The following is a 776,680-nucleotide window of genomic DNA, read 5'->3' as shown; positions in this document are numbered from 1 at the left end:
ACAACAGAAGACCACATTTGAGCCTTAATTATAAAACACCTAATTTTATACATAACAAAAAACCTGTGAAGTTAACTTCACAGGTCTAATATATATTCTTTAAAAACCGTCAACCTATTTTAGGACGTCTCAAAAGCTTCTATAAAAGTCTTTCTGCTTAGATTAGCCAAAACCTCCAGATCGGTAATGGAGCAAGGCTCCAAATATAGTTTCATATCTAAGTTTTTGTTTCCTAAAAGTACAATTTTCAACTCGGGTGTACACCAAAAAAAAAGGGAGCAATACTTGGTAGTATTGCTCCCTTTAAAAATTTTGACTTATGCCTACAGCATAAATAATTTTTTCGTCAACCGTACAATGCCTCTGAAAAAGTCATTGCGATAAACTTGAATTTCTTCCTGCGCAGGGGCGTGGCTCATTTGGGCTTCCATAGTAAAAGAGGTTTAAAGGTTTAGTAGTTGTTAAATTTGGGGTTTAACTTCTGTTATTAATTGCAATATAATTCAGATTAACGCAGTATTTAAAAAATTGTTGTGAAATACGCCCTAATTGTTGTATGCGCATAAAAATAGTTATTTACATCGATATATGACCACTTCCAAAATGTTAAATTTCCATTTCGGGAATATCCCCCTCAACAATTAAATTGCCTTCTGTGGCCTTAATAATTTCTTCCACACTTACACCCGGGGCCCTTTCCAACAATTGAAATCCTTTTGGGGTTACATCCAGAACAGCAAGGTTCGTCACAATCTTTTTTACACATCCAACACCGGTCAATGGTAAGGAGCATTTCTTCAACAACTTGGACTCCCCTTGCCTATTGGTGTGCATCATAGCTACAATGATGTTCTCCGCTGAAGCCACAAGATCCATGGCCCCTCCCATACCTTTCACCATTTTTCCAGGGATTTTCCAGTTGGCAATATCGCCATTTTCAGAGACCTCCATTGCCCCCAAAATGGTAAGGTCTACATGTTGGCCCCGAATCATCCCAAAGCTCGTTACAGAGTCGAAAAACGAGGCTCCCGGCAGTGTTGTAATGGTTTGCTTACCTGCGTTGATGATATCGGCATCCTCTTCCCCCTCAAAAGGAAAAGGTCCCATTCCCAGCACCCCATTTTCACTCTGAAATTCCACGCTTATATCGTCCCTTACAAAATTGGCCACCAAAGTAGGTATCCCGATTCCCAGGTTAACGTAATATCCGTCCTTCACTTCCTTTGCAATGCGTTTTGCTATTCCGTTTTTATCCAACATTATTGTTGATTTGATAATTAGTTAATTTGATAATTTGGCACGTTTACTTGTACCTATAATTTTCGAGATAATTCGAATAAGAGATTTTAACTCTGAAAAAACTGCTTCTTGCGGGTTTGGATAATAGCTTGAAGCTTGGCAAAGTTCAATCCAGTATAAAGTTTCATCAGCCTCTTTAGCGGTAATTTTAAATTTATGTACAAAATCGGCAGAACTTTCTCCATTTTGAGCCACCCAAGTATTTGCTCCTATAGATGCTCCACTTTTAAACAATTGAGATGCCATTTCATACTTATTCAAAGCTCTCAATTCTTCACAATATTCAATAATTTGCAAGGAGAAATCGAAAGTTTTCTTTACTATTAAATTTTCCTTATCATTCCTCATATTATCAAATTTTCAAATCAGATAACTTTCAAATCATTTTACTTTCCGTACTGTTAACTGTTCAATTCTCTTCTCGTAACTTTTTCCTTGGAAAATACGCTGTATAAAAATTCCTGGAACGTGAATTTGGTTGGGGTCCAACTGTCCTGCAGGTACCAGTTCCTCCACCTCAGCCACCGTAATCTTGGCAGCGCCACACATGGCCGGATTAAAGTTTCGGGCAGTTCCCTTAAATATTAGATTCCCGGCCTCATCGCCCTTCCAAGCCTTGACAAAGGAAAAATCGGCCTTAAAAGCCTCTTCCAGTACATACATTTTTCCATTAAACTCCCTGGTCTCCTTTCCTTCAGCCACTTCGGTGCCATAACCGGCAGGCGTATAGAACGCCGGAAAACCAGCCTGGGCGGCCCTACATTTCTCCGCTAAAGTTCCTTGAGGTGTTAATTCCACCTCCAACTCCCCGCTTAACATTTGTCGCTCAAACTCATCATTTTCACCTACATAGGAAGAGATCATTTTATTAATCTGGCGTTTGTGCAACAATAAGCCAAGGCCAAAATCGTCTACCCCGGCATTATTGGAAATACAGGTTAAATCCTTAACGCCCATCTTCACCAAATGCGTAATTGCATTCTCCGGAATACCGCATAATCCAAATCCTCCCAGCATAAAAGTCATACCGTCCTTTACCCCTTGTAATGCCTCCTCAACGTTGGCAACTGTTTTACGTATCATATAAAATCGACTTAGTTAAACCTAATCCTTGATATCTCTAAAATACGGGTTTTTAACGAAAAATGCCCTTAACTTTTAAATAAAAGCAAGGGCATTTATGACTATAATATTTTAATGTTCTAAAAATCCAAATCGTCTTCTATATCTATTTTATTATCCTCCTCCATTGATGCCTTGGAACAATCCACGTTTATGGATAAATTCTCAGGCTTTTCAAATTCTCCATCGGAAACGCCCAATTCCTTGTTGGCATAGTTCTTTTTCATATACAATCCCCAAATGGGCAAAGCCATGGAAGCTCCCTGACCGTAGGTAATGGTCTTAAAATGAACCGCTTTGTCATCTCCACCTACCCACACTCCGGTTACCAAATTGGGTACCATCCCCATAAACCAACCATCACTTTGATTCTGGGTAGTACCTGTTTTACCGGCAATTGGGTTTTTAAATTCATAAGGATAACCCGTTATAATTTCTTCGTATTCCTTACGCCATTTGTCATAACCCGTAGTCCTTAATCTAGTTCCCGATCCGCCTTGGGTTACCCCGGACATAAGATTGACCATGGCGTAGGACACATCCTTGCTAAGAACATCTTTTGTCTCCGGCACATACTCGTAAAGTACCGTACCATTTTTGTCCTCGATCCTGGTTACCATAACGGGTTTAACATATACCCCTTGGTTGACAAAGGTACCATAGGCGCCCACCATCTCATAAACATTAAGATCTGCAGTTCCCAAGGCAATGGAAGGTACCTCTGGGATTTCTCCTGTAATTCCCAAATTTTTGGCTATGGACACCACCGCTTTGGGACCTACCTTGTCTATCAATTGGGCGGTAACGGTATTCACTGAATTTGCCAATGCATTTTTAAGGGTCAGCATTTCCCCCGAATATTTACCATCGGAATTCTTTGGGCACCAGGAATCTGGATTTCCGTGTTTATTGGCCTCAATACAATATTGATTGTCCGGTAGCATATCACAGGGCGAAAGTCGCAATTGATCTATGGCTGCAGCGTACACAAAAGGCTTAAAAGTGGACCCAACCTGCCTAGCTCCCTGAATAACATTATCATACTGAAAATGCTTGTAGTCTATACCCCCAACCCATGCCTTAACATGCCCTGATTGGGGTTCCATGGACATCATAGCGGTCTTAAGAAAGGATTTATAATATCTAATGGAATCCATCGGGGTCAATACCGTATCCTTTTCCTTAGTCTCACTATTCCAATCAAAAACCGTCATCTCCACTGGCTCGTTAAAGGAAGCCCTTATTTCCTTTTCATTTTTCCCTTGATCCTTTAGGTTGTGCCACCTATGAGAGGATTTTATCGCCCTCTCCATAATCCCATCTATTTCTCCGGGAACCTGTTCAATAAAGGGAGCAGTTTTATTACGGTCAGGGGTGTTTTGATGAAAAAACTCGGCTTGTAATCTTTTCATATGTTCCGCTACCGCATCCTCCGCATTTTTTTGCATGCGGGAATCTATGGTGGTGTAAATACGTAACCCGTCCAAATAAATATTCCATTTATCACTTTCCCCTTTCATGGCCGGCTTGGGATTATCCTTAATCCATCTGTTCATAAACCCTTGAAGGTACATCCTAAAATAGGTAGCCAAGCCTTCTCTGTGCGATTCAGGACTAAAATTGATATCCATTTTTAAGGCCTGTAGCGAATCCTTTTGTTTTTCGGTAATAAAATCGTACTTCGCCATCTGGGACAAGACCGTATTTCTACGATTTAAAACCAATTCTTCCCGCCTGATGGGATTGTAATATGAAGAATTTTTAAGCATACCCACCAAAACTGCAGATTCTTCTATTTTCAGATTTTTGGGCTCTTTTCCGAAATAAATACGGGAAGCCGACCTAATGCCATCCGCATTATAATTAAAATCGTAGATGTTAAGGTACATCTTAACGATTTCCTCCTTCGTATAGCTACGTTCCAATCTTATGGCAAGCACCCACTCTTTTATTTTTTGGGTAATAGTTTCAAAAATGTTTTTGGAACGCACCCCAACAAACAATTGTCTTGCCAATTGTTGGGATATGGTACTGGCTCCTCCCTTTTTGCCCAAATAGACAAAAGCCCTTAAAGTACCTCGGGCATCTATCCCCGAATGCTCGTAATACCGTGCATCTTCGGTAGCTACCAAAGCCTGCACCAAAGTTTTGGGAAGGTCTTCAAAAGCAACATCAGTTCTATTATCGTCGAGATAAAACTTACCAAGGGTTTCACCGTCCGAAGAAATAATTTCACTAGCCAAATTGGTCTGCGGATTCTCCAAACGCTCATATTCCGGCATGGCTCCGAAGGCTCCCCAAGAAGCCAAAAGGAAGATCAAAACTACGGATAGGGCACCTATAAAAAAGAGTAGCCAAAACCACTTAATGAATTTAAAAAAATTGTTGTTGCTTTTTTTCTTCTTCTTGGTAGCTGTTGCCATAAGACTACTAATTACTTTTTTCGATTAGATATCCCACATCGGTGATACCTTCCAATTCGACAATTCCATCTACTTGGCCATTTTTACGCATGGCATGGGAAATTTCTAATTTATATACGCCTGAAGTCGGGAAAACGACGTTTTCCTTATACCATAATTTGTTTTCCTTTAAACTGCCATAACCTGTTCCCAACCATTCTCCGTCCCGTTTGGACATTTCATATTCCAGAGTATCGCGTAGCATATCTCCGTTTGGAAACTGTAATTCTGCAATTAAAAAGAGGTTACTATATGGGTATGTTCCATCATTCCTAACGTTGATGAACATATTGTACTCTTGAATGGTATCCAATTCCTTAAAGGAAAACGCTACTACACTATCCTTATTCCAGATTCCGTTCTGTGTTGGACTGAATTCCGATTTTATGGTTTGACCATCGCAAGAAACCATAAAAACCACTAACAAAAATGCACCTAAACTCTTAAGCATTATTGGCAGGTCTTTTTTTATAATTTGTTCTCTTTTTTTTCTTGTTGTTCCTATTGGACCTTCTCTTCTTAGGCGTATCAAAACGGGTTAAACTATCCTGCCCCACCACATTCTCAAAAACCTTTTCAACCTCCTGCACGTTTTCTACCGCATATTCCTCCAAACTGGCCACTTTCTCCCTCTTCTTGTTCTTTTCCAAGACCTCAATTACCTGGTCTTTAGATAAGATATGCCAATTAGCTGGTTCGTCCTTATACGAAAACCACAGAGTAGCTTTAAAAATATCTACTTTCTGGCAAAAAGCCATTCCTTTTTCAGTGAAAAGCTTGGTGTCCTGACCTGGAAAATCCTTTAAGGCATCCAAATAAACATCCAATTCATAATTGAGACAACACTTAAGTTTTCCACATTGGCCTGCAAGTTTTTGTGGATTAAGGGAAAGTTGCTGATAACGGGCCGCCGAGGTACTTACAGACCTAAAATCTGTTAACCAAGTTGAGCAGCACAATTCCCTACCGCAAGAACCAATTCCTCCCAAACGTTGGGCTTCTTGCCGGTAGCCAATCTGTCTCATTTCTATTCGGATTCCAAAAGCTTTGGCCATGTCCTTGATCAACTGACGGAAATCTACACGTTCTTCTGCGGTGTAATAAAAAGTAGCCTTGGAACCATCACCTTGAAATTCCACATCGGAGATTTTCATCTGCAATTTGAGAACAATGGCTATTTCTCTGGCCCTCTTTTTAATTTCCTCTTCCCTATCCCTACATTTCTGCCAAATGTCGATGTCCTTTTGGGACGCCTTTCGATAAAGTTTGGGCAGTTCCGGATTATTGTAATCCTCCTTTTTCTTTTTCATTTGTACCCTTACCAATTCACCGGTAAGTGTAACCATACCCACATCATGGCCGGAAGTAGCCTGTGTAGCTACTATGTCACCAATAGAAAGTGAAAGATTTTCGGAATTTCTGAAGAATTCTTTTCTGCTATTTTTAAAACGGACTTCCACACAATCAAATGGTTTTTCCCCATTTGGTAGTGACATATTGGAAAGCCAATCAAATACCGTCAATTTATTACAGCCATCAGTGCCACAAGTACCATTGTTCTTGCATCCTTTTGGCTGTCCGTCCTTACCGGTTGAACAACTGCTACAACCCATATTTCGTATCTTGGTTTAGTAAAAATGTAACACTTTTACTAAAAAAGGTTCATAAAATTATTAAACGTAAAGATAGTGTTTTTTTAATGCGATGAAAAGAAAGAGTTCCGTTGTCAGCGTTAAGCTTTACTTAAACCGCAAAAAAACCATCCACAGCATAGGATATAATTCTTAATCCTTGTCCAAATTACATTAAAAAATTAGCTTCCCTTTTATTGTTAAAACAAAACCTTTAAGACTTAAACCTCAACAAAAGACCTACTTCTTGTACTTTAAAACTTCCGATCTGCCCTTTTTAAAAATCTTGTTGCTCACCACTTTCCCCTTTCTGAGCCTTTTTTGCTCCTCATAAGGCAATTCATGTATATCCTTACATTCAACGGAACAGCATTGGTTCATGGCCTCGGCACAAGCATCGCACTGTATAAAAAGTAGATGACAGGCCTCATTGGCACAATTTACGTGATTGTCGCACGGGTTTCCACATTGATGGCAGTGGGCAATGACATCATCGGTAATCCGTTCCCCCCTTCGGTGATCAAAAACAAAATTCTTCCCTAGAAACTTATTTTCCAGATTAAGGTTATTAACCTGACGGGTGTATTCTATAATACCGCCTTCCAGCTGATATACATTTTTAAAGCCCTTGTGTTTATAATAGGCACTGGCCTTTTCGCACCTAATGCCACCAGTACAGTACATGACCAATTTTTTATCCTCTTTATGGTCTGCAAGATCTTTTTCTATAATATCCAATGAATCCCTAAAGGTATCCACATCAGGGGTAATGGCATTTTTAAAATGGCCTATTTCACTTTCGTAATGATTCCGCATGTCCACCAAAATGGTGTCGGAATCTTCAATAAGTTCATTAAACTTTTTAGCATCTACATGAATTCCCTTATTGGTAACATCAAAGGAGGCGTCATTTAATCCGTCCGCCACGATTTTTTCACGAACCTTCACCTTTAGTTTTAAAAATGATTTGTTGTCCTGTTCTATGGCGATATTCAATCTAACATTTTCCAAAAAGGTGATGCTATCCAAATGGGCCTTAAACGACTTGAAATTTACGGCAGGAACGGACAGTTGGGCATTAATACCTTCATGGGCCACATAAATACGGCCTAGAACATCCAGTTCGTTCCAATGAATAAATAAATGATTTCGAAAAATTGACGGATTGCCAATACGTGCATATTGATAGAAAGAAATGGTAAGGCGTTCCAATCCCGCCTCCTCTATAAGGGCTTCTCTTTCCTTTGCACTTAAGGTATTGTACAGTTGCATGCTATACTAATATTTTAAGTTAAAGAATTATTTTACGACTACAAAAATAGGATTTAAAGGTCGGGATTAAAAGGATTAACATCTGTTTTTTGATTTCCTGGAAGGCAAGCTCGTTACTGAAAACTAAAAGAAAATACTTTGAGGGTGGGATTTATTTATGGCCAATAAAAAGCAAAAAAGGATCCTGAAGTTATCAAGACCCTTTTTAAGGTCAATATTGTTTTTTCTTTTTCATAGAATTACAATAAAATATTGACCCACAACCCTTATTGTTTTACCAGAACAATAAGCAACCTAATTTGAGTTAGTTATTTTTTAGATGCGCTAAGTAAAAAAAGGTTGCGTCCAAAGCAATTAATAATTTACCCCTATTGGAAAAAAGTAACGAAAACGGGCGAAACCTATTCGGTTAAGACCTTTAAATAAAGCGATATAGAAGAATTTAGTGCTATTCAAAATTTTTATTTCAAAATTTTTATTTCCCCAATTTCTTCTTATAAAATCCGTACGATAGGTGGTATTATGCAAAAAGAATTGGTATTTTAGCGTCCCTAATATGATATGAAAATGAGTTCCGAAAAAGAAGCAAAATTAAAAGCACTTAAACTTACCCTAGATAAATTGGATAAAACTTATGGCAAGGGTGCCGTAATGAAAATGGGCGACAGCATAGTACAGGACGTAGAAGTGATTTCCTCCGGTTCCTTAGGATTGGATGTAGCACTCGGTGTAGGAGGCTATCCACGTGGAAGGGTAATCGAGATTTACGGGCCTGAATCCTCAGGTAAAACTACACTTACGCTACACGCCATGGCAGAAGCGCAAAAAAATGGGGGTATTGCAGCTTTTATTGACGCGGAACATGCATTTGACCGTTTTTATGCACAAAAACTTGGGGTAGATATAGATAACTTGATCATTTCCCAACCCGATAACGGTGAACAAGCTTTGGAGATAGCAGATAACCTTATACGTTCTGGCGCTATTGATATCGTTGTTATCGACTCCGTTGCCGCATTGACTCCGAAAAGTGAAATCGAAGGTGAAATGGGTGACTCCAAAATGGGACTTCACGCTCGTTTAATGTCACAAGCCCTTAGAAAGCTTACAGGTTCTATTAGCAAAACAAATTGTACCGTAATCTTTATTAACCAATTAAGGGAGAAAATTGGAGTAATGTTCGGTAATCCGGAAACAACTACAGGTGGTAACGCCCTAAAATTTTACGCTTCAGTTCGTTTGGATATAAGAAGATCTACCCAAATTAAGGATACCGATGGTGGCGTACAAGGTAACAAAACACGTGTTAAGGTAGTAAAGAACAAGGTTGCACCGCCATTCAGGACCGCTGAATTCGATATAATGTACGGTGAAGGGATTTCCAAAGTAGGGGAAATAATCGATTTGGGAGTTGAATTTGAAATTATCAAAAAAAGTGGATCATGGTTCAGCTACGGTGACACCAAGCTTGGCCAGGGTAGGGATGCTGTTAAAAGTTTACTACTGGACAACCCCGAACTACTCGAAGAACTGGAAGGCAAAATTAAAGAAGCCATCAAAACAGTAAAAGCATAAACTTAAAAATCCCGATTCGATCGGGATTTTTTCTTTCTACACGCAACCTTTATTTCCTGTTTACATCTTATAGCAAAAACTAATTGCTATGAAATCGACTTGCCTTTAAATATTCCAGAATATCTCGAATTTTTTTTTCAAGGCAGGGGTTTCCAAAAACATTTAAAAAAAACTAAATATTAAGAACATGAAACGAGTATTCTTTTTGCTGCTTGTTGCCTCTTTTGCACTAATAACATCTTGCGACATAGATGATGATGTCAACTATCATTTTGAAGCCCTACAGGTAAAATCTGTAGAAATGCCAGAAGCATTTGATTACGGTCAGATCTATAAAATAAAAGTTACTTACTTTAGACCGAATAATTGTACCTTTTTCGAAGGTTTTGACGTAGTAAAAGAGGATGTAACTACCAGAAAAGTAGTTACTATTGGTACTGTAATCGAAGATGAGGACGAATGTACCGGGACTGGTGAGGACTTAGTTGCTACCTTTAACTTTGAGGTTTTGTACGACCAACCTTATTTATTTAGATATTGGACAGGTGAAGATGCAAGCGGAGAGCCAACTTATCTAGAAATTACAGTGCCGGTCAATGAAGACAGTTCGGCCATAGTTTTGCCGGCCAATGAAAACGGTTCGGCCATAATAAAGAATTAGTTATTAACCCAATCCATATTTTGAGTAATCCGGTAGAGCTCATTAATAATTGCAAAAAGGGGGATAGACAAGCACAAGAACAGTTATACCGTGATTATTCCCGGATACTGTTCGGTATTTGTCTCAAATACTCACGCAATAAAACGGAGGCGGAAGATAATCTACATGATAGTTTTATGACTATCTATAGTAAAATTGAACAGTTTAAAAATCAAGGCTCTTTTGAAGGCTGGATAAAGCGCATCACTGTAAATACAGTACTTCAAAAATATAGAAAAGAGGAGAACTTAACAGTGGTTTCCGATAATATAGAGGAGGAAGCGCCAGAGGATTCCGGGTATATAAATCTAGATCTGGCCACCTTGTTAAGTTATATACAGGAGCTACCAAACAAATACCGCTTAACCTTCAATCTATATGTGATGGATGGTTATAGCCATAAAGAGATAAGTGAATTATTAGGAACGTCCTTGGGGACCTCCAAATCCAATCTTGCGAGGGCAAGAATGATTTTAAAAGAAAAAATTGAGGCAAATAAGGCAAAGATCATTATGGAAGGTTAAACTTTCCCTATTATGATTTCTGCTGAACAATTGAAAACATGAGTGAAAATAATTTAGACAAATTATTTCAAGAGAACTTGGCCAACTACCAAGAAATTCCGGACGAAAGAGTCTGGAATTCCATAGCCGCTTCCTTGGATAAAAAGAAACGATCACAAAAGCTTATCCCCCTATGGTGGAAAGTTGGAGGTGTGGCAGCTATACTTGCCATCCTCTTTTTTGCAATCAATCCTTTTTCTACTTCCAAATTGGCAGAACCAATCATAACGGATGTAGAAAACAACTCTCCTAATTCAAAGGATAGCAACGCACTGAAAGAATCAACGCCAGAAGCATCCAGCATCACTGTTATTGATGAGGAATCCACTGAGGAAAATTCAATTAAAGCGACCAAACAAAGGCAACAGGAAAAAATCACTAATCCTTTAGGCAGTCAGGAAAGTATTGTTGCCACAGGCAAAACAAAAAACAATAACCCAGCAAAAAGCCAAAGGACCGTATCTGCAACCGACGCTGTAGCCAATAACACTGCCAAAAACAACATGGGTAATATTGGTTTTGATAAAAAGACAGGAAGCGACATTCCCAATACCAATGAAAAAGAGGCGTTGAATGATCCATTGGGCCAAAAAAATCTTCCCAATATTGTTGAGGAAAAATTGGCGCATCAAGAAGTTAATAACACAAACAAAAAAGAAGGGAATAACCCAGAGATCACTCCTGAGACTGTTCCAGCTAATAAAAAATCCATTTTGGAGGCTATTGAAGAAAATGAGGTTGTTGATGTGGACAATACCCGTAAAGGAAAATGGTCCGCTGGGCCCAGTGTAGCTCCTGTATACTTTAACGGTATGGGTGAGGGGTCCCCAATCAACTCTATCTTGGCCTCCAATACCAAGACTGGAAATGTTACGCTAAGCTATGGTATTACTGTAGCCTATGAGATTTCCAAAAAACTTAGTGTTCGTTCCGGTGTCCATAAGGTAGATTATGGCTATGATACCAATGACGTTTCCTTTACATCGTCATTCAACGCTTCTTCAGGGAATCAACTAAGGAATATTAACTATTCCAATGACTCCCAATCCATTATTTTGAATAATCCAAACAGCGAAAATGTAATTCCCAAACCGGGGTCCGTATTCGCTTTGGATGTTACCGGTAAAAACCCTACCCGTTTAGGAACCATGGGGCAACAATTTGGTTATTTGGAAGTACCTTTAGAATTAAATTACGCTCTCCTTGACCGTAAATTTGGGGTTAATATAATAGGAGGGGTTAGTTCCCTTTTCCTAACGGATAATTCCGTAGTGTTGGAATCCAATGGACAGACAACTGATGTTGGGGAGGCCAACAATATCAATTCCGTCAATTTCAGTACCAACTTTGGCCTTGGGCTTAACTATAAATTCACCCCGAAGCTTAAATTTAATGTGGAGCCTGTTTTTAAATATCAATTGAATACCTTTTCAAACACTTCAGGAAATTTTAATCCTTATTCATTGGGAGTTTACAGTGGGTTTAGTTTAAAGTTCTAATCCTAAAGGTGGGTTTGCACCCTGGAAAATCTCTTACCGGGTAGTTATTGTCCATCGCCTGAATCTTGGAGCTCCTTCAGAATTACGTTCCTAACCTTTTCCCGAAGCATTCCTTTGTCCGCCTCGTTTAAGTGAGCCGTAGCAAAAAATTTATGCACCTTAACCCTTAACCTTCCGGGACCTCCACTATAAAATGTAAAGGAAAACCGTTTTTTATTATCATAGAAGGTCATGGGCACAACAGGGATATTATGGGCTATGGCCATTTTAAAAGCCCCGTCCTTAAACTCATCCAAAAGTATATTTTCATCAGGCACCCCTCCTTCAGGGAAAATGCAGATACTTAGTCCCTGATGCAACCTTTTCTGTGCTCTTCTATAAACTGCGGTCCTACTTTTGGAGCTTTCCCTATCCACCATTATGCACACCCGTTTATAGAAAAACCCAAATATCGGAATATTCACTAATTCCTTTTTGCCGATAAAAACGAATGGATTTTTGCTTACTCTCAGCATCAACATAATATCCAACATACTGGTATGGTTGGCTACCAACATATAACTCTCCCCTTTTTTGAGTCTTTCTTCCCGCCTTATAACGGGGAAACAGCCCATCCCGAAAAGAATAAAGTTGGCCCATATATTACGAGCCATCCAAAAAAACTGCGGATAAGTTTTCTCGGAAATGGTAAAAATGACTAGAAAGGGAAACATTAACAGGATCGGGAATATCGCCAAAATATAGAACCAAATTCTGTATAATATATGGCCTATTTTCTTTGAGATCGATAGCATGAGATCAAAAGTAATAATTTTAGTCCTTTTTTAGGATTTCTTTTACCTTTGTCCTTCCTTATAAATAAAATAATGGCAAGAATCTTAACAGGTATACAAAGTACAGGGACCCCTCATCTTGGGAATATATTAGGAGCAATTATCCCGGCGATTGAAATGGCCAACAATCCAGAAAACGATTCCTTTCTCTTTATTGCGGATATGCACTCGTTAACCCAGATCAAGAATGGGAAGGTACTACGGAACAACACCTACGCCGTGGCCGCTACCTGGCTGGCATTTGGTTTGGACATAAATAAGACCGCCTTTTATAGACAAAGTGATATTCCACAGACCGCAGAACTTGCCTGGTACCTCAGCTGTTTTTTTCCATACCAAAGATTAACCCTTGCCCACTCTTTTAAAGATAAGGCGGATCGACTGGATGATGTGAATGCGGGCTTGTTTTTCTACCCCATGCTTATGGCTGCGGACATACTTTTATATGACGCCCAGATAGTTCCGGTTGGCAAGGACCAAATGCAGCATTTGGAAATGACCCGTGATGTTGCCTCTAGGTTTCACGCACAATTGGGGGAAACCTTTGTAATGCCAGATGGAAAGGTACAGGAAGAGACCATGTATATCCCCGGTACAGATGGCTCAAAAATGAGCAAAAGCAAAGGGAATTTAATTAGCCTTTTTCAAACCGACAAACAATTGCGCAAACAAATCATGGGCATCCAAACGGACAGCACTCCCATGGAAGACCCTAAAGACCCGGATACAGATAACGTATTTGCCCTGTATAAAATTCTAGCTTCGGAAGATCAGGTGGCAGAAATGAGAGCAAACTATATAAATGGCAACTATGGCTACGGACACGCCAAGCAAGCGCTATATGAAGTAGTACTGGAGCGATTTGGTGAGGCAAGGGAAAAGTTCGATTATTATATGAACAACTTAAATGAATTGGATGAAGCCTTGGCCGTTGGAGCTGAAAAAGCCAAAAATGTGGCCGATGGGGTTTTGGAAAGAGTAAGGACCAAGGTTGGGTATTGATTTTTGGGTGACTTCCAACAAATTAAATTTTTACTTCGTAACTTGATGCTTCTATCATTGAAGCGATGGCTCGAATTTCCAATTATATTCTAATTTCCGCAATTTGGTTATGTACTGTTGTCCTATTTGCCGTTCCAAAAAATCCTTCGGGTGTTTCCGTTAATTTATCGTCTTCAGACTTAACCCAACAACTGGAAATAAACGGAAGAGTTATTGACCAAGAAACAGGACAAGCCATCCCTTTTTGCCATATAGGAATTACTTCTTCGGCTTGGGGGACTGCAAGCAATGAATTGGGCGAGTTTGTAATAAAGGTAGATTCTCTACCCGCCAAACTCATATTTACCCATATAAACTATAACAAGTACATAATTGAAGTTTCCCAAACTTCCGACCTAATAGTTGAGCTAACGCCCTTTAACAATGTATTGGAAGAGGTTACTGTAACAGCGTCCAAAAAGGAAGCATATGGCGTGAACCTAGCTAAAAAAGCATTTCAAAAAGCCTATAACCAAACTACTAAACCCAACTACGGCCGAGCCTTTTATAGGCAAAAATCGAAAAATGGGAATGAATACTCCGAGTTTTCGGAAATTATCTATGATATACGCTATAATTCAAGAGGAATAGAGGATTGGGACATTATTGAAGGCCGATATGCATTAAAACCAGGAGGGCTTCACAATAGGAACTACACACTTTTAACTCGATTGATTTCTCCGTTCCAACCCGATACTGAAGAGGTTATTTTTCCAATGCACCCCGCTTTGGAAGTCTTTTATGACATCCATATCGTTGAATACATAGAATCCAGCAGCGATAAAATTGCGGTATTAAAGTTCAACCCAAAAAAAACGATCAACACCCCAACCTTCGAGGCGGAGGTGTACATCAACCTAAAAACCTACGACATCCTTAAAATTACTGGCAGGCTTTCCCATGACGATTTAAAATTTGTTCAACTCGTGAATAACAACAACAACTCATGGAAAAATTACAATATCTCGTTTGAAATGGCTTACAGCCCAGAAAATACAAGCAATTCCTTAATAGATTATATTAATATTGCCCAAGAATTTGACTACTATATAAACGACAATTTTGAGTTTCATACCACTTCCTCCTCAAACTTGACTTTTTTTGAAAACTACACCCCTACATCTAGAAAAAAATTGGGAGGGCAGTTCGGGAAAAATAAAACTGACTGGCAAAAACTCGACGAAATAGGTTACAACGAAAAATTCTGGGAGGACAATCCCATTGTAAAAAGGACACCGGTAGAGGTAGAAGTAATAACCTCCTTTGCAAAGGTTGGTGCTTTTGGTTCCATATTCCTAAACAGCAAAGATCAAGTGGCACTAATGCAATCCAATTTAACCAATGATCCATTTATTGGAGATTTGGGAGCATCGGTTAACCACTACAATAATAATAACCCAGTGGAAAAAGTTTTTCTGCATACGGACAAGGAATTATTTGCAACAGGTGAAAGCCTATGGTTCAGCGCTTATACTGTTTTGGGGAGCTATCATCAATTTTCTCTAGGTAGTAAGGTGCTTCATGTAGATCTGATTGGTCCGAAAAATGAAATTGTGCTTTCCCAAACCCAAGAAATTGTAAATGGTAAGGCCACTGGTAATATGGATTTACCCAACAACCTTCATTCGGGCAATTATCAATTGCGTGCCTACACCAATTGGATGCGAAATTTTGATCACGATTTCTTTTTCACCAAAACAATACAGGTATTCAATGACCTTAGTGCCCCGATAAACGCCATACAAAAAGAGGATAAAATTGATTTGCAGTTCTTTCCTGAAGGTGGGCACCTGGTTGCCAATTTAGTTGGACAAGTAGCATTTAAGGCAATAGGAAATGACGGTCTAGACAGGAATATAAAAGGTCAAATTGTAGATTCGCAAGGGAAATTCATTGCTGCCTTGGCCACGATAGATAGAGGGTCCGGTTTTTTCAATCTTAAACCACAGGCAGGAGAAAAATATTCGGTCATCCTTGAGGATGGCACCAAATTCCCACTACCTAAAGTAATGAGTGAGGGATATGCAATAACGGCATACAACGTAAATCCAAAAAGCATTCAAGTAAAAATTCAGGCCTCGGAACCTCTGAAAGAGCAATCATTTTATGTAGTTGGCCATATAAACAATAAAAAATACTATCAAGGTAAATTTAATTTTGAAGGTGAACCTACCGTAAATTTTGAAATTCCTAAAAGTAAAATGCCTAGCGGAATCATGACACTTACCCTTTTTGATTCACAAAAAAAACCGTGGAGTGAACGTATCGTATTTATAAATAATCAGGATGAATTGGTAATAAATGCCAATTTAAGTCCTAAAAAATTTAAGGATAGAAGTGAAATTACCATAGATGTGCATGTATCCGACACCGATGGCAGGCCTGTTATGGCAGAACTATCCATGGCCGCCACAGACGCAGATCAAGGTTTAAAGAGTCCAAATTCTGCGAACATTTTAACACATCTTTTATTGCAATCGGACATTAAGGGCCATATTTCCGCGCCCGGACTTCTTTTTCTCAACCAGAAAAAAGCAACCCTGCACGCCCTGGATTTGGTAATGCTGACCCATGGCTGGCGAAAAATCCCATGGCCTGACATTAAAGAAGTGTCAAATTCCAGCAAAGAGTTCAATTTTGTGAAAGGGCTTACCATATCTGGAATTGCAACAAGTCTAAACAACAAGCCTTTAGCCAACACCCATTTAACCATAATTGCTAAATCTGGGGAGCAATTGGGCATGCTTTCGGCAAAAACGACTTTGGATGGAAGTTTTACCATATCAGATTTTAACTTTAAGGATACTACCAATATTGCCTTCAATGCCTTTGACACCTCTGACAGCCCCTTTGACGTAAAAATTACCTTAGACGAACAAGAAACTACACTCCCACCACCCCGGTTTATGAATTTGCCTTTCCAAGCCGAAAGGTATAAGCAAATTCCCCATCCACAAAGAAAACCCGTTCCGGCGTTCGATATAAGTAAAACAACAAAACTTGACGAAGTCATTATTACTGAAAAAAAGATGGAAAAGTCTAGAAATGCCTCGCCATCCGTTTATGGACAAACGCCAGATGCCTCACTGTATATGGAGGATAATAAATCAGCCCAAAGTGTACTTGATCTGGTAAGAAGATTTGCAGGGGTAAGTGTAAATGGCAATACAGTGAGTATTAGAAATGGAGGCTCCCCTTTATGGGTTCTCAACGGTGTGCCCGTCAACAATGATAATCCTTCAGCATCATCCCAAGCTAGGACCATCCAAAGACAGAGTTCTTCCACTGACCAAGGCGCAGGAAGTGCTGTTCCCGTAAATCTTTCTTTATCCATGGAGCAATCAATGGCGGCAGGACCCGTTCCTACGTACATTGCTACCATGGATACTTACGCCGTTGAAAGAGTGGAGATTCTAAAAGGGCCCTCAGCAGCCATTTATGGATCCAGAGGGGCCAACGGGGTCATCCTTATATACACAAAAAGAGGAGGGGCTAAAACTATTGCTCCTGCAGTATCCCCAGAATTTGCCATTGTGGGCCATGCGCCTGAACGAGAGTTCTACTCCCCAAAATACAATGTTACTTTAGATGAAAATAGTGCTCCGGATAACCGTGCCACCCTCTATTGGATCCCTTCATTTACTACGGATAAAAATGGCAATGCAAGACTCCTATTTTACAATTCGGATAATGCCAAACAAATTCAGGTGCATATAGAAGGATTATCGCTATACGGAACTCCCGGAAATTACCTTCAATCCTTTGGTCTAAAGGATTAAATTACAATAGCCAATCTTTAGCCCTCTCTAATAAACGAAAAAACCACCTAGTCGGTTATGGTCTCCTTTTGACCAAGCATTTTTTAAAAAACCAAGTTCTTAAGCTGTCTTTTATCGACAAATAACCTCATTTTAAGAATTATAGCAACAATTAAAAGTTTTAGAAACCAATGAGTCGGTCAAATCTTAAATGGCCTCGAACAATTTACCTGGAAGTGGCCTCACTACTCCCTTCATTTCCATATTCAATAGTGTGGAGGACACCTTAAAAATGGGAAGCTTACAATCCAAGGCAATACTGTCTAGCAATTGTTTACCTCCCTGCTGTAAATAATCATATATTTCCTTCTCAGTATCATCCAGATCTACAAATAATTGTTTTTGTATGCTTGTAGGTTCTTTTTCCTTCAATTGCCATCCCAACATATATATCAGATCTGCTACAGAAGTAAGCATATGAGCCTTCTGCTGTTTAATTAGATTATTACAACCACTGCTGTATTTATCCTGGGTTCGCCCGGGAACTGCAAAAACATCCCGATTATAACTGTTGGCAATATCGGCCGTTACCAAACTGCCACCTTTTTCAGCGGATTCCACTACAATGGTAGCTTCGCTCATTCCCGCTATAATCCTATTTCGCTTTAGAAAATTTTCCCTGTCGGGCTGACTTGTACTCCAAAATTCAGTAAAAAACCCACCATTTTTATTGACGTCAGGAACATATTTTTCGTGAATTTTTGGATAAATCTGATTTAAGCCATGTGCCAAACATCCTATTGTTTGCAAGCCATGTTTTACCGCGGCCTTTTGTACACAAATATCCACTCCGTAGGCAAATCCACTAACAATAATGGGATCCAAAGGTGCCAATTCCTCAATGAGCTGCTCGCACAAAGCCGTACCATAACTAGTAATATTCCTGGTACCTACAACGCTTATTATTTTTTTGCGGTCAAGATTTATGTTCCCTTGGCTAAATAGTAAGATAGGACTATCTATACAATGTTTTAAATAGGATGGGTAACTATCATCCATAAAATAATGGAGATCTATTTCCTGTGTCCTTAAAAATTCATACTCCGCTTCTGCAGCCTCCAAATGTTCCAAGTCCATTAATCCCTTAAGGGTACCAGAACCAATTCTATCAATTTTTAATAAATGACGCATTTTATCCTCAAAGATTGCCGATGGATTACCACAGTTTGAAATTAATTTTTTTGCGGTTGTGTCACCAATATTTGGAACGTTCTGTAAGCGTAGAATAGCAATCATTTCATCTCTAGACATTTATGGAAAGAGCTTAGTTGTTCACAAAATACATAAATTATAATGTTAATAAAAAGTTATGCCAAGAGTTTTGAACTTGTGTTATTTTTCCAATCTTTGTTCCTATGGGAACCGAACATTACATAGCGGAGCTGCTTTATAGATACAATTGTGTAATGGTGCCAGAATTTGGCGCTTTCTTAACACAGATGAAATCTGCCGTTATCAATGATGGCACGAATTCCTTTTACCCTCCTTCGAAAGTACTTTCCTTCAACGAGCAACTTACTTCCAATGATGGATTGTTGGTTTCTTATATGGCCGACGCAGAAAAGATGTCTTATGAAGACATGCAAAAACAAGTAGCCGCAGTATCCTTGAAGTGGAAAAAACTTTTAAAGGAAGGAAATCGTTTAAGTCTACCCAACATTGGTGAACTCTGGTTGAACAAGGAAGGGAAAACCCAGTTTCAACCATCCTATCAAGTAAATTACCTAACATCGTCCTTTGGTCTATCCACCTTTGTTTCTACCCCAATTTCTAGGGAAGTTTTAAAAGAGGAAGTCATTGAATTGGAAGAAAAAATTCCTTTTATGATTACTCCCGAAACTCGTAAGGAATCTACCATTAGACCTTATTTAAAGTATGCAGCGGTTGTATTGCTGGCTATTGCTACGGGATTTACGGGGTATCGCTTGTATAATGAGAACGAGTCCAACCAAGAATTGGTAAGACAAGAGGCCCACCAACAAGTTTCAAAAAACATTCAGGAAGCTACTTTTTTCAATACAGCACCCTTAGAATTGCCCGCAGTTTCATTAAATGTCATTTCAACCAAAAAAACTGGTGTCCACCAAGTTATTGCCGGTGCGTTTAGAGTTCAGGAAAATGCTGAAAAAAAGGTACTTCAATTAAAAGAAAAAGGATATAATGCATCTTATTTAGGGGTCAACCAATATGGTTTGCATATGGTTGCCTACGGCAGTTTTGATGACGCCAACGAAGCCCTAAAATATTTGCGGGAAATTAAACTTTCTGAAGCGCCCGAAGCTTGGTTGCGTTCCGTAAAATAATTCCTTCCCTACTTTTTAGCTTAACAATACCAATGTATCTTTGCCCAAAATAAATTTATGGAGCCCAAGACGCCCAGTGAATCGCGTACATTAATGACCGATATGGTCCTACCAAGTGAAACAAATCCTTTGAACAACCTGTTTGGAGGGGAATTGTTGGCCAGAATGGACCGTGCCGCCAGTATTGCTGCAAGGCGACACAGCAGACGAATTACGGTCACCGCTTCCGTGAACCATGTAGCCTTTAATCAAGCCGTACCCGTGGGAAGTGTCGTGACGGTCGAGGCAGCCGTTTCTAGAGCTTTCAGGACCTCAATGGAAGTGTTTATAGACGTTTGGATGGAAGACCGATTTAATGGCGAGAAATCTAAAGTAAACGAGGCCATCTATACCTTTGTTGCTGTGGACGACAGTGGGAAGCCAACCGCTGTTCCTGAATTAAAACCCGAGTCTGCATTGGAAATACAGCGATTTGAAGCCGCCTTACGCAGAAAACAGCTTAGTTTGGTGCTTGCAGGTAAGATGAAGCCCAAAGATGCCACTGAACTCAAGGCCCTTTTTATGAACTAAAAGTCGAAATTATTGGGGTCGGGACCAAATCGTTTTCCGCGATCTAACTGATCCAATTTTTTGACATCCTCTTGGGCGAGTTCGAAATTAAAGATATCGGCATTCGCCTTTATGCGTTCCTTTTTCGAAGATTTTGGAATGGTAACAATCCCTTTTTGTAAATTCCAGCGTAACACGATCTGGGCAATGGTCTTATGGTATTTTGCGGCCATACTTTTCATTATGTCCAATTCAAAAATATGCCCTTGCATTAAAGGCGACCAAGCCTCATACTGAATGGTATTTTTATTGCAAAAATCAATTAACTTCTGTTGTACCAAATATGGATGAAATTCCATTTGGTTAACCATGGGAACATATTTGGCAGAAGAAAGCAAATCCTCTAGATGATCTTGCATAAAATTACTTACACCAATGGCCCTCACCCGCTTCTGTTCATACAAATATTCCAAAGCGCGCCATGTGTCTTTGTATTTGCCCTTTACCGGCCAATGCACCAAGTAAAGATTTAGATAATCCAAATTTAACCGTTTTAAGCTAGCCTCGAAGGCATTTATAGTGCTGCCATAGCCCTGATCGCTATTCCAAACCTTACTCACTACAAATATATCTTTACGATCAACACCGCTTTCCTTAATCCCTTTACCAACCCCTTCTTCATTTTCATATATAGAAGCAGTATCTATGTGCCGATATCCTTCTTCCAATGCCCATTTTACGGCATTGGTCACTTCTTTACCATCCTCGCTCAAATAAACGCCTAAACCAAGATATGGCATTTTAACACCATTGTTTAAAGTAAATGTTCCTTTTAAATCGGTTAAATTTTTCAATTGATTTAATTTATAATTGATAAATCCACTCTTCGGGATTAAGTCGAGTAGTATCCTTATAGAGATAAAACTTTAATTGGGTAGTGCCACTGGATTTGCTGGTGTATATATCCCCCAAATCCGACTTTATATTTACTTTATCACCTTTCTTTACATAAACTCTGGAGAGGTTGTAATAAGTGCTAATATAATTTCCATGTTTTATTTGCACCCCTTTATTGCCACCGGGAACGGAAAGTATGGCGATAACTTCCCCTTCAAAAATAGACCTCGCCTTGGAACCCTCATCAGTGGCAATAATAACTCCGTTACTTTCGTGCTTTATCCCAGGATATACGGCATCACTATAAACACCGAAACCCTGTCTTTTAATTCCCTTTTCTACGGGCCAAATGAGTTTTCCTTTGTTGGCTGAAAAATTATTGGCCACAATGGTCGCCTCTGGGGTCAAAACAAACTTGCTGCTACTTGCAGAGCTGGTATTGGTAGATTTTCCGGCAGCCTTATTGGATGCCGCAATAGCACTTCTAATCAAACTTTCTATCTGCTCATCGATCCTCTTGGCCTCCTTCTTTTTCTTATCGATAGCCGCTGCATATTTACTTTCATTCTGGCGTATACTTTTAAGTAATTCCTTTTGGGATAGAATCTCCTTGTACAATTGATTCTTGATCTGCGTATTTTCAGTTACTAATTTGTCTTTCTCCTTACGCTGGTCCGAAAGATCTTTGTTCAACTGGGTAAGCTCGTCTGTTTTGGCCACAATTTGCTCTCCCTGCTCCTTTCTATACTGGGTATATTGCTTCATATACTGAAAACGCTTGAACGCCTGAAGGAAATTCTCTGAGGATAAAAGAAACATTAATCTACTTTGTCCAGATTTGTTCTGATAGGATTTCTGAATCATATTACCGTATTCCTCCTTAAGAAAGGCAAGGTCATTTCGGAGTTTTCCAATGTTCCTGATATTGGTATTTATTTGTCTGTTAAGTAAGTTGGACTGCTGATTGGTAACCCTGATCAATTGTTGGCGGACGTTAATTTTTTGGTCCATAGCCTCCATTTGTTCCAAGACATTTCCCTTTTCCTTTTTCTCGGCAAACAATAATCGATTAATCTCAGATATTTCCTTTTGGAGTTGTTCCCGTTTGGATTCCAATGCCTTCTGTTCATTGGTCTGGGCCAATGCAACATTGCCCAATAGAATGAACATAACTAAAAGAAAATAAACTATATAAGAATTCTTACTTCCCATATTAATTTAATACTATTTCTTTAAAACCATTTGGTATGTTATAAGGAAAATTCAATGCTCTATTGAACTCCATATTTCTAAATTCGACCGTAATATTGTTAGTATGGTCGCCATCCAGTGCCGTAATATCTATCTCTCCAGGCAAAATCCATTTATTAACTTTTTGATAGTTCTTATAGCTAATTTCAAGCAAGCGTTTTTCCCAAGGTTGGGATAACTGTTGGGTGACCATTTTATAATTCACGGGTTCTATTTGAAACAACGTTTTAAATAAATCACCAGCCTTTTTAGGCTTTAATTGATAATTGTCATTGGAGATCGCCACCGTATATTTTTCCTCCCTTAAATCGAAAAGAGCCTCTCCCAAAAGAAGATTTTGTACTTTTTGAAAATCAAGATCCGTTCCCAACAATTGACTTAAATAAGAGAAATTTCCGTCAAAAAATTCGTTGTCCATTTTATTATAAAAAGACACGCGCTCAGGGGTAATGTACGCCTTTACGATACCCAATGGAGCACTTAGCCATATTGCTTTATCCTTTTCCATTCTTAGGCTTACACTAACACTCTGGGTAGTCTCGCCATCCGAATAGTCTATTCTCATCTTACCACTTAAAGTCTTAAAACTTAAATGGGAGTAATAATGGTTCCTAATGACGGCCTTTGCCGACAAATTCTCATCCACTGCACCGCTTTTGACTATGTTGGTGGACTTACACGAAACCACAACAACTACAAAAATGCAAAGCACGGCCCATTTTTGAAGTTTATTAATACTGTTTATCATAGTTTTATGACCCGGATTTAATTTTACTAAGATACATATTTGCCTTGGAAGAATTTCCCAAAGCATTGTTAGCATCCACTAATTCTTTATACATTTTATTCGCAAGTTCAAGGTCATCCAATAAATAATCCAATCCCGATTCCAAAATGGCAATGGCCTCCTTATATTTCCTTGCCTTGTTAAGAGCAAGTCCATGGGTGTAATAAAAGTAGGGTTGGGTAGGAAAGCTTTCCATAGCTTCCTCACTTACGGATGCAGCACTCTTAAAGTCGCTCTTTGCCAAAAAATCCTCGATAATGGATTCATGATTTTTTATAGGGTTTTCCTTTTCTATTTTTAACACCAAAGTATCCCCTTCATTTTCAACTACTTCCTTAGCTTTAATGGAATCATTAATTTTTGAAGTCAGTTGCTTTGAAAATGGCGACACTTTCATACCGTTAAGTATTTTTAAGGCATTATCATAGTTCTGTCGCCCATAATAAATCAGTGCTAGATTTTCCCTTAGCTTGGGATCATTATATGGAATTTCATCCTTCACCATATCTATGGTGGCTCCTTGACGTTGTACTATCTCCATCAAGGTATTCAAAACCCAAAAATTATCCGGCCTGGCGTTTAAAGCGGAAATACCATATTGCTGTGCTAGAACAAACTGTTTTGAAGCCAAATATGCCTTTGATAATTCGTGGTCGATCACTGAATTATTTGGATCCAACCGTTTACATTCCAACAGGAGGTTTGCTGCCCTGTCATAGTTCTCTATTCCCTTTTGCTTTAACGCTTCAAAGAATTTTTCTTGAAACTCATCGGTATATTCCTCTAAAAAAACTTCTGAGCTTTCCTCTGCCTTCAACTCATTTTCCTGGGCGCAAATAAGTTGTGGGATTAAAAATAATCCCATGGCAAAAAGTAATATGCAAAAGTTTCTGATCATATCGAAATATCGCTCTAAATGGAAAACAGACTTAAGCCTCAATGCAAATAGAAAGCCTCCAACCACAAATATCCAAACATCATTATTGTCCACAACAGCAAACAATTCTTAAAGATCGGATAGGCAAAGGTTCATTAAAATTAATGATAAAGCTAGATTCTTCCTTGTTTTGGTAAAGAGAATTTATTTTACCCCCGTACTGCCAAAGCCTCCTTCACCTCTTGAGGTTTCCGAAAGCTCCTCGACCTCGATCCACTCCGCTCTTTCGTGTTTGGCAATGACCAACTGGGCTATGCGCTCGCCGTTTTCAATAGTAAATGCTTCATTGGATAGGTTTATCAGGATTACCCCAACCTCTCCTCTATAGTCCGCATCAACCGTGCCAGGTGCATTTAGCACGGTAATGCCCTTTTTCGCTGCCAACCCACTACGTGGCCTTACCTGGGCCTCAAAACCTATAGGAAGCTCCAGGAAAAGCCCAGTTTTAACAATGGTTCTTTCCATGGGTTGTAATACTACGGACTCGGTAAGGTTGGCCCTTAAATCCATCCCAGCAGAAGCCAAGGTTTCATAACTAGGTAATACGTGAGCCGATTTATTGATAATTTTTATAGTCATTTTCTTAAAAATATTTGTTTGAGTTTATCACTTTCAAGCCGATACACAATGCCCAAAAATAAAATAAAGAATATACTGCCAATAATTAAATTACGATCGAAGACATAAAATGACAGCATGGAAAATAGGATTGAGACCCCTAGATAAAAGATAATTTTTCTATGGTTGTACGGAATAGGGTAATACATCCTTCCAAAAAAGAAGGAGAGGATTACCATGGATCCATATGCTACTAAAGTAGCGACAGCAGAAGCCACATATCCAAAATACGGAATAAATGCAAAATTAATAATAATCGTCAGTACGGCCCCGATCAGTGAGATAAAGGCCCCAAATTTAGTCCGGTCCGTAATCTTGTACCATACCGATAAGTTGTGATAGATCCCCAAACAAAAACTGGCCAAAATAATAATGGGCACCACAGACATAGCCTCCCAATAATCCGAATTGGGAACGATGATCAGTTTAAGCAAATCTGCAAAGACTACAACAGAAAGTAAAATGACACTTCCCAGGATTACAAAATAATTTGTGATCTGCGCATATGCTTTTTGCGGGTTATCGCTTTTGGAGTGACTAAAAAAGAAAGGCTCTATACCCATCCTAAAGGCCGTAGCAAATAGGGTCATAAACAATGTGAGTTTATAACAAGCCGAGTATTTTCCAATCTCGCTTTCGGCAATATCGTTTGGCAAAAGCCAATCCAACATAATTCGATCAAATACTTCATTGATGGTAAAGGCAATACCTGCAATTAAAACAGGTGCAGCATATTTCATCATGCTCGTCCATATTAGCCTGTCGAAAACATAGGGCCTTCTTAAATAGAGGCGCAACATTAATAAAAGAGTTATGCCACTAGCAATTAGCATAGAAATGAATATGTAGGAGATTTCAAAGTTAGGCTTGTAAAGGCTACTTAAAAGTGAATCTGGACTGCTTTCTGCCATTATTGGAAGAACTATTAGAAAAAAACAATTCAATCCTAAGTTGATTATCACATTGGCAATCTTGACCAATGCATATCGCATTGGTTTTTCATTGGCCCGTAACCACGAAAAGGGAATAATTACCAAAGCATCCAATACAAGAATTAATATCGCATAGGTGATAAATTGTGGATCTATGTCACTTACAGCTGAAATAGCCCCTTTAAATATAAAAGCTACAAGCATAAAAATAAAGGACGAGGCCCCAATAGATATTAAGGAGGTGGTTACAACCGTTTTCTTGTTCAGAGTGGCATCGTGGTAAAAACGGAAAAAAGCCGTTTCCATACCATATGCCAGTAGCACATTAAAAATAGCAAACCAGGCAAAAATAATGGAAACCTCCCCGTACCCATCGGTAGGTAGAACAGTGACATATAAAGGCGTTAAAAGAAACGATAGCATTCTGGGCAATACCGTAGCTAAGCCATAGATAAACGTCTGTTTAAATAATTTTTTAAGTGGATTCAAAGAAATCTATGAATTAGCTTTAAAATTAGGCATTTAATCAATGCGGGCAAAGTTAGTTAATTAGCTTATTCGGTAAATAGCGATTCCAAATTCTTTATAAATATAAAAGCCCCACATTCCTGTGAGGCCTTATATAATTTTCCTTCCCCAAAAAAAAAGGGAAAAATAGATACTACTTAGTTGTTCAACGCTTCCGCATTGTTGAAATTTGGCTTCGCTTCCGCTGCGCCCAATCGTTGCCCACTTCGCAGTTGACAAATTTCAAAACCTAACGGTTTTTTAATTGTTCAACGCTTCCGCATTGTTGAAATTTGGCTTCGCTTCCGCTGCGCCCAATCGTTGCCCACTTCGCAGTTGACAAATTTCAAAACCTAACGGTTTTTTAATTGTTCAACGCTTCCGCTCCACCAACAATTTCTAAAATTTCACCGGTTATAGCGGCTTGTCTTGCTTTGTTGTAAGTAAGTTTTAACTGATTTCTTAAGTCAGTTGCGTTGTCCGTTGCCTTGTGCATAGCGGTCATACGGGCGCCGTGCTCACTGGCAAAAGAATCGCGTATACCTTTATACAATTGTGTTTTCAATGATTTAGGAATCAATTGTTCCACAATCTCTGCTTTCGAAGGCTCAAAAATATAATCGGCCGAAGAATTGGCTCCGCCTTCTACAGGAACAATCGGTAAAAATTGCTCTGTCATCACTATTTGTGTAGCCGCATTCTTGAATTTGTTATAAACAATATCAATTTTGTCATAGGCTCCTGTGGTAAACAAATCCATTAATTCCTCGGCAATGACAGCAACATTATCGAACGTTAAATCATCGTAAACCGCACTATGGTTGGCAATAACCTTGTTCTTTTTCTTTAAAATATCATTTGCCTTTTTACCAATAGCAACAAAATCTACTTGTTTGCCCGCATAGGTGCTGTTGGCCAAAAGAACACTTTGTTTTAAGATGTTCGTATTAAAGGCACCACATAAACCACGGTTAGAGTTTATAGCAACGATCAAAACCTTTTTTACTTCACGATTATCAGCAAACTTACTTCCAGAATCTGAATCCAGACTAGCGCTTAGACTTTGCAATAGCTCCGATAATTTATCAGAATAAGGACGCATTGCGGTAATGGCATCCTGGGCCTTCTTCAACTTAGCGGCAGATACCATTTTCATGGCACTGGTAATCTGCATCGTTGAAGATACCGAAGCAATTCTATTTCGTATTTCTTTTAAATTGGCCATAGGCTCCACTTAAGCTCCCCAAGGAGAGGAATACTGTGTTATACAATCATTTATTCAATTCTTTTCAGTTTTCCATATCTGGAAAACTGAAAAGATTACTTTATTAATATTTTGCGGATAAATCTTTGGCCACAGAGGACAAAACATCTATTACTTCATCCGTTAACTTACCGGCTTTAAGTTGATCCAACACGTCCCTGTGCTTAGCGTTCAAGAACTCGATATAATCCCTTTCAAATTCCTTAATTTTCTCAACAGGAACCTTGTTCAATAGGTTTTTGGAACCAGCGTAAATAATAGCTACCTGATCTTCAACCGTAAATGGATCGTTCTGCGCCTGCTTTAGAATTTCAACATTTCTACGACCCTTTTCAATAACATTCAATGTAGCGGCATCCAAATCTGAACCGAACTTGGCAAAAGCTTCCAATTCACGGAATTGTGCCTGATCCAATTTTAATGTACCAGCTACCTTTTTCATTGATTTTATCTGGGCATTACCTCCAACACGCGATACGGAAATACCTACGTTGATCGCTGGACGAACACCTTGGTTGAAAAGATCTTGCGTCAAGAAAATCTGTCCATCCGTAATAGAAATTACGTTAGTAGGAATATAAGCGGAAACGTCACCAGCTTGAGTTTCAATAATCGGCAAAGCCGTTAAAGATCCACCACCTTTTACCAATGGCTTCAATACCTCTGGCAAATCGTTCATATTCTTGGCAATAGTATCATCTGCAATTACTTTTGCAGCACGCTCCAATAATCTGGAGTGAAGGTAAAATACATCCCCAGGATAAGCCTCACGTCCCGGTGGGCGTCTTAACAATAAAGATATCTCACGATAGGCAACTGCTTGTTTTGATAAATCATCATAGATAATCAAAGCTGGTCTACCAGTATCCCTGAAATATTCACCGATCGCAGCTCCTGCAAATGGTGCGTATACCTGCATGGAAGCAGGATCGGAAGCATTTGCGGCAACAATGGTAGTATATGCCAAAGCACCTGCATCTTCCAATGTTTTTGCAATGTTTGCTACCGTAGAGGCCTTTTGACCTATGGCAACATATATACAATATACAGGTTCCCCTGCATCGTAAAATTCTTTTTGATTCAAAATGGTATCCACACAAACGGTAGTCTTACCCGTCTGACGGTCACCAATAACCAACTCACGCTGACCCCTACCTACAGGAATCATGGCATCGATGGCTTTTATTCCGGTTTGCAATGGCTCTGTCACAGGCTGACGGAAAATAACCCCAGGTGCCTTACGCTCCAATGGCAATTCATATAATTCACCAGTTATTGGTCCTTTACCATCTATAGGAGCTCCCAATGTATCTACAACACGACCTACAATACCTTCACCAACTTTAATGGAGGCAATAGTCTGGGTACGTTTTACAACCGATCCTTCCTTTATATTTCTGGATGGGCTCAACAATACCACACCAACATTATCCTCTTCCAAGTTAAGAACGATCCCCTGAAGTCCACCTTCAAATTCTACCAATTCTCCGTATTGGACATTAGATAATCCATAAACCCTAGCGATACCATCACCTACTTGTAGAACGGTACCTACCTCGTTTAATGAAGCTGATGCTTCAAACCCCGATAACTGCTTCTTTAATATTGCTGATACTTCAGCGGCTTTTACTCCTGCCATTTGTTATAGATATAAGATTAGGACCACATTGAAACCCAACATCGTCCAAAAAAATTATTTATAGACTATTTGTAAACTCTCTTTTCAAATTACTTAATTTGTTGGCTATACTTGCATCATATTGCAAATCCCCAACCCGCAAAATAAAACCTCCAATAATACTCTCATCCACTTTGTTCTCTATGGTAGATTCATTACCGGTAAGTTGAACTACTTTGCTCAATATTTTTTTCTCAAGTTCACCGCTTAGGGGAACCGCGGTAGTAACCATCGCCACACCCTGACCCTTTCTTGCTTCATTTAAAATAATGAACTTTTCGGCTACATCGTTCAGAATTGAAATTCTCTTATTATCCACTAATGTGGAAATAAGTCCTTCTGTAACTGAATCGCTGCCCTTAAAGATTTCGGATAAGGCCTTCTTTTTAAGTTCGCCTTTTAAAACAGGGCTTCCCAACATTTCCTGAAGTTCAGTACTACCAGTTATAGTAGATAATATACTCCGAAAATCCTTTTCCACCTGTTCGGTAGCCTTATTCTCTACCGCCAAGTCCAATACTGCCTTTGCGTAACGTACGGCTGCTCTAGATTCGTTCATATTCCAATCCCTAATTTAGCTTGATCTCCCCGATCATTTCTTCGACCAACTTTAACTGCTTGGCCTTGTCGGAAAACTGACCTTTAATTACCTTTTCCGCAATTTCCAAGGATAGGGTAGCCACTTCATTCTTTATATCGGCTACGGCAGCTTTCTTTTCACTTTCAATGGCAAGTTGAGCTTGCTTGATCATTTTGTCAGCCTCAGCCTGGGCCAAATCTTTGGCATCGGAGACCATCTTCTCTTTCATTTCGCGGGCCTCTTTGATCATGGCCTCACGCTCTCCACGTGCCTCTTGCAAAAGACGCTCGCTATCGGCAGTAACATTTTGCATTTCCTTTTTAGCATTTTCCGCTGCGGCCAAAGCGTCCTTAATTCCCGATTCGCGATCCTCCACGGCATCTAGAATAGGTTTCCACGCAAATTTACGCAACAAAAGAAGCACTGCTATAAATAATAACAATTGCCAAAAAAACAACCCAAATGAAAACTGCTCTATTAATTTTTCCATGTCCTAATATATGAAATGTAAACGTTTAATTTTTAATTGTAAAAGAACAGCTATAACCAACCGTTATAGCTGTTCTTTATTTTGTTTGATTAAGATGCGAAAAGCGCAGCGAAACCAATACCTTCGATAAGTGCAGCAGCAATCAACATTGCTGTTTGAATCTTACCTGAAGCTTCTGGTTGACGAGCGATGGCGTCCATAGCAGAACCACCAATTTTACCAATACCTAAACCAGCACCGATAACAATCAAACCAGCTCCTACAATAGTTGGGATTTCCATAATATATATAATTAATTATTAAACATTCTACTTATTAGTGATCATGATGTTCCTCAACGGCCGATCCAAAATATAGCGCGGATAACATCGTAAAAATATAGGCCTGTAAAGCCGCTACCAACAACTCCAACAAAGAAAGTGCAAATGCCAAACCAAATGACAATGGACTTCCGATCCAGTTTTTGAAGATAAACATCATTCCCAAAATACTCATTAAGACCACGTGACCTGCCGTGATGTTCGCATACAAACGAATCATTAAGGAGAATGGCTTAATAAAAGTTCCCAAAAGTTCAATCGGAGCCAAGACAATCTTCATAAAGACAGGAACATCCGGCATCCAAAAAATATGTTTCCAGTAATTCTTGTTTGCGGTAAACGTAGTAATCAAATAGGTAAGGATTGCCAAAGCAAAAGTTACCGCTATATTGTTGGTAACGTTTACCCCTAGAGGAGTAAGCCCCAAAAGGTTAATGATCCAAATAAAGAAAAACACAGTTAACAAATAGCTCATGTATTTCTTATAATGCTTTTTCCCAATATTTGGAATAGCAATATCATCACGTATATAAAGTATAATAGGCTCTAACAAACGCCCTACACCCTTTGGCATAGCACTGGACTTATAAGACTTGGCCATTCTTGCGAACAAGAACAACATTAATGCAGCCACTAAAAATATAAAGACTACGTTTTTTGTAATGGAAAAATCCAATGGTTTTACATTGGTTGCATGGTGTTCATCATCGTAATTGATGGTCCCTTCGGCATCGGTCTTTACAATTTTACCATGGTAAAGGGCGTAATAATTTCCGTCCACTTCTGCCACGGATTCCCCATGGTGAAATTTTGAGGAAGAAAACACTTTTAGGCCGTTGTCCCATAAAATTACAGGCAACGGAAAACCAACGTGCTCATTATTTTCTTCATCTATGGTAAAAAGGGTAAAATCGTGGGAATCCAACAAGTGATGTCCAATAAATTCCTTGATTTCGGATTTTAGACTTCCTTTTTCTTCGCTGGATGAATGGTCCTTTTCCTGTGCGAAAGCATTGATACCCAGAAGAAGTGTAACAACTAAAAGAACTTTAACGTAAAATGGTTTTTGCATATCGCTTAAAATATCGGTCTCAAAAAATCCGTGCAAATGTACGCTTTTATCTCAAAAAGAAAAAAGCATTAATCGGTTTATTTTAGACCATAATTTAAAAGCTGTTCAGAAAACAAAATTGAAGCTAACTATTTAACATTCTGGCAGTAAACAATGTTTCCAAAAGTAGGCATACGAAATAGGGAACAAAAAAAGATGTAAACTCCAAGGATTCCATCTTTCCATCCGCATTATAGAACGGATAAAAAGCGATGAAGAAAAACAAAAACTTGAGCATACTTCCTCCGAGAAAAAGAAAACCAATTTGATCTCTGTATTTAACCCGAAACCAATAAAGTGCAGAAAATATGATCAAGGCCAGTACCATATTTAGCAAATAAGCCAAAACAATCATATGGTCGAACAAGGGAAAACCAAATAAATAAAGTACCAGGATGTGAAGGCAAAACACCAAGAAGCTCAAAAGCACCAAGGAAAGGTAAAAAGTAAAAAGAAATTTATGCTTGGACATTAATACTTTATGCGTTTCAACTGCTGTAAAACCAAATAAATTGCAATGGCGACCCCCAATAAAGTAAGTACAATAAGAAAGGTCTTGGACTCCATTTCAAAATAGTCGTCCAACCATTTTCCTCCCTTGGCCGATAAAAAAATAATTCCGCCCATTTCCAAGGCAATGCCAGAAAGCAAGGCGGCATTTTTTAAACCGTTGTTATTTTTAGGAGGCTTTTGCTGGCTCATTGGAAGTTACTGAATGTTTTGTTGGTGTATTTATAGAGCTCTTACCCTCTTTACCCTTCATTGTACAGGCAGCGTTAAAGGTGGCACCAGGTTCCACAGCTAATTTGGATACCGTTACAGTACCCTCGATAACAGCAGAAGACTTTAGGGACAAAAGATCGGAGACGATCAATTCTCCATTAAAATTACCCTCAATATCGGCATTGACGCACTCCACTTTGCCATGAATATAACCATCGATACCGATGACTACTTTTCCTGAAGTTTTTACATTGCCGTCCAATTTTCCATCGATCCTAAAATCCGCTTCAGAGACTATATCTCCTTTGATTCTAGTATTTTTTTCAATTCTGTTGGGTTGTCCGCCTAATTCTGTCATAACACGAGGTTTTTTGTTATCTGAAAACATTTTGTTAAGGTTTTGGGGTTTACTGTTGCGCTTTATAATCTGCTATATTCTTATGTACTTGTATTATTTTATAGTTGTTAGATAAAATTACGAAATTCTCATCACCGATTCGGTAATCCTTGTTGTTTTTTATCAATTCGGCGTAACCTAAGGCAAAGTCCTTGGATTTAAAACCATGAACCACTACAAACTGATCTTCAAGGTTGTATATATCTTTTGAAACCTTGTTCTTATATTTGAGGTCACTTATAGATTTTTCCAAAAGTTCCTTTAGTCTAAGTGCCTTTTTATCGTCCCTAATTTTAAGTGGAAAGACTACTTTCCAATTTCCCGAACCTGTAGATCCGGTTTCAACAGAAAACACCTTGGGCTCCAACTTTGGCAATTGTTCAGCCACCATAGTCTGTGCCTTTTTCCCCTCCGGATTATTGGGATAGTTAAGGGCTACATAATTTAATGCTTCCTTAAAATCATCGAACCCCTGTAGCCTACCAATGGCATTTGCCTTCAGCATTTCAAATTTAGGAACAATGGGATCACCGGTATAGGTACTTATATTTTCTTCGGCCCCGGTAATTACTTGTAAAAACTCCTGATCTTGGAATAGTTTGTACAATCTCTGGTACTTGGCATCCGGACTATCCGCGCTACCTGTTAAAACGGCCTGAGGGTTTAGGAGGATTTCCGCATATCTGGATTCAGGATGGTTCTTAATAATATCGTACTTCATATCAGTTGCCAAAGAACTGCCAGATTGCTCGTATATCTTGTAAAGGTTGTATTTGGATGGAATTACCAACCTTTCTTCAGGATTGGATGCTAATACGCTTTCCAATTTGCCGGCTGCCAGAAGATTCTCTTTAAATTTTTCCTTATAGATCAAGCCCAATTGATAATTGGCAAAATTACGTTCGGTTTTTAAACTGTCTATCACCTTGGGGTCTGTAGGTATTTGACCTAAATAGAATTCAACACTGTATTTTTGATCCTCACCCACGGCAGCTACATTTTTCACCCCTGAATTGGCCAAATTACCTTCACTAACTTCAAGATTCTGCGATTTAACCTTATTGGACCATCGCCAATCATCCTCTAAATTTCGCTTCCCCCATCTAGTTTTAAAATCGTTCTTTCCATATCCCAATGCGGTTATATTATAAAAATAAAACTTGCCCTTGTTCTCCTTGCCTCCCTTGCTTTTACTAAAGGCTGCAAAACCTGCATTGGCCATACTTTCTTCCTTCTTTTTATCTTTCTCGGCCACCTCCTTTAATTTGGCAATATGATCCTCAAAATAGGTTACCCTATCCTCAATGGAAGACTCATAAAGAGTAATTACGCTATCCGTATACTGAGCCACCTCTTCATACTTTATTACATCTTCCAAATTGTCCAGCTTTTTTTTAACCTCCCTAAACTTTTTGGTATTCTCATTTAAATTCTGCAACACACTATCATAATATGCTCCGGAAGCTTTATAACCATTCTGGTCAAAATTATAGATTGCCAGATTTTCGTAGTTCAAAGCGTTCAATTGCGGCATATTCTGAGTGGCACGTATGGATTTGTTATAATAGACCAAAGCCAGACTATCGGATTTAGTGGCCAAATGAAACTCTGCCACCTGACGGTATATTTTATTCAAGAAAGGTCTATTCTCCCTATTTTCCTCCAATTCCGTAAGATACTCATACATTTCCTCCCTATTTTCATCGGTAAGGTCTGTGTTCTGAATCTTTTGAAGATGGGCATTGATCATATAGACCCTAGGCGATTTCCTATTCAGGGCAATTACCTTGTCAAAGGCATAATTGGCACTGTCCTTATGTCCCAATTGATTGAACAGTTGACCAATGATATATAAATAACGGCCTTTTTCCGGATTCTTTTTGGTGTAGACCGAAGCAATCTTCAATTGCTGAATGGCCGTATCCTGTATCTTAAGGTTGATGTAAGCCTGACCCATCATGGCACGGGCATCAGCATATTCCTGATCGCTTAAACGCTCCTGTTTTATTAATCGCTTTAAATTTCTAAGTGCAAGTTCCTCATTTTCCAAACGAATATTTACCTTCTCCCTCCAAATAGTTGCTTCGTTCAGCTTATCGCTCTGCGTATATTTATTTAGGATATAATTGAAGGATTCCAAGGCGGGCATATAACGCTGGTCAAAGTACCTGGCCTTCCCCAACAGTAAAAAGGCTTCATCGGTCTGAGGGTTACGCTCCTCATCCTTAATATCCATACTGTGCTTCTGTATGGCTTTGGTTGCCTTTTCCTCGGCTATAAGAAAATTAGGGTTATTGTCTTCGGAATCCAATTTTATATCCTCGGTGACCTCCAGCCGCTCTACGGGCAATATCTCCCAGTAGTTGTCCTGATAAATGGCATTGAGTTCCTCGCGTCCTTCCTCAAAAGCAATATTACCGTTATACAGGGTATTATACTTGGTATTAAGGGCGTGCCAATTACGATTTAATAAGGCGTCTTTCTTGGTGGAACAGGCATTAAAAACCAATCCTCCAAAAACAACTGAAAATATAAGTCTATTGCGAAGCTTCAAAATTCTATGTATTCGTACGTATCCTTAACTTAAAAACGACCAGATTATTATGCAGTTGGTCGATAATAACCAGATTATTTTTAGTTGAAGGAGTATTCCGGACCAGCCCAAAGAAATGACCAGGGGGCAAAATACTTTGCAATAAAGACAACTTCCCGTTGCCAAACTAGAAACGGGCTCTAAATCGTATTAAGGCCGGATGGCGTGAAGAGCTGTGATTGATAAGGCCATTAGAGCCCCATGATAATTTATCCCCCAAAAAAAACTTCCAACTCTTTTAGGGTTTCCTTGGAGGTCTGGATATCCTTTACCTGCTCCCCTTTACTGAGCACCACAATTCGTTCACAAACCTCGGTAACATGTATTAGGTCGTGACTGGACACCAAAACGGTCACTTCTTTACTGGCGGCCAATTCCCTTATAATCCCTTTTAGCCTTATTTGGGTAGTAGGGTCCAGATTGGCGAAAGGTTCATCCAAAATAATTACTTCAGGATTACCTATGAAAGAAGCTACAATACCGGCCTTTTTTTGATTTCCTTTGGACAGGTCCCTAAGGTATTTTTTCTGCCCCAAGATTTCCCCATGAAAAAAATCTTCAAATCCGGACAACAGATTGTCCACATCCGCCTTGTTCTGACCTCGTAGTTCCCCGATGAAATAAAAATATTCCTCTGGTGTTAAATACCCAATCAAAAATGTCTCATCAATAAAGGCCGAAGTAAAGGGTTTCCATGCCTCGCTCGCATCTACCTGAACACCGTTATTACTGATGTGCCCCGTAGTCGGCTGAATTAAATCGAGCATTAGACTAAAAAAAGTCGTCTTTCCAGCCCCATTATTTCCTACTAAACCAAAGCTCTGTCCTTTTGGAATTTCCAAGTTCTCTATATTCAGTACAATGGATTCCCCGTACTTTTTTGTTAAGTTTTGGACTGTAATCATAGATATCTTTCTTTTTATGATTTTTGTTTGTAGGCCGCAAGGGTCTTATATTTTTCCTTCTTATAGATGGACTCTATCATGGCAAACACCTTGTTTCTAAATCCGAATCCTATTATGCCTGCCATTGCCACAAAAATATAGCCTGCGGTTGGACTAATTAAATAATGTCCAAGGGCATATACCCCCAAGGGCAAAATTAACTTGGGCAAGGTCAACAATAAGGTTTTTGAATTAAAAGCCTGCTTATCCCCAAATGCCTTTTTATTGGATGTTAAATCGATGGGTGTTTTAATATAGGCCCCGCCCCACAAAACCAAATAGGAATTAACCCCAATATTATAAATGGCCCCTACAATGACCGCCAAATAGGCGTCCCATCCAAAATAAATATAAAAGGAAGCCAAAATGGTACTTAGGATAGTGGCAATAATTATTAAATACCATTTTGAACTTAAATATTCCCTATACCTTATATTCTGGCTCATCATTAGGGGATAATAAGCGCTGTCCCAACTGGGAACAAACTGACCGAAACTAAACAAGAACCCCCCTGAAATAAAAATCCCGGCAAATATCTTCCATACCGGTCCGTCATAGGCTTCTATACCCCCCGTAAAGAAGAGTAATCCATAGAAAATGAAGAAAAAACTCATAATTACGGAGGTTTTGGACCGCTTGTTCCTTCTTATCAATTTTATATCGTTCTTTAAAAACGTACCCAAATTCCCAAAACGATTCAGCCAGGCATAGTCCTCTGTTTTTGCTAAAGATTTCTTTCCGGCCAGTCCGGCATCCAGATACACATGTCCTTTAAAATAAATATAGGCCGATGAAGCAAGTGATATCAGTAATCCCCATGTCAAAAACGCCATCCAAGGCATCTCGTAAAGTGCCTTAAAAAATGGGGATGTATACACGGTGATATTGAACAGTTCATAATACTGACATGCACCCAGTACTAGAACTACTCCAAGAAGGGTATAAAAAACATTGTCCATATTGTTGACCAATACATTTATGAAATTATTGCAATAAAACAGTGCCATAATTCCCAAATGCCAACCAATGACTCCTATGGGCGAGTAACCCTCTATCAAAAGCACTATGGAAAAGGGCACAAAGAAAAAAGCATGCGACCAATTAAAAAATGAAACTACCGTTTTCCCCAATGAATAAGCAACCACCTGACTCTTTTTTACTGGCAGATAAAGCAAGGGTTTAATATTGGTAATTGGCATTTTCTGCAACATGTACCTTATGTATAGATCTATTACCAAATAATAGATCATGAACTGGTTGACAATCAATAGTGGATCCCCCCAACCTTGCTTTTCAATGATATAAAATGCCCCTATTCCTAGGCCAAGGAACACGACCATAAAATAGAGTGCCCCAAAAATCATGAAAATCTTTATGGCAAGATTGGCTTTAAAAGAGGCGGATCTAAAAAAAGATTTCCATTCAAGCGTAAGAAAGTGCTTTAACATATTATACAGATAGTTATATCTAATGGATACAAATTAGGGTATTTGTTACAAACAACCTGCATTTTTTTGAAATCCCGTTTTAAATCCTGCTTGCTTTGTTTAATTTTGCACCAAAGATTTAATATGGCCCACTTTCATTCGCTTACGGTTCAAAAAATTAAACCGCTTACACCAAACTCAGTTGCAATTACTTTTGCCATTCCCAAAGAATTGATACAGACCTTTGCGTTTACCGCTGGTCAATACATTACCATTAAAAAGGAAATAAAGGGCAAGGAATTGCGCAGGGCCTATTCCATTAGTTCTTCTCCCAAATATGATGGCATCACGATTGGTGTTAAAAAAGTAGACAAGGGAGGATTTTCAGATTTTGCCCACAACAAACTTAAGGTCGGGGATGTATTGGAAGTAATGCCGCCGGAAGGCCGATTTGTTTTTAAACCCTCTACGAATCCTAAAAACATCGTGGCATTTGCCGCTGGTAGTGGTATTACCCCCATTATGAGTATTGCCAGAACCGTATTGGAATCCAATTCCAAGAACAACTTTGTACTGGTTTATGGGAATAAATCCTATAAAGAAACCATGTTCTATACCGATTTGGTTAAGCTACAATTGGAATACACCAATAGATTTCACATCTATTTTATTTTGAGTCAGACGCAGGAGGATGAATCTATTTTTGGGCGTATAGAGGCCTCCACTATAAATTACGTGCTTAAAAACAAACATAAAAATCTTGATTTTAACGATTACTATTTGTGTGGTCCCGAATCAATGATTCAGTTGGTAACCGAAAATTTAAAGGAGAAAGGCATTTCCGAAGATAAAATCCATTTTGAATTATTCACCTCAACGGAGATCAAAGATGAACTACCAGAAAAGCTGGAAGGGAAAACCCAACTCAAGGTTATTGTAGATGATGAGGAATTCTCTATATCTATGGACAAAGGCACCTTGGTACTTGATGCCGTTTTAAAAGAGAATATAGATGCTCCATATTCCTGTCAAGGTGGAGTTTGCAGTAGTTGTATTGCACGCATTAAGGAAGGAAAAGCAGATATGGTAAAAAACCAAATACTGACGGATGGCGAAATAGCCGAAGGCTTGATCTTAACTTGTCAGGCGCACCCGACAACGCCTACCCTTACGGTGGATTATGATGATGTGTAAATAGAGCACTTTAAAAATTGTCATCAGATCAGAACTGAGAATATCGCAGTAGGCAGTAGGCAGTAGGCAGTAGGCAGTAGGCAAAATTGAAAATTCTACTATCTCAACTTAAGAAATAAGAAAAGTTTCTAGGGATATCCGATTAAAAGCCTTTTTTACCTTAACCTACCCTGAACATTCACCTTCCTGAAATACCTCCAGCAGAAAATAATCCCATGGCAAACAAATTTAAGATACACTAAAAGTTTGCCGGATTACTCTCACCGCATGCTCATAGCCTATATTATATGCTTTTTCAATTCCCTTTTTGTCCAATATACCAATAAGTTCCAAGGCCCGGGGTTCAAATATTAAATCGCATTTGTTCACTTTGTTCCTATTAATAGCATAGATCATTAAGGAAGTAGTTCTATTGGCCAATTGTAAGGATGATTTTATTCCTTCCCTAGGGATTTCCTTTATTCCAGAGACATTACTGCCTATTATAAAATCTGAAGTAGTAGCCACTTCATCATAGGGGAAATTGTTCATAATACCTCCATCTGCATATAAGCGTCCTTTAATTTCTACAGGACTAAAAACGGGAGGTAGGGCGGCAGAGGCCAATAGCGGTTTAATTAATTCCCCTTGGGAAAATATTTTTTCATCACCTTTTTGTAAATCCGTGGCCACGACATAGAGCTTGCGTTGCAACGACTCAAAAGTACCTTCAGGTAAATATCTAGCCAATAGGTCAAAATACCTTTCCGTGTCCAATAGACCCGGCTTTAAAATCGTCATAAAATGATAACGGAAGAGAGGTGTTTCCTTAAAAAATTGTAGCATTTCCGTAACCGAGTTGCCATTGGCATACAGGGCTCCGATCAAGGCCCCTACACTGGTGCCAGAAACCGCATGGGAACTAATTCCAAATTCATTCAGCGCTTGAATCATACCTATATGCGCCATGCCTTTTACACCGCCTCCGGACAATACCAGTCCAACCGATTTTGATTCAAGTTCCGATAAATTCATTAATGTCGTAGTTTATCAGAAGTGTATAATAACATACAAACAACCGTTAAGTAATAAGTTCAAAATTACCCATAACCCTTCGATTTTAAAAAAATTAATCTTAATTAAACCTTATTTTACAAACTGCCTGGTCCGTAATCCCCATCCTATCTAGTTGAATTGTCCCTTTTATCGCATTTCATCGAATCCATAATCCCATATACCCGATTTCTACCACCCTTACCCTATGGATAATAGCCATAAAACCGACTAGGCCGTATGTTTGGCCTTATTGCCATGAATATTCTCCTAATTTGGATACAAGTAGTTTCCCAGGCCCAAATGACATAAATAGGGTGTGGTTTTGGAATGAAATTATCCAATGGATCTTCATTCGCCACAAAAGAAATACCTATAAAACCTTCCTTCGAAAATCGATTTTAAGATTGCAACAAAAAAACTAGAAAAATGGCCGGTACAAAATAAATAGCAATGGTTCGAGCACCATCATAATCCTTGGCTATTCGCTGGCCTAGCAGCAACATTAATAAAGCAAGGCAAGCCAAAATGGCTCCCACAAAGGCTATGGAACCCTCCCCAGCTGCGAGAAGCTGATAGAATCCTATAGAACAAAGTAGACCTGCGACAATTTCTGTCACCAGCACAGTCCCCAATAACATGGGCACCATATTCTTAAAAGGCGTTTTGGAAAAATGCTCTTTTAACCAAGCTAAATTGCCCTTCCAATCCATGATTTTATCGAGGGCACTCTGTAGAAAAGTTATGATTACAAAAAGAAGTAAAAGTAATTCAGTGGGATATGTCATTAAGTTGGTCATGGTAAAAGGTTTGAGGTTATACAGATTCTTTAAGCAGCTTTTTTGTGTAGTAATCGCGTTAATTTTATGGATAGATCCATCAGTATTAGTTTAGAATTACCATTTCTTTCAATGTGATAAATGGCATCCTCCAATTCCTTAACGATTAATAGAATATTGTTTTCATGAACGAAAGGCGCAAATTTTTCCAATTGAAATCCCTCTACGTGAATCCTCATAAAAGCCAATTCGCGGGTATTATAGTTGATCAAAAGGGCTTGCCTCATGACGGACATGCAATAATTCAAGAATTTTTTCTGGGTTTCCCTACCCGTTTTGGCCACAACTTCGCTCCAAGAAATAAGATCATGGATTGCGGCCTTGTTCCCCTTGGCCTTAAAAGCGCTTCGTACCCACTGCACAAACCACTTTTCAAACACCAAATCTTCAGAATCGTTGTTCATGAAATCCAAGGCCTTGTTATAATTGCCATTGGCTTCATGCGATATCCTGAGGGCATCCTCCTTTGCAATCCCTTTATTTATAAGGGCTTGTGAAATAGCTTCTTCGGCCAAAGGAGGAAAATGTAATATTTGGCACCTGGACCGTATCGTCTGTATAATTTGCTCTTCATCCTCCGCAATTAGAATCATTACAGTTTTATCCGGTGGTTCCTCTATCAACTTAAGGAGTTTGTTGGCCGTAGAGGTATTCATTTTCTCGGCCATCCAAATAATTAGGGCCTTATACCCTCCTTCATATGATTTTAAGGAAAGTTTTTTTACAACATCCTGCGCCTCGTCCACACCAATCTGTCCTTGTTTATTTTCAATCCCAATTAATTTATACCAATCAAAGAGATTACCGTAAGGTTGTTCCTTGATAAATTGACGCCATTCCTCCAAATAATGATCACTTACGGCGTGACTTTTTACTTTGTCCGAATTGGATACCGGAAAGGCAAAATGAACATCGGGATGGGACAAGGAGTTAAATTTTGTATTACAGGCGCTATTGCCATTATTATTTTCTCCATTACTGTTCCCACAAAGCAAGTACTGCACATAAGACAGGGCCATAGGCAAGGTACCACAGCCTTCAGGGCCAACAAATAACTGTGCATGTGGAATACGACCAGCATCTGCACTGGAAACCAAATGATTCTTTATATGGGAAAGCCCCAAAATATCCTTGAATAACATGGTTCAAATATAGCGGTTTTTATCTGAAAACTATTTGTTGAAAGGGCAAAGGAAAATATGGGAATCAACAACTTTTCTTTTCCAATTGGCACCTTTAAAATAAAACTGAGCTACAACCATTTAAGACATAAAAATGAAAATTGGGAAAAGAACCACGTAAATAATTGGAACAGTCTCTTTAATCGCTACCTATAAATCTTTACATTTGTCACTCTCTAAAACAAAATGGCTAATGAAAACCATCAAAGATTTTAATTTTAAAGGTAAAAAAGCATTAATAAGGGTAGATTTTAATGTTCCATTGGATGCGGATTTTAATGTAACCGACGACAATAGAATTGAAGCTGCAAAGCCTACCATCATTAAAATATTGGAAGATGGCGGAAGTGCCGTGTTAATGAGCCATTTAGGAAGGCCTGACGGAAAAGTAAATCCCGATCTATCTTTAAAACACATCTGCAACAAGGCATCGGAAGTACTTGGAATAACGGTGAAATTTGTTGAGGAAAGCACTGGACCTCTTGCAGAAAAGGCGGTTGCCGAACTAAAAACTGGTGAAGTTCTTTTGTTGGAAAACCTAAGATTTCATGCTGAAGAGGAAAAAGGAGATAAAAATTTCGCAGAACAATTGTCCAAATTAGGGGATATTTATGTAAACGATGCATTTGGTACTGCCCATAGGGCCCATGCCTCCACAACTATAGTTGCCCAATTTTTTCCAGAAAAGAAATGTTTTGGGTTCTTGTTGGCCAAAGAAATAGAAGCCATAGAAAAAGTAATGCGAACAGGTGAAAAACCTGTGACCGCAATCTTGGGAGGTGCAAAAGTCTCCTCGAAAATTACGATTATCGAAAATATTCTTGATAAGGTAGACCATCTTATTATTGGTGGTGGAATGACATATACTTTCGTTAAAGCCAAAGGCGGAAAGGTTGGGGATTCCATCTGTGAAGATGACAAAATGGAATTGGCCTTGGAAATTCTTGACCAAGCCAAGAAAAAAGGGGTAGAGGTACATATCCCTGCTGATGTTTTGGCTGCTGATGATTTTAACAATAATGCCAAAACCAAAGTGGTCAATTCCGACGAGATTCCAGAGGGTTGGCAAGGATTGGATGCAGGTCCTAAAACCTTGGAAATATTTAAGGAAGTAATCCTTAAATCCAAAACCATACTATGGAATGGTCCTATAGGCGTTTTTGAAATGGAAAACTTTGCAAAGGGTACCATTGCCATTGGCAATTATATTGATGAAGCAACCCAAAAGGGAGCGTTTTCATTAGTTGGTGGTGGTGATTCGGTCGCCGCCGTTAAGCAATTCGGTTTTGAAAATAAGGTAAGCTATGTTTCTACTGGTGGAGGTGCGATGTTAGAGAGCCTAGAGGGCAAAACACTACCGGGAATAGCAGCAATATTGGCCTAAAATTACCGTTAAATAGTATGGGTTAATTGATTTTTAACGAGCTAACGAAAATTAAATTTCATAGTTCAGAAAAAAATCACGATTTTAGTTTGCCCCGCTTAAAAAACAAACCTTATGAATATATCCAAAAATATATTATTGGGCGTTTTGTCTATGGGTTTCTTGGTTACAGGCGTAGCACAGGAAATAGATTCAATCCCCTCGAATAAACTTAGCCGTAGCATTTTAAAAGCAAAGGAAATTCCTGCTGATACCACTGCAATGGATATGGAGGGTGCGGAGCAGATGGAATCCATGGAAGCCAAGGATGATATTCAGGACAACCCATTGGTTTTAGTAAAAGGGCAAAAAAAATACGATTTGAAGGATCACCCAGAAGCTGCCAAGTTCGATAGCCTATGGATGAAGGAATTGTACGACAGTTCCTCTCTTTTCGATTCCATTTACCAAGACATTACCACTCTTGAGATAGATTCAGTATATCATTTTAATGTAGACACGGATACCTTAAAGGCGAGATTGGAAATCTTGAACCAAAAAACACCCTTTAATATTGTTTACAACCCTTCTTTGGAGAATGTAATACGATACTTTCTAACGCGGAAAAGGGATATGATGAGCAGGATGTTGACCATAAGTCAATTCTATTTTCCCTTGTTCGAACAGGAATTGGACAACCAAGATGTACCCTTGGAGCTCAAATATTTGGCAATTGTGGAGTCAGCCCTAAATCCGAGGGCACGTTCCAGGGTGGGTGCTACCGGGCTATGGCAATTTATGTACGGTACCGGAAAAATGTACGACTTGGATGTGAGCAGTTATGTGGATGAACGTAGCGATCCCATTAATTCAACCAAGGCCGCCAGTTTATATCTTAAAAAACTACACGGTATTTTTAACGATTGGGATTTAGCTTTGGCAGCATATAATTCCGGGCCTGGCAACGTAAACAAGGCTATCAGAAGATCAGGGGGTTATAAGAATTACTGGAATATTCGAAGAAATCTTCCAAGGGAAACTGCAGGATATGTACCTGCATTTCTAGCCACCATGTATATTTTTGAATATGCGGAAGAACATGGATTTACCACACAAGTTGCGGAACGTCCTTATTTTGAAACGGATACGGTACATGTTAAGAGTACTATTACTTTTAATCAAATTTCAGAATTGGTAGACGTAAGCGAAGAGGAATTACTATTATTGAATCCCGCCTATAAATTAAAGGTTATTCCCTATGTCAAGGGTAAGAATTATGCGCTTCGACTTCCTATAGATGCATTGGGGAAATTTGTTACCAATGAAGATGCAATCTATGCCCATGTGGAAAATCAAATAAAATCCAAGGAAGAATCCTTACCTCAAGTTGTTCAGTCCCAAGATCAGATAAGATACAAGGTTCGGAGTGGGGATTTTCTAGGAAAAATAGCCGAAAGATACGGAGTGGGTGTTAGTCAGATTAAAAGTTGGAACGGACTAAGAAGCAATAACCTAAGAATAGGACAACGGTTGACCATTTATCCAAGAAAAATTCCTTCCTCTTCAACCTCGACAAATACAAGCACTAGCTCAACAAATTCGGTGGCTGCAGCAGGTGCTAAGGTGCATACGGTTAAAAGCGGAGACTCTCTTTGGACCATTTCTAAAAAATATCCTGGAATTAGTATAGATAATTTACGAAAATGGAACGGTATTAGTGGTAACGACATTAAACCGGGCACAAGACTAAAATTGTGCGATTGTTCATCGTAAATAAACAACTGTATGAAAAAAATTGGGACACTAGTATTATTAATTTCTTTAATTCTTGGCTCATGTGGAGAAAAAGAGAAAAAGAAATACCTTCCAGAATCCATTGGTGCTATAAACTCTTTAGCCGTAGTAATGGACAATGAGCTATGGGAAGGAAAAGTTGGAGACCGCGTAAGACAGCATTTTGCGGCCCCAGTTTTGGGCCTTTCCTGGGAGGAACCTCTTTTTACCATTAACCAAATGCCACCAAAGGTCTTTTCTGGATCTATTCTACAAACACGATCTGTACTTTTTGTTGCTCAGGATACATTGAGCCTTGCCCACATTAAAACCGATGTTTATGCCACTCCACAAAAGGTGGGTGTTGTCAAGGGTAGCACGGATGAAGAAATTATTTCAAATTTGGATTCCAAGGCCGATGAGATCATTGAAGCCTTTAAGGAAGTTGAAATCCAAGAATCGCAAAAACGATTTTTAAAATCGCTTAGCAAGGAAACCGTATTGAACGACAAATTAGGGATTACCTTGTCCTTGCCCTCCATATACAAGGTAGGAAAACAGGAAAATAATTTTATTTGGATCGACAGACAGATACAAAAAGGTAGTATGAATATTATTGCCTACGATGTTCCAAATAACTATTTTAAAAACGATTCTACCTTTGTTAAGGATATAGTGGCTATGCGCGATTCTATAGGAAAACAATATATTCCAGGACCTGATGTTCCGGGAAAAACAACCTTTATGATGACCGAAAAAGCTTTTGCCCCTTATGTTTTTCCAGTGGAAATTTCAGGCAGAAAGGCCGCTGAAGTTAGAGGAATATGGGAAATAAGTGGTTATCCTATGGCGGGACCTTTTCTGACCTACATCATTAACGACGACAAAAATAACAGGAAAGTGGTCATTGAAGGGTTTGTATTTGCGCCTGCTACTGAAAAAAGAGACGATATGTTCCAGCTTGAAGCTATTTTAAAAACAGTGAAGTTCACGGATATTGAAAAATAACGTCTACAAAATAAATAACTACGAATAGGGCCCTTCACGGGCCCTATTTTTTTTTCAGTATATCAATCAGGCTATTTTGAAAAACACTCATTAAAACCAATAAAAATAGCCTCGGATATGGTTTTCATTTTCAGTCATAAAGCATTTATGAGGAATGTAACGACCAAAATATATACCTGGCTATTGATAGGCAATTAACATGAGTGCTGGGGAATATTAAAAGTTGGCGGAAAATAAAAAAACGCCCTTTAGGGCGTTTCTTAGTTTGGTTGGTTATTGGTTTAATCAAAGGCGAAGCCCGTAGTAATTCTGAATACAAAAGCATAGAGTACGATTATGAAGCTTACAAAACAAAACCAGCTCATTAACTTAAAATAGGACTTTACAAAGGCATGACCCATACTTCTAAATGCTTCTAAATAAATTTCTCGAATTAACTGAACGTTTTTCATGATTTTTGGTTTGGTTATTTGGTTGATTACTATTATATATAACTCAAAATCCGATAGTTAGGTATTTCATCGGACTTTTTTGTTGTAAATAGACCCCAGCTTGTTGTGAAAATGGGTTTCACCATTAATCATTGGCTTTAATTTGAACCCCGTGGCTTAATACACTTAACCCTGCGTACATAGAAATTGGAAGAAATCCCTTAATTAAATAATATGCTTGAATTGCAATAACATACATGCGATATAGACCTATGATCATTCAAAAATTTCTTTGAGATGATTTGGTGCAACTTCATTTTGCGGCCTGTCAACATATATTATTATACTTAACGGTATATTATTTAGGTTAATTGGGCCAATAGTAATTAAAAAACCGCCTATTCCATATAAGAAAGGCGGTTTTGATGTTAGTAATTTCGTGTGTGAACAAATATTACATCTTAACTATTATAAACTCTGAACGTCTATTTAGTTCGTGTTTTTCCCTACTACAGCGAATACCGTTTCCACATTCATTGATCAAACGTTCTTCTCCATATCCAATTGCACTTTCAATACGGTCTGCAGAAATACCCTTGGAAATAAGATAGGCTCTTGATGATTTGGCCCTCTTGTCCGACAAGTATTTGTTGTATACATCGGGACCCCTGGAATCGGTATGGGATTCAATCTTGATTACCATGTCTTTGTACTCTGTCATCACCTGTACCAATTTATCAAGCTCCAATGAAGCATCTTTCCTTATATACGATTTATCAAAATCGAAGAAAATCATATCAGTCTTAAGCTTTTTAATTCCGTCTTCAATTGCTATGAGCTCTTTTAACTTCTTCATCGTAACATCCACATTTACGACTTCATTTTCCTTGGTTTCTGCCGTCACTATATTTTCAAAGAATTCACTTTTAGTAGTCTTTACGGTATATTTGGTATTGGAATCCAAATCTTCAAATACAAAGGAACCGTCATCCTCCGTGACCATTTCCTTTAATTTAATATTATTCTCATCCAATAGTGTCACCAACGCCTTCGGCATAAGATCACCCGTAATTAGTTCTGTAACTACCCCTGAAATGGCGTTCTTCACCACCTCTTCAAGTACTAGTCTTTCAAAAGAATATATATCATCATCCCCTTTACCGCCACGTCTGTTGGAAGCAAAATATCCTTTTTGGTCTTCTTCATTAACGATATAGGAAAAATCATCCTTATTACTATTAATGGGCTGTCCCATATTAACCACTTCCTTGAATCCTTCCTCATCATAAGCCACCTCGTAAACATCCAATCCGCCAAGTCCTACATGGCCATTGGAAGCGAAGTACAATTTCTTATCGTTAATAAAAGGAAACATTTCCTTTTGTTCCGTATTTATTTCCGGCCCTAGGTTTTTAGGCTCGGAATAAATTCCGTCACCCAAAACATCAACCACAAAAATATCCGTTTCCCCTATGGTTCCTGGCATATCAGAAACAAAATATAACTTCTTTCCGTCCGGACTTAAAGCAGGATGGCCCGTGGAATACTCATCGCTGTTAAAAGGCACTTCCTCTGCCTCAGACCATTCCCCACCAACTTTCTTTGAGGTATAAATTTTTAGGTGATTCACACCGTTCATAGATCTTTTTAATTTTTTGCCATAATTGTTTCGTGTGAAATACATGGTTGCATTATCTGGAGTAAAAGCTACCGATGCCTCGTGATATTTAGAATTTATCTTCTTTGAAAACCTTATAGCCTCCTTCAGGTCTTGTGATTCCTTATTCACCTTGGATACGTAAAGGTCCAGGTAAGGTTGATTATTCCATTTATACCGTCTGGTATTAAAGATGGATGAGTCCTTAGCCGAGGCAAATACAATCTCATCCTCATTATAGAACATGGGCGAAAATTCAGAATATTTAGTATTTATAGCCAAGTTTTTAAGTCCAAATTTGAGCTCCATATTTAGAATATTATCCAAGACGGCCTCTTTTTTGTTTGCATTGAAGTCCAATTTAGAACCCGCATTGCCATTCTTGACCTCTTTGTCATAAAGACGCATCATCCTTTTGGACTTCCCGTACTTACCGGTGCCTTTCAAGGTATGGGCATACTTAAAAATTTGGTCCTGGGAAACTTCGTTCTCGTATCTTTCGAAAATCATATTATAATAGTAATATGCTTTTGCCATATTAGTATTATAATAATAGGCATCCCCTGCTTTTTGAAGAATTTCCAAGGAATAATTATTGGGATCCTTTTTTATGGCTTCTTCATATAATTCGGCAGCTTCCGCATACCACATCTTATCAAAATATTGATCTGCTTTTTGAATCAGCCTTGTAGCATTGGGATTTCCTTTATCCTTTGATTTATTTTCCTTTACCTTATTACTTACCATATCGCCTTCCTTAACAGGATTAAGCATATCATAGGTAACCTCGTCTATGGATAATTCTACCTTGGGCGAAGACTTCTTGTCTTTAGGGGAAGGTTTTTCATCTTGAACCGGCAATTGAGCCCCCTTAGGATAATCTTTCACATCTTGAACAGAAGAATTGTCAGTAGTAGCGATAGGAGATGAAACAGAACCATTCCCACTTATTTCTATTTTTTTGGTTTTTCCACCATTATCAACATTCATTAACCAGAATGAATCGGAATAAGTACCGTCCAATTTGGAGTTACAGGCGGCAATAGCCTTATCCAAATTATCGTACCTGCCCAAATAAACATAGTTGAGACCGTTATTGGTATTACTAATATACCCTGCATCAAAACCCTGTCCCTTTAATTTTTGGGCAAGTTTTTGAGCATTGCCCAAATCGGAAAATACACCGGAGACAATATAAAAACCTTCATCCGCCCCTTTAAGATTTTTAAAGGTCCTGCTTTTAATATGGTTTAAGGCAGCTCTCTTTTTAAAGCTTTCGGGAGTAACACTCCTGTTGTAATCCAATGTGGAACTGGACTTACCGTTACTGCTTAAATCTATATCCGAAAATCGTTCATCCAAATTGGACGCTACGTTGTTCCTAATTCCTTGGGCACTGCCAATTAAAGCAAGAAAGAGCAAGCAGGCTGTTAGAAGTTGTTTCATGGTTGTTTAATTAGAAAAATCTAGGGGATTTGAGCTTTTTGTCTTTTGAAATCAATTGATATCTAAAAAATATCTCATGGGTTCCCGAATTGTAATTATTTAGTTGGTTAATACTGTAATCATAGGCATACCCCATATTGATTTTTGTATTGATTTGAAAACCGATAAGAGCACTCAAAGAATCCTCTAGTCTATAGTTAACGCCCAAATTTAAAGTTTCGTATGTCAGGAAGTTGATCGAAGCATCAATGGACACAGTACCTCCTACAACATTCTTTACAAAAAAGGATGGCTTAAATTTTAAATCGGGTGTTAAATCAAAGACATAACCACCTATTAAATAAAGATGAACAAGGTCGGAAGCTTCAGATTCCGCTATGGCATCATAATGCTTACCAGTCAATATATTAGGGGTTGAAACACCAAAGTAATACCTGTTGGTATAATAAAAAAGTCCGGCTCCAATGGTGGGAAGAACCCTACTGTTGATATTCTCATTAAATGCTGCTTCGGGCTCCCTATACCGCCCCTTGGACCAATCCAGGCTCATAAATTTTATTCCAGCCTTTAACCCAAGTGAAAGTCTATCGCCATTTCGATTAAGTATTAAATTATGGGCGTAGTTCCCATCCATATAGGTTTCTTGGGACGGCCCCAATTCATCGTGTATAATGGAGAGTCCGAGCCCGTCAAATAATCCAATAGGAGATTCTATACCGAACGTTATGGTGCTTGGCGCGCCCTCTATACCCGCCCATTGACTTCTATAAAGCGACAAAATGGTCAAATGGCCGCGGGAACCTGTATAACCCGCATTTACGGTCATCGTATTGAAGTTGTAATGGGTATACTGTGGCTCTTGTTGTCCAAAGCTCACATAGAACATTGGCAAGAAAAGGAGTACTAAAAATCTTATGTTGGGGGAAACCATTAAAAACTATTTTTCGTATTACAATTAATCTTCAAATTATCGGCTAATGTATAGCCATCCACTTTTAACCGGTCTTACACCGTCCCCAAAATCCAAGAGATAAAAATAGGTGCCTACCGGTAAATTATTATCAGAACCAATATAATTGGTCTTGGATACTGTTCCATGCCAATCATTTTTATATCCTTTGGTTTCAAAAACTCTTTTGCCCCAACGGTTGAAAATCTGCAGGTAATTATTTGGATAACTTTCTATACACTCAATAAAGAAGACATCGTTCAATCCGTCGTTGTTCGGCGAAAATTCATTAAAAATTACCATACAATCCTCATCTATTTCCTTTACCTCCAAATCGATGAGGGTAATACTCGCCATAGAAGAGTCGTTGTTAGGTCTAAAATCCAACTGATCAACATAAGCTAGAGTTGCTACATTTACATAATCATCCAATTCGGTTATAGTAGCTTTGATTTCCAGTGTTGAACTTTCTTCAATTCCTAAAGTATCCATAGTCCAAATACCCATAGTTGGATCATAAGTACCATTATCCGTTTCTGAGGAAATATAATCATATCCCGCTGGCAGCTCCTCTGTTATTCCCAAATGGGAGGCTACATATGGTCCATGGTTTATAACCCTAACAGTAAATACAACCTCATCCCCTATATAACCTTCTTGCGGTACTACCGTTTTGAAAGTTTCCAAATCCACAATAGGCGTACCAACTGTGTGACTGTCCTCATCATCCTCGCTTTGATCATTATCGTCATTGTTGGGAGCGGAATCCATGTCCAATTGATCCACATTGGTTATTTGAGCTATATTCTTGTATTCTCCATTAACTCCTTGTGGGATATTAATGGTCCCCTCATAAGTGAGGGCTATGGATCCAATCTCCAAGTTTGGAACGTTCCAGATAATCGTATTTCCATTTAATACACCACCGTCGTTAATATTGCCAACGGTAATTCCAAAGGGAAGTATATCGGTTATTTGCAAATTGGTGGCAGTATCCGGTCCATCATTGGTGACTGTCAAAGTATAAACCACTTCTTCCCCAACATTGGGCATATTATTATTAACCGTTTTCTTTAAGCTAATATCTGCCATGGGGACAACCGAAACATAGGCCTCATCCTGATCATTAGCAGTTTCCGAATCCAATTGATCCACTTTAACCAGTTTGGCAATGTTCGTATAATCACCGGAATTTAATACGGTAACTAACATTTGCAAAGTAGCTGTTCCGGCAATATCAATGAAAGGAATTTCCCATAATGAACTTGAGGCATTGTAACTACCATTATTGCTATTGGCAGTTATTAGGTCATAGCCTGACGGAAGTATATCCTGAATAATAATATTGGACGCACTATAGTTGCCATTATTTACTACGTCTATAGTAAATGTCACTGTTTCGCCAACAAATGTTTCCAGTTTGTCTACCGTCTTACTAACATTTAAGTCTACGGTTGGTGTTGGAATCGTATGACTGTCCTCATCATCTTCACTCTGGTCATTATCATCATTATTGGGACTTGAATCGGGATCGATTTGATCCACTGATGTTATCTGAGCAATATTTTTATATTCATCCACCGCTCCTGTGGGCGCGTTTACTATAAGCTCGTAAGTAAGGACCTGAGTGCCCATAGCAATACTTGGAAGAGTCCAGCTAATACTATTACCATTTAGCACACCACCATCATTTATAGCATTTATGGTGTAACCAACAGGAATTTGATCCTCTACTATAACATTTGTTGCCTCCTCCGGACCGTTGTTGGTCAGCGTTAAAGAGAACATTATTTTCTCGCCAATATTGGGATTGGGAATGTCAGCAATTTTCGTCAGACTAAGGTCGGACATGCCATTGACGACAATAGTGATCGTGTCCCTACCCTCGCAACCATTGGCATCTGTGCCTACCACCGTGAAAACAGTGGTGGAGAATATAGGGATGGGAGCTCCATCAGAGGCTCCATTGTCCCAAATGTAACTATCCGCACCCGCACCTGTCAAAACAACAGTTTCCCCTGCATTTACCGCAGTGGCCGAGGCATTGGCAACTACACTTGGCGGAGATAATACGTTTAATTTTACTGGGGTTGAAGCGTCCACAGGACAGATATGGGTAGCGTTGCCAATAACTACTCTATACGAATTTCCGTTATCGCCCAATAAAGCATTGGTAATATCAAGAACATTGGTTTTTGTCCCACTGTATGTTCCACTCTCCAAAAGATCTTCCCATACAGAACCATTTAACCATTGCCATTGGTATGTATCCGTATTGGCAGCTACAACTGAAAACGAAGCATCATTCCCAGGACATATGGATTTATCAATAGGCTGGGTCACGATATACGGAGCGGTATTTTCTTGAAATTCAAATACTCCATTACCATCCACATCGGCTGGGACGGGATAGGTTGCAGCCATTACTATTCCATTGGAATTGATTTTGGGTGGGGTTCCTAATCCGTAAAATGGATTGTCCCCTTGATCTGAATTAGGATTATTATAGGCTTCATTGGCATCACTACAACCGTCATCATCACTGTCTGTATCCATATAATCCGGTCCGGTAGTACCATCAGTATTATTTACAACATAGTTGATGACGCCATTGTCTAAAGCTGATTCTACGCTGTCTGCCAAACCGTTAAGGCCATAGGGCCCATCAACAACCCCGTTGGTATGGGTTTGGTTGTGCCCAGCTTCTACAGCATCATATATACCGTCGTTATCAACATCAAGATCCAATTGGTTGGTTACTCCATCCCAATCGTTATCCAATCCATAAATTCTGGGATCAATATAGTTGGTAACGCAACCAAATTCTATATTATGTTGTCTTTGAGTAGAGAAAGCACCAGCAACCCTTGCCACAGCACCTACACGGATAGAAATTTCCGATCTTGAATTATAATCTACCCCAAAATTAACTTGAGGTACAATATTACTTCCAGTAGGATAGGTAGTAGTACCAGCGGTACCTATTACCCATTTTCCGTCGGTAGACATTGTCAATTCGGTTGGACTTGAAATTACATAACTCGTGGGGTTGTAGCTCCAAGTCTGTTCACCATATTGATGGGTGCCATCAATATCATTAAAATTCATAAAGATTTTATCGAGTACCACTGGATTTGAACCCCCTGAAGTCACAAAACGAATCTTATATTCTATAAGCCCTTGATCGTCTTTATTGGCAAAATTAAAAGCCGTATAAGGCCTAAAGGCTTCTTTTGCCATACTATTGTTGTCGATTTCGGTTACCGTGGCATTATAAATCTGTACAATAGTAATCAAGGCATCGGTTCCTGAGGTAACATTCGGAATTCTATATACCGCACCTTGTTGCAAGGGCGTCCCGGAAAGCAACACTGCGTTGGCACTGAAATCTAAAGTTGTTTCCCCTCCACATTGTGGTTGCGAATTAGCGATTACAGTATTTAGCTCCTCAATATCCGGAATACCATCATTGTCATCATCCAGATCCGAACGGTCGAGAATACCGTCATTATCCGAGTCAATAAATGGCGGTGGTATCTCCTCAAAAGTCTCAACGGTCACCAATCCAACATCACAAAGTCCGTCCGTATCACAAATTTTATATTCAAAGGTATCTGTACCTAAATATCCAGGATTTGGGGTGTACATTATCTCAGCGGTGGCGGTGGATATAGTTACCGTGCCATTGGCAGATTGTAAAAGTCCTGCATTGCTAATAGAATTTATATTGATATTGTTGTCGAGGTCTATATCATTATCCAATACTTGAATAACGACCGACTTATTTCGGGTTACCTGCTCTTGGTCATCATTGGCACAAGGACTGGCATAAACCGTGATGCTCGTTGCCTTTGAAGGATCTGGGGAACAACCAGAACATGATGCAATATTTAATCTATAGGTTCCAGGGCTTTCAATATCTATCAAATCTAGACCTACGCCTTCCTTTGAAGTACTTCCATCGGGAAAAGTAATACCAGGAGTTACCGATTCCCAGTAATAGAGCGCCGATGAAGATTTGAAATTGGCCTCCAATGCCATGGTTTGCTCAGCCATACAACTGTCAAAATTAATCGGTCTGAGAATACTAGTGTCCAATTGCCCTTCATATGCCGTTCCCAAGAAAGGATACGGTCCAGCAAAATCTACTAGTCCAGAACTGAATGAAGAAGAGCCCCTTGTTTTTATCAAAACCGCACTATAAGGAAAATAACTTGGAACATCCAATCCAAATATCACTGCTGGATCAAAACCCAAACCGGTAAAATTAAGTCCAACCTCGGCTAAAGCTTCTTTACCGTAGGTAGAGGAAGGAGTTAAATCATCGTTATAAGTACCCCATGGCGGAGCGGTTGTGGAAGCATTATTTATTTTACTGAAGGAATTTTGACCATAGTCTACATGTGCATATCCATATACAGAACTGCCGCTTTCCCCGTCAAAACTATTATAGGTAAATCCCGTATTGGCCAAATAATCCTCCCGGGATATCCAAATTCTAACATCCAAACTCATTAAGCTAGATCCCGAATAGTCGAATCCAACATCAAGGTCTCCAATTGTTGTAACCTTTCCATCATTATCAAATTGCCAGGCAGTATGACCTTCTTCCTGGCCAAAGTTGGAAAAGGAATTTCCAACCAATTGTATTTCTTCAATATAAAATTCTACATCCGTATAGTGGGCTCCCCCATTATCCGAAGTACTAACTGCCATGGTCACCCATAGGTCATCAGTTAAATTCCTTCCATCCCTTCGAACATGTACAAAGGAATCAACTATATCAGCCTTTTTTGAAATTTTGGACGGTTTTACTTGCCAATTGGCAGGGTTGTCACCATTTCGCCCCTGGGAAAAGGCAGTCTTATCATTTTCTTCAGCAATATAATCATGCCCAAAATTAGCCCCATACCAAAGTCTCCCGTTTTGGGTACTGTAATTGGGCTTCCCCATGGAAGCCTGAAAAACTGTATTCTGTCCGGAATTTATTATTCCCTGAAAAGAAACTAAATTACTTTCGTCAATGACACCCAATCCAGAATTCCCGGTAAACCAATCGTCATTTCCTGCGTTCGGCTCCCCCGAATATAGGTTTGCCTCAACACCAAAATTTCCTCCAACACCAGATTGTGCGGAAACATCAACGACACCAAATAGTAGGATAGAACAACAAAAACACGAGATGCGATTGCGTAAAGTATGCCTCATTAATATTTTTTTACATAGGAATAACCCTATGGGGGGATTTTTTTAAAATTTTATGCAATAGCCCATATAAAATGGGATACATGAACAAAACTAATACTTAACCCAAAAAGACAATTTATATTGTTGTGTGTATAGACTTTACCGTGGTGAAATGACGATATTGTGTTGTTTCACTTCTTAAATTGGGCAGAAGATGACAAAGGAGACGTCAATGAAAGATAGACCTCATCGATGAAGTGTAGTGTTGGATACATTCGCTTACAACGGCGATAATTGAACAAAAAAAAACACTCGTATTAGGAGTGCTTTTTATATTATGATATAAAGCTATTACTTCTCTTTTTTGTCTTCCAATTTATCGTCATCCTTGGAAGCATCTTTAAATTCTTTGATTCCGCTTCCCAATCCACGCATCAATTCTGGAATCTTCTTTCCTCCAAATAATAATAAGACAATCGCCACAACCAAGGCTATTTGCATTGGACCAATGACTAAAAATGTGTTTAAAGTTATCATAGTATAATGATTTAAGAGTAACAAATGTACTAAAAAAGATGTTAGAATGCTGTTAATTTTAACGACTAAAATATATTTTAATTATTCTAAATTAGAATATATTTTGCTAATAGATACTTTTGCAGCGAAATAAGTGCTGAATATCAAATTTAATAATAAAGGAATTAAATTTAAATACTAACCTTATCTTTGTTCATTATGGCCAAAAAGGTAAAGAAAAGAAAAGAAATTAAGCAGAAACTCTTACACAAGTATCGCCTAGTAATTTTGAATGAAAGTACCTTTGAGGAAAAACTTTCATTTAAATTAAGTAGAATGAATGTTTTTGTTACTGGATCACTTTTTATTATTGGATTGATAGGTTTCACTATACTACTTATCGCTTTTACACCCTTAAGAGAATATATTCCAGGATACTCTTCCACAAAATTAAAGCGACAAGCTACAGAATTGACCTATAGGACGGATTCCTTGGTAGCTACCCTAAATTATACCAACAGGTATTTAGATAATATCAGAAAAGTGTTACGTGGCGATATTGAGAATAATGAAATTAATAGGGATTCCCTATTTGAGCAGTACAAACTAGATCCTTCCACTATAGATTTAACTCCAATAAAAGAAGATTCCTTGTTAAGGGCACAGGTAGCTTTGGAGGATAAATATAATCTGTTTGAAAGAAACATTAATAATCCAGGGCAAGTCCTCTTTTCACCTTTAAGTGGATCCCTATCCCAAGGATTTGATGCCGAAAACAAGCATTTTGCAGTAGATGTTGTTGCCCCAAAAGACAGTCCCATCAAAGCTGTAGCCAATGGCACCGTTGTTTTTGCTGAATGGACGGCGGAAACAGGCTATGTTATTATTCTGGAGCACGTGGACGGACTATTAAGTGTTTACAAACATAACGGGGCATTAAATAAAGGCCAAGGCGATGTGGTCCGATCTGGGGAGGTAATTGCTTCGGTCGGAAATACGGGTGAGTTAACCACCGGACCGCATCTACACTTTGAGCTTTGGAGCAACGGCAGCCCTATCAATCCCTTGGATTTTATAGATTTTAAATAAAATTAGATGAGTTTAAAATCATTTGCAGCAAAAATATTTGCACGGAATATCGCAAGAAAAACTGCCCAATGGGTCAATAACCCAATTGAAACCCAAGAAAAAGTATTCAGGTCCCTCATAGCCAAGGCAGCACATACCAACTTTGGCCAAGATCACCATTTTTCGCAAATTCAAAACCATACCGACTTTGTAGAACATGTTCCTATAAGGGATTACGAAGAATTAAAGGGATATGTAGAAAAAGTGGTTGCTGGTGAAAATGATGTTTTATGGCCTGGCAAACCGGCCTATTTTGCCAAAACATCTGGTACTACTTCCGGAGTAAAATACATACCAATTACCCACGAATCCATAAAATACCAGATTGAAGCTTCACGAAATGCCATTTTAAACTACATCCATGAAACCGGAAATGCAAATTTTGTGGATGGAAAAATGATATTTTTACAAGGGAGTCCTGAAATGTCGGAAAAAAACGGAATCAAAATCGGCAGATTATCAGGAATATCCGCCCACTATGTCCCAAACTACCTCCAAAAAAATAGATTGCCAAGCTGGGAAACCAATTGCTTGGAAGATTGGGACACTAAGGTGAATATGATTGTAGAGGAAACCGTTAACGAGAACATGACCGTTATTGCCGGTATACCTTCTTGGGTACAAATGTACTTTGAAAAGCTCAACGCCAAGACGGATAAAAAAATAGGAGATCTTTTCAAAAATTTTCAACTCTTTATTTATGGTGGGGTCAATTATGAACCTTATCGAGCCAAGTTTGAAAACCTCATCGGGAGAAGAGTAGACAGCATAGAATTATTTCCGGCCAGTGAGGGGTTTTTCGCCTACCAAAATTCGCAAAAAGAAAAGGGAATGCTCCTGTTATTGAATTCCGGGATCTTTTATGAGTTTGTCAAAGCTGATGAATTCTTTGTAAAGAGCCCCAAACGGATTACCCTTAAGGAGGTGGAACTGGGAGTGAACTATGTTATGATTATTTCGACCAACGCTGGTTTGTGGGGTTACAATTTAGGAGATACCGTTCAGTTTATTTCTATAAAACCCTATAAAATCATAGTTTCCGGTAGAATAAAGCATTTTATTTCCGCCTTTGGTGAGCACGTTATAGGAAAAGAAGTGGAGGAAGCTATGAGACAGGCCATAGAGGGTACCGACGCACGGATAAACGAGTTTACCGTGGCACCACAGATTAATCCGGATGAAAAGGAACTTCCCTATCACGAATGGTTGATTGAATTTGAACATCCTCCAACGGATATAAATAAATTCATCGATTTGTTGGATAATTCCTTACAGCGGCAGAACAGTTATTATTTAGACCTTATAGAAGGAAAAATACTTCAAAAGCTTAAAATCACCCAAATAAAAAATGGAGGTTTTCAGGATTATATGCAATCCATTGGGAAATTAGGAGGTCAGAACAAGGTTCAAAGACTGTCCAATGACCGAAAAGTAGCTGATGCCTTGAGGAGTAAATTCATAAAATAATGCGATATCAACCTTAGATTAAGGTCCTGATATTTAAATCAACCTTTCTATTAGACAAAAAAGTCTAATTTTATTAAGTAAGTTCCCAGTAGGCGATAGAGAAAAAACCTTCAAGGAAAAAATAAACAATTTAAATTGTAGTTTTGCAGGAAATCCGCTTATGAGTAAAACCGTTAACACTACTAGGGCACAAGAATCCACCAATGCCATTGAGCGCTTGTATATTACAATGCGTCATCTTTTTAATCGTGGATTTTACAAGCCTTCAGGTGTTTCCGGAGCTGCATTAAGACAATCTCTTTTACAACTACGTCCAGAAATATATGGCTCCATTGCCGATGAAAAAGCCGAGCTGAACGGGCTTATGTATGTTTTGGAAAGATTACCGGAAGGCATAGAGCAATGCCGGTTTATAAACTTGACTTCGGATGAAGGATACGCCGGTTCCCAATTTAAACCCATTATACCGCCCAAAAGACGTAGAAACTGTTATAGGATTGATGATGAACAGATGAATATTGAAATCACAAGAGGTAGATCCGATATTTATGACATACTTACACATCTCACCTTTTTGTTTATAGAATCGGAAAAGCTCAGTAATAAAGTCTTAATAGAAGACACTGATAAAACAGTTAGGGACTGGGTGAAATTGGAAGAGGCGGCTCAAAAGGAGGAACTTACCCAACTGGAAAGAGAGGTAGCCTTGATTCATGTAGCCAATATTTTGGGAAGGCCATTCATAGAAATCATGGCAGTTCATAAACAGTTATCCACTGCAACAGAACCTGAACGCTTTATAAAAATTATATATTGGTTGGGCAAGCTGGCCATTGAGGAAGAAACGACTGGAAATAAAAGAGCAATTACTTTTAGTCCCATGTTAAGAGAGCGTCTGGGACATCATATTCATGGAGAACGATGGGCCAATAGGATCAAAGAAACCTTAATGGAGAATGGACTTATGAAACGTCCAATTCACATCATAAGTGCCAATATGCACAGTGTAATGAATTCCTTGTTTGCTCAAAAAGCTTTATCAAAATCGTTCAAGAGCAAATCAAAATTGGAAATATATGAAGCTTTAAGCATCCCCAAAAATTCCAACTTAAGGGAAAAAGTCATTGCCCATGCAAAAAAGAATGGGATGATCTCTATTGATGACGTTTCCGGAACAAATATAGATGTCCAAATTTTCGACATGGCCAAATTGGACAATAATGCTTGTTGCTACGATATGCCATTAAGCTGTCCAGAAAGTGAAAAACCTATTATCTTTGTAATGGATTACGCCTTTGGGGAACAGGCCTATGAAACCATAGATGAATTACTAAAACCTTACGGCATCAAAAAAAACCAAGAGGTATTTTTGAATGTAGCCTCCATTACAATTATGGGGAAAGCAGGTATTTTGGAGGGAGGAAAAGGAGATATCATGATTCCGGACGCCCATATTTTTGAAGGCACGGCAGATAATTACCCCTTTATAAATGAATTGAGCAAGGAAGATTTCGAAGGCAACGGACTTAAGGTACTTCAGGGAGCTATGGTAACCGTTTTGGGAACCTCTTTACAGAACAGGGACATCCTTAAATTTTTCCATGAGTCCACTTGGAATGTGATCGGTTTGGAAATGGAAGGTGTACATTATCAAAAGGCCATACAATCAGCTTCCAAAATTAGAAAAAGTATACGGGAAGACGTTAAAGTACGTTATGCCTATTACGCCTCAGATAACCCTCTGGAAACAGGAAGTACCTTGGCTTCAGGAGGTTTGGGCACCACAGGGGTGAAACCCACTTATTTAATCACTGACAAAATACTAACACAAATATTTAATTCTTAAATTCATATGGCCAATCAGCAACCAACTCCTAATAATTCTTCTTCTGAAGAAGTCGATTTAGGTCAATTATTCCAATTAATTGGAAACGGGTTCAGGAAATTTTTCCGTTTTATAGGAAATATATTCAAAGGAATTTTTCATTCAATTATCCTATTCCTCCTCTTTTTACAAAAGCATTTTATAAAATTTGTGATTGCTGCTGTAGTAGGTTTGGCCCTAGGCATCTATTTGGACATGGTTAAAGAACCAAAATATATCTCCACTATGGTGGTTGAGCCTAATTTTAACAGTGTCCAACAATTGTACAATAACGTAAATTTTTACAATGAGTTGGCTAGGGCCGATGACTCAACAGCATTGGCTGAAGCTATGGAAATAAGTGTTCCCGAAGCCTCAAAAATTAAAAAGTTTGAGGTTGAGTCCTATTCCGATGAAAATCAAAAGGTTCAATTGTTCGATAAATTTGTTCGTAGTTTGGATTCGACCACCAAAAAGGCCATTGATATGGAGAATTATTTGAAAAACTTTAATTCCATGGATGCCCGGTTCCATACTATTTCCGTTACTGCCTCAAATAACACGGTGGCCAAAAAGATACAGCCCTCTATTATTAAGTCGATTTCCAGAAACGAATATTTTCAGCTGCAACAGAGTATCAGTGACCAAAATATAAGTTTACAGGATAGTCTATATAAAAAGCAATTAATGGAGGTCGATTCTCTACAACATTTATATAAGCGCGTAATGGAAAAAGAGGCCGAAAGACCTCAACAGGGCACCAATATCAGTTTAGGTGAAAATGGTGGTCAGGAAAACAAGGAATTGGCACTGATCAACCAAGTCGATAAACTAAAACAAAGCCTAGTAATTTTAAATGAAGAAAGGGCCAATAAATCGAGCATTTTAAATGTCATATCCGCTTTTCCTAGAAGGGGCGTAGAGGTAAAAGGAATATTCAACAGTTATAAATTTTGGATTCCCCTTGGATTTATTGGGGTTACTTTGCTATTATTAAGTCTATTGGACTTGAACACCTATTTAAAAAATTATAAAAAAGAATAGTCCATGAACATCTTGGTTACCGGTGGAGCCGGTTTTATTGGTTCCCATGTGGTTAGGAGATTGATCAACACTTATCCAAATTATCATATCTTTAATTTGGATGCCCTGACCTATGCCGGCAATCTGGAGAATTTAAAAGATGTTGAGGGTGCCAAAAATTACACTTTTATTAAAGGAGATATTACCAATGCCGATTATATTGATTCCCTTTTTTTAAAGCATCAATTTGAAGGTGTAATCCATTTGGCTGCCGAATCACATGTGGATAGATCAATAACCGATCCCTTGGCGTTTGTAAGGACAAATATATTAGGCACTGTGAATCTGTTAAACTCCTTTATGTCTATTTGGAAAGATAATTTTGCTGGAAAGCGTTTTTACCATGTAAGTACTGATGAGGTCTATGGTTCCTTAGGAAAAACCGGTTTGTTTTCCGAAACCACGCCCTACGATCCTAATTCACCCTATTCGGCCTCAAAAGCAAGCTCGGATCATTTTGTTAGGGCCTATGGAAAAACCTATGGTCTGCCTTATGTAATAAGCAATTGCTCCAATAATTATGGCCCAAATCAATTTCCAGAGAAATTGATTCCATTGTTTTTATACAATATTATCAAAAAACAACCCTTACCGGTGTATGGCGATGGCAATTATACCAGAGATTGGTTATATGTGAAAGATCATGCCAGGGCGATTGATCTTGTATTCCACCAAGGAAAAAGTGCCGAAACGTATAATATTGGCGGTTTTAATGAATGGAAGAATATCGATTTGGTAAAATTGCTATGTAAGCAAATGGATGAAAAATTGGGAAGACAAACAGCAGAAAGCGAAAAACTGATTACATATGTGAAAGATAGACCAGGGCACGACCTACGTTATGCCATTGATGCATCCAAAATAAACATGGAATTAGGATGGGAACCATCAGTCATCTTTGAACAAGGACTGGAAAAAACAATTGATTGGTATTTGACCAATGGGCAGTGGTTAAATAATGTAACTTCGGGCCAGTATAAGGAATATTATGAGAGGCAGTATAAATAATTTGTTGAAACTAAGGAGTGATGGAGTTACATTGTCATGAAGAAGAAATCATTCAACTCGATAACCTTTTCGCAATATAATTCTACAACTATTTAACAGCATAACTAGATATCAAAAAAATGAAAGGCATCATATTGGCAGGAGGTTCCGGAACTAGATTATACCCCATTACCTTGGCGATGAGCAAACAATTGATGCCCATCTATGATAAGCCAATGATCTACTACCCGTTGGCAACCTTAATGTCGGCGGGAATTCAGGAAATTTTGATAATAACCACTCCCCAAGACCAGGACCAATTTAAAACCCTTTTAGGTGACGGTTCCCAATTGGGCTGTATTTTTAAATTTGCTTTCCAAGAGAATCCAAATGGACTGGCAGAGGCTTTTATTATTGGAGAAGATTTTATTGGAACCGATAAAGTTGCTTTGATTTTAGGTGATAATATTTTCTACGGTTCCGGCTTAGCAACATCATTACAGGCCAATAACAATCCAGATGGGGGTATTATTTACGGCTACCATGTTCAGGATCCAGAGCGTTATGGGGTGGTGGAATTTAATGAGGAAGGAAAAGCGATTAGTATAGAGGAAAAACCGACTTATCCAAAATCCAATTATGCTGTTCCTGGCATATATTTTTATGATAATAAGGTAGTCGCCATTGCCAAAAAAATAAAACCTAGCAAAAGAGGGGAATTGGAAATAACCGATATCAACAAGGCCTATTTAGAAAAAGGCCAGTTACAGGTGAGCATTTTAGATCGGGGAACGGCCTGGTTAGACACTGGTACCTTTGCCTCCCTAATGCAGGCCTCACAATTTGTTGAGGTCATAGAGGACAGGCAGGGACTTAAAATAGGGTCTATTGAAGAAGTAGCTTATAATATGGGGTATATTTCTAAAGAGCAACTTCGGGAGTTGGCAAAACCCTTATTGAAAAGTGGTTATGGCGAATATTTGATTGGTCTGATTAATGAATAACTGGATCGGGAGTTATCATTTTAAGAATTTACGCAGTTATTAAACCCAAAACATTGTAAATTTTAATTCCCTTCTTGAAGGACTAAACTGGTCGTGGAAGAAGCAGGGATTAAGGTGGGGGGTTGTAAAAGCAGATTAATGGAAAATAGAAATTAATTTGATAACAACATCACAAGATAACTTAATAACAACAGAAAAATTGAAAATTACAGAGACGAAGCTAAAAGGCTGTTTTATTTTGGAGCCTAAGATTCATGTGGATGATAGAGGGTTATTTTTTGAATCCTATCATAAAGCCATTCTGGAGCAAGCCATTGGCGAGTCAATAAATTTTGTTCAAGATAATATATCAGTTTCCAAAAAAGGAGTGTTACGGGGCTTACATTTTCAGACTGGGAAGCATGCCCAGAGTAAATTGGTGCAGGTATTAAAAGGTGAAGTATTGGATGTAGTGGTCGACCTGCGCGAACAAAGTAGTACTTTTGGCCAGCATTTAATACTAAACTTATCCTCGGAAAATAAGATATCCATTTTTATACCGAAAGGTATGGCACATGGCTTTTTAGCCCTGACCGAAGATGTGATTTTTACCTATAAATGTGATTCACATTACCATAAAGACGCTGAAAGAGGTATTAAATACAATGACCCTGATTTAAACATTGATTGGGAAAAAGACGACTTGAATCTAATAATATCGCCAAAAGATTTGGAATTACCTCTATGGAAAGAGCTACAGCTATAAGACGAATTTTGGTTACCGGGTCGACCGGGCAACTAGGTCATAGTCTTCAGGATACAGCTAAGGATTATCCACACATGGAATTTGTGTTTGCCAATTCCCAAACTCTGGACATAACAAACTCTGAAAAAGTGTTGAAAACCATTGGAATGGGCAATTTTGATTACTGTATTAATTGCGCAGCTTACACCCAGGTTGATGAAGCAGAAAAAAACCCGGAAACAGCTTTTAAAGTAAATGCTGAAGGAGTTAAAATTTTAGCTTCAGCCTGCAAACAATATAATGTTGCCTTGATTCACATATCAACGGATTACGTTTTCGATGGGGAAAAAGGTTCACCATATACGGTTAATGATCACCCAAATCCAATTAACGTTTATGGTAAGTCTAAATGGAAGGGGGAAAAGTACATCCAAGAAATATTGGATAAGTATTTCATTGTCCGTACCTCATGGTTGTACCATAAAATACATGGCCACAACTTTTATAAGACAATTTTGAAGAAGGTTAAAAAAGGTGAAGAATTACGAATAATAGATAGTCAAGTAGGCTGCCCCACTAATGCAGTAAACTTGGCAAAATATATATTGGAACACATAGTGAATAAAAATCAGCAATATGGCATTTATCACTTTACAGACGGCCAGGCCATGAGTTGGTTTGGTTTTGCCAAAAACGTATTGGAAGAAAACGGATTGAAAAATACTACAAATATTGTGAAGGACAATAATTATCGTAGTTTTGCGATGCGGCCAAAGTTCTCTGTATTGAAAATATAAATGTAGCAGCACTATAACCTCTTAATAGAATAAAAATGAACATATTGTCCTTGATTGGAAGACAAACTGAATTATTTACTTCAGATATTTGTAATCACGAAAAAGAACTGGTCCGGGTAGTTGAAAATTCTTCTTTTTTGGTCATTGGCGCCGCAGGATCAATAGGACAAGCTGTTACTAAAGAAATTTTTAAAAGAAAGCCAAAGAAACTTCATGCAATAGACATAAGCGAAAATAATTTGGTTGAATTAGTTAGAGATATAAGAAGTTCCTACGGACATATTGATGGTGATTTTCAAACATTTGCGTTGGATATAGGCTCAGTTGAATATGATACCTTTATTGCAGTAGATGGTAAATATGACTATGTGCTAAATTTATCAGCATTAAAACATGTTCGGAGTGAAAAGGATCCATTTACATTAATGCGAATGATAGACGTAAATATTTTTAATACTGATAAAACACTTCAACAATCAATCAATAAAGGTGTTAAAAAATATTTTTGCGTTTCTACCGATAAAGCAGCTAATCCCGTAAATATGATGGGTGCTTCCAAACGGATTATGGAAATGTTTATAATGCGTAGAAGTAAAGAAATTAAAATATCAACAGCGCGTTTTGCCAACGTGGCTTTTTCTGATGGATCATTGTTACATGGTTTTGATCAACGTATAAAAAAACAACAGCCCATAGTGGCACCAAACGATATAAAAAGGTATTTCGTCATTCCCAAAGAATCCGGTGAGTTATGTTTAATGTCCTGTATTTTTGGTGAGAATAGGGATATATTCTTCCCTAAACTTAGTGAGAATCTACATCTAATTTCTTTTGCTGACATCGCCGTTAAATATCTAAAAAACTTAGGTTATGAGCCCTATCTTTGCAAGACCGAAGATGAAGCCAGATCATTGATGAAAGAACTTCCAGAGCAAGGAAAATGGCCCTGTTTATTTACCTCAAGTGATACTACCGGAGAAAAAGATTTTGAGGAGTTTTATACTGAAAATGAGGTTTTAGATATGAATAGTTTTAAAAATCTCGGTGTTATTAAAAATGACTTGTCCTATGATTCCGAAAAACTTAATCTTTTTGAAGAAACAATTTACACTCTAAAGAACAATAGAAAATGGTCAAAGGAAGAAATCGTATCTCTTTTTTTTAAATTGATACCAGATTTTGGCCATAAAGAAACAGGAAAATATTTAGATAGTAAGATGTAATCCAATGTATAAAGACACAATTAACTTTATAAAAGAACTATATAATACAAATGATTTTATACCTCTTCACGAGCCCCGTTTTATAGGTAATGAAAAGAAATATTTAAATGAATGTATTGATTCAACTTTTGTCTCCAGCGTAGGCAAATTTGTGAATCAATTTGAAGAAGATGTTGCAAAATTTACTGGGGCAAAGTATGCTATTGCAACAGTAAATGGTACTGCCGCTCTACATACAGCTCTGTTGATGGCAGGGGTAGAACGAGATGATGAGGTTATTACACAACCTTTAACATTTATAGCTACTTGTAATGCTTTGAGTTATATTGGAGCTTATCCTGTTTTTGTAGATGTAGACAAGGAAACTTTAGGGTTGTCTCCTGAAAAACTAGAGCATTTTTTGGCTAATAATTCTGAATTAGTTAATGGTAAATGTATTAATAAAACCACCAAACGTAAAATAAAAGCTGTAGTGCCAATGCACACTTTTGGTTTCCCAATACATATAAAGGAATTAATTGCAGTTTGCGAAAAATATTACCTTGAAATTGTTGAAGATGCAGCTGAATCTTTAGGAAGTTATTACAAAGGTCAGCATACAGGAACTTTTGGTTTATTAGGAGCTTTTAGCTTTAATGGGAATAAAACCATTACAACAGGTGGGGGGGGAATGATTATTACGAATGACGAGGAATTAGCTAAAAAAGCTAAACATTTGACAACAACTGCCAAAATTCCACATCGTTGGGATTTTGATCATGATATGATTGCTTACAACTATCGTTTACCGAATTTAAATGCTGCTCTGGGTTGTGCCCAGTTAGAATCACTACCAAATTTTATTAATAAAAAAAGGGAATTAGCCGCTCTTTACAAATCCCATTTTTATAGTAAATCACTACAATTTATTGAAGAGCCAAAAGAAACGAAATCCAACTATTGGTTAAACGCTATTTTAGTTTCAAACTTAAAAGAAAGAAACGCTTTTTTGAAGGAAACCAATGATAACGGTATTATGACTAGACCTATTTGGAAACTTATGAATAAATTGTCTATTTATCGATTTGCACAAATCGGAAATATAGAAAACGCTCAATGGTTCGAAGATAGAATAATTAATATCCCTAGCAGTGTTAGAGTCTAAAAAAATACACATTTTAGGCTATTCAGGCCATGCATATGTTGTAATTGATATAGCGCTGTCAAATAATTTAATAGTGCAGAGTTACTTCGATAAATTACAGACAAAAATTAACCCCTATGATTTGGTATACAGTGGGTCTGAAACGGAGGTAGATATTAAGTCTTTAATTAAATCTGATCATATTTTTCCAGCTGTTGGTTCAAATAGCCTTAGAACTAAACTTATTACTTTTATTGAAGAACATGATCTAAATCAAACCACTTTAATAGCGCTTAGTGCCTACATATCACCATTGGCATCCGTCGGTTTATCCACCTTAATTGGACCAAAAGTTATTGTTAACAGTATGGCAAGTATTGGTACGGGCTGTATAATAAATTCTGGAGCAATAATAGAACACGAATGCAAGGTTGAAGATTTATCTCATATAGCACCAGGATGTGTATTAGCCGGTAACGTTACAATAGGCAATAATAGTTTTATTGGCGCAAATTCTGTTGTAAAAAATGGAGTAAAAATTGGAAAAAATGTGATTGTGGGAGCCGGCGCAGTGGTTATAAACAATATTCCTGATAATGAAACTTGGGTAGGGAATCCAGCAAAAAGAATACGATAAAAATGGAAAACAAGGTTTTAATAATTGCAGAAGCAGGGGTAAACCATAATGGAGATATGGCATTAGCAAAAAAACTGATAGATGCGGCTGCAGATGCTGGGGTAGATTATGTTAAATTTCAGACATTTAATTCTAAAAAACTAGTTAGTAAATCTGTTCAAAAAGCAGATTATCAAAAACTAAATACGAATGATGAAGTAGAATCTCAGCTGAAAATGCTTCAGAAACTAGAACTTAGTAAAGAAGACCATTTGGTATTAATTCAGCATTGTAAAACAAAAAACATTAAGTTTTTGTCGACCGCTTTTGATTTGGATAGTATAGATTTTTTAAATACACTGAGAATTGATCTATGGAAAGTACCCTCTGGTGAGATAACCAATTTACCATATTTAAGAAAATTAGGTAGTTTAGGTAAGCCAGTAATAATTTCTACGGGAATGGCTGAGATGTCTGAAATCGAAGATGCCGTACATGTTATCATTTCATCTGGTACAAAAAAAGAAGATATTACTGTGTTACATTGTAACACAGAATATCCTACACCTATGCACGATGTAAACTTAACAGCGATGAACACCATAAAGAACGTGTTTAATGTGCCAATTGGTTATTCTGACCATACTTTGGGTATTGAAATTCCCATAGCTGCTGTGGCACTTGGTGCTACCGTTATTGAAAAACATTTTACCCTAGACAAAACTATGGATGGTCCCGATCACAAAGCTTCGTTAGAACCAAATGAGCTTAAGGCAATGGTGACTGGAATAAGAAACATTGAACAGGCTATGGGTAATGGTGTAAAAGCACCTAGCCCAAGTGAAGCAAAAAACAAACCTATAGCTCGCAAAAGTATTGTTGCAAACATGGATATTTCAAAAGGAGAAATTTTTAATGAGAACAACATAACAGTAAAGCGGCCAGGTACAGGAATCTCGCCTATGAAATGGGATGAAATTATTGGCAAAGTTGCAACCAAAAATTACAAAGCAGACGAGTTAATATGAGAAAAATCGCCGTTATTACAGGTACTAGAGCTGAGTATGGTCTGTTAAAGCCGTTAATTAAGGCAATTGATGGTGCTAAAAATTTACAGCTTCAACTTCTGGTAACAGGCATGCATTTAATGCCAGAATTCGGAAATACATATTTGCAAATAGTAAAAGACGGATTTACTATTGATGCAAAAATAAAGGATGGTTTAAAGGGAGATAGTTCCTTAGATATTTCTATGGCTGTAGGTCAAGCTACAATAGGTTTTGCACAAACGTATAGTGAATTAAACCCTGACATGATTGTAGTTCTAGGTGATCGTAGCGAAATATTGGCCGCTGTAACAGCATCAGTAATCAGTAACATTCCGGTAGCTCATATCCATGGAGGCGAAACAACAGAAGGAGCTTACGATGAGTTAATGAGGCATGCAATAACGAAAATGAGTCATTTACACTTTGCAAGTTGCGAAGTGTATAGAAAAAGAATTATACAATTAGGGGAACAGCCTGATACTGTTTTTAATGTTGGTGCAATTGGCATAGATAGTATTAAAAATCTTCAATTAATGGATAAACATGCGTTTGAAGAATCTATTTTTAAAACACTTGATCAAAAGTCTGTATTAATTACATTTCATCCAGTTACGATGGAGAATTTTACTGCCGAAGGACAATTCAATGAATTATTGTCAGCCTTAGATAATATGAAAGATACAACCTTGATTTTCACAAAACCAAATTCAGATAAGGGCGGCAAAGCTATTATTGAAATGATAGACTCTTATGTAGAAAGTAATGCTGAGAAAGCAATAAGCTTTACATCATTAGGGCAACTTAGATACCTTTCGGCATTAAAACATGTAGACTTTGTAATCGGTAATTCTTCTAGTGGAATATTAGAAGTCCCATATTTTCATATCCCTACTATCAATATTGGAGATCGGCAAAAAGGACGAGTAGCACCAATGAGTGTAATACATTGTAAACCTACTGCACATGAAATTTCGTTGGCCATTTCAAAGACCACAAGTAAGAAATTCTTAGATGACATTCAAGATCAAGAATTGTTATTTGGAAATGGCGATGCAACAAAGAAAATAATAACCCAACTTATAACATTCGATAATCAAAATCTTAAAAAATCATTTTACGATTTAAAACCATCCTGTCTTGAGAAACTTTAGAGAACATTTACTGCCAACACAGAGTACTATTAGAGAAGCTCTTATTAAATTACAAGATTTGGCAAAAGATGCCATTCTATTTGTCGTAGATGAAGAGGATAAGCTAATGGGTTCACTTACCGATGGTGATATAAGAAGAGGGCTTATAGATGGTGTAGATGTAAGCGATAAAGTAAATAAAATTATTCAGCCTAATCCTAAGTTCATAAGAAAAGGAGAGAAGAATCTCGAAAAGATTATAGAATACCGAGAAGGTAATTATAGAATACTTCCCGTTCTAGATAGAGACGATAAGGTTGTAAACGTAATTAATTTTAGGCTTATACGCTCATATTTACCTGTAGATGCCGTTATTATGGCCGGAGGTAAAGGCACAAGGTTAAGACCTTTAACCGTGAATACACCCAAACCGTTATTAATGGTCGGTGACAAACCTATTATGGAGCATAATCTAGACAGGCTCGCGCTTTATGGTATTGATGATTTTTGGATTTCGGTAAAATACCTTGGAAAGCAAATTGAAGATTATTTTGGTAATGGTAATAACAAAAGTATTAATCTACGGTATGTTTGGGAAAACAAACCGCTAGGTACAATTGGAGCGGTATCAAAAATCAATGATTTTTCCCATGATTACATATTATTAACCAACTCCGATTTGTTAACGAACTTAGATTATGAACACTTTTTTTTAGATTTTAAAAAGACAGATGCAGATTTAGCTGTTGTAACCATACCTTATCAAGTAAACATACCATATGCAGTTTTAGAAACCAGTAATGGGCATGTGGTAAATTTTAAAGAAAAACCTACCTATACATACTATTCAAACGGGGGTATTTATCTAATAAAAAAATCCGCCCTTGAATATCTGCCAAAAGAAGATTTTTTCAATGCAACAGACTTGATGGAGAAATTAATAACAGAAGGCAAAAAAGTAGTATCCTATCCTTTATCTGGTTATTGGTTGGATATTGGAAAACATGAAGATTTTGAAAAAGCTCAACGCGATTTGCAACAAATAAAGTTTTAAATGAACATATTAATTACATTGTGTGGAAGAGGAGGCTCTAAGGGCATCCCCGGCAAAAACATTAAAGCACTAAACGGTACACCGTTATTGGCTTACTCAATTAAACATGCCAAAGAATTTGCAATTGTCCACAGTAATGTAGATATTTTACTTTCTACCGATAATAGAGCCATTAAAGAAGTTGCCTCCTCATTTGGTTTAGAAACAGATTATGTTAGGCCAGATTATTTGGCCAACGATACCATTGGTAAAATTGATGTTTTAATGGATGCAATAAAATTTCAAGAAAACAAGAATCAAAAAAAATACGATATTCTTCTTGATCTTGATATTACGTCTCCGTTAAGAACCCAGAAAGATCTAAACGAAGGCTATAGTAAGCTTTTGGCCGACGATAAAGCTATTAACCTATTTTCGGTTTCTAAACCTCATAAAAACCCTTATTTCAACGTTGTAGAGGCCTCTGATGATGGCTATTGTAAATTAGTATGCCCTAGTGATACAAAATCTAGGCAAACAGCCCCACAGGTTTTTGATATGAATGCTTCTTTTTATTTTTATCGTAGAACCTTTTTTGAAAATGGTTGTAAATCAGCGATTACAGAAAGAAGCTTATATTATGTAATGGATCATATTTGTTTTGACTTAGACGAGCCTTTAGATTTTGATATAATGGAATATCTTTTAGCAAACGATAAATTAGGAATGACCTTATGAAGGTATTGATTGTTGGTCTTGGTTCTATTGCCTCAAAACATATTGCGGCTTTAAGGATAATTGACCCTAACGTAGAATTTTACGCAATGCGGTCTTCTATAAATGCAGATTCTAAGAAAGGGATAATTAATTTATTCTCCTTTGACGATCTAAATGGATTAGAAATAGATTTCGCCATTATATCTAACCCTACATCAGTCCATAAAGAAACGGTAGATCGTTTAATTCCTAAAAAAATACCATTATTCATAGAAAAACCACTTTTTTCTAAATTAGGGTATGAAGAAGTACTACAAGAAATTCAGAACAATAAAATAACTACCTATGTGGCATGTAACCTTAGGTTCTTAGATTGTTTAAAGTTTACGAAAAATTATATCCAAGGCAAAAGGATCAATGAAGTAAATATATATTGTGGATCTTATTTGCCAGACTGGAGACCCGGTATCGATTATAAAACTACTTATAGTGCTAATAAAAAACTAGGCGGAGGGGTACATATCGATTTAATTCATGAAATAGATTATGCGTATTGGTTATTTGGAAAACCCCAAAAAGTCAATAAGGTTTTTTCAAATAAATCTTCTTTGAATATTGATGCTTATGATTATGCAAATTACATGTTAGGGTATGCTACATTTAACGCGAACATAATTCTAAACTATTTTCGTAGAGACCCTAAAAGAACTCTTGAGATTGTTTGTGATGATCAAACATTGACAATTAACATTTTAAAAAATACGGTTTATCATAACCAAGAAATAGTATGCATGTCTGAAAAAACAATAATAGATACTTACGAAGATCAATTAAGGTTTTTTATTAATGAAGTTCTTGCAAAAGACAACAAGTTTAATACAGCAAATGAAGCTTACAAAATATTAAAAATATGCTTGGAGAACGACTAAAGAATAAAGTAATTATAGTAACAGGTGGTAGCGGGTTAATAGGTAAGCCAATTTTAGAGCACCTAAAAAATAACCAGGCAATTGTTATTAATGCTGATATTAATGCTGACACAAATATTGAAAGTGGCAACTATAAATGCGATGTTACTTCAGAAGAGTCTATTTTAGAATTATTAAAAGAAGTATACAAAAAGCATGGCAGAATAGATGGTTTGGTAAACAATGCATATCCCCGAACGAAAGATTGGGGTAGTAAGTTTGAAGATGTACCTATGGAGTCTTGGCGAAAAAATGTAGACATGCAAATGAATAGTGTTTTTTTTATGTGTCAACAGGTTTTAAAAATAATGAAAGAACAAGGTTCTGGATCAATAGTGAACATCGCATCAATTTATGGTGTTGTGGGTAACGATTTTACTATCTATGAAGGGTATGGAGGCACTTCCCCAGCTGCATATTCTGCTATTAAAGGCGGGCTTATTAATTTTAGTAGATATTTAGCGTCCTTTTACGGCAAGTATAATGTACGTATTAACTGTGTGTCGCCAGGTGGCATTAAAGACTCACAACATCCTTCATTTATTGAGCGATATGAAGATAAATCACCATTAAAAAGATTAGGACAACCAGAAGAAATAGCGCCTGCAATTACATTTTTATTGTCAGAAGAAGCATCTTTTATTACAGGTCATAATCTTATGGTAGATGGTGGGTGGACCGCAATATAGTAGGATAAGGTATGTCAGGTAGAAATGGATAAACCTTCTATATGGGCTTTAAAAGCTTTCACTTTAGATATTTAACAAATTATTATCCTGATTACAATAACTGGGAGTTCTTGCCGTAGGTTGAATATAGTTTGAAAATGATTTTGAATATCTTTCTTCTCTTGTTGATTACTATAGTTTTAATGTTTGTATTATCTTGCCAACCAAAGTTAGTTTTTAAGGAAACAATATTTTTGGACTTTTATTCAATAGGAACTAATTCTTATAGAGATATAACAGCAAAAATTAAGACTTAATCTAAAAATATAATTTCTGGATTTTATGTTTAAAAAATCCATTAGTATTGTAATATTTGTTTCTCTCTAGTTAACCGAAAATTAATTTAAATGACCAATCTTAAGTTATTTACTATTTCATTTCTTACCATTTCAAATATATTCGCAATAGATGTTTTTAAATCAAAAAATAATCTAACAAGTAATTCTGAGATTAATAACGAGCATTTCGAAAAATTAATCCTAAATACCTCAAAAATAAATAAATGTGCAACCCAAAAATCAAATGATTCCATTTGGGATTTAAAATCTAAAAAAGATTTATGGACAGAATTAGGGCAGACGAAAGGCTATATTTTGAATTCATCAGGGAAACCAGTTTTATTCCCTACGGGGGCTATTAGTCCGTACTTTAATGTTGAAAATGTTTCCTTTATACAATTGAAAGGTTTCCCGGGATTTTTAAAAAATACAGACTATGGATACTTAGCCTTTTATGATGAAAACAAGGAAATAATACGCGTCATAGGAAGTGCACAAATAACCAATGGACTACACTATAATATAAGTAAAATAGTAGGATTAAAATATATTAGACTAACTTCTTTTGCATACAACGAATCTATTGAAAATGTATCATTTTATACTTTTGATAAATTAAAATATGTTTCTGATCCTCAAAACTTTTTTGCTAAAAACAATATAGACTTTGACAATCTTAATATAGGTAAGGTTTTTAATTCAAAAGGAAATTATCGTAGTTTATCAACAGGTATTATAACTAATAAGATAAAAATCCCAAGCTGGGCTACATATATAATGATAAATGGAAATGAACAAGTATCCCTTGAAAAGAAATCTGCATATATCGTATTTAAGGCTGACGATGATACAATCTTGTCTGTTAAATCATACGCAGACGGGATAAGAAATAAAAGAATATTTAAAATCCCCCGACCTAATCCGTCAAAGCCAACCACATTTGTTGAAATGACGATACGATTAAAAGATGAAAATATTAACGATTGTTCCTTACTTTTCTTGAAGAGTTCGAATCAAAAAATAGTTGACACAAAAGGACATATATTTGGTGAATCCTTTGACTATAAAGAAAATGAATTATTAATCCCTTCCGAGATTTTTACACTAAAAAACGAACCTTTTTCAATTTTTACCTCTGGGATGTTTAGGCAATACGGGAAAGAAAAGGATGTAGATATTTCTTTAAATTATACAGATGGAAATCATTTTTATACTAGAAAAGTATTAGAAGCTCTAGAAATAAGTAGTGATGTAACCGGTAGATTTCTGGTAAGACAGAATGACTTGTTTAATATGGTTCTTTACAAAGATGTAACTATCAAAACAGTAGATCCTTCTGAGGTAAATGATACTATTTCATGGATGGTTATAGGTGATAGCTTGACAGAAGGAAACAATGGTAATGATGTTAGCCCCTATTACCAAACAAAACAGTTATTGGCTAGTTATGGAGTTATTGTTAATGACTTTGGGACCTATCATAATAACAATAAAGGTATAGATTTAGAATATGAAGGTAGAGGAGGCTGGAGGTATAGGACCTTTGTAGGTCTTGAAAGTAAGTTCGCAGGGCTAGATTTAAACATACCTAATGATAAATATTCTAATAAAATACAAAAAAACGAAAATCCATTTTTGTATAAGGCGACTTCTAAAGATCTTAAGGAATTTCCGGAATGGTGTTTTAATTTTTCTAAGGGAGATACTTACAATGTTAGTTATGCTGAAAATCCATACCTTAATAGTTATTATATCTTTAATCCAGAAGCTTATTTCGAAAAACGATTTAACGGAAATAGACCAGACATAATTAGTATCGCCTTAGGAACAAATGAATGGTATGTTCAGCAATCAATTTATAATGGGTTTGATTTGCCAAAAATTAAAGACTGTATTGATTGGATGTTAACTAGATTAAGAGCAGCAGCTAAATCTGCAAAAATTATTGTAATTCCATACCATCAAATTGGTTTTGTAAGGAAATTGGATTGGGAAGATTACGCATTTTATTTAGCTGAATATACTACTAAAGTTGTAGAGGACATGAGAGCTAATGGTGATTCAAACATTCACACCTTACCACTTTACTGTTTAGATGACCCTTATTCCGTAATTCGTCAAATAAATGGTTCTACAAATGTATCTGACGTAAATGGCTTACAAATAGGCAATAGCTCAAACAATGTACATATAATGGATTATTCTGGAAATAATCTTGATGTATATACAAGATCTTTAACTACATGTATTTTGAATATTTTATAGAATAAAAACTTAGATGTCTATAATTACATGCTTTCTATATCGAAAATCTTGTACTATGAAATTTAAAAATTCTTGTTTTGTAATTTTTGTTTGTTCTTTTTTGAACTGTAAAACTGATGATACCATAGAAGAATCCGAAGAAATATGCCTAAGAAATGTTGAAATAGGTTTAGAGACCTTAACAGCAAACAGCGTCACCATTAAATGGCTAGAGACCCAAGGCTTTGCTTCAAATTATGAATATGGGGAAAAAGGCTTTACTCTTGGCACAGGCATTAAAGGGAATACATCAGATGAGAGTGTTACACTAGAAAACTTAAAACCAGATACTATTTATGATTTTTACTTAAAATCTATTTGTACTGCTGTGATAATGGGAGAATTCACCACAAATCCTTATACATTTACGACGCTAACCTGTTATGAGCTAAATACTGATAATTTAGGATTCATGGGTTATGTCGAAAATGGTTATTTTAATGCTTTTTGGATACCAGATAGAAATGCTGATGAATGGCAAGTTGCCATGTTGCTAAGTGGCACTGACAACCCCGTTGAAGCCCAGATATATACGATAGAGAGTAACGTTAATCGTTTTGATTTTCCAGATATTGAACCATTTGTTGAATATACTTTTTTTGTAAGAGGAAAATGTGGAGATACTTTTGGTGATTGGGAAACAAAAAACATAAACACTGATGATGAAAACTTAACCTCACCATGCATCATAGCCAATACAACAATCGTTAACAATGATGGTTATGATATTACTTTTTATTTAGCAAATCAAACCAATTATATTGTTGAAATTGTAGAGGAGCGTAAGGAAAAAGGTAGCGGTTTAGTATTTGAGAGAGATAGCAATAGTTCTTTCAACATTAAAAAACAGACATTTCATAATGAATATGCTGAGTATGTAAAGGCAGCCACCAATTATGATGTATTCGTTAGAGTTGAATGCGGTTCTTCATTTTCAGAATACACAAAGGTCTTAAGTTTTAAATCACCAGTAAACAATGCCGCTTTTTTAACTGAAGGAGTCGTTAATGGCGAAGAGCTACAGTTGTCATGGCTTAGGGATTATGGCTTTAACGATAGCTATTGTCAACCTTATGACGAAGTAGTTTATGAAATTGAATACGGTCCGCAAGGTTTTAAAGAAGGCGAAGGAATTTTAATTGACACTGAGGGTGTGCCTAAGGGCGGTGATTATGGGTATAACCTACCGTTAATTGCTTTAGCGCCTAGTGTTACCTATGAATTTTCGATACGGACCATTGTTAACGTCAAAAGTGTCGGCGAATGGAATTCTTCTCATTGTAATAATTCAGGTATTGGACGCTTGGTATTTACAGCACTTTAAAAATTAAGAAGATAATTTTAGTTTCAGTATTTTTATAGAACCATTATATAATCTTTATCCTTGAAGCTTTCTACAAAACAATTGATCCGAATTACACTTCCAATTCTCTTGGTATTGCTTCTTGTTTTTCAAATTAGAAAAAGAAATTCGCAAATAGAGCACCGTAATAATGAACAGCAGGCCATTCTAAATTCCAACAGCGCATACGCTAAACTATTAAATCAACGCAGCATTTATAGAGACAGTATCTATCGAATATATATTGCGTCTATTAATGATAGTAAGGAAATAATATTTCTAAAAAAAGATTCATTGAATAGTATGCAGCGCGAAAGTAAATTTTTTGTGCATTTGTACCCTAAAAATGTAAAAGATTTGGTAGGTAGTGTTAATCATAATACAATAGATTTTAAAAGCAATTTTACTTCATTCACAATTAATGGACAATTATACAATGTTGCACACACAAAATTACCCGATTACGAAATAGAAAAACTTAACTTAGGGCAGTATAGTTTTAGAGGCAATAATGATGTTAATTATAAAATCACCCATTTAATTGATAGTAGAAAAGTTGCCGATATTTTAAAGGAAAATAAAGAAACCATTGATAATTTTGAATACATAGATAAATCATTTTGACAATTTTATATGATAGGTTTGATAAAGAAAATAAAGTTTGATAATAAAGCAGACCGCCTAGGTCCAGATTGCCCTTTCTCGCATTGGCGATTATTTTTCAAGAAAACAATGCAAAAATTATGTGATAAAAAGTTTGAGCATTTTGGAAAAGACGCAGAATTTAGACCTTATGCCTTTGCAATTAATTGTTCAAAAATTAGTATTGGTGATAAAGTAGTTATAAGACCTGGAAGTATGTTGTTTGCAGATGTTAGAGATCCTAACAAGGGTAGAATCATCATTGAAGATCAAGTTTTAGTAGGATCTGGTGTACATATCTATGTTTCTAACCATAAATTCGGAGAATTTAATAACCCAATAATAGACCAAGGTCATTTTGATGCCATTGACACCAAAATTAAAACAGGGGCTTGGATTGGCGCAAATTGTATTTTGTTGCCAGGGGTTACAGTTGGTAAAAACAGTATTGTAGGAGCAGGAAGTATTGTAACTAAAGATGTACCAGATAATACAGTTGTAGCAGGCAACCCAGCTAGAATTTTAAAGTCATTATCTTGAAAAATAGCATAGAAAGTGTTCTAACACGAGGAATATCTATTTTATCTAAATTTCTGCTCTTAGGGTATTTGGCTAAAATTCTTTCATTGGAAGATTATGGAAGTTTTCAGCTTGTAAGTTATTTTATTTTTATCTCAACAATGATATTCGGACTCGAATATTATAATATAAGTAATCGTGAATTAGCGGAAAATCCGACCCAGAATTCAGTTTTTAATGAGCATTTAAAATTCTTCCTTACTCTTTCCCCGATAGTGCTCTTCATACAGATGGCAATCCTATTTACCATATTGCCTTCACAACTATTGACACTTAAAAATACCACATTTATACTGACAATAAGTTTGTTTGATTATTTCTCCCAAGAAGTTTATCGCTATTTAATGATAAGCAAGCAATACAGAAATGGAAATATTCAACTGATTTACAAAAGTGTAATTTTCCTAGTACTGATTATTGCTTACGTCTATATTTTCAATTCACTTAACTTTAATAATCTTTTATTATTAATGGTGATATCCTATTCCTTTCTGCTTTTGTTGGCAACCATTAGTTTTAACAATAAAATATATAAGTTTAGAAAACAAAATTTAAGTCTTTTAAGTTTTTCAAACCTTAAAAAAAAATTACAGATCTTATGGCCATTTATCATTTTGGCCCTCTTTATAAAGGGAATAGAATTTTCCGATAAATTTATTATAGGGAAAAAAATTAACCTTGAAGCTGCCGGAATTTACTCCTTCCTTTTTTCAATGGCCTCAATAATTAATGTGTTTATTATTAGTGGATTCTATATTATTTACCTGCCACAACTGATCAATAGTTTTCGCACTGATCAAAAGAAATTTAAAAAAGAGCTGATCAAATTTGGAATGTTGACCATAGGGTCAAGTATTATATTGGGAGTAGGGGTAATTTTAGGGAGCGGCTATGTTTTTAGGATCATTGGAAAAGCAGAATTCCTAGACCATTTGGAACTTCTAAACATCTTGGTGTTTGGATTCATACTTTATAATATTTCATTAATTCCACATCTTTTTTTATATGTTTGCCATGCTGAAAGGGCAATTACCCTAATTATGGGCTTAGCTTTTATGCTTAATCTGGTACTTAATTTCTTACTTGTTAAGGAATTTAATATTCTTGGATCTGCATATAGTTTTTTAATAACTTATAGTGTTATCTTAATTTTTAAATCAATCTGGGCATATATTAAATGGCAGAAATTAATTGTTTAATTGTCTTTGAAAGCACAATGAATAAAAGGTATATGGAAATGGCCTCTATTCATGGTCTTGACACTTATTTGGTAAATTTAAACAATAACCTAGATGCCAATCCCTTGGTCAATATATTTTATAGATTAAGGACCAAGAAGGAATTGAGGATAAAAGTACAGGACCTTATTTCATATATCGAATCGAAAAATATAACTAATATCTATTTATCCAATGCTGAAGGATATGTGAGCAACAACATCATATTTTTTTTAAGAAAGAAATTTCCGTCTATAAAATTTATTGCTTTACAACATGGTCTTTTTCCTTTAATACATTCTCGATACAAAGAAAGTTTAAGAAAAATCATTAACCAGTTTGGTTATTTAATCTCAGGAATCTTCGTCTTGGGGGAAGGATTTGGAGGCATAAAATTAAATAAATATTATGTTTACTCTGATCGAGAAAGAAATTTTTTGATAGATAAAAAAGGATGGGACATGGAAAACGTGGAAGTAAATATTAGATTTATTAAAGCAGAGCTTTATAACCGGTTCCTTAAGAACAAAAATATACAAAACGAGAAAACTGCTTTATTTCTTCTTCAAGGGTTATCCATTGTAGGACTGTGCTCAAAACAGAATGAATTATTTCTTATTGAATCAACGATTAAATATCTCTCTAAAACATACAAGGAACTGTTGATCAAGGAACACCCCTCATGCGAGGGAAGGTTGGAGACTATGAACCTCCCCCAAAACACAAAGATTGTAAGCTCAATCAACGAAGGGTTTGAGAAGTCTAAAACGGCTTATAGCTTTTTTTCCAGCAGCTTGATCGATGCAAAGGTTTATAACATCAAAACCGTTGGTATATATTCCGAAAGGATTAATGTAGATGAAGAAATCTATGAAAATTTTGATAAAAAAATAAATTTTGAAGATATTATTGACTCTTAAATTTATCCTCGCCTCCTTATTAATTACTATTTCCCTAAACTTTATCCTTATTGATGGGATAGGGAATGTATATTTATCGACTATTGTCATTTTTCTATCATTTATAGTCTTATTCTTCCTTTCCAAAGGAGTGCTGGTTACAAAAACATATTCCCTCCTGGCCTTATTTTTATTTTTATTTTTATCATTGACCACGGGCATCAATATTATCTTTGATAAATTCATTTTGGCACAAGAGCAAAGTGTTTTCACCATAATTTATCTACAAAACATATTAGCTTTTGTCATAGCCTATTATTTAATTGAGAAAGTAAGTTTAGATTTTTTTTACAAATTCTTTCTTTGGGTCGTATTTATCGCAACAATACGAATTTTCTTCGAAGAAATAGAACATGTGTTCTCCTTTAGTGAGGCTAGGGGACAACGAATTGAAGCACTGTTTGCAGGTGGAGTGAACAATTTTGCCTTAATTGTGGGGCTAGCTTTGATTATAAGTTTTTATACCATAAAAAACCGATACCTTAAAGTAGGCTTATGCCTTTATTGGTTTGTAATAATTATTCTAACTATGTCCAGGGGAGCATTGTTGGGAATTATTTTCACCTTATTTATATTGGGCCTGTACGATACTAATAAAAAAACCTTGTCTCTATTATTGAGAACTTCTTTTATAATAACGCTATTAGGTGTTTTCGCAATTTATTACTTCGACAAATCCGACTTGGTTAAAGCGCAGCTGGAAAATAGATTTTTAAGCGTCTTTACTGGAGATTCCAGTATAGAAAGTGCGTCATCTGGAAGAGGTATTATTTTATCTGATATATATAATAGCCATATTAAAGGTTCGTCACTATTTGAATATTTGTTTGGACATGGTATGGGAAGTATTGATTTTACGATAAACAAAGCTGACTACAAATCTTCCCATAATTTAATAGTAGACTTATTCTTTAGGAACGGATTATTATTCACACTGTTCTATATACAATTATTTCTTTATTTATTACTTAAATTTTTGTCCAATAGGGCAAAATCGAACTTAATCCTATTTGGCATTTTTGTATTTCTTCATTTTGAGTTACTTTTTAATCCATTTGTTTTTGCAGCGCAAACTGGTTGGATTTATACTTTTTTTCTTGCCCTATTTTTAATAACTTTTAAAAAGACCCGGACTGACCTTATTCAGCCAAGTGGGACCTCAAATTAATACAAGTGAAAAACTTAAAGTCTCAATATATACTTCCCTTTCTTGTCGGATTATTGCCGTTAGTCGCAATATTTATAAATGAAAGATTTGTCCCATTTATTATTATAGGTATTGTACTATCCACTATTTTAGAAAAGAACATAAAGAATAACTTTCTAGAGAATAAAAGGTTTTTGTTGCCCTATCTCATTTATGTTTTGACTTTTGTTCTATTTACAATTGTTTCCTCAGATATAAAAATATCCTCCAAGGTCTTGGAAAGGCAAACTTCCATGATCCTAATTCCATTAATACTTTTTTCCTGCAATTGGAATAAGGAAAGATTAGTCTATATATTAAGAATATATATATGCTGTTTAACCATTATATTCTTTTTATCCTTGGGTAAACTTTTTTGGTTTATCTATAACTTTAATGATTGGATTCAGACAATGAATTTAAACAGCAACAGTTATACTTACGTTCAATTTAAATTCCCCCACCTGATTGGGGCGCATCCAACATATTGGAGTTATTTGTTGATAGTCGCAAACTTATTTTTGTTATCCAATAACTATCTAAAAATATTTTCCAAAAAAGGAATAATAATATTAATGTTAATTATTTTCAATTTTAATTTACTTATTCTTTCAGCTAGAACTCCACTTTTAATAAATGTCCTTATCCATGTTTGGGCACTAGTTTTATATTTTAGGAAAAACACAATATCTTCCAGAAAATTAATAAGTATTATTTCTTTAGCTTTGGTGGGTGCTATACTTTCCTTTAATATCCCATTATTAAGAGCAAAAATACATTTCATTATAGATGATGAACGATTCTTTCTGTGGCCTTTGGCATATGAAAAAATTCAAGAAAATTATTTTATTTTGGGAGAAGGTTTGGGCTTGGGCAATCAAATATTTAAAAATTATATCTTAATACATGGAGACCCAAGGACAATTTATCATGGATTTGACTTACACAATCAATATCTCACACAATGGTTGGATATGGGCATATTGGGTCTTACATCTCTAGTATATTTAATATTATACCCCTGTACAAAAATTTCTAAACTTATAAGCCCAAAAAGTTTTATGCATTTAGGATTTACAATGTTATTTATAATTTCTCTGAATACAGAATCTTCTTTGTACAGACTTAACGGAGTTATAATCTACTCTGTTTTCTCTTCAATTCTATTATTATTAAGTAAATTTAAAAATTAATATCTCATTGATTTCCTAATAACCCTATGTTTCTAATGTATTTTAGAAATCATTATTATAGATTTGCAACAAAGTCTAGATAGTACTATGAATTCTATTGCTGTAATTTTCGGGGGGTCTGGCTATATAGGGACCAACCTCCTATCCCAATTATTAAAATCATCAGTTTTTGAAAAAATTTATATATGTGATATTAAACCATTACTGAGCTTCGATTTAGAGATAAATAAAGGCAGAGTCGTTTATATTGAAATAGATGTTAGGATGCCTATTAAATTCAATATTGTAGACGTTGATCTGGAAAAAAGCTGGATATTTAATTTTGCTGCCGTACATAGAGAACCAGGGCACGAATACTCTGAATATTTTGACACTAACCTTCCTGGGGCTAAAAATATTAATGAATTTTCAAGACAGACTGGTATAAAGAACATCTTCTTCACTAGTAGTATTGCTCCTTATGGCAAATCTTTATATGAAAGAACAGAGGCTTCTACACTTTACCCAGAAACTGCCTATGGCATATCAAAAGCATTGGCGGAAGAAATTCATAAAACATGGCTAGCTGAAGATAAAAGCAGAAGGCTTGTAATTGTTCGTCCGAGTGTAATTTTTGGACCCAAAGACCCAGGAAATGTATACAGAATGATCAAGGCTTTAAAAAAGGGTACTTTTATATTACCAAATGGTGGGAATATCATTAAGGGGTATGGATATGTCTATGGTCTGGTAGAGAGCATATTCTTTACTATTAATAAAAAGGATAGGCTAATCATTTACAACTATGCGGAAAATCCACTAGTTCCTTTGAAGGAAATGGTTGATATTGCCAAAGATGAATTAGGATATAAAAAACCAACTTTGAAAATGTCTGTAAAAATGTTAGCATTTATTGCCTTCTTTGTCCTAAAAGGATTTAAACTTTTTGGTAAAAAATCAGATATACATCCAGTTCGAGTAAGAAAAGCTGGGTTTCCCACCAATATTAGGCCACAATATCTCATAAATAATGATTTTGTATTTAAGTATGATTTTAAAAATGCACTAAAACACTGGAAATCTGTTTCACCAGAAGACTTTAAATAATGAAAATAGCGATAGTTCACGAATGGCTTACTGTAATTGCAGGTTCTGAAAGTTGTTTTAAAGAGTTTGCCCAAATTTATCCAGAAGCTGACATATTTGTTCTTGTTTCTGACGAAAAAAGTTTGGTTAAACTCAATATAGACCCTTCAAGGGTAACCAATTCCTTTATTCAGAAACTCCCTAAATCCAAAACGAAATGGAAAAATTATTTACCATTATTTCCTTTCGCAATAGAACAATTTGACCTTTCGGAATATGATGTTATAATTTCGTCATCCCATGCTGTTGCAAAAGGGGTAATTACCAATGCACTTCAAACTCATATTTGCTATATTTACTCTCCTATCAGATATGCTTGGGATCTTTATCATCAATATCTAGATGAATCCAACTTAAAAAAAGGCCTTAAAGGATTCTTAGCAAAGTCTGTTTTACATTATATTAGGAAATGGGACAGAACTACTTCAAATAATGTTGATGAATTTATCCCGATTTCAAAATACATAGAAAAAAGAGTATGGCGAACATATCGTAGAAAATCTTATAAAGTTATTTACCCGCCTGTTGCGGTCGAAGATTTTACCCTTAAAATTGAAAAGGAAGATTTTTATTTAGCGGCATCTAGACTTGTCCCCTATAAAAAAATAGACTTAATTGTAGAGGCCTTTGCCCAAACACCTGAAAAGAAATTAATTGTTATTGGTGATGGTCCGGACTTGGATAAAATAAAAGAAAAAGCAAAGGATAATATCTCAATTTTAGGTTATCAAAGTTTTGATGTGCTAAAGGACCATATGCAGAGAGCAAAGGCTTTTATCTTTGCGGCAGAAGAGGATTTTGGAATTATTCCAATTGAAGCTCAAGCTTGTGGAACACCTGTAATTGCTTACGGAAAGGGAGGCTCTCTCGAGACTGTAAAAGGAAAGTTTAAGGGTCAAAGTATTGATGAAGAAGATACTGGCGTTTATTTTGACAAACAATCTGTACCGGCGTTGATTGAAGCAATTTCACATTTTGAAGATAATTATGTGAAATTTAATCCTTTGAATATTCGGAAATTTGCCTTGACTTTTGACAAGAAAATATTTATACAAGACATAAAAAAAACTTTTGCAGAAATAATAGAAAAGCATAAAAAATGAAAAAGGCAATAATTACTGGTATTACGGGTCAAGATGCTGCATATTTAGCGGAACTTTTATTACAAAAGGGTTATAAGGTTTATGGAACATATAGACGAACCAGTTCTACCAACTTTTGGCGTATAGAAGAATTGGGAATCGAAAACCATCCAAATTTAATTCTTTTGGAATATGATTTGATAGACCTTTCAAGTGCCTATAGAATTATTTCCGAAGTAGAACCGGATGAAATATACAATTTGGCGGCCCAAAGTTTTGTTGGCGTATCTTTTACACAGCCCATTGCAACTGCGCAAATAACGGGAATCGGGGCCATGAATTTATTGGAGGCCATTAGGACCATTAATCCAAAAATTCGATTTTATCAGGCATCCACATCCGAGATGTTTGGAAAAGTTCATGCTATCCCGCAAAATGAGGAAACCCCTTTTCATCCAAGAAGTCCATATGGGGTTGCTAAAGTATTTGCTCATTGGGCTACCCTAAATTACCAAGAATCATACAATTTATTTGCTACAAGTGGTATCTTATTCAATCATGAGTCTCCACTTAGGGGTAAAGAATTTGTTACCCGAAAAATCACAGATGCCGTAGCCAAAATATATCTTGGCAAACAAGAAGTTCTGGAACTAGGAAACATGGATGCCAAAAGAGATTGGGGATATGCCAAGGAGTATGTAGACGGAATGTACAGAATGCTTCAAATAGATGAACCAGGGACCTTTGTTCTGGCCACCAACCAAACCCAAACCGTTCGCGACTTTGTTTCTTTGGCATTTAATGCCATAGATATAGATATTGTTTGGGAAGGAAAGGAGGATAAGGAAATTGGTAAGAACAGTAAATCCGGTAAAACTTTAATCAAGGTAAATCCTCAATTTTACCGTCCAGCTGAGGTAGATCTATTAATTGGTGATGCCTCCAAAGCCAATGAAAAATTAAATTGGAAACCGAAAACCACACTGAAGGAATTGTGTAATATGATGGTTAAAAAAGACTTGGAAAGAAATGAAAATGGAGGTACATTCTAGAAAGATTATTTTCATTACTGGCATAACAGGTTTTACTGGTAAACACCTAGAAGAGTACTATTCTAAACGTGGATTTGGTGTTTATGGAACTACCTTTACAGAACCATCTTCATCAAATCATTTTAAATGTGATATATTAGAAGAGGAGGAATTATTTAAAATACTTAATAAGGTAAAGCCCGAGTATATAATTCATTTGGCAGCAATTTCGTTTGTGGCCGCCAAAGACCAAAAGAATATTTATAACGTCAATATTTTTGGTACTTTAAGTCTTTTAAATGCCGTTACAAAGTTGGACTATTTGCCCACCAAGATTTTAATCGCTAGTAGTGCAGCTGTTTATGGAAATATTGAAGGCGAACTGGGCGAAGAACTGTGTCCTCAACCAGTTAATCATTACGGCAATAGTAAACTTGTAATGGAAAATATGGTAAAAGGATATTATGATCGGTTAAATATTATTATCGTAAGGCCATTTAACTATACAGGAACTGGACAGGAAAACCACTTTTTAATTCCAAAAATTGTTTCCCACTATAAAGAAAACAAAAAGGAAATAGAATTGGGAAATATTAACGTTTATAGGGAGTTTAATGATGTTCACTACGTCGTAAAATGCTACACCGAGTTACTATTTTCTAAATTTAAATCTGACATTTTTAATGTATGTTCCGGAAATGCCATAAATATCAACTATATACTTAGCGTGATGAATCAATTGGCAGGTTATGCCATTAAGGTCAACGTCAACCCTAAATTTGTAAGAAAAAATGAAATTGATATTTTAAAAGGAAACCCTCGAAAATTATTCGCTCATATAGGTGATTTTACCAATGAATTTACATTTAATAACACTTTAGAGCATATGTATAACGAAAATAGAATTTAGTGGCGAACTGGAAATTCTTCTAATTTGTTCAGCATGTCAAATTAGATAGGTAAAGCTGGATATAACCTCTGAAGTTAAAAATACTTTCATCCTAAAACTAATTTTTTAGAGTAAGCTGATTAAACTCTCAAAAAGGTGTTCTATTTAAAAATTGAGACTCGATTTTTCCTAATGCCAGTAAAACTTGGTTTACACTAAATAATATCTTAATCGTTAAAAATGTGTCTCTACGAAATTTATAGGTCATCTATTCTCATATTTAAATTTATCTTTGCCCAAGTTGATACCTAAAATAGTACGGACCAAAATTGATGTTTTCCAAAAAACACCGTTATTCCAGCCTCATTACCCCCATATCCTATGCGGTGGATTTATTGGTGATTAATCTTTTTGCCAACATTCTTCCCATCAACTTTGAATACCCCATACTTTTTCACTCCTATCTAAGCTTGGCGTGGATTATTCTTTCTTTTAAAAACAACTTCTATGAAATTTATAGGTATACCAAAGTATCCTATATTCTAAAATTACTTTTTAATCAATTCGTATTTTTATTTTTAATTTTGTACGCCTTCATTGGGTTTTTTAAGCAGCCCAATATGAGCCGATTGGCCCTTGGAGAATATTTTGTAAGTGTTGGGCTTGCCATATTTACAATTAAATTCTTGAATTATATCCTTTTAATGAAATACCGTGAGAGTGTAAAAGGGAACATGAGGAATGTGGTAGTCATCGGAAAGAACAAGAAAACCGATCAGTTGATCGACGTTTTCAATGTAAGAAGGGAGTTCGGCTATCATTTCATGAAGCAATTCAGTCCAAATGATCCTGCTTTTGACATATATAAGACTTTCGTGTATATAGTGGAGAATAATATCGACGAAATTTATTGCTCAGTTTCAGAACTAAAGAACAATCAAATAACAGAATTTATCAACTTTGCCGATAATAATTTAAAAACCCTGAAATTTATACCGGACAATAAGAACATTTTCTCCAAAAAACTAACCTTTGAATACTACGATTATATTCCAATCCTATCGCTAAGGGACATTCCCTTGCACAATCCCTTAAATTCTGCGCTAAAAAGAGGTTTCGATATTGTATTTTCATTAATTGTGGTGATTGGTATTCTATCCTGGTTGGCCCCAATCATTGCATTAATAATCAGATTGGAAACCAAAGGGCCTGTATATTTCAGACAAAAAAGAAATGGTATAGACAACAAGGAATTCTATTGCTATAAATTTCGGTCCATGGCACCCAATGATCACGCCGATAGTCTAATGGCCGTTAAAAATGATATGCGGACTACCAAAGTGGGTAAATTTATCCGTAGAACCAGTATTGATGAACTTCCACAATTCTACAATGTATTGTTTGGGAATATGTCGGTGGTTGGTCCTAGACCCCATATGGTAAAGCACACCAACGAGTTTGCCAATAAGGTGGATAAATACATGCTACGCCACTTCGTTAAGCCCGGGATTACAGGTTTGGCCCAGGTCCGAGGGTACAGAGGTGAAATTGAAACGGATAATGATATATTAAACCGAACTAAATTTGACATTTTTTATATTGAAAACTGGTCCTTGTTCATGGATCTTAAAATAATTGTGCAAACAGTCATGAATGCAATTTCGGGAGACAAAAAGGCGTATTGAGATATTATCTTAATTAAGTTAACAATAACTCATTAAACAAATATTACTATTTAAACTTTTTCTGAAATATTCTAATATAATAATCACACTTTACCCCAATATTTTGGCTATTAGACCATAATTATTTTTATCAATGCCTAAATCCACTAAATTTGGGTGCTGCCAATTTGACTATAAAATAACTAATTGATGAAAAAAGTACTTATCACCGGCGCTGCCGGCTTTTTGGGATCGCACCTTTGTGATAGAATGATCAAAGAAGGTCATTATGTAATTGCCATGGATAACCTAATCACTGGCGACCTTAAGAATATTGAACATCTTTTCACCTTGGAGCAATTCGAATTTCAGCATCATGATGTTACAAAATTTGTACATATTCCAGGGAAATTAGATTATATACTGCATTTTGCCTCCCCAGCAAGTCCAATCGACTATTTAAAGATTCCTATTCAAACCTTAAAGGTAGGAGCTATGGGGACACATAATTTATTGGGATTAGCCAAGGAAAAACAGGCTCGGATCCTTATTGCCTCTACTTCTGAAATATACGGTGATCCATTGGTACATCCCCAGACAGAAGAGTATTATGGCAATGTGAATACTATCGGACCTCGTGGAGTTTATGACGAAGCCAAACGGTTTCAAGAATCCATTACCATGGCATACCACCGATTTCATGGTGTAGATACAAGGATAGTTCGGATTTTTAATACCTATGGCCCTAGAATGAGATTAAATGATGGTAGAGTAATACCAGCATTTATGGGACAGGCTTTACGTGGAGAGGATTTGACGGTGTTTGGTGATGGTTCGCAAACACGCTCTTTTTGTTTTGTAGACGATGAAATTGAAGGGATTTATAGACTGTTGATGAGCGACTATACACTTCCCGTGAATATTGGCAATCCGCATGAAATAACTATTAAGGAATTTGCAGAAGAAATTATCAACTTAACTGGCACAGACCAAAAGATAATATACAAACCCTTACCACAAGATGACCCTATGCAACGTCAACCAGATATTACAAAAGCGAAGGATATATTAGGCTGGGAGCCTCAAGTTAGTAGAAAGGAAGGTATGAAAAGAACCTGGGATTTCTTCAAAACCCTTACGGCTGAAGAATTAAGAAAAACAGAACATCGGGATTTTTCCGATAGAAATAGAAAATAGAACATACCCACCCTTTGAGGTGGGTTTTTTTATTTAACATTATCCTTGAAATAGATATATATTTTGACTTAAGTATGTCCAATATCCATTTCAAACCGTATTTTTGGGGAAATTTTTTAAGAATGAATATCCTGATCCTTGGTGCCGGTGGGCGCGAACATACCTTAGCATGGAAATTAAAACAAAGTCCAAAACTTAAAAATCTTTATGTGGCTCCCGGAAATGCGGGGACGGCTACCATAGCGAAAAATGTACCCATAGGTGTAAACGATTTTGAAGCCATTAAAAAATGTGTGCTCTCTGAAAAAGTCGATATGGTTATTGTAGGCCCTGAAGACCCCTTGGTCAATGGGGTGCACGACTTTTTTCTTAACGATCCTGCCTTAAAAAATATCCCTGTAATTGGTCCTCAAAAGGCAGCTGCCACTTTGGAAGGAAGCAAGCAATTTGCCAAGGAATTTATGATGAGGCACAACATTCCAACAGCTGCTTATGAAAGTTTTACGGCGGAAACCCTGGAAAAGGGATATGGTTTTTTAGAAACCCTAAAACCACCTTACGTACTTAAGGCTGACGGATTGGCCGCTGGTAAAGGGGTTTTGATTCTGAACGACCTGCAAGAAGCCAAGTCCGAACTGAAAACCATGTTGATCGACTCCAAATTTGGGGCTGCCAGTACTACTGTGGTCATTGAGGAGTTTTTGGACGGAATTGAACTGAGCTGTTTTGTGCTTACCGATGGAAAAGGATTTAAGGTCTTACCTACGGCAAAAGACTATAAAAGAATCGGTGAAGGGGATACCGGATTGAATACTGGTGGTATGGGGGCCATTTCCCCTGTTCCTTTCGCAGATAAAACCTTTATGGCAAAAGTACTTGAGCGAATCGTAAAACCTACCGTAGAAGGCTTTAAATTGGATAATTTGCCATACAAGGGATTTGTATTTATTGGATTGATAAAAGTTGGGGAAGAACCAAAAGTAATTGAATACAACGTACGACTGGGAGATCCGGAGACCGAAGTGGTAATACCAAGAATAAAGAACGACTTGGTTACGGTTTTTGAAGCAGTGGCTAACCAAACCTTGGACAGTATAGACCTGGAAATAGATGAGCGGGCAGCTACAACGGTCATGTCAGTATCCGGGGGCTATCCAGAAACCTATAAAAAAGGAATGGAAATAACTGGTTTTGACAAAATTGAAGATGCCGTGGTATTCCATGCAGGCACAGAATTAAAAGACGGCAAGGTCTTGACCAATGGCGGAAGGGTATTGGCAGTTACCGCATACGGCTCCGACTTCAAAGAGGCGCTAAAAAAATCCTATAAAAACATTGAAAAACTACATTTCGATAAAATGTATTATCGTAAAGACCTAGGATTCGATCTTAAGTAAAAAGTTTTACAACAAATACTCGGTCTTAGGACAAAATAAAAAAAAAGGGATAGCGTTTGCTATCCCTTTTTTATATTTATTATTGCCCTCAAATAAAGCTTAGGTAAAACCACAGCTTCAAAAAAGAAGCCTTAAGCCAAGCAGAAATCCGAAAAAAGATTAAAGGTAAGAGTGTGCTGTTACGTCCTTGTCTTCCTCGCCGCTATCATTGTATTTTTTCAACTCCAACATCCAATATACGAAGGCAGCAGCGCCAATCAGCATTAAAATCCAATTCAATGTATTTGCTCCCCACCAATTCTCCATACTACGCAAAGCGTCGAAAGGTGCAAAAAGCACATTTACAAATAAATCCTCAATACCGTAAAAAAATGCATCCATCTTAATTATATTTACCATGCAAAAATATAAAAACCTAGGATGATTTCAAGCATTTTTGGAAGAACAAAACCAATAAATTACATAATACTTCTGGTATTTCTATTTTTCTTCTATTGGTTTGTCCACTTTTTCCTGTTCCAAAAATCGTATTCTCCAGAACAAATATTGGGTCAAACAGCAATTTTAGGATTTTTATCCTTTAGCATTTTTGTAGTTAATTTTATTACCTTAAGAAATAAAATAACCGGCGGAAATTCATTGGCCATCCTATTTTATACCTTGTTGATCGTACTGTTCCCGGAAGTGTTGACCGATTCCAATGCCATACTATGTAGCTTTTTTTTGTTGCTTGCCATTCGTCGTATTCTAAGTTTCCGGTCTCTAAAAAATATTAAACTAAAAATTTTTGATGCCACCTTTTGGATATTGATTGCCAGTTTGTTTTACGACTGGGCCATTTTATACCTTATAATGGTTGTCATTGCCATATACTTTTATGATCCAAAAAATATTAGAAATTGGCTTGTTCCTTTTGCTGCAATTATAGCGATGTTCCTAATTATGCTGGCAGTTCTGGTGCTGAGCAACAATATGGACTTTTTATGGAATCATTATTTTTTCGATTTTAAGTTCAATGCCGTTTATTTTTATGATTGGAGTAATAGCACCCTTTTGTTTCTTTATGTTTTTACCGTTTTACTCTGCGGCTTTTTGGCGTTTCTAAAATTAGGCAACGTTGGGGTAGGTAAATTGGTTACTATGCGTCTAATTCTGGTTCTTTTCCTTATTGGGTTGTTGGTAAAGATCCTTAAGTCTTCCCCGGATACACACCCCATTCTTATAACGTTCTTTCCTGCAGTAGTCTTTATTACCACCTATGTCCAATCCATCAAAAAAGATAGTATCAGGGAAATAGTACTCATGGCCTCCGTAATTATTCCTTTTATTGTACTTCTGACCAACATCATAATGAATTAGGAAGGCTATTTATAAATGAAACCGAAGTTTCTTATGATTTGCTTTCAAAACTTGCGATATTTCTGTGAAACATCATTAATTCCTTAAGTCTTCAACCCACAAAATAGCTTCTAAATAAATAAAATGCGTTTTTTAAATAAACGGTATCTTTGTTTTAAAATATTGTAGTTATGTTCAGTGATTTTGCCTATAAAATATTTGAAGAAAGCATAGAAAAATATCATTTAGTGGATGATGTGTCCCAATCGTTCAGCAATCCATATCCAAAAGAAGATATTGCCCACTTGTTATATCGTAAAAATTGGATCGACACCGTGCAATGGCATTATGAAGATATTATCAGGGACCCCAATATTGAACCGGTTGCAGCACTTAAGCTCAAAAGAAAAATCGACTCCAGTAACCAGGATAGAACAGATTTGGTTGAATTTATAGATAGTTACTTCCTAAATAAATACCAATCGGTTGAAAAAGATAAAAATGCTACAATAAATACGGAAAGTCCAGCTTGGGCCATAGACCGACTATCCATTTTGGCTTTAAAGATATATCATATGCAGGAAGAAGTAGACAGAAAGGACGCCACCCAAGATCATATTCAAAAATGCAGCACCAAGCTTAACATTTTATTGGAACAGAAGAAAGATCTATGTTATGCTATAGATCAACTATTATTGGATATTGAATCTGGCAAGAAATACATGAAAGTCTATAAGCAGATGAAAATGTATAATGACAATGAACTTAACCCTGTTCTTCGCAAAGCGCCCTGATTCCAAAATATGGATAGCTTATCTTAGCCCTGCAACAAAAGAATTGATGGTAAAGGAGAAAAGTACTTCAAAGGATGTTGAGGGGAAAGTAAAGGATGTAACTAATACAACTCCCCTTGAGGCTGATCAAAAAAAGCACATACTGGTCATTCGTTTATCAGCAATGGGCGATGTGGCCATGACGGTTCCTGTCCTATCCACCTTGGTTAAGGAATATTCAGGATTAAAAGTCACGGTACTGACCAGAAGTTTCTTCAAACCTATTTTTCAAAACCTTGACAATGTAAGCATTTACGAGGCGGATGTAAAGGGAAAGCACAAAGGCATATTTGGTCTTTGGAAGCTATATAAGGAACTTAAAAACTTAAACATAGATGCAGTTGCCGATTTGCACAATGTATTGCGCAGCAATATCCTAAAAAGGTATTTTAAGTTGGGGAATACACCCTTTGTTCAGATAGACAAGGGCCGGGCAGAAAAAAAAGCTTTGACTGCTTTGCATTCAAAGGAATTTCGACAACTTAAAACCACCCACCAGCGTTATGCGGATGTTTTTGGAAAACTAGGAATGCCCATAGATTTACAAACAGCCACCGTACTTCCTGTAAGATCCATTGCATCTGCTACAACTAACTTGGTGGATGGCAAAGGAAAAATATGGATCGGCATAGCTCCTTTTGCCGCTTTCGACGGCAAAATGTACCCTTTGGATTTGATGGAAAAAGTAGTGGATGCACTGAATAATACAGATCAAAACAAAATACTACTCTTCGGAGGCGGAAAAAACGAGCAGCAACAACTGGAAAAATGGGAAACCAAATTCAGTAATTGTATCAACCTGGTGGGCAAATTACCATTCCAGGATGAATTGGCCTTAATTTCCCAACTGGATTTAATGGTGGCTATGGATAGTGGAAATGCGCATTTAGCTGCCTTGTTTGGAATACCAACAATAACACTATGGGGAGTTACCCATCCTTATGCAGGATTTTATCCCTTTGGACAAAATTCCAATTATGCAATGTTGGCAGATAGGGAACAATTTCCTCTGATTCCAACCTCGGTTTATGGAAACAAATACCCTATTGGTTATGAAAACGCAATGCGCACCATTTCTCCAGAGGATGTTGTTTTAAAAATTGAGGAAATATTAAAAAAGTAGCAAAAAATAGAACTTCATGTGCTTTTAGTAGCGACTCCAAAATCGCACATAAAACTAAAGCAAGGTTCCATGGTTTATCTTATCTAAACCAAACTACTTTAGGTAAGATGCCTGGAAACAATGATAGGCACTTTAGAAAAACAATAAATTATGCAGGTTCCTTATGCTCTATTAATTTAAAGTAATGCCTAAGCTGTTGAATATACTTGTAGCGTAACATTTTACCATTTCCTTCAACCATCAAGGTACGAATACCAATATAGGATGATATTAAATAAGTGGCTACTGCTTCACTATCTATATGCCTGTTTACATATCCGTCCGTTTTTCCCTTCTGTAGGGCGGTTACCAAGTTAACTTCCCACACTTTTAAAATGTCCTGAAGATAATTCATGATATCAGGGTTCTTCCCGTTAAATTCGGTAATGAAATTACTCAGAACGAATCCGTAATCCAGAAAATTATGTTCTGCAGTTTCCAATGCATTATCAAAACAAGCTGCAATCTTGTTCAAGGGGTCTTCTTCGCCCTCAATGGGTTCTATTAGACTGCTGTAGACTTTTCTAAATAAAAGGTTTTGCACAATACTAATGAAAAACTCTTCCTTGGATTGAAAATGGTAGTAAAACGCACCTTTAGAAAGGCGGAGTTCCTTTAAAATATCGTCAATACTGGTATTATGATAGCCCTTTTGGTAAAAAATCTCTAAGCCGGTAGTTTGTATGCGCTGCATGGTTGCCATGCGCTTCAATTGTTTGTCCATAAGATTTGGTTTTCTATAAACAGACCTATAAGTCTGTTACCCTAACTCTAATTTTGGTCTTTTATTTAAAAAATAAAGCTAAAAATAACTTTAAATCGATAAAATACACAAAAAAAGCAATCTTAACGACATTCTTTATCCGCTACAAACCAAATGGTCCATTTATTTTCCAATTTATCATCTGACTTTTAATCAGAAAAATGCAAAAGATTCTAAGTAACGGAACCTTGGCAGCTGCTCCCCGCCCCTGCCGTACATCCATAACAATGTTGTGAAATTATAATGTTCCTGTCATTTAGGATATCTTCATTGTAATCCTTAATATGTCTAATTTTACTGGCCACTTTTAATCCCAACATCTGATTGAAGTCGCAATCGTAAAGCCATCCATCCCAACTCACTGAAATGGTATTGGTGCACATTACATTGGCAACGGCCGAAGGATTATAGGCCTCAACTAAGGAATACATATAATCTTCATAATTCCCCGATGCAATCAAATAATCCAAAAAACGGGCTATGGGTAGATTTGTAATGGAAAAAAGGTTGTGAAAATTAATCTCAAAATCCTCCTTGAGCGCCTTTTTAAAGTCGCGCTCCATTGCTACCTGATCTCCAGGCAAAAAGGCCCCTGAGGGATTATAAACCAAATCTAACCTTAAGGAACTTTCCGGCATACCATATCCAACCGCATTTAACTCCTGAAGTGCTTTTATGGATAGATCAAAAACTCCTTCTCCCCGCTGTCTATCCGTTTTTCCACGAGTGTAGTGTGGCATAGATGAAATAACATGGATATTGTGTTTCTTAAAAAATTGGGGAAGATCATAATATTTCTTGTTCGCCCTAATGATGGTAAGATTGGAGCGCACAATAAAATCTTTTATTCCAGCTTTGGCAGCCTCTTCCACAAACCACCTAAAATCCGGATTCATTTCTGGTGCACCCCCGGTTAAATCCAAAGTATGGGCAGAAGTATTACGGATGACCTCCAAGCACATTTCCATGGTTTCCCTGGTCATTATTTCCTTACGGTCCGGACCGGCATCCACATGGCAATGTTCGCAAACCTGGTTGCACATATAGCCTACATTAATCTGTAGAATTTCCAATTTTTTGGGACGCAGTGGAAACTGCCCAGTATGGGCAATTTTATCCTTGAAATAGGGCAGCTCCCCATCCTCAAAAATTCCACCATTAAGGATTTCCATTTGTTTGTTGTCCATCACAAGGTCTTCGTGCCTTGCCTTTAAAGATTTCGTTGCCATTATAATCGTATTCTGTTATTAGTACGCCATATCTCTGAAAGATTACAGAAAGTTGAGCTTTTCGGCCCGCACCTTTCTGTAAAACCATTTCTAAAAATTAGGCATATCCTTAATCAAGAAAGCTTCGTGTATTACATGGATAGCTTCTTGTATTTATTCATCATTTGAACCCCATGTACCAAGGTGGCACCGCTTTCAATGGCCGCGCCAGCATGTACCGCTTCCATCATTTCCTCTTTGGTTATCCCCTTTTGCAAACCGTCCTTTGTATATGCATCAATGCAATAAGGACACTTAACCACATGGGCTACAGCAAGTGCTATAAGGGATTTCTCCCTAGCACTCAGGGCACCTTCCTCAAATACTTTTCCGTAATAATCAAAGAACTTGGTTCCCAATTCCTCGCTCCATTCGGTTATATTTCCAAACTTGCGTAAATCCGCTGGGTCATAATAAGAATCTGCCATTATATATTTTTTATAGTTATATTTTTTGGAAGCCATTTGTTAAGTGGATTTCCATTATTATTGAATTAATGTGTTTTAGGACCACATCCGTTATAGCAATATTAATACCGGATAAAAAGTAACAATACTAATGTAGAGTCCCGTTATTAAAATTTTGAACGATAAGGGCGAAAGTGATTTGGAAATTGATTTCCTCAACTAAGAAAAGACGGTAGAACAGGAAGGGGAACCTTTATTAAAATAATTGCTTACAAAGCAAAAATTTATGAATATGCTCCGATGATGAATATATTTTTTCCCCGGTACTATTAAGGATTTAATTATATGAAAGATCTTTGCTGAATATGTCCTAAACCCATTTAGAATCCTTTTTAGATCGGTATAATTATCCAGATCCAACAGGGTTTGAAGTTGAATTATTTGAATATTCGAAACTTCAATAAGTTCAGTAATTTTTTTGATGAGTGAATTTGTTTTCCAAGGCAAATCCCTAAAAACCGTATCATCAAATTGGGATTTATTAAGTCCCATTAAATAAAAACCTCCATCCCTCGAGGGACCCAAAACAAACTTATTTGCTCTCAAATATCCCGAAGCTTTCAGTATATCGGAAACCTTTAGTTGGGGCGTATCGTTCCCAATGGTAATGACATTATCAAATCCCTTATCGAAAATGGATTTGATTGCATTTACAAACCTTTCCCCAAAAGATTTTCCATATTGCTCCTTTTCAGTAATAAGAAAAAAGGGAAGTCCTGTTTTTTTTGCAGTACTTATTGCATGTTCCGTTAAACCTTGAAATAATACACTACCCTTGGGGATGGCCTTATGTTTCAATTCTTCCTTGGAGGAATTGGCAAACACCAAAATTGCAGTTGTATATATTTTAAAGGTTTCGGGCATTGCTCTTGTTATTTCATAAACATACAATAAAATCCTAGAATTGTTTGGTCGATTGCCGAACCATTTCATTACAAGATCGAGCCATAACAATGTCTGCTTATTCCAAATTAAACTAATTCATGTATATGGCTTATAGTATGAAGGGACTCTTGCCTTTAGTAATGTAGAAGTACTAAAATCAAAAAAAATCAGCTTCAAGATTGAAGCTGATTTTATTATAATGACAAATCTAGACGTTTATTCCCTAATGATAGGTATAGTTTGTTTTGAATTGGATGAAGTAAGGGTAAGATAATAAACCCCTTTCATCTGTCTACCAATGTTGGATAATTGCAAATCCACATCCGTTTGGGATGGCTTAGCAATAAATTTACCCTGTTCAAGTTGAATGCCAACGGCATTGGTAACACTGTAATTATAATCACCTGAAGTGCCTTCTGGAAGTTTCAGGGAAATTTTACCATCACTCTTAACTGGATTGGGATAGGCGATAGTTTTTGCAGCTAAAGTAGATCCCACATTAAAACTAATCGTTTTGGTCGCAATTACACTACCAGAACCACTACTACCTGAATATGCAACAGCATTCAAAGTATATGATCCATTAAAAAGATTTGCAGGAACATAATTCCCATTCTCATCTCCAAATAGAGCATAAGGTGCGAAAGACTCTACCCAACTTCTGGATAATGCTCCTGTTAGTATAAATACTACACTCTTAGTATTTGTTGGGGCATTTGCTCTTATATTCACACCTTGAGCCGCAATAGAAGTCAGCGATGCTCCGTTGGAGATTGGACCAAGGTTTGCATTGGAGGAGGCATTGATTAAATCAAAACTTATCGTGGGAACAGTGGGTGACGTAGGCTGGCCAGAACCAGCTATAATGTTTATTGTCTTCGATGCTGTGGCTCCCAAATTGTCAGTTACAATCACTTTTATTTCATGATTCCCCGCTGTAATTCCTACAATTGGATGAGGTGTAAAGCTCGCTCCATCCGTATCCACCACTATTCCATCTACCAAAATTTGATATTTAATTACACTTCCATCACTGTCGCTGGCAGACACACCGACTGATACCGTGCTGCCTGGATTAACCTGTTGACCATCAATTAAGGTCGTAAAACTAACTGTAGGAGCTTTATTCCCGCCAGTTGGAGGAGTCGGGGAAGGAGGCGTTGGAGAAGTTCCCCCAACAGTAATATTCACAGTTGCCGATGTACTGGTTCCACTGTTATCAGTTACCGTTGCCTTAATACCATAATTTCCTGCACTCATTTGATTAAGTAGATGTGGCGTGTAAAAAGTTCCATCTGTGTCCACTAAAGAATTGTTAACAAAAATTTGATGTTGTACAATACTTCCGCCCGGATCACTAGCAGATAATCCAATTGATAAACTGCTGCCAACTGCAAAATTCTGCCCATTAGTAATGTTGGTAAAAATTACAGATGGTGGATTATTGCCGGAAGGTGGTGTTGTAGGTGGTGTTGGTGGTGTTGGTGGTGTTGGAGAACTACCGCCTACCGTGAAGTTAACCGTTGCCGAGGTACTTGCTCCACTGTTATCGGTAACCGTTGCTTTTAAAGCATAACTTCCTGCTGTTAACTGGTTAAGCAAATAGGGCGAATAGCTTGCCCCATCCGTGTCTACCAGAGTATTATTTACAAAAATTTGATACTTGGAAATATTTCCATCAGAATCGTTTGCAGATAACCCAACAGATAAACTACTACCTACTGAAAAGTTCTGTCCGTTGGTAATGTTAGAGAAACTTACAGTTGGTGGGATATTGTTAGCCGGTGGTATTGGAGGCGTAGGGGGGGGTGGAGTTGTTGGAGGGGTAGAACCTCCGCTACAATTTGTCTGAGCTGTGGATAAGTTTTGGGCACTGGATGCAGAATAGCTACCCTCCTTGTAGAGAACCATTCTATCTATAGAATGTCCGGAAGATCTTCCAGATACCTGAATGGAGTAAACACCAGCTTGATTAAAAGTGGCATATATAAAATGATCATCGTGGTCACTGGTCTGAGTAGACCAACTCCAATTTATAACATTGGTGAAAATTTTAAAATACCCGCCAGATGTAGCCCCATTTGCGACTGGAGATTTACCAGACCCCCCTGGGTAAACCCTATGTGAGCCTTTTAAACCATAAAAATCAGAGGCATTGATTTTCAGCCAGGAATCGTTATGTTCAGTAGAGGGGTTGGAGCTGGCGATTACCCCGATTTTATTCCTCCAAATAAACCTGTATGTTCCTGGAGAATTAATCCTCACACTATATGTTATAACAGAACTACCGGGTGCGCCAAATGAGTCGTTTCCTCTATAAACCAAAGCTGAATTTGCGGATGCATCCGGAACTGATTCCTTACGCCAGCTTCCAGCTAATTTAGCTTCCATTTCCAAAATTGCAATTCCATTTCGCTCTTCAAAATCAACACCCGTGCACTGGGAATAGACCTGTTGAAAAAAAATGATGTTAACGAGTAATAAGAGAGTAATTTTTGTTTTCATAATTCATAATGTTTAGTGGGGTTAATGTATAATTAATGTTATAGATTATGTAGAACACAAAAAAAGCATATATATCCTTTATGGCTTTACAAAACTTTTCCGAAAGTAAATCCACCGAAATGGATAACTCTTAAATAAATGTTAAGGGGGAATGGAGGCAAAAATACGATGAAACGGCTAAATTCATCTATCAAGAGACCATAATTTAACATTAATTTTATATTAATCCGGAAATAATCACAAATGTAATAGCCAAAACGTCCTATTTTTGACTTTAACGTGAATATTAATACCTCTTTCAGTTAAAATTGATCTAATTACTAATTGAATATCAACAAACTAAAACCATCCATTTCATATTTTACCTAGTGTGGAAATATATGAGTATCCTAATCCATTGATTAGAATTTTGATTCTACACTAGAATAATTTTTAATTTAAAAATCCATATCCCATTCTTTTGTTAAAGCCAATCATATAGTGAATGAACATTCATTTTCTTGTATCTTTGCACTGTAATTAAATAAATGTTCAACATTATACGCTATTAATATGAATAATTTTAAATATAAAAATCCGACCAAAATATTGTTCGGTAAGGGACAAATAGAAAATTTGACAGAAGAGATTCCCGCCAATGCCAAAATATTAATGTTATATGGGGGAGGAAGCATTAAAAAGAATGGTATTTACGACCAAGTAAAAAAAGCACTTAAAAATTATGAGGTAATTGAATTTGGAGGTATTCCCGCAAATCCGGAATATGACATTCTTTTGCGTGCCCTGCAGTTAATAAAATCAGAGAATATTACTTTTATGCTGGCCGTAGGTGGAGGTTCTGTAATAGATGGCACCAAATTTTTATCCGCAGCTGCACTTTATAAAGGTGACACTCCTTGGGATCTATTAACACAAAAAACACCAACATTGGAAGGTCTACCTTTTGGAACGGTATTGACCCTGCCCGCAACAGGTTCCGAAATGAATTCAGGAGCGGTGATTACCAGGGCAGAAACCAAGGAAAAGCTAGCCATGGGCGGACCTGGATTGTTCCCAGTATTTTCCATTCTAGATCCACAAGTAATTGCCTCCATTCCAGAGCGCCAATTAGCAAATGGAATAGCCGATGCCTTTACCCATGTACTGGAGCAATATATGACCTATCCCATAGGAGCCTCACTTCAAGATCGTATGGCAGAGAGTGTTTTACAGACCTTGATAGAGGTGGCACCGGTTATTATCAAAAATCCCAAGGATTATACAGCAGCATCCAATTTCATGTGGAGCTGCACCATGGCCCTTAACGGTCTATTGCCTTTGGGCGTACCTACCGACTGGGCAGTGCATGCCATTGGGCATGAATTAACGGCGCTATACGGTATAGATCATGCCAGAACTTTGGCCGTGATTGCTCCAAGTCATTATCGCTATAATTTTGACCGTAAAAAGGAAAAATTGGCACTATATGCAGAGCGAGTTTGGAATATCACCGAAGGAACTTTGGAGGAAAAAGCCAATTTGGGTATTGAAAAAACGGAGTCCTTTTTTCATGAATTGGGAATAAAAACCAAACTTTCAGATTATACCGAGGAATTTGACGGAACCGCAAATGTTATTTCCAATAGGTTTAAAGATAGAGGGTGGTTGGGCCTAGGTGAGCATAAAGCTCTCTCGCCCTCCGATGTAGCCAAAATTGTAGAAATGGCCTATTAAGCCTTTACAAACACAAATTATTAGTTACTGAGCACATTCTAGTTGCAACAAAAAAAACCTTCGAACTTAAGTTCGAAGGTTTTTTTATGATAGATTGTCCTTAAGGATAATTGAATGATATACTACTTCTTGTAATTATCGTTTAAAATTTTAACGATGGCATCGGTAACATTATGGGATTCGGTTCCATAAAGAACGCTACCCCCGTCACCTCCGGTTAAAATAAAAGAATATCCATTTGATTCCCCATAAGCTTTGATTTGCTTTTTTACTTTAGATACCAAGCTATCCATCTCTGTCTGACCTTGCAATTGCAACTGCTGCTCTTCCTGTTGCAACTGTTGACCTATAAACTGACTACGCTGTTGCAACTGACCATACTCCTCTTGTGCCTTAGCCTGTGCCATTTTTTGAGCCTTAGCTTGGAATGCTTGGGCCTCCACTTGAAAAGCTTGGGAAATACTATCCCTCCTTTTTCCAAAAGTTTCAGTTCTTGTCTTAAATTTAGCCTCAATATCAATTTTCTCTTGATAGGTATCCATCAACTTTACATTATCAACGAAAGCTATCTTTTCTTGTTGGCAAGATATTGTTCCGATAAATACCATCGCCAAAACTAATTTTTTCATTTTTCTCTTTAATTTAAATTTGGGCAAAAATAGAAAAGGTTTTTTAGAATAAGTCAAAAATTGTTGTCAAACATTAGAACACAAGTTTTTAGGTGAACATCTCCCATGGTCTTCCAGTACTGAACACCAAAACCCATTTTAGTAACTATAGATAAAATCTATATAATATTGTCTATTCATAATTTTTGATTATTAAAAATAAAGCGATTAATAAGACTACCAGCGTCTTTCCCAAAGGAGCCATATTAGGAGAAGGCAAAGGGCCACAAACCCGCTGAGAACGTCTTAAAACAAGTATTAGTGCCTTTGAATTATGTAGATTAAGGAAGAATACTCTTTGGACCTAAATGCAAACAAATTAGACTTAAATCCTGACCAAAGTGCTTTTACAAAATTCTGTCTACCTGTCTTATACTTTTCAGAAAGCAGGGAAACATAAAAAGCATCAAATATCATAGGTTTAACTTTTACCACTTTCATCCCATGCTTCTCAAAAATCCTGTGAACACTATTTCTAGAAAAATGCCAAAGGTGTCTCGGCACATCGAAAGCTGCCCAAAATTGTTTGTAGTAACCAGCATCGTACGATTTAAAATTAGGAACAGCCACAATAAGCGTTCCTGAATCAGATAGGAGTCCTACCAACTTGGATATCTGTTCATCCAAATTTGGCAAATGCTCCAACACATGCCAAAGGGTTATGACATCAAATTTCTTTTGCGGCAGAGCATCCAAATTTTCAAATAGCTCAATATCCTTTTTACTAGCTTTACGTTTAGCCAGCACACTAGGTTCAACCCCAAAAATTTCCCAGCCGTGCCTTCTCGCTACCGCTAAAAAATCGCCAGTACCTGCTCCCACATCCAACAGCGTTTTTTCTTTAGAAGAATAGGATTCAATAAGTGAAAGTTTACTTTTGAGATTATAACCCTTTACCGTTTGATAAATTTTATCCACTAAGGATTTCTTAGAATCCGTATGTGAAATATAATCTTCACTATCATAATATTTACCCAGATCTTCCGGTTGTGGTTTGGTCACCAACATATCCAATACAGGGTCGTGCAACAATTGAAACGACTCTCCAGTTAGGGTGTAATCTTTAGTCTCTAAATACTGATTCATGGTATAAAGCGCGGATAATTATAAATACACGAAGCAACGAAGATACTTTAAAACAGGAGTTCATGAAAGTGAATTTTAAATAACATTATTCTTTAAGCGCACCCATCCTCCAAATCAATAATAGTATTCCATAGGTCATTAATCCCTTTCTACATTATAAAAAGTAGTATCCACATTTTAGGTACGGAAGGATTAAAATTTGACCCATAAATCATTCATCCAGGAATCAGGCAAAACTATATTCATAAATAACAATTTAGGACATGCAGCAAAACTTCAGGCACACATTAAACTATCAAACCTATTTGAATAGAAATTTTTAAAGACTAAAATTTTCCGACCTTTCGAAAATTGATTTAACTGACTTATTTCGAATCTGAAAACAAACAGTTGTTTAGTTTTAAAGGAACGAAATTCTGCCCAAAAATTCCTTCGAGATTTGTCAAACTTCAGCCAATCGATTTAATATTTGGCCACAAAAACTAAGCCATAAAAAAGGGTGTCTGCCTCTCAAATAGTGCAAACACCCTCTACATAAAATTCAATTACAAGCTCTTAAAAAACCCTAAGATCACATTCAGTTGATTAATGTTCCACGTGGAACATTAAAGTGGGCCAAAAAATTATCGCCCCATATAAACCAGCAAAACGCTAATATCACTTGGAGATACACCGCTTATTCTAGATGCTTGGGAAATAGTAACTGGCTGTATTGCTTTAAGCTTTTCACGAGCCTCATAGGAAAGCGACTTCAATTTACTGTAATCAAATCCTTTTGGAATTTTTATGTTTTCAAGCCGCTGCAATTTATCAGCATTGTTCTTCTCTTTGGCAATATAACCAGAATATTTAACCTGAATTTCCGCCTGCTCCAATATCTCTCGATCCAAATTATTATCTGAAACAAACTCAGAAACACCTTCCAATTGCATCATATGTTCCATGGTTACTTTGGGTCTTGAAAACACTTTAAACATCTTATCCGGTTGCTTAACGGTAGACGAATCCAACTCTTCCAAAATAGGATTTATCTGCTCAGGTTTAAAACTGGTTTCTCTAAAGAATTCTACGAAAGCATTTGATTTACGCTCCTTCTCTTCCATCTTTTCGAGCCTATCTTTTGAAGCCAAGCCCATTTCAAAACTTCTAGGTGTAAGTCTTAAATCCGCATTATCCTGTCTTAATAAAGTCCTGTATTCTGCCCTCGAAGTAAACATTCGATATGGCTCCTCCGTACCCTTCGTAATAAGATCATCTACCAATACTCCAATATAAGCTTCGTCCCTATTGAGAATAAAAGCTTCCTTTTCATTGATTTTCAAATGTGCATTTATCCCGGCCATTAATCCCTGGGAAGCAGCCTCCTCATAACCAGTAGTTCCATTAATCTGACCAGCAAAATACAAGTTATCAATAAGCTTTGTTTCCAAGGTATGCTTTAATTGCGTAGGCGGAAAATAATCATATTCTATGGCGTAACCCGGTCTAAAAAATTTGACATTCTCAAAACCTTTAACGGATTTTAAAGCCTTATATTGAACATCCTCCGGCAAGGAAGTAGAAAATCCATTCACGTACACCTCTACCGTATTCCAACCCTCAGGTTCCACAAAAAGTTGATGACTATCCTTATCCGCAAATCGATTGATTTTATCCTCAATAGAAGGACAATATCTTGGCCCCAAACTCTTAATCCTCCCATTGAACATAGGAGAACGATCAAACCCCTCTCTAAGCAAATCGTGAACCAAAAGACTTGTATGGGACATATAGCAATCCCGTTGCTTAGTAAGTGCCTTTGTATCCGAATATGAAAACTTCTCTGGAATTTCATCACCTGGCTGGGGAATCATTAAAGAATAATCTAAGGAACGTCCGTCCACCCTGGGTGGTGTTCCTGTCTTCATTCTCCCACTTTCAAAACCTAGTCCCACCAATTGTTCGGTAATTCCGGTAGCCGCCTTTTCACCTGCTCTACCCCCACCAAATTGCTTGTCTCCAATATGAATTAAACCATTTAAGAAAGTACCGTTGGTAAGCACAACAGACCTAGATCTAATGTCAATTCCTAAGGATGTTTTAACACCTACAGCACGACCATTCTCTACCAAAAGTCCAGACACCATCTCCTGATAAAAATCAACATTAGAGGTGTTTTCCAAAGCCATTCTCCACTCCTCCGCAAAACGCATCCTATCGTTTTGTGTCCTAGGACTCCACATGGCAGGACCCTTGCTTTTATTAAGCATCTTAAACTGAATGGCACTCTTGTCACTAACTATGCCGCTATAGCCGCCAAGGGCATCAATCTCGCGGACAATCTGTCCCTTTGCAATTCCACCCATGGCGGGATTACAGGACATTTGCCCAATAGTCTGTAAGTTCATTGTAACCAAAAGGGTCTTAGACCCAAGATTAGCCGCAGCAGCAGCAGCCTCGGCACCGGCATGACCGGCACCAACCACTATAACATCATATTCCTTTTCAAACATAATTTCTAATGTTCCACGTGGAACAATTTAATTTTTTCATCTTCCTTTGCCCTCATCAACAAGGCTTCTTCCACACTCTTGTCACCAAACCCAATAAGGTGTAACACACCATGAGCCATTACTCGTTTCAATTCAGTGTTAAAATCTACCCCAAAATCAGAGGCATTATCCTTGACACGTTCAACAGAAATAAAAATATCTCCTGCGAGTCCATTTAAATCCTCATAAGGAAAAGTAATAATATCAGTATAGGTATCATGATTTAGATAGTCTTGATTTATCTTCAATAGATACTCATCATCACAAAAGATAAAATCCAACTGGCTATGATTTCGTCCCTCAGACACTACCAACCTACTAATCCAATCGGCAAACTTGGTTTCATCCCCTATTACAAAATCAGTCTCGTAGTGAAAATCAATCATCAATTCTAAAATATTCCTTAACCTTAATTTGAAAATTTTGCTGCAAAGGTAATGCTTGTCTGTTTAAAATCTCCACCTCATTACGATAATTATCTAATATTGAGGGTTTAGTAAGTATCGGGTTCTGAAACACATCAATGGCTCTATTGCTCTCCCTTTTCTCTGACTTCCCTTGCTTAAGAGCCGCATTTTCCAATTTCAGCATTTCACGGTTAATATTATTCATTTTATTAAGGCTTTGCTGGGTAACACCATTCCTTAATAATTCATTCTGAAAATCTTCCATCTGCTTAATCAATTTCTCTCCTATCCTACGATCATCATTATTAATAAGGTCCTTCAATTGATTCTCAAGTTGTTCCCGTAAAGCTTGTTGCTCCTTGTAAATTTCATAAATTTCATTCAACTCCTCCTCACTAGGTCCTCCTTGCTTACTACTAGAACCACCTTCACCTCCAACTCCACCTACTTCACCTTTGGAACCACCAGAACCCTTGCCCTTACCTTCTTTTCCCTTGCTACCATCTTCACCTCCCTGACCATCACCTTTTTCACCACTATTACCTTCCTTCCCCTGCTTATCTCCACTACCTTCACCTTCCTCACCTTCTCCAGGACTCTTTCCTTTTGATCCCGTCTTACCCATTTCTCCCAACTTCTCACCCAATTTCTCCTGACCCATAATAATATCAGGCAATTGAAATCCTTGCCCTTTTCCTTTACCAGAACCCATACTCATATTTTGCTGCATATTCTCCAAAACATTGGCTAAAAAGTCCGAAAGACTATTGGAAGCATTTAAAACATACTTCTGATATGAAGCCCCCTGATACATCTCACTCTCTGCCATACTTTCAAGGGCCTTATCCAAATTATAATAAACCTCACCTATCTGTTCATTTACGAACTCGGTCATCTCCGCCTGTCTTAAGGACAAAGCAAACAAACTATCATCCACGTGTTTGAACAATTCCCTTAATTCCCGCTGCTTCCGAATACTAGATGAATTTACAGTACTGGAAATCTCGGATTGACTTAAACTATTGTACAAACTCTCTTGCTTAAAGGAAAAAGTAATTAAATTATCCAACAACTGTCGCAACACCTCGGCATCTTCAGCTTCCGAAGATCCCCCTCCAGCCCCAGAAGCGGATTGCTTTAAATCTTCCGCAATTTCACTCATCTTTTTGGCAGCTGACTTCTGCTTGGATTTGCCCTTGTCTGAGAGCTTTTTATCGTCTTGAGATCCATCTTGAGATTTAAGCTGTTTACCAATCTCTTCCAAAGCCTGATTTTGATCTTCCTTTACATCTTCAAGTCTACCCATATCAACCTTAAAATTCATAGGCTTTCTTAAGCTAGCAATATCCTTCAATAATTCTTCAACCTCCCTACTAATTTCCTCAAATTTGGCTCTCAACTCTTCTTGTTCATCCTTCAAAAGATCCAAATCTCTTTCCTCCAAAGACTCCTGCCTATCTCCCAACTTTTCCAATTCATTGCCCAACTGTTCAGATTTCTGTTGAATATAATACCGTTTGGTAAGCTCCAAAATCTGCTCCAAATTACGGTCACCATTCTTCTGCCGCTTACCCAACTCCTCCAAACGCCTGGCCAAATCTTCCTTGTCCAACTTCTCGGCTATCCTATTTAACTCCTCCAATAATTTTTCATTCTTTTTAGCCTCCAGTTCCTGTCGTTCAATTCGCTCTTGGAGCAATTTATTCAACTTACTATCCTCATCATGGGTCTTTTTAAGATTATCCTTTAACTGACTACTGAACTTCTTCATTAACTCCTCCTGCTGCTCCTGTTGTTTCAAAAAATCCTTAATCCTATTCTGATCGGAAAAACTCAAACTACTATTCTCCCTTTGTTCCTTGGTTAGTTCTTTCAAGGTCTGCTGTTGATTTTTAGATTTCTCCAAAGACTTATCCAAATTACTCAAAACCGACCTTTGCAACTCTAACTCCCTATCCTTCAACATATTATCATCCAACAATGAAGAGCTAAACACCTGACTCTTAGTTACTTTACCCTTATGAATGGCATCATTATCAACAACCTCGAAATAAAAATCATAAGTAACACCTTCCAACAAATCCAAACCAGAAGGGAAAGTGTAATAAAACTTATCATAATTCAAATTTGGCCTGGACAACTCCAAAACCTTCCTATCTTCCTCCCCCTTTCTATAATACACCAATCTAACAGTGCTTATTTGGTAATCATCTGTAGCCTCCCCCAGGTAATAAGATACATTTGGATTTAAGGAATCCAATACTTGTTCAACGCGTAAACTAGGATAAGCGTCCCTAACCACCGTAAACCGATAACCCAATCTCTCGTAATCCTTAATATTACTATTGGCAGTAGCCAATTCGTAATCCAAATCCGAAAAAATTCTTTTCGAAAAAGTGAAACGGTCGTTAGACTTATTAAAAATTTCTGAACTATCATTGGTATGAAAAATTACCTCCTCAGTAGCCCTGGTATTAATTCTCCACAACACCTCTGTACCCTCCGGAAAAACACCGTTTCCAGTACTCCTAATAACTTCATCCTTTTTCTTGGTATAGTCAGGATAATCCAACACCATATCAAAATCCACTATAGTAGGAGTTTTAAGAACATTTAAAAAATATTCCTTTGATCTAACACCATTTGCCAAGAAATAAAAAGGTGTACTACGCAGAGGCGGTGTAAAAAGATATTGATAAAAGCCATCTTTAAACTGCAAAAGGAATTCCTTACCATTAACTACAATAGACATAGTTTCCGGCCTAATACGACCTTCGGTAGTCACCATTAGAGACGTTGGTTCATTGTCCAATACATTTAAATCAGCATTCACTAACAAAAATCTAAACGGTGCAGGAGGTTCATAGGCCAAATCATAATTAACCACCCTTTTATATGAACTAAAGTAGGAAACAATATCACCTGAAACCCATATTAAACCAAAAATACCAATCGGAATTAATAAATACTTTATATACTTAATATTTTCCTTAAAATTGATTGCCTTAACAAATGGAACTGTCCCAAGGCTTGTTGAACGCTGTTGGATACTAGCCAATAGTAGCTCAGATTTGGAATCACTATCGGCCAAATCCAACAAATTATACAGTTTATCATCAACCTCCGGGAAATACTTTCCAATAAGAAGGGAAGCCTCCTTATTGCTTAGTCCACGTTTCCATTTAAATAAAAAGGATAAGGGAATAAGAATGAATTTCCACGCCAAATATAATTCCGTGCATACAAACAAAAGAAAGAGGATAAACCTTCCGGTAGAATTCAACCACAAATAATACTCTACACCCAGTACGAAAAAAAAGAAAAGCACCCCAAAGGTCATAAAAAGAACCACCCCCTTAAGCAACATCTTGGTATAGAACTTTGCAATAAAGGCATTAAGCTTATCCAATATATTTTTATAATTCTCCAAAGTCCAACATATTTAGAACCAAGATACGAAAAACCCGAATAGGCCCCATGCCGCAAAAACCCCTTAACCAAATAGAACGCTTTACGTATCTTTGGGCAAAAATTAATACAATGACCAAGAAAGTACGCGTTCGTTTTGCTCCTAGCCCAACAGGTCCATTACATATTGGTGGTGTTCGTACCGCTCTCTTCAATTATTTATTTGCGAAAAAGAACAATGGGGACTTTTTATTGAGAATAGAGGACACAGACCAAAATCGCTATGTTGAAGGTGCCGAACAATATATAATAGATGCCCTAAACTGGTGTAATATACCTTACGATGAAGGTCCCGGAAAAGATGGCGGTTATGGTCCGTACCGACAAAGCAGTAGGAAAGATCTATATAAAAAATATGCCGATACCCTTATTGATAACGGACACGCCTATTATGCATTTGACACAAGTGAAAAGCTGGATTTTCATAGAAAGGACCACGAAGAAAAAGGGAAAACTTTTATTTACAATTACCACAACCGGTTAAAACTCTCCAACTCCCTGTCCTTAAGTCCATCCGAAACAAAGGCCAAATTGGAAGCAGGAGAGGACTTTGTTATACGCTTTAAAACTCCACAGGATTCCCAATTACAACTTCACGATATCATTAGAGGCGACATAAAAATAGATACCAATACCCTTGACGACAAGGTATTGTTTAAAAGTGATGGAATGCCAACCTATCATTTAGCCAACATAGTGGATGACCATTTAATGCAGATTAGCCACGTTATACGGGGTGAAGAATGGTTACCATCATTAGCCCTTCACCAGCAATTATACGACGCTTTTGGATGGGAAGCACCACAATTTGCACATCTACCTTTAATAATGAAACCGGTAGGAAAAGGCAAGCTAAGTAAAAGGGATGGAGCAAAAATGGGCTTTCCTGTATTTCCACTCACTTGGGAAGATTCCGTTGGATACCGCGAGGAAGGCTATTTTCCAGAAGCAGTTACCAACTTCCTGGCATTACTAGGATGGAATCCAGGGACAGAACAAGAAATCTTTTCACTTGATGAGCTAGTAGCTGCCTTTAGCTTGGAAAGAGTAAACAAATCAGGAGCACGATTTGATCCAGATAAAACCAAATGGTATAATCAACACTATATGCAGACGCAGGACAATGCCCAACTGGCCAATGCGTTTATGTTGAACTTGAAAAACAGAGGTATTCCTTTACCACAAGAAAAGGATAATGCAAACTATATAAAGGAAGTAATTACATTAATTAAGGAACGTGCAACCTTTGTAAACGATTTTTGGGACTTAGGCAGTTATTTCTTTGTTGCACCAACCAACTACGATGAAAAGGCGGTTAAAAAGCAATGGAAGGAAGACAGTGCTGTTATAATGACACAATTGTTAACCCTAATGGAGGGTATCGATGTTTTTTCCTCTGAAAATCTTGAAAATCAAGTGAAGGCATGGATTACAGACAACGAACTATCCTTTGGAAAGGTAATGCCCCCATTACGTTTAGTTATTGTTGGTGAGATGAAAGGACCACATATATTCGACATTATTGCATTAATTGGCAAGAAGGATAGCATGGACAGAATTAAAACAGCTATTTCCGTTTTGTAGACCATTTATTTCATACAATAAGGAAAGATTTGAATGCCCTTTAAGAAAAGGCCTCCGTGGCCATGAAATTGAAAATGTAACATCTTGGACTAAAAAGCGACATATCTGCAAAGTCTTTTGTAAATTCATTAACTAATTTTAAACACTTAATCATGGGTTCATTTTTACTAATACCGATACTGTTATTCGGTCTTATTATTCTTTTTTCTTCTTTCTTTACTGTTAAGCAACAAACCGCAGTTATTATTGAGCGTTTTGGAAAATTTAATAGTGTACGTACTTCCGGTTTAGGAATGAAAATTCCGCTTGTAGACCGCATTGTCGCCCGTGTTGGGCTAAAAATTCAACAATTGGATGTAATTGTTGAGACCAAGACCTTGGACGATGTCTTTGTAAAACTTAAAATCTCAGTACAATATGTTGTTTTAAAAAATAAAGTCTACGAAGCTTTTTATCAATTGGAATATCCACATGATCAAATTACCTCTTACGTATTTGATGTGGTACGTGCCGAAGTTCCGAAAATGAAATTGGATGATGTATTCGTAAAAAAGGACGATATCGCCATTGCAGTTAAAACCGAGCTTCAAGATGCGATGTTGGATTATGGATACGATATTATTAAAACCCTAGTAACGGATATAGATCCGGATGCACAGGTAAAAGAAGCCATGAACCGTATCAATGCCTCTGAAAGGGAAAAAATTGCTGCACAATTTGAAGGTGATGCAGCACGTATCCTAATCGTAGAAAAAGCAAAAGCAGAAGCAGAAAGCAAAAGGCTACAGGGTCAGGGTATTGCCGATCAGAGAAGGGAAATTGCCCGTGGACTGGAGGAATCTGTGGAAGTTTTGAACAAAGTCGGTATAAATTCACAGGAGGCCTCTGCCCTAATCGTTGTTACACAACATTATGACACCCTACAGTCCATAGGGGAAGCTACTAACACCAATTTAATACTGTTGCCTAATTCTCCCCAGGCCGGAAGTGACATGTTAAATAACATGGTAGCCTCTTTTACCGCCAGTAATATGATTGGAGAATCTATGAAAACGCAAAATAAAAAGAAAGATACCAAATAGTCTACAATTTTTCCTTTAAAGCAAAAACCTTTTACTGTTTGTGTTTAACAAGTAGTAAAAGGTTTTTCTTTACATAAAAGATGAAACTAACCAAGTTTCTTTAAAATCTTATTGGCCACAAAGGAAATAATCAATTTTTTTGTTATACCTGCAAATCCTCCCAATAACCTAGTGGGATACAAACTAGTTTTTGCATTGTTAAGGTGCCCTTTAAGCTGCTCCTTATCAATAGCTCTCTGTAATTTTAAAATTCTCAACTTTTGATCTATTTCCTCAAAAGAATTAAATGAAGGTATTGCCATAACTTGTTAATCAAAATAATATTTAGAAAAATTCTTCAACATGGGTTTGTCCAATTTATGTCTGTATAAAAAACATATTGCTCCAATAAGTACGTAAAATAGCCCCACAAACAAGAATCCCAGGAAAGTATTTTCCAACCAAATGCCAATCCCATAAGCTGCCGCGAAGGATAACATAAACAAAGCAAGTAACGCTATGCTTCCAACCATCAAGACCTTGGCAAAGGTAGTAATGCTACGCATTGTAATTTTGAACACCTGCAGTTTATAATACTCACCAGTATTTTCCAAATACGACCTAACATCACTATCAACTTCTGTAAAACTTTCCTTTATATCCTCTAAAGCCATCTAACTTTTCTTTACTTCTGTAGTTGTGCGTTCTTTACTTTTAGGTCGGCCAACTTCTTTTCCAGTGCGGATATAATATCGTCTGCCTTATAGCTCATATTGGAGATGGTCTCTTCCAATTTTTGATCAAAGTCAATCTTCTTGGCCTCGGCCGTTTTTGTAAGCTCTTCTTTTGCAAGGGATATTCTACTAGTTAGATCATCCGTTGTTTCCATAGCTTTTTTCTTAATCCTTTTTCTGGTTTTGGTTCCCTTATCAGGAGCATATAATATTCCTATTCCGGCACCAATTGCAGCACCTGTTAGCAAAGCCAACAAAGTATTTCCACTGTCGTTTGTCATAATAATTGTTTTTAATGTTATTACTTCCTATTTCGTTCAAATTAATTTACATCCAATAAAAACCATTTGCTGTTAATTTCCAGTTAAATAAAAAAAATCCTGGCAGCATATGGAAATTACCGGGGTTCTAAATCCCATATTGGAATAAATTCTTCTTGAAAATATGAAGCAGTTGTTAATAGTTCAAAATTAAGGGGAAGGAGAACTTAACATTGCCACTATCCAACAAACTTTTGACCTAAATAGCCGTGATGGACAATTTTTTACCCTAAAACCAATTTAAGGCATTTTAAAGAACATAAAAATCTACGAGATGGATTTACCTTGGCTCAAAAAAAAACCACAGCAAATAAGAGCTATGGCTTCCGTTTTTTATAGAAAATACCAATTGTTATATCAAAAGGTATCAACTAAATTTATGCTATTTTTTTTCCTGAATTTTCGCCCAGGTATCCCTTAATCCGACCGTTCTATTGAAAACCAAATTATTGGGTTTGCTGTCCTTATCGATATTGAAATATCCCATACGTTGAAATTGAAATATATCACCAATATTTCCTTCGGCCAAACTTGGCTCCACAAAAGCCGAGATAATTTTTAGAGAATCAGGATTAATGAAGTCCAAGAAATTTTTATCCTTATGTGAATCCGGTGTCTCATCGGTAAAAAGACGATCGTACAACCTAACCTCTGCTTTCAAAGCGTGCTTTACGGAAACCCAATGCAAGGTACCCTTTACTTTTCTTAAACTTTCTTCCGTTCCACTTCCACTCCTACTTTTTGGATCGTAGGTACATTGAACTTCAATAATATTCCCATCGGTATCTTTTGTGCAGGATTCCGCCATTATAATATATCCATTCTTAAGGCGAACCTCGCCTCCAAGTTTTAATCTGAAGAATTTTCTATTGGCCTCCTCCAAAAAATCTTCCTGTTCAATATACAATTCCCTTGAAAATGGTAATTTTCTATACCCAGCTCCCTCGTCTTCCTGGTTGTTTTCCGCCTCTAACCATTCTTCTTTCCCTTCGGGATAATTGGTCAAAACTACCTTTAACGGATTTAAAACGCCCATTACCCGTGGCGCAATTTTATTTAAATGTTCCCGTACATGAAATTCCAACAAGGAAACGTCTACCACATTATCTCTTTTTGCAATTCCAATTGTATCCGCAAAATTTCTAATGGACTCTGGTGTATACCCTCTTCTTCTCAATCCAGAGATGGTAGGCATTCTAGGGTCATCCCAACCACTTACAAAGCCTTGTTCCACCAATTGAAGTAACTTTCGTTTACTAACAACGGTGTGACTAAAGTTTCTCCTTGCAAACTCCCTTTGCTTGGGTCGCACTAATTCCTGGTCCACTACTTGATCTAAAAACCAATCATAAAGCTCCCTATGCATAGCAAATTCCAACGTACACAACGAATGCGAAACCTGTTCTATATAGTCGCTCTCCCCATGGGTCCAATCGTACATCGGATAAATACACCAATCGGTATTTGTTCTGTGATGAGCTCGGTATAAAATCCTGTACATAATTGGATCGCGCATCAACATATTGGAAGAGGACATATCCACTTTAGCCCTTAAAACATGTTCTCCTTCTTTAAACTTTCCATTCCGCATTCCCTCAAATAACTCCAAATTCTCTTCCACAGTGCGCTCTCTGTAAGGGCTAGGAGTACCTGCCTCAGTAGGTGTCCCTTTTTGGGCCGCAATTTCCTCAGAGGACTGACTATCTACATAGGCCTTTCCCTGTTTTATCAGCACTACGGCCCAATCGTATAACTGTTGAAAATAATCGGAAGCAAAACATTCTGTATCCCATTCGTAACCAAGCCATTTAACGTCCTCTTTAATGGCATCTACATATTCCTGTTCCTCCTTGGCTGGATTGGTGTCATCAAAACGCAAATTAACAGGTGCCTGATATGTTAATCCCAAACCGAAATTAAGACATATAGAACTCGCATGTCCTATATGAAGATAACCATTTGGCTCAGGTGGAAATCTAAATCGAAGCTTATCCTTAGGAAAACCCTTACCTAAATCTTCCTCCACAATATGCTCTATAAAATTTAGCGATTTTGATGCTTCACTCATATTCTCTTTTTTGATGCGCAAATGTACGGAAAATGCAGGGAAAGCAGACTATAATTTACGCATACCATACAATAAAGTGGGTTTCACAACAGATTTAAATGTCCTTACAACTTTAAATTTCCAGTATTATAATTATATGACATATTTGTGGTTGGATACTTTGTAACTCAAGGTATTGCCAAATTTTAAAAAAAGTTATCTGATAATTATCAACAATAAATGCTGGTAGTAACCCCTAACTACAACATCTTATGAACCCGAACAAGAAAAATAACCTACTGATTTTCGTTCTAACATTTATGATGTTGGGTATAAACTTTATTTCCGCCCAGACATTGAACAAACCTACTCCGGCCGACAACCCAAATATTGCGGGCAATAGTCCATGGACAGCCGTGTGTGCCTCGGCCGATTTTAATGAGTACTATGTAAAGTTTTCTTGGAGCCCACCATTAGTCAATAGCGACAATACCTTTATATTGGAATTATCAGACGCTAATGGAAGTTTTGCATCTCCTACCCAACTAGTATCTGATAATACCAAGAATACCACATTTAATTTCGATTTTAAATTTGAATTGCCAACAATTGCACGGGGCGACGGTTATAAAATGCGAGTTAGGAGTACCAGTCCCGCTAAAACAAGTCCTGTTTCAGACGCTTTTGAAATGTATTATATTGATTTTAAGTCTTCCCTATTAATCAGCCCAAACGGTAATGGCAATATTCCTCCAGGAGGAACCATTGAACTCTGTGATGGTAATAGCGCAACCCTGGCAGTTCACAATGTACCGAATCCAGAAACCTATCAGTATAATTGGTATAGAAGTGGGTCACCACTAGCAGAGAAAAGTCATTCCATTACTATTTCTCAAGCCGGTATCTATATGGTAGAAGTAGATTATGGGACCGTATGTTCAGGTTCCGCAAATACATTATCCAATTATATAGAAATAACTACAGGTGCCAGTCTGGGAATCGCATTAAACGCGCCTTCCAAAACCGCTCTTTGCAGTGGAGAAACCGAAGTATTGGAGGCAAATATAATGGGTCAGGGTCTAAGCTATACTTGGTTCAAAAATGGAACAGCAATTACTGCCCCTATTGTAGATGCATATACATATACCGTGGATGCCGCTATTGTAGGTTTTGAAGGTGATTATGCCGTTGAAATAGATGGGGACGGCACTTGCTTGGAGCGTTCGGCTTCCATTACTATGACCAATGCCGGGGATTTTACAGTGACTAGGGACAATGAACCTAACATTGTTATTTTACCCAACCAAACAAAAACTCTTACCGTAAGTACCTCTGCCCCTTCACCAGCTTACCAATGGTATAAGGATAACACTGCCATTGTAGGTGAAACAAACAGTACTTTAACGGCCAATACAATAGGTGTCTACTACGCAGAAGTTACATTAAGCGGAGGCGCCTGTACCTCAGCTACCAAGAATACAGAAACAACTACCCTAGTAAACCCAGATTCCTTTGAGATAATTACAGACTACACTACAGAATATACGGATTGTGTTAATACTAGTGTAGCTTTAGAGGTAAGTAAGATTAATGCAGTACTATCAGATGGTTCCAAAACAGATGTAACAGCAGACTTAAAAAGCAATTTTTCCTATCAGTGGACCAAAGATGGCGCCAACGTACCAAGTGCCAATGGTAGTAGTATAAGTTTAACGAATACCAATGAAAATGGCGAATATAAAGTTCTGGCAACTTTGGACAGTTTCAATTCAAGCTCCAATGCCCTAACAGTGCGCTTGTTGACAAACGAAACCTTAACTGTTTCAGCCAGCGGTAGTGTTATCTGTAATTCCAACGAAAGTATCGATATTTTTACCACAACCGTGTTGACTGGTGAAAGCTATGATTGGTTTAGAGATGGTGTAAATTTAAATACGGCCAGCGAATCCTTATCAGCTACGACCCCAGGTACCTATCAATTGATAATTCAGAAAAACGGATGCGACCTTAAATCAAATGAAATAATTATTTCACCCTTGGACGCTTCATTGATTGCCCTAAGCACAACCAACAATGAAGTAGTATTTCCAGAAGGTGGCAGCAAAATAATTTCAGCCAGTGGTGCTATAAGCTATAAGTGGTACGACCAAAATAATGTTCTAATTAGTGATACTGATACGGTTTCCATCACCCAGGAAGGAAGTTATTTGGTTACGGCGACCATTAACAACTGTGAGGTTTCAAAATCGTTCACCGCCTCTTTTCAGGATACATTCGGAATACCAAATGTAATCACTGCCAATGGTGATGGCTTCAACGATCAATGGGTAATTCCCAATACATATACTAAAGACCCCAATATTTCAGTTATTATTTATAACGATAAGGGAGAGGAAGTGATAAGTCAGAAACAATATCAGAATAACTGGCCAGAGGCTACCATGAAATTCCCAAAGCAAAATATGGTCTTTTATTATACCATAAAAAATGCCAAAGAAACCTTGAAAAAAGGAACTATTACAGTAATACGATAATATACCATGTTTAATAAAAACTACTTATATATTCTTTTCCTTCTACTCTGCCTTACCAAGGTTACAGGGCAGGAAGAAAGTCCGTTTGTGTCTTACGATGTTCCATCACAGAACCTCCTAAAATTTAATAGATTCCTAATAAACCCTACGTTTTCCACAGTACGGGAAGACAAATCCTATATAAACCTACTACACCGAAACCAATCGGTATCTTTTAATGATAATAACCAAGACTATTTCCTAAGTTACAGTGGTAGGGTTAATGACCGTAGTGGTCTGGGTCTAAGCCTATATACTCAGAGAGAAGGTTTAATTTCCAACTACGGGGTTATGGCCAACTATGCCTATGGTATAAAACTTAGTGATAAAAGTAATTTTACATTTGGAGCAAACCTTGCCTATTACAACAGTGGTTTTGACAGGAACAGGGCAAACGCGTTAGATCCCAACGATCCGGCGCTAAATGGCCTACAGGATTCCAATCTATTATCTTTTCAACCAGGATTTAATCTTTCTTATGGAAAATTTGATTTTGGTGTATTCGCTGAAAACCTATTTGATTATAACCTAAAGTCTAGTGAAACAATAACCCAATTCGGGGATAAAACATTCTCCGGTCATTTACAATATACCCATCAGTTTGAAAACGGTGACGGTATCTTTGAAAAAGGGCGACTAATGCCTTTGGCTCGAGTACGTAAAATTGGAACAGAAGAAGTAGTTCTGGGCGGAAGTTTAATCCTTGACCTGCCAAAATTAGGTTGGTTACAAGGCGGATACGATAGTTTTTATGGTGCTTCCGCAGGTATAGGTTTTAACATAAATCGAAGGCTTTCTTTAGGATATACTATGGAAAAGGGATTGTCCAACAATTTTGACAATTTCGGGCTTACCCATGAAATATCCTTTGCCTGTTCCATAACACCAACCCTAACAGAAGATAGGGTAATGTTGGAGGAAGGTTATGAGGAACTGGCGCAGAACGCAGAAGAACCAGAAGAGAAATTAACAGCGCAACAGCTGGAAATAGAAAAACTGAAAAAGGCTTTGGCAGAAAATGATGAAATTTTGGCCGAGCTAATGTTCCGTCAGGATTCATCGGAAGTCAACCGTCAAAAGGATTTGGAACGCAGGTTCGAAATGGTAATGAGAATGGTTAGGGCAGAAACCCAGGGCAAGCGTCCAGACATAGAGGAAAAAGCCAAGAAGATGTACTTGGTAAATAATGAAAACGGAGGCTTGGTTGCCAATTCAAAACCAACTAACAAGGAAAATAAACCGAACGCTATAAACTCGGTTACCAAATCCAAGGATGCCATAGTCACTAGGGAAGTGAAAACCAAAATAACTCCAAGGACCAAGACGGAGGACACCCAAGAGGATGAGTTTACAAAGGTTGCACAACAAAACAATATTAAGAGCAGAAAATTCAGGAACTTGGATGGCGTAGCAGACGGATACTATATTGTAGCCAATGTATATAAAGGCGAGAAGTATCTTAACAAGTTCGTAGAAGAACTTGCCAATTCCGGAGTACGAGCAGACCATTTCGAAAATTCAAACAATGGCCTTAAATATGTATATCTGGAAAGGTATGACACATGGCAAGAAGCCTTGGCTGCTCATAAATCCAACTTAAACGGTTCCTATAACAAGGACATGTGGATCATGAATGTTGACAACACCAATTATACGGATGCAGGTAAGGCCTATGTGGATAACGTAAACAAAATCAAGGAAAAATCATCTAAATATGCGGTGGACAAACTACAGAAGAATGTAGTTGTCAAAGATAATGTTACTTCCAACGACCCAACAGCCAAGGTATATAAGATAAATGGTTTGGGAACTGGATACTATATTATTGCCAATGTATTTGCCAATGCCAACAACGCCAATCGATTTGTAAAAATGTTAAATGCCCAAGGACTTAGTGCCAGTTACTTTATAAACCCAGAAAATAATTATCGGTATGTTTATTTAAAAAGGCACGAATCCTGGAATAATGCACTTGTTTCCTATTACTCAAAAATAAATGACACTTACAATGAAAAAATGTGGATTATGCGAGTTAACCCAAATAATATTACCTAGGAAGTGTAATATAGAATAAGGTAAAAAAAGAATATAATTCTCAATTTAAAATACGTCTTAGATAATAAGAAAGCAGTAAAAAAGCAGTAAAACCGATAGCAATAAATCCTCAATAACATATTTCTATTTACAATCAAATTTTAGAACCCTCCAAATTCAGTTGTTATAATTTTATTATTATCCCAACTATTTATCTTTTGGGGAATAAAAGGTATGCCTTATCCAGGCAGAATTGCCGTTTAATATCGTACACCTTGATGTATACACCTTTACCGATAAATCCCGTATTCTATCGAAATCTCATTTTTAGCCAGATTATCTGAAAAAGTGATCACACCATACGTAAAATGCGTTTCACAACATAAATATAAGCCCCTACAACAATAACTTCCTAGCCTCATTTATAAAGTGAATATTTGTTATTGAATACCAGGCTTTTGGAAGTTCCCCATGATTTTTCTACATGGAAATCAAAACCACATCCAACATCCTGCTATTTAAAAATAACAAAAGCGCTTTCCATCAAGAGATGGAATGTGCGGGTTTTACTAAACGAATTAGCCGAATGAAATTAACATTCTACTCAAAAATTATACTGACCCTAGTAGTCCTAATGGGGTATGCCGGTATTTCTCAGGAATTCAACAATTTTGAGGTGCGGTACCAGAACAATATTAAAGGAGATTTAACCTTTATCGCCAATAATATCGTTAACAGGGATGGCGGAACTGGTACAACAAGACCAGTGGATGCCTACAATAACCTTAGTACAAATGGGAGTAGCAATAATGAGACCGGTGGCGCCAATAATTATAACGACTACAAGAACATGCAATATATTGATGTGGACAGTGACGCATCAACATTTAGTTCCAGTAGTGCAACTCTAAGCTATCCTTCTCCGGACTGTAATCAGATTCGGTATGCGGGACTCTACTGGTCCGCAACTTACCCAAGTGCCCAAGGTGGACAAAGTCTTGGTACAGGACGCCAAAATGATTTTAACAAAGTTAAACTAAAAGTGCCGGGGGGTACCTATGTTGATATTACGGCCAATGAAATTCTTTATGATGGTTTTACCAGCACAGATGCCTCCATGAGGGCCAATAGTCCCTATGCTTGTTACGCCGATGTAACCACTTTATTATCCGGATTAGCCAACCCACAAGGTTTATATACTATTGCCAATGTTAGATCTGTCACAGGGACCGGTACTTCCGGCGGTGCATCAGCTGGCTGGACCTTAGTAATTGTTTATGAAAACCCAACGATATCCGGAAAGTTGATTACAACCTTTGACGGTTTTGCAAGGGTAAGAGGAGCAGATCCACAAGTGGATATAAACTATGCTGGTTTTAAGACTATACCTTCTGGTCCTGTTAAGGCGAACATAGGTGTAGCAGCCCTTGAAGGGGATTTTAGGATCAGTGGAGATCAATTGAGCATTAAAGCTGCAAGCAAGGCGACTTTTACACAGTTGAGCAATGCCACCAATCCTGTGGACAATTTCTTTAATAGCAATATAACCAAAAACGGCGCTGTAGTTACCACTAGAAACCCAAATAGCACAAATACATTAGGATACGACACAGATTTATTCTTTTTAGACAACCCTGCAAATGCTACTTTGCCCAACTCAGAAACTTCGGCAACGTTTCGTTTTACCTCAACAGGGGACCAATACTATCCTTTTTTCAATTCTTTCAATGTAGAGATCATTGAGCCAGAAATAGAGATAACCAAAAATGTCGAGGATGTTGCCGGTAACGATATTTCCAATGCCGATGTGACCTTGGGTCAGGAAATGTACTATATTTTAAAGTTCCAAAACATTGGTAATGATAATGCATTAAACTTTACCCTAAAAGATGCATTGCCTACTAATGTTGATTTTCTACCAGCTGGTTTGGTGCTACCAGCCCCTATAAATGGAAAATCCATTACCTACAATTACAATTCAAGTGACCACGAAGTGGTATTTACCATTCCCAAGGAATTCGTGGAAAAGGGGGACCCACGATATACCATCAAATTAAAAGTTCGAGTAGTTCCTGATTGCTACCGCTTAAGGGATGCCTGTTCCAATATAATTCAAAACACTGCATACGCCACGTATAGCGGTGAATTCAACAATAATGTAATCACAGACGATCCAAGTGTATCCAAATTTGACAATTGTGGGTATGCAGTACCAGGTGCAACCAACTTCCTGGTGAACCTGGAAGACTGTGATTTCACTAGAGAGCAATATTTATGTGGTAGTACAGCTACATTGACGGCAGGTACTGGGTTTGACACCTATGAATGGAAGGATCAAAATGGTGCCATAGTTGGTAACACACAAAGTATAGTGGTAACCAATTTAGGCACATACACGGTAACTAAAACAGCTCCTGCACCTTGTTTGAGCTTTGATGAGGTTATTGAGGTAGTACCTTTTACCAACAGCGTACCTAATCCGGTTATCCCTTATGCGGATGAAGTGGCCACCTGTTCCAATGATGGCTCTGCTTTACCTAAAATATTTCTTTGTGGTGCAAATGATGAGCGTTTAATAGAAACTACCTTCACCGATGCCATTTCTTATGCCTGGCAAAAATTGGATGAGGGTAGTTGTTCAGCACCTGCCTCTGATAATTGTGTTACTACGAACGCTTCTTGTGTTTGGAATACCGTAGCTACTACAGAGGACTACACAGCTACTGAAGCGGGAACATTTCGTTTTGTAGTAAGTTATGAAAACGGATGTTCCAACAGGTTCAATTTTAAGGTATATGAAAACATATTAACACCAAATGTCATTAAAAAAGACATTATGTGTAGTCAACCAGGAAATATTACCATTACTAATGTTCCCGGAAGTTATGAGTATAGTCTAGATCAAAATGATTGGAGCGCTTCCAATACTACGGGTGTTTTTGATATAGCTACCCCGGGGTCTTATAGCGTGTACATCAGACAACAAAATGTTCTTACAAACCCATGTATTTTCGAGGTTCAGAGTATTGATGTTTTTCAACGCAACTTTTCTGTTAATGTTACCAAGACAGATCCTTTCTGTGCCAATGGAAAAGGTACCATCAGTATGTCTGTCAATGATGTGGATCCCCAGTATTATTACGAACTAAGACAAGGTGGATCACTGGTCGATTCCTTTGGTCCTTCCGATGATAACAACTATACATTTACCTCTGTAAACGTTGGTGACTATATGGTAACAGCCACAACGGATGATGGATGTTCCTATACCCAAAATGTATCGATTATTTCCTCCTCCAAACTTTCGGCTACTGCGGTGGTGTCACAAAATGTAAGTTGTAAGGAAGGAAACATTCAGGTAAAGGGATCTGGCGGTTCTGGTAAATACTACTATGCTGTTTGGAGTTATATTGATGAAAGCGGTGTGGGAGGTCCTTTGTATAGCGATGTGAACGATATACCCGCTTCGGCATACCAAACCAGTGTTATCTTTGACGTTAAGATAGGGGAACAGGGATCTTACCAATATGTAGTCTTGGATGAAAACAACTGTGTTGCCATTTCCAATACTGCTGTCATTACTTTGGAAGAGGAAGCAGATTACAATATAACAAATACAGACGAGACTTGTTTTAATGCAAATGATGGAAGTATAAGAGTTGATCTAATCAATAGCAATGGCTTCAACGTGGAATACAGTTTGGATGGTATAACTTTCACAAGTCAAAAAAATTATTACAACTTGGCCCCTGGAGATTACACCCTCTATGTAAGGCTGAAAAAGGGGAAAAATGGTTGTGATTATGATTATCCAATCACTATTAATCCAGCCGCGGAAATTACAGCAACGGCTGCCTTAACACAGACTTATACGTGCTTACAAAATGGGGTGATTACTTTTTCCGGAGCAACAGGCGGCTCTGGTAGTTACCAATACAGTTTGGACGGGGTTACCTTTGGTGCCACAACTACGTATTCCAATTTAACCAATGGCACTTATTCTCCAGCTATTAGGGATACCAACAACCCTGGCTGTATTATTTCATTGCCTCAAATTGTCATTGCACCATTGACACCGCCAACAGATTTAAGTTTTAGTGCTTCCCAAATAACTTGTGCAGTGCCAACTTCAAATGTTTCATTGAGCACCACCGGAGGTAAAGGGGTGTTGACTTACAGAATGACAAGTCCAAGCGTAAAAAATCCGGATACTACCAATGGAGTAACGGCAACTTTCAATGCATTGGCAGTTGGTACTTATACATTTGAAGTTACTGACGAGAATAATTGTATCTACACTGAGAACTATACCATAAATGATATTACCTATATAACCGTTAATGGAGCATTAAATAGGAATGTAAGTTGTTTTGGTGGTAACGATGGCGCCATAGATTTCAGTGTTGCCGGATTTGGAACTTCCTATCAGTACACCATTAATGGGGGAGCGGCCGTTACTGGCCAGTCATCACCGACCATTAATCTTACTGGTCTAACTGCAGGAGACTATACCATTCAAGTTACGGATGAGGCTACGGCTTGTACCGCTACCAATACAATAACCGTAAATCAGCCTGCGGCAGCACTTGGCTTTACTTTTAATGTTACACCCCTTACTTGTGTGGCCAATGGATCTGTTTCCATTACTGCTTCCAATGGTTGGGGTGGGTATTCTTACCAGCTCACACAACCAGATGCTAGTGTGCTTGGTCCAAAACCAGGAAATGTGTTTTCTGGACTAACCCAAACAGGTACGTACACAATTAGTGTTACCGATGCAGGCGGTTGTAACATAACCAATACATTCAATATCAGCGCACCAGTTAATCCAACAGTTACCTTGGATCCGACTACAGATCTTTGTTATGTGCCCGGAACAGGCGTTAGCCTAACGGCCAATGCTTCTGGGGGGATAGCTCCTTATACCTATAGTCTGAATGGTGCCCCAGCTCAAAACGGAAACGTCTTCACCAGCCTTACTCCTGGATCATATTCAGTGGTAGTCCGGGATGCCTATGGTTGTACCACAACATCCAATACAGTTGTAATTAATGCACAACTAACGGTCTCCTCGGTTTTGACCAAGGAATTGGACTGTAGTATTTCGCCAGATGCAGTAATTGATATTACTATAAATAATGGCTACCCAGGATATACCTACCAAATTAATGGTGGTACAAGTAACCCCGTCATTGGAAATACCATTTCATATACGACCCCAACCGACGGTTCTTTTTCCTTTTCAATATCAGATAGCGAAGGTTGTACAGCCCAAACAACGGTGGTCATTGATGCAATATCAAACCCAGTGGCTACTCACAATGCTATTGATCCAGACTGTGATGGCGCTACCAATGGTAGTATTGAAATAGTTATAGATGGCAATTTTGGAACATCGGCATATCAAGTAGATTTTAATGGGATGGGTCTTTCTTCACAAACCTTATACACTGGCTTGGGAGCAGGAACCTATACTTATATTGTTGAGGATAGTAAAGGATGTACGTATAGCGATAGTGTTACCTTAACCACCCCTAACCCTATTGCGGCAGACGCCGTATTAACACAGTCATATACCTGTTTACAGAATGGTACCATACAAGCTCATAATGTAACTGGAGGAACGGCCCCTTACACCTTTAGTATTGATGGCGTTACTTTTGGATTATCGGATACTTTTGCCAACTTAACGGATGGTACTTATACCATTACCGTAAAAGATGCCAGTGGATGTACTTTTGTAACCAATTCGGTAGCTATACCTGCATTGGATCCACTTACGGACATTACCTTTAGCGCAACCCCTCCAAATTGTCCCACTCAGACGTCCGATGTAACCCTCGCGGTTACTGGCGGAACAGGAGCAATTACATACGAAATGACGGCACCAGCCGTACTAAATAATGGTAATAACAATGTCTTTTTGGGACTTGCACCGGATACCTATACCTTTTTAGTCACCGATTCCAATGGTTGTTCATATTCTGAAACATTCACCATTGCACCCGTTAATCCAATAACCGTTGTAGGGGCTTTGGTAAGCAATGTTACCTGCAAGGGAGCTGCTGACGGCGTGATATCTTTTGACACTTCTGGCTTTTCCACAACCTATCAGTATACGGTAAACGGGGCCGCTCCTATAACTAATCAATCAGCTGGAACTACCTCCATTAATGGATTAATTGCGGGAAATTACACTATTGTAGTAACGGATGAGACCACTGGCTGTACTGATACCACCACCATAACCGTAAATGAACCTGCAGCACCTTTGGTAATTGATGCAGTGGCAGTAACAGATCCAAGTTGTTCCCCAAGTGGAGCCGTTCCAGGATCAGTGAACATTAGTGTTTCCGGAGGATGGGGCGGTTATACTTACCAAATTACCGACCCAAGCGGGACAATTACATCCAATACTACGGGTGTCTTTGGTGGGCTTTTGGACACTTCTGCTCCTTACAATGTTGATATTACCGATGTGAATGGGTGTACCGTCTCCACATCCTTTACCTTAAACCCCGCCATAGCGCCTGACTTGGCCATAAGTGCCAACAACCTTTGTTATGATGCCGCAGTTGGTTTAACCATAACTGCTTCTGTAAGCTCAGGTGGACAAGCACCATTTCAATATAGAATCAACGGTGGTGCCTACCAGTCCAACAACGTTTTTAGCGGATTGGCACCTGGGACCTATACCGTAGACGTTATAGACAATAAGAACTGTACCGATACTGAATCTATTACGGTCAACCCTACCTTAACCGTTAATGCAAATTTGGTAAAGGATATGGATTGTAGTATAACTCCAGATGCTCAAATTAGTGTTTCCATTGCAAACGGCACAGCTGCATATTCTTACGAAGTGTTTTTGGATGGGGCTATTTTTCAGGCTAGCGCCGCTGTTCCAGGAACACCGTTTACCTATACAACATCAACTACCGGGTCTTATGAATTTAGGATTACCGATGGTTCGGGTTGTACCGTAACTTCCAATCAAATTATTGTAAGCAGCAATACACCACCTACAGCGACACCAGTAGTAACTGACCCAAATTGTGCAGGATCTGCAGATGGTTCAGTAAACTTGAACGTAACTGGAGGAACACCACCATATCAAGTGATATTTAACGGTAGTCCTGCAACCACACAAACTACCTATTCTGGTTTAACGGCTGGTAATTATAACTACACAATTACAGATGCCAAGGGATGTCAAATAACAGGTTCGGTGACCCTTACAGATCCTCCTGTATTGACAACTACAACAACCGTTTCCCAAGATTATACCTGTACTACCGGTTCTGCTACAATTACAGTAACCAGTACAAATGGAGGTACCGCTCCTTATCAATACAGTATTGACGGGGTAAATTTTGGAGCTTCCACTACGTTTTCGGGGTTAATGGCCGGCACCTATACTATTTCGGCAAGGGATGCAAAAGGTTGTATCGCAACGAGTACCCAAACCATTGCTCCATTAAACGCACCTTCAGACCTTTCATTTTCCCCATCGGCATTGACCTGTCCGGCCATTCTTAGTAATGTTACCGTGAATGTAACTGATGGTAATGGACCTTTTATCTATCAGATTGTGGCTCCTTTACTTAAGGCTACAAATAATGGCAATAATTCAACGTTCGTAGGGTTGACACCTGGAACATATACTTTTGAAGTTACGGATGCCAAGGGATGTACTATTCGAAAAAACTATACCATCAATACTATCCCCAAGGTAAGCGTATTGTACCAATTGGTGAAAAATGTGACCTGTAAAGGGGATACTGATGGAGAGTTTGCCTTTACCACAAGTGACTTTGTATCGACCTTCAGTTATACCGTTAAAAATAGCTCGGGAGTTACGGTACAATTTGAAAATAATATATCTACGACTACACCTATTTCGGTACCTAATCTCCCAGCGGGCATCTATAGCGTAAATGTTACGGATGATACCACTACTTGTACAGCTTCTGCTCCGGCACTGATAAGCGAACCAATTAGTCCCTTAGATTTCACCTATACAAATACCGATGTAACCTGCACAAACAATGCAGCGATTACGGTGAACGCTACAGGTGGATGGGGTTCGTATCAATATCAATTAATGGATGCCACAAGTACGGCTACCATAGTGCCTTACCAAGGGAACAGGGTTTTCAGTAATGTTTCGGCCGGCGATTATACCATTTATGTAATGGACGCCAATGGCTGTATTGTAAACAAGCCTATTTCCATTGCTCCTGCATCTATTCCCAGTTTAAGTTTGGATTCAAGCTCAGATCTATGTTTTGATGATAATGGAGCGCAGATTGTCTTGGATATAACAGGAGGACAAGCTCCTTATAGGTATAGAGTAAACGGAGGTCCTTATCAACTTAGTAATACCTTTTCCGGGATAATTCCTGGAACATATGATTTTGAGGCGACTGATGCCTATAGTTGTACAGCAGCTACATTACAAGTTGTGGTTCCAGCAAGATTGATTTTTGCCAGCGCCGTGGTTACCAAGGACCTTACTTGTTCTGCACCTACCGATGCCGTGATAGATGTTACCGTTAGTGGAGGATATCCACCATATGACCGTTATGAGGTTAGTACCGATGGTGGTGCCACCTTTAACCCTGGAGCTGCTTTAGCAGGTGCAACCTTTAGTTTTAACACCAATGTTGCGGGGGACTATATTTTTAAAGTATACGACGACTCCGGATGTGAGGCTCTTTCTAATCCAATAAAAGTAAATCCGACTGAACAACCAGAATTGACTGTAACGGCAACAGATCCATTATGTAATGGGGACTTCACAGGTACATTGAACGTTACTATTGATACCTCCAAAGGAATTGGACCGTTTACAACAGAAGTAATTGAAATAGGAACACCAACCAATTACGGGAATCAAACAGCTGGTTTACCTGCTGGGGATTATGAAGTTACAATAACCGACAGTAAAGGGTGTAAATCAAACCCCTTTCATATTACAATAGGACAACCAGATCCAATAGTCTATGATTATTCGGTAACTCCGATTCGATGTGACGTAGGAGGAGTTACTCCAGGGAGCATCACAGTTGAAAACCTTACAGGAGGCACTGCAGAATACACTTATTATCTAACAGGAAACAATGGATTTTCAGATTCCTATGCAACAACTTCTGGCGGAGAAGACTATACATTTACGATTTTGGAATTCGGTATTTACGAAATTGATGTAGTAGACGCCAATGGATGTTCATTGAGTAAAACAGATATTATTGCCTCCCCACCGGATGATTTGGATATAGATGTTTCTGCTATCACGGCTGACTGCTCTGTAGGTGGAACCGCGGTTGTTACCGTTTCTTCTGCAGCAGGCAGCGGTAATTATGAGTTTGGTATATTGGATACCTACACTTCCCCTTACGCCAGTGTTTACCAACCTGCAGACGGGGGAACTCCGGATACTACGACTTTCACTGGTTTAACACCAGGGGTAACCTATACCTTTGTTGTACACGACCTTACCAATAACTGTTATTATTTTGAATCCGCAGCTTCCCCTATAGATTCCCCTTCGGGTTTAACCTATACTTGGGATGCAACTACCAACGTTAGTTGCAAAGGTGCAGCGGATGGTGCCATATCTTTTACCTTCGATAACTACGATGGAGGTGCTACAAGTGTTTCATATGAAATATTCAATTCCCAATCCAACGCGTCCACAGGCATTACAGGAGCTTCCGGTCCACTTCCCCATCCAGGTCCAGTGAGCGTTACCGATTTAGGCCCATTGGCACCTGGAATTTACTATGTGCTTTTCAAAGAAGTAGGTGGCGCATATAATGATTGTTCAGTAGGAACTGAGAATTTCACCATTGATGAATCCTCTGTTTTATTGGAACTTACAGCTAATTCTGTAAAAGATGACAACTGCTTATCAAATGAAGGTATTATAACTGGAACAGCGAAATACGGTACTTCACCTTATTTATATCAATTCCTAACCCCTGCGGATGCACCGCCAACGGCGACCAGCCCAGGTTGGATTTCACAGAATTACGCCAATGTAGAATATGGTGATTATATTGTGTACGTAAAGGATGCCAATAACTGTATTCAATCAGCCGCTGTAACCAATAATTTGGAACCGGAATCTACTATTTCCATAGCCTTGACAACGGCTTGCGCCAATGAAGGAGCTTTCGAAATTATAGTAACCTTGGATAATGATGGGGTCGCGCCGTATTTCATGAGCGTGGATGGCGGAAGTTTGGAACCGGTAAACCTATCCGTTTCTGGAGATACTGTTTTAATCCCTAACCTTTCATCTGGAACCCATACCGTGAGGGTAGTGGATTCCAGTGGATGTGGGGAAGCGGCCGAATCCATTACCATTCATCCTCCACTATTCGCAAATGCAAGGATAACTGCTGAAGAGCAATGTGACCCTGCCAATAGTGCTGAGGTTACCATTCTTACGGATGGTGGATCCAATGATTTTACATTTACCCAAACCAGTCCAGCAGGACCTGCACAAGTAAATAACGCAGTATTTACTGGGTTGACGAGCGGCACCTATGATTTTGATATCGTCGATAACATAACTGGTTGTAGCAAGAGTGTTTCTATAACCATTGATGCCCCTACCAACCCAACATTTACATTATCTGCAACAGATGTAAGTTGTTTTGGCGGAAACGATGGAACCATAACTGTGACCCTAGATGCAGGAAATACAGACAATCCATATATATATAGTTTGGACGGGGGTACCACTACCCAAAACTCCAACGTATTTGCTGGGTTGACCCAAGGAAACTATACCGTTACCGTTATTTCTGATAAAGGGTGTACGTATGACGAGACCATCACAATTAATGAGCCATCACTATTGGCAATCGCGGCCTCTGCCACTGATTATACCTGTGATGACAATGCCAGTACAGTAACCGTAAGCATTACAAATGATGGCACAGGTAACCCTTCTGGAACTGCTCCTTATTTGTATAGTTATAACGGAGGATCGTTCCAATCCGATAATACTTATATGGTAGCTTATGGATCTCCAAATGTAAATATTATCGTTAAGGATGATAATGGCTGTACAGTTTCAACCTCTGTAGCCATTCCTGCAAAACAAAAAGTAACAGCGACTATTACACAACATCAAGCCATTAATTGTACCAATGGTCAGGAAATCATAGAAATTGTTCCTGCAGATGGATCTGGGAATTATACTTATACTGAACTGCCAAGTGGTAATGTAGTAGCGGACCCAACCAATATAATACTAACCGCTCCTGGCAATTATGTTTTTGAGGTACTGGATACAACCACAAATTGTTCCGTAATTGTAGAACACAATGTGGCGCCATATGACCTTATAACGATAACAGCTTCTTTGGTAAAAGATGCTACCTGTAGCGATAGCTCCGATGGGGAGATGCAAGTTAATATTTCCGGCTATATAGGCACATTTGATTATCGAGTCTTGGATAATTTAGGGAACCCAGTGGCTGGTGCATTTGGAAGTTCAGATGCTATTTCAGATCCTTTTAATTATGTAATACCACAGACATTACCAGCGGGTATGTACACCGTTGAGGTAACAGAAACACAAACTCCTTTCTGTGACGATGTGTCCAATTCGGTGACCATAGATGCTCCGGAAGAAGTGGTTGTGGTTGAGGTAAGCAATACCCCTGACAACTGTAATGAAGATGCTATTGTTGTGGTGCAGGCCAGTGGAGGATCCGGACCTTATACCTATGCGTATGTATTGGATGGTGCAGCTATCCCAGGAGCTTTTCCAGAGGATGAAACGCTAAACTTGGACTTTAGTCTAGGTGCAAATTGGGATGTATATGCCCAGGATTCCAATGGATGTATTTCCCAAGTCTTGGATATTACCATCACCGAAGATACAAGACCAGATATTTCCTTGGCGATTGTTGATGAATGTGAGGATGAGGGTAGTTTCTCGGTAGAAGTGAGTTTGGATGCTGTCAATACTGGCGTAGCTCCATATAGAATTAGAATTGTTGGTAATGCTTTCCAAAATATAGCATCATTCCCATATATATTCAGCAATCTTTCTTCTGGATCATACAATATAGAAGTGCTGGATGCCAATGGTTGTGGTGAAACTGAATCGATTACCATTAACCCTGAATTGGAATTTAGTGCTACGGTAAATTCCCAACCTACTTGTACTGCCAACGACGGGGTTATCGACTTTGCCGTAACAGGAGGATCTGGAGTTAATACGGTAGAATTGTTCGAAGCGGATGGAATTACTACAACAGGGATTGCTCCTGCTGGAAACCAATTTACAGGAGTGGCATTTGGAACCTATGTGGTTCGTGTTACAGACAATTCCTTAGGAAATCCTACCAATTGTACCAAAGAAATACAGCTTACTTTAGAAGAACCATCACCAGTAACCTTACAGGTGACCCAAAAATCCGATATTAGTTGTTTTGGTGCAGCCGATGGTACCATAAAGGTTAGCTTGGTTACTCCAAGTGCTGGAGTCAATGATAATCCACCATATACCTTTACTATAGACAATGGCGTGGATCCTGCAATTACCCAAAGTAATGGGTTCTTCTCAGGCTTGAACCCAGGGAATTATGTAATTACCGTAACTTCCAACAGAAACTGCGTGGCTACGGACAACATATCAATTGTTGAACCAGCACAACTTGTTGCCTCCATTAACAATGTGGTAGATTTTGCTTGTGATGCAAACAATACTGCACAAACAGCTTCTTTTGATATTACGGCCGATGCAACAACAGGTACTGGACCATACTTTTTCAGTATAGACGGAGGTGCCTATTTTGAAGGAACCGGAGTCTCTAAAAATGTATATACCTATGTGACCAATACCGCAGGCAATTTTACGGTAAATGTAAAGGACAATAATGGTTGTTCCATTATAACACCTTTGTCACAAACTATAGACCCTTTACCTGTGATAACATTGAGTACCACCCTGTTAACGGCAATTACGTGCGATAATACGGGAGAAATTATTAGGGTAAATGTTAGTGGTGAATCCACTCCGTCTAACCTTACCTTTGAGATATTGGGCTATGGAATTATTCAAAATAATGTAGCGGATATAAGCCTTCCCAATCCAGGAACGTACACTATTAAGGTGACCGATAATGGTACAGCTTGTTTTAAAACCATTGAGTATACAGTGGCCCCTTATGACACAATAGATGTAGTTGCTACAGCATTGAAGTCCGTAACTTGTTTTGGGGACAGTGATGGGGAAATGGGTATCGAAATCACAGGATACCTAGGGACTTTCAATTATGAAGTCTTTGACACTGCAGGAACGACTACTGGAATTATAGGGTCGGGTGACACATCTGTTTCTACTACCCTTACCATTACTGGATTATCTGCAGGAAACTTCTATATAGTGGTTGAGGCCTTGGGCACACCATTTTGCGATGAACAATCAAATGCTGTAACCATTGGATCTCCAAATGCCGCTATAAGCATTATAGAAACCAACAATGTTAACGCCAATTGTAACATTGGGGCACAGGTGAGCGTAAAAGCCGCCGGTGGAACTCCAGAGTATACTTATGCATTTATGACATCAGGAAATGTCCCTGCACCAGGCAATTACACGGCTAGTGCAAGCGCAACCTTAAACCCAGCGGCTTACCCTACAAACTACGATGTTTACGTACAGGATTCCAAGGGATGTTTCACCTTCATTACCGTAACGGTCAATGAAGATCCATTGCCAACGGTCTCTGTACCAGCCTACGCTGACGATCAGTGTACTTCCAATGGAACATCATATATCTTTACAGCAACCGGTACTGGAATAGCACCATTGCAATACAGTGTAGGTAACGGATTCCAATCCAGTGCAATCCTTACCGTTTCTGCCCCAGGTACATATACCGTATCCGTAAGGGACGCCAATGGCTGTATTGCAACAACACCAATGGTAATATTACCACCTTTGGGAGCAACGCCTATGGCTACTTCACAACCTTCTTGTGGAGCCAGTGATGGAGAAGTTACTGTTATAGCAGCAGGAGGTTCAGGAAATTATCTTTATGAACTACAAGATGAATTCGGAGCCCAAATGGTTGCACCACAAGCCTCTAATCTTTTTGCTGGTTTGGCACCTGGTAATTATATTACCGTACTTCATGATAATGGAGGTTCTGGATGTAATACCCAAGCACCGGTTTCTTTGGAAATACCAACGCCAGTAGTATTTACATATACTCAGGAAAATGTGTCTTGTAATGGAGGAGCAGACGGATCCTTTGAGGTTATCCTTGATACTTCCAATAATAATCCTCCTTACACCTATACCATTTTTGATGGTACTACCACGACCACCCAAAACAGTAATTTATTTACAGGGTTGGACGCTGGATCATATGATATTACAGTTACTTCAGATAGGAACTGTTTGGATACCCAAACCGTAACCATAACGGAACCAGCAATTGTTACCGTAACAACAACAAATACCGAGTTCGCCTGTAACCCAAATAATACAGTCGCACAGGCTATCATTACGGCAACGGGAGCCAATGGTACAGCTCCGTATACGTACAGTATCAATGGGGTAAATTTTGTAAACTCCAATACCTTTGCCATAACGGACACTGGAGCTGTACAAAATATCACAGTAACCGTTAAGGATGATAATGGATGTACCAATGATACAGTTGTTACAATTAATCCACTACCAAAAATTTCGACTGTTAATTTTACACAACAAACAGCCATTACCTGTATCAATGATGAAACAGTTCGCTTAACAGTTAACGGAGGATCTGGAGATTTCACATTTGATCTCTTGCCCATGGGAACCGCTATGGTTTCACCAGGAGCTGGAGTGCAAACCGCGGACTTCAATCTTACAGCTGTTGGGGACTATGTGTTCAGGGTGACAGATAACGCGACTGGTTGTTATTTTACAACCACACCTTATACCATTGCGCCTTTTGATATTATCGAAGCTGTAGCAACACCTACAAAACCGGTTACCTGTTTTGGAGACACTGATGGAGCCTTGTCCTTACAGATAAATAATTATGGAGGATCATATACATATCAAGTATTTAGGTCCAATGGTACGGCAGTCACCGGTGTGGTTGCTTCAAACACCTCAACGAACCCAATAAATATTACTGGGTTACCTGCAGGCAACTATTATGTAAACGTAATCGCTACCGGCACACCGTTCTGTGACGCGCTTACAAATACCATAAAAATTGCATCACCAAATACCGCACTTAATTTAGTTACGGATATTTCGACAGAAATTACATGTTCGGATCCTGGACAAATTACTGCCAATGCATTTGGTGGATGGGGTACCTACACTTATGCCATAAAACAAGGCACACCACCTCTTGCGGGAGATTTTACTGCCAATAATGTTTTTGGAGGGCTTACAGCAGGAACTTATGAGATATATGTTAGGGATTTGAATGGATGTGAGGTTTTCTCAACAGAAACATTGGTACAACCAGTACAGATCAGTGCTACTGCCTCTGCCACGGCTACTATTATGTGTGAAGGGGATTTTGGTGGTTCCATTACAACTACCGTTACTGGAGGAGGAAGACCTGCTATTGACCCAACAGCTAGGTACAATTATATTCTAAACCATATAGATCTGGGAATTTCATCAGGACCACAAACGTCCAACATATTTGCTAATTTGGCAGCTGGAAATTATTCGGTGACGGTTACTGATGGCTGGAACTGTGATTTTATTACGGCAACTGTAGTTATCAACGAACCTTCAAAAGTGCTTGCTTCCTTAGCCATTACTAAATTAAATACATGTACCGTAGGTGCCGATCTTAGATTAACGGGCAACGGAGGCACCTCTCCATACAGTTATAGCACCACTTCTTCAGGAGTGTTTACTTCTATGGTTGGGAATACAGCAACATTGACCAATATAGCCGTCGGTACTTACCAATACTTTATCAAAGACGCCAATGGATGTATTTCAGCAGTATCCAACACTGTAACCGTTGATGCTATTCCTGAATTAAAAATAACTGCAGATGCCACTGTAAATGTTGGCTGCTATGGCGAGTCTACAGGTCTCATCAAAGTTAAGGCTGTAGGCGGACTTGGAGGTTATTCCTATACCTTATTGGCACAAGATCAAACAACAATAGTGAGAGGACCACAGAAATCAACCACCTTCAATAACTTAGTGGCAGGAACCTATTATATCCAAGTTAACAGTCAAGATTGTATGGATAGGGAACAAGTGGTCATTACAGAAGGAAATATATTGACGGCTAATACGCCCATCGTCAACAATCCACTTTGTTCCGATGATTTTGGTAGTATAGAAGTTGGTTTGGTAGGCGGTACTGGTACATATCAGTATGCCATTTCTCCCAACCTGAACCAGTTCAGCTCCAAAAATATATTTACGGAATTGTTACCTGGAACCTATACTATTATTGCACAGGATTCCAATGGTTGTGAGCCATTCATATTCGACTTGGAGATTGTAGCGCCTCTTCCATTGGAAGTTACCACTACCATGGTACAATCTGAAATATGTACTGGTAGCCAGGATGGTTCTATAGTAATAGATATAACAGGGGGAACAGCACCATACAGCGCTGCTTTCAACTCTAATGGTCCATCCGATTTTGTGCCTGGCCAAACATCGTTCAGCAATTTGGCAGCAGGGACCTACGTAATATTTGTAAAAGACAGTCAAGGGTGTGAGACCAACATCATTGTTGAGATAGAGGAGGGTGTTAATCTAAACGCGGAAATAGAGCCTGTATATGAATGTACAGGAGCTACCCCCGAGGCCTCAATTATCCTTACTTTACATGATGCTTCAGTTTCAGAAGATGTGTTGTACGCTTTGGATTCAACAGATCCAGCAGACATGGTTTTGAATCCCAACTTTACCAATATCGCTCCTGGGAACCACTACATTGCCATAGCCCATGCCAATGGTTGTGTATTGACCATAGATTTTGAAATAGATAACTTTGAACCCCTGGTTCTTACCTTGGAACAAAATAACATCAACGAAATAGCGGCTGTAGCCACTGGAGGTCAAAAAGAGTACACTTTCTATTTTAATGATAAGGACAACGGATCTGACAATACCCATTACATTAAAGAAACAAAAACCCATACGGTAAGGGTTGTAGATGAGAATGGATGTGAGGCCACGGCAGAAATATTCATGGAGTTCATTGACATAGAAATTCCCAATTTCTTTACTCCGGACGGTGATGGTAAAAATGATTTCTGGAGACCTGCAAACCAAGAAGGGTTCCCAAAAATACTAACTATAGTATTTGACCGTTATGGTAGGGAGGTTTACAGAATGGGTATGAATGACCAAGGATGGGACGGACTTTACCACAGTACAGAGCTTCCGACCGGGGATTATTGGTACGTCATAAAACTTAAAGGAGAGGAAGATGACAGGGAATTTGTTGGACATTTCACCCTTTATAGATGAAGAACTTAACCAAATATACAATGCGCAGTAAACTATTAATCTATTTGTTGCTTTTAAGTACCCTGGTTACTAGTGCCCAAGAACTTAATTCGCCTCAACTTTCACAATATTTGGCTGATAATCCTTTTGTGCTATCCCCAACTTATGCCGGTATTGGCGATCATGTGAAAATTAGGTTGAACGGACTTGCACAATGGGTTGGCATTAAGGACGCACCTAGAACCCAATCCCTGGCCGCGGATATGAGGTTAGGGGAAAAATCTGGTGTAGGCCTCTTCCTTTACAACGACTCCAACGGGTATACAAAACAACAAGGAGCACGGATTTCCTTTGCCCACCATTTAACCTTGAATCGCTATGAGGATGAGTTTTTATCCTTTGGGATTTCCTATAATTTTAATCAATTTAGATTGGATGTAAATGAATTTATTGACGCAGGTTTTGATCCCGGGGTTACCAATGACCGGTCCACATCCAACCATAATTTTGATGTAGGTCTTTTGTACAGAAAAAATGCATTTTATTTCAGTGTAAATGCTTCTAACATTATCAACAAGGATGTTTACATATTCGATCCCATCTATGAGCCCAGCAAGCTTAGAAACTTCTATGTTTATTCAGGATATAGATACAAAAAGTCCAGAAACAGTAATATGGAAATAGAACCTTCCATTTTATACAAAATATTTGAAAGTGATGGTAGGTCGGAAGCCGATTTAAACCTGAAATTCAGATGGTATGATTTTGAGGATTACTATTATGCAGGTATTACTTACCGTTTCTTAAATGACCAAATTGGTAGGCCATTATATATAGCTCCCTTGGCCGGACTTAAGAAAAGCAATTTCTATTTCGGATATTCCTATCAGATTATATTAAACGAAATTTTGGGATATAGTACAGGAACCCATGTGGTAACCATCGGGGTAGACCTCTTCCAAGGAATTAGTAATTGCAGATGTACTTATTAATTTACTGCCTTAGTTATATCATAAATACATAAAATACTTCCGCTACTTAAGGTCAAGTTCGGCATTACTCCTTAAAATTTATATAATTTCCGTTCTTTTGCACTTAGATTGATTTAATTTTGAAGAAATTATTGATATGGTGGGGAAAGTTAGGGTTAGCAATATAAAAGTTTATGCAAATCATGGTTGTCTTAAAGAAGAGACCATTATTGGGAGCGATTATCAGGTAAATGTTGAGGTAAGTGCCGATTTAAGACAGGCATCCCAATCAGATAATCTTAGTGAAACTGTAGATTATGTTCACATAAACCATATTGTAAAAGAAGAAATGGCCATTCCTTCAAAACTATTGGAACATGTAGCTCAACGGATACTTCACAGAATCTTTGCTGAAATATCCATAGCAAAAAAAGTAGAAGTTGCCGTCTCCAAAATCAATCCTCCCATTGGTGGGGATGTTAAAGAAGTAACCATAATACTTAAATCCAAAAGATCGGGGTTTTAGTTTTTGAAACATAAAAAAAGTATTACCTTTGCACTGCAAAAAGGCATTGTGGCCGAGTGGCTAGGCAGAGCTCTGCAAAAGCTTGTACAGCGGTTCGAATCCGCTCGATGCCTCTAAACCTTCATCTTAATTGATGAAGGTTTTTTGTTTTATACAATGTCCAGGTAGCTAAAAAAACAACCGCCTACTCCCTAATAAGCTCTATCCCCTTTTCTATATTTAATTGATCTTTAGGAAGAAAGCCTTTTACTATTAAAACCAAACCACAAATAACAAGGATAATTCCAAGTCCTTTTTTAACCAATAGAATTCGCCTTTTGGTCAGTTTTTTTCGCAATTGTTTAGCTAATAATATTTTAAATATATCGGTAACAAAATAAGCACCGATCATAGCTGAAAAGAAAAGTATTATTCTATTTGAATCATTATCCAAACTAGGCCCCACTACAATAATAATACCTAGCCAAAATACAAGTACTCCAATATTAATAAAATTCAATAGGAAACCTTTGACGCACAAACTAAGGTAGTCCCCTTTGGAAATCCTAATTTTTGTTTCCTGTTTATGGGATTCTTTTTTAAAAACATTGGTAAGTCCATAAACCAATAGGATAGTACCACCAAAAACATATAGTCCAGGATGATTACTAAGATTTTCCAACAGTTGAAAACTACTAAAATAGGCTAAGGAAATAAAAATAATATCGGCAACAATAACACCAATATCAAAACATAATGCCGCTCTAAACCCTTTAATTGCACTGGTTTCCAGAAGAACAAAAAAAACAGGCCCAATCATAAAGCTTAATAAAAAGCCCAATGGAATTGCCGCCTGTATATCCTCGATCATAAAGTTCTTTTACTTACATTCTGGTAATTTTACCACCAAAAACCGTTTTCTCTTCCATTTTAGTAGGATTACCATATACCATAACCTCTCCACCAGCCTTCACGGCCGCCTTCACATAATCCGTTGCATACACCTCTGCCCTAGAGCCGGCGTTTACATTAATGGTACTGAATTTGGTCTTAAAATCCTTTCCTTTATATATACCTCCGGTATTAATCTGTACATCTTGAATGTTAGATGCACCAGATGCAGAAATAATACCACCTGTGACACTTTTTATTAGCATTTGATCTACTTGGGCACTAATAATCAATTCTCCACCTTCTTGTGCCTTAAGCTCCAATATATCCTGTTTTATAGGCTCTTTGGATGAAATTCTGGCATCTTCATTGGTATCAATAATAACAAGTTTATCTGTATAGTGCAGATCAACAAAAGTTCTATAGCCGCTAAATAGCTTATTAACTTCCATACGAATCTTTAATACACCCTCATTATTTACAATAGCCACATTACCAGTATTGGCACCAGTAATTACAGCCTTGTTAACGTCTGATTTTATAAGGTTCACAGACAGACCATCAAAAGCCTTAACTTCTTTAAATGGCTGTAAATTCTGAGTTACCTTTTCGTTTTGCGAGCTCAATGAATGGGTCGCAATCACAAACAAAAGCATCACTATTAATTTTTGATCCATTATCATAGAGCTATAGTTTTTAGGTCAATATTCATTAACCCAAAAACATTCTTTTCGGACAAATTCCGTAACACGTATTTATGTATTGGCAATAATTCTTTCAACTTTATCGAGCTAACTCAAATAGTTAAACAAATTCCATTCCAAAACAAAAACTTAATCGTTTTTTCCCAATAAGGAAAAATCCAAATGGCGTTTTATTAAATCTGTACTCTTTACCATCACTACAACCTCGTCTCCCAATTGATAGGATTTCTTGGTTTTTTCACCAACAATGGCATATTCCTTTTCATCAAAGGTATAATAATCATCCTTTATATCCCTAATTCTGACCATTCCTTCACACTTATTCTCAATAATCTCAACATATAAACCCCATTCGGTAACCCCGGAAATTACACCTACAAACTCCTGGTCCTGATGATCTTCCATAAATTTTATCTGCATATATTTAATGGAATCGCGTTCCGCATTTGCGGCCAGACTTTCCATATCAGAGGAATGCTTGCATTTTTCTTCGTAAGATTCCGCTTTTGGACTCTCCCCACCGTCCAGATAATGCTGTAACAATCGGTGTACCATAACATCCGGATACCTTCTAATAGGAGAGGTAAAATGTGTATAATAGTCAAAAGCCAGCCCATAATGGCCAATATTGTCCACCGTATAAATTGCCTTGCTCATACTACGAATGGCCAAGGTATCCACTAAATTCTGTTCCTTTTTACCTTTTACATCCTCCAAAAGCTGATTTAAGGAATTACTTATAGATTTTTTATCCTTAAAATTTAACTGGTGTCCAAAACGTGAAATAATACCATTAAGAGCCATTAATTTATCCTCATTAGGTTCATCATGGACCCTATAAACAAATGTTTTTACTGGTTTTTGCTTGCCTATAAAACGGGCTACTTTTCTATTGGCCAACAACATAAACTCTTCAATTAGTTTATTGGCATCCTTGGATTCCTTAAAATAAACACCTTCCGGCTCCATTTTTTCATTAAGATTAAAACGAACTTCTATTTTATCAAAGGAAATAGCTCCTTCTTGCATACGCTGATTACGCATTATTTTAGCAAGTCGGTCCATGTTCAAGGTAGCATTAACTACTTCATCACTAACGGTATAAGCTTCTTCCCTAATAGAAATTTCCTGTGGAATTTTACCATTACCTGTCTCAATAATATGCTGAGCTTCTTCATAGGCAAATCGTTCATCCGAATTTATTACGGTACGTCCAAACCACTCGTTTTTAATAACGGCTTTATCATCAATTTCAAAAATGGCTGAAAATGTATATTTTTCCTCATTCGGTCGCAGGGAACAGGCATTATTGGATAATACCTCCGGTAACATGGGAACTACCCTATCTACTAAATAAACAGATGTTGCCCTGTCATAGGCTTCATCATCCAGGATAGTACCAGTTTCCAAATAATGTGAAACATCGGCAATATGAACGCCAATCTCATAATTGCCATTCTCCAATATCTTAAAGGAAAGGGCATCATCAAAATCCTTGGCGTCCTTGGGATCAATAGTAAAGGTCAAAGTATCTCTAAGATCTCTTCTCTTAGCTATTTCTTCCTCTTTTATACTGGTATCCAGTGTGTCGGCAAACATTTCTACCTCTGTAGGAAACTCGTATGGCAGACCATATTGAGCTAAAATGGAATGTATTTCCGTATTGTGCTCCCCTGGTTTTCCCAATACTTGGGTTATAGTCCCGAATGGGGAATCCGCATTATCTGGCCATTCATTTATTTCTGCAATAACTTTATCACCATCTTCGGCCGTTGAAATTTTATTTTTTGGTATAAAAATATCGGTATACATTCTATAATCCGTAGGACGGACAAAGGCAAAATCCTTTTGCATATCCACAATACCAACAAAAGCGGTCTTATTTCTGGATACTAACTTGGTAATTTCACCTTCCAATTTTTTTCCTTTTCTTCTAGGAAAAATATATACCTCTACCACATCTTTGTGGAAAGCCTTTTTTAATTTATTGAACGGAACAAAAACATCATCGTCCAAACCTTCAATTACAATGTAAGCATTGCCCCTACCTGTTATATCGACCGTTCCAGTATGGTATGTCTTATTTGAAGCTATGGCCTTATAAGCACCTCTTCCTTCTTCCAAAATTCGCTTCTTTTCCTTTAATTCTACCAATCTTTTAATAAGGGTGTTCCTATCATTGGCTTCTACTACTCCAATTTTAGCAGCAATTTGCTTATAGTTAAAAGATTTCTCTGGCTCCTTTTCTAGAACAGTGAATATACCTCTGGTTATTTCGTTTTTTCTTTGATTTTTGTTTCTTTTATTATTCTTTGACATTAACACTTTTATTTTTGGAAAATTACGAATTATAATCCATTGTCTTTAATTTCCATTTTTAAGTTTCCATCTTCTTTAATAAATGTTGTTATCAACATCTATTATATATATATGTTTTCTTTTTTCTAAAATTTAAAATAAAATGGTGATTATAATGGTGTGTTTATAGTGGATATAAAAAAGCACTTATAAATTTGCTTTGAACCATTAAATAAGTTTATTGACAATTTATACAGCAACTAAATATTATAAATCAATGACTTAAATGGGTTATTAATATTTGTTGACAACCAATATCAACATAAAATTATTGAAAAGTTAATGCAATGGGAATGTTAATTACTTCGTTTAATTATTTAATATCTTTCTATTAGATTCTAAGAAGTAAATTATTCTTTTAGGATAACATTTTGTAAAGCAATATTAAAGCGGATAAACAAAATTTAATATTTACTTTTTATAAGTAGTTTGTTAACAATTAGTCATTGTCATTAAACCACTAAATAACAACGGTTTTCTTTTTTTCTATAATTTATGTTGTTAATAACGTCATTTCTGTGGTGAAACCATGGGTATTTGTACATTTGTGTGTATATGAGTATTTATTTCATATATATATTATATTACTTTATTCATTAATAACTAACCTTAAACAATGAAAATAGCTATAGGTAATGATCATGCGGGAACCGAGTATAAACTTGCAATAATTGGGTTACTGAAATCTATGGGTGTAGATGTAGTAAATCATGGTACAGATGGCAATGATAGTGTTGATTATGCTGATTTTGTACATCCTGTGGCCAGGGAAGTGGAGGAAGGAAATGTAGATTTGGGAATTATAATTTGTGGAAGTGGCAATGGAGTTTCCATGACGGCGAACAAGTATCAGAAAATTAGGGCGGCTTTATGTTGGACAACCGAGATTGTACAATTGGCCAAGGAACACAATGATGCCAATATTTTAAGCTTACCTGCCCGGTTTATTTCTTTACCCCAGGCGTTGGAGATGGTGAAAACGTTTTTGAATACTTCATTTGAAGGTGGTCGTCATGAAAGAAGAATAGAGAAGATTCCCTGTAAATAAAATAATTGCTTTAATTAATTGTCCTTATTTATGAAGGTGGAAATAAAAAAGTTTCATGAACTTGGGGTGCAGGAACTATATGATATTTTACAATTACGAAGTGAAGTATTTGTTATTGAACAGGACTGTGTATACCAGGATTTGGACGGAAAAGATGAACTTGCCCTTCATGTAATAGGATATAAAAATAAAAAAGTTGTAGCATACACCCGGGTTTTTAGGGCGGGGGACTATTTTAAAGAAGCAAGTATAGGTAGGGTAGTGGTAAGAAAATCTGAACGTCAGTTTGGATTTGGATTACAAATTATGCAAGCTTCAATTGCTGTTATAGAACAAAATTTTGGTTCTATCCGAATTCATATTTCTGCTCAGAAATACTTAACTAAATTTTATTCTTCCCTTGGTTTTAAGAAAGTTGGTGAGGAATATTTGGAGGACGGTATTCCCCATCTTGCAATGATCAAGGAGTAGTTCCAATTAAGCTTGGTTTTTCGGTTCAGTCCGTAAAAAAGAGCTGTAATTACAGCTCTTATGGAATATAGTCTAGCTATGTAAATTTAAATTTTTATAGGTGTTTTGTCACTTAAATTAATGTCCTCCAACATACTATCCGTAAATTTATAATGCCCCTTTGTGGTTATAATTTTAAAGCGATTGGAATTCATTCTGCTTAGGGTATCCAAAAACAACCATTTGGATTTTAACAATAGAGGTCTATCGGATTTTAAACTGATTTCAAAATAATATTTTTTACCATTTTTTAAAGCCACAATATCCGGGGTAATTTTGGTGTCACTACCCTTCTTTAAATAGGATTTTGGACAATCATAACCTTCTAAATCCGCCTTGATTTTTTCAAAACCGTGCGCTTCCAAATGGGTAATGGACTTCTTTATGAACTCCTCGTTAGCTGACTTTTCAATTTTTATCATAGTCGTAATTTACGAAAAAAATCGACAAAGAGCAAATAAATACGCTGATTAACAGTTATTTAAGTAGAGTTTAACAAAAAAATAGGCTTTGGAAAAATTATAGGAAAAAGGACAGGTTTATAATGTATTTAAAAGTGTAAACTGTTGTTGTTCAGAACATTTAATTAATCACTGTGGGTTACATATTAACTTTAGCAAAGAGGGTTTTACCTATTTGTTCAACAACGCCTACGACAAGCGCATTACCCATAAAAAAAGCGCGTTTGGTATCACTTATTCCTTGTAGTTTGGTATGATTGTCCGGAAACATATTTAAGCGTTCCAGTTCCAAAGGGGTCAACCTTCTTAATCCTTTCTGGGTTTTTACTACATGTTTAAATCGTGAGGGACTTTTTCCTCCTTCACCTGTAATTATGGTTCTGGACGCATTGTCAAGATTATCTGGAAAGACCATCTTCCCCTCCCCATACTCATATTGAAATCCGTTTTTGGCCTTGCGTAATTCTTTTTTTGCACCTTTTAGATACTCCCATTTGTATATATCTGCGGGAGCAATTAAAAAGTCATCGGTTATTTTTCCATTATGTAGAATATCACCAAGAGTTGTTCTTGGTCCTTCATAATCAGCAGTTGTCTTTGTAGTGGTAATAGTACCATCAACACAGATTCCTGTATTTTGAAATGGTGACAGCTTTGCTTCCAAATTGAAATTATTGGAAATAGTAATCAAATCCCCATCCAAGTTTAAATTGGTTATTTGAGACGTTAATCCATTAACTGGGAAGGATTGGGCAATAGTACCATTTTTAATTAGCCATGTTAAGGGATCTAATGATTTAATGGATTTATAGATTGCTGTAGACATATGGTAAGCCAAAATAAATACGCGTCGCCTGCGCTGTGGCATTCCATAATCTGCAGCATTAATAACGCGCCATTCTACGGCATAGCCCAACTCGTCCAAACTTTTCAACATTACTGCGAAGTCCCTCCCTCTTTGGTTAGAGGGTGATTTTAACAATCGATCCACATTTTCTAAAAAGAGGTATTTTGGCTTGTTTTTTTTCTCCTTCAATATGTTGTGTATACTCCACCATAGCACTCCTTTTTTTCCAATAAGACCTTTGGAATTCTTCAGGGAGGTGGCTACGGAATAGTCCTGGCAGGGAAACCCGCCCACCAAAATGTCGTGATCAGGAATCTCGGTAACAGGAACTTCCGATATATCCATATTGCAATGGTTCTCCTTACCAAAGTTATGTTCATATACCAAAGAAGCGTGTTGGATTTTGGTAGATGGCTCCCATTGGTTGGACCAAATTATCTCGTAGTTTTTCGTTCTTTCCAAGCCTAATCGAAAGCCTCCAACTCCGGCAAATAATTCTATGGTTTTTAATTTTTTCGTCATTGCAGTGTCTAAAATTAGACAAAAAATAAGTCATAAATTTAATTTTAGGAATTGTAGTACCCCACAATCCTTAAATTTTTATAATTTTCCGGATTCCAAAATAATTTTCGTTTCACAACCCTAAAATAATTTACATGAATCGCTGCCAAAAGGGAATATTTTTTCTAATGATTTCAGGAGTTTTATTATTCCTTTCCTGTGAGCCCAAAGTTGACCAAGGAGAGCTTGTCATTAATACCTTGTTGGAAGATATTAAACAGGAATTTGCTCCGGACAAAAGGGTGGCTCTTTTTAATGTTGAATTTGTTAAAAGCGGGAACGAAAATATCTTGAAAGGGGAGTCCGATCTGCCTGAGGCTGTTGATACATTCAAAGAAAAGCTGGTAGAAAATAAAATCGACTTTATAGATAGTATTCAATTATTGCCAGCATCCAATTTGGAGGGGTCTACACAAGGATTAATCACCATATCCGTAGCAAATTTAAGGGGTAAACCTGCACATTCGTCGGAATTGGTGACCCAGGCCACTTTGGGAACCCCTGTAAAGATATTGAAGGAAGAGGATGACTGGTATTTGATTCAAACTCCGGATAAATATTTATCATGGGTAGACAGAGGAGGTATAGAAGTACTTTCCAGTGAGAAGTATACAACTTGGAAATCCACACCAAAAGTTATTTACACTAATACCATAGGACATTCCTATTCAGAACCGGTTAAGAATACACAAGTGGTTTCCGATATGGTGGCTGGAGGCGTATTGGAGCGTATTGGGGAAGAAGGGGAGTTTTATTTTGTAGCTTATCCAGACGGAAGAAAAGCTTATATTCTCAAAAGTGAAGCTATGGATTATGATACTTGGTTGGCTGCTTTGGATCCCAATCAGGAATCTTTGGTGGAAACTTCTAAAACCTTAATGGGAGTCCCATATCTTTGGGGTGGTACTTCTACCAAAGGGGTAGATTGTAGTGGATTCACAAAAACAATATATTTTTTAAACGGTATTGTTATACCTAGAGACGCCTCGCAACAAATACATACCGGTAAACAGGTAGATACTGAGAAGGACTTTGAAAAGTTGGTTCCTGGCGATTTATTATTTTTTGGAAAACCGGCAACAGCTACGACCAAGGAACGTGTAATCCATGTGGGTATGTGGATAGGGAACAATGAATTTATCCACTCTGCCGGAAGGGTGCATATTAGTAGTATGGACAAAAATGCTCCTAATTATGACGAGTATAATTTAAATAGGTATTTGCGTTCCAATCGTTATCTCGATGAATCCAAAGACGGATTAATTGAGCTCGCCAAAACCCCTGTCTTTAAGGACTAGGCCCAGATTATTTTAAATTAACCGCCAAAATATAGTCATCGGCTGTTATGTAGAGTCTTTTTTCCTCCGTATCAAAAGCGCAATTTGCGGTGGCTTGTCCCGTATGGATTCTTGCCAAAGCTTTCCCCATGGGATTAAAGATCCAAACACCGCCCGGTCCTGTAGCAAATAGAATTCCCTTGCTATTAATTTTTAGTCCGTCCGGCAATCCCTGTTGCCCTTTTTTTCCTATAAGATGGGTTACCTCATAGAAAAGCTTTTTATCGCTTACTTTTCCTGGTTCCTCAATGTTATATTGGTACCAAGCTGCATGCTCCTCGTCAGAATTTGCAACATAAAGAGTGTTGCCATCGGCTGCTATTTCAATTCCGTTAGGGCGGGAAAGGGAGTCCAATAATATTAATTCCCCTGAAGACAACAGACAATAAATTCCTTGAAAATCTAGCTCTTTGGCCGGATCATCCATTCTTTTTGGAAGGCCATAAGGAGGATCGGTAAAATATAAGTTCCCATTATTATCGAATGTTCCGTCATTGGGGCTATTCAATTTCTTGCCCATATATGAAGAAACCAAGGAGGAGAAGTCTGGTTTAGGGGAATTTATGGGTGTATTCATTTTGGCTACCTGACGATTACCGTGTTGCATAAGCACTAGGTCACCTTGCTTATTAAGCATTAGACCGTTGGAGCCCGGTTCTTCTCCTGTAAAGTCAGTTCCCGAAAACCCTGAGTGATGTAGGTAGGTAACCGTATCATTATTTTTTGGATCTAGTTTGTAGACCTTATTATTTGGTATGTCCGAAAACAATAAATAGTTGCCTTCTTTTATCCAAAGCGGTCCTTCGGTCCAGGCAAATCCGCTTGCAAGTACCTCAATTTTCGATTTTGGATCAATAATCTGCCGCGCTTCGTCATCAAGTATTTCTATAGAAAATGATGAAGAAATATCTTCAGCAGGTATAGATTTTTTGCTTACTTCTTTGCAAGACCCCAAGAAAAGTACGGAGCTTATGATAGCATATGTTATTTTATTCATTTTAGGTCATTATTTTAACGATTATAGTGATAACGGTCATGGAAGTGACACCTAAAACAAAAGTTCCGGCAGATTGAATCTGATAGCCTTGTTTTACATTCATTCCGGTAAGTTGGGTAAGTACCCAAAAGAAACTGTCGTTTACGTGAGATACTACTGATGCTCCTGCGCCTATCGCCAAAACGGTCATTGTAGCCATAAAAGGCTCGCTAAGGCCTAATGCAGGCATTAAAGGGGCTATTATGGAGGCAGTGGTCACCAATGCCACTGTAGATGATCCCTGAGTGGTCTTAAGGCAGGCAGCCAATAGAAAAGGTAGGAACAAACCTAACTCCATACCAGTAAACTCTGAGGTAATGGTATCGGCAATTCCTGAATTTTGTAACATCTTGCCAAAAATGCCACCGGCACCGGTAATAAAAATAATTGGAGCGGCCTCCCTTAACGATTCTCCAAACCAACCTGTGGAGGAGAAAATCTTTTCGTCCAACTTTTTTGGTAAAACCAAGGACAATAAGACCCCTACCAAAAGGGCGATTACTGGAGTGCCTAAAAATGCTATAATTGTTTTAAATATTGAAGGTTGAAAAGTGAATTCCGGATAATCCATGACCGATTTAAAAATAATCAGCAAAATGGGAATCACAATGGCCAATAAGGATTTCCACAGGGCCAGTTGTTCCTGTTTGGTAGTCACAGCCTCTAGAATTATAGGAACATGAATTCGGGATGCTAATTTGGTTGCAAAGAAATAACAGGCAATCAAGGAAATACTACTGATCAGCAAACCCCAAATCATAACACTTCCCAAATCTGCTCCCAAGATACCGGCTGCAGCTATAGGTCCAGGGGTAGGGGGCACCATAGTATGTGAAGCTGTTAAACCTAAGGCCAGGGCCGCGGTGGTACCTGCAAAGGAAACACCTGCCTTGGAGGAGAGCACCTTGTTTAAGGGGTTCATTATTAAAAGTGCACTATCTGCAAATACAGGAATAGAAAGTATATATCCTGTAAGGAGCATGGCCAAGTGGATAGATTTTGCACCTATCAGTTGTAAAATTTTGGAGGCGATAACAAAAGCTCCGCCCGATTTTTCCAAGACCTTGCCAATGGTAACTCCAAACAAGATTATAAGTCCTATTTTACCCATTATATCCCCAAATCCGTTGTTGATGGAATTGATAATGGCTTCAATACCCATTCCAGTCATAAACCCGTAAGCTACAGCTGAAAAAAGGAGCACAAAAAAAGGATGTATTTTAAATTTAATGATACCTATAATCAATAAGGCAAGGGAAAGTACTAAGGCGATAAGGTAAGTCATGGTTTTTTTGGTTGGTTATTGGTATTATTCGGTTATTCTTTTACCATTCTGTAAAGTTTCCATCGGGTCCTCGCCATATAGGGTTGGACCAATTATGGCCAATTTTCTGACCTTCCCTTAATTTTTCTTCATTCATTTCAACACCCAATCCTGGTTTCTGAAACAATTCAATATACCCATCCTTGATATCGAAAATTTCTGGATTCAGTACGTAGTCCAACAGATCAAAGCCTTGATTGTAATGGATTCCTATACTGTTTTCCTGGATAAAGGCATTGGCAGAAACAAAATCGACATGTAATGCAGAAGCCAAGGATATAGGGCCTAAGGGACAATGCGGAGCCAAAGCTACATCATAGGCTTCGGCCATGGTCGCTATTCTCCTTACCTCCGAAATACCTCCTGCGTGACTAAGATCTGGCTGGATAATATCTACTACACCCTCTTCCAGAATTTTCTTAAAATCCCAACGAGAAAACATACGCTCCCCTGTGGCAATAGGTATACTGGTGTAAGGGTAAATATGTTTTAAGGCATCGTTATTTTCGCTAAGTACAGGTTCTTCAATAAACATGGGTTCATATGGCGCCAGCTCATCTATAAGTCGCTTTACCATGCCTTTATGTACGCGGCCATGAAAATCCAATCCTATGTCCAAATCGGTTCCAAATTCTTCCCTTAATAATCTAATGTTGTTGGCTACCTGTTTAACATCCTTCAAGGTGGAAATCCAGTCCATACCTCCAGTAGCGTTCATTTTTACAGCCTGGAACCCGGCCTTTACCTTTTCATGCGCCTGTTCCAATAATACTTCCGGATGATCGCCTCCTATCCAGCAGTACATTTTCATTTTATGTCGCACCGCTCCTCCCAATAAATCGTAAACAGGAACACCAAGGAATTTTCCCTTTATATCCCAAAGCGCCTGGTCTATACCTGATAGGGCACTCATGAGAATGGGCCCACCGCGGTAAAACCCTCCACGATAGAGTATTTGCCATATGTCTTCAATATTGGTGGCCGACTTCCCGATGAGGTATTGTTGTAATTCCATTACGCAGGCGGCTACAGTATCTGCCTTTCCTTCCACTACTGGTTCGCCCCAGCCAATAATCCCCTCTCTGGTGGTTATTTTAACAAAAAGCCACCTTGGCGGAACTTTAAAAAGTTCAATTTTTTCAATAATAAGTTGTTCCTTCATAATGCTTTTACAAAAACTTCGGCCCTTAGTAGGGTATTCTAAAAATTGTTTTAATTTTTGGTTGGTTTATATAGATTAAGCCTTTTCTCTGGCCCGTGATTCCATAAGGTATTTAGGAATTAAATATAACTAATTGTTATGAATATATAGAACATCGTAATTTTTTAACCGATTGACCTAAAGTGTAACAGTTTGTCCAGTTCTAACCGACTCGTCGGCTGCCAAAACAATTTTCAGGCTATTGATAGCATCCAACAAATGGGATGACAGATCGTGGTCGTTAACAATGGCATTCAATAAAAATTCTTGTTCCAGTAAACAAAGTCCATCATGATCGGGTTCTTCTTCCGTGGTAATATGGTCATCTTTTTTAATAAAATGTCCTTCCTTATCCAATTGGCTATAGTGAATCTTTAAGCTACCGGTTTTTGTATGTCCTTCTATATCCTGGGAATCATCATTTGGTTTGTCAGCAATGGAAACAGCACCTTTTGGGCCAATCACATCTTTGATAAAAACGGCTGTTTCACTCATCATGGGTCCCCAACCAGCCTCGTACCATCCAACGGACCCATCTTTAAAACGCACTTGCAGTTGACCGTAATTATACATTTTGGCATCAATTTCTTCGGTTAAATTAACTCCAATGGCACTGACACTGATGGGTGTGGATTGGGTCATTAAACACATAATATCCACATAGTGAACACCACAATCCACTATGGGCGACATGGAATTCATTAACTGTTTATGGGTATACCACTTATCTCCGGAACTTTGTTGGTTTAAATTCATTCGCATTACCAAGGGTTTGCCAAGTGTACGTGCAATCTCCACAAACTTGGTCCATGAAGGATGTACCCTAAGTATATAACCGACCACCATTTTCCTATTTTTTTCCTTTGCCAAAGCCACCAAATCTTCAGCCTCCTCAACCGTGAGGGCAAGTGGTTTTTCAACAAAAACATGGGCACCTGCGTTTAGACTTTTTCTAACATAGTCGGCATGGGTGTCCGGATAGGTGTTAATGGATACCACATCTGGTTTGGATTCCCTCAATGCATTATCAAAATTATCATAGGTGGGCAAGCCTCCCAATTCCTGGGATAACTTTTCCCTACTTTGGGGCTTACGGCTTACAAGTCCCACAATTTCAAATTCAGGAAGTTGGTGATAGGCCCTGGCGTGGGAAATTCCCATATTTCCACAACCTACGACAAGGGTTTTTAGTTTGTTCATAATCCTTATTTATATAGTTTCTAAATTTTCTATTCCAAGGCAAAAGCAATAATTTGGTTTCCTTTTTCGGTTCCTAATTTTTCGCCACCACATGCAATGGCTATATATTGCTTGCCGGCTACTTCATACATGGCGGGAGTGGCAAATGCTGCCGCTGGGAGTTTGTATTCCCAAAGTAACTTACCGCTATTTTTATTGAAAGCTCTAAAATATCCATCTTTTGTGGCCCCGATAAACAAAAGTCCGTTTTTGGTCACTATTGCGCCGCCGTAGTTTTCCGATCCTGTCTGAGGGAATCCTTTTTCTTTTAGACTTATAGTCTCTCCAAAGGGAATGGACCAAAGGTAATCCCCGGTATTGAGGTCAATGGCATGCAATGTGCCCCATGGCGGGGAAATGGCAGGCAGTCCATTACTATCCAAGAATTTTTTATACCCGGTATGTTTATAAGTAGTTTCTATAGGTTTTGCCTCATTTTTAGCTACCTTTTTTAATTTCTCCTCTCCATACAAGAATTGAAGCAATGCGTCCATTTCCTCTTTCGTAATCTGTGGAAATCCGGTCATCATTCCTTTTCCCTTTTGAATAGTCAAGGCAACAGCGTCTTTTTTATGAGATGATTTTAGGTTTAGGAGGGATGGATATCCACTTGCAACATTACCATTACGGTTCTTTTGATGGCATACAACGCAATATTTGTTATAGGTACTTTCCCCTAATGGCAGGTTTGTATCCAAGGTATCTCTTTTCATTTGAAGGAACCAGGCCATTTCATTGGAGTTTACGTAAATAATACCCTCCTCGGGGTCGGCCGCAGCCCCACCCCATTCAGCAGCTCCGTCATATCCAGGCAATAGGAGAACTGGATTCAAACCCGGTGGAGCGTAGATTCTTTTATCCGCTTCATTGAACTGAGTCAGTAATTCCTCCTTGTTTTCGGCATATGGACTAAGGTCGTTTTCGGTCAAAAGATTGGATTGCCTTGCAAAAGGCTTGGGTTTTGTTGGAAATGGTTGGGTTTCCCAAGTTTTTTCACCTTCTAAAGTAGAGGCAGGTACGGGGATTTCCTCAATATCGAACAAAGGGGCCCCCATTCCCCTATCGAAAAGAAATACATATCCCTGCTTTGTTACTTGGGCCACGGCTGGAATCTTTTTTCCCGCTCTGGTAATTGTTAATAGATTGGGGGGTGCCGGAGGATCTCTATCCCATAGATCGTGGTGGGTAAATTGGTAATGCCAAAGGAGTTTTCCGGTATTGGCATTCAATGCCAATAAAGAATTGGCATAAAGATTACTTCCCTTTCTATTGCCGCCGTAAAAATCGGGAGCTGCAGATCCTGTTGGCACGTAAAGTGTTCCAGTTTCTTCATCCAAGGCCATACCGGCCCAGTTGTTGGCCGCACCTACGGTGTCACTTTTATAGGTATTGGGATCTTCCCAGGTTTCATTACCAGGTTCACCAGGATGGGGTATGGTATGGAATGCCCATTCCAGGGTCCCCGTTATTACATTAAAAGCCATAGTGTCTCCCGGGGCTGCACCACTCCCCTCAGACAGTCGAATAGGCATTACTATTAGATCCTTGAAAACCGTTCCCGGAGTGTTGGATACTACAAATTTATCTTTTGCATTAGATGGCAATCCGGAGTGCAGGTCAATTTTTCCATTTTCACCAAATGAAGAAATAAGTTCGCCTGTCTTTGCATTTAAGGCAAAAAGATTGGCACCTTGGGTAAACAGAATGCGTTCGTCATCATCTTTTTTCCAGTATGCTACGCCTCGGCTGGTGGAATTCTCCTGGTTTAATGAATCGCCAAATCTCCATATTTCCAATCCAGTTCGGGCGTCGAGCGCCACAGCCCGCAATGCAGCCGTAACTCCGTACAAGATAGTATCCACTACAATGGGATTCATTTGCATCTGACCGCTATCCGGTGCGGAGTAAGACCAGGCCACCTTAAGTTGGGTAACATTTTCCTGGGTTATTTGTGAAAGGGTGGAATAGTGGTTGCGGTCCGGCCCGCCCAAATAGGAGGACCAATTGGTATACTTACTGGAATCGGTATTGGTAGAAGTTACATCCTGGCAACCTGTTAAACAAAGCGCCGCTGCGGTAAAGAGCGATAAATATTTGGCAATTTGAAGCGACATTGGTAGTGGTTTTATCGCTTAAATTAATTAATTTTTAAAGAACATAAGTGTTATTTCTTGGTTGGATATAAGATGGTTCAATTTCATGCTGTTTAAAATACCCCGAAAGTGGATAGGCTTTAAAATGCAAAAAATTGTTTGCACTATAATTTCTTCATCGTTTTTTGAAGCACAGGAACAATTAGTTTTCCCAGATCGTTATATCCCTCCTTATTATAGTGGACATCCTTATCTCCCAAACCATTTTTACGGTGTATGGTTATGGATTTTTTATAAATATCGTTGATAATAACACCATTTTTTTTCATTACGGATTTTGCTACTGCATTGTATTTTGCTACATCTGTAGAATGTCTTCCTGCTTCATTAACAGGTACATAAGTTGTTGTTACAAAGATCAATTTTGCTGAGGTATTGGCTTTAAGGAAACTAACCAACTCTTCCAGATTTTTTTCATAGGTTTCCAGGTCATAGGTTATGGTACCCTTAATTTTGTCCCTATTGCCATAGACTTTGGAATCTGGGTGTCGGTAACAAAGATCCCATAATCCCCAATTAAATTGGATAATATCCCAATCCTCTTCACCTACCCAGTCCTCAATTTTTTCCAATCCCGTTCCAGTGTGTTGTGCATTTCCAGGATTGTGCAAAACTAATGCCTTTGAGGCTAGGGCTTCTTTAACTTTAGGAAAATAACCTAAAGAAATGGAGTCTCCAATAATCAGTATTTTAGGTTCCTTTGGTTTGTAACCTAGACAAAGAAAAATACTTAAGACAATTAGAAGGAAAAACTTGTTTTTCATAGGTTTGATCTTTAAAAAAGGGAAAATTAATTAAAATATTCAGAAGGTGCATGGGTCCTCTACTTTAATGCCGAAACTTTTTGGTTAGTGGAAAAAATCGTTGCTTATGTCCTTTGGGTAAGGATGGGACAATTTGCAAACATGCACATTATTTTATGAATGTCTATAGAAAATCACTACATTGTTATTGCCAAATAATCAACCACATAAAAAATGACCAACGAAGCTACCAACCTTTCCAAAAGGTTATTTTCCCTAGACGTATTTCGCGGATTAACCATGTTTTTACTCATTGCAGAGGCCGCAGGGTTTCACGGGAGCTTTGGGGACTATACCGAAAACAACACCGTTTTGCACCCATTGGCGGAACAGTTGCACCATCATCCTTGGAACGGATTGCGGTTTTGGGATCTTATACAGCCTTTCTTTATGTTTATTGTGGGGGTGGCTATGCCATTTTCACTTAGAAAACGCTTGGCTACTGGAAGTAGAAAGGCCGCTACCAAACATATTTTAAGAAGATGTTTTTTGCTTTTTAGTTTTGGGGTATTGTTGCACTGCGTGTATAGCCATGCTTTGGTGTGGGAACTATGGAATGTATTGGTACAATTGGCCTTTACAATTCTTATCGCCTACGCTATCATGAATCTTCCCCACCGTACCCAAATTATAATTTGTCTTGGGATTTTAATACTTACCGAAATTCTTTATCGGGTTTATAACCCACAGGACCCATATAATCAAGGACAAAGTTTTGGGTCTTGGATAGATATGTTGGTGATGGGAAAAATTAACGGTGGAGGCTGGGTTTTCATAAACTTTCTGCCTACTGCGGTCCATACGGTAATGGGTGTGATCTGTGGCCAATTATTGCTTTCCAATAAATCGGCCAAGGAAAAGTTAAGTCCCATTTTAATGTGGGGAGCTGCCTTACTTGCAGTGGGCTACGGGATGGATCTTATAGGAATTACACCAATTATTAAAAGAATAGCAACTACCTCTTTTACCCTGGCTTCAGGAGGATGGGCATTGCTGGCATTGGCATTATTTTACTGGTGGATAGACATTAAGGGCCATAAGAGTAATTGGTTGAAGATCTTTTCTGTCGTGGGGACCAATTCCATTTTCATTTATTTATTTGCCGAAACTGTAGGGGCTCAATGGTTTAGAGGTTTTGGGTTAATTTTTACCGAAAATATACTGGCTCCTTTAGGTGTACAGGAAGGATTAATATTGGTAATAAATTCCCTATTTGTCCTATTTATGTTTTGGTATATAACCTACTTTTTGGATCAAAAGAAGGTATATTTTAAGATATAAGGAATAAGGAACATTAGTCTTTTCGACTAGAGATTATTTTAGGATATCCCTATACTTACTGTTATCATTTAATAGGACGGAAGCAGTCATTATGGCTTCGTCATTTTGTAGATGATAATCATAAAGTCCTTCCCTATAGAAATAACGCTTCAGAATCTCATCTTCCAAGTTCTTTTGTATTTCCGCTTTATATTTATCCAAAGCCATAATCTTGCTTTTGTCCATCTCCAACAAAAGCGATTTATAGTTGGCGGTAACCGAATTATTATAAAGGGCGCTGTCCTCTCCCGCCATGGCTTCCTTAAGTGCTTTTTCAGCTTTGGTTTCAAAGTCAAAATTACTTTTGGACACATAATTCTTAAATGATGTGAAATCAACATCATTAAAGCTGAAATCCAATACATTTTCCAAAGTATTGTTGTAATAATAGTCGGTGGCGTAATCAAAAATAACGTTACCCGATAGCAAGGCTTGGGTAAGGGTATTTGTTTTGGCGGCAGCAATTTCTATATCGGGCAAAACACCGCCCCCATCTTGTACTTTACGTCCATTTTTGGTTTTGAAATCCCTAAATTGGGTATTTTTAACTGCATTTCCATTCTCATCCCTATTCCAATAATCCAAAGATTGAATACATCTTCCGGATGCCGTATAATATCTGGAAATGGTTACTTTTAATTGGGTGCCATAGGTAAGTTTTAAAGGACGCTGTACCAGTCCCTTGCCAAAGCTTCTTGCTCCTACTATAACGGCACGGTCCAAATCCTGTAGACTGCCCGAGACAATTTCACTGGCTGAGGCACTTCTACCATTAACCAATACAACCAATGGTATTTCGGTATCCACAGGTTGGTTGGTAGTTTTGTATTCCCTATTGAATTTTTTTACCTTGGATTTGGTGGTTACCACAAGTTCCCCTTTGGGGATGAAAAGATTGGTAACATTTATGGCTTCACTCAACAGACCTCCAGGATTATCCCTTAGGTCCAGAATAATTTTCTTGGCTCCATCGTTTTTAAGATCAAGGAGTGCTTTTTTTGTTTGTTCCGTAGCTTTCTTATTAAATTTTAATAGAACAATATAACCTGTATTATCGTTGATCATTTTATAATAAGGAACAGCGTCTACTTCTATGGATTCCCTATTAACTGTGGTAGATTTGGTTTCTCCCTGTCTAACATAGGTAATGCCCACACTTGTGTTGCTGGCTCCCTTTAAAAGTTCGTCCGCATCATCCTTAACATCGGCTATGGCAATATCACCGATCTTAATAATTTCGTCCCCTGCCTTTAATCCCGCTTTATCAGCCGGATAGCCCTTGTAAGGCTCAACAATAACTATTTTATCCTTGTAGCTTCTCACTATTGCTCCAATACCGGAATATTCCCCAGCGTTGTTTATTTTGAAGGATTCTACGTCTTGTTCGTTAAGGAATTTGGTATAGGGATCAAGCTCTTCCAACATGTTTTTAATGGCCGTATCCATTAGTTCTGCAGGATTGGTCTCATCCACATAGTTCATGTTAAGCTCTTTGAACAGAGTAGTAAAAATTTCGATCTGTTTGGCTATCTCAAAAAAATCGCCCTTAAAACTACTTCCTGCAATTAATAGGGTAACGGCAATAATAGGGATGAGCACCCTTTTCTTTAATATCTCTTTCATTAGTTCATAATTTATTTGCTACCCTTTGCTAATTGACCAACAAATTTCTGCATAAGGGTAAACATAGCATCTGTTATTCTGGATTGCGATGGTATCTCCTTACCAAGGTATAAAAACATAAACGCAAAGTCGCCCTCTATGTTGTTAAAAATTAGGTGTTTGTTTAGCCTGTAGCTTTCACGCATCAATCTTTTAATACGGTTTCTTTTTACGGCGCTTTTAAAATTTCTTTTGGAAACGGTTACCCCTACTTTGCATTTGGAATCATCTTCATATCTGGTTTTAAGGTATACAAGTTTAATTGGGTAATTGGTAATACCAACCCCTTCGGCAAACAACTGCTCAATTAGTTTTTTGCTCTTTAGCTTTTCTGTTTTTGGGAATCTAAACGACATTCCCCGCAAAAGTAAAAATAAAAACCACAGTTATGGGATATGACAATCATCATAGTTCAAAATCTCCTTAGCCCTTAACTTAGGTTACATTTTTAACAAAACGCTAAACATGGATATATGGGAGAATTGCAAGTTGAAAAATTAAGGAACAATCCTCTAAAGGCTAGGTACATTAAACAGTTGTTGGCAGATATCACGGCCTTGGAACAAATACTGGAAAATAAGTTGTTTGAACGAAGTCCCATTAGAATTGGTGCCGAACAGGAATTTTGTTTGGTAGATTCATCATGGCAGCCGTCCAATAAGGCATTGGAAATTCTTGGAAATATAGATGACCCCCATTTTACTACCGAATTGGCCCTGTACAATCTGGAAATAAATTTAGATCCCATTCCGTTGACGGGGAATTGCTTTTCGGAAATGCACTTACAGCTGGATCATTTATTGGCAAAGGCCGACAAGGCAGCTGAGGAATATGCTAATAAGATAATACTCTGCGGAATTCTGCCGACCATTTCAAAAAGGCATTTGGAAATTGGATTTATGACTCCAATTGCCCGTTATCAGGTACTGAACGAGGTAATAAAGGAAATAAGAAACAATGATATAGAACTTCATATTAAAGGGGTGGACGAATTAAATATCCACCACGACTCCGTTTTATATGAAGGATGCAATACCAGTTTTCAATCGCACCTACAGATAGATCCATATGATTTTGAAGACACCTATAATTGGTCCCAAGCCATAGCAGGACCAATCCTGTCCATTTGTACCAATTCCCCCATGCTCTTTGGTAGGGAGTTGTGGGAAGAAACTAGAATTGCCCTATTTACACAAAGTGTGGATACTAGGGCCAGTACCTTTTTATTGAATGAACGGGAACCAAGGGTCAATTTTGGAAATAACTGGGCAAGGGGCACAGTTGTGGACTATTTTAAAGAATCCATTACCGGATTTAGAAGCCTTCTTACTTCAAATGCCGAAGTGGACAGTTTAAGCGAATTGAAACAGGGAAAAATACCGAAGTTAAAGGCGTTGGCACTCCATAACGGTACAGTGTATACATGGAACCGCATTTGTTATGGCATTACAAATGGCAAGCCTCACATTAGAATTGAGAACAGGTATATTCCATCCGGACCCACGACCGAAGATGAAATTGCGAATATGATGTTATGGGTAGGCGTTATGACGGGTAGGCCTAAAAAGTATGATGCCATTCATACCAAGATGGATTTCAACGATGTAAAAAGTAATTTTTTCAGTGCTGCCAGATATGGTATGGCAGCCCAATTTTATTGGGAAGGACAACTACTATCCAGTCAACAATTATTGTTGGATCACTTATTACCAATGGCTTTTAAGGGTTTGTATAGTTTGGGGGTGGCACCAAAAGATGCTGAGCATTATCTAAAAATTATTGAAAAAAGGATCGGATCGGCCAATGGCTCCAGATGGATGGTTAAAAGTTATAGAAAACTCAGAAAGGAATATAAGCTACCTGAGGCGTTGACAATCTTAACGGCCAAAATGTATGGGAGTCAACAAAAAGGATATCCCATAGATGCATGGCAATTGCCAAGAGGAGATGAATTTGTTCTAAATAAGAAAGATAAAAAAGTTTACCAAAACATGAATACAAGGACCATAACGGCGCAAGATAGTGATAGTTCGGAATTGGTATTGAAAATGATGCAGTGGAAAAATATTCACCATATACCCATACTCAATGATGATTTGGATCTGGTTGGATTGTTAACTTGGACCGATCTAAAGGAGTATTTAAAGAATCCGAATAAGGTTGAAGACCGTATAAGGGACATGATGAAAACAGAACTCATTACCATTACCGAAGATGAAAGCATGAACAGGGCAAGGACCTTAATGGAAGCGAATGGTATAAATTGTTTACCTGTTGTCCAGGGTAAAAAATTAGTGGGAATTATTACTACAAAGGATTTATGACCAACTTGGCAAACCAAACTGGCGATAATCGGATCATTGGTCATTTAAACGGTAGCAACAATGGTCCTACCGTGGTATTCTTTGGGGGTATTCATGGTAATGAGCCTTCCGGGGAAAAGGCTATACAAGATGTTTTACTTAGAATTGAAGAAGAAAAAATACCTGTAAATGGTAACATTTATGGTATTCGTGGAAATATCGAGGCTCTTTTGGCAGGAAAAAGATTTCTGGATCATGACCTTAATCGATCATGGACCGTTGAAAATATCGAAAAAATTAAAAACACATCTGAAAAGGAACTTTTAAACGAGGACAAGGAGTTATTTTCCCTATACCAAGTTTTATGGGATATACTTGAGACGGAACCAGGACCTTTTTATTTTATTGATTTCCATACTACTTCCAGTAAAACATTGCCTTTTATTACCATCAACGACGCCTTGATCAATAGGAAATTTTCCAAGCTTTTTCCGGTCCCAATAATTTTGGGGATAGAGGAGTATCTAGAGGGACCCCTACTTAGTTATATCAATGATCAAGGTTATCTGTCTGTAGGTTTTGAATCTGGCCAGCACACCGCAAAGGAAGCGGTGGAGAATAGTATAGCTTTTATGTGGTTGGCCCTGGTTTATAGTGACGCACTTAAAAGGGCAGATGTTAAAGGGTATGAAGGATATTACCTTCAACTTCAAAATTCTGCCATGAAAAATGCCAGTTTTTTTGAAATAATTTATAGACATCCTATTGATTCCAAGGACCAATTTTCTATGTTGTCCGGATTTAAGAGTTTTGATGTCGTAAACAAAGGAAAATTATTGGCCGAACATAATAAAAGAGCAGTATTGGCCCTGCAAAAATCGAGCATTTTTATGCCTTTGTACCAAAGTCAGGGAGAGGATGGATTTTTTCTGATACGGAGGATACCCAAATTGGCCCTATGGTTATCAAGGGTATTGCGAAAAATAAGAATGCCGGCCTTGCTCCCAATTTTACCCGGGGTTTCTTGGGCAGATAAGAAAAAGGGAACCTTGTTGGTAAATAAAAGAACTGCCAGATTTTTAGCAAAACCATTATTTCACCTACTGGGTTATCGGAATAGGCAGATTAATAAAAATGAAATCTTAATGAGCAGTAGGGAAGCTACCGCCAAGAACAAAATGTATAGTGGAACATGGTGGTATCAAAAATAAAAAATCCGTTTAAGATGTCTATTAAAGTCATTTTAAACGGATTTAGCACTTTATTGCTTTTTACTCCTGTACTTGCCAAACATTGTTTTCGGGATCTATATCGGCCATTAGTTGGGATGGATCCAATACTATGGCCTTTATATTGTTAAGCGATTTATCCAAGATAAAATCATAGTTGGGATATGCCCAAGGCCAATCTGGCAATGTGGTCCTTTTTAAATTGGCATACGGATTCTCTTTTTCTCCGCGCATCATACGTAAGGGAGCGTAAAACGTTTCCTGTGTACCGTCATTGTATAGCACCAACACATCTATGGGCATGGGCATAAGACCAATGCGCTCCAAGCTAACCTTTGTTTTTTGCCCTTCTGCCTCAACGGCCTTAATGCCATAATCTATGGTATTTGTCGTTTGCGTCCAATCGGTAAGGTACCAGTCCAACTCCATGCCGGATACTTTTTCAGCGGTTCTTTTAATATCGTTTGGCGTTGGGTGTTTAAATTTAAAGTCTTGATAATACTTTCTAAGGGTTTCCATCAGCTTATCCTGCCCAATGATATAGCCCAATTGTGATAGGAATATTGCACCCTTGCTATAGGCGGCAACCCCATAGGCAAAATTTAGTTCATATCTATCGGAATGGGTAGTTTGGGGCTGTTCTTTACCTGAAGCTACCAAATTGTAGTATCCTTGATAGGAACTTTCAAAAGGGTTATCCTTATCCTGGTTCATGATTTGGTCCATACATAAGGTCGAGATAAAGCTGGTAAAGCCTTCGTCCATCCATTCGTGTTTGGATTCGTTGCTAGCCAGAACATGTTGAAACCAGGAATGGGCCATTTCGTGGACCATAACGCCTACCAGACTTCCAAAATTTCTACCGCCAGTAATCAGGGTACTCATAGCATATTCCATGCCACCATCGCCTCCTTGTATTATCGAGTATTGTTCATAAGGATAATCGCCAATATTTTTATTGAAAAACTGCATGGCTTCGGCCGTTTTAGGCTGTAGTTTTTTCCAATTTTCTATGATTTCCTTGTCGTTCTTGTAGAAAAAATGGAGCATCGGGCCATTTTCTACTTGTAGGGTATCGTGAATGTAATCGGGATCGGCGGCCCACATAAAGTCATGAACCATTGGGGCTTTAAAATGCCAAGTAAGTGTTTTTCCCTTGGTCTTTTTTACTTTTGATCCAGGAGATTCATAACCATGACCTATTTCTTGGGCATTTTGTAAATATCCAGTTCCACCAACTACATATTTTTTGTCCAAGGTCAGTTTCACATCAAAATCGCCCCATACCCCATGGAATTCACGGGCTATATATGGATCGGCATGCCAACCTTCAAAGTCGTATTCGGCCATTTTTGGATACCACTGACTCATGGACAGCGCCACACCCTCACTGCTGTTTCTACCAGCTCGTCTTATTTGCAATGGGATTTGTCCATTAAATGTCATTTCTAAGGTAGTCTTTCCGCCTGCAGGAATAGGTTTATTTAATTCTACAACCAAAACCGTACCCTCTTCCACATAGGAAACCGCTTTGTTGTCCTGAGTAAGGGAAGTAACCCGGAGATATCCTATTTCATCAGGGGAGAGGCTTGCTATTCGGCTTTTCCCTTCTTCCATCATTCTACCGTCTGGGTCAGCGATGCTTTGTAAACGCATATCCATTTCACTACCTGGCTGAAAGGCATTGAAAAATAGATGATAATAAACTCGGCTTAGTTCATCTGGTGAGTTATTGGTATAAACCAATTTTTGGGTACCGCCGTATTGGTAATTCTTAACGTCCACGTCTACTTCCATAGCATAATCTACATGTTGCTGCCAATAAGAAGTATTATTTTGTGCTTCTAATGTAGATGTTAAGCTTAGAATCGCTACAACTAAACCTATAAAAAGTCCTTTGTTATATTTCATACGTTTAAAACTATATAATTATAAAAAGGGGAACGTTGATAACCACGGCGCTCCCCATTAAGAATTTTATTTATTCACTTTGGATGACTAAAACTATCGTACTCCTAAGTACATGTTGATTGTTTTGGCCTTGTCCTTTATATTAAAGGTTTATTTTACCTCTGGATACTGCATCTGCCATTATTAAGGCGTTATAAGCATTGACCATTTTACCGGATTTCGATATTTTTTGAAAATCCATTGCCTTGGAAGAATCGCCGGCAACTACTACTTTGGATTTGGTAGTAAGTCCAGAATTCATCAATATGGCCTTTACCTGTGAGGCGGTTAATTTTGGATAATAAGATCTAACCAGTGCAGCTACTCCTGCAACAGCTGGTGCAGCCATGGAAGTACCTCCCTGAAAATCGTATTCATTGTTCGGCATGGTAGAATAGATATCATCACCAGGAGCAAAGATATCTACATTTATTAAGCCATAATTAGAAAAGGTGGCCACCATTTCTGAACCATATTGGCTAGCTAAAGCACCTACCGTTATAACATTATCGGTCATTTCGGGACCGTTATTAATTTGGTCGTTGGGGAAATTTGGGTTGTTTGGGTCGTCAAGATCTTCACCGGAGTTTCCTGCCGCATGGACAAAGATAACATCATTGTCTGCTGCATATTTAATGGCATCATATACCCATTGGGCATTTGGAGAGAAGGCTTTTCCAAAACTTCCATTGATAATTTTGGCACCGTTATCTACGGCATAACGGATTCCCAAGGCAATATCCTTGTCGTACTCATCCCCATTGGGAACTGCCCTGATACTCATTATTTCTACATTGTTTGCAACCCCATTGGCACCAAGGCCATTATTTCTTTTTGCTGCGATAATACCGGCCACGTGGGTTCCATGACTTTCATCCTCAACCCTATTACTAGGGTTGCCATTACCATAACCCCTATCGTCAAAATTATATGGATCGTCGCCAACAATTTTTCTACCATCAAAATCTACATTTAGATTATAATTAAGTTGGTCTGTAAAATGTTTAATGCCATCCTTAAGCTCTGAAAGAACTTCTGGGATCGTGTCCTTAATACTCAACATTTGCATCAAAATACTGACATTTCTTTGCATAGCTTCGTCTTCGGTTTTAATTTCGGTAAGGTCTTTTTTAGTATAGTTATCCTTCCCCAAAAGAGCCTTTACTTCATTATCCGCATTCTGTACTGCCTGAAGTATTTGTTCGTACTGTCCCTTATTTTGAATTGCTTTCTGATAATCTTTTTCTAGGTTACTTTTCGCCTTGGCCTGTAAGGACGCATCTCCTAATTTCTTGCTTACTATACGGGCCATTTCCAATTGTTCATTATAGGATTCCCCTAAGAAGTTGTAGCCATGTATGTCGTCTATATAGCCATTATTATCATCATCTTTATTATTCCCTGGAATTTCTCCTTTGTTGGTCCAAAGCACATCTACCAAATCCTCATGGGTCAGGTCCATCCCGGAATCCAACACCGCTACTATTACCTTTTCACCTTTTTTATTCCCAATGATCTCTGCATAAGCCTTATCTATGCTCATTCCAGGAATGGTATCCGTAATTAAATCCGCATGACCCCAATTCTTTTTTTGCGTTTCGGTTAATTCCGATATTTTAAGGGGAAGGGTGTCAATATTACCAATTGGCGTAGAAACTAGGGCAGTACTACCACAACCATAAAGTAAAATAGAGGCCGATACGGCCAAAATAGTTCTGTTTAATGTTAGTGTCATTTATTTATAAAGTTAAAATTAGAATGTCTGCTTAAATGTATTTCAGGGTTATTTGGCTTTAAAGCTTGCTAGGCGATAATGGTTTGCCGTTTATAGGAGTCTATAATTGATCATATTATTCAAAAAGCTGGGCAAAGGTATGTATTTCTTTTAAACGTATACCTTTTTCGGTGGTTTGTAGGGTACAGATTTGGTTGTGGGCATCATGCTCCAAAAACAGGTAATGATTGTTTTTCTCCGCCTTTTCCAGGAACATGGCTTTTTCTGTAAGAGTCAATAAGGGTCGTGTATCATAACCCATTATATAGGGCAGTGGAATATGTCCTGCTGTAGGCAATAGGTCCGCAGCAAAGACCAAAGTCTTATCCTTATATTGAATGTGGGGAATCATTTGTTTTTCCGTATGTCCGTCCACGAATAGAATTCCAAAGTCCATTTCCGAACGGTCTTTGAAAGTATTGTTGTCCCTAGCAATAAATCGCAGCTGACCACTTTCTTGCATGGGGAGTAAATTTTCTTTTAGAAAGGAAGCCTTTTCCCGTTCATTAGGTTCTGTGGCCCATTTCCAATGGTCCTCATTGGTCCAAAAGACAGCGTTTTTAAAGGCTGGTTCATATCCGGTTTTATCTTTGTTCCATTGAATGCTACCCCCACAATGGTCAAAATGCAGATGTGTCAGGAACACATCTGTAATATCATCTCTGTGAAAGCCGTATTGGTTTAATGATTTATCCAAGGAATGCTCTCCCCATCTGTAATAATATCCAAAGAATTTATCGGACTGTTTATTGCCCATCCCGGTATCTATTAAAGTAAGTCGATCACCATTCTCTATTAAAAGACACCTGGCGGCCATATCTATCAAATTGTTGGAATCTGCGGGATTGGTTCTGTTCCATATCGATTTTGGTACCACGCCAAACATAGCTCCTCCATCCAATTTAAAATTTCCTGATTCTATAGGGTATAATTTCATAAATAACCTAGCCTAAGTAGGTGCAAATTAAGAAAAGCACTAAGGATATTTCTTGAAACGTGGGTTTATTAGAGGTTTTTTAACACTTTATGAATATTTTTTCTGCCAAACCTACCTATTGGAGATATATGACACTTTCCTTGGGCCTAATAATTTCCTTGTAATGAAATGGACGTTTATGCCCGGTTTCATCAAGAATTAGTATCGGGAGGATATCCTTGCTATTGGAATTTTTCTTGACCCAATTGCGAGTGGTAATTTCCTTATTTACCTTTTCTATACTTTCCTTAAAATCATGGGTAGAAATTTTATAGGACCAGGGAACCAGATCGGTCTTATTGGCAAACATGGAAGAGGCATCCATGTGATCCAGTAGATTTACACCGGCCCCGTCTTCAACAGGTGAAACAAGGACTATTCTGTTGGGGATATAAAAGGAGTTGTAGGCCAATTGAGCGGATAGGAGATTTATTTCACTATTACCGGTCAGTGCTATAAATGTATTTTTGGATAGGGCATCGGCTTCTTCGAAGGCGTCTTCCCTTAGTCCGTTTCCATAGATTGCTTTTAATCCCTGTGCATAGGCCTCGTTCACTAGATCCTTATTGTAGTCGATAAGGATTACTTCGCTCTGTTCGGCAAGTTGCTTGGCGATGTATAGTCCCAACGGATTTGCTCCAAGTATCAAATATCCATTTCGTGCAGCCTGTTTTACAAGTTCCCCCCGTTTTTTAAGCCAATTTGTGGTCCAAGTAAGAAATATGGGTACGGTTAGGGTCGTGGAAATGGCCATAAACACCAATATTGAAAAAATTTCCTGGGAAATTATGCCCATCTGAAGGCCGATACCGGCAATAATAATCTCTACAGCTCCCCTTCCGTTCATACCAGTCCCTATGGTGAATCCTTCACGCCATCCGTAACCACTTGGCAGGTAAAACAAGGTGGTTCCCAAAATTTTACCAACAACGGCCCCAACAATTATCAATATCAATAGGGCCAGATCCGTCTGAAAAATTTCCAGTGTAACGTGAAACCCGGCGGTAACAAAAAATATGGGTGCTAGAAATCCGATGGAGACATCGTGGAAGACCCCGGTAACATCTTTAAGAACCTGTCTGGAAAATATGCCTTCCCTTATGAACAGTCCGGCCATAAACGATCCCAATATACCGTGTAATCCAGCAAGTTCGGCCAATTCGGAAAAACCCAACACAATAATGACCAAAATGCCAAAAAGCAAGGTCCGCCCCGTTAACTTGGCCTTCGTTAGTAATTTTCCCAACAGGGGAAATATGTAAATACCTATGGATACCGCCAAGCAGAAATATAGAATGGCCTTGCCAGCGACCCAGGCAAGACCAATGGAATCAACGCTGCCAGCATCGACAAAACCAATAATTCCTGCAAAAATGATAAGCGCCAAGGTATCTGAAATCAGGGCACCGGCCATAAGAACATAGGCTATTCGTGTATCCAAAAGCTTTAGGTCTACTAAAATCCGACTTTTTGTGGCCAAGGAAGTAACCCCTACGGCAATACCAACAAATAGACCGGCAAGCTGTGTACCATCAAAAAATAGGATGGTGTAATAGCCAAGTGCGAAAGGAACCACGAATCCCCCAATGGCTGCAAGAAAACCGGCCCATGAAGCTTTTCCCAGATCTTTAAAATTGATTTCCATACCAATATAGGCCATGAGAAAAAGGATTCCGACTTCCGCCAAAATGTTCAGGGCATCGGAAGTTTCCAAAATTCCGAACAATGCCGGGCCCAACATGATTCCTATCAGAAGTTCACCTAAAATAGACGGGAAACCTATTCGATTGGCAAATATTCCTCCAAGCCAAGCGGCCAACAGTACCATTAGCAGGTTTACTATATTTAGTTCTACCATAGGTTTAATTTTGTTTGCGGGGGGAACCAGATGAAAAAATAACTAAATATTAGTAATTAGGCAAGCAGGAACCCTATTATATTCACAGGTTTATAAGAGGGTTCTTTTCCTAAATTTTATGAAACAAATAAGTTTCCTTTTGTACGGATTGTACGGAAGAGTGTGTAATTTTAAAGCCGGCTCCAAGGTTTTTTTATCATAGATGGATTTTTTCTAGATTAAAACCTATATTGCTTCAAATTTTTTTATGGTAGAACTTGCGGGAATAATCGTTCTTGGTATCATTGCACAATGGGTTGCATGGCGGTTTAAATTACCGGCCATTTTGCCCCTTATACTTATAGGTCTATTGGTAGGTCCAATATCTACTTTGTTTACAGAGGACGGTACCAAATTGATCAGACCTATCTGGAATAAGACAGAGGGTTTGTTTTTAGGGGAGAGCCTTTATCATTTTGTATCACTGGCTATTGGTGTTATCCTATTTGAGGGTGGACTTACCTTGAAACGCTCCGAGGTAGCAAGAGTAGGGCCTGTGATTACAAAGTTGATTACCGTGGGTAGTGCGGTAACTTTCTTTTTAGCGGGAACTGCCGCTCATTTTATTTTTGAGCTACCCTGGCAAATTTCTTTTTTGTTTTCTGCACTTATAATTGTAACCGGACCAACTGTTATTACACCCATTCTTAGGAATATTCCATTAAAGAAAGATTTATCTGCGGTATTAAAATGGGAGGGTATATTAATTGATCCCATTGGTGCGCTTGTGGCGGTATTGGTCTTTGAGTTCATAAGTATTGGGGAAGGGCAAGGCTATACACAAACAGGACTTTTAGAGTTTGTAAAGGTGCTGCTATTAGGGTTTACCTTTGGTTTCAGCTTTGCACATGCCTTGACCTTGGCCATTAAAAAAAATTATGTGCCTCATTATTTGTTAAATGTGGTATCGTTATCCGTAGTACTTTCGGTTTTTGTTATCTCTGAACTTTTTGCACATGAATCCGGGCTGTTGGCCGTGGTAGTTATGGGCATGGTCATGGGGAATACCCAGCTGCCAAATATCAAGGAACTGCTATATTTTAAGGAGTCCCTTAGCATACTTTTAATTTCAATGCTTTTCATACTTCTTTCGGCCAGTATGAATTTACCCGAACTGGAATTGTTATATAGTCCCAAAACCTTAGTGCTTTTTGCTATTGTGGTTTTTGTGGTAAGACCATTGGGGGTATTTATGAGCACTATAGGCTCCAAACTTAATTTTAGGGAAAAGCTGTTTATTAGTTGGGTTGGCCCTAGGGGTATTGTTGCTGCCGGTATTGCCTCTCTTTTTGGTTCTAAATTGATTTTAAGAGGAGAACCTGGAGCGGAATATATTACACCCTTGGTCTTTATGATCGTTTTGGGCACCGTACTACTCAATGCATCTACCGCGCGGATTATGGCAAAATTGCTGGGGGTGTTTTTAGAAAAATCAGAAGGGATCCTTATTGTGGGAGCTTCCAAGGTACCTAGATTAATAGCAAGCTATCTTAAGAAGAACAACAGGCATGTTGTTTTGATAGATAACAACCAAAATAATATTGAAAAAGCCAAAAACCTTGGCCTGGAAGCCTTTGTTGCCAACATTTATTCCGATAATTTAACGGACAATATAGAACTGAACGACGTTGGTTACCTTATGGCATTGACAGGTAACTCGGATATTAACGAATACGCGATCGACACCTTCAAAAAAGAATTTGGGGAACACGGTTCATTTAGACTTGTTAATACCGATGAGATGAACGACCCTGACAATAATCCCCAAGAAGGTCTTTTTTCACATACCGATGACTTTATTACTTTGACCGAAGCCGCCAGGAGTAATCCTGTAATTCATGAAATAGAACTAAAGGGCAAGGAACACTATGAAGCCCTCATTGAAATTACGAAGGCAGATAAGGATATTATTCCCATTTTTGTTAAGACCATGGATGGGGACCTGAAAATTATTTCATCGTTTAGCAAGAATTTTGAAGATATTCAAGAAGGATGTAAGTTAGTGTATCTTGGGAAATTGCTGGATGCTGATAACAAGGAAAAAAAGCCCAAAAATAAACTTTCAATTTAATATTTAAGATTGCATTTCTAATATGTCCTTACATGGATAGTCGTAAAATTGTAGCAATAGGGACCGTACATTAAGTTAAAATAAAATCCATCTGCATTGAATACACTTTTAGTTTTAGCCATCATTATCATCTATTTTGTCTTATTGATGACCATTTCATATTTCACCTCAAGAAATAGAAGTGATGAGTCTTATTTTACCGGAGACCGACAATCGCCTTGGTTTTTAGTTGCTTTTGGTATGGTGGGTGCTGGACTTTCAGGGGTGACCTTTGTTTCCCTGCCCGGGATGGTGGGCAACAACAATTTCTATTTCTATCAATTTATTCTAGGGAATGTTGTCGGCTATTTGTTCATTACCTTCGTCCTGATTCCGCTTTACTATAAATTAAAATTGGTCTCCATTTATGGTTATTTAGATCAGCGGTATGGTGTAAAAACATATAAGACGGGGTCTTTGTTCTTTTTGGTATCCCAATCCTTTGGAGCTGCACTACGGTTATTACTGGCCTCAAAAATTCTTCAGTTCGCACTTTTCGATAAGCTTAACATACCCTTTCCCATTACGGTAATAATTATCCTGCTTTTGGTTTGGTTATATACCAATAAGTCTGGTATAAAGACCATTGTTTGGACCGATACTTTGCAGACAACCTTTTTGGTATTGGGCGCAATAATTACTATATATACGATTACTACTTCCTTAAATTTATCCTTTTCAGAAGCTGTACAACATGTTACGGAGCATAAGTATTTTAAAGTGTTCAACTGGGAAAGTAAATCGAGCAATAACTTTTTTAAACAGTTTATTGCGGGTATTCTGGTAGCAATTGCCATGATCGGATTAGATCAAAATATGATGCAAAAAACGTTGACCTGTAAAAATCAATGGGATGCTCAAAAAAATACCCTGACCTATAGTTTAATTCTGGCCTTGACCCAATTTTTGTTTTTAGGATTGGGAATTCTGTTGTACAGTTATGCGGAGAGCAATGGAATTAGTTTGGCCGTAGGTGAAAATGGTGCACTTTTGGATACGGATAACCTGTTTCCCGATTTGGCATTGAACCATCTGGGAGTCTTTGCCGGAATCAGTTTTTTGTTGGGTATCATTGCAGCATCATTTTCCAGTGTGGATTCCTCCCTGACAGCCCTAACTACCTCCTTTACCTATGATTTTCTGGATATTTCACACAAGTCCAGTGCTGACAAAAAAAGGCTTAAAAATTGGGTTTTACTTGGTTTTTCAGCAGTACTATTTTTAATAATTATGTTATTCTCCAACAGTAGGGGCGATGTTGTTTCGCTTATTTTCAAAGTTGCAGGGTATACCTATGGTCCTCTTTTGGGCCTTTATATGTTGGGAATGTTCACCAAGATTGCGGTTAAGGATAAATGGGTGCCGATTATCTGCCTTTTGGCACCGGTACTTACTTATCTACTGAGTGTCTACTTTGCCCAAGCCTTCAATTTCGATTTTGGGTTTATTAATATAGCCGTCAATGCCGGACTTACCATATTGGGGTTGTTATTGGTAAAACGCAAGGGGGAAACCAACACATCCTTATGATTCTATCAGGGGATGATCTAATAATAATCGATTTGGAATGGTTCAATAGGAGATGTTACCTCTTTTTAGGTAAGGTTACAGGTCCTCAAATTTAGTTTAGTCGTTCAGTTTAAGCACCGCCATAAATGCCTGCTGGGGTATTTCTACATTACCAACCTGACGCATACGTTTTTTACCCTTCTTTTGTTTTTCCAACAATTTCCTCTTACGTGAGATATCACCACCATAACATTTGGCAGTTACATCCTTTCTCAACGCTTTTATGGTTTCCCTGGAAATTATCTTGGCCCCGATAGCAGCTTGGATAGGAATATCAAATTGTTGTCTTGGAATTAGTTCCCGGAGCTTCTCGCACATTTTTTTACCAATATTGGCGGCATTATCTGCATGTATTAATGCGGACAGAGCATCCACTGGCTGGGAATTAAGTAATATATCTACCCTCACCAATTTTGAGGTTCGAAGACCTATAGGGGTATAATCAAATGAGGCATAGCCTTTGGATACTGTTTTTAACCTATCGTAAAAGTCGAATACAATTTCTGCCAGAGGCATATCAAAATTTAATTCAACCCTTTCTGTGGTTAAATAAGTTTGGTTCGTAATCAGCCCCCTTTTATCTATACATAAGGACATAACGTTGCCCACAAAATCGGCCTTGGTTATAATTGTGGCCTTGATATACGGTTCCTCAACGTGATCTAAAGTAGAGGGATCCGGTAAATCTGATGGATTGTTAACAATAATGGGAACATCTGGATTCTTGCGGGTAAAGGCATGGTAACTTACGTTGGGTACGGTCGTAATTACCGTCATATCAAACTCGCGTTCCAAACGTTCTTGGATGATCTCCATGTGTAGCATCCCAAGGAAACCACAACGAAATCCAAATCCAAGTGCAGCACTGCTCTCTGGTGTAAAGACCAAGGAAGCATCATTTAGCTGTAATTTTTCCATAGAAGAACGGAGTTCTTCATAATCTTCAGTATCAACGGGGTATATACCAGCAAATACCATGGGCTTTACATCTTCAAATCCTCCAATAGGATTTTTGGTAGGGCTAGCGGCATCCGTAATGGTGTCGCCCACTTTTACTTCCCGTGCATCCTTGATTCCGGTTATAAGATAGCCAACGTCTCCGGCTTTTATACTTTGTTTTGGGTGTTGTATCAATTTTAGGGTACCCACCTCATCTGCGAAATAGTTTTTGTCTGTGGCGACAAATTTTATTTTTTGACCTTTCTTTATTTCACCATTTATAACCCTGAAATAGGTTTCTACCCCTCTGAACGGATTGTATACAGAATCGAATACCAAAGCTTGTAGTGATTCATCCAGATTGCCTTTCGGCGCCGGAATTCGTTCTATAATGGCGGTCAAAATTTCCTCAATGCCCAAGCCAGTTTTAGCACTTGCAGGGATAACGTCCTCTCGCTTGCAACCTAATAGATCAACTATATCATCTGTAACCTCTTCCGGGTTGGCACTTGGCAGGTCTACTTTATTTAAAACAGGAATAATCTCCAAATCATTTTCCAAAGCCAAATAAAGATTGGAAATGGTCTGTGCCTGGATGCTCTGTGCCGCATCAATTATCAATAAAGCTCCCTCGCAGGCCGCTATGGATCGCGATACTTCATAGGAAAAATCCACGTGCCCAGGAGTATCTATAAGATTAAGCACATATTTTTCGCCATTATATTCATAATCCATTTGGATGGCATGGCTCTTAATGGTAATTCCACGCTCGCGTTCAAGATCCATACTATCCAATAGCTGGTCTTGCTTTTCGCGTTCCGTTACCGAACCTGTAAAGTCCAACAACCTATCGGCCAAAGTACTTTTGCCGTGATCAATATGTGCAATAATGCAGAAATTACGTATGTTTTTCATTTATGCTGTATTTACTTGGTCTGAATTTACCTTGACAAAATTAATAGCTGCAGAAGTCAATTCAGTTTCCTCTTTTCCTTGATTTGCGCTCCAATGAATCATCATGCAAACCAAAGCAACTGCAAAGATAGGCTTTATCCATGATTTTTAAAGCAAAAATCTCCTATGTCGATTATATGCAACGGCAGGGATTTAATTTGGTAGACAACTATGGGGAATTTCTAGTGGCTAATTCCTGGTTGGTAGATTTTTACTACAAAGTTTAGAGAAAACATTGTGGGTAGTTAATAAAAAGTTAACTTTAAAAATTTTTATAACGAATATGCCACCGTTTGTGACAATGTCAAAGGTCTTTACCCTATTCCTTCTTCTATTATGCGTCCCTGTCATGGGCCAAGAATACAAGGTTTCAGGACATGTTAAGCAAACTGACGGCGCAGAGGTTGCCTTTGCAAATATACTGCTTTATAAAGTATCGGATACCAGTTTTGTCAAGGGTGCAGCTTCTGACGAAAATGGTGTTTTTTATTTCGATAATGTAATCCACAACCAATACCTTATACGCGCTAGTTATATAGGGAACTATTCTGGCTACAAATTGGTGGATGTTAATTCTGATTTAATTGTAGATACCCTCTTTATAGATTCCACAGGGCAGGAATTAAATGAAGTGGTTGTGGTTTCTAAAAAGCCAACACTGGAACAAAAGGTGGATCGTTTGGTATTTAATATAGAAAATACGGCCCTTTCCGATTCCGACATATGGGATGTTCTTAAAAGTACCCCAACTGTATTTGTAAAGAATGATGGGATTACGGTAAAGGGTGAAGGCGGGGTCCAAATAATGATCAACGATAAAAAGGTAAATCTTCCGCCGGAAGATATACTAAATCTTCTAAGCGGTACCTCCGCCAAGGGAGTGCAATCTATTGAGGTCATAACTACACCACCAGCAAAATATGATGCCGAGGGAGGGACCTTGATCAATATTAAAATGAAAAAAAATTTAATTGCCGGGTATAATGGTGCTGTATATAACAGATATAGTCAAGGTGTTTTTCCGCGTCAAATGCTTGGCACCAGTCACTATTTTAAGGGTAGGCAGTTGGAGGCCTCTTTTAATTATAGTTATACCCAGAACAAGATATTAACGAATTATACGGATATCACCAATTTTATTGAGGATGCCCAAATAACGGATACTTGGACTTCTGATTTGGAGGTTATCTATAGAAGCAAGAAACACAATACCAGTGCTTTTTTTGATTATGCCCTAGACGACAATAATACCTTAAGTTTTTCTTCCATAGGCACCTTTACTCCATCTTATTTGACCAGAGATTTTTCCGATACAAAAATACAGAATGCCAATAATGGCGATACCTCGGGCTTTCTAACCTTGAACTATGCCAAGTTTGAAGCGATCAACGCCGCCTTTTATTTGGATTATGTACACAAGTTCAATGATTTAGGGTCTAAGTTGGGGGTTAATTCACATTTCACATACTACGACTATGATAAAAACCAGGCTTTGGAAACCGATTTTTATGATGGGGACGGGGCCACGGTAGGAGAGAACGACTTTAGCACCTTTAATCAGCAGCAGACCAAATTATTTAGTGTTCAAGTAGATTATTCTTCGCCTATAGGAGAAAATGCCAATTTTGAATCAGGTATAAAATATGCACTTATTGACTCCGAAAGTTATATTGCCCAAGAAGGTTTTGACCGGGACCAAGAGGGTATAGAACCTACAGAGGATGGTACATTTTTTTACGATGAAGAAATTTTAGCCGGTTACGCCAGCTTTGATGCCAATTGGAACAATTGGACCATGAAATCTGGATTAAGGGCCGAGTATACGGAAACCCAAGGGGACTTCAGCAATAGTACGGACAAGATTCAGAATCATTATTTGGAACTGTTTCCAACCTTATTTCTTCAGTTTAACCCGAACAGAAAACATAGATTCGGGGCTAGCTATAAAAGAAGTATCATTAGGCCCAGTTATAATAAGATCAATCCATTTCAGGTTTTTCAGAGTAATAATTCTGTAGTGGAGGGCAATGTAAACCTGCAGCCTTCCTTTAAGAATTCGGTGATAATGTCCTATACCTATAACAGGGATTACACCTTTGAGCTATTTTATAGATATCATAGGAATGTTATGAGATTGTTGACCTTTCAGGACAATGAAAGCAAACTTCTGAGATTTATAACGGATAATACGGATAGGGAATTGGCCTATGGCCTGGATTTTATTTATAGGAAAGAGATATCCAATTCTTGGGATACCTATTTCCTTTCTTCGTACTATTACGGGACAGAGCGCTTTACCGATATTCTATCACTACAAACCTTGGATCAAGGACTGTGGACGCTCTTGTTGCAATTCAACAATAATTTCACCCTTCTGGAAGACCGATCTTTAACGGCCAGCCTTAACTATTCCTATGTTTCCCCGATTGTAATTGGGAATTCCAGACAGGAATACTACAATGAATGGGGGATTTCCCTAAAAAAGAATATTTGGGGCAAAAAAGGAACCATTACTATGGGATTGACCGATATTTTTAAGCAGTTTAAACTAAAAAATACCCGTAAATATGGTAACCAGGATAATATATCCATTTACAGGCCGAATGGTAGAATATTTTCCCTTGGATTTAGATATAATTTTGGCAATATGAAGATAAGGGACAATTATAAGTCCAAGGAAACGGATGAACGGGACAGGCTCTAAAATCCGCCCAACAAAGCTCCACAACCCTAATGACTTTCTTGGGATGGAATTATAAAATTGGAAATGAAAAGGTAAGGACAATAATCAGAATAGCAATCAGCATCGTCTTAAAATATTGGATTGAACAAAACAGTTTTATGGTATTTATCTGTCTGTGACATTTCTTACCCCCTGAAATATAGGATTATATAATTTTTCAGTAATTTTGCAGTCCCAAAATTTAAAGGATCTATACTGTGCCTAAAATAGGAGACATTCAATTACCGGATTTCCCATTGTTGCTTGCACCAATGGAAGATGTTAGTGACCCACCCTTCCGCGCCTTGTGCAAGGAGCAGGGGGCAGATGTGGTGTATACCGAATTTATCTCTTCGGAAGGTCTTATACGTGATGCTGCCAAAAGCGTCATGAAGTTGGATATTTATGAAAAGGAACGTCCGGTGGGGATACAAATTTTTGGGGCCAACCTAGACTCCATGCTACAATCTGTAGAGATAGTGGAAAAGTCTGGTCCTGATATTATCGATATCAATTTTGGATGTCCTGTAAAAAAAGTGGTGAGCAAAGGAGCTGGAGCCGGCATCCTGAAGGATATCGACCTAATGGTGTCCTTGACCAAGGCCATGGTAGAACATACCAAGCTACCAATTACGGTAAAAACCCGTTTGGGATGGGACTCCGATTCCATTAAAATTGTGGAAGTGGCGGAACGCTTACAGGATGTGGGCTGCAAGGCCATATCCATTCACGGGAGAACCAGGGTACAAATGTATAAGGGGGAAGCCGATTGGAGGCCTATTGCTGAGGTAAAGAACAACCAACGCATGCATATTCCGGTTTTTGGAAATGGAGACGTGGATACTCCTGAAATGGCCATGAAAATGAGGGATGAATACGGATTGGATGGTGCCATGATAGGTCGTGCCAGCATTGGATATCCTTGGTTCTTTAAAGAGGTGAAGCATTATTTTAAAACAGGGACCCATGCAGCTCCTCCAACCATGGAGGAACGAGTGCAGGCAGCCCGTAGGCATTTACAAATGGCCATAGATTGGAAAGGGGAGCAATTGGGCGTTTTTGAAACCCGTAGGCATTATACCAACTATTTCAAGGGAATTCCCAATTTTAAGGAGTACCGCATGAAAATGGTCACCAGTGACCATTCAGTAGACGTGTTTGAAGCTTTTGATGAGGTTATGGAAAAATTCGGGGATTTCGAATTTGTAAGTTAATGCGCTATTAATTTTTTATTGATCCTACTACTGGCAATCAGGGAAGCAATTATCCCCAAGACAATAATAGTGGCCAATACAATAAACACATTGATCAGTCCGTATTCTACAGGATAGGACAAGCTTGGAGTTATTTTAAGCCACCCAAAGGCCAATTGCGACCATATTAACAAAGAACCCAAAAACACACCGATAAGGCCTCCCAGTCCGGTTACCAATATACCTTGTACAAAATAAATTCTTCTAAGTGACTTTATGGTCGTACCTAAATTATACAATGTCTTGGAGTTTTGCTGTTTGTCCAAAATCATCATAATAATGGCACCTACCACATTAAATAGGGCAATGATAAGTACTAGTGTAAAGATGAGGTAGGTGGCCAGATTCTCCGTATTTAACATCCGGTGTAGGGTACTATTTAATTCCCTGCGGTCCTTGAGAACTATTTGACCAGAAAAAATAGCTTCGATTTGTCGCCTTAGATCAGGAATATTGGAGTCCTTGGTCAATTTAAAATTTATCCCGGATATCTGGGTACTATCTTTCTCCAGTAAAGCCTGGACCAATGGCAGATCCGCAAAAATATATTTTCGATCTAACTCCTCTTCAATTTGATATATGCCACTGATGATAAGGGAAGTTTCATTATAGCTGTCCTTTAATAAACGCTGTCCTAGGAGTCCCTTACCTGGTTTGGGTACTCTAGTAATTAAGGGACTTCTAAAATTGTTGATGCTCAATCCCAAAAGATTAACGATTCCTTGTCCGGCAACACCTTGTAATCCGTTTATGGCCCAATCTCCATAAAAATACAGGCTACTATCAATAGGTGTGGTTTTTATAAAAGTTGAATCTATTCCTTTTATATAGGCAATATGCGCTTTTTGGTCGTGGGTTAGGTATACCTTTTCCTCAATTTCCTTGGAATAGGCAACAACGCCGTGTAGTTGCTGAAGTTCTTTGTCCTGGGATTCCGAAACGCTAAAGAATTTACCTGTTAGCGGTAAAGCCTTTAGATCAGGATCTACCATGTTGGTATAGGAAAGGCTAAAGGTTTTTAGTCCCGCAAAACCGGAGAGCACAATAAAGAGGGCTGCCGATCCAATAACGATGACCAGAAAAGTAATAAAATTGATAATGTTTACGGCATTTTGGCTACTCTTGGAACGTAAGTACCGCTTTGCTATGTATAAAGGGAAGTTCAATCTTATGATTTTTTCCTTTTCTCCAATAGATCAGGATTCTTAACAGGATTTTCTTCGCCCTTGAGCGACTTTTCAATGCCGTCTATATATTCCAAGGAATCATCCAAAAAGAATAAAAGTTCTGGAACCCTTCTTAACTGATGCCTGGTACGTTGAGCAAGTTCGTGTTTGATCATGGGCTGGTTGGACTTAATTCCTTCCATTAATTCCTTGCCTTTGGTAGCAGGAAAAATGCTCACATATATTTTGGCAATGGAAAGGTCAGAGGTGACCGACACCTTGGATACCGAAATAAGTGTACCTTTTAGTCCACCATCGGTTGCCGCACGTTGTAAAATATCCGCGATATCTTTTTGTATTACCCCGCCTATTTTCTTCTGTCGTTGTGTTTCCATAGGGCAAAAATACGATATATTTATATAGATTCTATGATTGGGAGCGGATTAGCTTTAGATTATGTGGAATGTAGTATTTTTGGAAGAAAGGGTAGACAAGCCCTTTAGACAATCCGATTAATTCATGTGGAGGCGCCAAAAATAAACTAAATCTGACGAATTCAGCATCGGCTAAATATTGTGAAAATGAACAAAATTGAACATCTGGGAATAGCGGTACATGATCTGGAGGCCTCCAATGCTTTGTTTGAAAAATTATTGGGAGTGCCACACTATAAAATTGAAGAGGTGGCTTCCGAGGGTGTTAAAACGTCCTTTTTTAGAGCTGGTCCCAACAAGATAGAATTGTTACAAGCGACTGATGACAATAGCCCTATAGCAAAATTTTTGCAGAAAAGGGGAGAAGGGGTGCACCATATTGCTTTTGCTGTAGACGATATAGAAGCTGAAATAAAGCGTTTGGCCAAGGAAGGATTTACCGTTTTAAACACAATTCCCAAAAAGGGTGCCGATAACAAACTGGTGGCCTTTTTACATCCCAAGGGTACCAATGGGGTGCTGATAGAGCTTTGCCAGGAAGATCTTTCGGCAACTGCCCAAAGCGGAGAGGAATGATATTTGTGGAGGTAGTGTATACCTAAGCCCAATTAAGCTTGTAATTTTGTTTGCAGTGTTGAAAAATAAGTAGTAATATTGCATCCGCAATTTGCGGTTCCCGATTGCTTTTTCAAATAAGCGTATTTGAAGGTAGAAGCAAAAAAGGAAATGGTCCTATAGCTCAGTTGGTTAGAGCACCTGACTCATAATCAGGTGGTCCCTGGTTCGAGCCCAGGTGGGACCACGGAAAATGATTAATAAGCCCTGTAAACACTACGTTTACGGGGCTTTTTCTTTTTTAGGGGACGAATCGGGGGACGAATATATTTTAAATAATATTGTGTTTTACAGAGTCTCGATACGAGTATAATCCCTATCCTAAAAGTTCAATTTAAGATACTTTAATTTTCATAATAGAATTTCTTATTAGTATTCATTATCTTAGTTTTTATAAGTGGGATATAGTTAATAATTATGTCCTATTGTTAGTCAACATTATGAACCTACAACCAACAGTATTTATAAGTTCTATAATTTCGGAATTTTATGATTTGCGAGGTGCTTTAAAGTATTTTTTAGGCAAGAGTGGTTTTCGTGTTTTAATGTCCGAAGAACCTGATTTTGGTGCTGATTGTGACAAAGATTCCTTAGAAAACTGTAAATCAAGAATAGAAGTTTCAGATTATTACCTTCTCATAATCGGGGTAAAGCCAGGATATGAATTTGAATTATCTAACGGTACCAAAACCACAGTAACATTAGAGGAGTTTAAATACTTTTTAGAGCTCAAAAAAAAAGGAGAAAACCTTAATTTAATAGCATTTGTCAGAAAACAAGCTTGGGACTACTATGTAAATAATGACGTAGATAAAATGGCTTTAATACAACATCAATTTATAAATGAATTAGTTAATAATTCTTTGCTAGATAAGCAAATTGGAAGATGGAGATATACTTTTGACAAATTCGATGATATAATTCAAGTTTTAGAAACCAATCAAAATGGACTTTTTACTGAGGCTAATAGGAAAAAAAGTGTTTACAGGGTATATTTAAAACAAGAACTTACTCAAATTCTGAAAACTTTATTGATAAGAGATAAAGGGGACGGAAAAGGAATTAAAACAATAAAAGAGGCTATCAATATTCCGGATTTAAAGTTTCGAGATTATTTCAAAGAAGAAAGAATTGATAAGGATGTTGCAATACACATTATAGCTTTTATTCAATTCTTTACTTATAAAGAGGAACTTCTTTTAAAAATAAATCGCACTTTCAATTATATTTCTCAAGGTGAGTTCTCCTATTTTAACGCGGAAACAGAAACATATGAAATGCCTGAGTACATCAAAATGACAATCCAAACATTGGAAATAATTGAAAAATCTTTGATTAATTTCAAAAGAGGCGAGCATTATCAAAAGTTGGCAAGAATGGATAGGGATAATTTTTTCATAAAAGAATATGAATACGGTTATGTAAAAGGTCAGCTGGATGATTTAAATCTTGCAACTCTAAAGCTTATTAATTTAATGCGATGTTTTCATAATAATTGGAATGATTTTGCTAAAAAAGATGATACCTTCTATGATTACAGAGGAGCGTTTACGGACGAATTAAAAACAACTGACATTATTGATTTCGCAAATAGTTACTTTGATAAATAATGTTGGCTAAGACCGTGTATAAAACATGGCTAACAAGTACTTAGCCCGAAGACTTGTGCTTATTTTCTAATCCGCCAAATTTAATAATTTGGCTTTTAATATTGATAAGTTAAAAACAAAATATAGAAATTCGGCTCTGCTTTTATCCGAATAATTAGCGTCCTTTTACACACTACGTTTCATACACAAGACCGTTGCTGTATATTAGAAAAAAACTAAATTTATAGAATGAAAAATTTCGATACAAGAACATATAATATATCTGATTTCATTGAGTGGAATGAAAATGGACATTTAGAACTATCACCTGATTTTCAAAGAAGGTCTGTTTGGACAGAAAAGGCAAAATCCTATTTAATAGATACCATAATCAGAGGTAAACCGATTCCTAAAATTTTAATTTCCCAAAGACTTCAAGGAACAAAAAATGTGAGAATAGTTGTAGATGGACAACAGCGTTTAAGAACTATGTTAGGTTTCTATAATGGTGATTTTAAAATAAGCAGAGTTCACAACGAAGAGTATGCAGGTAAAACTTTTGATTCCTTACCAAAAGAGGTGCAAAATGAATTTTTAAAATATGAATTAGGAGTAGACTTGTTATTTGATATGCCCTATGAAGACATTCTTGATATATTCGCTCGTATAAATTCCTATACTGTAAAACTAACCACCCAAGAGATATATAATGCTAGGTATGTTGGTTATTTCAAACAAACTATCTTCAATTATGGATTAAAATATGTCAGTTATTGGATAGACGCAGGTATTCTTACAAAAGCAAATGTCTCAAGAATGGCCGAGGCAGAAATGTCTGCAGACCTATTCGTTAGTTTAATAGATTCCGTAAGGACTAATAAAGGTGTAGAAACTTACTACAAAAGATACGAAGAAGATGAAGGCGAACTTCCAAAGGCCAAAGAGAAATTTGATAAAATAATGTCTTACATAGGTGCAATTTATCCATCTGCTGAATTGAGAAATACTAATTGGAAAAGAACACCTTTATTTTATACATTTTTTACTTCAATTGGACATTCCTTATATGGATTAAAGGGATTAGAGAATACACCAAGACCTAAATTGTCAGAAAAACTTGTTGGCAAAATACGAGTAGCACTTGATGAAATTTCATTAAAATATGACGAATATACAGAGGAAAAAGATGCAGAAATTCCATCAGAATATAAAGATTTCATATACTATACCAGACGAGGAACAACTGATACTGCAGCTAGGATTGCAAGAGCAGATTTCGTTTGCAAAAAAATAAATAGCTTTTTGGCAAATTAATGGCTAAAAAGAGAATAAAAATATCGGCGGCGTATAATGATTTTACTAGACAAGTTGCAAACCTACGCAGTTTTGACAGGAATAATCAGACAAATTTTTCTAGCGGTGTATTGTCTAAGAAACAAATACATCTATTGACAGAATCTCTTTTTTTTAACGCTTTTAGAGAATATGAAAATTACATTCGAGATGTATTTGTTCTTTATACTCAAGAAAAAAAAAGAACTAATGGACAAAAAGTAAATTCATTTTTAAAACCAAAAGACTTTTTTCACGCAGAACAGATGCTTCAATCTTCTATGCCCTTTTTAGATTGGAATTCACCAGATATAATAATAGAAAGGTCAGAACTATATTTAAAGGATGGTTTCCCAATAAAAATCCCTTATGCGGCTAATAGAACGAGACTTACTGATTATAAAAAGGTTAGAAATCATATTGCTCATAACTCGATTCAATCGCTAAATGGTTTTAAGAAAGTGTTGAGAATTTATTATGGTACTAATCCTCTAACGACACCAACAATTGGTGAATATTTACTTTTGACTTCTCGTGTTGACCCAACAAAATATCATTTACTTGAATTTTTTGATTTGATTGAGGATATGGCCAATCGAATAAAATAACGTATCACAACATTTTGTATAAAAATAGAGGAAAAAGTGCTCAAACGAAAGTATAAACATAAAATAAAGGTCATATACAAGCCGAAAAGTTAGTGCATAAAGCCCGCTACTTTTCATATAAAAGACCTTAGGCAGCAATCAGAAAGACTCATAACCAATTAAAAATTTGATTAGAAATATAATATGGCAAATAGCAACCTAACCAAAGCAAAAAGGGCGAAAAATGATGAATTTTATACGCAGTACCATGATATCGAAAAGGAAATCAATGCGTATTTAGATTTCAACAAAGATGTGTTTCGAGGTAAGGTTGTGCTATTACCTTGCGATGACCCAGAGTGGAGCAATTTCACTAAGTTCTTTGCGCAAAATTTTGAGCGCTTTGGATTAAAAAAACTCATCAGCACAAGTTATGCGGTTGATAGTAAGCATTATAAAGGTGGTTACCAAGTGACGATGTTCGAGGAAAGTGCACCACAGTACGACAGTGGTAAGACCACCAAAAACGGCAAGATTTTCACCTTGACGCATGACAAGAGCGGTGACGGAAAAATAGATGTGGACGATCTAGAATGGAATTATTTGGATGGCGATGGAGACTTTAATAGCAAGGAGGTAAAGAAGCTTCGAAATGAAGCCGACATCATTATTACGAATCCACCTTTCTCGTTATTTCGTGATTTTTTAGCTTGGATCGTTGAGGCTGATAAACAGTTTGTAATCATCGGGAATATGAATGCTATTACTTATAAGGAGGTATTTCCATTGATAAAGGAGAATAAGATGTGGCTTGGTGCCACGGGTAATGGCAGCGATATGGTTTTTGCTGTACCGGAAGGAACTGAAGTTGATGAAAAAGATAGACAAAAAGCTGCGCGGTTGGGATATGTTGGGGACTATACAAGACTTGGCAATTCATGTTGGTTTACTACTATTGATCATGGTAGACGTCACCGGCCGTTGCAATTGATGACCATGGCAGATAACCTGAGATTTAACAAGAAAATGAAGGGCAGGGAAACGTATGAAGAATATGATAATTATGATGCGATAGAGGTTTCCTTTACAGATGCGATTCCAAGTGATTTCGATGGAATGATGGGTGTACCTATCAGTTTCCTTGATAAGCGTAACCCTGAGCAATTTGAAATTTTAGGAATGTGCGAAAATGAAGACCTGTACGATTTAAAGACAAAAGTATACACCACTGCAGAATGCAAGCAAGCCTATTTAGCCAAATTTGGTAAAAAAGGCACATACGATTTGAATGCAAGTGGAGTCGTTTTTCGAGATGGTCTATTTGAGAAAGTCTACCAAAGGGTACTTATTAAACATAAAAGCGTGAGCAAATGATTACAACACTAAGAACTGACATTACGGTCAAAGATATCTGCGAAGGTTTTGTCTATAATGAATTGGAAGGCAAAGGCCTCTTCGGACTTGCTGGCAAGCTAACCATACAGCCAGAGTACCAACGTAACTACATTTATGCTGATGGTAGAAGGGATGTTGCGGTTATTGAATCAATTCTCAAAGGCTATCCATTGGGGCTCATCTATTTCAACAAGGTAAGTTCCGAGAACATGGAAGTGTTGGATGGACAGCAGCGTATTACAAGTATAGGTAGGTATGTGACAGGCAGATTTGCCGTAAAGGACGAGAACGGGATGGAACAATACTTTGGAAGTATTGCAGTTGAAAAACGGAATAAGATATTAGAAACTAAATTGCTCGTTTACGAATGTGAAGGACAAGAATTCGAGATTAAGGAATGGTTCAAGACCATCAATATTGCTGGAGTTCCGCTCACTGATCAGGAATTGAATAATGCTGTTTTTTCAGGACCCTTCGTCACACTTGGCAAAGAAGAGTTCAGCAACACACAGAATGCCAACAACCAAAAAAGAGGAGCCTACATTAAGGGCAGCCCAAATAGACAAGATTATCTAGAACGCGCGCTGGATTGGGTGAGTAAAGGGAGCATAGTGGAATATATGAGCCGTCACCGCTCTGACGACAATATTAATGAGCTAAAGACCTACTTCAACTCCGTTATAGATTGGGCATCCTCGGTTTTCATAGATGTAGAGAAAGAAATGTGTGGTTTGGAGTGGGGTCGCCTGTATGAATCATACCACAAGAAGGCCTATGATCCTAAAAAAGTTAGTGCCGAAGTACAGAAGCTTTATGGTGATTTGTTTGTAAAAAATAGAAAGGGAATTTTTGAATACGTCCTAGGAGGATCAGTAGAAACCAAATTGCTCGAAGTGCGAGTATTTGAAGAATCGACTAAAAGGTCAGTCTATGCAAAACAGAAAGCTGAATCAGAAAAAAAAGGTGTATCAAACTGTCCGCACTGCGCCATGGGCCATGATGCTAACAAGACTAAGATTTGGAGTCTTGCAGATATGGATGCAGACCATGTATCCGCATGGAGCAAAGGAGGTGCAACCGATATTAAAAACTGTGAGATGCTATGCAAGACGCATAATCGCGCAAAAGGAAATCGATAAGAGAAAAAGCCAGCTGCCAACAATGTGTCATTTGAAAAGCACTAGTCCAGTTCCTTAAAGTTAATATTTTATTTTTTATCAATCCATAATGTTGATTTTGGGGTGTTGAATTGTTGGCAACACTTTTTAGCCTTTTGCCTGGTTGTCAATACTTCAATACCATATGTAACTTGCTCCGCATCCTATGTGATCCATCCTAGATTAAAATTAATAAATTCGAATTTTATACTGTCCTATTTTAAGGAAGGCTACAAAAAGGTCGAGGCTACAACGGTCCGTTATATAAAATATCCGCGATTCATTATTTTGATTTTTCCCCCAAGGCAACGGACGCTAAAAATGGATAAAAAAGCATTTTGGGGATAGTTATCAACAATTTGAACAGGTGCTGATTATTAGGCAGTTATGATTTGATTTTAGTAATTATTTGTAAATCAAATGTTTACAGTCAAAAATAGCCTTTAAGGTCAATAAAATAAACGTAAGTTTCTGATTTTCTATTAGTTAAGTTAAAAACGCTGGGAGCACCAGTAAAATAAGGCGGTCCGGGAGATTAGTGTGCCCAAAAAAACAAATGTTAAGTTTTTGTTAAAGCTTTTTGGCTCAAGCCCCGTGTTTATTGGGCTAAGGTCGAATTTCGCTTTGCACAACGGCAATACGGGTGCGGGTGTTACTAGCGCGCACCAGTGTTATTTTTTTAAGAAGGGACGTCAACGGATTTTTGCCTTGGGAGAGGTGTCGGGCACCGGAGAAGGTAATGCCTTCGCTGCGTTAAATGCGCCCTAATTAAGAAACTAAGGCCCTACCCCCTCCATATATACCCTTCATGGAAAAAAGAGCGTTAGGACGCACTATTTGCGTTTTTAAGGTTCCAAGGCAAAAAGACCCTGCAAAAGTTATCAACAGCCGTTTTTTGAACAATTTAAAGCGGATAGCAATTTTATGGCCAAGGCGCAAGTGTCGTCCCTCTCCCCAATCTTTTTTACGCTCATTCTTAGAGCAACGCTAAAAAGATAGTGCAGAAACTAAGGGACGATAGATTGTTTCATTGGGCACGGGCGAAAATGCCCGTATTAGTAAGTATTTGGGGCCAATGTGGAAATTTCCTTATTTATGCCCCTCCCAAGGACATGAAAAAGGGTTTGTGGCCACGGCATATATCCAACAAGGCCCGGGCAAGTAATAATTTAAAATGATATGGACAGGGAATATTTAAGAGAGGTAAAATGTAAACTTCTTAAAGGAAAGGACGATGTGACAGCAAGGGTCAGCGGAGTTTACGGGAATGCTGGATATAAGGATAAGGGGGTTGAAGATTTTATTGGGTTTTTTCATTAAAACCATTAACAGGTGAATTATTAAAGGTGGTACTCTTTAAAGGTTAAAAAAAAAGAAAACTATTCGGTGATGAACTGGGGAATGAAACTGTCCCTTTGGAGTCTGCGCATGAAGGCACCAGACCGCCTATTGTAAACGTTCATGTATTGCCAATCGGGGTGCTTCTTTTTAAGGAACATGGAAAAGCTGTTCAGTTTGTGGACATAATTCCATTTTTTGGGTGTACTTCCTTTTTCAAAGAATACAATAACGGAGTAATCATTTTTCTTCTTTAACATTTAGGCCCCCTTCCATTTTTGGATGTTTGAATCATGTTCAAAGCACCGTTGACCTCTTCCAGTTTATAGAGAACTCTGTTCCCTATTCTGTGGGCCTTGACTATCCCAGTTTTTGTCCAATCGTGGAGCGTGGGCAGGGAGATACATAGAAGTTTGGCCGTTTCTTTCCTTGATAAGAGTTTTAGTTCTTCCTTTTCCGGTTGTGGGTTAAAGTTCTTTAACTTGTTTTCAATAACTTCCTCGACTATTTTTTTGATGTCGGAAAGTTCCAAGGTACTCAGCATTAATTTTGCCATTATTTTGTTCTATTTAATTAAACAATGGCACAAATATGAATTATCGGGGATTCAATTATTCGGTTGTGGTAACCTCAATCAGGTACCCCAAATTTTTCGAGGTCGTTGTTTATTTTCAATTTTATGTTTGTATAGGCCTTGTTATCAAATACTTCCAGCATTTTAAGAAGATTTTCATTTGATTTTATTTTGTTCTCGTTTTTAGCGGATAGCAGTTCATTTATAGCAGTTCTTGTGTTGGAATCGTTTTTATCAATGACCAAACTCAAGACGTCTCCCAATGCAGTTTGATTGTATTTGTTGAAATCCAATCCCAAATAATGAAGGGCAAGGATTCTTTGTTTTAGTGATAGATTCGATTTACTAATTGGTGCTTTTACGGAAGGATTGATCTTCAATTCTTTTAACCAAATAGTATACTTGGCGAGTTCAATTGCTTGTAATCTTACAGGTTTCACACCTTCTAAATAACTGGCCATTTCATTTTGGGTAAATTTGTCAGTTGCTTTGCTTTCTGGTAATTGATGTTCGATTTCTTCATATACATATCCTTCATAATAGTATTTGAAATAAGGAAAATATCCAGTGGGCGGGTAAATCCAATGTGTATTGAATACAGAATTGGGGACAATATCATTATTACTTAAAAAATCAATGATATCAGGTCTATAAATATTTTTACCTTCTGTTTTAAAAAATTCATCAATTTGTTTTAATTCATCTTCAATTAGGAGTGTCTTATTCTTGATTTTCTCATATCTAATATTGAATATGTCCTGAAGTTCTTGGAGGTTTCTAACTTTCATTAATTGAAAAATGGATGGTTTAATAATTTATCTGCGTTTTGTTCCTGTGTTACCCTGATGTACTGCATAAAGGAACGTTCCGTTTTATGTCCTGTTATCTTCATGATGGAAATTGCGGGAATATCTGCCAAGAATAAATTGGTAGCAAAACTTCTTCGCGCTGTGTGGGTTGTAACTAAGTTGAACTTTTTCACTGCCTCTTTTTTCATTACTCCTCCCTTTGTTATGGTGGTTTCTACCTCACTTTTTAATTGTGCCAAACTTGCCACATCTTTGAGATATCTGTTCATTACCTGATTAGTATACGCAGTAGGAAGAATATTATTGTATTTTTTCAGGACGTTTTTTACCGTTTGGTGAAGTGGGATAGAAACCCGTTCCCCCGTTTTTTGTGTTCTTATTTGGAGCATGGATTTATCAGCAACTATATTTTCAGGTTTAATCTGTGTAAAGTCAGAAAAACGCAATCCAGTATAACAACCTACCAAGAATAAATCCCTCACTTTTTCCAATCTCGGGCTAGACGATAAATCTATATTTTCCATTGCCTTTAGTTCGTCTACATTTAAGTAAATAGTGTCCGCTTCTTCCCTAAGGGTTTTGAATTTTCGCTTCTTGAATTCTAGGTTATCATTATAACCTCTTTCAGTAGCTTCGTTCATAAAAGATTTAATTGTCTTGATATGCTTGCCAACGGTATTCGCGGAGAGATTGGAATCAACAGCTAAATATGCCGTATACTGATTATAAAATTCTAAGGTGATTGATTCAAAATCTACGCTCTTATTTATTTTTTTAGCATATTCTTTTAGATAACTGAAAGTAGTGTTGTAGACTTTAATTGTTCCTGATTTCTTGTTTAGTTTACTCTCTTCAATATAACCCTCAATGAAATCAAAGAAGGTCTTTTTGTTGGCTTGTAAAATGTTGCCCGATAATTCAGCTTCAAGGGCTTTTTTTAAGATTTCATTATTAGGTTGTATTCCATCATTCAGTAATCTTCGAAAGGCATTGTTCATGCCGTTTTCTAATTTGTCCAAACGGGAATTAAATTCTGGATATTCCCTAAATTGTTTCGATTCTTTTGCTCTTTGCGCTTTAGGATTCCAAAACTTTGGATTTATCTTTTCCCCTGTCGAATATTTAAACCTCTTGTATTGATAATTGTAAAACATATAGACCAATGTTTCTATTTTTGAGGTAGGTTCTTTGAGTATAAATTTTGCTTTTGCCATCCTATAATCTGGTTATACTTTCGTGTTATTTTTGCTAAGTTGTTTATTAACCTCTCGTTTAGTTGCCCTGATAATTGTATAATTCACCAGAACTAAAAATGGTAGGTAGCCAATAAAGAATGGAGCAAAACTGTTTAATTTATTAAAACTTTCGTTTTTTATATATAATGTTATAATGCAGAGTACAACAAATACAAGAGTGTTTAAGATTATGGACTTAGTATAGTTTATAATTTTACAACTTATTATTTCTCCATTATCCTCAAGTTTGTAGGATGCTTTTGGGAAGAATAAAATTCTGGAAGGAGTAGCCCAAGTTATATACTCGTTATTACCTATTTGCTGTACTCTTAATCTGTCTGTATTGACCAATTTCATCCTTACTATTTGGTATCAAATATATATAAAAAACTAGAATAGGGGACGAATAAGGGGACGAATAATTTTAATTTGGCTTGTTTTTGGCTTGTTACGGGTTGTGAAATAATGTACTGTTTATAGGGGTTAAAAGGCTAGTATACAGTAAAATGTAATAAAATAGCATCAAACCATAGGGGGTCCAGGTGGGACCACAACCTGGTAACAAAAAGTCCTAGCTTTCGCTAGGACTTTTTTTGTGGAACAAAACCTCGGCGAGAAGTCTATGCCGCAGAAGGCGGTAAGCTAAGTGGGACCACAGAAAACGCTTGATAAGCCCTGTAAACAGTATGAGGAGGACAAAGGCTATAACGCAAAAGATATATAGCACATTTCTGATATAAAACTATCTTATCTATAAGTATAGAATTTAATTCGAAAAAAATTAATTAAGGCTTTTTTTATTTGGGTTGTTTACTAGAATACGGATCGGAAGTTTCAAAGCTATCTAGGAGCGATAAATATCTTAAAATGAACGAATTAACAAAGGTTTGGCTGTATTAATTAGATATTAGAAGGCCTAGCCATTACATTGACGATGAACTTTAAAAACCATAATCATGGGCGTTACACAGGATAAAAGAAAATTTAATAGAAAAGTAGAACAATCAAACCCCACTAATCCAACTGGCGGCACCAGTGTCAAGAATAAGACTTTTGACATTGACAAAAAAACTATAGATGAAAATCAAAGTAAAAAATAATATTAAAAAAATGATATTGTCAAAACAATAGAATTGACATTAATCTGTCATAGGTGCGGGAAAAGAAAGGTGTAGGCATACTGCCTTAGTTTTAAAACCGTTTTCTTAATCAAGGATAATACTGGAAAGGGGGCGAAAGCCCTTTTTTTATTCTAATCGGGTAAATATCCGAAACTTGTCTTGTTAGTATATGACTAAAGTTTGAAAACGTATATAATTAAAATGCTCCGTGGCCTTGCCTCGGATAAATTTACTTCTAGGGAATCAATATTGATTTATGCGTCAATCTCTAAAAATGAATAAATTTTATGTTTTGCGTTAGGCCTGCCTGCGGAAGGCAGGTACCGCGGCGGCATCCCCGTAGCATCACCAGGGATATAGCCAAGTGCCCAACGGACCAAAAGGAGGGAACCCCAAATCATTGGAATAGGTTTTATAGAAATATGAAAAGGCCCAACTCAAATCCCAAAATCTAGATTTGGAAAGGTACTTTTGAGAACATTTTAAATTAGAGTTAATTTTTAAACATTGAATGAGTTAATATTGTTGCCGGAGTATTAGTACTTTGGCCACATGGGAACAACTGCAAAAAAAGAAAAATACACCTACAGGGACAGGGAATTGGATTGGCTCCGTTTCAACGAAAGGGTTTTGCAGGAGGCAGCGGATAAAGAAAATCCCGTATTGGAACGATTGCGGTTCCTGGCCATTTTTTCGTCTAACTTGGACGAATTTTTTAAAGTGAGAATTTCTAAACTCCGCCAATTAAAAAAGGTGAAAAGAAACATTCGAAAGCCGTTGGGTCTGAGACCCAATAAGTTATTGAATACTTTATTGACCGAAATAGACCAACAACAACAACGATTTGGAAATATCTTTAGAGGGGAGATACTTCCTGAATTGAATGAAAACAACATTCAACTACTGAGCCTTGAGCACTATACCGAGAAACAGAAATTTGATCTTAAGGAATTCTTTAAGCAAAGTGTAGCCTCCAAACTAACGATTATTGATAGTAAAGATGTTTCCTCCGATTCACTGGAAGAGGGGGCCCTATATATAATGGCTCGGACCAAGAGTAGTAATAAATTGTTGTTCGTTCTTGTGCCCACTACTGAAATTGGCAGGTTTGTTGAGGTTCCTGCCGAAGAGGGTAAACAGGTATATACCTATTTGGAGGATGTTCTAAAATTAAATGCCGACCTCATATTCCCAGAAATGGAAATAGCAGCCCTTTTCAATATTAAAATTTCTAAGGATGCGGAATTATATCTCGATGATGAATGGAATGGTGATTGGATAGAACTGATTTATAACTCCCTTTCCAAACGGCAGAAAGGTCAGCCAACAAGACTGCTTTACGAACAGGGAATGCCTAAAGAATTACAAAGAAAATTGAGAAAACGGTTGGAATTGGGCAAAATTGATATGTTAGAAGGTGGTAGGCGCCACAATTTTAGTGATTTCATGTCCCTAGTGGATGGGATAAACAATGCAGCATTGAAGTTTAAACCTTTTCCTCCCTTAAAGTCTTTGAAATTTGAAAGTGCCAAAAGCATCTTTGATCTAATTGCCAAAAAGGACAGATTGTTACATTTTCCGTATCAAGATTTCCGGTATATTGAAGACTGGTTATCCGAGGCCGCCACGGATGCCAAGGTTACCACTATTCATATTTCCCTTTATCGCATTGCCAAGAAATCAAGACTGACATCGGCCTTGCTCGAGGCGTTGGATAATGGCAAGCAAGTGACCATATTTGTTGAAGCCAAGGCCAGATTCGACGAAGCCAACAATATTAGATGGGGCAGGAGATTTGAAGAGAAGGGGGCCAAGGTTTTTTATAGTTTTCCAAACGTAAAAGTCCATTCCAAAATACTACATATAGAACGATTGGAACATGGGAAACCGGTTGGTTACGCCTACATTGGAACGGGAAACTTTAATTCTAAAACCGCCAAAGTATATTGTGATCACGGACTTTTTACCGCCGATGAAAAAATTACCGGGGATTTGGCAAAAGTTTTTAGGGTACTTAAAAGGGAAATGTTGAAACCCAAACTAAAGCGTTTGTTGATATCGCCATTTAATACGAGAAGTAGTTTCGAAAATTTAATCCAAAGGGAGATTCTCAATGCGGAAAATAATAAACCTGCAAGTATCACCGCCAAAATGAACAGTCTGGAAGATAAGCAGATGATCAATTGCCTATACAAAGCGAGCAATGCCGGAGTTAAAATTAAGCTATTGATCCGTGGTTTTTGTTGCCTTGTACCTGGAATAAAGGGCCAAAGCGAGAACATCCAAGTCTTTAGTATCGTTGATCGTTTTTTGGAGCATGCCAGAGTTTTTCATTTTCACAATAATGGGGAAGAAGAACTCTATATGGGAAGTGCGGATTGGATGACCCGTAATCTGGACAAGCGCATAGAGGTGATTACCCCAATTTTGGACGAAGACATTTTTGCCCAATTAAAGGATATTCTTAATATTCAATTAAACGATAATGTAAAAGCCCGCATCATTGGGAGTGAATCTTCCAATGATTATGTAAAAGCTTCGCCTGAGGGAGAAAAGGTGCGTTCCCAGTATGAAATTTATGAATATTTGAAACGTTTCTGAATTACCTGCCCGCAAATTCTCCTAATTCAATAAAGTACACACTCCCCTTTTTAAGATGGGTCCAGAGGTCAAAAACAACCATTGCTGTTCAAAATCTACTTAGGATTTTTAAGCATACAAGTGCGTATCAACTCCATTTTTTCCCAATATCACCAGCTATAACGGTATGCATTAAATTTTGACGGTATGCAGTTAAAGGCTGCCCTACTTTTTTTATAATATCGTAAAGGACAATTATAGTTTACAGAATTCGAGGTTTTTAACATTGTCCCTACGCTAAAAAAATGACAAATGGGAAATATATCAAACAATATAATGGATGCTATAGGCAATACGCCTTTGGTACGGCTAAATAGGATTTTAGATGGTCAAAGGAGGGTGTTTGCCAAATTGGAAGGCTCAAATCCCGCCGGAAGTATGAAGGACAGAACTTCTCACTTAATTATTTCAGAACTTATAAGAAAAGGTATTATTTCTCGGGGAGGCACTATAATCGAGTCGAGCTCTGGCAATATGGCCGCTGGCTTAGCTCAAGCTTGCCTTTTTTATGGTTTAAATTTAATGGTGGTAGTGGATCCTAATTTAAACCCACACACCCATAAATTATTGAAGGCCTATGGGGCCGAAATTGTGATGGTTCATGAGCCGCATCCCACAGGTGGGTTCTTGGCGGCCAGGTTGGAAAAGGTAAAAGAATTACTGGCAACAGTACCCAATAGTCTATGGTCCAATCAATACGAAAATCCCAATAACCCCAGGGCACATCATACTACAATGAGCGAAATCATGGCGGCCTTGGATAATAATTTGGATTATCTGTTCATTGCCACTAGTACCTGTGGTACCCTAATGGGATGTGCCGATTATATAGAAAAGAATGGTTTCCAGACAAAATTGATCGCAGTGGATGCCGTTGGTAGTGTCTTGTTCGGGAATAAGCCTGGGAAGCGTAAAATTCCCGGGCATGGTGCGGGAATACCTTCAAAATTTCTCGATACATCCAAATTATATGATGTATTGCACGTATCGGATTTGGAATGTATAAAAGGCTGCTGGAAACTGCTAAATGAGGAGGCCATCTTGGCTGGAGGTTCGTCAGGAGGCATTGTTTCGGCCTATTTAAAATATTCCAGATACATATCTAAAGATTCCACGGCAGTGCTCCTGTTTCCCGACAGCGGTGAGCGCTATTTGGATACGGTTTACAATATGGAATGGGTAAGGGAAAATATTGAATTGGAAAATATTCCCTCTACTATAGGCTACCTTAAAAACAGGGCGAATTTGAAAACTTTTGAAGATGCAGCGGTATAGTGTAGCCATAGTTGGTGTGGGACCTAAAGGCCTATATGCCTTTGAGCGTTTGTTGGCAAGATGGCAGCAAGTGGAGGGCGCTTTAAAATTGGAAATCCACCTGTTCGAGAAAACCGGTGTTTTCGGGGCAGGGGAAATATATAACCCAGACCAGCCAGAGTATTTGTTAATGAATTATCCCAATAGAAACATAAATGTATGGCCAAAGGAAAATCCTGAGCCTGTGGTTTCGGAAAGGTTGGATTTTGTAACATGGTTGCGAAATAAGGAATATACTTCCCGTAAGGATATCAAGAATGGATTCTCTCCCAGACGAACGGTCGGAAAATACCTTGTTGACTGTTTTAAGGCGTTGGAGAAATATAAACCTGGATCCGTTCAAATTATTAAACACTCCGCTGAGGTATTGGATGTTCAACAGGATGGGGATGGGTTGATTTTAAAATATATTGATCGCGAAAATGGGCCTAAGACTACGTTAAAGGTCAATGAAATATTGCTTACTACAGGGCATTCTAGTAGCAAAGGGAAACTAAAAGAGGATCAGTATAAAGGCATATTGGATGGAGAGGACCAAAATTTAATCCCATTTGTTTATCCTGTTGAAGAAAAGTTGGCTGCGATAGGAGAAAATACTACTGTTGGGATAAAGGGACTTGGCCTGACTTTCATAGATACGGTTTTGGCAATAACGGAAGGTAGGGGCGGACGGTTTGAAAAATTTATGAACGGCAATTTAATTTATTTGCCTTCGGGTCAGGAACCTAAAAAGATTTTTCCCTTTTCCAGAAGTGGTCTGCCCATGATTCCACGTAACCCTTATGAAGGCTTACAGCCTTACACCCCAGTATATTTTACAGTGGAAAACATTATGGCAAACGTAGTTTGGGGGCAAAAGATTGGTTTTGTTGAGCATATGCTTCCCCTAATGATTGCAGAAATGCAGTACAGGTATTATTCCATTGTATTTGAGAAATTTAACTTAAGCTTTTATCCAGATAAAGATCTAAGAAGTCTTAGTAAACAGATTAATATATTTCATGAGCAGTTCCCTCAGGTTTATCGGTTTAATTTTGAGGATTTGTTCAAGGCCAGACCTTTCCATGGTCCTTCTCCTGAACTTGATACACTAACCTATTGGCGCTATCTTATAAGCGAAGCGGAAATGGGTTCGGAATCTAGTGCCTTTATGGCTGCAGCAATGACTTGGGGTAGATTGAGTGAAACCTTCAATACCATATATAGTTTTGGAGGAATGACTGCAGATGCACATTATATCTTCGATTCACAATTTCGCACTATGTTGAATAGGATTTCTTATGGTCCTCCTTTGCAGAATATGAAAAAGATTCTGGCACTTGTAGAAATGGGCTTGGTCGATTTGGATTTTGGGGATAATCCACAGCTCGTAAAACAAGAAAAAGGTTGGGGCCTTTATAATAGGTACTTGAATTTTCAAAAAATTGATGTGTTGATAGATGCGAGAATTCCAACTTTGAAAAGCAGTGAAAATTGGTCTTCCTTATTTTCCAATATGCATCAAAGTGGTCTCTTGCGACCATTCAGAAATTACAGTGGTACAACCTACGAGCCGGGCTGCCCGGATATTGACAGGCAAGGGAGGGCTATAGATTGTAACGGTAGACCACGTACTAATATTTCATTTTATGGCACCCCTACCGAAGGTGTTACCTACGATAATGACACCCTTTCCCGAACTAGAAATAATTTTGCATCCCAATGGGCCCTGAGCGTTTTGGAAAATTATATAGCCAAAAAACTTAAACCAAGGAAATCAAAAATTAAGAATGGATAAGAGCACCTTTACAAAACCAATTGGAAAGAACCAGTTAACACCTATAACAAGTCCGTGGATGCACCAATTTATGGAAAATTCGGGATTGATCAATGAACTTGTAGAAAAATATGGTTCGCCCATCAATCTGCATTATATACCCTCTTTTCGTAAAAATTTTATCAAATATCAAGAAGTATTTAAAGACTTCGGTATTGAAGGACAAATTTACTTTGCCAGGAAAGCGAATAAAAGCAAAATCCTTGTTAAGTCGGCCATCGAAAGTGGCATAGGTGTAGATACTGCCAGTTATAAGGAATTGGAACAGGCCCTTGCCCTTAATGGCAGCGGAGAAAATCTGGTGTTGACGGCTGCCATTAAAAATGAGGATTTGATGCAATTGGCTATAGATAATCAGATTCCGATCGTTATTGATAATTTGGATGAGTTGCAGTTGGCAAATAAAGTGGCCGGGGATTTGAACCAGACCGCAATTATTGGTCTGCGCATGAGTGGATTTCAGGTTGGCGGTCAAAAATTATACAGTAGGTTCGGTTTTGATATCGAGAAGGACCTATACAACCTAAAAGTTTGGTTTTCCGACAGGACAACCTTTGCAAATTTAAATTTGATCGGCTTTCATTTTCATTTGGATGGGTATTCCATCGAGGAACGGGCAGAGGCTACAATGCAATGTTTAGAGGTCATTCAGCAATTTCGACAAATAGGTCATAGCATTCAGTTTTTGGACATTGGAGGAGGAATATTAATGAACTATCTGGAATCTAGAAGTGAATGGTTATCCTTTCAAAACAACCTTAAGGATGCTGTGCTGGGAAATGGGAAACCAATTACTTTTGGAAACAATGGTTTGGGATTTTCATTGAACAACAGGTCTGAAATACAAGGCAAATTAAATACCTATCCCTACTATAATGAGGTTAATGGCGCTGATTTTTTAAGTAGGGTGCTGAGCTATAAAAATACGGAGGGTACAACCGTAGCAGAACTGGTAACCACGGCCAATATTCAACTACGTATAGAACCAGGGCGTTCTTTACTAAAGCAAGTGGGCTTAACCGTTGCCAAAGTGGCACATAGGAAGCGCGATGCCAGTGGTAATTGGTTGGTAGGACTGGAGATGAATATGAGCCAGTTAAAGAGTTCAAGTGCCGATTACTTGTTGGACCCCTTCCTAGTTTATAGGTCCCATAAGGAAGAACCGGAACTGGCGGAAGTCTATTTTACAGGGGCCTACTGCTTGGAGCAGGACGTATTGCTCAAAAGAAAATTGGCCTTTCCAAGATTGCCATCCCGTGGCGACTATGTTATTTTCGTAAACACAGCAGGCTATATGATGCATTTTTATGAAACGGAGGCCCACCTTTTTGAGCTGTCGCAAAATCTTTATATGGACCAAGATGCAGAAATCTTGGAAATGGAACACGTGTTCAATGACTCGGACCTCGCTATGGATTAGGGTAATTTTTGCTTAGCGAAAACCGACTTTTGTAAAAAAGTCCCAGTACGGGAATTACCCAGCCCATGTAATTCACGTGGGCTGGGCATAATTCTGAATAGCCACCTCAGTGTCCAAAATAGACTCTATTGTGTTACTGACTATGGATATTATTTTTAGATTTATTGCTGTTCTCTTTTTTGGAATTTGGGAGTATTATATCAAGATTGATGCAATTTATAAAAGTCCAATACCATTTTTTCAACTCGTTTTACCCAAATTATAATTCTATTGTGGCTATGTTACTTTAATATGTATATTTAAAAGTGAATTTTCTCTTGTCCATCATTGACCTATCAATCATGTAATTGGTTGGCCAGTGCTTGCGTCTTCTTAATCACTATATCCTCTACAAAGGGATCTAAGGTGAGGGGGAATAATTAATTAGTAACAGTCATTCTTTATCCAGATGAAAATGAATTGCAAGTCGAACTCTTTTATTAAATACCAACTAACCGCCTTATGTTTAATACTATTTATAATAGGATGTAAGGAAAAACGGGAAAATACCGTGAAAAAAGGATCTGACGATATTGATGTAGTGCAAAAAAAGGGGTTGTACCAAAGCCGGGAATTTACCGAACCTGCCCTCTTTCCGTCTGGAATTGAAGGTCCAGCTGTAGATCCCAATGGAATCTTATATGCCGTTAATTTTGAAAGGACGGGAACCATTGGCAGGGTTGATTCCAATGGCAAAGCTTCCTTATTTGTTAATCTCCCCGAGGGTAGTGTTGGCAATGGGATTCGTTTTAATAGCAAGGGCGAAATGTTCATTGCAGATTATACCAAGCACAACATTTTAAAGGTGGACATGGATACCAAAGAGATCAGTGTTTTTGCCCATAATGATGCCATGAACCAGCCAAATGATGTTGCAATAATGGATAACGATATACTTTTTGCCAGTGATCCAGACTGGAAAAATTCAAAGGGGCAAATATGGAGAATAGATTCCGATGGTACTGTTACCCTGCTGGAAGGGGATATGGGAACTACCAATGGTATCGAGGTTAGTCCGGACAACAAAACACTTTATGTCAACGAATCGGTACAGCGCAATGTTTGGGCATATGACCTTTCCCCAAATGGTGAAATAAGCAATAAACGGCTGCTTATTAAATTTGAAGATTTTGGAATGGACGGTATGCGTACAGACATCAAGGGAAACCTATATATCACCCGTCATGGAAAGGGCACTGTGGTTAAAGTTTCGCCTGATGGTAAAATTCTAAAGGAAATTGAATTAAAGGGCAAAACTCCATCGAACATAGCATTTGGTGGAAGTGAAGGTACTAAGGCCTTTATAACGCTACAGGACAACGGTAATTTTGAAACCTTTGAGACAGAACATCCCGGAAGGGAATTTCTAATGGATAAATAGCTTTAAATATCTAAAACCAAGAGTACTACATTTATGTACAACTATGTTGTGGAGGTAGTACTTAAAGCTAGGCAATTTTGGCTTCCAGTAATGCCTAAAACAATAATATGGGCGAATATATTAAGATGGCGAAAATTTCATATATTCATGATGTGGACAATAGATGGTTAGAGGATAAGTATTTATAAGTTTTGGATTGTCAATAATTAATCAATTTAGATAAGAACATAGCCTTTTTAGTAGGGTAACTATTGGCCACTTAAAAACTTATAAATGGACTATAAATAAATTTTTTTACATAAAACAAATAATCATAATTTCAATAGGCATGGAAAACAAAACAACAAGAAGAGCATCTTTTAAGAAACTAGGAATGGGATTGGCGGCCATGTTTGGCCTGGGTGCCGCAGCCAAGGCAATGGACGGAGGTTCAAAACCAAAAAAAGAAGTCGTAGGTGACATCGTCATGGATCAGGATATTCCATTATTTTCAGGAGGCGTAAAACACGGGAATACTCTTTATATTGCAGGGAAGGGCGCGCATGTGGAACCTTATGAGATCAAGGCACATACCGAAATAGTATTGCAAGAGCTGGAAAAGGAGCTGAAAAAACATGGTTCTTCCATGGAAAAGGTACTCAAGGTAAATGTTTATTTGGCAGATTTGGCGGACTACAAAGGCATGAACGAAGTGTTCAGGGGCCGTTTTGGACCTAACCCACCTGTAAGGACTACTGTTGCTACTTATGGTGGCGTTCCCGGGAATTCCTTGGTGGAAATGGACTGTATAGCCGCGTTGGACTAGTAAACCGATCAACATCTTATAAACCTTTTTGCACAATGAAGTTCAATATAATTGTACTAATCCTTTTCTCATTTTTACTCACTTTTAATGTATTTGGACAGACCATTCCCAAGGAGGAATTGATTTTCCTGACTTCTGAATGGAAAGGGGAACGGTTTAACGATGGGCGTCCAAAAATTCCAGACGATCTTTTGGAACGGGCAAAAAAAATTGGTATCGATGATGCATGGACGGTCCTTGAAAACGAAGGATATAAAAATCAGTTCGAGGGCAATTGGAAAATGGTACACGATGAAGTTCCTGTTGTGGGTAGGGCACTTACGGCATTGTTCATGCCGAGCCGCCCCGATGTGGAGAAGAGCGTTAAGGAAAGGGGAATAAATTCGCAGGGTAGGAAGGGAAATACCAATTCATGGCCCATTGAGGTACTCACTAAAGGCGACGTTTATGTGGCCGATAGCTTTGGCAAGATCGATGCAGGTACACTTATGGGTGCTACCCTGGCAACTTCCATTTACAGCAAGTCGGGCAACGGAGTGGTTTTTAATGGCAGTGCAAGGGATCTGGAGAGTATAAGCCAGATAGAAGGATTCAATGCCTTTGTAAGGGATTTTCACCCATCCTTTTTGGAGGAAGAAGTACTTATGGGACTCAATACCCCAATACGGATAGGCCAGGTAATGGTATTGCCCGGAGATCTTGTGCTTGCCAAAAGGGAAGGTGTACTTTTTATTCCTGCGCATTTGGCCGAACAGGTAGTAAGCACTGCGGAGTTTGTAGCTCTTAAGGACCAGTTTGGTTTTGAGATGGTAAAGACCAAAAAATATTCTACAGGAGAGATAGATAGTGATTGGAACGAAAAGCTAAAAGCGGAATTCTTTGAATGGCTGGACAAACATCCGGAATTGGTAAAAATGTCCAAGGAGACTTTGAATAAAATTTTAAGTAAAAGGACATGGTAATCGGACTACAGGAATTAATGAAAGTCAAGGATCAAAAAGAAGATCACAAAATAAAAAGCAGCTGGATCATTGTTTTTTTCGCCCTGTTCATATTGATGGGGTGTAAGCAAAATACAGATCACACGAAGTCTGAAACTTCTACTAGTACTACCATGGAAGGGCAAGATCTGCCCACCATTGATGAAGTTCAAAAGGCTGTGACAGCTTTTAATAAAGTCATGGTAAATCCGACCGCGGAACTCATGGAAACGCTGTGCTCTGAGGAACTTACCTATGGTCATTCGAGCGGACTTATTCAGAACAAAGACGCGTTTATAGATGATTTAGTGAACGGCCCGTTCGATTTTTTGTCTTTGGAAGCTGCTGACCAGACCATCCATATTTCTGGGAATACAGCAATTGTTAGACATATTTTTTTGGCCAAAGGCACCAATGCCGGGGAACCTGTGGAGGTTCGTATCGGCAATATGCAGGTCTATCAAAAAGGGAAGGACGGCAAACTTCGGCTTTTGGCTAGACAGGCTTATAAATTGCCCAGCTAGAACCACAATAACCTAAACCAAACTATTTTGAAAAAATTGAATATTTATTCCATTTGTCTTGGCATGGCCGCCATATTTCTGTTGGCAATTTTGGGCATGATCTTTACCCATAATATTGAACATGCCGGGCTATTGATAATGGCCTTTTTTGCACTTCTGGCCTTTGGCTTCAGTGGATATAAGTCCCTGAGCAGTTATGTATTTACAGCCTCCATATTTGCCGGAGTAGCCCTGGCGTTATATTACCCCCAATACTTTTTGCAGATAGGCGATTTTAAGCTTACCGCACTGATCATACCCTTGATCCAACTCATTATGTTCGGTATGGGAACCTCAATGAAACTTGGCGATTTTGCAGAAGTTATCAAGTCGCCCAAAGGGGTAATGGTCGGGGTCACGGCACAGTTGGGTATTATGCCCATCATGGGTTTTGTCCTGGCAAAATATAGCAACTTTCCACCGGAAATCGCGGCAGGGATCGTTCTGATCGGCTGTTCCCCTAGTGGGGTGGCATCCAATGTAATGGCATATTTGGCGAAGGCCAACCTAGCGCTCTCGATCACAATTACCTCCATCTCCACAATTCTTGCTCCTTTTGTAACACCACTTCTTATGAAGTTCTTGGCTGGCGAATTTATAGAGATTGATGTGTTGGATATGATGTGGAGTATTGTAAAGATGATTATTTTGCCCCTCGGTGTTGGTCTGTTGTTTAACCGTTTGAGGGGAGATAAGGCTAAATGGATGGACAAGGCACTGCCGGTAATCTCCATGTTGGGTATTGGCCTTATAATTGTAGTGATAACGGCAGCTGGCAGAGACAGCCTTTTGGATATAGGCGGAATCTTAATGTTATTGGTACTTATCCACAACTTATTTGGGTACATGCTAGGGTACTGGTATGCTCGACTATTGAAGTTGAATGAGCAGGATTCACGTACGATTGCACTGGAAGTTGGGATGCAAAATGGGGGCCTTGCCTCAGGGATAGCCAATTCTTTGGGTAAGATAGCGACCATGGGTCTGGCACCGGCCGTTTTTGGACCTTTGATGAACATAACGGGTTCTATTCTCGCTTCATATTGGCATAAAAGACCTCCAAAAGACGGCAATTAATACGTATTAAAAGTTAAATTTGATCCAACCAAAAGCACAGATATAGTAATATGTTGAATATGAATAGATTAAAAGTGACCCTGCTTCTTCTGGTCATTGTAAGTTGTGGAAAAAAGGAATACAAGGATAAAATTTATGAAAAACCGGAAATTGTAAGGGAAGCGCCATCGGATTTTCTTTCTCCTGAAGAAAGTCTGAAAAAGTTTTATCTACCCGAAGGATACAGGATAGAATTGGTTGCAAGTGAACCCATGGTCAACGAGCCGGTTGCTATAGCGTGGGATGGCAATGGCAAGATGTATGTGGCTGAAATGAGCACCTATATGCAAAATGTGGATGCAGTCGGGGAAGACGAACCTACTAGTCAGATAAAACTGTTGGTAGATTTGGATGGGGATGGAAAAATGGATAAGAGCACAGTGTTCATCGATAGTCTTCTTCTACCAAGGATGATTTTACCCTTGGATGACCGACTTATAGTGAATGAAACTTATTCCTATGATTTATGGAGCTATAGGGATACCGATAATGACGGTGTGGCCGACGAAAAAATTAGGGTTTATGAAAACCCAAAAAGGAGGGGTGGTAACCTGGAGCACCAACAGAGTGGTTTGGTATGGAACTTGGATAATTGGGTGTATACCACCTACAATCCATTGCGGTTCAGGTTTAATAAGGACGGAATACAAGTAGATTCCCTCGTAGATGGTTCCAGTGGACAATGGGGGCTAACCCAGGACGATTTAGGAAATATGTATTATTCATCTGCAGGTGGAGAAACTGCGGCCTATGGTTTTCAGGTACCACCAATATACGGAGAAGTGGACCTAGAAGGACAGATCTCGGAAGGATTTATGGAACCATGGCCAGTGGTGGGTACACCTGATGTTCAGGGTGGTGCAGAATTAAGATTGAAGGAAGATGGCACCCTGAATAAATTTACCGGGGTAGCCGGACAAGAAATATTTAGGGGTGATAAATTACCTCCGTCCACTTATGGAGACTTATTTATTCCAGAACCCGTGGGCAGGTTGATACGCAGGGCAAAAATAAAAAATGAGAACGGTAAAAAAGTACTATATAATGCCTATGATGAGGCCGAGTTTTTAGCTTCCACGGATTTGAACTTTAGACCTGTGCAGGCACAAACAGGACCTGATGGGAGCCTTTACATTGTTGATATGTACCGAGGAATTATTCAAGAGGGAAACTGGACAAGGGAAGGAAGTCATTTAAGACCGGTTATTCTCCGCAAAGGGTTGGACAAGAACATTGGAAGAGGAAGGATATATCGTATTGTCCACGAGGAGATTGAGCCAGATGGAAAACCCAACCTTTTGGATAAATCCGCCGAGAAACTAGTGGATTATTTAGGACACCCCAACGGATGGTATAGAAATACGGCCCAAAAGCTGATCATATTAAAAGGAGATATGAGTGTTGTGCCGAAGCTGAAGGAATTAGCAAGGGATAATGAGTCTTTTTGGACAAAAAACTTTGGAGATAAGGACTATCCTCGCGAAAGGGTTCATGCGCTTTGGACATTGGAAGGATTAGGTGTTTTGGATAAGCCTCTTATTCTTGAAAAGCTAAATGATGTGGATCCCAGGGTACGTATTACGGCTATAAGATTGAGTGAGGAATTCTTGAAGAAAGAAGATCAAGACATTATGCAAGCCTTGGCCAAATTGCAAACAGATGCCGACATTAACGTAGTAAACCAATTGGTGTTGAGTTTACGTTATTCCAAAAGTACTGAAGGCGCAGATCTCTTGAGTTCAATCGCAGAAGAATATGGTGACAATGAGTTGGTTGCTGCTTCCGTGGCACTAGGTTTAAAAGCAAAAGACTCAGATTTGCTAAAATTGAAACATAGGCTGGCCAATAGAAGCAATGGTCATAAATGGAGGGCTTTGGACGGATATGATATTTATAAACAGACCTGTGTTACCTGCCATGGCCCAGACCTAAAAGGGGTTCCCAATGGCGAAAATTCCCTGATCGCACCCTCCTTAATTGGTTCACCAAGAGTTATGGGCGATAAGGAAGTGCTCGTAAAAATTCTTCTAAACGGACTTACCGGACCAATAGATGGAAAGGAATATGGCATTATGCTACCAATGGGCTCCAATGATGATGATTGGATCGGCCATGTGGCTACCTACATCCGTTCCATGAACGATACTACCATGATCCATGAAAATGATGTTAGGGATATCCGTGCCAAAAATCCGGATAAGAAAAGCTATTGGACTTTAAAGGAATTGATAAAATAGCGAAATTGTAGATTTATGATGCATAAATTTTAATATTTCGTAATTAAAGCATACTTTTTTTATGGATTTTATATAGATTTGCCGGCGTTGGAAATGTCACAGATGTTGTTCATCGAAAATTTGGGGGCTAAAATGGAATAATCCCCTATCTTAAAATCAAATCAAACTATGCACCTGGGACAAAATATATATAACTATTATCCAAGGTGTTAGTTCATTAAAATCCCCCATTATGAAAAAACAACTACTCAATTTAATCTTTTTCGTACTTCTTAGTTTATTTGTAGTTCCTATTGCCAAGGCACAAATTGAAGGTGGTTCTCCACCCTATGTGCTTAATGTGGACCAATTGAAAATTTGGAGTCCTACGGGTCCTACAGCAAATGCAAATAACGTAGCTACAGTTCCTCTTGCCCAACGGTTCACTGCCACCGATTCTCAATTGAATCCCAATCTTAGTACTGATATCAAAGTACTATCGGCCCCTGATGGGATAAATAATTTAGGTAATTATATGACCGAACAAAACCAATTTAATCTGTTCAATTTCATGCATTGGCAGTACATAGACGTGCTGAACTGGTTTGGTGGTACGGCCTCCCAGAATATTGTAATGCCCTCGGCCCCTTGGGTAAATGCAGCACATAAGAATGGTGTAAAAGTAATTGGTTCGGTATTCTTTGCCCCTACCGCCTGGGGAGGAAATTCTGCGGTTATAGATAATTTTATGGAACAGGATGCCAATGGCAATTTTATTGCAGCGGACAAACTGATCGAAATTGCAACTTATTATGGTTTTGATGGATGGCTGTTTAATCAGGAAACCTCCACCTCGTTGGCCGTCGCAACCGCCATGAGAACGTTTATGGCCTACCTTCAGGAAAATAAACCGGCAGGAATGGAAATCCATTGGTACGATGCCATGATAGAAACAGGACCGGTTATTTGGCAAAATCAATTAAATTCTTTGAACGATGCCTATCTACAAGACTTGGAAAACCTAAAGCGTACTTCAGATGCAATGTTCACAAATTACAATTGGAATTCAGCCTATGTCCAAAATTCTTCCAATTATACCACTATACTGGGAAGAAGTAAATTTGATGTTTATATGGGGGCAGATCTTTGGCCAGATAGAAATGCCCAACCCGCTTTTGATGATGTAACCTGGATAGATCAAATATTTAATGGCGGAAATATTTCCGACCCCCTTACCTCAATTGCCTTATTCGCCACAAATTTCACTTATGCCAAATTCAATAATTATAGGAACGACCCCAATGAGGTTCAAAATTTCTATGACACGGAAAGAAGATTGTTTTCGGGGGATGATCGAGATATAGATCAAGCTGATGCTTCCGGAAAATGGAAGGGAATGGGCCACTATATTCCTGCGAAGTCGGTCATTACAAGTCTACCCTTTAAAACCAGTTTTAATACGGGACACGGTAGGTTATTTGCTTCTGGTGGCAATGAAACGGTTAGGGATTGGCACGATATGGCTAAGCAAGATATCCTACCAACCTGGCAATTTTCCTTGACTGGCAACAGTGCTTTGACACCTAATTTCGACTTTTCGCAAGCCTTCGAAGGGGGAACTTCCCTAAATATATCAGGTAGTCTAAATGCAGGTGATGTCAATCGTTTAAAGCTCTACAAAACAAAACTTGGTATTTCTCCCATTACGAAAATAGACCTTACTTTTAAAATGGGTGCGGCCATCCCGAGTAATACAAAACTTATGTTATCCTTTTCCGATGACCCCGATAATTTTATAACAATGGATTTAGGCGATAGTCCGGATAATGGATGGCATACCAAAAGAATAGATTTGGGTCAATATAATGGTAAGGAAATAGCTATACTTGGCTTCGAGATGTTGTCTACCAGTGCAGTGAATAATTTCAATATTAATATTGGACAGATAAAGATTCATAATGACAACACACCTGTTCCGATTGCTGAATTTTCCGCCAATCGTACCACAGTGGTGGAAGGGGAGAGTGTAACTTTCACCGATCAATCCTTGGATGGCCCAACATCCTGGTCTTGGACCTTTGAAGGAGGAACCCCAGCAACCAGCAATCTTCAAAATCCAGTTGTAAATTATGCAGCCCCAGGCGTTTACGATGTTGGTTTGAAAGTGGCTAATATTGCAGGGGAAGATGAACTGGTTAAAACAGGTTATATAACGGTCCTATCCCAGGATACCGAGGTAGACCACACCGATTTTGGAGGAATTATTACGGCTAGGTCCGAAAAGAATGATGGAGAGAGTCGGTATAAGGCGTTCGACGATCGTTATAGGTCAAACGATTTTTCCAAATGGGTGGATGCTTCTGGAATCCCCAAGAATAACAATCCCACTTGGATACAAATAGAGTTCCCTACGACCAAGATTGTTAACAAGTTGGCCTTGGTAAGTTCCGATGATAACTTAGGTACAGATCCCGAAAAATTCAAGCTTTATGCCTCGAATGATGGAGAGAACTACAATTTATTGACAGAGCAGACGGGTATCAGGTTTTTAGAGCGATATGAAAAAAAGGAATGGACATTCTCGAATACCAATGCATTTTCACACTACAAATTGGTTATTACCAAGAATGATGATAATCAACCTGAGACACAATTGGCAGAAATACAATTACTGGGGCCCGCAGGCAACAATAGTGCCTCTTCGGGAGCTGTTGCATTAAAGATGTCGACTTTCAATTTTGGCCCACCAATGGAGGAAGTAGGTTCCGTGGTATTATTTCCAAATCCTTCCACCTCTAAAATCCGAATAACAGGAGAAGGGGTAAGTCCTAATTCCAATTGGGACGTATATACCCATACTGGTATTTTCGTTAGAACCATGACAGGTAGCGACGATAATGAAATGAATGTTGAGGATATGGCCAATGGCATGTATTATATTATGGGGCGAAATGATCTAGGGGAGGCTTTGGTGAAGCGTTTTATCAAGAATTAAATTTACCCGTAATAAGAATCCAAATTTTATAAAGTAAGCCCAATCCCTTCTTGGAAAGGATTGGGCTTTATTTTGTCCAATAATTGAGAGGAATAAACAGAGGTCGATTCAATTATGAACCTGGTAAGGCTATAGATTTATTCGTTCTTTTTTTAAATTGCTTTCCTTCAACTTTTCAATAACGACCATATTCTTAACAGCATCTTCTAGGGGAGTAGGCACTGGAGTATTGTTTTTTATGGCCTGCGCAAAAAGATCTGCCTGGATTGTGTATTGATTACAGATATCAAATTCTATGGTTCGGCATTCATCGTCTATAGTAACCCATATTTTTGCAGGCCTATCTGTAGGGGGATTAAAAGGCAGTTCAAATTTTATGTTCCCTTTGGTTCCAAAAATTTGTGCCTGTTGATTGTCCGCCAATTGTGTTGAGCTGAAGAATACCGAAGTCCCGGTTTCAAACTCCAATATTCCTGAGGCTAAAATATCTACCTTGAAATCTGGATGATAGTCAATGACCGCGGATATACTCTTAGGTTCCGAATTGAACAAAAAACGTGAAAGGGATATGGGGTAGCAGCCAATATCCATTAAACTACCACCCCCGAACTCTTTGCTGTTTACAATGCTATTGGGATCATCCTCAAAAAATGAGAAGGAAGATTGAATGGTTTTAAGTTCACCAATTACCTTTTGGTCCACTAATTCCTTGCTCTTTATCCATTGAGGATGATGCCTGTACATAAAGGCTTCCATAACCTTTAGATGAGGATATGTTTGAGAGGCCTTCAACAACTTTTCGGCTTCCTTACTGGATAGTCCTACAGGTTTTTCAACCAAGACATGCTTGTTCGCTTCCAAGGCTTTTATGGCCCATGCTACATGAAGATGATTGGGTAGCGGAATATAGACAGCTTCTACCTCCTTATCGGTAAGTAATTCTTCGTAAGAACCGTAAAAGTTTGGAATTTTAAATCGCTCGGATATATCCTTTGCCTTGTCCAAATTCCTAGAGGCAATAGCATGAACATCACCAAGTAGGCAGTTGAGCATTGCCGGAATTACGTATTCCGTAGCAATATGGGCAGTGCCCAAAATACCCCATTTTAGTTTTTTGTCCATTACTATTTTTATATGACTTTTGAACCTTCGAACTGGTCTAAAAACTGTTTTACCTTCTGACGTTCCTTATTTTCAAATTTTCGTAACGGTAGTGCCATATGGTCCTCACAAATGTCCATTACGGATAGGGCACATTTTATACCTTTTGTAATTCTGGAGGAATTCTTGCCTACACAATAAATGGTGCTGTTTACAAAGGCTACCTTGCTACGCAGTATTTTTATATCTTCTAAATTATTTGCTACCGAGGCGTTGTAAAGATCAACAAATAATTCCGGCAAGAAATTTGCCCCACCGGCAACGGCCCCATGACCACCATACAGTATGGTTTCCGGTAGAAACATTTCCGTCCCCACAATAATGGAGAATTCCGGTGTTTCTTTAAACGCTTCTATAAGGGAGTAAAAATAAGACATATCCCCAGAGCTGTCCTTAATGCCGATAGCTCCTAATTCCTTGGCCTTTTTAACGGTCTCCAAGGAAAGGTGAAGTTTAGTACAGCTAGGCATATTGTACATCATAACCGGTAATGACAATTGTGGAATTAATCGCTCCAAATAGTCGATCATTTCTTCCTGGGAAATGGGAAGATAATAAGGAGGGGCTACCACAACTGCAGTGGCACCAGCGTCTTTGGAGTGGGCAGCAATATCCAAGGAACCATTAAAAGAGGTGTCGGTTATTCCCACTAGTACGGGAACCCGTCCGCTGATATATTTACAAGCTTTTGTAATAAGCTCTTTGCGCAAAGCATAGCTAAGACTGGGAGCTTCCCCATTGGTGCCTAAGAGGAAAATACCGTGTACGCCACCGGTAATTAGGTGCTCTATTAATTTTTCCAATCCTTTTTCATCCAAACCACCTTCAGCGGTAAGTGGGGTAACCATCGGGGGTATAATCCCTTTTAATTCTAATGCCATATATTTTCTTTTGTTAAGAACAAAGTAAATTTAAAAGATAGGGGTGCACCACAACTATATTATTTAAAACAGATAATATATTGCCTATTGTGCCTTTTATCCCACAGTCTTGTAAGAACCTAGGATGTGATTGCCTGTGGGGCTCTCTGCAATGTCAGGATTTATCTGCTTTGCGTAGCCAGTTCGTTTTCAAGCTGCAGTATTTTGTCTATATGTCTGTCTGCTAATTTTTGATGCAAGGCATCAAAGGGCATAATGGGATTACGTACGTTGGGGGTGTTATAAATTCCTTGGCGGTACAATAAGCGTTTAAAAAAATGTATGGAGATATCCAGATGTTGATTGGAAAACGCCAATACGGGAATTATTTTCTCGAACAAGGCTTCTGCCTCCATAATCTTCCCTTCTTCAAATAGGCGATATATTGTGGTGTAAATTAAATGCATGCCTGTTGGCATAAAGGCGTGTACTCCTCTTTGAAGCCCTTCCATCATTTGAGTAACCGCCCAGCCTCCACTAAGGTTTAATTTGCCTTGGGTCAGTTCCAAAATACGGGAATATTTTGGGCCTGCCGGAACGGTTTCGATTTTTAAACATTTGAATGCAGGCACTTTTTCGAACAAATCACATATAAGTTCGTCCGATAGGCCGTATCCCGTAGCATCCCAATCCTGTAACATGATCATCTCTGGATCAAGGGCTGCCAATTGCATAAAATGATTTCGAAATTGGCTATCATCAACATATGGAATTTGAAACAATACGTTTTTACAACCTAAGTCCATATAGGCTTTTAAGAGTTCTTTGCTTTTGTATACATCCTGTTCCCCTGCACCAGCTATAACAGGAATCTTATCACCTACGGTTTCCAAGACCAAGCTCAGCATTTTTATCCGTTCCGTTTTGGACAATTTATATACTTCCGCCGCCATAGCAGGTACTAAGATTCCGGCAACACCTGCCTCTAGAGCCTCTATTACATTATTTTTTAATGCTACAAGGTCAATACTGTCCTCTGTAGTAAAAGGAGTGTTAAGCACGGTAACAATTCCTTTGAGGGGATAAAGCTCCTTTTTGTCAAACATATTATTGTTGTTTAATAAGCCAAACGTCGGTTACCCGGGATTGTTTTCTCCAATTCAAATGTTCCTCATCGGGCTTGTCAAAGCTGATATTTAATTTGCCATCCTTGATCAGATTTTTAGGTAGGGGAAATTCCTTAAACTCCTCAAAACCTTTTTCATATTTGGTAGGTTTTAGGCGTTCTCCATTGGCTCTTAATAGGGCCTCTCCATAACCTGAAACACGGATTAAATAATTGGAATCGGGATCCAGATCATTGTATTCCAAGGTAGGGGTAAATTGGAACAATTGGGTAGAGAGCCGCTTTCTGCTTAAACCATCATTTTCCCATAGGAAGTCTATGGCATCATCGGTTTTGGAGGTTACATGCTTGGCATCCGCACTGGAAATATTGTCGTAAAAACTGCCTTCTCCGGGAGACTCATAGTTTTTAATAAATTCCAATCGCGCTAGCTTTTCTGCTTCCGATTTTAATTTGCCAATTTTATTAAATTCGTCCTCCAACCACCATCTATTGTTCAAGGGATAATCTATAAAATCCAAAATAGCCCCTCTTTCTGCACTACGTGCCTGGTATTTCTCCACGCTGGTCTGTGCTCCAATGGATTGAAATAGTTTCTCGCCATATTCAAAAACCTTTTCCTTTAGGTCTTGGGAAACCAATTCGGTATCTGCTTTATTAATGTGTTGAAGGGCATCGTTCATAGCCTTATCTGCCCCAATGGTATTGGCCATGGCCAGTATTTCATACGCTTCGTCTTCCAATCTTTTTTCGTAGGCAAGTCGGTCTTGAATATAGGCGTCATAATAGGCGCGCATTATTAATTGTTGCCATCTCCAATTATTTGCCAGACCGGGGTTGTTTTCTTCCAAGCCTTTCCACAATGCTAGGGTTTCTTTAATGGAATTGTTTTCCAAAATGGGCCCGTGCCAATTTTTTTCCAAGTCAAATATGCCTTGGGCGGCTTCCTCGGCTACCTCTGGGCCAAAGAAGAATTGAGTGTATTCATAGATGATATCTTTGGGGTTTTTCTTGGAATCCCAACCCAATTGGCTCCATAAAACTTTATTAACGTCGTCATGGGAACCATCGGAATAGGTAATAAAGCCATCGGTATATTTGGTGTCTCTCCTAAAAAGTTGGGTGTACATGAGTGGTTGTGGGTTAATAGGCTCCCTTCCCAAGGTCAATCCATAAGCCTGATCCCAATTATCAACTGGATACTGACACCTAACGGTATGGGTAATATCTGGATAAAAGCGGTGCAGATATTTTTTTGGCAACATTTCCCGTTCCAAATCTATGGGCGGACTACTTGGTCCATAAACAACCCCTTTAAGCCAATCAGGACTATCAGATTTTAGGTAATTAAAAAAATATTCCACTTTTTCTTTATTAAAACCCTGTAAGGAAACCCAAATACCGGCATTTGGATGGTATTTGTGCAATATTTCGGACAGGTCATTTAAATAGGGTATTAGCTGGGCAGGATGGTTTTCACCCGGGTCACCTCCAGGAACAAATACACCGTCCAATCTTGGACATTTTGCATAAAAGGCCTCTTGCTCTGCAAGTCCGTCCTCATGGGCATTTTTTATGGTGAGGTCATGCGGTGCAGGTGTCCAGACCCAATAATCGGCATCGTATTTTTCGCATATTTTGCTTAATTCCACCTCCATGACCTGCGGGTCTACTTTAAAGTGGGGACTTGAATCGGCTTCTTGAAAGGGAATATTTTCAAAACTATTGGCTCCAAAAAGAACCTGTTCCCTAAAATGTTGATCAAATTGTTCTACGGTCCAGGAGTCCCAGGAATTGGCGGTATTCCGATACCCAAATTGATGTCCGCGAAGGGCGTATTCCGGAGATTCGGAAAAATCAATGCTAAGAATAAGTGATATTTGGTTCTTACTTATTTTAGCGGTTCTCAATAGTTTGCCAATCCCATAAAGAATTCCTCTTTCATCTGCGCCAATGACCCATATGGTGTTCTTATTGCCTTTGGTCTCATGAAAAATACGATAGCCTTCTTTCTTGAGTTCATGCCTATCGTCACCATCCCTGGTAGGAACTTTTTCCCCAAATAGTTCCTTTTCATTGGCCAAGGTAAGGGCAATGGTGGTCTCGGAATCCCAATTATTTTGTAATCCTAGTTGCAGATCTGTTCGTTTTGCAATTTCTTCCAAAAGAATGTTACCGGCTGTTTCCTGTACGGGTGATTCAACCTGAGCCGATATCACAATGTTTGCTTGGGAAAGGTCCAAGGTTTTAGGCTGTTCCTTTTCGCAAGACAGCATACTGCCAATACCAATCAATAGCAGCCAAATTCTTAATAGTCTTTTCATCTTGTGCGACATTTTTATATTATAATATTTTTTATAGGGGCGTTGTTCTAATTTATGTCCTTTACACATCGTATGCCAACAGGGTAAACGTGTATTTTTTCCGGTAACACATAATAGCGTTGTGAGGTGCGAATAAAGGAGTGGTTGTTAAAATTGGATCCGCCCCGCATTACTTTGTAGGTTTCGCCATATTGTTCCATGGGCACCTTATTGCCGGGGTAGGGTTTATACCAATCCGACGTCCACTCCCAAACACTGCCCGCCATGTCATAGCAGCCATAGGGACTTGCAGGTTTGGCTATGGAAGCCCCCCTGGTTTCTTTTTGGTCCCACACAACATAGGTGTTGTCATAGGTATCTCCCCATGGAAACACACGGCCATCAATACCCCTTGCCGCTTTTTCCCATTCTTTTTCTGTGGGCAATCTTTTGCCAGCCCATTTGGCGTAGGCGTTGGCTTTTGACCAGGTGACAATTACGGCATTGTTCTTTTTTTCCGGTGGGAATTTAAAAGTTGGATCGAATTCTGCAAATTCTGCATTGCTTACTTCGTATTTGTCTATACAAAATGCCTTTGTGCTAGCAATTTGTTGAGGTCGCTCATCTGGGTCGCCATAGGTGCTGCCCATGATGAATTCTCCTGCAGGAACATAAACCATTCCTTCGGGAGGAGTTGGTTTTTCTTGTCCAACCGCATGGTGCAGGCTTATGATCAAAATTAGAAATGATAAAGCAATTTTCATAGGGTTCATATTATTTGTGATTACCATTTTTCATCAATTATACCGTAATACCTACCAAACCAATAATTACGGATCATGGCAGCTGCGGTGCGTTCTTCCTCCGAACGTACCATTTTAAAACTACCATCTTTTTGGGGAATTTTAAATTCCCTGGTGTTGCGCTCAAATCCCCACATGTCCTTGATACCTTGTTTTTTTTCTTCAGTAAAGATGTCCTCGCCTGTGAGTACCTTATAGACCATTAAAAACCAAATATTACTTTCCCATGTAAAGTCTATATCCTTCCAATCGTACCAATGTCTGTTTAAATTCATTCGGTATTTATTTAGAAGGTTGGGATCCGTCTCTAAGCGCATTATCATATAAAGGGAACGTGCAGCATGATAGTCGTCTCCAACATTGCGCCATTCTTTTGGAAATAGGATTTTGGAATTAATTTGGTGGTCGTCGTAATGATAACGGTCTATTAGCATATGGTAGGCGGCATTGTAGCGTTCCTTACCTGTAATATGGTGCGTTACCTTAAGTGCGGCCAACATTTCCAAAGAGTTGAGTTCTTGGTGTGGAAGGTTAGGGCAAAAGTTGCCCCACAAGGTCATTTTTCCGTCGAGATCCGTAAGTTTGAAATTATTGTCCACTACCCGCCCTATAAATCGATCTAGGAGGGCTGCTGCTTTATCTTTGTATTCAGTATCGGCACATAGCTCCCAGAAAGTTCCCACACCGTAGAAAATGGAAGTGAATTTATCGGCACTTAAATCGCCTAGCCACCTGTAACCGGGCATGGATGTCGATTGATGCCATTCGTGGTACCACATTACTTCTTCGTGCCAAAGCGGTTCGTTGGTCTTGTTAAAACTGCGAGCAACCAATCCTGCAACACCCGTTACTTTTTCCAATTTTAAAATGGCTTCGAATATTTCATTGGCTATTTTCCTATCCTTAGTATCTTTGGTAATGGCGTACTTATGTGAATAGGCAGCCAACATTTCGGAAGTGGGATCTAGGCAATCGGCCTGAGAACCTACTATGGGTTGCTCCAGTCCGGCAGGTGGAAAAATTACATGCTGCATAATGGCCCCCTCGTTCCAATGGTTGCCTAGCATCAACCTATCAAACATTTCCACTTTTTTATATAAGGGGTCGGTTTTTTTGGGGAACTCATTCACTTTTTGGGCAAATATGTTAGGGATTGCAAAAAAGATGCAAACCGTAACCAAGGGCAATAAACGATATTTATGCATGGCTATTTCCTGTTTGTGATCAATTAAAAGAAGGGTTTTAGGTATGTTGGTTTGGTTGAATTTATTTTTTTTACTTAATATTTCATCTACCTCGATTAATTCATTCAAATCTTGTGGATAAAAGGGGTTATTATGATTTCTAGTTTTACCTACATTTTATATAGTGCAATAATATTAACTTATTTTAATCAATTAAACCAATTAAATATTAGTTTGGGTTAATATATAATGTGTATTAAGTAATATATATTATATCGCCATTGCAATAATCGATTCTTTCCTCAATGCAACAGCTGTATTATATTGGTTGCTAACCATTTCCGAGTTTAAAATTTGTTTTTTAAGGGGTCTTAAGAAGGTTGTGCGGCCATAGATTGTTTTATTAGTTTATTGGGCCATATATGTATTCAAGAGGGAGGGAATTCTTTATCCACTTTTTTATTGGAATATATTATGTGTAACAAAAGTTGCTGTGGACAATATATGCCTAGCTTACCTTTACGGTATAAATGTTTTGGTTGGTTGTATTAGGAAACGGTCATTGTAAAAGGTGGCGGTTTCCTTTTTAAAATACACCTATCAAAAATTCTAAATAAAGTAATATGTCCATTTTTAGTACACTTTTCGGAACAAGTAAAGAGAAATCCGACAAAATAGAAATATTGGATCCGTCGGCATTTTCAGAGGCGATAACTGGGAAAAAGGTTCTCCTGGTGGATGTTCGCACACCAAATGAATACGGATCTGGCCACATAAAAAACGCCATAAACATTGATTTTTTTAATTCGGGAAACTTTGAAAGATCCTTTGAAAAAATGTCCAAGGAAAAGCCCGTTTACCTTTATTGCCGTTCAGGTGCTAGGAGTCAGAGGGCAGCTCATAAATTGGTAGGTATGGGTTTTGAAAAGGTATATGACCTGAGGGGTGGATATATGCGTTGGAGATAATACACCCATTCCATAAAAAAGTTTAATCTGGTTAAAAAACCTCAGAAACCCAGTTGGTGGTTTGGGGAAGAATAAGAGGATTTCCTATTTCTATTTTACCTTCACTGCAATACCGTTTTGTTGGGAATACAATTGCGCCGGACTTTAAGGTTACTGTCGCTGGCCAAACTGGCACCCCAAGGAAATAGTTTGTCAAAAATAAATATCATCTAACAGATCTAAAAAGGTACTTCTCGCCAAGAAGTACCTTTTTTCATCAGTAACATTAGTTACTGTGCAATCCTTTTACTCCCCCTAATTTTGTCTTAAATAAATTGAAACATGAAGAATATCATATACATACTATCATTTTTGGGAACTATGTTCTTTGTTCAGTCACAGGAAAGGGTGTTGATCAGCAAGGAAGAAGTGCTGACCAAAGTGAGGGAAAACAATAATACCATAAAAATGTCCCAACAGGATGTTTTGTCTGCCAAGGGAGATTTTACTCAATCCAATGCGGTAATATTGCCCAATATAAGTGTATCCCATACTGCGATTGCGACCACCAATCCCCTGATGGCATTTGGTTCTAAATTGAACCAGGAAATTTTGACCCAGGCCGATTTTAATCCCCTTTTATTGAACAATCCCAGTCAGATCGAGGATTATGCTACCCGTATCCAAGTGCAGCAGCCTTTGGTGAACCTGGACGGTATTTATCAACGTAAGGCGGCTAAAGCCAAATTAAACGCTATAGAGTTGAAAGCGGATAGGACCAATGATTATATGGACTTGGAGGTAGAAAAGACCTATATGCAATTGCAATTGGCGTATAAGTCGGTCACGGTTTTGGAACAGGCAAAAAAGGCCGCCATGGAAAATAAGCGTTTGGCGGATAATAGTTTTAAACAGGGGTATCTTAAAAAATCGGATGTCCTGGCCGTTGAGGTGAGGCTTACCGAAATAGAGAATCAGTTGCAGTACGCCAAGAGCAATGTCCACAATGTCTCCAATTACCTGTCGGTTTTGATGAACGATGACAACTATGTCCTTTTACAACCAACGGACTCCTTGACCCTCATGGTCAGTGATATTATTACGGAAGGATTACCCGAAAATAGAAAGGACTTACAGGCTATGACCTTGTCCAGTGAGGCTTACCAACAAATGTACAGGGCGGACAAAATGAGTTTCCTTCCCAGCCTAAATGCGTTTGGAACCTATGAATTGCACGATGATAAAGTTTTTCAGGGCGATGCGAATGGATATTTGATCGGTGCAGAATTAAAGTGGAACATTTTTGAAGGCAGCAAACGTTTTGGGAAAACTCAAAAAAGTAGGGCCGAATACGAAAAATCCAAATTGGAACTGCATCAATATAAGGCGGAGAGCCAGGTAGAATTGAATAGGGCCATGCGGTTGCTTCAAGATGCCAAAAATAATCTTGAGCTTACCTCCCTGGCCTTACAACAGTCGGAAGAATCCCTTCGCATAAGAACCAAAAGGTTTGAACAAGGCTTGGAAAAAACGACCGACCTATTAAATACCGAAACCCAATTCTCACAAAAGAGATTGGAATATTACACTACTATTTTTAACTATAACTATGCCTTGGCCTATGTTAAGTTCTTAACCAAGGAATAATGCGTCTAAGACAATCAATATAAGAAACCATAAAAAGAAATATTTACACCCAGCACTAAAAATTAAAAGAAAAATGCAAACAAAATTATACATAGCAGCACTCATTACCCTAGTCATAACTATTTCCAGTTGTGGGAACGAGGACAAAAAAGCGGTGCCGGATAATTCTCCCGCTGTTGCCGTTAAAGTGAATACGGTTTCTGAACATAGCGGTGGTAATTTCCTATCCGCTAGTGGAAAGATAGAGGCAGTAAACAGTGCCAACCTTAGTACCCGAATGATGGGGTATGTAGATAATATCTATGTTCAAGTTGGGGATAAAGTTAATAGTGGTCAGCTATTGATAAGCATAAACAATGCAGATATATCCGCCAAACTGGCCCAAGTAAATGCAGGTATTACAGAAGCAACCGCTGCTTTTAACAACGCCGAAAAAGATTACAATAGATTTACGGCTTTGTTTAATGAGAACAGTGCTTCCCAAAAGGAACTGGACGATATTACAGCCAATTATAACATGGCAAAGGCACGGCTGGAAGCGGCCAAACAAATGAAAAACGAGGTAAACGCACAATTTTCATATAGCAATATACGGGCCCCTTTTAATGGGGTTGTAACCAATAAGTTTATTAAGGTTGGGGATATGGCAAATCCAGGAATGCCCTTATTGGAAATGGAAAGTCCTGGGGATTTTCAAGTATTGGCCATGATACCCGAATCCGAAATCCTTCAGATCAAGGCCGATTCGGAAGTTCTTGTCCTGATAAAGACCCTTAACCAATCTGTTAAGGGGAAAGTGGTGGAAGTAAGTACATCGGCAAAAAATACAGGAGGTCAATATATGGTTAAGGTGATGCTGGACAAATCCGAGTATAATTTGCTTTCCGGAATGTATGCTACTGTGCAATTTCCAACGGTAAAAAAGAAAAACACCAATATAGTACTTATTCCCTTGGATGCTGTGGTTCACAACGGTCAGTTATCCGGGGTATATACGGTTAGTGAAAGCAATACGGCACTTTTGCGCTGGTTGCGGTTGGGTAGGACTTTTGGAGACAGTGTTGAAGTATTGTCCGGACTTTCCGCCGAGGAAGATTACATAATATCGGCAGATGGGAAGTTGTTCAATGGGGCCAAAATAAGTATCCAATAACTGAAGATTAAAAAAACGGATTTGCGTTAGGCCTGCCTGCCGGTAGGCGGGGATTGCAGTAGTTACCCCAGGTCTTTTTAGCGTATTTAGGCTAAAAAGGAGCTGGAGTAAAAGCGGAAAGCCCGACCTGAGCATTCCTGCATGATCTTCCTGCAAGGTCCGCACTCCTGCAAGGTTTTCAAAACCTTGTAGGTATAAGAAAAGACCTTGCCGATATGATTGTCATGCGAAGGAAACGCCCAAATACAAAAACAATAAGAAAAGATGAAAGAAGGATTAGCAGGCAAAATTGCCAAAGCGTTTATAGGTTCCAAGTTAACGGTCCTTTTAATGATCGTATTCATGGTCATTGGGGTGTACAGTTCGTTCCTGATTCCACGGGAGGAAGAGCCTCAGATAGATGTGCCCATGGCCGATATCTTTGTGGGTTACCCAGGGGCTAGTCCTACCGAAGTGGAAAGTAGGGTGACCAAACCGTTGGAAAAATTAATTTCCAATATTAAGGGTGTGGAATACGTCTACTCTACCTCCATGGAAGAGCAGGGGATGGTTATAGTGCAGTTCTATGTGGGCGAGGATATTGAACGTTCGTTTGTTAAACTCCAGAACGAGATCAATAAGCATATGGATGAAATGCCACAAGGGGTAACTTTTCCATTGATAAAAACCAGGGCAATAGATGATGTTCCCATGCTTGGCCTCACCTTATGGAGCGAGTATTACGACGATTACCAATTAAAGCAAATTGCGCAGGAACTTACGGATGAAATTGAAAAGATAAACGATGTGTCCGCCACCCAAAAAATTGGTGGCCGAAATCGTCAATTAAGGGTGGTATTGGACAAGGATAAATTGGCCGAAAGCGGATTGGATTTTCTGTCTGTAGCCCAAATGATAAAGGCTAATAACCAACAATTAAGCGGAGGTACGTTTGATAAAAATGATACCGAATTTATAGTGACCACCGGTAAATTTCTGGAAACTGCAACCGATGTGGAAAATTTGGTAGTAGGGGTACAACAGAACCGCCCCATTTATTTAAAGCAAATTGCCAGTATACAGGACGGACCCGAAATTCCCAAGGAATATGTATCCCTAGGCTTTGGGCAGGGTAGTGAAAATGGGGAAATCTATAAAAGCGAGTATCCTGCCGTGACTATTTCCGTAGCCAAGCGCAAAGGCGCTGACGCTATGAAGATTTCCGATATTATTTTGGATAAAGTTGATCATTTAAAAAAGAATCTAATTCCGGATGATGTGCATGTGGAGGTGACCCGAAATTACGGGGAAACGGCCTCCCATAAGGTGTCGGAATTGTTAATGCACCTAATTGGGGCGATTATTGCGGTAACCTTTGTAGTGATGTTGGCCATGGGATGGCGTGGAGGATTGGTAGTGTTTCTTTCGGTACCTATAACCTTTGCCCTTACCTTACTTAGCTATTATATGTTGGATTATACGCTGAATCGTATAACCTTATTTGCCTTGGTTTTCGTTACGGGTATAGTGGTGGACGACTCCATTATTATCGCGGAAAACATGCACCGGCATTTTAAAATGAAACGCTTACCGTTTAAATAGGCTGCCTTGTATGCCATTAATGAAGTTGGGAATCCGACTATTTTGGCCACGTTCACGGTAATTGCCTCTGTATTGCCTATGGCATTTGTATCGGGCCTTATGGGACCATATATGTCCCCAATGCCTATTGGAGCTTCCATTGCCATGTTGTTGTCCCTTTTTGTTGCCTTGACCATTACCCCTTATCTAGGATATATATTCCTAAGGGAGAAGGATAAAAAAGGAGAGGAAAAGAAAGAAAAGCCCTTGGAGGAAACTTTTATATATAGAATGTACAACAAGTTTGAAAGTCCTTTGATCGAGAACAAGAAGAAACGTTGGTTGTTTTTAGGAATTACATTTTTGTTGTTATTGGGGTCTATTGGGATGTTCTTTACCAAATCGGTAGCGGTTAAAATGTTGCCATTTGACAATAAGAATGAATTTCAGGTCGTCATAGACATGCCCGAAGGTACCACTTTGGAACGTACGGGAGTAGTGGCCAGGGAGATTGCCCAATACCTGAATACCCGTCCAGAAGTTGTAAACTACCAAAGTTATGTAGGGACTTCGGCTCCGATAACCTTCAACGGTCTTGTCCGACATTACGACATGAGGGGAGGTAGTAATATGGCCGATATTCAGGTGAATTTAGTGGATAAGGGCGATAGAAGTGCCCAAAGTCATGATATAGCCAGTTTGTTGCGTCCAGAAATTCAGCGTATTGGGGAAAAATTCAATGCCAATATTAAGATTGTAGAGGTGCCACCAGGACCTCCGGTGTTATCTACTATTGTTGGGGAAATTTACGGCCCTGACTACAACACACAGATAGACATTGCGGATCAGGTGCAGCAGATTTTGAAAAACACCTCTGATGTTGTGGATGTAGATTGGATGGTGGAGGCGGACCAGATAAAATATGAGTTTATCATAGACAAGGAAAAGGCAATGCTTTATGGTGTGGCTCCAGAGCAAATTGCACATACCATGAATATGGCCCTGTCCGAAAGGGCGGTGACCAATCTGTACGATGAAAATGCTTCCAATCAAATTGGGTTGATATTAGCCTTGGAGGAAAAGGAAAAATCCACTATCCAGGATATTGCCCAATTGAAGGTGAAATCGCAACAAGGCAATGGCAATATGGTTCCTATAGCGGATTTGGTAAGCATTGAGCAAACCACTAGGGCCAAGACCATCTATAGAAAAAACCAGAAAAGAGTGGTTTATGTACTGGCCGATTTGGCCGGGGAATTGGAAAGTCCGGTGTACGCCATATTGGGAATGACCGATAAGTTAAAGGCCATGAATTTGCCAACAGGGTATTCCATAGATGAACTGTATATAAAGCAGCCCGATTTTGAGGATAATTATACCGTAAAATGGGATGGGGAATGGCAGATTACCTTGGAGGTATTCCGTGATTTGGGATTGGCCTTCCTAGGGGTCATCATCATAATTTATATACTTATTGTGGGTTGGTTCCAGAATTTTAAAGCTCCTATTGTGATGATGGTGGCCATACCGCTTTCCCTGATCGGGATAGTATTGGGCCATTGGATGCTGGGTGCATTTTTTACGGCCACTTCCTTTATTGGGATGATTGCCTTGGCCGGAATCATGGTAAGGAACTCGGTGTTATTGATCGATTTTATCAATATACGGCTGGCCGATGGGGTACCATTGAAATTGGCGGTAATTGAAGCTGGAGCAGTGAGGACAACCCCTATTTTGTTAACTGCAGGTACTGTGGTAATAGGAGCATTTGTAATCCTGTTCGACCCTATTTTTCAAGGGCTGGCCATATCCTTAATGGGAGGTACCATTGTATCCACGGTGCTTACCTTGTTAGTAGTGCCCTTGGTGTATTATATGATAGAAAGGAAGAACTATAAGTAACTGAGAGGTTAAATGAGATTCTTATTCAGGTCCCTGAGCGGAGTCGAAGGGAGCGTCCTAGGAAATTAATTTAGTCCATGTTATAAATGGGTATTAAAGTACAATTCATAAAAATGAAACTAAAAAACTAAAGTAATGAAACTTCTAATAGTAACTGTTGTGGAGGAGTACGGGAAGGAAATCCTACAACTTTTTAAAAAGGCCAATATTGAGAGCTTTAGTGGTTCCGATATTGATGGGTATAAGAATCAGGCTACGGTGCTAATGGCATCAAACTGGTTTCCAAGTGAAAAAGGCGGTGTAGAATCCAACATGTTTTTCTCCTTTACCACTGATGAAAATATTGAAATTCTATTCGGACTTATTACATTGTTCAATACTAATTTGGAAACTAACAATCCCATAAGGGCGGCGGTGGTTCCCATAGAAAAATTCATTTAATAACCTTAAAAAATTATATTATGATCAACAGATATATCAGGGCAATTGCCGGGGCTTTTATCATTATAAGTGTTGTATTGGCAATATACGTAAACATAAACTGGTTGTGGTTTACCTTATTTGTAGGTGCCAACCTTTTTCAATCCGCCTTTACCCAATGGTGTCTAATGGAGAAGATCTTATTTAAGCTTGGAGTTAGAAAAGATGGGGACAGCTGTACCGTATAAATGTCTTAAAGCGTAGTGGGCTTGGCCATAAATAATAGACAAAAAAAAATACCCTGGTCTCCCAGGGTATTTTAAAACTAACTCAAACTCAATAAAAAAACTCAATCTTTATTACCAAGGCTTGGTAACTCCTTGTAGTACCCATGGTTTGGACCAAGGTGTGTCGTTTTCTATATATCCAGGAACATCATTGGTGTGCGATGTAGATTCCAAGCTATTTAGAGCAGAATAGTAATTATCCCTATTCAATGTACTGTTCGAAGTTGGATATACAAAACGCACAGGTATAACTGTAGATTTTGCGAAAGGTCCTGTTTGAAGATCAGGTAATCCTGTACGTCTCCAATCCAAATATGCTTCTGAAGCGGAACTAAAATTAGCGATCCACTTTTGCTCCATGATTTGGGCTAGCGTACCGTTATAGGCAACACCAGTATTGTCTATATAATCTGCATATTGATCTTCTATTCCCCAAGTTTCAAAAGAAGCTTCCACTCCTTTATTGTAGTTGCCCTGAGCATCGGAACCCCAACCTTTTAAGGCGGCTTCCGCCTTTAGAAAACAAATTTCAGCGTAAGAGAAGATACGGGCTTTTAGGTAATCTCCCTTTACTTCGTTAAACTGTGGGTTCATTAAGGAAACATGTGGGTTTCCACCTCCCTGAACTGGGTTGGGATTTAAGTTGTAGGTGTAAGGTTCCGATCCTTGATAAGATACCGGAATACCTACATAGGTACTGCTGGTATCGATCAAACTTAAACCAGCTTGACGATCGCCGTACCAAGTGGCCGGATCAAATATCTTTAAACCATTATCAGCAAGGGTTTCTTCATTAATGTATCTAACACCATCTACAACTACATCGTCTTCACCACCAGGAACATCGGCAGCAGGAACCACTTTAATTGGAATTGCAACTGCATCGAACCAGATCGCTCTTCTTGGATCGTCCAATTCTGCCAATTTATAGGTAAATGTAGTAGCAGGTTTAACACGTGAAAAGTTAGATGGAGTGCCCTGTTTACCATTACTAGGTTGGGAATCTGATGGGCCTACTCCTAAATATGGAACTGCAGCTTCCTCATCAACACTGGCGATCAAGGGTTTGGCCAAAGTAGCCTGTACACCGGCACCGGCATATCCTGGATCTTTTTCCGATAATCTCATATAGTATCTTAGAGCCAAGGAATTGGCATATTTCATCCATTTTTCAGCATCGCCTTCGAAAAAGATATCCTGACTTGCACCAAAAACTTCCAAGCTCCCCATATTGGAAGAAAGCATAGACGCAGCGGCTTCGAAATCGGAAATAACGCTTTTGTATACAGATTCCTGGGAATCATATTTAGGTAAAAGAATTTCTCCATCTCCTTCCAAAGCTTCTGTGTAAGGTACATCCCCGTAAAAATCGGTAAGCAGGGCAAAATTGTGCGCTATTAGGATGGTTGCTACAGCTTCATGGAATTTAAAACCCAATTCCTGGGATCTTTGCAAGGCTAATTTAGCTGTACGCAAATTATTGTAGTAGCTTTCCCAACCGCTTCCTGCCCAGTCGTAATTGTTATTACCCCAAGAATCCTTCTGAGTATACTGCACAAAAGCCGATAATGGTTCGCTGTATCCTTTATTTCCAATATCCATTGCCGTATTTACCATGACATCGGTTAATAAAAAGCTTGGGTTGGCCTCGTTGAGGTTTACCCCGTTGGGGTTGGTATTTATTTCCGTGATGTCGTTGTCGCACGAAGTTGCGGACAATATGCCCACCGCCAACATCAGTTTAAATAGTTTATTTATAGTAGTCATAATTTTTTCTTGTTTATTGTTAATAGCCTTTACTTAGAAACTTACATTAAGTTTAAAACCTATAGGAATGGCCCATGGACTAACATTAAAGCGCTCTATACCTTGTTTAAACTGAATACCGCTACGCCCTTGGGTAGAGGACTCTTGTTGGAAAGCCATTTCAGGATCGATACCAATATCTGCTTTGGTCCATAAGATAATATTACGGCTAAATAAAGAGATATTTAAATTTTGTAATCCTATTTGACGAATGGCCTTACTTGGCACACTATAGGTTAGGGAAATTTCTCTAAGTTTTACAAAATCGGCATCAAAAGTGGCTGTTCTGGTAAAATCCCAACCGTAATGATCTTGGTATCTAGTATATACTGTACCAGGACCTCCTATGTTTTCTACTGTGGCTACGAAGTTGCCATTATCATCATAATCTCCTTGTACACCAGGCATAAACACCCCATCATTTAAAGTAATGCCTCCTTCGGTTACAGGATAACCACCAGCATCTGCCGTGGGCCCACCAACTAGTACATAAAACTCACCATCTTCTGAAAGGTACTGTCCTGCATTATTTTTTATGTAAGTTGGTACATCGCCTACATCACTAAAATCGTGCAAACCATCCAACCAACGTTGGGTGTGCATATCAGATTCTCCGTATCGGTAGGTTTGGGAAACAAACTGTCCGCCTTTTCTCCAGTCGAAATTCATTGAAATGGACCAATTTTTATAGGAAGCAGAAGTTGTCATTCCCAGGTTAAAATCTGGGTTAAAGTTACCAATAATTGGGGCAACTCTCTTTCCGTTCTCATCTTCCAAGGTTCTATCGCTATCCTCGAAACCGGAATCATCAATAATTGGCCAACCATTGTAAGGTGAGTTTGGATCATCTACACGTACTAGGGCACGGTCAACAATGTTACCAATTTCTTCACCCAACCAAGTAATAGCTCCACCTTTGGCATCTGTCCATAAAGTTATAGAGTTCATACCATCGGCCAATTCCATTACTTTGGTACGGTTACGTCCAAATACAAATCCCATATCCCAGCGCCAGTCGTTATTATCGATAATGGTACCACTTAATCCTGCCTCAACCCCAGAACTGGTCAATAAACCGGCATTGATAAATCTAGAACCATAACCAGAGGATATCGGAGTATCAACGGGGAAAATTTGATCGCGGTTTTCACTTTCGTAATAAGTGAAATCCATACGAAGTCGATTGTTAAAGAAAGCCAAATCGGTACCTACCTCCCATGAATTTTGGGATTCTGATTTTAAATCCGGATTTAAGAGGGTTCCAGGTACAGAAAGTAGTGATCCATTGCCCCAAGAGCTTCCACTATTCAATACAGGTTGTAAGTTATAAGCAAAGGTATCATTACCTACCTCTGCATAACCAGCCCTAAGTTTTATTAAAGAAACACCACCATTTAAATTTAAGGCCCTGTTCAACAACAAACTGGAAGATATGGAAGGATAGAAATAGGAATTATTGTTTTCCGGTAGGGTACTGGACCAGTCATTTCTACCAGTAGCATCAATATAAAACATATCCTTGAACCCTATACTTACCAAGCCATACAAACTATTCACTTGTCGTTCACTCTTATACGAACTGTAGTTTAGATTGTCTGGAGCTATATTGGACAATGAAAAAAGTCCAGGTGCTAATATACCAGACCCCCTGCTTTTAGTTGAATTGCTTACAGAAGAGGATTTTGCAGTTCTTTTATTTCCACCTGCAGAGGCTGATAAATCCCAATCGTTAAATTTCTTGGCATAGGTAAGCAAGAAATCAATATTTATTTCATTGCTTAGTATATCTTGGATACCATAAGCTCCGTTAATGTCGCCGGTATAACCTTTGGACATTTTGGTTTCCCTAACTTCGTTGATCTCATCAAAGTTATAACGCAACATGGCCGCGAAGTCATCCGTAATTTGCCAATCTCCTTTTACGTTTCCGTAGAACCTATTTCTTTCAAAGCCGTTGTTTACTTCGTAAGCCAAGAAATAAGGGTTGTTCCATTCTGTCTCTGTTGGGTCGTCTCCAAAGGCAAAAGGTGAGTTTTGACGAAGGCCTTCATATCCTGGCAACCAGTAATCTTTCATATCAAGCACATTAATATGAGGTGCAATTTCATACAAGGCTTGCATAGGGTTTGCTCCACGGTTGGTGGCTGGTCTGTTGTCTGCACCTGCTTTGGTATAATTAATGCTTGAACTAACGGTTATTTTTTCGTTTAATTTCAGAGCAGAATTTAGATTGATACTGTGCCTGTTCAAATCAGAATTCGGGACAAATCCCTCGTGTTTCATATCCGAATAGGACAACCTATAATTTACTCTGTCGTTATTATCCTGAATACTAATATTATTGGTAGAGGTAATGGCCGTATTAAAGAAGTTGGGCGCATTATCATAAGATTTTAATTCCCTAGCTACTGGGATACCACTAGAAATTTCTTCTTGGGTGTAAGGCCAGTGAATTGCCTTAATTCCTTGGTCTAAGGCTGGTCCTGCCCACGCAGAGGCAGTTTCACCTATTAGTATGGCACCATAGGAATTGGAAGGAAAATTGTCTTCAGTATAAGGTCTGGAACCAGCTGCAAATTGTCTATGCGTATCCAAATAACGATAAGGAACGTCGAAAACGGTACTTGAATTAATGGTTACCCCTAATCCTTTTTTTGCTTTCCCGGACTTGGTAGTAATCAAAACAACTCCATTTGCTGCCCTAGAACCGTAAAGTGCTGCTGCACTGGCACCTTTAAGGACCGTCATGCTTTCAATGTCATCGGCATTGATATCGGAAATGGCATTCCCATAATCCGCCTTGTTGTCCCTTCCAACTTCACCAATGTTATTTACAGAACTAATTACTGGCGTTCCATCTATTACAAATAGTGGCTGGTTGTCACTGGAGAGGGAAGATGCTCCCCTAATATTAATGTTAACTGTTGATCCAGGTCCACCAGTAGAGTTGATGGCCACACCTGATACCTTTCCGGAAAGTGCATTCATCGCGTTCTCCTGTGGAACGTTGTCTATGGCATCGCCACTTACTTCACTTACCGCATATCCTAAGGATTTCTTTTCCCTGGAGATACCAAGGGCAGTTACGACCACCTCGTCCAACTGTTCGGATGAAGTTGCCAAAGTAACATTGAGGGTAGATTGGTTACCTACAGTTACTTCTTTTGTTTCCATTCCCAAGTAGGAAAATACTAGAACAGCACTACTGTTAGGAACAGTAATACTGTAAATTCCATCAAAATCCGAGGTTACACCAGTAGTAGTTCCCTTAACCACCACGGATACTCCTGGGAGCAATTCGCCATCATCACTGCTGACGACTCCCGTTACTCCTTGTTGTGCCAACATGATTCCTGAAACCATACTGAACAAAAGGAAAGTCAAAAATTTCAAGCTTCTTTTTTTCATATTCATTTTTATTAATTGGTTGAGTAATTAGCATTTCGTTAACAAATCTATTGTAAAATTATCGGCAAAAAGCATGGTATTTTATTAGATACTTGTTAAATCTTAACCCTAATGTATTAAATATTAAGATATTGAAAATTTTAGGTTAAGATATGATTGCTTTTAAGCAAGAATATTTCTTAAACCTAAACAGCGCCATTTTGGAACCTGACGAAATCAGACGGTTTTTATGGTTTTTATAGGTAAGGAAATTACCTATAATAGTATATGTAGGTAATACCTATATTAATGGAGTAGTTCTTCATGATTTATACAAACTGCTATAATTTTAACTAAATAATCCATAAATAAGTTAAAAAACTAGTACTTATGGTAATATACCATGTAAAGACAATAAGATTTACTTAATTAATCATCTCTATTTGAATTTAATTTGTAGGTAATTAATCAAAATACCAAACAATGCTAGCAGGGATAGATTATTTTATAGTAATAGCCTATATAATAGGAATGTTATTACTTGGGCTATATTTTAAAAAATTTGTCAATAGCTCCGAAGATTATTTTCTTGGAGGTAAAAGCCTACCTTTTTGGGCTATTGGGATGTCTATTGTGGTATCGGATATTGGGGCTCTGGATTTTGTAGGTGTTTCCGGACAGGCATATAGATATGGTATTTCTGTCGGTAACTTTGATTGGGTCGGTTCTGTTCCGGCCATGTTATTGGCGGCATTTATTTTTATTCCCTATTTCTGGCGTGGTGGTATGTATACGATACCTGAATATTTAGGTAGAAGATATAATCAAAAGGTAAGGACCATAGCCTCGGTAACCTGGATTTTGTTTTTTGCATTGGATTTGGGAGTACTTTTTTGGGCCAGTGCGGTTCTATTAAATGTACTTATGGGTTGGCCCATTTGGATATCTATTATTTCCACTGCCGGAGTAGTTGGGTTATACACGTATTTTGGAGGGATTACCGCAGTAATAATGACCGATGTTGTACAATTCGTAATAATGTTCATAGGTGGATTTGCCCTAGTTTTTTTAAGTCTCTACGAAGTTGGAGGTTGGGATAATATGGTAGATAAAATCGCAACAATGGGACCTGAGTATAGAAACCATTTCGATATCATTCAACCACAGGATACGAAATCGCCCTTTCCGTGGACAGGAATTTTATTTGGTCTAACCTTCGTTATGGCCAATGCTTATATGATAGGCAACCAATCTATAGTACAGCGCTGCCTTACCGCCAAAAACGAATGGCATGCAAAAGCCAGTATGATCTTTGGTTCTGCCTTAAAAATGTTTATTCCTATTTTGGTTTTGTTCCCTGGGCTTATGGCTGTTGTTGTTCATCCTGGATTGGCAGATGGTGATCAAGCGCTACCAATGATGATCAAATCGATTTTGCCTCCTGGATTGGTCGGACTTATGTTCGCAGCATTTTTCGCGGGGCTTATGTCCAGTGTGGATTCGTTGTTAAATTCCACGGCTACCTTATTTACTAAAGATATCTACGAGCCTTTTATTAAAAAAGGTGCTGATGATAAACATTATTTAAAGGTAGGGCAAATTACAACCTTGGTTTTATTGGTTATTGGTGTGGCTACCTCGCCTATAAGTAGTGATTTTCCTGGTATTTATGTGGCCATACAAACCTTTATGTCCTATTTCCAAGGGCCGATATTTGCAATACTTCTATTAGGTATATTCTGGAAAAGAACTACAGAATGGGGTGGACTTTCCGCATTGGTCATAGGAATTGGATTTGCCATTTACTTAAATGTATTTAAAGAGCAATTCTTCACAATTGAGGATCCGTTTCTTTATATTTCCTGGTGGTCTTTCCTATTAGGAGCTATTATTAATGTAACGGTTAGTTTGCTAACTAAGAAACATACAGACGAGCAATTGCAAGGCCTGGTGTTTAGTTCTAAAATATTGGTAAAAAATAAAAAAGTGTAATATGTTCAATTTTGACTGGCTTTCCGGTGTTTCGCAAGAAACTGCAAAAATGATATTTCTTTCTTTGTATGGAGTAATAGGTCTTTTAGTGCTATTGCTGCCCACTGACTATGTTTACGAGGGTATAGCAAAGGAAGATCGCCATTGGTGGAACAATTTAAAACTATGGTCTATTGCCGTTCTATCTATTTTGGCATCGATCTATTATCATTTTTAACCCCTTAATCCAAAAAATATGGAAACAGATGAAATAAATGCGGGAATAAAGGCCGCCCAAATTAACAACGCCCTTGGGTTTTTCATTATAACTTTTGGGGTTATTGTACTATTTGCAATGATCTTTACCGAAACCTTTGTGGAACATATGACAGATATGGTTGCTGGCTTGATACTAATATCTATTGGAGGAGGTATGATGTGGAAAGCTAAAAGCAACATAAAGAAATTGAAAGCCAAGCAGGAAAAATAAAATATATAGAATGCATAGATCCGTCAAAATAGACTTATCTGATAATTGGAGAATCCAGAGTTCAAATAAAGTTTCGGAAAAAGGGGAAGAAATTTCTACCAAGTCCTCAATTTCCAATAATTGGTTGACCGCTAAAGTTCCATCTACCGTTTTGAGCACTTTGGTGGCCAATAAGGTTTATGAAGACCCCTATTTTGGGGAAAATCTAAAATCGATACCAACCGAACTGTTTAAAGTGCCATGGTGGTATGCCACTAATTTTGAACTTACACAGAATCAAGCCGATAATTTTGGCAGTTTGAATTTTGACGGTATTAATTATAAGGCCAATGTATGGTTAAATGGCAAGCTAGTAGCCGATTCCACGGCGATAGACGGGGCTTTTCGTATAACTGCTTTTGATGTAAGTGAAAACCTTAAGAGTGGAACCAACGTATTGGCCATTGAGGTAATTCCTCCCAAACCAGGCGATTTTAGTATTGGTTTTGTAGACTGGAATCCTGCCCCTCCGGATGGGGATATGGGTGTTTTTAGACCAGTAACCCTATATCTTCATGGTGGGGTACATATTGAAAAACCTTTCGTACAGACCAAAGTAAATCTAGAAACCTTGAAAGAAGCGGATCTAACCGTTTCAACGGAACTGGCTAACTATACCGATACTGCTATTACAGGAGATCTTATCGGGACCATAGGGGCTGTAGAATTTAAGAAAAAGATAAGCCTTGCCCCTAAGGATAAGGAGCTGGTAATTTTTACAAGCAAAGAGTTTTCGGAACTTAGTTTTAAGGATCCAAAACTTTGGTGGCCTATTCATTTGGGTAATCCAGACCTATATGATTTGAATTTAAAATTTGTAGCCAGTGATGAGGTTTTGGATAAGTCCCAGGTGAGATTTGGAATTCGCCAAATAGAGGACTATTGGTTAAATGATATTCACCGTGGCTATAAAGTAAACGGACAAAAGGTATTGATCAAAGGTGGCGGCTGGACAGATGATATGCTTTTGATGGATACGGACGAAAGTATTGAAGCACAGGTGAAGTATGTAAAACAAATGAATCTCAATTGTATTCGTTTGGAGGGTTTTTGGGGAAAAGACCATAAGTTGTACGACCTATGTGATGAACATGGAATTTTATTAATGGTAGGATGGAGCTGTCATTGGGAACATGAGATCCATATGGGCGTCCCTGTAAATGAACGTTTTGGGGGGGTATATAAGCCCAAGGATATAGCACATGTTGCCCAAGCCTGGGAGGATCAGGTGATATGGTTGCGAAATCACCCCAGCATATTTGTATGGACTGTTGCCAGCGATAAAGTCCCCATCACAGAATTGGAACAAAAATATATAGACTCTTTCGCCAAATATGACCCCACAAGGCCATATTTAAATTCTACAGGAGGTGTGGGCAGTGACCAACATGTTATTGGGAGTGAAGATGTCATAAGTGAGATCAGTGGCTCATCTGGGGTAAAAATGTTGGGCCCTTATGCCTATACCGCACCGGTATACTGGTTTACGGATACCAAGTTTGGTGGAGCCTACGGTTTTAATACAGAAACCGGCCCGGGGGCCCAAGTTCCCCAATTGGAAAGTTTAAAAAAGATGTTTCCCGAGGAACAATTATGGCCTATTGGGGAAGCCTGGAACTATCATTGTGGCCGGTATGAATTTGCCGATATAAGTAGATTTACCAAGGCCATTGAGGAAAAATATGGAACACCAAGTACTTTGGAAGAGTTCGATAAAAAAGCACAGGCCATGAACTATGAGCTTATGCGCCCTATGTTCGAAGCTTTTCAGGTTTATAAAGAGAGATCAACTGGTATTGTCCAGTGGATGTTGAACGCGGCTTGGCCTAAGATGTACTGGCAATTGTACGATTATTACTTAAATCCTACAGCGGCATTATATGCTACACAAAAGGCATGTTTGCCCTTAAGCCTGATATACAATTATGGGGATAAACATATTTATGCCGTTAATGACCTTATAAGTCCAGTAGAAAATTTGACGGCCCATATTCGAGTCTATTCCATAAAATCGGAAATACTCTTTGAAGAAAAGGTCGCCTTTAATATGGCATCGGATTCATCCAAATCTATTATCGCCTTGAATGAATTGAAAGGTCTAACAACTACCTATTTTGTAGATCTTCGATTGTTGGATAAGAAAGGGGTCGAAATCAGCAATAATTTTTATTGGCTCTCCACAAAAGAAGAGGTTTTGGACTATGAGGCCGATTTGGGATCATTTGCATTTCACACCCCCAGTAAGGTTTATGCAGACTTTAAGCAGTTGAATGAGCTGCCCAAGACCCAGTTGGAGGAGTCTCATTATTTTGAACAGGATGGAGAACATCAAAATATTAAGGTGGAACTTAAGAACAACAGCGACCATATTGCGTTTTTAATCAACCTAAAAGTTGTGGATAAAAAGAGCGGGGAACTTATACTTCCTATTTTCTGGGAGGACAATTTTATCAATTTACTCCCTGGGGAAGAACGGATGGTGTGTGCTAATTTTAAAGGGACTTCTCCCGCCGATTTGAAGGTGGAAGGCTGGAATTTATAATAGCCCTTATTATTTGCCCATTTCCTAGTTTGGATTACTTAATTTTTAATCATTGTTATTATGCTAATTTGGACAAAATATGTGCTTGCCTGTACCCTTCTAATATCAGGTGGGTCCTGTAAGGAAAAGGCCAAGGAAAGTAAATTGGAAACAACAGCTAAGCACCCTGCTATTGTTGTTGAAGAGTACATATATGAAATAGGCCATGGGCTAACACCCCAATGCCATGCGCCAACCATTGAATTCAGTAATGGAACACTGGTTGCTTCCTGGTTTGGGGGAACAGAGGAAAAAAACAATGATGTAGGCATTTGGGTTTCTAGAAAAAAGAATGGCATTTGGACGACCCCCGTTGAAGTGGCCGATGGCGTAGAGGAAGACGGAGTTAGATATCCATCATGGAATCCAGTACTATTTAAGCCTAAAAATAAACAATTGATTCTCTTTTATAAGGTAGGGCCCGATCCATTATATTGGTGGGGAATGTATAAAACCTCCGAGGATGACGGACTTAGTTGGTCTGCCCCTAACAGATTGGACAAAGGAATTTTAGGTCCTATAAAGAATAGGCCCGTTACCTTGTCCAATGGGGATATTTTATCCCCTTCAAGTACCGAGAGTGAAACGGAGGGTCATAAGATTTACCTGGAAAGGAGTGTGGATTTTGGCAAAACATGGACTAAAACAGCTCCCTTGAACGATGGAAAAACATTTAAGGCCATACAACCGGCAATCCTGGACCATGGTAACGATACCATTCAATTATTAAGTAGAACCTATCAGGGTGTAATTGGCCAAAATTGGTCCTATGACGGTGGACTTTCCTGGACTGAAATGACAGCTACAGCGCTTCCCAATCCTGACTCAGGGATAGATGCCATTACCATGAAAGATGGAAGGAATATATTGATCTACAATCCAACCCGTATAGAATCTGAGGATAGGGTTCCCTTGAGCGTTGGTATTTCCAAAGACGGAAAAACCTGGAAAAGGGTGTTGGATTTAGAGCCACTAACGGAAACAACCGATAAAAAGGGGGAGGAATATTCGTATCCTACCCTGATTCAAACCCCTGACGGATTAATACATATTGTGTATACATGGAACAGAAAGACCGTGAAACATGTAGTATTGGACCCTGAAAAATTATAAACGAATTCATTCTAAACAACCATTAAAAATGAAAAAATTAGCAATAAATGGAGGCGCACCTAGTCGTGATACCACTATAAATCCGTGGCCGAAATGGCCGGTTTGGGGGAAAGAGGAGGAAATTGCCCTAATTGAGGTTCTTAACAGTGGAGTATGGTCCTATAATGGACCAAAGGAAATAGAGTTCAATAAACTATTTGCAAAATATACAGGAGTAAAACATGCCATTTGTGCTGTAAATGGTACCATAACCATACAAATTGCGTTGGAAGCCTTGGGTATTGGAGTTGGTGACGAGGTTATTGTCCCGGGTCTAACATGGCAAGCTACTGCTGCCACCGTAATCGACGTAAATGCTACTCCCATATTGGTAGATATTTGTGAGGATACCTGGTGTATTGATCCAAAAGAAATAGAGAAAGCCATAACTCCAAGAACAAAAGCTATTATTCCAGTACATCTCTATGGCGCTTTTGCGGATATGGATGCGATAATGGCCATTGCCAAAAAACATAATCTTTATGTTATTGAGGATTGCGCCCATAAGCATGGAGGTGAATGGAAAGGTAAAAAGGCAGGTAGTATTGGTAATGTAGGTAGTTTTAGTTTTCAATTATCAAAACATTTAACAGCTGGTGAAGGTGGATCTGTTACCACGGATGATACTGATTTAGCTGAAAAATTGGATGCCCTAAGAAATGTTGGTCGCAGACCGGAGGGAGACTCGCTTATTGGTGCTGACAAAGGGATAGGAGATTATGGTGATGACGGTAATTTTATTCAATCCGGGAACTATCGGATTACCGAATTTCAGGCAGCTATACTGGTAGAGGGTTTAAAAAGATTGCCGGAACAAAATGCAAATAGAGATGCCAATGGGGCATATTTAAATACGCTTCTAAAGGAAATTGAGGGGGTGACACCTTTAAGAAGAGATGATAGAGAGACCAAAAAGGCTTATTTTAATTTTGCCTTTCGATACGATACAAGCAAGTTCAAGAATTTGCCTGTGGAGAAGTTTAGATCTGCCCTCGAGGCAGAATTGGGTATAATGGTAGATGCTAGTTATGAGCCACTGAACAATTGTTCTTTATATGTGCCGCACACCAAACCTTCCAGGCATAAATTAAACGATGCTTATTGGAAGGCCATTGATCCCAAAAGATTTTCATTACCCGTCTGCGAGCGGATTTTTAAGGAAGAATCGGTTTGTGTACACCACAAGGTGCTGATGGGAACAAAAGCAGATATGGACTTAGTGGCCGTGGCCATAAAGAAGATTTATACCCATGCCGAGGAATTGATGGATTAAGGAAATAGGGGCTGCCCTCCCAAAGACAATATCTTATAATAAGCAATATATTACACGGATGAAATTAGTGATAAGTCTTTTTATTCTTTGCTCTTGGAATACCCTTGTTTATTCTCAAGATTCCATGGTGGTGTCGGACAACTACGGTTTACCACAAAAGGGTATTTGTGCCCATAGGGGTGCTACTGAAACCCAACCTGAGAATACTTTGGCGGCATTTGCGGAGGCTATTCGGTTAGGTGCGCAGATGATCGAATTCGATGTCCAAATGACAAAGGATAATCAATTGGTGATTATGCACGATGATAAGGTAAATAGGACCACCAATGGTCGTGGACTGGTGAAGAATCTTACATTGAGAAAAATAAAAAGGCTGGATGCGGGGAAATGGAAATCCAAAGAGTTTAAGAAAGAAAGGGTTCCCACCTTAAAGGAGGCCTTGGATATTATGCCGAAAAACATCTGGCTTAATATCCATTTAAAAGGGGATGAAAAATTGGGTGCGGCAACAGCGGAAGCTGTGATTTCTGCGGACAGAATCCACCAGGCTGTTATTGCTTGTAATAATGAGGCTGCCAAAGGGGTAAGGCAGGTAAATCCCAATATTATGATGTGCAACATGGAGCGATTATCCACTCGCGCTGAATATATTGATGAAACCATTGAAAAAGGCTTCAAATTTCTTCAAATAAAAAGTAGTAGGGACGATGAAAATATGTTGGCAGATTTGAAGAAGCTGAAGGAAAATAGGATTCGCATTAATTATTTTCATTCCGAAGAAGCAGGTCGTGTGAAGGAATTATTGGATGCAGGGGTCGATTTTATTTTGACAGATCGTTTGTCCAAAATGCTGGACGCTTTTTCAAGAGCGAATTAATCACCTTGGTAAAGCACCCCAACAGTAATCACAGAATATGGTAAAATCCAAAGAATAAATACATTCTAATTAAATGAGAAAATACTTAATAGTTTCCATCTTGTTTTTAATTTTTTCCTGTTCCGAAACCAAAAAGGAAGAACAACAGAACAATGCCTCTGTAAAAGGTGTAATGGATACTGTGATCACAAGATTGTATGAAAAAGTAGATCCCAAGGACTATGATTCCATTGACGATACTTTTATGCTCCAATTTCTGACCGATAGCGAGAAAACAACACTGGCAACCCGTTACCAATATTTTAAGGTTAATGTACCGGTAACGGTTTCTTTGATGAGACATCTTGATCATGAAATACCGTTTTGGCTTAAGGAAAGTGGTTTTATAAAGACCGATGAACTCGTAAAAAATGAAGTGTATGATTATGAAGTTTGGCAAAAGGATTTTGGCGCGGGTTGGGTAAATATCGGAATCCCGGGGTTCGACATGGATAGAGTCGTCTATTTTATTTCGGTAGGTCCAAAGAATAGCAATGAAGAACCTATAATTAGCGAACGCTATCCTAAGGATTATTCTTTGGAAGTGTTTAAAAAAGGGGCTTTTACATACCATGACTGGTCCGACCTTAAAATTACGGAACTGCCCAAAGAACTTGAGGGTCAGGTATTGTTCACTACGGTTAGGGGAAGGGCCAGGGAAGCACATGTAGAAGGAGCTTTTCGCAAAACAATATTCCCATCTTCCAGTCAACCCGATCAGATAATGCTTACCTGGAGTGCGGATCCTACAAATTCTATGGATGTACAATGGAGAACCAATACTACCGTAAAAGATGGAACTGTTCAGTATTGGAAGAAAAATACATCCGACACTATTTCCTTAAATGCCTCGGTATCGGGCATGGAAGATAGAATGTTGTTCAATGATAGGTATATAAACCGATTTACAGCCAATCTGAACAATTTGGAGGCCGGAGGCAACTATGAGTATCGCGTAGGTTCAGCAGAAGCGCAGTCATGGTCTTCCGTTAGAAGCTTTAAGACCGAAGCCAAGGATGCCGATGAGTTCTCGTTTATTTGGTTTGGAGATACGCATAGGGATCCCAAATGGGCAGAAATGCTCAACGATGCTAACCTCCGACATCCTGAAACTGCATTTTATTCAATTGCAGGCGATATTGTAACCACAGGACTTTACCGTACCGAATGGGACATGTTTTTTGGATATTCGAAAGATGTGTTCTCCCATAAGCCCTTAATGCCCGTCCCTGGAAATCATGATCGCCAGGATGGTTTGGGCGCTTGGATGTATTATCAACTTTTTAGTTTGCCCAAAAATGGACCTGAAAGCGTGGATCCGGAAAGCACTTACGCTTTTGAATATGGCAACGCTTTATTTTTGATGATCGATTCAACCCAACCCAATGAAGCACAAACCCAATGGATAGAGAATCAATTGAAAAATTCCAATGCCACTTGGAAATTCGTCATGTTACATTTCCCACCGTATAATTTTGAAGAACCTTATTTGGATATTCAGCAAGAATGGGGCGGTCTTTTTGACACCTACCATGTTGATATGGTCATGGCTGGTCATATTCATTATTATATGCGTTCAAAGCCCATTAATAATGGCAAAGTTGTGGACTCGTTTAAAGACGGAACTATATATGCAGTTTCTATCGGGACCAATGGAAATCATGACGATATAGGCGAAGAACCCTATGCTGAAAAGAGGTTTAAGGAAGGTCAATTTTATCAATATATGACATTAACAGATAAAACTTTGAAATACACTACCTACAACAAAGTAGGAGAAATTGTGGATGAGTTTATAATAAATAAGTAACTATGAAATGAGCATAAACTTTTTTAAGCATACCATACCGATACGATTAAAATAAGTTTATGTGAAACCGAAAGGTTCACGAACACAAAAAATAATAAGGACGTGAGTAAAACGAAGTGGTTACATCTGTTTGTAAATTTTGTAATTACTTCTTTTTTAATCAATTATAAAATTTTAAACATATGACAACCAGAATAGCCCTAATAGGTGCAGGATTTATATCGGATTATCATGCGCGTGGACTTCAAACCTTAGCCAATGTTGAAATTGTGGCGGTGGTGTCCAAAAAAATTGACAATGCCAAAAAGTTTGCTCTTAAATACAATATTAAAGAAGCGCTGGACGATATTTCATCCCTTGTAAAAAGAGATGATCTGGATGCCGTAATTATAAGTACTCCCAATCAATTTCATGCTCCCTATGCCATAGAGTTTTTGCAAAATGGCAAGGATGTTTTTCTTGAAAAACCCATGGGAATCAGTGGCGATGAAGGCAGGCAAATTGCGGAGGTGGCCAAAAAGCATAACCAATTGGTTATGGTAGGGCATATGTGGCGTTTTGATACCGACACCCGTTATATCAGGGATACCGTAGATTCTGGAACGATAGGCAAAGTATTTAAGACCAAAGGCTATGGTATACATGAAAATTGGGGTCCCTCCGGATGGTTTACCAAAAAGGAATTGGCAGGCGGAGGAGCCTTGGCAGACATGGGTGTCCATGCCATTGATGCCGTAAGGTATATTTTGGGTAATCCCAAACCAGCTAAGGTATATGCTAGAATTTCTACGGAATTTGGAGACTATGATGTGGACGATACAGGTATTTTGGTAATTACTTGGGACAATGGCACGGAAAGCATTATAGAAAGTGGATGGTGGCACCCCCATATGGACGGACCGGAAGCTAGTACCAGCTTGTTCGGCACCAAGGGTTATGCCAATCTGTTTCCAACATTTTTAAAAATGAAAGACGGGGAAGGCACGGTAACAACAGTGCCCGAGCTTCCAAAAAGGGAAGATCACTGCGACCAAATAATCTATACCCGTCAAATGGAGTATTTTGTAGACTGTATCAAAACTAGACAACAACCCGTTCCAGGACTTGTGGAAGGACAAATGGTGCTGGACATTGTGGATGCGGCCTATAAATCGGCCAAAACGGGAGAGGTAGTCAATTTAATTTAGACACCAGTTTAATCTAAACCTCAAAAAAATGGCTCTGAGTGGATTAAAGGACAACATTGAAAACATCATTTTTGACCTGGATGGTACTCTTTGGGATCCTATGCCCATGAGTATCAAGGCTTGGCATACGGCCCTGAATGGTTTCGATTGTATTACAAATCCTATTTCCAAGGAGGATATACAGGGTATTCTGGGAATGCAGCACGATCTGGTAGGACAGCATTTGTTTCCATATCTTTCCAAAGAACAGCAAGACGAGGTCATGAGCAGTTGTTATTTACAAGAGGTAAATTATATTAAGGAGTCTGGATGTGTTTTATATCATGGATTGGAAGAAACCTTGAAGATTTTGGGGAGTAAGTACGATTTGTATATCGTCAGTAATTGTCAGGCTGGTTATATCGAGGCCTTTTATGAATACCATGGTTTGGGCGCCTATTTTAAAGATTTTGAATGTTCGGGAAATACGGGCAAGTCCAAGACCGAAAATGTAAAAATGGTCATTGCAAGAAATACACTTTCCAAACCCATCTATATTGGGGATACCATGGGGGATTATACCGCTGCCGAGGGGAACCGAATACCATTTGTTTACGCCCAATACGGTTTTGGGGAGGTCCCCAAAGCGGAATACACCATTGATACGATAGAAGATTTAAGGGATTTACTTTAATCCACACATATCTGGATGGGCTTGTTTGGAACAATTAGTGTTTCCATTTCAATCCTCGACCGTGTAAGGCTTGGTCACTTCGATGGAATCCCCTATTGGCAGGAATCCCGCAGGCAACGGTTTTATAAAAGTTTCATCTGTCTTATTACTAGCTAGGAAATTATATATCCAATTAATGTTTTGGCTTAGTTAGTTGTGTGATTTCTCCCTATTGGTCGAAATGACTGTGGTGGTCACTTCGACAGAGTCCCTTTTCTGGGACTCCCGATAGCTATCGGGAGAGTAGTCGCACAAGCTAGGTTTTCATTTTTGGAATCTCAATACTTTTTTTGAATAAAGAGATTGCTTCATGGTAAGTTTTCAAAACGTCGTTGAGCTACTAGTGTGATTTGTTTCTATTTGGTACCGATGATGAAGTAGCTCAAAGGCACAAGGGGAAAGAGATAATCCAGTAGCCATAATGGGCACACAATGACGACAGCAGTGGCTCCTTCCCTTGGATAAGGGAAGGTGGGTCTTCCGCTGGGTGCTGAGGAGACGGAAGGGATTGATAGCCCAGGTCTTTGGGAGGGGACGATAGATAAGGTATGGGTTTACGGCTCGAGATTTCAAACTCCCCTTTCTTTCCCCGCCAAGGGGCGGGGCAATTCATTCTCCTCTTCGTTCCAAGAGGGGAGCCATTAGCTGTTGTGCCTAAAAGAAGTTTTCGACTGCCCAAGGTACGGGTGTAGTCACTCCGACATGGGGCTTTATTGGGCGATTGAGAAGTCGCACAAGCTAGGTTTTCATTTTTGGAATCGCAATACTTTTTTTGAATAAAGAGATTGCTTCATGGTAAGTTTTCAAAACGTCGTTGGCTACTAGTGTGATTTCTCCCTTATGGTGCGGATGACGAAAACAAAAAAAGCTCCTCCCTTTAGCCAAAGGGAGGGGTCTTCGCCTAAGCGAAGACGGAAGGCTCTGAAATCCTAAAGCATGTGGATATAGAGAGAAGACTGAGAATAGGTGAATATTAAGGCTTCAATCTCCCCTTTCTTTCCCCGCAGATAGGCGGGACAATTCATTCCCCTCTTCGTTACAAGAGGGAATTTATAAGCCTTTTTAGGGTACAATTAATATCTGCCGATGCAATTTAAATAGTTGATTCTAATGCTTTGGATCCGTATATTTGAATTTCCCTCTAAAATTTTGACAATGTTTTTTAGCAGAATAAAGGTTCTGATTTTAATTTGTGTGCTGGGCGGTTTAGGTATTTCCTGTGACAGATCACCACAGTTCTCTGAACCTCTGCCTAAAGTGGTGGATTTTAATTTTCATGTAAAACCCATATTGGTACAGAATTGTTATTTGTGCCATGGCCCAGACCCAAGTAGCAGAAAAGCGGAATTGCGATTGGATACCTACGAAGGCGCTACCGCTGCGCTAAAAGAAGGAGGCCATGCCATTGTGCCGGGGAAGACTTCCAAAAGCCATATGGTACAGAGGATCTATAATGAGGATCCAGGTATGGTAATGCCTCCACCGGAGACCAATCTGAAACTTACCGAGAGGGAGAAGGCTTTATTGAACAAGTGGATAGATCAGGGAGCCGAATGGAAAGATCATTGGTCCTTCATTAAGCCGGAGACGAAAATTGCGTTATCGGACCCCAAGGCCATCGATTTTATTATAGAAAAGAAATTGGATGAAAAAGGGTTGGAAAAAGTCCCCCTTGCCAATAAAAACTCGCTTATCCGAAGAGTATCCTATTTACTTACCGGCTTACCCCCCAATCCTAAAGAGGTTCAAGAATTCCTATCGGATACCAGTAGTGTAGCTTACGAAAAGCTGGTAGATCGTTATCTAAATTCACCGGCTTATGGAGAAAGATGGGCAAGGCATTGGATGGATTTGGTGCGGTACGCGGAAACAAAGGGGCACGAGTTTGATTATGCCATAACAGGTGCATGGAAATATAGGGACTACTTGATCAGGGCGTTTAATGAAGATGTGCCCTATGATCAATTCCTAAAGGAGCACATTGCAGGGGATTTATTGCCAACTACTAGGGAAAATAAGGAAACTGGAGTTTCGGAATCTAGGCTGGGCACTACTTTCTATGTTATGGGTGAAGGCACCCATAGCCCAGTGGATGTGCGCCAGGACGAGGCAGATCGCATTGATAATATGATCGACGTTACCACCAAGACTTTTCAGGGGTTAACGGTTTCCTGTGCAAAATGTCACGACCACAAATTTGACCCCATAACTGCGGCAGATTATTATGCCCTATATGGGGTAATGGAAAGCACAAGATTTTCTCCGGTTCCTGCCGATGTAGGCAAGGATAAGAAATTGGCGGCCAAGGAAATAGAAAATCTTAATTCCTATATGCGGAAGTTGGTGGCGGGAAAATGGGACACAGCCAAAAGCAACTATGAAAATACTGATTACGCCCAAAACACAGCAGTAAACACAAATGAAAAGGCCTATACCGTCATCGGCGATTTTAGAGGCCGTGATTTTGATGGATGGACAAGTGATGGCTTTGCTTTCGGGCAGAGATCAACCCTTGGTAATCCCATAGTGGATATGGCCACAGGAAAATTGCTTGGTTTGGATGAAGGAAAAGCCTCTAGTAGGGCAATAGGGATGGGTATCTTTGGTGCTTTACGATCCCCAAACATCATTCTGGACAAAGATTTTGTTGGTGTAAGGGCACTTGGAAATAACAGTAGCATCAGAATAATAATAGACAATTTCCAATTGATTCAAAACCCAATTTATGGTGGAATAGACAAAAAAGTGAATACTGGGGAATGGAATAATTTTGTTTTCAACGTATCGGCCTGGAAGGGTAGAAAGGCATATATAGAAATTTTACCGGGAGTTTATGAACGCCATAAGTATAATCTACAGGAGGATGCTTTTATTGAGGCACAATATGCAGTGACTTACGATGGGGAATGGCCTTCGGATTTGGAAAAGAATTTTACCACGCAACAACCACAGGATAATTGGGCGTCCCTGGAGATATCTCCCTCCAAGGTAACAAGGATTAATAATGATTTGAAGAAAGGAAAATTACCACCACATTTCCCTGAATTGAAATCGGTTTTGGATAGTAGCCAACAGCTGGCCAAAAGTTTAAAAACCGAATCCTTCGTTAATGGGATATACGATGGTTACGGAATTGATAGCCCCGTTTTCAATAGAGGTAATTATAAGGAGCCCTCGGAAGAACATATTCCTAGGAGATTTTTATCGGTATTGTCACTGGGCGATTCGGTATTTAAATCTGAAGGAAGTGGACGTATGGAGCTGGCAGAGGTAATGTTGAATGAAGATAATCCCCTGACTTCCCGCGTAATGGTAAACCGGATTTGGCACCATTTGTTCGGCAGGGGAATTGTAGAGACGGTTGATAATTTTGGTCTACAAGGAAAATTACCATCCCACCCGGAGCTGTTGGATTACCTGGCTGTTAAGTTTCAGAAGGAAGGATGGTCCGTTAAAAAATTGATCAGGGCAATTGTTACCTCAGAGACTTTTAAAAGAAGTACTTTGAAAAGTGATGCCTTGGCAAATGCGGATCCCAACAATATCTATTTGGCTTATTTTCCCGTAAGAAGGTTGGAGGCAGAAGCCATTCGGGATGGAATATTGGCTGTTTCCGAAAGTTTGGATTCCACCATGTACGGAACACCTGTGGCCACCCATTTAACGGCGTTTATGCAGGGACGTGGTAGGCCTGGGAAATCGGGACCTCTAAATGGGGAAGGGCGAAGGAGTATTTATATGGAGGTAAGGAGAAATTTCTTGGAGCCTATGATGACGACCTTTGATCGTCCTATTCCCTTTAGTACTTTTGGTAGTAGGAACGTTACCAATGTACCTTCGCAATCCTTGATTTTAATGAACGACCCATTGGTTGCACAACAGGCCGAAATTATGGCGGGGAAATTAATGGAAAAGGGACTGGTCGGTTTTGAGGAAAAAGTACAGTGGATCTATATGCAGGCTTTTTCGCGTTTGGCAAGTTCGAAAGAACTAAAAAAAGCTTCTGATTTTTTCGAGATGTTGAGGACTATGGAAGAGAAAGAGGCAGGTAACGAGAACCAAGAAATGGAACTCTGGAAAGAGTATTGTCATAGCATTTTTAATTTAAAAGAATTTATATACCTTATCTAATGGGCCATCATCACAATACTGAACCAAGAGTTATTTCCCGTCGGGAAATGTTGGGATTATCGGCTGGGGGCTTCGGTTCATTGGCGTTAATGAGTCTATTTGGCACTATGCCATTGGGCTGCAAGAGGCCAGGAGCTCTTGAGTCAGCTTCCAATCTTTATTTGGGACCACATTATTTGCCCAAGGCGAAAAATGTCATCTTTCTCTATATGGATGGGGGTGTATCACAAGTAGACTCCTTTGACCCCAAACCCCGATTAGCCAAGGAGAATGGTGAGGATCCCAGAAAGAAATTTAAGGTAGATGCCACCCAGTTCGACAATGTGGGTAAGATATTAAAAAGCCCTTGGGATTTTAAACAATACGGGGAATGTGGTATGCCGGTGAGCGATCTGTTTCCCCATATTGCCACTTGCGTAGACGACATTGCTTTAATACGATCCATGGTTTCCAATTTTCCGGAACATACCAATGCCAATTATTTTTTACATACCGGCAGTGGTTTGCAGGGGCGCCCAAGTATGGGTGCATGGATGAACTATGGCTTGGGGAGCGAGAATAAAAATATACCTGGCTATGTTGTTTTGGACGGAGGGCTGGTTCCTCCTGGTGGACTGGATAATTTTAAGAATGGGTTTTTACCGGCATCCTACCAAGCTTCTGTTTTTAAAGCTGGTCCAGAACCTGTAGCCAATATCAATCCAAGGGAAGGCGTTAAAAATCTTCAGGAGGAAAAACTCCAATTTATTAAACAATTGGATCATAGTTTAATTGGGAAAATTGGAGAGGCCGATGCCGTGGAATCTGCTATTTCCAATTATGAACTTGCCTATAAAATGCAATCCTCCATCCCGGAACTTACTGAGTTTAAGGAGGAAACCGAGGCCACCAAAAAATTGTACGGTATGGATTCGGATGACCCTAATTTGAGGGGATATGCCTCTCAATGTATCTTGGCCAGAAGGCTGATAGAGCGTGGCGTTAGATTTGTAGAACTTACTTGTCCCAACGTTGGTCCAGGTGTTGACAGGTGGGACCAGCACAGTAATTTAAAAAAAGGTCATGAAAAAAATGCCCATGCAGTAGATCAACCCATAGCTGGACTCCTTAAGGATCTTAAATCAAGAGGTTTGTTGGAGGAAACATTGGTGGTCTGGACTGGAGAGTTTGGCCGTACCCCTTTTGCACAGGGATCTGACGGGCGCGACCATAATCCGTCCGCCTTTAGTATGTGGATGGCTGGAGCAGGAGTAAAGGGAGGAACTATTTTTGGCAAGACCGATGAATATGGCTATCGGGTAATAGAAAACGAAGTAACCGTGCATGACCTACATGCCACGATTATGCATTTGCTGGGAATAGATCACAAGCAACTGACCTTCCGTTTTGGAGGTCGAGATATGAGGTTGACAGATGTTCATGGTAACGTAGTAAAGGATATTTTAACCTAAATAAAATTTTAATTGGAATACTCGCATATGAATATTTTTAGCAAAGGACTACTGTTTTTAATGATGTCGCCCCTGTTTTTGGTAGGTCAGGCTACTGTCTTATCACCCCAAAATCAGTCGATAAATAAAAATGAAATTAAACATTCGTTCTTTATAGCAGGACCTAATTTTACTGGTATTATTGGGGAAAATGGAGAGGAACTCTGGGATTCCGGGAAAAAAAGTGCCAGGGATGGCTATGTCTTAAAGAATGGCAATATCCTTATTTGTTGGGGAGATGAAGTGCGCGAGTATAACAAGAAAAAAAAGGTAATTTTCACCTATACCAGAGCGGAGAAATCCATTGAATTGGGAACCGCAGTGCGTTTATCCAATGGCAACACCATGATTACCGAATCCGGATCGGATCCAAGAATAGTTGAGGTTAATAAAAAGGGAAAAGTGGTAAGCAGCATACCACTTAAACCTGATACGGACAATGTACATATGCAGACTAGGATGGCCAGGAAATTATCGAATGGCAATTATTTAGTACCACATTTATTGGCCTTTGCCGTTAAGGAATACCAACCGGACGGGAAAGTGGTAAATGTTTTTCATACGGATTTGGAAGATTTGGGAGGAAGGGAAGCTGAAAATTGGCCTTTTACCGCTATTCGATTGGATAATGGAAATACCGTGGTTACTTTAACTCATGGGAACAAGGTGGTGGAATTTGATTCCAATGGCGAGGTAGTCTGGAAAGCATCCAATTCTGATTTGCAAGAAGCACCTTTTGTTGATCCCTGCGGGGCACAAAGATTACCCAATGGCAATACAGTGATCGCCAGTTACGGGGCTCAAAAAGGAATTAAATTGTTTGAGTTGACACCTGATAAATCTATGGTATGGAATTATGAAGGGCATAGGGTGCACCACTTTCAAATATTGACCACCAATGGAAAACCCATAAAAGGCACTCCACTTAAATAGTATAAATGGGATTTATCTTCTTGATGAATGGTGGTATTTTGGATAACCCGCCAGATGTTGTTTTGTTTTTTGGGCGGTTTCACCCAGTAGTTGTGCATCTTCCCATTGGCTTCCTTATTATGGCCATTTTGGCACAGCTGGCTACGCGCTGGCCCAAATTCAAGCCGTTGGTGATGTATCTCCCGCTGATATGGCTTTTGGGTGCATTTAGTGCGCTATTGGCTGTGATTTTTGGCTATTTTCTGTCCCTAAGTGGTGGTTATGATGAGGATACCCTCTTTTGGCATCAGTGGGGCGGGATTACCGTAATGTTATTGTCTTTTGGGTGTTACTTTATCAATAAGAAATGGAGTAATTCACTCTCCACTCCAAAATGGATATTGGTGTTTATAGTCGGACTTTTACTTATGTTTACTGGGCACATGGGTGGTAACCTGACCCATGGTTCCACTTATTTACTGGAATACGCACCAAATCCCGTTAGGAATATGGCAGGATTGCCTTCCAAGGTGGAGCCGCGTGAAAAAGTCACGGTATTGGATTCCGCAGATGTGTTTCTGGATTTAGTATTGCCAATGATGCAAACCAAATGTGTTAGCTGCCATAACGAGGGGAAAAATAAAGGTGGGCTTTTGCTTACCTCCTATGGCAATATGATGCTCGGAGGAGAAAGTGAAAATACCATTATCCCGGGTGATGCCTTGAAGAGCGAATTGGTTCGAAGGATTACCCTACCCGAAGAACATGACGATTTTATGCCATCTGAAGGAAAGTTGCCGCTTACAGATCAAGAAGTGTTGCTGATTAAATGGTGGATAAAAATTGGAGCTCCACCGAATGGTTTTGTAACCGAATTGGATACGGAAAAGGCAGTAAGTTCTTTGGTCAGTAATTATTTAGGATTGGATAAGAACAATCTTTTTAATAAAAAGGTTCCACCTCCCAATCGGTCCATCGTTGATTCCTTGATTCGACATGGATTTGTAATCAATCCTTTAATGAAGGACAATTATTTTTTGGAGGCCAATTTTAGTTTAAGTGAATATGACCTTAAAGCTGCAGATATAGATGCCTTATTGGAATTAAAGGAGCAATTGGTTTGGCTTAACCTAGGAAATTCACACCTTAAGGACGCATATCTTGAAAAAATTGGATTATTACTAAATCTGGTAAAGTTGGATCTTAGAGGAAATGAAATTACCGATGACGGGATAAAACACTTATCTAAATTGGAGAATTTGGAATCGCTTAACCTTTATGGAACAAAAGTTTCAAAAGGTGTTTTGGACCTAGTGCCTAAATTAACAAGGTTAAAGAAAATTTATCTCTGGCAGTCCGAAGTATCTAAAGAAACCATAACGCTATTAAAAGAACAAAATCCGGGTCTCACCGTAATTTTTGAGCGGGATTAAGTTTTTGTCTTACATCAAATAAGAAGGGTTTAGTTATAATGACATACATTCATTTAAAGTATGTTTCATTTACTGATTCGAGACTTCCTAAATTTGTTTTAAGTATAGATATCATTTTTCGACTAAGCCTTACTATCACATCAAGAAAACACCGAAAAAATGGAGGTTAACATCAACAATAATTTAAGGAATACAAAATTCTCAGTTTTGGATTTGGTCCCTGTAGCTCAGGGCTCAACGCCATTACAGTCTATTCAAAAGAGCATGGAACTGGCACAACATGTTGAAACTTTGGGCTTTGAAAGATTTTGGATTTCCGAACACCACAATATGGAAAGTTTGGTTAGTTCGGCCACGCCAATTTTAATTGGACATATTGCCCAAGGAACCAGAACCATAAGGGTAGGCTCCGGAGGAATTATGTTGCCCAATCACGCTCCCTTAATTGTAGCGGAACAATTTGGTACCTTAGAGACACTTTTCCCAGGGAGAATTGATCTGGGCTTGGGAAGAGCGCCAGGAACAGATCAACTAACAGCTAAGGCTTTAAGAAGAAATCGAACGGAAACCGTACACGATTTTCCCAACGATATAACGGAATTACAGACGTATTTTTCCAAGGAGAATAGAAATGCTGCCGTTAGGGCCATTCCTGGGGAGGGATTAAACCTTCCCTTGTATTTATTGGGTTCCAGTACTTTTAGCGCCCAATTGGCGGGATCAAAAGGATTGCCATATGCTTTTGCCAGTCATTTTGCCCCTACCCACTTGCATGAAGCCCTTAGATTATACCATCAGAATTTTGAGCCTTCAGAACAATGCAATACTCCCTATACTATTGCCTGTGTTAACGTCATTGCCGCAGAAACCGATGAAAAGGCCAGGCATTTGGAGACAAGCCTTCAGCAATTAGCTTTGGGAATTATTAGAAACACCAGAAAACCATTGCCGCCTCCTGTGAAGAGTATGGATGGTATATGGCATGAGATGGAAAAAGCTCAAATACAAAATATGATGCACTATAGTTTTGTTGGGTCTAAAGAAACAATAAAAGCACAACTATCGGATTTTGTGACAAATACCCGGGTCAACGAAATAATGGCGGTATCCCATATCTATGACCATAATGACCGATTAAAATCTTATGAAATATTGAGTAGTCTTTAATCTGGAGCATTGTATGGCCCACTAATGAATATGTTTTTGCCTTAACGAGGCTATATTTTTAATATCTTATAGTTGGGATGACAAATTTTAGCTAATTTGTAGTTCTATTAGATATGTTATAAATGTGGAGGAGGATACATTTAATATTATGGTTCATCGGGCTAATGTTGGCCTGCAAATCTGAAATACATAGTCAGGACAAAGTGCTTAAGGTCAAGGAAATTAAATATAACGGACAAGTTGGTTTGGAGCAGGTCTCCCAACTTTTGGAACAGCATGTAGAATTAGAGCATGTGGATTTAATTAACTGGGATAAGTTTTCTTACCGTCCCGATGTTGCCTTTAGGATTGCACACAGCAATAATGCTATTTGGCTAAAATATTATGTCAAGGAAAAAAACATTCTGGCCAGTGTTGGGGACACCAATGGACCTGTGGCACGCGACAGTTGTGTGGAATTTTTTTTAGACCCCTTAGGGAACGGGAATTATTATAATTTTGAATTCAATTGTATTGGCACCGTTCATTTGGCTTATGGACCTGGAAGAGGGCAGCGTCAATTTGTTGATCCAAATACCATAAGGAATTTGATTGAGGTACAAAGTACTTTGGGATCACAAACTTTCACAGAAAGAACGGGCGACTTCACTTGGGAAATGACCATAATAATACCAGCTGAAATCCTGACCCATAATCCCGAAATTAAATTAAAAGGCTTAAAAAGCACTGCAAATTTTTATAAATGTGGAGACGCTACTTCCCAACGCCATTATTTAACCTGGAATCCGGTAGGAACCGAAAAGCCGGATTATCACAGGCCGGAGTTTTTTGGCAAACTTATTTTTCAATAAATATTAACTAGGTGATTCTATGTCACCTTGGGAACAAGATATTTAAGAGGATAATTTTTGTAATCTTTCAATAGAAATGACACTTTTCCTTCAATTGGGCAATATAATTGTTAAATATTGGAAATAAAAGGGGTACTTTCTCTAAAGTATTATTAAATTTAAGATGTGTTCGAACACATCTTAAAGAGTTAACGGCAGGATCTACATGCAGACTGAGGAAATTATTATAGGGTAAAGCAACAATTCCAATCCATATAATATTTGGGGATTAAAAGGAATTGTTAAAGATTGCCCACTATAGAGAGTATATCACAAGTTTATTAAATATATATAATGCCCATTTCCCCTCGTTTCAAAAAATTGTTTTTTTGGGTTGTACCAATTTGGACTCTGGTGCAATGCGAGGTACAACCATCCAATGGGGGCCTTTTTCTACCTGAAGGTTTTAAAGCTGTTGTGGTCGTAGACAGTATAGAGGAAAGGGTGAGGCATATGGCGGTGACAGATGAAGGGATACTATATGGTAAACTTAGAAATTCCAATGACAAAGGAGGTATAGTTGTACTTCAAGATAAAAATAATGATGGCAGGGCAGATGTGATAGAAAAATTTGGGGCATACCGTTCGCTTCAAAAATGGAGTTATTCCACTGCCATGAGGATATATAATGGCTATCTATATTTTAGTTCTGAATTGGTCATTTATCGCTATAAATTAAAACCAGGAACATTAATACCTGAAGGGGAAATGGAAATTGTTTTGACCGATGATCATGAGCATGGCAAACACGAGCATATAGGTAAGCCCATTGCTTTTGATAACAAGGGTCATATGTATGTTCCTTTTGGCGCCCCTTCCAACGCCTGTCAAAACCCAAAAAGAACCCCTGGGGCTCCAGGCATGGACCCATGTCCACAATTGGAGGACCATGGAGGTGTTTGGCGTTTTGATGCCAACAAGCTGGGTCAGACCCAAAAGGATGGGTACAAATATGCTTCGGGGATACGCAGTGTTGTTGCTATGGATTGGAATTCGGAGGACGATAATCTGTATATCGTTATGCACGGTCGGGACGATTTGCTGAGACTATTTCCAAATATCTATTCCGGTTGGGAAAGTGCCTTGCTCCCTTCCGAGGAATTTATAAAGGTAACTCAAGGTTCAAATTTTGGTTGGCCTTATTGTTATTATGATCAAATGCAGGAAAAAAAAGTGTTGGCGCCCGAATATGGTGGGGATGGTAAAATTGTTGGGAGATGTAAGGATTTCGATGATCCTATAATGGGATTTCCCGGGCACTGGGCACCAAATGATTTGGTTTTTTATGATGGGGATAAGTTGCCAAAAAGATATAAAAACGGGGCTTTTATAGCCTTCCATGGGTCTACGAATAGGGCGCCTTATCCGCAATCCGGGTATTTTGTTGGATTTGTTCCCTTCAAAGATGGTAAGCCTTCAGGCGATTGGGAAGTTTTTGCAGATGGTTTTGCAGGGGTGGATCCTATCGTTAGTGTTAAAGACGCTGAATACAGGCCTATGGGTATTGCCTTCGGTGCAGACGATAGTATGTACATTTCAGATTCGGTAAAGGGAAGGATATGGAAGATAGTTTTTGAGGGTGATAAAGATAATTTTGGCCGGGAACAATTAGCGGAAATGGAAAAAAGAAAACTACTGTCCCACCTTAGAACACCAGATGAAATCAAGGATAATCTTATAGCGGGGAAATATACAGGAGGTGAAAAGATTTATTACACCTATTGCAGTACCTGTCATCAACAGGATGGTAGAGGTGCAACGGGTAGATTTCCACCTTTGACAGGAACGGAATGGGTAACCGGGGATAAGGAAAGGCTAATAAATATTGTTTTAAAAGGAATGGAAGGTTCCATGGAGGTGAACGGGGAGGTGTACAATGGGGTAATGCCGCAGCACAGTTTTTTAAGTGATGAGGAAGTGGCCCATGTCCTGACCTATATCAGGACCAATTTTGGGAACGATGCGGGGGAGGTAAAAGCAGAAGAAGTAAAGAGGCTAAGAAGCAGTTTATAGAATTTACATACTATACATACTAGGTGTTTAGATCAACTAATACTTTTTAAAAATGAAAAACATACTTAAAAACCAGATTTGGCCCATTGTTTTATTGTTAATGACAACTGTCTCCATAACGGGACAGGACTACGACATCCTGATCAAGGGAGGGCATTTGATCGACAAAAAAAATAATTTGGACCAAGTAATGGATGTAGCCATAAAAGATGGAAAAATTGCAAAAGTCGATTCCAAAATTCCAGAAAATGAGGCTAAAACGGTCATTGATGCAAAGGGTTTATTAGTTACGCCTGGACTGCTTGATATACATGGACATAATTTTTTTGGGACCGAAGAAGATGCCTATTTAAGTAACAGCTTTAGTAGTTTGCCTCCCGATGGGTTTACCCTTAGAAATGGGGTTACCACAATAGTTGATGTTGGGGGGGCTGGATGGAAAAATTTTAGAACTTTTAAGGAACAGACGATCGATCGATCAAAAACAAGGGTTTTATCATTCCTCAATATCATTGGATCGGGAATGAAGGGTGGTGCCATTGAGCAAAATATAGAGGATATGAACCCTAAAATGACCGCTTATGTTGCCATGCAGAACAAAGGAACCATAGTGGGGGTAAAATTGGCCCACTACAGTGGTTTTGATTGGGAACCCGTGAATAGGGTGGTTGAAGCGGGTACCTTGGCTGACATCCCGGTTATGATCGATTTTGGTGGCAGTGAACCCGAGTTGTCTTTGGAAACCCTGCTCATGGAAAAATTGCGTCCAGGTGATATTTTCACCCATGCATATGCCCATGTAAAAGGGAGAACTCCTGTGGTGGACGAAAATGGTAAGGTAAGGAGGTATGTTTTTGACGCACAAAAAAGAGGAGTTGTTTTTGATGTAGGCCATGGTGGGGGCAGTTTTGTTTTTGAGCAGGCTATTCCGGCCATAAAGCAAGGTTTTTTACCTAATTCAATAAGCACAGATCTGCATACGGGAAGTATGAACGGGGGAATGAAGGATATCCTCAATATAATGTCAAAATTCATCAATATGGGGATGCCAGTAGAGCAGGTAATTGAATGTACCACCTGGAATCCGGCACAATATATTAAACGTACAGATTTGGGCCACCTAACTGTTGGAGCTGTCGCGGACTTGACTATTCTCAACCTTAGAAAAGGGAACTTTGGGTATATTGATACACAGGGAAAAAGAATGCTGGGCGATCAAAAATTGGAATGTGAACTTACCCTAAGGGAGGGTGATGTGGTATGGGACCTTAACGGAATTTCCAGACCTATGTGGAATGCTAAGTAAAGGGCTTTTATGAATTGCCGTTGTTTTCTAGCACCGGCATGCTGGGAATTTCCTAGAGGAAAACCATTGTATTGTTAATTTGGATTAATCTATAAAAAATGAATTATGCTAAGTAGGAGAAAATTATTAAAGACCTTATCCAGTGTGCCGGTGGTGGGCGGATTGGTAGGTACGGGACTATTAGCGCCACAATTGCTGAGTGCCGCAGTAACCAAACCGGCAACTCGGAATTTTTTCAAGGAGTTGGGGCTCCGTACATTTATAAATGCTGCGGGAACATATACCTCTATGACCGGGTCATTAATGTCCGAAGAGGTTACCTCGGCTATTGTATTCGGAGCTACGGAATATGTGGATTTGGATGAGCTTCAGGACAAGGTTGGGGAAAGGATAGCGGAATTGTTGGAATGTGAATATGCCACGGTTTCCTCTGGTGCTTTCGGGGCCATGTCCATAGGGCTTGCTGGGGTCATATCTGGAATGGATTCCGATATAGCTGCCCAACTTCCAGATACTACTGGATTAAAGAATGAGGTAATAATACAGGAAGGCCATAATATTGGTTATACCCATGCCCTTTTAAACGTAGGCGCCAAATTGGTCGTAGTAAAAACAAAGAAGGAAATGGAAAAGGCCATTAATAAAAATACGGCCATGCTTTGGTTTTTAAATGCCAATACGGATAATGGTGAAGTCAAGTATGACGAGTTTATTGCCTTGGGTAAAAAGCATAAAATCCCAACTTTTATAGATTGTGCCGCGGATGTGCCACCTGTTGAGAATCTCTTTAAGTTTACCAAGATGGGGTTCGATTTAGTAGCGTTTTCCGGAGGAAAAGGTATTAGGGGCCCTCAGAGTGCCGGTTTGCTACTGGGCAGAAAAGATCTTATCAAAGCGGCACGAATCCATACCCCGCCACGTGGATCTACTATTGGCAGAGGGATGAAAGTAAATAAAGAGGAAGTTTTGGGAATGTTGGTGGCCTTGGAAATGTATTTGGCAAAAGACCATGGGAAGGAATGGAAGCTATGGGAGAATCAAATAAAACTTATCAGCGATAGTGCTTTATCCGTAAAAGGGGTGGAAACAGAAATTCATGTCCCACCATATGCCAATCATGTTCCATCCTTACGAATTTCATGGGACAACAAAATAGTCAAGATTACCCCAGAGGAAGCCAGAAAAAGGTTAATGGAAGGGCATCCTGCAATAGCTACGGTTGGCGATAAGGAAACTATTGGCATTACTACTTGGATGATGGATCCGGGACAGGAAAGGATTGTGGCCAAACGAGTAAAAGAAGTATTGGAGAATGTATAATGAATTTAATCAGTTTTAAAAGTAACCTTATGAATATTAAATTTTTCTTAGTGCCAATTATAATAATAATGTCCATTTCGTGTAATACTAAAAAAGAACAAGCAGAGATGGAATTGATTAAAGAAACTCCAGTAATTCCTGCCAATTACGATCCCGAGGAAAAACTTAAGCAATTGGACATTACATTAATGGAAGCTAGTGCTCCTGTAGCCAATTATGTCAACGCTGTACGCTCAGGAAACCTAATTTTTCTCTCTGGAAAAGGACCCCTGCAAAGTAATGGGGAAAATATTGAGGGGAAGGTAGGAGTGGATTTAAGTATTGAGCAAGGGTATGAGGCTGCCCGTGTTACAGGGATTAATCAGTTGTCCGTTTTAAAATCGGAACTCGGGAATTTAAATAAAGTAGTCAGGGTGGTCAAAGTTTTGGGAATGGTAAACGCTGCTCCAGAATTCACAGACCATCCAAAAGTGATCAATGGTTATTCGGACTTAATGGTTTCCGTATTTGGAGAAAGGGGGAAACATGCCCGTGCTGCGGTAGGAATGGGGTCCCTTCCTGGTAATATTGCGGTGGAAATTGAAATGATCGTAGAGGTAATGCCGGAATAAATTTATCGAAAAAATGCCTTTTTTAGTTTGTTTTTTTGCGATGCAAAAAAGAACAATACACCAAAGGCAAGTGGTATTATTCTAGCTTATTAGGTGAGCCTACAATTGCAGGGATTGATCTCTTCTTAGAGAGGGTGATACCTAGCTAAAATGTGTCGGAGAATATTAAGCTTAGATAATTCCCTAGTTTAGATAATTGATAAAATATACAGTACTTAAATTATTTAATCTTCCCATAACAATCATATAACTGTAAAAAATTCATTTAAACTTAAAAAGGCGGCAATATTGCCTTTTAATATTTATCTTTTGTAAAAATTTACAACCAAACTACCAATATTTTTGAAGCTAGTAAAAAAAGATATTTCGTTTTTGCTATATGGGGCTTTTGCCTCTTTTGGCACTTATTTCTGCATGTATGCTTTTCGCAAGCCTTTTACGGTAGCAACATTTGAAGACCTGTCATTCGCCGGGGTGGATTACAAGATAATTTTGATTATAGCACAAGTACTTGGGTACATGCTTTCCAAATTTATAGGCATCAAGGTAATTTCGGAACTACAGCCCAACAAACGAATATTTTATCTCCTGGGACTTATTCTTGCTGCTGAGGCAAGTCTTATTTTGTTCGCCATTACCCCGTCACCTTATAATATCGTGTTTATGTTTTTAAACGGACTTCCCTTGGGGATGGTTTGGGGAATAGTGTTTTCGTATTTGGAGGGTAGAAAATTTACGGAGTTTTTGGGAGTAGCTTTATGTTCCAGTTTTATTGTTTCCAGTGGCGCGGTAAAATCGGTCGGACTTTTGGTTATGGAAAATTGGCAGGTGTCCCAATTTTGGATGCCATCGGTTACTGGAGCCATTTTTTTTGTTCCTTTCGTATTTTTTGCTTGGTTGTTGAATAAAATGCCGCAACCTACAGCGGAGGATAAGGAACTGAGAACAGAAAGGAAACCTATGACCGGAAAGGATAGAAAAAAGGTTTTTTTAGCTTTCCTATTCCCCATAATAATCCTGGTGTTTTTCTACACTTTTTTAACGGCATTGCGAGATTTTAGGGATAATTTTTCAAGAGAGATCTGGGATTCCTTAGGTTTTGAAGGAGATGCAGCCATATATACCATATCCGAACTGCCAATTGCCATATTGGTACTGATAATCATAGGTTTTTTAGGGGTGATAAAAAACAATTATAAAGCTTTTGTTTCCTATCATTATTTTTTGCTTATTGGTACAGTGGCCATTGGTCTGTCTACCTTGTTGTTTCAAATGGCTGTGATTTCACCTATACTTTGGATGATCAGTGTAGGCTTCGGACTCTATATTTGTTACGTACCCTTTAACTGCATCTTTTTCGACCGCATGATTGCCACTTTCCGTATAAAGGGTAATGCAGGTTACCTTATTTATATCGCGGATGCCTTTGGTTATTTAGGTAGTATGGGTGTACTTCTTTACAAGAATTTTGGTCATAGTAAGCTTTCATGGCTCAATTTCTTCATGGCGAGCACTTACTTAATTGCTGTTTTGGGGACTCTAATTACTATTATTTCACTTATTTACTTTAAAAGGAAATATAAGAGGAATTTAATATTGGAAAAGCAGGAAGTACATTTAGCGAAAGCATAATTTGGGAACTGCATTTTAATGTGTTGCAATTTTCAAGAAATAAGTCAAGGTCATAGGTGGTATTACGCCAAGAATAAACAGTATCAACTATCCATAGTACATTTTTAATATGTAAAAGGCCATAGTGGATGTACACTATGGCTTTGTCTTTTATAATCTAATCAAGGACAGGGGATCACTAAAGTTGGGAGGATTTAATATTGTATTATGATTGGTATTTTATATCAAAAAATTATAGTTATAGTTACAAAAATTTAATATTATTAACTATTTAACTTAACTTAGTCACATGATATTTACACTTCTTCAGTAATCCTAAACGTCAAACCAAGAAAATGAGCAAAACCAATTTTGTACTGAAACCCCATTTTATTTCTACCATGGAGGATACTTTGCGTAGAAAAATCCTTAAAATGACCCTGTCAAAGACTTTTGTATTGTTAGCGCTGTCGTGTTCAGTATGGTCCTGCGCCACTTCTGAACATGAACAAACTCCTTCGGCAAAACACGTGGTTGTTATAGGTTTTGATGGATTAAGTCCCGATGGATTGGAAAATGCCAATACGCCAAACTTTGATAAGGTAATAAGTGAAGGGGCCTCCTCAATGCATGCAAGGGCGGTTTTGCCTACAAGTTCCAGTACCAATTGGGCCTCTATGATTATGGGTGCCGGGCCTGAGCAGCATGGGATTACGTCCAATAGCTGGGAGAAGAATAATTTTGTTTTGCCGGCAATCACTCAAAGTGAAGATTTCCTTTTCCCAACTATCTTTCAATTGATCTATGACAATAAGGAAGATGCGGAAATTGGCGCCATTTATCACTGGACCGGATTTGGCAGGTTGTTTGAGAAAGATGCTGTGGATTATGACATAAACCCTGATTCCGAAGATAAAACGGCGGCCTTGGCCAGTGCTTATATAAAAGATAAAAAACCAACCTTCACTTTTATCCATTTTGATCATGTGGATCACGGTGGACATGAATATGGCCATGGTAGTGCTGAATATTACAGATCCGTGGAAAAAGCGGATGAATTGCTTGCTGAGGTAATGGAAGCCATAAAGGCATCTGGAATGGCAGATGAAACCTTGGTCATCATAAGTGCCGATCATGGGGGGCTCGGCAAAGGTCACGGAGGGGAATCATTACAGGAAATAGAAATACCTTTTATTCTATGGGGGAAATCGGTCAAAAAGAACCATGTGCTTAAATACCCGGTATACCAATACGACAATGCGGCCACGGTCGCCTTTGCTTTGGGAATAAAAACGCCTTTGGCCTGGATCGGAAAACCTGTAAAAAATGCATTTGTAGGTTTTGATCTTAGTGATGATTATCCAATTTCGGAAAGGGTAAAGGAACCTATTATATTGCCTGCCGCCGAACTCAATAAAAAGGCTGGGGGATTGTTTGATGAATCTGCAACCATTAAAATAGAGAATCCGAATAACCTAGGCGAGATAAGGTATACCTTAGATGGTTCCATGCCTAGTGCCAATTCCACATTATATTCCGAAGCGGTCAAGACTTCGGAAAATGTTGTTGTTAAAAGTGCTATTTTTAACAATGGGAAAATTGCCAGTACGGTTTCTGAAGCTTTTTTTAGAATAAAAAAGAAGACGGTGGCTCCGCCTATAAAGTATGAACTGTTTTATTTGGATAACTTAACGAGCATTCCTAGTCTGGAAAATAGAAAACCTGATGCCAAAGGGACTTGTTTTGAAATAACTTCGGATGAGGTTAAGGAAGAAATTCGAAGCAACACCGTTGTAAGATTCAGCACCAACATTCAGATTGAAAAGGAAGATAGGTTTACCTTTTATACCAATTCTGACGATGGTAGCAAATTATGGGTAGATAATAAATTGATCGTGGACAATGATGGGGACCACGGCGTAGTGGAAAAGAATGGTAGTATTGTTTTAAAGCAGGGGAGCCATCCATTGCAAGTGGTATGGTTTAACGGTGGGGGTAGTGGTTGGTTAAATGTGGATTATCAAACTAAGGCCATACCTAAACAAGTGTTACCTACATCAATATTAAAGTAACTGGTAATAGCAGCAAAAAGATTGTCAATGAAGCTGATATTCTTTCTTTTGTCGATTATGGTGGTAACGGCCCAAGACAAAGGTGGGCAATTGCCCCAATGGGAAGAGGGGATGCTGGATATTCATCATATTAATACAGGTCGCGGAGATGCCGCTTTTTTTATTTTTCCGGATGCCACCACACTCTTGGTGGATGCAGGCGACATGTCCGAAACCCATCCCAGAACTTTGTCTGCCAGAAATGCGGTACAAAAACCAGATAACTCCAAATCTGCGCCCCAATGGATCGTGGATTATATACTTCAATTTTTCCCAAAAAATCAACCTATACAACTGGATTATGGATTAATCACCCATTTCCACGATGATCATTTTGGGGAGATGGATGTTAACAGGAACAGGCATTCAAAAGGGAATTATGCCTTAACTGGAATGATGGAAGTGGGAAGTATATTGCCCATCAAAACCCATTTGGACCGGGGAAGTAGTTACCCCATCGATTTAAAAAATCCTCTGGTACAAAAGGAGATAAAAGCCGACGACCTTTATAGCATTATAGAAACATTGCAGGAATATTGGAAGTACATGGATTATCACTCCAAAAAGGATGGCTTAATATATGAGGTCCTAAAACCAGGGGCAATAAATCAAATTGAGCTAAAAAAAGCGCCAAGTAATTTTTCCAATTTTACTGTTCGTAATATTGCAGTTAATGGTAATGTCTGGACCGGTGAAAATGAGGATTATTATTCTTTATTTTCCAAAGGGGAGTATTCCGGCGAAAACCCTTTAAGTACATGCCTAAAAATTACCTATGGTGAGTTCGATTATTTTACCGGAGGAGATATAAGCGGTATTGATGCCTTTGGACAAACGGATTTAAATTCCCTGGAATCGCACGTGGCACCTGTGATTGGCCCGGTGGATGTAGCCACCTTAAACCATCACGGTAACAGGGATTCCCAAAATGTATTCTTTGTAAGAACGCTTAGACCCAGGATATGGATCCAGCAAAATTGGTCATCGGACCACCCAGGGGAAGAGGTGCTAAGAAGAATCACCTCAAAAGAGCTCTATCCCGGGGAGCGGGATATGTTTTCTACGGTTATGTTGCAACCCCTTAAAGATGTGATAGGCGATAGGTTGAATCAATATAAAAGTCAGAATGGGCATATAGTAGTCCGCGTGTATGACAAAGGGAGCAGATATGATATTTATATTCTAAACGATGACTCAAAAGAACGAGAAATAATAGCAAAATATGGACCTTATGAAGCAAGATAATTCAGGTATTGGTGCCCAGAACAAAAAGACCGAAGGGGATATTAATTTTACTCCGGCACGTGCTGCCTGGATGGACTCCGAGATTAGCCAGGAAACCAAACAAATTTTGGAACGGGATGCCCGATATTTTCTTCATCAATCCATGTCCACTCCATGTCTGGATGTTCTACAAAGTTGTGAGGGACCGTATATTGAGAACATATCAGGAAAAAAATATCTGGATTTCCATGGCAATAATGTGCATCAGGTGGGCTACGCCAATCCACAACTGATAGAGAAAATTATTGAGCAATTGAGGGTTTTGCCTTTTTCCCCAAGACGGTATACGAACATTCCTGCCATTGATTTTGCCGAAAAATTGGCCTCTTTGATGCCATCCGACCTTAACAGGGTCCTTCTAACGCCCAACGGTAGTTCTTCCATAGGCATTGCTTTAAAATTGGCGAGGGCCGTAACGGGCAGGTTTAAGGTGGTTTCTTTTTGGGATTCTTTTCATGGGGCTTCCTTGGATGCCATCAGCGTTGGTGGGGAAGCAGTCTTCAGGGAGTCTATGGGGCCTTTAATGCCAGGAGTGGAGCGTATTCCACCACCTGTTACCTACCGTGGAATTTTTGAGGACAATGAAGATAAATGTTTGGAATATTTGGAATATGTGTTTTCCAAGGAAGGCGATATTGGAGCTTTTATTGCTGAAACAATCAGGAATACGGATGTTCAATTGCCCTCCAAGGCATTTTGGAAGAAGGCTAGGGAGCTATGCACCAAATATGGGGTATTACTTATTTTGGATGAAATTCCAATAGCTCTTGGTAGAACAGGTAAGATGTTCGTTTTTGAACATTATGGAATAGAACCGGATATATTGTGTATTGGGAAGGGATTGGGGGGCGGTATTTTTCCTCAGGCCGCTATCATTACTAGGGACGAATACAACAAGTTTGGAGACATTTCCCTAGGACATTATACCCATGAAAAAAGTCCGTTGGGTGCCGTAGCAGGGCTTGGTACCATTGCTTTTTTGGAGAATGAAAAAATATTGGACAAGGTAAAGGCAGATGAAAAATACCTTAAAATATCACTGGCAGCATTACAGTTAAAATATCCCCTTATTGGTGATGTCCGGGGAATGGGACTGTTGTGGGGTGTAGAATTGGTAAAGGACAAGAAAACCAAGGAGAAGGCCATTGATGAAGCTGAGGTGGTCATGTACGAATGTTTAAAACGAGGCCTCAGCTTTAAGGTTTCTGCGGGCAACGTTCTGCAATTGTCACCTGCACTTACCATAAGTAGAAAAGAACTGGATTCGGCCTTAAATATTCTGGATGAAAGCTTGGCAATGGTGAATTCTTAAATAAAATAACCATTGGACTGCGCTCCAGATGACATAAGTGGACAATATCTGTTTGAGCCAGCCTGTCTGCCGACAGGCGGAGTCAAGACCTTAATAATCCCTATAAATTAAAATATATCATTCTGTACAAACCTATCATTAATAAGGCCAGGGTCTAAAGTGTAAACCACTTTGATTGTTACACCTCCGATAAAGAAAGCGTTTCTATCTCCATTTTAAAACCTTCCAATGTTTTTAAACCTTGTGTCAATTCAGTTAGAACAGAGTCCTTTACGTTTTCAAATTGTCCTTTAAGGCTCCCAAATAATTCTTGGTAATAGGTGATGCCCTCATTTAAATTATGGGTAAAGGTCAACAGGTATTTCTCTTGTTTCTTATTCATGGAATCCTTGGATTCCTCAATTTTATTTTTGAGGTAATCAAGGTAAATCCCCAATTCCTTAATAAACATATGGGGTCTATCGGTTCTGGAAATAACATTACCACGCCCGTAAATATGGTCAACCATATCTTTTAAGGTCATTATTTTGGAATAATAGGCCATATTGGGTCCGGGGCAGATAGAAACACCCGGGCCTTCTGTTTTAGTATCCAGGTCATAGGCCAGCAGGGCAGAAGTGCCGAGGCCAACACAAGTACATGATTTCTCTGTTATTTTATTTAATCTTCCTGCGTATTCCTTTTCTGTTAAATCTTGGACATCCAGTTCCTTAATTTTTAAATGTTGGTATTGCCTTGAGGCAGTACAGAGACCTTTGTCAGAGTAATCCTTGTTCAAGGCTACGTATCTCTTTGGACAGGAGCTTCCTGGTCGATCCTTATCTATATTTTTTAGTTTTTCCATATCCTTAGTGTTTCCACGAAGGTTATGGAAAGGTACTCCCAATGGGGAAATATCACTTAAGTACAAATCTTCTTCTTTCGCGGCCACCAATTTTTCCAATGTTGCCTTATCCACGGTAGTGGCCTCTGGGACCAATAGAAATGGCGTTCCCCAACCAACAGAATCTACCTTGTAATGATCCAGGAGAAACTCGTGTTCGTCAACGGTGCCAACACCACCTTGGGCGGTAATTTTAAGGGATAAATTTTGTTTTGGTACTGTGCGATCCTTGTATACAAGCGCAGGAAGTAAAATACCATGGATTTCTTCAATATACGCTTGTTTGTTGTCCCTAAATTCGGCCATAATGGGCCCCATTAAATACCCGTCGGTAGCAAAGGCATGTCCACCACAATTTAGACCGGATTCTATCCTATACTCCGATACCCAAATTCCCTTTTTGGCCAAGAACTTTCCTTGGATAAAGGCAGACCTATAATCACTTACCTTTAATACTATCTTCTTTTTAATATTTCCATTTTCATCGGGAAAAAAATCATCGAAATTTTCCAGATAACTATAAAGTCGGGGGTTCATTCCCGCAGAAAGAATAACGGAAGAATTTAGTTCGCTATTGGCGTATCCACGCAACGCGGCATGGGCATCATTAAATTCGGTAGGCAGCTTAACCTTTTTAATAAAATTTTCCTTGTCCACCTTGGTCATAATATTTACGTCAATACTGCCCATGGATAAATTCTCTTTCAGCCATTTTTTAATTTCCGAGGCACTGTAATCGCCGGAAGTCAGTTTTTCAAATTCTAGCCGGAGATGGAATGCATTGGGTAAAAGACCTAAGTATTCCTTTATTTCTTTTCCTGTTTCATGTGCAGAATTTTTTAGGTCCTCAAATTTTTTGTGTGCCGCATCATTTATCAAGTTAAGGTAACTTGTAATTCTCTTCGCTCTAAAATCTTCCAGCTTGTCTGAAATCTCTTGATAAGGGAGCTCCAATTTATCACAGTACATTTTCCTTAATTTTTCGATCAAGATGTCATCGACCAAAGAAATTACCGAATCTATACCTAGGTGTGAAACTTTAAGGGGAGTATCTATGGTAAAACCAATTCCCATAACTGGTATATGAAAGCTATGTTTTTTCATACGTTTAAATATTTTTAATTTGTTGGACCCTTAGAGTGTTACTTCTATAACCTACACCTGAGCTATCTATTTATGGGATAACTACTTATCATGGTAAAGTCCAAATATGAATCGACAAATTTTAGGCGAAATGCGTTCTTAGAATATGATAATTATCAGGAAATGGATAAAATATTTAGCTGACAATTAGGATGTTGGGAAATACACTTATCCTTAGGAGCTGGAGGCTTTTATTTATAGTAATGTTAGCTTGAAGTTTAGTTAACTTTTAGCCGGTTTTTTAATGCGATTTTTGTTTCGAAAGTTTGAGTTAGTATTAGTTTGAGTTAGTCAAGTTGAAGAGCTGGTGCATTGCACCAGTTTTTTTTGCTTATTACCTGAAAAGAATTAGAAAGGCCCCAATAGCGGTAAGAATCAAAATCATCTTTCGATAGAATTGTTCTTTAATGATTTTAACCAAGCGTACGCCAACAATAATCCCCAAAACAATTCCGGGAACTAATTTTAGATTAATCATTAGGGTCTCTGGAGTAATAGTCTTCCATATAAAAATATGAAAGGGCAGTTTAAAAATATTTACTATAAAAAAGAGCCAGGCCGCTGTTCCAATAAATTCGTTTTTAGGCAGCCTCATGGCCAAAAAATAAATGTTGGAAAAAGCCCCGGCCAAGTTGCCAATCATGGTAGTAATACCTGCCATTGTCCCGATAAAACCCGCAAAGGCCCAATGGGTAGGAACGTTTTTGGATTTTTTTCTATCCCACCAGTACATCATTATGACCGTTCCCAATATAATGACCGACATGCTGATCTTAAAGGTGGTTTCCGGTAAATCTTTTCCAATGGCAGTGCCAATAAATATGCCCAATATCATCCATGGCAAAAAAGCAACTATATACTTCCACTGGGCATGTCTATTGTAGTAAATAACGGCAAAGGCATCTCCCACAACAAGCAGGGGAACAATGAGTCCCGTTGATTCTTTGGCTCCAAAGGCTAATGCCATTAATGTAACATTGATGATGGCTATTCCTTTTATTCCGGCTTTGGAAATTCCAATTACAAATGCGGCAGTTAAAGCAAGTGCCCAGGCGGTTGTGGTTATATCCAGTGTTGTTGAGAGAATCATATGTGACATTTGGCGAACAAAGGGCAAAAGTATCCCAAAAAAATTTATCTTTAGATCTTAATTCTCAAACCAAAGCCAAACTGATGGAATTAAGTACCCTAGATTATAGTTTTATTGTTGTTTTTTTCTCGATCGTTTTATTTATTGGGATTTATGTCTCCAAAAAATCTGGGGCAAGTTCTTCGGAATATTTTCTGTCTGGTCGGACAATGCCATGGTGGCTGCTGGGCCTTTCAATGGTAGCTACTACCTTTTCTACAGATACACCCAATTTGGTTACCGATATTGTTCGTACCAACGGGGTTTCAGGAAACTGGGTATGGTGGGCTTTTCTTCTGACAGGTCTACTTACCGTCTTTGTATATGCAAAACTTTGGAGGAAATCCAATGTAAATACGGATCTTGAATTTTATGAACTGCGTTATGGTGGCAAACCGGCAAGCTTTTTAAGAAAATTCAGGGCTGTTTATTTAGGAGTGATATTTAATGTAATCACCATGTCTGCAGTTACATTGGCGGCCATTAAAATAGGGGGTATTATGTTGGGCTTGGAACCATGGGTAACCGTGGTGAGCGCAGGATTAATAACCGTGACATTTAGTGCCTTGGGTGGTTTTAAAGGAGTGGTGTATACTGATTTTCTACTGTTCTTTGTGGCCATGGGTGGTGCCATTGGAGCAGCTTATTATTTGGTCAATATCCCGGAAGTAGGTGGAATTGAAGCCTTAATGGCCAATGAACATGTAGCGGACAAACTCTCCATACTGCCCGATTTCAGTAATAAAAAAGCTTTAATTACCTTATTTATAATACCCTTGGCAGTACAGTGGTGGAGTTCTTGGTATCCTGGAGCAGAACCAGGCGGTGGCGGTTATATAGCCCAGCGTATGCTAGCGGCCAAAAATGAAAACCATGCCATTGGAGCCACTTTCTTCTTCAACATTATGCATTACGCTTTACGCCCTTGGCCATGGATTTTGGTGGCATTGGCATCTTTGGTAGTATATCCGGACATAGCCAGTATTCATGAGGCCTTCCCTAATGTTGCTGTAGATAAATTGGGTCATGATTTGGCATATTCCGCCATGTTGACCAAATTGCCGAGCGGATTATTGGGCTTGGTTTTGGCCTCTTTGATAGCAGCTTATATGAGTACCATTTCTACACAATTGAATTGGGGATCTTCTTATATTGTTTATGACTTCTATAAACAGCAGATAAATCCCAATGCCTCTGAGAAAAGATTGGTTGCCGTTGGCAGAATATCCACAGTTATATTAATGGTCTTCAGTGCTGCATTGGCCCTACTTTTGCAAAATGCCTTACAGTTGTTTGAAGTTCTCTTGGTATTTGGTGCGGGTACCGGACTTATCTTTATTTTGAGATGGTTCTGGTGGAGAATCAATGCCTGGAGTGAAATTACCGCTATGTTTGCTTCGGGAATCATCTCTATAATATTAAAACTAACAGCTGTTGGGCCTTTCTTATTTGCTGCTGAAACCGGGGTTTTCCCAGATTGGGCAGAGTATCCTTTCGTGGTTTTGGCCACGAGTATAATTTGGTTGGGAGCAACATTTATGACTCAACCGGAATCTAAGCAGGTATTGCAGGATTTTTATAAAAAAATTCAGCCAGGTGGACCAGGTTGGTCCAAGGTAATCAAGGATGCAAAAGATGAAAATGTTGAGATTGTGAACACCAAGGAAAAATGGAGTGTTCCCGCTGGTATCACAGCCATGTTGTTGGGTTGTGTATTAATATATTCCTGTATGTTCGCTACAGGCTACTGGATATATGGTAAAACTACCAACGCAATTATTTTGACCCTTGTGGCCATGGTGTCCGGGTTCTTGTTGGCGCGTGCTTGGAATAAAATGAAGGACCATATTCTGTAGGAATAGGCGATTTAAGATATAAAGCTGGTCAGCAACCGGGAGAGAATGAATATACAGAATAGAATAATTTCCGTTGATATCTTTAGGGGGCTTACCATTGTCCTTATGATTTTGGTAAATAATCCCGGTACTTGGTCCCATGTATACGCTCCTTTCCTGCATGCTCCATGGCACGGATATACTCCTACCGATCTTGTTTTTCCATTCTTTCTGTTTATTGTTGGATGTTCCATTGTTTTCTCTTATCAAAATAAGGCCGTAGATTCAGGTACATATAAAAAAATTACGATTAGAGCCCTGAAACTTTGTGGGCTGGGGCTGTTCTTAGGAGCTTTTACCATTCACTTTCCTTTCTTTAAGGATTTCGAAAACATTCGATTTCCAGGGGTGCTACAGCGAATTGGTATTGTGTTTTTCTTTGCGTCAATTTTATTCATCAATTTTAATTGGAAAACACTTGTTGGTATTTGTGCTTTCCTTTTGATAGGGTATTGGTTGCTTATGGGTTTTGTACCGGTCAACGGAATGGCACCTACCTTTGAACGTGCTCCTAACAATTTGGCCAATTATTTGGATGTACTTGTTTTTGGATCTCATAGCTATAAGGCTGATTATGATCCCGAGGGATTGTTAAGTACTTTGCCATCAATAGCAACAGCATTAATGGGGATTTTTACAGGTCTTATTTTACGCTCCAAAAGAGCTAAAAAGGAAATGGTGCTTTTCGGTATTGGAATTGTAATGTTGCTTGTAGGTTATATGTGGGATTTGTTTTTCCCCATAAACAAGGCGCTGTGGAGCAGTAGTTTTGTATTGGTAACAGCAGGTTGGGCCAATATAATTTTGGCAATAATATATTATATCTCCGATGTAAAGGGAATTAAGTTTGGCAGTATATTTAAGTATGCCGGAGCAAATGCCATTGTCCTTTATTTTCTTTCCAGTTTCATAAGTAAAATTATGGGTTTGGTAAAGGTAGATGGAGACACCTCCCTAAAAGGCTGGCTTTTCAATACCGTTTATGTTCAGGATTTTTTGGCAATGGAAACCTCTTCATTGTTATATGGGCTCTCTCTGGTCTCTTTGTATGTGTTACTGGGATATATTCTCTACAGAAAAAAGATATTTATAAAGGTATAATTCAACCTTTTCGGAAAGCCCATTTTAAGAATTGTGGCAGGACCGCGCTCCATGTGCTAAGATCATGCTTTCCTCCTTCAATTTCTTTATAGTAAATATCCCCAGGATAGGAATAACCTTTTAACTGCAATTCGTTTATCACGTCCATGGTATCGTCTATGACATCTATAATACCATTATTGTTTCGGTCATCTGTTTCTTCCTCCGTACCACATTGAAAAAAGTATTGTATAGGGGCTAATTGACCTGCGTTCTTGATCATGTCCAAAGTTATTCGACTTCTATCCTTCATATCGTGCTTCTGGTAGGGTTTCTTACGCCACCAAAAGGAACCGCTAAAAACACCTATTTTACCAAAAAACTGTGAATTGTTGAACGCAATGTCGAAAGCGGAAAGACCTCCTAGGGAAAAACCGCAATAGACCCAGTTTTGAACAGGAGGGGAGACTTTAAATTCTTGGCATAGGAAGGGCACGAATTCCTCTATAATAAATTTGGAGTATTGTAATGCCCTGCTCCCCCTACCTTTAAAATCGGCGGAAATTGAAGTTCCGTACTCGTAAAGTCTATTTTTATCGGCTTCAATTCCAACAAAAATAAATGGAATGGTTTTCATGTCCCTATAGGCTTCGGACAGTGTTTTTTCTAAATTTAAACCCACATAATCCTGGCCATCGTTCATTAATAATACAGGAAATGCAGTTGGTGATTCCTTGTAGTTCGGCGGTGCAACTAATCTAAAGGCTACGTTTCTATCTAAATTGAAAGAAAAAACGTTTCCTTTCAAACTAATATAATCACTTTTAAACTGCATATTAAAACATCAAATCTTGCAAGTATAACGATTCTTGAAAATAATATTGTATTTAAGACAGTATTTAACCTCTCCAATAGCGACTGTGACAATCTAGAGAGAAAGTCATCTTAATATTACCTTAAGATCTGAGCTCCAATAATCTGGATACGTACTTGCCTATTACGTCAAATTCAAGATTTACCCTTGTTCCTACCTTATAATTTCCAAATCGGGTATGTTCGTAGGTATAAGGTATTATGGCAACGCTAAAGCTGTCTTTCTGGGATCCAACTACGGTTAGGCTGGTCCCATCTATGGTTATAGATCCCTTTTCTATGGTAACATTATTTTGTTTGGAATCATAGCTGAAGGTAAAGAACCAGCTACCATCCTTTTCTTCAAGATTAATGCATTCACCTGTTTGGTCTACATGTCCCTGTACTATATGTCCGTCCAGTCTGGCCCCTAGTACCATGGCGCGTTCCAGATTTACGAACTCCCCCTCCACAAGGTCGTTCAAGTTTGTTTTGTTCAAGGTCTCCTCAATAGCGGTTACAGTATATTGATCGGATGCTATTTTCACGACCGTTAGGCATACTCCGTTATGGGCAACACTTTGGTCTATTTTTAGTTCTTGGGTAATCTCGGATCTTAGGGTAATATGAAGATTGCTTCCCTCTTTTTCCAATTTTATTACTTCTCCCAAAGTTTCAATAATCCCAGTAAACATGTGTCGTTTTAATTAAGTAGTTTTGTGTTGTAAATTTAGGGGTTTATTTCATATTAAACGAAAACACGAAATGCAGGAAACTGGAAAGATCAAATTGGGGATATCCATTGGGGATTTAAATGGGATTGGGTGCGAGGTGGTGCTTAAGACGTTTGAGGATTCCCGGATGTTGGATTTCTGCACACCGGTTATTTTTGCATCCAATAAAACCATCTCCCACCAAAAAACGGATTTGGGATTTGAGATCAATTATAACGGTATCCATGAGGCCTCCAAGGCTATCGATGGTAAGATCAATGTGGTAAATGTCTGGAAAGAAACACCGGTTATAAATTTTGGGGAGCCAACACCGGAGAGTGGAAAATACGCCATTCAGTCCCTTAAAGCTGCGGTAGCGGCCTTGAAAAATGATGAGATTGATGTTTTGGTTACGGCTCCAATAAACAAGAACAACATACAGGCAGATGATTTTAAATTTCCGGGGCATACAGACTATTTGGCTCAGGAATTGGAAGGTGAAAGCCTGATGTTCATGGTAGCGGATGGTTTAAGGGTAGGTTTGCTAACCGATCATGTTGCGGTTAAGGATGTTGCCGCAAGCATTACACCACAACTTATTCGCTCTAAAATCACCACTATTTCCAACTCCCTAAAAATGGATTTTGGAATTAGAAAACCTAAAATTGCCCTTTTGGGAATAAACCCTCATAGTGGGGATAATGGGGTAATCGGTAAAGAAGATGATGAGGTATTAAAGCCTGTTATCAAGGAAATGTCCGAAAAGGGACATTTGGTATTTGGGCCATATTCTGCTGATAGTTTTTTCGGATCGGACAATTATAAGAATTTTGATGCTATTTTGGCGGCTTACCATGATCAAGGACTTATACCGTTCAAAACCTTATCTTTTGGTAAAGGGGTAAACTTTACAGCCGGTCTTAATAAGGTACGTACTTCCCCGGACCATGGCACGGCTTACGAAATTGCTGGAAAAGGAAAGGCAGACCATAGCTCTTTTAAGGAGGCGGTTTTTATGGCCATACAGATATTTAAGAATAGACAGGAATATAAGGAGTTAGTAGCTAATCCCTTAAAAAAACATAAATTAAAAAGGCAGTCGTAGACTTGCTTGAATAAGAGGGTGTACTGTGCATTAGGTCAATGATTTATGAGAATTTGATAGGAATATATTTATTTCGATCTATTTGTTGGCTTTTTACAAAATAATAGTATCTTTGCACCCGCCTTTATTACGGCGAGTACGTTAAAACCAGTGTGATCATGATGCAGCATAAGGAGTTTATTATTCCTTTTTCGGGACTGAAACAGGGAAAACACGAGTTTGAGTACACTTTTGATAATACGTTCTTTGAGTCTTTTGAGTATGATGAGTTTAACGGTGCGGATATTAAATTAAACGTTACCTTGAACAAAATGAGTACGATGATGGAGTTGGAGATGAATGCACGGGGAACGGTAAACGTTAATTGTGATCTCACCAGCGAACCTTATGATCAGAAAGTTAAGGCCGATTTGGAATTGGTTATTAAGTTTGGTGATGAGTACAACAATGACAATGATGAAATATTGATTATTCCGCACAGTGAATATCAGATCAATATTGCACAATATGTTTATGAAATGTTGGTGTTGTCGGTACCACTTAAAAAAGTTCATCCAGGAGTTTTGGACGGCACACTGAAATCAGAGGTGTTGAAAAAGCTGGAAGAACTGCAACCAAAAGAAACAAAGGAAAACAAAGAAGATATTGATCCCCGTTGGGACGCACTAAAAAAATTATTAACGGATAAATAAGTTTCATAATGGCACATCCTAAAAGAAAAATTTCCAAAACCAGAAGAGACAAGAGAAGAACGCATTATAAGGCGGTAGCTCCTACTGTAGCTAAAGACCCAACCACTGGTGAAATGCATTTGTTTCACAGAGCTCATTGGCATGAGGGTAAATTATACTACCGTGGAGAGGTTTTGATTGACAAAACTGAAGAAGCAGTAGCATAATTTACGCTAGCACAATATAATTTGGACTCCCACTTCTTAAGAGTGGGAGTTTTTTTATGAGGCTGATGTAAAATTCAAAAACAAGGTATTTTTGGACTTAAAGTCGCAGAAAATCACTAATTTTCACAAATTTTCAATTGTTTTTGAAGATTTATTGATAAAAATCAAATTTAGATGAGCAAAATAACAGCTGCAATTACTGCTGTAGGGTCTTATGTACCAGACTTTGTAATGACTAATAAGATTTTGGAAACTTTGGTGGATACCAATGATGAATGGATTACGACCAGGACTGGTATTAAAGAAAGGAGAATCCTAAAGGGTGAAGGTCTGGGAACATCATATCTTGCCATAAAAGCTGCAGAGCAACTTTTGGAGAAAAGTAAATTGGACCCCAAGGAGATTGATCTTATTATTGTTGCTACTGCAACCCCGGATATGATGGTTGCCGCAACAGCTGCTTATGTGGCTTCTGAAATTGGAGCAACTAATGCCTTTGCCTATGATTTGCAAGCTGCTTGTTCCAGTTTTTTATACGGAATGTCCACGGCCGCCAGTTATATTGAATCCGGGCGATATAAAAAAGTATTGCTTATTGGGGCAGATAAGATGTCTTCAATAATAGATTACACTGATAGAACAACCTGTATAATTTTTGGGGATGGAGCAGGAGCGGCACTTTTTGAACCTAACAGCGAAGGTCTAGGGCTACAGGACGAATACTTAAGATCGGATGGCGTGGGAAGAAATTTCCTTAAAATGGATGCCGGTGGATCATTGCTCCCTGCTTCGGAAGAAACCGTTAAAAACCGTCAGCATTTCATTTATCAGGACGGAAAATCGGTTTTCAAATTTGCGGTGACCAATATGGCAGATTCCGCAGCCAAAATTATGGAGCGTAATAATTTGTCGCATGATGATGTTGATTGGTTAATACCTCATCAGGCCAACAAAAGAATTATTGACGCCACATCCAATAGAATGGGATTGGAAGATTCCAAAGTAATGATGAATATACAGAGGTACGGTAATACCACATCCGCAACTCTGCCACTTTTATTGAGCGACTATGAAACCCAGCTTAAGAAAGGTGATAATTTGGTTTTTGCAGCCTTCGGTGGTGGTTTCACCTGGGGCTCCATTTATTTAAAATGGGCATACAATTCATAAATCTGAGGCAACCTATAAACTAAAACGAACTCTATGGATATTAAAGAAATTCAAAGCTTAATTAAATTTGTAGCCAAATCTGGGGCTAGTGAAGTAAAATTGGAGATGGAAGATATAAAAATCACCATCCGTACCGGGGCAGCTGGTCATACCCAAGAACCAACTTATGTTCAGCACATCCCTATGGGGAACCCTATGCAACAGCATATGGCTGCATCGCCTACTGGCTCTCCTTCGGTAGAAGTAGAGGTAAAAAAGGAAGCTGATGAAAATTCAAAATATATTACCATAAAATCCCCGATTATTGGAACATTTTATAGGAAACCCTCACCGGACAAACCTAATTTTGTTGAAGTTGGAGACACAATAAATAAAGGTGACGTGCTATGTGTCATAGAGGCGATGAAATTATTTAACGATATTGAGTCTGAAGTTTCCGGAACAATCGTGAAAGTTCTTGTAGATGATAGTTCACCTGTAGAATTTGATCAACCATTATTTATGGTAGATCCATCATAGGAAGTTTTAAATGTTAAATGTCGGATGACGATTTTCTATGGTTATTCCGAACCATTTAAAATTTAGATTACAAAATTTAAAATTTCAAAAGATGTTTAAAAAGATACTTATTGCAAATAGGGGAGAAATAGCGCTTCGTATTATCAGGACCTGTAAGGAAATGGGTATTAAAACGGTAGCGGTATATTCGAAAGCGGATGAGGAAAGCTTGCATGTTCGTTTTGCGGACGAAGCGGTTTGTATAGGTCCACCTCCAAGTAGTGAATCATATCTGAAGATTCCAAATATTATTGCTGCGGCCGAAATTACCAATGCCGATGCTATTCACCCTGGGTATGGTTTTCTTTCCGAAAACTCCAAATTTTCCAGAATTTGTGCGGAGCACGATATAAAATTTATTGGGGCCACAGGGGACCACATAGACAAGATGGGAGATAAGGCCACGGCCAAGGAGACCATGAAAAAGGCTGGCGTACCTTGTGTGCCTGGTTCTGAAGGCTTGCTAAAAGATGTAGCCGATGCCAAAAAAGTGGCTAAAAAGATGGGTTACCCCGTTATGATCAAAGCTACCGCTGGTGGTGGAGGTAAGGGAATGCGTGCGGTAATGTCCGAGGACAAGATGGAGGATCTTTTTAACAGTGCGGTTAAAGAGGCTACAGCAGCTTTTGGAAATGGCGGTATGTATATGGAAAAGTTGATAGAAGAACCGCGCCATATAGAAATCCAGATCGTAGGAGATCAATACGGCAAGGCATGTCACCTTTCAGAAAGGGACTGCTCTATTCAACGACGCCATCAAAAATTAACGGAAGAGACGCCTTCGCCCTTTATGACAGATAAGTTAAGGGACGATATGGGGAAAGCAGCAGTAAAAGCTGCTGAATATATTAAATACGAAGGAGCTGGTACAATAGAATTTCTAGTGGATAAACACCGGAACTTTTATTTTATGGAAATGAATACCAGGATTCAGGTAGAGCATCCCATAACAGAACAGGTAATAGATTACGATCTTATACGCGAGCAAATATTGGTTGCTGGTGGGGTACCTATTTCAGGGAAAAATTATCTTCCAAAGCTACACTCTATAGAATGCAGGATAAATGCCGAGGATCCCTACAACGGATTTAGGCCCTCTCCTGGAAAAATCACTACTTTGCATACCCCAGGGGGGCATGGGATTAGATTGGATACACATGTCTATAGTGGCTATACCATTCCTCCCAATTATGACTCCATGATTGCAAAGCTGATTACCACGGCGCAAACTAGGGAGGAAGCCATTAATAAAATGAAGCGTGCCTTGGATGAGTTTGTTATTGAAGGAATTAAGACAACCATACCTTTCCATAGACAGCTTATGGATCACCCAGATTACTTGGCGGGCAATTACACTACCAAGTTTATGGAAGACTTTGTAATGGCACCACAGCCAGTGGAATAACGGATAAGTGTAAAGAAAATTTATTTAACTAAGAAGGCGAAGTAATCTGTTGGTATACTACAGATTACTTCGCCTTCTTAGTTAAAGCGATTATTGCAACAAGCTTTTGCCATTGATTCCATTTATCGCCAAAGAAATAATACCTTTATTCCACTATTGTTATATTGATTATAAATACACCTACCCTCTATGAACCTAAGTTATTGGGAATATAAAACGTGGTTGTCCAACATAGATTTCACTGTTGTAGGTAGTGGGATAGTAGGGCTTAATTGTGCGCTATATTTAAAGAAACAATTTCCTGAAGCTAAGATTTTAGTATTGGAAAGAGGCCTTCTGCCTCAAGGGGCAAGTACAAAAAATGCTGGATTTGCATGTTTCGGTAGTGTATCGGAGATTTTATCGGACTTGCGGAAGCATACCGAGAAAGAGGTGCTGCAATTGGTAAAAAAGCGTTGGGAGGGTGTGCAATTACTTCGGGAAAATCTTGGTGATGAACAAATAGATTATCAAAACCACGGTGGGAATGAGGTTTTTTTGAAGGATCAAGAGGGTCTTTATGAAGATTGTCTGAATAATTTGGATAGGGTTAATTCCCTTTTAAAACCTGTATTCAAGGCGGACGCTTTCCAAACGCTCCCAAATAGCTTTGGTTTTAAAGGTATTCAGGAGAACTATATTTCCAGTCCGTTCGAAGGGCAGATCAACACCGGTAAAATGATGAAAACCTTATTGGATAAGGTGCAAAATAGTGGTGTAACGATCCTAAATTCCATTGGGGTGGAGAACTTTGTGGAAAATATAGACCATGTCATGATTAAAACCGATCATTTCGAATTTAGAACCAACAAGCTATTCATTGCAACCAATGGTTTTGCATCCCAATTAATTCGGGAAAAGGTAAAACCCGCCAGAGCACAGGTGCTGATTACCAAACCTATACATAACCTGAATATCAAAGGTACTTTTCATTTGGATGAAGGATATTATTATTTTAGGAACATTGAAGACCGAATTCTATTTGGAGGGGGAAGAAATCTGGATTTTAAAGGTGAAGAAACCAGCACTTTTGGAGAGACCACTTTGGTTCAGAATAGTCTTGAGAATATATTGCGGACCGTAATTTTACCCAATACGCCCTTTGAAATAGACCTAAGATGGAGTGGTATTATGGGTATGGGCAAACAAAAGAAACCCATTGTAAAACAATTGGGCAATAATGTATATTGCGGGGTTAGAATGGGGGGAATGGGTATTGCCATCGGTAGTTTAATAGGAAAGGAATTGGCCAATTTGGCGAAGTAGCCAGAAGGTAAAAAATGGTGAATATCTTAAAAGTTTAAATTAATGTATTTCTAAATGGACCAACCACCGAAACAACAACTATATGGGTTTTGTCAATTGTTTATTGAGAGTCGGTTAGCGCGGATTCAAAAAAATATTGATTCCTTACAGGAGGCCTTGAGCTCGGAGACGAAAAGTAGTGCCGGGGACAAGCATGAAACTGGTCGGGCTATGATTCAGTTGGAGCGTGAAAAATTGGGCAATCAGCTTTCCGAGGTAAATTTACTTAAGGAGTTGTTTAAGAAAATACCCCTAAAGACCAATTTGACCCACATAGGATTGGGAAGTGTGGTATATACCGATCAACAAAATTATTATTTGGGAATAAGTGCGGGGGAAATAAAAGTAGACGGAGTTTCCTATTATGCCATTGCACCCAATACGCCGGTTGGGAAATTGTTAATGGGGAAAGAAGTAGGTGATGTTGTTATTTTTAATACAAAAGAGATTGAAATACGGCAAATTGAGTAGTCTTGTTTTGCTTCTGTGACCGAAGTTTATATTAATAAACCTGTTATTTAGCTTAGATTATGTCCGAAATCATAGACCTTAGCCAAGAGATATTTTCCGGGATGCCCGTTTATAAAAGCCTTCCCGAGGTAAAGATAGAGATGTATGCCTCCCATGAACAATGGGAAGGTATTACCGATAGCAATTTGGTTTCACCAAGTGTATACAAATTGGAGATGAGTGAACATACCGGAACCCATGTGGATGCCTTGAACCATATGGCTGGTGAATTTAGGGGGCAATCTATAGACACCATGCCACTCTCCATGTTTTATACGGAGGGGATTTGTTTGGATTTGTCGCATAAGGGGCTAAAGGAGGTAATTGAGCCCAAAGATTTAATATCGGCCTGTACCAAGTCCAATATGACCGTTAAGAAGGGAGATACGGTCTTATTGTACACTGATCACTATAGAAGAGCTTATGGAAGCTTGGATTGGTCCAGTGGACCTGGATTAAGCGTCTCCGCGGCTAGATGGTTGGGAGAACAGGGAATTTCCGCATTTGGCGTAGAAATGATGTCGCCCGGAATTCCCGGTATTTCCAATAGGGAAGTGCATCAAATTTGTGGTGAGTTGGGCTTTACCCACTATGAAAATATGATCAATTTACATCTCTTGATTGGCCGTGGCCGATTTCGGTTTATTGGATTACCTTTAAAAATACGGGGAGGTACCGGGTCGCCCGTAAGGGCAGTAGCAGTTTTTGAGTAAAAGAAGATTCAACGGATTAATCCAATTTAGGCTTGCTGCGGTTCACCTTTTTAAGGGCAGCCCGTTTTTTGCTCTTTAATCGTTTTTCAATAGCCGATCTAGTGGGTTTGGTCTTTCTTCTTCTTTTTGGGACGACTAAATTTACTTGGATCGTTTCAAGGAATTTTTGAATGACCAGTTCCTTGTTTTTGTGTTGACTACGAGTTTCCTCACATTGCATTAAAAGAAGGTTTTCTTTACTTAGCTTGGAGGATAATTTTTTGCGAAGTCTATTTTTTTCCAATTCGGTCAGTGCATTGGAATTTTCCAGATCAAAGGTCAGTTCCACTTTGGAGGAAACTTTGTTTACATTTTGCCCCCCGGCACCGCTGCTCCGCACTGCTTTAAATTTTAGCTCCTGAATGATGCCTTCCTTGTTCAATTGGCTATTATGGTTTTAGACGTTGGTTAATGGTTTCTAAAGCAATGTTTAGAAAGACCTGTTTGCCTTCGGGTATGGATTCATCGGAATTAAAACGTATTCTATTCTCCCCGGACAACCCTTCTATCAAAAAATGACTGCCCATAAAATAGCATTTTTCTACAGTGGTGGGAATTCCGGATTTATTAGAGATTCTAAATTCATGGGCGTAAACAATAATTTTCCGCTCTACATCGCCATAAGATTTTATAATGTTTATAGGAATATGGTTGGCTTCCCCGAATAAGGTGGCGGTATAAATATTTTTTGGGTTGTTATAAAGATCTTTGGTATTGGCGTCTACCATTATTTCCTGATCTTTAAGAACAATAATTCTATTGGCATATGGTAGAATATCTTGGTAGTCATGTGTAGCCGTGATACAACTGATCTTTTCCTTTTTTAAGTATCCGAAGAGATTTCTTCTCAGTTGATTTTTTCTAAAATTGTCTATATGGCCAAATGGCTCGTCCAGAAGCAGTAGTTCCGGTTTTTGTGCCAGGACTCTGGCCAATGCTACTCGCTGTTGTTGGCCTCCGCTAAGGTTTTTAACCTTTACTTTGGCAAAGGGAACCATATCTATCATTTCCAACAATTCGGCAGTTCTCGCTTTTAATTCCTCTGGATAGAAAACAGATAGAAATTGACTTACATTTTCAGCCACAGTGGTGAAAGGCATAAGATCAAAATCCTGCGAAAGGTATTTCATGTAGGATTCGCCGGGAACGAGATTAAAATCAGGGCCCAACACCTGTTTCTCCCCCCAGAATATATCACCTTGATTGGGTTGAAGTAGACCGTAAATAATTTTGAGCAAGGTGCTTTTTCCACAGCCACTTTCCCCTACTATGGAGATGTGTTCACCTTTGGCTACCTTAAAATTAATATCGGTCAATACCGGTATTTTATCATAAGCGAACGAAAGTGAATTGACTTGTAACATGGGCTATAACTATAAATGTAACTATAGGGGATAAAAAAAGTCCATTTCTAAAAGAAACGGACTTAGAACAAAATTATTGATTTTTTTTATACTAATCCTTAAAATCTTTTAAAACTCCCTTGTTGGGGAGTTCCTTAAAACCCATATTGAACAAGGTGAATCCATAAATATCCACATTTTGTTCAATGGTCTTGCTCACTGGAGTTCCTGCTCCATGGCCGGCATTAACTTCAATACGTATCAAAGTAGGGTTGTTCCCTGACTGCTTTTCCTGCAGTTCTGCAGCAAACTTAAAGCTATGTGCAGGTACAACCCTATCGTCATGATCTCCGGTGGTAATAAGGGTTGCAGGGTATTGCACACCTGCCCTAACATTATGAATAGGGGAATATCCCTTTAGGTAATTAAACATTTCCTTGTTGTCTTCAGAAGTTCCATAGTCATAGGCCCAGCCCGCACCTGCAGTAAAGGTGTGGTATCTAAGCATATCCAAAACACCTACAGCTGGCAAGGCTACCTTCATTAAGTCTGGTCTTTGGGTCATGACAGCGCCAACCAAAAGTCCACCGTTGGAACCTCCCTTAATGGCCAAATGGTCGCTGGAGGTATATTTTTGATTTATCAAATATTCAGCGGCAGCTATAAAATCGTCAAAGACATTTTGTTTTTTGGTTTTGATACCGGCATCGTGCCATTTTTTTCCATATTCGCCACCACCTCTTAGGTTCGGTACGGCAAAGATTCCTCCTTGTTCCATCCAAACCGCATTGGTAACGCTAAAGGCAGGCGTTAGGCTAATATTGAATCCACCATAACCGTAGAGTATGGTCGGATTTGTGCCGTTTAATTCCACTCCTTTTTTATGGGTAATGATCATGGGTATCTCAGTGCCATCCTTTGAGGAGTAGAAGACCTGCTTGGATTCATATTCTTCAGGATTGAAATCTAATTCAGGTTTCCAGTATAACGTATATTCGCCAGTAGTGATATTGTATTTATAGGAGGATCCCGGGGTATTGTAGTTGGTAAAAGAGAAGTAGAGTTCGGTTTCCTTCTTTTTTCCGCTAAAACCACCGGCACTTCCAAGTCCTGGAAGTACAAGTGCGCGAATCATATTTCCTTCATGGTCATATTGGTACACTTTGGAAATGGCATCTACCATATATTCTGTAAAGAAATATCCCCCGGCAGTGCCTACAGAAAGAACATTTTGCGTTTCTGGAATTAAATCTGTCCAATGTTCTGGAGTTGGATTTTGTGCATCTACAGAAACGACTTTCTTATTGGGCGCATTTCTATTGGTCAATATAAACAGCTTTGACCCCACATTGTGTATAACTTGGCTATCGGTGTCAGGGGTATCCAAAATGGTAATTAGGTCGCCTCCAGGCAGGTTTAAGTCCTTTATAAATAACTTATTGCCAGAGGTGGATACTGCGGCCGAAATAATTAGATATTGATCATCTTCTGTAACATAGCCACCAACATACCTGTGTTTTTCTGATGGAATACCACCAAATACCACTTCATCCTTTTTCTGAGAGGTTCCCAATTTGTGATAGTAAAGTTTGTGTTGGTCCGTCTTGGCAGATAATTCACTGCCTTTGGGTTTGTCATAACTAGAGTAATAGAAACCCTCGTTTCCTTTCCAGGAAACCCCACTAAATTTTATATCTACCAAAGTATCTTCTACAATGGATTTGTCCTCGGCATTTATTACGAGTACTTTTCGCCAATCACTTCCGCCTTCCGATATGGAATACGCTGCTATGGAGCCATCCTTGGAAAAATTTATTCCTGCTAATGAGGTTGTGGCATCGTCGGAAAAGGAATTGGGATCCAGGAATACCTCTGCTTCCTTATCATCTCCCTTCTTACGGTACAACACATTCTGATTTTGCAAGCCATCGTTCTTAAAGAAATAAGTATAATGGCCTTCCTTGAACGGAGATCCCAGCTTCTCGTAGTTCCATAATTGTTCCAAACGTTTTTTCAAATCCTTGCGAAATGGGATTTTGTCCAGATAATTATATGTAGTCTCATTTTGTTGCTTTACCCAATTTTCTGTCTCAGTGCTTCTGTCGTCTTCCAACCAACGGAATGGGTCATTGACCTTTGTTCCAAAATATGTATCTACGGTATCAACTCTTTTTGTTGTGGGATAATTCAAAACGATGGTTTTTTTTTGAGTGGGCTCGCAGCCAGAATTAATTATAGTTGCAAGTGGGATTATTAAAGATTTCTTCATGAAATGGGGGTACGCTTATGCCAAAAATAGCATAAAAAAAACCTTTGTAAAAAGTAGTTACAAAGGTTTTAACATCTTATCCTCCACTCTCGGAAGAGTTAGATTTTCACCAAGGGTATTAGGTAAGTTAATTACACTAATTGGTTCTGAACCAAATATTCTGCAATTTGTACTGCGTTCGTAGCTGCTCCTTTTCTAAGGTTATCAGCAACGATCCACATGTTCAAAGTATTGGGTTGTGTTTCATCCCTTCTAATTCTTCCTACAAAAACATCATCCTTGCCATGGGCATAAATTGGCATTGGGTAAGTATTGGTATCGGTATTGTCCTGAACAACGATTCCCGGGGTTTCATTTAATAGTCTCCTTACTTCCGTAAGTTCAAAATCGTTTTCAAATTCTACATTGACCGATTCTGAATGACCTCCGGCTGTTGGGATACGTACGGCTGTAGCGGTAACGGAAAATGTCCTGTCATTGAATATCTTTTGTGGCTCATTGGCCAACTTCATCTCTTCTTTGGTGTAGCCATTGTCCAGGAACACGTCACAATGTGGCAATGCATTTTTCCCGATGGGATAAGGATATGCCATTTCACCCTGTATTCCTGCTATTTCATTTTCCAATTGCTGAACGGCTTTTACACCTGTTCCTGAAACCGACTGGTAGGTAGAAACAACCACCCTTTTCATATTGTATGTCTTATGTAAGGAAGACAGTGCCAATACCATCTGAATAGTGGAACAGTTTGGATTTGCTATTATTTTATCATCCTTGGTCAATTCGCCTGCGTTTATTTCAGGAACCACCAACTTTTTGGAGGGATCCATACGCCATGCTGAAGAATTATCTATTACTGTGGTACCGACCGCTGCAAATTTTGGGGCCCACTCCAAAGAAATGTCTCCACCTGCAGAAAAAATGGCAATGTCCGGTTTGGCAGCTACCGCAGTTTCTAAGCCAATTAGAGTATGTTCCTTACCTTGGAAGGTTAATTTTTTGCCTACAGATCTTTCAGAGGCTACTACCAATAATTCAGTTACAGGAAAATTACGTTCTGCCAATACTTTTAGCATTACTTCCCCTACCATCCCTGTTGCACCAACTACAGCTACTTTCATTACGATTAAATTAAAATTTCAGTTGGCAAATGTACAGATAATAGGGTATTAAACAATACATAGATCAGAATGTATTAAAAATATAACAAATTGTTATAAATAACACATTGTTATAAAAAAGAACCGTCAACTTGGATAGCGAATCTTAGTTGACGGTTTTTGTTGGTTAGTTGGTAGTGAAGCGGTTAGACCTTGAATTGACATCAAAGTCCAATATGTAAAATAGTGATATTATTTTTTTAATAAATCCCTGATTTGAGTCAATAGTTCTTCCTGACTTGGACCTTTTGGCGCTTCAGGAGCTGCCTCTTTAGGTTTTTTGGTTTTGTTATAAGCTTTTACAATTATAAAAAGAACAAAACCAACAATAATTAAGTTGATTATAGAATTTACCCAAGCTCCATAACGGATGGCACTTGCTGGTTTTTCAACCGTTCCGTCTGCGGCCACCACCGCCTCTGAAAGAACAATTTGCATATCGGAGAAATCCACGCCTCCAGTAAAATACCCTACTATGGGCATCATAATATCATTGACAAATCCACTGACAACCAAGCCTGCGGCACTTGCCAATAAAACTGCAACAGCCAAATCAATGACATTGCCAGTCATAATAAAATCCTTAAATTCTTTGAACATAATTAGTGTTTTAATTAATTAATAGTATCTGCAATGTAGCTTAAAAAGATGTCTTAACAAAACGTTAAAATAATTTTTTATCCATCGGACTTATTTTTTAATTGACAGTATTCATTGAGGGTACACGGCAAGTTAGGTACAGGAATTCCTAATCAATATAAATTCTTTTAACGCGCTGCGAAATTCCAGTAAGAAGCTCGTAAGTTATCGTTTTGGCGGAAGAGGCTAAAAATTCTGCACTGGGTTTTTTGCCAAAAACAATGACCTCGTCACCTTCCTTACAATCAATCCCTGTGACATCTACCATAATCATATCCATACATACGTTCCCAATAATGGGCGCCAATTTTCCATTTACGGAAACCTGTCCAACGCGATTGCCGTATTGTCGGCCAATTCCATCTGCGTGTCCTAAAGGAAGTGTTGCAGTTACTATGGACGTATTGGAAACAAATGCCCTATTATAACCGACACTTTCATTTGGTTCAATTTTGTGAATTTGCGATATGATCGTTTTTAGGGTAGCCACAGGAATTAATTTTTCATCTTCGGAGGCTTCGTTGCCAAAACCGTAGATGCCAATTCCACTTCTCACCATATCATATTGAGCTTCCGGATAATTTATTATACCGGAAGTGTTCAGCATATGCCTCCAGGGTTGGCTATTCAATTTGGTAATAAGTTGCGAACTAATTTTTTCGAAAAGTTGTATCTGTGCCAAGGTAAACTCCTTTTCATTCATATCTTCGGAGGCCGCTAAATGTGAAAACAAAGAGCTGATTTTTATCTGTTCTGCTCCTTCAAGCGAACTAGCAATAAATTCCATATCCTTTTCTCCAAAGCCCAACCTGTTTAGACCGGTGTTGAATTTTAAATGTACAGGGTAATTCTTTTGTCCAAGTTGCTTTGCCAATTTTAAAAAAGAGCTTAAAATAGCAGGGGAATAAAGACTTGGTTCCAGACATTTTTCTATCATTGTGGCAAAACTTACCTGTTGGGGATGAAGTACCAAAATGGGCAATTTTATACCTGCGTTCCTTAAGGCCACTCCTTCCAAAGTATAGGCTACCGCTAGGTAATCTGCTCCAAGTGATTCCAGTTTTTTTGCAATGGCAATGGAATCGCTTCCATAGGCAAATGCCTTCACCACCCCTAGAAATTTAGTACTGGGATTAATTTTCGACCTTAAATAATGATAATTGTGTTCCAGTGCCCTTAGGTCGATTTCCAGAACGGTTTCACCAACCTTAGTCATTCGATTTTTTTTGAGGGGGGAGTATTTGCTCTGAAGTAACTTCAATGGCATTCACTTTTTCCTTTAGCATGGCCTTGTAGTAGGCCGCACGACTAAGGGGCTCATATTCTTCGGTTTCTCCCAGAAATACCAATTTATTATTGTTGGCTTTTCTAAAACTATAGTTGGCCAGATTGCCTGTTCGTGTACAAACGGCATGTACTTTGGTAACGTATTCCGCAGTAGCCATAAGCGCGGGCATAGGTCCAAACGGATTGCCTTTGAAATCCATATCCAAGCCGGCTACCACCACTCGGATACCCTTGTTGGCCAGATCGTTGCAAACCGTTACGATTTCATCATCGAAAAATTGTGCCTCATCAATCCCTACTACGTCACAACCATCCGCCAAAAGACGAATATTTGCAGCTGCAGGTACCGGCGTAGATCTTATTTCGTTGGCATCGTGGGAAACTACCATTTCCTCGTGATATCTTTTGTCTACCATGGGCTTAAAAATCTCCACTTTTTGTTTTGCAAATGTGGCTCTTTTCAACCTCCGGATCAGTTCCTCGGTCTTACCAGAGAACATAGAACCGCAGATTACTTCGATCCAACCGAATTGTTCTTTAGGGTTAACAGTATTTTCGAGAAACATTTTGTAATTTTAGACTAAAGTAATTTGTTTTCCGTTTGTTTTTAGGAGGGATAAAATTATTAAAAAAATAATCCTTCTAGTATTAATATTGGTAAAAGTTGATAATCTTGATTACTTCATTTTGTAACCAAGTATTATTACCTATAAGGAATTGTTATTTTTGGCACTCAAATTGAGCTCCAACTAATTAAAAATATATTCAGATGAAAAAGAGACTTAAAGAGGAATTGAGAAAATTATCAACAGAAATAATAACCTCGAGAAACTTAAACGATTTCTCGGCCTTATATGAAACTGCCAGGGAGTTATATGAAAAGTTGGCAGTTCTTAAATATATTGAAGAGAAATTAAACGAGGTAGAGATCGATGTTTCCAAGAATGCCATCGCTGCCAAATTTGAAACAATGGCCAATTCGGTTTTAAATGCGAATTCATCTGTACCGGAAAGTAACCCACATAAGGAGGATATTATTATTCCAGGTATCGATACCATTAAGGACATGATATCGGAAATGCCCGGTGCCACGACCATAGACGAGGTTTTGTCCCAGTTTACCAACAAACCGGATTTGATAAAGAACGATAAAGATTTATTTATGCCCAAAGAAGTGAAAACCGTAAAAGCTGGTGGTACGGCCCAATCGGTGGAACACGGCTCTCAAAAAGTCCTGAAAGTGGATTTAAACGATCGCTTGGCATTTGTAAAGCATCTCTTCAACAATAATATGGAGGATTATAACAGGGTGTTGTCCCAGTTAAGTACCATTGACAGTGAAGAACGTTCTATTTCTTTTATTACCAACATGGTAAAACCTGACTACAACCATTGGGAGGGCAAAGAAGAGTACGAACAACGATTTATGAATGTAATCGCCCGAAAATTTTCGTAAATCGGCATAAATGGTGGCTTACGAAATTTTTGAACACTGATTTTCATTATTTTTGCCACTTCTTGCCTGCAATTTCAAGCAAAGTGGGTGTTTAATACAATTGATGGGGAAATTATATATAGTACCTACTCCTATAGGTAATTTAGAAGATATTACGTTACGCGCTATCAGGGTGCTCAAGGAAGTAGACCTTATTTTGGCAGAGGATACCCGAACCAGTGGCAAATTATTGCACCATTACAGTATTGAAACCCCAATGCAAAGTCACCATATGCACAATGAGCATAAGACCGTAGATGGTATTGTAAGACGCTTGCAAGCTGGGGAGGTCATTGCATTGATATCGGATGCCGGGACCCCGGCCATATCCGACCCTGGTTTTTTGCTTACCCGTGCCTGTGTAGAAAATAGGATTGAGGTAGATTGCCTGCCCGGTGCAACTGCATTTGTCCCTGCATTGGTAAATAGTGGTCTTCCCAACGATAAATTTGTCTTTGAAGGGTTCTTGCCCGTAAAAAAAGGAAGGCAAACTAGACTGACTTTGTTGGCCGAGGAACCTAGGACGATCATAATTTACGAATCCCCACATAAGCTGGTTAAGACATTGTCCCATTTTGAGACCTTTTTTGGACCTGATAGGTTGGTTTCGGTTTCACGTGAGTTGTCAAAAATGTATGAGGAAACAATAAGGGGTACGGTAAAAGAGGTCTTACAGCATTATACGGATAATCCGCCCAAAGGCGAGATCGTTATTGTAGTGTCAGGTAAAAAGTAATGGAACGATTATTATCGGAAATAAGAAGTTGCCAAGTATGTAAGTCACATTTGCCCTTGGGCCCCAGACCCATAGTAGCCGCACATCCCAACGCCAGGATTATCATTATTGGCCAGGCTCCCGGAACCAAGGTCCACGAAACCGGAATTCCGTGGGATGATCCCAGCGGTAGGCAGTTGAGAAAATGGCTCAATATTTCGGATTCCGTTTTTTATGATGAAAGTAAAGTAGCACTGATGCCTATGGGCTTTTGCTACCCAGGTAGGGGTAAGGGGGGAGACTTGCCTCCTAGACCGGAATGCGCCCCTTTATGGCACAGTGCATTGCTGGAAAATATGCCTCACTTGGAATTGATTATTCTCATTGGTACTTATGCCCAGAATTATTACTTAGGAAAGAGCTCAAAAAGAACCTTGACCGAAACGGTGAAGAACTATCGTGAATTTTTGCCTAAATATTTTCCACTGCCCCATCCCTCTCCCAGAAATAGGTTTTGGCAGACAAAAAATCCTTGGTTTCAAACGGAGGTGGTACCTGTATTACAGGAAAGGGTTGCCCATATACTTCGAATTTTGTGACCCCTAATATTCTATTGATTTTAATTACATCCCAACAATACGTCCAGAACCCTGTAACAAAAGTATTTCAACCTATAATTGGGAAGTTTGTCTAAAACCTTTTTTACGCCACTGCCTATGAGTTACTTTTGGAGGACCATAGCATAAGTAGGTTAAGTTCATGGTAAGATTTGGGGAAAAAAGGCGGAGCTAAGCTTCGCCTTTTTTATTGCTGAATATCAGTATTTTAACCTTAATCGGACAACTTTTTCCTGTTAACGACCTCTATCAGCAAAAAAAATATATAGATAATATTTCATAAATATTTTTGTTATTTCTCACAATACCAGTATTTTAGTATCGCCATAGCATAAGTAGGTTAAGTTTATGGTAAGATTTGGGACGAAAAGGGTGGAGGCTTCTCCACCCTTTTCTATGTATTGAAATCAAAAAAAGTCCGCCCATTAAAATTTTAATGGGCGGACTTTTAATTTTAGCGTGAATCGCGTTAAGAATGTAACCGAAAATTATCCTTAGGCAGCATAAAAATTGTTGCCTATAGTTCAAGATAATTTTTGGTTACTTCCAAGGGATCTTCTATTTATTAGCCTTATAGGAAGCGGCTACTTTATCCCAATTAACTACATTAAAAAATGCATTGATGTAGTCTGGTCTTCTATTCTGATAATTTAGGTAATAGGCATGTTCCCAGACATCCAATCCTAAAATTGGAAACCCTCCGCAGCCGGTTCCCGGCATAAGTGGATTGTCCTGGTTTGGAGTAGAGCATATTTCCAGTTTTCCTCCTTTATGAACACATAACCAAGCCCATCCAGAGCCAAATCTTGTTGCCGCGGCTTTGGCAAAAGCATCCTTAAAAGATTCGAAAGAACCAAATGCGGATTTTATAGCATCTGCAAGATCTCCGGAAGGTTGTCCGCCACCATTTGGGGACATGATTTCCCAAAATAAGGAGTGGTTAAAGAATCCTCCGCCATTGTTTCTAACTGCGGCATTGGACATATCCAAGCTGCCCAAAATATCCAAGATAGATTTTTTTGCCAGATCAGTTCCGTCAAGTGCGTTGTTTAAATTGGTAGTATACCCGTTGTGATGCTTGGTATGGTGTATTTCCATGGTCCTGGCATCAATATGTGGTTCCAAAGCGTCGTACGCATAAGGTAATTTAGGTAATTCAAAAGCCATAATGTTCTAGTTTTTATGTTAAAAAATGTTGTTTCCCAAAATTACGGTTTTATGATATAAATTCACCTAATAATTTGTTAAGAACTGTTTAATATTGCTTATTTTGCGACTAAAATAACGTGCAGGACGCTCCTTACAAAATTTATAACGCCTCTGCTGGCTCTGGCAAGACCTACACTCTAGCAAAAGAGTATTTAAAAATAATCCTTTCCTCAGATTTTAATAAGAACTATCGCAGTATTCTGGCCATTACGTTTACAAACAAAGCTGTAAACGAAATGAAACAACGGATTTTGGGCAGTCTTTTTAATTTTGGAAAACTGTCGGATAATCTTGAAATTCCTCCCATGCTCGCCGATATATCACAGGAATTAGGGGTCGATACAGGTACATTGCGCAATAGATCCAGGAAGGTGCTAAAGGAGATTCTTCATAATTATGCCTTTTTTGATGTTTCTACAATTGATAAATTCACCCATAGGCTAATTAGAACTTTTGCAAAAGATTTAAAACTTCCCCAAAATTTTGAAGTGGTCCTGGATACCAAATTATTGTTGGATGAAGCTATTGCCAAGCTTATCAATAAGGCTGGCGCCAATGCCCAATTGACCAAGGTGTTGATTGATTTTGCCTTGGAAAAAATAGATGGTGATAAAAGTTGGGATATTGCTTTTGACCTACAAAAAATAGGTGCTTTATTGTTCAATGAGAATCAGGCTCCTCATTTAAAGAAACTGGAAGGTAAGAGTATAGAGGATTTTGTGGATTTAAAAAAGGAATTGGTACTGCAAATTCAGGCCCATGAAATGAAGATAATAGACTGGGCGAAGGAAACCCTAACTATTATTGAGGATAATAATCTGGAATTCAATAATTTTAAAGCAGGCTACTTTCCAAAATTTATGGCAAAAATAGCAGGTGGGGATTTAAATATAGATTTCAATTCGGGGTGGAAACAAAATTTTGAAACAGACCCCTTATACGCCAAGGCCTGCCGCCAGGATATTAAAGATATACTGGACGGACTACATCCAAGATTTATAAGTCTGTTTAATGAAATAAGGGAAAACTCCATTGTTTTGTCGCTGCTCAAGAACGGCTATAACAACATTGTTCCCTTAACGGTTCTGAGTGCTATTCAACATGAAATTAAGAACCTGGAACTGGAGCGGGATCTTTTGCCCATATCTTCCTTCAATAGTATTATTTCCAAGGAGATTAAAGATCAGCCGGCCCCTTTTATTTATGAACGTATTGGGGAAAAGTACCGTCATTATTTTGTGGACGAGTTTCAGGATACTTCCGAGATGCAATGGAACAACCTAATTCCTTTGATCGGTAACGCATTGGAAAGTGTGGACGACCAAGGAAGAATAGGTTCATTGCTTTTGGTAGGCGATGCCAAACAGGCCATATACCGTTGGAGAGGCGGAAAGGCCGAACAGTTTTTAAATCTGATCAATCTTAAGGATAATCCATTTGTAATTCCGCCAACCACATCAAATCTCCCTGCCAATTACCGTAGTCATGAGGAAGTAATAAAATTCAATAACGATTTTTTCACGGTTACCAGTCCTTTTTTGGAGAACAGTGTTTATAATAAATTGTTCGTGGAGGGAAATAGTCAACACTATAATAGTAAAAAAGGGGGTTTGGTACAGCTTTCCTTTATTGATGTTGAGGAATCCAGTGATGAAGACGAGGAGTACTGTAATTCGGTATTGAACACTTTAGAGGAAGCCTTAAAAAAGAACTATTCCCTTAGGGATATTTGTATCCTTACCCGCAAGAAAAAACACGGTATTTTATTGGCAGATTTCCTAATGCAAAATAAAGTTCCTATCATTTCGTCTGAAACACTGCTGTTAAACAGTAATCCCAAGGTAAGGTTCTTGATTAATTTATTACATTTTAGTCTTCAGCCCAACGAGAAGGAAAGGTGTTATGAAATCCTGAGCTTTCTTTCCGAGGCCCAGGAAAAGAGACATCAATTTATAAACTCCAATATTAATAGGGTTGCCCAATTGCTCCAGGAGAACTACGGGTTTAATGTAAAAATGCTGGGACAGTCCTCCGTTTATGACGGTTTGGAATATGCTATTAAAAAATTTGGATTGGCAGACATTTCTGACGCCTATATAACGTATTTTTTGGATGTTGTTTTGGAAGTGGAACAAAAGGAAGGTGCCAATACCCAAGTTTTTTTGGCTCATTGGGAAAAGAAAAAGGAAAGGTTAAGTATAACTGCACCGGAAAATGTTGATGCCGTTCAGATAATGACCGTACATAAATCCAAGGGTTTGGAATTTCCAATTGTAATCTTTCCTTTTGCCAATACCAATATATATGAAGAAAGGGATGCCAAATTATGGCTGCCTGTTAATCCTATTGCCTTTAATGGTTTTGAAGAGATTCTTATCAATAAAAAGCAGGAGGTGATTAGCTATGGTGCAGAAGCGGAAGCACTTTATAATGAGGAACAGCATAAATTGGAATTGGATGCCTTTAATTTATTATATGTCGCCTTGACAAGGGCGATTAAAGGCCTTTATGTGATCTCTAAAAAAGACCTAACACCAAAAGGCGAGCACAAACCAAATTTATACTCAGGATTATTCATACACTATTTAAAGGAAAAGGGTTTTTGGGAGGAGGCCAAGACTTGCTATCAATTCGGAAATCTTGAAATTCAGGATGAACCGTCCAAGGGGGAACATCAGGAAAAGATATCCCATTTATACAGTTTTAAGGAGCGACCAGAGTTTAGGATCTTAACCAAGTCGGGCGCTCTATGGGATACCGAAAGGGGAACTGCCATTAGTAAAGGAAATTTATTGCATTTTATAATGGGGCTAATAGAGACCAATGAGGATATAGACCGTGCTATAGATGGTCTAATAAGAAATGGTGATCTTTCCCAAGAGGATAGCATGGGGATGGGTCAAAGGATAAAGGCCATTGTGGAACATCCAAAACTGAATAGCTACTATGATAAAGGGAACCTTATTAAGAACGAACAGGATATCCTTACCCAAAACGGGAAGATACTTCGCCCAGATAGGATAGTAATAAAGGATAACAGGGCGTCAATAATAGATTATAAGACGGGTAAAAAGAATCCCGCCTACCACGAACAAATCTATTCCTATGCCGACGCCTTGGAAGCAATGGGATATGAAATTGAAAACAAAATCCTTATATATATCAATGAGGAAATTACGCTGGAATTTATCTAGTTGGTATTAAAGCTTTTATCTGGTAAAGTAGATAAAATATAGACTTAGAAATGGGCTGGCGGCGATTTAATTGATTGTTATACCCCCGTTTTTAGTCCAGAATCATGTTATATGAAGCCTAAATAAGGTAGAAATAGACCAAAATACTGCCCGAAAAAGCTATTTAGTCGAGTGTATTATTCCATTCTATGGAACTTAATGGAAAACCTACAACTGGCCTTAAACCATAGTTATTGAACACGTGATTGGTGAATTAACCGTTTTACCAAGGTAGGCACAGCATTAAATATCGATTAAATGCGTCTTTTTTCGTGTGAAATACGTTAAAAAAATTAAGAAAATGATTTTGTTAATAATTTTTAACAACTTACATTTGCAGCTAATAAACACTTAAACTTAAAAAATTGAACATGAAACATCTTAGCAAATTATTGGTTGTTGCCTTACTTATTGTAGGTTTTAACAACGTACAAGCGCAAGACGAGAATAACCCATGGCAAGTAAGTTTCGGAGCTAACGCAATTGACGTTTACCCTACCGGAGACATGAGCACTTTTGGGAATGAATTCTTTAATGCAACAGACCATTGGAACATCCTTCCATCCATTTCTTATGTAGGAGTATCTAAGTATGTAGGTAGTGGCTTCTCAATTGGAGCAAGAGGTTCTTTGAACCGTATTGACAAATTGGGAGATGTTAGTGTAGACGATTTGTCTCACTACGGTCTTGATGGTACAATAAAATATAATTTCTTAAAAAGTACAGTAATCGATCCATTTATTGAAATTGGTGGTGGTTATACTTGGATAGACGAAGTTGGTGCTGGTACCGTAAATGGTGGTGTTGGACTTAACCTTTGGTTTACTGAAAACATTGGTTTAACCTTACAGACGTCTTACAAGCATGCTTTTGAAGATTATTTAGCTAAGCATTTCCAACATATGGCCGGTATTGCTATCAAATTTGGTGGTACTGATACAGATGGTGACGGAATCTACGACAAAGATGATGCTTGTCCAGAAGTTGCTGGTTTAGAGATTTTCAACGGATGTCCAGATGCAGACGGTGATGGTATCGAGGATAGCAAAGATGCTTGTCCTAATGAGGCAGGTTCTAAAGAAATGAACGGATGTCCAGATGCTGACGGTGACGGTGTTGCTGATAAAGATGATGCTTGTCCTAACGAAGCTGGTCTTGCTGCTTTAGCTGGTTGTCCAGATGCTGATGGTGACGGTGTTGCCGATAAAGATGATGCTTGTCCTAACGAAGCTGGTCCTGCTGCTAACAAAGGATGTCCTTACCAAGATAAAGATGGTGACGGTGTATTGGATAAAGATGATAAATGTCCAGATGTTGCCGGAACTGTAGCTAACCAAGGTTGTCCTGAAGTTACTGAAGAAGTTCAGAAGCAATTGAACGAATACGCTAGAACAATCTTGTTCGATACTGGTAAATCTTCTATCAAAGCAGAATCTACTTCTGTAATGGTTGATATTATTACCATCCTTAAGGAGTATCCTACTGCTAAATTTACTGTAGAAGGTCATACTGACAGTGTAGGTAGTAATTCTTTGAACCAAAAATTATCTGAGTCAAGAGCGCTTTCAGTTAAAACGTTCTTAGTAGATAAAGGTATTGAAGAGTTTAGATTATCTGCCGTAGGTTACGGTGAGGATAAGCCAATAGCTACTAACAATACTAATGCTGGTAGAAAGCAAAACAGAAGAGTTGAAATTAACTTGGTAAAGTAATTTCCAAGTAGTTTTAAAACTATAAAGAAGAGCCCCGCTATTTAGCGGGGCTTTTTTTGTTTTTGTTTGTAAATAAACAAGGATAAATTACCAAAAATATATTCCCTAACCAGAAATTATTATATTTTTCATGTTAGAACGAAGTGCATGCCTTCGTTCTATTTTTTATAATTAAATTACCCCATATTTACAGAAATTTAAAATTCTTAAAAGAATCTTGGGATTAAAATTGAAGTGGATGTTTTGAAGAAATTTTTAGTAAAGCAACCAGTAGGTATGGTGGAGGTAACTTCAGATGATTATTGGGACCAAAACTTGATCGGCGATTTGCACATGGCTATTGGCAGGCAGGTTCCGACTTTAAAAAATATGATGATCTAACCGATGAAAAGTTTTCTCCAACAGGTAGTTGATGATTTATTAAAGACCTATGATTCCTTCGACAACATAATCTTAATATTGCCTAGCAAACGGGCAGGGACTATTTTACGGACAACCTTGGCCAATACAGCCAATAAAACTATATTTTCTCCTAAAATATACAGTATAGAAGGCTTTGTGGAACATATTTCCAAACTGGAGGCCGCTTCAAATATGGAGCAACTTTTTACACTTTACAAGGCTTATTCGGCAATGGAATATGGCGAAAAAGATAATTTCTCCACTTTTTCTAAATGGGGGCAGACCTTATTACAGGATTTTAATGAGATCGATAGATATTTAATAGATGCCAAAGATATTTTTTCCTATTTGGCCAATATCCAGGAAATAAACCATTGGTCGTTACGGAAGGAAAAATCCGAAATAATTACGAATTATATTAAATTCTGGAATAATCTTGAACCGCTATATAAGGCTTTTAATGATTTGCTGAAAGCCAAAAAATTGGGGCATCAGGGTCTAATTTATCGCACGGCCTGTGAACAATTAAAAGATTATTTGGCCAATAATGAAAACAAGACACATATATTCCTTGGCTTTAATGCCTTAAATACGGCGGAGTCCCATATTATTCAGGAAATATTGACTAAAACCAAAGGGGATATTTTTTGGGATAGCGATACTTATTTTGTGGAAGACGCTATACACGATGCCAGTTATTTTATTAGACAGCATCAAAATACTTGGCCCTATCTTAAAGGGAAAGCACTAAAGGGAATTGAAAGCAATTATACGGCCCAAAAGAATATTAAAATAATAGGTGTACCCAAAAACGTTTCCCAAACAAAGTATGTAGGGGGTCTTTTGTTGAAACTTAAAGAAGAGGACAACAACATTCTCAAGAACACGGCTATAGTTTTGGGTGATGAAACCCTGTTGAATCCGCTTTTGAACGCTATACCCTCGGAGCTGGATACCGTAAATATTACTATGGGATATCCGTTAAAAAGTACTCCCTTGGCCAGTTTGTTCTCCCAATATCTTTCACTACACTTAAAAAAGGATTCCCAAGGGTGGTATTTTCAACAGCTGTTGGATTTTTTGTCACATCCTTACATACAAATTCTATGTACCGAAAAGGAGCAAAATATTGCGGGCATTATAAGTGAGGCCATTAGATTGAAAAATTGGGCATTTATAAGCTCAGATAATTTACGTTCCGCAATAGAAGGAAATGACCACTTGCTTAGTCTACTGTTTTTTCAGGAGAAGGTTTCGGGAACCAATTTTATACATAAATGTCATCAAATTATCCAAATACTTAGGGAGAAATTTGTACTATCCAAAGAGTCCCTTGGTTTGGAGTATTTGTATAGGTTTTACACCTTATTCAATCAACTTCAGGACATGGTGGAGCAATATTCTTTTGCTAACGACCTACAATCATTGGAAAGCCTTTATTTGGAAATTGTAAGGCACGAAACCCTGGATTTTCAAGGAGAACCTTTGGAAGGACTGCAAATAATGGGAATGTTGGAAAGTAGGGTGTTGGATTTTGAAACCGTTATTCTAACTTCGGTGAACGAAGGTATACTTCCTTCCGGCAAGTCTAATAATTCCTTTATCCCCTTCGATCTAAAAAAGTATTACAAACTTCCTACTTATAAGGAAAAGGATGCAGTGTATACGTATCATTTTTATCGCTTATTACAACGGGCAAAAAACATCTATTTGGTGTACAATACCGAGGCAGATGTTTTGGAAGGAGGAGAGAGAAGTAGGTTTCTGACCCAACTCCTTACCGATGAAAATAAATTGGTGGATATTACCGAAATTATTGCCGCGCCAGAAATAAATCCAACAGTTAAGGTTTTACAGACCATTACAAAGGATGCGGACCTTATGGATTTGATCAAGGAGCATGCTTCCAAAGGTTTTTCACCCACCTCTTTGAGTAATTATATCAGAAATCCCATAGATTTTTATAAAAGAAATCTGTTGGGAATAGACGACGTTATGGAAGTGGAAGAAACCGTTGCCAACAATACTTTTGGAACTATTGTACACGATACCCTGGAGGACCTTTACAAACCTTATTTGAATACCTATCTGGAAGTGTCCATGCTTCAAGAAATGAAAAAGAAGATAAAGACTACTGTAATAGGTCATTTTGCGAAGAGCTTTGCAGAAGGGGATATTTCCAGAGGAAAAAACCTGATTGCCTTTAATGTGGTGGTGAGGTACATAGAAAATTTCCTAAAGATGGAATTGGCAGAAGTTAAACAACATCGAATTAAAATATTAGGGGTAGAAGAAAAACTTCGAATGAATATAGCTGTTCCCGGACTTGATTTTCCTGTGGTCCTAAAAGGAAAATTGGACCGGATAGATGAAAAAGACGGACTTATAAGAATAATCGACTATAAAACAGGTAATGTGACAAGTCCCCAGGTCGAAATTGTGGAATGGGAGGATGCCATACAGGACTACAACTACAGCAAAGCCTTTCAATTGTTATGCTATGCCATTATGTACAACAACGATCAAGCCATTGGTAAAATAGAAGCAGGAATAATTTCATTTAAAAATTTAAGTTCGGGTCTGCTAAAATTTGCAGTAAAAGAAAAGAAGGGCAGTAGAAACAAGGATAATTCCATTACCCAAGAAACTATTGCCCATTTTATGGAATCTATTAGAATTTTAATTTCTGAAATTGGTAATCCTCTTGTACCATTTACAGAAAAGGAGGTATAGCGTTATTTTTTATCAGGTCGTGTAGGCCTTACCTCTATTTTACTGGGCAACGTCCTTGGATTCATATTCAAAAGATCTAAAACCAACTCGCCAATGTCTTCCGGCTGTATCTTCCAAGCATCCTCTTTGGAGGGTTCATTACCATTAAAGTTGGTGGCTACAGAACCAGGCATAATGGTAGATACTTTAATATCATAAGGCCTTAAATCTAACATTGCAGCTTGGGTAAAACCTACCACTCCAAATTTTGTGGCATTGTATCCTGCCCCATTTGCAAAAAAATTGGTACCAGCCAAACTAGCCAGAGTTATATAATACCCCTTGGATTTCTTTAGAGCTTCCACCGAAGCCTTCAGGGAGTGATAAACTCCGTTCAGGTTAGTGTTTACCATCTCATGCCAAAGATTGTCGGAAATTTGATCTACGGGAGCAAAATGTCCAACCCCTGCATTGGCGATAACCACATCCAATTTCCCCCATTTATCCAAAATCTTTTTTACAGCCGACTTTTCATCCCCAATTTTTGAAACATCCGAGGCAATGGCCAGTACATTGTCGGCCGATCCAAGGCTTTTTGCAGCTTTTTCGGCACTTTCCAATAGCCTGCTACTAATGGCTACTTTCATTCCTGCCTCCAGTAGTTTGGAAGCAATGCCATATCCTATTCCCTTGGAACCTCCTGTAATATAGACAACTTTATTTTTTAAATCATTCATGTTGTTTAGTTTTAAGTGAAATTATAATTATACGGGCAGATATTAAAAAACTGAGCGTTATTATTTTCTTAAACTCCGCCTAAATAAATTCCTTAAAAACGTGGAGGCAATTAGCGGTAAGCGTTATCAACCCTGGATCACCTAAGTGCTTGTGGTTGTCTTAAAGGGAAAACTATAAATTAACCTCATTATAACTCAGCAGGGGGATAGCAATATGTTCTTCAATTTTTGCTACCAGGCTTTTGTGGAATATTTTTTGAAAAAATCCAGTTTCTTCCCTTTCCAATAATACCAATAGGTTGGCGCCTATGGTACGGGCGTAGGCCTTAAGTTTTTCTTCGATCATATCCGAGTATAGTACGGTAAAGTCTATGGAGGCATCGTTTACCTCTTGCTGGACCAAGTCTTTAAACCATGTCATCTGCTCTTTTACGGCATCTTCCTTCCCTTTTGAGATATGCACCATTTGTATTTTGGCTCCAAGCGCTTTTGCCATTGGGACCAATTTTTTAAGTGCCAGCACATCTGCCTCTTCAAAATCCGTTGCATATAAAATACTCTTAATGGACTTTTCCGCGATCGTGTTGGGTATAATAAGCAAGGGACAAGGCGCTTTTTCTTGAAGTCCCTTTCCTATATTACCAACAAAGAGGCCACGGTCCGTATGTCTATCCTTCCTGCCAATGATAATAAGATCGGTAGACATGTCCTTGGTCTTCTCAAGAATGGCACTGGAAACCGAGTCGTTGTGAACCGCTTCCACCTGCAATTTGTTTCCATCTACGGATACGCCCAAATGCTTTTCACAATAAGATTCCAAAATTTCTGTCTGTTCCTTAATTACATGATATTCAATTTGGGACGTTGGGCGCGAAACGGAAACTCTTATTGGATCAATTTCGTGAACATAGAGAACCAGCAGTTTAGCTTTAAGTGTTCTGCTTAAGTGAAATGCATATTTTAATGCCGGTACAGAGTGTTCCGTGCGATCGGAGGCGTAAAGTATCGTCTTCATAGTTACTTTGTTTAAAAATTAAAACTATAAGCTATTGTTGATAATAACAATGATATTGGTCATACCCATTATATCCTTTCATTCTTTACATGGTAAAAAATCGCTTTTCAAAAATCCTAACTTATGTGAGGAATACCTATGGGAATCCTTGGCCCTAAATTTATGTTAACTGATCTTGGTCATTTCAGATACCAATTTGCCAGCGTATATTGTTGATCGTTGTAAACAAATAATTGAATTGATAAGTGTTGTTAACAAAGACCTGATGAAAGCCATAGCAAAAATAGGAAACCTAATCTCTGAAAGTGATAAAAGAGTAATTCTTCGCAACCTGAGTCGCATTATGGATATTAGAATAATAAATCTGGAGGTTGATACCGGAAGACTTATTTTCTTTTACTACAGTCCAATTGCACTGGAACAGGTAAAACAAGAACTTTGGAGAATTGGTTACCCCATCAGACATTTCAAATTTCTTTCCACGTTAAGTCCAAATATGCAGAATGAAGGCAGAGGTGAAACAACCCTTGCATAATTATTCCTAAAAAATGTTTTTTTGTAACACTAACGTGGCAACTTTCCCGTAGCCATACCCAAAGGCGTTTACAAAAAATTTCGAGTGAGTCATTGTTGACAACGGCAATCATTGCCAAATTTTACATTTCTAGAAGAATTGGTGATAATTGGAAGTTATTACAGGCTTTCCTTTTGATGATTCTTGTCATAAAATAACATGGAAAAGAAGTTTACTTTTGGTAAAATAGGGTCGTTATCCATTCACAGAATTACCAAAATGATATACTTTTCCATATGCAATTTGAAAATTTTATAGACCATACACTATTAAAACCTACGGCAACAGAGCAAGATATTAGGCTTCTTTGCGCCGAAGCTTTAAATTATAAGTTTTATGCCGTATGTATCAACGGTTGTTACCTCTACCTTGCAAAAGAATTGTTAAGAGGCACTAAGGTAAAGCTGGTTGCAGTAGTAGGGTTTCCCTTAGGGGCTATGTCCACTAGGGCGAAAGTACAGGAAGCAGAGGATTATATGGAACAAGGAGCCGATGAGCTGGATATGGTCCTAAATATTGGATGGCTTAAATCTGGTAAATTTTCAGTTGTAGAAGATGAAATAACCCAAGTGAAAAAGGTGCTGGGTAGCGATGTATTGAAAGTTATTTTGGAAACCTGTTATTTAACCGAGGAGGAAAAAAGGACGGCCTGTACATTGGCAGTTAATGCCAAGGCTGATTTTGTAAAGACTTCAACCGGTTTTGGTCCCGGAGGGGCAACTCTTGAAGATGTGGTTCTGATGAAGTCAGTGATAAAGAACAAAATCAAAATAAAGGCATCTGGGGGAATTAAAGATGCTGCCACAGCCAAACGATATATAGATTTAGGAGTTTCCCGAATAGGGACATCTTCTGGAGTTGCCATAGTAATAGACCAGTAAAATTGGCTTTCCTCTGGAATTGGATTGGATATAAAAATTGAAGTAAATATGAGCGTACATATTGAAGCGAAAAAGGGTGAAATCGCAGAAACTGTATTATTGCCGGGGGATCCATTAAGGGCCAAATGGATAGCGAATAGCTTTCTTGAAAATCCTGTCTGTTATAATCAGGTTCGTGGTATGTTGGGATATACAGGAACCTATAAGGGCAAACGTATTTCGGTTCAGGGAAGCGGTATGGGCATACCTTCTGCTCTGATCTATTATCAGGAGTTAATTAATGATTATGGGGTGAAAAATCTAATTCGCGTAGGTACTGCCGGTTCTTATCAAAAAGAGGTTAAAATACGTGATATCGTATTAGCGATGGCAGCTTCCACCACCTCGGGAATTAATAATTCAAGATTTATTAACGCCGACTATGCCCCAACCGCTGATTTTGACTTGCTCCTTAAGGCTGCACTTTACGCAAAGGAAAAGGGTATTGCCATTAAGGCAGGTAATGTTCTTTCTTCGGATGAATTTTATGAGGATGATCCAAATTCCTATAAATTGTGGGCAAAATTCGGGGTCCTTTGTGTAGAAATGGAGGCGGCCGGATTATATACCATTGCCGCCAAGTTTAATATTAAGGCCCTAACGATATTGACTATTTCGGATTCTTTGGTGACGGGTCAAAAATCAAATTCCATAGAAAGGGAAACCACTTTTCAGGACATGATAGATATTGCCCTTAATATTGCCTAAGGCAGGGATTCGACTATCTTTTTTTGATTCTCCGTACATTAATTGTGCCTCTTATTTTAAGGAAAGGGAAAATTTTTGGTCGCCCGATGGGACATTTCCAGTAAAAACTTAATTTAACTTAGGTTATCAATATTACCAATATGACCAAGATCATTTTACAAACCAAAAGATAAAGCCATTTTTGTATATATCCCAAAATTAAGCAATCATGGCACTCAATTTTAATCAGTATGCAACAGAGGGACATACCTTCTTAAAAGATTACACTAAACAAATGGATATGGGCAAGGATACCGACAAAGCCGGACGGGTTCTCACTTCCATACTCCATGCCTTAAGGGAAATTATTCCGGTTGCGGAATCACTACAATTTATTGCGCAGTTACCTATGTTTTTAAAAGGGGTCTATGTAACTGGTTGGTCCTTAAAACAAGAAAAACCCAAAATTAAAAATATGCCCGAATTCTTGGACCTGGTTAGACAATTTGACGGACCAGCTGCAGTAAACGATTTTGAATACAGTGATGAAGTGGCGGAAGAATATGTAAACACTACCTTTATTTATTTACGAAAATATGTTTCCCAAGGAGAAATGGCCGACATCCGGGATAGCCTTCCAAAAAATCTTAAAGGAATGATTTTTAATAATTTAATATTCTAATAACCAATATTATGACCTTATACCTAGCTCTTTTTATTTATGCCAGTATTTATTCAATAACCTATTTGTTAAAAAAGTATTCCAGAAGAGTTTGAAAAAGTATGGTGCATATGGCCTAAATTATTTCCACAACCTACCCTTATCCCTTAAGATAAATATTTTAATTTAATATTTCATGAAATCAAAAACACAGTTGTTTATCGAGTTGTGGGAAGAAGCCAGAACCCGGTTTTCAAATCAATTGTCCAATTTAAAGGAAGACGATTTAAGCAAAAAATTAATACCGGCTCCCAATAGTATCGGCTTTCTTATTCGACATATAGGCGATGTTGAACTACTTTTTGCCAAAAATGTATTTGGAGCGCAGGATATAAAGGTAATTGCAAAAACGGTTATTGCTCAAAAGGATACGGGCGAGTGGACCAATTTGGAGGAATTATTGGAATACGTACAACATTCATTTTTAATGATAAAGGATATAATAGAAAAGCAGGAAGATAAGGATTGGGAAACAACTATTACAACCAAAGAATTTGGAACAAAGACAAAGGCGGAGGCATTTGGAAGAATAGTTTCCCACACCACCTATCATTCTGGTCAAATGGCCATTATTAAGAAATATGGATCTTAGAATTTAGTGTATCTTTTCTACCACCTTCTTTAATTTCTCGCCCACTTCGTCCGCTATATTCATTAAATCCAAATTTATAACCGCCTGCATGGATGCCATGGGGTTTACCGCTGCTATTTCCACAAGTCCTGGTTCCTTTTCCATAACAATTACATTACAGGGCAACATGGTACCAATTTTATCTTCGGCCTGTAGTGCTTTGTGGGCAAAGGGAGCGTTACATGCGCCCAGGACCATATAATTATAGAAATCTACGTCCAATTTCTTCTTTAGGGTAGCTTTCATATCTATTTCCGTTAGCACGCCAAAGCCCTCTTCCTGTAGGGCCAATTTTGTTTTTTCCACTGCCTTGTCGAAAGGTATATTTCCAATTGTTTTATTAAAATAATACTCCATAATAATATTTTTATCGGGTTTTTAAAAAACAAGAATAGGAAGCAAAAGCCTCCGGTTTCAAACTTGGTAAATAATATTCAATTTTTTTAATCCATTTAATTCGGTCTATGCCATAAATAAGGTAAAGTGGACCTTTTATATAACAGGGACTCTATATAATAAAAAGGATTGGGATATCTAAATATCCCAATCCTTTATGTCCGGGGCAAGTAGCTCTTTTACACTAATCCAAGTCTTGGACGGCGAGTTGCAATTGCAACATCCGAACAGGGTGTTTGGGCGATTAGGCTCAAGAAGTTACATGGGCTCCGGAGTATAGTCGCTAAGGCATTACTGCTTAGAAACTTTATTTTTATATCTATCAAAGAACTATTGCTTTATAATAATACCAATATATAATTATCATATTGGATTCGGAATGATATATATCAGTTGGGTGTGTTTTTTTCTCGATTTTTAAAAAAGAAAATAGGATTGCTTAATTTCCTGTTTCCTTTTATGTCTCCTATCCTTTTCCCTGGCCCTCGATATTTGTGGTTGGCGGTTCTAGTAATTCAAAGAATTGATCTAGTTTGGGTAAAATAATTATCTCGGTCCTGCGGTTTATGGCTCTACCTTCCGTTGTTGCATTGGTAGTTTTTGGAAGGTATTCAGAACGGCCTCCAGCAGTCATTCTTAGGGGTTGAACAGCAAATTTAGTTTGCATTAATCGTACAATGGACGTTGCCCTTTTTACACTTAAATCCCAGTTATCGACCATGCATTCGGTAGAAATGGGAACATTGTCTGTATGCCCCTCCACCAAAATATCCAGTTCCTTATGGTCATTGATGATCTTGGCAATTTTACCAATAACTTCCTCCGCCCTGTTACTTATGTTGTAACTACCAGAACGGAAAAGCATCTTGTCTGAAATAGATACATACACCACTCCCTTCTTCACTTCAATGTTAATATCCTCATCTTCAAAATTGTCCAAGGATCTTTTTAAGTTCATCACCAATACTAAATTAATGGAGTCTTTTCGCTGTATGGAACTTGTAAGATCTTTTATGTATTTATTCTGTTCGTTTAGGGCTTCCAATGATTTTTTAATGCTTTCTGCTCCAGATTTGCTCACAACTGAAAGATCGGAAAGTCTGGCCAACAGGTCCGTATTGGTACTTTTGAAGTATTCCATTTGTTGCTCCAAGGATTTAGATCGGTTTTTCTCATTGGCCAATCCGGCTTCAAGCAAATTATTTTGATTCTTAGTTGTATTTAATTCATTTTCGCAATTTACGGCCCGATCTTGCATAGCAGTATATTTTTTTTGGCTTACACAAGAAGTAAAAAGGGTAAGTGCTAGGACGTAAAGATGTAGCGGTTTCATTTTTATACGTTATTTGGATGATTCCTATCCAATAAAGAAAGTCACTATTCCAATAATATCAAATGATATTAATCATATCCTATATGGCTGATATTCAATTTTTTGATAAGAGGTGCCTGACCATTGCTATGCTCCTTTATTACTGATAATTATTTGGAAATTTCCGATTATTACAAGGTCTAATGTCTTTTATTTTTCTAAAATATATCCTTGTGTTATACAGCTCCTATTACTACATGGGCAACTATAACTGACAAAGGTCATAGGGTGGTGTACAGTTAAGGAATAGCTTTACGATTTAAAGTTTTAGGAAAGCATCTTAACCAAGTTCACGAATTAATTGAGTGTGCAGCGGATTATGATACGATATATATCACAACTAATATTAGGGGTAGAATTTGAATTAAAGAATTATTATGAATAAGGTAAAAAAGTTTTCGCTCATATTTTTATCCATAGTAGTGGTGTTCTTGCTGTTTATGCTTTGGTATCAAAATGAATATGCCATGGACATTGCCGAGGAGTATGAGGTAAATTCTCCCATGGAGAATTCCAAATTACTTATCGCAACACAGGGCAGTACATTTAAAAATACAATTACTACCGCTATTGTGGAGTATTATAAATCGGAGTCTATTTATATTAAAATAATAGATGTTTCGGCATTGGCAGATGTGAATCCTACCAATTACAATGCCCTGTTAATAATCCATACCTGGGAGATGTGGAAACCACCGGCATCGATAAAATCGTTCATGGACAGAACCGTAGACGATAGGGGTAAAATGGTTGTCCTGACAACCTCGGGTGAAGGGACTTACAAAATGGAAGGAATAGACGCAATTACGGGGGAATCCATTTTGGATGAAACTCCCTTGTATGTGGGTAAAATCATTAATGAATTAAATCCGTTAATAAAATTGTATACATCGCAGTAGTTATTTTAAAGTCGGATTCCGGAATGCTAATTAATAAATATGTATAATTTTAAATATTTCAATATCGCCGATTGGTTTTCTTTCTATCGGATTATGGCCGTTCCCATATTACTTGGCCTAATTTGGGTTGGGGAACGTGAATGGTTTAGTTGGATGTTACTTATAAGTTATAGTACGGATGCAATTGATGGTTTTTTGGCAAGGAGGTTAAAAATTACAAGTGCCAGGGGCTCACAACTCGATTCTCTTGGAGATCAAATAACCTTGATTATTGGGTTGATCGGTCTAGTCTTTTTTGAAAATACTTTTATCAAAGCAAATTATCTTCTAATACTTTTAGCATTTGTCCCATATCTGGTTCAAATGTTTATTGCCTTTGTTAAATATGGAAAGGCAACTGCATTTCATACCTATTTGGCCAAAATTTCGGCTATTACCCAGGGGATTTTTATTTTATGGTTGTTGTTTTTTGGACCAGTTTATTGGTTGTTCTATGTAATGATTGTTTTAGGCGTTTTGGAAACTATTGAGGAAATTACACTTATCTTTATGTATGATCAGTGGGTAGAAGATGTAAAAGGCTATTTCTGGGCCCTCAGTGATAAAAGAAGGCCAAAGAATACGAATTCCCAATAGCAAAACCTTTATTAATGCGATCTTACACTTTTTTTGCCATAGTCCTATTATGTTTGGCCATTTTACTAATAGATACCTTAGCTTTCTTCTGGCTTAAATCTATAATGGAACCTATTACTTCTTCCGTTATAAGGAGTAGTATATTCATCGCATTTTGGTTTTTTACCATAGGACTTATTATTTCTATTTTGGTGTTAAAAATCAGATTGGAAAGTATAGCCCCAAAAAGAAAGCAACTGCTTATTTCATCCTTATATGGTTTAACAGTTTCCTCCTTTATTCCCAAATTAATATTTGTTGTGGTTATCTCAATACTCTATTTCTCCAACTTTTTAATTTCGGGCGAGAAATCCTTACTTATCATTCCTGTGGTCGGTGTTTTTTTTGGGTTTTTGCCTTTCTTCGTTATCGTTTATGCCGTTTTTAGAGCGGTATATAGATTTAAGGTTCACCATGTTAAGATAAAATCCGAATTGCTCCCAAAAAATTTTAGCGGCTTGCGAATAGTTCAAATATCCGATCTTCATTTGGGCAGTTTTAACTATCGCTACCATATACTGGACCGTGCCATTAAAACTATAAACCAATTAAATCCCGATTTTATTTTTTTTACGGGCGATTTGGTGAACAACTATGCATGGGAATTGAATGGTTGGGAGAATGTTTTAAAGCAGCTTAGCGCCAAACAGGGCAAATATTCTGTGCTTGGGAATCATGATTACGGGGATTATAGCAAATGGGAATCTGAGGAAGAAAGGAAAAGCAATTTTGATGATATCAAAGATTTTCAGGCCAAAATAGGTTTTAAGCTTTTGCTCAATGAAGCCGAAAGTATTGTAAACAATGGTGAGGAAATTGCAATCGTAGGTGTAGAGAATTGGGGCAATCCACCCTTTAAACAATATGGGGACCTTAAAAAATCCCTGCTGAATGTAAACGGAATAGCGTTTAAAATTTTATTGTCCCACGATCCTTCGCATTGGCGTGGGGAAGTAGTGGAGCAAACCAATATAGCCCTTACGCTTTCTGGTCATACACATGGTATGCAGGCCGGGATCAATATCAGAAATAAAAAATGGAGTCCAATAAAATACAAATACGAACACTGGGCGGGATTATACCGGTTGGGCCAGCAGTATCTTTATGTAAGCCGAGGATTGGGGTGGATGGGATTTCCTGGCCGCTTGGGCATGCGCCCCGAAATTACCTTTATAGAATTGGAGAAGGTGCAATAATGGCATTAAATTCTGTACGTAGAACTAATAAATAGTTGGGTATAAGAATTTATTCATTGATTTTCTCCTGCTCCTTTTTTTGCTCTTTTTCTTTCTTTTTGAAATATCGCCGAGTTAAGAAATTATGTTTTAAAGCTTCCGTAATTTCATTGAAATTTTTAATCCCTTCCGTAACATTTTCCATGGTAGTTTCCAGTTGCTTTACCAGTAAGGTGTCCGATGACAAATAGTTAATGGCTCCCTTCCCTTTTTTTATATCCCCGATTACAGAATTTAAATCCGTGGACATTTTTTCGATTTCGATACTGGAATTTTCCAAATGGGAAATTACATTTCTCATTTTATCCCCGGAAATAGAGTCCTTTAAGAGAACTCCTGCAATACTATTGTCTAAATCGAACTGTTTTACTATTTTGTTCATTTCCCCAATCATTATATTGGCTTCTCTACTGCTAAGTTTCAGGTTGGTAATGGTTTGGTGAAGTTCCGAGGCCATTTGGGAATCGTTCAGCAACATGCCAAAGGTTCCTTCGCCCTGTGTCAAGGATCGTGTTACTTTTAACAGGTCTTGTGTCAACAAGGCTGCATTTTCATTGGTTAGGTTTAGGGTGTTTAGCATATCTTGGGTAGCAACCCTGCTATAGGATTGCAATTCATCCCCTGGGCCAATATGGTTTGTTTTCCCTTCCCCAGGTACTATATTGATAAGCATACTGCCCACAAGACCATCGGAACCAATGGTGGCTACAGCATCTTTCTTAATGTGGTTTTGCATTTTTTCCTCAATAATCATACGCACGCGAATGGTGGTATCGTTTATCATTTCTATTTTATTTACCGTGCCTACATTTATACCTGAAAAGCGCACATTATTCCCATTTTGAAGTCCGTTCGCATTCTTGAATATGGCGCTTATAGGAATGGTTTTACTAAACATATTCTGTCTGTTCCCTATTAAATAGGCCGCTACCACAAGCAAGGCTGTGCCGAGGACAACAAATATCCCTAATTTCAAATTTTCTAGTTTTGTCTTTGCCATATTCTTATTTTTTAAAAAATGCTTCTACTTTAGAATCGGTAGATTGCGACAATTGTGAATAGGTGCCTTCTGCGTAATTAATACCATCTACCAATAAGATCATCCGCTCCGATATTACTCTGGCGCAATCCACGTCATGGGTAATTATTAGGGAGGAAGTACCGTATTTCTTTTGTATGGAACGCATTAATTCTATAATCTCCTTGGAGGTAATGGGGTCTAAACCGCTTGTTGGCTCATCATATAGGATTACCTTTGGTTTTAGGATCAGTGTGCGCGCCAAGGCTACTCTTCTTTTCATTCCTCCTGATAGTTCTACGGGCATTAAATCCATAGTATGTGCCAAGCCAACATTTTCCAGCGCTTCACGAACCAAGGGTTCGGTATCCGAAACCACTCCCAGTTTTTCTTTGTGCCTCCGCATAGGAAATTCTAAATTTTCCCGGACCGTCATTGAATCGTATAGTGCACTTCCCTGGAAAAGAAATCCAATATCCGAACGCAATTCGTCCAAAGTTTGCTGCTCCAAAGAGTTTATTTCCTTGCCCAATACTTTAACCGTTCCACTATCCGGTTTTACCAACCCTACGAGGCATTTGATCATTACTGATTTACCAGAGCCCGACTTCCCCATGACCACAAGATTTTCACCTTCCAATAGGGTCATATTAAATCCGTTTAATACGTGATTGTCGCCAAAACTTTTATAAAGATCTTTGATCTCTATAACCGCTTTTCCAAGGCTTGTAGCTGCTACTGAAGGTGTTATTTTGTCTGGGTGTGTCATATTAAAGTTCATAAAATATATCGGAAATAAATACCGCTATAAAATCTACCACAAATAAAAGTAAGGATGCCATGACCACAGCTGTATTTGCAGCGATACCAACCCCTGCAGTGCCTTTTTTACAATAATACCCTTTATAGCACCCTACCAAACCTATTGTAAATCCAAAAAAGACCGATTTTATGGTGGCCGGTACCAGGTCGGCATAGGACAAAGCATCAAAAACCGTATTAAAGTAGAGTTGAAAGGAAACATCTCCCTTTAAATTCTCTACTAGAGCCGATCCGTATAGCGCAACCAAATCTCCGTAAACAACTAAAATTGGCAGCATTAGAGTGGTGGCCATTATCCGTGTAACTACCAAATATTTAAAAGGGTTGGTCCCCGAGACTTCCATGGCATCAATTTGCTCGGTTACCCTCATGGAACCTAATTCGGCTCCTATCCCCGATGCAATTCGCCCCGCGCATATGAGGGCAGTAATTACGGGTCCTATTTCCCTTACAATAGAGATACCGACCATATTCGGCATCCAGGAAACGGCACCGAATTGAATCAGAGTGGGTCGGGATTGCAGGGTGAGTACCAGTCCAATGATAAATCCCGTTACAGTTACCAAAACTAGGGACCTGTTCCCCATTTGATAGCATTGGCGTAGTAGCTCCTTAAATTCGAAAGGAGGTTTTAATACCTCCTTAAAAAATCGGGCAGTAAAATATGAGAGATCACCGATCTCTACAAAAAATTCCTTTACCCCTTTAAATAGCGTTGATCTATTATCCATACCCAAATCCTTTTGTAAGGACCTATTTCATCAAAGATAGCATGAAAGCTAGGGGCTTAAAATGAGGAATGTCATGTGGTGGAGTGACCATTGTCATTTTATAATCCATATAGCAGCGCTAGTTTTGTTTTAATCAAAACCAAACTCTACCCATATGATTAAAGCCTATACGATTATACTTTGCTTTTTAGCCCAGTTAGTAGTTTCATGTAATGTTAATCGAACTATTTCACCAAAGAATACTTCCATTGAAAAGTCCAATTCCGTAACGCAAAAAAAGACGGAGCAAAATATTGTCTTTAAGAAAACCAATCCCCTACAGGCATATGTCACCAGGGATATTACAGTGGGTCATTATTTTAAGTTTATGGATTCTTTGGCGAACAAGAATGATTCCTTGGTGCCATATACTTTATCCGAGCATACCTTGGTACGAGCCAATCCGTGGATAATGGATACCTTGGCCAACACGGACTATTATAGGCAAATGGCACGGGGTTCCTTTGTTTATGATCAGCGAAAAATGATTGTTCTCAAGGCTAATGATTCTTTATTGATACCGGATGCGGACGCAGGGCAGAATCTTATAAGGAATATTGAAAATACTTGGATAGATGTAAATATTCCAGAGTACAAGCTTCGTATTTATCAAGATTCCTTGCTGTTATATACCTTCCCTATACGGGTAGGACAACATAGAAAAAGATATTTGGCCATGGGGGATCGCGTTACAGATTTAAGGACCAAAACCGGAAAGGGTAAAATAGTAAGGTTGGAAAGGAACCCTAATTTTTATAATCCCGTGACCGGCAAACGATTTTATGTAACCAAACGGGATGATAAAAAAACAACCATAATGCCTATTATTCCTTGGATAGAAACGGAAATAAATGGTATTCGAAATGGGCAAATGATACATCCTACCACCAATCCAGTGAGCTTGGGCAAGGCCTATTCCAACGGTTGTATAGGTGTTACGGAAGCCGATGCTTGGATTATTTATTACCACGCCCCTCTAAATACCCCTATCCAAATACGATATGATCTAACTATTTTGGATGATAATGGTGAAAAACAGGAACTAGAGGATATCTATGGTTATCAGTAGCCTTCCCAAATTATTGGTAAATTACTATTTCTAGTTGTAGGCTGTTCATACTTTTTATTAGTTTGCACTTCAAACAATATATTATGGGTGAATTACAAGATTTCCAAAAGTTGGTTATAGCCAATGCCTCTCAAGCAAAAGGAATTTCTAAAGGGGATATAGCTCCTGATTTTACATTACTTAATGCCTTAGGTAAAAAAGTATCACTATCTGAAGCGTTAAAATCAGGTATTGTAATCATAAAATTCTATCGTGGTGAATGGTGTCCTATCTGTAATTTAGATCTTAGGGAAATACAGAGTCACTTGCCTCAAATTAAGTCCTTTGGGGCCACCTTATTGGCTATTAGCCCTCAAAGGCCGGATGATGCACTTACGGCCACGCAAAAAAACGAACTGGAATTTGAAGTGCTTAGTGATGCAGATCAGGAAGTGATAAAAGCCTATAATCTTCAGTTTGATCCAGGGGAGGATTATCACAGGCGTCGAGATTTGACGGTATTGAATGGCGATGGATTAAAAACCTTACCGGTCCCCGCAACTTTCATAGTCAATACCAACCAGATCATTGAAGCAGCACATGTTGAGGCAAATTATACCGAAAGGATGGGCCCATTGGAAATAATCAATGTGCTTAAAGAGCTGACGAACAAGGCAAAATAGTTTTGCCTAGGTACCAATGGTCCATTTGATCAGAAAGGTAAAGGAGTCTACTGTCTGTAGTGTTTTGCGCCGCTTATATTGTTCGGTTCCCTTTAATTTACTTGAAGTCCCCATTTATCGACCAAGTTCATGGCGGCCCTATAATTGTATTGATTGCGATCTAAGGTCTTCATGCGCTTTAGTGTATTCACTACCTCTTCTTTTAATAATTGGCTGTTGTCATCGATTAAGTAAATAGAATTCATCGCCTGTGTTTGTACAAATTCCCTGTCGGTTTTTAACGCCCTTAAAAAACCTTTGTAAGCCTCTTGTTTTGCGCCAAGTTTATAAAGTGATTCAGCAGCTACCACTGCTACATTTACCGAAGGGTCGTTAATGACCTTTTTTAAAGCGGGAATTTCAGATTTCCCTTTTTCCCCAAGCAGGAGTAAACCCGTTGCACCCCAATAACGAATTGCCGATTCTTTGGATTTAAGGAATTCTACCATCTTTAGTTTATTTTCAACTTTCCCAAATGAGGCAAGCTCTGCTGCTTCAATGATTTCCTCAATAGGAACCTTACCACTTTGAAAGTAATCAAATATCGCCTGATCTTTTGCCCTTATTGTACGCTCATCCTCGGGCATAAACCCAGTATCCTTAATATTAGTCAACCACTTGCGGTTGGCTGCACGCATTTCATCTAAAATATGGGTGTATTCAGGGTCTTTGGCGAGGTTGTTTATTTCCCAGGGATCGTTTTCGGTATCGTACAATTCCTCTACTGGTTTTGTATTCCAATAGGCACTCTGAATTTCGTTGCATTCGCCGTTCTCATAGGCGTTTTGCCATGATTGCAATGACTTGGCACGGAACAAATACTCTATTGGTAAGGCATAAATTCTGTGTGGCATGTAATTGTGGATGTAACGGTATTTTTTACTTCTAACGGCCCTGCTCATATCGTACCATTCATCCATACGGTCACGGAACATATAGGCATATTTTGGATCTGGGCTTATATTTTCACCTAAAAATGCCTCACCTTGTAATTGCTCGGGCACTTCAGCACCGACCAAACTTAGTAGGGTGGGATATAGATCAACAAAGCTGATCAAACGGTCTATTTTTGAGTTTGGCTCCTTGGCAGGCCAGAATTTTTTATATTTTTCGGGAATCCGCACAATGAAGGGTACATGTGTTCCAGTTTCGTATACATATCGTTTGCTGCGGGCCAATACCCCACCATGGTCGGCGTAATAAATTACTATTGTATTATCGGCCATTCCAGATTCTTCCAATTCTTTTAATCGTTCGCCCACAAAAGCATCCATTTGCTGAATACGATCATAATACTGTGCCCAATCGCGTTCCATATCGGGGGTACGCGGATGGTAAGGAGCAATAGGGACTTTTTTGGGATCGTGGCTCAACTCACTTATGGGCAACTGTTCGTGTATTTTGCTTTCATGGGTAATGGTAGTATTAAAAATAGCGAACCAGGGTTTTCCCTTTGGCGCATTTTTATAATGGGCATCCGAACTACATTCATCCCACACTTCTTTATTTACATTGGTGTTATAGTCGGTTTTGACAGAATTGGTGGAATAATAGCCCAATTCCCGCATGGCTTCTACATGGAATTTTACTTGGCTACCTCTGGGGTAGTTACTTCGCATATTGGAGTGGCCTCCCGAATTGGCATAGATTCCCGAGATAATAGTGTTTCGTGCAGGAGCACAAACAGGGGCATTGGCATAGGCATGAGTGTATAAAAAACCTTCCCTCGCCAATTTGTCAAGATTGGGGGTATTGGCAAATTCATCTCCGTAACAACCCAGAAATGCGCTGTTGTCTTCGCTGGTTATCCAAAGGATATTTGGGAGATCCTGGGAATTTAGTTGGTTGATGCAAGCCATTGTACAAATACAGGCTATTAAAAGGTAAACGGGATGTTTTTTCATTGGTAAATGGGATGAGGATGTTGGATATTATGGCATTAAATTAAGAAATAAAGTTTACAGTAGCGTGGGAAGTAAGGGCTGTCCCAAATATGGTGGGCAAATTGCTTATAAATGAAAAAGGCTTTAAAAGTTAAAAACCCTTGTAGACCTGTGTTTATCTAGTGGAGAATAACGGAGTAACTGTGTTGTACGGCTTTTAGGCAACTCTTAAATGACCAATTAATTTTCATGCGATTTTTATATTTTGAAATGAGACATGTGGAAAATATACATCACCTTTGTTTCCTTGATTTGGCCAGACATTTTTTTCCTATAATTCAAGACCTTATGCCTACCGGAGTATAAGTTAAAATTTGTAATCCCGTTATTCAATATCAATATTAAATCTATGAAAGTCTTCGAATGTGGTCATTGTAATTATCCCTTGTTTTTTGAAAACCATCAATGCGAAAATTGTGGACATTTATGTGGTTATTGGGACAGTGACCGTATAATGCTCACTTTTGACCCCCTGAGCACTTCTTTCATTTCTGACCGCGAAAAAATCGAGTTCAAGTATTGTAAAAACAAGGAATATGAAGTTTGCAATTGGCTACTCGAAAAGAACGATAAACATGATTATTGTCCTGCATGCCAGCTTAATCGAACGATACCGAATCTGTCGGATAAAGAGAACTTTCCAAAATGGAAAAACTTGGAAGTTGCTAAACACCGACTTATTTATCAGCTTCAAAAAATGGGTCTGGAATTGCGAAGCAAGATGGTTAACAATGAAGGTTTTTGTTTTGACTTTATCGTTAAAATGAACAATCCTAACATCATGACCGGTCATGCCAGCGGTGTAATCACCATTTTGCTCCAAGAGGCAGATTCCGTTCTCAGGGAACAAATAAGAAAGCAATTGCAAGAGCCATATCGTAGCTTAATTGGCCACTTGAGGCATGAAGTAGGTCATTACTTCTGGGAACGTTTAATTTCAAATAACAAAGAGGTGCTACGAGCTTTCAGGACAATATTCGGAAATGAGAAAATGGATTATAGCAATGCGCTTCAACTCTACTACAAGGTAGGTGCACCGGATAATTGGCAGGACTCTTTCATAAGCAAATATGCAACATCACACCCTTGGGAAGATTGGGCCGAGACTTGGGCTCATTATCTGCACATTATGGATATGGTGGAGACGGCGCATTTTTTTGGTCTGAAAGTAAATTCCAATGAAATCTCAAAAAACATGCGTATAGAGGCAACATTCGATCCTTACCATGTAAAAGACTTTGATACTATAATCAACAACTGCATACCATTATCTTTTGCCGTCAATAGCATCAATCGGGCCATGGGAGTTCCCGATGTCTATCCGTTTGTAATTACACCAGGAGTAGTAAAAAAAATAACTTTTATTCACGAATTGCTATGGCCAAAAAGATAGTTGCTAAACTTTATATTTTTTCATTTGATTACTAATTCTAAAAAGCAGGGAATTCTGAATGCGAAGTTTACTGTTTCAGAAATTTTTTCTAAGAAATAAGTTTCCTTTCGCACTTCAATACGGATTCTAATTCGCAATAGTATAGTGCTTAACTTTACAATGATGGCTTTATAGCCTATCGCCATTTTTTGATTTTAGGACTTTCCGTACCATCTTGCTAAGATACTGATGACTTTAAAGCGCTATATATAGTTTAAATAAATTATTTAGCACTATCTTTAAGAACCAACGCTTTTCAAACAGGTTTAATTGAATTCCACCTTAAAACCTGTACTCAGCTTTCAACTACACTTCAAAAATATGTCTAAAATAAATTTTAACGACTATACCATAAAGGGTTTTTATGATGAGATGTTCAACGATACCCATGATGTGCGCCCAAGTTATGAACTATTTAAAAAACGTTTGGAGAAAGTAAGTTGGAACAAGCTAAATTTTCTTCAGCATTCAACAGACCGGGCACAGCTATCTCTAGGTATGACATTTAATGTATATAATGATAATCAAGGAGTTGAACGTATTCTCCATTTAGACATCATTCCAAGAATAGTGAGCGGTGCGGATTGGGACTATCTGTCCAAGGGTCTAAAACAAAGAATAGTGGCTCTGAACTTGTTTATCAATGATATTTATAATGACCAAAAAGTCTTAAAGGATAAAATTATTCCTAAAGAATTGGTGCTTTCGAGTGCCAGTTATCTTAAGGAATGTATTGGACTGAAACCGCCTGAAAATGTTTGGAGCCATATTTCAGGAACAGATCTAATACGCGGTGGAGATGGAAAGTTTTACGTGTTGGAAGATAATCTAAGATGTCCGTCCGGAGTATCTTATATGTTGGAAAACAGGGAAATCTTGAAACGTACGTTCCCAGAAATGTTTGAACAACTAAATGTGAGACCTGTTCATGATTATTCGCACTATTTAAGAGATATGCTGGAGTCGCTTACAAAAGTCAGTAAGCCCTCTATTGTGGTATTAACACCTGGAATCTATAATTCAGCCTATTTTGAACATGCTTATTTGGCACAACAAATGGGAGCCGAATTGGTAGAAGGAGGGGATTTGGTGGTCAAGGATGACTTTGTATATATGATGACCACCTATGGTCTACAAAAAGTTGATGTAATCTACCGCAGGGTTGATGATGAGTTTATTGACCCTTTGGTATTCAACAAAGATTCCCTTTTAGGAACTCCAGGGTTGTTCGGAGCTTATTTAAAGGGAAATGTAGTATTGGTAAATGCACCGGGAGCTGGCGTTGCAGACGACAAGGCAGTGTATGCCTATATTCCAAGGTTGATAAAATATTATTTGGGCGAGGAGGCGTTAATACCAAACATTAAAACATATATATGCGCTGAAGAACAGGATTGTAAATATGTTATTGATAACATTGCCGAATTAGTGGTCAAACAGACAGATGGTTCTGGAGGGTATGGAATGTTGATAGGTCCACATGCTACAAAAACAGAACAAGACGAGTTTGTTAAGAAGATCAAAAATAATCCGAGGAATTATATTGCACAGCCCATGATCAACCTTTCCCGAGTACCAACACTCTGTGATAATAGTATAGAGGGCCGACATGTAGATCTAAGACCGTATATTCTCTATGGAAAAGATATCAAGGTAATACCAGGCGCGCTGACCAGGGTAGCATTGAAAAAAGGGTCGTTGGTTGTAAATTCTTCACAAGGCGGAGGCAGCAAGGATACTTGGGTCTTGGATAATAAATAAAACAGAACTATGCTAAGTAGAATCGCAAATACCATGTATTGGATGAATAGGTACGTTGAAAGGGCCGAAAATTATGCCAGATTCATGGATGTAAATTTCAATCTTTCTTTGGAATCAACCCCTGATGCCATTCAGCAATGGAAGCCTTTGGTGGTTATTACTGGGGATTGGGATCTGTATGAGTCGCTCTATGAGACCGTGGAAAAGGAAAAAGTCATATATTTCTTGGGATTCGACCCTCAAAACCCGAATTCGGTCTACAACTCTATTCGGCATGCAAGGGAAAATGCAAGGGCCATTAGACCAGAATTGACCAAGGAAGTATGGGAACAAATCAATTACCTTTATTATTTCGTGATGGAAGAATTGGAAAAAAAGAGTTGGAAAGAGAATGACCCACGTCTATTTTTTAAAAAAGTGAAGGAAGGTTGTCAACTCTTATACGGAATTTTGGCCATCTCCATATCGCGTAACGACGGTTGGCATTTTGGTAAAATAGGGCAACTGATAGAACGTGCGGACAAAACTTCCCGTGTTTTGGATGTAAAATATCACATCTTACTAACAACACCACAAGCCGTAGGCACTCCTTTCGACTTGGCTCAATGGGCGGCTTTGCTTAAATCAGTATCCGCATATGATATGTATCGAAAAAAATATGGGAAACTTACCGCTTTGAATATTTCTGAATTTTTGATTTTAGATAAGGTTTTTCCCCGCTCCATCAACTTCTGTTTGATTGAAGCTGAAAAGTCCTTAAACGCAATAACTGGTAATGAAGGAGGGTTTACCAATACCGCTGAAAAACAGTTGGGTAAACTTAGGTCACAATTGGAATTCACAGATGTAAATGACATTTTTGATAGTGGTTTACATGAGTATATCGATACTTTCCAGAAAAGACTCAACGAGGTGTCTACAGCAATTTACGACTCCTTTTTTGCAAACTCACACCAACAAACAAGTCTTAATATAGAAAACCAATGAACCTCTACATTTGTACTGTATTAAAATTGGGTTTTGGGAGTATAATGCGCACAGGGCCTATCACTGGTCAAAAAAACATACAGGCTAAAAAGCAAGTAAAATTAAAGCGCTTAAAAGAGGCTATGCGGAATGTCAAATCTACACCTGAAAGATAAGGTTTTATGGAAGTTGAAATTATACACGAAACCGAATATGAGTATCAATCGGAAGTCTATTTAGAACCGCATTACTTTAGGTTCAAACCTAGAGAAACACCATATGCAGAATTAAAAAGTTTTGGCTTAGAAGTGTCTCCTAAGGTAGCCGGTATTTCTCAACAGAAGGACGCCGAAAACAATACAGTACATTTTAGTTGGTATGAAGGTATGCATACCAAACTAAGCATCAGGTCGACATCCATATTGACCGTTACCCCTTATAACCCATTTAATTTTCTACTGTATCCACCAAGCTTTAATCAAATGCCATTTGAGTATGACGACGCCTTAAAAAAACTTTTAATTCCATTTGTTGAGAAAATTTCTATTGGGGCATCTTTGAAAGAGTACGGCGACGTTATATTATCGGATGTAAATGGCAATACACTTGGCTTTCTAAGTGAACTCACCAGGCATATTCATGAGGATTTTGTCTTGGAAATACGAGAAATAGGAGAACCCTACCAGCCTGATCAAACATTTGAATTGAAAAAAGGGTCATGCCGGGATTTTGCATGGATGCAAATTCAACTATTGCGTCACCTAGGTATCGCAGCGCGTTTTGTAAGCGGGTATTTTTACGTTGAGGTAGATAATCCTAAATACGAGCTTCATGGTTGGACAGAAGTGTTCCTGCCCGGTGCAGGGTGGATAGGCTATGATCCCAGCAACGGTATTAGAACATCGAATATGTATTTTCCAGTATCCTCAAGTGCCAATTATTTGAATACCATGCCCGTTTCAGGGTCGGTAAGGGGAAATGCGATTTCAATTCTTACAACAAGTCTAAAAATTAAACTGCATCATTAATTCGTCGGAGACTTTTTGAGTGTAGAACGAAACAAGTTTTGGAAACGGACGTATAACATAACCAATAGGTTGCCTTATTTTACTAATACAATTTAAATCTATAGCAAGTACGGGATTCGAGAGTTCTTTATTAGGCTGTGCTCTTGAGCAAATTATTCTTCAGCGCTTACCCTCCAAATCGTATTGGTGACATCATCGGTCACCAGTAGGGAGCCATCGGGCAACATCGCCAGTCCCACGGGGCGCCCATAAACTTTGTCCTTTTCGGAATCAACTATGAAACTGGTTAGGAAATCCTCGGGATCGCCCGAAGGTTTCCCCTTTTTGAACGGAATGAATACGACTTTATAGCCGGACAATTTGTCCCTGTTCCAAGATCCGTGCTGGGCTACAAAAGCCCCGTGACGATATTTTTCAGGAAATGTTTCCCCTCTGTAGAAAAGCAAGCCCAAAGAAGCGGTATGAGGGCCTAGGTTGACATCGGGTAGCAGGGTTTCCTTTATTTTTGCAGGTTTGATGTAGCTGACCCTGGGATCTTCATTTTGGCCATAGTAGACATAGGGCCATCCATAGAATCCATTTTCTTTGACCTGGGTAAGATAATCGGGCACCAAATTATTGCCCAAACCGTCCCTCTCGTTGACCGCCGTCCACAAGGTTTCGGTTTCAGGTTGCCAATCCATGCCTACAGGGTTACGTAGTCCAGAGGCAAAGACCCGAAGACCTGTTCCATCCGGGTTTATCTCTAAGATATTAGCTTTCAACACCTCCTTTTCCAAACCTTTTTCAGCTATGTTACTACCACTTCCCACTGCAATGTAGATTTTCGAGTTGTCGTCGTTAGAAACAATATTTCGGGTCCAGTGACGGTTGGCTTTTCCAGCAGGCAAATCGATGATCCGTTCTGCCGGTCCGCTAATTTTCAATTGTCCTGTGTCGTAAGGAAAGCGTAATACCGCATCTGTATTGGCGACATAGAACCACTTGCCCATTATAAGCATTCCAAAAGGCTGATTGAGTTCGTGTTTAAGAAAGGTTTGCCGTATATCAGGACTGCCATCATGGTCTGTATCGCGTAATAGTGTGATGACATCCGCGCTGTTTTTAAAGCTTTTGGACCTTGAGGCACCTATGAGCCAGGCCCCAATTTTCTTCCATAGCGGATAATTGGAATTGCTCTGGGCTACCAGCACATCGCCGTTGGGGGCTGTGTACATCCACCGGGGATTTTTAAATCCATCCGCATATTTTGTTACATTAAAGCCATTAGGGGCATTCGGTACACGGCCGTTCTTCCAACCGATTACTTTGGAATAGTTGGACACCGATTTGGATGCTGTCAATGGGGGAAGCGAATCTACCGTTTGTGACCTACAGAAGAAGGCTACCACAATGAATAGTATACTTGTTAGGATTTTCATTTTTCTAAACTATTATCCACATCTAATTTTAAATACCTTCTAAAATATATATAGATTCCAATAAGGCATTGCTCAAATACATTATATATTGATGTAATCCCACAACATCGAATTGATTTCAAGGGCCAAGGCGAATAACTTTTTGGCATCCCATTTATTGGATACGGAAAAGGAGGTAAGTCCAGGTTTGATGTACTAATGGTGTTTTAGGTACCATTGCAGAGGTCATTTGATGTCCAAATAATTTTTAACTTAATTAGCGTGAAAATTGCGCACAAAAAAAAAGGGCTTCAAAAGTTAAAAACTCTTGAAGCCTTGTGTTTACTTGGTGGAGAATACCGGAGTAACTGTGTTGCTCCGCAAAATATCCAATCCTGCAAATGCAATTGGTTAGGCCTATTGGCATAGGCCTTTTAAAACACGAAAGCCACTCAAATAAACTTGAGTGGCTTTCCTTAGTTTTAAAACGCAAAACCAATTGCGTTTGATCGTGGAGAATACCGGAGTCGAACCGGTGACCTCTTGCCTGCCAGGCAAGCGCTCTAGCCAGCTGAGCTAATCCCCCAAATTTGGCTGCCGCAAAGAAAATACTTTTTCTGACACTATCAAAGTACAATTTAAGCTTATTCCAAAATTATTAATCTTTTTTCACACTTAACACCAAAACTGGCACTGGAGCGTAAAATTCCGATTTGGGAATTGTGTTTTTTTCCCATAGTTTTTTAAAGAAACCTCTTTTTCTTCTGAAAACACAAAGTAAGTCTGGGTGTTTTGCTTCAAAATGCTGTAATACCCCTAAATATGTAGAAGGATTTTCAGATTGGATAAGTTCTGCACTCAATCCCATTAATGACATATTTATCTTTAGATCTTCCTTGGTGTAGCCTGGCGTTTTTACAAATAAGAGACTAACCTTGGACTCAAACTTTTTCTTAATTTCAATCAAAGGGTATAAAATACTCTTCTGCTTCAATACTCCAGATTTAAAGGCTGTCAATACTGTTTTAAACGGTTTAAAAACAGTCCCCTTTGGAACAATAAGAGTAGGTATATCCGTTTGTTTTACAATTTTTCCAGAAGTATTTCCTAAATACAATTCCTCTTGTATGTCGTTACTTCTTGGAGCCAAAATAATTAGGTCAATCCCTAAATCTTTGTCTATGTCCTTTAGTCCGTCCACGATATCTCCATTATAAGTGGCCATTTTAATAGTTACATTTTTGGAATCCACCTTTTCAATGACCGCCTTTATATGCTCTTTACTGCTTTCTGCAAGTTTTTCCCTGATGTTCGCCAAAGTACTGGCACTGGCACTAACACTAAATACTTCCATTACAAAAATATTGGAACCAAATTCGGTTGCGAAGTCCACCGCGTATTGTAATGTTTCGTGTGCATTTTCAGAGGTTCCAATCGGAACTAGGATATTTTTCATCTGTTTATATTTATTTTATGGTTGGTCATCCCGATACCTATCGGGAGTAATTCGCCATATTAATCATTTCGGTTAGCTTCCAAAATCGTTATGGCTCATTTCATAAGTTCAGTCTTAATTGTTTTTAACGCCTTTACTAGTTCGTTGGTCAGACATGGCGTAATTAATATTTTGGTTAATGTTTATAAAATGGCTGTGCCTTTACTTGATACGATTGTTCATGAATAGCATAAATTTACAAATTAAATTTAACCGTGCATGATTCGATTGGCAAAGATATTGGAAATTCCCGACATTCTTAATATTACTAAGGCTTGCGCCAATAATATGATAGAACAGGGCATTTATCAATGGAACGAATATTATCCTTCACTAGAGGCCTTTAAGTTAGATGTTGCCCGAAAGGAACTTTATGTTTTGGAAGAAAAAGGAAAATTAATTGGATCAGTAGTGGTCTCCACCCTAATGGATTCTGAATATGATCCAATTAACTGGTTAACCCCAAATGGAAGGAATATTTATATTCATCGGTTGGCCGTTCATCCAGAGCAACAAAGAAAAGGGTATGCCGTGAAATTAATGGATTTTGCAGAGGAATATGCCAGGAAAGCGGGTTATATATCCGTAAGACTTGATACTTTTAGCAAAAATAGCCGTAACAATAAATTCTATTCGGTTAGAGGTTACAAAACTGTTGGAGATATTTATTTCCCCAAACAGAGTCAATTTCCCTTTCATTGTTTCGAACTAGTATTGTAAAACATTTCTTTTTGAAGACAGTAATAAATTTTAAAACCATTAATAATCTTGCCATTCCTGCAACCATAGCGGGCATTGCGGAGCCAATACTATCTATTACGGACACTGCGATAGTGGGCAACATACCCCAAGATGGGATGGAGTCCTTGGCAGCGGCGGGAATAGTGGGTTCCTTTTTATCAATGTTAATATGGATATTGGGCCAGACACGTAGCGCAATTTCCGCGATATTGTCACAATACTTGGGTGCGGGGAAGTTGGATAGGGTTAAAACACTCCCGGCACAGGCCATTTTCCTAAACATTCTGTTAAGTATTGTTATTCTCCTTTCTACCATTTTTATAGTGGAGGAAATATTTGTTTTGCTCAATGCCAAAGGCAGAATCCTGGAGCTCTGTATTTCTTACTACTCCATTCGGGTTTGGGGCTTTCCATTGACCTTATTTGTATTCGCGGTAATGGGTATTTTTCGAGGTTTGCAGAATACATTTTACCCTATGTTGATTGCCATCACGGGGGCGGTTTTAAATATAGTCCTTGATTTTGTATTCGTATACGGTGTGGAAGGGATTATTTCTCCGATGTATTTGGAAGGTGCGGCTTGGGCTAGTTTAATTGCCCAAGGCATAATGGCTTTAATGGCATTTGTATTGCTGGTTACAAAAACAAGTATAAGCCTTACCCTTAAATTCCCATTACATCCTGAACTGGGTAGATTAGTGGTAATGAGCCTAAACCTGTTTGTTAGGGCATTGGCTTTAAATACTGCCTTAATTTTGGCGGTAAGGGAGGCAACTGCATTAGGTGACAAGTATATAGGTGCCCATACTATAGCAATAAACCTTTGGCTTTTTTCAGCTTTCTTTATTGATGGCTATGGAGCTGCCGGGAATATAATGGGCGGTAAGTTGTTGGGTGCCAAGAATTACGACGGACTTTGGGAATTGGCCAAAAAAATCATGCTGTACGGGTTAATTATAAGTTTAATTCTTGTTGCGGCAGGTTTTGTATTTTACAGGCCTATAGGGCGTATATTTTCCAATGACATTACAGTATTGCAAACCTTCTATTCCATATTCTTTATCTTGATTCTTGGTATACCTATGAATATGGTTGCCTTTGTTTTCGACGGACTTTTTAAAGGTTTGGGAGAAATGAAATATCTCAGGAATGTCTTGCTGGTAGCAACCTTCCTAGGTTTTGTTCCTTTGCTCTTTCTAGGTAAATATCTTGGTTGGGGGCTATATGGTATTTGGCTTTCATTTACCCTTTGGATGTTTATTAGGGGAGGTGCATTGGTATGGAAATTTAGACGAAAGTTTCGTCCGCTTCTTCAAAACGTTTAATTTTGAAATACCCCTTTTAACTTTGACCCATAATTTTAGGTATGGGAGTAAATTTAGGAAGGATAACAACTAACAAGAATAATATGGGCACTACCCGATCAAACGGAAGTTTATATACCAACATTGTAAATAGGGTTGCTACTGTAGAATTTGGGCATCCTGCCAGTAATTCATTCGTTGCGGAACTTTTGGAAAGACTTACCGCAACTTTGGGGGAATTATCAGTAAATGATGAGGTATCGGTAATAGTATTAAAATCTGAAGGGGATAGGGCGTTCTGTGCTGGCGCATCCTTTGATGAATTGGTGGAAGTGAGTAATTTATCTGAAGGAAAAATTTTCTTTGGCGGATTTGCCCATCTAATCAATGCCATGAGAAGCTGCAAAAAGCTAATTGTAGGAAGGGTGCAAGGTAAGGCAGTAGGAGGTGGAGTAGGAATTATATCTGCATGTGATTATGTGTTTGCCGCCGAGGCAGCGGCCATACGGTTGTCCGAACTCACCATAGGTATAGCTCCCATGGTAATTGCCCCAGCAGTACAGCGAAAAATTGGGATTGCTGGCTTATCGGAACTCTCACTCTCACCCAATGAATGGAAAAATGCCTATTGGGCGCAGGAAAAAGGATTGTTCTCCAAGGTTTTTAATAAGCTGGAAGAGTTGGACAAGGAATTGGAAATTTTCACTGAAAAATTAGCTAAGTACAATCCAGAAGCCTTGCAAGAATGGAAGAAAGTGCTGTGGGAAGGGACTGGCCATTGGGACACGCTATTAACCAATAGGGCTGAAATTACAGGACGTTTGGCGATTTCTGAAGAAACCAAAAACGCACTCTCAAAATTTAAGAAATAGAAGTATTATGAGCAAGTTCCGCATCGAAATTAAATGGGCCATTATTTTTTCACTGGCGACCCTACTTTGGATGGCCTTTGAGAAATCTATGGGTTGGCATGACGTACTTATAGAAAAGCACGCGATATATACCAACTTTTTTGCAATCATAGCCATCACCGTTTATGTCTTGGCATTATTGGACAAAAGAAAAGTAGATTATAAAGGGAAAATGAACTGGAAACAGGGATTTATCAGTGGTATCATTTTAAGTGTAATTATATCTTTATTAAGTCCGGTGACCCAATATATAACCAGCACCTTTATTACTCCTGAATATTTCACAAATATTATTAAGTTTGCCGTGGATTCTGGTAAAATGACCCAGGAAGCTGCCGAAAATTATTTTAGTCTGAAAAGTTACGTGATTCAGAGTGTTTTTGGCGCATTGACCATGGGAATCGTTACCTCGGCCATTGTAGCTTTTTTTGTGAAGAAACAATAACCGACCTTGTTGATCGTTTTATTTTTTTTAAACTTTTGTAATGGATATTTTATCGTTCTTAAACGGGAACTTTGTTTTCCCTCTATTAGCCCTAGTTTTACTTGTGGTTTATTTCCTTAATCGAATTAAAAACAATAGAAAATATAAAAGGTAATTAGGTTATCTGGTTTTTAACCACCCAGTGATACTCAGGCGTTCACGATGGGCAGGTTTTACTTCATGCTCCAATTCCTGACTTTCAAAAATAACTACCTTCCCAGGAAAGGGGGTGATATGTTTTGCCTCTTCGCCATTTTCTGTGGGTAGGTAAAGTACCAACTCACCACCATCTTTTTCAGGTACCCAGTCTGGTTCATTCAAATAACAGACCATGGATAGTTTGCGGCGGTCGTCGTTTTGAAAGGTATCCAAATGTCTCTTGTAAAAAGTACCATCCGGATAAATGGCATAGTGGAATTCTTTGAACATAATTCCCATAAAACAGGTTTTGTTTAGATAATGGGCCAATTCGTTGATTTTTAAGAAAAATTGTTGTTCCAAAACATCATTGCTTTTCTCATCCATCCAAAGAATGAAATCGCCACGGATCGCCTTCACGATCAATTCGTTCACCCGATTTCCAATAGCAGCTTTCTTAAACTCGTCCTCTTCATATTTTGCAAGTAGGGATTCCCGTAATTGGGCTACTTCTTCCACAGAGAAAAAATCGTCGACAATACTGTATTTCTGAATTAGGATATCCTCGATCACTTTTTCGAAAAGTGGATTCTCCTTAAATGCCAATTGCTCAAAAAGTTCTACCAAGGTTTTGACGTTTTAAAAATCGGGCAAAAATAGATGAAAATAAGATTGGTTTTACATAATGTATTAAGTCTATATGAACTTCCCAAACAATCTATTGTAGTAAGATAATGTTTATGATCGATTTTTGGCTTAATCCTAGGTTTTTAATACTTTTTCATTAACTTTTGAGGTTCAAATACGAAATAACACTAAAAATGAAATATATTTTACCTTCAATTTTGTTCTCTGTGGCTATAATACTGGGAAGCTGTAGAGATAATAATAAAAGCACGTACAAAACCGAGAATAAAAGGTGGTACAAGGGAAATTTGCATACCCATTCGTTTTGGAGTGATGGGGACGAGTTTCCTGAGATTATTTTAGACTGGTATAAGTCGCACGACTATCAATTTATAGCCTTATCGGATCATAATACCATTTCTATGGAGGAGAAGTGGATACCGGTTCGGGAAGATTCCATTTATCAAAATAGCTTTAAGAAATATTTGGAAACCTATGGTGAGGATTGGGTAGATTATAAAATGGACTCTGGAAAAGTAGAGGTGAAATTAAAGACCTATGCCGAATATAGCGATCTGTTTGAAAAGGCCGGAGAATTTTTGGTGATTCATTCGGAGGAAATTACGGACAGATATGAGGACAAACATGTTCATATGAATGCTACAAATATTCAGAAAAAGATAGATCCTCAGGGAGGCAACAGTATACCGGAAGTCATGCAAAACAATCTAAATGCTGTGCTTAAACAACGAAAGGAAACAGGAGTGCCTATTATGCCCCATATTAATCATCCCAACTTTTTTTACAGCATAAGCTTGGAAGATATGATATCTTTAAAGGGAGAGCGTTTTTTTGAGGTGTATAACGGTCATCCCATGGTTCACAATATGGGAGATTCGACCCATATTTCCATGGAAGAAATGTGGGACCAGATCAATATTTCCTATATCAATAGTAAAAAGCCCATTATGTATGGTTTGGCAACCGATGATTCGCACAATTACCATAAAATAGGACATAAATGGAGTAATTCCGGAAGGGGTTGGGTGATGGTGCAAGCCGACACCTTGTCCGCACCTGCATTAATCGAGGCCATGGAAAAGGGGAATTTTTATTCTACGACAGGGGTTACGCTAAAAGCCTTGGAATCTGGAAAGAAAAATTTGAAGGTGGAAGTAGAGCCAGAAACCGGAGTTAAATATACCATAAGCTTTCTTGGCTGCCTTAAAGGGGAAACCGAAGTCAAGGAGTTTAAATCTGTTGAAGGTAATACGGCCAATTTTGATATAACGGACGATATTCTCTTTGTTAGAAGCAAAATTACTTCTTCAAAACTTCAGGAAAACCCTATTGAAGATATAAAATACGAATCCGCTTGGACACAACCCGTGCTCAACGATTAGTTTCCAAGAATAAATTACCTTTGCAGTCCAAATAAATATTATGGGCAACATTCGTATTACCAAACAGTTTAATTTTGAAACTGGACATGCATTGTATGGTTATGACGGGAAATGTAGAAATGTACATGGCCACAGTTATAAACTTTCCGTAACCGTAATTGGACGGCCTATTACGGATACGGCCCATGTTAAATTGGGAATGGTTATAGATTTTGGGGATTTAAAGAAAATTGTCAAGGAAGAAATTGTGGACCAATTTGATCATGCCACAGTTTTTAACAAAAATACACCCCATGTGGAATTGGCTCAAGAATTAACGGATAGGGGGCACAATGTGATATTGGCCGATTACCAACCTACAAGTGAAAATATGGTTTTGGATTTTGCAGATAAAATAATGGCCAGATTGCCGAAAAATATCAGCTTACATTCTCTAAAACTACAAGAAACAGATACCTCCTTTGCAGAATGGTATGCTTCTGATAATTAAAAAGGCCCTGAATGAAAACTATTGACGTTCCCAAGGGCAAAAAGATTTACTTCTCAAGTGATAATCATTTAGGAGCTCCTACCAAAGACCTTAGTTTTCCTCGCGAAAAAAGGTTTGTGGCTTGGTTGGATACCATAAAACAGGATGCTGCGGCAATTTTTCTCCTTGGGGATCTGTTCGATTTTTGGTTTGAATATAAAACGGTGGTGCCTAAGGGCTTTACCCGTACTTTGGGTAAACTTGCAGAAATTACAGATTCGGGTATTCCGGTTTATTATTTTGTGGGCAACCATGATTTATGGATGAACGGATATTTTGAAGATGAGTTGAATATTCCCGTATTTCATAGACCAGAATCTTTTCTTTTAAACGGGACTTCTTTTTTAATTGGGCATGGAGATGGTCTGGGACCTGGGGACAAGGGATATAAGCGAATGAAAAAAGTATTCACCAATCCGGTTTCCAAATGGCTTTACAATTGGTTACATCCAGATTTTGGGGTAAAATTAGCGCAATATCTTTCCGTAAAGAACAAAATGATTTCCGGAGATGAGGATATTAAATTTCTAGGGGAGGAGAACGAATGGTTGGTGCAATATTGCAAGCGGAAATTGGAGCAGCAGCACTATGATTATTTTGTTTTTGGACATAGGCACCTACCTTTGGAAATTACCTTGAACGATCAATCTACCTATGTAAATTTAGGGGATTGGATTTCTTATTTTACCTATGGCGAATTTGATGGTTCTACCTTATCCTTGAAAAAATTTAAGTCCACAGTGAGCTGAAATTAGAAGGGTATTTTCAAAAAAACTTAAACGAAATTCGAAAAAAGGGTAAAGGTGGGTGAAACAAAATTTAAATGTAGTCTATTCCATACTATATTTTGAAATCAAGACCTGTTAATATTTAGTTTTATTGATAATTATTAGTTATTAATATATTAATATTGATAACCAACTTGCTCTTTTAGGTCCCTTAACTTCATTTGAAGCGATATATTTCCCTGCCATTCATTTTCATCCAAAGAAAAAACGGCACTTACTGATGCATTGGTAATTGTAGGTAGATTCTGACCTAAATTAAATCCAATTGCATCAATGGCAGCCCTTTTAGAGCCACTATTTTTATCGAAAAGCTTACATTTTAGGTGTTTACCTTCTTGCCCAACTACTTTTGCGTAACCAGTATCCTTAAGATTTTCTGCCATAAAAACGGGGGTCAAATTTCCTGGTCCAAAAGGGGCAAATTGCTTAATGATCCGCATTAATTTAGGGGTAATTTGATCTAAGCTAATTATGGCGTCCACCATAATTTCGGGAGATAGTAGAGTGGGGTCCATGGTACTGGAAACCACTTCCTCAAATTTAGCTTTAAAAGCTTCGTAATTTTCTTCCAGAAGGGTAAGTCCCGCCGCATACATATGTCCTCCAAATTGTTCAATGGTATTCGAGCAACCTTCCAAGGCTTCATACACATCGAAACCTTTAATAGATCGTGCAGATGCCGCCAATTTGTTGCCACTCTTTGTAAAAACCAAAGTGGGTCTATAATACGTTTCAATTAGTCGGGATGCAACAATTCCGATCACTCCCTTATGCCAAGTTTCCTTGTAGACCACTGATGTAAAACCTTTTTCTTCCTTGTTTTCCTGAATCTGTAGCAGAGCTTCCTTTGCAATTTCTTGATCCAGATTCCTTCGGTCCGTGTTGTATTTCTCTATTTCGGCGGCAAAAAATTCCGCCCGTTCCAAATCGGTTTCTTTAAGGAGGTTAACCGCGTGCTGCCCATGCTCCATACGTCCGGCGGCATTAATTCGTGGTGCAATTATAAACACTACATCGGTGATGGTAAGGACTTGTTTTTTTATCTGATTGATAATGGCCTTAAATCCAACCCTAGGTTCTTGGTTTATTACCTGAAGCCCCCAGTAGGCCATAACCCTATTTTCCCCTGTAATTGGGACGATATCTGCCCCGATAGCGGTAGCTACCAAATCTAGATATGGAATTAAATCCTCCGTAGTCTCCCCTTTTTTGCTACCTAGCGCCTGTATCAATTTAAATCCCACCCCACAGCCGCACAGTTCATCATAAGGATAGGAGCAATCTGCTCTTTTTGGATCCAATACGGCTACAGCATCGGGCAAAGTTTTACCCGGCCTGTGGTGGTCACATATAATAAAATCGATTCCTTTTTCTTTTGCATAGGCAACCTTGTCGATCGCTTTTACCCCGCAATCCAATGCAATTATTAAGGAAAATCCATTATCCTCGGCAAAATCTATTCCTTGGTAAGAAACTCCATAACCCTCATTGTACCGGTCTGGGATATAGGTGGCCACGTTTGGATAAGAGCTTTCCAAATAAGATGAAACCAAGGCCACTGCAGTGGTGCCGTCAACGTCGTAGTCCCCAAATACCAATATATTTTCCTCCTGAGTTATAGCCTTTTCTATCCTTTCTACGGCCTTGTCCATATCCTTCATTAAAAAGGGATCGTGCAGGTGCGAAAGCTGTGGTCTAAAAAACCTCTTGGCATCCTCATAGTTGGTAATGCCACGCTGCAATAATAATTGGGCAACCAATTCGTCTACCTTTAGCGAAGTCGCCAATGCATCTATTTGTGGTTGTTCAGGTTTTGGTTTAATGGTCCAGCGCATGGCAATTATTCCTTAAGCTAAATTTTATTTTTAAACACTTACTTGCCGTCATAGATCTTATTATATAATGCCAGCGGCTCAGCAATAGCTTTGGCATAAGTTATTTCGAATCTACTGTAACCTTCCATCCTGGTGCTTTGTTGTCCTCATAACCAGTGTGAAAGTAACCTGCATCCATGTTATCCCTTAAAATTTGACCTTTATACTTCGAAGGGTCCATAGGAAACCAATTAATAGAAATAAAACTTTTTTGATCATGGGAAAGTGGAAAGCGTAATTACTCTTTATTGAAATATGTTTTAATCTCCATTTTCGAGAATTGTCGGAACATTTCCATCACCCCACAATATTTTTCAACTGAAAGATCAACTGCCCGTTGCAATTTTTTTTCGTTTAGGTTACTGCCCTTAAAATGATATTCTATTAATACATTATCGTAAAATTTGGGGTCCTCTTCCGTTAGGTTGGCAATAGTTTCTATTCTAAACTCTTCAACCTCCAATTTCATTTTTTTAATAAGTGAAGCTACATCCAGTCCAGAACAACCCGCCAAAGCAGTTAGCATAAGTGCTTTGGGTCTATATCCCATGCCTTCTCCCCCATTTTCAGGAGCTACATCTATAACAAGGTTGTTCCCTGAAGGATTGTTGCTTTCAAAGGCCATATTACCAAGCCATTTGGTAGTGATTTGATTTGTCATGTAGGTGTTTTTTTCGTTACTTGTATAGGTCAAAAATACACATAATTCACGAACCATGTCCCTTGTAGATCCTTTAGATGCCGATCATGATTCAGAGACCAAAAAGTTGGCTGAATTTTTCAATGAAACTTTGGGATTCTGTCCCAATTCTGTATTAACAATGCAACATCGACCAGCTATTTCCAAGGCCTTTATTAGTCTCAACAAGGCGGTTATGGCAAATGAAGGTAAGGTTAGCTCCGCTTTAAAACGAATGATGGCCTGGGTAAGTAGTAATGCCACCGGTTGTCGCTATTGTCAGGCACATGCTATTCGGGCAGCCGAGCGTTATGGAGCAGATCAGGAGCAATTAGATAATATTTGGGAGTATAGAACGCATGCGGCATTTTCTGAGGCCGAGCGTGCCGCCCTAGATTTTGCATTGGCGGCTTCCCAAGTGCCCAATACTATGAATCTTAAAATAAAGAAAGAGTTATACAAGCACTGGGATGAAGGCGAAATTGTGGAAATGTTGGGGGTTATATCTCTCTTCGGATTTCTAAATAGGTGGAATGATACCATGGCCACCCACTTGGAGGAAGGGGCGATTGAGAGTGGAAAACATTATTTGGAAAAATATGGTTGGGAAAAAGGAAAGCATGTTTAGAGGAAAGATTTTAGGTTTGGAAATTCTTACCCGTTAAATGTAACTCATTTTGCTTTGTATAAAGCCCCTGCTTGGTCCAATTGGCTTGGGGAATAATTTCTAGAATTTGGTATATCGTGGGCTATTAAAATTCCGGAATAAGTTTTCAGATTCTTATCTCATTCCCATTACAGACTTTATTTAAAATAAAAAGGCAGAGCATAGCTCTACCTTTTTCCCCAAATCTTACCATGAACTTAACCTACTTATGCTATGGTCCTCCAAAAGTATAGTAATCCAAGCCGTGGTGAAAAGGTTTTAGATGAATGTCTCTTTAATAAGTTGAAATACAGCTTGTTCGATAAACAGTAGGAAATGCAGGATATAATACATGTGCAATAAAGGGATCTTAATTTGATCCAATAAAAAAGGTGGAGAAGTCTCCACCTTTTTTGCCCCAAATCTTACCATGAACTTAACCTACTTATGCTATGGCACTACTAATGTACATGTGCACGGCAGGTTTTTGATCAAAATTACGTTAAAGAGTGTATTTCATCGATGAAGTGCATAAAAACCTGCACTTCATCGATGAAATTATTAATATGCTCGTTCGTTCTTGCCTTCAAAAAAGTTGATAAACGCCCTGTTTACTACCCTATTGCCCCCTGGAGTAGGGTAATTTCCTGTAAAATACCAATCTCCCAAGTTTTTTGGGCAGGCTTCATGAAGGTTTTCAATGTTTTGATATATAATCTGAACCTCTGCTTTAATATCGGGTGGACTTAATAATTGACCAATTTTATCGGAGATTTCATCCGCTGTAAAAGGCTTGTAGAATTCCTTCACATAATTAACAACTTCTGAATCATGCGTATCGGTTTGCTTTAAACATTTTTTATAGATTTCCTCTACAAGGTGCATTGTATTTCTTTCTTCGTGTAGGGCCAAAGCGGCCTTAAATGCAACAAAATCTTCCAGTTTGGCCATGTCTATTCCATAGCAATCCGGATAACGGATTTGAGGGGCGGAAGAGACCACTATTATTTTTTTTGGCAATAGTCGGTCAAGAATTCTAAGTATACTTTTTTGGAGGGTTGTTCCACGAACTATACTGTCATCTATGATAACTAAATTATCGTTTTCCTTCACAGATCCATAGGAAATGTCGTAAACATGGGCAACCAAGTCGTCCCTACTACTGTCTTGTGTTATAAAGGTCCGGAGTTTGGCATCCTTTATGGCCACTTTCTCTATCCTGGGCCTTACCTCTAAGATTTCATGAAGTTCTTCCCTTGTTATTTTCCTGCCAATAGAAAGTATCTGTTCTTCTTTCTTCTTGTTCATGTAATTCTGTGCCGCGATTACCATTCCGAAAAAGGAGGTTTCTGCAGTATTGGGAATATATGAAAATACAGTGTTTTTTATATCGTCATCTATGGACTTCAGGATCAAGGGAAAAAGCAATTTCCCCAACATCTTTCTTTCCTGGTAGATTTCCTTATCACTTCCTCTAGAGAAATAAATACGTTCAAAGGAACAGGCCTTTCTTTCGGTAGGTTCTAAAATTTTCTTGAATTTAACCTTACCATTTTTTTTGATGATAATGGCATGTCCTGGATCAAGTTCTTTAACATCTTCGAAACTAACATTGAAAACCGTCTGTATAGCTGGTCTTTCTGAGGCTACCACGGCAATTTCGTCATCTTGATAGTAATAGACTGGTCTTATTCCTGCTGGGTCTCGGAGTACAAATGAATCACCATGCCCCAACATACCTGCCATAGCATAGCCACCATCAAAGTTTTTTGCCGCTCTTCTCAAAATTTTGGCAACATTTAATCTTTCAGCAATTATTGGCGAGGCTTCTCTTTTATTAAAACCTTCTTTTTTTATATCCTTGTAGAGCTGGGCTACTGCATCATCCAAGAAATGTCCAATTTTCTCCATTACCGTTACGGTATCTGCTTTTTCCTTGGGGTGCTGCCCTATTTGAATCAAATTGTCGAAAAGTTCATTAACATTGGTCATGTTAAAATTACCGGCAACTATCAGGTTACGGTGCATCCAGTTGTTCTGTCTTAAAAAGGGATGTACACTTTCTATACTGTTTTTGCCAAAAGTTCCGTAACGTACGTGTCCCAAAAGTACTTCCCCAATATAAGGTATGTGCTTTTTTTGTTTGGCTACGTCGTTTATGTATTCTGGATTTTCTTTAAATGAAGTGTTTATACGTTCATTTATTTGGGCAAAAATGTCCTGTATAGGCTGTTGGTCTATGGATCGTACCCGACTCATATACCTCTCCCCGGCCTCCATATCCAATTTAATACTTGCAAAACCGGCACCATCCTGGCCGCGGTTATGCTGCTTTTCCATCATCAAGTACATCTTGTTTACCCCGTAAAAGGCAGACCCGTACTTCTCTTGATAATATTCCAACGGTTTTAATAACCGGATTAAGGAAATTCCACATTCATGCTTAATAGCGTCGCTCATGGTAACTTTAAATTAAAAATGCCCTGTTAGACTAGGGCACATATTTATTGTAATTCAATATCAAACTGGGTCAGCTCCTTAAACTGGAGCAACCTGTTGTTTACCTCTTTCTTTTCTAATTTTTCCATTCTTTGTGTGCCAAAACGTTCAACACAAAATGAAGCCAAGTTGGAACCGTGGATAACTGCACTTTTTAAATTGTTAAAGCTTATGTTTTCCGATTCTGCCAAATATCCAGCAAATCCTCCAGCGAAGGTATCACCAGCTCCGGTTGGATCAAAAACTTCTTCCAGGGGCAAAGCGGGCGCAAAAAACACTTTCGATTTGTGAAATAACAAGGCTCCGTGTTCTCCTTTTTTAATTACTACAAATTTAGGGCCCATTATATGGATCTTCTCAGCAGCTTTTACCAAGGAATGCTCACTGGTAAGCTGTCTGGCTTCTTCATCGTTAATGGTGATAACATCTATATGTTTTATAACTTCTTTCAATTCATCAAGGGCATGGTCCATCCAAAAGTTCATGGTATCCAAGATTATAAGTTTTGGTCGTTCTTCCATCTGATTAATTACACTCAATTGAGTGTCTGGGTGTAAATTTCCCAACATTAATACGTCTGCATCTTTAAAATTGTTTGGAACTACCGGGTTGAAGTCGGCAAGAACGTTTAATTCAGTGGATAAGGTATCCCTGGAATTAAGATCGTTGTGATATTTGCCACTCCAAAAGAAAGTTTTGCCCCCTTTTATAACCTGTAAGGCAGAAATATCAATATTTTTATCGGTCAATAGATTTAAATATTCCTGTGGAAAATCTTCGCCTACAATAGAAACAATGGCAGATTCTACTTTAAACTGGGAAGCTGCCAAACCTATAAAAGTGGCGGCCCCTCCCAAGATTTTATCGGTTTTGCCAAAAGGGGTTTCTATAGCGTCAAAGGCAACGGTGCCTACAATTAAAAGTTTGCCCATTAAATTATGAAATTTGCTGCAAAGATAGGTTTTTGAACTGCCATTTCCATAGCATTGGAAATCAAATTTCAAAAAATGCTTATATGGCTATTTCCTACCGAAATCTGCTGGAATTTCACCCCAGGCCTTAGTTTCCCATTTAACTATGCTAGTACTGTATGAGTTTTTTTCCAGCCACGTAATGGCGCGCCGTACCAGATCGAAAACCACTTTATTTTCAGGAGTCTCGGGCAATTTGGAATTACATGTTTTTTTTCGGACCCAACTCATTGCTGTTTTGGAATCCGTATATATTATTCGATCACTATTCTGTTGTTTTAAAAACGCCAGTCCGTGAACCAAGGCCAGAAATTCACCTATATTGTTGGTGCCTTGCCTAAACGGGCCTTGTTTAAAAAGTTCTTTTTTGGTTTTTGTGTCCACCCCTCGGTATTCCATTATACCTGGATTTCCACTGGAGGCGGCATCTACAGAAATTGAATTGTAATTGGGTTCACCAATTTTCTGTAATTGTTCTTGGCTTAGTGTGGAGGCATCGATTTTCTTGCCCTTGTAATCTTCATATTTGCCGTTGAAGGCTTTTTTTGCAGCCTCAAAGGTGGGGAAAGATTTATATTGTGCGCCCTTATAATTGGTGATTGCTGCCTTACAGTCTTTCCAGCTGGTGTAAATACCGGGACGGCTCCCTTTCCAAACCGTATAAAATTTATCCTTTTTGGCCATTATTCCCCCATTAATACCTGTTCTATTACTTTGGGAAAATGCTCATATTCCAAATGATGAACCTTTTCTGCTATCATTTCAGGGGTGTCGTTCGGGTTCAAAGCAACTTTTGCCTGCTTAATAATGGCACCTTCGTCGTAATTTTCGTTTACATAATGGATGGTTATGCCTGTTTCAGACTCGTTATTGGCCTTTACCGATTCATGCACATGCATGCCGTACATTCCTTTACCACCGTATTTGGGAAGTAAGGCGGGATGAATATTAATAATTTTATTGGGGTAGCTATTGATGAGGTTATCTGGAATTTTCCATAGAAATCCTGCCAACACTATAAGGTCTGGACTTAGGGATTTAAGGACATTTAAAACACAGTCCGAATTATAAAAGGAGTGTTTATTAAAATATAATGCATTAATATTTAACCTATTACACCTTTCAAAAACTTTGGCGTCCCTTTTGTTGGATAGTACGCAGCTAATTGATACTTCAGTATTTGTTTGAAAATAATGAAATATGTTTTCAACGTTGGAACCAGAGCCAGAAGCGAATAGGACAATACTTTTCATGTAATTTTTTGGGGTTAGGACAGAAAATTATTTTGGGCTAAAATAGCACTCTTGTATTTAATTTTATTAAATTACATCACATTTTAACGACAAATAGTGTTATTAAACCAAAGTTTTTTATTTTTGCCATCAATTTAAATTTTTAAAACCGATATTATTATGTCAGACATTGCATCAAGAGTAAAAGCTATCATCGTAGATAAATTAGGTGTTGACGAGAATGAAGTTGTTACAGAGGCTAGCTTTACCAACGACTTAGGGGCAGATTCATTGGATACTGTTGAGTTGATTATGGAGTTCGAAAAGGAATTCGATATTCAAATTCCAGACGATCAAGCGGAAAACATTGCTACAGTTGGTCAAGCTATAAGTTATATAGAAGAAGCCAAGTAATTTTATGATTTCTTGAACAAGTTTCAAAATTATCCATGTGGTAAAGACGCTGCATGGATAATTTTTTTTAATTTACACCTAACTTATTAAGTTAAACAAAAATTTAGTTCAATGCAATTAAAACGAGTTGTAGTTACTGGTCTAGGTGCTTTGACACCTATTGGCAATAATATTGAAGAGTATTGGGAAGGTTTAAAGAGCGGAAAAAGTGGTTCTGCACCCATTACTTATTATGATACGGAGAAGTTTAAAGTAAAATTTGCATGCGAATTAAAAAACTATAATGCAGAAGATTATTTTGATAGAAAAGAAGCCAGAAAATTGGACAGGTTTGCCCAATATGCTTTAATTTCTTCTGATGAGGCCATTAAAGATTCAGGATTGGATCTTGATAAGATAGACAAATTTAGAGTTGGAGTAATTTGGGGAGCTGGTATTGGCGGATTGGAAACTTTTCAGAACGAAGTTTTAAATTTTGCCGCAGGCGATGGTACCCCAAGGTTTAATCCATTCTTTATTCCCAAAATGATAGCAGATATTGCACCTGGGAATATTTCCATAAAGCACGGTTTTATGGGACCCAATTATACAACGGTTTCAGCTTGTGCATCTTCCGCCAATGCTATTATTGATGCCTTGAACACTATTCGGTTAGGGTATTGTGATGTTGTTGTTACAGGAGGTAGTGAGGCAGCCGTCACCATAGCCGGGATGGGAGGTTTTGGAGCCATGCACGCCCTTTCTACACGTAATGAAAGTCCAGAGACGGCTTCTAGGCCATTTGATGCCACCAGGGATGGATTTGTTCTTGGAGAAGGAGCTGGTTCTTTGATACTTGAAGAATATGAGCATGCCGTGGCAAGAGGAGCTAAAATATATGCAGAAGTTGCAGGCGGTGGCTTGTCCAGTGATGCTTACCATATGACTGCACCACATCCTGACGGAATTGGGGTAGTACGCGTTATGGAGAATTGTTTAAAGGATGCAGGATTAAAACCCGAGGATGTGGATACCATTAATACTCATGGTACTTCTACTCCTTTAGGCGATGTAGCCGAATTAAAAGCTATCAGTAAGGTTTTTGGCGAACATGCCAAGGATATAAATATAAATTCCACTAAATCAATGACAGGGCATCTTTTGGGTGCAGCTGGTGCCATTGAGGCAATAGCCTCAATTTTGGCAATGGAACATAGTTTGGTGCCTCCGACCATAAACCATACAACGGTAGATGAAAATATTGATCCCAAATTAAACCTGACCCTTAACAAGGCGCAAAAAAGAGAGGTAAATGTTGCTCTGAGCAATACTTTTGGATTTGGGGGACATAATGCATGTGTGATATTTAAAAAAATCAGCTAATTCGAAATATGAACGCTTTTTCCAATTTATTTAATTCCCATTCAAAACAGGATGGGGATTTTTTTTTGGGAATGAAAAAAATTCTAGGCTTTAAGCCTAAAAACCTGGAAATTTATCAAAAAGCGTTCGTTCATCGTTCTGCTAACAGAAAAGATAAAGATGGCTTCCCTATGAACTATGAGCGCTTGGAATTTCTGGGCGATGCCATGCTGGGGACAATAATCTCCAAACATTTGTACAGCAAGGTTCCGGATGGCGACGAAGGATATTTGACCAAAATGAGGTCTAAAATTGTAAGTAGGGAACATCTCAATGAATTGGGGAAAGATCTTAAACTTATAGATTTCGTTGAGAGCAGAATTCCCAAATCCCGCTTTGGGGACAATATCCACGGCAATGTTTTTGAGGCCCTGGTAGGAGCCATCTATTTGGACAGAGGGTATAAATATTGTGAAAAGTTTATAAGTAAAAGAATTATAGATCCCTATGTGGATATAGAACAACTTGAAGGTAAGGTTATAAGTTACAAGAGCCTGGTCATTGAATGGTGCCAAAAACAAAAAAAATCCTTTAATTACGATATATACGAGGACACAGGTAATGATGTAATTAAGCATTTTGCAGTGAAATTATCCATTGGGGGTAAAATTGTGGCCAAGGCTAGGGCAACCTCAAAAAAGAAGGCTGAAGAAAGAGCGTCCAAGAGAGCCTACTTCGCCTTACAGGACAAAATGGATAAATCCAAAGAGTAAAGAATCTGAAATTTACGGATTGATGTTAAAATTTGTTAAGCAAACTTTGCAATGGAGCAGTAGACATCAAAATTTGTTTAACTCCAACGTTTTCGTAGGTTTCACAACGTTTTATAGCTAAAATGGATAGGCTGGTTTCGTTATTAATCCTATATTTACGCCTTTCACGGAAAGTATGGCAGCGATACACAAAATTTCGGAAGATTTTTATGAAGAAACTTTCACTTTAATCGCTTTGCACAGCAGTATCGAAGATTTTATGCTGGTATATGCACTTAATTCTTGTCTAAAAACGAAGTTGAAGAGGTCCGTGAACGATTTGGAGATATCACAAAGTGGATCGTTCCCAATATTTGATTGGAGAGACGAGGTAAATGATCGCTATTTTACACTTGTTAGCAATAATGATGTAAAGGAAGAGGAATTAAGTATAGGAAATCTTTTTCAAGACCAACCCTCATTTACGAAATATCATTTGGTTCCGGAATACAGGGATGTGGACTATTTTTTAAAGATAGAACACGATGAAATTGACGTGGAGGAAGAAATTTTGAAGTCGGTACTGGCAATCCCAAAGATTATAACGGCTTATATAGTGGATGCCAGTAAATTAAAATCTAAAAATAATTTAATATTTTAAAATAATGTCAACAAACAAAAAGACAAAAATAGTAGCAACCTTAGGACCAGCTACTAGTACGAAGAGTGTTCTAAAGAGCATGATTGAGGCTGGGGTGGATGTCTTTAGGGTAAACTTTTCCCATGCCGATTATAAAGATGTTGCAGAGCGTATTAAGATGATTCGCGAATTAAATGACGAATTAGGTACTAATACCTCGATTCTTGCGGATCTGCAAGGACCAAAATTAAGGGTAGGTGTAATGGCCGGAGAAGTGGTCGTTGCTCCTGGAGACGAAATAACTTTTGTAACCGGTAAGCCTTTTGAGGGGAATGCGGAGAAGGTGTATATGAACTATGCCAATTTCCCTAAAGATGTAAAAGCTGGTGAGCGTATTCTATTGGATGACGGAAAGTTGATGTTCGAGGTGATTTCCACCAATTCCAAGGATGAGGTAAAGGCAAAAGTAATCCAAGGGGGACCTTTAAAGTCCAAAAAGGGCGTAAACTTGCCTAACACCAATATTTCATTACCCGCTCTAACGGAAAAGGATATTAAGGATGCTATTTTTGCAATTTCACAAGACGTGGATTGGATAGCACTTTCCTTTGTAAGATTTAGCCAAGATCTAATAGACCTGCAAAATATTATTAAGGAACATTCTGCTCATAAAATCCCGATTATAGCAAAAATTGAAAAGCCGGAAGCCGTAGAAAACATCGATAAGATTGTGGCCTATTGTGACGGATTGATGGTTGCCAGGGGAGATTTGGGAGTTGAAGTTCCAGCACAGGAAGTGCCTCTTATTCAAAAACAATTGGTGTTAAGGGCCAAAAAAGCAAGAATACCTGTAATTATTGCCACCCAGATGATGGAAACAATGATTACAAGCCTTACTCCTACCCGTGCAGAGGTGAACGACGTGGCCAATTCCGTAATGGATGGAGCAGATGCCGTAATGCTTTCTGGAGAGACTTCCGTTGGAAATTATCCTGTTCAGGTTATAGAGAAAATGGCCAGTATCCTGGTAAGTGTAGAGAATTCAGAATTAATTAAGGTACCGCATGAACCACCACAGGTTAGGACCAATAGATATATTACCAAATCTATTTGTTACCATGCTGCCAATATGGCGAATGAAATTAAGGCCAAGGCAATATCTACCTTGACCAATAGTGGTTATACTGCCTTTCAAATATCCGCTTGGAGACCAAAGGCCCATATCCTGGTATTTACCTCCAATAAAAGAATTCTTACACAACTTAACTTGCTATGGGGAGTAAAGGCATTTTATTATGATAAATATGTGTCCACAGACGAGACTATCGAGGATGTAAATAAAATGGCCTGTCAGAAGGGGTTTTTAGAGGTTGGCGATATGTTGATCAGTTTGGCTGCTATGCCCATAAAAGATAAGGGGATGGTGAATACTTTACGCGTTTCACAAATAGAAAGCAGTAATTTTTAGAAATACCTTTTAGTAATATATTAGAGTGGACCTGTAGGATTTTAAAACCTTACAGGTCCTTTTTATTGGTTAGAACCGTATTTTTTAAGATTTAGGATTATTGATATTGGATGGCTGAACTAACCATGCCTTTTAAGTGGGGTCTGGAGTTCAATACGACTATGCTGGCCCGGATAATTAAATGGGTCAAAAGTCGAACCTTAACTGGACGGTAAGTATTTTTTGTTCCAAGGGCTCGTTTTTTTCCGTATTTAAATTGGACAGGGATATGCCTAATAGTCGAACAGAATTTTCCATTTTTTCCTGGTATAGCAATTCTTTGGTGGTTTCCAATATCAAAGATTTTTCAGCAATAAAATAGGGGAGTGTCTTGCTTCGTGTTTGCAGGGAGAAATCGCTATATTTTATTTTTAAGGTCACCGTTTTCCCAGAAATCTTTGCTTTTCTTAGCCGCTTCTCCAGTTCCTTGGCAATATTTTCCAAACGCTGTAGCATAAAGATTTCACTGCTCAGGTTTTCGTCAAAAGTACGTTCTGCGCCAACCGACTTAGGGATTCTGTTGGGCTTTACCTCACTGTTGTGAATTCCCCTTACCACATGATAATAGTATTCGCCACTTTTTCCAAAATTTTCCTTTAGAAATTCAATGGATTTTCCCTTAAGATCTTTACCGGTAAAAATTCCAAGTTGATACATTTTATCGGCCGTAACTTTACCGACTCCGTAGAATTTTCGGATTTCCAATTCTTCCAAAAAGGAAATTACTTCCTCTGGATTAACGGTCTTTTGGCCATTGGGCTTATTGTAATCACTGGCTACCTTGGCAATAAATTTATTAATGGAGATACCTGCGGAGGCTGTTAGGCCCACTTCTGCAAGTATACGTCGTCTTATTTCCTCTGCTATGAGGGAAGCAGAGGGATTGCCTTTTTTGTTGGTGGTAACGTCCAAATAGGCCTCGTCCAAAGAAAGAGGTTCCACTAGGTCCGTATAATCGTAAAAAATGTTTCTAATTTTAAGGGAAATCTCTTTGTATCGTTCAAAACGGGGAGGTACAAAAATTAAATCAGGGCAGTTTTTTTTGGCCATATATCCGCTCATGGCACTACGGACCCCAAATTTTCTTGCTTCATAACTGGCAGCCGCAACAACACCTCTTTTTTCAGCCCCGCCAACGGCCAAAGGCTTACCTTTTAAAGTAGGGTCGTCCATTTGTTCCACGGAGGCGTAAAACGCGTCCATATCTACATGGATTATTTTTCGGTGCGGGAAATCCAAATTCATACCGTAAATTTATAACAAGTTAGCACTAGTGGGTTCCAATAATAATGTTAAAGATGTTAAATGGAGAATGGACATTTTAAAGTAGACAAAAAGTCGGCCATAATATTGGGAGCTACCGGGCTTACAGGAGGATTTTTATTACAGAGGTTGCTGGACGATGACCGCTATGAAAAAATAAAGATTATTTCTAGGACCGAAATCGGATTTTCCCATCCTAAATTGGAGGAACATATCGGAGACCTTTTAAAATTGGAAAGTTATAAGAGCCACTTTCTAGCTGATGAGGTCTATTGTTGTATTGGTACTACCAAAGCAAAAACGCCCGATAACTCAAAGTATAAAAGTATTGATTTTGGGATACCGGTTTCGGCGGCCAAAATTTGCCGGTTTAATGGCATTAAAACGTTCTTGGTTATTTCGGCTATGGGAGCCAATGCCCACAGTGGCGTTATCTATAATAGGTTAAAAGGGGAAATGGAAGAGGCAGTCTTGAATTGTAAAATTCCAAAGACCCATATTTTGCAACCCTCCTTAATAGGGGGAAAGAGGGAAGAGAAACGTATGGGGGAATGGATTGCCAAGCAATTCATGAAGTTGTTCAATTTTCTCTTGGTTGGGCCTTTGGAGAAGTTCAGATCCATTCACCCAGAGGTTATTGCAGGCGCTATGGTTTGGTTGGCCAACAATAACTACGAAAAAGCTAGAATTCAGTCCTATGAAATTAAGAATATTTACCATAAGCTTTCAAATAAAGCTAGATAACCAACTTTTATAAATGATAGAAATAGAGCGTAAATTTTTGGTGAAATCGGAAGATTTCAAATCGGACGCTATTAAAAAGGAAAGAATTGTTCAAGGTTTTTTGAATACGGACCCATTGAGAACGGTTAGGGTAAGGGTCAAGGGAGATAAAGGATATATTACCGTTAAGGGAAAGGGGAGCCGTAGTGGTACCACCCGGTTTGAATGGGAGAAGGAAATAGCTGCCAAGGACGCGGATGCTTTGCTCAAATTATCGGAACCTGGGGTTATAGACAAGGTGAGATATTATATTGAGGTAGGGAAACATATTTTTGAGGTGGATGAATTCTTTGGGGAAAATTCGGGATTGATAGTGGCGGAAATTGAATTGGAGCACGAAGAAGAGGACTTTTTAAAACCAAATTGGTTGGGGGACGAAGTAACCTCGGATATAAAATATTACAATTCGCAGTTGAGTAAAAACCCTTTTAAAACATGGAAAAAATAAGAATATATTATGTAGTACTAATATGTGGTTTGTTATTGTCCTGTAAGGATTCCGGGGAAATTCCCAATGAAATTGTAGGGCAGCAAGTGGCTGAAAAGATAATTTCTACGGCCGAATTAAAAAGGAGTTTGGAAGAAAAGGGATTTCAAACCTTCGATTATATTGATGAAAAGACCAAAGATACTTTGTTGATGCAACAATATTTCATGGCATTTTTAAAGAGTGGTCCCAATCGCTCTAAATCCAAGGCAGAGGCAGATAGTCTACAGGCGTTGCATTTGGCACATTTGGGTAGAATGTACAAGGAGGGATTTGCAGATATTTCGGGTCCTTTTGGTGACAATGGCGAAATACGGGGTATTACAATCTATAACGTGCCTACCCAAAAAATGGCAGATAGTTTGGCTAATATGGATCCTCTGGTAAAAGCTGGAATGCTAGTTATAGAAATCCATCCATGGTGGGCGGCAAAAGGGTTTATGTTAAGATAGCTTGTATTTCAATTCTATCCCTTGCTATTCCACTGAAATTGTCTAACCAATTTCATGAACGGAAATAATTTCATTTTTTTAAAAGCTGATAAAAACTTTGGATTTATTGCCACCCGCCACCTAAGGAACGATACAATTCTACTACGGATTGAAGTTGTTGCAATTTATTGTCTATAACATTTAATTCGGCATTCAAAGCATTCTGCCTTGCAGTCAACAAATCCAAAAAGGTACCAAAGCCATTGTTTAAAAGTATCTCGGAATTAAGTTCGGCCGTACGTAAGGATTCTACCTCATTTTGTCTGAATTCGTATTTTTTGGTTTCAGCTTCATATTCGTAAAGGGCATTGGATACTTCCTGCCCTGCGGTCAAAAGTGTTTTCTTAAAGTTTAAAAGGCTTTCTTCTTGTTGGGCTTTGGCCACTTCGTATTGGGTTTTTATCCTTCTTTTGTTGAAAATAGGTTGTGTTAAACCACTAACCAAGGTAGCAAACAGAGATCCGGAATTGAACCATTCCTGAAATTCTAAACTTTGGAATCCCCCAGCCCCCGTTAAGGTCAATGAAGGATAAAAATTGCTTTTGGCGACATTCGAAAGTTCAAAGGCATTGGTCAAATCATATTCCGCGGCAAGTACATCCGGTCTGTTGGCCAATAGTAATGCAGGTACACCTAAATCTAAATTCTTGGATAATTTTTGTTGTTCCAAAGAACCTCGGGCAATGGAAGTGACCGGTTTTCCTAAAAGGATAGATAGAACGTTTTCCGTTCTAAATATGTTTTTTTCTATATCGATGAGCAAGGCTTGTGTATTAAATAGCTGTGCGGCTGTTTGATCTACTGCTACTTGTGTTACATTGCCCGCTTCTTTTAAAGCATTTATAGTTTCTAAGCTTCTTTTTCTGTTTTCAATGGTTTCCTCCGTAACCCTATGTTGATCATCCAAAGCCATTAATAGATAATAGTTGGAAGCAATTTGGGCTATAAGTTGTGTCTTAACTGCCTGATGAGCTGCCTTTGTTTGTAGGTAGGTCGCTTTTGTGGCTCTTAGGTTACTGCGTATTTTTCCCCAAATATCGGCTTCCCAGGATAAACTACCGGAAAGTTCAAATTGCTCTAAGGATCCACTAAAAACAGAGCCAAACTGACTGTTTTTGGATAATTCTTGGTGTGTCATCGAGGCTTTAAGGTCAAAGGAGGGCAGATACCCATTTCTTCCCTGTTTCATATAGGCTTCGGCCATGTTTACCTGCTGAAGGGCAATTCTTATATCTAGATTATTTTGAAGTCCTTCTTCAATCATCTGTACTAATTGTGGGTCGGAAAATAGTTCTTTCCAGGATATGGAAGCCAATGATGTACTGTCCAGGGAATGCTGTTGTTGCGTACGGTACAAATCATCAATTTCCTCCATGTTGGGCCGTTCATAATTCTTGGCTACAAAGCAGGATTGCAAAGTGAATGCAAGAAGCAACAGAACTGAAAGTTTAAAGGGAAATATTTTTTTCATCAACTGATTTTTATTGTTTTTAAGATCAATTTCCTTTGATATTGGATAAACCTAAAATGATACTGACTTCCTGTTTTACTTGTTTAATGACTCCTTTGGCAACTGCTCAGTATGCCCCGTTTCTTTAACGGCAACTGGTATACCGGTAATTTTCTCTTGTAACCACTGAAAGACAATAAACAGTACAGGGATAATAAAGACACCAAATACGGTTCCTATTAACATACCTCCCGCGGCCCCTGTTCCAATGGCATTATTACCGGCAGCTCCTACACCTTTGGCCAATACCAAAGGCATTAGACCAAGTATAAAGGCAAAAGAGGTCATTAAAATTGGCCTTAACCTGGCTTTGGCTCCCTGAATGGCCGATTCGGATAATGAGAGTCCTTGTCGCCTTCTTTGCAGTGCGAACTCTACAATAAGGATGGCATTTTTTGCCAGTAGCCCAATCAACATTATTAAGGCAATCTGGAAGTAAATATTGTTTTCCAATCCAGCAAATTTGGTCGATAAAAAGGCGCCCATTACCCCTATAGGCAATGATAATAGGACCGATAGTGGCAATAAATAACTTTCATACTGTGCTGCTAAAAAGAAATACACAAATACGATACTCAGTAGAAATATTACACCAGATTGGCCTGCTGAGGCAATTTCCTCACGGGTTATACCTGAAAAGGCAACTTCATAATTGTTGGGAAGGTGTTCTTTAGCCACTTGGTTTACCGCGTTAATGGCGTCACCAGAACTGAATCCTTTTGCCGTTGAACCGTTGATGGTGACGGAATTGAACAGGTTGAAACGGCTTACTGTCTGTGGTCCGTAGACCCTATTTAATGTAACAAATTCTGAAACAGGGGCCATTTCCCCTTTATCGTTCTTTACGAACATACTATTTAGGCTGGCAATGTCCTTTCTGTCTTCGGGGTCAGCTTGCACAAATACTCGAAATTGCTTCCCAAACCTACTAAAGTCAGCGGCGTAAAATCCACCGATATATCCTTGTAGGGTTGTAAGTATATTGCTTACGCTAACTCCGGCTTCCTTGGCTTTTGGGATATTGATATCCATTTGAAGTTGGGGAAAATTGGTGCTAAATGAGTTGGACGCAAAACTTACTTCCGGGCGTTGTGTTAAGGAAGAAATAAATTCATTGGCTGCATTGTCCAAATCCTTTAAACTACCGGAAGATCGATCTAACAATCGCATTTCAAACCCTTCAACAGCTCCAAATCCAGGAATACTTGGTGGGGTGAAGAATATAATTTTGGCATCTGGAATGGAGGCTGCTTTTGCATAAAGTTGGCCTAATATGGCATCAATTGAAGTATCCTCTGTATCCCTACTGTCCCAGTCCTCGAGAATAATAAAGCCCATTCCATATGAACTTCCGGAGCCTGAGAAAAAGTTCCTTCCGTTAATGAGTGAAGCTGTTCGGATTCCCTTAATACCACTTATTTGGGTGTATAATTCCTGTGTAGCACTGTAAGTCCTGTCCAATGATGCTGCCTGGGGAAGTTCCATGTTCATAAATACCACGCCTCTGTCCTCTGTGGGTACAAAACCGGTTCTTGTAGTTTCATTGGCCCACCAAATAGCGGCACTGGCCACTACGAGTATTACCGCAGTAATCCACTTGTGTTTTACCAAGAAGCCTAGTGATTTTATATATTTATCGGAGGTGGCTTTAAATGCTATGTTAAATGCCGTATAGAATCGCTGTAAGAACCCTTTCTTTTTATCCTTTTCTGTGTGCGGTTTTAATAATATTGCACATAAAGCTGGACTTAAGGTCAAGGCGTTTACCGCCGATATAAGAATGGCGATGATTAGGGTTACACCAAATTGTTCATAAAAAACTCCGGATGGACCCTTAATAAAGGTAATCGGAATAAATACCGCGGCCATTACCAGGGTAATGGAGATAATAGCCCCACTAATTTCACTCATTGCAGAAACTGTTGCTTTTTTGGCATCATCATATCCTTCTTCCAATTTGGCGTGAACAGCCTCTACTACAACAATGGCATCGTCCACTACAATACCAATGGCCAGAATAAGTGCGAATAGTGTAAGTAGATTTATGGAATAACCCAACAACCCTAGAAAGAAAAATGTTCCAATAATGGAAACCGGAACGGAGATGGCCGGAATAAGTGTGGATTTAAAATCCTGTAAGAATATAAATACCACCAAAAATACTAGGATAAAGGCCTCTATCAGAGTTGACTTCACCTTGTTGATCGAAGCAGTAAGAAATTTGTTGGTATCATAATTAATAAGATATTCCACACCTTCAGGGAAATTCTCCTGTAAACGATCTAGTTCAACATAAAGGTTTTCTATGATCTCCTGGGCATTGGAACCCGGGGTTTGGAAAACTCCAAAATTGATTCCAGGATAACCCTTTGATCGCGATGTAGAGCTATAGGAAAAAGCTTCAAGTTCAACTTTTGCCACATCTTTTAAACGTAAAAATTGGCCGTTATCAAGCGCTTTAATAATGATGTCCTGATATTCTTCCGCGGACTTGTATCGACCTTTGTATTTAATTACATATTCAAAGGATTGCCCTACATTTTGGCCTAGAGATCCCGCGGCAGCTTCCAAACTCTGTTCATTGATGGCTTGGACCACCTCGGTGGTAGTAAGGCCGTAGGAAGCTAATTTTACTGGGTCTATCCACACCCTCATGGAGTAATCTTTTGCACCGAAAACATTCACGGCACCTACCCCATTAATTCGTTGAATTTCAGGTTTAACATTAATGTTGAGGTAGTTCTGTACAAAAGTATCATCGTAATCCGGATTGGTAGAATAAAGGGCTACGTACATAAGTGCCGAACTCTGCTGTTTTTGGGTAATTACGCCTGATCTTATTACTTCTGACGGTAAAAGCGCATTTGCCCTAGAAACTCTATTTTGAACGTTTACTGCCGCTATGTCTGGGTCAATACCCTGTTCAAAAAATACAGTTATATTTGCACTCCCGTCATTACTGGCAGAAGACGTCAAGTAGGTCATTCCTTCCACCCCGTTGATCTGTTCCTCGATAGGGACTATTACACTTTCCAAAATAGTCTCGGCGTTGGCACCAGGGTAGTTGGCGGAAACCTGAACAGTAGGTGGCGCTATATCCGGATATTGTGTAACGGGTAAGCTGGATAGGCCTAAAATACCCAACAGCATTATAATAATTGATATGACTGTTGAAAGGACTGGCCTTTCAATAAATGTTTTAAGCATATTACGTTATTTAAAAACTTTATCGAACGAATTTAAGATGCTATCCAAGCTTGTTAATTGGGGAACAATTTTTGTTCCTGGACGGGCGGAGCCTACACCTTTAGCCAAGATTTGATCACCTTCGTTCAATCCCTCCAAAATTGTTAATCCCTTTACCGTGGCAAGTGGGGTTATAGCTTTGGTGACCAATGAATCTCCCTGTACCAGATATACAAAATTTTTGTTTTGCTGCTCAAAGGTGGAGAGAGCCGGTACAGCTAATACATTTTCCAATTTTTCAGATAATAGTAGGGTGGCACTGCTGCCATTCCTCAGAAGTCCATGCGGATTTGGAAAGGTAGCTCGAAATTGTACGGTACCAGTATTTGGATTTATTTGACCTCCAATGGTCTCTATTTCGCCCATCTCATCATAAATAGACCCATCGGCCAATTTTAATTGTACTTTGGGGAGCTTTTTAGCTTTTTCTTCCAAGGATTTCCCATCTATCCTTTTGATAAAACCAAGGAGGTCCTTTTCATTCATGGAAAAAAATGCATAAACCTGATCAATGCTGGAAACAGTGGTCAAAGGTTGGGAATCCTGTCCGCTTACCAAATTTCCCTTTCTAAAAGGAATAGAACCCACTACGCCGTTTACGGGGCTTTTTATGTTGGAATAATCTATATTCGCAGAAATGCTCTGGTAATTGCTTTTGGCCTGCTCTAAATTGGCCATAGCGGTTTGTAGTTGTACCTTGCTTATAATGTTCTTCTCCACCAGGGGTTTTAATTTGTCCACTTCAACCTGGGCTAAATTAATACGGGCCTTGGCAGCTCCGGCATCCTGGGATAGGGACTGGGTTTCCAACCTGAACAAGGGCTGTCCCTTTTTAACTATTTCTCCCTCATCAACAAATACTTCCTGTACATAACCGGCTACTTTAGCCCTTATTTGACTATTCACAATTCCTTCTATACTTGCAGGATAACTAACAAAATTATCGATAGATGTTCTAACTACTTTAATGGTTGGATATGGCATTGCCGCTGGCGGTTGTTGCGTGGCTTTGTTTTCACCGCAATTGACGAATAAAAGCAGGTATAAAGGCGCAATTAGAAAAAATACTTTTTTCATATGGTATCGGAATTAAATGTTTTTTGAAGGTTTTCTTTAAGTTGAATGAGATTTTTAATAAAATCGTCAATAAATAGAGCGTAATTTTTAGTGTATTGGAGACCGCGATTATTTTCAGCGGTTATATTCGTTTTTTGATAAAGCTTCTTTTTAAAATCATAAACCTTTAAGTGAATGTTCTTTTCCTTTTCCCATTGCTCAATCTTTTTGTCCAACTGTACAAAAATATCATTGGGAGCAATTTTAAAATAACGTTTTCTGTTACCCGGTTTTGTAAAGTAAACAACTCTTCCTTGGGTTTGTAATAATTGTAGATTGGTAGATACCGAGCTTTTACAGGAATCCAATCCTTCGATGATTTCATCGAAGCTAAGACCGTCCTTGTCTGTCAAGATCAACATAGAAAATATTCTTGCCGATAAGGGGGATAATATCTTGTTTTGTTCAAAATAAACCCCTAATTCTTCAGTAAGTTTTTTTATTTCGGTATTGGGTTCCACAAAAATTACATTTAAATGAGAGGGCAAAAGTACAATTGGTTCGGTAAAAACCGAACCAACCTGAGGTTAATATTTTGTTAATATGATTATTGAAGGACCTCCTGGGCTATTTAGCCAGTACACCCTCCAATTCCATAACAGGGATTGGGCTTAGATTGGATTCGCTAATAGTGTATTTTTCGAAGAGGAAGCGTTTTTCGTATAGTTTGTCATCTGCAAAAAAAGTAACGAAAAATTCATTGTTAAAAGCTAAAATATCTTCCTGCAATACTTCTATCTTACGGTACTCTTTGGAGGGGATGTCTCCAAGTCCGTGACGCATAGTTGAGGTTTTTCTATCTCCTTCGTAGCCGTTGGAGACCGCTATTACAGCTTCAATTACAGTATCCCTGTCGTTAATGATATAGGCATTCCAATTTTTTTCTAAGAACTCATCGTTCCATTCAGGGATAATGGCCACATGTACATTTTTAGCAATCGGAATTTCTATATCTTTTTTCACTTGGGCGATAAATGTTTCGTCCTCCTTCCAATTGCCATGGTTGGAGAAATTTTGTTGTTCTATTTTTTAAGGCCGACTCACACTTTCAATAAACGAATTTATTGTTAACACTTCTTAGTGCTATGAAAAACTAAAAGGCGCTCTTAAATTGCTCTAAAAACCGCACATCATTTTCACTCAATAATCTAATATCTGAAATTTGATGGAGTAATAGAGCAATGCGATCTATACCCATACCAAAGGCGAAGCCGGAATATTCATTGGCGTCGATCCCACAATTTGTAAGTACATTGGGGTCTACCATACCACAACCCATGATTTCCAACCAACCAGTTCCCTTGGTCATTTTGTAATCCGTTTCTGTTTCCAACCCCCAATATACATCTACTTCGGCACTGGGCTCAGTAAATGGGAAGTAGGATGGCCTCAGCCTTATTTTGGATTTGCCGAATAGTTCAGTGGTAAAAAATTGTAGCGTTTGCTTTAAATCTGCAAAAGAAACATCCTTATCTATATAGAGACCTTCCACTTGGTGGAAAAAGCAATGCGAACGTGCGGATATAGCTTCATTTCTGTAAACCCTACCAGGTGAAATGGTCCTGATCGGAGGTTTGTTATTTTCCATATATCGCACCTGCACCGATGAGGTGTGGGTACGCAATAAAATGTCCGGGTCGGTCTGTATAAAAAAGGTATCCTGCATATCCCTTGCCGGATGGTATTCGGGAAGGTTTAGGGCAGTAAAGTTGTGCCAGTCATCTTCTATTTCCGGTCCTTCGGAAACATTGAACCCAATTCGGGAAAAGATGTCGATGATCTGATTTTTAACTATGGAGATAGGATGGCGCGTTCCAAGTCCCAAGGGCTCTCCCGGTCTGGTTAAGTCCCCATAAATTCCTTTTTCTTCCCTCTTGTTCTCAAGGGCTTCCTTTAGCGCGTTTACCTTTTCGGTGGCAACGGTTTTTAGAAGGTTTACGGTTTGGCCAAACTCCTTCTTTTGCTCGTTGGGCACGTTTTTAAAATCTGAAAAAAAATGATTGAACAATCCTTTTTTTCCTAAGTATTTAATTCGGAATGCCTCTATGGCCTCTTTATCGGTAGAATTAAATTTTTCTACCTCAGTTATATGCTTTTTTATGGTATCGATCATGTTGTTCGGCTAATGCCGCAAATTTAAGATATTTACGGCATTACCGACTACATAATTCATCATAAATTGGCTTGCAACCTAAGCTGAAGCTTCAGCCTTTTGTTCAACGGTCTTTTTATTTAAGTAAGTAATGCATTCATCAAAAGTGTTAAAAATGCGTTCCTTGGGTATTAGATCAGGTATTAGATCTACCCGTTCCATCATGTAACGTGGTTGATCCAGTACATCTACCAACAATACTTCAATGTTCGAATTAAGTAAATCTATAAGCACATCTTCCAAAGTGTAGAGACCGGATTGGTCCATATACTGCATTCGGTCCATACGAATAATAACTGTGGATGCCGTTCTTGGTATTTGGTTTGCCAATGCTTGAAATTCACTGGTAGAACCAAAGAACAAGGGACCTTTAATATGTTTTATAAAAACTTTTTCTTTTAAATGTTTCGGAAAATTGGCCTCATCTGCCCATCCTTTTTCGTGTACCAAGGTTTTTACATCTGACCTTTCAGCTGTAAGATCTCCCATTTTTTTCATGAACATTAAGGAGGCAATTATCAAACCAACACCCACCGCATAGACTAAATTCCATACCGAAGAAAGAACAAGTACAACAAGCATAATGATAACTTCAGAACTTAATTTAATTGGACCAAGGCTCATATCTTTCGGTAAACTAGGTATGGCTTTTAAACCTTTATAATCCATAACACCTATACCTACGGTAACCAATATCCCAGCAAGTACAGCTGCGGGTATTTGTGAAGCTACTGGGCCCAAAGCTAAAAGAATGATTAAAAGCAATACACCAGCAATCATACCGGATAGCTTGGTCTTACCACCTGCGTTTATGTTTACTACGGTACGAATGGTAGCTCCAGCTCCCGGTATTCCCCCAAATATAGCAGCTACACTGTTTCCTATACCCTGTCCCACAAGTTCTTTATTGGGTTGATGCTTTGTTTTGGTCATGTTATCCGCTACTACAGAGGTCAACAGCGAATCTATGGCTCCCAATAAGGCCAAAGTCAAAGCAGTAAAGATATAGGGAGTTACCGAACCGAGTTTAAAAGCGGTGAATATTTCAAGATTGGGCACGGGGAAACCACTTGGAATTTCTTCAATAGGACGGTAATTGAGACCAAATCCATATGCCACTCCCGAAACAACAATTAGGGCAACCAATGCACTTGGGATGGCAGTTGTAATTTTTTTGAAACCGTAAATGATAGCTATGGTGGATAAGGCCAAAATAAGTTCTAGCCAATTGATGTTTTGCAAGGCTCTGGGAAGTACTTTTATTGTCCCGAAAACCCCTGATGCCTCAGTTTTTGCCAAGGTTCTGGCTTCTTTGTTCACATCATCTTGGGTAATTCCTTCTGAACGTTTGATGGTTTCTTCAAAATTTTCCAAAACTAGAATGCCTTCGCCAGCTTCTTCTTTAAGAATATTTTCTAATATGATTTCCTCTGCCAGTGGTTTGTATTGTGATACAAACTCATCATCTTCTTTTGGGTAATACCCTACAGATGGTAAAATTTGAGTAACCAATATGATGACCCCAATTGCGGTCATAAAACCGGAAACCACTGGATATGGGATGTAGCGAATGTACTTGCCTATACCCAATAGGCCAAGACCTATTTGCATAAGGCCGGCCAAAAGAAATACAATAAGAATGGCGGGAAGTGCCTTTTCTATACTTCCGTCATTAAGGGCCACAATACCGGCAATAACTACCATACTTACAGCGGTCATAGGAGCTGTTGGACCAGAAATTTGAGTGTTGGTTCCCCCAAAAAGTGCGGCAAAAAAACTGATGAATATAGCTCCATACAGTCCGGCGCTTGGTCCAAGTCCAGAACTTACGCCAAAGGCTAAGGCCAGTGGAAGAGCAACAATTCCTGCTGTAATTCCACCAAAAAGGTCTCCTTTAAAATTTGAAAAAAGATTTTTCATAATATTGAATTTTATGCTGGGTTAGTTTATGCAATCATTACTTAAGATTGAAACCAACGTTTGGTTTCAATAGGAAGAAGGCCAATATGTCAACATTGGCCTTCTATGTCATTGGGAGTATTATTCGTAGAAAACAACTTCACCATTGGAGACATCATACATGGCGCCAACAACTTTTATTTCCCCATTATCCTCCATTTCAGTTAGTACAGGGCTATTCTTGCGTATATTCCCCATAGTTAAATGTACATTCTTTTCAGCAACTTTATCTACAAACTCAAGGTTTTTGGAATTTCTTAAACTCTCCTCTGCTGGTTCTGTAACTGCCTCCACTGCGGGTTCTATCTTGTTGATCAAGGCAGTAAGATTACCTAATCTTGCATGATCACAAGCTCCTTTTATGGCACCACAGCTTGTGTGTCCAAGAACAACTATCAGTTTGGTCCCTGCAAGTTTGCAGGCAAACTCCATACTACCTAAAATATCTTCGTTCACAAAGTTGCCAGCTATTCTAATGCTGAAAATATCTCCTAGGCCTTGGTCAAATACCAATTCGGCTGAAACTCTGGAGTCGATACAACTCAAAATGGTTGCAAATGGAAATTGACCCTCACTCGTATCGTTAACTTGTTCAAGTAGGTTTCTATTGGCTTTTAGGTTGCCCTGAAATCTTTGGTTACCTTCTTTCAAATATTGCAAGGCCTTATTCGGGGTCATTGTTGCTTGGGTTTCTCTTGTATGTGCTTTCATATTTATCTAGTTTAATTATGCGATTTTTAGTGTTGTGTTAAAGTTATAATGGGTGTGTTTTTCCCCGGTTACCAAAAGATTAATATCTGATTTCCTTACCATATCATATATATTTAATAGTCTGGAGAGATTTTCTTTATCCTTATTTCCTCCATCCAAAAACAATAGATCGATATTATTTATGGATAAATAGACGGGAAGATTATTCACCGTATTTTCATTGATGATACCTATTCTGGTGAGCATTCCTTTTTTTACTGAAGAAGGAAAATAATACCCAATGATTTCGGCTTTTAAAATACCAAATATCAACTGAATAATTCCACCAAGCCCCACGGCAACCAAGAAGTTTTCAAATCCTCCCAATGCGCCATTCGACGTTAAGACTATAGCGGCCAGTCCTGCTGCTGGACCACTAACTCCAATTTTAGAGCCACTAAGGGGTCCAAGAACAATACGTCCGATTATCCCGGCAATTATACCTGAAAATAAAGGGGCGCCATTTGCCAAAGCAATACCCAAAGATAGGGGTAGCGCAGCAAAAAATACCACGACACTAGCAGGAAGGTCGTTCTTAATATTTTTGAACATAAAAAAATAATAATTTGGTCCTTGATAGGAATCAAGGACAAGAATTTAATTAATCGAAATAGTTTGACTCAACTTAAAAGATTAACCTCTATGTTCTGGTGGTGGTAATAGAATTTTTTGAGTGAAGTTTATATGGCCCAAAGGGTGGTATATACCCATTGTAGATTTTTGGGACAGGGCTATTAAAGAAAAATCTGAATAACTATCGTTTACGAACTTCTCCTGCAAGGGAGATTTCTTACCGGTTTCTTGCTGTTCTTCTTCGTTAAGGTTGGTTACAATAACGGGATTGTCAATATCTAGTAAAGTGATGGCGCTCGGAGCCACAATGGCAAATAGCCAAAGGGAAAGTAAAAGTATACGAGCAAAAACTTTCATAGAATTATAAATTATGACAAATATAACACCAACGGTTTTATTAGACGTTAAAGATATACTAAAAATCTTTAAGGATTTTTAAATCCTCAGATAGAATCCAACCAGTGGTGCCATCGGCAATTTCAATTTTTTTCCAGTCATTTAATTCCTCAAGTACATGTACCTTGGCACCGGCATGTAGATTGAAAATGGCTTGACTCCTGTTATTGGGTTCAGATTTAATGCCAACTTCTTCCGCGAAAACAATGGCTGGTTGATCGGATTGAAATTCGGAATACTGAAAATAGGCTAATATTACGGATAGGAGGCTTAACAAGAGAAATATTAAGCTGCTAATGAATGCTATTCGTTTTTGAGTAGAAAATGTGAAATAATAAAATGCAATGTAACAGCACACAAAGAGCATCATAAAGCCAACTGCAACGTAGGCCCATTGGTCGAAGGAGAGATATGCCGTTAGCTTATTGTATAATTTTGAAATGGTGGTCTGTGGCAGCGGTTCAATGGCATCCAAAGTCATATTTTGCGCATACGCCAAGTTGTTTCTAACATCTTGGTCATTGGGTTTTAACAATAACGCCTTTTCGTAATAATAAATGCTCGGAGCAATATTATTTAGTTTGTAATACGTATTCCCCAAATTAAAATAAAGTTCTGCGGAATGCTCCCCGCTCTCTAGTATCTTTAAATAGTTGTTAGCAGCTTTGGTATACTCCCCTTCGTTATAAAATGCCGTAGCTTGTTCAAAAAGGGATTCGTTTTGGGAATATCCCAAGGTACTTACCAAAAAGGCTAAAATAGTTAATACACGTACCATTGCTTAAATTTGTTTGTCCAATTGTGAGATAACCTCACTGGCTTTGTTGTAATCCTGTTGCATTTGTACATCGGAGAAAGGGCTATATCTGGCCATTTCGCAATTTTTAAGTAGTCCAACAAATCCTTCTTGGGTTGTTTCGTCTACATTTTTTTCACTCAGTAAGGTGGCGATCTTATCCTTGCTAAATTCAGATGTCTCTATTTTTAGCTTTGCCTTTAAATAATTGTGCAACGCTTTCTCCAGAGCTACATAAAATGATTCCTTGGAACCTAAGGCTTTTTTGGCTGCAGAGAGATATTTTCTAGCCAGTTTATTGGCGCGTTTAATTTTGTTTCCTTCAACGTCACTGGCAATCGCTTCTCTCTTTTTGCCAAACAGTATGGCAAGGGGAATAAGCAGGATAGGAAGGAGCCACCAAAGAAAAAAGCTGTTTGAACCAAAAAAGTAATTGCCGCCAATTGCTTTAAGGTTTGGCTGTAATTTGTTGAATATAAATTGATCTCCTGTAGCCACAACCCTTTGTTTGTTGCTGGAGATGGGTCCAGTGGTGCCCGAGTTGGCACTGGTTGGTCCTTCCAATACATTTATCAGAATTTCCTCGGAATTCAGAGTTTGATATTTTTCTGTTTTGGGATTAAAAAAGCTAAACGCTATACTTGGAATAGGATACTTTCCCCTAAAGGTTGGTACTACAGTATAGCTATTGCTGACGTTGCCTTCCATTCCGGATAGGGTGGTACGAACACTTTCGTTGAACTCTGGCTCATAAACTTCCAGGGAACTGGGTAGATTTAATCCTGGGATTTCGAATAGCTTTAGATTTCCTTTTCCATTAATGGCTACTTTAGCCTGAAGGGATTCGGAGGCGTTCAAATGTGTTTTACTGGTGGTTACCAAAAATTGAAATTCTCCAACTGCACCACTAAAATTCGCTGGTTTCCCTTCGGTTGGCAATGGCTTAACATTGATCGTCCTATTGCCTGCAGATACGGTCTTGTTGGTTTGGGCAAATATTCTTCCTCCAAAAAAATCACGTTTGTTGGTCGGAATCTGTAGGCTTACATCCAACGAAAGGGGTTCTATCTCCAATTCCCCTGTTTTTTGTGGATAAAGGACTACTCTTTTTAGGATGACGGATCTATAAGACTTGCCGTTATAGGTAGTATTCTGAATATCGTATTTAGTAACTGGAATATCCTGGCTCCAGAAATTGTTGTATTTCGGGTTGTCCAAGGCCCGGAAATTGGTAACGTCTATAGTGGGACTGGCGTATAGTTTATATACTACGGTAACAGCTTCATTGAGGTATGGACTGGTTTTGGATATTTCTGCTACCAAATGTAGGCTTTCATCGGCCACATCATCTACCGTTTTTTCCCCGTCCGGTCTTTCAACTGCAGCGGTAACCTCCACTTCTTTAGGAAGTGATTTATAGGTTTCGCCTTTGATGACAATAGTAGACTGTTTAATAGTAAATTTTCCCCTGGCCGTTGGAGCCAAAGTATAGGTATAGGTTTTGGAAAAGCTCCTTACTCCGTTTACCCAAGAGGAGCTTATGGACTGTGATGGACCCATAAGTACCCTGAACCCCTCAAAATCAGGGGGAACAAAATTATCACCATCCCTGTTCATGGTAAAGTCGACCCGTAAACGTTCGTTAATGCCCAACACATCTTTGCTGAGATTCATTTCGAAGGTTACAGACTCATCATCCTGGGCGTTTAATACTAGTCCAAGGAACAACAAGGAAAATAACGATATGTATTTTTTAATATTCACGTGTATTACCAGTCTTTTTCATTTTTGATTTTGGTACCCTTGACTTTTTGTGCATCAATTTTTTCCTGTACTTTTTTCTCTTCGTTTTGCATCGCCTCCAACAAGTTTTTTACTTGTTGTGGAGATAATTGGTTGGGCCTTGGTTGTTGTTGCTTCTCCTCCTCTGCCTTATAGGGCTCGTCGTTTTGCTCTTCGTTATCTCCCTCTCCTTCTTTATTGTCTTCTTTCTTTTCCTCTCCCTTATCCCCATCTTCCTTCTGGTCTCCTTGGTCCTCTTTTTGGTCGCCTTTATTGTCTTCGTCCTTATCCCCTTCGTTTTTATCTTTATTTTGGTCTTTTTGATCCTTTTGGTCGTCCTTGCTCTGGTCGTCCTTATTTTGATCATTTTTTTGCTCTTCCTCCTGTTGCTTTTTCAGCATTTCTTTGGCCAAAGCTAAATTATATCGGGTCTCCTCATCAGTAGGGTCATTTCTAAGGGCCTCTTTATAGGCGTCTACCGCTTTTTGGTATTCTTTGTTTTTCATAAAGACATTACCCATATTATGGTAGGCCTTATGCTTGTCTTTTTTATTGGTAGCATTTTCCCCCGCCTGCTTAAACCGTCCAAAGGCCTCGCTATAAGTTTCGTTTTCATAATAGGCATTTCCCAAATTATAGGGGGCAATACTGTTTTCGGCACTCTTGGAGATTGCTCTCCTATAATTTGCCTCGGCATTAACGAAATTGCTTTCAGAGAGTTCTTTATTTCCCTCCCAAGTGTAATTGGTGGCAATTTTAATATCCTTTTCTTTTTCCTTGTCTACCTCCTGGGCATGGACAAAGCTTCCGAATAATATGATGATAAAAACAATCTTTCTCATGATCCTTCTTCGTTTATCGCTCGTTAAACAGATTCAGTTTTTTCAACCATTTGGTTTTTCTATCCAAGACAAAAATGTCTAAAAATAAGAATAAAAGGCCTGCTCCCAAAAACCATTGAAATTGATCTTTGTATTCGGCAAATTGTTTTGCCTCAAATTCCTTCTTGTCCATCTGGTTCAATTGCTCTTTAATAATTGCAACAGCATCTTCAGTATTTTCCCCATTTATATACAGTCCGTTTCCTTCTTCGGCAATTTCTTGCAATACCTCTTCATTTAATTTGGTAATGACGACCTCTCCTTGGTTATCTTTTTTTAGGCTTTCAACAATCCCGTTTCTTTTTAGGGGTATAGGCGCTCCCTTGGTTTTTCCAACCCCAATGGTAAATACCCTTATCCCTTCATTGGTTGCTTCCTCAACAGCATTGGCCACTTTACCTTCAGAATGGTCCTCACCGTCCGAGATTATAAATAGGACCCGATTGGTTTGTTCTTCATCATCATAATAAGTAGATGCCAATTCTATAGCTTGATCTATTGCTGTTCCTTGGGAAGAGAGCATATCGGTATTCATATTTTGCAAGAACATTTTGGCAGCACCATAATCGGTGGTTATGGGTAATTGGGGAAATGCCTGACCTGCATAGGCAATGATCCCAATTCTATCACTTGCCAATTGATTGATAATTTCTGAGACCAAGCGTTTTGCCTTTTCCAGCCTATTTGGGGCAATATCCTCGGCCAACATACTTTTGGAAACGTCTACGGCAAACACAATATCTACACCTTCCCTTTTTACCGTTTCCAATTTGGTGCCGATTTTTGGATTGACCAAGGCCATGGTCAGAGATGCAATTCCCAATAGAATAAAAATTAATTTTAAACTGGATTTAAAATTTGATCTGTCAGGGGTTAATCGCTTTAAAAGAGTAAGGTCGGCAAATTTTCTTTGTGTTCTCTTTTTCCAAAATTGAAGTAGCACAAAAAGGACAACCATCACCGGAATGATGGATAATAAATATAAATATGATTTTTCGTCTAATTGAATCATTTTGTATTCTTCATTTGTAAATCAAACCCCATGGAGCCAGCTTGTTTTTATTTAGATAAAACTCCTAAATAGAGTAATCCTAGCCAGCCACTCGAACAAGAGCAAAACTCCTGCCAAATAGACCCAAGGTCTAAATTTTTCTTCGTATTTATAATACTTAAATTCTTCTACTTCGGTTTTTTCCAATTTATTTATTTCTTTGTAGATAGCTTCCAATTTTTTGTTGTCAGTGGCCCTAAAATATTGCCCTCCCGTTGTTTCCGCTATCGATTTCAACAGACTTTCATCTATTTCAACCTCACGCATTCCGTACCTGAAGGATCCGTCGGCATTATAGGCAATGGGAGACATGGCATTTCCATTGGTTCCCAGCCCTATAGTGTATGTCTTAATACCAAATTCAACCGCTAGATCTGCCGCTGTTTGGGGTTCTATAAATCCTGAATTATTTACACCATCCGTAAGCAAAATAATGACTTTACTAAGCGCCTTACTTTCCTTAAGTCTATTAACAGCTGTAGCCAATCCCATGCCAATAGCGGTTCCATCATTTAATTGCCCATATGTTATTTCGTCCAAAGCCCTTAGAACTATGGATTTATCACTTGTAATGGGTGTCTTGGTGTAACTTTCACCTGCATAGGCCACCAAACCTATTCTATCGTTAGGCCTTTCGTTAATAAAATCGGCCGCTACCTTTTTAAGCGCCGCCAATCTATACGGCTTTAAATCTTTTGCCAACATACTGGAGGAAACATCAATGGCCATTACAATATCAATACCTTTAGTGGTCTTGGTCTTGGTGGAGATGTCCTCCGTTTGAGGTCTCGCCAAGGCAACAATGATTGCGGCCAAAGCCAATAAGCGCATGAGGAAGAGAGCCGGTTTTAATTTAGGTAGAATGCTGCCTTTGGGAAATCCCTTAATACTGGATATTTTTAAGGAAGCCGTTTGTTCCCTTCTTTTAAAAAAATACCAAAGCATTGCCACTGGGAGTAATAACAACAACCAGAAAAACTGTGGGTTCGCAAAGGAAATATTCTCAAACATCTATAAGGTCGTTTTTACTTCTACTGAGTTCAAAATTCGGTCTACTATTTGGTCTGCATAGTTGTCGTCTGCCAACCATGTCAAGATTACATTTTGTTGAAAACCTTTGCCACCAAAAAATAGGACAACATAATTCCCGGAAATCAATTCTTTGGATTCAGGAACGGCAAATTTTCCACTTCCATAAAGTTTAATTCCTTTGACTCCCGTCAAGGTAGTAAACTCCTCTTGTTTGGTAGTGATGTTCTTGGCGCCTTGGGCCTCAAAATTCTTCAAGATCTGCTCCGAAGCCTTATCAAGATCCGGATCCTCTGGTTGTGCCAAGGTAATAGAGGTGGTGGCTATAGTGAACAGTCCAATGGAACTTCTATAAGCAAAAGCCTGCATTTCTTTTATGGAAGCCTGTGCTTCCGGGGGTAATTTTACTGCTTGTCGCAATAAGACTTTTGGGGTCTGTAAGCTTACTGGGGGGAAGCCGTAATCGCTCTGTACCCATTCCCCTTCCAATAAATCTTTGGTCGGATGGCCCAATACCGTGTCCTTGACATATCCAAATCCGTAATAGCCTATGGCAGCGGCGGTAGAAAACAACAGTACAAGAACGGCAGTTACTGCCACAATAATTATTTTTTTCTTCTGTTTCTTTCTTTCCACTTCCTCCAAATACTCTTCACGTTGTAATAATTCCTCTTCTGTAGGTTCTGGAATGGCTTCCTTTGTTTTTATAACAATTTGTTCCACGGATTTTCTATCCTGTTCGGCTACCGAGTTTTCGGGTTTTGATTTCGCAAATTTCACCAAATCCGAGGTTTGCAGAACTTTTTTGAACTGTTGAATGGTTTCATGATCCAGTTTTAATTGGCCCGCATCCTTCATCATTTCCAATTTATCTATTAGTTGGTCTGTGGTGCTTTCAAGGGCGGTTACATGAACATCTTCTTCCAAGTAGGAGCGTACAATGTCGGTTAGCTCGGAATAGTAGGATTTATAATCATCCTGTATTAAATATTTTGACTTTTCCAATTGTTTCAAGCCCAAAATTGCTCGGTCAAAAGGGGGTAATAAAGCTACTTTTTCTTCATCACTCAATGGTTTCTTTTTGAAAACAAACCAATACAACGCCAAACCAGCAACCAATAAAACAACTAATATCCATAGGAGGATTTTCCAAAGATCCCCGTTGGATTTTTCTACATTGATCAAAGGTTTTATATCATACATTTTCTGGGCTAGGGTATCAACTGGTACCGTGGCCACATTTATTTTTAAGGAATCCGTAAAAAACGGTTTCCCATTTACCATGATCTGTTGCCTTGGAAGGGTGTAGGATCCCGAATCAAATTGGGTGAGGGCGTAGATTTTCTGAAGGGTAATCCTATCTAATTTTTTAACCGTATCTGTCATTAGGGCCTCAACGGTTTCTAAAGGGGAAAAGGTTTGTCCTTCCGGGAAAATTACCTGGGAAGTAGAATCTGTTTCTACGGTGACTTTAAAATTTATCTGCTCGCCAATTTTTATATACGTGGTATCCACCTCCGACCTAATTATGGGAGAATTTTGCGAAAAACCTTGTACCGTGGTAAATAGTAGGCACAATGCAATATATCGTAGAAAATACGAACAACTATTTTTAATGCTCAAATCTAAGTTCCTCATTTAAATCAACCTCTTCTCTTAAAATAGCCCAATAATTTTTTTACATAACTTTCATCAACCCTACAACTTAATACCCCACAGCCCGATTTGGTAAAAGTATCCTGAAAATAGGCAACACGCTCGCTATAATGCTTGCCATAGGCCATTCTCACTTTTTTGGATTGGGTATTAACCAACTGAATTGCCCCTGTTTCGGCATCCTGCATTTGTACCATCCCTAAATTGGGGATATTTTCCTCTCTTTCATCAAATACCCTAATTCCCGTAAGGTCATGTTTTTTACCTGTTATGCGCAATGTTTGAAGGTAATCATCAGTAATAAAATCTGAGAGTACAAAAACAATGGCCTTTTTCTTCATTACGTTGGTAAGGAATTTTAAAGCAGCACCAACATTGGTCTTCGTACTTTTTGGGGAAAACTCCAACAATTCCCTTATTATTCTAAGAGCGTGACTTTTACCTTTTTTTGGTGGAATATAGAGTTCCACTTCATCGGTAAATAAAAGAAGTCCAACTTTATCATTGTTCTGAAGTGCAGAAAAGGCCAGGGTAGCGGATATTTCAGTAATAACATCCTTTTTAAACTGATTGCTGGTTCCAAAAAGCTCTGAACCACTCACGTCTACCATGAGCATCATGGTAAGTTCCCTTTCCTCCTCAAAAACCTTTACATAGGGCTCGTTATAGCGAGCCGTAACATTCCAGTCTATGGATCTTACATCATCGCCAAATTGATATTGGCGCACCTCACTAAAAGTCATACCCCTTCCTTTAAAAGTCGAGTGGTACTCCCCTCCAAAAATATGGTCGGAAAGACGCCTCGTCTTTATCTCAATCTTGCGAACTTTTTTTAATAATTCCTTGGTATCCATTTTCAGTTTGCAGTTTGCAGTAAAAGTATTCGGGCACAGTGCTTATGGCCTAAAGACCAATAACTGTGGGCCGATAACTGTAGACTGATTAAGGTACTTCAATTTCGTTTACGATTTTATTTATGATTTCTTCCGAGGTAATATTCTCTGCTTCCGCCTCATACGTAATGCCAATTCTGTGGCGTAAAACGTCATGAATAACGGCCCGTACGTCTTCCGGAACTACATAGCCCCGCCTTTTAATAAAGGCATAGCATTTGGCAGCTACCGCTAAATTAATACTACCCCTTGGAGAAGCTCCGAAACTTATTAAAGGTTTTAGGTTTTCTAAATTGTATTTTTCGGGGTAACGAGTGGCAAAAACGATGTCGAGAATATATTTTTCGATTTTCTCGTCCATATACACATCCCGCACTGCCTTTTGGGCACTTAAGATCTGCTTAATACTTACCACAGGTTTTACCTCTTCATAGGCACCCTTAAGATTTTGTCGGATAATTAGTTGCTCTTCGCTAAGTTTGGGATAATCTATAACGGTCTTTAACATGAAACGATCCACCTGGGCTTCGGGTAATGGATAAGTCCCTTCTTGCTCCACTGGGTTTTGGGTGGCCATAACCAAGAAAGGTTTGTCCAATATAAAGGTTTCATCCCCAATAGTCACCTGTTTTTCCTGCATGGCTTCAAGAAGAGCCGATTGCACTTTTGCGGGTGCACGGTTAATCTCATCCGCCAAAACAAAATTGGCAAATATGGGGCCTTTTTTGATGGAGAAATCATTAACCTTCATGTTGTAGATCATGGTACCTACCACATCAGCCGGCAAAAGATCCGGTGTAAATTGTATTCTACTAAAACTTCCCTGAACAGCTTTTGCCAAGGTATTTATAGCTAAAGTTTTGGCTAGACCGGGAACACCTTCCAGTAAAATATGGCCCTGGCCCAATAGTCCAATAAGTAATCGTTCTACCATATGTTTTTGACCGACGATTACTTTATTCATTTCTAAAATAAGTAGGTCTATAAAAGCACTTTCTTGGGCAATTTTCTCGTTCACGGCGCTGATATCTACCGAAGTATTTTCTTCCATATAATCCTTTGTTTTGTTATGTTTAAAGTGGTTAACTTCAAAAGTGGGTGCAAATTGAAAATTTATTTAGTTATTGGCTGTTAATGTATGGTTAAAAGTTAAGCAATGGGTCTAGTTTTGTGAACTATTTAAGGGAATTATTCATAATTTCACAAACATATGAAAAATAATACATCTTATTCCAAAATCATTGCTGGGACAATGACTTGGGGTAATTGGGGTAAAAAGCTATCTGTTGGGGAGGGAGCAAAATTAATTGGTCATTGTTTGGATCAAGGAATTACCACTTTTGACCATGCAGATATATATGGTTCCTATAACAACGAATTGTTTTTTGGAAATGCCTTTATATCTTCCAATATTAGCCGTGATAAAATTCAGCTGATCAGTAAATGTGGCATTCAAATGGTTTGTGAGGAGCGTAAGAACAGAGTTAAGCATTACAACTATTCCAAGGATTATATTATTTGGTCTGTTGAGCAGTCCCTTAAAAATTTAAAAACAGATTACTTGGATATGTTGCTATTGCATAGACCTAGTCCGTTGATGCGTCCAGAGGAAATCGGGGAGGCTGTACAACAATTGAAAAAAGAGGGTAAAATTCTGGATTTTGGGGTGTCCAATTTTACACCTTCCCAGATTAGCTTATTGGAGACTACAGTGGAGGTACAATCCAATCAGTTGGAATTTTCCTTAACTGCCACTGAAGCCATGAACAATGGGGGGTGGGACGATTGTATTGTTCATAAAAGAATGGCAATGGCCTGGAGCCCCTTGGGGAGTTATTATCGAGATAAAAATAAGCGGACCAAGAGAATAAAAAAAGTATTAAAACAATTAAAGAAGAAATACCAGGTAAACGCAAGTCAGCTACTATTGGCATGGATTTTTACACATCCAGCTGGAATATACCCAGTGGTAGGAACCACTAATCCCAAACGGTTGACCGACGCAATGAACGCAATGAATATTGATCTTGAGAAGGAAGATTGGTTTTTATTGTTGGCTGCGAGTATGGGGGAAGACGTGCCTTAGAATTGGGCTACCGGTATAAATAGAAACAATATTTAGAACTAATTTTTATGAGTATTTCCAACAATGAGAAACCAATTGCATTTATAACGGGGGCAACCAGTGGAATAGGCCTTGCAACGGCCAAACTTTTTGCCACCAATAAAATAAATATAGTCATTTGCGGGAGGCGAAAAAAGCGATTGGCCGAACTGAAAAAAGAACTGTCCAGACATACCAAGGTTTTTACGTTGGCTTTTGATGTGCAGGACAAAAAGGCAGTTTTTAAGGCAATTGACTCCCTTCCAGAGGAGTTTTCCGATATAGACATTCTAATCAATAATGCAGGGAACGCCCATGGTTTGGATTCTATTGAGGATGGTAATTTGGACGATTGGGAAGCAATGCTGGATATTAATGTAAAGGGGCTGTTGTACGTTTCCAAGGCTATAATGCCACAAATGATAAAAAACAAAGCCGGACATATTATAAATATTGGCTCCATTGCCGGAAAGGAAGTGTATCCTATGGGGAATGTATACTGCGCCAGTAAATATGCTGTTGATGCCTTAAACCAAGGGATGAGAATAGATTTAAACAAATACGGTATTCGGGTTGGCGCCATAAATCCGGGATTGGTGGAAACAGAATTTAGTAAGGTGCGCTTTAAAGGGGATAACGGCAGGGCTTCTGATACTTATACAGGATATCAGCCCTTACAGGCGGAAGACATTGCTGATATTATCCATTTTATGGTGACTAGGCCTTCACATGTCAACATTGCAGATTTATTAGTTATGCCAACGGCACAAGCGAGTGCTACTATTGTCAATAAGAAATTATGATCAATAAACGCTTACTCGTAAAAAATCTTCTTGCCCATAATGACGAGAATAGCTTTTATGATAAAAAGCGGTTTATAGATATTGGACAAAGGGAGGGGAAGGCGAAATTTTTAAAGCATGTTTGTGCACTGGCCAATAGTAATCCGCAAAACAATTCATTTATTGTCATTGGAGTAGAGGATGAAGATAACGAAATTGTAGGGGTCGATTTTTTCGATGACAGCAAAATTCAAAATTTGGTAAATGCCTATTTGGACAATCCGCCGCGCATTACCTATGAAAATATTCCCTTTCCCCATTTGCCCATAGGCAAGGTAGTTGGTTTGGTAACTATAAGATCCAATGGCAAGGTCTGTTCTTTACGAAAGAATATATGGAAGTATTACGGGGGTGCGGTATTCTTTAGGGATGGAAGCATTAGTATGCCAAAAGTTTATGGAATTGAGTTGACCGATGTAAATGCCGAAGCTGTGGCTACCATAGAACAGCATGCCAAAAATAACATTGAACTTACCTTGGATGGGGTGGTCGACTTTCTAAATGAGCGGCATAAGGATCTTACAAGTCATTACAAGGTGTTTAAGGAACAATTTGTGGTTTGCTGGGCAGGACATCAAAAAAAAGTAAATAATGAAACTTATTACTCGCGTGTCGATATTGAATTGATCAATGAACAGGTGAAGTTGTTTTTTTCTGAATTTGATGAAATCACCATATCGTATGATGAAAATTCCTTTACTACTATTGAATATGTACAGTTGGGATTAAGTAGTCAACAACAATATTATCCTTTGGAAAAGGTGGTCATTACTTTTTCCGATAATGGTACTTATACCATTAACAGCGATTTGATATTTGACCCTCCCCTATATGACAAAAAAACACTTCATCATATTTATAATACCAATATCGCCCTACTTAAAAAAATTGAAAAGGAAATACCTTTAACCCCAAACGAAAAAAGGGATTTATCACTGTTGTCCGACACCTTGTTAATTTGCTATGTCAATGGCTTTGAAGAGGCCAAGGATATTATGGAAAACGCGAAGCCCGTAATAAAGAATTACGATATTCCGATATACCAATCTATTAAGGAATCCCTGAGGATTATTAGAAAGATGAAATATAATTAGGGTTGGAATGCCATTAGGTTTATAGCTGATTTAACTGCTCCTGTGTTGGCAAGGATTCTATGGCCCCATAATTTGTGGTGGTAATTGCACCCGCCTTATTGGCTTGTTGAACCATATTTTCCAAAGGTCCGGGATGGGCCATTAGGGTGTCCAGGTTAGTGGTCAGGGCAATCTGTTTCAGCAAACATCCGATAAAAGCATCTCCTGCACCTGTGGTATCAATTGGGCTAACCTTTATGCTCGGTATTATTTTTTTAACTGTTGGAGTGCTTAGATAGGTACCCTCTCCACCCAAAGTAACAGTAATTATTTTGGAACCTAAATTGTGTAAAAAAGTACAGGCTTCCTCCAAATTTTCTTTTCCCGAAAGTAACTGGGCTTCCTCCATACTAAATTTGCACAAATGTGATTTTTCTATAAAAGGAATACATTTTTGAACAAAGATGGCTTCGGTTCCCTTCCAAAGATCGGCCCTAAAATTAGGATCGAAGGAAATGAAGCTATTGTGGGCTATTGCTTCTTGGAGATAAAGTGTATAAGCCTCTTCCAGGCTTCCCCCCAAGAATGAAGTGGCGGCCCCAAAATGTACAATTTGATTTTTAAATAAATTCTTTAAACGGTGGTCGTGTGTTAATTCTTTGTCCGCACCACGGCTAAAGACAAAATCACGCTCACCATCCGCGGTTAGCGAAACAAAGGCCAAAGTGGTGAATGTGTCGGACCTCTGTGCCAAGGTTACATCCACTTGCCCTTCTGTTAGGGTGTTGATCAGAAATGTACCAAAGGGATCTTTGCCTACACAGCCAATAAAAAAACTTTTGCCACCCAATTTTGCAATTGCCGAGGCTACATTTGCCGGTGCACCTCCTGCCTTTTTTGTAAAATCGGTGGCTTTTGAAAGATTGCTCCCCTGTTTTTCCGCCACAAAATCTATTAATAATTCCCCTATACAGAAAACATTTTTCATCCCTTCGTTTTATTTGACTTGTCTAAAATAAACAGAAATATGTAGTAATACTAAAAATGCCCCTAAATGCTCGCAATTAGGGGCGTAGTTTTCTGTAAAAATAAATGAAATCAGCGAGGATTTATCCACATTTGGAAGAACCACAATCCTTGCAGGTAAGGCATCCTTCCTGGTAGATCAGATTCTTGGAATTGCAGGAATCACATTTTTGACCCTTGACCTCTGTGCCGTCTTCTACATATCTTTTTAATGCTCGTGCAACTCCATTTTTCCAGGTATTGATAGATTCGCTGTCCAGTTGTAGGCTATTGATCAGGTCTACCACCTTTACAATGGGCATGCCGTGGCGCAGGGTGCTGGAAATTAACTTGGCATAGTTCCAATATTCTGGGTTAAATTTATGCGATAGCCCTTCAATGGTGGTTTTGTAACCTCTTTTGTTCTTGTACTGAAAATCATATCTAGAAGAACCGTCCTCATTCCTGCTTTTTATGATTACGCCTTCGTTGACCCATCTCGGAATCAATATACCGTCCTCATCATCGGCCATACCGGTAAAAATTTCATAGGGCTGGTCGTTGATTAATCCAATAAAGGCAATCCATTTTTCCTTATTGTTTTGAAGCCTTACTACGTCTGCTTCCAAAATTTGGGGACGTTTGGTTGGGAAATTTGTAAGGGACTCATCATTTTCGGAATTCTTTGCTTCATTGGAGATCAGTACACCGGATCTGGAACCATCACGATAAACAGTAACACCCTTACAGCCTGCTTTCCAAGCTTCCAAATAAAGTTTTCCCACCAATTCTTCAGAAACATCGTTCGGAAGATTTATTGTGACACTTATGGAGTGGTCTACCCATTTTTGAACCGCACCTTGTAAACGAACTTTGCTCAACCAATCTACATCATTGGAAGTGGCTTTGTAATAGGGTGATTGTTCTACAATTTTCTGGAGTTCCTCTTGAGTATAATTCTTTTCTGTATCAATACCCTTTACGGTCATCCATTGTTTAAACTTGTGATGGAAGACTACATATTCTTCCCAAGAATCGCCAACTTCATCTACAAAATCAATTCGGGCATCCTTATCATTTGGATTCACCTTTCTACGACGCTTATATACAGGTAGAAAAACAGGCTCAATACCAGAGGTTGTTTGGGTCATTAGGCTAGTAGTGCCGGTTGGAGCAATGGTAAGTAAAGCTATATTTCTACGCCCATATTCCAGCATTTCATAGTAAAGTTTGTCATCTGCCTCTTTCAAGCGTAAGATGAAAGGGTTGTTTTTTTCACGTTCGGCATCAAAAATTTGAAATGCTCCGCGATCTTTTGCGGTATGTACTGAGGCCCTGTAGGCTTCCAAGGCTATAGTTTTATGTACCTCAATTGAAAATTTGTTGGCCTTGTCGCTTCCATACCGAAGACCTAAAGCTGCCAGCATATCTCCCTCGGCAGTAATGCCTATTCCCGTCCGGCGGCCATTTTCCGCCTTGTCCTTTATGTTCTTCCATAAATTGTATTCCACAGCTTTGGTTTCTTCCAGTTCGGGATCTGCCTTTATTTTTTCTAGAATAACATCGACCTTTTCCAATTCAAGGTCAATAATGTCGTCCATAATCCGTTGAGCTGCAGCAATATGTTCTTTGAAAAGCTTAAAATTAAAGCTGGCCTTGTCTGTAAATGGCTGCTCTACATAGGAGAATAGATTAATGGCCAGTAAGCGACAAGAATCGTATGGACAAAGTGGAATTTCCCCACAGGGATTGGTGGATACAGTTTTGTAACCTAGATCTGCATAACAATCCGGTACTGATTCCCTGATGATGGTATCCCAGAAAAGTATACCAGGTTCTGCGGATTGCCAAGCGTTATGGACAATTTTACCCCATAGTTTTTTGGCATCAATAGTTTTGGACAGTTTGGGTTCGGGACTATGAACGGGAAATTTTTGGGTATAAGGTAGACCGCTTTCAATAGCCTTCATAAAATCATCGTCCATTCTAACGGAAACATTGGCTCCGGTTACTTTTCCCTGCTCCATTTTGGCATCTATAAAATCTTCTGCATCTGGATGGTTTATGGAAACCGATAACATTAAAGCCCCTCTTCTACCATCTTGGGCTACTTCCCTGGTTGTATTGGAATATCTTTCCATAAAGGGAACAAGTCCGGTCGAAGTCAAAGCTGAGTTTTTTACCGGTGATTTTTTTGGTCGTATATGGGAAAGGTCGTGACCAACTCCACCACGGCGTTTCATTAGTTGTACCTGTTCCTGGTCTATTTTTAGTATACCCCCATACGAATCGGACTTACCGTCGGTACCGATTACAAAGCAATTGGAAAGGGAAGCTATCTGAAAAGGATTGCCAATACCGGCCATAGGGCTCCCTTGAGGGACTATATATTTAAAATTCTTGATCAGGTCAAAAACTTGCCCTTCATTTAGGGGGTTTGGATATTTTTGTTCTATTCTGGCAATCTCCTTGGCTATCCTGCGGTGCATATCGTCCGGAGTTAGTTCATAAATGTTCCCTTCGGAGTCTTTTAGGGCATATTTGTTTACCCATACCTTGGCCGCAAGGTCATCACCTTTAAAATATTTTAACGAAGCATCAATGGCTTCCTCTTGACTGTAGGTTTTTTTGGGTCCTTGCGCAATTTTTGTGGGCATAGAATAGATTTTATTAGTTAGTGTGTTTAAAAGAAAGAACAAAAGTATTAAAATAATTAGGAAACGAAATATGATATTTATCATAAAAGTTTACAAGAAAAGTTAGCTAAATAGATGATATTCAACATAATAGAATTTTATCAACAATAAAAAGTTAACAAATAAGTTTTATTTTTTATTATGTCGATTTTTTATTGAGTCCATTTTAACAATTTTTATCCAGTGAAATTATTACTGGTTTTTTATTTTTCGTGTATTATTATCACCTCCTATTATGTTCCTTAAAAGGCCAATTGTTTATACGGGAAAATGAATAGAATAAGAATACTGCCCTATTATTCAATTTTAATAGAATTTTAGTTCTATTTGGCATGGATATTAAGACAGTATTTGCGATTTTTGCCAAATGAGAACTTTGGTAATTGGAGATCTACATTCGGGCTTAAAAGCCTTGCAGCAAGTTTTGACAAGGGCAAATGTGGCCCCTGGAGATCATCTTGTTTTTTTGGGGGACTATGTGGATGGTTGGAGTGAGGCCGTTAATACAGTAAATTTCTTACTGGAGCTTAGGTCAACCCATAAGTGCACTTTTATTAGGGGAAATCACGATGAACTTTGCAATGATTGGTTGAAAAGTGGAGATCATAATCCCCTTTGGTTACAGCATGGGGGAAGTGCAACTCAAAATTCTTATAGGCAAGTTGGCGATGAGGTGAAAAAAGCCCACATCCAATTTTATGATAATTTGGAGAATTATCTTATAGACACTGAAAATCGCTTGTATATCCATGCAGGATTTACTAACTTAAGGGGAGTTTCCCATGAGTATTTTACCAAGACCTATTATTGGGACAGAACTCTTTGGGAATTGGCGCTGTCCATAGATCCATCTCTGACCGAAGAGGATGAATTTTATCCTCAAAGGTTAACGCATTACCGGGAGATTTTTATTGGCCATACACCTGTAACTAGGATTGGGAGGACAACCCCAAAAAATGCGGCCAATATTTGGAATGTTGACACTGGAGCGGCCTTTAGAGGTCCGTTGACAATTATGGATGTGGATTCAAAACAATATTGGCAGAGTGATCCAGTATATTTGTTTTATCCGTCCGAAATGGGAAGGAACTAAAATTTACTGCCTATTGGAGGCAGATTATCAAGATTATTAAGGATATTTACATAAAATTTGAAGAATGTCTAATAAGAACGTTAGAATAGAAGTGATGAAATCCATTGAGGGAAAGGTGGATGGTTTTATAGACCAATACCTTATTCCTATACAGGATATTTGGCAACCCACAGATTTTTTACCCGATACACAAAGTGAAGGGTTTATGGATCATGTAAATCAGATACGGGAAGAAGCTAAGGAATTGGGGTATGACCTTTGGGTTACCTTGGTTGCGGATACCATAACCGAGGAGGCACTACCTACCTACGAATCCTGGCTAATGGATGTTGAAGGAATAGACCAACACGGGGAAAATAAAAATGGCTGGTCCAAATGGGTGCGTCATTGGACGGCTGAGGAAAATAGGCACGGTGATGTGTTAAACAAATATCTTTATTTGGCCGGTAGGGTAAATATGAGGGAAATGGAAATAACCACACAACATTTAATAGCCGACGGTTTCGACATTGGAACCGATAGGGATCCCTATAAGAATTTTGTATATACCTCTTTTCAAGAATTGGCCACTAATATTTCCCATAAAAGGGTAGGTCAAATGTGTAAAAAAGGAGGAAACGCCCTTCTAGGTAAAATGTGTACCATTATTGCTGGAGACGAAATGCGTCACCATTTGGCATATAGGGAGTTTGTTAAGGTTATTTTTGAAAACGACCCGAGCCAGATGATGTTGGCCTTTGCCGATATGATGAAGAAAAAAATTGTTATGCCGGCACATTTCTTAAGGGAATCTGGTGGAAGCATAGGAACGGCTTTTGAAAACTTTTCCAATTGTGCCCAGAGACTTGGAGTGTACACCGCTCAGGATTACATAGAAATTTTGAAAAAATTGAATAGCTATTGGGAATTGGATAGCATTAGAACTCTTAACGATGATGCAGAAAGGGCAAGGGATTATTTAATGAAATTGCCAGATAGGTTGGAGCGAATCGCTACCAGGATGAAATTTCCAGAAGACAATTATAGGTTTAAGTGGGTGGAAGCCAACGGTAGAATGGTGTAATACTATTGAATTCTATAAATATTGAAACTTATTATTAAAGAAAAAGTGAAGCATTTAACGCTTCACTTTTTTTATACGTTTTATCCGCTTGACAGATACCTTCATTTGGAAAATAGGCGGGTATGGAGTTGAAAGTGCTATAGCTTGCCCCTTTTGTGTTCTTCTTGCCATTTGTGCAATTCTTTCCATTTTCCCTCATGGGCCATTTTCGCCTGCATAGGCCAAGAAGCAGGGTCGTGAATCTTGTATCGGGCACCGCCGGTATCCAATATTTCTTGACATCTCGCGACTGCGGTTTCCGACAAATCTTTCCAAGTCTTAACATCAAAGGAATTAAAAAGTTGCTGTATTTTTGGACCAATTCCTTCCACAATCTTTAAATCGTCCTGTTTTATTGCTTTGCCAAAGACCGATTTGGCAGCTTGTGCATTAAAAGGCATCAGTGCTTCAGCGGCGGCTACTGGAGTAACCGGTTTCGAAGGAACGGCCAACTCTACTTTTTGGGATAATTGTTTGTTGCAGGAGGCTAAATCTGCCTGTAGTTGAATGTTTTTGTCCCTAAGGATTCTTAATTCTGAAGACTGGTCTATGTCTGGGCTTTTTCCTTTTCCGATCAAATAGCCAAATAAAGCGCAGACTATACCCACAACGGCCGGAATTAACCAGCACCAGGTATTCATGTTTTCCATATAGTTTATAGATTAGGGTTAGTTATATTAATTAGGGTTTTTTTTTGCTTTTTCTCCACAACCGTATTGCTGTTATCTATAACTTCAGAGTTTTCTACAGAAGAAATATCGTCTATTTCACTTGAGCAGTTATTGCACATCATGATGTTAAAATAAGTTCCGGCAATAACGGCGATTACTATACCCAAGATATTGGTTGTTCTTTTAGACATTTTAAATAACTGTTTGGGTTTAGCTTAAATATATTAAAAATTTCCCTTAAATGTTAAAAAAACCACTTTAAATATTACATATCAAATAGTTAGCGGTACTTAAGGGTGCATTTTCCCTTTTTTTAATTTTTTTAAAAGATTTAAAGGTTTGTTTGGAGTAGAGCATTTTCTTTAACCTTTATGATTACCTATAATTAATGGTTTTGGGGCGCGTTTCTACCCAAAAAATTAGTGTAATTCCTTGAAAACTTACCAATTATACAAATTTTAATACCATCTATATAGTTTTGCTTTTATACGTGGTATGGAATGTAGACTTTAGCGGAAATATTACAATTACAAAGACCTTATTTCTCCCGACTAAGTTCCGGCATTGAAATAGGTCTTTACCACAATAATTATTTGAGTTAGTTTGGTTAAACCCGCAGCTATTTCTAATGGACCTATTCGGGGGGAGGGGAAATTTTCAAGTGGCTACGGGTTTATAACTTTCTAAACATTCAAATAGCAAGTTCTTGTCTTGGAGCACTTCAAAAACAAATCTTCAGGATAATTTTGGTTGGTTAGTTTAAAACCCGCTATGTACTGGAGATAAACCAGTACATAGCGGGTTTTTTATTGGTCTTATATCTAAAGATCAAACTTTATACCCTGCGCCAGAGGCAATTCGGTGGTATAGTTTATAGTATTGGTCTGCCTTCTCATATAGATTTTCCAAGCATCCGAGCCAGATTCACGGCCTCCACCTGTTTCTTTTTCTCCACCAAAGGCACCTCCAATTTCGGCACCGGAAGTTCCAATATTTACATTGGCTATGCCACAATCACTACCTTGGGTGGATAAAAAATGCTCTGCTTCCCTTAGGTTATTGGTCATAATTGCAGAAGATAGGCCTTGAACCACTCCATTCTGAATGTTGATGGCATTTTCTACATCTCCGGAATACTTTAGAAGATATAACACTGGGGCAAAAGTTTCGTGTTGTACAATTTCATAGGTATTGTTGGCTTCTGCAATGGCCGGCTTTACATAACAGCCACTTTCATATCCTGCACCTTGCAGCACTCCCCCTTCAACAATAAGCTTGCCTCCTTCTTCCACAACCTTATGTAGCGCTTGCTGGTACATCTTTACGGCGTCCGTATCGATCAACGGACCCACATGGTTTTTTTGGTCTAGCGGATTTCCTATACGCAATTGCTTATAAGCGGTAACCACAGCGTCTTTTACCTTGTCGTAAATGGATTCGTGTATAATTAATCTACGCGTTGAGGTACAGCGTTGCCCTGCAGTACCTACCGCCCCAAAAACCGCTCCGATAACAGTCATTTTTATATCCGCGTCCGGGGTTACTATAATTGCGTTGTTGCCTCCAAGCTCCAAAAGGGATTTTCCTAAACGAGCGGCTACTGCCTGTGCTACAATTTTTCCCATGCGTATAGAGCCTGTTGCAGACACTAATGGCACTCTTTTGTCATGGGTCATGAATTCGCCTACCTTATAATCCCCATTGATCAAACAGGAAATTCCTTCCGGAAGATCATTTTCCTTGAAAACCGCAGCAGCGATATTTTGACAAGCTACTCCGCAGAGCGGTGTTTTTTCACTAGGCTTCCAAACACAGACATCTCCGGAGATCCAAGCCAGTGCAGTGTTCCATGCCCATACGGCAACAGGGAAATTAAAAGCTGAAATTATACCGACCACCCCTAGCGGATGATATTGTTCGTACATTCTATGACCAGGCCTTTCGGAGTGCATTGTAAGACCGTGTAATTGCCTGGACAGGCCTACGGCGAAATCACAGATATCTATCATTTCCTGAACTTCTCCCAAACCTTCTTGGTAAGATTTCCCCATTTCATAGGAGACCAACTTTCCCAATGGTTCCTTAAGCTCACGTAGTTTATCCCCAAATTGGCGTACTATTTCTCCCCTTTGAGGTGCGGGTTTCGTTCTCCATATTTTAAAGGCGCTGGTGGCGGCGTCCATTACTTTTTCATAATCCGCTTTGGAGGTTGTCCTTACTTTGCCAATTAAAGCTCCGTCTACAGGAGAATACGATGATAATTCCTCTCCAGAAGCAAAATTATTGGAACCAGTTGAAGTTCCATTATTTAAAGCTTTTATACCTAATTTTTCCAAGGCTTCTTGGATTTCAAAATCCTGTGCAATTTTTGACATTTATAACTTTTTTAGCGATTATTGTTATATTTTTTCAAATTTACAAATTATTGTGTTGACTAAGGTATTAGGGGGCACAAATGTTGTTAAAAACGTATTTAACGTTTTTGTGGTTCTAAATGGTTTTGAGCTTAGTTTTAGAACTTTAGGGGAATTACCAAATTAATAAGTTATCTATTTGTCTTCCTTTGCAATAAACCTTTCATCAACTGGCATTTTTGTACCACAATTATTACAGGTCCGCAGCTCCTCAGAAGCGTAGAATGTCTTAAAGTGACCCAAAAAGTCTTTTTCAATATCATTTAAAGTGAAGTAAACCTCATATAGTTTGTTGTTGCAGTTATCACAAAACCAAAGCAGGCCATCTTTAGCATCCATCTCGGCCCTTTTACGTTCAATGACCAAGCCTATGGATCCTGCTTGCCTAACTGGGGAATGAGGTACTTTGGCCGGGTGCAGGTACATGTCCCCTGGACCTAATTGCATGGTCTTTTTTTGGCCGTTTTCTTGAATATGCACCTCAATATTTCCTTCCAACTGATAAAAAAGCTCTTCCGTTTCGTTGTAATGATAATCTTTTCGGGCATTGGGGCCGGCAACCACCATTACAATATAGTCCCCTGATTCCGTATAAAGGTTTTTGTTTCCCACTGGAGGTTTTAAAGTCGCTCTGTTTTCAGAAATCCATTTATTTAAATTGAAAGGTTGTTTTATGGACATAGCTCTATCTTATTAAAATTAGATTTATAAAGTCCTGCTTATTTTTGAAAGGGCATAACAATGCGCTACAAATTACCACAAGGATTAATATCAAAAATAAGAAAAGTAAACTGCTTTAAGGAAGACTATCGGTAGAAGAGTTGTGTAAAATATAGTTTACCATCGGAGTTTCTCTTAACACTTACCGCTGTGTGGGTGAATTCGCCTTCTATGGTTTTTCTATGGTCGGAACTAGCCAACCATTTTTGAAAAGCTTCAACAGCTGAATCATAGTCTTTAGCTACATTTTCGGAAACAAAAGAAGCATTTACGGCTTGGGAGATATCCGAGGCCCGCGCACTAAAATTATCATGATTAATAGAACCTTTGGCTATCATATAGTCCGTATGCTTATTAGCATATTCATAGGCTATAGCGCTATAATCCAAATCCGCATATCCCAAGGAAATACGGTGATCGTTGACGATACCAAGTAATTCCTGCTCCACCTCGACCGCGTTTTCTGCTTCGGGACTATTTGCCGACTCTATAGGCTCCGTACTACAAGAGACTACTACAAATGCGAACAATAGCATTATAAAATAATGCAATTTCATTTTCATACAATGTTCTATTTGTAAGTAGGAAGAAAAGGAAGAATGGGGAATTCTTGTATTCTCGTAATTGGCTTCTCGTGACCAACATTGTAATATTAAAAAAAATATTTTGTAGAGAGTCCAATTAATTGATTTATTCGACGAAATGCATACCTAAATATAATCTTGTAATACAAGGATGACCACCAGTATACGATTTTCTGGGTGTCCTAAACACAAAATAGGCAAGCCGTATTTGAAGAGTTAGTCTGCAATTGAAATGAGGAAGTCAATTGCCTTTTGACAAGCTTAATTTGTTCAAAAAATATTCCTCAAAAGGAAAACCTTCTATCTTTACAGTACAAAATTGGTTCCTTTCATGAAATTAATTGTCCGCGCCCTAATATTTCTTTTCATCTTTGGTTGTAACCCCAAAAAAGACACTGGCAAAACTCCAATAGATAACTTAAATCTTTATCAGGAGTATATAACAGAAGTTTCCCATGGAATTATTTCTGTAAAAGCGGATGTTCGGGTAGTGTTGAATCGGCCTATTGATTCATGGGAAAGCGGACAGGAACTAAATAACGATTTGTTACAGGTAGTTCCCAAGACAAAAGGTAAGGTAGTTGCTTTGGATAGTAGAACTATTGCTTTTATACCTGAAGTCAGTTTTCAACAAGATAGCACCTACGGCTTTACTTTGGATCTGGGGGCTATTATAAATGACGTCCCAAAGGATTTACGCCATTTCAATTTCAGTGTAAAAACATTGAAACAACAGTTTAATATATATACTCAGGCGGTACAGTCCTACTCCAAGGATTACCAATATATAGAAGGACAATTGAAAAGTGCCGATCAATTAAGTTTAAAAAATGCCAAACAGTTGTTGGAGGTAAAACAGAAGGGGAAAAGTGTTTCTGTTAAATTCGATTCATCCATAGCTGAAGGTACCCAATTTCATTTTAAAATTGATAGTATTCAACGATTTACGGAGGATACGGAATTGGAGGTTGTTTGGGATGGTAAGGTTTTAAATATAGATAGTTCTGGAAAGAATACAATAAAGATCCCGGGTAAGAATAATTTTAGTATACTGGAAGTCAAGGTGGAAACCGGGGAAAATCAAATTATAAACATCAATTTTTCAGATCCCTTAAAAAAAGGACAGAACTTTAAGGGTCTTGTGGTACTGGAAGGGGATAACAACCCTAAGTACAATGTTGTTGGAAATTCCTTAAAAGTGTATCCTTCCAAGGAGGTGACCGGCACAATTCAGCTCGAGGTTTTTGATGGTATAGAAAGTACTAATGGCTACAAGTTAAAAACAAGGCTTACGGAGAGGGTAGCTTTCGAACAAATAAAACCGGAAGTCCGACTGTTATCCAACGGTACAATTTTACCATCCTCCAATAACCTAAAAATAAATTTTGAAGCGGTGAATCTGAAGTCGGTCAACGTAACTGTTCTTAAAATCTATGAAAGTAATGTTTTGCAGTTTTTACAAGGAAATAATCTTAACGGGAACTATAATTTAAAAACGGTAGCTAGGCCCATTGCCACTAAGAAATTGGATCTGGAAAGCAATCTTAGTGGCAATAGTGGAAAATGGTCGGCACATGCCCTAGATTTAAAATCGCTCATTAGTCCTGAAGTAGGAGCCATGTACAGGGTAGAATTAAGTTTTAAACCATCGTATAGCCTTTTTAAATGTGAAGACACCAATTTTGACCATGAAACAACATCGGACGATGATTTTGATCAAGAAACAGAAAACAGCTCATGGGACGGAGTGGAATCATATTACGAAGATTACTATTTTAACTACGACTGGAACCAACGTGATAATCCTTGCCATACAACCTATTATTATGATAAAACAGTAGGGACCAATGTTTTGGCTTCGGACCTAGGAGTAACCATAAAACAAGGGGTTAACAAAAGTTATTTTGTAGCCGTCAATGATATTGTGAGTACCAATCCCATAGCGGGAGCCAAGATAATTTTCTATAATTACCAGCAACAGCCTATCGGTCATGTAATAACAGAGGTGGATGGCACCTCTAACTTTGACTCGGATAATTTGGCATACTTTGCCATTGCGGAGAGCAATGGTCAAAAAACCTACGTCAAATTAAATGACGGCAATGCCTTGTCCGTAAGCAAGTTTAACGTTGACGGTGTTGCCTTGCAAAAGGGAATCAAAGGTTTTATTTTCGGTGAAAGAGGAGTGTGGCGTCCCGGGGATAAGCTTTTTGTTTCTTTTCTATTGAACGATAATGCCAATAGACTTCCTGCAGGGCATCCAGTAAAGTTGGAATTGATAGATCCCTATAACAAGGTGGTGCACCGCGAGGTAAAGAACAATTCACTGGATAATTTTTACAATTTTGTTTTTAGGACCGATGAAAATGCACCGACCGGCAATTGGCTGGCCAAAGTTTCAGTAGGCGGGGCAACCTTTACTAAAATCGTTAAGATTGAAACGATCAAACCTAATAGGCTAAAGATTAAAACAGAGTTTGAAGATGAGGTGTTGTCCGGGAGTAAGCCTATCAAAGGTTCGCTGCAGGTAGCTTGGCTCCACGGAGCGCCAGCAAAAAACCTAAAAGCGGATATTACGGCGAAGTTTAATGTACAGACAACAACCTTTAAAAATTTTTCAGGGTATGTCTTTGACGACCCCACCAGGGCCTTTGCCACTGAAGATCAAGTGGTTTTCAATAGTACTATAAATGCCGAAGGTAATGCGTCCTTTTCGTTAAGTCCACTAATTAACAATCAGGCTCCGGGAATGCTTAGAGCGGCATTTATGACCAAGGTGTATGAAAATGGAGGTGATTTCAGTACAGATGTCTTCACAAAACAATTTTCGCCATTCAATACTTATGTGGGCCTAAATGTGCCCAAAGGCGATAAGTTAAGGGGTATGTTGCTTACAGATCAGCCCCATAAATTTGAAGTTGTAACAGTGGATGAAATGGGCAATGCCAAAGCGGCCAATAATCTAAAGGTTACCATTTATAAAGTTAATTGGAGATGGTGGTGGGAGACTTCTGCGGACAATCTGTCCAATTTTAGCAGCAGTGAGTATCAGGAAAAGGTATTTGAGCAAAGCATTAGCACAAATACAAGTGGTAAGGCATCATTTAATTTTGAACTAAAATACCCTGAATGGGGCCGATATTTGGTTAGGGTGGAGGATCCAAGGGGCGGACATGCAACGGGTAAGACAATTTATGTGGATTGGCCGGGATGGGCAGGGAAATCAATGAAAAATGATCCTTCGGCCGCTACAATGTTAATGTTCTCCACGGACAAGGAGGTTTACAAAGTTGGGGAAATAGTCACCGTTACCTTTCCGGGTTCCCAAGGCGGTAGGGCATTGGTTACCATTGAAAATGGTAGTGAGGTACTCCATTCACTATGGGTGGAATCGGAAAAAGGGGAAACAAAATTTGAAATACCGATAACTGAATTGTACACCCCAAATGTTTATATAAATATTAGTTTGTTGCAGCCTCATGCCTCAACCTTAAACGATTCCCCTATTCGTATGTATGGGGTGGTTCCCATATCGGTGGAAGATCCTTCGACCAAACTGCAGCCAGAAATATCCATGCCGGATGTTTTAAGGCCGGAAGAAAACATAACGGTCAAGGTAAATGAGAAAAAAGGTAGGGCCATGACCTATAGCATAGCCATAGTGGATGAAGGATTGCTAGATCTAACACGCTATAAAACTCCTAATCCTTGGGATTCTTTTTATGCACGTGAGGCTTTAGGGGTAAAGAGTTGGGATGTATACGATGATGTAATAGGAGCATATGGGGGCCGAATAAATCAGGTCTTCGCGATAGGTGGGGACGGGGAATTGGCCGGAGCAAAAAATAAAAAGGCAAATCGTTTTGAACCTATGGTGGTTTATCTAGGTCCATTTACCCTAAAGGAAGGGGAAACTAAATCACATAAAATAGACATACCCAAATATGTTGGATCTGTACGCACTATGGTCATAGCAGGAAATTCTGGAAAAGCTGCTTACGGTGTCGCAGAAAAAACAGCGCCTGTGCGCAAACCATTGATGGTATTGGCGTCCTTGCCAAGGAAAATTACCCCAGGGGAGACCGTAACTTTGCCCGTTACTGTTTTTGCCATGGAAAACAAGGTAAAAGAAGTGACTTTGAAAATTAAACAAGATCCCTCTTTTAGTATAGAAGGCAATGCCATACAAAACGTTTCCTTTTCCCAACCAGATGAAAAAATGGCTTATTTTCAATTGAAAGTGGCCGACTATAACGGTGTTGGTAAGGTAGTAGTTGAAGCTTCGGGGAATGGTGAAAAAGCCTCTTTTGAAATACCTATAGATGTGGTAAACCCCAATCCTTTAACCACAGTGACCGAGGATGTTGTTTTGGAGGCCAATAGTAACAGGACACTAGATCTTAAAACTTTTGGGATTACGGGCAGTAACCGGGCAGAGGTTGAATTTTCTACCCTTCCACCAATGAATTTTAATGGAAGGATGCAATATTTAATCCAATATCCGCATGGATGTTTGGAACAGACCACTTCCAGTGCCTTTCCCCAATTATTTATGGCAGATATCTTTGATATTAATTCATCAAAGAAAAAAGAGATTCAGCAAAACGTAGAAAGTGCCATAAAAAGAATTGGCAGTTATCAAATGCCAAGTGGAGGTTTCTCCTATTGGCCAGGACAAAATTATGCAGATGATTGGAGTTCGTCCTATGCGGGTCACTTTTTATTGGAAGCTGAGAAAAAGGGATACGTTCTGCCCTTAGGGTTCAAGTCTACCTGGATAACTTATCAGCAAAATATAGCACGGCAATGGCGAGCAGGGTCTTCCTTATCGGATTTGGCGCAGGCATATCGTTTATATACACTGGCCCTTTCCGGAAATGCGGATATTGCTTCAATGAACAGACTAAGGGAAACCCCCAATTTGTCCAATGAGGGAAAATTCCGCTTGGTGGCAACTTATGCACTTGTTGGTCAAGAGAGTGTGGCCCAACAGATCATTAAGTCCTCAAATATTGATTTTGTGGCCAATAAAAATGATTATTATACCTACGGGTCTTCTGAACGTAATAGGGCCATGGCCCTGGAAACTTATGTGCTTTTAAAGGATAAGATAAAAGCTCAGGAAATGGCCAAGACTTTGGCGCAGCGTTTAAGTAATGATGAATGGATGAGTACCCAAAGTACTTCATATTGCCTTTTGGCACTGGCAAAATTTGCCGATATGATTGGGGGTAATGGGATTAAGGCCAGTATAACGGTAAATGGGAGTGATAGTGGTATAGACACACAAAAAACTTTGGCCAATATGGGATTGGGAATTAAAACGGGTACCAATTCCATCAGTATAAAAAATACGGGCACCAATTTGTTATACGTGAGCATCATTCAAAGTGGTATACTGCCTGTAGGGGAGGAGAAGGAGATGCAGCGAAATCTAATTGCCAAAGTGGTCTTTAAAGGACGTAATGACACTAAATTGGACCCTGCCTCTATAATGCAGGGTTCGGATTTTGTTGCTGAGGTATCACTTACAAATACCAAAGCAGAATTGATCAAAAATGTGGCATTGTCCGAGATATTCCCCAGTGGCTGGGAAATTGTAAATACACGCTTCACAGATTTTGGAGATTTTGCTGAAAATGAGGTAACCTATACGGATTTGCGGGATGATAGGGCGAATTTTTATTTTGATATGAAAAAGAACGAAACAAAAATATTTAGGGTATTGTTGAATGCATCTTATTTGGGCAGGTATTATTTACCAGGGATTCAGGCTGAAGCCATGTACAACAATGATTACGCAGTACGCACTAAGGGCCAATGGGTAGAGGTTGTGCAGTAATTGTATTCATGGGTGGTAAAAAAAAATATCCATTCTGCGCAACCATTTTGTCTTTTCTGCATTCTTATAAAAAAATAAGAAAAGATGAAAAAAGGATTTTGTTTTATGCTCATTGGAACCATTGCACTGAGCAGTTTATTTGTGGGTTGTAGTACGGATAACACTATTGAATGTCCTGCTGATTATGAAGGAGCACTCGGCGAGGAAGAAAACAGTTTAATCGGAACTTGGCAGCTAACGGCAATACTTGCGGACAAAGAAGTGGATATAACCAAAGATGAGGAGGACAACCCCAAAAAGGATATTTTTGTTCAATATTCGGCCTGCGAAAAGGATTCCGACTATACCTTCGGACCAGGTAGGGCCTATGAATTTTCACAAGGGGAAAATGCGTCCAGTTGCAGTAATAAGGTTAAAATTGGAGGGACTTGGAAACTTTCCAGTGGTACCTTGGGTTTAATTGGCAATTGTTCAGCCCAGAATTTGAATATTGTTTTCAATACAGACAAATCGGCTTTTTCCGTTACTTCCAACTATAATATTACAGATGTAAAAGGATTAACCATACAAACGGATGTAAAATTCACTTATACTAAAGTGGGTGCAACCCAATAATTGGTTTTAAGGTTGAGAACTATATCATCCTATGGTCACCACATTTTTTTGGTGTCATAGGATGATATAATTATACGCCAACCTTTATATAGGTGTTTTGTTCCTTGTTCTTGGGTGGTTCTACTTCCAATGCTTTGTTTTCCTTAAGTACCTTACTAAAAACAAAGGCCCCTAATTCCTTTACAGGGCTATAAAGTTTGGACTCGTCAATAGATTCTTGCTTAACAAACCCCAATTGGTTATTGGTCCTGTCGAAAAATATTAATAGGGCACCGAGTATGACCGCTACTTTTAGAGCACCGAATATTCCTCCAGCTATTTTGTTTAATAGGCCCAGCATGGCAAAATCAGCAATCTTAGTCAACAATTTCCCAGCCATATTTACTACCAGAACAATAATTATAAAGGTGATCAAAAACGAAGCAGTGTTCATATATCGTTCGTTCCATTCCATATTTTTGGAAAGATATTCCCCTACAATATAGGAAAAATGAAAGGCGCCATATAAACCGGCGACAAGGGCCACTAGTGATGCCAATTCAACTAATAGACCATTTCTAATTCCTTTGTATAGACCGTAAAGTAATAATAGTCCTAAAATAATATCCAATACACCCATTCCGAAAAGTCTTTTGACAAATATAAAACTTTGATTTGTACCTTTGGATAATTCTACACAGCTTGGATAACTTAGTCCAACCTTAGAACTAAATTGGAATAAATTACTATGTCGAGAGATACACAATTAAAAGATAGATGGGAGATTTTGGTTAAGAAACTATCGGCGCAATTTGCTGATAGCGATCCCTTGGAATTGGATTCAATTATATATTTGGTGGGTGTTCAGGAATTGGGACAGATTCATAAAACCTACAAGAAAGATGAAAAATTAAATCTAATGCATATTGCTATATGTAGGTTGTTGGAACCCTATGGTTATTATGAGTTCGATTTTTTTGATGAAGATGGCTGGCCGCATTATACCATAAAGGAAGAATTGCCCCCTCTAAAGGCAGGGGAACAATCTGTATTGATGAAAGAAGCCTTGGTAAGCTACTTTTTGGAAAAGGATTACATTTCATAAATAAGGAACTTAAAAAAAACTATTATACCGGAATTTTTACTTCTACCAGAATGGAAGGTAATCACGGGTACAATGAAATAGCCCAACAGAAGGAGTCATTGGCTTAAATGCAGCTGGGGTTTCTAAGCTTTGAAAGTGCCAGAGAGCAAATTTGTATTAATATAAACTGTTGGAATAATTTGGGTACTATTCCAGATTGGACTGGATATGCGGATCAATTGTTCACCCAAAAAAAGGAAGAAGGGGTTTTACAAATGGTATAAAATCGGAATTAGTTTGGTAGAAAGGGAATATGAATTTGGGAACGGATAGGAATCCAGTTAAACGAGTAACAACTTTTCAAAAGTTGGAGAGGCTAATAATAAAGCATCCTAAAAAGTTACTGATTCTTGTACTACTGTTGACTGCCTATTATTTCTGTTTGCCCAAACAACTATTCAACGCCCCACATGCCACTGTTGTTGAGAGTAGATCCGGGAAGCTTTTGGGAGCGCTTATTGCCGAGGATGGGCAATGGAGGTTTCCTGTTGTGGATAGCATACCCCACAGATTTGAGACTTGTATTCTAAATTTTGAGGACGCCCATTTTTATCTTCACCCTGGTTTTAATCCTGTTTCCATAAGTAAGGCGTTCATAGCAAATATTCTTGCAGGCAAAACGGTGAGAGGTGGGAGTACGCTTACCCAGCAAGTGATACGATTGTCCCGTAACCATCAAAAAAGGTCTTATTGGGAAAAAGTCAAGGAATTGGTTTTGGCCACTAGACTGGAACTCCGTTATTCCAAAAAAGACATTTTAAAATTATATGCCAGTCATGCTCCTTTTGGAGGAAATGTGGTAGGACTGGAGGTGGCGGCTTGGCGTTATTTTGGCATGCATCCCAGTCAGTTATCCTGGGCGGAAGCTGCTACTTTGGCTGTACTGCCCAATGCTCCTAGTTTGATTTATCCTGGAAAAAATCAAATCAAATTACGGAATAAAAGAAATAAACTTCTTCAAAAACTATTGGAAAACCATCATATAGATAGCACCACTTACCAATTAGCGCTACTTGAAGAATTGCCTAAAAAGCCATTTCCATTACCCGATACTGCACCTCATTTAGTACAGTATTTGGCAAAAAAAAGCAAGGGGAAAAGAATTTTGACCCCATTGGATGAAAAGCTTCAGATTAATATCAACGCCATAGTTAATAGGCATTATAATTCCTTGAAACAGAATCAGGTTTATAATGCTGCCGTTCTGGTAATGGACGTAAAGTCACGGAAGGTTCTTTCCTATGTTGGTAACACACCAACGGATAAGGAACATGAAAAGGATGTAGATATGGTTCAGGCGAACCGCAGTACCGGGAGTGTTTTAAAACCATTATTATATACGGCCATGATGGATGCGGGAGAATTGTTGCCCAATATGCTGATACCTGATGTTCCTACTCAAATAGCGGGTTATACCCCTGAGAATTTCAACGAGAGTTATAGTGGTGCCATAGAGGCAGATAAGGCATTGGCAAAATCGCTCAATATTCCGGCAGTACGTTTGTTGCAATCTTATGGTCTGGAAAAATTTAGGGATCAGTTGGATCTATTTAACTTAAGGGGGCTTAACAGGCCTGCCGATCATTACGGACTTACTTTAATTCTTGGTGGGGCAGAAACTAATCTATGGGATTTGTGCAAGACATATGCCTCCTTGGCATCAACAGTAAATCATTTTAATGAAACCTCCAGTGAGTATTTTAACAAGGAATTTTCGGAGCCTGTTTTAACATTGGATTCCGTGGTGGATTTTGGTGCCAAATCCACCGTGAAAACTATTTTTGATGCGGCAAGTATCTTCCTCACTTTGGAGACCATGAAAAAAGTTAACCGACCAGAGGGAAGCGAATCTTGGGAATTTTTTGATTCCTCCAAACAGATAGCATGGAAGACAGGCACCAGTTTTGGAAACAAGGATGCTTGGGCCATTGGAGTTACCAAAGACCATGTGGTAGGGGTATGGACTGGCAATGCGGATGGGGAGGGAAGACCAAACGCCACTGGACTCACCAGCGCAGCCCCAATTTTATTCGATGTTTTTGATGTATTGCCCCGATCTACCTGGTTTCAAAAACCTGAGGATGAGTTTGTAGATATCAAAGTATGTTCGGAAAGCGGTTATTTGGCTACCCAAATATGCCCTATTACTGTGGTCTCTATCCCTAAGAAACAAAATTATGTAAAGGCCTGTACTTATCATCAATTGGTACATTTAAATCCGCAAAGACAATTCAGGGTTAATTCTTCCTGCGCGGACTTGTCCGAAACAATGAGCGAGTCCTGGTTCGTTCTGCCTCCATTAATGGAATTCTACTATAAAAAGGGTCATCCAACCTATAAAGCCCTGCCTCCTTTTTTAGATAATTGCAAGGAAACCAATACTTCGGTTATGGAATTTATTTATCCAAGGAACGGAAGTAGAATAACGCTGCCCAAAAATTTTGAAGGGAAAAAGAACGAATTAATAGTGAAGTTGGCCCATTCGAAACCGGAAACTCCGGTTTATTGGTATTTGGATGAAAAATTTATTGGGGAAACTATAAACTTTCATGAAAAAGGATTGATTCCCCAACCAGGGAATCATAGGATCACTGTGGTAGATGCTTTGGGTAATGAAGTTGTTGTAACGATAACGCTGGAGTAACAATTGTCCTTTGATTTCGGAGTATAATCATTTACCTTTAAGGACATTAGTTGAAGTAAGATAAATACACCTCATAACTAACCGATATAGTATTAAGATGACAAAAAATATTCGATTTTCTAATTTGGACAGAAAAAAAACCGTTGCCAAACTAACGGAAGAGGCATTTGATCTGGTTGTGATCGGCGGAGGAATTACGGGTGGAGGGATTGCCTTGGATGCCGCATCCAGAGGTTTGAAGGTAGCCTTGGTTGAAAAAAATGATTTTGCATCTGGAACCAGTAGCAAGTCAACAAAACTGATACACGGAGGCTTACGATACCTAAAACAATTTGATTTCTGGCTGGTTAAGGAAGTTGGGTCTGAAAGGGCTATTGTACATAAATTGGCGCCCCATCTGGTGTTGCCGGAGAAAATGTTGTTGCCATTGATAGAAAATGGGTCTTATGGCAAATGGCTTACTTCTATTGGTTTAAAGGTCTATGATATTTTGGCCCAGGTGACGGGCGATGACAAACGTAAAATGTTGGAGAAAAAAGAGGCCCTTAAATTGGAGCCCTTGTTGCCTAAAAAGATATTGAAAGGAGCAGGTTATTATGCGGAATATAGGACAGATGATGCCCGACTTACCATGGAGACCATTAAGACGAGTTTGCACCATGGCGCCATGGCACTAAACTATGCGGAGGTAAAGGATTTTATATATGAAGAGGGCATAGTTGCAGGGGTTAAGGTGAAAGATACGGTAATGGATACTGAATTTTCAATAAAATCGAAATATGTAATTAGTGCCGCAGGACCATGGGTGGACGACCTTAGGGGAATTAATAATTCCAAAAAGGGAAAGCGTCTACATCTTACAAAAGGGGTGCATTTGGTTTTTCCTTATGAAAAATTACCTATAAAGCAATCGGTGTATTTTGATATTCCGGATGGACGAATGATGTTTGCGATCCCAAGGGGTAAGATTACCTATATAGGAACTACAGACACAAATTTCAATGAGAATAAGGACGATGTAAAAACGGATGTGGCCGATGCCATTTATTTAATATCTGCCGTAAATAATATGTTTCCGAAGATCAATTTGGAAATGGAAGATATCATATCTTCATGGGCAGGATTACGTCCGCTAATACACGAAGAAGGCAAATCCGCCTCTGAATTATCCCGAAAGGATGAGATTTTTACTTCAGATTCTGGGCTTATCAGTATTGCTGGGGGCAAGCTTACGGGCTATCGGAAAATGGCAGAGAGAGTGGTGAACAGGGTCGGAAAAAAAATGGAGGAAGATTATGAGATTGTAGTAAAACCTTCAGATACCGAGCATATTCCATTATGTGGCAACGAATTTAAAAAGTATAAATACGTTAAGAAATATATTGCAGAAATTCATGAAAGATTAACCCCTGAGGGATTTTCACAATATGACGCTTGGTATTTGGTAACCAATTATGGGAAACAAACCGAAACTATATTGCAATACTATGCCACACAAAAGGATGATAATCATGAGTTGGGTATGGCCAAAGCTGAATTGAAGTTTGGCATTGAAAATGAAATGGTGCAAACTCCCATGGATTTCTTTATTCGAAGGACAGGGCGGTTATACTTTGATATTGATAGTATTAGAAAATTGATGGAACCCATATTGGCCGAATTCAAAATCATTTTTAAACTGGATGATGAGGTAATTAACTCTTATAGGGAAACCTTGGAGGGAGCATTGGAGGAGCACTCCAATTTTTCACTGGACAGAATTTAGGGATTGCTATTACAGGAATATTCTTTGTAGCCTATAGAAGTAACATTTAAATATTAATCGAGCTTTTCGGTCAGTTCCTTAAATACTTTTTTTGGACTTTTATTTTCATAAAGGACCTCGTAAACAGCGTTTAAAATAGGAGTTTTCGATTTTTTCTTGTGTTTTGAAACTATTAGGTGTGCACTGTTGGTAGCATAATATCCTTCGGCCACCATTTTCATTTCCATCATTGCACTTTTTACGGTGTAACCTTTGCCAATCATATTGCCAAACATACGGTTACGGCTAAAAACGGAGTAGCCGGTTACCAAAAGATCTCCTAAATAGGCCGAGTCGTTTATATTGCGCTTCATTTTATGTACCCGTTTAATAAATCGTTTCATTTCCCTTATGGAGTTACTCATAAGCACACTTTGAAAATTATCACCGTAACCCAATCCGTGGGCGATACCGGCAGCAATGGCATAAATATTCTTGAGCATGGCCGCGTATTCAGTTCCAATAATATCGTCCGATATTTTGGTTTTTATATAGTCACTGCTCAAGTGTTTGGCCACCAATTCTGCTTTTTCGGTATCTGCGCAGGCTATGGTTAAATAGGACAATCGCTCTAAAGCAACTTCCTCGGCATGGCAAGGGCCTGTAATGACCCCAATGTTTTCGAAGGGAATATTATAATTGACATGAAAATGTTCTCCAACAATTAAACTGGATTCCGGCACAATGCCTTTAATGGCCGAAAAAATGATTTTGTCCTTAATGTCAACCGTAAGTTGCTTCAATTCGTTTTCCAAAAAAGCAGAGGGGATGGCAAATATAAGTACATCGGCATCGGCAACGGCCTCGTTAATATTGTCCGTGAGGTTTAGTTGTTCCGTATGAAACTCTACCGAACTTAGGTAATTGGGATTATGTCTTTGTGTTCTAATGTGTTCAATGGCATCTGTATTGCGCATATACCAATTTACTACATCGGCATTTTCAGTCAACATCTTTACAATGGCAGTTGCCCAGCTACCCCCGCCCAACATTGCAAATTTCATATTGTTTTTCATCTATTTAAAATTTTGCATAAACTTATAAATGAACTTAAGAAAAACTTTCTGCATAGAACAACCACTGCGTTATCGCATAAAAAATCCAATTATTTCGGTTGGTAAGCAAAAAATTAACTTTGATTGTGCTCATTTCATTCTTTAAATTTTTCTTCTTGTCTACCAATTGCCCTTTTATTTGGGCTTCGGATTATTAAAAAAGGATCAATGGTCTATAAATTAACCAGTGCCAATTTGGAAGTGCGCATTGTTTATTAAAATCCATGGCAATGTAGGACTGTTTTTTGGAGATTCAAAACAAGAATTCAACACCCTTTGTATTAATCTTTGAACCTTGTTAGTTGGACAGATTTTGTACTCCATGAGTATTGTTTTATTTGTGAAATGCAATGCGCTGATAATCAATATATAATATTGTTGGCATAAAGATTGATTTTAATGGAGGTAGAACATCAATCTTTAAAAAATGAGAACCATAAAGCTATTGCTCACAACTTTGACCCTTGGTATTTTAACAAGCAGTTGTTATACCGAAGTTATTATCGAGGAGGAATATATAGAGGACCCTATTATAAATAACAATGCGGTATTGCAATCCTATGATCTTTGGTACGTAGATATTAATGAGACCACGGGCAATGGGGAAGTTCCATTTTTACAGCGTGCGTTTACCGTCTCTTTTATTGGTAAAACTATCTATGCCAATAACAATTTAGTGGGAATTGGTAAAACAGGGAACGGGTTTGGAATGGATGTTGGCGATTTCAATACACTCAATGAAAGTTTGCAAATAAACCATGATGTTGATGGTTATTGGAAATTGGAGATATTTGTAGTTGATAATAATACTATTGAATTATATGATGCCAATAGCCGAACCTCTTATTTTTTGGAGGGTTTCCAAAGGAATAACTTTGATTACGACATGATATTTTATGACAATTTACATTACCTGCTTCAAGAATATGAGGTCTGGGAAAAGATAGCCACTAGTGAAGAGGGGGCAGTAAATGATTTTGATTCGGAAAATTACCTACAGTTCTATAATGACGCAAACAAATCTATCTTCAATTCCTCCGTAGACCCCAGCGGGATGCATTTCAACGACATTTTATGGGATTATCGAGGTGAGTATTCCTTATTTGATGTTTATAACGATGAAACGCTCAAAACTTTAACACTGGATTATGAATTCATGGACAATGATTACTTTGAGTTGTACGTTATTAATGATAGTACAATTGAGCTCTATCATTCCTCTAGTGGAACGGTTTATAAGTTTAGAGGGAAGGGATTTATTACCTATTTGAAATCTGGAAAATCCCAAGTGGATAAGAAAAGGACGAAAACCGAGTTGGGGACTATGAAAGTGGCCAGAAAAAGAAAGATATAATTATTGCCGTAAGGTTTTACGGTACCGATATAAAGAAGTTTTTGGTTGGTTATTTAGTTAAAGACCGCCTTGGAGTAATTACCCAGGGCGGTTTTTTATTTGCCATAATTCTACAGCATTGTGGAAGAGTTTTTCCACCAACAATTGGCAGTCCAACAAAAGGGATATTTTCAATTAAATTCCTTAAATTATGGTATTGTTCGTGACGATAAAAAATCAAGGAGATGCGGTCCAAGTATACCAAGGCAAACAACAAGAACCCACATGCGGAGATTCCGGGGAATCCTTCCACATCTACTACCAGTAAAATTGTTTTGAACGACAGAAGTAATGGAAAACCTTTACGGATCTTGAGTGAGGAGGATTGGAAATTTTGGTTGCACAATGGGTATATTGTTATCAAAAATGCTATCACAAAGGACCAAGCAAAGGAAACCGCGGAATTTATATGGGAATTTGAAGAGAAAGACCCTAAGAATCCCAACAGTTGGTATACGCCACCCAGAGCAGAAATGCAAATGAAGGAATTAACGGGTACGGGGATGGTAGAGGTTTATAACCATCAGTCTCTATGGAACAATAGGCAACAAGAAAAAATTTACGATGCTTTTGTGGATATTTGGGGAACGGAAAAACTTTGGGTAACCATTGATAGGGCTAATCTAAACTTTCCAATTCGGCCAGGATTTGAGCAAAAAGGGTTTATACATTGGGACTACGACCCGGAAACCAGACCTCAGAATGTACAGGGAGTATTGGCCCTAGCGGACCAGACCGATGAAAATATGGGAGGATTTCAATGTATTCCCTGGTTATACCGCAATTATGATTCTTGGAAACTTGACCAGCCGGAGGATAGGGACCGTTTTAAGCCAGATGTTACCGACCTGCAGGATAAGATTGTAAAGGTGAAGATGGAGACCGGCGATCTTTTAATTTTTAATAGCTTGCAACCCCACGGCATAAGACCCAATAATTCAAAAGACAAGGTCCGCATTGCCCAATATATCTCTATGATGCCGGCTGAAGAGGGCAATGTGTCCCTTAGAACCTGGCGCATCAATTCTTGGAAAAATAGATTGGCACCGGAAGGATATGCTTTTCCCGGTGACCCTAGAAATTGGGAACAGACCAAATATAAAAAGGCCGATTTAAGTAATTTGGGCATGAAATTATTAGGACTTCAAGCTTGGTAATTTGTTGTAAATGTCACATTTAGGCATATCGTAGCCTTTAAAACAAGAAAATCCATTACTTTTGCGCCCTTAAAACAAAGATGTGAAGAAGTATTTAAATCTATTCGATTTTAAACAGAAAGTAGATTATAAGACAGAGATATTATCGGGTTTAACCGTAGCCCTAGCCTTGGTTCCCGAAGCAATAGCTTTTGCCTTGATTCCTGGATTTTCGCCACTAACAGGATTATATGCAGCCTTCGTATTGGCCTTGGTAACTTCTATTTTAGGAGGTAGACCAGGAATGATTTCCGGTGCCACAGGGGCCGTGGCAGTTATATTTATTGGGTTGATCTTAGAATTAAAGAATACGTTTCCAGGGATTACTCCGGAAACTATTTTGAATTATGTATTTGCCACCGTGATCATTGCCGGGCTTCTACAAATAATGGCAGGAGTTTTAAGATTGGGTAAATTCATACGCTTGGTACCACATCCTGTAATGTTTGGATTTGTAAATGGACTGGCCATTATTATTTTTATGGCCCAGTTCCCTAATTTCTATGTGAAGGGCACTACGGATCTGTTATCCGGACCGGCATTATGGACTATGCTGGGGTTAACGCTTTTAACCATGTTGATCATTTGGGGCTTGCCGAAATTAACCAAGGCCGTACCTTCATCATTATTGGCCATTGTTGTGGTATCGGCTATAGTTCTTGGTTTTGGTATTGATACACTTACAGTGGCGGATACCATGGCTGAAGGGCAGAGTATTAGTGGAGGATTTCCACCTATATCCATTCCGAATATTCCTTTAACTCTGGAAACATTTAAAATAATCTTTCCTTTTGCGGCCATTGTAGCAGGAGTTGGTTTAATTGAAAGTCTATTGACATTAAACATAATAGATGAAATTACCGATACTCGCGGAAGTGGCAACAAAGAGTGTATAGCTCAAGGAACAGCAAATATTTTCTCAGGATTTCTATCCGGTATGGGTGGTTGTGCTATGATCGGACAAAGTTTGATAAACACTTCTGCTGGCGCCAGAGCCCGCTTATCTGGGATTACAGCGGCAGTAATGTTGTTGGTCTTTATAATGTTCGGATCTAATTTAATTGAACAATTGCCGATGGCAGCTTTGGTTGGACTTATGTTCATGGTGGCAATCGGGACATTTGAATGGGCCAGTTTTAAGACGTTTAGAAAAATGCCATCTTCTGATGTGGTTGTAATGGTTTTAGTTACTTTAATAACGGCCGTTACCCATAATTTGGCCGTTGCCGTTTTGTTTGGGGTAATTATTTCTGCCTTAGCTTATTCTTGGGAAAATGCCAAGCGTATTAGGGCCAGAAAGACCATAGATGAAAACGGGGTAAAACATTACGAAATATACGGACCATTGTTTTTTGGGTCTACTACCGCTTTCGCTGAAAAGTTTGATATACAGAACGATCCCAAAGAAGTAATTATCGATTTTAAGGAAAGCAGGGTGGCGGATATGTCGGGAATTGAGGCTCTAAATAAACTAACCGAACGTTATGCCAAAGTGGGTAAAAAAGTGCATCTAAAACATTTAAGTCGTGACTGTATAAGGTTGTTGGAAAATGCTGACGAAATAATAGATGTAAATGTAATCGAGGACCCAACCTATAAAGTTGTTGTGGACAAAGTTTAAGATAAATTATACAAAAAAAGAAAAGTGTTTGCTGCAACCTTAGGGTTGGTACAAACACTTTTCTTTTTTTGTATTTGGTAATGGGATACTATAAAGTCCTTAAATACTCGGCTACCGCACGGGCATCATCTTCAGAAAGATTCTGATTTAGCATAACCGCATTGTTATACTCTTTTAACAAGGCTTTCGCTATAGGATCTTCTTTGAGCATTCCATCAGGGTTCAATATCATATTCATTACCCACTCTGGGCTTCTTCTCTCAAAAACACCTTTTAGAGCCGGGCCAATTAAACGCTGCTCCGCCATATGGCATGCTACACAGATGGTGCTAAATGTTTTTTGTCCTTTTGCAGCCAGTTCAGTATCTATGGCATCTGCAAATTTTACGGATTTAATGGGGCCAACACCTTTATTATTCATGTCTACGGGTACTCCCTCACTTACAGGCTCCGCTTTAACTTCCTTTTTGGTACGGTTCATTTCAAAACCTTCCTTCTTTTCTTCTTTTTTTTCGCCACAGCTAACAATCATAGCAACTAAGGCCAAAGGGATAAATAATTTTCTCATCGTTTTTTTAAATTATTGCACTAAGATAGCAAATAGATTATTTTATTAAAGTTCTTCGATGAATTTTAATGCTCTTTTTTCGGTATAAGTGATATTCTTTTGGTCATAAAACCCAACATGCCCCCCGTACAATGGCTGTTCAAACTGTACGGATTTATTTAGCTCAGCTTCCCTGGAGGGGTAACATTGTTCACCTAAAAAGGAATCATTTTTGGCGTTGATAATTAATGTAGGTGTCTTTATTGCAGGGATATATTGTAGCGAACTGGACTTTTGGTAATAATCAATGGCATTTTTAAATCCATGCGCCTTGCTGGTATATATGTCATCAAAATCTTTTAAGGTGTTTATTTTTGCAATATCCGTATCGCTTATCATTGTTGGAAACAGCAATTGTTTTGCCCGCAGTTTTTCTATAAGATGCTTTTTAAACCGTTGGGCATACATTATATTTTTTGGTTTTAAAAGTTCTATTAAGGAACTATGCAAGTTAACTGGGGCAGATATTGCGATAGCTCCTTTTATCTCTTTGGGAAGCAACCTGCCTTCTCCCAAGTACTTTAAGGTCATATTACCACCTAAGCTAAATCCTTTTAAATAGATACGGGTATATTTGTTTAGTTTTAGAATGTGGTTTATTACTGCTTCTAAATCTTCTGTTGCCCCGGAATGATAAGATCGGAAAAGTCGATTGGTTTCACCACTGCATCCTCTATAATTAACAGCGCAGGCATCAATGCCGTTAACATTTAACTGCTTGGCGCTGCCGGTAATATAAGGGCGTTGCGCATTGCCTTCCAGACCATGTAAAAGTATGACCAATTCAGACGTTGGTGTATCTGCATAGCTCCAATCCAGGTCCATAAAATCCCCATCGCCGAGCTCTAACCGTTCCCGCTCTTGGGTAAGGCCAATTACCTTGCGTATCATTCCTGAATAAATAGTGGAGAAATGTCCACTTTTAAAAAGGAATGGTGGGTTGTAAAGGGAGGGAATTATAGGCATAGAGGTTGTTCTATAGAATTGTTTATTTGTTAAAAGGAAATTGCAATGTAAGGTAATCCGCCAAGTTTTAAAAATGATAATAGCTGGTCTCTATAAGGAAGGTATAATGTTATTCTAAATTATAGAATTTGTCATTAATTATTGTTAAATTCTATTCAATTCATTATTAATGTAAGCAATTTATACGAATTAGTCAATTAACCAGTTGGAGTTTCAGCCTATTTTCATACTTTCGTTAACGTTAACGAAAATTAATTATCTAAAATTATGGCTAATAGAAAATCAACCAACTTGTGCTTGGTATTGCTACTTCATTTTACATTCTTCCTTACCTCTGCCCAGGATGGTTGGGAAACCTTGTTCAATGGAAAGGACTTTTCCAATTTTGAACAATTGAATGGGGATGCAAAATATAAGATCGAAAAAGGGGAAATGATCGGTACTTCAAGATTGAATACCCCCAATAGTTTTATGGCCACAAAAAAGGCTTATGGCGATTTTATTCTGGAGTTTGATGTATTTGTAGAGAATGGGCTTAATTCAGGAGTACAATTTAGAAGTTTGAGCCTTCCTGAATACATGGACGGAAGGGTACATGGATACCAATGTGAAATTGAAACCAGTGATAGAAAATGGGCTGGTGGGGTCTATGATGAAGCCAGAAGAGGTTGGCTTTATCCCCTTTCCATAAACGACAAAGGGCAAAATGCTTTTAAGCCTGGAGAATGGAACCATTACAGAATAGAGGCTATAGGACAAAACATACGGACTTGGATCAATGGAATCCAATGTGCCAACTTGGTAGATGATGCTACCGCGAAAGGATTTATTGCCTTTCAGGTACATTCCATCCATGACGAAAGTTTGGAAGGGAAAACAGTAAAATGGAAGAATATTAGGATCAAAACCACAGATTTGGAAAAGGAGCGTAAGCAGGTAGCTGTATATGCCCCGGAAATAAGCTATTTGCAAAATCAGCTTACCTCTGATGAAATTAGGAAAGGCTGGCGATTATTATGGGACGGAAAAACTTCGGAAGGATGGAGAGGTGCCAAACTGGATGCGTTTCCAGAGAAAGGCTGGAATATGGAAAATGGCACGTTAAGTGTTCTGTCATCTGATGGAGCAGAATCCAGGAATGGTGGGGACATTGTAACTACATCGGCTTTTAGCAATTTTGAGTTAAGTATTGATTTTAAGTTGACCAAAGGGGCTAATAGTGGCATTAAATATTTTGTTGATCCAGGTCTTAATATGGGCGAAGGTTCGGCCATTGGTCTGGAGTTTCAGGTGTTGGATGATAAGGAACATCCAGACGCAAAAAAGGGGAAAAATGGCAATAGGACCGTAGGGTCTTTGTACGATCTTATTCGGGCCGAGAATTTTGAAAATTCCAGGGGCAAGAACTTTAATGGTGTGGATAAGTGGAACAATGCCCGTATCGTTGTTAGGGGAGGCCATGTTGAACATTGGCTGAATAACGTGAAGGTGGTAGAATATGACCGGTTTAGCCAGGCTTTTAAAGCATTGGTGGAAAAAAGTAAGTACGAGAAATGGGAAAATTTTGGGACCATTCCGGCCGGTAGAATCCTATTGCAGGATCACGGTGACCACGTTTCCTTTAGAAGTATAAAAGTGCGGGAGTTTTAAATTAGGTTTAATTTTAAAATACAGATCATGAGTGAAGGACGTAGAAATTTTATTAAGAAAACGGCATTGGCCTCGGGGGGTATAGCCTTGGGGGTTAATGCCATGGGTGCCAAAAGTTATAGTAAGATCATTGGTGCCAACGATCGGGTAAGGGTAGGAATTGCTGGGTTTTCAAATAGGGCCAAAGGTGCCTTGATTCCAGCTTTTTTGGGCCATCATAAAAAACAGAACTTTGAAATTGTGGGGGTTTCGGATATTTGGAACCGAAGAAGGGACGAAGGAGCCGCTTACCTTAAGGAGAAAACAGGGGAAAAGGTTAGGGTTTGGAGAAACCATGATGAAATGTATGATGAAAATAAAATTGATGCCGTTATAATCTCCACTCCGGATTTTCAACATGCCCTGCATACGGTTCAAGCGGCCAATGCCAAAAAGGATATCTATGTGGAAAAACCGTTTGCTGAAACCATGGATGATGCAAGGGTAGGTAAAAAGGCAGTCCTGGACTCGGGAATCGTTTTCCAGATTGGTTCCCAAAGACGTAGTGGAAAGAACTACCACGCGGCCAACGATTATATTAAATCTGGTAAATTTGGTGATATTGTAATGGTTGAAATGAGTTGGAACGTTAACCAACCCGATAGATGGCGCTTGCCTCAACTGACCAGTGAAATTAAGGAATCGGATACCGACTGGAAACGTTATTTAATGAATAGACCTTATGAGGCCTGGGATCCAAGAAAGTATTTGGAATATAGGTTATTTTGGCCTTTTTCTTCTGGAATTCCGGGGCAATGGATGTCCCATCAGATAGATACGGTACACTGGTTTACAGGATTGAACCATCCAAGAAGTGTGGCTGCCAATGGCGGAATTTATCTTTGGAAAGATGGAAGAAAAAATTACGATACCATGACAGCAGTATTTGATTATGGCCCATTGGATGATATGTCAAAAGGATTCCAAGTTGTATATTCCTCTAGGTTTACCAATTCTGCCGGAGGTACCAAGGAGATTTATTATTCCAATGGCGGAGAATTAAACTTGGACACCAATAAAGTTAGTCCTAACGGTGGATTGAATGCTTCCCATGCCAATAAAATGGGTATGGAGGCGAATCGTTTACCGGAATTCGATTTGTCAGAAAGTGCAACACAGGTGGTTACCTCTGCCGATACGGGCGCTGATAATATGACTTCTTTACATATGTTGAATTGGATGGAATGTGTAAGGAGTAGAAAGGAAACTAACGGACCAATTGATGCGGCCTATAATCATTCTATTGCCAACATTATGACCACGGCAGCCCTTAGGACAGGATTGAAATCCACTTTTGATGACAAGGCTCAAGATGTTTTGGCAGGAGACAAGGTGTTCAAATATTGATAATTAGATTTATAGTGGTATAAAAGAGTAGATATGGGCCTTTGTGATTATTATATTGTGGTTTTCATCCAAAGGAAAAATCAAAAAGGCCCAAATTATGAAGCCATCCTTTTAGTTGGGCCAGGTCATCTTGTAAATGGATAACTAAGGAAGAAGTCATGTGGTATTGGATGTTAGTGATTTGTGTACCAGTCAAATGTATTACGGGGCAAGACCAAAACCGTTATTCTCCCTATAACAAGGTACATGCAAGGATAGAAATGAAAATACATTTTAGGAATATACTTTTGGGTAGGTTTTAGATAGTTACAAATCGTAATTTTGCCGTTGTTTTTGCCCTTTTATTATTAATCTCAGATATCCCCTGTATATGGACAACCTTATTGGAATTAAGCAAATTGCCAAGTTGGCCAATGTTTCCATTGGAACCGTGGATAGGGTGTTGCATAATAGACCCGGTGTATCCAAGGCAACTAGGGATAAGATTGAGACTATTATTAAGGAAACGGGATATAAAAAGAACACAGTTGCCAGCCGTCTAAATTTAGCCGGACGTAAGAAATTAAAGATTGCCGTACTTATACCCGAGGTTTCCAGCAATTGGAGTTATTGGAATCTTCCCAAAAAGGGTATTGAAAAGGCTGTGGAGGAATTGAGTGAAATGGGTATTTTAGTTTCCTACTACTACTTTACGGATCCCTTTTCCTTTATAAAAATGGGTGATGCCATTTTGAATAAAAAATATGACGCTGTGGTTACTGTGCCATTTTTTATGGTGGAAAGCAATAATCTATTAAGTAAGGCCAAGAGAGATAATATTCCCATAGTTTTTTTGGACACTGAAGTCAAGCTGGACTATCCATCCTTTTTTATTCGCCAAGACTCAAATTTAGCTGGTAGAGTGGCCGGAAGGCTCCTGCATGGCCTTGTAGGTAACGACGGACTTTATTTTGTTGTTAATATAGTTACCGAAAGGGGGTTACATGCCAATAATCAACAAAGGGAAAATGGTTTCAGGGAATTTTTTAGAACAAATTTTAAGGATAGTAAAATCTCCATTATGACCATTAACCATCCTGTAGATAGACCTTTTGAAATTAATTCTGAAATTGAAAGTTGGTTTAAGGATGAAAGGCCAAAGGGCATTTTTGTCACAAATGCACGATCCTACCTAATTCCTGATATTCTCAAGGCCCATAGTGTTTCCAATGTATCAGTCGTTGGTTTCGATTTACATGAAGACAACATTAAATGTCTTAGGAACAAGGAAATTGATTTTTTGATAAATCAAAAGCCAGAGTTCCAAGGCTATACGGCCATTAAGGGGATGTTCAAATTTCTTACGGAACAGGATTCCTCCGATTTAAACATGGATGTTCCTGTAGAAATCATTGTTCAGGAAAATTGTAATTTAATTTAGACCAAATCACTTAGTATTATTTAGATTGAGACCCTTAGAGTTGTTTTAGGACCATTCATTGAAAATAAAAACAATGGTTTTAACAATACCTATTTAGGATAGATTTCCAAAACTTTTATTTGGGCTTGTATGGCCGATTTAAATTCTGATTTGAGGTTCGCTACCAACCCTGATACGGATTCAACGTTATCTATGGTTGTGACACCCTGACCAGCGGACCAAATTGTTTTCCAAGCCTTGGCTTCCGTGTTCAACTCCTTTCCAAAATCTATCTTCCTGTCTTTTTTTAAATCTTCTTCCGTAATTCCTGCGGCCTTTAAACTATCTCCCAAAAAGTTGGCATGCACTCCTGATATTGCGGCAGTATAGACCACATCGCTTGCTCCGGAGTCGATAATCATTTTACGATATTCCTCTGGTGCCTGGCTTTCTTTGGTATTTATGAAACGCGTTCCCATATAGGCCAAATCGGCACCCATTTGCAATGCAGAGGCTATATCCCGCCCAGTGCTGATACAACCGGAAAGCAGTATGGTTTTGTTGTAGAATTTCTTAACCTCGGCAATTAAGGACATTGGGTTTATAGTGCCGGCGTGTCCTCCTGCGCCAGCAGCAACCAGAATTAATCCGTCCACTCCGGCTTCGGCAGCTTTTTCCGCATGTCTTTTTATAATGATATCGTGAAAGACAAGACCTCCATAACCATGGATGGCGTTCACCACCTGGGCCACAGCGCCCAAGGAGGTAATAATTAAAGGAACTTTATGTTTTATGCAAACTTTTAAATCAGCTTCCAATCGTGGATTGGTTGGGTGGACTATTAGATTTACGCCAAAAGGAGCTGCCTTTTTTTCAGTTTCCTCCTCATATCTCTTTAATTCGGTTTTAATCTCAATCAACCAGTCCTCAAAACCTTCCGTAGTACGTTGATTTAGAGCGGGAAAAGTACCAACTATTCCGTTCTTGCAGCATTCAATCACCAGTTGTGGGCCGGATATTAGAAACATAGGTGCTGCTACTGCAGGTAGTGAAAGGTCTTTTATAAAGGCTGCTTTGTTGCTCATTTCGGTAAAGGATTTAAAGAATTAAAAATAATCGGATACGCCAAAAATGGAAATAAAAATATCTATTGTTTGTAAAAAATAGTACTTTTGAAATTATTATGCATGCATAATAATTTCAAAAGTACAAAAATAAAAGAATGTATATAAAAGAATTTGAAATACGCTGGAGCGATGTGGATGCCAATCGCCATATGGCCAATTCGGCTTATTTAAATTTCATGAGCCATACAAGAATGTCCTTCTTATTGGAACTGGGATTTAACCAAAAGACGATGTCACAGAACAATATTGGGCCAGTGGTATTCCATGAACATGTTTATTATTTTAAGGAAGCGTTTTTAGGGAAGCCTGTAAAGGTTTCCTTGGAGCTGGTGGGTTTGAGTGCAGATGGAATGTTCTTCGAGTTCCATCATAATTTTTATGACGGAAATGGAAAAAATTTTGCCCACTGTCAGATCATGGGAGCATGGATAGATTTAAAGACAAGAAGGTTAACCGGTTTAGGGACGGAGTTCCTAGTAGCTTTTAATAAGGTTCCGAAGGGAGACGGATTTACAGTACTTACCAAAGAGGATACCCGTAAGTTTTCGGTGCGCCCTAAGGACTTGGTCTAACTTGTTTGCTTACCAGATATACCCCAATTAATACAAGGACTATTGCAAGTAACTTGATTATAGTAAGGTGGTCTTTTCCAGTAACTATTGCAAAGATGATTCCTATCAATGGTTGTAAGTACATAAAAACGCCTACTGTAGAAGCCTTTAATTGGGTCAGGGCAAAAACATTGAACAAATAGGTTAAAAAGGTTGTCCCAATGATTACAAAAGCGATGGCTCCAATTGCTTCCACAGGAAGCTGGCCCCATTGTATTTCTGAAAATTCGGAATAAGTTATTGGAAGGGTTATAATAAGCCCAATTCCGAACATCCATTTCATGAGGGTAAAGGGATGATATTTTTCCAATAATTTCTTTACTAGGATAAGATACAGTCCGTATGAAGTGGCATTAACAATAAAAAGTAAGTTGCCCAAAGGTATATTGGTGGCATCCTGTCTAATTTCAGCCCCGAATAAAATCAAGGCCAAAGCCCCTATTAGGCCCAAGAAAACACCAATGCCCCTCTGAACGGTAATTTTTTCCTTGATAAACAGGGCAGATAATATTACAACAAGAATGGGAGTAATGGTGATGAGTACTGCACTATTGATCGGGGTGGAAAGGTCCAAACCTTTAAAGAACGATAGCATATTGATGCCCATGCCGAAGAAGGCACACACAAATAATCTGCCCCAATCCCGTCGTTCCAATTTTTCTTTAGGGCCAAAAAAGGAAATGCCCCAAAACAACAAGGTTGCCCCAAAAAGCCTAAGGAAAATAAATCCAAAAGGTTTAACATAGGTAGGCATCACACCTTTGGCTATTGTGTGGTTTATGCCATAGATGGTGGTAGCCCCCAAAGCGGCCAAGATGGCAAGGGTACGTCTACTCACGAATTTATTTTTTCTTTTGCTTCGGCGACAACAGCTTTACTGTTCCCAACAAAAATAAGGTCGTCAATGAGTATAACAGGTCGTTTCAAAAAGGTATAGTGCTCTAAAATTAGGGTTTTAAAGTCGTCTTCGGTTAGATTCCGTTCCTTCAGATTTCGCTCTTTATAGAGTCGCGCACGCTTACTGAACAAACTTTCATAGCTCCCGGACAAATTCGCCATATTTTCCAGTTGTTCTGGCGTAATGGTTTCGGTTTTTATGTCCTGAAGTTTAAAATCGCTGGGTGGTTCCAGTTCTTTCAATATCCTTTGGCAGGTATCACAAGTGCTCAGGTAAAATATCTTTTTCATTTTTGTAAATCTGTTCCGATGTATATTATTTAGACTGCAAAGAAACCCAATTACATTGAATTGTACTATTTTTAGCGGCAATTGTAAAAAATAATAACAGAAAACCCTTACGCTTTGGAAAACGCATTCAACATTACGCTTCAGAATAGAAAAACACTACACAAATTTTTAAAGGGGACACCAAAGGAGCTTCTTCTACAAATTCCAGATGGATACCGAAACAACATATGGTGGAATATTGCACATGTTGTTGTTACCCAACAGCTTTTGGTCTATAAACTTAGCGGACAACCCATGCGCCTGGACGATGCCTTAGTAGAGAAATTTAAAAAAGGTACTGTTCCGGACGGTATGGCAACGGATAAAGAATTGCAACTGGTGGAGGACTTATTATTGCCTACTGTAACATGGATGCAGGAAGACTATGAAAAAGGAATATTTAAAGGATACAATGAATACACTACCAGTGCCAATGTTACCTTAAGTAATGTAGAAGATGCCATTATGTTCAATGTGTATCATGAAGGACTGCATCTTGGAGCGATATTGTCCTTGCTAAAAGTCGTATCCAAGAAGTAGTTTTTAAGATTCTATCTTCAGTTTTAAATAAGGCTTTATTTCCTTGTAGGATAGCGTTAATATTATTGGGCCATCAGCATAGGAGGCCACTTCGTACTGCTCATAGAACAGCTGTAAGCCTTCTTGGGTAAAACCAATATTTTGGGGAAGGTGAAATTCATCATCCTCAAACATAAAGCCAGTGGCATTGACCGATCCTGTAGCCGGAATCTTTTCTTGCGCCCTAAATTTGCCTTCAACAAAATTTTGAAATTCCAAGGAATCCTTAAACAGTTCCATATTTTCCAGTTCCAAGCCCTTAGCCTTATCAAAATTTAAAAATCGAGTTGAGGAAAAACCATGGGCCCCACCTGTAAAGGAGTAAGAATTGACTTGAATCGTCAATATATTTTTATCTTCATAGGTCACTTTTCCCTCGATATCCGCTTCCCATCCCACCGGTTCATCGGGATAGATTTTTTTTAACTCCAAATATCCGTTTTTAAAAGATTGAATTGCCTCTTCAATATTGGTAGCTTCAATTTCATCATCATAAATAAGCATGGAAATCACCTCTTCTTGAAGCGAGTTGTTTATGGTGGCGCTTATAGGACTTTCATCTAGTGCCTTAGGAATATGGATAGTTACCTTCGGACAATTGGTGCAATTTTCTGAAGTGAATTCAATGGGTTCAAAAGTAATCCGTTCGTCATTTTTACAATTCCATAAAAACAAAACTATAAATAGATAGGCAAATTTAATCTTCATAAAGGCATTGGTGTTAGAAAGGTGTAAAGCTACAAGATCATTGTAATCTCAGAAAGATAAAGGTACATTTGTGTAGAGATATTTTGATCATGGGTAAAAAAGAATTAAAGTTCAATAGCAAAACTATTCATGGAGGGCAGTTTCCGGACAAGGCATATGGTGCCGTAATGCCCCCCATCTATCAAACTTCCACTTACGCACAGAGCACACCTGGAGGGCATAAGGGATATGAGTATTCCAGAAGTGCCAATCCAACAAGATCGGCATTGGAGAATTCCTTGGCCAGTATTGAAAATGGAAAATACGGTTTGGCTTTTGGCAGTGGATTGGCGGCCATTGATGCTGTAATTAAATTGTTGAATCCAGGGGACGAGGTTATTTCCACTAGTGACCTTTATGGGGGCAGCTATCGTATTTTTAAAAGGATATTTGAAAAATACGGTATCGTTTTCCATTTTGTTGGCATGCAGAATACCGATGAAATAAGTAAACACATTACTCTAAAGACCAAACTAATTTGGGTAGAAACCCCTACTAACCCAATGATGAATATTATTGATATTAAAAGTGTTTCCCAACTGGCAAAAAAGCATAAAATACTGCTTGCGGTGGATAATACCTTTGCAACGCCTTACTTACAGCTTCCTTTGGATTTGGGAGCCGACATAGTAATGCATTCGGCCACTAAATACCTCGGTGGCCATAGCGATGTGGTCCTTGGTGCCTTGGCGGTAAAAGATAAGGCCCTTGCTGACGAATTGTATTTTATACAAAATGCAAGCGGTGCCATATGTGGGCCAATGGATAGTTTTTTGGTACTGAGAGGGATAAAAACCTTGCACGTTAGGATGCAGCGTCACTGTGAAAATGGAAAAGCAGTAGCGGAATTCTTGGCAAATCACCCAAAAATTGAAAAAGTTTATTGGCCAGGATTCCCAAGTCACCCTAATCATGATGTGGCAAAAATGCAAATGAAAGATTTTGGGGGAATGATATCCTTTGTCCCAAAGGGTGGCAATTACGATAATGCCATAAAAATTGTTGAAAAACTACAAATTTTTACACTTGCCGAATCCTTAGGCGGGGTAGAGAGTTTGGCGGGCCATCCGGCTAGCATGACCCATGCAAGTATTCCTAAGAAAGAACGGGAAAAAAGTGGTGTAGTAGATGCACTGATTCGACTCAGTGTAGGTATTGAGGATAAGGATGATTTAATTGATGACTTAAGGCAGGCCATCGAATAAGTATTTTTGTCAAATTTTGAAAAAAATAGGGTTTAAATTATAGAAATACTATAATTTTGCCTTCAAACTCAATATTTATCAACAATTATCAATAACTCAGATTTTATGGAAGACAAAATAAACGCCTTTATGGAGGAGGTAAAAGGTCGTAATAGCCACGAGCCTGAATTCATACAAGCTGTACAAGAAGTAGCAGAAACAGTTATACCCTACATTAGCAATAATGAGATTTACAATGGAAAGAATATTCTGTTGAGGATGGTGGAGCCGGAAAGATTAATATCCTTTAGGGTTTCTTGGGTAGATGATGACGGTGAAATACATGTAAATAGAGGTTATAGAATTCAAATGAATTCGGCTATCGGTCCTTATAAGGGCGGGCTTAGGTTCCATCCAACCGTAAACGCAAGTGTTTTAAAATTCCTAGCCTTTGAGCAGGTTTTTAAGAATAGCTTAACCACCCTGCCGATGGGTGGAGGTAAAGGAGGGTCCGACTTTGATCCGAAAGGGAAATCCAATGATGAGGTAATGCGTTTTTGCCATGCCTTTATGACGGAACTATGTAGGCATATTGGACCCAACACGGATGTTCCCGCTGGGGATATAGGCGTTGGTGCCAGGGAAATAGGTTTTTTGTTCGGGATGTATAAAAAGATTAGAAATGAGTTTACCGGGGTTTTAACTGGTAAAGGTCTTTCTTGGGGAGGGTCTAAAATACGCCCCGAAGCTACAGGATATGGCACCGTATATTTTGCCCAAAGCATGTTGCAGTCCAAAAAGGACGATGTTAAGGGTAAGACCGTGGTAATTTCAGGTTCCGGTAACGTAGCACAATATGCAGCCGAAAAAGTAATCCAATTGGGCGGAAAAGTAGTTACACTTTCCGATTCCAGTGGTTATATCTACGATAAGGAAGGTATAGACGCGGAAAAACTGGCCTTCGTAATGGATATTAAAAATAATAAACGCGGTAGAATATCCGATTATATTAACAAGTATAAATCGGCAGAATTCCATGAAGGAAAAACTCCTTGGGGTGTTCCATGTGAAATGGCCCTGCCATGTGCAACCCAAAATGAGTTGGACGGTGAAGATGCCAAGTTGTTGTTGAAAAATGGATGTATCTGTGTTGCCGAAGGAGCCAATATGCCTTCGACCCCTGAAGCAATACATGCTTTTCACGAGGCAAAAATACTATTTGCCCCAGGTAAGGCATCCAATGCAGGAGGAGTGGCCACTTCTGGTTTGGAAATGTCCCAGAATTCACTGCGTATTAGTTGGACTAGGGAAGAGGTAGATGAGCGATTGCAAAAAATAATGAAGGACATTCATGATTCTTGTATAGAATATGGAATGGACGAAGATGGATATTGTAATTATGTGAAAGGAGCAAATATTGCCGGTTTCGTAAAAGTTGCGGACGCAATGTTGGCACAGGGAGTAATATAACGTTTTACAAGGCGGTATTAGGTCCCGGTAGCTTATCGGGAATAAAGAATACTTTTTTAAACAATTCAGGACCCGTAAGGTTTTATATAACCTTACGGGTCTCTTTGTACTATCTTTGCTCCAAGACATAGATCATAATGCAGGTTAACACTAAAGCCATTGTTTTAACGTCTATTAAATATGGGGATACCAGTTTAATAGTTAGAATATTTACCTTATCGGATGGAATAAAATCTTATCTGTTGAGGGGTATTCTTACCTCAAAAAAAGGGAAGTTAAAAACCGCCTATTTTCAGCCTTTGCTGCAATTGGATTTGGTGGCCTCCCATAAGAACAAGGGAACCCTGGAAAGGATTATTGAAGCTAGGGTAAGTTATCACTACCAAACGCTCCACACCGATATTGCCAAAAATGCCATTACGTTTTTTTTGGCAGAAATGTTGGGTAATAGTATACATGAGGAGGAGCGCAATGAGGGGCTGTTTAATTTTATTGAAGCTTCTCTGCAGTGGTTGGATTCCCATGACGAATTTGCTAATTTTCATCTTTACTTTTTATTGTCCTTGACCAGATATTTTGGTTTTTATCCAGACACCAATAATATGGATTTTCTATACTTTGACCTTTTGGAGGGGGAGTTTATTAAATCGCCATCCTTAAATCCAATCCTAGGCGGGGAGAATTTAAAATACTTTAAGGAATTTTTGGGCATAAATTTTGATGCAATACATACTATTAAACTTAACAAAAAGAACCGTCAGGAGCTCTTAAAAACCCTTATCCTATATTTTGAATTACATTTGCAGGGATTTAGAAAACCGAAGTCATTGGCCGTTTTAAATGAAGTTTTTAGCTAATATGCAAAAGATAGTTTTCATAATTGTTCTCTTTTTATTTCAGGGGATAACGGGACAGGAAATTGTTATTTTGGACGAGGAGGACCATCAGCCGATTCCCAATGTAATGGTTTATAATTGGGATAAATCCAGAACAACCCTTTCCGACTTTGATGGTAAGTGTGACCTATCCAGATTTGATCAGGGCGAGCGCATTACTTTCTCGCACATAGGTTACCAAAATTTTAGAAGTACAAAGGCCCATATGCTAAGAAAAGGAAAGCTCTATTTGGCATTGAATGCCGAGCAGCTGGATGAGGTGGTGATGTCTATCTCAAAATGGGAGCAACAGAAAAAGGATATTCCGCAGAAAATAGCCTTAATAAACGCCAAGACAATTGATTTTACGGCCCCCCAAACTTCGGCAGACCTCCTTCAAAATAGTGGTAAAGTATTTGTGCAGAAAAGTCAACTTGGAGGAGGAAGCCCAATGATTAGGGGTTTTGCAACAAATAGATTATTGCTTACAGTAGATGGGGTTCGCATGAACAACGCTATATTTAGGGGGGGTAACATACAAAATGTAATTTCCATTGACCCTTTTTCAATTAAAAGTACAGAAGTAATTTTTGGGCCTGGATCTGTAATCTATGGTTCCGATGCCATTGGTGGAGTTATGAATTTTTATACCAATAATCCACAATTTTCCAAGACGGATAGTTTAAATTTTTCAGGAAAAGGAAATTATAGGTATTCCTCGGCAAATAACGAGAATACCTTTCATTTGGATTTCAATTTGGGCAAAAAGGAATGGGCTTTTTTGAGCAGTGTAACATATAACGAATTTGCCGATCTAAAGATGGGGTCTCATGGTCCATCATCCTATTTAAGGAATAGTTATGTAGTAACGGAAAACGGACAGGATGAGCTTCGGGAAAACCAAAATTCCCAAAAGCAGTTGCCCTCGGGTTATGATCAAATTAATTTAATGCAAAAAGTGGTCTTTAAACCCAATAATAATTGGAATGTCAATTTAAGTGCCTATTATTCAGAAACCTCGGATTACTCCAGATATGACAGACTTATTAGGCCATCCAAGGACGGGCTTGGCCTACGTTCCGCAGAATGGTTTTATGGCCCTCAGAAATGGTTTATGGGGAACCTTCAATTTTATAAAAATGGTAAAGGAAAGTTTTATGATGGGCTAAAAATATCTACCGCCTATCAAAAGTTTGAGGAAAGTAGGAACGATAGGGGTTTTCAGGACCCAATAAGGTATATGACCAAGGAGAATGTTGATGCTATTTCCACGAACATAGATTTTGAAAACAAACGGATAGGTAATCTTAGGCTTTACTATGGAGGGGAGTACGTATTTAATAAAATCGGCTCCATTGGAAATGAGTATAACGTAGAGATCCTTGCTTTGTCACCTTCGGCATCAAGATATCCTGATAATTCTACTTGGCAAACCCTTGCAGGCTATATTAGCGGTGAGTTAAGTGCGAAGCCAAACTTTACTTTCTTATCGGGACTGCGCTATAGTCATGTTTGGATTGATGCCGTTTTTGATCAGACTTTTTATACCTTCCCTTTTAATGATGCCGACCTTAGCACAGGAGCCTTAACCGGGAGTATTGGCTTTAGTTGGTTTCCGAAAGCGGATTTACAGTTAACAGTCAATGGGTCTACGGGATTTAGGGCCCCAAATATAGATGATGTGGGTAAAATATTTGATTCCGAGCCGGGGTCAGTGGTGGTTCCAAATCCGGAATTGGAACCCGAATATGCCTATAATTTGGAGGTGGGTATCCAGAAAAATTTCAATGATAAATTAATGCTAAAAGGAGCTGCATTTTATACTTATTTGGTAGATGCCATGGTCCGAAGGGATTTTCAATTTAATGGTAGCAACGAAATAGATTATAACGGGGAGTTGAGTAATGTCCAGGCCATACAGAACGCGGCTAAAGCATATGTCTACGGGTTCGAGTTTGGATTGGATGCCTTTTTAACGGAAAGTCTGTCCGTAAATTCCAATCTTACCCTTACCAATGGCATAGAGGAAGAACAGGATGGTACGGATACTCCAGGAAGACATGTGGCACCCACCTTTGGGGATTTTCATTTAATATGGAAGAAGCAAAAATTGAAAACCGATCTTTTTGTCAACTTTAATGGGGAAATTAGCTATGACGATATGGCAATGTCCGAAAAAACCAAAGAATATATTTATGCAGTGGATGCCGATGGCAATCCGTACTCGCCATCCTGGTATACTTTAAACCTCCGTTCGCAATATCAATTTTCGCATGCATTAAAGGTTACCGCAAATCTGGAGAATATTACAGATCAAAGGTATCGTTCTTATTCCTCGGGAATTGTTGCCCCTGGAATCAATTTAATATTGGGGGTGGGATATACATTTTAAAAATAAAAGCCCGGTGTTTCAATACCGGGCTTGAGTTTTAATGCATATAAGGAAATCTATTCCTCGATTTCCTCTTTTACTTCCTTGACGGCGGCCTTAGTTTTATCAGCTGCCTTATTAGCGGCATCTTTTACGTTTTCACCAACTTTCTTAGCGGCGTCACCGGTCTTATCCAAGGCTTCGGAACCTGCTTCCTTTATATCGTCTCCCATTTCTTTGGCAGCATCTTTAACATCTTCTCCCACTTTTTTCATATCCTCACCAACATCTTTTAACGCCTCATTTGTTTCTTCCATAGCATCTTTGGCTTTTTCCTTGGTCTCCCTACAGGATATAAACGAAATGCTCAGGGCAATCATCAAAATAGAACTTAAAATTACTTTTTTCATGTTTTTGGTTTTTAGAGTTTAGAAATAACCTCTGATACCTATATACGTAAGAATTAATGTTTCAGCCTTTTTGGGCGCAATAGGAGAAATAGGGAAAAAGATTAATTGTAATAGTTGAATATTGGGGTAATCATATTTCTGAGGTCTAAACCGTAAAAAAAATGTAAGAAAATTAATCATTTAGGCTTCTGAAAATCAGGAATCTACATGAAAATCGATTTTTAATGTAATTTTTTTAGGTAGGGTAAGAATAGCCTTGATTGTTATATAGGCAAATGTTTAAAACTAAATTATTATGAAGAATTATTTAAAGATTTCAGGATTAGCTTTAATAGCGTTAGTTGGGATGATGTCATGTAATAAAGATGATGATTCCGCCATGGAGGGGGAATCGTATAATACATCTTTTGAAGTTACGGATGCACCTATAGATAATGCCGAAGTAGAGGCAGTTTTTGTTACAATAACCAATGTTTCCGTAGACGGAAAGTCATTGGAAGGTTTTAGCGCAACAACTATAAACCTAGCAGCTTTGGTCAATGGTAAAACAGAGGCTTTGGGCAATTTGGATTTACAGGCTAAATCGTATTCAAGTATTGTTTTTGAATTGGATTTTGATAAAGATGTGAATGGTGATGCTCCTGGTTGTTATGTGGAAAAGGCCAACGGCGAAAAAGATGCTTTGGTTGCCTCATCCAACAAAATCACCATAAATGATAAGTTTGAGGTTCTTGCCAATGCCACCAATGTTATTGTAGTGGATTTCGACCTTAGGAAAACTATTAAGGAAGAGAAGGACGGATTATCCAGTGACTTTAATTTTGTGACCATGAGCGAGCTTTCAGCTGGGATTAGAACTGTAAATGCAGAAATGACTGGAAAAATTTCTGGAAGTGTGAACGACGTAAACAACACATCTGACAAGATTATTGTCTACGCCTATGAAAAAGGGACATTCAACGCTGATGTTGAAACCAAGGGAAAAGGGGACAGTGGAGTCACTTTTGCCAATGCGGTAACCAGTGCGGAAGCAAAAGGTCTAAACGGTTCCTATAGTCTGGATTTCTTGGAAGAAGGGGAGTACGAATTAATTTTTGCTTCTTATAAGGAGGATGAAGGTAGTGGGTTCTCTTTCAGCTCTTTGTTGAATGTGGAGTCGACCACAGGGATTAATTTGGGTGCTATCACGGTAAGCTCGGCCATCCAAATAAGTGCAAATGTTACCGTAACCGGGTCAAAATAATTTAATCTACTAATATAAATAATAAAAAGCTCCTTTTCGAAGGGGCTTTTTGCTTGTAACAGAATCATTTTACACTAAAAATCATTAGTTTTGCAAACTTAAAATGTAGCATTAGAAGCTGTTATTATGAAGTTTGCAGAATACAAGGGTTTAGATTTACCGAAAGTTGCGGAGGAGGTATTACACTATTGGAAAGAGAACAATGTTTTTGAGAAAAGTGTAAGCAGTAGGGAAGGCAAAGATAGTTTTGTTTTCTACGAAGGACCACCTTCAGCAAATGGATTGCCTGGTATTCACCATGTGATGGCCCGGACCATAAAGGATATTTTTCCGCGCTATAAGACCATGAAAGGTTTTCAAGTAAAGCGTAAGGCCGGATGGGATACCCATGGACTTCCAATAGAGTTGGGAGTCGAAAAGGAATTGGGTATCACCAAAGAGGACATTGGCACCAAAATATCGGTTGAGGAATACAACGCGGCCTGTAAGAAGGCGGTTATGCGGTATACCGATGTTTGGAACGCCATGACCGAAAGAGTAGGATATTGGGTAGACATGGAAGACCCCTATATTACCTACAAATCCAAGTATATGGAATCTGTTTGGTGGTTACTAAAACAGATTTATGAAAAGGGGCATATTTATAAGGGGTATACCATCCAACCCTATTCCCCAAAGGCAGGTACTGGATTAAGTTCTCACGAGCTGAATCAGCCGGGCACCTATCAAGATGTTACGGATACCACTGTAGTGGCCCAGTTTAAGACCAATAAAGAAACACTGCCACAGAATTTTAAAGACGCCAAGGGCGATGTTTTCTTTCTGGCATGGACAACAACTCCTTGGACATTGCCGTCGAATACAGCTCTAACTGTAGGTTCCAAGATAGAATATGTTCTTGTGAAAACCTTCAACCAATATACCTTTGAACCTATGCATGTTGTTCTGGCCAAATCCTTGGTAGGAAAACAATTTAGCGGTAAGTTTTTTGAGGTGGAAAGTGATGCGGATTTTGAAAATTATACGTCTACGGACAAGAAAATACCGTATCAAATTATTACCAGCGCAAAAGGTCAGGAACTAGTAGGAGTTACATATGAACAACTACTGGATTATGTACTGCCTTATCAAAATCCAGAAAATGCCTTTAGGGTCATAACAGGTGATTTTGTTACCACAGAAGATGGAACTGGTATAGTGCACACGGCACCCACTTTTGGGGCAGATGATGCCTTGGTAGCAAAACTTGCCGAACCGGAGGTGCCGCCTATGTTGGTCTTGGATGAAAATAACAATGCAGTTCCCTTGGTGGATCTTCAGGGGAGATTTAGACCTGAAATGGGAGAGTTTGCCGGTAAATATGTAAAGAACGAGTACTACGACGATGGTGAGGCCCCGGAACGGTCGGTAGATGTAGAGATCGCCATCAAGTTAAAAGAAGAAAACAGGGCCTTTAAGGTGGAAAAATACGTTCACAGTTATCCCAACTGCTGGCGCACAGATAAGCCTATCCTATATTACCCCTTGGATTCATGGTTTATAAAGGTCACGGATGTAAAAGATAGGATGTTCCAATTAAATCAATCCATTAATTGGAAACCTAAAGCCACAGGGGAAGGAAGATTTGGCAATTGGTTGGCGAATGCCAATGATTGGAATCTTTCCCGCTCACGGTATTGGGGAATTCCGTTGCCAATATGGCGGACGGAAGATGGTAAGGAAGAAGTGATGATAGGTTCTGTTGCCGAGCTTAAGGATGAAATGAAAAAGGCGGTGGCTGCAGGAGTATTGGGGGAAGATATCTTTGCTGAATTTGTTGTTGGCGATATGACGGAGGCCAATTACGACAAAATAGACCTACACAAAAATATTGTAGATCAGATAATCTTGGTGTCTGCCTCCGGAAAACCGATGAAGCGGGAAAGTGACTTGATAGATGTTTGGTTCGATAGTGGTTCTATGCCCTACGCGCAATGGCACTACCCTTTTGAGAATAAGGATTTAATAGATGAAGGAAAGACTTTTCCGGCCGATTTTATAGCGGAAGGGGTGGATCAAACCCGTGGTTGGTTTTATACGCTACACGCCATAGCTACTATGGTTTTCGATTCTGTGGCCTACAAAAATGTTGTTTCCAATGGCCTGGTATTGGATAAGGAAGGTAAGAAAATGTCCAAACGTCTTGGCAATGCGGTAGACCCTTTTGAAACCATGGATGAATTTGGGGCCGATGCCACTCGATGGTATATGATATCCAATGCAAATCCATGGGACAATCTAAAGTTTGATGTGGAGGGAATTGCCGAAGTAAAACGTAAGTTTTTTGGAACTTTGTACAACACCTACTCATTTTTTGCGCTGTATACCAACATAGATGGATTTAATTATAGTGAAGAGGAAATTCCACTAAACGAAAGACCGGAAATAGATCAATGGATCTTATCCGAACTTCATTCCTTGATCAAAGTTGTGGATGAAGCATATGGGGATTACGAACCCACCAGGGCCACCAGGGCCATATCGGATTATGTGCAGGAAAACCTTAGCAATTGGTATGTGCGCTTGAGCAGAAGGCGTTTTTGGAAAGGTGATTATCAAAAAGATAAAATATCGGCTTACCAAACACTGTATACATGTTTGACCACTGTGGCAAAACTTTCGGCACCGGTTGCTCCGTTTTATATGGATAGACTGTACAAAGATTTAACAATTACGACGCAGAAAGAGCCTTTTGAAAGTGTACATTTGGCCGATTTTCCTCAATATGATGCCTCGTTGGTAAATAAGGAACTGGAAAGTAAAATGGCTAAGGCACAGACCATATCATCCTTGGTTTTGTCCATTCGTCAGAAAGAGAAGATCAAAGTGCGCCAACCATTGCAAAAGATTATGATTCCGGTATTGGACAATAAGCAAAGGTTGGAAATTGAAGCTGTTGCCGATTTGATAAAGTCCGAAGTGAACGTGAAAGAGATAGAATTGCTGGATGACGCTTCTGGAATCTTGGTAAAACAAATTAAGCCAAATTTTAAAACCTTGGGGCCAAAATTTGGGAAGGATATGAAGTTGATTGCCAGTGCCGTAGCGCAGTTGGATCAGGATGATATCCAAAAAATTGAACAGGAAGGCGAAATTTTGCTGCATATTGATAATAAAAGTATTACTTTACAGTTACAGGATGTAGAAGTTTCCTCTCAAGACATAGAAGGTTGGTTGGTGGCAAGTTCAGGACATCTCACAGTGGCCTTGGATATTTCTATCAATGAGGACCTAAGAAAGGAAGGTATTGCTAGGGAACTAGTCAATAGAATTCAAAACCTAAGAAAGGAATCTGGTTTTGAAGTGACAGATAAAATAGATATTAAATTATTGAAAAATGGATTTGTCCAGGAAGCGGTAGAAAGTAATATTGCATATATTAAGACCGAGACCTTGGCAGCAGAACTTAACTTTGAAGAGAGCTTGGACATGGGAATCGAAATAGCTTTCGATGAAGTTAATACCAGATTGTTTATAGTAAAACATTAAGATTATGGCCGAAGAATTAAAAGTAAGGTACGCGGATAAGGATTTAAACGAGTTTAAAGTCCTGATCGAGGAGAAAATTGTAAAAGCAAAAAGTCACTTGGAACTTTTAAAGAGTTCTTATATGAATGATGGTAATAACGGTACGGATGATACTTCACCAACGTTCAAGGCTTTTGAGGAAGGCTCGGAAACAATGAGCAAGGAAGCTAATACCCAATTGGCCATTAGACAGGAGAAATTTATTAGAGATCTAAAAAACGCTTTATTACGCATAGAAAACAAAACCTATGGTATTTGCCGTGTTACTGGAAAGCTGATCAGTAAAGAGCGACTAAAGTTAGTACCGCACGCTACGCTGAGTATAGAAGCAAAAAACATGCAATCCTAAAATTTAAAAACGCCTAAAAAGGCGTTTTTTTATTATGAGAACAATTGTAGTTTTTGTTTTCCTAATGGGTACTTGTTTTTTAGCTGCCCAAAAAATGGTTGTTAAAACCATAGAAGACACCAATATTTCGTTTATTCAGATCGATGCCAAGAATTGTTATACCGTTGCCTTGGAAACTGTGGATATTCCTAATATAACCGTGGTGGGAGCTATGGATGGCGAGTATTTACAAAATTTATTGGTAAATGTAAAACAGGAGGGAACCTCACTATTGGTCAATACGGGATTTCAACCCAATTTTATTCTTCCCAACGATAAATTAAGTACGCACAAGGTGGTCTCCATCTCCTTGAAAATCTCAATTCCAAAATACCTCAATGTCCTATTGTACGGAACCAGCACCAATGTTGACGTTACCGGGGAATATGGCGACCTAAAAATTAGCTTATCAGATGGCAGATGTGTCTTTGAGGGAGCGGGAGAAAATGTTTCTGTGAGCACCCTAAGTGGAAATATTGACCTAATTACAAAAAATGCCGATATTTTGGCAATTACCAAATATGGCCAAATTAATCGTGAAGCTATATCTTCTGGAGATAATCATTTTAGTCTTAATTCTGTAAGCGGACATATCAACATAAGGAAAACCGAATAATATGTTTATTTTTGCCGAACCTATTTTTTAAGTAATGAGTTTAAAGAAATCCCTGATTATCATAATTGTAATACTGGCCATCGACCAGATAAGTAAAGTTTATATTAAAACAAACTTTGTTTTAGGCGAATCGGTAGATGTATTTAGTTGGTTTAAGATTTTGTTTATCGAAAATGAAGGTGCTGCTTGGGGAACTAAATTAAGCGATTTACTGCCGATATCCGATGTGGTGGGAAAGTTGATACTGACTATATTTCGGTTATTCGCCATTATTGGAATAGGCTACTGGTTGTATGATACCATAAAAAAGAATTCTTCCAAAACCCTAATACTGGCGGTATCCCTCATATTCGCCGGAGCTTTGGGAAATATTTTGGATTCTGTATTTTACGGAATGATTTTTAACGATAGCTATTCGCAAGTAGCAACTGCCTTTTCTTCGGACCCTTATGGTAGTATATTTCATGGAAAGGTGGTAGATATGCTTTACTTCCCCATGATAGACTCAGTTTGGCCGGAGTGGGTGCCCATGGTAGGTGGAAATAATTTTCGTTTTTTCGAACCTGTCTTTAATATTGCGGATACGGCAATTAGCACAGGCGTGGGTATTTTAATTGTTTTTAATAAAAAAGCTTTTGCGGAAAGTTCGGAAGTTAAAACGAATATATCCGATTAGGAGTAACGCAATAGTTTAAAGGTATATCGTGCGGATTTATATCCATTATTTTTTCCTCCGCGTCAAAAAGGGAGAGTCCCACCTTAATAACATCCGGTTTGCACTTTTGTAATAGCACATCATAAAAACCCTTCCCGTAACCAACTCTGTGGCCCTTCAGGTCAAAAGCCATTAACGGAAGAAATACCACGTCTATTTTCTCTGGAGGCACTTCAATTCCGTCTACTGGTTCAGGGATGTTCCAGTGATTTTTTTTGATAGGGGTGCTATCGGTAAGTAAAAAGTTGATCAAATTTTGGTCGTCCAACATTTTAGGAAGAAGAATATTTTTGTCCTTGCCTTGTAAAATGGACATTATAAAGCTGGTATCGACTTCTTTTTTTTCAGTAATGGAAAGGAATAAATGATAGTAGGAATAATTCCAAATGGGTAATTTAAGCAGCAGGTTGGCTAGTGATAAACTTAAATCTGATATTTTTTGTGGAGTAAGATTTTTACGGCGTTCTGAGTAGATTAAACGCAAATCTTTTTTCAACATATATAGTTGGTTATAATCGGGGCTTTCGGGGGCAGGGATACATCAAGAAAACTATTCCTTGGAAGCCACTGCATAATAAATTTTGAAAAAAAGCATAAGAATTAAATATGTTCCCAAAGTTATTATATAGTTGTCCATGCGTTAAATGATTTTAATTTTTCTAAATATAGGTAAAATATATATAAATCATCCGCCAAGGGTATCATTTTATCGATGAAATACACGTTTTTTAACAATTATTTTTGATTTTGGATTATTTCTCATGTAAAAATTTCTAACGAATTAGGTTAATATGCTGTATTACAATTAGTTATAAAATAGTGTACGATAACGGTAATTTGGACTCAAAGTACATTTAATCGATAATTTTTTTTGACTTAACGAATTTTATTGGATTATAGATGGAAATTGGAGAGGGATAATTTCCAAATTGAGTATACAAATGTCAACCAAATGATTATCTAATTTATTTTTTTTCAAATCTGAAGAGGGGAGTTAAAAAACTATAAATTTTGTGTCCTTTGGGAAAAAGACAGTAATTTTCCTAAGTCAAGCAAAACAGAAAATCTCCTTAGAATAAATGTCCCATATAGCTATAGAAGTTCAATTGAGTTCGCTACCTGCCAATCCAGGGGTATATCAATTTTATGATGTAGAAGATAGGATTCTATATGTAGGCAAGGCCAAGAACTTAAAAAAAAGGGTTAGTTCATATTTTAATAAGCAACATGAGATTGGAAAAACCCGTGTTCTTGTAAAGAAAATAAGGTCTATTAGACATATTGTTGTGCCTACCGAGTCCGATGCGCTTCTACTGGAAAATAATCTAATTAAGAAATACCGCCCTAGGTATAATGTATTGCTCAAGGACGATAAAACGTTTCCGTGGATTTGTATCAAAAAGGAAAAGTTTCCCAGGATCTTTCCTACTAGGAAATTTATCAAGGATGGGTCGGAATATTTTGGGCCGTACACTAGTATGAAAACCGTTCATACCTTATTGGACCTAATTAAAAGTGTATATCCGTTGCGCACTTGTAATTATGATCTTTCTTCAGAGAAAGTAGCGGCAGGTAAATATAAGGTTTGTTTGGAGTATCATTTGGGAAATTGTAAGGGCCCCTGTGAAGGTTACCAGTTGGAGGAAGACTACAATAGGCAGATACAGGAGATACGGGAAATTATTAAAGGTAATTTTAAATCATCCCTTCACTATTTCAAAACGCAGATGATTGCCTTGGCGCAGGATATGAAGTTTGAGGAAGCACAACTAATAAAGGATAAGATAGATGTTTTGGAAAATTATCAGGTAAAGACCACTATTGTAAACCCAAAGATTAATAATGTTGATGTGTTTACCATAATTTCCGATGAAGTTTTTGCTTATGTTAATTTTCTGCAACTTTCCCACGGCTCCATCATACGTTCCCATACCATGGAAATAAAAAAGAAATTGGATGAAACGGATAGTGATTTGCTGCAATTGGCAATAGTTGAGATAAGACAAAGGTTCAATTCGAATTCAACCGAGATATATGTCCCTTTTGCTGTTACCTTGGAAGCGCACCTAAAAGTGGTCGTGCCCAAGTTGGGAGATAAAAAAAAGATACTGGATCTTTCAGAGCGCAATGCTAAATTTTTTAGACAGGACAGGTTTAAACAAATAATGATCATAGATCCGGATAGGCACACAAATAGAATAATGGGGCAAATGAAAAAGGATTTGAGACTTTCTACGGAACCAAGATATATTGAGTGTTTTGATAATTCCAACATTCAAGGAAGCAATCCGGTAGCAGCCTGTGTTGTTTTCAGGGATGGTAAACCTTCAAAAAAGGAGTATAGGCATTATAATATCAAAACTGTAGATGGCCCTGATGACTTTGCTTCTATGGAGGAGGTTGTTTTTAGGCGATATAAGCGTCTTTTGGAGGAGCAACAGCCTTTGCCACAACTGATTGTGATAGACGGGGGCAAGGGTCAGCTGTCATCCGCTTTAAAAAGTTTGGATATATTGGGAATAAGAGGAAAAATAGCCATTATTGGCATTGCTAAAAGATTGGAGGAAATTTACTTCCCAGAAGATCCTATTCCTTTATATTTGGATAAAAAGTCCGAATCATTAAAGATAATTCAACAACTGCGAAATGAAGCCCATAGATTTGGGATTACATTTCACAGAAACAAACGAAGCAAGGCCGCCATTAATTCCGAATTGGAAAGTATAGAGGGCATAGGGGAAAAAACCGTTGAGGAATTGTTGAAAAATTATAAATCGGTTAAAAGGATAAAGGAAGCCAGTTTAGAGAATTTGGCTCAAACCATTGGAATGTCAAAAGCCAAGAAAATTTACGAAAACTTTCATTAAAGAGTTATCTTAACTACATGCTAAAGTCACTGTATATATTTTGTTTACTAATTTTTCCGCAACTATTCCATGCACAGGAAAAGACCGAAAATAAGGATGTGAAAGTGGGGCTGGTCTTGAGCGGTGGTGGGGCAAAAGGATTGGCGCATATAGGGGCCTTAAAAGTCATTGAAGAGGCAGGGGTTAAAATCGACTATATAGCGGGTACCAGTATGGGAGCCATTGTTGGGGCACTATACGCTTCAGGGTATACCGCCAAGGAGTTGGACTCTATTTTTAAAAGCACGGATTTCCAAACATTAATACAGGACAACGTGCCAAGAAGCGCCAAAACATTTTACGAGAAAGAAGATTCGGAAAGATATGCGTTGACACTTCCGTTCAACAAGTTTAAAATCTCCATTCCTCAGGCCATATCAGGAGGGCAAAGTATCTACAATGAGTTTGTAAGATTATTGTACCATGTTAAGGACATTGATGACTTTAGCAAACTTCAAATTCCATTTGTGTGCATGGCCACAGATGTAGAAACTGGGGACGAGGTTCTGTTGAATAAAGGATATTTACCTGAGGCAATTTTGGCCAGCGGAACATTTCCATCACTTTTCAGACCGGTGGAGATAAACGGGAGGGTGTTGATAGATGGTGGTGTGGTAAATAATTATCCTATCGGGGAGTTAAAGAAGATGGGTGCCGATATTGTAATAGGTGTAGATGTGCAACATGGACTGTCGGACAGGGAATCCTTGTTGAGCGCTACGGAAATTCTGCTACAGATAAATAATTATAGAACGGTGCGCGATATGGAAAAAAAATCGGCCCTAACAGATATTTATATTACCCCTGATATCAAAGACTACTCCGTTATAGATTTTGACATGGGAAAATCTATAATTGACAAAGGTGAGGAAGCAGCTAGATTACATATTCCGGAGTTGCTGAAAGTTGCTGCACAGCCCTATTTACAAAGACCAAAGGTATCTGCTGCAAGGATAAAAGATACCTTGTATATCAACGAATTGACGATCCAAGGAAATTACAATTATTCCAGGGCCTATATAAAAGGTAAGTTGAGATTTAATGTCGATGATAAAATAACTTTTAACAAACTTCAGCAGGGAATCAACAATTTGTCCGCTACAGGCAATTTTAGGGCAATTAAGTACGAGTTGCTCAATAATGGAGAAGGGGTGGGTTTGTTGTTGAATGTGAAAGAGAATCCAGATAAAATGTTCATTCGCTTAGGGGTTCATTTTGATGATCTTTATAAAAGTGCTGGAATTGTTAACCTAACTAGGAAGAACGTTTTAATGGATGATGATGTGGCCTCAATCGATATGATTATTGGTGACAATCTTAGGTACAATCTGGAATATTATGTGGACAAAGGTTTTTATTGGAGTTTTGGGATAAATTCCAGATTCGATGATTTTAATAAGGAAATAGATTTTGATTTGATAAAATCCAATTTTGATGTCGACAATAATTCCAATATTAGAAAAATTAACTTAAGCGCTACGGATTTAACCAACCAGGTTTATGTGCAAACCGTTATAGAGGAAGAATTTTCCTTTACTCTTGGATTGGAACATAAATTATTGAAATATAGCACCAAAACCTTGGGGCAGCTAGATACCATTGCCAACCCCTCTGGAACGGGAAATAAGAGGACCTATTTTGAAAAAAGTAATTATTACAGTACCTACGGGCAGCTTACCTTTGATACTTATGATGATATTTACTTCCCTACCAAAGGTCTGTTTTTTGATGGGGATTTTCATTTTTATGTACTATCATCGGACTTTAACAATAATTTTAAGGAATTCTCCATTGGCAAGGCCCGAATGGGCGGGGCGTTTTCCCTGGCAAGAAATATATATTTAAACCTTGAAACTGAAGGTGGATTTAAATGGGGCATATCCCCTATTACCTCCCTCGATTTTGTGTTGGGGGGGTATGGGACCCATTTAATAAACAATTTTATCCCGTTTTACGGATATGATTTTTTAAGTTTGGTGGGGAACAGTTATGTGAAGGCATATGCTAGATTGGATTATGAGTTTGTTCCCAAAAATCATATTTTGTTGGCTGCAAATCTTGCCAATGTGGGCGATGATCTCTTTAGAACCGCAGATTGGTTTAAAGCCCCTGCTTATTCCGGCTATGGCCTGGGTTATGGGTTTGAGTCCTTTATTGGGCCTATTCAGGTGTTCTATTCCTATTCCCCTGAAATCAAGGAGAACCACTTTTATTTTAGTATTGGTTATTGGTTTTAGGCGTTGCTTAGTCAGGGGATCTGTGAAATTAAAAAGGACTGGCCTTAACAGTTATTGCCAAGATTTATTACGATATTTGTTAAACAGGATTTTGATCATGCTTCAATTTAGAATTGATATTACTGCCCATCTTAGGGCAATGTGGTAATTTACCGCAACATATTGGTTATCTGAGCTCTGGCTTATAAGATAACGGAACTTTCATTTTTTTTTAGCTAAGGATTTGGCTATTTATGTTACAATTCAATTCAAAAGTCTTTTACTATGGCAACAACGGATAAATCATCTTTAAAATTAACAAAGGAAAACTTGGAAGCCGAGGATTTTCTTCCGCTTCTGGGTACCGATTTTGTGGAACTGTATGTGGGAAATGCTAAGCAGGCCGCTTATTATTATATGGCGGCATGGGGTTTTCAACCCTTGGCTTATGCCGGTTTGGAAACAGGGCTTAAAGATAGGGTTTCCTATGTATTACAACAGGATAAAATTAGATTGGTATTAACTTCTCCCTTAAAATCTGGAGGGGATATCAATAGACATATAGACGCGCATGGCGATGGGGTAAAGGTGATCGCATTATGGGTAGACGATGCTAGGGAGAGTTATGTTGAAACAATGAAACGTGGGGCGGAAAGTTATTTTGAGCCTAGGGCCAAAAGAGATGCCGATGGCGAGGTGGTCCTCTCCGGTATCCATACTTATGGAGAAACGGTGCATGTCTTTGTGGAACGCAAGAACTATAAAGGGGCTTTCATGCCCGGATATCGGCCTTGGAAGCCCTTTTATAAACCTACGGATGTGGGACTTAAGTATATAGACCATATGGTTGGCAATGTGGGTTGGAACGAAATGAACAAATGGTGCCAGTTCTACGCAAAGGTCATGGGATTTGCCCAGCTTGTCTCTTTTGATGATAAGGATATATCAACAGAATATACAGCTTTAATGAGCAAGGTAATGAGCAATGGGAACGGCAGAATTAAATTTCCAATAAATGAACCCGCAGATGGAAGAAAAAAATCACAAATAGAAGAGTATATAGAATTTTATAATGGTGCAGGGGTACAGCATATGGCATTGGCCACCGACAATATTATTGAAACGGTTACCTCGCTGAAGAATAGAGGGGTCGAGTTCCTTACCGTACCTTCCAGTTATTATGAAGATGTGCTGGATAGGGTGGGTACTATAGATGAGGATTTGGCGCCCTTGAGTGAGCTTGGGATACTTATAGATAGGGATGATGAAGGGTATTTACTGCAGATCTTTACCAAGCCTATTTTGGATAGACCTACCATGTTTATCGAAATAATTCAGAGGAAGGGTGCAAAATCTTTTGGTAAGGGAAATTTTAAGGCATTGTTTGAAGCAATAGAGCGGGAACAAGAGTCGCGAGGAACGTTATAAAAGGGGCTTTTTCTTAACTTTTTGCTAATTTTGAGCAGCTAATTATTAAATAGTGTTAATAGAATCGTTAAAGTAAGTTAAATCTTATTTTTAAAGCGAATCTTGTATTAAATTTGTACTCGTAAGGGGTGGTTCCCTTACAACTTTAAGTATTGGTTTTTCATAATTTAAAGTTTGGTTGGTTATTTAGGAAAAGCCCAGTTTTACGACTGGGCTTTTTTTGTGGGCTTTTTTTTGGAACAAATTTTGTTTAAGTAATATCAAATAAAAGAATAGTAAAATCGTTTTTATTAATTTTACAACACTAAAGAGGTGTTATTTAGACTTTTGCAGATTATTAACCTTGCCAATTGCGTTTAATAGAACCTCTTATGTTGACGGACGGAAAGTATTTCTGGACCTTAAACAATAGATCAATTTAAACAGATGAAGAAGATTTGCATAATACTGGTTTTAATTTTTGGATTTAGTATCAATTCCCAAGTTAAGCATTTGGAGAATGATGGTGGAATTCATATGCCTGAAGATTCGGAAAATACATCAGCTTTTCAAATAGGGGAATGGTTAAAATTCAGGATACATTATGGATTCCTGAATGCCAGTTACGCTACACTTCAGGTAAAATCCCATAATTTGGATGGAGTTCCGGTCTATCATGTGGTAGGAAACGGTAAAACAACTGGTTTCGCCAGTATATTTTTTAAGGTAGACGACACCTATGAAAGTTATTTTGACAAAAAAGATGGCCGGCCTTATAAATTTATTAGAAAAATTGATGAAGGAGGATATACCAAGGATATTGAAGTGAATTTTGATCACAACAAGGATATTGCGGTACTAAACGATAAAAAAAAGGATAAAAAGTTTAATTTTACCATTCAAGAGGGTATTCAGGATTTAGTTTCGGCTTTTTATTTTCTCCGTAACAACTACAAAGTTGAAGAATTGGTAGAAGGGGAGTCCATTGAATTAAACCTGCTTTATGATGATGACGGAGTATTTAAGTTTAAACTTAAATATTTGGGAACGGAGGTTTTAAGGACAAAATATGGTAAGGTTGAATGTTTAAGGTTTAGGCCTTATGTACAATCTGGTAGAGTATTTAAGGAGCAGGAAAGTTTGTCACTTTGGGTATCCAATGACAATAATAGAATACCCATTAGAATACAGGCCGATTTGAGTGTTGGGTCTATAAAGGCCGATTTGGATGGCTACAACGGACTCAAGCATCAATTTAAAATAATAATGGATTAAAATGAATAAAGAGCATATTGATTCCCAGATTTCCAAACTAGAAGAAAAATACAAGGATTCTGGGCAAGACCTAAGCTCTTATTTGGATGGTCTTCTTTATCAGCGCTATCTTACCTATTGGGATTACATTCATTTGGATACCTTACTAAGTATCCAAGTGCCCAGGACACATTTCCCGGACGAGGAGATATTTATAATGTACCACCAGATTACAGAATTGTATTTTAAACTTATCCTCCACGAACAAAAGCAAATTGTGGATGATAAAACACAGGATGTGGATTTTTTTATAGAAAAAGCCAATCGCATCAACAGTTACTACCAAGTTTTGATCTCTTCGTTCAGTGTAATGATCAAGGGGATGCAGCGCGAGCAGTTTATGCAGTACAGAATGGCATTGCTCCCGGCAAGTGGATTTCAATCTGCCCAATATAGGATGATAGAGCTATATGCCACACCATTGGAGAACTTGGTGCACTTCTCCGAAAGGCATAATTTTTCCTCGGCAAATAGTATTGAGGATTTATATGAGCACATATATTGGAAAAAAGGAGCTACCGATGTTGTCACCGGTGAGAAAACCCTTACCCTAAAGCAATTCGAATACCGTTATACGCCTAGATTGATACGAATTGCCAACCAGGTGAAGAACAGCACTATATATCACAAATACCAACAATTGCCACAGAACAGCAAGGATAATAAAACCTTGATTGAAGCGTTAAAAGCTTTGGATATCAATGCCAACGTAAATTGGCCATTGATGCACATGGGGTCGGCATATCGTTACCTGACCAAGGACAATGCACAGATCGATGCAACGGGGGGGACAAATTGGAAGGAATATTTGCCTCCAAATTTCCAGAAAGTTGTATTCTTTCCGGAACTGTATACAAAACAAGAGTTAAATAATTGGGGAAAACAGTGGGTAGACCATATCTTTAACCCAGAAAAAGTATAGAATAACAATGCGAAAATATTGGGGCCTAGTTTTAAGTTTAGCTTTTGTAATTTCCTGTAAGGAAGATAAACCTGTAACTGACGAAATAGCGGAGGTGGTAACTATAGAAAAACCTGTCGTAGTTAAGGAGTTCGGGTTTAATTTGGATGATTTTGAGGTTCTGCGCGATACCGTAAAAAACGGGGATAGCTTTGGGGAGTTAATGCTAAAGAACAGGGTGGATTATCCTAAAATTGCTAGAGTTTCAGAACACTTCAGAGACACTTTCGATGTGCGAAAAATAGTTGTAGGAAAACCTTATCTAATTTTAAAATCGAAGGATACGATCAATAATGCACAGGTTTTTATTTATCAGAACGATCCCATTAACTATACAGTAGTAGATTTTAGAGACAGTGTTTTAGCCTATAAGAAAAAGCAAAAGGTTAAATATGTGGAGCGTGAAGCGTCCGGAATTATAGAATCGTCCTTGTCCGAAGCGATCTTGCAACAGGGCATAGATTATAACGTTACCAATAATTTATCTGAAATTTATGCATGGACCATAGATTTCTTCAGGCTTCAGAAGGGAGATAGGTTCAAGGTAATCTACAAGGAAAAGTATATCAACGATACCATTTATGCTGGTGCCAGCGGAATTGAAGCTGCTTATTTTGAACACAATGGAGAACCTTTTTACGCCTTTAACTTTGTGTCGGATTCTACCAAAAACATCAATGATTATTATGACGATCAAGCCAAAAATCTAAGACGTACGTTTTTACAATCCCCCGTGCAGTTTAGTAGAATATCCTCTAGGTACAATTTAAATAGAAGAATTGCGTATTATGGTTATAAGGTGAGGCCACATAAGGGAACAGATTATGCAGCTCCAATTGGGACACCTATCTTAGCTACCGCCAACGGCACGGTAACAGAATCTACTAGAAGAGGTGGCAACGGTAAATATGTCAAGATTCAACACAATGGAACCTATAGTACACAATATCTTCATATGAAGAACCAGAAGGTAAAGAAAGGTGATTTTGTGAAACAGGGCGATGTTATAGGTTGGATAGGAATGACGGGCAATACGGGTGGTCCGCATGTTTGTTATAGATTTTGGAAAAACGGGCAACAAGTAGATCCTTTAAGGGAAAAATTACCTGCCGCAGAGCCTATAGCGGATAGCTTAAAAACAGATTACTTGGAATTTGTAGGGCCTAAGAAAAGTCAATTGGATTGTATTGAATATATAGAATTACCTGAAGAAGATTTGCTAACACTCAATTAATAAAATGGCATTACAGAACACCGACCCGACCAAAACAGAAGCCTGGAAAAAACTTGCAGAACACTTTATAAAGAATAACAATAAAACCTTAAAGGACTTATTTGCCCAAGATTCCGATCGGGCAAAAAAACACAGTATTCGTTGGAACGACTTTTTAGTCGACTTTTCTAAGAATAGGATTACCCAGGAAACTTTAGATCTTCTTTTGCAGTTGGCCAATGAAGTTGGATTAAAAGACGCAATTCAAAAACAATTTGAAGGAGAAATAATAAATAATACAGAGGGTAGGGAAGTTCTTCACACGGCCCTAAGAGCAAATAAATCAGATGTAATCAAAGTTGACGGGGTTAATATAGTCCCGGAGATCTATGAGGTTAAACAAAAAATAAAGTCATTCACGGATTCAGTTATTTCTGGATCCAAAAAGGGTTATACGGGGAAGACCTTTACCGATGTGGTGAATATTGGTATTGGGGGGTCAGATCTTGGACCTGCAATGGTAGTGGAAGCCTTAAAATTTTATGGTAACCATTTAAAAATGCATTTTGTCAGCAATGTGGATGGGGATCATGTTTACGAAACCCTTAAAGGGTTGGATCCCGAAACAACGTTGTTCGTAGTAGTATCCAAGACCTTTACTACCCAGGAGACTTTGAGCAATGCTACTACCATAAAAAAGTGGTTTTTAAAGCACGCTACCCAAAAGGATGTGGCCAAGCATTTTGCTGCGGTATCTACCAATACAGAGAAAATATCCGAATTTGGAATCGCGCCGGAGAATGTATTCCCCATGTGGGACTGGGTAGGCGGTAGGTTTTCATTGTGGAGCGCTGTTGGACTTGCTATTGCATTGGCAGTAGGCTACAAGAATTTTGATAATATGTTGGTCGGAGCCAATGAGATGGATGACCATTTTAAGACCGCCAAATTTTCGGAGAATATTCCAGTAATTTTAGCACTTATTAGTGTTTGGTACAATAACTTTTACGGTGCAGAGACCGAGGCTATTATTCCTTATACCCAGTATTTAAGTAGGTTTTCCGCCTATTTACAACAGGGTATCATGGAGAGCAATGGAAAGAGCGTGGATAGGAACGGAAATAAGGTTACCTATGAAACAGGTACCATAATCTGGGGTGAGCCAGGAACAAATTCACAGCATGCCTTTTTTCAATTGATACATCAAGGTACCAAATTGATCCCTACCGATTTTATTGGTTTTAAGGAATCCTTGCACGGAGATAAAGACCACCATAATAAATTAATGGCCAACTTCTTTGCTCAAACGGAGGCCCTTATGAATGGCAAGACTTCTGAAGAGGTTAGGAAAGAGTTGGAGGATAAAAAGGTAGCGGAAAAAGAAATTGCCGAAATTTTGCCTTTCAAGGTCTTTGAGGGGAACAAACCTACCAATACCCTTTTTATTGATAAACTGACACCTAAGAGCCTGGGGTCGCTTATAGCTCTGTATGAACATAAAATATACGTACAAGGGATTGTATGGAATATTTATAGTTATGATCAATGGGGTGTGGAATTGGGAAAGCAATTGGCTACTGCCATTTTAAACGACATTGAGGGACCGAAAATTGCGAATCATGATGCTTCTACGTTAAATCTTTTAGATTTATTTAAGAAATAAAAGACAATTTTGCCAATACCCAACAAATGGCAATAACGTCCTGTTTTTCAGAGTTTTTTTATGTTTTTAATGTTAAATTTGCACCGACTAATTTAACATTATGGTAATATATTGTTGTAAAAATTAATACACTTTTGCAGCGATTATTTAAAACTAATTAACTCTTAGAAAAATGAAAAAAATGTACTTTGTTATTGCCGTATTTTTATTAACGGCAGTTGGGTTTGCCCAAGGAACTATTACCGGTTCTGTAGTGGATGGTGATTTTGGAGATCCCCTACCGGGAGCTAATATTTTGGTTCAAGGGACCACAAATGGGGTTGCCGCAGACTTTGATGGTAACTTTACGATAGATGTATCACAAGGTTCGGGAACTTTGGTAATCTCTTATCTTGGATTTATTAGTAAAAAAGTAAATTTCACCTCAGTTGGCAATATTGGGACCATATCCCTAAAACCTGATGCTCAGGAATTGGAAGGAGTGGTAATAGTTGGTTCGGGTATTATAGATTTGGCTGACGATAGACAAACACCAATTGCTGTATCTACCATCAAGGCTAACGAAATAAGGGAAAAAACAGGAAATTGGGACCTTCCAGAGGTTTTAAAGTCGACCCCCTCAGTGCAAAATGTAAAAGGTGGTGGATTTGGAGATGGCCAAATGTTCTTAAGAGGATTTGATCAGACCAATACGGCATTCTTGTTAAACGGGCAGCCTATTAATGGAATGGAAGATGGTAAAATGTACTGGTCCAACTGGTCCGGTGTTTTGGATATTGCCAATACAATTCAGGTACAAAGAGGATTGGGGTCTTCCAAATTGGCCATTTCTTCTGTTGGAGGTACGGTGAATATAGTTACAAAAACATTGGATAAGCGTGAAGGTGGTTTTTTCCAAACTATGATCGGGAATGATAATTATATCAAGACCACTGGATATTATTCAACCGGTTTAATGGAAAATGGCTTGTCTGTAGCTGCAATGTTGGGACACTGGCAAGGTGATGGATATGTAGATAATACGGGAGGTCAGGGACAAACCTATTTCCTGTCCTTTGGATATGTACCCAACGAGAATAATGTTTTCAACTTTATTTTAACGGGAGCTCCACAATGGCATGCTGCTGCCGGTTCCGATGACCTAAGGACCTTCTTGGATAATGGGAGAAAATATAATTCCTGGAATACTGACAATGTAAATAGCCCTAACACTTTGAATGGCGGAGCTTACCCTGGGGGTAGAAATATCTACCACAAGCCAGTGGCCAATTTAAGTTGGGATTTAACTTTTAATGAAACGTCCTCTTTATCTACCGTTTTGTACGGGTCTATCGGTAGGGGTAGTTTTGCACAATTAATTACGGATAGAAATACTGGAGAGGCCCTTTACGCAAGAGGTTCAAATAACAATCATAACTGGTCAGGTCTAGTTTCCAACTTCAACAAGAAAATTAACGAAAATCTGGATTTTAACTTTGGTGCAGATGTACGTCTATATAAAGGAATACACTTTAGGGATGTAAGGGAGTTTATCGGGGTAAATTCCGTATCTGCTTCCAGTAATTATAACGGAGGTGCCTATGAACTCACCAATGCCTATGGAGGCATCAATCCTTGGAATATTACTTTTAATCCAAATGATGATCATTCACAAAGATTTGGTTATGACTATGAGGAAGTAATTAATTATGCAGGCGTATTTGGTCAGCTGGAATATTCCAAAGATGCTTTTTCAGCTTTCTTTCAAGGTTCGGCTTCTACCCAAAGCCATGTGAGGACGGAATTTTTAAATGCAGCCAACGAAGGACAGGCGGACGAATCTGAAAAAGTCAACAATCCAGGTTTTAACGTTAAGGCAGGTACGGCATATAGTCTTTCCGATCAAAATGTTTTATTTGTCAATGCTGGTTATTACTCACGTCAGCCTTATCACAGCGATTTATATGTTGATGACAGAAATTCCAACCAACTAAATCCTTTGAGCAAGGAAAATCAGAAAATTACAGGTCTAGAGGGAGGATATAAATTTTTGGGTGATGTTATTTCTGCCAATTTAAATGTTTACTACACCATTTGGGACAATAGAATAGTGTACAGCTCAAATGATACGGATGATGATAATATTGTGGATGAATTTACACAATCCAGCCCTTTAAAGCAGGTTCACTCAGGGGTGGAATTGGAAGTATTCGCTCGTCCTGCAGACGGATTGAATTTTCAAGGCTTTGTGTCCGTGGGTGATTGGAAGTACGACGGAGACGTTACAACAACCACTTCGGATGAAAATGGAAATATATTATCCACAGGTGATGCAAGTTATATTGATGGAGTAAAGATTGGTCAGGCAGCACAATTTACTGCTGGAATCAGTGGCAATTATGAAATTTTCCCAAGATTCAAAGTAGACGCCAACTGGAATTTATACGATAATCTTTATGGGACAACTAATTTTGGCGACTCGGAATTTAGAAACCAGGATAATAGGGGTGCTATTAAATTACCATCGTACAACACAATTGATACTGGACTATCCTATAGATTATTGGTAGGAAAAGAGGAGAATAGATCCATACAGTTCCGTTTAAATATAAATAACCTTCTTGACGAAGAGTATTTGGAGAGTTCTCAGGATAACAGACATGTTGAAGCTGGAGATGACGTTTGGAACGGAGTAAATACCGACAACCGTGTTAGGTTTGGTTATGGAAGAACATGGAACGTTAGCATGCGCTATAACTTCTAATAAAAGTAACATTCAAAAATTAAGGACCCCGCTCAACAGCGGGGTTTTTTTATTCCCAAAATTCCTTACATTTATAAATTAAAATATAAACTATGGAAGATTACGGATTAGCACATCAATGGATACTCTCCTTACACTCTTTATTTGCCTATGTGGTATTGGCTGTATTATTTTTAGCGGTGGCCAATGGTATTTTGGGGTGGACGGGAAAAAAGGATTTCACCTTGAAGAAGGATTTTAGAATTAGCCTGTTTGCGCTCATTTTATCACATTTACAACTCTTGGTGGGACTAGTACTATACTTTGTGTCTTCCAATGGGTTAAATGCCATTAAAACATTGGGTATGGGGGGATTAAACTCTGCATCCCGATTATTGGCCGTAGAGCATCCTTTTATTAATATCATTGCAGTTGTATTTATTACCGTAGGTTGGTCCAAGCATAAAAAAGTAATGGAAGGTAAGAGAAAGTTTAAGACCATTACCATTTTTTATGGTTTGGGTTTAATACTTATCCTAAGTAGAATTCCTTGGGGTCAATGGCTCAATTAAATTTATTACAAGCACTCTTTGCAGCATTCTGAACTGTAGTAAGTGATGCCAGAATTGACAAGTAAAAAACATTATTCCAGTATAAATCTTATCAACTTTAAAAATGAAAAATCTATTAGTTGTTATTTTGGCTTTTATGGCCTTACCCGTAGTGTCTCAGGAATTATCCTTATTTAATGGAAAGGATCTTACGGGATGGACGGTCTACGGAACCGAAAAATGGTATGTGGAAGACGGACTACTGATATCTGAAAGTGGCCCGGACAAACAATACGGATATTTGGCCACGGATAAGTATTATGATGATTTTGAACTTACCTTGGAATTCAAACAGGAAGCCAATGGTAACAGTGGGGTATTTATCCGATCAACCATCGATGGCACCAAGGTTAGTGGTTGGCAGGTAGAAGTTGCACCGCCAGGACACGATACGGGAGGGGTTTACGAGTCTTATGGCCGGGGTTGGCTAATAAAACCAGACTCTGAAAAAGATAAGGTACTCAAGGAAGGTGAATGGAATACCATGAAAATAAAGCTTTCTGGAAGTAAATTAACTTCATGGCTCAATGGTACGGAAATGGTGAGTATTACCGATGATAAAATTGGGGAAGGTAAAGGGTCAATTGCACTTCAAATCCATGATGGTGGAGGTATAAAGGTGAAATGGAGAAATATCAAAATTGCCTTACCGCAATAAATTACTGGTCAATTTCTTTAATTAGGTGGATATAAACCGGAAAATGGTCGCTATAACCACCAATATAGTTCCCTCCGGCGTACGTTCGCAAGGGATAGCCTTTGTATTGGCCTTTGTTATCAATTAGGTAGGCCGGTTTATACACTCCGGCCTTCCAGAAGTAGTACTGTTCGGGGGCTTTATCAACTATATTGGCTGTGAAATAGATTTGATCAAATAGATTCCATCGGTCCCTATAGGCCAATGATCCCACACCTTTTTTATAGAGCATTTCCATAGGGTTGAAAAGGTCCTTAGGTTCCAGCTCGGCTATTTTTCCTTTGGTTTTTAATATATTCTTAAAACTATCGTTTATTGGGTCATCGTTAAAATCGCCCATACTGATGATTTTGGCTTCTGGATTCAAGTTGGAAATGGAATCTATTATCTTCCTGTTTAATCTGGCTGCTGCAATTCTATTGGGTTTACTCCGGGCTTCACCTCCACTTCTGGAAGGCCAATGGTTAACAATTAAGTGTATTTCCTCCCCATCCATCAGTCCACCAACGACCAATTGATCCCTAGTGTAATCACGGAAATCTTCCTCCTTGGTGAGCATTAATCGCAGACTTCTAAATGACGAGGGAATAAAGACTGACTTTTTATATAAAAGGGCAACATCAATTCCTCGTTCATCAGGGGACTCAAAATGTATTATTCCGTAGTTTTTCTCCCGTAAATTGGAATGATTGATGAGGTCCAAGATTACTTGCATGTTTTCAAGTTCGCAAAGGCCAATAATATCTGGGGAGGTCTGGGTATCGGGACTACCTATTTCTGATAGCACCTTGGACATATTGTCTATTTTTTGATTATAACGTTCAATGGTCCAATTGTCCTTTCCTGTGGGGGTGCGGTCGTCATCAAAAGTCAGGGAGTCGTTGACCGTATCAAATAAGTTCTCCAAATTGTAAAAAGCCACAGTCCTTATTTTATAGGTCTTACTTTCCTGTGCTATGGAGCTGCTTATTATAAATAGGGACACAAAAAATGTGAAGAAAATGCCCTTAGACCACATAATTGATTGAGTATGAAAAGAATAAATATTTATTTTCTTGGAATAAATTAAGAATAAACTGTCAATTATTAATATCTTAATAACCATTTTGTTAAAATATTTCATCTTTATCAATGAAAAGTGGTTTAGCAATATCCTTTTTTATACTGAATGGCATCTGGGGGTATGCACAGGAACACTACCGTGTTATGGGCATTGTAAAAGATATGGTAACCCAGGAAAATATTGTGTTTTCTGAAATCGAAATTTCCGGATTTACGCCTGCAAGACCAAGCCCCATCGATGGTATATTTAACCTTTCACCAATACGATCTGGCGATTATATAATAACTATCAATGCACAAGATTATCTAAGTAAAAGAATGCCCATTTCCATAGGGAGTCAAGATTTGGATTTGGGAATTATTTATTTGGAACGGGATATCGCCCAAGAGAAAACCGATAATTTGATAACATTGACGGATTCCGATTTGTTGGAGGATGAAAGTATTTCAATGACATCGGGAATGTTACAGGCCACTAAGGATATTTTCCTTAATAGGGCAGCCTTCGATTTTGGTCAGGCATTTTTTCGTGTTCGTGGTTATGGATCGGAAAATGGCAGAATCCTTCTAAACGGTATACCAATGAACAAATTGGTGGACGGACGACCACAATGGAACAACTGGGGTGGTCTTAATGATGTAACGCGTAATCAGGTATTTACCCATGGATTACAGGCATCGGACTTTTCCTTTGGAGGTATTTTGGGGACAACCAACATTAGTACCAGGCCTTCCACTTTTAGGAAGGGTATGCGGTTATCTGCTTCGGCTTCCAACAGAACGTATGCTGGGCGACTTATGGCTACATATACTTCTGTTGTCCCACAAAATGGAATTCATTACAGTGTTTCGGCCTCCAGAAGATGGGCAAAGGAAGGTTATATTGATGGTACTATATACGATGCGTATTCCTTTTTTGGTGCTTTGGAATATCAATTAAACGTTAAACACAGTATTGGCTTAACAAGCATTTTGGCTTCCAACCGCCGGGGAAGGTCTTCTGCCGTTACGGGGGAAGTTTTTCAATTGGCCGGAAAACGATATAATCCCTATTGGGGAAATCAAAATGGTAAAATTAGGAACTCTAGGGAAAGAAAAATTGTAGAGCCTATAGTCATGTTGAATCATTATTACAACTCTAAAAGTTTTATTCTAAATACTGGAATTTCTTATCAGTTTGGATCTAACTCCAAAAGCAGATTAGGATATTTCAATGCTCCCAACCCAGACCCAACCTACTACAGATATTTACCAAGTTTTTATATAAATAGTCCCATTGGTGCCAATTTTATAGGCGCCAATATGGCCAAGGACGGTTTTTTGGAAAATCCGCAGTTGAACTGGAACAACCTTTATAAGGCAAACACCAGTTTATCTACCCAAGGAAAAGCGGTCTATATTGCCTATGAAGATACAGCAGAGGACCAACAGTTTAATATTGCCACCATTGGTAATTACACCATAAATAATCACATAAAATTCGATTTTGGCGGAAATTATACCACTTTGGACTCGGATAATTATGCGGAAATAAACGATCTGTTGGGCTCGGATTACCATGTAGATATTGACCCCTTCTCCAATACAAAAAACGATTTGGATGGAAACCTAAATAAAACAAACGGTAACCTGTTCAACTATTTATATAATATTAAGGTCAGGGTATTTGATGTTTTTTCCCAGTGGAGCGTAACCTATCCCAGATGGGGCGCATTCTTGGGCGTAAATTATACCTCCACCGATTACCAAAGGGATGGTAAATTTAAGAACGAACGTTATTTGAACTCCTCTTTTGGAAAGGGTGAAAAAGTGGCTTTCTCAAATTTTGGCACCAAAGGAGGGATTACCTATAAATTTAACGGACGGCATTGGGTGGTTCTAAATGGGGCATATTTAACGAAACCGCCAGTTTATCAGAATGTTTTTATTAACCCAAGAGAAAATAACCAGCTTGTAAATAATATTCAAAGTGAAAAAATTACGACCACAGATCTTAGCTATTTTATAAGACTGCCCAATTTAACGGGACGGGTAACCGGCTATTATACGCGAATTCAGAATACCACCGATATTAATTTTTTCTTTGTGGATGCAGGGGTAGGCAGCGAATTTGTCCAAGAGGTTCTTACAGATTTGGACAAACTCCATCTAGGTACCGAATTGGGTTTGGAGTATCAACTTTCGTCTGCCGTAAAACTGTCCCTGGTGGCAGCGGTAGGGAAGTTTCTTTATGCGAGCGATCCTTTGGTATCCATAAATTTTGATACCGCAGGAGCGGAAGAGGATATACTTAACCCTATAGGCAGTATAGATTTGGGCATAGCCAAAATTAAGGACTACAAATTGGCACAGGGTCCGCAAAAGGCATTGGCATTTGGCGTGGAATACAGAGATCCCAAATATTGGTGGGTTGGCACCACTGCCAATTTTCTGGGGAACAATTATGCGGGTATTTCTACTATTACGAGGACACAAAGTTTTTATCTAAATCCAGAAACCGGCGTTCCCTTTCCCAATGCCACCGATGAAAATGTAAAGAAGCTATTGTCCCAGAATAAATTGGATGATTTTTATATATTGAATTTGGTAGGGGGCAAATCTTGGTTAAAAGCTGGCAAGTATATCAGTGTTTTTGCCAGCGTTAATAATGTTTTTGATGCTGTTTTTAGAACTGGAGGCTATGAACAAAGCAGGAATGGCAATTTTGGACAGTTACAACAGGATAATTTAAGTGGTAGCCCATCATTTGCACCCAAATATTGGTACGGCTATGGACGTACCTATTTTATAAATTTTGCAATTAGTTTTTGATTTTTACCATTTAAATAAAAATGGTTGAATAGCACCAAATTGGTTAGATGGTAAGGTTATATAATTTGTTCCCCGCACACGGAAAAGGATAAATAATACAACAATGAACTTTAGGATCAACAATATCATATGCATTGTGGCTCTGTTGGCTTTATTTCTTGTAATGGCCTGTGTTAAGGATAAAGACTTCGAGCCCCCCAAAGCTAATTGCCCATCGGATTTTTCGGCCAATATTACTATATCTGAGCTAAAATCGCTTTACGTTGACGAGTTGATACAAATCCAAGAAGATTTGGTTATAGAGGGTTATGTGGTATCATCCGATCTAGCTGGGAATTTTTTTGGGACCCTTCACATACAGGACAGTCCAACGAACCCCACTCAAGGCTTGCAATTGGAAGTTGACCTGAGGGATTCGCACTTATTTTATGAAGTTGGGTCAAAAATCCTTTTAAAAACTAAGGGACTTTATTTGGGTATGAGTAAGGGGGCAATTAAATTGGGAGGTGTATTTAGCGCTTTTGGAAACCCTTCGGTAGGGCGTTTGCCAGCTGCAATTGTAGGGCAGCATATACTTAATTCATGCGATCCACTGCTACCGCTGGAACCAACCAGGACATCTATAAATGAGCTGGACGATTCAATGATCAGCACTTTGGTTCAGCTGAACAATATTGAGATTATATTGGAAGAAGTAGGGCAAACCTTTGCTTTAAAAGAGGAAGAAACCATACGAACATTAACCAATTGTGAAGATTTGGAACTTGAACTACTCAATAGCGGGTATTCAGATTTTCAGGCCAATATCTTGCCTGAAGGTAATGGAACCATAACTGGGGTACTAATAAAGGATAATAAGGATTATCAATTGGTAATTAGGGATTCCTCGGATATGGACTTTACCGCCATGCGTTGCGAAGATTTGGTTGATGAATTTACTTCAACAAAAATTTTTATTTCCGAATTGGCCGATCCTGATAACAACGCTGGAGCGCGGTTCGTGGAACTTTATAACTCAGATTCTGAATTGCTGGATTTAAAGGGCTGGACTATTAGGAGATACACTAACGCCAATACAGAGGTAAGTTCGTCCATCGATTTGTCTGGATTTGTGGTCGAGGGGAATAGTACCTTTGTTGTTTCGCCCAATGCTTTGGAATTTGAGTTGATTTATGGCTTCCCGCCCGATCATGGTGTTTCCACAAATAGTCCGGCCGATTCCAATGGAGATGATAATTTGCAATTGGTAGACCCTTTTGGGAATGTAATAGACAGTTTTGGTGTGGTGGGTGAGGATGGCTCAGGTACCAACCATGAGTTTGAGGATGGCAGGGCCTTCAGGAATGAAAATGTCACAGAAGCCAACCCGGTATTTTCATTTATTGAATGGACAATATTTAATGATTCCGGTGAGGCCGGGACCATTAATCGGCCACAAAATGCTCCGGAAGATTTTAATCCGGGAATCCGCTGATCTTATTGCGTTCCAATATCCGATAATAATTTAAGCAAATCGTTTGACTTGATAGGTTTTAGGATGTAGTTGCTTACTAAGCTATAATTTTTGGCTTTAATGATATCCCGTGGGTCTATAGAGGAACTTATAATATAAATGGTGACCTTTTCAGTATTGCAATTGGGAATTTTTATAAAATCGTCCAAGAATTCCCATCCATCCATTATGGGCATATTAAGGTCTAATAAAATAATTGAAGGTAGCTCCATGCCATCTTCAACCATAGAATTTAATCCGTCTATGGCATCCTGTCCATTGTTGTAAATAACTATTTTATTACAAAAGTCGATTTCTTTCATCGATTTTTTAATCCCGTAAATGGCTATTGGATCATCATCTATAATACAACTGCTTTCAATTTTACCCATTATGTTTTTGTATTGGATTAGTGTTCAGTTCTTATGCGGCAACAAATGTGATTTTGAAAAGGGTACCTTGGTCAACTGCACTTTCCACCTCAATTTTACCATTCATAGCTTCTATTTGATTTTTTGTAATGAACAATCCAATGCCCTTCGCATCTTCGTGTTGATGAAAGGTTTTGTACATCCCAAAAAGTTTTTCCCCATGCCTTTCTAGATTTATTCCCAATCCATTATCCTTAAAATTCAAAATTATAGTTTTCCCTACTTTATTGGCTTCTATTGAAATCCTTGGAATTCTATTTGGGCTACTATATTTGATACTATTTGTAAAAAGGTTTAAAAGAATACTATCCAAATAGGCATGGATTCCTTTTACCTGAATGGATGGATCTATGGAGATATCGCATTCCACATTTTTTTGTTGTAAGTGGGCACTAATGTTCTTTTCTACGTTTTTAACTATAGTTTTTAAATTCACATCTTGTAATTGCTCTTTTGCCTCAGTGGTTATTTGTACTACTTCGTTTAAGTGCATAACGGTTTCATCCAAGCTTTCCGAAGCATCGATTATCATTGCTTCGATTTCCTTTCTTTCACTTTCTCCTTCCTCATCTACCAAATAGTTGGATAACATTGAAAGATTGGATGAGTGTGAACGTAGATTGTGTGAAACAATATGGGCAAAGTTTAATAAACTGTTATTTTGATTCTTGGTCAATTCCAAAAATTCCTCAGATTTCTTTTGGGCTTCTATTTTAGCTGAAATATCCATCACTTGGGAAATAAAATGGGAGAGATTCCCTTCTATATCCTTAACCGCGGTAACTGTAAGGACCACGTATATTATATGTCCTTTTTTATGGAAATATCTTTTCTCCAAATGGTAGCTATTACCCCTTCCCTCAAGAAGCACTTGTAAATGTTCTAAATCATCATTAAGGTCTTCTGGATGCGTGATATCCTGAAAAGTAAGTTTTAATAGTTCATTTCGGGAGTATCCTAAACTAGTACAGAGACTGTCATTCACATCGATCCAAGAACCATCCTTTGCAACCAAGGCCATTCCCACGGCCGAAGATTTAAAAGATCCCTTGAAAGATTCCTCACTTTTGTCCAATTTTAATTGAGTATTGACCAGTTGCGTAATATCCCAATTTGTCCCTACCATTTTAATGATTTTTCCATCATTATCCTTAAAGAGTCCGGCATTGGCTTTAATGTGTTTAACGGAGCCATCAGGATGAATAATTCTAAATTGGGTTTTAAAATCTTGGATACCTGACAATGCCAGGTCAAACTCTTTTAAGCACCTTTCTAGGTCCTCTGGATGAACGGTTGCTTTCCAGGATTCAAAATTATATTTGAATTCCTCTCGCTTTACTCCGAATAGAGGAAACATTTGTTCGTTCCACTCCAACTTATCATTAAGTACATTGTATTCCCAAATGCCAATATTGGCAACCTCAGTGGCCAAATCCAGCCTTTCCTTAATTTGGGCATTCTTGATCTCGGCCTTTTTTTCTTTATCTATATCTTGAAAAATTCCATAAAGACGCACACATTTTCCATCAATAAACTCTGGCATTCCTTTAGCTCGTACCCATAGTTCTTTACCTTTTGCCGTTACGATCTGCAATTCGGTGTCCCAGGTTTTTCCATGGGTTACGGCATTGTGGATCAACTTGGTAATATTTTCCCTGTGTTCCCCTTCCTTATAAAAATTTATTCCTGTCTCCAGTGAAGGGACGTAGTCCAGGGGAACTTCATGAATTTCTTTAGTAATATGGGACCAATGAATGGTATTGGTAATCATATCCAAATCCCAACCACCCATTTTCGCTACATTTTCGGCCGCTATCAAAAGCTCTTTAACATGCTTCTCTTTGGTAATGTTGGTATGAATGATTATTAATCCGCCAATCTCATCCTCTGACTGTTTCCAGGGTTTAATATTCCATTTATACCATTGGCTACTGCCATCGGGCAGTATATGCCTTTGTTCTTCAATAATATTATCCTTTAATGAAAAACTATTTTCAAGTACTTTTCTAAATTTTTGTGGGGAATTGGGAATTATATCAAAAAAGGATTTTCCTACAATATCTTTGTTCGAGGCCGTAAATGCTTCTTCCCAAACACGGGAACAATTAATAAAACACAGGTTGGTGTCTAATGTGGCAATGGCTATAGGTGCTTCTTCTATTGATATCGTTCGTGATAACGTCTCCAGCATCATGTATTATTTTAGGGGAATTAACTGAGTATTTTATATAAACGTAGGAATATACGTATAAATTGCGAGGTGGATAAAAATTCACAGAGGGTGGTGTTTTTATTTGAATTATACAACTGGACTATGCAGGCCCTCGGATTGAAATTAGTTAGTGATTCGCATGAAAGATTTATTTATTCTGGAAGACAATTATGTGTAGTATGGGTGTTGCTATAATAATTAAATATACAATTTGGAAAAGATAACCTCCTTATGGCTAAATAACTATTTGGAATGGTATATTATAATGCAGTGGCAATAGGATGTATTATGCTTAATACTATAAATTCAATGAATAAAATTGATGGTTTTTTTATACATTTAACTAATGGTAATTAACTATGAACGAATTCTTCTTTAACGAAATTAGAAATGGGAACTTTGATGAGGTAAGTGCCATATTGAAGAAGAATCCCATTCTACTGGATAGCAAGGACCAAAGGGGGTCTACGCCACTAATTTTATCTACATATTACGACCAAGAGGAAATTACCGATCTTTTGTTGGAAAGTGGTGCCAAAATTGATGCTAAAGATGCCACTGGCAATACGGCTTTAATGGGCGTCTGCTTTAAAGGCTATACGGACGTGGCCAAAAAATTAATAGATAAGGGGGCCAACGTAAACGAACGCAATACTATGGGAGCTACTTGTCTTATTTATGCCGCAACATTCAATAGGGAAGAAATTGCAAAAATGCTTTTGGACAAAGGTGCAGATACCACCATCAAAGATGTACGAGGCCTTTCTGCCTTGGATCATGCAAAAGAACAAGGAGCGCCATCACTAATTGCCATGCTTGAAAAGGCCTAAATAGGATTCATGTATGATCAGGTGCAGTTCTCGCTTGTTCAAAGGAATAGGGCATTTGTACAAACTGGCCATCTAAAATCATCCTTTAGTATATTTTGATTAGAGTAATAGGAAATTCAAATGGAACTGCAAGTAGCAATAATTCAATCTTCCCTGGTTTGGGAAGATCCAGAAAGGAATAGGGAAAATTTTTCGAATAAATTGGATTCGATTTCCTCCGATGTCGATTTGATCGTGCTCCCAGAAATGTTCACCACAGCCTTTACAATGAACCCTCAAAATATAGCAAAGGAGGAAGGGGATAAAACGGTTAAGTGGATGCTAAAGGAAGCAGAGAAAAAAAATGTTGCCTTGACCGGTAGCATGGTCTTTTTTGCTGATGGTCATTATTATAACAGACTTTGGTTTGTGGAGCCCAATGGAAAATTGAGTTATTATGACAAGAGACATACTTTTACCCTAGCTGGTGAGGATAAAATATATAATAGAGGAGAAGAAAGGATAATCATTGAATATAAAGGGTTTAGGATCTGTCCCCTTATTTGTTACGATCTTCGCTTTCCTGTATGGGCCAGGAATACGGAGAACTATGATATTCTGATTTATGTGGCAAATTGGCCAACGCCAAGAATAAATGCTTGGGATGCACTTTTAAAGGCTAGGGCAATAGAAAATATGGCGTACGTAATCGGGGTAAATAGAACTGGAGCGGATACTACCGGACATAATTATCCCGGTCATTCCACTGTAATTGATGTTTTGGGCAGCCCAGTGGTTTTTTCGGAGGAGGAAACGGTACTTTATGCCACCTTAAGTAAAAAACATATTTCCGAAGCCAGGGAAAAATTAAAGTTTCTGGACGATCGCGACCATTTTAGTTTGAAAGGGTAAAGGTTTGTTCCAATTCCCAGTTGGCCCTTACTTCCAATACATTAGGGTAATAGATCACTCTTTCTGGCTGTATTTGTTGAAGATAGTTTCCTGTGTCCCATTTTTGGTTACCATTGCTGTCGAATATTACTCGAATCAGATACTTAGCTGGGTCAATATTGCTGAATTCGAAGGTTTGGGGCTTGGTAGCGAACATTTCTTTTTTTGTTTTTCCTTTCTCATCCGTTAATTGAACTATTAAAGGATAAGTAACAGTGCCATCCAAGGTAAGTCTCAAATTTCCAAAATCTGCATAGCTTTTGGTAGACAGTTTGTAGGATAGCGTATCGTTTTCAGTGCCAAAAAAATCCATTATCGCCCCTGGGAGTAGGTCTAGAGTGTAATTTTCGTTAGGCTCAACTTCAAAATCAAAATCAATTTTATTACCTAAGGAATCCAGTGCCAAAGCAAATTTAACTAGGGAGGAATCCTTTCGTATCATACTTATCTTAGAACTGTCCATAATTGAGATGGGTGTGTTGGCCCCAATATAAAAAGGTCTTCCGAATTCTAGTGCCCCCCTTTGGTTGGCTTGTAGTATTAGGGTGTCCACGGGTACCTTTTTTGTTTTTACGGTAAAGGTATCTATTAGCCTTTCCTTCTCATTGGAGACTGTAAAAACCAGTGAATCCACTTTAAAGGGGGTAAACCAAAAGTTAAGGGTATCTTTTTCCCGCTCCTTTGTAATTTTAGTTTTAACCGTATCCGGTATTATGCTTAAAGGGGTGATTGAGATATCCTTGGCATTTCCCTGATATCCAAAAATAATTTTGTTTTTAGCTGCAAAATTTGGGACAGAAACACTGTAATCCGGTATTTCCTTGAACATTGTAAGTAGATAAACAGAATCTGTAGGTAGATTAATAGTGTCCTTTATGAAGGCAATTTTATCGACCTTTTGATTAAAGATGTTGTTTTTGGCCTCGTCCTTGACCCCGAACATGGCATATTTTCCCTCCTTAAGATTTTTTAGGTGAAAAATAGGAGTACTGTCCAAGGTATTGGTAATGTAATTTGGCGGTTGCCTGTAGATAGTGGAATCGGTATAAGTGCTATCTATCTCATAGAGCATAATGCTTATAAAGGTATCGGGGTTCTTGTTAAAGGCATCTTTTACTACCCCAGAGACGGTAAGGGAATCTATATAATCCCCAGTAGAAAACACATAAGTCAAATTTCGATTAGGATTGCCTTCATTATTGTCAATAATACTTTGGCCGAAATTGAAAGTGTAAGTTGTATTTTCTTTAAGCGTATCATTTAGGATGATTTCCACATATTTATTGGCCGATCCCTGGGGGGTAATAATAGGGGTGTTTTTCAATGGTGGCGACACTATGAGCTGCTTTTCAATATCCTTAAGTTTAACATACTCGTCAAAATATAATCTAATTTTATTGGTCTTAAAGTTTATGGACATATTCTTTGGCTCTGCCTTTATCAACTTTGGCGAGGTAACATCCTTATCACCTCCTGTTGGCGTACCTCTACGGGCACATTGGACGAGGGCCGAGACCGTTAAAAGCAAAAATAAAAACCCTAAAATGCGTTGGATCATAGCAGTCATGAAAATGTTCAACAAAGTAACAACTAATTTGTAGAATTGTAAAATTAAGGTACCACGGCCATAGAGGCAATATAAATATTTATTCCCTTCGTTCTCGATAATGCAGTGGCACAGGCTTCCATGGTTGCCCCTGTGGTAATAACATCGTCCAATAATAGTACGTTCTTATTCCTGAATATATCTTGATCGCTTAAAACGTAGAGTGCTTGTTTGTTTTGCCATCTTAGTATTCTTGACTTTTTGGTCTGCGTCCTGGTATTGGCAGTTTTAATTAATACGTGGTCTATGTATTGGGCATTGATATGCGTTGCGATCTGTTTGGCAAATAGTGCCACTTGGTTGTAACCTCTTTTTCTTAATTTTTTTCGATGCAGGGGAACGGGGACTACGAAATTAATTTGATTCAGGAAGTTATTTTCCTTCAAGATGTGTCCATACCAATCCCCTAAAAAGGATCCTATTTGTTCTTGATTTTTGTATTTTAAATAGTGGATAATACTCTTTACGATTCCTTTTTCGGTAAAAAACAGGAATGCACTGGCCTTGATTATGTTAATTCTTCCGTAAAAAATACGGTCAACAGGGTTTTCCGCGTTAAATGTATACTCGGTGAGTGGTAATTGATTCCGACAAACGGTACAGACATGTTCTTCTCCTCTATATAATGGGGCATTACATCCAAAACATAGCCTTGGCACGAGGATTGTGTTGATATCGTTTAGTATATTTGAAATCTTGGAATACACAAATCTTGATTACTATTAACCTACTTAATACGCATGCTTTTAGATGGATACTGAAGATAACAAATTTAATTATAAGATAATACTTGCCGCTTTGGCAGCTATTATATTGGGTATTCTCATTGCCTTCTATTATAGTTATGCCCAATCCAAAAGTCGTATTAGTTTTTTGGAGCAAGAGAAAGAATTGTTGGTCAAGGATCTTACCTTAATGAAATCTGATGTGGATAGACTTTCAGCTCTTAATGAGGTCAATGAAATTGAATTACAAGATTCCAAATATAGGGTGCAACAATTGTTGGATTCCGTTGGCCGTTTGAATTTTACAGTTGAAAAATTAAAGGAATACAAAACCGAACTTAGAAAACTCGAGGCCAAAAATGATAGCCTTAAGCTTAAGAACAATTTCCTAAAATATAACAACATGCTCCTTGGCAACAAATATGAGGAAACCAGGAAGATGATTGAGGAACTTAGAGGAAAGAGCAGTTCATTGGCAGAAGCCGAGGCTTTACTAAGACGTAAAAACAAAGAACTTAGTCAAGAGCTTAAGACCAAAAGCTATCTTAAATTGGAAAATTCCGAGGGTAGTGGATTTAGGTTTCGATCAGGAAAACATATTAAGACCAATAAGGCCAATATCATATCCAAGCTAAGAGGATGTGTAACCATTATGGGGAATCCCAATTCCAAAAATGAGGAACGGGTAATTTATTTTCAGTTCTTGGGGCCTAATATGGGGGTAATCGAGGATAACGCCAACACTATTTCCGTAAATGGCAATGTTTATAGCAAACGTGTAGAACTAGTTTTTATGGGTCAGGAATTTAGTGTTTGCGATGCCATTTCAGTACCAGAGGGATCTTTGGCTGAAGGAACTTATACCCTTAATGTTTTCGAGAATGAAAAATTATTGGCGACTTCGGAATTTCAATTAAAATAAATCACCACCTTTTCTACTATTATTATATTTTTGCCAAATGGTGAAACAAGAAGACGATTTTAAAAAAGTAATCTCGCATGCAAAGGAATATGGATATGTTTTCCAATCCAGCGAAATTTACGACGGACTTAGTGCCGTGTACGATTATGCCCAAAACGGTGCGGAGTTAAAAAAGAACATCCGTGAATATTGGTGGAAGGCCATGGTTCAGATGAACGATAATATTGTGGGTCTTGATTCTGCAATATTTATGCATCCTACGGTATGGAAGGCCTCTGGGCATGTGGATGCCTTTAATGATCCATTGATCGATAACAAAGATTCCAAAAAAAGATATCGTGCAGATGTTTTGGTGGAGGATTATGCCGCTAAAATTGAAGCTAAAATAGACAAGGAAGTTGCCAAGGCAGAAAAGCGATTTGGTGATTCTTTTGATAAAAAGCAATTTTTGGAAACCAATCCAAGAGTGGTAGGTTACCAAGAACAGATAACGACCATTTTAAAGCGATTGGGAAAATCCTTGGAGAATGAGGATTTGGCCGATGTGAAAAATTTGATCGAAGAATTGGAAATTGCCTGTCCTTTATCGGGATCAAGGAATTGGACCGATGTAAAGCAGTTTAATCTAATGTTCGGTACCAAATTGGGTGCCTCTGCCGATAGTGCAATGGATCTTTATCTTAGACCCGAAACTGCCCAGGGTATTTTCGTGAACTTCCTGAATGTCCAAAAGACTGGAAGGATGAAAATTCCATTTGGTATTGCCCAGGTTGGTAAGGCCTTTAGGAACGAGATTGTTGCAAGACAATTTATCTTTCGTCAAAGGGAGTTTGAACAAATGGAAATGCAATTTTTTATTCGTCCCGGCTCGCAGAAGGAATGGTATGAAACCTGGAAGGAAAAAAGGATGGCCTGGCATTTGTCTTTGGGGTTGGGTGCAGAAAACTACAGATTCCACGACCATGAGAAATTGGCACATTATGCCGATGCCGCTGCCGATATAGAATTTAAGTTTCCATTTGGATTTAAAGAGTTGGAAGGAATACATTCCAGGACAGATTTCGACCTAGGTAGCCACGAAAAATTCTCTGGTAAAAAATTACAGTATTTTGATCCGGAACTTAATGAAAGTTATGTGCCTTATGTGGTTGAAACTTCTATAGGTTTGGATCGTATGTTCTTGGCCGTTTTTTCAAACTCCTTGGTAGAAGAGGAATTGGAGAACAATACTACCAGAACGGTACTTAAATTACCTGCGGTTCTAGCGCCCAATAAGGCAGCAGTATTTCCATTGGTGAAGAAGGACGGTTTACCGGAATTGGCCCAAGAAATCATAGATGATCTTAAATGGGATTTTAATGTTGTATATGATGAAAAGGATGCCGTGGGACGACGTTACAGGAGACAGGATGCCAATGGAACCCCATTTTGCATTACAGTGGACCACCAATCCCTAGAGGATAATACGGTTACCATACGTCATAGGGATACTATGGAACAACAGCGTGTGGCAATCGCTGATGTAAAGTCAATTATCCATAAAGAGGTTGATATGAAAAGCTGGTTGAAAAGAATGGAGTAGTTCCGTAATCCCTAATTAATTAAAGGTCCAATATATTAACATATTGGACCTTTTTAATTTGGTTTAGAGGGTATATCCCAATCGTAAACTGCCATAGAAATTTCTGTCGTTCCCAGGGTAGTAATACCTAGGCTCGGCCCCTCCAAATCCTGTTGTATTTATAAGTACGGATTGGGCATAGTTGACATCAAAGATATTGTTGATGCCAAAAGCGATGTCCATAGACAGATTTTTCCCCAATTGGTTTTTATACCCCACCTTGCTATTAATTACATTAAATGGCGAACTGTAGAGGCTATTGGCATCCGTTAAGGGAATTTCTCCCACATACTGATGCGTGGAATACCAATAAAAGGTATTGTTAAGTTGAGCCTGTATACCAGAATTCAATCTGTGTTTGGGAACCCCGGTCAATGGATTGCCGGAATAATTGTTGTCCTCGTCCACAAAGGTCATAAAACTGTGGTCATTAAGAGTATAGCTAATAAAGGGTGTTAGCCTAAGTTTGGAAGTAATATCCAAATTATATTCGGCTTCCAATTCCAGACCCTGATGTTGGGTCTTACCTGCATTTTTGCCAACATATTGATCCTCGCCTACCCGTTGTGCCACCAAAAGATTTTTGATATCCATTCTGTAAATGGCTATATTCATATTTAATTTTCTATTCAGCAGAAGTAATCTTGTGCCAATTTCATAATTCGTACCTGTTTCTTGGGCTATATCAGGGTTTATAACCCCATCCGGAGTAAGTGTTTCCTCCAGAGTTGGGTTGGAAAATCCTCTGCTAATATTGGCGTAAAGTGAATTTAATTCCGAAAAGCTATAGTTGAGATTTAGGCTTGGCAAAATAATGGCGTCAAAATCCCTTTCTGCGCTTTTATTATCGGCCCCTTGATTAAATACATCCCTGAAATCATAATAGGTTTTGTTCACGTTTAACCCAATTTGGGTAGAAAAAGCATTCCCTAAGGGAATAAGTAGATTGCCGAAAGCATTGAACTGTCTCCTAAACTCCTTGTTTTTCGCAAATTGCTCGCCTTGTAAACTTCCTTGCCCATTATTTTCTTGATATAGATTTTCAAATTCACTCCAATTGTACTCGTCTTTGTATAATTCAGCTCCAAAATTGTAGTCGATTTTGGTTTTATTGGCAATCCATTCACCCGCAAATTTTGTCCTGAATCCGTATCCATGGGTGTATTCATCCAAAATCCCAAAAGGTCGGGGTTCATAATGATCTAGGTAAGAATAGAAAATACTGCTAGTGTTTTTTAATTTATCTGTAATGGTGCGATTTATGGTCAACCCTGCCAGGCTATATTTGTTATCCTCGTATCCTTTGGCAGATTTCCATGTAAATGCCGCCTTTGTTGGATTTTCCTTAAAATCGGTTTCTCCCAAAGAACTAGGGATCTGGGCGTTATAATCAACATGGTTAAAGAGAAGGCCAATATTGGTTTTGGAATTTATTTGATAGTTAACATCCACTAGAACACCCTCGCGTTTAAATTTATTGTTTTCCCTATAGCCATCTGTCTCTAAATAACCATAATGTACGTTTAAGGAAATCTTATTCTCCTTAAGACTAAACTGCAAGTTGTTTTTTAAAAGGCTGTAGGAGCCCATGGTGAAATTATTTCTAAAATAGGTAGCCCCATCATTGGGCTGCTTGGAGTTCAACAGAATAGCCCCTCCCAAATTAGCCCCAAAATTTGTGGCTTTTGGTCCTTTGATCACCTCCACCGAGCTTAGATTTTCCAGATCGAAGGATTCTATAGTGGAGAAGCCGGACCCATTTGTAATGGGGACATCATTGTAGTAAAGACGCAGTTTATCCGTCCCAAATAAGGTTCTTGCCCCTACACCTCGAATGGTAATCCTATTGGTGTTCAAAGCTCCGGACAATATATAAACTCCGGATACCTGATTGATGGCAGAAACCATATCTACTGGACTATAGTTCTGAAAAATCTTGGTGCCTATAATTTTGGTTGCTATAATACCATTATCGGTAGAGGATTGTAAGGAGTCCAAAAGGATAATTTCATCCAGTTCAGTGATGCTGTCCTTTGGTACAGGTTCTTGAGCATGGGATACCAAGATAAAAAGAAGGATAAATGGAAAAATAAGGGAGAATTTCATCATGTAATTATAAGCCTCAAACTTAAGTATTATTATCTAATTTTTTTTGTGATTTTCCTGGAATCTATTGAAAGGGCATAATAAATAGGGATATAATCCTCAACATTATCGTTAGACCTTTTTGGTTACAAAAAACATTGGCTATTTTTAACCCGATTTTTGGTTGATTTCTGGCTAAATTAAATTTTAGTGCCTTCCAGTACTTATTAAAAGGGGTTGGTTCTAGATAAAAATATATAAATGAAGATTGTTTCTTATAATGTAAATGGAATTAGGGCTGCAGTGAGCAAAGGGTTTTTGGATTGGTTGAAAAATGTAGATCCGGATGTGGTCTGTTTGCAGGAGATCAAGGCTAATCGCGATCAATTGGACCTTGCAATTTTTGAAGCTTTAGGTTATCACTATCACTACTGGTACAGTGCTCAGAAGAAGGGCTATAGTGGTGTGGCCATACTAGCTAAAACCGAACCCGATCATGTGGAATTTGGTACCGGAATAGAATATATGGATTTTGAGGGGCGAAATATTAGGGCCGATTTTAATGGTGTCTCAGTTATGAGCCTTTACTTGCCTTCAGGCACCAATATTGCCCGCTTAAATCATAAATTACAGTATATGACGGATTTTCAGGATTATGTTGATGAGTTGAAAAAGGAAAAACCGAACCTGGTAATATGCGGGGATTACAATATATGTCATGAAGCAATAGATATTCACGACCCTGTTAGAAACAAAAATGTTTCCGGGTTTTTACCTGTGGAAAGGGAGTGGATCGGTAATTTTATGGATAGCGGATTTATTGATAGTTTCAGACATTTTAACAAGGAACCGGATAATTACACATGGTGGAGTTATAGGGCCAATTCACGGGCCAACAATAAGGGCTGGCGACTAGATTATGGTTTGGTCAGTAGGCCGTTAGTGAGTAGGTTAAAACGTTCCGTTATTCTATCCAAGGCCGTTCATAGTGATCATTGTCCCATTCTTGTGGAGTTGGAATAAACCGATGGTCTTTCCTAAAATTGAATTGATAATATCAAAGTAATAGTAAAGTATGAAGTATACCAATCTCCCCCACACCGATATTGAAGTTAGTAAAATATGCCTTGGCACCATGACCTGGGGTCGGCAAAATACAGAAGCGGAAGGTCACCAGCAAATGGATTACGCCCTTGAACAGGGGATTAATTTTTTTGATACAGCAGAATTATATCCCATTCCTGCGACAAAGGAACGTTATGCGGACACCGAAAGAATTATTGGCAGTTGGTTTAAAAAGAATAGAAACCGCGATAAGGTAATTTTGGCCTCCAAAATTGCTGGAAAGTCGGAAATGACGAAGTTTATAAGGACAACGGGGATTAATCGCGAATCTATAAAATCAGCCGTTGAAGGAAGTCTCAGCCGCTTGCAGACAGATTACTTAGATCTGTATCAGTTGCACTGGCCAGACCGTACAACCAATTATTTTGGTAAAAGAGGTTATAGGCACAGTATCACTGATCATTGGGAGGACAATATCCATCAGATATTGGAAACATTAAGGGACCTTGTCCGAGAGGGGAAAATTAGACATGTGGGTATATCCAATGAAACTCCTTGGGGAGCAATGAGGTATTTGGAGGAAAGCAAGGTGCATGCCAGTTTGCCAAGAATGATTACCATACAGAATCCGTATAGCCTTTTAAACCGTCTTTTTGAGGTTGGTTTGGCAGAAATTTCACATAGAGAAAATTTAGGCTTATTGGCATATTCGCCTTTGGGCTTTGGTACCTTGAGCGGCAAGTATTTGGGAGATAAAAAACCTGAGAATTCCAGGATTGCCCTTTTCCCAAATTACAATAGGTACAGTAGTGAAACGGCCGTTAAGGCAACCCAAAAATATTTTGAATTGGCACAGGCTAACGATTTATCATTGGCGCAAATGGCACTTGCCTATGTAAATACGAGGCCATTTCTAACCTCCAATATAATTGGAGCTACCAATATGAATCAGTTAAAGGAAAATATCGGGAGTATAGATGTGGAATTGAACGAGGAGGTACTAAAGGGTATTGAATCTATACATAATGAAATTCCAAATCCAGCCCCATAGCAGTATGATAGCAATGAACTTTTTAAAAGTAGGTTTCTGGCAACTTGGCTTAATAGTTATCGTTGTTGTATTAATGCTAGTTCTGGCGAGGATTTTTAATTCAAAGAATTAAAGCCTTGTCTAGGAAAAGAGGCTATTGGCAACATCTTCGATCCTGGCGGCCAATTGAATTTGGATTTGGGTGTTTTTTAATGTTATCTTGTTGTTTTTGGAAACATAGATCGTGCTGAAACCCAATTTTTCCGCTTCCAGGATGCGCTGATCTATTCTTTGTACCGGCCTTATTTCACCTGCGAGACCTACTTCGGCTGCAAAACATACCCCTTTTTCTATGGGAATGTCCTCGTTGCTGGAAAGTATCGCCGCAATTACTGCCAGATCAATCGCCGGGTCATCCACCGATATACCACCGGTGATATTAAGAAATACATCCTTTGCGGCCAATTTAAATCCAGCTCTTTTTTCCAGGACTGCCAGAAGCATATTTAATCGCTTTGCATTATAACCCGTTGTGGAACGTTGAGGTGTACCATATACAGCCGTGCTTACCAAGGCCTGGATTTCAATCATCAATGGTCGCATACCTTCCACAGTTGAAGCAATGGACGTTCCGCTTAATCCTTCATCGTTCTTGGAAATCAAAATTTCGGACGGGTTGTTTACTTCTCGCAAACCACTGCCCTGCATTTCATATATTCCCAATTCGGAAGTAGATCCAAATCTGTTTTTAAGGGACCTTAGGATGCGGTATACATAATTTCTATCGCCTTCAAATTGCAATACGGTATCTACCATATGCTCCAATATTTTTGGTCCAGCAATGGTGCCATCTTTTGTGATGTGCCCAATTAGGATAACCGGAGTGTTGGTTTCCTTCGCAAACTTTATGAGCTCTGCAGTGCATTCCTTAATTTGGGAAATACTACCTGCAGAAGATTCAATATAATCTGTATGAAGGGTTTGTATGGAATCTATAACTACTATATCGGGTTCCGTGGCCTCGATTTGGCGAAATATATTTTGTGTTTTGGTCTCGGTAAGGATAAAACAAGTTTCACTATTGGGATGGATGCGATCCGCCCGCATTTTAATTTGTTTTTGACTTTCCTCTCCTGAAACGTATAAGGTCTTATAGGGAAGTTTAAGTGCTATTTGTAACATTAAGGTACTTTTTCCCACTCCTGGCTCCCCACCTAAAAGAGTTAAAGATCCAGGGACCAGCCCACCACCAAGAACTCTATTAAATTCCAAATCGAAGGTGTTGAGCCTAAATTCCTTATCGGTACTTATTTCGTTGACCCTTAATGGCTTTGCAACCTTAGTGGAGGGTTGGGAAGAGCTTTTCCATGATACTTTTTCCTCTTTCTGAATAACTTCTTCCACTATGGTATTCCATTCCTTACAGGAACCACATTGTCCTACCCACTTGGCATATTGGGTTCCACAGTTCTGACAAAAAAATGCCGTTTTCGTTTTGGCCATTATCTACTTTAAGCTTTGTGCTAAGGTAGTAAGAAGTTTGAAAAATAATATGGGATTTGCAGACTTAGATAAAAATGATACCAACAACATTTTGCAATATTCGATGGGTACATCGATTATTGGCTTTCGAGGATTTTCAAATTTGTTATGTTCTCAGTAAATCATGATTCAGGCTTTCCTTTTAATGAAATTGCCCTTTCTTAATATCCAAAATCAGCCTTAAGGGCATCAATTTTTTCCAAAGCCATTTCTTTGGTAAGGAAATCTATTTCTTCCATGCCAAAGGCTTTTTCAAAGGTCCTGAGCGCTTTTTTGGGTTCACCCAATTGTTCGTAATATTCACCTTCAAAATAAAAGCCCAACATGGTATTTGGATACTCTTTTTTACACAGATCGGACAATGGCTTAAGGGATTCAAAGTCCTCTTTTTTTCTGGAAGCTGCGTAAATGGCCATAATATCGTTGAGACTTGTTGTTTTTCTGAAGCCAAATAGTTTTTCGATGGATGATTGCTTGTCCGCCAGATAATCATATACTGGTCCCACTTGGGTTAAGATTTTTTCTTTGTATTCTTTTGGGCTTATGGGTTTAAACATGCCAAAGATATTATCAAAGGCTTTCCCTATTCCGTATGTAGCTACTGAAATATGGTCAGCATTTTCGTATTTATCAAAGAAATAGTGCAAATTATCACTGTCCAACCCTTTTAAATTTTGGTCCAGTGTCAATACTCTATTACTATTTTCACTTCTTTCGCCCTCCAAAATCAATTGATAGAATATTTTCTTGTTCATAACGGATAGTCTTGAGGGTACCCTTGTTTCCATTTCAGGCGCCAAATAGGGTGAAATGCTTATATAGGCATTGAAGAGGGATTCGTCCTTAAATAGATAAAAATTTCCAAAATTTGCGGTAATATCATACCCCACGAACATTTTAAAAGGAGCTGTGCTAAATTTGGTTTCTAAATAGGGGATAAGTTCCATTCCCAAAAATTCGAAAAACAATTTCCCCTTTTCTGTAGGTAGACCATTATCTGGCTCAAAGGCACAATCTTCATTCCTTAAGTTATTTTTGGATTGTTGCACGCCAACAATAATTGCTTCGGGCATGCCATGAAAATTACTGTAAAATTTAGCATTGGCCACCACTTGGTCAAATAGGTATTCTCCATCCAGCACCACAATTAACGGATATTTTTTATCTGCGGTATAGCTTTCAGGGAAGTAGTATTGTACATCCCGGCGCTCCTGTAATTTAAAGGATTCGAAAATTTCTTTTTTTACCTGTGCGGTGCTGCCAAGGCAAATAAACAATGCCAATAAAGTAATAAAACGTTGCATAGAATGGTATTTGGGCAATAGAAGACTATTTGTTTCTGTTCCATAACGGTAAAATCAGAAAAGATATTGCGCCAAAAACCACTACCATTAAAGTTTGTGAAATCCACATAATCCATCCAAAAGCATCACCTGACACTTTACTGATGCCAAAAATTGCCAATGCACTGCTAACGGCGATGGGATAAATTCCTATTCCCCCATTGGTGGCGGACATGGCAAAGGCTCCGGCCACAAAGGCGACCAATAACTGGCTCACACTTAGGTCCATAGTTTCCGAAACCGTATATTTTATTACCCAGAACATCGCAATATAGGCAAGCCATATAAAGAGGGTGTGAAAAACAAAACTCCATTTATTTTTCATTTTAAAGATACTTAGGATACCATCCAAAAGACCTTTTAAAAATGATTTCAGTTTTGTGGCCAATTTCGATTTCGATTTTTTCACCACATACATCATTAAGGCCATGCCTAAAATTGCAGAACCCAGAAGTATGGATAGCAGTGCAAGATTAAACCCTTTTTGCTCCAGGAAACCCCAAATAATTTCAGTTTGTAAAAACAGGGCAATGCCAACTATCAGGAATAGCATTACCAGATCAATGACCCTCTCCGTGACTATGGTTCCAAATCCTTTTTCGAAAGGTACATGCTCGTAAGTGGCCAATGCCGTAGCCCTTAGTATTTCACCAGATCTTGGTATTCCCAAGTTTGTGAAATAGGCCGTCAGTATGATCAATATATTGTTAAACAATTTTGGCTTATAGCCTAGCGGTTCCAATAAATAGTTCCATCTTATAGCCCTGGAAAGGTGGGTAAGGATACCTAAAAAAACGGATATGGCGACCCAAAATAGATCGGCATTTTTTATGTAATGTATTATTTCCAATCTATCCTCTTCGGAGGTAACGTAATAAGAATACCAAACTAAAAAAACACCCAGTAAAATAGGCAGAAATGTTTTTAAGGTTTTCTTTATGGAAGACTTCAAAACTAGGTCAAAAGATTGGTTTCCTCATTGGGGAAAACCAAGGAAGGGTTGAATTTCTTGGCCAATTCAATATCCATTGTGGCATATGTTATTAAAATCAAAACATCGCCAACGGCTACTTTTCTTGCGGCGGCACCATTCAGGGTTACCTCGCCACTACCTCTGGTTCCCGGAATAGCATAGGTTTCCAGTCTTTCGCCATTATCGTTATTTACAATTTGAACCTTTTCACCCCTAATAATATTTGCCGCATCCATCAAATCTTCATCGATGGTAATACTGCCTATATAGTTGAGGTCAGCACCCGTCACCTTTACGCGGTGTATTTTAGATTTTACAACTTCTATTTGCATGGGACAAAGTTAATCATTTATGCCAATTATATTTCCAATTTAATTTTGGCGGTATTAAGGAATAAGATTTGAAAATTAAAGGGCAATGTTATCTATTAGCCTCACATCTCCCGCATAAACGGCAATAAAGGCCCTGTATTTTAAATTTCTATTTTTTCTTATTACAGGTTTCAATTGATTCACATCTGCAATTTTAACATATTCCAGTTTAAAATTTGGATGGGTCTCAAATTGCTCTTTAACCCATTCCACTACAAAATTAGCACTTTTCGTGCCAAATTTTTGTTTGGCAGCTTTGAGAATGTCGTAGATATAGGCGGCCTCTTTTCTTAGTTCTTTGGATAGTCTTTCGTTTCTAGAACTCATGGCGAGCCCGTTGGCTTCACGGACTATGGGGCAACCTATGATTTCTATAGGTAAATTAGTGATCTTTACCAGTTTTCTGATAATCTGGAGTTGTTGAAAATCCTTTTCCCCAAAGTACGCTCTGGTGGGTGTTACCAGGCTTAGTAATTTTTCGACAATGGTACCCACACCGTCAAAATGTCCTTCCCTGAATTCACCTTCCATAACATTGTCCAACCCTTCAAAATCATATGTTTTGGAGGTGATCCCACCAGAATACATTTCTGAGGAAGAAGGCGCAAAAACGACGATTTTATTAGAAGCGGTTTTTAAAAGGGATATATCTGCTTCCAAGGTGCTAGGGTACTTCTCCAGATCTTCCTTGTTATTAAATTGGGTGGGGTTTACAAAAATGCTCACAACGGTGATGTCATTTTCCCCAATCGACCTTTTAACCAAGGACATATGTCCCAAATGCAAAGCTCCCATGGTTGGGACCAAACCTATAGTTTTGGTTTTCGCCTGGGACGACAGATAGGATTTAAGCTCCTTTTTAGTGTTAATTAACTGCATGCGTTTTACTTAAAAGAGAGCAAACTTACTATAATTACTGCTAATCTGTATAATTTTTGTAATTTTGCACTTTCTCTTACACTATAAATAAAATATTGCTTTTATGAATGGCAAAAAGATATTGTTTGTATCTTCAGAATTAGTACCCTATCTACCAGAGAACGAAGTTTCCTTAATGTCTTACGAAACCCCAAGAATGGTCAACAGCAATGGCGGCCAGATAAGGATTTTTATGCCAAGGTTTGGGAATATTAATGAGCGTAGACATCAATTGCACGAGGTAATTAGATTGTCTGGGATGAATTTGGTGATCAACGATATGGATATGCCGCTGATAATAAAAGTGGCCTCCATTCCCAGAGAACGTATTCAGGTTTATTTCATTGATAATGATGAATATTTTAAAAGGAAGGCAACTTTTACCGATGAGGAAGGAAACGCTTTTCCTGACAATGACGAAAGGGCTATTTTTTTTGCCAAGGGTGTGGTAGAGACTGTAAAGAAATTAAATTGGTCCCCTGATATTATCCATGTACATGGTTGGATGGCATCTTTACTTCCCCTTTACCTTAAAAAATTGTACGTCGATGAGCCTTTGTTCGCCGATAGCCAGATCGTTATGTCCGTTTATGGACAGGGTTTCGATGGTACATTGGACAAAGACCTAATTAAAAAGATTGCTTTCGACGGGGTGCCTGAAGAAAGTATAGGAGCGCTTGCTGAGCCCAATTATAATAATTTGTTAAAAGTTGCTGTGGATTATGCCGATGCTGTTATTTTAGCGGCCGAAGATATTCCAGCTGATTTGGAAGACTACATATCCAAGCTCGAAAAACCTGTTTTGCCATTTGTTCCTTTACAGGAGTTCGAGGAGGCTTACATGAATTTTTATAACACCAAAGTATTAAAATAATCTAAATGAACTTACTGAACAGATTAAAATTACCTGCTATAGCAGGTATATTGCTTGTTGTAGTTTTAGGGTCCTGTGAGGAGGATTTGACTACTATAGGCAGTGGTGTAGTTGGTGGCGAACCATTTACTGCCAGCAAGGCAGTTTATGATGTTTTTGCCTACAACAAGAAAATAGAGGCTGTTAGGACCAATAAACTACCAGTTTATCAAATTGGTAATTATGATGACCCCGTATATGGGAAAACGGAAGCTAGTATAACCACTCAGGTTCAATTGTCATCCGGGAATCCTGTTTTTGGGAATTATTCTGCACTAGTGGAGGAAACGGCCGATACAGATTCCAGTACCTTGACTATAAAAGAGAACGAAACGGTTAATGAAGTTTTTCTATTTATTCCGTTTTTGACAAACCCTAAGGGTGACCGTGACCTAGATGGAGTTGCGGATGAGTTTGATGCTGATCCCGAGGATGCCAACAGTGATAGTGATGGGGATACCTTGACCGATATTCAGGAAAAAGCCCTGGGAACCGATCCGCTAAATAAGGATACGGATGGAGATGGTACCAATGATAACTTGGACGATGATACTGCAGCAAATAGATTTCCTGTAAAATATGACCTGGATAGCATTTTTGATGCCAATGGAAATATTCCCGAATCCTTTAATATTAAGGTAGAGCGATCTACTTATTTCTTAAGGGATTTAGATCCCAGTACAAATTTTCAGGAGGCACAGCAGTACTATTCATCCCAACAATTCTCTCCAGGCTATGTGTCGGACGTTTTGTTTGAAGGAGCTGTTGAAATCAGTAATGTAGAAGAATTAATTTTTAAGGAAGATGATCCGGCTACAGAAGATGTGGACGAATCGGAAGAAGCTCCTACCCGTATTGCCCCTGGAATAAGGGTTCAATTGAATTCGGCATTTTTTCAGCAGAACATTTTAAATAAGGAGGGTTCTTCCGAGTTATTGAGTCAAGCTAACTTTGCTGAATTTTTTAGAGGTGTTCATTTATCGGTTCCTGACGATGTTTTGGTGTTATTGGATCTGACACGAGGAAATATTACCATAAATTATACTTATGATGCTGTAACCAGTTCAACGGATGCTACCGTTGTTGAAAAGGAAAAGGAATTTGTGCTAAATTTCATTAGGAGAGATACTAGTACCGGTGCAGTCATTGGCAATGCGGTAAATACTTTTATTAATGAGGACTATCCCGCTGAAATAACAAATGGGTTGGACAATGGGGAAAATGCCTCAAAAATTTACTTAAAAGGTGGTGCAGGGAGTTATGCCCAGATTAAACTTTTTGACGAGGTAAACGGCTATGAAATTATTAATCAGATCAAAAACCAGAATTGGATAATAAATGAAGCCAATTTGGTATTTTATGTAGATAGAAATACTTTGGATGCCGCTGGAACTATTATTGAACCGTCAAAATTGTATTTGAATAAAGACAATACAAATGGACCCGTTTATAATCAATTTCTGGAATCCGAAGAAGATTTTAATGCAGGTAACATTACCAACTATGATGGAGGCCTGAATAGAGTGAACAATAAAGGGCAGAGTTATAAAATTAAGATTACCAACTATATTAATGATCTTATAGTAAGGGATTCTACCAATGCTACCCTGAACTTGTCCTTGACTTCAGATATAAGGGTTACCGCTACTGGAAAAGCAATGCTGGCCAATGGCAATGAGGGCGAAATACCGGTAATGTCTACTGTGAATCCATTTGGGACAGTACTTTATGGCAGTAATAATGTGCCAAGTGACCAGTCTGCTAAAAAATTAAAATTGGAAATTTTCTACACCAAGGCCAACTAAGGGCAAAAAAAATACCATTCACAGTTTTTTTACGTTAATTAACTAAAAGATAAAGGGTTTTATAGAATCAGGTTCTAAATTTGTTTTATAAAACCTTTTTTAATTGCTAATCATTAAACTGTAAATTATGTGTGGAATTGTTGGATATATTGGGCATAGGGATGCTTACCCCATTATTATAAAAGGACTTCAACGTTTAGAGTACAGAGGCTATGACAGTGCCGGTATAGCATTATACGATGGCAAAGACATAAATTTATCAAAGACCAAAGGAAAAGTTGAGGATTTAAAAAATAAGTCCAAAAGTACAATTTCCCTGGAAGGTAAACTGGGAATTGGCCATACCAGATGGGCTACCCATGGTGTGCCCAATGACGTTAATTCCCATCCACATTATTCCAATTCAGGGGATTTGGTAATTATCCACAATGGAATTATTGAAAATTATGATTCCATAAGGAAGGAATTAACCAAAAGGGGCTATACTTTTTCCTCGGAAACCGATACTGAGGTATTGGTAAATCTTATAGAGGAAGTGAAGCGTAAGGAAGGAGTTAAGCTTGGTAAAGCAGTGCAAATTGCTTTGAATGAAGTGGTCGGGGCATATGCCATTGCGGTTTTCGACAGGCAAAAACCAGATGAAATTGTGGTAGCCAAGTTAGGTAGTCCGTTGGCTATTGGAGTTGGGGAGAACGAATTTTTTATAGCTTCGGATGCATCACCTTTTATAGAATACACCAACAATGCCATTTATTTGGAGGATGAGGAAATGGCAGTCATTAGGCTGGGCAAGGAAATTAAATTGAGAAAAATAAAGGACGATGCCATTGCCTACCCATCCATTAAGGAATTAAAACTTAACCTGGAGGAGATTGAGAAAGGTGGCTTTGATCACTTTATGCTTAAGGAGATCTACGAACAGCCAAGAGCAATTTTGGATACGTATCGGGGACGGTTAAGGGCTAAGGAAGGGATTATAAAAATGGCAGGAGTAGATGATAACCTGGAAAAGTTTCTAAATGCCAATCGGATAATAATAGTGGCTTGTGGTACTTCCTGGCATGCTGGATTGGTTGCCGAGTATATTTTTGAAGATTTGGCCAGGATACCAGTTGAAGTGGAATACGCTTCCGAGTTTAGATATAGAAACCCGGTTATAACGGATAAGGATGTGCTTATTGCCATTTCACAGTCCGGAGAAACCGCAGATACCCTAGCGGCCATTAAATTGGCCAAAGAAAAGGGAGCTTTTGTATTTGGGGTTTGTAATGTGGTGGGTTCATCCATAGCCAGGGAAACGGATGCAGGGGCATATACCCATGCGGGTCCTGAAATCGGAGTGGCTTCAACCAAGGCGTTTACAACCCAAATAACCGTACTGACTCTATTGGCATTAAAATTGGCCAAGGAAAAAGGAGTTTTCAATAATACCCGATTCCATGAGCATTTGTCGGAATTGGAGAATATTCCCGCGAAGGTGGAAAAGGCGCTGCTTTCAAATCCATTGGTGGAAATAATAGCTGATGTTTATAAAAATTCTACTAATTGCTTGTATTTGGGAAGAGGCTATAACTTTCCGGTAGCTTTGGAAGGTGCTTTAAAATTAAAGGAAATAAGTTACATACATGCAGAGGGTTATCCAGCAGCAGAAATGAAACATGGCCCAATTGCCCTTATAGATGAACACATGCCTGTTGTGGTCATAGCCACCAATAAAGGTCATTATGAAAAAGTAGTGAGTAATATACAGGAAATTAAATCGCGCAAAGGTAAAATAATAGCGGTGGTTACCGAAGGGGATGAGCAGGTTAGGGATTTGGCAGACCATGTCATTGAAATTCCTGAAACTTTGGAAAGTCTAACACCATTATTAACTACTATTCCGCTACAATTATTATCGTATCACATTGCGGTTATGAGAGGTTGTAATGTTGATCAGCCCCGTAATTTGGCAAAATCGGTTACAGTGGAGTAGGTTTTTTTTATAACTTAAAACATATACGGCATCCATAAATGATGGTCCAAAAAGGGACATTATTTATGGATTTCGTTTTTTTACAACCTATTTTTTGTCAAATTTTTATTAAAAAATGTTAAATTTTGAACAAAAAATACTATGCATGCATAATTTATTTGGTTTTCGTATTGTTAATTTGAAAATTGGTGTATATTGGCTATTAGATGCTTTCTTACCATTAACTAATACTAATTTAACTCAAAACTTTATGAGATCAATTCTTCTGTTATCCTTTTTTATGTTTGGAATGTTGGCGCATTCACAAACTATTATTAAAGGGAATGTGGTGGACCAAAACAGCGATCCCGTGCCAGGAGCCAACATTGTAATTGTAGGCAAAGCCATTGGAACGGTAACTGATTTTGACGGAAATTTTTTGCTGAACACTTCTGAGACCCCCCCATTTACATTGAATATTACTAGTATTGGATTTGAGGGTACTACTACCAATATTACACAAAATAATCAAACTATTTCCGTTACCTTAAACGAGGCACAGACAAGTTTGGACGAGGTGGTAATTTCTGCTTCAAGGACTCCTGAGCGTGTTTTTGAATCCCCGGTTACAGTGGAACGTTTTGGATTGGAAGATATTCAAAACACTACAGCTGCAGATTTTTACGGTGGATTGGAAAATTTAAAAGGTGTAGATGTAAACACTAACAGTTTAACTTTTAAATCCGTAAACACTAGGGGTTTTGCGTCTTTTGCCAATACGCGATTTATGCAATTGGTTGATGGTATGGATAATTCTACTCCTGCTTTAAACTTTCCTATTGGAAACTTGGTAGGTATGGTAGAGACAGATGTTCTAAGTGTTGAATTACTTCCTGGGGCATCCTCCGCATTATATGGTGCCAATGCATTTAACGGGATACTTTTTATGCGCAGTAAAAGCCCTTTTGATTATGAAGGAATTAGTGTTTCCATAAAAAGAGGTGTCACCTCTCAAGAGTCAGCAGGAACTAATCCGTATACTGATTTTGGTATTCGCGCGGCACATAAATTCTCCGATAAATTTGCCGGAAAAGTAAACTTCGGATATTTAAAAGGGACAGATTGGGCCGCAACCAGTGAGGTTGATAAATTTGATCCAACTAGAACAAGGGCTAATTATAACTATGATGGAATTAATATATACGGGGATGAAGTTTCCACGAACATTAGATCTGCATCTGGTTTGGGTATTATTCCAGATGTAGAGGTAAGCAGAACAGGTTACAATGAGCGTGACTTAACCAATTATAATGCTGAAAGTATAAAAGCGGATTGGGGATTATACTATCGTCCAATTGAGGACAACAGCCTTGAGTTCTCTTACGTGGGGAAGGTGGGTACTGGTACTACTATTTATCAAGGAACAAACCGTTACAATATCAATGGTTTTTTTCAAGAGCAACATAAACTAGAAATTAAAAATGACAATTTCTTTTTAAGAGGATATGTTGTAGGAGATAAAGCAGGAGACTCTTATGATATGGTGTTTACAGGGATTAACATTAACAGATCTTGGAAATCTGATGAAGACTGGTTTGGAGATTATATAGCAACTTATGCTGGAATAGAATTGTCTGGTAACCCTTCTGGGTTAACAGATGATCAAAAGCATGCACAGGCGAGAGCCGTTGCAGATACGGGTCGTTACCTGCCAGGAACACCGGAATTTGAAAGTGCATTTAATAAAAGTATAAATGATCCTGATTTATCAACAGGTTCTAAGTTTCAAGATGCCTCTAAATATTACCATGCTGATGGTAATTATAATTTTAGCCATTTGATTGATATTGCTGAAATTCAAATTGGAGGATCCTATAGAAAATACAGCTTAAATTCTGGCGGTACAATATATACTGATATTGATGGTCCAATTGATTATTCTGAATATGGTATTTATACCCAAATTCAAAAAAAGATTGAACTTTCTGATGTGAAAAGCATAAAATTAACAGGATCAGCACGTTATGATAAATCAGAATTTTTTGATGGCTTCTTATCGCCACGTATTTCTGCTGGTTTCACACTTAATAGAAATCACAACATTAGAGCTTCTGTACAAACTGGATTTAGAAACCCGACCACACAAGATTTATTTATTGGGTTGGATGCAGGTAGAGCAATTTTAGTTGGTTCCGCACCTGATAATTTGAATCGTTATTCTGATACCTATGATGTAAGTTCAACTGGTCAATTGTCAGGCCAGCCAGCATCAGTAGTACAAACAGGAAGAGCAGCTTATGAAAATGCCTATTCAGCGCAATCAGTGGAGACCTTTAAGATTACTGATAATGTGGCTGATTTAAAGGTTTCAAATCCGGATGTGGTAAAACCCGAACAGGTTACGTCAATTGAGGTTGGGTATAGAGGAAAGATTGATAAACTAGTAGTTGATTTTAGTGCCTATTACAATAGTTATAAAGACTTCATTTCTCAAGAAGTTGTTGATGCACCTTATTATGGTATTGCCGGTGATGGTAACCTCTCTGTAGATGCCATTAGAAACGATGATGTACAGCGCTATAGTGCCTACACCAATACTGATGCCGATGTTAACTCTTACGGAGCTTCTATTGGTTTAGATATGAAAGTACTTGGTAATTTTGATTTAGGCGGTAGTTATACTTTTACAAAGTTGGATTTTGATCGAGAAGCAAATCCAGATGTTATGTTGAATTTTAATACCCCGGAACATAAGTTTAAAGCCTCTTTTGGGAATGAAGAATTATTCAAAAACTTTGGCTTTAATCTAGCATACAGATTTAGTGATGATTATTTTTGGGAAGCCACTTTTGGCGAAGGTGTTGTGCCTGAATTCCATACACTTGATGCTCAAATTAGCTACACTGTTCCAAGCATCAAATCTTCCTTTAAGTTAGGTGGAACCAATATTACGGGCAAAGAGTACTTTACTGCCTTCGGTACAGGTTTTATTGGCTCTATGTACTACCTATCTTGGACAATTAATAACTAACCTACAATCAAATCATAATTTGACATGAAAAATTTAAAATATATATTCTTAGTTTCTTCACTGTTTTTGTTTACGAATTGTAACGATCCTGAAGATGTAGATTTGAACGCTATTGTGGAAGAGGAGGCAAAACCCGCATTGACTGCAGGTTCTGCTGATTTTTCCAAATATGTTGCTATAGGAAATTCATTTACTGCTGGTTTTACTGATAATGCATTATTTATTGCAGCACAGCAAAATTCTTTTCCTAATCTATTGTCGCAAAAATTTTCATTGGTTGGTGGCGGTAATTTTTCTCAACCATTAATGAATGATAATGTTGGAGGCCTATTATTAGGAGGAAATCCTGTTTTAAATCCACTAACTGGAAAAAATCTATTCGCTCCAAGACTCTATTTTTATAATGATTCCAATTCAGCATGCCCTGACTTTACTGGCCCTGTTGTTCTTGGAATTGACCCTAACGATACCAATACACAGGTAACTAATTCCACTACAGATTTTTTATTAAATAATCCAACAGGACCATTTAATAATATGGGTGTTCCTGGTGCAAAAAGTTTTCATTTATTAGCTCCAGGTTATGGAGCCTTGGCCAACTTTTCCTTAGGCCTAGCCAATCCTTATTTTATAAGAATGGCTTCAGAACCTAGCGCTAGCGTTTTAGGCGATGTTCTTGCACAATCACCAACCTTTTTTACACTTTGGGTTGGAATTAATGATGTTTTAGGGTATGCCCTTTCTGGCGGAGACGGATCTAGTGCTATCACTCCAATAGATGGAGCACCTGGAGTTGGTTTCAACCAAACTTATGCAACCTTGGTCGGAGCAGTAACGGCAGGTGGTGCAAAAGGTGTTGTGGCAAATATTCCAGATGTAACAAGTATTCCTCATTTTACAACGGTACCCTATAATCCCTTGGACCCTAATGATGAATGTTTACAAGCATATGTTGATCAAATACCAACTTTAAATGGGGTGTTTGGCCAGTTGAATCAGGTGTTTGCTTTTTTAGAGAGTCAAGGAGTTCCAAACGCAACAGAACGTCAAATTGTTTTTTCAACGATTGAGGCAAGTGCGGTTGTGGTTAACGATGAATCCTTAATTAATTTATCAGCTCAAATTGCTGGAGTATTGAAACAAAGTCCTGCGTTTCCTGCGTTTGTACAATCATTTGGTTTGCCAGTTGAGGCCGCGCCAACAGTAGCCGATCTTTTTGGTTTAGCTTATGGACAAGCAAGGCAGGCCACAGCTGACGATTTGTTTGTATTGCCTAGTTCATCTATTATTGGTACAGTAAACACCAGTTCAGTAGAATTTTTAATGTCCCGAGGACTATCCCAAGCATTGGCTGGGCAATTTTCAGTAGAAGGGGTGTCTTTACCATTAGCTGATAAATGGGTTTTATTGCCAAGTGAACAAGCAGAGATTGCAGCAGCAACGACTGCATTTAATGCAACTATAGCAGCAAGTGCTACTCAAGCAGGTTTGGGTTTGGTTGACGCCAATGGTTTAATGAACAAATTGGCAGATGGAGGTGTTACTAGTGGTAATTTTATCTTAACGGATGTATTGGTTAGGGGTGGTGCATTTTCTTTAGATGGTGTTCATCCAACAGCTAGAGGTTATGCTTTGATAGCCAATGAATTTATGAAAGCGATAGATGTTACTTATGGTTCAAATTTTGAGGCATCGGGTTCTTTATTGGATATAGGCGCCTATCCAACCAATTATTCTTCAAAGCTTCAATAAAATTAAGTTAATTTCAACAGATATATAGCACCTTATTTAAGGTGCTTTTTTATGGAACTGATTTTAGTTTTTTATGTTTAAGTGAAAATTAGTCATTATTTGAAAACTTTTTCATGTTTCAAAGCAAAAGCTATGAAAGGAGGAAAAGGCAATAAAGGGGCGGAAAAGAAAGATTTTTTAGCAAATGGAAAAAGTATACAACAGTTCTTCCATAAAAATTAAAAAAAACAATTTCTTTTTAAGAATGGAAAACATATCTTTGCAGCCTTAAAAACAAAGCGGTTAGTCGCGCTGTTTTTATTTTAAAGATAACAGTAAAACGTAAATACTCAAGTAATGTCTAAAGTTACAGGTAAAGTTGCCCAAATCATCGGCCCGGTAGTTGATGTTGAATTTCAGTCCGGAGCGGACCTTCCCAGAATTTATGATTCTTTGGAAATCATTAATAAGGATGGTTCCAAGTTGATTTTGGAAGTACAGTCCCACGTAGGTGAAAATACGGTAAGGACTATTTCCATGGATTCAACGGATGGTTTAAGTAGGGGAGTTGGCGTAGAAGCAACAGGAAGCGCAATCCAGATGCCAATAGGTGATGCTGTTTATGGTCGTCTATTTAATGTAATTGGAGACGCTATTGATGGTCTTGGAAATTTGCCTAAAGCTGGTAAAGACGGACTTCCGATACACAGGGATGCACCTAAATTTGAGGATTTATCCACTTCTACGGAAGTTTTGTTCACTGGAATTAAAGTAATCGATTTGATCGAGCCTTATGCAAAGGGTGGTAAGATTGGTTTATTTGGAGGAGCTGGTGTTGGTAAAACAGTACTTATCCAGGAATTGATCAACAACATCGCAAAAGGACATGGTGGACTTTCAGTATTTGCGGGAGTAGGAGAGCGTACTCGTGAGGGTAACGATTTACTTCGTGAGATGTTGGAGTCAGGAATTATAAAATACGGAGATGATTTCTTGCATTCTATGGAAGAAGGCGGATGGGATCTATCCAAAGTTGATAAAAAAGTAATGAAGGATTCCAAAGCGACCTTCGTTTTTGGACAAATGAACGAACCTCCTGGAGCACGTGCACGTGTGGCTTTGTCAGGATTGACCATTGCAGAATACTTCCGTGATGGTGCAGGTGAGGGGCAAGGGAAAGATGTTCTTTTCTTCGTAGATAACATTTTCCGTTTTACTCAGGCTGGTTCTGAGGTATCGGCCCTATTGGGACGTATGCCATCAGCGGTAGGTTACCAACCAACTTTGGCAACAGAGATGGGTGCCATGCAAGAGCGTATTACATCAACCAAAAGAGGTTCCATTACTTCCGTACAGGCGGTTTACGTTCCTGCGGATGATTTAACGGATCCGGCACCAGCGACTACCTTCGCGCATTTGGATGCTCAAACAGTACTTTCAAGAAAAATTGCTGAATTAGGTATTTATCCGGCGGTTGATCCTTTGGATTCTACTTCAAGAATTTTGACTGCCGAGATATTAGGAAAAGATCATTACGACTGTGCCCAAAGAGTAAAAGAGTTATTGCAACGTTATAAAGAACTTCAGGATATTATTGCCATCTTGGGTATGGAGGAATTATCTGAAGAGGATAAATTGGCCGTAGGTAGGGCAAGACGTGTACAACGTTTCCTTTCCCAGCCATTCCACGTAGCAGAGCAATTTACCGGTATGCCAGGAGTTTTGGTGGATATCAAGGAATGTATCAAAGGATTTAATATGATTATGGATGGTGAGTTGGATCATCTTCCAGAATCTGCCTTTAACCTTAAAGGTACTATAGAAGAGGCTATTGAAGCTGGAGAGAAAATGCTTGCTGAAGCGTAAATGAGTAGGCGGTAATCAGTTGGCAACTGACAAGATGCGACTGAATACTGAATGCTGAATACTGAAAAAATATGTATCTAGAAATTGTATCACCAGAGGCTACTTTATTTGCGGGCGAAGTTACTGCGGTAACCGTACCCGGAGTTGATGGTGAATTTCAAATGTTGGACAATCACGCCCCTATCATTTCCCTATTACAGGAAGGAAAGGTAAGGTTTAAGGGAAATGTTGTTTTGGATGAGGCTAATGGAGACAAGTTTTCCAAAGCTTCGAATGGCGACACTATCCTTGAAATTAGCAGTGGTACTGTTGAAATGAAGAACAATAAAGTTATTGTATTGGCAGATTAACAAAGTTTAAGGCCATTAACACATAGGCAAAAGCCATACGTTTCGTATGGCTTTTGTTGTTTTATAGCAGATGGATAAGAGTAAAATTATCATTTCGGAAGGTGTTAGACCCATGTGGCAAACCTTAGTGGCTGCTGCCTTTTATACTATGACCTTTATTTTACTGGCCATGTTCTTTTTTGGTTATGAGATATTTCCTGAGGAAGGAATGGACAACAGGTATAATTTTGGGGTATTCTACATTGCTATTGCCTGTGCGGCTCAGGGAATTTTATTTTCGAGTGTAAAAAGTATTTTCTTCGATTTGGAGAATCAAAAATATAAGGAAGAATATCGTGTGGGTCCGCTTTGTGTTGGCAATTGGAAAGCTCTTCCCGCCATAGAATACGTATCCGTTTTTAGACAATTAAAAGCCAATGGGTCCTATACATATGAGGTAAATCTGTGGATGAAGGGGAATAGAAGTTTTACCATTTATGAAACTGGGGAAATGGTAACGACTTTTGCTATGGGTGAAAGCACTGCTAAGGCTTTAAAAGTGGATTTATTGGATGCAACGGTGCCCAATGATTTTAAGTGGGTAGATCTTTAGTCTTTCTGTATTCCCACGTCTTTTTTAGCTGTAGTTAGCCTTGGGTCTTTATATTGATGTGGAAGAGCAGATTGGGTTAAGGCCAAATGTGGGTTTTATTTCGAATATATTTTCCAACAAATTAACAACTTCACAATTGATACCTCTGAATCTTTTGAAACGCGTTAGGGACCACGGCGGCATCCCCGCAGCAACGCCAGGGATATAGCCAAGGGCCCGACCGACGAAGGAGGGAACGCCCAAAACGAAGAAAACATTTGTCAATGTACAGTTTGGTTTATAAAGGCAAGGCCCTTGAGGTTAATTCTTTTTTTTTCCATGATGTATTGCAATTTCCTCATCACTAAGTCGTAGAAACCTTGCCGCATTGTTATATAGGATGTCCCTTTTTTGTTGGGTATCCAGAAAATCGGCGGTGTGTATAGATTCCAAGCCCACCTCTATAGTTTCTGGCCAATTCATTTGATCGGAGCCAAACATGACCCGTTTTCCAAATCCTGCATCAAAAATGCGCCTTAGATATTCGTGAAAAGCTTTCCTGGGAATGGCATAACAAATAACACCAACATCCACATATACCTGCGGATGTGTCCAAAGTACGGCAAGGAGATCGTCGATCATGGGGTATCCGGCATGCATTAAGTATATTCTAAGATTAGGGTGGCGCATTAGAAGTTCCTCAACAACCATGGGGCTATGTAGTTTAGCCCTATAGTTTCCAACACCGGGCAGATAAGCCGCGCCAGGGGGACCTGTGCCCACATGTATGCCCATGGGGATATCCAATTCTTCGGCAATTTGGGCGTAAGGATCAAATTTTGGATCGCTGGGAGAAATGCCATTGTATTGGATGGCCACTTCTCCAAATACTTTATATTTTCCGCTAGAAAGAACTTCCCGTACTTTTTCGGGAGTTTTATCGGCCATAAAAAAATTGAAATGTAGCCCAGGAATTATGCGATTTCCTCCTTGGACCATATACTCATCGATTAAAGCTCCGCTGGTTATTCCATAAATATTGTGTTTTTTGAGAATCGCAAAGGTTTTTTCCATAACCTCTTTGTCGGTAACCGGGCCCCAAACGGCATTATCGCAATCGGGATTTTTTAGATAATCATTGAAGCCCTCGGCCCATGATTTTACGGGATCATGTACGGGCATTTCCTCTGGTGGAGCACAAATGGCAGTGGGCGGTGGCCCGTTTAGGGAAGCAGGGAGGGCATGTAAATGCATATCCAATATAGGGAGTTTCTCTTGGGAAAAACCTGTAATTGCCAAAAGTACCACAGGCAAAAGAATCGTAATCCTCATTTCTATGTGCTTTAGAATTTAACAAAACTAAGGGTGCATAAAGGTAATTTATGCTGGCCGGGAAGAGAGTGTAATGTATACGGACCTAATATACAGTAAGATACAAAATTTTTTATTTTTCCGATATCCTTTTAGGGGGATAACTAGTTTTTTAGCTGGATGGTACGCTGCGATTTTGAACTTTGAACGGCAGCCTCCAGGATTTCCATGGTAATCATATTGTTCTCCAAGGAGTATGGATCGTAAGAACCAAGGGTAGTTTCCCCTCTAATAACGGATGCAAACAAGGAAAAGGGCTCATCATAGGGAGCATCCCTTTCCCCTAGTTTAAAAGCTTCCTCTTTAAAGCCACTATAGCCTTCAGAAATTCGAACTCTCATGTCATGGCGGTTATCGGCATAAATAGCACCTTTTAATCCATAGATTTCCATATCCTTGCGGCCAATGGGCCAGTTCCAAGAAGGTTCCAAAATGGCCATGGCACTGTCATAGGTAAGTATTATGGTAGCATCATCGTCTACCTTGGGGTTGTTTTCGGGCTGTAACTGTTGGGTCACTGCAGTAACCGAATTAGGCCTTTTGCCTTGTTGCAACCAGGTCATTAGGTTGGCCCCGTAGCATCCGAAGTCCATTATGGCCCCACCGCCATTGAGTATGGGGTCGGTTAGGAAATTTAAAAATTCTGCACTTACGCCTATTTTTTTAGGGCCTTTATGTCCATCTCGAACAATTACCTTTCTAAGATCGCCTATAGTGCCTTCTTGTAGCAGTTCATAGGCCTTTAGATTGGTAGGATACCAGGAAGTCTCATAATTGGTGAGCAAATGGATTTTGTGTTTTTTGGCCAGTGCCTCCATTTTTTGGGCATGTTCCAAGCTTACCGCCAAGGGTTTTTCTACCATAACGTGGATACCTTTTGGGGCACAGATCTCTACAATGGCCAAATGATCGTAAATATTTCCAAAGCCTGCAACTGCTTCGGGCTTTACAGCGGCAATCATTTCCTCCATGGAATTGAATACCATTTCCATAGGAAAACCGTGCTTGTTGGATAGGCGCTGCGCCAGATCGCGATTGGTCTCCACAATGCCCACCATGATAATATCGTCTTTTGCCTCCCTGCTTAAAATCCAACCAACATGGCCATGGGTGAGGCCAACGACTCCCAATTTTATTGGTTTTTTCTGTGCAAAAGTGCTCGTAAGCGTCAACAAAATAACACAAAAGGATAGTGAAAAGGCGTTTTTCATGATTATATAGTTACTAAGAGACTACGGTAAATAGGCTTACCGTGGTCTTTGAAAGATACTACATTTTTAAATATAAAATATTTAACCAACAGGGGATAATTGACCTATAACTACCTCTACTACGGCCCCTTCGGTAGCCTTTTTGTGGGCCGCTATATGCGCACTGTTGTTATGTTTTTGCCAATGATCGTAACTCGTCCAGTTTTCATAAAAGAAAAAACGATTAGGATTTTCATTGTCCTGGTGCAGGTCGTAATTTAGGCAGCCCTCTTCCTTTAGGGTAGGGGGTATAAGTTTTAATAAGGCTTGTTTTACAAATTCCCTTTTATCCGGTTTGGCCAAAATACTGGCGGTGATGGTCAATTGCTTGTTGCTCATTTTTATTTTAATTTTTATATGATAGTTTGTATCAGCTAATTTATATCGAATTATACCAAGGTCAAAATATGCCTTTTACGTTATTCTTTGTGGCGTTTAACTTTTCACCTGGCATTTCCCCCCTAATGTTGTGAAACTCGGTCTTAATTAATCCGGCTTCCTTAAGATACCAATCTTTCGTGAGATTTTCTGGGATGTTGTCACCTGTCTCGATCATCCATTCCTTTAATACTTTTCTCAAGTCTTTGAGCGGTTCCCCATATTCTGGTACTGATGCCACATTAAGCAACTGTAAGGGGTCTCTCTTGTAATCAAAAAGCTCTTCATGTGGCCTGGGTACCAAAAACACATCGGCTTGTATTGCCGAAAGTTCTCCTTTGTCCTTTAGTGTTTCCAATTCCTTAAATGAAGGACTGCCAACGGCATCAGCTGGCCCGTTTTGTGGCTTCATGGGTCTAGAATTTAATATGTACATATAATCTTTATTCCTGACCATGCGTTCGTGTGCTTCATAATCATGCCAATTGTGTTCGGCAAATATGTAGTTGCGAAATGTTTGGTCCGGATTTGCTATAAGTTTATGGAAGCTATGTCCCTGAAATTGATCTGGATAATTTATTCCCGCCAAGGTCAATAGCGTTGGAGCAATATCCACGGCACTTACCAGACTCTTGCTAGTAAGGCCTTTATTTTTAATTCCTTTTCGCCAATACATAACAAATGGAGTTTTCATGCCTCGGTCATTAACCCTTGTTTTACTGTGGGGGAAGGGCCTTCCATTATCCGACATAATAATTATTAGGGTATTGTCCAGCTCTTTTTGCGCCTTCAATTCCTTGACAACCTCTCCTATATAGAAGTCGAATCTTTTAATTTCGTCATAGTATTTGGCCAAATCGGATTTGGTGCCAGGCCCATTGGATAAATAAAATGGAGGTTCCATTTCATCGGGCCGGTGTGCGCCAGAAAATTTATTGGGTCCCCATTCCCTGTGGGCGTCATAAGAGGCATACCACATAAAAAAGGGTTTGTTTTTTGGTCGATCCTGTAGGGAGGCCACCCAGCTTTCTTCGCCCCCATCACCATTATTTTTATGCCCCTCGTACAGCTTATCAAATCCACGTTTTGCATAAGGACCCATATGGAATTTTCCTGCCAAAACGGAATAATAGTTCTTCTTCCTTAATAACTCAGGGAAGGATATCATGTCCAATGGGGGTGTGGTATGTAATTCGGCAGCTCCGGTATTATGTGGGTATCTGCCCGTTATTATGGAATTTCTGCTGGGGCTACATGAGCTTGCCGTTAAATAGAAATTATCAAATTTTAATCCGTCTTTCGCTAGTTGGTCTATATTCGGAGTTTTAACCTGTGTATTCCCATAGCATCCTAAATCGTCCGAGCTAACATCATCGGCTATAAAAACAAGGATATTCAATTTTTCTTTTTGGGCATGGACAGCACTGTAGAAGAACAGATATAATGAAATAAGGATAAATAATTGTTTCATATTTTGAAGGATGACTTAATCACAGGTTAAAGAAAGCTATTCAGCAAATCTAATTTGGTGAATAGGGTTTCTAAAAATATATAAAAACTAATAAATGGGATAAAAGTTATGATGTTTTAGGGTTAGGGAATTAAGCACTACTGTTGGGCAATGGATTCCAATTTTTTAAGTGTTCCCATTAAACGTTCGCCAAGGTTGTCTATATTCATATTTTTTTTGTGAAAGGCAGATAGATTGGAGAGAATAATTACCCCATTTTTGTTTGCGATATCAAGTACAATATTGGATCTATAGCCCCCAGTTCCACCGCTGTGCATAAACCTTGTCCCGTGCTGGTTTCTAATAATGGCCCAGCCCAAGCCCATGTCGGCTTTATTGGCCTGGAAGTTAAAGGTAGGTTTTCTGGTCAATGCCAATTCTTGCTTGGAGTCATTGAATTGCGCTTCCGCAAATCTTGACAGGTCGCCTACAGAGGACAAAATTCCACCGGCCCCCACCAAAACATTCAAATCCCAGTTGGGAGTTTCCTTACCATCAACATCCAGACCCTTGATCAGTTGGGCCTTAATAAGGTTTCTATTTGTTGTAGTATGTCCCATATTGTACTTACTACATATTTTGGTTTGGAGTAGGTTTTCATAGGAAGTGCTATCTATTTCACTTAAAACAAAACCCAACAATCCTACGCCCAGGTTTGAATATTCCGATTTCTCACCTGGATTTTGGTTGAGTTGTAGCTCTTTGGTCAAATATTGTTTCAACTTATTCTCATCATAATCTTTATACGGGTTCTGTAGGTCCACGGAATCCGGGAGTAGGTTGGTGGGCAGTCTTGGAAGTCCTGAGGTATGATTGGACAGCTGTTTAAAGCTTATTTCTACACCATCTTTTAAAGGCCATTCCAAATAATCGTTGATATTCTCATCCAGATCAAGTTGATTGTTCACCACCAAATCGGCCAATAAAGTAGCCGTAAATACTTTGGAAATGGAACCAATTTCAAAAACACCGTCATGATTATCAACTGTGAAAATGGTATCGTTCTCACGCTTTACACCATAGAATTTAGTAATCCCGTCCTTTATGATGGCAAAGGCCAGCTGGGTATTGTTTGGAAAATCTTTGGTCTCTGCATAAATATTTTTGGATTGAATTTCTGTAATGCTTTGGGCATAATCTTTTTGACCATTAAAAGCGACTTTTTCGTGGCTACATCCATAGGTTATAATACATAGCAAAATGAGCGTAAGATACTTTTTCATTATTATCATTATATGGATTAGCATTGTGGACCAATGGTCTGAGCGGTCGTGGTCTATAATTTTTGGTTTTTATTGCTGATTGCACTTCCGTCAGCAGCTGTTTTAGGTGTTCTTATAGCCGTAAAATAAACCCAAATTATAAAGAACATTTGAAGGGGAATTCGGAACCACAGATAGTTGGGGCCATTACCGTTAAGTTCCCCGGTCTGGTAGTTGATGTTTTCCATGGCTGCTTTTATATTGGCAGGAAGAATGAGGATAAAAAATAGGAGGAGCAACCATGCCGTGCCGACCTTTAGTTTTGGAATAAGTAATCCGATCGCAAATAGTATTTCCAGGACTCCAGTGGCAAATACCATTTCTTTTTTCATGGGTATAAATTCTGGCATCATGGCGGTCATACCTTCGGTAAACATAAAATGCCCCAAGGAGGTAAACAACAACATAACGGCCATGGCAATTCGTCCCGCCAATGGCCACTGTATTTTTTTCGATCTAAGATTAAGAACAAGCAAGGCCATTAAAAACGAAACAAGTAGTACGATAAGAGGTTTCATTTTTTGGAATTATGTTATAGGAAAGGTTGAACCTGAAAATTGCAGGTTAAAATGTGCCAACCGCCCAATTTTCAAATTAAACATGTTGGTCTATTAGAATTTGGTTGCCATCGGGATCGGTCAACATAATACTTGCAGGTCCGGTTGTTTTTTCATCAGTTTCTTGTTCCAACTTTAGGTTATTGCTTTTTAAATGCGTTTGAATTTTTCTTACATCATCAAAAGATGATAGCGCGTTGGCATTCTCGTCCCAACCCGGATTAAAGGTAAGGATGTTATTAGGGAACATACCTTGGAACAACCCAACGAGTGCGTTGCCATTTTTCATGATGAGATAATTCATTTTTAGGTCGCCCGCAAACACGGTAAATCCCAGTTTCTCATAAAATTCTTTGGATATGTTTAGATCCTTTACGGCCAAACTAATTGAAAAAGCCCCTAGTTTCATAATTGTTTTTTTAGGTGTTAGTACAATACAACAATTCGCTTAAAATGTGTCCGGGGGAATGTGGCAGGAAAGTACCGACTATACTAAGATAGGAATTTTTAGGGGATTGGGGTTTGATCCGTTTATTGGGCATTGGCAGTTAATGGAAGGGCTGTATAAACAATCAGCAGACTTTATCGCATCAAGAATAGGTGATTCCAGAATATTTGAAACTGGTTATTATGCAAACCTTTGCACAATTAATACAAGCCTATCTTTATATTTGACTTATATTTAATTATTTATATTTATAAATAATTTACTGCCCTTTGATTAAGGATCCATTTCAATTTTAGATTTTAAATAACCTAAAGATAAAATTGCCAATCTGGATCTCTTAAATACAAAAATCCCCAAACGCAATGAGTATTAAAAAAATAAACCATGAATAACTTAACCAAGACCGCATTTCTGCTGACCGCATTTCTCTTGTTTAATCATTTAAGCGCAAATGTAACCCAAAAGGATTCGGTGGATTCTTATTTAAATGATATACGCAGTTTAATCAGAAATAAGGACAGTTTTAAAGAAGAATTTTTGGACATCGAATTTTTACTTGCCAAAGAAGGGCATACACAGGGTAAAGAAAAGGTCCGTACCTTATTAAAACTATACTCAGCATACATATACAAATCGGACGAGTCGGCGAACAACTATAATGACCAGGCTTTAAAATTATCCCGGAACATTGCATTTCAGGAAGGTAACCTCAAAGCAAAATACAACAGAGCCTATCTTCAATTCGTAAAGGGCAATTTTGATAGTTCTATGAGCTTATTAGGGGAATTACAGCCTATAGTAGGCCCCAAAAGCTATCCCGAGGTCTATGCGGATATAACTACCTTAAAATCATATATTTACTCTGAACGAGGAGAATATGACAAAGCTCTTGAAACAGGTCTAAAGTTATTGGACAACGCCGAAAAGACTGAAAGTGATTACATTCTCATGAAGGCCAATTCCGCTTTATCACACTATTATCTTAGAATAGAGAATTATTCCAAATCTTTAAGCTATTGTCTCAAAGGGCTCCATTACATCCTTAAGCTTAAGAAAACGGAATACATCTATCCTAAAATAGATGAAATTGCTAGAATGACGGCCAAATTGAACGACCCCAAAGGAGCCCTAAAAGTATATGCGTTTTTTCTTGAGATTGAAAAAAAGCTTCCTCCAGCCGGTAGCTATATCTCTGCCTCTGTACATAGCAACATGGCAAATATTTATATGTCTATTGGAGAGACTGAAAAGGCTTTGACTCATATTTCCAGGGCTTTGGAAATTAATTTCGAAAATAATTATCGTTTCAGAATCCCACGAGCTCTAACGGTACAAGCTGAATTGTATTTGCAGACCAAGGACACTTCCGAGGCAATTATTAATTATGAAAAGAGTATTGAAGCTGCAGAAAACATAGATGCTTTCGATGTTATAAAACGCAACAGCTTGGTTTTAAGTGAACTCTATGCAAAAACAGACAAGTTTCCTAAGTCCATCGATTATAAAATCTTATACCAAGCCATAAGCGATTCCCTCTTTACCAATGAAAAGGAGCAAAAAATTGTTATTCTGGAGACCAAAAGGAAAATAAAGGAGGTTTTGCAAAAGAAAAAAATCCTGGAATTGGAAAATATAGCCCAGAGAGCACAATTTAAAGGTTTTATCATTATACTTATTTTACTACTGCTTATAAGCAGTATTTCCATTTTTTCCTACCTCAAGGTAAAAAAGAAAAATAAATTACTTCTTCAAAGAACCATCGATCTTGCAGAAATACAGCTACGAATGAGCGAGAAACTCAGCGGAATTCAACACATGGAGACCCAATGGTCCATTGAAAGAAAAAGTGCAGATATCCCTAAGACTCAGCCCAGAATTGATAAGGACATTAAGAATATTATTATGGCCAAACTGGAGAAACTGGAAAAGGAAAACTTTTACCTGGACCCACAATGTAATTTGCATCAGCTTTCAGAGCAATTAAAAACCAATCCCAAATACCTTTCCCAAGTTATAAATCAGGAAAAAAAATCCAATTTCAACAATTATATCAACGAATTAAGAATCAACTATCTGCTACCCAGATTACTTAAGGATATTGAATTTAGGAACAGCAAATTAAGTTATATTGCCTTTTCACTGGGATATAACAACTTAAATACATTTAACGCTGCTTTTAAAAAGAGATTGGGCATTCTTCCTTCGAACTTTATCAACGAGCTTAACAACTCCTTTGAAATTAAGAACAAATCCAAGGCAACCGCTTATGCCTTAAAAAAGATAGTTTAAGTATTTATATTTCCGATTCAAATGTGATAAGCATTTCTAATTTTTTAATGCGCTTACTCCATGGCCTTTGCCCGAACCCCATTCTTTTTTACCGCTCGGCACCCCTATAATTGAACTAGGAAACTGCCGGGCCTTTACAAAATTATCCTAAGAGCTTTATCTTCATACTTCAATAGAGGTGTATAATAACAAAAAGGCAGTACCCCGAACTGGATACTGCCTTTTCAAATTACTAAAAACCAATTAACTCAAACTAAACTCAAAATCTTCAATATCAAGTGAATTTAATTTTAAAGGTCTTTTATTAATTATACCCCGGGTTTTGAGGTGTTAAATTTGGGTTGTTGATCATTTCTTGCTCAGGAAGTGGAAACAACAAATGTTTCTCCTGAAGCGCCTGATCAGAGCTTAGGTTTACATGCCCTACAAAATTATCAAAAGTACCAGTTTCACTATTAAGTACTCTTCTAAGGCGTACCATGTCGAACCAAGTTATTTGTTCGTAGCTAAGTTCATGCCATCTCTCTTTCCAAATAGCCTCTCTTAAGGATGCTTGAGTAAATGCACCAAGAGCAGGAGTTGTCAACTGTGCACGATCTCTTATCCTTGTTAAGGCATCAACTGCCGCTTGGTTGGGACCTGTTGCCTCGTTGGATGCCTCGGCGTATATTAACAACACTTCGGCAAATCGTATAATAGGCATATTGAGGTTGTCCTTAGCTGTTCCGGGAACACCAAACGTACCGTTGGCGGTAACATTAAAATGCTTAAAGATATAAGGTGCACCTAAATCGAAAAGCTCTCCACTACCATTGAGGTAGTAACTACTATAAAACCAACCCTCACGGTCTACCGCTCTTAGATCTCCGGCTTCATAGGAGTTATAGAACTCAATTTCTGGTACTGAACTTCCTGTTCCGGATGGTCCGCGATAGGTTACCGGTTGGAAATTAGGAAACATGTTGCCCATAGGATTTCCTGCAACCTCATCATTGTACTGTAGACTAAAGATGTGCTCTACCGTATTGCCCAAGCTTTCATCATGAATCTCAGCATAGGTATCAAAAAGATCTATTGGTCCGGCATTGTCTATAACCTCCTTGGCCTTACTAGCTGCATCGGCGTAACGAGCTGTTTCATTTAGTGGATTTCCGGCCATGGTAAGATATACCTTTGCCAATAAGGATTTAACCGCAGCTTGGGATACTCTACCACTGGTATCTGTCCATGGCAATCCTGCGCCTTCAGCCTCTACCAAATCGGCTACAATTTGATCGTAAACCGCTTTCTGAGGGCTACGGGTAGGGTTAAAATCTTCCGAATTAGCACTCTGTGGCAACGTAATCAAGGGAACATCTCCCCAGAGTCGTACTGCATAAAAATAGGCCCAAGCCCTGAAAAAACGAGCTTCCCCTAAAACTTTGTTCTTTTGTGCAGCATCCATTTCTATGCCCGGTACGTTTTCAAGCACTAGGTTCGTGTTGGCTATGACCTTGTAAATACCACGCCACCAATTACGAATATGTAGTGTATTGGCGTCATAGGATAAGGAATATAAGTTGTTTAAATCCGAATTCTGTGCCGTCTGGGTAGTAGAAGTTCCTGTAACTGCTTCCAATAATTGCCAGTTGGACGAGAAGATACCCGCACCGTTACCCACAAACCTAGCATCCGCATAAACGGCTGCTATAGCCGATTCGGCATGTTTGGCAGTGGTATAAAAGCTGTCCGGTGTTAGATTTGATGGATCGGACTCATCCAAAAAATCGGAACAACCAACTGTTGTAAGCAACATTAGCGAACAGAGGTAAAACTTTCCAATGTGTTTTGTTATATCAAATTTCATAATATCTTATTTTAAATTTTATTAATTACAGACCGACTTGTAAACCAATTACAAATGTTGTCGATTTTGGATATTCATGCCATTTCATTCCTTGTGAGAAGACATTGTTACCCTCACCACCACGAATAGGAGTTACCTCGGGATCACCAAGTAGTTCATCATCCACCAACAAAAAGAAATTTTGTGCCGAAGCGTACAATCTCAATTTATTCAAGTGCATACGTTCAACCAAGTTTTGATCAAAAGTATATCCTAGCATAATATTTCTACCACGTACAAAGGAACCATCCTTTACCCAGTGTGAATCCACGTTGGTTACATAACCAGCACGTGTATCCCTAACCTGCGCAATCATTGTATCTTGATTATCAGGAGTCCAAGCATTTAATACCGTAGTATAACTATTGGCAAGGGCTTGTCTGTCCTCGCTGGAGTGAAGGTTCATATCCATTACGTCATTACCCCAAGAATATTGAAGTTCCAAGGTAAAATCAATATTTTTATAGGAAACATAATTCGTCAAGGTTCCCCAAGCAGTTGGGTAGCCGTTTCCGATAATAGACCTATCCTCATCATTAATAATATAATCACCGTTGAAATCCTTATACTTGATATCTCCAGGTAAAATGGTAAGTCCATTTCTATAACTTACAAATTTAGCAGCCTCAGCAGCTTCATCTGTATTCCAAGTTCCCAAACGGGTAAGACCCCAGAAGGCACCTACGGGTTCACCTACCCTAATAATACTGGTTTCGTTGGTTATTCCAGGTCCACCAACACCAAAGATATCGGAAGGCGTGGCCAAGGAAAGTACTTTGTTCCTGTTCATTGATATATTGAATGAAGTATTCCAGGTTAGATCAGCGGTTGCTATATTCTTGGTAGATAATCCAAGTTCAAGACCCTTGTTCTGCATGGAACCAACATTTCTTCTTATGGTAGCATACCCACTTGATTGTGGTACAGGGGCATCCAAGAGCATATCGGTAGTTTTTCTGTAGTAATAATCAACTTCCAAACTAATTCTATTATCCAATAGGCCTAATTCCAAACCAACATCGTACTGTGCGGTCTTTTCCCATTTCAAATCCGGATTCGCCAAACGATTCAATCCAGTTCCGCCGATACGACTTTCGTTCCATATTGCAGCATAATTGGAGCTTAATAGGGATAAGGAAGAATAAGGTGGTATTTCGGAGTTACCTGTAACCCCATAACTTGTTCTAAGTTTTAAGTTGGAAATTAGAGTGTTGTCTACAAGAAAATCTTCGTCCGAAATCCTCCAGGCAACCGCCGCTGAGGGGAAAAAGGAAAACTTATTGTTGTCACCAAATTTCGACGAACCATCGGCCCTACCCGTAACCGTGAACAAATATTTGCCCATTAGGTTATAATTCAATCGACCAAAATAGGAGTTCAGTGCTTCCCTGTCCGCAAAAGATTGTACCGCTATATTATCAGATCCTGCACCTAGGTTGTTGAATTTAAAATAATCAGTAGGAAAGTTTCTGGAATCTGCATTGACAAAGAATTGATTGGACTGTTGCCAAGATAAACCCAATAAGGCGGTCAATGAGTTGTTTTCATTGATTTTCTTATTGTAGGTCAAGTAGTTTTCAATAGACCAAAATGTCTGCTTTTCGTTGCTGGATTGTGCTCTGGCAACTGCATTATTATCCAAAACACTATTTCGGAATTCATTGTTCTCCTGGGTGAGTACATTTGTCCCCAAAACAGTCCTCATTTCCAATTCCTTGGTAAAGTTAAGATTGGTATAAAAGCTTCCGGCAGTTGTTTGGGTATTTAAAATATACTCATTATTATCAAGCCAGTTCACCGAATTTCGGGTACCTTCAGCAAAGGGATAATCCCTGTTATTGGCATATAGACCTTCCAAAGGACCTCCTGTATGGAATGGAGCAGGATAAAAAGGATAATCTTCAACCATTCTACGTGGCACTTGGTCATTGGTATCGGCCAAATTCTCAGTTTGGTTATTGTAACTCAAAGAGCCACCAATCTTTAACCATGTTTTGATTTGATCATCAATTGAAAACCTTCCTGAATAACGTTTGAGGTAAGTATTTTTGAAAAGACCTTGATCATCCCTAATTCCAAGTGAGATGGCATAGGTTGTTCTTTCATTACCCCCAGAGAACCCCAACTGATGGTTCTGTGATAATTTATGTTGTACCACCTCTTTGGACCAATCCGTATCATAGATTGCCTTACCATCACTATCGAACAAATAAGCAACATTAGGATTAGCTCTTTTAAGCCTAGGCTCGTACTGGGCATATTTCCCAGCGGCCCAACCATCCGGATCAAATTTTTGCGTGTTTTCCCAAGAAAGTTGCTCTATCATAGCATACTGTTCGGAATTTAAAGCCTTAGCCCTATTAGGACCATATTGGTTTACGCTATAGTCAACATCGTAAGTAACCCTACCCTGTCCAGCGCGACCTCTTTTGGTAGTTACCAGAATAACTCCGTTAGCACCACGTGCACCATAAATCGCCGTTGAGGAAGCATCTTTCAATACTTCAATAGATACAACATCGTTAGGGTTTAAGTAATCTATAGCAGAACTAAAGTTAGCTTGATTACCTTGAGGTAACTGCACCCCATCTATAACATATAGTGGGTTGTTGGAAGAGTTTATGGAACTAAAACCCCTTACCCTGATATTCGACTTACCACCTGGGCGACCCGAGTTGGTGTTTACCTGAACACCCGCAATCTTACCGGACAAAGCCTGGTTAAGGGATGTTGCAGGGCGCTCTTGCAGCTGATCGGCATCAACTTGTCCTACTGCACCAGTAAGATCCGATTTTCTCTGACTACCGTACCCAATCAGTACTACCTCTTCCAATTCGCTGGCATCTTCTTCCAAGACAGCATTAATTGTGGTTTTTCCGCCTACAGGTATTTCCAAAGTTTTGAAACCTATATAGCTGAAAACTAAAGTGGCATTACTATTCACATTATCCAATGTGAAATTACCGTCAAAATCTGTTTGCGTTCCGTTGGTAGTACCTTTAACCAATACGTTCGCCCCAGGCAAGGGTCCGGATTGATCCGAAACGCTTCCCGTCACCGTTTGTGCCTCTGCCAGCCCGAAACATAAAAATGTTCCCACAAGCAATAAGCATTTACATAGTGTAATCTTCATAAATAAATGATTTTTAGTTAGTTAATTGTTTTTTAAGTGCATGCCATGCCGAGTTAAAAGCAAAGGCATTCAATTGTTAAATGTATCTTAAGAAAAATGGAAAGTTGCGGATATAGGAAAAAAGAACTCTAAAATTCATGAATTTTAGAGTTCTTTGGTACTAATTTTCAGGTATTCCTAAACTCAACCGTTATTTGCAGGGCAAGTTGTTTAAAAAAGAACGGCTTGTTACGGTTGTAAGGAACGTATATGTTCTAATTTCCTTTACCTCTTCTCTATTATATTTTGACCGATCTTTCCCATTATCAATATTCTATTTCAGGATTATTTTCCGTAGCGAATTTCCATACGGGGTTTCGAGCAATACGGCATATACCCCAGATGGTAAACCGGAGATATTGAAAGGAATGGTATAAGATGATGCTCCCCTATCTTTTTTAGAAGCCATAAGGGCGTTGTTGGCGAAGTTAAAGATTTTGATGCTGATATTTCCCCGTTCGGAAAGAACTATATCAGCCGTAAATTTCCCATCGGTAGGATTGGGATAGATAATAAAATCTTCAATAAGCTTTCTGGGATCAGCCTGTCCATCTCCTGAGGTTAATACTTCATTTTCTGTAACCAACACTTTTTTGGTCTGTTTTGCAAAACATTCACCAATTTGGGTTATGATTCCTATTTCGTATTCACCAGGTGCATTGAAAACCATTTCGGCCTCGTCCGAATCTTGTTTTAGAATAGTTGCACCTTCAGGCAATATCCATTCCTGCGTTTCGGGAAGTGGATAGCTAATATCAACTGCAATAAGTGACTCCCCAACAAAAACTTGACTGGAAACTGCGAATTCGGCATTTATTTCATCATCTGTAACAACAACAAAAACAGTGCCTGTTGCCATACAGCCATTTTGGTTGGTAACTACAACAGAATAATTGCCACTTTCATTAATTGTAACGCTTGGTTCGGAACTGGAAAATCCATTGTCTGAGGTCCAATCGTAAGTGGCATTCGCATTGTCTGCGGTTGCATTCAGGACTAATTCCTGTCCTGCACAAAGGGTCCTGTCCTCGCCCAAATTGACTTCTAATGGAATTGGTTCTTCTATTACATACGTTCTGGTTAAAGTGCCATTGCCAAAACCCTTGATGTTTACGGTATAGTTTCCTGGAGCCAAATTTGTAATATTTTTCGTAGAGGCTCCAGTATCCCAACTGAACGTAAATGTTCCGTTACCTTGATTTACAATTACTTCTATGCTGCCATCATTTTCGCCAGAACAGCTAGGCTGTGTGATTATTTCCTCCACAATGTCAGGTTGGGATATATCATATATTGTTGTTAGGCTACAGCCGTTGTTATCAGAAATGGAAACTTGGTAGGAGTCTGCGGTTAGATTTGTGATTTCCTGTGTATTTCCTATTTCCATATTATCCGAAAGTCTAATCCAATTTATAGCGTATGGTGCGGCTCCACCTTCTATTTGAAGTGAGATATTACCGTCATTAGCCATGTATTGCGATACATTGCTTGTTGTAGCGTCGACAATGCGAACTGGGTCGGGAGCTGGATTAATGGTTACAGAGGTTTCTTCAAAACAACCATTATCATCAATTACCTCCAAAGTATATTCACCTGGTTCCATATCGATTAAATTTTGGGTATTGGATCCATTGCTCCAGAGAAAGCTATATGGGCTGGTACCTCCAGATACGGAGACTTCAATAGCACCTGTTGCCTCACCATTACATAGCACACCGGTTAATTCGACGACCCTTATTTCCAATACCTCGGGCTGAGTTATGCTTATTGGTACGGTTTCTGCCGAAATTGTATTTGCATCCGTGACCCTAACAAAATATTGTCCCGCGGAGAGATTGCCAATAATTTCTGTATCCTCGGCAAGCTGTATATCATTTCCATTTTCTGTTCTAAACCATTCAAAGGTATAAGGCGCTACACCGCCCTGCACGTTGGCGGTAATTTCAGCAAAGTCATCACCGTTACATTCCAAGAATACGGTTTGGTTTAGCGACACAATAAGTTGCCTTGGTTCAGCTATAGTAATAGGCTGTTGTGAGACCAAGATACAACCAGCGCCATTGTTGAGGGCATAGTTTTCATCTGTAATGGTCACGAGATAATCGCCACCAGGAAGGTTTTCCAATACATTACTGTTTATTGGCGTAAAGCCTGTAGGCCCTGTCCAACTATAGGATAAATTTCCAGTTCCCCCAGATGCCGTTATAGTTATGGCACCATCCGCTGCATTTGCAGCAGAAAGAGGTTGCTGTAGGTCGATAACGAAACTCAGTTCTAGGGGTTCATTTATAACAACTGGAATGGGATATATAAAATCACAATTATTGTCATCCCTAACATAGGCTGTAATGCTACCTTGGGCCAAGCCATTAAAGATAGGGGAGTTCTGATAAGTTACGCCATCCAAGGAATAGGTATAGGCGCCTGTTCCCCCTTGGGCCTCAATTTGAACACTGCCATTAACACCTTCAAAACAATTTACATCCGTAGTGATTACATTGGTTATACTGAGTGCTTCCGTGGGTTGGTTGATTATAATTGGAGCCGATGAGGTCGTTTTATTGTCATCGGTGACGGTCAACATATAACTCCCAGCGTCAATTCCGGTAATGTCAGGGCCATCTGTACCGTTGCTTATTAGAATAGGGCTTCCATCAGCAAAAGTCCATTCATAAAAAATAGTCCCCTCTCCAGTTACCATTGTGGTAATGCTGCCGGTGGCTTCACCAAAGCAGTTTATATCTGTTGTAGTAATGTTGTTAATGGACAAGGGGCCAGGTTCTGGTACTAAAAAGGTTTGGGCGAAATAACAACCGTCTATACCACCTTGATTCCCTGGAGAGGTGATTTCCACTGTATAATTACCTGTTACTAATACATCAATATCCTTAGTGGTTCTTGGGATGTTAATTCCAGGTCCGGTCCAACTGTAGGCATAAGGTCCTGTTCCTCCTGACACTTCAAGGGTAATACTGCCATCTGAACCTCCTGTAGATGTAACGTTTGAAATGCTTTCAGTTACTGAAATTTGTAATGGTTCAATAATTTCTACTGTGGTGGTGAATTTACATAAGTTATTATCACGAACAGTAACTACAAAAGTTTTTGGGGCTAAATCATTAAAAGTATTACTTACTTGAAATCCGAAGCCGTCATCTATTGCATATTCATAAGGAGCTGTGCCTCCCAGAGCGGTAATCTGTATACTCCCGTCATTACCACTGTAACAAGAAGCGGCCGTAGGTACTACTGTTGCATACAAGGTCTCCAGAGGCTCTGTTATGGTAACGGTATCGGTAACTTCCGGGTCCCCAGAGGCATCTGTTAGCCTAAGGATGTAGATGCCCTTGGCCAAATTAGCAATAGTCGGGGTACTTGGTGATGTTATCGGTTGGCCATCCTGTCGTTCCCATATGTAATTGAAAGGAGCTACACCAGTCACCGCTGCGGTTATACCGCCTGTTGCTTCTCCCCTACAAAGAACGGATGTTGCGGTAAGACTTGTAATCCCTAATGGCCCCGGCTGGTCTATTACAATTGGAGGGTTACTAAGAGGTGAACAGCCATTGACATCGGTAATTTGGGCTATGTATTCCCCTGCTTCCAAATTAACAAGATTGGTACTCGTAGATCCGGTTGAAGGTGTAAAAGGCTGACCGTCCCTGGTCCAGGTAATTGTATATGGATCGGCGGGTTCGGAAAATGGTGTTCCTCCAACTATGGTAAGCGTTATGCTGCCCTGGTTACCTCCATTTGTAGTTGCGTTTTGGGAAGTGGTTGAGACTGTAAGTTCGTCCGGTTCCGATATCAATATGCCCAGGACTGGGTCTGACTCGCAATTATTCTGGTTTCTTATATAAACATCATAGAAGCCCCCTCTAGTTATTGGAATTGTGCCGTTATTAAGTGGGGTCCAAGTGCCAAAAAAATCCAATTTGTATTCATAGCTTGAGCCTCCGGAGGCAGTCACCGATATGCTTCCATCTTGAGCCCCTAAACAGCTAATATTATTTGGGGTGGCAGAAGCAATAATAACTTCTTCAGGTGGGTTCATGGTAATGGCGGAGCTAACATATCCTGCGGGGTCATCAAATTCGGTAAAGCCAGTTGAAGCAACTTTTAAAATATATTCTCCAGGTTCGGATAGGTTGCTTAGAGAGATTGTTTGATTTCCTGTAGTTTGAATGGGGGACATTACCCCGTTAATTGTCCATTGGTAGTTATAATTAAGCACCCCTCCAGAAATAGTTAGGGTTATACTCCCATTATTTCCATTTGGACATAATATTTGATTCACTTGCTGATCAACTATCTGCGGGGGAGGAATCGTGGTAACTAAAATATTTTCAGAAGTGAGATTGCAACCGTTACTGTCTGTTATAGTTATTCTATAGGTGCCAATTCCTAATTCTTGAAATTCAACTGATTGGTTTAGACTGTTGTGGAATAAATTTGGGTTTGTAATAGTTTCAAATTCGAGAGTAGTTTCATTTTCCTTTGCCAATTCAAATGTATAATTGGGAGTTCCCCCGTCATAGTTTATGCCTATTGCACCATTCATAGTGGAACTTGATGATGTAATTCCTGGTGAGGGTTTGGAGAAGGTTAGTTCGGGAGGTGCAGAAATAAGGATTTCTTCAGATGGTAAACTTGTACAATTAGTAGGACTGCGCGCTAGAAAGATGTATTTGCCGGGTTCTAGATTAGAGAATGTGGGATTCGAATTCCAGCTCTCATCATCCCCTTGAATACCATATTCTAATGAACTATTTTCATTGGGAGCTAAACCACCGCCCTGCCCGATTAATGTTACTGATCCTTTTTCTCCAGCACAACTGGGCTGGATGATATTATCTATAGATACTTTTACCTCGGAGGGGCTTTCAATTGTAAATTTGGGTGTAATCTCCCCACTTTTAACATCTACATCCCCTTCATTTGGAAAATCATAGCGAACTTCCTGATATATAATATAATAATTTTGTATGTTTTCTTCCCCTAGTGGAGGGTTGAGACTCCTATTTATCCCTTCCAAGAGAGTGTATGTTCCTCGAAAGGTGCCATCTCCGTTAGGAACAAGATTCCCCAAACCATTTGGATTGTTTGGTCCAGGGGGGCTATATCGTACTTCGTCAAAAACTTCATTCGGAAATTCATTTTTTGATTCTGATTCTACATTTCCATTGAAATCGGTAGGTTCTCCTTGAAAAATGAAATATCTCATTTCGAAACCGTTCCCTACATTATTCTTAAAGTTAAGTGTGACAGTGCCATCTTTATTATTATTGCAGGTTGCATTGGTATATTGAATTGGGTCGTTGTCCCTTAACTGAATTGAGCAATCAAGAATATTGAACCTAACTTCAGGTGATCTTTCAGGGCCATTAGGAGGTGCGTCTTCAGTAAATCTAATTTGTAATCTTAATAAGTCATCCGGTTTTAGTTCGGGAATATTTGAAGGAATAAATGAAAAATATTCAGACCTGGATTGATACTTCAATAATTCCTTCGGTGTTGTAGAGGATCCAATAAAATAATCCACGGCATAATTTACTCGAGTGCAAGAATTTTTCAAGTTTGATATTAAAAACTCCTGTGAATCACAAATATCTCTGGAATTAAGGTCATTATTGTTATCGGCAATTAATTCAGGTTTAATCACCTCAAAAAAACCAAAATATATAATATCAATTTCATCCGCACAATTGGAGATATATTCCTCGGAAAGATTACAACGAGGCGTTGAAATTGGAATAGAAATTCTCTTACTACCACAATTATCAGTTCTTAAGGTGACGAAGACCTCTGTTATTTGAGTATTTGAAGTAAATACAATTTGACCACTGGATGAAAGGCCGTTATCATCACCAATTTCAGTCAAAAGACCACGCCCACTAGCTGATATATCGTATAACGCATTACTTCCATAAAATTCAATACTATGTTTGATGACATAAGAGTATTGGCCTTTAGCGTAAAATGAAATTAAACAAAAAAATAAGAATAAAGGAAGTCTTTTCCATTTTCTCATAACCTAATACTTTAAATTAATCTTTGATATAAAAGATGTGAGACCTCCCTTAAGGACTAATTGCAGTCCGTAAGTGTAATTGGTGTTCACTTCAAGGTCAACATCATTAAAACCCTTGCTTGTCTCTACCATAGTCTTGTATAGCTTCAAAGGGTGATTATCGGTGCTGCGATACAGTCGGTATTCCAAAACATGAAAATCCTTGACTTTCCATGTTAGGTTAATAAATCGCAATTCTCGATTTACGGTTCCAGAAAACTTTATATCTTCATCTTTAACTGCCTTTCCGGTCCATGTAACCGAAACTGGTTTGGCAGGGATACTTTCTAATCCAACCGAATCTCTGGCTACCACGGTATAACTGAAAACATTCGGATCTTGCAATGTAGAATCATGAAAAGTGGAATCTTTTAATGACTTGGATTCAAATAATTTCTCCCATTGGATATTCTGTTCCCCTCCAGTTTTTCGATATACAATATGTGAGCTAACATCCGGACTGCCACTGGGAATCCAATAAATCCTAATCCCGTCCGTAGTTACTTCATAATTGTCCAGAATAGGGGAAGATGGCGGAATAATATCCGGTTTGTCTATGACCAATACTTCGGAAAATTTTGAACGATTAAAACGTTGGTCCTCCGCCAATATCTTATAGTATATTTTTTTATTTAAATTGGCTATTGATACTTTATCCGTATAGTTTCCGTGTTTAAAAGTAGTCTGTGTAACTTCACTGAATTCCGTCTGTGGATTATATGACCGGTAGATTCGATATCCCCCCAAATCTTCTTCCAGATTTTTTGACCAAGATAATTTAACAACTCCAGTAGTATCTATAGTTCCTTTAAGTCCAATTGGGGTGGTGGGGGGCAGGGAATCAACTGGTTGGACAAGGGAGGAATAGGATTCACTTTCCACCTTATTTTTGCCCATGGCAACGATGGTAAAATAATTTACCTTGTCCAAACCTTCATAGGTTATTTCCCTTGCCGTTATTGGAATATTATCAACTACTGTTGAAAAGGGACCTTTGTTGTTGTGTGCCTTGCGCAGTTGAAACTTATCAATTAATCTGTTCCCTTCCTCCTTAAATTCCCATCGGAGAATTACCTTATTATCCGTTGGCAGTTCTTTTTGATATATTCGGGGAACAAAACCCAATGTTTCTTCCGCCTTTCCCTGTACTATTTCAGAACTTGGTCCTGTTTCCCCGAAGGCAGTTTTACCTTTAATGCGATAATAGAAATTAGCGTTATTGGGTATCGAATCCATATAGAACATGGATATTTCGGAGCCTTCCTTGGGTTGTTGGGCATTGAATATAGGGACCCCGTTCAAGGGTTCAAAAAAAATATTGTCTCGAGATCTTTCAATTTGGTAATTGGAATATACATGTTGAAGCAATTTGAAGTTCCAACTCAATGTAACTTTTTTATCAGTAAAGACACTAGCTAAGCCTATAGGTTTCGGAAGGGCTTCGTGCATATCTGGGCTAGCATATACCGTTCCATTGTTAATGGTAATATTACTTTGTTGTGGAAATGCTACCGATACAGAATAAACATATTTTTCGCCAGCAATAACCGAAGGGTCTTCTATGGCCCAGCCCGCCAATTTGGAAGACTCATAGTTTTGTTCTGCAGCTACCATGGCAATAGTAAAACGCTGTTCCAATTCATCGTTTATAGCATAGACAGCACCCATCTGATTTCCAGGAGGACTAACTTCAAAGGTGTCTCCATATAAAGCCTGGGCCAATATAGCTACATTCTGATCTTGTAAGGCCAGTGCTTCCCATTCTTCCAAAGGTTTTGGTCTTAGTGGTTGTGTAACTAATTGTTTCCTTTCTATGGGTACCACAGCCTCGCCGTTCCTTGAAATGGTTGCTCTCTCTATCCAAAAACCTAATTCATTGGCATTCTTCCATGCCAAGGGCTGGTCCACTGCCCATCGCAATATTACTTTGTTGGGCAAGGAGCGAGCTATAACCTTGACCGAAGCGGTGTCTTGAGCCCAGAGGCTTGAGGTTAATAAGAGTAATATAACGAGTCCTTTCACTGTATAATAGTTTTTTTTCAATGAGTTGTGAGCTAGTCGTTCACATATTTTATTTCATATCCTTTTTGATAAATATCGCCTGGTGTTCGGTAAATCAGCTGTGCCTTAAAACTACCTAGGGGCAAGGGAGGAAAGGAGCTTTCAATTAAATATTTGTACCTTTCATGCTGAGAAATATTGCCATCACTTCCATAATATCTATTTAGGATTTTATCTCTTAAATAGACCATATCCACTTTGTACTGATACGGTAAATTATATACAAAGGGAATTCTGTTTTTTACCCATGATGAATTAGGATTGTTCTCCAGATTAGCCAAATATTCATTGCCTATATAAAAGGAACGGACAGGTGGTAATCCAAGTAGAGCTTCGTCCCGGTTAACTCGAATGTTTCCGTCAAGGGGGTAATTTTCGTATAGAAGAGGGTATATTTTCTTTTTATAATAGGAATCGTCCAATATTGCTTGGGGGTATACCAAGGGTTTGGAATTGGTATATTTTCCTCCCAAGACTTCTAATTTTTCCAGATATTCATAGTCGGCCACTTTAACGGATAAGGAATGGACATCTGCAAAGATGTAGTTTAAGAGGTTGTTGGTAACCGTTAATTCCTTCACTTTGTCCTTAAAGCTAGGATGCTTGCTAGTTTTGAAGCCATAATCCAAAATGGATTTGGGTGTTCCGTTGGAAATGGTAATATTGGCAGCTTTTTTGTTGGAAACTACGGCACTACCGGAGACGTTTCTCGTATCCTGGTTTCCAGTGGAAGGGTCAAACCAATTTGTATCCCCGCTTTCTTGATCGGCAAGGGTTTCTGTGTTTTCTACAATTATTTTAGTCTTAATATCCGATCCTGGAGGGAAAGCCAGTAAATTTAATTTGTAATTGGAATTTAGGGACATGCCTTCAGGTACTTCATAAATAACAGTGGCTTTTGATCTGTCGTAAGTCAAATTTGTTCGGGTGCCTTGATTACTAGTCGTAGAAAAAAACTCTGCTCTTGTTTCAAATCCGCTATCGAAGAGATAATTCTGGGGAGTTTTCATTTTAACATATCCCTTGTCATATTCTTCCGGATAAAAACTTTGTTGATCTATGACGGGATACATATAGGCTATATTTTCCAATGGAATATAATCTGGGGCGCGATCTGTCTTAAAAGTGATTTCTTTTTTTTCTATTACTGGTTTGCCATTTTCAACCATTGTTTGATAACTACCCCCTATTTTTTCATCAAAACTAACTTCGACCACCACCTTGACTTCCTTTTCGGAGGGTAGGGTCTCATTTGGTTTAAAAGTAACTGCATCATTTGTATCGTTCCATTTTAACTCTCCTTTTAATTGTTCACCTTCCGAAGTAACGGCAAAGTTCTTCAATTGTAATTTGAAAGTACGGACCCCATCATCCAACTCAACCTTAAAATCTGAATTGGCGGCATAATTGAAAACGGCTTGAGGGGCGGTAAAAACCGAAATATCGTCACTATTATCCTTGGGTGTCACATCCGATATCATGGGAACACCAACTGCATTATTAATATTTTCCAACTCACATTCCTCACCCACTTCAACTTTTAATCGCATTCGACCTGAAACGAGTCCCCCTAAAATTTTGTAATACATACCTACATAGCCTTGAAAATAAGCCGGATTGGGGAATTGACCCCGTAACATTGCGGCAACACCTGCCTCGGCGATAGGGAATTTACCATTAATAAAGGCTAGGTCTACCTTTACTCCAAATTCTCCATATAGATAGGCATAAACTTGTCCCCTAGAGTACCAGCCATTGTTTCCTATGGGGCCTGGGCGACCTACACATTTTGCATTCGGGTAGTAAGCGTGCATCACGTCAAAGCCAGCTCCCAGCTCTACAAAGGCGTAGAAAATTAAATAATCTAAATTATAGCCATATCCAAAATTTAGTCCAAAGGCAAAACCTTTGCCCGATTGTAGCTGGTTTTCTTGACGGTTGCTGTTGAGCATATCATCCCCTAAAATTTTAACGACCATTGGGTGGGGATCCAATTGAGAAGGTAGTTGTGTGCCGGTCATAAAATAGCCCCCTATCCGAAGTTGTACTCCTACCTGAAACAAAAGTTCTATTCTTTTTTGGGGAGTACCAATATAAATGTACCAATCCTCAGGACCTGTGTGCATTTTTGCATATCCTGCAAGGTTGTTTTCCCCACCGCCTTTAACACCTTCCAAATCCAGATATAGTTCAAACTCACCGTCAAAGGTCTGGTTTACAAAATCCTTTTCTATACCCACATAAACCCCGACTTTCCCTGAAGCGGCAACATCGTGGACGGGAATCGATTCTTTGGCAAGCCCCATAAAGTTGCCATATTTGGACAGTTGATCTGCGATTCCTTTATTTTCCTCTACAAAATCGTTTACCTTTTCAAATGTTTTGTTTAAGGCACCAAAATCTGAGCTGTCAAGGCCGCCACTTGTCTTGTCCCCCATGAAGGCACCTTCTCCAGTAAAGCCTATTCTATTTAATCCACCGTGACTGTTGAATGCCATATCCAAATAAGCCTTTCCACTAAAGGTATCAGAATTTTGAGTGCTTATATCCACTCCGGCACGGACGCTTAAACCATAATCCAAATTGGGACGGTATACGGCTGAGGAGGGCGAAAAACCATCCTCATTACCTCGAATCTTTTTCATACGATAGGATATACCTCCTACCATAGAATTTATCATAAATTTTGTACTACTTTTTTCGTCGTTTTTGGCCCAAACATCTACGTTCCAATATCTAAAATCTTTCACGCCAAAAATGGCTTTACCCTCGACTTTTAAGTTGACACTTTTGATGGTTGCCGTAACATTACCTCGAAATCCATCACCATACCAACTATGGTCTTCCATTATTTCCAAGCCTCCATTTAAGGTGATTCCGCTTTTTTCATAATCAATGTCAATTCCATTTACCTTCACCCTTTCAAATTGCCATTTCTGTATTTTAGCGCCGTCCTCTAATTTTCCCATTACCTGCATACTAGTAGTGGCATGGGATCCTTCACCGTCCAAATTTATTTTTAGGTCGAAAGATAGTCCAACTTGGTTGCTGGATGTAACCAATTCCAACTTTTCCACGGAAGCTGGGAAATTCATCAGCTTCATTTCACCTTCAAATCCAAAGCTTTTGGCACTGATAGGTTTTTTGCCCAGTTCTGTTTCCAACTTTAATCCCTCGAAAACAATACCCGGAAAATTAAATCCGTTACCACTATTTGTGGCCGTTTCTGCGGAGGGCGACTCCTCCCCCTCTTTCTGGCCAATTTTGCCAACTATGGACAGTTGTCCAGAGAGATTGGCAGAAGGATATACATTGCCGTCTTTTATATCTATGGCTACACTGGAATTTTTCTCCAATTGCATTTCACCTAGAAAAACGGGAGTTTTATAATGGCTGTTCAACCCAACTGCCAGACCGTAGCCGTCTTGTTGTATATATCCCGTATAGTCCATGGGTTTCTCAAAAATAGGCACTGCAATATCTCCGGCTATGGATCCCCCGGTTAGGGAATTTCTCGAGAGTGAAAGACTTACATCTGCAATAGTAAAGGCCCATTTACCGGCAGAGCCTTCACCTACCTTTAATATATTTTCAGCAAAAAAGGAACCTGATACGCCTTGGCTATCCAGAATGAGATTTTCTGCCCCAAATTGTACCCTTTTGTTGGATGTTTTGGTATTTTCAATTCCCTTGGGTAACATAATACTTAGTTCCTTGGCATAAAACCCGCGCCAAAGGTTTCGTTCCCCATGTACTAACACCTCGCTGTAATTTTTTGGGAATTTTATTCCAGACGCATTGCGACTATCGCTTAAGTCCAATACCACCTGTTTTATATTGAATCCCCAACCTTTTAGTCCTCGAACTTCAAATTGGGGGAGTGACACATCTACCAATAGGTCGTTCCACCCATTGGCTTTAATGCTAAAGGAGGCGCCTACATAGCACTTGTTGTTTACAACATCAGAATCCTTAAGGTATTTATTGTCCGTGCTCTCGCCACAAACATAATTTCCACCACTGGTAATGGGGAGGAGAATATTTCTGGAAATCCGTAGGTCGGCTTCCAAACCAATTGACTTTAACCCCACACAGTCAAATTCTATGAACGATTGGTCTCCAAAGGCACCATTTTTAAGGTCAATGCCACCTTTAAGGGTTAGTAACCAGTTGTCACCGTTTAAAGGAATGGCCTGATCGCCCAACATGACCAATTTCATATCCCCCAAAAGTGCGCCGTCATGGGAAAGTTTTATGCCTTCGCCGCCAAAATAGATCTCTCTACTTGGTTCCCCATTGGGTCCTTTAACGGGAATGATCATTTTTGCCCAGGCCTTGAATTCTGCATATTGTGGTGTAAATTTCACTTGGGTTATCGCTAGTTCTACGCGGTTGCCGGATGTTGAGTCTTTTTTGGTTAGTCCAACCGGGAGCTCCAATAATTCCTTTCCTGTGATAATGTCGACAAAATTGCCCAGTTCCTGAACCGTTTCAAAGGCTCTTATGGCCTGGGCCACAAGGGTGTCCGCTTTGGGATTTCTGGAAAAATTAGTGGAAATATATTCTGGAGTAAACTCAGGTTTCAGGTTGGCAAAGGAAACATTGAAATCTTCTTTTTGTGCTAGTTTTTGGTCAAGTGAGGGAAAGGAACGGAAGGTTTTTTCTTCTTCTGTAATTGCTATTGAGCTATTGTGCCTTCGGCTACGCTCAGGCCACGTTGGTATAGGGAAAACTGATTTTTCATCAGCATTACCCATTCTTGCCATGGCTATCTGCTGTAAATGCGCCAAATAATTTGGGTCTGCTTTCTTAAGTTTGGTGGTGTCTTTTGCTTTTGGAAGTAGGGAGTCTTTTGAACGTAATAGCACCTCAATATTTGAATCACCCAGATTTTCAAAAGAAGCCAGAGCCGGACTTGCCCAAAGCAGGCTGCAACATAGGAATAGGATGATATGTATGTAGTTTTTAGTCATAATCTTTGGTTATGATTAGTTGCTTTATCTTGGCTGATTTTAGTTTTCCTTCCTTATAATTTATTCTTTTATAACCTTCGGAAAGTCTCCAGACTTTGAAGGCTGTTACCGTTTATTTCTATTAAATAATGTTGGTCGTAAAACATCTATAACCGGTGGCGCGAGCGTCACGCTCGTGCCCATATGCCTGATTATTTATAACATCGTCCTTCATAATTCCATCATCCCTAAATGCATACCTTCATTATCTATTTTTAAAATGGTATCATCATCCGTATAGTTCCGTGCACTACTATATTTCCAATCCACGGGGTCCGTAACAAATCCTTGTTCCACGGGATTGTTGTGGATATAATCTATTTTTTGCTTAATTACTTTTCCGTTCCATATTTCAATTGGTTTATTATGCTGTTGCCAAAATTGTCTTTTGTTCACATTGCTGTTTTTCTTGCCTGCCCGCTCCATCATCCAAAGTAGCCACTCTTTTCTGCTTTCCTGTGGGTTTTCTTCGATCTCTTTAATTATTTTTCTCGCTGTAAAACCTTTAAAATCCCTTAAAAGTCCCGAAGGATTATCATTCGCAGATCTAAAAACTAAATGAACATGACTCGGCATAAAACAATAGGCAAAGACTTCCATCTCTTTTTTTGTCCTACAATGATCGATTGCCTCTTGCAATATTGAAAAATATACCTGTCTTGTAAACACATCTATCCAATACACGGTCGCGAAGCTTACGAAGTAGGCCGCAGAGGGGTTTTGGAATTTGTATTTTCTGCTCACACTTTTTTATTGACTACTATTTTTTTTAACCTTGAACCCTTCCTCTCACTGTTGATAGCACGAGCGTGACGCTCGCGCTAGCAAGGAATTATCTTAATCGGCTAGTTCCAAAAACATCTGATAGAGTTCTTCAATTTTTTGATTTACTTCTGGTTGTTTATAAACTTTTAAACTGGGTATTTTGTTAGGTTGTATCATTTCTTTGTAACTCCTAAATGCCTCATTAATTTCTGACTTAGTAGGAAATATAATTTTCTTCTTATATGGAGATGCATCAATTATCTCCATTTGATTTTCGCAAAATAGGAGTAAATCTTCTGTGAGGTGTTTTTGCTCATCGTTGATTTTATAACTCGCAGCTTGTATATAAGGGATTACTTCTCTTATTTTTGAGTATAATTTAATTTCGTGTAATGGCTGGGAGACGTCAAAACTTTCTTCACGATATTTAGCTATTTGAAGAATTCGATTTGATTGTTTGTTATCTTCCTCGGCCAATCCCCAATCGAAAGCTCTCCTGATTTCCTGCACAATTTCAAGTCTCATATTCATTTTTTCCTTCTCCCTGGCATTTGCAATTTCCATTTCTTTTCTTAAATGTTTTTTTAAATTGATGATAACAGAATCGATATACTTTAATATTTGTTTATCTTTCATTAGTCTATTAGTTTTAGAGTTATTTTTGTAAAGGGATTTTTTTGGGAGAATGACGGATCATTAATAAGAAAATCGTCAACAATATTGATTACCTTAAAGTTTTGACCACTCAACAATAATACTTCCATTTCGCCTGGAAGACAGGATATTTTGCATATGTTAGAACCATTTGCATTTATTATTTCCAAAACAACATCATACCCATAGCGATAGCTGAACCTATATGCTGCAATTTCAACGCTTGTTGAAGTAGATTTAAAATCTTTAAAAATTATATTATCCCCTATTTTCCAGTTGTTAATGTTTTTAACTTCTACTCCTCTAATGCCCCTAAACAATTGATTATGAAAACTGTTGGAAAGTTTAGATAATCCTGAACTTAATAGTTCATTTAATGCCTTGTAATAATCGTCCAACTTTCCATCTCTTAATTGAGAATTTAGTTCGTAATGAATCTTAACTCCCTTTCTCGACATATCACTTGTATATACTTTAATAGCAGTCAATTCGTCGATTGACAGGTTTGGGAACTTAGAGGTTAGTTGACTGGATATAACCTCTGTTCTTTGTGTAATAACAAAAGTGTCATTTAGAAATATTGATAAGTTGGAACTGGGATTATCCAATATTTCAGCCCATTTGGAATACCCTCCAGAATGCATAATTTCTTGGACTATATTATCTACACTCTTTCCCAGGTTATAATCAAGATATTTGCTCAGCAGTTTGAGTTCTCCGTTTTTTCCAATTCTAATGGCGTCATCCACATTGACCCTTCTCAATACTTCCCAAGCCTCTAGTAATTTGGGATTATTGGCAACAGCCTTTGCAAAGTCAATATTGGCTAAGTCCGTATCTAGAACTTTAAATACTGTTTCATCAAATTCCAATTTTTTTATGATTTCTCCTATTTGTTTGGTCGCGCTGTCGGAGAATTTCAATAACGAATAGTTTCCAGTATCAATTTTTATTATTTTACCAATGTTTTTAACACTTGTGACATATACAAAAGGTATGGTGGATGCAAAAGAGATAGCAGCATTTTGCCCGTCCCCTTCCCACGTGTACCATGCTCCGTTTATGGCATCAAAGAGTTCACCTGCTACTGGTGTCATGCCTGCTGTATCCAATAATAAATGTCCAGCTTCGGAAGAATAAAGCATACCGAAGAGATATTTAAGATCTTCGGTGGTATTCACATCATAAAAGGGTTCTTTTGTCAATTGCCATAATCCATTGCCCTTGTTATACTGGTAAGTTTGAACTTGACCATTTTCACCATCAACAATGGTGTATATATATGCCAAATCCCCATTTGTAGAATGTGACAATCTTAAAAACCCACCACTACCGTAGTAATTATAATAACCAAAAATGTACTCTGTAAATGAGGAATAATCAATTTTGCGAAGGCATGTTTCGTAGTTTTGATCTTGTATTTTTAAAAGATCTGCAGGCCCATCAAAATCCCATTTGGTAACAAGAGGCCCAGTCCCCGTTTTATTAATATCAATGGGAATAAATTTACCTTCGAACAATAAGTGGGAGCAGCCCAAGCCACTATCTATGGATCTTACTATTATATTATTATTGTCCGGAAGTTCCGGAAACTGATATGGCTCATCTTCCTTTGCCCTTTTATATCCTGTAAAATCAGATTCTCGATTGTATCCAAGATAAATTCCTTTAGCAGACCCATCTGGAATTGAGAAACTAGCTAAAACTCCATAAGCCGTTATAGGTTTGCTTTTAACTTTATAAAATGCAGGAATTGCCTCCTTAGGCAATGCAACAGGTATGCCAGCGGGGGAAACATATACTAAAGAGTTATTCTTATTTGAAACATTATCGATTTGTATTAAATCGGTGTGTTCGAAAGCTATATCTGAGGAGGTAATATCCCCATCCTCATCATCTTGGAAAACATAAAACTTCAACTCAGGATTGTGTAATTGTTTCCAGTCCATATGACTGAGCCGCGAACCGTTGGCATAGTCCATCAACCAGTCGGTTTGGCCTTCGATCTCCTTTCCATATTGATCAAAAGGATGCTGTAGTGCAAAGACCCCGTGACCAATTTCATGAGCTATAGTTTTAGCCAGCTCCCTTTTACCTTCTTCATCGGCATTTTGATTGTCGTTACCGGTAAATACAAAACCAAACTGTCGTTGTAAGGGCATAAATCCGCCTATAGGTTCGGAAGGTTTGACTCCGCTACCAAAAACAAATACATAGTATTTATTAATATTGTAATCGATTTTATTTTTGAGGTCTGCAATGACTGCTTGTTGTTCGGCATTGTAATTGGTAAGCCAACCACTATCGCCAATATCCAAACGGGCATTATCTCCCAATACTGCTAGGTCTAGTTCGGCACTCGCGGTCTGCGTTTCTATGTTAATCGTTGCAACTCCCTTTTTAAAGATTTTAGCTACCTCGGTTGCCAATCCGTTCACGTTCCCTCCGCTCACGGAAACTAAAACAACATCTACGGGTCTGTCCGTCATATGCCAAAGGGTAAAGGTCCCGGCGGTCAGCTGTTTGGTCCTGTCCGTTTTGGAGGGCACTACGGCATAGATGATTTCATTCTCGAAAGTGTAACGACCTTTGAGGGTTAGCCGGATAGTATTATTGCCTCTAATTTCAACAGGGATTTTTTCACCCTGTTTTGTTTTAAATACAATACTATCCAATACATATTGGTTGCTGCCTGTTGGTTCTATTATGGCATCAACATAAGCTGTCTGGCCTTTTTCAACGGCCTGATGTGCCAAAATGTAATCATTACCATCGGCATCTAGAATGGTGGTGTATTCCTTTTTTATACTGGCATTTGCGGTACTAGGTATCTCGTCAAAACCATATTCCCCCAGTACTTCTTTGAATTTTATCTGGATATCCTTTGCTGTCAAGCGTTCCAGTTGCCCGTTTGTGGTTATGCCTTCCACATTATTGGAGGTTACAGCACCTCCCGAATCGATCTGACCTCCATCTCTAATCTCGCCGCTGGCATCAATATGATAGACTTGGCCTTCACCATCAACGACTACCTTGTCATCACCCATAAGTTCCGAGATAGAGGCCCCATTTTCCGGATTGGTTATGGTCACCATTCCGTCTTTTATTTTAATGTAATTTCCAACACTGTCTCCTGGAATCATGAAGTTGACCCGCATTTCATCAAGGTCATTATCTCCTTCGAAAGGTTCGGCAACTAAATCACTTATGGTATCCACTGTTTCCACTACATTATCCACATCTAAAATACTCGCTAAGTTGGGGTCATAGACCGTAACCACGGTGCCCTCGGACATTTGCTTATCGTTATTGATGAGCACATTGGTGAATTCAACACCTACCTTAATGCTGTTGAGATAGGGAATAGTCACATAACCCTTGCCAGTAAACCTGCCGTTGCTACCACTTATCTCCAAAACATGTATTGGAAAATCACCGGCGACAAAACTTTCTCCTGTACTTAATTTAGGAAGAGGGTCTTTATTAGTCAGGCTAAAATTGGGGGTTATGCCACATTGGTAAACACTGGCTTCATTATCGGCTAAAAAGGTGGTGAACTGCTTGGTCACACTCCATTCGCTACCTGTAACCACACATTTTTTTTGCAATTGGTATTCGTAGGTAGTACCGGCCTTTAAATCCCACAGTGTGGTTTGGTTGGTAGTGGTTTTATTCAAGAACCACTCGTTCGTATTGCCTTTCTGTCTATAACGTATAGTATATTCTGGAACCTCCGTAGAAAAATCATCCCAAAAAATATTGGCATTGGTGCTGCCTTTTACTTCATGGCCTATTCCTAGGGGCAAATCGCATGTCCCTGCATAGCTAAAGGAGAATATTTCGCTATAACCCTGATTTTTAAATAGTCCAATTTCTTCAGCACCCTGTTTGGCTTTTGCTTGTATCCGCCAAGCATAGTTTTTTCCAGATAGTAAAAGAGGGTCGGACGGCCCATATACATAAGTGGTGGAGGTAGTGGTGGTCTGAAATACGGGTGGGGAACTTAAAAAAGCGGCTTGTGGGTCTATTTGGGTGTCCCAAATCTTTACCAAGCTTAGCTCATATTCCACATTGCTAACGTTAATACTTCTGGGTGTCCATTGAAATACAATGTTTTGCGGATTGTTCTCGGCAACGAGGGTCTTGTTCCTTGGGGATATTAAAAAAGGAGGTTCGTTCTGGAAGACTACACTTATGGCACAGCTTTTTTGGGAAAGTCGGTTGCCGGTAAGAACATCATACACCTCATAACAAAACTGATACGCTCCTTCGGGAATAGCTTGTCCATAGACATTGGGTGAAATCCCCGTGATATTTTCAAAGCGAAAATATTGAGCCAATTCTGCGTTGGTCAATACCAAGGGAACACCGCCTTCTAAAAACAAGGGACTTGAGCCAACTACTACATCATTGCTCTGGAACGAAATTCCATTTCCTTGAAAATAGGCCTTTAGCCGTATTTCACGATTGTTGATTTCTAAATCGTTCAGTATAATTTGAAGCCGTAATGGGCTGTTTGTTGTACTGGCATCGGCATATTGCGAAAAGTGTATGGGTGGAGGCGGGGTAACCTGGGGAATTAATTGTACAGGAAAGGATTGGGCACTAGCAAGTAAACAGTTAGCCGTTAGCAGAAGCCACAAGAAAACCCTCCCAAATCCACTACATCTTATAGTTGAAACTTTAAAAGAGTTAAAGGAATTATTATTGGCAAAAGAAATATGTAATGGATGCCATATGTCCGCACACCACCTTTTAAAGGAAAAGTTCCCTTTAAAAACGGAAAAAATAAAAACATACAGCCGTAATAGTTTTGCCATACAATATTAATATCCGGTTGGATAATAAATTTCTGGCCTTTAGGGGGGTAGGGGCCTCAGTTTTTGTTAATATAATTCAATTCAAAATCATCAGGATTTACAAGGCCCAAGGATTTTTTGTAATAAAAATCAATAATCTCATTTTCTAAATAATCTTCCAATTCATCCACATCTTGGCTATTATCAAATATCTCGAATGATTTTACCGATGCCATTTGTTTAAAATCTTTTAGATATCCAGCTGGTTCTAGAACAACATCAATAGAATTGAATTCCATGAAAATTCCCTGCATCCAGCGGTGGCCAACTAATTTTTGTAAGCGCTCTTCCCGTTCTGCCAAAAGGGCCTTAAGAGTCGATTTTTCTTCCTCGGTGGCCTCTATTTCTCTATCTTTTTTGTTCAACGGGTGTTCGTCCACTTTCAATTTGGTCTCTACAAAGCTATTTTCCAAGGTGAGGTCTATTTTGCGCATATCAAACTTAATTTTTTGTATAACGGCAAATAAGGCATCATTATACGTGGCCAAGAAATCTTCAAAAGAGTAAAGTTCTTTTAAAAAGGTAATAGCATTTTCTTTATAAGGCTGCTCTTGTTTTTGATCTTTCACCAAAGCCAATAAAAGCGTTAGTTCATTTTTTTTGAATTGTGGGATATCCTCAAATTGAGAACTTTGGAAAACTGTAGTCAGTTGTCGGTTCAACTCTGGAATTGTACCACTATAGGTGACATTTCTGTAGCGGAAACTTAAGATGTTTTCGCTGATACCAAGTGGGTTAGCCCGAGGGGTGCGCTCTCCAGGCTCCAAATTCAGTTTGAAGTTATCAAAGGCATAACTATAACCAAAGGTTACGGTTAGGTCGCGTCCCGTATTTAAAGTGGAATTGCGAAAAAGTGCCAAGAAATTTAGGCTGAGGTTATGTTTTTTCAAAAGGGCATAATTACTGCCCAATCTAAAATTGTATATATTATTTTGCTGCAGGCCATTGGCATAGGAAGTATTGTAGGAGGTAGTAAGATGGGTGCGGAGTTGTTTGTCAAAGAATTGTTTCCCTATCGCCAATGTTGGGCCCAAGGTAAGGCTATTGTCTGTTTCACCAATTGTATTGTAGGAGGTGTTAGCGGCTAAGGTAACGGTCAGGTTTTGTTTGGGGTAACCAAGAGTATACCCTGCCACACCGTTATAAAAGGCATTACTGCCTCCTTCTATGTTTTCACCCTCTTGTTGGTTATTGGAATTTTGGTACACCAAATTCAGGTTGGTACTATGCTGTTTGTTCTCCGTCTTTTTTAGTATATAATTTAAGCCGAGATTGGCATTTTGCGAGATCTGTCTATAATTTAGGGTGTCTATATTATCGAATTCCCCAACTTGGTTGATATAATCGAATTGGTCCCGAATGTTGGTGTAGGATTGAAAGTTGGAGTATCCCGCATTGATGCCCAAACGTTCCGATGCCGTATAATTAAGATTTATGGCACTTACAATACGCTGTTGGTCCGATGTCTTGGCATTATCCAGATTGTCTTGTTGTATTCCTGCATTTACACTGAGGTTTACCTTGTTACTAAAGAGGGCCTGAATTGCATTAAGGGTAATGTTCTCCAAATCATTATTAAAGTAGTAAGCGCCCAGCGTCTTATATTCCGGGTCTATACGTTCGTAACCAGCGCCCACAGTACCGTGGCCGGCAGGATAGGAAAAAGAAGCATTTAAGGCGTTGTAATAATTTGTACTTATATTTTCATTGAGCATAAAAGAAAGCAGACCGTTGGAGGCAGGAGCATCAGTTAGCCTAGCATCTTCGGTAACTCCGGAAATGGCATATTCAATTTTTATTTGGGCCTTGTCCAACAATCGAAATTCCGATTCAAACGAAAGAACTGCATTGTCCTTAGGGGAAAGTCCCAGTTCTACAGGGAAAGGATTTTCCAAGGAATTTTCATCATCGGTGGCCTTAAAAAGGATAATTCCCAATTTCATAAAATCGAAATCATAGGCCGTTTTTATTCCGTAACCTATGCGCTTATAAGCTGTAAGCGCTCTCGGTTCTTCAGGATTGTACTCCGTTGCTTTCAGGAAGCGACCGTACATGGCGCTGATCTGGAATTTCCCCTCAGGATTCAACTCGAACCCACCCCCGCTAAACTGGTGTCCGCTAAGGGTGTAAGGGGAGAAGGTCATACTAACATCTCCAATATGTGCGGTAGCCCATTTGTAGGAAGGATGAAGACTTAATCGATTGAATTTAAAAGGGTTTGGAAAATTGAAATTTTGATTGGAGTAGGTGAACAAAAGCGGAATATTATAAAGTCCGGCTATATTGAAATTAAGATTACCCGATAAATAATAGGTAAAATCCTGTCGGTTGGCCGTACCGTCATAGTAGACCGTATTTGCGGCAATCCCTCCATTGTACCGCACCCATTTTTCATTGCCCACTTGGTCAAAATTGATACTCTGGGAAAAACCAAACGTACAGCACATAACAAAGGGGCATATAAGTTTGAACAATGGCGTGTTCTTAGAGCTTTTAAGATAAAATAAATTTTTAATTTTAACATAATTTTTTCGATAAACTACCAGATGTTATTTGTAGGACTCTAATTTTTTAACTATAAGATTATTCTTGTTAGGGGCGGTAGTGTAGTAAAGCCCAGTTAAACTGTAATGTAGAAATTGGAATTATATAGTAGAACACCCTGTACTTTCTTTTCCAAGATGGCCATTTTATTTTTTTGCCCGTTTTTGTCCAATAAAATTAAGGGATATCCGTTAGCCTAATAAAATATGTCCCCATGAAGAAGTTTTTATTGATTTTTGCCCTTGTAGGTGTTTTTGTTTCTTGCGAGAAATTGTTGGATGAGCTGACGAAATTTGAGATGGATTTTAATCAAACAGTAGTAATTCCCTCCTCGTCAGGAGTGGATCTGCCATTTGACGTTTTTACCCCAGAGACCGAGACCAACTCAACTGCCGAGTTTGAAGTAAACGATACCAGAAAGGATTTGATAGAGGAAATTGTCCTAAGGAAATTGGTGATGACCGTTAATTCTCCGGAAGGGGAAGACTTTAGTTTCTTGGAATCTATTATTATTTACATGTCGGCTGAAGATTTACCTGAGATCAAAATAGCTTGGAACGAGGAAGTGTCCGCTAATCCTGGAGAACAGTTGGAATTGGTGACCACTACAGAGGATCTGAAGGAATATATAAAAAAGGATACCTACACTCTAAGGCTTAAAACAGTTACCGATGAGTTTTTATCTACGGATTATGAAATTGATATAGCTACTACCTTTTTTGTGGACGCTAAGATTTTGGGATTATAATACCATTAAATTACAGCCTCTAATATCGGAATGGTCAAACCTACCGAGTATTTCGAAACTACCGTCGTTATATACCTTGCCCAAATCCTGGGTGGCAATAAAGGAGCAGGAGTGTATATTGGCCAGATCAATGACATTTACACCACCCGTTTTCCCCACTTCCTGTAAAGTTAAAGGGTCTTCGGTTTCGCGCGTCATGACTTTCATCCACTTAGGGGCAAAGAAACGACCATTCCCCTGTGAATAGGCTTGGGACAACAGCTCTGTCATCCCGTATTCGGAATGGATATTAGGTACTCCAAAACCGGTTTTTAGAAGGTGGTGCAATTCCTCGCGAATCAATTCCTTTTTTCGTCCTTTCATACCTCCAGTTTCCATAATTACGGTATTCTTGAGGATTAATTGGTACGCTTCCGCCATGTCCAAAAGGGCAAAAGAAACTCCTAGAAGAAGTATTTTTGTGCTGCTGCCATCCAATCTTGTTAACGTCTTCTGCAAACGATCAATATCATCCAAATAAAAGCCACTGTCCGGATGGGTGCTTTTAATGATCAGATCATTGGCCATATATATTAAGGAAGAACCCTCTCTTTCCAGATAGGAAGGTAATAAGGCCAGTATACAATAGTCCTCTATGTTGCCGTAAAACTGCTTAAAGGCAGTTAGGTAGCTATTTTCATATAGTCCCGTATTGCGGACATAATGCTTGCTTACTTCGCTACCTGTGGTGCCACTACTGGTAAATATAATTTGGGGATTAAAGGAGCCCGTAATTACTTTTTTGGTTTTAAAAAATTCTATCGGGAGAAAAGGGATATCTGCAATGCTTTTCACATTGGATTCATCTTTTCCCAAGTGCCTGCAAAACTCCTGATAGACTAAATTCCCATGATACTGGATCCCAAAAGTTTTCAAGGCCATGGCCTTGAACTCTTCTTCGGTGGAAATATTAAAAATAGTGTCTACAGGCATATTCTAATTTACAATCACAAAAGTAATGATAACAGCAGAGTGGAAAACCTATTTTATGGTTTTATTGAGAATTGATAATGGGTAAATAAGTACTTTGGAATGTAACAAGGCATACCTGCCATTGGCCGCGTAAGAAAAATAGGGAAAAATTTGTTACAGTGCTATGTTCGGAAAAGTATATGTGCAACCAAGATGGCTTATTTCACCACCAACTTTCTGGTCATCGTTATTCGGTTTTCGGTGATTTGCAGAACGTATACCCCGGGTGCTAGTTTGGATATATTTAAAAGACTGGTCTTAATACGGTCCTGTAAGGCTATGGTACCAAAAACATCATAGATTACGACATCCTTTACTCCGTTAAGTTTGGTGGTAATATAAACTACCTCCTGATAGGCCGGATTGGGATATAACTTAAATGTATTGGGCTGGGCGGTTCTGTCCACAGGTTCTTCAATAAATTCCTGTGCAGAAACAGCAATAGAAAATACCATGAACAGTAGGGTGTAAAATATTTTCATAGGTTAGTATTGATTTGGGATCAATACAGTAAATGTAGCAAAATAGGGCAGCTGGAGATATTAAATGTTGTGAACGCCTAGTTTTTGTATGTGAATCCTAATTTTAAGTATTGCACAACAATACTAAAGCCTAAAAATGAGATAATTATAAGAGTCGGAAATGTAGAAAAAGTTGGGAAGTACTATTTTATAATCAGTTTACGCGTGGCTACTTTGTTTTTTTCGTTAACCCTTAGCATATAGACCCCAGCAACCAAATCATTGACATTTAATTCAGAACCAATAATTGTGGTCTCCAAAACTTGAGAGCCAAAAATATCGAAAATTAGTATTTGTTTTGGGGCGTTTTGGGAAGTGCTAATATATACCCTTCCATTGGTAACTGGATTGGGGTATATCTTAAAACCGGGTATATCGCCACCTCCACTATTTCCTTTGGGATCCTGTCCATAGGAAATTGAGATAAAAAGTAAGGCTATAACTAGGTAGAGTTGCTTCATAGACACTTAACAACAAATAATATACCGTAAATGTAATAATTTTAAGCGCAGCACGTTAGTGGCATCTAATTTTATACGAGAATATTCGATGAAATGCAAAAAGAGGCCAAGTTCTATGTTAAGAAACAAAGAATTCGGCCTCTTTTTTATTAAGATAAAAAAAGTTTCTAGAATTTTATATTATATCCTAAGGAGAATGACCTACCAGGACTTCTTTTTGAGAAGGTCTGATTTTGAGCCCTGTAGGATTCATACTCGCTTTCAACATCATCGTCCAAAAGATTGCTTATTTTAAAACTTACGGTCTGATTTTGGTTTTCGCCAAAACTCTTGGAGAAGTTAAAGTTTAAATTGTGAAAAGGCATGGTATATACATCCGGTACAAAACCGTTACCAACCACCTGCAATGTTTTTCCCTGTACATTGTAGTTCATGCCCATTTGGATGCCGTTTTCGGCTCCCTCATAATTTAAACCGGAATTGATAAGGAAAGGAGACTGTCCCTGCAACTCCCTATCATTGCCCAAGGTTTCACCATCCCTAAGTCCAAGCGTTCTTAGGTTACGCTCACTTTCGCTATAGATTTGGGTCGATTTTATGATTGAGGTATTTACATTAAAGCTAAAATTCTGAAGGGGTGGCGCTATGAAACCTAAATTTTTCCTTAATTCGAACTCCAATCCAACTACGTCGGCATCACCCAAGTTTTGAGGGGTGAAGTTGTCCGAAGAAGACTCAAAGTACGTAAGTTCAATGGGGTCGGTGAATTTTTTATAAAAGCTGCTCAATGCGATCATCTCTGCACTTTCACCAAACCATTCCACCCTAAAATCGAAATTGTTAATGTAGGTTGGGTCCAAATCAATATTACCAATGAAGGTATTGTTGGATAAAGGATCAAAAATCTTGGCAATGGAAGCTTCCTTAAAGGAAGGTCTTGCCGTTGTCCTGGAAAAAGACCCCCTTAAATTCACATCTTCTGTTAGTTCATAGATTAAATTGGCTGTGGGGAAAAGGTCTAACTTATCTATAATGGTTTCGTTGTCATAAGTAACCTTTTGAGGGTCATTAATATCCTTATTGTCTTCCCCGGTATATCGGGATTCGAACTTTTCAATCCTCAAACCAAGTATGGTGCGTAATTTTTCACCCAATTTAAATTCATTGGATACGTAACCTGCAATATTTTGTTGTACTGCTTCAAAGGTATTGGCTGGTTCTGCTATAGAGATGTCCGGATCAATATAGGAGCCAGAGTTGTTGTTAACTGTCCACAGGTTTTCATCCAAGAGGATGTTGTCTGCAACACCATTGAATTTAGTGGTTTGGGCATTGTTCTCTATTTCAAAGTTTAAAATGCTAAAATCTCTGGTCTTGTAAGAGCTATAGGCACCAAATTTTAATTTGGCATCTTTTTCCAAGAAGTCATATTTTTTGGTAAGATCTAGTTTTGCAACGGCATTGATCTCTTCCAAATCTCTCCAGATCCTTTTTGGCTGGTTGTTCTGTGGAATTGAATATACTCCGTCCTCTACCCTGAAAGAAGTTGTTCTAATGTCTTTGTCCTGAATTTTGGATAGGGTAGGAGAAAGTGCCCATTCCGTTGTCCATGAGGCATCTTCGCTGGAATGTATTCCACTAAGCAATGCGTTGGTGATGGCCCGTTGGGTATATTCCAGGTTGTCTTTGGAGAAATTTACAAAATCCGAAAAGTTAAGGGTTTGGCTAAAATAACCTGCCGTAGATTCCCCGTTCTGTAGGTGAAGGATATTTAGTTTGTATTTGGATTTTTCGGTCTTGAAAGAAGTACCCAATAACCCACTTACCAAAACATTATTTCTACCCAAATCCCCAGTTTGGGTCCTGTCGGTTTCCAATTCAAAAACGGAAGTGTCAGAATTTCTTCTGTAGAAGTTGTTCTCCGCACCTTCGTAGAAAGTGGTGCTGTTTTTATATGAAACAGAGGCTAAAAACCCCAATCTGTTTTCACCTTCACCCACATTGTATTGGTTGCCCGTTGTGAATCCAAAGCTGTAGTCCATGGCACTATTTGCCTTCATGGCCGATAACACAGGATTAAACTTTTTGGTAATGGCCGTTAATAAAGGATTGTACTCAAAAGTGTTGGGGATATCCTGATTGCGGTTAATGGGAACAGCGCGGTTACCATTGTCAAAACCTAGGAAATCTGTGGAACTGCCTTTGTAGTCCAAATAGTTTTCATTAAAGTGCATGTCCGGATTATAATTACCACTTAAGGAAATACTGTGTTCTTTTTTAGTGGGGTAATCCTTGGTTACAATGTTTACAATACCACCTGTAAAATCGGCGGGTAGATCTGCAGACGCAGATTTAAGGACCAAGATATTGTCTATGATATTGGTGGGAAAAATATCCAACTGAATAGTATTCCTATCTGGATCCAGACCTGGTATATCCACTCCGTTCAAAATAGATTTGGTATAGCGATCCCCTAGTCCCCTAACATAGACATATTTACCGCCTTGGACAGATACTCCAGGTACAGATTTTATGGCACTGGCCACATCACTTGAGCCCGTTTTTTTGAAGGCTTCGGCAGATAGTCCGTCCAAAAGGTTAACGGCTTTTTTTTGTATACCCAATACAGCTGTTTCCGTATTCTTTTTAACGCTTACGGTTATCACTACTTCGTCTAGGCCTTCGGCCAGGGTTTCCATAGTAACGTTTACATTGGTTACCTCGTTGGCCTTAATGACCACATTGGTAATTTCCACGGTTTTGTAACCTAGGAAAGAAAAAGAAAGGGTGTGGGTGCCTTCTTCAAGGCTTAGTTTGTAATTACCATCAAAATCAGAGGTGGTACCTATGGTGGTGCCTTTGACTAAAATATTGGCAAAGGGTACAGGGTCTTGAAAATCGGCATCGATTAGTGATCCCGTTACCTCGCCAGTTTGTGAAAAAATGAGTTGAAAAATAAAAAAAGTGAAAGTTGAAAGTCTAAGTGAATATTTCATAAGTAATTGATAGTTAAATCGTAATAAACCAAATGCCCGCCATTAAATTTGGGCGAGCACGGTTGTTATTTTAAAGGGGTGTATTGTTTCTCTTAGAAACCTAAACCCGATTTAGCACTTGCATATGTCCAGGAAAATACGGTAAGGTCTGCACCTACCGTTTGGGCACCAGCGGTAACTTGGGTGGTCCAGTCAGCAGCTCTTTCGGTAAATGTAGGAGTTAAGATTATTTTTGATTCCACATCGTTTCCAGCGTCATCCTTTTTAACTTTTTCAGCGAAAATACTGTTGTTAAAGCCTACAACTTGCCAAGCTTCGAATGTCAATTTGCCATCCAAGAAGTTTTGGGCTACATCATTGGCGTCCAATTCCACATCTTTTCCATCTTGGAATCCAAGGGCGTAGATGTTTTTGGTAGTTCCCATGGCATTACTTCTATAATCTGCATATTCACCATCAGCGGCTGTTGCGCTCCCAAAAATAGTTGCGTTCTGAAGGGTGAAAGAACCTGTTATGGAACCTTCTGGACCATCTATTTCAAAAGCATGATCAGAAGCTTCACCTGAAATTACTACAGCATTGTCTATAGTTCCAGAATAGGCTTGATCAATATCCAAAGCATCGTCACCTTGAGCCCATACCAATAGATTCTTTGTGTTTACAGTTCCTCCAAAAAATTCTATACCATCATCAACATTGGCAACAACTTCAATGTTTTCTATCTTAGTGCCACTTCCCACAGAACCTAAAGTAAGGCCGTTGATCTCGTTACCTTCACCGATCAAGGCACCTCCATGACGTATGGAGATATACTCCAATTCTCCTGAGCTATCAGCATCGTTCAAAGCATCTCCAGGACCGTAAAGTCCAAAAGTATCATCGGCAGGAATTCCTTCGATCTGTACTTGGGTAACATCACCTTTAAAAGACCCGGTAGCTCTTCCCAAAACAATTAGTCCGCCCCAAAGTCCTCTTTGATTATGGTCCAAATTGGTTCCAGCTGTCTGTCCAACACCTATGTTATCGGCCTCGGCAGTAAATATAATTGGCTTAGCAGCAGTACCGTTGGCCATAATGGTGGACCCTCTTTGTACAATTAGTGCAGATGCCAAAGATCCTGAACCTGGCTTACCTTTTATAATGGTACCTGGCTCAATGGTCAATGTTTTTCCAACGCCAACAACAACTTTTCCTGCCAATACATATATATTGTCTGCAGACCATGTTGTGTCGGCGCTTATTTCTCCGGAAATCGTAATGATTTCGGCACAGGAACCACCTACGTCCACTCCTGTCTCATCTCCATTTTGAATACCATCTTCACATGTTGCAGTGGCTACAGTACATGGCTGACAGTTAGGTCCTCCACAGTCGACACCAGATTCTCCTTGGTTTTGAATTCCGTCATTACAGGTAGCAACAACATCGGCTATTGGCGGTTCGTCATCGTTAGTACAAGATGTAAAAGCCAATGCGCTTATGGCCAATGCGGATAATAAAAGTTTTTTCATTTCAACTGAATTTTTTGGTTTCATTTTTGAGTTCACTTGTTATATTTAAACATGGCAAATTAATTACCTAACTGTAAAAGTCCTGTTACCCTCAGATTAATAGTTTGTTGGCTTAATGTTATTTAAAGGTTACTATATTAAATCCATGTTAAGAGGTTTCATGTAATAGTATTATCTTTACTTTTGGCTCGGAAAACCAATAAATATTAAGGTTTGGCGGGCATGTTGTAAATGATCATAAATTGTATTGGAATTGCGTATTTTTAATTGTAGCATCACTTCCAATTCAGACACTGGTTACAGCTGACCACTTAAAGACCATAAAAATTAAGGCATGAAAAAAAAGGACATTAAGATACTTTTGGTTGATGATGAACCGGATATTCTGGAAATTGTAGGTTATAATTTATCTGCTGAGGGGTATGAAGTAATTACCGCCAAAAATGGTATGGAAGGTGTTGCCAAGGCAAAAAAGAAAAAGCCCCACTTGATTATTTTAGACGTAATGATGCCCGAAATGGACGGTATTGAAGCCTGCGAGATCATTCGCAGAACCGAAGGCTTGGAGGATACTTTAATTACCTTTCTAACTGCAAGGGGCGAGGACTATTCGCAAATGGCAGGATTTGATGCGGGTGCTGATGATTACATTACAAAGCCTATTAAGCCAAAGGTTTTGGTCAGCAAAGTAAAGGCTCTGCTAAGAAGACTAAAGAACGAGGAACAGGAGGTAGAGGATATCTTTAAGGTAGGTGAAATAGTTATAAATAGGGAGGAGTACAAAATCATTAATAAAGGTGAGGAAATTGTTCTTCCTAGAAAAGAGTTTGAGCTATTGGCACTATTGACCTCCAAGCCAAATAAAGTATTTAAAAGAGAGGTAATCTTGGATAAAGTTTGGGGCAATGAGGTAGTTGTGGGGGGTAGAACCATCGATGTCCATATTAGAAAGCTTCGCGAAAAAATTGGGGATGATCACTTTAAAACTGTAAAAGGGGTAGGGTATAAGTTTGTATTATAATGACCACGAGGATAAAAAAATCATATCGATTTGCCCTTCGTTCCGCAATTCTAATTTCGTTTCTACTAAGCTTAGTTTTAGGGGTATTTTTGTGGAATAGAGGTGCTATGGATTGGTCACTTTTGGTTGTTGTTGCCTTAACTTCCTCCCTTTTATCATTTTTCGTAGTACAGTTGAGGGTAGAAAAATTTATCTACCGTAAAATTGAGCGTATATACAACGATGTTGCTCTACTGGAGTCCACCTCTTTGGCATCCAAGACCATTACTACAGATATGCGAACCTTGACAGATGAAATAGAAAAGTTTGCCAAGGATAAAAAGATTGAAATAGACACCTTAAAGATCCGTGAGGAATACAGAAAAGACTTTTTGGGTAACGTTTCCCATGAATTAAAAACACCATTGTTTACGGTACAAGGTTACATTCTAACTTTGTTGGATGGTGCCATGGATGATAAAAGTCTAAGAAAAAAGTATCTTCAACGGGCCGGTAAGGGTGTGGAGCGACTTATTTATATTGTTAAGGATCTGGATCTAATTACCAAATTGGAAGTAGGGGACCTGAATTTGGAGATAGAGGATTTTAATATTCTGGAACTTTTCCAGAATGTTTTTGATCTTTTGGAAATGAAGGCTGCAAAGAAGAACATTACCTTAACCTTTGATATGGATTATAAAAATCCAATCTATGTTAAGGGGGATAAGGAAAAAATACAACAGGTAATCACCAATTTGCTGGTTAATTCCATTAAATATGGACAGCAGAACGGTACCACTGAGGTAAGTGTGGAGAACTTGATTAAAAATAAGGTCATAATTCGGGTGACCGACAATGGGGAGGGTATTTCCAAACAAAACCTCGCCCGTATTTTCGAAAGGTTTTATAGGGTCGATAAAAGTGGAAGTAGGGCAGAAGGCGGGTCTGGCTTGGGCTTGGCAATTGTAAAACATATTATAGAGGCACATAACGAAAAAATTTATGTGGAAAGCGTCCTCGATATAGGATCTGAATTTTCCTTTACACTGGAAAAAGCAAACAAGTAATTTATTCTTCAAGACTATAATTAATTTGCAGTATCCGGGCTGCAGATAAATTTGTAAATCCCATATAGCCAATTTCTGGGTGTATCTTTCATTTTCTGCCTGTGGCCATGGAGCCTTAATTGTGTTAAATAAATCTAAATTAGAGTCAAACCATTAAGTTATTATCTTTAGGTGCGACAGATTACGCAACAACCAAAGACCTATGGAACACATTGTTATTATTGGTAATGGAATTTCGGGTATTACGGCAGCACGCCATATTCGAAAGCTTTCCGGCAAAAAAATCACCATTATTTCCCCAGAGAGCAAGTATTTTTTCTCGAGAACAGCATTAATGTATGTTTATATGGGGCATATGAAGTTTGAGCATACACAGCCGTACGAGAATTGGTTCTGGAAGAAAAACAGATTGGATTTGGTCAACGGTTATGTTACTAAGGTGGATACGGCCAATAAAAGATTGCTGTTAAAGGGTTCCGAGGAAATTGGATACGATAAACTGATAATAGCTACTGGTTCCAAATCCAATAAATTTGGATGGCCCGGCCAGGATTTGAAAGGAGTCCAAGGCTTGTATTCCAAACAGGATTTGGAACTGCTGGAAGCCAATGCGCCCAATAAGGAAGTTTGTAAAAGAGCGGTAATCGTTGGTGGAGGGTTAATAGGAATAGAGTTGGCGGAAATGCTCAGAAGCAGGGATATTCCAGTGACTTTTTTGGTGCGTGAAAAGAGTTTTTGGGATGGTGTCCTGCCCTCAGGTGAATCGCAAATGATCAATGAGCACATTTTGGAGCATCACATTGACCTAAAATTGGATACTAATCTCAAGGAAATTGTTGCGGATGAAGATGGATGGGCAAAGGCCGTAGTTACTGATAAAGGTGAAACTATCCCATGTAATGTGGTAGGGTTAACAGCTGGCGTTACCCCAAATATCGATTTTTTGGAGGGCTCTGGAATCGAACTGGGCAAAGGGGTTAAGGTCAATAACTTTTTGGAAACCAATATAGCTGATATATATGCTATTGGGGATTGCGCGGAGCAACATGAGGCTATTGGCAATCGTAGGCCGGTAGAGGCCGTATGGTATACGGGTAGAATGATGGGCGAGGCTTTGGCACAGACCATATGTGGCAGGAAAAGGGCTTATAAACCAGGCCATTGGTTTAATTCCGCAAAGTTTTTGGATATAGAATATCAAACCTATGGATGGGTGTTTAGTGATAGGTCCAAAAAGGACCATGAACAGCATTTTCATTGGCGTCATCCAAAGGAAAAAATATGTGTTACCATTGCCTTTCATAAGGACACCAAACAGCTCTTGGGTATCAATACCTTCGGAATTAGGATGCGCCATGAAATTTTAGATCGATGGCTTACAGAGGAAAGAACAATGGACTACGTAATGGAATATCTGAGGGATGCCAATTTTGATCCGGAATTTTACGCCCAATACGAGAAAGCCATTATATCCCATTATAACGTCGAGTTTGGTACGAACATTACCCCCAAAAAGAAAAGTTGGAAACGAATTTTTAGCAACGTATAAGATTTTAAGATGCAAATAATAAAAAAAATCGGGCTCTTCATTTTTCTAATCGGTCTAATCATATTTACAATTCTTCCATTCGTTGGTCAGTTTGAATTAAGCTCCGCAACATTCGATAAAGTACTACAGGAAAAGGGCATTTCCAGTGAAATTTTCATTCAGGAAATGGAGAAAAATGTGGTGGGCAAGGAGTTCAGCGGTATGCATTCCCTATCACCTAAAATCACCAGTGCACTTGAGACTGCCAATACCCAACATAGAAAGAATATGGAGTACAAAAAGGTCATCTATACTGGTCCGCATGACATGGCTGCAGCAGTGGGCAAAGTCTCTGGCAGAGGTTTTATAGTGGAAAACAAGGGGCTAATGTGGTTCCTGACCTTTGGCTTGGGAATATTGGGAGCACTACTTTTTATTATTCCCGATGTAGTTTTGTTGGGCCAAAAAGGAATTAAAAATAATGGCATCTACCATGAGAATGCCACCAATAGGGGATGGATTGCCTGGATGGTCTTCGTTTTTTTGGTTTCCTTTTATTTGGTGCTGTACTTTCGTTCCGAATATGCGGTAAATTGGACGTATCTCGTAGACCCGATCAGTGAATTTTTAAGTGGAAATGCTGCTGGACATTGGTTTGTTTACGGATTTATGTATTGTACCGTAATGACTGTTATGGCTGTTAGAATGTATATTAAATACAGGCATAATATGTACCAAATGGTGCGGACTACATCTGTATTGTTCTTTCAAATTGTCTTTGCCTTTCTGATTCCGGAAATAATGGTGCGCCTTCAGATGCCGTATTACGATTTTAAGAATGCCTTTCCTTTAGATTACGATTTCTTTTTCCAATGGAATCTAAAGTCCTTGTTGAACAGTGGTGGAATAGGTCTCTTTATTCTGGTTTGGGGCATTGTACTTACTTTGGTGATCGTGCCCGTTATGGTCTACTTTTTTGGGAAACGATGGTATTGTTCCTGGGTCTGTGGCTGTGGCGGATTGGCAGAGACCTTGGGTGATCCCTATAGACAGCATTCCAGCAAATCCTTATTTTCATGGAAAGTGGAAAGGTGGTTGGTGCACAGTGTATTGGTCTTTGCGGTGGGAATGACCTTGATGACGCTCTACAGTTTCTTTACGGAGTCCAGTACGGTCTTGGGTTTAAAAACGCAGAGTGTACAAAGTGCCTATAGTCTGTTGATTGGTGCCTTTTTCGCCGGAGTAATCGGTACCGGGTTCTATCCAATTTTTGGAAATAGGGTATGGTGTAGATTTGGCTGCCCCTTAGCGGCTTATTTGGGGTTTGTTCAGCGGTTTAAGTCGCGCTTTAGGATTACCACCAATGGAGGTCAATGCATTTCCTGCGGTAATTGCTCTACTTATTGCGAACAGGGTATAGATGTTAGGGCCTACGCCCAAAAAGGAGAAAATATAATTAGATCTAGCTGCGTAGGTTGCGGTATTTGTTCCGCAGTTTGCCCAAGAGGGGTTTTAAAGTTGGAAAACGGACCGCTAAAAGGAAGGATAAACCCCACAGAGGTTCTTTTGGGCAATGATGTTGATCTAATGGACTTGGTAAACAAGAAATAAGTCGGTGATTAGGGCTAAAATTATTATGCCCTACAACACTTGAAGATATATAAATTGATAAAAGTATTGATACCTTTGCCCTTTAAATGGGGCTATGGGTATTTATGATGCCTCAGGTAAATATCAATGGACAAATAAGAATCATTCTTCATATATACTAATGACCAATATTAAAGTAATAATTCCTGCCTATAATGAAGCTGATTCCATTGCAAATGTAATAAAAGAAATCCCCGAAATAGTTTCTGAAATAATTGTCGTAAACAACAATTCTACGGACGATACAGCCCTTAATGCAAGGGGTGCCGGAGCGACGGTTCTCACAGAAAATAGAATGGGTTATGGTTATGCCTGTCTTCTTGGAATTAATTATATATCCAAACAATCCAAAACACCCGATATTATCGTATTTATGGACGGAGACTATTCGGATTATCCCGAAGAACTTTCCAAAGTGGTAAAACCTATAGTTGAAAACAACATAGATTTCGTTATTGGGGCCAGAACAAAGGAGTTGCGGGAAGATGGGTCTATGACGCCACAGCAGGTTTTTGGAAATGCCTTGGCCACCACTTTAATGAAATGGTTCTTTGGAGCTTCTTTTACTGATCTGGGTCCATTTAGAGCCATAAAGTACGACAAGCTTTTGGCACTGGAAATGGAGGATAAGACCTACGGATGGACCGTAGAAATGCAGTTGAAGGTTCTAAAAAAGGGATTTACATATACCGAAGTACCAGTGCGTTACAAAAAAAGAATTGGCGTATCAAAAGTATCAGGTACGGTAAAAGGTACTATATTTGCAGGCGCAAAAATCCTAGGTTGGATATTTAAATACAGTTTAAAATAAAATGGGACTAACAATTACTTACTTTATCATTGCCATTTACAGTATTTCTTTACTATTAATATTCTTTTATAGCTTGGCCCAGCTTAATTTACTGGTCAACTATTTGGGCTATAAAAGGAGAAATCAGGTAGCTCCGAAATACAATTTACTAGATCCAAAAGAAATACCTTTTGTTACCATACAACTTCCTATTTATAATGAAGAGTATGTAGTGGAACGTTTGTTGGACAATATCTCTAAAATAGAATATCCTAAAAGTAAGTTGGAGATTCAGGTTTTGGATGATTCCACTGACGAGTCCGTATTGGATACGGCAAAGCGTATCCAAGCGCTTCAAGAGACCGGTCTGGATATTACACATATAAGAAGGACCAATAGACAAGGGTATAAGGCAGGAGCTTTAAAAGAAGGCCTGGTTTTGGCCAAAGGAGAGTTTATAGCCATATTTGATGCAGATTTCTTGCCATCCAGTGATTGGTTGAAGAAAACTGTTATATATTTTAAAGATAAGGAAATTGGTGTCGTTCAAACAAGATGGGGGCATATCAATAGAGAGTATTCTACTTTGACCCGTATTCAGGCTTTTGCCTTGGATGCCCACTTTACTTTGGAACAAGTAGGACGTAATGCCAAAGGACATTTTATTAATTTCAATGGTACCGCTGGTATTTGGAGAAAGGAATGTATTCTGGATGCGGGAAACTGGGAAGGGGATACCTTGACGGAGGACTTAGATCTTAGTTACCGGGCACAATTAAAAAACTGGAAATTCAAGTATTTGGAGGATGTAGAGACACCCGCAGAACTTCCCGTAGTAATTAGTGCTGCCCGTTCACAACAGTTTCGTTGGAACAAGGGCGGAGCGGAAAACTTTAGAAAAACCGTTTGGAGTGTGGTTACCGCAAAGAATATTTCGTTCAAGACAAAGTTTCATGGCGTTATGCACTTGTTAAATAGCTCAATGTTCCTTTGTGTGTTTTTGGTTGCCCTGTTGAGTATACCAATGATGTATATAAAAAATACTTTTGACCATTTGGGATGGATTTTTGAAGCTACCAAGTTCTTTATTCTAAGTACCATTATACTTTTCGTCTGCTATTGGTTTACCTATAAGAGTATACAGGGAAGTAGTTTTGATAATTTTGTGGACTATATAAAAATCTTCTTCACCTTTTTCTCAGTGGCACTTGGGTTTTCTTTGCACAATTCCATTGCGGTTTTGGAAGGCCATATGGGTAAGAGAAGTGAGTTTGTTAGGACACCAAAATTTAATTTGAACAGTATAAAGGATAGCTGGAAAGGAAATAAATACTTGGCTACAAAACTTTCTCCCAACATGATCTTGGAGGCGGCCTTAATGCTCTACTTCCTATTTGGAATGTACAGCGCAATTCCTTTAAACGATTTTGGACTTTTTCCATTTCATTTTATGTTGTTTTTAGGATTCGGTTATGTCTTTTTTAAATCCCTTATGGCAAGGGCCTAAATAAAATTAAAATATTGATATCAAAAGCCCCGTTCCATAAAAGGAATGGGGCTTTTTCAATTCCAATAATATCAAACAATTTTACTCCTAAAGACCTGAGGTTAAAAATGAGTTGCACTCCCTTTGGTGCAAGACAACTTAGGGTTCTACAGAGGTGCTTATACGGAAATTTTTAAAAGGGCTATATTTTCATTGCCAAAATCAAAATTAGACCAGCTGTTATTTGATAATTTCATTTAAATTTGGAGATTGCTGAACTAATTAAGTGACCAAAAACTACCAGACCACTATGATCCAAAGGACCGTTTCTTATTGGAAACTTCACAAAATTCCAATGTTAATGGTGCTTTTTAGCATTCTATTCTATATGGCTTTTGGGTACGATTTGGATCGTGCCGATTTTATAAAATTGTTAAGCCTATATTCGGTCCTGTTTTTTTTGTGCTACAAGCTAATCCAGTTTGAAAAATGGAATTTTAAGTTTTTGGCCATTTCCGGAACCCTTTTTCGATTGACACTACTTTTTGCCGAACCCAACCTCTCCCAGGATTTTTATAGATTCATATGGGATGGTCAGTTGATCAACAATGGCATAAACCCCTACCTACACATTCCTAAAGATATGATCATAGGTGGTGGCCAAATAATGAACAATGCAGGGGAGTTGATAAGTGGAATGGGAGGTCTGAGTGCTTCAAATTATAGCAATTACCCACCATTGAACCAGTTTATTTTTGCTCTCTCCACTTTGTTGTCCGGGAAGAGCATAGTAGGTAGCGTATTGATGATGCGGACCATTATAATTCTGTCCGATCTGGGGATTCTGTATTTTGGTCGTAAGTTGTTGCAAAAGCTCAATAAATCTACGCATTTGATTTTCTGGTATTTTTTAAATCCCATGGTGATTTTGGAACTGACAGGGAACCTTCATTTTGAAGGGGTGATGTTGTTCTTTTTTATATGGTCCATTTATTTGTTGTTTAATAAAAAATGGCTGTTGGGAGCTATTGTATATGCACTTTCGATTTCCATAAAATTGGTACCCTTATTATTTCTGCCCTTGTTCCTAAAATATTTCGGAATAAAGAAAAGTATACTCTTCTATGGGGTTGTGGGAATAACTTCGGTCCTTTTGGTACTCCCTTTTTATTCCCCTGAATTTGCAGATAATTATATACAGACGGTAGGACTATGGTTCTCCAATTTTGAATTTAATGCAGGACTGTACAATGTAATTAAAAAAGTGGCGGTAAATTTTGATGCCAAGCCGTGGGAGCTTATTAAGGACTATGGAAAAATAACGCCCATCATCGTCATTGCCTTGGTTGCCCTGTTTACGTTTGTTCGTGACAATAAAAAAATATCAAGCTTGATGACCTCTATGCTATGGGTCTTAACGTTTTATTATTTTTTGTCGGCCACCGTGCACCCTTGGTATATTATTTTTTTAGTTGTTTTATGCTTATTTACCGAGTTTAGATTTCCAATAATATGGTCCTTTAGTATTATATTGAGTTATTGGGCCTATTCCAATGAGGGGTTTAAAGAGAATTATTGGTTGTTGTCCATTGAATATATTGCAGTGTATGGTTTTATGATCTATGAAATATTGAGATTATATAACAAAAAACTACTTTTTCATAAAAATTAATGTATTAATTACGCCAATTCATTTTTATTTGTACTTTTGATGGTATAATGAGTAACATCGCGTACATATTTGATTTTAACAGGGCATCTAGCCTTGCTTATTCATTTACGCCTACACGTCGTCGCCCGTAAGGGTGCACTTCTTTTATGGAAATAGGTGAGTCCATTTCCCTCTCAAAAAAAATAAATCATAATTTTAATTTAAAAGCAACATTCAATGAAGATTGTTATTGCTAACGATTCCCATTTTAAATATGCCGAAATTATCTGCGAAACCATTGCAGAGTCGGCCAAAGTGCGCGGCACCGGGATTGCTAAGCGTACTCCTGAATACATTCAAAAGAGATTGCATAATGGCAATGCCATTATCGCCCTGGATGGTGATAAATTTGCAGGTTTCTGTTATATTGAGGTTTGGGGACACGAGAAGTTTGTCGCCAATTCCGGGCTTATAGTACATCCTGATTACAGAAATCAAGGTTTGGCCAAGCAAATAAAAAAGGAAATTTTTGCCCTTTCCAGGAGTAAGTTTCCCAATGCCAAAATATTCGGGATTACGACTGGATTGGCAGTAATGAAAATGAACTATGAACTGGGCTATAAACCGGTTACATTTTCAGAGCTGACTACGGATCCGGAGTTTTGGAAAGGTTGTCAGACTTGTAAAAATTTCGATATCCTTACCAGGACAGAACAAAAAATGTGTCTTTGTACCGGAATGTTGTACGATCCCGAAACCAAAGCAAAGGAAACCAAATCGGAGCCCAAGGAAAAATTGAATTCCAAGGCCTTTCAAAGATTAAAAAGTATAAAGGAGAGTCTGTTCCTTAACAAGAAAACGAAGTAGTGGCTCAAAACTACTATGAATATAATTATAAGATAAGTTTAGCATGAAGAAATTAGTTTTAGCATATAGTGGTGGATTGGACACTTCCTATTGTGCCAAGTATTTGTCAAAGGACCAAGGTTTTGAAGTACATGCCGTAAGTGTAAACACTGGTGGGTTTTCAAAGGAAGAAATAGATAGCATTCATAAAAAGGCCTTAGAGTTGGGGGCCACTTCCTACACTTCTATAGATGCCGTACAAACCTTTTATGAAAAGGTGGTAAAGTATTTAATTTTCGGGAACGTACTAAAGAACAATACCTATCCTTTATCGGTAAGTGCGGAACGAATTGTTCAGGCTATTGAAATTGTAAACTACGCCAAAAAGGTCGGCGCCAAATATATTGCCCACGGTAGTACAGGGGCTGGGAACGATCAGGTTAGGTTTGATATGATTTTTCAGATCATAGCTCCCGAAATTGAAATTATTACCCCCATACGCGATAATAAATTGGCTAGGGAGGTAGAAATTGAATATTTAAAGAACAACGGGGTAGACTACCCTTGGGAGAAAGCAAAATACTCTATTAACAGAGGCCTATGGGGCACCTCGGTGGGAGGTGAGGAAACACTTACCTCACATAAGTCCTTGCCGGATTCTGCCTATCCAAGCCAACTTCAAGAAACAGAACCCAAACAATTGAAACTTACATTTCATAAGGGTGAATTAATTGGATTGGACGGCGAAAACGATACTCCTGTGAACAATATCGTAAAGTTGGAGGCTATTGCTTCCAAATATGCTATAGGTAGGGATATCCACGTTGGAGATACCATTATTGGGATAAAAGGAAGGGTAGGGTTTGAAGCTCCTGCTTCCTTGATTATTATCAAGGCCCATCATTTATTGGAAAAACACACCCTTACCAAATGGCAACAGTACCAGAAGGAACAACAAGGTAATTTCTATGGCATGTTGTTACACGAAGGAAATTATTTGGATGAGGTAATGCGCAATATCGAGGCCTTCTTGACCGATACCCAAAAGAACGTTAGTGGTGATGTCTTTGTAAGTCTGCACCCGTATCGATTTGAATTGGACGGGATATCCTCTTCGCACGATTTAATGAACGCCTCTTTTGGTAGTTATGGCGAGATGAACAAAGGATGGACTGCAGATGATGCCAAAGGATTTATTAAAATACTTTCCAATTCGGGAAAAATATATAACCACGTAAATCAGAATAATGATTAAAGTAGGTATCATTGGTGGTTCAGGGTATACTGGTGGGGAACTCATCAGAATTCTCCTGAACCACCCCAATGCAACTATAGATTTTGTTTTTAGTACCACCAGGGCGGGTAAAAAGGTTACCACGGCCCATCCGGACCTGTTAGGGGTTACCGATCTGGCATTTACAGGAGAGGTTAACAAGGATGTAGATGTGGTATTTCTTTGTCTTGGGCATGGAAACTCCACTAGTTTTTTAAAGGAAAACGAGTTTTCCAAAGACACCAGGATCATAGATTTGAGTAATGACTTTAGGCTGGAGGCCGATGCCGTACTGGACGGAAAATCTTTTGTCTACGGCTTGCCCGAACTAAAAAAGGAAGAAATTAAAAAGGCGAAATATATTGCTAACCCTGGTTGTTTTGCTACCGCTATCCAGTTGGGATTATTGCCATTGGCAAAGGCCCATAAATTGGATAAACCGGTACATATCAATGCTGTTACCGGAAGTACCGGAGCTGGAGTAAGCCTTTCATCAACTTCGCATTTTAGTTGGAGGAATAACAATGTATCCTGGTACAAGCCTTTTACGCACCAGCACCTTGGGGAGATAAATGAAAGTTTGCACAGTCTTCAAGAAAATACAGGAGATCTATTTTTCCTTCCCAATAGGGGTAATTTTACCCGAGGGATATTGGCCACGGCATATACCGATTTTGATGGTAGTTTGGAAGAAGCCTATGAACTTTACAACGATTTTTATAAGGATGCTGTCTTTACCCAGGTAACGGAGGAAGACATCAACCTAAAGCAGGTGGTGAATACCAACCAATGCCATATTCATTTGCACAAGCACAACAATACCCTACTGATTACCTCTGCCATAGATAATTTATTGAAAGGGGCTTCAGGGCAGGCAGTTCAAAATATGAACTTGGCCTTCGGATTTAAGGAAACGGAAGGCTTGCAATTAAAAGCAGGTGTATTTTAGTATTGTTGGCCCTTGAGGGTTAATGGCAATATTAAGCCGACTAAAAAACAATTAAACCAATCAACAGGTTCCCACGGTTTTGGGAAGGAAACTAATAACTATTAAGGAATGAAAATAGCCATAATTGGAGCAGGTAATTTAGGGTTGTCCATAGCAAAAGGCATTTTGAACACTAACGGGGCCACATCAATGGTCCTTACCAAGAGAAATCTTAGTGGTCTTAAGGAAATAGAGAAATTTGGAATTGTGACCACTACCACGGATAATAGGGAAGCAGTGTCCAAATCGGACATTCTAATATTTGCAGTTCAGCCCAGCCAATTTGTAAAGATATTGGGAGAGGTTAAGGACATCCTTACGGACAAGCATGTTATTATTTCCACCATCACCGGTTTTAGTATAGCCCGAATGGAAGAAGTTATTGGTCCTGATCACTATATTATTCGTGCCATGCCCAATACCGCTATTTCTGTAGGGAAATCCATGACCTGTATCTGTAGCAATGAGAAGGGTGCCAAAAGGGTAGATTTGGCCAAGGCCATCTTTAACCGTATGGGGCATTCCATGCAAATTCCGGAAGACCAAATGCAGGCCGCTACCGTTATTTGTGCCAGTGGAATTGCGTTTTGGATGCGATTGATACGAGCCACCACACAAGGAGCCATTCAATTGGGATTCGATGCCAAGGAAGCACAGGAATTGGCCATGCATACCTGCAATGGGGCTGCCAGTCTTCTTATAGAATCTGACAGTCACCCAGAAAATGAAATAGATAAGGTTACCACCCCCAGGGGATGTACCATTTCCGGATTGAACGAAATGGAACACCAAGGACTAAGCTCCTCCCTGATCAGAGGTATAGTGGCCTCATTCGATAAGATAAACGAGATTAAAAAAGGATAACCTCGCTATTAGACCTACCGGGTATTAACGCAAAAGAGGTTCAAAATATAAGATAGAAGATGGAATTATTTGATGTATACCCATTATACGACGTGACTCCCGTTTCGGCTAAAGGAATTGTGGTTACCGATGAAAAAGGACAGGATTATATGGATTTCTACGGTGGACATGCCGTAATTTCGATTGGGCATTCGCATCCACATTATGTAGACCGATTAAAAAACCAGCTGGATAAGATCGGATTTTATAGCAATGCCGTCCAGAACCCGATTCAAGAAGCCTTGGCGCATAAATTGGGGAAACTTTCGGGCTGCGAAGATTACAATCTGTTCCTATGCAATTCAGGGGCAGAGGCCAACGAAAATGCCTTAAAACTGACATCGTTCCAAACAGGTAAATCTAGGGTAATCGCCTTTAAACACGGATTTCACGGTAGAACTTCTGCCGCTGTGGCCGCTACCGATAATGAGAAGATAAACGCACCCATAAACAAGCAACAAAAGGTAACCATACTTCCTTTCGAGGATTTGGCAGCTTTTAAAAGCGAAATTTCCAAAGGTGATGTTTGTAGTGTAATCATAGAGACCATTCAAGGGGTAGGTGGTCTGGACCAGCCTTCCCAAGAATTTTATCAAAATATAGCGGCACTATGTAAGGAAAATGGCGCACTGCTTATTGCAGATGAGGTGCAATGTGGTTATGGAAGAAGCGGCAAGTTTTTTGCCTTCCAACACTATGGCATTCAACCGGACATAATTACAGTAGCCAAGGGAATGGGTAACGGATTTCCTATTGGTGGAGTCCTTATCCATGAAAGTATTAAGGCTTCCTACGGAATGTTGGGAACCACGTTTGGAGGCAATCATTTGGCCTGTGCCGCTGGATTGGCAGTGTTGGAAGTAATCGAGAAAGAAAATTTAATAGATAATGCCGCCGAGCTTTTTGAATATTTTAAGGAAAAGGCATCTGCCATCCCACAGGTAAAAAGAGTAAAGGGAATGGGACTAATGTTGGGGTTGGAATTTGATTTTGAAGTGGCTGAATTGAGAAAAAAACTCATCCACAACCAACATATGTTCACAGGTGGTGCCAGTGACAAATATGTATTGCGGATATTACCGGCATTGAATATTACCAAAGAAAATTTGGATCAATTTTTTGATGCCCTAAAAAAGGAATTGTCATGAGTTTGTATTTAGACATATCCCAAAGGAATGCGGTACTCAGTACCATGGCACAGTTGATCGATGGGGAACGCAGCACCATTCTGGAAATCAATAAGAAGGACCTGGAGGCTTATAAGGGAAATGATTTGGCCATGTACGACCGACTAAAGGTTGATGATGCCAAGATTGAAGGTATGATCCTATCATTACAGCAGTTGGCGAGCCAGGAGGACCCCTTGGGTTTGGAGCGATTTAATTTTGTCCATGAAAATGGGATGCATGTCAGTAATAAAACGGCACCTTTTGGTACAGTCTTGATCATATATGAATCTAGACCCGATGTTACCATAGAAGCTGCAGCAATTGCCTTTAAATCGGGGAATAAAATTTTGTTGAAAGGCGGAAAGGAATCACTTCAAAGCAATTTGGTCCTAGTTAATTTTTGGCATAAATCCTTGGAGGAACATGGCATTTCCAAAGATTGGGTCACTTATTTGGAATTCAATAGGGAACAGACCCAGGCCTTTTTGGAAAAACCCACTCAAAAGCTGGATCTAATTGTGCCAAGGGGAGGGGAAAAATTGATTGCTTTTACCAAAAAGCATGCTACTTGCCCAGTGATCGTCAGTGGAAGGGGAAATAACTTCTTATATGTTCATCCCAAGGCAGACCTAAAAAAAGCATTGAGTATTATCCTGAATGCCAAAACCACAAAAATATCGGCCTGTAATGCCTTGGACAAGGTGTTAATAGATAGTGAATTGCCCAACAAAGCGGCCTTTATAAAGGATTTGATCGCGGAATTAAAAGCGAAAAAAGTAGAGATTTTGGTCGACAACAGTCTGGTCGGAACGGCAGATACTTCAGTAATAACGGAAGAAAACACCTGGTTTGAAGAATTTTTGGATTATAAAATCCTTATCGGGGAAGTGGGAAACACGGAGGAAGCTGTTGAAAAGATAAATACCTATGGCGGTGGCCATTCCGCGGTAATCGTTACTGAAGAAGAGCAAGAGGCCACCCTATTTATGAATTCTGTGGATTCTGCGGCAGTGTACCATAATGTATCCACGCGATTTACGGATGGAGGGCAATTTGGACTTGGCGGGGAACTGGCCATAAGTACGGATAAATTACACCAAAGGGGCCCCATAGGACTTCAACATTTGGTGACCAACAAATGGTATGTTAAAGGTGATGGTCAAATAAGGTAGTACCCAGACCTAACAATAGGTCTAAAAAAAAGAACATGCAGAAGAAAAGAATATTATTAAAAATAGGATCCAACACCCTCACCAAGGAAACGGACCATATATCCAGAGGAAAAATTGAGGATATTGGTAGGCAGATTGCTAAACTTAAGGATCAATACGAATTCATCATTGTAAGTTCAGGAGCCATAGCCGCCGCCAAGCAGTTTGTAAAATTGGAACATAACGGGCAGGAGATTACCGTTAAGCAGGCCTTGGCCTCCATAGGTCAGCCCCATTTAATGCGTATTTTCCAAGAAAATTTTAGGGAATTGGGATTGTTTACCTCCCAATGTCTTTTGTCCTATTCCGATTTTGAGAGGGAAGTTTCCAAGGAAAATATCTGCAATACCATCAATGTCTTGGTAGCTAATAACTTTATCCCGATCATCAACGAGAACGATACTGTAGCCACCGATGAGATCCAGTTTGGAGATAACGATAAGTTGGCGGCATTGACAGCTGCTTTGATGAAGGTGGATCTCTTGATTATTGCTACCAACACCGATGGCATTTACACCAAGGAATCGTTTGCCAACAAGGTTCCAGAAACCATTCGTTTGGCGAGCGATCTGGCCGATTTGCAAAATGAGGTCAGTAGTTCAAAATCCTCCCATGGTACAGGAGGAATGGAATCCAAAATTGAGGCAGCCAACATCGCCAGACAGGCCAATATAGAAACTTGGATCGTAAATGGCCTAAAGGACAATTTTATCATCGATGCGATAGAGAACAAAACCGCTTTTACAACCATAAAATAAAGAAATGCAACACTATTTATCCTTAAAAGATATCGATTCCCTACCGCAGTGGGTGGAAGAAGCTAGATCATTAAAGGCGAATCCGCTTCAATTCAAAGCCTTGGGACAGGCAAAGACCATATGTTTATTATTCTTCAATAACAGCCTTAGAACCCGTTTAAGCACGCAAAAAGCGGCCATGAATCTGGGCATGGAAGTTATTGTGATGAACTTTGGAAGCGAAGGATGGGCGTTGGAGTACGGAGACGGTACCGTAATGGACCAAGGTACCTCTGAACACATTAAGGAAGCAGCTCAGGTAGTAGCCCAATATTGCGATATAGTGGCCATTAGAGCCTTTGCCTCCTTGACCGATAAGGAACAGGACGAGGCGGAAGTAGTCATGAACGGCTTTAAAAAATATGCCGGTATTCCGGTAGTAAACATGGAAAGTTCCGTGGGCCATCCTTTGCAGGCTTTGGCAGATGCCATTACCCTAGCCGAGAACAATACCAAGAAAAGACCAAAAGTAGTATTGTCCTGGGCACCACATCCAAAAGCATTGCCGCATGCTGTAGCCAATTCCTTCGTGGAAATGATGCATTTGCAGGATGCCGATTTTGTTATTACCCATCCCAAAGGATACGATTTAAATCCTGAGGTGACCAAGGGTGCCAAAATAGAATACGATCAGGATAAGGCTCTGGAAGATGCCGATTTTGTATATGTAAAGAACTGGAGTAGTTACCAGGATTATGGTAAGGTGGTAAGTCAGGACAAGAACTGGACCATTACCAATAAAAAGTTGGGCAATGCTAAATTTATGCACTGTTTGCCCGTAAGGCGAAATGTGGTAGTAGCCGATGAGGTTTTGGATGGAAATAATTCCTTGGCCATAAAACAGGCTCATAATAGAACCTATTCCGCACAAATCGTGTTGAAGAAGTTGTTGGAGAGCTTGAAGGGGTAGGCAGTTTGCAGTGAACAGTTTGCAGTGAACAGTAATCAGTAAACAGTTGTCAGTGAACAATGACGAAAATAGGGTGCTCCTTCCCTTAGCAAGCCTGTCCCGCGTTTTCCGCGGGAGGACAAGGTAGCTTCTCCGACCATAGGAGGAGAAGACGGAAGGGATTGAAACCAAAGGTTGGTTGTTGTGCTCGAATGGTTTTATATAGTGCCAAGCTAGGAGACTTTGCACAGTGGAGAACGATTTAATTTGAACAAAAATATAATTTTGAAATACAATCATGGCACCTCCCTTCAGACGAAGGGAGGTGGTTTCGCCCCAAGCGAAGAAGAAGGGTTTTGAAAGCGCGGATATTGGAACAAAAGAGAAAGTTAGGGTTTAGACCAAATGTTAGGGATTTCAAACTCCCCTTTCTTCCCCCGCTGGAGGCGGGGAAATTCATTCCCCTCTTCGTTCCAAGAGGGGAGCTGTTTGATTTGAGTAATAAATATAATTTTGAAATGTTAACACGGCACCTCCCTTCAGACGAAGGGAGGTGGCTTCGCCACAAGCGAAGACGGAGGGTTTTGAAAGCGCGGATTTTGGAATAAGGACGAAAGTTAGGCGAGCTGTAAAAAAGGAATGACAAAGGATAAGCTACATACCAAAAAAGAACTTTCGGGATTCAGAAATGAGCTCCGGTCTAACCTGACGCCAGCCGAAGCCTTTCTTTGGAAGCAATTAAGTTCCCGTAAACTTGAGGGCAGACGATTTACTAGGCAACATAGTATTTCAAAATACGTGGTGGATTTTTATTGTGCAGCAGAGCGGTTGATAGTGGAGTTGGATGGAGAAATCCACAATAATCCCCAGGCCATTGACTATGATGACGAAAGAACTGGATATTTCATGATTATGGGTTACAAGGTGATACGGTTTGAAAACAAAATGGTATTTGACCATTTAGAATCGGTATTAAATGAAATAAAAGATAATTTTAAGACTTAAAAAAGCACTTCCCCTCAGTGAAGGGAAGGTGGCTTCTCCGACCATAGGAGGAGAAGACGGAGGGTTCTGATAGCCAGTATGTATGAATAAAGAGGTGTCGGGATAAAATCAGAAGAGTTGGGATTTCGAACTCCCCTTTCTTTTCTGCCAAAGAGCAGAAAATTCATTCCCCTCTTCGTTCCAAGAGGGGAGCTGTTTGGTTTAAGTTAAAAATATAATTTTGAAATTCAATCAAGCCGGGGGGGTTGCTTCTGGATTTGTAGGTTTGCAAGTCCTAGCCTAGAAAAATGATTAAGGTCACCCCAAGCGGGAAGTAAAAAAAGAGATGAAACAAAAACTATCTATAATAAAAATAGGAGGGAACGTAATAGAGAATGAAGGGGAGCTCAACAAATTCCTGGATTCCTTTTCTGCTATGGCAGGCCCTAAGATTTTGGTACACGGAGGTGGGAAACTAGCTACCCAAATCGCTGAAAAATTAGGAATAGAATCCAAATTGGTAGGCGGAAGACGTATTACTGATGAAGAGGGACTAAAAGTAATTACCATGGTCTATGGCGGATTGGCAAACAAGAATATTGTGGCACAATTGCAGGCCAGAGGTACCAACGCTATAGGATTGAGCGGTGCCGATGGCAATACCATCCGTGCCGTGAAAAGACCGGTACGGGAAATTGATTACGGGTTTGCAGGGGATGTAGAGGAAGTAAATGCAGAGGCCATAGACAAGTTGTTGCAGGCGGAATTTGTTCCGGTGTTTTGTGCGATCACCCATAACAAGGAAGGGCAGTTGTTGAACACCAATGCCGATACCATTGCCTCGGAAGTGGCAATTGGGATGAGCGGGAACTACGAGACCACCCTCTACTATTGCTTTGAAAAGAAAGGGGTGTTGTTGGATGTTTCGGACGAGACCACTGTAGTAAAACACCTGGAACCTAAGAACTACCAGGAATTATTGGAAAAGAAAATTATAGCGGATGGCATGCTTCCAAAATTGGAGAATTGCTTCCATGCGCTTCATAAAAATGTGGGCAAGGTTTGTATTGGGGACTTGGATATGTTAAACCCAAAATCTACCTTATTTACCACGATTACCTTATAAACATGGATCAACAAAAACTTACGGAAAAGGCTATTGCATTGTTACAGGAATTGATTTCAATTCAGTCGTTTTCCTCCGAAGAAGATAAAACGGCAGATGCAATTGAAGCATGGTTTCAATCCTTCGACATCCCTTTTAAACGGGAGAAGAACAATGTGTACGCCTTTAATAAACACTTTGATGAGAGCAAGCCATTATTACTGCTAAACTCGCATCACGATACGGTAAAGCCCAATTCGGCTTATACCAAAAATCCTTTTTATCCACATATTGAGGATGGAAAATTATTTGGTTTAGGAAGTAACGATGCTGGCGGATGCTTGGTATCCCTGATCGCTACCTTTACCCATTTTTATGCCCAGGAAAACCTGAGCCATAATATGGTGATCGTGGCCTCTGCGGAGGAGGAAAGTTCTGGCCCCAACGGCTTGAATAGTATGTTATTAATCCTTCCAAGAATAGATGTGGCTATAGTAGGGGAACCTACTTTGATGAATTTGGCCATAGCTGAAAAAGGGCTGGTGGTTTTTGAAGGTAAGGTTAGTGGAACACCATCCCATGCCGCGCATCCCAATAACAATAATGCCATTTACAATACCATAGAGGTACTGCAGTGGTTCAAGGATTATAAGTTTCCCAAAGTATCGGAAGTGTTGGGGGAAGTAAAGCTTACGGTAACCCAAATAAGTGCTGGAAATCAGCACAATGTTGTACCCGGTCATGTAGATCTGGTAATAGATGTGCGGGTAAACGACTGTTATTCCAACAAGGAAATAGCGGACATACTTACTGCCGAAGCCCCTTGTGAGGTAAAGCCACGTTCGTTACGTTTAAATTCCTCCTCGATCAATAAGGACCATCCCTTGGTTAAATCGGGCTTGGCATTGGGTAGAAGTAGCTACGGTTCACCCACTTTATCCGATCAGGCGGCCCTATATTGTCAGTCCTTAAAACTGGGACCTGGCGATAGTACGCGCAGTCATTCTGCAGACGAATTTATTTATGTGGCAGAAATAGAAGAGGGAATAGATTTGTATATTCAAATTTTACAAGGCTTCCTGAAACAATAAACAATGATAAGTAATCAATAATCAATTAACAATAAACAATGTTGATTTGTTCATTGTAAATGACCTATAAAAAACTATAAAAGACATCAAATGAACCGAGCCAGAACGAACCTGTTTATTTATTAGAGAGGTTTAAAGGCGAACAACATTTGACCTTTAAAAAAAACAAATAAAAACGACAAATGAAACTTTGGGACAAAGGATTTAGCACGGACAAAAAAATAGACCATTTCACGGTGGGCAATGATAGGGAACTGGATTTGCTTTTGGCAAAATACGATGTAATTGCCTCCAAAGCACATGCCAAAATGCTGGGCAAAATCGGGCTGTTGACCCTTAAAGAAACCGATTCCTTGGTAAATGAGCTGGACAATATAGCCAAGACCATAGAAAATGGCACTTTTACTATTGAGGACAGTTTTGAGGACATGCATTCCAAAATTGAGTTCCTGCTGACACTAAGGTTGGGCGATGCTGGAAAAAAGATTCATACCGCACGTTCAAGGAACGATCAAGTTTTGGTGGCCATGCATCTGTACCTAAAGAATGAGTTAACGGAAATCAAAGATCTGACCAAGGATTTGTTCCACCTGCTACTGAATTTGGCGGACAAGCACAAGAACGTTATGTTGCCGGGTTATACCCATTTACAGGTGGCCATGCCCTCTTCCTTTGGACTATGGTTCTCTGCCTATGCCGAAAGTTTGGTAGACGACCTTTATTTTGTGGATGCTGCCTATAAGGTAGCCGACCAAAACCCCTTGGGTAGTGCTGCGGGTTATGGCAGCTCTTTCCCTATAGACCGTAGTTTTACCACGGAGGAAATGGGCTTTGAGACCATGAAATACAATGTGGTAGCCGCCCAAATGGGCCGTGGCAAGGTAGAAAAGGCAGCAGCATTTGGCATGAGCAGTATTGCAGCCACCCTGTCTAAAATGGCTATGGATATCTGTCTGTATATGAGCCAGAACTTTAATTTTGTCTCCTTCCCGGATGAGCTAACTACTGGTTCCAGTATTATGCCCCACAAGAAAAACCCGGATGTCTTTGAACTGGTGCGCGGTAAGTGTAACCGACTTCAAACCGTACCCAACCAATTGATATTAATAACCAATAATCTGCCGAGTGGCTATCATAGGGACCTGCAATTGGTAAAAGAGGTAATCGTACCGGCCATTCAGGACCTAAAGGCCTGTTTGGAAATCATGACCTTTAGCCTAAAGGAAATAAGGGTAAATGAAAACATCTTGGACGACCCCAAATACGATTATCTGTTTAGTGTGGATACCTTGAACGAACTGGTATTGAGTGGCACTCCTTTCCGTGATGCCTATAAGAAAATGGGTAAGGAGATCAACGAAGGCACCTTTACCCCTAAGAGGGACATAAGGCATACCCATGAAGGTAGTTTTGGCAATCTTTGCCTAGCAGAGATCAGAAAGAAAATGGACAAGATTTCTTAATTAGTAAACAGTGGTCAGTGAGCGGTAAACAGTAAAACCGCAATGTCAACAATAAGGGGTTCCTTCCCTTAGTTAAGCCTGTCCCGCGTTTTCCGCGGGAGGATAAGGTGGATTCTCCGACCAAAGTAGGAGAAGACGGAAGGGATTGAAAACCCAAGCCTAGGAGCTTTGTGCACCTAGATTCTTAAGCACGAGCATGATGCTCGCGCTAGCGGGGGGTAAACAGTGGTCAGTGAGCGGTAAACAGTGGGAAGTAAATAGTAAAAAGTGAACAGTAGGCGAAGTGTCTCAGGTCTAAATTTTTTAATGTGATTATTTGCTATTAAAACCAATTCGTCATTGCGAGCCTGCCTTGGCGGTAGAAAGGCCTGCCTCGTCGGAAGACAGGGAGCTGTGGCGACGAAGTAATCTCTCCATAGCTGGGACCAAGCTTACTGTCTACCAGCCTCCTTCAAGACCCTTTCCGCCTGGACCATGTGTCTATGATTGTGATAGATGACCACTCTAAACGTATCTCCCAATCTAAGCTTGATCCATTTGGAAATGGAGATGCCCGTTTTGGTTTTGGTGAGGTCTGCCCGAGAGGCCAGCTTCAATATATTGATCAAGGCCAGTTGTTGGGCAATAAATTTGGAGAGTACCCCCTTATCCAGGCTGCTGCCTACTGGATCCATGGATTTAAAGGTTTTCATCCTGTTTAGCTTTTCCTTGGGAAGCATGGTATTGGCAAAATAGTTGCCCAACCATCCGCTTTTGAATTTTTTGGAAGGTAGGTGTCGGGACGCTATTAGCCGCTTTTCAATTTCAGGAATATAAAAATCCCCATATCGGTTTAAATGTTCAAGGCATTCCAATATACTCCAGCTTTCTGGGGAGGCTTTCCAATTTAAGGTTTCCAAAGGCAGTTTTTGAAATTGTTCTGCCTTGGCCTTATAATCCTGGCTGCGCTCCAACAAATCCTGCAATAAATCTTTAGATGCTATTTCCATTGCTTTTTTATGGCAAAATTCGCTGCTTTTAGCTACTAAAACATTGATTGAAATTAAGATTTTTTGATCCTAGAAAGTGTTTCAGGGGTCATCCTTAGATAGGAGGCAATGTATTTGTTGGGTATTTCCTGAAAGAGTTGAGGGCTGCGCTTTAGGACTCTTTTATACCTTTCCAAGGGAGACATGGTTAAGATATCCCGCTCCCTTTCCATTTGCTGTAATACCAGCTGCTCCAAAATAAGTTGCCATGTTTCCATATTCTCAGGAGTGGACTTTATATACTTGGTAAAGACCGACTTGCCAATGACTTTTAGTTTTGTTTTTTTTAGGGCCTGTATATATAAATCGGAAGGCATTTCGTTTAGAAAAGAATCCAGCGCAACTATAAAATTATCTTTATAGCCAAATCTAATGGTGTGTTCCTCATTTTCCTCTACCACAAAAATCCTTAAACTCCCTTCTGCCACCCAATAGAGGTTGGTATCCATACTTCCCTGAACTTTTAAATATTGGTTCCTATCCAGTTGCAGTTCCGTGCTCCATAAACCTTCCCGGTCTATTTGTTCTTTTAGGTGGGCAATGGGATTCATTCTTTATGTGTTTGGGCTTTGATACTAATCACAATTTTCCCCTTATGTTTTCCCTCACCAAAATACTGGATCAATCGCCCTGCATCTTCCATGGGATATGGACCGTCTATCTGGCATTGGATTTTCCGCTGCGCGAGGAGGTCACAGATAAACTCCAAACCACTATTTGATTTTAGTGCTAGTATCTTTAACCTTTTAGAGCTGAACAGGGGCATAAGTTTACCCCACAGCAACAATCCAATTAGATTGAAAGGCTTGCCGCCTATACTTACATACCGCCCATTGGGGTTCAAGGCTTTGAGATAGGTAAGTGAAGCTTTGTTGGACTTACAATCCAAGATGAGGTCGTACCGTTTCCCTGCCTTGGTGAAATTTACCTTTTTATAGTCGATCACCTGGTCATAACCAATGGCCGTCATTATGGCTAATTTTTCTTGTGAATCCACTCCAGTAACTGCACAATTATGGAGTTTGGCCAACTGTAGTCCAATGGTTCCTACGCCGCCACCGCCACCGTTGATCAGTATTTTTTGCCCCTCTTTTATTTCTCCTATGTCCCGCAAAGCCTGTAATGCCAGACAGGAGGCATGCGGTATGGCAGCCGCTTCCTCAAAACTTAGGGTTCGGGGTTTTTGGATAACCGCATTTTCGTTAATACTTATATATTCGGCAAAGGTGCCAAAGCCATATTCCGAGGTATCGCCCATAACTGCATCCCCAATTTTAAATTTCTTGGCCTTTGCCCCAATGGCTGCAACGGTACCGGACAATTCCATTCCCAAAAGGCCATTTTTGGGTTTAAAAAGCCCGAGCATTAATCGGTACAAATAGGGTTTGCCCAAAGCCAGAATCCAGTCGTAGTCGTTTACGGTAGTGGCATGGATCTTTATTAAAACCTCATTGTCTTTAGGTGAGGGTATGGCGACTTCGGTTATCCTAACCACCTTTTCGGGAGGACCATAGGATTCACATTTAATAGCTTTCATGTGGTTCTATTGAAGTCCTAATTTAATCATTTGATCTTAATTGGCATTTCATAATCTTTGGACATGTTATAGGGCATTTTCCAAATGTCGCCCTTGAAATTTCCAAAATATAGTTCGGATTTACTTAGCTGGTGCGAATCACCATCGGCCCAGAAAAATGAAAACGGGGCCTTGTAATTTACAGGTCTTCTCACATAGGAATGACTTAAAGAACTATGCTCCGTTATAGTGTTTATCTTTTTCCAAGTTTCTCCCTTATCGGTGGATTGCCAGATGGCCAATTCACCGCCAACACCCCAATCCTGGGCACCTTTTTCCGTAGGTCCAACAATTTTCCAGTTATCTTCGCTTATAAAGAGACTCCCCATATCATAATTGTGGTCGGAGGTGGTTACCACATTAGTTTGCCATTCCGCACCGTTCCATTTGGTAATGCACCATTCGTATGGGGCACTTTTGGGTCCGGGTTCGTGACCATTGCTTCTAATGTATAGGCAGGCAGGATAGCCATCAGCTGTAAAGCCCATATCCTTTAGATACAGGTTTTTATTTTGGGAGGCATAATCCACAGCTCTGGCGGGACTGGCCAGGTCCGTTACTGGTACTGGGGTGTTAATACCATTCACAGTGGTCCATGTGGATCCAAAGTCGGCCGATTGGATGTAGTACAGGTCGGTCCTTTTGTCGACATTGCCATTGGGATGTCTATTAAAAAACGTTCCTAACACCTTGCCATTAAATAGATCAGAGGTCTGATAATGCCCTGATTTTTCACCTTCCTTTTCGGGGATGGCGGCGAGTAATTTATCATTGGTCCAAGAAATGCCGTCCTTACTGGTTTCAAAGTAGAGTTGGCGTACCCCTGTATATTTTGTAAAAAATTGAAAGAAGCCAAAATCGGTGTACCTGGGTTGTGGGTAGGTCATTTCCTCTTCCGTTATCTGTACAAATTCCTTAATGGAATACGGCGCTTTGCTTTTGTATTTATAACCTGGTCTTTTGGCACCGCGCCCACTGATAAACACCCAAATATACCCTGAGCCATCGATTAGAATGGAGGGATTGTCATGAGGGTCGTCTACTCCATTTTTGTCAAAGACAACGGTGGGTTGTGAGACCATTTCCGTTTTATGGTCGAACTCCCCGATCATACACAGAAGGTAACGTTGGTCCTCGGACGGCGTTCCCCCATATACAAAAAAGGTTTTTTCAACTTCGGGGGAATAAATGGCCAGGGGAACATGCTTTGCAGTGTAGGTTCCCAGCGCCCCTGAGTATTTGTCCCCATACTCGTACTTCTGATTTAATTCGAACCAAATGCCCCTGTAGCCGTTGATCTTGGTATTGGTCAGGCTTTGGCCGAAGGTATTTCCAACACAAAAAACAGTAAAAACAAGTACTAATAATTTGAGATTTCTTCCAATAATGTTGCTTTTCATTCTTCTTATTTCAATTTGCTAAAACATTTTTTTTTGATCCCTCCCGGACCAATATATTCCCGTGTTTCCTGAAACCCAAACTTCTCATATAAGGCCATTGCCGGGGCATTGGCCCAACCGGTTTCTACAACAAGGGTCTCGGAATCGTCATAATCTTCAACGAACAATAACAGCTTACGGGCAATTCCCTGCCTAAAATAGTTGGGATGTACTACCAAGCTACAGATTTTAAGAGTGTTTTTTAGTTGGTCTATTTCAACTGCAGCGGCCAAAACATCATCTTTCCAAAATCCATAAAATTGGGTGTTGCTGTTTTGAAAATCAATAATGCTTCTGTTTAAAGGCGGAAAATCTGTAGCACCCAATAATGCAGCCTCAATGCGATAGGAGACTTGAAAAAGATCGTGAAGTTTTTCTGCATTGGAAATTTCGGAATGGAATATTGCTTTGATCATTGATGTTTTAGGACTGCCTAAATTATGGAATAATGATTCTAATGAAATCTCTAATATAGCAATTCTTTGTTTCTCCTTCGTGGGTCAAGGTACAGGGTTCAATGTTCAATGTTTAAAGTCCAATGTCCGTCCTTTCGAGGGTGCCTGGTGGCTAGGCAGGCGCAGTCGAGACCTGGATTCTTTTCTTTATCTCAAAAGTTAAGATGGCCAGACCCCTCCTATGCTCGCAATTACGTGAAAAGGTATTACTACCTGCATTTTTCACACAAAAGAAGTTGGTTTGTTATAGCTGAATTTTAGCTCCCATAACTTTAAGAAATTCCCTTATAAAACTTGGATGTGCTGGCCAAGCTGGGGAGGTTATTAGGTTGCCATCTACATAGGCTCCGTCTACGGGGATAGATTGAAATTCTCCTCCAGCCAAATTTACTTCAGGGCCTACGGCAGGGTAAGCCGTCAGCTTTCTTCCCTTTACCACACCTGCAGCGGTCAAAATTTGAATACCATGGCAGATTGCGGCTACGGGTTTATTGGTAGTGAAAAAATGTTGTACCATTTCAAGTACTTTTTTGTTCAATCTCAAATATTCTGGAGCCCTTCCTCCGGCAATTACCAATCCATCATAGTCGTTCACATTTACATCCGCAAAGCTGTAGTTCAACGCAAAATTATGACCCGGCTTTTCCGTGTAGGTCTGGTCGCCTTCAAAATCGTGTATGGCTGTTTTAACGATATCTCCCTTTTTCTTGTCCGGGCATACGGTATGTACAGTGTACCCAACCATTTCCAACATCTGGAAAGGGACCATGGTTTCATAATCTTCGGTGAAATCGCCAGTTAAAAACAATACTTTTTTCATTGTTATCATTTAGGGTTAAAAAATTATTTTTTGTGTTTTATTAAAGCCAAGATGTTCCTTTACAGTAAATTTCGAATTTTCTGTATACAATTCAGCAAGTAAAGGGAATCCAGTACCTAAGTTAACAAATATTGGGTGTTAAATAAGTGAAGTAAGTAGGGGTTGGGTTAATAATTGTTGGTAAAATACTGAATATCAGCAGGTGGTGAATTAAGACGCCTAAAAAATTAACCTTCTTTTAATACACTTATGTTTTTTGCTATACAATATAACAGAGAACAGTGGGTCAGATCCAAAGTTAGAAAGAGGATTGCCGCGCTACGCCTGCCTAGCCGTCAGGCGGGCTCGCAATGACGATAAAATGTCTGGTCGGGCGCAGTCGAGTCCAATAAGGAGGGGCCAATGGTGTGCGACTTCTCTCCCGAAAGATATCAGGAGTTCAGAAAAAGGGGACTCTGTCGAAGTAATTACTTCAGGGCTTTACAGATTAAAGATGGTCTAGTTAAGGGGTATTTTTTATTTGAATATTTTCAAGGCAGGTTTATAACTATGTCTTTTATTTTTAAAGACTTTGATAGTGCTTAATATTATTACTGTAATATTATAAATATATAGGAGTATGACTGGAATGTATAATTTTAAGATACTTGCCGGTCCTACGATGTTATCTAAGTATCCCATTATTACCCCCAACAATCCTGAGAATATTATAATAAAATAAGAGAAAAGAAGGAGGCACCATGTGATTTCAAAATTTAAAATCGACTTGCCGAGTTCATTTGCATTTTTCAATTTATCCTTTTTCAGTATCCAAAAAATTAGGGGAAGAATAATCCCTAAAATTGGGAAGAACAAAAACCCCAGTGCCGATAAACTCATAAGTGTTAAATATCCTTTGTCCTCAAGAATTTTCCAGTCCAAAATTTCATCGGGAGAAGTATCCAGTGCAATTGCCAATCTTTTTAAAGTATCCCCCCGAGGTTCTGATTCGTTATTTTCTATTCTTTGAATGGTTCTTAGACTCAATCTGGACTCTTCGGCCAGTAATTCTTGAGACAACCCTTTTCTACATCTCAATTCCTTAACTCGCTGTGATAAATTCATATTATTGACTTTATATTGTTTTAATCTGATGTAAATGTAATCCTGGTTTATAGTTTTAATAGCGTCTCTTGTACGACATATTTACGTCATTAATGTCAGGCCCTTATTTGAGAGGCATTAAGCGGGAATGGTAAATAGTATTTCTCTATAATCCAAAAATAGTTAATTACATTTTTTTGGACTACTTATTATATATCCAAGTGTTGTCGAAAAAGTAATGAAAGGGATTGTCTGGTCGGGCGCAGTCGAGACCTATAAGGAAAGACCAATGGTGTGCGACTTCTCCTCGTTCCAGAAAAATGGGACACTGTCGAAGTGACTACAACAGACAGTGTGAGGTGTAGTCGTAACGAAGCATCTTCTACTGCAAAAAAAAATAGATTCTTGCGCTGGACCTATTTAGATGTTAGGCAGGCTTGTAATGACGGTAAAATGTCAGCTGGATTGCAGTTGCTAAAAAGATAGATTTTTCCCAAGGTGTACCATGTTTTCTCGCCATGTTCTCTTGGCGGATTAGGTGCGGCAAATATTGTGGTTATTTTTCTGGAAAGACTATTCCGAAATCAAATTCAATTCCCTTTTGGAAATAGTAAATGTATGTGATTCAATTAGCGTCCTAGATTTTGTATGGCCCTGTGAACTATAATTATCCGAACTATTATGATTTCAAAGTGTTATTTCTTATTCACAGTATAGACACCTCCAGCAACCAAAAGTATACCTAATCCTAAATAGATATATCCCTGTTGCTTGCTCCCTTTATCTGAAACATCCAGTTCTATATCCAACACCTTTACAGAGGCCCCGCTATTTTCTATTTTATTCAAACCTACATAACCTAGGGCCAGGCCGCCAATTATTAGAAGGATTCCGATTACTTTTTTAGTATTCATAGTTGGTTGTTTAATCTTAAATATCAACAAAATTTCACGAACCTTATAATAATGTTAACAACAAAATGTACTTTCTAACTGGGTGATAGGGAATTTGCTGCCAATAATAGAGGACGAATAAAGGTAGTAATGATAATAGGCATTAGGTCCTATTTTATCATGCCTAAATTAATAACTTCCTGTTCGGTAAGATGTCTCCAGTGTCCTCTTGGAAGGTCTTTTTTGGTAAGTCCGGCATAGACCACTCGATCCAATTTTACGACCTCGTATTCCAATTCTTCAAAAATACGGCGTACAATTTTGTTACGGGTGCTCTTTAGTTCTATTCCTACTTCCCTCTTGGGAGCATTTTCAATAAAACTAATATCATCTACCCTTACAACACTATCTTCTATAGAGATGCCTTCCTTGATCTTTAGGAGGTCTTCGCCCCTAAGGTTCTTGTTAAGCTCTACGTGATATATTTTGCGAAGTCCGTTTTTAGGCTTTGTAAGTCGCTTCGTCATCTCACCATCATTGGTAAACAATAAAAGACCAGTGGTACTCTTGTCCATTTTACCCACTACGGTAAGTTTGGATTTGGAAGCACTTGAAACCAGGGAGGCCACGGTTCTTCTTCCGTGCTCATCTTTGGGAGTGGTAACAAAATCCTTAGGCTTATTTAAAAGGACGTATTCCTTTTTCTCTGGATTTAGTAAACGACCGTCAAATTTTACTTCATCGGTCAGTTTTACTTTGTAGCCCATTTCGGTGATCGGCTTCCCGTTTACGGTGATGTTTCCTGCAGAGATATAAATATCGGCATCCCTACGTGAACAGACTCCTGAGTTGGCTACATAACGATTTAGTCGCATTACATTGGGGTCCGAAGGTGGCTTTGCTTCCGTTTTCTTTTTTACCGGTGCGTTGCCCCTTGCATAACTTTTTTTTCTAAAAGTGCCGCCTTGCCTACCTGATGCCTTTTTGTCGTTATTGGAATCTGACCTACTCATAAGTACTATAATTTTTTGCAAAGGTAGCAAAGGAAATCATATGTTTAGGCTATTGGAGTGGTTATTACTGATTCTTAGAGAATTCTGTTCAATACCAGATCAACATTGATCAATAAAATACTGAATACTCCCAGTATAATGATCAGTTTTAGAATGTTGTGGAGCCAAACATAGTGTTTTTTGCTGTTGGATTTTACCAAAAGAACTAAAAACCCCAAAAGCAATAAAATACAGAATATAAAATAGAGGTACATATAGCCCACATCAAAATATTCGATCAAGAGAAAGGAGGGTAGTAGCGTTAGTCCAATCAAAATGGAGATACAGGTCTTGGAAAATTTTGCTCCGTACAATATAGGAATGGTCTTATAATTTTGGGCCATATCCCCTGCAATGTTTTCCAGATCTTTGATCATTTCCCTGGCCAATATCAATAGGAAAAGAAAAAGGGCATGGACAAAAATCACGGCATCAAAATTCTTATAATACACAAAAACGGCGAAAAAGGGGGCAATGGCCAAGGTTGCGGAAACAAAATTGCCCAAAAACGGCACTCGTTTTAACTTGTGGGAATAGAACCAAATGCCAAAAATATAGGCAGAAAAGAACACAACGGCCTTAAAGGAGACATAACTGGCAAAGAATACCGAAAGAAAATTTAATACAAAATAGGTGGTGAGTTTGGTACGCTGACTTACCAAGCGATCTAACATGCTCTTTCGAGGCTTATTGATAAGGTCTTTTTCCGCGTCGTAAAAATTATTGATGATATAGCCAGCAGCAATTACCAAAGCCGAGCTGAGTACGATAACGAACAGGTTGCCATCAAAAACAACTTTCCGGAGTGGTAAATGGGGAGCTAAAATATAAATGGACGCCAGGTACTGCGCCAAGGTGATCATAAGAATGTTGTAGCCTCTGACCACAGAAAACAAGCTCAGGAACTTTAATAGCAAGAGCTTGTTTTTTCTACTAAGCATAGGGGTTGCGTTTAGAAGTTATAAACCACTTCTAAATTATAGCCTTTCAGGGCTTTTTTTGCCTTATTGATGTCTTCGGTAAATCCTAAAATATAGCCTCCACCGCCAGAGCCGCAGAGTTTTAAATAATAGTCGTTGGTATCTATTCCCTGCTTCCAAAGTTTATGGAATTCCACAGGAATCATAGGTTTAAAATTATCCAAGACCACATGGGACAACTGCTTTAAATTCCCAAACAGGGATTTTACGTTCCCATTTATGAAATCTTCCACACAGGCGTCTGTATGTTTAATAAACTGATCTTTTAGCATGGCCCGGAATCCTTCGTGTTTCATTTGCTCCATAAACAAATGTACCATCGGAGCAGTTTCTCCAGTGCTACCACTGTCCAAAAGGAATACAGCTCCCTTGCCATCCAAATTTTGGGACGGAATGCTGGTAGATTCTATATTGTCTTGGGAATTTATGAGTATTGGTAGGCTTAAATAGCTGTTTAAAGGATCAAGGCCTGAGGATTTACCGTGGAAAAACGATTCCATTTTTCCAAAAATAGTCTTCAGTTTTAGTAGTTTCTCCCTAGTAAGGTTCTCTAGAACAGTGATTTTTTCAATAGCATATTTGTCGTAGATAGCGGCTACCAAAGCGCCACTGCTCCCCACTCCATATCCTTGTGGAATGGAACTGTCAAAATACATGCCGTTGGCTACATCTTTATTCAAGGCCTCCAGGTCAAAGGTCACCAATTCGTGATCTTTTTGCTGTAAGTTTTTTAAATATTCCGCAAAGGCTTTAAGGCTGGCGTTGGATTTCTTTGCCTCTTCAGAATCCTTATTCTTGGATTTTAATGCCCCCTTAAAAAAATTATAGGGTATAGAAAGTCCCTTGGAATCTTTAATGATTCCATATTCCCCGAAAAGCAGAATTTTAGAGTAAAATAATGGTCCTTTCATTTCTTTAAGTTAAGCATAAATAATTAAACCGTAATATTTAATAATCTGTAATTAGAGTTCCGATGATTTCACGATACTCACCAATTACCTTAATAATTAACGCAATCTCCCGCTATTAATTATTTAATTTTCAAATTGAATTTACAGCTTTTTCGCTCCTTTTCCAATTTGATCGCAAATATACTGCCCGTTTTCGCAATATGCAACCAACTCATTACTAATAAATTGGTAAACTTTTTCTTTTTCTTTTTCAGGATACAGTACATGCACATTGGCTCCTGCGTCCAATGTAAAACAGACATGGGTTTTGGAAGAGGCCCTAAAGGCCCATATTTTACTGATAATCTCCAGAGTATTGGGTTTCATCAGCATAAAATAAGGCATGCTGGTCATCATCATGGCATGCAATGTAAGTGCTTCGCTTTCCACGATTTTAATAAATTCCAATAAATTTCCTTCCTCAAAAATCGATTTTAATTTAGACAGATTTTTATGCGCTTGGTCGAACCGTTGTTCTGCAAAAGGATGATCGTGCATTAAATTATGGCCAAGGCTACTGCTCACCTCTTTAGATCCTTTGTCCACCAGAAGAATGGTATCCTGATAGTTCTTAAAAATCGGGTGTACCTTATATGGATATTTTATGGCATAAAGATCGGAGCTGTTCAATGTGTCCTTATGATCACCCCACTGCATTAAATCACCTTCTATACTCCTGCAGGCGCTACCGGATCCCAATCGTGCCAAAAAAGAGGCTTTCTTTTTAAAAAAGTTGGAGTCCATCCCCGGGTTCAACTCCCTTTCCAGTTCCATTAGACACAGCGCTAGGGCAGACATCCCACTGGCCGATGATGCAATGCCACTGCTGTGGGGAAAGGAATTGGAAGTTTCTATGCTGAAATGATAATTTTTTAAGAAAGGCAGATATGGCTCTGTCCTTTTGAAGAACGTACTTATTTTGGGTTTAAAATCCTCCTTTGGTTTGCCCTCGAAAAGGAGGTCGAAGGAAAAGTCGGTACTTCGGTTGTCCAATTTTTTATAAGTAAGAGTTGTTGTAGTAGTACAGGTATCCAAAGTAAAACTGATCGATGGGTTGGCGGGAATCTGATGCTGCCTCTTGCCCCAGTACTTTACCAAGGCAATATTGCTGGGCGATTTATAGGTAACTTTTCCTTCGGTTTTGTCTATGGTATACCCGGAAGGGCTAAAGTCTTTATCGGTCATAATGGAATCAATTTGTGCAAAGATAGTTTTTAAGGAGTTTTGCTGTAGATCCTGTTAAAATAAATTGTTAATTTAGGGGATTAACAACCAACCTTTGAAAAAGCAACTTACCTATATCGCAATTTCTGTAGCAGTGTGCTTAACGATTGGATTTTTATCCAGTTTTGCAACGCAATCCTCGGTAAATGATTGGTATTTGGAATTGAATAAGCCTAGCTTTAATCCTCCAAACTGGATTTTTGCCCCGGTGTGGACCATACTCTATATTATGATGGGCGTTGCCGCGGGGATTGTCTGGGCAAAAGGGTTTTATCATATTTGGGTGAAAACGGCCTTGTACCATTTCGGCATTCAGTTGTTGTTCAATGCACTTTGGAGTATAATTTTCTTTGGATTCAAAAATACGTTTGGGGCCTTGCTTGTTATTCTTACTTTATTGGTGTTATTGATCTTTACCATAAAATGGTTTAAGGTTGTAAGCAAAACTGCCGCTTATCTATTAATTCCTTATCTGCTCTGGGTTTGTTTTGCCACGGCCCTGAACTATAAAATTTGGGAATTGAATTAAATTTTTTCTGCCATTTCCAACAATTTCATGATAGTCCTGTGATTTCTGGTAGTGGCCGGCACCTCAAGTCTTTTTTCAAAGAAATTATTGTTACATTTTGTATTGCCATATCCCTGGTCGCAACTTAGGTAGACGCAGTTATTCGTAATTACAAACCGTTCATTCGGAAATTGTTCTTGTTGTAAACCATGGACGAGTTCCTTCTTAGGAGCTTCCTGTAACAGCACATAATACCACTTTTTGGTCTCCAAGTCGTTGTGTTTTTCAAAAGGGGATTCTTCTATAATTTCTTTCAATTCATTAAATGTCTTTGCCAATACGGGAACATCAAAGCCGAAAGTGGTGTAAATACCGTCTTTGATTATTTGTGATACTGCTGTAGGCGAGGTTACATCGCTTTTTAAAACAATATTGCCGCTTTGTATATAGGTACGTACCATGGCAAAATTCAAATCTTGGAGCATGGTCCTTAAATTGGACATTATAATTTTTTTCTGGCCACCAACATTGATTCCTCTCAGTAAAATAATATACGTTGTCATGATGGTCCAGTTTTAAGAGAAGCCAATAAAAATAACAATTTAACCGCTAAGCGGGAACAAGCATATTTTTTATCTACAAATTTCTTCATGGGCAGTTATAATTTAAGGCTGTTTATAAATTAGCTTAATGTATTAAGTGGGATAGGGATTATTGTTGAAATCTTGGGAACCTGATTATTAATTTTTCAAAATTAGTGCCTATATTTTGTTATCTTGATACCCATTTTAAAAATATACCACCCATATGGAAAAATATATACTAGCGTTAGATCAAGGTACAACCAGTTCCCGTTCCGTTGTTTTTGACAGAAAAGGCAATATTGTTTCGGTCTCCCAAAAAGAATTTACGCAGTATTTTCCAAAGCCGGGTTGGGTAGAGCATGATCCCTTGGAAATATGGTCCTCACAAGTCAGTACGGCCGCAGAAGCGACCACCAAAAAGGGGATTTACGGGGCTGATATAGCAGCTATAGGAATTACCAACCAACGGGAAACAGTAGTTGTTTGGGATAAAAAAACAGGAAAACCAGTTTATAATGCCATTGTTTGGCAGGATAAGCGGACATCCAATTATTGTGATGAATTAAAGAAGCAAGGGAGATCCCGGCTTATTAGGGAAAAAACGGGTTTGGTGATCGACTCCTACTTTTCGGGTACCAAGGTGAAATGGATTTTGGATAATGTGGAAGGGGCTAGGAAAAAGGCGGAGGCAGGAGACTTGATCCTGGGAACCATAGATTCGTGGTTAATTTGGAATATGACCAAAGGCGAACTACATATTACCGATGTTACCAATGCCTCTAGAACATTGCTCTTTAATATAAATACCTTGGAATGGGATGATGAGTTATTGGAGCTTTTTACTATTCCCAAGAGCATGTTGCCCAAAGTAAAACAGTCCAGTGAAGTATACGGTAATACCAATCCCAATTTTTTTGCCAGTAAAATTCCTATTGCCGGAATTGCGGGTGATCAACAGGCGGCACTTTTCGGCCAAATGTGTACCAAACCAGGAATGGTCAAAAACACCTATGGTACCGGTTGCTTTATGCTAATGAACATTGGGGAAAAGCCCATTGTTTCTGAAAATAATCTTTTAACCACCGTAGCGTGGACCATTAATGGGAAAACCCAATATGCCTTGGAGGGAAGTATTTTTATTGCTGGAGCTGTAGTTCAATGGTTGAGGGATAGCTTAAAGATCATTAAAAGGTCTGAGGATGTAGAAAAGTTGGCGGAATCTGTAAGCAGTACCGATGGAGTTTATTTTGTACCTGCCTTTGCAGGTCTGGGTGCGCCCTACTGGAACCAACATGCGCAGGGAACCATTTTTGGGCTCACAAGGGGTAGTACGGATGCCCACATTGCCAGAGCGGCTATAGAATCTATTGCCTTTCAGACCATGGATGTTTTAAAGGCTATGGAAGCAGATTCAAAAATTTCCATCAAGGAATTACGGGTAGATGGAGGAGCAACCGTAAATAATATGCTGATGCAATTCCAGGCCGATGTTCTTAACACGGCAACTGTACGCCCAAAGGTAATTGAGACCACGGTTATGGGAGCGGCTTATTTAGCTGGTTTGGCAGTAGGATTCTGGGAAAATTTGGAAGAAATTCAGGAAATATGGAAAACCGACGTTAATTTTAATCCTAGTTCCGAGAGGGAAGAAATTGACAAAAATATTAAAGGCTGGTACAGGGCCATCGATGCTGTAGATTATTGGTCCAAACAAAACGCTTAAATAATAAACCAACTAAATATGACTCCATTTATTGCTGAAATCATCGGCACTTTTTTTCTGATCCTTTTGGGGGGCGGAGTAGTAGCCAACGTAATACTTAACAAAACAAAATCTAACGACATGGGCTGGATGGTGATTACCACTGCCTGGGGATTGGCCGTGTACGTGGGGGTGGCGGTTGCCGCACCCTATAGCGGGGCACATCTGAATCCGGCCGTTAGCATTGGACTGGCGGTTGCCGAGAAGTTTGAATGGGCCTTGGTCCCCACCTATGTATTGGGGCAATTCATAGGGGCCATGTTGGGTGCCTTGATCGTTTGGCTCTTTTACAAAGATCATTTTGATGCAACTGAGGACCAGGACACCAAAAAAGCGGTATTTTGTACTGCTCCGGCTATAAGGAATCCCATTAATAATTTATTTAGTGAAGTAGTGGGTACTTTTACCTTGGTATTTGTGGTACTCTATTTTACGGATGCCTCAATAACCGAAACGGAAACGGTAATAGGATTAGGGTCTCTGGGGGCACTTCCAGTTGCTTTTCTAGTTTGGGCGATAGGTCTTTCCTTGGGTGGTACCACAGGCTATGCCATAAATCCTGCCAGAGATCTTGGACCTCGTATAATGCACGCTATCATGCCCATAAAGGGTAAGGGAGGAAGCGATTGGGGTTATGCTTGGATACCCGTAGTTGGTCCTATCATTGGAGCTACAATGGCTGCCTTGTTGATGTTACTATTGAGTTGATCCGTTTTTATAGACCTTTTGCAATTGCTTGAGCCGCAATATATGCCCCGGTCCAAGCATTCTGAAAGTTAAATCCACCAGTAATGGCATCTATATTGATTACTTCCCCGGCAAAAAAGAGGTTGGGAAGTATTTTACTTTCGTAAGTTTTAAAATTGATTTCTTTTAGGTCTACCCCTCCGGCAGTGACAAATTCCTCCTTGAAGGTGCTTTTCCCATCTACATTAAACTTGGAATTCGTTAATTGCTTCGCTAAGTTTTGTATTTGATTTTTGGAAATATCCGCCCATTTATCGGTATCTGAAATGCCCGACGCTTTTACCAGACTGATCCATAATCGCTTTGGAAGTTGAAACGCTTTGGTGCGAAGGACTGTTTTCTTGCCTTCGATTTCCTTTATTTGTTGAAGTTGACTTAGCACTCCTTCCTCATGATAGGCTGGAAGCCAATTTATTTTTATTGAAAACTTATAATTTAACTCATTCAGCAACTGAGCCCCCCAAGCCGATAGCCTCAATATTCCAGGACCGCTCATTCCCCAATGTGTTATTAAGAGGGGGCCTTCGGACTCTAGGTCCGATGGGTGTATGGTATAGTTTTTTAAGGCCGCCTTGTATTTACCATTATTTACCTTGGTGGGAACTATCTTGATGCTGGCGTTGGTACTCACCCCTTGTATGCCGGTAATTCTTTCATCCTTAATATTAAAGGTGAACAGTGAAGGTACCGGTGGGACTATGGTATGCCCCATTTGTCTTAATAGCTCCCATATTTTAGGATTGCTACCTGTGGCAACCAATATTTTTTTGGCTTTGTAGGAGTTTCTAATCGATTTAATTTCCCAGGAGTAATCGTCCTTCCCTTTATTTTTGTCCAATGGTGTTATCCCGACAACGGAACTGTTCTTGAGTACTTTAATTCCAAGTCGCTCTGTTTCCCCAACAAAACAGTCTATGATAGTTTGGGAAGAATTAGTAGAGGGGAACATTCTGCCATCAGCTTCAATGTTCAATGGCACTCCTCGTTTTTCAAAGAAAGCCATTGTATCACCAGTACAATAGTTGTGGAACGGACCTAATAGTTCCCTTTCTCCCCTAGGGTAATTTTTGGTAAGTTCTTTGGGGTCAAATTCGGCATGGGTAACGTTACAGCGTCCACCCCCGGATACTTTAACTTTGCCCAATACATCTTTGCCGCGTTCCAAGATTGCCACTTGCAACTTGGGATTGGACTCCGCAATGTGTATGGCGCCATAAAAACCGGCGGCACCTCCTCCTAGTACAATGACATCGAACATTAATTAATGCGTTCTGGAAAATTGGTGATGATGCCGTCTACTCCCAATCGCTCTACCGCTTCAATTTCTTCTGGTTCATTTACGGTCCATGGATAGATTTTAAATCCGGCTTTTTTCATCTCGTGAACATTCTCCAAGGTCAAATCTTCAAAGTATGGGTTGATGGCGACAGCTCCTAATTCGTTGGCAATGTCCAACGCTTCCAATGGATCGCCACTTATTAGGATGGCAATCGGTACTTTATTGTTGAGCTTTCGCATGGCCTGAAGTTCATCCCATCTAAAACTGGAAATAAGGAATTTATCAATAGGCCAACCTTTTTCCTTTATGTAGTAATTTATAATAAAGTTTACCCTATCAGCCGTATTGGAGCCCTTAAGCTCAATGTTTAATTGTACTTTTTTATCAATTACATTCAGCACCTCCTGCAGGGTAGGAATTTTGTGGTTGCCGACCAAGGTTAATTTCTGCAGGTCTTCAAAATTATAGTCCTCTATTTTTCCAACACTATCGGTAAGTCTTTCCACATCTTTATCGTGGAATACTACGGTTTCACCACTTTTTATTTTAAAAACGTCGATTTCTATCATATCCGCACCAAGATCTATTGCTTTTTGTATGGATGCCAAGGTGTTTTCCGTTTCATGCCCCATGGCACCTCTATGGCCAATAACCAAGGGTTTGTTCATATTGTCACAACTTAAAATTAATAGTAATAGGAATAATGTTCCAACTAGTGATGATGTTTTCATAATGTAATGCGCTAATCTATTTTAAACTTAAAATTAATGATTCCAATGGTTGTATATCTATTCTGATATGGCCAATTTCATCTTCGATGATCAAGGGAAACTCCTTATCTTTGAACAATTCGTCCTTTACATAGTATGTCTTATTCTGCAGACCCCATGCCTGAACAATGTCCCTCGGTAGTTTTAAATCGAATCCAAATGTTTCATCGGCATCAAAATTAGAAATAATAATGAGTTTTTCGTTTTTGGACCATCTTACAAAGGACAGGACATGGTGATTGTAATATTCTGTGGTGTCCTTGTTGAAAAAATGAATATCCCTATAGTTGCCCATTAAAGCACTGCTGTTAATGGTGAAATTGAGCAAGTTTTTGTAAAATGTCCTAAGTTCTTTCTCTTTTGTAGATAATTGTCCTCCGTCAAATTTTTTATTGTTGACCCAGCGTTGAAAGTGGGGTACCCCAACATAATCGAAGATGGAGGTTCTACTTGGTGACCCAAACCCAGGACTTTCGGCGGCCGGTTCTCCCACCTCTTGCCCAAAGTAGATCATAGTAGGTGAGGTACTTATGGTTGCGGAAACCACCATGCCCGGTTTGGCCTTGTCCGCATTTCCTAAAAATTCCGGGGAGGCAATACGCTGCTCGTCATGATTCTCTAGAAAATGAAGCATTTGGTGCTCAATATCCATGAGTCCGCTTTGAACTACCGGTATGTGGTCTGTCCACCCATGGCCCTGCATAATATGTTTTAAGGAATCATAAAATTCCACTTTGTCATATAAATAGTCCATTTTCCCTTTAAAGATATAATCCCGGTATAGCTGTGGGTTATATACTTCGGCCATTAAAAATGCATCTGGATTATTCATTTTTATGGACGAATTCATAAAGCTCCAGAATTCCACGGGAACCATTTCAGCCATATCATAACGAAATCCGTCCACTCCCTGGCCCAACCAGTAGAGGGCAATATCCCTAAATTTTATCCAGGAATCGGGTACCTCCTTGTTTCTCCAAAACTCAAAATGTTCAGAAAAGTCTTTATGGCCAAAATCTTCCGGGAGGGATTCAAAATCCCTATGTCCGTCCGGACTAATTCCGTAGTTAATTTTTACGGTCTCATACCAATCATTAAAATCGGGTTTGGGTGACCGGGACCCATTTCCAGTCCATTTTGCGGGAGTTTCGGTAAATTTGTTATCGGCCAACTTATTTTGTTCTCCACCTAACGGCAGGTAGCCATCTCTCCAATCCGGGACGGTAAAGGACTCTCCTGGAGTGTAATAGAAATTGTTGTCCTTGTCATAGACTACATTTGTATTGTCTTTGGCCCCAAAATCTACCACGCCCTTGGGATTATTTTTTCCTTCGTATTTTCTGGCGATATGATTTGGAACTATATCAATAATAACTTTTAAATCCGCTTTATGGCTCCTAGTAATTAAGGCTTTAAACTCCGTTAATCTATTTTTGGGATTATGCGCCAAATCTGGATTAACGCTGTAATAATCCTTGACGGCATAAGGCGAGCCCGCTCGGCCCTTTACAATGTCCGGGTCGTCGTTAGAAATGTCGTATGCGGTATAATCCCTAACCAGGGCGTGATGTGGAATACCCGTATACCATATATGGGTTACTCCCAAATTCTTAATTTCCTTTAAAGCTTTCTGGGTGAAGTCACGGAATTTGCCAACCCCATTTTCCTCTATGGTCCCCCAAGGTTTATTGGTGGTATTGGTATTGCCGAACAATCTGGTAAATACTTGGTAAACTACTGCTTTTCGAATTTCAGTGGTCTGTTTCATTTTATGCTTCTTTTCGGAAAGAAAAGCCAACTAGGTGTTATTGTGCTTTTCTATGCAATAATGATACATGTTTTTGGAATTAGTGTTAATTTTTTAATAATTTTTTTTTCAGCGACACCTTTTGCCTCAATTTATTTAACTTTTTTTAAAAAACAATCCCAATCGTGTATTTTCTGAAACATTTTTGGGATTGTATAATTTTATGCTAAAATACTAAGGTGCTGGTGAATAGTTTTTTTTGCCAGCGGTTAAAACCACACGTCTTCCATTTACCCGAATAGACATTTCATCCGTTCCTTCCAAGTCGAAGGTAGTTTCGTTTTCTGTAACCATGACCTTTAGAATTCTATTTCTAAAATTTACCTTGAAGGAGTAGGATGTCCATTCCTTTGGTATTCTTGGGGTAAAGGATAATTTATCATCCAAAATCCTCATCCCCCCAAAACCTTCCACTATGCTCATCCATGTGCCTGCCATTGAAGTAATATGGAGTCCTTCTTTCACTTCCTTATTGTAATCATCCAAATCCAATCTGGAGGTACGTAGATAGAAGGCGTACGCCTGATCCATTCTGTTCAATTTTGCAGCTTGAATACTATGTACACATGGGGATAGTGACGATTCGTGCACTGTAAAAGGTTCGTAAAAATCGAAATGCTTTTCCAGTTCTTCGGTGGTAAAATGGTCTTCAAAGAAATAAAACCCTTGAAGGGTATCTGCCTGTTTTATATAAGGCGATCTTAGAATGCGGTCCCAACTCCATTTCTGGTTAATGGGTCGATCCTTTTTGTTCAATTCTTTCACAGGGATTAGTTCTTTGTCCAAGAAGCCATCTTGTTGCAAATAAACACCTAATTTTTCATCATAGGGGAAGTACATTTTTTTGGCCACCTTGCTCCAGGATTTGGTCTCCTTTTCTGAAAGTTTGGTGACTCCTATAATTCTATGATAATCCTCCGGATAGCCCTCTTTTACCTTTTGTAGTTCCTGAAGGGCATAATTAATGCACCATTTGGCAATATAATTCGTGTACCAGTTGTTGTTTACGTTGTTTTCGTATTCATTGGGACCCGTGACCCCTAGAATTACATATTTGTCTTTTTGGGAAGAAAAAGTAGCTCTTTGATGCCAAAAACGCGCTATTCCTATCAAAACCTCCAGTCCCATTTCCGGGATGTAGGTGTAATCTCCAGTAAACCGGTAGTAATTATATATGGCAAAGGCTATGGCGCCATTGCGATGTATTTCTTCAAAGGTTATTTCCCACTCGTTATGGCATTCTTCACCATTCATGGTAACCATTGGGTATAGGGCCGCCCCATCTACAAACCCTAGTTTTCGGGCATTTTCAATGGCCTTTTCTAAATGATTGTACCTATAGGTCAGTAGATTTCTTGCTACTTTTTTGTTTTTGGTAGCCATATAAAATGGAATACAATAGGCTTCTGTATCCCAGTAAGTACTACCGCCGTATTTTTCACCGGTGAATCCTTTGGGCCCAATATTAAGTCTGGAATCTTTCCCTAAATAAGTTTGGTTTAAATGAAAAATATTAAATCGAATTCCCTGTTGCGCCCTTACATCGCCATCGATCATGATATCGCTCATTTCCCATATTTTGGCCCAGGATTTTTTTTGTAGCTCCAGTAGGGCATCAAAACCTAATTCGGTTACCTTGTGCAAGGCCTTTTTTGCAGCCGAGATCAATTCATTGGCCTTATGGTTTGTAGAGACCGTATAACCACCAAATTTAATCAATGATAGAGTATCCCCTTTTTTGATGTCCTTTTTAAAGTGATGAACTATTGTAGTCTCGGAAATTGCCTCCAAGGGCTTTTCTTTTTCCAGATTATTGTTATGGTACAACCTGGACTCCATAAATGTGCAGGTAGAGAAATTGGTCTTCATGGTATGGGCCTCAATAAACGCCTGAAAACCATCCGATGAAACCCCGGTAGTGTTCCAAAATTGGTCGTCCCAATTGGTGTCCTCATTGGTTATGCCGCTATCTATATAAGGGTGAAAAGCTATAGAAGTATCTTGGTTTATTGGAGTGATTTCATATTTAATGGCACCCACTTCATCATGGTCCAAACTTAGGAATCGCGTAATCTTTACCTCTATAACGGCATCATTGGGCAGGGTTGCCCTAAAACTCCGGGTATACCATCCTTCCTGCATGTTTAATTCCCTCCGAAAGTCTGCTACATTTTTACAGGTATTTAGATCTAAGGTTTCCCCATTGATAAGTACATTTATTCCAATCCAATTAGGAGCGTTCAATACTTTTGCAAAATACTCGGGATAGCCATTTTTCCACCAGCCGACCCGTGTTTTATCTGGGTAGTACACCCCACCTATATAGCTTCCTTGAAAAGTTGGACCTGTATATTTTTCTTCAAAATTGGCACGTTGACCCATGGCTCCGTTCCCAAGACTGAATAAACTTTCGGAGGATTTTACACTGTCCTTTTCAAATCCTTCCTCAATGATAGACCAGTTGTTGGGCTTTATGTAATCTTGATTCATTATGCTAGTGTTTGTGCGTTATCGTAATAGGCGTATGGGGTTTCTGTTGTTTTCAAACCAGAAATTACCAAATTAACCAAATATTGTCAATGTTCACCCTAAACTTTATTTCATAAGGCGATTTATGAATTTAACATCAATTTCCGTAAAATTCGCAAATACAAATTTTGCCTTGGAAAGCACTTTTGCTTCGCCTATGCCTATGCTCAGCATTCCCGCATTGTTGGCGGCTTCTATTCCTGCAACTGCATCTTCAAAGACTACACAATCTTCGGGACGCACCCCAAGTTGTTCAGCGGCTATCAAAAAAACTTCTGGATCGGGCTTGGCTTTGGTAACGTGGGTGCCGTCTACAATGACATCAAAATAATCCATTAATTTTACCTTTTCCAAAATAGGACGGGCATTTTTACTTGCTGACCCTAGTGCAATTGGCATATTATGTTTTTTAAGAAGAGTAAGTACTTTTTGGACATCCGGCAGGATTTCAGATTCATCCATCTTCTCAATAAGGGACAAATAATCCTCATTCTTCTCTATCAGCCAATTGTTAAATTGTTCTTGTGAGGCGTGGATGCCGCCAATATCCAAAAGGATTTCCAAGCATCTTTTGCGACTAACCCCTTTAAATTGTTCATTTTGTTCTTGGGTGAATTCAAAGCCTAGAGCATTGGCTAATTTTCTCCATGCCAAATAATGGTATTTGGCGGTGTCTACAATAACACCATCCAAATCAAATATAAATCCTGTTTTCTTCATTCTTTAATGATATCAATTAAAATCTGGCAGGGTTACAAAAATTAGATTTATCATAGCGGAGAGTGTCAGGACGCTCGCATCCCACTTTTAAATTTCCTAGAATAACGGGTATACTAGGCTAGCTCCTTTTTCAACGACCAGCTTTCTAAATGTAATATTGTTAAACCTAATTCACGGTTGATCCCCGTTCTATTATAGTGGGCTCCAAAACCCTTGTGGTGTAAGTTTCCTCCTCCAACTCACTTTCTACTTTTTCAATAAGCATTTCTGCAGCTATTTCTCCCATATGCTCGCCATGTTGTGCCACTGCCGTTAGCCCTGGAGAGGCGTATTTGGACAAAAGACCATCCGTAAAACCAATAAAGGAAATATCCTCTGGAATTTTTAAGCCCTTGCTTTGTACCAACCTCATGCTGTGGATGGCAAAAATTTCATTCACACTCAGTACGGCGTCTACTTTTTCACGATTAAAAAAATCTTCAATCACCTTTTCATCAATGGTCATGGAAGGAAATTTTAGGATCAAATCCTCGTTAAAGGCAATTCCATTATCGGACAATGCGTCGCGATAACCAGCAGCTCTTTCCCTACTAACACTAAAATAGTCCTCAGTAGTGATCATGGCAATTCTTTTCCGGCCGTCTTTTATGAATTTGGTCACGGCGTTGTAGGCACCTTTTTTGTCATTGATAATGACTTTATCACATTTTATATCCTCAGTTACACGATCAAACAACACTAAGGGAATTCCTTGTTCGGTAACTTCCTTCAAATGGTTATAGTCGTTCTTTAATTGTGTACCGGCAGAAAGGGCCATTATAAATCCGTCTATACTTCCATTGGCCAATAATTCCATATTGATGACCTCCCTGTCGAAAGATTCGTCGGATACACATACAATGACATTATAACCTTTGGCGTTGGCGTATTTTTCAATGCCCCTAAACACAGTAGTAAAAAAATGGTGGACAATGTCAGGAATAATTACCCCAATATTCTTGGTGCGCTTGTTCTTTAAGCTGATGGCAATATTATTGGGCTTGTAGTTATATAGTTTGGCAAAAGCCTGGACCTTCTCCTTAGTGTCCGCCCCAATTTCCTCACTATTTTTCAATGCTTTGGAAACTGTGGAAATGGAAACCCCTAATTCCCTTGCAATATGTTTGAGGGTGATTTTCTTTTTCAAAGGTGATTTTTTTTCAAGGTGAATATACTGCTAAAAATACAAAAGCATTTGGACCTTTTTGGCTCAAATATGAATATATAAAATCAGAGGTGTAAAAATAATACAATGATTTAAGTAGTAAGACTAAATTTAGATAAATGTTAAAATAGTATTGAAGTTGGTCAAAATATCATTATATCTAAAAAAGATGTATATTCGTACAAAGTTTAATAATTGCGTTTTTGAAAATATTGAAGGCTACTAAAACGTTTTCGGTAATATTTCAGTGTTAAAATTAAAAATATAACAAAATATCGTAATTATATGATTTATCTTCGGAATAGGAACTTTAAACTCAATTTATTATCTAACTCAATTAAATCTATTAATTTATGAAGCTTAAATTACTCAAAAGCTTTTTGCTATTTGGAACATTTTTATGTTTCGGAATGGCATCGGCGCAAGAGGTGTCAGGTACTGTATCTGATGCAACTGGCCCCTTACCGGGAGCCAGCGTCGTGGTAAAGGGAACTACCAATGGCGCACAAACAGATTTTGATGGCAATTTCACTCTTAGTGATGTGGATGCAAGTTCCATCCTTGTTATCAGCTATATCGGCTACAAAACACAGGAGGTGGCGGTAGGTAACCAGACCACTATCAATATAATGATGGAGGAAGATGCCCAGGCTTTGGCAGAGGTAGTTATCATTGGTTATGGTACTACAACTATTAAGGATGCAACAGGTGCTGTTTCGGCAGTAACCTCGGAAGACTTTAATGGAGGTGTTATTTCCTCACCTGAACAATTAATTCAAGGAAAAACGGCCGGTGTTCAAATTTCCCAAGGTAGTGGGGAACCTGGTTCCGGTGTTTCAATTAGGATTCGTGGTACTTCCTCGGTTAGATCCAACAACGATCCATTATTTGTGGTCGATGGTGTTCCACTTCCTTCTGGAGGTAGTTCTTCTGAAGGAACGGATATTGGTGTAGGGTCTAGTTCTGCTAGAAACCCACTTAGCTTTTTGAACCCAAATGATATAGAAAGCATGAGTATCCTAAAGGATGCTTCTTCGACCGCTATTTATGGTTCTAGGGGTGCCAATGGAGTAGTTATCATTACTACTAAGAGTGGTAAAGGTGGTGCTCAAGGAGGTACCTGGGAGTTTTCTTCAGACCTAAGTTTTTCATCACCGTCCAGTGAATTTGATTTATTGAATAGAAGCGAATTCTTATCAGCTGTTTCTGCCTTTGGTGGAACTGCAACAGATTTAGGGAATGATACGGATTGGCAATCATTGGTCACTAGAAATTCATCTTCGACCAATAATAACCTTGCTTATTCCCAAAATTATGGTTCAGGTAACGTACGGGCAACTTTTAACTACGGTAAGCAGTTTGGTATAGTTCCAAAATCGTCCCAAGAGCGGGTTACCGGAAGGGTTAATCTTACCCAAAGAGTATTTGATGATAAATTAAGGTTGGATTTGCAAAGTACCATTTCCCGTGTAAATGACGAGGCACCACCGTTAAGTGGTAGTGCAGGGTCCACTGGGGATATGTTGGGCTCTGCCTACTCCGCCAACCCTACCTGGCCAGCTAATAGTATATTCAACCCGGGAGATAGAATCAACCCGTTGAATTTGTTGCAGAACTGGCAAAGTTTAACTTACACCGATCGTTTTCTGATCAATTTTTCAGCCTCCTATGATATCGTGGAAGACTTAACGGCAAAGGTTACTGTGGGGTATGATAAATCCGAATCTACGCGAGAAGCTGAATTGGGAAGTAAATCCTTTAATGTAGGTCGTGGTGCAGGTGGTAATGGTAGAGGTACCCTTAACGATCTTAATCTAGAAAATAGGCTGTTGGAATTAACCTTGAACTACAAAAAAGACTTTGGTAATTCTGTATTGGAGGCACTAGGTGGATTCTCGTACCAGGATTTTAATACCCAAGGTAGAAATGTTGAAGGTTGGGGTTATGGAACTTCAAATTTAAATAATATGGCCAGGGACCTTACAAACGCGGCCAATAAGTTGGAGTCTATGATCACAGGCTCCTACCAACAATATGGGTATGCTTCTGGAGGTGATGCCGATGTTTTTGTAAACCGACTATTCCCTGATCCGAAAACGGACTTTTTGGGAGAGGTAAGTATTCCTGTAAAATCTGTTTTTACCAATACTTTTGATAACACAGATGAGCTGCAATCATTTTTTGCCCGTGCCAATTACAGCATAGCAAGTAAGTATTTGTTTACTGCAACGGTTAGGGCCGATGGTTCGTCCCGTTTTGGTGAGAATAACCGTTATGGTATTTTCCCGTCTGCAGCCTTTGCTTGGAAAATCAATGAGGAGGATTTCATGGGCGATGCCATGTCTACCTTAAAACTTAGGTTAAGCTACGGTATTACTGGTAACCAGGATGGTTTGGGTTATGGTAGGTTCGCGAGAAGGGAGCGATATTCCACAACTACAAATGGAGATCCAAACATTGGCGATGGTGGGGCAGTAAGTGTGCCTGGAATTTCTACAGTTGAGTTTGCTAATCCCGATTTAAAATGGGAGGAAACTACACAGTACAACGCAGGTCTGGATTTTGGGTTTGGCAATGATCGCTTTAGTGGGTCAATTGATGTATACCGAAAGGAAACCAGGGATTTACTGCTTAATATAGAAGCAGCACAGCCTTCACCTCAACCTACGTTTTTCCAAAATTTGGATGCAGTAGTGTTGAATCAAGGAGCTGAATTTTCCCTTAATTATGATATTTTACAGGGAGAGGATTTTGGTTGGAACGCTGGTTTTAATGTCTCCTACAACAAAAACGAAATTACCGATTTTGATGGAGAGATTGCCGCAGGAACAATTCGAGGTGCGGGATTGTCCAATGCCTTTGCACAACGCTTGGCTTCGGGACAACCTTTGTATTCCTTTTATTTAAGGAAGTTTACAGGCTTCGATGCTAACGGAAACCCTGTTCATGAAGGTGGTGTGGATAATCAACAGTTTTTGGGTAAGAGTGCCCTTCCAGATATCACAGGAGGTTTCTCTACTAGTGCCAATTATAAAAATTGGTCTGCATCCATGTATTTCAATGGTCAGTTTGGAAACTATATATACAACAATACTGCCAACGCCTTTTTTACCGGAGGTGCTATTGGTAGTGGTAATAACGTAACACAGAATGTAGTGGAATTGGCCGGACAGGAAGGTAGATTTGCTGAAGCATCGGTTTCGTCAAGATTCTTGGAAAAAGGAGATTTTGTAAGATTGCAGACAGCATCAATTTCGTATGATGTTCCATTAAAGGAAGGCTTGTTCAAGTCAATGAGACTAAGTCTTACAGGTCAGAACCTTTTTGTGATTACGGATTATAGTGGTCTTGATCCTGAAGTTAGTGTAGCACCAGCCAGTGCTGCCCTACTAAATGGTTTACCTATAGCGGGGATAGATTACAGTGCTTTCCCACGACCAAGAACATATACATTAGGATTTAACGTAACTTTTTAATCATAGCATTATGAACATACAAAAATATATGAAACCCGTTTTCGGCTCCATATTTGTATTGGTAGGCCTTGTAGCCTGTACCAATCTGGAGATAGAAGAAACGGATTCGATCATAACTAAGGCAACCGGCGGTGGTTTTCAGCCAGTGGCTAATCCGGCATCTTCACTTAGTGACCTTTATAACAAAGTAGGAGGGGATTTTGCAACCCAAGAAACCATGTATGCCATGTCTGAAGTAACAACGGACGAACTGTTGATTCCAACACGGGGAACCGACTGGGGAGATAACGGAATTTGGCGACAGTTACACACACATACCTGGACTCCTGCGCATTTATTTATAAAGAATGCATGGAACAATTTAAATCAGAATGTATTTCGTGCCTCCGAGATTATTGAAAGTAACCCAGACGCAGCGGTTTTGGCGGAAGCTAAATTCCTTAGGGCTTTCAACATGTTTTTTCTAGTGGACTTTTTTGGTTCCGTACCTTTTAGGGAAGTAGATGAAGGACCTGAGGTCAACCCAAGAGTGTTGACCCGTAGTGAGGCTTTTAGTTTGGTAGAGAGCGATTTGTTGGCTGCATTGCCGGGATTGCCCGATGGTAGTCCAGGAACAGCTAATACAGGCACCGCAACCAAGGCGGCTGCAAATTTCTTATTGGCGAAAATGTACCTAAATGCCCATATCTATAATGGAGGTACCGTTGATAACGCAAATATGCAAAAAGTTATTGATGCGGTAGACGCTATTGCGGCTCAAGGTTTTGGCATAGAAACGGGATATTTTCAAATATTTGAATCCTCGGATGATAACGAGACCATATTTTACTTGAAGAGTGATATTGGAGCCAGAATTTGGAATAGTATGCATTACAATATGAACTCTCCGGATAATACTGGTGGAGGCTGGAACGGATTTTCCACATTGGCCGAATTCTATGACTCTTTTGAAGGTGCTCCCAACTCCAATTATGTGGGTGATGGCCAGGAAGAACGAAGAGGCTGGGTGCCTGATGCTTCCAATGCAAACAATATTAATTTAGGACTTGGGTATGGTTTTTTAATTAACCAACAATACAACGAAGATGGTACTAAACTGAAAAACAGACAGGGTGGCGACCTAATTTTGACCAAGGAATTGACCTCTTTGGTTGGTAATGGTGAAGCTGCAGGAATGCGAATTCTTAAATACCATCCAAATGACGGGGGAGAAATTAACTCCTTTAGAAAGCACCAGATTCTTTTTAGATATTCGGATGCCCATCTAATGAAAGCAGAGGCAATGATGCGTTTGGGTGGAGACGCTACGGCAATGGTAAATGAATTGCGCCAAGCAAGGACCAATACTCCAGATTTGCCCAGTGTAACCGAGGATGTATTACTGGCAGAAAGAGGTAGGGAGTTGTATATAGAATTTTGGAGAAGGAACGATTTGGTAAGATTTGATAAATTCACCGCACCATGGAACTTAAAGGAGGTAAGTGGAGATCCGAATTTGAATCTTTTCCCAATTCCAGAAACTGCATTGCTTTCCAATCCTAATTTGGTTCAGAACCCGGGATACTAAGAATTTAGTTTAAGTATATTATATATTGTAAAAGAGGGCTGTTCATTTGAACAGCCCTCTTTTTATTTTCTATGGCTCATAAACCTTCGGTTTATTCTATGGTCAAAAGGTCGATTATCTCCTAATCCCACACCCATCATCGTCAAGGAAGGTATCTGCTTTGTTGTAAAACAACACCTTTTGGCTTGTGAATCTTATTATTTCGCAAAATAGATATAAATTCCAATTACTATAACGCAAATGGCGATCCCAACTTGATTTACATATTTATAGGGTTCAATGGAAACTTGCTTGGTATATTCCAATTCAAAGGCTTCTTTTCTTGGGTAAAACTTACCTATAAGAAGCATGATCGCCGCATTGGTCACAAATAAAATAGCCATGATGTGTAAATAGTGCGGATAAGCATCTGCTTCCACCAATTTCAATGCTGCAGGATCGGTAATCCCAGAGGCTTTGGCCGATTCCAATGCCTTATCCACGAACTGACCTTTAAGGATGAACTGACTTATTATATATAATAGTGATCCTGAAAAGATGCCTATTTTGGCAGCGATGGCTGGGACTCTTTTGGTTAAATATCCCACTACGATGATAGTAAAAATTGGGATACTATATATACCGTTTATTTCCTGTAGGTAATTAAAAAGACTTCCCGCATTGGCAATCAAGGGAGCAATGAACATGGCAGCCAATGCCAAACAAATCCCGAAAATCTTACCGTATTTAACTACCGTTTTTTCAGGGGCCTCTTTATTTATATGCTGCTTGTAGATGTCTATTCCGAATAAGGTCACCGAGCTGTTTAGAACACTGTTAAAGGAACTTAAAATGGCCCCAAAAAGTACAGCGGCAAAAAATCCGACCAAGGGTTTGGGTAATACGGCCCGCACCAGTTCTGGATAGGCAAGGTCGCTGGATGCTAGTCCACCATCAAAATAATGATAGGCTATCATTCCTGGCAACACCAAGATTAAGGGTCCCAGAATCTTTAAAAAAGAGGCCAATAACAATCCCTTTTGCCCCTCTGCCAAATTTTTGGCTCCCAAAGCCCTTTGAATGATCTGTTGGTTGGTACCCCAATAAAAAAGTTGTACAAGCATCATTCCCGTAAAAATTGTGGAAAATGGTACTTCCTGTCCCGTTTCACCTGTTGAGTCGAATCTTGCGGCATCCGAGGTAATTAGATTGTCAAGACCAGTAAACATATTTCCGTCCCCAATAGCCATCAAACCAAAAATTGGGATAAGTATACCTCCAACGATAAGACCAACAGCATTGATACTATCCGAAACAGCTACGGCCTTTAATCCTCCAAAAACCGCATATATAGAACCTATTATTCCAATTCCCCAAATACATAGTACTAAGGCCGTAGTTTCGGAAACACCCAAAAGTTCAGGAACATTGAACATTCCGCTTATTGCCACCGATCCGGAATACAGGATAACCGGCAATAATACTACCACATATCCTGTAAGAAACAGCCCTGAGGTAATGGTTTTTGTAGTAACATCAAATCTCTTCGCTAGAAATTGGGGAATTGTGGTAAGTCCTCCTTTTAAATATCTGGGTAATAAAAAAACGGCAGTGACCACCATGGCAATAGCCGCCAATGTTTCCCATGCCATAACAGATAAACCGTCCGTATAGGCACTTCCATTAAGACCAACTATTTGTTCTGTGGAAAGGTTGGTAAGTAGTAATGAACCCGCAATTACTCCGGCGGTGAGGCTTCTGCCTCCCAAGAAGTAACCGTCAGAGGAACTTTCATCGGTTTTTCGGGTAGCTAGATAGGCAATAAGGGCAACCAAAAGGGTAAAGCCCACAAAAGAAAGAATTCCTAACATTATGAATAAAGTTTAATTGATTGGCTAAATATATTGGATTATTTATAATATACTGCAAGCATAATTAATATATCACAAAATCATCCTCAAAGAAATATCAAATTACTATCATAGAAACGCAAAAAAATATCAATTATTAACAGTGCCGGCAATGTAATTTATTGAACTTTAGTTATCTTGGTCTTAAATTTTAAAACTTGATTTTTCTCTCTTTAGATACCAGTCTGTTTAACCATTTTAAATCTTATGAATTGTAATGAATGATATAGTTTTTTTGCAGAAACTACTATTCCTTAATGCACGTAGATAAAAATTGGTGGGAAATGGATTAAATCTTAAAAATGGTGAAAAGGCATAGAATACTATTAAGGTGTTTTAAGGCTTTCTTAAATATAATCACGAATATATATGGGTAAACTAAATATAAGGGTAAGCCTTATTTTATTGGTATTGCTATCGTTGGGTTCTTGTTCCCAAAAAAAAGAAGTTGATAAAACAACTGACCTGAAGGAGGAGACTTTATTCTCCTTGTTGGCTTCCGAAAAAACGGGAATCGACTTTGTAAACAAAGTGGTAAACCAGAAAAATTTTAACATTTTTAAATACAGAAATTTCTACAATGGAGGAGGCGTTGCCATTGGCGACATTAATAACGATGGCCTTCCTGATATATATCTTACCGGAAATATGGTCCCCAATAAGTTGTATTTGAACAAAGGGGGCTTAAAATTTGAAGACATTTCTGCCGCGGCAGGGGTAGAAGGCAACAAGCCGTGGTCTACAGGGGTAACCATGGTAGATATTAATAATGACGGATTTCTGGACCTATATGTTAGTAATGCCGGAAATATGGAGGGCAATAACCATGATAATGATCTATATATTAATAATGGAGACCATACTTTCACTGAAAAGGCAGCTGAGTACAATTTGGCTAAGACCGGTTTTTCTACTCATGCCTCATTCTTTGATTATGATAAGGATGGCGATCTGGACGCCTATATCTTAAATAACAGTAATGTGCCCGTTAGTAGTTTGGGCTATGCTGAACAGCGAGAGGTAAGGGCCCAGGATTGGGCAGGAGTTCCTGATATATTTAAAGGTGTAGGGGATATGCTCCTTAGAAATGATAACGGAAAATTTGTGGATGTTAGCGAAGAAGCTGGTATTTACGGTAGTTTAATTGGTTTTGGATTAGGGGTCATGGTCAGTGATATCAATGGAGATCTCTATCCGGACATCTACGTTTCCAACGATTTTTATGAAAGGGATTACCTCTATATTAATCAAAAAGATGGGACCTTCAAGGAAGAAATAGAACAATGGACCTCCCATTTAAGTTTATCGGCCATGGGTATAGATATGGCTGATATAAACAATGACGGCTTTGCCGATATCTTTATTACGGACATGCTTCCAGAGGGGGATCAAAGGGTAAAATCGGTTATGGAGTTTGAGGGTTACAATGTGTTTAAATTAAAGCAGAGTAAGGATTTTTACCAACAGTACATTCAAAATACCTTGCAGTTGAACAATGGGAACAATTCGTTTTCCGAAGTAGCCTATTACAGTGGGGTTGCCAAAACCGATTGGAGCTGGGCCGGTCTATTATTTGATATGGATAACGATGGATTAAAGGATATTTACATTACCAACGGTATAAATCACGATTTGACAGATCTGGATTTTGTGGACTTTTTTGCCAATGAAATTATCCAGAAAATGGCGCTTACCGGTGAGAAACAATCCATTGACTCCATCATTGCGAAAATGCCCATAGCTCCACAACCCAATTACGCTTATAGGAACAAAGGTGATATTACATTTTCCAATGAAACCAAAAAGTGGGGACTGGATTTGCCCAGTATGTCCAACGGTGCCGCTTACGGAGATTTGGACAATGACGGGGATTTGGATATTGTGGTCAATAATGTAAATATTGAAGCTTTTATATATGAGAATCACAGCGATAAAAAGTCGGAAAACAATTATCTCAAATTAAAATTTGAAGGTAGCGGTGGCAATAAATTTGCCATTGGAACCACGGTGAAACTTTTTTTTGACAATCAGGTCATAGTACAGGAATTGATGCCTTCCAGAGGGTTTCAATCCTCTGTAGATTATGTTATGACCATTGGTTTGGGCAAGAATGCCACCATAGATTCCATGCAGGTAATATGGCCGGATGATCGTACCCAAAAATTTAATAATATTAAGGCAAATCAATTCCTGACCCTTAAAAATTCTGAAGCCCAGGATATATTTGTTCCCAATAAAAAAACAATTGCGAATCCACTTCTCAGAGAATTGGGCAATTCCAAACTCTTGGTGCACAAAGAGAATAATTACAACGACTTTGATTACGAGGGTCTAATATCTAAAATGCTTTCCCAGGAAGGGCCGGCACTAACGGTAGCCGACGTAAATGGTGACGGTAATGAAGATGTTTTTATTGGAGGCGGAGCCAACCAGGCCGGAGTACTCTATCTTCATGATGGTAAGGGTGCATTAACGCCTACCAGACAAAAAGCTTTTGAAAAGGATGAGGCTCTGGAGGATACCGCTGCAGCATTTTTGGACGTAGATGTTGATGGGGATATGGATCTTATGGTAGGAAATGGAGGAAATCAGGTAGGAGATGAAAAACAGTATAGGGCAAGGCTCTATATTAATAATGGAAAGGGAATTTTTGAAGTTTCAAATGCAGTTTTGCCAAGTACCTTTAAAAATATTGCAGTAATCGCTCCCCAAGATTTTGATAATGACGGTGATATGGATGTATTTATCGGGTCCAGAAGTGTTGTTGGAAATTATGGCTTGGATCCTGACCATTTATTCCTGGAAAATAACGGCGACGGAACTTTTGGTGATGCCACGGAACGTTTGGCATACGATACCAAACAAGCAGGGATGATAACGGATGCTATTTGGGTTGATATCGATGGCGATGAAAAGAAAGATTTAATAACCGTTGCCGATTGGGGAAAGCCTATAATTTATAAAAACTCCGGTAAGCGATTATCAAAAATAAACACAGCATTGGATAGCCTAAGCGGATGGTGGAATGCTATAAGTGCCGAGGATTTGGACAATGATGGGGATTATGATCTAATTCTGGGAAATCAGGGGAGTAATGTACCCTATTCTTGTTCCAAAGCCAACCCCATGAAATTGTGGGTGAATGATTTTGATAACAATGGGACCATAGAACAGATTACCACTCGTAATTTTGAAGGAAAAGACTATCCCATTCATCAAAAGAAGGAACTGACTACGCAAATGGTAGCCTTAAAAAAGCAGAACCTTAAATCCTCCGAATATGCCAAAAGGACAATTGACGAATTATTTTCAAATGACAACTTTAACAATACTATTGTCAAGGAAGGTACCGTACAGGAATCCGTAATCGCAATAAATGAAGGAGGTGGGAAATTTACCATTAAGAAATTGCCCGGGCGAGTACAATTGTCGTGTGTTTGCGGTATTACATGTGCCGATGTCAACAATGATGGTTATTTAGATCTAATAATGGGCGGTAATAATTTTGAATTCAAACCTCAGTATTCACGCCTTGACGCCAATTTTGGAAGTATACTTTTAGGAAATGATAAGCTCGACTTTGAATGGCAAAATTACGATGAAAGTGGATTTTTTATTAAAGAGGAAGTGAAAAATATAGAACAGTTCAAGGATAAAAATGGAAAACGATACGTCATTGTTGCCATTAATGATAACAAACCAAAAGTATTTGCGCTGGATGAGTAAAGTTACATTATATATTTTATGTGCAGTGCTTCTATATGGTTGTGGCTCTAAGGAAGGTGAAATTTTTAGGAACCCATCACCAAGTGAAACGGGGATAGACTTTCGGAATACCATTACAGAAACCGATGATCTGAACATTCTGGATTACCTATATTTCTATAATGGCGGAGGAGTGGCCACTGGTGATATTAATGGGGATGGGCTGCCCGATATTTTCCTGTCCGGTAATCAGGTAAAAAATAGATTATACCTTAATGAGGGGAACTTGAAATTTAGGGACATATCCGAAACTGCGGGTATCTCTGGGAATAGTACTTGGAACACCGGGGCCATAATGGGCGACATAAATGGGGACGGACTATTGGATATCTACGTTTGCTCGGTAGTTGGTATAAATGGATTTAATGGGCAGAATGAACTTTATATAAATAACGGAGATAATACTTTCACAGAAAGTGCAGCTGAATTTGGTCTCGATTTTGATACTTACAGCAGTTCTGCCGCTTTGCTTGATTTCGATTTGGATGGGGATTTGGATATGTATCTACTGAACCATGCCGTACATACACAGCAATCCTATGGGAAGGCCGAACTAAGGGAAAAGAGAAATGCACAGTCGGGGGACAGGCTTTTGCGCAATGACGGGAGAATATTTGTAGATGTTAGTGAAGAGGCCGGAATTTACGGTGGCGCCAACGGATATGGATTGGGTATTGCCGTGGCGGATTTTAATCAGGATGGATATCCTGATATCTATGTTGGGAACGATTTTCACGAGGATGACTATTACTATATCAATAATGGAAATGGCACATTTTCTGAACAATTACGCAAATATTTTGGGCACACTACCAAGTTTTCCATGGGGAACGATGTTGCCGATATAAACCATGACGGATGGCCAGATCTAATTTCTTTGGACATGCTTCCCGAAGACGAAAAGGTTCTAAAATCTTCCGAAGGGGATGACCTTACCCAAACTCAAATATTAAGGGTAGACCGATTTGGATACCACTACCAATATTCGAGGAACATGTTGTTTGTAAACCAACAAAATACTCCATATGCTGAAACGGCGATCCAAAGTGGCATTGCAGCTACCGACTGGAGTTGGAGTGCATTATTTGGGGATTACGACCAGGACGGGGAACAGGATATTTTTATTTCCAATGGTATTCCAAAAAGGCCTAACGATCTGGACTTTATAAAATTCGCCTCTGATGAACAAATTAAAAATAAGCTTAGCAATACTAAACTGGTGGATCAGCAGGCCTTGAATATGATGCCTTCAGGGGTGACCCATAATTATATTTTTAAGGGAGGGGAAGATGTGAAATATAAGGATATGTCCGGGATTTGGACGGTAAAGGATACTCTTATTTCAGGAGCTACGGCCATGGCCGATCTGGACAATGACGGCGATCTGGACTTGATAATCAATACACTAAACAGTCCAACAGCTTTGTACATCAACAAAACGGACGCCAAGGCCAACTATATAAAATTGAGGTTTAATTATACCGCCAAGAATAAGTTCGGTATTGGCACCAAAGTCTTTGCCTATCTAAATGGAAATTTACAGTATAAGGAATTGTATACCGTTCGGGGATTCCAAGCCTCATCGGAACCTATGGTTCATTTTGGTTTTGGAAAGCAGGACAAGATTGACTCATTAAAAATAGTTTGGCCAAATAGGACCTATCAGGTTTTAAAAGAGGTTGCGGTAAATCAATCCTTGATTATTTCCCCGGAAAACACCAAACCCTTCAATTATAATTTGCTACGGCCTTTATCCCAGAAGATATTTAATAAGGTGGAAGGTAACTTGGGCATCAATTTTACCCATGAGGAAGATAATTATTTGGATATCAATAGACAAAAATTAATCCCATATCAAATATCCGATCGTGGTCCAGCCTTGGCTACGGGTGATTTAAATGGCGATGGAAAAAAGGATTTATTTTTTGGAGGTTCCAAATACATTCCGTCAAGAATATTTCTGCAGGGCGATACCACTTATGTGGAAAAAAGGATTGCAAATATTGCCACCGACTCCATAAAGGAAGATGTTACCGCCATTATAGCAGACCTAAATAATGACAGTAAAAAGGATCTTTTTATAGGAAGTGGAGGAGCCGACTTTTACAATGAGATGGCTCCCTTAACAGATAGCTATTATCTTCAAGATGAAACGGGTTTTGAGGCAAGTGAATTCCCGGAGTTTTTTGAAAATGCGGCAGTAGTACGGGAATGTGATTTTGACAATGATGGAGATCTGGATTTATTTGTTGGCAATAATGCTATAACGAACGATTTTGGCAATATCCCAAATTCCTATTTGCTAAGGAACGATCGGGGTAAATTCTCCATCGTGGAAAATAAGGAACTGCAAAAAGCCGGAATGGTAACGGATGCGGTCTGGAGCGATTTTGATAATGATGGAACATTGGATTTAATTGTTGTAGGAGAGTGGATGTCGCCAAAATTTTATAAGAACAACAAAGGTCAGCTTACGGAGCAGGTGCTATTGGATAATAGTTACAATGGACTTTGGGAATGCATAATACCCTTTGATATTGATAAGGACGGAGATCTGGATTATCTACTGGGAAATTGGGGGAACAACACTAAGTTCAAGGCTTCACATGATTATCCCATGAAAATGATTTATTCGGACTTCGACCAGAACGGCAGTACCGAGACCATTGTGGCCACAGAAAAAAATGGTGACTATTATCCATTGGAAGGTTTGGATGAACTTTCTGCCCAAATGGTAGGCCTAAGAAAGAAGTTTACCACTTATAAGGCCTTTGCAGGAAAACCCATAACCGAGATTTTGGATCAAAAGGCCCTAAAGAGTAGTACTGTTTTAGAGGTAAATACCCTGCAATCCGGTTATTTGGAGAATAATGGTGGTAAATATTCCTTTGTCCCCTTTAAGGAGGAACTTCAGGTTGCTCCCATAAGGGCATTTTTAGAATATGATTTTGATAAGGACGGAAGTACAGAGATTTTGGCAGCAGGGAACTATTTTGGAATCAAGCCCTATCACGGGAGGTTGGATTCTTTTTCAGGAGCCCTGATAAAAAATGAAAATGATGTAATTTTGGGCAACAAAATAGGTCTGGAGTTGCAATTTAAATCGGTAAGACATTTAAATATGATAGATTTGAACGGTAGGCCCTATTTGTTGGTCACCTACAACAACGATCAGGCTCAGGTATATGATTTGGGAGAATAAGAATCATAGAAGGACTACACTATTCCTAAAGGGATATTTTGGAGTTAGAATGAGGTGAAAGATTATTGGGACACAAAATTAAAATGAAATAGGTCATAACAATTCTTGATGCCCACTAAGGTGTTTAATAGTGAAATACAAAATTCATGTACACCGTATAAAAACAACGGTAAAGGTCATGACTAATTACATCTGACCTTTTAAAAACAAATAAGTATAAACTGATGAAACAATATTTAAGATTAATCCTATTATTTGCAATTATAGTCTCCTGTGATAAAAAAGAGGAGCCAATTGTTATTACTCCCCAGGATCTGCATTATTCCATACACAAGGTGACGGAAGTTATGATCCATGATATTTTCTCGCCTCCAGTGGCAAGTAGAATTTTTGCATATCCCAATATTGCGGCTTATGAAATTATAGCGCTCAACAATGAGGAATATAAGTCTTTGGTAGGTCAGGTAACCGATTTAATGCCCATACCGAAACCTGGCCAGGACAAATCTATCAATTACCAAATGGCAGCCCTTATTGCACATATGGAAATAAGTAAGCGATTAATTTTTTCCGAGGATAAAATTGAAGCGCATCGGGATAGTTTGTACGCAAATTGGCAGGATAAAAACTTGACTATGTTCAATAATTCCATGGAATATGGCCTTGAGGTAGCAAAGCACATAGGAGATTGGTTGGATAAGGATAATTATAAACAGACGAGAACGATGCCCAAATTTACCATCAATACGGACGACACCTCACGTTGGCAGCCAACGCCTCCTGCGTATATGGATGGTATAGAACCACATTGGAGCAAAATTCGACCTTTCGTTATAGACTCGGCCAATCAATTTGTACCTGCACCACCGCCAGTATTTTCCATGGAATTGGGTTCTGATTTCTATAAAGAGGTAAAAGAGGTCTATGATATAAGCAATGAGATTACCTCAAAAGGGGATAATTCCGAAGAAATAGCCATTGCAAAGTTTTGGGATTGTAATCCCTATGTCTCCGTAACTAGGGGCCATTTAATGTTTGCCACTAAAAAAATAACACCAGGGGCACATTGGATCGGGATTACCAAAATAGCTTGTGAAAAAACAAATTCCGATTTCGATCAAACCGTATTTGCCTATACCAAGACCTCAATGGCCATAGCGGATGCCTTTATAAGTTGTTGGGACGAAAAATACCGCTCCAATCTTATACGCCCCGAAACGGTAATAAACCAGTATATTGATGAGAACTGGCAGCCAGTATTGCAAACCCCTCCCTTTCCGGAATACACAAGTGGACATTCTGTGGTTTCCGGTGCGGCGGCTACGGCATTGACAAGTATTTTTGGGGATAATTTTTCTTTTGATGACGATACGGAAATACCTTATGGCTTGCCAATAAGAAGTTTTACATCATTCAATCAGGCTGCAGATGAAGCGGCTATTAGCCGAATGTACGGCGGCATCCATTATAGGGCTGCTGTTGAAATTGGAGTAGGACAGGGTAGAAATTTGGGTAAATTTATTGTGGATAAACTGGATATGAAGGGGGAAAAGGCGTTGACATCCAAATAATGTCAATTGTCAATTACATAACAACCCTTCAATAATTTACAAGAGTCACATACCTGGAGTAAAATTAAAATTCGTGAGAAACAAAATTATTTTCTTTGTAGCTTTCCTTCTAATGACATCCTTGGTTTGGTATCTTTTTTTACGACCCTATGATTATTCGGTTTCCATTAAATCCAAGACATTCCCAGGTACCATAAATCAGAGTATTAAATTATGGGGCAATGCCAATAAAAATACGGTATTGCTGAAACAAAAAGATTTTTTGACCATTGATCAGCAGTTATTGTTCAATGATTCCATATTTCAATATCAGTGGAGAATCACTCCTATTAATGATTCTACCTCCAAGATAGGGGTATACATCAAGGATGTTGACCATAGTTTAATGAACAAATTAAGTATTCCTTTTTCCGACACCAACTTCGAAAAACGGACCAAAAGGACCATTCTTGAATTTAACGATATGTTGAATGAGCATATTGAAAAGTTTAGGGTTACCGTAGTGGATACCCTTCAACAGCTTCCTGAAACCTATTGTGCCTATATACCATTAAAAGCTTCCCAACTTTCCAAAGCAAAAGGAATGATGCAAAATTACCCCATTCTTAGTACGGTTCTTGTTGATAATAATGTTGAACTAAATGGAAGGCCATTCTTGGAAATAACCAATTGGGATAGGGAGGTGGACAGTATTTCCTATAATTTTTGTTATCCAATTATAAAAAGTGATAGCCTACCACAAAATGGAATCATTAAGTATAAGAAGTTTAATGGATTTAAAGCTTTAAAAGCGGTGTACAACGGTAATTATATTACCTCTGATCGTGCTTGGTACGCTTTGTTGAACTATGCCGAAAAGAACGGGATAAAAGTCTCTGAAACCCCTGTTGAGGTGTTTTTTAATAACCCAAATATTGGCGGAAATGAAATTGAATGGATAGCAGAAATATACATGCCTTTAAAAGAATAAGATGAAAAAATACTTTTTTTTATTGCTCTGGATCATTGTTGTGGGGTGTGCCCACAACTATGGACAATTGACATACGTTACCAAACTTCCCCATAAATTAACGGAGAATTCAGGAATAGTCCCTGCTAAGGATTCTACGCTTTGGTTCGTTATGGATAGAGGTAATCCCGATAAGATTTATCAGGTAAATTATGAGGGTGACCTTTTAAAGGAATTAAAGGTAAAAAATGCCAAAAATCACGATTGGGAGGATTTGGCCAGCGATGGGGATAATGTATATATAGGGGATTTTGGAAATAATAGTAATGACCGGAAGAATTTGGCCATCTACAAGATCCCAAATCCCAATGCTGCAACGGGAGATGATATTGAAGCGATAAAGATTGAATTTAATTATCCGGAACAGAAGGATTTTCCTCCAAAAAAGAAAAAATTGCTTTTTGATGCCGAGGCCTTTTTTTATTACCAGAACAACTTTTATATCGTAACAAAGAATAGGACACATCCTTTTAACGGTGAAGCATTGTTATATAAGGTTCCGGCCATAGAGGGGAAACATCAGGCACAATATTTAGGTTCCTTTGTACCTCCGAAAGGAAAGATAAATGGACAAGTAACTTCTGCCGATATTTCCCCTGATGGCAGAACCATAGTGCTATTGGGAAATGGCACCTTATGGGTGTTTACAGATTTTGCAATGGATAATTTCCTTTCCACTGGAACCTTAAAGACTATAGACCTAGGGGTATATACGCAATTGGAATCCGTTTGTTTTACCAATAACAATACCTTATTACTTTCGGACGAGGAGTCCAGTAAAATTGGAAGAAACCTTTATTCCTATATTCTTAAGGATTAACTGTTGCTATACTTGGCTCGTTTAAGATATTTAAAATCCAAAGCCAAGACCAAAGGAAAATAACGGTCCTTCATTGGATGCAAACAATGCAATTCTTGCGGTAAGAATATCTGCCCCATTTAAGAAGAATCCACCCCCATATGAGGTGTGCCATTTGTCCGATTCAAGGCTGGAAGACCATACCCTACCATAATCGTAACCACCATACATGCCTAAGGATATTGGTAAAATACCTGTTCTCATCTTTTTAAGTTGAAGTCTTAGGTCTGTGTTTTGGTAGTAGGAGGTTTTTCCTATGAAACGCTGGTTTCTATACCCTCTTGGGCCATCATTGGCTCCAATACTTGCTCCTTGATAAAATTCAAATCCATTACCAATATTAAAATGGGCTTTCCATTTCGTGGCCAAAACTAATTTGCCACTTGGAATTATTTTGTGTGTCAGGGATAAACTGGGTACTACATAGCCAAAACTGTTGCCATCTGATGCCAGGTTTCTTTTGGCTCCAATTTGAAGGGAGGAGGACATTCCCAAGGTAGGAAACGCATTACTGTCCGTATTGCTATAATGGTATTTGGCATCCACTCCTAAAAAGCTATTAATGCTATCTTCATTATTCTGAACGTAGAATAAGTTTACAAACCTATTTTCGGTTTCCTCAACAGTAATATGTTCATATGAAATCCCGGCCTTTAGGCTTGCACCTAATTGACCCCTCCATATTAGCGATGGTGAAAAGCTTATATTTCGAATTCTCACCCTGTTGTAATCCATACCAAGGTCATCATCCAAATTTTGGGTGCTGTTACCTAAACCAAAAAAATTGGTACTGAAATTGGGGCTGGTAAATCTTGCATCGATACCAAAATTCCAGTTTTCAAATAAATGGGCAAATTCGCCGGAGTAATTAAGGTCGATCCCACTTGTCGCAAAAAAGATTGAAGCGCTTATTTGATGTTGACTGGTAAAAGGATTCTGCCTAAAACCATAGTTGGTAAGAGTGTTGGCAACACCTATTTTAAAACCATCGTCAGGATTGTAACCTATGGTCGGCACAAGCTGGTTTTGGGTTTTAATTAATTTTAATGGTTGATATGTATTTAGTTCATAATCGTCCGTTAACCTAACTTTTGAACCTGAGGTATTCTTAAATTTATTGTCCTTCGTTTTATAATCGTAAATGGAAATATTCCTACTATCAACAATATCGTAGGTGTCTGTTCCATTTCCTCCAACAAGACGTATGTTTATCATGTTTTTCGAAGCTCCTTTGGCTTCAAAATAATCGCCATCATCCAATCCGTAAATCCAAATTTCGTTGGTGGTCTTGGAATCGAATACTTTGTCATAAAAAAGTTTTTTCTTTTCTCCTCCAATAATTCTATATGCACTTATCTGGGTCCTGTTGTCGGGGAGTACAGTAATCTGGAACCAATCGTCCTTATCAGTACCTTTTATTACCACAAATTTGTTCAAAGCTTTATAGTACTCATCCGCTATTTTTGGCAATTTTTCCAAACGGGACAATAGTATCTTTTTGATCTTGTCCAGGGTTTTATCTTGGACCTCCTCAGGGAATAGAACAAATGATTCATCAATGACTTTTTCTGTTAGGTTGTCCTGCAAAAAGGCGACCTGTTCCTCCCATTGCATTTTCACCGAACTATTAAGTAAGGTCATATCCAATGAAAATGGGCTGGCATTAAAGGTTTTCACATTTCTTATATTTTCGGCATAACCTTCCATAAGCTTTAGTGGAGGGATAATGCGGGTAGCTATGTTCATTAATAATCCATCGCCCATTATGGAAAAAACTTGGTCTCTGTCCCGTGGTATTGGCTGGAATATAACATCACCGGTTTTCTTAACCTTATTTTCGGCCCAACGCCATTGATCTACATGTCGGTCCCAGTCGCCTATGACCATGTCAAATAATCGGGCCCTAATGTACATGTCCACATCTACCTTATATTTTTCATCCGATCTTAATTTATTTAAAAAATCATAGGTGCTTTCAATTTTCTCTGGAAAACCAAAACTCTCCAAATCGCTATGTTCGTCCGATACATGTTCTTCCAGAAGGTATAGCTCGTCCCCAAAATCGGAATTGAAATCCTCTAGGGCGGGTTGCTTGGGAATATAGAATAATCTTGGATTTGTATGGTATATTTTGGCGGCATCCGAGAGTGCCCCAATGGTCAAGGAAGCGTAAGGATGGGCACCGGTATAAAAGTCTTCCAAAAGGCTTTCGGTATAGGTGTCTTCAAATTCCCCTATGATATATTGGTCCTTAAAGGCCATGGCCTGTAAATAACGTTCTGCCTCCTTTCGTAGCGCTCTCATAACGTATTGTTTGCCGTTGGCATCTTCCAGTCTTAGTGATTTGGATTGATGGCCGCCTCCTTTTCGCACAGGGCTTAGACCACCATGCAACGTGTCCAAATTAACAGTTGTTGCCAGTACTTTGGTGCCGTAGTATTTGCGATAGCGTTCACCCCAAATCAACTTGAACAAAGGACTCTTTTTAACCTCTTCTTCGGTGTAAACCGATGCCTTTATAGCTTTAGGGAAGTCATCGGAATACTTGTTTTCATTAACCGTGGTATCTCGCACGTATATCCCACTTTTAAAAAGGAATTTTTCCTTGCCGTCATCACCAATACCATAATAGCGTACATGTGAGGAGCCGTCCTTATAAATTTCCAAAACAGCATAACCCATTTCACCAGTAGAAAATTTACTCCCGTTCAATAAATTGGTTGCACCGGTTTTGGCTCCTGAACCACTTACAATTTGGGGAATATTTTTTTCCACAATATATTGTAGGGAATGTTCGTGACCTGAGGTAACTATTGTCTTTTCGGCGAATTGTGCCAAGGTGGTGACGCGATTAATCAATTCCCGATATCTTATATTCTGCATGTCTTCCGAGGAGGCTCCTGCCGTTTTTCTAAATAGATTCACCAACGTACCCAATACTGGGGCAGGCCCAAATTTATCTTTTGGGTAAAACTGTTGGTGAAGGGTAAATTGGCCCCCATGGGGACCGTAGCTAAACAGCGGGTGGTGCATTGCCAAAATAATGGTTTTCCCTGCATTCTTTTTTATCTGGCTTTCCAGCTCCTCGAAAAAATGTTCCCGACTTTTTATTTCGCAATCCTCATTAATTGAAGGGCGTTTGTCCCAATTGGTCAAGTACCATTCCGTGTCCATGGCAATGACCATGACTTCATCATTGATGTCTATAGTCTCCAGCGGACAACCATCTTCCGGGATAAAGGAATCCTTTCTATCCAACGTTCGTTCTACATATTTTTCCTGTCTTTTTAAGCCTACAAGACCTTGGGTATACCAATCGTGATTTCCTGGTATAAAAACCACACGACCCTTATAATTTTTTACGGTATTCAGCTGCGCGTCCAAATGACTTCTTGCCGTCCTATAGGCAATGGTAGAATCTTGGGGGTCGGGAAGGCCAGACGGATAAATGTTGTCCCCTAAAAAAATGGCAGTACTGTTCTCGGTAGCCTTTTCCAGTTTTGCCTTGAAAATTTTCAAAGCCGGATTCATACCTTTAATTGGAGACAGGCCGGCATCGCCTATTAAATAAAAAGTATGCGAAATTTCTTTTGTATTTGGTGTGTCCTGACCCGTATTCTTATCAGCATATTTGGTGTCGTAGGTAGCACAGTTCCAAAACAACAACAGTAAAGCAAAAAGTGTAAAATGTTTATTCATAGTGCTAATAATAGAAAATATAATTTCGTAATTTGGGAGTTATAAAAATGATAGATGGCACACATTGTTAAAGATACTGAAGATTTTGTTACTGATTTGTTGACACACCAACTGGATAGCAATTATTTGTACCATAATCTTAGGCATACACAACGTGTAGTCAAAAATACTAAAGAATTACTGGATGCCTATGACTTAAATGACAAAGAAAGTGAAGCAATTGAATTGGCTGCATGGCTTCACGATACTGGATATACCCAAGGTTTCAATGACCATGAGAAAAATAGTAGCATAATTGCCACTAAGTTTTTAAAAGAACAGGGATATGATGAAGAGGGTATAAAAAAAGTGAGTGAATTAATTCTAGCCACACAGCGGTACTACGAACCTAAAAATCTTTCAGAAGAAATCATAAAGGATGCGGACTCGTCCCACCTGCGCAGCAAATCCTATTTGGAAACCTCTGAACTTTTGCGGGAAGAACTTTCCAAATTAGAGATTGCGGAATTTTCGCCCAAGAAATGGCGTAATGAAAACATTAAAATGTTCAGAACCGAACATAGGTTTTATACGGACCACGCCCGAAAAAACTGGCAGGATGGCAAGGATAAGAATTTAAAAAAATTAGTAAAAAGTAAAAAGAAGTTAAAGAAGCTTACAAGAAAGGAAGAGCTAAAGGTTAAACTGAAAAATGAAAGTCCGGAACGTGGAATTCAGACCATGTTTCGAGTGACCATGAGGAACCATTTAAAATTGAGTGATATTGCGGATACCAAAGCTAATATTCTCCTGTCTGTTAATGCCATTATTATTTCCTTAATGCTATCGAACCTTATTCCAAAATTAGATGATCCACAAAATGATTATTTGATTTACCCCGCAGCCATATTTGTTCTTTTTAGCGTTGCTTCCATGATTATGTCGGTACTGGCCACACGACCCAATGTTACCGGTGGAGAGTTTACCAAGGAAGATGTACAACAAAAAAAGGTTAATCTCCTGTTTTTTGGAAATTTCCACAAAATGAAGTTGCAAGATTACGAATGGGCCATTCAGGAATTGATCAAAGATCAAACCTATGTCTATACATCACTGACCAAAGATCTTTATTTTTTAGGGTTGGTATTGAACAGAAAATACAAACTTCTAAGGTGGACCTATACAATCTTTATGGTTGGAATGATTTTATCCGTAATCGCCTTTTTTGTGGCTTTAAAGTTTTACGGTCCGGAAAAGATTATTGAATTGCCAACTTAGGCCTTCAATTCATCTAGGAGATCGTTATAGGAATAGGTCTTGCCCTTTTCATTGTTAGGATTGTAGCATACGGATGCCCTTATGGCTTTTAGACCGGACACTCCTTGGAGGCCTTCCAATTCAACTATTTCGACCTTGCCATCAAAATAACCCTTGGATTTGAGGAATTTTATGTACCTAAGGTACTCCAATTCATCTTTCTTTTGTGAATAGACTATGGCAATTTTTCCAGGCTGGGTAAGACGTTGGTTGGTGCCCTTAATATATGATTTGTCTATGCGTTTTTTTATGATTTCGTATCTGGCGTTGTAGGTGCCGTCCACATCAAAACGTTTCTCATCCATCCTAAACCGGATAGATAACGAGCCATTATAGACAAGGATAAGCGAGGCTACATCAAGTTGAACCTGCAGCTTTGATTTCAGGGCGTAGTGCTTATTTTCCATTTCGCACATCACCTGTAATTGCCACAACCTTAGATTGCTTAGGTAAAGAAGATCAAATTCCCTTGCCCCAGTAATGGAGTCCCCAATGTACATATTGTGCTCTACGCCGTCTGTCTTATAGCGCTCAAAATAATGCGGGTACATTTTTTGCGCTTCTTCCTGTTTTTTGTCGATGACAGCTGCCAGTTTCTTATTGATCAGTGTTACGCTTTCGTCATAATTTTTTCTATGATCATAGTAGGATCCTGTTCCCATATCAATTTTGGACTCGTATGACAACAATAAGTCCTGATAGTATTTGGAAGATTTTTTCAGATGTGCGAATACGGGATTAATTTCATCATTTACAAAATCGAAAACCGCCTGCTCACTGTTGGTGTGCAACACCTCCTTTATATCGTCTATATGGTTGTTTACCCTAAAAATAAGTTCTTCATATATGGGCAATTTATTTTTCTCCCAAGCCTCGGAAAGAACACTATTTATCTCCGATAACTGGATCATGAGGTCTCGTTGAATGGCCGTATTTCTTGCTTGGGATGAATCTTTAATATCTGTTTGTCCGTATAGGGGATAAACTTCATCAAAAACAATTTCCCTAAATGACGGCTGCAACCCTTCCTGGTCTTCCAATATAAATCGTTTGGCCTCCTCTTTAAATTTCCAGTACACGGATGAATGTACAGAGGTACATTCGTTCTGGATTACGGCATCGATTAAATTTTCTTCCTCCTCCAAAGAACGCAAAACAGCGGAGACGATATAGGGTATTACATCTTCCAGTTTCTTGGCATTAACACTGTTGAGGTCATTTGCCTTGTCCGACACCAGTTCCAATACCCCTAATAATCGCCCATCTTTGGCAATGGGGGCCAAAAGCGCACTTTTAATTTTTTGGTCGTGTAAGCCCTTATACGGCGGCATACCACCCGAGAGTTTATAATATTTTTCTACATCACTGATTACAAAGAACCTGTTTTGATCAATTAGTTTACTGTAAGATGCCTTGCAAAGGGATTCATTGCAGGTCTCAACTTTCTTTTTTTGCAAAATAAAACTATCAATGCCATTTACAGAAACCCTCTCAAATTGCTCATCCTTGGAATTGTATACCGCAAATCCAATGCGCATATTTGGCAATCCAAATAGCGATTTAAAGGTGTTTTCCACACCTTTAATGAAATTACCCCCACTTTTATCATTGACGATCAAGTTGGATTTTATTTCAGATATGGAATGTTCAGCCGTAACATCGAACATGTTCGATATTACAAAGCCTTTACTGATAAAACTATTGGGGGGAATCTTCTCTTTCCAGAGTTCCACATTGTCTATATTTTCCAATAGCTCGTCCACATCCTTTTGGGTAATTTTCAATGGGGTGCTTTTCGGCAAGATTTCTATGAAATCCGCATTGTACAAAATGCGGTAATGTCTCATTACTCCATTGGCATCAGGGATATCGTAGAAAAAGGGCCTCTTAAAATCAAGATTAAATCCGTAGTAAAAGTTAAGGATTACCACACAGGCCATAATATAGCTTACCTCTTCTTCCTGGTTTCTTATTTCCGGCTCATAATTTTGCCCTGCCGCTTCCAATATTCGCTCAAAGCGCTTACTGGAGTTAAATGTTATGTTTGTATATGGCGTGGATGCCGTTTTTATTTCATTGGTGGTAAGTACTGAGGAAAACAAATCCTGCAAGATAATTTGTATAACTTCTTTGTGTTTTTCCAGTAAGGATATATCGGTGAAACCTTCACGGAGTTCGGGGTAGGGGGCTTGGGCATTTACAATATAATTTGCCTTGGAAGCCAAATACGAATCCTCGCTCTGTGCCATTTCATCATATTGCTTTAATAATTTATTAAAGCTTATATGATGCTCCAAAGGTGATATTTTATCCGTGAATCCCTTCATTGCCTATATTAGTCCAAGTTTGCACCGTAAAATTACAAAAGAAAATGCTTTCTTGTATTTTTGGATCGATAAGGGGATAACCTACTTTTTTCTGATATTTATTCCGTTAAGGTCTTTTGGTGGTATACCACGAGTATTTCCCCTATACAAAATAGGACATATTATGTCCTTAACCAAAAAAAGCACTAACTTTTAACCTAAAACAAATGTCCTCATTTACCAGATTGACAAGGGCTTATAACAATGCCAAAACCCTGTCCTTTGATGATACTTCCAAAATTATCCTGTTCAGTGATTGCCATAGGGGGGATAGTAGTTTTGCGGACGAATTTGCTAACAATCGCAATATTTATTTCCATGCCTTAAGGCATTATCTTAATGAGGGATTTACTTATTGTGAATTGGGAGATGGTGATGAGCTTTGGGAAAATCATTCCTTTGATTCCATTTTTACGGCCCATAAAAACGTTTACAAACTTTTGAAGCAGTTCCATTTGGAAAAAAGACTTCATATGATCTGGGGAAACCATGATATGGTTTACAAAGACCCGGAATATGTAAAGAGTAATTTGTCGCACTATTTTGAACCTATCGATGATTGCAATAAAGAATTGTTTGAGGATATTAACTATCACGAGGCCATAATTTTAAAACATAAATTAAGTGGACAGGAATTATTCTTGACCCATGGGCATCAGGCGGATTGGTGGAACTATACTTTTTGGAGTTGGGGCCGATTCCTGGTACGTGTCTTATGGAAACCATTACAGGTCTGGGGTATTGCGGATCCCACAAGTCCTGCCAAAAATTACAAGGAACTTATTAAAATTGAAAGGCGCATAAAAAAATGGATTATGGCCAATAATGAATTGTTGACCATTGTAGGCCATACGCACAGGCCACGCTTTCCGGTACCTGGGGAAATTCCGTTTTTTAATGATGGTAGTTGCGTGCATCCACGCAGTATTACTGGAATTGAAATTCAAAAAGGTACCATAGCTCTAATCAAATGGGAAATAGCCACAAAAGATGACGGAACTTTGCAAATTGTAAGGATTCTGTTGGAAGGCCCACAGCAGCTTAAAGATTATCAAAAAGCCGATTTGCCAATTAATTGATGATATTTCCTTGAGTATTGAATTCTACATCTTTTTTTTCTCCATCTTTTTTAAATTCAACATCATAAAACCTTCCTTTTGAATTGTGGTCCACCTCTTCGATTTCTACAAGCTCATAATCCTTAAAATCCTTGTCAATTTTTTCTTTGATGGCATCTGGCAAATCTTTTTTTGATATGCGGCGTTCCGTTTCCAACCACTTTCCCTCGGGACTGAAATCGGCTTTGTAATGTTCTCCGTCCTTTTTGAAATTGGATTCAAAATTCCCGTTTTTATCCGTGTGCCAATCCGGGTCGTTTTCCTTTGGATACATATTCTTAAAGGTGGTCTTAACTTCTTTGGGAACTTGACCTTCAGCAGCTGTGTTACAACCAATACATAAAATCATTGTCATTAAGGAATAATAAAATATTGAAAGTTTCATAGAGAATTGATTTTCTAATTTTTTCTTGTATTTGTAGGTGTTTGTCCTACGTCAAAACATTTACAATTAGGTTGGTTTTTGGCCTAGTTGTCATCGGTACTCCCATCTACTTCCTCTTTAACCTCTTTATAGGCTCCCTTTACTTCTTCTCCTGCACGCTTTACGCCATCTTCGGCCTCATCTACAGCACGTTCTATATCTCCTTTAGGCTCATCCTTAACTGTTTTCGTCTCTCGGCAACCCGATAAAGAAATAGCGGCTGCAAAAAGCAGTGGCAAAATAAATATGGATTTTTTCATGATATTTAATTTATGTCAAGACCAAGTTTTAAATGTTCTTTTAATAATGGTAAAATTATAGATCTAGGTACAAAATTTTAGCTCGAAACCATATTGAATTTGATTCAAATGGGAAAATCATTGTCCCTAACGCTTCAGGCAGGGAAAAGGCAAAAAATATTTCGTTTTTTAGCGCTATATTCAATAACAAAAAGATTGATCATGCGAATAATAACCTCCTTGAAAGGGATATAAAAGTGGATTGATCGGAGTTTACCGAGAAAATTGGCAGCCAATTTATAACCAAAATTTTTGGATGATTATGTCAAACTACAAAATACTATTGTTGAAACACAATAAGCTATAATTCATACAATTGCCTGCGATTTTATAGGTTAAATTAATTTTCAATTTTTTATAATATGAAAGCCTTACCTACTTTATTATGTATACCGGACATTAGTGGATTCACTCAATTTATGAGTAAAACCGATTTTGAGTTGAGCTCAAAGGTAATTCCTTCACTTTTGAACAAGATTGTCTATTCCAATGAAATAGGACTTAAAATCTCGGAAATAGAAGGGGATGCCGTATTGTTCTATAAAACAGGTGAGCTTCCATCCATTAAGGAACTGCTAGATCAATGTCGGTTTTTTTATACCGAGTTTTACAAACAACTTCATGCCCTCAAGGCCCGTTATAATGGTGATAAGGCGGCGGAAATGATTCCGGAGGTATTAGGGTTGAAAATTATTTTGCACTATGGGGAAGAAGTTGGTTTGGTTCCTGTAGGCAAACGAATAAAACTCATCGGGGAGGATGTAATTACAGCCCATAGACTTCTTAAAAACGACATTCCCAACGATGAATATATATTAATATCGGAGGGGTTGCTTTCCCAGTTTGGGACAAATGAGAAAGAATATCCAATTGATTGGGGTACCTATAAACAAGGATTTATCCATGAAGAACATTTGGGGGAAATAAAGTTTCAATATATTCAGCTGAAACCTTTTGTTTGATTTAAGAATTCTGTCCTGTCAATGTCTTCATTATCTATTTTTTCACTAGCTCAAGAATCCTTTTTGTGTACTTATAACTTTGTCCTAATATCTGTCTTGTATCCATTTTCTGTTCAATCTCATTCTCTTACTTTTACTCGGCACTAGCGTGACGCTCGCTCTAGCGGGGGCATATTTCATTTCTGGATTATTTATCATAGTCTTTAAGCTTAACTCCACTTCAGAATTCATCCGTAAAATATTCTATTAACAAATCACTCATTTTTTTAATTCTACAAATATCTTTATGATAGCGTTGAGTTTTATCTGTATTTTGTCTTTTGAGAATCATACTTTTAACGCATTCTTCTCCAGCCTCAAAGGGATATAAGCACTCAATATTTTTGTTTTTAAATAATTCTAAAAATGGCGTTTTTATATCTGTTTTTACGTCCACATATACCATATTTAAAATGTATATATCTTCATGATAAAACCAAAAGCCCCCCATTTTATTACTTGCATAAATTTGATATTCATCAATCAGATTAATTGTTAGACCATATTTGTTGATTGCCCCATGAGTAATTTCAGTAACATCTTCCTTAAAGTCTTTAAAACTCAATGGTCCCATAATTATTATGTTATCAAACTCCCCAGATTGGCCAAACCTTAATGTCGAACATATTGCCACCAGCTATTCAAATATATTCACTAAAACGCCCTACCTCAACACAATCAATTTCCAATCCTGTCCACCAGCACTATAGGTCTTTAGATCTTTAAACCCCACCGCATAATGGGCTTCCAACGAACGCAGGTTGGTGGCATCCACCTCAGTGATGATACTGTTAAACTGGGGTTGAATGGTATTCTTCATAGTCTCATACAGCTTTCTAAAAATGCCCCGCCGCCGATACTCCTTATCTATGCATATTTGCCCCATGACCATATAGGGTTCTGTTTTGGGCACTGTAGAAGCTATTTCCTTGAACATGGGTTTTAAAACCTCAATATCGTTCCCAAAACTAGGGTGCATGCAAAGTGCATAGCCCACCACTTTATCTTGGACCTTGGCTATGATATGTGGACAGGCGGTATTCATCTTTGTCAGGAGTTCCAAAGTATGGGATACGGTCACAAAGCCTTCTTTTTCCTTTTCGCCAGAATCTAGGTTGCTAATCAGGTTCTTTTGTTGCAAGCTCAGTATTTGTCGTAATTCGCTGTCATTGGTACAGCTCTTAAAGATTACCTCCATCCTATTCCACTTTTAGCCAATCCTTTCTATTTTTTAATAACTGTTTGCTGACTTTACCGCCATTTTCCTCCATTAATTCTATGGTATAGGTGGGATCCGCACTTAAAACAACAGTGGTGGATTTTGGAATTCCAAATCGGGTGTAGGCTACCTGCACACTTTCCCCTACCTTGAATTGTGCTATTAGTTCCCCAAAACTCTGGTTAGTGGTCAAGGGGATATTGTTTATCGCCGTAATCACATCCCCATTGTCCAACCCTGCGGTATAGGCTGGACTCCCAATAGTGGTATTACGTTGTACAATGCCCACCCCAAATTGGTTGATGTTGACACTTGCCCCAAAATAAGGTTTGTCAGTGGCACGTTTCAGCACTACGCCAACTGAATTGAACAGCTCCTCATAATTGGGCATTTCACTGTTATGGATATATTGATCAAAAAAACGATTTCCGAATTCCTTTCCGGCGTATTGTACCAAAGTTTTACGTAGATCGGACAGGGTATAGGGAATTTCCTTTTTCCCATAGGTCTGCCAGACCAATTTCATGTAATCGTCCAAATTCAACTTGTTTTGTCGCAACGATAGGTCCAGGGCCAATCCCAAAACACTGCCATATGAATAATATGAGATAAAAGTATTGTCCCTATTTACCGGATCTACGGAGGTAGAGGCATCTACAAAGGGAGCTTGATAGCTCATTTCTATTGGGTTAAAGAATTGTCTGGCTGGAGAGTTCCAAACATAGTTAAAAGTGCCCGTAAGCCCCTCTACGTATTCCTTAGGGGTAATGATTCCTGCGCGACAAAGAATGAAATTGGTGTAATAACTGGTAAAACCTTCAGCAAACCAAAGCTCTCCGCTCATATTGGCTTCGGCAAAATTGAAGGGTTCCAAAGCCTGGGGCCGAATACGTTCCACATTCCATCCGTGAAAAAATTCATGGGCAACCGTGCCTATATTGTTTTTCATGCCGCCTTCTGCCAATCCTTCCCTGTCCGTAAGAATGGTAGAATTCCTATGTTCCATACCGTCTCCGGAAGCATTGGGGATATAGCATGCCAAGAAGGTGTAGGTTCCATAATCGTAATTCGGAAGTTCCCCAAAAACTTCCTTTTCGGCCAAAACCACTTTTTTCACCTGTTCAAAATAGGTGTCCAGTTCGGCTTCCGTGCCATTGTGGTGCAATACAAATTGTATGTTTTGTTGCTGGCCATTATTGTCCACAGTAAATTGGCGTAACCCATAATTGCTTATTTCCGTAGGGCTGTCCATAAAATACTGTAAGTTGGGCGCAGTATAGGTATTGCCCATAAGCTTGGGCATTTGAGTGGCCACCTTCCAGTTGAGGTCTTCCCGAACCCTAAAGTCCACTTCTATTTTCCGATCTTCCAAATGGGTCACATACATAAACGTAGCCGGGATATTTAGGTGGGCATGGGTTTCATCAATTTGCGCATAGGTGCCATCCCCACGATTGGCAAAAAGGGTATAACTTATCTTCACTTCCCCATCGTGGCCGCTAATATCCCATTGGTAGGGATTGGGCCTATGAATTCCCAAGGGCTTTCCCTGGCTGTCGGTAGCCTTAAAATTGTATACGTTTTTGGCAAACTCGTGAAGGGCATAGCGCCCTGGGGAGGAACGACCCATGCGTACCGATAGAACACCTTGATCCAGCTGTGGAAAGGATGCTGTGATTTCCGCTTCGTGGTGTACGGCATTTTCAAAGGATATGGTGTAGCGGTTGGTCTGGCTTTGCAAGCTTATGGAAATGGCAATAAAAAGGAGGCTTAAAATGTTGATTTTCATACAATTTGATTTCGATAGGTTTTTAAGGATGGGAACCTGCCTAAGGACAAAGTTCCGTATATTATTTTTGCATGGCTTTGTATAAACGAATATACTATTTAAATACAGGATATGCTACATTTGTAATATGATGGAATTCCCAAAAAAATTGACGGCAAAACTCACCGAAAGGCAGGCTAACAATGCCCTTCGGAAGTTGCCCGTACCCAATGGATTGATCGATTTATCCTCTAATGATTATTTGGGGTTTGCCAAAAACGATACCATTTTTAAAAATGCCGCCAGCATCCTGGACAAGAAAGGTATTACAGCCAATGGTGCTACGGGATCTAGGCTGTTGACGGGCAATAACGGGTTATATGGGGAGTTGGAAGATTTGTTGTCGGATTTTTTTGGTTCAGGGTCAGCGCTGGTCTTCAATTCGGGTTACGATGCCAATATCGGATTTTTTAGTGCCGTGCCCCAACGGACAGATGTTGTTTTTTATGATGAACTGGTGCACGCCAGTATACGCGATGGCATTGGATTGGGGCGTGCACAAAGCTATAAGTTTAAGCACAACGCTGTGAAGGATTTAAGCCGGCAGATAGACCGCGTGCGGGAAAGTAAAATGGATAGCGATATTTACGTGGTTACGGAGTCCGTTTTTTCCATGGATGGGGATTCCCCGGATTTGGAGGCCTTGGTAGCAACATGCGAAACCAAAGGAGCCTATTTGGTTATTGATGAAGCCCATGCTGTTGGAGTGTTCGGTAAGAAGGGAGAAGGTCTAATGAATGAACTGCAATTGCAGAAGAAGGTATTTGCCAGGATCGTCACCTTTGGTAAAGCTATGGGCTGTCATGGTGCGGCCATCTTGGGGAGCGATTCCCTTAAAAGTTATTTGGTAAATTTTGCACGCAGTTTTATTTATACTACGGGTATGCCGCCGCATTCCTTGGCGACGATACTGTCGGCCTGCGAACATGTATCGGCAACAAACAAAGAGCAAAATCAGCTTAGGACCAATATTGATTTTTTTAAAAGTGAACTGAAGGCCCACAACCTAGAGTCCCATTTTATTCCAAGTAATTCCGCCGTACATTGTTGTTTGGTGGAAGGCAATGAAAAGGTAAAAAAATGGTCGCAGCAATTACAGGAGAATGGGTTTGATATAAAACCTATAATGTCGCCCACCGTTCCAAAAGGAAAGGAGCGTTTGCGATTTTGTTTGCACAGTTTTAATACGGAAAAGGAAATTAGCGCGGTGCTTTTACAATTGTCAAACTTATTTTAACACATGGAGAAACAAGAATTTTATACCCTGGCCGCTTTTGAATATGTAGCCGACGTACAAATATTGAAGGGCCGATTGATGTCCGACGGTATTCCTGTTTTCCTAAGGGATGAGAACACCCTTAACTCCGATCCCCTGATCAGCAATGCCATTGGAGGAGTAAAGCTTCAGGTGCATTACTCCGATAAGGACAGAGCAACCGAAATTTACAATGAAATAAGGTCTTATGCCATGGATGATCATGGAAATTTAAGAAGCTGTCCCAATTGTAAGGCCCAAAGAATGGAAATATATTTTAACAGGAGAGGGCTATTTTATAAACTTTTTCCATTTTTTGAAAAAAGAAAGTATAAATGTCTAAATTGTGAGTTTATAACAGAACCAAACTAGAATGAAGCAATTTTTTGTAACAGGAATTTCCACAGATGTAGGAAAAACAATCACCTCTGCCGTTATGGTCGAGGCCTTGGAGGCAGATTATTGGAAACCCGTCCAAACAGGGGACGAATCCGATAGCGAAACGATTTCCGAATTAATTTCCAATAACAAAACGGTAATACATAAAAGTAGCTACTCTCTTAAGGCGCCAATTAGTCCACATGCAGCCGCGGCTTTGGAAGGGGTTTATATAGACCACAATAAAATACATGAGCCCAAAACAGAGAACCACTTGGTGATCGAAGGGGCGGGAGGTGTATTGGTGCCCCTGAACGATTCCGATACCATTCTGGATATTATTATGCCCACCTATTACGTAATTGTAGTGGTGAAGCACTATTTGGGCAGTATTAATCATTCCCTTTTGACCATTAAATGGCTTTTGTTAAAAGGCTATGATGTGGCCGTTGTATTTAATGGCGAGCCTAATTCCGCCTCTGAGGATATAATTTCCAAGATTACGGGAGTCTCTGTGCTTGGAAGAATAGGACAAGAAGCATCCATGACAAAGGAAGTTATCAAGAAATATGCGGAAGAATTACGTCCTGCGATTATGGCATTGTAATTTCTTTGGGCGGTTAAATAATTCCTAGGAATAATTAAGGATTATTGTTTCGTTTTTCCTCTTAAATGAATTGGGATCGGGATAGTGTTTTTACTCATTATTCCCCATCTTTGCACTTCTATTTAAAAAGGATATTCAATTGAAAAGTCTTTCGGAAAGGGATCAAAAGCACCTTTGGCACCCACTTACGCAACATAAACTGCATCCCAAAATGCTTGGTATTGTCAAGGCTAAAGGGGCTGTATTGTACGACGAGCAGGGCAAGGAATATATAGATGGCATTTCCTCTTGGTATACCTGTATGTACGGGCATTGTAATGATGCCATAATAGCTAAGGTCTACGCTCAAATGCAACAGTTAGATCAGGTGGTCTTTAGTGGATTTACACACGAACCTGCCATTGCGCTTTCTGAGGCGTTGATTTCTTTGTTGCCATCCAATCAAAAAAAATTGTTTTTTTCGGACAACGGGTCCACTTCAACCGAAATAGGAATAAAGATGGCCTTGCAGTATCATCATAATAAAGGAAAAAAGCGTTCTGTTTTATTGGCTTTTGAAGATGGTTTTCATGGGGATACTTTTGGGGCGATGTCCGTCTCCAGCCTATCCGTATATAACGGCCCTTTTGAAGATTATTTTATTGATGTAAAAAGGATTGCTGTTCCTACGGATGACAATATTGGGAATCTATTGCATGAATTGGAAAATACCATAGATCTTGATGCTATTGCCGGATTTATCTATGAGCCTTTGGTGCAGGGTGCGGCAGCCATGAAAATGCACAAGGCCGAACATTTGGAGAAAATTCTAAAAGTGATAAAATCCCATGGGGTATTGGCCATAGCCGATGAGGTAATGACGGGATTTGGAAAAACAGGAAGGCACTTTGCCTCCGATTATATGGAGGTGAAGCCAGATATCATATGCATGTCCAAGGCCCTTACGGCAGGAATGCTTCCAATGGCGGTGACCAGTTGTACCCAGAAAGTTTACGATGCCTTTTACAGTGATGATATTGCGAAGGGACTTTTTCATGGGCATACCTATACTGCTAATCCGTTGGCATGTGCTGCGGCCATGGCGGGAATTGAATTGCTGACATCAGATGAAATTCATAAAAATATAGGTCAAATAATACAGTGGCACCAGGAGTTTGATGCCGAAATAAAGGATCACCCCAAAGTAGCGTCTACTAGGCAAATTGGAATTATCTATGCTCTGGACCTTAATGTTGTTATGGAGCGCTATGGAAATGTTAGGGACAAACTGTTTAAGCATTTTATGGATTCGGGTATTTTTCTTAGACCTCTAGGCAATACCATTTACATTTTGGCGCCCTATATTACGACCAAGGAGCAAATGCAAAAAATCTACAACAGTATAAAGGAAGTTCTTAATTCATTTTAAACTATGCAGAACGAACCTATTTTTATAACGGCATTATCTTCCATCTCCCCTTTGGGAACTTCCTTGAAGGAGACCTGGGAAAATTATAAGCGTCCAGACCATTTTTTGCGGCAAAAGAACTATGGCGATCTAACAGCTTGGTGTTCTGCCTTAACTGAGGATGCGCAACAAAGGACAACCGTTTTAAAAAATTCAGATTCCAAGTATAAAAACTTGGACCCATCTGTACTGTATGCCATTTATGCCTCTAGGGAAGCTATAGGTCAAGCCGGTTGGAAAGATGGTAATTTTGGAGTAAATATAGGCTCTTCAAGAGGTGCTACCGGACTTTTTGAAAAATACCATAGCGAATTTATTCAAAATGGGGAGGCCTCTACCTTATCTTCCCCTACTACCACCTTGGGGAATATTTCTTCTTGGGTGGCCCATGATCTGCGGACACAAGGCCCGGAGATATCACATTCCATTACCTGTTCCACTGCCTTGCATTCTCTCTTGAACGGGGTGGCGTGGCTGAAAAGTGGCATGGCAAATAAATTTTTGGTAGGGGGTAGCGAGGCGCCCTTGACTCCCTTTACTATTGCACAGATGAAGGCCTTAAAAGTCTATTCACGGTTTGTAGCAAACGACTCCAAGGGTTATCCTTGTCGCGCTTTGGACTTGGACAAGAAACAGAACAGTATGGTTTTGGGTGAGGCTGCTTCCATGGCATGTTTGGAGAAAGGTAAAATACAAAATGCCCTTGCCCGTATTGAAGGCTTGGGATACGCAACCGAGATATTGGAACATAATATTTCTATTTCCTCTGATGCAGTTTGTTTTCAGCGTTCCATGAAGATGGCTTTGGGCGGAATAGATCCAAAGGAAATAGATGTGGTAGTACTACATGCTCCTGGAACCATTAAAGGTGATTTGTCCGAAGTAAGGGCTATTGAAAAAGTATTTGGATCTCATGAGCCGGCAATGACCACTAATAAATGGAAGCTAGGACATTCTTTTGGTGCCTCGGGAATGTTGAGTTTGGAATTGGCGGTATTAATGTTGCAGCACCAAGAGTTTATAGGAGTGCCATATGTGAATTATGATGCTATGCCAAAACAGATCAATAAGGTGATGGTGAATGCGGTTGGTTTTGGTGGGAATGCGGTGAGTATTCTTTTGGGTAAGATTTAATTGTGGAAGCAAACAGAAGGAATAAAAATCTATTGTGCCAAACCCTTAGGAGAAGTATTCATTATAAATTCTACGGATGAGTATGAATTGGCACGGAACTAGAATTATTTTTTCTTTTTCTTGGGATTTTGCCAAGTATTGAATACGGAATAAACAATTACTTTATTTTTAGTGATTTCATATATAATTAAGAATGGAAAGCGTTTTAAAAATGCTTCTCTATAAGGTTTACGTTTTTGGGGAAAGTATTTAGGATTGGCTATAATTCGTTCAAAATAGATATCCAAATGTTCCAAAAATTCTTCACCCAATCCAATCCGTTTTTCTTCGTAATAGAGATAAGCTTCAATAATTTCTAGATTGGCATCGTTTTTAACCTCTAAATTATATGCCATTATTGTGCAGCATTTCTGGCGTTTAGTTTGACTTGGTCCCAAGTTAATGACTTACTTTCTCCCTTTAAATGGGCTTCCTTACGCATATCCATCATTTGATATTGTTCTTCGCTTAAAGTAAGCTCCTGCTCGTCATTTTGATAACTTTCCGCTAATGCTTTCATCATCTTTAGAAGCCTTATATCTGCCTTATCTATGTACTCCCTGACCGTATTTCTTAAATCAATGCTTGCCATAATAATTTTTTATTTCTTAAAGTAAAGATACAATATAAGTTCCAAAAGTTTCTTTCCATTGAGATAAACAAAGTAATGGAGAATGCGGTTGGTTTTGGTGGGAATGCGGTGAGTATTATTATAGGAAGACCTTAATTCCTTTTATAAAGGGATTTAATAGTTTGTCAACTACCGGGATAGTCCATTTATAACTAATCAAAGATTTTTTAGCCCTTATTAAATAGCATTATCTAAGAATTTAGGAATCGATTTTTGCAATTTCTGCAGATTATAGGTTATTTTTGACGCTTAAATCGATGTTGGCTTAGGGATTGCAGCGACATCCTTTTTATGTTTACCGCGCCTAGCGAAGGTAAACTGAAAAAGATATAGCGGAAAGCCCGACCCCGACTTCCTTGTCCTGCAAGGAGGACCTGCAAGGTCTTGACGACCTTGTAGGTCTACACCTTACAGATGTCAAAGGAAGTTGGGGAAAGCCCCAAGAACTAAATTGTATGAGCGAAGTAAGACATAACTGGACCAAACAGGAAATACTGGATATTTACAACAAACCCTTTATGGAGCTGCTCTACGAGGCGGCTACAGTACATAGGGAAAACCATGACCCCAATACGGTTCAGGTATCTACCTTGCTATCCATTAAAACAGGGGGATGTCCAGAGGATTGTGGATACTGTCCACAGGCTGCACGCTACCATACCAATCTTGAAGGCAATGATCTTATGAGCGTTTCCCAAGTTAAGGCTCAGGCCCTACGCGCTAAAACAGCAGGGAGCTCCAGGGTGTGTATGGGAGCTGCATGGAGAAATGTAAAAGACGGACCCGAGTTTGATCAGGTGTTGGAGATGGTGCGTACTATTAACAAGCTGGACATGGAAGTTTGCTGTACTTTGGGAATGATTACCGAGAACCAGGCACATCGTTTGGCGGAAGCCGGACTATATGCTTACAACCATAATTTGGATACTTCCGAGGACTACTATAAAGATGTAATCTCTACCCGTGCGTTTAAGGATCGTTTAGATACTATAGACAACGTACGCAAGAGTAATGTTACCGTTTGTAGCGGTGGTATTATTGGTATGGGCGAAGCTTTGGAAGATAGGGCGGGAATGTTGGTAGCCCTTTCCACTTTGGACCCACAACCGGAATCCGTGCCGATCAATGCCTTAGTGGCTGTTGAAGGTACCCCTATGGCAGACCTACCTCCAATCCCAATTTGGGATATGGTTCGTATGGTGGCCACTACCAGAATTATTATGCCCGAAACCCAAGTGCGCTTATCTGCCGGTCGGACTCAAATGAGTAGGGAAGGGCAGGCCATGTGTTTCTTTGCCGGTGCCAATTCTATATTTGCCGGGGATAAGTTGCTTACTACCCCCAACCCGGATGTAAATGAGGATATGGCTATGTTTAAGTTGTTGGGATTAAACCCACAAAAAGCTTTTACCAAGGTTTCCCAGCCACAAACTGTGGAAGCTAAGGATTCCCAGTATGCAGCCAAGGGCGAAAAGCCAAAATGGACTAGGCCCGGACATACCATTGACCGCAATGAAGCCGCAAAAAAGAAGGCCAATCTAACGGAGTAATCCTGCGTTGGAATAAATTGCCAAGAAAATTATTTTTGGTTTTTTTAATTTTGCTAGAATAATCAATCAAGTTATTTTGAACTTAAAGGAGATTCCAAGGGTAGCGAATATTACCAAAGAAGAGTTTCTCAACAACTATTTTAGGCCGCAAAAACCTGTGGTTATAGAAAAGTGTATTGAGGAATGGCCTGCCTATACCAAATGGAATTTTGATTATATGGGGCAAGTGGCCGGCAATAAGACGGTACCACTATATGATGATCGTCCGGTGCATTACAAAGATGGCTTTAATGAGCCGCATGCAACAATGAAAATGTCCGATTATCTGGACCTTTTGCAAAAGGAGCCTACAAAATATCGCATCTTTTTATGGAATATTCTTAAAGAGGTTCCAGAGCTACAGAAGGATTATTCTTTTCCTGATTTTGGCCTGAACTTAATGAAGGGGCTGCCCATGCTTTTTTTTGGAGGGACCAATTCCCACACTTTTATGCACTATGATATTGATCTGGCCAATATCTTTCATTTTCATTTCGCAGGAAAGAAAGAGATTATCCTTTTTTCCCAGTCACAGAATAAATACTTGTATAAAGTACCACATTCCTTGATTACTCATGAAAGCATAGATTTTTCCAATCCCGATTATGAAAAGTGGCCCGCCTTAAAAAATGCCTCCGGATTTAAAACCCGGTTGGAACATGGCGAGGTGTTGTATATGCCTGAAGGGTATTGGCATTATATGAAATATCTCAGTCCCGGTTTTTCCATGAGTTTACGTGCCATTGCCCGAAACCCTGTTAATTTGGGAAGGGCCTTCTACAATGTATTGGTAATGCGTTATTATGATAACATAATGCGCAGGCTAAAAGGGCAGGAGTGGATCGATTGGAAGAATGAACAGGCTATTGAGAGAACAAATAAGCAGTTGTCTTAGGGCTTTTGTTTGCAGAAAGGAATATCTTTGTCGCCTTTAATTAAAAAATATAATTGTAAGATAACTATGAGAAAATTATTAATTGCATTGGTGTTTATTTTAGCTGTGGCATCTGTTAATGCACAGGCTTTTGAGGGTAGGGAAGATATGAAATTTCAGATAGGGACCAACTTTCAGGATAATGGAACTGGAATTGTCGTGACCTATGATTACGGTTTGGGTGAAAACTTCTCTCTGGGTCTTTCTTCTTCCTATGTATTAGGGGTTGCGGAGCTGATCAATGCCGATTTTGGTGATAGAATAGACTTAAAGGCAAGATTTAATGCCAATTTGGGTAGCGTTTTTCAGTTAGGTGACAATGTGGATATTTATCCCGGATTGGACCTTGGTCTTAAGAATTTTGGCGGTCATTTAGGTATTAGGTACTTTTTCAGCGATGGCTTCGGTGTATTTACCGAATTAAACGCGCCTCTGGCAAAATATAAAACTGAGACTTTGACAGCGGCAGAAAAATTGCACAACCAGTTTGTCTTCAGTATAGGGGCGTCCTTTAACTTAAATTAATATAAATATACGACTCTTCGCCCCCTTCATGTTGGAGGGGCCGGAAGGGTTATTGTTATTTGTTGGGAACTAGTTCGTAGACTTTCTCATACACCATTCCACTTTCCCACCCTCTGTATAAGAGGTAATCCGCTAATTTTTTACGTCGTTTTTGTAGGTCTTTCTCCCTTATTTCCGCCAAGCGTTTTTTGGCTAAGGAATTAAAGGATTTTAAGTATTCCTTGGAATCTATTTCCTCCATGGCCAACTTTATATTGTATTTGGAGATTTCCCTATACTTCAGCTCATTTTCAATTCTAATTCTTCCCCATTTTTTTATGTTGAATTTGCCCCGGGCAAAACTTCTGGCAAAGCGTTCTTCGTTTAGGAAATTTTCTTTAATAAGATGTCCCACAATAAGGTCTATGGCCTCGGGAATCATATTCATTGCCCTTAACTTGGAAATCACCTCTTTATGGCAACGGTCCTGATAGGCACAATACCCTTCCAATTTCTTGGTGGCTTCATCTACGGTATATGAATTTTTAATTTGGATCATTCGGTCAATAAGGCTCTTGTTTGTCTATTGCACCAGTTGATTTTGTGGGAGCAATGCTGTAAATATACGGTGCTTTACGGTATTGATAAAGCTACCCTCTTATTTTTTCAATGTCTTAAAGTTACTAGGCCATAAGTGTGGTTATTTTGAGGGGTTATATTGGTGAACTAGGTATAATGTAATTATATTTACGATTCATAAAAACAATCTCCAAAATGATTAATAAATTTAAGACGTGTGTAGTAGCACTGAGCCTTTTACTGGCATTTACTACTTTGACTTTTGCCCAGCAAATAAACCCGATAGAGGGACGCTGGGATATGGTTATTTCCCAAGATGGGGAAGAACTTCCTTCCTGGTTGGAAATCCGTCACTCCGGTAGTCGTACTTTGGTAGGAAGGTTCGTATATGCCATGGGTAGTGCCCGTCCTATTGCTGAAGTAAAAATGAATGATGGGAAATTTAGTTTCGCCATTCCTCCGCAATGGGAAAGTGGTGATCGTAATATGGAATTTGAAGGCACTATGAGCGGTGATGAATTAAAGGGGACCATGTTGTATACCAATGGCCAAACTTACAATTGGGTGGCTACGCGTGCCCCTAAATTGGAGCATAGCAAAAATCCGAAGTGGGGCAAGCCTATTAAATTATTCAACGGAAAGGATTTAAGTGGATGGCAGGCCATGGGTGAAAACCAGTGGATTGTAGATGCGGGAGAGTTAAAAAGTCCTAAATCCGGGTCCAATTTGGTATCTGAGCAAAAATTCGATGATTTTAAATTGCATTTGGAATTTAAATATCCCAAGGGTAGTAATAGTGGGGTTTATCTACGGGGACGCTACGAGGTGCAGATAACCGATAGTCAAGGAGCAGAACCTTCAGATGTGGAATATAGTGGCGTATATGGCTTTCTTACACCTAATGAGGTGGTAGCCAAGGCTGCCGGCGAATGGCAGGAATATGATATTACCTTGATAGGGAGAAGGGTTACAGTTGTGGCTAACGGAACTACGGTAATTAGCGACCAAATAATCCCCGGAATTACTGGAGGAGCTTTGGATAGTAAGGAGGGTGAGCCAGGGCCATTGTACTTTCAGGGCGATCATGGTCCAATAGAATTTAGAAATATTGTGGTTACACCTAGGGTGAAGTAATTTGAGGTTGTAATTATAGGAAATTTAAAAGTTTGCAAACAAAAAAAGCGACTCCGTTTTGGAAGTCGCTTTTTCATTAGTATATGGTTTTACCGTCTTTGTTCTTAAAACGATTTTCAAGATAAGTATAGGCATCCCTGGGTTGAATTTTAAGATTTGGAAAACAACAAAGCCTTTTTATCTACTGAAAACTTTTGCCTTAGAAGTAAATAGCGTCTTGTGGGCCGATCTCCTTCTGTAGTGTAGGAGGCGTGGCCGTGAAGAATTATTGAAGCCTGGGAAATAATTTAGGCCGGGCCACCGGTCACAAAAATCCCAAGATTTTTGGGGACACATAATGAAGGAGTGTCTTTTCTTTTGTTTCGTTTTCTTTGGACAAGCAAAGAAAATGAAAGAATAATTTTATAGTGGTAAATGGTTCTTGGGATAATTTTACTCCTAATAGTCTGGCATTAGCCAAGCTGTAAACAATCCTGTTCCAATGTTTTTATTGACACCTAAACGTACAACCATAATCAATACATATTAAAACAAAAAAAGCGACTCCGTTTTGGAAGTCGCTTATTCATTAGTATATGGTTTTACCGTCTTTGTTCTTAAAACGATATTCAAGATAAGTATAGGCATCCCTGGGTTGTATTTTAACCCATCTTTTATGTTCCAAAAACCATTTGGAACGTATGGATGGAAACCCTTTGGTTAAATAAGCGGCAATAAATGGATGTATGTTTAAAATGATTCCATCATCTTTTGCCGGACCTTTTAAGAGCTTTTCCAGATCTGAATTTATCTTGTCGATCAAAACAATTGGAGCTTCAACCTCCTGGCCAGAGCCATTTGGATTTTCCTCACTTGTTTTAATGTTCATTTCGGGTCTAACCCGTTGTCTTGTAATTTGTATGAGTCCAAACTTACTTGGGGGCAGTATTTTGTGTTTGGCCCTGTCGTCTTTCATCTCATCCCTAAGGTGATCAAAAAGGCGTCTTCTGTGTTCGCCTTTGCCCATGTCGATAAAGTCTACGACGATGATTCCTCCCATATCGCGAAGTCGCAATTGTCTTGCGATTTCTGAGGCGGCCAATAAATTTACTTCAAGGGCTGTGTCTTCCTGATTTTTGGCTTTATTGGAACGGTTACCACTGTTAACGTCTATAACGTGAAGTGCTTCCGTATGTTCAATAATTAAATAAGCACCTTTGCTCATGGAAGCCGTACGGCCAAATGAAGTTTTTATTTGTCTTTCTATCCCAAATTTTTCAAAAATGGGCACAGAAGAATTATACAACTTTACAATAGATTCTTTTTCGGGTGCAATTTCATGCACATAATCTTTTACTTGTTCAAAAAGCGTTTCATCATCAACATGAATTCCAGTAAAGGAATCATTAAAAACATCTCTAAGAATGGAGGAAGCTCTAGTGAGCTCAACCAAAACTTTGGATGGATGTGGTGCTTTTTGAATTTTGTCGCACATTACTGACCACTTGTTCAGTAAATTTTGTAAGTCTTTGTCTAGTTCTGCAACTTTTTTACCTTCTGCTACTGTTCGGATAATAACGCCAAACCCTTTAGGCTTAATACTCCTGACGAGTCTTTTTAGCCTATCTTTTTCTTCTTTGCTTTCGATTTTTTGAGAAACCGATACGCGATCGGAAAAAGGGACCATGACCAAGTAACGGCCAGCTATGGAAAGTTCAGAGCTTATTCGAGGTCCTTTTGTGGAAATGGGTTCCTTTACTATTTGTACCAGTAAAGATTGATTGGCTTTAATAACATCAGTGATGCTACCATTTTTGTCAATATCTTCTTCAAACTGAAAATTGTTTAAGGAATAGTCCTTAAGTTTTCCAGTGCTAACTTTTTTAATGAATTTCAACATAGAAGCTAGTTGTGGCCCTAAATCGTGGTAATGTAGAAAGGCATCTTTCTCGTACCCTACATTTACGAAGGCTGCATTTAGTCCAGTTACCGGCTTTCTAACCTTGGCAATTAAAATATCGCCTACGGCAAAGTCGTTACTGTCTTCTTCTTTGTGCAATTCAGTGAGTTTTCCATCCTTTAGCAAGGCAAAATCAATGGCATTGGAACTAGATCTTACGATTAATTCTCTATTCACCTGAATTAATTTATATTCATCCTGCCACTCAATAATTCTCGAGCGGGGACAAATGATTAAACAATAATTTGTACAGGTTGTGTAAACCCGTCGAAATTCTTTTACGAATTTCTATGTCAAGGAACGTATAAAAGGAAAAAGTAGTTGATACAACTACTTTTTCTTGTGTCGGTTAGCTCTCCTGCGCTTCTTGCGCTTGTGGGTAGCTACCTTATGTCTTTTTCTTTTTTTACCACTAGGCATAGAGGTCTATTTTTTTAGATTAATATTATTTTATTTGACTTGTACATTACTCTTTACTCCTTCAACAAAAACCTTTGCCGGTTTAAAGGCAGGGATGTTGTGTGCGGGGATTTTTATGGTAGTATTCTTGGAAATATTCCTACCTGTTTTTTCAGCTCTTGTTTTAATGATAAAACTGCCGAAACCTCTTAAGTATACGTTGTCTCCGCTTTCTAAAGATGTTTTAACTTCATCCATGAAAGATTCCACAGTTGCTTGCACATCTCCTTTTTCAATTCCCAGTTTTTCTGAGATTTTCGTTACAATTTCCGCTTTCGTCATTTTAACTAAATAAATTTCTAAAGAATTTTTTTTTCGGGATGCAAATATATGAATTAAATTGAATCTTTCATTGCTAAGGAACTTAATTTTAAGTTAGTAAACCGTTACTTTTGTAAATTATTCCCTGTTAAATGAATTTTTCCAGAATAATTTTAGAGTGGTACCATGTTAATAAGAGACTTCTTCCATGGAGAAAAACCCATGACCCCTATCTTATTTGGCTGTCTGAAATAATGCTACAACAGACCCGTGTGGCGCAAGGTATACCTTATTATTTAAAGTTTGTGGAGGCCTTTCCGAAAGTGCAGGATTTGGCAGGAGCACCAGAGGAACAGGTTCTTAAATTATGGCAAGGATTGGGGTATTATTCGAGGGCAAGAAATTTACATGCCACTGCAAAAATAATTTCTGAAAAATATAATGGCAGGTTTCCAAATACCTATAAAGAGCTTTTGAAACTTAAAGGAATTGGCGATTATACAGCCAGTGCAATTGCTTCTATCTGTTTCAATCTACCAGAGGCCGTGGTGGATGGAAATGTATATAGGGTTTTGGCCCGTTATTATGGAGTGGACCTGCCTATTAATAGTTCCGAGGGGATTCTTTATTTTAAGGAATTGGCCAAAAAAGTCATGGATGTCACTAACATTAGGGATTATAATCAGGGGATAATGGAATTTGGTGCCCTACAATGTACTCCCAAAAGTCCAGAGTGTGGAATTTGTCCTTTACGGGAAAGCTGTGTGGCTTTTGCGACCAACAACATTGATGGTCTACCTGTGAAAATTAAAAAGAATAAGGTTCGTAATCGTTATTTTAATTATTTGGTCCTGGTAGACGAAAATAAGCAAACCTTATTGCAGCAAAGAAAGGGGAGTGGAATTTGGCAAAATTTGTACCAATTCCCGTTGTTGGAAACGGAAAAGTACATAGAGCAAGCAGAAGTGGCCCAAAATCTTGGAGAATATATTACCTTGGAAGAACCTTCGGAAATATACTTGTACAATGAAAATAAAATAGTTCATAAACTTTCCCATCAACATTTGCACACTAGGTTTTGGATCATCACCTTTGACTCCAATCTGGAAAATGGAATACAAATAGCTGAACTTCATAAATATCCTGTTCCAGTTTTAATTGCAGATTTTATAAAAACGTTTAAAATTTAGTACCTTTGAAGTATAATTTGAGTTATGAGCGGAACACTAAATAAGGTAATGCTGATCGGGCATTTGGGAGATGAGGTTAAGATGCACTATTTTGAAGGTGGCAACTGTATTGGAAGATTTCCATTGGCTACCAATGAAACCTATACCAACAAGCAGACTGGAGAAAAGGTGACCAATACGGATTGGCATAATATTGTAATAAGGAACAAAGCCGCGGAAATCTGTGAAAAGTACCTTAGCAAAGGGGATAAAATATATGTGGAAGGGCGACTTAAAAACCGTCAATGGCAAGGGGAAGATGGTAATACCAGGTATACCACCGAGGTGCATGTTCAGGATTTTACTTTTTTGACTACCAAAAAAGAGAGTACGGCCAACTCCCAAGCAAGCAACCAGAATCAACCGCAGCAGGGGTCATCTGCAACAACAAATACAACAAACAAGGTTAATGAGCCCCTAGGTGCAAACGGACCCGAAGAGGAAGATGATCTACCATTTTAGACTAATTAAATTTAAAGACTGACTATTGGACCCAGACCCCCTTAGTTTATTATTGAATTTTATTGCAATCGATAGCGGTTTTGCCCTAAAAATCGCGATACTTTTAATTTTGTTATTTTGTTCTGCCCTTATTTCGGGGGCTGAGGTCGCTTTTTTTGGCCTATCCCAAACCGATGTTAATGAAATAGAGGAAAAAAAGACGGCCAAAGGGAAAATTGTAGTTCAACTTTTGGACCGTCCAAAAAAACTGTTGGCCACTATTTTAATTGCAAATAATGCCATAAATATTGGGGTCGTATTATTGTTCAATAACATTGGCGACACTATTTTCGCCGATATTACCTATACTATATTTGGAATTTTACCTGTACGCTTCCTTTTGGAGGTGGTAGTGGTCACCTTTTTAATATTGATGTTTGGGGAGATTTTGCCAAAAGTATACGCCAATCGCAATAGATTTACCTTTGCCTTTTTTATGACCTACCCACTAAAGGTGTTGGATTTTTTATTTTCCCCTTTAAGTCTCCCCATGAGGTCTGCCACGATATACCTGTACAATAAATTGGGCAAGCAGAAATCCAACCTGAACGTTGGACATTTGTCCCAGGCCTTGGAGCTCACGTCAGAGGGAGATACGACCGTGGAGGAACAGAAAATTCTAGAGGGGATCGTCTCTTTTGGAAATACGGATACCAAACAGGTGATGCGACCGAGGATTGATATTTTTGCCCTTAACGAGGAAATGAAATTTTTGGAAGTGTTAGGTGAAATTAAAACCCATGGTTATTCCAGGATACCGGTTTTTTCCCAAAATATGGACAATGTTTTGGGGGTCCTTTATGTTAAGGATCTTTTGCCTTACATAGACCGAAAAACCTTCAATTGGATGTCCCTGATCCGAGAGCCCTATTTTGTTCCGGAGAACAAAAAATTGGATAATTTATTGTTGGATTTCCAGACCAAGAAAAATCATTTGGCCATTGTGGTGGATGAATATGGGGGTACCTCCGGGATAGTTACGCTTGAAGATATTATAGAAGAAATTGTTGGGGATATTAGTGATGAATTTGATGATGAGGATTTAATTTTCTCAAAACTGGACGATTTTAACTACGTCTTTGATGGTAAAACGGCTTTGAAGGATTTTTATAGAGTTGCTAAAATTGAGGATGAAGATGATTTTGAGGAGAAAAAAGGGGAATCGGAAACTGTAGCGGGTTTTGTCTTGGAGATTGCCGGAAGCTTTCCTAAAAGGGGAGAGGTGGTAATATTCAAGGATTATCAATTTGTTGTGGAGAGCCTTGATAAAAAACGATTGAAACAGATAAAAATTACATTGCCACATGAAGCTTAATATTGGACTTTTAATTTTTATGGTTTGTTTTATAACTGCATGTAAAGATGATGTTCTGCCCAAGCCCAAGGCAATGCTTAGGTTGGAATATCCATCTGGAAAGGAAGAAGTTTTACAAACCGAGCACTTTTCTATCAAGTACAATGAAATGGCCAGATTAAAATCCGAAACAAATACTTCCTTTGTTTTGGACTATCCATTAATGAAGGGGTCCATTTTTGTTAATTACAAGGAGGTAAACGGGAATTTGGATAAGCTTCTTACCGATGCCCAGAAGTTAAGCTATGAGCATGTGTTAAAGGCCGAGGGTATTTATGAGGACCCAGTAGTGAATGAACCCCATAAGGTATATGGAATGTATTATGAGATAAAGGGTGATGCCGCCTCCCAGTCCCAGTTTTATGTAACGGACAGCACCAAGCACTTTGTAACCGGATCCTTGTATTTTTATGCCAAACCCAATTATGATTCTATTTTGCCTGCAGCGGTGTACTTACAGAAAGATATGCGGAACATTATTGAATCCTTGCGTTGGAAGAAATAATAGGCTGATTAATTGCTTTTAAGCAAATCCTCTGCCTTTTTAATACTCGAATTTATTTGATCTCTGAGGGCTTTGACTTTGGTCTCCTCTTCATCCAACCATTTTTGTTTTTCATCTGTCAAGGCCTTTGCTTTTAATATCTCATCACCATCAAAACGCTCGCCAAAGCCTTTCATCCAATCCATCATGGCCTTATGCGCTGCCTTTAAGTCTTCCCTTGCTGCTGCGTAGTCATTGGAAGAAGCATCATTGGTTATGTCTTCATCCAATTGCGAGACCAATTTACCTATAGTCCCCATTTTGGGCATTAGTTCATCATGAATGGCCATTACCTCTTTCATTTGGGAAACTTCATTATTCTTTTCCTTACAGGAGTAGGTAACTGCGATTAAAATGGATATAATAAGAATTAGATTTTTTTTTGTCATAGGGTAGATTTAATAATAATTCACAGGGCCAAAAGGACTTTTTAAGTTAAGTTTTAAGTGGGGTCGACCCTCATGGAAATGCTCAGCACCACACTTTTTATTCTAAATCAAAGATACTGAATTGGGGCTTTTGTACGCTGTATTTCGATTCCATTTTTACAGAAATTGGTGGATGTTGTGTTATCACTATGATACATTACTGTGATACTCGAACAAAAACAATGGTTTTAAGCCAAGAAAAATAAATTTAATTAACAGTGTGTAGAGATTGGGAGATTTTGTATGCCTTTAAAATACATAGTCTACGAATGGATAATGGAGGGAGTGTCAAGAAAACGGACTTCAAAATCAATTCCTTGTTAATTAGCGTGCATAAATCATTAAAATTCTGTAAATTAAATGCATAACCTGAAAATTTAAAACAATGAAACAATACGCGCTCCCGATTAGGTTTGGAATAGCTGTTAGTGGCTCATTAATTGCCTATTTCTTATTGTTGTCGCTTTTTAACTTACATACAAATATATTTTACAGCCTTTTTAATGGTGTAATAACTGGATTTGGAATATATGAGGCTATAAAATACTTTAGGCTTAAGGAAGGACCTGCCTTCAATTATGGTAAAGGTTTTTCGGCGGGAATTATTACCGGCTTTGTGGGGACATTGATTTTCACAATTTTTTTCGCCTTTTACGCTACTGAAATAAATCTTGGGTTTTTGGATAAACTTTCCAAAGTCTGGTTTAGGGATTATAATACTTCTGAAGGTATAGTGTTCTTTACTGTGGCCATTATGGGATTTGCTACTTCCTTGGTGTTGACCCTTTCATTTATGCAATTGTTCAAGACTTCCAACAACCTCAAAAGAAAATCGGTTTAAAAATCTTAAAAATCACTTGTGGATTAAGGATTTAGGAGTATATTTGCACCCGCCTAAGTAAATATTAGGCTTGTTCTTAAATATATAAATAACACAAGCTATGTACGCAATTGTAGAGATAGCAGGGCAGCAATTTAAAGTTGCGAAAGACCAAAAAGTGTATGTTCACCGTTTACAAGACGAAGAAGGTAGCAAAGTAACCTTTGATAACGTTCTTTTGTTGGAAGATGGTAGTAACATCACAATTGGCGCCCCCGCTATAGACGGAGCCGCTGTTGAGGCTAAAGTCATTAAGCACCTAAAAGGTGACAAGGTAATTGTCTTTAAAAAGAAAAGACGTAAAGGTTACAAAAAGAAAAACGGTCATCGTCAATATTTGACAGAATTGGTAATAGAGGGTATCATTGCTTCTGGAGCTAAAAAATCTGAGAAAAAGGCGGAACCAAAAAAAGAAGCTAAGCCTGCCGCTAAAAAAGCAGAGGTAAAAGCTGAAGCACCTAAGAAGGTGGAAGCAAAGGCTACTGAAGATTTGAGTAAAAATACAGTTGCTGAGCTAAGAGAATTGGCAAAAGCTAAGGGAGTTGAAGGTTATTCTTCAATGAAAAAGGCTGAATTAATTGCCGCTTTAAGTTAATAACAAGAATTAAAACATTATATCATGGCACATAAGAAAGGTGTAGGTAGTTCTAAAAACGGTAGGGAATCAGAATCGAAACGTTTAGGCGTTAAGATTTATGGTGGACAAGCTGCCATTGCAGGAAACATCATTGTAAGACAACGTGGTACTAAGCATAACCCAGGTGAGAATGTTTACGCTGGAAAAGATCATACTTTGCATGCAAGGATTGATGGTCTTGTTAAGTTCCAAAAGAAAGCTGGAGGTAAATCTTATGTTTCTATTGAACCATTTGAAGCCTAAAAAGCAAGTCTTTTAAAATTTAGAAACCCTCTTTGGAAACAAAGAGGGTTTTTTGTTTTGGTTATTTAAAGATATTTTTTTGCCGATTTACCGTCTTCAATTGTGATTTAACATGGGATCAATCACAAAAGTTGTGTGTGAATTAGAAAAAGATAGAATAGACTATCCCAGAGTTCGTGTTCCGTACTCCTTTTGAGTTGAATAATTATTTTTCCTTATCGAATTCGATCTAGTGAAGAAGGGTCTTTTCTCCTGCCTGCCGGAAGGCAGGTTTATTTCGTTTTATTCATTGCCTTTCTATTTTATAATAAGGTATTCATGAACCTCCTGCGTCGGTTTCATTGGAAAGCAAAGAAATCGAAGATTCACGAAATCCGATAAAAAACAATAACAACCAATTGAGTAAAATGAAAGAATAATTTCAACAAAAGTTTCATTCGATTATGCCTAATAAATAGAGCTGAAATTAAAGAACAGTATAAATCATGTTCATCCCAATTTTTGCAGAAATACAACAATTAAGCATGACTCATAGCCTTTTCATCCTTACCACGGCTGACTCCTGAAATTGTTCAACTTGGCAAATGCAACTGTTTCAGACAAATAATCCACAAGGTTATAGCTTGGTATTGGTAAAATACTTTCTAAAAGTTGGGTGTCCCATTCATTGGGCTTGGAAGTCATATACGGGTGTAAATGTATCCCTATAGATTTATAATAAAACTCTTCCAATTTTGAAGAAAACCCTGTTGAGGTATTTATTTGGTCTTCGGTAAAACTAAAATTCGAGAACCCTACTACCTTTAATATTTTGGATATGCCCTTTATCATATTGGTTTCTTTGGAATGAACAATGTTCAATTGTTGAATATCCGTAGAAATCACCCTCGCAATTACTTGAGCTGCATAATCGGTTGGAATTATATTTAAGCCGGTGCCTGCCTTGGTAGTAATTCTTATGGCATCTTTGGAGTTGTTGTTATGAAAAAACTTCGCAAAAAGGTAAAAAACCATATATTTTGATATGAAGTAGTTTGGGCTTTCATTAATATTTCCCCCAAGAACGCTAGGTCGTAAAATTTGAATGGGAATATTAATGTCTTTACCAGCTTTTAATAGAAACTTTTCGGAAGCGTGTTTGGAAGCTTCGTAATAATTGCGATAATTGTCGTGTTTTATGTTGGAATAATCATTATCCAAAAGTCCGCCAATATTACCGGCGGCAAATGCCGTACTTATATATATGAATTTTTCAATATGCTTTTGATAGGCATTGAAAATGTCCTTGGTAAACTGTAGATTCCGGTTAAAAATTTCCTCTTTGGCTGCTGGGTCGGTGGATAGGTTTACAAAACCAGCTGAATGTATAAAATAATCAATTCTGTTGTTCCCTATAAATGACGTAGGATTTAATAGGTCTTGGGCGTCGACTGTTACAATTTTTTTTAAAATTTCAGGGAGGTTGTTTTTTACAAAATCAGTGGTAAAGTCACTTGATAATACTTTTGCAATACGTTCTTTTGCGCTAACCGAAGTTTTTTTCCGAACAGGAAGGTATATGGTTTCTACACTTTGAAAGTGGAATTCTAAAAGTGAAAATAACACTCGGGAACCTAAGGTTCCAGTAGCTCCTGTTAAGAGTATGTTCATTAAGTTTGTGTGGGAATTAAAAAAAAATCAAAATCCTTATCTGCTTAGGTAAGATAAGGATTTTGATATAACATTATAAAGGTGTCCAGATTCTTTCTATATAAGTATAAAATCTAGTACCTGTAGTAATCAGGTTTAAACGGGCCTTTTACGGATACCCCGATGTACTCTGCTTGCTCTGGTCTTAAAGTCTCCAATTCCACTCCCAATCTGGACAAGTGCAAGGCGGCTACCTTTTCGTCCAAATGTTTCGGAAGCATATAAACTTCATTGTTGTATTTGTCAGTGTTGTTCCAAAGTTCCATTTGAGCCAAGGTCTGGTTGGTGAACGAGTTGCTCATTACAAAACTTGGATGACCTGTAGCGCAGCCTAAGTTTACCAATCTACCTTCGGCCAAAACAATAATATCTTTACCATCAATAGTGTATTTGTCTACTTGAGGTTTTATCTCATCCTTGGTGTGACCGTAGTTTTTGTTCAACCATGCCATGTCTATTTCATTGTCGAAATGACCAATATTACAAACGATGATTTTATCTTTCATCGCTTTAAAATGTTGGGACTGAATAATATCCTTGTTTCCTGTAGTGGTTATTACGATGTCGGCATTGCCAATAACGGTATCCAGCCTTTTCACTTCAAAACCGTCCATTGCGGCCTGTAGGGCGCAAATTGGATCAATTTCGGTAACGGTAACAATAGAGCCTGCTCCTTTAAAAGATGCAGCAGTTCCTTTTCCTACATCGCCATATCCGGCAACTACGACCCTTTTACCTGCGAGCATGGTATCTGTAGCCCTGCGAATGGCATCTACAGCACTTTCCCTACATCCGTATTTGTTGTCGAATTTGGATTTGGTAACAGAATCGTTAACATTGATAGCCGGCATTGGCAAAGTTCCATTTTTTACACGCTCGTAAAGCCTATGGACACCAGTGGTGGTCTCTTCCGAAAGTCCTTTTATACCTGAGGCCAATTCTGGATATTTGTCGAGCACCATATTGGTAAGGTCACCACCATCATCCAATATCATGTTTAAAGGTTGGCGATCTTCACCAAAAAACAACGTCTGTTCAATGGCCCAGTTAAATTCTTCCTCGCTCATTCCCTTCCAAGCATATACTGGCACCCCAGAGGCCGCAATAGCTGCAGCAGCTTGATCTTGGGTAGAGAAAATATTGCAGGAACTCCAAGTAACATCTGCTCCCAAGGCTACCAAAGTTTCAATAAGAACGGCAGTTTGTATGGTCATGTGCAAGCATCCTGCAATACGGGCGCCTTTTAAAGGCTGTTCTTTTCCGTACTCTTCCCTTAAGGACATTAGGCCGGGCATTTCGGCTTCTGCTAGTTCAATTTCTTTTCTTCCCCAATCGGCTAAGCCAATATCTTTTACTTTATAGGGTACGTAAGGAATGGTTTTAGTACTCATATATTTATCTTTGTTATAGTTAATTGGTCATAATCGCCAAAATAGAATAAGGAGAAATTAATTAAAAATAATTTAAATGAAGAATATCTTCGATTAGCTTATTTCTTCTCCGTTTTTATTTTTACTTTAGTAATAGAACAATTATCTTATTTTTTGCATTTGCAAAGGTAGTAATAACTTAAATAACCTAATGCCTCTTTACAAAACAATAACAGTAGACGAAAACGCTAAAGTCTTGATTTGGAAAGTTCAGGAAACGGAATCCCAACTTTCCGAAGGGATTGTGCTAACCCCACATTGCCAAAAACGAATGATGGGCATGAAATCGGAATTGCACAGAAGGGGGTTTTTGAGTATCAGGCATTTGTTGGCGGAAGAAGGCTATGTTGATCATGATCTGTATTACGATGATGCGGGCAAACCGCATTTAAAGGATGGCAAGTTCATCTCCATTACCCATTCACACGAATTTACCGGTATAATTATTTCCGATTCCAAAGAGGTTGGAATTGATATAGAAATGCAGCGCGATAAAATTCTTAGCATCGCCAATAAATACACTCCTTTGGAGGAATATAAAACCGTGGCAAATGCAGATGCATTGGTAAGAAAACTTACGATTGTTTGGGGAGCCAAAGAATCGCTGTATAAGATATATGCACAACACGGTCTTAGTTTTTTGCACCATATAGATATTACCGACTTTTCCTTGTCGGACACGGAGACCACGGGAACCATTCTGTATAAGGGTAAATCGTCGCATTACAATATTATATTTTTGGAGTTTGAGGGATACACCTGCGTATACGCTATTAAAGTTTAGCGGATGGTCCAAATTTAGGTGTGCTCTGTCCTTGGTTACGATTCCTGTGTTGCGATTAATATCCCTAAATAAATTCTAAAACTTTGAACGTGAAGGGTTATTTTTGGCCAATATTTAATACCACTATTCTTAGTTGATTACCCGTCATAAGACAAGTTAAATCATGAATATATCAGTAGAGCTTACCCTTTCTCCCTTGCAAGACGACTTCGAGGAACACATAATCAATTTCATTAAAAAACTTAGGGTCTCCGGCCTTACAGTATTGGAAAACCCTTTAAGTACGCAGATTTACGGAGAATATGACCAGGTGATGAAGGTTCTCAATGCTGAGATTAAGGCTTCCTTTGAGTTAATGGATAAGGGATTACTATTTATGAAAATTGTAAAATCTGACCGGAGCGATTATGAACCCCATTTTTGATTGGATTTTTGCCCAGTACCAAGATACGCCCACACATTTAATAATATTGGAAATGATAGGGGTGGTTTTTGGATTTTTAAGTGTTTGGTATTCCATGCGTGAGAATATCTTGGTATTTCCTACAGGAATTCTAAGTACCGGAGTGTTTGTATATATACTTTTGATATTTGGTCTATTGGGAGATATGCTGATCAATGCCTACTATTTTGCAATGAGTATCTATGGTTGGTATGTATGGACTAGAAAGGTAGACGAGGTCCACTTTATTCCCATAACCCTTACAACCGCAAAGGAAAAGAACTTGTCGCTTATTCTATTTGGTGCTACCGTCATTTTTGTTGCTTTGGTGTACTTGGTTTTTGACAAGTTTGATAGCTGGACCGCATATGTAGATACTTTAACAACAGCAATTTTCTTTGTAGGAATGTGGCTTATGGCAAAGAAGAAACTTGAAAATTGGGTATATTGGATTATTGGTGATGTAATATCGGTGCCCCTATATTTATATAAAGGACTTATCTTTACATCTCTGCAATATTTATTGTTCACCATTATTGCCATTTTCGGATACCTTGCATGGAAGAAAAGTTTAAACAAGAGCCCTCAAGTATTATTAAAGTAGTCTTATTTGGTCCTGAATCTACGGGAAAAACAACCTTGGCCCGTGAATTGGCGATACATTACAATACTGTTTGGGTGCCGGAATACGCCCGTGATTATCTTCAGGATAAATGGGACAAGGAAAAGAAGACTTGTGAACCCAAAGATTTATTGCCTATAGCTGAGGGGCAGATAAAATTAGAAAACTCCCTGACCAAAAAAGCCAATGAAGTTTTAATATGCGATACGGACCTCCTGGAGACCAAAGTGTATTCCGAGGCCTATTATTTAGGGTATTGCGATCCAGTATTGGAAGCTTACGCACTACAGAATACTTACGATGTTTATTTTTTGACCTATATAGACATTCCGTGGGAAAAGGACGACTTAAGGGATAAGCCAAATGACCGTGAACGAATGTTTCTTTATTTCAAGGATACTTTGGAAAAATATAACAGGAATTTTATTATATTAAAGGGTGATAAAAAAGCAAGGCTCACAACGGCCAAGAACTACATTAACCAACTACTGAGAAAATAATGGAATTAACGGAAGACGACAAAAAGCAATTAGAAAAGAAAGGAATTTCCAAGGAAAAAGTTCTAGGTCAAATAGAGACGTTTAAGGAGGGTATTCCCTTTGTACGTTTGGAAAAGGCAGCAATAGTATCTGATGGAATTTCTAAATTTTCTGATACCCAGGAAGAAGCCTTAATTAAAAAATTTGAGGAATCAAAAAAGAAAATTTCACTTTTGAAATTTGTGCCGGCTTCCGGTGCTGCATCCCGAATGTTTAAGGCGATGTTTAATTTTTTGGATACCTACGACCCAAAAACCGAAAAATTCGAGGCCTATTTGGACAGGACCAAGGATAAGGACGTTAAAACTTTTTTTGAAGGCTATGAGAAATTTGCCTTTTACGATATTATACAAAAACGGATAGCTGGCAAAACAAAGTCGAAAGACGAGGAAAAGTACCTTTTTGTAAAGGAAATGTTGATGCCCGAAGGTTTAAATTTCGGATTTTATCCTAAGGGCCTTTTGAATTTTCATAATTATGGTAAGTACAGTGCAACCCCGTTTGAAGAACATTTAAAGGAGGCAGTTGCCTATGCCCAGGTAAATAACCAGGCTAATCTACATTTTACCATTTCGGAACAACACGGTGAAATGTTCAATAAGGAATTTAAGATTGCAGGGGAAAGGGTGGCAAAGGAGTCCTCTACCTCATTTACCGTAAATTATTCCTTTCAAAAACCTTCTACGGATACCATTGCGGTGACCTTGGACAATAAACCGTTTAGAAATTCTGATGGTAGCCTACTGTTTAGGCCAGCAGGACATGGGTCATTAATAGAGAATTTAAATGAGCAGGATGCGGACATTATTTTTATTAAAAATATTGATAATGTAGTGGCCCCAAGATTGTCTGGGGAGGTTGCAAGAAGTAAAAAAATACTGGCCGGATTACTCTTGGAATTGCAAGCCAAAGCTTTTGAATATGCAGAAGCATTGGACGGGGATAATCTTTCCTCCGAAAAACTAGAGACTATAAAATTGTTTTTGGAAAAAGAACTCAACGTACGTTTCTTGGATAAGTACAATGGGTTTAGTATTGGACAGCAAATAGAAATTTTAAAGGATAAAATCAACCGCCCCATCCGTATTTGTGGTATGGTCAAGAACGAAGGCGAACCAGGAGGTGGCCCATTTTGGATTAGGGATGCCCACGATCATATTTCCCTTCAAATAATTGAATCCGCACAAGTTGACATGTCCAATCCGGAACAGGTAAATATATTAAAGAACTCAACCCATTTTAATCCGGTAGATTTGGTATGTGGTGTAAGAAATTACAAAGGAGAAAAATTTAATTTATTGAATTTTGTGGACGCTAAACAGGGCTTTATCACCCAAAAAACTAAAGAAGGTAAGGATTTGAAAGCCTTGGAGTTGCCAGGTCTCTGGAATGGAGCGATGGCCTTTTGGAATACCATTTTTGTGGAAGTTCCCTTGGCGACCTTTAATCCTGTAAAAACGGTAAACGACTTGTTAAAACCCGCGCACCAGGTAAAATAGGATTACGGCGGGTATATGTAATCGGTCCCTACCTGCATTGTACGGGACAATAAGCTTATTCAAAGAATTAGTAGAGTAATTAGTCCCCAAAAAAGTGTGTATTTTTTATACACTTTTTTGGGGACTATACATTTTTATACATGCTGTATTATGGACTTTAATACTTTAAGTATATGAAAATCAATTAGTTAAATTTATAAAATCTTGTATTTCATTGTTGGCACAATTTTCCTTCTATCATTTGAAAAAAATAGGTATTCACACAAAATATTAGAGATATGAAAAATGATATGAAAAATGATATGAAAAATTTAGTTTTTGCAACTGCTTTGGCAATGGGAAGTTTAACTCCTGTATTGGCAACTCCTCCAATTTTTCACGATGGAATTATGGAAGTAATTATGGCTCAAGATTTTACTGAAATCGACTTGGATAATTTACCAGATACGATTACCAAAGCATTGGAGAAAGATCATGCTGGGGCCGTTATAAATAAAGCTTATGTGAACGACGAAGATGAATACAAATTAGAGGTTACTTTTTCTGATGGAACCAATTCTGAGTTGTATGTTGACGCTGAAGGCAACTGGATCGATATGTAATCCATTATAATATTGAGTTATTTTAGTTATTTGAATTAGTAGGGCTGCTGTTTGGCAGCCCTTTTTTTTTAAATTTTCTAGCTGTTGCTTATTATGTACCTTAATTATAAGAATATATAATGCATTTCTGGTTTATATAACACGCATAACAAGCACATTAATTAGACCAATTATAAATCTATTGGCTATTATCCAAGAGTTTTTTAGTGGATGTAATAATCTCCCCTTATTGTAAAAGGTGTGTAATTTTAACACGGTCCAAGTCCAAAATACCCAGTATTACCCATATTCACATAAACGTTGATGCTGACGCAATCTACTGTTAATCAGGTTTTTGAGGGTTATTATTGATTTCGGTATCGTTTTTCCATTGGTAATGGTAATAATTGTTAAAATTAGAATCATGAGAAAGTTATTTTTTGGAATTGCAATATCACTAACAAGTCTAACCGCCTGTGCGCAGGAGAATAAAATAGTAAAGGGGGACAGTACTGAAATAAGCGTTGCCCAAGATAAATTCTCCGAAATAGGGACTACGGAATTGCCGGTAGCAGTAACTAAGGCAATCGACACCTATTATCCTACGGCGGTAATTAATAAAGCTTTTGTGAACAATTCCCAACAGTTTAAACTGGAGATAGTTATGGATAAGGGAAAAAGGGGTACTGTCTATGCCGATAAGGATGGAGATTGGATTGAAAGATAGAAGGTATCATTTATATTATTATTGTAGGCATAGCCTACCAAGATGGGATCGTTTTTAAATGATCCCATTTTTTTTATGGTTATTTAAGAAAGCAGTACAATATTCTATTTATAAAAACAGAATAACATGAATCTATACTTCGGAAAATTGGAATACAATCAATAGGATAACCTTTCAAGTGTAATTTAGAAAGAAAATTCACACGAAAAGTGTTTATTTTTTACCCACTAAAGCTAGTGGATACCCAAAAATACACAGTTCATAAATCAATGTGTATTTTGTAATTAACACAATAACAGTGTGTTATGTTTAAATTGAGTCGAAGATTATTTCTGGTATCATATTTTCAATAGATAAAGCAAGTTTAACTATTAAAATGAAAATCATGAAAAAGATATTTTTTGTAGCAGTATTATCACTAGGAAGTCTAACAGCATTTGCCCAAGATGGCGAAGAGAAAGCTGGAGAAGCAACTCAAGTTGCCGTAACTCAGGACGACTTCTCTGAAATAGAAACTAGTAATTTACCTGAAGCGGTTGCAACAGCCGTTTCTACTGACTATCCTTCAGGGACCATCAGTAAGGCTTATGTAAATAAGCAGGAGCAATATAAGTTGGAAGTAACATTGGAAGATGGTACAACCGGAACTTTGTATGCCGACAAAGATGGTAATTGGATAGAACTATAATATAACTTGAATTATTTGTTTTGTATCAAGTTGGTTTGGTAAAAAGGGGATTGCTCAATGCAATCCCCTTTTTTTTACACTAAGGATCGATGTCATTCTTTTGAATATAACATAGGATTAAATAAAAAGTAAACTTTTGTTATTTAGATTTCTGGGCTTCTTGAGGATTAAATAGTGCTTTTTTTAATAACATTATGATGATATAAGTAATAAAATCATGTATCATGAGAACTCTTAATATAAAGATGTTCTATAAAATTTTATATAGCGTGTATTAAATTTGTAGGGTCAAGGGTACGGCAACTTAAAAAGAGTGTTTATTTTTTACTCATTAAAGCTGGGGGTTACCCAAAAATACACAATTCACAAATCACCGCATATTTTGTAACTAATACATTCACAGTGTGTTGTGTTTAAATTGAGTCAAAGATTATTTCTGGTATCATATTTTCAATAGATAAAGCAAGTTTAACTATTAAAATGAAAATCATGAAAAAGATATTTTTTGTAGCAGTATTATCACTAGGCAGTCTAACAGCATTTGCCCAAGATGGCGAAGAGAAAGCTGGAGAGGCAACTCAAGTTGCCGTAACTCAGGATGACTTCTCTGAAATAGAAACTAGTAATTTACCTGAAGCGGTTGCAACAGCCGTTGCTACTGACTATCCTTCAGGGACCATCAGTAAGGCTTATGTAAATAAGCAGGAGCAATATAAGTTGGAAGTAACATTGGAAGATGGTACAACCGGAACTTTGTATGCCGACAAAGATGGTAATTGGATAGAACTATAATATAACTTGAATTATTTGTTTTGTATCAAGTTGGTTTGGTAAGAAGGGGATTGCATTGAGCAATCCCCTTCTTTTTTTATGATAATTTATGGGCGTGAATAACTTTCTTATGGTATTTTTACTATTCATTGTAAATAGTAATATAATTGTATGCCCAAACTGCTTATCATTGAAGATGACGCCGCTTTTTGTCAAATGCTTCAGAAGTTTTTGATCAGAAATGACTATGATGTAGATGTTAGTTTTACGGCCCAGGATGCCAAGATCAAAATTAAGGAAACCACTTATAACCTGGTATTGACGGATATGCGTCTTCCCAATTACGACGGGCTACAACTATTGTCGGATATTAAGGAGGTAAATCCCAAAACACAGGTAATTGTGATGACCGGATATGCTGAGGTTGGTTCTGCAGTGGAGGCCATGAAAAAAGGTGCCTATGATTATATTTCCAAACCTTTTACACCAGAGGAGATTTTAATGCAAATTAAGAGCGCATTAAGTCAAGAAGTAAAGGAACAAACCATTAATCCTTCAAAGGAAAACAGTAAGGTAGAAAGTACTGAAGTTGAATCTCCTGAAAACAAAGTGGTAGCAGGAATAAGCGATGCCTCTAAAAAATTAACCGAGTATATTAAGCTGGTAGCCCCAACAGACATGTCTGTATTAATTACCGGTGAAAGTGGTACAGGAAAGGAAGTCACCGCACGGGCCATACACGATAATAGCAAGCGAAAGGACCACAGTTTTGTGGCCGTAGATTGTGGAGCTATTCCCAAAGAAATTGCAACGAGTGAATTTTTTGGACATATCAAAGGTAGTTTTACAGGAGCAGTGGAGGATAAAATAGGCCATTTTGAGGCTGCAAATGGGGGTACGCTGTTTTTGGACGAAATAGGGAACCTTTCCTATGAAAACCAAATACAGTTATTAAGGGCGCTACAGGAAAGAAAGATTAAAAGAGTAGGCAGTACCAAGGAAATAGATGTAGATGTCCGCATTGTTACTGCAACCAACGAAGACCTTACAGAGGCCGTTGAAAAAGGAAACTTTAGGGAAGATTTATTTCATAGGATAAACGAATTTTCGGTGGAAATTCCGTCCCTTGAGGAACGTTTTGAAGATCTGCCTCTATTTGCCGATTTCTTTTTAAGGAAGGCCAATCGATCTTTAGGTAAGAAAGTCGAAGGTTTTTCAGAAGAGGTTGAGGAAATATTTAAGCAATACCATTGGCCCGGAAATCTACGTGAATTACAGAACGTAATAAAAAGAGCGGTTTTGTTGACCAATGGTGATTATGTGGAGAAGGAGGCCCTGCCTAAGGAGGTTCACAAAAGCAAGGTGAGCAGTGTAAAAAACGACAACTTTTCCAAGGCCGATTATGAGAAGGAACAAATAGTCAGAGCCTTAAAACAATCTAATTTTAATAAATCCAAAGCTGCCAAATTGCTTCAGATTACTAGGAAAACCCTTTATAATAAAATCAATCACTATAATTTGGACTTGTAGCCAAATACGATTTAATGGCCAAGATTAAAACGGTAGATTTATTGTGGAGGTTCCTATAGGTCTGCTTTAAAATCTTAGGTTCCATTTGGCCAACTTCCAAGATTTCCAATTCTTCTAAAATTGGTACTATCTCAGTACTATTTAATTGTCTGAACATAGGTAGCATCCTATGCGATACTAGGTTGATTTTCTTAATGTCCAAATTATCTACAGCCACTTTCAATTTTTGCATGTTTGTGGTGGTATCGGATAGAAAGGTCCGTAAAACTTCGGCTATACCTTCCTCATCATCGCCTAAAAAGGAGGAGATGACTCCCAAATTGAATAAGTTGGACCCAGAGGAGATATTTGCTCTGATTTTACTTTCGGGTTTTTCGCTAACTGCATGGGGGAACAGGTTGGACAATACCTGCAGGAACATGTCTTTGGTAAAAGGCTTCTGAAGTATATCCGAAAAACCTGCTTCAAAATAATACTCCTTTTTTAAGTCCTTTCTACCGGTCATGGCCACTATAGGTTGGCCACTATAATGAGAATACTTGCCGTTTTGTAATTGACTCAATACTTCAAAACCTGTAATATCCGGCATTTGGATATCGGTCAAAACCATGTCATAGTGAAGCTCCCCGTTTTTTAAAATATCATTAAAATTATTGTAAGTATGGGCCGTTAGATCCAAATATTGACAGACTTCCTTCAATAATTTTAGCATTGCCTGGTCGTCATCTATGATAAGGAGTGTTAGTTCCAGTTTTGGACGAATTTCAATTTTTTTGGGAGACTTCAAAGGTTTTTTTGAAATTTCGAAAGGAATTTCTATCGTGAATGAGCTTCCTTTATTTTCTTCACTCTTGAGACTAATCTTTCCTCCTAAAAGTTCTGTGAGTTTCTTGGAAATGGTAAGCCCTAACCCATAACCGCCATATTTTTTATCGGTATGGTCCTCTGCTTGGGTGAACTCCGTAAATATGTGCTCCTGCTTTTCTTTTTTAATACCAATACCTGAATCTGTGACCTTGATTGCCGTATGGTAGTTTCCATTGACCTCATTGACGACCGCGGCTTCCACTTCTATAAAGCCTTCTTTTGTAAATTTATAGGCATTCCCAATAAGGTTGGTCAATATTTGTCTTATTCTAAAGGGATCTCCTAAAACAGGATTTTCCAATTGGTCATCAATTTTTATAATTAGTTCTATTGGTTTCTTTGAATTTATTTCCTTAAGGTTTTCTGCGGTTTCCTTAATTAGGTCAGAGAGAATAAAAGCTGTCTTGTCCACTTTTATTTTCCCGGCTTCGAGTTTGGAAAAATCCAATAGATCGTTGACCAGGCTATCCACGTATTTGGATGCGGATTTTACATTTTTTAAATAGGAAACCTGCTTACCCGTAAGTCCAGTATTTTCCATAAGTTCGGAATAACCGGTAATCGTATTAAGAGGGGTGCGCAGGTCATGGCTTACCGTGGAGATCAATTGTTCCCGACTCTTTAATAGCGATTCGGAAAACTTTTTTTCCTTTTCCAGCTGTTGTCTGTACAATTGAACCTTCCAATAATCTTTTGTAATCAGAAAAGTAAATAACCCCACAATGGCAAAGCCCAATAAACTGGCAAAACCGGCAAGTCGAATACTCCTCTTTAGCGCTGTTTGTTTTTTTAGGTTGTCATTGTACGATTTTGCTATAATCTCCTGTTCGAAGGCCGAAATAATACTGCGCAACTGCTGTGAAATTTCCAAATCGGCCCTGCTTAATTGTAGTTCTTTCTGCGCTACTGAACGCAGGGTTTTTGTGTTACTTTGTTTGGCCTCGGCCAAAAGGGATCTGGATACCGTTAACACCGAATCTACCCTTTGCGAAACTGGAATGGCACTGGTGTCCTTGGGAACATTTTCACTTAAATATTCCGCCCATTTTTTTATTGTATTCTGGGTATCGGCCGGTAGGGTGGCATAATTGGGATTAAGGCTTTCCGGAGTTATTTTGCCGAGTGATTCCTCTATTTTACTAAACTCTTTCAATGCATTGTCAATAGAGCTGTTGGATTCGTTTTTTCTTTTTAATCGGAGGAGCTCGTTGCTGTTGAACACCTTTTTTTTAAGAAGCCCTTGTACACTATCCAACATTTTTTTGTGATAGTCATTGTCTGTTAACAACTTAAGGGAATCAATGGTAACGAAAATGGAATCAATTTTTTGGGCATAGGTCGTAAAACTTTTTGGAGTCTTTTTTTGCAGGGCCAATTTGGAAAGGCTTTCTGCCTCATACAACTCTGTAAGTAAGGAACCTGTTTTGAGCAATTTAATGTCGTTTTCAGAAGCCGTATCGGTAGACACCAATACCTTTATTTCGGAAAAAATAAAATAGGCCACGACTAGGGTCAGTACCCCCAGCATTAAGTAGCTGAATATTATTTTAAAGGTGAATTTGTTTTTGGTCTTGTTCATTAATATACCCAGTATTTGCAGGTGCTATTCTAAATTACGTATTTCAGGTACTATTGGCCTATAAATTAAAGTTAATTATTTATCTCTTTTTATTATGAAATTAGATTGGTCGTATGTAAATTTGCGCCCGTCTCAAAGGGGTGCTTGTTAGGTCAGGCTGAGATTATACCCAAGGAACCTGGGCAGGTAATGCTGCCAAGGGATGCGAAATCGCGTTTTGGAATTTCCAAGGTTTTATTTTCGATGCAATTATGTAATCGGGAAAAAACAAAAATCAATTTTTAACAAGAATAATAGCCCCTTTTATTCGTAACAAATGTATTACGGATGAAAACTATGTTCACAACGATCGCTGTATTTGCGACTGCACTCGGGGCCTTTGGCCAAGAGAAACCCAAAGATTCTTTGGAAGGAAAAGAAATTGCCTTAGATGAAGTATTGGTATCCGCCATTAGGGTAACCAAGCAATCTCCGGTAACGTTCTCAAACTTGACCAAGGAACAGATCAAACCTAGAAATTTAGGACAGGATATTCCTATTCTATTAAACTTTTTACCTGCCGTGGTAACCACTTCCGATGCCGGTACGGGCGTTGGCTACACAGGTATTCGCGTTCGTGGTAGCGATGGTACTAGAGTAAACGTAACCATTAATGGCATTCCCTATAACGATGCGGAATCGCATGGTTCCTTTTGGGTAAACATGCCAGATTTTGCCTCTTCTACAGAAAGCTTGCAGCTACAACGTGGAGTGGGAACATCAACAAATGGGTCAGGAGCCTTTGGTGCTAGTTTAAATGTGTTGACAGATGCTGTTGCCAATGAGACCTTTGGGCAGATCTCGTCTTCTTTTGGCAGTTTTGGTACCCTTAGGAATAATTTAAAATTTAGTACCGGCTTGCTCAACGATTATGTAGAAATAGCGGGACGTTTATCCAGAATAACTTCGGATGGTTATATTGACAGGGCTTCTTCCGCCTTGAATTCCTATTTCTTGCAAGGGTCATATGTTGATGACAATACCTTGGTGAAAGCGTTGTTGTTCGGCGGCCATGAGATTACTTACCAAGCATGGAACGGAATAGATGCCGCAACACTGGAATCTGACAGAACCTTTAATTCTGCAGGAATCTATACCGATGAAAATGGAAATACCCAATTCTACGATAATGAAGTGGATAATTATAAGCAAAATCATTTTCAATTACATTGGAACGAACAAATTGCCGATAATTGGAATTCAAATTTGGCACTTCATTATACCAAAGGAAGAGGGTTCTTTGAACAGTTTAAGGAAGACGATGACTTTAGCACCTATGGAATTGACCCTATAATGGTTGATGGCGAAGAAGTAGATAAGACAGACCTCATAAGGAGACGTTGGTTGGTGAATGATTTCTATGGGACCACATTCTCGCTAAACTATGACCAGGAAAATTTAAATATAATTCTTGGCGGAGGTTGGAACAAATATGAAGGAAGCCATTTTGGTGAAATTATATGGGCCCGTTTTTCCAACAATAGGGATTATGAAGATAGATATTATGACAATAGTTCCACAAAAACTGACTTGAATCTTTTTGCCAAGGCAAACTACAAGTTCAGTGACCAATGGAGCGCCTATGGTGACTTACAATACAGGACCATAGGTTATAAGGCGAACGGGGAAGATACTGGATTGGTAGATGACACCTTTAATTTTTTTAATCCAAAGGTTGGGGTTACCTACGATTTAAATATGAACAATAATTTATATCTCTCATATGCCAGGGCCAATCGCGAACCCAACAGAAACGATTACGAAAGTGGAAGCCCCAAGCCTGAAAAGTTGAACGACTATGAGTTGGGGTGGAGGTATTTTTCTCCAGATGTACAGTTGAACACCAACGTGTATTATATGAGATATAAAGATCAGTTGGTTCTAACTGGTGAACTAAATGATGTGGGAGCCCCTTTACGCGCCAATGTAGGGGATAGTTACCGTTTGGGTCTTGAAGTGGATGCCACCATAGCTTTGGGAAATCAATTTAAAATTCGCCCCAATATTGCATTGAGCAATAATAGGAATAAGGATTTTGTGTTCCAGCGCGATGGTGAACTCGAAGAGCTAGGAGATACCCATATTTCCTTTTCGCCAGATATTATTGTGGGAAATGTTTTGACTTATCAGCCTAAAGAAAATTTACAATTTAGTCTATTGACCAAGTTTGTTGGAGAGCAATACATGGGTAATATAGATTCCGAAGGATCTAAATTGAATTCGTATTCCCAAACCGATTTCAACGTGCAATATGAAATAAATACCAATAGTTTTATTAAAAGTATTGTGCTTTCTGGATTGGTTAATAATATTTTCGATTCCCTTTATGAGTCCAATGGGTACTTCTATACTTTTGATGACGATTATTCCGTGCCAGGAACCATTACTACCATTGAAGGAGCCGGATACTATCCACAATCCGGTATTAATTTCCTCCTAGGGGCAACAATTAGTTTTTAGGAATAGATTGTAATTTTATAAAGTGTACAAAAACTAAAACCCCGATGTTGGCCAATTCAGCTAACATCGGGGTTAATTATTTTTTAATGTTCCTCTCTTTAATTGAATTTAGTAATTATAGAGAACCTATTTCTGGGTCAGAGGATTATACATTTTCCGGAACTATATACGGATATCTATATTTTCTCGTGAGCATTAAATCTGCTTCTTCATTACCTATAAACTTTTCGAACTCCCCATTAAATTTTAGGGTGTCTCCAAGCTTGTAGGCAATATTTGCTATTAGTGGCAGCACAGTGGACATGTGTCCTTTCTCAACATCGCAATTTAAATCATGACGATTTCCAGAACGGACTCCGTCAATAAAATTGCCATAATGTCCCTTGCTATCCGGTGCGGTCAAAAATGAGGTGTCTCCTCCAACAGCAGCGCTTCCAGCCATTTCAGAACCTGCAAAGGGTTCGGTTTCCTTGCCTTTGTATGCCTTCCAGGTAGAGCCATTTACTTCCATCCATCCTTCTGTACCGTAAAACATATTGCCAATCTTGATGCCTAAATTGGCCTCATGGTTGGTATATCTACCACGGGTTTCAAACTCCAATATTTTTCCATCCTCATATTCAAAAACGGAAGTTTGTGTGTTAGGTGTTTCTTGTGAACATTCTTGTGGCGAAAATCCAAAAATCCCTCCCATGGACTGTACTTTTACCGGATGTACTTTTTTGTTTAGTCCCCATCGTGCAATATCAAATTGGTGCGGACCTTGATTCCCAGTATCACCGTTGCCGGTATCCCAATGCCAATGCCAATTATAGTGTCCCTTTTTTTCATTATAAGGTCTATAAGAGGCTGGACCTAGCCAAAGATCATAGTTCAAATTTGGCGGTGAAACGCTATCTGGGGAAATTCCGAAGGAATCCCTAGGTTTAAAACAAGTACCTCTAGAAAGGAACACTTCGCCAATACCGCCACGGTGTAAGAAATCCATAGCCTGCATTACATTACTTATAGATCGGTTTTGAAATCCAACTTGGACCACTCTATTGTATTTTCTTGCCGCCTCTACCATTTTCCTACCTTCCCATACATTATGTGAACTAGGTTTTTCTACATATACATGTTTCCCGGCCTGGCAGGCCCAGATAGTGGCCAATGCATGCCAATGATTGGGAACTGCTACAACAACTGCATCTATTTCCTTGTCCTCGAAAACACGGCGCATATCTTCTTCGGTGCCTGGCTTGTTGCCCTTTTGGTTTTTGGTGGCAGTTTTTACATTGTCGCTCAAGACGGAAGAGTCCACGTCACAAACGGTTTTAATTCTCACTCCATCATTGTACATGCTGGAAAAATTGTCCAATAAATTACTACCGCGACCTCTTACTCCAATAGATCCCAATATTACACGGTCATTTGCACCTATAATATTTCCGTAAGATTTGGCGGAAAATGCAGATGCCCCAACAACAACGCCTGTACTGGCAAGGGTGGTTTTTTTAATAAAATTTCTTCGGTTGCCCATAATTATTTTTTAATAAATTCTGTATTAATAAGTTATTTGGAATAATGTTTACTGCTTTGAAAAATTGGCGAACTCCGAATCCAGCTCTGCCTTTCCCAGGTTCTTGCTTGCTACTACAATCCGATGTTTAAAGGTTACATCCTCTCCTTTGTTGAGGGTAAGGTTCAAAGATTCCTTGCCGTCACTAAAAACTTCTTGGCCTAGAGGATTGGCAGCAAAAAGACCGTAGCCGCGAGTATGCCAGTAGGTAGGATACCCCGCATTTGAAGTGTGGTCTAAAATGGCCAGGGAAATTTTTTCATCTCCTATGTTGGATCGAAGATTTACCCAGTTTGATCTTTTTCCCCAGCAGTCATCTCCTTCAATATTTTCACTGTTTATATAGTTTCCATTTACACCGTCATTGTTAAGAACAGGAACACCGGTAGGGATTCCATTTGAATCGGTAAAAATATCCGGCTTATTGGAGGGGTGCTCCAATTCCCGTGTTACTCTTATGCCCAATACCCCTTCTTTATTGTCCTTAAAAACTACTTTTTCGTTGGGTGCGGAAAGATTGGTGATGCGGTCAATGGAGTATTCATCGTGATCGCCTCTAAAAACAAAAGTTGTATTTTCTTTTAATAAAACCTTTCCTTCTGCAGAAATCCAATCCATAGCTACTTTAAGACGGGCTTCCTCGTTGCCGTCTTCCATGGCCATAATTTCTTTGTGCACTATAGTCCCATAGCTTCCTCTCTTTTCTACTTTTATGGAATCTGAATTGTTCCAAAAATCCAATCCGTTAACATCCCCATAATTAAACCAAACTCCTACGTGATGTGGATGGTCAACTCTTTCCCCCACAGACGGTTCCAGAGGATATTTTCTGGTAATCTTTGTTCCCTTGGGGGTGATTAAAGGATAAAGTACGGGTTTTTTAATATTGGTCGGGTAGATATAGGAGGTAAATAGGCTTCCATCAATAAAGACATCCACTTTTTTTTCTTGGTCGTTACTTACCAATTTTATTCTTTTTTCAGTCTTGGTTTCATTGTTGCTATCTGCCGTTTTATCGGTTTTTGCCTGTTTGCAGGATACCATAAAGACTAGGACTAAAGCGCCGCATAAGCCTGATTTAAGACGTAATGATTGTGTATTCATATTTGTTAATAGATATTGAATTAGATTTATTTATTCCCTAAAATTATTTTTGAAATTGTTTTTACCACTACATTTTTCCAATTTTGATATTTCGGAAGCTTGCGGTCATCTCAGTGTTGGGATGCAGTTGCAAGCCTATGGGCCCTGTTTTGACATAATTGTCCGAGGTGTAGCTCATTACGTGTTTTCCGTTGAGCCAAACTTCGTAATACCCGGCAATGGCTATAACTTTAATGGTATTCCAGTCGTTGGGCTTTAGAATTTCTTTTACGTTAAGTGCTTCCACCGGATACCCTTTACCTGGAATATAGGGAGAGCCGGTCATGTCCCGCTTTAAAGAACCCGAAATACCCATTTGTATCTGTTGCGATTCGTTTCTAATGAAGATTCCGGTATCTACCGTTCCCTCATCATATCTAAAGTCGGTTTCTATTACAAAATCGGTATACTCCTTGTCGGTCCATAATATGGATCCCTTTTTCTCAGGACCACTTTTGGCAGTTAATATTCCATTGTTCACGGTCCACCAAGTATTGTTTTCAGGAGCAACCCATCCCTTGAGATTTTTCCCGTTAAATGCACTTTTAAGTACCGGGTCCTGAGCAAATACGGTTAGTGTAGAAAAACTCAGTATAAAGAACGTAATTACAATTTTTGTTTTCATATTAACTATGTTATTAAGTGGTGATATTAGAAAGAGTTAGAGCAACGACTGCCGAGAAAAAAGTTTTTGAAAGGATTAAGCAGTACATAAAATAATGGTTAAAATACAACCGTTTTTTATAAAACTATCCAAAAATTATATCATTTTCCAATTTTATTGGCAAAAATCAGAGGTATTTGTATTGATTGGTAAAATACTATTAATTTGAGTTAAGAAATATGCACTGAGGAACTATTGATTCTTCGAAATGCCTGCGCTCTTTATTGATTTTTTGTGGTGAAGTCATCCTGCTTTGAAAGGGGATTGGATTCCTCTGAAATTCTGCATGAAGAATTTTTTATAATCTCTTTTAAAATATATGTGTGCCTATTGGACCATGTACGCTTCAATTGACCCCAACTATAGCTAGAACTCTGGATTGGGCAATTTCCTAAACGGTGAAAAATCGGGTTATTTATGCCCCTTTTTAATCAATTACGACTAAAATAGGCGCTTTTTAACTTTATTTGTTAAAAGGTTGATATATTCTCGAAATATTTTGAGGAATGCTGGGAAACGGAAAACAGGTTTTGTTTGGTAACCACTATTTTTGTATTCAACCGGATTGCTAAATTTAAATACTTCAGAAAATGAATAATATGAATTACCCTAAACCCATTCGTTGGGGAATAATTGGTTGCGGGGCGGTTACCGAAGTAAAAAGCGGACCACCTTATCAACAGACACCAGATTTTCAGCTAATAGCCGTTATGCGGAGGGATCTAAAAAAAGCGGAAGACTATGCCAAAAGACATGGGGTACCTAAATTTTACGGCAAAGCAAAGGATTTAATTATGGATCCAGAGGTGGATGCGGTTTATATTGCTACCCCTCCGGATACTCATAAACACTACGCCCTAATGGTGGCGGAAGCTGGAAAGCCATGTTGTGTGGAAAAACCCATGGCACCGACCTATAAGGAAAGCTTAGAAATATATAATGTTTTCAGCGAAAAAAAATTACCGCTTTTTGTTGCTTATTATAGACGGTCCTTGCCTAGATTTCTAAAAATTAAGGAATGGCTGGACAATAATGAAATTGGGGAAATAAGACATATTAAATGGCATCTCTCAAAACCGCCAAGTGCCGAAGATTTGCAAAAAACATACAATTGGAGGACTGACAGCGAAATTGCTCCGGGTGGTTATTTTGATGATTTGGCCAGCCATGGGCTGGACTTATTTTCATTTTATTTAGGTGACATTGAATATGCTTATGGGGTTAGTACCAACCAACAGAAATTATATACCGCAAAAGATGCCATTGCTGCTTGCTGGATATACGAAAATGGGGTGACTGGAGAGGGTAGTTGGAATTTTGGTACCGCCGAAAGGGAAGATGAGGTAGAAATTATTGGTAGTAAGGGCAAAATAACATTTTCTGTGTTTAATGAAGAGGATATCACCTTATCCAATGAAAATGGCACTGAAAATCTTTTTATTGATCATCCTAAGCACGTGCAACAGTTACATGTAGAAAATTTACGGGCCCATTTGCTTGAAAATAAGGAGCATCCTTCTACCGGGAAATCGGGATTACATACCAGTTGGATAATGGATAAAATTTTAGGGCAGATATAATAGGCTTTAATTGGAGATGATTACAGTATTGCCGCTGAAGGTAGAACGATAAAATAGTAGATCGTGATAGCGCTTGCCGTCTTCGGGCCGGTTCATTAGTTGCCCAGTAAACAAATTGTATTCATAACCTTCACAGGAACAGGTCACCAATTGGCCCTTAAGTGTCATCGTGGAACAATTATTGGGCGCATGGTTGGGGCAGCTTGCTTCCCATGCCATAAACGAATTAAATCCGGTATTGATGACAAATGCACCTCGGGTGCCTACTGTGGCGTTGCTTACATATACGGCACTGCCCGTATTGGTCAAGGGGCTGTATAGTGGGAGGTTCAAGTTGAGGTCGAACCTAAAGCTAACTTCCTGTAAATAAGGGTTTCTATTGGTTGAGTTGTTGTCGCAAGCCAATAAAAGAAAGAAAAGTAATATCCCTAATATGCGTTTCATATGGCTTTGCCTATTTAAAAAACTTAGACAAAATTGAACAAAATTTATGTATATTTGTCTTAAATCCTCTTTAAAAAAAGAGGATTTTCCTATTTATTTAACGTAGAACTTATGAGCAAAGTATCTTATTATACAGCAGAAGGGCTAAAAAAATTGAGAGAGGAACTAAATTACCTCAAGGATGTTGAACGTCCAAAAGCTTCCCAAGCTATAGGCGAAGCCAGGGATAAGGGGGATTTGTCTGAAAATGCGGAGTATGATGCTGCCAAGGAGGCACAAGGGCTGTTGGAGATGAAAATCTCCAAGATGGAAGAGACTCTTGCCAATGCTAGATTGATAGATGAATCGCAATTGGATAATTCCAAAGTGTTGGTATTGTCTACCGTTAAATTGAAGAATATGAACAACGGAATGGAAATGAAATATACGCTTGTCGCTGAAAGTGAAGCCGACCTAAAAACGGCAAAAATTTCTGTGAGCTCACCTATTGGTAAGGGGCTTTTGGGCAAGAAAGTAGGGGAAACCGCCGAAATCACTGTGCCCAACGGAACTTTGAAATTTGAAATATTGGAAATTTCTAGATAATCCAATCTACAATATAGTATAGAACCTCAATTGATGTATTCGATTGGGGTTTTAACTTTTAGGGAGATTCCGTATTGATAGGAAATACGGCTGATCTTAAGCCCACAAAGATTATGTTTGGGAGATTGTTTAAAATATTTGCACTATCTTTTAATTAGATTTAAAGTTCTCAATTATGTCATCAATATTTACAAAAATCATTAACCGTGAGATTCCCTCTTATAAAATTGCAGAGGACGATAATTATTATGCCTTCTTGGATATTAATCCCAACGCTGTGGGACACACTTTGTGCGTTCCAAAAAAAGAGGTGGACAAACTCTTGGACCTGGACGAGGAAACCTATTTGGGACTTATGGCCTTTTCCAGAAAAATAGGCTTGGCCATTGAAGCCAGTGTGCCTTGCAATAGGGTGGGATTAACAGTTATAGGTCTCGAAGTTCCCCATGTACACGTACATTTAATTCCATTGAACGGAATGCGGGATGCCACTTTTCAGCATAAAGCCTCACTTAGTCCCAAGGATTTTACGGATATAGCTGAAAAAATTAGGGCGAATATTAAATAATACCTTCTAAATAAATATAGGCTCCAGCGGCTACCAAGATTATCAACAATAGCGTTAAAATATAAAATAAGGAAGTAAAGCGTATGGACGCACGATCCGGGGCTATCATTTTTTGGTAGTATTCATAAACACGCTCTATGTCTTCCGTCCAAGTTACTGGATAGATCGTAGAATTGCATTTCTTGCATTTAATTTCATGGTTCACATCCTTCGTGGTTCTATCGTACAATCGCCCATAGGTATGTCTTTGATAAAAAGTCAACTTTAAATCCTGATTAAAACATTCGGGACAATTGTTTGTTAAATCGGCCTCTTTTATTACAACTAATTTCTCCTTTGCCATCGCCTTAATTTTTAACTTTAAACATAATTTGCATTATAGTACCCTCCTTCGTGGATGTCAGTACTTTAATTTTGCCTTTGTGGTACTCCTCAACAATTCTTTTTACCAAAGATAGCCCTAGGCCCCAACCTCTTTTCTTAGTGGTAACCCCAGGATTAAATATTGTCTGAAAATTCTTTTTGGGTATTCCGGCACCTGTATCTGTGATTAAAACTCTGACCCAATTCCCGTTGGGAACTATTTCAATGGCAATACTGCCTTTGCCCCTCATTGCATCTATACCATTCTTTACCAAGTTTTCAATGGTCCAATTGTATAAGGCCTTGTTTAAAAGCACTGGTACATGTTCCACTTGGGAATTAAATGAAAAGTGGATGAGTTTGGAACTCCTTAATTTTAAATAATCAAAAGCACTTCTCGTCTCCTCAACAATGTCGTGCTCATTAAGGATGGGTAGGGATCCAATCTTGGAAAAACGTTCCGTTATGGTTTCCAATCTACTTATATCCTTTTCTATTTCCTTGGTAATTTCCGGATTAATTTTTTCTGTCTTTAATAGCTCGTTCCATCCCAGAAGTGAAGAAAGTGGGGTGCCTATCTGGTGGGCGGTCTCTTTGGCCATACCCGCCCAAAGTTTATTTTGTTCCGACGTTTTATTGGTCTTGAATAAGAAATAGATAACCGTTCCAAATAGGAAGATTATCAATAAAAGGGCTATCGGGTAATATTTTAACTTGTTGAGTACCTCAGAATTCCCATAATATAATGTGGCCAAGTTCTCTCCTTTATATTCAATGGAAATTGGATTGTTCTCTCCTTTAAACTTATTTATTTTACCATGGATAAAAGAAGTATCCGTTTTCTGGATACCGGGCATATTATTCACTTTTATGGTACTGTCCTTGTTTACCAGTATCATGGGTGTGGAGGTGTTGTTCTGAAAGATTTTGATGTGCAGATTTCCAGGATCGGCGTCTACGGGAAGGGATAAAAATTCGGACTGTGCCGTGGCCCAAATTTCCATTTTATGGCGCTCTTCCTCCTTAAACTTCTTAAAAAAACTGTTAGTGTTCCACAGTATTAAACTCACAATAGCAAAAGAAGCTATTAATAACAGAAGGTTCGAAGTTTTCTTTTTAGGACTAAAATCCATCAAACTATAAAATTATACTTAAAGATAACGCAATTTGGACAAAGATATTCTATTTTCATATCTACCTCTTTATTTCATTTTGCCTACAATTTGTGTACCTTTACCCGCTATGAAAAAAATGGTTTCCATCACCGTCTCAGAAGTGCCCACTGCCAAATTACATGGGTATTTGTTAGGCGCTGTTGGTCCAAGACCCATTGCTTTTGCCAGTACCATGGATGACAAAGGGAGACCTAACTTATCGCCCTTTAGTTTTTTTAATGTCTTCAGTTCCAATCCGCCTATTTTAATATTTTCGCCATCCCGAAGGGTCCGTGACAATAGCACTAAACATACCTTGGAAAATGTGCTTAAAAATATGGAAGTGGTCATCAACGTGGTCAATTATAGTATGGTTCAACAAATGTCCTTGGCGAGCTCGGAGTACAAGGAGGGTGAAAATGAATTTATAAAGTCCGGATTAACGATGTTACCTTCGGAGATGGTAAAACCTTTTAGGGTAGCCGAATCGCCAGTGCAATTTGAGTGCAAAGTGGTTAAGGTAGAACCACTAGGGGAAGGAGGCGGTGCCGGGAACCTTATCTTTTCCGAGGTGCTTAAAATACATGTGGATACAGATATTTTGGATGAAAATGGAAGTATTGATCAATATAAAATAGATCAAGTGGCCCGGATGGGAGGTAATTGGTATAGTAGAGCCAATTTGGGTTTGTTTGAAGTGCCCAAGCCAGTTACCAGCTTAGGGATTGGTGTAGATCAAATACCTGAGCATATTAAGTTAAGTAATGTTCTAACAGGAAACGATTTGGGAATGTTGGGTAATGTAGAAAAATTGCCCACCAAGGAAGAGGTGAAGTTGTATGTTAAAAATAATATGGAGTTAAGGGCTATTTTAAGTTCAGGTGATGTGGCTTTACAGCATGCAAAGGCCCAAGAGCTATTAAAAGTTAAGGATGTTCCCTCGGCATGGAAAATTTTATTGGCCGATATGCCCTTATAATGGGATAATGAAAATGGAAAAAGACATAGCCTATTTTTAAATTGAAGTTTTAATAGGTTGCAAAATGGATTGATGCCTAGGACTATTTTGAGGGCTGACTCCCAAAAAATTGAGATGGGATAATTTGTTTTAGGTGTTCCTGATCAAATTGCTTAATATTGACAAAAAAAGAATACAAAGTAGAATTATATAAATAGTAAAATGGAAATACAAGGGAAAATTAAAATGGTAGGTGAGACCCAAACATTTGGGAGTAACGGATTTAGAAAGCGAGAAGTGGTAGTAACTACTGAGGAACAATATCCACAACATATTATGGTTGAGTTTGTACAGGATAAATGCGACCTTTTAAACAGCTTTGGTGCTGGCCAAGCTGTAAAAATTAGTATAAACCTTAGAGGAAGGGAATGGGTTAACCCACAAGGGGAGACCAAATATTTTAATTCTATCCAGGGTTGGAGGATCGAGAGTTTACAGGAGGAAGCAAGTGCTCCGGGAATGCCACCGGTACCACCGATGGATGCTTTTGAACCAGCGGATGATGTAAATGACGAGGACCACGACGACTTGCCATTCTAACAAGTCCAAACTATATTGCTGGGAACGGAATTATTAAAGTTCCTAAAGCTTAAGTAAAGTGAAATAAGAGAAAACCTATTCTGTTCATTACCGAATAGGTTTTCTTAATTTTAGGGACTATTAATTAACTTCAAAATGTTTCTCCTGGACCATCGTTTACAGTTTCCAAATGTAGCTAATGCCGATGATGACGGATTATTGGCCGTGGGCGGAGATTTGTCCCCAGAGCGACTGCTGTTGGCATATAGGAATGGGATATTTCCTTGGTTTAATGAAGATTCCATTATTCTTTGGTGGAGTCCCGATCCTCGAATGGTTTTGTTCCCCGAGAAAATAAAGATCTCCAAAAGCATGCACCAAGTTATAAAGTCCAACAGATTTAGGATATCTTGGAATACCCAATTTGAAAAAGTTATTGATGCCTGTTCAAGCATAAAACGAAAAAGCCAGAATGGAACCTGGATTACACCTGAAATGAAAAGCGCGTATCTGCGTTTGCATCAAATGGGAATTGCAAAATCTATTGAAGTATGGGAAAACGATCTTTTGGTGGGAGGACTATATGGGATAGATCTTGGAGACGTATTCTGTGGAGAAAGCATGTTCAGTAAAACCAGTAATGCTTCCAAATATGCTTTTATAAGCCTAGCAAAAGAGTTGCAGCAGAAGGAGTATAAACTAATTGACTGCCAGGTGTATACTGCCCATTTGGAAAGTCTTGGTGCTGAGGAAATCCCTAGAAAACAATTTATCGAAATTCTAAAAGGGTAGCGGGTTAAATCCCAGTCCTCACTTTTAATAAAGTACTCGGTCATAATTGGCTGGTAAGGCCATTGCAATTTTTATCAAATTTCCCTCGGCATCAAATATCGCAATAAAGTCCTCCCTTTCATCGGATTTTTTTCCGCGAAACATTAGTTTGTATGTGTTGTGGGGTAATATCAGATTTTGAAAAGTATTTTTCAGTACATCATCCGAGGTGCCGGGATAGCATTGTTGGATGTATTTAATTTTTGTTTGCTTAAAATTCTCCCTTAAAAAAGAATTTATATTGGCATAGGTATCCGTGGGGATGTCAACTTCGCTTACACTAAAACCAGTTTTTTGAATCGTTCCTTTTTCATTAAAATCTATATGATAATGCATTTTCCTTTTCCTAAATTTTAGGGTATAGGTAGTTTTGGAGGAATCAACTTCTTTGTAGTACCTTAATTTTTTGGCGTCTTCCAAGGGAAGAGCCTCAAATTCCAATGAAGGAAATTGCGATTTTTTAATTCGATGTTCCCGTTCCGGTTTTGTTTGGGAAAAACAATTTAGGCTAAGGGTCAATAATAGCAATGAGATTAGGTGGTTATACTTCATTATATCTAAAACAATTTATCTCATGATCGTTTACCATACCCGTAGCTTGCATATGTGCATATATTACCGTGCTCCCTACAAATTTAAAACCTCGTTTTTTTAAATCTTTACTTATGGCATCGGACAAAGGGGTGTTGGCTGGTGCGCTTTTATGATCTTTAAGTTTGTTTTTTACGGGCTGGCCGTTGACAAATCCCCATATATACTTGCTAAAACTCCCAAACTCCTTTTGTAGTTTTATAAACTCTTGTGCATTGGATACAGTGGCCCTTATTTTAAGCTTGTTCCTGATAATTCCCTCATCCTGTAGTAAGGATTCAATTTTAGGTTCCCCGTATTTGGCTATTTTTTTGTAATCAAAATGATCTAATGCCTTTCTGAAATTCTCCCTTTTTCGCAATATGGTAATCCAGCTCAATCCGGCCTGGAAGGTTTCCAAAATTAAAAATTCAAAAAGAAGCTTATCGTCCTTAACGGGGACACCCCATTCTTCGTCGTGGTACTTCTCGTATAGTGCATCTCCCTTGCACCAACCACATCTATGTTTTTCCATTGTTTAAATTCAAACTTTCTTTAAAGATAAAGAAACGCTGATTTTTATAAAGAAGTGTTACTATTTTTTGTTTTTATTCTTTTTTATTGGGTTTCTGGGCAAAACCTCTTCCGGGAAGGGAAATAGGATGGTGGAGTTCTTTTCAGCTGCTATATTGGAAAGGGTCTGGTAAAGCCTTAATTTTATTGCAGAGGGCGATTGATCGATCAATTTACCGGCTTCCAACAACTTCCCTGCGGCTTGCTCCTCGGCAAGTGCCAATATAATACGTGCTCTTCTGGACCGTTCGGCTTCAGCCTGGTTGGCCATCATACGCTTCATGTTTTCCGGTAATTGAATGTCCTTAATTTTCACGTCAATAATTTCGATGCCCCATTCCTTGGTTTCCAATTCAACAATGGCCTTGATATTCTTGCCCATTTCCTCGCGTTTGGAAAGAATGGTGTCCAGTTCCACCTTTCCACAGACATCCCGTAATGCCGCCTGGGATAATTGTGTAATGGCAAACCTGTATTCTTCCACTTCAAGTACAGCTTTTTCGGGATTGTTTATTTTAAAGAAAACTACGCCATCTATACTACAGGGAACATTGTCCTCGGTCATTACTTCCTGGGATATGATATTTATGGTGATAACCCGTATATCCACGGTTTGTATCGTCTCCACTAGAGGAATAATCCACCTAAAACCTGGTTGCAGCGTTTTTACATACTTTCCAAACCTAAATTTAAGCGCTCTTTTGTACTCAAAAATAATGCGTATACCAGCTAATAAAAACAATAGGATAATAATGCTGAGAATGAAAGGTGGTGCCATGATATTTGCGTAGTTAAATTAAGGGAAACTTTGAAAATTTATTTGGACCCAATTGAAAATAAGCTTCATATTATTTGGTCCAATAGTGGGCATCAGATAGGAATTTTACAACTCCAATACTGTAAATGGCGATTCTCTTAAAAATACAAAAATTAAGCAGGGGGTAAAAATATAATCGACCTTAAATTGAACCGTATAAATTGGTATTGTATATTTTTTTATCTTCAAGCTTATAAACGGGCCTATTGGCTACAAGGTTATTAGATTGGGGTGAGGTACGCGAGATAATTAGGGGCCTCTACGGATTCCCATTTTAAGCTTTGTTTTTTGTTTAAACCAAGACAATGGGCAATAATGGTGAACAGAGTTGGATTATAATTAAATAAGGTATTTCTATAAGAATTTTACATGGGAAAGTGGTCTTTAAGGCTCATTTGTGTCTTTGTTATTTTAAGTATTAAGTGCTATTCGCAGGACACGGAGGGTGGTCATGAGAAGTGGGAGTATGTATTGGAAGACACTGGGGGCGTTTTGCAACTGGCCCTTCCCATTACCGCTGGCATCATGACCTTGATCCACAAAGATTACAGGGGGACCAAAAAATTGGCTTATTCCTATGCTACTACTTTGGCGCTTACCTATTCCTTAAAACATATAACCAAGAAGAAAAGACCTGAAGGTAGAAATCTTTATGATTCCTTTCCCTCTGGCCATACCTCATCGGCCTTTTCGGGTGCATCATTTATTCAGCGAAGGTATGGTTGGGATTACGGAATTCCCGCCTATATTCTAGCCAGTTTAGTTGCCGTAAGTAGGACCGAAGCCCCGGATGGATTTCATGATTTCTGGGACGTTTTTGCTGGTGCGGCCATTGGAATTGGCAGTACTTATATTTTTACCAAACCCTATAAAAAGGAGCAGATGGCACTAGGCTTTGCTAATTACCGAGATACCTATTCATTGACGTTCACATACCAATTCTAAATTTTTCCAAATGGGATGTCAATTTTATGGAGTGATATAGTATATTTAAGAATTGTATATAATTAACCACCAAACCATATTATGCCTTTACTTATTGTTGTACTAGGATTAATTCTCCTCTTTTTACTCATTGCCAGATTTAAACTTAACGCCTTTATTGCATTTATCATCGTGTCCCTTGCCGTAGGTATTGCCGAGGGAATGGAATTGCAGGGGGTAATACAATCCATCCAAAATGGAATTGGGAATACGCTAGGTTTCCTGGTGATCATTCTAGGTTTGGGGGCAATGTTAGGCAAATTGGTTGCAGATAGCGGTGCGGCACAGCAAATAACGACCAAATTGGTGGCCAAATTTGGAATCAAGAATATTCAATGGGCTTTGGTGTTGACTGGATTTATTGTGGGCATCCCCATGTTCTACTCCGTAGGGTTTGTAATATTGATTCCCTTGATCTTTACCATTGCGGCTTCAACTGGGTTGCCATTATTATATGTGGGCCTACCTATGATTGCATCACTTTCCGTAACGCATGGTTTTCTTCCTCCGCATCCTGCGCCTACGGCAATAGCCTCAATGTTTAATGCCGATATAGGTAAAACCCTTCTCTATGGTACTATTATTGCGATTCCGGCCATTACCTTGGCAGGTCCTGTATTTTCTCGTACCATTAAGAATATAACGGCCACTCCTATTAAGGAATTCGTAAACCCGACTATATTGAAGGAGGAAGAAATGCCAGGCATAAATATTAGTATTTTTACCGCACTTCTCCCTGTTATTTTAATTATGTTGGCAACTGGGGCAGATCTTTTATTGCCCAAGGATGCTGCTATTTTACCTATTGTCAATTTCATAGGTAATCCGGTAATTGCCATGTTGATCGCTGTTTTAGTAGCCATTTATACCTTAGGTCTGGCCAGGGGGAAGGAAATGACCGAAATAATGGCGTCTGTGGCAAGTTCCATTTCCGGAATAACCATGGTACTCTTAATTATTGCTGGCGCAGGAGCACTAAAGGAGGTGTTGGTGGATAGTGGGGTAAGTGATTATATTGCCAATATCCTTAAGGATTCCAGCTTTTCCCCTTTACTTTTGGCGTGGCTTGTGGCTACTGTTATTAGAGTGTGCGTGGGCTCTGCCACTGTTGCTGGTCTCACCACGGCCGGCATAGTCTTACCCTTGGTAAATGCAACTGGGGTAAGTGCGGAATTAATGGTGTTGGCAATAGGGTCGGGAAGTTTAATGCTTTCCCATGTAAACGATGGCGGATTCTGGTTGTTTAAGGAATATTTCAACCTATCTATAAAGGACACCTTAAAAACATGGACGGTTATGGAAACCACTGTGGGAGTCATGGGCTTGATAGGAGTAATGATTTTAAGTTTGTTTGTTTAATCAAAGAATTAATTATGAGCAGTTCAACCACTGAAAGAATTAAGGAATTAGGTTTGGTTTTTCCTCCAGCCCCAAAACCGGCCGGAGTATATAGACCTATTTTGGTAGTAGATAAATTTTTATATGTTTCTGGTCAAGGTCCAATTCAGAACGATGGTTCTTTAATGATCGGCATTGCAGGGTATGACATGAATGCGGATGAAGCCAAACTAGCTGCTCGACAAGTAGGCCTAACTATGCTTTCCACAATTCAGACACATTTTGGTAGTTTGGACAAAATTAAAAGGGTGGTGAAAGTTTTGGGAATGGTTAATTCAACTTCGGATTTTGGAAAGCAACCCTATGTTATTAATGGCTTTAGTGAATTGATGGCTGATGTTTTCGGAAAAGAGGATGGAATAGGGGTACGCAGTGCTGTGGGGATGATGCTCCCAGATAACATACCAGTAGAGGTAGAGGCCATGTTTGAGCTTCATTGATGCTAAACACAATGCTATGATGAACAATGATTGGTATAAAGTTACCGACCCAAAAGATATTATTACCCCTGCGCTTTTGGTTTATCCGGATCGGATAGAAAAAAACATTGGTACAATGATAGCTATGGCCGGAGGCACCTCTAACCTTAGGCCCCATATTAAAACACATAAAACTGCCGAGATTATAAAGCTGCAATTGAAGCATGGCATTCAAAAATTCAAGTGCGCTACCATTGCAGAAGCTGAACTCTTGGGAAAATGCGGTGCGGAAAATATTCTTCTCGCAATGCAGCCAGTAGGGCCCAATATAGATCGATTTTTCAGTCTGATTGCGGAATATCCAAACAGTACATTTTCCACCATTGTCGACGACCGGCAAATTATTGAACAAATTGCTGAAACTGCTCAAGGCAAAGGGATTCAAGTGTCACTGTGGTTGGATATAAACAATGGGATGAACAGAACGGGTATTCAACCCAATGCGCAAGCAGTGGAATTATACAAAAACTTATATAAGAATCCCAACTTACTTGCTGCAGGATTACATGTTTATGACGGACATATTCACAATAAAGATCTGTCTGAAAGAGAGGAAAAATGCAATAAGGATTTTGAAGCGGTGCTGGATTTGAAAAAATCCTTGGAGGAACTTGACATTCCTGTTCCTTGTATAGTGGTAGGCGGCTCCCCAACATTTCCCATTCATCTAAAGCGAGAGGGGGTGGAAACCAGTCCCGGAACAACACTACTATGGGATGCTGGCTATGCTGCTTCCTATAAGGACATGGATTTTATTCCAGCTGCAGTATTGTTGACTAGGGTAATAAGTAAGCCTAAATCCAATTTAGTCTGCTTCGACCTTGGGCATAAACACCTGGCCTCGGAAATGACTTTCCCCAGGGTATTGCTGTTGGAAGGAGAAGAGTGTACCCAAATAGGGCAGAGTGAGGAACATTTGGTGGTACAATGCCCTAATGATGACAAGTTTAAAGTGGGGGATGTGGCATATGCGTTCCCGGTACATATTTGCCCCACAGTTGCCAAATATAAAGAGGTCCTAACGATAGTTGATGGGAACCAAACCGGCTCTTGGAAAGTAGCCGCAAGAAATTTAATAATAAATATATAAATCCTCCTATAAAGGGTCGCCTAATCAAAGGATGGACTACAAACAGGATAAAATTAAAAATATGTTCGTATTTGATGCCCATTTAGACCTTGCTATGAATGCCATGGAATGGAATAGGGATTTAACTTGGACCGTAGCCGATATTAGGGAAAGTGAAGAGGGCATGGCAGATAAACCGGATAGGGCAAGGAATACGGTCTCTTTAGATGCTATGCGAAAGGGAAATATTGGGTTATGTGTGGCTACACAAATAGCGAGATACGTAAAGAGGGAAAACCTCTTACCAGGTTGGAACTCTCCCCACCAGGCCTGGGCACAGACTCAGGGACAGTTGGCTTGGTACAGGGCTATGGAGGAAATAGGGGAAATGGTCCAAATTAGAAATTGGGCCGAATTGGATGCACATTTGGAGTTATGGAAAAATGGGAAGGACAAAACACCCATTGGCTATATACTTAGTTTGGAAGGAGCCGATTCCATAATTACTTTGGAACATTTGGAACGGGCGTATGAACAAGGTCTCAGGGCAATTGGTCCTGCACATTATGGTCCGGGAACCTATGCGCATGGTACGGATTCAGTCGGAGGGATTGGCCAAAAGGGTAAAGCACTATTAAAAGAGATAGAACGATTAAACCTAATTCTGGATGCCACTCATTTATGCGATGTTAGTTTTTGGGAAACCATGAAGGTTTACAATGGTCCAGTATGGGCAAGCCACAACAATTGTCGGAAATTAGTGGACCATAACAGACAATTCTCGGATGAACAAATTAGGGAACTTATTGGTAGGAATGCTGTGATTGGCATGGCACTGGACGCTTGGATGATGGTCCCTAATTGGGTTCGAGGGGTTTCAACACCTGAGGGAATGGATGTAACCCTTGCCCAAATGATAAACAACATAGACCATATCTGCCAGTTATCTGGAAATTCCCTGCATGTTGGGATAGGGACCGATCTTGATGGCGGCTTTGGAAAGGAGCAATGTCCGTCCGATCTAGATACGATTGCAGACCTTCAAAAAGTTCCTAAGCTACTTTCAGAAAGAGGCTATTCGGAGGCGGATATTGAAAACATAATGAGCAAAAATTTTATTGGGTTTCTAAAAAAAGTGTGGAATTGATGGGTATTTTTATAATTGCCTATTTTTAACAGCATTTTAGATACACATGGCAAGGTATTTGATATTTTTGTATCTGATTCGTACCTTAATCGGCCATATGAGAATTGTGTTTTTATTTTGCGTTCTGTTTTTAATTTCCCAGCTAGGTATGGCGCAAACAGACCTTCCTACGACCAATCCTTTAAAAATTGAAGGGGACAAAGGAGTTAGGGAAAACCCCAACCAAGGAACCCCACTTAATTTTCCTTCCATTATTACCTTAAAACCTACTACCAATCTTAAGGATTCACTTACAGCCAGAAATATTAAAATGCTTCCGGATAGGGAGTTGGTACATGCAGGATACGGTTTAAAGATAGACCCTAAAGTAGGTGTAAAGGAAAAGGAAGGCTCTTCCACCTTTTTTGGAAATATGTATTTGGGAGATATTAAAAGCAATGGAAAATTTGTGGGCATTGTTTGCCGTGATCACGAATATGTAGATGGTGACAGGGTTAGGATTTTGCTAAATGATAAAGTGGTAGAACCTAATATTTTCCTAACGGGTTCCTTTAAGGGAATCAACCTGGATTTACAAAAGGGTTTTAATAGAATTGATTTTGAGGCATTGAATCAAGGAACCTCCGGCCCTAATACGGCTCAAGTAAATGTATATGACGATGAAGGTAAAATGATACATTCCAACATGTGGAATTTATCCACAGGTTCCAAAGCCACCATTATAATTATAAAGGAATAGCCTAAGAAAAACATAAACACTGACCAATATGAAAGGATATTACTATTTGTTGATTATTAATCTATTGCTTATTCTTATCCCGTATTCCTTAAGGATCTTTAGGAATTTTAAACGTAACAAGAACTGATCGTTAGGCTTCAAATATGTTTTTTATTGATTTGTCAACCTTAATAGTTAGCTGAATTTACTGCATCCACGCTTTTAAATCAATTCCATTCTGATTGGGATGGAGGCTACTAAATTATAACTGATTTCGTTTGTTCGAAGATCAGAAAACCTCAGGACCATATTTTTCGTAAATAATGTAAAACATTTCTAATGCGGTTGACTTTATTGTTTGTATTTACTGTTATTTTCTCCAGTTGTTCCCAAGAAAAGGACATGCTTGTTTATGAACCCGTCATGGAAATGATATTGGAACCTGGATCTACTACTCCCATCCCTAACGAAATACCAGGCCCTCATTTAAATGAGTCAGGGACCTATCATTATTTGGCCTTGGGCGATAGTTATACCATTGGCGCAAGTGTTGAAAGAGCTGCAAGCTTTCCAATTCAGTTAAAAGCTAGATTGGAGAAGGGACTTAAGGTAGAAGTGAACACCGAGATTATTGCCGTCACCGGATGGACAACAGATAATTTACTGAATGCTGTAAATAGAGGAACCCAACTGCCGTCCTATGATTTAGTAACGCTTTTAATTGGAGTAAACAATCAATACCAAGGTAAGCCATTTAGGGTATATACCAAGGAGTTTCCCCTACTTTTGGAACTGGCCATTGAACTGGCTTATGGCAATCCAAAAAATGTAGTTGTTATTTCCATTCCAGATTATGCCTTTACTCCTTTTGCGCAGGGTAGAAATACCGATAAAATTTCCAAGGAAATTGATGAATACAATGCCTTTGCGGAATCTACAGCCCTTCAAAACGGCGTGCCATTTGTAAATATTACGGATATAACGCGTAACGGCCTGTCCAATCCAGAATTGGTGGCCAGTGATGGGTTGCATCCATCAGGAGTGGCATATAAGAGATTCGTAGATGTATTGTATCCGATAGTACTTCCTATTTTTGATTAGTACCCATTACTTTTTTAAAAGAATTGAGCTCAGACCTTAAGAAACTTTCTCATTTATAAAGTAACTTGCCAAGCTTATTGGGGGAAACAGCAGATATTGTTTTCCTAATTCAACAAGGGATAACTTTAAGTACATTTACACCTTGGAAATAGCTTCAATCAAAATATAATTCAAAATGTCCGATAAAAAAGTCAGTATTCTAACCGCCTTTAAAACCATAATATGGCCACGACGCAATATGGTTTTTATTGGTCTGTTCTTGATCGTAATAAGTAATGCCGCCAATTTCGTAGGCCCAATCTCCTTAAAATATTTTATGGACGATGTTATACCCAATAAAAATATGGATATGCTCAAAATTTTGGTAGGCGTGGTAATCCTGTCTATTTTGGTACGGGCCGTAACCTCTTTTATGTTGACAAAAATTTTAAGTGTCCAGGCCCAATACCTTATCTCGGAGCTAAGGGCACAAGTACAGAAAAAGGTGCTTTCACTCCCGATTCGCTTTTTTGACAATGCCAAATCTGGTGCCTTGGTTTCCCGTATAATGTCCGATGTAGAGGGGGTTCGTAATCTTATTGGTACAGGTTTGGTTCAATTGGTAGGTGGAAGTATTACTGCAATTGGCGCCCTGGTGTACATGTTGTATATAAGTCCATCCATGACCTTATTTACGTTTATTCCATTGGCTATTTTTGCCTTTATTGCGTTAAAGGCATTTAAGATTATTAGACCTATTTTTAGAAATCGAGGTAAAATAAATGCTGAGGTTACGGGTAGGCTCACCGAAACACTTGGTGGTATAAGGGTGATTAAGGGCTTTAATGCTGAGGAGCAGGAGACCAAGGTTTTTGAGAACGGGGTGGAGCTGTTGTTTCAAAATGTTAAAAAGAGCCTTACGGCAACTGCTTTTATGACCAGTTCGGCAACTTTTTTAATCGGTATTGCCACCACTGGAATTATGGGGATTGGTGGTTATAAAATTATGTATGAAGGATTGAGTATTGGAGATTTTTTGTCTTTCACTTTTGTTTTGGCAATTATGATTGCACCAATTGTGCAAATGAGCAATATTGGGAGTCAACTTACAGAGGCATTGGCGGGTCTTGATAGGACGGAAGAACTAATGAATATGATGCCTGAAGCCAATGAAGAGGAAAGAACAATTGTTCTGGATAAAATAAAAGGGGATATAGCCTTTAAGGATGTGTCCTTTGCCTATGAAGAGGATAAGGATGTATTGCACAATGTTAGTTTTGAAGTGAAGTCGGGTAGTGTGGTGGCCCTTGTAGGAAGCTCGGGTTCGGGTAAATCCACTATTGCCGGTTTGGCGGCAACATTTCTAAATCCTTTATCAGGGACTATTACTGTGGATGAACAAGATCTTTCCAAAGTCGACCTTAGTAGCTATAGACGAAATTTAGGGGTTGTGCTACAGGACGAATTTTTGTTTGAGGGTACTATTAGGGAGAATATAATGTTCCCTAGGCCCAATGCCACTGAGGAGGAAGTATTAAAGGCAGTTAAGGCAGCCTATGTGGATGAATTTACAGATAGGTTCGAAAAAGGCTTGGATACATTGATCGGGGAACGGGGAGTGAAGCTATCCGGCGGACAAAGGCAACGTATTGCTATAGCTAGGGCGGTCTTGGCCGATCCAAAAATTTTAATTTTGGACGAGGCTACTTCCAATTTGGATACTGAAAGTGAGGCTTTGATACAGAAAAGTTTGGCCACCCTGACCGAAGGACGAACTACCTTTGTTATCGCCCACAGATTGAGTACCATTAGGAAAGCCAATCAGATTCTTGTAATAGAAGATGGTCGGATTGCGGAAAAAGGCACTCATGATGAACTTATAGCAAAAGAAGGACGATACTATAACCTATTTACCTATCAGGCGAGGATATAATAAGTCATTGTTGTTTATCGTGAATCCATGTGTGATTTTAGGATACAGATCATTTGTTCCTAATTATATTTATTGGTAACAAAGAATATCGATTTAGTAAGGCTATTGGTTTTCCCTTGGATAGGGAGGTGGTAGAAAATTTAGCTTTCCGGGGCCAATTCAACTTCCAAGCCTTCCAAATCCTCTGTGATATGTATTTGGCAACCCAAGCGGCTGTTGTCCTTTACATTGAATGCCTCGGCAAGCATGGCGTCCTCATCATCGGATATTTCGGGTAATTGGTGGTCAGACTCTACATAGCACTGACAAGAAGCGCACATGGCCATACCGCCGCATATACCAATGGTACCTTCTGGGGCAAGTTCGTAGGAACGAACTATTTCCATAAGGTTCATATTCATGTCTGTGGGTGCATCTACCTCGTGTACAACCCCATCCCTATCCTTAATCTTTATTTTAACATCGCTCATGCCAGAAATATTCTTATTTGGTAATTGGCAGCAAATTTAAGGGATTTACTTTAGGAATTAGTTGTTTTTTTTAATCAATGGACTTTACAACAGCTTTAGGAGCTTCCTTTTTACTTCCATCGAAACCGGAAACACCTCCTACGGTAGTATATTTCATTACATACTTTTTGTCCGGGAAAATGCGTTGATAAGCACTTTGGCACATTAATGTTGCTTCATGAAAACCACAAAGAATCAATTTTAATTTTCCAGGATAAGTGTTTACATCGCCTATTGCATAGATGCCCGGTATATTGGTCTGATAATCGAAAGTATTTACTTTAATGGCGTTCTTTTCAATTTCCAATCCCCAATTCCCAATGGGCCCAAGCTTTGGAGAAAGCCCGAACAAGGGAACAAAATCGTCTATTTCCTTGATAATTTCCTCGTCCTGATCACCGGACTTATTAATTACCACTGCTTCGAGTTTTCCACTACCCCTTAGATCCACTACTTCTGCGGGAGTGATAAGATTTATTTTACCTATATTTTTTAGGGCCTGTACTTTTTCCACAGAATCCAAAGCACCTCTAAATTCATTTCTTCTATGTACCAAAGTCACCTCTGAAGCCACATCGGCCAAAAAGATACTCCAGTCCAAGGCAGAATCCCCACCTCCCGCTATAAGCACTTTTCTATTGCGATATACTTCTGGATCTTTAATAAAATAAGCAACGCCTTTATCCTCAAAAGCACTAAGGTTATTTATTAAGGGTTTTCTAGGTTCAAAACTGCCAAGACCACCGGCAATGGCAATAATTGGTGCATTGTGCTTAGTGCCTTTGTTGGTGGTTACCAAAAAAGTGCCGTCATCCAATTTTTCTATTGTATTGGCCCGTTCTCCCAAGGTAAAACCTGGTTGAAATGCTTTGATCTGTTCCATAAGATTATTTACCAGGTCACCCGCCAAAACCTCTGGAAAGCCTGGAATATCGTATATGGGTTTCTTGGGATATATTTCGGAACACTGTCCTCCGGCTTGTGGCAATGCGTCTATTAGATGGCACTTAAGTTGTAAAAGACCTGCTTCAAAAACTGCAAAAAGACCTGTTGGGCCGGCACCAATAATTAGAATGTCTGTTTTAATCATGGAGAAAAGAACTTAAAATAGCTACAAAGCTAGAAAAGGTATGGATATATATTTATGATATAAGTCAGGTTGCTAGGCCACATTTATGACCTCTAGTATTTGTGGTGCATATTTTTTTATGGTCATTTCAACGCCGCTTTTAAGGGTCATCTGATTAACGGTACAGCCTACACAGGCCCCTTCCAATTTTACTTTAACGGAATTGTCATTGTCTATGGAAATTAGGGAGATATCCCCTCCATCACTTTGTAAAAAAGGCCGGATTTCCTCCAAAGCTTTTTCTACATTATTTTTAAGTTCAATCGATGTCATAATTACTTCTTTTTAACAGCCGAACAACCCGCCATTGTAGTTATTTTAATAGCCTCTGTTGGAGGTAAACTTTTATTTCTTCCCACTACTTCACGAACTACATTTTTTGTAATTTCCTCAAAAGCAGATTCAATTGCCGTTGCCGTTTGTAGTGCCGCCGGCCTTCCTACATCACCTGCTTCCCTAATACTTTGAACAAGAGGTATCTCCCCTAAAAACGGTACATTCAAATCCTCCGCCAAATGTTTGGCACCTTCTTTTCCAAAAATGTAATATTTATTGTTGGGCAATTCTTCAGGTGTAAAGTACGCCATATTTTCCACGATTCCCAGTACTGGAACATTTATGGAATCTTGTTGAAACATGGCTACTCCCTTGCGGGCATCTGCCAAGGCCACTTCCTGTGGGGTACTTACTACCACGGCACCTGTAATTGGTAAGGATTGCATAATGCTTAAATGTATATCCCCAGTTCCCGGAGGTAGATCTAACAACATAAAATCCAATTCTCCCCAATGGGCATCGAATATCATTTGATTTAACGCTTTGGCAGCCATGGGCCCACGCCAAATTACGGCCTGATTGGGTTGGGTGAAAAAGCCAATGGATAATATCTTGACACCATAATTTTCCACTGGCTTCATTTTTGATTTTCCTTCAACTTTGACAGACAGAGGCTTTTCTTGGGTTACATCGAACATGATAGGCATTGAAGGGCCATAGATGTCAGAATCCAAGAGGCCTACTTTAAATCCCATTTTAGCTAAGGTTACCGCCAAATTGGCCGTTACCGTAGATTTTCCAACTCCTCCTTTTCCGGATGCTACTGCAATTATATTTTTGATACCTGGGATCGGTTTGCCTTTGATCTCATTTACCTTTGGCTTGGCAGCCGGGGCATCAACCTTTACATTTACGGTAATTTTAGCCTTGTTATAGACTTTGTCGTGAATAATCTTCAAAATTTCAACCTCTGTTTTCTTTCTTGCCTGCAAACTGGGGTTGGAAATGGTGAGATCCACAACAACCTCGTCCCCAAAAACCATAATATTTTTTACGGCGCCACTTTCCACCATATTTTGTCCTTCTCCAGGGACAGTAATATTTTCGAGCGCTTTCAATATGTCTTTCTTGTCTAATTTCATCCTAAACCATTCTTATTCAGTTATTATTAAAACTGATTCTAAATTACAAAGATAGGGCTTAGGAGCGAGATTATGAAGGAAGGGAAATGAAAAGTAAAATAAGGCAATAAGTATCTTCTATATGGAAGTATCAATCCATTATTATTGGAAATTAAAATTTGGTAAATTACCTTAATTCCAGCCATGGGTCCCAAAAGTGATCCTCAAAATTCACGATTTGATTATCCACTACTTTTATTCCCTCATTTTCCAATAACTGCTGCATTAGATTTGTGCCGTCAAAATGATGTTTCCCTGTTAATAGGCCCTTTCTATTTACTACCCTATGGGCGGGAATGTCGCCTATTTTATGTGCTCCGTTCATAGCCCAGCCAACCATTCTAGCACTTCTTGCGGTTCCTAAATATTTGGCAATGGCACCATAAGAAGTTACCCGTCCATATGGTATTTGCCTGGACACCGCATAAACTTTTTCAAAGAAGTTCTGATTTTCGGGTTTCATCAGGTGTAAAATATTCTAATTAAAGTAATCACTAATAGGACCAACATTAATGCACTCAAAATATAATTGGAGTTTTTTGAAAATCCATTGTTCTTGGTTTCCAATTTGGTGAAATAGACCGTATAAAGATAGAGCACGGTAAAAGTGCCGCATCCTGCGGCAAGAATAAAGGTGGCTATATCACGGAATTGAAATTTTATCCAGCCAGAGGCATTCCACATGGCATTTAAGCCACTGTAATAGGGAATGGTCAGTAAATTTACTGCGGCCAACAATACCCCTTTAAAGAAACTATTTCTCTTGCTTACCTTAACTATTTTAGGTCTATCCAGCTTATTTTTCTTACCCTTTACAAAGAAATAGATAGCAAAAAAAGCAAAGACTATAAGAGCTATTTTTAAAAGAAGGTCTATAATCTCTGGGTGTTTGAATAGAAATTTGGAAATCAACACGGAAATATAGGCCTGGATTATAATCATGGTAGAAACCCCAAGACTAAAAATAATACCATTGGTCTTACCCTTTTCCACACTTATTTTTGCGGCATTCATGTTCAATAACCCTGGTGGAACAGTGGCCATGAAGGCTGCTGAGAATGTGGCAAAAAAAAGGATTAGCAAGTGCTCCATGGTTTAACTAATTCTGAACTTGATATAAGTGATCGGTTTTCCTTTTTCAAGATACTGTTTTTCGTAGAAAGTCTGTATTTCCAAAACCTCTTTTGGGCTACCTTCGTTTTTGTATACATCGTGATTGGCATAAAGAACTTCCAATCCTTTTCCGTGTAAAAGGCCTAAGGTATAGCCGTGCATAAATTCGCTATCGGTTTTCAGATTAACTACACCATCTTCCTTTAGAATCAATTTGTATTTTTCCAAAAAAGCTTCGTTGGTAAGTCGGTGTTTGGTGCGCTTATATTTAATTTGGGGGTCTGGAAAGGTAATCCAAATCTCGGAAACTTCATTGGCGGCAAAAAGCCCGTCTATCAATTCTATCTGGGTACGCAGGAAGGCGACATTGCTAATATTTTCGTCTATTGCCGTTTTTGCGCCACGCCAAAACCTGGCTCCCTTTATATCAATACCAATATAATTTTTATTTTTATTTTGCTGGGCCATCCCAATGGTATACTCCCCTTTACCACAGCCAAGTTCCAAAACTATAGGATTGTCATTGCCAAAAAAATCATTCCATTTGCCTTTTAAGGAGAAAGTGCCATTAGTAATTTCCTCCCTGTTGGGTTGAACTACATTCTTAAAAGTTTCATTCTCCTTGAATCGCTTCAGCTTATTTTTACTTCCCACGGGTACTATTTATTTAAATATTTGGCAAAGCTAATGAAATCTAAGTTTGTTCCTAATATAGAGTGCCTAGCATTGGGAATTGTTGGTACTGCGTTTTCGGATTTTTTTAAATCAAAACGGGATCTACGCCAAGATGCCCTAGATAAGTGCTAACTTAAAAAAATTATTTTGTAATAAATATGTGATACTTTTTAAAGACATTTATATCCATTAGGCAAATTGTAACAGTTAGACCCTGTTTTTAGAGCTAGAGTGGAAAGTTTTTGAAATTTAATAGGTCTTATTGGCAATTTTCCAATAGACTATTGAACATACCAGGCATTTTTTAACCCAATGTGCGGATTGGGAAATTCGGCGGCCAATTATTATAAAGAACCAAAACATAGTAAATAAATGAAAAACGTTCAAAATAAATGGACCTTAATGGTTGCTTTCTTTGTTTTTACAATGGGTATATCCCAAGATTTTGACCAGGATGCGGATAGTAATATTCAACAGTACACTCCTTCTAAATTAATGGGGAAGGGGCAATGGGACTTAAAGTGGTTTAATAATCTTTATACAGAAACGAAAAGCACTTTTTCCAGTGGTAAGGAGGCGCGAAAGACATTTTTTACTTCGACTATTGAAGTTTATACGGGCACGGGTGAAAATAATAGATGGAATCTTGGCGCTATTGTAGAGCTACGGTCCAATGTTGTTGGAGGGAGGCAGGCATTGGATGTTTTTAAGTTTGATGGTGAAAATACTACGGCCAGGTCTGGGATAACTTCTATAGCTCCTTCGGTGAAATTTGTTCCTATTGAATCACTGAGTAATTTTTCGGTCCAGAGCTCCTTTTTTATTCCGCTCGTGGATAATGAAACCGAAAACGGGGTGTTTTTAGATCAGAAGGGATATATATGGCAAAACCGATTTTTTTATGATCTTACTTTTTCCAATAGGAAATGGCAATTGTTTACAGAACTTAATTCCGAATTAAGTTTCGGAAAGGCCGGCGAAAGCTTTGCCAATAACAGCTTAAACTTGTCTCCGGGAGTATTTTTGAGTTATTTTCCAAGTTCCAATTTTACCATTTTGGCTTTGGCGCAACACTCACAAAGGTTGGATTTAGGTAACAATTTTGCTCAAAATTATACGGCCTTAGGAGGTGGGGTAAAATATCAATTAACAAATTCTTTAAATCTTGAAGCGTTATATACCAATTTTGTTAGAGGTGAAAATACAGGTTTGGGACAGACATTTAACCTTGGACTGCGGGCTATTTTTTAAAATGATCAATAAATAGCCTAATTTAGGGTTCAAAATCTTTTTGGATGCGAAACCTCGGCCTACTTTTCTTATTTTTTTTACAGCTTGGTTGTAGCGGTCAAGTAGTTGAAAAATTCAATGGGGTGAGTTTTGTGGCCTCTAGGGACAAAGTTTCCCAAGAACACGTAGATGCCGTAAGAAACGTCAATGCCAAGTGTGCCGCCGTAATGCCTTTTGGATTTATCAGGGATAAGGACTTCCCTGAAATAATTTTTGACACTTCAAGACAGTGGTTCGGAGAAACAAGAACGGGTGCTAGGCAATATATAGATATACTACACGAGAATGGTTTAAAGGTAATGCTGAAGCCTCAAATATGGATTTCCAGGGGTGAATTTACAGGTAATTTAACCATGAATTCTGAGGAAAATTGGAAGGCTTTGGAGATTTCTTATGCCAACTTTATACTGACTTATGCTACTTTGGCGCAGGAAACCCAAGCCGACGCATTTTGTATAGGAACCGAGTTGGAGCAATTTGTAAATCACCGGCCGGAATATTGGACCGGACTGATCAAAGAAATTAAAACTATATACAAGGGAAAACTTACCTATGCGGCCAATTGGGACGAATACGGAAGGACCCCTTTTTGGGATGATCTGGATTTTATAGGTATAGACGCTTATTTTCCTTTGAGTGATGAGAAAACCCCCACTGTGGAACAATTAAGAAGGGGATGGCAGCCGCATAAAGAAAAAATAAGATCATTGGCCATGACGAAAAACAAGCCTATTATATTTACGGAATACGGTTATAGAAGTAATAATTATACGGCAAAGAAACCTTGGTTGGTGGATCACAGTAAGGACGATGTAAACCTTGAGGCCCAGGCCAATGCTACCAAAGCTATTTTTGAAGAATTTTGGAAAGAAGAGTGGTTTGCCGGGGGGTTTGTCTGGAAATGGTTTATTGATCATGAAAAAGCGGGTGGGATAAACGACAATAGGTTTACCCCACAAAATAAACCGGCCCAAGAAGTAATTAAGAGTTTCTATAAGATATATTAGGGTTTTCTCCCAGGTCACTGATCCAATATGTTTATTGGACTTTTCCCATATAATTGCGCATTGATAATGAAAATCGGTTTAAGGGTATTATTGTTTTTTTCATTTTTAGCAGGATACACCCAGCAACCTACGGTGACCGATGTGAACATTGATGGCGCCAAAAGGACTAAAGTTTCTTTTTTAGAAAATCTTATCAAGGTAAAGTCGGGCAGTTTATTGGATTCCGTGACATTGAAAGAGGATGTTCAACGCTTAAAACAATTGCCGTCCATTGCCAATGCCAATTTTCGTGTTGAAGCTAATAATAAAAATCAATATTCTGTTATCTATACCGTTGAGGAACATTTTACCTTGATTCCGTTCGCCAATCTTTATACTTCAACAAATGATGAATTTGCATTTAAAATAGGGTTACAGGAGTACAATATTTTTGGTAGAAACATGATATTGGGCGGATTTTATCAAAAGGATATCTTTAATTCTTATGGAATAAACTTTAGGCTGCCTTACATTATAAGGGGCAACTTTGGATTTACACTTAGCTATAATAATATTACTACCCAAGAACCTGTTTTTATTAACGACAATACTGCAGATTATAGATATAACAACAAGGCTTTTGAAGTTTTGGGTTTGTATAACATCAACAACAAAAACAGGATAGACTTTGGAATTAATTTGTTTACGGAAGATTATAGTTATATAACTGGTGCTACAAGTCCAAATGTCCCCCAAGAATTGCAAGTGGACAAGTATTTATATAAGTTGATCTACTGTTATGAGAATATAAAATATGATTATTATTTCCGTTCAGGTTTTGGCAGCACATTAAATTTTCAATATGTCAAGAGTCCCGATGAAAATTTACCGGAATTTTTAATTGGAATCAATGACTTTGTCTATTTTAAAAGGATTGGATATCGAGGTAATTGGGCCAATCGTTTGCGTTTGGGTATTGCCAGCAACATAGATACTCCTTTTGCCCCCTTTTCTGTAGATAATAATGTTAACATACGGGGTGTAGGAAATAAAATAGATAGGGGAACTGCTACCATAGTGTTTAATACCGAATATAGGTATAGTTTTATAGATAAGGATTGGTTTGCATTGCAGGGTAATTTTTTTATAGATTCAGGGACTTGGCGAAACCCTGGGGGAGATTTTAGTGATTTTACGGAGAAGGAAAGTATAAGGGTTTATCCGGGGATTGGTTTTAGGTTCATTCATAAGCGAATATTTAACGCAATTTTCCGAATAGATTATGGCTATGGCATCACAAAAAATGCATCTCATGGGATTGTTTTTGGAATTGGGCAGTATTTTTGATAATCTTTGTGTAAAATTAGTGTCGTGTTGGTTATGAAACCTTTTGTAATATTTTGCATAATTGCCTTAATGTCGTTTCCCGTTATTTCCCAAACCTCGGTTAAAACCGTAATTGCTGAAAAAGGGGACGGAATTTATTCCATACTCAGGAAGCAAGGGATTAACCCGGTTAGGCACTACGGACACTTTGTTGATCTTAATCAAGATAATTTAAGGGATAGCATGCACCTTTATGAGGGAAGGGAGTATATTATACCTCCAGTGCCCGTGGATACCGTAGCTATAACGGAAGCCGTTGAGAAAAAAGCAACGGAAATCAAGTCTGTTTCCAATATCATATCAGATGACATTTTTGGAAAAAAATATGCTCATACAGAGATAAAGAGTAATAAGTTACAAGGAAACGTTTATTATTTAATATCCGGTCATGGCGGACCCGATCCCGGTGCCATTGAAAAATATGAGGGCAAAATAATTGCGGAGGACGAGTATGCCTATGATATTACGCTGCGTTTGGCAAAAGAACTTATTTCCCATGGTGCCAAGACCTATATTATAATTAGGGATTTGAACGATGGAATAAGGGATCAGCGGGTGCTGGAAATAGATAGGGATGAGGTGGCCTATCCTAATGAAGAAATTCCATTGAACCAATTAATGCGATTAAAGCAGCGTGTTGATGCTGTGAACAAACTGTATTTGGAAAATTCGGGCAAATATCAGCGGCTGATCGTTACCCATGTGGATAGCCGAAGTAGGGGACAAAATATTGATGTGTTCTTCTATCACCATGAGAACAGCAAAAATGGAAAGCGTTTGGCGGAAAGTATCCATGAAACTTTTTTGAAAAAATACAAGCAATATCAGCCAAATAGGAACTATGAGGGGACCTTTGCAGATCGTAGTGGGTTGTATTTAGTAAAAAATACCTTACCGGCCATGGCCTATATTGAAGTTGGGAATATAAAAAACAAAAAGGACCAAAAGCGAATCTTGGATCCAGATAATAGACAGGCCCTTGCCAAGTGGATTTCTGAAGGAGTTTTGCTGGATTATGAAACTAGTAAATAAGGAGGCTTAAGAGACAATTTTTTTCTTGTAATATTTATACAATTGATCTGGGCCAAAACCCAATAAATTCTTCAAGTGAATTATTCCGAAGTGATATTGAAGTCTAATGGAACCATGCTCTTCATATTTTCTTGCGGAGGTTATAACGTTATGCGGCAGTACTTTAAAATTTGATATTTTGTAAAGACGCCCAATAAATTCTGTGTCCTCGTATATGATATAATTCTCGTTAAAGCCACCCAATTTTTGGAATAGGTCCTTGAGAATAAACAACGATTGATCGCCACCCCTACATAACTTGTGGTTAATTCTGCTAAACCATGCAAAGAATTGCAAGAACTTTTTGGAGGTATTAAATTTCATTCTAAAGCAACCTGAAGATATTTTGTTGCTATATGCATTTAGAATAAAAAGATCAAAGTTTTTGGGTGGAAAGGTATCGGCATGTAAAAAGTAAAGTAGCGAGCCAGTTGCGACCTTAGCCCCAGAATTCATTTGTTTGGCACGTCCTTTTTCGGAGGATATAACTATTGCACCCTTAGCTTGAGCCATGGCAATAGTATTGTCCGTACTGCCCCCATCAACCACAATAATTTCCTTAATATTCCCTGAACTGCCATTCTCTGCCAAGTGATCCAATAAAGTGCTAATGTGCTCAGATTCATTGAGGACCGGTATTATAATACTTATGTCCATGGAATTACTCAATTTCATTTAAAGCCCAATTATAGTTTAGGTAACTTATTTTGGTGTTTGATGTCAGCTTTTGGGCAGCGTATTTATTTATATAATCTACCAACGATCCTTTTTCGGTGAAGTCTTTTTTGTACCAGTTAAAAATTTCGGACAAAGAGACTTTTTCCTTGGTAAGAACATTTCTCTTTGGGTCATTGATAAAATCTACAGCCGTCTGTTCCAATAGTTTTTCAAGATTGGCAGCAGTAAATGCAGTGTTCAATAATTTGGGACAGGAATAAGAGGCACAGTTAATGGCAAAATGGATTCGGGGCTCATCCATTTTTCGTAATATTTTGTGTTCCAGATTGCCCAGAGATATTTTTTCATTTCCTACCTGTACAATATCCTTTCCCCAAGGATTTTTTATGTCCTTGATACTTTTGGTAGGATAATTATCCAAGATAAGTTTAACGGTTGCGGCATTATAAAGGTTAATGTAATAAGCAAGTCTTTCAGACTTGGGAGCTATATCGCTTGGACGGTTCTTCGCCAAATAATCCAAGTAATTTTGCAGTGCCGTTATATCCTTAGCAAAGCCTTTGTAGTTGACATTTCCAATATCGTCTACATACTTTTTTAGTAATTTATCCCAATTGGAATGATCTAATTTCAAATCAATTTCCGGAGCACAATTTTCCGTGTACCCTGCGGTAGGGGCAGCACTATGAACATTGTGCGTTAAAAATAGAATCAGCAGTAGTGATAATGTTAGGCGCATGGAATTTTATTTACTTTTAATTAGTGTGCCCAAGCACTTAAACCTTACATCAAATTGATAATTAACAGCAACCCCCGCCATTATAATGCCAAGTACTATCGCTTATATGGATTTTGGAATTACTTTTTTGCAGTGCCGATGCTGTTTTGTCACAAACTGCCAATGGCTGGTTCTGCATTAGAACATGGCCGTTTTTATCGTCAAAATATTCTTCATTACCGTAATAAATAGCTGTTTTTCCAGTAAAAATGCAAGGGCCGTCCTTGGGCATAGGGTCTTTGATGGCTGCAATTTCAATAGATTCAATAAAGATCAATTCATCTGTGGGATAATGATTAGGAGAGAGAACGCGGTAGGATTTTCGTGCTCTAATTTCTATGGTGCCAAAACCTGCATCCGTCAAAACCTTCACATAATCCTTTATTGGGATACTGCCACTTAAACAAAGGGCTCTAAGTCGATCATCGTTACGCAACGTTTCGTTCATAGGCTGTTCGCAAGTAGGGTCGCTCATAACCAATCGGCCATGGGGTTTCAATACACGGTACATCTCGGCCACTGCTTTTTTTAAATCTTCGGCCTTAAATATGTTAAACAGGCAGTTTTGAGCGGCCACATCTATACTATTGTCTGCTATGGGTAGGTTTAGTGCATCCCCTTTTACAAGGTTTATATACTCAGTTTTAAACCAAGAGTTTTCCTTTTCCGCTATCTTGAAATTTTCTCTTGAAGCTTCCAACATTTCATCAACAACATCAACTCCGGTAACCCCTCCCTTTTGCCTGGAGAAATATGAAAATTGCAACAGTTCCATTCCGCCCCCAACTCCTACATAGAGGACTTTTGGGTTGTTTACTAAGTCCTGGGCAGAAACTGTGCTTCCGCAACCATAGTTCATCTCCTGCATGATTTTAGGAATGGATAAGCCGGGAAACTGCCAGATGGGATTTGTGGTGCAGCACAGTCCAACATCAGGGGTTAATGCTGCATTCTTATATAATTCATTTGTTGCCTCTAAATAACTCATGTTTGTATGTTTAAATTTTTTTGTCGGGGTTATAATTTCCTTTTATCACTACTCACTAGTGAAACTACATTTCCCTAATTAATTCCCTAAATAACTTTATCATTTTTGGTTCGGTTTTCCCGGCGATTTCAATTATTTCGGCAATATTCACAGGCTTTAGGTTGTCCGGATTGCATTCGTCTGTTAGGACCGATACGGCCACTATTGGTAATCGTAAATGATTGGCAACAATTACTTCAGGAACTGTGCTCATTCCTACGGCATCGGCCCCAATGATTTTTAGCATTCGGTATTCCGCCTTTGTTTCCAGTTGTGGTCCTACCACTGAGGCGTAAACCCCTTTCTGGAGGGTTATATTTTCTTTTTTTGCTATTTTCTCCAAGCTTTTGCGCATAGGAACATCATATGGCTCACTCATATCCGTAAAACGATCACCGAATTGACTCACGTTTTTAAACGCTAAGGGAGACCCGCCTTGTAGGTTAATATGATCCTCTATAAGCATGATGTCACCCTTTTTGAAATTGGGATTTATGGCCCCTGCCGCGTTGGATATAAAAAGTTTTTTTATACCCAATAAGTGCATTACCCGAATAGGGTAAGTAACGTCCACTAGGTCGTAGCCTTCATAAAAATGAAACCTGCCTTGCATCACAACTACTTTTTTGCCTTCCAAAATACCGTATATCAATTTACCGGAATGGAACTCTACGGTAGCCAGAGGAAAATAGGGTATATGGTTGTAATGGGCCTCTATTGGATTTTCAATATCGTCTGCCAATTTGCCTAAACCAGTTCCCAATACTATTCCAATTTCAGGGGCTTCAAAGCCCTTTCCTATTAAATAGTCCGTAGATTCCTTTAGTAATTTACTAGTCATATAATTTCAATTTTTTAGAAAGGTGCGAAAGATTTCAATATCCTTAATGTCTTCAAAATAGTCAATGTCATTTTTAGGTGCCAACATAATGTAGTTTTCATCTTTTAAATCGTGTAAAGTGGCCTCCAACACTGTGTCCATGCCCCAATTTTTATTTTCAAAAAGAGTAGGGTTAAAGACCTTCATCCCTAGCAAATAATAACCGCCATCAATGGCAGGCCCTATTACATAATCATGATGATGTAGGGAGTTAAAAGCTTCCTTTAAATCGTTCTCAGTCAGATCGTACATGTCACTTCCAATGATAATAATTTTTTTATGGCCTGCCTCAAATCCGTCCATAAAAGCATTGGCCATGCGCTGCCCTAATTCATCGCCATATTGCACTTTTTTATCGTAAATGAAGTTGTCCCAAATATCATTTTCCCAAATATTATCGGAATAACACACCCATTTGCTAATATTTAAACCCTTCGTAAAGTTTTTGGTATGATTGAGTAAAAATTTATATATGTCCAAGGCAATTTCATCACCTACTGTTGCTGCCAATCTAGTTTTACACTTGCCAAGTTCAGGGTTACGGGTAAAAATTAATAGTAAGTCTGTGGGGTGGGTCATAGTATCTTTGAAATGTTTTGCCAATTTAAAGGGCTAGGTTTTAATGGTCGTTGTAGGTTAGTATTCATTACTATGTGTGGTGTAGAAATGGAGAATTTACGGGACTGCATTATCACGAGCATTCAACGTATGGCAAAATCCTGGCTAAAAGGAGGTATCGGCATTTAATTCTTGTGTTTGCCAGAATCGTATACCTTAGTGGCATTGGTCAACATTTTGCCCCAATGTTTGTTAAAGGCGTGTACTCTATCCGTTTCTTGTCCAATTGAATCATATACTTTATAACCCTTATTTTTCCATTCAAAAATACCTCCGTATAAATTGTAAACCTGTTTAAAACCTTTTTTTAAAAGCTTCTCTCCCACATCTTCAGATCGCACCCCAATGGAACAATAGACAATAATGGGTGTGTTTTCATCTGGAATGCTGTCGGAAACCATGTCCACATCAAATTGTTTGTCACCGACCCATACGGCATTTTTAAGATGACTTACCTCAAATTCCTCCTTTTTCCTAGTATCAAGGAGTATAAACTGGTTATTTTGCGTTAATTCCTCCACCTTTATATAAGGCACAGTGTTATTGTTGAACTTTCCAATTGCCTTATCAATAGCATTTTGGCCATAAAGACCATAAAGGCATAAGAGGCTTGTGATAAAATGGAGCAAAAATTTCATTATAAGGTGTATATCGTACAGCAAAGATAGTATATTGGCATCATAAGCATAGACGTCAATTAAGAGGCTGTAAATTAATTACAATAATCAGGGTAGTGATCCCCATTTTTAAAAATTGATTTTTTAATTTCACAACCTTGGAACTTCGCAATTCAATTTTTTATAACGTTTTTAAAATGTATAATAGGAAGTAAGATAATAATAGGTCCTAGCTTTTAATTAAACCTATTTAATAATATTGTATGCCGGAAAGAAAGAAAAAGAGTCATGACTTTAAATCCAATATGTATTCCTATTGGAAAAAATCCAGAAGATTTAGGGTTGGAATATTTGCTGATATTCATGATGCTTTATTTATTATAGCGGGGATTTTTTCTGCCGCTTTTGGTTTGGAAAGTTTTTTATTGCCCAATAGTTTTATTGATGGTGGAGCTACAGGAATTTCACTTTTGATTTCCGAAATCACATCTACGCCCTTATATATACTGATCATACTTGTTAATATTCCCTTCATATATCTTGGTTTTAAGGTGATAGGTAAGCAATTTGCCATTAAAGCCTCCCTGGCAATTCTTGGCTTGGCGATAGTATTGGCAACCGTCCACTTTCCGGAAGTGACCGAGGACAAACTTTTGGTCGCAGTTTTTGGCGGGTTCTTTCTTGGTGCCGGTATTGGTCTTTCAATTAGAGGAGGTGGCGTGTTGGATGGCACAGAGGTGCTGGCCATTTATCTGAGTAGAAAATTAAGGACCAAAATCGGGGATAATATAATAGTCATAAATGTTATAATATTCTTGGCAGCTGCCTATTTCCTTTCTTTGGAAACAGCGCTTTATTCCATGTTGACCTATTTGTCGGCTTCAAAAACTTTGGATTTTGTGGTCGATGGGATTGAAGAGTATACCGGGGTTACCATTATATCTTCACGTAGCGAAGAGATTAGACTTATGATCACGGAAAAACTGGGCAGGGGGCTTACCATTTATAAGGGTCATGGTGGTTACGGAAAAAGTGGTGTCCATAATGAGTATGACATTATTTATACTGTAATTACAAGGTTAGAAATCAGTAAATTAAACACGGAACTGGAAAAGATAGACCCCAATGCCTTTGTTGTAATGAACAGTATTAACGATACTAAAGGGGGAATGATCAAAAAAAGAGCCCTAAACCACTAAAATTTCCACTTAATTAAGAGATATGTAAGTATTGAGGTAGCAATGCTACCAATGTAACTTATGTTACCAATTATTAATCTTGGTAGGGTTAATTTTGGTTCAAATATTCTAGAAATTTCATGGAACAAACAGTAAAGAGAACTAAACGGGAGGTTGTCCAAGAGAGTTTAAATGGGGCTATAGCTTATGAAGATTATAGGCTTATGGTTGCTAATTTAGCTATAGAGGGAAAATCTACGGGATTAGTACAAAGCCAGGAACTTGGTAATTATACGGTTCTGAATGATCAACGAATGAAACGTTTGGACAAGACCATTAAGATCGACGCTGATTCAGAATTAAAAATTAAAGAGGTCGATCAAAAAATTACTTGGTTGGTACTTACGGAAAGTTGGTGTGGCGATGCCGCCCAAACCATACCAGTTATGAATAAAATAGCAAGTCTAAATAAGAATATTTCCTTAAGACTTGTATTGCGCGATGAAAATTTGGAATTGATGGAGCAGTTTTTGTCCAATGGTGCTATGGCCATCCCAAAATTGATTTCTATTGATAAAGTTACTGGTAGAATTATTGGTGAATGGGGTTCCCGGCCAAGTATAGTTTCCAAAATGGTTCAGGACTACAAAAAAAAGCATGGAACTTTGTCTCCAGAATTCAAACAAAATCTACAGATTTGGTATAATAAGGACAAGGGTCAAAATACGGTGAGCGACTTATTATCGTTGCTTTTCCTGGAATAAATAGGTAATAGTACCCATTTGTTCTACTTTTTCGCCAGCATTAAATTTCGATTTTAGGGCATATTCTATGGCGTTGTCTACCAAGCAACCATTGAGGGTACTGGAGCTCTTTTTGTTTACATCGGCCTCTATAACCTTTCCTAGGGGGTCAACTTTAATATTAATGACCACCTTACCGCCTTCAATACAAGTGTAAATGGGTATAGGAAGGCTGGTATGCCTTCTATCCACCAAAGAATAGGAAATTGAGGTCCTTCTTTTGGCCAAATTGTTGGTCATAACTTCTTTGCTCGCTTCTTTTTCCCCTAAAAGCTCTTGCTTTTCCCTTCTTCTTTTGGCCAGGTCCTTTACTCTAGTTGCGTATTCGGAGTCGGAACTTAGATAGAGCGTTGGGTCATCACTATCTGAGGACAACTCTTGTTCCTCCATTATTTCCTCGAGAGTTTTAAGTGGCTCTGGGTTGCCAAAACTAGGTTTGTTGGCTTCGTTATAGGCCATATGACTTTTAACAGGTTCGGACTTGGCCATTTCCTCCATGTCCTTTATTTCTTCCTCTAATTCCTTAACAAGGTCTTCCTCTTCCTCCAGCAAACTTAATTCAATAACATACTCCTCTTTTTCCTTTTGTCCCAAGTGGATGTTGTACAAACTCAGTACAACCAAGGACATGGAAAAGAAAGTTATTAAAAAAGAAAGTTGTTTCCGACTCAAATTCATAGTGATATAACCACGTTTTATCAAAAATATTTCAAATTATCGACGAACGGTTAGGTTACCACCTTAATTTTCGAAGTTTATTTAACTGTCGATTTGCAGTAATTTACCAAATTCCTCGGGGGTCATGGCTTTATTTACGTTGTAATCACCTATTTTGGTTCTTTTCAGGGAGGATAAATGGGCACCAGATCGGAGGGCTTTCCCAAAATCATTCGCCAAAGACCTAATATAAGTACCCTTACTACACACCACTCTAAAATGAACCTTTGGCAATTCTATCTGCGTTATTTCAAATTCGGTAATAGTTACCGCTCTTTTTTTAATTTCCACCTCTTTACCCTCCCGTGCGTATTCATACAGTCTTTTCCCGTCTTTTTTTAGCGCCGAGAACACTGGTGGAACTTGTTCAATATCTCCGATAAATTGTGCGGTGGTGGTGTAGATCATCTCGTCCGTAATGTGATCTATAGGGAAGTTTTCGTTTATTTCCGTTTCCAGATCAAAGGATGGGGTTGTTCCACCCAAAGTAATGGTTCCGGTATATTCTTTTTCCTGACCTTGGAGTTCGTTTATAGTTTTGGTAAATTTTCCAGTGCAGATAAGCAATAAGCCGGTGGCTAACGGATCAAGAGTTCCGGCGTGGCCTATCTTAATTTTTTTTAACTCAAATTTCTTTCTAATATTCCATTTTAAGGAATTCACTGCCTGAAAAGACGTCCAACCCAAAGGTTTGTTTATCAGTAACACCTGTCCTTCCAAAAAGTCTTCCTTAGTCATTATATTACGGTTAGTGGCCAAATAAAATAATGAATTACAATGATGGCAATTCCGACTACGATCCTGTAGTAACCAAAAATTTTAAAACCATGTTTGCTTAAATATCCAATAAAGGTTTTTATGGCGAATAAGGCCACTACAAATCCAACAATATTGCCTATAATCAATAAATTTATTTGGTCCGAAGTAAGGGTGAAACCTGAGTTGTAATAGTCGTAGCTCTTTTTCAGGGTAGCTCCCAACATGGTGGGCACGGCCAAGAAAAATGAAAATTCGGCTGCCGCGGTCCTAGATAGCTTTTGGGTCATACCTCCAACAATACTGGCACCACTTCTAGATACCCCTGGAATCATCGCCAGACACTGGAAAAGTCCAATTTTAAAGGCGGTACCGTATGAAATATCCGTATTGTCCGAATTTCCAAATAAATCGTCAACCCTTAATAGGATTATTCCACCTATCACCAAAGAAAAAGCTACTACAAGTGGGCTTTCTAACAGCGAATCTATAACATCACTTAAAAGCAGGCCAAAAACAACGGCTGGAATAAATGCAATCAGGAGTTTAAAATAAAAATCAATTGTTTGGAAAAATCGTTTGAAATACAGCACCACGACCGAAAGTATAGTTCCCAATTGTATTACGATGGTGAATAACTTGGTAAAATCTTCCTGGGCAATTCCAAAAAAGGAAGATACAATAATCATGTGTCCTGTTGAAGAAACCGGTAAATATTCGGTTATGCCTTCAATAATGGCAAGAATAATAGCCTCTAATATGTCCAAATTTATTTCTTCTTATGCGGATTCAACAGAATGGCGTAGACTTCTATCCCAAGACCTAACAATACCAATGTAGGTGCTAAGCGTATTCTTCTGAAATTATAAATCTCGGGGTTAAATACGTTGGGGTCTTCACTTCCTCCACCGCTCATAAGGATAAAACCTAAGGATATGAGGGCCAGTCCAATAAACATAAACAGGTAGTTCCTTTTCTGAAAGATAAATTCCTGTCTAGGCTTTTGCTGTTGATTGTTATTTTGTTTTTTACTCATGCCGCAAATTTAATAATATAAATCGTCTGTCCTAAGATTTAAGAAACGTTGTGTTGCAAAAAAAGTACTTATGTATGAAATCAGGACCCCTAATCCAAAAACACTTGCAAAAAGAAATACCAAAATTGTAGGGTCTTGAAAAAGGTTTAGCTCGGGGAAATTAATGTTTACATAGTATACAACAAAGCCCAAGGCAATTAAGGCTAATAGAGCCCCTAGAACGCCCAACTTTATATTGGTCCAAATAAATGGCCTCCGGATAAATGTTTTGGTAGCTCCTACCATCTGCATGGTCTTTATGATAAAACGTTTAGAGTAAATAGAAAGACGGATGGAGCTATTTATCAATAATACAGCGATAAATGTAAAAATTCCACTAGCCACTAAAATCCAAAAACTTAGTTTCTTTACATTATCGTTTAACAGCGTAATCAAAGGTTTGTCGTAGCTTACTTCTTCTATATAGTCCTTGGTGGCAATTTCTTCTGCGATTTCAGCAATTTTCTCTGTGGAAACATAATCTGCCTTTAGTTGTACATCAATGGAATTTTTAAGGGGGTTGTACCCTAAGAAATCCAAAAAATTCTCACCTATCTCTACACTGTGCTGTTCAGCAGCCTGTTCTTTGGAAACATAGGTGGCCTTTTTGGTATATTTGGCCATGGCCAGACTTTTTTGCAATTGATCTACTTCTACCTCTTTGGCATTGTCCTTAAGAAAAACGGATATGGTAATCTGCTCCTTAAAATGATCGGCCAACTTTTTTGTGTTCAATACCAAAAGCCCCAAAATCCCCAATAAAAAAAGTACTAGTCCAATACTTAGGACTACGGAAAAATAGGAGGAAATCAGTTTTCTTTTTTGAAAACGTTCAAATGATGTGCTCATAATACAAAATCAATATGTAAAAATAGGAAAGTAAATTGAATTAAAAGTAATAGAGACATTATTCGGTCTTAATTTAAGGTTATCAAAAAGTTATGCAGTGTTATTAGTAGAACTTTAGGTTTGTTTTCCAGAAAAAATCGTCTTTTGAGTGCCAAAACACCATTTGGGATTATAGTGTAAAGTATATTTTATAAAAGTACGAGTATTAAACACAGGTATAGGAAGATTGAAGTACACTGGGAGAGTATGATACATTGGATTATGGATTTAAATTATGGCTATATGGTCCCTTGAATGTTGTTTTTATCCTTGGGCAGGTAAGTAGATAATATCTTTTCGCTTTCACAGATTAAACTTATTTTTGCCCTGCATTGGAAAATAAGGGGTGTGCTGTAGGTGCACTGGATTTAAATACAACAGATTAGGATGACTTACGATTTCAGGAAGATAGAAGAAAAGTGGCAGAAATTTTGGGCGGAAAACCAAACTTTTAAGGCGGAAAATGATTCCCAAAAGGAAAAATTTTATGTTTTGGATATGTTTCCCTATCCTTCCGGTGCCGGTTTGCACGTGGGGCATCCGTTAGGGTATATTGCAAGTGATATTTATGCACGTTATAAAAGACACAAAGGATTTAACGTACTGCATCCAATGGGGTACGACTCTTTTGGACTTCCTGCTGAACAGTACGCAATTCAAACAGGACAACATCCTGCGATAACAACCGAGACTAACATCAGTAGATATCGGGAGCAATTGGATAAAATTGGATTTTCTTTCGATTGGAGTAGAGAGGTGCGTACCTCTGATCCCAACTATTATAAATGGACCCAATGGATTTTTATCCAACTCTTTAATTCCTGGTACAATAAGGAGGCCGATAAGGCAGAAGATATTTCAAATCTGATTGCCACTTTTGAAAAAGAAGGCAATCTAAATATCAATGCGGTATGTGATGAGGAAGTGGTGGAATTCTCTGCAACCGAATGGAAAGCTTTTTCCCCAAAAGAACAGCAAGAGATTTTATTACAATATAGATTGACATATTTGGCGGAAACTGAAGTCAATTGGTGTCCAGCCTTAGGGACCGTTTTAGCCAACGACGAGATAGTTAACGGGGTTTCGGAGCGTGGTGGATACCCTGTGATCCGTAAGAAAATGACCCAATGGAGTATGCGCATTTCTGCCTATGCGCAGCGATTGCTGGATGATTTGACAACGGTAGATTGGCCGCAACCATTAAAGGATTCCCAGACCAACTGGATTGGAAGGTCCGAGGGTGCTGAGGTAACATTTAAGGTGAACGGGCATGAAGAGGTCATTGATGTTTTTACCACCCGTCCAGATACCATTTTTGGAGTGAGTTTTATGACTTTGGCCCCAGAGCATGAATTAGTTGCCAAAATAACCTCCCCTGAACAGAAGGCGGGGGTAGCCGCATATATTGAGGCCACGGCTAAACGCAGTGAGCGCGACCGTATGGCAGACGTAAAGACCATTACTGGGGCATTTACTGGTGCGTATGCAGAACATCCATTTAGTAAGGAGCCTATTCCTATTTGGATAGGGGACTATGTTTTGGCAGGCTACGGTACCGGGGCGGTAATGTCCGTTCCCTGTGGCGATCAACGCGATTATGACTATGCAAATCATTTTAATATTCCTATTCCCAATATTTTTGAGGGTGTGGATATTTCTGAAGAGGCCTTTGCCGATAAGGAAAAGACGGTTATTGCCAATTCAGATTTTTTAAATGGACTTCCATATAAAAAAGCAGTGAAACGTGTCATTTTTGAATTGGAACAATTAGGTCAAGGGGAAGGAAAAATAAACTATAGGTTACGCGATGCAGTTTTTAGTCGCCAACGCTATTGGGGAGAACCTTTTCCAGTCTACTATGTAGACGGAATGCCACAAATGATCGATCAGGAACATCTACCCATTGTACTTCCAGAGGTGGAGAAATACCTGCCTACGGAAACTGGTGAACCGCCTTTGGGCAATGCCACGGTTTGGGCTTGGGACGTAAAGAAGTCGAAAGTTGTCAGTAATCAGTTAATAGATCATAAAACCATATTTCCATTGGAGTTGAATACCATGCCAGGTTGGGCAGGGAGTTCGTACTACTTCAACCGTTATATGGACCCTAATAATACAGAGGAAGTGTATTCACAGAAAGCCATCAGTTATTGGCAGGACGTGGACCTTTATATTGGTGGTAGCGAGCATGCCACTGGACACTTGCTGTACTCCCGTTTTTGGCAAAAGTTTTTGTTCGACAAAGGTTTGGTTCCCAAGCCCGAGTTTGCCAAAAAATTGATCAACCAAGGGATGATTACGGGAACCAGTGCGTTCATTTATAGAATTGAAGGCGAAAACACCTTGGTTTCAAAAAATTTAATAGGGGATAGATCTGTACAACCTCTTCATGTAGATGTGGCCTTGGTAAACCCATCTGATGAATTGGATTTGAATAAATTCAAGGAAAATCCTCTTTATTCAGATTTTAAGGATTCCGATTTTCTTTTGGAGGATGGAAAGTATATTGTAGGTCGCGAGGTAGAAAAAATGTCCAAATCCAAGTACAATGTGGTAAGTCCGGATAGTATTTGCGAGGAGTATGGCGCGGATTCCCTTCGTTTGTACGAGATGTTTCTGGGTCCATTGGAGCAGTCCAAGCCTTGGAATACGGCAGGAATCAGTGGGGTCTATAGTTTCTTAAAAAAAATGTGGCGTTTATACCACAGAGGGGCGGAAGGTGCTTTTATGGTTACAGATACCGAACCAACAGCAGATAATTTAAAGACCCTGCATAAGACAATCAAGAAAGTGGAGGAGGACATAGAGAATTTCTCCTTTAATACCTCGGTTGCTACCTTTATGATCTGTGTTAACGAGTTGGCGACACAAAAATGTAGTAGCAAGGAAATATTGGAACCTTTGGTTGTATTGGTTTCGTCCTATGCCCCCCATATTGCGGAGGAGCTTTGGTCTAAAATGGGACATAACACCTCTATTGCAACTGCCCCCTTTCCTAAATTTGAAGGCAAGTATTTGGTGGAGAGCAGCAAGGAATATCCAATTTCGTTCAACGGAAAAATGCGTTTTAAAATAGAGTTGCCGGTAGATCTTTCCAAAGAGGAAATTGAAGCTGCCGTCATGGCCCATGTTAAGACCCATGAGCAATTGCAGGGACGTACCCCTAAAAAGGTAATTATAGTTCCGGGGAAGATCGTTAACATTGTAGGTTAAAAATAGCAATGGGCAAGTCTGACTTTTTTACCTAATTGTAATTGTATTTGGGGCTGCTAAATTGACTGGGTCAATCTAAATAGTTGTTGGAACAAAGAATTAAAATTTAGTATACGGTGTTATGGAAAACATAGAGATCATGGGCTTGGTGGCAGCCGTACTTACTACCTCTTCATTGGTTCCACAGGTACATAAAACCTGGAGCAATAGGTCTACCAAGGATATTTCATTGACCATGTATTTGGCTATGTTTTTAGGAGTGGTTCTGTGGTTGGTCTACGGAATTTATCATGAAAGTGTGCCCATGATTTTGGCCAATTTTATAACGGCAGTGTTAATTTTCATTATGATCGTACTTAAGTTAAAGTATAAGTAGGAAGGGACAAATTGTCAGATAAATATCCTTTTATACTGTCCTAGTTAAGTATGGATAATTTGGCGAGCTTTTTGCTGTATTTAGTGAGGATTGAATAAAGGATCTTTAGTATATTCGATAAATTTTAAAAATGAAATAGTTATGATGATGTATTATATATTACTGGGTGCAATTGCTTTGGTAAGTTGGTTGGTAAGTAATAAGCTTAAAAGTAAATTTAAGTTCTATTCCAAAGTGTATTTGCGCAATGGCATGAGTGGTGCGGAGATTGCAGAGAAAATGTTGGCCGATCATGGAATTAGGGATGTAAAGGTTATTTCCACTCCAGGAATGCTAACCGATCATTACAATCCGGTAAACAAAACTGTAAATTTAAGTGAAGGTGTCTATAGCCAAAGAAATGCTTCGGCGGCTGCGGTTGCGGCCCACGAATGTGGACATGCCGTGCAGCATGCTACGGCTTATGAATGGTTGACCTTGCGTTCCAAATTGGTACCTGTAGTAAGTGTTACTTCTGGAATGTCCATGTGGGTAGTTTTTGGCGGAATTATGCTAGGAGCGGCAGCAGGAGTAGGCCTAGGATATTGGGTAGCTGTAGCAGGTCTAATAATGATGGGTCTTGCTACCTTGTTTAGCTTTATCACTTTACCTGTGGAATATGATGCCAGTAATAGAGCCTTGGCTTGGTTAAAGAATAAGAATATGGTAACCCCGGAAGAATATAAAGGTTCTGAGGATGCTTTAAAATGGGCGGCTAGAACGTATTTGGTAGCAGCAATTGGTTCATTGGCAACCTTAGTCTACTGGGCTATGCAAGTCTTGGGAGGTAGAGATTAAAATTAAAAGTATTTAGCCAAAAAGGACATCTTTGGATGTCCTTTTTTTATATAGTGATTTGACGGTCTATCTGTTGGTCCAAGGAAATAAAGGTTTCGGTTCTGGATACCCCTTCTATCTGTTGTATGTCCCTATTAAGTACGTGCATAAGATGTTCGTTGTCCCTACAAAGTACTTTTATAAGAATGGACCAGTTTCCTGTAGTATAGTGGCATTCCAATACTTCTGGAATTTTTTCAAGTTCCTTCACGGCCAAAGGATTGCTCATGGCCTTATCCAAATAGATGCCAATATAGGCCATGGTGGTATATCCCAATACTTTGGGATTAATAATAAATTTAGACCCAGCAATTAAACCAGAAGCTTCCAATTTGCGTAACCGCTGATGAATGGCAGCACCTGAAATCCCAATTTTCCGGGCAATTTCCAGAACAGGCTTTCTGGCATCCGACATTAAAAATCTTAGGATCTTTTTGTCGATACCGTCAATTTTAACGTTTTCGTTATTGGATTTCATGATTAATACTTCAATTATAATATAAAGATACCAAAATGGTTTTAAACCTTAACTAGCAACGGAATCCGGATTATAGCCTAAGTAGGGTACTTTATATTCTTTAAAGTGTATACCAAAGCTTTTCAATTCCTTTAAAATGGGTTCATATACCTCGCGTCTAATAGGTAGCTGTACCCCAGGGTTGGTTATTTGTTTGTTTAGGATGAGTAAGGTGGCCATAGCCACCGGTAATCCAACAGTCTTGGCCATCGCAGTGTATGTCCTGTCTTCCCCAGTGACCACCATGTTGGAATCTATCTGTTCTTTTTTGCCATTAAGTTCGTATCCAAATTTATGGTACATGACGATCATATCCTTGTCCGTCTCGGCCAAGGTCCAGCTATCTTCCAAGATTCTTTGCAAAATTTGTGCAGGGGTAGCATTTTTTAATTCAATTTTTCTTTTGGAATCAAAGAGGTGGAGTTCCATTAATTTTTCCCACATAATATCATCCTGATCAATTTTTAGGTAATGCCGCATTTTTAGTTCTACCGTGTTGGTCGGGGAATATGGTAGAAAAAGGTTTACAAATTGACGGTAAGACATCCCTTCGGAATTCTCGATGGTATAACTATCATCGGTCATGCCCAATTGTACAAACATATTCCAAGCCTTGGAAAAACCTACCCTTCGCATTGTTCCACGGTATAAAGTAAGCACATTTTGTAGTCCATAGACTTCCCTGTATTTTAAGGAATCCCTATTGGCGTATACTTCAAATTTCCCGTAGCCTTCAACATCCAAAAATTCGGTTCTTCTAAAAAGTTTGTGGTAGGGGATGTATTTGTAAGTTCCTTCTTGTATAAATTTGGCTACACCACCTTGTCCGGCCACAACAACATTTCTTGGGTTCCAGGTAAATTTATAGTTCCATAGGTTATTGTCGCTTTCAGGGGCTACCAAACCGCCGGTGAAAGATTCGAATAGAATCATTTTGCCGCCTTGGTTCCTGATGTTGTCTATTACCTGCATGGCACTCATATGATCTATCCCTGGATCCAATCCAATTTCGTTCATGAAAACAAGGCCTTTTTCTTTTGCCTGTTGGTCCAATGCCATTATTTCATCACTAATATAGGAGGCAGTAACAAAATGTTTCCCATGTTGTATACAGTCCACGGCAACCTTGATGTGAAAATGGGCGGGGAGCATGGAGATGACTATATCGGATTCTTTGATCACCTTACTTCTGGCCACATCATTAAAAATGTCTAATTTTAAGGCAGTACATGCCGGATGTAATTTTATTTTGTCAGGTAGGATATCGGTATTTAAGTCACAAATAGTAAGTTGTATATTTTCCTCTTCTGCTTTTTGCAGTAAATAATCCAATAAATAAGATGTAGATTTCCCTGTGCCTACAACAAGTATTTTTCGCCGCATTGCTTTTTTACTTTTCTATTTAACGGATACTAAGGTATCAAATTGTTATATTTGTAAGGAATAAGCGCTAATAAGTTATGAACAAAACAATTTTTGGAACTGGAATATTTTTCGGTTTAACGGCAGTCCTTTTAGATGCTTTTGGGGCGCACGGCCTGGAAAAAATATTGGATGCCAAGGCTATCGGTACATTTGAAACAGGAGTAAAATATCAGATGTACCATGCTTTGTTCCTAATGATCTTGGGAGGTTTTAACTTATTGGCCGAGGAGCGAAAAAAGCTCGTTTATTATTTTATTGTTGCCGGTGTGATATGTTTTTCCTTTTCAATTTATCTTTTGGCAACCAATGAACTATCAAGTTTTGATTTTAGGAAAATAGCCTTAATCACGCCCATTGGCGGTGTTCTTCTGGTTACGGGCTGGTTACTTTTAGGTATTAGGATCTTTAATCAAAATCAATCAAATTAAAACTAACAAGCTCTTAGAGCCTTTATATATTTCTAATAAAACTCAACTATTATGAATTCATCAACCCCATCAACGCAATCGATTTCGTTAAAAGCGTATGGTATTTCGACAAAAAAAATCCACTATCAATTATCACCTTCCAAACTACATGAAATTACTGTAGAAAAGGGTATGGGTGTAACCTCTTCCACCGGGGCGTTGGCCATAAATACAGGTGAATTTACGGGTAGGTCACCTATGGATAGGTTTATAGTTAAGGATGACATCACGGCCGATAAAATATGGTGGGGAAATGTGAATATACCTTTTGAAAGCGAAAAGTTCGATGCCCTTTATAAAAAGGTGATAGAATATCTTAATGAAAAGGAGCTTTATGTAAGGGATTGTTTTGCATGTGCCGATGACGAGTATAAAATGAATATCAGGGTTATTAATGAATACCCCTGGTCCAATATGTTTGCCTATAACATGTTTTTAAGGCCTACTGAAGAGGAGTTGGTTGGTTTTGATCCAGAATGGACGGTGATCAATGCGCCAGGTTTTATGGCCAAGGCGGAAGAGGATGGAACCAGGCAGCACAATTTTGCCATATTAAATTTCACCCGAAAGATAGCCCTGATTGGGGGTACCGGATATACTGGGGAAATTAAAAAAGGCATATTTTCAGCATTGAATTTTATTCTTCCGGTATATGAAAAATGTCTTCCCATGCATTGTTCTGCCAATGTGGGCGATGATGGGGACACTGCCATCTTTTTTGGTCTTTCCGGAACTGGGAAGACCACTTTGTCAGCGGACCCACATAGAAAACTGATTGGGGACGATGAACATGGTTGGACAAAGGAAAATACGGTGTTTAATTTTGAAGGAGGATGCTACGCCAAGGTCATTAATCTCTCGGAAGAAAATGAGCCCGAAATTTATGGGGCCATAAAGAAAGGTGCACTTTTGGAAAATGTGGTCCTGGATACCAATGGTGTGGTCGACTTTGAAAATACTTCCATTACCCAAAATACTAGAGTGAGTTATCCGATTTATAATATAGACAATATTCAGGAGCCATCTATTGGAAAGAACCCAAAGAATATTTTCTTTCTTACAGCCGATGCCTTTGGAGTATTACCCCCAATTTCCAAATTGACCCCTAGTCAGGCTGCCTATCATTTTATTTCGGGTTATACGGCCAAGGTGGCTGGTACAGAGGCAGGGGTAGTTGAGCCCGTACCTAGTTTCTCGGCCTGTTTTGGAGCGCCCTTTATGCCATTGCATCCCACAAAATACGCTGAAATGCTCAGTAAAAAAATGTTGGATGCGGGGGTAAACGTCTGGTTGGTAAACACAGGATGGACAGGTGGTCCTTATGGGGTGGGTACCAGAATGAAATTAAAATATACCCGTGCCATGATCCATGCGGCCCTTAGTGGAGAATTGGGATTGTACAGTTATGACAAATACCATATCCATTCTGTTTTTGGGGTGGCACAACCCAGGGAGTGCCCAGGAGTCCCTACAAGCGTGCTTAGTCCACGGGCCACTTGGAACAATGACGAGGCTTACTATAAGACCGCGTTTAAATTAACCAATGCCTTCCGTGAAAATTTTAAGAAATTTGAAGCCTATGCCAATGAGGAAATTAGGCGGGGCGGACCACAACGATACGCTTTTTAAAAGAAAAACCCCGAGGCTTGCCTCGGGGTTTTTTATGTTAATCTATCCACTTAATTAATTTTAAGAGACATAGTGGAAAATCTACTTATTTCTTATTTACCGTGGTTATGTATCTCTGAAGTGCCATGGTCATGGAAGGAGTTTCGGGGGTAGGAGCCTGAATATCTATTCTAAGTCCCGCTTGCGTAGCTGCATTCACTGTAGAATTCCCGAAAACCGCTATTCTAGTATCGTTTTGTTTAAAATCAGGAAAGTTCTTTAAAAGTGATTCTATCCCAGACGGACTAAAAAATACCAAAACGTCATAGTATACGTCCCTTAAATCTGAAAGATCACTTATAACCGTTTTGTAGAATATTCCCCTGGTCCAATTTATTCCAAGACTATTCAATGTTTCCGGAACAATGGGTTTAAGAACATCTGACGACGGCAATAAAAACTTTTCGTCCTTGTATTTTTTGAACAAAGCATTTAAATCCGGAAAATTCATTTTCCCGACGTAAATTTTACGCTTCCTGTAGACCACATATTTTTGTAGGTAGTAAGCTACCGCTTCTGACTGACAAAAATATTTCATTGAATCAGGTACTTTAAACCTCATTTCTTCCGCTATCCTGAAAAAATGATCAACTGCATTTCTACTGGTTAAAATAATTGCAGTAAAATTGTTAAGATCAATTTTTTGCTGTCGGACCATTTTGGCATCAACACCTTCCACGTGGATAAAAGGCCTAAAATCTACCTTTATTTTCTCCTTATCAATAAGCTTGGAATAGGGGGAGTTTTCCATCTTTGGTTCTGGCTGTGAAACCAAAATAGTTTTAACTTTCATAGGCTTCGGTCTATTAGATAGTTACCAACTATAATAATTGGTGCTATTTCAAGAGCGCAAAGGTACAAAATAAAATACACAAAATTACTGGCAAGGAAATTTTGATGATTTCTCAATGTTGTTATCCAACCAATGGCGTTTATAATAAATACTAACAAAATACTTATGAAAATTACTGTTTTGGATTCTTGTAAAACATAATTTAATATAAGGTTGGCAAATAACATTACAATACCACTGTAGTTAAGGTAGGCAAGTTTTTTAAAAACAATTTCAGAAATGATCTTGTTGGCATTAAAGATAAAACCATTGCCAAATTGTAAAAGCATTTTTATGACCAAAAATAAAAATAGCGATGTGAAAATAATTAAATAGACTCCAAATTGGTGTTCTTCAGGAAATTGGAAAAATATTTTATTTATAAAATAGATGAAAAGTGAAAAATTAAGTAATTGGAAAATACTGAAAAAAATACTGAACCAATTAAAGAGCTTGTCCTTCTTTTGGTAAAGGAAAATATACTTATTGTTGAATGGCAGGATTATATAATTTAGAAATCGAGTATAATATGTGGTTTTGGCGAGTACCATAAAAAAGATACTGGAGAATAGGATAATTGTTATCCAATCTTCAACGTACTGATTTCTTAAAATAGCTTCCATTTGTCCTGCCTATTGTTTATTTCCCGAGATATTCTCAATATTATTCGCGGCTCAAGTTATCCATTAAACCAACAATTTTTTATTCAACTATGGAAAGTTGTAATAACGTTTTCTCCATTCCATTTAGTGTTAACCAGCGCTAATTTTATCTTGTATGTTTAATGCGGGTTACTTTGTTGTTTATAAGGATGATTCGGAAATCTAGTCCAAACCTAAGCTTTTTTAGGACTAAATCCATGGAAAAAATACAAGAAGCCAAATAGGGCGGTATTTATCCTTCCTTAGAGTACATGCAGTAAATAAGATTTATTTTTCTTTTCCTTTTAAAAGAAGGTATAGCACTCCCTAAAGTTCTTTTTTGTCAAGTAACTTTAGGTTTTTTTTGAAGTATGGTCAGTAGGATATATCTACTTATTTAAAATCGATATCAATGAAAATATCTCGTTGTCGAGCAGAAAAGATAACTTTCCAAGAATATTAAATCTTTAAAAAAATCATAAAACCTCCATGTTTTTTCGCTACAGTTTTTAAAATACTATTTTTGCTAAAATTGCAATACCTAGATGGCGGATAGCTTAGTCATTATTCCTACCTTCAATGAAATTGAAAACATTGAACTCATTATTCATTCCGTCTTTGCTTTGGAGCAGGATTTTCATGTACTGGTGGTAGATGATAATTCTCCGGACGGCACTTCCAATGCCGTAAGAAATTTGCAGGGACAATATTTAGATCGCTTGTTTTTAGAAGTAAGACAGGATAAATTTGGATTGGGAACAGCCTATATTCATGGGTTTAAATGGGCAATAGAAAGAAAATATGAATATATTTTTGAGATGGATGCCGATTTTTCGCACGCCCCTTCAGACCTTATAAAACTGCGCCAAGCTTGTGTTGATGGGGCAGATGTGGCTGTGGGGTCCCGATACAAGAAGGGTATTAATGTTGTAAATTGGCCCTTACACCGGATATTGTTGTCTTATGCGGCTTCGTTCTATGTTAAATTAATAACAGGAATGAAGGTTCATGACCCTACTGCAGGGTTTGTTTGTTATAAGAGAAAGGTTTTGGAAACGATCAATTTGGATTCCATTAAATTTATTGGATATGCATTTCAAATAGAAATGAAGTTTAGGGCCCATTTAAAAAAGTATAATATTGAAGAGGTGCCTATTATTTTTACCGATAGAATAAGGGGTAAGTCAAAGATGAGTGCTTCCATTATAAATGAGGCCATTTTTGGGGTGATTCAGATGAAAGTGAGCAGTTTATTTCATAAAAATAAGTTTTAGAATGGGAAGGATATTATTGAAAAACGCTACAATTGTTAATGACAATAAAGTGTTCCCTAGTGATATATTGCTGGAAGATGATATTATTGTTAAAATAGAGGCAAATGTTTCTGCGGATACAGCCACAAAGGTTATCGATGTGGACGGGAAATACGTAATTCCCGGGGTCATAGATGATCAAGTACATTTTAGGGAACCAGGTCTAACCCACAAGGGTACCATTGGTACGGAGAGCCGGGCAGCGGTTGCTGGCGGAATAACTTCCTTTATGGAACAGCCTAATACCAATCCCCAAACCACTACGATTGAAGCCTTGGAGTCCAAGTTTGAAATGGCAAGAAACTCTGCCTTTGCCAATTATTCCTTTTTATTTGGGGGTACCAATGATAATTTGGAAGAGATAAAAAAATTGGATAAGAATGCCTGCTCCGGAGTTAAACTCTTTTTAGGATCCTCCACAGGAAACATGTTGGTAGATAATGAGGAGGTAATCGAAAAGATATTTAGGAATACCGAGATGGTAATTTCTGCACATTGTGAGGACGAGGCTACTATAAAGGCGAATTTTGCTACATACAAGGCTCAATTTGGTGATGATATTCCCATTAAATACCATCCTTTGATCAGGAGTGCCGAAGCCTGTTATCTTTCTTCTTCGAGAGCCATAGCCTTGGCAAAAAAAACAGGGGCCAGATTTCATGTTTTTCATGTTTCTACAGGAAAGGAAACAGAGCTTTTTAGAAATGATATCCCTCTTGAGGATAAAAAGATTACTGCCGAAGTCTGTATACATCATCTTTGGTTTTCGGATGAGGATTACGACACCAAGGGAACTTTAATAAAATGGAATCCTGCGGTAAAAACTGCAGTGGATAGGGATCAGCTCTGGGAAGCCCTATTGGATGACCGTATAGATGTGATTGCTACTGACCATGCTCCACATACTTTGGAGGAAAAGAACAATGTCTACACTTCAGCGCCATCGGGAGGTCCTTTGGTTCAACATGCCTTGCCTGCAATGCTGGAATACTATCATTCAGGAAGGATAGGCTTGGAGAAAATTGTTCAGAAAATGTGCCACAACCCAGCCAAATTGTTCCAAGTAAAAAATCGTGGATTTATAAAGGAAGGTTATTATGCGGATTTAGTGGTGTTGGATCTTAAGGATTCCTGGACGGTGACCAAGGAAAATATCGCGTATAAATGCGGGTGGTCTCCATTCGAAGGAAACTCGTTTAAGTCTAAGATTACCCATACTTTTGTAAATGGTCATTTGGCTTATGAGAATGGCAATTTTTCGGAAGAGAGAAAGGCCATGAGGTTAACTTTTAATAGATAGCAATGGTAAAATATATAGTTCCCATTTTTCTAGGTTTGTTGTTTTCCTGTAATGAAAAGGTGGTAGAAAAACCGGAAAATCTTATTCCGGAGGATAAAATGGCCACCATATTATACGACATATCCCTATTAAATGCAGGTAAGATAATTAACGAAAGCATTTTAAATGAATATGAGATTGAACCTATGGAGTATATTTATTCCAAATATGGGATCGATAGCGTGCAATTTGTAGGGAGTGATACCTATTATGCCTCTATACCCACTGTATATGAGTCTATTTATACCAAAGTAAAGGATAAATTGGAGGAGGATGAGAAGTTTTTTGAGGAGGAAAGGCAGCAGAAACAGGATTCCCTAATGGAGGCCAAAGAGAAATTGAATCCAAATCTGAAAAAAAAGCAGGTTAATTCTAAGGATTCCGTTCAATAAACTTTTGGCAGGACATTTCAATGGTTCCATCCAGTTCTTCAAAGGAATACCCCAATTGTTTTTGGATTTTGCTGTTATCGAATTTTTGGTTTTTTCTTAAAGAAGAAACTGAAATCTGGGTAAGTTTTCTTCCGCTATTCCAAAAGATATTTCTAAGCCAATCCAGTCGCCATAGGATTTCCAATTCCCAAAATTTAAGCTCCCTGTTGGGACTAGGTTTACCAAAAGCCTGTGTAACTTTATAAAGAATTTCTTTATATGAAAGTTGATCTGCCACCACGATAAATTTTTCATTGGTTATGGAAGACTCCATTAATTGGGTCATTATTTTTACCACATCACTTACGGTAACAAAACCTGTTCCTCCCGGCGGATAGTATTTACGTGCTTTAAAAGCCGTTTTAAACAAAATTCCGGTCCCAGTATTCCAAAAACCAGGGCCCAAAATTACGCCAGGATTTATTATTACAACCGGAAGGCCTTCTTGCGCTCCTCTCCAAACTTCCAGCTCGGCATCCATCTTTGTTAAGGCATAGACATTGCTCTGTTGGGAATTCCATTCGGTTTCCTCCGTAGCCTCTTGGTTGCCCACAGTTCTCCCAATAGCGCCTATGGAACTTATGTGACACAATTTTTTTACACCATTGGCAATACAAAGATTCACAATATTTTTTGTGCCTTCAATATTTACGGTACGCAAAAGTTCATAATCATTGGGGTCAAAAGAAATTAAGGCCGCACAATGATAAACTTGGGTAACGTTTTCAAAAGCGATTTCCAGCGCTGGAAGGTCGTTAAGGTCTGCCTCTATCCATGAGATTTTTTGAAAAAGTTCTTGGGATTTGTCGGTGTAATAACCGAAAACTTCTTCCACTTCCTTTAGGTTGCTCTTTTTCCTATGAATGGCTTTGACCGGGACATCTTTTTGCAATAAGTGCAAAAGAAGGTGTGCTCCTACCAAACCAGTACCGCCTGTGACTAAAATCATGGCGCAAATTTACTCATTTGACTTCAATTTATTCCGTTTTCATCAGGACTTAAGCAACCTATTTATTTTATATTTGCAGCTATTATTGAATTAGAATATTTAAGGCATGACTATAAACTTTGTAGAAGAATTAACTTGGAGAGGAATGTTGCACGATGCAATGCCCGGTACTGAAGAACATTTGTTAAGTGGAATGCAATCCTCCTATGTGGGAATAGATCCAACAGCAGATTCGCTTCATATAGGTCATTTGGTAGGTGTTATGATGCTACGCCATTTTCAATTGGCTGGGCATAAACCTTATGCATTGATAGGCGGGGCAACGGGGATGATCGGTGATCCTTCAGGAAAATCTACGGAGCGCAATTTATTGGATGAGGCCACTTTGGCTCATAATCAGGCTGCTATAAAAGCACAACTTTCCCGTTTTTTGGATTTTAACAGTGGAAAGGACAATAGTGCCATCTTAGTGAATAACTATGATTGGATGAAGGATTTCTCCTTTCTGGAATTCATACGTGATGTTGGGAAACACATTACGGTAAATTATATGATGGCCAAGGATTCCGTTAAAAAACGTTTGTCGGCCGAAGCCAAAGAAGGTATGTCCTTTACGGAATTCACCTATCAATTGGTGCAGGGATATGATTTTTTGCACCTTTTTAGAGAGTATAACTGTACCCTTCAAATGGGTGGTAGCGATCAATGGGGAAATATAACTACGGGTACAGAACTAATTCGTAGAATAGGTGGCGGAAAGGGATTTGCCCTTACCTGTCCTTTGATTACAAAGGCCGATGGCACCAAATTTGGGAAATCTGAAGGGGGCAATATATGGTTGGATTCGGAAAGAACATCGCCCTATAAATTTTATCAATATTGGCTTAATACCTCCGATGAGGATGCTGAAAAATATATCAAAATCTTTACTTTCTTACCGAAACAGGAAATAGAAAATTTGGTAAAAACACATCAAGAAGCTCCACATTTAAGGGTTCTTCAAAAGCGTTTAGCCGATGAGGTCACGGTAATGGTGCACTCACAGGAAGATTTGGACAACGCTATAAAGGCCAGTGATATTCTATTTGGAAAATCGACCTCCGAGGACCTGAAAAAACTGAATGAAAAGACATTTTTGGATGTTTTTGAGGGTGTGCCACAGGCTGAGGTTTCCAAGGAAGACATTGAAAATGGCCTGGATATGATTGCGGCCTTGGCTGCAAAAACCGGCTTTTTAGGGTCTAATGGGGAAGCTAGACGCGAATTGAAACAAAATTCCATTTCCGTAAATAAGGAAAAGGTCAAGGAAGATTATATTATTACCACTGAAGATCTTATCAACAATAAGTTTGTTTTGTTACAGCGCGGGAAAAAGAATTATTTTGTGTTAGTGATTCAATAAATACCAGGATTCATAGATGCCCCGAAACCAGATTTCGGGGTTTTTTCTTCTCCTCTTTTCTTAGAAGAAGTCAGGACTGCTTTTTTGCAGTTCTGGTTGCAGTAAAATTCAATCCGGAAATCTTTTCACGATGGTTTTTGGCACTAATGCCCATATCATCCCATAACTATCCTACGGTGGGATGCGCCTAGGCTTACTTCGTGGATAGTAAGTTTCAGGCCATTTTTAATACCAAATTCTATTTTTATTAGTCAGGATAAAAGAGTTAACATTTTAGCCGATTGCATTAAGTGCTGTTGTTAAGGCGATGTATTTTGGAGTATTCAAAAAAATAGGAATATGACCAGAAAACAAGGGGGAGAAAACACCCAAATCTTAAAAGACGAAAATGATCATAGGGATAATTATATTTTTCAGGATAATAAAAAGACTAAAATAGGGGCTACCATTATTACCGCTGTCCTATTAATTATCCTTGCCGGACTTATTTTATCGGGGGTTGTTATTGAAAATTGACACTATAGGGAAGTCGAAGTAGCGTTGTGATTTAGTGCCCTAATGCCGTATGAAACACAACCTATTCAGGGTGTTTAAACCAACTAACCTTAGCTCTTAAAAAATGAATCCACAACAATACATCAAAGTAGTATATTACATATGCATTGCATTCTTTATGAATGCATGTGCTACCTATTCCCCCCAATTTGCTGAACCAGTTCCCGTACAGATATCCTCGTCCGGCACTAAAGATCTATTGCATACCTTTTATATTGCCGGAGGGTTCGGAAACAAAGGAAATGGTGGGTCCGGAGGAGCAGAGAATCTTCTTGCCTCTGCACTGGCAAGTGCACCGGAGGAAAGTACCCTAATTTTCACAGGAGATAATATATCGGAAAATGAAGGTGCTTGGAGCGAAGACAAAGACTTATTGGATGAGCAAATTAAACTATTGGACAATTTTAAGGGGAAGACCATTTTTCTTCCAGGAAACAATGAATGGAAGGAATTCGATTCAGATAAGGTTGAAAAAATAGAGGATTATATCAAGGATTTGGAACAGGATAAAATCAGTTTTTATCCTGAGAATGCTTGTCCAATAGAGCATATGGAGATCAATGATAAGCTGGATTTAATTGTGGTTGATTCCAAATGGTTCATTTCCAATTGGTCACGTGTAAAGGACATAAATAAAAAGTGTACCGATATTAATACTAGGAGAAGGTTTCTGGAAGAATTGGAAGGCTATATCAACGATGGTCAGGATAAAAATATCGTAATTGCCATGCACCATCCTATATTTAGTAATGGTAAATATGCGGGAAAGGAAAGTTTTAAAAGCCATATAACCCCTATACCGGTATTGGGAACAGTTATGAATGGTATTTCGGATTTAGGTGCCTTTTCTCCAGAGCTTTTAAATTCGAGACGTTACAATTACTTAAGGATTCTGGTTAGCGCTTTAGCCAAAGCCTCCGATAGGATCACTATTGTTTCCGGTCATGAAGAAAGTTTGCAATATCTCACGGGAGGTGGCATACATCAAGTGATTGGAGGGTCCCTTTTCCAAAAAACACCGACTAAATTGGGTGCGGATAAAATTACCACCATTGGAGGGTCGTTGGATTATGAAGGGAAATACACTCATGGCGCAGAAGGATTCGCTAAACTGGAATATTTCAAGGATGGCTCGTCAAAAGTCACTTTTATAAGTGAGGGAGATGATAAGAATACTATTAACATACTTCCGAAATTGGACAAAGAAAGTGCACCACATAATTTTCCTGTAATTTCCAATAGCACCAAAAAGGATGCTGTTACCGATAATAAGGAAGAACTGAACAAATCGGGCTTCTATAAGTTTTTATGGGGAGAACGCTATAGAAACTATTTTGGCACTTCAGTGACCGCTCCTATAGCTTATTTGGATACGCTTTATGGAGGGTTAAAGGTAACCAAGGAAGGTGGGGGCCATCAATCTTACTCCATTCGTTTAGAAGATAATAACGGCAGGGAATTTTCAATGCGTTCCCTTCGTAAAAATGCACTGAAATTCCTTAAGTTTAAAGTTAAAGGAATTGCTTTCGAAGAAAATGACTATAAGGATACTTGGACAGAAGAAGTAATATCAGATTTCTTTACAACAGCACATCCGTATATGCAGTTGGTCATAAATCCTTTGGCTCAGGCAGTAAATGTCAACCATTCCAGTCCAAGTCTTTTTTATATCCCCAAACAGGAACGTCTTGGCGACTTAAATGAGCAATTTGGGGATGAACTTTATTTTATTGAAGAACGGCCTTCAGACGAACAAACAAATTTTAAAGGATATAGACGTACTATCGATGAGTCGGGAAAAATGAAGGAGATGGAGAGTACTACGGACATGTTGGAAAAAATCAGTGGTGATGAATCCTATACTATAGACCAAAGGGATTTTATTAGAGCCCGTATTTTTGATATGCTCATTGGCGATTGGGATAGGCATCAGGATCAATGGCGTTGGGCAGAATATGAGAAAAAGGATGGCGATAAGGAATTTTTACCAATCCCTAGGGACAGGGACAATGCCTTTCCTAAATTTGACGGTTTCGCCATGAAAGCTATTAAGCTTTTTGTCCCGGATGCACGTCGCTGGCAATCATATGGTCCAGAAATTAATGACGTAAAATGGTTGAATATAGGTGGGAACAGGTTAGATCGTACTTTGTTGACCCAGTATGATGCCAAGGTGTGGGAGGAAGAGGCCCGGTTTATTCAAGATAAACTTTCAGAAAGGGAAATAGACGCGGCATTTTTAAAATTACCCATAGAGGTACAGGATAGTACTTCCAATGACATCAAAGAAAGTTTAAAATTGAGGCTGACCAATCTGCCTAAATACGCAAAACAGTATGCGGATTATTTGGATAATATAGTAACGTTACATGGTACAGAAAAGGATGATCTAGTGGAAATTACCAGACTGCCGGAAGGTAAGACCAAGGTAGTTCTCAGAAGGCTATTGAGTGATGAACCCAACGAAAAGATGTTCGAACGGACATTTGAGAGTAAAAAAACAAAGGAAATATGGATTTACGGTCTCGGGGACGATGATATATTTGAAGTGTCCGGTGATGGTGATAATGAGATATTTATAAGATTGATTGGTGGCTACGGAAAGGAAACTTACAACATCACCAATAGTGCAAGTCTAAAAGTCTATGATTGGAAGCACGAGGAAATTAAGTTCGAAGAAAAGAAGCCAAGCCATCAGCTAACCGATGTTTATGAGACCAATACTTTTCATTGGCGTTTTTTAGAGGAGAACAGCAATGTATTTCTTCCGGCAATAGGATTTAGAACCGATGACGGCTTTTATATGGGGGTCAAAAACACCTATTTAAATCGGGGTTTCAACGGACATGATTTTAGACAAAAACATATCGTAGGGGCAAATTATTACTTCCTGTTTAAGGCATTGGAACTTTCTTACCAAGGGGTTTACGCCAATATTATTCCCAAATGGAATTTTGAATTGGAAGGGTATTATACTAGCAATAGGTTTTCCAATAATTATTTTGGCTTTGGGAATGAAACCGTTAATCTTGAAGATGATCTGGGTCGGGATTATTACCGTGCCAGAATGCAAAAAATCCAACTTAATGCAGGTATTGCATACCACACGTTAAAAATAAAGGCTTTATACGAATCCTTTAAGTCAAAGGAATTACAAGATCGATTTTTTGTGCCCTCTAATTTGGATCCGCAGATTTTTGATTCCCAGCATTATGTAGGTGCGGAGACCTCTGCATATTACAAAAACGACGATGCCGCTGATTTTCCTACCAAGGCACTTTATTTGGGTTTAACCGCTGGGTACAAATTAAATACACAAATTGCGGATAATCAATTTGGATATTTCGCCTTCAAAGCGGGAATAAGCCATAAACTAATTCCGTCAGGAGACCTGGTTCTGGGGACAACTGCTGAATATAAGACCAATATTGGTGGAGGCGAATATTTTTTCTACCATGCACCTACCCTTGGAGGAACAAACGGACTTCGTGGATTCCGGGACGAAAGATTTGCCGGTCACTCTTATTTTTATCAGACTACAGATCTCAGATTTAGAATTAAGAAATATGCCACTGCAGTAGCACCTGTAACTTTGGGCGTTTTTGGTGGATTTGATTATGGTAGGGTATGGGAGCGGAACGATTCCAGTAATCGTTGGCATACATCACAAGGCGGGGGCCTATGGATCAGTGGATTTAATTTTCTATCTTTCAATGTAGGGTACTTTAATTCCGTAGAGGGCAATATGGTACAAATAGGTTTCGGTTTCGGTTTTTGAACCGCTGAGTTTAATTTGTGGGTATCAAATACCATACTTAGTCCATTCCTAGAACCTAAAACTACTGCAATCTAAATGTAATAGGAATGGTATAGGGAACCTTTACGGCCCTGCCTCTTTGCTTGCCTGGCGTCATCTGGGGTAAAGCCGCTATTATACGGTTGGCTTCTTTTTCCAATAATTTATCCGGACCCCTAGTTCTAATATTGGTAATGTAGCCGGTATTATCTATGATAAATTGCACATACACCTTGCCTTCAATTCCCAATTCGACAGCTACATCGGGATAGGTAAACTGTTTTATGATATGTTCTTGGATTTTTTTCTGAAAGCATGCTTTCTGGGCTTCGTTGTTGGTTTCCTTGCAACCGGGAAAAACAGGTACGTTTTCTATTACGGCAAAGGGGACTTCAATATCCTCCTCTTCCTCCTCTACTACAGCTATATCTTCTACTTTGAGTGTAGCCTCTTCCACTATTGTTTCCTGGTTGATTTCCGTACTTTGAATAACCGTTTCTTCAATTTCGGCCACATCTTCTACAATTTCTATAATTTCTGGGGCTGCTGGTGGGGGAGGTGTGGGAGGTACGTTTAAAGCCTCCGTAACAGGTACTTTTTCCTCTAAATAATCCGTTACTGTCAATTGTTCAATGGCCGCATTTTCTTTAGGGTACGTTTTTAACTCCAACGCCCCCCATACTAGAAAGAGTACTATTGTTAGGCCTATTACAAAGAAAAGTCCACTTTTTTTGTTTAAATCTGCCCTTGGATTTTTTTTTGGTTCCATGATACAGCATTTTAAACCTTAAATTATGAAGTATTTAATCCAATTCATATGACTTAAATCAGTTTTTAAACTTTTCTTTCAGTAATTTAGGCACTTGTTTAATCGATTAAACAAAAATGAAAATAAATTTTGGGATATATAAAAGGGACATTTTTCTTTAAGTTAATAGGTGTGAACGCATTTTAATCTATATGGCCAAAGTTTTTATCGATTGGTCATATGCTACAAATGCCTTTTTTGAATGGGTGGAACAATTGGTTGAAGATCCTCTTAATGTAGTTGTAATGGTCTTTTGTTATGTTGGCGTGCAATGGGCCTTTCTGTATATCCTTTATAAACAGAAACTTTTTTTAAAGGTATAAGTTCATTTTTAAGAAGGAACGCGGAGCAAGGAACAAGCCCTACAATAGGCTGATAATGATTTGGGTTTGGGGAAATTAGTATGAAACCTTAAGTGCAAGGTTTTAAACGGGGTATATTTTTCCTATTTTTAATAAAAACTAAGGGCTTTGAAAAAATACAATAAGAATATAAGAATATTATGGATTGTTCTTGGCATGACGCTTTTGTCATGTAAAGATGGTGAAAAGGTAAAACCAATAAATGCTGTCAGTGAGCAGCAGAACCTTTATCAGGAGGCATATCGTCCACAGTTTCATTTTTCACCTCCGGAAAAATGGATGAACGACCCTAATGGTTTGGTTTATAACCAAGGCGTGTACCATCTTTTTTATCAATATTATCCTGAAGATATTGTTTGGGGGCCCATGCATTGGGGTCACGCAATAAGTAAGGATATGGTGCATTGGGAAAATAAACCTATAGCCCTATTTCCTGATGAACACGGCTATATTTTTTCGGGAAGTGCGGTTGTCGATACCGATAATTCCTCCGGGTTCGGTAGATTGGATAATCCACCCTTAGTGGCCATATTTACCTATCACAAGGCTGAAGGGGCAGAAGAAGGAAGAAATGACTTCCAAACTCAAGGAATTGCCTATAGTTTGGATAATGGAGATACCTGGGTTAAATATGAAGGTAATCCCGTCATAAGAAATGAAGGGATAAAAGATTTTAGAGATCCCAAAGTTTTTTGGAACGATAAAACCAATAATTGGACAATGTTATTGGTGGCAGGTGACCATCTTCAAATATGGCAATCCCCGGACTTGAAGGATTGGGATAAGGTCAGCGAGTTTGGAAAGGACCAAGGAGCACATGGTGGTGTTTGGGAATGTCCGGATCTATTTCCTTTAAAGGTGGAAGGTACCGATTTGGAAAAGTGGGTACTCTTGATCAGTATTAATCCTGGGGCTCCGAACGGAGGCAGCGGCACCCAATATTTTATTGGTGATTTTGATGGTAAGACATTTACAAGCGACCAAAAGGAGCATAAATGGATAGATTGGGGAACAGATAATTATGCAGGGGTAACCTATAACAATGTACCCAATAACGACCGAATTTTTATTGGGTGGATGAGCAATTGGGCTTATGCCCAGGAGACTCCCACTGAAAAATGGCGTAGTGCAATGACATTGCCAACAAAACTGACATTGCGCCAGGTAAATGGGGCTATTGAATTGTTTAATTATCCGTTGGATAGTGTTGATAAAATCCGGAATTTAGGTGCTCAGGAAAATATATCTGTAGATCCACAATCGGAAAAGTCGTTAACTTTTGATCATTTTAATAGCTCCGAAGTAAAATTTAAGACTAGCTCTCGGGCATTCAGTCTGGACTTTCAAAATAGTTTAGGTGAGAATTTGAGTTTGATTTTGGATGCAGAAAATCTACAATTTGTTTTGGATAGGTCTCAATCTGGAAAAGTCTCTTTTGATGATGACTTCATCAAAAATGTCCAGACTATGCCTGTGCCCAACTTGCCCAGAGGGGAATATGAAGTGCGGATAATAATGGATTGGTCCTCGGTGGAAGTTTTTATAAACGGTGGGCAATATGTAATGACTGCGCAGATCTTTCCTAACGAGTATTACAAGACCTTGGTAATTTCTAATCCAGAGGATAATAAATTGGAAATGGAAAAATTCACAATTAGTCCCATCAAATCCATTTGGTAATTATCTTAAACATTTTCAACCCTATTCAGACAGAAAACTAATAAATGAAACGCCGATTATTTTTTAAAAATGCCGCTTCAGCCTCACTTGGGCTGGGATTAACCAAGTTATCAACCAATGAAACCACTTCAAATCCCTCAAAAAAGGACATTCAGTTTTGTGTTGCGGTGGAGGAAAACAAACTTCAATTTTTTTCGGATGTCATTAAGGAGCCCATACGGATCGTTCATATCGCAGATACCCATCTGTTTAGGGACGATGAGCGCGGTGTTCCTTATAAAAAATATAGTGATCGTATGGCCAAGGCCTACAATCAGACCAAACACTTTAAAACGGATGAATTAACCAATCCTGAATTGGCATTTGAAGCTGCCTTAAATTTTGCTAAGGAGTCCCAGGCTGACTTAATTACCCTGATTGGTGATATTTTCAGTTTTCCATCTGAAGCTGCCATCGAGTGGGTACAAGCCAAATTGGAAGAAGTGAATATCCCTTATATTTATGTTGCGGGCAATCATGATTGGCATTATGAGGGTATGGAAGGGTCGTTGGAAGATTTAAGGGACAAATGGATTGCGAATAGACTGCTTCCCCTGTATCAGGGTAACCATCCATTAATGGCGGCTTATGATGTAAAGGGAATCCGATTCTTGGCCATAGACAACTCTACCTATCAAATAAATGAAGATCAATTGGCCTTTTTTGGAAAACATGTTTCTAGCGGTATTCCTTTGGTACTATTGGTGCATATACCTATGTATGGGCCAGGGAAATCCATTGGTTTTGGATGTGGAAATCCGGATTGGGGGGCTACTTCCGATAGGAATTTTGAATTGGAAGGGCGATTGAAATGGCCCGAAACCGGGCATTCGGAAACGACATTTAATTTTCATAAGGCGGTGTTTTCTGCACCAAATCTGATGGGAGTATTTGCGGGACATATTCATCGTTTTTCGATAGAATCGATTAAGGGAAAACCGCAAATAGTAACCGATGACAATGCCAGTGGCGGGCACTTGGACGTTAATTTTTTGCCATTGGAACCCAAGGATAAATCCCTTATTTTTTAAGTAGTTGAGCGTTAAAAAGGAAATTATAATTGTATATTCTATAAAAGTTAAAAATTGAAAATATTTAGAATGGATCGTTTAGGAAATGTAAAAAGTTATTTTATAAAATTAATCGGGTGTTTATCGTTAAGCTTAATTACCCTCGGAGCATACGGTCAGACCAAGAAGTATGATATTGTAATATACGGTGGAACTTCCGCGGGTGTTTCGGCTGCTCTGCAGAGCAGTAGAATGGGCAAATCCGTTGTGCTCATAGAGCCGACCAATCGAATAGGGGGACTCACCACTGGAGGCCTGGGCCAGACCGATATTGGTAACAAGCAGGCCATTGGGGGGATTTCCAGGGAGTTCTATGAGAACATCAAAAAATATTACGATGATCCGAAAAATTGGAAATGGGAAGAAAAATCGGAATATATGGATAGTGGACAGACCCGTACGGAGGAAGGGGAGGCTACCATGTGGACCTTTGAGCCCTCCGCTGCCCTTACGGTCTATAAGTCCATGATGGACAAGGAAAAAATTAAAATGGTCTACAACGAAAGGCTGAACAGGGAATCCGGGGTTAAAAAGGTAAATGGCAAAATAGAGTCGATCACAATGGAAAGTGGGAAGACCTACAAGGGAAAGGTTTATTTGGACGCCACTTATGAGGGCGACCTAATGGCCTCGGCAGGGGTTTCCTATGCGGTGGGCCGGGAAAGTAACGCGGAATATGGGGAGACTTTAAACGGAGTACAGGCCAATAGCATAAATAGGGCCTTGACCGGATTTGTTTCCAAAAATGCTTTCAACCATAATTTTATCCCAGGGGTAGATCCCTATGTTAAAAAGGGCGATCCATCATCAGGTCTATTGCCGAATGTCAATGAAAAACCGGGACTCGAAGGGGAAGGCGATAAAAAAATACAGGCCTATTGTTTTAGGATGTGCCTAACGGATCACCCTGAAAACCGTATTCCCTTCCAGAAACCCGCAAACTATGATGAGATCAATTATGAACTACTCTTTCGTAATTACGAGGCAAGAAAGGGGCCGATAAGGGAAATGTACAGTTATGGCAATTCACTCTTGCCCTGGATCAATTCCAGCATGCCCAATAGAAAGACGGATACGAACAACAAGTTCGGTTTTTCTACCGATTACATAGGCAGGAACTATGACTACCCCGAGGCCAGCTATGCGGAACGGGAAAGGATTATAGAGGACCATAGGAACTACCAGATGGGATTGATGTGGACCTTGGCCAATCATCCAAGAATTCCTGAGGAAGTACGTGAGGAAGCTTCAAGATGGGGCACTTCCAAGGATGAATTTGAAAGGGCCGATGGGTGGCAGCAACAGCTTTATATCCGCGAGGCCAGAAGAATGGTGAGCGATTATGTAATGACCCAAAAAAATTGTGAGGCATTAGTAGTGGCCGAGGATGCCATTGGCTTGGCAGCCTATGGCATGGATTCCCATAATGTACAGCGATATGTGGATGCCAATGGTTACGTCCAAAATGAGGGCAATGTAGAGGCTCATGGCTTTAAGCCCTATCCCATTAGCTATAGGTCCTTGGTGCCCAAAAAGGAGGAATGCAACAATCTTATTGTCCCTATCTGTGTAAGTTCAACGCACATTGCCTTTGGGTCCATCCGCATGGAGCCGGTGTTTATGGTCCTGGGACAATCCGCGGCCACTGCAGCATCATTGGCCATTGATGCCAATTCCAATGTTCAGGATGTGCCCTACCACAATTTAAGGGAGCAACTCCTTAAAGATGGCCAAAGGGTGAAATAAATTACAATTTCCTTAGAGATCAACAATAACCACCAAACAAAATGAAGCTAAAAAGAAGGATCATTAATTTAACCCTTATCCTGGTTATAGCTGGAATGATGGGACTAACAAGCTGCAAGCAGTCCGAAGAAAAAAGTAACCCGGTAGCTACTGCAGATATCATTATTTACGGAGGTACTTCCGCTGCCATTTCAGCGGCTGTGGAAGCAAAACGTTCCGGGAAATCCGTGATTGTGGTGTCGCCCGATATTCATTTGGGAGGATTGTCCTCAGGTGGCTTAGGTTATACAGATACAGGGGACAAGCGTGTTATTGGAGGACTTGCCCGCGAGTTCTACCAAAGGGTTTGGCAACATTACAACAAGGAAGAAGCCTGGATCTGGCAAAAAAAAGAGGAATATGGCAACAAAGGACAGGGTACCCCTGCCATGGACGGTGAAAACAGGACCATGTGGATATTTGAGCCACATGTGGCGGAAAAGGTGTTCGAGGATTTGGTTAAGGAAGAGCAGATCCGTGTAGATCGTGATGAATGGCTGGATAGGGAAAACGGGGTTGAAATGAAGGAAGGGAATATTGTTTCCATTACCACCTTGTCAGGAAAGACGTATTCCGGTAAAATGTTTTTGGACGCCACTTATGAAGGTGACCTTATGGCTTCGGCGGGCGTAAGCTTTCATGTGGGTAGAGAGGGCAAGGAAGTATACGGCGAAGAATGGAATGGGGTGCAGACCGGAATTTTGCATCATAAACATTGGTTTCAATCGGATATTTCCCCGTATGTAGTGCCTGGAGACCCCTCCAGTGGTCTTTTGCCAAGGGTGTCGGGAGAAGATCCGGGAGAAAGGCACAGTGGTGACAATAAGATCCAAGCCTATTGCTTTAGGTTGTGTATGAGCAATTATCCAGAAAATAGAATTCCCTTTCCTAAGCCTGAGGATTATGACCCCATGAACTACGAATTATTGGCAAGGTCCTTGGAGACCGGAAGGAAGGATTGGTTCGAAAAGTTCGATGCCATACCAAACCACAAAACCGACACCAACAACCACGGTCCCTTGAGCAGTGATAATATTGGAATGAATTACGACTATCCGGAGGCCACCTATGAAAGAAGAAAAGAGATTATTAAGGAACATGAGAATTATCAAAAGGGACTGCTCTGGTTCGTAGCCAACGACCCCAGGATTCCAGAAGATATACAGTTCGAAATGCAGAAATGGGGCCTGGCCAAGGATGAATTCACCGACAACGGAAACTGGCCACACCAAATCTATGTAAGGGAGGCCCGGAGGATGATTGGGGAGTTCGTGATGACTGAAAATGAGCTTTTGAAAAAAAGGCCAACCCCTAAACCAATAGGAATGGGTTCATATACTATGGATTCCCACAATGTTCAGCGATATATTAAGCCCGATGGTTTTGTGCAGAACGAAGGGGATATAGGAGTAAGTACCAATGGGCCCTACCCTATATCCTACGGAACCTTAGTGCCAAAGAAGAAAGAGTGTAAAAACCTTCTAGTGCCGGTTTGTTTATCGTCTAGCCATATTGCCTTTGGTTCTATCCGTATGGAGCCCGTGTTCATGATATTGGGGCAATCGGCCGCCGCTGCAGCAGGGCTTGCAATCGATGACAAATCTACCGTACAGGAAGTGGATTACAATAAGTTAAAGAACGTTTTGTTGTCTAAAGGACAAATTGTAGAATGATGATGGTTTATACTTTTGTTTATGACCCAAAATTTTAGTGGTAAATTCTCCAATCCAAAGAATTAATAAATGGTTTATTCTAAATTATTTTTGAAGCGAATTTTCGTTTTTGTCATTTTTGCATTGATATTACATTCACTTGCTTCCCAAGCCCCAAAAGGGGGAAAAGATCAAGAAAAAACCTTGAATTATATTTTTGAAGGAGGTAGTGAAGGTTATAAATGTTTTCGTATTCCAGCTGTAATTACAACTAAAAAAGGTGCTTTATTGGCTTTTGCCGAGGGTAGGAAAAATGGCTGTAGCGATACCGGAAGTATCGATCTGGTAATGAAGCGGTCAACAGATGGCGGAAAGACCTGGGGCAAATTGGAAGTACTTTGGCACGATGAAGGAAATACCTGTGGAAACCCTTCACCGGTAGTAGATCGTACAACGGGGCATATTTTTTTATTGTCCACCTGGAATTTAGGGGAAGATCACGAATCGGAAATAATAGCCCAAAAGAGCAAGGACACTCGCAGAGTGTTTGTATTAAAATCTGAAAATGAGGGTGAAAGTTGGAGTGTACCCAAAGAAATTACCTCAGACGTAAAATTGCCCAATTGGACATGGTATGCCACAGGACCGGGGTCTGGCATACAAATTCTTGGAGGTAGGTATAAAGACAGGTTGGTAATAGCAAGTGATCATATTGAGGCGGTAACCAAAAAGTATTACTCCCATACCATTTATTCTGACGATAATGGAGAAACATGGGAGTTGGGAGGAAGCACTCCCCTTGATCAGGTAAACGAATGTGAAGTAGTGGAACTTTCCGATCATAGACTTATGCTTAACATGCGCAATTATGATCGGCAGATGAGCAGCAGGCAACTAGCCTATAGCGATGACGGAGGGGAATCGTGGAAAGATATGCACCATCATGAGTCTTTGATAGAACCAATTTGTCAGGCCAGTACCTTGCGATTTGATTATAAAGGTCAGGTATATGTACTTTTTGCAAATCCGGCAGATACTAAAAATAGAGTAAATATGACGATCAGGGGAAGTTCAGATGACGGAAAGTCTTGGCCAATGGTAAAACAATTTTTTCCAGGTGCTTCCGCTTATTCCGATTTGACCCCAATTGATCGAAAAAATATTGGTATCTTATATGAAGGTGGATATAAAAGTGCCTACCAGGGAATAATTTGGGAGTCGGTAAGCATAAAGGAGCTGTTGGGAATGTGAAAAATCATAGGTTATGATTTAGTCATAATCAATGAAATTTCTAAAAAGTGCGACCGTTTACGGAAAAGGATAAGCTAAAAAGGGCTATAAAAATAAAAAAGCCCTTGAAAATCAAGGGCTTTTGAGGTGGTGCCTCCAGGAATCGAACCAGGGACACATGGATTTTCAGTCCATTGCTCTACCAACTGAGCTAAGGCACCAAACGCTGTAAGCGGGTGCAAATATAATTTCAATTTTATGATATACAAACAAAAATGAAAAAAAAGGCGTTTGTTTTTTCATCTTTTTTGATCTTTGCAGTATGAACTTGATTGTAGATGTGGGTAATACCCTAGTGAAAATGGCGATTTTTGATAACGAAAAAATAATTTTTTATCGAAAAATTCCCAATGGAGATTTTGCAAAAAGTGTGAAAACTATTTTTGCGGAGTATACTCACATTCAAAATGCCATTGTTTCCAATGTTGGAGGAATTAGTAATGAAGAAATAGCCATGTTATGTGTGTTTTGCAAAGTTCATGTGTTAAGTCACGCTTCCAAAACACCCTTCAAAAACTCTTATGCAACCCCCCAGACCTTGGGTGTGGATCGCATTGCCTTGGCAACAGCCGCTTTTTATCACAACCCTAAAGGAAACACCTTGGTCATCGACGCCGGCACCTGTGTCACTTATGATGCCATCAACGATTATGGGGAATATCTGGGTGGGGCAATTTCCCCTGGAATTACCATGAGGTATAGGGCCATGCACGAACAAACTTCCAAATTGCCTTTGTTGAAAAAAAAACCTATTATCGATTATATAGGAAACACCACTGAAACTAGTATGCACAGCGGTGTCGTTAATGGCATTTGTAATGAAATAGACGGAATAATTGATCAATATAAAAGTAGATTTGTCGATTTAACAGTTATTTTAACAGGAGGGGATGCTCAATTTTTGTCAAAACGATTAAAAAATACCATATTTGCGCATTCTAAATTTCTCCTGTTGGGGTTATATCATTTGTTAGAATACAACAAGCGCTAGATGATCAAAAATTTTATAATTGCAATAATATGCGTAACTTCGGTAAGCATATATGCACAGAATAGTACTGCTTCTCCTTATTCCTATTTTGGTGTTGGCGATTTAAGGGCTACCGGCACAGTGGAGAATCAAATGATGGGTGGATTAAGTGTTTATACGGATAGTATTCACATTAATTTAAGTAATCCCGCGGCTTATAGCAAGTTAGGTTTAACAACTTACACGGCTGGGCTTTCACGTAAAGAGTACCGGTTTGAAAGTAATGTTGCCAAAGAAAGCGCATCAATTTCAAATTTGGACTATTTGTCGTTAGGATTTAACTTGGGAAAAGGTTTTGGTATGGGGTTTGGAATTATGCCCTATTCTTCCGTAGGTTACAATTTTCAATCAGAAAGAACTTCTTCAAGTCAAGGAACAATATTGGAATCGTTTAATGGTGAAGGGGGATTAAACCGTGTGTATCTCTCTGTGGGCTATGAACTTTTGAAAAATTTAAGTTTAGGAATTACCAGTAATTTTAATTTTGGGAACCAGAATACCAATAGTTTTCAGACCATTGAAGATGTACAGTTGGGTTCATTCAATAGGATAGAATCTAGGATCAAAGGTTTTGATTTTAATTTTGGAGCAAGTTTTACCCCATCGCTCAACGAAAAACACACTCTTTTTACCAGTATAGTTGTTAATACACAAGCCAATTTGGTGTCGGAAAACACAAGGACCATAGGTTCCTTTTCTACTGTAAATGGTAGGGATGTAGAGGTGCTGGAGGTAGATTTGGAAGCCCAAGGTTTGGGGCGCACCGGAGTGCAGATCCCGACCACGGCCACTTTAGGTGTTGGCTATGGTATTGATAAAAAATGGTTTTTAGGGGCGGAGTACAGTTTTCAGGGGTTAAGTAGTTTTGAAAACGAACTTACTCCAGCCAGTAATTTGGAATATCAGAATGCAGAGACATTTAGGCTTGGTGGATATTATATCCCGGATTATTCATCTTTTACAAGTTATTTAAAAAGGGCAACGTATAGGGCCGGAGCAAAGGTCTCTAAATCGGGAATAGTGGTAGATAATAAGGAGATAAATGATTTTGGCATAACTTTTGGAATAGGTTTACCACTGGGACGTAATCTTTCTAATATTAACCTTGGTTTTGAACTTGGAAAAAGAGGAACAAAATATGGAGATCTAGTTGAAGAAAGTTATTTCAAAGTTAATCTGGGCCTATCATTAAACGATAAATGGTTCATACCAAGAAAAATTAATTAAAAATTATTACTTTAACCACCTTAAAATAAACAGACAGATGAAAAAGAAACTCTACATCACAGCGATAGCCGCCATGGGATTTGTGGGTTTAGGGCATTCTCAAGCTCAAAACCCGGAGTGTATGACCAATCTTTCCATTTACACAGAGCATGTAAAAGTTAAGAATTATGAGGCTGCCTATACGCCATGGAAAATGGTATATGAAAATTGTCCTACATTAAATTGGGCCAATATTTTATATGGTGAACGAATTTTAAAGGATAGGTTGGAAAAATCTACCGGGGCGGATAAGACTGCCAATATAAATGCTTTGATGGAATTATATGATAATAGAGCAAAGTACTTCCCTGCGAAGACAGACTTAGCTGAGACTATTATAGATAAGGTGTTGTTGAAGTATGATGAGAAAATGATCAACGATGAGGAGATCTACACTCAACTTGATAAAGCTTTTACAGAGGATAAGGCAAATTTTAAAAATCCAAAGGCATTATATTTATATTTCTCCAGTTTGGTGGATCTGAATAGTGCAGGTAAAAAGGATTTGGAGGAAGTATTTGAAAAATACGACAACGTTACTGAAAAGATAGACGAGGAAAACGATAAGCTTACAGAGGTTATTACTAAACTACTTCCAAAGGAGGATGCCGGTACATTGACTTCCAAAGAGAAAAAGCAATTGAGTTCTTATAATAGTTATTCTGAAAGCTATGGTAAAATAGCTGAAAGTATTGATAGCAAATTGGGTGCCTTGGCGAATTGTGAAAACTTAATTCCATTGTACCAAAAGAATTTTGACTCTAAAAAGGGTGATTTAACCTGGATCAAGAGAGCTGTTGGAAGAATGTACAGTAAAGAGTGTACTGAAGACCCAATGTTTAAAAAACTATTTGAAGTACAATTGGCCATGGAGCCTTCCGCAAGTGCATATATGTATGCTGGTGCCCTTAAGAATAATGCTGGGGATAACAGTGGCGCCCTTGCCGATTTTAACAAAGCATTGGAGTTGGAAACCGATTCCAGGAAAAAATCCAATATTGCTTATAAGATTGCCACAAGCTATAGAAGAGGTAGTAAGGCTACTGCTAGGAACTATGCCCAAAAGGCAATAGATGCAAATCCTTCCAACGGTAAGGCTTATTTGTTGATCGCTAGCTTGTATGCAGGAAGTGCTAACGAATGTGGTAGTACTCCTTTCGAGAAAAGGGCTATTTACTGGAAAGCCGAAGATTTGGCCCGCCAGGCAGGTCGTGTGGATCCCGCATTAAGTGGTAGGGCAGGTCAAGCAGCTGCCAGTTACAGAGCTAAAGCGCCATCCAAAACTGATATATTTAATTCAGGTATGGCCGGTAAAACAATAAGTTTCTCATGTTGGGTAGGTGGTAGTGTAAAAGTGCCCAGCCTATAAGATGAAAAAAAAAGGTTTATATTATTTTAGGAGCATTGCCATAGTTATTACTATGGCAATGCTTTTTTATTCCTGTGCCGACAGTTATAAGAGAGTTGGGGATGAAGCTATAAAAAAAATATTTCCAAGTGCGGTGGCCGAAGATTTTACCTTAACTTATACGGAAACCGATGAACTTGAAAAAAATGAAGGTGTGGTTTCTGCCCATGTAATTGCCGTACTAACCAGCCCGATTAGCAATGATTTTGATAACTTGGCTTTTCCTCATAGAACTTTTCCAGATGGACTTATGGTAGAGTTTTTTGATGAAAAAGGAGAAAAGAGCACGGTTACAGCAGATTACGGAATTATTTATTCCAGTACTAATTTAATAGATTTGCAAGGTAATGTGGTGATTGAAACCAGCGACGGTAAAAAGTTGGAGGCTCCGCAATTATATTGGGATAGAACCAATGATTGGATTTTTACCCAAGAGAAATTTAAGTATACCAATCCAGAGGAAGGAACTATTATGGATGGCGAAGGAATGGACTTTAATAGGGATTTTAGTTTTTTTAATGCTAATAAGACCTACGGATATATGAGTATAAAAGAAAAGAAGATAGAAGAATGATTAAGATATTAAGATATACCGAATACCTATATTTGGCAGTGGCCGTAGTGTCCGCTTTTGAAATATACGAACAATGGAACATAGATAGACAGCGGGCCTACTTGTTCGTCTTTTTTGGGATAGTTTCCATAGGGATGTTCATTTTTAAGAAAACCTATAGGAAAAGGTTCGAGGAACGTCAAAAAAATAATAAACAATAATTTTGGAGGCATATATTGTCATTATCATTGTTATTTCATTGCTATTTTCTGCTTTTTTCTCAGGTATGGAAATTGCCTTTATTTCTGCGAATAAAATTCACATAGAAATAGAGAAAAAGCAGGATGGATTTTTGCCCAAAGTCCTCGCCCGCCTTACTAAAAAACCTTCTAAGTTTATTGCCACCATGCTTATTGGAAACAATATAGCCTTGGTGGTTTACGGTCTTTTTATGGGCGACATGCTGATGGGGCTCTTTGCCGACTTGGAGTCGTCGACAGGTAGTGTTTTAACCTTATTTATAACCGACTTCAGTCTGGTGACCCAAACTGTTATCTCCACTTTGGTTATACTTTTGACCGCCGAATTTTTGCCTAAAGTATTGTTTCAGATTTATAGCAATACCTTATTAAGACTGTTGGCCATACCTGCTTATGCTTTTTATGTATTGTTTTCGGTGATTTCAGATTTTATTATTTGGATATCCGATATCATACTTAAAGTGCTCTTTAAGACAGATGGTGATGAGGTGCAATTGGCATTTAGCAAAATAGAACTGGGAGATTATATAACCGAGCAGATGGAAGCTGTGGAGAAAGAAGATGTGGTGGATTCGGAAATACAAATTTTCCAAAATGCTCTGGAATTTTCAGGGGTCAAGGCAAGAGAGGTTATGGTGCCAAGGACCGAGATTGCAGCAGTGGAACTTCATGAAACCCCTAAAAATTTGGCAAAGCTTTTTACGGAAACGGGGTATTCCAAAATTTTGGTATTCAAGGATACCATAGATAATATTATTGGATACGTACATTCTTATGAGCTTTTTAAAAAGCCCAAAACAATAAAAAGTATCCTGCTTCCAGTAGAATTTGTTCCAGAAACAATGTTGATCAACGATATACTTAATATTTTAACCAAAAAAAGGAAAAGTATTGCAGTTGTTTTGGACGAGTATGGGGGTACTTCCGGGGTCATGACGGTAGAGGATATAGTGGAGGTGCTGTTTGGTGATATTGAGGATGAACATGATTCCACTGATCTACATGAGGAGCAGATCAATCAAAACTCGTATAAGTTTTCAGGTAGATTGGAAGTGGATTATGTCAATGAACAATATAAATTGGACCTTCCCGAAAGTGATGAGTATGAAACACTGGGAGGCTTGATCATCAACGTTACCGGTGAAATTCCGGAAAAAGACTCCGAAATTAAGATAGATAATTTTCTTTTTGTGGTTTTAGAGGTTTCAAGTAATAAAATAGATATGGTTTCCTTGGTTGTGCTTGATGATGAATAGGCATTTCAGGGATTTTTTTTGATTTTTTTTAGTTTTTATTATTTCAAAAGAAAGTAGTAATTTCGCCTCCCGATAGTAACGGGATAAATTTAAACAGTTTACATAATGGCAATTTTAGAGAATATAAGGAAACGAACTACCGTTTTAATTTTAATCATTGGTCTGGCTTTGTTTGCATTCGTAATTTCAGGAGTGTTTAGCAGCAATGAATTGGGTGGTGGAAAGGTTGGTTCTTCCGTGGCGGAGATTAATGGGGATGAAATTTCCATTGATCAATTTAGAAGGAATGTTGAGGCATATTCTAGAATGGCCGGACCTACTGCTTCTTCCATGCAATTGGTTAATCAAGTATGGGATAGGGAAGTTAGGAATACGATCCTAAATCAGCAGTTCGAGGAATTGGGTATTGAAATAGAACAGGATCAGATAATAAACTATATAAAAACTATTCCTTCCTATGTTCAAAATCCGGAATTTCAAAATGCCAGTGGTGTTTTTGACGATAATAAGTTTAGGGAAGCTGTGGCCGATTGGAAAGCAAATAACCCTAGTCGTTATGCTCTATGGTTGCAAGATGAGCAGGCTATAATTCAAAACGCCAAGGAGCAAACCTATTTTAATCTTATTAGGGCTGGTGTGGTTTCTACCTTAAAAGAAGGCGAATTGGATTATAAATTGGCCAATGATAAAGTAGATATCAAATATGTAAGAGTACCTTTTTCTTCAATACCAGATTCTACTATAGCGGTTTCAAAGAAAGAAATTGAGGCTTATATAAATGACCATAAAAAAGATTTTAAGCAAGATAGGTCTAGGGATATACAATTCGTCTATTTCGAAGAAAAGGCTTCTTTGGAAGATGAGAACGCCGTAAAGGAAGAAATCTTAAAACTTTTGGAGGATCGAGTGGAGTACAACTCACAGAAGGACACCAATGACACCATTAAAGGTTTTGGTCATACAAATGATATGGCTGCCTTTTTGGATAGAAATTCAGATATAAAATTCGATACTATTTATAAGGCTAAAAAAGATCTGCCAGCGAAGTTCGCAGATACCCTTATGGCCTTGGAAAAAGGTAGTATCTATGGTCCTTATCGTGACGGAGACTTTTTTAAAGTTTCCAAAATGATGGATAGAAAAGCTAATGGTACCGTAAAATCCAGTCATATTTTAATTTCTTATGCAGGGGCTCAACGCGCCAATCCAGAAGTTACCCGCACTAAGGAGGAAGCGGAGAAAAAAGCCAAGGAATTGTTGGTCGAGGCAAAACAAAAAACTACTGTCTTTGCTGAATTGGCCAGAGATAATTCAGACGGACCATCTGCGCCTAAAGGTGGTGACCTTGGATATAATCAAGAAGGGGTAATGGTAGCACCGTTTAACGACTTTACTTTTAGTAATCCTGTTGGGGCCATGGGAATGGTTGAAACGGATTTTGGTTTTCACATTGTTAAGATAGACGACAAGCAGGATATAGTTCAACTGGCCACATTGGCAAGAGAAATAGAGCCTTCAGAGGAGACTATCAATACTTTGTTTACAGAGGCTACCAAATTTGAAATGGAAACTACTTCGGATAAAGACTTTACTGCAACGGCCAAGGAAAGTAATTATGTGGTTAGACCGGTAAACAAAATTAAGGAGATGGATGAAAACCTTCCAGGTCTTTCTGCCCAACGTTCCATTGTTCAGTGGGCTTTTAATGAAGATACCAAATTGGGTGAGGTTAAAAGATTTAATATAAACAATGGCTATGCAGTAGTGCAATTGACTGCAAACTATGCTGAAGGACTTATGAGTGTTGAAGATGCATCGGCTATAGTGCTTCCAAAATTAAGAAAGGAAAAAAAGGCAGCTAAAATTATAGAGGCCAATAAAGGTAAATCCATGGATAGTTTTGCCAAGGATAATAATGTTATAGCCACTACGGCTTCTTCATTGACTATGAAATCGCCAATCATCCCAGGAGCTGGGTCGGAGGCCTTTGTAGTTGGTACTGCATTTGCCATGGAGCAAGGAGCTACCTCAGAATTGTTAACCGGTGATAGCGGCGTGTATATGCTAACTGTAACCAAAAAGGAAGACGCTCCTAAACTGGATAACTATAGTACTTATGCCAGTAGCTTACAAGCTTCGGAAGCAGGTAGAGTAAACTACTCTGTATACAATGCCTTAAAAGAGGCTTCAAATATAGAGGACAAAAGAGCAACATTCTATTAGTAAAATAGAAGTTACCAAAAACAATAAAACCTCCCAATTGGGAGGTTTTATTGTTTTTGGTAAAATTATTTCACATAAAAGGAAGCAAACAAATGCTAAATCGGTTAATGGTTACCTAACCATTTTTGAATATGAAATAACAGTAGCATACCCTTTTTCCTTAAAGTAATCGGGCGTGGTTTTGTTACCAGTGGCTAGGATAAAATCGCCTCCCCAGGCCCCTAAGCTTTTAATTGCTCCCTTGTAATCAGGAAATAGCCTTTCTTTAACCGTTGCTACCTCAAGGATATCACTCAGAATGGCTTCGTGTTTTTTCAGTAACTTTTCAAATTGGGACAGACGGGTACAGGTCAATATTCGTTGGGTGATACTACTAATTTGGGATAGGGTGGTGAAAGTGTTGAAATCTTTGTCGCGATAATGGGCAATGCCCTCCCGGCTGTTTTGTTTTTGATTTAGATAAACAAAGTACAGATCATTTTTAAAGGATGGATTAAAGCCTACTGTTAGTGCAATTGGTTTGGAGTTTTTTAACTGGTAGGTGATAGGGTTGTTATGTTGGGCACAGGCAATGTCGTACCCGCTTCCTGAAAAAGCATTCCATAACAGCTCATAGGCATCGATATTTGCCCATTGTGCTATATTGTTGATCAGGGTAGACGAAGATCCCAAGCCCCATTCCCTTGGAAAGTTCAATGCCGTGGATATTTCCAGACCTTGGTCGGACGCCAAAAAATTCGGATTTAATTTCTTGGCTTCCAAAAGAAGTTTTATTAGCCTGTCCGAGATGGGTTTTGATTCGGGAGAAAGAGCATTATCGGAAACTTCAGATAACTTGTCCAATTCATAAACACCTTCAAACCAAGTCCTTCCTTTGTCGTCCAAACTTTTCCAAACCAAAAGATTTTCCTTTATTTCTTTTACGGCCAAGGATTGTCCGTATAAAGTAGGAACGGCTAAGCTTAGTGCACCGTCCAGTACTAGATATTCTCCTGTTATCAACAGTTTACCGTTGCTGTAGTATTGTTTTGTCATTTCTTATTCCTCAATTCTTCAAAGGCTACTACCACCGCACTATGTGATGCTGTATGTTTTTTGAAATAATCTACCAAGATTAGTTTTTCTGCTTCCGTAGCGCCCAATTGGTTTAAAATATTTAATAGGTGCATCTTCATATGCCCTTGTTGGATGCCAGTGGTTACCAGCGAACGTACAGCTCCAAAATTTTGTGCAAGTCCGGCCACTGCTACTATTTGCATTAGTTCTTTTGCGGTAGGATTCTGCAATATTTCCAAAGCAAGTTTTACCAACGGATGTAAGCTGGTTAACCCACCCACCGTTCCCAGGGCCAATGGAATCTCTATCCAAAATTTAAAAATTCCTTTCTCTATAATGGCATGCGTAAGGCTGGTGTATTGTCCGTCTTTGGCGGCATAAGCATGTGCTCCTGCTTCTATGGCCCTAAAATCGTTGCCAGTGGCCAAAACAACGGCGTCTATACCATTCATAATCCCCTTATTATGGGTAACCGCCCTATGGGGTTCCACTTTTGCAATATTTACGGCACGGACCATTTTTTTTGCGAAATCCTCGGCCGTAATACCATGGTGTGCCTTTAAATCGGATACAGGACAACTAACCTCGGCCTTTACCACACAATTAGGGATGTAATTGGAAAGAATGCTCATGACTATTTCAATATCTTTCTCCCTGTCCGTAAATGCGTTGTTAGACTGCGCCTCGTCTTTAAGGCATTGGGCGAACCCTTCTAGGCAAGAGTTTATGAAATTGGCGCCCATGGCATCCAATGTTTCAAAAGTACAATGCAATTGGAAATAGTTTTCCAAATCTGAAGTTTTGTCCCTTAATTCTATATTCGTTATTCCTCCACCGCGTTTTTCCATATTTTTAATTATGGGAGCAACACTAGCTATTAATTTTGGTTTTACATTATTGAAAAAATCGGTCAGTTTATCCGTATCACCTTGGTATATAAAATGTACCTGTCCTACTTTTTCAGTTCCCAAAACAGTGGTCTTGAATCCGCCACGGGTCTGCCAAAATTTTGCCGCCTTACTAGCGGCAGCCACCACTGAACTTTCTTCAATGGCCATCGGGATGGCATATAGTTTGTTGTTGATTAAAAAATTGGGAGCAATGCCCAAAGGCAAATAGAAGTTGGTAATGGTATTTTCTATGAATTCATCATGTAAACTTTGCAACTTTGCATCATTGTTCCAGTACTGTTTTAAGATAGCGACAGTTTCCTTGCTATGTTGTGTATAATGTTGGGCAATCCAGTTTATTTTATCCTCTTTGGTAAGCTTGGAAAATCCTTCTATAGGTGTGGTCATTAGGCTTTCGGTTTCTTTGGACAAAGATAGTAATAAGGTGCCAAAACATTGGGCATCTTAAACTGGGTTTAAAAAGGTAAAAAAATGTTATTTTTTTACTGTTAAGTATTTTTATTTGTGATTTTTTTAGTAATCTTGGAGATTTGAACCAATTTTTAAAAATACTGAAATTCTCTCAGGTATTTTTCGGTAGTAATAATTCTTTTAAACCTTAGTTTTTGTGAGAAAATCCCCCTTGCTTTTATTATTCCTATTTATTCTATACAATTTTTCAGTTCTTATTGCCCAAAATAAGGAGATCTCCTTGGAAGAAATATATCAAGGTGCCTTCAAGGTTAAGGGTTTGGATAAATTGCATTCCATGAAAAATGGAAAACAATATACCATTTTAAATATTGACAGGGCCTCGGGAATATCGTCCATCGGGAAATATGATTATAAAACCCAAAAAAAGCTGGAAACAATAGTTTCTTCTTCAAATTCAATACCGTATTTCACCTCCTATGAATTTAGTGCAGACGAATCCAAAATATTGTTGGCAACGGAAATCCAATCTATTTTCAGAAGGTCTACTCTTGGTGTTTTCTTTCTGTACGACCTTAATTCCAAATCAATTATAAAAGTTTCGGATTCCAAGATTCAAGAGCCAACCTTATCGCCCAATGGTAGCAAGGTTGCTTATGTGCATAACAATAATATCTATGTTTTGGATATTGCTAGCGGGCTTACCAAACAACTGACCTTTGATGGAGAGAAGAATAAGATAATCAATGGGGTAACGGATTGGGTGTACGAAGAGGAATTTGCTTTTGTAAGGGCTTTTGAGTGGAACAGCGATGGGTCTAAACTGGCTTTTATTCGGTTCGATGAAACCAATGTTCCGGAATTTTCTATGGATGTTTACGGTTCCAAACTTTACCAGACCCAAACCGTGTTTAAATACCCTAAAGCCGGAGAGAATAATGCGGTGGTTTCCCTACATATAGTTGATATGGATTCTTACCGGATAACGGAGGTGGGTCTGGAGGATCCCTACTACATTCCCAGGATAAAATGGATGTACCATCCCAATTATCTTAGTGTTCAGACCCTGAACAGGCATCAGAACAAGTTAAATTTATTTGAGGTAAATGTTACTGATCTTAACACCCGAATTCTATTGGAAGAAACGGATGATGCCTACGTGAATGTTAAGGACGATCTTACTTTTTTGGAGGATGATAGCTTTATTTGGACCAGTGAGAAAGATGGCTTTAACCATATTTACCTATACAACGCGGATGGGGAACTAATGAATCAAGTCACCAAAGGTCCTTGGGAGGTAACCAAATACTACGGTTACGATCAAAAGGAAGATCTAGTTTATTACCAATCTACCGAAAACGGATCAATAAATCGAGATGTTTACAGGGTCCGGAGCAATGGGAAGTATAAAAAGAGATTAACAACCAAAGTGGGGAAAAATGCAGCCGATTTCAGCGCTGATTTTACCTATTTCATAAATACCTTTTCCAGCGCAACTACTCCTCCGGAATATACCCTACATAACTCCTTGAGTGGAAAAAAAGTAAAGGACATTTTAGATAACCGGGAAGTATTGTCTAAATTGGGCAATTACAAGATAAGTCCTAAGGAATTTTCCACAATTCCCATTAATGGTAATGAGTTGAATATGTGGATGATAAAGCCAAAAGATTTTGATGCATCAAAAAAATATCCACTTTTTATGACCCAATATAGTGGTCCTGGTTCGCAATCCGTATCCAATTCCTGGATGGGTACGAACGATTATTGGTTTCAAATGTTGGCCAATGAAGGTTATATCGTCGCTTGTGTTGATGGTAGGGGAACAGGATATAAGGGAGCCGAATTTAAAAAGGTGACTTATAGGGAGTTGGGGAAATATGAAGTTGAGGATCAGATCGCCGCAGCCAAAAAATTAAGTGAATTACCATTTGTAGATGAAACAAGGACTGGCATTTGGGGATGGAGCTATGGAGGGTTTATGTCTACCAATTGTTTGTTAAAAGGGAATGATACCTTTGAAATGGCAGTTGCGGTGGCACCGGTGACCTCTTGGCGTTTTTACGACTCCATTTATACAGAACGTTTTATGCGTACTCCCCAAGAAAACCCGAGTGGTTACGATGAAAATTCACCATTTAATTATCCTGAACTTTTGAAGGGAAACTATTTATTGGTTCATGGCTCTGCCGATGATAATGTGCACTTACAAAATACGATGCGTATGGTGGAGGCTTTGGTACAAGCCAATAAACAATTCGACTGGGCCATTTATCCCGATAAAAATCACAGTATCAATGGCGGAAATACCCGCATACATCTATTCACAAAAATAACCAATTTTATAAAAGAAAATCTTTAATTCATAATTATGCAGACAACCGTTAAAGAAGCACATCAAAAGGAATTATTTGGCCATCCTGTAGGACTTTATATCCTATTCTTTACAGAAATGTGGGAACGATTTTCCTATTATGGGATGCGGGCTATTTTGGTGTTATATTTAATTACCGAAACTACCGATAGGAATCCAGGTTTGGGCTGGACCAATATTGAGGCTCTGGCACTTTATGGTTGGTATACCATGCTGGTTTATGTGGCTTCTATTCCCGGTGGTATTATCGCAGATAGAATTCTTGGACAGAAAAAAGCAGTGATAGTTGGGGCCGTTCTTTTGGTAATAGGTCATAGTATACTTGCCATAGAACAGATGTGGGCATTTTATACAGGTCTCGGTTTTATTATCGCTGGTGTTGGTATGTTAAAGCCTAATATATCTACCATGGTGGGTGGACTTTACCCAAAGGGTGATATTAGAAGGGATAAGGGATTTACCATATTTTATATCGGTATAAATATTGGCGCATTTCTTTCCAGTTTAATTGTAGGTTATGTAGGAGAGGTTTACGGCTGGCATTACGGCTTTGGTTTGGCTGGTATCTGTATGCTTTTGGGACTTATACAATTTATTCTTGGCCAGAAATATCTTGTAGGTGTCGGCGACTTTCTTGGAAAATCTGTGAACATCGAAGATCAAGATGCTTTAAAGAGACCACTTAGTAAAATTGAAAAGGATAGGGTAATCGTTTTAATTCTCTCTTTCCTTATGGTAATCGTTTTCTTCGGTGCATTTGAACAAGCTGGTGGATTAATGAATATCTATGCTTCCGAAAAAACGAATAGAATGTTGATGGGCTGGGAGGTTCCGGCTTCTTGGTTCCAATCCTTGAACGCCTTTTTTATTATTGTTCTAGGGGCTGCGGTGGCCAACTTCTGGGCCAGTCGCAAGCTTAAAGGAAAGGAGGCTTCTTCTCTTTTTAAAATGATCGTGGGGCTAATTATCATGGGTACTGGATTTTTATTTATGACAGCAGCAACTGCTCAATTCGAAAGCTCGGGGTCATCTGCCATGTATTGGTTGGTTTTGGCATATATGTTCCATACTGTGGGTGAGTTGAGTCTTTCCCCTGTTTCCCTATCCTTTGTTACCAAGTTGGCTCCCGCCAAATACGCATCTTTAATGATGGGCTTATATTTTGCAACTACAGGTTTGGGAAATAAAGTAGCAGGATTATTAGGGGAATCTGCTTCCCATCTCGGGGAGTATACGGTATTTACGGGGATTGCCATATTTTGTATTCTCTTTGGACTTCTCATAGGGGTTTTCTTGATAAAATTAAAAGCATTGACCCATGGTGCGGAAGATAATGAACGTAAAATTACACACTAATCCCTTTGGTCGGTAATTTGTATTTTAGCGTATTGGATAGCTGGATGTACCTATAATGATGATGGTTAGGTTCTGTGTAAGAGGCAATTCGGCTCAGTTGAATCTGAAATAAGTAATAAGTAAACTGTCTTGATATGAATACCGATATTGAAAATCTTTTTAAGGATAAGGTCCTTGGTCATCCTGCGGGACTATTTGTTTTATTTTTCACTGAAATGTGGGAAAGATTCTCGTTTTACGGGATGCGTATCTTATTGGTATTGTTCTTAACAGCACCCATTATAAGCGACAACCCTGGTTGGGAGTGGCCCAGGGAAAATGCCTTGGCCCTAATCGGAACCTACGCTTCCCTTTTGTATTTAACCCCGATAGTGGGTGGTTGGATCGCCGATAAGATAACAGGTTATAGAGTGGCAGTGGTAATAGGTTGTTTAATAATGACCTTGGGACATGCTGCCATGGCCTTGGAAACGACGGCCACTTTTTATCTTGGCCTAGCCCTCCTAATCATTGGTACAGGTTTCTTTAAGCCCAATATAACTTCCATAATTTCAGAGATGTATCACGGCAAAGAATCCAAAAAGGACGGGGCTTATACCATATTTTATATGGGTGTAAATGCAGGTGCTTTTTTTGGAATGATGCTTTGTGGATATTTGGCCGAAAATTACGGTTGGTCTTGGGGCTTTGGTTTAGCGGGAATTTTTATGCTTCTCGGAATGCTCCAGTTTTGGTTGGCAAGGGACTTGTTCGGAGATATTGGAGGTAAGCCTCTAAAACTAGAGGAAGTCAAAGTCGAGATAGGAGAGGATCAAGATGTAGAAACCAAATTGAATCCTTTTAGTCTCTTCGATAAAATTTTGATTGTTTTGTCTTCCATTGGTGGGCTTCTTTATCTCTTTAATGATCCTTTGGAAAAAATTCAGGGAACAAGTTTGGCACCCTTTAGTCTTGGGGGGCTCAGTGGCACCAATGTAGTTATCCTATGCTCCTTGGTCTTGTTTTTAATTTTATTGGTTACCAGAATAGCCAGATACCTACCTGTGGTAAGGGACCGAATTATAGCCGTATCGATCTTTGGGTTTTTTACCGTCTTCTTCTTTGCTTTTTTTGAACAATCCTTGGGGTCCATGACCATATTTGCTAGGGATTATACCAATAGGGAGCTTGTTGGTCAGTCGGCCATGATCTTTAAGATAATAGATGCTTTGCTGACAACTGTTCCGTTGGTAATTATAAGTTGGGTTTTGGTGCTACTGGCAAAAAAGACCTATAAACGTATAGGTCTTTCCAACATCATATTGGCAATCGCCTTTGTTGGACTTTGGATTTTAGTGATCTTTAGATTAATGGATAAGTTTTCCCAAGAGGGCAATCAGGTAGATGCAACTTGGTTCGGTATTCTTAATTCATTTTTTATCATTACACTGGCACCTTTTTTTTCTAGATGGTGGGAAAGCAAATACAACCCTAGTGCTGCAATGAAATACGGTATTGGTCTTATTTTGTTAGGTTTGGGCTTCGCAGTCCTGTCTTTTGGTGCATCGGGAATACCCTCAGGGGCACAGACCGCTTCCGTAAGTATGATATTCTTAATTTTAGCTTACTTGTTGCATACCATGGGAGAGTTGTGCATCTCCCCGGTTGGACTTTCTTATCTGAGTAAGCTTGTTCCGGCGCGTATGATCGGTTTTATGTTCGGGGTATGGTACTTGGCAATAGCCATCGGTCAAAAGGCAGCAGGAACTATGGGCGGTATGATCGACAAGATTTCCGAGCAATATTCTATGGGAACCTTTTTTCTGATCTTTACCCTTGTGCCTGTGGGTGTCGGGTTTATATCGATCGTTTTAAATCCACTTCTTAAAAAACTTATGCACGGGGTTAGGTAATTATCGTAAATTATAAATCAAAGCTCCCTTTTCGCCTGTGGAATGGAAAGGGAGCTTTTTCTTGTTACAGGTAGCCTTCCATCGTTCTATATAACTTCTATAATTGCTACCGTCGGCAATAACAATTACTGGTTGTACCGAATCTAAAAGCCTTTCCAAATTAATCTTCGGGGATTGGGTCAGTAATAGAGTTGAGACAGCAATTTCCTTAGGAAGTTGAACAAAGGAACTGTCTAGGATTAGCAGTCTGTCCTCGCCGATTAGAAAACTATTTTTTATGGGCTGATGCTCCACTTTTGTGATGTTCTGGGCAATGGTGTAATCGTTGGCCATTCTTTCCGAAGCCGTTGGATTGTTGGTAAATACGGTAACATTTTGTCCCGTTTGATGGATCAAGGTTGTATTTCTGGTAATATGCCCTACTACCAGTGTTTCCTTTTGCTTTGTAAGCTGCCTATTCCCTAAAATATACGATTGAAAGCATAAAATCAATACTAGGAAAACCATGACCCTTTTATAGGATACTTTTGTAAAGGCCATAACCATGGATATGATAATGCCATAACAGAGAATTAATTGAATGGCGTCAAAAGAAATATTTCGGAAAAGAAAATTTTCCTGCCGGGCTAGAGTCCCAATAATGGTATTCATCCAACGGATTACAGTGTCGTAGACTGTAACTAATATTGATGGCAAACTGTTTGCCAAGGAAAGTGTGATAACGAGAATTCCAAATCCTAAAATAAAGGTCAAAAAAGGAAGAATCAGTAGGCTTGAAACCAAAAACAACCCAGGGAATTGATGAAAATAATAAAGGCTTATTGGCAAAACACCCAATTGTGCGGCAATACTAACTGAAACCAACTCCCAGGTTTTTCTAAGGAACCAATATTGTGGAACCCAGAGTTTTTGTAATAGAGGGAATATCCAAACAATGGAAAAAACTGCGGCATAACTTAGTTGAAACCCAACTTGAAATAATAATTTGGGGTCTAGTAGTAATAGAATAAAAAACAGGGACAATGCCAGTATATTAAAATTACTTGTGGGCCTATTCAAGTACAGGGCATAGGCTACGAAACTAAACATGGTCACCGCCCTAAGGATAGAGGCGGAAAGACCGGCTAGCAGGGCAAAGCTCCATAATAGCAATACAATGACAACCAGCTTTATAGTTTTTCCTTTTGGAAGAAGCTCCAAGGGCATCAACAAAAAATGGAGCAGTCCCAAAAGAATTCCAATGTGTAAACCGGACAATGCCAAGATATGATAGGCGCCTGCGTTTTTATAATCTGCATCTATTTCAGTTGTAATCTCATTTCGTTGGCCAAGGAGAAGGGCTTGGATTACTCCCAATTCTTCAGTGCCAAAATTCTCTTTACTTAATTTTTCAATGATGTGGTTCCTTATGTTGGAAGCCAGACCAAAGATGGTCTTATCGGGGAGGGGATGTACCATGTAGTTATCTTGGGCAATCCTAACCTGATGCTCTATTCCTATGTTCTCAAGGTATTTTCTATAGTTAAATTGATATGGGTTTAAGGGAGGTGTAATGGGTTGGAGTGTAGTGAAGACCACTATTTCATCATCCACCAGCAGAGTTCCCTTGGTTGAATCTATGGCGATATTAAGGAGTACTTTTCCAGAAACCCTTAAACTATCCATGTGTTTAACATGCGCTACATATCTATCTGAAAAATCGTTGGATTTTAATACTTCGCGGATTTTTAGAGTATAGGCCCTCTTCCCGTCCACGGAATGATGGGTATAATGAGAACCAATATTGTTGGGTTTACTTAGGGTAAGGCTGAATATGCCAATGGCCACCGTCAAAAGCCCGGTCAGAAGCCCAAAAAGCATTGAGGGTGCTTTGTTGTTATATGCAAATACACCTCCAAGGGCAATTAATAAAATTATGGTTAAGCTAAAGGATAAGGCAAGTGATGGATTAAAAAAATATCCAATTAAAATTCCACATATAAGAAATAGGGTAAGTTTTATGGTTGTAAACCTTAGCAACCGCATGCTACAGAATCCTCGTAGCCTTTATAAAGGCGTAATTCCAATAACCCTCCCGCAGAGAGGAAACTATAACTCCCCTGGATGAGGTGGAGTGAATGAATTTTATTTCATCGCCGTCAACTTGGACCACTAAACCAACGTGGTTTATATTGTTTTTTCTTCTAGAGGTTCCAAAGAAAAGAAGGTCGCCCTTGCTAATGTTCTTTAAATTTATTTTTTCCCCTTCCTCTGCCATTTGATAGGAGGCTCGGGGCAGTTGAATATCGTGCTCCCCAAAGGCCACATAGAGCAATCCGGAACAATCCATACCCCTATCGGTTGTGCCTCCAAATTTATAACGGACCCCGGAAAATGTTAGGGCAGTATTTACGATTTGCTCGGTTATTTTGGCGGCAGGTTTACTTATTGTCTCACCTCCTAAAGCGGTCTCAGCCTTTACTTCGGCAGGTATTTCGGAGGCTTCAACAGTTATTTTTCTGTCTTCGCGATGGACTGTTTTTTTCTTGGCTGCACCGCAGCCGACCAGGGAAATAATTAGGAATAAAGAAAAAAATCTTTGTATCATCCAAGTAAAAGTTAGTGCTCTTGGATATCAAATTTAAATAATTAATTTAAAATCCGTTATTTTTTTGGAAAAACCCTTATGTATGTTTCAGGATAAATCGCCAATAATGTCGTTATTCCAACAACGTATTGGTACTGTAGTTATTGTTCAAATGGGGACCTAAAAGTGATTAAATCAATGGATTTCAGATTAGAATTATTTACAAAAGTTAAGCAAAACCTGCCAAAATTGGGATTCATGAAATTTTTATTGAGCAATTTTGGCACTCTCCACAATTAGGGACGCCGCTTTTTCACTAGCGCCTTTGCCCCCTAGTTTTTTTTCCAATTCGTAGTAGGCTTCAAACTGTCTTTTTCTCTCTGGTCCATCCAATATCTTGGTTAGTTCTGCGGTAATGTTTTTGGTATTTAAATCGTTTTGAATTAGTTCTTTAACAACTTCCTTGTCCATTATTAAATTTACCAAGGAGATAAATTTAAGGGTGATGATCCGTTTTGCAATTTGATATGATATCCAATTGGCACGGTAGCAGACCACTTGCGGAATCTTAAAAAGTGCCGTCTCCAAAGTAGCGGTTCCGCTAGTTACCAAGGCGGCATAGGACAGACTTAATAAATCATAGGTCTTATTGGAAATTAAGCTTACTTGGGAAGATTTTAAAAAAGGCTGGTAGAATTCCAAATCCAAACTGGGCGCCCCGGCAATCACAAATTGATATTTAGGAAAGGACTGTGTCACCGACAACATTAAGGTGAGCATTTTTTGAACCTCTTGTTTCCTGCTTCCAGGTAATAGTGCTATAATGGGCTTTTTTAAATCTAAATTATGTTCTTTCCTAAATTTTTTATCGGAGGTTCTTGGAATATCCCCAATAGCATCAATAAGAGGATGGCCCACAAAATTAACGGGAAAGTGGTGCTTTTTTTCATAAAATTCCTTTTCAAAAGGAAGAATTACGTGCATAGCATCAATGTCTCTTTTAATTTTATGGATGCGTCCTTCTCTAGAAGCCCATATTTGGGGGGAAATATAGTAATTTGTCCTAAAATGGTTCTTTTTGGCCCAGGAGGCAATTCTAAGGTTAAAGCCGGAATAATCGATAAAGACAATTACATCAGGATTAAAATTTGCGATATCCTCTTTACAGAAGTCAATATTTTTAAAGATCTGGTTAATGTTAGTGATTACTTCAAGGAAACCCATAAACGCCATTTCCTTGTAATGTTTTACCAAGGTGCCACCTGCAGCTTTCATTAAATCGCCTCCCCAACAACGAATGTCGGCTTCCGAATCCTTTATTTTAAGGGCTTTAATCAAGTTTGAGCCATGAAGGTCGCCAGAGGCCTCACCAGCGATGATGTAATATTTCATCCGTTTAGTTTGTATGGTTTATTACCAGTTCTCCCTTTTAATATATTGAATAATCCGTTTCCTGAATCTAAAAAACCTTATAATACAGTATTAACATAGCCGTCACCAGGGTAGCAATCATTACACCCCTTGCCCTATAATCTCTACGTATTTTTAAAAAACCAAAAAAGGCAAACAGGTTTAGAATGGCTCCAAGCGCCAATAAACTACCAATATGCCCTTGTTGAACAGCTACATTATAGGTTTCTACAATTCCAAAGTCGGAGAAGATAAGAATATATAATAAAGTTCCGACTGAATTGGCGATGATACCTACTATAAATCCAATGAGTATTTCTTTTTTAATCATTTAGTTTCCAGTTATTAATGTGTTGAATGGAATGGTGTGCGGTTAAATCAAATTGGGTTGGGACTACAGAGACATAGTCTTGGGACAGGGCATATTCATCCGTATCTTCTCCCTTGTCCAGAAGTTCAAACTCTCCCGTTAGCCAGTAGTATTCCTTGCCACTTGGACTGGTTCTTTTGTCAAATTTTTCTTTCCAATTGGCCCGTGCCTGTCTACAAATTTTTATGCCTTTGGGAGGTTTGTTATCGGTTTTGGGAATATTCACATTGAGTACAACACCATTGGGGATGCCATTTTTTAATGCCTCTTTGACTATTTTTTGAATAGCCTCCTTGGAAGCCTCAAAATTGGCATTCCAGGAATAGTCACAAAGTGAAAATCCAATAGCCGGAATTCCTTCAATCCCTGCTTCTATTGCTGCACTCATGGTTCCCGAGTAAATAACGTTGATTGAAGAATTCGATCCATGGTTTATTCCACTTACACAGAGGTCGGGCCTTCTATCCAATAGTTCCTGTAGACCAAGTTTAACACAGTCTGCGGGAGTTCCGCTGCAACTGTATTCTTCTTTTGCTCCATTTTCCAAATCTACTGTAAGCTTTTTTATATACAAGGTGTTGTCTATTGTTATCGCATGGCCCATTCCGGATTGCGGACTGTCCGGAGCCACTACAACTACGTCCCCTATGTCCTTTATAAATCGTATTAATGCTCTTAGTCCGGGAGCTGTAATGCCATCGTCGTTTGTGACTAGGATCAAAGGTTTCGCCATGGTATATAATTTATGCTGCAAAAATACGTTTTTAATCTATTATCGGATTTCCTAACATGGAGAGTACACAATGAAATTTTGTCCCGAATTTATAGAATTCCAAAATAGGTCCAACCGTTGTCAGTGTCCAATGAGATTGAGATATTAACAAAAGATTAATGTCATATTGGTATAATATGGCACGATTTTTTCGTTATCTTAGAGTAATTGCCATTAAAGGTCATAATTAAATGGCAAAACTTGGATTGCACTCATCGTTTGATTAATTTTAGATGTTTGCTTTAGTACATTCAGGGAGGGGTTGTTTTATACTTTAAAATTTACTCCAAATGTGGAATAATAAAATAAAATAGATGAAAAGAAATTTAGCCTACGCCTTAATAGTAATGCTTGTTGCGGTAGCTTCATGCAGTTTTACGAACAAATCATTTGAAACTGATGATAAGGACAAGTTATTATTGGACCTTATTACATACGTTTTGGAACGTGGTCATTATCAGCCGAAAGCTATTAACGATGATTTTTCCGTTAATGTCTTTGAGGGTTTTTTGGATATTTTAGATCCTACCAAGCGTTATTTTCTTGAAAGTGATATCCAGGAATTTGAAAAATACAAGTTTCAGATAGATGATCAAATCAAGAATACCGACATTTCCTTTTTTGACATGGTATATCAACGCTTATTGAAGCGTATGGATGATGCCAAAGTGATTTATAAAGAGGTTTTAGAGGAACCATTTGATTACAATGAGGATGAATTCATTGAAATCAATTATGATGGGCAGGGGTATGTAGACTCACGTAAGGAATTAAAAGAGCGTTGGAGAAAACAACTAAAGTATGCAACTCTGGGCACTTACGATTCCAAATTGGAACTCAATAAAGAATCTTCAGGGCCAAATAGTAGTGAGGCATCCAATAGTGGAGATAATTCCAAAGCCTTTGCTGATGAAAATGTTTCTTCCAAGCCATTAAGCCCCGCTGAAGCCGAAAAGGCTGCTAGGGATTTAACAAAAAGTACCTTGGATGATTATTTCGATTTTGTTGATGATTTGGAACGTAAAGATTGGTTTGTACAATATTTAAATACCATAGTCGAAGTCTTTGACCCACATACTTTTTATTTTGCACCGGATGACAAGGAAAAATTCGACACCAGTATGTCAGGTAAATTTGAAGGTATTGGTGCTCGATTACAAAAGAAAAAAGATCAAACTAAAATAGTAGAGATTATTTCAGGAGGTCCGGTATGGAGAGATCAACAGTTGGAAGTTGGCGATGAGATTTTAAAAGTAGGACAAAATGGGGAAACGCCTGTTGATATTGTTGGTATGCGTTTGGATGATGCCATCAAATTTATAAAAGGCCCTAAAGGTACAAGGGTGGATTTAACCGTTAAAAAAGTGGATGGTTCTATGGTAGTTATTTCCCTGACTAGGGATGTAGTTGAACTGGAAGAATCATATGCGAAATCTGCCTCCATAATCAAGGGTAATCAAAAATATGGCCTTATTAATTTGCCAAAATTTTATGTAGATTTTGAGGACTATAATGAAAGGAACGCGGCTACGGACGTGGCCCAAGAAGTGGAAAGACTAAAAGAAGCTGGAGCCGAAGGCTTAATTTTAGATCTTCGTGATAATGGCGGTGGATCTCTAAAAACAGTAGTGGAAATGGCTGGACTCTTTATTAAGGATGGTCCAATTGTACAGGTAAGGTCTACCGATAAAAAACCCGAGGTTTATAACGATAAGGATGAGCGCATTCAGTGGGACGGTCCTTTGGTAATTTTGGTAAATGAATTATCGGCCTCTGCTTCTGAGATATTGGCGGCAGCTATGCAAGATTATAAGAGAGGGGTGGTTATTGGTAGTAAACAAACCTTTGGAAAGGGTACGGTTCAAAATGTAATCCCCTTAGAGAATATCGTTAGAAGCAATGAGCATGGAGATTTGGGTGCTATAAAACTTACTACCCAAAAATTCTATAGAATTAATGGTGGGTCTACCCAGTTGGAAGGTGTTAAAAGTGATGTAGTTGTACCAGATCGTTATAGTTATATTGACCTAGGGGAAAGGGATCAAGAAAATCCATTGACCTGGGATAAGATTTCCCCAGCAGAATATACTCCTTGGGATGGCTATATAGACTACGAGGCCACCATTGCGAACAGCACTAAAAGAATGAACCAGAATTCTCAAATAAAATTGATTGAGGAAAATGCGCAATGGATAAAAAAGGCACAGGACGAAACTGTGGTTTCTTTAAAATACGCGGATTATAAGAAAGGATTGGAAGCGGATAAGGAAAAGGCCAAGTATTTTAAAACTATATCGGATTATGATTCCCATCTATCATTTGAATCTCTAAAATACGAAAAAGAACTATTTACCCAAGATTCGATTTTAAGGGAAAAGCGTGACCGCTGGCATAAGGATTTAGCTAAAGACGTTTATGTAGAAGAGGCTGTTAATGTTTTGGAGGATCTAAAAATGAATAATATAAAGAATTCCAAATTGGCCAGTGTTAAAGGATAATTTTTGAATAAAATAAAAAACCTGCTCATAGAGCAGGTTTTTTTATGTCAATAATTAGCCAGATGCTTAATCCTGTAATTGGAAATTGTTTATAAAGATGATTACTTTGGCTTCTGGCATTTCACATGGTTTTAACTGCTCCACCTTGTCTGTAATATAAAAGTTAAAACTGATAAAATCGTTACCACCCAACTCTTCGGCATATACTTTAATGCTTTTGCCGTTATTGAAATTGGACCGCGTTACTCCGTATCTTTTGTTTTGAAATAGTACCCTGGAGTAACCTAAGGGGATGGCTTTTATTCTTTCTGTTAACATGGCAGCAATACACTTTGTTGTAATAAGGATATATTCTTATGAACTACAGGAGAGCATGGAACATCCTACTTTGTTCCTAGCCCAATCCGGACGCTTGGCAAACCATTTTTCAGCTTTCATTTGTTCGTCGTATGGATGCTTTAAAAGTTGAAAAAATTCATTGATTAAGGCATAATCCCCTTTGTCCGCCTCATCTATGGCCAATTGTGCCATATAATTTCTCAGGACATATTTGGGGTTCACTTTATTCATTTTTTCGCTTCTCTGCTCGTCAGTCAGGTTTTCCTTTTGCAATCTTAATTGGTAATCGGTAAACCATTTTTTCCATTTTTCAAAAATGTCGCCATCAACTTCTTCAAAGACATAGAAGGCATCCTTCACCGGGTTTAAAAAGTAATCATCAATAGGGCTTTCTTTTCTAATTTTGTTCAAGTTTCTAAAAAAGATGGTCATATCGGTTTCTGTCAATTGCAAGTTTTCTTCTAGTCTACCCAAGAGTTCGCCATCATTTTTATCTGTATCAAAAAGTCCAATTTTAGATTTCATCATCGAGAGATATTTTGTCTGGTAATCTTCTCTGTATTCCTTTAAGATCGTTTCAAGGGGTGCTGCATCTTCTATCAAAGGAAAGAGGGCGTTAGCCAATTGATATAGGTTCCAAAGTCCTATATTTATTTGATTGCCATATCTATAGCGCTTATGCTGTCGGTCCGTTGTATTAGGGGTCCAACCTTCATCATAACCTTCCAACCATCCGTAAGGTCCGTAGTCTATGGTAAGGCCAAGAATAGACATATTGTCCGTGTTCATAACCCCATGTACAAAGCCAACACGTTGCCAGTTGATGATCATATCGAGTGTACTATTGGCCACTTCCCTAAAAAACTGGATATAAGATTCCTTTGTACCTTTATTCAAATGGGGAAAGAAATGCCGAATAGTATAATCAGTAAGATCCTTTAAAGTTTTTTTATCCTGTCTTGAAGAAAATATTTCGAAATTCCCAAAGCGTAAAAAAGATGGTGCCACCCTGCATACAACCGCCCCCTTTTCGTAAGCGGGATAACCATTATAAAGTATGTCGCGAAGTACTTGATCGCCCGTTAACGCCAAGGAAAGGGCTCTTGTGGTGGGTACTCCTAGGTGGTACATGGCCTCACTGCACAAATATTCTCTAATGGAAGACCGCAATACGGCCAAACCATCGGCAGTTCTGGAATAAGGTGTTTCACCTGCCCCTTTAAGCTGTAGCGCCCATTGTTTATTGTTGTGGTTAACTTCAAATAAATTTATAGCTCTTCCATCACCCAGCTGTCCGGCCCAATTGCCAAATTGGTGGCCACCGTAGCACATGGCATAGGGTTGCGTGTCTGGTAATACGGCGTTTCCTGTAAAAATATTTAGGAACTCTTCGGACTTAAGGTCGTCCTCCGTTAACCCCAGGTCTAATGCCAATTCACTTGAAGTGTGAATCATGCTTGGTGTAGCAGTTAATTTTGGAGTTACTACAGAGTAACATGCCTGCATGACCTGCCTTCTTGTGTTTTCCAAAATAGGGTCCGCTGGTAGTTCTGTATTAAAGGTATCCTTAACATTCAAATTCATACAATTCCTAATCTATTATTGAGTTCCATATTTTACCTCTTCTGGCAACGGCCTTTATATAAGAACATACCGCCACCGCCTTGTATCCTTCATTGGTCAATTGCTCAAAGGTACCTTCCACAAGTTTCTTGCCATACCCTTTGCCCCTTAGCTTAAAGGGTACTTCGGAATAGGTCAAATACATCTTCCCATCAACTAGCTTGTATGTAACCATAGCCGTTTCACCATTTATAACCATGGTAAATTTCTTGTTCTCTTTATCGTGCTGTACCTTTAAATTACCTGTTGTTAAATTGTTATCCATTTATTTAGTTCTTTTACGGTAGATTTTCTCAGTTTTTTGATCAAAAGTTTAGAGTATTTAAATTGAGTTTCCCTAATTCATACAAATTACGCAATTCTTGGGCAGGGCAAGAATTGTTTTTCACGTTCAGGAATGTGAATGAAAAATGCTGCGATTCCAAACAATCATAATAGAACTCGGTTTTAGCGAATCTTTGTACACCATAAAGGGTTTTTGGTAAAAGACTGTCCGTTAAATTATATGGTCCTTAAGAAATTAATTGCATTTTGTACATTTAAGTGAAAATCTGCAAAAACTAGATTATCGTGTTGATCTATTAGTATAAACCAGGGTGTTCCTCCAGTTCTGTAATTTATCATGATCTTCGATATATTGTTGGAGCTTTCATCGCCGGGATCATGGCCAAAGGGAATTTTTAAATCGTATTGATTTTGGGTTTCGAGTATCTTGTCATAGGTGTTGGTATCATGCCCTTCAAAGACGGTCTGAATGCTCAAAAAAACAATATTTCGGTTGTCTTTTAAAGCAGTAACCATTTCCTTAAGCGCCGGAAATCCTCTGCTATGGCATCCTTGACACCAACTTTGAAAACAATAAACAACCTTGAATTTTCCCTGAAAATCGGACAATTTAATAGCCTTGGTGATATTTCCACTGGCATCTATCCATTGTGCTACCCCGAATTCACGAGCCTTAAAAATATTCTTGTCATCCAAAGTGCTATCACTCATTTAAAATATCCTTTTCAGTTTACTTTAATACAAATTCTATAGTAGGGAGGGATGCTTTTATAACATCTGTTTAATTCTTAATGGTTACTTCCGATTATTTGAAAGCGCAATTACACTTTTGCTTTTTTAAGTTTATCGGCATGCATTTTTCGGAGCTTGCTCAACTTTGGGGTTATAACTGCACTACAGTAACCCTGGGACTGATTGTTCCTATAGTAATCCTGGTGATATTCTTCAGCTTCGTAAAATGTTCCCAACGGACTAATTTCTGTTACAATTGGTTTGTCGAAGTATGGTGCCACTTCCTTTAATACCAGGCCTGCGTTTTCCTTTTGGGCATTATCGTGATAATAAATAACCGAACGATATTGTGTGCCGGTATCTGCTCCCTGACGGTTTAAGGTGGTTGGGTCGTGGCTGGTCATGAAAACGACCAGGAGGTCTTCGTAGGCAATAATATTGGCGTCAAAGGTTACTTGAACTACTTCTGCATGGCCGGTAAGTCCAGAACATACTTCCCTGTATGTTGGTTTACCCGGTGCATTCCCCCCAGTATAACCAGAAATTACTTTTTCTACACCATTTATTTCCTGAAAAATGGCCTCCACACACCAAAAGCATCCACCGCCAAAGGTTGCGGTTTCTAATTTTTTATTTTTCATCGGTTACCCTTTCTTTAATTATTTTCATAGATTCTGAATTAATACAATAGCGCAGTCCGCTGGGTTCGGGCCCGTCTGGGAATACATGCCCCAAATGGGCATCACAGGTATTGCACATTACTTCTACCCTGACCATGCCATAGGAAGTGTCCTTATGGTATTTAATGGCATTGTCTTTTATTGGTTGTGTAAAACTGGGCCAACCGCTTCCGGAATTAAATTTTATAGTGGAATCGAACAAAGGGGTATCACAGCATATACAACTATATTTCCCGGCATCATGGGTGCTACAAAGTGCTCCACTATGCGGTGCTTCTGTTCCTTTATTTCTGGCAATTCTAAATTGTTCAGGAGTTAGTATTTGTCTCCATTCCTCCTCAGTTTTCTCAACTCTTTTATCAGGTTGTAGATTTCCTTTAACACTGAAGTTGATGATATCTTTCCAAGTCAACATATATATTTTCCTTTCTTTTTTATGGTATAAATAGTAGTCGGTATTTAATCTGATTGGGGTTTTTGGGATGTTGGCATTTTTGGTCCAATAAGATTTTTAGTACACCTATTTTGTCGCTCCAAAACCTCTAAACTTACAAGGGCGACAAATCCCAATTGGCAACTTTAAATTATATTTACATTATGAATAAATATAACAAAAATAGGGTCATTTATACAACTCTGTTGCTGGTTTGTGTAGTCCTATTTTGGATGTTTGAGAATTTCTACACGCCTGCTCCCTATACACTGCCTGAAGGGGAAGGTAGTAGGACCGAAATCCCTGAACTCCTAAGGCCCAGTTCCACCACTGGTGAAATAGTGCAACATGCCCATTTTACCTTATCCTATAATGAAGCCTATGAGCAGGCGGAGTGGGTGGCTTATGTTTTGGATAAATCCCATTTGACTACAGACGATAGAAAAAGACCTTTTTTTTTGGAAGACCCCAAGGTTAGTACCAAGTCTGCGGACTGGAGAAACTATAAGGGTTCTGGTTACGATAGGGGCCATCTGTGTCCTGCGGGTGACCGCAGATTCTCCGAAAAAGCATATAATGAAACCTTTTATACAAGTAATATTAGCCCACAGGATAGGGATTTTAACGCGGGAATCTGGAATCGGCTAGAGCAGAAGCTGCGGTATTGGGCCAAAAAAGATGGGCCATTGTTCGTCGTTACCGGGGGAGTTTTGGAAAAAGGTTTGCCCAGCATAGGAGAAGAGGATGTGGCAGTCCCAAAATTTTACTATAAAATTATTGCCAAAGGTAATGGTAAGGACCTCAAGATTTTAGCATTTCTTTTCCCGCACAGGGAAGATATTGGGAAATTGAATCGATTTGTAGTTTCGGTAGATGAAGTGGAAAAAATGACGGGAATCGATTTCTTTCCTAATTTGCCAGATGATCAAGAAGATTTTTTGGAAGCCAACATAAGTACTGGCGGTTGGAAATTTTAGGTCAATTCATTTAATCTATTGGCATCCAATTTAAGGAAAATGAACAATAAGGCTGTAAAAAAAAGTAGGCCGGATCCTCCATAACTGAAGAAGGGTAGTGGTATTCCTATGGTGGGCAGGACACCTGTGACCATACCTATGTTTATGAAATAATGTATGAATAAAATGGAAATGACACCATAGCCGTACATACGACTGAAATCATTTTTCTGTCGCTCGGCCAAATGAACCAACCTCAAAAGCAATAGTGTGAATAGGATAACAACGGTTGCCGTACCAATAAACCCCCATTCTTCACCTACAGTACTAAATATGTAATCTGTATGTTGTTCAGGAACAAAGTCGCCCTTGGTTCTCGTTCCCTCCAAAAATCCTTTCCCAAAAAGGCCTCCTGATTCTATAGCTTTTTCAGATTGATAAGTATTGTACCCTATGGTTTTTCGGATTTCCTCCAATTTTTTGGGGTCTTTTTCCAATCGAAGCCAAAGACCGAACCGGTCTCTATGGCGTTGTTCAAAAACCGAATTAAAAACAAAATTAACCGATAGGGAGAATAGAACAATGGCAACATAAATAAGGGTAACCGGGATAATGGGTACTTTGAATGATGGCTTTTTCAATAATAGGAACAAAGCTAATAGGAGTCCTAGGATTATGGCTACCCAGATAGTCCCGAACATTAGGGTTAAAATAAATATAAGGATCACCATAATTCCTATACTTAGATAATAAAGCGGGAGACCTTCCCTAAATATTACAAAGATCAAGGCAAAGAAGACCAGGGCGCTTCCTGGATCTGGCTGTGGAATGATCAAGAAAGCCGGAATCAAAATTATCAGTATTGAGATCATTTGGTCTTTCTGTCGCTTAATGTCTGTCTGTATATCGCTTAAATATTTGGCCAATGCCAGGGCGGTGGCAACTTTTGCAAATTCTGAGGGTTGGAGATTGAAAAAACCAAGGTCGTACCAAGAGGTAGCCCCGGCAATAGTTTTGCCAAAGACAAAGAGGCCTAAGAGCATTGCAAGGGATATAATGTAAAACAGGCTTGAAAATCGTTCGTAAAAATTGGCTTCCAAGGCCAGAATAATTATAATTGCGACGGCACTAGTTCCAATAAAAAACAATTGCTTTCCGTGTAATGAAGCAAAATTGAATATCGAAGGGTCGTCCTCGGTGAAGGTGCTTGAATAAATATTTATCCAACCTATAAATACTAAGGAAATGTATATTAGAACGCTAAACCAGTCTAAGCGTTTAAGGACACTTTTACCAGACACGCTCATTTATTTTAAAGGGTTGTCCACTATAGGGCTTTGCATATTCCTCCTCCAAAGTTTTTTCCAACATTCTTTTCTCCAAGTCACCACGGGTAATTTCACCTTTTAGATATTTTTCAATCATTAAGGAAGCGATATGGCCGGCAAAACGAGATCCAAAGTATCCGTTTTCTATATATACCGCAATGGCGATCTTTGGATTGTCCACTGGTGCAAAGGCAACAAAAACGGAGTTATCCGTGAGTTGGGTGCGTACCCCATTTATTCTTGTAAAGTTTTCAACGGTTCCTGTTTTGCCTGCGATTTCGATACCTTCTATTTGGAGCCGTGCAGCTGTACCTTTCCTGTACACTTCGGCCATTCCCTGGACAACCGGTTCAAAATATTTTATATCAATAGTGGTATGTTTGGCTTCGGTGAATTCTGGAATACTAATATCTTCAGCGCCAATTTTTTTGAGTATATGTGGTGTAAAATAATGTCCTCTATTGGCAATGGCTGCGGTCATGTTGGCCAATTGGATAGGAGTAACCTCTACTTCTCCCTGACCTATGGAATTGGAAATAATGGTAGACGAAGACCATCGTTTTTCTCCGTATATTCGGTTGTAATATTCCTTATTTGGAATTCTTCCGGGTCTTCCAGTAGGAAGGTCGTAACCCAAAAATGTTCCCAAGCCAAAGCTTTTCATATGCTTTTCCCAGACATCCATTGCTTCGGCAGAGGTTGGATATTGGTCATAGATTTTGCGAAAAGTTCCCGCAAAATAGGCATTACAGGATAGATATATGCCAGAATTTAAATTTCTGCTTCCTCCTCCGCAATGGCAGCCTCTTTTCCTTTTTCCCACATAGAATCCGTTGTAGCAATGAATAGTAGTTTCCGGGGTAATTGCCCCTTCTTGAAGTGCTACGAGTGCATTTAAGGTCTTAAATGGTGATCCAGGGGATTGTGATGCCAATAGGGAACGATCAAAAGTTGGTTTTGAAATAGTGTCATAGTGCAATTTGCTATAATTTCTAGATCGCTCCCTACCCACCAAAAGGGCTGGGTCATAGGTTGGACCGGAAATTAACGCCAGTATTTCACCGGTTGCAGGTTCAAGGGCTACAACTCCTCCATGTTTCCCAGTCATCAATTTTTCACCGTATTCCTGAAGTATTTTATCTATTGTTACGGTTATTTGTTTTCCTTGTTCGGGCAGGGTATCCAAAGTACTGTTCTTATAGGGTCCAATATCCCTATTAAATCGGTCTTTCTGAATGTATTTTACGCCTTTGCGCCCCCTAAGGATAGTTTCGTATTCCTTTTCAATACCGGTAGTTCCTTTTAATTCCCCGGCAGCATAGGAAGGATTTCTTTCCAAGTCCCATTCGTTGACTTCACTAATGTATCCCAAAACATTGGCGCCACTATTGGTGTCGTAATATCGCAAGGATCTTTTTTGAATATAAAACCCTTCATATCTTCTCATTTTTTCTTGAAGTCGACCGTAATCTTCTTTGGAAAGTTGAGGTACTAAAACAGAGGGTAGTCTTGGGGAATAAACCCTAGCTTTCTTTAATTGGGATACGAACCTTTCTTTATCAATTCCAAGAAGGTTGCAAAATTCAAGGGTGTCCAAGGGCTTTACTTCCCTTGGGATAACCATAACGTCATATGCCGGCTGGTTGGCAACTAATAGTTCTCCATTTCTGTCATATATATAGCCCCTTTCCGGATAATCGTAAACTGCTTTAATGGCGGGATCTTCCAATACTTGGTTAGGAGAAAAACTAAAGATCTGGAGATATGACAATCTACCGATAAAAGTTATTCCAACCAGCAATATAATGGAGGATAATAAGATTTTTCTCATTCTTTTTTAACACTAAAAAGTGAACTTAACAGTAAGCACAATATTAAAGTAGCTGCACTGATAGCTAAAACTTTCTTCAAAATTAACAGTGTATTTGCTAAACTGAAAATTTCTAGAGTGAAGAAAACCAAATGGTGTATTATTATTAATAACGCTAAAAATGTAATTTGTTGTGCTCTAGTGGTGTTGGTTAGTTTAAAATTTTGAAATTCGTAATTCACCCCAAAACAAAAGCGCATAATGGTTGGCCTTAAATAAGCAATAGTGACGGTGGCAGCGGCGTGTATGGCAACGGTATCCGAAAATAAATCAACCATAAAGCCAAGTAAAAAACTTAAGAGAAGAAACAGTTGCCTTTTTTCCTTAATGGGATACCAGTATAGGAATAGAATATACACCATTGGGTTGATATATCCAAAAAAATTGAGCTTATTAAAGACTAATACCTGCACCAATATTAATAGTACAAATCTAATTACATTAATAAAGTAGCTATTGCGCATCATTATTGGTCTTGGCTTCTAATTCTATTATTTCTTCCCGTTGCACATTGTCCAATACATAAATGCTTTTTATAGCGGCCATATTGTTAAATAGCTTAATATCTATACTGTAGGAGCTTTGTGAGTTGTTTAAATCAAATTTCTTGATAATGCCAATCGGAATATTTTCAGGGAAGATGCTGGAACTTGCGCCCGTAACTATGGTGTCCCCAATTTTTAGAGGTACCAACCGTTCAATATCTACCAGTTGTACAGTATTGAAGTCTTTTGTGTCCCAAACCAATGAACCATAATGATTGGTGTTTTTGATTTTGGCGTTGATCCTGGATTTAGTGTTCAGGATACTCTGTACCGTTGCAAAATTTTTGGAGGTATTTTCTACTATTCCAAGGATGCCATTGGAGGTAATTACCCCCATATCGGGTTTAATTCCATTATTGCTTCCTTTGTTGATGGTAATATAATTACGGGGTAGTCCGTAACTGTTCTTTATTACTTGGGCAGCAATGACTTTGTAAATAATATTCGCAGTATCCAATTGCATGGAATCTTCCTTTTTTTGATTAAAAAGAAGGGTGTGCAAACGCTTATTTTCCTCCACCAATTTTTTGTTTTCCTCAACTAATCCAAAATAGGTGGTTATACTGCTTGTGGTTTTATAGATATTGCCAGTTAGCCAGTTGGAGGAATTAAAATACTTGGAACGGTGATAGGAATGGGATTGTACAGTGAGCGCCAAGGATATAGTCAACAAGAAAAGATATAGCAAGAAATTTTTATATCTTAATATAAAGTTGATAATCTGCTGCATTCACTTAAATTGTTTTGTAATTCCTAAATTGATCAATTGCCAAATAGGGTATTAATGCCTATTTGCTAATTGTTACCTTGTTATCAGGTAGTTCTAAGTGCAATGTATTAAATAAACTATTTAATTAAAATACTCTTGTATCGCTCCAAGTTTTTTAAAGCAATACCGGTACCCCTTACAACTGCTCTTAATGGATCTTCCGCGATATATACGGGTAGATCTGTTTTTTGGGACAAACGTCTGTCAAGTCCCCTAAGCATAGAACCACCACCGGCAAGATATATACCTGTATTATAGATATCTGCTGCTAATTCGGGAGGTGTTTGTGATAATGTTTCCATAACGGCATCTTCTACCCTTAGAATGGATTTGTCAAGAGCCTTGGCTATTTCTCGGTAGGAAATTGATACCTGTTTTGGTTTTCCGGTTAAAAGGTCTCTACCTTGAACCGACATTTCGTCCGGAGGGGTCTGTAAATCTTCCGTAGCAGAACCGATAGTAATTTTAATATTCTCAGCAGTACTCTCCCCAACATATAGGTTGTGTTGCGTACGCATATAATAGATAATATCGTTGGTAAATACATCACCTGCAATCTTAACGGATTTGTCGCAAACGATTCCGCCCAAGGCAATTACCGCAATTTCGGTAGTACCACCCCCTATATCAACGATCATATTTCCTTTGGGCTGCATTATATCCAAGCCAATACCAATGGCTGCAGCCATTGGTTCGTGAATAAGATAAACCTCTTTTCCGTTAACACGTTCGGCCGACTCCTTAACTGCTCGCATTTCCACTTCCGTAATACCGGAAGGGATACAAATGACCAATCTAAGTGCTGGCGGAAACCATTTTTTCTTTAATGCAGGAATGTTCTTTATAAACATCATAAGCATCTTTTCAGACGCATCAAAATCTGCAATTACCCCATCTTTAAGAGGGCGTATGGTTTTAATGTTTTCATGGGTCTTACCTTGCATCATATTGGCTTCCTTGCCTACGGCAATGATTTTACCACTTATTCTGTCCCTGGCTACAATAGATGGACTGTCTACCACCACTTTGTCGTTGTGAATGATGAGGGTGTTGGCAGTACCTAAGTCTATTGCAATCTCCTCGGTTAAGAAATCAAAGAATCCCATTGTATGTTATTGTATTTCGGATTAAAAGTCAGTTTGATCGTTAAATGTAATAAAATTAATGTTTAAAATGACGTGTGCCAGTCATTACCATAGCAATTCCATTTTCATTACAATAATCGATACTAAGTTGGTCCTTAATAGAACCTCCGGGTTGTATAACGCTGGTTACGCCGCTTTTATGCGCAATTTCCACGCAATCTGGAAACGGAAAAAAGGCGTCACTGGCCAATACAGCACCATTAAGGTCAAAATTAAAGGACTGAGCCTTGTGTATGGCTTGGTTTAGTGCATCAACACGAGAAGTTTGCCCTGTACCACTAGCGCACAATTGTTTGTTTTTTGCCAGTACAATGGTATTACTTTTTGTGTGTTTACAAAGTTTGGAGGCAAATATTAAATCTTCCAATTCCCTGTCCGTGGGTTTTTTATTGGTAGCATTGCTAAGGTCAGAAATTTGATCGGTCTTTTCATCCTTTTCCTGTACCAAAACCCCGTTTAAACATGTTTTAACGGTCATTTTTGGAAGGTCGACTTCATTCTGAACCAGGATTATTCTATTTTTCTTTCCTTTTAAAATATCCAGGGCTACAGGGGTATAGCTGGGTGCAATGACTACCTCACAGAAAAGATTGTGTATTTCTTCGGCAGTAGATTTGTCTATCTCTACGTTGCTGATCAAGATTCCTCCAAATGCGGATACGGGATCACCTGCCAGGGCATCTACATATGCTTGGTGAATTGTTGGTCTGGTTGCAAGACCACAGGCATTGTTGTGTTTTAAAATAGCGAAGGTAGGTTCGTCATTCTTAAATTCTTGGATAAGATTAACGGCAGCATCCACATCCAACAAATTGTTATAGGAAAGTTCCTTACCGTGAAGTTTGTTGAACATAGCGTCAAAATCACCAAAGAAAAACCCTTTTTGATGGGGGTTTTCTCCATAACGCAACACTTGTCCGTCAATTGCACTTAATTTAAATGAGGCCTCCTCATGATTCTTATTGAAATAATTAAAAATCGCTGAATCATAATGTGATGAAACGTTGAAAGATTTTGTAGCAAAACGTCTGCGGTCTTCCAAAGTAGTACTTCCATTACCTTTGGTTATCATTTCCAAGACTTCGTCGTAGTCGTTCATGGAAGAAACACAAAGTGTATCCTTGTAATTTTTGGCGGCTGCACGTATCAATGAAATACCACCAATATCTATTTTTTCAATAATATCTTGTTCAGAAGCTCCACTTGCAACTGTTTTCTCAAAAGGATATAGGTCTACTATTACAATATCCAACTGGGGAATTTCAAATTCCTTCAATTGGTCCTGATCACTTTTGTTGTCCTGACGGTTCAAAATTCCACCAAATACCTTAGGGTGCAATGTTTTAACCCTGCCGCCCAAAATAGATGGATAGCTGGTGACGTCCTCTACTGGCACTACATCAATTCCTAAATCCTTAATGAATACTTCGGTACCACCGGTAGAATAGATGGTAATTCCCAATTCATTAAACTTTTTTACCAATGGCTCTAAGCCATCTTTATGAAATACAGATATTAAGGCTGATGAAGCTTTTTTAGTGGTACTCATTTTGTTGTGATTGTTGTTATGGATTATAAGGACACAAATGTAATTTTTTTGTACTTAAAAATCAGTACGTTTATTAATAATCGCCCTAAAGTTTTAAAGAATTTTTGCTACCTCTTGGTTCACGTATTCCAAAAATCTTTCATCCTCTGGGGAAAATGGGTCTGGAGTATCGGAATCTATGTCTATTTGTCCAATATTTTCACCATTTAGAAATAGAGGGACTACAATTTCCGCTTTAACGGTTATGCTACAAGCTATATAATTGTCCTGGGCCTGTACATCGGGTACTACAAAGTTTTTATTGGAAACGGCAACCTGCCCACAAATGCCCTTTCCAAAAGGAATTATGGTGTGATCTGTAGGAGCGCCTGCATATGGGCCTAATTTTAACTCATCTTTATCACCATTCTTAAAATAGAAGCCTACCCAATTATAATAGGGAACATTCTCTTTTAGTAATTCGCAAATGGCCTGCATTTTCTCCGTATTACTTTTTTGATCATTACCTATAATCGCTGTAACCTTTGGTCTTAATGTAGTAAGCATAAAATTATTTTTTGCAAAAGTAGGGCTATTTCCAAATCTACTCTCCATTACGGATTCAAACTTTTGTTGCAGATTTACTTTGGGCAATTTTATCCTTAATTTTCAGTTAATATCTTATATGTAAAATATAGAGTTCCAACTTTTGATTATTTTTGCATTCATGAAACCAATGATTCAAAAAATACTAGCTATGGTGATGGCATTTTTTATGCTGGTCTCTACCGTTTCATGGACGATAGAGAAACACTATTGCTTTGGTTCCTTGGTCGATATTGCTTTCTTTCATGAGGCGGACACCTGTGGTATGGATATGGGGTTGGTTGATGCTATCTTTGACAAAAGGGGTAATTCTTGTTGTGACCATGAGGTTATTACTATCCCAGGGCAGGACGATTTAAAAATCTCCTACCATGACATTGATTTGGGTCAACAATTGTTCTTAGTGGCCTATGCAGCTTACTATATAAGTCAGTTTCAGCCCAAGGCACAGCCGCTTGTTCCGCATGCCGATTACCCACCGCCCATTTTGGTAAAGGATATCACTATCCTGGACCAGGTTTTTCTTATTTGATTTTATTTAGTTCTTAGTATTGTCGCTTTTCCGGTCATTGATTATGGAAAAGGACGGTTGTGTTTGTGCGTTTAATAATGAACTAATATTAAAAATATCAAGTGAAGAATTTTATTATAAGTATTTTATTGTGGATTCCTTTTTCGGCTATTTCCCAAAATAATATCGAGGGCATGGTCAAGGAAGCCAACCCTGAAAATAAGCATCTAGGGTTGGCAGGTGCCAATGTTTATTGGTTAAATTCCCAAACTGGTACCATCACTAAAGAGGATGGTAGCTTTGTTATTCCTTTTAAAAAGGAGTTTAATCGGCTGGTGATAAGCTATGTGGGATTTGAGTCGGACACCTTATTGGTGAATTCTCCTAAAATGATTCATCACTGGTTAAAGCCATCCAATGAGTTGAATGAGGTGGTGGTCCGGAAAAAGCGGGAATCGGTGCAGAAATCGTTTTTTAGCCCACAAAATGTGGTCACTATAAACAGTGCCGAATTATTAAAGGCAGCCTGTTGCAATCTCTCCGAAAGCTTTGAAACCAACCCGGCCATTGATGTTAATTTTTCCGATGCTCTTACAGGGACCAAACAAATTCAGATGTTGGGCCTTACAAGTCCTTATTTATTAATAACCCAAGAAAACATTCCTATGGTCCGGGGTGCTTCACAGGCCTATGGACTAACCTTTACACCTGGTACTTGGGTAGAAAGTATACAGATTACCAAAGGGGCCGGGAGTGTAGTTAACGGTTACGAAAGTATTTCGGGTCAAATAAATACGGAATTGGTGAAACCATTAACGGATAATTCCCTGTTTGTTAATGGTTATGCCAATATGAACGGTAGGTTGGAATTAAATACCCATCTGAACAAAAAATTGACCAATAAATGGAGTGCCGGACTCTATCTGCATGCCAACAGGAGGGATACCATGGAGGATGACAATGACGACGGTTTTTTGGAGGCTCCCGTGGGGAATCAAATAAATATTTTGAACAGGTGGCAATACCAGGATCCCAGTAAAGGTTGGGTGAGTTTTCTAAATCTTCGTTTTTTAAATGACGAAAAACAAGTAGGTGAGACCAATTTTGATCCTGCAAACGATAAATTCACTACCAATTCTTGGGGAAGCGAAATAAATACACAGCGGTTTGATACTTCCTTAAAATTAGGGTACGTATTTCCAGAGCTCCCTTTTCAAAGTTTTGGTTTTCAAACCTCCTATAGTCTGCACAAACAGGATTCCTATTTTGGTCTTAAACAATATAATATTGATCACGAAAGTATTTATTCCAATCTGTTGTTCAATTCCATAATTGGGGATACCAAGAGCAAATTTAAAACGGGCTTCACCTTTGCCTACGATGGTTATGGGGAATTGGTAAATTCATTGGATTACTCCCGAGTGGATAGATCTATAGGCGCATTTTTTGAATATAGTTATGATAATCTAAAGGAATGGAGTCTTACGGCAGGTATAAGGGTGGACAGCCATAATAATTTGGGGACCTTTGTTACTCCTAGAATACATGCGCGTTATATGCCCTGGGAAAGAGGTAGTTTCAGGGCATCTGTAGGAAGGGGGAAAAGGGCCGCCAATATCTTTGCCGAGAATCAACAATTATTCGCCTCATCCAGACAGATAAGACTGCTGGGAACCACGGGGAATATTTTTGGATTGGATCCGGAGGATGCTTGGAATTATGGTGCTAGTTTCTTACAGGGATTTAATTTGTTCAGCAGGGTAGGTAACATTACGGTGGATTACTACGTGACCGATTTTAAGAATCAAGTTGTGGTGGATTGGGAAAATCCACAGGAGGTTTCGTTTTATAATTTGGAAGGCAAGAGCATGGCCCATAGTTTCCAATTCGAAGTAAATCATAATATTTTAAGGAATGTGGAACTTAGGACGGCCTACAAATTTTATGATGTTGAAACTGATTACAACAGTGGCTCCCTGCAAAAGCCATTACAGGCCCAGCATCGATTTTTTGCCAATCTTGGGTATATCACGGTTGCTAAAGCCAATGGGTCTCATTGGCGTATGGATTATACCCTTCATACCTTGGGCAAACAACGCTTGCCGAATACAAGCAATAATCCCGAGGAGTATCAGTTAGGGGATTATTCACCTAGCTATAGTTTAATGAATGCACAGCTGACCAAAGTGTTCAATGAAAATTTGGAAATTTATGTGGGAGGGGAGAATTTAACCAATTTCACCCAAGTGAACCCAGTAGTGGCAGCAGACAATCCATTTGGCACTAGTTTTGACACGACAATGATATATGGTCCCGTCATGGGCAGGATGTTTTATGCAGGATTCAGGTATAAATTATAACTTTATTAAATATTAATTATTAAACATGAAAAGTATAGCAATGAAAAATTTAATAATAGGAGCCGTTTTTGGAGTATTGACCGTTACCGGTTATAGCCAGGAGAAAAACAAGAAAATGAGTTTCGAGGTCAATGGAAAATGTGTCATGTGCAAAGAAAGGATAGAGGAGGCTGCCTTAGGGGTAAAAGGGGTTAAATATGCTTTATGGGATATTCCAACGCATCAATTATCGGTTATTATTGATGAGCGAAAAACAAATTCGATGGCAATAAAAACTGCTATTGTAGGGGTAGGTCATGATACCAAGGAATTAAAGGCTACTGAGGAGGCTTATGAAAGCGTACATCCTTGTTGCAAGTATCGTGAGGATAATTCGGATGATGGACAACATCATGAGTAATGGAGGAACAATCTGGTTGTTCTTCTTATTATCCAATACTTAAAACAAAAAACCGCATTTGGAATTCCAAATGCGGTTTTTTTATCCTTGTAAATTGTAAGGCTTACATCATTCCTGGCATACCGCCACCCATTGGTGGGCCTGCAGGAGCGTCTTCCTTAATGTCTGTCAAAGCACATTCGGTAGTCAAGATCATACCGGCAACAGAGGCAGCATTTTCCAATGCAATTCTAGTTACTTTCTTAGGATCAATGATACCTGCTTTAATCATGTCAACATAGGTTTCTGATTTGGCATCATAACCAAAATCCCCTTTGCCTTCCAAAACTTTTGCAACTACTACAGATCCTTCTCCACCAGCATTTTCAACGATGGTTCTCAAAGGAGATTCTACAGCTCTGGCAACAATTTGTACACCTGTTTCCTCGTCAGCATTTTCAGTCTTTATTTTGCCAAGAACAGATTTAGCTCTTACCAAAGCAACACCTCCACCGGCAACAATGCCTTCTTCAACAGCTGCTCTTGTGGCGTGAAGGGCATCATCAACCCTGTCTTTTTTCTCTTTCATTTCTACTTCGGAAGCAGCGCCAACATAAAGAACGGCAACACCACCAGCTAATTTAGCCAAACGTTCCTGTAATTTCTCTTTGTCGTAATCAGAAGTGGTAGATTCGATTTGAGATTTAATTTGGTTTACCCTAGACTTAATAGTTTTTGGAACACCTGCACCATTTACAATAGTTGTATTATCCTTGTCAATTGTGATTTTTTCACAAGTACCAAGCATATCCAATGTGGCATTTTCCATAGTGAAGCCTCTTTCTTCAGCTATTACGGTACCACCTGTAAGGATAGCAATATCTTCCAACATTGCTTTTCTTCTGTCACCGAATCCTGGTGCCTTAACAGCAGCAATTTTTAAAGACCCTCTCAATTTGTTTACTACCAATGTAGCTAAAGCTTCACCGTCTACATCTTCTGCAATGATCAAAAGAGGTTTTCCAGATTGTGCTACTGGCTCCAATACTGGTAACAAATCCTTCATAGAAGAAATCTTCTTATCATATAATAATATGTAAGGATTCTCTAAATCGGCAGTCATTTTTTCCGAATCGGTAACGAAGTATGGAGAAAGATAACCCCTGTCAAATTGCATACCTTCAACAACATCAACGTAAGTATCTGTTCCTTTTGCTTCCTCAACAGTGATAACACCTTCTTTACCTACTTTTCCAAAAGCTTGGGCAATTAGGTCACCAATAGTCTCGTCGTTGTTGGATGAAATAGCGGCAACTTGTTTGATTTTTTCTGAAGAGTCACCTACTTTTTTGGTTTGCTTGGCCAAATCCTCAACAATAGCTTGTACCGCTTTGTCTATACCTCTTTTAAGGTCCATTGGATTAGCACCAGCTGCTACGTTCTTCAAGCCTTCTTTTACGATAGCTTGGGCAAGAACAGTGGCAGTAGTGGTACCATCACCTGCCAAATCATTGGTTTTGGAAGCAACTTCCTTAACCATTTGGGCACCCATGTTCTCAAGAGCATCTGCCAATTCAATTTCTTTGGCCACGGTAACCCCATCTTTGGTAATGGTTGGAGCACCAAACGATTTGCTGATGATTACGTTTCTACCCTTGGGTCCCAAGGTTACTTTTACTGCGTTTGCCAATGCATCGACACCTCTTTTGAGGCCGTCTCTTGCATCGATATCAAATTTTATATCTTTTGCCATAATTTAATTTCATTTATCATTCCAGATAAAACGGAATGAAATTAGTTATACTCTTTAGTTTGTTGTTTGGAATATTCCCAACTTTTAGGGAATAGGAGCAATGTTATATAATTGCTAAAATGTCGCTTTCGCGCATCATAAGATATTCGGTACCTTCAAGTTTTAACTCGGTACCGGCATACTTACCGTATAGCACCGTGTCCCCAACTTTAACGGTTACTTTTTCATCTTTGGTACCAGGACCAACGGCAACTACTTTACCTTTTTGCGGTTTTTCTTTTGCGGTATCTGGGATATAAAGACCTGATGCAGTCTTTGTTTCGGCAGCCATAGGTTCTATTAGAACTCTATCCGCTAATGGTTTAATGCTAACTTTAGCCATATTATTTAGATTTTATGTTTTTAAGTTTGATTATTGTAGGCAGAAATTATGCCATTGCCTTAAAACTGACACTTTGTTAAAATAAAAATGCCAGCTTGTCACGTAAGCTGGCATTTTTGATATTTTAAATGTGTTTTCTCCTAATTATTGAACACTGTCGGTGTTGTTTGTACCGTTAGTGGCAGGTGCAGAGATAGGTGTGTCTGGTAAAGCATCAGGTGCTGTAGTTTCAATAGGGTCCCCATTAAGCAATTTTGAATCGGAATCACTAAAACTTCCCTTTATTGCAACATTGGAAAGCAAAATTAAAACAACCAATATAGTTGCCAATGTCCAAGTACTTTTATCCAAAAAGTCTCCAGTTTTCTTTACCCCTCCTACAATTTGGGTTCCACCACCACCGAAGGAAGAGGACAATCCGCCACCTTTAGGGTTTTGCACCATAATAACAAGCATCAATAGGATGCAAACTAGGATGATCAGTACCAAGAATATTGTAAATGTTGTATTCATTATTTAATTATTTTCTTGTTGTATCTTTTCTACCGCTTTAATTCGGTCTGCAAAGAAACTACTTTTTTCTGGATATTTCAAACTTAAAATTTTGTAAGCCTGAATGGCCTTTTTATACTTCTTTTGTTCCAAATAAACTTTGGCCAAAGTAGCCGTCATCAATTCATTTTTATCAAAGGTAAGTGAGTCTTTGATAGGTACTTTGGTCGAATTTGGCTTAGGTACAATTTTTGGGTTTGTTTCAATAAATTTGTCGATCTGATCGAATTTTTTCTTTTTTAGCCTGTCTTCTTTTGGGGTTGATTTCGGCTGCTTATTATGTACTATCTTCTTCGTAGTATCAGATTCTGACTTCGGCTTGTGGGTCTTTTTAGAAGTTAATTGGAGCCATTCCCCGAATGAATACTTCTCTTTTTTGGTAAAATTCAATGGTTTCCCGATTTCCAGTGCCTCTTCAGCTTTTTTTTTATCGTCAGAAATAGATTTGTCTATTTCCGGGTCTTTTGAGGAAAAAAGGGAGGGATCCAGGATATTGTCCGCGTCTTTTACCGTCCTGGGCAAGGGTTCGTCTTCCGATTCTTCGATCAGTGCGCTTTCTTCCTTGAAGTCCGAAACTATCTCCTCCGAAATTGTTGGAGTATCATTTAAAGTAGTGGCTTTGCCCAAAATAGAATCTGCGATTGTATTTTGTAGAAAATCTTTAGAGGTAATAAAATCGAAAAGAATATCCCTGTCCGCCGTGTATGCCGCGGTTAATTTAAGGGCATTGTTGTATTTAAAACTGTTGAGGTTTTTAAGGCCTTTTAGGTGCATGGCCCTGGCTGCCTGGAAATATGGGTACTCGGCCAGTACATCTTCCAGTTGATTGGTCTGCACAGGGGAAACCACTTTGTCCGGGTTCTGCAATAGATATGTAAAGTCCTGTACGTTCATAAATTACCAATCTGCCAATGATTTATTAAAAATATCTTGGGTAATACGTTCAAAAATTATTTGATGTGCTTCATCCTTAACACTGGCCAATTGCGAATTGGCAGGGTAATCGTAAAAGAAGGAAAACCGTTGTTCAAAGTCGACATCTTCCTTGGTGTTGTTAAAGAACCTTACATTTACCCCTATACTCAACCTGTTTTGTGCAGCTGTTTGCTGGGAGGTGGCCGTCATGGGAGAAATACGATATTCCACAATTTCACCTTCGTAAAGCAAATCCCCATTGGACTTAACAAGATCCAGACTAGTCTGGTTTAATATTAGATCCTGAAGTGCCAAGGTAAAATCCCTGTCCATTCCAGGTTCAAAAGTAGATCCTGGATTTTGGGACGCGTAGTTCTGAAAATAATTTACTTGAAAGGTTTTGGCTGTTCCTACATCACCCCCGGTAAAGTTATAGATACCACAGCCAGAAATGCTTAGCACCAATACAAGCATTAAAATAATATGTTTACTCTTGATCATTAATTTCTTTTTGTATTTTTTACTGACTACTGACTACTGACTACTGACTACTGCTAAAGGTCGTACTGTTTTATTTTACGATAAAGGGTGCGTTCCGAGATGCCCAATTCTGCTGAGGCTGCTTTTCTTTTGCCCTTATTTCGTTCCAAGGATTTTTTTATGAGCTCTATTTCCTTATCCTGTAAAGATAGGGTTTCTTCCTCTTGTATTTCCTCTGCAAAATCATACTTATCTACTGGGGGAGTTTTAACAATCGGTTTTTCTGAATACGGCTCGGGAAGCTGTAAAATTTTATTTGTGCTTTCCTCTTGTTCCGTGTAATCTTCCTCATCGTCACCATAAATCTTTCGGATAAGATTTTCGTTTTCTTCCTGTACCTTCTCGCTGTCGTTGTGTTTAAGCAACTCCAGTGTTAATTTTTTTAAATCGTTCAAATCGCCTTTCATATCAAAAAGCACTTTGTACAATATTTCCCTTTCCGTACTAAAATCGCCCTCTTTTTTTTCTTTTCCAACAACGGCTGGCAAATTGGAATTGCTGGAATTGGGTAGGTAACCGTTTAAGGTAGCTAGGGTAATAAGCCTGCTTTCCTCCAAGACAGAAACCTGTTCCGCAATATTCCTTAACTGTCTAATGTTTCCAGGCCATCTGTATTTTAGCAACAGCTGTACCGCATCATCATCCAAGCGGATAGTGGGCATTTTGTATTTCTGACCAAAATCTGACGCAAATTTCCTGAATAATAAGTGTATGTCTTCCTTGCGCTCGCGTAAGGGGGGGATGTTGATTTCAACAGTACTCAGACGATAATATAGGTCTTCCCTAAATTTTTCCTTTTTAATGGCTTCGAACATGTTGATATTGGTCGCAGCCACAATTCTTACATCTGTTTTTTGTACCTGGGAGGAGCCTACTTTTAAAAATTCACCATTTTCCAATACCCTTAAAAGGCGTACTTGGGTGGTCAAAGGCAGTTCTCCAACTTCATCCAAAAATATGGTTCCGCCATCGGCTACCTCAAAATAACCGCTTCTAGTGGCCGTTGCTCCGGTAAAAGCACCTTTTTCATGTCCAAAAAGCTCACTGTCTATGGTGCCTTCGGGAATAGCTCCACAGTTGACAGCTATATATTTAGCGTGTTTTCTGTGTGAAAGGGAGTGAATTATTTTAGGAAGAGCTTCCTTTCCAACACCGCTTTCGCCGGTTACCAATACGGAGATATCCGTCGGTGCCACTTGGATGGCTTTTTCAATGGCACGATTAAGTTTTACATCGTTGCCAATTATTTCAAAGCGCTGTTTTATTGATTGAATCGATTCCATCTTCTAATTGTTATTGGAATACCCTACAGGTCTACCTATTAGAGTACCCGAGGTGCAATCTGTAATTTCGACCTTTACAAAATCGCCTTTTTTATAATTTTCCTTAGGAAATACCACAACAAAGCTTTGGGAGTTTCTTCCCATCCAATCCAAATCGGATTTTTTGGAGGAACCCTCTATCAGAACCTCCACAGTTTTTCCAAGTTGTTGTTTGCTCCTGATATGACTGTGTTCCCTTTGTAGGGCAATGATCTCCGTTAATCTTCTATTTTTTACTTCTTGAGGCACATCGTCTACCATATTCCTGGCCGCAGCGGTGCCAGGCCTTTCGGAATAGGCGTACATATACCCATAATCATATTGTATCTCCTTCATTAAAGACAGTGTATCCTGATGGTCTTCTTCCGTTTCGGACGGAAAACCTGTGATCATATCTTGGGATATAGTGCAATCCGGAATTATTTCCTTAATATTTTTAACCAGTTCCAGATACTCTTCCCTGGTGTGTAATCTGTTCATTTCCTTTAAAATCCTATTGCTTCCGCTTTGCACGGGCAAATGAATGTAATTACAGATATTCTGATATTTTGCTACAATTCTAACCACATCCAAGGTCATATCCTGCGGATTGGAAGTAGAAAATCGGATACGCAATTTTGGTTGCGCCAAGGCTACCAATTCCAATAGATTGGAAAAATTAACAGCCGTTGCTTTTTGCATTTCCGTCGCTTTTTCGAATCCCTTTTTTAATCCACCGCCATACCAAAGGTAGCTGTCCACATTTTGTCCCAACAGTGTAATTTCCTTAAATCCTTTACTGGCAAGGTCGTTTACTTCTTCTAAAATGGATTGTGGGTCTCGGCTGCGTTCCCGTCCCCGGGTAAAGGGAACTACGCAAAAAGTACACATATTATCACAACCACGGGTAATGGATACAAAGGCAGTAACGCCATTGGTATTGAGACGTACCGGGGAGATGTCCCCATAGGTTTCCTCTTTGGATAGGATTACGTTTACTGCATTTCTGCCATCATCCACCTCTTGAATAAGATTGGGCAAGTCCTTATAAGCATCCGGGCCTACTACCATATCCACAATTTTTTCTTCCTCCAGTAATTTCGTTTTTAGCCTTTCTGCCATACAGCCAAGAACACCTACCTTCATATGTGGCCTGTGTCTTTTAACGGCATTAAACTTTTCCAATCGCTTGCGAATGGTGAGTTCCGCCTTTTCGCGGATAGAACAGGTATTTACCAATACCAAGTCGGCATCTTCTAAATCCTGGGTAGTGCTAAAGCCTTCATTGGCCAGTATAGAGGCAACAATTTCACTATCTGAAAAGTTCATGGCGCAACCATAGCTTTCTATATATAGTTTTCTAGTGCTATTTTCTTTTTCCGCAATGGTTATGGCAGTTCCTTGAACAGATTCGTCTATAGTCTTCTCCATTTTATTATGCATTCATCGTCATCTTTAAGAGTTTGCAAAGATAGTATTATATGCCTAAATATGACATATTGACAGTTAAAAATTTCTCAAAAATCCACGCAACTTTATAAGTCCAATGGTATCTCTTCAGAGTAATCCCAATAACTTTAACAATATGAGAAACATAATATTACTATTTTTTGTACTGGCTACCCTTGGGATTGTTTCCTGTAATGATGAGGATGATGGCAAATATGCCGAGTACTTGGTGGCCAAGCCGATAACCATGAGCAAAGCCGATTTTAAAAAGGATGTAGATATCATAGCTCCCATTCCTTTAAACGAATCCGGAAAAATTTATGTATATGGGGAATTTATATTTGTCAATGACAAATATAAAGGGGTTCACGTAGTGGATAATAGCAATCCCAAAGCCCCTAAGAAAATAGCCTTTATTAAAATACCTGGAAACGTTGATGTCTCGGTAAAGGGTGATTATTTATATGCCGATAGTATTACCGATTTGATCGTTCTCGATATATCCGATATCAATAATGTTAAAATGGTAAACCGTTTGGAGGATGTTCTAAGGGATAATGTGGTTTTTCCTTTTGAGGTAGATATTTATGAATGGCAGGATATAGACTATCAGAACGACATTGTAATTGGATGGGAAACGATAAAAGAAAGAAGGCTGATAGAAGAAGTGGAAGTTCAGTTTTCACGTGAGTTTGATATTATGCTGGCCAATGCCTCCCAAAATGCTTCACCTACAGGGCAAGGCGGGTCCTTGGCTCGCTTTAAAATAGTAAACGATTATTTGTACGCTGTGGATAGTCATAATATTAATGTATTCAATATTCAGGACTTGGAGAATCCCAAGGATTTGGAGGACGTTTATGCCGGTTTTGACATTGAAACAATCTTTAATAGAGGTGATCAATTATTTTTAGGGAGCATGCGCGGTATGTATATTTATGATATCTCATCACCGGCCACACCTACCTTGATTTCCGAATTTCAGCACGGAACAGCCTGTGATCCTGTGGTGGTTGATGGCGATTATGCCTATGTAACCCTAAGGGGAGGCAATATGTGCGGTGCCACGGAAAGTGGCCTCTTTATCGTAGATATTTCAGATATTACAAACCCCGAATTGGTTAAGACCTATCCCCTGGATGGTCCTTATGGCTTGGGGATAAAAGCTGAAAAACTATTTGTTTGTGACGGGACTTCGGGACTTAAGGTCTATGATAAAACAGATGTTCAAAATTTGGTGCAGCTAAATCATTTCAAAGATATCAATACTTTTGATGTTATTCCAATGGAGGATAATTTGCTAATGATCGGGGAAGAAGTCATTTATCAATATGAATATTTGGAAAATAAAATAAAGCTTATAAGCACATTTAAGCTTAATTAATAGATGCGAAATAATTTAAAACACCCCTTGAAATAGGGGTGTTTTTTTATGGTGGTACAAATGAAAATCCGTTAAATAAAAAAATTGATATACTTTTGTGTCACCAAAAACTAGTTAATGGCAAAGAATTTAGTAATCGTAGAGTCCCCGGCTAAAGCAAAAACAATTGAAAAATTTTTAGGAAAGGATTATAAGGTAGAGTCCAGTTTTGGGCATATTGCCGATTTACCTTCCAAAGAATTGGGAGTGGATGTGGATAATAATTTTGCCCCTAAATATATTGTTGACAAGGATAAAAAAGCCTTGGTGAAAAAACTTAGGGATTTGGCGGACAAAGCCGAAACTATATGGCTCGCTAGTGATGAGGACCGGGAGGGAGAGGCTATTTCCTGGCACTTGGCCGAGGAGTTAAAGTTGGATAAGAATAAAACCAAGAGGATAGTATTTAATTCCATTACAAAATCTGCCATTCAGAAGGCAATTGAAAATCCTAGGGAAATAAATTACAATTTGGTCAACGCCCAACAGGCCAGAAGAGTGTTGGATAGATTGGTGGGTTATGAACTTTCCCCCGTACTGTGGAAAAAAATTAAACCGGGATTATCTGCGGGTAGGGTTCAATCTGTAGCGGTTAGGTTGATTGTGGAAAGGGAACGGGATATAGAAGCCTTTAATCCTGAAGCAGCGTTTAGAACATCGGCCGAATTCAAAACCAATGAGGGCAGTATATTTACAGCCAAGTTAAATAAGACCTATGCCAGCCAGAAAGAGGCGGAAGCTTTCCTTAAGGAAAATATAGGAGCCAATTTTTCCGTTGCTTCACTGGATAAGAAACCGGCCAAAAAATCACCGGCTGCTCCATTTACAACTTCAACATTACAGCAAGAAGCATCAAGGAAATTGTATTTTTCAGTTTCAAGGACCATGCAGGTGGCACAACGCTTGTACGAGGCAGGGTTAATAACCTATATGAGAACGGATAGTGTTAATCTTTCCAAAGATGCCATAGATGCGGCAAAGGATGCCATTATAAGTAATTACGGTAAAGAGTACAGTAAGGTTAGGAATTTTACCGGAAAATCCAAGGGTGCGCAGGAGGCCCATGAGGCCATTCGACCAACGGAGATGACCAATCAGTCCCCTTCTTTGGAAAGGGATCAATCCAAACTATACGAACTTATTTGGAAACGTACCTTGGCCTCACAAATGAGTGATGCAGAATTGGAACGCACCAATGTTAAAATAAAATCCAATACCCATAAAGAAGAATTTACCGCTAACGGGGAGGTAATCAAATTTGATGGTTTTCTAAAGGTATACTTGGAAGGAACAGATGAAGAAGATATAAGTGAAGAGCAGGAAGGAATGCTTCCGGCAATGAAAGAGGGTGAAAAGCTAATTAACAATTATATAACGGCAACAGAGCGCTTTTCCAGGGCTCCATATAGATTTACGGAAGCGTCTTTGGTAAAGAAACTGGAAGAACTTGGAATAGGAAGACCGTCTACCTATGCGCCTACTATTTCCACAATTCAAAATAGAGGCTATGTAGAGAAGGGTACCATTGAGGGCACGGAGAGGAATTACGTACAGTTATTGTTGAAATCCGATAAACTTACTGCCAAAGATTTATCCGAAAATGTGGGATCCGACAAAGGTAAATTGGTCCCAACAGATATTGGAATGATAGTAACCGATTTCTTGGTAAGTCATTTCGAAACAATTTTGGATTATCATTTCACGGCTAAAGTGGAAGAAGATTTTGATGAGATTGCTTCAGGGGATGAGGATTGGCAAAAAGTATTGAAGGATTTTTATGGGGATTTTCACCCCAAGGTACTGGATGTGGAAGAAAATGCCGATAGGGCCAGTGGCGAACGTGTTTTGGGGACCGATCCCAAGACCGGAAGACAGGTCTCGGTAAGATTGGGCCGCTTTGGACCCATGGTGCAAGTAGGTACCGTAGATGATGAGGAAAAACCGTTGTTTGCCAGTCTGTTACCGGACCAGTCCCTAAATACCATTAGCTATGAAGAAGCTATGGATCTGTTTAAGTTGCCAAGAAAACTTGGAGAGTACGAAGGGGAGGAAGTAGAAGCCAATGTAGGTAGGTTTGGTCCCTATATAAGATTTGGCAAAAAGTTTGTTTCCCTTGGCAAGGATGAAAATGCCATGGAGATAGATATGGACCGCGCTGTAGAGCTTATTAAGGAGAAACAAAAAGCAGATGCCCCTATAACTACCTACGAGGACAAGGATGTTACCAAAGGAGTTGGTAGGTTTGGACCATTTATTAAATGGGACGGAATGTTTATCAATGTAAGTAAGAAATATGACTTTGATAATCTTTCCAAACAGGATATTGAAGAGATCATAGAGGCCAAAAAACAAAAGGAAATTGATAAGTTGATCCAGGAATGGCCAGAGGAAGGAATTCGTATAGAAAAGGCGAGATGGGGAAGGCATTCCATTATTAAGGGTAAAATAAAAGTGGAGGTGTCCAAAGATGTGGATGCTACCAAGATTTCCCTTAAAGAAGCACAGGAATTAATAGCAAAAAAAGCACCTAAGAAAAAAACTAAAGCGAAACCTAAGGCTAAAAAATAATATGGCATTCGATTTTTTAGTACCCGTTAGTGATAGGGTATTGGCCCACTGCGAATTACTACCGGCCCAAGCATTGGGGAAACACGTTTATATGCATACTGCACGGCATGGTCTTCCGGTATTGGCAAATGTTAGTGTAGCTATACTGGGAGTTAACGAATCCAGGAATGCTTTCGAGAAGAAACCAGAACGACTGGATATCTCGGAAATCAGGCTTCAGCTTTATAATTTAATGTTGGGCAATTGGAACTGTTCCATTGTAGATTTGGGCGATATAGAGGAAGGTGAGACCGTAGAGGACACCTATTTCGTAGTTAAGGAAATTGTTGCCGGATTATTGGAAGAAAATATTATTCCCATTGTAATTGGCGCTACCCAAGACCTAACCTATCCCACTTATAGGGCTTTTGACGGACTTAAAAATATGGTCAATTTGGTGTCAATAGACAGCAGGTTCGATTTTGGGATGGACGAAGAACTTATTTCTTCCCATTCCTATATGAGTAAAATAATTACCGACAAACCCAACAATCTTTTTAATTTTTCCAATATAGGGTATCAAAGTTATTTTAATTCCCAGGAAGAATTGGACCTTATGGAACGACTTTTCTTTGATTCCTATAGGTTGGGGGAATTAATTTCCAACATTACCCTGGCAGAACCTGTGCTAAGGAATGCCCATGTGGTAAGTTTGGATGCACGTGCCATACGTGCCGCCGATATAGGCTATTCCAGAAATTTTTCACCCAACGGTTTTAACGGGAGGGAAATTTGTGCCATAGCAAGATATGCCGGTATAAGCGATAATGTATCCGTTTTTGGGATATACGAATGCGAGAATAGTAATCAATCCTTTCAACTTGTCGCACAAATAATATGGTATTTTATAGAGGGGCTGAACTTTAGGATTCAAGAGTTGCCCAATAGTAGTAACGACTTCACCAAGTATACCGTACCTACCGAAGATGAGTCCCTTATCTTCTATAAAAGTCATCTTAGCGAAAGATGGTGGGTAGAGGTACCTTCAATTTTAACTTCACATACTAAAACAAATTCACCTGCGTTATTACCATGCACCGAATTGGATTATCTAGATGCATGTAATCAAAATATTCCTGAGCGGTGGTTTAAAGCCTACAAAAAAGGGTTTAATTGAAATAATAATTTTAGGGTATAAAACAAATTTTATACAATAAATTATTTAAAAATAAGTTTTAGAGAATAATACTTGTGTTTGCTTTTATAATCATAATCGAAATTTAACCTAACGTATGAAGAAGCTATTGTTGTCATCTATAGCATTTGTTTTTTTACTCTCAAGTTGTGGGTCCAAAACAAAAGGAGAGCTGGTCGGAGCTCAAGGAAAAAAGTGGTATCCCGAAAAACCCTATGGTATGGAATTGATTCCTAGAGGAGCGTTCATCATGGGTAAAAGTGAGGAGGATCAGGCTCAGACACAAAACGCCCCGACAAAGACTGTTACTGTTCGATCTTTCTACATGGATGATACGGAAATTACGAATAGCGAATATCGCCAATTTGTAGAATGGGTCAAAGATTCCATTGCAAGAACAAAATTGGCTATACTAGCAGATGAATTAGGATTAGGTCCAGATGATGGAGGTATAGGCGAATATGCCTTTAAGGATGCCGATACCACAAAATTATCTGCCTACGATAAATATATGCTGAACAACTATTCCGGTATGGGCGAAACAGGCTACGAAGGTAGGGCGTTGAACAAAAGGGTAGATTTAATATGGGATATATCTAAATATCCTGATGAGTATTACACCGAAGTCATGGTAGATTCCATGTACTTGCCAGAAGAAGAATCTTATAACGGGCAACGTAATATAGATGTTACCAAATTGAAATACAAGTACACCTGGATGGATATTGAAGCAGCAGCTCGTGCCAAAAAGGGAAGTAGAAAGGATTTCATAAAACAGGAAGAATTGGAAATATATCCGGATACCACGGTATGGATAAAGGATTTTTCATATTCCTATAATGAACCAATGCACAACGATTACTTCTGGCATGATGCCTATAGTGATTATCCTGTAGTGGGTGTTTCATGGCAACAGGCCCAGGCTTTTTGTAACTGGAGAACTAAATACAAGAACGACGATCAAAAAAGTAGAGGCAAGCAATTTGTCAACCGCTTTAGATTACCGACCGAAGCGGAATGGGAATATGCTGCTAGAGGAGGTATAGAAGGTGGAACATACCCATGGGGTGGTCCTTATGTAATCAGTGATACTGGTTGTTTTATGGCCAACTTTAAGCCTCAACGAGGGGATTATGCTGCCGATCAGGCCTTGTACACAGTAGAGGCGAAGGCCTATGAGCCCAACGATTATAACCTATACAACATGGCTGGTAACGTTTCTGAATGGACGAATAGTAGTTATGACCCAAATTCATACGAATATGTGTCTACGATGAATCCAAATGCAGAATCTACCAATAATGCAAGAAAAGTTATAAGAGGAGGATCTTGGAAAGATGTTGCTTATTTCCTACAGGTAAGTACCAGAGATTACGAATACCAGGATTCTGCACGTAGTTACATCGGTTTTAGAACCGTACAGGATTACATGGGAGAAGAAGATTCTACCAATTAAAATATAAAATAAAGAAGACCTTTATATTAAATCAAACGTTAAACCAAATACTTATTATTAACATTACTTAATTAAATTTAAAATTATGGCACAGTCAAAATCAACTAAGAAATTATTTAACATGGCCTACGGCCTTGGTGCATCTGTAGTAATTATAGGAGCATTATTTAAGATCCTTCACTGGCAATTTGGCCCACTTACGGGAGGACTGTTATTGGCAATCGGACTTATTACCGAAGCATTAATTTTTGCTATTAGTGCATTTGAACCAGTAGATGACGAATACGATTGGTCATTGGTGTATCCAGAATTAAGTGGAGGAGCGGCTTCAGGAAAATCAAATTCCAATGCTGAAATGAAGGAAGCAGAAGCATCTTTATCCAAAAAATTGGATGATTTGTTAAAAGAAGCTGGTGTAGATGCCAGTCTTATGGAAAGTCTTGGATCTAGCATTAGAAACTTTGAAGGAGCTGCCAAGGGAATTGCTCCAACAGTTGATGCAATGGAGTCTACTAAAAAGTATTCTGATGAAATGGTACAAGCTGCCTCTCAAATGGAATCTTTGAACAGTCTTTATAAAGTTCAGTTGGAAAGCGCAAGCAGACAAGCGTCTATCAACGAGGAAGTGGTACAGAATTCAAGTGCCTTAAAAGATCAAATGGAATCTTTGGCAACCAACCTTTCTTCTTTGAATGGAGTATACGGTGGTATGTTATCTGCAATGAATAGAAACTAATTAGTTATAATTCAATAACCAAACCCAAATCGATTAATAATTAAAACTAATTAGAAAAATGGCAGGAGGAAAAGCAACACCACGTCAGAAGATGATCAACCTAATGTACTTGATCTTCATCGCGATGCTGGCCTTAAATATGGGAAAAGAAGTTCTATCGGCTTTCGGTCTTATGAACGAAAAGTTAGAAGCTTCTAACATAAAAACCACGGAAAACAATACGGCTTTCCTAAGTGGTCTTGAAACTAAAGCATCGGAAAATGCTGAGAAATTTGGTCCTCTTTTGGAAGATGCCAAGAAAATAAAGGAATTGTCCCTGGAGTATTACCAGTACTTGGAAAACTTGAAAAAGGAGATGATGGTCGATGTTAAGGACCCAAAAGATTATCAAGTAATGGACAAGACAGATTATTTAGATCAACGTTTTTTCCAAGGAGACAAACTTGGAGCTGATGGACAAGAATTCTTGGATCGCTTGGTAAATTATCGCACACAAATTACTGCGGTTATGCCTAAAGAATTGGAGTCTGTAAAGTCTTCTGTAAAAAGTAGGTTCGAGACTGGTGATGAAAACGGTAAAGTTGAAAAAAGGGATGGTTCCAAACAAGATTGGTTGAACTACAACTTTGAAGGCTATCCTTTAGTAGCATCATTGACTAAAATCACTTCGCTTCAAGCGGATATAAAAGCTACCGAAGAAGATGCATTAAAAGCTATGCTTCAAGGTCAGTTGAGCAGTGAGGTTTCCATGACCAATTATACTACCTTATTGGAGCAAGAAAAATCTGCTTTTTATGCAGGTGAAAAGTTTGCCGGTAATATTGTATTGGGTCGTAAAGATGCCACAACAAAACCTAATGAAGTTAACTTGACCCTAGACGGAAGAAAGTTGAACGAAGGTACTGATTATGTGATCGAAGATGGTAAAGTTAGATTAACTGTTAGTGCAGGAAGCGCTGGAGATCATAAAATAGCGGGTAATTTAGTATTTATGCAGGATGGGGAGCGTACAGAAGTGCCGGTATCCTCAACATTTGCAACTATTACAAAGCCTAATGCTGCTGTGATTTCAGCCGATAAAATGAATGTGGTATACCGTGGGGTTTCCAACCCTATCACCATATCCATTCCTGGTATTCCTGATAACAATGTTTCTGCATCTGCCCCTGGACTTAGTAAGCAAAGTGGAAGTAAATATGCTATGAATCCTGGTACAGGAAGAACTGTTTCCATCACCGCCTCAGGTAAGTTGCCTGATGGTCAAATGATCAAAACTTCTTCTGAGTTCAGAATTAAGGATATTCCAAGACCTTCAGGTTCTGTAAGAGGAGAATCCGGAAGTGCTAAAATGGGAAAAAACAACCTAGAGATTTCTACTATAGGTGCGTTGTTGGAAGATTTTGATTTTGATCTTAACCTTGCGGTTAGCGGATTTAAATTTAAAGTTCCAGGACAGCCAACTGTAGATGTAAACGGTAACAAATTGGACGCTAGAGCTAAGTCTGCCCTTAAAAGAGCAAGCCGTGGAGATGCCGTTCAGATATTTGATATCGAAGCCTATATCACAAATAATAAAGGCTATAAGCTTAAAAAAGTATCTCCTGTTGTTGTGGAGATAACAAACTAGTAAAAATGTTGTGAAGGGACCATGGTAAATGTTTGCCATGGTTAATTCACCAGTCTGCTGATAACGGGACTGAAGATTAAAAACAATAAATTTAAACTGATGAATTTGAAAAATGTTTTATTAATTGGAGTAGTGGTTCTTTTACCATTGTCTATTTCCGCCCAGGCAAATATTTTAAATGCCAAATTACCGGAAGAGATAGGTAAGAAGACACAGGCGCAGATCGAGAAAGATAACGATGCTCCTTTGCCCTATGCTTATGTGGACGATAGGGATATACTCTGGTCCAAGACCGTTTGGGAAGTCATCGACTTGGATGAGCGTGTTAATTTTCCACTGTATTATCCTTTGGATACCATTGATATAGGTCCAGATAGAAGGTCCCTATACGATGTTTTGATAAAAAATATTAAAAATGGTAGACTGGAAGATGTTTACGTGGATTCCTATTTTACCGAGAAAAGAAAGTTCAGTGATTTGGCTGCTACTTTGCAGAAGGTGGATACTACAGACTATGGTTACGAGCAGTATAATGCAGGAGAACCAATTTCCCCTGAATATATTAATCGCAGGAACCTTACCGCTGCCGATTTGGAGGAGTACCTTGTTAAAGGAATCTGGTATTTCGACAAAAGACAGGGAGAGTTAAAATACCGATTGTTGGGTATTGCTCCCGTAGCTCCGGATGTTAACTTTATAGATGATGAGTCTATGGATTTGGCAGAAGCAAAAGTTCCGTTGTTCTGGGTATGGTACCCAAGTGCAAGACAAATATTACATGAGGCCAAAGTGTTTAACCAACGAAATTCTGCACAGCCTATTTCCTTTGATATGTTGTTGAATGCCAGAAGATTCAATGCAACTATCTATAAAGAGGATAACGTGCATGGGGATCGAGAGGTTAAAGATTATATAGCCGATAATGCCTTGTTCCAATTATTGGAATCCAAACGAATTAAAGAGGTTATCCGCGATAGAGAGCAAGATATGTGGGCATACTAGCCTTAATAAAATTCCAATTCACATATAAAGCAGAGCGCCACATCATATGATGTGGCGCTTTTCTTTTTGCACGATTTTACTGAAGTTTTAAAATTCCTTCTCTACTTTTACACAATGGTAGACTATTTAATTGTGGGCCTGGGCTTGGCCGGCATTTCCTTTTGTGAAGTATTGGAAACTAATAAGAAGTCGTTTAAAGTCATTACTGATAGTTCCCAAACCTCCTCCGTGGTGGCGGGCGGGTTGTACAATCCGGTTACCCTTAAAAGATTTACATTGGCCTGGAACGCCCATGAGCAATTAGATCTGGCGATTCCCTTTTATAAGGCATTGGAAAAAAAATTAAATATTCAATTGGATTATAAAATTCCTATCCTTAGGCGTTTTTCAAGTATAAATGAACAGAACCTTTGGTTTGAAGCTTCAGACAAGCCTAATTTAAGTCGTTTTATAACTCCAAAAATACTACCTAATGATAATCCGAACATTGATGCCCCTAATGGCTACGGGGAAGTGTTGCATACTGGTAGGATAGATACCTCCGTATTGGTATCCCATTATAAGCGATATCTTACAGAACAAAATTTAATACTTCAGGAATCTTTTGATTTCGAAGCCCTTAAGCTACATGATGGCTATATGGAATACCGTGGATTAAAAGTTAACAAGATAGTATTCGCCACGGGATTTGGTTTAAAAACCAATCCGTATTTCAATTATTTGCCACTCAACGGTACCAAAGGTGAATTGTTGACCATTAAGGCGCCAGCCTTAAAAGAAGAGCGGGTTATAAAATCTTCCGTATTCATTATTCCTTTAGGCAATGATCTGTATAGGGTGGGCGCTACCTATAAATGGAAGGATAAAACCAATACTCCAACCGAAGAATGCAAACAGGAACTTCTGCAAAAGTTGGACACCTTTTTAAAATGTAATTATGAGGTCATAGACCACGTAGCGGGAATAAGGCCGACGGTAAGTGATAGGAAGCCACTCGTAGGCAGACATCCTGAGCATAAAAATATGTTTTTACTTAACGGTTTGGGGTCCCGCGGGGTCATGATCGCCCCAACAGCTTCCAAGCAGCTTTTCAATTTCATAGAAAATAATGAGGCTTTGAAACCTGAAATGGACCTATCCCGTTTTACCAAAAAACATTTTAAGAATTAACCTTTGCGGCCTTGGGGTCGTATTTTACAAAGAAATTAATCCAGATATTTCGAGAAACGCGAATAATAAAGGGCATAAAGATTATCATTGTAGCAATTATGGCAATAAAAGAATTTATCAACGAAGCTTTGAACATTACAAACGCAATTATGAAGGTGGCCACTGCAAAAGCTACACCTACGCCATAACTAACATACATGGCGCCATAAAAAAAAGAGGGTTCTATTTTATATTTTGTGCCACAATGCGAACAACGTTCGTTCATTTTAAAGATATTTCCAATATGATATGAATTTTTATCCTCATACATACTCTCTTCGTGACATTTAGGACAAGTTCCTGTTAAAATACTGTAGAGTTTGTTTCCTTTTTTTAACATTTGCAAAAAGTTTCTACAAAAGTACATTTTGTAGATGTAATCAGTGTAACATTAGTCACCAAATATGCTTAATATCCATAACCTCTCCGTTTCCTTTGGAGGAGAATACTTATTTGAAGAAATATCTTTCCGTTTAAATTCAGGAGACCGGGTTGGTCTTATTGGGAAAAACGGGGCAGGTAAATCTACCCTGCTGAAAATTCTATCAAAGGATATGCCCATAGATTCGGGAACTATAGCCTCTGATAAAGATATTAAAATGGGGTTCCTACGGCAGGATATCGATTTTGAACTGGGAAGAACCGTGTTGGAAGAAGCCCATCAGGCATTCGAAGAGATAAAGGCTTTGGAGCTTAGGTTGGACGATATTAATCACCAGCTGGCGGAACGTACAGATTATGAAAGTGTGGAGTACAATCAATTGATTATTGATTTGAACGATGTAACCCACCATTATGAAATATTGGGCGGCTACAACTATCAGGGTGAAACCGAAAAAGTATTGTTGGGCCTTGGTTTTAAGCGTGAGGATTTTGATCGTAAAACAGAAACTTTTTCCGGAGGTTGGCGGATGAGGATAGAGTTGGCAAAGCTATTATTGCAGAGTAATGATGTGTTATTGTTGGATGAGCCTACAAACCACTTGGATATAGAATCCATTATTTGGTTGGAGAATTTTTTGAAAAATTATTCCGGGGGTGTAATGATTGTATCCCACGATAAAATGTTTTTGGACAATGTTACCAACCGAACCATTGAAATATCATTGGGAAGAATCTATGACTACAATAAGCCTTATTCCAAATACTTGGTGCTGAGGAACGAAATAAAGGAACAGCAGTTAAATGCCCAAAAAAATCAGGATAAAGAAATACAACAAGCCGAAAGGTTGATTGAAAAATTTAGGGCCAAGTCCACAAAGGCTTCCATGGCACAGTCCCTGATTAAGAAGCTCGATAAAATGGAGCGAATTGAGGTGGATGAGGATGATAATAGTGTAATGAATTTGAGATTTCAAATTTCGGTCACTCCAGGTAAGGTGGTAACCGAAATTGAAGGTTTGGGCAAAAGTTATGGTGATAACCACGTTTTACAAGGGATAGATCTTTTAATAGAAAGAGATTCCAAGACTGCATTTGTGGGGCAAAATGGACAGGGAAAATCTACTTTGGCCAAAATAATTGTGGGGGAATTGGATCATAAAGGGCATTTAAAACTGGGGCATAATGTTCAGATAGGATACTTTGCACAAAATCAGGCGGAATATTTGGATGGGGAAAAGACCATTTTAGATACAATGATAGACGCTGCCAATGAAAAGAACAGGAGTAAGGTAAGGGATATCCTGGGGTCTTTCCTCTTTAGGGGAGATGAGGTAGATAAATATGTAAAAGTACTTTCTGGTGGTGAGCGGAACAGATTGGCCCTTGCTAAAATGCTCCTACAGCCTTTTAATGTGTTGGTGATGGATGAACCTACAAACCACTTGGACATCAAATCTAAAAACGTGCTAAAACAGGCTCTTCAGAATTTTGATGGAACGTTAATTTTGGTGAGTCACGACAGGGATTTTTTACAAGGACTTACCAATAAGGTCTATGAATTTAAAGATGGTAAAATTAAAGAATATCTAGGGGATATCGATTTCTATTTGGAACAGCGCAAAGTCGAGGATTTTAGGGCAATAGAAAAGAAACAGACAGTAGTCCCAAAAAAAGAAAAATCCAAGGACAGACATGTCGATTTTGAAGATCAAAAAAAGATAAAATCCCTTAAGAACAGACTCAGCTCAACGGAGAGCGACATATCCAAGTTGGAAAAGGAAATAGCAAGTATTGACCATGATCTGCTTATGAATTATGATGCAACCATTGCAAAATCCAATTTTTTCGACACTTATCAGAAGAAAAAAAAGAACCTTGAAAATCTGATGAAAATTTGGGAAAATATTACCTTGGAGCTGGAAGAATTCTCTTTGTAGGAAAAATAATCTAAAGGGTTAAATTTCTTTCACCACAACTTTTGGCACTTTCACAACAAAAACAGGGCTTTCCTGTGTTTTTCATCGAATAGTTTTGTTCTTTGTCGAACAATAATCTTATTTTGTAGGGTAATTCTTAATCCTTAGGTGGAAAATATGAGAAAAAGCATATTCATGTTATTTATGGTTGTTGTTGGGCAATTTCTTTCTGGACAGGTTTCTGATCAGGAAAAAAATGCTCTAATAGACCTCTATAACACTGCCAATGGTGATACTTGGACCAAGAGTTGGGACCTTAAGGCCCCTGTTTCTTCTTGGGAGGGTGTAAAAATTGAGAACAACAAAGTGGTTTCTATTAATTTAATGAATAACAATCTTAGGGGGAGCTTACCTAATTCTATTGGCGATCTGTCTAATTTAAAGGTCTTGAACCTAGCCTTAAATAGGATTGGTGGGGATATTCCGGGAGGAATAACAAAATTGGAAAAATTGGTTGTGCTAAGGTTGGGCAAAAATAAAATTACTGGCGTAATTCCGGAAAACATTGGAAATTTGGAAAAGCTTGTGGTTTTGGACCTTTTTCACAACAGCCTTTCTGGAGAGTTACCTGTTAGTATGGGAGATATTAAAAAGCTAAAGGTAGTATTACTTTCCCATAACGAATTAATAGGTACTATTCCGTTAACATTTGGCAAATTAAAATATTTGGAGCGGTTAGAGTTGGCCGATAACAATTTTAGTGGTATTGTGCCAGAAAATCTGGATAAGCTTACCCACTTGAAAATGCTGGTTTTGGCAGAAAATAATTTTAGGGGAGATTTTCCAGAAGATATCCTAAACCTGCCTAATCTTGAATTGGTACAACTTCAAAATAACAAATTTGGTAAACATCATTTTAATAATGATGCCGCTAAAGATAGGTTGGCACTCTTTGATTTTGATGGTAATAAGATTAGAGATTTTGATATAAATAAATTAAATAGCGAAAAGGATATTAGAACCGCTGAAACGCGTTTTGAGGATGGAGTTAATTAAAAAAAATATGGTTATGTTACAACGAAAATTGCAAAATGCCGGATTTCTGGCGCTGCTTATATTTTGTATGGTATTTACTAGTATGGTCAATGCCATGGTTCCAAAAAGCGAGACAAATGTGCTGTTGGAGCTTTATAAAAATATGCAAGGTGAAAAATGGAATACTACATGGGATGTTAATGCCCCGGTTAACACATGGTATGGTGTAACCGTGCAAAATGGCCATGTGGTAGAAATTAACCTTTTTAGGAACAACCTAGTGGGAAGTCTTCCTGAAAGTTTAGGAGATTTAAAACACTTGGTACATCTAAACCTTGCCTTCAACACCATTAGTGGAGAGATACCCAAAAGCCTTGCTGGGCTTAGTAAATTAGAGGTTCTAAAATTGGAAATGAATAGATTGGAAGGCGAAATACCTTCTGAAATTGGAAATATGAAATCGCTGGTGAAGCTGTCGGCTTTTAATAATTTCCTGTCCGGGAAAATTCCCGAAAGTCTTGGAAACATTCAGACCTTAAAGGAACTTAATTTGTCTAGCAACAACCTAACGGGGCGCATACCAAATTCTTTGGGAGAACTTTCAAACTTGGAGAGTTTAGGACTTTTTGAGAATAAATTGTACGGTTCTATTCCTGGAGAATTAGGGAAATTGGGTCAATTGAAGGAATTGGTTCTGGCCAACAACGAACTTGGCGGGGAAATTCCAAAAGAGTTTGGACAATTGTCCAGTCTTCAGATTCTTCAAATTCAGAACAACAATATATTCTCCTTCGATAACATGGACAGTATGAATTCAAGTCAGTTCCTAGTTTTTGACTACGATAAGGTAGAAAAAGAAAACAAGTATAAAGATTTTGATGTCAATAAGACAAGAATGGCGGATACGAAGTTTGAGGACGAAATGGAAGAATAGTAAATGCTTAAAAATAAGTTGGTTTGGTTAAAGGGAATACAATTTGTATTCCCTTTTTTTTTGGAATAATGTTGTTTTGGAACTTTAAGATACATTTAACAAAAGTCCCTTAAACTTATAGATAGTTTTGTAATCAAACCAACTTACAGCCCTTTTATGAATTCTAGAAAAATTGTTTTATCTATTGTTGGGGTCCTCCTCATAATAGGCTCCATTTTTGGTGCAAAATATATTATCAACAGTAAGTATACTCCAAAACCACGACCGCAAAAGGTGGTAAAAACGGTTATTGTTGAAACTGTCAAAAATGGTAATGTACCCATTGTTGTTCCGGCAAACGGAAATCTTGTGGCCAAAAGAAGAGTGGAGCTCTATGCAGAGGTTCAGGGGGTGTTTAAACCTGGTAATAAATTATTTAAACCTGGGCAGGAATATAGAGCTGGAGAAATATTGATTCAAATTGATGCTGCAGAATATTATGCCAATGTCCAATCTTCAAAAAGTAATTTATACAATTTAATAACTTCCATAATGCCCGACCTTCGGTTGGACTATCCGGAGGTATTTAATAAGTGGCAAACATATCTGGCCAATTTTGATATAAATAAAAGTGTCCCCATTCTTCCTGAAATGTCCACCGAAAAGGAGAAATATTTTATTTCGGGCCGAGGTATTTTGACCAATTACTATTCTACCAAGAATTTGGAGCAACGTTTGGCCAAATATACTATTGCGGCACCTTTTAATGGAGTTCTCACAGAGGCCTTGGTCACAGAGGGGACCCTGGTTCGTTCTGGTCAAAAATTAGGAGAATTTATCAATACCAGCGATTATGAACTTGAAGTAGCCATAAGTAAAACCTATAGCGATTTGCTCAAGGTGGGTGAAGTGGTGGAGTTAAAAAGCATTGACAAGTCTAAAACTTACAAAGGAAAAGTTGCTAGAATCAATGGACGGGTAGATTTAACTTCCCAAACCATAACGGCATTTATAGAAGTCAAGGATCCGGACCTTAGGGAAGGGATGTACTTAGAGGCCAATCTTACCGCAAGGGAAGAAGTTGATGCTATTGAGGTAAACAGAAGTTTGTTGTTGGAGAACGACCAAATTTTTGTTGTTAGAGACTCCATATTGGATTTGATACCAGTTAATCCTGTCTATTTTTCGAATAGTAAGGTAGTGCTCAAAGATGTACCGGATGGACTTACAATTTTATCCAAACCGGTAATGGGAGCCTATTCCGGAATGTTGGTAAAAGTATTTAAAGACCAAGAAACCAACAATCAAGACTAATGAGGAATATTATAGCCTATTTTATTAAGTATCACGTAGCCGTAAATGTAATAATTGTGGCTTTCCTTATTTTTGGTATCGTTGGGGCACTATCATTAAAATCTTCATATTTTCCACTAACGGACTCTAAAAACATTACTATAAATGTTACCTATCCAGGTGCTTCTCCCCAAGAAGTGGAAGAGGGCATTGTCCTTAAGATAGAAGATAATTTAAAAGGATTGGAAGGGGTAGACAGGGTTACTTCCACTTCTAGGGAAAACAGTGGTATTATAAATGTCGAAATCGAAAAGGGCAGGGATATAGATTTTATGCTCCTGGAAGTTAAAAATGCGGTAGATAGGGTACCTTCATTTCCAACAGGCATGGAGCCATTGGTGGTATCAAAACTGGAGACTGTAAGGCAGACTATTAGTTTTGCTATTAGTGGTGAAAATATTAGTTTGTCGGCCCTAAAACAGATTGGCAGGCAGGTTGAGAATGATATTAGGGCCATGGAGGGTATTTCCCAAATCAATATTACCGGGTACCCAGCGGAGGAAATAGAAATTGCCGTGAACGAAAATAGCCTTCTGGCCTATAATGTTTCGTTTGACGAAGTGGCTCAGGCTGTATCCAACGCAAATATTTTGGTTACTGGGGGTAATATTAAGACCGATGCAGAAGAATTTCTTATTAGGGCCAACAATAGGTCTTATTATGGTAGTGAGTTGTCCAATTTGGTCGTAAGGGCGAATTCGTCAGGAAAAACGGTGCGTTTAAAAGATGTGGCCGAAATTCGGGACCGGTTTTCAGAAACTCCCAACACCACTTTTTTTAATGGGAATCTGGCTGTTAATATTTCTATCACCAGTACCAATACGGAGGATCTTTTAACCTCATCGGAAATGGTCAAGGCCTATATTGAAGAATACAACCAGAAACATAACAATGTAAAATTAAGTGTTGTAAGCGATCAATCGGTTACGTTGAACCAACGGACTCAACTTTTGACGGAGAATGCTATAATGGGAATGATCCTGGTCCTTATTTTCCTTTCCCTTTTTCTTAATACACGTTTGGCATTTTGGGTGGCATTCGGATTGCCGGTAGCTTTTTTGGGAATGTTCGTTTTTGCCGGATTTTTTGATGTAACCATCAATGTTTTGTCGCTTTTTGGGATGATTATCGTTATCGGAATCCTGGTGGATGATGGTATTGTAATCGCCGAAAATATTTATCAGAACTATGAAAAAGGCAAACCCCCAATTCAGGCAGCGGTTGACGGTGTTATGGAGGTGTTGCCTCCGATAATCTCAGCTATCATTACCACGATTTTGGCTTTTTCTATTTTCCTGTTCTTGGATAGTAGGATCGGTGAATTTTTTGGGGAGGTCTCCGTTATTGTTATTCTTACCCTGGTGGTTTCCTTGGTAGAGGCCCTTATTATATTACCGGCTCACTTGGCCCATTCAAAGGCCCTTCAGCCCTTGGACAATAAGCCCAAAAAAGGATTGGCAAAGATTTTTGCGAAATTAAGGGTGATTAACGAGTGGGGCGATAGTTTTATGGTCTGGATGCGGGATAAGCTATATGGTCCCTTATTGCGATTTTCCCTGCGTTATAAATTGTTGATGTTTTCCATATTTGTAATGTTGTTGTTTTTGAGCTTCGGCTCCATTGGTGGAGGTATCATCAGAACAGCTTTTTTTCCTAGGGTGGCGAGTGATAGGGTGTCCGTAGATTTGCTAATGCCCAATGGGACGAATGAAAGGGTAACCGATTCTATTATCAGCTTGATAGAGGAAAAGGCAAAAATTGTTGACCAAGAGCTTACCGAGAAATATTTAAAGGGTACGGGCAAACAACTGTTTGAAAACATGATAAGGAAAGTGGGGCCGGGGTCTTCTACGGCTTCCTTGGATATTAATCTCCTACCTGGGGAAGAAAGGCCGGACGCAATACGATCGGATTTGATTACCAATAGGTTACAGGAATTGGTAGGTCCGGTAATTGGGGTGGAAAGCCTTATTTATGGTTCAGGGGGTAATTTTGGAGGTAGCCCTGTTTCTGTCTCCCTTCTGGGAAATAATATAGCAGAATTAAAAGCGGCAAAAAAAGAGCTAAAGGCTATATTGGAAAATAATGCCCTTTTAAAAGATGTTGCTGATAATGATCCTGCAGGAATAAAAGAAATTCGTTTAGAATTGAAGGAGAACGCCTATTTAATGGGGTTGGACTTAAGAAGCGTTATGAATCAGGTACGAGCTGGTTTTTTTGGAGCTCAGGCTCAGCGATTTCAGCGTGGACAGGATGAAATACGTGTGTGGGTCAGATATGACCGTGCCAACCGTTCTTCTATCAATGATCTTGACGATATGAGGATTACCACTCCCAGCGGAAGTAAGGTGCCTTTAAAGGAAATTGCTACCTATGTCATTGAGCGGGGGGATGTAGCCATTAACCATTTGGAAGGGCAGCGGGAGATTCAGGTTTCGGCAGATATAAAGGATGACAAGACCACGAGTGCCACAGATATAATGAATGATATAAGGACGGTAATAATGCCGGATATCCATTCTAAATACCCTACGGTTACGGCATCGTACGAGGGGCAGAACAGGGAAACCGCTAAACTGTTTGGTTCTTTAAAATTTGTGGGTCTTACGGTTTTGATGTTGATCTACATTACCATTGCATTTACCTTCCGTAGTTTTAGTCAGCCCCTAATGTTAATTATTTTAGTGCCTTTCAGTATTACTGCTGTAGCATGGGGCCATTGGATTCATGATTTTCCTATTAACGTTTTATCCATGTTGGGAATAATAGCCCTTATTGGAATAATGGTTAACGACGGTTTAGTGCTTATTGGGAAATTTAATGGCAATCTTAGGGAAGGAATGAAATTTGACGACGCTATTTATGAGGCTGGCAAATCAAGGTTTAGGGCCATATTTTTAACTTCCATTACTACTATTGCAGGTTTGGCGCCATTGTTATTGGAAAAAAGCCGTCAGGCCCAATTCCTTAAGCCTATGGCTATATCCATTGCATACGGAATTGGCTATGCAACGGTGCTGACTTTGTTGATGTTGCCACTGTTCCTAGCATTTAGCAATAAAATGAAGGTAGGTTCCAAATGGTTGCTCACAGGCAAAAAAGTGACCAAAGAGGAGGTGGAAAGGGCTATAAAGGAACAAGTGGAAGAAAGTCATATGCAAAATTTTGAAAAACATGAGCAGAATGGTCAATCTCCTGAAATTACAACATCCTTAGAAGATGAAATTGTAATATCTAACGAATTGGAAGACAACAAATAATGGGATATAGATATTTAATTACAGCCTTACTAATCGGTATTTGTGGGGGTTTAAGTGCACAAGAGAAATTATTGTCCAAGGATGTGGCAGTGTCACTGGCCTTGGAAAACAATTTTGGCATTAAGGTAGCCAAGAATCAGTTGGCCATTGCCGACAATAACGCAGGAATCTTGAACTCCGGTTATTTGCCGAGACTTACTGGGACGGCCGGAGCCACCTATAACGATTTTAATAGTACTACAGAGTACCCTGGACAATTTGAAACCAATGGTGATCCTAGACAGGATTTGGAAATTAAAAATGCAGAGTCCCAATTGTATAATGCAGGACTTAGTTTAAACTATACCCTCTTCGATGGTATGGGCAGACTCTATAATTTTAAACGTTTAAAAGAACAGTATCAGTTGACAGAGCTGCAAGCTAGGGAAACAATAGAGAATACCGTTCTGCAGTTGTTTAGTGTGTATTACGAAATTGCTAGGTTGACCGAAAATGAGAATGTGTTGCGGCAAGCGCTGGAAATTTCCAAGGACAGGATTAAAAGGACTGAATATTCTTTTGAATATGGACAAAATACAAAACTGGATATCCTTAATGCTCAGGTAGATGTAACCAACGACAGCATAAGTTTAATGAACGTTCAACAGAACTTGGCCAATACCAAGCGGGATTTAAATGTAGTGCTCAATCAAAATCTTAATGAAACCTTTGTGGTGGATACCTTAGTGAGTTTTATTCCGAAATTACAGTTGGAGGATTATATTGCCCAATCTAAAGAAAACAATGTGGCCATACTTCAGACCGAGCGGAATTTGGCTATAAACGAGTACGATGTTAAAGTGAATAGATCGGGTTATTTGCCAACCTTAGGTTTAACTGGTGCCTATGGGTGGAATTTAAACCAAAGCGCAGCAACTTCATTTCTCCCTGGCCAGATTATACCTGGGAGCAATAGGAATAGTTTAAATTTAGCATTGGGGGCCAATCTTACCTGGAATTTATTTGACGGTGGCGGAACTACCGTGAGGGTAAAAAATGCCAGAATTGCCTATGAAAATCAAGAGCTATTCAAAGAACAGGTAACCCTTGAGGTAGACCGGGATATTTTAAATGCCCTGGGAATCTATGAAAATAGGTTGCAGATATTTAAAATTCAGGAACAGAATGTGGTTACCAATCAGAATAATTTTGAACGTTCCAAAGAGCAATTTCAATTGGGGAGAATAACATCTATAGAATTTAGGCAGGCCCAAATAAACCTGCTAAATGCACAGACCAATAAGAATTTGGCCAAATACGATGCCAAGTTGGCGGAATTACAGCTCTTACAATTAACAGGGCAGTTGTTGTCGGTAGAATTCTAGAGGTATTATATCTCTTGTCCAATGGAGTGAAAGTTAGCTTTTTACAACTATATTGTTATGTATTTAAACTCTTGATCCATGTGCGAACATTTCTTTCAATGTCCTTATTGTTGGGAAGAAATATCTATGTTATTGGACCCTTCCATAACGAAACAGACTTATGTGGAAGATTGTGAAGTTTGTTGTAATCCAATATCGGTTTCTCCCGTTTTTAATGATGGTGAACTTATAGGGTTTGAAGCAATGGATATTGGCCAATAAGAATCAACTACGTTTTAATGAAAAACAGCCTAAAATAATTTCTTTTAGGCTGTTTTTTAGTTTAGAGGGGTGTTAGGCTAAATTTATTTTTTGAAATCCCCGGCATTTATCACTGTCCAATTTTTATAAGGTTTAATATATTTTAGGATGGCCTTGTTTACGTCGTTTACGGTCAAATTTTTAACCTTTTCTTCCAATGATTTTTGGAAGTCCATGGTACGGTCATAATATATGTTATTGTTTATTAGGCCAGCTAGTTCAGCATCTTTGGCTCTGGAAACATTTTCCTCTTGAATCCAACCGTTTACGGCATTCTTCAATTCTTCCTCAGTAATACCATCCTTAATAAAACGATCCAATTCTTCCATAAATCCCTGTTGTACCTTGCTATAGTTCTCAGGTGCATAAATGGCATAGATATACATGGCCGAATTTTGGTCATCAGCATTGAAATCTGCTTGGAATCCAGCACCTGCGCCATAACTAACACCATCCTTCTGTCTCAACCTATCGGCAATCCTTGAATTTAGAAAACCACCACCCAATATGGTAGCCGCCATATTCAATGCAGCATAATCCTCATCGTCCTGACTAATCTTAATATTCAGGTTTCCAAGGGTCATAGCATTTTTTTTGTCCGGGGTAAGAATGTCCTCATTCACATCTCGAGAATCATTAAAGGGGTCTTTAAGTCGCTCGTAGGCCTTTTTGCTCTTGTAGTTGGCATATTCTTTTTCCATATAGGTTTTTAGTTGCATGGGTTGCATATCCCCTATGCTTACCAGAATAGACTTGCCCAGGCCGTAGAAATCTTTATGAAACTTCTTTATGTCTTCAATGTTTGTTGCTTTAATGGCCGCTTCTTCCTCTTCCACGGACATGGAGTACAAAGGGTGGCCTTTAGGAAAAGTGTTATTTATTTCCGATAACCTTTTGGAAGCCAAAAATTGGGGTTCTGTCTTATTACTTTCCAGATATGCCAAGGACTCGGTTTTTAATTTCTCCAATTCCGCTGCCTCAAAGGATGGGGTTTTTAGCATTTCGGTCATTAAGGCCAATGTGGCCATGAGGTTTTCTTCGGTGGAAACTACATTGGCATAAACATTACCGTTACTGGCCCTAAAAGATATCGAAGATTTTAATTTGCTTAATTCGTCCTCTATCTGTTGTCTTGTTTTGGTGAGGGTACCCTTGTTAAGCATACTTGCAGTAAAGGACGGAACAACACCTTTGTTGGACAAGGATTCTGCGTTTCCATTTCTGGTACTAAAACTAACCCTTACGGTTTTGCCCCGGTTGCCTTTTTTGATAATTCCATATTCAATACCGTTGGAAAGTTTGCCCTTATCCAATCTAGATTGAATGGCATCATAGGAAACATCGAAGGCTTCACCCGTCCCCATATCTTCTTTTCCTTTGTATTCGACTACCAGGGCATCTAGATTTTGTGTATGTTCTATCTCAACTCTTTCGGGGTTCTTGTTAGGATTAAATCTGCCAACTGTTCTATTGGTGTTGATCAAGTATTTTTTGGCCACCTCATTTACCTTTTCCAGGTCAGTGTTTTCAATTCTATCACGTTGTATAAATGCTAAGCGCCAATCGCCTGCACCGATGAATTCACTCATATATGTCCCTAGATAGGACGAATTTCTAAAAATTTGATCTGTTTGTTTTAAAAGATTGGCTTTGGCGCGATCTAATTCATCCTGGGTTATTGGAGTAGTTTTTATAGCGTCCAAAGTTTCTTTAAGTATTTTTTCAACTTCGTCCGCATTCTTATCGGATGGCACATCTACATTTATATATAAAAAACCTGGCTCTTTGGTGAAAGGCGAAAAAGACCATATGGAAGAAGCCTTGTTGGTTTCGATCAGAGCCTTGTAGAGTCTGCCCGAGGGTTCATCCGCTAGGGCATTTTCTATTAAGGATATAGCGGCATAATCCTCATGGGAGCCTGCTGGGGTGTGGTACATGGCAGCAACGATCTGCAAATCGCCAACACGGTTGAGATGCACGGTCTTTTCCCCATCCTGTGCAGGCTCTTCGGTATAGGAATCCCGTAATGGAGTAGAGGGTTTCTCAATTTTACCAAACTTCTTTTCTATCAGGGCTAATGTTTTGCTTTCGTCGAATTTGCCTGTGACCATTAGAATGGCATTGTCCGGACGATAGAATTTTTTATAAAAGGCCTTAAGATTATCAATGGGAACACGTTCAATGTCGGACCTGTTTCCAATGGTACTATTGCCGTAGTTATGCCATAGGTAACCAGCATTGATCACCTTTTGCATAAGAACCCTTGAGGGATCGTTTTCCCCACTTTCAAATTCATTGCGAACTACACTGAATTCCGAATCCAGATCTTTTTTGGCAATATAGGAATTCACCATTCGATCGGCTTCCAAATCCAAAGCCCAATCCAGGTTTTCATCGGTTGCATTGAAGGTTTCAAAATAGTTGGTTCTATCGAACCAAGTTGTGCCATTTGGTCTGGCTCCATGTGAGCTTAACTCTTTAGGGATGTCCGGATGGTTGGGTGTGCCTTTAAAAACCATGTGCTCCAATAAATGGGCCATTCCTTTTTCTCCGTAACCTTCATGTCTGGATCCTACCAGATAGGTGATGTTAACGGTTATGGTCTGGGAAGAATTGTCAGGGAACAGAAGTACTTTAAGTCCGTTATCCATTCTATATTCGGTTATTCCCTCTACAGATGCAACTTTCTTTATTTGCCCATAGGATATGCTGCTAATAATTAATCCGATCCAAATAAGCGATAAGATTTTTGTTTTCATGGTAGTGTAATTTTATGTTGTTCAATAATACAAAAATTACAGGGTGTTTTAGGAGTTGAAACCTTAGAAATTTTGAGTTTTGTTGTTATAAATAAGACTTTGGGATGGCTCTTTTAAAAAATAGTAATATTTTTATGCGATCAACCAAAACTGATTTTATCAATGCTTAGAATTATCTCCAGAGTATTTAATTTTCTCTTAATTACCTTATTGTTAATTTCCTTGGGATCCTGTAAATCAGGAAAGTCGGTTACGGCTGGGCCCGATAAAAAAACACATACTGCAGAAGTATTTACAGAAAATATTCCGGCTACGGATATTTCATTTGAAATGGTGCTGATTCCCGAAGGAAAATTTACGATGGGAAGTCCAGAGAACCAGGTCAATAGAAAGGCCGACGAAGGCCCTATGAAGGATGTTGAATTGGACGCCTTTTATATGGGCAAATATGAACTTGGCTGGGAGGTTTTTGAGTTGTTCTTTAAACAAAACAAAGAATTGTTCCAGACTTTGGACGCCGATAAGTTAAATAATATAGATGCCATTACGAGGCCTAGTCCTCCTTATGAGGATCCGTCCTATGGTATGGGAAAGGATGGGTATCCGGCAATAAGTATGTCCGCTTATTCCGCTTTAGTATTCTGTAAGTGGTTAAGTACCGTTACTGGCAGGTTTTATAGATTGCCAACAGAAGCGGAATGGGAATATGCCGCCAAGGCAGGAACCAATACCGCATATTCTTTCGGTGATGATGTAACAAAATTGGACGAATATGCTGTTTATTATAAAAACTCCAATAATCAGTATGCCAAGGTCGGTAGTAAATTGCCCAATCCTTGGGGACTTTATGATATGCACGGGAATGTCTCCGAGTGGACATTGGATGAGTATAAGGAAAATGCCTTTGCCATTACCGAATCCAAGAACCCTTGGGTAAAACCAACGGTAATTCATCCCCGAGTGATAAAAGGTGGGTCATGGGATGATGACGCAAAGACACTGAGGTCTTCAGCAAGAATCGCCTCCAGCTTAAAATTGCAAAAGAGGGATCCACAGATTCCAAAAAGCTTTTGGTGGAACACCGATTCCAACTTTATTGGATTTAGATTGGTGAGTCCAAAAGTGCAACCTTCAAAAGAGGAACAAAAACAGTTTTGGCAGACCGTATTGGATGAGTAGGTAGAGCCTAATAAAAACACTTACTAATTAGAATAACAAATATAACAGATGAAAAATAGACTGTCCTTTATAGCAATTTTATTCCTCGTTTTTGTGGGCTATTCACAAGAAACATACACCTTGGCCAAGGAAAGTGTCCTAAAAATTAATGGTAGTTCCACAATTCATGATTGGACAGTAACAGCCAATTCAATGAAGGGGTCTATGAAAATGGATGCAGGGGTACTTAAAAATTTGCTGTTTCAAGTAGAGGTGGAGCAAATAAAAAGTGAACGTGGTGCGGCTATGGACAAGAAAATGCATGCCGCTCTAAAGAAGGAAGAGCATCCGGAGGTAACTTTTAAATTTCAAGAAATAAAGAAGGACACTGGCTCGGAAAATTCTTTTCATATTATGGGCTTGCTCAATATTGCTGGAACTGAAAAAGAAGTGGATATTACATCTGAATTCCAAGAAGTAGGTGGGAAGTATGTTTTTAAGGGCAACAAGGAAATAAAGTTGCAAGATTTTAATATGGAACCGCCAACGGCAATGTTTGGCCAGATTATAGTAGGTGATAATGTCACTATCGATTTTGATCTGGTTTTTACCAAGGGATAGGGCCGCCTTAGATTGCTTTGACTGATTTTGTAGGACGGTAGGGTGAAATATTAATAATTGCTGGCTAGCGTTATTTCTTTAACTGTTCCTCCCGGAAACTTCCTGGAGTTTTCCCAGTATGATTCTTAAATATTCTTGTAAAATAGGACGGATTCTCCAATCCTACCCTTTCTGCAATTTGCTTCAGGGAATTATTTGTTGAAAGTAGGAGTAACTGTGCCCTTTCAATACGTTTGGATTGAATGTATTTATTGGGACGCATACCAAAATTTTCATTGAAAACCCTAGAAAAATAATCGGTGTTTAAATGACAAAACTCGGCCAAATGTTTCACCGTTAATGGTTCGTGCAGATTTTCGTGAATGTGGTTTAAGACCATGCCAAATTCCTTTTTTACATTACTTTTTGGGGATTGCGAATGGGCATCCTTAATAAATCTGGAAAGAAGAATCTTCAAAATACCATGGGTTTCCATATATGCGGAAAGCCCTAATTCTTCGTTCTTCTTTTTAAAATCCATCAACGTGGGCCTATTGTCATACACTTTTGGATTGTTGTTTGTCAACTGCCGATTGGGATTTAACTCCAAAAGACGCTTAAAGTAATACAGATCCATGGGGTTGGCCTTTGACTCGTAAATAAAGCTGCTAAAATTAAAAATGGAATAACCATTTTTTATCTCCTCCAAACAGCTGATATAATATTGCTCGTGGTAGTCATCGCATTTATACCTGCCAAAGGTATAACTGGGAATAAGGTATATATGTCCCGACTTCAATTCTATGGCTTCATTACTGTGATAAACCATGGCACTTCCCGTAGTGATGTAATAAAGTCGGAGAAACGGACTAATGACATCATCATAGTCCCATAGAGGGTCCAATTTTGCATACCCTACGTTTAATAAGTCCAATTTTAAAGATTGAAGTATTTTAGACATAATTAATTTTTTGTCGGATTTGGAGTAATGTTTATAATTTAATTATTCATTATAAATATAGATTCAAGGTACTAATTTAGTGTAAAAGTTAGGAAATATTATCTATCTATAAAATGACAATGTCGGAAATGTACAATACTTAAACTGATTTGGACGGGAATTATGAATCCTTAAATTTTATCTTTGAAAAAGTGCTAAATAGTATGATGGTATATGGCAATTATTAAGAATATTTTAGTTTATGCTTGGTTTTTATTGGTTTTATCTTGTGGAGGTCCCGAATTACCGGAATTGGTATCTCTGGAATATGATAAATTACCAAAGCAGATCGATTTTAATCTGCATGTAAAACCTATTCTTTCTGATAAATGCTTCATATGTCATGGTCCGGACAAGGCAAAAATAAAGGCTGATCTTCAGTTGCATACCCCTAAAAAAGCCTTTAAGGAATTAAAGGAGTCACCAGGCAAGTTTGCATTAAAGCCTGGGAATCTAAATAAGAGTGAGGTGTTTCACAGAATTATCTCGGAAGACCCTAACTATGTGATGCCGGAACCGGATTCCCACCTTTCCCTGTCCAATCATGAGAAGGCAGTTTTGATCAAATGGATAGAACAAGGTGCCGAATACAAGGATCATTGGGCCTTTATTAAACCAAAGGCATACGATGTACCAAAAGTTAAGGGCAAGGACATGGTACAAAACCCTATTGATAATTTTGTACTGGCCCGCTTGGAGCAGGATAAACTGCAATTCTCCCCCAAAGCGGACAAGGAATTATTGTTGAGAAGATTGTATCTGGATTTAACTGGATTACCACCAACTTTGGAGGATATGGATGCTTTTATGAAGGACTCCTCCCCCGAAGCCTACGAAAAGGTGGTGGATAAATTGTTGGACTCTCCCCACTACGGCGAACAAATGGCCTTGGATTGGATGGATTTGGCCCGTTTTGCCGATACCCACGGTTATAGTGTTGATCGTTATCGGGACATGTCGCCTTGGCGGGATTGGGTGATAGATGCCTTTAATAAAAATATGTCCTATGAGCAGTTTTTAACATGGCAACTGGCGGGAGATCTTATTGAAAATCCTACTCGGGAATCAACCTTGGCCACAGCTTTTAACCGTATTCATCCGCAAAACATGGAGGGCGGTATTGTAAGTGAAGAGTTTTTGGTGGAATATGCTGTGGATAGGGCAAGTACAGTAGGACAGGCCTTTATGGGGCTTACTGTGGCCTGCGCTAGGTGTCATGATCATAAATATGATCCCATATCACATAAGAACTTTTATGAACTCACCAGTTTTTTTAACAATGTAAACGAGTCGGGACAAATTTCTTGGAATGATGCTACACCTGTACCCACCTTGATGTTGACTACCGAAGAGGAGGAAAAGGTGCTTTCCTATATGCATAAACTTGTTCAGGAGACGGAAGGGGAGATTAAAAAAGTAGAGCAAAAGGAGGTAGCTGCAAATTTTGATAAATGGTTATCCGAAAAACAATATAAATCCATTGAATCGAAAGTCCCTTCGAACGGATTGACGGCCTACTTCGATCTCAATGATAAGAATTTACAAAATACCATCGACCCAAATCAAAAGGGAACTATGAAGCGGGAGGGCACCGAAGGGCAAAAAATACATCTTTCGGACGGAAAACAAGGCAAAGGTGTTCTGTTGGATGGAGATACGTGGTTGGATTTAAAAAAGGCCGGTGTTTTTGGGCGTAATGATGCTTTCAGTATAAGTCTATGGGCCAATATACCCTCGAATATTGAGAATGGGAATATATTTCATAAGGGCGATGGTGCTATTTTGTACAATTGGCGAGGTTATCATCTTAAGATTGTGGACAATAAGCTGGAACTGATGATGGCACATACCGCCCCGAACAATGCCATTATAGAAATTGCTAAAGAAGCATTTCCTAGGGATCAATGGGTTCATTTTGCCATTACCTATGATGGGTCTAGTAAAGCAGACGGTTACAAACTATTTGTTAATGGCAAGGAGATGGAGACCTTGGTGAAAACCGATAATTTATACAAGGATATTCTTTTTAGAAACAATAATGAGCCGGGTCTACAATTGGGCGCCAGATTAAGGGGAAAAGGAATAAAAGGTGCCGTGGTCGATGAGATACGGGTTTATAAAAGGGATTTGTCTGCCCTTGAGGTAATGCAACTCGCAGATAGTCCTCAATTTAATGATCTGATAAAAAGAGAGGTAGGTGGTTTTGCGTCCGGTGATATAAAATTATTACAAGAATACTATTTGAAGTTGGTCTCCAAGGCAACCAAATTGCAAGAGCGTAAATTGGCCGAATTGCGCAAGAGTTATGTGGATAGTGTGGAAAAAATAAAGGAGGTAATGGTCATGGAGGAGACCCCTGAACCTGTACCGTCCTATATATTAGATCGAGGAGTTTATAACGCCAAGGGCGAAGAAGTGTTCCCGAATACTCCAGAAGCTATATTGCCTATGCCTGAAGACTATCCAAAAAACCGATTGGGATTTGCCAAATGGTTATTTCATAAGGACCATCCTTTGACCGCCCGAGTGGCAGTGAACAGGTTTTGGCAGCATTATTTTGGCAATGGCTTGGTGAAGACTTCTGAAGATTTTGGGAATCAGGGTGAAATGCCGAGTCACCCTCAATTGTTGGATTGGCTGGCTCTGGAGTTTAGGGATTCGGGATGGGATGTTAAGGCATTGCAGAAATTAATAGTTATGTCTCAAACCTATCAACAATCATCATTGGTGAGTGAAGAATTGATGGAAATGGACATTGAAAATAGACTTTTGGCAAGAGGGCCTTCAAAAAGATTATCAGGAGAGATGTTGCGCGATAATGCCTTGGCCAGTTCAGGATTGCTAAACAAAACCATAGGAGGGGAAAGTGTAAGTCCTTATCAACCAGAAGGATTATGGAGGGTGAACAACGCTACTTATAAGGAGGATACGGGCGATAAACTTTATAGAAGAAGTATGTATACCATCTGGAAGCGTTCGGTGCCACATCCTACCCTGGCTACTTTTGATGCTCCTGCACGTGATGTGTGTACTATTAGACGACAGGAAACCAATACCCCATTACAGGCTTTGGTATTGCTAAACGATCCCACTTATATTGAAGCTTCCAGGGTTTTGGGCAAACGCATGAGCGATACCGAAGATATAAAATTGGCAATTTCCAATGTTTTTAGACAGCTGACTGGGCGAAGAATCAAGGGAAATGAGCTGCAATTATTAGTGGAACTTCAGGAGAATGAATACAAAAAATTCTCGGCCAACATGGATAAAGCCAAAGGATGGCTTAATACGGGTGAATTTAAATTGCATAGTGGGGATGATAGAGCCTTGGTGGCTGCAAATGCAGTTGTGGCCAATGCCATTATGAATGCAGACCCATGTATCACTAAAAGGTAATGTTTTGGGAAAACTAGAATTAAAAAGGAAACTATGTGCGATCATCATGATAAATTAAGATCTAACAACAGAGATCTTCAAAGTTTGGAAAGCCAATTGGACCGTAGGGAGTTTTTTAAAAAAACTTCCCTTGGGATTGGTGCCATTGCGCTTGGTTCTTTATTGAATACAGAAAAGGTTTGGAGTGCTGTTGATCCTTACGCCGGTCAACAGAATTCCGTAAATGCCTTCGCTAAAAATAAATTGGGATTACCACATCATTTGCCCAAGGCAAAGCGCATTGTGTACCTCTTTCAGAGCGGTGGTCCTTCACAATTGGATTTGTTCGATTATAAGCCCAAACTCAAGGATATGTTCGGTCAGGATTTACCTGATTCAATAAGAGCGGGTCAACGTCTTACGGGGATGAGTGCGGATCAAACCGCCTTCCCAATTGCAGCATCAACCCTAAATTTTAAACAATATGGTGAATCCCGGGCATGGGTCAGTGATGCTATGCCTTATTTGTCGGAGATAGTAGATGATCTGTGTTTTATAAAGGGGATGCATACCGATGCCATTAATCACGATCCTGCTATTACCTTTTTTCAAACTGGGAGCCAACTACCGGGTAGACCGTCCATAGGATCTTGGATCAGTTACGGGCTGGGGTCCGATAATAATAATTTACCGACTTTTATTTCCTTAGTCTCTAAAAACGGTTCGGGGCAACCCTTGTATTCCCGTTTGTGGGGCAATGGTTTCTTACCTACAGAGCATCAAGGGGTACAGTTCCGTTCCGGAAAAGACCCGGTACTTTATTTGGGAGACCCGGAGAATTATGACGGTAATGATCGTAGACAGATGCTGGACTATTTAAAAAAATTGAATGGAATAGCCTATGATGCCTATGGGGATCCAGAAATAAATGCACGGATAGCACAATATGAAATGGCCTATAGGATGCAGACTTCAGTACCCGAGGTTACCGATACCTCTGACGAACCAGATTATATTTTTGACATGTACGGGCCAGATAGTCGAAATCCTGGAACTTATGCGGCAAATTGTTTAATGGCCCGTAAACTATTGGAAAAGGATGTGAAATTTGTGCAATTATATCATCAGGGATGGGATCAACACGGCAATTGCCCAGGGGGTGTAAAACATCAGAGCAAGAATACAGATCAGGGGACGGCCGCATTGATCAAAGATCTTAAACAGCGAGGAATGCTGGAAGATACCTTGGTGGTTTGGGGCGGAGAATTTGGACGTACGGTCTATTCCCAGGGACAGTTAACGGACACCAACTACGGAAGGGATCACCACCCTAAGGCTTTTACCATGTTCATGGCAGGGGCAGGGGTGAAACCTGGATTTTCCTATGGTGAAACAGATGATTTTGGTTACAATATTATCAAGGATCCAGTACATACCCATGATTTTCAGGCTACTTTATTGCATCTTTTTGGGATTGACCATGAAAGATTGACCTATAAACATCAGGGTAGGCGTTTTAGACTTACCGATGTACATGGAGATGTAGTGAAAGACATTCTTAGTTAATTTAAAAAGATTAAATATGTTACAATTGGTTTTAAAAGTTAGGAATGGATAGTAGTGTGCCCGATTTTGTATTGTTTCTAGGTCGATTTCATCCACTAGTGGTGCATTTGCCTATTGGTTTTTTGTTCTTTGCGTTTATTTTGGAATTATACGGGCGTTGGATTAAAAACCCTGCGTTGTCCATGGCAATTACTTTGGCCTTGTTCGGCGGCGCTATAAGTGCCTTGGCGGCCAGTATACTGGGATATATGCTTTCCTTGAGTGGAGATTATGACCAGAGCATGTTGGATACCCATTTTTGGTTTGGAATAGCGACAACCTTAATCACTTTTTTTGCTTGGGCCATACGTTCCGGCAGGCTTAATATAGAAAAATTAAACGGTCTAAAATCCAATATGGCTGCCCTGACCTTAGTAGTGGTTTTGGTGAGTGTTACCGGTCATTATGGAGGTAATTTAACCCATGGAAGCGATTATTTGGTAAAATACGCCCCATTCGGGAGAACGGAAAAGGTAGTACTGCCACCTATTGCCAAATTGGAGGAAGCTGCTGTTTATGATTATTTAGTAAACCCTATCCTTGAAGCCAAGTGTGCCAGTTGCCATAATTCGAGTAAGAAAAAGGGCGGGCTCTCCTTTCAGGATACCATGGCCATAAAAAAGGGAGGTAAAAACGGAGAAGTCTTTATAGCCGGGAATGTAGCCAAGTCCGAAATGATAAGGCGGGTTAAGTTGAATCCACATGATGAGGATTATATGCCACCGGAAGGAAAGACTCCTCTTACCGATGAAGAGAAATCTATTTTGACCTTTTGGATAGATAGGGGCAATGCCGATTTCAGGGTGAAGCTGGCCAATTTGGAAACCCCTGAGGACATAACAAGTATAGCTTCCACTATGTTGGGACTTGAAGATGCCACAGGTAAGAGTGGAATACCCTTGCCAAAAGTGCAAGCTGTAAGTGCGGAGGTGCTAAAGGATATAGAGAGCACAGGATTTAAGATACGGGAATTAATATTTGAATCCGGTTTGTATGAGATTGTTCTTCCCCCACAATCAATTACATCCAAGAATGGTAGCGAATTGGATATGAAGCTGGAAAGTCTTCTGCCTATTAAGGATAATATTATGTGGCTTTCCTTAAAGAACAACAAAGTCCAGGATAAGCATTTAAAAACCATCAGTAAATTTGTAAACCTTCAAAAACTGGAGATTGAAAAAAATCCTATTACCGATACTGGCATTGGTGAAATATTGGCTAATCAGAGCCTTACGGGACTCAATTTATATCAAACTAAAATAACGGCAATGAGCTTGGAGAACTTTGCCAAAATGAAGAGATTAAAGCGCGTGTATGCCTGGGGAACGGCCATAACCCAGGAGGAGGTAGATCGATTTGCGGTAAATGGAAATAGTCCTGCAATAATATTAGGAATGTGAAATTGGAGTTGGTCAGGAATAGGCAATGGAATATTAGAGGTTTGGTAAAGGAAACTGTATGGACTTTATCTCTTTAAAATTAAACAAATGAAAATTTAGTTCCCTAATGAAACAAAAAGTTGGCATAGTATTTATTTTATTGGGCTTGGTGGCTTTATTGTTTGCCTTTAAATCGGGATTTTTCAAATCTTCCCGAGATGGGTACGCCGATCAGAAGCTGCCAGAGGTCGTGGACTATAATTTCCATATAAAGCCTATACTTTCTGATAATTGCTATACCTGTCACGGCCCTGATGCCAATAAGCGAAAAGCGGGCCTGCGGCTAGATCTGGAGAAAGCCGCACTTTCCGAATTACCGGAGAATCCCGGGAAATATGCCATTGTGGCCGGAAAGCCTGGCCATAGTCTTTTGTACCAGCACGTGGTTTCCGATGACCCCAAGCAGTTGATGCCCCCGCCGGATTCGCAATTGGCACTGAATTCCTATGAAAAGAAACTGTTGAAAAAATGGATAGAACAGGGTGCCAAGTTCGAAAAACATTGGGCCTTTATCCCGCCCAAGAAAGCGGAGCTGCCAAAAACGGAACTGGCAGATTGGACCCAAAATGAGATCGATGCCTTTGTCTTGGAAAAGATGGAGGAGAACAATCTAACGCCCTCCCAAAAAGCGGAAGAGCACACATTGATCAGACGGATGA

623 protein-coding genes, 4 tRNA genes and 2 pseudogenes are annotated in these 776,680 nt (G+C 38.8%); 350 read left to right on the top strand and 279 right to left on the bottom strand.

All coding sequences use genetic code 11. The features are described from left to right. Window positions 1–606 precede the first annotated feature (606 nt). From H4O18_RS03145 to trhO, 7 genes are all read right to left on the bottom strand, one after another. On the bottom strand, window positions 607–1,260 hold the full coding sequence (locus tag H4O18_RS03145; RefSeq protein WP_187581632.1) for a CoA transferase subunit B: 654 nt from the start codon (window positions 1,258–1,260) through the stop codon (window positions 607–609). A gap of 21 nt (window positions 1,261–1,281) precedes the next feature. Continuing rightward, complete coding sequence (locus tag H4O18_RS03140) at window positions 1,282–1,647, bottom strand: four helix bundle protein (RefSeq protein ID WP_187581631.1); 366 nt, start codon at window positions 1,645–1,647, stop codon at window positions 1,282–1,284. 33 nt (window positions 1,648–1,680) lie between these two features. Beyond that, window positions 1,681–2,382 carry a CoA transferase subunit A gene (locus H4O18_RS03135; protein ID WP_187581630.1) on the bottom strand — a complete coding sequence of 234 codons (702 nt, stop codon included), beginning with the start codon at window positions 2,380–2,382 and terminating at the stop codon, window positions 1,681–1,683. 119 nt (window positions 2,383–2,501) lie between these two features. Beyond that, complete coding sequence (locus tag H4O18_RS03130) at window positions 2,502–4,844, bottom strand: penicillin-binding protein 1A (RefSeq protein WP_187581629.1); 2,343 nt, start codon at window positions 4,842–4,844, stop codon at window positions 2,502–2,504. Window positions 4,845–4,851: 7 nt separating this feature from the next. Then, the gene (locus tag H4O18_RS03125) at window positions 4,852–5,334 is read right to left on the bottom strand and encodes a gliding motility lipoprotein GldH (protein ID WP_187581628.1); all 483 of its coding nucleotides are present in this window, start codon (window positions 5,332–5,334) and stop codon (window positions 4,852–4,854) included. After that, window positions 5,327–6,496, bottom strand: a complete 1,170-nt coding sequence (locus H4O18_RS03120) for a PSP1 domain-containing protein (protein WP_187581627.1) — start codon at window positions 6,494–6,496, stop codon at window positions 5,327–5,329. Before H4O18_RS03120 ends, H4O18_RS03125 begins: the two co-directional genes overlap by 8 nt. A gap of 258 nt (window positions 6,497–6,754) precedes the next feature. Continuing rightward, complete coding sequence (gene trhO / locus H4O18_RS03115) at window positions 6,755–7,786, bottom strand: oxygen-dependent tRNA uridine(34) hydroxylase TrhO (RefSeq protein ID WP_187581626.1); 1,032 nt, start codon at window positions 7,784–7,786, stop codon at window positions 6,755–6,757. 567 nt (window positions 7,787–8,353) lie between these two features. On the opposite strand from trhO, the gene recA reads away from it, so the two are divergent. The 4 genes from recA to H4O18_RS03095 all read left to right on the top strand — a co-directional run bounded on the left by recA (window position 8,354) and on the right by H4O18_RS03095 (window position 12,123). Beyond that, window positions 8,354–9,361, top strand: coding sequence for a recombinase RecA (gene recA / locus H4O18_RS03110; RefSeq protein WP_187581625.1), 1,008 nt, complete (start codon window positions 8,354–8,356; stop codon window positions 9,359–9,361). Window positions 9,362–9,548: 187 nt separating this feature from the next. Further along, the gene (locus H4O18_RS03105) at window positions 9,549–10,022 is read left to right on the top strand and encodes a hypothetical protein (protein ID WP_187581624.1); all 474 of its coding nucleotides are present in this window, start codon (window positions 9,549–9,551) and stop codon (window positions 10,020–10,022) included. A 20-nt stretch (window positions 10,023–10,042) separates the two neighbouring features. Next, window positions 10,043–10,585: an RNA polymerase sigma factor gene (locus tag H4O18_RS03100; protein WP_187581623.1), complete on the top strand. Its 543-nt coding sequence runs from the start codon at window positions 10,043–10,045 to the stop codon at window positions 10,583–10,585. A gap of 38 nt (window positions 10,586–10,623) precedes the next feature. Then, window positions 10,624–12,123: a hypothetical protein gene (locus H4O18_RS03095; RefSeq protein ID WP_187581622.1), complete on the top strand. Its 1,500-nt coding sequence runs from the start codon at window positions 10,624–10,626 to the stop codon at window positions 12,121–12,123. A gap of 44 nt (window positions 12,124–12,167) precedes the next feature. Here H4O18_RS03095 and H4O18_RS03090 read toward each other — a convergent pair whose 3' ends face one another. Further along, on the bottom strand, window positions 12,168–12,917 hold the full coding sequence (locus H4O18_RS03090) for a lysophospholipid acyltransferase family protein (protein ID WP_187581621.1): 750 nt from the start codon (window positions 12,915–12,917) through the stop codon (window positions 12,168–12,170). Window positions 12,918–12,989: 72 nt separating this feature from the next. On the opposite strand from H4O18_RS03090, the gene trpS reads away from it, so the two are divergent. Next, complete coding sequence (gene trpS, locus H4O18_RS03085; RefSeq protein ID WP_187581620.1) at window positions 12,990–13,958, top strand: tryptophan--tRNA ligase; 969 nt, start codon at window positions 12,990–12,992, stop codon at window positions 13,956–13,958. A 65-nt stretch (window positions 13,959–14,023) separates the two neighbouring features. Next, entirely contained in the window at window positions 14,024–17,776 is a 3,753-nt protein-coding gene (locus H4O18_RS03080) for a carboxypeptidase-like regulatory domain-containing protein (RefSeq protein ID WP_187581619.1), read from the top strand. Window positions 17,777–17,962: 186 nt separating this feature from the next. On the opposite strand, the gene dprA is transcribed toward H4O18_RS03080, so the two are convergent. After that, the gene (dprA, locus tag H4O18_RS03075; protein ID WP_187581618.1) at window positions 17,963–19,066 is read right to left on the bottom strand and encodes a DNA-processing protein DprA; all 1,104 of its coding nucleotides are present in this window, start codon (window positions 19,064–19,066) and stop codon (window positions 17,963–17,965) included. 104 nt (window positions 19,067–19,170) lie between these two features. Here dprA and H4O18_RS03070 point away from each other — a divergent pair, with 104 nt between their 5' ends. Continuing rightward, window positions 19,171–20,118, top strand: a complete 948-nt coding sequence (locus tag H4O18_RS03070; protein WP_187581617.1) for an HU domain-containing protein — start codon at window positions 19,171–19,173, stop codon at window positions 20,116–20,118. 57 nt (window positions 20,119–20,175) lie between these two features. Beyond that, window positions 20,176–20,688, top strand: coding sequence for an acyl-CoA thioesterase (locus H4O18_RS03065; RefSeq protein WP_187581616.1), 513 nt, complete (start codon window positions 20,176–20,178; stop codon window positions 20,686–20,688). Here the strand turns inward: H4O18_RS03065 and H4O18_RS03060 are convergent. The 18 genes from H4O18_RS03060 to H4O18_RS02975 all read right to left on the bottom strand — a co-directional run bounded on the left by H4O18_RS03060 (window position 20,685) and on the right by H4O18_RS02975 (window position 38,144). Further along, window positions 20,685–21,521, bottom strand: a complete 837-nt coding sequence (locus H4O18_RS03060; RefSeq protein ID WP_281387221.1) for an aldo/keto reductase — start codon at window positions 21,519–21,521, stop codon at window positions 20,685–20,687. The genes H4O18_RS03065 and H4O18_RS03060 overlap by 4 nt on opposite strands. A gap of 10 nt (window positions 21,522–21,531) precedes the next feature. Further along, entirely contained in the window at window positions 21,532–22,734 is a 1,203-nt protein-coding gene (locus H4O18_RS03055) for a murein hydrolase activator EnvC family protein (RefSeq protein WP_246473916.1), read from the bottom strand. Between the two features lie 43 nt (window positions 22,735–22,777). Beyond that, entirely contained in the window at window positions 22,778–23,563 is a 786-nt protein-coding gene (lolB1, locus tag H4O18_RS03050; RefSeq protein WP_187581614.1) for a lipoprotein insertase outer membrane protein LolB1, read from the bottom strand. A 4-nt stretch (window positions 23,564–23,567) separates the two neighbouring features. Then, on the bottom strand, window positions 23,568–24,467 hold the full coding sequence (locus H4O18_RS03045; RefSeq protein ID WP_187581613.1) for a tetratricopeptide repeat protein: 900 nt from the start codon (window positions 24,465–24,467) through the stop codon (window positions 23,568–23,570). 216 nt (window positions 24,468–24,683) lie between these two features. After that, window positions 24,684–25,118, bottom strand: coding sequence for a dUTP diphosphatase (dut, locus tag H4O18_RS03040; RefSeq protein ID WP_187581612.1), 435 nt, complete (start codon window positions 25,116–25,118; stop codon window positions 24,684–24,686). Further along, window positions 25,115–26,578 (bottom strand): lipopolysaccharide biosynthesis protein, encoded by a 1,464-nt coding sequence (locus H4O18_RS03035; protein ID WP_187581611.1) that lies wholly within the window; start codon window positions 26,576–26,578, stop codon window positions 25,115–25,117. Before H4O18_RS03035 ends, dut begins: the two co-directional genes overlap by 4 nt. A 382-nt stretch (window positions 26,579–26,960) precedes the next feature. Beyond that, window positions 26,961–27,821: an ATP synthase F1 subunit gamma gene (gene atpG, locus H4O18_RS03030; protein ID WP_187581610.1), complete on the bottom strand. Its 861-nt coding sequence runs from the start codon at window positions 27,819–27,821 to the stop codon at window positions 26,961–26,963. 103 nt (window positions 27,822–27,924) lie between these two features. Continuing rightward, window positions 27,925–29,499 (bottom strand): F0F1 ATP synthase subunit alpha, encoded by a 1,575-nt coding sequence (atpA, locus tag H4O18_RS03025; protein WP_187581609.1) that lies wholly within the window; start codon window positions 29,497–29,499, stop codon window positions 27,925–27,927. A gap of 58 nt (window positions 29,500–29,557) precedes the next feature. Continuing rightward, entirely contained in the window at window positions 29,558–30,097 is a 540-nt protein-coding gene (atpH, locus tag H4O18_RS03020) for an ATP synthase F1 subunit delta (protein ID WP_187581608.1), read from the bottom strand. A gap of 10 nt (window positions 30,098–30,107) precedes the next feature. Continuing rightward, window positions 30,108–30,608 (bottom strand): F0F1 ATP synthase subunit B, encoded by a 501-nt coding sequence (locus H4O18_RS03015; protein ID WP_187581607.1) that lies wholly within the window; start codon window positions 30,606–30,608, stop codon window positions 30,108–30,110. A gap of 89 nt (window positions 30,609–30,697) precedes the next feature. Next, a complete protein-coding gene (atpE, locus tag H4O18_RS03010) occupies window positions 30,698–30,889 on the bottom strand; it encodes an ATP synthase F0 subunit C (RefSeq protein WP_031446173.1) in 192 nt (63 codons plus the stop codon). A 34-nt stretch (window positions 30,890–30,923) separates the two neighbouring features. Then, window positions 30,924–32,000: a F0F1 ATP synthase subunit A gene (gene atpB, locus H4O18_RS03005; RefSeq protein WP_187581664.1), complete on the bottom strand. Its 1,077-nt coding sequence runs from the start codon at window positions 31,998–32,000 to the stop codon at window positions 30,924–30,926. 124 nt (window positions 32,001–32,124) lie between these two features. Beyond that, window positions 32,125–32,511 (bottom strand): hypothetical protein, encoded by a 387-nt coding sequence (locus H4O18_RS03000; protein ID WP_187581606.1) that lies wholly within the window; start codon window positions 32,509–32,511, stop codon window positions 32,125–32,127. Next, a complete protein-coding gene (locus H4O18_RS02995) occupies window positions 32,511–32,741 on the bottom strand; it encodes an AtpZ/AtpI family protein (RefSeq protein WP_187581605.1) in 231 nt (76 codons plus the stop codon). The genes H4O18_RS03000 and H4O18_RS02995 overlap by 1 nt, the downstream gene beginning before the upstream one ends. Beyond that, window positions 32,719–33,150, bottom strand: a complete 432-nt coding sequence (locus H4O18_RS02990; protein WP_187581604.1) for a bactofilin family protein — start codon at window positions 33,148–33,150, stop codon at window positions 32,719–32,721. Before H4O18_RS02990 ends, H4O18_RS02995 begins: the two co-directional genes overlap by 23 nt. A gap of 19 nt (window positions 33,151–33,169) precedes the next feature. Beyond that, window positions 33,170–35,713 (bottom strand): type IX secretion system periplasmic lipoprotein PorW/SprE, encoded by a 2,544-nt coding sequence (gene porW, locus H4O18_RS02985; RefSeq protein WP_187581603.1) that lies wholly within the window; start codon window positions 35,711–35,713, stop codon window positions 33,170–33,172. Between the two features lie 248 nt (window positions 35,714–35,961). Beyond that, window positions 35,962–36,657 (bottom strand): ABC transporter ATP-binding protein, encoded by a 696-nt coding sequence (locus tag H4O18_RS02980; RefSeq protein WP_187581602.1) that lies wholly within the window; start codon window positions 36,655–36,657, stop codon window positions 35,962–35,964. Between the two features lie 14 nt (window positions 36,658–36,671). Continuing rightward, the gene (locus H4O18_RS02975) at window positions 36,672–38,144 is read right to left on the bottom strand and encodes a DUF5687 family protein (protein ID WP_187581601.1); all 1,473 of its coding nucleotides are present in this window, start codon (window positions 38,142–38,144) and stop codon (window positions 36,672–36,674) included. Between the two features lie 123 nt (window positions 38,145–38,267). On the opposite strand from H4O18_RS02975, the gene H4O18_RS02970 reads away from it, so the two are divergent. Further along, on the top strand, window positions 38,268–39,317 hold the full coding sequence (locus H4O18_RS02970) for a ferredoxin--NADP reductase (protein WP_187581600.1): 1,050 nt from the start codon (window positions 38,268–38,270) through the stop codon (window positions 39,315–39,317). 228 nt (window positions 39,318–39,545) lie between these two features. Here H4O18_RS02970 and H4O18_RS02965 read toward each other — a convergent pair whose 3' ends face one another. The 3 genes from H4O18_RS02965 to H4O18_RS02955 form a co-directional block, all read right to left on the bottom strand. Beyond that, complete coding sequence (locus H4O18_RS02965; RefSeq protein ID WP_187581599.1) at window positions 39,546–40,331, bottom strand: patatin-like phospholipase family protein; 786 nt, start codon at window positions 40,329–40,331, stop codon at window positions 39,546–39,548. Between the two features lie 419 nt (window positions 40,332–40,750). Further along, window positions 40,751–41,149 carry a DoxX family protein gene (locus H4O18_RS02960; RefSeq protein ID WP_187581598.1) on the bottom strand — a complete coding sequence of 133 codons (399 nt, stop codon included), beginning with the start codon at window positions 41,147–41,149 and terminating at the stop codon, window positions 40,751–40,753. Window positions 41,150–41,178: 29 nt separating this feature from the next. Next, window positions 41,179–42,330 (bottom strand): DNA polymerase III subunit, encoded by a 1,152-nt coding sequence (locus H4O18_RS02955; protein ID WP_187581597.1) that lies wholly within the window; start codon window positions 42,328–42,330, stop codon window positions 41,179–41,181. Between the two features lie 232 nt (window positions 42,331–42,562). Here H4O18_RS02955 and H4O18_RS02950 point away from each other — a divergent pair, with 232 nt between their 5' ends. From H4O18_RS02950 to H4O18_RS02940, 3 genes are all read left to right on the top strand, one after another. Then, window positions 42,563–43,753, top strand: a complete 1,191-nt coding sequence (locus H4O18_RS02950) for a phosphoglycerate kinase (RefSeq protein ID WP_187581596.1) — start codon at window positions 42,563–42,565, stop codon at window positions 43,751–43,753. Window positions 43,754–43,867: 114 nt separating this feature from the next. Continuing rightward, on the top strand, window positions 43,868–45,505 hold the full coding sequence (locus tag H4O18_RS02945; RefSeq protein ID WP_246473914.1) for a lytic transglycosylase domain-containing protein: 1,638 nt from the start codon (window positions 43,868–43,870) through the stop codon (window positions 45,503–45,505). A 12-nt stretch (window positions 45,506–45,517) separates the two neighbouring features. Next, window positions 45,518–46,513 carry a DUF4837 family protein gene (locus tag H4O18_RS02940; RefSeq protein WP_187581595.1) on the top strand — a complete coding sequence of 332 codons (996 nt, stop codon included), beginning with the start codon at window positions 45,518–45,520 and terminating at the stop codon, window positions 46,511–46,513. 281 nt (window positions 46,514–46,794) lie between these two features. Here the strand turns inward: H4O18_RS02940 and H4O18_RS22445 are convergent, their stop codons facing one another. The 5 genes from H4O18_RS22445 to H4O18_RS02915 all read right to left on the bottom strand — a co-directional run bounded on the left by H4O18_RS22445 (window position 46,795) and on the right by H4O18_RS02915 (window position 56,720). Continuing rightward, window positions 46,795–46,965 (bottom strand): DUF6747 family protein, encoded by a 171-nt coding sequence (locus tag H4O18_RS22445; protein ID WP_187581594.1) that lies wholly within the window; start codon window positions 46,963–46,965, stop codon window positions 46,795–46,797. A gap of 433 nt (window positions 46,966–47,398) precedes the next feature. Continuing rightward, window positions 47,399–50,047, bottom strand: a complete 2,649-nt coding sequence (locus H4O18_RS02930) for an OmpA family protein (protein WP_187581593.1) — start codon at window positions 50,045–50,047, stop codon at window positions 47,399–47,401. Between the two features lie 10 nt (window positions 50,048–50,057). Then, complete coding sequence (locus H4O18_RS02925) at window positions 50,058–50,978, bottom strand: PorP/SprF family type IX secretion system membrane protein (RefSeq protein WP_187581592.1); 921 nt, start codon at window positions 50,976–50,978, stop codon at window positions 50,058–50,060. 36 nt (window positions 50,979–51,014) lie between these two features. Beyond that, window positions 51,015–56,204 carry a T9SS type B sorting domain-containing protein gene (locus tag H4O18_RS02920; protein ID WP_187581591.1) on the bottom strand — a complete coding sequence of 1,730 codons (5,190 nt, stop codon included), beginning with the start codon at window positions 56,202–56,204 and terminating at the stop codon, window positions 51,015–51,017. Window positions 56,205–56,534: 330 nt separating this feature from the next. Beyond that, a complete protein-coding gene (locus tag H4O18_RS02915) occupies window positions 56,535–56,720 on the bottom strand; it encodes a Sec-independent protein translocase subunit TatA/TatB (RefSeq protein WP_187581590.1) in 186 nt (61 codons plus the stop codon). A 198-nt stretch (window positions 56,721–56,918) separates the two neighbouring features. On the opposite strand from H4O18_RS02915, the gene H4O18_RS02910 reads away from it, so the two are divergent. The 32 genes from H4O18_RS02910 to purD all read left to right on the top strand — a co-directional run bounded on the left by H4O18_RS02910 (window position 56,919) and on the right by purD (window position 92,425). Further along, a complete protein-coding gene (locus H4O18_RS02910) occupies window positions 56,919–57,788 on the top strand; it encodes a M23 family metallopeptidase (protein WP_103439155.1) in 870 nt (289 codons plus the stop codon). A gap of 6 nt (window positions 57,789–57,794) precedes the next feature. After that, a complete protein-coding gene (locus tag H4O18_RS02905) occupies window positions 57,795–59,294 on the top strand; it encodes a GH3 auxin-responsive promoter family protein (protein ID WP_187581589.1) in 1,500 nt (499 codons plus the stop codon). A 160-nt stretch (window positions 59,295–59,454) separates the two neighbouring features. Then, a complete protein-coding gene (locus tag H4O18_RS02900) occupies window positions 59,455–61,140 on the top strand; it encodes a DUF6909 family protein (protein WP_187581588.1) in 1,686 nt (561 codons plus the stop codon). 6 nt (window positions 61,141–61,146) lie between these two features. Next, window positions 61,147–62,202: a hypothetical protein gene (locus tag H4O18_RS02895; protein ID WP_187581587.1), complete on the top strand. Its 1,056-nt coding sequence runs from the start codon at window positions 61,147–61,149 to the stop codon at window positions 62,200–62,202. A gap of 3 nt (window positions 62,203–62,205) precedes the next feature. Next, on the top strand, window positions 62,206–63,249 hold the full coding sequence (gene rfbB, locus H4O18_RS02890; protein WP_187581586.1) for a dTDP-glucose 4,6-dehydratase: 1,044 nt from the start codon (window positions 62,206–62,208) through the stop codon (window positions 63,247–63,249). A gap of 119 nt (window positions 63,250–63,368) precedes the next feature. Continuing rightward, window positions 63,369–64,232, top strand: coding sequence for a glucose-1-phosphate thymidylyltransferase RfbA (gene rfbA / locus H4O18_RS02885; RefSeq protein WP_187581585.1), 864 nt, complete (start codon window positions 63,369–63,371; stop codon window positions 64,230–64,232). 199 nt (window positions 64,233–64,431) lie between these two features. Then, the gene (gene rfbC, locus H4O18_RS02880) at window positions 64,432–64,977 is read left to right on the top strand and encodes a dTDP-4-dehydrorhamnose 3,5-epimerase (protein WP_187581584.1); all 546 of its coding nucleotides are present in this window, start codon (window positions 64,432–64,434) and stop codon (window positions 64,975–64,977) included. Further along, entirely contained in the window at window positions 64,956–65,753 is a 798-nt protein-coding gene (rfbD, locus tag H4O18_RS02875) for a dTDP-4-dehydrorhamnose reductase (protein WP_187581583.1), read from the top strand. Before rfbC ends, rfbD begins: the two co-directional genes overlap by 22 nt. A gap of 35 nt (window positions 65,754–65,788) precedes the next feature. Further along, a complete protein-coding gene (locus tag H4O18_RS02870; protein ID WP_187581582.1) occupies window positions 65,789–66,976 on the top strand; it encodes a UDP-N-acetylglucosamine 4,6-dehydratase in 1,188 nt (395 codons plus the stop codon). Between the two features lie 4 nt (window positions 66,977–66,980). Then, window positions 66,981–68,120: a LegC family aminotransferase gene (locus H4O18_RS02865; protein WP_187581581.1), complete on the top strand. Its 1,140-nt coding sequence runs from the start codon at window positions 66,981–66,983 to the stop codon at window positions 68,118–68,120. Next, complete coding sequence (locus tag H4O18_RS02860) at window positions 68,107–68,736, top strand: NeuD/PglB/VioB family sugar acetyltransferase (RefSeq protein WP_187581580.1); 630 nt, start codon at window positions 68,107–68,109, stop codon at window positions 68,734–68,736. The genes H4O18_RS02865 and H4O18_RS02860 overlap by 14 nt, the downstream gene beginning before the upstream one ends. 2 nt (window positions 68,737–68,738) lie before the next feature. Further along, window positions 68,739–69,743 carry an N-acetylneuraminate synthase gene (gene neuB / locus H4O18_RS02855; protein ID WP_187581579.1) on the top strand — a complete coding sequence of 335 codons (1,005 nt, stop codon included), beginning with the start codon at window positions 68,739–68,741 and terminating at the stop codon, window positions 69,741–69,743. After that, window positions 69,740–70,915, top strand: a complete 1,176-nt coding sequence (gene neuC, locus H4O18_RS02850) for a UDP-N-acetylglucosamine 2-epimerase (RefSeq protein ID WP_187581578.1) — start codon at window positions 69,740–69,742, stop codon at window positions 70,913–70,915. The genes neuB and neuC overlap by 4 nt, the downstream gene beginning before the upstream one ends. Further along, on the top strand, window positions 70,902–71,948 hold the full coding sequence (locus tag H4O18_RS02845) for a nucleotidyltransferase family protein (RefSeq protein ID WP_187581577.1): 1,047 nt from the start codon (window positions 70,902–70,904) through the stop codon (window positions 71,946–71,948). The genes neuC and H4O18_RS02845 overlap by 14 nt, the downstream gene beginning before the upstream one ends. Next, entirely contained in the window at window positions 71,949–72,665 is a 717-nt protein-coding gene (locus tag H4O18_RS02840) for an acylneuraminate cytidylyltransferase family protein (RefSeq protein ID WP_187581576.1), read from the top strand. Then, complete coding sequence (locus tag H4O18_RS02835) at window positions 72,662–73,573, top strand: Gfo/Idh/MocA family protein (protein WP_187581575.1); 912 nt, start codon at window positions 72,662–72,664, stop codon at window positions 73,571–73,573. Before H4O18_RS02840 ends, H4O18_RS02835 begins: the two co-directional genes overlap by 4 nt. After that, window positions 73,555–74,301 (top strand): SDR family oxidoreductase, encoded by a 747-nt coding sequence (locus H4O18_RS02830; RefSeq protein WP_187581574.1) that lies wholly within the window; start codon window positions 73,555–73,557, stop codon window positions 74,299–74,301. The genes H4O18_RS02835 and H4O18_RS02830 overlap by 19 nt, the downstream gene beginning before the upstream one ends. A gap of 386 nt (window positions 74,302–74,687) precedes the next feature. After that, a complete protein-coding gene (locus H4O18_RS02825) occupies window positions 74,688–76,883 on the top strand; it encodes an SGNH/GDSL hydrolase family protein (RefSeq protein ID WP_187581573.1) in 2,196 nt (731 codons plus the stop codon). 55 nt (window positions 76,884–76,938) lie between these two features. Beyond that, entirely contained in the window at window positions 76,939–78,246 is a 1,308-nt protein-coding gene (locus H4O18_RS02820; RefSeq protein ID WP_187581572.1) for a fibronectin type III domain-containing protein, read from the top strand. A gap of 60 nt (window positions 78,247–78,306) precedes the next feature. Beyond that, a complete protein-coding gene (locus H4O18_RS02815; RefSeq protein WP_187581571.1) occupies window positions 78,307–78,888 on the top strand; it encodes a hypothetical protein in 582 nt (193 codons plus the stop codon). Window positions 78,889–78,897: 9 nt separating this feature from the next. Beyond that, the gene (locus H4O18_RS02810) at window positions 78,898–79,446 is read left to right on the top strand and encodes an acyltransferase (RefSeq protein ID WP_187581570.1); all 549 of its coding nucleotides are present in this window, start codon (window positions 78,898–78,900) and stop codon (window positions 79,444–79,446) included. Beyond that, window positions 79,443–80,684, top strand: a complete 1,242-nt coding sequence (locus tag H4O18_RS02805; RefSeq protein ID WP_187581569.1) for an oligosaccharide flippase family protein — start codon at window positions 79,443–79,445, stop codon at window positions 80,682–80,684. The genes H4O18_RS02810 and H4O18_RS02805 overlap by 4 nt, the downstream gene beginning before the upstream one ends. A gap of 38 nt (window positions 80,685–80,722) precedes the next feature. Next, complete coding sequence (locus H4O18_RS02800) at window positions 80,723–81,622, top strand: hypothetical protein (protein WP_222942316.1); 900 nt, start codon at window positions 80,723–80,725, stop codon at window positions 81,620–81,622. After that, complete coding sequence (locus tag H4O18_RS02795; protein WP_187581567.1) at window positions 81,600–82,829, top strand: hypothetical protein; 1,230 nt, start codon at window positions 81,600–81,602, stop codon at window positions 82,827–82,829. Before H4O18_RS02800 ends, H4O18_RS02795 begins: the two co-directional genes overlap by 23 nt. Before the next feature lie 5 nt (window positions 82,830–82,834). Continuing rightward, entirely contained in the window at window positions 82,835–84,040 is a 1,206-nt protein-coding gene (locus tag H4O18_RS02790) for an O-antigen ligase family protein (protein WP_187581566.1), read from the top strand. Window positions 84,041–84,127: 87 nt separating this feature from the next. Continuing rightward, window positions 84,128–85,126, top strand: coding sequence for an NAD-dependent epimerase/dehydratase family protein (locus tag H4O18_RS02785; RefSeq protein WP_187581565.1), 999 nt, complete (start codon window positions 84,128–84,130; stop codon window positions 85,124–85,126). Further along, window positions 85,126–86,268 carry a glycosyltransferase gene (locus H4O18_RS02780; RefSeq protein WP_187581564.1) on the top strand — a complete coding sequence of 381 codons (1,143 nt, stop codon included), beginning with the start codon at window positions 85,126–85,128 and terminating at the stop codon, window positions 86,266–86,268. Before H4O18_RS02785 ends, H4O18_RS02780 begins: the two co-directional genes overlap by 1 nt. Beyond that, the gene (gene gmd / locus H4O18_RS02775; RefSeq protein ID WP_187581563.1) at window positions 86,265–87,299 is read left to right on the top strand and encodes a GDP-mannose 4,6-dehydratase; all 1,035 of its coding nucleotides are present in this window, start codon (window positions 86,265–86,267) and stop codon (window positions 87,297–87,299) included. Before H4O18_RS02780 ends, gmd begins: the two co-directional genes overlap by 4 nt. Beyond that, on the top strand, window positions 87,277–88,188 hold the full coding sequence (locus H4O18_RS02770) for a GDP-mannose 4,6-dehydratase (RefSeq protein ID WP_246473912.1): 912 nt from the start codon (window positions 87,277–87,279) through the stop codon (window positions 88,186–88,188). Before gmd ends, H4O18_RS02770 begins: the two co-directional genes overlap by 23 nt. Window positions 88,189–88,499: 311 nt before the next feature. Continuing rightward, window positions 88,500–89,852, top strand: coding sequence for an exopolysaccharide biosynthesis polyprenyl glycosylphosphotransferase (locus H4O18_RS02765; RefSeq protein WP_187581562.1), 1,353 nt, complete (start codon window positions 88,500–88,502; stop codon window positions 89,850–89,852). A gap of 189 nt (window positions 89,853–90,041) precedes the next feature. Then, window positions 90,042–91,028, top strand: coding sequence for a UDP-glucuronic acid decarboxylase family protein (locus H4O18_RS02760; protein WP_187581561.1), 987 nt, complete (start codon window positions 90,042–90,044; stop codon window positions 91,026–91,028). Window positions 91,029–91,150: 122 nt separating this feature from the next. After that, window positions 91,151–92,425: a phosphoribosylamine--glycine ligase gene (gene purD / locus H4O18_RS02755; RefSeq protein WP_187581560.1), complete on the top strand. Its 1,275-nt coding sequence runs from the start codon at window positions 91,151–91,153 to the stop codon at window positions 92,423–92,425. Window positions 92,426–92,584: 159 nt separating this feature from the next. Here purD and H4O18_RS02750 read toward each other — a convergent pair whose 3' ends face one another. Continuing rightward, window positions 92,585–92,806, bottom strand: coding sequence for a DUF6341 family protein (locus H4O18_RS02750; protein ID WP_187581559.1), 222 nt, complete (start codon window positions 92,804–92,806; stop codon window positions 92,585–92,587). Between the two features lie 39 nt (window positions 92,807–92,845). Here H4O18_RS02750 and H4O18_RS02745 point away from each other — a divergent pair, with 39 nt between their 5' ends. The 3 genes from H4O18_RS02745 to H4O18_RS02735 all read left to right on the top strand — a co-directional run bounded on the left by H4O18_RS02745 (window position 92,846) and on the right by H4O18_RS02735 (window position 95,719). Beyond that, window positions 92,846–93,784, top strand: a complete 939-nt coding sequence (locus H4O18_RS02745; protein WP_187581558.1) for a hypothetical protein — start codon at window positions 92,846–92,848, stop codon at window positions 93,782–93,784. 170 nt (window positions 93,785–93,954) lie between these two features. After that, window positions 93,955–94,557 (top strand): DUF4254 domain-containing protein, encoded by a 603-nt coding sequence (locus H4O18_RS02740; RefSeq protein ID WP_187581557.1) that lies wholly within the window; start codon window positions 93,955–93,957, stop codon window positions 94,555–94,557. Between the two features lie 163 nt (window positions 94,558–94,720). Further along, window positions 94,721–95,719: a glycosyltransferase family 9 protein gene (locus H4O18_RS02735; RefSeq protein WP_187581661.1), complete on the top strand. Its 999-nt coding sequence runs from the start codon at window positions 94,721–94,723 to the stop codon at window positions 95,717–95,719. Between the two features lie 148 nt (window positions 95,720–95,867). Here the strand turns inward: H4O18_RS02735 and H4O18_RS02730 are convergent, their stop codons facing one another. From H4O18_RS02730 to H4O18_RS02710, 5 genes are all read right to left on the bottom strand, one after another. Next, window positions 95,868–96,482, bottom strand: coding sequence for a TetR/AcrR family transcriptional regulator (locus H4O18_RS02730; RefSeq protein WP_187581556.1), 615 nt, complete (start codon window positions 96,480–96,482; stop codon window positions 95,868–95,870). A 212-nt stretch (window positions 96,483–96,694) separates the two neighbouring features. Further along, on the bottom strand, window positions 96,695–97,750 hold the full coding sequence (gene arsS, locus H4O18_RS02725; protein ID WP_187581555.1) for an arsenosugar biosynthesis radical SAM (seleno)protein ArsS: 1,056 nt from the start codon (window positions 97,748–97,750) through the stop codon (window positions 96,695–96,697). 131 nt (window positions 97,751–97,881) lie between these two features. Next, complete coding sequence (locus H4O18_RS02720) at window positions 97,882–98,217, bottom strand: arsenosugar biosynthesis-associated peroxidase-like protein (protein ID WP_187581554.1); 336 nt, start codon at window positions 98,215–98,217, stop codon at window positions 97,882–97,884. A 198-nt stretch (window positions 98,218–98,415) separates the two neighbouring features. Then, window positions 98,416–99,120, bottom strand: coding sequence for a TIGR04282 family arsenosugar biosynthesis glycosyltransferase (locus tag H4O18_RS02715; RefSeq protein WP_187581553.1), 705 nt, complete (start codon window positions 99,118–99,120; stop codon window positions 98,416–98,418). A gap of 237 nt (window positions 99,121–99,357) precedes the next feature. Further along, window positions 99,358–101,646: an Ig-like domain-containing protein gene (locus tag H4O18_RS02710; protein WP_187581552.1), complete on the bottom strand. Its 2,289-nt coding sequence runs from the start codon at window positions 101,644–101,646 to the stop codon at window positions 99,358–99,360. A gap of 552 nt (window positions 101,647–102,198) precedes the next feature. On the opposite strand from H4O18_RS02710, the gene H4O18_RS02705 reads away from it, so the two are divergent. After that, window positions 102,199–103,359, top strand: a complete 1,161-nt coding sequence (locus H4O18_RS02705) for an iron-containing alcohol dehydrogenase (RefSeq protein ID WP_187581551.1) — start codon at window positions 102,199–102,201, stop codon at window positions 103,357–103,359. A 122-nt stretch (window positions 103,360–103,481) separates the two neighbouring features. On the opposite strand, the gene H4O18_RS02700 is transcribed toward H4O18_RS02705, so the two are convergent. The 5 genes from H4O18_RS02700 to H4O18_RS02680 form a co-directional block, all read right to left on the bottom strand. Beyond that, on the bottom strand, window positions 103,482–103,988 hold the full coding sequence (locus tag H4O18_RS02700) for an OmpH/Skp family outer membrane protein (protein WP_187581550.1): 507 nt from the start codon (window positions 103,986–103,988) through the stop codon (window positions 103,482–103,484). A gap of 297 nt (window positions 103,989–104,285) precedes the next feature. Beyond that, on the bottom strand, window positions 104,286–105,113 hold the full coding sequence (locus H4O18_RS02695) for a class I SAM-dependent methyltransferase (RefSeq protein ID WP_187581549.1): 828 nt from the start codon (window positions 105,111–105,113) through the stop codon (window positions 104,286–104,288). Between the two features lie 623 nt (window positions 105,114–105,736). Then, window positions 105,737–107,605 (bottom strand): tRNA uridine-5-carboxymethylaminomethyl(34) synthesis enzyme MnmG, encoded by a 1,869-nt coding sequence (gene mnmG, locus H4O18_RS02690; RefSeq protein ID WP_187581548.1) that lies wholly within the window; start codon window positions 107,603–107,605, stop codon window positions 105,737–105,739. Window positions 107,606–107,610: 5 nt separating this feature from the next. Beyond that, a complete protein-coding gene (gene ybeY / locus H4O18_RS02685) occupies window positions 107,611–108,030 on the bottom strand; it encodes an rRNA maturation RNase YbeY (RefSeq protein WP_187581547.1) in 420 nt (139 codons plus the stop codon). Further along, window positions 108,023–111,481: a hypothetical protein gene (locus H4O18_RS02680; RefSeq protein WP_187581546.1), complete on the bottom strand. Its 3,459-nt coding sequence runs from the start codon at window positions 111,479–111,481 to the stop codon at window positions 108,023–108,025. The genes ybeY and H4O18_RS02680 overlap by 8 nt, the downstream gene beginning before the upstream one ends. A gap of 110 nt (window positions 111,482–111,591) precedes the next feature. On the opposite strand from H4O18_RS02680, the gene gltX reads away from it, so the two are divergent. Together gltX and H4O18_RS02670 are read left to right on the top strand one after the other, a co-directional pair. Continuing rightward, window positions 111,592–113,103 carry a glutamate--tRNA ligase gene (gltX, locus tag H4O18_RS02675; RefSeq protein WP_187581545.1) on the top strand — a complete coding sequence of 504 codons (1,512 nt, stop codon included), beginning with the start codon at window positions 111,592–111,594 and terminating at the stop codon, window positions 113,101–113,103. Window positions 113,104–113,255: 152 nt separating this feature from the next. Then, a complete protein-coding gene (locus tag H4O18_RS02670; protein ID WP_187581544.1) occupies window positions 113,256–114,185 on the top strand; it encodes an SPFH domain-containing protein in 930 nt (309 codons plus the stop codon). A gap of 86 nt (window positions 114,186–114,271) precedes the next feature. Here the strand turns inward: H4O18_RS02670 and H4O18_RS02665 are convergent, their stop codons facing one another. The 4 genes from H4O18_RS02665 to H4O18_RS02650 all read right to left on the bottom strand — a co-directional run bounded on the left by H4O18_RS02665 (window position 114,272) and on the right by H4O18_RS02650 (window position 117,286). After that, window positions 114,272–114,487 (bottom strand): DUF6327 family protein, encoded by a 216-nt coding sequence (locus H4O18_RS02665; protein WP_187581543.1) that lies wholly within the window; start codon window positions 114,485–114,487, stop codon window positions 114,272–114,274. Between the two features lie 6 nt (window positions 114,488–114,493). Next, on the bottom strand, window positions 114,494–114,838 hold the full coding sequence (locus H4O18_RS02660; protein ID WP_187581542.1) for a phage holin family protein: 345 nt from the start codon (window positions 114,836–114,838) through the stop codon (window positions 114,494–114,496). 11 nt (window positions 114,839–114,849) lie between these two features. Continuing rightward, window positions 114,850–115,179, bottom strand: a complete 330-nt coding sequence (locus H4O18_RS02655; protein WP_187581541.1) for a YtxH domain-containing protein — start codon at window positions 115,177–115,179, stop codon at window positions 114,850–114,852. 421 nt (window positions 115,180–115,600) lie between these two features. After that, window positions 115,601–117,286, bottom strand: coding sequence for a glutamine--tRNA ligase/YqeY domain fusion protein (locus H4O18_RS02650; protein ID WP_187581540.1), 1,686 nt, complete (start codon window positions 117,284–117,286; stop codon window positions 115,601–115,603). 251 nt (window positions 117,287–117,537) lie between these two features. Between H4O18_RS02650 and H4O18_RS02645 the strand changes: the two genes are divergently transcribed. The 6 genes from H4O18_RS02645 (at window position 117,538) to H4O18_RS02620 (ending at window position 140,952) form a co-directional block, all read left to right on the top strand. After that, window positions 117,538–119,799, top strand: coding sequence for a T9SS type B sorting domain-containing protein (locus H4O18_RS02645; protein WP_187581539.1), 2,262 nt, complete (start codon window positions 117,538–117,540; stop codon window positions 119,797–119,799). Window positions 119,800–119,805: 6 nt separating this feature from the next. Beyond that, window positions 119,806–121,893 carry a PorP/SprF family type IX secretion system membrane protein gene (locus tag H4O18_RS02640; RefSeq protein ID WP_187581538.1) on the top strand — a complete coding sequence of 696 codons (2,088 nt, stop codon included), beginning with the start codon at window positions 119,806–119,808 and terminating at the stop codon, window positions 121,891–121,893. Window positions 121,894–122,458: 565 nt separating this feature from the next. Further along, window positions 122,459–139,363: a T9SS type B sorting domain-containing protein gene (locus H4O18_RS02635; protein WP_187581537.1), complete on the top strand. Its 16,905-nt coding sequence runs from the start codon at window positions 122,459–122,461 to the stop codon at window positions 139,361–139,363. Window positions 139,364–139,383: 20 nt separating this feature from the next. Further along, on the top strand, window positions 139,384–140,334 hold the full coding sequence (locus tag H4O18_RS02630) for a PorP/SprF family type IX secretion system membrane protein (RefSeq protein ID WP_187581536.1): 951 nt from the start codon (window positions 139,384–139,386) through the stop codon (window positions 140,332–140,334). A gap of 139 nt (window positions 140,335–140,473) precedes the next feature. Continuing rightward, the gene (gene folB, locus H4O18_RS02625) at window positions 140,474–140,839 is read left to right on the top strand and encodes a dihydroneopterin aldolase (protein WP_187581660.1); all 366 of its coding nucleotides are present in this window, start codon (window positions 140,474–140,476) and stop codon (window positions 140,837–140,839) included. Window positions 140,840–140,881: 42 nt separating this feature from the next. Continuing rightward, window positions 140,882–140,952, top strand: a tRNA-Cys gene (locus H4O18_RS02620). Between the two features lie 71 nt (window positions 140,953–141,023). On the opposite strand, the gene H4O18_RS02615 is transcribed toward H4O18_RS02620, so the two are convergent. The 3 genes from H4O18_RS02615 to rnr form a co-directional block, all read right to left on the bottom strand. Continuing rightward, entirely contained in the window at window positions 141,024–141,689 is a 666-nt protein-coding gene (locus H4O18_RS02615) for a LysE family translocator (RefSeq protein ID WP_187581535.1), read from the bottom strand. 13 nt (window positions 141,690–141,702) lie between these two features. Continuing rightward, window positions 141,703–142,386, bottom strand: a complete 684-nt coding sequence (locus H4O18_RS02610; RefSeq protein WP_187581659.1) for a head GIN domain-containing protein — start codon at window positions 142,384–142,386, stop codon at window positions 141,703–141,705. A 156-nt stretch (window positions 142,387–142,542) separates the two neighbouring features. After that, a complete protein-coding gene (rnr, locus tag H4O18_RS02605) occupies window positions 142,543–144,732 on the bottom strand; it encodes a ribonuclease R (RefSeq protein ID WP_187581534.1) in 2,190 nt (729 codons plus the stop codon). Window positions 144,733–145,387: 655 nt separating this feature from the next. Between rnr and rpiB the strand changes: the two genes are divergently transcribed. Continuing rightward, window positions 145,388–145,819, top strand: coding sequence for a ribose 5-phosphate isomerase B (gene rpiB, locus H4O18_RS02600; RefSeq protein WP_187581533.1), 432 nt, complete (start codon window positions 145,388–145,390; stop codon window positions 145,817–145,819). Between the two features lie 30 nt (window positions 145,820–145,849). Next, complete coding sequence (locus H4O18_RS02595; protein WP_187581532.1) at window positions 145,850–146,290, top strand: GNAT family N-acetyltransferase; 441 nt, start codon at window positions 145,850–145,852, stop codon at window positions 146,288–146,290. Between the two features lie 86 nt (window positions 146,291–146,376). On the opposite strand, the gene H4O18_RS02590 is transcribed toward H4O18_RS02595, so the two are convergent. Continuing rightward, window positions 146,377–146,751 (bottom strand): hypothetical protein, encoded by a 375-nt coding sequence (locus H4O18_RS02590; protein ID WP_187581531.1) that lies wholly within the window; start codon window positions 146,749–146,751, stop codon window positions 146,377–146,379. Between the two features lie 178 nt (window positions 146,752–146,929). After that, window positions 146,930–148,159: a DNA (cytosine-5-)-methyltransferase gene (dcm, locus tag H4O18_RS02585; RefSeq protein WP_187581530.1), complete on the bottom strand. Its 1,230-nt coding sequence runs from the start codon at window positions 148,157–148,159 to the stop codon at window positions 146,930–146,932. A gap of 134 nt (window positions 148,160–148,293) precedes the next feature. On the opposite strand from dcm, the gene H4O18_RS02580 reads away from it, so the two are divergent. Further along, window positions 148,294–149,496 carry an SH3 domain-containing C40 family peptidase gene (locus H4O18_RS02580; RefSeq protein WP_187581529.1) on the top strand — a complete coding sequence of 401 codons (1,203 nt, stop codon included), beginning with the start codon at window positions 148,294–148,296 and terminating at the stop codon, window positions 149,494–149,496. A gap of 7 nt (window positions 149,497–149,503) precedes the next feature. Here the strand turns inward: H4O18_RS02580 and H4O18_RS02575 are convergent, their stop codons facing one another. The 6 genes from H4O18_RS02575 to H4O18_RS02550 form a co-directional block, all read right to left on the bottom strand. After that, window positions 149,504–150,532 (bottom strand): SMP-30/gluconolactonase/LRE family protein, encoded by a 1,029-nt coding sequence (locus tag H4O18_RS02575; protein WP_187581528.1) that lies wholly within the window; start codon window positions 150,530–150,532, stop codon window positions 149,504–149,506. Between the two features lies 1 nt (window position 150,533). Then, window positions 150,534–151,856, bottom strand: coding sequence for a GntP family permease (locus H4O18_RS02570; RefSeq protein WP_187581527.1), 1,323 nt, complete (start codon window positions 151,854–151,856; stop codon window positions 150,534–150,536). Between the two features lie 40 nt (window positions 151,857–151,896). Further along, complete coding sequence (dgoD, locus tag H4O18_RS02565; RefSeq protein WP_187581526.1) at window positions 151,897–153,057, bottom strand: galactonate dehydratase; 1,161 nt, start codon at window positions 153,055–153,057, stop codon at window positions 151,897–151,899. Between the two features lie 177 nt (window positions 153,058–153,234). After that, entirely contained in the window at window positions 153,235–154,296 is a 1,062-nt protein-coding gene (locus tag H4O18_RS02560) for a Gfo/Idh/MocA family protein (RefSeq protein WP_187581525.1), read from the bottom strand. 29 nt (window positions 154,297–154,325) lie between these two features. Further along, the gene (locus tag H4O18_RS02555) at window positions 154,326–156,449 is read right to left on the bottom strand and encodes an outer membrane protein assembly factor BamB family protein (RefSeq protein WP_187581524.1); all 2,124 of its coding nucleotides are present in this window, start codon (window positions 156,447–156,449) and stop codon (window positions 154,326–154,328) included. A 143-nt stretch (window positions 156,450–156,592) separates the two neighbouring features. Then, window positions 156,593–157,252, bottom strand: coding sequence for an SGNH/GDSL hydrolase family protein (locus tag H4O18_RS02550; RefSeq protein WP_187581523.1), 660 nt, complete (start codon window positions 157,250–157,252; stop codon window positions 156,593–156,595). Between the two features lie 213 nt (window positions 157,253–157,465). Here H4O18_RS02550 and H4O18_RS02545 point away from each other — a divergent pair, with 213 nt between their 5' ends. Beyond that, entirely contained in the window at window positions 157,466–158,572 is a 1,107-nt protein-coding gene (locus tag H4O18_RS02545; RefSeq protein ID WP_187581522.1) for an acyltransferase family protein, read from the top strand. A 33-nt stretch (window positions 158,573–158,605) separates the two neighbouring features. Here the strand turns inward: H4O18_RS02545 and H4O18_RS02540 are convergent, their stop codons facing one another. Together H4O18_RS02540 and rnpA are read right to left on the bottom strand one after the other, a co-directional pair. Beyond that, window positions 158,606–160,234 (bottom strand): S41 family peptidase, encoded by a 1,629-nt coding sequence (locus H4O18_RS02540; protein WP_187581521.1) that lies wholly within the window; start codon window positions 160,232–160,234, stop codon window positions 158,606–158,608. Window positions 160,235–160,245: 11 nt separating this feature from the next. Next, window positions 160,246–160,629 (bottom strand): ribonuclease P protein component, encoded by a 384-nt coding sequence (rnpA, locus tag H4O18_RS02535; protein WP_187581520.1) that lies wholly within the window; start codon window positions 160,627–160,629, stop codon window positions 160,246–160,248. A gap of 117 nt (window positions 160,630–160,746) precedes the next feature. On the opposite strand from rnpA, the gene H4O18_RS02530 reads away from it, so the two are divergent. Both H4O18_RS02530 and H4O18_RS02525 read left to right on the top strand, forming a co-directional pair. Continuing rightward, window positions 160,747–162,597: a CBS domain-containing protein gene (locus tag H4O18_RS02530; RefSeq protein ID WP_187581519.1), complete on the top strand. Its 1,851-nt coding sequence runs from the start codon at window positions 160,747–160,749 to the stop codon at window positions 162,595–162,597. Then, window positions 162,594–163,787, top strand: coding sequence for a succinylglutamate desuccinylase/aspartoacylase family protein (locus H4O18_RS02525; protein WP_187581518.1), 1,194 nt, complete (start codon window positions 162,594–162,596; stop codon window positions 163,785–163,787). Before H4O18_RS02530 ends, H4O18_RS02525 begins: the two co-directional genes overlap by 4 nt. Before the next feature lie 60 nt (window positions 163,788–163,847). On the opposite strand, the gene H4O18_RS02520 is transcribed toward H4O18_RS02525, so the two are convergent. From H4O18_RS02520 to H4O18_RS02505, 4 genes are all read right to left on the bottom strand, one after another. Beyond that, window positions 163,848–165,716, bottom strand: a complete 1,869-nt coding sequence (locus tag H4O18_RS02520) for a M1 family metallopeptidase (protein ID WP_187581517.1) — start codon at window positions 165,714–165,716, stop codon at window positions 163,848–163,850. 142 nt (window positions 165,717–165,858) lie between these two features. Beyond that, entirely contained in the window at window positions 165,859–167,490 is a 1,632-nt protein-coding gene (locus H4O18_RS02515) for a S8 family peptidase (RefSeq protein ID WP_187581516.1), read from the bottom strand. Between the two features lie 115 nt (window positions 167,491–167,605). Beyond that, entirely contained in the window at window positions 167,606–168,466 is an 861-nt protein-coding gene (locus tag H4O18_RS02510; protein ID WP_187581515.1) for an MBL fold metallo-hydrolase, read from the bottom strand. A gap of 115 nt (window positions 168,467–168,581) precedes the next feature. After that, entirely contained in the window at window positions 168,582–170,363 is a 1,782-nt protein-coding gene (locus H4O18_RS02505; RefSeq protein ID WP_187581514.1) for a cation:proton antiporter, read from the bottom strand. 247 nt (window positions 170,364–170,610) lie between these two features. Here H4O18_RS02505 and H4O18_RS02500 point away from each other — a divergent pair, with 247 nt between their 5' ends. Then, entirely contained in the window at window positions 170,611–172,473 is a 1,863-nt protein-coding gene (locus H4O18_RS02500; RefSeq protein ID WP_187581513.1) for a cation:proton antiporter, read from the top strand. 96 nt (window positions 172,474–172,569) lie between these two features. Beyond that, entirely contained in the window at window positions 172,570–174,042 is a 1,473-nt protein-coding gene (locus H4O18_RS02495) for a sodium:solute symporter (RefSeq protein WP_187581512.1), read from the top strand. A 96-nt stretch (window positions 174,043–174,138) separates the two neighbouring features. Here H4O18_RS02495 and lepA read toward each other — a convergent pair whose 3' ends face one another. After that, window positions 174,139–175,935, bottom strand: coding sequence for a translation elongation factor 4 (gene lepA, locus H4O18_RS02490; protein ID WP_187581511.1), 1,797 nt, complete (start codon window positions 175,933–175,935; stop codon window positions 174,139–174,141). A gap of 388 nt (window positions 175,936–176,323) precedes the next feature. Here lepA and H4O18_RS02485 point away from each other — a divergent pair, with 388 nt between their 5' ends. Continuing rightward, window positions 176,324–178,678 (top strand): outer membrane beta-barrel family protein, encoded by a 2,355-nt coding sequence (locus H4O18_RS02485; protein ID WP_187581510.1) that lies wholly within the window; start codon window positions 176,324–176,326, stop codon window positions 178,676–178,678. Between the two features lie 236 nt (window positions 178,679–178,914). Then, window positions 178,915–179,910: a tRNA dihydrouridine synthase DusB gene (gene dusB / locus H4O18_RS02480; RefSeq protein WP_187581509.1), complete on the top strand. Its 996-nt coding sequence runs from the start codon at window positions 178,915–178,917 to the stop codon at window positions 179,908–179,910. On the opposite strand, the gene H4O18_RS02475 is transcribed toward dusB, so the two are convergent. Then, the gene (locus tag H4O18_RS02475) at window positions 179,907–181,115 is read right to left on the bottom strand and encodes an ABC transporter permease (protein ID WP_187581508.1); all 1,209 of its coding nucleotides are present in this window, start codon (window positions 181,113–181,115) and stop codon (window positions 179,907–179,909) included. The genes dusB and H4O18_RS02475 overlap by 4 nt on opposite strands. 2 nt (window positions 181,116–181,117) lie before the next feature. Continuing rightward, window positions 181,118–181,510: a 30S ribosome-binding factor RbfA gene (gene rbfA / locus H4O18_RS02470; RefSeq protein ID WP_111622736.1), complete on the bottom strand. Its 393-nt coding sequence runs from the start codon at window positions 181,508–181,510 to the stop codon at window positions 181,118–181,120. Between the two features lie 186 nt (window positions 181,511–181,696). Here rbfA and mce point away from each other — a divergent pair, with 186 nt between their 5' ends. The 8 genes from mce to H4O18_RS02430 all read left to right on the top strand — a co-directional run bounded on the left by mce (window position 181,697) and on the right by H4O18_RS02430 (window position 189,544). Then, window positions 181,697–182,125, top strand: a complete 429-nt coding sequence (mce, locus tag H4O18_RS02465; RefSeq protein ID WP_187581507.1) for a methylmalonyl-CoA epimerase — start codon at window positions 181,697–181,699, stop codon at window positions 182,123–182,125. Between the two features lie 152 nt (window positions 182,126–182,277). Then, a tRNA-Ile gene (locus H4O18_RS02460) sits at window positions 182,278–182,351 on the top strand. 253 nt (window positions 182,352–182,604) lie between these two features. After that, on the top strand, window positions 182,605–183,774 hold the full coding sequence (locus tag H4O18_RS02455; RefSeq protein WP_187581506.1) for a DUF4062 domain-containing protein: 1,170 nt from the start codon (window positions 182,605–182,607) through the stop codon (window positions 183,772–183,774). 228 nt (window positions 183,775–184,002) lie between these two features. After that, window positions 184,003–185,067 carry a DUF262 domain-containing protein gene (locus H4O18_RS02450; RefSeq protein WP_187581505.1) on the top strand — a complete coding sequence of 355 codons (1,065 nt, stop codon included), beginning with the start codon at window positions 184,003–184,005 and terminating at the stop codon, window positions 185,065–185,067. After that, complete coding sequence (locus H4O18_RS02445; protein ID WP_187581504.1) at window positions 185,067–185,693, top strand: hypothetical protein; 627 nt, start codon at window positions 185,067–185,069, stop codon at window positions 185,691–185,693. Before H4O18_RS02450 ends, H4O18_RS02445 begins: the two co-directional genes overlap by 1 nt. A gap of 183 nt (window positions 185,694–185,876) precedes the next feature. Further along, a complete protein-coding gene (locus H4O18_RS02440) occupies window positions 185,877–187,046 on the top strand; it encodes an adenine-specific methyltransferase EcoRI family protein (protein WP_187581503.1) in 1,170 nt (389 codons plus the stop codon). Beyond that, window positions 187,043–188,206: an HNH endonuclease family protein gene (locus tag H4O18_RS02435; protein ID WP_187581502.1), complete on the top strand. Its 1,164-nt coding sequence runs from the start codon at window positions 187,043–187,045 to the stop codon at window positions 188,204–188,206. The genes H4O18_RS02440 and H4O18_RS02435 overlap by 4 nt, the downstream gene beginning before the upstream one ends. A gap of 1,197 nt (window positions 188,207–189,403) precedes the next feature. Beyond that, window positions 189,404–189,544, top strand: a complete 141-nt coding sequence (locus H4O18_RS02430) for a hypothetical protein (protein ID WP_187581501.1) — start codon at window positions 189,404–189,406, stop codon at window positions 189,542–189,544. Between the two features lie 59 nt (window positions 189,545–189,603). Here H4O18_RS02430 and H4O18_RS02425 read toward each other — a convergent pair whose 3' ends face one another. The 4 genes from H4O18_RS02425 to H4O18_RS02410 form a co-directional block, all read right to left on the bottom strand. Then, window positions 189,604–189,822, bottom strand: coding sequence for a hypothetical protein (locus tag H4O18_RS02425; protein WP_187581500.1), 219 nt, complete (start codon window positions 189,820–189,822; stop codon window positions 189,604–189,606). Further along, complete coding sequence (locus tag H4O18_RS02420) at window positions 189,816–190,118, bottom strand: helix-turn-helix domain-containing protein (protein ID WP_072860179.1); 303 nt, start codon at window positions 190,116–190,118, stop codon at window positions 189,816–189,818. Before H4O18_RS02420 ends, H4O18_RS02425 begins: the two co-directional genes overlap by 7 nt. Window positions 190,119–190,192: 74 nt before the next feature. Further along, window positions 190,193–190,924, bottom strand: a complete 732-nt coding sequence (locus H4O18_RS02415; RefSeq protein WP_187581499.1) for a hypothetical protein — start codon at window positions 190,922–190,924, stop codon at window positions 190,193–190,195. After that, window positions 190,924–192,159, bottom strand: coding sequence for a tyrosine-type recombinase/integrase (locus H4O18_RS02410; protein ID WP_187581498.1), 1,236 nt, complete (start codon window positions 192,157–192,159; stop codon window positions 190,924–190,926). Before H4O18_RS02410 ends, H4O18_RS02415 begins: the two co-directional genes overlap by 1 nt. A gap of 977 nt (window positions 192,160–193,136) precedes the next feature. On the opposite strand from H4O18_RS02410, the gene H4O18_RS02405 reads away from it, so the two are divergent. From H4O18_RS02405 to H4O18_RS02350, 12 genes are all read left to right on the top strand, one after another. Beyond that, window positions 193,137–193,280, top strand: a complete 144-nt coding sequence (locus H4O18_RS02405) for a hypothetical protein (protein ID WP_187581497.1) — start codon at window positions 193,137–193,139, stop codon at window positions 193,278–193,280. Between the two features lie 573 nt (window positions 193,281–193,853). Further along, window positions 193,854–195,902: a polyphosphate kinase 1 gene (gene ppk1, locus H4O18_RS02400; protein WP_187581496.1), complete on the top strand. Its 2,049-nt coding sequence runs from the start codon at window positions 193,854–193,856 to the stop codon at window positions 195,900–195,902. A gap of 291 nt (window positions 195,903–196,193) precedes the next feature. Then, window positions 196,194–197,216 (top strand): 2,3-diaminopropionate biosynthesis protein SbnA, encoded by a 1,023-nt coding sequence (sbnA, locus tag H4O18_RS02395; protein WP_187581495.1) that lies wholly within the window; start codon window positions 196,194–196,196, stop codon window positions 197,214–197,216. After that, complete coding sequence (locus H4O18_RS02390; protein WP_187581494.1) at window positions 197,203–199,032, top strand: FAD/NAD(P)-binding protein; 1,830 nt, start codon at window positions 197,203–197,205, stop codon at window positions 199,030–199,032. The genes sbnA and H4O18_RS02390 overlap by 14 nt, the downstream gene beginning before the upstream one ends. Beyond that, complete coding sequence (locus H4O18_RS02385; protein WP_187581493.1) at window positions 199,025–200,491, top strand: Y4yA family PLP-dependent enzyme; 1,467 nt, start codon at window positions 199,025–199,027, stop codon at window positions 200,489–200,491. Before H4O18_RS02390 ends, H4O18_RS02385 begins: the two co-directional genes overlap by 8 nt. A gap of 550 nt (window positions 200,492–201,041) precedes the next feature. Then, complete coding sequence (locus tag H4O18_RS02380) at window positions 201,042–201,911, top strand: SMP-30/gluconolactonase/LRE family protein (RefSeq protein ID WP_343065398.1); 870 nt, start codon at window positions 201,042–201,044, stop codon at window positions 201,909–201,911. 328 nt (window positions 201,912–202,239) lie between these two features. Then, a complete protein-coding gene (locus H4O18_RS02375) occupies window positions 202,240–202,716 on the top strand; it encodes a RidA family protein (protein WP_111624808.1) in 477 nt (158 codons plus the stop codon). A 35-nt stretch (window positions 202,717–202,751) separates the two neighbouring features. Beyond that, on the top strand, window positions 202,752–203,678 hold the full coding sequence (locus H4O18_RS02370; RefSeq protein WP_187581492.1) for an RraA family protein: 927 nt from the start codon (window positions 202,752–202,754) through the stop codon (window positions 203,676–203,678). After that, window positions 203,672–204,220, top strand: coding sequence for a nuclear transport factor 2 family protein (locus H4O18_RS02365; RefSeq protein WP_187581491.1), 549 nt, complete (start codon window positions 203,672–203,674; stop codon window positions 204,218–204,220). Before H4O18_RS02370 ends, H4O18_RS02365 begins: the two co-directional genes overlap by 7 nt. 27 nt (window positions 204,221–204,247) lie before the next feature. Further along, window positions 204,248–205,336, top strand: a complete 1,089-nt coding sequence (locus H4O18_RS02360; RefSeq protein WP_246473909.1) for a bile acid:sodium symporter family protein — start codon at window positions 204,248–204,250, stop codon at window positions 205,334–205,336. Window positions 205,337–205,395: 59 nt separating this feature from the next. Then, a complete protein-coding gene (locus tag H4O18_RS02355; protein ID WP_246473907.1) occupies window positions 205,396–207,612 on the top strand; it encodes a DUF7133 domain-containing protein in 2,217 nt (738 codons plus the stop codon). 232 nt (window positions 207,613–207,844) lie between these two features. After that, window positions 207,845–210,586 carry an endo-beta-N-acetylglucosaminidase gene (locus H4O18_RS02350; protein WP_187581489.1) on the top strand — a complete coding sequence of 914 codons (2,742 nt, stop codon included), beginning with the start codon at window positions 207,845–207,847 and terminating at the stop codon, window positions 210,584–210,586. A gap of 129 nt (window positions 210,587–210,715) precedes the next feature. Here the strand turns inward: H4O18_RS02350 and H4O18_RS02345 are convergent, their stop codons facing one another. From H4O18_RS02345 to H4O18_RS02320, 6 genes are all read right to left on the bottom strand, one after another. Beyond that, window positions 210,716–211,708: a Gfo/Idh/MocA family protein gene (locus tag H4O18_RS02345; RefSeq protein WP_187581488.1), complete on the bottom strand. Its 993-nt coding sequence runs from the start codon at window positions 211,706–211,708 to the stop codon at window positions 210,716–210,718. Window positions 211,709–211,716: 8 nt separating this feature from the next. Continuing rightward, window positions 211,717–212,628, bottom strand: coding sequence for a dihydrodipicolinate synthase family protein (locus H4O18_RS02340; RefSeq protein ID WP_187581487.1), 912 nt, complete (start codon window positions 212,626–212,628; stop codon window positions 211,717–211,719). Between the two features lie 161 nt (window positions 212,629–212,789). After that, window positions 212,790–213,713, bottom strand: coding sequence for a dihydrodipicolinate synthase family protein (locus tag H4O18_RS02335; protein ID WP_187581486.1), 924 nt, complete (start codon window positions 213,711–213,713; stop codon window positions 212,790–212,792). A gap of 1 nt (window position 213,714) precedes the next feature. Next, entirely contained in the window at window positions 213,715–216,057 is a 2,343-nt protein-coding gene (locus H4O18_RS02330) for an alpha-glucuronidase family glycosyl hydrolase (protein ID WP_187581485.1), read from the bottom strand. Window positions 216,058–216,104: 47 nt separating this feature from the next. Next, on the bottom strand, window positions 216,105–216,800 hold the full coding sequence (locus tag H4O18_RS02325) for a formylglycine-generating enzyme family protein (protein WP_187581484.1): 696 nt from the start codon (window positions 216,798–216,800) through the stop codon (window positions 216,105–216,107). 20 nt (window positions 216,801–216,820) lie between these two features. Then, entirely contained in the window at window positions 216,821–218,152 is a 1,332-nt protein-coding gene (locus H4O18_RS02320; RefSeq protein WP_187581483.1) for a hypothetical protein, read from the bottom strand. A gap of 494 nt (window positions 218,153–218,646) precedes the next feature. Here H4O18_RS02320 and H4O18_RS02315 point away from each other — a divergent pair, with 494 nt between their 5' ends. The 6 genes and pseudogenes from H4O18_RS02315 to H4O18_RS02290 all read left to right on the top strand — a co-directional run bounded on the left by H4O18_RS02315 (window position 218,647) and on the right by H4O18_RS02290 (window position 225,900). After that, entirely contained in the window at window positions 218,647–218,991 is a 345-nt protein-coding gene (locus tag H4O18_RS02315; protein ID WP_187581482.1) for a rhodanese-like domain-containing protein, read from the top strand. Between the two features lie 321 nt (window positions 218,992–219,312). Beyond that, the gene (locus tag H4O18_RS02310) at window positions 219,313–220,617 is read left to right on the top strand and encodes a TolC family protein (protein ID WP_187581481.1); all 1,305 of its coding nucleotides are present in this window, start codon (window positions 219,313–219,315) and stop codon (window positions 220,615–220,617) included. A 73-nt stretch (window positions 220,618–220,690) separates the two neighbouring features. Then, on the top strand, window positions 220,691–221,770 hold the full coding sequence (locus tag H4O18_RS02305; protein WP_187581480.1) for an efflux RND transporter periplasmic adaptor subunit: 1,080 nt from the start codon (window positions 220,691–220,693) through the stop codon (window positions 221,768–221,770). 264 nt (window positions 221,771–222,034) lie between these two features. Next, a pseudogene (locus H4O18_RS02300) lies at window positions 222,035–225,232 on the top strand (efflux RND transporter permease subunit). Between the two features lie 135 nt (window positions 225,233–225,367). Next, complete coding sequence (locus tag H4O18_RS02295; RefSeq protein WP_187581479.1) at window positions 225,368–225,673, top strand: hypothetical protein; 306 nt, start codon at window positions 225,368–225,370, stop codon at window positions 225,671–225,673. A 20-nt stretch (window positions 225,674–225,693) separates the two neighbouring features. Next, a complete protein-coding gene (locus H4O18_RS02290; RefSeq protein ID WP_187581478.1) occupies window positions 225,694–225,900 on the top strand; it encodes a YgaP family membrane protein in 207 nt (68 codons plus the stop codon). Between the two features lie 111 nt (window positions 225,901–226,011). On the opposite strand, the gene H4O18_RS02285 is transcribed toward H4O18_RS02290, so the two are convergent. Together H4O18_RS02285 and H4O18_RS02280 are read right to left on the bottom strand one after the other, a co-directional pair. Further along, the gene (locus H4O18_RS02285) at window positions 226,012–227,706 is read right to left on the bottom strand and encodes a SusD/RagB family nutrient-binding outer membrane lipoprotein (RefSeq protein WP_187581477.1); all 1,695 of its coding nucleotides are present in this window, start codon (window positions 227,704–227,706) and stop codon (window positions 226,012–226,014) included. 33 nt (window positions 227,707–227,739) lie between these two features. Beyond that, entirely contained in the window at window positions 227,740–231,153 is a 3,414-nt protein-coding gene (locus H4O18_RS02280; protein WP_222942314.1) for a SusC/RagA family TonB-linked outer membrane protein, read from the bottom strand. Between the two features lie 462 nt (window positions 231,154–231,615). On the opposite strand from H4O18_RS02280, the gene H4O18_RS02275 reads away from it, so the two are divergent. From H4O18_RS02275 to pbfA, 24 genes are all read left to right on the top strand, one after another. Continuing rightward, window positions 231,616–233,124, top strand: coding sequence for a sodium:solute symporter family protein (locus H4O18_RS02275; RefSeq protein ID WP_187581475.1), 1,509 nt, complete (start codon window positions 231,616–231,618; stop codon window positions 233,122–233,124). Window position 233,125: 1 nt separating this feature from the next. Further along, window positions 233,126–233,341, top strand: a complete 216-nt coding sequence (locus tag H4O18_RS02270) for a hypothetical protein (protein ID WP_187581474.1) — start codon at window positions 233,126–233,128, stop codon at window positions 233,339–233,341. Between the two features lie 18 nt (window positions 233,342–233,359). Next, window positions 233,360–233,593 carry a hypothetical protein gene (locus H4O18_RS02265; protein WP_187581473.1) on the top strand — a complete coding sequence of 78 codons (234 nt, stop codon included), beginning with the start codon at window positions 233,360–233,362 and terminating at the stop codon, window positions 233,591–233,593. Window positions 233,594–233,603: 10 nt separating this feature from the next. After that, the gene (locus tag H4O18_RS02260) at window positions 233,604–236,174 is read left to right on the top strand and encodes a glycosyl hydrolase 2 galactose-binding domain-containing protein (RefSeq protein WP_187581472.1); all 2,571 of its coding nucleotides are present in this window, start codon (window positions 233,604–233,606) and stop codon (window positions 236,172–236,174) included. Between the two features lie 60 nt (window positions 236,175–236,234). After that, window positions 236,235–237,326, top strand: coding sequence for a sialidase family protein (locus H4O18_RS02255; protein WP_187581471.1), 1,092 nt, complete (start codon window positions 236,235–236,237; stop codon window positions 237,324–237,326). A 28-nt stretch (window positions 237,327–237,354) separates the two neighbouring features. After that, window positions 237,355–238,638 (top strand): DegT/DnrJ/EryC1/StrS family aminotransferase, encoded by a 1,284-nt coding sequence (locus tag H4O18_RS02250; protein WP_187581470.1) that lies wholly within the window; start codon window positions 237,355–237,357, stop codon window positions 238,636–238,638. A 58-nt stretch (window positions 238,639–238,696) separates the two neighbouring features. Then, window positions 238,697–239,515 carry a glycerophosphodiester phosphodiesterase gene (locus tag H4O18_RS02245; protein WP_187581469.1) on the top strand — a complete coding sequence of 273 codons (819 nt, stop codon included), beginning with the start codon at window positions 238,697–238,699 and terminating at the stop codon, window positions 239,513–239,515. Between the two features lie 73 nt (window positions 239,516–239,588). Next, window positions 239,589–241,364 (top strand): purple acid phosphatase family protein, encoded by a 1,776-nt coding sequence (locus H4O18_RS02240; RefSeq protein ID WP_187581468.1) that lies wholly within the window; start codon window positions 239,589–239,591, stop codon window positions 241,362–241,364. Between the two features lie 182 nt (window positions 241,365–241,546). Continuing rightward, entirely contained in the window at window positions 241,547–242,551 is a 1,005-nt protein-coding gene (locus H4O18_RS02235; RefSeq protein ID WP_187581467.1) for a Gfo/Idh/MocA family protein, read from the top strand. 28 nt (window positions 242,552–242,579) lie between these two features. Continuing rightward, entirely contained in the window at window positions 242,580–243,224 is a 645-nt protein-coding gene (locus H4O18_RS02230; RefSeq protein ID WP_187581466.1) for an HAD family hydrolase, read from the top strand. A gap of 1,194 nt (window positions 243,225–244,418) precedes the next feature. Beyond that, entirely contained in the window at window positions 244,419–247,394 is a 2,976-nt protein-coding gene (locus H4O18_RS02225) for a PSD1 and planctomycete cytochrome C domain-containing protein (protein WP_246473905.1), read from the top strand. Then, window positions 247,394–248,845 carry a DUF1501 domain-containing protein gene (locus H4O18_RS02220; protein ID WP_246473902.1) on the top strand — a complete coding sequence of 484 codons (1,452 nt, stop codon included), beginning with the start codon at window positions 247,394–247,396 and terminating at the stop codon, window positions 248,843–248,845. Before H4O18_RS02225 ends, H4O18_RS02220 begins: the two co-directional genes overlap by 1 nt. Before the next feature lie 27 nt (window positions 248,846–248,872). Beyond that, window positions 248,873–249,817, top strand: coding sequence for a beta-propeller domain-containing protein (locus H4O18_RS02215; RefSeq protein WP_187581465.1), 945 nt, complete (start codon window positions 248,873–248,875; stop codon window positions 249,815–249,817). A gap of 5 nt (window positions 249,818–249,822) precedes the next feature. Beyond that, window positions 249,823–251,229, top strand: a complete 1,407-nt coding sequence (locus tag H4O18_RS02210; protein WP_187581464.1) for a c-type cytochrome domain-containing protein — start codon at window positions 249,823–249,825, stop codon at window positions 251,227–251,229. 159 nt (window positions 251,230–251,388) lie between these two features. Next, window positions 251,389–252,396, top strand: a complete 1,008-nt coding sequence (locus H4O18_RS02205; protein WP_187581463.1) for an LLM class flavin-dependent oxidoreductase — start codon at window positions 251,389–251,391, stop codon at window positions 252,394–252,396. Between the two features lie 122 nt (window positions 252,397–252,518). Beyond that, window positions 252,519–253,247, top strand: coding sequence for a carbohydrate-binding family 9-like protein (locus H4O18_RS02200; protein ID WP_187581462.1), 729 nt, complete (start codon window positions 252,519–252,521; stop codon window positions 253,245–253,247). A 393-nt stretch (window positions 253,248–253,640) separates the two neighbouring features. Further along, window positions 253,641–255,299: a PQQ-dependent sugar dehydrogenase gene (locus H4O18_RS02195; RefSeq protein ID WP_222942313.1), complete on the top strand. Its 1,659-nt coding sequence runs from the start codon at window positions 253,641–253,643 to the stop codon at window positions 255,297–255,299. A gap of 52 nt (window positions 255,300–255,351) precedes the next feature. Next, the gene (locus H4O18_RS02190; RefSeq protein ID WP_187581460.1) at window positions 255,352–256,605 is read left to right on the top strand and encodes an amidohydrolase/deacetylase family metallohydrolase; all 1,254 of its coding nucleotides are present in this window, start codon (window positions 255,352–255,354) and stop codon (window positions 256,603–256,605) included. Window positions 256,606–256,710: 105 nt separating this feature from the next. After that, window positions 256,711–257,925: an aminotransferase class V-fold PLP-dependent enzyme gene (locus tag H4O18_RS02185; protein WP_187581459.1), complete on the top strand. Its 1,215-nt coding sequence runs from the start codon at window positions 256,711–256,713 to the stop codon at window positions 257,923–257,925. A 29-nt stretch (window positions 257,926–257,954) separates the two neighbouring features. After that, entirely contained in the window at window positions 257,955–258,536 is a 582-nt protein-coding gene (locus tag H4O18_RS02180; protein WP_222942312.1) for a RidA family protein, read from the top strand. A 342-nt stretch (window positions 258,537–258,878) separates the two neighbouring features. Next, window positions 258,879–260,168 carry a DUF5690 family protein gene (locus H4O18_RS02175; RefSeq protein ID WP_187581458.1) on the top strand — a complete coding sequence of 430 codons (1,290 nt, stop codon included), beginning with the start codon at window positions 258,879–258,881 and terminating at the stop codon, window positions 260,166–260,168. Window positions 260,169–260,503: 335 nt separating this feature from the next. Continuing rightward, window positions 260,504–262,219 (top strand): alkaline phosphatase family protein, encoded by a 1,716-nt coding sequence (locus H4O18_RS02170; RefSeq protein ID WP_187581457.1) that lies wholly within the window; start codon window positions 260,504–260,506, stop codon window positions 262,217–262,219. Window positions 262,220–262,246: 27 nt separating this feature from the next. Continuing rightward, on the top strand, window positions 262,247–263,503 hold the full coding sequence (locus H4O18_RS02165) for a ComEC/Rec2 family competence protein (RefSeq protein ID WP_222942311.1): 1,257 nt from the start codon (window positions 262,247–262,249) through the stop codon (window positions 263,501–263,503). Next, window positions 263,490–264,854: a (R)-1-hydroxy-2-aminoethylphosphonate ammonia-lyase gene (pbfA, locus tag H4O18_RS02160; RefSeq protein WP_187581456.1), complete on the top strand. Its 1,365-nt coding sequence runs from the start codon at window positions 263,490–263,492 to the stop codon at window positions 264,852–264,854. Before H4O18_RS02165 ends, pbfA begins: the two co-directional genes overlap by 14 nt. A 178-nt stretch (window positions 264,855–265,032) precedes the next feature. On the opposite strand, the gene H4O18_RS02155 is transcribed toward pbfA, so the two are convergent. Together H4O18_RS02155 and H4O18_RS02150 are read right to left on the bottom strand one after the other, a co-directional pair. Further along, window positions 265,033–266,841: a hypothetical protein gene (locus H4O18_RS02155; RefSeq protein WP_187581455.1), complete on the bottom strand. Its 1,809-nt coding sequence runs from the start codon at window positions 266,839–266,841 to the stop codon at window positions 265,033–265,035. Between the two features lie 373 nt (window positions 266,842–267,214). Continuing rightward, window positions 267,215–267,970 (bottom strand): sulfite exporter TauE/SafE family protein, encoded by a 756-nt coding sequence (locus H4O18_RS02150; protein ID WP_187581454.1) that lies wholly within the window; start codon window positions 267,968–267,970, stop codon window positions 267,215–267,217. Between the two features lie 83 nt (window positions 267,971–268,053). Between H4O18_RS02150 and H4O18_RS02145 the strand changes: the two genes are divergently transcribed. Together H4O18_RS02145 and H4O18_RS02140 are read left to right on the top strand one after the other, a co-directional pair. Beyond that, window positions 268,054–269,865 (top strand): sodium:solute symporter family protein, encoded by a 1,812-nt coding sequence (locus tag H4O18_RS02145; protein WP_187581453.1) that lies wholly within the window; start codon window positions 268,054–268,056, stop codon window positions 269,863–269,865. Between the two features lie 45 nt (window positions 269,866–269,910). Next, complete coding sequence (locus H4O18_RS02140) at window positions 269,911–271,005, top strand: acyltransferase family protein (RefSeq protein WP_187581452.1); 1,095 nt, start codon at window positions 269,911–269,913, stop codon at window positions 271,003–271,005. A gap of 1 nt (window position 271,006) precedes the next feature. Here H4O18_RS02140 and H4O18_RS02135 read toward each other — a convergent pair whose 3' ends face one another. Then, on the bottom strand, window positions 271,007–271,792 hold the full coding sequence (locus tag H4O18_RS02135) for an alpha/beta hydrolase (RefSeq protein WP_187581451.1): 786 nt from the start codon (window positions 271,790–271,792) through the stop codon (window positions 271,007–271,009). Between the two features lie 148 nt (window positions 271,793–271,940). Further along, window positions 271,941–272,531, bottom strand: a complete 591-nt coding sequence (locus H4O18_RS02130) for a riboflavin synthase (protein WP_187581450.1) — start codon at window positions 272,529–272,531, stop codon at window positions 271,941–271,943. Window positions 272,532–272,601: 70 nt separating this feature from the next. Here H4O18_RS02130 and pdxA point away from each other — a divergent pair, with 70 nt between their 5' ends. The 9 genes from pdxA (at window position 272,602) to H4O18_RS02085 (ending at window position 280,252) form a co-directional block, all read left to right on the top strand. Beyond that, entirely contained in the window at window positions 272,602–273,654 is a 1,053-nt protein-coding gene (gene pdxA, locus H4O18_RS02125; RefSeq protein ID WP_187581449.1) for a 4-hydroxythreonine-4-phosphate dehydrogenase PdxA, read from the top strand. 158 nt (window positions 273,655–273,812) lie between these two features. Next, window positions 273,813–274,346 (top strand): YceD family protein, encoded by a 534-nt coding sequence (locus H4O18_RS02120; protein ID WP_187581448.1) that lies wholly within the window; start codon window positions 273,813–273,815, stop codon window positions 274,344–274,346. Window positions 274,347–274,354: 8 nt separating this feature from the next. Next, window positions 274,355–274,552, top strand: coding sequence for a 50S ribosomal protein L32 (gene rpmF / locus H4O18_RS02115; protein WP_103439312.1), 198 nt, complete (start codon window positions 274,355–274,357; stop codon window positions 274,550–274,552). A gap of 174 nt (window positions 274,553–274,726) precedes the next feature. Beyond that, window positions 274,727–275,722, top strand: a complete 996-nt coding sequence (locus H4O18_RS02110) for a beta-ketoacyl-ACP synthase III (protein WP_187581447.1) — start codon at window positions 274,727–274,729, stop codon at window positions 275,720–275,722. A 33-nt stretch (window positions 275,723–275,755) separates the two neighbouring features. Next, a complete protein-coding gene (gene accB, locus H4O18_RS02105; RefSeq protein WP_187581446.1) occupies window positions 275,756–276,241 on the top strand; it encodes an acetyl-CoA carboxylase biotin carboxyl carrier protein in 486 nt (161 codons plus the stop codon). A 91-nt stretch (window positions 276,242–276,332) separates the two neighbouring features. Continuing rightward, on the top strand, window positions 276,333–277,685 hold the full coding sequence (gene accC / locus H4O18_RS02100) for an acetyl-CoA carboxylase biotin carboxylase subunit (protein ID WP_187581445.1): 1,353 nt from the start codon (window positions 276,333–276,335) through the stop codon (window positions 277,683–277,685). Window positions 277,686–277,874: 189 nt separating this feature from the next. Beyond that, window positions 277,875–278,990, top strand: a complete 1,116-nt coding sequence (locus tag H4O18_RS02095; RefSeq protein ID WP_187581444.1) for an NAD(P)/FAD-dependent oxidoreductase — start codon at window positions 277,875–277,877, stop codon at window positions 278,988–278,990. Between the two features lie 54 nt (window positions 278,991–279,044). After that, window positions 279,045–279,500 carry a 3-oxoacyl-ACP synthase gene (locus tag H4O18_RS02090; protein WP_187581443.1) on the top strand — a complete coding sequence of 152 codons (456 nt, stop codon included), beginning with the start codon at window positions 279,045–279,047 and terminating at the stop codon, window positions 279,498–279,500. A 59-nt stretch (window positions 279,501–279,559) separates the two neighbouring features. Next, window positions 279,560–280,252 (top strand): cyclase family protein, encoded by a 693-nt coding sequence (locus H4O18_RS02085; protein ID WP_187581442.1) that lies wholly within the window; start codon window positions 279,560–279,562, stop codon window positions 280,250–280,252. A gap of 16 nt (window positions 280,253–280,268) precedes the next feature. Here the strand turns inward: H4O18_RS02085 and arfB are convergent, their stop codons facing one another. The 7 genes from arfB to H4O18_RS02050 all read right to left on the bottom strand — a co-directional run bounded on the left by arfB (window position 280,269) and on the right by H4O18_RS02050 (window position 287,555). After that, entirely contained in the window at window positions 280,269–280,673 is a 405-nt protein-coding gene (gene arfB / locus H4O18_RS02080; protein ID WP_187581441.1) for an alternative ribosome rescue aminoacyl-tRNA hydrolase ArfB, read from the bottom strand. Window positions 280,674–280,680: 7 nt separating this feature from the next. Beyond that, a complete protein-coding gene (locus tag H4O18_RS02075) occupies window positions 280,681–281,655 on the bottom strand; it encodes an ABC transporter ATP-binding protein (RefSeq protein WP_187581440.1) in 975 nt (324 codons plus the stop codon). A 91-nt stretch (window positions 281,656–281,746) separates the two neighbouring features. Beyond that, complete coding sequence (locus H4O18_RS02070; RefSeq protein ID WP_187581439.1) at window positions 281,747–283,903, bottom strand: prolyl oligopeptidase family serine peptidase; 2,157 nt, start codon at window positions 283,901–283,903, stop codon at window positions 281,747–281,749. Window positions 283,904–284,034: 131 nt separating this feature from the next. Continuing rightward, window positions 284,035–285,024 (bottom strand): aspartate-semialdehyde dehydrogenase, encoded by a 990-nt coding sequence (locus tag H4O18_RS02065; RefSeq protein WP_187581438.1) that lies wholly within the window; start codon window positions 285,022–285,024, stop codon window positions 284,035–284,037. 231 nt (window positions 285,025–285,255) lie between these two features. After that, the gene (gene mscL / locus H4O18_RS02060) at window positions 285,256–285,663 is read right to left on the bottom strand and encodes a large conductance mechanosensitive channel protein MscL (RefSeq protein WP_187581437.1); all 408 of its coding nucleotides are present in this window, start codon (window positions 285,661–285,663) and stop codon (window positions 285,256–285,258) included. A 148-nt stretch (window positions 285,664–285,811) separates the two neighbouring features. After that, window positions 285,812–286,918 (bottom strand): alanine racemase, encoded by a 1,107-nt coding sequence (alr, locus tag H4O18_RS02055; protein ID WP_187581436.1) that lies wholly within the window; start codon window positions 286,916–286,918, stop codon window positions 285,812–285,814. Then, window positions 286,911–287,555 carry a thymidine kinase gene (locus H4O18_RS02050; RefSeq protein WP_187581435.1) on the bottom strand — a complete coding sequence of 215 codons (645 nt, stop codon included), beginning with the start codon at window positions 287,553–287,555 and terminating at the stop codon, window positions 286,911–286,913. Before H4O18_RS02050 ends, alr begins: the two co-directional genes overlap by 8 nt. A 203-nt stretch (window positions 287,556–287,758) precedes the next feature. Between H4O18_RS02050 and H4O18_RS02045 the strand changes: the two genes are divergently transcribed. From H4O18_RS02045 to H4O18_RS02035, 3 genes are all read left to right on the top strand, one after another. Then, window positions 287,759–288,445 (top strand): hypothetical protein, encoded by a 687-nt coding sequence (locus H4O18_RS02045; protein WP_187581434.1) that lies wholly within the window; start codon window positions 287,759–287,761, stop codon window positions 288,443–288,445. A 103-nt stretch (window positions 288,446–288,548) separates the two neighbouring features. Further along, complete coding sequence (gene rsmI / locus H4O18_RS02040; protein ID WP_187581433.1) at window positions 288,549–289,220, top strand: 16S rRNA (cytidine(1402)-2'-O)-methyltransferase; 672 nt, start codon at window positions 288,549–288,551, stop codon at window positions 289,218–289,220. Further along, window positions 289,220–289,798 (top strand): uracil-DNA glycosylase family protein, encoded by a 579-nt coding sequence (locus H4O18_RS02035; RefSeq protein WP_187581432.1) that lies wholly within the window; start codon window positions 289,220–289,222, stop codon window positions 289,796–289,798. Before rsmI ends, H4O18_RS02035 begins: the two co-directional genes overlap by 1 nt. A 576-nt stretch (window positions 289,799–290,374) precedes the next feature. On the opposite strand, the gene H4O18_RS02030 is transcribed toward H4O18_RS02035, so the two are convergent. Further along, window positions 290,375–290,983, bottom strand: a complete 609-nt coding sequence (locus H4O18_RS02030) for a superoxide dismutase (RefSeq protein ID WP_222942310.1) — start codon at window positions 290,981–290,983, stop codon at window positions 290,375–290,377. A 119-nt stretch (window positions 290,984–291,102) separates the two neighbouring features. Here H4O18_RS02030 and H4O18_RS22440 point away from each other — a divergent pair, with 119 nt between their 5' ends. The 4 genes from H4O18_RS22440 (at window position 291,103) to H4O18_RS02010 (ending at window position 299,105) form a co-directional block, all read left to right on the top strand. Beyond that, window positions 291,103–294,219: a UvrD-helicase domain-containing protein gene (locus H4O18_RS22440; protein WP_187581431.1), complete on the top strand. Its 3,117-nt coding sequence runs from the start codon at window positions 291,103–291,105 to the stop codon at window positions 294,217–294,219. A 410-nt stretch (window positions 294,220–294,629) separates the two neighbouring features. Beyond that, window positions 294,630–295,970 (top strand): OmpA family protein, encoded by a 1,341-nt coding sequence (locus H4O18_RS02020; protein WP_187581430.1) that lies wholly within the window; start codon window positions 294,630–294,632, stop codon window positions 295,968–295,970. A 243-nt stretch (window positions 295,971–296,213) separates the two neighbouring features. Beyond that, complete coding sequence (locus tag H4O18_RS02015) at window positions 296,214–296,351, top strand: hypothetical protein (RefSeq protein WP_187581429.1); 138 nt, start codon at window positions 296,214–296,216, stop codon at window positions 296,349–296,351. Window positions 296,352–296,354: 3 nt separating this feature from the next. After that, a complete protein-coding gene (locus H4O18_RS02010; RefSeq protein ID WP_187581428.1) occupies window positions 296,355–299,105 on the top strand; it encodes a PD-(D/E)XK nuclease family protein in 2,751 nt (916 codons plus the stop codon). Between the two features lie 2 nt (window positions 299,106–299,107). Here the strand turns inward: H4O18_RS02010 and H4O18_RS02005 are convergent, their stop codons facing one another. Both H4O18_RS02005 and H4O18_RS02000 read right to left on the bottom strand, forming a co-directional pair. Further along, window positions 299,108–299,821, bottom strand: a complete 714-nt coding sequence (locus H4O18_RS02005) for an SDR family oxidoreductase (RefSeq protein WP_187581427.1) — start codon at window positions 299,819–299,821, stop codon at window positions 299,108–299,110. Window positions 299,822–299,993: 172 nt separating this feature from the next. Further along, a complete protein-coding gene (locus tag H4O18_RS02000) occupies window positions 299,994–300,836 on the bottom strand; it encodes a universal stress protein (RefSeq protein ID WP_187581426.1) in 843 nt (280 codons plus the stop codon). Between the two features lie 265 nt (window positions 300,837–301,101). Here H4O18_RS02000 and H4O18_RS01995 point away from each other — a divergent pair, with 265 nt between their 5' ends. The 5 genes from H4O18_RS01995 to H4O18_RS01975 all read left to right on the top strand — a co-directional run bounded on the left by H4O18_RS01995 (window position 301,102) and on the right by H4O18_RS01975 (window position 304,330). Next, complete coding sequence (locus H4O18_RS01995; RefSeq protein ID WP_187581425.1) at window positions 301,102–301,371, top strand: hypothetical protein; 270 nt, start codon at window positions 301,102–301,104, stop codon at window positions 301,369–301,371. A gap of 275 nt (window positions 301,372–301,646) precedes the next feature. Then, window positions 301,647–302,291, top strand: coding sequence for a deoxyribose-phosphate aldolase (gene deoC / locus H4O18_RS01990; RefSeq protein ID WP_187581424.1), 645 nt, complete (start codon window positions 301,647–301,649; stop codon window positions 302,289–302,291). A 48-nt stretch (window positions 302,292–302,339) separates the two neighbouring features. Next, window positions 302,340–303,038 (top strand): purine-nucleoside phosphorylase, encoded by a 699-nt coding sequence (deoD, locus tag H4O18_RS01985; RefSeq protein ID WP_187581423.1) that lies wholly within the window; start codon window positions 302,340–302,342, stop codon window positions 303,036–303,038. Window positions 303,039–303,246: 208 nt separating this feature from the next. Next, window positions 303,247–303,699 (top strand): DUF2267 domain-containing protein, encoded by a 453-nt coding sequence (locus tag H4O18_RS01980; RefSeq protein ID WP_187581422.1) that lies wholly within the window; start codon window positions 303,247–303,249, stop codon window positions 303,697–303,699. 175 nt (window positions 303,700–303,874) lie between these two features. Continuing rightward, on the top strand, window positions 303,875–304,330 hold the full coding sequence (locus H4O18_RS01975) for a DinB family protein (protein WP_187581421.1): 456 nt from the start codon (window positions 303,875–303,877) through the stop codon (window positions 304,328–304,330). 3 nt (window positions 304,331–304,333) lie between these two features. Here H4O18_RS01975 and H4O18_RS01970 read toward each other — a convergent pair whose 3' ends face one another. After that, complete coding sequence (locus H4O18_RS01970) at window positions 304,334–304,726, bottom strand: DUF302 domain-containing protein (protein ID WP_187581420.1); 393 nt, start codon at window positions 304,724–304,726, stop codon at window positions 304,334–304,336. Between the two features lie 505 nt (window positions 304,727–305,231). Next, entirely contained in the window at window positions 305,232–306,098 is an 867-nt protein-coding gene (locus H4O18_RS01965) for an OmpA/MotB family protein (RefSeq protein ID WP_187581419.1), read from the bottom strand. A 416-nt stretch (window positions 306,099–306,514) separates the two neighbouring features. Here H4O18_RS01965 and H4O18_RS01960 point away from each other — a divergent pair, with 416 nt between their 5' ends. Genes H4O18_RS01960 through H4O18_RS01950 form a run of 3 tightly spaced genes read left to right on the top strand, consistent with a single transcriptional unit; the run spans window position 306,515 to window position 308,907 of the window. Continuing rightward, window positions 306,515–307,036 carry a hypothetical protein gene (locus H4O18_RS01960; protein WP_187581418.1) on the top strand — a complete coding sequence of 174 codons (522 nt, stop codon included), beginning with the start codon at window positions 306,515–306,517 and terminating at the stop codon, window positions 307,034–307,036. A 39-nt stretch (window positions 307,037–307,075) separates the two neighbouring features. Beyond that, window positions 307,076–307,672 carry a CDP-alcohol phosphatidyltransferase family protein gene (locus H4O18_RS01955; RefSeq protein WP_187581417.1) on the top strand — a complete coding sequence of 199 codons (597 nt, stop codon included), beginning with the start codon at window positions 307,076–307,078 and terminating at the stop codon, window positions 307,670–307,672. A gap of 14 nt (window positions 307,673–307,686) precedes the next feature. Beyond that, complete coding sequence (locus H4O18_RS01950; protein WP_187581416.1) at window positions 307,687–308,907, top strand: metallophosphoesterase; 1,221 nt, start codon at window positions 307,687–307,689, stop codon at window positions 308,905–308,907. A 49-nt stretch (window positions 308,908–308,956) separates the two neighbouring features. Here the strand turns inward: H4O18_RS01950 and H4O18_RS01945 are convergent, their stop codons facing one another. The 3 genes from H4O18_RS01945 to H4O18_RS01935 are packed head-to-tail and all read right to left on the bottom strand — an operon-like array spanning window position 308,957 to window position 311,517. After that, window positions 308,957–309,946: an MlaD family protein gene (locus H4O18_RS01945; protein ID WP_187581415.1), complete on the bottom strand. Its 990-nt coding sequence runs from the start codon at window positions 309,944–309,946 to the stop codon at window positions 308,957–308,959. A gap of 4 nt (window positions 309,947–309,950) precedes the next feature. Beyond that, window positions 309,951–310,733 carry an ABC transporter ATP-binding protein gene (locus H4O18_RS01940; protein ID WP_187581414.1) on the bottom strand — a complete coding sequence of 261 codons (783 nt, stop codon included), beginning with the start codon at window positions 310,731–310,733 and terminating at the stop codon, window positions 309,951–309,953. 1 nt (window position 310,734) lies between these two features. Beyond that, window positions 310,735–311,517, bottom strand: coding sequence for an MlaE family ABC transporter permease (locus H4O18_RS01935; RefSeq protein ID WP_187581413.1), 783 nt, complete (start codon window positions 311,515–311,517; stop codon window positions 310,735–310,737). Window positions 311,518–311,671: 154 nt separating this feature from the next. Between H4O18_RS01935 and H4O18_RS01930 the strand changes: the two genes are divergently transcribed. Together H4O18_RS01930 and H4O18_RS01925 are read left to right on the top strand one after the other, a co-directional pair. Beyond that, window positions 311,672–312,625: a L,D-transpeptidase gene (locus tag H4O18_RS01930; RefSeq protein ID WP_187581412.1), complete on the top strand. Its 954-nt coding sequence runs from the start codon at window positions 311,672–311,674 to the stop codon at window positions 312,623–312,625. A gap of 83 nt (window positions 312,626–312,708) precedes the next feature. Further along, window positions 312,709–313,287: a peroxiredoxin-like family protein gene (locus H4O18_RS01925; protein ID WP_187581411.1), complete on the top strand. Its 579-nt coding sequence runs from the start codon at window positions 312,709–312,711 to the stop codon at window positions 313,285–313,287. Between the two features lie 92 nt (window positions 313,288–313,379). Here H4O18_RS01925 and H4O18_RS01920 read toward each other — a convergent pair whose 3' ends face one another. Beyond that, on the bottom strand, window positions 313,380–315,230 hold the full coding sequence (locus H4O18_RS01920; protein WP_187581410.1) for a sulfatase-like hydrolase/transferase: 1,851 nt from the start codon (window positions 315,228–315,230) through the stop codon (window positions 313,380–313,382). A 388-nt stretch (window positions 315,231–315,618) separates the two neighbouring features. Between H4O18_RS01920 and H4O18_RS01915 the strand changes: the two genes are divergently transcribed. From H4O18_RS01915 to H4O18_RS01900, 4 genes are all read left to right on the top strand, one after another. Continuing rightward, window positions 315,619–316,662, top strand: coding sequence for a zinc-binding metallopeptidase family protein (locus H4O18_RS01915; protein ID WP_187581409.1), 1,044 nt, complete (start codon window positions 315,619–315,621; stop codon window positions 316,660–316,662). A gap of 360 nt (window positions 316,663–317,022) precedes the next feature. Further along, on the top strand, window positions 317,023–318,462 hold the full coding sequence (locus H4O18_RS01910; RefSeq protein ID WP_187581408.1) for a circularly permuted type 2 ATP-grasp protein: 1,440 nt from the start codon (window positions 317,023–317,025) through the stop codon (window positions 318,460–318,462). Window positions 318,463–318,471: 9 nt separating this feature from the next. Then, window positions 318,472–319,449, top strand: coding sequence for an alpha-E domain-containing protein (locus H4O18_RS01905; protein WP_187581407.1), 978 nt, complete (start codon window positions 318,472–318,474; stop codon window positions 319,447–319,449). 161 nt (window positions 319,450–319,610) lie between these two features. Next, window positions 319,611–320,456 (top strand): transglutaminase family protein, encoded by an 846-nt coding sequence (locus H4O18_RS01900; RefSeq protein ID WP_187581406.1) that lies wholly within the window; start codon window positions 319,611–319,613, stop codon window positions 320,454–320,456. A gap of 152 nt (window positions 320,457–320,608) precedes the next feature. Here H4O18_RS01900 and H4O18_RS01895 read toward each other — a convergent pair whose 3' ends face one another. The 3 genes from H4O18_RS01895 to H4O18_RS01885 all read right to left on the bottom strand — a co-directional run bounded on the left by H4O18_RS01895 (window position 320,609) and on the right by H4O18_RS01885 (window position 323,312). Beyond that, window positions 320,609–321,877 (bottom strand): PQQ-dependent sugar dehydrogenase, encoded by a 1,269-nt coding sequence (locus H4O18_RS01895; RefSeq protein ID WP_187581405.1) that lies wholly within the window; start codon window positions 321,875–321,877, stop codon window positions 320,609–320,611. Window positions 321,878–322,368: 491 nt separating this feature from the next. Beyond that, window positions 322,369–322,442 (bottom strand) — tRNA-Ala (locus H4O18_RS01890). A 72-nt stretch (window positions 322,443–322,514) separates the two neighbouring features. Then, complete coding sequence (locus H4O18_RS01885; RefSeq protein ID WP_187581404.1) at window positions 322,515–323,312, bottom strand: universal stress protein; 798 nt, start codon at window positions 323,310–323,312, stop codon at window positions 322,515–322,517. Between the two features lie 258 nt (window positions 323,313–323,570). Here H4O18_RS01885 and H4O18_RS01880 point away from each other — a divergent pair, with 258 nt between their 5' ends. The 4 genes from H4O18_RS01880 (at window position 323,571) to H4O18_RS01865 (ending at window position 326,752) form a co-directional block, all read left to right on the top strand. Then, window positions 323,571–324,071: a GNAT family N-acetyltransferase gene (locus H4O18_RS01880; RefSeq protein ID WP_187581403.1), complete on the top strand. Its 501-nt coding sequence runs from the start codon at window positions 323,571–323,573 to the stop codon at window positions 324,069–324,071. A gap of 11 nt (window positions 324,072–324,082) precedes the next feature. Beyond that, entirely contained in the window at window positions 324,083–325,417 is a 1,335-nt protein-coding gene (locus H4O18_RS01875; protein WP_187581402.1) for an MATE family efflux transporter, read from the top strand. 83 nt (window positions 325,418–325,500) lie between these two features. Next, complete coding sequence (locus H4O18_RS01870; RefSeq protein WP_187581651.1) at window positions 325,501–326,268, top strand: enoyl-CoA hydratase/isomerase family protein; 768 nt, start codon at window positions 325,501–325,503, stop codon at window positions 326,266–326,268. A gap of 7 nt (window positions 326,269–326,275) precedes the next feature. Continuing rightward, window positions 326,276–326,752 (top strand): DUF4199 domain-containing protein, encoded by a 477-nt coding sequence (locus H4O18_RS01865; protein WP_187581401.1) that lies wholly within the window; start codon window positions 326,276–326,278, stop codon window positions 326,750–326,752. Between the two features lie 159 nt (window positions 326,753–326,911). On the opposite strand, the gene H4O18_RS01860 is transcribed toward H4O18_RS01865, so the two are convergent. Next, window positions 326,912–327,556, bottom strand: coding sequence for a 2OG-Fe(II) oxygenase (locus H4O18_RS01860; protein ID WP_187581400.1), 645 nt, complete (start codon window positions 327,554–327,556; stop codon window positions 326,912–326,914). 194 nt (window positions 327,557–327,750) lie between these two features. Here H4O18_RS01860 and H4O18_RS01855 point away from each other — a divergent pair, with 194 nt between their 5' ends. From H4O18_RS01855 to H4O18_RS01845, 3 genes are read left to right on the top strand one after another with little or no spacing between them, the layout of a single operon-like run. Beyond that, the gene (locus H4O18_RS01855; protein WP_187581399.1) at window positions 327,751–328,959 is read left to right on the top strand and encodes a CehA/McbA family metallohydrolase domain-containing protein; all 1,209 of its coding nucleotides are present in this window, start codon (window positions 327,751–327,753) and stop codon (window positions 328,957–328,959) included. 40 nt (window positions 328,960–328,999) lie between these two features. Beyond that, window positions 329,000–329,449: a 6-pyruvoyl trahydropterin synthase family protein gene (locus H4O18_RS01850; RefSeq protein ID WP_187581398.1), complete on the top strand. Its 450-nt coding sequence runs from the start codon at window positions 329,000–329,002 to the stop codon at window positions 329,447–329,449. Window positions 329,450–329,469: 20 nt separating this feature from the next. Further along, window positions 329,470–330,237 (top strand): metallophosphoesterase, encoded by a 768-nt coding sequence (locus H4O18_RS01845; RefSeq protein ID WP_187581650.1) that lies wholly within the window; start codon window positions 329,470–329,472, stop codon window positions 330,235–330,237. A gap of 155 nt (window positions 330,238–330,392) precedes the next feature. Here the strand turns inward: H4O18_RS01845 and recJ are convergent, their stop codons facing one another. Together recJ and H4O18_RS01835 are read right to left on the bottom strand one after the other, a co-directional pair. Beyond that, window positions 330,393–332,111 carry a single-stranded-DNA-specific exonuclease RecJ gene (recJ, locus tag H4O18_RS01840; protein WP_187581397.1) on the bottom strand — a complete coding sequence of 573 codons (1,719 nt, stop codon included), beginning with the start codon at window positions 332,109–332,111 and terminating at the stop codon, window positions 330,393–330,395. Between the two features lie 277 nt (window positions 332,112–332,388). Further along, window positions 332,389–332,811, bottom strand: a complete 423-nt coding sequence (locus H4O18_RS01835) for an OsmC family protein (RefSeq protein ID WP_187581396.1) — start codon at window positions 332,809–332,811, stop codon at window positions 332,389–332,391. A 55-nt stretch (window positions 332,812–332,866) separates the two neighbouring features. Between H4O18_RS01835 and H4O18_RS01830 the strand changes: the two genes are divergently transcribed. Further along, on the top strand, window positions 332,867–333,457 hold the full coding sequence (locus H4O18_RS01830; protein WP_187581395.1) for a carboxymuconolactone decarboxylase family protein: 591 nt from the start codon (window positions 332,867–332,869) through the stop codon (window positions 333,455–333,457). A 579-nt stretch (window positions 333,458–334,036) separates the two neighbouring features. Here the strand turns inward: H4O18_RS01830 and H4O18_RS01825 are convergent. The 4 genes from H4O18_RS01825 to purN form a co-directional block, all read right to left on the bottom strand. After that, window positions 334,037–335,935, bottom strand: coding sequence for an amidophosphoribosyltransferase (locus H4O18_RS01825; protein ID WP_187581394.1), 1,899 nt, complete (start codon window positions 335,933–335,935; stop codon window positions 334,037–334,039). A gap of 44 nt (window positions 335,936–335,979) precedes the next feature. Further along, window positions 335,980–336,906, bottom strand: coding sequence for a PfkB family carbohydrate kinase (locus H4O18_RS01820; protein WP_187581393.1), 927 nt, complete (start codon window positions 336,904–336,906; stop codon window positions 335,980–335,982). An 87-nt stretch (window positions 336,907–336,993) separates the two neighbouring features. Beyond that, window positions 336,994–337,629, bottom strand: coding sequence for a ribonuclease H1 domain-containing protein (locus H4O18_RS01815; RefSeq protein ID WP_187581392.1), 636 nt, complete (start codon window positions 337,627–337,629; stop codon window positions 336,994–336,996). Then, on the bottom strand, window positions 337,629–338,198 hold the full coding sequence (purN, locus tag H4O18_RS01810) for a phosphoribosylglycinamide formyltransferase (RefSeq protein WP_187581391.1): 570 nt from the start codon (window positions 338,196–338,198) through the stop codon (window positions 337,629–337,631). The genes H4O18_RS01815 and purN overlap by 1 nt, the downstream gene beginning before the upstream one ends. 159 nt (window positions 338,199–338,357) lie before the next feature. Between purN and H4O18_RS01805 the strand changes: the two genes are divergently transcribed. The 5 genes from H4O18_RS01805 to pyk all read left to right on the top strand — a co-directional run bounded on the left by H4O18_RS01805 (window position 338,358) and on the right by pyk (window position 342,792). Further along, a complete protein-coding gene (locus H4O18_RS01805; protein ID WP_008269813.1) occupies window positions 338,358–338,591 on the top strand; it encodes an acyl carrier protein in 234 nt (77 codons plus the stop codon). 111 nt (window positions 338,592–338,702) lie between these two features. Further along, window positions 338,703–339,953, top strand: coding sequence for a beta-ketoacyl-ACP synthase II (gene fabF / locus H4O18_RS01800; protein ID WP_187581390.1), 1,251 nt, complete (start codon window positions 338,703–338,705; stop codon window positions 339,951–339,953). Between the two features lie 8 nt (window positions 339,954–339,961). After that, entirely contained in the window at window positions 339,962–340,705 is a 744-nt protein-coding gene (gene rnc, locus H4O18_RS01795) for a ribonuclease III (RefSeq protein WP_187581389.1), read from the top strand. 175 nt (window positions 340,706–340,880) lie between these two features. Further along, the gene (locus H4O18_RS01790; protein ID WP_187581388.1) at window positions 340,881–341,345 is read left to right on the top strand and encodes an IPExxxVDY family protein; all 465 of its coding nucleotides are present in this window, start codon (window positions 340,881–340,883) and stop codon (window positions 341,343–341,345) included. A gap of 4 nt (window positions 341,346–341,349) precedes the next feature. After that, the gene (pyk, locus tag H4O18_RS01785; RefSeq protein WP_187581387.1) at window positions 341,350–342,792 is read left to right on the top strand and encodes a pyruvate kinase; all 1,443 of its coding nucleotides are present in this window, start codon (window positions 341,350–341,352) and stop codon (window positions 342,790–342,792) included. A gap of 186 nt (window positions 342,793–342,978) precedes the next feature. Here the strand turns inward: pyk and dinB are convergent, their stop codons facing one another. Next, window positions 342,979–344,076 carry a DNA polymerase IV gene (gene dinB, locus H4O18_RS01780; protein ID WP_187581386.1) on the bottom strand — a complete coding sequence of 366 codons (1,098 nt, stop codon included), beginning with the start codon at window positions 344,074–344,076 and terminating at the stop codon, window positions 342,979–342,981. 60 nt (window positions 344,077–344,136) lie between these two features. On the opposite strand from dinB, the gene H4O18_RS01775 reads away from it, so the two are divergent. From H4O18_RS01775 to H4O18_RS01765, 3 genes are read left to right on the top strand one after another with little or no spacing between them, the layout of a single operon-like run. Then, window positions 344,137–344,838, top strand: a complete 702-nt coding sequence (locus H4O18_RS01775; RefSeq protein WP_187581385.1) for an NAD-dependent epimerase/dehydratase family protein — start codon at window positions 344,137–344,139, stop codon at window positions 344,836–344,838. Between the two features lie 13 nt (window positions 344,839–344,851). Then, window positions 344,852–345,325, top strand: a complete 474-nt coding sequence (locus H4O18_RS01770; protein WP_187581384.1) for a CYTH domain-containing protein — start codon at window positions 344,852–344,854, stop codon at window positions 345,323–345,325. Next, on the top strand, window positions 345,313–345,816 hold the full coding sequence (locus tag H4O18_RS01765) for a YciI family protein (RefSeq protein WP_187581383.1): 504 nt from the start codon (window positions 345,313–345,315) through the stop codon (window positions 345,814–345,816). The genes H4O18_RS01770 and H4O18_RS01765 overlap by 13 nt, the downstream gene beginning before the upstream one ends. Window positions 345,817–345,919: 103 nt before the next feature. On the opposite strand, the gene H4O18_RS01760 is transcribed toward H4O18_RS01765, so the two are convergent. The 18 genes and pseudogenes from H4O18_RS01760 to H4O18_RS01675 all read right to left on the bottom strand — a co-directional run bounded on the left by H4O18_RS01760 (window position 345,920) and on the right by H4O18_RS01675 (window position 366,696). Then, entirely contained in the window at window positions 345,920–347,326 is a 1,407-nt protein-coding gene (locus H4O18_RS01760) for an efflux transporter outer membrane subunit (protein WP_187581382.1), read from the bottom strand. A 75-nt stretch (window positions 347,327–347,401) separates the two neighbouring features. Further along, window positions 347,402–350,572 (bottom strand): efflux RND transporter permease subunit, encoded by a 3,171-nt coding sequence (locus H4O18_RS01755; protein ID WP_187581381.1) that lies wholly within the window; start codon window positions 350,570–350,572, stop codon window positions 347,402–347,404. A 6-nt stretch (window positions 350,573–350,578) separates the two neighbouring features. Then, window positions 350,579–351,688: an efflux RND transporter periplasmic adaptor subunit gene (locus tag H4O18_RS01750; protein ID WP_187581380.1), complete on the bottom strand. Its 1,110-nt coding sequence runs from the start codon at window positions 351,686–351,688 to the stop codon at window positions 350,579–350,581. After that, window positions 351,685–352,188: a GbsR/MarR family transcriptional regulator gene (locus tag H4O18_RS01745; RefSeq protein WP_246473900.1), complete on the bottom strand. Its 504-nt coding sequence runs from the start codon at window positions 352,186–352,188 to the stop codon at window positions 351,685–351,687. The genes H4O18_RS01750 and H4O18_RS01745 overlap by 4 nt, the downstream gene beginning before the upstream one ends. 106 nt (window positions 352,189–352,294) lie before the next feature. Next, window positions 352,295–352,690, bottom strand: a complete 396-nt coding sequence (locus H4O18_RS01740; RefSeq protein WP_187581379.1) for a hypothetical protein — start codon at window positions 352,688–352,690, stop codon at window positions 352,295–352,297. A gap of 130 nt (window positions 352,691–352,820) precedes the next feature. Beyond that, window positions 352,821–353,840 (bottom strand): phenylalanine--tRNA ligase subunit alpha, encoded by a 1,020-nt coding sequence (pheS, locus tag H4O18_RS01735; protein ID WP_187581378.1) that lies wholly within the window; start codon window positions 353,838–353,840, stop codon window positions 352,821–352,823. Window positions 353,841–353,918: 78 nt separating this feature from the next. After that, entirely contained in the window at window positions 353,919–355,799 is a 1,881-nt protein-coding gene (locus H4O18_RS01730) for a SulP family inorganic anion transporter (RefSeq protein WP_187581377.1), read from the bottom strand. Window positions 355,800–355,919: 120 nt separating this feature from the next. Further along, window positions 355,920–356,549: a carbonic anhydrase family protein gene (locus H4O18_RS01725; RefSeq protein WP_187581376.1), complete on the bottom strand. Its 630-nt coding sequence runs from the start codon at window positions 356,547–356,549 to the stop codon at window positions 355,920–355,922. 222 nt (window positions 356,550–356,771) lie between these two features. Further along, window positions 356,772–357,140: pseudogene (locus H4O18_RS01720) on the bottom strand (SulP family inorganic anion transporter); the annotation flags it as partial. 81 nt (window positions 357,141–357,221) lie between these two features. Then, window positions 357,222–357,518 carry a hypothetical protein gene (locus H4O18_RS01715; RefSeq protein ID WP_187581375.1) on the bottom strand — a complete coding sequence of 99 codons (297 nt, stop codon included), beginning with the start codon at window positions 357,516–357,518 and terminating at the stop codon, window positions 357,222–357,224. Window positions 357,519–357,576: 58 nt separating this feature from the next. Further along, window positions 357,577–358,335 carry an SH3 domain-containing protein gene (locus tag H4O18_RS01710; protein ID WP_187581374.1) on the bottom strand — a complete coding sequence of 253 codons (759 nt, stop codon included), beginning with the start codon at window positions 358,333–358,335 and terminating at the stop codon, window positions 357,577–357,579. Between the two features lie 3 nt (window positions 358,336–358,338). Then, on the bottom strand, window positions 358,339–360,117 hold the full coding sequence (locus H4O18_RS01705; RefSeq protein WP_187581373.1) for a BatD family protein: 1,779 nt from the start codon (window positions 360,115–360,117) through the stop codon (window positions 358,339–358,341). Window positions 360,118–360,122: 5 nt separating this feature from the next. Continuing rightward, window positions 360,123–360,977, bottom strand: coding sequence for a tetratricopeptide repeat protein (locus H4O18_RS01700; protein WP_187581372.1), 855 nt, complete (start codon window positions 360,975–360,977; stop codon window positions 360,123–360,125). 13 nt (window positions 360,978–360,990) lie between these two features. After that, window positions 360,991–362,028: a VWA domain-containing protein gene (locus H4O18_RS01695; protein WP_187581371.1), complete on the bottom strand. Its 1,038-nt coding sequence runs from the start codon at window positions 362,026–362,028 to the stop codon at window positions 360,991–360,993. Between the two features lie 51 nt (window positions 362,029–362,079). Beyond that, a complete protein-coding gene (locus H4O18_RS01690; protein ID WP_187581370.1) occupies window positions 362,080–363,078 on the bottom strand; it encodes a vWA domain-containing protein in 999 nt (332 codons plus the stop codon). Continuing rightward, window positions 363,079–364,734: a BatD family protein gene (locus H4O18_RS01685; protein WP_187581369.1), complete on the bottom strand. Its 1,656-nt coding sequence runs from the start codon at window positions 364,732–364,734 to the stop codon at window positions 363,079–363,081. It lies immediately after the preceding gene. 5 nt (window positions 364,735–364,739) lie between these two features. After that, the gene (locus H4O18_RS01680) at window positions 364,740–365,606 is read right to left on the bottom strand and encodes a DUF58 domain-containing protein (protein WP_187581368.1); all 867 of its coding nucleotides are present in this window, start codon (window positions 365,604–365,606) and stop codon (window positions 364,740–364,742) included. 88 nt (window positions 365,607–365,694) lie between these two features. After that, complete coding sequence (locus H4O18_RS01675; RefSeq protein WP_187581367.1) at window positions 365,695–366,696, bottom strand: AAA family ATPase; 1,002 nt, start codon at window positions 366,694–366,696, stop codon at window positions 365,695–365,697. Window positions 366,697–366,855: 159 nt separating this feature from the next. Between H4O18_RS01675 and H4O18_RS01670 the strand changes: the two genes are divergently transcribed. The 3 genes from H4O18_RS01670 to H4O18_RS01660 are packed head-to-tail and all read left to right on the top strand — an operon-like array spanning window position 366,856 to window position 369,685. Beyond that, complete coding sequence (locus H4O18_RS01670) at window positions 366,856–367,731, top strand: aldo/keto reductase (RefSeq protein ID WP_187581366.1); 876 nt, start codon at window positions 366,856–366,858, stop codon at window positions 367,729–367,731. A 47-nt stretch (window positions 367,732–367,778) separates the two neighbouring features. Beyond that, the gene (locus H4O18_RS01665) at window positions 367,779–368,552 is read left to right on the top strand and encodes an SDR family NAD(P)-dependent oxidoreductase (protein ID WP_187581365.1); all 774 of its coding nucleotides are present in this window, start codon (window positions 367,779–367,781) and stop codon (window positions 368,550–368,552) included. Continuing rightward, a complete protein-coding gene (locus H4O18_RS01660; protein ID WP_187581364.1) occupies window positions 368,549–369,685 on the top strand; it encodes an ATP-binding protein in 1,137 nt (378 codons plus the stop codon). Before H4O18_RS01665 ends, H4O18_RS01660 begins: the two co-directional genes overlap by 4 nt. Window positions 369,686–369,704: 19 nt before the next feature. On the opposite strand, the gene H4O18_RS01655 is transcribed toward H4O18_RS01660, so the two are convergent. Both H4O18_RS01655 and H4O18_RS01650 read right to left on the bottom strand, forming a co-directional pair. Beyond that, entirely contained in the window at window positions 369,705–370,652 is a 948-nt protein-coding gene (locus H4O18_RS01655; RefSeq protein WP_187581363.1) for a carbohydrate kinase family protein, read from the bottom strand. Between the two features lie 121 nt (window positions 370,653–370,773). Beyond that, the gene (locus H4O18_RS01650) at window positions 370,774–373,326 is read right to left on the bottom strand and encodes an adenosylcobalamin-dependent ribonucleoside-diphosphate reductase (RefSeq protein ID WP_187581362.1); all 2,553 of its coding nucleotides are present in this window, start codon (window positions 373,324–373,326) and stop codon (window positions 370,774–370,776) included. 406 nt (window positions 373,327–373,732) lie between these two features. Between H4O18_RS01650 and H4O18_RS01645 the strand changes: the two genes are divergently transcribed. Then, window positions 373,733–374,458: a metallophosphoesterase gene (locus H4O18_RS01645; protein WP_187581361.1), complete on the top strand. Its 726-nt coding sequence runs from the start codon at window positions 373,733–373,735 to the stop codon at window positions 374,456–374,458. 64 nt (window positions 374,459–374,522) lie between these two features. Then, on the top strand, window positions 374,523–375,521 hold the full coding sequence (locus H4O18_RS01640) for an acyl-ACP desaturase (RefSeq protein ID WP_187581360.1): 999 nt from the start codon (window positions 374,523–374,525) through the stop codon (window positions 375,519–375,521). 137 nt (window positions 375,522–375,658) lie between these two features. On the opposite strand, the gene H4O18_RS01635 is transcribed toward H4O18_RS01640, so the two are convergent. From H4O18_RS01635 to H4O18_RS01615, 5 genes are all read right to left on the bottom strand, one after another. After that, window positions 375,659–376,210 (bottom strand): hypothetical protein, encoded by a 552-nt coding sequence (locus H4O18_RS01635; protein ID WP_187581359.1) that lies wholly within the window; start codon window positions 376,208–376,210, stop codon window positions 375,659–375,661. A gap of 5 nt (window positions 376,211–376,215) precedes the next feature. Further along, a complete protein-coding gene (locus H4O18_RS01630) occupies window positions 376,216–376,422 on the bottom strand; it encodes a hypothetical protein (protein ID WP_187581358.1) in 207 nt (68 codons plus the stop codon). Window positions 376,423–377,052: 630 nt separating this feature from the next. Further along, window positions 377,053–378,606 (bottom strand): L-piperidine-6-carboxylate dehydrogenase, encoded by a 1,554-nt coding sequence (gene amaB / locus H4O18_RS01625; RefSeq protein ID WP_187581357.1) that lies wholly within the window; start codon window positions 378,604–378,606, stop codon window positions 377,053–377,055. Between the two features lie 174 nt (window positions 378,607–378,780). Continuing rightward, complete coding sequence (locus tag H4O18_RS01620) at window positions 378,781–379,326, bottom strand: 3-hydroxyanthranilate 3,4-dioxygenase (protein ID WP_187581356.1); 546 nt, start codon at window positions 379,324–379,326, stop codon at window positions 378,781–378,783. Between the two features lie 125 nt (window positions 379,327–379,451). Further along, window positions 379,452–379,928 carry a CAP domain-containing protein gene (locus tag H4O18_RS01615; RefSeq protein ID WP_187581355.1) on the bottom strand — a complete coding sequence of 159 codons (477 nt, stop codon included), beginning with the start codon at window positions 379,926–379,928 and terminating at the stop codon, window positions 379,452–379,454. A gap of 352 nt (window positions 379,929–380,280) precedes the next feature. Here H4O18_RS01615 and H4O18_RS01610 point away from each other — a divergent pair, with 352 nt between their 5' ends. Together H4O18_RS01610 and H4O18_RS01605 are read left to right on the top strand one after the other, a co-directional pair. Beyond that, window positions 380,281–385,791, top strand: a complete 5,511-nt coding sequence (locus tag H4O18_RS01610; RefSeq protein WP_187581354.1) for an alpha-2-macroglobulin family protein — start codon at window positions 380,281–380,283, stop codon at window positions 385,789–385,791. A gap of 84 nt (window positions 385,792–385,875) precedes the next feature. Beyond that, window positions 385,876–386,406, top strand: a complete 531-nt coding sequence (locus H4O18_RS01605; RefSeq protein ID WP_187581353.1) for a DUF5004 domain-containing protein — start codon at window positions 385,876–385,878, stop codon at window positions 386,404–386,406. Between the two features lie 70 nt (window positions 386,407–386,476). On the opposite strand, the gene H4O18_RS01600 is transcribed toward H4O18_RS01605, so the two are convergent. Continuing rightward, entirely contained in the window at window positions 386,477–387,025 is a 549-nt protein-coding gene (locus H4O18_RS01600; protein ID WP_187581352.1) for a CvpA family protein, read from the bottom strand. Window positions 387,026–387,133: 108 nt separating this feature from the next. Here H4O18_RS01600 and H4O18_RS01595 point away from each other — a divergent pair, with 108 nt between their 5' ends. From H4O18_RS01595 to H4O18_RS01585, 3 genes are all read left to right on the top strand, one after another. Next, window positions 387,134–387,490, top strand: a complete 357-nt coding sequence (locus tag H4O18_RS01595) for a hypothetical protein (RefSeq protein ID WP_187581351.1) — start codon at window positions 387,134–387,136, stop codon at window positions 387,488–387,490. A 292-nt stretch (window positions 387,491–387,782) separates the two neighbouring features. Further along, the gene (pbpC, locus tag H4O18_RS01590) at window positions 387,783–390,173 is read left to right on the top strand and encodes a penicillin-binding protein 1C (protein WP_187581350.1); all 2,391 of its coding nucleotides are present in this window, start codon (window positions 387,783–387,785) and stop codon (window positions 390,171–390,173) included. Between the two features lie 97 nt (window positions 390,174–390,270). After that, entirely contained in the window at window positions 390,271–391,938 is a 1,668-nt protein-coding gene (locus tag H4O18_RS01585; protein WP_187581349.1) for a glycerol-3-phosphate dehydrogenase/oxidase, read from the top strand. Window positions 391,939–391,991: 53 nt separating this feature from the next. On the opposite strand, the gene H4O18_RS01580 is transcribed toward H4O18_RS01585, so the two are convergent. Then, window positions 391,992–392,993, bottom strand: coding sequence for an NAD(P)H-dependent glycerol-3-phosphate dehydrogenase (locus tag H4O18_RS01580; protein ID WP_187581348.1), 1,002 nt, complete (start codon window positions 392,991–392,993; stop codon window positions 391,992–391,994). A gap of 466 nt (window positions 392,994–393,459) precedes the next feature. Here H4O18_RS01580 and H4O18_RS01575 point away from each other — a divergent pair, with 466 nt between their 5' ends. The 3 genes from H4O18_RS01575 (at window position 393,460) to H4O18_RS01565 (ending at window position 397,242) form a co-directional block, all read left to right on the top strand. Next, complete coding sequence (locus H4O18_RS01575; protein WP_187581347.1) at window positions 393,460–394,386, top strand: nicotinic acid mononucleotide adenyltransferase; 927 nt, start codon at window positions 393,460–393,462, stop codon at window positions 394,384–394,386. A gap of 224 nt (window positions 394,387–394,610) precedes the next feature. Beyond that, entirely contained in the window at window positions 394,611–395,582 is a 972-nt protein-coding gene (locus H4O18_RS01570) for a phytanoyl-CoA dioxygenase family protein (protein ID WP_187581346.1), read from the top strand. 82 nt (window positions 395,583–395,664) lie between these two features. Then, on the top strand, window positions 395,665–397,242 hold the full coding sequence (locus H4O18_RS01565; RefSeq protein ID WP_187581345.1) for a SulP family inorganic anion transporter: 1,578 nt from the start codon (window positions 395,665–395,667) through the stop codon (window positions 397,240–397,242). An 88-nt stretch (window positions 397,243–397,330) separates the two neighbouring features. Here H4O18_RS01565 and H4O18_RS01560 read toward each other — a convergent pair whose 3' ends face one another. Next, a complete protein-coding gene (locus H4O18_RS01560) occupies window positions 397,331–397,810 on the bottom strand; it encodes a c-type cytochrome (RefSeq protein ID WP_187581344.1) in 480 nt (159 codons plus the stop codon). Between the two features lie 45 nt (window positions 397,811–397,855). Further along, window positions 397,856–398,815: a YheT family hydrolase gene (locus H4O18_RS01555; protein WP_187581343.1), complete on the bottom strand. Its 960-nt coding sequence runs from the start codon at window positions 398,813–398,815 to the stop codon at window positions 397,856–397,858. A gap of 267 nt (window positions 398,816–399,082) precedes the next feature. On the opposite strand from H4O18_RS01555, the gene H4O18_RS01550 reads away from it, so the two are divergent. The 3 genes from H4O18_RS01550 (at window position 399,083) to H4O18_RS01540 (ending at window position 403,271) form a co-directional block, all read left to right on the top strand. Beyond that, the gene (locus H4O18_RS01550; RefSeq protein ID WP_187581342.1) at window positions 399,083–400,465 is read left to right on the top strand and encodes a 3-keto-disaccharide hydrolase; all 1,383 of its coding nucleotides are present in this window, start codon (window positions 399,083–399,085) and stop codon (window positions 400,463–400,465) included. 27 nt (window positions 400,466–400,492) lie between these two features. After that, window positions 400,493–401,851, top strand: coding sequence for a Gfo/Idh/MocA family protein (locus tag H4O18_RS01545; RefSeq protein ID WP_187581341.1), 1,359 nt, complete (start codon window positions 400,493–400,495; stop codon window positions 401,849–401,851). 370 nt (window positions 401,852–402,221) lie between these two features. Next, window positions 402,222–403,271, top strand: a complete 1,050-nt coding sequence (locus H4O18_RS01540; protein ID WP_187581340.1) for a substrate-binding domain-containing protein — start codon at window positions 402,222–402,224, stop codon at window positions 403,269–403,271. Window positions 403,272–403,360: 89 nt separating this feature from the next. Here H4O18_RS01540 and H4O18_RS01535 read toward each other — a convergent pair whose 3' ends face one another. Continuing rightward, window positions 403,361–404,335: an NAD(P)H-dependent flavin oxidoreductase gene (locus H4O18_RS01535; RefSeq protein ID WP_187581339.1), complete on the bottom strand. Its 975-nt coding sequence runs from the start codon at window positions 404,333–404,335 to the stop codon at window positions 403,361–403,363. A 137-nt stretch (window positions 404,336–404,472) separates the two neighbouring features. On the opposite strand from H4O18_RS01535, the gene H4O18_RS01530 reads away from it, so the two are divergent. Then, window positions 404,473–404,949 (top strand): acyl-CoA thioesterase, encoded by a 477-nt coding sequence (locus tag H4O18_RS01530; protein WP_187581338.1) that lies wholly within the window; start codon window positions 404,473–404,475, stop codon window positions 404,947–404,949. On the opposite strand, the gene H4O18_RS01525 is transcribed toward H4O18_RS01530, so the two are convergent. Both H4O18_RS01525 and H4O18_RS01520 read right to left on the bottom strand, forming a co-directional pair. After that, window positions 404,933–405,826, bottom strand: a complete 894-nt coding sequence (locus tag H4O18_RS01525) for an EamA family transporter (RefSeq protein WP_187581337.1) — start codon at window positions 405,824–405,826, stop codon at window positions 404,933–404,935. The genes H4O18_RS01530 and H4O18_RS01525 overlap by 17 nt on opposite strands. Next, window positions 405,823–406,176 carry an arsenate reductase family protein gene (locus H4O18_RS01520; protein ID WP_187581336.1) on the bottom strand — a complete coding sequence of 118 codons (354 nt, stop codon included), beginning with the start codon at window positions 406,174–406,176 and terminating at the stop codon, window positions 405,823–405,825. The genes H4O18_RS01525 and H4O18_RS01520 overlap by 4 nt, the downstream gene beginning before the upstream one ends. 114 nt (window positions 406,177–406,290) lie before the next feature. Between H4O18_RS01520 and H4O18_RS01515 the strand changes: the two genes are divergently transcribed. Continuing rightward, window positions 406,291–406,755 carry a DinB family protein gene (locus tag H4O18_RS01515; RefSeq protein ID WP_187581335.1) on the top strand — a complete coding sequence of 155 codons (465 nt, stop codon included), beginning with the start codon at window positions 406,291–406,293 and terminating at the stop codon, window positions 406,753–406,755. A 3-nt stretch (window positions 406,756–406,758) separates the two neighbouring features. Here the strand turns inward: H4O18_RS01515 and H4O18_RS01510 are convergent, their stop codons facing one another. Next, the gene (locus H4O18_RS01510) at window positions 406,759–407,502 is read right to left on the bottom strand and encodes a DUF3298 and DUF4163 domain-containing protein (protein ID WP_187581334.1); all 744 of its coding nucleotides are present in this window, start codon (window positions 407,500–407,502) and stop codon (window positions 406,759–406,761) included. Between the two features lie 89 nt (window positions 407,503–407,591). Here H4O18_RS01510 and H4O18_RS01505 point away from each other — a divergent pair, with 89 nt between their 5' ends. From H4O18_RS01505 to H4O18_RS01490, 4 genes are all read left to right on the top strand, one after another. Further along, window positions 407,592–408,746 carry a cystathionine gamma-synthase gene (locus tag H4O18_RS01505; RefSeq protein ID WP_187581333.1) on the top strand — a complete coding sequence of 385 codons (1,155 nt, stop codon included), beginning with the start codon at window positions 407,592–407,594 and terminating at the stop codon, window positions 408,744–408,746. 105 nt (window positions 408,747–408,851) lie between these two features. Next, window positions 408,852–410,195, top strand: coding sequence for an NADP-specific glutamate dehydrogenase (gene gdhA / locus H4O18_RS01500; protein WP_187581332.1), 1,344 nt, complete (start codon window positions 408,852–408,854; stop codon window positions 410,193–410,195). A gap of 137 nt (window positions 410,196–410,332) precedes the next feature. Next, window positions 410,333–411,052 (top strand): DNA repair protein RecO, encoded by a 720-nt coding sequence (gene recO, locus H4O18_RS01495; protein WP_187581331.1) that lies wholly within the window; start codon window positions 410,333–410,335, stop codon window positions 411,050–411,052. A gap of 1 nt (window position 411,053) precedes the next feature. Then, window positions 411,054–413,462, top strand: a complete 2,409-nt coding sequence (locus H4O18_RS01490) for a TonB-dependent receptor (RefSeq protein ID WP_187581330.1) — start codon at window positions 411,054–411,056, stop codon at window positions 413,460–413,462. Between the two features lie 56 nt (window positions 413,463–413,518). Here H4O18_RS01490 and H4O18_RS01485 read toward each other — a convergent pair whose 3' ends face one another. Continuing rightward, window positions 413,519–413,851 (bottom strand): hypothetical protein, encoded by a 333-nt coding sequence (locus H4O18_RS01485; RefSeq protein ID WP_187581329.1) that lies wholly within the window; start codon window positions 413,849–413,851, stop codon window positions 413,519–413,521. Between the two features lie 295 nt (window positions 413,852–414,146). Between H4O18_RS01485 and H4O18_RS01480 the strand changes: the two genes are divergently transcribed. From H4O18_RS01480 to H4O18_RS01460, 5 genes are all read left to right on the top strand, one after another. Further along, entirely contained in the window at window positions 414,147–415,094 is a 948-nt protein-coding gene (locus H4O18_RS01480) for a DUF4382 domain-containing protein (protein WP_187581328.1), read from the top strand. A 126-nt stretch (window positions 415,095–415,220) separates the two neighbouring features. Next, window positions 415,221–418,622, top strand: coding sequence for an isoleucine--tRNA ligase (ileS, locus tag H4O18_RS01475; RefSeq protein ID WP_187581327.1), 3,402 nt, complete (start codon window positions 415,221–415,223; stop codon window positions 418,620–418,622). Window positions 418,623–418,626: 4 nt separating this feature from the next. After that, entirely contained in the window at window positions 418,627–419,010 is a 384-nt protein-coding gene (locus H4O18_RS01470) for a TraR/DksA family transcriptional regulator (protein WP_187581326.1), read from the top strand. A gap of 34 nt (window positions 419,011–419,044) precedes the next feature. Beyond that, window positions 419,045–419,665, top strand: a complete 621-nt coding sequence (locus tag H4O18_RS01465) for a DUF4097 family beta strand repeat-containing protein (RefSeq protein ID WP_187581325.1) — start codon at window positions 419,045–419,047, stop codon at window positions 419,663–419,665. A 34-nt stretch (window positions 419,666–419,699) separates the two neighbouring features. Continuing rightward, window positions 419,700–420,341: a lipoprotein signal peptidase gene (locus H4O18_RS01460; protein WP_187581324.1), complete on the top strand. Its 642-nt coding sequence runs from the start codon at window positions 419,700–419,702 to the stop codon at window positions 420,339–420,341. Here H4O18_RS01460 and H4O18_RS01455 read toward each other — a convergent pair. After that, window positions 420,319–420,879 (bottom strand): 5-formyltetrahydrofolate cyclo-ligase, encoded by a 561-nt coding sequence (locus H4O18_RS01455; protein ID WP_187581323.1) that lies wholly within the window; start codon window positions 420,877–420,879, stop codon window positions 420,319–420,321. The genes H4O18_RS01460 and H4O18_RS01455 overlap by 23 nt on opposite strands. 580 nt (window positions 420,880–421,459) lie before the next feature. Between H4O18_RS01455 and uvrC the strand changes: the two genes are divergently transcribed. The 10 genes from uvrC (at window position 421,460) to H4O18_RS01405 (ending at window position 436,051) form a co-directional block, all read left to right on the top strand. Then, window positions 421,460–423,247 carry an excinuclease ABC subunit UvrC gene (gene uvrC, locus H4O18_RS01450; protein WP_187581322.1) on the top strand — a complete coding sequence of 596 codons (1,788 nt, stop codon included), beginning with the start codon at window positions 421,460–421,462 and terminating at the stop codon, window positions 423,245–423,247. Between the two features lie 17 nt (window positions 423,248–423,264). Beyond that, window positions 423,265–425,523 (top strand): patatin-like phospholipase family protein, encoded by a 2,259-nt coding sequence (locus H4O18_RS01445; RefSeq protein WP_187581321.1) that lies wholly within the window; start codon window positions 423,265–423,267, stop codon window positions 425,521–425,523. Window positions 425,524–425,787: 264 nt separating this feature from the next. After that, complete coding sequence (hppD, locus tag H4O18_RS01440) at window positions 425,788–426,930, top strand: 4-hydroxyphenylpyruvate dioxygenase (protein ID WP_187581320.1); 1,143 nt, start codon at window positions 425,788–425,790, stop codon at window positions 426,928–426,930. 426 nt (window positions 426,931–427,356) lie between these two features. Then, the gene (locus H4O18_RS01435) at window positions 427,357–428,184 is read left to right on the top strand and encodes a DUF3108 domain-containing protein (protein ID WP_187581319.1); all 828 of its coding nucleotides are present in this window, start codon (window positions 427,357–427,359) and stop codon (window positions 428,182–428,184) included. A 1-nt stretch (window position 428,185) separates the two neighbouring features. Then, the gene (locus tag H4O18_RS01430) at window positions 428,186–429,145 is read left to right on the top strand and encodes a tryptophan 2,3-dioxygenase family protein (protein ID WP_187581318.1); all 960 of its coding nucleotides are present in this window, start codon (window positions 428,186–428,188) and stop codon (window positions 429,143–429,145) included. Between the two features lie 7 nt (window positions 429,146–429,152). Further along, entirely contained in the window at window positions 429,153–430,418 is a 1,266-nt protein-coding gene (locus H4O18_RS01425) for a peptidoglycan DD-metalloendopeptidase family protein (RefSeq protein ID WP_187581317.1), read from the top strand. Between the two features lie 4 nt (window positions 430,419–430,422). Then, window positions 430,423–432,060, top strand: a complete 1,638-nt coding sequence (gene pgi / locus H4O18_RS01420) for a glucose-6-phosphate isomerase (protein ID WP_187581316.1) — start codon at window positions 430,423–430,425, stop codon at window positions 432,058–432,060. A 172-nt stretch (window positions 432,061–432,232) separates the two neighbouring features. Then, window positions 432,233–434,803, top strand: a complete 2,571-nt coding sequence (locus tag H4O18_RS01415; protein ID WP_187581315.1) for a TonB-dependent receptor — start codon at window positions 432,233–432,235, stop codon at window positions 434,801–434,803. A 92-nt stretch (window positions 434,804–434,895) separates the two neighbouring features. After that, window positions 434,896–435,354 (top strand): hypothetical protein, encoded by a 459-nt coding sequence (locus H4O18_RS01410; protein ID WP_187581314.1) that lies wholly within the window; start codon window positions 434,896–434,898, stop codon window positions 435,352–435,354. A 103-nt stretch (window positions 435,355–435,457) separates the two neighbouring features. Further along, complete coding sequence (locus tag H4O18_RS01405; RefSeq protein WP_187581313.1) at window positions 435,458–436,051, top strand: 3-keto-disaccharide hydrolase; 594 nt, start codon at window positions 435,458–435,460, stop codon at window positions 436,049–436,051. A 1-nt stretch (window position 436,052) separates the two neighbouring features. Here H4O18_RS01405 and H4O18_RS01400 read toward each other — a convergent pair whose 3' ends face one another. Next, window positions 436,053–437,108, bottom strand: a complete 1,056-nt coding sequence (locus H4O18_RS01400) for an endonuclease/exonuclease/phosphatase family protein (protein ID WP_187581312.1) — start codon at window positions 437,106–437,108, stop codon at window positions 436,053–436,055. A gap of 113 nt (window positions 437,109–437,221) precedes the next feature. Here H4O18_RS01400 and H4O18_RS01395 point away from each other — a divergent pair, with 113 nt between their 5' ends. Next, on the top strand, window positions 437,222–439,963 hold the full coding sequence (locus H4O18_RS01395) for a TonB-dependent receptor (RefSeq protein ID WP_187581311.1): 2,742 nt from the start codon (window positions 437,222–437,224) through the stop codon (window positions 439,961–439,963). A 103-nt stretch (window positions 439,964–440,066) separates the two neighbouring features. Then, the gene (locus tag H4O18_RS01390) at window positions 440,067–441,437 is read left to right on the top strand and encodes a DUF5689 domain-containing protein (RefSeq protein ID WP_187581310.1); all 1,371 of its coding nucleotides are present in this window, start codon (window positions 440,067–440,069) and stop codon (window positions 441,435–441,437) included. A gap of 2 nt (window positions 441,438–441,439) precedes the next feature. Here H4O18_RS01390 and H4O18_RS01385 read toward each other — a convergent pair whose 3' ends face one another. Beyond that, on the bottom strand, window positions 441,440–441,847 hold the full coding sequence (locus H4O18_RS01385; protein ID WP_187581309.1) for a response regulator: 408 nt from the start codon (window positions 441,845–441,847) through the stop codon (window positions 441,440–441,442). Window positions 441,848–441,878: 31 nt separating this feature from the next. Continuing rightward, the gene (locus tag H4O18_RS01380; RefSeq protein ID WP_187581308.1) at window positions 441,879–444,080 is read right to left on the bottom strand and encodes a PAS domain-containing sensor histidine kinase; all 2,202 of its coding nucleotides are present in this window, start codon (window positions 444,078–444,080) and stop codon (window positions 441,879–441,881) included. Window positions 444,081–444,457: 377 nt separating this feature from the next. Between H4O18_RS01380 and H4O18_RS01375 the strand changes: the two genes are divergently transcribed. Beyond that, a complete protein-coding gene (locus H4O18_RS01375; RefSeq protein ID WP_187581307.1) occupies window positions 444,458–444,928 on the top strand; it encodes an ankyrin repeat domain-containing protein in 471 nt (156 codons plus the stop codon). Window positions 444,929–445,042: 114 nt separating this feature from the next. Then, window positions 445,043–445,819 (top strand): amidohydrolase, encoded by a 777-nt coding sequence (locus H4O18_RS01370; RefSeq protein ID WP_187581647.1) that lies wholly within the window; start codon window positions 445,043–445,045, stop codon window positions 445,817–445,819. Here H4O18_RS01370 and H4O18_RS01365 read toward each other — a convergent pair. Both H4O18_RS01365 and H4O18_RS01360 read right to left on the bottom strand, forming a co-directional pair. Continuing rightward, window positions 445,803–447,440, bottom strand: a complete 1,638-nt coding sequence (locus H4O18_RS01365) for an Ig-like domain-containing domain (RefSeq protein WP_343065396.1) — start codon at window positions 447,438–447,440, stop codon at window positions 445,803–445,805. The two genes, H4O18_RS01370 and H4O18_RS01365, sit on opposite strands and share 17 nt — an antisense overlap. Before the next feature lie 29 nt (window positions 447,441–447,469). Further along, complete coding sequence (locus H4O18_RS01360; protein ID WP_187581306.1) at window positions 447,470–448,123, bottom strand: phosphoribosyltransferase family protein; 654 nt, start codon at window positions 448,121–448,123, stop codon at window positions 447,470–447,472. 91 nt (window positions 448,124–448,214) lie between these two features. Here H4O18_RS01360 and H4O18_RS01355 point away from each other — a divergent pair, with 91 nt between their 5' ends. Then, a complete protein-coding gene (locus H4O18_RS01355) occupies window positions 448,215–449,111 on the top strand; it encodes an AAA family ATPase (protein ID WP_187581305.1) in 897 nt (298 codons plus the stop codon). Window positions 449,112–449,148: 37 nt separating this feature from the next. Continuing rightward, window positions 449,149–450,693 (top strand): glycine--tRNA ligase, encoded by a 1,545-nt coding sequence (locus H4O18_RS01350; RefSeq protein WP_187581304.1) that lies wholly within the window; start codon window positions 449,149–449,151, stop codon window positions 450,691–450,693. Between the two features lie 63 nt (window positions 450,694–450,756). On the opposite strand, the gene H4O18_RS01345 is transcribed toward H4O18_RS01350, so the two are convergent. Further along, window positions 450,757–452,841, bottom strand: a complete 2,085-nt coding sequence (locus tag H4O18_RS01345; RefSeq protein ID WP_246473898.1) for a TonB-dependent receptor — start codon at window positions 452,839–452,841, stop codon at window positions 450,757–450,759. 237 nt (window positions 452,842–453,078) lie between these two features. Between H4O18_RS01345 and H4O18_RS01340 the strand changes: the two genes are divergently transcribed. Both H4O18_RS01340 and H4O18_RS01335 read left to right on the top strand, forming a co-directional pair. Beyond that, window positions 453,079–453,840, top strand: coding sequence for an exodeoxyribonuclease III (locus H4O18_RS01340; protein WP_187581303.1), 762 nt, complete (start codon window positions 453,079–453,081; stop codon window positions 453,838–453,840). A 52-nt stretch (window positions 453,841–453,892) separates the two neighbouring features. Continuing rightward, window positions 453,893–454,933 carry an NADP(H)-dependent aldo-keto reductase gene (locus tag H4O18_RS01335; protein WP_187581302.1) on the top strand — a complete coding sequence of 347 codons (1,041 nt, stop codon included), beginning with the start codon at window positions 453,893–453,895 and terminating at the stop codon, window positions 454,931–454,933. Window positions 454,934–455,053: 120 nt separating this feature from the next. Here the strand turns inward: H4O18_RS01335 and radA are convergent, their stop codons facing one another. The 5 genes from radA to panC form a co-directional block, all read right to left on the bottom strand. Beyond that, window positions 455,054–456,415 carry a DNA repair protein RadA gene (radA, locus tag H4O18_RS01330; RefSeq protein WP_187581301.1) on the bottom strand — a complete coding sequence of 454 codons (1,362 nt, stop codon included), beginning with the start codon at window positions 456,413–456,415 and terminating at the stop codon, window positions 455,054–455,056. Between the two features lie 200 nt (window positions 456,416–456,615). Continuing rightward, a complete protein-coding gene (locus tag H4O18_RS01325; RefSeq protein WP_187581300.1) occupies window positions 456,616–457,758 on the bottom strand; it encodes an alpha/beta hydrolase in 1,143 nt (380 codons plus the stop codon). 25 nt (window positions 457,759–457,783) lie between these two features. After that, entirely contained in the window at window positions 457,784–458,749 is a 966-nt protein-coding gene (locus H4O18_RS01320; protein WP_187581299.1) for a lysylphosphatidylglycerol synthase transmembrane domain-containing protein, read from the bottom strand. Window positions 458,750–458,751: 2 nt separating this feature from the next. After that, window positions 458,752–459,102, bottom strand: coding sequence for an aspartate 1-decarboxylase (panD, locus tag H4O18_RS01315; RefSeq protein WP_093977447.1), 351 nt, complete (start codon window positions 459,100–459,102; stop codon window positions 458,752–458,754). A gap of 75 nt (window positions 459,103–459,177) precedes the next feature. Beyond that, entirely contained in the window at window positions 459,178–460,020 is an 843-nt protein-coding gene (gene panC / locus H4O18_RS01310; RefSeq protein ID WP_187581298.1) for a pantoate--beta-alanine ligase, read from the bottom strand. A gap of 103 nt (window positions 460,021–460,123) precedes the next feature. Here panC and H4O18_RS01305 point away from each other — a divergent pair, with 103 nt between their 5' ends. The 8 genes from H4O18_RS01305 (at window position 460,124) to H4O18_RS01270 (ending at window position 472,301) form a co-directional block, all read left to right on the top strand. Next, the gene (locus tag H4O18_RS01305) at window positions 460,124–460,933 is read left to right on the top strand and encodes a glycogen/starch synthase (protein ID WP_187581297.1); all 810 of its coding nucleotides are present in this window, start codon (window positions 460,124–460,126) and stop codon (window positions 460,931–460,933) included. Between the two features lie 5 nt (window positions 460,934–460,938). After that, a complete protein-coding gene (locus tag H4O18_RS01300; protein WP_187581296.1) occupies window positions 460,939–462,777 on the top strand; it encodes a DUF4270 domain-containing protein in 1,839 nt (612 codons plus the stop codon). A 127-nt stretch (window positions 462,778–462,904) separates the two neighbouring features. Next, a complete protein-coding gene (gene glmS / locus H4O18_RS01295) occupies window positions 462,905–464,752 on the top strand; it encodes a glutamine--fructose-6-phosphate transaminase (isomerizing) (protein WP_187581295.1) in 1,848 nt (615 codons plus the stop codon). Window positions 464,753–465,002: 250 nt separating this feature from the next. Next, window positions 465,003–467,762: a TonB-dependent receptor gene (locus H4O18_RS01290; protein WP_187581294.1), complete on the top strand. Its 2,760-nt coding sequence runs from the start codon at window positions 465,003–465,005 to the stop codon at window positions 467,760–467,762. Window positions 467,763–467,786: 24 nt separating this feature from the next. Next, window positions 467,787–469,514, top strand: coding sequence for an SGNH/GDSL hydrolase family protein (locus H4O18_RS01285; protein WP_187581293.1), 1,728 nt, complete (start codon window positions 467,787–467,789; stop codon window positions 469,512–469,514). A gap of 336 nt (window positions 469,515–469,850) precedes the next feature. Next, entirely contained in the window at window positions 469,851–471,359 is a 1,509-nt protein-coding gene (atpD, locus tag H4O18_RS01280) for a F0F1 ATP synthase subunit beta (RefSeq protein ID WP_187581292.1), read from the top strand. Window positions 471,360–471,430: 71 nt separating this feature from the next. Then, window positions 471,431–471,709, top strand: coding sequence for a F0F1 ATP synthase subunit delta/epsilon (locus H4O18_RS01275; RefSeq protein ID WP_187581291.1), 279 nt, complete (start codon window positions 471,431–471,433; stop codon window positions 471,707–471,709). A gap of 70 nt (window positions 471,710–471,779) precedes the next feature. Continuing rightward, window positions 471,780–472,301, top strand: coding sequence for a hypothetical protein (locus H4O18_RS01270; RefSeq protein ID WP_187581290.1), 522 nt, complete (start codon window positions 471,780–471,782; stop codon window positions 472,299–472,301). Window positions 472,302–472,601: 300 nt separating this feature from the next. Here the strand turns inward: H4O18_RS01270 and H4O18_RS01265 are convergent, their stop codons facing one another. The 7 genes from H4O18_RS01265 to H4O18_RS01235 all read right to left on the bottom strand — a co-directional run bounded on the left by H4O18_RS01265 (window position 472,602) and on the right by H4O18_RS01235 (window position 479,017). After that, on the bottom strand, window positions 472,602–473,612 hold the full coding sequence (locus H4O18_RS01265; protein ID WP_187581289.1) for an amidohydrolase family protein: 1,011 nt from the start codon (window positions 473,610–473,612) through the stop codon (window positions 472,602–472,604). A gap of 143 nt (window positions 473,613–473,755) precedes the next feature. Continuing rightward, on the bottom strand, window positions 473,756–474,862 hold the full coding sequence (locus H4O18_RS01260) for a Gfo/Idh/MocA family protein (protein WP_187581288.1): 1,107 nt from the start codon (window positions 474,860–474,862) through the stop codon (window positions 473,756–473,758). Window positions 474,863–474,943: 81 nt separating this feature from the next. Beyond that, complete coding sequence (locus H4O18_RS01255; protein WP_187581287.1) at window positions 474,944–475,240, bottom strand: putative quinol monooxygenase; 297 nt, start codon at window positions 475,238–475,240, stop codon at window positions 474,944–474,946. A gap of 61 nt (window positions 475,241–475,301) precedes the next feature. After that, window positions 475,302–476,750, bottom strand: a complete 1,449-nt coding sequence (locus tag H4O18_RS01250; RefSeq protein WP_187581286.1) for a sulfatase family protein — start codon at window positions 476,748–476,750, stop codon at window positions 475,302–475,304. A 137-nt stretch (window positions 476,751–476,887) separates the two neighbouring features. Then, window positions 476,888–478,012, bottom strand: a complete 1,125-nt coding sequence (locus H4O18_RS01245; RefSeq protein WP_187581285.1) for a serine hydrolase domain-containing protein — start codon at window positions 478,010–478,012, stop codon at window positions 476,888–476,890. 53 nt (window positions 478,013–478,065) lie between these two features. Further along, the gene (locus tag H4O18_RS01240) at window positions 478,066–478,569 is read right to left on the bottom strand and encodes a DoxX family protein (RefSeq protein ID WP_187581284.1); all 504 of its coding nucleotides are present in this window, start codon (window positions 478,567–478,569) and stop codon (window positions 478,066–478,068) included. 76 nt (window positions 478,570–478,645) lie between these two features. Further along, window positions 478,646–479,017 (bottom strand): VOC family protein, encoded by a 372-nt coding sequence (locus tag H4O18_RS01235; protein ID WP_187581283.1) that lies wholly within the window; start codon window positions 479,015–479,017, stop codon window positions 478,646–478,648. Window positions 479,018–479,440: 423 nt separating this feature from the next. Between H4O18_RS01235 and H4O18_RS01230 the strand changes: the two genes are divergently transcribed. Continuing rightward, complete coding sequence (locus H4O18_RS01230) at window positions 479,441–481,345, top strand: AraC family transcriptional regulator (protein WP_187581282.1); 1,905 nt, start codon at window positions 479,441–479,443, stop codon at window positions 481,343–481,345. 304 nt (window positions 481,346–481,649) lie between these two features. On the opposite strand, the gene H4O18_RS01225 is transcribed toward H4O18_RS01230, so the two are convergent. The 9 genes from H4O18_RS01225 to H4O18_RS01185 all read right to left on the bottom strand — a co-directional run bounded on the left by H4O18_RS01225 (window position 481,650) and on the right by H4O18_RS01185 (window position 508,270). Then, window positions 481,650–483,191: a RagB/SusD family nutrient uptake outer membrane protein gene (locus H4O18_RS01225; protein ID WP_187581281.1), complete on the bottom strand. Its 1,542-nt coding sequence runs from the start codon at window positions 483,189–483,191 to the stop codon at window positions 481,650–481,652. Window positions 483,192–483,216: 25 nt separating this feature from the next. Then, window positions 483,217–486,363, bottom strand: a complete 3,147-nt coding sequence (locus tag H4O18_RS01220) for a SusC/RagA family TonB-linked outer membrane protein (RefSeq protein WP_187581280.1) — start codon at window positions 486,361–486,363, stop codon at window positions 483,217–483,219. 313 nt (window positions 486,364–486,676) lie between these two features. Further along, entirely contained in the window at window positions 486,677–492,433 is a 5,757-nt protein-coding gene (locus H4O18_RS01215; RefSeq protein ID WP_187581279.1) for a T9SS type A sorting domain-containing protein, read from the bottom strand. Between the two features lie 3 nt (window positions 492,434–492,436). Then, entirely contained in the window at window positions 492,437–494,494 is a 2,058-nt protein-coding gene (locus H4O18_RS01210) for a fibronectin type III domain-containing protein (protein WP_187581278.1), read from the bottom strand. A 32-nt stretch (window positions 494,495–494,526) separates the two neighbouring features. Further along, complete coding sequence (locus H4O18_RS01205; protein WP_187581277.1) at window positions 494,527–499,506, bottom strand: hypothetical protein; 4,980 nt, start codon at window positions 499,504–499,506, stop codon at window positions 494,527–494,529. A 210-nt stretch (window positions 499,507–499,716) separates the two neighbouring features. Next, window positions 499,717–500,289 (bottom strand): REP-associated tyrosine transposase, encoded by a 573-nt coding sequence (locus H4O18_RS01200; RefSeq protein ID WP_187581276.1) that lies wholly within the window; start codon window positions 500,287–500,289, stop codon window positions 499,717–499,719. Between the two features lie 93 nt (window positions 500,290–500,382). Next, window positions 500,383–500,946 (bottom strand): hypothetical protein, encoded by a 564-nt coding sequence (locus H4O18_RS01195; RefSeq protein ID WP_187581275.1) that lies wholly within the window; start codon window positions 500,944–500,946, stop codon window positions 500,383–500,385. After that, window positions 500,946–505,784, bottom strand: a complete 4,839-nt coding sequence (locus H4O18_RS01190; RefSeq protein WP_187581274.1) for an ADP-ribosyltransferase domain-containing protein — start codon at window positions 505,782–505,784, stop codon at window positions 500,946–500,948. Before H4O18_RS01190 ends, H4O18_RS01195 begins: the two co-directional genes overlap by 1 nt. Before the next feature lie 56 nt (window positions 505,785–505,840). Then, window positions 505,841–508,270 (bottom strand): TonB-dependent receptor, encoded by a 2,430-nt coding sequence (locus H4O18_RS01185; protein WP_187581273.1) that lies wholly within the window; start codon window positions 508,268–508,270, stop codon window positions 505,841–505,843. A gap of 311 nt (window positions 508,271–508,581) precedes the next feature. On the opposite strand from H4O18_RS01185, the gene H4O18_RS01180 reads away from it, so the two are divergent. Next, window positions 508,582–509,115 (top strand): hypothetical protein, encoded by a 534-nt coding sequence (locus tag H4O18_RS01180; protein ID WP_187581272.1) that lies wholly within the window; start codon window positions 508,582–508,584, stop codon window positions 509,113–509,115. Here H4O18_RS01180 and H4O18_RS01175 read toward each other — a convergent pair. The 5 genes from H4O18_RS01175 to H4O18_RS01155 all read right to left on the bottom strand — a co-directional run bounded on the left by H4O18_RS01175 (window position 509,110) and on the right by H4O18_RS01155 (window position 515,615). Continuing rightward, on the bottom strand, window positions 509,110–510,087 hold the full coding sequence (locus H4O18_RS01175; protein ID WP_187581271.1) for a LuxE/PaaK family acyltransferase: 978 nt from the start codon (window positions 510,085–510,087) through the stop codon (window positions 509,110–509,112). The two genes, H4O18_RS01180 and H4O18_RS01175, sit on opposite strands and share 6 nt — an antisense overlap. A 197-nt stretch (window positions 510,088–510,284) precedes the next feature. Then, window positions 510,285–510,608, bottom strand: a complete 324-nt coding sequence (locus tag H4O18_RS01170) for a T9SS type A sorting domain-containing protein (RefSeq protein WP_187581270.1) — start codon at window positions 510,606–510,608, stop codon at window positions 510,285–510,287. A 182-nt stretch (window positions 510,609–510,790) separates the two neighbouring features. Next, entirely contained in the window at window positions 510,791–511,108 is a 318-nt protein-coding gene (locus H4O18_RS01165; RefSeq protein ID WP_187581269.1) for a T9SS type A sorting domain-containing protein, read from the bottom strand. Window positions 511,109–511,275: 167 nt separating this feature from the next. Continuing rightward, window positions 511,276–514,104, bottom strand: a complete 2,829-nt coding sequence (locus H4O18_RS01160; protein WP_187581268.1) for a TonB-dependent receptor — start codon at window positions 514,102–514,104, stop codon at window positions 511,276–511,278. Between the two features lie 92 nt (window positions 514,105–514,196). Then, entirely contained in the window at window positions 514,197–515,615 is a 1,419-nt protein-coding gene (locus H4O18_RS01155) for a hypothetical protein (RefSeq protein WP_187581267.1), read from the bottom strand. A 334-nt stretch (window positions 515,616–515,949) separates the two neighbouring features. Between H4O18_RS01155 and H4O18_RS01150 the strand changes: the two genes are divergently transcribed. From H4O18_RS01150 to argH, 19 genes are all read left to right on the top strand, one after another. Next, window positions 515,950–516,636 (top strand): response regulator transcription factor, encoded by a 687-nt coding sequence (locus H4O18_RS01150; RefSeq protein WP_187581266.1) that lies wholly within the window; start codon window positions 515,950–515,952, stop codon window positions 516,634–516,636. Window positions 516,637–516,743: 107 nt separating this feature from the next. Then, window positions 516,744–517,682: a sensor histidine kinase gene (locus H4O18_RS01145; protein WP_425489120.1), complete on the top strand. Its 939-nt coding sequence runs from the start codon at window positions 516,744–516,746 to the stop codon at window positions 517,680–517,682. A gap of 202 nt (window positions 517,683–517,884) precedes the next feature. After that, the gene (locus H4O18_RS01140; protein WP_187581264.1) at window positions 517,885–519,231 is read left to right on the top strand and encodes an NAD(P)/FAD-dependent oxidoreductase; all 1,347 of its coding nucleotides are present in this window, start codon (window positions 517,885–517,887) and stop codon (window positions 519,229–519,231) included. Between the two features lie 9 nt (window positions 519,232–519,240). Further along, window positions 519,241–520,821, top strand: a complete 1,581-nt coding sequence (locus H4O18_RS01135) for a 4Fe-4S binding protein (RefSeq protein WP_187581263.1) — start codon at window positions 519,241–519,243, stop codon at window positions 520,819–520,821. Between the two features lie 160 nt (window positions 520,822–520,981). Beyond that, complete coding sequence (locus H4O18_RS01130; protein ID WP_187581645.1) at window positions 520,982–521,671, top strand: glycosyltransferase family 2 protein; 690 nt, start codon at window positions 520,982–520,984, stop codon at window positions 521,669–521,671. A gap of 1 nt (window position 521,672) precedes the next feature. After that, entirely contained in the window at window positions 521,673–523,157 is a 1,485-nt protein-coding gene (locus H4O18_RS01125; protein ID WP_187581262.1) for a cellulose synthase family protein, read from the top strand. 265 nt (window positions 523,158–523,422) lie between these two features. Next, on the top strand, window positions 523,423–524,808 hold the full coding sequence (gene mptB / locus H4O18_RS01120; protein WP_343065395.1) for a polyprenol phosphomannose-dependent alpha 1,6 mannosyltransferase MptB: 1,386 nt from the start codon (window positions 523,423–523,425) through the stop codon (window positions 524,806–524,808). Between the two features lie 216 nt (window positions 524,809–525,024). Next, window positions 525,025–525,654: a GNAT family N-acetyltransferase gene (locus tag H4O18_RS01115; RefSeq protein WP_187581261.1), complete on the top strand. Its 630-nt coding sequence runs from the start codon at window positions 525,025–525,027 to the stop codon at window positions 525,652–525,654. Between the two features lie 43 nt (window positions 525,655–525,697). Next, window positions 525,698–526,888 (top strand): argininosuccinate synthase, encoded by a 1,191-nt coding sequence (argG, locus tag H4O18_RS01110; protein WP_187581260.1) that lies wholly within the window; start codon window positions 525,698–525,700, stop codon window positions 526,886–526,888. After that, window positions 526,881–527,855 (top strand): N-acetyl-gamma-glutamyl-phosphate reductase, encoded by a 975-nt coding sequence (gene argC / locus H4O18_RS01105; RefSeq protein ID WP_187581259.1) that lies wholly within the window; start codon window positions 526,881–526,883, stop codon window positions 527,853–527,855. The genes argG and argC overlap by 8 nt, the downstream gene beginning before the upstream one ends. 108 nt (window positions 527,856–527,963) lie before the next feature. Next, window positions 527,964–528,758, top strand: coding sequence for a pyrroline-5-carboxylate reductase (proC, locus tag H4O18_RS01100; RefSeq protein WP_187581258.1), 795 nt, complete (start codon window positions 527,964–527,966; stop codon window positions 528,756–528,758). A 59-nt stretch (window positions 528,759–528,817) separates the two neighbouring features. Next, window positions 528,818–529,945, top strand: coding sequence for an aspartate aminotransferase family protein (locus H4O18_RS01095; RefSeq protein WP_187581257.1), 1,128 nt, complete (start codon window positions 528,818–528,820; stop codon window positions 529,943–529,945). Next, complete coding sequence (locus H4O18_RS01090) at window positions 529,942–531,138, top strand: glutamate-5-semialdehyde dehydrogenase (RefSeq protein WP_187581256.1); 1,197 nt, start codon at window positions 529,942–529,944, stop codon at window positions 531,136–531,138. Before H4O18_RS01095 ends, H4O18_RS01090 begins: the two co-directional genes overlap by 4 nt. 35 nt (window positions 531,139–531,173) lie before the next feature. Beyond that, window positions 531,174–531,935, top strand: a complete 762-nt coding sequence (proB, locus tag H4O18_RS01085; protein WP_187581255.1) for a glutamate 5-kinase — start codon at window positions 531,174–531,176, stop codon at window positions 531,933–531,935. Window positions 531,936–531,939: 4 nt separating this feature from the next. Further along, window positions 531,940–532,884, top strand: a complete 945-nt coding sequence (locus H4O18_RS01080) for a Rossmann-fold NAD(P)-binding domain-containing protein (protein ID WP_187581254.1) — start codon at window positions 531,940–531,942, stop codon at window positions 532,882–532,884. Between the two features lie 618 nt (window positions 532,885–533,502). After that, window positions 533,503–533,868 carry an endonuclease domain-containing protein gene (locus tag H4O18_RS01075; RefSeq protein ID WP_187581253.1) on the top strand — a complete coding sequence of 122 codons (366 nt, stop codon included), beginning with the start codon at window positions 533,503–533,505 and terminating at the stop codon, window positions 533,866–533,868. A 325-nt stretch (window positions 533,869–534,193) separates the two neighbouring features. Further along, window positions 534,194–534,973 carry an acetylglutamate kinase gene (argB, locus tag H4O18_RS01070; RefSeq protein ID WP_187581252.1) on the top strand — a complete coding sequence of 260 codons (780 nt, stop codon included), beginning with the start codon at window positions 534,194–534,196 and terminating at the stop codon, window positions 534,971–534,973. A 2-nt stretch (window positions 534,974–534,975) separates the two neighbouring features. Continuing rightward, window positions 534,976–536,043 (top strand): M20 family metallo-hydrolase, encoded by a 1,068-nt coding sequence (locus H4O18_RS01065; protein WP_187581251.1) that lies wholly within the window; start codon window positions 534,976–534,978, stop codon window positions 536,041–536,043. A 182-nt stretch (window positions 536,044–536,225) separates the two neighbouring features. Continuing rightward, on the top strand, window positions 536,226–537,506 hold the full coding sequence (gene argH / locus H4O18_RS01060) for an argininosuccinate lyase (RefSeq protein WP_187581250.1): 1,281 nt from the start codon (window positions 536,226–536,228) through the stop codon (window positions 537,504–537,506). Between the two features lie 431 nt (window positions 537,507–537,937). Here argH and H4O18_RS01055 read toward each other — a convergent pair whose 3' ends face one another. From H4O18_RS01055 to H4O18_RS01000, 12 genes are all read right to left on the bottom strand, one after another. Beyond that, complete coding sequence (locus H4O18_RS01055) at window positions 537,938–538,495, bottom strand: DinB family protein (protein WP_187581249.1); 558 nt, start codon at window positions 538,493–538,495, stop codon at window positions 537,938–537,940. Between the two features lie 53 nt (window positions 538,496–538,548). Next, window positions 538,549–539,085 (bottom strand): Crp/Fnr family transcriptional regulator, encoded by a 537-nt coding sequence (locus H4O18_RS01050; protein WP_187581248.1) that lies wholly within the window; start codon window positions 539,083–539,085, stop codon window positions 538,549–538,551. Further along, window positions 539,082–540,071, bottom strand: a complete 990-nt coding sequence (locus H4O18_RS01045) for an NAD(P)-dependent alcohol dehydrogenase (RefSeq protein ID WP_187581247.1) — start codon at window positions 540,069–540,071, stop codon at window positions 539,082–539,084. Before H4O18_RS01045 ends, H4O18_RS01050 begins: the two co-directional genes overlap by 4 nt. 26 nt (window positions 540,072–540,097) lie before the next feature. Continuing rightward, window positions 540,098–541,510 (bottom strand): BNR-4 repeat-containing protein, encoded by a 1,413-nt coding sequence (locus tag H4O18_RS01040; RefSeq protein WP_187581246.1) that lies wholly within the window; start codon window positions 541,508–541,510, stop codon window positions 540,098–540,100. Window positions 541,511–541,515: 5 nt separating this feature from the next. Further along, on the bottom strand, window positions 541,516–541,965 hold the full coding sequence (locus tag H4O18_RS01035) for a GNAT family N-acetyltransferase (protein WP_187581245.1): 450 nt from the start codon (window positions 541,963–541,965) through the stop codon (window positions 541,516–541,518). A gap of 283 nt (window positions 541,966–542,248) precedes the next feature. Next, window positions 542,249–542,824 carry a DJ-1/PfpI family protein gene (locus H4O18_RS01030; protein WP_187581244.1) on the bottom strand — a complete coding sequence of 192 codons (576 nt, stop codon included), beginning with the start codon at window positions 542,822–542,824 and terminating at the stop codon, window positions 542,249–542,251. A 516-nt stretch (window positions 542,825–543,340) separates the two neighbouring features. Then, a complete protein-coding gene (locus H4O18_RS01025; protein WP_187581243.1) occupies window positions 543,341–543,928 on the bottom strand; it encodes a helix-turn-helix domain-containing protein in 588 nt (195 codons plus the stop codon). A 674-nt stretch (window positions 543,929–544,602) separates the two neighbouring features. Continuing rightward, on the bottom strand, window positions 544,603–544,821 hold the full coding sequence (locus H4O18_RS01020) for a hypothetical protein (RefSeq protein ID WP_187581242.1): 219 nt from the start codon (window positions 544,819–544,821) through the stop codon (window positions 544,603–544,605). A gap of 149 nt (window positions 544,822–544,970) precedes the next feature. Then, entirely contained in the window at window positions 544,971–545,813 is an 843-nt protein-coding gene (locus tag H4O18_RS01015) for a pseudouridine synthase (RefSeq protein WP_187581241.1), read from the bottom strand. Between the two features lie 74 nt (window positions 545,814–545,887). Then, complete coding sequence (locus H4O18_RS01010) at window positions 545,888–546,793, bottom strand: geranylgeranylglycerol-phosphate geranylgeranyltransferase (protein WP_187581240.1); 906 nt, start codon at window positions 546,791–546,793, stop codon at window positions 545,888–545,890. Window positions 546,794–546,804: 11 nt separating this feature from the next. Beyond that, window positions 546,805–547,743: a mevalonate kinase family protein gene (locus H4O18_RS01005; protein WP_187581239.1), complete on the bottom strand. Its 939-nt coding sequence runs from the start codon at window positions 547,741–547,743 to the stop codon at window positions 546,805–546,807. 141 nt (window positions 547,744–547,884) lie between these two features. Beyond that, window positions 547,885–548,967: a diphosphomevalonate decarboxylase gene (locus H4O18_RS01000; RefSeq protein ID WP_187581238.1), complete on the bottom strand. Its 1,083-nt coding sequence runs from the start codon at window positions 548,965–548,967 to the stop codon at window positions 547,885–547,887. 94 nt (window positions 548,968–549,061) lie between these two features. On the opposite strand from H4O18_RS01000, the gene H4O18_RS00995 reads away from it, so the two are divergent. Further along, window positions 549,062–549,535 carry a TspO/MBR family protein gene (locus tag H4O18_RS00995; RefSeq protein ID WP_187581237.1) on the top strand — a complete coding sequence of 158 codons (474 nt, stop codon included), beginning with the start codon at window positions 549,062–549,064 and terminating at the stop codon, window positions 549,533–549,535. Here H4O18_RS00995 and H4O18_RS00990 read toward each other — a convergent pair. Further along, a complete protein-coding gene (locus H4O18_RS00990) occupies window positions 549,532–550,077 on the bottom strand; it encodes a DUF1697 domain-containing protein (RefSeq protein WP_187581236.1) in 546 nt (181 codons plus the stop codon). The two genes, H4O18_RS00995 and H4O18_RS00990, sit on opposite strands and share 4 nt — an antisense overlap. A gap of 244 nt (window positions 550,078–550,321) precedes the next feature. Between H4O18_RS00990 and glpK the strand changes: the two genes are divergently transcribed. After that, window positions 550,322–551,821 carry a glycerol kinase GlpK gene (gene glpK / locus H4O18_RS00985; RefSeq protein ID WP_187581235.1) on the top strand — a complete coding sequence of 500 codons (1,500 nt, stop codon included), beginning with the start codon at window positions 550,322–550,324 and terminating at the stop codon, window positions 551,819–551,821. Window positions 551,822–551,839: 18 nt separating this feature from the next. Next, window positions 551,840–552,568, top strand: a complete 729-nt coding sequence (locus H4O18_RS00980) for an MIP/aquaporin family protein (RefSeq protein WP_187581234.1) — start codon at window positions 551,840–551,842, stop codon at window positions 552,566–552,568. 7 nt (window positions 552,569–552,575) lie between these two features. On the opposite strand, the gene H4O18_RS00975 is transcribed toward H4O18_RS00980, so the two are convergent. From H4O18_RS00975 to H4O18_RS00950, 6 genes are all read right to left on the bottom strand, one after another. Next, window positions 552,576–553,865, bottom strand: coding sequence for a BaiN/RdsA family NAD(P)/FAD-dependent oxidoreductase (locus tag H4O18_RS00975; RefSeq protein WP_187581233.1), 1,290 nt, complete (start codon window positions 553,863–553,865; stop codon window positions 552,576–552,578). Next, window positions 553,865–554,554 (bottom strand): glycerophosphodiester phosphodiesterase, encoded by a 690-nt coding sequence (locus H4O18_RS00970; protein ID WP_246473891.1) that lies wholly within the window; start codon window positions 554,552–554,554, stop codon window positions 553,865–553,867. The genes H4O18_RS00975 and H4O18_RS00970 overlap by 1 nt, the downstream gene beginning before the upstream one ends. A gap of 79 nt (window positions 554,555–554,633) precedes the next feature. Continuing rightward, the gene (locus H4O18_RS00965; RefSeq protein WP_187581231.1) at window positions 554,634–556,424 is read right to left on the bottom strand and encodes an alpha-amylase family protein; all 1,791 of its coding nucleotides are present in this window, start codon (window positions 556,422–556,424) and stop codon (window positions 554,634–554,636) included. Window positions 556,425–556,637: 213 nt separating this feature from the next. Beyond that, a complete protein-coding gene (locus tag H4O18_RS00960; RefSeq protein ID WP_187581230.1) occupies window positions 556,638–558,953 on the bottom strand; it encodes a glycoside hydrolase family 65 protein in 2,316 nt (771 codons plus the stop codon). A 105-nt stretch (window positions 558,954–559,058) separates the two neighbouring features. Further along, window positions 559,059–559,712, bottom strand: a complete 654-nt coding sequence (gene pgmB / locus H4O18_RS00955; RefSeq protein ID WP_187581229.1) for a beta-phosphoglucomutase — start codon at window positions 559,710–559,712, stop codon at window positions 559,059–559,061. 166 nt (window positions 559,713–559,878) lie between these two features. After that, window positions 559,879–560,898, bottom strand: coding sequence for a LacI family DNA-binding transcriptional regulator (locus H4O18_RS00950; RefSeq protein ID WP_187581228.1), 1,020 nt, complete (start codon window positions 560,896–560,898; stop codon window positions 559,879–559,881). A gap of 371 nt (window positions 560,899–561,269) precedes the next feature. On the opposite strand from H4O18_RS00950, the gene H4O18_RS00945 reads away from it, so the two are divergent. Together H4O18_RS00945 and H4O18_RS00940 are read left to right on the top strand one after the other, a co-directional pair. Beyond that, the gene (locus H4O18_RS00945; RefSeq protein WP_187581227.1) at window positions 561,270–564,392 is read left to right on the top strand and encodes a SusC/RagA family TonB-linked outer membrane protein; all 3,123 of its coding nucleotides are present in this window, start codon (window positions 561,270–561,272) and stop codon (window positions 564,390–564,392) included. A 10-nt stretch (window positions 564,393–564,402) separates the two neighbouring features. Then, a complete protein-coding gene (locus H4O18_RS00940) occupies window positions 564,403–565,959 on the top strand; it encodes a RagB/SusD family nutrient uptake outer membrane protein (RefSeq protein WP_187581226.1) in 1,557 nt (518 codons plus the stop codon). A gap of 197 nt (window positions 565,960–566,156) precedes the next feature. Here H4O18_RS00940 and H4O18_RS00935 read toward each other — a convergent pair whose 3' ends face one another. Then, window positions 566,157–567,809 carry a solute:sodium symporter family transporter gene (locus tag H4O18_RS00935; protein ID WP_187581225.1) on the bottom strand — a complete coding sequence of 551 codons (1,653 nt, stop codon included), beginning with the start codon at window positions 567,807–567,809 and terminating at the stop codon, window positions 566,157–566,159. A gap of 408 nt (window positions 567,810–568,217) precedes the next feature. Between H4O18_RS00935 and H4O18_RS00930 the strand changes: the two genes are divergently transcribed. The 5 genes from H4O18_RS00930 to H4O18_RS00910 all read left to right on the top strand — a co-directional run bounded on the left by H4O18_RS00930 (window position 568,218) and on the right by H4O18_RS00910 (window position 578,215). Beyond that, window positions 568,218–571,574 (top strand): VCBS repeat-containing protein, encoded by a 3,357-nt coding sequence (locus H4O18_RS00930; RefSeq protein WP_187581224.1) that lies wholly within the window; start codon window positions 568,218–568,220, stop codon window positions 571,572–571,574. Then, a complete protein-coding gene (locus tag H4O18_RS00925; protein ID WP_187581223.1) occupies window positions 571,567–574,815 on the top strand; it encodes a VCBS repeat-containing protein in 3,249 nt (1,082 codons plus the stop codon). The genes H4O18_RS00930 and H4O18_RS00925 overlap by 8 nt, the downstream gene beginning before the upstream one ends. Window positions 574,816–575,039: 224 nt before the next feature. Beyond that, a complete protein-coding gene (locus H4O18_RS00920; protein ID WP_187581222.1) occupies window positions 575,040–576,386 on the top strand; it encodes a vanadium-dependent haloperoxidase in 1,347 nt (448 codons plus the stop codon). A 73-nt stretch (window positions 576,387–576,459) separates the two neighbouring features. Next, window positions 576,460–577,356, top strand: a complete 897-nt coding sequence (locus H4O18_RS00915; RefSeq protein ID WP_343065394.1) for a GyrI-like domain-containing protein — start codon at window positions 576,460–576,462, stop codon at window positions 577,354–577,356. A gap of 1 nt (window position 577,357) precedes the next feature. Beyond that, window positions 577,358–578,215, top strand: a complete 858-nt coding sequence (locus H4O18_RS00910; protein WP_187581221.1) for a hypothetical protein — start codon at window positions 577,358–577,360, stop codon at window positions 578,213–578,215. A 30-nt stretch (window positions 578,216–578,245) separates the two neighbouring features. Here the strand turns inward: H4O18_RS00910 and H4O18_RS00905 are convergent, their stop codons facing one another. Beyond that, on the bottom strand, window positions 578,246–581,953 hold the full coding sequence (locus H4O18_RS00905; RefSeq protein ID WP_187581220.1) for a metallophosphoesterase: 3,708 nt from the start codon (window positions 581,951–581,953) through the stop codon (window positions 578,246–578,248). A 54-nt stretch (window positions 581,954–582,007) separates the two neighbouring features. Here H4O18_RS00905 and H4O18_RS00900 point away from each other — a divergent pair, with 54 nt between their 5' ends. Then, window positions 582,008–583,210, top strand: a complete 1,203-nt coding sequence (locus H4O18_RS00900) for a Pycsar system effector family protein (RefSeq protein WP_187581219.1) — start codon at window positions 582,008–582,010, stop codon at window positions 583,208–583,210. Here the strand turns inward: H4O18_RS00900 and H4O18_RS00895 are convergent. After that, window positions 583,207–585,576, bottom strand: a complete 2,370-nt coding sequence (locus tag H4O18_RS00895) for a GAF domain-containing protein (protein WP_187581218.1) — start codon at window positions 585,574–585,576, stop codon at window positions 583,207–583,209. The genes H4O18_RS00900 and H4O18_RS00895 overlap by 4 nt on opposite strands. A gap of 206 nt (window positions 585,577–585,782) precedes the next feature. On the opposite strand from H4O18_RS00895, the gene H4O18_RS00890 reads away from it, so the two are divergent. Continuing rightward, the gene (locus H4O18_RS00890; RefSeq protein WP_187581217.1) at window positions 585,783–586,694 is read left to right on the top strand and encodes a metallophosphoesterase family protein; all 912 of its coding nucleotides are present in this window, start codon (window positions 585,783–585,785) and stop codon (window positions 586,692–586,694) included. Here H4O18_RS00890 and H4O18_RS00885 read toward each other — a convergent pair. Together H4O18_RS00885 and H4O18_RS00880 are read right to left on the bottom strand one after the other, a co-directional pair. Continuing rightward, the gene (locus H4O18_RS00885) at window positions 586,687–587,118 is read right to left on the bottom strand and encodes a PepSY-like domain-containing protein (RefSeq protein ID WP_187581216.1); all 432 of its coding nucleotides are present in this window, start codon (window positions 587,116–587,118) and stop codon (window positions 586,687–586,689) included. The genes H4O18_RS00890 and H4O18_RS00885 overlap by 8 nt on opposite strands. A gap of 83 nt (window positions 587,119–587,201) precedes the next feature. Then, the gene (locus tag H4O18_RS00880; protein ID WP_187581215.1) at window positions 587,202–587,417 is read right to left on the bottom strand and encodes a hypothetical protein; all 216 of its coding nucleotides are present in this window, start codon (window positions 587,415–587,417) and stop codon (window positions 587,202–587,204) included. Window positions 587,418–587,818: 401 nt separating this feature from the next. Here H4O18_RS00880 and H4O18_RS00875 point away from each other — a divergent pair, with 401 nt between their 5' ends. Beyond that, complete coding sequence (locus H4O18_RS00875) at window positions 587,819–588,418, top strand: DUF2652 domain-containing protein (RefSeq protein WP_187581214.1); 600 nt, start codon at window positions 587,819–587,821, stop codon at window positions 588,416–588,418. Between the two features lie 220 nt (window positions 588,419–588,638). On the opposite strand, the gene H4O18_RS00870 is transcribed toward H4O18_RS00875, so the two are convergent. The 3 genes from H4O18_RS00870 to H4O18_RS00860 all read right to left on the bottom strand — a co-directional run bounded on the left by H4O18_RS00870 (window position 588,639) and on the right by H4O18_RS00860 (window position 591,465). After that, window positions 588,639–589,031, bottom strand: a complete 393-nt coding sequence (locus H4O18_RS00870) for a hypothetical protein (RefSeq protein ID WP_187581213.1) — start codon at window positions 589,029–589,031, stop codon at window positions 588,639–588,641. A gap of 90 nt (window positions 589,032–589,121) precedes the next feature. Continuing rightward, on the bottom strand, window positions 589,122–589,655 hold the full coding sequence (locus tag H4O18_RS00865) for a GNAT family N-acetyltransferase (RefSeq protein WP_187581212.1): 534 nt from the start codon (window positions 589,653–589,655) through the stop codon (window positions 589,122–589,124). A 1-nt stretch (window position 589,656) separates the two neighbouring features. Next, complete coding sequence (locus tag H4O18_RS00860) at window positions 589,657–591,465, bottom strand: M61 family metallopeptidase (RefSeq protein ID WP_187581211.1); 1,809 nt, start codon at window positions 591,463–591,465, stop codon at window positions 589,657–589,659. Window positions 591,466–591,592: 127 nt separating this feature from the next. On the opposite strand from H4O18_RS00860, the gene H4O18_RS00855 reads away from it, so the two are divergent. From H4O18_RS00855 to H4O18_RS00835, 5 genes are all read left to right on the top strand, one after another. Continuing rightward, the gene (locus H4O18_RS00855) at window positions 591,593–592,741 is read left to right on the top strand and encodes an aminotransferase class I/II-fold pyridoxal phosphate-dependent enzyme (protein WP_187581210.1); all 1,149 of its coding nucleotides are present in this window, start codon (window positions 591,593–591,595) and stop codon (window positions 592,739–592,741) included. Window positions 592,742–592,744: 3 nt separating this feature from the next. Then, complete coding sequence (locus H4O18_RS00850; RefSeq protein WP_187581209.1) at window positions 592,745–593,131, top strand: putative signal transducing protein; 387 nt, start codon at window positions 592,745–592,747, stop codon at window positions 593,129–593,131. 1 nt (window position 593,132) lies between these two features. Further along, window positions 593,133–593,744 (top strand): dethiobiotin synthase, encoded by a 612-nt coding sequence (bioD, locus tag H4O18_RS00845; protein WP_187581208.1) that lies wholly within the window; start codon window positions 593,133–593,135, stop codon window positions 593,742–593,744. A 139-nt stretch (window positions 593,745–593,883) separates the two neighbouring features. Then, the gene (bioA, locus tag H4O18_RS00840; protein WP_187581207.1) at window positions 593,884–595,152 is read left to right on the top strand and encodes an adenosylmethionine--8-amino-7-oxononanoate transaminase; all 1,269 of its coding nucleotides are present in this window, start codon (window positions 593,884–593,886) and stop codon (window positions 595,150–595,152) included. Window positions 595,153–595,155: 3 nt separating this feature from the next. Next, on the top strand, window positions 595,156–596,325 hold the full coding sequence (locus H4O18_RS00835; protein ID WP_187581206.1) for a beta-ketoacyl synthase N-terminal-like domain-containing protein: 1,170 nt from the start codon (window positions 595,156–595,158) through the stop codon (window positions 596,323–596,325). A gap of 104 nt (window positions 596,326–596,429) precedes the next feature. Here the strand turns inward: H4O18_RS00835 and H4O18_RS00830 are convergent, their stop codons facing one another. Next, complete coding sequence (locus tag H4O18_RS00830) at window positions 596,430–596,720, bottom strand: type II toxin-antitoxin system RelE/ParE family toxin (protein WP_187581205.1); 291 nt, start codon at window positions 596,718–596,720, stop codon at window positions 596,430–596,432. Further along, the gene (locus H4O18_RS00825) at window positions 596,720–596,956 is read right to left on the bottom strand and encodes a hypothetical protein (RefSeq protein ID WP_187581204.1); all 237 of its coding nucleotides are present in this window, start codon (window positions 596,954–596,956) and stop codon (window positions 596,720–596,722) included. Before H4O18_RS00825 ends, H4O18_RS00830 begins: the two co-directional genes overlap by 1 nt. A 494-nt stretch (window positions 596,957–597,450) precedes the next feature. On the opposite strand from H4O18_RS00825, the gene bioB reads away from it, so the two are divergent. The 3 genes from bioB (at window position 597,451) to H4O18_RS00810 (ending at window position 600,043) form a co-directional block, all read left to right on the top strand. Beyond that, complete coding sequence (gene bioB / locus H4O18_RS00820) at window positions 597,451–598,545, top strand: biotin synthase BioB (RefSeq protein WP_187581642.1); 1,095 nt, start codon at window positions 597,451–597,453, stop codon at window positions 598,543–598,545. Window positions 598,546–598,621: 76 nt separating this feature from the next. Further along, a complete protein-coding gene (locus H4O18_RS00815; RefSeq protein WP_187581203.1) occupies window positions 598,622–599,479 on the top strand; it encodes a cupin-like domain-containing protein in 858 nt (285 codons plus the stop codon). Window positions 599,480–599,545: 66 nt separating this feature from the next. Next, entirely contained in the window at window positions 599,546–600,043 is a 498-nt protein-coding gene (locus H4O18_RS00810) for a DUF6646 family protein (protein WP_187581202.1), read from the top strand. Between the two features lie 55 nt (window positions 600,044–600,098). Here the strand turns inward: H4O18_RS00810 and H4O18_RS00805 are convergent, their stop codons facing one another. Continuing rightward, window positions 600,099–600,581, bottom strand: coding sequence for a regulatory protein RecX (locus H4O18_RS00805; RefSeq protein WP_187581201.1), 483 nt, complete (start codon window positions 600,579–600,581; stop codon window positions 600,099–600,101). A gap of 215 nt (window positions 600,582–600,796) precedes the next feature. On the opposite strand from H4O18_RS00805, the gene H4O18_RS00800 reads away from it, so the two are divergent. Continuing rightward, on the top strand, window positions 600,797–601,735 hold the full coding sequence (locus H4O18_RS00800; RefSeq protein WP_187581200.1) for a 3-keto-disaccharide hydrolase: 939 nt from the start codon (window positions 600,797–600,799) through the stop codon (window positions 601,733–601,735). Window positions 601,736–602,303: 568 nt separating this feature from the next. Here H4O18_RS00800 and H4O18_RS00795 read toward each other — a convergent pair. Then, window positions 602,304–603,851, bottom strand: coding sequence for an Rne/Rng family ribonuclease (locus tag H4O18_RS00795; RefSeq protein ID WP_187581199.1), 1,548 nt, complete (start codon window positions 603,849–603,851; stop codon window positions 602,304–602,306). 273 nt (window positions 603,852–604,124) lie between these two features. Next, a complete protein-coding gene (locus tag H4O18_RS00790; RefSeq protein ID WP_031445631.1) occupies window positions 604,125–604,415 on the bottom strand; it encodes an HU family DNA-binding protein in 291 nt (96 codons plus the stop codon). A 131-nt stretch (window positions 604,416–604,546) separates the two neighbouring features. Here H4O18_RS00790 and mutY point away from each other — a divergent pair, with 131 nt between their 5' ends. From mutY to gldD, 4 genes are read left to right on the top strand one after another with little or no spacing between them, the layout of a single operon-like run. Further along, window positions 604,547–605,584: an A/G-specific adenine glycosylase gene (gene mutY, locus H4O18_RS00785; RefSeq protein ID WP_187581198.1), complete on the top strand. Its 1,038-nt coding sequence runs from the start codon at window positions 604,547–604,549 to the stop codon at window positions 605,582–605,584. Between the two features lie 24 nt (window positions 605,585–605,608). Next, window positions 605,609–606,085, top strand: coding sequence for a single-stranded DNA-binding protein (locus H4O18_RS00780; protein ID WP_187581197.1), 477 nt, complete (start codon window positions 605,609–605,611; stop codon window positions 606,083–606,085). A 25-nt stretch (window positions 606,086–606,110) separates the two neighbouring features. Further along, the gene (locus H4O18_RS00775) at window positions 606,111–607,439 is read left to right on the top strand and encodes a gliding motility-associated protein GldE (RefSeq protein WP_187581196.1); all 1,329 of its coding nucleotides are present in this window, start codon (window positions 606,111–606,113) and stop codon (window positions 607,437–607,439) included. After that, complete coding sequence (gldD, locus tag H4O18_RS00770) at window positions 607,429–607,983, top strand: gliding motility lipoprotein GldD (protein ID WP_187581195.1); 555 nt, start codon at window positions 607,429–607,431, stop codon at window positions 607,981–607,983. The genes H4O18_RS00775 and gldD overlap by 11 nt, the downstream gene beginning before the upstream one ends. Window positions 607,984–607,991: 8 nt before the next feature. Here gldD and H4O18_RS00765 read toward each other — a convergent pair whose 3' ends face one another. Continuing rightward, window positions 607,992–608,411 carry a hypothetical protein gene (locus H4O18_RS00765; protein ID WP_187581194.1) on the bottom strand — a complete coding sequence of 140 codons (420 nt, stop codon included), beginning with the start codon at window positions 608,409–608,411 and terminating at the stop codon, window positions 607,992–607,994. Window positions 608,412–608,835: 424 nt separating this feature from the next. Between H4O18_RS00765 and H4O18_RS00760 the strand changes: the two genes are divergently transcribed. The 3 genes from H4O18_RS00760 to rpmA all read left to right on the top strand — a co-directional run bounded on the left by H4O18_RS00760 (window position 608,836) and on the right by rpmA (window position 610,210). After that, window positions 608,836–609,291: a DUF4199 domain-containing protein gene (locus H4O18_RS00760; RefSeq protein ID WP_187581193.1), complete on the top strand. Its 456-nt coding sequence runs from the start codon at window positions 608,836–608,838 to the stop codon at window positions 609,289–609,291. Between the two features lie 100 nt (window positions 609,292–609,391). Then, window positions 609,392–609,925: a 50S ribosomal protein L21 gene (gene rplU, locus H4O18_RS00755; RefSeq protein ID WP_111622451.1), complete on the top strand. Its 534-nt coding sequence runs from the start codon at window positions 609,392–609,394 to the stop codon at window positions 609,923–609,925. Window positions 609,926–609,949: 24 nt separating this feature from the next. Continuing rightward, on the top strand, window positions 609,950–610,210 hold the full coding sequence (gene rpmA, locus H4O18_RS00750; RefSeq protein ID WP_103439512.1) for a 50S ribosomal protein L27: 261 nt from the start codon (window positions 609,950–609,952) through the stop codon (window positions 610,208–610,210). 546 nt (window positions 610,211–610,756) lie between these two features. Here the strand turns inward: rpmA and H4O18_RS00745 are convergent. Together H4O18_RS00745 and ahcY are read right to left on the bottom strand one after the other, a co-directional pair. Continuing rightward, the gene (locus tag H4O18_RS00745) at window positions 610,757–611,860 is read right to left on the bottom strand and encodes an SDR family oxidoreductase (protein ID WP_187581192.1); all 1,104 of its coding nucleotides are present in this window, start codon (window positions 611,858–611,860) and stop codon (window positions 610,757–610,759) included. Between the two features lie 113 nt (window positions 611,861–611,973). Next, window positions 611,974–613,290, bottom strand: a complete 1,317-nt coding sequence (ahcY, locus tag H4O18_RS00740; RefSeq protein WP_187581191.1) for an adenosylhomocysteinase — start codon at window positions 613,288–613,290, stop codon at window positions 611,974–611,976. 190 nt (window positions 613,291–613,480) lie between these two features. On the opposite strand from ahcY, the gene H4O18_RS00735 reads away from it, so the two are divergent. From H4O18_RS00735 to H4O18_RS00690, 10 genes are all read left to right on the top strand, one after another. Then, a complete protein-coding gene (locus H4O18_RS00735) occupies window positions 613,481–614,113 on the top strand; it encodes a 4'-phosphopantetheinyl transferase family protein (protein WP_187581190.1) in 633 nt (210 codons plus the stop codon). A gap of 163 nt (window positions 614,114–614,276) precedes the next feature. Further along, window positions 614,277–614,537 carry a thiamine-binding protein gene (locus H4O18_RS00730; protein WP_187581189.1) on the top strand — a complete coding sequence of 87 codons (261 nt, stop codon included), beginning with the start codon at window positions 614,277–614,279 and terminating at the stop codon, window positions 614,535–614,537. After that, window positions 614,521–615,159: a nicotinamide riboside transporter PnuC gene (pnuC, locus tag H4O18_RS00725; protein ID WP_187581188.1), complete on the top strand. Its 639-nt coding sequence runs from the start codon at window positions 614,521–614,523 to the stop codon at window positions 615,157–615,159. Before H4O18_RS00730 ends, pnuC begins: the two co-directional genes overlap by 17 nt. Then, window positions 615,114–615,677 carry an AAA family ATPase gene (locus tag H4O18_RS00720; protein ID WP_187581187.1) on the top strand — a complete coding sequence of 188 codons (564 nt, stop codon included), beginning with the start codon at window positions 615,114–615,116 and terminating at the stop codon, window positions 615,675–615,677. The genes pnuC and H4O18_RS00720 overlap by 46 nt, the downstream gene beginning before the upstream one ends. Continuing rightward, window positions 615,677–617,215 carry a DUF4301 family protein gene (locus tag H4O18_RS00715; RefSeq protein WP_187581186.1) on the top strand — a complete coding sequence of 513 codons (1,539 nt, stop codon included), beginning with the start codon at window positions 615,677–615,679 and terminating at the stop codon, window positions 617,213–617,215. Before H4O18_RS00720 ends, H4O18_RS00715 begins: the two co-directional genes overlap by 1 nt. A 278-nt stretch (window positions 617,216–617,493) precedes the next feature. Further along, window positions 617,494–617,817, top strand: coding sequence for a hypothetical protein (locus H4O18_RS00710; protein ID WP_246473889.1), 324 nt, complete (start codon window positions 617,494–617,496; stop codon window positions 617,815–617,817). 403 nt (window positions 617,818–618,220) lie between these two features. After that, window positions 618,221–618,523 (top strand): hypothetical protein, encoded by a 303-nt coding sequence (locus tag H4O18_RS00705; protein ID WP_187581185.1) that lies wholly within the window; start codon window positions 618,221–618,223, stop codon window positions 618,521–618,523. A 385-nt stretch (window positions 618,524–618,908) separates the two neighbouring features. Next, window positions 618,909–619,211 (top strand): hypothetical protein, encoded by a 303-nt coding sequence (locus H4O18_RS00700; RefSeq protein WP_187581184.1) that lies wholly within the window; start codon window positions 618,909–618,911, stop codon window positions 619,209–619,211. A 489-nt stretch (window positions 619,212–619,700) separates the two neighbouring features. Next, entirely contained in the window at window positions 619,701–620,003 is a 303-nt protein-coding gene (locus H4O18_RS00695; RefSeq protein WP_187581183.1) for a hypothetical protein, read from the top strand. A gap of 150 nt (window positions 620,004–620,153) precedes the next feature. After that, window positions 620,154–621,512: a sigma-54-dependent transcriptional regulator gene (locus H4O18_RS00690; protein WP_187581182.1), complete on the top strand. Its 1,359-nt coding sequence runs from the start codon at window positions 620,154–620,156 to the stop codon at window positions 621,510–621,512. Here H4O18_RS00690 and H4O18_RS00685 read toward each other — a convergent pair. Further along, entirely contained in the window at window positions 621,487–623,958 is a 2,472-nt protein-coding gene (locus tag H4O18_RS00685) for a hybrid sensor histidine kinase/response regulator (protein ID WP_187581181.1), read from the bottom strand. The two genes, H4O18_RS00690 and H4O18_RS00685, sit on opposite strands and share 26 nt — an antisense overlap. 327 nt (window positions 623,959–624,285) lie before the next feature. Between H4O18_RS00685 and H4O18_RS00680 the strand changes: the two genes are divergently transcribed. Beyond that, the gene (locus H4O18_RS00680; RefSeq protein ID WP_187581180.1) at window positions 624,286–626,457 is read left to right on the top strand and encodes a TonB-dependent receptor; all 2,172 of its coding nucleotides are present in this window, start codon (window positions 624,286–624,288) and stop codon (window positions 626,455–626,457) included. Window positions 626,458–626,602: 145 nt separating this feature from the next. On the opposite strand, the gene H4O18_RS00675 is transcribed toward H4O18_RS00680, so the two are convergent. The 3 genes from H4O18_RS00675 to H4O18_RS00665 form a co-directional block, all read right to left on the bottom strand. Next, a complete protein-coding gene (locus tag H4O18_RS00675) occupies window positions 626,603–627,979 on the bottom strand; it encodes a Gfo/Idh/MocA family protein (RefSeq protein WP_187581179.1) in 1,377 nt (458 codons plus the stop codon). A 48-nt stretch (window positions 627,980–628,027) separates the two neighbouring features. Further along, window positions 628,028–629,062 carry a DUF6807 domain-containing protein gene (locus tag H4O18_RS00670; RefSeq protein WP_187581178.1) on the bottom strand — a complete coding sequence of 345 codons (1,035 nt, stop codon included), beginning with the start codon at window positions 629,060–629,062 and terminating at the stop codon, window positions 628,028–628,030. Window positions 629,063–629,189: 127 nt separating this feature from the next. Beyond that, window positions 629,190–629,786: a 3-keto-disaccharide hydrolase gene (locus H4O18_RS00665; protein ID WP_187581177.1), complete on the bottom strand. Its 597-nt coding sequence runs from the start codon at window positions 629,784–629,786 to the stop codon at window positions 629,190–629,192. Between the two features lie 638 nt (window positions 629,787–630,424). Between H4O18_RS00665 and H4O18_RS00660 the strand changes: the two genes are divergently transcribed. Then, window positions 630,425–631,405, top strand: coding sequence for a Gfo/Idh/MocA family protein (locus H4O18_RS00660; RefSeq protein WP_187581640.1), 981 nt, complete (start codon window positions 630,425–630,427; stop codon window positions 631,403–631,405). 6 nt (window positions 631,406–631,411) lie between these two features. On the opposite strand, the gene H4O18_RS00655 is transcribed toward H4O18_RS00660, so the two are convergent. Further along, a complete protein-coding gene (locus H4O18_RS00655; RefSeq protein ID WP_187581176.1) occupies window positions 631,412–631,849 on the bottom strand; it encodes a Rieske (2Fe-2S) protein in 438 nt (145 codons plus the stop codon). Between the two features lie 111 nt (window positions 631,850–631,960). On the opposite strand from H4O18_RS00655, the gene greA reads away from it, so the two are divergent. Both greA and H4O18_RS00645 read left to right on the top strand, forming a co-directional pair. Continuing rightward, window positions 631,961–632,434, top strand: a complete 474-nt coding sequence (gene greA, locus H4O18_RS00650) for a transcription elongation factor GreA (RefSeq protein WP_187581175.1) — start codon at window positions 631,961–631,963, stop codon at window positions 632,432–632,434. Between the two features lie 175 nt (window positions 632,435–632,609). Beyond that, window positions 632,610–633,002: an HIT family protein gene (locus H4O18_RS00645; protein ID WP_187581174.1), complete on the top strand. Its 393-nt coding sequence runs from the start codon at window positions 632,610–632,612 to the stop codon at window positions 633,000–633,002. On the opposite strand, the gene H4O18_RS00640 is transcribed toward H4O18_RS00645, so the two are convergent. Both H4O18_RS00640 and H4O18_RS00635 read right to left on the bottom strand, forming a co-directional pair. Next, window positions 632,995–633,345, bottom strand: a complete 351-nt coding sequence (locus H4O18_RS00640; protein ID WP_187581173.1) for a hypothetical protein — start codon at window positions 633,343–633,345, stop codon at window positions 632,995–632,997. The two genes, H4O18_RS00645 and H4O18_RS00640, sit on opposite strands and share 8 nt — an antisense overlap. Before the next feature lie 4 nt (window positions 633,346–633,349). Continuing rightward, window positions 633,350–634,498, bottom strand: coding sequence for a sensor histidine kinase (locus H4O18_RS00635; protein WP_187581172.1), 1,149 nt, complete (start codon window positions 634,496–634,498; stop codon window positions 633,350–633,352). A 118-nt stretch (window positions 634,499–634,616) separates the two neighbouring features. Here H4O18_RS00635 and H4O18_RS00630 point away from each other — a divergent pair, with 118 nt between their 5' ends. The 3 genes from H4O18_RS00630 (at window position 634,617) to aat (ending at window position 636,848) form a co-directional block, all read left to right on the top strand. Beyond that, window positions 634,617–635,498: a flavin reductase family protein gene (locus tag H4O18_RS00630; RefSeq protein ID WP_187581639.1), complete on the top strand. Its 882-nt coding sequence runs from the start codon at window positions 634,617–634,619 to the stop codon at window positions 635,496–635,498. 201 nt (window positions 635,499–635,699) lie between these two features. Next, window positions 635,700–636,077: a DUF3127 domain-containing protein gene (locus H4O18_RS00625; RefSeq protein WP_187581171.1), complete on the top strand. Its 378-nt coding sequence runs from the start codon at window positions 635,700–635,702 to the stop codon at window positions 636,075–636,077. Window positions 636,078–636,212: 135 nt separating this feature from the next. Next, on the top strand, window positions 636,213–636,848 hold the full coding sequence (aat, locus tag H4O18_RS00620; RefSeq protein ID WP_187581170.1) for a leucyl/phenylalanyl-tRNA--protein transferase: 636 nt from the start codon (window positions 636,213–636,215) through the stop codon (window positions 636,846–636,848). A gap of 24 nt (window positions 636,849–636,872) precedes the next feature. Here aat and H4O18_RS00615 read toward each other — a convergent pair whose 3' ends face one another. Genes H4O18_RS00615 through H4O18_RS00605 form a run of 3 tightly spaced genes read right to left on the bottom strand, consistent with a single transcriptional unit; the run spans window position 636,873 to window position 638,808 of the window. Then, entirely contained in the window at window positions 636,873–637,439 is a 567-nt protein-coding gene (locus tag H4O18_RS00615) for a hypothetical protein (protein WP_187581169.1), read from the bottom strand. Continuing rightward, window positions 637,429–637,992: a DNA-3-methyladenine glycosylase I gene (locus H4O18_RS00610; protein ID WP_187581168.1), complete on the bottom strand. Its 564-nt coding sequence runs from the start codon at window positions 637,990–637,992 to the stop codon at window positions 637,429–637,431. Before H4O18_RS00610 ends, H4O18_RS00615 begins: the two co-directional genes overlap by 11 nt. 60 nt (window positions 637,993–638,052) lie before the next feature. Next, window positions 638,053–638,808 carry a slipin family protein gene (locus H4O18_RS00605; RefSeq protein WP_187581167.1) on the bottom strand — a complete coding sequence of 252 codons (756 nt, stop codon included), beginning with the start codon at window positions 638,806–638,808 and terminating at the stop codon, window positions 638,053–638,055. A gap of 408 nt (window positions 638,809–639,216) precedes the next feature. On the opposite strand from H4O18_RS00605, the gene H4O18_RS00600 reads away from it, so the two are divergent. From H4O18_RS00600 to H4O18_RS00565, 8 genes are all read left to right on the top strand, one after another. Further along, window positions 639,217–639,792 (top strand): phosphatase PAP2 family protein, encoded by a 576-nt coding sequence (locus H4O18_RS00600; RefSeq protein WP_187581166.1) that lies wholly within the window; start codon window positions 639,217–639,219, stop codon window positions 639,790–639,792. Window positions 639,793–639,873: 81 nt separating this feature from the next. Next, a complete protein-coding gene (locus H4O18_RS00595) occupies window positions 639,874–641,190 on the top strand; it encodes a gluconate:H+ symporter (protein ID WP_187581165.1) in 1,317 nt (438 codons plus the stop codon). 14 nt (window positions 641,191–641,204) lie between these two features. After that, complete coding sequence (locus H4O18_RS00590; protein ID WP_187581164.1) at window positions 641,205–641,669, top strand: RidA family protein; 465 nt, start codon at window positions 641,205–641,207, stop codon at window positions 641,667–641,669. 16 nt (window positions 641,670–641,685) lie between these two features. Next, entirely contained in the window at window positions 641,686–642,798 is a 1,113-nt protein-coding gene (locus H4O18_RS00585) for a D-TA family PLP-dependent enzyme (RefSeq protein WP_187581163.1), read from the top strand. Between the two features lie 61 nt (window positions 642,799–642,859). Continuing rightward, window positions 642,860–643,924 carry a dipeptidase gene (locus H4O18_RS00580; protein ID WP_187581162.1) on the top strand — a complete coding sequence of 355 codons (1,065 nt, stop codon included), beginning with the start codon at window positions 642,860–642,862 and terminating at the stop codon, window positions 643,922–643,924. Between the two features lie 148 nt (window positions 643,925–644,072). Next, window positions 644,073–644,663 (top strand): hypothetical protein, encoded by a 591-nt coding sequence (locus H4O18_RS00575; protein ID WP_246473887.1) that lies wholly within the window; start codon window positions 644,073–644,075, stop codon window positions 644,661–644,663. 318 nt (window positions 644,664–644,981) lie between these two features. Then, the gene (locus tag H4O18_RS00570) at window positions 644,982–645,743 is read left to right on the top strand and encodes an SGNH/GDSL hydrolase family protein (RefSeq protein WP_246473885.1); all 762 of its coding nucleotides are present in this window, start codon (window positions 644,982–644,984) and stop codon (window positions 645,741–645,743) included. A 175-nt stretch (window positions 645,744–645,918) separates the two neighbouring features. Further along, a complete protein-coding gene (locus H4O18_RS00565) occupies window positions 645,919–647,655 on the top strand; it encodes an ABC transporter ATP-binding protein (protein ID WP_187581160.1) in 1,737 nt (578 codons plus the stop codon). 140 nt (window positions 647,656–647,795) lie between these two features. Here the strand turns inward: H4O18_RS00565 and H4O18_RS00560 are convergent, their stop codons facing one another. The 7 genes from H4O18_RS00560 to trmB form a co-directional block, all read right to left on the bottom strand. Next, window positions 647,796–648,125 carry a 2Fe-2S iron-sulfur cluster-binding family protein gene (locus tag H4O18_RS00560; protein WP_187581159.1) on the bottom strand — a complete coding sequence of 110 codons (330 nt, stop codon included), beginning with the start codon at window positions 648,123–648,125 and terminating at the stop codon, window positions 647,796–647,798. 70 nt (window positions 648,126–648,195) lie between these two features. Further along, window positions 648,196–649,254, bottom strand: a complete 1,059-nt coding sequence (locus H4O18_RS00555) for an NAD(P)/FAD-dependent oxidoreductase (RefSeq protein WP_187581158.1) — start codon at window positions 649,252–649,254, stop codon at window positions 648,196–648,198. A gap of 72 nt (window positions 649,255–649,326) precedes the next feature. Continuing rightward, window positions 649,327–649,566: a NifU family protein gene (locus H4O18_RS00550; protein WP_187581157.1), complete on the bottom strand. Its 240-nt coding sequence runs from the start codon at window positions 649,564–649,566 to the stop codon at window positions 649,327–649,329. A 2-nt stretch (window positions 649,567–649,568) separates the two neighbouring features. Beyond that, window positions 649,569–650,711 (bottom strand): Mrp/NBP35 family ATP-binding protein, encoded by a 1,143-nt coding sequence (locus H4O18_RS00545; protein WP_187581156.1) that lies wholly within the window; start codon window positions 650,709–650,711, stop codon window positions 649,569–649,571. Between the two features lie 166 nt (window positions 650,712–650,877). Continuing rightward, on the bottom strand, window positions 650,878–651,213 hold the full coding sequence (locus H4O18_RS00540; RefSeq protein WP_187581155.1) for an MGMT family protein: 336 nt from the start codon (window positions 651,211–651,213) through the stop codon (window positions 650,878–650,880). Further along, window positions 651,213–651,842, bottom strand: coding sequence for a LysE family transporter (locus H4O18_RS00535; RefSeq protein WP_187581154.1), 630 nt, complete (start codon window positions 651,840–651,842; stop codon window positions 651,213–651,215). The genes H4O18_RS00540 and H4O18_RS00535 overlap by 1 nt, the downstream gene beginning before the upstream one ends. Window positions 651,843–651,845: 3 nt before the next feature. Further along, window positions 651,846–652,517, bottom strand: coding sequence for a tRNA (guanosine(46)-N7)-methyltransferase TrmB (trmB, locus tag H4O18_RS00530; RefSeq protein WP_187581153.1), 672 nt, complete (start codon window positions 652,515–652,517; stop codon window positions 651,846–651,848). Window positions 652,518–652,910: 393 nt separating this feature from the next. Here trmB and H4O18_RS00525 point away from each other — a divergent pair, with 393 nt between their 5' ends. The 4 genes from H4O18_RS00525 (at window position 652,911) to H4O18_RS00510 (ending at window position 657,232) form a co-directional block, all read left to right on the top strand. Further along, on the top strand, window positions 652,911–653,789 hold the full coding sequence (locus tag H4O18_RS00525) for a hypothetical protein (protein ID WP_187581152.1): 879 nt from the start codon (window positions 652,911–652,913) through the stop codon (window positions 653,787–653,789). A 44-nt stretch (window positions 653,790–653,833) separates the two neighbouring features. Then, entirely contained in the window at window positions 653,834–654,835 is a 1,002-nt protein-coding gene (locus H4O18_RS00520; protein WP_187581151.1) for a glycoside hydrolase family 113, read from the top strand. Between the two features lie 66 nt (window positions 654,836–654,901). Next, window positions 654,902–656,161, top strand: coding sequence for a POTRA domain-containing protein (locus H4O18_RS00515; protein ID WP_187581150.1), 1,260 nt, complete (start codon window positions 654,902–654,904; stop codon window positions 656,159–656,161). A gap of 69 nt (window positions 656,162–656,230) precedes the next feature. Next, a complete protein-coding gene (locus H4O18_RS00510) occupies window positions 656,231–657,232 on the top strand; it encodes an N-acetylmuramoyl-L-alanine amidase family protein (RefSeq protein WP_187581149.1) in 1,002 nt (333 codons plus the stop codon). Between the two features lie 6 nt (window positions 657,233–657,238). Here the strand turns inward: H4O18_RS00510 and H4O18_RS00505 are convergent, their stop codons facing one another. The 6 genes from H4O18_RS00505 to H4O18_RS00480 all read right to left on the bottom strand — a co-directional run bounded on the left by H4O18_RS00505 (window position 657,239) and on the right by H4O18_RS00480 (window position 661,890). Further along, window positions 657,239–657,946 (bottom strand): TIGR04283 family arsenosugar biosynthesis glycosyltransferase, encoded by a 708-nt coding sequence (locus H4O18_RS00505; RefSeq protein ID WP_187581148.1) that lies wholly within the window; start codon window positions 657,944–657,946, stop codon window positions 657,239–657,241. After that, complete coding sequence (locus H4O18_RS00500; protein ID WP_187581147.1) at window positions 657,933–658,688, bottom strand: DUF547 domain-containing protein; 756 nt, start codon at window positions 658,686–658,688, stop codon at window positions 657,933–657,935. The genes H4O18_RS00505 and H4O18_RS00500 overlap by 14 nt, the downstream gene beginning before the upstream one ends. A gap of 61 nt (window positions 658,689–658,749) precedes the next feature. Further along, complete coding sequence (gene arsM, locus H4O18_RS00495) at window positions 658,750–659,715, bottom strand: arsenosugar biosynthesis arsenite methyltransferase ArsM (protein WP_187581146.1); 966 nt, start codon at window positions 659,713–659,715, stop codon at window positions 658,750–658,752. A 64-nt stretch (window positions 659,716–659,779) separates the two neighbouring features. Next, window positions 659,780–660,595 (bottom strand): purine-nucleoside phosphorylase, encoded by an 816-nt coding sequence (locus tag H4O18_RS00490; RefSeq protein ID WP_187581145.1) that lies wholly within the window; start codon window positions 660,593–660,595, stop codon window positions 659,780–659,782. Window positions 660,596–660,601: 6 nt separating this feature from the next. Then, complete coding sequence (locus H4O18_RS00485; RefSeq protein ID WP_343065392.1) at window positions 660,602–661,237, bottom strand: TIGR04282 family arsenosugar biosynthesis glycosyltransferase; 636 nt, start codon at window positions 661,235–661,237, stop codon at window positions 660,602–660,604. A 140-nt stretch (window positions 661,238–661,377) separates the two neighbouring features. Then, window positions 661,378–661,890 carry a rhodanese-like domain-containing protein gene (locus H4O18_RS00480; protein ID WP_187581143.1) on the bottom strand — a complete coding sequence of 171 codons (513 nt, stop codon included), beginning with the start codon at window positions 661,888–661,890 and terminating at the stop codon, window positions 661,378–661,380. A gap of 242 nt (window positions 661,891–662,132) precedes the next feature. Here H4O18_RS00480 and H4O18_RS00475 point away from each other — a divergent pair, with 242 nt between their 5' ends. Both H4O18_RS00475 and H4O18_RS00470 read left to right on the top strand, forming a co-directional pair. Then, entirely contained in the window at window positions 662,133–663,068 is a 936-nt protein-coding gene (locus H4O18_RS00475) for a YitT family protein (RefSeq protein ID WP_187581142.1), read from the top strand. A 119-nt stretch (window positions 663,069–663,187) separates the two neighbouring features. After that, complete coding sequence (locus tag H4O18_RS00470; RefSeq protein ID WP_187581141.1) at window positions 663,188–663,811, top strand: thioredoxin family protein; 624 nt, start codon at window positions 663,188–663,190, stop codon at window positions 663,809–663,811. Here the strand turns inward: H4O18_RS00470 and H4O18_RS00465 are convergent. From H4O18_RS00465 to H4O18_RS00445, 5 genes are all read right to left on the bottom strand, one after another. Beyond that, the gene (locus H4O18_RS00465; protein WP_187581140.1) at window positions 663,788–664,528 is read right to left on the bottom strand and encodes an energy transducer TonB; all 741 of its coding nucleotides are present in this window, start codon (window positions 664,526–664,528) and stop codon (window positions 663,788–663,790) included. The two genes, H4O18_RS00470 and H4O18_RS00465, sit on opposite strands and share 24 nt — an antisense overlap. 81 nt (window positions 664,529–664,609) lie before the next feature. Then, window positions 664,610–665,305, bottom strand: coding sequence for a tRNA pseudouridine(55) synthase TruB (gene truB, locus H4O18_RS00460; protein WP_187581139.1), 696 nt, complete (start codon window positions 665,303–665,305; stop codon window positions 664,610–664,612). Next, the gene (locus H4O18_RS00455) at window positions 665,305–666,090 is read right to left on the bottom strand and encodes an undecaprenyl-diphosphate phosphatase (RefSeq protein WP_187581138.1); all 786 of its coding nucleotides are present in this window, start codon (window positions 666,088–666,090) and stop codon (window positions 665,305–665,307) included. Before H4O18_RS00455 ends, truB begins: the two co-directional genes overlap by 1 nt. 2 nt (window positions 666,091–666,092) lie before the next feature. Continuing rightward, complete coding sequence (locus tag H4O18_RS00450; RefSeq protein WP_187581137.1) at window positions 666,093–666,359, bottom strand: DUF3098 domain-containing protein; 267 nt, start codon at window positions 666,357–666,359, stop codon at window positions 666,093–666,095. A 9-nt stretch (window positions 666,360–666,368) separates the two neighbouring features. Then, entirely contained in the window at window positions 666,369–667,247 is an 879-nt protein-coding gene (locus H4O18_RS00445; protein ID WP_187581136.1) for a cell division protein FtsX, read from the bottom strand. A 426-nt stretch (window positions 667,248–667,673) separates the two neighbouring features. Here H4O18_RS00445 and leuS point away from each other — a divergent pair, with 426 nt between their 5' ends. From leuS to H4O18_RS00430, 3 genes are all read left to right on the top strand, one after another. After that, window positions 667,674–670,499 carry a leucine--tRNA ligase gene (leuS, locus tag H4O18_RS00440; RefSeq protein WP_187581135.1) on the top strand — a complete coding sequence of 942 codons (2,826 nt, stop codon included), beginning with the start codon at window positions 667,674–667,676 and terminating at the stop codon, window positions 670,497–670,499. 121 nt (window positions 670,500–670,620) lie between these two features. Further along, window positions 670,621–670,875, top strand: coding sequence for a SemiSWEET family sugar transporter (locus H4O18_RS00435; protein ID WP_187581134.1), 255 nt, complete (start codon window positions 670,621–670,623; stop codon window positions 670,873–670,875). Window positions 670,876–671,016: 141 nt separating this feature from the next. Beyond that, entirely contained in the window at window positions 671,017–671,712 is a 696-nt protein-coding gene (locus H4O18_RS00430; RefSeq protein ID WP_187581133.1) for a zinc metallopeptidase, read from the top strand. A 46-nt stretch (window positions 671,713–671,758) separates the two neighbouring features. On the opposite strand, the gene H4O18_RS00425 is transcribed toward H4O18_RS00430, so the two are convergent. Next, a complete protein-coding gene (locus tag H4O18_RS00425) occupies window positions 671,759–672,229 on the bottom strand; it encodes an Lrp/AsnC ligand binding domain-containing protein (protein WP_187581132.1) in 471 nt (156 codons plus the stop codon). A 48-nt stretch (window positions 672,230–672,277) separates the two neighbouring features. Next, complete coding sequence (locus H4O18_RS00420; protein WP_187581131.1) at window positions 672,278–673,651, bottom strand: saccharopine dehydrogenase family protein; 1,374 nt, start codon at window positions 673,649–673,651, stop codon at window positions 672,278–672,280. A gap of 77 nt (window positions 673,652–673,728) precedes the next feature. On the opposite strand from H4O18_RS00420, the gene H4O18_RS00415 reads away from it, so the two are divergent. Further along, a complete protein-coding gene (locus tag H4O18_RS00415) occupies window positions 673,729–674,121 on the top strand; it encodes a DUF423 domain-containing protein (protein ID WP_187581130.1) in 393 nt (130 codons plus the stop codon). 51 nt (window positions 674,122–674,172) lie between these two features. Next, window positions 674,173–675,789, top strand: a complete 1,617-nt coding sequence (gene pckA / locus H4O18_RS00410) for a phosphoenolpyruvate carboxykinase (ATP) (RefSeq protein WP_187581129.1) — start codon at window positions 674,173–674,175, stop codon at window positions 675,787–675,789. A gap of 85 nt (window positions 675,790–675,874) precedes the next feature. On the opposite strand, the gene H4O18_RS00405 is transcribed toward pckA, so the two are convergent. Together H4O18_RS00405 and H4O18_RS00400 are read right to left on the bottom strand one after the other, a co-directional pair. Beyond that, window positions 675,875–676,621: a uroporphyrinogen-III synthase gene (locus tag H4O18_RS00405; protein ID WP_187581128.1), complete on the bottom strand. Its 747-nt coding sequence runs from the start codon at window positions 676,619–676,621 to the stop codon at window positions 675,875–675,877. Beyond that, a complete protein-coding gene (locus H4O18_RS00400) occupies window positions 676,618–677,283 on the bottom strand; it encodes a DUF4271 domain-containing protein (RefSeq protein ID WP_187581127.1) in 666 nt (221 codons plus the stop codon). Before H4O18_RS00400 ends, H4O18_RS00405 begins: the two co-directional genes overlap by 4 nt. A gap of 563 nt (window positions 677,284–677,846) precedes the next feature. Here H4O18_RS00400 and H4O18_RS00395 point away from each other — a divergent pair. From H4O18_RS00395 to H4O18_RS00385, 3 genes are read left to right on the top strand one after another with little or no spacing between them, the layout of a single operon-like run. Further along, window positions 677,847–678,575 carry a polyprenol monophosphomannose synthase gene (locus H4O18_RS00395; protein ID WP_187581126.1) on the top strand — a complete coding sequence of 243 codons (729 nt, stop codon included), beginning with the start codon at window positions 677,847–677,849 and terminating at the stop codon, window positions 678,573–678,575. 1 nt (window position 678,576) lies between these two features. Further along, window positions 678,577–679,914: a dihydroorotase gene (locus tag H4O18_RS00390; RefSeq protein WP_187581125.1), complete on the top strand. Its 1,338-nt coding sequence runs from the start codon at window positions 678,577–678,579 to the stop codon at window positions 679,912–679,914. A gap of 2 nt (window positions 679,915–679,916) precedes the next feature. Next, a complete protein-coding gene (locus H4O18_RS00385) occupies window positions 679,917–680,345 on the top strand; it encodes a DUF4296 domain-containing protein (RefSeq protein ID WP_187581124.1) in 429 nt (142 codons plus the stop codon). On the opposite strand, the gene H4O18_RS00380 is transcribed toward H4O18_RS00385, so the two are convergent. Next, on the bottom strand, window positions 680,326–681,333 hold the full coding sequence (locus H4O18_RS00380; protein ID WP_187581123.1) for an NAD-dependent epimerase/dehydratase family protein: 1,008 nt from the start codon (window positions 681,331–681,333) through the stop codon (window positions 680,326–680,328). The genes H4O18_RS00385 and H4O18_RS00380 overlap by 20 nt on opposite strands. A 106-nt stretch (window positions 681,334–681,439) precedes the next feature. Between H4O18_RS00380 and tyrS the strand changes: the two genes are divergently transcribed. From tyrS to H4O18_RS00365, 3 genes are all read left to right on the top strand, one after another. Then, window positions 681,440–682,735 carry a tyrosine--tRNA ligase gene (gene tyrS, locus H4O18_RS00375; protein WP_187581122.1) on the top strand — a complete coding sequence of 432 codons (1,296 nt, stop codon included), beginning with the start codon at window positions 681,440–681,442 and terminating at the stop codon, window positions 682,733–682,735. Between the two features lie 339 nt (window positions 682,736–683,074). Beyond that, on the top strand, window positions 683,075–683,251 hold the full coding sequence (locus H4O18_RS00370) for a hypothetical protein (protein WP_187581121.1): 177 nt from the start codon (window positions 683,075–683,077) through the stop codon (window positions 683,249–683,251). Window positions 683,252–683,354: 103 nt separating this feature from the next. Beyond that, window positions 683,355–687,068: a hypothetical protein gene (locus H4O18_RS00365; RefSeq protein WP_187581120.1), complete on the top strand. Its 3,714-nt coding sequence runs from the start codon at window positions 683,355–683,357 to the stop codon at window positions 687,066–687,068. 61 nt (window positions 687,069–687,129) lie between these two features. Here the strand turns inward: H4O18_RS00365 and H4O18_RS00360 are convergent, their stop codons facing one another. Next, window positions 687,130–687,855, bottom strand: coding sequence for an energy transducer TonB (locus H4O18_RS00360; RefSeq protein ID WP_187581119.1), 726 nt, complete (start codon window positions 687,853–687,855; stop codon window positions 687,130–687,132). A gap of 509 nt (window positions 687,856–688,364) precedes the next feature. Between H4O18_RS00360 and H4O18_RS00355 the strand changes: the two genes are divergently transcribed. The 5 genes from H4O18_RS00355 to H4O18_RS00335 all read left to right on the top strand — a co-directional run bounded on the left by H4O18_RS00355 (window position 688,365) and on the right by H4O18_RS00335 (window position 695,733). Beyond that, entirely contained in the window at window positions 688,365–689,936 is a 1,572-nt protein-coding gene (locus tag H4O18_RS00355) for a glycoside hydrolase family 32 protein (protein WP_246473883.1), read from the top strand. A 44-nt stretch (window positions 689,937–689,980) separates the two neighbouring features. Then, window positions 689,981–691,006, top strand: a complete 1,026-nt coding sequence (locus H4O18_RS00350; protein ID WP_187581118.1) for a metallophosphoesterase family protein — start codon at window positions 689,981–689,983, stop codon at window positions 691,004–691,006. A gap of 69 nt (window positions 691,007–691,075) precedes the next feature. Then, complete coding sequence (locus tag H4O18_RS00345; RefSeq protein WP_187581117.1) at window positions 691,076–692,791, top strand: FAD-dependent oxidoreductase; 1,716 nt, start codon at window positions 691,076–691,078, stop codon at window positions 692,789–692,791. A 41-nt stretch (window positions 692,792–692,832) separates the two neighbouring features. Beyond that, window positions 692,833–694,503, top strand: a complete 1,671-nt coding sequence (locus H4O18_RS00340; RefSeq protein WP_187581116.1) for an FAD-dependent oxidoreductase — start codon at window positions 692,833–692,835, stop codon at window positions 694,501–694,503. A gap of 90 nt (window positions 694,504–694,593) precedes the next feature. Next, the gene (locus tag H4O18_RS00335; protein ID WP_187581115.1) at window positions 694,594–695,733 is read left to right on the top strand and encodes a sialidase family protein; all 1,140 of its coding nucleotides are present in this window, start codon (window positions 694,594–694,596) and stop codon (window positions 695,731–695,733) included. A gap of 127 nt (window positions 695,734–695,860) precedes the next feature. Here the strand turns inward: H4O18_RS00335 and H4O18_RS00330 are convergent. Next, window positions 695,861–695,933 (bottom strand) — tRNA-Phe (locus H4O18_RS00330). A 101-nt stretch (window positions 695,934–696,034) separates the two neighbouring features. Here H4O18_RS00330 and H4O18_RS00325 point away from each other — a divergent pair. The 7 genes from H4O18_RS00325 (at window position 696,035) to H4O18_RS00295 (ending at window position 703,768) form a co-directional block, all read left to right on the top strand. Continuing rightward, window positions 696,035–696,763 carry a type III pantothenate kinase gene (locus H4O18_RS00325; protein ID WP_187581114.1) on the top strand — a complete coding sequence of 243 codons (729 nt, stop codon included), beginning with the start codon at window positions 696,035–696,037 and terminating at the stop codon, window positions 696,761–696,763. After that, complete coding sequence (gene bamG / locus H4O18_RS00320) at window positions 696,764–698,029, top strand: BamG family beta-barrel-assembly machinery protein (protein WP_187581113.1); 1,266 nt, start codon at window positions 696,764–696,766, stop codon at window positions 698,027–698,029. Between the two features lie 37 nt (window positions 698,030–698,066). Continuing rightward, on the top strand, window positions 698,067–699,437 hold the full coding sequence (locus H4O18_RS00315; RefSeq protein ID WP_187581112.1) for a hypothetical protein: 1,371 nt from the start codon (window positions 698,067–698,069) through the stop codon (window positions 699,435–699,437). A 1-nt stretch (window position 699,438) separates the two neighbouring features. Then, a complete protein-coding gene (gene lptC, locus H4O18_RS00310; RefSeq protein WP_187581111.1) occupies window positions 699,439–700,050 on the top strand; it encodes an LPS export ABC transporter periplasmic protein LptC in 612 nt (203 codons plus the stop codon). Then, window positions 700,047–700,250 carry a hypothetical protein gene (locus tag H4O18_RS00305; RefSeq protein WP_187581110.1) on the top strand — a complete coding sequence of 68 codons (204 nt, stop codon included), beginning with the start codon at window positions 700,047–700,049 and terminating at the stop codon, window positions 700,248–700,250. The genes lptC and H4O18_RS00305 overlap by 4 nt, the downstream gene beginning before the upstream one ends. A 65-nt stretch (window positions 700,251–700,315) precedes the next feature. Next, window positions 700,316–701,545: a hemolysin family protein gene (locus tag H4O18_RS00300; RefSeq protein WP_246473920.1), complete on the top strand. Its 1,230-nt coding sequence runs from the start codon at window positions 700,316–700,318 to the stop codon at window positions 701,543–701,545. 105 nt (window positions 701,546–701,650) lie between these two features. After that, window positions 701,651–703,768, top strand: a complete 2,118-nt coding sequence (locus tag H4O18_RS00295) for a peptidylprolyl isomerase (RefSeq protein WP_187581108.1) — start codon at window positions 701,651–701,653, stop codon at window positions 703,766–703,768. A 111-nt stretch (window positions 703,769–703,879) separates the two neighbouring features. Here H4O18_RS00295 and H4O18_RS00290 read toward each other — a convergent pair whose 3' ends face one another. Both H4O18_RS00290 and H4O18_RS00285 read right to left on the bottom strand, forming a co-directional pair. Beyond that, window positions 703,880–704,803, bottom strand: a complete 924-nt coding sequence (locus H4O18_RS00290) for a GYDIA family GHMP kinase (protein ID WP_187581107.1) — start codon at window positions 704,801–704,803, stop codon at window positions 703,880–703,882. Beyond that, window positions 704,800–706,122 (bottom strand): hydroxymethylglutaryl-CoA reductase, degradative, encoded by a 1,323-nt coding sequence (locus H4O18_RS00285; protein WP_187581106.1) that lies wholly within the window; start codon window positions 706,120–706,122, stop codon window positions 704,800–704,802. Before H4O18_RS00285 ends, H4O18_RS00290 begins: the two co-directional genes overlap by 4 nt. Before the next feature lie 220 nt (window positions 706,123–706,342). Here H4O18_RS00285 and H4O18_RS00280 point away from each other — a divergent pair, with 220 nt between their 5' ends. The 3 genes from H4O18_RS00280 to H4O18_RS00270 all read left to right on the top strand — a co-directional run bounded on the left by H4O18_RS00280 (window position 706,343) and on the right by H4O18_RS00270 (window position 711,768). Further along, a complete protein-coding gene (locus tag H4O18_RS00280) occupies window positions 706,343–708,508 on the top strand; it encodes a DPP IV N-terminal domain-containing protein (protein WP_187581105.1) in 2,166 nt (721 codons plus the stop codon). Window positions 708,509–708,517: 9 nt separating this feature from the next. After that, window positions 708,518–709,876, top strand: coding sequence for a peptide MFS transporter (locus tag H4O18_RS00275; RefSeq protein WP_187581104.1), 1,359 nt, complete (start codon window positions 708,518–708,520; stop codon window positions 709,874–709,876). A 134-nt stretch (window positions 709,877–710,010) separates the two neighbouring features. Further along, window positions 710,011–711,768 carry a peptide MFS transporter gene (locus H4O18_RS00270; RefSeq protein ID WP_187581103.1) on the top strand — a complete coding sequence of 586 codons (1,758 nt, stop codon included), beginning with the start codon at window positions 710,011–710,013 and terminating at the stop codon, window positions 711,766–711,768. Here the strand turns inward: H4O18_RS00270 and H4O18_RS00265 are convergent, their stop codons facing one another. The 5 genes from H4O18_RS00265 to surE all read right to left on the bottom strand — a co-directional run bounded on the left by H4O18_RS00265 (window position 711,769) and on the right by surE (window position 716,847). Continuing rightward, window positions 711,769–713,793, bottom strand: a complete 2,025-nt coding sequence (locus H4O18_RS00265; RefSeq protein WP_187581102.1) for a ComEC/Rec2 family competence protein — start codon at window positions 713,791–713,793, stop codon at window positions 711,769–711,771. Between the two features lies 1 nt (window position 713,794). Continuing rightward, a complete protein-coding gene (locus H4O18_RS00260; protein ID WP_187581101.1) occupies window positions 713,795–714,355 on the bottom strand; it encodes a C40 family peptidase in 561 nt (186 codons plus the stop codon). A 246-nt stretch (window positions 714,356–714,601) separates the two neighbouring features. Further along, window positions 714,602–715,726 (bottom strand): lipid-A-disaccharide synthase, encoded by a 1,125-nt coding sequence (gene lpxB, locus H4O18_RS00255; RefSeq protein WP_187581100.1) that lies wholly within the window; start codon window positions 715,724–715,726, stop codon window positions 714,602–714,604. A 67-nt stretch (window positions 715,727–715,793) separates the two neighbouring features. Continuing rightward, on the bottom strand, window positions 715,794–716,075 hold the full coding sequence (locus tag H4O18_RS00250; RefSeq protein ID WP_187581099.1) for a hypothetical protein: 282 nt from the start codon (window positions 716,073–716,075) through the stop codon (window positions 715,794–715,796). Continuing rightward, on the bottom strand, window positions 716,068–716,847 hold the full coding sequence (gene surE / locus H4O18_RS00245; RefSeq protein WP_187581636.1) for a 5'/3'-nucleotidase SurE: 780 nt from the start codon (window positions 716,845–716,847) through the stop codon (window positions 716,068–716,070). The genes H4O18_RS00250 and surE overlap by 8 nt, the downstream gene beginning before the upstream one ends. 353 nt (window positions 716,848–717,200) lie before the next feature. On the opposite strand from surE, the gene H4O18_RS00240 reads away from it, so the two are divergent. After that, the gene (locus H4O18_RS00240) at window positions 717,201–719,384 is read left to right on the top strand and encodes a carboxy terminal-processing peptidase (protein ID WP_187581098.1); all 2,184 of its coding nucleotides are present in this window, start codon (window positions 717,201–717,203) and stop codon (window positions 719,382–719,384) included. Between the two features lie 66 nt (window positions 719,385–719,450). Here the strand turns inward: H4O18_RS00240 and H4O18_RS00235 are convergent, their stop codons facing one another. The 6 genes from H4O18_RS00235 to msrB form a co-directional block, all read right to left on the bottom strand. Next, complete coding sequence (locus H4O18_RS00235; protein WP_187581097.1) at window positions 719,451–719,702, bottom strand: peptide methionine sulfoxide reductase; 252 nt, start codon at window positions 719,700–719,702, stop codon at window positions 719,451–719,453. 36 nt (window positions 719,703–719,738) lie between these two features. Further along, a complete protein-coding gene (locus H4O18_RS00230; protein WP_187581096.1) occupies window positions 719,739–721,307 on the bottom strand; it encodes a protein adenylyltransferase SelO in 1,569 nt (522 codons plus the stop codon). A gap of 7 nt (window positions 721,308–721,314) precedes the next feature. Next, window positions 721,315–721,611 carry a GNAT family N-acetyltransferase gene (locus tag H4O18_RS00225; RefSeq protein WP_187581095.1) on the bottom strand — a complete coding sequence of 99 codons (297 nt, stop codon included), beginning with the start codon at window positions 721,609–721,611 and terminating at the stop codon, window positions 721,315–721,317. A 236-nt stretch (window positions 721,612–721,847) separates the two neighbouring features. Beyond that, window positions 721,848–722,342: a peroxiredoxin family protein gene (locus tag H4O18_RS00220; protein WP_187581094.1), complete on the bottom strand. Its 495-nt coding sequence runs from the start codon at window positions 722,340–722,342 to the stop codon at window positions 721,848–721,850. Window positions 722,343–722,452: 110 nt separating this feature from the next. Continuing rightward, window positions 722,453–723,004, bottom strand: a complete 552-nt coding sequence (gene msrA, locus H4O18_RS00215; protein WP_187581093.1) for a peptide-methionine (S)-S-oxide reductase MsrA — start codon at window positions 723,002–723,004, stop codon at window positions 722,453–722,455. Next, window positions 722,994–723,458 (bottom strand): peptide-methionine (R)-S-oxide reductase MsrB, encoded by a 465-nt coding sequence (gene msrB / locus H4O18_RS00210; RefSeq protein WP_187581092.1) that lies wholly within the window; start codon window positions 723,456–723,458, stop codon window positions 722,994–722,996. The genes msrA and msrB overlap by 11 nt, the downstream gene beginning before the upstream one ends. 182 nt (window positions 723,459–723,640) lie before the next feature. Here msrB and H4O18_RS00205 point away from each other — a divergent pair, with 182 nt between their 5' ends. Beyond that, window positions 723,641–724,453 carry a DNA/RNA non-specific endonuclease gene (locus H4O18_RS00205; protein ID WP_187581091.1) on the top strand — a complete coding sequence of 271 codons (813 nt, stop codon included), beginning with the start codon at window positions 723,641–723,643 and terminating at the stop codon, window positions 724,451–724,453. Here the strand turns inward: H4O18_RS00205 and rodA are convergent. The 6 genes from rodA to H4O18_RS00175 form a co-directional block, all read right to left on the bottom strand. Then, window positions 724,450–725,733, bottom strand: coding sequence for a rod shape-determining protein RodA (rodA, locus tag H4O18_RS00200; protein WP_187581090.1), 1,284 nt, complete (start codon window positions 725,731–725,733; stop codon window positions 724,450–724,452). The two genes, H4O18_RS00205 and rodA, sit on opposite strands and share 4 nt — an antisense overlap. Continuing rightward, window positions 725,723–727,591, bottom strand: coding sequence for a peptidoglycan D,D-transpeptidase FtsI family protein (locus H4O18_RS00195; protein WP_187581089.1), 1,869 nt, complete (start codon window positions 727,589–727,591; stop codon window positions 725,723–725,725). Before H4O18_RS00195 ends, rodA begins: the two co-directional genes overlap by 11 nt. Window positions 727,592–728,083: 492 nt before the next feature. Then, entirely contained in the window at window positions 728,084–728,905 is an 822-nt protein-coding gene (gene mreC, locus H4O18_RS00190) for a rod shape-determining protein MreC (protein WP_187581088.1), read from the bottom strand. Window positions 728,906–729,021: 116 nt separating this feature from the next. After that, entirely contained in the window at window positions 729,022–730,050 is a 1,029-nt protein-coding gene (locus H4O18_RS00185) for a rod shape-determining protein (protein ID WP_103439675.1), read from the bottom strand. A 55-nt stretch (window positions 730,051–730,105) separates the two neighbouring features. After that, window positions 730,106–731,638: a bifunctional phosphoribosylaminoimidazolecarboxamide formyltransferase/IMP cyclohydrolase gene (gene purH / locus H4O18_RS00180; protein WP_187581087.1), complete on the bottom strand. Its 1,533-nt coding sequence runs from the start codon at window positions 731,636–731,638 to the stop codon at window positions 730,106–730,108. A 93-nt stretch (window positions 731,639–731,731) separates the two neighbouring features. Continuing rightward, on the bottom strand, window positions 731,732–732,184 hold the full coding sequence (locus H4O18_RS00175) for a GAF domain-containing protein (RefSeq protein ID WP_187581086.1): 453 nt from the start codon (window positions 732,182–732,184) through the stop codon (window positions 731,732–731,734). Window positions 732,185–732,344: 160 nt separating this feature from the next. Between H4O18_RS00175 and H4O18_RS00170 the strand changes: the two genes are divergently transcribed. The 3 genes from H4O18_RS00170 to H4O18_RS00160 all read left to right on the top strand — a co-directional run bounded on the left by H4O18_RS00170 (window position 732,345) and on the right by H4O18_RS00160 (window position 735,494). Then, window positions 732,345–732,755 carry an HYC_CC_PP family protein gene (locus H4O18_RS00170; protein WP_187581085.1) on the top strand — a complete coding sequence of 137 codons (411 nt, stop codon included), beginning with the start codon at window positions 732,345–732,347 and terminating at the stop codon, window positions 732,753–732,755. Between the two features lie 173 nt (window positions 732,756–732,928). Further along, window positions 732,929–735,094 carry a TonB-dependent receptor gene (locus tag H4O18_RS00165; protein ID WP_187581635.1) on the top strand — a complete coding sequence of 722 codons (2,166 nt, stop codon included), beginning with the start codon at window positions 732,929–732,931 and terminating at the stop codon, window positions 735,092–735,094. Window positions 735,095–735,134: 40 nt separating this feature from the next. Continuing rightward, window positions 735,135–735,494, top strand: coding sequence for a heavy-metal-associated domain-containing protein (locus H4O18_RS00160; RefSeq protein WP_187581084.1), 360 nt, complete (start codon window positions 735,135–735,137; stop codon window positions 735,492–735,494). 103 nt (window positions 735,495–735,597) lie between these two features. Here H4O18_RS00160 and groL read toward each other — a convergent pair whose 3' ends face one another. From groL to miaB, 7 genes are all read right to left on the bottom strand, one after another. Then, the gene (gene groL / locus H4O18_RS00155) at window positions 735,598–737,226 is read right to left on the bottom strand and encodes a chaperonin GroEL (protein ID WP_187581083.1); all 1,629 of its coding nucleotides are present in this window, start codon (window positions 737,224–737,226) and stop codon (window positions 735,598–735,600) included. A 103-nt stretch (window positions 737,227–737,329) separates the two neighbouring features. After that, entirely contained in the window at window positions 737,330–737,608 is a 279-nt protein-coding gene (locus H4O18_RS00150) for a co-chaperone GroES (protein WP_072860635.1), read from the bottom strand. A gap of 144 nt (window positions 737,609–737,752) precedes the next feature. Continuing rightward, a complete protein-coding gene (gene secG / locus H4O18_RS00145; protein ID WP_103439681.1) occupies window positions 737,753–738,121 on the bottom strand; it encodes a preprotein translocase subunit SecG in 369 nt (122 codons plus the stop codon). 3 nt (window positions 738,122–738,124) lie between these two features. Next, window positions 738,125–739,054 carry a hypothetical protein gene (locus H4O18_RS00140; RefSeq protein ID WP_187581082.1) on the bottom strand — a complete coding sequence of 310 codons (930 nt, stop codon included), beginning with the start codon at window positions 739,052–739,054 and terminating at the stop codon, window positions 738,125–738,127. A 3-nt stretch (window positions 739,055–739,057) separates the two neighbouring features. Further along, complete coding sequence (locus tag H4O18_RS00135) at window positions 739,058–739,576, bottom strand: LptE family protein (protein ID WP_187581081.1); 519 nt, start codon at window positions 739,574–739,576, stop codon at window positions 739,058–739,060. A 53-nt stretch (window positions 739,577–739,629) separates the two neighbouring features. After that, window positions 739,630–740,898, bottom strand: coding sequence for a sigma-54 interaction domain-containing protein (locus tag H4O18_RS00130; RefSeq protein WP_187581080.1), 1,269 nt, complete (start codon window positions 740,896–740,898; stop codon window positions 739,630–739,632). Window positions 740,899–740,901: 3 nt separating this feature from the next. Beyond that, the gene (gene miaB, locus H4O18_RS00125) at window positions 740,902–742,347 is read right to left on the bottom strand and encodes a tRNA (N6-isopentenyl adenosine(37)-C2)-methylthiotransferase MiaB (protein WP_187581634.1); all 1,446 of its coding nucleotides are present in this window, start codon (window positions 742,345–742,347) and stop codon (window positions 740,902–740,904) included. Between the two features lie 154 nt (window positions 742,348–742,501). On the opposite strand from miaB, the gene H4O18_RS00120 reads away from it, so the two are divergent. The 8 genes from H4O18_RS00120 to H4O18_RS00085 all read left to right on the top strand — a co-directional run bounded on the left by H4O18_RS00120 (window position 742,502) and on the right by H4O18_RS00085 (window position 753,521). Then, a complete protein-coding gene (locus tag H4O18_RS00120) occupies window positions 742,502–743,749 on the top strand; it encodes an LVIVD repeat-containing protein (protein ID WP_187581079.1) in 1,248 nt (415 codons plus the stop codon). Window positions 743,750–743,866: 117 nt separating this feature from the next. Further along, the gene (gene topA, locus H4O18_RS00115; RefSeq protein ID WP_187581078.1) at window positions 743,867–746,356 is read left to right on the top strand and encodes a type I DNA topoisomerase; all 2,490 of its coding nucleotides are present in this window, start codon (window positions 743,867–743,869) and stop codon (window positions 746,354–746,356) included. 1 nt (window position 746,357) lies between these two features. Continuing rightward, window positions 746,358–747,512, top strand: coding sequence for a formimidoylglutamase (locus tag H4O18_RS00110; RefSeq protein ID WP_187581077.1), 1,155 nt, complete (start codon window positions 746,358–746,360; stop codon window positions 747,510–747,512). A 115-nt stretch (window positions 747,513–747,627) separates the two neighbouring features. Then, entirely contained in the window at window positions 747,628–748,986 is a 1,359-nt protein-coding gene (gene porK / locus H4O18_RS00105; RefSeq protein ID WP_187581076.1) for a T9SS ring complex lipoprotein PorK/GldK, read from the top strand. Between the two features lie 85 nt (window positions 748,987–749,071). Next, complete coding sequence (gene porL / locus H4O18_RS00100; protein WP_187581075.1) at window positions 749,072–749,722, top strand: type IX secretion system motor protein PorL/GldL; 651 nt, start codon at window positions 749,072–749,074, stop codon at window positions 749,720–749,722. 58 nt (window positions 749,723–749,780) lie between these two features. Next, window positions 749,781–751,349: a type IX secretion system motor protein PorM/GldM gene (gene porM, locus H4O18_RS00095; RefSeq protein ID WP_187581074.1), complete on the top strand. Its 1,569-nt coding sequence runs from the start codon at window positions 749,781–749,783 to the stop codon at window positions 751,347–751,349. A gap of 99 nt (window positions 751,350–751,448) precedes the next feature. Next, complete coding sequence (gene porN / locus H4O18_RS00090) at window positions 751,449–752,351, top strand: type IX secretion system ring subunit PorN/GldN (RefSeq protein WP_187581073.1); 903 nt, start codon at window positions 751,449–751,451, stop codon at window positions 752,349–752,351. Between the two features lie 114 nt (window positions 752,352–752,465). Then, complete coding sequence (locus H4O18_RS00085) at window positions 752,466–753,521, top strand: NAD(P)/FAD-dependent oxidoreductase (RefSeq protein ID WP_187581072.1); 1,056 nt, start codon at window positions 752,466–752,468, stop codon at window positions 753,519–753,521. On the opposite strand, the gene H4O18_RS00080 is transcribed toward H4O18_RS00085, so the two are convergent. Then, entirely contained in the window at window positions 753,511–753,900 is a 390-nt protein-coding gene (locus H4O18_RS00080; protein WP_187581071.1) for a DUF983 domain-containing protein, read from the bottom strand. The genes H4O18_RS00085 and H4O18_RS00080 overlap by 11 nt on opposite strands. Window positions 753,901–753,964: 64 nt before the next feature. Here H4O18_RS00080 and H4O18_RS00075 point away from each other — a divergent pair, with 64 nt between their 5' ends. The 7 genes from H4O18_RS00075 (at window position 753,965) to H4O18_RS00045 (ending at window position 764,046) form a co-directional block, all read left to right on the top strand. Further along, complete coding sequence (locus tag H4O18_RS00075; RefSeq protein ID WP_187581070.1) at window positions 753,965–755,881, top strand: ABC-F family ATP-binding cassette domain-containing protein; 1,917 nt, start codon at window positions 753,965–753,967, stop codon at window positions 755,879–755,881. Between the two features lie 156 nt (window positions 755,882–756,037). Next, window positions 756,038–756,916 carry a leucine-rich repeat domain-containing protein gene (locus tag H4O18_RS00070; protein ID WP_187581069.1) on the top strand — a complete coding sequence of 293 codons (879 nt, stop codon included), beginning with the start codon at window positions 756,038–756,040 and terminating at the stop codon, window positions 756,914–756,916. A gap of 13 nt (window positions 756,917–756,929) precedes the next feature. Further along, window positions 756,930–757,829, top strand: coding sequence for a leucine-rich repeat domain-containing protein (locus H4O18_RS00065; RefSeq protein WP_246473881.1), 900 nt, complete (start codon window positions 756,930–756,932; stop codon window positions 757,827–757,829). 156 nt (window positions 757,830–757,985) lie between these two features. Next, window positions 757,986–759,122, top strand: coding sequence for an efflux RND transporter periplasmic adaptor subunit (locus H4O18_RS00060; RefSeq protein ID WP_187581068.1), 1,137 nt, complete (start codon window positions 757,986–757,988; stop codon window positions 759,120–759,122). Beyond that, window positions 759,122–762,421 (top strand): efflux RND transporter permease subunit, encoded by a 3,300-nt coding sequence (locus H4O18_RS00055; protein WP_187581067.1) that lies wholly within the window; start codon window positions 759,122–759,124, stop codon window positions 762,419–762,421. The genes H4O18_RS00060 and H4O18_RS00055 overlap by 1 nt, the downstream gene beginning before the upstream one ends. Then, on the top strand, window positions 762,421–763,785 hold the full coding sequence (locus H4O18_RS00050) for a TolC family protein (protein ID WP_187581066.1): 1,365 nt from the start codon (window positions 762,421–762,423) through the stop codon (window positions 763,783–763,785). Before H4O18_RS00055 ends, H4O18_RS00050 begins: the two co-directional genes overlap by 1 nt. A 78-nt stretch (window positions 763,786–763,863) precedes the next feature. After that, window positions 763,864–764,046: a CPXCG motif-containing cysteine-rich protein gene (locus H4O18_RS00045; RefSeq protein ID WP_187581065.1), complete on the top strand. Its 183-nt coding sequence runs from the start codon at window positions 763,864–763,866 to the stop codon at window positions 764,044–764,046. 83 nt (window positions 764,047–764,129) lie between these two features. On the opposite strand, the gene H4O18_RS00040 is transcribed toward H4O18_RS00045, so the two are convergent. Further along, entirely contained in the window at window positions 764,130–766,844 is a 2,715-nt protein-coding gene (locus tag H4O18_RS00040; RefSeq protein WP_187581064.1) for a M16 family metallopeptidase, read from the bottom strand. A 162-nt stretch (window positions 766,845–767,006) separates the two neighbouring features. Between H4O18_RS00040 and H4O18_RS00035 the strand changes: the two genes are divergently transcribed. Continuing rightward, window positions 767,007–768,023: a formylglycine-generating enzyme family protein gene (locus tag H4O18_RS00035; RefSeq protein WP_187581063.1), complete on the top strand. Its 1,017-nt coding sequence runs from the start codon at window positions 767,007–767,009 to the stop codon at window positions 768,021–768,023. A gap of 48 nt (window positions 768,024–768,071) precedes the next feature. Continuing rightward, the gene (locus H4O18_RS00030; RefSeq protein WP_187581062.1) at window positions 768,072–768,623 is read left to right on the top strand and encodes a YceI family protein; all 552 of its coding nucleotides are present in this window, start codon (window positions 768,072–768,074) and stop codon (window positions 768,621–768,623) included. A 70-nt stretch (window positions 768,624–768,693) separates the two neighbouring features. Here H4O18_RS00030 and H4O18_RS00025 read toward each other — a convergent pair whose 3' ends face one another. Then, window positions 768,694–769,563: a helix-turn-helix domain-containing protein gene (locus H4O18_RS00025; protein ID WP_187581061.1), complete on the bottom strand. Its 870-nt coding sequence runs from the start codon at window positions 769,561–769,563 to the stop codon at window positions 768,694–768,696. Window positions 769,564–769,776: 213 nt separating this feature from the next. On the opposite strand from H4O18_RS00025, the gene H4O18_RS00020 reads away from it, so the two are divergent. From H4O18_RS00020 to H4O18_RS00005, 4 genes are all read left to right on the top strand, one after another. Further along, a complete protein-coding gene (locus tag H4O18_RS00020) occupies window positions 769,777–772,998 on the top strand; it encodes a DUF1553 domain-containing protein (RefSeq protein WP_187581060.1) in 3,222 nt (1,073 codons plus the stop codon). A 33-nt stretch (window positions 772,999–773,031) separates the two neighbouring features. Further along, on the top strand, window positions 773,032–774,543 hold the full coding sequence (locus tag H4O18_RS00015) for a DUF1501 domain-containing protein (RefSeq protein ID WP_187581059.1): 1,512 nt from the start codon (window positions 773,032–773,034) through the stop codon (window positions 774,541–774,543). 44 nt (window positions 774,544–774,587) lie between these two features. Further along, the gene (locus H4O18_RS00010) at window positions 774,588–775,982 is read left to right on the top strand and encodes a DUF2231 domain-containing protein (protein WP_187581058.1); all 1,395 of its coding nucleotides are present in this window, start codon (window positions 774,588–774,590) and stop codon (window positions 775,980–775,982) included. 106 nt (window positions 775,983–776,088) lie between these two features. Further along, window positions 776,089–776,680, top strand: a 592-nt coding sequence (locus H4O18_RS00005) for a c-type cytochrome domain-containing protein (protein WP_343065391.1), incomplete at its 3' end; no start/stop codon positions are given.

Origin of the sequence: Arenibacter arenosicollis (assembly GCF_014397245.1) — a bacterium.
GTDB lineage: Bacteria > Bacteroidota > Bacteroidia > Flavobacteriales > Flavobacteriaceae > Arenibacter > Arenibacter arenosicollis.
This window is presented reverse-complemented; position numbering and strand designations above follow the sequence as displayed.

Coding starts and splice junctions, on each gene's coding strand:
- H4O18_RS01645 (WP_187581361.1), top strand. CDS start 373,733: ATGAGAACTTTGGTAATTGGAGATCTACATTCGGGCTTAAAAGCCTTG.
- H4O18_RS00970 (WP_246473891.1), bottom strand. CDS start 554,554: ATGAACAAACCCTTGGTTATTGGCCATAGAGGTGCCATGGGGCATGAA.
- H4O18_RS02920 (WP_187581591.1), bottom strand. CDS start 56,204: ATGAGGCATACTTTACGCAATCGCATCTCGTGTTTTTGTTGTTCTATC.
- H4O18_RS00860 (WP_187581211.1), bottom strand. CDS start 591,465: ATGAAAATCAACATTTTAAGCCTCCTTTTTATTGCCATTTCCATAAGC.
- H4O18_RS02325 (WP_187581484.1), bottom strand. CDS start 216,800: ATGAAAATTGCTTTATCATTTCTAATTTTGATCATAAGCCTGCACCAT.
- H4O18_RS01225 (WP_187581281.1), bottom strand. CDS start 483,191: ATGAAATTTGATATAACAAAACACATTGGAAAGTTTTACCTCTGTTCG.
- H4O18_RS01285 (WP_187581293.1), top strand. CDS start 467,787: ATGAAAAATTTAAAATATATATTCTTAGTTTCTTCACTGTTTTTGTTT.
- H4O18_RS01195 (WP_187581275.1), bottom strand. CDS start 500,946: ATGAAAGATAAACAAATATTAAAGTATATCGATTCTGTTATCATCAAT.
- H4O18_RS00765 (WP_187581194.1), bottom strand. CDS start 608,411: ATGACAAAAAAAAATCTAATTCTTATTATATCCATTTTAATCGCAGTT.
- H4O18_RS00305 (WP_187581110.1), top strand. CDS start 700,047: ATGATTAAGATATTAAGATATACCGAATACCTATATTTGGCAGTGGCC.
- H4O18_RS00010 (WP_187581058.1), top strand. CDS start 774,588: ATGGATAGTAGTGTGCCCGATTTTGTATTGTTTCTAGGTCGATTTCAT.
- H4O18_RS00570 (WP_246473885.1), top strand. CDS start 644,982: ATGCGGTTGACTTTATTGTTTGTATTTACTGTTATTTTCTCCAGTTGT.
- H4O18_RS00150 (WP_072860635.1), bottom strand. CDS start 737,608: ATGGCTAAAGTTAGCATTAAACCATTAGCGGATAGAGTTCTAATAGAA.
- H4O18_RS02310 (WP_187581481.1), top strand. CDS start 219,313: ATGAAGAATATCATATACATACTATCATTTTTGGGAACTATGTTCTTT.
- H4O18_RS02520 (WP_187581517.1), bottom strand. CDS start 165,716: ATGAAATATAACAAAGGACTTTTTATAGGTTTAGTTGTAGCGATTCTA.
- H4O18_RS02130 (WP_187581450.1), bottom strand. CDS start 272,531: ATGTTTACTGGGATTATTGAAACTTTGGGAGAAGTAATAAAATTGGAA.
- H4O18_RS02540 (WP_187581521.1), bottom strand. CDS start 160,234: ATGAAAGAGATATTAAAGAAAAGGGTGCTCATCCCTATTATTGCCGTT.
- H4O18_RS03055 (WP_246473916.1), bottom strand. CDS start 22,734: ATGTTCATTCTATTGGGCAATGTTGCATTGGCCCAGACCAATGAACAG.
- H4O18_RS00850 (WP_187581209.1), top strand. CDS start 592,745: ATGGAGAAACAAGAATTTTATACCCTGGCCGCTTTTGAATATGTAGCC.
- H4O18_RS00350 (WP_187581118.1), top strand. CDS start 689,981: ATGAAACGCCGATTATTTTTTAAAAATGCCGCTTCAGCCTCACTTGGG.
- H4O18_RS01400 (WP_187581312.1), bottom strand. CDS start 437,108: ATGTGGTCTAAGGGCATTTTCTTCACATTTTTTGTGTCCCTATTTATA.
- H4O18_RS01230 (WP_187581282.1), top strand. CDS start 479,441: ATGAATAACTTAACCAAGACCGCATTTCTGCTGACCGCATTTCTCTTG.
- gdhA (WP_187581332.1), top strand. CDS start 408,852: ATGGAAGACAAAATAAACGCCTTTATGGAGGAGGTAAAAGGTCGTAAT.
- H4O18_RS02005 (WP_187581427.1), bottom strand. CDS start 299,821: ATGAATGATTTAAAAAATAAAGTTGTCTATATTACAGGAGGTTCCAAG.
- H4O18_RS00055 (WP_187581067.1), top strand. CDS start 759,122: ATGAGGAATATTATAGCCTATTTTATTAAGTATCACGTAGCCGTAAAT.
- groL (WP_187581083.1), bottom strand. CDS start 737,226: ATGGCAAAAGATATAAAATTTGATATCGATGCAAGAGACGGCCTCAAA.
- arsS (WP_187581555.1), bottom strand. CDS start 97,750: ATGGCAACGAAATCTTTAAAGGCAAGGCACGAAGACCTTGTGATGGAC.
- H4O18_RS01695 (WP_187581371.1), bottom strand. CDS start 362,028: ATGATTCAATTAGACGAAAAATCATATTTATATTTATTATCCATCATT.
- lpxB (WP_187581100.1), bottom strand. CDS start 715,726: ATGAAATATTACATCATCGCTGGTGAGGCCTCTGGCGACCTTCATGGC.
- H4O18_RS01775 (WP_187581385.1), top strand. CDS start 344,137: ATGGAGAATGGACATTTTAAAGTAGACAAAAAGTCGGCCATAATATTG.
- H4O18_RS00920 (WP_187581222.1), top strand. CDS start 575,040: ATGAAACAATATTTAAGATTAATCCTATTATTTGCAATTATAGTCTCC.
- sbnA (WP_187581495.1), top strand. CDS start 196,194: ATGGGAAATATATCAAACAATATAATGGATGCTATAGGCAATACGCCT.
- H4O18_RS02570 (WP_187581527.1), bottom strand. CDS start 151,856: ATGACTTACCTTATCGCCTTAGTACTTTCCCTTGCCTTATTGATTATA.
- rpmA (WP_103439512.1), top strand. CDS start 609,950: ATGGCACATAAGAAAGGTGTAGGTAGTTCTAAAAACGGTAGGGAATCA.
- uvrC (WP_187581322.1), top strand. CDS start 421,460: ATGTCCCATATAGCTATAGAAGTTCAATTGAGTTCGCTACCTGCCAAT.
- H4O18_RS00945 (WP_187581227.1), top strand. CDS start 561,270: ATGAAGCTTAAATTACTCAAAAGCTTTTTGCTATTTGGAACATTTTTA.
- H4O18_RS01765 (WP_187581383.1), top strand. CDS start 345,313: ATGGAAAAAATAAGAATATATTATGTAGTACTAATATGTGGTTTGTTA.
- H4O18_RS01240 (WP_187581284.1), bottom strand. CDS start 478,569: ATGAAACCTCTTATCGTACTACTTGTTTCGTTTTTAATGGCCTTGCTT.
- H4O18_RS01300 (WP_187581296.1), top strand. CDS start 460,939: ATGAACTTACTGAACAGATTAAAATTACCTGCTATAGCAGGTATATTG.
- H4O18_RS01610 (WP_187581354.1), top strand. CDS start 380,281: ATGAAATTAATTGTCCGCGCCCTAATATTTCTTTTCATCTTTGGTTGT.
- rplU (WP_111622451.1), top strand. CDS start 609,392: ATGTACGCAATTGTAGAGATAGCAGGGCAGCAATTTAAAGTTGCGAAA.
- H4O18_RS02715 (WP_187581553.1), bottom strand. CDS start 99,120: ATGCCCGAAACCTTTAAAATATATACAACTGCAATTTTGGTGTTTGCC.
- H4O18_RS02750 (WP_187581559.1), bottom strand. CDS start 92,806: ATGGATGCATTTTTTTACGGTATTGAGGATTTATTTGTAAATGTGCTT.
- H4O18_RS00165 (WP_187581635.1), top strand. CDS start 732,929: ATGGTCAAGGAAGCCAACCCTGAAAATAAGCATCTAGGGTTGGCAGGT.
- H4O18_RS02290 (WP_187581478.1), top strand. CDS start 225,694: ATGATCAACAGATATATCAGGGCAATTGCCGGGGCTTTTATCATTATA.
- H4O18_RS00670 (WP_187581178.1), bottom strand. CDS start 629,062: ATGGTATCCTGCAAACAGGCAAAAACCGATAAAACGGCAGATAGCAAC.
- H4O18_RS02955 (WP_187581597.1), bottom strand. CDS start 42,330: ATGTTATTCAAGGATATTTTGGGGCTTTCCCATATAAAGAATCATTTG.
- H4O18_RS00735 (WP_187581190.1), top strand. CDS start 613,481: ATGCCTCTTTACAAAACAATAACAGTAGACGAAAACGCTAAAGTCTTG.
- H4O18_RS00220 (WP_187581094.1), bottom strand. CDS start 722,342: ATGAGTGATAGCACTTTGGATGACAAGAATATTTTTAAGGCTCGTGAA.
- H4O18_RS01145 (WP_425489120.1), top strand. CDS start 516,744: ATGGATTGGTCACTTTTGGTTGTTGTTGCCTTAACTTCCTCCCTTTTA.
- H4O18_RS02745 (WP_187581558.1), top strand. CDS start 92,846: ATGATTTCAAGCATTTTTGGAAGAACAAAACCAATAAATTACATAATA.
- H4O18_RS02980 (WP_187581602.1), bottom strand. CDS start 36,657: ATGATTACAGTCCAAAACTTAACAAAAAAGTACGGGGAATCCATTGTA.
- H4O18_RS01465 (WP_187581325.1), top strand. CDS start 419,045: ATGAGAACAATTGTAGTTTTTGTTTTCCTAATGGGTACTTGTTTTTTA.
- H4O18_RS00700 (WP_187581184.1), top strand. CDS start 618,909: ATGAAAAAGATATTTTTTGTAGCAGTATTATCACTAGGAAGTCTAACA.
- pnuC (WP_187581188.1), top strand. CDS start 614,521: ATGAACCCCATTTTTGATTGGATTTTTGCCCAGTACCAAGATACGCCC.
- H4O18_RS01600 (WP_187581352.1), bottom strand. CDS start 387,025: ATGGGTGTATTGGATATTATTTTAGGACTATTATTACTTTACGGTCTA.
- H4O18_RS02390 (WP_187581494.1), top strand. CDS start 197,203: ATGCAGCGGTATAGTGTAGCCATAGTTGGTGTGGGACCTAAAGGCCTA.
- H4O18_RS02930 (WP_187581593.1), bottom strand. CDS start 50,047: ATGAAACAACTTCTAACAGCCTGCTTGCTCTTTCTTGCTTTAATTGGC.
- mce (WP_187581507.1), top strand. CDS start 181,697: ATGAACAAAATTGAACATCTGGGAATAGCGGTACATGATCTGGAGGCC.
- H4O18_RS01020 (WP_187581242.1), bottom strand. CDS start 544,821: ATGAATACTAAAAAAGTAATCGGAATCCTTCTAATAATTGGCGGCCTG.
- H4O18_RS02455 (WP_187581506.1), top strand. CDS start 182,605: ATGAACCTACAACCAACAGTATTTATAAGTTCTATAATTTCGGAATTT.
- pbfA (WP_187581456.1), top strand. CDS start 263,490: ATGAAGCAAGATAATTCAGGTATTGGTGCCCAGAACAAAAAGACCGAA.
- H4O18_RS01640 (WP_187581360.1), top strand. CDS start 374,523: ATGTCTAATAAGAACGTTAGAATAGAAGTGATGAAATCCATTGAGGGA.
- H4O18_RS01620 (WP_187581356.1), bottom strand. CDS start 379,326: ATGTCCATAAAACAACCTTTCAATTTAAATAAATGGATTTCTGAAAAC.
- glmS (WP_187581295.1), top strand. CDS start 462,905: ATGTGTGGAATTGTTGGATATATTGGGCATAGGGATGCTTACCCCATT.
- H4O18_RS00925 (WP_187581223.1), top strand. CDS start 571,567: ATGAGTAAAGTTACATTATATATTTTATGTGCAGTGCTTCTATATGGT.
- H4O18_RS00465 (WP_187581140.1), bottom strand. CDS start 664,528: ATGAATTTGAGTCGGAAACAACTTTCTTTTTTAATAACTTTCTTTTCC.
- rfbA (WP_187581585.1), top strand. CDS start 63,369: ATGAAAGGCATCATATTGGCAGGAGGTTCCGGAACTAGATTATACCCC.
- H4O18_RS01995 (WP_187581425.1), top strand. CDS start 301,102: ATGAAAGCCATAGCAAAAATAGGAAACCTAATCTCTGAAAGTGATAAA.
- H4O18_RS00890 (WP_187581217.1), top strand. CDS start 585,783: ATGTCCTCATTTACCAGATTGACAAGGGCTTATAACAATGCCAAAACC.
- H4O18_RS02225 (WP_246473905.1), top strand. CDS start 244,419: ATGTTTTTTAGCAGAATAAAGGTTCTGATTTTAATTTGTGTGCTGGGC.
- H4O18_RS01820 (WP_187581393.1), bottom strand. CDS start 336,906: ATGGGCAAACTTTTAATTGTAGGCACCGTTGCCTTTGACGCTATAGAA.
- H4O18_RS01180 (WP_187581272.1), top strand. CDS start 508,582: ATGAAGAAGTTTTTATTGATTTTTGCCCTTGTAGGTGTTTTTGTTTCT.
- H4O18_RS01010 (WP_187581240.1), bottom strand. CDS start 546,793: ATGCTTAGTAGAAAAAACAAGCTCTTGCTATTAAAGTTCCTGAGCTTG.
- H4O18_RS00640 (WP_187581173.1), bottom strand. CDS start 633,345: ATGGCAAAGGAGAAATTAGTTGTAATAAAAGAGGCCGATTTAACAAAC.
- H4O18_RS01260 (WP_187581288.1), bottom strand. CDS start 474,862: ATGAAAAACGCCTTTTCACTATCCTTTTGTGTTATTTTGTTGACGCTT.
- H4O18_RS01485 (WP_187581329.1), bottom strand. CDS start 413,851: ATGAAAAAAGTAATTTTAAGTTCTATTTTGATGATTGCCCTGAGCATT.
- argH (WP_187581250.1), top strand. CDS start 536,226: ATGAAACTTTGGGACAAAGGATTTAGCACGGACAAAAAAATAGACCAT.
- H4O18_RS00520 (WP_187581151.1), top strand. CDS start 653,834: ATGCGAAACCTCGGCCTACTTTTCTTATTTTTTTTACAGCTTGGTTGT.
- H4O18_RS02575 (WP_187581528.1), bottom strand. CDS start 150,532: ATGAATAAAATAACATATGCTATCATAAGCTCCGTACTTTTCTTGGGG.
- H4O18_RS02670 (WP_187581544.1), top strand. CDS start 113,256: ATGGGTTCATTTTTACTAATACCGATACTGTTATTCGGTCTTATTATT.
- H4O18_RS01770 (WP_187581384.1), top strand. CDS start 344,852: ATGATAGAAATAGAGCGTAAATTTTTGGTGAAATCGGAAGATTTCAAA.
- H4O18_RS01025 (WP_187581243.1), bottom strand. CDS start 543,928: ATGAATTTATCACAGCGAGTTAAGGAATTGAGATGTAGAAAAGGGTTG.
- mnmG (WP_187581548.1), bottom strand. CDS start 107,605: ATGTTTGAAAAGGAATATGATGTTATAGTGGTTGGTGCCGGTCATGCC.
- H4O18_RS02220 (WP_246473902.1), top strand. CDS start 247,394: ATGGGCCATCATCACAATACTGAACCAAGAGTTATTTCCCGTCGGGAA.
- H4O18_RS03070 (WP_187581617.1), top strand. CDS start 19,171: ATGGGAACCGAACATTACATAGCGGAGCTGCTTTATAGATACAATTGT.
- H4O18_RS02150 (WP_187581454.1), bottom strand. CDS start 267,970: ATGATTCTCTCAACAACACTGGATATAACCACAACCGCCTGGGCACTT.
- H4O18_RS02370 (WP_187581492.1), top strand. CDS start 202,752: ATGAAGTTCAATATAATTGTACTAATCCTTTTCTCATTTTTACTCACT.
- H4O18_RS00810 (WP_187581202.1), top strand. CDS start 599,546: ATGAGAAAATTATTAATTGCATTGGTGTTTATTTTAGCTGTGGCATCT.
- H4O18_RS00240 (WP_187581098.1), top strand. CDS start 717,201: ATGAAAAGAAATTTAGCCTACGCCTTAATAGTAATGCTTGTTGCGGTA.
- hppD (WP_187581320.1), top strand. CDS start 425,788: ATGGCAACAACGGATAAATCATCTTTAAAATTAACAAAGGAAAACTTG.
- H4O18_RS01540 (WP_187581340.1), top strand. CDS start 402,222: ATGGACAACCTTATTGGAATTAAGCAAATTGCCAAGTTGGCCAATGTT.
- H4O18_RS01945 (WP_187581415.1), bottom strand. CDS start 309,946: ATGGCAAAGACAAAACTAGAAAATTTGAAATTAGGGATATTTGTTGTC.
- H4O18_RS01915 (WP_187581409.1), top strand. CDS start 315,619: ATGAAAGTCTTCGAATGTGGTCATTGTAATTATCCCTTGTTTTTTGAA.
- H4O18_RS01870 (WP_187581651.1), top strand. CDS start 325,501: ATGGGCACTACCCGATCAAACGGAAGTTTATATACCAACATTGTAAAT.
- tyrS (WP_187581122.1), top strand. CDS start 681,440: ATGACTATAAACTTTGTAGAAGAATTAACTTGGAGAGGAATGTTGCAC.
- H4O18_RS00905 (WP_187581220.1), bottom strand. CDS start 581,953: ATGAATAAACATTTTACACTTTTTGCTTTACTGTTGTTGTTTTGGAAC.
- H4O18_RS01455 (WP_187581323.1), bottom strand. CDS start 420,879: ATGTTGAAAAAAGATTTGCGTTTAATCTACTCAGAACGCCGTAAAAAT.
- H4O18_RS02000 (WP_187581426.1), bottom strand. CDS start 300,836: ATGAAGACGATACTTTACGCCTCCGATCGCACGGAACACTCTGTACCG.
- H4O18_RS00425 (WP_187581132.1), bottom strand. CDS start 672,229: ATGAAATCCAATAACGAAAACGTTAAAATTGACGGTATCGACAAAAAG.
- H4O18_RS00045 (WP_187581065.1), top strand. CDS start 763,864: ATGTGCGAACATTTCTTTCAATGTCCTTATTGTTGGGAAGAAATATCT.
- H4O18_RS00580 (WP_187581162.1), top strand. CDS start 642,860: ATGTTCGTATTTGATGCCCATTTAGACCTTGCTATGAATGCCATGGAA.
- deoD (WP_187581423.1), top strand. CDS start 302,340: ATGAGCGTACATATTGAAGCGAAAAAGGGTGAAATCGCAGAAACTGTA.
- H4O18_RS00435 (WP_187581134.1), top strand. CDS start 670,621: ATGGAAAACATAGAGATCATGGGCTTGGTGGCAGCCGTACTTACTACC.
- H4O18_RS00340 (WP_187581116.1), top strand. CDS start 692,833: ATGAAGCTAAAAAGAAGGATCATTAATTTAACCCTTATCCTGGTTATA.
- H4O18_RS02525 (WP_187581518.1), top strand. CDS start 162,594: ATGACCAACTTGGCAAACCAAACTGGCGATAATCGGATCATTGGTCAT.
- H4O18_RS02065 (WP_187581438.1), bottom strand. CDS start 285,024: ATGAAAGTAGCTGTAGTTGGTGCAACAGGGATGGTAGGGGAAGTAATG.
- H4O18_RS00625 (WP_187581171.1), top strand. CDS start 635,700: ATGGAAATACAAGGGAAAATTAAAATGGTAGGTGAGACCCAAACATTT.
- H4O18_RS00370 (WP_187581121.1), top strand. CDS start 683,075: ATGACCAGAAAACAAGGGGGAGAAAACACCCAAATCTTAAAAGACGAA.
- H4O18_RS02900 (WP_187581588.1), top strand. CDS start 59,455: ATGAGTAAAACCGTTAACACTACTAGGGCACAAGAATCCACCAATGCC.
- H4O18_RS03120 (WP_187581627.1), bottom strand. CDS start 6,496: ATGGGTTGTAGCAGTTGTTCAACCGGTAAGGACGGACAGCCAAAAGGA.
- H4O18_RS02075 (WP_187581440.1), bottom strand. CDS start 281,655: ATGTTACAAGTCAATTCACTTTCGTTCGCTTATGATAAAATACCGGTA.
- H4O18_RS01340 (WP_187581303.1), top strand. CDS start 453,079: ATGAAGATTGTTTCTTATAATGTAAATGGAATTAGGGCTGCAGTGAGC.
- H4O18_RS02515 (WP_187581516.1), bottom strand. CDS start 167,490: ATGACACTAACATTAAACAGAACTATTTTGGCCGTATCGGCCTCTATT.
- atpG (WP_187581610.1), bottom strand. CDS start 27,821: ATGGCCAATTTAAAAGAAATACGAAATAGAATTGCTTCGGTATCTTCA.
- gltX (WP_187581545.1), top strand. CDS start 111,592: ATGACCAAGAAAGTACGCGTTCGTTTTGCTCCTAGCCCAACAGGTCCA.
- H4O18_RS02180 (WP_222942312.1), top strand. CDS start 257,955: ATGAATATTAAATTTTTCTTAGTGCCAATTATAATAATAATGTCCATT.
- mutY (WP_187581198.1), top strand. CDS start 604,547: ATGAATTTTTCCAGAATAATTTTAGAGTGGTACCATGTTAATAAGAGA.
- H4O18_RS02800 (WP_222942316.1), top strand. CDS start 80,723: ATGGCCTCTATTCATGGTCTTGACACTTATTTGGTAAATTTAAACAAT.
- H4O18_RS00885 (WP_187581216.1), bottom strand. CDS start 587,118: ATGAAACTTTCAATATTTTATTATTCCTTAATGACAATGATTTTATGT.
- H4O18_RS02695 (WP_187581549.1), bottom strand. CDS start 105,113: ATGAATCAGTATTTAGAGACTAAAGATTACACCCTAACTGGAGAGTCG.
- H4O18_RS00030 (WP_187581062.1), top strand. CDS start 768,072: ATGAAAAATAGACTGTCCTTTATAGCAATTTTATTCCTCGTTTTTGTG.
- accB (WP_187581446.1), top strand. CDS start 275,756: ATGGATATTAAAGAAATTCAAAGCTTAATTAAATTTGTAGCCAAATCT.
- H4O18_RS01510 (WP_187581334.1), bottom strand. CDS start 407,502: ATGAAGATTAAATTTGCCTATCTATTTATAGTTTTGTTTTTATGGAAT.
- H4O18_RS00260 (WP_187581101.1), bottom strand. CDS start 714,355: ATGATACAAAGATTTTTTTCTTTATTCCTAATTATTTCCCTGGTCGGC.
- H4O18_RS00080 (WP_187581071.1), bottom strand. CDS start 753,900: ATGTTAAAAAAAGGAAACAAACTCTACAGTATTTTAACAGGAACTTGT.
- H4O18_RS01750 (WP_187581380.1), bottom strand. CDS start 351,688: ATGAAAAAAGTATTTTTTCTAATTGCGCCTTTATACCTGCTTTTATTC.
- H4O18_RS02995 (WP_187581605.1), bottom strand. CDS start 32,741: ATGAGCCAGCAAAAGCCTCCTAAAAATAACAACGGTTTAAAAAATGCC.
- H4O18_RS01095 (WP_187581257.1), top strand. CDS start 528,818: ATGGAATTATTTGATGTATACCCATTATACGACGTGACTCCCGTTTCG.
- arsM (WP_187581146.1), bottom strand. CDS start 659,715: ATGAGTTATTTAGAGGCAACAAATGAATTATATAAGAATGCAGCATTA.
- H4O18_RS01635 (WP_187581359.1), bottom strand. CDS start 376,210: ATGGAAAACATGAATACCTGGTGCTGGTTAATTCCGGCCGTTGTGGGT.
- H4O18_RS02705 (WP_187581551.1), top strand. CDS start 102,199: ATGAATAATTTTAAATATAAAAATCCGACCAAAATATTGTTCGGTAAG.
- H4O18_RS01190 (WP_187581274.1), bottom strand. CDS start 505,784: ATGGCAAAACTATTACGGCTGTATGTTTTTATTTTTTCCGTTTTTAAA.
- H4O18_RS00230 (WP_187581096.1), bottom strand. CDS start 721,307: ATGAATTTGAATGTTAAGGATACCTTTAATACAGAACTACCAGCGGAC.
- H4O18_RS00730 (WP_187581189.1), top strand. CDS start 614,277: ATGAATATATCAGTAGAGCTTACCCTTTCTCCCTTGCAAGACGACTTC.
- H4O18_RS01535 (WP_187581339.1), bottom strand. CDS start 404,335: ATGAGCAACAAAGCAGCCTTTATAAAAGACCTTTCACTACCTGCAGTA.
- H4O18_RS01410 (WP_187581314.1), top strand. CDS start 434,896: ATGGAAGATTACGGATTAGCACATCAATGGATACTCTCCTTACACTCT.
- H4O18_RS01865 (WP_187581401.1), top strand. CDS start 326,276: ATGAGCAAGTTCCGCATCGAAATTAAATGGGCCATTATTTTTTCACTG.
- H4O18_RS02190 (WP_187581460.1), top strand. CDS start 255,352: ATGAAAAACATACTTAAAAACCAGATTTGGCCCATTGTTTTATTGTTA.
- H4O18_RS03125 (WP_187581628.1), bottom strand. CDS start 5,334: ATGCTTAAGAGTTTAGGTGCATTTTTGTTAGTGGTTTTTATGGTTTCT.
- H4O18_RS02120 (WP_187581448.1), top strand. CDS start 273,813: ATGATGCAGCATAAGGAGTTTATTATTCCTTTTTCGGGACTGAAACAG.
- H4O18_RS00660 (WP_187581640.1), top strand. CDS start 630,425: ATGAATTACCCTAAACCCATTCGTTGGGGAATAATTGGTTGCGGGGCG.
- H4O18_RS00900 (WP_187581219.1), top strand. CDS start 582,008: ATGGCACACATTGTTAAAGATACTGAAGATTTTGTTACTGATTTGTTG.
- H4O18_RS00480 (WP_187581143.1), bottom strand. CDS start 661,890: ATGAAATTTTTGCTCCATTTTATCACAAGCCTCTTATGCCTTTATGGT.
- H4O18_RS00345 (WP_187581117.1), top strand. CDS start 691,076: ATGGATCGTTTAGGAAATGTAAAAAGTTATTTTATAAAATTAATCGGG.
- H4O18_RS00130 (WP_187581080.1), bottom strand. CDS start 740,898: ATGGAATCGATTCAATCAATAAAACAGCGCTTTGAAATAATTGGCAAC.
- H4O18_RS02765 (WP_187581562.1), top strand. CDS start 88,500: ATGTTTTCCAAAAAACACCGTTATTCCAGCCTCATTACCCCCATATCC.
- H4O18_RS00300 (WP_246473920.1), top strand. CDS start 700,316: ATGGAAATTGCCTTTATTTCTGCGAATAAAATTCACATAGAAATAGAG.
- H4O18_RS01980 (WP_187581422.1), top strand. CDS start 303,247: ATGGCACTCAATTTTAATCAGTATGCAACAGAGGGACATACCTTCTTA.
- H4O18_RS01415 (WP_187581315.1), top strand. CDS start 432,233: ATGAAAAAAATGTACTTTGTTATTGCCGTATTTTTATTAACGGCAGTT.
- H4O18_RS02555 (WP_187581524.1), bottom strand. CDS start 156,449: ATGTCGCTTCAAATTGCCAAATATTTATCGCTCTTTACCGCAGCGGCG.
- H4O18_RS00120 (WP_187581079.1), top strand. CDS start 742,502: ATGAGAAACATAATATTACTATTTTTTGTACTGGCTACCCTTGGGATT.
- H4O18_RS00060 (WP_187581068.1), top strand. CDS start 757,986: ATGAATTCTAGAAAAATTGTTTTATCTATTGTTGGGGTCCTCCTCATA.
- H4O18_RS00315 (WP_187581112.1), top strand. CDS start 698,067: ATGAAAAAGAAACTCTACATCACAGCGATAGCCGCCATGGGATTTGTG.
- rnc (WP_187581389.1), top strand. CDS start 339,962: ATGAACGCTTTTTCCAATTTATTTAATTCCCATTCAAAACAGGATGGG.
- H4O18_RS01155 (WP_187581267.1), bottom strand. CDS start 515,615: ATGAAAAAACTTTTATTATCCGCATTGGCCATAAGCGCATTGGCTTTT.
- H4O18_RS02500 (WP_187581513.1), top strand. CDS start 170,611: ATGGTAGAACTTGCGGGAATAATCGTTCTTGGTATCATTGCACAATGG.
- H4O18_RS01670 (WP_187581366.1), top strand. CDS start 366,856: ATGAAAAATAATACATCTTATTCCAAAATCATTGCTGGGACAATGACT.
- H4O18_RS03045 (WP_187581613.1), bottom strand. CDS start 24,467: ATGGGATTATTTTTAATCCCACAACTTATTTGCGCCCAGGAAAATGAG.
- secG (WP_103439681.1), bottom strand. CDS start 738,121: ATGAATACAACATTTACAATATTCTTGGTACTGATCATCCTAGTTTGC.
- H4O18_RS01655 (WP_187581363.1), bottom strand. CDS start 370,652: ATGAAAAATGTTTTCTGTATAGGGGAATTATTAATAGATTTTGTGGCG.
- H4O18_RS02840 (WP_187581576.1), top strand. CDS start 71,949: ATGAACATATTAATTACATTGTGTGGAAGAGGAGGCTCTAAGGGCATC.
- alr (WP_187581436.1), bottom strand. CDS start 286,918: ATGACTAAGGTTGGTGAAACCGTTCTGGAAATCGACCTAAGGGCACTG.
- H4O18_RS02990 (WP_187581604.1), bottom strand. CDS start 33,150: ATGTTTTCAGATAACAAAAAACCTCGTGTTATGACAGAATTAGGCGGA.
- H4O18_RS01350 (WP_187581304.1), top strand. CDS start 449,149: ATGGTGAAACAAGAAGACGATTTTAAAAAAGTAATCTCGCATGCAAAG.
- aat (WP_187581170.1), top strand. CDS start 636,213: ATGTTTCTCCTGGACCATCGTTTACAGTTTCCAAATGTAGCTAATGCC.
- H4O18_RS01545 (WP_187581341.1), top strand. CDS start 400,493: ATGAGTGAAGGACGTAGAAATTTTATTAAGAAAACGGCATTGGCCTCG.
- H4O18_RS00675 (WP_187581179.1), bottom strand. CDS start 627,979: ATGGGCAACCGAAGAAATTTTATTAAAAAAACCACCCTTGCCAGTACA.
- H4O18_RS00865 (WP_187581212.1), bottom strand. CDS start 589,655: ATGGAGGTAATCTTTAAGAGCTGTACCAATGACAGCGAATTACGACAA.
- H4O18_RS02590 (WP_187581531.1), bottom strand. CDS start 146,751: ATGATAAAAATTGAAAAGTCAGCTAACGAGGAGTTCATAAAGAAGTCC.
- H4O18_RS02870 (WP_187581582.1), top strand. CDS start 65,789: ATGAACATATTGTCCTTGATTGGAAGACAAACTGAATTATTTACTTCA.
- H4O18_RS01970 (WP_187581420.1), bottom strand. CDS start 304,726: ATGGAGTATTATTTTAATAAAACAATTGGAAATATACCTTTCGACAAG.
- H4O18_RS02925 (WP_187581592.1), bottom strand. CDS start 50,978: ATGGTTTCCCCCAACATAAGATTTTTAGTACTCCTTTTCTTGCCAATG.
- recA (WP_187581625.1), top strand. CDS start 8,354: ATGAGTTCCGAAAAAGAAGCAAAATTAAAAGCACTTAAACTTACCCTA.
- H4O18_RS03065 (WP_187581616.1), top strand. CDS start 20,176: ATGGAGCCCAAGACGCCCAGTGAATCGCGTACATTAATGACCGATATG.
- H4O18_RS01135 (WP_187581263.1), top strand. CDS start 519,241: ATGCAAATAATAAAAAAAATCGGGCTCTTCATTTTTCTAATCGGTCTA.
- H4O18_RS01435 (WP_187581319.1), top strand. CDS start 427,357: ATGAAGAAGATTTGCATAATACTGGTTTTAATTTTTGGATTTAGTATC.
- H4O18_RS02230 (WP_187581466.1), top strand. CDS start 242,580: ATGGCTCTGAGTGGATTAAAGGACAACATTGAAAACATCATTTTTGAC.
- bioB (WP_187581642.1), top strand. CDS start 597,451: ATGAGCGAAGTAAGACATAACTGGACCAAACAGGAAATACTGGATATT.
- pgmB (WP_187581229.1), bottom strand. CDS start 559,712: ATGAAGAAAACAGGATTTATATTTGATTTGGATGGTGTTATTGTAGAC.
- H4O18_RS00405 (WP_187581128.1), bottom strand. CDS start 676,621: ATGAAAGTTAAAACTATTTTGGTTTCACAGCCAGAACCAAAGATGGAA.
- H4O18_RS02720 (WP_187581554.1), bottom strand. CDS start 98,217: ATGGCAGATTCTTATTATGACCCAGCGGATTTACGCAAGTTTGGAAAT.
- H4O18_RS00855 (WP_187581210.1), top strand. CDS start 591,593: ATGATGGAATTCCCAAAAAAATTGACGGCAAAACTCACCGAAAGGCAG.
- pyk (WP_187581387.1), top strand. CDS start 341,350: ATGTCAACAAACAAAAAGACAAAAATAGTAGCAACCTTAGGACCAGCT.
- neuB (WP_187581579.1), top strand. CDS start 68,739: ATGGAAAACAAGGTTTTAATAATTGCAGAAGCAGGGGTAAACCATAAT.
- H4O18_RS01900 (WP_187581406.1), top strand. CDS start 319,611: ATGGAAGTTGAAATTATACACGAAACCGAATATGAGTATCAATCGGAA.
- H4O18_RS02235 (WP_187581467.1), top strand. CDS start 241,547: ATGACAACCAGAATAGCCCTAATAGGTGCAGGATTTATATCGGATTAT.
- H4O18_RS01930 (WP_187581412.1), top strand. CDS start 311,672: ATGATTAAAGCCTATACGATTATACTTTGCTTTTTAGCCCAGTTAGTA.
- H4O18_RS02355 (WP_246473907.1), top strand. CDS start 205,396: ATGAATAGATTAAAAGTGACCCTGCTTCTTCTGGTCATTGTAAGTTGT.
- H4O18_RS02655 (WP_187581541.1), bottom strand. CDS start 115,179: ATGACAAACGACAGTGGAAATACTTTGTTGGCTTTGCTAACAGGTGCT.
- H4O18_RS01055 (WP_187581249.1), bottom strand. CDS start 538,495: ATGGAAATAGCATCTAAAGATTTATTGCAGGATTTGTTGGAGCGCAGC.
- neuC (WP_187581578.1), top strand. CDS start 69,740: ATGAGAAAAATCGCCGTTATTACAGGTACTAGAGCTGAGTATGGTCTG.
- H4O18_RS00285 (WP_187581106.1), bottom strand. CDS start 706,122: ATGACCACACCTATAGAAGGATTTTCCAAGCTTACCAAAGAGGATAAA.
- H4O18_RS02030 (WP_222942310.1), bottom strand. CDS start 290,983: ATGGCTTTTGAATTACCTAAATTACCTTATGCGTACGACGCTTTGGAA.
- H4O18_RS00690 (WP_187581182.1), top strand. CDS start 620,154: ATGCCCAAACTGCTTATCATTGAAGATGACGCCGCTTTTTGTCAAATG.
- H4O18_RS00085 (WP_187581072.1), top strand. CDS start 752,466: ATGGTAGACTATTTAATTGTGGGCCTGGGCTTGGCCGGCATTTCCTTT.
- H4O18_RS01080 (WP_187581254.1), top strand. CDS start 531,940: ATGCAACACTATTTATCCTTAAAAGATATCGATTCCCTACCGCAGTGG.
- H4O18_RS00505 (WP_187581148.1), bottom strand. CDS start 657,946: ATGAAATTGAGTAATTCCATGGACATAAGTATTATAATACCGGTCCTC.
- H4O18_RS00195 (WP_187581089.1), bottom strand. CDS start 727,591: ATGAGAAAAATCTTATTATCCTCCATTATATTGCTGGTTGGAATAACT.
- H4O18_RS00605 (WP_187581167.1), bottom strand. CDS start 638,808: ATGGCACCACCTTTCATTCTCAGCATTATTATCCTATTGTTTTTATTA.
- H4O18_RS01855 (WP_187581399.1), top strand. CDS start 327,751: ATGAAATATATTTTACCTTCAATTTTGTTCTCTGTGGCTATAATACTG.
- H4O18_RS00500 (WP_187581147.1), bottom strand. CDS start 658,688: ATGCGCCTAACATTATCACTACTGCTGATTCTATTTTTAACGCACAAT.
- leuS (WP_187581135.1), top strand. CDS start 667,674: ATGACTTACGATTTCAGGAAGATAGAAGAAAAGTGGCAGAAATTTTGG.
- H4O18_RS01430 (WP_187581318.1), top strand. CDS start 428,186: ATGAATAAAGAGCATATTGATTCCCAGATTTCCAAACTAGAAGAAAAA.
- atpB (WP_187581664.1), bottom strand. CDS start 32,000: ATGCAAAAACCATTTTACGTTAAAGTTCTTTTAGTTGTTACACTTCTT.
- H4O18_RS01975 (WP_187581421.1), top strand. CDS start 303,875: ATGAAATCAAAAACACAGTTGTTTATCGAGTTGTGGGAAGAAGCCAGA.
- H4O18_RS01815 (WP_187581392.1), bottom strand. CDS start 337,629: ATGGCCAAAAAGGATAAATTTTATACGGTTTGGAAAGGGAGCCGTCCC.
- panC (WP_187581298.1), bottom strand. CDS start 460,020: ATGCAGTTAATTAACACTAAAAAGGAGCTTAAATCCTATCTGTCGTCC.
- H4O18_RS02915 (WP_187581590.1), bottom strand. CDS start 56,720: ATGATAACTTTAAACACATTTTTAGTCATTGGTCCAATGCAAATAGCC.
- H4O18_RS01005 (WP_187581239.1), bottom strand. CDS start 547,743: ATGAAAGGACCATTATTTTACTCTAAAATTCTGCTTTTCGGGGAATAT.
- H4O18_RS01345 (WP_246473898.1), bottom strand. CDS start 452,841: ATGATGAAATTCTCCCTTATTTTTCCATTTATCCTTCTTTTTATCTTG.
- H4O18_RS02240 (WP_187581468.1), top strand. CDS start 239,589: ATGAGAAAATACTTAATAGTTTCCATCTTGTTTTTAATTTTTTCCTGT.
- H4O18_RS00555 (WP_187581158.1), bottom strand. CDS start 649,254: ATGATTAAAACAGACATTCTAATTATTGGTGCCGGCCCAACAGGTCTT.
- H4O18_RS01250 (WP_187581286.1), bottom strand. CDS start 476,750: ATGAAACAATTATTTATCCTTATTTCATTATATCTGTTCTTCTACAGT.
- dprA (WP_187581618.1), bottom strand. CDS start 19,066: ATGTCTAGAGATGAAATGATTGCTATTCTACGCTTACAGAACGTTCCA.
- H4O18_RS00225 (WP_187581095.1), bottom strand. CDS start 721,611: ATGGATAACAATTTAACAACAGGTAATTTAAAGGTACAGCACGATAAA.
- H4O18_RS00780 (WP_187581197.1), top strand. CDS start 605,609: ATGAGCGGAACACTAAATAAGGTAATGCTGATCGGGCATTTGGGAGAT.
- H4O18_RS03095 (WP_187581622.1), top strand. CDS start 10,624: ATGAGTGAAAATAATTTAGACAAATTATTTCAAGAGAACTTGGCCAAC.
- proB (WP_187581255.1), top strand. CDS start 531,174: ATGCAGAAGAAAAGAATATTATTAAAAATAGGATCCAACACCCTCACC.
- H4O18_RS02665 (WP_187581543.1), bottom strand. CDS start 114,487: ATGGCAATACCTTCATTTAATTCTTTTGAGGAAATAGATCAAAAGTTG.
- H4O18_RS02545 (WP_187581522.1), top strand. CDS start 157,466: ATGACCAACGAAGCTACCAACCTTTCCAAAAGGTTATTTTCCCTAGAC.
- H4O18_RS02255 (WP_187581471.1), top strand. CDS start 236,235: ATGCTAATTTGGACAAAATATGTGCTTGCCTGTACCCTTCTAATATCA.
- H4O18_RS02700 (WP_187581550.1), bottom strand. CDS start 103,988: ATGAAAAAATTAGTTTTGGCGATGGTATTTATCGGAACAATATCTTGC.
- H4O18_RS02210 (WP_187581464.1), top strand. CDS start 249,823: ATGGGATTTATCTTCTTGATGAATGGTGGTATTTTGGATAACCCGCCA.
- H4O18_RS01015 (WP_187581241.1), bottom strand. CDS start 545,813: ATGAGTAGGTCAGATTCCAATAACGACAAAAAGGCATCAGGTAGGCAA.
- H4O18_RS00140 (WP_187581082.1), bottom strand. CDS start 739,054: ATGAACGTACAGGACTTTACATATCTATTGCAGAACCCGGACAAAGTG.
- H4O18_RS00825 (WP_187581204.1), bottom strand. CDS start 596,956: ATGGCAAGCATTGATTTAAGAAATACGGTCAGGGAGTACATAGATAAG.
- H4O18_RS02305 (WP_187581480.1), top strand. CDS start 220,691: ATGCAAACAAAATTATACATAGCAGCACTCATTACCCTAGTCATAACT.
- H4O18_RS00980 (WP_187581234.1), top strand. CDS start 551,840: ATGACTCCATTTATTGCTGAAATCATCGGCACTTTTTTTCTGATCCTT.
- H4O18_RS01530 (WP_187581338.1), top strand. CDS start 404,473: ATGTATATAAAAGAATTTGAAATACGCTGGAGCGATGTGGATGCCAAT.
- H4O18_RS22445 (WP_187581594.1), bottom strand. CDS start 46,965: ATGAAAAACGTTCAGTTAATTCGAGAAATTTATTTAGAAGCATTTAGA.
- H4O18_RS01090 (WP_187581256.1), top strand. CDS start 529,942: ATGAGTTTGTATTTAGACATATCCCAAAGGAATGCGGTACTCAGTACC.
- H4O18_RS02530 (WP_187581519.1), top strand. CDS start 160,747: ATGGGAGAATTGCAAGTTGAAAAATTAAGGAACAATCCTCTAAAGGCT.
- H4O18_RS01555 (WP_187581343.1), bottom strand. CDS start 398,815: ATGCCTATAATTCCCTCCCTTTACAACCCACCATTCCTTTTTAAAAGT.
- H4O18_RS00175 (WP_187581086.1), bottom strand. CDS start 732,184: ATGCTTACTACATTAAGACCAAAGGTTACAGCGATTATAGGTAATGAT.
- H4O18_RS00910 (WP_187581221.1), top strand. CDS start 577,358: ATGAAAAAATACTTTTTTTTATTGCTCTGGATCATTGTTGTGGGGTGT.
- H4O18_RS02440 (WP_187581503.1), top strand. CDS start 185,877: ATGGCAAATAGCAACCTAACCAAAGCAAAAAGGGCGAAAAATGATGAA.
- H4O18_RS01220 (WP_187581280.1), bottom strand. CDS start 486,363: ATGAAGATTACACTATGTAAATGCTTATTGCTTGTGGGAACATTTTTA.
- H4O18_RS01390 (WP_187581310.1), top strand. CDS start 440,067: ATGAACTTTAGGATCAACAATATCATATGCATTGTGGCTCTGTTGGCT.
- H4O18_RS00205 (WP_187581091.1), top strand. CDS start 723,641: ATGAATAAATATAACAAAAATAGGGTCATTTATACAACTCTGTTGCTG.
- H4O18_RS02350 (WP_187581489.1), top strand. CDS start 207,845: ATGAAAAAACAACTACTCAATTTAATCTTTTTCGTACTTCTTAGTTTA.
- H4O18_RS00575 (WP_246473887.1), top strand. CDS start 644,073: ATGGCGCAAACAGACCTTCCTACGACCAATCCTTTAAAAATTGAAGGG.
- H4O18_RS01505 (WP_187581333.1), top strand. CDS start 407,592: ATGGGTAAAAAAGAATTAAAGTTCAATAGCAAAACTATTCATGGAGGG.
- H4O18_RS01290 (WP_187581294.1), top strand. CDS start 465,003: ATGAGATCAATTCTTCTGTTATCCTTTTTTATGTTTGGAATGTTGGCG.
- H4O18_RS00380 (WP_187581123.1), bottom strand. CDS start 681,333: ATGATTTTAGTCACAGGCGGTACTGGTTTGGTAGGAGCACACCTTCTT.
- H4O18_RS01885 (WP_187581404.1), bottom strand. CDS start 323,312: ATGAAAAATATCCTAGTTCCGATTGGAACCTCTGAAAATGCACACGAA.
- H4O18_RS01045 (WP_187581247.1), bottom strand. CDS start 540,071: ATGAAAGCTATTAAATGTGAATCCTATGGTCCTCCCGAAAAGGTGGTT.
- H4O18_RS02340 (WP_187581487.1), bottom strand. CDS start 212,628: ATGGCATTAGAATTAAAAGGGATTATACCCCCGATGGTTACCCCACTT.
- H4O18_RS00070 (WP_187581069.1), top strand. CDS start 756,038: ATGAGAAAAAGCATATTCATGTTATTTATGGTTGTTGTTGGGCAATTT.
- H4O18_RS00075 (WP_187581070.1), top strand. CDS start 753,965: ATGCTTAATATCCATAACCTCTCCGTTTCCTTTGGAGGAGAATACTTA.
- H4O18_RS01825 (WP_187581394.1), bottom strand. CDS start 335,935: ATGAGCGACGCTATTAAGCATGAATGTGGAATTTCCTTAATCCGGTTA.
- lepA (WP_187581511.1), bottom strand. CDS start 175,935: ATGAAAAACATACGTAATTTCTGCATTATTGCACATATTGATCACGGC.
- H4O18_RS02895 (WP_187581587.1), top strand. CDS start 61,147: ATGGCCAATCAGCAACCAACTCCTAATAATTCTTCTTCTGAAGAAGTC.
- H4O18_RS01940 (WP_187581414.1), bottom strand. CDS start 310,733: ATGACACACCCAGACAAAATAACACCTTCAGTAGCAGCTACAAGCCTT.
- H4O18_RS01665 (WP_187581365.1), top strand. CDS start 367,779: ATGAGTATTTCCAACAATGAGAAACCAATTGCATTTATAACGGGGGCA.
- H4O18_RS00445 (WP_187581136.1), bottom strand. CDS start 667,247: ATGAGCACATCATTTGAACGTTTTCAAAAAAGAAAACTGATTTCCTCC.
- H4O18_RS01065 (WP_187581251.1), top strand. CDS start 534,976: ATGGATCAACAAAAACTTACGGAAAAGGCTATTGCATTGTTACAGGAA.
- H4O18_RS01305 (WP_187581297.1), top strand. CDS start 460,124: ATGAATGGCAAAAAGATATTGTTTGTATCTTCAGAATTAGTACCCTAT.
- porM (WP_187581074.1), top strand. CDS start 749,781: ATGGCAGGAGGAAAAGCAACACCACGTCAGAAGATGATCAACCTAATG.
- H4O18_RS01675 (WP_187581367.1), bottom strand. CDS start 366,696: ATGGAAGAAAATACTTCGGTAGATATCAGCGCCGTGAACGAGAAAATT.
- H4O18_RS00635 (WP_187581172.1), bottom strand. CDS start 634,498: ATGGATTTTAGTCCTAAAAAGAAAACTTCGAACCTTCTGTTATTAATA.
- H4O18_RS01470 (WP_187581326.1), top strand. CDS start 418,627: ATGGCCGAAGAATTAAAAGTAAGGTACGCGGATAAGGATTTAAACGAG.
- H4O18_RS00035 (WP_187581063.1), top strand. CDS start 767,007: ATGCTTAGAATTATCTCCAGAGTATTTAATTTTCTCTTAATTACCTTA.
- H4O18_RS02780 (WP_187581564.1), top strand. CDS start 85,126: ATGAAAATAGCGATAGTTCACGAATGGCTTACTGTAATTGCAGGTTCT.
- H4O18_RS01595 (WP_187581351.1), top strand. CDS start 387,134: ATGTCGAGAGATACACAATTAAAAGATAGATGGGAGATTTTGGTTAAG.
- H4O18_RS00595 (WP_187581165.1), top strand. CDS start 639,874: ATGCCTTTACTTATTGTTGTACTAGGATTAATTCTCCTCTTTTTACTC.
- dgoD (WP_187581526.1), bottom strand. CDS start 153,057: ATGAAGGAACAACTTATTATTGAAAAAATTGAACTTTTTAAAGTTCCG.
- recJ (WP_187581397.1), bottom strand. CDS start 332,111: ATGCGCTGGACCATTAAACCAAAACCTGAACAACCACAAATAGATGCA.
- rpmF (WP_103439312.1), top strand. CDS start 274,355: ATGGCACATCCTAAAAGAAAAATTTCCAAAACCAGAAGAGACAAGAGA.
- H4O18_RS01335 (WP_187581302.1), top strand. CDS start 453,893: ATGAAGTATACCAATCTCCCCCACACCGATATTGAAGTTAGTAAAATA.
- H4O18_RS01790 (WP_187581388.1), top strand. CDS start 340,881: ATGGCAGCGATACACAAAATTTCGGAAGATTTTTATGAAGAAACTTTC.
- H4O18_RS01685 (WP_187581369.1), bottom strand. CDS start 364,734: ATGAGGAACTTAGATTTGAGCATTAAAAATAGTTGTTCGTATTTTCTA.
- rsmI (WP_187581433.1), top strand. CDS start 288,549: ATGGGGAAATTATATATAGTACCTACTCCTATAGGTAATTTAGAAGAT.
- H4O18_RS00560 (WP_187581159.1), bottom strand. CDS start 648,125: ATGAGCGATGTTAAAATAAAGATTAAGGATAGGGATGGGGTTGTACAC.
- H4O18_RS00960 (WP_187581230.1), bottom strand. CDS start 558,953: ATGAATCAAGATTACATAAAGCCCAACAACTGGTCTATCATTGAGGAA.
- H4O18_RS01830 (WP_187581395.1), top strand. CDS start 332,867: ATGTCCCTTGTAGATCCTTTAGATGCCGATCATGATTCAGAGACCAAA.
- topA (WP_187581078.1), top strand. CDS start 743,867: ATGGCAAAGAATTTAGTAATCGTAGAGTCCCCGGCTAAAGCAAAAACA.
- H4O18_RS00290 (WP_187581107.1), bottom strand. CDS start 704,803: ATGACAAAACAATACTACAGCAACGGTAAACTGTTGATAACAGGAGAA.
- H4O18_RS02650 (WP_187581540.1), bottom strand. CDS start 117,286: ATGAGTGAAGCATCAAAATCGCTAAATTTTATAGAGCATATTGTGGAG.
- rpiB (WP_187581533.1), top strand. CDS start 145,388: ATGAAAATAGCTATAGGTAATGATCATGCGGGAACCGAGTATAAACTT.
- H4O18_RS01490 (WP_187581330.1), top strand. CDS start 411,054: ATGCAAAAGATAGTTTTCATAATTGTTCTCTTTTTATTTCAGGGGATA.
- H4O18_RS02020 (WP_187581430.1), top strand. CDS start 294,630: ATGAAACATCTTAGCAAATTATTGGTTGTTGCCTTACTTATTGTAGGT.
- H4O18_RS02945 (WP_246473914.1), top strand. CDS start 43,868: ATGAATATATCCAAAAATATATTATTGGGCGTTTTGTCTATGGGTTTC.
- H4O18_RS01950 (WP_187581416.1), top strand. CDS start 307,687: ATGCGATCTTACACTTTTTTTGCCATAGTCCTATTATGTTTGGCCATT.
- H4O18_RS00930 (WP_187581224.1), top strand. CDS start 568,218: ATGGGTAAACTAAATATAAGGGTAAGCCTTATTTTATTGGTATTGCTA.
- msrA (WP_187581093.1), bottom strand. CDS start 723,004: ATGAAAAATAAAAAATTAGAAACCGCAACCTTTGGCGGTGGATGCTTT.
- H4O18_RS02345 (WP_187581488.1), bottom strand. CDS start 211,708: ATGGACAAAAAACTAAAATGGGGTATTTTGGGCACTGCCCATATTGCT.
- H4O18_RS02110 (WP_187581447.1), top strand. CDS start 274,727: ATGAGCAAAATAACAGCTGCAATTACTGCTGTAGGGTCTTATGTACCA.
- H4O18_RS00875 (WP_187581214.1), top strand. CDS start 587,819: ATGAAAGCCTTACCTACTTTATTATGTATACCGGACATTAGTGGATTC.
- H4O18_RS02250 (WP_187581470.1), top strand. CDS start 237,355: ATGAAAAAATTAGCAATAAATGGAGGCGCACCTAGTCGTGATACCACT.
- porL (WP_187581075.1), top strand. CDS start 749,072: ATGGCACAGTCAAAATCAACTAAGAAATTATTTAACATGGCCTACGGC.
- H4O18_RS01125 (WP_187581262.1), top strand. CDS start 521,673: ATGGGACTAACAATTACTTACTTTATCATTGCCATTTACAGTATTTCT.
- H4O18_RS02285 (WP_187581477.1), bottom strand. CDS start 227,706: ATGACTACTATAAATAAACTATTTAAACTGATGTTGGCGGTGGGCATA.
- H4O18_RS02295 (WP_187581479.1), top strand. CDS start 225,368: ATGAAACTTCTAATAGTAACTGTTGTGGAGGAGTACGGGAAGGAAATC.
- H4O18_RS02090 (WP_187581443.1), top strand. CDS start 279,045: ATGGACCAACCACCGAAACAACAACTATATGGGTTTTGTCAATTGTTT.
- pgi (WP_187581316.1), top strand. CDS start 430,423: ATGGCATTACAGAACACCGACCCGACCAAAACAGAAGCCTGGAAAAAA.
- H4O18_RS01835 (WP_187581396.1), bottom strand. CDS start 332,811: ATGACAAATCAAATCACTACCAAATGGCTTGGTAATATGGCCTTTGAA.
- trpS (WP_187581620.1), top strand. CDS start 12,990: ATGGCAAGAATCTTAACAGGTATACAAAGTACAGGGACCCCTCATCTT.
- H4O18_RS01760 (WP_187581382.1), bottom strand. CDS start 347,326: ATGAAAAAAATATTTCCCTTTAAACTTTCAGTTCTGTTGCTTCTTGCA.
- H4O18_RS02940 (WP_187581595.1), top strand. CDS start 45,518: ATGAAAAAAATTGGGACACTAGTATTATTAATTTCTTTAATTCTTGGC.
- H4O18_RS00585 (WP_187581163.1), top strand. CDS start 641,686: ATGATGAACAATGATTGGTATAAAGTTACCGACCCAAAAGATATTATT.
- H4O18_RS01575 (WP_187581347.1), top strand. CDS start 393,460: ATGAGAACCATAAAGCTATTGCTCACAACTTTGACCCTTGGTATTTTA.
- H4O18_RS01170 (WP_187581270.1), bottom strand. CDS start 510,608: ATGAAAATATTTTACACCCTACTGTTCATGGTATTTTCTATTGCTGTT.
- H4O18_RS00525 (WP_187581152.1), top strand. CDS start 652,911: ATGAAAAACGTTCAAAATAAATGGACCTTAATGGTTGCTTTCTTTGTT.
- H4O18_RS00695 (WP_187581183.1), top strand. CDS start 619,701: ATGAAAAAGATATTTTTTGTAGCAGTATTATCACTAGGCAGTCTAACA.
- rfbD (WP_187581583.1), top strand. CDS start 64,956: ATGGAAAGAGCTACAGCTATAAGACGAATTTTGGTTACCGGGTCGACC.
- H4O18_RS01960 (WP_187581418.1), top strand. CDS start 306,515: ATGAATAAGGTAAAAAAGTTTTCGCTCATATTTTTATCCATAGTAGTG.
- H4O18_RS03000 (WP_187581606.1), bottom strand. CDS start 32,511: ATGTCCAAGCATAAATTTCTTTTTACTTTTTACCTTTCCTTGGTGCTT.
- H4O18_RS00870 (WP_187581213.1), bottom strand. CDS start 589,031: ATGGGACCATTGAGTTTTAAAGACTTTAAGGAAGATGTTACTGAAATT.
- greA (WP_187581175.1), top strand. CDS start 631,961: ATGAGCAAAGTATCTTATTATACAGCAGAAGGGCTAAAAAAATTGAGA.
- H4O18_RS02820 (WP_187581572.1), top strand. CDS start 76,939: ATGAAATTTAAAAATTCTTGTTTTGTAATTTTTGTTTGTTCTTTTTTG.
- ybeY (WP_187581547.1), bottom strand. CDS start 108,030: ATGATTGATTTTCACTACGAGACTGATTTTGTAATAGGGGATGAAACC.
- H4O18_RS00040 (WP_187581064.1), bottom strand. CDS start 766,844: ATGAAAACAAAAATCTTATCGCTTATTTGGATCGGATTAATTATTAGC.
- H4O18_RS01405 (WP_187581313.1), top strand. CDS start 435,458: ATGAAAAATCTATTAGTTGTTATTTTGGCTTTTATGGCCTTACCCGTA.
- H4O18_RS03140 (WP_187581631.1), bottom strand. CDS start 1,647: ATGAGGAATGATAAGGAAAATTTAATAGTAAAGAAAACTTTCGATTTC.
- H4O18_RS00600 (WP_187581166.1), top strand. CDS start 639,217: ATGGGAAAGTGGTCTTTAAGGCTCATTTGTGTCTTTGTTATTTTAAGT.
- H4O18_RS02865 (WP_187581581.1), top strand. CDS start 66,981: ATGTATAAAGACACAATTAACTTTATAAAAGAACTATATAATACAAAT.
- H4O18_RS00760 (WP_187581193.1), top strand. CDS start 608,836: ATGAAACAATACGCGCTCCCGATTAGGTTTGGAATAGCTGTTAGTGGC.
- H4O18_RS02070 (WP_187581439.1), bottom strand. CDS start 283,903: ATGAAGAAATCTTTAATAATCCCACTTGCAACTATAATTAATTCTGGC.
- H4O18_RS01755 (WP_187581381.1), bottom strand. CDS start 350,572: ATGCTTAAAACATTTATTGAAAGGCCAGTCCTTTCAACAGTCATATCA.
- H4O18_RS02975 (WP_187581601.1), bottom strand. CDS start 38,144: ATGTTAAAGCACTTTCTTACGCTTGAATGGAAATCTTTTTTTAGATCC.
- H4O18_RS03135 (WP_187581630.1), bottom strand. CDS start 2,382: ATGATACGTAAAACAGTTGCCAACGTTGAGGAGGCATTACAAGGGGTA.
- H4O18_RS01715 (WP_187581375.1), bottom strand. CDS start 357,518: ATGAAAGTTTTTGCTCGTATACTTTTACTTTCCCTTTGGCTATTTGCC.
- H4O18_RS00685 (WP_187581181.1), bottom strand. CDS start 623,958: ATGAACAAGACCAAAAACAAATTCACCTTTAAAATAATATTCAGCTAC.
- H4O18_RS01150 (WP_187581266.1), top strand. CDS start 515,950: ATGAAAAAAAAGGACATTAAGATACTTTTGGTTGATGATGAACCGGAT.
- H4O18_RS00610 (WP_187581168.1), bottom strand. CDS start 637,992: ATGGAAAAACATAGATGTGGTTGGTGCAAGGGAGATGCACTATACGAG.
- H4O18_RS00665 (WP_187581177.1), bottom strand. CDS start 629,786: ATGAAAACAAAAATTGTAATTACGTTCTTTATACTGAGTTTTTCTACA.
- H4O18_RS02825 (WP_187581573.1), top strand. CDS start 74,688: ATGACCAATCTTAAGTTATTTACTATTTCATTTCTTACCATTTCAAAT.
- H4O18_RS02450 (WP_187581505.1), top strand. CDS start 184,003: ATGAAAAATTTCGATACAAGAACATATAATATATCTGATTTCATTGAG.
- H4O18_RS00515 (WP_187581150.1), top strand. CDS start 654,902: ATGAAAATCGGTTTAAGGGTATTATTGTTTTTTTCATTTTTAGCAGGA.
- bioD (WP_187581208.1), top strand. CDS start 593,133: ATGAAGCAATTTTTTGTAACAGGAATTTCCACAGATGTAGGAAAAACA.
- atpH (WP_187581608.1), bottom strand. CDS start 30,097: ATGAACGAATCTAGAGCAGCCGTACGTTACGCAAAGGCAGTATTGGAC.
- H4O18_RS00545 (WP_187581156.1), bottom strand. CDS start 650,711: ATGAAATTAGACAAGAAAGACATATTGAAAGCGCTCGAAAATATTACT.
- H4O18_RS01030 (WP_187581244.1), bottom strand. CDS start 542,824: ATGAAAAAAGTATTGTTTTTAACTGGCGATTTCACCGAAGATTATGAA.
- H4O18_RS01355 (WP_187581305.1), top strand. CDS start 448,215: ATGGATACTGAAGATAACAAATTTAATTATAAGATAATACTTGCCGCT.
- H4O18_RS01235 (WP_187581283.1), bottom strand. CDS start 479,017: ATGAAACTAGGGGCTTTTTCAATTAGTTTGGCCGTAAAGGATCTAAAC.
- H4O18_RS03090 (WP_187581621.1), bottom strand. CDS start 12,917: ATGCTATCGATCTCAAAGAAAATAGGCCATATATTATACAGAATTTGG.
- H4O18_RS01605 (WP_187581353.1), top strand. CDS start 385,876: ATGAAAAAAGGATTTTGTTTTATGCTCATTGGAACCATTGCACTGAGC.
- H4O18_RS01185 (WP_187581273.1), bottom strand. CDS start 508,270: ATGTGCTGTACGTTTGGTTTTTCCCAGAGTATCAATTTTGACCAAGTG.
- atpD (WP_187581292.1), top strand. CDS start 469,851: ATGTCTAAAGTTACAGGTAAAGTTGCCCAAATCATCGGCCCGGTAGTT.
- H4O18_RS01275 (WP_187581291.1), top strand. CDS start 471,431: ATGTATCTAGAAATTGTATCACCAGAGGCTACTTTATTTGCGGGCGAA.
- H4O18_RS02330 (WP_187581485.1), bottom strand. CDS start 216,057: ATGAAAAGACTATTAAGAATTTGGCTGCTATTGATTGGTATTGGCAGT.
- H4O18_RS03145 (WP_187581632.1), bottom strand. CDS start 1,260: ATGTTGGATAAAAACGGAATAGCAAAACGCATTGCAAAGGAAGTGAAG.
- H4O18_RS00270 (WP_187581103.1), top strand. CDS start 710,011: ATGAATACCGATATTGAAAATCTTTTTAAGGATAAGGTCCTTGGTCAT.
- H4O18_RS02430 (WP_187581501.1), top strand. CDS start 189,404: ATGGACAGGGAATATTTAAGAGAGGTAAAATGTAAACTTCTTAAAGGA.
- H4O18_RS02245 (WP_187581469.1), top strand. CDS start 238,697: ATGAAATTAGTGATAAGTCTTTTTATTCTTTGCTCTTGGAATACCCTT.
- pckA (WP_187581129.1), top strand. CDS start 674,173: ATGAATTCATCAACCCCATCAACGCAATCGATTTCGTTAAAAGCGTAT.
- H4O18_RS01920 (WP_187581410.1), bottom strand. CDS start 315,230: ATGAAAAAACATCCCGTTTACCTTTTAATAGCCTGTATTTGTACAATG.
- deoC (WP_187581424.1), top strand. CDS start 301,647: ATGCAATTTGAAAATTTTATAGACCATACACTATTAAAACCTACGGCA.
- H4O18_RS00430 (WP_187581133.1), top strand. CDS start 671,017: ATGATGATGTATTATATATTACTGGGTGCAATTGCTTTGGTAAGTTGG.
- H4O18_RS02760 (WP_187581561.1), top strand. CDS start 90,042: ATGAAAAAAGTACTTATCACCGGCGCTGCCGGCTTTTTGGGATCGCAC.
- H4O18_RS01040 (WP_187581246.1), bottom strand. CDS start 541,510: ATGAAAAGCAACATTATTGGAAGAAATCTCAAATTATTAGTACTTGTT.
- trhO (WP_187581626.1), bottom strand. CDS start 7,786: ATGCAACTGTACAATACCTTAAGTGCAAAGGAAAGAGAAGCCCTTATA.
- H4O18_RS00110 (WP_187581077.1), top strand. CDS start 746,358: ATGGCATTCGATTTTTTAGTACCCGTTAGTGATAGGGTATTGGCCCAC.
- H4O18_RS02365 (WP_187581491.1), top strand. CDS start 203,672: ATGGTAATCGGACTACAGGAATTAATGAAAGTCAAGGATCAAAAAGAA.
- H4O18_RS00050 (WP_187581066.1), top strand. CDS start 762,421: ATGGGATATAGATATTTAATTACAGCCTTACTAATCGGTATTTGTGGG.
- rnr (WP_187581534.1), bottom strand. CDS start 144,732: ATGTCAAAGAATAATAAAAGAAACAAAAATCAAAGAAAAAACGAAATA.
- H4O18_RS01380 (WP_187581308.1), bottom strand. CDS start 444,080: ATGATGCTGGAGACGTTATCACGAACGATATCAATAGAAGAAGCACCT.
- H4O18_RS00360 (WP_187581119.1), bottom strand. CDS start 687,855: ATGGAACCAAAAAAAAATCCAAGGGCAGATTTAAACAAAAAAAGTGGA.
- H4O18_RS02315 (WP_187581482.1), top strand. CDS start 218,647: ATGTCCATTTTTAGTACACTTTTCGGAACAAGTAAAGAGAAATCCGAC.
- H4O18_RS00265 (WP_187581102.1), bottom strand. CDS start 713,793: ATGCGGTTGCTAAGGTTTACAACCATAAAACTTACCCTATTTCTTATA.
- H4O18_RS00385 (WP_187581124.1), top strand. CDS start 679,917: ATGGTAAAATATATAGTTCCCATTTTTCTAGGTTTGTTGTTTTCCTGT.
- H4O18_RS02580 (WP_187581529.1), top strand. CDS start 148,294: ATGAATCGCTGCCAAAAGGGAATATTTTTTCTAATGATTTCAGGAGTT.
- H4O18_RS02730 (WP_187581556.1), bottom strand. CDS start 96,482: ATGGACAAACAATTGAAGCGCATGGCAACCATGCAGCGCATACAAACT.
- H4O18_RS02275 (WP_187581475.1), top strand. CDS start 231,616: ATGCTAGCAGGGATAGATTATTTTATAGTAATAGCCTATATAATAGGA.
- ileS (WP_187581327.1), top strand. CDS start 415,221: ATGAAGTTTGCAGAATACAAGGGTTTAGATTTACCGAAAGTTGCGGAG.
- H4O18_RS02435 (WP_187581502.1), top strand. CDS start 187,043: ATGATTACAACACTAAGAACTGACATTACGGTCAAAGATATCTGCGAA.
- H4O18_RS01050 (WP_187581248.1), bottom strand. CDS start 539,085: ATGAATCCCATTGCCCACCTAAAAGAACAAATAGACCGGGAAGGTTTA.
- H4O18_RS02145 (WP_187581453.1), top strand. CDS start 268,054: ATGGAATTAAGTACCCTAGATTATAGTTTTATTGTTGTTTTTTTCTCG.
- H4O18_RS01460 (WP_187581324.1), top strand. CDS start 419,700: ATGAGTTTAAAGAAATCCCTGATTATCATAATTGTAATACTGGCCATC.
- H4O18_RS00015 (WP_187581059.1), top strand. CDS start 773,032: ATGTGCGATCATCATGATAAATTAAGATCTAACAACAGAGATCTTCAA.
- H4O18_RS02215 (WP_187581465.1), top strand. CDS start 248,873: ATGAATATTTTTAGCAAAGGACTACTGTTTTTAATGATGTCGCCCCTG.
- purH (WP_187581087.1), bottom strand. CDS start 731,638: ATGAGTACCACTAAAAAAGCTTCATCAGCCTTAATATCTGTATTTCAT.
- H4O18_RS01255 (WP_187581287.1), bottom strand. CDS start 475,240: ATGAGCAACAAGCAATTGACCATCACCGCCAGTATTTTGGCCAAACCG.
- H4O18_RS00705 (WP_187581185.1), top strand. CDS start 618,221: ATGAGAAAGTTATTTTTTGGAATTGCAATATCACTAACAAGTCTAACC.
- H4O18_RS01270 (WP_187581290.1), top strand. CDS start 471,780: ATGGATAAGAGTAAAATTATCATTTCGGAAGGTGTTAGACCCATGTGG.
- rfbB (WP_187581586.1), top strand. CDS start 62,206: ATGAACATCTTGGTTACCGGTGGAGCCGGTTTTATTGGTTCCCATGTG.
- H4O18_RS00940 (WP_187581226.1), top strand. CDS start 564,403: ATGAACATACAAAAATATATGAAACCCGTTTTCGGCTCCATATTTGTA.
- H4O18_RS02960 (WP_187581598.1), bottom strand. CDS start 41,149: ATGACCAACTTAATGACATATCCCACTGAATTACTTTTACTTCTTTTT.
- H4O18_RS00590 (WP_187581164.1), top strand. CDS start 641,205: ATGAGCAGTTCAACCACTGAAAGAATTAAGGAATTAGGTTTGGTTTTT.
- H4O18_RS00715 (WP_187581186.1), top strand. CDS start 615,677: ATGGAATTAACGGAAGACGACAAAAAGCAATTAGAAAAGAAAGGAATT.
- H4O18_RS01965 (WP_187581419.1), bottom strand. CDS start 306,098: ATGAAACCGCTACATCTTTACGTCCTAGCACTTACCCTTTTTACTTCT.
- H4O18_RS01445 (WP_187581321.1), top strand. CDS start 423,265: ATGCTAAAGTCACTGTATATATTTTGTTTACTAATTTTTCCGCAACTA.
- H4O18_RS01160 (WP_187581268.1), bottom strand. CDS start 514,104: ATGAAATATTCACTTAGACTTTCAACTTTCACTTTTTTTATTTTTCAA.
- H4O18_RS02185 (WP_187581459.1), top strand. CDS start 256,711: ATGCTAAGTAGGAGAAAATTATTAAAGACCTTATCCAGTGTGCCGGTG.
- H4O18_RS02265 (WP_187581473.1), top strand. CDS start 233,360: ATGGAAACAGATGAAATAAATGCGGGAATAAAGGCCGCCCAAATTAAC.
- H4O18_RS01205 (WP_187581277.1), bottom strand. CDS start 499,506: ATGACTAAAAACTACATACATATCATCCTATTCCTATGTTGCAGCCTG.
- H4O18_RS02640 (WP_187581538.1), top strand. CDS start 119,806: ATGTTTAATAAAAACTACTTATATATTCTTTTCCTTCTACTCTGCCTT.
- H4O18_RS02140 (WP_187581452.1), top strand. CDS start 269,911: ATGAATATACAGAATAGAATAATTTCCGTTGATATCTTTAGGGGGCTT.
- H4O18_RS02045 (WP_187581434.1), top strand. CDS start 287,759: ATGAAAAAGAGACTTAAAGAGGAATTGAGAAAATTATCAACAGAAATA.
- H4O18_RS01880 (WP_187581403.1), top strand. CDS start 323,571: ATGATTCGATTGGCAAAGATATTGGAAATTCCCGACATTCTTAATATT.
- H4O18_RS02260 (WP_187581472.1), top strand. CDS start 233,604: ATGCATAGATCCGTCAAAATAGACTTATCTGATAATTGGAGAATCCAG.
- H4O18_RS00615 (WP_187581169.1), bottom strand. CDS start 637,439: ATGAAGTATAACCACCTAATCTCATTGCTATTATTGACCCTTAGCCTA.
- H4O18_RS02205 (WP_187581463.1), top strand. CDS start 251,389: ATGGAGGTTAACATCAACAATAATTTAAGGAATACAAAATTCTCAGTT.
- miaB (WP_187581634.1), bottom strand. CDS start 742,347: ATGGAGAAGACTATAGACGAATCTGTTCAAGGAACTGCCATAACCATT.
- H4O18_RS02410 (WP_187581498.1), bottom strand. CDS start 192,159: ATGGCAAAAGCAAAATTTATACTCAAAGAACCTACCTCAAAAATAGAA.
- H4O18_RS02155 (WP_187581455.1), bottom strand. CDS start 266,841: ATGAAAAAACATAGCTTTCATATACCAGTTATGGGAATTGGTTTTACC.
- H4O18_RS01955 (WP_187581417.1), top strand. CDS start 307,076: ATGTATAATTTTAAATATTTCAATATCGCCGATTGGTTTTCTTTCTAT.
- H4O18_RS02645 (WP_187581539.1), top strand. CDS start 117,538: ATGAACCCGAACAAGAAAAATAACCTACTGATTTTCGTTCTAACATTT.
- amaB (WP_187581357.1), bottom strand. CDS start 378,606: ATGTCAAAAATTGCACAGGATTTTGAAATCCAAGAAGCCTTGGAAAAA.
- H4O18_RS02835 (WP_187581575.1), top strand. CDS start 72,662: ATGAAGGTATTGATTGTTGGTCTTGGTTCTATTGCCTCAAAACATATT.
- radA (WP_187581301.1), bottom strand. CDS start 456,415: ATGGCCAAAACGAAAACGGCATTTTTTTGTCAGAACTGTGGAACCCAA.
- argG (WP_187581260.1), top strand. CDS start 525,698: ATGAAGAAATTAGTTTTAGCATATAGTGGTGGATTGGACACTTCCTAT.
- H4O18_RS00325 (WP_187581114.1), top strand. CDS start 696,035: ATGAACTTGATTGTAGATGTGGGTAATACCCTAGTGAAAATGGCGATT.
- H4O18_RS00365 (WP_187581120.1), top strand. CDS start 683,355: ATGAATCCACAACAATACATCAAAGTAGTATATTACATATGCATTGCA.
- H4O18_RS02170 (WP_187581457.1), top strand. CDS start 260,504: ATGAGCAAAACCAATTTTGTACTGAAACCCCATTTTATTTCTACCATG.
- H4O18_RS02910 (WP_103439155.1), top strand. CDS start 56,919: ATGGCCAAAAAGGTAAAGAAAAGAAAAGAAATTAAGCAGAAACTCTTA.
- H4O18_RS00390 (WP_187581125.1), top strand. CDS start 678,577: ATGGGAAGGATATTATTGAAAAACGCTACAATTGTTAATGACAATAAA.
- H4O18_RS01130 (WP_187581645.1), top strand. CDS start 520,982: ATGACCAATATTAAAGTAATAATTCCTGCCTATAATGAAGCTGATTCC.
- lolB1 (WP_187581614.1), bottom strand. CDS start 23,563: ATGATAAACAGTATTAATAAACTTCAAAAATGGGCCGTGCTTTGCATT.
- H4O18_RS01690 (WP_187581370.1), bottom strand. CDS start 363,078: ATGTTTGAGAATATTTCCTTTGCGAACCCACAGTTTTTCTGGTTGTTG.
- H4O18_RS00235 (WP_187581097.1), bottom strand. CDS start 719,702: ATGTTAACAGAAAGAATAAAAGCCATCCCCTTAGGTTACTCCAGGGTA.
- H4O18_RS00135 (WP_187581081.1), bottom strand. CDS start 739,576: ATGATCAAGAGTAAACATATTATTTTAATGCTTGTATTGGTGCTAAGC.
- H4O18_RS00800 (WP_187581200.1), top strand. CDS start 600,797: ATGATTAATAAATTTAAGACGTGTGTAGTAGCACTGAGCCTTTTACTG.
- rnpA (WP_187581520.1), bottom strand. CDS start 160,629: ATGTCGTTTAGATTCCCAAAAACAGAAAAGCTAAAGAGCAAAAAACTA.
- H4O18_RS00185 (WP_103439675.1), bottom strand. CDS start 730,050: ATGGGATTCTTTGATTTCTTAACCGAGGAGATTGCAATAGACTTAGGT.
- H4O18_RS01910 (WP_187581408.1), top strand. CDS start 317,023: ATGTCTAAAATAAATTTTAACGACTATACCATAAAGGGTTTTTATGAT.
- H4O18_RS02200 (WP_187581462.1), top strand. CDS start 252,519: ATGTGGAGGAGGATACATTTAATATTATGGTTCATCGGGCTAATGTTG.
- H4O18_RS00395 (WP_187581126.1), top strand. CDS start 677,847: ATGGCGGATAGCTTAGTCATTATTCCTACCTTCAATGAAATTGAAAAC.
- H4O18_RS00065 (WP_246473881.1), top strand. CDS start 756,930: ATGTTACAACGAAAATTGCAAAATGCCGGATTTCTGGCGCTGCTTATA.
- ppk1 (WP_187581496.1), top strand. CDS start 193,854: ATGGGAACAACTGCAAAAAAAGAAAAATACACCTACAGGGACAGGGAA.
- H4O18_RS02095 (WP_187581444.1), top strand. CDS start 277,875: ATGAACCTAAGTTATTGGGAATATAAAACGTGGTTGTCCAACATAGAT.
- H4O18_RS02485 (WP_187581510.1), top strand. CDS start 176,324: ATGGGCCAAGAATACAAGGTTTCAGGACATGTTAAGCAAACTGACGGC.
- H4O18_RS01905 (WP_187581407.1), top strand. CDS start 318,472: ATGCTAAGTAGAATCGCAAATACCATGTATTGGATGAATAGGTACGTT.
- H4O18_RS01550 (WP_187581342.1), top strand. CDS start 399,083: ATGGCTAATAGAAAATCAACCAACTTGTGCTTGGTATTGCTACTTCAT.
- H4O18_RS02085 (WP_187581442.1), top strand. CDS start 279,560: ATGTCCGAAATCATAGACCTTAGCCAAGAGATATTTTCCGGGATGCCC.
- H4O18_RS00550 (WP_187581157.1), bottom strand. CDS start 649,566: ATGACATCGATTGAACTTAAAAATAATGTAGAAAAAGCTTTGGAGGAA.
- H4O18_RS02950 (WP_187581596.1), top strand. CDS start 42,563: ATGAAAACCATCAAAGATTTTAATTTTAAAGGTAAAAAAGCATTAATA.
- H4O18_RS02335 (WP_187581486.1), bottom strand. CDS start 213,713: ATGTTTGACAAAAAGGAGCTTTATCCCCTCAAAGGAATTGTTACCGTG.
- H4O18_RS02445 (WP_187581504.1), top strand. CDS start 185,067: ATGGCTAAAAAGAGAATAAAAATATCGGCGGCGTATAATGATTTTACT.
- H4O18_RS01265 (WP_187581289.1), bottom strand. CDS start 473,612: ATGAGGATTACGATTCTTTTGCCTGTGGTACTTTTGGCAATTACAGGT.
- pheS (WP_187581378.1), bottom strand. CDS start 353,840: ATGATCGATACCATAAAAAAGCATATAACTGAGGTAGAAAAATTTAAT.
- H4O18_RS01730 (WP_187581377.1), bottom strand. CDS start 355,799: ATGAAAAATCTTTTTTCAAATTTTAAAGGAGACCTTTTTGGTGGAATT.
- H4O18_RS01700 (WP_187581372.1), bottom strand. CDS start 360,977: ATGAGAAAGATTGTTTTTATCATCATATTATTCGGAAGCTTTGTCCAT.
- H4O18_RS01395 (WP_187581311.1), top strand. CDS start 437,222: ATGAAAAGTGGTTTAGCAATATCCTTTTTTATACTGAATGGCATCTGG.
- H4O18_RS01520 (WP_187581336.1), bottom strand. CDS start 406,176: ATGAAAAAGATATTTTACCTGAGCACTTGTGATACCTGCCAAAGGATA.
- H4O18_RS01650 (WP_187581362.1), bottom strand. CDS start 373,326: ATGCCCACAAAAATTGCGCAAGGACCCAAAAAAACCTACAGTCAAGAG.
- H4O18_RS00790 (WP_031445631.1), bottom strand. CDS start 604,415: ATGACGAAAGCGGAAATTGTAACGAAAATCTCAGAAAAACTGGGAATT.
- H4O18_RS02415 (WP_187581499.1), bottom strand. CDS start 190,924: ATGAAAGTTAGAAACCTCCAAGAACTTCAGGACATATTCAATATTAGA.
- H4O18_RS00565 (WP_187581160.1), top strand. CDS start 645,919: ATGTCCGATAAAAAAGTCAGTATTCTAACCGCCTTTAAAACCATAATA.
- H4O18_RS01850 (WP_187581398.1), top strand. CDS start 329,000: ATGGGCAACATTCGTATTACCAAACAGTTTAATTTTGAAACTGGACAT.
- H4O18_RS00935 (WP_187581225.1), bottom strand. CDS start 567,809: ATGTTAGGAATTCTTTCTTTTGTGGGCTTTACCCTTTTGGTTGCCCTT.
- H4O18_RS02405 (WP_187581497.1), top strand. CDS start 193,137: ATGGGCGTTACACAGGATAAAAGAAAATTTAATAGAAAAGTAGAACAA.
- H4O18_RS00250 (WP_187581099.1), bottom strand. CDS start 716,075: ATGATTAAAAAAGAAATACTCATTGGATTTATAGTAGGTATCATCGCC.
- H4O18_RS02660 (WP_187581542.1), bottom strand. CDS start 114,838: ATGGCTTTAGAGGATATAAAGGAAAGTTTTACAGAAGTTGATAGTGAT.
- H4O18_RS00540 (WP_187581155.1), bottom strand. CDS start 651,213: ATGAAACCCGAAAATCAGAACTTCTTTGAAAAAGTTTATGCGGTGTCC.
- H4O18_RS02785 (WP_187581565.1), top strand. CDS start 84,128: ATGAATTCTATTGCTGTAATTTTCGGGGGGTCTGGCTATATAGGGACC.
- H4O18_RS02635 (WP_187581537.1), top strand. CDS start 122,459: ATGAAATTAACATTCTACTCAAAAATTATACTGACCCTAGTAGTCCTA.
- H4O18_RS02905 (WP_187581589.1), top strand. CDS start 57,795: ATGAGTTTAAAATCATTTGCAGCAAAAATATTTGCACGGAATATCGCA.
- H4O18_RS00400 (WP_187581127.1), bottom strand. CDS start 677,283: ATGGAAGCTATTTTAAGAAATCAGTACGTTGAAGATTGGATAACAATT.
- H4O18_RS01680 (WP_187581368.1), bottom strand. CDS start 365,606: ATGGATACCAAGGAATTATTAAAAAAAGTTCGCAAGATTGAGATAAAG.
- porN (WP_187581073.1), top strand. CDS start 751,449: ATGAATTTGAAAAATGTTTTATTAATTGGAGTAGTGGTTCTTTTACCA.
- H4O18_RS02740 (WP_187581557.1), top strand. CDS start 93,955: ATGTTCAGTGATTTTGCCTATAAAATATTTGAAGAAAGCATAGAAAAA.
- H4O18_RS01215 (WP_187581279.1), bottom strand. CDS start 492,433: ATGAGAAAATGGAAAAGACTTCCTTTATTCTTATTTTTTTGTTTAATT.
- panD (WP_093977447.1), bottom strand. CDS start 459,102: ATGCAAATAGAAGTTGTAAAATCTAAAATACACCGCGTAAAGGTGACG.
- H4O18_RS01035 (WP_187581245.1), bottom strand. CDS start 541,965: ATGATCAAAGCAATATTCCATTCCGAAATTTCCAATGCAGAAAAACTT.
- H4O18_RS01710 (WP_187581374.1), bottom strand. CDS start 358,335: ATGGTACGTGTATTAACTATTTTAGCCTTTTTGGTAAGTACCTTGGGA.
- H4O18_RS00680 (WP_187581180.1), top strand. CDS start 624,286: ATGAAAACTATGTTCACAACGATCGCTGTATTTGCGACTGCACTCGGG.
- glpK (WP_187581235.1), top strand. CDS start 550,322: ATGGAAAAATATATACTAGCGTTAGATCAAGGTACAACCAGTTCCCGT.
- H4O18_RS00415 (WP_187581130.1), top strand. CDS start 673,729: ATGAACAAAACAATTTTTGGAACTGGAATATTTTTCGGTTTAACGGCA.
- H4O18_RS00990 (WP_187581236.1), bottom strand. CDS start 550,077: ATGACAACGTATATTATTTTACTGAGAGGAATCAATGTTGGTGGCCAG.
- H4O18_RS00805 (WP_187581201.1), bottom strand. CDS start 600,581: ATGATCCAAATTAAAAATTCATATACCGTAGATGAAGCCACCAAGAAA.
- argB (WP_187581252.1), top strand. CDS start 534,194: ATGAAACAAAAACTATCTATAATAAAAATAGGAGGGAACGTAATAGAG.
- H4O18_RS02630 (WP_187581536.1), top strand. CDS start 139,384: ATGCGCAGTAAACTATTAATCTATTTGTTGCTTTTAAGTACCCTGGTT.
- H4O18_RS02010 (WP_187581428.1), top strand. CDS start 296,355: ATGAAAAGTTTTCTCCAACAGGTAGTTGATGATTTATTAAAGACCTAT.
- H4O18_RS03130 (WP_187581629.1), bottom strand. CDS start 4,844: ATGGCAACAGCTACCAAGAAGAAGAAAAAAAGCAACAACAATTTTTTT.
- H4O18_RS00020 (WP_187581060.1), top strand. CDS start 769,777: ATGGCAATTATTAAGAATATTTTAGTTTATGCTTGGTTTTTATTGGTT.
- H4O18_RS00420 (WP_187581131.1), bottom strand. CDS start 673,651: ATGCGGCGAAAAATACTTGTTGTAGGCACAGGGAAATCTACATCTTAT.
- H4O18_RS00510 (WP_187581149.1), top strand. CDS start 656,231: ATGTCGTTTCCCGTTATTTCCCAAACCTCGGTTAAAACCGTAATTGCT.
- accC (WP_187581445.1), top strand. CDS start 276,333: ATGTTTAAAAAGATACTTATTGCAAATAGGGGAGAAATAGCGCTTCGT.
- H4O18_RS00745 (WP_187581192.1), bottom strand. CDS start 611,860: ATGAACATACTCTTAACAGGAGCTACTGGAACCTTAGGTTCCCGAGTG.
- pbpC (WP_187581350.1), top strand. CDS start 387,783: ATGAATTTGGGAACGGATAGGAATCCAGTTAAACGAGTAACAACTTTT.
- H4O18_RS01660 (WP_187581364.1), top strand. CDS start 368,549: ATGATCAATAAACGCTTACTCGTAAAAAATCTTCTTGCCCATAATGAC.
- H4O18_RS00895 (WP_187581218.1), bottom strand. CDS start 585,576: ATGAAGGGATTCACGGATAAAATATCACCTTTGGAGCATCATATAAGC.
- H4O18_RS00170 (WP_187581085.1), top strand. CDS start 732,345: ATGAAACCAATGATTCAAAAAATACTAGCTATGGTGATGGCATTTTTT.
- H4O18_RS00450 (WP_187581137.1), bottom strand. CDS start 666,359: ATGAGTAAAAAACAAAATAACAATCAACAGCAAAAGCCTAGACAGGAA.
- H4O18_RS00880 (WP_187581215.1), bottom strand. CDS start 587,417: ATGAAAAAATCCATATTTATTTTGCCACTGCTTTTTGCAGCCGCTATT.
- H4O18_RS01075 (WP_187581253.1), top strand. CDS start 533,503: ATGACAAAGGATAAGCTACATACCAAAAAAGAACTTTCGGGATTCAGA.
- H4O18_RS00710 (WP_246473889.1), top strand. CDS start 617,494: ATGAAAAATGATATGAAAAATGATATGAAAAATTTAGTTTTTGCAACT.
- argC (WP_187581259.1), top strand. CDS start 526,881: ATGATTAAAGTAGGTATCATTGGTGGTTCAGGGTATACTGGTGGGGAA.
- H4O18_RS01165 (WP_187581269.1), bottom strand. CDS start 511,108: ATGAAGCAACTCTACCTAGTTATAGCCTTACTTTTTATCTCAATTTCC.
- fabF (WP_187581390.1), top strand. CDS start 338,703: ATGCAATTAAAACGAGTTGTAGTTACTGGTCTAGGTGCTTTGACACCT.
- H4O18_RS01585 (WP_187581349.1), top strand. CDS start 390,271: ATGACAAAAAATATTCGATTTTCTAATTTGGACAGAAAAAAAACCGTT.
- H4O18_RS02270 (WP_187581474.1), top strand. CDS start 233,126: ATGTTCAATTTTGACTGGCTTTCCGGTGTTTCGCAAGAAACTGCAAAA.
- H4O18_RS02510 (WP_187581515.1), bottom strand. CDS start 168,466: ATGAAATTATACCCTATAGAATCAGGAAATTTTAAATTGGATGGAGGA.
- H4O18_RS02505 (WP_187581514.1), bottom strand. CDS start 170,363: ATGGTAGAACTAAATATAGTAAACCTGCTAATGGTACTGTTGGCCGCT.
- H4O18_RS00475 (WP_187581142.1), top strand. CDS start 662,133: ATGCCGGAAAGAAAGAAAAAGAGTCATGACTTTAAATCCAATATGTAT.
- dinB (WP_187581386.1), bottom strand. CDS start 344,076: ATGAATTTGGATTTCCCGCACCGAAAAATAATCCATGTAGATATGGAC.
- H4O18_RS02425 (WP_187581500.1), bottom strand. CDS start 189,822: ATGTTAAAGAAGAAAAATGATTACTCCGTTATTGTATTCTTTGAAAAA.
- H4O18_RS00025 (WP_187581061.1), bottom strand. CDS start 769,563: ATGTCTAAAATACTTCAATCTTTAAAATTGGACTTATTAAACGTAGGG.
- mscL (WP_187581437.1), bottom strand. CDS start 285,663: ATGTTCAAAGAATTTAAGGATTTTATTATGACTGGCAATGTCATTGAT.
- msrB (WP_187581092.1), bottom strand. CDS start 723,458: ATGTTGACTTGGAAAGATATCATCAACTTCAGTGTTAAAGGAAATCTA.
- H4O18_RS02280 (WP_222942314.1), bottom strand. CDS start 231,153: ATGAAAAAAAGAAGCTTGAAATTTTTGACTTTCCTTTTGTTCAGTATG.
- H4O18_RS02735 (WP_187581661.1), top strand. CDS start 94,721: ATGGGCGATGTGGCCATGACGGTTCCTGTCCTATCCACCTTGGTTAAG.
- truB (WP_187581139.1), bottom strand. CDS start 665,305: ATGACTAAGGAAGACTTTTTGGAAGGACAGGTGTTACTGATAAACAAA.
- H4O18_RS01000 (WP_187581238.1), bottom strand. CDS start 548,967: ATGACCGATAAAGACTTTAGCCCTTCCGGGTATACCATAGACAAAACC.
- H4O18_RS03015 (WP_187581607.1), bottom strand. CDS start 30,608: ATGGAAAAATTAATAGAGCAGTTTTCATTTGGGTTGTTTTTTTGGCAA.
- proC (WP_187581258.1), top strand. CDS start 527,964: ATGAAAATAGCCATAATTGGAGCAGGTAATTTAGGGTTGTCCATAGCA.
- mreC (WP_187581088.1), bottom strand. CDS start 728,905: ATGCAGCAGATTATCAACTTTATATTAAGATATAAAAATTTCTTGCTA.
- purD (WP_187581560.1), top strand. CDS start 91,151: ATGAATATCCTGATCCTTGGTGCCGGTGGGCGCGAACATACCTTAGCA.
- H4O18_RS01425 (WP_187581317.1), top strand. CDS start 429,153: ATGCGAAAATATTGGGGCCTAGTTTTAAGTTTAGCTTTTGTAATTTCC.
- purN (WP_187581391.1), bottom strand. CDS start 338,198: ATGAAAAGTATTGTCCTATTCGCTTCTGGCTCTGGTTCCAACGTTGAA.
- H4O18_RS01560 (WP_187581344.1), bottom strand. CDS start 397,810: ATGAGAAAATTATTTATCCCTTTGGCCTTAGTTGCTATGATTGTTAGC.
- H4O18_RS02385 (WP_187581493.1), top strand. CDS start 199,025: ATGGATAAGAGCACCTTTACAAAACCAATTGGAAAGAACCAGTTAACA.
- H4O18_RS00975 (WP_187581233.1), bottom strand. CDS start 553,865: ATGTTCGATGTCATTGTACTAGGAGGAGGTGCCGCCGGTTTTTATGGC.
- H4O18_RS02595 (WP_187581532.1), top strand. CDS start 145,850: ATGAAGGTGGAAATAAAAAAGTTTCATGAACTTGGGGTGCAGGAACTA.
- H4O18_RS01925 (WP_187581411.1), top strand. CDS start 312,709: ATGGGTGAATTACAAGATTTCCAAAAGTTGGTTATAGCCAATGCCTCT.
- H4O18_RS00160 (WP_187581084.1), top strand. CDS start 735,135: ATGAAAAATTTAATAATAGGAGCCGTTTTTGGAGTATTGACCGTTACC.
- H4O18_RS01140 (WP_187581264.1), top strand. CDS start 517,885: ATGGAACACATTGTTATTATTGGTAATGGAATTTCGGGTATTACGGCA.
- H4O18_RS00965 (WP_187581231.1), bottom strand. CDS start 556,424: ATGAAACAGACCACTGAAATTCGAAAAGCAGTAGTTTACCAAGTATTT.
- porK (WP_187581076.1), top strand. CDS start 747,628: ATGAAGAAGCTATTGTTGTCATCTATAGCATTTGTTTTTTTACTCTCA.
- bamG (WP_187581113.1), top strand. CDS start 696,764: ATGATCAAAAATTTTATAATTGCAATAATATGCGTAACTTCGGTAAGC.
- dut (WP_187581612.1), bottom strand. CDS start 25,118: ATGACTATAAAAATTATCAATAAATCGGCTCACGTATTACCTAGTTAT.
- H4O18_RS01115 (WP_187581261.1), top strand. CDS start 525,025: ATGAAGATTGTTATTGCTAACGATTCCCATTTTAAATATGCCGAAATT.
- H4O18_RS00295 (WP_187581108.1), top strand. CDS start 701,651: ATGGCAATTTTAGAGAATATAAGGAAACGAACTACCGTTTTAATTTTA.
- atpE (WP_031446173.1), bottom strand. CDS start 30,889: ATGGAAATCCCAACTATTGTAGGAGCTGGTTTGATTGTTATCGGTGCT.
- gldD (WP_187581195.1), top strand. CDS start 607,429: ATGAAGCTTAATATTGGACTTTTAATTTTTATGGTTTGTTTTATAACT.
- H4O18_RS00535 (WP_187581154.1), bottom strand. CDS start 651,842: ATGGAGCACTTGCTAATCCTTTTTTTTGCCACATTCTCAGCAGCCTTC.
- H4O18_RS00720 (WP_187581187.1), top strand. CDS start 615,114: ATGGAAGAAAAGTTTAAACAAGAGCCCTCAAGTATTATTAAAGTAGTC.
- H4O18_RS01935 (WP_187581413.1), bottom strand. CDS start 311,517: ATGGATAATAGATCAACGCTATTTAAAGGGGTAAAGGAATTTTTTGTA.
- H4O18_RS00655 (WP_187581176.1), bottom strand. CDS start 631,849: ATGAAACGCATATTAGGGATATTACTTTTCTTTCTTTTATTGGCTTGC.
- H4O18_RS01580 (WP_187581348.1), bottom strand. CDS start 392,993: ATGAAAAACAATATGAAATTTGCAATGTTGGGCGGGGGTAGCTGGGCA.
- H4O18_RS01725 (WP_187581376.1), bottom strand. CDS start 356,549: ATGAAAGCACATACAAGAGAAACCCAAGCAACAATGACCCCGAATAAG.
- surE (WP_187581636.1), bottom strand. CDS start 716,847: ATGGCGAAACCTTTGATCCTAGTCACAAACGACGATGGCATTACAGCT.
- H4O18_RS01480 (WP_187581328.1), top strand. CDS start 414,147: ATGAAGAATTATTTAAAGATTTCAGGATTAGCTTTAATAGCGTTAGTT.
- gmd (WP_187581563.1), top strand. CDS start 86,265: ATGAAAAAGGCAATAATTACTGGTATTACGGGTCAAGATGCTGCATAT.
- H4O18_RS00470 (WP_187581141.1), top strand. CDS start 663,188: ATGGAACAAACAGTAAAGAGAACTAAACGGGAGGTTGTCCAAGAGAGT.
- H4O18_RS01805 (WP_008269813.1), top strand. CDS start 338,358: ATGTCAGACATTGCATCAAGAGTAAAAGCTATCATCGTAGATAAATTA.
- ahcY (WP_187581191.1), bottom strand. CDS start 613,290: ATGAGTACTAAAACCATTCCTTACGTACCCTATAAAGTAAAAGATATT.
- H4O18_RS02560 (WP_187581525.1), bottom strand. CDS start 154,296: ATGAACAAACTAAAAACCCTTGTCGTAGGTTGTGGAAATATGGGAATT.
- H4O18_RS02050 (WP_187581435.1), bottom strand. CDS start 287,555: ATGTTTCTCGAAAATACTGTTAACCCTAAAGAACAATTCGGTTGGATC.
- H4O18_RS01325 (WP_187581300.1), bottom strand. CDS start 457,758: ATGCAACGTTTTATTACTTTATTGGCATTGTTTATTTGCCTTGGCAGC.
- H4O18_RS02550 (WP_187581523.1), bottom strand. CDS start 157,252: ATGAAAAACAAGTTTTTCCTTCTAATTGTCTTAAGTATTTTTCTTTGT.
- H4O18_RS00645 (WP_187581174.1), top strand. CDS start 632,610: ATGTCATCAATATTTACAAAAATCATTAACCGTGAGATTCCCTCTTAT.
- rbfA (WP_111622736.1), bottom strand. CDS start 181,510: ATGGAAACACAACGACAGAAGAAAATAGGCGGGGTAATACAAAAAGAT.
- H4O18_RS00830 (WP_187581205.1), bottom strand. CDS start 596,720: ATGGCATATAATTTAGAGGTTAAAAACGATGCCAATCTAGAAATTATT.
- H4O18_RS01245 (WP_187581285.1), bottom strand. CDS start 478,012: ATGAAAAAGTATCTTACGCTCATTTTGCTATGTATTATAACCTATGGA.
- H4O18_RS00275 (WP_187581104.1), top strand. CDS start 708,518: ATGCAGACAACCGTTAAAGAAGCACATCAAAAGGAATTATTTGGCCAT.
- H4O18_RS02710 (WP_187581552.1), bottom strand. CDS start 101,646: ATGAAAACAAAAATTACTCTCTTATTACTCGTTAACATCATTTTTTTT.
- atpA (WP_187581609.1), bottom strand. CDS start 29,499: ATGGCAGGAGTAAAAGCCGCTGAAGTATCAGCAATATTAAAGAAGCAG.
- H4O18_RS01630 (WP_187581358.1), bottom strand. CDS start 376,422: ATGTCTAAAAGAACAACCAATATCTTGGGTATAGTAATCGCCGTTATT.
- pdxA (WP_187581449.1), top strand. CDS start 272,602: ATGCAGGAAACTGGAAAGATCAAATTGGGGATATCCATTGGGGATTTA.
- H4O18_RS02610 (WP_187581659.1), bottom strand. CDS start 142,386: ATGGATCAAAAATTAATAGTGATGCTTTTGTTTGTGATTGCGACCCAT.
- H4O18_RS02420 (WP_072860179.1), bottom strand. CDS start 190,118: ATGGCAAAATTAATGCTGAGTACCTTGGAACTTTCCGACATCAAAAAA.
- H4O18_RS01895 (WP_187581405.1), bottom strand. CDS start 321,877: ATGAAAATCCTAACAAGTATACTATTCATTGTGGTAGCCTTCTTCTGT.
- dcm (WP_187581530.1), bottom strand. CDS start 148,159: ATGACGAAAAAATTAAAAACCATAGAATTATTTGCCGGAGTTGGAGGC.
- H4O18_RS02615 (WP_187581535.1), bottom strand. CDS start 141,689: ATGATCGAGGATATACAGGCGGCAATTCCATTGGGCTTTTTATTAAGC.
- lptC (WP_187581111.1), top strand. CDS start 699,439: ATGAAAAAAAAAGGTTTATATTATTTTAGGAGCATTGCCATAGTTATT.
- H4O18_RS00835 (WP_187581206.1), top strand. CDS start 595,156: ATGCAGAACGAACCTATTTTTATAACGGCATTATCTTCCATCTCCCCT.
- H4O18_RS00630 (WP_187581639.1), top strand. CDS start 634,617: ATGGTTTCCATCACCGTCTCAGAAGTGCCCACTGCCAAATTACATGGG.
- H4O18_RS02830 (WP_187581574.1), top strand. CDS start 73,555: ATGCTTGGAGAACGACTAAAGAATAAAGTAATTATAGTAACAGGTGGT.
- H4O18_RS03080 (WP_187581619.1), top strand. CDS start 14,024: ATGGCTCGAATTTCCAATTATATTCTAATTTCCGCAATTTGGTTATGT.
- H4O18_RS02375 (WP_111624808.1), top strand. CDS start 202,240: ATGGAAAACAAAACAACAAGAAGAGCATCTTTTAAGAAACTAGGAATG.
- H4O18_RS00490 (WP_187581145.1), bottom strand. CDS start 660,595: ATGACTAGTAAATTACTAAAGGAATCTACGGACTATTTAATAGGAAAG.
- H4O18_RS02035 (WP_187581432.1), top strand. CDS start 289,220: ATGGAACGATTATTATCGGAAATAAGAAGTTGCCAAGTATGTAAGTCA.
- H4O18_RS03105 (WP_187581624.1), top strand. CDS start 9,549: ATGAAACGAGTATTCTTTTTGCTGCTTGTTGCCTCTTTTGCACTAATA.
- H4O18_RS01175 (WP_187581271.1), bottom strand. CDS start 510,087: ATGCCTGTAGACACTATTTTTAATATTTCCACCGAAGAAGAGTTCAAG.
- H4O18_RS01615 (WP_187581355.1), bottom strand. CDS start 379,928: ATGAAAATGAAATTGCATTATTTTATAATGCTATTGTTCGCATTTGTA.
- H4O18_RS02810 (WP_187581570.1), top strand. CDS start 78,898: ATGATAGGTTTGATAAAGAAAATAAAGTTTGATAATAAAGCAGACCGC.
- H4O18_RS02165 (WP_222942311.1), top strand. CDS start 262,247: ATGAAGCTGATATTCTTTCTTTTGTCGATTATGGTGGTAACGGCCCAA.
- H4O18_RS01385 (WP_187581309.1), bottom strand. CDS start 441,847: ATGGGTAAAATTGAAAGCAGTTGTATTATAGATGATGATCCAATAGCC.
- H4O18_RS01375 (WP_187581307.1), top strand. CDS start 444,458: ATGAACGAATTCTTCTTTAACGAAATTAGAAATGGGAACTTTGATGAG.
- H4O18_RS02970 (WP_187581600.1), top strand. CDS start 38,268: ATGGCCCACTTTCATTCGCTTACGGTTCAAAAAATTAAACCGCTTACA.
- H4O18_RS01570 (WP_187581346.1), top strand. CDS start 394,611: ATGCGGTCCAAGTATACCAAGGCAAACAACAAGAACCCACATGCGGAG.
- H4O18_RS02965 (WP_187581599.1), bottom strand. CDS start 40,331: ATGAATTTATCGGAACTTGAATCAAAATCGGTTGGACTGGTATTGTCC.
- H4O18_RS02770 (WP_246473912.1), top strand. CDS start 87,277: ATGAAAATGGAGGTACATTCTAGAAAGATTATTTTCATTACTGGCATA.
- recO (WP_187581331.1), top strand. CDS start 410,333: ATGCAGGTTAACACTAAAGCCATTGTTTTAACGTCTATTAAATATGGG.